Raw genomic sequence first — 891,595 nt, 5'->3', positions numbered from 1 at the left:
GAAAGGATCCCCCGGTCACACCAGGAAAATCATCATGAAACGCACTTATCAAGCATCCAAGACCCGCCGCGCCCGTACCCACGGTTTTCTGGTCCGCATGAAGACCCGCGGTGGTCGCGCCGTCATCAACGCGCGCCGCGCCAAGGGCCGCAAGCGCCTCTCCGTCTAACGGCACCGCCCCGGCGCCGTTGCCAGTCGTACCGCCCGCGCCCGTACGAACCGACGGCGCCCCGCGGTTCGCTACCATGCAGCGGCTCAAGACCCGCGCGCAATTCCAGGCCGTACTCGCAGGTGCCACCGTGGCGCGCACTGCCCACTTTGCACTGCACCGCTGCCCGCTTGACGCTCCGTCCGGCGCGGCCTCGCTTTTCGGGGCGCAGGACGTCTGGGTGGGCGCCATGGTGCCCAAGCGCTGGGCACGCCGCGCGGTCACCCGCAATGCGATCAAACGCCAGATCTACAACGTGACCGCCGCGTCCGAAGCCTCGCTCGCGCATGCGGCGCACGTGGTGCGCCTGCGCGCCGGCTTCGATCGCAAGCAATTCGTGAGCGCGGTCTCCGACAAGCTCAAGGCCGCGGTACGGGCCGAACTCCAGCTGCTGCTGGAGCGGGCCGCTGCGGCGCGCGCATGATGCGGCGCCTCCTCATCGGCCTCGTGAAGGCCTACCGCCTGCTGCTGAGCCCCTGGCTCGGCCAGGCTTGCCGTTTCGAGCCGACCTGTTCCGTCTACGCCATCGGCGCGCTCGAGCAGCACGGCGCGCTGGTCGGCAGCTACCTCACACTGCGCCGGATCTGCCGTTGCCAACCCTGGTGCCAGGGCGGCCACGATCCGGTTCCCCCCAAGGCACAGCGCCCCGCATCGCGACCGGGGCTGTTCGCCTTCCTTACTTCCGACGACAAGAAGTCTTCTTCATGAACGATATCCGCCGCACCATTCTGTGGGTGATCTTTGGCTTCTCGCTGGTGCTGCTGTGGGACCAATGGCAGGTCTACAACGGTCACCGGCCGACCTTCCTTCCTTCGGCCAAGACCGCGGCGACCGATCGCGCCAACACGCCTGCCACGCCGGCCGCGCCGTCCAGCGGGGTGCCGGCCGCGAGCGCTCCCGCGGCGACCGCTTCGCTGCCGCAGCAAGGCGCCGCGCCCGCCATCGGCGAGCGCGTCACGGTGACGACGGACGTCTTCAAGGCCACCATCGACGGCGAAGGCGGCACGCTTTCCGAGCTGCAGCTGCTCAACTTCGTCGACCAGACGAACAACCACGGCCTGGTGGAATGGTTCCGCCGCCTCGTGGGCATGCCGGTCGCCGAGAACGAATCGCACCCGGTCACGCTCATGGAGAACGGTTCGCCCGCCACGCGCTACGTCGCACAGACGGGCCTGCTCAACCAGGTGCAGACCGGCGAGCGCTTCCCCAACCACCTGACGCTGATGACGCCGCGCAGCGGCGCGCGCGAGCTCGCTGAAGGCCAGAAGACGCTCGAAGTCGCGTTCGAATCCCAGCCCGTCGGCGGCCTGAAGTACGTCAAGACCTACGTGTTCCAGCGCGGCGACTATTCGATCCACGTCAAGCACGAGATCGTCAACGTGAGCAACCAGCCGGTCGACGCGCAGCTCTACCTGCAGTTCGTTCGCCACGGCACGGTCGCGTCGAGCACGATGTTCGGCACCAACACCTTCACCGGTCCGGCCATCTTCACGGAGCAGAAGAAGTTCCAGAAGATCAACTTCACGGACATCACCAAGAACAAGGTCGAGCTCCCCGCGCCCGCCACCAACGGATGGGTCGCGATGGTGCAGCACTACTTCGTCTCGGCCTGGCTGCTCAACGTGCCGGGCAGCGACGCGCTCAAGCGCGAGTTCCGCGTCGCGGATCTGGGCAACAACCTGTTCTCGGTCGCGATGGTGCTCGACGTGCCCAAGCTCGCGCCGGGCGCGACCCAGTTGATCGAATCCAACCTGTTCGCCGGTCCCGAGGAAGAAAAGAAGCTCGAAGCGCTCGCCCCGGGCCTCGAACTGGTCAAGGACTACGGGATCTTCGCGATCATCTCCAAGCCGCTCTACTGGCTGCTCAACCAGCTGTACGGCATCCTCGGCAACTGGGGCTGGTCGATCGTCGCGCTGGTGTTTCTGCTGAAGGCCGCGTTCTTCTGGCTCAACGCGAAGGCCTACGGCAGCATGGCCAAGATGAAGGCCATCAACCCGCGGATCATGGAAATGCGCGAGCGGCTGAAGGACAAGCCGCAGGAGATGCAGCAGGAGATGATGCGCATCTACCGCGAGGAAAAGGTCAACCCGATGGGCGGCTGCTTCCCGATCCTGATCCAGATCCCGGTGTTCATCGCCCTGTACTGGGTGCTGCTGTCGTCGGTCGAAATGCGCCATGCGCCGTGGATCCTGTGGATCAGGGATCTCTCCGCGCCGGACCCGTGGTTCATCCTGCCGGCGGTGATGACCGCGACCTCGCTGTTCCAGACCTGGCTCAATCCGACGCCGCCGGACCCGATGCAGGCCAAGCTGATGTGGATCATGCCGCTGGCGTTCAGCGTGATGTTCATCTTCTTCCCGGCCGGCCTGGTGCTGTACTGGATCACGAACAACGTGCTGTCGATCGCGCAGCAGTGGTTCATCAACAAGCGCCTCGGCGTGCTCGGCAACAAGCCGTCGAAGTAGCCGCAGCCGCACTCCGTCCGGAAAAAGGGCCGCGCAAGCGGCCCTTCTTGCTGGACTTGCTGGAAGAATCACCGACATGCTTGCGCGCACCGCCGATCCGATCGTTGCCATCGCCACCGCCCCGGGCCGTGGCGCGGTCGGTATCCTGCGGATTTCCGGCGCGCGGATGGCGCCGCTCATCACGGCCCTTTGCGGGCGGCCATTGAAGGCGCGCGAGGCGACCTACCTGCCCTTCCGCGACGCGCAGGGCCTGCCAATCGATCACGGGCTGGCGATCCACTTTCCCGCGCCCCATTCGTTCACCGGCGAGGACGTGCTCGAGCTGCAGGCGCACGGTGGCCCGGTGGTGCTGCAACTGCTGCTGGCGCGCTGCCTCGAAGCGGCGGCCGAGTTCGATGTCGCCAGCGGCCGGGCGCGCCTCCCCGGCTTGCGGGTGGCCGAGCCCGGCGAGTTCAGCCAGCGCGCCTTCCTGAACGGCAAGATCGACCTCGCCCAGGCGGAGGCGATCGCCGACCTGATCGACGCCAGCACGGAAGCCGCCGCGCGCAGCGCCGGCCGGTCGCTTTCCGGCGCGTTCTCGCAAGAAATCCACGAACTGCTCGACGCGCTGATCCGCTTGCGGATGCTGGTCGAGGCCACGCTCGACTTTCCCGACGAGGAAATCGACTTTCTCCAGGAGGCCGATGCCATCGGCCAGCTCGCATCGCTGAAGTCGCAACTGGCCGTCGTGCAAAGCCGCGCCCGCCAGGGCGCGTTGCTGCGCGAAGGGATCCGGGTGGTGATCGCCGGCCAGCCCAACGCCGGCAAGAGTTCCTTGCTCAACGCGCTGGCGGGCGCTGAACTGGCGATCGTGAGTTCGGTGCCCGGGACCACGCGCGACGTGGTTTCGGAAACCATCCAGATCCACGGCGTGCCGCTGCACGTGGTCGATACGGCCGGGCTGCGCAAGAGCATCGACGAGGTCGAGCAGATCGGCATCGCACGCGCCTGGGGCCAGATCGAGGGCGCCGACGCGGTGCTTTTCCTCCACGACCTGACACGGACCGCGTTGCCCGAGTATGCGAGGGCCGACGCAGAGATCGCGAGCGACCTGGCGGATCGTCTGCCCGTCGGCGTGCCGGTGATCGACGTCTGGAGCAAGCAGGACGCCGTGCCCTCCGCGGCCGCTGCGACCGGCGTGAGCCTCTCGGCGAAGACCGGGTTCGGCATCGAGGCGCTGCGCACCCGTTTGCTCGAGGTGGCGGGATGGCAGGCAGTGCCCGAGGGTGTCTATCTGGCGCGGGCGCGCCACGTCCAGGCCCTCAAGCGTGTCGAGCAGCACATCGACATCGCCGCCCTGCATCTGGCGGCGCGTGCACAGTCGCTGGACCTGCTGGCGGAAGAGTTGCGGCTGGCGCAGAACGCCCTGAACGAAATCACGGGCGAATTTGGTGCAGACGACCTGCTCGGCGTGATCTTTTCCCGTTTTTGCATCGGGAAGTAACCGAGAGTGTGAATCTTTGTGACATTTGTCACCTTACATTCCCGCTTTCGCGGATACTGCGCTCGACCAGCAGGGCCTTATCACGATGTCTTCCAGCATTCAGGATTTATGCCGGGCCGTCGCCCAGAACACCAGCTACGACGCCTTCGCGCCCGCGTTCAACGCGCAACAGTGGGAGACGCTCGGCAGCTACCTGCAGCCTTTCGACCTTGCCGCCGGCCACGTCCTGATCGACCAGGGCGCCCATGACCGCACCCTCTTCTTCATCGAGAGCGGCGCGCTCAGCGTCCACGTGATCGGCGACAAGGGCCAGATGCGACTCGCTATCCTCAACCCGGGTTCCGTGGTGGGCGAAGGGGCGTTCTTCTCGCGGCTGCCGCGCTCGGCCAACGTGGTCGCGACCGGCGCGGCCCGCGTCTGGCGCCTGACCGCGCTGCGCTTTAGCGAGATGTCCAACCGGCAACCCTCGCTGGCGCTGGAACTGACGATGAGCCTGGGCGCCGTCATCGCCAAGCGGATGGTCAACAAGCCCAAGCGGGTGGCCGTGACCTGAGTTCCGCATGCCGGTTCGACATGCGCAGCGCGCCGCGCGTCGAACCGGGACGGCATCAACCCTTCTGCAGCTTGTCGATGGCCATGGCCAGCGCGCCGGGCTTGCCGGACAGCACCAGCGTGTCGCCGTCCGCGAGCACCGCGTCGTCCGTCGCGTCGGCGGTCTTGCCGTCGCGGCGGCGCAGGCTGGCGACGCGCACACCCAGGGCTTCGAGCGCCAGTCGCGCCAGCGGCTGGCCGATCGCGCGGGCGCCGGCCGAGAGCGTGAAGGTGTTGAGCCGCTCGTGATCCAGTTCGTCGGCGTTGTCGTCGTCGGCGCCGTGGAAGTAGCCGCGAAGCAGGTTGTAGCGCGCGTCGCGCTGGTCCTGCACCACACGGATCACGCGCCGCATCGGCACGCCGACCAGCGCCAGCGCGTGGCTCGCGAGCATGAGCGAGCCTTCGATCGCTTCCGGCACCACTTCGGTGGCGCCTGCCGTCTGCAGCTTTTCGAGATCGCGGTCGTCCTGGGTCCGGACGATCACCGGCACCTGCGGCGCATGCGCGCGTGCATTCGCGAGCACCTTCAGCGCGCCCGCCACGTCGTGGTAGGTGACGACCAGGGCGCTCGCCCGCGCCAGGCCCGCGGCCATCAGCGCCTGCAGCCGCGACGCGTCGCCGAAGACGACCGAATCGCCGGCGGCAGCGGCCTGCCGGACGCGATCGGGATCGAGATCGAGCGCCAGGTACGGGATCCCCTCGCGCTCCAGGACGCGCGCCAGGTTCTGCCCGCAGCGCCCGTAGCCGCAGATGATCACGTGCTGGGCGGTGTTGATCGTCTTGCGGGCGATCGTGGTCATCTGCAGCGACTGCTGCAGCCAGTCGCTCGCCACCAGCCTGCGGACGATGCGATTGCTGTACATGATGATGAACGGCGTCGACAGCATCGACAGCACCATCGACGCGAGCACCGGGTTCACCAGCCATTCGGGCAAGAGGCTCTTTCCCTGTGCCAGTGTGAGCAGCACGAAGCCGAATTCACCGGCCTGCGCGAGGTACAGCCCGGTGCGCAGCGACACACCTGCCGTCGCGCCCAGGAGGCGTGCCAGCGCGGTGACGAGGGTCAGCTTGAACGCCAGCGGCAGCACCAGCAGCACCAGCACCAGCGCCCAGTGCTGCACGACGACGTGCCAGTCGAGCGACATGCCGATCGTGATGAAGAACAGCCCCAGCAGCACGTCGTGGAACGGGCGGATGTCCGTTTCCACCTGGTGCTTGAACTCGGTCTCGGACACCAGCATGCCGGCGACGAAGGCGCCGAGCGCGAGGCTCAGGCCGGCCAGTTCCGTCAGCCAGGCCAGGCCCAGGGTCACCAGGAGCAGGTTGAGCATGAACAGCTCGTCGCTGCGCCGCCGCGCGACGAGCGTCAGCCACCAGCGCATGATGCGCGGGCCGCCGTAGAGCAGCACGGCGATCAGAAAGCCCGCCTTGACGACGGCGAGCGCGAGCGCCTTCAGAAGCGCTTCGGGCGGCGCGCCCAGGGCCGGGATGATCACCAGCAGCGGCACCACCGCGAGATCCTGGAACAGCAGCACCCCCACGACGCGCTTGCCGTGCTCGCTGTCGAGCTCGAGGCGCTCGGCCATCAGCTTCACGACGATCGCGGTGCTGCTCATCGCGAGCGCGCCGGACAGCACCAGTGCTGTCTGCCAGTTCAACTGCCGGGCGGCGGGCAGCACGGAAGACACCAGCAGCGCGCCGGCGGTAGCGATCGCGACCGTCAGCACGACCTGCAGCAAGCCGAGGCCGAACACGTGCTTGCGCATCGCCCGCAGCTTGGGCAGGCTGAATTCGAGGCCGATCACGAACATCAGGAAGACCACGCCGAACTCGCCCAGGTGCTGGATGCCTTCGGAGTTCTGCGCCAGCGCGAAGGCGTGCGGCCCGATCAGCACGCCGGCCGCCAGATAGCCCAGCATCGGCGGCAGCTTGAGGGACCGGCAGGCGACCACGCCGATCACCGCCGCAAGCAGGTACATCAGCGTGAGGTCGAACGAGGTCATGAGCCGATGCTACTGAATGTGGCCCGCTTCCCGCGCCCGCCGTTTCACCCTGTTCCCCTTATTTCTGCCGCTCTTGCCCTGCCCGATAAAATTCCGCGATGAGCTCTCGCCCCGATCTGCCCCCCACGGCCGCACCCGAAGCCATGCTTGCGCGCGCGCGCACCACCTTCGACATCGAAGCAGCGGCCGTGCTCGGCCTGAAGGACCGCGTCGGACCGAGCTTCGTCGATGCCGTGCGCAAGATCCTGGACGTGCGCGGACGCGTCGTCGTCATGGGCATGGGCAAGAGCGGCCACGTGGGTCGCAAGATCGCGGCCACCCTCGCCTCGACCGGCACGCCGGCGATGTTCGTGCATCCGGCGGAAGCCAGCCACGGCGACCTCGGGATGATCAAGGCCGTCGACCTCGTGCTCGCCATTTCCAACAGCGGCGAGGTCGAGGAACTCACCGTCATCCTGCCCGTCGTCAAACGCCAGGGCGTGCCGCTGATCGCCATCACCGGCCGTGTCGATTCCACGCTCGCGCGCCACGCCGACATCGTTCTGGACAGCGGTGTCGAAAAGGAGGCCTGCCCGCTCAATCTCGCGCCGACCGCCAGCACCACCGCGCAAATGGCACTGGGCGATGCCTTGGCGGTCGCCTTGCTCGATGCGCGCGGGTTCGGCACCGAGGATTTCGCCCGCTCGCATCCCGGCGGCGCGCTGGGCCGCAAGCTGCTCACCCACGTGAGCGACGTCATGCGCTCCGGCGACGACGTGCCGCGCGTCGCGCCGGAGGCCGGCTTCACCGACCTGATGCGCGAGATGAGCGCCAAGGGGCTCGGTGCGACGGCGGTCGTCGACCCGGACGGCCGCGCGATCGGCATCTTCACCGACGGCGACCTGCGCCGGCAGGTCGAGACCGGCGCGGACCTGCGCGCGCTGACGGCGCGTGACGTCATGCATGTCGGGCCGCGCACCTTGCGCGCCGAGGCGCTGGCCGCCGAAGCGGCCGAACTGATGGAGCAGCACCGCATCACCAGCGTGCTCGTCGTGGATGCATCCGGGGTGCTCATCGGCGTGCTCAGCATCAACGACCTGATGCGCGCGAAAGTCATCTGATGCCGGTCGAATTCAAGGCGGAGACCCTGCTCGCCGCGCAGGACGTTCGCGTCGTGTTCTTCGACGTCGACGGCGTGCTGACCGACGGCGGCGTGTATTTCAGCGAGCACGGCGAGACGCTCAAGCGCTTCAGCATCCTCGACGGCTACGGCCTCAAGCTGCTGCGCGCGGCCGGCATCAAGCCGGCGGTGATCACCGGCCGCGACTCGAAGCCGCTGCGGGTGCGGCTCGAGGCGCTCGGCATCGAGCATGTGCGTTACGGCACCGAAGACAAGCTGCCCGCCGCCGAGGCCATGCTGGCATCGTTCGGCCTGGACTGGAAGCAGGCGGCCGCGATCGGCGACGACTGGCCCGACCTGCCCGTGCTCACGCGCGTCGCTTTCGCCGCGGCGCCCGCGAACGCGCACGCCGAAGTCCGTGCCATCGCCCACCATGTGACGAGCGCGCGCGGCGGCGAAGGCGCGGCGCGCGAGTTCTGTGATCTGCTCTTGACCGCGGGCGGGCACTACCGCCGATTCCTGGATGCCGCGCGAGGCCGGCCCGAATGAAGTCGGCCTGGAGCCTGCTGCGTGACGGATTCGATCGCGTCACGATCTACCTGCCCCTGATCCTGACTGCGACGCTCGCGCTGGGCACCTACTGGCTGGTCCGCAATGCGCCCAAGCTGCTGGAGCCGGCCCCGAAGGAGGCGCCGGTCCACGAGCCGGACTTCTTCATGCGCGGCTTCGTGGTGAAGAGCTTCCTGCCGAGCGGCGAACTGCGCAGCGAATTGTTCGGCAAGGAGGGCCGGCACTACCCGGACAGCGACACGCTGGAGGTCGACGAGGTGCGCTTCCGCTCCATCTCGGATGAAGGGCTGGTCCTGCACGGCTCGGCCAAGCGCGGCCTCTCGAACGGCGACGGCACCGAGATCCAGTTGTTCGGCAACGCGGTCGTGACGCGCGATGCTGCCGTCGGCCCCAACGGGAGCGTCATCCCGCGCCTGGAGTTTCGCGGCGAATTCCTGCACGTCTTCACCGATACGGAACGTGTGAAATCCAACAAGCCTGTCGAGCTGACGCGCGGCACCGACAAGTTCACCTCGGACTCGATGGACTACGACAACGCGACCGGCATCGCCAATCTGCAGGGCCGCGTGCGCGGGCTTCTGATCCCGGCGCAGGTTCCGCCGGCCGGCAAACGCTGACGTCGACATGAAGCGTCTCGCATTCATCACCGGCGCCTCCAGCGGCATCGGGCAGGCATTGGCCGCGCGCTTCTACGAGGCGGGCTACGACCTGGCGCTCGTGGCGCGGCGCACGGCGGAAATCGAAGCCTGGGCCGCGCAGAAGAAGATCGATGCCTCGCGCTGCGGGATCTACGGCGCCGACGTGGCGCAGATCGACAGCATCGTCGCGGCCGGCACCGCGTGCCTGGAGCGGCAAGGCGTGCCCGACGTGGTGATCGCCAACGCCGGCATCAGCGTCGGGATCGACACCGCCGAGCGCAGCGACCTCGAGGTGTTCGCACGCCTCCTGGCCATCAACAACGTCGGCGTTGCCGCGACCTTCCATCCCTTCGTTCGCGCGATGCAGTCGCGCGGCAGCGGTCGCCTGGTGGGCATCGGCAGTGTCGCGGCGATCCGCGGCCTGCCCGGGCACGGTGCGTATTGCGCCAGCAAGGCCGGTGTGGTGGCTTACTGCGAGAGTCTGCGCACGGAACTTCGCGGCGGCGGGGTCAAGGTCGTGACCGTTTCGCCGGGCTACGTCGATACCCCGCTGACGCGGGCGAACCGCTACGGCATGCCGTTCCTGATGCAGCCGGCCGATTTCGCGGATAAGGCATTCCATGCCATCGAGGCGGGCACGAGCTACCGGGTGATCCCGTGGCAGATGGGCGCCGTGGCGAAGCTGCTGCGGGTGCTTCCCAATGCCCTGTACGACCGGGTCGTCCAAGGTCGCGGGCGCAAGCGACGCGCCGGCGAATAGGCGGGGTCGTCAAGAGCGCCGGCCATGAAAAAAGGCTCCCGAGGGAGCCTTTCTTCTTGATTCCGATGCGGAACGGGTGGGGCGATCAGTAGCCGCTGTTGCCGCCGTTGCCGCCGCCGTAACCGCCGCGGCCGCCGCCACGAGGACCTGCGCCGTAGGGGCTGCGGAAACCACCGTCGCCGCCGCGACCGCCGCCACCGCCGCCGCCACCACCGTAGCCGCCGCCACCGCCGCCGCCGTAACCACCACCGCCGCCGCTGCGACCACCACCGCCGTAGCCGCCGCCACCGCCGCCGTAACCACCACCACCGCCGCCGTAGCCGCCGCTACGCGGAGGACGCGCTTCCATCGGACGCGCCTCGTTCACCACCACGCTGCGGCCGCCCAGGGGCTGACCGTTCATGCCGTTGATGGCCGCCTGTGCTTCCGCCTCGCTACCCATCTCGACAAAACCGAAGCCCTTGGAACGACCGGTATCGCGCTCCATCATGACTTTGGCGCTGGTCACGGCACCGAATTGGCCGAAAGCTTGCTCGAGATCGCCGTCGCGTACCGAGTAAGGCAGATTACCGACGTACAGTTTGTTGCCCATCAAGGGACTCCTAATAAACACACAAGAAAAAGCGATGGAGTCCCGAAAGCACCACCAGCCGAAAAGACTCGACGAGTTGCGCGAAACTGACCGATCACCGATTGCATCCACCCGAAAAGTGGAGGGATGCTCGCCCATTATGTGGGAAATACGTGTTGTGCAACTAGGAATTTGCCCCGAGTACTACGGGCGAGATAAATAATTTACAAGTTGGTGCCTACTTACAACGCAGGCCTGCAAGACGCTGGAGTCCGCCCGCTCATTGGGGAGCAGCCGCCTTCCATTGCGAGAAGGGGCTCGGGTCAACAGGCTTGTCCTACAACTTGAGGGATATGACCCCGGCGGCGCCCGGGTGTCCGGCAGCAGGATGCCCTGTCGTGCCCGGCGAGCGCATCGTGCGGCGCGTGCCGATCCGGCTGGCGCACAGCATCAGCCCCGTCATCTTCCTGGTGCTCCGCGTTGCGGCGCTGATCGACCGGGGTCGAGCCGCCAACCGGCGCGCAGGGCATATACTTCCGCACGCGCCGATTTGCTCCAGCTTGCGGGCGCTTGATAAATGCAGCTAAAGACGGACGCCGTGACCCGGCTCGTTTTTGGCGAGGCCGGGTTTTTCATTCATGTCGTTCGTCGTCACACCGCAATCGATGCAGTTTGCCGGGCCGCTGTCCCTCAGCAGCGGCGCATCGATTTCCAATTATTCGCTCGCCTATGAAACCTACGGCGAGCTCAATGCGGACCGCAGCAACGCGGTGCTCGTCTGTCATGCGCTGAATGCGTCGCACCACGTCGCCGGCGTGTATGCGGGACAGGACAGGTCCGAAGGCTGGTGGGACAACATGATCGGGCCCGGCAAGCCGGTCGACACCGATCGCTTCTTCGTCATCGGCATCAACAATCTGGGCTCGTGCTTCGGCTCGACCGGCCCGATGCACACGAATCCCGAAACCGGGCGTGCCTACGGCGCCGACTTCCCGGTGGTCACGGTGGAGGACTGGGTCAATGCGCAGGCGGGGCTGCTCGATGCGCTTCGCGTCCGCACCCTGGCGGCCGTGATGGGCGGCAGCCTCGGCGGCATGCAGGCGCTCTCGTGGACGCTTCAATATCCCGAGCGCGTGCGTCACGCCGTGGTCATCGCGAGCGCGCCGAGCCTCACGGCGCAGAACATCGCATTCAACGAAGTCGCGCGGCGCGCGATCGTGACCGATCCGGACTTCCACGGCGGCCACTTCTACGAGCACAGCGTGATCCCCCAACGCGGCCTGCGCATCGCGCGGATGATCGGCCACATCACCTATCAGAGCGACGACGTGATGAACGAGAAGTTCGGCCGTGCATTGCGCACCGCGGTCGAAGGCGCCGCGGGCCGACAGGACTACCTCTATTCGACGCAGGAGGTGGAGTTCCAGATCGAGAGCTACCTGCGCTATAACGGCGACAAGTTCAGCGAGTACTTCGACGCGAACACCTACCTGCTCATCACGCGTGCGCTCGACTATTTCGATCCCGCGCATGCGCATGGCGGCGATCTTCGCGCCGCATTGGCCAAGGCCATGGCCAAGTTCCTGATCGTGAGCTTCACCACCGACTGGCGCTTCTCGCCCGGGCGCAGCCGCGAGATCGTGAAAGCGCTGCTCGACAACCGGCGCCATGTGAGCTACGCCGAAATCGATGCCCCGCACGGGCATGACGCCTTCCTCCTCGACGACGTGCGCTACATGAGCGTGGTGCGCTCCTATTTCGACCGCATCGCGGCATCGGCCATCCAATGAGCGACCTGGGCACACAACAACTCATCGCGCGGCTCGTGCCGCAAGGCTCCCGCGTGCTCGATCTGGGTTGCGGCGACGGTGCGCTGCTCGATCTGCTGCAGCGCGAGCGCGGCTGCACCGGCTACGGCGTCGAGATCGCCGACGGCAACGTGCTGCACTGCGTGCGTCGCGGCGTCGATGTGATCCAGCTCAATCTGGACGAAGGCCTCGCGATGTTCGACGACGCATCGTTCGACGTCGTGCTGCAGATCGACACGCTGCAGCATCTGCGCAATGCCGAGGTGATGCTGCGCGAGACGGCGCGCGTCGGCCGCATCGGCATCGTGGCCTTCCCGAACTTCGCGCACTGGCCCAACCGCATCAGCATCGCGCGCGGCCGCATGCCGGTGACGAAGCGGCTGCCCTACCAGTGGTACGACACGCCGAACATCCGCGTCGGCACCTTCAAGGACTTCGAAGTGCTTGCGGGCAAGAACCGGCTGCGCGTGCTCGACGCATTCGGTCTCGAGAACGGACGCGAGGTCCGCTGGCTGCCCAACGCGCGCGCGAGCACGGCGGTGTTCAAGTTCGAGCGCGGCTGAGCGCGCAGGCAAGCGAGGCCCACGGGGCGACTCATGTCATTCACGCTGGCGGCGCCCGTCCATAGCGAACTGCTGATCCGCAAGAGCCGGTTCATCGGTTGCGTGCAGCCGGTGGCGGATCGCACTGCCGCGCAAGCCGTGGTGGCGAGCTTGCGCAGCCAGCATCCCGGCGCCGCGCACGTCTGCTGGGCGCTGATGGCCGCAGGCCAGTCGGCCGCGAACGACGACGGCGAGCCGGGCGGCACGGCGGGCCGTCCGATGCTCGAAGTGCTTCGGCATCACGAACTCGAAAGCGTGCTGGCGACGGTGGTGCGCTACTTCGGCGGCGTCAAGCTCGGCGCGGGTGGCCTCGTGCGCGCCTACACCGACAGCGTTGCGCAGGCGCTGGCCGGCGCGCTGCTGGTTCCGCTGGTGCGACAGCGCCATCTGCACTGCGCAGTGCCCTATGCGTTCGAGGGCCTCGTGCGAAGGGAGATCGCAGCCGTCGGCGCGACGCTCGACGATGTGCGGCACGAGAGCATGGTGCGCTTCTCGTTCTCGCTGCCGGAGCCCTCTGCGAATGAATTCATTGCCCGGCTGGATGATGCGACGCAGGGTCGCGTTGCATGGGCGAAGGGGTGACCAGCGATCGAGCGAACACGAAAGGATTATTCGCGGCTCGTGTATGACTTATTCGGTTACGCCTCTTGCGCAATGAAGTGCCGCCAACCGTAATGGCGTTCTTAGGATAGGCGTTTTCGAGGAGCTCCCCATTGGCTACACAGTCCCCCTTCTTCGGCAAGCGTGATCGCGACGCCGACAATCTCACGTCCCGCCCCGCGCCGCTGATGGGTTCCGGCACCAATCTCTCGGGCACGCCCGTCAATCCGTCGACCCTCACCACCCAGGCCGCCAACGCCGCGGCCAGCGTCGCCAAGGAAGGCGGCAGCAAGCTCACCGTCGGCCCGAACATCAAGCTCAAGGGCGTCGAGATCACGGACTGCGACACGCTCGTGGTCGAAGGCCTCGTCGAAGCAACGATGGATTCGCGCGTGATGCAGATCGCCGAGCAGGGCGCCTTCAAGGGCTCGGCCGAGATCGACATCGCCGAGATCCGCGGCCTGTTCGACGGCAACCTGACGGTTCGCGAGAAGCTCGTGATCCATTCGACCGGCAAGGTCACCGGCAAGATCCGCTACGGCAAGATCGTGATCGAGGAAGGCGGCCAGCTTTCCGGCGAGATCACCTTCGGCGCCGCGACGTCGGGCAGCAAGCCCGCCACGTCCGCGCTGCAGGCCGCAGCCTGAGCCGCGTTCAGCGCAAGCGCTCGATCAAGGCACCGGCAGCTGCCGGTGCCTTTTCTTTTGCGCCGTTGATGAAGAAGACGAACACATCGCGCGCATCCGATCTCTTCTGCCTGCCTTCTTCGCCGACCAAGGCCAGCGAAGAAGGCATGCCGCCCTTGGCCCAGGTCTTCGCCGCATCGGCCCATTCGTCGAGCGCCTTCGGCGCATAGCCCGCGGCCTGCTGCGCGTCGCAGTTCATGAGGCGCGCATAGACGAAGTCGCCCGTGGGGTCCGCGATCGACGGAAACTTCGGCGAATCCGTGTACACCGTCGCCACCTTGTATTTGCGCGCCAGCGCAAGGTACTCGGCGCTGCGAAAGCTCTCGTGCCGCACGTCGAGCACATGCCGCAGCGCGCGACTGCCCTCCTTCTTCGGCAGCAGTTCGAGAAAGCCCGCGAGGTCCTCCGGATCGAAGACCTTGGTCGGCATGAACTGCCACACGATCGGCCCCAGCTTGCTGCCGAGTTCGCCGATGCCGCTGTCGACGAAGCGCCGGATCGAATCGCCGGCGGTCGCGAGCGCCTTGCGGTTGGTCGAGAAGCGGGAGGCCTTGAGCGAGAACACGAAGTCGTCGGGTGTCTCGTCATGCCACTTCTTGAAACTCGCCGGCTTGAAGGTGCTGTAGTAGGTGCCGTTGACTTCGATCGCGGTGAGGTGGCGGCTCGCGTAGTGGAGTTCCTGCGCATGCGCAAGACCGGCCGGGTAGAAGTTGTCGCGCCACGGCTCGTAGGTCCAGCCGCCGACGCCGACGCGGATGCGTTGCGATGCAAGGACCTCGGTGTGCGCGGGCATGGCAATCCTCTGGAGCGATGGCGAAGCCCGCCTTTTAGCGCATCCGGTGGCGGGTTGTCACCCGCACGCGCGGCGCCGATACGCACTAACATCGTTCCTCTCACCCCCTCCCCGCGGAGTACCCTCTCAATGAACGCCCCTCTCCACCGCGAAATGCCCGCCGGCCTGCTCGACGCCGAGCGTGCGCTCTCCGATGTCTCGTCCAAGTGGGACAACGACATCGTCCGGCAACTGACCGACTACATCGCGATCCCGGCCAAGTCGCCGGGCTTCGACAAGGACTGGGTGCAGAACGGCTATCTCGAGACCGTGCTGCGCAACGCGGCTGCGTGGGTCGAGGCACAGAAGATCGAGGGCCTCAAGCTCGAGATCGTCCGGCTCGAAGGCCGCACGCCGGTGCTCTTCTTCGAAGTGCCGGCCACCGGCACCGGCATGAAGGAAACCGTGCTGATGTATGGCCACCTCGACAAGCAGCCCGAGTTCACCGGCTGGCGCAGCGACCTCGGCCCGTGGACGCCCAAGTACGAGAACGGCCTGCTCTACGGCCGCGGCGGCGCCGATGACGGCTATGCGGTGTATGCGAGCGTGGCGGCGATCCAGGCCCTCAAGGCGCAGGGCGCCGCGCATCCGCGCATCGTCGGCCTGATCGAGACCTGCGAGGAATCCGGCTCGTACGACCTGCTGCCCTATGTGGATGCTCTGCGTCCGCGGCTGGGGGATGTCTCGCTCGTCATCTGCCTCGATTCCGGCGCGGGCAACTACGACCAGCTCTGGCTCACCACGTCGCTGCGCGGCATGGCCAGCGGCACGCTGAAGGTCGAGATCCTGACCGAAGGCGTCCACTCGGGCGATGCCTCCGGTCTCGTGCCTTCGAGCTTCCGCATCATGCGGCAGGTGCTGGACCGTCTCGAAGACAGCAAGACCGGTCGTCTCCTGCCTCAAGGCTTCCATTGCGAAGTCCCGGCCGAGCGCCTGGCCCAGGCCAAGGCCACGGCCGCGATCCTCGGCGAAGAGGTCTACAAGCGCTTCCCATGGGCGCACTACGACTGCGGCGGCGCGGCCGCCTTCGCCTTGCCGACCACCACCGATCCGGTGGAGGCGCTGCTCAACCGCACCTGGAAGCCGACGCTTTCCGTCACCGGCGCGGAAGGCTTCCCGGCGTTGAAGGATGCGGGCAATGTGCTGCGCCCCTACACCGCGTTCAAGCTGTCGCTGCGCTTTCCCCCGCTGGTCGATGCGGACCAGGCGGTGCAGCAGCTCAAGACGCTGCTCGAAGACAACGCACCCTATCAGGCCAGGGTCACGTTCGAGAGCAATGGCGGCGCGACCGGATGGAATGCGCCGGAGACCGCGACGTGGTTCGAGCGCGCGCTGAACGCCGCATCGCGCGCGCACTTCGGCGCCGACTGCGGCTACATCGGCCAGGGCGGCACCATCCCGCTGATGAACATGCTGAGCGTCGGATTCCCGAAGGCGCAGATGATGGTCTGCGGCGTGCTGGGCCCGAAGAGCAATGCGCACGGGCCCAATGAATTCCTGCACGTGCCGTACGCGAAGAAGCTGACGGCCGCCGTGGCGGAAGTCATCGCCGCATTGCCGGCGGCTGCCGGCGGCGTCGTCGCTTGAGGTCGCTGCCGGCGCGCCACGCGCTGCGCACGCCCGACGGCGAGACGCTGGCGCTGCAGGACTGGTCCGTGGAGTCGGGCGCCGCGAGGGCGGTGGTGGTCGTGGTCCACGGGCTCGGCGAGCATGCGGGGCGCTATGCCCACGTGGCCGATCGACTCAACGACTGGGGCTTCGAGGTTCGCGCTGTCGATCACTACGGACACGGCGCGTCCAGCGGCGCGCGCGGCGGATTGCCGACGGTGGATCGGCTCCTCGACGATCTCGCGCTGGTGATCGACGACACGCGGCAGACGCACCCGGCGCTGCCGCTGGTGCTGCTGGGGCACAGCCTCGGCGGGCTGGTGGCGGCCAGCTTCGTCGCGCGCGGCGTGCGCCCGGTCGATGCGCTGGTGCTGTCGTCGCCGGCGCTCGATCCGGGCTTGAGCGCATTCCAGAAATTCCTCGTCGCCACGCTCTCGCGCATCGCGCCGACGCTGCGCGTGGGCAATGGACTCGACCTGCAATATCTCTCGCACGATCCGGCCGTCGCGAAGGCCTACCGCGCGGATAGCCTGTGCCATGACCGCATCGGTGCGCGCCTCGCGAGATTCCTGGCCGACGAAGGCGCCAGCGTGCAGGCCGCGGCGGCGCGGTGGGCGGTGCCCACGCTCCTGATCTACGCAGGCGACGATCGTCTCGTCGACCCGGCCGGCAGCCGCGCCTTTGCGCAGGCCGCGCCGCCGTCGATGGTCAGCACGACCTGCTACGCCGGCCACTACCACGAGATCTTCAACGAGCGCGAGGCCGATCCCGTGTTCGAGCGGCTTCGTCGCTGGCTCGACGAACGCTTCGCCCTGCCCTAGCCTAGACCGCCGCGGTGACCATGCGGCGGCGCGCAAGCCACAGCAGCGCGATCGCGGTCAGCACCAGCGGCACCAGCGATCCGAAATTCAAGAGACGCCAGCCCTGCGTCGTGACCAGCACACCGGAAGCGAACGAGGTCAGCGCGAGCGTGGCGAACATGCAGAAGTTGAGCGCACCTTGTGCGCGGTCCTTCTCTTCGGCCGTGAAGGTGGCGAGCGAAAGCGTGGTGGCGCCGGTGAAGAGGAAATTCCATCCGATGCCGAGCAGGAACAGCGCGATCACGAACTGCTGCAATTCAACGCCGGACAACGCCACCGCAACGCATGACAGGTTGAGCAGCAGCCCGGTGCCCATCACCGGCAGCACGCCGATGCGCCGGATCAGGTGGCCCGTGAAGAAGCCCGGCGCGAACATGCCGATCACGTGCCATTCGAGAACGAATGCGATGTCCTCGAAAGGAAGGCTGCAGACCTGCATCGCGATCGGCGTGGCCGCCATCAGCAGGTTCATCACGCCGAAGCCCAGCGAGCCGGCGACCGCGGCAACGATGAATGCCGGCTGGCGCGCGATCTCCGCGAGCGGGCGGCCTCCGGCCGTGGCGCTTTTCGCCGGCGGCGCCGGAAAGTCGATGAACTGCATCATCGCCATCGAGGCCAGGGCGACGATGGCGAGCGCCATGTACGCACCGGCAAAAGGCACCTCGAACCAGTTGCGCGTGACCGAGGCGAGGTTGGGGCCAATCACCGCGCCGATCAGGCCGCCGGCCATCACCATCGACACCGCCTTCTCGCGCCAGCCGGGCGCGGCGAGTTCGGCCGCGGCAAAGCGGTAGAGGTTGGCGTTCGCGTTGTAGTAGCCGGCCACGACCGTTGCGAGACACAGGAGCCAGAACTCCTTCCACACCGCCGCCTGTGCGCACAGCAGCGCGGAAACCAGCGCGACCGCGAGCCCGATCTGGAACGAACGTCGCCGGCCGAAGCGCCGCTGCGTTCGCGCGACAAGGCCGGTCGATAGCGCGCCGCCCACCACATACGCCATGACCGGCAGCGTCGCCATCCAGCCGCGCGGCGCGAGCGACAGGCCGACGAGGCCGTTGATGGCGATGAAGGCGACGTTGTTCGTGAGGAACAGGCCTTGGCAGAAGGTGAGCAGCCAGAGATTGCGGTTCATGAAGTTCTTATGTGGTGGACTCACGAAAATGGCGCCTTGCGGCGCCATCTTCCTGTCGAAATGACGGGGCTTTCTTCGTCAACCCTTCTGCAGCAGTCCGCTGAGCGAGGAGAGCAGATCGTCCTGGTTGCCCAACCCTTCGGCCGGCACCTGGCCCTTGGGCGTGAGGTGGTCGATCAGCGTCGGCAGCAAGGTGGCGAGCAATGGCAGCAGGGTCGCGCTGTTCATGCCGAGCTTCTGCGCGATGCCGGAGACGACGTCGTCGCCGAGCACGTTGTGGAGCTGCCCGCCGGAAATCGGCGCGTTCTCGCCGTGGCCGATCCACGAGCCGATGACATCGCCCATGCCCGCCTGCTCGAACTTCGACACCAGCCCACCCAGTCCGCCTTGCTCGCCGTTGTTGGCAAGCAGGCCGCCGAGCGCGCCGGCGATGTTGCCCAGATCGCTCAGCCCGCCCGGGCCGCCGAGACTGCCGATGCCGCCTGTCTGTGGTTGCGCCTGAGCGCCACCGAGCACTTGTCCGAGAACCGAGTCGAGCAATCCCATGATGGGCTCCTCTAGAGATTCAGATGTCAAATGGAAGGAGTGTGCCCTACCTGGAACGCGGCGGGCGCTTCGGCAGCAGCGGTTCACTGACGCCCTGTACGCCGACCAGTCCGAGCACGGTCACCAGGGCATTCTGCGCGCCCTTCCAGCCCTCTGTCACGTCGATCCATTCGGACAGTGCGTGAAAGCCGCCGGTCTTGCCGCCGCTGCCGATGATGATCGCGGGAATGCCGAGCGACATCGGCACGTTGGCGTCGGTGCTGGCGCCCGACAGCAGCGTCTTGTGGCCGAAAGCCGAATTGGCGCGCACGGCCGCCTCGACGATCACGGAGTCCGATCCGGTACGGCCGCCGGGCCGCTCGCCGATCAGCTTGCTGGTGGCGCCGAGGGTCGTGACGTTCCAGCGCCTGTTCTCCTCCGCCACCGCTTCGTCGACCGCGGCGAGGATCTTCTTCTCGGTCTCGAGCAGCGCGGCCGTGTCGTCGGACCGGATGTCCACCGCCATGCGCGCGTCCGGCGCGATCGTGTTGACCGACGTGCCGCCGCTCACGAGGCCGACGGTGAACGTCGTCTTGGGAAAGCTCGGCGTCTTGATGTCGGCGATCTTCGCGATCGCGCGGCCCATGGCGTGGATCGCGCTGGGCACCTGTCCGAAGGCCGCGTAGCTATGCCCGCCCGGACCCTTGAAGCTCACTTCGTAGCGGTGGCTGGCGGTGCCGAGCACCAACACGTTGCCGTCCGGCGCGGGCTCGAGGCCGACCATCCCGTCGATGTCGAGGTGGTCGCGGAAGATCGCCTTCATGCCGCGCAGGTTGCCGAGTTCTTCCTCGCCGATGTTGCCGGCAAAGATCAGGTCGCCCACGGTCTGGATCTTGTTGTCGTTCAGCACCTTGAGCCACGACAGGAGCACCGAGAGCCCGCGCGTGTCGTCGGAGATGCCGGGCGCGTAGAGCCTGCCGTCGCGCTCCTTGACCTTCACGTCGGTGCCGGCGGGGAAGACCGTGTCGAGGTGCGCCGAGATCAGCAGCCTGGGGCCGTTGCCGGTGCCCTTGCGAACGCCGATCACGTTGCCTTCGCTGTCGATCTTCGCGTCGCCGAGGCCGAGGGCCTTCAGGCGCGCAAGAAAGGCCTCGGCGCGCTTGTGCTCCTTGAAGGGCGGCGCCTCGATCTCGGTGAGCATCTTCAGGTCTTCGACGGAGCGCTCATGGTCGGCCTGGAGCGCGTCGAGCAAGTCCTTGATGGCGGGTGCGGCGAGAAGCTGCGTGTAGGCCTGATCGACCGCCGGGCGCACCTGCGAAGGCGTCGGGGCTACCGCATTGCTCTGGGCCTGTGCGCCGGCTGCGGCGCAAAGCGCCGCGAGCATGACGGGCGCGAATCGGAAGGAAGACAGTCGCAATGACATGGGAGCAAAGGGGATCGGGGCGTTTGCGGACAGTCAGGACAGCGATGCGAGCGCGGCGAGCGCCGCCGTCTCGGCGCGCAGGACACGTGGGCCGAGCGAGACCGGCACGAAGCCGCGCTCGATCGCATCCGACTCCTCGGCGTTGCTGAGGCCGCCTTCGGGCCCGCTCAGCACCCATGCGTCGGCGCCTTCGTTCGGCGCGACATCGCGCAGGGGTCGCGATCCTTGCGCGAAACTCAGGACGAATCGCCCTGGATCGGCGCTCGATGCAGCGAGCCAGTTCGCGAAGGTCTGCACCGGGTGGATCTTCGGCACGCGATTGCGCCCGCACTGCTCGCACGCCGCGATGGCGATGGCCTCCCAGTGCGCGCGTTTCTTGTCGGCGCGCTCGCCGGAGAGCCGGAGCACGGCATGCGCCGTCATCAGCGGCTGGATGCTGGCGACGCCGAGTTCGGTGGCCTTCTCGACCAGCCAGTCCATGCGCTCGTTGGCCGGCATGCCGACCGCGAGGTGCACGGCGCGTGCGGCTTCGCGTTCGATCGCGCTGTGCTCGCCCACGCGCACCTCGACGTCGCTTCGGCCCATGCGCTCGACGGTCGCCGCGTATTCACCGCCGGAGCCGTCGAACAGCGTCAGGCTGTCGCCGGGCTGCATCCGCAGCACCTGCACGTGGCGCGCAGCACCGGGCGGCAGCGAGAGTGAACTGTTGGAAGCCAGCGCGACGGCGCAGTGAATCCGGGCCACGTCAGCTTCCCATGGCGCGCGCGCGAAGCCTGGGGGAGAACGTCATACCCTTCCGTAGGCGAAGCCGGTTTGCGGCTGCGTGCCCTCGATCTCGTCGATCACGCGCAACAGCGGCGCGAGTTCGCGATAACGGCCCGCGGTGGCCCGGATGTAGCTGATGAAGCGCGGCGCATCGGCCAGGTACTTCGGCTTGCCGTCGCGCAGCGTGAGGCGCGCGAAGATGCCGGCCACCTTCAGGTGGCGCTGCAGGCCCATCCATTCGACCGCGCGATAGAAGGCGCCGAAGTCCTCGTCGACGGGCAACCCGGCCTTGCGGGCCTTCTGCCAGTAGCGCACGGTCATGTCGATCACGAAGTCCTCTTCCCAGCTCAGGAAGGCATCGCGCATCAGGCTCGCGATGTCGTAGGTGATCGGGCCGTGAACGGCGTCCTGGAAGTCCAGCACGCCGAGCGGCGCGCCGTCATTGACCATCAGGTTGCGTGGCATGAAATCGCGGTGCACGTAGACCTGCGGCGCCGCGAGGTTGTTCTCCACGATCAGGCCGAACGTGCGGTCCAGGCGCTCCTTGAGCTTGCCTTCGACCGCGATGCCGCGGTGCCGGCCGATGTACCACTGCGGAAACAGCGAGAGCTCGCGCTCCAGCAGTGCCTTGTCGTACGGGGGAAGCACGTCGGGCTTCGAAGCGAGCTGCCAGCGGATCAGGCTGTCGATCGCCTGCTCGTAGAGCGGACGCGCGGCAGCGGGATCGGCCGGGTCGATCACGTCGAGCATGGTCTGGAAGCCCAGGTCGTCGAGCAGCAGGAAGCCGTTTTCCCGGTCCCATTCGAGGATTTGCGGGGCCTTGACGCCGGCGCCGGCCATCAGCTCGGCGACGTGGACGAACGGCGCGCTGTTTTCCTGTGCGGGCGGTGCATCCATCACGATGCGCGTCAGCGCCTCGCCGCTCGTGTTGACGCGGAAGTAGCGCCTGAAGCTGGCATCGGCCGAGGCAAGGCGGACCGTATCGGGAAGCAACTGGTGTTGCGGCGCGATCCGTTCCATCCAGCGCTGAAAAGTCTGGGCCCGCGCCGCGTCTGTCCACACGGGGGATTGAGAAACTGTCGCGGCGCCGCGGGCCGGGATCGAAGAGGCTGTCATGGATAATCAATTCTACAAATCCGCCTGGCGCGGAGCCTCTCAACCCGACGGCCCCCGGGGCGCCGCGTTCCCCTCCAGACGCTATTTGTCCTTCCCTACCGATGCCTGACCTGAACCGAGCCGCCTGGCGCCGGTGCCGCCCGCCTTTGCCGCTGGCCGTGCTGTCGCTCGCCCTGCTGCATGCGCATGGCGCGTGGGCGCAGGAGGCGGACCTGGATGCACCGCTGGTGCTCAAGCGCACACCCCAGCTCACCGAGGTGGTTCCGGAGAACCTGCGCGGGCGGATGCCGAGCTTCATCGACGGGGACCGCATCTTCGGGCAGCCCGACCTCGGCACGGTGGTGGAAGGCAATGCCACGCTGCGTCGCGGCGACACCCTGATCCGCGCCGACCGCCTCGAGTACTACCAGCCCGAGGATCGCGCCCGGGCGACCGGCAACGTGCATGTCAACCAGGCCGGCAACATCTACGAAGGCCCGGAGCTCGAGCTCAAGATCGAGACCTTCGAGGGCTTCTTCAACAAGGTGCGCTACGAGTTTCTCGCCAACGGCGGACATGGCGACGCGGAGCGCATCGACTTCATCGACAGCAACGTGTCGGTGGCCCGCATGGCCACCTACACCACCTGCCGGCCGGAGGACTATCCGGGCTGGATGCCGGCCTGGCTGCTCCGGGCCCGCACCATCACCACCGATACCGAGGAGAACGTCGGCGTCGCCACCAGCGCCCAGATCACCTTCATGGGCGTCAGCACGCCACCGTTCCCGTCGATCAGCTTCCCGCTGAGCAATGCTCGCAAGACGGGCCTGCTGCCGCCGGTCGTCGGGATCGACAGCGTGAACGGCTTCGAGGTCACGACGCCGTACTACTGGAACATCGCGCCCAATCGCGACGCAACGCTCTATCCGACCTTCATGAGCAAGCGCGGCATCAACCTCGGCACCGAGTTCCGCTACCTCGAGCCGACGTACAGCGGCGAGATCCGTGCCGACTACATGCCGGACGACAAGCTGCGCGATCGCGATCGCTGGGGCGTCTGGACGCACCACGAGCAGCGCTTCGATGCCAAGCCGCTGGGGCTCGACTCACTGACCGGCACGCTGAACATCAACCGCGTGAGCGATGACGACTACTGGCGCGACTTCACGCGCACGCCGTCGCTCACGCAGCGGCTGCTGGCCAACGACGGCATCCTGCGCTGGACCTCCGGCGACTGGAGCGGCATGGCGCGCGCGTTGAGCTACCAGACGCTCCAGTACGCGCCTTCGCCGATCCTGCCGCCGTACGACCGCCTGCCGCAGATCACCGCGGACTACAACAAGTACGACTGGAACGGCTTCGACTTCACGCTCAACACCGACTACTCGCGCTTCCGCGGCCCCAGCCAAGCGCTGCAGCAGCAACTCGCCGGCTACGTGCAGCCCGACGGCGAGCGCGTGTTCGGCCTGGCCTCGCTGAGCCGCCCCTTCCTGACGCCGGGCACCTTCGTCATCCCGAAGGTGATGCTGAACGCGACCGCCTACCAGTTCGACGCGCCGCTCCTCACCAATGGCGCGACCTCGGCCACCCGCGTGGTGCCGACCTTCAGCCTCGACAGCGGCATGATCTTCGAGCGCGACGCCAGCTACTTCGGGCGCGCGTTCCGCCAGACGCTCGAGCCGCGTGCCTTCTACGTCTACACGCCGTTCCGCAACCAGAACGACCTGCCGAACTACGATTCGGCAGCCAACGACTTCAGCTTCGCGACCGTCTACACCGAGAACGCCTTCTCGGGCAACGACCGGATCTCCGACAGCAACCTGCTCACCCTCGGGGTCACGTCGCGCCTGATCGATCCCGACACCGGCGCCGAAGCGGCGCGATTCGGCATCGCGCAGCGACTGCGCTTCGCGAACCAACTGGTCACCTTGCCAAATGGCACGCCGGTTACCGATCGTTTCAGCGACATCCTGCTGGGCGCGCAGATCAACTGGACGCCGAAGTGGAGCGTGGACGGCACGGTCCAATACAACCCGGACCAGCACGACTCGACCCGAACCGCGATCAGCGCGCGCTACAACCCCGGCCCGTACCGCACCATCAGTGCTGCCTACCGTTACCAGGCCGACACCACGTCGACCTCCAACGACGGCAGCAGGTCGATCGACGTCGGCTGGCAGTGGCCGATCAACGATCTCTGGGGCGACTACGGCAAGGATCTGGGTCCCGGGCGGGGGCAAGGGGGCGGACGCTGGTACGCTGTAGGCCGTCTGAATTACAGTCTGCAGGACAGCAAGCTGACGGACGGCGTGCTCGGCCTGGAATACGACGGCTGCTGCTGGATCGGCCGCGTGGTGGTGGAACGGATCACCACCGGGCAGGTCACAGCCAGCACCCGCATCATGTTCCAGCTCGAACTCGTCGGCTTCGCAAGCGTGGGAACGAATCCGGCGCGCACTCTGACGCAGAACATCCAACGCTACACGCCGCTGCGTCAGCCGACGCTGGCGCCGAGCCGCTACACCAATTACGACTGAGATAGATAGAGCCTCGCCATGAAACACATTCGCTCCATCGTTACGCTGGCCTGTCTCGCGACTCTGGCGGCCTCCGCCGGCGCGCAGGGCCTGGGCATCACCGACATCATGCGTGCCGGCCCGCGCATCGTGCCGCCGCCGGCCGCAAGCTCGCCGGCGCCCAATGTGCAGCGGTCGGCCGAATACATCGTGGCGCTGGTCAACTCCGAGCCGGTCACCAACACCGAGGTCCAGCTTCGGGTGGCGCGCGTGCTGCGCGAGAATCCCGAAGCCGAACGGATGCCGCGCGCCGAAGTCACGCGCCTCGTGCTCGAGCGGATGATCACCGAGCGCGCGATGCTGCAGCTCGCCAAGGAGTCCGGCATCAAGATCGACGATCTGGCGGTCGACCAGGCCGAACAGACCGTGGCCCGGCAGAACCAGATCACGGTGACCGAGCTGCGGCGCCGGGTCGCCGCCGAAGGCATGTCGCAGGACCAGTTCCGGCGCGAGCTGCGAGATCAGCTCACGCTCACGCGCCTGCGCAACAGCGAGGTCGAATCCAAGGTCAAGATCAGCGACGTCGAGGTCGACCAGTACATTCGCGAGCAGCGCAGCGGCGGAAATGCGTCGATTGCTCCGAACCTCAACATCGCGCAGCTGCTGGTCATCGTCCCCGAGAACGCGAGCGATGCGGATGTGGCCAAGCTGCAGCAGCGCGCGCAGGGCCTCGCCCAACGCGCCCGCGCCGGCGAAGACTTCAGCAAGCTCGTCCAGGAAAACTCCGATGCGCCGGACCGTGCCGGCGGCGGCGCCATGGGCATGCGCAGCGCCGAACGCTATCCCCCGCTCTTCGTGGAGGCGACACATTCGACGCCGGTGGGCGGCATCGTGGGACCGATCCGCTCGGGCGCCGGCTTCCATGTGCTGAAGCTGCTGGCCAAGTCGCAGCCGGGTGTCGGCGATGCCGTCATCACGCAGACGCAGGTCCGCCACATCCTGTTGCGCAACGATCCCAAGCGCACCACGGCCCAATCGGTCGCTCAGCTGAACGATTTCAAGGATCGCATCCAGCGCGGCGTCGCTGATTTTGCGGGCCTCGCTCGCGACAACTCGGAGGACGGAAGCGCCAAGAGTGGCGGCGACCTCGGGTGGTCGCGACCCGGCCAGTTCGTGCCCGAGTTCGAGGAGGCGATGAACCGCCTCAGTCCCGGCCAGATCAGCGACCCCGTGGTGTCGCGCTTTGGCGTGCACCTGATCCAGGTGCTCGATCGGCGCGACACCAAGCCCACGCAGGTCGAGCAGCGCGAGGCCGCCCGCGCAGTGCTGCGCGAGAAGAAGATCGAGCAGAACAGCGAAACCTGGGCCCAGGAGGTTCGTGCGCGTGCCTATGTGGAATACCGCGAACCCCCACAGTCATGATGGCCGCGGGATGAAGACCACCCGTTTCAGGGCCTCCGCGCGTGGAGCGCGGGGGTGAGGCAGCACATCCCCCGCAAGCGGTTCGGCCAGCACTTCCTGGCAGACATGGCCATCATCGATGCGATCGTGCGCGAGATCGCCCCGAAACCCGGCGATGCGATGGTCGAGATCGGCCCCGGTCTCGCGGCCCTGACGCAGCCGCTCGTGGAGCGACTGGGTCGCCTGACGGTGATCGAGCTCGACCGCGATCTGGCCGAGCGCCTGCGCAGACATGGCCAGCTCGACGTCGTGGAATCCGACGTGTTGAAGGTTGATTTCGCGGCGCTCGCGGCCCGGCTGGCGGCGCCGCCCCGCCACGCGGCTTCGCGTCGTCGGAAATCTGCCCTACAACATCTCGACGCCCATCCTTTTCCATCTGCTGGACTTCGCGGACCTGATCGCCGACCAGCATTTCATGCTGCAAAAGGAAGTGATCGACCGCATGGTCGCAGTGCCCGCGACCTCCGACTACGGCCGCCTGAGCGTGATGCTGCAGTGGCGCTATGCCATGGACAACATCCTCTTCGTGCCGCCCGAGAGCTTCGATCCGCCGCCGCGCGTCGACAGCGCCGTGGTGCGGATGGTGCCTTTCGCCGAGCCGCCAGAGGTCGATGCCGATCTGCTCGGCGAAGTCGTGCAGGTGGCCTTCAGCCAGCGCCGCAAGCTCCTGCGCCACAGCCTCGGCAAGTGGCTGGAGCAGAAGAACTTCGCCGGCGCCTTCGACACCCAGCGCCGCGCGGAGGAAGTCCCGGTCGCCGAGTACCTCGCCCTCGCCCAGCAGCTCCGAAAGTGAAAAAGCCCGTCATCGACGGGCTTTCGTTGGTGAAACACCGCGGAACCGGCTCTGCCGGGCCGCTGGTGTTGCCCCCGGTAGGGGGTTGGCGGCTACACGAAGTGAGCAAGCCTGGGGGCGAGCAACAATCAGGCGGCTGCGAGCCAGTACCCGGCGTTGAAGGGGCTGCTCATGCGCAGCGCCAACGGGGACACGTCGACCAATTTGTCCGTCGGCATCTTTTCCGCCGTCGGGTCGGCCTCTTGCGCCTTTTCGACCTCGGCACCTGCGGCGCCGTTTTGCTGAGCCTCGTTCGCCCGTTCTGCTTGGCTGGTTTGTGCAGAACGGGCTACAGAAAAGAATAGAAGCACCGGAAAGGAATTTTCCGATCCCCCCAGTAGTCCGCCGCGTCGCGGAAGATGTCGAGAAGCTGCTCGCGCGCTTCCTTGTCGAACTTGGCGTTGGCGGGAATCTGTTCGAGGACGATGACGAAGCCCGGCTGCGGGCCCGACTTGTGCAGCGGATCCGTCATGCAGTCGTAGAGCGCGTCGAAGTTCTTCCCGAAGTGCTGGGGGAACATGAATTGCTGCGCGATCAGATCCAGGACGTCCTGCTTGGTCTGGGCGTTGCCGAGGTTGGCATACAGAAAGTGCTGACCGGCCGCATGTGCTGCCTCCTGCAGGTCGCTCACGCGAAACGCGCGAATCGACTGCACGATGTTGGGTCGCACGCCACGAAGGGATTGGGTCATCTCCGCTGGTCTTTCCATGGTTGTCGTCATCATTTCTCAGGACGCAGTTCTGCGCCTCTCCAAATTCATTTCATCGCTCAGGGAACGATCCGCCTGAAGCTCGCGTAGTGATCCGCCGTATACCAGCAGGACGTTGGTGTCGTGCGCTCGCCTCCGCAGACGATCCGCTTCGCACCACGATCACGCGAACCGGGCGTTTCGACCGTGTACTCTCGGTAGTGGCCTCGACGTTCCTGAGGCAGCAGGCGTTCGCGGTTGCCGAACACGATGCCGTCCTTCTCATAGCGGAAAGGGCCACCCCTGAAGATGGCCTCGTAGGTACGCTGGCCTTGCACCGGCAATTCGGCCAGCGCGATCGTTTCCTGTGCCGGCTGGCCGGTACGGGTGCCGGTCCATTCGCGTGCCTGGACACCATTCGCGAGAGCCACCAGCAGCAAGCTAGTGAGCGCAAACTTGGACACAGGGGACGAAATCGAGGCGAAAACCGCCATGGGGCACCAGAAAAAAGAGCGAGGGCCGAATCGGGGTCCACCCATTGGGGTAAACCCTCAAATTCAAGCCCGTAAGTGTGCACCAGGGGCGCGCAAATAGCAAGCGCCTGCTCAATCTTTGAGCAGGCGAATGGGATTGGCGGCCGTCAGGAAGTCAGCGCTTGCTTGCGGAGGTGCGCTTACCTTTCGGCGTTCGCGTCGGCCACGGTCAGCGCCGTCATGTTCACGATGCGCCGAACAGTCGCACTCGGCGTGAGAATGTGCACAGGCTTGGCCGCTCCGAGCAGGACCGGGCCGATCGCGATGTTGCCGCCGGCCGCCGTCTTGAGCAGGTTGTAGGCAATATTGGCCGAATCGATGTTCGGGAACACGAGCAGATTGGCGTCGCCGGACAGCGCGCTGTGCGGCATGACCGATGCGCGCTGCTTGCCGTCCAAAGCAACGTCGCCGTGCATTTCGCCGTCCACTTCGAGCCACGGCGCCTGGGTGCGCAGCAGTTCCAGCGTCTGCCGCATCTTGATCGCGCTGGGCTGGTTGCTGCTGCCGAAATTCGAGTGCGACAGCAGCGCCGCCTTGGGCTTGATGCCGAAGCGCATCATCTCTTCCGCCGCCATCGTCGTGATCTCCGCGAGTTCTTCGGGCGTCGGGTCGTAGTTGACGTGCGTGTCGACCAGGAACAGCTGCCGGTTCGGCAGCAGCAGGCCGTTCATGCAGGCGTAGATCGGCACGTTCTGCGACGTGCTGGCGCAGCCGCCGGGACGCTTGCCGATGACCTGGTCGATGTAGTGCAGATGGATCGCGGTCGTGCCCCAGGTGCCGCAGATCATCCCGTCCACGTCGCCCTTGTGCAGCAGCATCGAGCCGATCAGCGTCAGGCGACGGCGCATCTCGATCTTCGCGGTCTGCACCGTCGTGCCCTTGCGCTCGGTCATCCGGTGGTAGGTCTGCCAGAAATCGCGGTAGCGCTGGTCCCACTCGACGTTGACGATGTCGTAGTGCACGTCCTGCTTCAGGCGCAGGCCGAACTTCTCGATGCGCTGCGCGATGATGGCCGGCCGGCCGATCAGCGTCGGCCGTGCGATGCCTTCGTCGACCACGATCTGGGCGGCGCGCAGCACGCGCTCTTCTTCGCCTTCGCAGAAGGCGACCCGCTTCTTCGGCGCGCGCTTGGCGGCGTCGAAGATCGGCTTCATCGTGGTGCCGGAGGCATAGACGAAGGTCTGCAGCTTGTCGCGGTAGGCGTCGAGGTCGGCGATCGGCCGCAGCGCCACGCCGCTGTCGGCCGCCGCCTTGGCGACCGCGGGCGCGATCTTCATCATCAGCCGCGGATCGAAGGGCTTCGGAATCAGGTATTCGGGGCCGAAGCTGAGCTTCTCGCCCGCATACGCGGCGGCCACGCGCTCGCTCTGCTCGGCCTGCGCGAGTTCGGCGATGGCATGCACCGCCGCCACTTCCATCTCATCGGTGATGGTGGTCGCGCCGCAGTCGAGCGCGCCGCGGAAGATGTACGGGAAGCACAGGACGTTGTTGACCTGGTTCGGGTAGTCGGTGCGGCCGGTGGCCATGACCACGTCGTCGCGCACCGCATGCGCGTCTTCGGGCGCGATCTCGGGGTTCGGATTCGCCAGCGCGAAGATCACGGGCTTGGCCGCCATCTTCGCGACCATCGCGGGCTTGAGCACGCCGCCGGCCGAGAGGCCCAGGAACACGTCCGCGCCCTCGATCACCTCGGACAGGGTGCGCGCGTCGGTCTTCTGCATGTACTGGCGCTTGTCGTCGTCCATCAGCTCGGTACGGCCTTCGTAGACCACGCCGGCGAGGTCGGTCACGTAGACGTTCTCGCGCTTCAGCCCCACCTTGAGCAGCAGGTTCAGGCAGGCCAGCGCCGCGGCGCCCGCGCCGGAAGTGACGAGCTTGACCTGCGAGATGTCCTTGCCGACGACCTTCAGGCCGTTGAGCATCGCCGCGGCGACGGTGATCGCGGTGCCGTGCTGGTCGTCGTGGAAGACCGGGATCTTCATGCGCTTGCGCAGTTCGCGCTCGACATAGAAGCAGTCCGGGGCCTTGATGTCCTCGAGGTTGATGGCGCCGAAAGTGGGCTCCAGCGCGGCGATGACCTCGACCAGCTTGGCCGGGTCCTTCTCGTCGATCTCGATGTCGAACACATCGACGCCGGCGAACTTCTTGAAGAGCACGCCCTTGCCTTCCATCACCGGCTTGGAAGCCAGCGGGCCGATGTCGCCGAGGCCCAGCACCGCAGTGCCGTTGGAGATCACCGCCACGAGGTTGCCGCGCGCGGTGTACTTGAAGGCGTTGACCGGGTCCTTGACGATTTCCTCGCAGGGGGCCGCCACGCCGGGCGAATAGGCCAGCGCGAGGTCGCGCTGGTTGATCATCTGCTTGGTCGCGGCGATCGCGATCTTTCCCGGGACCGGATGCTCGTGGTATTCGAGGGCGGCGCGACGCAGCTCGGCACGTTTGTCCTCGGGCGAGGGAATCGATGAAGTCGGATCGGACATTGGGCCGTGCCTCCTGTGACGCTTCTAGAAAGGGCGCCGATTGTAGACCTCGCCTCCTTTCGCTCATGAAACGTGGGCTTCGCCGGGAAGCACGGAAATGCACGGCGGGCAGGGCTTCCGCGGTGTGGCAATATCACCGACCGAGCATTTGTAGGAGCAGCTCCATGGCGCTGATGGATTTCATCAAGAAGCAGTTCATCGACATCATCCAGTGGACCGAGACCGGCGACGGCACCCTGGCATGGCGCTTCCCGATGGCCGACATGGAGATCCAGAACGGCGCATCGCTCACGGTGCGCGAATCGCAGATGGCCGTGTTCGTCAACGAAGGCCAGGTCGCCGACGTCTTCGGCCCCGGCATCTACAAGCTCACCACGCAGACCCTGCCGGTCCTCACCTACCTCAAGAACTGGGACAAGCTCTTCGAGTCGCCCTTCAAGAGCGACGTCTATTTCTTCAGCACGCGCCAGCAGGTCGACCAGAAGTGGGGCACGCCGCAGCCGATCACCGTGCGCGACAAGGACTTCGGCGCGGTGCGGGTGCGCGCCTTCGGCAACTACAGCTTCCGCATCGGCGATCCGAAGCTGTTCCACACCGAGATCTCGGGCACGCGGGGCGTGTATTCGGTGGCCGACCTCGATGGACAGCTTCGGGGGCTCGTGCTGCAGAACATCAGCAACGCGATCGCGTCGAGCGGCGTGCCCTTCCTCGACCTCGCCGCCAACCAGGTCGAGTTCGCGCGGGCGCTGGCGGCGCAGCTGGTGCCCGAGTTCGCGAAGATCGGGATCAAGCTCGAGAACATCACGGTCCAGAACGTCTCGCTGCCCGAAGATCTGCAGAAGGTCCTGGACCAGAAGATCGGCATGGGCATGGTCGGCAACGACATGGGCAGGTTCATGCAGTACCAGACGGCGCAGGCGATCCCGAAGATCGCCGAAGGCGCCGGCGGTGGCAGCGGCATCGCCGGCGATGCGATGGGCCTGGGCGCCGGCGTCGCGCTGGGGCAGGTGCTGGCGCAGAACCTGTCGCAGGGGCTGAGCCAGAACGCCGCCGCCGCGGCCGCGCCCGCCCAGCAGCCGGTGGTCGCGGTGGTCAATCCGGCCGACGTCATGACGACGCTGGAGAAGCTCGCCGAACTCAAGACCAAGGGCATCCTCACGCAGGAAGAATTCGACGCCAAGAAGGCGGAGCTGCTGAAGAAACTCGTGTGACGCCCGCAGCTTTCGCGGGACATCCAGACCACCCACCCGCAGGTTGGCCCTCTTCGGAGCGCCATGGCTGAGAACGGCGCCAGCCAGCGCTACTACCGCGCGCCCTGCCCCGGCTGCGGCGCGCCGGTCGAATTCCGCTCCGCGCAATCGACGCATGCGGTGTGCCCCTACTGCCGCAGCACGGTGGTGCGGCAGGGCGAGACGCTCGCGCGCACCGGCAAGATGGCGGAGCTGTTCGACGACTTCAGCCCGCTGCAGCTCTTTGCCGCCGGCCGCGTTCACGATCGGCCGTTCACGCTCATCGGCCGCTTGCAGTACGGCTACGACGGCGGACGCTGGACCGAATGGATCGCTGCGCTCGACGACGACCGCACCGGGGTCCTGAGCGAGGACAACGGCGCCTTCGTCTTCGCGCTGCCTTTCGACCTGCAGCGCGCCGCGCCGTCCGCCGCCGAGCTGCGCGTCGGCGCGACCATGGCCTTCCATGGCCAGCCGTACACCGTCACGTCGAACGAGCAGGCCGCGCTGGTCTCCGCCCAGGGCGAACTGCCCCGGCTGCCCGAACTGGGCCGCCGCTTCGCAGTGGTCGAGCTGCGCGGCGAAAACGGGCAGGTGCTGAGCCTGGAATACGACACCGATCCGCCGAGCGCCTGGCTCGGCCGCGCGGTGCAGCTCGAGGACCTGCAGCTCACCGGCCTGCGAGACGAATCGGCGAAGGAGGAAAAAGGCCGCAGCTTCAACTGCCCGAACTGCGGCGCGACGGTCACCGTCAATCTCGCCGACAGCAAGAGTATCACCTGCGCCTCGTGCAGCAGCATCATCGACCTGACCCAGGGCATCGGCGGCAAGCTGCGGCACGCGCTGCAGGACGAACCGGTGCAGCCGCTGATCCCGCTCGGCACGGTCGGGCAGCTGCAGGGCCTCGACTGGCAGGTCGTCGGCTTCCAGCACCGCATGGGCGTGGCGCCGGGCGACGACGAGCATTTCGGCTGGAGCGAATACCTGCTGTTCAACCGCAAGCGCGGCTTCAGCTTCCTCGTGGACTCGGAAGACGGCTGGAGCGTGGTCCGCCCGACCACCGGCGCGCCGACGATGAGCAAGGACGGATCGAAGGCCACCTACCTCGGCACGGTCTACAAACAGCTCTACGCCTACAACGCCGAGACGTCCTACGTGGCCGGCGAGTTCTACTGGCAGGTCCAGCGTGGGCAGAAGACCTTCAACCGCGACTTCGCCAGCGGCTCGTCGCTGCTGTCGATGGAGCGCTATGCCAACGAGCTCACCTGGTCGTCGGGCAGCAGGATCGACAGCGCTGCGGTGGCCGCCGCATTCAAGCTCGGCGGCCGCAAGGACATGTTCAAGCGCAACGACGCGCTGCCGCTGAGTGCGGGGGCTGGCGTCGGCTGCGGCACGATCATCCTCGTCGTGGTGGTGATCGTCATCCTGCTGATCATCCTGAGCACATGCAGCGGCCCCGGCGGCGGTGGCGGCGGCATGCGCAGCTCGGGCGGTTCGTACGGTGGCTATTCCAGTGGCGGCGGCCACAAATGATGTTTTTATCCGGAGGTCCTCATCATGAGATTTGAATGGTTGAAGCCGGACGTCGTCCTCGGCTCGCTCGTCTATGCGTTTTTGGGCGTGGCCATCTTCTGGCTGTGCTTCCTCGTCATCGACAAGCTCACGCCCTACGACCTGTGGCAGGAGATCGTCGAGAAGCAGAACGTGGCGCTGGGTGTGATCGTCGCGGCGATGAGCCTGGGCATCTGCGTGATCGTGGCTGCGGCCATCCATTGACCGGTACGGCCTTGTCTGCGCGTCCGGCCGCCGCGAGCGGCCCGCAGCCCGTCGCGATCGCGCTGCTCGCCAGCGTGTTCGTGGTCGCGGCCTGCGGGCTGGTCTACGAGCTCAGCGCGGCGGCGCTGAGTTCGTACCTGCTCGGCGATTCGGTGCTGCAGTTCAGCACCGTCATCGGCACCTATCTCTTCGCCATGGGCGTGGGCTCGTGGCTCTCGCGCTATTTCGATCGGCAACTGCCGGCGCACTTCCTGCGCATCGAGTTGCTGGTGGCGCTCATCGGCGGCGGAATGCCGGCGCTGCTTTTCATCGCCAACGCCTATGTGCCGGGCGCGTTCCGGCTGCTGCTCTACGGCATGGTGCTGGTGGTCGGCGCCCTGGTCGGGCTCGAAATCCCGCTGGTGATGCGGATCCTGCGCCGCAATGTCGCGCTCAAGGAGCTCGTGTCGCAGGTGCTGACCTTCGACTACCTCGGTGCGCTCGCGGTGTCGATCGCCTTTCCGCTGCTCTTGGTGCCGCAGCTCGGGATGATCCGCACCGGCCTGCTGTTCGGCCTCATGAACGCGGCGGTCGCGGTCTGGGCGCTCTGGCTCTTCCGCCACGAGCTGCGGCGGGTCGGCGCGCATGCGACGGCCTGTGCGCTGGTGCTGCTCGCGCTCGCGGCGGCATTCGTCCTGGCCGACCGCATCACGACGCTCGCGGAGGACAAGTTCTACCAGGACCGCATCGTCTTCAGCGCGACCTCGCCCTACCAGCGCATCGTGGTCACGCACGGCAACGCCGGCTACCGGTTGTTCCTCAACGGCAACCTGCAGTTCGCCGAGCGCGACGAATACCGCTATCACGAAGCGCTGGTGCATCCGGCGATGGCGGCGCACGGCGCGCCGAAGAAGGTCGCGGTGCTCGGCGGCGGCGACGGCATGGCGGTGCGCGAGATCCTCAAGTACCCGTCGGTGGAAAGCGTGACGCTGGTCGAGCTCGACCCGAACATGACGCGGCTCTTCACCGAGCACGAGACGCTCGCCGCGCTCAACGGCGGTTCGCTCAAGTCGCCCAAGGTGCGGATCGTGAACGCCGATGCGTTCCAGTGGCTCCAGCAGCCGGGTGACATGTTCGACGTGATCGTGGTCGACTTCCCGGACCCGACCAATTTCGCCATCGGCAAGCTCTACACCAGCTCCTTCTACGCGCTGCTCGACAAGCGGCTCTCGGCGAGCGGCTATGCGGTGATCCAGACCACCTCGCCGCTGATCGCGCGCAAGAGCTTCTGGACCGTCGCTGAGACCCTCGAATCGGTCGGCCTGCAGGTCGCGCCCTATCACGCGCACGTGCCGAGCTTCGGCGAGTGGGGCTACATCATCGCGAGCCACAGGCCTTACCGCCTGCCGGGCGCCAGCGCCCTGCCGCAGGGGTTGCGCTTTCTTTCGGCCGAGAGCCTGCCGCTCCTGTTCGACTTCCCGCTGGACATGTCGCGGGTGCCGGCCGAGGTGAACCGGCTGTCGAACCAGGTGCTGGTCACGACCTACGAGCAGGAGTGGGGCAAGCGGTGAAGCGCCGCATGTTCCTGGGCGGGGCTGCGGGCGCGGCGGTGCTGGCCGGCTGCAAGCCCGCGCCCGGGATCGCAGGCGGCTTCACGGGCATCGACGTGGCACGCGGCCATGCACTGCGTGACGGCAGCTTGCAGGCCGGCGGCGCGCCGGATGTCCTGCACCGTACGCAGGTGGTGATCGCCGGCGGGGGCATCGCAGGGCTGGCCGCTGCGCGTGCCTTGCGGCTCGCCGGGATCGAGGACTTCGTGCTGCTCGAACTCGAGGACAGCGCGGGCGGAAACAGCCGCGGCGGTGCGGTGAACGGCATCGCCTGCCCGCTCGGGGCGCACTACCTGCCGGTGCCCGGCGATCACGCGCGCGAGGTGCAGGACCTGCTCGAGGAATTCGGCCTTCGCCGGCGCGTCGCAGGGCGCTGGGAATACGACGAGCGCCACCTCTGCCACAGCCCGCAGGAGCGCCTCTACTTCCGCGGCGAATGGCAGGACGGCCTGCTGCCGCTGCAGGGCGTGGGCGAAGCCACGCTCGCGCAATACCGCCGGTTCTCGCAGCGCGTGGAGGCGCTGCGCCGCGAGGCGCGATTCGTGATCCCAACGCTCAGGGCCGAAACGGCGCCGCTGCTGCTTTCGCTGGACGCGCTCTCGTTTGAGGCGTGGCTCGACCGCGAAGCCTTCACCGACGCGCAGCTGCGCTGGTACCTGGACTATTGCTGCCGCGACGACTACGGCGCCGGCATGACCCATGTGTCGGCCTGGGCGGGGCTCCACTACTTCGCGAGCCGCCACGGATTCCACGCACCCGGCGACGACAACCCGGAACGCGACGCGGTGCTGACCTGGCCCGAAGGCAATGCCTGGCTCATGCGCCGGCTGGCCGATCCCCTGGGCGAGCGCCTGAAGACCGGCCATGCGGTCACGCGCATTGCCGAAACACGCGGCGGCGTGGAGGTCGATGCCTTCGACGTCAGGGCGCGATCGGGCATCCGGTGGCAGGCCGAGCGATGCATCGTGGCGCTGCCGGTTTTCATCGCCGCGCGCGTGGTCGAGAACCCGCCCGAGGTGCTGAGGCGCGCCGGGTCGCTGATCCGGCATTCGCCGTGGCTCGTCGCCAACATCCACGTGCGCGAGCCGCTGGCCGACCGGCCCGGGGCGCCGCCGAGTTGGGATAACGTGCTCTACGGCACGCGCGGGCTCGGCTATGTCGACGCGCGGCATCAGAGCCTGGATCCGACGCCGCGCGCCACCGTGCTGAGCTGGTACCGCCCGCTCGGGCCCAGCGCCTTCGATGGCGGCGACGGGCGCAGGCAGCTGCTCGACCGGCCGTGGAGCGGCTGGCGCGACGACCTGATCGCGGAGCTGTCGGTGCCGCACCCCGACCTGCCGGCGCTCGCGACGCGCATCGACATCACGCGCTACGGCCACGCGATGGCGATTCCGGCGCCCGGGCTGCTGCGGCAGATCGGCGCCCCGGAGCGGGTCCGTGCCGGCCGCCTCAGCTTCGCGCACGGCGACTGGTCGGGCTACTCGATCTTCGAGGAGGCGTTCATCCGCGGCCACCTGGCCGCGGCTTGACGCTCAACCGCGCATCAACGCTTCGATTTCGTCGCCCTTGACCGGCACGCCGCGCGAGATCAGCTCGCAGCCGGTGTCGGTCACGATCGCATCGTCCTCGATGCGGATGCCGATGTTGTGGAACTGCTCGGGCACGCCCTCGGCCGGCCGCACGTAGATGCCCGGTTCGATCGTCAGCACCATGCCCGGCTTCAGGATGCGGCTCGGCCGGTTCTTGATGATCTCGTTGGACAGCGGGTCGCGGCGCTCGCTGATCTCGCCCAGCTGTGTCGGCTCGACGTAGCTGCCGCAGTCGTGGACGTCCATCCCCAGCCAGTGGCCGGTGCGGTGCATATAGAAGGGGAAGTAGGCGCGCTTCTCGACCACGTCGTCCACGCTGCCGACCTTGTTGGCGTCGAGCAGGCCCAGGTCCAGCATGCCTTGCGAAAGCACCTTGACCGTCGCTTCGTGGGGGTCGTTGAAGCGCTGGCCGGCGCGGGTTGCCGCGACGGCGGCGTCCTGGCTCGCGAGGACGAGGTCGTACAGCGCGCGCTGCGGGCCGGTGAACTTGCCGTTGGCCGGAAAAGTGCGGGTGATGTCGCTGGCGTAGCCGTCGAGCTCGCAGCCGGCATCGATGAGCACCAGTTCGCCGTCGCGCACCGGCGCGACGTCGGCGCGGTAGTGCAGCACGCAGGCATTGGCACCGGCCGCCACGATCGAGCCGTAGGCCGGGCACTGCGAGCCGCCGAGCCGGAATTCGTGCAGCAGCTCGGCGTCGAGGTGGTATTCGCGCACGTCCTTGCCTTCGCGCAGCATGCGTGCCGACAGCTGCATCGCGCGGACGTGTGCCCGGGCGCTGATCTGCGCGGCGCGGCGCATCGTGTCCTGTTCGTGCGCGTCCTTGACCAGGCGCATCTCGTCGAGCGGACCGCACAGGTCGCGCTGCTCTTCAGGGCACAGCGCGCCGAAGCGCACCCGGGCGCGCACCGACGACAGCCAACCGTCGATCCGCGTTTCCAGCCCCTTGTGCGTCGCGAACGGATACCAGACCACCGACCTGTTCTCGAGCAGCCGCGGCAGCCGCACATCGAGTTCCTCGACCGAATACGCCTCGTCCACCCCCAGCACCCCCGGTGCGGCCTCGGGACCCAGCCGATAGCCGTCCCAGATCTCGCGCTCCAGGTCCTTCGGCGCGCAGAACAGCGTCGACTTGCCGTCGCCGGTCAGCACCAGCCAGGCGTTCGGCTCGGTGAAGCCGGTCAGGTAATAGAAGTAGCTGTCGTGCCGGTACAGGAAGTCGCTGTCCCGGTTGCGCTGGCGCTCGGGAGCGGTCGGAATGATCGCGATGCCGTCGGCGCCTAAATAAGTAGAAAGATGTAAACGACGGGGGGCTTGATGATTTGCGGTCATAACGTCACTATTCGCTAACTTTGTAAGTGCTCCCCAAGGGGGTCGAAAAACACGAAGAAAGTATTTGCAAGATGGTTTGCCCGTGAGGTTCATCCCACGTAAAAAACGGCCACTTGTTATTTTGGAGGTGTTTTTTGTTGAAAGTTATCCATAAGAGCGCCATTTTGCTGTCATTTGGCGCCATCGCGCTTGCGGGCTGCGGCGGCGGTGGTGGTGGCGGCGGTGGCTCCGCCGTGAGTGCAGCGGCCGCGGCCAACGCAGCTGCGGCGGCTTCGGCGTTGCAGAGCGGCTCCTCTTCCGGCAGCAGCGGCGTCTCCTCCGGCGGCACGACCCTCGGGAGCACACCGCAAACCACGACCTTCTGCGGATCCCAGAGCACGGACATCGTCGACAGCGCGCTGAACATCGTGGCGGCACAGTACACCGCCATGGCCGCCCAGTTGAGCAAGGATGCCGGCATCGCCTACCGCTATGGCCCCGATGCGGTGGCATGCGGCACCGCGAATGCGGGCGTGGCGCTGTACAAGCGCACCGATACGAAGCTCACCTCGCCGGCGCCGGACTACCCGTTCTGGTGGTCGGTCGGCGGGCCGCCCAGCTCGAGCGCGGGCTCGTTCTCGTCGAACCTCGCCAACGCGGCGTTCGTGGCGGACGACACGTCGCAGCGCGTGGGCGTGTCCGACATCCAGGTCTCGAACTACATGTACAACGTGTTCGCGCAGCTCCCTCAGCTGAACTGGACGCGGGCGGCCGTCACCGGCGGCGGCATCGACAGCATCAACGTGATGGGCTATCGCGACCAGCACCTCGTGAGCAGCGACCCGATCGCCGTCGGCCGCTGCGCCGGCCGTCCGGCCTTCTGCTCGGAAGGCCTCGTCGCGTTCCAGAACGGCGTCATCGGGACGGTCGGCAGCAACACGGCCCGCAACCAGGCCACTGTGCAATTGCCTGCCAACAAGGTGCCGACCGCCATTGCCATGACCAACAACAGCGAATTCGCGCTGGTCACGGTGTGGGACACGCAGGCGCTCAAGGGCCAGGTCGCGGTGATCGCGCTGGCCGGCCTGTGCGACGGCTGCGACCCCTACAACTCCGCCCAGCACACCGGCTACGCGGCCTGGTACAACTACTGGCAGGAATGGATGGGCGTCTACCCGGGCCTCGCCAACATGGGCGACATCGCCTTCATGAAGATCCTTGGCTACGTCGACCTGCCGGGCATGGCGGCGCCGACCGAGATCGCCGTCACCACCGGCATGGACCAGTTCAAGTCGCTCAACCAGACCGGCTCGAACGTCGGCCAGTTCGTCGGCTACGCCAACTCGCCCCTCTCGAGCAACTGGCAGAAGTTCGCGAGCGGCGGCGCCAACCAGTACAACTACGCCAAGGGCGGCGTGGCAGTGGTGATCTCCAAGTCGGAGCAGAAGGCCACGTTCATCGATTTGAAGCCGCTGTTCAGCTACTTCAACGGCATGTACTTCAGCTCGAACGTGAACCAGACGACCAACATCGGCCAGTCGGCCAACCAGTGGCCGTTCACCTTCGACGTGCAGGCCTCGCAGACGCCGACGGTGCTCAAGACGGTGTCGCTGGGCGCACGCCCGACGGCGGTGAAGACCACGGTCTTCGGCTCCACCCCGCGCGCCTGGGTCGCGACGCAGGACGGCACGCTGCACATCTACAGCCTCGACGGCTTCACGCCGGGTGACGGCTACAGCATGGTGGCCAACCCGCCGGCGAGCAACATCGCCGAAGTGGGCACCGTGACCGGCATCGGCCGCAACCCGACATCGCTCGGCACCTCCAAGGGTGAGCCGGGCGGCTTCAGCGGCGAGCCTAACAACCAGCAGGTCATCGTTGCCTCCCGCGGCGACAACAAGATCAACTGGGTGCGCTTCGCCTCCAACGGCAACAGCGGCAGCGTCGTTCGCACGATCCAGCACAGCGAGATGAAGGACCTGATCGCCGTGGAGGACGCGGACAACTTCGCGAACCAGGGCTATGTGCTGAGCGCGCTCGACTACGCCGGCAAGGCGATGCGCAACTACCGCTACGGTCCGGTGATCTTCAGCGACGGCGGCGCATGCGCAGGACCGACCGGCTGCCCGATCAACGCGATCAACGGCGCCGCGGCCGAGTACGGCGGCGCGATGGCGCTGCCCGGCAAGCCGTTCCAGATGTCGACATCGAACGTCCCCTGACGCGGGCTACGCGACGGACAACTGCCACCGAAAACGGCCCGCGCCACGCGGGCCGTTTTTTTCATCTGTTCAGTTCGGCCAGCCGCTCCGGCGTGCCGACATCGGCCCAGCGTCCGGTGTAGAGCTCCGCGCCAACCAGGCCCGATCGCATCGCATCGCGCAGCAACGGCGCCAAAGCCGCCTTGATCCCCTGCGGGTTCCCGGCTTCGATGTCGCACAGCGGCGGCGCGAAGAGCGCGGCCCGGTACAGCGCGATCGTCGAGAAGGTGTACTTCTGCGGCGCCTCGCTGAGCGCGCCGCCGTCGGCCGCGATGCCGAAGTCGCCTTGCGGGTGGTGCGCCGGGTTCGGTACCAGCCACAGGTGCGCGAGGCGCCAGCTCGCCCTGAAGCGCTCCACCGCTTCGCGCGAGAACCGGAAATCCGGCGCGTACACGTCACCCGCGGCGACCCAGAAGATGTCGCCCAGCATCGGCAGCGCGCGCACGATGCCGCCGGCCGTTTCGAGCGCGCCGCCGAAGTCCCTGCCTTCATGCGAATAGGCGATGGTGGATGCGCCGAACCGTTCCCCGAAGCGCGCCGGGATCTGCTCGCCGAGCCACGCGGTGTTCACCACCAGGTCGGTGAAGCCGCCCGCGGCCAGCCCCTCGATGGGCCATTGAATGAGGGGCTTGCCCGCGACTTCGAGCAGCGGCTTGGGCGTCGTGTCGGTCAAGGGCCGCATGCGCTCGCCGCGCCCGGCCGCAAGGATCATTGCCTTCATGCGGCCTCCGCACGGATCGCGCCGCGCTGCAAGGCATGCAGCTTCGCGTGCTGCGGCATGAAGAGCGCCTCCAGCGAAGCCATCACCGCCCTCGCCTTCGCCGAGTGGTCGCCGCCGAAGTTGCAGACGTAGACGTCGAGCGTGACGCCGCCCTGCTCGGGCCAGGTGTGGACGCACAGGTGCGATTCCGCGAGCAGCACCGTGGCGGTCACGCCGCCGGGCCCGTGCGGCGTGGCCGGGAAGGCATGAAAGAGCTGGCCGACCACCTGCAGGCCGGCCGATTCCGCCGCATCGACGCATGCCGCGCCGAGCGCTTGCGCATCGACCAGCCAGCGCGCGGCGCAGCGGCAATCGTGGAGATCGGCGGTGAGGTGCAGTCCATGCATGGCCGGCACTCTAGCAGCCCATCCGCGGGCCGCCGGGAGGGTCCGCAACCTCGCCCGCTAAAATGCCGGGTTCCCCCTAACTTGCCCCCCAGAAAGCCCCCAGATGGCCAACCAAGCCTTGATGGCCAACGCGATCCGCGCGTTGGCAATGGATGCCGTACAACTCGCAAACTCGGGGCATCCGGGCGCACCCATGGGAATGGCCGACATGGCCGTCGCACTCTGGGGCGAACACCTCAAGCACAACCCGGCCAACCCGCGCTGGTTCGACCGCGACCGCTTCGTGCTCTCGAACGGCCATGCCTCGATGCTCATCTACGCGGTGCTGCATCTCAGCGGCTACGAGCTGTCGGTCGACGAGCTCAAGCGCTTCCGCCAGCTCCACAGCAAGACCGCCGGCCACCCCGAAACCGGCGTCACGCCCGGCGTCGAGACCACCACCGGCCCGCTCGGCCAGGGCATCACCAATGCCGTCGGCTTCGCCCTCGCCGAGAAGCTGCTGGCTTCGGAGTTCAACCGCAAGGGCCACGACATCGTCGACCATCACACCTACGCCTTCCTGGGCGACGGCTGCCTGATGGAAGGCATCAGCCATGAAGCGGCGGCGCTCGCGGGCGCCTGGAAGCTCGGCAAGCTGATCGCGCTGTACGACGACAACGGCATTTCCATCGATGGCCCGGTCAAGCCCTGGTTCATCGACAACACCGAAGAACGCTTCAAGGCCTACGGCTGGCACGTGATCGGCCCGATCGACGGCCATGACGTCAAGGAGGTCGCGAAGGCCATCGAGAAGGCCAAGAAGCACGGCGACAAGCCCACCCTGATCATCTGCAAGACCCAGATCGGCAAGGGCAGCCCGAACCGCGCCAACACCGCCAAGGCGCACGGCGAACCGCTCGGCGCCGACGAGATCGGCCTCACCCGCAGCGCCCTGCAGTGGACGCACGCGCCCTTCGAACTGCCGGCGGCCGTGTACGAAGAGTGGGATGCCAAGGCCGCCGGCACCCGTGCCGAAGCCGCCTGGAACGAGAAGTTCGCCGCCTACGCAGAGGCTTTCCCCGATCTCGCGGGCGAATTCAGCCGCCGCATGAAGGGCGAGCTGCCGAAGAACTTCCACCAGACCGCCCTGGACACGATCGTCGCCGCGCACACCAAGGCCGAGACGGTCGCATCGCGCAAGGCATCGCAACTTGCGCTCGAGGCCTTCACCGCCGCATTGCCCGAACTGCTCGGCGGCAGCGCCGACCTGACCGGTTCGAACCTCACCAACACCAAGAGCACACCGAGCCTGCGCTTCGACGACAACGGTGCCGTGGTGCGCAGCGAAGGCAACGAGCAGTACCCCGACGGCCTGCCGGGACGCCATATCAACTACGGCGTGCGCGAATTCGGCATGGCTGCCATCATGAACGGCGTGGCGCTGCACGGCGGCTTCATTCCCTACGGTGGCACCTTCCTGACCTTCAGCGACTACAGCCGCAACGCGATCCGCATGGCGGCGCTGATGAAGCAGCGCGTGATCCACGTCTTCACGCACGACTCCATCGGCCTCGGCGAAGACGGCCCCACGCACCAGTCGATCGAGCATGCGGCGTCGCTGCGCCTGATCCCGAACCTCGATGTCTGGCGTCCCGCCGACACCGCCGAGACCGCCGTGGCCTGGGCCGTCGCGCTGCAGAACGCGAGCCGCCCGACGGCGCTGCTGCTGTCGCGCCAGAACCTGCCTTACTCGCCCAAGGGCGACCTGAGCGACATCAACAAGGGCGCCTATGTGCTGGCCGAGCCGCTCGCCGGCAAGAAGGCGCGCGCCGTCATCATCGCGACCGGCTCCGAAGTGCAGCTGGCGCTCAAGGCGCAGGAGCTGCTGGCCGCCAAGAAGATCCCGGTGCGCGTGGTCTCCATGCCTTCGACCACCACCTTCGACCGCCAGAGCGTCGACTACAAGAAGGGCGTGCTGCCGCAAGGCCTGCCCCGCATCGCCGTGGAAATGGGCGCCACGGACGGCTGGTGGAAGTACGGCGTCGCCGCCGTCGTCGGCGTCGACACCTACGGTGAATCGGCACCCGCCGGCGTGCTGTTCAAGCACTTCGGGTTCACGGCAGAGAACGTCGCTGCCACGGTCGAAGCGGCGCTCAAGCGCTAGGATGACCCCCACGCTTCTCACTTCGTGTATCGCTGCCCCCCGAGGGGGCAGCAGCAGGCCGCCCGTCTGCGCGAAGCGCGGACTTCGCCGCGCTGGCGGCCCGGCGCCGGCCTAAGGTCGAACCACCTCTTTCGGTTTTCAATCATCCAGGAGCAAATGACATGGCTATCAAACTCGGTATCAACGGCTTCGGTCGCATCGGTCGCAACGTGCTTCGCGCCGCGGTGCAGAACTTCAAGAACGACATCGAGATCGTCGCGATCAACGACCTGCTCGAACCCGAATACCTGGCCTACATGCTCCAGTACGACTCGGTGCACGGCCGCTTCCAGGGCGAGATCAACGTCGAGGGCAACACGCTGATCGTCAACGGCAAGAAGATCCGCCTGACGCAGGAGCGCGACCCCGCGCAACTCAAGTGGAACGAAGTCGGCGCGGACATCGTGCTCGAATCCACCGGCCTCTTCCTCACCAAGGAGAGCGCGCAGAAGCACATCGACGCCGGCGCCAAGAAGGTGCTGCTGTCGGCCCCCAGCAAGGATGACACCCCCATGTTCGTCTACGGCGTCAACGACAAGAAGTACGCCGGCGAAGCCATCATCAGCAACGCGAGCTGCACCACCAACTGCCTCGCTCCGGTGGCCAAGGTGCTCAACGACAAGTGGGGCATCAAGCGGGGCCTGATGACCACGGTGCACGCTGCCACCGCGACGCAGAAGACCGTCGACGGCCCGAGCAACAAGGACTGGCGCGGCGGCCGCGGCATCCTCGAGAACATCATCCCGTCGAGCACCGGTGCCGCCAAGGCCGTGGGCGTGGTGATCCCCGAGCTCAACAAGAAGCTCACCGGCATGAGCTTCCGCGTGCCGACCTCCGACGTGTCGGTGGTCGACCTGACGGTGGAACTCGAGAACGCAGCGACCTACAAGGAAATCTGCGCCGAGATGAAGGCGCAGAGCGAAGGCGCGCTCAAGGGCGTGCTGGGCTACACCGAGGACAAGGTGGTCGCCACCGACTTCCGTGGCGACCCGCGCACCTCGATCTTCGACGCCGAAGCCGGCATTGCGCTCGACGGCACCTTCGTCAAGCTCGTCAGCTGGTACGACAACGAGTGGGGCTACTCGAACAAGTGCCTCGAGATGGTCCGCGTGATGGCGAAGTAAGCCGCGCCAGGCCACTAAAGAAAAACGCGCCCTCGGGCGCGTTTTTTTGTTTTGGGGGCTGAGGATCAGACGGGTTCGAGCACGTGGATGACTCGGCTTTCGGTCCACTCCTTGGTCTTGGCGCCGTAGGCGGCCATGTGCGGCGCGGCGGCGTGGGCCTGCAACGCAGCGAGCGTTGCCCATTTCTCGACCACCACGAAGGTGTCGGGGCCGAAGCTGCCGCGCGTGGCGGGCATGCCGGCGGCGTCGACCGTGGCGGTGTACTCGATGCAGCCTTCCTCGGCCAGCACGGCCGGCCGGTTGGCGCGGTAGGCCTCGAGGATCTTGTCGCGTTGGCCAGGCTTGGCGGTGATGACGGCGACGACGTGAATCATGGGCGGTGGCTCCTTGGGTTCTTGGGGATGGAACCGCCGAATGTACGGGCAGGCCGCCGCCGGCGCCTGTCGCCTCGGAGGCGCCCGACGATCAGGCCGCTTCGTGCATCACCACCACCATCCACGACACCCCGAAGCGGTCCGCCACCATGCCGAAGGCCGGCGAGAAGAAGGTCTTGCCGAGCGGCATCTGCACCTGGCCGCCGTTGCCGAGGCCATCGAACAGGCGCTTGGCCTCGGCCTCGTCCTTGGCGATGAGCGAGAGCGAAATGCCCTGGAACACCGGCTTGCCGGTCGTGGTCATTCCGTCGGACGCCATCACCGTCGATTCGCCGATCGTGAAGGCCGAGTGCATGACCTTGTTGGCGTCGATCGGACCGCAGTCGGCCCGCGGCGGCTCCGGGCTGTCCTTGAAGCGCATCAGCGCCGTGACCTGGGCGCCGACCGCATTCTTGTAGAACTCGAGCGCCTCTTCGCAGCGGCCGTCGAACATCAGATAGGGCTGGACTTGCATGGGATCTCCTGTGCGCCGGTCAAAACCGGCAAAGTGTTGTGAATGAAAGTTTCATACGTTGAAGGCTTAGCCAGCTACGGCGGCCCCGAGTCATGCGTGCACATCCGCGAGGGTGTGGGCGAAGCGTTGATAGGGGGACGAGCGGGCCGGGTATCGAGCCGCGTAATACATGCCCCGTGGCGACAGCTGCGGGTGGTCCGGGGTGCCGAGGCAGTAGGAGAATGCCGAAGGTCACACCGTCGCTGCCGCATTGGCGAGGCAGAGGCGGACCCCGCGCGGTCAAAGACCCCGAGCACGCACGCAAGCACTTTGTTCGGGAACCGGGAGATCCCGCGTCCTTCTGCGCAGCGCTGGGAAGCGCTGGCTGCAGAGCGCATCGTGAAGCCCAAGGGCGTACGACGATGAGCCACAGGCGCGGGAAGTCGGACTGCTGCGTAGTACCGAAGAAGCTGCCGAACAAGGCTGCGGGGGAAGCTCCTGCGGCGGCGGAGGTGGTGGAGGGAAGGCGGCAGGCCAAGGGAAATGCCATCGCGGCGCGCATGTCCCGCAGATCGGTGCGGGTCTATGACATGGGAACCGCGCTCGATGGCATACGACAGACGGCAAAGGGCCGTCGTGATGCGAAGTTCACGGGACTGCTGCATCACATCTACGCGGTCGAACGCCTGCGGGCGGCTTACCTCGCGCTCAAGCGCGACGCGGCCGCCGGGGTGGACGGCCAGACCTGGCAGACGTACGGACAGGACCTGGAGGGCAATCTCCTGGAGTTGTCCGAGCGGCTGGCCCGAGGGGGCTACCGGCCCCAGCCTGTGAAGAGGGTGTACATCGACAAGGCCGACGGCAGCAAGCGCCCGCTGGGCGTGCCGGCGCTGGAGGACAAGCTCGTCCAGCGTGCCACGGTCGAAGTGTTGAACGCCATCTACGAGCAGGACTTCCTCGGGTTCAGCTACGGCTTCAGGCCCGGGCGCAGCGCGCACAACGCGCTGGATGCCGTGGCGGTGGGTGTGGGCGCAAGGAAGGTGAACTGGATACTCGATGCGGACATCGCCAAGTTCTTCGACACGATCGAAAGGGACTGGCTGGTGAAGTTCATCGAACATCGCGTGGCTGACACGCGCGTGGTGCGGCTGATCAAGAAATGGCTGCACGCGGGCGTGCTGGAGGACGGCAGGCTCACGCAAGGTGAGTTGGGGACGGTTCAGGGCGGGAGCATCAGTCCGCTGCTGGCCAACATCTACCTGCACTATGCGTTGGACCTGTGGGTGAAGCAGTGGAGGGGGCGCCATGCCCGGGGTGACGTGATCGTCGTGCGCTACGCCGACGATTGGGTTGCGGGGTTCCAGTTCCGTGATGACGCCGAGCGCTTCCAGCGCGCGGTGGCCGAGCGGCTGGGCCAGTTCGGGTTGAAGCTGCATCCCGAGAAGACGCGGCTGATCGAGTTCGGGCGCTTCGCCCACGAGAACCGACGCCGCAAGGGACAAGGCAAGCCGCAGACCTTCGACTTCCTGGGGTTCACGCATTGCTGCGGGACGACCCGAAAGGGCAAGTTCATGGTCCTGCGACTCACCAGTGCCAAACGCCTGCGAGCCAAGCTGCAGGTGATCAAGCTCGAACTCAGAAGGCGCATGCACCAACCCATCCCGGAGCAGGGCCAGTACCTGCGGGCGGTGGTGACTGGGCATGCGCGCTACTTCGGCGTGCCGTGCAACGGCGCGCGGCTGAGGACATTCCGCCATCAGGTCGTCGGGCTGTGGCATCGCACGCTGTGCCGCCGCAGCCAGAGCCACGACCTGCCTTGGCGACGCATGTATCGCTTGATGGCGCGCTGGCTGCCTGTCCCGAACATCTGCCACCCCTACCCGAACCAGCGTCTGATCGTCATGACCCAAGGCAGGAGCCGTATGCGGTAGCTCCGCACGTACGGATCTGTGGAGGGGGTGTTGGGTGACTGACATTCCTACTCTGACTTCGAGGATGAGGGGGCGTTGGGGAAACCGTTGCGTTTGTGTACAACGTCCACAAAACGATAGCAAAGATAATGGACGCTGTCCACATGAAAGACCGCATGTCCGTCCCGGCAACCTCCGCACCGCCCGCGCGCAGCACTTATCGCCACGGCGACCTCCGGCGTGCGCTGCTCGCGGCGGGTGTCGAACTGGCGCGCGCCGGCGGGCCTGAAGCGGTCGTGCTGCGCGAGGCCACGCGCCGCGCGGGCGTCGTACCCAATGCGGCCTACCGCCATTTCGAGAGCCGCCAGGCGCTTCTCCAGGCCGTGCGCGCTGCGGCGCTGTCGGCCGTCGCGCGCGCGATGGAGGCCGAGCTCGCCACCCTGCAACCGATGCGCGATCCGGCCGCATTCGCACGTGCGACCGTGCGGGCGGTGGGCGCCGGCTACCTGCGTTTCGCCCAATCGGAAACCGGCCTCTTCCGCACGGCATTCGCGACGCAGGTGGATGTCCAGGGCCAGCCCGAGAAAGCGATGAGCGGCGACAGCGGCCTCGACCCCTTCCAGCTCCTCGGTGCCGCGCTCGACCGTCTCGTCGAAGCCGGCGCCATGCCGGCCGCGCGCCGCCCCGGCGCCGAGTTCCTCGCCTGGTCGGCGGTGCACGGCCTGGCGATGCTCGTCATCGACGGGCCCCTGCGCGACATGCCGCGCGCTCAGGTCGACGCGCTCGGGCAGCGGCTCCTGGACATGGTGGAAAAAGGCCTCTAGCTGCCTCGCTCGGGCACTGGCAACTCCAACGCATCGTCGCGCCACCATGCTGCGGGCTCACCCCCTGCGCAAGCTGCGTCAACAGTGCTTCAATCGGACCACCGGCCAGCCAGGCCCGGACCACGGAGACACGCATGCAAAGTCGCAGCCCCCTGTACTTGCTCGAGCGCTCGGATGTCGGCGTGGTCCAGCTCGACCGCGAGTTGCGCGTCGTCGCCATGAACAGCTTTGCACGCCGCGTGCTGCCGGTGGAAGACAAGGCGCCGTTCGAGAAGGTGGTGCTGTCCTTCCACCCCGAGCGCTCGCAGCCGAAGGTCAGGTTCCTGCTCGACCAGGCCGAGTGCCCGGTGAGCAACCCGCCGCCGATGACGATGATCATCAACATCCCCGAGCGCGTGCTGCTCATCAAGGTCGCCAAGCTGTCGGACCTGCGCGGCGACACCGCGAGCTACACGCTGATCTTCTACGACATCACCGAGCTCGTCGCCGGCGAGGAGCCCGGGGCGCAGAAGCCGCAGGCCAAGCGCCAGCTGCAGAAGATCCCGACCGTGTCACAGAACCGCATCGTGCTGGTCGACACCGAGGCGGTGACTTACATACGCGCCGAGGGCCACTACACCTGGGTCAGCACGGCGCAGGGGTCGAGCTTCTGCAACCTCAACATCAGCGACCTGGCCGAGCGGCTCGACGGCGCGTCGTTCCTGCGCATCCATCGCAGCTACCTCGCCAACCTCGACCACGCCGAGCAGATCCTGCGCGACGACGGCAAGGTCAGCCTCAAGCTGCGCGGCGAAGCGACGCCGCTGCCGGTCGCGCGCACCAGCGTGCCGCGCCTTCTCGACCAGCTCGGCATCACCGAGATCGAGGCGATGCGCGGCTGATCCGGCGCGATCCGGGAGAACCCCCGCCGCATCACGGCCGGTTGCATTTCATGCAGTGGACGCGCATTTCGTGCATGCACCGCCCACCTTCGTGCGGCCAATCGCAGTCTCCCGCGCGCCGGAACTAAGTTAGCCGCCGGCCCGCGAGCCCGGGCCCGGCGCGCGCTGCGCGTCAGAACAACAGGAGACAGGCACGATGATTCCCTCCGGATTCGACTATCACGCGCCCCGCTCGGTGGGCGATGCCATCCAGCTGCTCGGCACCCTCGGCAGCGATGCCAAGCTGCTGGCCGGCGGCCACAGTCTGCTGCCGATGATGAAGCTGCGCTTCGCGCAACCGGCGCATCTCATCGACCTGAACCGCATCGATGCGCTGCGCGGCATCCGCGAGGACGGCGCGGCGGTGGTGATCGGCGCCATGACGGTCGAGAACGAGCTCATCCGTTCCCCGCTGCTGCGGCAGAAGGTCCCGCTCTTGCCCGAAGCGGCGTCGCAGATCGCCGATCCGCAGGTGCGCAACCGCGGCACCATCGGCGGCGACATCGCGCATGGCGATCCGGCCAACGACCATCCGGCGCTCGCGATCGCGCTCGACGCCGTCTTCGTGCTCGAAGGGCCCAAGGGCCGGCGCGAAGTGAAGGCCGAGGGCTTCTTCCATGGCACCTACGTGACCGACATGGCCGAGGACGAGATCCTGGTCGAGATCCGCGTGCCCGCGTTTGCGCCGAAGACCGGCTACGCCTACGCGAAGCTCAAGCGCAAGACCGGCGACTGGGCCACGGCGGCGGCGGCCGTGGTGCTGCGCATGGACGGCGGCAACGTGAGCCATGCGCGCATCGCGCTCACCAACCTGGCGCCGACGGCGCTGCGCGCCGCGGACGCCGAAGCCGCGCTGATCGGCAAGCCGATCGGCGACGCCTCGATCTCCGATGCCGCCGCCAAGGCGATGGCGATCTGCGATCCGGTCGAGGACCTGCGCGGGGACCGCGACTACAAGATCGCGATGGCCGGCCAGATGGTCCGGCGCGCGATCGCCAAGGCCGCCGCGCGCTGCCAATAGGACCAACGAGCACGACGGAGACCCAAGCCATGGCCAAGCAACTCGTCCACATGAGCGTCAACGGCAGGCGCATCGAGAAAGCCGTCGAGCCGCGCATGCTGCTGGTGCACTTCCTGCGCGAGGAATGCCAGCTCACCGGCGCGCACATCGGCTGCGAGACCTCGCACTGCGGCGCCTGCACCGTCGATGTCGACGGGCAGTCGGTCAAGAGCTGCACGCATCTCGCGGTGCAGTGCGAAGACTCGGAGGTGCTCACCGTCGAAGGGCTCGCCCAGGGCGCGGTGCTGCATGCGGTGCAGGAGGGCTTCTACACGCAGCATGGGCTGCAATGCGGCTTCTGCACGCCCGGCATGCTGATGCGGGCCTACCGTTTCCTGCAGGAGAACCCGAATCCCAGCGAGGAGGAAGTCCGCGCCGGGATGAGCGGCAACCTGTGTCGCTGCACGGGTTATCAGAACATCGTGAAGGCGGTTCTCCACGCAGCTGCCAAGCTGCAGCAAACCGAAAAGGTGGCGGCATGAGCCCGCACGGCCGCCCGAAGGGCGAATTCCTCCTCGGGAGGAAGGCGCGAAGCGCCAAGGAGGTCCTATGAACGCACCGATTGATTCCGCATTGCTCGAACGCAGCGCCGCGCTGCAAGGTCTCGGCGACAGCCGGCTGCGCAAGGAAGACGCCCGCTTCATCCAGGGCAAGGGCAACTATGTCGACGACATCAAGCTGCCCGGCATGCTGCACATGGACATCGTGCGCTCGCCGCTCGCGCATGCGCGCGTGAAGAAGATCGACAAGACCGAGGCGCTGAAGGTGCCCGGCGTGATCGCGGTGCTGACCGCCGACGACCTCAAGCCGCTCAAGCTGCACTGGATGCCGACCTTGGCCGGCGACGTGCAGGCGGTGCTGGCGGACGAGAAGGTGCACTTCCAGATGCAGGAGGTCGCGGTCGTCATCGCCGAGGACCGCTACGCCGCCGCCGACGGCGTGGAGGCGGTGCAAGTCGAGTACGAGGAACTTCCGGTGGTGATCGACCCCTTCGCCGCGCTCGAAGCCAATGCGCCGGTGCTGCGCGAGGACCTCGCGGGCAAGACCGAAGGCGCGCACGGCAAGCGCGAGCACCCCAACCACATCTTCACCTGGGAGGCCGGCGACAAGGCCGCGGCCGACGCGGCGTTCGCCGGCGCCGAGGTCACGGTGGCCGAGCGCATCTTCTATCCGCGCGTGCATCCCTGCCCGCTCGAAACCTGCGGCTGCGTCGCCAGCTTCGACCCGATCCGCGGCGAGCTCACCACCTACATGACCTCGCAGGCGCCGCACGTGGTGCGCACGGTGGTGTCGCTGCTCTCGGGCCTGCCGGAATCGAAGATCCGCATCGTCTCGCCGGACATCGGCGGCGGCTTCGGCAACAAGGTGGGCGTGTATCCGGGCTATGTCTGCGCGATCGTCGCGAGCATCGTGCTCGGCAAGCCGGTGAAGTGGATCGAGGACCGCATCGAGAACATCTCCAGCACCGCCTTCGCGCGGGACTACCACATGGACGGCGAACTCGCCGCCACGCGCGATGGCCGCATCACCGGCCTGCGCGTCAACGTGATCGCCGACCACGGCGCCTTCGATGCCTGCGCCGATCCGACCAAGTACCCGGCGGGCATGTTCCACATCTGCTCGGGCTCCTACGACATCCCGGCCGCGTGGTGCAGCGTGAAGGGCGTCTACACCAACAAGGCGCCGGGCGGCGTGGCCTACCGCTGCTCGTTCCGCGTCACCGAGGCGGTGTACCTGATCGAGCGCATGGTGGACATCCTGGCGCAGAAGCTCGGCATCGACAAAGCCGAGATCCGCGCCAAGAACTTCATCCGCAAGGAGCAGTTCCCGTACACCTCGCCCTTCGGCTTCGAGTACGACTCGGGCGACTACCACGCGGCGCTGCAGAAGGTGCTCGACGCCTGCGACTACAAGGGCCTGCGCGCCGAGCAGGCCGCCAAGCGCGCGGACCCGAACTGCCCGACGCTGATGGGCATCGGCCTGGTCTCCTTCACCGAAGTGGTCGGCGCCGGGCCGAGCAAGATGTGCGACATCCTCGGCGTCGGCATGTTCGACAGCTGCGAGATCCGCGTGCATCCCACCGGCAGCGCGATCGCGCGCATGGGCACGATCACGCAGGGCCAGGGCCACCAGACCACCTACGCGCAGATCATCGCGACCGAACTGGGCCTGCCGTCCGAGGTGATCCAGGTCGAGGAAGGCGACACCTCGACCGCGCCCTACGGCCTCGGCACCTACGGCTCGCGCTCGACGCCGGTGGCCGGCGCGGCCATCGCGCTCGCGGCGCGGAAGATCCACGCCAAGGCACGCAAGATCGCCGCCCACCTGCTCGAAGTCGGCGAGGCCGACCTCGACTGGGAGATCGACCGCTTCAAGGTCAAGGGCGACGACGCGAAGTTCAAGACCATGAAGGACATCTGCTGGGCCGCCTACCACCAGGCGCCGCCGGGGCTGGAGCCGGGGCTCGAAGCGGTGCACTACTACGACCCGCCCAACTTCACCTTCCCCTTCGGCATCTACCTCTGCGTGGTCGACATCGACCGCGGCACCGGCGAGACCCGTGTGCGGCGCTTCTACGCGCTCGACGACTGCGGCACGCGCATCAACCCGATGATCATCGAAGGGCAGATCCACGGCGGGCTCACCGAGGGCTACGCGGTCGCGATGGGCCAGCAGATGCCTTTCGACGCCCAAGGCAACCTGCTCGGCAACACGCTGATGGACTACTTCCTGCCCACCGCGGTCGAAACGCCGAAGTGGGAGACGGACCACACCGTGACGCCTTCGCCGCACCACCCGATCGGCGCCAAGGGCGTGGCGGAGTCGCCGCACGTCGGCTCGATCCCGACCTTTACATCTGCGGTGGTCGATGCCTTCGCGCATCTGGGCGTCAACCACATGGTGATGCCGCACACGTCGTACCGCGTCTGGCAGCAGCTCAAGAAGAGCGGCGTCGCACTCTGAGAAGACCACGATGGAAGTCAAGCTCGACAAACGCTACCCGCTCGACGTCGACGTGGCCCGCGCCTGGCAGGTGCTGCGCGACGTGAAGACCGTGGCCGGCTGCATGCCCGGCGCGGCCATCACCGAGCAGGTCGACGACACGCACTACAAGGGCAACGTCAAGGTCAAGGTCGGCCCGGCGAACGCGGCTTTCGCGGGCGACATCCAGGTGCTCGAACTCGACGATGCAGCGAAGAAGCTGCGCATGCTCGGCAAGGGCGCCGACCGCAGCGGCTCGTCGGCGTCGATGGAACTCGCAGCGACCATCGAGCCCGGCGAAACGCCCGCCACTTCCGTGCTCGCCGGGCAGGCGGTGGTCGCGGTCAGCGGCAAGTTCGCGCAGTTCGGCAACCGGCTGCTGGTGCCGGTCTCGGACATGCTGCTCGCGCAGTTCGTCGACAACTTCCGCGCGGCTGCAGCGGCCCTGCCGGGGGCTGCGGGTGCCGACGCAGCGCCCGGTGCTCCCGCCGCGCCCGAGCAACGCGAACTCAACGCACTCGCGATGCTCTGGGCCCTCGTCAAAGGCTGGTTCGCGGGGCTGATCGGCAAGCGAAGCTGATCCCATGACCGAAGCCGAGCTGCGCGAATCGCTGCACCGCGCCGGCTACATCGCCGACGAGGCGCTCGCCACCACGCTGTGGCTGGCCGGCGAATTGCAGCGGCCGCTGCTGGTCGAAGGCGATGCCGGCGTCGGCAAGACGTCGCTCGCCGCTGCACTCGCGCACGCGCAGGGCCGCGCGCTGGTGCGCCTGCAGTGCCACGAGGGGCTGGACCTGTCGCAGGCCGCCTACGAGTGGAACTACGGCCGTCAGCTGCTCGCGATCCGCCTGCACGAGACCCAGCCGCAGGGCATGAAGGAAGCCGATCTCTTCGCGCGCGACTACCTGCTCGAACGCCCGCTGCTGCAGGCGATTTCGAGCGATGCGCCCTGCGTGCTGCTGATCGACGAGATCGACCGCGCCGACGAGGCCTTCGAGGCCTTCCTGCTCGAAGTGCTGGCCGACTACCAGATCACCGTGCCCGAGCTCGGCACCCTGCGCGCCAAGCACGTGCCGCAGGCGGTGCTGACCAGCAACGGCACGCGCGAGCTCTCCGACGCGCTGCGGCGGCGCTGCCTCTACCACTACCTGGAGTACCCGACACTCGCGCGCGAGATCGCGATCGTGCGCGCCACCTTGCCGCAGGCCGAGAGCGCGCTGGTCGAGCAGGCGGTGGCCTTCGTTCAGCGCCTCCGGCGCGAGGACCTCGAAAAGATGCCCGGCATCGCCGAGACGCTGGACTGGGTGCGCGCGCTGCACCGCCTCGAATTCAAGGCGCTGCCCGACGATCCGCATGCGCTCGCGCGCACGCTGGCCTGCCTGCTCAAGACGCGCGAGGACCGCTTCCAGCTCGGCGAAGAGCGGGTGCGGCAGCTCATCGAGGGCCGGCGCACGGTCGGTGTCGCCGAGAAGGCGCCGCAACCGACGTGATCGCATGAACACCCTCGCGCGCCCGCTCGACAGCATTGCCGGCTTCGCGGCCCTGCTGCGCGACAACGGCCTGAAGGTCGGCATCGCCGAACAGCAGGCCATGGTGGCCGCTGCGCTGCGCGTGCCGGTCGAGCGCGCGGCGCGGCTCGATGCCGCATGGCGCTCCATCGCCTGCCACGACGCGCGCGACTGGCGGCGCTGGCCGGAGCTGTTCGATGCCTACTGGCATCCCGACCGCGTGAAGGGAAAGACCCGGATGAGCGGTGCGACGCGCCCGAGCCGCCATCTGCCGCAGCTGGTGAAGAGCCTGCACGAGCAGCTCGATGCCGGTCCGCCGCCAGCGCAGCCCTCGGCCACCGACAGCGCCCTGCATGCGCCCGGCGCCGAGCCGCAGGAGGAAGCCCGCGAACGCGCGCAAGGCGGTGCGAGCCGTGTCGACGCGCTGCACGACCGCTCGCTCTCGCAATGGTTGCCACAGGACCTCACCGAGCTGGAGCGCCTCGCGGAGCGCATCGCGCAGCGCCTGCACAAGCGGCTCACCCGTCGCCTGCGGACCCGCCCGCAGGGCCGCCGCCTCGACGTTCGCCGCACCCTGCGCGCGAGCCTGCGCACCGGCGGCCTGCCGCTGCACCCGGTGTGGCGCGCGCCGCGCCGCGAATGGCCGCGGCTCTTCATCCTCGTCGACGTCAGCCGCTCGATGGAGACCCACGCGCAGCTCTTCCTGCGCATCGCGCGCGCCTTCGTCTCGGCGATGAACGCGCGCGTGTTCGTCTTCCACACCCGTCTGGCCGAAGTGACGCCCTTGCTGCGCAGCGACTCGGCCGCGGTGCAGGAGAAGATCAATGCGGTCACCGCCGGCTTCGCAGGCGGCACCCGCATCGCGACCAGCGTGGCCGACTTTCACCGCCGGCACGCGCGGGCGCAGCTCACCCGCAATGCGCGCGTCTGGGTGCTGTCCGACGGCTTCGATGCCGACGAGCCGCAGCGCCTCGCCGAAGAACTCGCGCAGGTGCGCCGGCGCGGCGCGCTCATCCGCTGGTTCCATCCATCGGACCAGCCGCCCGCCTCGCAGGCGATCGCGCAGGTGAGGGCGCACGGCAAGCTCGTCGAAGGCTTCGAACGGCTGAACAGCGTGGGCGACCTGGCCGAACTCGCACGCCACCTGCGATGAACATGAACGACCGGCCGCCGGACATGATCCAACCGATTCCCCGCCGCGAGGAGGAGCTTCCATGAGCCGCGCGGCCGTTCCGGAGGCGAATACCGCAGCGCTGCTGCGCGGAGGTTACCCAATGAGCAACGTCGACACCGTCCTCGATGCCGCGCACCGGCTGCAGCAGGCCGGCACGCCCTACGCGCTGGTCAGCGTGATCAAGGCGCTCGCGCCCGCCTCGGCGCATCCCGGCGACAAGGCCGTGGTCACCGCCGACGGCGCGTTCCACGGCTGGATCGGCGGCGGCTGCGCGCAACCGGTCGTGCTGCGCACGGTGCGGCAGGTGCTGGCCGACGGGCATGCGCGGCTGATCCGCATCGCGCCCACCGCCGAAGGGGAAGAAAAGGATCTGGGCGACGTGCTCGAGTTCGGCATGGCCTGCCACTCCGGCGGCACGCTCGAGCTGTTCGTCGATCCGGTCCTGCCGCTGGCGCGGCTGGTCGTGATCGGCGCGTCGCCGGTTGCCGCCAGCCTCGCCCAGCTCGCGCCGCGCGTGGGCTTCGCGGTGACGCTGGTCGCGCAGGACGCCGACGCCGGCGCGTACCCGGATGCGCGGCAGGTCTTCGCGACCGACGATCCGGCCGTCGTCACGCCGCAGGTCGCGCCCGGTGCCTGGGTGGTGGTCGCGACCCAGGGGCGGCGCGACCTGCAGGCGCTGCGCCTCGCGCTCGGCCTCGGAGCGCGGCAGGTCTCCTTCGTCGCGAGCGCGCGCAAGGCGCAGGTGCTGAAGGCCTCGCTCGTGGCTACCGGCGAGAACGCAGACGCGGTGCAGGCGATCGTGGCGCCGGCCGGCTACCCGATGCCCGCGACCACGCCCGAGGAGATCGCGCTGTCGGTGCTCGCGGCGGTGGTGTCGCACCGTCACGGCGTCGAGGCGAAGCCTGCTGCCGCAAGCTGCTGCGAAGCACCGGCCGAGCTGCCGGCGATGCCTGCCGAGAAGTCATCCTGCTGCGGTCACTAGCATGAAAAGCCCCCACGCTCATCACTTCGTGTGTTCGGAGGCCTGACATGGGCTGCATCCTCAAGGGCGGCGGCGGTCTCTATGCGCGCATGGTGATCGGCGCGCTGCTGCTCGCGGCCGGCGCGGGCAGCCGGCTCGGCGGGCGTCCGAAGTCGCTGCTCGAACTCGGCGGCGTGCCGCTCATCCGGCGGCAGCTCATCGCGCTGTCGGGCGCGGGCGTCGACGAGGTGGTGGTGGTGCTCGGGCACCATGCCGAAGCGATCGAGGCCGCGGTGCGCGACTTTCCGGTCACGCTGGTGCGCAACCCCTCGCCCGACGATGGGCAGGCTTCATCGGTGCTGATCGGCCTGCAGGCGCTGTCGCCCAAGCTCGATGCGGTGATCGTCGCGCTGGCCGACCAGCCGATGATCAACGCGGACGACATCACTGCGCTCATCGGCGCCTTCAAGAAGCGCGGCGACGCCTCGATGGTGGTGCCGCGCGTCGCGGGCGAGCCCGGCAACCCGGTGATCTTCGAGGCCGCTCTGCGCGATGAATGGCTGGCCGGCGAAGCGAACGCGGCCTGCCGTCGCTGGCGTGACGCGCATCCGGAGCGCGTCCGGTGGTTCGACACCGACAACAGTCGCTATCGCGTCGACATCGACACGCCGGAGGACATGGCGGGATTCACCGCGCGCACTGGCCACGAGCTTCGCTGGCCGGCGGCGCCCGCAACCGTCACCTGAAGGCGCACGGCTTGTAACACTGCGCCGTTGTTGCGCGCCGACTCTGCCGCTAGTGTGGGGAAGCGAAGAGGAACGCATCCCGATGGCATTGCTGATACTGATGACCCCCAAGGGCCAGACCACGCAGGTCCCGGTCACCGAACCGGAAATGACCATCGGCCGCGCCGATCACAACCATGTGGTGCTCGCTTCGCAGCGCGTGAGCCGCTTTCACGCTGCGTTGGCGACCGATGGGCCGGTGGTCACGATCCGCGACCTGGGCAGCCGCAACGGCACCTTCGTGAACGGCAGGCGTATCGAGATGCAAATTCTGGTGAACGGCGACAACATCGACATCGCCGGCTACTGGATGCGCTTCCTCGCCTTCGAGCAGGAGCGCATCGACGACGAGGCGATGCAACTCATCAGCGAACGCGGCCCGTTGGTCTGATTTCGCGCTATCGCTTGTGGTGGCTCGGTGCCAGCTCGTACACCGGCGTCGGAATGCCCTCCATGCGCGCCTTGAGCTGCAGCGCCAGGAACTGCGAGTAGTGCCGCGACTGGTGCAGGTTGCCGCCGTGGAACCACAGTTGCGGCACCTGCGTCGGCTTCCACATGTTGCGCAGCTCGCCTTCCCACGGACCCGGGTCCTTCGGCGTGTCGGAGCCCAGGCCCCAGACCTTGCCCACCTTGTCGGCCACTTCGGGCGAGATGAGGTCCGCCAGCCAGCCGTTCATCGAGCCGTAGCCGGTGGCGTAGACGATCAGGTCCGCCGGCAGCTCGGTGCCGTCGCTCAGGCTGACCGATCGCGGGTTGATGCGTTCGATGGTCACGCCGCTCCTGAGCTTGATGCTGCCGTTGGCCACCAGCTCCGATGCGCCGACGTCGATGTAGTAGCCCGAGCCACGCCGCAGGTACTTCATGAAAAGGCCGGAGCCATCGACGCCGAAGTCCAGCAGGAAGCCGGCCTTCTCGAGCCGTGAATAGAGGTCGGCGTCGCGCTTCTTCATCTCCTCGTACACCGGCACCTGCAGCGGCGCCATGATCTTGTAGGGGATCGAGGCGAAGATCAGGTCGGCCTTGTCGGTGGTCACGCCGGCCTTCACCGCCGCTTCCGAATAGAGGCCGCCGAGCGCGAGCTCCATCAATGAATCCGAAGGCGCGATGTGCGTCGAGCTGCGCTGGATCATCGTGACGTCCGCGCCGTTCTCCCACAGCGCCGCGCAGATGTCGAACGCCGAATTGTTCGAGCCCAGCACCACGCACTTCTTGCCGCGCCAGGCCTCGGGCCCCGGATGCGCGCTGGAGTGGTGCTGTACGCCTTCGAAGGTCTCCGCGCCGGGGATCTTCGGCACGTTCGGGTAGCCCGAGACGCCGAGCGCGAACACGAGCTGCCTGGGCCGCAGCACGATCTCCTTGCCGCCCTGCTCGACCGTGAGCTCCCACTCCTTCTTCGCCTCGTCCCAGCGCGCCTTCTTCGCGGTGGTCGAGCCCCAGTAGTTGAGCTCCATCACCTTGGTGTACATCTCCAGCCAGTCGCCGATCTTGTCCTTGGGCGAGAACACCGGCCAGTCGTCCGGGAACGGCAGGTACGGCAGATGGTCGTACCACACCGGGTCATGCAGGCACAGGCTCTTGTAGCGCCGGCGCCAGGAGTCGCCGGGCCGCGCGTTCTTCTCGACGATGATGGTCGGCACGCCGAGCCGCCGCAGCCGCGCGCCGAGCGCGATGCCGCCCTGCCCGCCGCCGACGATCACGACATAGGGCTGCTCGGTGAAGCCGAGCGTCTTCGCCTCGTCGTCGCGCTTCTCGAGCCAGGTCTTGCGCTGCATGTTGACGCCGTGCTCCGCGCCCTTGACGCGGCGATCGCCCTTCAACTCCTCGAAGCCTTTCAGCTCGGTCATGGTGGTGAGCAGTGTCCATGCCTTGCCGCTGCGAAGCCGCAGGTGACCGCGTCCGCGCGCGACGGCGGTCTCGAAGGTGAACCACGCATCGACGATGCCGTCGGCCTCGGTCGCCTCGCCTTCGAGGGCGAAGCTGGTGGGCTTCGTGTCGGCGAGGCGCGCGTTCAGCATCGCGCGTATCGCTTCCGGGCCTTCCTGCGTGCGGATGTTCCAGGTGAAGGCGACGAGATCGCGCCAGTAGCTGTCGGCATCGAACAGCGCCACGGCAGCGTCGATGTCCTGCCGTTCGAGGGCGGCGTTGAAATCGGCCAGCCAGGCGCTGGCGATCTGCGTCGGATGCACGGACAGATCGGTCATTTCTTGTCTCCTGTTCGCGGCCGCCGTGCGCGCGTGGGCGAGGCGGGGCGGCAACCGTACGCCGTTCGCGTGCCGGCGTCAAACCGTAGCGAGATGTATCGGCGGCGCGCCCTGCCTTGACATCGCGGTGGCGGGCCTGATCTCATCGTTTCGTGCGCCACGACTTCCACCCCGCCGTCGCCAACTGGTTCAGCGCGACCTTCGCGGGCCCGACCGAGGCCCAGGCCGCCGCCTGGCCGGCGATCGCCGCCGGGCGGCACACGCTGGTCGCCGCGCCGACCGGTTCCGGCAAGACGCTGACCGCGTTTCTCGCCGCGCTGGATGGCCTCGTGCGGCAAGGGCTTGCATCCGGGGGCCTGGCCGACGAGACGACGGTGCTCTACGTGTCGCCGCTGAAGGCGCTCTCGAACGACATCGGCCTCAACCTCAAGGCGCCGCTCGCGGGCATCCGGCGCGAACTCGCGAAGCTGCATCTGCCCGAGGTCGAGATCCGCACCGCGGTGCGCACCGGCGACACGCCGAGCAAGGAGCGCCAACAGGCCCTGCGCCAGCCGCCGCACATCCTGGTGAGCACGCCGGAGTCGCTCTACGTGCTGCTCGGCTCGGCATCGGGCCGCAAGATGCTGTCGACGGTGCGCACCGTGATCGTCGACGAGATCCACGCCGTGGTGGCGAGCAAGCGCGGCAGCCATCTCGCGCTCTCGCTCGAACGCCTGCAGGCCAATTGCACGGGGCCGTTGACGCGCATCGGCGTTTCGGCCACCCAGAAGCCGATCGACGAGATCGCGCGCTTCCTCGTCGGCGCGGCTGCGGTGAAGGACGGCGTCGCCGATTGCGAGATCGTCGACATCGGCTATGCCAAGGAGCGCGACCTGGCGCTCGAACTGCCGCCGACGCCGCTCGCGGCCGTGATGTCGACCGAACAGTGGGAGCAGGTCTACGCGCGCGTCGCCGAGCTGGTGCGCGAGCACCGCACCACGCTGGTCTTCGTCAACACGCGCCGCATGGCCGAGCGCGCGGCGCGGCACCTGGGCGAGATCCTCGGCAAGGAGGTGGTGGCCGCGCACCACGGCAGCCTGGCGAAGGAGGCGCGGCTCGATGCCGAGCAGCGGCTCAAGCGCGGCGATCTCAAGGTGCTGGTCGCCACCGCATCGCTGGAGCTGGGCCTGGACATCGGCGATGTCGATCTGGTGTGCCAGCTCGGCTCGCCGCGCTCGATCGCGACCTTCCTGCAGCGCGCCGGACGATCGGGCCACGCGGTCGGCGGCGTGCCGAAGGCCCGGCTCTTCCCGCAGTCGTGCGATGAGCTGGTCGAGTGCGCGGCGCTGCTCGACTGCGTGCGGCGCGGCGAGCTCGATGCGCTGCACATGCTGCCGGCGCCGCTCGACGTGCTCGCGCAGCAGATCGTCGCCGAGACCGCGGGCCGCGAATGGAACGAGGACGAGCTCTTCGCCCTCGTGCGGCGCGCATGGCCCTACGCGCAGCTCACGCGCGAGCGCTACGCGGCCGTGGTGCGCATGCTGGCCGACGGCTTCACTACCCGGCAGGGACAACGCGCGAGCTACGTGCATCGCGATGCGGTCCACCACCGCCTGCGCGAGCGCCGCGGCGCGCGCCTCACCGCGCTGACCTCCGGCGGCACCATCCCCGAGACCGGCGACTACACCGTGGTGCTGGAGCCGCAGGCGCAGAAGATCGGCACCATCAACGAGGACTTCGCGATCGAGAGCCTCGCGGGCGACATCTTCCAGCTCGGCAACGCGAGCTATCGCATCCTGCGCATCGAGCCCGGCCGCGTGCGGGTGGAGGACGCGCTCGGGGCGCCGCCGAACATCCCCTTCTGGCTCGGCGAGGCGCCGGGCCGCAGCGACGAGCTGTCATTCGGCGTGTCGCGCCTGCGCGGCGAAGTGGCGGACATGCTGCGCGCGAAGGGCATCGATGCCACGCTCGATTGGCTGGTACGCACGCTCGGCATGGATGCCGCCGCCGCGCGGCAGATCGCCGACCATCTTGCGCGTGCCGCGCATGTGCTCGGCGCACTGCCGACGCAGCAGCGCATCGTGATGGAGCGCTTCTTCGACGAATCCGGCGGCATGCAGCTCGTGATCCACTCGCCCCACGGCAGCCGGCTCAACCGTGCATGGGGGCTGGCGCTGCGCAAGCGCTTCTGCCGCAAGTTCAACTTCGAGCTGCAGGCCGCGGCGACCGAGGACGCGATCGTGCTCTCGCTGTCGACGAGCCACAGCTTTCCGCTCGAGGAGGTCGGGCGCTACCTGCATTCCGCCACCGCGCTCGACGTGCTGATCCAGGCGCTGCTCGATGCGCCGCTCTTCAATGTGCGCTGGCGCTGGAACGCGACCACCTCGCTCGCGCTGCCGCGCTTCGTCGGCGGCCGCAAGGTGGCGCCGCAGTTGCAGCGCATGCGCTCGGAGGACCTGCTCGCCTCGGTGTTCCCCGACCAGGTGGCGTGCGCGGAGAACCTCAGCGGCGCACGCGAGATCCCCGACCACCCGCTGGTCGCGCAGACGCTGCAGGACTGCCTCTACGACGCGATGGATGCCGAAGGCTGGTTGCGGCTGCTGCGTCGCCTGGAATCGGGCGAGGTACAGATCGTCGCGCGTGACCTGCCCGCGCCCTCGCCGCTCGCGGCCGAAGCGCTCAATGCGCGGCCCTACGCCTTCCTCGACGATGCGCCGCTCGAGGAGCGCCGCACGCAGGCGGTGCAGAGCCGCCGCTATGTCGATCCGGAAAGCGCCGACGACCTCGGGCGCCTCGATCAGGAGGCGATCGACAGCGTGCGCGAAGAGGCATGGCCCCGGGTGCGCGGCGTCGACGAGATGCACGAGGCGCTGAACGGGCTCGGCGTCGTCACCGACGCGGAAGCATTGGCGAATGCGGACTGGCTGGCGTGGCTCGGCGCGCTTGCGCGATCGGGGCGTGCAACGCGCCTCTCGATGCTCGCCGGCGGCGGCCTGTGGGTGGTGGCCGAGCGCCTCGCGCAGATCGCGATGCTGTACCCCGAGGCTTCGATGCAGCCTCCTGTCGAAACGCCGGCCGAGTACGCGCAGGTGGCGGGCGGCTCGGACGATGCGCTGCGCGAACTGCTGCGCTCGCGGCTGACCGGCCTGGGGCCGATGACCGCACCCGGACTCGCGGCGCGGCTCCAGCTTCCGCAGGCGCGCATCGATGCGGCGCTTTCGGCACTGCAGGGCGAAGGCTACGTGCTGCAAGGCCGCTTCTCGCCCGGCGCCGAAACGATCGAGTGGTGCGAGCGCCATCTGCTGGCCCGCATCCACCGCTACACGCTCAAGCGCCTGCGGCGCGAGATCGAGCCCGTGGAGCCGCGCGACTTCGCGCGCTTCCTGTTCGAATGGCAGCACATCGCGTCGGAGAGCCGGGTCAGCGGCCCCGATGCGCTCGCCGGCATCCTGGCGCAGCTCGAAGGCTACGAAGCCCCGGCCGCAAGCTGGGAGCCCGAGCTGCTGCCCGCACGGGTGAAGGACTACGCGCCGGCCTGGCTCGACGACCTGTGCACGGCGGGCCGCACGCTGTGGACGCGCCTGCGTCCGCCTGCGCTCGATGGCAGGCCCGGCGGTGGCGGCGCGTCGCTGCGTTCCACGCCGGTCCTGCTGCTGCCGCGCCGCAGCGCATCGCTGTGGACCGGCCTCGCGCCCGCGCCGGTGGACGATGCGGCGCTCGGCTCGCGCGCGCAGCGCGTCGCGGCCTTCCTGAAAGAGCACGGCGCCTCCTTCTTCGACGAGATGCTCCACGGCACGCGGCTGCTCGGCACCGAGCTCGAAGATGCGCTCAGCGAACTGGTCGTGCGCGGCCGCGCGCACTGCGACAGCTTCGCCGGCCTGCGCGCCCTGCTGATCCCGCCGTCCAAGCGCGCCTCGACGCACGGGCGCCGACGCCGCCGCACTTCGCTCTTCGGCATCGAGGACGCCGGCCGCTGGTCGCTGGTGCGCCAGCGGGCGTCCGCGGCGGATGGCATCGGCAACGACGCGGTCGAGCAGGTCGCGCGCATCCTGCTCAGGCGCTACGGCGTCGTGTGCTGGCGCGTGCTGGAGCGCGAGGCGACCTGGCTTCCGCCTTGGCGCGATCTCGTTCGTGCCTATCGGCGCCTCGAGGCGCGCGGCGAAATCCGCGGCGGCCGTTTCATCGCCGGCGTGGCCGGCGAGCAGTTCGCGCTGCCCGAGGCCATCGGCCTGATGCGCGAGGTGCGGCGCCGGCCGATGGACGGCCATCTGATCTGCCTCGCGGCCACCGATCCCGCGAACCTGCTCGGCACCGTCGTGCCCGGGCCGAAGGTCGCGCGCGTGCCGGGTTCGCGCGTGGTGTTCCGCGATGGCGTGCCGCTCGCGACCAGCGCGGCTGGCACCGTCGAGATGCTGGTGCCGCTGACGCCTGCCGAGACACAGGCGGTCGCGCGTGCGCTGACGTCGGAGCCGTCCATGCGCTTCGCCGAGCTGGCCGCGCAGGCCACGGACTGACCCGCTGCGGGCGATGGGCGCGTGTCCGGCACGAATACGCGCCGCTGTCTATGATCGCCGTCTGCCCAGCGAACGGAGCCTCTTTTCATGAGCATTCCCACCACCCGCCTCGGCCGCACCGGCCTCACCGTGTCGCGACTTGCACTCGGCACCATGACCTTCGGCCTGCAGACCGACGAGGCCGTGTCGCACCGGATCCTCGACCACGCGACCGGCGCCGGCATCAACTTCCTCGACACGGCGGATGTGTATCCGCTCGGCGGCACCTGGGAGACCGCCGGCCGCACCGAGGAGATCATCGGCCGCTGGCTGCGCGCCAAGGGCGCGAGCCGGCGCAGCGAATTCATCATCGCGACCAAGGCCGCGAACAAGGTCGGGCCCAGCAGCTGGGACCAGGGCAATTCGCGCAAGCACCTGCTCGATGCGATCGACGCGTCGCTCAAGCGGCTGCAGACGGACCACGTCGATCTCTACCAGCTGCACCACGACGACCGCGAGACGCCGCTCGACGAGAGCCTCGAGGCGCTCGACGTGATCGTGCGTTCGGGCCGCGCGCGCTACATCGGCGTGTCGAACTTCCTCGCCTACCGGCTCGCGCGTGCCATCGGCCGCGCCGAGCTGCACAAGCTCACGCGGCTGGTGTCGGTGCAGCCGCGCTACAGCCTGCTGTTCCGCGAGATCGAGCGCGAGCTGCTGCCGCTCGCAGCCGAGGAAGGGCTGGGCGTGATCCCCTACAACCCGCTGGCCGGCGGGCTGCTCACGGGCAAGTACAAGGCGGGCGCGAAGCCGGAGGACAACACGCGCTTCACGCTCGGCACTGCCGGCTCGATGTACCAGGACCGCTACTGGAACGAGCGCTCCTTCGCCACGGTCGCGCAGCTGCACCAGCTCGCGGACGAAGCGGGCGTGCCGCTCGCGACGCTGGCGGTGGCCTGGGTGATGGCGAACCCGCTCGTCAGCGCGCCGCTGCTCGGCGCGAGCCGGCCGGAGCAGCTCGATGCGACGATCGCGGCCGCCGACTACAAGCTCGATCCGGCGCTCAAGCAGAAGCTGGATGACTTGACCGCCGAATACCGCAAGGGCGACGCCCCCCGCTGATCGATCAGGCCGGCGTCCTGGCGGGCCCCGCCTCGACCGGCTCGGCAGGCCGGCGCGCATAGCGCTGCGCCAGCACCGCGCAGACCATGAGCTGCATCTGGTGGAACAGCATCAGCGGCAGCACGATCGCGCCGACCGCGTGCGAGGCGAACAGCACCTTCGCCATCGGGATGCCGCTCGCGAGGCTCTTCTTCGAGCCGCAGAAGACGATGGTGATCTGGTCGGCCTTGTCGAAGCCGAGCGCGCGGCCGGCCCAGGCGGTGATGGCCAGCGCCAGCCCGAGCAGCACCCCGCACACCACGATGAGGCCGATGAGCGCCGACAGCGGCACCTGCTTCCACAGCCCCTCGATCACCGCCGCGCTGAAGGCGGTGTAGACCACCAGCAGGATCGAGCCGCGATCGACCAGCGTGACCCTCGAGCCGCGCTTCCTGATCCAGCCGCCGATCCACGGCCTGAGCAGGTGGCCGGCGACGAAGGGCACCATCAGTTGCAGCAGGATGCGGCCCACCGCGTCGAGCGATGCGCCGGCGGCGCCGTGCTGCACGACGATCAGGTTCACGAGGATGGGCGTGACGAAGACCCCGAGCATCGTCGATGCCGAAGCGCTGCACACCGCGGCGGGAATGTTGCCGCGCGCCATCGAGGTGAAGGCGATCGCCGACTGCACCGTGGCCGGCAGCACGCAGAGGAAGAGCACGCCGGTGTAGAGCTCGGGCGTGACCAGCGGCGTCAGCACCGGCTTGAGCGCGAGCCCGAGCAGCGGGAACATCACGAAGGTGGCCGCGAACACCAGCACATGCAGCCGCCAGTGCGTGATGCCGCCGAGGATCGCCTCGCGCGAGAGCTTCGCGCCGTGGAGGAAGAACAGCAGGCCGATCGCGAACGTGGTGAGGCGCTCGAAGAAATGCGCGGCGCCGCCGCTCGCAGGCCAGAGGCTGGCGAGCGCGACGACGACCACCAGCGCGATCGTGAAGTTGTCCGGGAGGTAGCGTGAACGGGCCATGGGTCGCGATTGAACTCTTTTCGGATTCAAAAGAGAAATGGATTTATCTGATAGATCTATGATTCGGCTGCATGAGCCCCCGCCCGGCCGTTCCGAAGGGGGCTCGCACCGCAGTGCGAAGCACGGAGGTTTCCCAATGAACGTCACGCTCCGGCAGCTTCGCGTGTTCCAGGCCGTGGCCGAGGAGCGCAACTTCAGCCGCGCCGGTGACCGCGTCGGCCTCACGCAGCCGGCGGTCAGCCGTGCGATCGTCGAGCTCGAATCGCAGCTCGGCCTGAAGCTGCTCGACCGCACGACGCGTGAAGTGGTGCTGACCGAGGCAGGCCAGTCGCTCGCGCTGCGCCTGGACCGGGTGCTCGACGAGCTCGACCAGACGCTGGCCGAAGTGCACGGCATGGCCGGCGCGCGGCGCGGCAAGGTGCGGGTCGCGAGCAGCCCGACCTTGTCGGCCAACCTCATGCCCGGCTGCATCGCCGAGTGCGCGCGGCGCGACCCGGAGATCGAGCTGGTGCTGCTCGACCGCATCCAGCAGGACGTGCTCGACAGCGTGCGCGCCGGCGAGGTCGATTTCGGCGTGGTGGTCGAGCCGCCGGCCGCGGACGACCTGCATTGCGAGGCCATCCTGGGCGACCCCTTCTGCCTGGTCATGGCGCCCGGCCACCGGCTGGCGCAAAAGGCCTCGGTGCGCTGGCCGATGCTCGACGGCGAGCCGCTGGTGCTGCTCGACCACGCCTCGGGCAGCCGGCGGCTGATCGACGATGCGCTGGCGAGGCATGGCGCGCGCTGCGAGGTGCGCCAGCAGGTCGGCCACCCCACCACCGCCTTCCGGATGGTCGAGCAGGGCATCGGCATCAGCGTGATGCCGGCGATGGCGATGCCGCCGAGCGGCCTGCCGGCGCTGGTCGTGCGGCCGCTGCTGCCGAAGATCCAGCGCGCGATCATGCTGGTGCACCGCCGCAACCGCGCGCCCTCGCCGCTCGCGCAGCGCGTGTGGGCGCTGATCCGCGAACTGGCGGGGCGGCGCTGAATCGCCTCAGGCGGTGGTCGTCGCCGCGCGGTCCTGCGGCTTTTCTTGCCTGCCGTCCGGATGCCTGGCGAAGCGGGCCGGGTCGCGGCCGTGCACCGGCGCCTCGTCCTGCCACGGCCAGCCGCCGAACTGGGTGCGGCGGTAGTCGGCCATCGCCTGCGCGATCTCGGCCGGCGTGTTCATCACGAAGGGGCCGTACTGCGCCACCGGCTCGCCGATCGGGCGGCCCTGCAAAAGCAGGAATTCGCTCGCCTCGTCGCCGTTCTGCAGCTCGACCGCGACATTGGCGTTGAGCTCGATCGCAGCGCGCGCGTCCACTCCCTGGCCGCCGAGGGTCACCGACCGGCCCTTGAAGAAGTAGAGCGTCCGGCGCGTGCCTTCGCCGCTCGCGGCGGGAAGGGTCCAGCGTGCGCCGGGCGCCATGCAGAGCGTCCAGATCGCGACGTCGGCATCGGCCTGCGCGGCCCATGAATCCGGCGGCGGCGCGAGCGGACCGCCGGCACCGGGTGCGCCCTCGACGGGGCCGATCTTGCCCGCGATGCAGGCGACCTCGGTCTGGCGGCCCTCGGTGTCGGTGGCGGTGAAGCGCGGGACGTCCTCGGCCCAGAACATCGTGAAATGCGGCTTTGCCATCTTGCTGCGCGCGGGCAGGTTGAGCCAGATCTGGAACAGCTCCAGCGGGTTCGGCGCCCCCGCATCGAGCAGCGGGAACATCTCCGAATGCACGATCCCCTTGCCGGCGGTGAGCCACTGCACGTCGCCGCCGCCGAAGCGCGCGGCGGCGCCGAGCGAGTCCGAATGGTCGATCAGGCCGCGGCGCACGATCGTCACCGTCTCGAAGCCCCGGTGCGGATGGCCCGGAAAGCCCGGCACGGTGGTGCCGTGGTACATGCTCCAGCCGTCCTTGCGGCTGAAGTCCTGGCCGATGTCGCGGCCGGCGAGCGGCGCGTCCGGGCCCATCTGGGCGTTGCCGCGCGGGTAGGCGTCGTCGTGATAGGCGCAGAAAAGGAAGGGGTCGATCGTTTCCCACGGGAATCCGAGGGCCTTGATCTGGACGATGGGGCTGGCGGTGGTCATTGCGCTGACTTCCTGACTGATAAGGGGTGCCCCGTCCGGTCCGACGGGGGCGATGCGAAGGATATGGGGGCGTCGCGCCGCTGCGAAAGTGCCACCAGCGGGACGCTCTGGTCTCGCGGGCGCAACGCCGTGTCGGAGCGCGCCTACGCGGACGCGCGGATGTCGGCCTACGAGACCTCCTTCTGTCCCTTCCCAGAATCGCCGCCAGGCAACGACAACCGCCCAGGGAAGAACATGGACGTTTCATTGGATGAAGAGCTGACCGCGCTCGAGGCCTGCAGCACCACCGCGACGCGGGCGCGCGAGCTGGCCCAGAACCGGATCGTGTCGGCTTTCCGCTCGCAGCTGGAAGGCGCCGGCCCCGGCCCCTCCGACGCGCAGGTACAGAGCTTCGCGCGGCTCGCGTTGGTCGAAAGAGCGCTTCAGAAGGAACTGCGCTCTGTGGCCGAACTCATCGGGGTGGACCGGCTTTCCGCCGCGCCCGAGACCATTCAATGAACGGAGCGGTCAGTGATGGTGCCCGTGCTCGCCGTGCACGTGGCGGTGGGCGATTTCCTCTTGTGTCGCGGTGCGCACGCCGGTCACGGTCATGCTGAACCTGAGCGCCTTGCCGGCGAGCGGATGATTGGCGTCGAGGATCACCTGCGGGCCCTTGATCTTCACCACATTGAAGATCTGGGGCTCGCCCTGGTCGTTGCGGCCCTCGAGCTGGCCGCCGACCTTCACGCCGGGCGGGAAGTCGCTCTTCGCGATCGTGCGCACCAGTGATTCGTCGCGCGCGCCGAAGGCATCTTCGGGCTGCAGGCTGAGCGTGGCTTGGAAGCCGACTTCCTGGCCGTCCAGCGCCGCCTCGATCTTCGGGAACGTGTTCTCGTAGCCGCCATGCAGATAGACCATGGGGTTGCGGCCCTCGTCGATCAGCTTCTGGGTGGTGGCGTCGGATACCTTGTAACGCAGGGTGACGACGGAATCTTTCTGGATCTTCATGGTGGGCTTGGATGGCTGCTGCTTGTAGACGGCAGGCAGCATAAAGGATGCTGCTACACCGCGCCCACGCTTCCCGTCACCGGCAGCACGATGCCGGTGATGTAGCCCGCGCAGCAGGGTGCGGCGAGGAACACGTAGGCCGGCGACAGCTCCTCGGGCTGCGCCGGCCTTTTCATGTCGGTGTGCCTGCCGAAGTCCTTCACCTGGTGGCCCGGGCGGTCGGCCGGATTCAGCGGCGTCCACACCGGTCCCGGCGCCACCGCGTTGACGCGGATGCCCTTGCCCAGCAGGTTGCTCGCCAGCGATTTCGTGAAGGCGTGGATCGCGCCCTTGGTCATCGCGTAGTCGAGCAGCTCCTCGCTTCCCTCCAGCCCCGTCACGGAGCCGGTGTTGATGATCGAACCGCCCTCGGGCAGATGCGGCACCGCCGCGCGCGCCATCTGGAAGTAGCCGAACACGTTGGTGCGCAGCGTGAGGTCGAGCCGCTCGTCGGTGATGTCCTCGATCGACGCCGCGTGGAGCTGGAACGCCGCGTTGTTCACCAGGATGTGCAACTTGCCGTAGGCCTCGATCGTTTCCTTCACCGCGCGGTCGCAGAAGGCCGGGTCGCGCACGTCGCCGGGAATCAGCACGCAATGCCGCCCTTCGGCCTCGACGCAGCGCTTGGTTTCTTCGGCATCGACCTGCTCCTCCTTCAGGTACACGATGGCGACGTCCGCGCCTTCGCGCGCATACAGCGTCGCCACCGCGCGGCCGATGCCCGAATCGCCGCCGGTGATCAGCGCCACCATGCCATTGAGCTTGCCGCTGCCGACGTAGCCCGAGGCCTGGAAGCGCGGCCGCAAGTCCATCTCGGCCTCGATCCCGGGTTTCCTGAGATGCTGCGCGGGCATCGGGTTCTCGGGCTCCGGGCGGTGGCCGGCCTGCACGGGCTTGCCCGGATCGCCCTTCGAGGGCGAGGCGCGATCCTTGGCGTCCTGCTCACGCTGCACCTTGCGGTGCTGCGCACCCACGTCCTCGGCGGCCGGCGTGGTCCGGGACTGGGACTTGTCTTCGGTCATCTGCATGTCGCGGCTCCTGCGGTGTAATCCGCAATGAACCCCACCGTAGGCGGCAGCGCGCACCGCGCCTGTCATCCAATGCCGCATGCCGCAAGCAGACTCGACGAAGTCCCACAGGATGCTAGGACTGCGCCGATGCGCCCGCAGGGTTCGCCAAGCCAGAGTGAAATCCGCCCCCCTCATTGCCGGAGCCCCCATGAGCACCCCCTCGACCCCAGCGACCGCCGACTTCCGCGCCGACGACGAGCGCTGGTGGTCCAAGCTCGGGCCGGGGCTGATCACCGGCGCCGCCGATGACGATCCGAGCGGCATCGCGACCTACTCGCAGGCCGGTGCGCAGTTCGGCTACGCGCTCGGCTGGACCGTGGTGCTGACCTTTCCGCTGATGGTGGGCATCCAGCTCGCGAGCGCGCGCATCGGGCGGGTCACCGGGCGCAACCTCACCGAAACCTTCACGCGCTTCTGCCCCAACTGGATCGTCGCGGGCCTCGTCGTGCTGCTGCTGGTCGCGAACATCATCAACCTCGCGGCCGACCTCAATGCGATGGGCCATGCGGCCGCACTGGTGCTGCCGGCCCTTCCGGCCTGGTATGCGGCCGGCTTCGGCGTCGTCTCGCTGCTGCTGCAGGTGTTCGTGCCGTACGACCAGTACGTGCGCGTTCTCAAGTGGCTCACGCTGTCGCTGCTGGCCTACGTCGGCGTGGTGCTCGCCGTCGATGTCGACTGGGCGGCCGCGGCACGGGGCATCTACGCGCCTCAGATCCAGTGGAGCCAGGAGTTCGTCACCACCGTGGTCGCCGTCCTCGGCACCACCATCAGCCCCTATCTCTTCTTCTGGCAGGCCTCGCAGGAGGTGGAGGAGATCCGCCGCGTTCCCGAAGACAAGCCCCTGCGCCGCGCGCCCGAGCAGGTTCGGCGGCAGTTGCGTCGCCTGCGCGTGGACACCGTGGCCGGGATGGGTTTTTCGAACCTCATCGCCTTCTTCATCATCACGGCCACCGCCGCGACCCTGCATGCGCACGGGCAGACCCGGATCGAGACCACCGCGCAGGCCGCCGCCGCGCTGCGGCCGATCGCGGGCGACGCAGCCTTCGTGCTCTTCGCGCTGGGCGTCGTCGGCACCGGCATGCTCGCGCTGCCGGTGCTCGCCGGGTCCGCCGCCGATGCGGTCGCGAGCTACTTCCGCGTGCGCCGGGGGCTGAATCTCACGCTCTCGCAGGGCCTCAGCTTCTACGGCATCCTCGCGGCCGCGATGGCGCTCGGGATCGCGGGGAGCCTCTCGGGGCTCGATCCGATCGCCGCGCTCGTGGGCGCGGCGGTGATCAACGCGGTGATCTCGGTGCCGGTGATGGTCGCGGTGATGATCGCCGCCTCCAGCCCGAGGGTGATGGTCGGCATCGTGCTCTCGCGCAAATGGAAGGTGCTCGGCTGGCTCGCCACCGCAGCCATGGCGGCCGCCTCGCTCGCCTTGCTGGTGACTTCGATCATCTAGGGTCGGCAGGCCAACGGGGAGTGGGCTCGCGCTGTATATTCATCCAGCGCGATGCTCCCCTCCTGCCCCGATCCCTCCACTGCCGGACTCACCGTCTCGGTGAAGACGCTCTGCGCCTTCGCCGCGAAAGCGGGCGACCTCGACCTGCGCTTCGTGCCGGTGCCGAGCGCGCAGGAAGGCCAGGGCGGGCATCGCCTGGTGCAGAACCGCCGGGGTCCCGCTTATGAAAGCGAGGTCATCCTTTCAGGGCAGTTCGAGCGCTTGACCGTGCGCGGCCGTGCCGACGGCTACGACCCGCAGCGCCGGCGCGTCGAGGAGATCAAGACCTTCCGGGGCGAGTTCGCCGCCATCAAGTCCAACCACCGCGCGCTGCATTGGGCGCAGGCCAGGACCTACGCCTGGATGCTGTGCGAACGCGATGACCTCCAGCGCCTGGGCGTCGCGCTGGTCTATCTCGATCTGGACACCGAGGAAGAAACGGTGCTCGAAGAGACCTGCACGCGCGATGAGCTGCGCGCGCACTTCGAGGCCCTGTGCGGCCGCTTCCTCGCCTGGGCCGCGCAGGAGGCAGCGCACCGCGCGGGCATCGACGAGGCGCTGGCGGCGCTCGCCTTCCCGCACGGCGAATTCCGGCCCGGGCAGCGCGACCTCGCCGAAGCGGTGTACCGCGCCGCCGCCTCGGACCGCTGCCTGCTGGCGCAGGCGCCGACCGGCATCGGCAAGACGGTGGCGACGCTCTTTCCACTGCTCAAGGCCAGGCCCACGCAGAAGCTCGACAAGCTCTTCTTCCTCACTGCCAAGACCTCGGGCCGTGCGGTGGCGCTCGACGCGCTGCGCACGCTCGACCGCGAACGTGCACCGTTGCGCGTGCTCGAACTCGCCGCCCGCGAGAAGGCCTGCGAGCATCCCGGCCGCGCCTGCAACGGCGAAGCCTGCCCGCTGGCGCGCGGCTTCTACGACCGCCTGCCGGCCGCGCGCGGCGAGGCGGTGCAATCCGGCTGGCTCGACCGCGCCGAACTGCGGCGCATCGCGCTGCAGCACGCGGTCTGCCCCTACTACCTGGCGCAGGAACTGGTCCGCTGGAGCGACGTGGTCGTCGGCGACTACAACTACTACTTCGACGGCAGCGCCTTCCTCTACGCGCTGACGAGGGAGGAAGACTGGCGCGTCGCCCTGCTCGTGGACGAGGCGCACAACCTGCTCGACCGTGCGCGCGGGATGTATTCGGCCGAACTCGCCTCGGCTGCGATCGATGGCGTGACGCAGAAGGCGCCGGCGCCGATCCGCAAGGCGCTCTCCAACCTCGACCGCGAGTGGCGACTGCTGCAGCGCGAGCAGGTCGCGGCCTACGAGGCGCGCGACGAGATTCCCGAGCCCTTCGCACGTGCCCTGCTGGATGCGGTCGCGGTGATGGCCGAGCATTTCACCGCCCATCCCGACGAGCCGCTCGGCCCGCTCCAGCAGTGCTTCTTCGACGTGCTGCGCTTCGCGCGCCTCACCGACTCCTTCGCGCGGCATTCGGTCTTCGAATGCACGCTCGGCGCGGACGGCGAGCGGCTGCTCGTCATCCGCAACCTGGTTCCGGCGCCCTTCCTCACGGGCCGCTTCGGCGCCTGCGCGTCGGCCACCTGCTTCTCGGGCACGCTCGCGCCCTTCTCGTTCTACCGCGACACGCTCGGCCTGCCCGACGACACGGCGACGCTCGACGTCGATTCGCCCTTTCGCAGCGAGCAGCTCACGGTGCGCGTCGCCATGGACGTGTCGACGCGCTTTCGCGACCGGCCGCGCTCGCTCTCGACGCTGGTGGACATCATCGCGGACCAGTTCGCGCAGCGACCGGGCAACTACCTCGCCTTCTTCAGCAGCTTCGACTACCTCGCGGACGCAGCGGCCGCCTTCGCCGACCGCCATCCCGACGTGCCGACCTGGGCCCAGTCGCGCGGCATGCGCGAGGCCGACCGGGATGCCTTTCTCGCGCGCTTCGTGCCGGGCGGCCAGGGCATCGGCTTCGCGGTGCTCGGCGGCGCCTTCGGCGAAGGCATCGACCTGCCGGGCGACCGCCTGGTGGGCGCTTTTGTCGCCAGCCTCGGCCTGCCGCAGCACAACGAACCCAACGAGGTCATGCGCGAGCGCATGGAGCTGCTCTTCGGCGACGGCTACGAATACACCTACGTCTACCCCGGGCTGCAGAAGGTGGTGCAGGCGGCCGGCCGCGTCATCCGCACCGAGACCGATGCCGGCGTGCTCTACCTGCTCGACGACCGCTTCGCCCGGCAGGAGATCCGCGAGCTGCTGCCGGCGTGGTGGCGCGTGCAGCCGATGTTCGCCTCAGAAATCGGCGCCACGCCGCGCGGCGGTGCGCCCGATCTTGCGCAGCTTGGCCGATAGCTGCACCTGCGTTTCGAGCTCGCGCTGCCACAGCTCGTAGCCCGCGTCGCTGGGGTGCAGGCCGTCCTTCGCGTTCATGAGGCGGGGATGGCGGGCGAAGGGGTCGTCCTCGCGCTCCTGGTAGAGCGAGACGCAGAGTGCGCCATTGGCCTGCGCGACTTCCGAGACGATCGCATGCAGCCGGCGCGAGCGGTAGGCGATCCACCAGTTCCACGGCGGCAGGAACGGCCGCGCATTGCCGAGGTTGCCCGGCGGCATGAACACCACCAGCCCGGCGCGCACGCGGGCGCGTTGCGCGATCCGCTCCACGGTGTGGCGCAGGTCGGCGAGGCCCGTCATGCGGATCACGTCGTTGGCGCCGCCGAGGATCAGCACCGCGTCGAAAGGCTCGTCGCCATCGAGCTGCGACAGGAAGTCCCCGAAGCGCGCGTCGGGCCGCGCGCGGTTGACCACGGTGAGCGAAGGATTCGCTCGTGCGAGCAGGCCCGGCAGGCTCGATTCCGGATCGCTCGCCCCGGCGCCGCTGGCGGCGCTGTCGCCGATCACCAGCAGGCGCGAGCCCTCGGCCTGCGCGAGTCGGTCGTAGGAATGGCCCCGGCCGGCCAGCTTCGCCGAGCCCGCGAGCCGGAGGGCCGCATAGCCCGCCGTTCCCGCGGCCAGCCCGGCCAGCACCGACAACCCTGTCAAAGCGGCAATGTGTGCGCGTTTCACGCTCGCTCCTTTGTTTTTCGTCTCCAAGCGTAACGGTAGCCGGATCGCGCCGACCTAGGAACCGGCCGAACGGCCAGCCTTGTCGTGGTCATGCAAGCGCTTGCTGACGTACGCCGGCCCGAACTTCCTACCCACCTCGCGCGCACCGGGCCGACCATGGGGCACCTCATCCACGGAAGGAGACGCACCATGCCAAGAGGTGACAAATCTTCGTACAGCGACAAGCAGAAGCGCCAGGCCGAGCACATCGAAAAGGGCTACGAGCACCGCGGCGTCGCCAAGGGCGAGGCCGAGCGCCGTGCCTGGGCGACGGTGAACGCGGAAACCGGCGGCGGCAAGAAGAGCGGCTCCGGCCGCGGCAAGGCCGAGAACCATGCGCCGGCCCACAAGGGCGGCCGTCTGGGCGGCGCCGCCTCCGCATCGCGCAGCGCCGCCGAGCGCTCGGCCTCCGCGAAGAAGGCCGCCGCCACGCGCAAGCGCAACGCCGAGCACCGAGGCTGAGCGGCGGCGCTCCCGCTCCTGCTCAGGCGGAGTCGGCGCTCGCGTCCCAGCGCTTGACGACTTCGCCGAGCTGGAGCTCGATGCGGAACAGCCGTTCATTGAGGATGGCCGTCTGAAGCCGCAGCGCCTCGATGATCGCGGCGGTCTGCGGATCGGCGGCGTTGGTCGACAGCTGCTGCAGTTCGTGGAGCTTGTTGCGCAGTTCGTTGCTCATGGGGGACTCCGTGGGGCAATGGCGTTGATCCTATGGCCGAAGAGGGACGGTGCCAACCCGTACGTGCCGCTCGGATCGTGGTGGCGAAAGTCCCTGGACCTCACCCCTTCACACACACCACCTGCTTCAGCGTGTGAACGACCTCCACGAGGTCCTTCTGCGCTGCCATCACCGCATCGATGTCCTTGTAGGCCATCGGAATCTCGTCGATCACGTTCTCGTCCTTGCGGCACTCCACGCCCTCGGTCGCCTTGATCTGATCCGCCACCGAGAAGCGCTTCCTTGCCTGCGTCCGGCTCATCACGCGGCCAGCGCCGTGGCTGCAACTCTCGAAGCTTTCCGGGTTTCCCAGTCCGCGAACGATATAGCTGTGCGCGCCCATGCTGCCGGGGATGATGCCGAGTTCGCCGCGCCTGGCGCTCACCGCGCCCTTGCGCGTCACGAACACGTCCTCGCCGAAGTGGCGCTCGCGCTGCACATAGTTGTGGTGGCAGTTCACCGCCTCGACGTGCGATTCGAAAGGCTTGCCGATCACCTTGCGGACGGTCGCGATCAGATTGGTCATCATCACCTCGCGGTTGCGCGCGGCGAACTTCTGCGCCCAGCTCACGCCGCGCACGTAGTCGCCGAAGTACTGCGCGCCTTCCTCGAAGTAGGCGAGGTCGCGGTCCGGCAGGTTGCGCTGGTTGCGTTCGGCATCCTTCTTCGCGAGCTCGATGAAGTGCGTGCCGATCGCATTGCCGACGCCACGCGAACCGGAGTGCAGCATGAACCAGACGGCGCCGCCCTCGTCGAGGCAGACCTCGATGAAGTGGTTGCCGGTGCCCAGCGTGCCCAGGTGCTTGCGGTTGTTGGTGTTCTTCAGACGCGGGTGAAGTTCGCACAGCGCGTCGAATTCATCCGCGAGCGTGGCCCAGACCTGGTCCACGGAGCCGGGCGGGTTCTCCCAGCTTCCCTGGTCGCGGCCCTTGCGGGGCGGCGTCGATCCGTGCGGCACCGCGCGTTCGATCGCCGAGCGCAGCGGGTGGAGGTTGTCGGGCAGATCGTTCGCGTGCAGCGTGGTCTTGCAGGCCATCATGCCGCAGCCGATGTCCACGCCCACCGCGGCCGGGATGATGGCTTTCAGCGTCGGGATCACCGACCCCACGGTGGCGCCGATGCCCAGGTGCACGTCGGGCATCGCCGCAATGTGCTTGAACACGACCGGCAGGCGTGCCGCGTTGGCGAGTTGCTGCCTGGCCGCGGGTTCCACCGGAACGCCGCGCGTCCACATCTTGATGGGGACGCCGCCTTCCGATTGCTCGATGTCGTAGTTTTGTTGCTTCATGATGATCACTTGCCCGGCAACGGACGCGATCGTCGTCTGAGCCCCTGAGTCAGCCGTGCGGCATCGGCTGCAAGGTCTTCAGGTAGAGGAACAGCGCCCGCACGTCGGTGTCGCTCATCTCGCGCAGCGAGCCGAAGGGCATCACCTTCACCGCCGTGCCGTCCGGCCGGTTGCCGCTCTTGAAGAGGCGCGCGAGGGCATCCGCGTCCGGGTAGCGCGTCATCGCGGAGCCTTCGGCGGGCGTGAGGTTCGCCGCGGGCGGCCAGTCGGGCGGGCCGCCGGCGATCTTTCCGCCATTGAGCTTCGCGCCATGGCAGCCGAAGCACATGTTGGCGACATAGGCGCCGTGCGTGCTGGTCACGCCAACTGGCACCGGTTGCTGGGGCGGGCGCGTGTGGTCGATCTTCGCGGCCGCGTCGCGGATCATGCCGAAGCCGTACAGCACCCGCACCGGCAGCGGCAGGTCGAGCACCGGCCCGCCGCCGGACGCCGGCTCGATGTGGCGCAGGTAGGCGACGAGCGAGGCGAGGTCGTCGTCGGTCAAGCGGTTGTAGTCCTCGCTCGGCATGACCATCAGGGGACGCCCCTTCGGATCGACGCCGTGGCGGATCGCGCGCTCCCAGTCGGCCGGCGTGAAGCCGGCGACGACGCTGCCCGGGCCGGGGCTGATGTTCGGTCCCGCGATGCGCAGGCCCTTGCCGTCGTCGACGAACGTCGCGCCGCCCGCCTTGGCGCCGTGGCAGTCGGCGCAGCCGCGCGATGCGAACAGGTAGCGTCCGCGCTCGAGGGCCGATGCGTCGTCGCGGAAGGGCACGCCTTTGACCGCCACGTCGACCTTGCGCTGCATCCGGATGCGTCCGATCTGATCGCCGGCGAAGATCGCGACCGCTGCCAATGCGATCAGCAGGGCGAGTGCGACGCCGATGCGCCGGAGCCAGCGCCTGCCGTGTGTCGAGCTCATGGGGCAGCCTCCTTCGCCTGTCGGGCGCCGCGGCGCACTTCGAAGACCGGATGGCCGGGGCGGAGATCGGGAAACGGATGATCTCGTGAATTTCGGCGCCCGGTCAATACGTTCAGTCGAGCGGCGGGCTGCGCCAGTTCAGCAGCTCGGCGAGGCGCCGCGTGATCCACTGCGCCTCGGCGGGCGAAAGGCCGGAGCCGGATGCGGCGAGGCCCGCATGGATCTTGGCGAGGATCTCTTCCTCGGACGGGACTTCGACGTGATGCAGCGTCAGCGCCTGCTGCACCAGATGGTTCGCCAGGTCCTCGCAGACCTCGTAGCGCTCGCGCACCAGCGCGATCGGTTCCGCGAGGCGCTGCCGCCGGTCGGTGTAGAGCGCGAAGAACGAAGGCGGGATGTCGATCTGGTAGTCGTCGGACATGTGCTGCGGGAGCTCCAATGAAAAACGCGCCCGAAAGGCGCGTTCTGCGATGTTCAGCGAGCGGCGGCGCACACGCGCGCCGGGCCCGGTGAAGCGATCAGCCGCCCTTCTTGGCGCGCTTGCCGGGGTTCTTCTTGCTGCGGGTCGCGGTGCCGCGCTCGAGGCTCACCTTCTGGCCGCCACCCATCTTGGGCAGGCTGTAGCCGGGCATCGGAACGGGCTTGGGGGACGCCTTGCGGTCGGCTTCGGTGCGGATTTTGTTGGACATGGAAAGCTCTGGTTGGTGAAAAAGCGAAAAGCGTAATTAGGCCACATCGTCGAGCAGCCGCACCTTGACGGTCTTGCCCTTGACGCGGCCGGCGGAGAGCCTGCGCACGGCCTCGCGCGCGATGCGCCGGTCGACCGCCACGTAGGTGGAGAAATCGTTGACGTTGATCTTGCCGACCTGCTCGCGGGTGAAGCCGGCCTCGCCGGTGAGCGCGCCCAGCACGTCGCCGGCGCGGATCTTCTCCTTGCGCCCGCCAGCGATCTGCAGCGTGGCCATCGGCGGCTGCAGCGCCGCGGCGTCGGCGCCACCGCTGAGCTCGGCCAGCGGGTGCCACTCGGATTCGCGGCCCTGCAACTGCTCGATCTTTCCGACGCTGCCCATCTCGTCCATGCTCGCGAGGCTGAGCGCCAGCCCTTCCGCCTCGCCACGGCCGGTGCGGCCGATGCGGTGGATGTGGACCTCGGGGTCGGGCGTGACGTCGACGTTGATCACCGCTTCGAGCTGCGCGATGTCCAGGCCCCGCGCCGCGACGTCGGTGGCGACCAGCACCGAGCAGCTCCGGTTGGCGAACTGCACGAGCACCTGGTCGCGCTCGCGCTGGTCGAGTTCGCCGAACAGCGCCAATGCGCTGAAGCCCTGCGCCTGGAGCACCTGCACCAGATCGCGGCACTGCTGCTTGGTGTTGCAGAAGGCCAGTGTGCTGAGCGGGCGGAAATGGCCCAGCAGCAGGCTCACCGCGTGCAGGCGCTGGTCGTCCTGCACCTCGTACCAGCGCTGGCGGATCTTGCCGGCCGCGTGCTGCGACTGCACCGCGATCTGCTGCGGGTTCTTCATGAACTGCGCGGCGAGCCGTTCGATGCCTTCGGGGTAGGTGGCCGAGAACAGCAGCGTCTGGCGCTCTGCCGGGCATTGCCGCGCGACCTTGGCGATGTCGTCGAAGAAGCCCATGTCCAGCATGCGATCGGCTTCGTCGAGCACCAGGGTGTTGAGCGCTTCGAGATCGAGGCTGCCGCGCTCGAGGTGGTCCATGATGCGGCCCGGCGTGCCGACCACGATGTGCGCGCCGTGCTCCAGGCTGGCCAGCTGCCCGCGCATCGCGACACCGCCGCAGAGCGTGACCACCTTGATGTTTTCCGCGGCGCGCGCAAGCCGGCGGATTTCGGTCGTGACCTGGTCGGCGAGTTCGCGCGTCGGGCACAGCACCAGGGCCTGCACCGCGAAGCGGCGCGGATTGAGATTGGCCAGGAGCGCCAGCCCGAAGGCGGCCGTCTTGCCGCTGCCGGTCTTGGCCTGCGCGATGAGGTCCTTGCCGAGCAGCGCCGCCGGCAGACTGGCCGCCTGGATCGGCGTCATCTGCGCATAGCCGAGCTGCGCCAGGTTCGCCAGCGTTTGCGGCGAAAGCGGGAGCTGCCCGAAATCGGCGGCCGGACCGGTCACTGCGCGATCAGCGGCGGGTGTTGTTGTTGCCGCCCGTGACTGGCGGAGGGCCACGGCGTTCCAGGTGACGGAACGTGATGCGGCCCTTCGTCAGGTCGTAGGGCGAGAGCTCGAGCGAGACCTTGTCGCCGGCCAGGATGCGGATGTGGTGCTTGCGCATCTTGCCGCCGCTGTAGGCGATCAGTTGATGGCCGTTGTCGAGGGTCACGCGGTAGCGGGAATCGGGCAGCACTTCGGTGACTGCACCGTTCATTTCGATCAGTTCTTCCTTTGGCATGAATTACCTTTGAATGGTTGTCGTGATTTGGATAGAAAAAACGGTCGGCCGGTTCAAGCGCGGCCCGGCCGGGGCCGTGCGCCCACCGAAGCCCCCACCGAAGCGGTCAGAGCGCCGTTCGCTTCAGCAAGCTACGAAGGCAGTGAGCGGGTTTCGAGCCGGATCTGGACCCTGCCGGCGATCTGACGAAATGCTTCGTCCGGGTATCGAAACGAACCCGCCATTCTACTCGACTGGCACAACTGTTGCTTTTCGGCGCGCCGGCCCAAGCCTCGACAGGCGGGGCGAGCGGGCTTGCGGGCCATGCGCCAGCGGCGCACCATGGGGGACCATCGTTCCCGGGAGCGCGGTCATGCACACGCAAGGATCAGGCATTCGATCTTCGCTGGCATCGAGCCTTGCCCGGCATCGCGTTCGGTGGCTCGGCGCCCTTCTTGCCTGTGCCGCCGCGTTGATCGGCCTTGCCGCAGTCGCCGGGACGCCGGCCGAGACCGCGGCGATGAACGCGCAGGTGCGCGCGCTCAAGCGGGCCGGCGATGCGGTCGTCGCGCTCGACGTCACCGCGACCGAAGGGGCGACCTCCGCCGAGAGCCTCGGCCAGCGGCGTTCGGGCTCGGGCGTGGTGATCGGACCGGACGGGCTGATCCTCACCATCGGCTACCTGCTGCTCGAAGCCGAGACCATCGAGGTCATCACCCAGGACGATCGCGTCCTCCCGGCGCGCCAGGTCGCCTACGACCTCGCGACCGGCTTCGGCCTCGTGCGCCCGCTGGTGCCGCTGCGGGGCATCGAGCCGGTGCCGATGGCCGGGATCGCGAGCATGAAGGACGGCGAGCCGCTCCTGGTCGCCACCGGCAGCAGCCGGGGCACCGAGGTCGGCTTCACCCGCCTCATCGCGACGCGACCGTTCTCCGGCTACTGGGAATACCACATCGAAAGCGCGATCTTCACCAGCCCGCCGGTGGCCAACCACAGCGGTGCGTCGCTCTTCAACAGCCGCGGCGAGCTGCTCGGCATCGGCAGCCTGTTCGTGCTGGAGGCCGCGGGTCCGGAGCGCACGCTGCCGGGCAACATGTTCGTGCCGGTCGATCTGCTGCGGCCGGTGCTGGCGGAACTGCAGGCCAACGGGCGCACGCGCGCCAGCATCCGGCCGTGGCTCGGCGTCTCGTCGTCCGAGCGCGGCGGGCATGTGCAGATCGTGCGCGTCGACCGCGCCGGGCCGGCGCTCGAAGCCGGCCTGCGCCCCGGTGACGTGGTGCTCGAGATCGACGGCATCGAGGTCAGCACCCTCGAGGCCTTCTACAAGCAGCTCTGGAAGCGTCCGGTCGCCGAAGGCGACGTCGAGCTCACGGTGCAGCAGGGCTCGGAGGTGCGCAAGATCAAGGTGCACTCGATCGATCGGATGCAAACCCTGCGCAAGCCCGAAGGCATTTGAAGCCCCGGTCAGGCGATGCCGAGCATCTTCCTGTTGGCCGCCGTGTTGATGCCGCCGCCGGCGAAGTCGTCGAAGGCGCGGTCGGCGACGCGGATGATGTGGTTCGCGATGAACTGCGCACCCTCGCGCGCGCCGTCCTCCGGGTGCTTGAGGCAGCACTCCCATTCGAGCACCGCCCAGCCCGGGAAGTCGTAGGCGGCCATCTTCGAGAAGATGGCGCCGAAGTCCACCTGGCCGTCGCCGAGCGAACGGAAGCGCCCCGCGCGGTTCAGCCACGACTGGAAGCCGCCGTAGACGCCCTGCTTGCCGGTCGGATTGAACTCCGCGTCCTTCACGTGGAAGATCTTGATGCGCTCGTGGTAGTGGTCGATGTAGTCGAGGTAGTTGAGCTGCTGCAGCACGAAGTGGCTCGGGTCGTACAGCAGGCAGGCGCGCGGATGATGGTTCACGCGCTCGAGAAACATCTCGTAGGTCACGCCGTCGTGCAGGTCCTCGCCGGGATGGATCTCGTAGCAGACGTCGACCCCGGCTTCGTCGAAGCGATCGAGGATCGGCTTCCAGCGGCGCGCGAGCTCGTCGAAGGCCTCCTCGATGAGGCCCGGCGGCCGCGGCGGCCATGAATAGAGGTACGGCCAGGCGAGCGCACCCGAGAAGGTCGCATGCGCAGTCAGCCCCAGGTTGGCCGAAGCCTGCGCGGCGTGGTGCAGTTGTTCGACCGCCCATTGCTGCCGTTTGACCGGGTCGCTCCGCACTTCGGGCGCCGCGAAGCCGTCGAAGCCCGCGTCGTAGGCCGGGTGCACCGCGATGAGCTGCCCTTGCAGATGCGTCGAAAGCTCGGTGATCTCCAGGCCGTGCCGCGCCAGCGTGCCCTTCACCTCATCGCAGTAGGTCTTGCTCCCGGCGGCTTTCCCGAGATCGAAAAGGCGGCTGTCCCAGCTCGGGATCTGCACCCCCTTGTAGCCGAGCCCCGCGGCCCAGCCGGCAATCGCGTCGAGGGAGTTGAAGGGCGATTCGTCGCCCGCAAACTGAGCCAGGAAGATGGCCGGCCCCTTGATGGTCTTCATCGTTTGTCTCCTGCGGTGGCCTCGCGATGATGCCATTGCCCGCGACGCGAGCGTCGTCCGACTTCGCCGCGCGGTGACCGCTGCCGTGCAGCGGCGACCGAATCGTTTCAGAATGAACGCCAAGTCAACAGCGTGGCTCAGCCACACGTTTCCCGGCATACGATGGTACAAACCGTATCCGGCCGTTTGAAGATCGGCCTCTCAGCCTGTTTCTCACACGCGGACCCGGCGCGTTCTCTGTTCACCAACAAGACGCTGCAGTACGTGGAGCAGTCGATCGCGCACTGGCTGATGTCCGCCGGCGCGATGGTGGTGATGGTCCCCTGCCCCACCGGCGAGACCGCGCGCGGCGACACCAGGCTGTCGCACTACGCCGAATGGCTCGACGGCGTGGTGATGCACGGCGGCACCGATGTCTGGCCCGGCAGCTACGGCGAGGTGCCGCTCAAGGACGCCTGGATCGGCGACCGCATCCGCGACCTCTACGACCTCGCGCTGGTGGAGGCCTTCGAGCAGGTCGGCAAACCGATCTTCGGCGTCTGCCGCGGCCTGCAGCTGATCAACGTGGCCTTCGGCGGCACGCTCTACCAGGACATCGAGGCCCAGCACCCCAATGCGCAGCGGCACCGCGACCCGGTCGCGTACGACCAGAACTTCCACGACATCCGGGTCACGCCGGGCTCGCGGCTGTCGAAGCTCTATCCGGGGATGGAGACGGCGCGCGTCAACAGCATCCACCACCAGGGCGTGAAGGACCTCGCACCCGGCTTCGAGGTCGACGCCTGGAGCATTCCGGACCACGTCGCCGAAGCCATCCGGCGCAAGCCCGACCGGGGGCGCAGCTACATCGCGGCCACGCAGTGGCACCCCGAGTTCCACAAGTACGGCAGCACCGAGACGCTCGACGACACGCCCATCCTGGAGGACTTCCTCTGGGCCTGCGCGACCACCAAGGTCAGCGCGCACGGGCCGCTGCGCACCGCGCCGGGACGCATCCGCAACCGCGCCGCGCGCCTGCTGCGGCAGGCACTGCTGATGCGCTGAAGGTTCAGCTCAGATGCTTGCCGACAATCCCGGCGAGCTCGAACATCGTGACCTGGTCCTTGCCGAACACCGGCTTCAGCTTGGCGTCGGCGTTGATCGCGCGCTTGTTGGTCGCATCCTGCAGGCCGTTGGCCTTGATGTAGTCCCACAGCTTCTTGATGACCTCGGTACGTGGCACCGGCTCGGTGCCGATCACCGCGGCGAGCGCATCGCTGGGCTTCAGGCCCGCGGCGGGCTTGCGCGGCGCCTTGGGGGCTGCGGCTTTCTTCGCTGCAACCTTCTTGGCCGGGGCCGCCTTCTTCGCTGCCGCGGGCGCGGCCTTGGCGAAGGTCTTGCGCGGCGGGAACTTGCTGGTCCGGGGCTCGAACTCGAAAGTCACCTTGCCCTCGTCCTTGTTCCAGGTCAGGAAGGCCTTGAAGGCGCGGCGGGTGCGGGTGGAGACGAATTTGTCGAGCAGGTCGGTCTTGCCCGTGCTGAGCAGCTTCTCGGCCTGCGCGCGGTCCACCGGCTGCTGCAGGATGATCTTGCCGGTCTTGAAGTCGCAGGTCGGCTTCGGATGCTCGTGCGTCGGCACGGATCTCTCGCAGACGTAGTTGCTGCCGTATTCGAAGACGCGTGCGCCGCACTTCGGGCACGGCCCGAGCGACTCCTGGCCCGTGAAGTCGACGATCTCGCCGGTCTCGGCGTTCTTGTCGTCGCCGAAATCGAATTCGAGCTTCCAGTTCTTCGCCTCGTCGTCGTAGCGCAGCACGATCTCCGAGGTGAAGGGCCAGCCCGCCTTGGAGCGGAAGCCGTCCAGCGGCCCGATGTGCTTGTTGCGCAGCAACTGGTCGGCTTCCTCGAACTCGAAGGTGCGGCCGGCCGGCGACTTGCCGAACGAGAAGCCGCAGGGCTCCTGCCCAAGCTTGCCGGTGCACGAATAGCGGCGGTAGTTCTCCTTCACCACGCCGCCGCAGTTCGGGCACGGCGTCTTGAGCGTCACGTAGTCGCCGGGGACCGTGTCGCGGTCGTATTCCTTCGCCTTCTTGACGATGTGCTGCGTCATCTCGGCGATCTCGCGCATGAAGGCTTCGCGGCTGAGCTTGCCGTGCTCCATCTGCGCGAGCTTGTATTCCCACTCGCCGGTGAGTTCGGCCTTGGAGAGTTCCTCCACGCCGAGGCCGCGCAGCAGCGTCATGAGCTGGAAGGCCTTCGCGGTGGGGATCAGCTCGCGCCCCTCGCGATGGATGTACTTCTCGGTCAAGAGGCCTTCGATGATGGCCGCGCGCGTGGCCGGCGTGCCGAGGCCCTTCTCGTGCATGGCGGCGCGCAGCTCGTCGTCGTCGATGGTCTTGCCGGCGCCTTCCATCGCGCCGAGCAGCGTGGCTTCGGAATAGCGCGCCGGCGGGCGGGTCTTGAGTCCCTTGATGTCGGCGGACTGCACCTTGACCTTCTCGCCCGGCTTCACCGGCACCAGGCGCTTGCCGTCCTTGTCGTCTTCCTTCTCTTCGTCCTGGGCTTCCTTGCCGTAGATCGCCAGCCAGCCCGGCTTGACCAGCACCTTGCCGTCGGAGCGGAACGGGTACTTCCTGCCCGCGTGCTCGACGGTGCTGATGCGCGTGGTCACCTGGTATTCGGCGCTCGGGAAGAACACCGACAGGAAACGCCGCACCACGAAGTCGTAGAGCCTCTGCTCGGCTTCCGAGAGCCCGCTCGGCGCCTGCAAGGTCGGGATGATCGCAAAGTGGTCGCTGACCTTGGCGTTGTCGAAGATGCGCTTGGACGGCTTGACGTAGTTGCCGTCGATCGCCTGCTGCGCGAAGGGCGCGAGGTGCCGCATGCCGCTGCCCGCGAGCATGCCCATCGTCTGCCTGACCACCGGCAGGTAGTCCTCGGGCAGCGCGCGCGAATCGGTCCGCGGATAGGTCAGCGCCTTGTGGCGCTCGTAGAGGCTTTGCGCCAGCGCCAGCGTGGTCTTGGCGCTGTAGCCGAAGCGGCTGTTGGCCTCGCGCTGCAGCGAGGTGAGGTCGAACAGCAGCGGCGAGGCCTGCGTCGTGGGCTTGCTCTCTTCGGTGACGCTCGCCACCTTGCCGCGCGCCGCCTCGGCGATGGCCAGCGCTTCGCGCTCGCTCCAGACGCGGTCGGCGCGCTGCTCGGGGTCGGGCGCGCCATCGGGCCCGGGCGGCGGTTTCTTCCACTCGGGGTCGAACCACTTGCCGGGGTATTCGCCGGCTTCGGCGAGGAAAGTGCCGTGCACTTCCCAGTAGTCGCGGCTCACGAACTTGCGGATCTTCTCCTCGCGCTCGACCACCACCGACAGCGTGGGCGTCTGCACGCGGCCGACGGTGGTCAGGAAGAAGCCGCCGTCGCGCGAATTGAAGGCGGTCATCGCGCGCGTGCCGTTGATGCCGACCAGCCAGTCGGCCTCCGAGCGCGAACGCGCCGCATCGGCCAGGCCCTTCATCTGCTGGTCGCTGCGCAGCTGGTCGAAGCCGTCGCGAATGGCCTGCGGCGTCATCGACTGCAGCCACAGGCGCCGCACCGGCTTGCCCAGCGACGACTTGCCGCCCGCGTACTGCTCGATGAGCCTGAAGATCAATTCCCCTTCGCGGCCCGCGTCGCAGGCGTTCACGAGTTCGGTCACGTCCTTGCGCTTGGCCTGCCTGACCACCGCGGCCAGGCGGGTCTTGGTCTTGTCGACCGGCTTCAGGTCGAAGCGCGGCGGGATCACCGGCAGGTTGGCAAAGCTCCATTTGCCCCGCTTGACGTCGAATTCTTCCGGCGCCTGGATCTCGACCAAATGGCCCACGGCGCTCGTGACGACGTACTTCTCGTTCTCGAAATGCTCTTCGTGCTTGTCGAACTTGCCTGCCACGGGCGTGAGCGCCCGGACGATGTCCTGGGCCACCGATGGCTTCTCTGCAATCACCAAAGTCTTCATTGACTCGTCATCCTTACAATCTGGCGCTTCTCGCGTGCGCGCACGCACGCGCATGCGTACATATTCAAACTATCAGACTTCGCCGATGCCTTCCAAGTCCCTCGTTTCCGCTGGTGGCCGCCGCATCCAGACCCGGCGCTCCGACGTCCACGGCAATGGCGTTTTCGCCGTGCAGGATATCGCGGAGGGCGAAACGCTCATCGAATACAAGGGTGAGGTGATCAGCTGGAAGGAGGCGCTGCGCCGCCATCCGCACGATCCGTCGCAGCCCAACCACACCTTCTACTTCCACATCGATGACGAGCGTGTGATCGATGGCGGCGTCAAGGGCAATGCCGCGCGCTGGATCAATCATTCCTGCGACCCGAGCTGCGAAGCCGACGAGCAGGACGGCCGCGTCTTCATCAAGGCCCTGCGCAACATCGCGGCCGGCGAAGAGCTCAGCTACGACTACGGCCTGATCATCGACGAGCCGTATACGAAGAAGCTCAAGTCCGAGTTCCCCTGCTGGTGCGGCTCAAAGAACTGTCGCGGTACTTTGCTCGCGCCCAAGCCCGACGAAAAGAAGGGCAAGGGCAAGAAGAAGGAAGCCAAGAGCGCCAGCAAGGGCAGGAAGGACGCCCTCGAGGCTCGCAAGGAAGCGAAGAAGAAGAAAGACAAGGCCAAGGGCGCCAAGGCCTCGAAGTCCGGCAAGCGTTGAGCATGGCCGCGCCCTGGTTCGAGGACGAGATCGCGAACGCCCTGGCGCGCAAGCTGCCGGGGCTTTGCGTCGAAGTCGTCGCCGAGATCGATTCGACCAGCAGCGAACTCATGCGGCGGGCGCGCGACGGCAGCCGCGCCCCGGTGCTGCTGGTGGCCGAACGGCAGACCGCCGGTCGCGGCCGCCTGGGCCGGAGCTGGCAAAGCGCGCAGGACGCGCAGCAGCCGGCCTCGCTGACCTTCTCGCTCGGCCTGCCGCTCGCGCCGCGCGACTGGTCGGGGCTGTCGCTCGCGGTCGGCGTGAGCGTGGCGGAAAGCCTCGACCCTTCCAATGCCGTGGGCCTCGCGCTCAAATGGCCGAACGACCTCTGGCTCGGCGAGTGCAAGCTCGGCGGCATCCTGATCGAAACCGCCCTGCTCCAGCCCGATGCGCCCGAGCGCTATCTGGTGATCGGCATCGGCATCAACATCGGCCCGCGCGAAGCCGCCGGGCTCAGCACCGCGCCGGCCTGGCTGCAGCAGTGGCGCCCGCAGGCGACGCCGGCCGAGGTGCTGCGCGAGATCGCGCTGCCGCTGGTTGCGAACGTGCAGCTCTTCGATGAGCGCGGCTTCGTTCCCTTCGCGCCGCGCTTCGCCGCACGCGACGCGCTGCGCGGGCGCGAGGTGCAGCTCAGCGACGGCACCGAAGGCCGCTGCGAAGGCGTGGGCTGGGGCGGCGAACTGCTGGTGCAGACGGCCTCCGGCATGAAGACCATCACCAGCGCCGAAGTCAGCGTGCGCCCTGCCCCTTCGACGCGATGATGTTGCGGCTCCTGGTCGTTCTCGTGGTCGTCGCGAACCTCGGCTACTACGCGTGGTCGCAAGGCGCACTCGCCCTCTTCGGCACGCAGCCCGCGAGTTTCAGCGAGCGCGAGCCGCAACGCCTTTTGCAGCAGGTGCGGCCGCAGATGCTGGAGATTCGCAAGGCCGATCCCGGCAAGGTCTAGGGCGGCCCGCCGGCGCGGCGCTCTCCCTCGTTGCCGTCGAAGCGCAGGCTGACCAGCGTGCCCGGCGGATGCCGGCCCGGCTGGGCGTCCTCCAGCCGCACGGTCGCGAAATGCTGGCGCGCGATCTCGCGCACGATCGGCAGGCCCAGGCCCGATCCGTCGGCGTCGTTGCCCAGCACCCGGTAGAACGGCTCGAACACCAGCTCGCGTTCGGCTTCGGGGATGCCGGGGCCGTTGTCCTCGACCTGCAGCATCACGATGCGGCCGAACGGGTCGGCCAGCACGCGCGCGGTGATGACGCCGGGGCGCTCCGGGGTCGAGGGCGTGTAGTTGATCGCGTTGTCGAGGAGGTTGCGCACCAGTTCCTTGAGCAAGGTCGGATTGCCTTCGATCGCCACGCCGGCCGCGCCGGGCTGGGCGCCTTCGTAGCCGAGGTCGATGCGCTTGTCGATCGCACGCGGCACCGCTTCGCGCACCACCTCGATCGTGAGCCGCGCGATGTCGCAGGACTGCCGCCCGATGTTGGCGCCGTTGCCCTCGGCGCGCGCGAGCGACAGGAGCTGGTTGACCGTGTGGGTCGCGCGCACGCTGGCGCGGCCGATCTGCTTGAGGGACTGCTTGAGCTCCTCCGCGTTCGCGCCTTCGCGCTGCGCGAGGTCGGCCTGCATGCGCAGGCCCGCCAGCGGTGTCTTCAGTTGATGGGCGGCGTCCGCGAGAAAGCGCTTCTGGGTGCCGATCGAGTCGTTGAGCTTGCGCAGCAGGTCGTTGACCGAGAGCACCAGCGGCACCACTTCGAGCGGTACCGAGGATTCGTCCAGCGGGCTCAGGTCGCCGGGGCGACGCTCGCGGATGCGCGCCTCCACCACCGACAGCGGCTTGATCCCGCGCACCAGCGCGAGCCAGATCAGGAGCACCGCCAGCGGCAGGATGGCGAACTGCGGCAGCAGCACGCCCTTGATGATTTCCGTCGCCAGCACCGATTGCTTCTCGCGCGTCTCGGCCACCTGCAGCAGGGCCATCGGCGCCTCGGGGTTGGCGCCGGCGATCCACAGCGAAGCGATGCGCACCTGCTGCCCCATGATCAGGCCGTTGCGCAGGTAGACCACGCCGGGCGTGGGCGGCTCGTCGGAACTGGGCGGCGGGACTTCCGGTTCGCCGCTGAGCAGGCCGCCGTGCTCGTCGAGCAGCTGGTAGTACACGCGATCCGCCACGTCGCCGCCGAGGATCTCGCGCGCCGGCTGCGGCAGCGCGAACTGGATGCGGCCATGGTCCACGTCGACCAGCCGCGCGAGGGTCTGGATGTTGGATTCGAGCGCGCGATCGAAAGGCGCGTTGGCGATGCCCTGCGCCACGAGCCAGGTCACGCCGATGCTCACCGGCACCAGCAGCAACAGCGGCGTGAGCATCCAGTCGAGGATCTCGCCGAACAGGGAGCGCTGGGCGCGCTGAAAAAGTTTCACCGGGCGGTCATCGAGCCGGCGAGCGGCCGATCAGGAAGGGATCTTTTCAAGGCAGTAGCCGAGGCCGCGCACGGTCGCGATGCGCACCGGGCCTTTTTCGATCTTCTTGCGCAGGCGGTGGATGTAGACCTCGATCGCGTTCAGGCTGACCTCTTCGCCCCATTCGCACAGGCGCTCGACGAGCTGGTCCTTGCTCACGAGGCGGCCGGCGCGCTGCAGCAGCACTTCGAGCAGGCCGAGTTCGCGCGCGGAGAGTTCGATCATTTTGCCGTCGATGGTCGCCACGCGGCCGGCCTGGTCGTAGACCAGCGGGCCGTGCTTGATGGCGTTGCTCGTGCCGCCCATGCCGCGCCGCGTGAGGGCACGCACGCGCGCTTCGAGTTCCTGCAGCGAGAAGGGCTTGGCCATGTAGTCGTCGGCGCCGTAGTCCAGGCCCTTGACGCGTTCTTCCACGCTGTCCGCGGCGGTGAGCACGAGCACCGGCAGTTGCGAGCCGCGCGCGCGCAGCCGCTTGAGGATGTCGAGGCCATGCATGTTGGGCAGGCCGAGGTCGAGGATCAGCAGGTCGAATTCGCTGTTGGTCATCAGGGCCGCATCGGCCTGCGAGCCCGTCGCCACATGATCGACCGCCGCACCGGAGGTGCGCAGGCTGCGCAGCAGGGCGTCGGCCAGTACCTGATCGTCTTCCGCAATGAGTATTCGCATCCTGAGTTCGCCCCCAGCCTCGCCCACTTCGTGTGGCTCTGACACCCCCTTCCGGGGGCAATCCCAGCGGCCCGGCAAAGCCGGTTCCGCGGGATTCCTGGTCTTGGCCGCGCCGAGTGTTCCTGAATTGACTGCGTCAAATTCTAGGCTGCCGCGTAGGCTTCCAGGCCGATCGTTACTACGGTGGCGATCTCGTCGCCGACGCTGGCGCGGAATTCGGATTCGGCCTGCGCGACCGCGGTGCGGAAGGCTTCCAGCCATGCGAGGCCGTCGGCGGTGAACATCACGCGGCGGGCGCGCGCATCGAGCGGATCGGGCTCGCGCGTGACGAGGCCCCAGGCTTCGCACTGGTCGACCAGCGTGCCCATCGCCTGCTTGGTCATGCCGGCGCGCTCGGCCAGTTCGGTCAGGCGCGAACCGTCGCGCGACAGGTGCCGCGTGATGTGGATGTGGGCGGCGCTGACCTGCGCGCGCGCCGCGAGGTTCGAGAGCGCCAGCGGGACCTCCGCGTCGTGGGCCATCAGGCTGAGCACGCGCTCGTCGAAGCGGCGCATCGCATGGCCGAGCAGACGGCCCAGGTGGGTTTGACGCCATGCGTCGTGGTCGATGGAAGAGGGTAGATCGGCCATGGCGGATCGATAGTAAATCAAACTGACCAAAAAATGAGCCAATGCCGATCCATTGACCCCTACACTACTGTGCAAGCATCCAGCCTGTGATTAAGCGCAGCGGGATGAATCCAGCACAACCCATTGATATTCAAGGAGTTTCCACATGGACGCAGTCGTCAAGGGCTCGAACCTCTCCGGCCCCAACAGCGAAAAGGCCAAGGCGCTCCAGGCCGCGCTGGCCCAGATCGAAAAGCAGTTCGGCAAGGGCACGATCATGCGTCTGGGCGAGGGTGAGGCGCTGGAAGACATCCAGGTGGTCTCCACCGGCTCGCTGGGCCTGGACATCGCGCTCGGCGTCGGCGGCCTGCCGCGCGGCCGCGTGATCGAGATCTACGGTCCGGAATCCTCGGGCAAGACCACGCTCACCTTGCAGGTCATCGCCGAGATGCAGCGCCAGGGCGGCACCTGCGCCTTCGTCGATGCCGAACACGCGCTCGACGTGCAGTACGCGCAGAAGCTCGGCGTGGAACTTCCCGACCTGCTCATCAGCCAGCCCGACACCGGCGAGCAGGCGCTCGAGATCGTCGATTCGCTGGTGCGCTCCGGCGCGGTCGACCTGATCGTGGTCGACTCGGTCGCCGCGCTCACGCCCAAGGCCGAAATCGAAGGCGAAATGGGCGACTCGCTGCCCGGCCTGCAGGCCCGCCTGATGAGCCAGGCCCTGCGCAAGCTCACGGCCACGATCAAGAAGACCAACTGCATGGTCATCTTCATCAACCAGATCCGCATGAAGATCGGCGTGATGTTCGGCTCGCCCGAAACCACCACCGGCGGCAACGCGCTGAAGTTCTACGCCTCGGTGCGCCTGGACATCCGCCGCATCGGCACCATCAAGAAGGGCGACGAGGCGATCGGCAACGAGACCAAGGTCAAGGTGGTCAAGAACAAGGTGTCGCCGCCCTTCAAGACGGCCGAGTTCGACATCCTGTTCGGCGAAGGCATCAGCCGCGAGGGCGAGATCATCGACATGGGCGTGAACGCCAAGCTGATCGACAAGTCGGGCGCCTGGTATGCCTACAACGGCGAGAAGATCGGGCAGGGCCGCGACAACGCACGCGAATTCCTGCGCGAGAACCGCGAACTGGCGCGCGAGATCGAGAACAAGGTGCGCGAATCGCTGGGCATCCCGCTTCTGGCCGAATCGGCGGCCGAGGCAGCGTCCGAGAAGCCTGCGAAGGGTGACAAGTAAACAGGAAGAGGGAAGGGCGGGCCCGTCACTCAAGGGCCGCGCCCTGCGCCTGCTCAGCCAGCGCGAACACTCGCGCGCCGAACTCGAGCGCAAGCTTCGCAAGTACGAGGAAGAGCCCGGCGCGCTGGCCCGGGCGCTCGACGAGCTCACGGCCAAGGACTTCATCAGCGAGGCGAGGGTGGTGCAGTCGGTGCTGCATCAGCGCTCGGCCCGGCTCGGCGCCGCACGGGTGCGCCAGGAACTGCTGCACAAGGGCATCGCGCCCGAAGCCGTGGCGGATGCGGTCGCCAGCCTGAAGGAAACGGAACTGGACCGCGCACGCGAAGTGTGGCGCCGCCGCTTCGGCGCGCTGCCGCAGGACGCGGCCGAGCGCGCGCGGCAGGCGCGCTTCCTGATGGCCCGCGGCTTTTCGAGCGCCGTGATCGGCAAGGTGCTGCGCGCCGATTTCGACGACTGACTTCTCCTTTCCTTCCACCGCATCGCGCCCCGGATCGGGGTTAACCCGGCTTTGAGGCCTGGAAGGGCCTTCCTTCGCTCAAATTTGACCAAAAATTTTCACAGCGGAGTTATATTTGTAATTCGATTCTCATTTGCTCTCCAAAGCGACCTTCCTCGTGGAACTCCCCGAAGCCAGCGACAACACCACCGTCGCGCGCCGCATCGCGCAGGCGCTGCCGCGCCTGACGCGGGCGCACCGCAAGATGGCCGACCACGTGCTCGCCCATCCGCTGCAGGTCGCCACGCAGCCGATCGACGAACTCGCGGAAACCGTGGGCGTCTCGGTGGCCACGGCGAACCGCTTTGCGCGCGCCCTGGGCTTCGACGGCTACGCGACCTTCCGGGCCGAACTGGTGCGCGGCTTCGAGGCGCTGGTCGCGCCGGTGGAGCAACTGCGCGGCAACCTCGCGCAGCCCAGCACGGTGGCCGAGGTCTTCGCCACTTCGCTGGAGGAAACCCAGCACAACGTCGAAGCGACGCGCAAATCGCTCGACTACGCGGCCTGCGAAGAGGCCGTGCGGCGCATCCTGGCGGCGCGTACCGTGTCGGTCGTCGGCTTCGGCGCCAGCGGCTGGCTCGCAGGCCTGCTGGCGCATGGCCTCGATTCCTACTGCGCCGATGTGCGCACGCTCGCCGGCGTGGGCGGCGTCAGCAGTGCCGCGCGGGCGCTGATCCGCAGCGGCCCTGAAGACCTGCTCGTCGCGCTGGCCTTTCCGCGCTACCTCGTCGATACCGTCACATTGGCCAAGACCGCCCGCGCGCGCGGCACGCAGGTGCTGGCCATCACCGACCGGCCCAGCTCGCCGCTGGCGCCGCTGGCCGACGTGGCGCTCTATGCCCAGACCCGTTCGCGCTACCGTCCGAATTGCGAAACCGGCGCGCTCGCGCTCATCGAGGCACTGACCAGCGCCGTGGCACTGCGTGCGCCCGGCGCCTTCCAGGTTGCAGGCCGGGTCGTCGAAACCCTTGCGCCCTGGCTGCATGGCGCGCCGGGGCCGCAGGTGATGCCACCCGGCGCGGGCACCGAACCTGCTCAAGCTTCCGAACGGAAAAAGCGATCCTCATGACCACCATTTCGCCCGTCATCGCCATCCACGGGGGCGCCGGCACCATCAGTGCAGCCGCGCTCAGCCAGGACGCCGCCCGCGGCTACCACGAGGCGCTGCATGCCATCGTGCAGGCCACCCAGAAGCTGCTGCTTCGCGGCGGCACGGCCGTCGATGCCGTGTGCCTGGCGGTCGAGATGCTGGAGGACTGCCCGTTGTTCAACGCCGGCCACGGTGCGGTGTTCACCCACGACGAGACCCATGAACTCGATGCCGCGGTGATGGACGGCATCGACCTGCGCGCCGGCGCCATCGCAGGCGTGAGCCGCATCCGCCGCCCAGTGCGCGCCGCGCGCGCCGTGATGGAGGACGGCGCGCATGTGCTGCTCGCCGGTGCCGGCGCTGAAGCCTTCGCGCGCGAACGCGGCCTCCAACTCGTCGATCCTTCGTATTTCTCCACCGAGGCGCGCCGCGCCCAGCTGCATCGCGTGCGCGATGCGGGCCGCGTCACGCTCGACCACGACGGCGCCGCGCTGGCAGCGGCTGCCGCCGAAGCGCCGCTCGACGAAGACCGCAAGATGGGCACCGTGGGCGCCGTCGCGCTCGATGTGCGCGGCCATCTCGCCGCGGCCACGTCCACCGGCGGCATGACCAACAAGCGCGTGGGCCGCATCGGCGATTCGCCGCTGATCGGCGCGGGCACCTACGCCGACGACCGCACGGCCGCGGTCTCGTGCACCGGCAGCGGCGAGATCTTCATCCGCGCCGCCGCCGCCTACGACGTGTGCGCGCGCATGCGCTATGCCGGCCAGTCGCTGGCGCAGGCCTCTGAAGCGGTCGTCATGCAGACCCTGCCGGCGATCGCCGGGGAGGGCGGCAGCGGCGGCCTGATCGCCGTCGACCGCGAGGGCCACCTGAGCCTGTGCTTCAACACCGAGGGCATGTACCGCGGTCATGCCCGCGGCGCCGAGGCGCCCTTCACCGCCATTCACCGCTGAGTCGCGACCAAGGCAAGAACCATGTCCGCTGTCCTGCGCGCCCCGTCCCCATCTCCCGCGCTCGCGCTGCCCGAACAGCGCGTGCTGGCGGTCGACGATCTCACCGTGCGCTTCGCCACCTCGGAGCGCACGGTCGACGCGGTGCGCTCCCTGTCCTTCCATGTCGATCGCGGTGAAACCCTGGCCATCGTCGGCGAATCGGGCTCCGGCAAGTCGGTCACTTCGCTGTCGCTGATGCGGCTGGTCGAGTGGGGCGGCGGGCGCATCCTCGCCGGGTGCATGGCCTTCCGCCGCCGCAGCGGCGAAGTGCTGGACCTCGCGCGCGCCTCCAACGGCACGATGCGCGGCATCCGCGGCGCGGACATCGCGATGATCTTCCAGGAGCCGATGACCTCGCTCAATCCGGTGTTCACCGCCGGGGACCAGATCGCCGAGGCCATCGCCATCCACCAGGGCAAGGACCGCGCGGCCGCGAGCGCCGAGGCGCTGCGGATGCTGGAGCTGGTGCGCATTCCCGAGGCGCGCAGCGTGCTGCAGCGCTTTCCGCACCAGCTTTCGGGCGGCATGCGCCAGCGCGTGATGATCGCGATGGCGCTGTCGTGCCGGCCCTCGCTGCTGATCGCCGACGAGCCGACCACCGCGCTGGACGTCACCATCCAGGCGCAGATCCTGCAGCTCATCCGCGAGCTGCAGCGCGAGATGAACATGGGCGTGGTCTTCATCACGCACGACATGGGCGTGGTTGCCGAAGTGGCCGACCGCGTGCTCGTGATGTACCGCGGGGACAAGGTCGAGGCCGGCCCTTCCGCGGAGATCTTCAAGGCGCCGCAGCATGCCTACACGCGCGCGCTGCTGTCGGCCGTGCCGCAGCTCGGCGCGATGCGCGGCACCGAGCTGCCGGCCAAGTTCGAGCTGCTGCAGGTGGACGCGCCCGCCAGCGCGGTCGAGGCGCCGCCGCCGCACGACACGGTGCGCCGCGACGAGCCGCCGGTGCTGCGCGTCAAGGACCTGGTGACACGCTTCGAGCTGCGCAGCGGCTTCTTCGGGCGCGTCACGCGTGAGGTGCATGCGGTCGAGAAGGTCAGCTTCGACCTCTACCCCGGGGAAACGCTGGCGCTGGTGGGCGAGTCGGGCTGCGGCAAGTCGACCACCGGGCGCTCGCTGCTGCGCCTCGTCGAGAGCCAGCGCGGCAGCATCGAATTCGGCGGCCGCGACATCCTCGCGCTGCCGGAGCGCCAGGTGCAGGCCCTGCGGCGCGACATCCAGTTCATCTTCCAGGACCCCTTCGCCTCGCTCGACCCGCGCGTGACGGTGGGCTTCTCGATCATGGAGCCGCTCCTGGTGCACGGCGTGGCCGACGGTGCCAAGGCGCGCGAGCGCGTGCGCTGGCTGCTCGAGAAGGTGGGCCTCGCGCCCGACTACGCGCAGCGCTACCCGCACGAGTTTTCAGGCGGCCAGCGCCAGCGCATCGCGATCGCCCGCGCGCTCGCGCTCAACCCCCGGGTGGTGGTGGCCGACGAATCGGTGTCGGCGCTGGACGTATCGATCCAGGCCCAGATCGTCAACCTCATGCTCGACCTGCAGCGAGAGCTCGGCGTGGCCTTCATCTTCATCTCGCACGACATGGCGGTGGTGGAGCGGGTCAGCCACCGCGTGGCGGTGATGTACCTGGGGCAGATCGTCGAGATCGGTCCGCGCCGCGCGATCTTCGAGAACCCCCAGCATGCCTATACCAAGCGCCTGATGGCCGCGGTGCCGGTGGCCGATCCGGCGCGCCGCCACCTGCAACGCGCGCTGCTCTCGGGCGAGATCCCGAGCGCCATCTTTCCGGTCGGCCATGAGCCCGATCCGAAGCCGCTCGCGGAGGTCGGCCCGGGCCACTTCGTCGCGCGGCACCCGATCGCCGGCGGCTTCTGAGGCCTTGAGGTCTCGTGCCGCGCTCTCTTTCACTTTCACTCACTCAATCGACTTCAAAGGAGTCCGACAAATGAAGAACCCTCGCCACCTGCCCCGCTTCCTGGCGGTTGCCATCGCGCTTGCCGGACTCGCTGCCAGCGGCAGCGCGCTGGCCAGCAAGGACGTCGTGCTGGCCATCGGCTACCAGCCCGAGACGCTGGACCCCTACAACACCAACACCACCATCACGACCGCGGTCACCAAGTCCTTCTACGAAGGCCTGTTCCAGTTCGACAAGGACCTCAAGGTCGTGCCGGTGCTGGCCGAGGGCTACGAGCTGTCCAAGGACGGCCTGGTCTACACCCTCAAGCTGCGCCAGGGCGTGAAGTTCCACGACGGCACCGACTTCAATGCCGAGGCGGTGAAGTTCGTGCTCGAGCGCGTGATGAACCCCGAGAACAAGCTGCTGCGCGCCAACCAGTTCAACCGCGTGACCAAGGTCGAGGCGGTGAATCCCTCTACCGTGCGCATCACGCTGAAGGAGCCCTTCGCGCCCTTCATCAACTCGCTGGCGCACGGCTCGGCCGCGATGATCTCGCCTGCTGCGCTCAAGAAGTGGGGCAACAAGGACATCGCCTTCCACCCCGTGGGCACCGGCCCGTTCGAATTCGTCGAGTGGAAGCAGACCGAGGCCGTCAAGGGCAAGAAGTTCGACGGCTACTGGAAGAAGGGCTACCCCAAGGTCGACAGCGTGAGCTGGAAGCCCGTGCTCGAGAACAACACGCGCGCCGCGATGCTGCAGACCGGCGAAGCCGATTTCGCCTTTCCGCTGCCCTACGAGCAGGTCGAGCTGCTGAAGAAGAGCGACAAGGTGAACGTCGCGGTGACGCCGTCGATCATCACCCGCTTCCTCTCCTTCAACATGCTGCAGAAGCCCTATGACAACCCCAAGGTGCGCGAAGCGATCGCCTACGCCATCAACAAGGATGCGCTGGCGAAGGTGGCCTTCAGCGGCTTTGCCATGCCGGCCGAGGGCGTCGTGCCGCAGGGTGTGAAGTACGCCGAGAAGATCCCGCCCGTTCCCTATGACCCGAAGAAGGCGCGCGAACTTCTGAAGGAGGCCGGCTATCCCAACGGCTTCGAATCCGTGCTGTGGGGCGGCTACGCCAACACGACGACCAACAAGGTGCTCCAGTTCATGCAGCAGCAGCTCGCGCAAGTGGGCGTCAAGCTGCAGGTGCAGGCGCTCGAGGTCGGCCAGCGCACCGAATGGGTCGATGCCTGGCCCGATCCGGCCACGGCCAAGGTGCGCCTGTACTACATCGGCTGGTCGTCCTCCACCGGCGAGGCCGACTGGGCGCTGCGTCCGCTGTTCGCCTCGGAGTCCTGGGCGCCCAAGCTCAACAACGTGTCCTTCTACAAGAACGAGCTGGTGGACAAGAGCATCGCCCGCGCGCTGGTCACCACCGACGAAGGCGAACGCGCCGCGCTCTACAAGAAGACGCAAGAGCAGATCTTCAAGGATCTGCCGCGCGTGCCGCTGGTCACCGAGATGAACCTCGCGGCCACGTCCAAGCGCCTGTCGGGTGTGCACGTCATGCCGGACGGGAACATCAACATGGATGCCATCGCGGTCAACGACTGATCGAGGGCACGTCCCCGCAGCACGCACCAGCCTCCCATGCTCAGCTATTTCCTGAAACGACTCGCCGGCCTGATCCCGACGCTGCTCATCGTCGCGGTGCTGGTGTTCCTGTTCGTCCACATGCTGCCGGGCGATCCGGCGCGTCTGGCCGCGGGCCAGGATGCGGACGAGCAGACGGTGGCCCTGGTGCGCAAGGACCTGGGCCTGGACCGCCCGCTGCACCAGCAGTTCGCGAGCTTCTTCGGCCACATGCTGCAGGGCGACTTCGGCACCTCGATCCGCACGCGCCGGCCGGTCTCGGCCGAGATCCTCGAGCGGCTCTTTCCGACCGTGATGCTCACCATCACCAGCATGGCCTGGGCGGTGCTGTTCGGGATGGGCATCGGCATCGTCTCGGCGGTCTACCGCAACCGGTGGCCCGACCGGCTGGGCATGACGCTCGCGGTCTCCGGCATTTCCTTCCCGGCCTTCGCGCTCGGCATGGTGCTGATGCAGATCTTCTCGGTCGGCCTCGGGTGGCTGCCCACGGTCGGCGCCGACAGCTGGCGCCACTACATCCTGCCCTCGCTCACGCTGGGTGCGGCGGTCGCCGCGGTGATGGCGCGCTTCACGCGGGCCTCCTTCGTCGAGGTGATCCAGGAGGACTTCGTGCGCACCGCGCGCGCCAAGGGCGTGGCGGAAAAGCGCGTGATCCTCAAGCACTGCATGCGCAACGCGCTGATCCCGGTGGTCACGATGATGGGCCTGCAGTTCGGCTTTCTGCTGGGCGGCTCCATCGTGGTCGAGGCGGTGTTCAACTGGCCCGGCGTCGGCCGGCTGCTGGTCGATTCGGTGACCATGCGCGACTACCCGGTGATCCAGACGCTGGTGCTGCTGTTCTCGCTGGAATTCATCCTGATCAACCTGGTGGTGGACGTGCTGTACGGCTTCATCAACCCCACCATCCGCTTCAACAAGTGAGCCGGCCATGAGCACTGTTCCCGCCAACGGCAATTCCGGCCCGGGCGCCGCGCCCGTCGACACGGCCGCTGCCACGGTGCGCACGCCGTGGAGCGAGTTCTGGCGCAAGTTCCGCAAGCAGCACGTGGCGCTCGGTGCGCTGGTGCTGGTCATCCTGCTGGTGCTGGTGGCCGTGCTGGCGCCGTGGATCGTGCCGTACGACGCCGAGAACTTCTTCGACTACGACCGCATCAACGCCGGGCCCTCGCTCGAGCACTGGTTCGGCGTCGACCCGCTAGGGCGCGACATCTTCAGCCGCATCCTCATGGGGGCGCGCATCTCGCTGGCCGCGGGTTTCCTGTCCGTGGTGCTGGGCGCGTTGGTCGGCACCGCGGCGGGCCTTCTGGCCGGCTACTACGGCGGCTGGTGGGACCGCATCGTGATGCGCATCTCCGACGTGCTGTTCGCGTTCCCCGGCATCCTGCTGGCGCTCGGCGTGGTCGCCATCCTGGGCAGCAGCATGACCAACGTGGTGGTGGCGGTGTCGGTGTTCAGCGTGCCGGCCTTCGCGCGCCTGGTGCGCGGCAATACGCTGGTGCTGAAGAACCTGACCTACATCGAGGCTACGCGCAGCATCGGCGCCCCGGACCGCACCATCGTGCTGCGGCACATCCTGCCGGGCACGGTCTCCTCGATCGTCGTCTATTTCACGATGCGCGTGGGCACGTCGATCATCACGGCGGCGAGCCTCTCCTTCCTGGGCATGGGCGCGCAGCCGCCGACGCCGGAGTGGGGCGCGATGCTCAACGAGGCGCGTGCCGACATGGTGAATGCGCCGCACGTCGCGCTGTTCCCCGCGATCGCGATCTTCCTGACCGTGCTGGCCTTCAACGTGCTGGGCGACGGCCTGCGCGACGCGCTCGATCCCAAGATCGACAAGGCATGACGACACAAGCGGTCCCGCGCATCGGCGCATTGCCTTCGGGGCCGCGCGACGCCATCACCGACGTGGCCGAGGTGACGGTCGGCCATGCCACGCTCGACGACGGCGACGTGCACACCGGCGTGACCGTGGTGCGCCCCCATGCGGGCGATCCCTATGCAGAGCGCGTGCCGGCCGGCGTTGCGGTGCTCAACGGCTTCGGCAAGAGCGTGGGGCTGGTGCAGGTCGAGGAGCTCGGCGTGCTGGAGACGCCGATCGCGCTCACCAACACCTTCTCGGTGCCCGCGGTCGCGGCGGCGCAGATCCGCCGGTGCATCGCGAGCCATCCGGAGTGCGGGCGCGGCCTGCCCACGGTGAACCCGCTGGTCTTCGAGTGCAACGACGGCTACCTGAACGACATCCAGCGCATGGCGGTGGGCGAAGCCGACTACCTCGCCGCCTGGGCCGCCGCCGGCAAGGCGGTGGCGCAGGGCTCGGTGGGCGCCGGGCGCGGCATGTCGAGCTTCGCGCTCAAGGGCGGCATCGGCACGGCCTCGCGGCGCGTCGAGATGCCGGGCGCCGGGCCGTACACCGTGGGCGCGCTCGTGTTGTCCAACTTCGGCCTGCTGGCGAACCTGGTGATCGCCGGGCAGGCGGTGGGGCCGAAGCTGGCCGGGCAATTGACGCCTGGCGTCGCCGGGCCCGAGAAGGGCTCGATCATCCTGCTGCTCGCGACCGATGCTCCGCTCGATGCGCGCCAGTTGCGCCGTCTCGCGCTGCGTGCCGGCGCAGGCCTGGCGCGCACCGGCTCGGTGTTCGGCCATGGCAGCGGCGACATCGCGCTCGCCTTTTCCACCGCCTACACCGTGCCGCTCTACCCCGACTCTCCGATGCCGGCCGTCGCGCTGCTGCACGATGCGCGGCTCGACTCATTCTTCCAGGCCGTGGCCGACAGCGTCGAGCAGGCGATCCTGCATGCGCTGTGGCATGCGCGTTCCTTCGTCGGACGCGACGGCCATGTGCGGCCCGCGCTCACCGATCTGCTCGCGGGCTGGCCGGCCGATGCCTTCTCGGCCCCGGCCCATCCACCTTCTGCATGAGTCCCCCATGAAGATCCTGATCTCCGTCGACATCGAGGGCGTGGCCGGCGTCTACCACGCGCAGCAGGTGCGCTCCGGCAACCCCGAGTACGAGCGCGCACGCCGCCTCATGACCGAGGAGGCCAACGCGGCCATCGCCGGCGCCTTCGAGGCCGGGGCCGCCGAGGTCTACGTCAACGATTCGCATGGCGACTTCCGCAACCTGCTGCCCGACATGCTGGACGCTCGCGCCCAGGTCATCCAGGGCAAGCCGCGCTACCTGAGCATGGCGGCCGGCGTGGAACTGGGCGTCGCCGGCCTGTGCATGGTCGGCTACCACTCGCGCGCCCAGGGCCGCGGCATCCTGGCGCACACCATCAACAGCTTTGCCTTCGCGCGCGTCGCGTTCAACGGCGAGCCGATGAGCGAGGCGGGCATCTACGGCGCGCTGGCCGGCGAGTACGGCGTACCCGTGCTGATGGCCAGCGGCGACGACGCCTTCATCGAGGAAAACCGCGCGCTCTTCCCGCACGCGGCCTACGTGCAGACCAAGCGTGCGACCGGGCAGAACAGCGGCGTGTCGCTGTCGCCCGCGCACGCCTGCGATGCCGTTCGCGCCGGTGTCGCCGCCGGGATCGCCTCGAGCGCCGACGCGCGGCCGCTGAAGCTGGCGACGCCGCTGCGCGTGGATCTTCAGACCCAGACGCCCGCGCTGGCCGACCTGTTCTGCCAATGGCCGACGTTCGAGCGCGTGGCGCCGACGGAACTGCGCTTCGATGCGCCCACCGTCGAAGCGGCGGTGCGCATGATCAACTGCTGCTCGGCGATGTCAGCGATGCTCCGCTGAGGCAGCCGCGTTCAGAGCGAGAGCATCAGCTTGAGGTTCTGCACCGCCGCGCCGCTGGCGCCCTTGCCCAGGTTGTCGAGACGCGCGATGACGACCGCATGCCGGTGGTCTTCGTTCGGGAAGACGCGGATCTCCAACTGGTTGGTGTCGTTGAGCGCGGTCGCCTCGAGCTTGCCGTCCGCCGTGGGCGGCAGCACCTTCACGAACTGCTCCGGCGTGTTGCTCTTCGCGTAGTGCGCCGCCAGCGCGTCGTGCAGGTCGCTGGCCTTCGGGCGGTCCGGCAGGTCGTCCAGGTGGAGCGGGAGCTGGACCAGCATGCCCTGCTTGAAGTTGCCGACCGCGGGAATGAACACCGGGCGCTTGGTCAGGCCGGTGTACTGCATGATTTCCGGGATGTGCTTGTGCTTGAGGCCGAGCGCGTAGGTTTCGTAGGGCGGCGCCTCGCCCTTTTCGTAGGCCTCGATCATGGTGCGCCCGCCACCGGAATAGCCGCTCACCGAAGGCAGCGCGATCGACAGGCCGGGCGGCAGCAGCCCGGCGTCGACCAGCGGGCGGACGATGGCGATGGCGCCCGTCGCATAGCAGCCCGGGTTGGCCACGCGCTCGGCCCGGGCCACGGCGTCCTTCTGGCCTGCCGCGAGTTCGGGGAAGCCGTAGACCCATCCCGGCGCCACGCGGTGTGCCGTCGAGGCGTCGATGATCTTGGGGCGGCGGCCTTCGAGCTGATCGATCAGCGCCACCGATTCGCGCGCCGCGTCGTCGTGCAGGCACAGCACCACGAGGTCGACGCCGGCCATCAGTTCGCGCTTGGCGGCCACGTCCTTTCGCAACTCGGGCGCGATGCTCACGAGTTCGACCTGCGGCATGTTCTGGAGCCGCTCGCGGATCTGGAGGCCGGTGGTGCCGGCCTCGCCGTCGATGAAGACCTTGGGCATGGTGGAGCCTCTGGAGAAAGTGCCGCTGGCGTAACTACGTATTGACCGCAAACAGGCGTCAGCTCGTGATGCGGCGCACCATGATACAGTCGCCTGCTGTCCGCCGCTCCCGCCGCCAGGCGCTGTAGCCCGTGGACAACAGCGAAATTTCTCCCGTTCTCCAACCTCCGTTCCGAGAGACACCCTCATGAAGATTCACGAGTACCAAGGCAAGGAAATTCTTGCCAAGTTCGGCGTGCCTGTGCCGCGAGGCATTCCGGCGTACACAGTGCAGGAGGCGGTCGAAGCCGCCCAGAAGCTCGGCGGCCCCGTGTGGGTTGTCAAGGCGCAGATCCACGCGGGGGGTCGCGGCAAGGGCGGGGGCGTGAAGGTCGCCAAGTCGATCGAGGACGTGAAGAGGCTGGCCGGCGAGATCCTGGGCATGCAGCTCAAGACCCACCAGACCGGCCCCGAAGGCCAGAAGGTCCGCCGCCTCTACATCGAGGACGGCGCCGACATCCAGAAGGAATACTACGTCTCCGTCGTGACCGACCGCGCCACCCAGAAGGTCGCGGTCATCGCCTCCAGTGAAGGCGGCATGGACATCGAGGAAGTGGCGCACTCCACCCCCGAGAAGATCGTCACCGAGTTCGTCGACCCGCTCACCGGCCTCGGCGACGCGCAGGCCAGGAAGATCGCCGACGCCATCGGCATCCCGGCCAACTCCACCGCACAGGCCGTGGACGTCTTCAAGAAGCTCTACACCTGCTACATGGAAACGGATGCCTCGCTGGTCGAGATCAATCCGCTCAACCGCGACAGCAAGGGCAACATCGTCGCCCTGGACGCCAAGTTCAACTTCGACAGCAACGCGCTGTTCCGCCACCCCGAGATCGTGGCGCTGCGCGACCTCGACGAGGAAGACCCGGCCGAAATCGAAGCCAGCAAGTTCGACCTCGCCTACATCAGCCTCGACGGCAACATCGGCTGCCTGGTGAATGGCGCCGGCCTCGCGATGGCCACCATGGACACCATCAAGCTGTTCGGCGGCGAGCCGGCGAACTTCCTCGACGTGGGCGGCGGCGCCACCCCCGAGAAGGTGACCGAGGCCTTCAAGATCATGCTGAAGAACAAGAACGTGAAGGCCATCCTGGTCAACATCTTCGGCGGCATCATGAAGTGCGACACCATCGCCACCGGCGTGATCGCGGCCTGCAAGGCGGTGAACCTGCAGGTTCCGCTGGTCGTGCGCATGAAGGGCACCAACGAAGCCGAAGGCAAGAAGCTGCTGGCTGACTCGGGCCTCCCCATCATCAGCGCCGACACCATGGCGGAAGCGGCCCAGAAGGTCGTGGCAGCGGTCAAGTAAGGAACAGTCATGTCGATCTACATCAACAAAGACACCAAAGTCATCACGCAGGGCATCACCGGCAAGACCGGCCAGTTCCACACCGAGAAGTGCCAGGAATACGCGAACGGCAAGAACTGCTTCGTCGCCGGCGTGAATCCGAAGAAGGCCGGCGAGTCGATCTTCAACATCCCGATCTACGGCTCGGTCAAGGAAGCCGCCCAGCAGACCGGCGCGACCGTGTCGGTGATCTACGTGCCGCCACCCGGGGCCGCTGCCGCGATCTGGGAAGCCGTCGAGGCCGACCTCGACATGGCGATCTGCATCACCGAAGGCATTCCGGTGCGCGACATGCTCGAAGTGCGCAACAAGATGAAGGCCAAGGAAGCCGCCGGCGGCAAGAAGACGCTGCTGCTCGGCCCGAACTGCCCCGGCCTGATCACGCCCGACGAGATCAAGATCGGCATCATGCCCGGCCACATCCACCGCAAGGGCCGCATCGGCGTGGTCAGCCGCTCCGGCACGCTGACCTATGAAGCCGTGGCGCAACTCACCGAAATCGGCCTCGGCCAGTCGAGCGCTGTCGGCATCGGCGGCGACCCGATCAACGGCCTCAAGCACATCGACGTCATGAAGGCCTTCAACGACGATCCCGATACCGACGCCGTGATCATGATCGGCGAGATCGGCGGTCCGGACGAGGCCGACGCCGCCCGCTGGTGCAAGGAAAACATGAAGAAGCCGGTGGTCGGCTTCATCGCCGGCGTGACGGCGCCTCCCGGCAAGCGCATGGGCCATGCCGGCGCGCTGATCTCCGGCGGCGCCGACACCGCGGACGCCAAGCTGGCGATCATGGAAGAATGCGGCTTCACCGTCACCCGCAACTTCTCGGAACTGGCAAAACGCCTGAAGGCGCTGCTCTGAGCTTGTTGCTCGCGTTCTGAACCCCAAGAACGAAAGCGCCCGCAATTCAGGTTGCGGGCGCTTTTTTAATCAAAAATAACAGTGGGATACGAGACATGGAATTTCTACAAACGACGGACTTCTGGATCGGTCTGCTCAAGATCGTCTGGATCAACATCATCCTGTCCGGCGACAACGCCGTGGTCATCGCGATGGCTGCACGTGCGCTGCCGCCGCACCAGCAGCGCACGGCCGTGCTGTTCGGCTCCGGTGCCGCGGTGGTGCTGCGCGTGCTGCTCACCGTGGTCGCGGCCAAGTTGCTGGCGCTGCCCTACCTGCAGATCGTCGGCGGCGCCCTGCTGCTCTGGATCGGCACGCAGTTGCTCAGCGAAGAAGACGAAGGCGAGGGCGAAGACAAGCAATACGGCACGATGTTGGCCGCCGTGCGCACTATTCTTCTGGCCGACCTGGTCATGAGTCTGGACAATGTGATCGCCGTCGCCGCGGCAGCGCAGGGCAACATGGTGCTTCTCATCCTTGGCCTGGCCATCAGCATTCCGCTGGTGATTTTTGGCAGTACGCTCATGATCAAGCTTATGGAACGTTTCCCGATCATCGTCATGCTTGGCGCCGCCCTCATCGGCTGGGTCGGCGGCGAGACGATCGTGAGCGATACGATCCTGCGCGATGTCCTGGCTGCGAATCCGTGGCTTCACTATGCCGGCGCGGTGGCCGGCGCCATGGTCGTGGTCCTCGCCGGTCGCTGGCTGCAAAAGCGCGGCCACACCGGCAAGCTGGCCATCTGATCCCGAGGAGCCGCACACCCATGTCGAACACGATCGCACCCGCATCCGTCGAGGCTGGTGCGCTGACGTGGGAATTCGCCGCGCTCACGGACCCGGGCCGCGTGCGCGCCAACAACGAAGACACGATTGCCTTCGATGCGTCCCTGGGCCTGGTCCTGCTGGCCGACGGCATGGGCGGCTACAACGGCGGCGAGGTGGCGAGCGGCATGGCGATCGCGCTGCTGCAGGCGAGCTTCGGACGGTGGCTCGCCCACGCCGGGCCGCATGCGAATCCCAAGGCGATCCGTCGTGCGCTGCAGGCGGGGACCGACGAGGCCAACGCCGCAATCCTCGAGGCGGGCATTGCCAATGTCCAGCTCCAGGGGATGGGGACCACCCTCGTGCTCGCCACCTTCGGCGCGCAGCGGGTCATCGTGGGTCACATCGGGGATTCGCGCTGCTACCGGCAGCGCGGCGAAAAGCTCGAGTTGCTCACGCGTGACCACTCACTGCTGCAGGAGCAGCTCGACGCGGGTGCCATCACGCCGCAGCAGGCGGCCCAGTCGCCGCATCGCAATCTGGTGACCCGTGCGCTCGGCATCGAGCGGCATGTCGAGCTCGAAATGCACGATCACACCGTGCAACCGGGCGACCTCTATCTGCTATGTTCGGACGGCCTGAGCGAGATGGTCTCGGACGCGCAGCTTTTCACACTTTTATTGGAAGATCACGCGCTCCCGGAAAAAGCAACACTTTTGGTTGCAGCAGCGAACGAAAATGGTGGCCGGGATAACATTTCCGTTGTTTTGGCCCGGGCCGGTGGAGCAGGAGTGCCCGAGACCACCGCTTAATAACAAGGACTTCCAAAAAAGGGCCGCTGTGAACAAGAAAAGGATATCCAGGAGTCGGCCATGCCGAAATTGATCGTTTCGATCGACGGCGTCGTCATCAAGGAGGTGACGCTCGCCAAGGACCGCACCACGCTGGGACGGCGGCCGTACAACGACATCGTTGTCGACAATCTCGCCATCAGCGGCGAACATGCCGTGCTGCACATGATCGGCGGCGATGTCTACCTGGAAGATCTCAACAGCACCAACGGCACCTACGTCAACGGGCGGCCGATCAAGAAGCAGGCCCTCGAGCAGAACGACGTCATCGAGGTCGGCAAGTACAAGATCCGCTACGTGGCCGCCTCGGGCGCTGCCGACGCTCCCGCCGCGACACGCGCGGTCGTTCCTCCGGCGCCTTCGGGGCCGATTCCCCTTTCATCCGCGCCGACCGTGCAGGCCCCGCTGGGCGGCGCCACGCCGGGCGTCGCGGTCATCCGCGTTCTTTCCGGCACCGGAGCCGGCCGCGAGCTCTCGCTGCAGAAGGTCGTCACGACCATCGGCAAGCCGGGCGTGGCGGTCGCCGCGGTCACCCGCCGCCTGCATGGCTACGTGGTGGCGCCGATCGACGGCGGCACGGCGCTCAACGGCGAGCCGCTCGGCAGCGAGGCCGTCGCTCTGCAGGACGGCGACGTGCTCGAGCTCGGCGGCACGCGGATGCAGTTCGTCGTCAGCTGATCTTTCGGCCGCGCTCCCAAGGCGCGGGTGCTGGCCGCAATGACCGCACTGCGGCAGCACTGGGCGCGGATCGCGATCACGCTCCTGCCTGTCGTCCTCGCCCTCATGCACGCGGGCGGCTGGTGGCGATCGCCTTTCCTCGACGCGCTCGACCATTTCATCTACGACGCGCGCCTGCGCGCCACGATGCCGCGGACGCTCGATCCGCGCATCGTGATCGTCGACATCGACGACGCGAGCCTGCAGCAACTGGGGCAATGGCCCTGGCGCCGCGACCAGCTGGCGCGGCTTGCCACCGAAGTGATCGATCGCCAGCAGGCGGATGTGCTGGGCTTCGACGTGCTGTTCGTCGAGCCGGATTCGTTCCCCGCGCACGATGATCCGGACACCCTCTTCGCGAGCGCCCTGGCCGGCCGGCCGGCGGTGCTGGGCTTTTACTTCACGCGCAGCAAGGAGCCGCAATCGAGGGGGCGGCTGCCGGCGCCGGTGCTGCTGCCGGACAGCTTTCCGCAAAGCCGCGAATACGCAACGCGATGGAACGGATTCGTCGGAAGCATCCCGCCCTTGGCCCAGGGCGCCCCGGCGGCGGGCTTCCTCAATGTGCTGCTCGACGCCGACCCGGACGGGGTCGTCCGTTCGGTGCCGCTGATCGCGCGCTATACGGGGCAGGTCGCGCAGCCCGGCTACTACGAGTCGCTGGCGCTGGCCGTCTTCCGCATGGCCACGGATTCGCGCGCGCTGGTGCCGGTCTTCGCGCCGGGCGGCGCGCCGGGCGGTGCACCGCCGCTGCAGTCGCTCGCGCTCGCGAACGACGCGGGGCAGGTGCGGGTTCCGCTGGACGGCACGGGCAGCATCCTGGTTCCGTATCGGGGCCCGGGCGGCGCCGCAGGCGGCTCCTTCCGGCACATCCCGGCGGCCGACGTGATCCACGGCGAGCTCGCGCCGGGCGAGCTGCAAGGCAAGATCGTGCTGGTCGGCGCCAGCGCACCGGGGTTGGAGGACCTGCGCTCCACGCCGGCAGGCGCGGCCTTTCCCGGCGTCGAAGTGCATGCCAACATCATTTCCGGCCTGCTCGATGGCCGGCTGTACGGCGTTCCCGACTATGCGGCGGGCTACGAGTCGATCGTGCTGGTCCTGGCCGGCCTCGTCCTGGCCTTCGGACTGTCGCTCGGCACGGCGCAGCGGGCGGTGGTGATCGCCCTGCTGACCGTCGCCGTGGTGGTCGGCATCAATGCCTTGCTCTTCGCGCGTGCGAACCTCGTGCTGCCCCTGGGCGCCACGCTGGCCATGATCGCGGCGGCCTTCGGCCTCAACATGAGCTGGGGCTACCTGGTCGAGGCCCGCGCCAGCCGGCGGCTGGCCAACCTGTTCGGCAGCTACGTGCCGCGCGAGCTGGTCGCCGAAATGCAGGCCGACCCCGGGCGCTACAGCATGCGCGCCGAGAGCCGGGAGCTCACCGTGATGTTCTGCGACATGCGCGGATTCACGCAGATGGCGGAGCACATGGCGCCGGTGGACCTGCAGGATTTCCTGAACGTGATCTTCAGCCGCCTGACCGAGGTCATCAGTGCGCACCGCGGAACGGTCGACAAATACATCGGCGACTGCGTCATGGCGTTCTGGGGCGCGCCGGTGGACACCCCGAACCACGCCGAGCTCGCCGTCCGGGCAGCCATCGACATGGTGGCGGCGGTGCGCGAGCTGAACGAGGCCCATCGCGGCACGGGCCGGCCGCAGATCAACGTCGGCATCGGGCTCAATTCGGGCGTCATGAGCGTCGGCGACATGGGCTCCGCCATCCGCCGCAGCTACACGGTGGTCGGCGACGCGGTCAACCTCGCGTCGCGCATCGAGGGCCTCGGGGTGCACTACGGCGTGGAGATCGTCGCCACCGAGGCCTCGCGGGCGCTCGCGCCGTCGCTCGTCTGGCAGGAGCTCGATTGCGTCCGGGTCCAGGGCAAGCTCAACCTGGTGCGGATCTTCACGCCCGTCGGGGTCGGGGACGAGCCGGGAACCGCCGGGCAGGACGAGCTCGAGCGCTGGAACGAGGTGCTTTCGGCCTACCGCGCGCAGGATTGGCAGCGCGGCCAAGCTATGCTTGCGCCCCTTATGGCCATGAATGCCAAAAAAGTCCTTTACCGGCTCTATGAACAGCGATTAGCCTCAATGGCATTGCAGCCAAAAGACCCGGACTGGGACGGTGCGACCCGGTTCGAATCCAAATAGCAGCCGACGGGCTCAAAGATCAATCAAGGTCTAGTGAAATGCAGGTGCGTGTACTGGGGTGCTCCGGCGCCATCGCCAAGGACTGCCGCACGACTTCCTTCCTGGTCGACAGCGACCTGCTGGTCGACGCCGGCACCGGCGTGGGCGACCTGACCCTGGACGAGATGGCCGGCATCGACGATGTGCTGCTCACGCATTCGCATCTCGACCACGTGGCGGCGCTGCCGCTGATGCTCGACGCCATCGTCAGCCGCCGCACGCGGCCGCTGCGCGTGCATGCGCTGCGCGCCACCATCGAGGCGCTGCGGGCCCACATCTTCAACAACGTCATCTGGCCCGATTTCGCGAGCATCCCGAGCCGCGAGGCGCCGTTCGTGAGCTTCCATGACCTGGTGATCGGGCAGCAGCTGCAGCTCGGCACCAGCACGCTCAAGCACATCGAAGTGCTGCCGGCGGTCCACACCGTGCCGGCCTGCGGGTACGCGGTATGCCCCGCGAAGGGCGGCCCCTACTGGATCTTCAGTGGCGATACGGAGCGCAACGCGCCCTTCTGGGACCGCGTGAACCAGCTCGAGGTCGGCATGCTGGTGATCGAGACCGCCTTCAGCAACCGGGAAAAGGCGCTGGCGCGGCGCAGCCTGCACCTGTCGCCATCCACCCTGGCCGACGAACTGGCGCAGATCGCGCCGGGCAAGGACTTCCCGATCTACATCACCCACACCAAGCCCGCGGAAACCGAAGAGATCATGAGCCAGATCGACGACCTGACCAATGGATCGAGCCCGGACGGCAAGAAGGGGTGGGACATCCGGTGGCTGCAGGCCTCCGGCGTGTTCGAACTTTGACGAGCTTTGGCAGGAGGTGACAAAAATGTCACCCCTTGTTCGGTCCGTGCAACAAGGTTTGTCACACGTTGTAACCGAAATGTGAGCAAATCCCTGCCCAGGCGGGTTTTGAACGGCGGTGGTTGGCATGGCATGGATGCTGCGGTTACCTGACCGCACCGGGGGCTCGCCTCGGGCCCCTTGAAACCAACCTGGAGTAGTGAAATGAACCGTCGTTCCTTTGCTCGCCGCGCACAAGCCGGCTTCACCCTCATTGAATTGATGATCGTTGTGGCGATCATTGGTATTTTGGCTGCTGTCGCTCTGCCTGCTTATCAGGACTACACGGTCCGCGCCAAGATGTCGGAAGTCGTTATTGCGGCCGACACTTGCAAGAACGCCGTCACCGAAGCCGCGCAAACCGGCCTGACGACCGCACCAGTCGGAAACGACTTCGGTTGTGAAAATGACGGAACCAAGACGGACGTTTCCCGCTACGTTAAGTCCATTACGACGGACGCGAAGGGCGTCATTTCTGTTACGGTTCAAAACATCAAGGCTGCCGACCCGGATGGCCTGGTTGTAACGCTGACGCCGTATACGGACACCGCGTTCGCAACTCCAGCCGCGAACGCCGATTTCACTCAGCCGACCAATCAAGTCATCAAGGCCTGGAAGTGCACCGGTACGGTGAGCCAAAAATATCTGCCAGCGACCTGCCGTACCTAAGGCATCCACTTCTGTGCAGACCAAGGCCGCCTTCGGGCGGCTTTTTGTTTGGTGCGCCCAACATGGCGCAGACTTCTGGGTGAAAGTCCCCGGCCAAGCTGACCACAGCAAGGACGAAGCGCAACTGCGTGAGGTGGCCGAGCATCATGGGGAGGAAGCGTGGGGCGTAAACCGCGAGTCGAGGAACAAGAAGCGCATATGCGGCGGCACCGAACGTAGCCAGCAAGCCAATCATTGCGAAGCTCATGGGCTGTGGGAGGGGGCCGGGCTTCAGTGACCGGCCCCTATCCCGATATGCGCACAGCATGGGCGCCCTCTTTAAATCTAAGGTGCAAGTCCTCCCGCAAGTCGATCACAGCGAACGCAGCGAAGCGTAATAGCGGGCGGACGACGGCTTGCCCGAAGGCGCGGGCCGTGTGCATCCTCATCGCCCCTTGGCCTTGAGCGCCTTTTCCAACGACCGGATCGCCTCCTCGACCGGCTCGGTGCGCCGCTGCAATTCCAAATTGATCACGGTCACCAGCGCGCGCAGGTCGCCGGGCTCGAAGCTGAACTCCTCGTAGTGCATCGCTCGATGGACCGGCGAAAGCAGGCCTTCGAGGCAGGCGTAGGCGCGATGCACTTCCTTGAGGTGGCAGAACTCGTCGGTGATCTGCAGGGCGGATGACGCCACCTTGCGCAGCGATTGCGCGGGCGTGCGAGGGGATTTAGCCATCAAAGGCCTCCAAAGGGTGCGGTTTGCAAAAACCGCCGCTGCCGAGACCAATCGGAGGCGGCGACTCGAACAGGTTGGTCTACCGGGCACCCCTTGCGAGAACCGGCGAGCCTTGCGGCTCCCCGTTCGAGCCGCCAAAAAAATGGTGGCACGAGCGAAAAAGCCGCAGATGCTCTGCGGGAGAGACTGCGGCTTTCGTCGCAGGGATGCATGCGGGAGACCAATCCCGATCACATCTTCAAGATGTGACAGGGCAGTATAGCCAGCATCCGATGCGCGATGTCCTCATCGCCCCACTAACGGCGTGTCGTCAAACACCACCTCCACCCGCACCCGCGCCTTCACCGTTTGGCCGTCCAACTGGCCCGGCGAGAACCGCGTGGCCATGAATGCGTCTCGCGCCGCCTGCTCGAATGCTGGAGGCAGGTAGGGCGGTTCGGCGACGACGCGCCGCACCTGGCCCTGGTCGTCGATAAAGAGCGAAACAACCCCAGCGAGGCGTCCTGTTGGTGCTTCGCCGGCAGGTTCGCCGATGATGACCGGAGCGAGCGCGACCGGAGGAACCGACAGGAGGGGGCGCGGGACGTAGTCATCGTCGCCCGACGTCGGGGTTTGCGGAACGGCGGGCGGATTCGCGGCTGCGTCGGTCGAACCCGTACCGAGCTCGCCAGGCCCGGCAGGGGCCTTTGGCGTCGAACGCGAAGCCGATCCGGACAAAGCCTGTTTCCCGGTCGAGCGTGTCGCGTCAGGCGCCGATTCGCGGTCTTGTGGCGCGGGCGCACCGGCCGCCGTGGCGGTCGGCCTGGGCACGTGATCGGGTTGCAGGAGCCGAACCTGCACGCTGCCCGACCCCTGGGCGACAGGGGTCCCGCGATGGGGCCTTGTGTCCGGCGTTGCCCGCAGGGTGAGCACCATCGCGTGAAGCGCCACCGACAATGCGGCGCAAATGAAAAGCGGGTTTCGCAGGAGCCCGGGGCGCGCCCGCACAGAGTCGCCGCAAAGCGTACCCGCGCGCCCGACCCTGGCCACCATCGCTGCGGCCAGCTAGCTAGTTCGCGAGTTCGCGCCAGGATGTCCTGTGCGCGCTTCCCGAGCCGGCCGACGGCACGGTCGGCGGGATTTCCGGCGTGAGCCCGCCATTGCTGTTCTGGTAGAGGATCCGCACGTTGCCGTTGCTGTCCTTGACCCAGCTCATGCCGACGACCAGGGAGTTGCTGCTCCAGAGCATGCCGGCAGGATTGTTGGTCACCGGGCCGCCGTTGGCCACGTTGAGGTAGTAGCGCCAGCTCGAGCCGCCGGATGCGCAGGCGTCGCCATTGGGAATCGCGGTGACGATCGCCAGGGTGTTGAACTGCAGGCCCAGGTTCGTGGCCACCCGTTCGCCCGAATTCGGGAAGTCGACCCACCAACCCGCCTTGCTCGTCCAGTCCACCGTGTTGGTGGTCACCGAGACTGTGGTTCCGCTCACGGTGAAGGTCTGCTGGACGAAGCTGGTGTTGGCCCGCACATCGCCCCATCCGGTCGAGGTCAGCGGGTCCTTGACGGCATAGATGCTTTCCTGCGTCTTGTCGGTGATGTCGGACACCCCGAGGTAGCGACCCGTTGCCACCACGATCACCGGCACGCCCTTGACCTCTACCGTCTCGGGTTTGGTCGTGGTGGGTTGTGGCGTGGTCGAATTGATCTGGAACTTCGCGAGCTGCATCGCGGCCTGGTGGGGCTGCACGAGGTTGTCGGTGTCGAAGCGCCACAGGTTGCCCTGCAGGTCGCCGCCATAGAAGCGCTTGGCAGTGTTGTTGGACGGATCGTCGACCCAGACATTGATCTTTGCCAGACCGCTCGGGCTGGCGCTGCTGCCGGTGCCGGTGGAAATGTCGAGCAGCTTGGCGCCGGTGTTGGCGTTCAGCAGATACAGGTGTCCCATGCCGTCGCCGCTCGTGTTGTTGTAGCCGGAGGCGAAGGCCACGACCCAGGTGCCGTCGGCACGCTTGGTGACGACCGGATTGCCGTAGCTGAGGCCCAGATTGGTGTCCGTGAACTCCCACAACACCTTGGGGTTCGCGGGATCCGTGATGTCGAGCGCGTAGTAGCCCTGGCCGCCTTCGTTGAGGCCGCCGACCAGGATCGTCTTCCAGGTGTTCCCGACCTGGATGTCGGCCATGACCGGCGCGCCGTCGACGAAGTACTGGTGCTTCGACGCATAGCTCGTATCCGCCAGCTTGTAGAGATTCGGCATCACGGCACTCGGGATGAAGGCCCAGAGTTCCTTGCCGCCATCGCTCGTGTCGGCGGAGAAGGCGTGCAGCATGCCGTCGTTCGCGGCGACGTAGACGACGGGTTTGCGTGAAGACTGGTTCGACAGGAAGGTCGCGTAGCCGGCATCGGCGTAGCTGAACGGCGGCTTGCCCACGTAGACCGGCGCGCCGTTGATGATGTCGCCCAGCACGTGGTCGCGCTGGCGGTAGAGCGCGGCGACCGAGCCGCTGGCCGATTCGTAGGTCCGAACGCCGCCGAGGTAGCCGACCAGGTTGGAGCCGGTGTTGGCCAGCGTCTTGTCGCTGGCCGACAGCCCGGCGCACTGGGAAGCCACGACGGATTGGGAGCAGAGGTTGTCGAAGTACGCCTTTTGCGCCGTGCTCAGGTTGCTGTATGAGAACGCCTGCAGCGTTCCCGAGCTGTTGAAGTAGATCTTGCGCGAGCCGACCGATGTGGTGTCGAGCAGGGCCTGCGCCGACCATGTCGGCGTGGAGGCCACCGAGGCGTCCGCACCGTTGAGCGCGAAGGCCAGCAGGTCTCCGGTCCACGACCCCGTGGTGTAGCTGGCCTGGTAGACCTGGTTGTTGGTTCCCGCCACCAGTTGCAGGGAACTGGTCGATGCCGCCGCCGCCGAGCCATTGGTTTTCTGGACGGTCGTGACGACGCCGTTGATGGCCTCGCTGAGCAGGGCGGCGTTGAGCGCCGAGTAGTACTGGCCGCGTCCGTTGACCGCGGCATGCCACAGGTCGTCGATGTTCGTGGCGTCGCCACTGGGGTTGGGCGTGGGCCAGTTGATGGCGCCGCTTTTCAGGTCCGCATAGGAGCCCGATGTTTGCGTCAGGTAGTTCTTGTCATAGGGCAGCGTGCCGCTGGCGCCAAGGCCGATGGTGAAGGTGTTCATGTGCTGCCACGTCGCGCTGTCCGTGTCGATGGGACGCACGATGTCGGCGCAGACGTCCTGGCTGCTGCCCGAACTGCTCGACGTGCAGTTGCCGAGCGAGCTGCTGCGAAGATCCGTCTTGTAGTAGTACTCGGCGACATCGGCCAGCGTGTTCGGCGAGCCGCCCGAAGTCGATGCCGTCGAGACAGTGGTGCCGTTGTCGTAGCTGCCCACGACAGGTGACGAGGTGCCGGTGGTTCCCGCGACCCAGGCTCCCCAGCCGTTTGCCACGGCGCTCGAATAGGTCGTGACATTGTTGCCGGGCGTGGTCTGTGTCGTGACCACGGCGCTGCCGCTGTTCACCCAACTGCTGCTGCTGCCTGACGGAGGTGCGCCGCTGTCGGCGCCCTGCACGACGGTGGATGTCGCGGCGCCCGAGTTGACCCAGGAGGAATAGCTGACGGCGCTCGTGACGGGGCTGCCGTCCACGCCGTTGGTCGACACCACGGTGACCGTGTAAGACGCCGTACCTGATTGCGGTGTCACGTCGGCTCGGGTTCGCGTACTCTCCGTATAGACCTGGGTCTGCGTCGTGATGTTGTACTTGGGATTCTTCTTGTTGCCGCTATTCGTCGATGAAATCGTGGTCGCGGTTCGCGTAAAGGTCTCTGCACTCGAATAGTTGGCGGTGACGTTCTGCGTTGCCGGAGCCGTGTAGGTGGTGACCTTCGTCACGATGCTGGCGGCGTCGTCCTTCATCGGACGAACTTCCGTGCCATCCTGCTGGCCGATCGCGGTCTTGCCGTCGAGCTGCACGCTGTTGTTCGAGTTCCAGTAGCCATCGGTCGACATCAGCGTGTAGTTGCGCTGGCAGGCGTACTGCATCGGGTCGCTGGACTGGCCCGTGATCTTGTGGGCGAAGTAGCGGCCGGCCTGCGCGAGTGCCGTCGGCAAGGGGGTGCCATTGGTCGGCGGGACAGCGTACAGGCTGGTGTAGAACTTGGCCTTCTGGGTCGCGTCGAAATCCGCGACGTCCACGAAGTTGGTCACGCCGTCCTGGGCAGTCGTGTCGTAGATGGTGCTGAAGCCGACGCGATAGTTCGAGTCGAGCGTATTGATCGCGCGACCCATGGCGGTACGCATCAGCAGATAGCGCTTGCGGTAATACGAATACCAGTTGGCGTAGTTCTGCGCGTCGGCCGAGCTGCTGGTCATCGTGACCTTGGTGAACACGCTGCTGCCGGGTGTACTGCCGATGGCGCTGCTGCACTCCTTGTAGAAGGTGTTGCTGACGACCCCGCTGCTGGTATAGGTCCACCCCATCTTCGGCTGACTGCCGCTGTAGCTGTAGTAGTAACTGTTGTCCAGGGGGGTCGTGCTGGTGCCGCCGGTGTAGCCATCGGTCCAGGCTGCAGTGAAGCTCGCATTGGGATAGGACGTGCCGTCCGCCTTGAGCGGCGGGTTGTAGACCGAGGTCGGGTCGTAGGCCACGCCGTTGCACTGCGGCGACCAATAGCCGTACCAGTTGGTGTAGGGCTCGTCCGTCACTGACCGGGATGCGCCCAGATTGTCTGGCATATAGCTCCAGTTCATCGAGCCGGAGGTATCCATCACGAACAACAGGTTGGGCTTGGCCTTCACGGTGGGCAGCGTGGCCAGGGGCTGGTTCGACAGGTCGGTCACGCCGGCGCCAGCCATGGGCGCGAACGAGGCGACCAGCAGCGCGCACAGCACGGCGGTGAGGCGGAACGCGGGCTCGCCTTGCCCGTGGGTGTCGGCGGCAGTCGGTTTGTTCTTCATGGTCAAGGTTCCTCTGCTGGCGCCGGCGGCGCTCCCTCGTCAGACATCAGAAATGCACGATGGTCTCGGTGTAGCTCGCGGTGTTGCGCGCGCCGAGCACCCTCACCACCACGCGGTAGAACGGGCCGGTGCTGCCGGTGAAGCGCGCCGAGTCGGCGTAGTTCAGCTCACCCTTCTTGGCAGCGGTGTTCCCGCTGGTCGCCATGGGCTGGACGCAGTTGATGGTCGAATCGAGCGTGTAGTCGCCCGCCTTGTTGCAAAGGCGGAACACGACGAAGCGGGCGTTGTTGCCGTTGATCTGGCCGGCACTCGCGGACAGCACGCTGCACCCGTTGTAGCTGCCGCTGGCTGCGGACTTGCAGCCATCGCCGTCCCAGTCCACCAGTTGGCGATTGGCCGTGCCGGCCAGTTGCTGGCCCGTGACGTCCACCGGGGGCCTGACCGTGACGCCATCGGACGCGAGCTCCTGGTTGCTGGCGTAGTAGCCGCTCGCCGGAATGTCGGAATTGAGGGTCGAGTTGTTGACCGTCAGCCAGTTGATGGCGACCTGGGCGGCCTGGTCCGCGCTGACGGTGGCGTCCCGCTTGAAGCCGATGTTGCCCATGAGCAGCGTGCTGGTATCGACGGAGCGCACCAGGGCCAGCGTGCCGATCAACAGGACGATCAGCGTGATCAACGCGAACATCAGCACGGCACCCTGCTGTTTGCGCGGCCCCTGCGGGCGGCGAAGCCGCGACGCGTGGAGGAGGGGGGATGATGGCAGGCGCATGGCGGTCACTCAGTTGTTCCAGAGCACGTTGCGCAGCGGCACGATGGTGTCGTAGACCTTGTAGCGGTAGTGCTTCCAGTCGGCGACCTGGCTCACGTCGAGCGAGATGCACTTGCTCGCGCCGCAGGTCGTGGCGGCGTTGATGGTGGCTGTCGTCCCCACGTCCCATTGGGGCACGGCGCTCGTCACGACGTCCTTCTCGTACTGGTTGCTTCGCGCCACGACGGCCACCCGGATCGCGAGCACCTGGAGCCAGCCTGCATTCGTGGTCGGCGTGGTGTTGTCATAGGTGTCGACCACGCCGTCACCGTCGGTGTCCTTGCCGTAGAGCGCCTGCAGGTTGACGATCTGCGGATAGAGCTCCTGCCCCGTCGACATGAGGCCGGACGTGGACGAGAGCTCGGACACCTGGAGATTGCTGGAGCTGTCGATGGAATACTTCCGGTAGACCATCGAGCCCATGTTCACCAGATAGCTGCCGTTGATGTAGCCGGATGCCGGGAAGAGGCTGCTCTGGTTCCACTTGCCGCTGGTGCCGTACACGTGCGGAATGTTCGTGCTGCTCAGCGTGGTCGTGGATGACGACGTGTCGGTGGTGACGTTGAACAGCGTGCACCAGTTGTTCGCGTCCTGCGTCTTCGGCACCGCGATCATCATGTTGCCGGCCGTCGCGCCCAGCGAGGAGCTGACCGTGAAGTGATCGTCCGTCTTGAGATGGACGCCGGTCAGAAGAAGCGGCACCGAAAAGCTCGTGGTGCGGCCCTGCAGGATCGTGATCGTGTCCGGCGCGCCGCTGGCGCCGTCGTCGATGACGACGGGCGCCAGCGTGAGCGTGGCGGCACTTCCGGTGGTGTCGTACTGGTACTTCACCGTGCAGCCCAGCGCATCCGGGCTCGACGTGGCGCCGTAGCCCGCCATCTCGATGTCGCGCTGGATCGTGAAGAGCGAGAGGGCGCCGTTCACCTGCGCATCGCTGCCCGAGGCGACCGTGCGCTTCTTGCCCTCGGCCAGCGCCATCACCTGCGTGATCAGCAGCACGGTCAGCAGCCCGAGCACCAGGCCGACCATCAACTCGACGAGGGTGAAGCCCCGCAGAGCCGACGGCGAGGAAGCGCGAGTTCTCGAATGGCGCATCTCAGCTCCCCGACTTCGTCACGGTGGTCTGCGTGACGTACTGGTGCGTGTCGCCGCTCGGCATCGTCCAGCTGACGGTCACCGCCACGTTGCCCGTGGTCGCATCGACGGTCACCGCGCCGGTGCCGCCCGGCAGGCTGTTCGCCACCTTGGTCTGCCATTCCTTGCAGCGGGTCTGCGTGGCGCAGCCACTGCCGTTGTAGGTGGCGTAGTTGGTCAGGTCGGACCACATGCGCCCGATCAGTTCGCTCGCGAGATAGGCCGCGTCGGAGCGGACCTTGGACTCGGTCTGTGCCCGCGTCATCGAACTCTGGAGTCCCACCATGCCGAGCACGCCGAGCATGAAGAGGAGCAGCGCCACGAGGACCTCGATCATTGCGACGCCACGGACCTGCCGGGACCCTGCGAGCGCAAGTCGCCTGCGAGGGCGCTCAACGTTGGTTGCCTGCATGGTTTCCTCGCTTCAGCACTTGCGCGGATCGTTGGCCGCAACGCTCGTGTCGGGGTCGCACATCCGGACCTCGCCCGCCGCCGTGATGGCAACGCGCAGCTTCCGGTAGTTGGTGGTCGTGCCTGTCCCGGTCACGTCGATCTGCGCGATCGGTGTGTTGGTGGTTGCGTCGAGACGGCCGAACCCGTTGAAGGTGACCGCGGTGCCGGCGGTCGTGCCGTCGGTCTGGACGGCCGTGACGGAGACCCGGCCACCCGCGTCACCGACCGCGCGACCCGTCACGATCATCGGCGAGGAGACGGTCGACGGCGGGTCGGCGCAATGCCCGATGGGCGAATTGACACTCACCACCCAGGAGCCGCTGGTGTTCGACAGGGCGCAGTCATTGCTCAGGGTCGACGGATCGTTGAGGCTCACCAGCCAGAACGACACGCTCTGGTTGCGCCGCACGGCCTCGCCGCGGGCCAGCTGGAGTCCGTTCTGCAGGGATGCCGCAACGTTCCGGATCCGGGTGTTGTCGAGCCAGGTGCCGATGCTCGGCAAGACGGCGAACATGACGAGCCCCAGCACCGCGATCGCTACAACGAGTTCGACGAGGGTGAAGCCGCGTTGACGCATGGTTGTGCTTGCCCGCTTCGACGACTCAGCACGAGGTGCCCGAGGTCAGCCAGCACGCCGCGGTCACCGCCGCGCCCTTGAACTGGGTGGTCGTCCGGTTGCCGTTCTGGTCGATCGTGTACACATGGCCGGTGGCCTGGCCGCCACTGCCGGTCGCAGTGATCGTGTAGCTCTGTTGCGTGGCGTCGCCTGCGGTGGTGTTGGTCGCGCAGGTGTACGTGAAGTACTTGAGCGACGTCGGGAACGTGTTCCAGTTATTGGCCGTGGCGTTGTTGGCGCAGGCCGTGGACGATCCGTAGTTCCGGTTGTCCTGGTAGTACTGCTCCATCTTGGTCCGGTAGTCGGACAGTGCATTGAAGGCTTCCGGGATCTGGCCCCGGCGGATGTAGTCCCTGTACGAAGGAATCGCCACTGCCGCCAGGATCGCGACGATCGCGACCGTGATCATCACTTCGATCAACGTGAAGCCGCGGGCGCCAAGGCCTCCGGCGAAGGAGCGTGAACAGAGCTGTTTTTTCACGGTGCGGGGCTTTCGGCTCGCAGGGCGACCTGCAAAATCAGATGTTTCTGATTGTGTTGCCCCTCTATTTGTGAGCTATGGCCGCCGATCAGCGCCGAACCACCGTCCGTCTTTTCTGGGCGGTCCTAGGTCACTTTCCGCACACTTGCGCGAATTGTCTGAATTCGAGGCGAGTTGTGGCTAGCAAGCCCAACGAATTGGCTTGCCGATTCCTGGTGCGGAAATGAAATGGAAATGGCGGCGCGCTTCAGCCCGCCACGTAGCTCCCCGACTTCCCGCCGTGCTTCTCCAGCACGCGAACGTCGGTGATCGTCATTCCCCGGTCCACCGCCTTGCACATGTCGTAGACGGTCAACAGCGCCACCTGGACCGCGGTCAGCGCCTCCATCTCGACCCCGGTGGGGCCGACCGTTTCGACGGTCGCGGTGCACGTGACCTGGGGCACGGGGCTGTCCGCGAGCGCGAAGTCGACCGCCACCCGGGTCAGCGCCAGCGGGTGGCACAGCGGAATCAGGTCGCTGGTCTTCTTGGCCGCCTGGATGCCCGCGATGCGCGCGACGCCCAGCACGTCGCCCTTCTTCGCGCTGCCGGACTGGATCAGGGCCAGTGTCGCCGGTTGCATTTCGATGCGGCCGCTCGCCACCGCCACGCGGTGGGTCGCCGGCTTGGCGGCCACGTCGACCATGTGGGCCCGGCCCTGGGCATCGAAATGGGTGAGAGAGCTCATCGAAGCTCCCGAGAAGCCCCGCCCTTGAGGGCGGGGAGATAGAGGGCAAGCCCGAAGGGCTTGTTTACGACGCCAAACTTTCTCGCTGCTGTTCGACGTAGCGCTTGATTGCTTCCAGCGGCGCACCGCCGGCACTTGCCGCGAGATAGGACGGCGACCAAAGGCCGCCTTGCCAGTACCGCGCCGCAAGGTCCGGTCGCTCGGCGCGCAGCAGCCGGCTTGACGTGCCCTTGAGCGCGTTGACCAGCACCGACACCGAATGTTTGGGTGGGTACTCGATCAGCAGGTGAACATGGTCCGCCTCTCCGTCGCATGCCAGCAATTTCGCGCCCATCGTCGCGCACACTTTGGCGAAGTGCAGTTGCAGCCACGCCAGCGCCCCTGCGTCGAACACCTTGCGCCTTTGCGCGGTGACGCAGACCAAGTGAACAACGAGACGGGAAACTGAATGCCTTTCCCTCCGAAAATCGGAGTCTGGCGCCATATGCAGACCAATTCCTATAATGGTCGCTATGCTGTTGGTTTACCGCTACCGCGTCAAGTCTTTGAATGGGTTGCTGAACAAGCAGGCGCGTGCGGCAAACTTCGTTTGGAACTTCTGTAACGACACGCACAAGCACGCGCTCAAGTGGGGCAAACGCTGGCCCAGCGGGTTCGACCTCAACAAGCTCACGGCCGGCAGTAGCAAGGAACTCGGCCTGCACGCCGGCACCATCAACGCGATCTGCGAGCAGTACGCCAAGAGTCGATCCGCCAAGAAGCGTCCCTTCCTGCGCTACCGTGGCCGGCGCTCGCTCGGCTGGGTGCCGCTCAAGGGCCGCGACATCCGTAAGACGCCCAACGGCTTTCACTTCCACGGCCGCGAGTTCAGGGTCTTCAAGAGCCGCGATTTGCCGGCGGGCACCAAGATTAGGGATGGAACCAACTTCTCTCGCGATGCGCGCGGCAACTGGTTTCTCAACATCACCGTCGAAGTCGCCGAAGCCGATGCGCGTCAGATCAACGCTGGTGTCGGCATCGACCTGGGCCTCAAGGACTTCGCCACGCTGTCCACTGGCGAGAAGATCGTCAATCCGAAGCACCTGCGCCGCCTCGAAAGCAAACTTGCCATGGCCCAGCGCGCGAAGAAGAAGCGTCAGACCACCCACATCCACGCCCGCATCGCCAATGCGCGACGGGACTTTCTGCACAAGACGGCGCTCGGCATCGTGCGGCGTTTCGACTACATCGCCGTGGGCAATGTGAACGCGGCCGGACTCGCCAAGACCAGCATGGCTAAGTCCGTACTCGATGCCGGCTGGTCGTCCTTCCGAAACATGCTCGGTTACAAAGCGATTGCGCACGGGGCTGTGTTCGAGGAAGTCAACGAAGCGTTTAGCTCCCAAGTCTGTTCGAGTTGCGGCGCCTTGCCCGACTCGCGGCCGAAAGGTATCGCAGACCTTGGAATAAGAGCGTGGGTTTGCAGTAGTTGTGGTTGCGAACATGATCGTGACGTGAACGCCGCTGTGAATCTGTTGCTCCGCTCGGGACATCGAGCGCCTGTAGAGGGAATCCCCGGTCTTTAGGCCGGGGAGGATGTCAATGTGAACGTTCCGCTGATTGCCGCATCATACGAGGCCGAGACGATGACGACGAACGCCGCGCTTTGATGACTTCATCCTCTGATTCCCGCTCCACGCAGTCCACGCAGTCCACGCAGCCCTCGGCTGCCCGCCGCCCGCTGCGTGCCCTGTGCGCTGCCCTGGTGATCGCCGCGCAGCTGGCCTTCCCGGTCCCGGCGGCGGCCCAGTTGCCCAGCATGGGCGACGGCGAAATGACCGCCGCGGCCGAGCGGCATCTCGGCGACACGATCGCGCGGGAGCTTTACCGCGATGCGGACTACATCGACGACCCCGTGCTGCTCGAGCACGTGAACGACATCTGGCAGAAGCTGCTGACCGCGGCGCGCACGCGCGGCGAGCTCACGCCCGAGCTGGACGAGCGCTTCGCCTGGACCATCCTCTTGGGCCGCGATCGCGACATCAACGCCTTCGCGCTGCCCGGCGGTTACATGGGCGTCAACCTGGGTCTGATCGCGGTGGTCAGCAGCCGCGACGAGCTCGCCACGGTGCTCGGTCACGAAATGTCGCACATCACCCAGCGGCACATCGCGCGCATGATGTCCAAGCAAAAACAGCAGCTGCCGCTGATGCTCGCGGGCATGATCCTCGGCGTCATCGCGGCGAGCAAGAGCCGCCAGCCCGACGCCGGCCAGGCGGTAATGATGGGAAGCCAGGCGGCTTTCGCGCAGAACCAGTTGAGCTTCTCGCGCGACATGGAGCGCGAGGCCGACCGCATCGGCTTCGGCGTCATGACGCAGGCGGGCTATGCGCCGCAGGGTGCGGCCTCGATGTTCGAGAAGCTCCAGTACGCATCGCGCCTCAACGACAACGGCTCGTACCCCTACCTGCGCAGCCACCCCTTGACCAGCGAGCGGATCGCGGACATGCAGGCGCGCTTCCAGATGCAGCCCGGAACGAAGACGCCGCTGCCGCTGCTCATGGACCACTCGATGATCATGGCCCGTGCGCGCGTCCTGACCCGTCCCGGCGTCGACATGCTGCGCCAGTGGGTCGAGGCGCCCTCCGCCGGCGAGTTCGCCCGCAGTTCTCCCGCGCAACAGGCCGGCACCCTCTATGCCGCGGCGCTGTCGGCGAGCGAGATGCATGATTTCAAGACGGCCCGCGCGCGGGCGCAGCAACTGCAGACGCGCACCGCCGGCGATCCCTCGGCCGCACGGCTGGCGCGCCTGCTCTCGGCGGAGATCGAGCTGGCAGCGGGTGCCGCACCCGCGGCGGCGGCGCTGCTCGATCCCAAGGCCAAGGATCGGCCCGAGATGCTGCTCGCCGCCCAGGCCGCTGCCGCGACGCACAACCCGGCACCGATGGTCCAGCCGCTGCGCGACTGGGTCGCGACGCATCCGCGCGATGCGACCGCATGGCGGACGCTCGCCAGCCTGTACGGCGCACAGAACGACACCGTCCGCGCGATCCGCGCCGACGCCGAAGCCAACGTCGCGACCCTGGACTACCCGGCGGCGCGCGACCGCCTGAAGGCGGCGCAGGACCTGATCCGCGACAGCGCAAGAACGCCGGGCGCCACCGTGGACAACTACGAAGCCTCGATCATCGACACCCGCGCGCGCGCGGTGGATGCGCTCGTCAAGGAGCAGGCCGCGGAGATGCGCGAGAACAGGTAGCGGCGCTCAGCGCCGGGCGAAGAGGCCGCCCAGCGCCGATTCGATGACGAGGCCCAGGATCGAATAGAGCAGCGACCCGATCAGCGCGGCGATGAAGCCGTCGACGTGCAGGCCCGACAGCAAGCCGGAAGCCGCCCAGAAGAGCAATGCGTTGATCACGAACAGGAACAGCCCCAGCGTGACGATGGTGACCGGGAGGGTCAAGAGCACCAGCACCGGGCGCACGAACATGTTCAGAAGACCGATCACCGCGGCGGCGAGGAGCGCCGAGGTGTAGGTCGTGACCTGGACGCCCTTGTAGACATAGGCGACGGCCAGCAGCGCCAGCGCGCTCAGAAGCCATTTGAGGAGAAGGCGCATTCGGTCGGCGCGCCGTTAGTCCGAACTTTGAGCTGCGAATGAGCGCAACCCCTTGATCCTGCTGAGTTTGTTCAGCGAGGCTGGGTGGGCTTACTGGGTACAGGCGGGATTGACGGCGAGCAGCTTGAAGGCCTTGTCCTGCAGCGGCGTGGGCCGCGTGGTGATGACGATCTTGGCGTTCGGATTCAGGCTCGTGTGGGTGATGTTGTAGGCGAGCGTGGCCAGGTCCTGCAGCAGCGTGCGCAGGCTGTGCAGCGGCAATCCGTCGCTGGCGTGCTTCGATGTGTCCTTGTCGCGGGCGTGCTCGGAGCGCACCGCCTTGGCGACCGGAGAAGCCCGCTGGCCTTGGGCCTGCTCGAGGAACTCATCGTCGAACAGCATGGGCTTCAAACGCTCGCGCAGGTGCCATTCGACGTAGTAGGCGAGCATGCACAGGAAGACATGCGCGCGAACACGCTCGGTGTTGTAGTGGAAGACCGGCCGCACATGCAGATCCACCGTCTTCATCGAGCGGAACGCGCGCTCCACCTGGGCCAGGCTCTTGTAGGCGGCCACCGCCGAGGTGGCATCAAGCTGCTGGGCGCTCAAGCTGGTGCGGATCACGTACAGCCCGTCCAGCGCGGTCTCGCTGGCAATCGAATCGACCTTGCGCCGAAACGCGAACGTCGTCTCGGTGATCGTGAGCTCGAAGTGCTTGGCCACGTTGAAGCGGTCGATGAGGCGCCCCACGCGCAACGCGATGGCCTGCTCGCCGCGCAGCGGCTGGCGCGCACGCTGCGTGGCCGCGGCGATCTTGCCCAGATCGGCCTCGGTGGCCGCCAGCAACTCGCCGCGCTTGCGTGAGCGCTCGGCCGCCAGAAGTGGGTTGCGGCACACCACGAGCCGCTCGCCGGGAAAGTGCTCGCTGCTGACTTCGATGAGATTGCGCTCATCGAACAGCGACGGCTGGAAGGGCCCGAGCTCGGCGGCCAGCTGCGCGATCTGCGGCGCGCGCAGACTGCTGATCCAGTCCATGCCCTGCGGCTTGAGCACCTGCTCGATGCGTGCCGAGGTCAGCATCCCGCGATCGCCCACCCAGGTGATGCGTTCGATGCCAAAGCGCTGCTTGAGCTTGGCGACCTGCTCGGCCACCGTGGCCGGGTCGCCCGTGTTGCCGGCGAACACTTCGACGGCGATCGGGCAACCATCGGCGGCGCAGACCAGCCCGAACACGATCTGTGGATCGTCGCGCTTGCCGTCGCGCGAGTGGCCGCGCGCGGCCAGCTCGCAGCAACGCCCCGTCAGCCAGGTCGAGGTGAGGTCGTACAGCACCAACGTGCTGCCGGCCAGATGCTTGCGCGCCAGTCGTCGCTCGATCGCCGGCTGCGCGCCGTGCAGCCAGTCCAGCGCACGGTACAGATCATCGGCGCTGCACTGGCCCACGCCCAGCACGCGGCCCAGCGAGTGGGTGGCGGTGTCGTCGTGCAACATGCGATGCGTCGCGAGCTTGGAGCCGGGCGTGAGCACGCGCGCCACGAGCATGGCCAGCAACAGTGCGCGCAGGTCCTCGGGCGCGCTGGCAAACCAGGCCGGCGCGTCGCATTGGCGCGCGGCCGCCAGCACGGCGGCCACATGGCCGTGGGGCAGGCTGCGCTCGATGCTGAAGACCTCCTGCGCGTCGGGCACGGCCACGCCCCCGCGCAGCAACACCTTCAAGCCCTCTATGACCTCCGCACTCAGGCTCGACAGATTGGCCAGCGTGCGCTTGCGCACCTTGCCGTCTTCGCGATAGGACTCGCGCAACAGGATCGCGGGGGGTGAGTCGCGGTTGGGGACGGCCTCGATGTACATGGCTTCATGTATGGATCACGAATCGAGGAAATTCAAGTACAAAAATATCAATTTACATGGCTACATATTTGCACACAAAAATAGCCGAAACCCGCGCCACGCTTGGGCTCCGGCTACTTCATGTGCTCAAAGTTCGGGTTAGTCGGACATCTCGTTGGCCAGCATCAGCAGCGCGCCCATGCCGATCACCGCGCCCGGCAGCGCCCAGCCCGATTGCCCGGGCGGGGCCAGGTCCGGCGCCACCGGCTCGAGGTCGACGCCCAGCTTCGGACGGCGCGCATCGACCACGTGGGCCGCACCGTGCTCGAGCTTCAGCCGCCTGGTCAGCTCCGCGAGCGGCCCTTTGGCCAGGATCGGCGTGACCTGGCTGCCCTGCTGCCGCTGCAGCACGGGCAGGAGTTGCTCCTGGACCTTCGCGAACCACTTGCTGCGCCAGTTCTCGCGCGCGCTGTGGCTGACCCACTTGCTGATGCGGTGCGTCATGCGCGGTGCGCAGGCCACGAGCACCCAGTGGCGCACTCCGGCATCGGCCTGCGCGGCGGCCATGCGCTCGAGAAACTCGCGCGCATGGCCGGCGTCGTCGACGTAAAGAATGATCTTTTCCATGAGTGCTCCTTCTTTCGTTGGTTGGTACGGTGCGGGCGCTGGGGATGGAATGCCATCAGGCGGTGACCGTCTCGCGCGGCTTGGCGCGGCGGGCGGCCAGCCACTTGCCGATCGCGAGCACCGCCAGCGCGCCGATGACGCCGGCGGCATAGCGAACCACGTCGCCTTGCGGCAGTTTCGGCACCCAGGTCCAGTCGGTGGGGCTGGCGATGGCCGGGTCCGACACGGCCATCGTGCCGGCGATCCAGCCCAGCAGCATGCCGCCGAGCGTGATGATGATCGGGAAGCGGTCCATCAGCTTGATGACCAGCTGGCTGCCCCAGACGATGATCGGGATGCTCACCACGAGGCCGAAGATCACGAGCGTCATCTGGTGGCCTTCGCCGGCGCCTTCCGCGGCTCCGGCGATCGCGATCACGTTGTCCACGCTCATCACGAGGTCGGCCACGATCACGGTCTTGACCGCTGCCCAGAGCTTGTCGCTCGCGGCGATGTTGCCGTGGGCATCTTCATCTTCGGGCACGAGGAGCTTGACGCCGATCCACACCAGCAGCAGCGCGCCGGCCAGCTTCAGGAACGGAATCGCCAGCAGCGTGAGCGCGAAGAAGATCAGGACGACGCGCAGGACGATCGCACCGGCGGTGCCCCAGATGATGCCCTTGGTGCGTTGCGCGGGCGGCAGCCTGCGGCAGGCCAGCGCGATCACGACGGCGTTGTCGCCACCGAGCAGGATGTCGATCATGATGATCTGGCCGACCGCGACCCAGAACTCGGGGGTCAGAAACTGTTCCATAAAGTCCTCTGTTCGTTTCGATTCCTTCCATGCAGGTCGGATGAAGCGGTCGGATGAGGACCCTGGCCCTCGGGGAACATGCAATCGCTTCGATCGAACCTGCACGGGTTCAAATCGAAGGTCTTGCTCGACAGCGTGGGGCTGCCCGACAGGCCGGAAGTGATGTGCTTCGTATTGACGACCTGGCGATACCCGCTCCTTGGAGAAAGCGGGCGGGAGCTACTCCCCTTCGTGGGCGGAATTAGAGCATCGGGACCGCATCGTGGCAACAAGGCGCGTTCGGCGATTCAAAAGAAAGACGCCGGAAACCGGCGTCTTCACGAGGCTTGGTGCTATGGATTCGATAGCGCCCAAATCCTTTGCGGACTGCGGGAAATAGCCGGACTATGATCGCCGCCTGCATTTTTCGACCTATGGCCGCCATTCACATCACCGACATCGAGGCCGCCATCAACTACTGGCGCGACCGGAAGCCTTCGCCGGACGGCATCACGCTGGCGCCCGAGCTGCGGGCGCTCGCGGAGGTCTATGCGCTGATGGTCTTCCACCATGAAGACGAGGTCGACGAAGTGGGCTTCCCGGCCAAGGCCTGGGACGCCTGGCTGACCTGGTACCAGACCACACCGGACACGCCCTGCATCGCGATCTGCTCCACCAGCCAGGGCGACGACGAATGCAAGGGCTGCGGACGGAGCTTCGACGAAGTCCAGCATTGGCCCGCCATGACGCCGGCCGAGAAGCGCTCGACATGGCGCCGCATCACGATGCAGGACTCGGCCTGGCGCTTCAACCGCTATGCCGAGCGCGCCCGCGAGGCCGAACACGTCCGGCCGGAAGGCGAAGCCGCCGAGCCGGTCTCCGAAAGCTCTGCCAGCGGAGGCTGACCCCGTGCGCCGCATCGCGCAAGCGCCCAATCTCGCCATCGCGACGCTGTGGGTGCATGCGCTGCGCGAAGGCGGCGTCGAGGCATCGGTGCAGCGCGAATATCTGGGCGCGGCGGCGGGCCAGTTGCCGCCCGACCAATGCCTGCCGGAAGTCTGGATCGAGGACGACGCGCAGCGCGAACTCGCCGAGCGCCTGCTGGATGAGCTGCGGCACCGGCCGCAACGGCGCTGGCAGTGCGTCTGCGGCGAACTCGTCGAAGGCGGCTTCGAGCAGTGCTGGCGGTGCGGCGCAATGATGCCGCCGCACCGCGAGTCGACCTGACTACTTCAGCCTGACCGGCTCGATGTCGACGTGGTGCGCGCTGTCGCCGAGCATCAGCACGCCTTCCTGGATCGTGGCCTGCAACTGCATCGAGCGCTGCGCGAGCGTCGCCAGCGATTGAGAGGCGGCAGTCGGGATGCGGAACACCGACAGATTCTGCGGCCGCGTCAGCTTGCCCTCGATGCCGCGCCACCAGACCTCGGCGGCATGGTTGAAGGCGTAGACGATGACTTCTTCGGACTTGCCGCAGGCCTTCACGATCGGCTTGTCTTCCGGCTGCCCGACTTCGATCCAGAGCCGGGTCTCGCCGGTGAAATCGCGCAGCCAGACATCGGGCTCGTCCGGATTCGACAGCCCGGCGCCGAAGGCCAGCGTGCCGTCGCCGCCGCACACGTCCTGCAGCTTGTGCGCGTTGAGCGCCAGCGCCGCCAGGCGGATCATCATCCGCTCGTCGGTCTCGCTCGGATGACGCGCCAGCGTCAGCGCGTGATCCGCGTAGTAGCCGTGATCGATGTCCGCGACGGCGAGGTTCGCCTTGAAGATGGTGGATTTAAGAGCCATCAGATCCGCCGCCGGGCCGCCCCAAGGCGGATCAGCCCCCTCGGGGGGCAGCGAGGACACGAAGTGCCGAGCGTGGGGGCCCTCATGCCCGCCGGGCCAGTTCGGCAGCCTTGCCGGTGTAGCTGGCGGGGGTCATCGCCAGCAGGCGTTCCTTTTCGCCTTCCGGGATATCGAGCGAACGGATGAGCTGATGAAGTGCCTCCGCCGTCACCGTCTTCCCGCGCGTGACTTCCTTGAGCTGCTCGTACGCGCCCTGCACGCCGAAGCGGCGCATCACGGTCTGGATGGGCTCGGCCAGCACTTCCCACGACGCGTCGAGGTCTTCCGCCAGGGCTTCCTCGTTGAGCTCGAGCTTGCCGAGGCCGGTCGTGAGGCTCGCGTAGGCCAGCGTTGCATAGCCGAGCGCCACGCCGACGTTGCGCAGCACGGTGCTGTCGGTCAGGTCGCGCTGCCAGCGGCTGATCGGGAGCTTCTCGCTCAGGTGGCGCAGCAAAGCGTTCGCCAGACCCAGGTTGCCTTCCGCGTTCTCGAAGTCGATCGGGTTGACCTTGTGCGGCATCGTCGAAGAGCCGATCTCGCCCTTCTTCAGGCGCTGCTTGAAATAGCCGAGGCTGACGTAGCCCCAGATGTCGCGCGAGAAGTCGACCAGGATCGTGTTCAGGCGCGCCACCGCATCGAAGAACTCGGCCATGTAGTCGTGCGGCTCGATCTGGATGCTGTAGGGCTGGAAAGTCAGGCCCAGGCCCAGGGGGGCGGGCGTCTCGACCACCTTGCGGCTGAAGCCTTCCCAGTCGAAATCGGGCCAGGCCGCCATGTGCGCGTTGTAGTTGCCGACCGCGCCGTTCATCTTGCCCAGGAGCTTCACCGCCGCGATCTGGTCGCGCGCCTTGGCGAGGCGCACGGTGACGTTGGCGAGTTCCTTGCCGACCGTGGTCGGACTGGCGGTCTGTCCGTGCGTGCGCGAAAGCATCGACACGTCGGCGAACTTGATCGCCATCTCGCGCAGCGTCGTGATGATGCCGTCGATCGCGGGCAGCACGACCTTCTCGCGCGCCGCCTGGATCTGCAGCGCGTGGCTGGTGTTGTTGATGTCCTCGCTGGTGCAGGCGAAGTGCACGAACTCGGAGGCGGCGAGCAGCTCGGGGCGGGCCTCGAACTTGGACTTGATCCAGTATTCGACCGCTTTCACATCGTGGTTGGTGGTCTTTTCGATCTGCTTGATCGCGATCGCGTCGGCCTCCGAGAAATTGGAGACCAGCCCGAGCAGGTACTTGCGCGCGCCGCCGGTGAGGGGCTTGAACTCGGCGAAGCCGCAGTCCGAAAGGGCGATGAACCAGGCCACTTCCACCTGCACGCGCCGGTGCATGTAGCCCTGCTCGCTCATCAGTGGACGCAGGGCCGCCAGCTTGGCCGCATAGCGGCCGTCGAGCGGGGAAAGGGCGGAGACAGTGGAGAAACTCATAGGCGAATTTTAGGTCGCGCCCTGTTTCCGGCAATTTCAGTCGGCCGTGGCGTCCCGGAAGAAGGCGATTCGCTCTGCCGTGGCCGGGTGCGTCGAGAACGCCAGGCCGATGAAGTCGACGTCGTCTTTTTCGCCGCGCTGCCGGGTTTGCCGCCATTCTTCGATGGCCTGGAAGAAGTCCGCCATCGCCCTCGGCGGGATCCCGCTGCTGCGCATCAGGCGCAGCGATTCGGCATCCGCTTCGCGCTCCGCATCGCGCGAATAGCCGAGCGTGGCCAGAAGCACGGGCGCGGAGGTGATGAAGGTGCCGTAGTCGCCGAAGGCCGCCGAGGCCGCCAGCCCGACCGCCGACGCCTGCACCAGTTGCCGCATCGCGTGCCGAAGGCGCACGTGGCCGAACTCGTGCCCCAGCACGCCCAGCACCGCGTCATCGTCGTCCGGCATCAGGCGGACCAGTTCGTCGGTCAGCACGATCGTGCCGCCCGGCAGCGCCAGCGCGTTGGGTCCCAGCCGCTCGTCGCGGCCGCGCCGGAACTCGAGCTGCCATGGGGGCGCGTCTTCCGGATGGGCGGCCTGCACCATGCGGGCGAAGGCATGGCGAATGCGTTCCCGGTCCTGCGCCGGCAGTTCGCTGGGCAGCAGCAGCGAATCGTCCAGTGATTCCAGGACCTGCGCGCCGATCAGCGCATCGACCCGCTGCGGCACCACCCCGGTGATTCCGCGCGCCGCCCACGGCAAGGCCCACTGGTACATCGCTGCGCCCGCCACGATCACCAGGAAAAAAGCCACCAGCACGCCACGCCAACTCTGCTGCGCCCGCACCACCCAGCTTTCGCGGTGGCCGAGCTGCGCGGTCCATGCGTCCCAGGCCGGTACGTCGATGGCCTGGACGGTGGCGCCGTGCGGGAGCTGCGCGATCCGCCCGCCGTGGCGCGTCCGCTCCGGCCAGCGGATCTGCCGGCTGGGCATGCTGACCGGCGCGAAGTCTTCGCCAGCCAGGGGCTCGACCGTGAGCACGCCATCCTGCACGCGCAGCCGCGCCGCGTGCGGCCGGCTGCTGTGGCCATCGAAGAAGCGGACGTCGAGCGTCGTCACATCCCGATGTCCATGCCGAACAGGTCGGCGGCCATGTCGCCCACCGCGCCCGGGCTCTCGTGCCCGGCGGCCTGGGTGATCTGGTCGAGACCGATGCGCGTGCGCAGCTCGACCGCTTCGAGCTGCGCCCGGCGCGTATTCACCACCGCGAACGGCCAGTAGAGGCCGAGCGTGAGGAAGATCAGCAGGTAGTTCCTGCACTGCAGGCCGAGATACACGCCCAGCGGCAGCTCGCTCTTGAACCGCAGCAGGTCGTTGCCGGTTCGCGACCAGATCAGGTTCTGGAGTCGCACCTGGAGGTAGGACTTGGGCAGGATGTTCAGCATCAGGATGCTGCCGATGCCAACCAGGGCCATCGCGACGAAATACCCGGCGCCCATTCCGGCGCGCCGGCCGAACAGGATGAACATGAAGGCCAGCCCGGCCAGCACCACCATCACCACGAGGCCGATGCCGATCAGCTTGATGAAGATGCCGTAGAGCACGCCGAGGTCTGCCTCGAGCCGCGTCTGCAGCTTGCCGAAGGCATAGTTGCCGTGTTGATAGCGCCGGATGCGCCACAGGAAATAGGGCAGGGCCGCGAAGAAGGCCAGCATGCCCAAACCGACAAGGGCGGATGCCGCTGGTGGGGGTGCGTCGGGCTGGCCCCGACCGGCGGGCGCCATCGCGCCCATGAGCGCAACCGGAAGCAGCAACAGCGCGAGTGGCGGAAGCATGCAGGCGTAGGCGCCGGCCGCGTCGCCGGTGAAGCGGAACCGCAGGCCGCGCCAGCTCGTGTTGGCCAGGCGAAAGCGCAGCGCGGCGCGGAAAAGTACCGGCCACAACCCGACGAACGCGATCGCCGCCAGCAATGCGGCCCAGCCCGAGAACCTGCTCCCGACCGAGTAGACGATGAGGAACGCGGCCGCGATCATCGTTCCGCGCAGCATCTTGCGCGGATCGCCGTGGAAGTCGAGCGCATCGCCGTCGACCCAGGTGTTTCGATAGAAATACTGAAGCTTGCGCACCTTGGCCCACGGCAGGTAGAGCCCGAGCGTGACCAGCGTCAGGAGCAGATTCACGATCCAGATGCGGAAATACTCGCTTCCCGTCGCCGTGAACTCGATCGGATGGCGCTGTATGGCGCCCGCGGCAGGTGTGCCTGATTCCATCTTTCCCCGTCCTCGGTCGTTGTGACGAGGCGGATTCTGCACTGGCCCCGTTCCCATAGAATCAAAGCGCTACAACGATGACCCTGATGGGGGGAATGCCCGCATGAAACTGATCGGATCCGCTGCCAGCCCTTACGTGCGCAAAGTGCGCGTGGTCATGGCCGAGAAGCGGCTCGACTACCAGTTCGTGATCGAAGACGTCTGGTCTGACGACACCACGATTTCCAGCGCCAATCCGCTCGGCAAGGTCCCTTGCCTGATCATGGACGGCAGCGAAGCGATGTTCGATTCGCGCGTGATCGTCGAGTACCTCGACACGCTGTCGCCGGTCGGCAAGCTGATTCCGCAGCAGAGCCGCGAGCGCGCCGAGGTCAAGACCTGGGAAGCGCTGGCCGATGGCGTGATGGATGCCGGCGTGCTGTGGCGCCTCGAGCTCACCTGGGCGCATCGCAGCGAGGGCGAGCGCAGCCAGGCCTGGATCGATCGTCAGCGCGCCAAGGTCCTTGCCGGCATTGCCGCGATGTCCAAGGGCTTGGGCGACAAGCCCTTTTGCAGCGGCATCCACCTGAGCCTGTCCGACATCGCGGTCGGTTGCGCGCTCGGATGGATCGGCTATCGCTTCCCCGAAATCGACTGGCGCGGTGACCACACGAACCTTGCCAAGCTCTACGACAAGCTGATGCTGCGCCCGAGCTTCGCCGACACCCTGCCCTGAGCCATTCGCAAGGGCGCCCAAGAGAAAGCCCGCATATGCGGGCTTTTGTTCGTGAAACACCGCGGAACCGGCTTTGCCGGGCCGCTGGTGTTGCCCCCGGTAGGGGGTTGGCGGCTAACACGAAGTGAGCAAGCCTGGGGGCGAGTGTAAAGATGTTGCGAGGCGCCCCGAAACGAAGGAGGGAGGGAGGGAGGAGGAGAAGAATCGCCTCGGGATTTCAACCAAACGGCAGGCGTGTGGAAGACCTCGCAACATGAAAACCGCCGGGTGTGTCACACCCGAACCCGTATGAGCGCGCCCCCGCGACCCGGTTCCCCGGATAGAGGTAAACATTTGTGACGCCTCGGTCAGGATGCCGTCAATTCGGTGTAGTCGCGAGCTGCTTCTCCACATCGCGGATGAAGCCCCGGTCGTCGGGCGACGTGAGGCTCGAATAGGACTCGACGACCTTGCCGTCGCGCGCGATCAGGTACTTGTAGAAATTCCACTTCGGCGTGGTTCCCGAAGCCTGGGCCAACTGCTTGAACAGCGGGTTCGCGCCGGGTCCCCGCACCGAGCTCTTGGTGAACATCGGAAACTTGACGCCGAAGGTGTTTTCGCAGAAATCGGCGATCTGCTTGTTCGAGCCCGACTCCTGCGCGAAGTCGTTCGAAGGAAAGCCCAGCACCACCAGCCCGCGCGAGCGGTACTTGCTGTCGAGCGCTTCCAGCCCCTTGTACTGGGGCGTGAAGCTGCAGAAGCTCGCGGTGTTCACCACCAGCACGACCTTCCCGGCGTATTGGCACAGGGCCTGGGGCTTTTCGTCCTGCAGCCGCGGGAAGGTGTGCTGCAGGATCGCGGGGCAGGCGGGCGGCGTCGCGTCCTGGGCAGCGACGGTCATGGCCGCAGAGGCGGAAATGAGGGCCAGACAGATCCGGATCGAGCTTCGCATCGCGAATTCCCTTTGAAAACGGGGCGAAAGGTCGCGCCGCCCCGCTGCGCATTCGCATCATCGCTCGCCTGTCATGGCCCCGCCAAACCCCGCCGATTAAAATCCTGCGGCTCAAGAAAGATGCCTATGCTGTACCCGGAACTCTTCAGACAACTCGAATCCGTCCGTTGGGACATGGACAAGGACATTCCGTGGCAGTCGTTCGACGGGACGCTTCTTTCCGAAGAACAGGCCCAGACCATCAAGATGAACGCGATCACGGAGTGGGCGGCGCTGCCCGCCACCGAGATGTTCCTGCGGGACAACCGGCACGACAGTGATTTTTCCGCGTTCATGTCGATCTGGTTCTTCGAGGAGCAAAAGCACTCGCTGGTGCTGATGGAATACCTGAAGCGCTTCAGCCCGCAGCACGCGCCGACCGAGCAGGAGCTGCACGACGTGCGCTTCGACTTCGATCCGGCCCCGCCGCTCGAAACGCTGATGCTGCACTTCTGCGGCGAGATCCGCCTCAACCACTGGTATCGCCGCGCGGCCGAGTGGCACACCGAGCCGGTCATCAAGCACATCTACACCACGCTCAGCCAGGACGAAGCCCGCCATGGCGGCGCCTACCTGCGCTACATGCGGCGCGCGCTCGAGAAGTTCGGCGACGACGCACGAGCCGCCTTCACCAAGGTCGGCGTGCTCATGGCCAGCGCGCGCCGCACCGCGCAGGCGCTGCATCCGACCAACCTGCACGTCAACAAGGCGCTGTTCCCCAAGGACACCATCCAGAGCCGCGTGCCCGATCCGAACTGGCTCGAGCACTGGCTCGACAAGCAGATCAAGTTCGACGCCGTCTGGGAAACCAAGGTCGGCGACCGCATCCTGCACAACCTCAGCCTGCTCATGAACCGCAGCTTCAAGACGGTGCAGGAGCTCAACCGCTACCGCAAGGAACTCGCCGCCTCGCTCGGCCCCAAGCCCGAGTACCAGGGCGCCTGACGAGCTCGCCCCCAGCCTCGCCCACGCTGCCTCCTCCGCCAGGGGCGCTGCTCGGCCGGCGCAGGGCGGCTATTTCTTTTCGACGACGACGGGCGCGAGGTGGAGGCCGTTGCGGACCTGCTCGGCGGCGTCGCGCGCGAGGTCGCGCGAGGCATAGGGGCCGGCCTGCAGGCGATGCGTGCCGCGCTCGCTGAATACATTGAGGGACGGCGCCAGGGCGGGCAGTTGGCGCGCGACCTGCTGCTGAAAGCGCACCGCGCCATCGCGCTGGCTGAAGGCGCCGAGCTGCACCCAGAACCCTGCTGATGGGCTTGCAGGCGCTGATCCGGCGGGCAGCGGCGAGGCATCCCGTGGCGCCGCCGCCGGCGCGTCGAGCGGCGCCATCGGCGGCAGCGCCGAGACTTCCATCGTTTCCACGCCTGGCGTGGCCGCCACCGGCGCGGTCAGGGCCACGGGCACGGCGACACTCTCCGCCGACGCCGCGACCTGCACGGGCCCCGCCGCGGGTGCCGTCCGCTGCGCGAACTGCGTCGCGTCCGGGTCGGCGTTGCCGCGCCGCCACGCACCGGTGCGGATGTCCTCGTTCGTGATGCGCTCGATCTCCACGGGCGCGACCCCGCGCAGCAGGTCGAGCTTGAGCGCCGCGGTGTAGCTCAGGTCGATGATCCGATCGTCGCGAAACGGCCCGCGGTCGTTCACACGCACGATCGCCTCGCGCCCGTTGGCCGGATTGCGCACCCGCACGTAGCTCGGCAGCGGCAAGGTCTTGTGCGCCGCCGTCATCGCGTACATGTCGTAGGGCTCGCCGCTCGCGGTCGACTGGCGATGGAACTTGGTCCCGTACCACGATGCGAGCCCGGTCTCGCGGAAGGGCCGGTCGTCCACGATGGGCGCGTACGACCTGCCCATCACCACATACGGCTTGCTGGTGCCGCCGTTGCTTCGGATGGCCTCGATGCGCGGCTCCGCATCGGGAACCTGGGCGAGATTGCCGGGCGGGTTGGCCTCGGCGCCGTCGCGGCCGGCGCGTGGGCCGCTTGCGCAGCCGGCGAGAAAGAGAAGCGTCGCCCCGGCAATCAACGCCAGGGTGCGCTGGGATGAGCGTCGCTGCGCCTCAGCCAAAGACTGCCTTCCACAATGCCAGCATGGCTTCGCGCTCGGGCACGAGCGCATCGAGCGGCACCTGCGTCGGCTCCTCGTTGAGCCGCGCCCGATGCTGCACCCGGCGCAACTCGCGATACGCTGCGGCCGCCTGCCGGCCGATGCCTTCGGGCAGCAGGCCGGCCTCTTCCGCGCGCAGCAGCAGCGCGATGTTGCCGACGTTGGGGATCAGTTCCGGATGGTCCTTGGCCGCCGCCAGCAGCAGGAACTGCACCGCGAACTCGGCATCCACCATGCCGCCGGCGCTGTGCTTGACGTCGAAGCGATCGGGCTTCACCGGGCGCGACGCGCGCACCTTCTCGCGCATCGCGACGATCTCGGCCTTGAGCGCGTCGCGGTCGCGCGGTGCGGTGATGACGGCCTCGCGAACGCGATCGAAGCGCTCGCCCAGCGACGCATCGCCCAGCACGAAGCGCGCGCGCGTCATGGCCTGGTGCTCCCAGGTCCATGCGGTGTTGCTGCCGCGGCCGAGCTGGTATTTCTCGTAGGCCTCGAAGCTGGTCGTGAGCAGGCCCGAGTTGCCGTTGGGCCTGAGGGCGGTGTCGATCTCGAACAGGTCGCCTTCGCGCGTCTGCACCGTGAGCCAGTTGATCAGCTTGCGCACATAGGCTGCATAGACCTCGCCCGCGCGCTCGTCGTCATCGTCGTAGACGAAGACGATGTCGAGGTCGCTGCCGTAGCCCAGTTCCTTGCCGCCCAGTTTCCCGTAGCCGATGATCGCGAACTGCGGCTCTTCGCGGTGCGGGTTGCGCAGATGGGGCCAGCACCAGCGCGCGGTCACGCGCAGCACCGAATCGGCGAGTGCGCTCAGGTCGTCGGCCACCTGCTCGACCGTGATGCGGCCATCGACGTCGCGCGCGAGCGTGCGGAACACCTCGGCGTGATGGGCGTGGCGCAGCAGATTCAAAAGGCGCTCCTCGTCGGCCTCGCCGGTGCGCGTGAGCGACGCGCGGCGCGCCTCCAGTTCGCGCTCGAACTCCGAGACCACGAAACGGCCCGACAGCATCTCGTCGCTCGCGAGCTCGTCGATGACGCCCGGGTGCTGCATGAGATAGCGCGCAGGCCATTTCGCCGAGCCCAGCAGGCGCAGCAGGCGTTCCTGCACCGCGGGCCGCTCGACCAGGAGCGCGATGTAGTTCTCGCGCCGCAGCAAGGGCTCGATCCAATTGGCCCAGCGCAGCGCGCCCTCGGCGTGGTGGCCGACCTTGCCGGGCGCTTCGCTGTCGGGCTCGCGCAGCCACTGGCCGGTGCGCTGCACCAGTTGGCGCAGCCGCGCGCGCGTCTCGTCGCGCAGCGCCAGGATTCGCGGGTTGTCGCACCAGGCCTTGATGCGTTCGGCGAAAGCCTCGGGCAGTTCCTCGATCAGGTCGGAGAGCTCGGTGGAGGGCGCGCTGCGCCCGTTGCCGTTGCAGCCCTTGCAGGGCGCCTTGCCGCCGAGCAGCTTGTCGAATTCCTGCGCGACCAGTTCGCGATGCGTGTCGAGCTGGGCGAGAAAGGCGCAGCAGTCCGGATAGCCGAGCGTCTCTGCGATCCACCGCACGTCGTCGTCGTTGACCGGCAGCACGTGCGTCTGCTGGTCGTCCAGGTACTGGATGCGGTGCTCCACCCGGCGCAGGAATTCATAGGCTGACGCCAGGGCGTCGGCCGTCTCCTGCGGCATCAGGTTGGCGCGCGCGAGGCGTTGCAGCGCATCGAGGGTCGGGCGGGTGCGAAGCTCGGGAAACTGGCCGCCGCGCACCACCTGCAGCAGTTGCACGGTGAACTCGATCTCGCGGATGCCGCCGCGCGACAGCTTGACGTCGTTCGCGCGTTCGGGACGGCCCGCGCTGCGGCGCGAGGCCTGCTCGCGGATCTGGCGGTGCAGCGTGCGCAGCGAATCGAACACGCTGTAATCGAGATAGCGGCGGAACACGAAAGGCAGGACCACGCCGCGCAGCCCCTGCGCGGAGCCGCCGGTCACCACCGAGCGCGGCGCGACCACGCGGCTCTTGAGCCACGCGAAGCGCTCCCATTCGCGGCCCTGGACCTGGAAATACTCTTCCAGCGCGTCGAGCGAGACCACGCTGGGCCCGGAATTGCCGTTGGGCCGCAGCGCGAGGTCGATGCGGAACACGAAGCCGTGCGCCGTGGTGTCGCCGACGAGCGCATAGATGCGCTTGACCGCCCGCGCGAAGTACTCGTGGTTGGACAGCCTGCCGCGCCCGTCGACGTCGCCGGCGGTCTCGCCGTCCTGGTCGTACAGGTAGATGAGGTCGATGTCGCTCGACACGTTGAGCTCGCGTGCGCCGAGCTTGCCCATGCCCACGACCCAGAGCTGGGCGCGCTCGCCGTTCTCGCCGAGCGGCGCGCCGTGCATCGCATCGAGTTCGGCGCAGGCCTCGTGGCAGGCGATGTCGAGCGCGAACTCGGCGAGCTCGGTCACTGCGGTGGTCACGACCGCCAGCGGCGCCTCTTCATCGCAATCGAGCGTGATGAGCCGCTCCATGACGAGCTGGCGCACGATGCGCAGCGCGTCGGCCGCATTGTCCCCGCGGCCGCGAAGGGATTCGTAGGCCGCGGCCATGTGCGCCAGCACCGGCGCGCCCGGCGGCAGCAACGAGAGCTCCGCGGCATAGCGACGGCGCAGCCGCTGCACGAAACGCGAATGGCCCGAGACGGGCGAGGGGAAGCTGGAGGGTGACGATGGCCGATGCGACACGGGGTGGGGGTGGGTGGAACCCGGTTGGGGGCTGGCAGTCATAATTCCCGGCACAGCGCGATCCTCAATGAACGACACGACGATGTCTTCCCCTTCACGTCTGCTCAAGTTCACCGCTGTGGCGGCGCGCTGGCTGCTGGGTCTTCTCGTCGGTGCATGGCTGCTGCTGGCGCTGTCAGTCGTTGTCCTACACGTCTGGATTGTGCCGCGAATCGGCGATTACCGTGGCGCGCTCGAGGCGCAGGCCACGCGCGCCATCGGCGTACCGGTGCGCATCGGCTCGATCGAGGCGCGTTCGGGCAGCTTCTTTCCCACCGTCGAGCTGCGCGACGTGGTGCTCGAAGACGCCCGCCGGCAGGAAGCCCTGCGCCTCGCGCGCGTGGTGGCCAGCGTGTCGCCGCGATCCGTCTGGAACCTGAGCTTCGAGCAGCTCTACATCGAGCAGCCTCAGGTCGACGTCCGGCGCGATGCCGAAGGCAAGCTGCACATCGCGGGGCTGGAGATGTCCACCCAGACCAGCGGCGGCGGCGACGGCGCCGACTGGTTCTTCGCGCAGCGCGAGGTCGTGGTGCAGGGCGGCACCGTGCGCTGGATCGACGAAGGCCGCAAGACCGAGCCGCTGCGCTTGACCGACGTCCAGTTCGTGGCCCGCAACGGCAGCCGAAAGCACCAGATGCGCATCGACGCCACGCCGCCCGCCGGCTGGGGGCAGCGCTTCACGCTCATCGGCGATTTCCGCCAGCCGCTTCTTTCCGTGCGCAGCGGCAACTGGAAGACCTGGGACGGCCAGCTCTTCGCCAACCTGCCCTACATCGACGCGACCCGGCTCGGCCGCTACGTGAACCTCGACGCCCGGATCCGCGAAGGCAGCGGCGGCCTGCGGCTGTGGGCCGACGTCGTGGACGGCCAGCTCTCGGGCGCGGTGGCCGATCTCGCGCTGATGAAGGTCGATGCCTCGCTCGGCAAGGACCTTCAGCCGCTGGTGCTGCAGGGCGTCACCGGCCGCCTCGCCGGCCACCGGGACGAGGGCATCTTCGAGTTCTCGACCACCAACCTGCAGTTCGAGACCAGCGACGGCATGCGCTGGCCGGGCGGCAACATCTGGCTGCAGCACGCGCCCGCGAAAGGCCGCGCGGCCGAACGCGGCGCCTTCCGTGCCGACCGGCTCGATCTCGGGGCGCTGGCGCTGATCGCGGACCGTCTCCCGATCGGCGATGCGTCGCGCAGGCTCATCGATTCCTATGGCCTGCGCGGGCTCGTGGAGCGCATCGACGGCAACTGGCAGGGCTCGCCGGGGGCGCCGGACAAGTACCAGGTGCGCGGCCGTATCAGCAACTTCAGCATCGCATCGCAGCCGGGTGATAAGGCCGAGCCCGCGGCCGAGCCGGCCCGCCCGGCGGCCGTCCGCAACGGGCAGCCGGCCGTCGAGCCGCCTCGGCCACCCGTCGGCACTCCCGGCGTGCGCGGCGCGACGGTCGAATTCGATGCGAACCAGGCGGGGGGCAATGCCTCCGCGGCGATCGCCAAGGGGGCTGTGGACTTCCCGGGCGTGTTCGAGGAGCCGGTGGTCCCCATCGACTCGCTCCAGGCCCAGCTGCAGTGGAAGATCGACGGGCCGGCGGTCCAGCTGCAGGTTTCGGGGCTGCGCTTCTCCAACGCCGACGCGGAAGGCGAGGCGACGGCGAGCTGGCGCACCACCGATCCGGCGGTGTCGCGCGGCGGCGGGCGCTTTCCGGGCGTGCTCGACCTGCAGGGCCGGCTCAGCCGCGCGGACGGCACCCGCGTCCATCGCTACCTGCCGCTGGAAATCCCCAAGGCCACGCGCGACTACGTCCGCGACGCGGTGACCAAGGGCAGCGCGAGCTCCGTGGACTTCAGGGTCCGGGGCGACCTGTACGACATGCCCTTCATGGACCCGAAGCATGGCGACTTCCGCATCGCCGCGCGCGTGGCCGACGTGACCTATGCCTACGTGCCGCCCACGCACGGCCCCGTCGCCTGGCCTGCGCTCACGGCCCTGTCCGGCGAGCTCGTCTTCGAGCGCGCGGGCATGCTGGTGCACAACGCGCGTGGCCGCATCGCCGGCGTCCCCGGCGTCGAGGTCACGAAGGCCGAGGCGCAGATCGCCGACATGTCGCACCATGCGGCGCTGCTCAAGGTCGACGCGCAGGCCAAGGGGTCGCTCGGCGACATGCTGAAGGCCGGCGCGCCGCTCACCGGTCCGGCCGAATCGACGCTCGCCGCCATGCGCGCCAGCGGCAATGCCGACTACAAGCTGCGGCTCGAACTGCCGCTGGCGACGATGGACAAGTCGAAGGTGCAGGCCAGCATCGCGCTGCAGGACAACGAGCTCCAGCTCGCGCCCACCGCGCCGTCCCTGACGCAGGCGCGCGGCACGCTCAACTTCACCGAGGCGGGTTTCTCGCTGGCGGGTGTTCAGGCCCGCGCGGCAGGGGGCGCGGTGCGCATCGAGGGAAGCGGCCGCTTCGGCGCCTCGACCGAGATGAGCTTCCGCGCCCAGGGCACCGCGACCGCCGAAGGCCTGCGCGCCACGCGCGAGGTCGACTGGCTCGCGCGCCTGGCGAAGAACGCTTCGGGCGGCACCGCCTACAGCGCGAACCTCTCGGTGCGCGACGGCACGCCCGAGTTCCTGGTCACCAGCAACCTGCAGGGGCTCGGCCTGCAATTGCCGCATCCGCTGACCAAGGCGCCCGACGAGTCGATGCCCCTCAGGGTCGAGAAGAAGGTGGTGTCGCGCGAGAACCGGTCGGGCGCTGCGAAGCCGGTGGTCATCGACCAGATCTCCGCCGAACTCGGCCGCGCCGCCTCGGCGAGCTACGTGCGCGACGTCTCGGGCGACGATGCGCGCGTGCTGCGCGGCGGCATCGGCGTCGGGTTGGCGGCGGGCGAATCGGCCGCGCCGCCCGAGCGCGGCGTGTTCGCGAACCTGCGTTTCGAACGCCTCGACATCGCGGCCTGGCAGGCGCTCTTCGGCGAGGCCACCGGAAGTCCGGGCGGCGGCCGGGCGGCGTCGGATGCCGGCGGCGATGCCGTGGACGACTTCCTGCCGACGCTGATCGCGCTGCGTGCACAGGAACTCGCCTTCGGCGGACGCACGCTGCACAACGTCGTGCTCGGCGGCACGCGCGACGGCCCGCTGTGGCGCGCCAACATCGATGCGACCGAACTCAGCGGCTACGCGGAATACCGGCACACGCAGGCCGGGCGCCTGTACGCGCGGCTGGCGCGGCTCAAGATCGCGCGTTCCGAGGCCACCGCGGTCGAATCGCTGCTCGACGAGCAGCCGAGCACGCTGCCGGCGCTCGACATCGTGGTCGACGACTTCGAGCTCTTCGGGCACCGGCTCGGACGCGCCGAGATCGATGCGGTCAATCGCGGCGGCGCGGGCCGCGAATGGCGCCTCAACCGGCTCGCGATGATCAATCCGGACGCCAGCTTCAGCGCGCAGGGCAGCTGGGCGGCCGCGCCCGGCGCGACGAGCACCGGGCGCGACGCGCGCCGCACCAGCATGGATTTCAAGCTCGACATCGCCGATGCCGGCGCGCTGCTCGGCCGCTTCGGCATGAAGGACGTCGTGCGCCGCGGACGCGGCCGCCTCGAAGGCGACGTGAACTGGAACGGCGCGCCCTTCTCGCTCGACTCGCCGAGCCTTGCCGGGCAGTTGCAGATCAACGTCGAATCGGGGCAGTTCCTCAAGGCCGATCCGGGCATCGCGAAGCTGCTCGGGGTGCTCAGCCTGCAGGCCCTGCCGCGGCGCCTCACGCTCGACTTCCGCGACGTGTTCAGCGAGGGCTTCGCCTTCGATTTCCTGCGTGGCGACGTGAAGATCGACCAGGGTGTAGCCTCTACCAACAACCTGCAGATGAAGGGTGTCAACGCGGCCGTGCTGATGGATGGCTCCGCCGACTTCGCGCGCGAGACGCAGAGCCTGCGCGTCGTGGTCGTGCCCGAGATCAATGCCGGCACCGCGGCGCTGGTGGCCACCGCGATCAATCCCGCGATCGGCCTCGGCACCTTTCTCGCGCAGATGGTGCTGAGCCGGCCGCTGGTCGCGGCCGCGACGCAGGAATTCAAGATCGATGGCACCTGGACCGATCCGAAGATCACCCGGGTGCCGCGCCGGCTGGCGTCGGAAGCGGCGGGCGCGCCCGCAACGCCGGCCCCGCGTTGAGGACAAGGAGTCACCACACATGAAAGTTGCTGCAATCCAGATGGTGTCGGCCATCGAGCGCGAGGCCAATCTCGCACGCGCCCATGCGCTCTTGGCCGAAGCCGCCGCCGAAGGCGCCGAGCTCGCCGTCCTGCCCGAGTACTTCTGCATGATGGGCGCGCGCGACACCGACAAGCTCGGGTTGCGCGAGACCGCCGGCACGGGCACGGTGCAGAACTTCCTGGCGGATGCGGCGCGCGAATTCGGCCTCTGGATCGTCGGCGGCACGCTGCCGCTGGAAACCGAGGACGACAACCACGTGTTCAACAGCTCGCTCGTGTATTCGCCCGACGGCGTATGCGTGGCGCGCTACGACAAGATCCATCTCTTCTATTTCGACAACGGCCGCGAGCGCTACGACGAACGCCGCGTGATCGCGCCGGGCAGCCGGCCCGTGCTGTTCGACCTGCCGTCGCGCGATGGCCACCGCTGGCGCGTGGGCCTGAGCGTCTGCTATGACCTGCGCTTTCCCGAGCTCTATCGCGCGCTCGCGCGCGAGGGTGCGGAGCTGATGCTGGTGCCCAGCGCGTTCACGCGCACCACCGGCGCCGCCCATTGGGAAGTGCTGCTGCGTGCGCGCGCGATCGAAAACCTCGCCTGGGTGGTCGCGCCCGCCCAGGGCGGCACGCACGAGAACGGCCGGCACACCTGGGGCCAGTCGATGGTGGTGGACCCCTGGGGCACGGTCGTCGCGCAGCAGCCCGTGGACGAGGCCGTGGTGCTGTTCGACATCGATGCGCAGCAGGTCGACCGCGCGCGCGCCCAGTTGCCCGCGCTGTCCCATTGCGTGCTCTGAAGCAAGCCGGTGTCCACGCCCTCCACCCTGCCCGTCGCCCGCGCGCTTCGGCCCGCCTTCGCGCGGCTGCGCTTTCTGCGCTCCGTGTGGCGGCGCTGGTTCCTGTGGGTGCTGCTGGCCATCCTCGTGCTGGCGCTGCTGGTGACCGTGGTCTGGCTCGCGGGCCGGCATGAGATCGAGCAGACCCAGTCGGTGCTGGAGCGGGACACCGCCGATGCGGTGGCGGACCTTCGCGGCGACCTCCAGCGCAATTCGCAGACACTGCGCGCCTCGCTCGCCGGCGAGGTCAATGCCGAGCAGTGGGAAGCGCGCGCCACGGCGCTCTTGCGCGAGCACCGCGAATGGCTGCGGCTGGAATGGCTCGATCCGATGATGCACACGCTGGCGGCGTCCGATACGCCGTACCGCCGCCGCGTCTTCGATGACCAGCGCCGCTCGGAAAGCTTCGCCGACGTCTCCCTGGCCTGCGTCACGGCGCGCAAGCTCGGCGCGCCCGCGTTTTCGCCGAGCCACTACGTCCCGATCGCGCAGGGCAGCGGCCTGGAGGTCATGGAGCTGTGCCTGCCGGTCGAGGGCGGCGGCTACCTCGTGGCGGCCTACTCGCTGCGCGACATCCTGATCGAACTGGTCGCGCCGACGCTGAGCCGGGGCCAGGAGGTCGCCTTCACCGAGCTCGACGGCACGCGCCTCGTCGCGATCGGCGCGCAGCGGCGCATGGGCACGCGCGTGTTCACCGCGCAGCAACTGATCGACCTGCCGGGCGCCCCGGTGATGCTGCGCGTCGACGGCTGGCGCGCGGTGCCGGACCTGTTCCCGAACGTGCTCACCGCGCTGGTCACCGGCATCTCGATCGCGCTGGTGTCGGTGCTGGTGCTGCTGGCGCGCGACACGCGGCGCCGCCAGCGCGCCGAGGACGACCTCGCCGACGCGCTCGCCTTCCGCAAGGCGATGGAGGACTCGGTCATCACCGGCCTGCGGGCGCGCGACCTGCAGGGCCGCATCACCTACGTGAATCCGGCGTTCTGCGAGATGGTCGGCTTCACCGCGGAAGACCTCATGAACGGCGAGCGCGAGGCGCCCTACTGGCCGACCGAACTCGCGCACGAATACCAGCAGCGCCAGGCGGTGCGCATGGCCGGCGCGATGCCGCCGCGCGAGGGTTTCGAATCGGTCTTCATGCGCAAGGACGGCAGCCGCTTTCCGGTGCTGATCTTCGAGGCGCCGCTGATCAACGCGCACGGTTCGCAGACGGGCTGGATGAGCGCCTTCATCGACATCAGCGAGCAGCGCCGCATCGAGGAGCTCTCGCGCGCCAGCCAGGAGCGCCTGCAGGCCAGCGCGCGGCTCGCCACCGTCGGCGAAATGGCGTCGCTGCTCAGTCACGAACTGACCCAGCCGCTGGCGGCGATCGCGAGCTATGCAACCGGCTCGCTGAACCTGCTCGAGTCCAAGGGCCCGCCTCGCGACAGCGACCATGACGACGTCGCGATGGCGGTGCGCCGCATCGCCGAGCAGGCCGACCGCGCGGGACAGGTGATCCGCAGCGTGCACGACTTCGTGCGCCGGCGCGACCGCACGCGCGAGGCGGTCGCGCCGCAGGTGCTCGTCGACGCGGTGCTGCCGCTGGTGCGGCTGCAGGCACACAAGCTCGGCGTGGACGTCGAGGTCGTGCTCGACGAAGGTCTGCCGATGGTGTATTGCGATCGCACGCTGGTCGAGCAGGTGCTGCTCAACCTCGCGCGCAACGGCATGCAGGCGATGGACGTGCCCGAGCTGACCGATCGCGTGCTGCGCATCAAGGTGGTTCGTGCGGGCGCGATCGGCCGCGGCGCCGAGGCGGGCTCGCCGGCCGATGGGCGCCGCTGGCTGGAGTTCTCGGTGACGGACTTCGGCGCCGGCATCGGCGACGCCGTCGCGGCGCGCCTGTTCACGCCTTTCTTCACCACGCGCTCGGACGGCATGGGCCTGGGCCTCAGCCTCTGCCGCACCGTGGTCGAGCAGCACGGCGGCGTGCTGATCTTCGAGCCGCGCCAGCCGCGCGGCACGGTCTTCCGCTTCACGCTGCCGACGAAATGACGTTCACCCCCATGCGCCTTCGGCGCTCCCCCTCTCCGGGGGCGCACCCAGCGGCCCGGCAAAGCCGGTTCCGCGGGTGCCCTGGCCTGCGCTGCGCTCGTTGGAAACTCACATTCCTATGCAACCCCTCATCGATGCCCTGATCTTCATCGTCGACGACGATGCAAGCGTGCGCGAGGCCCTGGCCTGGCTGCTGCGCTCGCGCCGCCTCGCGAGCGAGTGTTTTCCGAGCGCGGAAGCCTTCGAGGAACGCCTGGCCGAGGAGCCGCTGCGCGCCCAGCCCCATTGCCTGCTGCTCGACGTGCGCATGCCTGGCACCAGCGGGCTGGTGCTGTTCGACCGGCTCGCGGAACGCGGTCTCCTGGAGGCGCTGCCGGTGATCTTCCTGACCGGCCATGCGGACGTTCCCACGGCGGTCGATGCGGTGAAGCGCGGCGCCTTCGACTTCTGCGAAAAGCCTTTTTCGGACAACGCGCTGGTGGACCGCATCGAGCATGCGCTCGGCGCCTCGGTGCGCGCGATCGAGGCGCAGCGCAGGCGCAAGTTGCTGAAGCGGCGCGTCGACGAACTCACCGATCGCGAACGCGACGTGATGACCTGCGTGATCGAGGGATTGCCCAACAAGCTGATCGCCGATCAGCTCTCGATCAGCGTGCGCACGGTGGAGGTCCACCGTGCGCGCGTGTTCGAGAAGATGGAAGTGAAGTCGGCCGTGGAGCTGGCCAACCTCCTCAGGGGGATGGGAGGGGCTTAGCCCTGGCCCTGCGCGCGCTCGCCGACGAAGATTTCCACGCGCCGGTTTTGTGCGCGGCCTGCGGGCGTGCTGTTGTCGGCCACCGGTTCACGCGCGCCGCGGCCATCGATCTTGAAGGCGCTGGCCGACACGCCGCGCGCCACGAGGTAGTCGCGCGTCGCGGCCGCGCGCTGGATCGACAGCGGATCGTTGATCGCATCGGTGCCGGTGCTGTCGGTGTGGCCGATGATGCGGACCTCGGCATTCGGGTTGTTGCGCAGGCCCTGCGCGAACTGGTCCAGGATCGGCGAGAAGTTCGGCTTGATCACCGAGCGGCCGACATCGAAGGAGATGTCGCTCGGGATCGCGAGCTTCAGCTCGTTGTTCTGCGTCTGCGTGACCGCGACACCGGTGCCGCGCGTGGCGGCTTCCATCTGGCGCTTCTGGTTTTCCATGCGCTGCGACCACAGGTAGCCGCCTCCCGCGCCCGCCAGCGCGCCGATCGCCGCACCGGTGCCGGCGCTGTGGCCCGTGGCGGAGCCAATCGCTGCGCCCGCCAGCGCGCCGATGCCGGCACCGATGCCGGTGGTCGCCGCGGTGCTCTTCTGGGATTCGCTCATGTCCGCGCAACCCGCGAGCAGGTAAACCGCGGCGCAGGTGGCAAGTACGATTCTTTTCATTGAAGTCCTTCCTTTGGGTGATGGAAAAAAAGCCCGGTCGATTATCGGGAGCCCGCAGGGGCTTCGAGTCGTTGCCGCGGTTTCGGCATGTAACGTCAGTCGCGCGCCGGCGGCTTTTCGCGCTGGGGCGCATCGCTGGCCGCGGGCTCGTCGTCCTGCATCTCGCCGCGCTTGCGGCCCGAGAACATGGTCCACCAGATGATGAGGATGAACACGACGCCGGCGGCGAGGGCTTCAAGCAAAATCAGACCCATGAAAAAAGGACTCCAGTGGCTGGTTGTGCTCGCGATCGTAGCAACGCTGGCCGCCTGTTCCACCGGAACCCGGCAGCCCGAATGGAGCTCGCAGGTGCCGCCGGCCACGACATCGCCGCCGCGCGACCTCGGCCCGCTCACCGGTTCGCTCGCGCACCCCAAGAGTCGCTGGGTGCCGGTCGCGTGGTCGGAGCTTCCGGGCTTCAACGACGATGCCCTGCACGAAGGCTGGATCGCGATGATCACCAACTGCGCGCGGCCCAACGCGGCTTTCGCGCCGCTGTGCCGCGAGGTGCGGCAGCTGTCGCTGGCGGAGACCGACGAGCAGCGCGAATGGATGATGCAGCGCCTGCAGCCCTATCGCGTCGAGGCGTACACCGGCCCCGCCGACGGCAAGCTCACCAGCTACTACGAGCCGGTGTTCGACGCCACGCGCCGCCCGACCGCGACGAACACCATCCCGATCTACCAGGCCCCGGCCGGTCTCGTTCCGAAGCGGCCCTGGTACACGCGGCAGGAGATCGACACGCTGCCGCAGGCCCAGGTCGCGCTGCGCGGCCGCGAGATCGCGTGGCTCGCCGATCCGATCGACGTGCTCATGCTGCATATCCAGGGCTCCGGGCGCCTGCGCATGACCGAGCCGGACGGCTCGCAGCACATGGTCCGCGTGGCCTTCTCGGCCACCAACGAGCAGCCCTATCGCAGCGTGCAGCAGTGGCTCATCAGCCAGGGCGTGACGAAGATCAGCGCCTGGCCCGACGACACCAAGCAGTGGGTCGCGCAGAATCCGCAGCGCCTGCAGCCTCTGCTGTGGAGCAATCCGCGCTATGTGTTCTTCCGCGAGGAAGCCTTGAGCGAGGTCGATGCGGCGTCCGGACCGGTCGGCGCTCAGGGTGTGCCGCTGACGCCGGGGCGCTCGATCGCGGTCGATCGCGACAGCATTCCGTACGGCACGCCGGTGTGGCTCGCTTCGCCGGGGCCCACGTTCACCCTTGCCAAGCTGGTGGTGGCGCAGGACACGGGCAGCGCGATCGTCGGCGCGGTGCGGGCCGACTACTTCGCCGGGACGGGCGTGGAAGCGGGCCGCATCGCAGCCCGCATGAATCAGCCCCTGCGCCTTTGGGCTCTCTGGCCGAAATGAGGCTCGTGACCCGGTCGGCGAGGTCCTGGCCCGTTCAGGGCAATGGCAGCGCTGTCTTGTAACGAACCTGCTTCAGCGCAAAGCTCGACCGGATCTTCTCGATGCCGCTGATCGGCGTGAGCTGTTCGAGGATGAATTTCTCCAGCGCGGCGATGTCGGCGACCGCGACGCGGATCAGGTAGTCGCTGTCGCCGGTCATGAGGTAGCACTCCATCACCTCGTCATGCTCCGCGATGCGCTGCTCGAAATCTGCGAGCGACTGCTTGCTCTGCGTCTTGAGGCTGATCGAGATGAACACGTTGAGCCCGAGGCCGAGTGCGCTGGCACTCGCGAGCGCGACATAGCGCTGGATGACGCCCTTGTTCTCGAGCGCCTTCACGCGCGCAAGACATGGCGACGGCGAGAGATGGACGCGGCGCGCCAACTCGACATTGGAGAGCGAGCCGTCGCGCTGGAGTTCATCAAGAATGCGCAGATCGATCGCGTCCAGTTCCATGAATGCTGCAAGATCGGTAAATCGCAGCATTTTATGCGGCACATATCCCTGACGCGATGTAGAAAACGGTATCTCATTCCGTCGGCTGCAGCCTAAAGTTCGACCATGAACGCCCCGATTCCGCCCGACCAGCTCCGCTCGTTGCTCGACACCGCCCGGCAAGACCCCGACCCCGTCGAGACCGCCGAATGGCGCGAAGCCTTCGTCGCGCTGGCGGAGACGCAAGGGCCGGCGCGCGCACGCTGGATGCTCGACGAGCTCGCGCGCATGGCCCGTGCGCAGCGCATCGGCTGGCAGCCGGAACTCTCGACCCCTTACGTCAACACCATCGCGGTCGAGGCGCAGCCGCCGTTCCCGGGCGATCTCGCGATCGAGGAGCGGCTCGCCTCGCTGATGCGCTGGAACGCGCTCGCGATGGTGGTGCGCGCCAACCAGGCCTACGGCGACCTCGGCGGCCACATCGCGAGCTACGCGAGCGCGGCGGATCTGTTCGAGACCGGCTTCAACCACTTCTTCCACGCGCGCACCGAGGCCGAGCCGCGCCGGGCCGCCCCAAGCGGCGAGCGCCCCCCGAGGGGGGGCAGCGACCCACACGAAGTGGGGGAGCGTGGGGGGCAACATCTTGGCGACCTGGTCTTCTTCCAGCCGCACAGCGCGCCCGGCGTGTATGCGCGCGCCTTCCTCGAAGGGCGGCTCGGCGAGGAAGACCTGATGCACTACCGCCAGGAGCTGACGGCCCCCACGAAAGACGCGCGCGGCCTGAGCAGCTACCCGCATCCGTACCTGATGCCGGACTTCTGGCAGTTCCCGACCGGCTCGATGGGCATCGGGCCGATCAGCTCGATCTACCACGCACGCTTCATGCGTTACCTGACGCACCGCGGCTTGCTCGACTGCGAAGGGCGCAAGGTGTGGGGCGTGTTCGGCGACGGCGAGATGGACGAGCCGGAATCGATGAGCGCGCTCACGCTCGCCGCGCGCGAGAGGCTCGACAACCTCGTGTGGGTCGTCAACTGCAACCTGCAGCGGCTCGACGGGCCGGTGCGCGGCAATGGGCGGATCATCGACGAGCTCGAGAAGCTCTTCGCCGGCGCGGGCTGGAACGTCATCAAGCTGGTGTGGGGCAGCGACTGGGACGGCCTCTTCGCACGCGACGTGCACGGCGCCCTCGCACGCGCCTTCGCCAACACCGTCGACGGCCAGATGCAGACCTTCGCCGCCAAGGACGGCCGCTACAACCGCGAGACCTTCTTCGGCCAGGACCCGGAGCTGGCGCGCCTGGTCGAAGGATTGACCGACGAGCAGATCGACCGCCTGAAGCGCGGCGGCCACGACCTCGTGAAGATCCACGCCGCCTACGCCGCCGCGGCGGCGCATCGCGGCCAGCCGACCGTGATCCTGGCCCACACCAAGAAGGGCTACGGCATGGGCAGCGCGGGGCAGGGCAAGATGACCACGCACTCGCAGAAGAAGCTGGACGAGGCGCACCTGATCGAATTCCGCAACCGCTTCAACCTGCCGCTGACCGACGAGCAGGCGACCACGGCCGCGTTCTACCGGCCCGCCGCCGACAGCCCCGAGATGCACTACCTGCTGGGCCATCGCGCCGCGCTCGGCGGCAGCATGCCGCGCCGCGAGACCGCATGCGAGGTGGTGGCCAAGCCCGATATCGCGGCCTACGCGCAGTTCGCGGTCGCGGCCGGCGGCAAGGAGATGAGCACCACCATGGCCTTCGTGCGCATGCTGGGCAATCTCATGAAGGACGCGGCGCTCGGTCCGCGCGTGGTGCCCATCGTCGCCGACGAGGCGCGCACCTTCGGCATGGCCAACCTCTTCAAGCAGGTCGGCATCTATTCGAGCGTGGGCCAGCGCTATGCGCCGGAGGACATCGGCTCGGTGCTCTCGTACCGCGAGGCGACCGACGGGCAGATCCTCGAGGAAGGCATCAGCGAAGCCGGCGCGATCGCGAGCTGGACCGCCGCGGCGACCAGCTACAGCGTGCATGGCCTGGCGATGCTGCCGTTCTACATCTACTACTCGATGTTCGGCTTCCAGCGCGTGGGCGACCAGATCTGGGCCGCCGCCGACCAGCGGCCGCGCGGCTTCCTGCTCGGCGCGACCTCGGGCCGCACCACGCTCGGCGGCGAAGGCCTGCAGCACCAGGACGGAACGAGCCACCTGATCGCCGCGACCATCCCGAACTGCAAGGCCTACGACCCGGCCTTCGCGGGCGAGATGGCGGTGATCATCGATGCCGGCATCCGCGAGATGATGGTCGAGCAGAAGGACGTGTTCTATTACGTCACGCTCATGAACGAGAACTACGCGCAGCCGGATTTGCCCGCGGGCGCTGAGGCGCAGGTGCTGCGCGGCTGCTACCGCTTCAGCGGCCGCAAGGAGGCGAAGCTCACGCTGCTGGGCTCCGGCGCGATCCTCACCGAGGTGATCAAGGCGGCCGAACTGCTGGCCGCCGAAGGAATCGAGGCCGAGGTGCTGAGCGTCACGAGCTGGAGCGAGCTGGCGCGCGACGGCCAGGCTTGCGAGGCGCGCGCGCTGGCCGGCGAGGCCGATCCGGGCACGCCCTTCATCGCGCAGCAGCTCGCCGGCGGCAGCGGCCCGGTGATCGCGGCGACCGACTACGTGCGCGCGGTGCCCGAAAGCATCCGCGCCTTCGTGCCGCCGGGGCGGCGCTACCTCACGCTCGGCACCGACGGCTTCGGCCGCAGCGACACGCGCGCTGCGCTGCGCAAGTTCTTCGGCGTCGATGCCAGGAGCATCGCGCGCGCGGCGCGCCACGCGCTGGCCGCGCGCTGAGCGGCCAAGCGGGGTTAGCCCGGCTGTACGGCGCCAGGGCGGATTCCCTAAGATCGTCGGCTCGTGCCGGGCGGTGCTTTTCGCGCCGCGCGGGCCTTCGTTCGATTTCACGGGAATCTCCATGAAGAAGGCAGGACTCATCGGCCTCGGCGCCATGGGCGCCGGCATCGCAGCCACGCTGCGAAGCCGCGGCTTCGAAGTGCATGTGTGCGATGTGCGGCCCGGCGCGGCGCATGAGTTCGCCGAGCATGGCGGCGTCGCCTGGGGCACGCCGGCGCAGGTCGCGGGCGCCTGCGATGTCGTCGTCTCGGTCGTGGTCAACGCGCAGCAGACCGAGGCGGTTCTGTTCGGCGAACACGGTGCGGCGGCGGCGATGAAGCCGGGCAGCGTGTTCATCATGTGCTCGACCGTGGACCCCAACTGGTCCGCCCTGCTCGAAGAGCGGCTCGGCGCACTCGGCATCCACTACATCGATGCGCCGATCTCCGGCGGCGCGGCCAAGGCGGCGACCGGACAGATGACGGTCATGAGCGCCGCGAAGCCCGAGGCCTACGACAAGGCCGGCGACGTGCTCGAAGCCATGGCCGGCAAGGTCTACCGGCTCGGCGATCGCGCGGGTGCGGGCAGCAAGGTGAAGATCATCAACCAGCTCCTTGCCGGCGTGCACATCGCCGCGGCGGCAGAGGCGATGGCGCTCGGGCTGCGCGAAGGGGTGTCGCCCGAGGCGCTCTACGAGGTCATCACCCACAGCGCGGGCAACAGCTGGATGTTCGAGAACCGCATGGCGCACGTGCTCGCGGGCGACTACACGCCGCTGTCGGCGGTCGACATCTTCGTGAAGGACCTCGGCCTGGTGCTCGACACCGCCCGCGCGAGCAAGTTTCCGCTGCCGCTCGCATCGACCGCGCACCAGATGTTCATGCAGGCATCGACCGCCGGCCACGCGAAGGAGGACGACAGCGCGGTCATCAAGATCTTCCCCGGCATCGATCTGCCGCCACCCAAGGGCAGGAAATGAGCATCCTGCTCGGCTGCATCGCCGATGACTTCACCGGCGCGACCGATCTCGCGAACAACCTCGTGCGCGCGGGCATGCGTGCGGTGCAGACCATCGGCGCGCCGGCTGCCCCGCTGGATGCCGATGTGGATGCGGTGGTGGTCGCGCTCAAGTCGCGCACCATCGCGCCGGAGGAGGCCATCGCGCAGTCGCTGGAGGCGCTGCGCTGGTTGCAGGCGCAGGGCGCGCGGCAGATCTACTTCAAGTACTGCTCCACCTTCGACAGCACGCCCCGGGGCAACATCGGCCCGGTCACCGAGGCGCTGATGGATGCGCTGGGCTGCGACTTCACCATCGCGACGCCGGCCTTTCCGGACAACAAGCGCACCGTGTTCAAGGGCTATCTGTTCGCGGGCGAGGTGCTGCTGAGCGAGAGCGGCATGCAGAACCACCCGCTCACCCCGATGACCGATGCGAACCTCGTGCGCGTGATGCAGGCGCAGACGCGGCGCAAGGTGGGGCTCATCGACTACGCGACTGTCGCGCGCGGTGCGGCGGCGATCCGCGAGCGCATCGCGCAACTGCGCGCCGAAGGCGTGGGCGTCGCGATCGTCGATGCGGTCTCCAACGACGACCTGATGCGGCTCGGTCCGGCGCTGGCGGACATGCCGCTGGTCACCGCCGGATCGGGTGTGGCGATCGGCCTTCCGGCCAACTTCGGCATCGCGCCTTCGTCCGCCGCGAGCGCGCTGCCGAAGGCCGGCGGATGGCGCGCCGTGGTGTCCGGAAGCTGCTCGCTCGCGACCAACCGGCAGGTGGCGGACTTCATCGCTTCGGGCGGGCCGGCGCTCGCGATCGATCCGCTACGGATCGCCGCCGGCGTCGACGTGGCATCGCAGGCGCTCGAATGGGCCGCGCCGCTGCTCGGACGCGGGCCGGTGCTCGTTTATTCGACCGCCGAGGCATCTGCCGTGAAGTCCGTGCAGGGCCGCCTCGGCGCCCCGGAAGCCGGTGCCATGGTCGAACGCACCATCGCCGCGATCGCCCGTGGGCTGGTCGAACGCGGGGTGCGCCAGCTCGTGGTCGCGGGCGGCGAAACCTCGGGCGCCTGCGTGCAGGCGCTCGGCATCGCGCAGTTGCAGATCGGCGCACAGATCGACCCCGGCGTGCCCTGGTGCCATGCGCGTAGCGTTGTGGCGGGGGGCGCTGGCCTGCATATTGCGTTGAAGTCCGGTAACTTCGGCACCGACGACTTCTTCTCCAAAGCTTTCACGTTCTTCGAATGAGTGACGCCCATCTGCGCGAGGAAATCTGCCGCATCGGCCGCAGCCTGTTCGAGCGCGGCTATGTGCATGCGACGGCTGGCAACATCAGCGTGCGGCTCGACGACGGCTTCCTGATCACGCCCACCGATGCCTGCCTCGGCCATCTCGATCCGGGGCGGCTCGCGCGGCTCGACACCAACCTGCGGCAGATCCACGGCGACCTCGCCAGCAAGACCATCGCGCTGCATGCGCGCATCTATGGCGCGGCGAGGAACTTCGAGCCGGGCACGCGCTGCGTGATCCACACTCACAGCACGCACTGCGTGGCGCTCACGCTCGATGCACCCGAGGAGGAACTTCTTCCCGCGCTCACGCCGTATTTCGTGATGAAGGTGGGCCATGTGCCGGTGGTTCCCTACCACCGGCCCGGTGCGCCGGAGGCCGCTGCGCTGGTCGCGCAGATCATCGAGCGCTATGGCACGGAGGGCACGCCGATCCGCGCGGTGGTGCTCGAACGGCTCGGCCCGAATGTGTGGCACGACACGCCGGCGGCTGCCATGGCTGTGCTGGAGGAACTGGAGGAAACCGCGAAACTGTGGTTCATGAGCCGTTTCCTGCCGGAAGGCGCACCGGAGCCGTTGGACGCCACCCAGATCAACGACCTGCGCCGCAACTTCGGCGCCCGCTGGTAGATATGCTCACCCACCAGACAGTGTGGAGCCATTGATGCCTCGTTTCGCCGCCAATCTTTCGATGCTCTATCCGGAGCTCGACTTTCTCGACCGTTTCGAAGCCGCCGCCAGGGACGGTTTCAAAGCGGTCGAATATCTCTTCCCCTACGCCTACGACCAGCGCGAACTTGCCGCGCGGCTGTCGGCGAACGGGCTGCAGCAGGTGCTCTTCAACGGCCCGCCGGGCGACTGGGATCGCGGCGACCGCGGGATCGCCTGTGTCCCGGGGCGCGAAGCCGAGTTCCGCGATGGTGTTCTGAAGGCCATCGACTACGCGGTCGCTCTCTCGTGTCCCCGCATCCATGTCATGGCCGGTCTGGTACCCGAAGGCCTGGAGCGCGAAGCCGTGCAGCCGACCTACCTCGACAACCTGCACTGGGCCGCAGTCGAAGCCGCCAAGGCCGGGCGCGACCTGCTGCTGGAGCCGATCAACACGCGCGACATCCCGCGCTTCTTCCTCAACCGGCAGGACCACGCGCACGAGATCGCCCTGGCCATCGGCGCGCTCAACGTGCAGGTGCAGATGGACCTCTACCACTGCCAGATCGTCGAGGGCGACGTGGCGATGAAGATCCGCAAGTACCTGCCCACCGGCCGCGTCGGCCACTTCCAGATCGCGGGCGTGCCCGAGCGGCACGAGCCCGATGTCGGCGAGATGAACTACCCCTATCTCTTCGATGTCATCGACGAGGTGTCGGCGCAGTGCGGCTGGCAGGGGTGGGTCGGCTGCGAGTACCGGCCCCGGCGCGGCGCGGTGGCCAATGGCACCAGCGACGGGCTCGGCTGGCTGCGTGCGCTGCCGCGCGCGGCGGGTGCATGAGCCGCCGGGCCGCCCCAAGGCGAATACCGCAGCGCTGCTGCGCGGAGGTTGCCCAATGAGCCGCCGGGCCGCCCCAAGGCGAATACCGCAGCGCTGCTGCGCGGAGGTTGCCCAATGAAGCTCGAAGCGGTCCGCATCCCGCCGCGGTTGCGGGCCTTCGCGGCCCAGGGCGCGGAGGCGTTCGACGTGTCGATCGGCGGTGGCGTGGTCAAGACGATCACGCCCTCGACGCAGCCGGGGCGGGGAACCCTGCTCAGCGGCCTGGTCGATGCGCACGCGCACATCGACAAGAACTACACCGTGCGTGAAGTCGGCGCGGCGGAAGGCGATCTCTTCAAGGCCATCGCCCGCATGGCCGCGCATCGCACGGGCTGGACCGTCGATGGGCTGCGCGTGCGGATGACGCGCGCGCTCGATGATGCGTGGCGCTGCGGCACGCGTGCGCTGCGAACGCATCTCGACTGGAGCGAGGCGAGCGCGCCGGCATCGCTCGCGGTGTTCGAGGAACTGCGCGAAACATGGCGCGGCCGCATCGAGCTTCAGTTCGTGGCGCTTACGCCGCTCGATCTTTTCGCGGATGCCGCAGCCGGCGAGCGCGTCGCGCGCACCGTCAAGCGCGCGGCCGGTGTGCTCGGCGCATTCGTCTATCGCAACGAAGGCATCGTCCACAAGCTGGGGCGGGTGTTCGACCTCGCGCAGGAACATGGGCTCGGGCTCGACTTCCACGTCGACGAAGGGCTCGACCGGCAGGCGAGCGGGCTGCGCACCATCGCCCAGCTCGCCATTGCGCGCGGCCTGACCGGCCGCGTGACCTGCGGGCACGCCTGCTCGCTGTCGGTCCAGGACGATGCGGCCGCGCACGACACGCTCGCGCTGTGCGCGCAGGCGGGCATTCATGTGGTCGCGCTGCCGACCACCAACCTCTATCTCCAGGGCGCGTGGGACCGTACGCCGCTGCAGCGCGGCATCACGCGCATCCGCGAAGCCGCGGCGCTCGGCGTGCGCGCCAGCCTGGCGACCGACAACGTGCAGGACGCCTTCTATCCCTACGGCAGCTACGACCTGGTCGAGACCTTCGGCCTCGGCGTGCAGATGGCGCATCTCGCGCCCGCGTCCGACTGGCTCGATGCGATCACCGTCAGCCCGGCGAGGGCGCTGCGGCTCGCCTGGGACGGCCGGATCGCGCCCGACTGTCCGGCGGACCTCTTGCTGCTGGCTGCCGCCGACGAATACGAACTTCTGGACCCGCGCGGGCGGCGACGCACCGTCATCCGCGCCGGCCGCATCGTGGAGAACACCGAATGAGCATGGGCAAACCGATGGCCAACTACGCGGCCGCCAGGCGCGTGGGGGATTTCGTCTTCATGAGCGGCGTGGTCGCGGTCGATCCGGCCACGCGCCGCGCGGTCGCCGGCTACGACGACATCCCCGAGGCGGCGCGTGAAGCGCTGCGAACGCTGGGCTACGCCACCGGGCAGATGTCGGTCGACATCTTCGAGGCCCCGATCGTCGCCCAGAGCTGGTTCGTGCTCGAGCGCATCCGCCAGATCGCCGCCGAGCACGGCGGCACGATGGACGACGTGGTGAAGCTGGTGCAGTACTTCCGCCACCTGCCGAACTACGCGCCTTACAACCGCGTGCGCGGCCTGTTCTATCCGGGCGAGCCGCCGGTGAGCACGGTGGTCGAGGTGTCGCGCTTCCTGCCGGGCGACGAGGTGCTCGTCGAGGTGGAAGCGACCATGTACCTGCCGCAGCACTGAGAGGCGCGTCCTTCACGCGACCGATGGGTCAGACCGGCGCTTCGAGCCGCTGCTTGAGCCGGTGCACGGCGGTCTGCGATTCCTCTTCGATCTGCCGGCGGATGCGCCAGCGGTCGAGCAGCGCGAACAGCAGGTTGGGCGCGCCGTACTCGAATTCGCGCACGAAATGCGTTCCGCCGGCCGCCGGCGTCAGCGTGTAGCTGACGGTGCCCGCCTCGCGGCCGCCGATGCTGCCGGCGATGCGCCAGTAGCGGCCCGGTTCGCGCGCCGTGACGCGCCAGGTCACGCGCCCGGTGCGGCCGGCGACGTTGAAGTCCTCCTCGACCGTTTCGCCGACCGCCAGCGAGTGGTCCACCGCGCCGCGCACCGCGAGCGAGGACGGATGCCAGTCCGGCCAGTGGCCCGGCGTCGTGACATAGGCGAAGACCTCGGCCGGCGGCCGCGCGATGTCGGCCTCGGAGACGATCCGCGTGGCGCCGAAGTCCACCGGCGCGAACAGCGCCGCGGCGAGGACGAGCAGCGCCAGTGCAATCCCGATGATCGATTTTTTCGATGCGCGGCTCATGGTGGTGCCCTCCATGCGATGCGTGCCGCCTCACGCCGGATGCCGGACGTAATATCTGCGGCCTCTCCCTGGAACCTGCGATGCCAAATCCGTCGATGTCTCCATTGTCCGCGTGCGACGTGCTCGTGATCGGCGCCGGCCCGGCCGGCAGCGCCACTGCGCAGATGCTGGCGCGTGCCGGGCTCGATGTCGTGCTGGCGGACCAGCACGACTTTCCACGCGACAAGGTCTGCGGCGACGGCCTGATCCCGGATGCGCATCGCGCGCTCGCGCGGCTCGGCGTGCTGGACGAGGTGCTCGCACGCGCCCGCGCCTCGGCGCAGGTCGGCTGCGTGGGCCCGAGCGGCGGACGGGTCGAGGTGCCGGCGCGGCTGGCGGTGCTGCCGCGGCGCGAGCTCGACGAGATCCTCCGGCAGGCGGCGCTGGCGGCGGGTGCGCGCTGGCTCGCGCCGGCGAAGTTCGAGGCGCCGCTGGTCGACGCGAAGCAGCGCGTGACCGGCGCGCGGCTGGCGCTGCCGGGCGGCGTCTCGCAGGCGGTGACGGCGAAATGGACCGTGCTCGCCACCGGCGCGGCATCGGGTCCGCTGGCGGCCGCGGGCCTCATCACGCGCAAGGCGCCGAGCGGCATCGCGCTGCGCGGCTACGTGAGGCACGAGGCGATGGCGGCGCGCTGCACGGGTCTCGAAGTGGTGTGGCACCGGGCGCTGCGGCGCGGCTACGGCTGGATCTTCCCGTGCGCCGCCGGCGTGTTCAACATCGGCGTCGGCGTGACGCACGACGGCGACGTGAACCTGCGCGACCTGTTCGATGCCTTCAGGCGCATCCACCCGCCGGCGCGCGAACTGATGGAGGGCGGCGAGCCGCTCGGCCCCTTCAAGGGCGCCCCGCTGCGCTGTTCGCTCGAAGGCGCGCGCTGGTCACGGCCGGGGATGCTGGTGGCGGGCGACGCCGCGGGCAGCACCTACCAGTTCACCGGGGAGGGCATCGGCAAGGCGCTGGAAACCGGCATGCTGGCGGCAGAGGCGATCGCCGGGGCGCGCGACGCCGGATCGGACGCAGAGGTCTGCGCCCGCTACGAGGCCGCGCTCGACGCCCTGAAGCCGCGCTTCGCGGCCTACGATCTGGCCAATCGCATCAACGACCATCCGTGGCTCGCCGATCTCCTCGTCTGGCGCGCGCGGCGCAGCCCGAGCCTGGTGAAGCGCTTGAGCGGCGTGCTCGAGGAGACCCACGACCCGGGCCGCCTCGTCACGGCCGGCGGGGTGCTGCGGCTGCTGCTCCCCCTGGGCTGACCTCACTTGATCAACGCGCCCCATGGGCATATAAGTCGTCATGGTTCCTTATTCGTCGCAAGACGGAAAGGAGGGTGCGATGCGCAGGCGCATTTACTGGCTGATGCCGGACCTGGCGAGCGCCAGGCGAGCGATGCACGATCTCGTGCAGGCGCGTGTCGAGCTTGCGCACATTCATTTCGCCGCCTCGGAAGGCACGGACATGGCCGGCCTTCACGCCGCGAACGTCTGGCAGACCTCGGACCTGGTTCACGCCGCGAAGACCGGGTGGGTGGTCGGCAGCGCGTGCGGGATGGTCGTCGGCCTCGTCGCGGGCCTCGCTTTCCCGGTCATGGGCGACGAGCCCGAATCGGAACTGGCCGTGGTGCTGGGCGTCCTGGGCGGCGCGATCGGCGCCTGGTCGGCCAGCATGATCGGCATTTCGATTCCGAGCCCCGGCCTGCAGCGCTTCGAGGGCGCGATGGCGAAGGGCTGGATCCTGCTGATGGTGGACCCGCCGCGCCCGCGCGCGCGGGAAATCGAGACGCTGCTGCGGACGGCCCACCCTGAGGCCCTGTTCGAGGGCGAAGCGCCGCAGGTCCCGGCGTTTCGTTGAGACGCCGCGGACCGCACGATGGCAATGACGAGAGGAGGAACCACCCATGGTCATGGCCATCGTCCTCGTCATCATCGTGGTCGGCTCGGTGCTGTTCCACGTCTTCAGCCCGTGGTGGACCACGCCGCTCGCGTCCAACTGGAAGACGATGGACGACACGCTGACGATCACGCTGGTCATCACCGGCATCTTCTTCGTCGCGATCAACCTGTTCGTGGTCTATGCGCTGATCCGCTTTCGCCACCGCGAAGGGCGCCGTGCGCAGCATGAGCCGGAGAACCGCAAGCTCGAGCGCTGGCTGATCATCGGCACCTCGGTGGGCATCGTCGCGCTGCTCGCGCCGGGGCTGGTCGTGTATGCGAACTACGTCAGGTCGCCGCCCGATGCGCTGGTGCTCGAAGTCGTCGGTCTGCAGTGGCAGTGGCACTACCGCTTTCCGGGCGTGGACGGCAAGCTCGGCGCGACCGATGCGCGCTTCGTCCAGGGCGGCAACCCCTTCGGCCTGGATCCGGCCGATCCGGCGGGGCAGGACGACCTGCTGGTCATGTCCAATGAAGTGCACCTGCCGCTGGGCAAGCCGGTGCTGGTACTGATCCGTTCGCACGACGTGCTGCACGACTTCTATGTGCCGCCCTTCCGCGCGCGGATGAACAGCGTGCCGGGCCAGGTCAGCCGCTTCTGGTTCACGCCGACGGTCGCGGGGCGCTACGAGGCGCTGTGCGCGCAGCTGTGCGGCGTCGGGCATCCGAACATGCGCGGCTTCGTGGTGGTGGAGGACGCCGCGGCCTTCCAGGCCTGGCAGGCGGCGCTGCCGACCTTCGCCAAGACCCAGGTCAAGGCGGCGCCGGCACCGTCGGGCGAAGGCGCGGCAGGCGCCGGTGCGCGCATCGAAGAGGGGCGCGCACTCGCCGAATCCAAGGGTTGCGTGGCCTGCCACACCATCGACGGCAGCCCGAGAGTCGGGCCGACCTGGAAGGGCCTCTACGGCAAGACCGAGACCATGGAGGACGGCTCCCGCGCGCAGGTGGACGAGGCCTACCTGCGCAGTTTCATCACCGACCCGGCGGCGCGGCGCGTGAAGGGCTTCCCGCCGGTCATGCCCAAGATGGACCTGAGCAAGGAGGAACTGGATGCGCTGGTGGCCTACATCCAGAGCCTCGGCAGCGCACCCGCGCAGGCCGCCACGGAACAGAAGGCACAGCGATGAATCCGCACGACGAAGACGACAGCGAGCATCAACACGAGCCCAGGAGCTTCCTGACGCGCTACGTCTGGAGCCAGGACCACAAGGTGATCGCGGTGCAGTACGCCTGCACGGCGATCGCGGTCGGCGTGGTCGGTCTCGTGCTGTCGAACCTGATGCGGCTGCAGCTTGGCTTCCCGGGCCATTTCGAGTTCATCAACCCCGAGCGCTACTACCAGTTCGTGACCATGCACGGAATGATCATGGTGATCTACCTGCTCACGGCGCTCTTCCTCGGCGGCTTCGGCAACTACCTGATCCCGCTGATGGTGGGCGCGCGGGACATGGTGTTCCCGTACATGAACATGCTGAGCTTCTGGGTCTACCTGCTCTCGGTGCTGGTGCTGATGGCGAGCTTCTTCGTCGGCAGCGGCCCGACCGGCGCGGGCTGGACGCTCTATCCGCCGCAGTCGATCCTGCCCGGCACGCCGGGCTACGAGGGCGGCATCCAGCTCATGCTGGTGTCGCTCGTGATCTTCATCGTGGCGACCACGATGGGCGGCCTCAACTACGTGACCACGGTGCTGCAGGCGCGCTGCCAGGGCATGACGCTGATGCGCATGCCGCTCACGGTGTGGGGCATCTTCGTCGCGACCATCCTCGCGCTCTTGGGCTTCCCGGCGCTGTTCGTCAGCGGCGTGATGCTGCTGCTCGACCGCACGGCGGGCACCAGCTTCTTCATGCCGGCGCTGGTGTCGATGGGGCAGGTCACGAACTACAAGGGCGGCAGCCCGCTGCTGTTCCAGCACCTGTTCTGGTTCTTCGGCCATCCGGAGGTCTACATCGTGGCGCTGCCGGCCTTCGGCATCGTCTCCGACCTGATCAGCGTGCACGCGCGCAAGTGCATCTTCGGCTACCGGATGATGGTGTGGGCCATCGTCGCGATCGGCGGCCTCAGCCTCGTCGTCTGGGCGCACCACATGTTCGTCGCCGGCATGAATCCGTACTTCGCGTTCTTCTTCGCGACCAGCACGCTGATCATCGCCGTGCCGACGGCGATCAAGGTCTACAACTGGCTGCTGACCTTGTGGCGCGGCGATATCCACCTGTCGGTGCCGATGCTGTTCGCGCTGGCCTTCGTCTGCACCTTCGCGATCGGCGGGCTCACCGGACTGTTCCTCGGCAACGTGAGCGTGGACATTCCGTTGTCGGGCACCTATTTCGTGGTCGCCCACTTCCACATGGTGATGGGCGTGGCGCCGCTGCTGGTGGTGTTCGGCGGCATCTACCACTGGTACCCGAAAGTCTCGGGCCGCATGCTGGACGACCGGCTCGGGCAGCTGCATTTCTGGATCACCTTCCTCGGCACCTACCTGATCTACTTTCCGATGCACTACCTGGGCGTGCTCGGCATGCCCAGGCGCTACTACAACTTCGACGGCTACAAGTTCATTCCGCAGTCGGCGTTCGCCCTGAACGAGTTCATCACGGTGGTCGCGCTCGTCGTCGGCGCGGCGCAGTTCATCTTCATCTTCAACCTCGCGTGGAGCGTGTGGCGTGGCCGGCCGGCCACTGCCAATCCGTGGAAGGCCGCGTCGCTCGAATGGCAGACGGCCGCGACGCCGCCGCCGCACGGCAACTGGGGCCCGCGCCTGCCGGTGGTCTATCGCTGGGCCTACGCCTACGGAACGCCCGACGCGAAGGACGACTACATCCCGCAGACCGCACCGCCCGAAGCCGGCGGCATCGAACCCGAGACCCACGGCAAGGGCGAGACCCGGGGAGTGCCGGCATGACCGGGATGCCGCTCGTCCCGGGCATCGACCTCGGCGGCGCCGGGCCTCGCGGGGCGCGCGCCAATGCGGCGAGCATCGGTCTCTGGGTCTTCATGGGCGTGGTCACGGCGCTGTTCTCGCTCTTCGCGATGGCCTACGTGATGCGCATGAACAGCAGCGATGCGGTGACGCTCGCGCTGCCGTGGCAGCTCTGGGTCAGCACGGCGCTGCTGGTCGCCGGCAGCCTGAGCCTGCAGCGCGCGAGCGCGGCGTCGCGCCGTGCGGATGCGCTGCGCGCCCGCGGGCTGCTGCTCGCCGGTGGCCTTTGCGCGATCGCCTTCATTGGCGCGCAGCTCTGGGCCTGGAACGCGCTCCTGGCTGCGCAGGTGATGCCCGCGGGCAATCCGGCCGGCAGCTTCTTCTATCTGCTCACGGCAATGCACGGACTGCACGTGGCCGGCGGGTTGTCGGCATGGGCCTGGGTCATGCGCACCTTCCGGCGCGGACCCGAGCGCGGCGGATGGCGCATCGCGCTGTGCGCGCGCTACTGGCATTTCATGCTGGCGGTCTGGCTGGCGCTGTTCGCCATGCTGGCGTGGGTCACGCCGGACGTGGCGCGCTTCATCTGTGGCACTGCCTGAAGGGGGCTTCCATGAGCTCAGTGACCGTCGCACCGCACTCCACCGCGGGCACCGCCGCCATCGAAGGGCTGCGCGGCCTGATCGCCGACTGGTCGTCCGACCGCCGCGCCTTCCACGTCTCGTGGGGCAAGGCGATGATGTGGATCTTCCTCTTGAGCGACACCTTCATCTTCAGCTGCTTCCTCATCGGCTACATGACGGTGCGGGTGTCGACCACCGCGAAATGGCCCAATCCGAGCGAGGTGTTCGCGCTGCACGTCGGCGGCGCGGACGTGCCCCTGCTGCTGATCGCGATCATGACCTTCATCCTCATCAGCAGCAGCGGCACGATGGCCATGGCGGTCAACTGCGCCTATCGCCGCGACAAGATCAACGCGGCCACGCTGATGATCGTGACCGCCACCTGCGGCGAGATCTTCGTCGGCATGCAAGCCTTCGAATGGTCCAAGCTGATCCTCGAGGAGGGCGTGCGCCCCTGGGGCAATCCGATGGGCGCGGCGCAGTTCGGCTCGTCCTTCTTCATGATCACCGGCTTTCACGGGCTGCACGTGACGGCGGGCGTGATCTACCTTCTCGTCATCGCCACCCGGCTGCTGCGCGGCCATTACGACAAGAGCGGCAACTACCAGATCGTCGAGATCGCGGGCCTGTACTGGCACTTCGTCGATCTGGTGTGGGTGTTCATCTTCGCGCTGTTCTATCTCTGGTGAGGTCGACCATGAATCCTTCCGGAACATCAGGCACATCCGGCACAACCAGCGGCACCGGCCAGCAACATCCGATCAGCCTCTACCTCAAGATCTGGGGGCTGCTCTTCGTGCTGAGCACGATGTCGTACCTGGTCGACTACTTCCACTTCCACGGCCTGCTGCGCTGGTCGCTCATCGTCCTCTTCATGCTGCTGAAGGCGGGACTGATCGTCTCGGTCTTCATGCACATGGCGTGGGAGCGGCTGTCGCTGGTCTACGCCATCCTGGTGCCGCCGCTGGCCCTCCTGGTGCTCGTCGGGCTGATGTTCGCGGAGGCCGGCCACACCTTCGTGACGCGGCTGCTGTTCTTCAAGTAGCCGGCTAGGGTTTGGCGACTGTCGCGTCGACGAAGCGCGCCGCCTCGTCGTCACCGATCGGCGTCAGCGGCAGCCCGAAGGCCTCGCGCAGCCGCACCAGGATAGCTTGCGCCCACAGCACGTTCCAGGCGAGGCCGGCATGGTCGTCGGCGAGCATCGTGTTGGAAGGCGGGTCGCCCCTCGTGTGGGTTACGGTCAGGCTGCCGAGGCGGACGGACTTGAAATCCGGCTCGCCGTTGGGGCCGCGGATGCCCCAGCGTTCCACGGCCCAGGCATTGGCGTCGAAGAAGGCGACCCGCTTCGGATCGGCCTCGGCGATCCTGCGAAAGGCGGCGTTGGCGCCGGCGAGCGCCTGGCGGGTATTGCGCGGCGAGGCCGCGTCGAGGTATTTGTGGTGCTGGCCCGGGTCATCGCCCTCGTTGGTCATGCCTGCGATCAGGATGCGCACCTTGGGCTGCGAGGCATGGATCGCCTCGATCGCGCGGCCGATCTGCTGCGTGCAATGGTCGATCACGCGGCGCAATTCGGGCGCCTCGGGGTCGCGCGCCGTCAGGTCCAGGTAGTGGTTCCAGTCGTTCGCGCCGATGTAGATGACGACCACCCCGTTCTGCCAGCGCTCAGGCTCTTCCTTCATCAGGGCGAGCAGGCGCGGCACCTGCGGATAGCGGAAGCCGAGGCCGTCGCCCATCAGGTTCTTGCAGGCCGCTCCGGAGGTCGCGAAGTTGTAGAGATAGTCTTCCTTGGCCGGCGCGCGCGACGGCAGCAGGCCCACCCGTTCGCGGATCCACGCGGACCACCACGGCCGCCCCCAACGCACCCAGGGGCCGAAGTCGAGCTCGTTGCCGCGCAGGCGAGCGAGCACTTCGGTCCATTGGAAGGTGTGGTCGCGCAGTGCGCCCCCGCGCTCGTGGCTTCCAGGCGGGAAGGTCAGGCGGTCGTGGTACGAATGGCTGTTGGAGTCGCCCAGCACTGCGATCGGGATCGTGCCCGGCGGCGCGGGCGGGGGAAACGTGCCGGGTGGCGCCCCATCGCCGCGCGTCAGCGCCACCGCGAAGGCCGCGGCCACCAGGACCACGATGGCGCACGCGATGAGGAGGCCGAGGGGGCGGGGGCTCATTGGGTACCTTCCGTGCTTCGCACTTCAGTGCGAGCCCCCTTCGGAACGGCCGGGCGGGGGCTCATGGCCGCGCATTGTGACTCATCGATGGGCGATGTAGCGCGTGATCACGGGCAGCGACTCGCCCTTGTGGAAGGCCAGCCGCCGCTCGCGCAGCGCCATGTCCGCCGCCGTGGCGCGATGGAAGCGCCGCAGGTGCTCGGTCCACGACTCGTCGGTGATCTGCTCGACGTAGCGGTTGGGCTCGGCGGTGTCGTGCAGCAGTTCCCACGCGATCGCGCCCTGGCTCAGCCGTGCGCGGCGCGTCTCGTGCATCACGAGGCGGAAGGCTGCGGCGCGTGCGGGGTCGATCAGGTACTCGACCGTGATGACGACGCGCCCTTCTTCGTCGGGCGGGCTGTCGGGCGGGCCCGTGGCCCAGCCCTGGGTGGCGGGGCGGGTGTCGTCCTCCTCGCCGGAGCCGTCGGTCACATAGCGCACCGCGGCCCCCATGCAGAGCACGCCGCTCACGGCCGCGACGCCCAGGCTGGTGTAGAGCGAAGTGAGTTCGGCCACCTGGCCCCAGAGCGCGGCGCCGAAGGCGCTCGCACCCATGATCCCCATCTGGTACATCGACATGCCGCGTGCGCGGACCCAGTCGGGCAGCGCGAGCTGGGCCGACACCGACAGCGAATTGGCGACCGTGATCCATGCCATGCCGGAGAGGAGCATCGCCGGCACCGCAACCCACGCATTCGGCGCCACCGCCATCACCGCCGCCGCGCCGGACTGCAGCATCGTGCCGCGCAGCACGAGCTGGTCGCGCGTCATCGCCTGCCGCAGCCGGGGCAGGAACAGCACCGCCACGATCGCGCCCGCACCCATCGCGGCCAAGAGCAGCGTGAACGTGCCGGCGCCGCCGCCGTGGAGGTTGCGCGCCAAGAGCGGCAGCAGCGCCAGCAGCGCCGTCGAGTGCAGGAAGGAGATCGCCACCCGCGTCAGCACCGCGCGCATGCGCCGCGACTGGCGCACGAACTGCACGCCCACCCGGATCGCGCTGACCAGCTTCTCGCGGCCGAGCGGGCTCGGCGTGTGCTCGCGGCGCCAGTGCAGCACCACGAAGCCCGAGGCCACGCACATCACCGCGTTGAGCCCGAACACCCACACCGTGCCGGCGCTGGCGATCAGCGTGCCCGCGAGCAGCGGACCGACGATGCGCGAGGCGTTCATCGCGATGCCGTTCAGGCCGAGGGCGGCCGGCAGGTGGGTGCGCGGCACCAGTTCGGGCACGATGGCCGAGAACACCGGCCAGCGCATCGCGAGGCCGATGCCGTTGGCGAAGGTCAGCCCGAGCAGCAGCGGCGCGGTCATGAGGCCGAACACCACCGCCAGGCACAGCACGATCGCCGCACCGGCGAGCCAGAACTGGGTCGCGACCAGCCAGCGCCGCCGGTCGAGGATGTCGGCCAGCGCGCCGCTCGGCAGCCCGAGCAGGAACACCGGCAGCGTGGACGCCGACTGCACCAGCGCCACCCACATCGGCGAGGTCGTGAGCGAGGTCATCATCCACGCCGCCGCCACGTCGTTCATCCACATGCAGATGTTGGCGATGAGCCAGGTGCTCCACAGCATGCGGAACACGGGGAGCCGCAGCGGCTCGAGGGGGCCGACGCGAAGCGTGTGGCTCGGGCGCGGCGTGACGGGCGTCTCTTCGGGCGTGATCGGTGGCATGTCTTTCGTCGTGGTCAACCCGCACCAGCCCCAGGTGGCCTCAGCCGCGGTCGCTGCGCGCGAGCCGGTGTTCGAGCCGGCGCAGCATGGTCGTGAGCGCCAGCGTCATCAGCCAGTAGATCACCGAAATGGCGAGGTACGGCTCCCAGTAGCGGCTGTAGGCGCCGGCCACGGTGCGGGCCGCATACGCCAGCTCGGCCAGGCCGATCGCCGACACCAGCGAGGTGTCCTTGAGCAGTGCGATGGCATTGTTGCCGAGAGGCGGCAGCATGCGGCGGAATGCCTGCGGCAGCACCACGTAGCGCATCACCTGTGCACTGGTGAAGCCCAGCGACCGGCCGGCATCGAACTGCCCGCGCGAGATCGACTGGATGCCGGCGCGGAACACCTCGGAAATGTAGGCGGCCGAGTTCAGCGTCAGCGCCACGATGCCCGAGATCAGCGCGCCGTGCTCCTGCTTCAGCTCGCGCGCGAGGTCGCCGGTCACGATGAGGCCCGTGGTCGGATGAATGAAAAGGGGCATCACCGCGAAGTGGATCAGCAGGATCTGCACGAAGAGTGGCGTGCCGCGGAAGAAGCTCACGTACACCGTCGACGGCCAGCGCAGGAAGAAGCGCGCCATCCAGCTCCAGGGCGCATGGCGCGGCCGAGCCAGGCGCGCGAGCGCGAGGCACAGGCCCCAGGTCGCGCCGAGCAGCACGCAGACCACCGTCATGCGCAGCGTCATCCAGGCGCCTTCGATGAACAGGCTCTTGTATTCGAGCAGGATGTCGGCCCGAAACCAGCCAAACCAGACGATCGGTTCCATCGAACCTTCCCTTTACAGCAGTCAACGAGAAACGGCCGCGCTGAGCGGCCGTGTGCGTGTGTTTCGTCAGCGCGGGAGGCCGGCTACTTGGCGCCCGGGTCCTTGTCGAACCACTTCTTGTAGATCGCCCTGTAGCTGCCGTCGGCGCGGATCGCTGCCAGGCCGGCCGCGAGCTTGTCCTGGAGCGCCTTGTCGCCCTTCTTCACGACGATGCCGAAGGCTTCCTCCGGGAACGACTTGTCGTCCACCGTCTTGAGTTCGGGGTTCTGCGCCACGCGGTAGGCGATCACGCCGTTGTCGCCCACCGCGGCATCGACGCCGCCGCCGGCCAGTTCGGAAATGATCAGCGGCGTGCTCTCGAAGCGGCGCAGGTTCGGGCTGGTCTTGCCGAACTCGCGCGAGACCACGTCGTCGGCGGTCGATGCGTTGACCACCGCGATCTTCTTGCCCGCGAGGTCCTTCAGCGACGTGACGCTGCTGCTCTTTGGCACCGCGATCAGCTGCTTGGCGGCGAAATAGGGCGGCGAGAAGTCATAGCTCTGCTTGCGCTTCTCGTTGATCGTGACACCCGAGATGATGAGGTCGACGTCGCCGTTGTTGAGGGCCGCGAAGATGCCGCTCCAGGGCGTGTTCACTACCTTGATCTTGAGGCCCTGCTGCTTCGCGATGGCATTGATGATGTCGATGTCGAAGCCGACGATCTGCTTGTCCTTGTTCTCGAAGGCGAAGGGCGCATAGGTGGCGCTCGAGGCGACGGTGAGTTCGCGGTCCTGCGCCTGGGCATGGAGCGCCAGCGCGGCGCCAAGCAGGCCGAACGAGAGCAGGAGGGCGCGGCGGAGACGGTTCATCGTGAGCCTTTTGTCGGGGTGGTGGTCGGCAATTCTAGGGGGCGCCGCGCAGCGTCCTCGGGGCCAGGTGCGCGAGCGGCAGCGCATGGCTCGCCTTCACCTCGCCGAGCGAGAAGCTGGTGTGGATGTCCTTCACGTTCGGCAGGTTCAGGAGGTGCTGCAGCGCGAAGCGCGAGAAGCTGTCCAGGTCCTGCGCCACCACCTGCAGCTCGAAGGTGCCGGTGCCGCTGATGTAGTGGCAGGCGATCACCTCGGGCAGCTTGCGGATCGCGTCCTCCAGCCGGCGCGTGAGGTCGCCCGTGGTGCGTTCGGTGTCGACGCGCACGAAGGCGAGCACGCCGAGCCCGATCTTGTGGCGGTCGATCTCGGCGTGGTAGCCCTTGATGTAGCCGGCTTCCTCGAGCGCGCGCACCCGGCGCCAGCAGGGTGCGGCCGACAGGCCGACGCGCTGCGCAAGTTCGGCGTTGGTCAGCCGGCCGTCGGCTTGCAGTTCTTGCAGGATTGCAAGGTCGAACTTATCGATGCTTTCCATTTGTCGGTATTTTAAGAAAGAATCTTTCGAAAAGGGCTGCGCAATGGGCAAAGAACGCAAACACCTGTCGGGACGGCAGGCATACACTTTGCGACACGATGGCCGAGGGGTTTCCGACCCGGAAATCTCGCAAGCCACGCCCACAAGGCAAAGCCATGGAGACAGCACGATGAACGCCCCCCTGCCCGAGCACATCCGCAAGGCCCTCGAAACGGTCACGCTGGACGACAAATACTCACTGGACTACGGCCGCGCCTTCATGAGCGGCGTCCAGGCCCTGGTCAAGCTGCCGATGCTGCAGCGGCTGCGCGACCAGCAGCAAGGCAGGAACACGGCCGGCTTCATCAGCGGCTACCGCGGCTCGCCGCTCGGCGGCTACGACCAGGCGCTGTGGAAGGCAAGCAAATACCTCAAGCAGCAGAACATCGTCTTCCAGCCGGGCGTGAACGAGGAACTCGCGGCCACCGCGCTCTGGGGCACGCAGCAGCTCGGCTTCGCACCGCCGGGCACCAACAGGTTCGACGGCGTCTTCGGCATCTGGTATGGCAAGGGCCCGGGCGTTGACCGCTGCTCGGACGTCTTCAAGCACGCCAACATGGCCGGCACCACGCCCTGGGGCGGCGTCATCGCGGTGGCCGGCGACGACCACATCTCCAAGAGCTCGACCGCGGCGCACCAGAGCGACCACATCTTCAAGGCTTGCGGCACGCCGGTCTTCTTCCCGGCCAACGTGCAGGAAATCCTGGACCTCGGCATCCATGCGTTCGCGATGAGCCGCTTCGCCGGCATCTGGTCGGGCATGAAGACGATCCAGGAAATCGTCGAATCGAGCGCCACCGCGATGATCGACCCCGAGCGCGTCGAGATCGTGATGCCCACCGATTTCCAGATGCCGCCGGGCGGCCTGCACATCCGCTGGCCCGACCATGCGCTGGAACAGGAAGCGCGCCTGATGCACTACAAGTGGTACGCCGCGCTCGCCTATATCCGCGCCAACCGGCTCAACCACAACGTCATCGAAGGCCCGAACGACCGCTTCGGCATCATGGCCAGCGGCAAGGCCTTCAACGACACGCGCCAGGCGCTGATCGACCTCGGCCTCGACGATGCGGCCTGCCGCCAGCTCGGCATCCGGCTGCACAAGGTCGCGGTCGTCTGGCCGCTGGAGGCGCAGCTCACCCGCGCCTTCGCCACCGGCCTGCAGGAAATCCTGGTGGTCGAGGAGAAGCGCCAGGTCATCGAATACCAGCTCAAGGAAGAGCTCTACAACTGGCGCGGCGACGTCCGCCCCAATGTGGTCGGCAAGTTCGACGAAGGCGAGGTGTACGAGGCCGAGGGCTACTCGGGCGGCGAATGGTCGATGCCCAATCCGACCTCGCACACGCTGCTGCGCGCCAACGCCGACCTGAACCCGGCGCTGATCGCCAAGGCGATCGCGCAGCGCCTGAAGAAGACCGGCATCCTCGCGGCCGCCGGCGCCGACATGGCCGCGCGCATCGACGCGCAGCTCGCGATCCTCGAAGCCAAGGAGCGCGCCATGGCCGGGCCGCAGATCGTCAGCGCGGCCGATGCGGTGCGCCAGCCGTGGTTCTGCTCCGGCTGCCCGCACAACACCAGCACCGTGGTGCCCGAAGGCTCGCGCGCGATGGCCGGCATCGGCTGCCACTTCATGGCGACCTGGATGGACCGCTCGACCATCGGCTTCACGCAGATGGGCGGCGAGGGCGTGCCATGGGTCGGCCAGCAGCCGTTCACGAACGAGCAGCACATCTTCGCCAACCTCGGCGACGGCACCTACTTCCACAGTGGCCTGCTCGCGATCCGCCAGAGCATCGCGGCCGGCGTGAACATCACCTACAAGATCCTCTACAACGACGCGGTCGCGATGACCGGCGGCCAGCAGGTCGGCGAGCGGCCCGAGGGCCATTCGGTGCTGCAGATCGCCGAAAGCCTGCACGCCGAAGGGACGGCCAAGGTGGTGGTGGTCACCGACGAGCCCGAGAAATACGAGGGCCTGCACGTGCCGGGCGACAACGTCAAGGTGCGGCACCGCGACGAACTCGACCAGATCCAGCGCGAGTTCCGCGAGATCAAGGGCACGACCGCCATCATCTACGACCAGACCTGCGCGACCGAGAAGCGCCGCCGCCGCAAGCGCGGCACGGCGGTCGATCCGGCCCGGCGCGTGGTCATCAACGAGCTGGTCTGCGAAGGCTGCGGCGATTGCAGCGTGCAGAGCAACTGCCTGTCGGTCGAGCCGCTGGAGACCGAATTCGGCCGCAAGCGCACCATCAACCAGAGCACCTGCAACAAGGACATGAGCTGCCTGAAGGGCTTTTGCCCGAGCTTCGTGACCGTGGAAGGCGGAGCGCTCAAGAAGAAGGCCAAGGGCAAGGGCGGCGCCACGCCGACCGAACTCGGCGCGCTGACCGAGCCTGCGCTGCCATCGCTTGCCGGCGGCAACGTCTGGGGCGTGGTGGTCGCCGGCGTCGGCGGCACCGGCGTGATCACCATCGGACAGCTGCTCGGCATGGCGGCGCACATCGAAGGCAAGGGCATCGTGACGCAGGACGCGGCCGGCCTCGCCCAGAAGGGCGGCGCGACCTGGAGCCACGTGCTGATCGGCGACACGCAGGACGACATCCGCACCACGCGCGTCGGCACCGCGGCGGCCGACCTGGTCCTGGCCTGCGATCCGCTGGTCAGCGTGAATGCCGAGACGATGGCGCGCATGCGCGAGGGACGCACGCACGTGGCGCTCAACAGCCACAGCAGCCCGACGGCGGCGTTCGTGCGCAACGCCAACTGGCAGAACCCGCAGGATGCCTGCGCCGCGGAGATCGCGCGCGCGGTCGGCGCCGATGCGGTCGGCGCCTTCGATGCCGACGCGGCCGCGACCTCGCTGATGGGCGACAGCATCTACGTCAACCCGATGATCCTGGGCTATGCCTGGCAGAAGGGATGGATCCCGCTCGAGCATGCCTCGCTGATGCGCGCGATCGAACTCAACGCCGTGGCGGTCGATAACAACAAGCTGGCCTTCGAGTGGGGCCGGCAGGCCGCAGAGCGTCCGCAAGAGGTGCAAAAGCACGTGCAGCCTGGCCAGATCGTCGAGTTCAAGAAGCGCGATTCGGTCGACACGCTGGTTGCGCGCCGCGTCGAGTTCCTGACCGGCTACCAGAACGCCGCCTATGCGGCGGAGTACAAGGCCTTCGTCGCCAAGGTGCAGAAGGCCGAGTCGGCGCTGGGCAAGACCAGCCTCGGCGAGGCGGCGGCGCGCTACTTGTTCAAGCTGATGGCCTACAAAGACGAGTACGAGGTCGCGCGCCTGCAGAGCGATCCGGCCTTCCTGGCGCGGATCGAGGGCATGTTCGAGGGGCAGATGGGCAAGGACTTCAAGCTCAACTACCACCTCGCGCCGCCGCTGGTCGCGAAGAAGGACGCCAAAGGCCAGCTCCAGAAGCAGAAATACGGCCCGGCCATGCTGACCGGTTTCCGCCTGCTGGCGAAGCTCAAGGGGCTGCGCGGCACGGCGCTCGACGTCTTCGGCCGCACCGAGGAACGCAAGACCGAGCGCGCGCTGATCGGCGAATACCGGGCGAGCATCGACGAGGTGCTGGCCGGGTTGACCGCCGCCAACCATGCACTGGCGGTCGAAATCGCGAGCCTGCCCGAGCAGATCCGCGGCTATGGCCATGTGAAGGAACGCAACCTGGCCGCCGCCCGCACCCGCTGGGCCGACCTGATGGCCAAGTGGCGCAATCCGCAGCCTGCCGCCCGAGCGGCGGCCTGACGGTTTCCCCGGGTTCCGGCAGTCGACCTCAAAGCCCTGACCGCCCCGGCGGGTTGACCCCGCCAGGGTGGTTTCCGCCGAATACAATTCCGGATGCCGTGCGCGGCCAGGCCCCGCGCTGCGCGGCGTGTTCGCATCGCCGCGGACCGGCGGACCTCCTGTGTTGGACGGGAGGCCGGCGCGCTTGTTTTCTTCCCTCTGCTGGAGATTCCCTTGTTCATTTCCTCTGCTTTCGCCCAGACCGCACCTGCTGCCGGAGGCGGCGACATGTTGTCGTCGCTCGGGAGCATGCTGCCGCTGCTCCTCATGTTCGTGGTGCTGTACTTCGTCATGATCCGGCCGCAGATGAAGCGCCAGAAAGAGGCCCGCGCCATGATCGAGGCCCTCGCCAAGGGCGACGAAGTCGCCACCGCCGGCGGCATCCTCGGCAAGATCACCCAGCTCGGCGAGCAATACCTGACCATTGAAATCGCCAAGGGCATCGAAGTCCAGATCCAGCGCAGCGCTGTCGTCCAGGTCCTGCCCAAGGGCGCGATCAAGTAATGCTCTCCCCCAGCCTCGCCCACTTCGTGTGGCTCGGGCACCCCCCTCCGGGGGGCAACACCAGCGGCCCGGCCAAGCCGGTTCCGCGGTGTTTCACCAACGGGCCGGGCTTCGCCGGCCGAGATCATGAATAGATATCCGGTTTGGAAGTACGCGATCATCGTGATCGTGCTGCTCGTGGGGCTGGTCTACGCCCTGCCCAATTTCTTCGGCGAAGCGCCTGCGGTGCAGGTGTCGGCGGCCAAGTCGACGGCCAAGGTCGACGCCGCTACCCGCAACCGGGTCGGGGAGGCGCTCAAGGCCGCCGGACTGGCGCCCGACCTGCTGACGCTCGACGCCACCTCGGTGCGCGCCCGCTTCACCAACACCGACGACCAGCTCAAGGCGCGCGACGTGCTGCAGCATGCGCTGGTGCCGGACCCGAGCGATCCGCCCTACGTGGTGGCGCTCAACCTGCTGTCGCGCTCGCCGTCCTGGCTGACCGCGCTGCGCGCCTTCCCGATGTACCTCGGCCTCGACCTGCGCGGCGGCGTCGACTTCCTGCTGCAGGTCGACATGCAGGGCGCCATGGACAAGCGCGCCGAATCCTTCGCGGGCGACATCCGCACCGGCCTGCGCGACAAGGGCGTGCGCGGCACCTCGGTCACGCGCGTCGGCCAGACCATCGAGGTCCGCTTCCGCGACACGGCCGGCCTGGAGACGGGCAAGGCGCTGCTCCAGGACCAGTTCCCCGACCTCGTTGCGGTCCAGAGCCAGGAAGGCGCCGACTACAAGCTGACGGCCTCGATCAAGCCCGAGGCCGCGCGCCGCCTGCAGGACGCGGCGCTCAAGCAGAACATCACCACGCTGCACAACCGGATCAACGAACTCGGCGTGTCCGAGCCGGTGATCCAGCAGCAGGGCCTGGACCGCATCGTGGTCCAGCTGCCGGGCGTGCAGGACACCGCCAAGGCCAAGGACATCCTCGGCCGCACGGCCACGCTCGAAATGCGCCTCGTCGACGAGAGCGCCGAAGGGCGGGCCGCCGAGCAGGGCACGGGCCCGGTGCCGTTCGGCTCCGAGAAATTCCTCGACCGCACGGGGCGTCCCGTGATCGTCAAGAAGCAGGTGCTGGTGACCGGCGAAAACCTCACCGACGCCCAAACCGGCTTCGACTCGCAGACGCAGCAGCCCAAGGTCGACCTCACGATGGACGCCAAGGGCGGCCGCATCATGCGCGATGTCAGCCGCGAGAACATGCACAAGCGCATGGCGATCCTGATCTTCGAAAAGGGCCGCGGCGAAGTGCTCACGGCGCCGTCGATCAACGGCGAGCTGGGCAACCGCTTCCAGATCTCCGGTGCCATGAACGTCGTCGAAGCGAACGATCTCGCGTTGCTGCTGCGCGCCGGCTCGCTGGCGGCCCCGATGGAAATCATCCAGGAACGGACCGTCGGCCCGAGCCTGGGTGCCGACAACATCCAGAAGGGCTTCAACAGCGTGATGTACGGCTTCCTGGCCATCATGGTGTTCATGTGCATCTACTACGCGCTGTTCGGCCTGTTCTCGTCGATCGCGCTGGCGGTCAACCTGCTGCTGCTGGTGGCGATCCTGTCGATGCTGCAGGCCACCCTGACCTTGCCGGGCATCGCGGCCATGGCGCTCGCCATCGGCGTCGCCATCGACTCGAACGTGCTGATCAACGAGCGTATCCGCGAGGAACTGCGCGGCGGCGCGTCGCCCCAGGCCGCGATCCATGCGGGGTACGACCGGGCGTGGAACACGATTCTCGATTCGAACGTGACCACCCTGATCGCCGGCATCGCGCTGCTGGCCTTCGGATCCGGCCCGATCCGGGGCTTCGCGATCGTGCATTGCATCGGCATCGTCACCTCGATGTTCTCGGCCGTGTTCTTCTCGCGCGGCCTCGTCAATCTCTGGTACGGCAGCAAGAAGAAGCTCAAGGCCCTGTCGATCGGCACCGTGTGGAAGCCGGCCAACCAGGCCGCGGCCGACGCGAAATAAGGGGCAGACCCAAAATGGAATTCTTCCGTATCCACAGGACGATCCCGTTCATGCGCCATGCGCTGGTGCTGAACGCGGTGTCGGCCGTCACCTTCCTGCTCGCGGTGTTCTTCCTGTTCCACCGCGGGCTCCACCTCTCGGTCGAATTCACCGGCGGCACGGTCATGGAAGTGGCCTACCAGCAGCCGGTCGACATCGGCAAGGTGCGCGAGACCATCGGCAAGCTCGGCTACCAGGACGTGCTGGTGCAGAACTTCGGCACTTCGCGCGACGTGCAGATCCGCCTGCCGGTGCAGAAGGGCCAGACCTCGGCCCAGCAGAGCGAGCAGGTGATGGGGGCGCTCAAGGCGGTCGATCCTTCCGCCACCTTGCGCGGCACAGAGTTCGTCGGGCCGCAGGTGGGCGAGGAGCTCACCACCAACGGCCTCAAGGCGCTCGGCATGGTGGTGGTCGGGATCATGATCTACCTCGCCTTCCGCTTCGAGTGGAAATTCGCGCTCGCCACCGTGCTCGCGAACCTGCACGACGTCGTGATCATCCTGGGCTTCTTCGCCTTCTTCCAGTGGGAGTTCTCGCTGGCGGTGCTCGCCGCGGTGCTGGCGGTGCTGGGCTATTCGGTGAACGAGTCGGTGGTGATCTTCGACCGGGTGCGCGAGAACTTCCGGCGCTACCGCAAGATGAGCACGCGCGAGGTCATCGACAACGCGATCACCTCGACCATCAGCCGCACCATCATCACGCACGGTTCGACCCAGCTGGTGGTGCTCTCGATGTTCTTCTTCGGCGGCCCGACGCTGCACTACTTCGCGCTGGCGCTGACCATCGGCATCCTTTTCGGCATCTATTCGTCGGCGTTCGTGGCCGCGGCCATCGCGATGTGGCTCGGGGTCAAGCGCGAGGACCTGGTCAAGGGGCCGGTCAAGCGCGAGGGGGATCCGGACGATCCGAACGCGGGCGCAACCGTCTGAACATGAAAGGCCGGCGCTGCGTGACCGTGGTGTTGGGGTTGCCGAGCATTGCCCGGCACTTGTGCGCTTGCGCTTCCCGATGCAAGCTCGCGTGATTGTCGAATAATCAAACAGACGTCCTGACTCACCCTCCATGGCCACGCGGTCCCACGCCTCTTCCCTCCAGATCTCCCGCGAGACGCGCGAGCGTTTCGTCGCCGCCACCGAGGGGCTGATCGAGCCGGTGGCCCATGCGATCGGCGAAAGGCTGGTGGCGCTGGCCTCGCAGACCGGCAATGCGCGGGACATGCAGGAGAACCGGGACGGCTTCCTCGCATTTCAGTCGCACGGGGCCGACTGGGCCGCGCATACGCGCCAGGCGTGGCGCAAGGCGCTGGCGAGCAGTTCGTCGGCCGGGTCGTCCTCCAATTCGCTGTCGCGGCTCGAATTGATCGGCGACGAGGTCGTCGAGACCAACATCCTGTCGTCTCGGCTTGCGCAGACCATCCAGGACAAGGCCAGCTTCGAGCTCAACGACCTGCGGCTGCGCATCCAGCATCTCGACGGGACGAGCGAGCTCGACGCCAAGGACGTGCTGAAGCCCGAGGCGTTCGCCAAGGTGCTGGTCGACCAGTGGCTCGCCAACGGGATGAGCCGGGACCTCTGGATCAAGGTCCAGGACCAGGTGCAGACGCACATGGTCGACGCGATGGTGAAGGCCTACAAGGACGCCAACGCATTCCTGATCAGCCGGGACGTGATGCCCGAGATCGACCTCAAGAGCTTCGTGCGCCGCACCGGCTCGGTGAATTCGGGCGCGGCGGGGCTCGGCGGCAGCTTCGCGGCTTCCCATGCCTCGGGAAGCGCGTCGATGGGCATCTCGGCGCAGCAAGCGCAGAGTCCGCGCGGCGGCTATGCCCTGCCCGCGGGCAGCTTCGCCCCGGCGGCGATCGGTGTCGGCATGGGGCGCGGCGGAGCAGCCGTCACGGCCGGCGACGCCATGGGCGGCAACGGTGGTTCGCCGCTGGTCGTTGCGCGCCAGCGGGCCCAGGGCGTTCTGCTCAATCTCAAGCGCTTCGTGACGGCGCGCATCGGCGGCGACATCAGCCAGCATCGGCCGGCGGCCGTCGGCGGCGACGTGGTGGGCGGGCCGGCGGGCGTGGCGGGTGCACCGGCATTCGCCGCCGCGATCGCGGATGCCGAGGTCGCCTACCAGGCGGCCGCCTCGCAGTACGTCGTGGGGGATGAGGCGACGGCCGTCCTGCAGGCAACGGTGGACCTTCGCCGCCGCAGCGCCGAACTGAAGAAGAAGGCGCCGACCACGGCCGACAAGGCCACGGTGGAGATCGTGGCGCTGATGTTCCAGGCGATCCTCGCGGAGGAGCGCATCCCGTTCTCGGCGCGCGTGTGGTTCGCGCGCCTGCAGATGCCGGTGCTGCGCGTGGCGATCGCCGAGCCCGAGTTCTTCGGCACCCTGCAGCACCCGGCGCGCATGCTGATCGACCGCATGGGTTCCTGCGTGATGGGCTTCGATGCCGCCGCCATCTCGGGCAGCGCGCTCGAAGGCGAGATCCGCCGCGTGGTGCAGGTGATCGAGCAATACCCCGAAACAGGTCAGCGGGTGTTCAAGCTGGTGTTCGACGAATTCGTCGCCTTCCTCAACAAGTACCTCACGCAGAGCGACACCGCCCAGAAGGTGATGAGCGTCGCCCAGCAGGTCGAGCAGAAGGAGACGATGGCGATCCAGTACACCATCGAGTTGCGCAAGATGCTCAACGACATGCCGGTGCGCGAGGAGATCCGCGAGTTCCTGTTCAAGGTCTGGGCCGAGGTGCTGGCCATCGCCGCGTTGCGCTATGGCCCGCAGGACGAGCAGACCGTGATGCTGAAGCGTTCCGCTTCCGACCTCGTCTGGGCCGCGAGCGCCAAGCCGAACCGCAACGACCGCACCCGCGTGATCCAGGACCTTCCCAAGCTGTTGCAGCGTCTGCGGCAGGGGATGACGCTGCTGGGCATCGTCGGCGACACGCAGGAGCAGCATATCAAGACCATCGGCGCGACCCTGTCCGATGCGTTCATGTCGAAGACCGAAGCGATCCCGCAGGCCAAGATCGAGGCGATGGCGAAGCGCCTCGCCAACCTCGAAGACTTCGTGTCCGACGAAGGCACGATGGACGTGCCGCTCGATGCCGCCAGCATCGAACTCCTGCTCGGTGTCGATGCCGCCTCGATCGAGGTCGTGCCCGACACCGGCACCAAGGTCGGCGAAGACATGCTCGCCTGGGCGCACGAGCTCCAGGTGGGCAACTGGTTCATGCTCGACCACAACGATCGGGTCAGCCAGGTCCAGTTCGTGTGGCGCAGCGAGCGCAAGCAGCTTCACCTGTTCGCGTCCAGCGACGGACGCAGCTTCCTGATCCAGGTGGGCCGTCTGGCGTCCTATCTGCAGGCCGGCCTGCTGGTGCCCGCCGAAGAAGAGACCCTCACGGTCCGCGCCACGCGCGAAGCCCTCGCCAAGCTGGACGCCAACCCCGAGCGTCTGCTCAATTAGCTCGCCCCCAGGCTTGCTCACTTCGTGTAGCCGCCAACCCCCTACCGGGGGCGCAGTCAGCGGCCCGGCAAAGCCGGTTCCGCGACTGCCCACGAACGGGCGTGCGCTGCGCGCCGCCGAAGACAGGCCAGCGGCAGGGGTGCCCGAGCACACGCAGTGAGGGGCTGGCGGCGAGCCCTTAATGGGCGATACGGTCGTCCGAGTCGTCGCAGAGCTCGTCCAGCACCAGCGCATCGGGCTCGAGGCCGGTGGACCAGTGCACCATCAGCACGATGATCTTGAGCTCGTCGATCGTCAGCGGCTCGCCGGGCGTGGCCATCGCGCGTTCGATCACGATCTCGCGCATCCCTGTCGGCAGCACGCCCGAGGATTCGAGGAAGCTGATGAAGCCCAGGGACTCGGGGCCGATATGTTCCTGCTCGGAACGCGAGTAGACGCGGATCGAATCCGGCGATTGGGGAATGACGTCGTCGCTTCGGCTGCGCAGGCCCACCGTGGCGCTTGCGTCGTCGGCGTGGCGGTCGAGCTGAATGCCCTGGGTGGCGAGACTCAGGCCGTCGAGCCAGTGCAGCGCCTCGCGGATCTCGTCCGCATCGAAGCCCTGAGCGCTGAGCTTGCGGCCCAACTGTTCGGGTGCGGGACATGCATTGCCGCGCCAGTAGTTTTCGTAGACAAAAACGAGCACTTCGAACATGGGTTCAATATAGCCCAGTCAAGGTGCCATGCCGCGTCAGTTGCGTGAACAAGACGATGTTTGTGTGAAGAGGGACTCAGCCGCGCGCGACGCGCTGGAACAATCCGCCAGGCAGCCGGGCCACGTGGCCTTCCAGTTCGAGCTCCAGCAGCCGGGCCTGCAATTGCGCAGCGCTCCAGCCGGTGCGGGCGCACAGCGAATCGAGGCTGACCGGGTCGAAACCGAGATCGGCCAGCAGGCCGGAATCGTCGGCCGAGGCTGGCTCGGCCTGTTCGGGTTGTGCGGCGGCAACCGGCGCGTCGAATCGCAATTCTTCGAGCACGTCGCCGACCGACTCGACCAGCTTTGCGCCCTGGCGTATCAGCGCATGGGCGCCGCGCGATTGCGGCGAATGGATCGAACCGGGGATCGCGAACACCTCCCTGCCCTGTTCCGCAGCCAGCCGCGCGGTGATCAGCGAGCCCGAGCGAAGCGCGGCCTCGACCACGAGCGTGCCGCGCGCGAGGCCCGCGATGATGCGGTTGCGCTTCGGAAAGTTCTGGTTGAGCGGCGGCGTGCCCAGCGGGTATTCGCTCACGATCAAGCCGTGGGCCGCGATGCGATGCGCCAGGTCGCGATGCCGGACCGGGTAGACGCGATCGAGCCCGGTGCCGACGACCGCCACGGTCGCGAGACGGTCGGCAGGACCGCCGGCCTCGAGTGCGCCGGTGTGCGCGGCGCCGTCGATGCCCAATGCAAGGCCGGAAATCACCGTGATACCGGCCTCGCCGAACGCACGCGCGAATGCGCGCGCGGTCTCTTCACCCTGCGCGGTGGGATTGCGGCTGCCGACCATCGCGATGCTGCGGCCCAATTGCGTCAGATCGAAGGCCGGCGCGCCGAGCAGGTAGAGCATCAACGGCGGGTCCGCCGTTTCGAGCAGCGAGGCCGGGTAGCCCGCATCGCCCAGCGTCACGATGCGCCGGACAGCGCCGTCAGCGTCGGTGCCCTGCAGCCAGTCGAGCGTCTGCCGGAGTTGTGTCTCGAACCCGTCGGGTACCTGCTGCAGCGCATGCGCCTGCGCGTCGGCCACGACCTGGAGGAGCGCCTCTCGCGATTGCGTGAAAACCTGCGAAGGCAGTCCGAACGCCGCCAGCAGCTTGCGCCCGGCCGTGTTGCCGACGCCCGGTGTCAGCGCGAGGCGGAGCCAGCCGGCGAGTTCCTCGCGTTCCACGCGAACCCGATGGACGCCTCAGGGATTGACCAGCAGGTCGCCCACCCGCGGCGTGTCGTTGATCTCCAGCACGAGGGCATAGGAAACCCTCTCGAACGGACGGAACACCATCAAGAGGCCGATGCGCTCGTTCGGCAGCTTCAGCGTTTCCTTGGCGGCACCGGTCTTGTCGACGATGGTTTCGCCGTTCTTGAGGATCGCCAGCACGTGTCCGGACTCGATGCCGTCGCGCAGGCCCTTGTTGATCGCCACCACCTGGTTCTGGGCGGCGAACTGCACCGCATTGCCGTAGACAGAGACGATGCGGCCTTCGATCGGCTGCTGCGGGGCGCGCGGCACGTAGCTCAGGAGTTCGCGCGGAGGCTCCGGCAGCAGGCGGTCGCCGGCGCGCATCTCCTCGCGCGCGGAAACGATGTCGATGGTGGCCGGCACGACGCTCACGACCTCCTTGCCTTCGACCATTTCGCTCAAGGTCGACTCGCCGCGCTGCAGCTGGGCCTTGCCGAGGTACTGGGCTTCGTAGCCGAGGATTTCGCCGGTGCCCGGGTCCTTCAGCGGCGTGGCGTCGCGGAAGATCCGGAAGGTCTTGATCGGGCCGGCCGTTTCGACGAGCGGCGAGTTGATGTCGCCGCGCGCATAGGCGCGATCGCCGCGGGACAGCAGCACGCGGCTGTCGTTGCCCGCGACGATGCGCGGCGCGGTGGCGAGCGTGTTCTCGTCCACCACCACCGGCTCGGCGAGGAAGGGTTCGATCAGGCTCGGGTTGAGGGTCGGCAGCGCCATGCCGGACAGCGATTCATAGCGCGTGTGCGGCGACAGCTTGATGGTGCCTTCGGGCCCGCCGGAGCCGCGCCGGGTGCTCAGGCGGGCACGGCCGCCGGTCTTGTCGAGATAGAGCACCTGGCCCGGATAGATCCGGTGCGGGTTGTGGATCTCGCTCATGTTCATGCCCCACAGCTCGGGCCAGCGCCACGGGCTGCGCAGATAGAGGCGCGAAATGGCCCACAGCGTGTCGCCGCGCTTGACGGTGTATTCGTCGGGCGCGTTGGGCGCCAGTTCGCTGACGGGAATGCCGGCCTGCGCGGTTTGCTGGGCGGTGGCGCGCTGCTGCGGCGTGACGGGGTAGTTCTGTGCGGATGCGGTGGTGCCTGCGAAGCTCGCAATGGCAAGGGCTGCCAACGTGGCGAAGAAGCTGGGACGCAGGTGTTCGTTGGCTCGGAATTTATTCATGGTTGAATGGTGTGCACACACTGCGCCACGCAGAACGTACGAATCCTCACAATTTGCTACGAATTTTGCGCTGAAGCCCCAGATAGGGCAATGTAAATCCCGCGCACCGCTCCGAGGCGTCGCGGAAATGGCGAAAATAGCGACAACTTTTCCTCGCTTTCATGGCAAAACGAACCATTTTGAGTTACCCCGACGCTCGCCTGCACACGGTGGCCAAACCGGTGCAGGGCGTCGATGCGCGCATCAAGACGCTGGTCGCCGACATGCTCGAGACCATGTACGACGCCAACGGCATCGGGCTCGCCGCCACGCAGATCGACGTGCATGAGCGGCTGGTCGTGATCGACGTGTCCGAGGAACGCAACCAGCCCCTGGTGCTCATCAATCCCGAGATCGTCTGGGCGAGCGACGAAAGGGTCGTCAACGAAGAAGGCTGCCTGTCGGTGCCGGGCATCTACGACGGCGTGGAGCGCGCCACCGCCGTGCGCGTGACGGCGCTCGACGCGGACGGCGAACCGCAGGACCTCGAGGCCGAGGGCCTGCTCGCGGTCTGCATCCAGCATGAACTCGATCACCTGCTGGGCAAGGTCTTCGTCGAATACCTGTCGCCGCTGAAGCGCAACCGCATCAAGAGCAAGCTGCTCAAGCAGCAGCGCGCAGAACAGAAGACCGATCAACGCGAAGGACGTAGCTGATCATGAAGCGTGCGTGGCTCGCGGCCGTTGTCGTGGCGTCCGTCCTGGTGGGTTGTGCCAGCGAGCCGACGCGACTGCCGCTCGGCACCACGCGCGACCAGGCGCTTTCGCAGCTCGGCAGGCCGACGGCGACCTATCCGCTGCAGGGCGGTGGCGAGCGGCTCCAGTACTCACGCGCGCCGATGGGCTTCGAGGTCACGAATATCGACGTCGATGCGAGCGGCCACGTGGCGTCCATCCGGCAGGAACTCTTCGAGGGCCTTTTCGACAGCACCATCAAGCCCGGCGTCTGGCGCGTCGAAGACGTGCTGCGCACCTACGGCCGCCCGTATGAGATCACCCGCGTGACCTCCTTCAGCGGCGATGTCTGGACCTGGCGCTACAAGGCCATCAATGCGCGCCGGCTGCTCTATATCTATGTGGGGCCGGACGGGGTGGTGGACCACTATCACACGGGCGACGATCTGACCGTCTTTCTGATCAACCGGTGAGCGCGATGAAAGTTGCGTTCGCGGGCACGCCCGAATTCGCCCGCGTCGCGCTGGAAGCGATCGCCGCGGCCGGCCACGAGATCGTCCTCACGCTGACCCAGCCCGACCGCCCGGCGGGCCGCGGGATGAAGCTGCAGGCTTCGCCGGTCAAGCAGTTCGCGGTGTCGCGCGGCTGGCCGGTGATCCAGCCTCGGAGCCTGCGGCTCGATGGCAAGTACCCCGGCGACGCCGAAACCGCGCGTGGTGCGATCGCGGATTCGAAGGCCGACGTCATGGTCGTGGCCGCCTACGGCCTGATCCTTCCGCAGTGGGTGCTCGATGCCCCGCGGCTTGGCTGCCTCAACATCCACGCGAGCCTGCTGCCGCGATGGCGCGGCGCCGCGCCGATCCACCGCGCGATCGAAGCCGGCGACGCCGAGACCGGCATCACCATCATGCAGATGGACGCCGGCCTCGACACCGGCGACATGCTGCTGCGCGAAGCGATGCCGGTCGGCGACGACAGCACCGCGCGCCTGCACGACCGGCTCGCGGCGCTCGGCGGCCGCATGATCGCCCTGGCGCTCGAGCAGGCGCAGGCCGGCGCGCTCCACGCCGTTGCGCAGCCCGCCGAGGGCGTGACCTACGCGCACAAGGTCGAGAAGGCCGAGGCGAACGTGGACTGGTCGCAGGACGCCGCCGCGATCGTGCGCCGCATCCGCGCCTTCGATCCGTTCCCCGGTGCGAGCAGCACGCTCGACGGCGAGACCATCAAGCTCTGGGCCGCGCAGAACGGCGGCGAGGCGCCCTCCGAAGCGCCCGGCACCGTGCTCGCCGTCGGTCCGGCCGGCATTGCCGTCGCGGCCAAGGGATCGGTCGTCGTCGTCTCCGAACTCCAGCGCGCAGGCGGCAAGCGCCTGCCGGTGGCCGATTTCCTGCGAGGCTTCGACGTGAAGCCGGGACAGGTCTTCGGCTGATGTTCCTCTCGCCATCGATCCGCCGCCAACCGGAATTTCGCGAAGGCATTCGCGACATGTCGCCGATCGCGCTCGGCATCGGCGCATGGGGGCTCATGACCGGCGTCGCGATGCTCAAGTCGGGCATGAGCGTGGTCGAGGCCGTCGCGATGACCCTGCTGGTCTACGCCGGCAGCTCGCAGCTCGCGTCCATCCCGCTCTTGATCGCCGGCGCGCCGGCCTGGGTGATCCTGGCGACCGGCTTCTGCGTCAACCTGCGCTTCGTGGTCTTCAGCCTGCATCTGCGGCCGTATCTCATGCACATGCCGCGCTGGCGCCGCATGACGCACGGCTATCTCACGGCCGACATGAGCTACGCGATGTTCACGCGCAGGTACGCCCGTGCGCCCGAGACCGAGGCCGAGAGGCGCGCGCAGGAGGCCTACCTCACCGGCAACTACTGCGTGACCTGGTGCGCATGGATCGGCCTGAGCCTGCTCGGCATCTTGCTGGCGAACATGATCCCGCCGAGCTGGGGCCTCGGCTTCGCGGGCGTGCTGAGCCTGGTGGCGATCGTCTGTTCGATGGCGAGCACGCGCCTGCGCGTGCTCGCGGTGGCGATCGCCGGCGCGACCGCGGTCGCGGCCTATGCGCTGCCGCTCAAGCTCAACATCGTCGCGGGCATCGGCGTCGCGGTGCTGCTGTGCTTCTGGCTCGAGCGGCAGTTCGAGCTCGATCCCGACGCGGAGGACGATAAATGAGCCTCGCCAGTGGGCAAACCGATGTCTGGACGCTGGCGGTCATCGTCGGCCTCGCGGGCGTCACGGTGCTGACGCGCTGCTTCTTCTTCATCCTCGACCGGCCGTGGGGCCTGCCGGACTGGGCGCATCGCGCCCTGCACTACGCGCCGGCCGCCGCGCTGGCGGCCGTGGTGATTCCCGAAGTCGTCATGACGCAGGGCCATCTCACGGCGACCCTGCAGGATGCGCGCCTCTACGGCGCGGTGGCCGGGGTCGCCTACTACTTCTGGCGCGGCGGCGTGCTCGGGACGATGCTCGCGGGCATGGCGGTCTACCTGCCGCTGCACCTGGGCCTGGGCTGGTAGGGCGCGCCCGGGCCTGGGCGGGTGTTCAGACGATCAGCGCGGCGGCTGGGACCGACTCGCGCCCGAAGCCGCCTGTCAACCCGCTTGATTGCCGGCGCCGCAAGGGGTCGTACGCCTTGCCGTATCCAGCCACGGGTCTGTGGCGTCGCGCCGTCACAGCAGGCTGACGCGATCGCCCAAGCCGCAGAAAACGTATCGATCGCCGAACACCTCGTTCAGCGCGGCAAATGCGGGCTCGCCGGTGCAGTGGCCCGGCGCGATGCGTTGTAGGTGCCAGTCGTCACGCAGGGCGTATGAGACGCGGCGGATTTCTGGCTCGGCCGTGAGCAGGAGATGCAAGCCGCCGAACAAGCCGGCCAAGCGCCTGTCGATCACGCTTGCGACGCGCAGGATGTTCTCGATGCCGGGATGGGAGCAACCGACAACGATGATCAGCCCCTGGGATGTGCTCAGGGCGAGCGACAGTTCACGCAATTCGCGCGTGCCAGGCATGTCGGAAACGACGGGAATCAGGTGCACACCTGGCGCGATCTCGGTCAACTCCTTTGTCCAGACGAATTTCGCGTCAGGCCAGGGACTGCCGTGCCGGATCGTTTCCGGTGGCTCGCCGTTGTAGTAGCGCATGTAGTTCGGCAGGGTGTGACAACGCGGATAGAAGAGGCCGGGCAGACAGGAGCCGAACACTCCGTAGGTCTCCTCCGGCGTGTATATCGTTAGCGTGGGGTGAGCTTGCAGCAGATGGTTGAGCCCGCTGGTGTGATCACCATGGCGATGCGAAATCACAGCGAAATCGAGCGCTCGAAGGTCGATGCCGAGTGCATCGACGTTGTGTGCGAAGACTCGCGCGTTGTTGCCGGTGTCGAACAGGATCCGCAGCCCGCCGAATTCAATCAACGCAGCGAATCCCCAATCCTGGCGGAGCGAAGAAGGCTTGCCGAAGGAATCGTGCAGGATGGTGATGTGACCGGGCTTCGACGCATCCAGTGCCATGCCGCTCTCCTGATGTCTGCCCGCCACCGGGCGTCCTGCGATGACCGACATCATCAATCCGGGGGACGCGCTGCGCAAGGTGAGGCTTCAGGAACCTGCATGGGAGCGGACGGCCGTGGAAGTCTGCAAGTGGCCGATCTGCGAAGTTCTACGTTCCGTTTTCTCCTTCGCCTCGCCTTCCGAGGGCCCGATCGGCAAGGGGATCTTGGCTAACCTTTGCCTTCATACTGCGACGGCGTCACGCCAGCGCGCGCGAGGAACTCGCGTACATGCATGAGACCGCTCGCGTCAAGCACATTGCTGTGGTGCGGCCGGTGCAGTATGCCCTCCATGCGATTGAGCTTCACGCGGACTCTTGCGCCCGAGATCGGCTCCAGCGATGCACCGACGTGCTTCAGCAAGGATTCGATGTCGCGCCAATGTATGTTGCCACTTGGCGGGTCGTGAAAGATCGTGCGAAGGAGGTTTGCGGCGCGGCGATTCATCGAGTTCTCACAGGACGCAGTGGGACACAAACTCCTCCGAGGCTCGTAGCGAGGCCAATCCGTTTCGGCGATCAACCTGCAATCGCCGCGAGAGCTTTCGCGCCGTCGTGAAAGACGGGCCAGCCATCGCCCACGAGGACAGTTTCGATCTGCGGATACTCGTTGACGATTCGCTTCACCGAGGCAACGGCACGAGTGCGGTCTGCGAGCTTGGCGTCAGGCAACAGATTGAGTGTGCCTCCCACATGACCGCGTATGAGGTCACCGGTGACGAGCGTCGTCTTCTCCAGCACGAGCGCGAGTTCGCCGGGAGTCTTGCTCCCTTGCATTTCGAGCACGCGCAGGCCAGGTGCCGGTTCGTCACCTTCACCGAGCCAGTGGGTGCATGGCAACGGGAAACTGTCACGTTCGGCCCTCGGTCCATACAACGTGGCGCGGAATTGCTGCGCAAGGCTCTGCGCGCCTCGGACATGGTCGGAATTCGTGACGACGATCAGCGTCGCGCCGCCCAAGCTTTCGAGATGCGCGCGATCGTGTTCACTCATCGGCAATGGATCGATGAGGACATTGCCGCCGGATCTGACCCACGCCACGCTGCAGAAGTCGATGTTTCGGCTTTCATCGAAGCACGACCAGGCGAAGAGATCAGGACGGTGTAAGCGTTTCATGGCCTGTAGGGCGAGGTGACACGCCCTCAAGAACCGATGTTACGCGCAGCGAGCGCGGCCAACCACCAGATGCCGCACGTTGAACATGGTGACCGTCCGCTCAGCGACACAAGGTTGAGTGTCGCGTTGTGGCCGGGTGCGGAAGTCCAGGTCACATGAGGCCGTGTGGTTGGCGGGCTTCCAAACAAGATCGCGCCCTTTTTCGACGCGACGCGCACAGTGTGGCAGTGCTAATCGAGCTGCACCCCGGCCGTCTTGATGATCTGGCCCCAGCGCTCGTTCTCGGACCGCGCGAGCTTGTAGAAGTCCGGCGGCGTGCCGGGCAGCGCCTCGAAGCCGAACTCGGCGAAGAGCTTGACCACCTTCGGCGCTTGCATGGCCTTGTTGAGTTCGCTGTTCAGGCGCGCGACCGCATCCTTGGGCATGCCCGCCGGGCCGATCAGGCCGTGGAAGGCGTAGGCGTTGACGTCCTTGAAGCCCAGTTCGGCGAAGGTCGGCACCTCAGGCAGTGCCGCGGCCCGCTGCGGCAGCGCGATCGCCAGCACGCGGACCTTGCCGGCCTTGATCGCCTGCAGGCCCGAGGCGAGGTCCAGCATCATCGTGGGCACCTGTCCGCCCATCACGTCGGTCATTGCCGGCGCGGCGCCCTTGTACGGCACGTGCTGGATGTCGATGCCGGCCTTCTGCTTGAAGAGCTCCATCGCCATGTGGTGCGGCGAGCCGTTGCCCGGCGACGCGTAGCTCACCTTCTGCGGATGCGCCTTCACGTAGCCCACGAACTCCGCGACCGTCTTCGCCGGGAAGTCCGGATGCACCACCAACGCGACCGGGAAGCGGCCGATGGCGCCGATGTAGGTGAAGTCCGAGGCGGGCTTGTACGGCAGCTTGGCGAACATGTGCTCGTTGAAGAGCAGCGCCGCGTTCTCGGCCTGCATGATGGTGTAGCCGTCGGGCTTGGCCTGCATCATCACCTGCACGCCGATGTTGGTCGATGCGCCGGGCCGGTTGTCGATCACGATCGGCTGGCCGAGCGAAGGCTGCATGGCGTCGGCGAGTGCCCGCGCGAGGTTGTCGGTGCCGCCGCCGGCCGCGTAGGGAACGATCCAGCGCACCGGCTGGGCAGGATAGCTGGACTGGGCCGGCGCATGGCTGGCCAGCGTGATCGCGAGGCCGGCGGCCAGCAGTTGCAGAAGTCGTCGCATCAAGGTTGTCTCCATTTGAAGGTTGTCGATATCAGCCGCGCAGGATCTGCCAGAGCTCGCGGTCGCGCTCGGCAGTCCAGATCACGGGGTGTTCGATGCCGCGCAGTTCGTCATAGGCGCGCGACACGTCGAAGGGCAGCACATGCTGGAAGACCGGCCATTCGCCGAAGCGCGGCTTCATCGCCTGCTCGGCGCGCTCGAAGCAGCCGCGCAGGCTGTCGCCCGTCGCGATGCCGGCGCGTACGCTGTCGAGCAAGGTCGAGAGGAAGGCCTGGGTGAGCTGGATCGCCTCGGCGCAGTTGGCTTCGCCCTGGAGCACGGCGCCGCGGCCGGGCACCAGCACGCGCGGGCGGAGCGCCGCGACCGCATCGAGCGTGCCCGCCCAATCCTGGATGTAGGCATCGCCGGCATAGACGCCGCAGCGGTTCTCGACCACGTCGCCCGAGAAGAGCACGCCGCAGTCCGGCAGCCATGCGACGGTGTCGCCGCCCGAATGGCCGCGGCCGAGGCACATCAGGCGCACTTCGCGCTGGCCGAGCCAGAGGCTCATCTCGCGCTCGAAGCTCATCGTCGGTTCGGTGAGGCCGGGGATCTCCTCGACGCCGGCGAAGAGACGCGGAAAGCGTCCGACCTCCGAATCGAAATCGGCCTGTCCGCGCTCGCGCACCCAGTCCAGCGTGCCCTTGCTCGCGATGATCGCCTCCACCTCGCCGAAGGCGCTCGCGCCCATCACGCGCACGGCGTGGTAGTGGGTGAGCACGATGAACTTGATCGGCTTGTCCGTGACCTTGCGGATGTCGGCGAGGAAGTCGCGCGCCATGCGCGGCGTGGGCCGGGTGTCGATCAGCACCACGTACTCGTCGCCGACGATGAAGCCGCAGTTGGGATCGAAGTCGCTGATATAGCCGTAGACGTCGGGCGCGAGTTCGCACAGCTGCGGCTTCTGCTCGCGGGTGTCGGCGGCAGAAGCGAAGGAGACGGATTTGCTCATGTGGGATGGCGTGGGTTGTCTGTCGTGGGGGTGTTGCCGCTTTCGCGGGCGGCGGCGATGCAGTCCAGCAGCACTTGCTGGTCGCCGCACTGGTTGGCCAGCAGCAGCACGAGGCGGGCGTTGTAGTCGGCGCTCTGGGCTTCGGTGAGGCCTTCGTGCGCGGCGATCCAGGCCGCGTAGAAGCCGTCGGGGTCGGGGATGTGGGGCTCGGTGATCATGGTCTTCGGAGTCAGCGATGTGCGAGCGCGGTGTGGAGCGCGGCGGCGATCGATGCGGGCGTCGGGTCGTTCAGCAGCGCGCCACGATAGGCGTCTGGCCGCACGATGCAGAGGCTGCCGGGCGTTGCAGCGCCGAGATGCCGGGCCAGCACGTCATCAGGCTGCAGCGTGGGCAGGCCGCTGTCGCCGCCGACCGCGACGAGCCGCAGCGGCAACGAGGCCTCGAGGGCCGATGCGTCATTCGCCTGCGCGCGCGTCGGCGCGAACCAGAGGCCGAGGCATTGCGTGCCGTCGGCCAGCAGGGCCGCGATCGTGGTCGGCGTTCCGCCCTGCCATCGCAGCGGAATGTTCTGCACCGTCTTCGCGCCGGCCGGCAGATGCGTGGCCGCGGGATAGTCGTTGGCGACCGACATGCGGCCCGTGTTGACCAGCGCCCGCGCGAAGGGATGGCGCTGCGCGAGTGCGACGACCGCGCGGCGGATCGTGTGCTCGGCCGGCGACCGCGGCGCGAGAAAGCGCGCCGAGCGGCTGGTGACGCGCAGGTTCTCCACCGCGGCGGGGCGGCGCTCCGCGTCGTAGGTGTCGAGCAGCGCATCGCCCGCAAGCCCTTGCGTGACGAGCGCGAGCTTCCATCCGAGATTCGCCGCATCCTGGATGCCGCTGTTGCCGCCGCGCGCGCCGAAGGGACTCACGACGTGCGCCGAATCGCCGATGAAGAGGATCCGGCCGTGGCGGAAGTTGTCGAGCAGGTGGTCGCGGTAGCCGTACGGGCCGATCCACACGAACTCGAATTCCACGCCGGGCCCGAGCTGCTCGCGCAGTCGTGCGCCGGCCACTTCGGGCTTGCTGATGTGCGCGGTGTCGCAGTCCTCCGGCATCTGGTAGTCGATGCGCCAGACGCCGTCGCCCATCAGGTGCTGCCACACGGCGCGGCCTTCGTTGAAGGGCGCATCGACCCAGGTCCAGCGCTCGGTCGGCAGCGGCTTCTTGAAGCGCACATCGGTGATGCACCAGCGGTCGGTGCTGCGCGAAGGATGCGCCTCGATGCCGAGCTGCGTGCGGATCGGGCTGTTCGCGCCGGTCGCGTCGACGAGGTGGTCGGCCTCGATGGTGTAGCTGCCGGCCGGCGTCTCCACCGCGATGCGAACCCCATCGGCGAGCGGCGTCACCTGCGTCACGCGATTCTTCCAGCGCAGCTCGGTCAGGCCGAGTTCGTGGATGCGGTCGACCAGGAACCACTCGATGTAGAACTGCTGCAGGTTGATGAAGGGCGGCTGCGCCGAGACGCTGTCGGTCTTCAGGTTGAAGTTGTAGACCTCCTTGTCATCCGAGAAGGTGCGGCCGAAGGACCAGGTGATGCCCTTTTCGACGATGCGCTCGTAGATGCCGAGGCGCGCGAAGATCTCCAGGCTCTTCTGCGCATAGCAGATGCCGCGCGACGAGGCGCCGCGCACGCCGACCGTGTCGTCCTCGTCGAGCAGCACCGCGCGCACGCCGCGGCTCGCGAGGTCACAGGCCAATGTGAGGCCGGCAGGGCCGGCGCCGACGATCACGATCGGGTGGCGCACGACCGCGGCGCTTGCGAGTTCAGGCGGCGGCACGAACGGCCAGCTAGGCAGTTCGTACGCAGGAGCGAAGGTGTAGGTTTCCATCGGGGTCTGCGATGTGTTCACAGGGCGTGCGCCCATTCGGCGATGGCATCCGCGGCGCGCGGCACGAGCTCCGGTTGTCCCGCGAGGTAGTGGTTGCCGCCGACGATGTCGACGTTGCGGATGCGATCGCCGCCGGCCGCCATCCATGCGTCGCGCGTGCTCGGGAAGGTGGACTGGTCGGCGGTGTAGGTCAGGAGCAGCTTCGGGCAGGTGGTGCGCGCGAGGTTCGTCGGCCCGTCGGCCTGCGAGCGCGAGGACCACTGCGACAGGAAGGCCGTCAGCGAGCTCGTGCGGCCCATCGCGTTGCACGAGTAGTTCACCTGCCGCGCATCGCCCCAGACGCTGCCCGGCGCGCGATCGTTGGCGTCGAGCGAGAGGTCCACGCAGCGCGGATCGGCATGCGTGCGGTAGACGATGAAAGCCTGGTCGCGCGGCGCCCCGGGCGTGCTGCGAAGCTGGCAGAGGCGCTCCAGCGCCCAGTGCTCGATGCGGTCGAGCCGCGCCTTCTGCGCCGCGCTGAAGCGGGCGAGGAAGTCGGCGTCGTAGGGCACGCGATGGCGAGAGTCGTACATGTCGAGCTCGGGGTCGACCGAGAGCGGATCGTGCTCGTCGGTCAGCGAAGGATCGATCCAGTCGCGCATCAGCCGCGTGCGCCCGAGGTGCGCGGCGCACAGCGCGATGCCGTCCACCGGCGGCAGGTCGTCGGGATGCAGATGCGTCGGATCGCCGTCCGCGAAGTGGTGCGCCGTGAGCTGCTCGGCCTGTGCCTGGTAGAAGCTCGCGAGCGCCGCGCCGCCCGAGTTGCCGATCAGCACGACCTTCTCGTAGCCCATCGCGCGCAGGTGCTTCACGCCGGCGCCGAGGTCCTGGATCGCGCGCTCCATCAGCAGCACCGTGTCGTTGCCCATGTAGCGCGAGTTCAGGCCCATGCAGCAGATGCCGCGCTCGGCCAGCGGGCCGATCAGGTAGTGGCCCATGAAGTTGCTCGTGGGGTGCATCACGATCGCGGCGAGCTTCTTCGGGCCGGCCGGTGCGCGGTACGCGCCATAGATGCGCGGGCGCAGCATCTGCAGGCCCGACTGGCTTTCGAGCGCGGCGCCGGGCTTGATGTCGATGACCGCGAGTTGCAGTTCAGCCATGCGCCGCCTTTCGCAGCGCGGCCTTGCGCTCGGTCCAGGCGTCGAGCGCGGCGCGGGCCTTGAGTGCGTGGGCGTCCATCTCGGACTTCGGCACCGTGGGCGTGGTGAGTTCGAGCCGGATGCCGTTCGGGTCGAAGAAGTAGATCGACTCGATGATGTGATGGTCTGTCGGCCCGAGCACTTCGACGCCCGCCGTTTCGAGCCGCGACTTGGCCGCCATCAGATCTTCGACCGAATCGACGCGCAGCGCGATGTGGTTGACCCATGCGGGCGTGTTGGGCGAAGGCAGCGCCGCCGCGTCGTCGCCGAGATCGAAGAAGGCGATGTACGAGCCGTCGCGCATCTGGAAGAAGATGTGCACGTAGGGGCAGTACTCGCCGGTGCTCGGCACATGATCGCTCTTGATCACGTGCGCGAGCGGCAGGCCCAGCAGGTCTTCGTAGAAGCGGCGGGTTTCCTCGCTGTCGCGGCAGCGCCAGGCGAAGTGGTGAAGGCCCTGCACAGGCACGGGCGGCGCGGCGATTGCAGTCTCGTCGGGCATGGTTGTCTCCATCGGGGGCTCGATGGGGTGGATTGGGCCGCGCTTCTTCTTATGATTCAATCGAAATAAATTCATCGATTGATGAAGCAATGCCATGAATCTCACCTTGCGCCAGTTGCGCGCCTTCGCCGCCGTCGCGGAAGCCGGCAGCTTCACCGCCGCGGCCGCGAGCCTGCATCTCACGCAATCGGCGCTCAGCGTGCTGGTGCGCGAGCTGGAGCGCGAGATGGGCGTGCAACTCTTCGACCGCCATACGCGCCGCGTGCAGCTCTCCGAAGCGGGACGCGAGTTCCAGCCCCCGGTGCAGCGGCTGCTGGCCGACCTCGCGGGTGCGGTGGCCGGCGTGACCGACCTGCGCGACAAGAAGAAGGGCGTGCTGCGGCTCGCCGCGCCGCAGCTCATGGCCTGCACCCTGATGCCGCGCGTGATCGCGGCGTATCGCGAGCGCTATCCCGACATCGACGTTCGGCTCGCGGACACGCTGCCGGAGCATCTCTTGAGCGGCGTGCTCTCGGGCGAGGTGGAGTTGGCGGTGGGGCAGGACGTGGCGGTCGACGCGGCGATCGAGCGGCGCACGCTCTTTCGCGACCGGCACTGGCTGATCTGCCCGCCGGGCCATCCCTTCGCGCGCCGCCGCACGGTGCGCTGGCGCGAGCTGGAGCCCTACACCTTCATCGCGCCGACCCGCGACTTCCGTCAGCGCGTGCTGCCCGAACTCGAACCCGCCGCGCGCGATTTTCTGCTGCGGCCGTCAACGCAGGAGGTCTCGTACATGACCACCGCGCTGGGCATGGTCGCCTCGGGGCTGGGGCTCACGGTCTGCCCGACCTATTCGGCTTCGCTGGTGCGGGCGCATGGCCTGCAGATGGTGCGGCTCGACCAGCCGGACTTCCATCGCGAAGTCTGCGTGTACGGCGCATCGAAGCGCTCGCTTTCGCCGGCGGCGGCCAGCTTCGTCGAACTGCTGGAGGGGTTCGTGCGCAAGCCGGGTCTGGCGGGCTGAAACCTACAATGTGCGCTGCCGCCCGCCGGGGCGCCCTCACCCGCATTCATTCCGCCGACATCCCATGAAGATTCTTCGATTCACCGACCTCTGTGCGCAAGGCAAAGCCACCGGCCAGCGCGTGTTCATCCGGGCCGACCTCAACGTGCCGCAGGACGATGCGGGCAACATCACCGAGGACACGCGCATCCGCGCCTCGGTGCCGTGCATCCGCCTTGCTCTTGAATCGGGTGCTGCGGTCATGGTGACCTCGCACCTCGGCCGTCCGACCGAAGGCCAGTTCAAGCCCGAGGATTCGCTGGCCCCGGTCGCCAAGCGGCTCGGCGAGCTGCTCGGCCGCGAAGTGCCGCTGGTCTCCAACTGGGTCGATGGCGTGCAGGTGCAGCCGGGGCAGGTCGTGCTGCTCGAGAACTGCCGCCTCAACAAGGGCGAGAAAAAGAACGACGAGGCGCTTTCGCGCAAGCTCGCGGCGCTGACCGACATCTACGTCAACGACGCCTTCGGCACCGCGCACCGCGCCGAAGCCACCACCTACGGCATCGCCCAGTTCGCGAAGATCGCCTCTGCCGGTCCGCTGCTGGCGGCCGAGATCGATGCGATCACCAAGGCACTGGCCCAGCCCAGGCGTCCGCTGGTCGCGATCGTCGCGGGTTCGAAGGTCAGCACCAAGCTCACCATCCTGAAGAGCCTGGCCGACAAGGTCGACCAGCTCATCGTCGGTGGCGGCATCGCCAACACCTTCATGCTGGCTTCGGGCCTCAGGATCGGCAAGTCGCTGGCCGAGCCCGACCTGATCGACGAAGCCAAGGCCGTGATCGAAGCCATGGGGGCGCGCGGCGCGGGCGTGCCGATTCCGGTCGACGTCGTGACGGCGAAGACCTTTGCGGCCGATGCCGCCGCGACGACCAAGGCGGCCCAGGACGTGGCCGACGACGACCTGATCCTCGACATCGGCCCGAAGACCGCCGAGCTGCTGGCCGCCCAGCTGCGTGAAGCGGGCACCATCGTCTGGAACGGCCCGGTCGGCGTGTTCGAGTTCGATGCGTTCGCCAACGGCACGAAGGTGATCGCCCAGGCGATCGCCGAGAGCAAGGCCTTCTCGATCGCCGGCGGCGGCGACACGCTGGCCGCGATCGCCAAGTACGGCATCGAGGACAAGGTGGGCTACATCTCGACTGGCGGCGGCGCGTTCCTGGAGGTGCTGGAAGGCAAGAAGCTGCCCGCCTTCGAGATCCTCGAAAAGCGGGCCGCTTAAGGCCCTGGCGGCCGGCGGAAAAAGTGTATACAGTTCGGAATACACCAACGGAGACCTGAATGAGCACGCCCCGCCTTCCCCGCCACGCCACCAAGATCGTCGCGACGCTTGGGCCGGCTTCGAGCAGGCTCGACCTGCTGGAGCAGATGATCGCGCACAAGGTCAGCGTCGTGCGGCTGAATTTCAGCCACGGCACCGCGCAGGACCACATCGACCGCGCGGCGATGGTGCGTGAGGCCGCACGCCGCAGCGGGCGCGAGGTCGCGATCATGGCCGACCTGCAGGGGCCGAAGATCCGGGTCGGCAAGTTCGCCGAGGGCAAGGTCTGGCTGGAGCCGGGCGCGAAGTTCGTTCTCGACGCCTCGCGCACCGAACCTGGCGACGTCAATGAAGTCGGGCTCGACTACAAGGACCTGCCGCGCGACGTGAAGGCCGGCGATGCGCTGCTCTTGAACGACGGGCTCATCGTGCTGGACGTGACCGCGGTCAAGGGCGATGCGGTGCACACCATCGTGCGGCTCGGCGGCGAGCTCTCCAACAACAAGGGCATCAACAAGCAGGGCGGCGGCCTGACGGCGCCGGCGCTCACGGCCAAGGACATGGAGGACATCAGGACCGCCATGAGCTTCCAGGCCGACTACGTGGCGGTGAGCTTCCCGAAGAACGCGACCGACATGGAAATGGCGCGGCAGCTGTGCAATGTCGCGGCGGCCGAGTTCGGCCACAAGCCGGGGATGATCGCCAAGATCGAGCGCGCCGAAGCGATCCCGAAGCTGGAGGAGATCCTGCGCGCGAGCGACGGCATCATGGTCGCGCGCGGCGACCTCGCGGTCGAAGTCGGCAATGCGGCCGTTCCGGCGCTGCAGAAGAAGATGATCCGCATGGCGCGCGAGATGGACAAGGTCGTGATCACCGCCACGCAGATGATGGAGTCGATGATCACCAACCCGGTGCCGACCCGCGCCGAGGTGAGCGACGTGGCCAACGCTGTGCTGGACGGCACCGATGCCGTGATGCTGTCCGCCGAGACCGCTTCCGGCCGCTATCCGCTCGAGACCGTGCAGGAGATGAGCAAGATCTGCGAAGCCGCCGAGGCGGCGGAAGACCCGCAGCTCGACGCCGATTTCAGCGGCCAGAACTACAGCCGCATCGACCAGTCGATCGCGATGGGGGCGCTCTTCACTGCGCATCATCTCGGCGCGAAGGCGATCGTGGCGCTGACCGAATCCGGCTCGACCCCGCTCTGGATGAGCCGCCACCGCGCCCACATCCCCATGTACGCGCTGACTTCGCGCCTGTCGACGCAGCGCAAGATGGCGCTCTACCGCAACGTGCGGCCGCTCCTGATGGATTCCGAAAGCGACCGCGACACCGCGTTGATGCAGGCCGAGGCGCACCTCAAGAAGCGTGGCATCGTGCAGACCGGCGACGTGTACGCCATCACTTGCGGCGAGCCGATGGGCGCACCCGGCGGCACCAACATGCTCAAAATCTGCAGAGTCACTTGACTCGTCCCGAGGTGCACGGGGGCGTGGGGCCTTCAGGTCGTCAGGAGAGGGGGTCGTAGAATCGACCCAGTTTTCCCGTTTCCACCCTAGATTCCCGCGAGGTATTCCCATGGCACTCGTCTCGATGCGCGAACTGCTCGACCACGCCGCCGCGAACGGCTACGGCATTCCGGCTTTCAACGTCAACAACCTCGAACAGGTGCAGGCCGTGATGGAAGCGGCCAAGGAAACCGGCGCCCCGGTCATTCTCCAAGCCAGCGCCGGCGCCCGCAAATATGCCGGCGAATCCTTCATCAAGTACCTGATCCAGGCCGCGATCGAGGCCTATCCGCAGATCCCGCTGGTGATGCACCAGGACCACGGCCAGAGCCCCGACGTGTGCCGCGGCGCGATCGACCTCGGCTTCAGCTCGGTGATGATGGACGGCTCGCTCGAATCCGACGGCAAGACCATCGCCAGCTACGACTACAACGTCGACGTCAGCAAGAAGGTCGTCGAGATGGCGCACAAGGTCGGGGTCACCGTCGAAGGCGAACTCGGCTGCCTCGGCTCGCTCGAGACCATGCGCGGAGACAAGGAAGACGGCCACGGCACCGACGCGACCATGACGCGCGACCAGCTCCTGACCGACCCCGAGCAGGCCGCCGACTTCGTCAAGAAGACGCAGATCGACGCGCTGGCCATCGCCATCGGCACCAGCCACGGCGCTTACAAGTTCACCCGCAAGCCCACCGGCGACATCCTCGCGATCGACCGCATCAAGGAAATCCACCGCCGCATCCCCAACACCCACCTCGTGATGCACGGCTCGTCGAGCGTGCCGCAGGAGCTGCTGGCGATCATCCGCCAGTACGGCGGCAACATGAAGGAAACCTACGGCGTGCCGGTCGAGGAGATCCAGGAAGCCATCAAGCACGGCGTGCGCAAGATCAACATCGACACCGACATCCGCCTCGCGATGACCGGTGCGGTGCGCAAGTTCCTGGCCGAGAACCCCGAGAAGTTCGATGCCCGCGAGTGGCTCAAGCCGGCGCGCGAAGCCGCCAAGCAGATCTGCAAGCAGCGCTACATCGAGTTCGGCTGCGAAGGCCAGGCCGGCAAGATCAAGGGCGACACGCTGCAGGTCGTGGCGGCCAAGTACGCCAAGGGCGAACTCGCGCAGGAAGTCGTCTGAGCCTTTTGCCCTGACGCACAAGCCACCTTCATGGTGGCTTTTTTCTGCCTGTTCCACCTCCGCGGTGGCTTTTTTCTGCCGGTTGCCGCGCGCACAATCTCCCGACCTCCCTGTCCGTCCCGCACAGCTTTTTCCGCCATGACCACCGTCCACACCTCTTCCATCCAGAGCCTTCCGCTGCTCGCGCGCGGCAAGGTGCGCGACAACTATGCGGTCGGCAACGACCGCATCCTGATGGTCGCGAGCGACCGCCTTTCCGCCTTCGACGTGATCATGGGCGAGCCGATCCCGGGCAAGGGCGAGATCCTCACGAAGATGGCGCTCTGGTGGTTCGACCGCCTGGGCCACCTGTGCCCCAACCACCTGACCGGCGAGGCGCCGGAAAGCGTCGTGAAGCCCGAGGAGGTGCCCCAGGTCAAGGACCGCTCGATGCTGGTCAAGCGGCTCAAGCCGATTCCGGTCGAGGCGGTGGTGCGCGGCTACCTCGCGGGCAGCGGCTGGAAGGAATACCAGGACAGCCGCTCCGTCTGCGGCGTGCCGCTGCCGGAAGGCCTCACCAATGCCAGCAAGCTGCCGCGGCCGATCTTCACGCCGGCGGCCAAGGCGGCGGCGGGCGAGCATGACGAGAACATCAGCTACGACAAGGTGGTCGAGATCGTCGGCCCGGCGCTGGCCCAGCAGATCCGCGACACCAGCCTCGCGATCTACGAGGCGGCGGCCGGGATCGCCCTGTCGAAGGGCATGATCATCGCCGACACCAAGTTCGAGTTCGGCCTGGACGAGGCCGGCACGCTGGTGCTGATGGACGAGGTGCTCACGCCCGACAGCTCGCGCTACTGGCCGGTCGAGGGCTACGAAGAGGCGCTCGCCGCCGGCGCCAATCCGCCGAGCTACGACAAGCAGTTCGTGCGCGACTGGCTCGAAGCGGTGCGCATCAACGGCAAGCCCTGGGACAAGACCCCGCCCGCGCCGCGCCTGCCGGCCGAGGTGGTCGCGAAGACCGCGGCCAAGTACCGCGAGGCACTGGACCGCCTCACCCATTGAGGGGTTGCGTCCCTGTGCGGGATGTGAATAAGTCACAAAGCGAGCGGCAATAGTCACATCCCGGGAAGGCCTTGCTCTTCCAAACTTTCCTCATCCCGATAGATGAGGAGCGTGACATGGAAACGGCAACCCAGTTCCAGATTCATTACGTACAGGACGCGGGCCGCACCCCCCCGTCGCCGCCGGATCCGCTCCAGCCCGGCATGCTGTCCCGCGTGCTCGACGAGATCGACCACGGCCTGCTGCTGCTGGACCTGACGGGCCGCATCCTGCACGCCAACTTCCCTGCCCGCCGGGAGCTGTCGAGCGGCCACGCGCTGCGCAGCAGCGACGGCATGCTGTGCGCCGGCCAGCCCGGCCTGCAGCCGAAGCTGCGCCAGGCGCTCAAGGATGCCGAGCGCGACTGCCGCAGCATCATCGAGCTCGATGACCCGGACGATCCGCTCTCGCTGGCCTTCATTCCGCTGGCGGCGCTGCACGGCGCCTCCACCGTCGACACGGTGCTGGTGATGTGCAGCCGCCGGCCCGGCTGCGAATCGCTCACGATGCAGATGTTCGCGCGCTCCAAGCGCCTGACGCGGGCCGAGCAGAACGTGCTGGCGCGCCTGTGCGCCGGCCACGGCGCCGAGGAGATCGCGTGCCTGGAAGGCATCTGCATGTCCACCGTGCGCACGCACATCAAGAACGTGCGGCAGAAGACCGGCAGCAACAGCATCCGCGAGGTGGTCTACCGCGTCTCGCGCATGCCGCAGATCGTGTCGGCGTTGCGGATCGCGAGCGAAGGCTGAGGAATCGCCCGCCATCCAGACATACGTATTTGCAGGCGCGGGCCGTATAGTCCGCGCATGCCGCAACCGAGTACCGCATCGCGCGCCGATCCCGCAGCCGCCGCATTGCCGCCGCATCTACAGAAGCTCGCGGCGCTGGGCGTGCACCGGCGCTATCGGACGCATAGCCTGCTGATCGAGGAAGGCGACGAGGGCAGTGCCGTCTACATCGTGCTGTCGGGGCGCCTCAGGGCTTTCGTGTCGGATTCGCGCGGACGCGAAGTGACGATGGCGCTGCACGGCCCCGGGGACTACGTGGGCGAAATGTCCCTCGACGGCGGACGCCGCTCCGCCAGCGTGCAGGCCGTGGAGCCCACCGTGTGCGCCATCGTGACGCGGGAGACGATGCTGCACCACATCGAGAAGGACCCGGAGTTCGCGATGGCGCTGATCGTGCGGCTGATCCGCCGTGCCCGGCTCGCCACCGAAAGCGCCCGCAGCATGGCGCTGCTCGACGTCTACAGCCGGCTGAAGCGCCTGATCGAGACGCGGGCGACCCTGCAGCCCGATGGCACGCGCGTCGTCGCGGAGCGGCTGACGCACCAGGCGATCGCGAGCGAGATCGGCTGTTCGCGCGAGATGGTGAGCCGGCTGATGAAGGATCTGGAGTCCGGCGGCTACCTGTCGCTGGTCCAGCGGCAGGTGGTGCTCGCGCGCGAGCTGCCGGCCCGCTGGTAGCGCGGCCCGCCGCGCCGCGCGCCGATCAGCGCGCGCTCAGGACGGCCAGCGGCCGGCCGCCCGAATCCAGCAGCGTCATGCGCGAGGGGCCCTGCAGGCGATAGCTCGTCGTGGATTGCAGCGCGGCGAAGAACTGCGCTTCGTTGGCACTGCGGGCCGGATCGGCGCAAGCCGCGCGGGTCGCGGCGAGCTGGTTCAGCTTGAGGGCGCTGCCGTTGCGCTCGAAAGTGCCCGTCACCCGGTTGCAGCCGCCCGAGCCAGTCACCCGGCCGTTGCGCCGGTCGAACTGGACCTGCGCGTCCCGCTGCGGATCGCCGCTGGGCGCGACCGGCTCTCCGCCCAGTTGCTCGAGACGCCAGACCGGCCCCTCGATCGGCTCGTCCAGGCTGATGCCGCTGCCGCATCCGGCCAGCAGCCCGGCGGCGAGCAAGGTGATGGCGGCCAAGGGCGCGGCGGTCGGGCGGGCGGCGGGACGAAAACGCATGGCCTGTCTTTCCTTCTGTAACAAAATGGATCGGCGCGCCATGGTAGTCGACGCCGCCGTCAGCTCAGGACGACGCTGCTCAGGCGTCGCCGGTAGCTTGCCACCGTCGGATCGTCGGGAGGAATCTGTCCATCGGCCACCTTGACCTTGGGGGGCTCGATGATGTCGAGGATCGCGATGTAGGTCTTGCGCGCGAGGTCCTCGTTCCAGCTCTTGTCGCGCATGAGGATGTCGAGCAGCTCGTCCATCGCATCGGTCCAGCGCTGGTCGGCCATGAGCAGGCGGGCGCGGTCGAAGCGGGCCTCGAAGTCGCGCTTGTTGGCCGCGATGCGCGCGTCGAGGTCGGCCATGGCCGGCGCGCCGCCACTGGCCGGCTTGGCGAAATCGAGGGCATCCATCCAGCGCTGGAGCGAGTCGAAGCGCCGCACCAGGGAGGTCTTGGCGATGACCGGCGCGAAGGCGACCTTGGCATCGTCCGGCCGGCCTTCCTGCAGCAGCAGCTTGACGTAGTCGAAGCGGGTGTCGTCGTTGGACGGGTCGGTCGCGACCGCGTGCTGCAGCTTCTCCAGCGCGCCTTCGGTGTCGCTTTCCGCCAGTGCGGCCTGCGCGGATTCCTCCTGCTCCTGCGCCTCGAGCTCGTCCGCGCCCGGCACGTGCTTGTCGAGGAAGGCGCGGACCTGCTCGGGCGGCAGGGCGCCGACGAAGCCGTCCACCGGCTGCCCGTCCTTGAACAGCACGCAGAACGGAATGCTGCGCACGCCGAACATCTGACTGAGCTGCTGGGAGATCTGCGGCACCTTGTCGGCGTCGAGCTTGGCGAGCGTGAAGCGGCCGGCGTATTCGACTTCGAGCTTTTCGAGCACCGGGCCGAGCTGCTTGCAGGGGCCGCACCACTCGGCCCAGATGTCCAGCAGCACCGGTTGGTTCATCGAGCCTTCGATCAGCTCGGCCTGGAAGTTTTCGAGAGTGATGTCGATCATCGCAATAGGGTGAAACGTAAAATTCGAACCATGAAGCAAGCAATTCAGGTCGGTGTGGTGATGGGCTCGAACTCCGACTGGGAGACGATGCGCAACGCCGTCGAGATTCTCCAGCAATTCGGCGTCGCCCACGAAGCGCGCGTGGTCTCGGCGCACCGCATGCCCGACGAGCTGTTCGCCTACGCCGAGAGCGCCGCCGCGCGCGGGCTCACGGCGATCATCGCGGGTGCCGGCGGCGCGGCGCACCTGCCCGGCATGCTGGCGGCCAAGACCACGGTCCCGGTGCTCGGGGTGCCGGTGGCGACCCGCTATCTGCACGGCGTGGATTCGCTCTACAGCATCGTGCAGATGCCCAAGGGCGTGCCGGTGGCCACCTTCGCCATCGGCAACGCGGGGGCGGCGAACGCGGCGCTGTTCGCGGTCGCGATGCTCGCGGTGGGCGATCCGGCATTGCGCGTCCAGCTCGACGCCTTCCGCGAGAAGCAGACCCAGGCCGCCCAGGCCATGACCCTGCCGCCGCCCGAGGCGGATCCGCTTTCGCCGTTCACGCCGCAGGGCGGGGGCGCGCTGTGACCGTCATCCTCCCGGGCGCCACGCTGGGGGTGATGGGCGGCGGCCAGCTCGGGCGCATGTTCGTGCATGCCGCCCAGCAGATGGGCTACTTCACCGCGGTGCTCGACCCGGACGCCGACAGCCCCGCCGGCCGCGTGAGCCACCACCACATCCATACCGACTACACCGACGTCGACGGACTCGCCCGCCTGGCCGGCTTGTCGGACGCGATCACCACCGAATTCGAGAACGTCCCCGCGCCCTCGCTCGAAAACCTCGCCTTCACCCGGCCGGTTTCACCCGCGGCCGATGCCGTCGCGATCGCCCAGGACCGGATCCGCGAGAAGGGCCACTTCGCGCGCTGCGGCGTCGAATGCGCGCCCTATGCGGTCATCGAGACGGCCGAGCATCTGGCGGCGGTGCCGCAGAACCTGCTGCCCGGCATCCTCAAGACCGCGCGCCTCGGCTACGACGGCAAGGGCCAGCAGCGCGTCGCCACCCGGGCCGAACTCGAAGCTGCCTGGCGCGGCATTGGCGGGGTGCCTTGCGTGCTCGAAAAGCTGCTGCCGCTCGACTTCGAATGCTCGGTGATCGTCGCCCGCGGCGAAGACGGGCAGATGGTGCACTACCCGGCCCAGCGCAACCTGCACCGCGACGGCATCCTCGCAGTCACGGAGGTCCACGCGGACGACATGCCGCAGGAGACCGCGCGGCGTGCCGTCTCGGCGGCGCGCTCGATCGCCGAGGGCCTTTCCTACGTCGGCGTGCTGTGCGTCGAATTCTTCGTGCTCGCCGACGGCAGGCTGGTCGTCAACGAAATGGCCCCGCGCCCGCACAACAGCGGCCACTGGACCATCGACGCCTGCGACGTTTCGCAGTTCGAACTGCAGGTGCGAACGCTGGCCGGGCTGCCGCTCAATCCGCCGCGCCAGCACAGTGCCGCGATCATGCTGAACCTGCTCGGCGACCTGTGGTTCGTCGACGGCGGCGAGGCGGTCGAACCGCGCTGGGCCGACGTGCTCGCGCTGCCCGGCACGCACCTGCATCTGTACGGCAAGACCGAGGCCCGCCGCGGGCGCAAGATGGGCCACCTGAACATCACGGCCGACAGCATCGATGCGGTCCGCAGCACCGCCGACTTCGCGGCCGCGGTGCTCGGCCTGCCCATTCCGCTTTCCGAGTGAGCGCGATGATTCGCGACGGCCAGTCTGCCGATGCCATCGAGGAAGCCGCGCGCGTCCTGGAAGCCGGCGGGCTGGTCGCGTTCCCGACCGAGACCGTCTACGGCCTCGGCGCCGATGCCGGCAGCGATGCCGCGGTCGCCGGCATCTTCTCGGCAAAGGGGCGGCCGAGCGACCATCCGCTGATCGTCCACGTCCCGGCGGGCGTGCAGGGCAGCGATGCGCTGTCCCGTTTCGCCCAGCCGCTGCCGCTCTTTGCCCGGAAGCTGGTGGCCGCCTTCTGGCCCGGTCCGCTGACCTTGATCGTCGCGCGCCAACCCGGCGTCGCGGCCGCCGCGGCCGGCGGGCAGGACACCATCGGCCTGCGCTGCCCGTCGCATCCGGTCGCGCAGGCGCTGCTGTCGGCGTGTGCAGAACATGGCGTGTACGGCATCGCCGCTCCGAGCGCCAACCGCTTCGGCCGCGTGAGTCCGACGACCGCGCAGCACGTGCACGACGAATTCGGCGACGGGCTCCTCGTGATCGACGGCGGACCGTGCGAGGTCGGCATCGAATCCACCATCGTCGACTGCAGCCGCGGCGTGCCGGTGCTGCTGCGCCCCGGCGCGATCACCCGTGCGCAGGTCGAGGCGGCCTGCGGCGAGGCGCTGCGCGACAAGGAAGCGCTCGCGCAGCCCGATCCGCGCGCGTCCGGCACGCTCGAAGCGCACTACGCGCCGAGCGCAAAGGTGCGGCTGATGGATGCCAAGGCGCTGCAGGCCGGCCTCGACGTGCTCGGCGCCAACGCGGCGCACATCGCGGTGTGGTCGCGTGCCGCGCTCAAGAGCCGCTCGCAGCGCGTCGTCATGCGGCGCATGCCCGACGATGCGGCGGCCACCGCGCAGCAGCTCTTTGCGGTGCTGCGCGCCTTCGATGCCGAAGGCGTCAAGCTGATCTGGGTCGAAACCCCGCCCGAGAGCCACGAGTGGGAAGGCGTGCGGGATCGCCTGCAGCGGGCGGCGGCGGCATAGACGCGGCCCTGGCGTCAGAGGCTGGAGGCCAACACCGTCTGGAAGAACCCGCGCGCCGATGCCAGGCAGAACGGCGGCACCAGCGTGCCGTGGTAGGCCAGGAACACCGCCGAGGCCTTGTCCGCCGGCGTGCCGGGCGTCGAGTTCGAGAGATTCGCCTTCGCGGTGGCGAAGCCGGCGCGGGCGGACGAGAACGCATCCGTGCGGCTCGAATCCTCGAGATCGACCACCGTCAGCGCGAAGGAGGACATGCCGCGCGCGGTGAAGTACCCGGCCGTGGCGCGCGTGCTCAGGAAGTTCACCGTCGGGTCGTTGGCGCCGCCGCACATCATCATGGGCCGGGTCGGCAGCCAGTTGCGCAGATCGTTCGCGACCGCGGCCTTGCGGAAGCCGAGCAGCGGTTTGCAGTTGAGCGGCGCGCTCGTGTTGAGCGAACTCGCGGTCGCCGGCAGCGCGTTGCCCGGGCAGGGGTTGGCCAGCAGGTCGTTGGCGGCCTGCGTCAGGTAGCTCTGCCGGACCAGGTTGTTGTCCCCGTAGAAGATCGCGAGCGAGGGATCGACCGGTCCCGGAACCGCATTCGCCGGAAAGAGCGCCAGCGGCGGCAGCTTGCCCTGGGCGAACAGGGTGTTGATCGGCGTGTTGCTGGGCAGCAGCGTGTCGATGCCGTTCGCGTACTGCGCCTCGTAGATGTCGCCGGTGGCGCTGTAGACGTTGCCGAACTGCTTCTGCCAGCTCGTCGACAGCAGCGGCGTGAGCTGCGTCGAACCGAGCGCCGGCCAGCCGCTGAAGCTGTAGTCCGTCAGCAGGCTGATCGCCGAGGGCGCCGAAAGCGGCGCCGAGGCGGTCACCGCCTGGCCGGTCGCCTGCATCTCGCGGTGCGCGGCCATCGCGACGTAGCCGCCCTGCGAGTAGCCGGTGATCAGCAGCTTGCCGGAGTCGGAAGCGGAAAGGCTCGCGAAGGTCTTGCGCGCGGCGGTCAGCGCATCGACCATGTCCTTGCCCTGCTGGTCGCCGTTGAGGTAGGGGTGGTAGGGCAGCGTGGACTTGTCGTAGCCCGCGTAGTTGGGCGCGACCACGATGTAGCCCTGCGCCGCGAAGGTGGCCGCGACCAGCAGGCCCTCGCCGGCGGCGGGCTGGGCCTGGTCGGTCCACTGTGCAAGGTTGTAGTTGCGCGCGCTTGACGTGCCGTGGGCATAAAGCACGACCGGTCGCGGGCCGGTGCAGTCCGGATCGCTGCCGCCCGGCAGCATCACGGCCGCGGTGGCATTGGTGGCTTCGCCCTGGCCGCCGACGGTGCGGTATTCGAGATAACGCACCTCGAAGGCGCACTTGGGTGTGCCGGCGACCTGCATCAGCGACTGGCCCTGCACCGTCGAGTTCAGGACGGTGGTGAACTGGGCGGCCGACAGCGTGGCGGTCTGCGCGGGCGGCGATGTCACGACCGATCCGCGGCCCGTGTCGGGTGTGCTGGTCAGGGCGAACCCGCCGCCGCCTCCGCCGCCGCCGCATCCGGAAAGCATCAGCACAGTGCCTGCGAACGCGATGGCCGTGAGTCTGTTCATTCGCTTGCCTCCTTGGTCGTGGGGAATCGAGGGTGAGGCGATTCTGGGCAGGTGCCGGAACCAGCGCAAGCAGGGCTTGCCTGCCCCTGTGGGGTCAGTGAGTCGCGGGGTCAGTCCTGCGCGGCCCAGTCGACCAGTGCGTCGAAGGCGGGACGCGCGGCCCCCGCATTGGCATGGTTCGCGATCGCGATCACCACGTAGCGCCGGCCGCTGGCCGCGTGCACATAGCCGGCCACGCCCGCGGCATCGCGCAGCGTGCCGGTCTTGAGATGCGCCGCGCCGCCCCCGCGCAGTGCGCGCTTGCGCAGCGTGCCGTCCACGCCCGTGGCCGGCAGCGAGGAGACCAGCTCGGGCATCAGGGGCGAACGCCATGCGATCTGCAGCATCTTCGCGAGCTCGGCCGCGCTGATGCGCTCGTCGCGCGACAGGCCCGAGCCGTTGTCGAGCACCGGCTGCCCCTCGGCGGTGCCGATGCGTTCGTTCCACCACTGGCGCACCGTCGCGCGCGCGGCCTCCAGGCTGCCTTGCCGCTTCTGCTGCAGGCCGAGCGTGAGAAAGAGCTGCTGCGCCATCACGTTGTTGCTGTACTTGTTGATGTCGCGAATGACTTCCGCGAGCGGCGGCGAGGCCACTTCGAACGCCGGCCGCAGTTCCGCCGGCACGCGGCCTTCGCGCACCACGCCCTTGATCCGGCCGCCCATCTCGCTCCACAGGCCGCCGACGGCGCGTGCCGCATAGCTCGCCGGATTCGAATACGCCACCGGCCACACCTTTTCACCGCACGCCGCCGGGAAGCTGCCGCTGAAGCCGATGCGCGCCGGGTCGTTGAATTCGGCGCCCAGGCTCGCGCGCCAGTCGTTGCACTCGCCGGCCGCGAGCGGCACCGCCGGCTGCATCGCGACGCCCGCGAGGGCCGGCTCGTAGCTCACCCGCGCGGTCTGCGTCGCGCGGTCCGGCACGAAGGTCATCACCACCGACTTGAAGTTGATGAGCAGCGCATCCGGCGCGGCGTTGTAGGGGCGCGAGCCTTCACCGTCGAAGGCGGAAGGATCACTGTCCGTCACTTCGAACGCGCTGCGGTCCAGCACGATGTCGCCGTCGATGCTCTGGATGCCGAGGGCCTGCACACGCCGCAGCAGCAGCCACAGCCTTTCGATCACCAGCTTGGGGTCGCCCTGCCCGCGGATGTAGAGGTTGCCCTCGAGCACGCCATTGCGCACCGGGCCGTCGACGTAGACCGGCGTGGTCCAGGTGAAAGCCGGCCCGAGCAGGTCGAGCGCCGCGTAGGTGGTGACCAGCTTCATGATCGACGCCGGATTGACCTGCACCTGCGAGCGCCAGGCGAGCCTCGGCGGCCGGACGCCGTCCGCGTCGGCGACGACCATGGTCACCGCGTCGCGCGGCACCTTGGCGCGGGCCAATGCGGCGTCGACTTCGGGGGGGAGGCTTTGCGCGCCGGCCTGCAGTGGCGCGAGAAAGGTGAATGCAAGAGCGAGCCCGAACACGCGGACGAAAAGGCGGGAAAAGGGCTTGACGATCGAGGCGGCGAACATCGCCGGATTATCCCGGCGCGGCTCGGCGCGCCGTTCGCCATAGGCCCCATTTCGGCGCCGTCCATGCCTCCCCTGGATAATCGCGTGATGTCCGCTGCCGCCCGTTTTTCCCCTCGCACTCTCGGCCTGGGCGCGGCCGTCATCACGGTGCTCGTCTGGACCGCCTTCATCGTCATCGCTCGGGCCTCCGCCAGCCGCTCGCTCACCCCCTTCGACATTGCCTTCGCCCGCATCTGCGGCGCCAGCCTGGTGCTGATCCCATGGGGCGCGCGGATCGTCGCGCGCGACGGCGATCCGGCGCACCGCTCGATGTTCGGCCTGTCGCCCTTGCCGCTGCGGCTCACCGCCACCGCCGGCATCTTCGGCGGGCTCGCCTATGCGCTCCTGGCCTACACCGGCTTCTTCTTCGCGCCGGCGACGCACGCCTCGGTGCTCATGCCCGGCAGCCTGCCGCTGTGGACCACGCTGCTCGCGGCCGTCGTGCTGCGCGACCGCATCACGCCGGGCCGTGCGCTCGGCCTGCTGCTGATCGTGCTGGGCGATCTGTTCGTCGGCGGCGCAAGCCTGCTCCATGCGCTCGAAGGCGGCGTGATCTGGAAGGGCGACCTGCTCTTCATGAGCGCCGCGTTCTGCTGGGCGTCGTACAGCGTGGTGGCGCGCAAGCACGGCCTCGACGCGGTGCGCGCGACCATCGCGATCACCGTCTTCGCCTTCATGACCTACGTGCCGGTCTACACGCTGCTGGCGGCAACCGGCGTGGTCACGAGCCGGCTCGGCAGCGCGCCGCTGGGCGAGATCGCGTTCCAGATGCTGTTCCAGGGCGTCGGCTCCGTGGTGATCTCGGGCATCACCTTCACGCGGATGGTCCAGTACTTCGGGCCGGTGCGCACCACCATGATCACGGCGCTGGTGCCGGGCCTGTCCGCGCTCGGCGCGGTCGTGCTGCTGGGCGAGCCGCTGCAATGGAGTCTCATCGCGGGGCTGATGCTGGTCACGGCCGGCATCCTGTTCGGCGTGCAGCGCGTCAGGGTGGGGGCGGTGCCGCAAGCGCCGGTGCCTGCCCGCGCAGCCGGAGGCGGTGCCGATGCCTGACAAGCTGCTCGCCTTCGACACCAGCACCGAGACGCTCTCGATCGCGGTGCGCCATGGTGACCTGCTGCTCGAGCACACCGGCGACGGCGGCGCGCAGTCGTCCGGGACGCTGATCCCGCTGGTCCAGAGGCTGCTCGCCGAGGCTGGCCTGGCCTTGCGCGAACTCGATGCGATCGCCTTCGGCCGCGGGCCGGGCTCCTTCACCGGCCTGCGCACCGCCTGTTCGGTGGCGCAGGGACTGGGCTTCGGCGCCGGCCTCAGGCTGCTGCCGATCGACACGCTGCATGCGGTCGCCGAGGAGGCCCGCCACCGCTTCGGCGCCCAGCGCGTGGTCGCGGTGCTCGATGCGCGCATGGACCAGGTCTACACCGCGTGCTACGACCTCGGCGTCGAAGTCGTGGCGAGCGAGCCTGACCTGCTCGAGCCCGAGAACGTCGTCGTGCCGTCCGGCTGGGTGCTCGCCGGCAATGCCTTCGCCGCCTATGGCGACCGCCTGCCGCGCGCGCCCGAGCGGCACGCCGTGCTCCCGACGGCCGCCGCGATGCTGCGCCTGGCGCCGGCCCTGCTCGCGGCGGACCGCAGCGTCGCGCCTGCCGATGCGTGGCCTCTCTACGTTCGCGATAAAGTGGCGCAGACTACCGAGGAGCGTGCCGCCATCAAGGCAGCCGCCGCCAAACAGCCATGAGCGCAGTTCTACTTCAGTCGCGTGAAGCCCGGCTCGAGCCGATCACGATCGAGCGCGTCCCCGCCGTCTGCGCGATCGAGCAGACGGCCTACACGCACCCGTGGACGACCGCCAACTTCATCGACTCGCTGGCAGCGGGCTATCACTGCCAGTGCCTCGTCGGCCCGGCGGCCGAGGAGGGCGATGCATCGGGCCCGCCGCGCGGTGCGCGTTCCTTGTGGAGCCGGGCGCTCTCGCGTCCGGCGCCCGAAACCATCATCGGCTACTTCGTCGCCATGAAAGGCGTGGACGAAGTGCACCTGCTCAACATCACCGTGGCGCCGGCCTTCCAGCGGCAGGGATGGGCGCCGCTCATGCTCGAGGCCCTGGCGGGCTGGTCGCGCGCGCAGAACGCGCAGTGGCTGTGGCTCGAAGTGCGCGCCAGCAACCAGCGCGCGCTCGCCATCTATGAGCGCAGCGGCTTCCGCCGCGTCGGCATCCGCAAGGGCTACTACCCGGCGTACGCCAGCGCGCGCGAGGATGCGGTGGTCATGAGCCTCAGACTCAACGAATCCAATAGCGCCTGGGGAGGGCTGGCATGACGCCGCGGCAGCGCGCGATGCTCGAGGAAATGGGCATCAGGCTTTTCTGGTGGCCCAAGGAAGAGGCGGGCGATGTGCCAGCCGTGGTGGCCGAAGCGCCCGCCGCCGCGCCGGTGGAGGAAGCCGTCGAAACGCCGGCCGAAGGCGCCCCCGCTCCGGCTGCGCGTCCGGTCGCTGCGGCGCCAGTGGCCGCGCCCGTTCCGCCCGCACGCGCACCGATCGCCCCGATGCACGGCGCCACCGTGCTCGCCGACGCGCCCCGCCATCTCTACGGCGGCGAGGCGATGGCCCAGGGCGGCTGGCTGGTCGTCGCCGACATGCCGCCCGAACTCCACGGCCGCCATGGCGAGCCCTTCGCCGGTGACGCCGGCCGCCTCCTCGACAACATGCTGCGCGCGCTCCAGCTCCACGATGGCGCGCTGCCGGTGCACCTGGTGCGCACGCACCGTGGCGTCGCTTCGGGCCAGCCCGACAGCCCGCGGCCGCTCGCCGAGGTGTTCGCCGAAAGTGCCGCCGCGCTCGCGCCGCGGCTCGTGCTCGCGATGGGACCGCTGGCTGCGCAAAGCCTGCTGCAAAGCGGCGACCCGCTCGGCAAGCTGCGCGGGCGCGCACTGCCGGTCGCGATGCTGCCGGGGTTCGATGTACCCGTCGTGGCGTCCTATCACCCGGCCTACCTGCTGCGCAATCCGGCCGACAAGGCGCGCGCCTGGGCCGATCTCTGCCTGGCTGCGGAAGAACTCGCGCACCGGAGCTGATCCGGTGGCGGCCTAAAATTCCGCCCATGACCTTCCTGGACAAGCTGCGCGCCGCCGAGCGCCAGAACGGCTCGCTGCTGTGCGTCGGGCTCGACCCCGAGCCGACGAAATTCCCCGCCCACCTGCGGGGCGACGCCAGCAAGATCTTCGACTTCTGCGCCCGCATCGTCGATGCGACTGCCGACCTCGCGATCGCCTTCAAGCCGCAGATCGCCTATTTCGCCGCCCATCGCGCCGAGGACCAGCTCGAGCAGCTCATGGAGCACATGCGCCGCAATGCGCCGCAGGTGCCCACCATCCTCGACGCCAAGCGCGGCGACATCGGCTCCACCGCCGAACAGTACGCGCGCGAGGCCTTCGAGCGCTACGGTGCCGATGCGGTGACGCTGTCGCCCTTCATGGGTTTCGATTCGGTCGAGCCCTATCTGCGCTTCGAAGGCAAGGGCGCCTTCCTGCTGTGCCGCACCAGCAATCCGGGCGGCTCCGACCTGCAGGGCCAGCGTCTGGCCGGTGTGCCGGGCGAGCCATTCCTGTACGAGCACGTCGCGAAGCTGGCGCAGGGCCCGTGGAACCTCAACGGCCAGCTCGGGCTGGTGGTCGGCGCGACCTATCCCAACGAGATCGAGCGCGTCCGCGCGCTCGCGCCGACCGTGCCGCTCCTGATCCCGGGCGTCGGCGCGCAGGGCGGCGACGCGGTCGCGACCGTCCGTGCCGGGTGGCGTTCCGATGCGCCGATCGTGGTCAATTCGTCGCGCGCGATCTGCTATGCCTCGGCCGGCGACGACTTCGCCGAAGCCGCGCGCCGCGAAGCCACGCGCACCCGCGACGCGCTCGAAGCCGCCAAGGCGGCCTGAAGACGGGGGATCGCGATGAGCGCAGCAGCCGACGCCTTTCCTGCCGAAGGCGGCTGCACCTGCCGCGCGGTGCGCTTTCGCATGACGACGCGGCCGCTGTTCGTCAACTGCTGCCACTGCCGCTGGTGCCAGCGCGAGACCGGCACCGCGTTCGCGCTCAACGCGATGATCGAAAGCGAGCGCGTCGAACTGCTGCAGGGCGAGGTCGAGATGGTCGACACGCCCTCGCTGAGCGGCAAGGGCCAGAAGATCGCGCGCTGCCCGCAGTGCCGCATCGCACTCTGGAGCCACTATGCGGGCGCCGGCGAGGCAGTGAAGTTCGTGCGCGTCGGCACGCTCGACGACCCCGACCTGCTGCCGCCCGACATCCACATCTTCACGGCCTCGAAGCAGCCGTGGGTGGTGCTGCCGCCGGGCATGCCGGCGGTTCTGGCGTACTACAGCCGCTCGCAGTACTGGCCGCCCGAGAGCATCGAGCGGCTCAAGGCCTTGAAGAAATAGCGCCCAGCCGCTCGGACACCTGGTCGGCGCAGGCCTTGAGCGCCAGCGCGATCTCGCCGTCCCAGCGCGTATCGAAGATCGCCGCCGGCCCGATCGCGGTCAGCGCGAGCACGATCGCGCCGGTGTGATCGAAGGCCGGCGCGGACATCGCGCTCACGCCGGGCAGGATCTCGCCTTCGGAGCGGCTCAGGCCGCGTGCGCGCACTTCGTGCAGCTGCGCCTCGAAGTCCTTCCAGCTCGGCAGCGGTCGTAGCGGCGGCATGCCGCGCTGCGGCGGCTCGGCGATGCCCTTGCGTTCGCGCTGGCGTTCTTCTTCGAGCAGGCGCTGGACCACCGCCGAATCGAGGTAGGCGCCGAAGAGCCGACCCGACGCGGTGTTGGTCAGCGAGAACACCGTGCCGTGCCGCATGTTCACGTGCAGCGGCGCGGGCGATTCGGCGATGCGCACGATGGTTGCGCCCCGGTCGCCCCATACCGCGATCGCCACCGTCTGCCCGATCTGCTGCGCGAGCTCGGTGATCAGCGGCGTTGCCACGTGCACCGGGTTCGCCTGCTGCAGGCTGATCAACCCCAGTTGCAACGCGAGTGGTCCGAGCAGATAGTGGCCGCTGGTGCGGTCCTGTTCGATCAGCCCGAGGCGGCCGAAGCTGACCATGTACGGATGCGCCTTGGCCGCGGACATCTCGGCCTCGCGCGCGAGGTCCTTCAGCGCCATCGGCCGGCCGTGGTGGACCAGGGCGCGCAGCAGCTGGCCCCCCACCTCGATGCTCTGGATGCCGCGCTGGGCGCGATCGTTGTCGCTGCTCATGACCGTGTCCCTCATTTGTTCATGGAGAAAGCATTAGACATTAACTGATCGTCCCATTACACTCCGCGCATTCGTTCCCTGCAAACTAATTTGCTTTAGTCAAATTTCAAGGAGACATCCCGCGATGAGCCAGACCAAGAAGTTCGCCAGCCAGGCCGACCTGGAAGAGAAGAAGGTCACCTTCAGCCAGATTTCCGAGCACGCCTGGGCCTACACGGCCGAGGGCGACCCCAACACCGGCATCGTGATCGGCGACGACTGCGTGCTGGTGGCCGACACCCAGGCCACGCCCGCGATGGCGCAGGACGTGATCCGCCGCATCCGCGAAGTCACCGACAAGCCGATCAAGTACGTGGTGCTCACGCATTACCACGCAGTGCGCGTGCTCGGCGCCAGCGCCTACGGGGCCGACCAGATCCTCGCCAGCCAGGACACCTACGACCTGATCGTCGAGCGCGGCGAAGAGGACAAGGCCAGCGAGATCGGCCGCTTCCCGCGCCTCTTTGCCGGCGTCGAGACCGTGCCGCCCGGCATGACCTGGCCGACCATGACCTTTACCGGCAAGATGACCCTCTGGCTCGGCAAGCTCGAAGTGCAGCTGCTGCAGCTGGGCCGCGGCCACACCAAGGGCGATACGGTGGTCTGGCTGCCGGGCGAGAAGACGCTGCTGTCGGGCGACCTCGTCGAGTTCGACGCCACGCCGTACGCGGGCGACGCCTACTTCCAGGACTGGCCGAAGACGTTGGACAACATCGCCGCGCTCAAGCCCAAGGCGCTGGTGCCCGGCCGCGGCGCGGCGCTCACGACGCCGGACGAAGTCGCCAGGGGCCTCGCCGGCACGCGCGACTTCATCGCCGATGTCTGGGCCAGCGTGAGCGCCAGCGCCAAATCGGGCAAGGACCTGAACACGGTCTACAAGGAAACCTACGCCAAGCTCAAGCCCAAGTACGGCCACTGGGTGATCTTCGACCACTGCATGCCCTTCGACGTCACGCGCTGCTACGACGAGGCGACGAAGTACGCCGACCCGCGCATCTGGACCGCCGAGCGCGACGTCGAGATGTGGAAGGCGCTGGAAGGCTGAAGCCATGGCAGCCTCCACATCGACGGCCGGGGCCACGGTCGACTACCAGTCGCTGCGCTTCGACTACAAGCGCCACCCCGACCAGGATGCCGCGCAGCCCGTGCGCCATCCGGTCGTGGTGGTCGGCGCCGGCCCGGTGGGCCTCGCGCTCGCGATCGATCTCGCCCAGCAGCAGGTGCCGGTGGTGCTGCTCGACAACGACAACACCCTCTCCACGGGCTCGCGCGCGATCTGTTTTGCCAAGCGCACGCTCGAAATCTTCGATCGCCTCGGCTGCGCCGACCCGGTGGTCGACAAGGGCGTGTCGTGGAAGCTCGGCAAGGTCTACTTCAAGGACGAGCAGGTCTATCACTTCGACCTGCTGCCCGAGGCGGGCCACGAGCGCCCGGCCTTCATCAACCTGCAGCAGTACTACGTCGAGGGCTATCTGGCCGAGCGCGTGGCCGAGCTGCCGCTGGTCGACCTGCGCTGGAACAACAAGGTGATCGGCATCGAGCAGAACGCCGACCGCGCGCTCGTCACCATCGAGACGCCGGAAGGCACCTACCAGCTCGAAGCCGACTACGTGGCGGCCTGCGACGGCTCCAAGTCCAACATGCGCCAGATGCTCGGGCAGGAAGCCAAGGGCCGCATCTTCCGCGACCGCTTCCTGATCGCCGACGTGAACATGGACACCGACCTGCCGACCGAGCGCAAGTTCTGGTTCGACCCGCCGTTCCATCCCGGCCAGAGCGTGCTGCTGCACAAGCAGGCCGACGACATGTGGCGCATCGACTTCCAGCTCGGCTGGGATGCCGATCCGGTCGAAGAGCGCAAGCCCGAGAACATCATCCCGCGCGTGCGCGCAATGCTGGACAGCATCGGGCACGAGGAGGTGCAGTTCACCATCGAATGGGCCAGCGTCTACACCTTCGCCTGCCAGCGCATGGAGCACTTCCGCCACGGCCGGGTGCTGTTCGCGGGCGATTCGGCGCACGGCGTCTCGCCCTTCGGCGCGCGCGGGGCGAATTCCGGCGTGCAGGATACGGACAACCTTGCCTGGAAGCTCGCCGCGGTGCTGCGGCACGAAGCGCCCGATGCCCTGCTCGACACCTACGCGAGCGAACGCGAGTACGCGGCCGACGAGAACATCCTCAACTCCACCCGCGCGACCGACTTCATCACGCCCAAGAGCGAGGTGAGCCGCCTGTTCCGCGACGCGGTGCTGGAGCTGTCCAAGCGCCACGCCTTCGCGCGCACGCTGGTGAACAGCGGCCGGTTGTCGGTGCCTTCGACGCTCCGCGATTCGCCGCTCAACACCGCCGACGTGGATGCGTTCGCGGGACGCATGGTGCCGGGCGCCCCGGCGGCCGATGCGCCGATCGTGCGCGCCGACGGCAGCACCGGCTGGCTGCTGCGCGAGTTGTGTCCTGCCTCGCAGGCGAATGCCGCCACTCGCTTCACCGCGCTGGTCTTCGGCCACGGCGAAGCGGCCGAACGCAGCCGCGAGGCGCTCGCGAAGTCCGACCTGCCGCTCACCATCGTGACCATCGCGGACACCAGCGAAGGCGCGCTCGCCGCAGAGCGCTACGACGCGAAGCCGGGCACCGTCTACCTGCTGCGACCCGACCAGCATGTGTGCGCGCGCTGGCGAAATCCCACTCCCGCGGACGTGCGCGGCGCGCGCGACCGCGCACTGGCAAAGGCCTGAAGCCATGACCACTGCGAACCTCATCACCACACCGAATTTCGAGGCGCCCGACGATTTCTACGAGGCGCTCATCGAAGCCCACCAGGGATTGAGCACCGAGGAAAGCCACGCCTACAACGCGCGCCTCGTGCTCGTGCTCGCCAACCACATCGGCTCCACCACCGTCCTGCGCCAGGCCTTTGAGGCCGCCGCGGTACCTGCCCGCTGAATTCCCGAATTCGAGAAAGAGGATTCCATGACGAAAGCATCCGCACCCGAGCGCCGTTACCAGAGCGGCTTCGGCAACGAATACGCCACCGAGGCCGTCCCCGGTGCGCTGCCGCAGGGCCGCAACAGCCCGCAGCGCGCGCCCTTCGACCTTTATCCCGAGTTGATCTCCGGCACCGCCTTCACCGCGCCGCGCCACCAGAACCGCCGCACCTGGGTCTACCGCCGCCAGCCCTCGGTGGTCGCCGGCCGCTACCAGGCCTACACGCAGCGGCTCTGGACGACCGGTGCCGATCGCGAGATCGCGCTGCCGCCCGAGCCGATGCGCTGGGGCCCGATCCCGCTGGACAACGCCGAGGTCGATTTCATCGACGGCATGCGCACGCTGGCCGCCAACGGCGATGCCGACGCGCAGGCCGGCATCGCCGCGCACGTCTACATCGCCAGCAAGTCGATGGACCGGCGCGCCTTCGTCAACGCCGACGGCGAAATGCTCTTCGTGCCGCAGCAGGGCCGCCTCGAGATCACGACCGAAATGGGCGTGCTCGACGTCAAGCCCGGCGAGATCGCATTGGTGCCGCGGGGCGTGGTGTTCAAGGTCAATCTCCCCGAGGGACTATCGCGCGGCTACGTCTGCGAGAACTACGGCGCGCAGTTCCGCCTGCCCGAACTCGGCCCGATCGGCTCGAACGGCCTTGCCAATGCGCGCGACTTCCAGGCGCCGGTGGCCGCCTACGAAGATGCGACCGTCGCCTACGAACTCGTGAAGAAGTTCGGCGGCCGCTTCTGGTCGGCGCCGACCAGGCATTCGCCCTTCAACGTGGTCGCCTGGCACGGCAACCTCGCGCCGGTGAAGTACGACACCCAGCACTTCATGACCATCGGCTCGATCAGCTACGACCATCCGGACCCGTCGATCTTCACGGTGCTCACCTCGCCGTCGGACACGCCCGGGACGGCCAACTGCGACTTCGTGATCTTCCCGCCGCGCTGGCTGGTCATGGAAGACACCTTCCGTCCGCCCTGGTACCACCGCAACCTCATGAGCGAATTCATGGGGCTGGTCTACGGCGAGTACGACGCCAAGCCCGGCGGCTTCAAGCCGGGCGGTGCGAGCCTGCATAACTGCATGGTGCCGCACGGCCCCGACGAGGAAGCCTTCGAGAAGGCGAGCCACAGCGACCTCCAGCCGCAGAAGCTCGACAACACGCTGGCCTTCATGTTCGAAAGCCGTTATCGCTTCGTTCCTTCCGGGTATGCGATGCAAAGCCCCGCGCTCGACCAGAACTACGCCGACTGCTGGGCCGGCCTCACGGACAAATTCAAGCCATGACGAACGCACTCAACGCCACCCACGACCCGAAGCTCAAGAGCTGGGTGAGCTCGGCCAACGAAGCCGGCTGCGACTTCCCGATCCAGAACCTGCCGTTCGGGCGCTTCCGTCCGAGCGGCAGCAAGGAGGGCTTCCGCATCGGCGTCGCGATCGGCGACCAGGTGCTCGACCTGAAGGCCGCGGGCCTGGTCGACACCGACGACATGAACCTGCTGCTGGCCCAGAGCGCCGCCGAGCGTCAGGCGCTGCGCAGTGCGCTCTCCGAAGGGCTGCGTGAAGGCAGCGCCAAGCAGGCGGCGTGGAGCAAGGCGCTGCATGCGCAATCGGCGGTCGAGCTCACCGTGCCTTGCCGCATCGGCGACTACACCGACTTCTACACCGGCATCCACCACGCCACCGCCGTCGGCCGGCAGTTCCGTCCGGACCAGCCGCTCATGCCCAACTACAAGTGGGTGCCGATCGGCTACCACGGCCGGGCATCGTCCATCGCCGTCAGCGGCCAGCGCTTCAAGCGCCCGCAGGGCCAGACCAGGGCGCCCGATGCGGCCGAGCCGGTTTTCGGCCCCTCCAAGCGCCTGGACTACGAGCTGGAGCTGGGCTTCATCGTCGGCCGCGGCAACGCGCTCGGCGAGCCGGTCGCGATGGTCGAGGCCGAGCAGCACCTGTTCGGCGTGACCTTGTTCAACGACTGGTCCGCGCGCGACCTGCAGGCGTGGGAATACCAGCCGCTCGGCCCGTTTCTCTCGAAGAACTTCGCGAGCACGATGTCGCCCTGGATCGTGACGATGGAAGCGCTCGCGCCGTTCCGCGCCAAGTTCGAGCGCCCGGCCGGCGATCCGCAGCCGCTGCCCTACCTCGACTCGCCCGCCAACCGCGAGAGCGGGGCGCTCGACATCACGCTCGAAGTCTGGCTGCAGACCGCGAAGATGCGCGAGGCCGGCGAACCGGCGGTGCGCCTCACGCGCGGCAACACCGCCGAAGCCGCCTACTGGACGCCTGCGCAACTGGTTGCCCATCACACGGTCAACGGCTGCAACCTGCAGCCGGGCGACCTGTTCGGCTCCGGCACGCTCTCGGGCCCGACGCAGGACCAGTCGGGCTCGCTGCTCGAATTGACCGTCGGCGGCAAGCAGCCGATCACGCTGCCCAACGGCGAGCGCCGCAGCTTCCTCGAAGACGGCGACACGCTGACCCTGCGCGGCTATTGCGAGCGCGCAGGCGCGGTGCGCATCGGGCTCGGGGAAGTCAGCGGGACGGTGCTGGCTGCGGGCTGATAGCGCGCCAGCGGGCGCCCCGCCGTCAGCTGCCGGCGGCCGCCGCCCGCGCGGCGTCGAGGTGCGTCCGGGCGCGCTCCGCCAGCGCCATTTCGCCGGGGGTGCCGGGCGTGTAGGCATCCACCTCGAGCGGCCGGCCGTGGGAGTCGACCGAGACGAAGACGATCAGGCACTCGGTGGTCTTGTGCATGCCGCCGCCCTTCATGTCGCCGCTGCGCACCTCGACCGAGATGTTCATGCTGGTGGCGCCGGTGTAGGCCAGGCGGGCCTCGACCTCCACGAGGTCGCCGATCATGATCGGCCGGTGGAAGCGGATGCTGCCGATGAAGACCGTCACGCAGTAGCGCTTGGACCAGCTCGTGGCGCAGGCGTAGCCGGCCTCGTCGATCCATTTCATGACGGTGCCGCCGTGGACCTTGCCGCCGAAATTGACGGTGCTGGGTTCGGCCAGGAAACGAAGGGTGATGGCTGACATGGCTGCGGGGTGGAGTTGATTGCCGAGAATTATGCGAGTCCCGTGCCAGTTTGGGGACCTGCCCAACAATCACGCCCATCGGCCCCGACGCCAGGAGACGAGACCCATGAACACCGCCGCCCAGCCCGCGCACCGCGACGCCGCCGAACGCCGCGCCTACTACGAGCGCATCCGCCCGCTGAACCTCACGCCGCTGTGGGAATCGCTGCACGCCCTGGTGCCGCGCGAACCGCAGACGCCCTGCGTGCCGGCGCTCTGGCGCTACGACGAGATCCGCCCGCTGCTCATGGAATCGGCCGAGCTCATCACCGCCGAAGAAGCGGTGCGCCGCGTGCTGGTGCTGGAGAACCCGGCGATCCCGGGCCGCTCGTCGATCACCCAGTCGCTCTACGCCGGGCTGCAGCTCATCATGCCGGGCGAGGTCGCGCCGTCGCACCGCCATGTGCAGTCGGCGCTGCGCTTCATCGTCGACGGCAAGGGCGCCTACACCACGGTGGCCGGCGAGCGCACCACGATGTATCCCGGCGACTTCATCATCACGCCGTCGTGGGCCTGGCACGACCATGGCAACGAAGGCATCGAGGGCGTGAGCGAGCCGGTGGTCTGGCTCGACGGCCTCGACATCCCGATGCTGCGCTTCTTCGACGCCGGCTTTGCCGAGAACGACGACGCCAGGATGCAGCAGGTCTCGCGGCCCGAAGGCAACAGCCTCGCGCGCTTCGGCCACAACATGGTGCCGGTGCGGCACGACCACGCGAGCCCGACCTCGCCGATCTTCAACTATCCCTACGTCCGCAGCCGCGAGGCGCTCGCGCAACTGCAGAAGCAGGAAGCGCCGGATGCCTGGCTCGGCCACAAGCTGCGCTACATCAATCCGCTGACCGGCGGCTCGCCGATGCCCACCATCGGCACCCACCTGCAGCTTCTGCCGGCCGGCTTCGCGGGCAAGACCCATCGCGCGACCGACGGCGCGGTCTACAGCGTGGTCGAAGGCCGCGGCACGGCGGAGATCGCCGGCCAGCGCTTCAGCTTCGGTCCGCGCGACACCTTCGTCGCGCCGTCGTGGGCGCCGCTGCGCCTCTCGGCGAGCGAAGAGGTGGTGCTGTTCAGCTTCTCGGACCGCCCGGTGCAGCAGGCGATGGGTGTGTTGCGCGAGGCCTTCCTCGCGGATTCCTGATCGCCCCGGTCACTGCCGCGGCCGGCAGCGGTCGCGGCTCCTTTCTCGCCGAAGGTCAATGGGGAACCGGTTCGCCAGGGCAATACGAGCCTCGCGTAACGACTGGTCACAGGTGGGGCTATCCTCGTGGCCCTTTCCTCTTTCTTTCCCCCCGTTTCGCTTTATGCACGCATCCAAGAGAGCTCTTCTCGCAGTCGCCTGCGGCCTCGTCGCAGGCGCCTTGCCGTTCGGCGCCATGGCAGAGGCGCCCGCATGGCCCACCCGGCCGGTCCGCCTGCTGGTGGGCTTCCCCGGCGGATCGACGCCCGACATCGCGGCACGTACCATCGCCGAGCCGCTGTCCAAGGCCCTCGGGCAGCCGGTCGTGGTCGACAACAAGCCGGGCGCGTCGGGCAACATCGCGGCCGACCAGGTCGCCAAGGCCACGGACGACCACACCCTCGGCATCGTGATCAACGGCAACCTGACCTCGTCGAAGATGCTGTATCCGAAGCTTCCTTACGACCCGGCCAAGGACTTCACCTACCTCTCGCTGATCGCCACCGCGCCGCTGATGCTGGTCGCGCCGGCCAACCTGCCGGGCGGCGCCGCCTTCTTCGACGCCGCGCGCAAGGCCGGCGACAGCTGGAGCTACGGCTCGGTGGGCGTTGGTTCGGTCGGCCATCTCGGCATGGAGCAGCTCAACAGCCGCGTGCCGGGCATGAAGCCGGTGCACGTGCCCTATCAGGGCAACCCGCAAGTGGTCACCGGCCTGATCGGCGGGCAGGTGCAGATGGCGCTGATCCCGCCGGGCGTGGCGCTGCCGCAGGTCAAGGCCGGCAAGCTGCGCGCCATCGGCCTCACGAGCGGCCGCAGCACGCTGGCGCCCGACGTGCCCTCGCTCTCCGAAGCGGGCGTGAAGGATTTCAACCTCGAGGTGTGGACCGCGCTGCTCGGCCCGGCGAAGCTCTCGAAGGCCGCGCAGGAGCGGATCGGCAAGGAACTCGCGATCATCATGAAGTCGCCCGAGGTGCGCCAGAAGCTGTTCGACCAGGGCTGGCAGGCGGTCGGCACCTCGCCTGACGGCATGCGCACGCGCGTGAAGGAAGAGGCGGCGATCATGTCGAAGATCATCTCCACCAACAACATCAAGCTCCAGTGACCACAGCGACTGTCATCGAGCCGCAGCGCGAGCTGCCGGTCTTCGGCGAATACGACGTCGTCGTGGTCGGCGGCGGGCCGGCCGGCATCGCGGCCAGCGTGAGTGCCGCGCGGCATGGCGCGCGCACGCTGCTGGTCGAGCGCTACGGCTTCCTCGGCGGCATGGGCACCGCGGGCGGCGTGACCAACTTCGCGGGCCTGTACGGCAAGCGCGACGGCGAGATGACGCAGCTCGTGCACGGCGTGGCCGACGACCTGCTCGATCGCATCGATGCGCTGGGCGGCCTCAACAAGCCGCAGGACGGCATGCAGGGCCGCATCCGCGTGCGCTCCTACGACACCTCGGTCTACAAGTGCGCGGCCGACCAGCTGCTGCTCGGTGCGGGCGTGCACCTGCTGTTCCACGCGCTCGCGGCTGCGGTCGTGATGGACGGCCAACGCATCGCCCTGCTCGTCGTCGAGACCAAGTCGGGCCGGCAGGCCATCCGTGCCAACGCCTTCATCGACGGCAGCGGCGATGCCGATGTCGCGGCCTTCGCGGGCGTGCCGTTCGCGGTCGGCGACGGGCATGGCAGCGGGTTGTTCCCGTCCACCATGTTCCGCGTCGGCCATGTCGATGCAGAGCGCGCGCTGGCGGCGGTGGGCGAGTTCAAGGCGATCAACGACCTGATGGCGAAGGTGCGCGAGCGCGATCCGGACGCGTATCGCTTCCCGCGCGAGGGCGCGATCCTGCGCCCGCAGATCGACCCGCGCGAATGGCGCGCCAACGTCACGCAGATCCGCAACGCGCGAGGCGATGCGATGAACGGCGTGGATGCACGCGAGCTCAGCGACGGCGAGGTCGAAGGTCGGCGGCAGATCGCCGAGTACTTCCGCTTCCTCAAGGCGGAAGTGCCGGGCTTCGAGCAGTCGGCGATCGTCGAGATCGCGCGCAGGTGGGCATCCGCGAGACGCGGCGCATCGAAGGGCTCCATGCGCTGACCGGCGAGGACATCCTGTCGTCCGCGCGCTTCGACGACAGCATCGGCATCAACGCCTGGCCGATGGAGATGCACGCGGCGGGCCGCATCGAATGGGCCTTCCCGCGCGACGAGCGGCGCACCTACAACCAGCTGCCGTGGCGCATGATCGTGCCGCGCGGCGTGGACAACCTGCTCGTCGCCGGCCGCTGCGCATCGATGACGCACGAAGGCCAGTCGGCGGCGCGCGCGAGCGGCGGCTGCTTCGTGATGGGGCAGGCGGCCGGCACGGCGGCGGCCTCGCTGGGCGCCGGCCGCTTCGCGGCCGTGGATGTGCCGGCGCTGCAGGGCAAGCTGGTCGCGGACGGCGTGGACATCGACCGCTGAGGCACTGAAGCCCTGACAGGAGCGGGACAGCGCAGCGCCCGTCTCTTTGCTATCGTTGCGGGCTCGTTTCTGCGCTTTTCCCCATGACCGACCCCGCAACCGCCGCCCGCCTCGTCGACGATCTCGTCGAGCTGATGCACCTCGAACCCCTGGGCGAAGACCGATTCCTCGCGCAAAGCGAGGACATCGGCACCCCGGCCGTCTACGGCGGCCAGGTGCTCGGACAGTCGCTGATGGCGGCGTGCCGCACCGTCGGCGCCGATCGGCCGGTGCATTCGATGCACGCCTATTTCCTGTTGCCCGGCGAACATGCGCCGATCGAATACGCGGTGGACCGCGTGCGCGACGGCCGCAACTTCACTGCGCGGCACGTGGTCGCGCGGCAAGGCGAGCGGATCATCTTCGAGATGTCGGCCTCGTTCCAGACCGTGGACAAGGGCATCGAGCACCAGCTCCAGATGCCCGAGCTGGACGGCCCCGAGGGCCTGCCGAGCGAGCTCGACCAGCGCATCGCGCTCGGCGAGCGCCTGCCGGCGTACTTCCGCGCCAAGGGCCTCTCGCCGCACGGCATCGAATACCGCCGCGTCGAGCCCGACGATCCGCTCGACCCGGCGCCGCGCCCTTCCGAAAGCGCAGTCTGGATGCGTGCCATTGCGCCGCTGCCGGACGACCCGCTGGTCCATCGCGCCTTGCTCGCCTATGCCTCGGACCATGGCCTGCTGCGTGCCGCAATGCTGCCGCACGGCCTGAGCTTCATGAGCGGGCAGGTGCGCCCCGCGAGCCTCGACCACGCGATGTGGTTCCACCGCGATTTCCGTATGGACGAGTGGCTGCTCTACGTGCTGGATTCGCCGAGCGCGGGCGGCGCACGCGGCTTCTGCCGCGGCAGCGTGTTCACGCGCGACGGCCGGCTGGTCGCATCCACCGCGCAGGAAGGGATGCTGCGCATCCTGCCCAAGGGAAGCTTGCTGTCGAGCGCGGGCCGCGCCGCGCCGATCTAGGTTTGCAGGCTGCCGGTCAGCCGCGGAATGGGTTGGCCGTGGCAAACCACAGGCCGATGCCCGTGGCGATGATGAAGGCCGCGTCGGTCACGCCCGCGATCAGAAAGAACTGCGTCTGCAGCGTGTCCTTGAGTTCCGGCTGGCGTGCCGTGCCTTCGAGCAGCTTCGACCCGACGATGCCGATGCCGAGGCATGAGCCCACGGCGGCGATGCCGATGAGAAGACCTGCAGCGAGGGGGAGGATGTCGAAGCCGTTCATGATGCGCTTTCGTCGGCCTTGGAAGTCCGGCCTGGTTGCTGCCGGCGCCACCGCGGCTCCGGCTCGGCTCCAATGTCACCCGGCAGGCGCATGGCGTCGATGACCTCGGAGGTCATGCCGCCGGCACCGTCACCGGGTTTCCTCAGCCGGGCAGCAGGCGCTTGAGATAGCGCCCGGTGTGGCTCGCGTCGTTCGCGGCAATCGTCTCCGGCGTGCCGACGCCCACCACCGTGCCGCCGCCGGCGCCGCCTTCGGGGCCCATGTCGACCAGCCAGTCGGCGGTCTTGATCACATCGAGGTTGTGCTCGATCACCACGATCGTGTTGCCTGCGTCACGCAGCTGGTGCAGCACCTTGAGCAGCAGCTCGATGTCCGCGAAGTGCAGGCCGGTGGTCGGCTCGTCGAGGATGTAGAGCGTGCGGCCGGTGTCGCGCTTGCTGAGTTCGAGCGCGAGCTTCACGCGCTGCGCTTCGCCGCCCGACAGCGTCGTGGCCGCCTGGCCCAGCTTGATGTAGCTCAGGCCCACATCGAGCAGCGTGCGCAGCTTGCGTTCGATCGTGGGCACGGCCTTCAGGAATTCGTATGCGGCCTCCACCGTCATGTCGAGGATCTGCGCGATGTTGCGGCCCTTGTACTGCACCTCCAGCGTCTCGCGGTTGTAGCGCTGGCCGTGGCACACCTCGCAGGGCACGTAGACGTCGGGCAGGAAGTGCATCTCGACCTTCACCACCCCGTCGCCCTGGCAGGCTTCGCAGCGGCCGCCGGCGACGTTGAAGCTGAAGCGGCCCGGGCCGTAGCCGCGTTCGCGCGCGGTGTGGGTCTCGGCCATGAGTTCGCGGATCGGCGTGAAGAGGCCGGTGTAGGTGGCCGGGTTGCTGCGCGGCGTGCGGCCGATCGGCGACTGGTCGACGCTGATGACCTTGTCGAAGTACTCGATGCCCTCGATCGCCTCGTGCGGGGCCGGCTCCTCGTGCGCGCGATAGAGCGTGCGCGCCACGGCGGTGTAGAGCGTGTCGTTGACCAGCGTCGACTTGCCCGAACCCGAGACGCCGGTGACGCAGGTCAGCAGGCCGACCGGAAAGGCCACGCCGACGTTCTTGAGGTTGTTGCCGGTCGCGCCGACGACGCGGATTTCCTGCACGTCGCTCTGCGTCGCGAGATGCGCGGCTTCGCGCGCGGCGCGGCGCTCGGCGGCGGCGCTCGGCGGAAAACGCGACGCCTTCTTCGCCGTCTCCGGCGCGGCCTTGGTGACGACCGGCAGCCAGGGCGTGCGACGCGCCGGCACGGCGATCTTCTTCTGGCCCGAGAGGTATTGCCCGGTGAGTGAATCCGGATTGCCCGCGACCTGCGCGTAGCTGCCCTGCGCCATCACGCGCCCGCCATGCACGCCGGCGCCGGGGCCCATGTCGATGATGTGGTCGGCGGCGTGGATCATGTCCTCGTCGTGCTCGACCACGATGACGCTGTTGCCGATGTCGCGCAGGTGCTTCAGCGTGCCGATGAGGCGGTCGTTGTCGCGCTGGTGCAGGCCGATGCTGGGCTCGTCGAGCACGTACATCACGCCGGTGAGACCGGAGCCGATCTGCGACGCAAGACGGATGCGCTGCGCCTCGCCGCCGGACAGCGTCTCGGCGCTGCGGTCGAGGCTCAGGTAGTTGAGGCCGACGTCGTTGAGGAACTTGAGGCGCAGCCCGATCTCGCGCACCACCTTGTCGGCGATCTCGGCCTTGGCGCCGCGCAGATGCAGTGCGCGGAAGTAATCGAAGCTCTCGCGCAGCGTGGCGCGGCTGATCTCGTAGATCGCCATGCGGCGCGGCTCGGGGCCCGCGTCGTCCACCAGGAACACGTTGCGCGCCTCGCGCCGAAGCCGGGTGCCTTCGCAGTCGGGGCAGGGCTGGAGGTTGCGGAAGCGCGAGAGGTCTTCGCGCACCATCGCCGAATCGGTCTCGCGGTAGCGGCGCTCCATGTTCGGGATGATCCCTTCGAAGGGGTGCTTGCGCACCAGCTTCTTGCCGGCCTGCTGGCCGCTCTCCATCACGTAGCTGAACTTGATCTCTTCCTCTGCCGAGCCGTTCAGCACGGTCTGCTGCACCGACGCGGGCAGCTCCTCGAAGGGCCTGTCGAGGTCGAACTTGTAGTGCTTGGCGACGCTCTCCAGCATGCTGAAGTAGTAGCCGTTGCGGCGGTCCCAGCCCTTCACCGCGCCGCTCGCGAGGCTCAGCGACGGAAAGGCGACCACGCGCGCCGGGTCGAAGAACTCCCGGTTGCCCAGGCCGTCGCAGGTCGGGCAGGCGCCGACGGGCGAGTTGAAGGAAAACAGGCGCGGTTCGAGCTCGGCCAGCGAGTAGTGGCAGATCGGGCAGGCGAACTTCGCGTTGAAGAGATGCTCGCGCGCGGGCGGCAGTCCGGAGGCCGGCGGCTCGGTCGCGGGCGCATCCATTTCCAGCGCGATCGCGCGGCCGTCGGCCAGGCGCAGCGCGGCCTCGAAGCTCTCGGCGAGGCGCTGCTGCATGTCGGGGCGCGCGCGCAGGCGGTCGATCACCACGTCGATGTCGTGCTTCTCGGTCTTCTTGAGCTTGGGCAGGTCGTTGTATTCGTAGGTCTGCCCGTCGACCCGGAAGCGGATGTAGCCCTGCGCCTGCATCTCGGCGAAGAGTTCGAGGAATTCGCCCTTCTTGTCGCGCGCCACCGGCGCCAGGATCATCAGGCGCGGGCCGGACCGTTCGCCCCCACGCTCGGCACTTTCGTGTCCTCGCTGCCCCCCGAGGGGGCTCTCGCCGCTTGGGGCGGCCCGGCGCGGCTCGGGGATCGCGAGCACCGCATCCACCATCTGGCTCACCGTCTGCGCCTGCAGCGGCAGGCCGTGGTCGGGGCAGTAGGGCGTGCCGGCGCGCGCGTACAGCAGGCGCAGGTAGTCGTGGATCTCGGTCACCGTGCCCACGGTGGAGCGCGGGTTGTGGCTGGTGGCCTTCTGCTCGATGCTGATCGCCGGCGACAGGCCTTCGATGACGTCGACGTCCGGCTTGTCCATCAGCTGCAGGAACTGCCGCGCATAGGCCGAGAGGCTCTCCACGTAGCGGCGCTGCCCTTCGGCGTACAGCGTGTCGAACGCGAGGCTCGACTTGCCCGACCCCGACAGGCCGGTGATCACCACCAGCTTGTTGCGCGGAATGTCGAGGTCGACGTTCTTGAGGTTGTGCGTGCGTGCGCCGCGAATGCTGATGCGCTGCTGCGCGAGCACGGCACCGAGATAGGCGTCATCGGGGGTGGGTTTCACGGGGCGGTCGATTCTGGGCAACCGGACATGATAAGTGCCCGTGTGTTTCAGGGCTCGTGACGGGATTTCGGCCTGGCCACCCCGGTTGCCCGGCAGGAATCCCTGCCTCGCATCCAAGAAAATTCTGAAAATTGCCGCGCGAATGAGGAAAGATCGCGCATCGCAGAGCTGCGCCGCTATGCTCCCCTGGCTGTCAACACAAGGGGGAAATATGCAATCTGTCGTCGTCGTCGATGGGCATCCGGCAATCCGGCTCGCGGTTCGGACCGCCCTGACCGCCACGGGCCAGTTCGAAGTCATCGCAGAGGCCGGCGACGGCCCCTCGGCCCTCGAGATCATCCGCGAGTTGGAGCCGGAGTTGGTGGTCCTCGATCTCGATCTGCCGCGATTGAACGGGCTCGACGTGATCGAGCGGGTGCGCAAGGCGCTGCCCGAGACCAAGCTGGTCGTGCTGTCGGGTCAGGAAGAGTCGATCTTCGGGGTCCGTGCGGTCAAGGCCGGCGCGAATGCCTTCATCAGCAAGTCCGAGGACCTGCAGCGGCTCGTCCATGCGGCGCACGCCGCCGTCGCGGGCTACAGCATCGTCGCGACGTCGATCCTGACTTCGCAGTCGCAACTGCTGGACGGCACGCGCCCGAATGTCCTGATCCGTCGGCTTTCGGACCGGGAGATCACGGTGCTCCAGCATCTCGCACGCGGGCTGAGCAACAAGGAAATCGCCGAGATCCTGCTCATCAGCAACAAGACGATCAGCGGCTACAAGGCGCGGATCTTCGAGAAGCTGCATATCTCCAGCCTGGTCGAGCTGGTGGATTTTTCTCGCACGCACCACCTCGTGACCTGAGGCGCCGCTGCCTCAGGCGTGCATGCCGGCGAACGCCTTCGCGCGCTGCATGACGTTCGCGAGCTCCGAGCGAGCGGCCGGATAGAGCGCGAGCGCCGTCGGGTCGGAGTCGCCGTTCTCCACGGCCTGGAAGGCGCGCACCGCCTGGTCCTCGTCGAGCTGGTGGCAGGCCGAGCTCAGGCGGTGCGCGAGCTGGCGCAGCACCGCGTGGTCGGCCGCGGCGGCGGCCCGGTCCATCGCCTGCAGGTCCTTTTCGGTGGCCGTCACGAAGACGCCCACCAGCCGGGCGACCTTGGCCGCATCGCCATCGCACAGCTGCATGAGCCGGGTGTAGCGCGCCGCCGGGGCGGCGGCAGCACTGCCCGCGGCCCCCGCACCGGCCTGGCCGGCGCCTTCCTGCTGCGCCGCCGCCCCCTGGCGCAGCAGCACCTTCGACAGCGCCTCGCGCAGGTCCCCGATCTGCAGCGGCTTGGACAGATACGCATCCATGCCCAGCGCCAGGCAGCGCTCGGCCTCGCCCTGCAGCGCATTGGCCGTCAGCGCCACGATCGGCAGCCGCGGCAGGCCCCGGGCAGCCTCGCTGTGGCGCAGCCGCCGGGTCAGCTCGTAGCCGTCCAGCCGCGGCATGTGGCAGTCCGTCAGCAGCATGGCGTAGCCCGCGCCGCCCGCCTGCGCCGCCTCCAGCATCTCCCAGGCCTGCTGGCCGTCCTCGGCGCAGTCGCAGGCGTAGCCCAGCTTGAGCAGCTGGCGGGTGATGACCTCGCGGTTGATCGGGTGGTCCTCGGCCAGCAGCACGCGCTGGCCCCGGCCGGCCGGCAGGGCGTCGGGCGAGCTCCGGGCGGGCGCCGCCGGCTGCTGCTGCTGCCGGGCCGCCGCATCGATGGCCAGCCGGTGCGGCGCACTGCGCCCGGGCGCGGCGCCCACGCTGGGCACCCACGGGCGCAGCGGCAAGGTCACGATGAAGCGGCTGCCCACGCCCAGCGCGCTCTCGCAGCGCACGCTGCCGTGCATCAGCTCCACCAGCTGGCGCACGATGGTCAGCCCCAGGCCGGTGCCGCCATAGCGCCGCGTGGTGGCGATGTCGGCCTGGCGGAAGGGCTCGAACAGCGTCTTGACCGCCCGCGGATCGATGCCGATGCCGGTGTCCTGCACGGCCAGCTCCAGCTCGCCCTGGGCGGTGCGCAGCACCTCTAGCCGCACCTCGCCGCGGTGGGTGAACTTGATCGCATTGCCGATCAGGTTGGTGAGCACCTGGCGCAGCCGCACCGCATCACCCACCACGAACTGCGGGATCGCCGCATCGACCTGAAAGCCCAGCCCGATGGCCTTGCGCGCGGTCTCGGCGCCGAAGCTGGCGCAGACGTCTTCCACCAGGCTGGCCAGCGACAGCGGCCGGCTCTCGATGTCCAGCATGCGCGCCTCGATCTTGGAGAAGTCCAGGATGTCGTTGATGATGGTCAAAAGCGACATCGACGACTCGCGGCAGCGCATCAGCATGGTGCGCTGCTCGTCCTCCAGGGGCGTGTCCAGCACCAGGTCGATCATGCCCAGCACGCCGTTCAGGGGCGTGCGCACCTCGTGGCTCATCATGGCCAGGAAGTGGGCCTTGGCGTCCACCGCCGAGCGCGCCTCCTCGGCCTTGGTCACCAGGCTCGCCTTGAGGGCTTCCTCCTCCGAGATGTCCTTGGCGATGCCGATGAAGGACACGATCGTGCCCTTGTCGCCTTCGCCTTCGCCCGGCTCGTCGTGCACCGACATGTTGCCGCGCAGCTCCAGCGTGCGCTGCACGCCGTCGGGGCGGCGGATGCGGAACTGCTGGCTGTATTCGCCCCGGCGCTCGAGATAGGTGTCCTCCAGCGCCCCGGACACTCGCTGGCGATCCTCGGGATGCGTGCGCATGAGCAGATCCCAGTAGGTGAGCGGCTCGTCCTCCGTGTAGCCGCAGATGTCCCGCAGCTTCCGGTCGGCCGTGACGATGGTGTCCCGGAAGGCCGGGTCCGTGAGGCGCGCCCCCGCGCCCATCCGCGACACGGAGCGCCAGACGCCGAGCCCGCCGACGCCGAGCGCGAGTTCGAGATCGGTGCGCGATTGCTCGAGTTCGGCAAGCGCACGCTCGGCTTCGAGCTTCGCTTCGCTGAGCCGGCGCTCGCCCGCCTTCTGCTCCGTGACATCGATGGCAACGCCGACGATGCCGCGCGGCTTGCCGCGGCGGTCGTACACCGGCTGCTTGCGGGACTGCACCTGGCGCAGGCCAGAACCGGTGACCTCGATCTCTTCGTCGAAGGTGCGCGCCGAGCGCGAGGCGAGGAGTTCGCGGTCCTGGGCCACGAAGCGCTCTTCGAGCCCGGGCCCGAACAGGTCCCGGTCCCGCTGGCCGACCGCCGCCTGCGGGTCGAGACGGAAGGTGCGCGCGAATTCCGCATTGATCGTCCGGTAGCGGAACTGCGTGTCCTTGAAGAACAGGACGTGCGGCACCGCATCCAGGATCGCGTGGAGTTCGTCCTCGTGGCGCTGGATGCGCTGCGCGCGCACGAACTGCAGCGCCGAAAGGCTCACCATGCAGACGGTCCCCAGCGCCATCCAGAACCAGTGCAGTTCGATGGCCATGGGCTGGCCGAAGAAGTAGCTCGCCACCGCAAGCACGCAGGCCAGCACCGTCGTGGTCGCGCCGCTGCGTTCGATCGCCCGCGTCAATGCGTTGAACTTGAGCTCCATGCAGTCTCCATCCGTAGGAAGGGGCCGCCGAGCCGGACCGTGGATTCAGGCTCGACGGGATCATTCTTATCCATGGCCCCGCCCACTGGAGATTTCGTAGAGGAAAGTTCTTGCGTTGTGCCCGGACCGTCTTGTTCGTGAAGTTGTTCGTCCGGCGGTTACTGCCAAAGAAGTAGATTGCAATCGCTCGCCGCATGGCGCGGGGGCGTGGATCGAAATCATCAATCAACAAAGGGTGGCCGCCTCGCGCAGTGCACCTCAGGGAAGCAACATGACTGCCTCGACTGCCGAGGGTCGCGCCTTGCGCGCTGCGCCGACCCGCCTCTCGTCCCGCCGGGATCACATCGCCTCTCGCCATTCGGCTCCTCCTCGCCGCCGGCGAGTCGGTGTGCTCGCCTACACGCTGCGCACGCGCGAGTACGCGCGTCGCGCCTTCCGATCGCTCGGCTATGCGCCGCTCGTCTTCGCGAGCCTCGATGAGCTGATCGAGCTCGGCCCCGTTGCGTCGGGCTTCGACATGCTTCTGATCGGCGATGCGCCGTCCCTCGACGATCGGGGGAGTCCGGTCCTTGTCGCGGTGCGCGAAGCGGTGGGTCCGAAGGTGCCGCTGCTGCACGTCTGCATCCCCGGCGGCGCCGGCGCGATGCCGCCGCCGACCGACGTGTCGACCGCTTCGACCGGTTTCTTCGGCGATTTCTGCTCGGCGATCCTTTTTTCCCTGCTCGATGCGAGCGGCATGGAAGAGCCGCCGCCGCGGCTGGTCTGGGGCGCCTATGCCTTCGAGCCGCTCGGCCGGATCGTCGGCTTCGGCGGCCGGCAGGTCAGGCTCGACCCGGTCTCGTTCGACATTGCGCTCGAACTCTTCTTCCGCGCCGGGCAGCTGGTCAACAAGAAGACGCTGACCCTGATGCTGCCGCCGAACCCGCAGGGCGCGGAGCGCCGCCGGATCGACAACATCGGAAGCGTCATCAAGGAACTGCGTTCCTCGCTCCGGCTGCGTGACCTGCACGGATGGAATCTGGAGACGCTTCCTCACCTCGGCTATCGGCTGGTGTCGAGGTAGACTCGATCGATTCGGAAAGCCGCGCCCGTCACCGGGCGGCTTTGGCTTACGAGGCGCGGGACGGGGCTTCCTGCGCCTGGAACTCTTTTCTGTCAATCAGGGGCAGCGCATATGGCATCGGTCAACAAAGTCATTCTCGTCGGCAATCTCGGACGCGATCCGGAAACACGTACCTTCCCGAGCGGCGATCAGGTGTGCAACGTCACCCTCGCCACCACGGACAAGTGGAAGGACAAGCAAAGCGGCGAAATGCGCGAGGCCACCGAGTGGCACCGGCTGGTGTTCAACGGCCGTCTCGCCGAGATCGCGGCGCAGTACCTGCGCAAGGGTTCGCAGATCTACGTCGAAGGCCAGATCCGCACCCGCAAGTACACCGACAAGGACGGCGTCGAGAAGTACGCCACGGACATCCGCGTCGACCAGATGCAGATGCTCGGCAGCCGCCAGGGCCAGGGTGCGCCTTCGAGCGACGACGATGGCTACGGCGGTGGTGGCGGCTACGGTGGTGGTGGCGGTGGCGGTGGCGGTGGCGGTGGCTATTCGCGTGCCCCCGCAGCGGCTCCCCGGGCACCCGCACCGGCGCCGCGCCAAGCGCCTTCGAAGTCGTCGACGGGCTTCGATGACATGGACGACGACATTCCGTTCTGAAACCTGCTTTGTCGGGTTTTTTCGATGGTCGGCCCGCGTTCCGAGAGGAGGCGGGCTTTTTCTTTGCCCATATTTGCTCTTGAGCCGGATGGACACCCGTCAAATGCGTTGTGTCGTGGCGATTGCAGAGACCGGTAGCCTGACCGGCGCCGCGCAGCGCCTGGGTTTCGCGCAGCCGGCCTTGACGCAGACACTCAATCGCCTCGAAGCCGAGCTCGGCACGAAGCTGTTCGTGCGCAACCGCCGTGGCGCCGCGCTGACCGAGGCGGGTCTCGCGATCATTGACGACCTGCGCGCCAGCCTGGCCCATGCGGACGCGGCGAACGAACGCGCGCGAGCGCTCGGGGCCGGCCGGGCCGGACGACTGACCGTCGGCTTCGTCACGCATGCCGTGTACGAGGTCATGCCGCGGGCGCTGCGGCGACTGCGCGCGGAGCATCCGCAAGTCGACGTCGTGCTGAAAGAGATGAGCAATGCCGAGCAGGTCGACGCGCTCGAGGGCGGACGCATCGACATTGCGTTGCTGCATCCACCGGTGTCGGTCACGGCCCGGGTGCATGAGCGGCGGCTCGGCGAGGAGCGAATGGTGGTGGCGCTGCCGGTGCACTACGACCTTCCGACGGATGGCCGCGTGTCGATGGCACAGGTGGCGGCGCATGGATTGGTCTGGTTTCCGGCGGCGCAGATGCCGGCGCTGCGAACCGCGCTCCTGGGAACCTTTCGCAGCGCGGGGTACGACTTGCGCGTGGTGCAGGACGCGAACCGCACGCTGACGGTACTGGCCTGCGTGGCAGCCGGTCTGGGCTGGTCCCTGTTGCCGAGCTCGGTGCGTGCACTGCGGCACGAGGGCGTGCGCTATGCAGAGCTCAGCGACGGCGACGACCTCCCCGCTTTCGAGTTGTCCGCGCTGTGGCTCGCGCGATCACGCCCGACATTCGCGGACATCTTCGCGACGATGCTGGGAGCCTAGACATCACGGTCGCCGCTAGCTGGGCGGCCATGATGCCTAGTCCATCTGGATCCTGTTGTCCTGCGCGAGCTTGCGCCACTTGGCCATCTCGGCGCGGCGGAACGCGTCGAGCTCGGCCGAATTCGAGCCGATGACCTCGGCGCCGGTGGCCTCCAGCCGCTTGCGGACGTCCGGTTCGTTCAGTACCGCGACCAGTTCTTTCGACAGGCGAGCGGTTACCGCCGCGGGTGTCCCGGTCGGCACGAAGACGGCGTTCCACTCGTAAACCTCGTAGCCCGGCAGCCCGGACTCCGCGATGGTCGGCAATTGCGGCAGCACCGCCGAACGTGCCTTGCCCGTCACCGCGAGCGGCCGCAGCTTGCCAACCTGGATGTAGGGCAGGCTCGAGGCCAGGCTGCCGAAGAAGACCGGCACCTGTCCGGCCATCACGTCGGCGAGTGCCGGGCCACCGCCCTTGTAAGGGACATGGGTCATGCGCACGCCCGCCATCGCGTCGAACTGCTCGGCCGCCAGATGCTGGGCCGAACCGTTGCCGGATGAGGCGAAGTTGATCTCGCCCGGCTTGGCCTTGGCTTGGGCGATGAGGTCCTGCACGGATCGGATCGGCGCCGACGGGTGCACCACGAGCACGTTGGGCACCTTGATCAGCAGCGAGACCGGTGCGAGATCGCGCAGCGTGTCGAAAGGCATCTTGCTGCGCAAGGCGGGGTTCTGGGCGTGATTTGAAGCATCGAGCAGCACGGTGTAGCCGTCCGGCGGGCTCTTGGCCACCAGGTCGCCGCCGATGGCGCCGCCCGCCCCGCCACGGTTGTCCACCACGACGGGTTGCCCGAGCCGCGCCGACAGCGGCGGCGCGATGATCCGGGCCACGGCGTCGACCGTGCCGCCCGGCGGGTAGCTGACGACGAGGCGTATCGGCCGCGAAGGCCAGCCCTGCGCCTGTGCGGCGATGGCGGATACGAGCAGGGTTGCGCCGACGATCAGGGCGCGGAATCCGTTGCGCCACGGCGCAGGGGAAAGTCTCATGAGGGGTCTCCAACGGAAAACCTGAAAAGCTGCGCCGGGTTGTCGGCCAGGATGCGATGGCGGGTGTCTGCGTCGGGCACCCAGTCGGCCAGCGCGGCCAGCGCGGCGCGATAGTCCACTTGATCACGATGCTGGGTGTGCGGCCAGTCGCTGCCCCAGAGCAGGCGCCCGGCGCCCAGCATGCCCAGCAGGCGGGTGGCCATCGCGCGTGCCTGCGGTCCGCTTGGGTCGCACCAATTGCGGTAGGCGCCCGAGAGCTTGACCCAGGTGCGCCCGTCGGCGGCGGCCGCCGCCAGCCAGGCGGCGGGAACTTCATCGGCCTTCGCGGGACGGCCGAAATGGTCGACGACGAGCTTGCAGCCGGCCTCGAGGACCGGCTCCGCCGCCCGCTGGAGGTGCTGCGATTCGAGATGCAGCTCCACGTGCCAGTCGAGTGCGCGAACACGCGCCAGCAGATCGCGCCACGGTGGGCTTTCGAGTTCCGGGATCGGAAGTCCGACAAGGTTCAGCCGGATTCCGCAGATGCCCGCTTGGTCCAGGGCGCGCAACGCATCGTCGCCGATCGAGGGCTCGACCACGGCCACACCGCGCAGGCGCGAGGGATGCGCGCGCAGCGCCTCGATGAGGAAGCTGTTGTCGGTGCCCAGGAAGCTTGGCTGCACCAGCACGGCGTGCGACAGGCCGTGTCCGTCGAGCAATGCGAGGTAGTCGTCCAAGGTGGCGTCATAGTCGGGCGCGTGACGCGGCTTCGGTGCGAGCGGCAGGCCGCGAACGAAGACATGGGCGTGGCTGTCGACGGCAGTGATCGCCGCCTCCTTCGGCTCAGGCATAGCGTCGCTCGAGTGCATCGAACGCGTCCTTGCGCACGAGTGCCTGGCGCTCGGCAAACGTGGCGACGAGTCCGGCCGACTCGTCGAGCCGGCCGCCATCACGCAGACCCGTCAATGCCCGCGTCATGCCGCGGACCGCGCCTTGCAGCGCGGCGTTGGCATACAGCACCAGGCCGAAGCCCATGGCGCCGAACTCGGCCGCATCGAGCGTCGGCGTCTTGCCGCCGATCACCACGTTGACCACCTGCGGGCAGGCCAGCTCGCGCGCGATGCGCTGCAGCGCGTGCAAATTTTCGGGCGCTTCGACGAATGTGATGTCGGCACCCGCCTCGGCGAAGGCCGCGGCGCGCGCCAGCGCTGCATCGAGGCCCTCGACCGCCGCCGCGTCGGTACGCGCGATCACGAGGAAGTCGGGGTGCAGGCGGGCATCCACCGCGGCCTTGACCTTCCCCACCATTTCCTGCGAGCTGACGAGCGACTTGCCTTCGAAGTGGCCGCATTTCTTCGGGCTCGCCTGGTCTTCGAGCTGGATCGCGTTGGCGCCGGCGCGCTCCAGCGTGCGCACGCTGTGCCGCACATTCAGCGCATTGCCGAAGCCGGTGTCGGCGTCGACGATGATCGGCAAGGCCACGGCATCGCGGATGGCCGCCGTGTGCTGCGCCAGATCGGCGAGGCCGACGAAGCCAAGATCCGGCAGGCCATAGAACGTGTTGCTGAGGCCGGCTCCGCTCAGGTAGACCGCATCGAAGCCGAGTTCCTCGATCACGCGCGCCGCCAGCGCGTTCGCCGCGCCCGGCACGAGCATGCCGCGCCGCGCCGAGACCTCGCGGCGCAGCGCGGTTCCCGGATGCTGCTCGCTCATCTCATTCGTCCTTCATTCCCGTGGCCTTGACCACGTCCCCGAGGCGCGCGCGCTCTTCGTCGACGAACTTGTTGAACGAGGCGCGCGTGCCGCCGATCGGCTCGATGCCCACTGCCTTCAGCCGGTTTGCGATGTCCGGCGTCTTCATCGCGGCATCGACGGCCGCGGCCATCTTGTCGAGGATCGCCGGCGGCGTGCCCTTGGGCGCGTGCACGCCCGCCCAGTGGGCGATGCGCAGATCACCGAAGCCCTGCTCGGCGGCCGTCGAAAGTTCAGGATAGGCCGAGATGCGTGAAGTCCAGGTATCGGCCAGCGCCTTGAGCTTTCCGCTCTTGACGAAAGGCAATGCGACGATGCTGGCCTCGGAAGTGGCATCGACCTGCTTTGCGAGCACCGCGTTGATCGATTCCGAGCCGCTCTTGTACGGAATGATGTCGAGCTTGGCGCCGTACTTCGTCTGAAGCACGCCCGAAACGAAATGCGGCGTGCTGCCGGTGCCGGCCGTGGCCCAATGGAAGCCTTCGCCCTTCTTCGATGCCGCGATGAATTCCTTCAGGTCCTTGTAGGGTGCATCGGCCGGCACCAGCACCACCGAGGGTGCCAGGCCGATCATGGCCACCGGCGTGAGGTCGGCATCCTTGTACGGCATGGTCTTCTTGATCATGCTGTTGGAAATCACGCCGGCCGCGCTGATCAGGAAGGTGTAGCCGTCCGGCGCCGACTTGGCCACCAGGTCGGCCCCGAGCGTGGTGCCGCCACCCGGCTTGTTCTCGACGATGATCGGCCGCCCGAGCGCCTTGGAGGCGCCCTCTGCGGCCGCACGCGCCATCAGGTCGTTGGCGCCGCCGGCCGAGAACGGGACGATCATGCGGATCGGCTTCGTCGGCCAGGCCGGCTCGGCCTGCGCAGAGGCGGTGGTGAACAGGGCAGCGGCCAGTGCGGCTGCTGCGCCGACGCGATGGATCGATCTCATGGTGTCTCCGGAAAAAGTGTCCGGCGAGTATGGCGAAAGCGCCCGGGAGACGGAACCGCACCGCGAGTCCATCTTTCATAACGCGCACTTATGGAAGTGCGCCCGCGGCCGCCGGGATCGGCACGTCGTCGAAGCGCTTGAATTCCTGCAGCGAGAAGCTCGTCTGCACGTGTCGCACGCCGGGCAGCCGGTGCAGCTTGCTCTGGAGCAGCTCCGAATAGGCGTCGAGGTCCTTCGCGATCACCATCAGCAGGAAGTCCGCCGACCCGGTGATGCCGTGGAACATCACGACCTGCGGGATGGCGCGCACGGCTTCGACGAACTCGGTGGAGCGCGCCTCGTTCTGGAAATCGATGCTGATGCTCACGAACGCGACCACTCCGTAGCCGAGCGCCCGCCGGTCGAGCCGGGCGTGATAGCCGTCGATCAGGCCCGACTCCTCCAGCCGGCGAATCCGCCGCCAGCAGGGGGATTGCGACAGGCCCGTCATCTGCGCCAGTTCGCCGGTGGTCAGCCGGGCGTTCTGCTGCAGCGCCGACAGGAGCTGGCGGTCGGTGTTGTCCAGATCGACGGGCATAAAAATTCCTCCAAATGAGCTCCGAATGAACAAATTATGCGATCCGAAAAATTCCATTGGCAAGGATGACCCGATCAAGAAAAATCCACACCCTCCCTTCCCCATGACGAGTGCCTCCATGACCACAGCGACCGCTTCCCTGTTCGATCACGTTCCCGTCTATGGCGGCGACCCCATCCTGTCCCTGATGGAATCGTTCCAGAAGGACCCGCGACCCCAGAAGGTCAGCCTCAGCATCGGCGTCTACTTCGACAACGAAGGCCGGCTGCCGGTGATGTCGTCCGTGCGCAAGGCCGAGACTGCGATGCTGCAGGAGCTGGGCCCGCGCCCGTACTTGCCGATGGAAGGCCTGGCGGACTTCCGCAGCGGCGTGCAGCGCCTGCTGTTCGGCGCCGAGCATGAAGCCGTGAAGAGCGGCCGCATCGCGACCCTGCAGACCCTGGGCGGCTCGGGCGGCCTCAAGGTCGGCGCGGACTTCCTGCGCCGCTACTTCCCCGCAAGCGGCATCTGGGTCAGCGACCCGACCTGGGAGAACCACCACGCCATCTTCGATGGCGCGGGCATCGAGGTGAAGACCTATCCCTACTACGACGCGAAGACCGGCGGCCTGCGGTTCGACGACATGCTGACCGCGCTGCAGGGGCTGCCCAAGCGCAGCATCGTGCTGCTGCACGCGAGCTGCCACAACCCGACCGGCGTCGACCTCAGCACCGCGCAATGGCAGACCCTGATCCCGCTGCTGCGCGAGCGCGAGCTGATCCCCTTCATCGACATCGCCTACCAGGGCTTCGGCGACGGCCTCGACGAGGATGCCTTCGCGGTGCGCGCGATGGTGGATGCGGGCCTGCAGTTCTTCGTCGCCAATTCGTTCTCGAAGAACTTCTCGCTGTACGGCGAGCGCTGCGGCGGCCTGAGCGTGGTGTGCGCGAACCGTGACGCCGCCGATGTGGTGCTCGGCCAGCTCAAGGCCACGGTGCGCCGCAACTACTCCACGCCGCCGACGCACGGCGGGCGCATCGTCGCGCGCGTGCTGCAGAACCCCGCGCTGTTCGCCGAATGGGCGGGCGAGACGGCGGAAATGCGCAAGCGCATCCGCGCCATGCGCGAGCGCCTGCATGCGGTGCTCAGCGACAAGTTCCAGGGACAGCGCAACTTCGACTACTTCCTCACGCAGCGCGGCATGTTCAGCTACACCGGCCTGAACGAAGCGCAGGTCGATCGCCTGCGCGAAGAGCACGGCGTGTACCTCGTGCGCTCCGGCCGCCTCTGCGTGTCGGGCCTGACGACCGGCAACGTGGACCACGTGGCCGAGGCCATCGCTGCCGTGCTGGGTTGATCGACATGAGCGCGACGCAAGCCGGCGGCTCCACGCCCGAGAACATCGTCCGCGAGGAGAAGGCGCAGCTCGACTTCAGCCGTTCGATGAGCTACGGCGACTACCTGCATCTGGACCAGATCCTCAACGCGCAGAAGCCGCTGTCGCCGGCGCACGATGAAATGCTCTTCATCGTGCAGCACCAGACCAGCGAGCTGTGGATGAAGCTCATGCTGCACGAGCTGGGCGCCGCGCTGCGCTGCATCGCGGGCGACGAGCTCGATGCCGCATTCAAGATGCTCGCGCGCGTCTCGCGCATCATGGAGCAGCTCGTGCACGCCTGGGACGTGCTCGCCACCATGACGCCGCCCGAGTACACCGCGATGCGCCCGTACCTCGGCGCATCGAGCGGCTTCCAGAGCTACCAGTACCGCTGCATCGAGTTCTCGCTGGGCAACAAGAACCCGGCGATGCTCAAGCCCCACGAGCACCGCAACGACCTGCTCGAGCGCGTACGCATCGCCTACGAGTCGCCGTCGCTGTACGACGAATCGCTGCGGCTCCTGGCGCGGCGCGGACTCGCGATCCCGGCCACGCACTGCGAGCGCGACTGGACCGCGCCCTACGTGGCGAGCGACGAGGTGACGAACGCATGGCTCGAGGTCTACCGCGATCCGCGCACGCACTGGGACCTCTACCAGCTCGCCGAGGAACTGGTCGACCTCGAGGACGCTTTCAGGCTCTGGCGCTTCCGCCACGTCACGACGGTGGAGCGCGTCATCGGCTTCAAGCGCGGCACCGGCGGCACCGGCGGCGTGAGCTATCTGCGCAAGATGCTCGACGTGGTGCTGTTCCCCGAACTCTGGCGCGTGCGCACCGAGCTTTGATCAACATGACGGCGCTTTCCCTCGAGGACCGCGAGCGCGAGTACTCGCCGAGCTCGTGCATCGGCGGCGACTACGCGCCGTTCCTGCGCGCCTATGCCGAGCTGAGCGCGGCGGCGCTCGCGGGCCGCGCGGTGCAGCGCGATCTGCCCTACGGCGACTGCCCGACCCAGCGGCTCGATCTCTTCGTGCCGCCGGCCAGCGGGGCCGATGCGCCGCTGCCACCGCTGCTCGTCTTCATCCACGGCGGCTATTGGCAGGAGCTGTCGAAGGCGAGCTCGCTGTTCGGTGCACCCGGCGCCCAGGGCGCGGGCTTCGCCTACGCGGCCATCGACTACACGCTCGCGCCGCACGCGAGCATCGGCGCGATCGCGATCGAATGCCGGAACGCGCTGCGCTGGCTGCACGCGCACGGCGCGGCGCTGGGCTTCGATCCGTCGCGCATCCTCGTGGCCGGCAGTTCCGCGGGCGCTCACCTCGCCGCCATGTGCTGCGTGCGCGGCTGGACCGAGGACCACGACCTGCCCGCCGGCCTGCCCGCCGCCGGCGTGCTGGTGTCGGGCGTGTACGAACTCGAACCGCTGATCGGCACGTCGATCGACAAGGCGCTCTCGCTCACGCCGCGCGATGCCGCGAGGTGGAGCCCGATGCGCCTGCCGCTGGACTCATTCCCGCCGACCGTGGTCTGCTGGGGCGAGATCGAGACCGACGAATTCGAGCGCCAGAGCCGCGCCTTCGCCGATGCGCTCGCCGTCGCGGGCGCGCCCCGGCCCGAGCTGTTCGAAGTCCCGGCGCGCAACCATTTCGACGTCATCCTCGATCTGTCGGAGCGCGGCACGCTGCTCGGCGATGCCACGCTCCGGATCCTCGAGTCATTGCGAGACCGCAGCCCATGAAGGAAATCATCGACACCGGCCTGCCAGCGCTCAAGCAGCCGTTCTCATGGGCCGTGAAGGCGTCCGGCCTGCTGTTCACTGCGCACGGCCCGGTGCGCACGGACGGCAGCATCGACACCGGCCCGATCGCGCAGCAGGCTCGCCTGACCTTCGCCAACCTCCAGCGCGCGGTCGAGGCGGCGGGCGGCACCCTCGCCGATGTCACCCAGGTGCTGATCTACATGACCGACGTGAAGGACATGCCGGCCATCGACGAGGTCTACCGCGAGTTCTTCGAGGCGCCCTATCCGAACCGCTCCAGCATGGGCGTCGCGGGCCTCGTGGTGCCCGGCATGAAGATCGAGATCGTTGCCTACGCGGCGATCGGCTGAAGCGGCAGCAGCGACAACCGCCACCGGCCCAAGGTGCAACGCCGCTTGCACCTTCGGGCATCGGGCCTCGGGCTCCGGCGTGGCGTGGCCGCAATCATCCTTCGCTGGCTTGACAAAGTTTCCAGCCCCACCAATGCTAGGTCGCTGACATCGAGCACGGCTCGCAGGGACAGCGCCCCAGCCTCCACGGCCTCGCCACGGGCGCCATCACCCTCTGAAAGGAGATACGGACCCGGCATGCCCGCACCGAAAAGCCAGCAGCTTTCGCTCGGCGCCCTCATCGCGCTCGTAGTCGGTTCGATGATCGGGTCCGGCATCTTCGCGGTGCCGTCCGCGTTCGCGCGCTCGTCGGGCGCGGCGGGTGCGTTCGTCGCCTGGACGATCGCGGGCTTCGGCATGCTGATGCTGGCCTTCGTGTTCCAGACGCTCTCGCGCCGCCGGCCCGATCTCGACACCGGCATCTATGCCTATGCGCGCGAGGGCTTCGGCAGCTATCTCGGCTTCGCATCGGCGGTGGGCTACTGGATCGGCTGCTGCCTCGCGGACGTGGCCTGCCTGGTGCTGATCAAGGCCACGCTGGGCCAGTTCTTCCCGGTCTTCGGCGACGGCACGACGGCGGTCGCGATCGTCTCGGCGTCGATCCTGCTGTGGGGCGTGCACCTGCTCGTGCTGCGCGGCGTCAAGCAAGCGGCGGCGCTGAACACCATCGCGACCATCGCGAAGATCGTGCCGATCGTCGTCTTCATCGTGGTCGCCATCGTGGGCTTCAGGGCGGACGTCTTCGCGCTCAACTTCTGGGGCGGCGAGGCCGCGAGCCTGTCCGGCGTCGCGAGCCAGGTCCGCAGCACGATGCTGGTCACGGTGTTCGTGTTCGTCGGCGTCGAAGGCGCGAGCGTCTACTCGCGCTACGCCAGGCGGCGCGAGGATGTCGGAGTCGCCACGGTGCTCGGCTTCCTCGGCGTGCTGAGCCTGCTCGTGCTCGTGACCATCCTGTCGTACGGCGTCCTGCCGCGGCCGGAGCTCGCCGCGCTGCCGACGCCGGCGCTGGCCGGGGTGATGGCCGCGCTCGTGGGACCTTGGGGGCTGGTCTTCATCAGCGTCGGCCTGTTGATCTCCATCCTCGGCAACTATCTTTCATGGTCGCTCCTGGCGGCCGAGGTGCTGCATTCGGCGGCCAGGAACCAGACCATGCCGGCATTCCTCGCGCGCGAGAACGCCAACGAGGCGCCGGCCGCCGCGCTCTGGCTGACCAACATCGTCATCCAGGTTCTCCTGCTGGTGACCTGGTTCGCGGAGTACGCGTTCACGCTCGCGCTGAAGATGACGAGCGCGATGACGCTCATTCCCTACCTGCTGGTCGCGGCCTACGGCCTCAAGCTCGCATGGACCGGCGAGACCTACGACGCCGATCCGCGCAGCGCGCAGAGCGTCGACCGGGTGCGCGGCGCGATCGCGACGGCGTACGCCATGGGCATGCTCTACGCGGGCGGCCTGAAGTTCCTGCTGCTCTCGGCGGTGCTGTACGCGCCCGGCACCGTGCTTTACTTTCTCGTGCGTCGGGAGCAGAAGGCCCGGATCTTCACGCCGCCCGAGATGTTCGTCTTCGCCGCACTGGTGCTTGCCGCGATCGCAGCCCTGTTCGCACTCGCCTCGGGTGCCATCACGGTGTAGGGCGGCGATGCAGCGGCAGGCCTTCCCGATTTCTCATGGAGCACTCGCATGACGCGCTATCTCTACATCGCCCTGATCGTGATCTTTGCAGGCGTCGTCCTGTTGTTCAAAATCCAGAACCTGGAGTCGGTGACGGTTTCGCTGCTCTCGATGAGCGTGACCTTGCCCACCTCCGTGCTGGTCCTGCTGGTGTACGTGCTGGGCATGTTCACCGGCGGCTTCGTGCTCGGGCTGCTGCGTACCTGGACCCACAAGGCCACATCGCGCTGACCGCTTTCCACTTTCATCACTGCAAAAAGGAAATCCAATGAGCAACTTCTGGGACCTGATCCAACTGCTGCTGTCGACCTTCGTCCTCATCGTCTACCTGCTCATCCTGTTCCAGATCATCGGCGACCTCTTTCGCGATTCGGAACTGGGCGGCGGCTACAAGGTGCTGTGGATCATCGGCCTCATCATCCTGCCGGGCCTGACGGCGATCGTCTACATCATCGCGCGCGGCCGCGGCATGGCGGAGCGCCAGCGCGCCAGCCTGGCGCGCGCCAAGTCCGACACCGACGCCTACATCCGCAATGTGGCCGGCAAGTCGCCGGCCGAGCAGATCGCCGATGCCAAGGCGCTGCTCGATGCGGGCACCATCAACCAGCAGGAGTTCGAGCGGCTGAAGGCCAAGGCGCTGTCCTGATCAGAGGTAGTCCTCGGGCACCAGCGGCTGCAGCAGCAGCCGCTGGAGCGTGTTGAGCGGCGAGACGCCGGGCTCGGCGTCCAGCGTCTCGTCGTCGTCGGCCGCATCGGGCGGCGCCCACGCCAGCTCGCCGCCGCCTGCGGGCGCCTGGCGGACGCGGTAGGCCTCGGACTTCATGGCCTCGACGATGCGCAGCGCCTGCTCGGCGAGCGCAGGGCTTTCGACGGCCACACCCACCTCGGTGTTCTTGCGCGCCGAGCGCGGGTCGAGGTTGAGCGAGCCCAGAAGCACCACCTCCCTGTCGATCACCGCGAGCTTCGCGTGCAGCCGGCCCTTGGACGATCCGCCGAAGATCGTCTTGCTCTCGCGCGGCGCGATCGCGCTCAGCTCGTAGAGATCGACGCCGGACTTCAGGATCGCGGGACGGTAGCGCGCATAGCCGAAGTAGACGATCGCCGAATCGCTGGCGGGCAGCGAATTGGTCACCAGCGTCACTTCCACGCCCTTGCGCTGCAGGCTGCGCAGGACCGCGATGCCGCGCTTGCCGGGCACCAGGTAGGGCGATGCGACCACCAGTTCGGAGCGGGCGCCGAGCATCTGGAAGACGGCGCCCGTCATGAGGCTGCTGTTCTCGAGCTCTTCCTGGTCCTCCAGGCGCTTGGAGGGCTGGTCCGCCACGGCATACGCGAGGCCGGGCACCAGGGTGAGCCGGCGCTCGTGCAGTTCCTTGCCGACGGGCTCCTGCCCGAGGATGTCCCGGTCGGGAAGCTCGATCGGGATCCGCGTCGCATCGGCCGGCAGGAGCCGCTCGAGCGTCGCAGCGCGTGATGCAGGCTCGACGGCCTGCGAGGAGAACAAGCCGGCCGGGAACGACTCCTCGCTGTTCCAGTAGCGGTCGAAGATGACGCCCAGTTGCGGCACCACCCGCCCCGCGACGACCGCATCGAGGTCGACGAAGTTGGCGATCGGGCTGCGCGTGAAGTAGTCGTCCGCAATGTTGCGTCCGCCGACGATCGCCAGCGCGCCGTCGGCGATCAGGAGCTTGTTGTGCATGCGATGGTCGAGCCGCGGCAGGTCGCCGAGCGAGGTCAGGACCCGGCCCGCGAGGCTCGTGCGTGCGCAGCAGAAGGGGTTGAAGAGGCGGATCTCCAGATTGGGAACGCGGGAGAGCGCCTCGATCAGCGGCTCGGCGCCGGTGCTGTTGAAGTCGTCGATCAAAAGGCGCACGCGCACGCCGCGTCCGGCCGCTTCCTCCAGCGCCCGGAAGACTGCGCGCCCCGAGGCATCGTTCTCCATGATGTAGTACTGGACGTCGAGCGTGCGCGTGGCGCCGCCGATGAGTGCCAGCCGCGCATCCAGTGCGTACGAGCCCAGCGGCAGCAGCCGGAAGCCGGATTGGGCGTCGGGCGGAAGCCCGTCGGCCGCGATCCGCGCGAGCGGGCTTTCGTCGGGCGACGCCCGAACACTGTGGGACACCGGCCGCTGCACGCCGGTCGGAAGCGAGCCGCATGCACTCAATGCCAGCACGAGAAGAAGCGCCCACCAACTTGAATACCGCAGTGCCATATCTCCGAAGCTCATGGTTCCTGGCCAAATAGCCCTTCGTCACAGAAGCCGGCCGATCCGGGTGAAGATCGCGGCATGGTTCCGTTCTCGATTCTCGATCTTTCCCCCATTGTCGAAGGCGGCGATGCCGCGCAGTCGTTCCGCAACTCGCTCGCTCTCGCGCAGCATGGCGAGAAGCTGGGCTTTCGCCGCTACTGGCTGGCCGAGCACCACGGCATGCCCGGCATCGCGAGTGCGGCGACCGCGGTGCTGCTGGCTTATGTCGGCGCCGGCACCTCGACCATCCGCATCGGCGCCGGCGGCGTGATGCTGCCCAACCACTCGCCGCTGGTGATCGCCGAGCAGTTCGGCACGCTCGAATCGCTCTACCCGGGCCGCATCGATCTCGGCCTCGGCCGCGCGCCGGGCTCCGACCAGCGCACCGCGCAGGCCTTGCGGCGCGACCTTCAATCCGATGCCGATCGTTTTCCGCAGGACGTGATCGAGCTGATGGACTTCATGTCCAAGGAGCCGCGCCAGCCGGTGCGCGCCGTGCCCGGCATGGGGCTGGAAGTGCCGGTGTGGATCCTCGGTTCGAGCACCTTCGGCGCTCAGCTCGCGGCGCACCTGGGGCTGCCGTACGCGTTCGCCTCGCACTTCGCGCCGCAGCAGCTCATGCAGGCGATCCGCATCTACCGCGAGACCTTCAGGCCCTCGGCGCAACTGGCCAAGCCCTACGTGATGCTGGGCTTCAACGTGTTCGCGGCCGACACCGACGAGGAAGCCCAGTTCCGCGCGACCTCGTGGCAGCAGGCTTTCGTCAACCTGCGCAGCGGCCGCCCGGGCCGCCTGCCGCCGCCGGTGGCCGGCTACCGCGAGCGCGTCGGCCCGGCCGAGAACGCGCTGCTCGAATCGGTGCTGTCGTGCTCCGCGGTCGGCTCGCGCGACACGGTGCGCGCCCGCCTGCAGGCCTTCATCGACCAGACCGGCGCCGACGAGCTGATGATCACCTCGCAGATCTTCGATCATGCGGCGCGGCTCGCGTCCTACGAGATCGTCGCCGGCGTGCGCGGCGAGCTCAGCGCCAGGGCCTGAGCGCCTTCGGCGGCGTCCCGTCCCCCGATTTCCCCGACGCGGGCACCGGCTTGGCCGGGCTGAGACAATCCCTGCCCTATGGAAAAAAGAGCCCCCAGCTTGCTCACTGCGTGTAGCCGCGCCCCCCGAGGGGGCGCGTTTCATCTTGGGGCGGCCCGGCGATGAAAAAGCAGCGCATCGTGGTGGGCCTGAGCGGCGGGGTGGACTCCGCGGTCACGGCGCACCTGCTGAAAGAGCAGGGCCACGAGGTGGTCGGCATCTTCATGAAGAACTGGGAAGACGATGACGACAGCGAGTATTGCTCGTCGAACATCGACTTCGTCGACGCCGCCAGCGTGGCCGACGTGCTGGGCATCGAGATCGAGCACGTCAACTTCGCGGCCGACTACAAGGACCGCGTCTTCGCCGAATTCCTGCGCGAATACCAGGCCGGCCGCACGCCGAACCCGGACGTGCTGTGCAACGCCGAGATCAAGTTCAAGGCCTTCCTCGACCACGCCATGCGCCTGGGCGCCGAGAAGATCGCGACCGGTCACTATGCACGCGTGCGCTTCAACGAGAAGACCGGCCGGCACGAGCTGCTCAAGGGCCTCGATCCCGCCAAGGACCAGAGCTACTTCCTCCATCGGCTGAACCAGCAGCAGCTGTCGAGGACGATGTTCCCGGTCGGCGAGCTGCGCAAGACCGAGGTGCGCCGCATCGCCGACGAGATCGGCCTGCCGAACGCGAAGAAGAAGGATTCGACCGGCATCTGCTTCATCGGCGAGCGGCCGTTCCGCGAGTTCCTCAACCGCTACATCTCGAAGGAGACGGGCCCGATCCGCGACGAGCGCGGCCGCAAGATCGGCGAGCACCAGGGGCTGAGCTTCTACACGCTGGGGCAGCGCCAGGGCCTGGGCATCGGCGGCATCAAGGAAAAGGGCGCGCAGCGCGGCGGCGGCGAGCATGCGCCGTGGTTCGTGGCGCGCAAGGACATCGAGAACAACACGCTGTGGGTGGTGCAGGGGCATGACCATCCGTGGCTGCTGTCGCATGCGCTGGAGGCGGATGACGCGAGCTGGGTCGCGGGCCAAGCGCCCGCGCAGGGCGCCTATGCGGCCAAGTCGCGCTACCGGCAGGCCGATTCGGGCTGCGATCTCGGCGAAGGCGCCAATGGCGTATTCCGGCTGGACTTCGCAGAGCCGCAATGGGCCGTCACGCCGGGGCAGTCGGCAGTGCTCTACGACGGCGAAGTCTGCCTCGGCGGCGGCGTGATCGCTCGCGCCGTCTGAACGCTCAGGGCTCTTCGGGCGCTGCGACCGATTCGTCGAGGTGGATCAGGTCGAGCGGGTAGCGTTGGCCCGCGAGGAAGTCCTCGATGCATTTCAGCAGCAAGGGGCTGCGATGCCGCGCACGGCTTGTCCGGATCTCGTCCGCCGTCATCCACAGCGTGCGCACGATGCCTTCGTCGAGCGGGCGCTCGGCCTCGAACTCGCCGAGCGTGCCGGTGAAGGCGAAGCGCATGTAGGTGATGTCTTCCGCACGCCGCGTGCGGGCCATGTAGACGCCCAGCAGCGCGGTCGGCGTGAAGTGGTGCGCCGTCTCTTCGAGCGTCTCGCGGACGCAGCCTTCGGCGGGCGATTCGCCGGGATCGAGATGGCCGGCCGGCGTGTTGAGCATCAGGCCGTTGGACGTCTCTTCTTCGACGAGCAGGAAGCGGCCGTCCTTCTCGATCACCGCCGCTACCGTGACATTGGGCTTCCATCGCATTGCCATGTGCTTGCTACTCCTGGGTGGGCGCCAGCGCGTCGAGCTCGGCGGCGCTGGGCTTCGGCAGCACCAGCGTGACGGTGCAGCCTTCTCCCTCGGCGCTGTCGATCTCGACCGTTCCGCCGTGTCGCTGCACCACGGTGCGCACCAGCAGCAGTCCGAGGCCGACGCCGTGGACTTCGGGATGCGCCTCGTGATGCAGGCGGTGGAAGGGCTGGAAAAGCTGCGACTGTAGCTCGACCGGGATGCCGGGCCCGTGATCGCGGAATCCGATGCGCCAGTGCCGCCCTTCCTCGCGCACGCTGCATTCGAGATCGGCCCCCTGCGGCGAGTACTTGAGCGCGTTGCCCAGCACGTTGGCGAGCGCGCGCATCAGCAGCGTGCGATCGGCGATGCCGAGCGCCTCGTCGGGCGCGGCCACGAGACGCACGCGCACCCGGCGCTGCTGCGCATTCGCCCAGCCGTCGTCGATCGCCTGCTGCACCAGCAGGGCGAGGTCGAGCACTTCGGGGCGGAAGCGCTCGGCCTCTGCGCGCGCGAGGTTCACGAAGCCGTCGGCCAGCTCGAGCCCGGTTCGCGCCTTGCGTTCGATGCTCGCCAGCAGGCGATCGAGGGGGAGCGACCCGGGCCGCCGGCGGGCGAGTTCGAGGATGGTGAGGATCGAGGCGCTGGGCTCCCGCGCGTCGTGCGAGATGAAGCGCAGCGCCTCGTCGCGCTGGCTCTGCACGCGACGCATCTCGGTGATGTCGACCAGCGCGATCATCCAGCCCGCGTGCGCGTTGTCGGCGTTGAAGAAGGGCACGCAGCGCAGCAGCAGCGAGCGCCCTTGCGCATCCACGCCTTCGCCGCTGATCGGCCGCAGCTCCGCGACGAGCGCGCCGGGCGGCATCATCGGCGCCCCGGTGGTGCGGCGGCGGATGTCGGCCATGAGTGCGTGCGCGTCGCTGCCGATCATCCCGGAGGCCTCGCGCCCCCAGTAGGCCAGCGCGGCAGCGTTGGCAAGCACGACGCGGCCGCGGGTGTCCAGCGTGATGGCCGCGTCCGGCAGGTGATCGATGCCGTCGCGCACGAAGCGGTGCATGTCGCGCATGCTGTCGACGGCCGCGCGCGTGGCGTCCATCTGGCGGTCGAGGAAGTCGCCGGCGATGCGCCTTTGCGGTGCCGGCGGCCGGCGGCCCACGTCGCGCAGGATCTCGGCGGTGCCGCGGCGCAGGTAGCGCACCGCGGCCGAAAGGCGCATCAGGCTCCAGAGCGGATAGAGCAGCAACAGCCCCGCGACGCCGGCCGCGGGCGCGAAGAGCACGCCGATCGACGGCCGTCCGAGATGGATGCCGAGCTGGAGCGCGAGCATGGCGCCGATCAGCGCCACCACGCCCAGCGGCCGCAGCCAGAGCAGGCCGAGCAGCGCGACCGCCAGCGGCCCGAGATTGAAGAGCAGGTCCTGCCAGGGCGTCGCGATCACGACCGGCCGCCCGTCGGTCAGCGACTGCAGCACATTGGCGAAGATCTCGACGCCGGACATCAGGCCCGGCACGTCGGGCGAGGTGTTGGCATGCACGTCCCCGAGGCTGGGCGCCGTGGCGCCCACCAGCACGTACCGGCCCTGGAACACGTCGGGCGGCACCTTGCCTTGCAGCACGTCGATGGACGAGAGCGTCCTGAAGCGCTCCGGCCCGCGCGTGAACAGCAGTGCCTGCTGGTCGCTCTGCAGCCACGGACCCGGCGTCGCACCGGGCGTCGGCGGCGGCGCTGCAGCGGCGTGGCCGAGCGCCGCATCGCGCAGCGCGAGCGCGAAATGGGGGCGCATCCGGCCCGCGAAGCCTTCGTGCAGGTAGACGCTCCGAACGACGCCGTCCTGGTCGATCACGAGATGCGCATGTCCGATGCCGGCGGCCGCTTCGACGAGCGCGGGTTCGGGGAGCGACTCCGCCTGGGTCTGCGGCGCCGGCGCACCGACGCTCATCGGCAGCACCACGCAGCCGCTTTTCTGCATCGCCTGCGCGAGCGCCGCGTCGTCGCCAGGGTGGTGCGTGTCCGGGCCGATCAGCATCAGGTTCAAGCCGATGCATTTGGGCGATTGCGCGGCGATGCGGCGCAGCAGTTCGGCGTGGATCGCGCGCCGCCAGGGCCAGCGGCCGATCGCCGCCAGGCTTTTCTCGTCGATCGCGACGATCACGATGTCGTCGGAAGGCGGCGGCGCCAGCGCCGCGCGGGCGCTGTCCTGGAGAAACCGGTCGAGCCGCGGCAGCGGCTGGGTCAGGCTCAGGAAGGTGACGAGCGAGAGCAGGCCGATCGCCAGCAGCATCCACTGCCCGCGGCGCTGGAGCCAGCGGTGCAGCCGGGTGGTCCCCGCCGCCGCGCGGCCGGGACCTTGCCGGGGATCGGAGCCGCCCTGGCGGTGGGCGGCGCTGCTCATGTCGGCGTACCGGGCGGAGAGGGCGCGGGCGCCGAGCCGAACGGATCGAGCAGATCGCCGTTCGTGCACTCCAGGCGATAGCCCAGGCCGTACACCGCCGACAGCAGGAAGCCGTTGGCTGGCACCAGCGCGAGCTTGAGCCGTAGGCGCGAGATGTGGGTGTCGAGCGTTCGGGAGGGCGGTTCGTTGGCCTCGCCCCAGACGGCTTCGCGCAGGTGCTCGCGCGAGAGCAGCCGGCCGATGTTCTGGAACAGCAGGAAGGCGAGGTCGTATTCGCGGTGGCTGAGCTCGACGGCCTGACCCTTGATGCGGAGCGTGTGGGTCGCAGCGCTGAACTGGTAGTCGCCGAAATTCAGGTCGGTGCCATGCACGGCCGGGTAGGAGCGGCGCAGCAGCGCACGGACACGCGCCTGCAGTTCCCGGACGCGGATCGGCTTGACCATGAAGTCGTCGGCGCCGGCGGCGAGGCCCTCCACCATGTCCTGCTCTTCGCGCTGGTTGGTCACGAACAGGATCGGGATGCGGCTGTTGAGGTCCCGACGGATCCATCGCACCACGTGCGGGCCCTGCACGTCGGGCAGGCTCCAGTCGAGGATCAGCAGGTCGTAGCTTTGTTGCCGGAGATCGCGCAACAGGACCTTGCCCTCGGTGAAGCCATGGCACTCATGGCCAATGTCTTCCATCGTGTGCCGGATGAGTTCGAGCTGGCACGGCTCGTCGTCGAGCGCTGCAATTCGCATTCCATTCCATTCCCTGTATCTTGTTTTGGTGCGGCCCGGCGTCTCGTCCGTGGCGCGCGAGCGTCAGTGTACCCATTGCGCGCCGATTGCGGTTCACCATCCGGCTGCCTGCTGCACATGCTGAAATTGCTATCGATTTTGTAGCTGCGATGTCAATGAGGACAAGCCCTGCAAGGCATGTCGGTGCTGTGACAAAGGCTGCGATGCCGAGGCGGCGTCTTCATGTAAGCTCGGCGCCAATTCCAACGCTTCCCGAGGAGATCCCCCATGCTCATAGGCGTGCCGGCCGAAACTGCGCCAGGCGAAACCAGAGTGGCCGTCACGGCGGAAACTGCGAAGAAACTGGTGCAGCAGGGCCATACCGTGCGAGTGCAATCGGGCGCGGGCACCATCGCCAGCGTCACCGATGCGGCCTATGAGGCCGCAGGCGCGGAGATCACCGATGCCGCGGGCGCCTTCGGCTGCGAGATCGTGCTGAAGGTGCGCTCGCCCTCCGAATCGGAACTGGCGTTGATGAAGCCCGCCACCGTGCTGGTCGGCATGCTCAACCCCTTCGACGCCCAGGGCCTGCAGCGCCTGGCCGGCGCGGGCCTGACCTCCTTCGCACTCGAAGCCGCCCCGCGCACCACGCGCGCCCAGAGCATGGACGTGCTCTCCTCGCAGGCCAACATCGCCGGCTACAAGGCCATCATGATGGCGGCCGACAAGTACCAGCGCTTCTTCCCGATGCTGATGACCGCGGCCGGCACCGTGAAGGCCGCCCGCGTCGTGATCCTGGGCGTGGGGGTGGCGGGCCTGCAGGCCATCGCCACCGCCAAGCGCCTGGGCGCCGTGATCGAGGCTTCGGACGTGCGCCCCTCGGTCAAGGAACAGGTCGAATCCCTGGGCGCCAAGTTCATCGACGTGCCCTACGAGACCGCCGAGGAGAAGGAAGCGGCCGAAGGCGTCGGCGGCTATGCGCGCCCGATGCCCCAGAGCTGGCTCGATCGCCAGAAGGTCGAGGTCGCCAAGCGCGTGGCGCTGGCCGACGTGGTCGTCACCACCGCGCTGATCCCGGGCCGCGCCGCCCCGACGCTGGTCACCGAAGACATGGTCAAGGCCATGAAGCCGGGCGCGGTCATCGTCGACATCGCCGCCGGCAAGGGGCCCGATGCGAACGGTGGAATGACGGGCGGCAACTGCCCGCTCACCGAAGCGGACAAGACCGTGATCAAGCACGGCGTCACGCTCGTGGGCGAAACCAACCTGCCCGCGCTCGTCGCGGCCGATGCCTCATCGCTGTACGCACGTAACGTGCTCGACTTCCTCAAGCTCGTGCTGCCGAAGGACGGCGGCCTGAAGATCGACCTCGAGGACGACATCGTCGCCGCCTGCCGCATGACGCAGGACGGCCAGGTCACGAAGAAGTAAGCAGAACTCCGAGGAGAAGAAGCCATGGACCCCGTATCCCATACCGTCATCAACCTCATCATCTTCGTGCTGGCCATCTACGTGGGCTACCACGTGGTGTGGACCGTCACGCCGGCGCTGCACACGCCGCTGATGGCCGTGACCAACGCCATTTCCGCCATCGTCATCGTCGGCGCGATGCTGGCGGCGGCGCTGACCGAATCGGCGCTCGGCAAGACCATGGGCGTGCTCGCAGTCGCTCTTGCGGCGGTGAACGTCTTCGGCGGCTTCCTGGTGACCCGCCGCATGCTCGAGATGTTCAAGAAGAAGGACAAGAAGCCGGCCGCCGCCAGCGCTGCCGGCGCCACCAGCACCGCCAAGGCGGAGGGCCACTGACATGTCGATGAACGTCGTCACGCTCTTGTACCTGATCGCCTCGGTCTGCTTCATCCAGTCCCTCAAGGGCCTGTCGCACCCCACCACCTCGATCCGCGGCAACATCTTCGGCATGGTCGGCATGGCCATCGCCATCCTGACCACCGCCGCCCTGATCGTGCAGCTCTCGGGCGGCAAGGCCCTCGGCATGGGCTGGGTGCTGCTGGGGCTGGTGGCCGGCGGCGGCTACGGCGCCTACCGCGCCAAGACGGTCGAGATGACCCAGATGCCCGAACTGGTGGCCTTCTTCCACAGCATGATTGGCCTGGCGGCCGTGTTCATCGCGGTGGCGGCGGTCGTGGAGCCCTGGGCCTTCGGCGTCACGCCGCTGCCGGTGGCGGCGGCCGGCACGGTCAGCACGCCCGAAGGCGCGATGATCGTCGACGGCTTCCTGCGCTATGCGATCCCCACGGGCAACCGGCTGGAGCTGTTCCTCGGTGCGGCGATCGGCGCCATCACCTTCAGCGGCTCGGTCATCGCCTTCGGCAAGCTCTCGGGCAAGTACAAGTTCCGCCTGTTCCAGGGCGCGCCGGTGCAGTTCAAGGGCCAGCACCTGCTGAACCTGGTGCTGGGCCTGGCGACCATTGGCCTGGGCCTGGTCTACATGGCCACCGAGAGCTGGCTCGCCTTCCTCCTGATGGTGATCCTGGCCTTCGTGATGGGGGTGCTCATCATCATCCCGATCGGCGGGGCGGACATGCCGGTGGTGGTGTCGATGCTCAACAGCTACTCGGGCTGGGCGGCCGCGGGCATCGGCTTCAGCCTGAACAACGCGATGCTGATCGTGGCCGGGAGCCTCGTGGGCTCCTCGGGCGCGATCCTCTCCTACATCATGTGCAAGGCGATGAACCGCTCGTTCTTCAACGTGATCCTGGGCGGCTTCGGCGGCGAGGCGGCCACGGCCAGCACCGGCGCCAAGGAGCAGCGCCCGGTCAAGAGCGGCAGCGCGGACGACGCGGCCTACATGCTGGGCAATGCGGACACCGTGATCATCGTGCCGGGCTACGGCCTGGCGGTGGCGCGGGCGCAGCACGCGGTCAATGAGCTGGCCGAGAAGCTCACCCACAAGGGCGTGACCGTGAAGTACGCGATCCATCCGGTGGCCGGCCGCATGCCGGGCCACATGAACGTGCTGCTGGCCGAGGCCGAGGTGCCCTACGACCAGGTCTTCGAGATGGAGGACATCAACGGCGAGTTCGCGCAGGCCGACGTGGCGATCATCCTGGGGGCCAACGACGTGGTGAACCCTGCCGCGCTGCAGAAGGGCACGCCGATCTACGGCATGCCGATCCTGGAGGCCTACAAGGCCAAGACGGTGATCGTGAACAAGCGAAGCATGGCCGCCGGCTACGCGGGGCTGGACAACGAGCTCTTTTACATGGACAAGACCATGATGGTCTTCGGCGATGCGAAGAAGGTGGTGGAGGACATGGCGAAGGCAATCGAATAACGCGGCCCGCCACCATGACCACAACGGGCCGCACAGATTTGCGGCCCGTGCCGCTTGGATACCTCAAGTTACGATAGCGGCAATTTTCGTATCGAGATTCTGGAGACTTCAAACGTGACCGATCGCCCCTGGCTTTCAAGCTATCCGCAAGGCGTGCCCGCCGACATCGACGCTTCGCACTATTCGTCGCTGGTCGGCCTGATGGAGGAAAGCTTCACCAGGTACGCCGACCGGACGGCCTACAGCTTCATGGGCAAGGACGTGAGCTACGCCGAGGTCGACCGCCAGAGCCGCGCGTTCGCGGCCTATCTGCAGGGCATCGGTCTTGCCAAGGGCGACCGCGTCGCGGTCATGATGCCCAACTGCCCGCAGTACCCGATCTCGGTCGCGGGCCTGCTGCGTGCGGGGCTGATCCTGGTCAACGTCAATCCGCTCTACACCCCGCGCGAGCTCGAGCACCAGCTCAAGGACTCGGGCGCCAAGGCCATCGTGCTGATGGAGAACTTCGGCACCACGCTGCAGCAGTGCCTCGCGCACACGCCGGTCAAGCACATCGTGCTGGCCTCGATGGGCGATCGGCTCGGCTGGCTGAAGGGCGCGATCGTCAACTACGTCGTGCGCAACGTGAAGAAGATGGTACCCGCCTACAGCCTGCCGGGCGCGGTGCGCTTCAACGACGCACTCGAGAAGGGCGCGACGCGCAAGCTGCAGGCGCCGGCGATCGGCCCCGACGACGTCGCGGTGCTGCAGTACACCGGCGGCACCACGGGTGTGTCGAAGGGCGCGGTGCTGCTGCATCGCAACGTCATCGCGAACGTGCTGCAGTCCGAGGCATGGAACGATCCGGTGATGCAGAAGGTGCCGCAAGGCGAGCAGCCGACCAGCGTCTGCGCGCTGCCGCTCTATCACATCTTCGCGTTCACGGTCGGCATGATGCTTTCCATGCGCACGGGCGGAAAGCTCATCCTCATCCCCAATCCGCGCGACATTGCGGCGGTGCTCAAGGAACTGTCGAAGCACACCTTCCACAGCTTCCCGGCGGTCAACACGCTCTTCAACGGGCTCGCGAACCATCCCGACTTCAACACCGTCAACTGGAAGAACCTGAAGGTCTCGGTCGGCGGCGGCATGGCGGTGCAGGGCGCGGTCGCCAAGCTGTGGCTCGAGAAGACCGGCTGCCCGATCTGCGAAGGCTACGGTCTTTCCGAGACCTCGCCGTCGGTCACCTGCAACCCGACCACCAGCACCGCCTACACCGGCACCATCGGGGTGCCGCTGCCGAGCACCTATGTGAAGCTGGTCGACGACGAGGGCAACGAAGTCGCGCCCGGCCAGTCCGGCGAACTGGCGGTGAAGGGGCCGCAGGTCATGGCCGGCTACTGGCAACGTCCCGACGAGACGGCCAAGGTCATGACCGCCGACGGCTACTTCAAGACCGGCGACGTCGCGGTGGTCGATGAGCGCGGCTATTTCAAGATCGTCGATCGCAAGAAGGACATGATCCTGGTGTCGGGCTTCAATGTGTATCCGAACGAGGTCGAGGACGTGGTCGCGCTGATTCCCGGTGTGCTCGAATGCGCGGCGGTCGGCATCCCCGACGAGAAGACCGGCGAGGCGGTGAAGCTCGTGATCGTGAAGAAGAACCCCGATCTCACCGAAGCCGAGGTGCGCGCGTTCTGCCACGACAACCTCACCGGCTACAAGCGGCCGCGCGTGATCGAGTTCCGCACCGACCTGCCCAAGACGCCGGTCGGCAAGATCCTGCGCCGCGAGCTGCGCGACAAGAAATAAGGGTTCCGCCGGGGACCGAACCCGGCATCGCTCTTGCATATTGATGACGAATGTTTCGATTCGTCCTCACGCGTGCGAGCCTGCTCGTGCCGACCTTCATCGGCATGACCTTGCTCGCCTTTTTCCTGATCCGGCTGGTCCCCGGCGACCCGATTGAGACGCTCGCCGGCGAGCGCGGCATCGACGCTGCGCGCCACGCCGTGCTGCTGAAGGAATACGGGCTCGACAAGCCGCTTCTCACCCAATACGGCATCTACATCGGGCGCGTGCTGCACGGCGATCTCGGCAAGTCGGTGATCACGCAGGAGCCGGTGATGAGCGAATTCCTCGCGCTGTTCCCGGCCACCGTCGAGCTCGCGATCTGCGCGGTGCTGTTCGCGCTGCTGCTGGGCATTCCGGCGGGCATCGTCGCGGCGGTCAAGCGCAACTCGGTGTTCGATCACGGCGTGATGGCGACCTCGCTCACCGGCTATTCGATGCCGATCTTCTGGTGGGGGCTGCTGCTGATCCTGTTCTTCTCGGTGCAGCTCGGCTGGACGCCGGTGTCGGGCCGCATCGCGGTGCAGTACTACATCGAGCCGGTCACCGGCTTCCTGCTGATCGATTCGCTGCTGTCGGACGACAAGGGCGCCTTTCTCTCGGCGCTGCAGCACCTGATCCTGCCGGCCATCGTGCTGGGCACCAACACGCTCGCGGTGATCGCGCGCATGACGCGCTCGGCCATGCTCGAAGTGCTGGGCGAGGACTACATCCGCACCGCGCGCGCCAAGGGCCTCGCGCCGTTGCGCGTGGTCGGCGTGCATGCGCTGCGCAACGCGCTGATCCCGGTGGTGACGGTGATCGGCTTGCAGGTCGGCGTGCTCTTCACCGGCGCGATCCTGACCGAGACGATCTTCTCGTGGCCGGGCGTGGGCAAGTGGCTCATCGAGGCCATCGCGCGCCGCGACTATCCGGTGCTGCAGGGCGGCATGCTGCTACTCGGCGTGATCGTGATGCTGGTCAACGTGCTCGTCGACCTGGCGTACGGCCTCATCAATCCACGTATCAGGCAGGCACGATGAGCGCAGTTGTTGCTTCCCGCAAGAGCGCGCCGCCCGGGCCGTGGCGCGAGTTCTGGATTTCGTTCTCGGCCAATCGTGGCGCGGTGATCGGGCTCGGGGTGATCGCGTTCCTGCTGCTGGTGGCGCTGTTCGCACCGTGGATCGCACCGCATGCGCCCAACCAGACCGACAGCAGCGCCTTCCTCCTGCCGCCGGCCTGGCAGGCGGGTGGCTCCGCGGCGCATCTGCTCGGCACCGACGCCATCGGCCGCGACCTGCTCTCGCGGCTGATGTACGGCGCGCGGCTGTCGCTGTCGATCGGTGTCGCGGTGGTGGCGATCTCGGTCGCCGTCGGCATCACGCTCGGCATGGTCGCCGGCTTTTTCCGCGGCGTGCTCGAGATCGCGATCATGCGGTTGATGGACGTGATCCTCACGCTGCCGAGCCTGCTGCTCGCGATCGTGATCGTCGCGATCCTCGGCCCGGGGCTCATCAACGCGATGCTCGCGGTCGCGATCGTGGTGCTGCCGCACTACGTGCGCCTCACGCGCGCGGCGGTCATCTCCGAGGTCTCGCGCGACTACGTCACCGCCGCGCGCCTGAGCGGCGCCGGCACCTTGCGCCTGATGTTCAGCGAAGTGCTGCCCAATTGCGCCGCGCCGCTGATCGTGCAGGCATCGCTGGGCGTGTCGACCGCGATCCTCGATGCGGCGGCACTGGGCTTCCTCGGCCTGGGCGCGCAGCCGCCTTCGCCCGAATGGGGAACCATGCTCGCCGACGCGCGCGAGTTCGTGCTGCGCGCGTGGTGGGTCGTCACCTTCCCGGGCCTTGCAATCCTCGCGGCCGTGCTCGCCTTCAACCTGCTGGGCGACGGCCTGCGCGACGCGCTCGATCCCAAACTGAAGCGATAGCCATGGCACTGCTCGACATCCGCGATCTCCATGTGGAGTTCCCCTCGCAAGGCGGCACCTTGCACGCGGTCGATGGCGTGAGCCTGCGGCTCGAAGAAGGCGAAGTGCTCGGCATCGTCGGCGAATCGGGCTCGGGCAAGAGCGTCACGATGATGGCGCTGATGGGCCTGATCGGCTGGCCCGGCCAGGTGCGTGCGCAGCATCTGCGCTTCGCGGGGCACGACCTGCTCGGCATTTCGGACAAGGCGCGGCGCGGCCTCGTCGGCAAGGACATCGCGATGATCTTCCAGGAGCCGACGACCAGCCTCAACCCCTGCTTCACGATCGGCTGGCAGCTCATGGAAACGCTGCGGCTGCACCTGCGCCTTCGCAAGCGCGAAGCGAAGAAGCGCGCGATCGAGCTGCTCGAGCAGGTCGGCATCCCGGCCGCGTCGTCGCGGCTCGGCAGCTATCCGCACCAACTGTCGGGCGGCATGAACCAGCGCGTGATGATCGCGATGGCGATCGCCTGCAACCCGCGCCTCCTGATCGCCGACGAGCCGACCACCGCGCTCGACGTGACGATCCAGGCGCAGATACTCGACCTGCTGCGCACGCTGCAGAAGGAGCGCGGCATGGGCCTCGTGCTGATCACGCACAACATGGGCGTGGTCAGCGAGATGGCACAGCGCGTGGCCGTGATGTATGCCGGCCAGTTGATGGAAGAGCGCGGCGTGGACGAGCTCTTCGCGATGCCGCAGCACCCGTATACCGCCGCACTGCTCGCCGCATTGCCCGAGCGCGCGGTCGGCGAAGAGCGCCTCGCCACCATCGCCGGCGTGGTGCCGGGCGTGCATGACCGGCCCGCCGGCTGCCTGTTCGCACCGCGCTGCGCCTATGCCACGCCGCATTCGCATGCCGTGCGGCCCGAGCTGCGCGAATGGCTCGGCGGGCAGGTGCGCTGCCACTATCCGCTCGGCGATCCAGAACGGGACGCGCACCGCCTGCGCGATGGCGGCCAGGTCGTGGAGTTCGTCCGATGAGCGAGGTGGTGGTCGAGGCGAGGGACCTGCAGCGCGTCTACACCGTGCGGCGCGGGCTGTTCCACGCACCGGCGCATCTGCAGGCCGTCGGCAGCATCTCCTTCAAGCTGGAGAAGGGCCGCACGCTCGCGGTGGTCGGCGAATCGGGCTGCGGCAAGTCGACGCTCGCGCGCATGGTGGCGCTGATCGAGCAGCCCACCGCCGGCGCGCTCACGCTGGTGGGCACCGATGCGGTCCATCCGCCCGCCGAGCGCAAGCGCGAGCTGCGGCGCGCGGTGCAGCTGGTGTTCCAGAACCCCTACGGCTCGCTCAATCCGCGCAAGAAGATCGCGGCCGTGCTCGAGGACCCGCTCGCGATCAACACCACGCTCGGCAAGGCGGAGCGCGCCGCGAAGGCGCGCGAGATGCTCGCCCGCGTCGGCCTCAGGCCCGAATACGCGAACCGCTATCCGCACATGTTCTCCGGCGGACAGCGCCAGCGCATCGCGATCGCGCGCGCGCTCATGCTCGGACCGCAACTGGTGGTGGCCGACGAGCCGGTGTCGGCGCTCGATGTCTCGATCCAGGCGCAGGTGCTGAACCTGCTCGCGGACCTGCAGGCGGAGCTGGGCCTGTCGTATCTCTTCATCTCGCACGACCTCGGCGTGGTGCGGCACATCGCGCACGACGTGCTGGTGATGTACCTCGGCCATGCGGTCGAGCAGGGCCCCAAGGCGCGCATCTTCGCGCGGCCGCTTCATCCCTACACGCAGGCGCTGCTGGCGTCGACGCCGGGCCTGGGCGGGGGCCGCATCGTGCTCAAGGGCGAGCTGCCTTCGCCGCTCGCGCCGCCGCCGGGCTGCGTGTTCAACACGCGCTGCGCGCACGCCACCGAGCGTTGCCGCATCGAGCGTCCGCTGCCGCGCCTGCTCGACGATCGTCTGGTGGCCTGCCACCATGCCGAGAAGTTCCTGGATGGTGCGGCCGAGCATCACGCCGATCGCGCCGATCATCCCCCGTCCGCCGTTGTGCGGGCTCAACCCTGAAGGAGCCGAGCCTCATGTCCCACACCTCCAAACTCTCGCGCCGTCTGCGCGCCGCCTCGCTGCTGGCGCCGACCGCGCTCGCGCTGGCCTGCGGCGCCGCGTCGGCGAAGACGCTGGTCTATTGCTCCGAGGGCAGTCCCGAGAACTTCTATGCGGCGGTGAACACGACGGGCACCTCGTTCGACGCCACCACGCAGGTCTACAACAACCTCGTCGAGTTCGAGCGCGGCGGCACCAAGGTCGTCCCCGGCCTTGCCGAGAGCTGGACCATCTCGCCCGACGGCCTCGAATACACCTTCAAGCTGCGCAAGGGGGTCAAGTGGCACAACACCGCCAAGAGCTTCAAGCCCACGCGCGACTTCAACGCCGACGACGTGATCTTCATGGTGGAGCGCCAGTGGAAGGAAGACGACCCCTACTACAGGGTCACGAGCCCGAACCACTCCTACTTCAACGACATGGGCATGCCCAAGCTGCTGAAGGCCGTCGAGCGTGTCGACGACTACACCGTGAAGTTCGTGCTCAACAAGCCCGAAGCGCCCTTCCTCTCCAACCTCGCGATGCCCTACGCCGGCATCCAGTCGAAGGAGTACGCCATCGCGATGCTCAAGGCCGGCACGCCCGAGAAGATCGACCAGGACCCGATCGGCACCGGGCCGTTCTATCTCGTGCAGTACCAGAAGGACGCGATCATCCGCTTCAAGGCCTTCCCGCAGTACTGGGGCGGCAAGGCGAAGATCGATGACCTCGTGTTCGCCATCACGCCCGATGCCTCGGTGCGCTGGGCCAAGCTGCAGAAGGGCGAATGCCACGTCATGCCCTACCCGAACCCGGCCGATCTCGACGCGATCCGCAAGGACCCGAACGTGACGGTGCTGGAGCAGCCGGGCCTCAACGTCGGTTATCTCGCCTACAACACGCAGAAGAAGCCCTTCGACGACGTGCGCGTGCGCAAGGCGCTCAACATGGCGATCAACAAGAAGGCGATCATCGACGGCGTCTACCTGAGCACGGGCGTCGCGGCGAAGAATCCGATCCCGCCGACGATCTGGTCGTACAACGATGCGATCAAGGACGACGCCTACGACCCCGAAGCCGCGAAGAAGCTGCTCGCGCAGGCCGGCTATCCCGACGGCTTCACCACCGACCTGTGGGCCATGCCGGTGCAGCGTCCCTACAACCCGAACGCCAAGCGCATCGCCGAGCTGATGCAGGCCGACCTCGCGAAGATCGGCGTCAAGGCCGAGATCAAGTCCTTCGAATGGGGCGAATACCGCAAGCGCATGCAGAACGGCGAGCACCAGATGGGCATGCTCGGATGGACCGGCGACAACGGCGACCCGGACAACTTCCTCTACACGCTGCTGGGCTGCGCGTCGGCGCAGACGAACGGCGGCAACGTGGCGAAGTTCTGCTACCAGCCGTACGAGGACCTGGTGCTGAAGGCCAAGACCGTGACCAAGCAGGCCGACCGCGACGCGCTCTACAAGAAGGCCCAGGTCATCTTCAAGGAACAGGCGCCCTGGTACACCATCGCGCATGCGGTGCAGATCGGCCCGGTGCGCAGGGAAGTCATCGACTACAAGCTCAGCCCCTTCGCCCGCCACACTTTCTATGGCGTCGATATCAAGCAGTCGCAGTGATCCTCTGATGGCGGACTCGCCGCCGCGACCGATCGCGATCGTCTCGGCGATGCACGAGGAGCTGGGTGCATTGCTCGCGCAGATGCCGGACGAACAGCGCATCCAGGTCGGCGGACGCGACTTCTGGGTCGGGCACCTGCAGGGCCAGCTCATCGTCGCGGTGCTGTCGCGCATCGGCAAGGTGGCGGCGGCGACGACCGCGGCGGTGCTGCTGGAGCGCTTCGGCGCACGAGCGATCGTGTTCACCGGGGTCGCCGGAGGATTGGCGCCGGGCGTGGAAGTGGGCGACGTGGTGGTCGCGACCAAGCTGCTTCAGCACGACCTCGACGCCTCGCCGATCTTTCCGAAATACGAGGTGCCGCTGACTGGCCATGCGCGCTTCGCGGCCGACACGGAGATCAGCGACGCGCTGGCCACCGTGGCCGCCGACGTGCTGTCCGATCCGGTGACGCTGCTCGGCGAGAAGGTGGCCGACGACTTTGCGCTCGCGGCACCGAAGGTCCATCGAGGCCTCCTGATCAGCGGCGATCGCTTCGTCTCGACCCTCGCCGAAAGCGAAGCGCTGCGCCTCGCCTTGCCCGATGCCTTGGCGGTGGAAATGGAGGGCGCGGCGGTCGCGCAGGTGTGCCACGACTTCGGCGTGCCCTTCGCGGCGGTGCGGACCATCTCCGATCGCGCCGACGACGCAGCGCACGGCGACTTCACGCGCTTCGTCGCGTCGGTCGCGAGCCGCTACAGCCTCGCCCTCGTCAGCGCCTGGCTCGCGACTCTCTCGCAGGAATAAAAATCAGGCCCATCCGAGCCACGCTGTTCCAGTGCACCCGCGGAACCGGCTTTGCCGGGCCGCCGGGTAGGCCTTGCAGGCCGCGCCGGGCCAGTGGCCCGGCCCTTCGCCAGCCGCAAAAGGTCCACCGGACCTTTTGTGTGCGGGCTCAGCCCCCTCGAGGGGGGAGGCGGCTACACGAAGTGAGCAAGCAACGGGGGTGGGCTATTTCAGCCAGCCCCTTCGGCGGAAGTACCACATCGGCACCAGCGCGCTCGCGACCATCAGGGCGATCGCGAACTCGTAGCCGAAGCTCCACTCGAGTTCCGGCATGAACTTGAAGTTCATGCCGTAGACGCTGGCGATCAGCGTCGGCGGCAAAAGCGCCACGCTCGCGACCGAGAAGATCTTGATGGTCTTGTTCTGGTTGATGTTGATGAAACCGACGGTCGCATCCATCAGGAAGTTGATCTTGTCGAAGAGGAAGGCCGTGTGGTTGTCCAGCGATTCGATGTCGCGCAGGATCTGCCGCGCCTCTTCGAACTGCTCGGCATTGAGCATGCGGCTGCGCATCATGAAGCTCACTGCGCGGCGGGTGTCCATCACGTTGCGGCGGATGCGGCCGTTCAGGTCTTCCTGCCGGGCGATCAGGCCGAGCACCTCGCCGGCCAATTCGTCGCTGACGTTGCCCGACAGCACCTTCTTGCCGGCGTTCTCGAGTTCGTCATAGATGTTCTCGAGCGTGTCGGCCGAGTACTCGGCGTCGGCGTCGAAGAGCTTGAGCAGCACTTCCTTCGCGTCCTCGATCAAGCCCGGCGCACGGCGCGCGCGCATGCGCACGAGGCGGAACACCGGCACGTCCTCGTCGTGGATCGAGAACAGCACGCCGCGGCTGCGCAGCTCGATGTTGTGCTGGTTGAGGATGAAGGCGACGCGGACGGAACGCGGGTTCTCGGCGTCGTCGATCAGGAAGTCGCTGCGGATGTGGAGCTCGCCGTTGTCTTCCTCATAGAAGCGCGCGGACTCCTCGATGTCCTCGTCCATCGCGTCCTCGGGGATGGACAGGCCGTAATACTGCTTGATCCAGCGCTTTTCCTCCAGGGTCGGCGATTCGAGATCGACCCAGATCGGCTGGAACTTGGACAGCTCCTCCAGCGCCTCGATCTCTTCCTGGACGAGGCGGCCATTGGCGAGCGTGAAGATGTTGAGCATGGCTCACTCCCTTGGAAAGTCTGGCGGTATGGCGAGTGGGTGGGGCGCTTTCAATCCCCCTCGCCGCAGGGGCGTCAGAAGGGGAGTGAAAGCTGCCGAGACGGGACGATTTCCATCGAAAAGCTCCGGTTTTGCAGCGAGGCGCGATTATGTCATCGGGTCGTGACCACGGTCGTGCTGAATCTGGATAAACATCCAGTACAGTTGCGCTCGATGCCGAGCGTTGCGACCCCTCTCCTGAACAGCCCCGAAGAGCGGCTCGGCGAAGCGCTCGCCCAGCTCAACGACGCGCAGCGTGCGGCCGTGCAGCATGGGCGGGACGCGGCCGTCGGCGACGCCGCGCAGGACGAGCGGCCCCTGCTCGTGATCGCCGGCGCCGGTTCGGGCAAGACCAGCACGCTGGCGCACCGGGTGGCGCACCTGATCGCCCGTGGCGCCGATCCGCAGCGCTTGCTCCTCCTGACCTTCTCGCGCCGCGCCGCGCAGGAAATGGAACGCCGCGCCGGCCAGGTGCTGGTGCGCGTGCTCGGGCTGCCGTCCCAATCCCCGCCGGCGCTGCCGTGGGCCGGCACCTTCCATGGCGTGGGCGCGCGCCTCTTGCGCGAGTACGCGGCGCAGATCGGCCTTGACGAGAACTTCACCATCCACGACCGCGGCGACGCCGAGGACCTGATGGGCCTGGTGCGCAACGACCTGGGGCTTTCGACTTCCACCCGGCGCTTTCCGCTGAAGGGCACCTGCGTCTCGATCTATTCGCGCACCGTCAACACGCGGGCTCCGCTCGCGGACGTGCTCAAGCAGGCGTTCCCGTGGTGCGCCGAATGGGAGGCCGAACTCAAGCGGCTCTTCGGCGCCTACGTCGAGGCCAAGCAGCAACAGCATGTGCTCGATTACGACGACCTGCTGCTGTACTGGGCCGAAATGATGGCCGAGCCCACCTTGGCGCGGCAGCTCGGCGAGCGCTTCGACCACGTGCTGGTGGACGAGTACCAGGACACCAACCTGCTCCAGGCCGCCATCCTGCGTGCGCTCAAGCCCGACGGACGCGGCGTCACGGTGGTGGGCGACGATGCGCAATCGATCTACTCGTTTCGCGGCGCAACGGTGCGGAACATCCTCGATTTTCCTGAGCACTTCAGCCAGCCGGCGCGCATCGTCACGCTCGAGCGCAACTACCGTTCGACGCAGCCGATCCTCGATGTGTCGAACGCCGTGATCGCCGCCGCCGCGGAACGGCACGCCAAGACGCTCTGGACCGACAAGCCGTCCGCCGGCCGGTCGCAACTGGTGCTGGTGGCGGACGAGGCGGCGCAGGCGACGTGGGTGGCCGACCGCGTGCTCGCGCACCGCGAGGGCGGGCTTGCGCTCAAGTCGCAGGCCGTGCTGTTCCGGACGTCCACGCACAGTGCGGCGCTGGAGCTGGAGCTGGCCCGGCGCAACATCCCGTTCGTCAAGTACGGCGGGCTCAAGTTCCTCGAGGCGGCCCACGTCAAGGACCTGCTCGCGGTGCTGCGCTTTGCACAGAACCCGCGCGGGCGCATGGCCGGGTTCCGGGTCACCCAGCTGATCCCGGGCATCGGTCCGGTCACGTCCACACGGCTGCTCGATGCCATGGACACCGCGGCCGATCCGGGCGAGGTGGTGCGCTCTTTCGTGCCGCCTTCGCAGGCGCAGGCCGAATGGGCGCGCTTCGCTGACGCCTATGGCGCGCTGCGCCAGCCTGCGCTCTCGTGGCCCGCCGACATGGAGATCGCGCTCGCGTGGTACCTGCCGCATCTGGAGCGGCTCTACGACGACTCGGGCGTGCGGCGCGGCGACGTCGAGCAGCTCGCGCGGCTGGCGGCCGGCTACGCATCGCGCGAGCGTTTTCTCACCGAGCTGACGCTCGACCCGCCCGAAGCCACCAGCGACCGGCCCGGCCCGCCGCTGCTCGACGAGGACTACCTGATCCTTTCCACCATCCATTCCGCCAAGGGGCAGGAGTGGACCTCGGTGCACGTCCTGAACGTCGTCGACGGCTGCATACCCGCCGATGTGGCGCAGGGCGCGCAGGAGCTCGAGGAAGAGCGGCGGCTGCTGTACGTGGCCATGACGCGGGCGCGCGACCACCTGCATCTGCTGGTGCCGCAGCGCTTCTACGTGACGCAGCAGGCGGCGCGCGGCGACCGGCATCTGTACGCGGGCCGTACGCGCTTCATCACGGCGGCCGACGCACAGCGCTTCGATCAGCAGACCTGGCCGCCCCCGCCGCCGCGCGCGCCGCACGTGCCACCGCCCGCCGCCACGATCGATCTCCTGAGCCGCATGCGCGCCGCCTGGCGGTGACGCAGGGGCGCGCGGCCCTTCGCTCGGCGTGGTCGTGTTTCCCCCGTCTTGACACCTCGGACGTCGTTCCGGATGAGCTGCAATCGCCTGCGCCGTCGAGCTCTTCCGCTATCGATTTCATAGCGATTTCATGCCATGAACTAGACCTGGATCAAGCATATGTGGCGAAGGGATTGCAATTCGATGACAGCGTGGGCATAGTGAACCGACCTTCCCGCATTTGCTTCCCTTCCCCCTCTTCTCTCTCTCTCTTCTCTCCCCCAACCCTTGAATTTCCCCCCCGGTCGCGTCTCCCAACCAGAGACGAGGCCTTTTTTCCAAACCGTCAATTCCAGGAGGTCATTCATGAATTTGACGATCAGCGGTCACCACCTCGACGTCACCCCCGCGCTGGACAACTACGTTAGGAGCAAGCTGAGCCGGATCAACCGCCACTTCGATCAAGTCGTCGATGTGAAGGTGATCCTCACGGTGGAAAAGCAAAAGGAAAAGGAACGCCGGCAACGTGCCGAATGCAATATTCACGTCAAGGGCAATGACATGTTCGCGGAAGCGAGCCACGCTGATCTCTACGCTGCCGTCGACGAACTGGTCGACAAGCTCGACAGGCAGGTCGTGCGCCACAAGGATCGCCTGCAGGACCACCACCACGCGGCGCCCAAGCGCGTGATGTAAGTCCCCTCGGGCAAATACTCTTGCGGGCCGCTTTCGAGCGGCCCTTTGCTTTTTGCGGGGTGGGTGCATAATCGCCCCCGCCCCGCATCAACATGAACCGACTCGCGTCCATCCTGCCACCCGCTCAAGTGCTTGTGAGCGTCGACGCCACCAGCAAGAAGCGTGCTTTTGAAGAAGCCGGCCTGCTGTTCGAAAACCTGCATGGCCTCGGCCGCGCCCTCATCACCGACAGCCTTTTCGCGCGCGAGCGCCTGGGCTCCACCGGTCTGGGCCACGGCGTTGCCATCCCGCACGGCCGCATCAAGGGTCTCAAGTCGCCGATGGCGGCCGTGTTCCAGCTCGCGAACCCGATCGGCTTCGACGCGCCGGACGAGCAACCCGTGGTCCTGCTCATCTTTCTGCTCGTGCCCGAAGCGGCCACGCAGAAACATCTTGAAATACTTTCGGAGATTGCCGAACTGCTGAGCGATGCGAACCTGCGCGAGCAGATCAAGTCGAGCACGGATGCGGCGGCGCTGCACGCGCTGATCGCCGGCTGGCAATCCGCCCAGGTCGCCTGAAGCAGTGCTGCCCCGCCGGCTCGCCGCTTCGCCGACCGTGCCTCTCCTGAAACCGGCACCTTCGCGGGCAAGGCCCGGCCGGGCGTGCGCCGCCGGCCGTTGGGGCCTGTTCACGCTATTTCCGGGCGACCTCGGAAATAGCGTGAACAGGTCCTAGTGGCCCATACTTCTCCGCCATCATGAAGCCCACCGTCATCAGCGCCGACGCCATGTTCGAGGAGTTCCGCGGGTCGCTCCGCTGGGAATGGCTGGCCGGTTTGGGCGCGTCCGAGCGCCAGTTCGACCCCGACGTCATCAGCCGCGCCCAGTCGGCGGCGGACCTCGTCGGCTACCTCAACTACATCCACCCGTACCGGGTCCAGATCCTCGGCGCCCGCGAGGTCGCCTATCTCACGCGCGGCACGCACGAGGACTGCGTCCGGCGCATCGCCCGCATCGTCACGCTGGAGCCGCCGATGCTGGTGCTGGCCGACGGCCAGCCGGCGCCAGACGAACTGCTTTCGATCTGCGAGCGGGCCCAGCTGCCGCTTTTTGCCACACGCGAGTCCTCGGCCTTCGTGATCGACGTGTTGCGTGCGTACCTGTCGAAACACTTCGCCGAGCGCACCTCGATGCACGGGGTGTTCATGGACATTCTCGGGCTCGGCGTGATGATCACCGGCGAATCGGGCCTCGGGAAGAGCGAGCTCGGCCTCGAACTGATCTCGCGCGGCAACGGCCTGGTCGCCGACGACGCGGTCGACCTCTACCGCATCAACCAGACCACGCTGGAAGGACGCTGCCCCGAACTGCTGCAGAACCTGCTCGAGGTCCGCGGCATCGGCCTCCTGGACATCCGCGCGATCTTCGGCGAGACCGCCGTGCGCCGGAAGATGCGGCTGAAGCTCATCGTGCACCTGGTGCGGCGCGACAGCTTCGAGCGCGACTACGAGCGCATGCCCTCGGCGCCGCTCACCCAGGACGTGCTCGGCATCCCGGTGCGCAAGGTGATCATCCAGGTGGTCGCCGGACGCAACATCGCGGTGCTGGTGGAGGCGGCGGTGCGCAACTCGATCCTGCAGTTGCGCGGCATCGACACCTATGCCGATTTCGTCGCCCGCCACCACAAGGCGATGGAGAGCGCGCGCGACGACGACTGACGGCGCGGCCGAAGTCCGGCCGGCGCCGCTTTTTTCCCCGATTGGGTCAAGGCAGAGTCAATCGCGGCTTGACGGCACCTCCCCGGCGGCTAGCCTTGCGCTTTTCGCAGGGAGAGAATTCATGCGCACTGCGCTCGCACCGCCGGCGACCACGCCGGCGGCCGCCCACCATGACATGGGCGGCGTCATCCACAGGTACCGTCGTCCGGTCTTCTTCTACGTTCTGGCGACGGGCATTCCCTGGGCCTTCTGGTTCGCCGCCGCATACCTGAGTCACCTGACACCGACCCGCCCGTCATTGGGCGTGGCAGTGGGGGTTCTCGGCGTGGCCGGGCTGTTCGCGCCGGCCTGGATCGCCTTCCGGCTGATCTGGCCCGATCCGGCGTTGCGCGCGGACCTGGGGCGGCGGCTCGTCGGCATCCGGGGCGTTCGGCTGGTCTACCTGTTCCTGGCCTGTTTCCTGATGCCAGTGAGCATTCTCCTGGCGCAAGCCATCTCGCTGCTGTTCGGCTACAGCGCGGACCAGTTCGCCTTCGCCGGCAAGACCTCGTTCTCGGCCGGCATCTTTCCCGGCTGGTTCCTGCTTCTCGTGGCGCCGCTGGCCGAGGAACTGGCCTGGCACTCCTATGGCACCGACAGCCTGCGGCAGCGCATGAACCTCCTGGCCGCCTCGCTGCTGTTCGCGGTCTTCTGGGCCTTCTGGCACATGCCGCTGTCATTCATCAAGGACTACTACCACAGCAACGTGGCGGAGATGGGCTTGCTCCACAGCCTGAACTTCGCCTTCAGCATCGTCCCCTTCGTGATCCTGATGAACTGGCTGTACTACAAGTGCCATCGCAGCATCGGGGTCGCCGTCGTTTTTCACATCACGGCGGGTGTCTTCAACGAGATGTTTGCCACGCACCCGGACAGCAAGCTCATCCAGACGGCCTTGCTGACGGTGCTGTCCGTGGGGCTGGTCGTCACGGACCGGGGCTTTTTCCTGCGGCGCGACGCTTCCTAGCGTTTGCTGACGCAGTCGCCGCACAGGCCGTACAGCGACATGGCATGGTCCTGGAGGATCCAGCCCTTGTCCTTCGCGATCATCTGCTGGCGACGCTCGATCTCGGAGTCGTAGAACTCCTCGACCTTGCCGCAAGACGTGCAGATGAGGTGGTCGTGGTGCTTGCCCTCGTTGAGCTCGTAGACGGCCTTGCCGCTCTCGAAATGGCTGCGTTCGAGAATCCCGGCTTGTTCGAATTGGGTGAGGACGCGGTAGACCGTGGCCAGCCCGATGTCGGAGTGGTCGTTGAGCAGCACGCGGAACACGTCTTCGGCCGTCATGTGGCGCTGACCGCCGTTTTGGAAGATCTCCAGGATCTTGAGGCGCGGCAGCGTGGCCTTCAGGCCCGTGTTCTTCAGTTCTTCGATATTGCTCATGGGTCGTCCCTGCGGCCGGTCGGGGAAAAGGGCTCCAGAGGGCCAACCGCTACAATGATTTGATCATATCGTCCAACCCCTTTCCCATGCCTGCCATTCCCCAACGCCGTCACTGGCTGCTTGCCGCCGCCATCGCGGCGAGCCTGGGCCTCGGCGCTTGCAGCAGTGTCGGCAACACCACCCGCAGCGCGCTCTACGCGGTCACGCCCTACAAGATCGAAGTGGTCCAGGGCAACTTCGTGTCCAAGGAACAAGTCGAGGCGCTCAAGCCCGGCATGACGCGCCAGCAGGTGCGCGAGGTCCTCGGCACCTCGCTCTTGACCGATGTCTTCCATTCGAACCGCTGGGATTACGTCTTCACGATCCGGCGCCAGGGTGTGGAGCCGCAGCAGCGCCGGCTGACGCTGTACTTCAACGGCGACCTGCTCGACCGCTTCGAGGGCGACCCGATGCCGAGCGAGGAAGAATTCGTCGCCACGCTCGACACCCGCCGTCGCAGCGGCAAGGTGCCGACGCTCGAAGCATCGGAAGACCAGCTCAAGAAGTTCGATCCCAAGGACAGCGACAAGGCCAAGGACAAGGACAAACCGTCCGACAGCGATCCCGCTGCGGCGACCGCGCCGCTGCCGGCTGCGTATCCTCCGCTCGAATCGCGCTGATGAGCGCACGCCGGACCGGCGGCCGGCGTGGCCCCTTCCCGAATCTGCATTTCCGAGGTCGAGACTCGTGACTGCCAAACCCACTTCCTCCTCTTCCCTCCGCCGCGTCGCCGTTGCCGGTGCTTCCGGGCGCATGGGCCACATGCTGATCGAGGCCGTGCGGCAATCCGGGGATTGCCAACTGGCCGGCGCGCTCGACGTCGCCGGCAGCAGCGCGATCGGCACCGATGCCTCCGCGTTCCTGGGCGCTCCGAGCGGCGTTCCGATCGTTTCCGATCTGCGCGAGGGCCTCAGGAACGCGCAGGTCCTGATCGACTTCACGCGTCCCGAAGGCACGATGGCGCACCTCGCCGCCTGCCGTGAAATGGGCGTGCAGCTCGTGATCGGCACGACCGGCCTCAGCGACGCGCAAAAGGCGGAGATCGCCGCGGCCGCGAAGGACATCGCGATCATGTTGGCGCCCAACATGAGCGTCGGCGTCAACGTGACCCTGAAGCTGCTCGAAATGGCCGCCAAGGCGATGTCGACCGGCTATGACATCGAGATCATCGAAGCGCACCATCGCCACAAGGTCGATGCGCCCTCGGGCACCGCGCTGAAGATGGGCGAGGTGATCGCCGATGCGCTCGGCCGCGACCTCAAGCAATGCGCGGTGTACGGCCGCGAAGGCGTGACCGGCGAACGCGATCCCTCGACCATCGGCTTCGCGACCATCCGCGGCGGCGACATCGTGGGCGACCACACCGTGCTGTTCGCCGGCACCGGCGAGCGCATCGAGATCTCGCACAAGTCTTCCAACCGCGCCGGCTATGCACAGGGCAGCCTGCGCGCCGTGCGCTTCCTGGCCGACCAGCGCGCGGGCCTGTTCGACATGTTCGACGTCCTGAAACTGCGCTGATCGCCGGCATGAGCGCCACATGAGCGTGATTGAGCTGCTTGCGCACGGCGACGGCGTCAGCCGCTCGGTGGCGGTCCTCCTGCTTCTCATGTCCGTGGCGAGCTGGGTCGTGATCCTCTGGAAGGCCTGGCTGCTGCGCGGCGGCACGCGCGACGTGGTGCGCAGCATCGCGGCCTTCTGGCAGTCGCCGTCGCTCGGCGAGGCCGAATCCAGTCTCAAGTCCTTCGATCGCGCCGAGTTGGTGCTGCCGGCGGTGAGCGCGGTCCGCCATCTCGCCGTGGAAGTGGACGGCGGCACGCTCGGCGGCGCGGTGAATCGCGCGCAGCGCGTGACGCGGGTGCTGCGCGATGCGCTGCACGCGGCCCTGCGGCGCCTGCAATCCGGCCAGATCCTTCTGGCGACGGTGGGTGCGACGGCGCCCTTCGTCGGCCTGCTGGGCACCGTCTGGGGCATCTACCGCGCGCTAGTGGGCATCGCGGGCGAAACCGGCGGCTTCACGATCGACAAGGTCGCCGGCCCGGTCGGCGAGGCGCTGATCATGACCGCCTTCGGCCTCGCGGTCGCGATTCCGGCCGTGCTGGCCTACAACGTGTTCGGGCGCGTCGTCGGCCGCATCGAGGCCGAGCTCGAGGGCTTCGCTCACGACCTGCTCGGCATGCTGGGCGAGCCGGCGCCGCGCGAAACGCCGCCGCCTCCGGCTCGGCCGATGCCGGTCTGAACCATGGCCTTCGGTCGCACCTCGCTCGGCAGCACGCCCACCGGCGGACGCTCGATCGGCGCGGGCGGCCAGCGGCCGCTGTCGGACATCAACGTCACGCCGCTGGTGGACGTGATGCTGGTGCTGCTGGTGATCTTCATCATCACCGCGCCGCTGATGGCGAGCTCGATCAAGCTCGACCTGCCGCGCACCGACGCGGGCAAGCCCAACGAGACGCCGAAGTTCGTGAGCCTCGTCGTCGATGCCTCGGGCAAGGTGTTCCTCAACGAGCAGCCGGTCTCGAACGATGCGCTCGCCGCCGGACTCGCCAGGGCCGCCGCCGACAGCCGCGACACCGAGGTTCAGCTGCGCGCCGACCAGACCGTGCCTTACGGCAAGGTGGTCGAGCTGATGGGCATCGCGAACAAGGCGGGGCTGAGCCGCATCGGTTTCGTCACCGAAGGCCGGCGCACGGAAAGCCCGACCAAGTAGCGATTCAGCTCAGCTGCACTGGCTTGGTGTGCCATATCTGGTGTGCGTACTCGGCGATCGTCCGGTCCGATGAAAACGCGCCCATCCCCGCCACATTGAGGATCGCCATCCGTGTCCACGCATCCGGATCGCGGTAGAGCGCATCGACACGGCCCTGCGCCTCGATGTAGCTCGCATAGTCGGCCAGCAGCAGGTAGTGGTCGCCCCAGCTCACCAGCGCATCGAAGATCTCGTGATAGCGCGCCGGCTCGGTGGGCGAGAACATGCCGTCGCGGATGCTGTCGAGCACGCGCTGCAGTTCCGGATTGGCTTCATAGAAGTCGCGCGGCTGGTAGCCGCTCGCGCGGATGGCGGCCACCTGCGGCGTCGTGTTGCCGAAGATGAAGAAGTTGTCCGCACCGACGTTCTCGCGCATCTCGACATTGGCGCCGTCGAGCGTGCCGATGGTCAGCGCACCGTTGAGCGCGAACTTCATGTTGCCGGTGCCCGAAGCCTCGGTGCCGGCCGTTGAAATCTGCTCCGACAGGTCGGCCGCCGGCATGATCATCTCGGCCAGGGTCACGCTGTAGTTGGGGATGAACACCACCTTCAGCAGGCGGCCGACCCGCTCGTCGTTGTTGATCGTATGCGCCACGTCGTTGATGAGCCGGACCACCAGCTTGGCCATGTGATACGCCGACGCCGCCTTGCCCGCGAACACCACCACCCGCGGCACGTGCTTGGCCTCGGGCGCGTCGATGATGCGGTGGTAGCGCGCGATGACATGCAGCACGTTGAGCAGCTGCCGCTTGTACTCGTGGATGCGCTTGACCTGGACGTCGAACATCGCGTCGGTGTCGAGGTCGATGCGCAGATGCTCGTCGATCCAGTTCGCGAGCCGCAGCTTGTTCTCGCGCTTGGCATGACGGAAGGCGCGCACGAAGGCCGGCTGCTGCGCCATCGGCCGCAGCGCTTCGAGTTGCTTGAGGTCGCGGCGCCAGCCGCGGCCGATGCGCGTATCGAGCAGCGTCGCCAGGGGAGGATTCGCCTGCGCCAGCCAGCGCCGCGGCGTGACGCCGTTGGTCTTGTTGTTGAAGCGCTCGGGGAACAGCTTGGCGAAGTCGGCGAAGATCGACTGCTTCATCAGCTCGGAGTGCAGCCCCGAGACGCCGTTGACCGAATGGCTCGCGAGCACCGCCACGTAGGCCATGCGCACGCGCCGCTCGCCGGACTCGTCGATGAGCGACAGCCGGCGCATCAGCTCGACGTCGTGGCCGTGCGCCTGCGTCACGCGCGCGAGAAAGCGCGCGTTGATGTCGAACAGGATCTGCAGGTGGCGCGGCAGCACGCGGCCGAACATCTCCACCGGCCAGGTTTCCAGCGCCTCGTGCATCAGCGTGTGATTGGTGTAGCTGAACACCTTCTGCGTGTGGCCCCAGGCCACGTCCCACGGCAGGTCGTGCTCGTCGATCAAGAGGCGCATCAGCTCCGGCACCGCGAGCACCGGGTGCGTGTCGTTGAGGTGGATGCTGACCTGGTCCGGCAGGTCGTCGAAGTTGGTGTGGTTGCGCAGGTAGCGGCGCAGCAGGTCCTGCACGCTGGCGCTGACGAAGAAGTACTCCTGGTGCAGCCGCAGCTCGCGGCCCGAGGGCGTGGAGTCGTCGGGGTAGAGCACGCGCGAGACGTTCTCCGAGTGGTTCTTGCTTTCCACCGCCTCCATGTAGTTGCCGCGGTTGAAGGCCGAGAGATCGATTTCCTCCGTCGCGCGCGCCGACCACAGGCGCAGCGTGTTGGTGGCCTGCGTGCCGTAGCCGGGGATGATGGTGTCGTAGGCCACGGCCAGCACGTCGTGCGTGTCGACCCATCTGGCCGCGCCGCCTTCGCCGCGCTGCACATGGCCGCCGAAGCGCACGCGATAGGTCACCTCGGGCCGCTGGAACTCCCACGGGTTGCCGCGCGTGAGCCAGTAGTCGGGCGTCTCGATCTGCTGGCCGTCGACGATGCGCTGGCGGAACATGCCGTATTCGTAGCGGATGCCGTAGCCGATGCCGGGCACGCCGAGCGTCGCCATCGAATCGAGAAAACACGCGGCGAGCCGCCCGAGGCCGCCGTTTCCGAGGGCCGCATCGGGCTCGCGCTCGGCGATCGCCTGGATATCCACGCCGAAATCGGCCAGCGCCTGCTTCACCGTGCCTTGCAGCTCCAGCGCCAGCAGCGCATTGGTGAAGGTGCGGCCGATCAGGAACTCCATCGACAGGTAGTAGACGCGCTTCAGGCGCTGCGCGTAGATCTGGCGCGTGGTGGTCATCCAGCGCTCGACGATCTGGTCGCGCACCGCGAGCGCGGTCGCATGCAGCCAGTCGTCCTGGCTCGCGGCGACCGGATCCTTGCCGACCGCGTAGATGAGCTTGTTGGCGACCGCGCGCTTGAAGGCGGCGACGTCGCGATCGGGATGGTCGTACGTGAAGTCTTCGATGGTCATGGTGGGGCCGTGTGGTTTCGCCGGCGTGGGTTCAGCCCATCGCCTCGGCGTAGACATCGAGATAGCGTGCGGCGGCGGTGCCCCAGTCGGCGGGGCGGCTCATCGCATGGGCGCGTACCGCCCGCCAGTCGGCGCGGCGCCGGTAGAGCGCGAAGGCGCGGCGCACCGCGCGGGCGTAGCCGGCGGTGTCGAAGGCATCGAAGGCGAAGCCGGTGGCATCGCCGCTTGCCATGTCTTCGAGGGTGGCATCGACCACCGTGTCCGCGAGTCCGCCGACGCGATGCACCAGCGGCAGGCTGCCGTACTTGAGGCCATACATCTGCGTCAGCCCGCAGGGCTCGAACAGCGACGGCACCAGTGTCACGTCGCCACCGGCGAACAGGCGGTGCGCGAGCGCTTCGCTGTAGCCCAGCGTGACGCTGACCGAGCGGGGCGCGTCGGTGGCGCGCTGGCGGAACGCGTCTTCGAGCTCGGCATCGCCGCTGCCGAGCAGCGCGAGCTGGCCGCCCTGCGCGAGCAACGCATCCAGCCCTTCAAGCACGAGGTGCAGGCCCTTCTGCTCGGTGAGCCGGCTCACCACGACGAAGAGCGGTGCATCGGGCAGCGGCGCCAGGCCCAGCGCTTCCTGCAGTGCGGCCTTGCAGCGCGCCTTGCCGGTCATGCGCCGGCTGTCAAAGCGATGTGGGATCAGCGTGTCGATCGCCGGATTCCAGACCTGGTCGTCGACCGCGTTGAGGATGCCGCTGAGCACGTGCGAGCGGCTGCGCAGCAGGCCATCCAATCCGAAGCCCTGCTCCGGCGTCTGGACCTCGTGCGCGTAGGTCGGACTCACCGTCGTGAGGCGGTCGGCGAAGCACAGGCCGCCTTTCATGAACGACAACTGGCCGTGGAACTCGAGCCCGTTGACGCTGAAGGCAGCCGGCGGCAATCCCAGTTCGGAGAAGTGCCATGGCGCAAAGAGTCCCTGGTACGCCAGGTTGTGCACCGTGAACACGCTGCCCACGCGCGGTCGGCCGTCGGGTTGCGCAAAAGCCAGATAGGTCGGTGCGAGCCCGGCATGCCAGTCGTGGGCATGGACGATCTCGGGCCGCCAGTGCGGATCGAGGTCGCGCGCCAGTTGGGCCGCGGCCCAGCCCAGCAAGGCGAAGCGCCGGTGGTTGTCGCCGTAGGGCTGGCGGCTCGGGTCCTCGTAGGGGTTGCCGGGCCGGTCGTAGAGCCAGGGCGCGTCGATCACATAGGCCGGAAGGGCCGGTGCGCCGTCGATCGGGATGCGGCCGAGCCGCAGGCGCACCTGCTCGCCCCAGGGCGCGGCGAATTCCGCCACCGGCCGTGAATCGACGACACCGGCGACGATCGCCGGAAATCCCGGAAGGAGCACGCGCGCGTCCTGCCCGGCGGCCAGCAGCGCGAGCGGCAGCGCGCCCGCGACGTCGGCCAGCCCTCCGGTCTTCAGCAGGGGAAAGAGTTCGGCGCTGACCTGGAGAATCCGCATGCGCCCTTACTGGGGATAGCCGAGGCGCTTGAGCATCTCGCGCGTGATGAGCACCACGCCGCCCTCGGTGCGCTCGAAGCGAGCGGCGTCGGCCGCGGGGTCTTCGCCAACCACGGTGTCCTCGGGGAGGATGCAGGCGCGGTCGATGACGACCTTGTTGAGCCGGCAGCGCTGGCCGATCTGCACGTCGGGCAACAGCACCGCCTCGTTGATCGTGCAGAAGGAGTGCACCCGCACGCCCGAGAACAGCACCGAGCTGCTCACCTTCGAGCCCGAGACGATGCAGCCGCCGGAGACGATGGTGTTGACGGTCATGCCGTGCTTGCCCTCGCGGTCGAGCACGAACTTGGCGGGCGGAAGCTGCCGCTGGTAGGTCCAGATGGGCCAGTCGGTGTCATAGATGTCCAGCTCGGGTGTGATCGACGCCAGGTCCAGGTTGGCTGCCCAGAATGCATCAATCGTGCCCACGTCGCGCCAGTAGGCCTTGGCGTCGCCGCCGCGCTGCGCGCGGGTCACGCACGACATGCCGAAAGGATGCGCCACCGCGCGGCCTTCGGCCACGGCGCGGGGGATGATGTCCTTGCCGAAATCATGGTCCGAGTCGGGGTCGGTGCTGTCCTCCTCGAGCATGCGGTAGAGGTACTCGGCATCGAAGATGTAGATGCCCATGCTCGCGAGCGCCACCTCGGGCTTGCCGGGCATTGCGGGCGGGTCGGCAGGCTTTTCGAGGAACGCGGTGATGTTGCGGTCCTTGTCCACCGCCATCACGCCGAAGGCCGTCGCCTCCATGCGCGGAACCTCGATGCAGCCGACCGTGCAGCCGCGGCCGTGCGCGACGTGGTCGGTGAGCGTGATCGAGTAGTCCATCTTGTAGACGTGGTCCCCGGCCAGCACCACCACGTAATCATGCGGCGTCGATCGTGTCCGGAAGATGTCGAGGTTCTGATAGACCGCGTCGGCGGTGCCGCGGTACCAGTGCTCGTCGCCCACGCGCTGCTGCGCGGGCAGCACGTCGACCATCTCGTTGAGCTCGGCGCGCAGGAAGCTCCAGCCGCGCTGCAGGTGGCGCATCAGGGAATGCGACTTGTACTGCGTGACCACCGCCATGCGCCGGATGCCCGAGTTGAGGCAGTTCGACAGCGCGAAATCGATGATGCGGAACTTGCCGCCGAAGTACACCGCCGGCTTGGCACGCCGGTCCGTGAGCTGCTTGAGCCGGGACCCCCGGCCGCCGGCCAGCACCAGCGCGATGGTGCGGCGAACGAGTTGATGGGCCTGCAGGTTCGGTTGCTCGATGTCGTTCATCTGTTGCCTCCGTTTGTTTTTTCCCGGTGATTCCAGCCTAGCATCCCTGCGAACGCTTGGCTTCTATGTTTTTGCGACCCAGAGACTGCCCGGTGCGAGCGTCACGCTCCGGCCGAGCGGCAATGCCCCGGCGGCGTCCTCATCGCTTGCAAGCTGGCGCACCCACGGGCCTCCATCCAGATGGAAGCTGACCTCGTCGGCCTCTGCATTGACGAGCACGAGCCAGCTCGATGCGGGTGCCGGGGCGTCGAACAGGATCGCCAGCGCGTGGCGGTCGCGACGTTCCCAGTCCGCGGGGGCCATCGCCCGGCCTTCCGGGGTGCGCCAATGCAGCGTCGTGGTTTCGGGCATGGCATGGGCGGGCCACCACTCTGCGCTGCGAAGCGGCGCGGCCTCGCGGCGCAGCGTCAGCAGGCGCGATACGTAGTCGGCAAGGCCGGCGTCGGCGCGGTCCCAGTGCAGCCACGTCGTCTCGTTGTCCTGGCAGTAGGCGTTGTTGTTGCCGCGTTGCGTGTGGCCGAGTTCGTCGCCTGCCAGCAGCATCGGCGTGCCCTGCGAGAGCAGCAGTACCGCCAGCAGCACGCGGCTGAGCCGCTTGCGCTCGGCAAGCACCAGCGGGTCGTCCGTCTCGCCCTCCACGCCGCAGTTGCGGCTCAGGTTGTGCGCGTGGCCGTCGCGGTTGTTCTCGCCATTGGCGAGGTTGTGGCGCGCGTTGTAGCTCAGCAGGTCGTGCAGGGTGAAGCCGTCGTGGGCGGTGATGAAGTTGACGCTCGCGGTGGGCGATCGGCCGTCGTGCCTGAAGGCATCGCTCGAGGCGGTGAAGCGCTGCGCGAATTCGCCGAGCAAGGCGCTGCGGTGCAGCCAGAAGCCGCGCTGGGTGTCGCGGAAGCGGTCGTTCCATTCGAGCCAGCCCGGCGGGAACTGGCCGAGGCAATAGCCGCCGGGCCCGATGTCCCAGGGCTCCGCGACGAGGAGCGTGCGGGCGAGGATCGGGTCCTGCGCGGCCGCGGCGAGGAACGGGGCGCGCGGGTCGAAGTCGCCATCCTCGCGGCGCTCCAGGATCGGCGCCAGATCGAATCGGAATCCGTCGACGCCGAGTTGCGTGACCCAATGGCGCAGCGCGTCCATCACCAGCTGCACCACCCGCGGCTCCGAGAGGTGGAGGCAATTGCCGCAGCCGGTCCAGTTCTGGTAGAGCGCCCGATCATGGGGGCGAAGGTGGTAGTAGAGCGGGTTGTCGATGCCGCGCAGGCTCAGCGTGGGGCCGAGTTCGTCGGTTTCGGCGCTGTGGTTGAAGACCACGTCGACCACCACTTCCATGCCGCGCGCGTGGATCGCATCGGCCATCGCGCGGAACTCGCTCGCCGGCGATGTTCCGGGGCGCCCGCTCCAGTAGCGGGCTTCGGGCGCGAACCAGCCGATCGGGCTGTAGCCCCAGTAGTTGCTGAGGCCGAGCTTGAACAGCCGCTCCTCGTCCGCGCGGAACTGCACCGGCATGAGGTTCAGCGTGGTGACGCCGAGCCGCTCCAGATGGTCGAGCACCGCCGGCTCTGCGAGCCCCGCATAGGTGCCGCGCAGTTCGGGCGGAACCCGGGGGTGCAACTGCGTCTGGCCGCGGACGTGGAGTTCGTAGATGACGCGGTCGCCGTCGGCGACGCGGGGCCCGGGGGTGGCGGGCGGCAAGGGGTCGACGACGCGGGCCTTCAGGGCCATCGCCCCGTTGTCGCGTGCGTCGCGCCGTGTGGGATCGGCCGGATCATGCCCGAGGAAGATGTCTTCACCCGCGTAGCGGCCCACCACCTCGCGCGCATAGGGATCGAGCAGTACCTTGGCCGGGTTGAAGCGCAGGCCCTCGTGCGGCGACCACGGCCCGTGGACGCGCCAGCCGTAGACCAGCCCCGGGCGCGCCTGCGGCAGCAGCGCGTGCCAGACGCCGTTGGTCCGGGCGGTCACTTTCAGGCGCTGCTGTTCGTGCCGTCCGCTCGCATCGAAGAGGCACAGCTCCACCAGCGTCGCGCGCGGCGCCGCCAGCGCGAAGTTGACGCCGTGCGGGCCCGGCGTCGCGCCGAGCGGATAGGGGATGCCCGGATGCAAGTCCGTCACGCCAGCACCCACATCAAGGTGCAGAGCGCGGGCAGCGTCATCGTCATCGACTGCGGCCTCCCATGCCAGGGCATCGCCTGGGTTTCGATGACGCCATTGCAAAGGCCGCTGCCACCGTAGACCTGGTTGTCGGTGTTGATGATCTCGCGGTACTTGCCGGCAAGCGGCATGCCCAGCCGCAAGCCGTGCCGGACCATCGGCGTGAAGTTGCACACCGCGACCACGAAGCTGCCGTCGCCGGCACGCCGCATGAAGGCGAACACCGACTGGTCCGCGTCGTCATGGCAGATCCACTCGAAGCCCTGCGCTTCGCAGTCCAGTTCGTGCAGCGCGGGGAAATGGCGATAGACGTTGTTCAGGTCGCGCACCAGCCGCCGGATGCCCTGGTGCGAGGGCTGCTCCAGCAGATGCCAGTCGAGGCTGCGGTCCGCGCTCCATTCGGCCCACTGCGCGAACTCGCCGCCCATGAACAGCAGCTTCTTGCCCGGATAGGCCCAGAGATAGCCGTAGAGGTTGCGCAGCCCGGCGAACTTCTGCCAGTGGTCGCCGGGCATGCGGCCGATCATCGAGCCCTTGCCGTGCACCACCTCGTCGTGCGAGAGCGGCAGCACGAAGTTCTCGCTGTGCGCGTACATCAGGCCGAAGGTGATCTGCCGGTGATGGTGCTTGCGGTAGACCGGGTCGATGGCGGCATAGCGCAGCGTGTCGTTCATCCAGCCCATGTTCCACTTGAAGTGAAAGCCCAGGCCCCCCTGCTCCGGCGGGCGCGTCACGCCGGGGAAGCTGGTCGATTCCTCGGCGATCGTGATCGCGCCGGGGCGCTCGACGCCGACGACGTGGTTCATGCGGCGCAGGAAGTCGATCGCCTCGAGGTTCTCGCGCCCGCCGTGCGCGTTGGCAATCCACTCGCCGGGCTGGCGGCTGTAGTCGCGATAGAGCATCGAGGCCACCGCATCGACCCGCAGCCCGTCGACGCCGTAGCGCTCCAGCCAGTACAGCGCATTGCCGACGAGGTAGTTGCGCACCTCGGTGCGGGCGTAGTTGAAGATCAGCGTCTGCCAGTCGTTGTGGAAGCCCTCGCGCGGATCGGCGTATTCGTAGAGCGCGCTGCCGTCGAACCGGGCCAGCCCGTGCGCATCGGCCGGGAAATGCGCGGGCACCCAGTCGAGGATCACGCCGAGCCCGGCGGCGTGCGCCGCCTCGACGAAGGCGCGGAAATCGCCGGGCGTGCCGAAGCGCGAGGTCGGCGCGTAGAGGCCGATCGGCTGGTAGCCCCACGATCCGTCGAAGGGGTGCTCGCTGATCGGCAGCAGCTCGATGTGGGTGAAGCCCATGTCGCGCGCATAGGGCACCAGCGTGTCGGCGAGCTCGCGGTAGTCGAGCCACTCGTGGCCGTTCTTGCGCCGCCACGAGCCCAGGTGCACCTCGTAGATGCTGATTGGGGCATGGCGCGTGTTGGCCTGCGCGCGGCCGGGCGCCACCTTGACCGGGGCCGGCAGGGGCTGCACCACGCAGGCGGTGTCGGGCCGCAGCCGCGCCGAGAAGCCGAAGGGGTCGGCCTTGCGGATCACGTGGCCCTCTGCCGAGAGGATCTCGAATTCGTAGCTGTCGCCCGGCGCGACGTGCGGCGCGAAGATTTCCCACACGCCGCACTCGCGGCGCAGCCGCATCATGTGGCGGCGGCCGTCCCATTGGTTGAAGTCGCCGACCACCGACACGCGCCGCGCGTTCGGCGCCCAGACCGCGAAGGCCACGCCGCGCACGCCGTCGATCTCGCGCAGGTGCGCGCCCAGTTGCTCGAAGGGCCGCAGGTGCGTGCCCTCGGCGAGCAGCCAGACGTCGGTGGCGCCCAGCACCAGCGGGAAGCGATAGGGGTCGTCGAGCCGCGAGGTGTGCGAACCCCAGTCGACGTGAAAGTGATAGCCGAGCCGCGCCTGGGAGGCAGGGACGAGCCCGGCGAACAGGTCGCTGTCGCCCTGGCGGTCGAGCTGCGCGAGCGGCCAGCCCGAGTCCGACTGCATGACCGTCACCGACCTCGCGCCCGGCAGCAGCGCGCGCACGCGCAGGCCTTCGTCCGTCTCGTGCGGGCCGAGCACGGCGAAGGGATCGCCATGTTCTGCGCGCATCAGGGAACGGACTTGGGCCTCAGGCAGCATCGAGCGGTACTCCGAAGAAGACGCCATAGGGCGGCAGCGTGAGCGTGCCGCCCTCGATGCGAGTGTCGGCGAAAGGGGCGCCTTCTGCCGGCGCGAGCGCTCGGGGCAGGGCGAGCGGCACCGGTTCGCCCCACAGGTTGAACACGCCGTGCAGCGAGGCGTCGCCCGAGTGGCGCTCTAGCCACAGCACCGTGTCCGGCACGCCGGGCGCGTCGATGAAGCGCATCCCGCCGGTTCGCAGCAGCGGCTGGCCGCGGCGCCAGCGCAGCAGCGCCCGGCTGAAGTTGAGCATCGAGGCCGGGTCGCCGGCCTGCCGGTCGATGGCCAGCGGCAGATGCATCTCCGAGACCGGCAGCCAGGGCGTTCCACTGGTGAAGCCGCCATGGTGGGCATCCGTCGCCCACGGGATCGGCGTGCGGGCGCCGTCGCGTCCCTTGAACTCGGGCCAGAAGGCGCGGCCGTAGGGGTCCTGCAGCAGCTCGAACGGCACCTCGGCTTCGGGCAGGCCGAGTTCCTCGCCCTGGTAGACGCTCGCGCTTCCGCGCAGCGAGAGCAGGAGCGAAAGCCAGAGCCGGTCGCGCCGGGTGTCCTCGATGCCGTTGCCGTTCCAGCGCGAGGCGACCCGCGGCACGTCGTGGTTCGAGACCGCCCAGCAGCCCCAGCCGTCGGTCTTCGCCAGGGCGCGATCGAGTGCTTCGACCTGTGTGCGCAGGTGCGAGGCGCTGTGCTCGCCGGTCAGCAGGCTGAAGCTGTAAGCCAGGTGCAGGCGCTTGCCGCGCTCGGTGTAGCGGGCCATCACCGGCGGCGCGTCCTCGTCGCCGACCTCGCCGAGGCCCACCGCGCCGTAGCTGTCGAGCAGCGCGCGCAGGCGCTCGAGGAAGCGCAGGTTCTCCGGCTGGCTCTTGTCGTGGAGGTGCTTTTGCATCGCGTAGGGGTTGTCGGCCCGCACGGTGCTCACCAGGCCGCCGTCGGCCGGCGGGTTGTCGCGCAATTGGGCGTCGTGGAACTGGTGGTTGCAGGCGTCGAAGCGGAAGCCGTCCACCCCGCGTTCGCACCAGAAGCGCACTTCCTCGAGCAAGGCCTCCTGCACCAGCGGGCAATGGAAGTTCAGGTCGGGCTGCTCGACCAGGAAGCTGTGCAGGTAGTACTGCCGACGCCGCGAATCCCACTGCCAGGCGGGCCCGCCGAACACCGAGAGCCAGTTGTTCGGCGGCGTGCCGTCGGGGCGCGGATCGGCCCAGACATACCAGTCGGCCAGCGGGTTGTCGCGGCTGGCGCGGCTGGCGGCGAACCAGGCGTGCTGGTCGGAGGTGTGGGAGAGCACCTGGTCGATGATGACCTTGATCCCGAGCGCATGGGCGCGGGCCAGCAGCGCGTCGAAGTCCGCGAGCGTGCCGAAGATCGGGTCGACCGCCCGGTAGTCGGCCACGTCGTAGCCGAAATCCTTCATCGGCGAGCGGAAGAAGGGCGACACCCAGATCGCATCCACGCCGAGCCCGGCGACGTGGTCGAGCCGGGCCGTGATGCCCGGCAGGTCGCCGATACCGTCGCCGTTGCTGTCCATGAAGCTGCGCGGGTAGATCTGGTAGATCACCGCCCCTCGCCACCAGTCCTTGTTGTCCATGCGGTTCCTCCCGGGCCGAAACTCATTGTTAAGCAAAAAGCCCGCCCCCCGCGCTTGCGCACCACTTGGGTGCCTCGAACGCGCGACCCCTCGGGAGAGGAGCCGAGCGGTACGACGGGGAAGGGTCGGGGGGTGATAATCACGATCCCCCGGCCGCCTGGCGCCGGGGCGTTGCGAAGCCCGAATGAACCCCAGCTACAAACCCGCCGACGTCGAGTCCGCCGCCCAGGCTTATTGGACGGCCGCCGACGCCTACCGCGTGACCGAGGACGCGCGCAAGAAGAAGTACTACGCCTGCTCGATGCTGCCGTACCCCAGCGGCAAGCTGCACATGGGCCACGTGCGCAACTACACGATCAACGACATGCTCACGCGCTACCTGCGCATGAGCGGCTACAACGTCCTGATGCCGATGGGCTGGGACGCCTTCGGGCTGCCGGCCGAGAACGCGGCGCTCAAGAACGGCGTGCCGCCGGCCGCCTGGACCTACGAGAACATCCGCTACATGAAGGGCCAGCTCCAGGCGATGGGCCTGGCCATCGACTGGAGCCGCGAGATCGCGACCTGCGACCCGAGCTACTACAAGTGGAACCAGTGGCTGTTCCTCAAGATGCTCGAGAAGGGCATCGCCTACCGCAAGACGCAGGTGGTCAACTGGGACCCGGTCGACCAGACCGTGCTGGCCAACGAGCAGGTGATCGACGGCAAGGGCTGGCGCACCGGTGCGCCGGTCGAGCGCCGCGAGATCCCCGGCTACTACCTGAAGATCAGCGACTATGCCGAGGAACTCCTCGACCACACCCAGCACAAGCTGCCGGGCTGGCCCGAGCGCGTGAAGCTGATGCAGGAGAACTGGATCGGCAAGAGCGAAGGCGTGCGCTTCGCCTTCACGCACGACATCAAGAACGACAAGGGCGAGCTGATCCAGGGCGGCCGCATGTACGTCTTCACGACGCGCGCCGACACGATCATGGGCGTGACCTTCTGCGCGGTCGCGCCGGAACATCCGCTCGCGCTGCATGCCGCGAAGTCCGACCCCAAGGTCGCCGCCTTCATCGAGGAATGCAAGACCGGCGGCACCACCGAAGCCGAACTCGCCACCCAGGAAAAGAAGGGCGTGCGCACCCGCCTCACGGTGACGCACCCGATCACCGAGGAGCAGGTGCCGGTCTGGGTCGGCAACTACGTGCTCATGAGCTACGGCGACGGCGCGGTGATGGGCGTGCCGGCGCACGACGAGCGCGACTTCGCCTTCGCGAACAAGTACGGCATCGAGATCATCCAGGTGGTGCTGGTCGACGACGAGCCGCATTTCAACTACCACCGCTGGCAGGACTGGTACGGCGACAAGGAGCGCGGCGTCACCATCAACTCCGACAACTTCAGCGGCATGTCGTACGCCGAGGCGGTCAAGGCCGTGGCCCATGCGCTCGAACAGAAGGGCCTGGGCGAGATGCGCACCACCTGGCGCCTGCGCGACTGGGGCATCAGCCGCCAGCGCTACTGGGGCACGCCGATCCCGATCATCCACTGCGAAGCGCACGGCGCCGTGCCGGTGCCCGAGAAGGACCTGCCGGTGGTGCTGCCGGCCGACTGCGTGCCCGACGGCCACGGCAACCCGCTGATCAAGCACGAAGGCTTCCATGCGGGCGTCGTCTGCCCGGTGTGCGGCAAGCCCGCGCGCCGCGAGACCGACACGATGGACACCTTCGTCGACAGCTCGTGGTACTTCATGCGCTATTGCGACCCGAAGAACGACGAGGCGATGGTCGCGGGCGGCGCCGACTACTGGATGCCGATGGACCAGTACATCGGCGGCATCGAGCACGCGATCCTGCACCTGCTCTATGCGCGCTTCTGGACCAAGGTGATGCGCGATCTCGGCCTCCTGAAGTGCGACGAGCCCTTCAGCAAGCTGCTCACGCAGGGCATGGTGCTGAACCAGATCTTCTACACGCGCAACGAGAAGGGCGGCAAGGACTACCACCCGCCGTCGGAAGTCACGCAGCTGCTCGATGCGCAGGGCCGCATCACCGGCGGCACGCTGGCCGACGGAACCCCGGTCGAATACGGCGGCGTCGGCAAGATGGGCAAGAGCGAGCGCAACGGCGTCGACCCGCAGGACCTGATCGAGAAGTACGGCGCCGACACCGCCCGGCTCTACACCATGTTCACCGCGCCGCCCGAGGCCACGCTCGAATGGAACGACGCCGCGGTCGAGGGCAGCTTCCGCTTCCTGCGCCGGGTCTGGAATTTCGGCGTCGCGCTCCATGAAGCCGGAGCCAGCGCGGCGATCGGCGGCAAGCCCGCCTTCGGCAAGGAGGCCAAGGCCCTGCGCCGCGAAGTGCACACCGTGCTGCGCCAGGTCGACTACGACTACCAGCGCATGCAATACAACACCGTGGTGTCGGGCGCGATGAAGCTGCTCAATGCGCTGGAAGGCTTCAAGCCCCAGGCGCCGGACGCCGGCGACCGCGCCGCGGTGCGCGAGGCGATGGGCATCCTGCTGCGCTGCCTCTATCCGGCGACGCCGCACATCACGCACCAGCTCTGGCACCAGCTCGGCTTCGACAAGGAGATCGGCGAGTTGCTCGACGCCCCGTGGCCGGTGGTCGACGTCGGCGCGCTGGAGCAGGACGAGATCGAGCTGATGCTGCAGATCAACGGCAAGCTGCGCGGCTCGCTGCACGTGCCCGCGACGGCTTCGAAGCAGGAGATCGAGAAGATCGCGCTCGCCAGCGAGGCCTTCGTCAAGCACGCCGAGGGCGCGACCGTCAAGCGCGTGATCGTGGTGCCGGGGCGGCTGGTCAACGTGGTGGTCTGAGCGGCATGGTCACGAAACAGCGTCGGTCGCGGCGCGGCTTTCTGATGGGCCTGTCCGGCACGCTCGTGCTGGCAGGCTGCGGCTTCCAGTTGCGCAAGGCGCCGGAGTTCCCGTTCAAGAGCATCGCGGTGCCGGCCACCTCGTCGTTCGCGAACCAGGTGAAGCGCAACCTGCGCGCCGCCGGCACGGTCGAGGTGCTGCCCAAGGACCAGGTCGAAGGCGCGGAAGCGATCCTCGACATCCTCGGCGAGGACCGGCAGCCCGTGGTGATCTCGACCAATGCGGCCGGACAGGTGCGCGAGCTCCAGTTGCGCCTGACGATCCGCTTCCGCGTGCGCGGCAAGGGGGGCAAGGAATTGCTGGCGCCGACCGAGATCAGCCAGACTCGCGACATCACCTACAACGAAACCGCCGCGCTCGCGAAGGAAGGCGAAACGGCGCTGCTGTACCGCGACATGGAAACCGACATCGCGCAGCAGATCCTTCGCCGTCTGGCGGCGGCAAGACCCGCCTGAGCCTGCGATGCAACTGGCGCCCGCCCAGCTGGCCGCGCACCTCGCCAAGCGGGTGGCGCCGCTCTACGTGATCCATGGCGACGAGGCGCTGCTGGCGCAGGAGGCCGCCGACGCGATCCGGGTCGCGGCGCGGGCGCAGGGCTATACCGAGCGCAGCGCCTACACCGTGGCCGGCGCCCACTTCGACTGGAGCGCGGTGCTGGCGGCGGGCGGTTCGCTGAGCCTCTTCGCCGACCGGCAGATCGTGGAGATCCGCATCCCGTCCGGCAAGCCGGGCAAGGACGGCAGCGTGGCGCTGCAGCAGATCGCCGAAGCCGCGCAGGGCAACGACAGCACGCTCACGATGGTGATGCTGCCGCGCCTGGACAAGGCCACCCGCTCCGGCGCCTGGTTCGGGGCGCTCGAAGGCAACGGCGTGAGCATCCAGGTCGACACGGTCGAGCGCGCCGCCTTGCCGCAATGGATCGCGCAGCGGCTCGCCCAGCAGGGCCAGCGCGTGAAGCCCGGCGAGGAGGGCCAGCGCACCTTGCAGTTCTTCGCCGACCGGGTCGAGGGCAACCTGCTCGCGGCGCACCAGGAAATCCAGAAGCTCGCGCTGCTGCATCCGGAGGGCGAACTGAGCTGGGAGCAGGTCGAGGCCGCGGTCAACAACGTGGCCCGCTACGACGTCTTCAAGCTCTCCGAGGCGGTGCTGGCGGGCAACCCGCAGCGCGTCTCGCGCATGCTCGACGGCCTGCAGGCGGAGGGCGAGGCCGAGGTGCTCGTGCACTACACGATCGCCGAGGACATCCGCGCCCTCAAGCGCGTCAAGGACGCCATGGCCGCCGGCCGGCCGCTGCCGATGGCGCTGCGCGAAAACCGCATCTGGGGACCGCGCGAGCGGGCATTCGAGCGCGTGCTTCCGCGGCTGGACGAGCGCGCGCTGGCCCGCATGCTGCGCGCGGCGCACGTGGTCGACGGCATCGTCAAGGGGCTGAAGCAGCCCGACTGGCCGGCGGACAGCTGGCAGGCGCTGCAGCGGCTGGCCCTGATGCTGTGCCGCGCCTGTGGATAAGGCTCACCCCCAGCCTCGCCCACTTCGTGTGGCTCTGACACCCCCTCTCCGGGGGCAATCCCAGTGGCCCGGCAAAGCCGGTTCCACGGGATTCCTGGGCTTGGCTGCGCCGGTTTTGGCCGGCGCGTCACAATTCAGGCTATGAACATGTTCAACGTCTCCGAATACATGCAGACCCTCGGTCTGCAGGCCAAGACGGCGTCGGCCCAGATGGCCCGGGCGGATGCGGCCACCAAGAACAAGGCGCTGAAGGCGCTCGCGCGCCGCCTGCGCGAAGCCGGCGCGGCACTGGCCGACGCCAACGCGCAGGACCTGGCCCGCGCCACGGCAGCGGGGCTGTCGGCGCCGATGGTCGATCGGCTCAAGCTCACTCCCAAGGTCATCGAGACCGTGGCGCAGGGCTGCGAGCAGCTGGCGGCGATGCCGGACGTGATCGGCGAAGTCATCGGCATGAAGCAGCAGCCCAGCGGCATCCGGGTCGGCCAGATGCGGGTGCCGATCGGCGTCTTCGGCATGATCTACGAGAGCCGGCCCAACGTGACGATCGAGGCGGCCAGCCTCGCGATCAAGAGCGGCAATGCGGCCATCCTGCGCGGCGGCTCGGAAGCCATCGAATCGAACAAGGCGCTGGCCCGGCTGGTGGCCGATTCGCTCTCCGAGGCCGGGCTGCCGGGCGCCGCGGTCCAGCTCGTGCAGACGACCGACCGCGAGGCCGTGGGCCAGCTCATCGCGATGCCGGCCTTCGTGGACGTCATCATCCCGCGCGGCGGCAAGGGGCTGATCGAGCGCATCAGCCGCGAGGCCAAGGTGCCGGTCATCAAGCACCTGGACGGCAACTGCCACGTCTACGTCGACGACACCGCCGAACTCGACATGGCGCTGCGCATCGTCGACAACGCCAAGACCCAGAAATACAGCCCCTGCAATGCCGCCGAAGGCCTGCTGGTGGCGGCTTCGATCGCCGACAGCTTCCTGCCCGAGATCGGCGCGATCTTTGCCGCCAAGGGCGTGGAGATGCGCTGCGATCCGGCGGCGGGCCGCATCCTGCGCGAGGCGCTGCAGGGCACCGGCAAGGTGGTCGATGCGCTCGAGTCGGACTGGTCGGAGGAATACCTCGCCGCGGTCATCAGCATCAAGGTGGTCGAGGGCGTGGACGAGGCCATTGCGCACATCAACCACTACTCGAGCCATCACACCGACGCGATCGTCACGCGCGACCACATGAACGCCCAGCGCTTCCTGCGCGAGGTGGATTCGGCGAGCGTGATGGTCAACGCGAGCACGCGCTTTGCGGACGGATTCGAGTTCGGGCTCGGCGCCGAAATCGGCATCAGCACCGACAAGTTCCACGCGCGTGGTCCGGTGGGCATCGAGGGCCTGACATCCCTGAAATACGTCGTCCTCGGTCAGGGCGAAGTCAGGAGCTGAGCGCGCAGGGGCTGCATGCCCCTGGCGCGTCTTCTCCGGCGCATGCCGGAGCGCAGTGTTTCCATTTGAAGAACAAAACTGCGTCTACAGTTGCTTGTCATCGGGGGCGGACACCCCAAAATTACAATTCCGCTCTAGCCCAAGCCACAAATCGAACAAGGCCCGCATGGTCCCGCATCTCGTCACCGCCCTCACCGGCCCGATCAACGAGCTCGAGCAGCGCGTGCTCGACTCGACGCCGGCCATCGAGCGCTGGTTCCGGCTCGAATGGATGGAGCACACGCCGCCGTTCTACAGCTCGGCCGACATCCGCAATGCGGGCTTCAAGCTGGCGCCGGTCGACACCAATCTTTATCCGCGCGGCTGGAACCACCTGACGCACGAGATGCTGCCGCTGGCGGTGCAGGCCGCCCAGGCCGCGATCGAGAAGATCTGCCCCGAGGCGCGCAACCTGCTGGTGATCCCGGAGAACCATTCGCGCAACACCTTCTACCTCGCCAACGTCGCGCAACTGGTGCGCATCTTCCACATGGCCGGGTTGAACGTGCGGGTCGGCTCGATCGACCCGGCGATCAAGTCGCCCAAGAAGGTCGAGTTGCCCAACGGCGATACGGTCTGCCTGGAGCCGGTGGTGCGCAGCAAGCGCCGGCTGGGCCTGAAGCATTTCGACCCGTGCACCATCCTGCTCAACACCGACCTCTCGGCCGGCGTGCCGGGCATACTCGAAGAGCTGTACGAGCAATACCTGCTGCCGCCGCTGCACGCGGGCTGGCCGATGCGCCGCAAGAGCAATCACCTGCACAGCTACGAAGAAGTCTCCAAGCGCTTCGGCAAGCTGCTGGGCATCGACCCCTGGCTCATCAACCCGATGTACGCGAAGGTCGGCGAGGTCGACTTCGCCAGCGGCGACGGGGTCGACGTGCTCACCAGCCATGCCGACGCGCTGCTGACCAAGATCCGCCGCAAGTACAAGGAATACGGGATCAACGAGAAGCCCTTCGTGGTCGTCAAGTCCGACAACGGCCGCAGCGAAATGGGCGTGGTGACCGTGCGCGACGCCAAGGAAATCGAGGCGCTGGCCCGCAAGCAGAAGCCGCGCGCCGGCGCCGCCAGGGGTGCTGCCGAGCGCCGGGAGCTCATCGTGCAGGAAGGCGTGCTCACCAAGGAGCGGGTGCACGACGGCGTGGCCGAGCCGGTGGTCTACATGATGGACCGCTACGTGGTCGGCGGCTTCTACCGGGTGCATGCCGACCGCAACCCGGACGAGGACCTCAAGATTCCCGGCGCCAGCTTCGTGCCGCTGGCTTTTTCCGAGAGTGCGCACTTGCCCCAGCCGGGCGCCAAGCCCGGCGCCAGCGCCCCGAACCGCTTCTACATGTACGGGGTGATCGGCCGGCTCGCGATGGTGGCGGCCAGCTACGAGCTCGAGGCGACCAACCCGGACGCCGAAATCTACGAATGATGGGGTCCGCCATCTTGCGGGGGCCGGCGGCGGCGGCAAAATAGCGACCCCATATCAACGCAAACCAACCAGGGCGGAGGCGATGCGGCAGCTCTCGAGGCTGACGACGCGCCGGGACGTGCCGCACGTTCCAGGGCCCTTTGCATCGTCTCCGTGTCCGCCCCTAAATCCTTCTCCCCTGCGTTGATCCTTGCGGCGATCGGCGTCGTCTATGGCGACATCGGCACCAGCGTCCTGTATGCGGTCAAGGAAGTGTTCGGGCACGGCCACGTGCCATTCACCATCGAGAACGTCTACGGCATCCTGTCGATGTTCTTCTGGACGCTCACAATCATCGTCTCGATCAAGTACGTCGTGCTCGTGCTCAGGGCGGACAACGCGGGCGAAGGCGGGCTGGTCGCCATGCTCGCGCTGGCCTCGCAGGCGGTGGTCGACCGGCCGCGCCTGCGCCATCTGCTGCTGGTGGTCGGCATCTTCGGCACCTCGCTCTTCTATGGCGACGGGGTCATCACACCGGCGATCTCGGTGCTGTCGGCCGTCGAGGGCCTGGAGGTGGTGTCGCCGCAGTTCAGGCATTACGTGATTCCGATCACCCTGGTCGTTCTGTTCTGCCTGTTCGCGCTCCAGAAGCACGGCACCGCGGGCATCGGCCGCTTCTTCGGCCCCATCACCCTGACGTGGTTCCTGGCGATCGCCCTGCTCGGCGTCTCGCAGATCCTGCACCATCCCGAGATCCTGAAATCCATCAGCCCGTACTACGCGCTGCGCTTCATCTGGCTGAATCCGGGCACCAGCTTCATCATCCTCGGCGCCACCGTGCTGTGCGTGACCGGCGCCGAGGCGCTCTACGCCGACCTCGGCCATTTCGGCAAGCGGCCGATCCGCATCGCGTGGTTCTCGATCGTGATGCCGGCGCTGACGCTCAACTACTTCGGGCAGGGCGCGCTGCTGCTGGAGAACCCCGAGGCGGTGAAGAACCCGTTCTTCATGATGGCGCCGGACTGGGCGCGGCTGCCGATGGTGTTCCTCGCCACCGCCGCGACGGTGATTGCCTCGCAGGCCCTCATCACGGGCGCCTTCAGCGTGACCCGGCAGGTGATCCAGCTCGGCTACCTGCCGCGCCTGAACATCGAGCACACCAGCGTGCGCACCGCGGGCCAGATCTACATCCCCTTCGTCAATTGGGGCCTGTTCGTCGCCATCGCGCTCGCGGTGGTGATGTTCCGCTCGTCGAGCAACCTGGCCGCGGCCTACGGCATCGCGGTGACCACCGACATGCTGATCACCACGGTGCTGACCTTCTTCGTGGTCCGCTATGCCTGGAAGTATCCGCTGATCCTGTGCATCGCCGCGACCGGCGTGTTCTTCGTCGTCGATTTCATGTTCTTCGCGTCGAACCTGCTCAAGCTCTTCGAAGGCGGCTGGTTCCCGTTGCTGATCGGCGGTTCCGTCTTCCTGCTCATGCTGACCTGGAAAGAGGGCCGGCGCCTCATGGGCGAGGCGCAGCTGGCCGAGGCCATCGATCTGCGCGGCTTCCTGGACTCCGTCTTCGTCAACCCGCCGGCGCGCGTCGATGGCACCGCGGTGTTCATGACGGCGGAGCCCGGCGTCGTGCCGAACGCGCTGCTGCACAACCTCAAGCACAACAAGGTGATGCACGACCAGAACCTGTTCGTCACCGTGCGCAGCCACGAGGTGCCCTGGATCCCGATGGACAAGCGCATCGAGATGGAGCCGCTGGGCCACCATTGCTGGCAGGTCGTGGTGCACTACGGCTTCAAGAACGACGTCGACATCCCCCGTGCGCTCGAGAACGCGCGCCTGCGCGGCTGCCAGATCGAGGCGATGACGACCAGCTACTTCCTCTCGCGCGATGTCGTCATCCCGACGCTCGGCAGCGGCATGGCCCCCTGGCGCGAGAAGCTCTTCGCGCAGATGCATCACAGCGCGAGCGGTGCGGCGGACTTCCTGGGCCTGCCGAACAATGCCGTCGTGGAGCTCGGCTCGAAGATCGAGATCTGAGGCCGCCACGCCGGCTTCCGAGTTCGCTCGGTTCCGGATGTATCTTCGTGTAACAACGCGAAGCCGCCCAGGGGGAACGCCGGGCCGGGTCTTTGGGGCGGCCGCCGCCCGAGCGGACGCGCCCCCGGCACAATCGCCGCCATGCGTTTTTTCAAGGATCTGAGTGTCTCGGCCTTTTCCGCCGGCTTCGTGGCGGTGCTCGTGGGATTCACGAGCTCGGTGGCGATCGTGTTCCAGGCCGCGCAGGCCTTCGGCGCCACGCCCGGATTGATTTCCTCATGGATGTGGGCGCTGGGCCTCGGCATGGGCCTCGCGTCGGCGCTGCCTTCGCTGTGGTGGCGCAAGCCGGTGATGATCGCCTGGAGCACGCCCGGCGCTGCGGTGCTCGCGGTCGCCGGCGCGGGCTACTCGATGAACGAGGCGGTGGGCGCGTTCATCGTCTGCGCGCTGCTCATGACCCTCGCGGGCGCCACCGGCTGGTTCGAGCGCGTGATGAACCGGATCCCGATGGCGCTGGCCTCGGCGCTGCTGGCCGGCGTGCTCGCGCGTTTCGGCCTGCAGGCTTTCGCGGCGGCCCAGACCGCGTTGCCGCTGGTGCTGCTGATGCTCGGCACCTACCTCGTCGGCAAGCGTGCGCTGCCGCGCTATGCGGTACCGCTGACCTTGCTGGTGGCGATCCTCTTCGTCGCGGCACGGGGCGAGCTTGCCTGGGGCGCGGTGCACTTCAGCGCCGCGATGCCGGTGTTCACGATGCCGGTGTTCAGCTGGCAGGCGGTGGTCAGTCTGGCCCTGCCGCTCTTCGTGGTGACGATGGCTTCGCAGAATCTCCCCGGTGTCGCGGTCATTCGCGCGACCGGCTACGAGCTGCCGGTGTCGAAGCTCATCACCATCAGCGGCCTGACCACGCTGGTGCTCGCACCCTTCGGTGCGTTCGCGCTCAATCTCAGTGCCATCACCGCCGCGATCTGCATGGGACGCGAGGCGCACGAAGACCCTGCGCGCCGCTACACCGCGGCCGTGAGCTGCGGTGCGATCTACGTGGTGATCGGCCTGTTCGGCGCAGCGGTCACGGGCCTGCTCACCGCCTTTCCCAAGGAGCTGGTAGCGGCGATCGCGGGCCTCGCCCTGCTCGGCACCATCGGCGGCGGGCTGGCCGCAGCGGTGCGCGACGAATCGCACCGCGAAGCCGCGCTCATCACCTTCCTCGTGACGCTCTCGGGCGTGACGCTCTCGGGCATCGGCTCCGCCTTCTGGGGCGTGGTGGCCGGCGCCGTCGCGCTGGGCATCCAGCGGATCGGAGGCAGACCTTTCGCGGGCAAGGGCATCGCGGCTGCCGTCAAGATCGAGCGATGAAGCTCACCCCCCGCCTCGCCGCCACGGACCATTGACATGCACTTCCTCTTCGTTGCCGACCCGATCGAGCACTTCAAGATCTACAAGGACACCACTTTCTCGATGATGCGGGAGGCGCAGCGGCGCGGCCACGCGATCTCGGTGTGCGAGCCGCGCCACATGCGCTGGCAGCGCGGCCAGCCGGTCACGGCCGGGGTGCGCAAGATCCGGCTGACCGGCTCGCCGGATGCATGGTTCCGGGAAGAGGCCACCCACGAGCGCCCGCTGCATGCATTCGACGCGGTGCTGATGCGCAAGGACCCGCCGTTCGACGCCGAATACATCTACGCGACCCACCTGCTCGAGCAGGCCGAGCGCGAAGGCGCGCGCGTCATCAACAAGCCGCGGGCGCTGCGCGACCATCCCGAGAAGCTCGCGATCATGGAGTTCTCGGAATTCACCACGCCCACGCTGGTCACGCGCGATGCGGCGGCGGTGCGCGCCTTCCATGCCGAGCACCAGGACATCATCCTCAAGCCGCTGGACGGCATGGGCGGCATGGGCATCTTCCGCGTCAAGGCCGACGGGCTGAACCTCGGTTCGATCACGGAGACGCTCAACAAGGACGGCGCAGAGACGATCATGGTGCAGCGCTTCGTGCCCGAGATCGTGCAGGGCGACAAGCGCGTGCTCGTGATCGGCGGGCAGGCCGTGCCCTACAGCCTGGCGCGCATTCCGCAGGGCAGCGAGGTGCGCGGCAACCTGGCTGCCGGCGGCAAGGGCGTGGCGCAGCCGCTCACCGAGCAGGACCGCCGCATCGCCGAGGCGATCGGACCGGTGCTGGCCGGGCGTGGCCTGCTGCTGATCGGGCTCGACGTGATCGGCGGCTCGCTGACCGAGATCAACGTCACCAGCCCGACCTGCTTCCAGGAAATCACCGAACAGACCGGCTTCGACGTGCCGGCCATGTTCATCGATGCGCTCGAAGCGGCGCTGAAAAAGCCCTGACGGCGACGTCCACCGAGCGCGACCCCATGCCGGGGCACCCGCGGAACCGGCTCAGCCGGGCCGCAAGGGTGCGCCCCCTTGAGGGGGTGCAGAGCCACACGCAGTTGGCGAGGCTGGGGGTGGGCCAAAAGCCCGGCGCCCGTCCACGAACACCATGAGCTCCTGCGGCGCGAAGGCCGTCCAGGTCTCGTTCGTGGTCAGCGGCGAGGTCACGACGATCGCGACCCGGTCGGTCGGCGTCGTGTGGTGGGCGAAATCGATGCTCAGGTCCTCGTCGGCCAGCTGCGCCGTGAGGAAGGGATGCTTGCGCTCGATGTACCAGAGGTTCGTCGAGGCGTGCGCCCACAGTGCCTGCCCATTGGAGAGCATGAAGTTGAAGGTGCCGCGCGACGCCAGCCGCGGCGCCAGCTCGCGCAGCGTCAGCGTGAGCTCCTCGACGCTCGGCACGTCGGCGTGCGACTTGGCCAGCTCCTGCATGATCCAGCAGAAGGCGTGCTCGCTGTCGGTGCTGCCGACCGGATGGAAGCTGCCATGGAGCCGCGGCCGGAAATCCTTCAGGTCGCCGTTGTGGGCGAAGACCCAGTAGCGGCCCCACAGCTCGCGCACGAAGGGATGGCAGTTCTGCAGATTGACCGCGCCCTGCGTCGCCTTGCGGATGTGGGCGATGACGTTGCGGCTCTGGATCGGATAGCGGCGGATCAGCTCGGCCACCGGCGATTCGCAGGCCGGCTGGTGATCGACGAAATGCCGCAGGCCCCGATCCTCGAAGAACGCGATGCCCCAGCCGTCCGCGTGATGGTCGGTGCGCCCGCCTCGCTGCGCGAAACCCGTGAAGCTGAAGGTCACGTCGGTCGGCGTGTTGCAGTTCATTCCGAGTAGCTGACACATCTCGATAGCTTAGTTCACGGGCTGTTCGTCGAGCTTGCTGGAAGGCTTTTCGCGCAACTGCCAGGCGGCGCAGATCGCCAGGGCGCAAAGGCCGGCGAGCATCATGAAGACTTCGTCGAACGCCGCGAGGCGGGCTGCGCTGCTCGCGGCATTGGCGAGCGAATCGCCGTGCGCGGCGAGCCGCCATTCGAGGACGATCGCGCACAGGCTGACACCGGCGGCGCCGCCGAGCATGCGCAGGAAGTTGATCGAGCTGGCGCCCTGGGGAATCATGGGCTTCGGAAGCGGGCGCATCGAGCCGAGATTGAGCGACGGAAGGATGAACCCGAGGCCGATGCGCCCGATGACGGCGAAGGCGACCAAGAGCCAGAGACCACTGTCCAGGTGGAGAGTGATCATGAGCGCGAACGAGGCGGCCAGCAGCAGCAGGCCGACGCTCACCAGCAGATAGGTCGGATGCCGGTCCGCAAGGCGGCCGACACCGGCGATGGTGAACGCGAGCACGATGCCCGCCGGCAGCAGGATGGTGCCCACGTGCGACGCCGAAAGCTGCAGGCCGACCTGCATGTACACGGGCAGCAGATAGGTCGAGCCGAACAGCGCGGTGCCGTAGATGAAGGCGACGATGCTGCCCATCGCGAACTGCCGGTGCCTGAAGAGCTGGAGGTTCATCAGCGGCTCGCCGCCGGCTGCGGCGCAGCGCCGCTGCCAGGCGAGGAAGGCGCCGAAGGCCACGCCGGCGGCGGCGAGCAGCCCGGTGGCCTGCAGCGACGAATCGCTGCGCAGCTCGACCAGCCCGTTCAGCAGGCACAGCGTGCCGATGGTGCCGAGCGCGAGGCCCCGCCAGTCGAGCCCGCTGCTGCGCGTGGCCGCCACGCCGCCCGGCGCGGTGGTGGGAACGAACTTGTAGGCCAGCCAGATCGAGGTGACGCAGAACGGCACCACCATGAAGAAGATCGAGCGCCAGCCGAACAGGTCGACCAGCACGCCGCCGATGCTCGGCCCCACCGCCGGCGCCAGCACCACGCCCATGCCGAAGATGCCGCTCGCGCGGCCCTGCTCGTGGGGCTGGAAGGCGCGCAGGATGATGATCGCCGGGATCGGCTGCACCACGCCCGCGGCCAGCCCTTCGGCCACGCGCGCGAGCAGCACCAGCGAGAAATTCGCCGCCAGCCCGCCGGTCATGCCGCCGGCCAGCAGCAGCACCATCGTGCCCACGTAGGTGCGGCGGTAGCCGTAGCGCGCGAGCAGCCAGGGCGTCGTGAGCATCGACACCGTCATCGCCACCATGAAGCCCGAACTCACCCATTGCGCGCGCTCCTGCCCGAGCGAGAAATGGTGGCTCATGCCGGGGATCGCCACGTTCACGATGGTGGAGGACATGATCGAGGCCATCACCCCCACCATGACGGAAAAGAGCAGGAGCCAGCGGTAGCGCTCGCCGTAACGGCTGCTCAGGGATTGCGCGGAAAGATGGTTCATGGGGGAAGCCGGTCGGGCCGTCCTACAAGCATATCGGCGTTTGGGCCGGCGGCGGACGCAAGGGCGGGCCCACAATGACGCGCCATGGGCGAGCAGAACGACGACAGGGCCGAAAGCAAGGAAGGCGCCGCCGCGCCGGACAACGGCGCGCCATCGCTCGCGGCCGAATTCCAGGCCCCGACGGTCACGCGCGCGTACCAGTGCCAGTGCGGGCGTCCGGTCTTTCTGCGCAACAGCCGCTGCCTCGCCTGCCAGACACCGCTCGGCTACGTGATCGAGCGGCTCGGCGTGGTGCCGCTCGCACCGGCCACGCACGAAGGCGCCGAGCCCGGCACCTTCACCGTCTTCGGCGACACCGGCGGCCGGGCCTACCGCCATTGCGCCAACCTGCTGACGCCCGCCGCGTGCAACTGGATGGTACCGGCGCCGCGCGAAGGCGACGACCCGGCCTTCAACACCGCCGGGCTGGCCCCGGGCATGTGCCTGGCGTGCAGCGTCACGCGCACCATTCCGGATCTGTCGGTCGAGGGCAACGGCGCTCGGTGGCTGAGCCTCGAACTGGCCAAGCGGCGGCTGATCTCGCAGCTGCTCGCACTGGGGCTGCCGGTGCTCACGCGGATGAGCGACCCGGTGCACGGCCTGGCCTTCGACTTCCTGCGCAACATACCCGGGGCCCCGCACGTGCTCACCGGGCACGACACGGGCGTCATCACCCTCGACGCCGCAGAAGCCCAGGACGAGGTGCGCGAGCGCATCCGGGCGGAGATGCGCGAGCCCTATCGCACGCTGCTCGGCCACTTCCGGCACGAGATCGGCCACTACTACTGGGACCTGCTGGTCCAGCCCACGCCATGGATCGAGGGCTTTCGCACGCTCTTCGGCGACGAGCGCGAGGACTACGCCGCGGCGCTGCGCAAGCACTACGACAACGGTGCGCCGCCGGACTGGGCCAGCCGCTACGTCACCAGCTATGCCAGCGCGCATCCGTGGGAGGACTGGGCCGAGACCTGGGCGCACTACCTGCACATGGCCGACACCGCCGATACCGCGATGAGCTTCGGCGTCGATGCGCGAAACGTCGAACTGGCGAGCGATCTCTTCGAGGCGGCCGACCTCTGGCAGCCGGATCACCCGGAGGCCGGGCGCTTCCTCGACTTTCTGAACGGCTGGGTACGCCTCACCAACGTGCTCAACGAGCTTTCACGAAGCATGGGGCAGCCCGACCACTACCCTTTCGTCCTGCCGCGCGCTGCGGTGGGCAAGCTGCAGTTCATCCATCAGGTGATTGCCGCGCAACGCGCGCAGACGCAGGCGAGCCCGCGCTTCTCCTGAGGCAGCTGGGCCAGCAGCGCGGGGCTGAAGCTGGACTCCGCCGTCATGCACCAGCAGGGCGGCTGCTTCTGGCCGGTTTCCCGTTCGACCTCCAGCGCGCAGCGATTGGCCTCGCCGCACAGCGGGCAGCGCGATGCGTCGACGCTCACGGAGGAATCGCCCATCATGCTTTCTCGAAAGCCGGCAGCTTCTTCGGCACTGCGTGATTCGCCAGCGTCACGTACACCGGCAGGCCATTGCTGTAGGCCGGATAGTCCTCGCCCTGGATCAGCGGCAGCAGGTAGCGGCGGCACTTGTCGGTGATGCCCCAGCCGTCTTCGGAGATGAAATCGCGCGGCATGAATTTCTCGGTGTTCGCGACCGCGTCGAGCGGCGCGGTGCCGATGCGGTACTGATAGGGCTCGTCGGCAATGCGCTCGATGGTCGGCATCACCGAATTCTTGCCTTCCAGCGCCAGTTCCACCGCGCGCTGCCCGAGTTCGTAAGCCTGCTTCACGTCGGTCGCCGATGCGATGTGCCGCGCGGCGCGTTGCAGGTAATCGGCCACCGCCCAGTGGAACTTGTGGCCCAGCGCTTCCTTGACCATCTGCGCCACCACCGGTGCGGCACCGCCGAGCTGCGCATGGCCGAAGGCGTCCTTCGTGCCCTGCTCGGCGATGAAGGTGCCGTCGGGATGGTGGCAGCCCTCGGACACCACCACGGTGCAATAGCCGTGGTACTTCACGAGCGCATCCACGCGCGCGAGGAAGGCCGGCTGGTCGAACGGAATCTCCGGAAACAGGATCACCACCGGCACGCCCTGTTCCGCGACCAGCCCGCCGGCCGCCGCGATCCACCCGGCATGGCGCCCCATCACCTCGATCACGAACACCTTGGTCGAGGTGGCCGCCATCGAGCGCACGTCCATCGAGGCTTCGAGCGTCGACACCGCCACGTACTTGGCGACCGAGCCGAAGCCCGGGCAGCAGTCGGTGATCGGCAGGTCGTTGTCGATGGTCTTGGGCACGTGGATCGCCTGCAGCGGATAGCCCATCGACTGCGACAGCTGGCTCATCTTGAAGCAGGTGTCGGCCGAATCGCCGCCGCCGTTGTAGAAGAAGTAGCCGATGTCGTGCGCCTTGAAGACCTCGATCAGGCGCTCGTACTCGCGCCGGTTCTTCTCGAGCGACTTCAGCTTGTAGCGGCACGAGCCGAAGGCGCCGGAAGGCGTCGTGCGCAGCGCGGCGATCGCTTCCGCCGATTCGCGGCCGGTGTCGATGAGATCCTCCGCGAGCGCGCCGAGGATGCCGTTGCGGCCGGCGTACACGGTGCCGATGCGGTCAGGGTGCCGGCGAGCCGTTTCAATCACGCCGCAGGCCGACGCATTGATCACGGAAGTGACGCCGCCGGACTGGGCGTAGAAGGCGTTGAGGATGGGCATGCGGCATTCTCCCGCGTCCCTCCCTGCGACGCCAGTGGCGCTCAGCGGCCCGGCAGGCCCATGGCGCGCGTGATCACCTCCTTCATGATCTCGTTCGTGCCGCCGTAGATGCGCTGCACCCGCGCATCGGCATACGCGCGCGTCACGGGGTATTCCCACATGAAGCCGTAGCCGCCATGCAGCTGCACGCACTCATCCATGACCTTGCATTGCAGGTCGCTGGTCCAGTACTTGGCCATGCTCGCGGTCGCGGTGTCGAGTTCTTCCTGCATCAGCAGCTCGATGCACTTGTCGACGAAGACCCGCGCGACCTGCACTTCGGTCTGCAGCTCGGCGAGCCTGTAGCGCGTGTTCTGGTAGGCCCCGACCGGCTGGCCGAACACCTGGCGCTCCTTCACGTAGGCCACGGTCTGGTCGATCGCGGCCTGCGAGGCGGCCACCGCGCCGATCGCGATCTGCAGGCGCTCCCACGGCAGCTGTTCCATCAGGCAGACGAAGCCGCGGTTCTCCTGCGCCGCGCCGCCGAGCAGCGCATCCGCCGGCAGCCGCACGTCGTTGAAGAACAGCTCCGAGGTGTCCTGCGCCTTCAGGCCCAGCTTCTTCAGGCGCTTGCCCTTCTCGAAGCCCGGCATGCCGCGCTCCACGAGGAAGAGGCTGGTGCCTTTCGCGCCGCCTGCCGGATCGGTCTTCGCGACCACGATCACGAGGTCCGCATGCCAGCCATTGGTGATGAAGGTCTTGCTGCCGTTGAGCAGGTAGCTGCCGTCCGCCTGCCTGATGGCGGTGGAGCGCACCGCCTGCAGGTCGCTGCCGGCCGAAGGCTCGCTCATCGCGATCGCGCCGATCATCTCGCCGCTCGCGAGTTTGGGCAGTACGTTCTTCTTCTGCGCCTCGGTGCCGTAGTGCAGGATGTAAGGCGCGACGATCTCGCTGTGCAGCCCGAAGCCGATGCCGGTGAAGCCGCGCGCCCACAGTTCCTCGAACTGGATCACCGAATACAGCAGGTCGGCGCCCGAGCCGCCGTATTCCTCCGGCAGCGCCATGCAGAGAAAGCCGTTCTCGCCGGCCTTGTTCCAGACCGCGCGATCGACGTAGCCCTGGTCTTCCCAGGCGTCGTGGAAAGGCGCGATCTCCTTGTCCATGAAGCGGCGGAAGCTGTCGCGGAAGGCCTCGTGGTCTTGTGTGAAGAGTGTGCGTTCGATCATCGGGCTCACCGCGGCGGAAAGACGGGCGCGCGCTTGTGCAGGAAGGCCGTCACGCCTTCGGCGAAGGCCGGCTTGTCGACGAGTTCGCGCTGGCGTTCGCTTTCGTAGTGCAGCTGCTCGGAGAGCGAGTGCCGCTCCGACACCTCGAGCGCCTTGCGCGCCTCGAGCACCGCATGCGCCGGCAGGCGCGCGAGGCGCTGCGCGATCTTTTGCGCTTCGAGCAGCAGCAGGTCGTCGTCGATGCAGGCCCAGACCAGGCCCCACTCTGCAGCGGCTTGTGCACCGAGCTTCTCGTCGAGCAGCGCCATGCCCATCGCGCGCGCCGGGCCGACGCGGCGCGGAATGAACCAGGTGCAGCCGAGGTCGGGCACGATCCCGAGCTTGGGCAAAAAGGGCAGGTAGAAATAGGCGCTGCGCGCCGCCACCACGATGTCGCAGGCCAGCGCCACGCCCACGCCCGCGCCGGCCGCGGGGCCGTTCACCGCGCAGACCACCGGCACCGGGAGCGCGCGGATCTCCTCGATCAGCGGATGGCTCATCGACTGCATCCAGTCGGCGGTGCGGTTGCCGAGCGTCTGGCTGTCGCCCAACGGATTCATCGCGCTCAGGTCCGCGCCGACGCAGAAGGCCTTGCCCGCGCCGGTCAGCACCACGGCGCGGATTTCGGGATGCATGCGCACGCGCGCGAGACTGTCGCGCAGCGCCTGCTGCAGTTCGAGCGCGATCGGGTTCAGCTTGGCCGGCAGGTTCAGCGTGATGGTCGCGATGCCGTCCTCGACTTCGTAGAGAACGCTGTCGTTCATGCTCACAGCCGCTCCACGATGGTGACGTTGGCCATGCCGCCGCCTTCGCACATGGTCTGCAGGCCGTAGCGCTTGCCGCGCTGGCCGAGCGCGTTGACCAGCGTGGTCATGAGCTTGGTGCCCGATGCGCCCAGCGGATGGCCGAGCGCGATCGCACCGCCATTGACGTTGAGCCGCGCCGGATCGGCGCCCAGCTTCTGCAGCCATGCGAGCGGCACCGGGGCAAAGGCTTCGTTGACCTCGAAGAGGTCGATGTCGTCGATCTTCATGCCGGCGCGCCGGAGCGCGCGCTCGGTCGCCGGGATCGGCGCCTCCAGCATGATCACCGGGTCGTGCCCCATCACGCTCATGTGGTGGATGCGCGCGAGCGGCTTGACGCCCAGCGCCTTCAGGCCGCGCTCGTTGACCACCAGCACGCCGCTCGCACCATCGCAGATCTGGCTCGCGGTCGCGGCGGTGCAGCGTCCGCCTTCGGCGATCAGCTTCACGCCGGCGATGCTCTCCAGCGTGGCATCGAAGCGGATGCCTTCGTCGATGGTGTGCATCTCGCCGCTCGCCGAGCCGTCGGCGAGGCGGATCTCCACCGGCACGATCTCGTCCTTGAACGCGCCTTCGCGCGTGGCCGCGATCGCGCGCTTGTGGCTTTCGAGGGCATAGCGGTCGAGATCGTCCTTCGACAGCCCGTAGTTCTTCGCGATCATCTCCGCGCCGGTGAACTGGCTGAACTCCACGCCGGGGTAGCGCTTCTGCATCGCGGGGCTCATGTAGATGCCGAGCCCGGCCTTGGCCGGCAACGCGTTGGGCGTGAACATCGGCACGCGCGTCATGCTTTCGACGCCGGCGGCGATCACCGCATCCATCGTGCCCGACATCACCGCCTGCGCCGCGAAATGCAGCGCCTGCTGCGACGAGCCGCATTGCCGGTCGACCGAAGTGCCCGGCACCGATTCGGGCAGCTTCGATGCCAGCACCGCGTTGCGCGCGACATTGGTCGCCTGTTCGCCGACCTGGCTGACGCAGCCGAGGATCACGTCCTCGACGGCCGCCGGATCGATGCCGCTGCGCGTCACCAGCGCGTCGATGACCTCAGCCGCGAGATCGACCGGGTGCCAGCCCGCGAGCTTGCCGCCGCGACGGCCGCCGGCGCTGCGGCCGGTGGCCACGATGAATGCTTCTGCCATGGGGAGTCCTTCGTCCGAGTGATGAGACCCGGCGAGGACGGTTCCAGGGCCGGGGAAACGCCGATGGTTCGACGCCCGGCGGTTCAGGTCAAGCCGGGGACATCCCGCGGAGCCACAGTCGCCAAGGCGACGCGGTGCGCTGCGGGGCGTCCTCCTGCGCGACCGCGACCGACAGCCGCCGCGCGGAGAAGCGCACGCACGAGGGCTCCAGGGCCGCGACCAGCGCGCTTTCATGCGAGGCGCTGCGGAAGTGCTCGCCGGGCTCCAGCACGATGTCCCGCCGGTCATGGTCGATCGTGATCCACAGCGCGCCGCTCTGGCACTCGATGTCGACCTCGTGCGCATCGGGCAGCGTGAAGATCGCCTTCTTCGGCAGGCTCAGGGAAAGACGTTGCGGGCGGACCTGCATGGCGGCTCCTTGCATTCACTCTGCGAATGAATATAGTCATCGAACTTCCCTCTGTCATACGGTCATTCGGAACTCATTGCATGCGTATAGAGAATGCGAAACCGCTTCCGTCGCCAATGGCCGAACTGCCGCCGCTGGAGCTCCTGCGCAGCTTCGAGGCCGCGGCGCGCACCCTGAGCTTCACCGAGGCGGCGGGCGAACTGTTCATCACCCAGTCGGCGGTCAGCCGGCAGATCCAGCAACTCGAAGCCAGCCTGGGCGTGAGGCTCTTCGAGCGCCGCCACCGCGCGCTGGCATTGACGGAGCCGGGCCGCATCTACCAGCGCGCCGTCGTCGAAAGCCTGGAGCGGCTGCGCGACGCCTCCGCCCGCGTGCGCGCGGTGCCTGCGCCGCGCCAGATCGCGCTCACCACCACGCCGGGCTTCGCGTCGCTGTGGCTCATCCCGCGCCTCGCGCGCTTCACCGCGGACCACCCGCTGGTCGACGTGCGCGTCTCGGCCACGCTCGAGGTGCTGGACCTCGAACGCAGCCGCATCGACGTCGCGGTGCGCTTCGTGCCGATCGAGCGCGGCACCGGTCCGACGCTGTTCGAGGAATCGGTGATGCCGCTGTGCGCGCCGCATGTGGCCGCCGCGCTGCATGTGCCGGGCGACCTGGTCGCTCAGACCCTGCTCACGGTCGACCTGCCGAACCATGCCGAAGCACCCACGGCCGATTGGGAGCCCTGGCTCGAAGTCATGCACCTCACCGACCTGCGCATGAAGAACACCATGCGCTTCACCCAGTACGCGGACGCGGTCGCCGCCGCGGTGGCGGGGCAGGGCGTGGTCATCGGGCGGCTGCCGCTGTTGCGCGAGCTGGTGCGTTCGGGCCAGCTCGTGGCGCCTTTCGGCGAGGGTGCGGCATCGCGCCGGGGCTATTTCATCGAGACATCGCGCCGCGCCGCGAACAACGCGGATGCGCAGGATTTCGTGCGCTGGCTGCGCGCCGAAGCCGAAGCGGCGCAGCGCGGCTGACGAGGCGCATTAAAGTGGAGGGCTTGGCCGTTTTGGCGGTCCTGCATCCACCGACCCGATATTCCGATGACCTCGACGAACGACAACGACGCTGCGGCACCCGCGGCCCCCGAAGCGCCTGCTGCCCCCGCCGCCCCTCGAAGGCGCGGCCGCCGCGGTGGTTCGCAGAATGCGAGGCCTGCCGAGGCGAAGGCCAATCAGCAACCTGCGCAGCAAGCCACCCAGAAGGCCCAGAAAGGCCAGAAAGGCCAACAGAAGCCTGCGCGCAAGGTGCATCCGGTGCTCCAGCGCCTGTTCGAGCTCTACCCGAAGATGTTCGGCGCGCGCTTCCTGCCGCTGAAGCTCGGTGCCTACCAGGACTTGCTTGCGGCGCATCCGGACGAGTTCAAGAAGGAAGACCTCAAGATCGCGCTCGGCCTGCATGCGCGCTCCACGCGCTACCTGGAGGCCGTTGCCGCCGGAGAGCATCGCCATGACCTGAACGGCGTGCCGGTCGAACCGGTCGCGCCCGAGCATGTGCATCACGCGATCCTCGAAGTCTTCAAGCGCCGCCAGGCACGCACCGGCGAGGACCTGCGGCCCAAGCTGCGCGAACGCCTCGTCGCAGCCATCGAAGCCTCGGGCCTCACGCGCGACGAATACGTGCTGGCGATGCGCGGCGGCGACGAAACATCGAATGCGGTGCTGGGCGAGGCCTTTGCCGAAGTCGGTGCGCGCACCGCGAAGCGCGAGGCGCTCCGGCGCGCCTTCGAAGCCAGCGGCAAGTCCGTCGCCGAATTCGCCGAGATGTACGGCATGCAGCCCGAGGAAGTCGAGCGGACGCTGCAAAGCGCTCGGCCCCGCGCGGGCGTCTGAACGGCTCGCGTCGTCGCGGGCCCCTGCGACAAGACTCAGGGCCGCGCAGCCGGCCCGTTCGCAGGCACCCGCGGAACCGGCTGCGCCGGGCCGCTGGGTGCGCCCCCCTGAGGGGGGAGGCGGCTACACGAAGTGAGCAAGCAACGGGGGTGGGTTCATTTCGCTGCTGCCTTCACCTTCAGCCGCCACGCATGCAGCAGCGGCTCGGTGTAGCCGCTCGGCTGCTCGACGCCCTTGAACACCAGGTCCTGCGCGGCCTTGTAGGCGGCCGAGGTGCCGAAGTTGCCGGCCATGTTCCTGTAGAGCGGGTCGCCGGCGTTCTGCTGGTCGACGACAGCAGCCATGCGCTGGAAGGTGGCGTCGACCTCCGCCTTCGTCACCACGCCGTGCAGCAGCCAGTTGGCGATGTGCTGGCTCGAGATGCGCAAGGTCGCGCGGTCTTCCATCAGGCCGATGTTGTGGATGTCCGGCACCTTGGAGCAGCCCACGCCCTGGTCGATCCAGCGCACCACGTAGCCCAGGATGCCCTGCACGTTGTTGTCGAGCTCCTGCTGGCGCTCGGCGGCGGTCCAGTTCGCCGAGGGCGCGACCGGCACCTTCAGCAGGTCGTTCAGGATGTTGTCGCGTTCGGCGTTGGCGTCGATCTGCTCCAGCTGCTTCTGCACATGGTCCACGCTGACCTGGTGGTAGTGCAGCGCATGCAGCGTGGCGGCGGTGGGCGAGGGCACCCAGGCGGTGTTCGCGCCGGCCTTCGGGTGGCCGATCTTCTGTTCGAGCATGGCATGCATCAGGTCGGGCATGGCCCACATGCCCTTGCCGATCTGCGCCTTGCCGCGCAGGCCGCACGACAGGCCGACCAGCACGTTGTTCTTCTCGTAGGCCTGGATCCACGGCGTGGTCTTCATGTCGCCCTTGCGCAGCATCGGGCCGGCGTACATCGCGGTGTGCATCTCGTCGCCGGTGCGGTCGAGGAAGCCGGTGTTGATGAAGGCCACGCGCGCGGCGGCTTCGGCGATGCAGGCCTTGAGGTTCACGCTGGTGCGGCGCTCCTCGTCCATGATGCCGAGCTTCACGGTGTTGGCCGCGAGGCCGAGCAGCTTCTCGACGCTGCCGAACAGTGCGCTCGCGAAGGCCACTTCGGCCGGGCCGTGCATCTTCGGCTTGACGATGTAGACGCTGCCGGTGCGCGAGTTGCCCTTGCGCTTCAGGTCGACGGTGGCGATGGTCGTGGTGATGACCGCGTCCATGATGCCTTCCGGAATCTCCTTGCCGCCCTCGTAGAGGATCGCCGGGTTGGTCATCAGGTGGCCCACGTTGCGCACGAACATCAGCGAGCGGCCGTGCAGCTTCACCGGCTTGCCGTCGGCGCCGGTGTATTCGCGGTCGGGATTCAGGCCGCGCGTGAAGGTCTTGCCGCCCTTGGTGACTTCCTCGGTCAGCGTGCCTTGCAGGATGCCGAGCCAGTTCGAATAGGCGAGCACCTTGTCCTCGGCGTCGACCACGGCCACCGAGTCCTCGAGGTCGAGGATGGTCGAGAGCGCGGCTTCGAGCACCACGTCGCTGACGCCGGCCGCGTCGCTCTTGCCGATCGGCGTGTTGCGGTCGATCTGGATGTCGAGGTGGATGCCGTTGTGCCTGAGCAGCACCGACTTCGGCGCAGCGGCATCGCCCTGGAAGCCGACGAACTGCTCGGGGTTCCTGAGGCCCGTGCTGCTGCTCTGCAGCGCGACGACCAGCTTGCCATCCTCGACCTTGTAGCCGGTCGCGTTCTTGTGCGAGCCGTTTTCGAGCGGCGCGGCCTGGTCGAGCACGTTGCGCGCGAACTCGATCACCTTGGCGCCGCGCGCCGGGTTGTAGCCCTTGCCCTTTTCGGCGCCGCCGGTTTCGGGAATCGCGTCGGTGCCGTAGAGCGCGTCATAGAGCGAGCCCCAGCGCGCATTCGCGGCGTTCAGCGCATAGCGGGCGTTCAGGATCGGCACCACGAGCTGCGGGCCGGCCTGCAGCGCGAGTTCGGCATCGACGTTGGCGGTGGTCGCCTTCACGTCCTTGGGCTGCGGCAGCAGGTAGCCGATCGATTCCAGGAAGGCGCGGTAGGCCGGCATGTCGGCGATCGGGCCGGGGTGCGCCTTGTGCCATTTGTCCATCTCGGCCTGGAGGCGGTCGCGCTCGGCCAGGAGCGCGATGTTCCTGGGCGCGAACTCGCTGACGATCGCGTCGAAGCCCTTCCAGAAGGTGGCGCTGTCCACGCCGGTGGCGGGCAGCACGGAGTCTTCGATGAAGCGGTGAAGCTCGTTGGCGACCTGGAGGCCGTGGACTTGGGTGCGGGCGGTCATGGTTCTTTCTCCTGGGGGAATACGGATTCAGCCCGGAACTTTATTCGATACCTGGCTGGCGAGTAATAGCCGAAATCGGGTTTGATCGATGACAAAATTGAAGGTAATCGAGGCGACGCTGCGTGACCCATCAGGGTACGCCGGGCGGCCGCCGGCTTCCAGCGCCCGGGGCTACCGTCGAGCGAGAATTCCGGAATTCACGCCAGGAACCGTTCATGTCCGAGTCGTCCACCACACCCTTGCTGCCCTACGCCGGCGTCCGCGTCGTCGAATTCACCCACATGGTGATGGGGCCGACCTGCGGCATGCTGCTGGGCGACCTCGGCGCCGAGGTCATCAAGGTCGAGCCCATCGCCGGCGACGACACCCGCCGCCTGCTCGGTTCCGGCGCGGGCTTCTTCCCGACCTTCAACCGCAACAAGAAGAGCATCGCGCTCGACCTCAAGCAGCCCGAGGGCGTGGAGGCCGCGCTGCGCCTCATCGCCACCGCCGACATCGTGAGCGAGAACTTCAAGCCCGGCACGATGAAGAAGCTCGGGCTCGACTACGAGAGCCTGCGCAAGCTCAATCCGCGGCTCATCTACGTGAGCCACAAGGGCTTCCTGCCCGGCCCCTACGACCACCGCACCGCGCTCGACGAAGTGGTGCAGATGATGGGCGGCCTCGCCTACATGACCGGCCGCGTGGGCGATCCGCTGCGCGCCGGCACCAGCGTCAACGACATCATGGGCGGCATGTTCGGCGCCATCGGCGCGATGGCCGCACTGCGCCAGCGCGAGCAGACCGGCAAGGGCTGCGAGGTGCAGTCGGCGCTGTTCGAGAACAACATCTTCCTCGTCGCGCAGCACATGATGCAGTTCGCCGCCACCGGCCGCGCGGCGGATCCGATGCCCAGCCGCATTTCGGCCTGGGGCATCTACGACGTCTTCACCGTGAAGGACGGCGAGCAGATCTTCCTCGCGGTGGTCAGCGACAGGCAGTGGGCGATCTTCTGCAAGGCCTTCGGGCTCGACGACATGTGGGCCGATCCGCTTCTGGCGACCAACAACGACCGCGTGCTCGCGCGCGAATGGATGATGCCGCTCCTGCGCGCGCGGCTCGCGGACCGCAGCGCGGCGGAACTCGGCGCGGTGTTCGAAGAGAACGAACTGCCCTTCGCGCCCATCACCAAGCCGCAGGAGCTGTTCGACGATCCGCACCTCAACGCCACCGGCGGCCTCGCGCCGGTGCGCATGAACGACGGCAGCGAGTCGAAGGTGCCGCTGATGCCCTTCACCCTCGGCGGCGAGCGGCTCGGCATCCGCCAGCAGCCGCCGCTCATCGGCGAGCACACGGACGAACTGCTGCGCGAGGTCGGCTACAGCGACGCGCAGATCGGCGAGCTGAAGTCGCGCGCCGTCGCGCGGGGCTAGCGCACGCCCCCATGGACAGGCTCAAGCAACTCGAATCCTTCGTCGCGATCGCCACGCGCGGCAGCCTCACCGCGGCGGCCAAGGCCGAAGGCGTGGCGCCGGCCATCATCGGGCGGCGCATCGATGGGCTCGAAGAGCGGCTCGGCGTCAAGCTCCTGGTGCGGACCACGCGGCGCATCACGCTCACGCACGAGGGCAGCGCGTTCCTGGAGGATTGCCAGCGGCTCCTGACCGAACTGGCCAACGCCGAGGCGAGCGTGAGCGCCGGCGGCGTCAAGGCCAGCGGCCATCTGCGCGTGACCGCGCCGGCAGGTTTCGGGCGCCGGCACGTCGCGCCGCTGGTGCCGCGCTTTCACGAGCTGCATCCGGAAGTCACCCTCTCGCTCAACCTGAGCGACCGCGTGGTCGACGTGGCCGGGGAGAGCTTCGATTGCGCGGTGCGCGTGGGCGACCTGCCGGATTCCTCGCTCGTGAGCGTTCGCCTCGCCGACAACCGGCGCCGCTGTGTCGCGACGCCGGAATTCGTGCGCCGCCATGGTGCGCCGAAGCACCCGTCGGAGCTCGCCCGCTTCGATTGCCTCTCCCTGTCGAGCGATGCCTCGCAGACGCGCGGCTGGGCCTTTCGCGTGCCGACCGGCAGCGGCGAGCACGAGGTCATCCATCTCAAGCCCTCGGGGCCGCTCGATTGCTCGGACGGCCAGGTGCTGCACGACTGGTGCCTCGCCGGCCACGGCATCGCATGGCGCAGCACCTGGGAGGTCGAGGCCGAGATCGACGCCGGCCTGCTGGTGCCGCTGCTCGACGACTTCGCCGCGCCGCCGAACGGCATCTACGCGGTCTTTCCGCAGCGCAAGCACCTGCCGCTGCGGGTGCGGCTGTGGCTCGATTTTCTGAAGGCCCACTATGCGCGGCCGGAGTTCTGGGGCGGCACAATCGCTCGGCCGTCCACAACCGGGGAACCTCACCGATGACACTCGAAGCCATCCTTGCCTACCTGCACATCCTGGCCATCCTCACGATGGTCGTCTTCATCTCGAGCGAGGCGGCGCTGTGCCGGGTCGAGTGGATGAACGCGGCGCTGGTCGAGCGGCTCTCGCGGGTCGACATGATCTACGGCATCGCCGCCGTCGCCGTGCTCGCGACCGGCGTGGCGCGCACCTGGTGGGGCATGAAGGGCACGGCCTGGTACTGGACCAACCCGCTGCTGCACCTGAAGCTCACCCTCTTCATCATCGTCGGCCTGCTGTCGATCAGGCCGACCTTGACCTACTCGCGCTGGCGCAAGGCGCTGCGCTCGAGCGGTGCGCTGCCCACCGAGGCCGAGGTGCAGAAGACGCGCAAGCAGGTGATGGTCCAGGCGCACATCATTGCGCTGATCCCGCTGGCCGCGGTGTTCCTCGCGCGCGGCTTCGGAGCCAGGAGCTAGCGCCATGTCGCCGGCGACCACCCGGGCGCTGTTCGCCGGCACCATCTTTACCAGCGCCTTCCTGCTCTTTCTCGTCCAGCCGCTGATCGCCAAGCAGATCCTGCCGTGGTTCGGCGGCTCGGCGGCGGTGTGGTCGATCTGCATGGTGTTCTTCCAGGTCGTGCTGCTGGCGGGCTATGCCTACTCGGACTGGGCCACGCGGCGGCTCGGGGCGCGCGCGCAAGCGGCGGTGCACGCCGGCCTGCTGATGGCGAGCCTCGCCTTCATGCCGATCGTGACCGATGCGCGCTGGAAGCCGACCGGCGCCGAGGACCCGACGCTGTGGATCCTGGGCCTGCTGCTGGGCACCATCGGGCTGCCGTATTTCCTGCTGTCGACCACCGGGCCGCTGGTGCAGTCCTGGGTGGCGCGCACGCCGTGGGGTGCGCAGGTCTACCGCTACTTCTCGTTGTCGAACTTCGCTTCGCTGGCCTCGTTGCTGGCTTATCCGGTGCTGATCGAGCCGCGCAGTTCGCTGGTGCAGCAGGCCTGGGGCTGGTCGGCGGGCTATGTCGCGTTCGTCCTGCTGTGCGGCGGGACGGCGCTGCATGTCTCGCGGCGCTGGCCGGCGGCGGCGCCGGTCGCGGCGTCCGGTGTGCCCATTGCGCAAGCGGCGAAACCGGCAGCCGGCGACTACCTGATGTGGCTGGCGCTGCCGGCGCTCGGCTCCTGGCTGCTGCTCGCGATCACCAACCACCTGACGCAGAACGTGGCGGCGATTCCGTTCCTCTGGGTGCTGCCGCTGTCGGTGTACCTGCTGACTTTCGTCCTGACCTTCGAGAGCGACCGCTGGTATCGCCGCGCGGTCTTCGTGCCGCTGGCCGCCGCGATGCTCGCGCTGTGCGCGTTCGGGTTGCAGGACAACCTCGGCACCCGCCTGCGGACCGCGCTGCCGATCTATGTCGTCGGCCTGTTCGCGCTGTGCATGTTCCTTCACGGCGAGACGGCGCGGCTGCGGCCGGGCGGGGCGTACCTCACGCGCTTCTACCTGATGCTGTCGCTCGGCGGTGCGCTCGGCGGTGTGAGCGTCGGGCTGATTGCGCCGCACGTGCTGCCGGCCTACTACGAGCTCGGCGTGGGGCTGACGCTGTGCGCGCTGATCGCCGCCGTGCTGTGGCGGCAGCGCCGCGTCGGCATGGTCGCATCGCTCGGCCTCGCGGCCGCCTGCGCGTGGTTCCTGGTCCTGCAGGTGCAGGGCGACGCGGCCGGCGCGCGGCGGATGCAGCGCAACTTCTACGGAACGCTGCTCACGCTCGACACGCTGCGCGGCGATGCGAAGGAGGCGGTGCGCCAGATGTACCACGGCTCCGTGAAGCACGGCGAGCAGTACCTGGCGGCTGCGCGCCGCCGCGAGCCCACCACGTACTACGGCCGCACGTCCGGCATCGGCCTGGCGATCGAGTCGGCGCCCGCCAGGCCGCGCCGGGTCGGGCTGATCGGCCTCGGGGCCGGCACGCTGGCCGCCTATGGCCGCACGGGCGATGTCTACCGTGTCTACGAGATCAATCCCGAGGTGTTCACGCTTGCCGACAGCGAGTTCAGCTTCCTCGCCGACAGCCGCGCGCGCATCGAGCGCGTGCTCGGCGATGCGCGGCTGGCGCTGGAGCGCGAAAGCCCGAAGTCCTTCGACGTGCTCGCGGTGGACGCCTTCTCGGGCGATTCGGTGCCGATCCACCTGATCACCTGCGAGGCGATGGACATCTACTGGAAGCACATGCGGCCGGACGGCATCGTCGCCTTCCACGTCACCAACCGCTTCCTTGCGCTGGCCCCGGTGGTCGAGAAGATTGCGCTGGCCAAGGGCCTGCACGTCGCCTTCGTGCACGACGAGCCGACCGATCCGGGCCTGCGCAACACCGACTGGGTGCTCGTCGCGCGCGACCCGGCGGTGCTGGCGCGCGACCCGATCCGCCGCGCGAGCTCGGACATCGCGCCGATCCCAGGCCTTCAGGCCTGGACCGACGACTACAACGATCTATTCAGCGTGCTGAAGTAATTCAGCCTTTGGCCTCGGCTTCGCACTTCTTCATGAAGCTGTTCTTGGCGGCGCCTGCCAGCGGCTTGCCGTTCTTGTCCATTGCCTTGGTGGCGCAGGTGGCCGCTGCTGCGGCCTTGGCGTCCTTCTCGCACTTCTTGACGAAGCTGGTCTTGGCGGCGCCATTGAGCTTCTTGTCGGCGGCCTGGGCATCGCAGGTCTGCGCGTGCGCGACACCGAAGGAGAGGGAGGCGCCCAGAGCCAGCAGGGAAAGGAGCTTTTTCATGATGGAGGAATCCTTGGGGATGGGTTGCGACAGGTTTGTCCCCCGCCGCCGGGGCTGCCCACCCTAACGGCCCACGTTGACTATTGGATGACGATCGTCACAGATCGTAATCACGCGCCCCGTAAAATCCCGCGATGCTATTGGTCAAACAGGAGCTGCTCGCGGCACTCGCGGACACGCTCGAATCCCTCTCGCCCGGCGCCGGCAGCAAGGCCGCGTTCGAGTCCCCCAAGGTCGCGGCGCATGGCGACTTCGCCTGCACGGCGGCCATGCAGCTGGCCAAGCCGCTGCAGCGCAAGCCGCGCGAACTCGCGGAACAGATCAGCGCGGCGCTGATGGCGACGCCGGTCTTCGCCCAGTGGGTGGAAGCGATCGAGATCGCCGGCCCGGGCTTCCTCAACATCCGCCTCAAGACGGCCGCCAAGCAGCAGGTCGTGCGCGAGGTGCTCGCGGCGGGCGACCGCTTCGGCGAGCAGCCCAGGGATGGCGAGCGCGTGCTGGTGGAGTTCGTCTCCGCCAATCCGACCGGCCCGCTGCACGTCGGCCACGGCCGCCAGGCGGCGCTCGGCGACGCGATCTGCAACCTGCTCACCACGCAGGGCCACGACGTCTATCGCGAGTTCTATTACAACGACGCCGGCGTCCAGATCCAGACGCTGGCCAACAGCACGCAGCTGCGCGCCAAGGGCCTCAAGCCGGGCGACGCCGAGTGGCCCGAGCAGGCCTACAACGGCGAATACATCGCCGACATCGCCGAGGACTTCAAGGCGAAGAAAACGGTGCGCTCCGACGACCGCGAGTTCACCGCGAGCGGCGACGTCCTGGACATCGACTCGATCCGCCAGTTCGCCGTGGCCTACCTGCGCCACGAGCAGGACCTCGACCTCAAGGCCTTCCAGGTCCGCTTCGACAACTACTACCTCGAGTCGAGCCTCTACACCAGCGGCCGCGTCGAGGCGACGGTCAGGAAGCTCGTCGACGCCGGCAAGACCTACGAGCAGGATGGCGCGCTGTGGCTCAAGTCCACCGAGTACGGCGACGACAAGGACCGTGTCATGCGCAAGGGCGACGGCACCTACACCTACTTCGTGCCCGACGTGGCCTATCACATCGCCAAGTGGGAGCGAGGCTTCCACAAGGTCGTGAACATCCAGGGCACCGACCACCACGGCACCATCGCGCGCGTGCGCGCCGGCCTGCAGGCGGCGGGTGTCGGCATCCCGGCCGGCTACCCGGACTACGTGCTGCACACCATGGTGCGCGTGATGCGCGGCGGCGAGGAGGTCAAGATCAGCAAGCGCGCCGGCAGCTACGTCACGCTGCGCGACCTGATCGAATGGACCAGTACCGACGCGGTGCGCTTCTTCCTGCTTTCCCGCAAGCCCGACACCGAATACACCTTCGACATCGACCTCGCGCTGGCGCAGAACAACGACAACCCGGTCTACTACGTGCAGTACGCGCACGCGCGCATCTGCTCGGTGCTGGCGGCATGGGGCGGCGACGTGGCGTCGCTCGAGGACGTGGATCTCTCGCCGCTGCAGAGCCCGGCCGCGCAGGCGCTGCTGCTGCAGATCGCGAAGTACCCCGCCATGCTCACCGGCGCGGCCAAGGATTTCGCGCCGCACGATGTCACTTTCTATCTGCGCGAACTGGCCGCCACCTATCACAGCTATTACGACGCCGAGCGCATCCTGGTCGACGAGGAACCGGTCAAGCTGGCCCGCCTCGCGCTGGTCGCCGCCACCGCGCAGGTGCTGCACAATGGCTTGGCTGTGCTCGGCGTGAGTGCGCCGCAGAAGATGTGATTTCGACTCCCACCATGAAGCAAAGACAAAGCGGCAACATCGTCATCGGCCTGATCATCGGGCTGGTGCTCGGCCTGGCCGTGGCGCTCGGCATCGCGGTCTACGTGACCAAAGTGCCGATCCCGTTCATGACGAAGACCCAGCGCAGCGGCCCCGAGCAGGACGAGGCCGAGGCGCGCAAGAACCGCGACTGGGACCCGAACGCGCCGCTCGCGGGCAAGGCCGCCCAGCAGCAGCCGGCGCGTCCGCCGGCGACGACAGCGAACGCGAACCCGACGACCGCCGCGCCCCAGCCGGCAACCGTCGGCCCGCTCAACCCGCCGAACGCGCCGAACGCGCCGAACGCGCCGGTGCCCGTCGTGGTGGCCCCGAGCGCGAAGACCGACACCCCGCCGGCACGCCCGCGCACGGCGCCGGTTCCCGCCGAGGCGAACGCGACGCCGTCGAGCGATCCGCTCGGCGACCTCGCCCGCGCGCGCGCCGGCATCGGTGGCGGGAGCACGACGACCGCCAATGCCAGCACGGGTTCGAGCCCGGGGGCCGATCCGTTCATCTACTTCGTCCAGGCGGGTGCATTCCGCACCTCCGAGGACGCCGAGGCGCAGCGCGCCAAGCTGTCGCTGATGGGCGTCGAGGCCAAGGTGACCGAGCGCGAGCAGGCCGGCCGCACCGTCTACCGGGTGCGCGCGGGTCCCTTCAACAAGAAGGAAGACGCCGACCTGCTCAAGGAGCGTTTGGACGGCGGCGGACTCGAATCGGCGCTGGTCCGGGTCCAGCGCTGACGGATGAAGCCAACCCCCAGCCTCACCCACTTCGTGTGGCTCTGCACCCCCTCAAGGGGGCGCACCCTGGCGACCCGGCCAAGCCGGTTTCGCGGGTGCCCCCGAAGGGGTCTTTAACGCCGCGTGCCGGGGAACTTGCCTCGCTGCGCAGGCTCTTTCAGCCGCAAAGGAGAATTCATCAATGAAACGTCGTGACTTTTCGCTGGCCGCAGCTTCGCTGGGTCTTCTTCCCCTGGTTTCCCACGCGCAGCAGCGCCCGCCCAAGGCCGGCAGCGACTACATCGTGCTCGGCAAGCCCATGCCGGTCGATGCGCCGGCCGGCAAGGTGGAGGTGGTGGAGTTCTTCTCGTACAACTGCCCGCACTGCGCCGCCTTCGAGCCGCAACTGGAAGCCTGGCTCAAGAAGCTGCCGCCCAATGTCGTTTTCCGGCGCATCCCGGTGCCCTTCGTGGGCAACGACACCGAAGCCAAGCAGCGCCTCTACTACACGCTCGAGGCGATGGGCAAGGTGGACGAATTCCAGCCCCAGATCTTCGACATCATCCACAAGCAGCGCCAGCCGCTGTTCGGCGACGCCGCCATCCTCGCGTGGTCCGAGAAGCAGCCGGGCCTGGACGCCAAGAAGTTCGCCGAGCTGTTCAAGTCCTTCTCGGTGGTCGGCAAGGCCAAGCGCGCAGCGCAGCTCACCAACGACTACCGGGTTGCCGGCGTTCCGGCGCTGGGCGTGGCCGGGCGCTGGTATGTCGACGGCGACACCGCCGGTTCGCTCGACCGGGCGCTGCAGGTGGTCGACTTCCTGATCGGCGAAGCCAAGAAGGGCTGAGCGCATCGCCGCAAGGGCCGTGGTCCTTCTTCCTCGCAAAGCCCGCCTCGGCGGGCTTTTTCATCCTGGCCGCGAAACCCCGCCCAACGGCCGCATACAATCGTGCAGCAAGTTTCGTGCCTTTATGAATTCGCCATTTTCCACTCCCCCTCTTCGTCGTCTCTGCCGCGCGCTCGTGCTGGCCCTGGCATTGGCGGGTGTCGGATCCGTTGCCCTGGCTGAAAAGGCCGACCGCGCCAAGCCGATGAACATCGAGGCGGACTCGATGCGCTACGACGACCTCAAGCAGACCAGCGTCTTCACCGGCAACGTGGTCGTCACGAAGGGCACGATCACCATCCGCGGCGAGCGCATCGACGTGCGGCAGGACCCGGAGGGCTACCAGTACGGCGTGGTCACCGCCGCCCCCGGCAAGCTCGCCTACTACAAGCAGAGGCGCGACTCCGGCAACGACGAGTGGATCGAGGGCGAGGGCGAAACCATCGAATACGACAGCCGCGCCGACAACGTGAAGTTCATCCGCCGCGCGGTCATGCGTCGCCTGATCGGCGCGACGCCCAACGACGAGAGCAGCGGCCCGCTGATCGTCTACGACCAGAGCAACGACACCTTCACCGTCAACGGTTCCGGCTTGCCGCCGAATGCCGGCGTGGCGAGTCAGCCGAGCGGGCGCGTGCGCGCGATCCTGACGCCGAAGCCCCCCGCGCAAGCTGCGGCCGGCGACAACAAGGCGCCCGCGCCGGCAGCCGAGTCGCCTGCTCCCGGAAAGGGCCTGCGCTCCACAACCACCCTGGGCGGGGAAGCAAAGAAGTGATCGAATCCGCTGGCTTCAACGAGAACGCAGATTTCGCCGGCAGCCGTCTCGAGGCGCGCGGCCTGCAGAAGTCCTATGGCAGCCGCAAGGTGGTCAAGGACGTGTCGCTGGGCGTGCAGAAGGGCGAAGTGGTCGGCCTGCTCGGCCCGAACGGCGCGGGCAAGACCACCTCGTTCTACATGATCGTCGGGCTGGTCCGGGCCGATGCCGGCGAGATCACCATCGACGGCGAGCCGATCGCGCACATGCCGATCCACCGCCGCTCGCGCATGGGCCTGAGCTACCTGCCGCAGGAAGCCTCGATCTTTCGCAAGCTCACGGTGGAGGAAAACGTCCGCGCCGTGCTCGAGCTCCAGCGCGAGCACGGCGCCGACGGCCGGCCGGTGGCGCTGTCGAACCAGCGCATCGAGGAACGCCTGGCCGAACTGCTGGCCGACCTGCGCGTCGACCACCTGCGTGACTCGCCGGCGCTGGCGCTGTCGGGCGGCGAGCGCCGCCGCGTCGAGATCGCCCGCGCGCTCGCCACGCAGCCGCGCTTCATCCTGCTCGACGAGCCGTTCGCAGGGATCGACCCGATCGCGGTCATCGAGATCCAGCGCATCATCAGCTTCCTGAAGGAGCGCGGCATCGGCGTGCTGATCACCGATCACAACGTGCGCGAGACGCTCGGCATCTGCGACCACGCCTTCATCATCAGCGACGGGCACGTGCTGGCGCAAGGCACGCCGTCGGAGATCGTCGACAACGCCGAGGTGCGGCGCGTCTACCTCGGCGAGCATTTCAGGATGTAGGGCGGGCGTTCCGGGGTCGTCATGAAACAGGGTCTCTCGCTGCGGGTTTCGCAGCATCTCGCGCTGACTCCCCAGCTGCAGCAGTCGATCCGGCTGCTGCAGCTCTCCACGCTGGAGCTGTCGCAGGAAGTCGAGCAGATGCTCGACGAAAACCCCTTTCTGGAACGCACCGCCGAAGAGGCGCCGCGCGAGGAGTTCGGCCTCGAAACCGCCGATGCACCGGTGCGCGACGACGACCGCCTCGCGGAGGTCGAAGGCGACTTCGGCAACGGCGCTTCATCCTCGACGGCCGACACCGCGACGGCGACCGGCGATGCCGAACCCGCGGTCGCGGAGGGCTTCGACGGCGAACCCGACTGGGGGGGCGACGGCACCGTCGACCTCGCGCCCGACGACAGCGAATGGGGCGGCGATGCGCCCGCGCGCACCAACAACCTCGATGATGACGAGCGCGCCGACGCCACCGAGCTGGCGCGCAGCCAGGAGTCGCTGCAGTCGTACCTGCACCGGCAGGCGCTGGCGCTGCGGCTCGACGAAACCGACCGCGCCGCGCTGCGCTTCCTGATCGAATCGCTCAACGACGACGGCTATCTCGAAGATTCGCTGCCCGCGCTGGCGTCGGGGCTGGCCGGCGACGACAACGATCAGTTCGACGACCTGGTGCATCACTTCCAGGTGGCGCTCGGCCTGCTGCAGAGCCTGGAGCCCGCCGGCGTCGGCGCGCGCAATCTCGGCGAGTGCCTCACGATCCAGCTTCGCGCCCTCGCGCACGAGGACGAGACCGAGGAAGAGGAACAGATCCGCAAGACCGCGATCGCGATTTGCAAGCAGCCGATGGAGCTGCTCGCCAAGCGCGACTTCAAGCGGCTCGCCACGCTCACCCGCAGCAACGAGGAGGAAGTCCGCGCGGCGCTCCAACTCATCGCCAGGCTCGAACCCAAGCCGGGCCGCCGCTTCGTGGACGTGGAGCGCAACGTGGTCGTGCCCGACGTGATCGTCACGCGCGCGGGCAACGGCAGCAACGCGAAGTTCCGCGTGATGCTCAACCCCGAAGTGATGCCGAGGCTGCGCGTCCACGACATCTACGCGGGCGCGCTCAAGCAGCACAAGGGCGAGGGCAGCCAGGCGCTGTCGCAGCGCCTGCAGGAGGCGCGCTGGTTCATCAAGAACATCCAGCAGCGCTTCGACACCATCCTGCGCGTGTCGAACGCGATCGTCGAGCGGCAGAAGAACTTCTTCGTGCACGGCGAGCTCGCGATGCGCCCGCTGGTGCTGCGCGAGATCGCGGACGAGCTCGGCCTGCACGAGTCGACCATCAGCCGCGTGACCACCGCCAAGTACATGGCGACGCCCTACGGCACGGTCGAGCTCAAGTACTTCTTCGGCTCCGCGCTCGGCACCGAGACCGGCGGCAATGCGTCGAGCACCGCGGTGCGGGCGCTCATCAAGCAGTTCGTGACCGCCGAGGACCAGAAGAAGCCGCTCTCGGACAGCCAGATCTCCGAGATGCTCAAGGAGCAGGGCATCGAGTGCGCGCGCCGCACCGTGGCCAAGTACCGCGAAGCCTTGCGCATCGCGCCGGCGAATCTGCGCAAGGCACTCTGAGCGCCTTACCGGCTGTTGATCGCCTCGACCTGCACCAACAGCCGCACCTTGTCCTCGAAGCCGAAGGAATTGCCCCAGCTGATGCCCCACTGGCTGCGCTGCACCGTGGCCTCGAAGTCGCCGCCGCAGGTCTGCCGGTTGATCAGCGGCGCGATGTAGCAGTTGAAGCGCGTGGCCTTCAATGTCACGGGGCGCGCCTGACCCATCAGCGTGAGCGTGCCGTCGACCGCAGTCACCTTGTTGCCGCTGAAGGCGATCTTGTTCGACACGAAGTGCCCGGTCGGAAAGCGGGCCGCGTCGAAGAACTCGCTGCTCTTCAAGTGCCTGTCGAGCAGCTCGACGCCCGTGCTGACCGAGCCGATGTCGATCGTGACGTCGATCGAGGAGCCGCCCGTGCCGCCCGGGCCGATCCTGACCGTGCCCTCCTTGGCGCTGAAGCGGCCGCGGTTGGTGGTCGTGCCGTAGTGATCGATCTCGTAGATCACGAAGGTGTGGTCCGGGTCGACCGCATAGGTCGCACCCTTGACGGGGCCGCCGCCGGGCTTGGGAGGCGGCAGGACTTCGGACGTCTGCTGCTGCGCCGCGCTGAATACCGCCGCGGTCGTCAGCGCGGCGAAGAAAATGAACGGCTTCGCGCTTGCCATCGCGCAAGCATAAGCCTGGCTCAGCGCTGCGCCTGTAGGAGCAGCGCGCGCAGGGCCGCCGCCCGGACCGGCTTGCGCAGCGCCCGCCAGCCCCGGAGGCTTGCGAGTTCCCGCGTGGCGTCGTCGATGTCGGCGGAAACGAGCGCGATGGCGAGCTCGGGCGCGCGCCGCTGCAGTTCCTTCGCGAGCGTGATGCCGTCGATCGAACCCGGCAGGCGGATGTCGCACAGGGCGATGTCGAAGCCCGCCAGGGTCGTCAGCGCGAGCGCCTCGACGGCGCTGCCGCACACGTGGGCGCGGGCGCCCCAGAGCCGCAGCAGCGCCGCGATGCTGTCGGCGACCACCGCGTTGTCCTCGACGATGAGCACCGAGAGATCGGGAGGCAACGGCGTCGCGTCCTGCGCGGTGGCGGCAGCGGCCTCGGCGGCAAGCCCGATCCCGGTCGTGATGGGCGCATCGGGCGGCGCGGCCGGAAGCGTGAAGCCGAACACCGACCCGCGTCCGGGCGCCGATCGCAGCGTGATCTGCACGCCCAGCCGGAGCGCCAGCCGCCGCACGATCGCCAGCCCCAGCCCGTGGCCGCGCTGCAGGTTGCGCTCCACATTGCCGATCTGCTCGAAGTCGCCGAAGACGCGGTCCTGCGACTCGGGCGCGATGCCGATGCCCGAATCGCGCACCTCGACGCGCCATCCGTCGACGCGCCGCCGGCAGGCCAGCAGCACGCGGCCCCGCGGCGTGAACTTGAGCGCGTTGTCCACGAGGTTGCCGAGGATGCGGCGCAGGGCGACCACGTCGGTCCATGCCACGGCATCGTCCGGGCAGCGCACCCGCACGCGGCCGGTGCCCGTCTGGCGGGCCAGCTCGCAGAGGAGCGGCGCGAGCGCGACCGCGACCGGCGAGATCGGATCGGCTGCCGCCTCGATGCGCCCGATCTCGAGCAGCTGGTTCGTGAGCCCTTCGAGCGCCTGCTGCGCGCGCGACAGCGCTGCCAGCGTGTTCTGCACCGTGACCCGGTCCTCGCCGGCATCGAGCTGGTGGCGCAGCACCTCGGCCTGCAGGCCCATCGCCATCACCGGTTGGCGCAGGTCGTGGTTGGCGGCCGAGAAGAAGCGCAGCCGCTCGGCCTGCGCCTGCTGCGATTCGCGCAGGCCGGCCATCGCCTGCGCGCGCAAGGTGCTTTCGTTGTGGCGCAGGCCGATGTTTTCCTCGAGCTGGCGCGAGCGTTCGCCGACCAGCCGCCACACCATGGCCAGCAGCCCGATGCCGAGCGCCGCGAGCATCATCATCATGGGGGCGCCGAAGGCCACGCCCATCACGATCATCGGCGCGAGCAGCAGCGTGATCGCCAGCTGCATCGCGGGCGCGAAGTACGAGACCGAGAACGCCGAGGACAGCGTCATCGCCATCACCACCACGCCGAGCATGAGCTGCGTGGTCGGGTTGGCCGGATCGAACAGCAGGATGCCCGCCGCGCCGTGCGCGCCCTCGTGGATCGCGATGCGCAGCGTGTGCAGGCGCAGCGCGCCAGGCAGGTTGTCGCGTGTCAGGGGATCGGGCAGGCGCTGCGCAAAGACGCCGCGGTAGGCGGTGGAGACCGCGATCAGGATGATCCAGATCAGCGCGTTGCGCACCGAGTACTGCCATCCGAACAGCGCCGCGACGCCGCAATCGAGCAGGAACTGGACGAGCAGCACGCCGGCGCCGGGCTGCGCGCTGAGCCGCAACACCTCGCAACGAACGGCGAAACGATCGGCTTTGAAAGCCTCGGACGCTGTGGGATGGGTCGAGATGCTCATCGGCTGCTGCTGAGTCCGGAAGTAGAACAGCATCGCGACGCGGCGACAATCGGCTGGTGAACGAACTCTCGCTTTTTCTCCCCTGTGCGGCCGGTGTGGAGGACTTCCTGGCGCAGGAAGTCCACGCGCTCACCGGGCGCGTCGGCCAGGATCTGCTTTCGGCGCGCGGCGGTGTTCGCGTCAGGGCGGGCTGGCGCGATGCGCTCGAGCTCAACCTCCACAGCCGGCTGGCGCAGCGCGTGCTGATCGAGGTCGCGCACGCGCCCTACCGCAGCGAGAACGACCTCTACGCCATCGCGAGCGGCGTGGCCTGGGAAGTCTGGTTCACGCCGAAGCAGACCTTCAAGATCGAAACCACCGCCCAGCACAGCCCACTCCAGAGCCTCAACTTCGCCACCCTGCGCATCAAGGATGCGATCGCCGACCGCTTTCGCGCCAAGGCCGGCGGCGTGCGCCCCAGCATCGAGACGCAGTGGCCGGACGTGCGGGTCTTCGCCCACCTGACGACCGAGTTCTGCACGCTCTACATCGACACCTCGGGCGAGCCGCTGTTCAAGCGCGGCTGGCGGCAGGACAAGGGCGATGCGCCGCTGAAGGAAACCCTCGCCGCCGCGATGCTGGCCGCCAGCGGCTGGTGGAATCCCGAAACCGGCGCGGTCTCGCCGCAGCCGCTCTACGACCCCTGCTGCGGCAGCGGCACCATCGCGATCGAGGCGGCGCAGATCGCCTGCGGCATCGCGGCGGGCGCGCAGCGGCGATTCGGTTTCGAGAAGCTGCTGCCCTTCCAGTCGCACGTGTGGACGGCCTTGAAGGCCGAGGCCGTCCCCGAGCCCGGTCTGCAACCGACGCCGGTCTTCGGCTCCGACGTGTCGCACCGCATGGTCGATTTCGCCGAACGCAATGCCGAGCGCGCGGGCGTCGCCCAGGCGGTGCAGTTCCGCGGCGGCGATGCCCTGCAGCGCATGCCGCCGGCCGAGTCGGGCGTGATCGTGCTCAACCCGCCGTACGGCGAGCGCATCGAGGTCGGCGGCGTCACGCGCGGCCGGCGTGCCGATGCACCGGCGCGCGGACGCGAAGAGCCGCAGGCCGGGGAAGGCGGCGAGTTCTTCGTGCAGCTCGCGAGCCACTGGAAGAAGAACTACGCCGGCTGGACTGCCTGGGTGCTTACGCCCGACATGCAGCTCCCCAAGCGCATGCGGCTCAAGGAATCGCGCCGCGTGCCGATGTGGAACGGGCCGATCGAGTGCCGGCTGTTCCGCTTCGACATGGTGGCCGGCTCGGCGCGCGAGCGGGCGCCGGGCAAGGCGCCGGGAACGCCATGACATCCGGCTCAAACCGGTCGACCTGCACGCCGGGCAAGCCTGAGCCAGAATGCACCCCTCCCCGGCCCCGACCGCACCCCATCACCTGCATCACGCCATGACCGACCTTTCCGCGTTTCCCATCACGAAGAAGTGGCCCGCCAGGCATCCCGACCGGCTTCAGCTCTATTCGCTGCCCACTCCGAACGGCGTCAAGGTATCGATCGCGCTGGAGGAAACCGGCCTCGCCTATGAGCCGCATCTGGTGAGCTTCGAATCGCACGACCAGATGTCGCCGGAATTCCTCTCGCTCAATCCCAACAACAAGATCCCGGCCATCATCGACCCGAACGGCCCCGGCGGAAAGCCGCTGGCGCTGTTCGAATCCGGCGCCATCCTCCTCTATCTCGCCGACAAGACCGGCAAGCTCGTGCCGAAGGACCCGGCGGCGCGCTACCAGACCATCCAGTGGCTGATGTTCCAGATGGGCGGCATCGGGCCGATGTTCGGGCAGGTCGGCTTCTTCCACAAATTCGCCGGCAGGAACTTCGACGACAAGCGCCCGCGCGACCGCTATGTCGATGAATCGAAGCGCCTGCTGCGCGTGCTCAACCAGCACCTCGAAGGCCGCCGGTGGGTGATGGGCGGCGACTACACCATCGCCGACATCGCGATCTTTCCGTGGGTGCGCAACCTGGTCGGCTTCTACGGCGCGGCGGACCTGGTCGGCATCGCCGATTTCCCGCAGGTCACGCGCGTGCTGGAGGCGTTCGTCGCGCGTCCGGCGGTGATCGCCGGGCTCAACATCCCGAGCCGCGGCTGAGCCTCCGCCCGGACGCCGGCATGGTCATCGTCCTCGACACCAACGTCGTCCTCGACCTGCTGGTTTTCGACGACCCGGAGCGGGCGCCGCTCGCGGCCGCGCTCGCCGCCGGCGATTTGCGCTGGCTCGCCACCGCCGCGATGCGCGACGAATTCGAGCGCGTGCTCGGCTATCCGCTGATCGCCCTGCGGCTGGCCGCCATGGGCCGGCAGGCCGCCGAAGTGCTGGCCGCCTTCGATGCGCGCGCGCAGATGGTCGACAGCGTGCCTGCCCGTGCGTCCTGCATGTGCAGCGACCCGGACGACCAGATCTTCATCGACCTCGCGGTCGCGCACGGTGCACGCCTCGTCAGCAAGGACCGTGCGGTGCTCTCGATGCACAAGCGCCTCGCGGCGCACGGCGTCGCTGTCTCGACCGTCTAGGCCGGCGCCGGGCCGCCCCAAGGCGGCCTGCGGCCCCCCTATCGCCCGTACCAGCGCGCCAGCAGGCTCGCCACCGCGCGCACCCGCTGCGTATCGCGGCCCCAGCGCCGCCCCGAGGGCAGGTGCCGCAGCCAGCGCATGCGGCGTGCGGCGACGCTGAGGCGGTGGCGCACCTCGTCGCTCGCGTCGGCCAGCACCGCATGCCAATGCTGCGCGGCCGCATGCGGCGATGCCGCATCGACCAGCATCGCGGTGGAGTGCAGGTAGCTGAGCCAGTCGCGCGCCTGGCATTCGGGCAGGGGCAGCGTCTCGCCGGGGTCGTCCTCGAAATCGATGTAGCCGATGGTGCCGTCCGGGCACTGCACGAGGTTGCGGTCGAAGGCCTGGCTCAGGTAGGCGTCGCGGGAATGCACGAGCGCGATGGCATCGAGCCCCTCGCGCCAGACCGCGAGCAGCGCGGCCGGGCCGACGGCGGCCGCGTGGTCGAGCCGCTCCTGCAGCACCACGGCGGGCCGGCCGCTTTCGCCGAGGTCGGAAATCAGCATGCCGTCCGTCTGCTGCGCCAGCACCGCCGGCACGCGCAGGCCGGCATCGCCGAGCTGGCGCAGCCGCCGCGCTTCGATCTCGATCGCCGCCTCGCCGCCCGGATTGGGTACGGGCGACAGCACATCGAGCCGCAGGATGGCGGAAATCGCCGCCAGCAGCCGGTAGCGCGCCTTGCCATGGCGGGGGCCGGCCTTCTTCAGCCAGACGCGCTGGCCGCCGAAGCGGTGGCTCGACACCGCCTTGGTCTGCTGCGGCAGCACGAGGCGCAGGAATTCGCTGTAGTCCTCGGGCTGGGGCGGCGCGTCCGCCTCGAGGGGCGCGGGCGCGGAAGCCGCGCCTTTTCGCATTTGTATGCGGGAGGAAACCCCGCCCCGTCTGACAACGCTCATACGGACAGGATCAGGTGCTGGCGGGCGCGCGAGATTTCGCCAGGCGAAATCGCGGCGCAACCCGCGGGGAACGGCGGAATCGACGGGGTAGGAATAGCGGTCTTTCGGGAACCTTGCTGCATCATAGAGGGCTGCCTCGGCACTGACATGACAACCCTTCCCGACACCTCCCCCAAGACCCCGTCCCCGGACGCTCCGCTCGGCCCTGACGATTTCGACGCGCAGGACAGCGCACTCGACGCGATGCGCGAGCACGACGAGGAGATTCCGCAGTGGGAATTCTGCGAAGGCTTCATGGCCGCGCTGGTCTGCACGCGCCGGCCGATCGAGCCTTCCGAGTACTGGCCCGTGCTGCTCGGCGACGGATTCATTCCCGCGCAGCACATGGAATTCGTCTGGCGCTGGAAGCGCCGCTGGCGCGAGATCGAGACCGCGCTCGACGTCGACGTCGAATCGCTCGAGGACGAGCGCACCTTCCAGCCCGAGGTGCTCGACACGCGCGGCGCCATCGCCGCGCTGCCCGAGGACGAGCGCGGCGAGATGGACGGCGAGGCCATCCCGTCCTTCGCGCAGGTGTGGGCGCTCGGCTTCATGTACGCGGTCGAGAACTGGCCCGACGAATGGAGCGCGCCGCGCGACAAGGACGCGGCGCTGATGCTCGACGACGCGCTCGACGCCATCGTCACGCTCACCGAGGACGACAAGGGCCAGCCCACGGTCTCGATGTACGCCGAGGACGGCCCGCCGAGCGTGAGCCAGCAGCGCGTGGATGATTTCGGCGCCGCGATCTGGGCGGTGTACGACCTGCGGCAGCTCTGGCGCAGCATGGGCCCGCGCGTGGAGACCATCCGCAAGGAAGCGACGCCAGGGCGCAACGACCCGTGCCCATGCGGCAGCGGGAAAAAGTACAAGAAGTGCCACGGTGCCTGAGGCAGGCACCGGCCTGAGGTCCACCGCCAGCGCGCTGCCGGCACGCACCGCATGGGCCATGGTGTTCGCGCTGTGCACGGCCTTCGCGCTGAGCCAGGCCTTCCGCACGGTGGGCGCGATCATGGCGGGGCCGCTGCAGAAGGAATTCGGGCTGACGGCACAGGCGCTCGGGATCTTCTCGGCCGCCTTCCATTTCGCCTTCGGTGCGATGCAGCTTTTCATGGGCATCGGCATCGACCTGCATGGCGTGCGGCGCACGATGCTGACCGCGTTTCCGCTCGCCATCGCCGGCGCCGTCCTTTCCGCGTTCGCGCCGGGCTACGGGCTGCTCGTGGCGGGGCAGGTGCTGATCGGCGTCGGCTGCGCGCCGGCCTTCCTGGTGTGCACCGTGTTCATCGCGCGGCACTTTCCGGTGACGCGATTCGCGTCGGTCTCGGGGCTGGTGCTCAGCATCGGCGGCGTGGGCATGCTGATGACCGGTACGCCGCTCGCCTGGCTGGTGCAGGCGCATTCATGGCGCATGGGCTTCGCGGTGCTCGCGGTCGCTTCGGTGCTCGCGTGGCTGTCGATCCTCTGGTGGGTGCGCGAGCCAACGCCGACGGCCGGCGGCCCGCGCGAATCGGTGCTGGCGGCGCTGCGGCAGTTCGGCGCGCTGTTCGCGCTGCCCCACACGCTCGGCATCATGGTGCTCGGCGCCGTGACCTACGCGGCCTTCATCTCGCTGCGCGGCCTGTGGCTCGGCCCGCTGCTGGTGGAGCGCCACGGCTTCACGCTGGTGCAGAGCGGCAACGTGGCGCTGATCGTGTCGGTCATCTCGCTGGCCGGTGCGCCGCTCTTCGGCCGCATGGATCAGGGCGGCCCGGCGCGCCGGCGGCGCATCGTGGCCTGCGCGTTCGCGTATACGGGCTTCTTCGCCGCGATCGCGCTGTTCGCCAGTGTGTGGGTCGACATCGTCTGCGCGGTGCTGATCGGCTTCGCCTCGGGCTTCATCGTCTGGCAGTACGCCGACGTGCGCGCGGCGTATCCGGCCGCCATCACCGGGCGCGCGATGGCGGTGTTCACGATGGCGATGTTCCTTGGCGTGGCGCTGATGCAGTGGGTCACCGGCGTCGCCGCGTCGGTGGCACAGGTGCATGGCGCCGATCCCTTCCGGGCCGTGCTCGCGACGATCGCGCTGCTGCTGGTGGGCGCGACGATCGCGTTCGCGTGGCTGCCGGCGCCGAGGAACGGCGCTTGAACGCGCCTCAGGCGGCCGCCTCCGGAGCCGGTGTGGTGAAGGTCACATCGCCGATCCAGTTGCGCTTTCTGCGCGCCAGGCGTGCGTCGAGGTCCTCGCCCTCGAACGACGCCGGCACCGGCCGCAGCAGCGACCGGTCCACGTTGCCGAAGCTGTTCACGTTCACGACCGCGTAGGTGCGCCCGTCCAGTTCGCAGGTCACGAGCGGCACCACGCCGCAGCGGCTGCAGACGTGGAAGCGGCCGGTGCCCGTTCCGAAGAAGTAGCCCGGATCGAGCGACGGGTCGCGCACCGTCACGCGCAGCGCGCCGGCGGGATTGGACGTCCACACGCCGCCGTGCTTGACGCAGAACGAGCAGCCGCAGGCGCGCGCCGCTATCTCGGCGGGGTCGGGCTCCCAGCTGAGGTCGAAGGAAATGTTGCCGCAGTGGCAGCCGCCCTGGATCAGCATGGCAGACCTCCTCGGTTCGGTCTCGGGACCGAGCGTTCAGATGTTGAAAGCGCGCCGCGACGCGGGTTGCACGACATCCACGTACTCGGGGTGCTTGCGCAGCCATCCGGCGATGAACTGGCACACCGGAATCACCGGCCGGCCTTGCGCCCGCGCCTCGTCGAGCACGTGCCGCGCGATCGCGGAGCCGACGCCCTTGCCTTCGTGCGCCGGCAGCACCTCGGTGTGCGTGAACATGATCGCGTTGCTCAGCAGGTTGTATTCGCAGTAGCCCGCGAGCTCGCCGCCGATGCTTGCTTCGTAGCGGTGCAGTTCGGGCTTGTCGGTGATCGTGATGTCCGTCATGCGTGTGTCCTGAGGTTCAGGGTTGGCGTGCGAGAAAGGTCGCGAGATTGGCCGCCGCCGTGGCGCGCACCTTGTTGCGCAGCATCGGCGACCAGCCCAGGAGCAGGCCCGGCGTGCCGAGCGCCTGCCGGGACCAGCGCCAGAAGTCGAAGCTGTCGCGCTGCGTCGCGATCAGGCCCTCGGGCGTGAAGGTGAAGCGCGAGTCGATCGCGTTGTCGACGATGCGGCCGGTCGCGCTGAAGAGGTAGTGCGCATCCCAGTGCGCCTGCCCGCTGGCCGCGTCGGCCTGCACGTCGCGGTAGCGGAGCTTCCAGACCGATGCGCCCTTGGTACGCGTGCCGCTGCACAGCATCTTCCACATGCCGCCGATCTGGCGCGCGCCGCGCAGCGAGAAGGCCTCGTCGTCGAAGCTCGCATCCGCGGCGTAGCACGCGGCCATGGTGTCCGCATCGAGCCGCGCGAAGGCGTCGTAGAAGCGGCGGATGGTTTGTTCGTTGCGCGCGGTGACCGTCATGGCTCAGGAGTGCAAGATTTCTGCCAGTGCTTGCAGGGCGTGGTGAACGGTGGCGGCACGCACGGCCGCGCGATCGCCGTCGAAGCGGCGGTGCTCGGTGCGTACCTGCCCGTCCACCGACCAGCCGAACCACACCGTGCCCACCGGCTTTTCCGGCGAGCCGCCGGTGGGGCCGGCGACGCCGGTGACCGCCACCGCCACCTGCGCCCGCGAGTGCCGGACTGCGCCCTCGGCCATCGCGCGCGCGACTGGCTCGCTCACCGCGCCGTGTGCCTGGATCAGCGCGGGATCGACGCCGAGCAGCTCGGTCTTGGCCTCGTTCGAATAGCTGACGAAGCCGCGCTCGAACCAGTTGCTGGAGCCCGACAGATCGGTGCACGCGCCGGCGATGAGGCCGCCGGTGCAGCTCTCGGCGGTGGCCATCATCCAGCGCTTGCGCTGCAGCAGGTCGGCGAGCGTCTGCACCAGCGCCGGTGTGTCGAGATCGGAAAGGGCGGAGGTCTGCGTCATCGTGGTCACCAGGCGCGAAGGACGGCGATCACCAGGAGCGTGCAGAAGGCCGCCACCAGATCGTCGAAGAGGATGCCGAATCCGGCTGCGCGCCAGCGCATCGTCTCGGGTGTCGTGTCCTTCTGCTTGAAGAGCTGATCGGCCCAGCCCACGGGACCGCGCTTGACCGCGTCGAACAAGCGGAAGAGCGCGAAGGCGAAGAGCTGCATGAGCAGCCCGGCCGGCATGACGAGCCAGAGCACGATCCAGAACGCCACCACTTCGTCCCACACGATATTGCCGGGGTCGGCCACGTTCATGTGCCGGGCGGTGACGGTGCAGGCCCACCAGCCGATCGGCAGCGACGCGAGGATCACCCAGCCGATCGCCGCGTGGGACAGCCAGAGCTGCATCGCCAGGTAGGCCGCCCACGCCCAGAGCGTGCCGAAGGTGCCGGGTGCGCGGCGCGGCAGGCCCGAGCCGAAGCCCAGGGCGATCAGATGCGCCGGATGTTCGAACATGAAGCGCACCGTGGCGCGGCGCGGTGAGAGGTCGGGCATGGCACCGGGTGGGGAAGCAGCGGACATGAGGGCGACAGTGTCGCCCATCTGCGGTCCGTTTGGCGTGCCGCCCGCCGGTGTCTTGCGCTCAGGCCGGCTGGAAGTGCTGCTCGATGCGCTGGGCGACCGCCTTCGGCGTGCGGCGCAGGGACTCGAGGGCGCAGGCGCCGAGGAACAGGCCTTCGAAATTCAGCTCCACGCTCGCGAAGTAGTGGCCGAGCGAAGCGGCCGCGTCGATCAGGCAGTGCTCGACCGACGCGAAGAAGCCGCCGGCTTCCTGATCGCCGATGCGATAGGAGTAGGCGTCTGATTCGACACGGCGGATCTCGAGCACGGGCTTCATGGCAAGGCAATCATCGGCACCCCGCCGCTGGCGGTAAATAGTCCATTTGGACCGGCCGGACTTCGCGCAGAATTCGCGGGTCATGCTGCCTGCCAGGATCCTTCTCATCGACGACCACGCCATGTTCCGCTGCGGATTGCGGATGGTGCTTTCGTCCGGAATCGCCGACGTGGAAGTGGCCGAGGCCGGCTCGCTGGAAGAGGCGATGAAGACCGGCATGGCCGATCCCGGTCTGGTGTTGCTCGACATCCAGCTCCACGGCCTGAACGGCCTCGAAGGCATCGCGCTCGTCAGGCGCAAGTGGCCCGATGCGCCGGTGGTCATCCTGTCTTCCGACGCCACGCCGCAGAGCGTGCGCCTCGCGCTGGATCGCGGGGCGGCGGCCTTCGTCTCCAAGGCAGAGACGGCCGACAACATCCTCGCGGTCATCGAGCAGCTGCGCCGCGGGCAGGAAGTCGAGACCCCGGTGCACGCCGATGCGCCGCCGGCCAGCGGCGGGCAGGCGCGTCAGCTGCTGACGCCGCGGCAGTTCGAGGTGCTCGACCTGCTGTGCCAGGGCCTGTCGAACAAGGTGATCGGCCGGCGTCTCGATCTGTCGGAGAACACGGTGCGCGGCCACGTGCAGGCGGTGCTCGCGGCGCTCGAGGTGTCGAGCCGCTCCGAAGCCGGCTTCGAGGCGCGCCGCCGGGGGCTCGTCTCCTGATGCGCAATCCGCTGCGCCTCGCCGAAGGGCGCACGCTGGTGGAGCAACTGCGCCTGCTGCTGGGCAACGTCGGCAGCTCGGTGGGTCCGACCATCCTCGTGGCGCTGCTGCTGGTGTGGGTGCTGTCGAACCCAAGCAACGCGACCGGGCTGCGCGTGTGGGCCGGCACGGTGATCCTGAGCAAGCTCTGGTGCGCGCGCGAGGCGCGGCGCATGCTGGCCATGGAGATCCCGCCCGAGCGGGCGCCGGGTCTCGTGTGGCAGCAGACGGTGCTCAACGCGGTCGACGGCGCGATCTGGGGCGCGCTCGCATGGGCCGCGCTCGGCACCACGACGCTGGCCGGCAGCGTGCTGGTGGTCGCGGTGCTCGCGGGCGTGGCCGGCAGTTCGATGTCCTCGCTGGCGCCGGTGCTGCCGGTGTTCATCGTGTTCGGCGCCGCCGAGCTCGCGGTGCTCGCCGCCAAGCTCTGGACGCTGGACGATCCGGCCTACAACGCGCTCGGCGTGGCCGGTCTGCTCTACGTCGCGACCCTGCTCGGGCAGGCGCGCAACAGCGCCAAGGCGGCGCTGGCGGCCATCAAGCTGCGCTTCGAGAACGTGGAGCTGATCGAGCGCCTGCGCGTCGAGACCGAGCACGCGCAGGCCGCGCACCAGCAGGCGGACGAGGCCAATCTCGCGAAGTCCAAGTTCCTGGCCGCGGCGAGCCACGACCTGCGCCAGCCGATCCACGCACAGGGGCTTTTCCTCGAGGTGCTCGCGCGCAGCAAGCTCTCGGCCTCGCAGCAGGACGCGCTCGCGAACGCGCGCGCCACCTGGCAGGCATCGGCCGAAATGCTCGACACGCTGCTCGATTTCTCGCGCATCGAGGCCGGCGTGGTCGAACCGCAGATGCAGGTGTTCCCGCTGCAGCCGCTCTTCAACAAGATCGAGAACGAGCTCGCGCCGCAGGCCGATGCGAAGGGCATCGTCTACCGCTCGCACGAAACCCATGTGGCGGTGCGCTCCGATCCGGCGCTGGTGGCGCTGATCCTGCGCAACCTGGTGTCGAACGCGATCCGCTACACCGAGCGCGGCGGCGTGCTGGTGGCCTGCCGCGAGCGCGAGGGCCGTGCGGTGATCGAGGTGTGGGACACCGGCATCGGCATCGAGGCCTCGCAGCACGAGGACATCTTTCGCGAGTTCCACCAGCTCGGCAATGCCGAGCGTGACCGGCGCAAGGGCCTGGGGCTGGGCCTCGCGATCGCGCAGGGGCTGGCGCGTGCGCTGGGCACCGCGCTCACGCTCGCTTCGCGGCCGGGGCGCGGCAGCGTCTTTCGCCTCGCATTGCCGACGGCCCGGATGGGCGTGGTGAGCCGCGGGGTCGAAGTCATTCCCGGCCATTCGCGTGTCTTCGATGTGCGCGTGCTCGTCATCGACGACGACGACGCGATCCGCGCCGGCATGCGCCAGCTCCTCACCGCCTGGGGCTGCGAGTGCGACGTGGCCGATTCCATCGAGGAGGCGCTGGCGCTCGCGCGGCTGCGCCCGCCGGGGCTCGTCATCAGCGACTACCGCCTGCGCGAACTGCGCACCGGCGCGGAAGCGATCGCGGCATTGCGCGCGGAATTCGGCCCCGCGCTGCCGGCGCTGCTCATCACCGGCGACACTGCGCCGCAGCGTCTGCGCGAGGCGCGCGCCAGCGGCGTGCCGCTCCTGCACAAGCCGGTGTCGCCGAACCAGCTCTACCACGGGCTGGTGTGCGTGCTGAACGAAGTCGAGCTGGACTCGTCCTTCGCCTTGCTCGACGCAACGCCCGGCTCGAGCCTGAAGCGGGCCTGAGCGCGCAGTCCGGGTGGCTGCGGCTACCTGAAGTGGTCGAAGGAGGCGTAGCAGTGCTGCGCGACCGGCTGGCCCAGCCCGTCGACGAGGCGCAGCCCCGCTTCCGCTTCGATGCGGCCGATGCGCGTGACGTGCACCGATGCGGCGCGGCCGGCCTGCTCGACCGCTTCGCGCGCCGACGGCGGTGCGGTGAAGGCGAGCTCGTAGTCGTCGCCGCCCGCGAGTGCGCAGGCGCGCAGGGTGTCGATGCCGAGATCGTTGGCGAACTCCTCGATCCCGACCAGCCCGGCAGCCGCGTCGGCATCGAGCGTCGCGCCCACGCCGCTGGCCTTGAGGATGTGGCCGAGATCGCCCACCAGCCCGTCGCTGATGTCGACCGCGGCGGACGCGATGCCGCGCAGCGCCTGCCCGAGCGCGACGCGCGGCGTCGGCTGCTCCATGCGCGCGCGTGCCCGCTCGAAGAGATCGCCCGGCAGGGACAGCGTGCCGCGAAACACCTCGAGCGCCAGTCGCGCATCGCCGAGCGTGCCGCTGACCCAGACGTCGTCGCCCGCCTTCGCGCCGGAGCGCAGCAGGGCGCCGCCGGCGGGCACTTCGCCGAACACCGTGATGCAGATGTTGAGCGGCCCGCGCGTGGTGTCGCCGCCGACCAGCTCGCAGTTGTGCAGGTGCGCCAGCGCGAAGAGGCCGCGCGAAAAGCCGGAGAGCCACTGTTCATCGACCGCCGGCAGCGCGAGCGCGAGCGTGAACGCGAGTGGTTTCGCGCCGCAGGCCGCGAGGTCGCTGAGATTGACCGCCAGCGCCTTGTGGCCGAGCCGCTCGGCGTCGACCGTGGAGAGAAAGTGCCGGCCTTCGACCAGCATGTCGGAAGAGACCGCGAGCTGCATGCCCGCGGCCGGCGCCAGCAGCGCGCAGTCGTCGCCCACGCCCAGCGGCGAGCGCTTTGCGGGGCGCCTGAAGTAGCGCTCGATGAGGTCGAATTCGCCCATGCTCATGTCGACCTCACGGCGCCGCGTTCCGGAAGCGCAGCGCCGACTGCCGCACCGTCTCGGCCAGCAGCTTCTCCTTGCCTTGCCGCTCGCGCAGCCAACGCGCGTCGTTGCGATTGGCCTCCACGCTGGTGCGCAGCGCCGCCAGGGCCTGCGTGGCGTTGAGCGCCTCGCTGTGCCATTCGAGTTGGGTCATGGTCATCAGGATATGGTCGCGCAGCGGCATGTGCTCGCCGCTCGCGGGATCGACGTAGACCGCATCGAGCCCGAAGCGGCAGGCCTGGAAGCGGTTGTAGGTGTAGACGAGGTAGTCGTCCTCCACCGGCGTGAAGGGCTGCTCCTGCAGGAACCACGCGGCGAGCGACTGCACGTAGCCCGCCAGCGCGGCGGCGCGCTCGACGGTCAGCGGCGTGTCGAAGACGCGGATCTCGATGGTGCCGAATTCGGGCTTCGGGCGGATGTCCCAGTAGAAGTCCTTCATGCTGCGCACCACGCCGGTCCGCGTCATGCGCATGAAGTAGTTCTCGAACTCCTTCCACGACAGCGTGAACGGCGCGCGGCCCGACAGCGGAAACGCGAACACCGAGTTGAGCCGCGCGGAATCGAACTGCGTGTCCTGCCCCTGCACGAAGGGCGAGGACGCCGACAGCGCGATGAAGTGCGGGATGTAGCGCGACATGCGATGCAGCATCAGGAGCGCCGCATCGGCATCGGGGCAGCCGATGTGCACGTGCTGGCCGAAGATGGTGAACTGCTTCGACAGATAGCCGTAGAGCTCGGACAGCTCGCGAAAGCGCGGCTTGTCGTAGATGCGCCGCTCGTGCCACTGCTGGAAGGCATGCGTGCCGCCGCCGACCACCGCGATGTTGAGCTTGTCGGCGTTGCGCACCAGCGCGTCGCGGATCGGCGTGAGCTGCGCGAGCACGTCCTCTGCCGAATGGCACACGCCGGTGGAGATCTCGATCATGCTGGAGGTCATCTCCGGCACCACGCTGCCCGGAAGCTGCGTCTGCGCCATGAGCCGCAGCATGTCCTCGGCATAGGGCGCGAGGTCGTAGTCGTGCGTGTTGACCAGTTGCAGCTCGAGCTCGACGCCGAGCGAGAGCGCGACCGACTTGTTGAAGCGCTCCATGTGCACCACGCGCCGGTTCGGCGTCGAGGGCATGTCGTCCGCGTTCGACGGCGGAGGCGGCGGCGTGCGCAGGCTCATATCGGCCCCCACGCTCGGCACTGCGTGTCCTCGCTGCCCCCCGAGGGGGCTTGAGCTTGCTGGGGGCGGCCCGGCGCTGCGCTCATCGTTGCGTGTCCTCCACGGCGCGGAAGGCCTCGGGAAACCAGGGTTTGGAACTCTCGCCAGCGCCGTGGATGGCGATCGTCGCGATCACCGCGCCGAGCACTTCCATCAGCAGGATCGCCGGCAGCGTGATCTGCGTGATCATCGCACCCAGGAGCGGCGAAGCGGTCACGAAAGCCGACGCGATCAGGAGGGCGATCGAGGACAGCGGCGACATCGCGCAGCCCACCCACAGGGCCTGCTTCCAGCTGGCGCCACTGCCCGGATTGGCGATCGCCACGCCGGCGATCTTGGCGAAGGCGCGCACGCCGATCATCGCCAGCACCATGCCCGCGACCGGCAGGCTCCAGTCGGCCTGCGCAGCCACGGTGGAGACGAGCACGAACATCATCATCGTGATCAGCGTGGCGGCGGTGCCGAGCTGGCGCGGCCACGTCCACGGCTTGGGGTTGAGCGCCTTCAGCAGCACCCCGCCGATGAGCGCCGCGAGCGGCGCGGAGCCGCCGAAGTGCGCCGCCAGCGCCGCGCCCGCGGCGATGATCGCGAGCAGCAGGATCGAGGTGTTCTCGCTGGTCGGGCTCATCACGCGCAGCGCCGAGCGCAGCGACAGCGCCATCAGCGCGCCGACCACGAAGGACATGCCGAGCACCACGAGCACCGGCTGCAGCTTCTGGATGAGTCCGAGCGGCGCATGCTCGATCAGCCCGGCCTGCGCATAGCCGAGCGCCAGCGCGTAGAAGGTGTTGAGCGTCGCGAGCGTCATCGCGCGTTCGGTCACCGGGCCCGAGGCGCGCGTGTCGATCACCACGCGCGTCAGCACCGCGGGCGAGGCGACGATCGCGATCAGCGCGACCGGGTTGGCCACCGGGTCGGGCACGTCGAGCCAGTGCAGCGTCCAGAAGACCCCGAAATAGGTCAGCGCCGATTCGAGGATGCTCTGCACCAGGATCATCGGGTTGTGGCGGAACCAGCGCAGCGGCAGGCGGCCGCCCGCCTCGAACAGCACGATCGCCACGCCGAGCTCGACCAGGAACAGGCTGATGCCCTGCAAGGGCCAGATCGCGCCTTCGAAGCCGGCGAAGCCCACCACGGTGCCGACGATCGAATAGCCGAGCACCTTCGGCATGCCGATGTAGCGCTGAACGAGGTGGCCGGCCGCTGCCGCGGCGGCCAGCAACAGGGCCCACAGGACCGTGGGCAGGCCGGCGGAAGGTCGGACCCACTCGGCCCAGAAACCCAGCAGATCACTGGTGAAGATAGACGTCATCAACCTGACTCGGCGGCGCAGGCCGCGAAACATCCAGAGCGCACGAGGGCGTTCATGGAGAAAGAAGAAACGTGCTTCAGTGCAGCACGCGCGGGGTGGGCATGCCGCCCCCCGCATCGGCTTCCAGCACGAACATGGGAATGGGCACGTCGAAGCGCTCCGCCCGTTCCGTCACGATGAAGAAACTGCCGTGCATGGTACCGGTCGATGCCTGCAGCCGGCAGCCGCTGGTGTAGCGGAAGGTCTCGCCGGGCGCGAGCAGCGGCTGCTGCCCGATCACGCCGAGGCCGGCGACCTCCTGCGTGTGGCCTGCGGCGTCCTGGATGAACCAGTGTCGGGCAATGACCTGCGCCGCCTGCCGGCCGTTGTTGGTGATCGTCACCGCATAGGCGAAGGTGTACACGCCGTCTTCGGGCGAAGACTGGTCGGGCAGGAATCGGGGCTCGACCTGCACGGTCATCGGGAAGCTGGACATCCCAAGCATCCTACATCGCCCCCGAGCTCCGGCATTGCGTCTCCTCGCGGCCAAGCTGCGACAATTCGCCCCCATGAGCAGCCCGTTCCGCATCGCCCCCTCCATTCTCTCGGCCGATTTCGCGCGCCTCGGCGCCGAAGTGAGCGACGTCATCGCCGCCGGCGCCGACTGGATCCATTTCGACGTGATGGACAACCATTACGTGCCGAACCTGACCTTCGGGCCCATGGTCTGCCAGGCGCTCAAGCCGCACGCAAAGGCGCCCGACGGCACGCCGGTGCCTATCGACGTCCACCTGATGATCGAGCCCGTCGATGCGCTCGCCGCGGCCTTCGCGCAGGCCGGTGCCGACTACATCAGCTTCCATCCCGACGCCTCGCCGCACATGCACCGCAGCATCCAGGCGATCAAATCGGCCGGCTGCAAGGCCGGGCTGGTGTTCAATCCCGGCGCGGGGCTCGAGGCGCTCGACTGGGTGATCGAAGAGATCGACCTGATCCTCATCATGAGCGTGAACCCCGGTTTCGGCGGCCAGAGCTTCATCGATTCCGCGCTGCGCAAGATCGAACTCGCGCGCAAGCGCATCGATGAAACCGGCCGCGACATCCGCCTCGAAGTCGATGGCGGCATCAAGACCGACAACATCGCGCGCGTGGCGAGCGCCGGCGCGGACACTTTCGTGGCCGGCAGCGCCATCTTCAACGCCAAGGACTACAAGGGCGTGATCACGGCGATGCGAGAGCAGCTCGACGCCTCGCTCAAGGCCTGAGCCTGCCCCGCGCCTCGTTCGCGCCATCGCGGGAAACACGGTAGGACCGTCCTCTGCCCCGTTGTAGGATGGCCGGCTGATGACCGACTCCACCGCCGCACTCACCGCCAACGATACGCTCCGCATCCACGCCTTCGGCGCGATCGAATCCGGCCCGAAGCTCATCGTGCTCGGCGGCGTCCATGGCGACGAGACTTGCGGCACCGCGGGCATCGAGCGCGCAGTGGCCGAACTCGATTCGGGCGCGTTGCGCCTGCTGCGCGGGCAAGTCACGATGGTGCCGGTCGCCAATCCGCTCGCGCGCCGGCGCCTGCGGCGCGAAGGCGAGCGCAATCTCAACCGGCTCTTCGAGCCCACCGCGCCGGGCCGGGCGCCGGCCGACTACGAGGCCCGCATCACCGACCTGCTGTGCCCGCTGCTCGACCGGCACGAGGTGCTGCTCGACCTCCATTCCTTCCAGAGCGCCGGTGAGGCCTTCGCGATGATCGGCCCGCGCGACAACCAGGGCACGCTGGAGCCCTTCGCGCGTGCCTTCGAGGAAGGCCAGCTCGCGCTGCACCTGCGCACGCCGCGCGTGGTCGAGGGCTGGCTCGACATCTACGCCGCCGGCGTCGCGCAACGCGCGGGCGGCAAGCCGGTCGATCCCGTGGAGGTGGCTTTCGGCAAGGGCACCAACGAATACATGCGAAGCCGCGGCGGCTACGGCGTCACGCTCGAATGCGGCCAGCACGAGGATCCGGCCGCGCCCGGCGTGGCCTACCAGGCGATTCTCTCGGCGCTGCGCCTGCTCGGCATGATCGCGCCCGATCCGGGCGCGGCCGCGCCGCCGAAGCCTTCGCTGCTGCGCCTCGTCAGCGTGGTCGATCGCTTCCACGAAGAAGACCAGTTCGTGCGCGAATGGGCCACCTTCGACCCCGTCTCGCGCGGCGATCCGATTGCGGTGCGCGAGGACGGCAGCATGGTCTACGCGGAGCGCGACGGCTTCATCGTGTTCCCGAACGCGGAGGCGTTGGCGGGGACCGAGTGGTTCTACTTCGCGGTGGACAGCGACAGGGATCTGACGCGGCCGAGCCGCTAGGCCTGCCGGACGCCTACTGCAGCGAGATCGCCGTGCTCGTGGGCGAGGCATCGAAGACGAGCGTCGAGGGCCAGGGCTGCCAGGAGACGCCCAGCACCGCCGGCGCATTGGGATCGCCCCGTCTGGCGAAGGCGCCCAGGCTCTTCATCATCGCGTTGGACAGGTCGAGACGGCCCGGCTTGTTGGCCGTCGAGTTCGCGATGTTCGAGAACAGCGACGGCCCGAAATTGCCGAAGATGAAGGGCAGGTCGAAGGCATGCGCGGCGCCATAGATGTCGTTCCACGGCGCCGGCTCCTCGTCCCAGTCGAAGCGGTAGTACCAGACCTCGTTCTGCTGCGCCTTGAGTGCGTTGAGCACGTTGTCGCGGCTCGCGATGAAGAAGATCTGGTTGAGCAGGTCCGTCCTCGCGTTGAAGCCCGTGACCGGTGTCGTCACCGGAAGGTAGACCGCCGGGATCCACTGCTGGATGGTGATCGTCGGCGGGGCGTCGGGGTTGTAGCCGAACTGCGTCGAGAACAGCGTGGCATCGCTCACCAGCCGGCCGCTCACGCCGCCGAGCGCAGGCGACAGCGCGAGGAAGGTGGGGAACAGCTTGGCCTCGTCGCGGGTGTTCCCCGCCAGGACCGGTACCCGCAGGTAGTTGCCGGCCTGGATCGCGGCGATCGGATTGACCGGCACCACGATGCCGTCGGGAATCGGGCCCGAGCCCGCCAGTCCGAGCGGCGCGAGCCGGGTCAGCAGCGTGGAGAGCAGCGTGGCCGGGCTCTTCGAGCGCAGATAGGCCGCGATCTGCGCCGGCGTCTGGCTGGCCACGTAGGCTGCGGCGGACGCGGCATCGGTGGCGAGGCCGTCGGCGATGAGCTGATTGGCGAGCAAGGCGCTGCCCTGGGCGGCATAGACCGATTGCGGATTGAGCGTCGGAATGCGCCCCGGCGCCAGATTGGCCGCCAGCGAGATGCCGCCGCTGAGCGGCACCAGGCGGTGGAAGAGCGGCTGACGGGCGCTCGTCACCAGCGGGGAGGTCTGCAGCGCATAGACGTTGATGGCGCCCGCTGACTGGCCCATCAAGGTGATGTTGCGCGGATTGCCCCCGAACGCCTCGATATTGCCGCCAACGAATTCGAGCGCCTTGACGATGTCGAGCAGCGCGAAGTTGCCCGAGTCGCCCACGCCGTTGGTGCCGGACTTGAACTGCGGCAGATCGAGGAAGCCGAAGATGCCGAGCCGGTAGTTCACGGTCACCACGACGGCATTCGCGGCCTTGGCGAGCGCGGCCCCGTCGTAGACCGGGTCCGCGGTGTAGCCCGACACGTCGCTGCCGCCATGAACGAAGACGATCACCGGCAGGCCGTCGCCGTTGCCCTCGTCCTGCCCCTGGTCGTTGTCCCTGTTGCCGCCCTGGCGCTTGTCCCTGGCCGGACGCCAGATGTTGAGGTACAGGCAGTCCTCGCTGCCCACCGCCTGGTTCAGCGTGGTGCCGATCGTCGCGTCGTAGCGGTTGTTGGCGCCGGGGCCGTAGATGCGGCCGTACTGCGCGCACGCGTTGGCGAACTGCTGGGTGGCCTTGGGCTGGCGCCACCGGTCCGGGTCGACCGGCGCCTTCCAGCGCAGGTCGCCGACCGGTGGCTTCGCGAAGGGCACGCCCTTCCAGGCCAGGGTCCCCGAGCGATCCGAATCGTCGATGCCGACGACCGTCCCGAAGCGCGTTTCGCGCTCGACGTCCGCGTTGCCGTGCGCCCAGCACGGCGTCTGAGAAAGAAGCGCGACACACCCCGCCACCAAGCCGGCCTTGAGCATCATGGTCTTGTCCCCTCCAGAAGGGCGCAACGGTAAGGGCTCGCGGGTGGAGGGGGCTACGGGGGGAAACCCGACTCGCTTCGATCAGCAGTCCAAATCCCTTTAAACAGACCTCAGCGATTGCGCGCATTACAATTCGGCTTTCAGTAAGGAGGCCTCGATGACAGAGTCCACCATCACCGTCAAGGGCCAAACCACGGTTCCCGCCGAGGTGAGAGCTTTGGTGCATGCCAAGCCTGGAACCCGGCTGGTCTGGTCCGTGATGCCGGATGGCACCATCATCGTTCGGGCCAAGACCAAGTCCATCCTCGACATGGGCGGCATGCTGAAAGCCCGGAAGGGCAAGCGCGTTGGCGTCGAGGAAATGAACCCCTGGCGCTGATGCCGGCGCTCGATACCAACGTCCTGATCCGCTACGTCGTGCAGGACGATGAAGCGCAGTTGGCCGCGGCTCGCCGACTCATTCGCAAGTGCGTAGCCAATGGAGAAACGCTTTTCGTGCCGGTGACGGTCACGCTCGAGATCGAGTGGGTTCTGCGCGCCAGTTTCGGATACCCCAAGGACGAAGTGATGGGGGCCTTGTCAAGCCTGTTTTCGGCGGCCGAACTGAGCTTCGAGTCGGAGCGTGCCCTTGAAGTGGCACTGCAGCTGTACCGCAACGGCACGGCCGACTTTGCCGACTGCCTGCACATCGCTCTGGCGGCACAGGCCGGCGAGTCGCCGTTGTGGACCTTCGACAGACGCGCGGCCAAGCTCGGCGGCGCGCAGATGATGGGGCGTTGACTTTGGTGAGGACCCTCAGCCGCGCTTGGTCGCAATCAACGGCTTCACGTTCGGTGCCTGCACGCGCGGCCGGCTGTCCTCGACCGCGGTGAGCGCCTCCACCTGCTGCATGCTCGCGAGGCTGCGCCGCGTGAGGTCCTGGTAGGTCTTCGTGCCTTCGAGCTTCCAGGCGATTTCCTGATCGCTCAGTTCGCGGATCACCTTCGCGGGCATGCCCGCGGCGAGCGAGCGCGGCGGGATCTTCTTGCCGGCGGGCACGAAGGCGCAGGCCGCGAGGATCGCGGCTTCGCCCACTTCGGCTTCGTCCATCACGACCGCGTTCATGCCCACCAGCGCATTGCGCCGCACGATGCAGCTGTGCAGCACCGCGCCGTGGCCGATGTGGCCGTTCTCCTCCACCACCGTGTCCTGCTGCGGAAAGCCGTGGACCACGCAGGTGTCCTGCAGGTTGGAGCCGCGTTTGAGCTCGATGCGGCCGAAGTCGCCGCGCAGCACGGCGCACGGGCCGACGTAGCACTCGGGCCCCACGATGACGTCGCCGATCAGCACGGCGGTGGGGTGCACGTAGGCGCTCGGGTCGATGACCGGCACCACGCCTTCGATGGAATAGCAGGGCAAGGTTGTCTCCTGTTGGCGGGGCTGTTACGGGCTGTTTCCAGCCAAGGGTTAACCCTGCGCAAGTTTGACTTGCATCAGGATTGGTGATGATCTTATGATTCACCGACCGGTCGGTCAACAATACTTTTGACACAGATCAAGACCCGCCCGGCGCCCGAATCCCGTTCCCACGACTGGAGACACAGCTTGTCCGACGCACTCGTCCTCGCCTCGCAGGACGGCCCGGTTCTGACGCTCACGCTCAACCGGCCCGCCGCGCTCAACAGTTTCAATGGCGCCATGCATGAAGAGCTTCGCGCCGCGCTCGATGCCGCGGCGGCGGATGCCGCCGTGCGCTGCCTGGTCCTCACCGGCGCCGGCCGCGGCTTCTGCGCCGGGCAGGATCTGGCCGATCCGATGGTCGCGCCGTCGCCCGCCGGCGAGCCGCCCAAGGACCTGAGCCGCGCCATCGCGCTGCACTACACGCCGCTCGTGAAGCGCATCAAGTCGATGCCGGTGCCGGTGATCGCGGCGGTCAACGGCGTGGCGGCCGGTGCGGGCGCGAACCTCGCGCTCAACTGCGATCTGGTGCTGGCCGCGCAATCGGCCAGCTTCATCCAGGCCTTCGCGAAGATCGGCCTCGTGCCCGACACCGGCGGCACCTGGCTGCTGCCGCGCATCGTCGGCCGCGCCCGCGCGCTGGGCCTCGCGATGCTGGGCGACAAGCTTTCCGCCGCCGAAGCCGAACGCATAGGCCTCGTCTGGAAGTGCGTCGACGACGCCGCGCTCGCCGAGGACGCCCGCAAGCTCGCGGAGCGCCTCGCCGCCATGCCCGTGAAGGCGCTGGCCGCCACGCGCGCCGCCATCGATGCCGCGCAGCACTTCACGCTCGACCAGGCGCTCGATCACGAAGCCGCGCTGCAGGCCGAGCTGGGCCGCGCGCACGACTACCTCGAAGGCGTGGCGGCGTTCGGCGCGAAGCGCGCTCCCCGATTCACCGACCGCTGATCCCCACGATGACCACTGAACACACTCCGCAGCAGACCGCCGACCTGGTCCGCGAACGCATGTTCGCCAACGACCGCGCCGCCCGCAGCCTCGGCATGGAAGTCACCGAAACCACGCCCGGCAAGGCGACCGTCACCATGACCGTGCGCCAGAACATGCTCAACGGCCACGACATCTGCCACGGCGGCCTGATCACCACGCTCGCCGACACCGCCTTCGCCTACGCCTGCAATTCGTACAACGAACTCACCGTGGCCTCCGGCTTCTCGATGGACCTGATGGCGCCGGGCCGCGAAGGCGACGTGCTCACCGCATGCGCGTTCGAAGTCTCGAAGGCCGGCCGCACCGGCGTCTACGACTGCGACATCACCAACCAGCGCAACGAGCGCATCGCGGTCTTCCGCGGCCGTTCCTACACCCTCAAAGGCAAGCCGGCCGTCGCCGCGTGAGCCGCCACCAGGAGACATCCATGCTCATGCCCGTGAAGCAACCCCGCCCCGGCGAGCTCGAAGCGATCGAGACCGCGAGCCGCGACCAGATCCAGTCGCTGCAAATCCAGCGCCTGCGCTGGACCCTCCAGCACGCCTACGACAACGTGCCGCACTACCGCAAGGCCTTCGACGACAAGGGCGTGCATCCGAGCGACCTGAAGCAGCTCGGCGACCTCTCGAAGTACCCGTTCACGACCAAGAAGGACCTGCGCGACAACTATCCCTTCGGCCTCTTCGCGGTGCCGCGCGAGAAGGTGTCGCGCATCCATGCGTCGTCGGGCACCACGGGCAAGCCCACGGTGGTGGGCTACACCCGCAGCGACATCGACACCTGGGCCACGCTGGTCGCGCGCTCGATCCGCGCCGCCGGCGGCCGCGCCGGCGACATGGTGCATGTGGCCTACGGCTACGGCCTCTTCACCGGCGGCCTCGGCGCGCACTACGGCGCCGAGAAGCTCGGTTGCACGGTGGTGCCGATGTCCGGCGGCCAGACCGAGAAGCAGGTGCAGCTGATCCGCGACTTCAAGCCCGACATCATCATGGTCACGCCGAGCTACATGCAGGTGATCGTGGAAGAGTTCGTGCGCCAGGGCCTTGACCCGCGCGAAAGCTCGCTCAAGGTCGGCATCTTCGGCGCCGAGCCGTGGACCGAGGCCATGCGCCACGAGATCGAAGGCAAGGCCGGCATCGACGCGGTCGACATCTATGGCCTCTCCGAAGTGATGGGCCCGGGCGTGGCGAGCGAATGCATCGAGACCAAGGACGGCCCGGTGATCTGGGAGGACCACTTCTATCCCGAGATCATCGACCCCGAGACCGGCGAAGTGCTGCCCGAGGGCTCGGAAGGCGAACTGGTCTTCACCTCGCTCACCAAGGAAGCGCTGCCGATCATCCGCTACCGCACGCGCGATCTCACGCGCCTGCTCACGCCCACCGCGCGCTCGTTCCGCCGCATGGGCAAGATCGTCGGCCGATCGGACGACATGCTGATCATCCGCGGCGTCAACGTCTTCCCGACGCAGATCGAGGAAATCGTGCTGCAGCACGCCAAGCTTTCCGGCCAGTACCAGATCAACGTCAGCCGCTCCGGCCTGCTCGACGAAGTGGAAGTGCGCTGCGAGCTGCAGCCGGCCGCTGCGTCGGCCGTCGATGCCGCCGAGCTGCGCGAGATCGCGGGCTGGCTGCAGCACCGCATCAAGACGCTGGTCGGCATCAGCACGCGCGTGCAGGTGCTCGCGCCGGACTCGATCGAACGCACGCTCACGGGCAAGGCCAAGCGCGTGAATGACCAGCGTCCGAAGTGACGCTGATCGACTGAACAAACCGAAAGGATCGCCATGTACACGCAAGCCATGGACACGATGGGCAAGGACCCCGCGGACGGCAAGAAGGCCGTGCGCTCGGCCGAGGAAATGCAGCTCGAGGAGCGCTTCGACGCGCGCATCGACGCCGGCGATTTCATCGAGGCCAAGGACTGGATGCCCGAGCATTACCGCAAGACGCTGCTGCGCCAGATCAGCCAGCACGCGCATTCCGAGATCGTCGGCATGCTGCCCGAAGGCAACTGGGTCACGCGCGCGCCGACGCTCAAGCGCAAGGCGATCCTGCTGGCCAAGATCCAGGACGAAGCGGGCCACGGGCTCTATCTCTACTCGGCGGCCGAAACGCTCGGCACTTCGCGCGACCAGATGCTGGAGGCACTGCACACCGGCCGCGCCAAGTACAGCTCGATCTTCAACTACCCGACGCTGAACTGGGCCGACATGGGCACCATCGGCTGGCTGGTCGACGGCGCCGCGATCATGAACCAGGTGCCGATCTGCCGCTGCTCCTACGCGCCGTATGCGCGCGCCATGATCCGCATCTGCCGCGAGGAAAGCTTCCACCAGCGCCAGGGCTTCGAGGCGCTGCTCACGATGATGCAGCAAGGCACCGAGGCGCAGAAGGCGATGGTGCAGGACGCGGTCGACCGCTGGTGGTGGCCGTCGATCATGATGTTCGGCCCGCCGGACGACCAGTCGCCCAACTCGGCGCAATCGATGCGCTGGGGCATCAAGCGCATCTCCAACGACGAGCTGCGCGCCAAGTTCATCGACGCCACGGTCGAACAGGCCAAGGTGCTCGGCGTCACGCTGCCCGACCCGGACCTCAAGTGGAACGAGGAACGCCAGCACTACGACCACGGCCCGATCGACTGGAGCGAGTTCTGGCGCGTCATCGGCGGCGACGGCCCGTGCAACCGCGAACGCCTCGGCGCGCGCGTCAAGGCATGGGACGACGGCGCCTGGGTGCGCGAAGCGGCGCTCGCCCATGCCGCCAAGCGCGCCGTGCCCGAACCCCTCGCCGCCTGACCCACGATCCAAGGAATACGACCATGAGCAACCCGAACCCGTCGAACACCGCCACCGAATGGCCGCTGTGGGAAGTCTTCGTCCGCAGCCGCTCCGGCCTCGACCACAAGCATTGCGGCAGCCTGCACGCCGCCGACCCGAAGATGGCGATCCAGATGGCCCGCGACGTCTACACGCGCCGCCAGGAAGGCACCAGCGTGTGGGTGGTGCGCTCCGACCAGATCGTCGCCAGCGACCCGGCCGACAAGGACATGTACTTCGATCCGATGGAAGACAAGGTCTATCGCCACCCGACCTTCTACAAGCTGCCGGGTTCGGTGGACCACATGTAAGGTGGCCGAGATGCAAGGTTCCATCGACATTCAACTCACACCTGCCGTGCAGTATTTGCTGCGCATCGGCGACACCTGCCTGATCCATGCGCAGCGCCTCTCCGAATGGTCCGGCCACGCGCCGATCCTGGAGGAAGACATCGCCATGTCGAACATGGCGCTCGACCTCATCGGCCAGTCCCGCGCAGTGCTCACGCTCGCGGGCCAGCTCGAAGGCCGCGGGCATGACGAGGACCAGCTCGCCTTCCTGCGCCAGGAGAAGGACTTCCGCAACCTCACGATGGTCGAGCTGCCGCGCGGCGACTTCGCCTTCACGGTGATGCGCAACGCGATGATGGCCACGCTCATGAAGCTGCTGTGGGAGCGCCTGCACGACTCCAGCAACGCCGACCTCGCCGCGATCGCCGGCAAGGCGGTCAAGGAAGCGCGCTACCACCAGCAGCATGCGGCCGACTGGGTCGTGCGCCTCGGCGACAGCACCGACGAAGCGCGCCAGCGCATCGAGCGCGCCCTGCGCGAGCTGTGGCTCTACGTACCCGAGCTCTTCGAGTCCGATGCGATCGACGAAGCCGCGAGCGCCGACGGCATCGGCCCGCGCTGGTCCGACCTGCAGGCCAAGTGGCTCGAAGAGATGAACGCCATCCTCGACGAAGCCACGCTGAAGCGCCCGGACGATGCAGCCTTCCGCAGCACCGGCAAGCGCGGCGTGCACAGCGAGCACATGGGCTATATCCTCGCCGAGATGCAGTACCTGCAACGCGCCTACCCCGGGGGCGTGTGGTGAACACCGAGGCCGCCATGGCAAAGCGCAGCGAACAGGCCTGGGACGTGCTCGGGGCGGTGCTCGACCCCGAGGTGCCGGCGCTATCGGTGCGCGACCTCGGGATCGTGCGCGACGTGGTCGAGCACGACGACGGGCTCGAAGTGGTGCTCACGCCGACCTATTCCGGCTGCCCGGCGACCGAAGTCATCGAGCATGACGTGCTCGCCGCGATCGAGAAGGCCGGCCTCGGGCCGGCCTACGTGACCCTGCAGCGCGCACCGGCCTGGACCACCGACTGGATCAGCGCCGAAGGCCGCCGCAAGCTCTTCGAATACGGCATCGCGCCGCCCGGTCCCGCGCCCGACGGCGCAGTGCCGATCCGCATCTTCGGCCGCAAGGCCGATGCAGTGACCTGCCCGCGTTGTGGCAGCAAGAACACGGAGCGTCTCTCCGCGTTCGGCTCCACGGCCTGCAAGTCCATGTATCGCTGCATCTCTTGCCGCGAGCCTTTCGAACATTTCAAGCCGATCTGAAGCGGCGGAGAGTCCCATGAGCGTCATGTTCCATCCCCTGCGCGTGCGCCAGATCGCACCCGACACCGACGAAGCAGTGATCGTCTCCTTCGACGTGCCCCCCGACCTGCGTGAAGTCTTCGGCTTCACGCAGGGCCAGTACCTCACCCTGCGCAAGGACATCGACGGGCAGGACCTGCGCCGCTCGTACTCGATCTGCGCCGGTATCGACGACGGCGAGCTGCGCGTCGGCGTGCGCAAGGTCAAGGGCGGCACCTTCTCGAAATGGATCAACGAGAAGCTGCAGCCCGGCGACACCATCAACGTGATGGCGCCGCAAGGCCGCTTCTTCGTGCCGATCGAGCCGGATGGGAAGCGCCACCACGTCGGCATCGTCGGCGGCAGCGGCATCACGCCGATCCTGTCGATCATGAAGACGGTGCTCGCACGCGAGCCGAACTCGCGCTTCACGCTGATCTACGGCAACCGCAAGCTGCAGTCCACGATGTTCAAGGAAGAACTCGAGGACCTGAAGAACCGCTACATGACGCGCCTGGTGCTGCACCATGTGTTCTCGGGTGAGCCGACCGATGCGCCGCTCAATATGGGCCGCATGAGCCGCGAGAAGCTCGGCGAGTTCCTCGCCAGCGTGGTGCCGGCCGGCAGCATCGACCACGCCTACATCTGCGGCCCGTTCCAGATGAACGACGAGGCCGAGGCCGCATTGCTCGCGGCCGGCGTGCCGGAAGAGCGCATCCACATCGAACGCTTCGGCGTCGCGACGCCCGAAGGCGCACCGGTGGGCGCGGTGATCCACGAGGCCAAGCCCGGCGATGCCGAGGTCGCGAAGATCGTCATCATCCGCGACGGCCTGCAGCGCGAGATCGAGTTCCGCAAGGACCAGCCGAGCATCCTCGACTGCGCATCGGCCTCGGGCCTCGAAGTGCCGTTCTCGTGCACCTCGGGCGTGTGCGGCACCTGCCGCGCGAAGCTCGTCGAAGGCGAGGTGCGAATGGAGCGAAACTTCGCACTCGACAAGAACGAGGTCGCGGCCGGCTTCGTCCTGACCTGCCAGGCCCATCCATTGACAGAGAAGGTGGTCCTCTCATTCGACGAACGATAGAACAAGGAACCCCATGGCCCGTGGACGCTCACCCGGTTACGACGATCAGCGCGAGATGATCCTGGAGCATGCCGCGCAGCTCTTCGCCAACCGCGGCTATTCCGCCACCTCGATGAACCAGGTGGCGGAAGCGTGCGGCTTTTCCAAGGCCTTGCTCTATCACTACTACCGCGACAAGTACAGCCTGCTCATCAGCATCGCCGAGAACCATGTCTCGCGGCTCGAAGGACTCGTGACCGATGTCGAGGCGCAGAAGCTCGCGCCGGAAGCGCGCCTGCGCGAGCTCATCCGCCGCTTCGTGCAGGAATATGCCGGTGCGCGGCATGCGCATCGGGTGCTGACCGAGGACGTGAAGTTCATGGAGCCGGACGACCGCGAGCGCGTGCTCGATACGCAGCGCAAGGTGGTGTCGGGCTTCGCGCGCGCGGTGACCGAACTGCGGCCCGACCTGCAGGGCGCCGCGCTCGCCAAGCCGCTGACCATGCTGCTGTTCGGCATGATCAACTGGATGTTCATCTGGATGCGGCCCGATGGCGAGCTCGACTACGACGCCATGGCCCCGGTGGTGGCCGATCTCTTTCTCGGGGGTCTTCCCGGCGTGAAGATTCCCCAGCGCATCGTGCACGTGGACGCATAGAAGCCAGCTCACTTTTTCATCAACCACCAAAACGGAGACATGCTCATGAAACACCTCAAGCCCCTCGCGCTGATCGCGGCCCTGCTGGCCTCGGCGCTCGCGCACGCCGACATCAACGTCGGCGTCACCGTCTCGGCCACCGGCCCGGCTGCCTCGCTCGGCATTCCCGAGAAGAACACCATCGCGCTGATGCCCAAGACCATCGCGGGGCAGAAGATCAACTACATCCTGCTCGATGACGCCAGCGACACCACCGCGGCCGTCAACAACACGCGCAAGCTGATCTCCGAGAACAAGGTGGACGTGATCCTCGGCTCCACCACGACGCCGAACTCGCTCGCGATGATCGACGTCGCCGCCGAGAGCCAGACGCCGATGATCTCGATGGCCGCGTCGGCCCGCATCGTCGAGCCGGTGGATGCCAAGAAGCGCTGGGTCTTCAAGACGCCGCAGAACGACATCATGATGTCGCTCGCGATTGCCGAGCACATGGCCTCCAACGGCGTGAAGACGGTCGGCTTCATCGGCTTCTCCGACGCCTACGGCGAAGGCTGGTACCAGGAATTCGCCAAGGCGGCGGACCTCAAGAAGCTGAAGATCGTCAGCAACGAGCGCTATGCGCGCACCGACACCTCGGTCACCGGCCAGACGCTCAAGCTGATGTCCGCCAAGCCCGACGCGATCCTCGTCGCCGGGTCCGGCACGCCGGCCGCGCTGCCGCAGAAGAGCCTCAAGGAGCGCGGCTACACCGGCAAGCTCTACCAGACGCACGGCGTTGCCAACGCCGACTTCCTGCGCGTGGGCGGCAAGGACGTCGAAGGCACCTTCCTGCCGGCCGGCCCGGTGCTGGTCGCCGACCAGCTGCCCGCCAGCAACCCGGTGAAGAAGTCCGCGCTGGCCTATGTGGCGGCCTATGAAGCGGCGAACGGCAAGGGCTCGGTCTCGACCTTCGGCGCGCATGCCTGGGACACCGGCCTCCTGATGGCCGCGGCCGTTCCGGTCGCGCTCAAGAAGGGGCAGCCTGGCACGCCCGAGTTCCGCTCCGCGCTGCGCGATGCGCTCGAGCAGGTCAAGGAACTGCCCGGTGCGCACGGCGTGTTCAACATGACGCCCAACGATCACCTGGGCCTCGACCAGCGCGCCCGCGTGATGGTCAAGATCGAGAACGGCGCCTGGAAATACCTCCCGCCGAGCCCCTGAGTCGCATCTGATCGATTGACCAGGCCGGCAGCGGTCGCTGGGAGAGCACATGGATTTCGACATCGCCCTGTTGCTGGGGCAGGACGGCATCGTCAACGGCGCGGTCTACGGACTGATGGCGCTGGCGCTGGTGCTGGTGTTTTCCGTCACGCGGGTGATCTTCATCCCGCAGGGCGAACTGGTGGCCTTCGGCGCCTTGTCGATGGCCGCACTCAACGCCGGCCGCACGCCGGCCACGCTGTGGCTGTTGCTGGCCTTGGCGGTGGCCACGCTGGCGGTCGAAGGCTGGCGCTGGAAGCGCGGCGCGACGGTGGACTGGAAGGCCACGGCCGTCTGGACCCTCGCGTTCCCGCTCGTGGCCTGCGTGCTGGTGCTCGGCGTGCGCTCCACGTCGCTCGCGATGCAGGCGGCGACCGCGCTGGTGCTCATCACGCCGCTCGGGCCCTTGCTGTATCGGCTGGCCTACCGGCCGCTGGCGGATGCGACGGTGCTGATCCTGCTGATCGTCTCGGTGGCGCTGCACGGCGTGCTGGTCGGCCTCGGCCTGCTGTTCTTCGGCGCCGAAGGCTCGCGCACGCCGCCGTTCTCCGAAGCACGTATCGACATCGGCGGGCTCGCGATCACCGGCCAGTCGCTGGTGGTGGTCGGCGTGGCGGCGGTGCTGGTGGTCCTCATGTTCCTCTTCTTCGAACGCTCCATCGTCGGCAAGGCGCTGCGCGCGACCGCGATGAACCGTGTCGGCGCACGCCTCATGGGCATCCCGACCGACCTGTCGGGCGACCTGAGCTTCGCGCTCGCGGCGCTGATCGGTGCCGTCTCCGGCCTGCTCATCGCGCCGCTCACCACGGTGTATTACGACACTGGCTTTCTCATCGGGCTCAAGGGCTTCGTCGCGGCGATCGTCGGCGGGCTCGCGAGCTATCCCATCGCGGTGCTCGGCGCGCTGCTGGTGGGGCAGCTCGAAGCCTTCTCTTCGTTCTGGGCCAGCGCGTTCAAGGAAGTGCTCGTGTTCACCTTGATCATCCCGGTTCTTTGGTGGCGCTCCTTGCGCAGCCGCCATGTGGAGGACGAGGAATGACCCGCCGCCACCTGACCCTCCTTGGCATCGCCGCGCTGGCGCTGTGCTGGGCCTGGCTGCCCGAATTCACCGTCACGCTGTTCAGCTACATCGGCCTCTATTCGATGGTCGCGGCCGGGCTCGTGATGCTCACCGGCATCGGCGGCATGACCTCGTTCGGGCAGGCCGCGTTCGTCGCCATCGGCGCGTACGCCACGGCCTGGATCTGCACCTCGCCCGCGGCCACCGCGGCGCTGGGCGGTGTGGTGCCGGCCGGCGCGCTGCCGTGGGTCGGCCTCGCGCTGGGGCTGGTGCTGACCTTCCTCGTCGCCTGGGCGCTGGGCGCGATCACGCTCAAGCTCTCGGGCCACTACCTGCCGCTGTGCACCATCGCCTGGGGGCTGAGCCTCTATTTCCTGTTCGGCAACCTCGAATTCCTCGGCGGCCAGACCGGCATCACCGGCCTGCCGGCGCTGACGATTGCGGGCCTGTCGCTCGCCTCGCCGCGCGCGCTCGGGCCGCTGATCTGGGCGCTCTTGCTGCTGTCGCTCTGGGCGCTTCACAACCTGCTCGATTCGCGCGAAGGCCGGGCGATCCGCGCGCTGAAGTCGGGCCGCGTGATGGCCGAATCGATGGGCGTCGACACCGCGCGCTACCGCGTCAAGGTGTTCGTGCTCGCGGCGCTGCTGGCGGCGCTCTCGGGCTGGCTCTATGCGCACATGCAGCGCTTCGTCAACCCGACGCCGTTCAACCTCAACATCGGCATCGAGTACCTCTTCATGGCGGTGGTCGGCGGCGCGGGCCATCTGTGGGGCGCGGTGCTCGGCGCGACGCTCATCACGCTGGTCAAGGAACAGTTGCAGGACATCCTGCCCAAGCTGCTCGGCGCCAGCGGCAACTTCGAGGTGATCGTCTTCGGCCTCCTGATGCTTTTCGTGCTCCAGCGCTTCGCCGACGGGATCTGGCCGACGCTGGCGCGCTTCTCGGCGCGCTTCCTCAAGCCCAATCCGATCCATGCGCCGAAGGTGGCCGCATCGCTCGCGAGCCGCACGCTGCCGCCGGCCGGCACCCTGCTGCTCGAATCGGACAAGGTCACCAAGCGCTTCGGCGGCCTCGTTGCCAACAACGCGGTCGCGATGACGCTCAAGGCCGGCGAGGTGCATGCGCTGATCGGTCCGAACGGCGCGGGCAAGAGCACCTTCTTCAACATGATCTCGGGCGTGGACGACCCGACCGAAGGCGAGGTGCGGCTCATCGGCGAGACGATGAACGGCAAGCCTTCGCGCGACTACGCGGCGCGCGGCCTCGGCCGCACCTTCCAGCATGTGCGGCTGCTCGGCACCCGCAGCGTGCTGGAGAACGTCGCGCTCGGCGCGCACCGCCGCGGCCGCCAGGGGTGGATCGCATCGATGCTGCGGCTCGACCGCGCGGAGGAAGCGGCGCTGCTCGCCGAAGCACGCCGGCAGATCGAGCGCTGCGGCCTCGGCGAATACGCCGACGTGCCCGCCGCGTCGCTCGCGCTCGGCCAGCAGCGCGTGGTCGAGATCGCCCGCGCGCTCGCCGGCCAGCCGGCCGCGCTGCTGCTCGACGAGCCCGCCGCCGGCCTGCGTCACCTGGAGAAGCAGGCGCTCGCCACCTTGCTCTCGCAACTGCGTGCCGAAGGCCTGGGCATCCTGATCGTCGAACACGACATGGAATTCGTGATGAACCTCGCCGACCGCATCACGGTGCTGGAGTTCGGCACCGTCATCGCCGAAGGCACGCCCGCCGAGGTGCAGGTCAACCCCCGTGTGCTCGACGCCTACCTCGGCGGCGGCGACGAACCGATCCAGATGGCCGCATGAACCCGCTCTTCGAACTCCAGGGCTTCAGCGTCGCCTACGGCGCGGTCGAGGCGGTGCACAGCGTCGACCTGCGCGTGGACGAGGGCGAGATCGTCACCGTCATCGGGCCCAACGGCGCGGGCAAGACCACCTTGCTGTGCGCGGCGATGGGCCTCCTGCCTTCCACCGGCAGCGTCACGCTCGCCGGCGAGCGCATCGCGCGGCCCAGCGTCGAGGCGATGGTCGCGCGCGGCGTGGCGCTGGTGCCCGAGCGGCGCGAGCTGTTCGGCGAAATGCCGGTCGAGGACAACCTGCTGCTCGGCGGCTTCTACCGCTGGCGCACTGGCCGGCGCGACCAGCGCGAGCGCATGGAAGAAGTCTTCGCGATCTTCCCGCGCCTCAAGGAGCGCCGCGCGCAGCTCGCGAGCACGCTCTCGGGCGGCGAGCGCCAGATGCTCGCGATCGGCCGTGCGCTGATGGCGCGGCCGAAGCTGCTGATGCTCGACGAGCCCTCGCTCGGCCTCGCGCCGCTGATCGTGCGCGAGGTGCTGCACGTCGTCTCGTCGCTGCGCTCGCACGGCGTGTCGGTGCTGCTCGTGGAGCAGAACGCGCGCGCCGCATTGCAGGTCGCCGACCGCGGCTACGTGCTGGAAACCGGCGCGGTCGCGCTCACCGGCCCGGCGCAGGCGCTGCTGCACGACCGCCGGATCATCGACACCTACCTCGGGCTCGGCAACAAGAACGCCGCCCTCGCCTGATTCCTTCGGAGAAATTCATGACCCAGATCCTTCAGAGCTTCATCGCCGGCCGCTGGCTCGGCCAGCAGGGCGCGCAGGTGCTCCAGAGCGCCGTCAACGGCCGTCCGGTGGCGAGCACGCATGCCGAGTCCATCGACTTCGGCGAGGCGCTGCATCACGCGCGCACCGTCGGCCTCACCAATTTGCTCGCGATGGACTTCCAGCAGCGCGCACAGCGCCTGCGTGCGCTCGCCAAGTACCTCGCCGAGCACAAGGAGGAGCTCTACGCGGTCTCGGCCCACACCGGCGCGACGCGCGCCGACAGCTGGATCGACATCGAAGGCGGCGCGGGCACGCTCGCGGCCTATGCGGGCATCGGCGGCAACGAATTGCCCTCGGGCAACCTCGTGCATGAGGGCCCGCCGATCCCGCTCGGCAAGAAGGGCAGCTTCGCGGGCACGCACATCCTGGTGCCGCGCCGTGGCGTCGCGGTGCACATCAACGCCTTCAACTTCCCGATCTGGGGCCTGCTCGAAAAATGGGCGCCCAGCTTCCTCGCGGGCATGCCCTGCATCGGCAAGCCGGCGACCTCGACCAGCTACCTCACCGAAGCGCTGGTGCGGCTCATGCACCGCTCGGGCCTCCTGCCCGAGGGCAGCCTGCAGCTGGTGATCGGCAGCACCGGCGACCTGCTGGACCGGCTGGACGGCGCCGACGTGGTCACCTTCACGGGCTCCGCCGACACCGCCGCGAAGCTGCGCGTGCATCCGAACATCGTGCGGCAGTCGATCCCGTTCAACGCCGAAGCCGATTCGCTCAACTGCGCGATCCTCGCGCCCGACGTCTCGCCCGATGACGAGGAGTTCGACCTCTTCGTCAAGGAAGTGGCGCGCGAGATGACGGTCAAGTCCGGCCAGAAGTGCACCGCGATCCGCCGCGCGATCGTGCCGCGCCAGCATCTCGATGCGGTGGCCGAGCGGCTTCGCGCACGCCTTGCGAAGACCGTGGTCGGCGATCCGGCGCTCGAGAGCGTGCGCATGGGCGCGCTGGCATCGCACGCGCAGAAGGCCGACGTGGCCGAGCGCGTGCGCACGCTGATGCAGGGCGCGGAACTGGTCTACGGCGAGCGCGACGGCTTCGAACCGCAGGGCGAGGGCGTCGCCGAAGGCGCGTTCTTCTCGCCGACGCTGCTGCTCGCGCGCGACCCACTGCGCCACGACGCGGTGCACGACGTCGAGGCCTTCGGCCCGGTCAGCACGCTGATGCCCTACGACGGCATCGACGAAGCACTCGCGCTCGCGGCGCGCGGTCGCGGCAGCCTCGTCGGCACGCTGGTCACCAAGGACCCGGCGACCGCCGCCAAGGCCATTCCGGTCGCGGCGGCACATCACGGCCGCATGCTGGTGCTCGATCGCGAAGCGGCGGTCGAATCCACCGGCCATGGCTCGCCGCTGCCTTTCCTCAAGCACGGCGGCCCCGGCCGCGCGGGCGGCGGCGAAGAGCTGGGCGGCCTGCGCGCGGTCAAGCATTACCTGCAGCGCACGGCGGTGCAGGGCTCGCCGACCATGATCGCCGCGGTCACCGGCGAATACATGCGCGGCGCCAGGCTCAACGAATCCGAGGTGCATCCGTTCCGCAAGCACTTCGAGGATCTCGCGATCGGCGATTCGCTGCTCACGCACCGCCGCACGGTGAGCGAGGCCGACATCGTCGCCTTCGGCGGCATCTCGGGCGACTACTTCTACATGCACTTCGACGAGATCGCGGCCAAGGAAAGCCCCTTCGGCAAGCGCATCGCGCACGGCTATTTCGTGCTGTCGGCGGCAGCGGGGCTCTTCGTCTCGCCGGCGCCGGGGCCGGTGCTGGCCAACTACGGGCTCGACACGCTGCGCTTCGTCAAGCCGGTGGGCATCGGCGACACGATCCGCGCGCGCCTGACCTGCAAGCGCAAGATCGACCGCAACAAGAAGGACGCCAACGGCGTCGGCCAGGGCGTGGTCGCCTGGGATGTGGAAGTGAGCAACCAGGACGGCGATCTGGTCGCCAGCTACGACATTCTCACGCTGGTAGCAAAGCGCAGCTAAGCCGCGCCTTTTCAGTGCATGTTCGCCCGGCTTGCCAAGCGGGCGATCGTGAGCACAATTCCGCCGCATGGATGGACTTGTGCGCCCACGGAGGGGGATCCTTCCGATCCTCCTCGGCATCGCGGCCTGCGTGGCGTGCCTGTCGGGCCCGTCGCCCTGGGCCGCCACCCCTGAGGAAACGGCCGCGGCACCGGCCACGGCGGCCGAGGCCATTCCCGCCGCAGACATCACCGCGCGCGCCGACGGCGACGAGCACCGCATCCAGACCGCGGTGCAGCGCGCGAAGCAGGACGACGAACTCCAGCGCCTCGAAACCAGCCTCGCGCGGCTGTCGCTGTCCGTCAACCAGCTCGCGCAGCAGTCCGCCGAGCACCAGCTCGAAGACCTGCCGATCCGCCGGCTCGAAAGCCTGCAGCGGCACTGGCAGCTCTATGCGCGCGAGCTGAACGACCTGCGAACGCGCGCATCGCGCGTCGCGCGCGAGCTTTCCGAGGACGCGGCGGCGCTGACCGGAATGCGCGCGCAATGGAGCGCCACCGGCAACGATGCGCAGGCCATCGCACCGGCATTGCGCGAGCGCATCGACGAGCTGATCGCCAAGATCGAGGAGGCCGAGAAGACGGTGGCCGACCCGCTCGCCAGGTCGCTGCACCTCGGGCGCGTGGCCGGCGAACTGGCGCGGCAGGTGCGCGAAGAGGAGTCGGATGTGCAGCAGCGCATCGACGAACTGGACCGCCGCCTGCTGTCGGTGGATGCGCCGCCGCTCTGGCAAAGCACGGGGCGCGACCGCATCGCGCTGGAGCCTTTCGGTGCCGGACTGCGTCAGAGCCTGGCGATCGAATCCGCACTCGCGCGCGACCACGATGCCGCCAACGTGAACCTGCTGCGGATGCTCCTCGCGGCCGCGCTGGTCCTGTTGCCGCTCCTGCTGTGGCTGCGCGGCCGGGCGCGCCGGCTCGTGGCCGACGGGCTCGTGACGCCCGAGTCGGTCAAGCCGCTGAGCCGCCCCTGGGCTGCCTGGCTGGTGCTGGTGGCGCTGTTCGCCGTGGTGTTCGACTTCAAGGGCCCGGCGGTGCGCCAGCAGCTGTTCATGCTGCTGGCCTGGCTGCCCATGCTGCGGCTGCTGCCGTCGCGGCTGCTGGCGGCGGTCGGCCCGTGGGCCTACCTGAGCGCCGGCTTCTACCTGCTCAACATGCTGGCCTCGTTGCCGGTGAGCAATGAATTCCTCTACCGAAGCCTGCTGTTGCTGCTCGATCTCGTGATGCTCGCGACCGTGGTGGTGCTCTTCGTGCGCGCGCGCCGCGAAGTGCCTGTCGGCACCCCGGCGCACCGGCAGCCGGTGATGGTCCTGCTGCTCGGCGCGGCCGGGGTGGCGCTCAGCCTGGCCGCGGTGTCGAACCTGCTGGGCAACGTGTCGCTCGCGATCACGCTGGCCTCGGCCGTGCTCGACAGCAGCTACCTCGGGCTCGTGATGTATGCCGCGGTCACCATCGTGGTGGCGCTCGCGCAGGTGCTGTTCATCCGCCACGACGTCTCGCAGGTGGCGCAGGGCGGCCGCTCGTGGGCGCAGACCGGCGCGCAGGTCGGGCGTGCGTTGCTGACGGTCGCGTTCGTCGTGATCCTGCTGCAGTCGTTCCGGATCTACCGGCCGCTTGCGGACATGCTGTCGAGTGCGCTCAATCATGTGTTCACGCTCGGCGCGCTGTCGCTGAGCCTTGGCAACGTGGTCGCCTTCGTCGCCGCGGTCCTGGTCGCCTTCTGGGTCGCGCGGGTGATCCGGCAGGTGCTGCAGAAGGATGTGCTGCCCTCGATGTCGCTGCCGCGCGGCGTGGGCAACAGCATCTCGTCGCTGACCTACTACTTCCTCGTCACCTTCGGTCTGCTGACGGCGCTGGGCCTCCTGGGCTTTCCGGTCGGGCAGCTGGCGATCGTGTTCGGCGCGCTCGGCGTCGGTATCGGCTTCGGCCTGCAGGACGTGGTCAAGAACTTCGTGGCGGGCCTGATCCTGATGTTCGAGCGGCCGATCCGCCCGGGCGACGTGGTCGACATCGCGGGTCTCCTGGGCACGGTCAGCCACATCGGCATCCGCGCCACCATCGTCACCACCTTCGAAGGCGCGGACGTGGTGATCCCGAACGGCGTCCTGCTGGCCGACAAGCTGGTCAACTGGACGCTCAGCGGCACCCGCCGCCGCATCGAGCTCGAGGTGAACACGCGCCCCGACGTGCCGGCGGAGCGAACCATGGAGCTGCTGCAGCGTGTCGCGCGCGAACTCGAAGGCGTGTCGGTGTCGCCCGCGCCGGAAGCCTTCGTGATCGGCCTGGGCGGCGGCCTGCTGCAGATCAGCCTGCGCGCATGGACGGTGGAAGGCGTGAACTGGCTGCTGGTGCGCAGCAACCTGGCGAAGAACATCCGCACCGCGCTCGCCGAGGCGGGCATCGAATTGCCGCGGCCGCAGAGCGAGGTGCACCTGGGCGCCGGGGCGGCCGATGTGCTGGAGCGATTCGCGGACCGCCCGATCTAGCGATCCAGCCTCGGGCCTGCATCCCCCGCCCGTGCGCTCCTACATGGGCACGAGCGGGCGCAAACTACGGTCGAGCCCGGAGCACTGCACCATGCCCAAATCCAAGCCCCCCGCGCCGCGCGTCCTGTGGAAGGGCGCGATCAGCTTCGGCCTCGTCCACATTCCGGTGGCGCTCTATGCGGCCACGGTCAACCACGGCATCGACTTCGACTGGCTCGACAAGCGCACCATGGACCCGGTGGGCTACAAGCGCGTGAACAAGAAGACCGGCCGGGAGGTCGCGCGCGAGCAGATCGTGAAGGGCGTCGAGTACGAACGCGGCCAGTACGTGGTGCTGAGCAAGGATGAGATCGAGGCCGCCTACCCGAAGACGACGCAGACCGTGTCGATCGAGCGCTTCGTGCCGGCCGACAGCATTCCCTTCATCTATCTCGACCGCCCCTACTACCTCGCGCCGATCAACCGCGGCGGCAAGGTGTATGCGCTCCTGCGCGACACCCTCAAGCGCGTCGGCCGCATCGGCATCGCGCGGGTGGTGATCCAGACCAAGGAACATCTCGCGGTGCTGGTGCCGACCGGTCCGGGGCTGGTGCTGAACCTGCTGCGCTGGGGCGCCGACATCCGGCCGTGGAAGGACCTGCCGCTGCCGGCCGAAAGCCCGAAGCAGGCCGGCGTCACGGAGCGCGAGCTGAAGATGGCCGAGCAGCTCGTGAAGGACATGAGCGGCGACTGGGACCCGGCCGACTTCGAGGATTCGTTCACCGGGAAGATCCATCGGCTCATCGAGCAGAAGGTGGAAGCGGGCCAGACCGAGGAAGTCACGCAGCCCGAAGCCGCTGAGCAAGTGGAAGGCAGGCGCGGCGGCAATGTGGTGGATCTGACCGAGCTGCTGCAGCGCAGCCTGCGCAAGAATCGCGGCAAGTCCGGTGCGGATGAGGCGGGGAGCGCCGACGATGCGGATGCGGGCAGCGCTCCGGCGAAGAAGGCGCGCAAGGCGCCGGCCCGGAAGGCCGCGCGCAGGCACGTATCGGCGAAGACCGCCCCCAAGGCGGCATGACCAGCGGAAGGCAGCACCGTGGGCAAGCAAGTGGAAACCGAAGCGCTGGCGCCATACCGTCGCAAGCGCGATTTCAGGAAGACGCCGGAGCCGCACTCCGGCGGCAGCGCGCGCCGCGGCGTGCTCTCGTTCGTGGTGCAGAAGCACCATGCGAGCCGGCTGCACTACGACTTCCGGCTCGAGCTCGACGGCACGCTCAAGAGCTGGGCGGTGCCGAAGGGGCCCTGCCTCGACCCCACGGTCAAGCGCATGGCGGTGCACGTCGAAGACCACCCGATCTCGTACGCCGACTTCGAAGGCACCATCCCGCCCAGGCAGTACGGCGCGGGCACCGTGATCGTCTGGGACCGCGGGGACTGGGTGCCCGAGGGCGATGCACGCAAGGCGCTGGCCGAGGGCAAGCTCAAGTTCGAGCTGCGCGGCAAGAAGCTGCGCGGCCACTGGACGCTGGTGCGCATGCACGGCAAGGCCGGCGAGAAGCAGGAACCCTGGCTGCTCATCAAGGAACGCGATCGGCAAGCGCGCCCCATCGACGAATACGACGTGGTCGAGGCCGAGCCCGACAGCGTGCTGACCGGTCGCGACGTCGACAGCCCGCCGCCGGTGACCTACCAGCGCCAGCCCGACCCGCCAGCGGACGAAGCAGCGCCGGCGCGCAAGGCTGCCGCGAAGCCGGCCGAACCGCCGGGGCGCAAGGCGGATCTGCCCGCCACGCTCTCGCCCGAGCTCGCGACGCTGGCGACCGCGCCTCCGGCCCGCGAGGGCGACTGGCTCTACGAGCTCAAGTTCGACGGCTACCGCCTGCTCACGCGCATCGACGAGAAGGGCAAGGTCCAGTGCATCACCCGCAACGGCCATGACTGGACCTCGAAACTGCCCGCGCTGGCGAAGGCGCTGGCGAAGCTGCCGCTGCGCTCGACATGGCTGGACGGCGAGATCGTGGTCGACGACGAGCACGGCGCGCCCGACTTCCAGGCCCTGCAGAACGCCTTCGATCGCGGCTCGACCTCCTCGATCGTCTACTGGCTCTTCGACCTTCCCTTTCTCGACGGGCGCGACCTGCGAAGCGTGCCGGTGGAAGAGCGGCGCGACCTGCTCGCCACCGTGCTCGCCAGCGAACCGCAGCCGCTGCTGCGCTTCAGCGAAGCCTTCGAGGCCTCGCCGCGCGACCTGCTGGCGTCGTCGGCGCGCATCGGCTTCGAGGGCATCATCGGCAAGCGGCGCGGCTCGGGCTACGTGTCGCGCCGCTCGCCGGACTGGATCAAGCTCAAGAACCAGCGGCGGCAGGAATTCGTGATCGGCGGCTACACCGCCCCCCAGGGGTCGCGGGCGGGCTTCGGCTCGCTGCTGCTGGGCGTGTACGACGACGCGGGCGCGCTCCAGTACTGCGGCAACGTGGGCACCGGCTTCGACGCCGGCCGGCTCTCGGACATCAAGGCGCGGCTGGACAAGGTGCAAAGCGAGGAATGTCCCTTCGCCAAGCGGCCCGCCGGCGTCAAGGCTCAGTGGGTCACGCCGGTGCTGGTGTGCGAGGTCTCCTTCGGCGAATGGACGGACGACGACCGCATCCGCCACCCGGTGTTCCAGGGCCTGCGCAGCGACAAGCCCGCCCGGCAGATCCGCCGCGAGACCGCATTCGCGCCCGAGACGGAGCCGGCCGCGCCGGCCAGGGAGGGCACGCCCGCCGTGCCGAAGCAGCGCGTGACGCACGCCGACCGCGTGATCGACAAGGACAGCGGCGTCACCAAGGGCGAGCTGGTCGCCTACTACGAGCAGGTCGCCGAGCTCATCCTGCCGCACCTCAAGGGCCGCCCGGTGGCACTGGTGCGCGCGCCCGAGGGCATCGGCGGCGAGCTCTTCTTCCAGAAGCACGCGCGCAAGACCGAGCTGCCGGGCGTGAAGCTGCTCGATCCCTCGCTCGATCGCGACCACGAGCCGCTGCTGCAGATCGACAGCGTGCGCGGGCTGCTTTCCGCCGCGCAGATGAACGTGATCGAGCTGCACACCTGGAACGCGACATCGAACGCGATCGACAAGCCCGACCGCATGACCTTCGACCTCGACCCCGGCGAAGGCGTGCAGTGGGCGCAGATGCAGGAAGCCGCGCTGCTGGTGCACACGATCCTGACCGAGCTGGGGCTGGTGACCTTCCTGAAGACCAGCGGCGGCAAGGGCCTGCACGTGATGGTGCCGATCCGCCGGCAGTACGACTGGGACACGGTCAAGGGCTTCTCGCAGGCGGTGGTGCAGCACCTCGCGCGCATCATCCCGGACCGTTTCGTCGCCAAGAGCGGGCCGCGCAACCGCGTCGGCAAAATATTCGTCGACTACCTGCGCAACGGCCTCGGCGCGACCACCGTTGCCGCCTGGTCGGCACGTTCGCGTCCGGGCCTCGGCGTGTCGGTGCCGGTGGCCTGGGACGAACTGCCCGGTCTCAGCAGCGCATCGCAATGGAACGTGCGCAACATCGGCCGCCGCCTGCCCGCGGGCAACACGCCATGGGACGACATGGCCAAGAGCGCGAAGGCGCTCGGGCCGGCGATGAAGCGGCTGGGCTACGCGCCCTGAGGCTGGGCGTCGGCGGGCACCGCGACCACTTCGTCGGTCGTCACCTCGAAGCGCTCCAGCGTGCTGGCACCGAACACCATCGTGATCGGCACGTCGGCCGCATCGCGCCCGTGCGCGATCACGATGCGGCCGATGCGCGGAACGTTGTGCCGCGCGTCGAAGGTGTACCAGCGGTCGCCGAGGTAGGCTTCGAACCAGGCGCTGAAGTCCATCGGATACGGTGCGACCGGCACGCCGATATCGCCGAGGTAGCCGGTCGCATAGCGCGCCGGGATATTCAGGCAGCGGCACAGCGTGATCGCCAGGTGCGTGAAGTCGCGGCACACGCCGACCCGCTCGCGGAACACCTCCAGCGCGGTGCGCGTGGCGCGGGCGCATGCATAGTCGAAGCGCACCCGCTGGTGCACGAAATCGCAGATCGCCTGCACGCGCTGCCAGCCGGGCGCGACGTTGCCGAACAGGTTCCACGCGAGCGCCAGCAGCTCGCTGTCGACTTCGCAGTAGCGGCTCGGCAGCAGGAACTGCAGCGTGGTCGCGGGAAGCCGCGCCGGATGGTGATTGGTCGCGTGCGGATTCACCACGTCGGGCCAGCCGGTGTCGAACACCACCGCCTCGTTGCGCAGCCGGATCCTGTCCACGCCCTGCGGCACCTCGACGCGCGCGCAATGGTTGCCGAACACGTCGACATAGTGGTCGGCCTGGAGATGCGGACGGATCGTGACGCGCTCGCCGCCTTCGCCCTGGATGTCGGCGGCGCGCGAAGGGTGCACGTTCAGCATGTAGATCAGCGCCGTGGGCGAGGTGACTGCCAGTTCGATGTGAAAGCCGATGTGGATGAGCATGGTGCGAAGGCTCGATGGGGCGTGGAAGGGTCCGGCCATGCTAGGGACCGAAGCCCGCCGCCGATGAGTGGACGAACGCGCGAAGCGGCGTAGTCCAAATCCAGCGCGTGGGTTCGTCGGCCAAGTCCTACCGGCGACGCCGCGAAGCTCCCACACACCGCGGTGCGCGGCCACTACGGTCCCGGCCGCGGGGCGTGCCTATGCTTTGGAATCCATCGCGCCATCGCGGCCCGTCCGCACGCGATCCCGATCTCCGAAGAGGAACCCCGATGACGCACCCGAACAAGGCCGCGGGCCGCCGCCAGAAGACGGCCAATGGCACCGGCGCGAAGCAGGAGCAGCTCGACGCCTTCACCGCGGAGAATGCGCCGCTCGTCACCACCAACCAGGGCGTGCAGGTTCCCGACAACCACAACTCGCTGCGCGCCGGCGGGCGCGGCCCGACCTTGCTCGAAGACTTCATCCTGCGCGAGAAGATCACGCACTTCGACCACGAGCGCATCCCCGAGCGCGTGGTGCATGCGCGCGGCGCCGCGGCACATGGCTACTTCGAGGTCTACAAGTCGATGTCGCAGTTCACCTCGGCCGACTTCCTGCAGGACCCGGCGGTGAAGACACCGGTGTTCGTGCGCTTCTCGACCGTGGCCGGCTCGCGCGGCTCGGCCGACACGGTGCGCGACGTGCGCGGCTTCGCGGTCAAGTTCTACACGAACCAGGGCAACTACGACCTCGTGGGCAACAACATCCCGGTGTTCTTCATCCAGGACGCGATCAAGTTCCCCGACCTCATCCATGCGGTCAAGGCCGAGCCGCACAACGAGATCCCGCAGGCCGCGAGCGCGCACGACACCTTCTGGGACTTCGCCTCGCTGATGCCCGAGAGCACGCACATGCTGATGTGGGTCATGTCCGACCGCGCGATCCCGCGCAGCTTCCGGATGATGGAGGGCTTCGGCATCCACACCTTCCGCTTCGTCAACGCGCACGGCGAGAGCCACTTCGTCAAGTTCCACTGGAAGCCCAGGCTCGGCATCCATGGCCTGGCCTGGGACGAGGCGCAGAAGATCGCGGGCAAGGACGCCGATTTCCACCGCCGCGACCTCTGGGAAGCCATCGAGAACGGCGACTTTCCCGAATGGGAGCTGGGCGTGCAGCTCATCCCCGACGACAAGGAGCACGCCTTCGGCTTCGACCTGCTCGATCCGACCAAGCTCATCCCGGAAGAAATGGTGCCGGTGCAGCGCATCGGCCGCATGGTGCTCAACCGCAACCCGGACAACTTCTTCGCCGAGACCGAGCAGGTGGCCTTCCACCCGGGCCACCTGGTGCCGGGCATCGACTTCACGAACGACCCGCTGCTGCAGGGCCGACTCTTCTCGTACACCGACACGCAGATCTCGCGGCTCGGCGGCGCGAACTTCCACGAAATCCCCATCAACCGCGGCGTGTGCCCCTTCCACAATTTCCAGCGCGACGGCATGCACCGCATGACCATCGCGCGCGGCCAGGTGGCCTACGAACCCCACTCGCTGGTGGATGGCAAGGACTTCCGCGTCGACGGAGGCAGCGCGGGCTTCCAGTCCTTCCCCAACGAAACCCTGGAGCCGCCGAAGGTGCGCCGGCGCAGCCCGTCGTTCGACGATCACTTCACGCAGGCGCGGCTCTTCTTCAACAGCCAGAGCGCCGCCGAGAAGGAGCACATCATCGCGGCCTTCCGCTTCGAGCTCTCCAAGTGCGAGGCGCCGGCAGTGCGCCAGCGCATGGTGGACAACCTCGCGCACGTCGACGAGAAGCTCGCGCGCCGGGTGGCCGAGCCGCTCGGCATCAACCCGCCGGACGCGAAGGCGGCGGCGGGGCGCGCGGGCTTCCGCGACTACCGCATGACGATGCCCATCGAGGAATCGCCGGCGCTTCGCATGGCGGACAGCGGCGACGGTTCGATCAAGACGCGCAAGGTCGCGATCCTCGTGGCCGACGGGGTCGAGTCGGCATCGCTGCGCCCCATTCGCGAGGCGCTCGAGAAAGCCGGCGCACGGTGCAGGGTGGTCGGCCCGCAGCTGGGCACGATCGCGAGCGCATCGAAGCGGCAGCTCGACGTGGATGCCACCTACGTCAACATGCCCTCGGTGATGTTCGATGCGGTGCTCGTGCCCGCGGGCGCGCAGGGCGCCGACGCGATGTCACGCAACGGCGACGCGGTGCATTTCGTGCTGGAGGCCTACAGGCACTGCAAGGCGATCTGCGCGGTGGGCGAGGGCGCGCAACTGCTCTCCACGCTCGGCGTCGGTCCGGACACGAAGCCCATGCCTGCGGGCGTGGTGGTGGCTCCGACGCCGGTCACCAACCTCGGCGACGCCGCGGCCGCGATGCAGATCGCGCACGACTTCATCGCGGCGATCGCGAAGCATCGGCACTGGGACCGGGCGAACGTCGATTCGGTCCCCGCCTGAGCCGCCGGGCCGCCCCAAGGCGAATACCGCAGCGCTGCTGCGCGGAGGTGGCCCAATAAGCCCGGAGCGGGCGTTATCGCGCGCCGTGGCGCACGGACCAGCGCGAGCGCGCCAGCGCGGCGAGTTCGAGGGCGCCCGAGAGCAGGGCGATGGCGTGGCGGGAAATGCGGATCATGGTCACGCCACGCTAACGCGCATGTATGACTGTTTGATGTCCGCGCGCCTCGTTATCCTGCGCGCGTGAAGTCGCCCGATCTGCCCGAACTGATGGAGCTCCAGGCGCTCGCCCGACGGGCGGGCTCCTGCATGACGCGCCGCGTGCTGGGCGAGGTCGAGGCCGGCGCGCAACGCTTCGCACTGGAAGCCTTCATCCTCGGCAGCAGCGCGCCCGAAGCCCCGGCGATCGGCTTCTTCGGCGGCGTGCACGGCCTGGAGCGCATCGGCGCGGAAGTCACGATCGCCTACCTGCGCAGCCTCGTGATGCGGCTGCAGTGGGACGCCACCGTGCAGCGGCTGCTCGAAGGCGTGCGGCTGGTGTTCATGCCGGTGGTCAATCCGGGCGGGCTGTGGCTGGGCACGCGCGCGAATCCGAACGGGGTGGACCTGATGCGCAATGCGCCGATCGAATCGGTCGAGCGCGTTCCCTTCCTGATCGGCGGCCAGCGCGTGAGCGCAGCCTTGCCCTGGTTTCGCGGCGCGCCGGGCGCGGCGATGGAGCGCGAAAGCGCGGCGTTGTGCGAACTCGTCGAGACCGAGTTGCTGAATCGCCCCTTCAGCATCGCGATCGATTGCCATTCGGGCTTCGGGCTCGCGGACCGCATCTGGTTTCCGTTCGCGCATGCCTCGCGGCCGATCGCGCATCTGGCCGAGGTCCATGCCTTGTGCGAGATCGTGGACGAAACGCTGCTGCACCACCGCTACGTGCTGGAGCCGCAGAGCCGCCAGTACCTCGCGCACGGCGACCTGTGGGATTTCCTCTACCTGCGCGCCTGCGAGCGCGGCTGCGTGTTCCTGCCGCTCACGCTGGAGATGGGCTCGTGGATCTGGGTGAAGAAGAATCCGAAGCAGCTCTTCTCGCGGCACGGCATCTTCAATCCGATGATCGAGCACCGCCAGCAGCGCGTGCTGCGCCGCCACCTGGGCTGGCTGGACTTCCTCACGCGCGCCGCCTGCAGCCACGAGCGTTGGCTGCCCACCGGCGCAGACCGGGAGGAACACACGCGCCGTGCGCTCGAGCGCTGGTACGCCGCGAGCCGGAAAGGCCGCCGGTGAGCACCTGGGTGCTGCTGCGCGGCCTCACGCGCGAAGCCGGCCATTGGGGCGCGTTCCCGGCGCTGCTGCGCCAGCGCCTGCCCGAAGGCGATCGCGTCATCGCGATCGACCTGCCCGGCAACGGCCGCCTGAACCATGCGCGCAGTCCGGCCCGGATCGAGGCCTATGTCGACGACTGCCGCCGGCAGCTTCGCGTGCTTGGCGTGGAGACGCCGGTGCATGTGGTCGCGATGTCGCTCGGCGCGATGGTCACGGCCCACTGGGCGTCGCGCCATGCCGCAGAGCTGGCAGGCTGCGTGCTCGTCAACACCAGCCTGCGGCCCTTCAGCCCCTGGTATCGGCGCCTCAGGCCTGCAAACTATGGGGCGCTGCTGGGCGTGATGTGCGAACGCAGCCCGCGCGCGCGCGAAGCGACCATCCTGCGCTTGACGACGCGGCATCCCCCGGACGCGGCCGCCACCGTCGATGCATGGGCCGCGCTGCGCGAGGCCCATCCGGTGAGCGGCGCGAATGCGCTGCGGCAGCTGTGGGCGGCGATGCGCTATCGCGCCTCGGTGGAGGCGCCCGCCGTGCCGCTGTTGGTGCTGTCGAGCCGGTGCGACGGACTGGTGGATGTGCGCTGCTCGCAGCGCCTCGCGCGCGCATGGCGGGCGCCGATCGTCGAGCACCCCACGGCGGGCCACGACTTGCCGCTCGACGACGGCCCATGGACGGCCGATCAGGTCAGCCGGTGGGCGGCCGCGCTCACTTTTGACCGTTCGCCGGTCGCAGCACGTTGTTCTTCAGCGTGACCGCCTTGCCGACCGGCGGTGCGCTGTGGGTCTCCACGGTGCGCAGCGTGCCGTCGTCCATGCGCACGCTGACCTGGTAGACCGTTTCGGTGTGCGTGCGCTTCTCGATCTCGTTGCCCGCGAAGCCGCCGCCCACGGCGCCAGCCACGGTCGCCAGCGTTCGGCCGTTGCCGCTGCCGATCTGGTTGCCGAGCACGCCGCCGACCACACCGCCCGCGACCGCGCCGACGCCGGTGGTGGGCTTCTGGTGCTTGATCGTCCTGACCGATTCGACGTGCCCGCACACCGAGCACACCTTGTGCGCCGGCGGCGCCGCGCCTTCGCCGGCCGGCGCGACCTGTGCGGGACTGCCCGCCGCGGTATTCGGCGGGATGACTTGCGGTGCCCTCACCGGCGGCGGTGGCAGCGTGGTGGCCAGGGCGGCCTGAGTCGGCGGCGGGTCGGACGGCGCCTGCACCGCCGCCGGCTTGAAGTCGTCCGGCGCGCGCACCGGCGTTGCGATGGTGAGCGAAGTCGCCTGGGGTTGCGAGGTGTTGCCGACCTCCTTGTGAACCAGTGCGCCGCCCAGCGCGGCCACGGCGATCGACAGCACGCCGATGACAACCCAGAGCGCCTTCGACGACCGGGCCATGGGCCCGGCAGGCGGGTTGATTGTGGAATTCAAGTCCATCGGGATTCCCTTTCGTGGGCCGGTGCAGGATACGCAGCGGGCCCCTCTTGAGCATCGCCGTTGCCGCGCGCCTGTCAATTCACCGGGGTCCTACACGCGCGGGACGCGATGGGCCGGGAGCGCACGCCATCGCGCGGCGTTATCCGACACCTCCATGGCTCGGAGGCCGGCAAGCTTGTAGGGTTTTGCTGACCTGTGCAAGCCCCCTTCATGACGACCCAGGCAACGATCGACACCGAGGACTTCCAGCGCCTTCTGAATCGCAATCTCAAGCAGCCGATCGCCGCCGGCGTCGTCGGCGCCCTGTTGTTCGTGCTGCTCATCGCATACCTGCTCTCGACGATCGCGCTGGTGGAGCAGACCGACCGCGTGACCCGCTTCGCGGCCGAGGCGCAGCGCCGCAGCATCGACATGGAAGCAGGGGTGCGCGGCTACCTCCTCACGGGCGAAGCGAGCTTTCTCGAGCCCTACGACAGCGCGCTCGCGCGCATGAAGGACGATCTCGGCGCGCTGCGGATGCTGGTGTCCGACAACCGTGCCCAGGCGGAACGGGTGGACCGCATCGCCTCGCTGCAGAACGCATGGAATGCCTTCGCCAGCGAATTGATCGAGCGGCGCCGCAACGGCGGCGAAGTCGCCGAGGCTGTGCGCCTGGGCAGCGGCAAGCGCATCACCGACGACATGCGCGCCGAATACGCTGCCTTCATGGAGGCCGAGCAGAACCTGCGCTATCAGCGCAACAACGATGCCAACCGCACCGCGATCGTGGTGGTCGTCTCCTTCGTGCTCTTCACGCTGGTTGCCACCGGGCTCATGGCCTTCTTCGGTCGCCGGCGCCTGCTGCGCTTGTCGGGCAGCTACGACGCGATGCTCCAGGACCAGGCTGCCAGTGCCGTGAGTCTCGAAGCGCAGGCCCGCCTGCGCGGCGCGCAGACCGAGCTCGGCGGCGAGCTGGTCGGCGAGCTGAGCGCGCACGAGCTGGGGCGCAAGGTGCTCACCTTCTTCGCGCGCCGCGTCAGCAGCCCGGTCGGCGCGTTCTACCTGCGCGAGCGGCAGGGCACGCTGCGGCGCGTCGCGAGCTACGGCTTCTCGGCACAGGCCGATGCCTCGCCGCGGGTCTTCGCGCCCACCGAAGGCCTCGTCGGGCAGACGGCGACCGAGCGGCGGCGCATGCTGATCGAGCCGGTCGACGCCGCCTACCTGAAGGTCAATTCGGGTCTCGGCGAGATGTCGCCGGCGGCGGCGGTGCTGCTGCCGGTGTCGAGCGACGGTATCGTCAACGGCGTGTTGGAGCTCGGCTTCCTGCGCACGCCCGGCACCGAGGTTCACCAGCTGCTCGAGATGGTCGCGAACAACATCGGCAGCGCGGTCGCGGCGGTGCGTTTTCGCGAGCAGCTGCAGGACGCGCTGGCCGAGACGCGCCAGCTCAACGAGGAGCTGCAGCTGCAGCAGGAAGAGCTGCGCACCGCCAACCAGGAACTGGAAGAACAGTCGCGCGCGCTGCGCGTCTCGCAGTCCGCGATGGAGAACCAGCAGGCCGAGCTCGAGCAGACCAACAGCCAGCTTTCCGAGCGCACCGAGGCGCTGGACCTGCGCAACGCCGCCCTGCGCCGCGCGCAGCGCGAGCTGGAGGACCGCGCCCTGGAGCTCCAGGAGGCGAGCCGCTACAAGACCGAGTTCCTCGCCAACATGTCGCACGAGCTGCGCACGCCCCTCAACAGCGCGCTGATCCTGGCCAAGCTGCTGCGCGACAACGCGCAGGGCAACCTGAGCGAGGAGCAGGTGAAGTTCGCGGATGCTATCTACAGCTCGGGCAACGATCTGCTGGCGCTGATCAACGACATCCTCGACATCGCGAAGGTCGAGGCCGGCAGGCTCGACGTGGTCGCGGAGGACGTCGGCATCGCGAGTATCGCCGCGGGTCTCGACACGATGTTCAGGCCGCCGGCGGACGACAAGCGCCTGGCTCTGCGCGTGGAGGTGCGCCCGGACGCGCCGCCCACGCTGGTCACCGACCGGCAGCGCGTCGAGCAGATCCTCAAGAACCTGCTGTCGAACGCCCTGAAGTTCACCGACCGCGGCGAGCTCGCGCTGACCGTACGCGGTGCGCCCGAAGGCGGCGCGCTGTTCGAGGTGGCGGACACCGGCATCGGTATCGCCCGGGACCAGCAGGGCGTGGTCTTCGAGGCCTTCCGCCAGGCGGACGGGACCGCGAGCCGGCGCCATGGCGGCACCGGGCTGGGCCTCTCGATCTCGCGCGACCTGGCGCAACTGCTGGGCGGCACGCTCTCGGTGGCCAGCACGCCGGGCGCGGGCAGCACCTTCACGCTGGCGCTGCCCGCGCGGGCACCGCAGGCCGATGCGCCCGCGCCGCTCGCGGCCCACCCGCGGGCGAGCGCAGCGCCGCCGCCGACCGCGCCGCCGGTGCCGGCCGTGCCGCAGTTCCCCGACGATCGCGCGCTGCCGCCCGGCCCGGCGCGGCGCCTGCTGGTCATCGAGGACGAACCGCAGTTCGCCCACATCCTCTACGACCTCGCGCACGAACTCGGCTACCGCTGCCTCGTCGCGCACGGCGCGGCCGACGGCTACGGCCTCGCGACGCAGTTCCTGCCGGATGCGATCCTGCTCGACATGCGCCTGCCGGACAGCCCCGGCCTCGCCGTGCTGCAGCGGCTCAAAGACGACCCGCAGACACGCCACATCCCGGTGCACGTGGTCTCGGCGATGGACACCCCCGAGCTTGCGATGCACATGGGCGCGATCGGCTATGCCCGCAAGCCGGCGTCGCGCGAGCAGCTCATGGACGTGTTCCGGCGCATCGAGGACAAGCTCGCGCAGAAGGTCAAGGCGGTGCTGCTGGTCGAGGGCGACGCGGCGCAGCGCGAAAGCGCGGCCCTGCTGATCGGCGACGAGGACGTGGTGATCACCGCGGTCGAATCGGGCGAGGAAGCGCTGGCGCTGCTGCGCACCCGCGTCTTCGACTGCATGGTCACCGACCTCCGGCTGCCCGACATGAAGGGCAGCGAGTTGCTCAGGCGCATCGCGACCGAGGAGATCGTGTCCTTCCCGCCGGTCATCGTCCACACCGGCCGCAACCTCACGCACGACGAGGAGGCGCAGCTGCTGCGCTACTCGCGCTCGATCATCGTCAAGGGGGCGCGCTCGCCGGAGCGCCTGCTCGACGAGGTCACGCTGTTCCTGCACAAGGTGGAGGCCGAGCTCTCGACCGAGCGGCGCAACATGCTGAAGACGGTGCGCGCCCGCGACCGCGTCTTCGAAGGCCGCCGCATCCTGCTGGTGGACGACGACGTGCGCAACATCTTCGCGCTGACCAGCGCGCTGGAGCAGCGCGGCGCGGCGGTCGAGGTGGCGCGCAACGGTCGCGAGGCGCTGCAGAAGCTCGACCAGGTGGGCGACATCGACCTCGTGCTGATGGACGTGATGATGCCGGAGATGGATGGCCTCGAAGCCACGCGCCGCCTGCGCCAGGACCCGCGCTTCGACAATCTGCCGGTGATCGTGGTCACCGCCAAGGCCATGAAGGACGACCAGGAGCAGTGCATCGCCGCCGGCGCGAGCGACTACCTGGCGAAGCCCGTGGACCTCGACCGGCTCTTCTCGCTGCTGCGCGTGTGGATGCCGAAGATGGAGCGCCTGTGATGCAGCTGGATTCCACCCATGGCCATTGAAGTCGAAAGCAAGCTGCTGATCGTCGACGACCTGCCGGAGAACCTGCTGGCGCTCGACGCCCTGATCCGCGGTCCGTCGCGCCAGGTGTTCCGGGCGATGTCGGGCGAGGAGGCGCTCGTGCTGCTGCTGGAGCACGAGTTCGCGCTCGCGATCATCGACGTGCAGATGCCGGGCCTCAACGGCTTCGAGCTCGCCGAGTTGATGCGCGGCACCGAGCGCACGCGGCACATCCCGATCATCTTCGTGAGCGCCGCGGGCCGCGAGATGAACTATGCCTTCAAGGGCTACGAGAGCGGCGCCGTCGACTTCCTGCAGAAGCCGCTCGACGCGCATGCGGTCAACAGCAAGGTCAGCGTCTTCGTGGACCTGTACCGCCATCGCAAGGCGCTCGCGCACGAGATGGAGGCCCTGGCCGACTTGAACCGGCAGCAGGAAGCCCTCGTGCAGCAGCTCAAGAGCACCCAGCGCGAGCTGGAGCGTGCGGTGCGCATGCGCGACGATTTCATGTCGATGGTGTCGCACGAGCTGCGCACGCCGCTCAATACGCTCTACCTGGAGACGCAGGTGCGCAAGCTCCACCTCGGCAAGGGCAACACCGCGCCCTTCGCGCCGGACCAGCTGCCGGCGATGGTCGAGCGGGACCAGCGCCAGATCCAGAACATGGTTCGCCTGATCGACGACATGCTCGACGTGACGCGCATGCGCAGCGGTTCGCTGTCGATCCGCCCCAAGCCCACCGATCTCGCGGCGCTCGCGCGCGGCGTGGTCGAAGGGCTGGCGCAGCAGGCCGAGGCGGCGGGTTCGCGCATCGAGCTGCAGGCGCAGGAACCCGTCGAAGGCGTGTGGGACGAGTTCCGCATCGAGCAGGTGCTGACCAACCTGCTGACGAATGCGCTGCGCTATGGCGGGGGAAAGGCGGTCCGGGTCTCGGTGGACCAGACGGGCGGCGCGGCGCGCATCACGGTGCGCGACCAGGGGATCGGCGTCGCGCCGGAGGACCAGGGGCGCATCTTCGAGCAGTTCGAGCGCACCGACGACAGCCGCAAGCGCGCGGCCGGGCTCGGCCTGGGCCTGTACATCACGCGGGAGATCGTCCGCCTGCACGGCGGCGACATCGCGCTCGAAAGCCGGCTGGGCGAAGGGTCGGAATTCCGCGTCACGCTGCCGCTGCGGGCGCCGGCGCAGGAGGCCTGAAGAGGGCGAAGGCGTGGGAAGGTGTCCTACACGCCGCGCCTCGGTGCCGGTTCCATACTGCGAGGCTGGCTCCCCGGAGATTTGCGAAGTGAACGTTCTGATCGTCGACGACAACGAGGCCGCGGCGGACCTGCTGCAGGAGCTGCTCGTGCTGCAGGATCACACCGCGCGTTGCACCTACTCCGGTCGGCAGGCGCTCGAGGTGGCCGCGGGCGAGGCCTTCGATGCCGCGCTCGTCGACCTGACGCTGCCCGACTTCCCTGGAACCGAAGTGGCGCGCCGGTTGCGCGCCGCTGCGCGCGGCACGCCGCCGCTGCTCGTGGCGATCTCGGGCTTCGCGGCCGACGAGACAACGAACGGGACCGGTCTGTTCGACCACCATCTGCAAAAGCCCATCGATTTCGACGCGCTCGACCAGATCCTGTCGCAGGCCGCAGGCCGATGAAGGCCTCCCCCGGTGCGCGAAGCTGGATGGCGGCGGGCGTGCGCCACGAGTTGCTCACGCGCGCCCTTCCGGCGCTGCGGCACGACATGGCCGCGCCGGTGTCGGTGATCCGCATGGGCTTGCTGGTGCTCAAGCGCCAAGCCGCTTCCGCGCCCGATGCGGAGAACTGGAGCGAGCGGCTGTCGCTCATCGAGGACCAGGTGGCGCTGCTCGCGGGCGGCGTGCACTCGCTGCGCGCGTGGGAGCTGTCGGCGGAGGGCGAGGAGATCACGCGCGGCGATCTGGTGGTGCAGTGCAGCGCACTCATGCGCGTGCCCTTCGAGCTGCACGGCATCGGCCTGCTGGTGGCCGAGGAGCTGTCGCCGGAGAAGGACGAGAGGCGCTTCCCCTCGGGCGCCGCCTTGCGCTACATGCTGCTCGGCGCGCTCGGCTACCTGCACGACAGCGTTGCGGAACTCGGCGAGATCTGCATCGAGGCGGACGGCGACGATGCGCTGCGCCTGTCGGCGCGGCGCGGCGAGTCCGAGCCGGGCGATCCGCTGGCGGGCGCGCACCGCGCGCCGCGTGCGCTGGCCATCGACGCGATCGCGCTGCAATCGCTGGCCGAGGGCCTGGGCTACGCGGTGTCGGTCGAGCCCGATTCGGTGCGCTTCGGCCTCCTGCCGGCGCCGGCCGAAGTCTGAGGGAGCGGCTCAGCAGGCTGCGAAGACGGGGATGCGCTTCGTCGAGAGCAGGGCACGCAGCTTGGCCGGCGCGACCGGCTTCGTCAGCAGCATCACGCCGCGCTTGCGCAGCCGCTGCAGCGCCTCGGGCCCGGTGGCGCCCGAAACCAGCACCGCGAGCGCATCGGGCTGCAGGCGGCGGGTGTTCTCGATGACCTCCATGCCGTCTTCCTCGCCGTCGAGCTGCAGGTCGCAGAGCACGACGTCGAAATGCGCGTCGGACTTGTCGAGCCGCGTCAGCGCCTCATTGCGCGTGGAGGCGCAGTCCACCTGGCAACCCCAGAGCTCGAGCAGCGTCCGGCTGCCGTCGAGGATCGCCGGGTCGTCGTCCACCACGAGGCAATGCAGGCCGGCCAGCGGTGCCGCGGCCGCGGGCTCCTTCGCGGACGGCGCGACCTCGCGCGGATGCGCGATCGGCAGGTCGAGCCAGAAGGTGCTGCCCGCCTGCAGCGCCGAGCGCAGCTTGATGCGCGTGCCGAGCAGGAGCGCGATGCGCGCGCAGATCGCGAGACCGAGCCCGAAGCCCTGCCGGCGGTCGCGCTCGGTGTTCGCCACCTGGTAGAACTCCTCGAAGACGCGCGTCTGGTGGATCGGCGCGATGCCGACGCCGTTGTCGCGCACTTCGATGCGCACCGCGCCGTTGCGACGGCGCGCGACCACCAGCACCGCGCCGTCGGCCGGCGTGTGGCGGATCGCATTGCTGACCAGATTGCCGACGATGCGCAAGAGCAGCGCCGGGTCGGTGTTGACGGCCAGCCCCCGGTCCTTCCAGACCAGCCGCACGTGCGCCGCGGCTGCCGCGGCGGCATGCTGCGCCTCCAGCTGGTCGAACAGGCTGGCGAGCGACACCCCGGCGATCGCGGGTGTCAGCACCTGCGCATCGAGCCGCGAGATCTCCAGCAGGTCGTCGAGCAGCACGCCCATGAAGTCGGTGGCTTCCTGCAGCCGCAGCACCGCGGGGCGCTGCGTCGGGTTGGCGGTCGGCAGCAGGCCGTCGATGAACAGGCCCATGGCGTGCAGCGGCTGGCGCAGGTCGTGGCTCGCGGCGGCCAGGAAGCGCGCGCGGGACAGCGCCGCCTGCTCGGCCTCGGCCATGCGCTGCAGGGCCACGGCGGTGGCCTCGCGGACCTGCTCGTCGCTGATCTGCTGGTTGCGCTGCAGCCGTTCGGCGAGCCGGTTGATGTCGTGCGCGAGGTTGGCGAACTCGTGCCGCGCGCGCCGGCGGCCGCCGCCGGCATCGTCGTCGTCCTCGTCGGCGCCGGAGGTGACCACGTTGCAGCGCGCATCGAACTGGCCGGCTTCCAGCGCGGCGACGGTGCGCGAGATGCGGCGCAGCGGCTGCGCGACCGCACGCGCGGTGTGGCGCACCCAGGCCCAGGCGGCCAGCAGCGCGAGCAGCGCGATGCCGATGCCGGCCATCAGCAGGCGCGTGCGTTCGTGCGCGTAGGCGGTGGTGTCGCGGAAGGTCTGGACCAGCCCGATCGGCGCCTCGCCCGCGGTGGTCGAGCCGGCCGGCGCGAAGGCGGTGGCGCGCGAGGCTTCGCGCAGCGTGACCGGCGCGGTGAACATGCGAAGTTCGCCCATCGGCGCGGTCTTCGGTCCGGCGGAGACGAAGACGCCCGCGCTGTTGCTGATCTCGACGCGCGTCACCTGTCCGCCGCGCAGCGCGGCGTTGGCGACGTTCTGCAGCGCCGGCACGTCACCGGCGTAGAGGCTCAGGTCGGACATCGCCGCAACCTGGCGCGCGACGGCCTGGCCCTCGGCATCGAAGGCCGCTTCCAGCGCATCGAGGCGGCTGTGGGTGAACCAGCCTGTGAGCGCCAGCGCCACGATGACGCAGGGCACCACGCCGAGGCGGAACAGGTCGCGCTGCAGGTTGCCGGCCACGACGAGGTCGCGGCTCGGCGTGGCGGCCGGCTCGGCGGGCCGTGCGTCGGACGATGGCGCGATCATGGGTTGGCTGGCAGTCATCTGGTCGCGGTGACCCGCTCCGTGAGTTCATGTTCTTCAGGCAGCCGCAGGCCGAGCCCGCGCGCCACGGTGGCGTTGACGCGTACCGTCGCCGGGGTCGCGGCCTCGACGACCACGCCGCGCGGCCCCGTGCTGGCGGCCAGCTTCTGGCCGAGCGCGCGCGCCTGCTGGGCCAGTTGCGCCGGCGTGGAGACCGCGGCCGCGAGTCCGCCGGAGCGCACCATCCCGTCGCTGGCGCCGAAGACCGGCAGCCCGGCGCCCGCGCCGGCGCGCAGCACCGCGAGCGTCGCGGCCTGGTTGTCGCCGATCATGTCCGGCAGCACGAGCAGCGCATCGCTGCGCGGCACCAGCACGCGCAACGCCGCCGCGAGCGACTTCGCGTCGGGCGCGAACTCCACCTGCAGATCCCAGTCCTGCGCGGCGCTCTGCAGTTCGCGCACGAGGGGCGCCGATTCGCTGGTGGCCACCACGCCGAGGCGCCGCTTGCGCGGCATCACCGCGTCGATCAGCGCCAGCTGGTCGGCCATGGCCGGGTCGCGCAGCAGCACGCCGATCTGGCGCTCCGGGTGCCGCATCGCGGGGCTGATCCTCAGGCTTTCGTAGTCGAGCCGGCTCAGCATGGCGAGCACCAGCGGGTCCTGCCCGGGGCGCTCGATCGCCGATCGCGCCGCGGCCACGCCGACGGCCATGGTGACGGCGTCGCCCGGGGAGGGTGCCGGTGCGGGCTGTCCGGCCGCCAGATGGATCAGGTCGAGGCGGCTGCCCGCTTCCTGCAGCTCGCGCAACTGCTGGACGAACTCGGCATAGGGCGCGCTCTCGTCGGCCATCAGCACCGTCAGTCCGGCTGCGCTCGCACCGCTCCACACCGTTACCGCGCAAGCGAATGCCGCAACCGCGATGGACCGCTTCCTTCGAACCAGTGGGGGGAAAAGCGTGGCGAACATCGAACCGCATCCGCATGGGTGATGGGGCCCAATGTACGGACGAGGCTCTTTGCGCGCGATAAGGCAGAGGGCTTATTCCCCCCGGCACGGGGTCGGATCGTGAGGGAGTGCGCGAGCCGGTTCGCGGCCTGACGGCCTATGTCAGACGGCGTATGGACGCATGACCTCACGCGAGTTCCCGCACGGTCGCCAACTGAGCCGCGATCGCCTGCCGCAGCACCTTCGGCGAGACCGGCTTGTAGAGCACCGTGACCCCCGCGCTCGCGACTTCGCGCAGGCGGTCGGGCTTGGTCTCGCCGGTCACCAGCAGGCGGGCGGTGGCCGGACCGATGCCGTTGGGGTGGCGCTCCAGCGCGGCCAGCACATCGAGGCCGTTGTCGCCGCCCTGCAGGAGCAGGTCGCTCAACACGACGTCGGGCGGCCGCTCCCAGGCGCTCGCGAGGGCCAGTGCCTCGCTGCGGCTCTGCGCAGCGAGCACCTCGGCGCCCCAGTTGGAAAGCACCACCTGCAGGCCCTCGAGGATGGTGCGCTCGTCGTCGATCACCAGCACGCGGATGTTGCGCAGCCCGCCGTCGTCGTCCGCCGCGAGGCCCATGGGCAGCAGGGGCGGCGCGGGCAGCGGGACCAGCGGTTCGGTGGCGCGCACCACCACGCGCACGCAGGTGCCCTTGTTCGGCCGCGAACTGAGTTCGACGCGCGTGTTCAGCAGGGCCGCGAGGCGCTGCACCGTCGCCAGGCCGAGCCCCATCCCGCGCGAGTCGCGGCCGCCCTGCCGGCCGCCCTGCGGCTCGACCTGGTAGAACTCCTCGAAGACCCGCGCCTGGTGGTGCGCCGCGATGCCCACGCCGGTGTCCCAGACGTCGATGCGGATGCCCTTGCGGCGCCGCCGCGCGCCGATCAGCACGCCGCCTTCGACGGTGTGCCGCAGCGAATTCGACACCAGGTTGTTGAGGATGCGCGAGAGCATCACGTAGTCGCAGCGCACCCACGCATCGGTCTTGCGCACCACCAGGCGCAGGTTCTGCTGCTCGGCCACCGCGCGGAAGTTGCGGCTGATCTCGTCGAACAGGGTGTCGAGCGCGAAGTCCGTCCATTGCGGCTGCAACACGCCGGCGTCGAGCTGCGAGAGGTTGAGCAGCTCGGTGAACAGCCGGTCGAGCGATTCCACGCACTCGCGGATGTGGCCGATGCGCTGCAGCCGTGCCGGGTCGGTCTCGCCGTTGGCAAGGCCGTCGGAGAACAGCGTGAGCGCATGCAGCGGCTGGCGCAGGTCGTGGCTGGCGGCGGCGAGCAGGCGGGTCTTCGCCTGGCTCGCGACTTCGAGCTGCTGGTTCTTGCGCGCGAGCTCCGCCGTGGCGTCGGTGATCCGGCTTTCGAGCTGGTTGCGGCTTTCGGTCAGCGCGCGCGCCGCCTGGTTGAAGCCATCCTGCAGGCGGCGCACTTCGGCCGTGCCCTCGATGGTCACCTGCGCATCCTCGCCCGCGCCGAGGCGCTCCACCGCCTCGCCGAGCTCGCGGATCGGGGAGCTGATCCGCCGCGCCGCCCACCAGCCCGCGAGGCCGACGCCCACCAGGCTCGCGGCAAGCACCAGCACCACGTTGAACCACACCGCCTGCTTGGCGCTGCCCACCGCGTCGAGGCTCATCTCGACCATCACCTTGCCCGCGGTCTTGCCGTCGTCGCCGATGATCGGCGCGACCACCTGAAGGCCTTCGCCGCGCGTGCGGTCGGTGGTTTCCGAGTTGGCGACGATCTCGCCGTCCTCCGACCAGATCTGCACCTGCTGCACATGCGGCTGGTAGCTGCCGGATTGCGCGGTGCGTTGCAGCGCGCGGCGGTCCATGCGCTGGATCTGCGACTGCGCCACCGTCGCGACCTGCAGCGCCACCGTCTGCGCGTTGGCGCGGACCAGCTCGGTCACGTTCGACAGGTGCTGGCGCGTCAGCACCGCGATCACGCCCAGGGTGGCGACGGTGGCCGGCAGGAGGGCGAGCAGGACGAGCTGCTGGGCCAGCGTCAGACGCAGCAGATGGAAGGCACGGAAGGACCAGTTCATGGACGGATGTCGAGCGGCGCGCGGGTCCCGTTATACGTTACCGATCGAAAAACATGGATGGAGAAAAACGACACGGGAATTCTTGAAGTTAGTTTCTAATTGTGAATTCAACCGTCCGCGTTCTTCTTTCAGCCCCGATGCAGGCTCCGGTCCACAGCAATTCCAGCGCATCGCATGCCCGGCCGGAGCGTTTCCGCGCGGCAGTGCGTCGCGTGTGCGCGCGAACGCTGTACGGCGCGGCGATGCTCCTGATGGGGCTGATGGGCATCGAGGCGGCGCAGGCGCAGACCTCGCCCGGCGCCGCGCCGCTGCGCTTCGGCATCCTCCCGCTGGGCGGCGCCTTCGAGTCGCGCAACGACTGGGAGCCGCTGCTCGCGGACCTGAGCCGCGCGATCGGCCGTCCGGTGAGCATGCTCTCGGTGACCTCGTACGAGGCGCTCGAACAGGCGATCCAGCGCGACCAGGTCGACATGGCCTTCCTGTCGGGCAAGATGGCGCTCGATGCGGTGACGCTGCGCCGCATGAACGTGATCGCCCAGGTCACGCGCCATGACGGCCTGCCGGGCTACCGGGCGCTGCTGCTCACCCGCAAGACCGGCGACTACACCAGCCTCAAGGGCCTCTTGGCCGAGCCCGAGAAATGGCGCATCGCGCGCGGCGAGAGCCGCTCGGTCTCCGGTTTCATCGTGCCGCAGCTGCAGCTCTTCCTGCCCAATCACATCGTGATGGAGACGCGCTTTCGCAGCGAGGTCGTCGGCACCCACCAGGTGACGGCGCTCGCGGTGGCCAACGGCGAAGCCGACGTGGCGACGAACAACACGGCGGACTTCGAGCGCTTCAAGCTCCAGTTCCCGGCCGAGGCCGATCGGCTGCAGGTGATCTGGGAGTCCGAGCTGATCCCGCACGCGCAGATCGTCATGCGCCGCGAGTACGACGACGCCTTCCGCCGGAAGGTGCAGGGCTTCCTCGTCGACTATGCAAGAGGCAAGGGCCCGCGCGGCGATGCGGAACGCGCCGTGCTGAAGTCGCTGCACGACCTGGCCGGCTTCGTCGCCGCCGACAACAGCTCGTTGATGCCCGCCGCCAAGCTGGCCTACCAGCTCGCGCGGCAAAGCGCGATGAACTCGCAGTGGGTCAACGAGTCCGCGCGCCAGGCGCGGCTGCAGCGCATCGAGGCCACCTACGCCGAGCAGATGGCCGCGCTTCGTGGAGACGCGCCGCGTTGATCGGATCGTGAGCAAAGCCTGGATCGTTCGGGTGGGCCGCTGCCTGCTGCTGGCGGCGCTGGGCTGGCATGCCCTCGCCGCCCCGCGCGAGGCGGCCGAGCCGCTGCGCTTCGGCGTGCTGCCGATCGGCGGCGCGGTCGAGTCGAAGGACGGCTGGTCGCCGCTGCTGGCCGATCTGGCGCGCGCCATCGGGCGGCCGGTGACGGTGCTTTCGGTGACGAGCTACGAATCGCTCGACCAGGCGATCCAACGCAACGAAGTCGACCTCGGGCTGTTGTCCGCGAAGATGGCGCTCGATGCGGTGACGCAGCGGCGCATGAACGTGCTCGCGCTGGTGAAGCGGCATCCCGGCGATCCGGACCATCGCGCGATCCTGCTGGTGCGCAAGGACGGGCCGCCGGGCAGCCTCGACGAGCTGCTGGCCCACCCTGAGCGATGGCGGCTCGCGCGCGGCGACAGCCGCTCGGTGTCGGGATTCATCCTGCCGCAGGTGCAGCTCTTCCTGCCGCACCGCATCGAGATGGAGACGCGCTTCAAGAGCGAGATCGTCGATACGCACCAGGCCACGGCGCTCGCGGTGGCCAACGGCGACGCCGACGTCGCGACCAACAACACCACCGACTTCGAGCGCTTCCGGCGCCAATTCCCGGCCGAGGCCGGGCGGCTGCAGATCGTCTGGCGCTCGGACCCGACGCCGCAGGCGCCGATCGTGGTGCGGCGCGACCTTCCGCCCGAGCTGCAGAAGAAGCTGCGCGCGTTCTTCACCGGCTACGGGCAGGGGCCGGGCGTGCGCGGCAACGCGCAGCGCGAGACGCTGAAGGACCTGCACGCGAGCCTCGGCTACGTGGCGGCCGACAACAAGGCGCTGCTTCCGGCGGCCCGGCTCGAATACCAGCTTGCGCGGCAGAGCGCCCTCAACGCCCGCTGGGTCAGCGAGGAAGCGCGCCAGGCGAAGCTCGACCGCATCGAGAAGGCCTACGCCCTGCAGCAGTCGGTGCTGCGCGCGGACAGTCGCTGAGCCGCAGCGCTGCGCGCCGGCTCAGCCCAGGCCTGCGTAGACCGCGTCGATCACCGCCGGATCGACGTTGTGGTCGAACTTGCGCGCGAAGAGGGCCGGCGACTGCCGCATCTTTTCGAGATCCGATCCGCGCATCACCCGGGGGAATTCCGGGCCCGAATGCCAGTCGATGTATCGCAGGTGATCGTTGCGGACTTCGACGTCCGGCACGAAGTTGAAGATCAGCGTTTGAAAGAAGATTTCGTCCGCGCAGCGGGTCCCGTGGAATTTCCGCGGGTACCACGGATTGCGGTCGAGCCAGGCGAGCATCTGATCGACGCAGTGGGCGGACAGGTTGAGCCACAAGCCGCCGCCCCAGTATTCGACCGGCATCCGCGGGCGGCGCGCGACCTTTCGCATCGCAGGGATCAGGAGTCTTCGGTTGAGCCGGTCCAGCAAGATGGTGAACTTGACGGTCAGCGGATGCGACGGCCCTCTGGACAGCACCTTCGGATAGAAGAAGTCGACCCGGTCGAAGCCGCCGTTGCCCGGCCAGTGGTCGCGCGGCATCAGGTGGTGCTCGAAGAATTCCAGGTCGTTGGTGGCGAAGAAGCGGGTGATCTCGGACAGCGGCTTGATCGGCACGTCGTCCCCGGAGATCAGCAGATAGCGGTCGAAGCCGAGCTTGGCCGCCTGCCTGAAAAGGAAGACGGCGGCGTCGTTCACGCTGTGGTGGCCCCAATAGTTCTTGTACTCGCTGTAGACGTGGACGCGGGGCAGGTCGGTCTCGATCGTCAGCTTCGACCGCTTGTCGGCATGGATGAACACCTCGTACTCGCGGGCGAGGAATTCGACGAGACGCTTCTGCTGGTCCGTCCATTTGTGCAGAAGGATGAGCACCGCAATTCGCATGCTTTCGGTTCTTTCCCCGCCGGCGCTCGCCGACAGATTGGTTTCATTGCAGAACAAATGGAAAGCGATCCTTCCATTTGTAATCGAAAATACGCATGTTTCCCATGCCGGAGGGCTTGTGCACGGGCAGACGAGTTCCCTCTTTTCAGACGCGGCGCCGGGCTGGCTCGGCAGGCTGCCGGGCATGGCCGACTTCTCGCACCGTCGCCTGCCGCAGAGCTTTCGCGAGCCCTGGGGCCTCTGGCTGCGCGCCGGCATCGCGCGCATGCAGCTTCGTCATCCGCACTGGCCCGATCACTACCTGGACGCGCCGCGCTGGTGCTTCGTGCTCGGCAACGACGTGGTCGATGCGCAAAGCTGGGTCGGCGTGCTCGTCCCTTCGGTCGACGAGATGGGCCGCCATTTCCCCTTCACGCTCGCGGCCGAGCTCGGCTCCGCCGAAAGCGAGCTCCGGGGCGATGCGTTGGCACGCCTGCGCCACTGGTGGGGCCTCGCGAACCGCGCCGCGCGCGAGGGCACGCGGGAGCACCTCGACGCGCTGCATTTCGAAGTGCTCCTGCACCAGCTTTTCGCGTTCGCCGGAAGGCCGGACGGGGACCCCGACGCGACGCTGGCCCTGCCGGTGGTCGGTCAGTCCCTCTGGCTGACCGATCCCACTGCCGAGCGCGGGCTCGGAATGGCCGGCCAGGAACTGCCGCAGGACGACCAGTTCGAGGCGCTCTTCGGCTGCGCCGCCGGCGCGGAAGCGCCCGGCCCGAACGAGCCCTGAGCGCGAAGGCCGGTCCCGGCTCACCGATCGCCGAATTGCCCATGGCGCCCAGCGCCGCGGGCGAAGCGCTGCGCGCCGGCTTCGCCTTCCGCGAACACCATCGGCACGCCGTTCGCGCCTTCCTGCCGCAGGGCTTCGGCGAGCGGCAGATCCCACTGCGCGTAGGCCGAGCGCCGGTCGGTCCGCATGCACTGCTGCGGGAACGCGGCGATCTGCTGTGCCAGTTCCCGGGCCGCCGCCAATGCGCCGCCGGGCGGGGTCATGCGGTTGACCAGCCCCATCGCGAGCGCCTCCGCCGCCGGCACCGGGCGGCCCGTGAGGATCATGTCGAGCGCGCGCCCCATCCCCACGATGCGCGGCAGGCGCACCGTTCCGCCGTCGATCAGCGGCACGCCCCAGCGCCGGCAGAAGACGCCGAACACCGCGTCCTCGTCGGCCACGCGCAGGTCGGCCAGGAGCGCGAGCTCGAGCCCGCCTGCCACCGCATAGCCGCTGACGGCGGCGATCAGCGGCTTCGACAGCGCCATCCGCGTGGGCCCCATCGGGCCGGGGCCGCTGCCGTCCGGCGTCAGCGGGTTGCGGAGCAGGGGATCGCCCAGCGCCGCGAGATCGGCGCCGGCGCAGAAGTGGCCTCCGGCGCCGGTGAGGATCGCGACGCGCAGGGTCTCGTCGGCCTCGAAGCGCCCGAAGGCGGCCAGCAGCGCGGCGGCGGTGGGGCCGTCGACTGCGTTGCGCTTGGCGGGGCGGGAAAGCGTGATGGTGCAGATCGCGCCGTGGGTTTCGAAGAGAACGGATGGGGAAGCGCTGTCCATGGCCGGCCTGACTCTGTGGAGGTGGCGCTCATCCTAGGCAACATCCGGTGCCGATGCCAGGCCGCGGGCGTCATGCGGATGCGTCCTCCGCGGTAGGCCTTTCGCGTTATTTCCCACGCAGCGCCAGCGCCGGACACTGACGCTCCCTGAGTCATCTCCGGAGGCAGCGTGAATCCCCGTGCGTCGGCTCCGGCTCCTCCGGCGGGGAAGGAGGAGCCGGTGGCATTTCCGCCTTCGCTCGCGCCCACCGTGGCGCCCGCCGTGCGGTCGGCGCCGCGCCGCGTCGGCGCGGGCCTGCTCGCGGTCGGCGCGCGGCTGGCCGAGTTCGAGATCACGCGCATCGTCGGCCAGGGCGGCTTCGGCGTGGTCTACGAGGCGTGGGACCCGGTGCTGGAGCGCGTGGTCGCGATCAAGGAGTACCTGCCGTCGTCGCTGTCGGCGCGGCGGTCGGACGGCGCGGTGGTGCCGCTGTCGGAGCGGCACCGCGAAACCTTCGAGCTCGGCATGCGCGGCTTCATCAACGAGGCGCGGCTCTTGGCGCAGTTCGGCCATCCGTCGCTGCTCAAGGTCTACCGGTTCTGGCAGGAGCACGGCACGGCGTACATGGTCATGCCCTTCTATCGCGGCGACACGCTGAAGCAGGCGCTGGCCGCCTCGCCGGGCATCGCGCAGGAAGCCTGGCTGCTGAAGGTGATGGACGGCGTCACGCAGGCGCTGATGGTCATGCATGCCGCGCACTGCTATCACCGCGACATCGCGCCGGACAACATCATCCTTCTCGAAGGCTCCGGGCGGCCGGTGGTGCTGGACTTCGGCGCCGCGCGGCGCGTGATCAGCGACAAGACGCAGACCATCACCGTGATCCTCAAGCCCGGCTACGCGCCGGTCGAGCAGTACGCCAGCGCGCCCGACATGGTTCAGGGCGCATGGACCGACGTGTACGCGCTTGCCGCCGTGCTGCACGTCGCGGTCTGCGGACGGCCGCCGCCGCCGTCGGTGGCGCGGCTCTTGTCCGACAGCTACCTGCCGCTGGCGCGCAACGAGGCGCTGCGCCAGCGCTACAGCGAGCGACTGCTGAGCGCGATCGACGCAGGGCTCGGCGTGCGGCCCGAATCGCGGCCGCAGTCGATGGCGGCCTTCCGGGAGGCGCTGGGCCTCGAGCCTGCGCCGGCGCCGATGCGTCTGGCGCCCGGCCGCCGGCAGGCGGCGGCAGCCGCGCAGCCGCCGCAAAGCCCCGCGCCCGCGACCAAGCGCCAGCGCCAGTTGCTCGCCGTGGCGGCCTCGGTCGCCGCGAGCCTGCCGCTCGCCATGGCCGTCATGGTGTGGTGGGCGTTCAGCGTCCGCTGAACCGAAGCGAGGCCGGCCGGTGGACATCGAAATCGTCTCCGTCTCGAAGCAGGGCGGGCGCCCTTACAACGAGGACGTGTTCGGGCAGTGGAGCGACGGACGCTTCGCCGCCTGCCTCGTGGCCGACGGTGCCGGCGGGCATGGGGGTGGGGACGTGGCCGCCGACGTCGCCCGATCGAGCGTGCTCGGTGCCCTGGCCGCTTCGCCGGGGCTGGAGCAGGGCCGGCTGCGCCACCTGCTCGAACAGGCCAACCGCGACGTGGTCGCACGGCAGGCCGAGGGCGGCCGGCTGGCGGACATGCGATCGACCGCGGTTGTCGCGGTCGTCGACCTGGAGGCCTGCGAACTCGCCTGGGTCCACGCCGGCGACAGCCGTGCCTACCTGTTCCGCGACGGTGAGCAGGTGGCGCGCACCGTCGATCACAGCCTCGTCCAGCAACTGGTCAACGGCGGGATGATCGACGAGGAGCGTGCGCGGCTGCATCCGCAGCGCAACCTGCTGCTGTCGGCCCTCGGCGCGCCGGACGGCGACGTCGAGATCGACGTTTCCGAGCGCATGCCGGTGCGGGTCGGCGATGTGGTGCTGCTGTGCAGCGACGGCGTCTGGGAGGTGCTGGGCGACCGGCGGCTGGGCGAGATCCTGCGGGCGTCGCTCGATCCGCACCAGTGGATCGACACGATCGACGCCGAGATCGGGCTCCTCGCCGCGCCCGGCTACGACAACTACACCGCGGTCGCGATGTGGCTGCGCGCCGACGAGGACACGACCGAGCCGCTGCCGCTTCAGCCCTGAGCGGCCGGGCGGCGGTTAGCGCTGCCGGAGCCCGCGCACCACCGGCTGTGCCAGCCGCCATTCCGGCGGGGCGTAGACGTCGGCCACGCTGGCGCCGTCGCGGCTGTAGTGGATCTCCGTGCCGGCCGGCGTGCCGAGCGCCGCGAGCACCTGCTGCAGCGCGGCCCGCGCGGCCTCGATGTCCGCCACGTCGAGATCGACGCGGGTGTAGGCGACGCGCCGCGATCCGCCGGCCCGCGTCTCGCCGAGCGAGTCGCCCCAGCCGATCACCGTGCCGAGGCCCCTGGCCCTGAGCGCCTGGTCGATGCGGTCCTCGCGCTGGTGATACAGATCGTCCATGTCGGCGACGACCGGGATCTTGACGACCATGAATTGCGTGCGGGCGTAGCCGGTCGCGCGGGGTGTGAGGGGTGGCTGTGCCATGCGTTCTGCCGTGAGTGCCGCCATTGTCCGGCAATGCAAGCCCGGCTTGCGTCCGGCCGGTCAATCCCGTACGCTGGGTCGCCCGGGTGTTGAGGAGACCACTCATGCCAAGCCGATCGAACGGCCTCGCGGCCGAAATGGAAGCGGTGCGGACGCTGGCACTCGTCGGAGCGTCCGCTTCCGGCAAGACCACGCTCGCGGAGGCCATGCTGCAGCGCGCCGGCGCCATCGGCGCGGCGGGCAGCGTCGAGCGCGGAAGCACGGTGAGCGATCACGATCCGCTCGAGCGGCGAATGCAGCACTCGCTCAACGCCTCGATCATGCATCTGACGCACGCCGACACGCGCATCCACTTCATCGACACGCCCGGCGGCCCCGATTTCCTCGGCCAGAGCCTGCCCGCCCTGGAAGCGGTCGAGACCGCGGCCATCGTCATCAACGCCTCGACCGGCATCGAGCAGATGGCGCTGCGGATGATGGAGTACGCGGCCTCGCGCCACCTCACGCGCATGATCATCGTCAACAAGATCGATGCCCAGGGCGTGGATCTGGCAGGGCTGCTGCAGCAGATCCAGGCGAGCTTGGGGCGCGAATGCCTGCCGCTCAACCTGCCCGGCGACGGTGGCGCACGGGTGGTGGACTGCTTCTTCAACCGCGAGGGGACGTGCGACGTCGGCTCGGTCGATGCGGCGCACCGCGCGCTGGTGGAGCAGGTGGTCGAGGTCGACGCCGCCTTCGTGGACCGCTATCTGAGCGATGGCGACGTGGACCCCGCCGAGCTGCATGCGCCGCTGGAACAGGCATTGCGCGAAGGGCATCTGATACCGGTGTGCTTCGTCTCCGCGCGCACCGGCGCGGGCATCGAGGAATTGCTCGACGTCATCGTCAAGCTGCTGCCCGACCCGACCGAATCCAATCCGCCGGACTTCCTGCTGGGCGAGGGCGCCGCCGCGGAGCCGATGGAGGCCGTCCCGGACCCTTCGCTGCATGTGCTCGCGCACGTGTTCAAGGTCACGGTGGACCCCTACGTCGGCAAGATGGGCATCTTCCGCGTGCACCAGGGCACGGTCACGCGCGACAGCCAGCTCTACGTGGGCGACGGCCGCAAGCCCTTCAAGGTGGGGCACCTGTTCATGCTGCAGGGCAAGGACCACGTCGAGGTTGCGCGTGCGCTGCCGGGCGACATCGTGGCGGTCGCGAAGGTGGACGAGATCAAGTTCGACTCGGTGCTGCACGATGCGGCCGAGGATGACCACGTGCATCTGGCGCCGCTCGACTTTCCCGTGCCGGTGCACGGCCTGGCGATCGAGCCCAAGCGGCACGGCGACGAGCAGCGGATGTGGGAAATCCTCGGCAAGCTGGTCGGCGAAGACCCCTGCCTGCGCGTCGAGCACGTGGCCGCCACCAACGAGTCGGTGGTGTACGGACTCGGCGACCTGCATCTGCGCGTGCTGCTCGACCGCTTGCGCGAGGTCTACAAGTTCGAGGTCAACACGCGGCCGCCGCGCATCGCCTACCGCGAGACCGTGACCTCGCCGGCCGAAGGGCACCACCGCCACAAGAAGCAGACCGGCGGCGCGGGCCAGTTCGGCGAGGTGTTCCTGCGCATCGAACCGCTCGGCCGCGGGGAGGGCTTCGAGTTCGTCGACCAGGTCAAGGGCGGAACGATCCCGGGGCAGTTCATTCCCGCCGTCGAGAAGGGCGTGCGCGAGGTGCTGTCGACCGGCGCGATCGCCGGCTATCCGGTGGTCGATGTGCGGGTGGTGGTCTACGACGGCAAGCACCACAGCGTGGACAGCAAGGACATCGCTTTCGCCACCGCGGGGCGCAAGGCCTTCATGGCGGCGATCCGCGACGCGCGTCCCATCGTGCTCGAACCGATCGTGCAGATCGAGATCGCCGCGCCCGATGGGGCCATGGGCGACGTGACCGGCGACCTGTCGTCGCGGCGCGGGCTGGTCACCGGCACCGCGAACCTCGCGGCCGGTACCGTCGTCATCAAGGGGCAGGTGCCGATGTCGGAACTCGCGAGCTACCAGTCGCGACTCAACGCGATGACCAGCGGCCAGGGGCGCTACACCATCGTGCTGTCGCACTACGAGGCGGTGCCGCCCGCGATCCAGCAGACCTTGACGAGCCAGCACCGCGTGCGCGACGACGAATGAGGGCTTCGCCGCCGATCACATTCGCGTCGAGGCGAAGTCGCTGTCGTTCGCCGCACCCGGCCGCCGCGAATGCGCCAGCGGCTGATCGGAGGGCAGAAAGCGCGTGAACAGATCGAGCGCGAAGGCACCCGCGCTGCCGTCGGATGGCGTGGCGGCCAGGTAGAGCCCGCGCCAGCGCGGCGACCTCGGCCCGGCGCCATAGCCGAACAGCACATCGACCGTCGAGCGCAACCCCGGCTGCAGCGACCGCAGCTGCTCGACGAATGCATGGGTCGCGTGCCGCTCTGCGGGGCTGCGCTCGGCCCGGAACAGCGCCATCCGCAGCGCGTGCATGCGCTGCATGATTTCGCTGAACAGCCCGTCGAGCTGCGTCGCGGCCGGAACGCGCGGCGCGGCGCCGTTGTGCAGCCGGTGGCCGAGCGCCTGTTCGAGCACGCCGGCCGGCAGCGCCGCGCGCAGCGCATCGAAACCGCCCAGGCGTTCCAGCCCGGTCACGACGAGGTACACCGGCAGCTGGATGCGCAGGTGCTCCGCCGCGTCGTACACCAGGGCACGCAGTCGGCGCGCGAGCTCGTCCCTCGCGCGGCCGGCTTCGAGGAGCGTCGCCGCGCCCACGCACACCACGATGCCGTTGAGCGGCAGCCGCTTGCGGCGCTCGGCCAGTTCCAGCAGTGCGCGATACCAGAGGCCGCGCTCGTCCGGCGCGTTGCCGAGCACCGCCGGATCCACTTCGATCGCGATCATCGAAGGCAGCCGGTGCCAGCGCCAGAAGGGGCGGCTCGCGGGCGGAGCGTGCTTTGCCGACCGCCTGCCGGTCGCGAGCGCGAGCAGCTCCGTCACGTTCGCCGATGCGTCGCCGACGAAGAGGAACCAGGGCGTCGTGTAGAGCGTGCTGCGCCGGGGCGTCCCGGCCGATGCCGGCCGCGACGGCGGAACCTGCTGCGCGAGCGACTGCTGGATCGCGGCATCTTCTGCCGGCGCGAGGCCTGCCGCGCCGCCGGGCGTGACCGCGGCGATGCGCGCGCGCAGCGAGCGGCGGCGCGCCGCCCGGCTCGCGCCGAGGAGCACCCACCAGAGGCTCAGGAGCGCCAGGAGGCACAGCGCCAGCAGCGTCCAGAACTGCAGGGGAATCGGCGGCAACTGGCTCATCGCTGCCTCAGCGTGGAACGGTTTCGAGAAACAGGGCGTCGGCGATCACCCGGGCACCGGACTGGCCCGCCGCCAGCGTCTCGCGCAGCCGCTGCAGGTACGCGGACGCCAGCTCGAAGGGCGGCCGTTCCGCGGCGGCCTCGCTGAAGGGCACCGGCGAGGACAGCGCGGCCAGCAGCACCGTGCCGAAGGGCGGCGCGACCAGCCAGCTCGCCGGAATGTCGCGACCCAGCTCGACCGTCTCGCCCGCGCGCACCTGGGCCTGCTGCCCGCGGCCGGCCTTGAGGTGCATCACCGCGCCGTCGGCCGTGTAGTAGTCGACCCAGAGGTAGCCGTCGTAGTTGGGGCCGGTGACGTGGAACAGCACCGGATCGCCTTCGCGCAGCTGCCCCTTGTGCGCGCTCGCCGCCTCGACCTTGAGCCCGTGGCCCAGCTCGCGATTGCGCGCCTGGTAGGGCTTCAGGATCTCGACCACCTCGCAGTGCGGCCAGACGCGCAGGCGCAGGTCGAAGCTCGTCTCGGTCACGCCGGGCAATCCTCGCACCTCGCGCTGGACGCGGACCACGTCCTCCATGGTCGGGACCCAGCCGCTGACGCGGATGATGCCCTCCGGCGTCTGTCGCGCGGAAAGATCCGCGCAGGCGTAGGTCTGCACCTGCTGCTCAACGCGCTGGACCAGCGTGAGCGGCGTTTCGCGCGAGTGGGTCAGCAGATGCGTGGCCAGGTAGGCGAGCGGCACCACAACCGCCAGCGCCGCGACGGTGCGCAGCAGGGCGCGCTTGCGGCCCTGCGGGTCGCGCGGGCCCGGCGGATCGGGCACGCCGTAGGGCTGGGGCGTGATGCGGTCCTCGGCGAGCGTGTCGAGCGACGCCGGGCGGATGGCGAGCTGCTGCCCGTGCAGGTCCTTGAGTTTGCCGAGCTCGCCGTCGTCGCCGCTCTCGAAGTAGTACTGGCCCTTGAAGCCCAGCGCCAATGCATGCCAGTAGACCTCGCGAACTTCCTCTTCGTCGGCCGGCAGCGCCGACAGATGGTGGAAGAACTCGGTCTTTGCGTTGCTCGAATTGAAGAGCCGCATCTGCAGCGGTGCGGCCGCGGCTTCGCAGCCGGGATGGCGCGAGAGGACTTCGTCGATCCACGCGACCATCGCGAACAGGGCCGACTCGATCTGCCCGGCGGACTTGCCCAGGCGCTCGGCCGCCGCGCGGGCTTCGTCGAGCAGCTCGATGGCCCGGCGCTGCGCTTCTTCGCAGGTGGTGGCGCCGGTCCGTCCGGCAGCGATGGAGGCATCCAGGGCCAGCCCGAACGAAAGCAAGGCCGAAAAGCAATCGAGCAGGCGCGCCATGCGGGGCTCGCGGCTAGATGTCGCCGGGGACGGGGAAAGCGCTCTGACCGCGCGTGCATCGATGGCACATGCCCGTATCCCCTGTCGTTTCTGGATGCGAATCGATTCTTCCATGGGCGCCCGCCCGCGCCATACCGCTTGGGTGCTATGTCGTTCGGAAAGCGAATCCGCCTTGCTGCGCGCCGGTTTCGCCGTTATCTTCGACGTGCTGAGTTCATCACTGACGCTGGGGTAAGCCATGAAAATCCTGATCGCCGACGACCACCGGCTCGTCATCGAAGCGGTCAAGGCCAAACTGTCGGAGATCCAAGCCGACATCGAATTCGTGTTGGCGATGAGCGTCGACGAATTGCTCGCCGGTGCATCCGACGACATCGACCTGGCCATGATCGACCTGAACATGCCGGGCGCCGAGGGACAGGCCCACATCGATGAGATCCGCCGCCGGCATCCGGCGGTGCCGGTCATCGTGCTGTCGGGCTACGAAGACCCGGCGGTCATGCGCAGCGCGCTGGAGCGCGGCGTGCTCGGCTTCATCCCCAAGGCGTATTCGCCCGAAGTCATGCTGTCCGCCGTGCGGCTGGTGCTCGCGGGCGGCGTCTACGTGCCGCCGATGATGCTGTCGTCGGTGCCGCCCGGCCTCATCGCCGGAATGCCCGGCGCGGATGGCGCGCAGCGCGCCGGCGCAGCCGCCGGGGCCCAGACCCTCGAACACCTGCGCAACGTGTTGACCGAGCGCCAGGTCGAGGTGCTGCAACTGCTCTCGCAAGGCAAGCCGAACAAGCTGATCGGGCGCGCGCTCGGCATCAGCGAAGGCACGGTCAAGATCCACCTCGCGGCGATCTTCCGGGCGCTCAACGTTCGCAACCGGACCGAGGCTGTGGTGGCGGCGCAGTCGTTGACTGAGGCCTAGCTCTTCCCCAGTCTCGCCCCCCTCCGGGGGCAATCCCAGCGGCCCGGCCGAGCCGGTTCCGCGGGATTCCTGGTCTTATGCTCGGGGGATGCCTCTGGAACTCTCAAACTTCGATGCGGCGATCGTCGATCTCGACGGCACGCTGGTCGACACCATAGGCGACTTCGTCGTCGCGCTCAATCGCATGTTCGACGAACTCGCGCTGCCGCACATCGACGGGCCGACGGTGGAGCGGATGGTCGGCAAGGGGTCGGAGCACCTGATCCACTCCGTGCTCCGGCATGTGCGCGGCACGTCGGAGGATGGCGATGCGTGGTTCGAGCGCGCTTGGCCGCGCTACCAGCACCACTACCTCGCCATCAACGGGCAGCACGCGGACGTCTATGACGGCGTGGTCGAAGGCCTGACTGCCTTGCGGGCGCGTGGCCTGCGCCTCGCGTGCCTGACCAACAAGCCGACCGCCTTCGCGCGCCCGCTGCTGGCGGCCAAGGGGCTCGACGGATTCTTCGAGGTGATGTTCGGCGGCGATGCCTTCGAGCGCAAGAAGCCCGATCCGCTGCCGCTGCTCAAGGCCTGCGAGGCGCTGGCGACGCTGCCCGCGCGCACGCTGATGGTCGGCGACTCCAGCAACGACGCGAAGGCCGCGCGTGCGGCAGGCTGTCCCGTCGTGCTCGTGAGCTACGGCTACAACCACGGCGAGCCCGTCCGTGGCGTGGACGCGGACGGCTTCGTCGACTCGCTGGCCGAACTGGCCGGGTTGCGCTGAGCCCGGCGGTCAACCCTTCCCGAGCAGGGCGTCCTTGAGCTTCCAGTCCGCGGGGCTGGGGCCGAGCCAGATGCGCACGAGCGCGTTGAAGAAGGCCTGCTCCTTGATCGGCTCGCCCTGCGCAGCGCCCTTCACCGAGATGATGGTGCCGCTGCCGGGCACCCAGTCGATGGTGAAGGTGTCGCCGGTCTTGAGCTGCTTCTGATCGGAAAAGATGCCGCTCATGCGCAGCAGTCCCGGGATCAGTTGCGACATCTCGTTCTTGGGCGAGTTGTCTTCCACGCCGCGCGTGAAGAGCTTCCCGAGCTCGTTGGCGTCGATGTCGCGCAGCATGGTGATCGTGACGCGCTTGGCGCCCGGCGCCGCCAGCACCTCTTCGGGCGTGCCCGCCTTCTTGCCGAGGTAGAGGCCGGCCGTGTAGACCTTGAACACCGCCTTGTACCGAACCCCGGCGCCGTTGAGCTGCAGCCTGGCGCCGTGGACGTCGACGGCGTCGTCGAGCTTGACGCCGGCCACATCGATCGGCACGGCCGAGGCGGCGAGCGACGCCAGGGCGAAAGTGGCCAGCAGGGCGGCGCGGCGAAGGGCGGACTTGGACATTGAAGAGCTCCCGTGAACGACAAGATGCAAGTTAATAAACGCAATGTATCTTTTTGTATACCCGTTGTCCCTCGGCTAAACTCTCGATTCCATGTTCATTCATCACGTCATCCAGACAGGTCAAGGCAGCCGGGGAGCCTGGCCTTGGCGTACGCCATCGACGTTGCTTGCTTGATTGCACGGCGCACGTCGTGCGCCCGCGGCCCTCAGTCACACTGATCGGCCAAACTGGATGAACCGCCAGCGACCGAGGAGCGTCCGCTGGCAGACGGAGACCCCACCCGTGATCACTGAACTCGAATTCAAAAGCCTCAGCGCGCAGGGCTACAACCGCATTCCGCTGATGGTCGAGGCCTTTGCCGACCTCGAGACTCCCCTTTCCCTCTATCTCAAGCTCGCCTACACCAAGGACAACGGCCGCTACAGCTTCCTGCTGGAGTCGGTCGTGGGCGGCGAACGCTTCGGCCGCTACAGCTTCATCGGCCTGCCGGCGCGCACCTTCCTGAGGGCTTCCGGCTTCGGATCGGAGGCCGTGACCGAAGTCGTCACGGACGGCAAAGTCGTGGAAAAAGTCCGAGGCAATCCGCTCGACTTCGTTGCGGCTTACCAACAGCGCTTCAAGGTCGCCCTGCGTCCGGGGCTGCCGCGGTTCTGCGGCGGGCTGGCCGGCTACTTCGGCTACGACGCGGTCCGCCACATCGAGAAGAAACTCGAGAAGACCTGCCCGCCCGACGCCCTGGGCTGTCCGGACATCCTGCTCTTGCAGTGCGAGGAACTGGCGGTCATCGACAACCTGTCGGGCAAGCTCTACCTGATCGTCTACGCCGACCCGGCGCAGCCCGAGGCCTACGCCAAGGCCAAGCGCCGGCTGCGCGAGCTGCGCGAGCAGCTCAAGTACTCGGTGAGCGCGCCGCAGGTGCGGCCGTCCCAGGCGCATCCGCCACAGCGCAGCTTCGCCAAGGCCGACTACCTGGCCGCCGTCGAGCGTGCGAAGGAGCTGATCGCCGCGGGCGACTTCATGCAGGTGCAGGTCGGCCAGCGCATCAGCAAGCGCTACACCGAGTCGCCGCTGTCGCTGTATCGCGCGCTGCGGTCGCTGAACCCCTCGCCCTACATGTACTACTACGACCTGGGCGATTTCCAGGTCGTCGGCGCCTCGCCGGAGATCCTCGTGCGACAGGAGCATGCCGGCGAGGGCGAACAGAAGATCACCATCCGCCCGCTCGCGGGCACCCGGCCGCGTGGCGCATCGCCCGAGCTCGACAAGGCCGCGGAGATCGAGCTCATCAACGATCCCAAGGAACGCGCCGAGCACGTGATGCTGATCGACCTCGCCCGCAACGACATCGGCCGCATCGCGAAGATCGGCACGGTGAAGGTGACCGAGGCCTTCGCGATCGAGCGCTACAGCCACGTGATGCACATCGTGAGCAACGTCGAAGGCACGCTCAAGGACGGCATGACCGCCATCGACGTGCTCAAGGCCACCTTCCCGGCCGGCACGCTGACCGGTGCGCCCAAGGTGCATGCGATGGAGCTGATCGACCAGCTCGAGCCGACCAAGCGCGGCATCTACGGCGGCGCCTGCGGCTACATCAGCTATGCCGGAGACATGGACGTGGCGATCGCGATCCGCACCGGCATCGTGAAGGACCAGATGCTGCACGTGCAGGCGGCGGCCGGCGTGGTCGCCGATTCGGTGCCCGAGCTCGAATGGAAGGAGACCGAGGCCAAGGCGCGCGCCCTGCTGCGCGCCGCGGAACTGGTCGAGGAGGGACTGGAATGAACGGCGCAACGGATCGGAGTCAGGCCATGAAGCTCTTGATGATCGACAACTACGACAGCTTCACCTACAACCTGGTGCAGTACTTCGGCGAACTGGGCGCCGATGTCGAGGTGTTTCGCAACGATGAAATCACGCTGGACCAACTGCGCGAGCGGATCGCCGGCGGGGTTGGGCGGCTGGTGATCTCGCCGGGGCCGTGTTCGCCTGCGGAAGCGGGCGTGTCCGTCGCGGCGATCCGCGAATTTGCGGGGCGACTGCCGATCCTCGGCGTGTGCCTGGGCCACCAGTCGATCGGCGCGGCCTTCGGCGGCAAGGTCATTCGTGCGCAGCAGCTGATGCACGGCAAGACCAGCCAGATCACGACCACCCGCGAGGGTGTCTTCGCCGGCCTGCCCGAGAAATTCAGCGTCAACCGCTACCACTCATTGGCCATCGAGCGCGCAAGCTGCCCGTCCGACCTGGCGATCACCGCCTGGACGGACGACGGCGAGATCATGGGCGTGCGGCACACCGGCTTCGCGCACGAGGTGCGCATCGAGGGCGTGCAGTTCCATCCGGAGTCCATCCTGACCGAGCACGGCCACGCCATGCTGAAGAACTTCCTCGCGTGAGGCACGACATGAGCACTTCATCGGACCTGATCGATCTGCGCAGCGATACCGTCACCCGGCCGACCGCCGCCATGCGCGACGCGATGATGGCCGCGCCGCTCGGCGACGACGTGTTCGGCGACGACCCCAGCGTGAATGCGCTGCAGGCGCAGATCGCCGGCATGCTGGGCTTCGAGGCGGCGCTGTTCGTGCCCACCGGCACGCAGAGCAACCTCTGCGCGGTCCTGGCGCATTGCCAGCGCGGCGACGAGTACATCGTCGGCCAGCAGGCGCACTGCTATCGCTGGGAAGGCGGTGGCGCGGCGGTGTTCGGCAGCGTGCAGCCGCAGCCCCTCGATCACCAGCCGGACGGCACGATCGCGCTCGCGGACATCGAGGCGGCGATCAAGCCCGATGACGCGCACTTCGCGCGCACGCGGCTCCTCGCGCTCGAAAACACGCTCGGCGGCAAGCTGCTGCCGTTCGCCTACGTGCAGCAGGCCACCGAACTGGCGCGTCGCAAGGGCCTCGGCCGCCATCTCGACGGGGCCCGGCTCTTCAACGCGGCCACGGCGCAGGCCGAGCAGACCGGCGCCGAGGTGCGCGCGGAAGCCCGGCGCATCGCCAGCTGCTTCGACAGCGTGTCGGTCTGCTTCAGCAAGGGCCTCGGCGCGCCGGTCGGATCTGCACTGTGCGGCTCGCGCGAGTTCATCGCACGCGCCCATCGCATCCGCAAGATGGCCGGCGGCGGCATGCGGCAGGCCGGCGTGCTGGCCGCGGCGGCATCGCATGCGCTCACCCATCACATCGACCGGCTGGCGCAGGACCATGAACTGGCGCGGCGGCTGGCGGACGGCCTGGCCGGCATTCCCGAACTGCGCGTCGAGCCGCCGCAGACCAACCTGCTGTTCGTCGACCTGGAGGGCGAAGCGCGCCACCGTTCGGCCGAACTGCTGGCGCACCTGAAGCAGCACGGCGTGCTGGCCACCGGGCTCTACCGGCTGCGCTTCGCGACCCATCTCGACGTCGACGCAAGCGGCATCGACCGCGCCATCGGCGCCATCCGGCGCTTCTTCCATGCCTGAGCGGACCATCTCCCGCAACGACCCGATCCACCGAACCGAGCGAGACAGCCCCATGTCCATCACCCCCCAGGAAGCGCTGCAGCGCACCATCGAGCACCGCGAGGTCTTCCACGACGAGATGCTGCACATCATGCGGCTCATCATGAGCGGCGAATGCTCGCCGGTGATGATGGCGGCGCTGATCACCGGCCTGCGCGTCAAGAAGGAAACCATCGGCGAGATCACCGCGGCCGCGCAGGTGATGCGCGAGGTCTCGACCAAGGTGCCGGTGGCCGACACCTCGCGGCTGGTGGACATCGTCGGCACCGGCGGCGACGGTTCGCACACCTTCAACATCTCGACCTGTTCGATGTTCGTCGCCGCGGCGGCGGGCGCCAAGGTCAGCAAGCACGGCGGGCGCAGCGTGAGCAGCAAGTCGGGCAGCGCCGACGTGCTCGAGTCGCTGGGCGTCAACATCAACCTGAAGCCCGAGCAGATCGCCAGGTGCATCGCCGACGTGGGCATCGGCTTCATGTTCGCGCCGAACCATCATCCTGCGATGAAGAACGTCGCGCCGGTGCGCAAGGAGCTCGGCATCAAGACCATCTTCAACATCCTGGGTCCGCTCACCAATCCGGCGGGGGCGCCCAACATCCTGATGGGCGTGTTCCACCCGGACCTCGTCGGCATCCAGGTCCGCGCGTTGCAGCGACTGGGCGCGGAGCACGCGCTCGTCGTCTACGGCCGCGACGGCATGGACGAGATCTCCCTGGGCGCCGCCACCATGGTCGGCGAACTCAGGAACGGCGAGGTGCGCGAATACGAGCTGCATCCCGAGGACTTCGGCTTTTCCATGTCGAGCAACCGCACGCTGCGCGTCGAGACGCCCGATCAGTCGCGCGAGATGCTGCTCGGCGTGCTCGACAACAAGCCGGGTCCTGCGCGCGACATCGTCCTTTTGAACGCCGGCGCGGCGCTGTATGCGGCCGGCGTGTCGGACACGATCGCGGCCGGCATCGAGAAATCGCGCGCGGCGCTCGAATCCGGCGCGGCGAAGGCCAAGCTCGCGGAACTCGTCGCGGCCACGACCGCGGCGGCTTGAGGAGGGCGGCGCACCATGTCGGACATCCTCGAGAAGATCGTTGCCGTCAAGCGCCAGGAAGTCGCGGCGGCGAAAAAGCGGACCTCGCTCGAAGCCATCCGCTTCGACGCGGAAAGCCGCGTGCTCACGCGCGATTTCGTCGGCGCCTTGCGCGCGAAGATCGCCGCCGGCGCCGCCGCCGTGATCGCGGAGGTCAAGAAGGCGAGCCCGAGCAAGGGCGTGCTGCGGCCGGACTTCGTTCCTGCCGACATCGCGCAGAGTTATGCGGCGGGTGACGGCAAGGTGAGCGCAGCCTGCCTGTCGGTGCTGACCGATCGCCAGTTCTTCCAGGGTGGCATCGACTACCTGAAGCAGGCCCGCGCCTCGTGCGATCTGCCGGTGCTGCGCAAGGATTTCATCGTCGACGCCTACCAGGTCTACGAAGCGCGGTCGATCGGCGCCGATGCGGTGCTGCTGATCGCTGCCTGCCTCGACGACGCGCAGATGCGCGACTACGAGGCGATCGCGGCCGGGCTGGGCATGGCGGTGCTGGTCGAAGTGCACGACCGCGCCGAGCTCGAACGGGCGCTGAAGCTGCGCACGCCCCTCGTCGGCGTCAACAACCGCAACCTGCGCACCTTCGAGGTGTCGATCCAGACGACCATCGATCTGCTGGCAGAGGTGCCGGAAGGACGGCTGCTCGTGACCGAATCGGGCATTTCGTCGCGCGCCGATGTCGCGACGCTGCGTGCGGCGGGCGTCCATGCGTTCCTGGTCGGCGAGGCGTTCATGCGCGCCGACGAGCCGGGAGAAGCGCTCGCGGAGATGTTCCGTTGAGCGCCGCGCCGGGCCGCCCCAAGCAAGCTCGGCCTTGCAGGCCGCGCCGCTGCGAGACGCAGCGTCTCTTCATGCCGTCCAAGTCTGCCCGTGCAGACTTGGAGCCGCGGCATTCAGCCCCCTCGGGGGGCAGCGAGGACACGAAGTGCCGAGCGTGGGGGCCCGAATGAGCGCCGCGCCGGGCCGCCCCAAGCAAGCTCGCGCCCCCTCGGGGGGCAGCGAGGACACGAAGTGCCGAGCGTGGGGGCTCGAATGAGCGCCGCGCCGGGCCGCCCCAAGCAAGCTCGCGCCCCCTCGGGGGGCAGCGAGGACACGAAGTGCCGAGCGTGGGGGCTCGAATGAGCGCGGGTCAACTGGTCAGCAGCAATCCTGCCGACTGGCCCGTGGCGGCCGGCTGGCAGCCGCTGGTCGACGAGTTCTTCGGCGGCCCCGTCGGGCAGAGGCTGCTGGGCTTCCTGCAGGAGCGGCTGGATGCGGGCGCGGTGATCTTCCCGCCGCGTCCGCTGCGGGCGCTGGAGCTGACCCCGCCCGAGGACGTTCGCGTCGTGATCCTGGGCCAGGACCCTTATCACGGGCGCGGTCAGGCCGAGGGGCTTGCCTTCTCGGTGGCGCCCGGCGTGCCACTGCCGCCGTCGCTGCGCAATATCTTCAAGGAGCTCCAGCGGGACCTTGGCGCGCCGCCGCCGGCTTTCCCGGATCCCGGCGGCAGCCTCGTCAAGTGGGCGACGCACGGCGTGCTGCTGCTCAACACCTGCCTCACCGTCGAGGAGGGACAGCCCGCCAGCCACTCCGGGCGGGGTTGGGAAGTGCTCACGGACGCAGTGATCCGCCACGTCGCGAATCTCGGGCAGCCGAGCGTCTTCATGCTTTGGGGGTCGCATGCGCAGAGCAAGCGCTCGCTGATCGACACAAATCGTCACAAGGTCCTGGTGGCCAACCATCCCTCGCCGCTGTCGGCGCTGCGGCCGCCACTGCCTTTCATCGGCTGCGGCCACTTCGGCGAAGCGAGGGCCTGGCGCGATGCCCAGCGCGCCTGACCCGGTAAGTGTTTGATTCCATGCGAGAATCCAGGGCTCGAAGCGAAACGGCGGGTCGTCGATGTTCCGGTGCGACGCAGTGGTGCGACCTGGTGCGACCTGGTGCGACCTGGTGCGACGGTGGTGCGAATCACCAAACTGTCATCGACGCAGGCTGGTAATCGTGCTATATTTCGAGGTTCGCCGGAGAGGTGGCCGAGTGGTTAATGGCAGCAGACTGTAAATCTGCCCTCTTACGAGTACGCTGGTTCGAATCCAGCCCTCTCCACCAGCGAAAATGGATTTTTGAGAGAGCGCTTGAATGTGATGTGCGGAGCTGAGCGAAGGCAGCGGCTCTGACCGTGATGCGGTGTGATCGGATCTAGAGAGATCATGCCGCAATGCGGGAGTAGTTCAATGGTAGAACCCTAGCCTTCCAAGCTAATGACGCGGGTTCGATTCCCGTCTCCCGCTCCAAAAAAGGTCCGTCGGCGCTGTGTAGGTTTTTTGAATTTCGCCCATTTGGCTCAGTGGTAGAGCACTCCCTTGGTAAGGGAGAGGTCGCGGGTCCGATTCCCGCAATGGGCACCAGTTTTGGGGTTGCAGTCTCGGGGCTGCAACCCCATGTCAGTGTGTTGATCTAGTTATTTTTCGGAGTCGAGAAAATGGCAAAAGGAAAATTCACCCGCACGAAGCCGCACGTGAACGTGGGCACGATTGGTCACGTTGACCATGGCAAGACGACTCTGACGGCGGCGATCGCGACCGTGCTGTCGAGCAAGTTCGGCGGCGAAGCCAAGGCCTACGACCAGATCGACGCGGCGCCCGAAGAAAAGGCGCGTGGCATCACGATCAACACCGCGCACGTCGAGTACGAGACGGCCAACCGCCACTACGCGCACGTGGACTGCCCCGGCCACGCCGACTACGTGAAGAACATGATCACCGGCGCTGCCCAGATGGACGGCGCCATCCTGGTGTGCTCGGCCGCTGACGGCCCGATGCCCCAGACCCGCGAGCACATCCTGCTGGCCCGCCAGGTGGGTGTGGGCTACATCATCGTCTACCTGAACAAGTGCGACATGGTGGACGACAAGGAGCTGCTCGAGCTGGTCGAGATGGAAGTTCGCGAACTGCTCGACAAGTACGAGTTCCCGGGCGACGCCACCCCGATCATCCACGGCTCGGCCAAGCTGGCGCTGGAAGGCGACAAGGGCGAGCTGGGCGAAGGCTCGATCATGAAGCTGGCCGAGGCGCTGGACACCTACATCCCCACGCCCGAGCGCGCGGTGGACGGCACGTTCCTGATGCCGGTGGAAGACGTGTTCTCGATCTCCGGTCGCGGCACGGTGGTGACCGGCGCTGTGGAGCGCGGCATCATCAAGGTCGGCGATGAAATCGAGATCGTCGGTATCCGCCCGACCCAGAAGACCACCTGCACGGGCGTGGAAATGTTCCGCAAGCTGCTGGACCAGGGTCAGGCTGGCGACAACGTGGGCGTGCTGCTGCGCGGCACCAAGCGCGAAGAAGTCGAGCGCGGCCAGGTGCTGTGCAAGCCCGGTTCGATCAAGCCGCACACGCACTTCACCGCCGAGGTGTACGTGCTGAGCAAGGACGAGGGCGGCCGCCACACGCCGTTCTTCAACAACTATCGTCCGCAGTTCTACTTCCGCACGACGGACGTGACCGGCTCGATCGAGTTGCCCAAGGACAAGGAAATGGTCATGCCCGGCGACAACGTGTCCATCACGGTGAAGCTGATCAACCCGATCGCCATGGAAGAAGGCCTGCGCTTCGCGATCCGCGAAGGCGGCCGCACCGTCGGCTCGGGCGTCGTGGCCAAGATCCTCGACATCTGATTTAGGAATCGCGAAGGGGTATAGCTCAATTGGCAGAGCGTCGGTCTCCAAAACCGAAGGTTGTAGGTTCGATTCCTACTGCCCCTGCCACCTGAGGGTGGTCTCCGAAACAGGCCCGTCATGCCCTGACGGGAAGGCAGAAAAAGCCCGTCATAGCCTGACGGGCTTCGGCGTCTCGGAAGACGCATTGAAATGGAAGCCGAAAGGCTTCAGGAATAGTGCCAAAGATGGCTTCTTCTCAAATCGAAACCGTAAGCACGAGTGCTGACAAGGCCAAGCTGGCGACGGCTGCCGTCCTGGTCGTGGCGGCCATTGCTGCGTTCTATCTGCTGGCCCGGCAGGGCGCGGTGGTGCAGTGGGGCGCCCTGCTGGTCGGCCTGGCCGCCGCCGTCGGGGTGTTTGCGAGTTCGGAGGGTGGCCGTCAGTTGTGGGCCTTCGGTCGCGACTCGTGGCGTGAAGTCAAGAAGGTGGTCTGGCCGACCCGCAAGGAGGCGATCCAGATGACGGCGTACGTGTTTGCCTTCGTGGCGATCATGTCGATCTTCCTTTGGCTCACCGACAAGACGCTCGAATGGGTGTTTTTTGATCTCATTCTGGGCTGGAGAAAGTAAATGACTGACGAAGCCATCGACGTTGCGCCGGAAGGCGGACATGTGCTGGCCCCGGCCGCCAATCCCGACTTCCGCTGGTATGTGGTGCATGCGTACTCCGGCATGGAGAAGGCCGTGGAGCGGAACATCACGGAGCGCATCACGCGCGCCGGCATGCAGGACAAGTTCGGCCGGATCCTGGTTCCGACCGAGGAAGTGGTCGAGGTCAAGAACGGCCAGAAGCGCACCACCGAGCGCCGCTTCTTCCCGGGCTACGTCCTGGTCGAGATGATCATGGACGACGAGAGCTGGCACCTCGTGAAGCACACCAACAAGGTGACGGGCTTCGTTGGCGGCGCCAAGAATCGGCCGGCCCCGATTTCGCAGAAGGAAGTCGAGGACATCGTCAGCCAGATGCAGCAGGGCACCGAGAAGCCGCGCCACAAGGTCGAGTTCATCGTCGGCGAGTTCGTGCGCGTCAAGGAAGGTCCTTTCACCGACTTCAACGGCACGGTCGAGGAAGTCAACTACGAAAAGAACAAGGTTCGCGTGTCGGTCATGATCTTCGGTCGTGCCACGCCGGTCGAACTCGAGTTTGCGCAGGTCGAAAAGACTTAAGCACGCCAAAACAAGGCCAGGTGCCCTGGCCTTGAACTTTTGCGGTTCACGTTCCTCCGACTCGGCGTGAATCTTGGCTGGAAAGAGTCGTCAACCCCGGGGAGCTGAGGCTTAAGAGAGCCAAGGCGTTATCACCCGCAAGGAGAAAAGCATGGCGAAGAAAATCGTCGGCTTCATCAAGCTGCAAGTGCCAGCTGGTAAAGCCAATCCGTCGCCGCCGATCGGCCCCGCACTGGGCCAGCGCGGTCTGAACATCATGGAGTTCTGCAAGGCGTTCAACGCGCAGACCCAGGGCGTCGAGCCGGGTCTGCCGCTGCCGGTGGTCATCACCGCGTTCGCTGACAAGAGCTTCACCTTCATCATCAAGACGCCGCCGGCGATCACCTTGATCAAGAAGGCCATCAAGCTCGAAAAGGGCTCCGCACGTCCGCACACCGACAAGGTCGGCAAGATCACGCGCGCACAGCTCGAAGAAATCGCCAAGACCAAGATGAAGGACCTGACCGCGGCCGACCTGGACGCCGCAGTTCGCACCATCGCTGGTTCGGCACGCTCGATGGGCGTGAATGTGGAGGGCGTGTAAATGGCCAAGATCACCAAGAAGCAAAAGGCGCTCGCAGGCAAGGTCGACAGCAGCAAGCTCTACGCGCTGACTGACGCGCTCGGCATCGTGAAGGAAGCCGCGACGGCGAAGTTCGACGAGTCGATCGACGTCGCGGTGCAGCTCGGCATCGACGCCAAGAAGTCCGACCAGGTGGTGCGTGGCGCCGTCGTGATGCCGAACGGCACCGGCAAGACCAAGCGCGTCGCCGTGTTCGCCCAGGGCGCCAAGGCCGAGGAAGCCAAGGCCGCCGGCGCCGACATCGTCGGCATGGACGATCTCGCCGCCCAGGTGAAGGCCGGCGACATGCCCTTCGACGTCGTGATTGCCGCGCCTGACGCGATGCGCGTCGTCGGTACGCTGGGTCAGATCCTGGGTCCGCGCGGCCTCATGCCGAACCCCAAGGTCGGCACCGTGACGCCCGACGTCGCGACGGCCGTCAAGAACGCCAAGGCCGGCCAGGTCCAGTTCCGCGTCGACAAGGCCGGGATCATCCATGGCACGATCGGCCGCCGTTCGTTCGACAACGACAAGCTGCAGGGCAACCTGGCTGCGCTGATCGAAGCCCTGGTCAAGGCCAAGCCGGCCTCGAGCAAGGGCGTCTACCTGCGCAAGGTGGCAGTGTCTTCGACGATGGGTGTGGGTGTCCGCGTGGACACGCAGACCATCGCCCAGGGCTGATGTGAATTTGTCCGGCGGCCCGTCAAAAGGTCGCCGGGCGATGTGGTGGGTCGGAGCTGCGTCAAGCGGCTTCGGGCCATCCAAGACCGCTGGCGTACAGGAATTGCCTGTACTTAATCGCTTCACCCCCGTGATGCGGCCAGCGCAGATGGCGATCCCGCTGCAAAGGAACTCGTTTCCGGAACAGTTGGTCGCTGCATGAAGCGCGTTCCGAGACTTTGGTCGAGGGGCGCATTGAAAAGGAGTAGACCTTGAGTCTGAATCGCAGTGAGAAAGAAGCGGTCATCAATGAAGTGACCAGCCTCGCCGCAAAAGCTCAAACGCTCGTGATGGCGGAATACCGTGGCATCACGGTTGCCGATATGACCAAACTGCGCACCGAAGCGCGCAGCAAGGGTGTGAGCCTCAGCGTGTTGAAGAACACGCTGGCCCGCCGTGCTGTCGCCGGCAGCGCGTTTGAGATCGTCGGCGACCAGATGACCGGTCCGCTGATCTATGGCTTCTCCGAAGACGCCGTGGCTGCCGCGAAGGTGGTGGCCGATTTCGCGAAGACCAACGACAAGTTGGTGATTCGCGGTGGCGCATTCGGTGGCAAGGCCCTGGACGTCGACGGCGTGAAGCAACTGGCCAACATTCCTTCGAAGGAAGTGTTGCTGGCGCAGCTGCTGGGCTTGATGCAATCCCCGATCTCGCGCACGGCCCGTGTCCTGGCCGCGCTCGCCGAGAAGCGTGGTGGTGGCGAAACGCAGGCGGAAGCTCCCGCAGAAGGAGTCGCCGCCTAAGCGGCGACTTTCGATCCAACATATTTTTAGGAAACAAAAATGGCATTCGATAAAGACGCATTTCTGACCGCGCTCGACAGCATGACGGTCCTGGAACTCAACGACCTGGTGAAGGCCATCGAAGAGAAGTTCGGCGTGAGCGCCGCTGCAATGGCTGCTCCGGCTGCCGCCGGTGGCGCCGCCGCCCCTGCCGCTGAAGAAAAGACCGAGTTCAACGTCGTTCTGCTCGAAGCCGGCTCGAACAAGGTTGGCGCGATCAAGGCCGTGCGCGAAATCACCGGCCTGGGCCTCAAGGAAGCCAAGGACCTGGTGGAAGCCGCTCCGAAGGCCGTCAAGGAAGGCCTGCCGAAGGCCGACGCCGAAGCCGCCAAGAAGAAGCTGGAAGAAGCTGGCGCCAAGGTGGAACTGAAGTAATTCAGTCATCCTGGAGGGCTGGAGTGCGCCGAAAGGCCCTCCAGCCTTTGCCGCTTTCAGAGCGCACTCAAAAGCCGCCATTTCCCAGCGTCTTTTGAGTGTCTTCTGACCCCGACTACAGAAGACCCCTTGGTTCGGGTGATGTGCAACGCATCACTGTCCGCCAACGGCTGGTAGTGGCCAGCCGCCAAGCAGGGGCGCGAAAACGCCGCTGACAAGTCGCTGAAGATCTCAAGCACCGGAGCTCTCATGGCCCAAACGTCCACGTACAGTTACACCGAACGCAAGCGCATCCGAAAGAATTTCGGCAGCCGCGACAGCGTCGTCGAAATCCCCTACCTGCTGCAGATGCAAAAAGACGCGTACACCGCGTTCCTGCAAGCGGGTGTCCCGCCGCAGAAGCGGACGGTGGAAGGCCTGCAGGCCGCCTTCCACGCGGCGTTCCCGATCGTCTCGCACAACGGTTTCGTCGAGATGAAATTCCTCGAGTACAACCTGGCGAAGCCGGCTTTCGACGTGCGCGAGTGCCAGACCCGTGGTCTGACCTTCGCCTCGGCCGTGCGCGCCAAGGTGCAGCTGATCATCTACGACCGCGAGTCCTCGACGCCGCAGTCGAAGGTGGTCAAGGAAGTCAAGGAGCAGGAGGTCTACATGGGCGAAGTGCCGCTCATGACGGACAAGGGCTCGTTCATCATCAACGGTACCGAGCGCGTCATCGTGTCGCAGCTCCACCGTTCGCCGGGCGTGTTCTTCGAGCACGACAAGGGCAAGACGCACAGCTCGGGCAAGCTGCTGTTCTCGGCCCGCGTGATTCCCTACCGCGGCTCGTGGCTCGACTTCGAGTTCGACCCCAAGGACATGCTGTACTTCCGCGTCGACCGTCGCCGCAAGATGCCGGTCACGATCCTGCTGAAGGCGATCGGCCTGAATCCGGAATCGATCCTCGCGAACTTCTTCGTCAACGACAACTTCCGCCTCATGGACAGCGGCGCGCAGATGGAGTTCGTCTCCGAGCGCCTGCGCGGCGAAGTGGCGCGCTTCGACATCACCGACAAGTCGGGCAAGGTCGTCGTCGCCAAGGACAAGCGCGTCACCGCTCGCCACACGCGCGAGCTCGAGCAGTCGGGCACCACGCACATCAGCGTGCCGGAAGATTTCCTGATCGGCCGCGTGGTCGCTCGCAACATCGTCGATCCCGACTCGGGCGAAATCCTGGCCAAGGCCAACGACGAGCTGACCGAGTCGCTGCTGAAGAAGCTGCGTTCCGCCGGTGTGCAGGAGATCCAGTGCATCTACACCAACGAGCTCGACCAGGGCGCGTACATCTCGCAGACCCTGCGCATCGACGAAACCGCCGATGAGTTCGCCGCCCGCGTGGCCATCTACCGCATGATGCGCCCCGGCGAGCCGCCGACGGAAGACGCGGTGCAGGCCCTGTTCCAGCGCCTGTTCTACAACCCCGACACCTACGACCTGTCGCGCGTCGGCCGGATGAAGTTCAACGCCAAGGTCGGCCGCGACGAGTCGACCGGCCCGATGGTCCTGACCAACGAAGACATCCTGGCCGTGGTCAAGATCCTGGTCGACCTGCGCAACGGCCGTGGCGAAGTCGACGACATCGACCACCTCGGCAACCGCCGCGTGCGCTGCGTTGGCGAACTGGCCGAGAACCAGTACCGCACCGGTCTCGCGCGTATCGAGAAGGCCGTGAAGGAACGTCTGGGCCAGGCGGAGCAAGAGCCGCTGATGCCGCACGACCTGATCAACAGCAAGCCGATCTCGGCGGCGCTGAAGGAATTCTTCGGCGCCTCGCAGCTGTCGCAGTTCATGGACCAGACCAACCCGCTGTCCGAGATCACGCACAAGCGCCGCGTCTCGGCCCTCGGCCCGGGCGGTCTGACCCGCGAGCGCGCCGGCTTCGAAGTGCGCGACGTGCACGTCACGCACTACGGCCGCGTGTGCCCGATCGAAACGCCTGAAGGCCCGAACATCGGTCTGATCAACTCGCTGGCGCTGTATGCCCGCCTCAACGAGTACGGCTTCATCGAGACGCCGTACCGCCGCGTGGTGGACAGCAAGGTCACGAACGAGATCGACTACCTGTCGGCCATCGAGGAAGGCAAGTACGTGATCGCGCAGGCCAACGCCGCGCTCGACAAGGAAGGCCGGCTGACTGGCGACCTGGTCTCGGCCCGTGAAACCGGCGAATCGATCCTGGTGAGCGCCGAGCGCGTCCAGTACATGGACGTGTCGCCCGCGCAGATCGTGTCGGTGGCAGCCTCGCTCGTTCCGTTCCTCGAGCACGACGATGCGAACCGCGCATTGATGGGCGCCAACATGCAGCGCCAGGCCGTGCCTGTGCTGCGTCCGGAAAAGCCGTTCGTCGGCACCGGCATCGAGCGCGTCTCCGCGGTCGACTCCGGCACCGTGGTGACCGCGACCCGCGGCGGTGTCGTCGACTATGTCGACGCGACCCGCATCGTGGTGCGCGTGAACGACGCCGAAGCGGCGGCCGGTGAAGTCGGCGTGGACATCTACAACCTGATCAAGTATCAGCGTTCGAACCAGAACACGAACATCCATCAGCGTCCGATCGTCAAGCGCGGCGACAAGATCGCCAAGGGCGACGTCATCGCCGATGGCGCTTCGACCGACCTGGGCGAACTCGCGCTCGGCCAGAACATGCTGATCGGCTTCATGCCGTGGAACGGCTACAACTTCGAGGACTCGATCCTGATCAGCGAGCGCGTCGTTGCCGAAGACCGCTATACCTCGATCCACATCGAGGAACTGGTGGTGATGGCCCGCGACACCAAGCTGGGCGCCGAGGAAATCACGCGCGACATCCCGAACCTGGCAGAGCAGCAGCTCAACCGCCTGGACGAATCCGGGATCATCTACGTCGGCGCCGAAGTGCAGCCGGGCGACACGCTGGTGGGCAAGGTCACGCCGAAGGGCGAGACCACGCTGACGCCGGAAGAGAAGCTGCTGCGAGCGATCTTCGGCGAGAAGGCTTCCGACGTGAAGGACACCTCGCTGCGCGTGGATCAGGGCTCGCAAGGCACCGTGATCGACGTGCAGGTGTTCACGCGCGAAGGCATCACGCGCGACAAGCGCGCCCAGCAGATCATCGACGATGAACTGAAGCGCTTCCGCCTCGACCTGAACGACCAGCTTCGCATCGTCGAGGCCGACGCGTTCGACCGGATCGAGAAGCTGCTCACGGGCCGGGTCGCCAACGGCGGTCCGAACAAGCTCGCCAAGGGCACCAAGCTCGACAAGGCCTACCTCTCGTCGATCGAGAAGTTCCACTGGTTCGACATCCGCCCGGCGGAAGACGATGTGGCCGCGCAGCTCGAGTCGATCAAGAACTCGCTGGAGCAGACGCGCCACAGCTTCGACCTCGCGTTCGAAGAAAAGCGCAAGAAGCTCACGCAGGGCGACGAACTGCCCGCGGGCGTGCTCAAGATGGTCAAGGTGTACCTGGCCGTCAAGCGCCGCCTGCAGCCCGGCGACAAGATGGCCGGCCGTCACGGCAACAAGGGCGTGGTGTCGAAGATCGTTCCGGTCGAGGACATGCCGCACATGGCCGACGGCACGCCGTGCGACATCTGCCTGAACCCGCTGGGCGTGCCTTCGCGGATGAACGTGGGCCAGGTGCTCGAAGTGCATCTGGGCTGGGCCGCCAAGGGCGTGGGCCAGCGCATCGGCGACCTGCTGCAGGCGGAGGCCAAGGTGGCCGAGCTGCGCAAGTTCTTCGAAGACCTGTACAACGGGTCGGGCCGCAAGGAAGAGCTGAACGCGCTCTCCGACGCCGACGTCATCGAAATGGCGCAGAACCTGTCGCAGGGCGTGCCTTTCGCGACGCCGGTGTTCGACGGTGCCTCGGAAGAGGAGATCCGCGGCATGTTGAAGCTTGCCTACCCGGACGACATCGCCAAGCTCAAGGGCCTGAGCGAGAGCCGCACCCAGGCGTACCTGTACGACGGCCGCACCGGCGAGCGCTTCGAGCGTCCGGTCACCGTCGGCTACATGCACTTCCTGAAGCTGCACCACCTGGTGGACGACAAGATGCACGCCCGCTCGACCGGCCCGTACTCGCTGGTCACGCAGCAGCCGCTCGGCGGCAAGGCGCAGTTCGGCGGCCAGCGTTTCGGGGAAATGGAAGTGTGGGCGCTCGAAGCCTACGGCGCTTCCTACGTCCTGCAGGAAATGCTGACCGTGAAGTCCGACGACGTGCAGGGCCGCACCAAGGTCTATGAAAGCATCGTCAAGGGCGAGCACTCGATCGAAGCCGGCATGCCGGAATCGTTCAACGTGCTGGTCAAGGAAATCCGTTCGCTGGGTCTCGACATCGAGCTCGAGCGTTCGTAATCGAAAAGGGGAAAGAGTCTTATGAAATCGCTACTCGACCTGTTCAAGCAGTTCACCCCGGATGAGCATTTCGATGCCATCAAGATCGGCATGGCTTCGCCCGAGAAGATCCGTTCGTGGTCTTTCGGCGAAGTGAAGAAGCCCGAGACGATCAACTACCGCACCTTCAAGCCCGAGCGGGACGGTCTCTTCTGCGCCAAGATCTTCGGCCCGATCAAGGACTACGAGTGCCTGTGCGGCAAGTACAAGCGCCTCAAGCACCGCGGCGTGATCTGCGAGAAGTGCGGCGTCGAAGTCACGCAGACCAAGGTGCGCCGCGAGCGCATGGGTCACATCGACCTCGCCGCGCCCTGCGCGCACATCTGGTTCCTGAAGTCGCTGCCGTCGCGTCTGGGCCTGGTGCTCGACATGACGCTGCGCGACATCGAACGCGTGCTCTATTTCGAAGCCTACGTGGTGACCGACCCCGGCATGACCCCGCTGAAGAAGTTCAGCATCATGTCCGAGGACGACTACGACGCGAAGCGCAAGGAATACGGCGACGAGTTCATCGCCAAGATGGGCGCCGAAGGCATCAAGGACCTGCTGATGGGCATCGAGCTCGACACCGAGATCGAGAAGCTGCGCGGCGACCTGACCGGCTCCGAAGTCAAGGTCAAGAAGAACTCCAAGCGCCTCAAGGTGCTGGAAGCCTTCCGCAAATCGGGCATCAAGCCCGAGTGGATGGTGCTCGACGTGCTGCCCGTGCTGCCGCCGGACCTGCGTCCGCTGGTGCCGCTGGACGGCGGCCGCTTCGCGACCTCCGACCTGAACGACCTCTACAGACGTGTGATCAACCGCAACAGTCGTCTGCGTCGTCTGCTCGAGCTGAAGGCGCCCGAGATCATTGCGCGCAACGAAAAGCGGATGCTGCAAGAAGCTGTCGACAGCCTCTTGGACAACGGCCGCCGCGGCAAGGCCATGACGGGCGCCAACAAGCGCGCGCTCAAGTCGCTGGCCGACATGATCAAGGGCAAGAGCGGCCGCTTCCGCCAGAACCTGCTGGGCAAGCGCGTCGACTACTCGGGCCGTTCGGTCATCGTGGTGGGCCCGACGCTCAAGCTGCATCAGTGCGGCCTGCCGAAGCTGATGGCGCTCGAGCTGTTCAAGCCCTTCATCTTCTCGCGCCTCGAAGCCATGGGCATCGCGACCACCATCAAGGCGGCGAAGAAGGAAGTCGAATCCGGCACGCCGGTGGTGTGGGACATCCTTGAAGAAGTCATCAAGGAACACCCGGTGATGCTGAACCGCGCACCGACGCTGCACCGCCTGGGCATCCAGGCCTTCGAGCCGATCCTGATCGAAGGCAAGGCGATCCAGCTGCACCCGCTGGTCTGCGCGGCGTTCAACGCCGACTTCGACGGTGACCAGATGGCCGTCCACGTGCCGCTGTCGGTCGAAGCGCAGATGGAAGCCCGCACGCTGATGCTGGCCTCCAACAACGTGCTGTTCCCGGCCAACGGCGAACCGTCGATCGTGCCGTCGCAGGACGTGGTGCTGGGTCTTTACTACACGACCCGCGAGCGCATCAACGGCAAGGGCGAAGGCCTGATGTTCTCGGACATCGGCGAAGTCCAGCGCGCGCTCGACGCCGGCGTGGTCGAACTCACCGCCAAGGTGAGCGTGCGCATCACGGAGTACACGAAGAACAAGGAAACGGGCGAGTTCGCGCCGTCGACCTCGCTCGTCGACACGACCGTGGGCCGCGCGCTGCTGTCCGAGATCCTGCCCAAGGGCCTGGACTTCTCGAATATCAACAAGGCGCTGAAGAAGAAGGAAATCTCCAAGCTCATCAACGCCTCGTTCCGCAAGTGCGGCCTGAAGGAAACGGTGGTCTTCGCCGACAAGCTGCTGCAGAACGGTTTCCGCCTCGCGACCAAGGCCGGTATCTCGATCGCGATCGACGACATGCTGGTGCCTTCGGAGAAGCACGGCATCATCGACCGCTCGGCCAAGGAAGTGAAGGAGATCGAGCAGCAGTACGTCTCCGGTCTCGTGACCGCCGGCGAGCGCTACAACAAGGTGGTCGACATCTGGGGCAAGGCCGGCGACGAAGTGTCGAAGGTCATGATGGCCAAGCTGTCGAAGGAAAAGGTCATCGACCGCAACGGCAAGGAAGTCGAGCAGGAGTCCTTCAACTCGATCTACATGATGGCCGACTCGGGCGCCCGCGGTTCCGCCGCGCAGATCCGCCAGGTCGCCGGCATGCGGGGCCTGATGGCCAAGCCGGACGGCTCGATCATCGAGACGCCGATCACGGCGAACTTCCGCGAAGGCCTGAACGTGCTGGAGTACTTCATCTCCACCCACGGTGCCCGCAAGGGTCTGGCCGACACCGCGCTGAAGACCGCGAACTCGGGTTACCTGACGCGTCGCCTGGTCGACGTGACGCAGGACCTGGTCGTGATCGAACAGGATTGCGGCACGCAGGACGGCGCCGTGATGCGCGCGATCGTCGAAGGCGGTGAAGTGATCGAATCGCTGCGCGAACGTATCCTGGGCCGTACGGCTGCGGAAGACGTGCTGCACCCCGAAACGCGCGCGGTGCTGGCGAAGGCCGGCGACATGCTGGACGAAGACACGATCGAAGCCCTCGAAGCCGAAGGTGTCGACGAGGTCAAGGTCCGCACCGCGCTGACCTGCGCAACCCGCTTCGGCCTCTGCGCCAAGTGCTACGGCCGTGACCTCGGCCGCGGCGGTCTCGTCAACAACGGCGAAGCCGTCGGCGTGATCGCGGCGCAGTCGATCGGCGAGCCCGGCACGCAGCTGACGATGCGTACCTTCCACATCGGTGGTGCGGCATCGCGTGCGGCGGTCGCCTCGAGCGTCGAAGCCAAGTCCAACGGCGTGATCGGCTTCAACGCCACGATGCGCTACGTGACCAACAGCAAGAACGAGCTGGTGGTGATCGCACGTTCGGGCGAGATCGTCATCCACGACGAACACGGCCGCGAGCGCGAGCGCCACAAGGTGCCTTACGGCGCCACGCTGACGGTGAAGGCCGACCAGCAGATCAAGGCGGGCCACGTGCTGGCCAACTGGGATCCGCTGACGCGCCCGATCATCACGGAATTCGCCGGCAAGACGAAGTTCGAGAACGTCGAGGAAGGCCTCACGGTCGCCAAGCAGGTGGACGAAGTCACCGGCCTGTCGACCCTGGTCGTGATCGATCCGAAGCGCCGCGGCGCTGCCAAGGTCGTTCGTCCGCAGGTGAAGCTGATCGACGCTTCCGGCGCCGAAGTGAAGATCCCCGGCACCGACCACTCGGTGACGATCGGCTTCCCGATCGGCGCGCTGGTGCAGGTGCGCGACGGCCAGGACGTGGGCCCCGGCGAAGTGCTGGCCCGCATCCCGGTCGAAGGCCAGAAGACCCGCGACATCACCGGCGGTCTGCCGCGCGTGGCCGAGCTGTTCGAAGCCCGTTCGCCGAAGGACAAGGGCATGCTGGCCGAGATGACCGGCACGGTGTCGTTCGGCAAGGAAACCAAGGGCAAGGTCCGCCTGCAGATCACCGACCCGGAAGGCAAGGTCTGGGAAGAACTCGTGCCGAAGGAAAAGAACATCCTGGTGCACGAAGGCCAGGTGGTGAACAAGGGCGAGTCGATCGTCGATGGTCCGGCCGATCCGCAGGACATCCTGCGCCTGCTGGGCTCCGAAGAACTGGCGCGCTACATCGTGGACGAAGTGCAGGACGTGTACCGCCTGCAGGGCGTGAAGATCAACGACAAGCACATCGAGGTGATCGTTCGCCAGATGCTGCGCCGTGTCGTGGTCGAGAACCCGGGCGACACCAGCTACATCGCCGGCGAACAGATCGAACGCAGCGAGATGCTCAACACCAACGACGCCCTGCGCGCCGCTGACAAGATCCCCGCGACGTACACCAACCTGCTGCTGGGTATCACGAAGGCATCGCTCTCGACCGACAGCTTCATCAGCGCCGCATCGTTCCAGGAAACGACGCGCGTGCTGACCGAAGCCGCGATCATGGGCAAGCGCGACGAGCTGCGCGGCCTGAAGGAAAACGTTATCGTCGGCCGCCTGATCCCTGCGGGCACCGGCATGGCCTACCACCAGGCACGCAAGGCGAAGGACGCCATGGACGAGGCCGAGCGCCGCGCCATTGCCGAAGCCGAAGCGGCCGAGCTGTCCGGTTCCTCCGCGGCCGACGAAGCGACCGCAACGGTCGACGCCGGCGAAGGTGCTGCAACCGAATAAGCGGTAGTAGCATCGCCGGTCATGACCGGTTCCCAACTGCCCCCCTTCCGCCCGCGGATCGGGGGCTTTTTATTGGGTGTGCGCTGAATGCCGGAGATGCCTGGATCCTTGCCCTACTGGATTGCCGGCGCAATTGCGCTGTTCTGGTTCGTCGGCGCCTACAACCGGCTCATGCGTTTGCGTTCGGCCGCGCTGCAGGCCTATGCGGTGCTCGATGCGGCGCTGGTCCGGCAGCTCGATTTCGTGCTCGCCCGCGCGGCCGAGGAGGAGCCGTCCGCCACGCCGCTGGAGTCGCCCAGCGCTTCGGTGCGGGCTGCCGCGAACCAGCTCTCGACCCTGCTCGCGGCCACGCGCCTTCGGCCATTGAACCCCGCGGGGGTGGCGGCGATGAGCACCGCGATGCACGTCATGCTCGCGGCTTGGCAGAGCCTCCATCCCGATGCGGTCGTCAGCTTCGATGCCGACGGCACCCTGTCGCGGCCGGCACCGCTCGAAGGTCTCCCGGAACCCTCCACGCCCATCGCCTGGCCGGAACCTTCCGCCGCCGCCGAGATGGCCCGGGGCCAGTTCAATCTCGCCGTGGCCCGGTACAACGCCGCGATCGCCGAGTTCCCGGCAGTGCTGGTGGCGTGGATCATGCAGCTCAAGCCGGCAGCCGCGTTGCGCTGATTCCCGTGTTGCGTGGCTGACGCATCACCCTATTACCATCGACCCGATTTGCCAGACCTTTCCGATCCCAATTCCGTCTCGCCGCCCCTCTGGCGCCAGCTGCACCTGACCGCCGCCGCGCTGGCTTCGATCCGCGCGGGGACTTCGGGCTCCGTCGCCTTCGAAGCGGTGGAGCCTTCCATGCGGCCGGGCGTTCAGGCGCTCGGTTTCCAGGCCCTGCGCTGGCTCGGCCGCGCCGAGGCGTTGCGCCGCCAGCTGGCCAAGCGCACGCCGCCGCCCGCGGCGGACGCGCTGCTCTGCACGGCGCTCGCGCTGGCATGGGATGCCGGGCGCTCGCAGTACGAGCCCTTCACCCTGGTCGACCAGACTGTCGAAGCCGCCAAGCGCAGCCCGGAAACCCGCGCTCAGGCGAGCTTCATCAATGCCTGCCTGCGGCGCTTCCTGCGGGATCGCGAGGAGCTGCTCGCGGCCACGGACCGCGAGCCGGTCGCCCAATGGAACCACCCCCGCTGGTGGATCGAGCGCCTCAAGCGCGACCATCCTCGCGAATGGCAGCGTGTGCTCACTGTCGACAATTCGCAGGCGCCGATGACCCTTCGCGTCAATCTTCGCAAGGGCAGCGTCGACACCTACCTCCACAAGCTGAATGCCGCCGGCTTGCACGGTTTCCCGGTCGGGGACAGCGGCATCCAGCTGACGCGTGCCCGGCCGGTGCAGCAACTGCCCGGCTTTGGCGAAGGCGAATGCTCCGTGCAGGACGCCGCCGCCCAGATCGCCGCGCCGCTCTTGATGACCGGTCTGCGCTCCGGCGCCGCACCGCTTCGGGTGCTGGATGCGTGCGCGGCACCCGGCGGCAAGACGGCGCACCTGCTGGAGACGGCCGCTCCCGGCGAAATCGAAGTCACCGCGCTCGAGGTCGATGCGGCGCGCAGCCGGCGCATCGACGAAACGCTGTCGAGGCTCGGCATGCGCGCCAAGGTCCTGGTGGCAGACGCCGCCCGGCCCGCGCAATGGTGGGACGGCGTGCCTTTCGACGCCGTCCTGCTCGACGCCCCGTGCACGGCGTCCGGGATCGTCCGGCGGCATCCGGACGTGCGATGGCTGCGCCGCGAGAGCGACGTCGAGCAGCTCGCGTTGCAGCAGGCCATGCTGCTGGAGGCGCTTTGGCCGCTGGTCCGGCCGGGCGGCCGCCTTCTCTATTGCACCTGCTCGGTGTTCAGGGAAGAGGGTTCGCACCAAATCGAGGCGTTCTTTGCACGCAACACCGACGCCCGATTACTGCCCTCGCCGGGCCATTTGCTCCCGCAAACTGGGGAAAACGCGCGTGGCGTCCCGGACAATCCGTTGGGTGATCACGACGGTTTCTTCTACGCCCTGCTGGAGAAGCAGCAGCGCTGACCGATGCTCCCCGGCCCGGCTGGCCGTACTGCTGGTGCTCGCCTGGTGTCTCGCATGGTTCCCTGGCGCCGTCTTCGCCGAACCGCACGGCGCATCCGTCACCCAGATGCGGCTCGAGCAGGCGGACGACGGCATCTACCTCACCGCCCAGGTCCAGTTCGAACTGCCCGCCCTGGTCGAGGAGGTGCTGGAAAAGGGCATCGCGATCTATTTCGTGGCCGAGGCCGAGGTCTACCGCGAACGCTGGTATTGGACAGACCTTAAAGTGGCGCAAGCCGTGCGGCACATGCGGCTCGCCTACCAGCCGCTCAGCCGCCGGTGGCGCCTCAACGTATCGCCCGTGCCCATCACCAATGCCGGGTTCGGCGTTTCGCTGAACCAGAATTTCGAGACCCTCGCCGATGCCCTCGAAGGGGTGCGGCGGGTCGGCCGGATGCGCCTTGGCGATCTGTCCGACATCGGCGACGCGCCGGATCATCCGGTGACCTTCCGCTTCCGCCTCGACACCTCGCAACTGCCGAGGCCGTTCCAGCTCCAGATCGGCGGCCTGGGTGGCCAGCCCGACTGGAACATCTCCATCGAGAAAAGCGCCCGCCTGCCGCTGGAGAAGGCGAAGTGAGCATCGCATCGCGCGGCGGCTCCAGGTCGCCGGCGGCGCGGCGTTCGCGCGCGGTCCGCTGGGCCATCGGCGTCGGCGCGGCGATGGTCACGGCCATCGGCCTCGTGCTGATGTTCCTGCTCGCGCAGGCGACCAACAACCGCGCCTTCTACGAGCGCAACTACGCGCGGCTGTTCGGCATCAACGTCGTCGTCGCGGTGGTGCTGATCCTGGTGATCGGATGGGTCGCGTACCGGCTGCTCAGCCGGCTGCGGCAGGGCAAGTTCGGCAGCCGGCTGCTCATCAAGCTGGCCGCCATCTTCGCGCTCGTGGGCGTGGTGCCGGGCATGCTGGTCTACGTCGTGTCCTACCAGTTCGTGGCGCGGTCGATCGAGAGCTGGTTCGACGTCAAGGTCGAAGGTGCGCTCGATGCGGGCCTGAACCTCGGCCGGGCCACGCTCGATTCGCTGTCCGACGACCTCATGAACAAGACGAAGGCGGCGGGCGCGCAGTTGGCCAATGTCTCCGATGCGGGCGCCGGCCTGGTGCTGGAGCGGATCCGCGACCAGTTGGGCGCCACCGACGTCGTCTTGTGGTCCAGCAGCGGCCAGCTCATCGCCGGGGCGGGCGCCTCGCGCTTCCAGCTCAGCCCCGAGCGCCCGACTTCGCAGCAATTGCGGCAGGTGCGCGCCGACCGGGCCATTGCGCACATCGAAGGCCTCGACGAAATCCCTGCCCCGGGCACTGCCACCCCGCCGCCCGCGAGCGTCCGCGCGATCGCGCTGGTGCAGCGGCAAGGATTCGAGTTCAACACCGAGCCGCGTTTCCTGCAGGTGACGCACCCCCTGCCGCCGGCCGTGGTCGCCAACGCGCTGGCCGTGCAGGAAGCCAATCGCGAATACCAGGAAAGGGCACTCGCGCGCGAAGGCCTGCGCCGAATGTACATCGGCACGCTCACGCTGACCCTTTTCCTGGCGGTCTTCGGGGCGGTGCTGCTGGCCGTGCTGTTCGGCAACCAGCTCGCCCGGCCGCTGCTGGTGCTGGCCGACGGCGTGCGCCAGGTGGCCGGCGGCGACCTGCGGCCGACCGCCGTGCTGCAAGGCAAGGACGAACTCGGTGGCCTCACCCGCTCGTTCGCCGTGATGACCCAGCAGCTGGCCGAGGCGCGCGGCGCGGTCGAGAAGACCATGGGCGAGCTCGACGCCGCCCGGTCCAATCTGCAGACGATCCTCGACAACCTGACCTCGGGCGTGATCGTGCTCCAGGCGGACGGGGTGATCGTCTCGACCAACCCGGGCGCCACGCGGGTCCTGCGGGCGCCGCTGGCGGCGTTCGAAGGCCAGCGGCTGTGCGACGTGCCGGGCCTTGCCGAGTTCGCGCAGAGCGTGCAGCAGCAGTTCGACGACTTCGAGGTCGAGCGCCTGCAGCATGGCCTCGACCACTGGCAGCACGCGTTCGAATTGCACGCCGCCGGCGACGCCATGGTGGAGGACACGATCAACATCGTTGCCCGGGGGGCCGAACTGCCCGGCGCGACCCGGCTGCTGGTGTTCGACGACATCTCCGAAATCGTCTCGGCCCAGCGCGCCCAGGCCTGGGGCGAAGTCGCGCGACGGCTGGCGCACGAGATCAAGAATCCGCTGACGCCGATCCAGCTCTCGGCCGAGCGGCTCGAAATGAAGCTCTCCGGCAAGGTCGCGGCGCCCGAGCAAGCGGTGCTCACCAAGTCCGTCAAGACCATCGTCGACCAGGTCGACGCCATGAAGCGGCTCGTCAACGAGTTCCGCGAGTACGCACGGCTGCCGGCGGCCGACCTGAAGGCCGTGGACCTCAACGCGCTGGTGACCGACATCCTCCATCTCTACCCGGCGGAGAATGCCCTGGTGGCCCTGCGGCCGGAATTCGACGATCGTTGCCCCCCGATCCGCGCCGATGCGCAGCAGATCCGGCAGGTGATCCACAACCTCTTGCAGAACGCCCAGGATGCGGCGGAGGCCAATGCGGGTCGGACCGGGCATGCCGGCGAGGTCGTCATCCGGACGCGGCTCGCGGAATCCGGCCAGCGGGTGCGCCTCACGGTGCAGGACAGCGGCGCCGGCTTCGCCGAGCACATCCTCAAGCGCGCCTTCGAGCCCTACGTCACGACCAAGGCGAAGGGCACCGGCCTGGGCCTCGCCGTCGTCAAGAAGATCGCCGACGAGCACGGCGCGCGCATCGAACTTTCGAATCGCGTGGTCGATGGGGCTGTGGCTGGTGCGCAAGTCTCGCTATCATTCGCGCTTGCAGGGGGGCCGCAGGGAGCGGTTGCTCACACAGAAGATTCGAAGTCATCCGCGACCTGAGCAAACTGCAGGCGATCCATCGCATGGACCTTCGGGCACCTCACCAACTAGACATACATCGGCGCACATCTCAAGCAAATGGCAAACATCCTCGTGGTCGATGACGAGCTGGGCATCCGAGACCTGCTCTTTGAAATTCTCAACGACGAAGGCCACAACGTCGAACTCGCCGAGAACGCGGCCGAGGCCAGAGCGGCGCGACAGCGAGCCCGTCCGGACCTCGTCCTGCTCGACATCTGGATGCCCGACACCGATGGCGTCACGCTGCTCAAGGAATGGTCGGCGGCCGGCCTCCTGAGCATGCCCGTGGTGATGATGAGCGGACACGCCACCATCGACACCGCCGTCGATGCCACGCGCATCGGCGCGTTCGCGTTTCTCGAAAAGCCGATCACCCTGCAGAAACTGCTGAAGGCCGTCGAGCAGGGCCTCGCACGCGAAAGCGCGCGCCGCGCTGCAGCCAGCGTCGTGCCGCCGTCGAGCCATCTCTCCGCCGTGGTCACGACCGTCGGCGAAAGTACCCTGGTGCCGCCGGCGCCGCAGACTGCCGTGGCCGAGACAGGCCCGCAATCGACGCAGAGCTTCGACCTCGACCGCCCGTTGCGCGATGCCCGTGACGGCTTCGAGAAGGCCTATTTCGAGTTCCACCTGGCGATGGAGAACGGCTCGATGACCCGCGTCGCCGAAAAGACCGGGCTCGAGCGCACGCACCTCTATAGAAAACTGAAGCAACTTGGCGTCGATCTTTCGAGAGGGCGCCGAAGCACTGTATAATCTAAGGCTGCATACAACGGCCCGGTAGCTCAGTTGGTAGAGCAGCGGATTGAAAATCCGCGTGTCGGTGGTTCGATTCCGCCCCAGGCCACCACTATTCAGCGCCCAACCGTTCTCGGTTGGGCGTTTTCATTTGCGGGTTCCGCGCACCACGCGGGCTTGCGGGCCGTTCTGCGTGTGCCAGCCGTTCCGGGCACGGGCGGCATGACCCGCCCGGTTCGCCCCTGTTCCGCCCTATCTTCTCTCGAAACCTGCGCCAACTTCTTCGCCGTGGCACTCGCAGACGGCGTTGTTCATCAACCACTTGTGCGCGTGCCGACGCGAATGGTTGCCTCGCGGGTTTGCACGAGCAATGCAGAACGGCAAACCCGCGAGGCCAGCCTCCACGTCAGCCCTTGGGCGGGAACGGGTCGTCACCGTAGCTGTTGCGCTCACGGATCTGGCCATCACGCCCTTGGATGAACATCTCGCTCTGCTGGTTGATGGCGATGTCCCGCGCACGGTCAATCGCCTGCTGCTGCGTGTCGTGGATGGAGGTGAGGCGGTCGTTGCCTTCACCTCGCACACCCCACTGATCGCCGCCGTTGATGGGAACGACCCATTGGTTCTTTCCGCTCACTTCAAGCACTCCAAAAATTGAAAAGGTCAGGCTCTTGAAGTCGGCGCGAGCCTCGGCGCGTCGGGTGGCGAGATCACGTCATGGCGACCTCCTTTCCCGCTGCCGCGCACGGCATCGCATACAAGCCTGCGCGCTTCTGCGTGACCACGACCGCACCGTAGGCCGCGTGCTGCGCCGCAGGCTCCGGCTTGCCCTTGTCCTTCGCCTTGATCTTGAAGACGTCAATCGGCTTGTCGCTTCCCAAGCCCGCGCGTTGCATGATTCGCTCCGCCGTCGTGGCTTCGCCCTTGAACGACCACAGCGACTCGAACACCTTGGCCTGACCGTCGGTGAACTGGATCGGCGCGCTGCTGATGTCAGGCAGCGTCGCCCACTTGAAGTCCGCCGAGAATGGCCCGTTCACTGGCGTGGCTAGATCGACGACTGCTGGTGTCACGGGCGGCGACGGCGTGCCGAGGAGCGTGATCCCACCGCCGTAGAACGTGAAGCGTTCTTCCAGCGCCAACCACTCGATGCCCGCTCCGAAGGGCGAGCCGCGCGTCGTGCTCGGCCTCGGCGTGATCAACCGGATGTCGCCGCCCGCCACGCGCACGCGATCCAGCAGCGCGGGTTCGTGCAGCACCCGCGTCAGATTGCGGGCCAGCAGGACGGGCGAACGGCGGGCATCGCCGAGCCGCCACACGCCGTCGCCCAGATCATCGATGCCATCGCGGCTTTCGATCTCCAATGCGAGGCGCATCTTCTGCCTCAGCCAGTCCTCGTCCAAGGCCAAGGCCGCACCGTCGTTCGCTTCGACCGCCACCGGCCCGCACTCCGGGCAACGGCACATGCGCCCGCCGCGACCATCGCCCCACACCTGCACCCGATGCTGCTGGCAGTGCGGGCAGAGCACGAAGGACTGATCCACGACCGTCGGCTTGACCGCCTTGCCAAGGACGGTCAGCGCCGTCGCCTCACGCAGCGACAGCGTGGCGCGCAGCATGGGCGTGCCGCCCGCGAACAGGCGGCAGACCAAGGCCCAGGCGTCGTGCGCCGCCATCGATCAGTCCTCGATCACCGGCGACGAACTGATCGCATCCGCTTCCGGCGGCACTTCGTGCGCGCTCAGGGTCTGGCCCTTCTGCAAGATGCCCACCGCGACGAGATAGCCCTCCAGTTGCGCCTGCATCTTGGCGTCGAACTTGTGCAGGTTCAGCCGCCCCTTGCTGGTCACCTCGATGGTGACCACCTTGGCGCGCGTGCGGCCCGGCTCGGGCGGGTAGTAGAGATTGACCTGCGCCGCCGTCACTGCCCATTTGCCTTCCAGCGGGCCGGGCAGCTTCTCTTTCAGCAGCTCATGCACGGAGCGTTGCTGGCTGGACTGCATCGCGGTGCATTCGATCTTCAGCGCGGTATCCGGGCTGAGGAGCGTGAGCGCCTTCAGTTGCACCATCGAGAAACCGTCCTCGAACGCCTCCGGCGCGTCGAAGCCGGTGCGCAGCATCGACAAATCCAGCGTCGGCGACTTGATTCGGTGCGCGCTCGCCTTGACGCCCAGCACATGCTCGGCGAAGGCCTCGACCAGCATCTGCTGGTACTTCTGGCCGCCGCGCACCAGCGTGCGCACCACGCCGGTGGTCTTGGCGTACTCCAGCACCATGTGGATGTTGGGGTTGCCGACGCGGCGCTTGAGGGTCGAACCCTCGAACTCCAGCCGCAGCATGGCCATGTCCTTGACGTGGACGGTCAACAGGAACACGCCGGGACTGCGCTGGACCAGATGCGCCACGCTGCTGTCGCCGCACTGCATCTCGCGCTTGTAGAAGGCCGAGATCGCGTTGCGCAGTGCGGCCAGATTGTGGTCAGCGCCGTTCGGCTGGCGCTTCAGACCCAGATCGTATTGCTGGGTCTGCGGCCCGTGATGCTCCCAGAAGCTGAAGTCGTAGGCGCGCTCGAACAGCGCTGGGTGGTTGACGTACAGCCAGAACGAACGGTGGATGTCGCTGCCGCACAGCGTCAGTCCTGCCAGCGCGGCACCGTCCGCCACCACGGCCTCGAACATCGCCTGCTTGCCCGCCGCGTCGCCCAGCTGAACGCTGGCCATGAGGTTGGCGATCATCTGGTCGCGGGCTGCGGTGTCGGGCCAGACCTTGACCGCCTCCACCAAGAATTGGCTGGTTTCCGGCGTGTCGTCCCACGCGAACCCGTGCGGCACGGGCAGGCCATGCGAGGTCAGGAAGTCGCGCAGCGTGGCATCCACCGGCAGCTCGAGCATCACGTCGACAAAGGTTTTCTTCATCTTGTTCGTCCTTTCTGGATCGGCGTCGGAGGTCTGCGACCGGGGATCGGGCTGCACGGGCCAGCGACAGGGGTACTGAACACGCATCCCGCACAAGTAAAGCTGCGAGATACTGACGTGATTCTGACCCGCAGATTTCCGCTTGTCAATCAACAGGGCACACCTAGACCTATTTGGTATCTCGTAGCTATACTGTCGGTCTAGCTTCCATTCACTGACCCCACTACAGGAGCATCGCCATGGCTTCGGCGTTCGGAACACGCCTGCGGCGTTTGCGCGAGGCGAAGAAGTTGACCCTGCAACAGGTCGCCGACGCGGTCGGCTGCACCAAGGCGTACATCTGGGAACTGGAGATGAAGGACGGGCAGCGTCCGTCCGCAGAGCGGATTCAGAAGATCGCTCAGGTGCTCGGCGTAACGATGGAGGATGTGATGGGCACGCCCATGCAGCAGGCACCGGAGGCCAGCCCCGAGGACGTTGCGTTCTTCCGCGAGTACGCCGGGATGACCGACGAGGAGAAGGATCGCTACCGGCAGGCGCTCAAAATCATGTTCCCCGACAAGGGCGAAGGCGGGGACTGAGGATTGAGCGCGCCGCAAGCTCTCACTGGCTCCATTGCCGCCAGCACCGTCCTGAAGTGGTTGCGGGCGTATCACCGTGAGAGCGGCATGCCCGATGCCGTCGATCTGGACATCCTGCGCCAGATGCTGCCAACCACGCCCTACGGCAAGGACGTGCGGGAGATCAAGGCACCGATGGTGCTCGACGTCGACAGCTGCGAAGGCATGCTGGTGCGCAACCCGAAGGACGTCGCCGAGTGGGGCATCTTCTACAACGGCAAGGCCAGTCCGGAGCGCCGACGCTTCACCATCGCCCATGAGCTGGGCCACTTCATCCTGCATCGCCGGCAGCAGCAAAGCTTCAACTGCGACAAGGAAAGCGTCTACTCCGGCGTCGACACCATCCGCGCCATCGAACGCGAAGCCGACGACTTCGCCAGCAACCTGCTGATGCCCGGCGACCTGCTGCGCGACTGGATTTCGAACCAGCGCATCGACCTGCACGTCCTCAGCGCCATCGCCAAGCGGTTTCAGGTTTCGTTCGAGGCGCTGTGTATCCGCTTCATCAAGTTCACCACGCAGCGCGCGATCCTCGTCTATTGGGACAACGGCTACGTGAAGTACGAATGGCGCAGCAGCAGCGCCGTCAAGACACGGGCGCGCATCCGGCGCAACGCCGATCCGCAGGAACCGCTGCCGGGTACGCTGGCAGCCGACGCCAGCGTTGATCAGGAATGGGATGGCACGGAGATGTCCGCCGCGATCTGGTGTCCGGAGGAGGCGCAGCACATGAAGCTGCGCGAATTCAAGCACAGCTTCGGCGCGCGTGATCGCGTCCTTACACTGCTCCTGCTCGAAAGCGCCGAACCGCGCTCATGGGATCGGTCGTGGCAGGACGAGGACAGCTTCGACAGCTTTGACCAGTTCGTCTCGAACGGCCAATTGCCGGCTCGATGAATCGCGGCCGATCAATGACATGACGACACTACCCGCAGCTAGCGCATTGCAGACGCTGCAGCATGAAGTTCAGCGATTGCTGGGCCGCTGCCTGCTGCGTCTGCAGCAGTATGAACACCTGATCAAGGCCATCGTGGCGCATCACGAGATCGCAGGACCGGCTCATGCTCTGGAGTCGATCCGCGCGGCACGTGTCGCCGACACCGCCAGCAAGACGCTTGGCACCCTGGTCGGAAATCTCCTCGGATCGTATGTCGTCACCAATGAAGCCGAGACTACCGCCGAGGTCACGGCCGATGCACCCGAGGACGTCATATCGTTCGGCATGCGGATGCACCTGAGCATGTCCGCCGAGGATTTCGCCCGGACAGAGAACGAACTGAAAGAGTTGGTGTTACTGCGGAACAACCTCGTTCACCACTTCATCGACCAGCACGACCTATGGAGCTTGGACGGTTGTCGTGGTGCGCACGATGCCTTGGTCGCTGCCTACGGCCGAATCGACCAACACTTCGAGCAACTACGGGGATGGGCCGAACACATGGATCAGGCCCGGCGGCTGACGGCGGAGTTCGTCCAGTCGGATGCGTTCCACGACCTCGTGGTCAATGGCATCGCCCCGGATGGCGTCGTGGATTGGCCTGCCGCAGGCATCGTGCGCGCGCTGCGGGAAGCCGCTGTTGAACTGGCTGTCGAGGGCTGGGCACCTGTCGCATCGGCTGGACGATGGATCACCGAGCGGCACCCAGAACAACTGCCTGCCAAGTATGGCTGCAGCAGTTGGCGGCAGGTGGTGCATGAGTCGCGTCTTTTCGAGCTTCGGTACCGCGAAGTGGATGGGCAGCGCGCCGCGTGGTATCGGGCGAAGCAGGACTCCGCGCACTCACGCTAAATCACGTTACGCGAAGTGCCCCCGGTTTCTAGCATGAGCAGCGTTTTCCATCGAAACGCCTGCCATGACAGAACTCGAACCCATCTCCATTTCCCCGCCGTCTGACCGTCCCCGGCACGCGCAGCAGGAAATCGCCGACCTGCTGGCCGCCGCACTGCTGCGCCTGCGCCGGCGTCCATCGCGCGACACTCTCGAAAACAGCGAGTGCGTTCGCCTTGGCTTCCCCGGCCAACAGCGCGTGAATGCGAACCCCGATCACCACCACGGAGTTCGCCGATGACGGCACACGCACCATCCACCACCACCTCGGTCGCCGCCCAGGTCGCCGGGCTTCCCCATCTCTCGATGGAGGATCTCTGGAAACTGTGGGACGCGCATTTCGACGAACGGCCCGGCCACCACCATCGCGGCTGGCTGGAGAGCCGATTGGCCTACAAGATTCAGGAGCGCGCCTTCGGCGGCCTGAAGTCCTCGCTGCGCAAGAAGCTCGAAGAGGTCGGCGAGACCGGCATCCTGCCCAAACAACTGCGCGGCGACAGCCAGCGCCTGCTGCCCGGAACCATCCTCACGCGCATCTACGACGACGTCGAGCATCGCGTGCTGGTGCGCGGCACGGGCGACTTCGAGTACCAGGGACAACGCTTCAAGAGCCTGTCCGCGATTGCAGGTCACATCACGGGCAGCCACTGGTCGGGGCCGGTGTTCTTCGGCCTGAAGACGCCCGCCGCGAAGAAGGTGACGGCATGAGGTCGCCGCGCGCCAACCCGCTGCCGACGGTCACGCCGAAGAAGCGTTGCGCCGTCTACACCCGCAAGTCCACCGACGAGGGGCTGGATCAGGAATACAACAGCCTCGAAGCCCAGCGCGACGCGGGCCTCGCCTTCATCGCCAGCCAGCGGCACGAAGGCTGGATCGCCGTCGGCGACGGCTACGACGATGGCGGCTACTCCGGCGGCAACATGGATCGCCCTGCGCTGCGCCGCCTGATGGTCGACATCGAGGCCGGGAAGATCGACACCGTGGTCGTCTACAAGATCGACCGGCTCACCCGAAGCCTGCCGGACTTCGCCAAGCTGGTCGAGGTGTTCGACCGCAATGGCGTGTCCTTCGTCTCGGTCACGCAGCAGTTCAACACCACGACGTCGATGGGGCGGCTGACGCTCAACATCCTGCTGTCCTTCGCGCAGTTCGAGCGGGAGGTCACGGGAGAGCGCATTCGCGACAAGATTGCCGCCAGCAAGGCCAAGGGCATGTGGATGGGCGGCGTGCCGCCCTTGGGCTACGACGTAGTCGAGCGCAAGCTCATCGTCAACGAACGCGAGGCGGCGCTGGTGCGCGACATCTTCCGGCGCTACGGCGAGCATGGCTCGGCGGCGCGACTGGTGCGTGAACTGGACATCGAAGGCCACACCACCAAGGCCTGGGTGACGCAGACCGGGCGGCAGCGTCCGGGGCGCACCATCGACCAGCAGTACCTCTTCACGATGCTGCGCAACCGCATCTACCTCGGCGAAATCTCGCACAACGGTCAGTGGTTCTCGGGGCAGCACGACGCCATCGTCGCGCCGGGCCCGTGGGACGCCGCGCACGCGTTCATCGAACGACGCAAGCAAGCGCCGCGCGAGCACGCCGCCAAGCATCCGGCGCTGCTGGCGGGACTGCTGTTCGCACCCGACGGGCAGCGCATGCTGCACTCCTTCGTCAAGAAGAAAAGCGGGCGGCAGTACCGCTACTACGTCCCCTACCTGCACAAGCGGCGCAACGCGGGCGCGAGCCTGTCACCCAGCACGCCGGACGTCGGGCATCTGCCCGCCGCCGAAATCGAGAACGCGGTGTTGGCGCAAATCCACGCTGCGCTCTCCGCGCCGCAGATGCTGATCGCGGTGTGGCGGGCCTGCCAGCAGCATCCTGCCGGTGCCGCGCTCGACGAAGCGCAGGTGGTGGTGGCGATGCAGCGCATTGGCGATGTTTGGGCGCAGTTGTTCCCCGCCGAGCAGCAACGCATCACGCGGTTGCTAATCGACCGCGTGCAACTGCACGAGCACGGGCTGGACATCGTCTGGCGCGAGGACGGCTGGATCGGGTTCGGGGCCGACATCGGCACGCATCCGCTGGTCGAGGAAGCTCGTGAACAGGCCGTGGAGGCACTGGCATGAACACCACGGCGAACCCGCGCAAGCGCACCGTCCACATCGAGGTCGGTACCGATGCCCGCAGCTACGTCAGTGGTGGCCAGCGCGTCACGCTGGTGCCGTTGAAGATCAAGCGCCGCCAGAACCGCAAACTGCTGATCCCACCCGCGCCCGACGCCACCGCCCCGACGGGCGGCTTCGACGTGCCGATGATCAAGACGCTCGGCAAGGCCTTCTACTGGAAGCGGCTGATCGACGAAGGCATCCATCCGACGACCGCAGATCTGGCGCGCGCGCTGAAGGTGGAGCCAGGCTGGGCGGCCGAGGTGCTGCGCATGACCATGCTGGCCCCGGACATCGTCGAGGCGATCTTCGAGGGCCGCCAGCCCCGGCATCTGAACCTGCACACGCTGCGCGGCCGCCAAGACCTGCTGCCGCGCGACTGGGGCAAGCAGCGTCGGTCGCTGGGTTTCCCTGACGCCTGAACCCCATCCCCGATTTCCTCTGACGACGGCGAGCCATGTGCTCGCCGTTTTCGCTTGCGCGCGGGGGGATTGGCGAACCCGAAGTTTCCGCGTGGTTCGCCATTGCGTCCCTTCAAGGTTCGCCACCCGAAATTTGGAATGACACCTGTTCCTCAACAACGCAACAGGAGCGTTCCATGCAGACAGCAGCAAGCAGTATCCCCCGGTCGCCCTCACCGACGAATTCTCAGGCGATCAACAGCCTCTCGCCCGGCGACCGCCGGGTGCTCAACGAAAACGAACTGGCCCAGCGGTGGGGCGTCAGCCCCAAGACCCTGCAACGCTGGCGCAGCGAAGGTCGCGGCCCGCGCTACCTGAAGCTGTCCAAGCGCGTCGGCTATCCCGTGGACGCGGTCATCGAGTTCGAGCGCGAGGCGCTGCACGACTCGACGTCCGAACGCGCGGCGGTCTGAGGAGCGATGCCATGAACGACATCACTCTCTTCCCCGCCGACATCGCCGCGATGTCCGTCAGCCAGTTGGCCGCGCTGCCCGTCGCGCAAAAGGCCGAGATCGACAAGAACCTCGACGAAGCCCTCGACTGGCTCAAGAAGGCACGCGCCAAGTTCGACGCGGCGCTCGATGCTGCCTACGGCGAGCAGGCCCGCACGGCGCTGCGCGATTCCGGGCGCGACTTCGGCACCGCGCGTATCGACGACGGCGCGCTGCACATCAAGTTCGAGCTGCCCAAGAAGGTCAGTTGGGATCAGAAGAAGCTCGGCGACATCGCGGCCCACATCGTCGCCGCCGGCGACAAGGTCGAGCACTTCATCGACGTGAAGCTGGCGGTTTCCGAATCGCGCTTCACCAACTGGCCGCCGACGCTCCAGCAGGAGTTCGCTGCCGCTCGCACGGTCGAGCCGGGCAAGCCGTCTTTCACCCTTTCCCTCGATTCGGAGCACTGATCATGAGCACCAGCCTCATCGCTTTGCTGCGCAAGCAGCTGCCGTCCATCTACGGCGAACACCTCCCCGACGACATCCGCTATCGCGGCACCGATGGCCATGACGTGGTCGTGGCGCTCGACGCGGCCACGGTGGACGAACTGGCCTTCGCCATCCAGACCGCCAACGCAGAAGCCCTGGCGCTCGCCCGACGCCGCACCGCGCTGGAAGAACTCCACACTGAGGTGCGCAAGCGTGCCGCGCGCGGTGCCGACTGCATCGCCGACATCGCGTGGGAGGGCTGATCATGAGCGCGATCATCCCTTTCCAGTTCGAGGCGCACGCCGTGCGCGTGCAGGTCGACGACGCGGGCCTGCCGTGGTTCAACGCCACCGACGTATGCGATGCGCTGGAGATGGGCAACCCGTCTCAGGCGATCAAGTCCCACGTCGATGCCGATGACCTCCAGAAGTTGGAGGTCATCGACAACCTCGGTCGCACGCAGCGCGCCAACCACGTCAACGAATCGGGCCTCTACGCCCTGATCCTCGGCAGCACGAAGGAGGCCGCGAAACGCTTCAAGCGTTGGGTGACCGGCGAGGTGCTGCCCGCGATCCGCAAGACCGGCGCTTACTCCGGCCCCGGCACGCTGGCGGCCTTGCCCGCGCTGACCCACGACCGCGTCAGCGCGATCCTGCTGATCGGCGAGGCCGTGGCGAAGGTGCCGGGCGTGAAGACCGGCATTGCAATGGCGGCGACGCTGACCTGCATCCACGAGAACACGGGCCTCGCCGTCGAAACCCTGCGCCGCGCGCTGCCCGCCGCCAACGAGCCGATCTGTTCGCTCAATGCCACCCAGCTCGGCAAGCTGCTGAACCGCTCGGCCAAGGCCACGAACCAGTTGCTGGCGGCGGGTGGCTTCCAGTTCCGCAACGACCGCGACGAATGGGAACTGACCGAGGCCGGTGAAGCGTGGGCCGAGGCCATGCCGTACTCGCGCAACGGCCACAGCGGCTACCAGATTCTCTGGAATCCTGCCGTCGCCGAAGAATTGAAGGAGGTGGCGTGATGGCCCTCCCGATTATCTCCGCGCAGCAGCGGATGGCTGAGCGCAAGGGCGTCAAGCTGCTGATGCTCGGCAAATCCGGCATCGGCAAGACCACTCGGCTCAAAGACCTCGACCCGGCCACCACGCTGTTCCTCGACATCGAGGCGGGCGACCTGGCCGTGGCCGACTGGCCGGGCGACACCATCCGCCCGGCATCGTGGCCGGAGTCGCGCGACTTCTTCGTGTTCCTCGCCGGGCCGGATCGCTCACTGCCGCCGGACGCCGCGTTCTCGCAGGCGCACTACGACCACGTCATCGAGAAGTTCGGCGATCCGACGCAGCTCGACCGCTACCAGACTTTCTTCCTCGACTCGATCACGCAGCTCTCGCGCCAGTGCTTCGCGTGGTGCAAGACGCAACCGGGCGCGGTCAGCGACCGGACCGGCAAGCCCGACATGCGCGGCGCTTACGGCCAGCTCGGGCAGGAGATGGTCAGCGCCTTGACCCACCTGCAGCACGCGCGCGGCAAGAACGTGGTGTTCGTCGCCATCCTCGACGAACGGCTCGACGACTACAACCGCAAGGTGTTCGTGCCGCAGATCGAGGGCAGCAAGACCAGCCTCGAACTGCCCGGCATCGTCGACGAGGTTGTGACGCTGGCCGAGATCAAGGCCGAGGACGGCAGCGCCTACCGCGCCTTCGTCACCCACACCGTCAATCCCTACGGCTACCCGGCCAAAGACCGAAGCGGTCGTCTCGACCTGCTCGAACCGCCGAACTTGGGCGCGCTGATCGCCAAGTGCGCGGGCACTGCCGCGCCCGCCAGCGCCGCCGCCCATCCCGCCATCCCCGCATCCCACGAATCTCAGGAGTAATTGCCATGACCAGCAACTGGAACGACTTCAACGACGCCGAATCGCAGCAGTCCGGCTTCGACCTCATCCCCAAGGGCACGCTGGTGCCGGTGCGCATGACCATCAAGCCCGGTGGCCACGACGATCCCGAACAGGGCTGGGGCGGCGGCTACGCCACCGAATCCTTCGAGACCGGCTCGATCTACCTCGCCGCCGAGTTCGTCGTCACCGGCGGCGACCACGCCAAGCGCAAGATGTGGTCGAACGTCGGCCTGCACTCGAAGAAGGGACCGACCTGGGGCCAAATGGGGCGCAGCTTCATCCGCGCCGTGCTCAACAGCGCGCGCAACGTCCATCCGCAGGACAACAGCCCGCAAGCCGCCGCCGCGCGCCGCATCCAGGGCTTCCACGAACTGGACGGCATCGAGTTCCTCGCCCGCGTGGACGTCGAGAAGGACGCCAAGGGTATGGATCGCAACGTCGTCAAGCTCGCGGTCGAACCCGATCACCCCGACTACGCCAAATTCATGGGCGTGCCGCCCAAGACCAAGACCGGCGGCGGCACCTCGGGCGCTCCGGCGCAGGCCGCGCCATCGTCTTACACCGCCACTGCCACGCCCGCGCCGCAGCGCGCGCCGGTGACCGGCAAGCCCGCCTGGGCGCAGTGAGGGGGCGGATGAAATGCTGGGTCTGCAAACGACAGGCGCGCGGCTACGGTCACACCGATGGCCGGTTCAAGACCGCCGATCCGCGCCGCTACGTGATCGACTGGGTGTTCTGCTCGCGCCGCTGTCAGGACGCCTTCCACATGCTCTACGGCAACTGGATGCGCGCGAAGGAAGGACGCATCGACAAGACGGAGGTCGCCATGATCGATCCGTCTGATGTCGAGCTGGGCGCGATGCATCGGTGCCTCAAGGCCTTCGGCGAAGCGGCGAGCGAGATCGGCTTCAGCAAGCCCCTGGGCGACTACTCGGAAGCCGAAGCGCTCTCCGTCATCGACGCCATCGTCACCTGCTACACGGAAGCGATGGTCGCGCACCACGAGGCGACCAAGTTCCCACCCGTGCGCGGCATGGCCCCGACACCCGATCCTCTGGCGAACCCGTTCGCCGATCTGGAGGACGACCTTCCCTGGGAAGAGCCGAAAGGGAGGAAGCCATGATGGACTTGAACTCCTCGTCCAGCATCTCAGGCCAGATCACCGGGCTGATCGATGTCGGCATGCAGCGCGTCCGCGCGCAGCAGCCCGCGCGCGACTACCTCGGCGCGTCGCGTCTGGGCGCGGCGTGCGAGCGCGCCCTGCAGTTCGAGTACGCCAAGACTCCTGTCGATCACGGGCGCGATACCGAAGGCCGGATGCTGCGCATCTTCGAGCGCGGCCACGTCATGGAGGACTGCATGGTGGCGTGGCTGCGCGACGCGGGCTTCGACCTGCGCACGCGAAAGCCCGACGGCGGGCAGTTCGGCTTCTCCGACGCGCACGGTCGGCTGCGCGGTCACGTCGATGGCGTGATCGTCGGTGGCCCGGACGGCTTCCGCTATCCCACGCTGTGGGAGAACAAGTGCCTCGGCGCGAAGTCGTGGCGCGAGCTGGAAGCCAAAGGCCTCGCGGTCGCCAAGCCGGTGTACGCGGCGCAGGTCGCGCTCTATCAGGCGCACCTGCAACTGCACGAGCACCCGGCGTTGTTCACTGCGATCAACGCCGATTCGATGGAGATCTACGTCGAGCGGGTGCCCTTCGATGGCGCGCTCGCACAGCGCATGACGGACCGCGCGGTCAAGGTCATCTCCGCAACCGAAGCCCGTGAGCTGCTGCCGCGCGGCTTCAACAACCCCACCCATTTCGAGTGCCGCATGTGCGCGTGGCAAGACCGCTGCTGGAGGCCGACATGAGCCACATCCCTTTGAATCAGGTACTCGGTGAACAACTGATCGACGTGCGCCAAGCGGCGCTGATGTTCAACCTGCCGACCTACTGGCTTTCGCAAGCCAAGGAGCGCCAGCAGCGTCGCATTCCGCACTACCGCGTCGGCAAGCTCGTTCGCTTCAAGCCCCACGAACTGGAAGCGTGGATCGTCGCGCAGCAGCCCTCCGGCGAGGAGGCTGCGGATGCTTGATTTCAACGACACGCAACCCCCTGTTCCTCGTGACCTGGACGCCGAGCGCGAAGCGATCCGCGCCGAACTGCTGGCGCGGCTTGAGTCGGTGCTGGCCGCGCTGTTCCCCGCAGGCAGGAAGCGCGGCGGGAAGTTCCTCACCGGCGACGTGCTCGGCAGCCCGGGCGACAGCCTGGAGATCGTGCTCGATGGCGAGAAGGCGGGCCTGTGGACGGATCGCGCCACGGGCGACGGCGGCGACATCTTCGCGCTGATCGCCGCGCACCTCCGCATCGATGCCCACACCGATTTCCCGCGCGTGCTCGACGCGGCGACCGAACTGCTCGGACGCGCTCCGACGGCACCGGCGCGCAAATCGAAGAAGGAAGCGCCCGTCGACGACCTCGGCCCGGCCACCGCGAAGTGGGACTACCTCGACGCCTCCGGCAAGCTGATCGCCGTCGTCTACCGCTACGACCCGCCCGGTCGCAAGAAGGAGTTCCGTCCGTGGGATGCGCGCCGTCGCAAGATGGCTCCGCCCGATCCGCGTCCGCTCTACAACCAGCCGGGCATGGTCAGCGCATCGCTGGTGGTGCTGGTCGAAGGTGAGAAATGCGCGCAGGCGTTGATCGACGCGGGCGTCGTTGCCACGACCGCGATGCACGGCGCGAACGCCCCTGTCGAGAAAACCGACTGGTCACCGCTGGCGGGCAAGGCCGTGCTGATCTGGCCCGACCGGGACAAACCGGGCTGGGAGTACGCGACGCAAGCGGCGCAGGCCCTCCTGTCGGCGGGCGCGAAGACCTGCCACATCTTGTACCCGCCCGAGGAAGCGGCAGACGGCTGGGACGCGGCGGACGCCGTGATGGAGGGCTTCGACATCGCCGCCTTCCTCACGCACGGCCCGCGTCTCCAGATGCACGACGTCGCCGACGATGCCGAACCGGTCGTCAGCAGCGACGAATCGGTGTGGGGCACGGAGGACGCGCTGGCGCTCGCCTTCACACGGCGCTACCACCGCGACTGGCGCTACGTTGCGGCGTGGGGCCGCTGGCTGGTGTGGGACGGCCATCGCTGGCGCACCGAGGACACGCTGGCGGCCACCGACCTGATCCGCAGCGTGTGCCGCCACGCCGCCGTCCACGCCGACAACCCGAAGATCGCCGCCAAGCTCGCCACCTCCGGCACGGTCGGCGGCGTCGAACGACTGGCGCGTGCGGATCGCAGGCACGCAGCCACCACCGCCGAATGGGATGCCGATCCGTGGATGCTCAACGCGCCCGGCGGCGTGGTCGATCTCAAGACCGGCAGGCAGCGTCCGCACGACCGCGCCGACCGGATGACCAAGATCACCACGGCCACGGCGGGTGGCGACTGCCCGATCTGGCGGCAGTTCCTCGTCGAAGTCACGGGCGGCGACGCCGAGCTGCAAGCCTACCTGCAACGCATGACCGGCTACGCGCTCACCGGCTCGACGCAGGAGCACGCGCTGTTCTTCCTGTACGGCACGGGCGCGAACGGCAAGTCGGTGTTCGTCAACACGCTGGCCACGATCCTCGGCGACTACGCGGCCAACGCGCCGATGGACACGTTCATGGAAACGCGCACCGACCGGCACCCGACCGACATGGCGGGCCTGCGCGGCGCTCGCTTCGTCGCCGCCATCGAAACCGAGCAGGGGCGGCGCTGGGCGGAGTCGAAGATCAAGAACCTCACGGGTGGCGACAAGATCTCCGCGCGCTTCATGCGGCAGGACTTCTTCGAGTTCTTCCCGCAGTTCAAGCTGTTCGTCGCGGGCAATCACAAGCCCGCCATCCGCAACATCGACGAAGCGATGAAGCGGCGGCTGCACCTGATCCCGTTCACGATCACCGTGCCGCCCGAACGCCGGGACAAGCACCTCCAACAGAAGCTGCTGGCCGAGCGCGACGGCATCTTGGCGTGGGCGGTTCAGGGCTGTCTGGACTGGCAGCGTCTGGGTCGGCTCGATCCGCCGCAGCAGGTGCTCGAAGCGACCGAGGAGTATTTCGAGGCCGAGGACGCGCTGGGCCGCTGGCTCGACGAACGCTGCGTGCGCGAGGCCAACGCGAAGTCGCTGACCGCCGAGCTGTTCAACGACTGGAAGCAGTGGGCCGATTCCGCTGGCGAGTTCATCGGCTCGCAGCGCCGCTTCTCCGATCTGCTCATCACCCGCGGCGTCGAGAAGTGGCGCAACACGGCGGGCGTTCGCGGCTTCCGTGGCGTGGGCCTCAAGCACCCGCCCACGCCCGCTTACACCCCATACGCCGACGACTGAGCGCCATGCCGACGCATCCGACTGACGCATTTGACGCACCACGTCGTAACTTCCCCCGCGCGCGTGCGCGTGCACACGCCTCATGGGAGTTTCGATACCGCGCGTCGGATGCGTCAGTCCTCACCGAACAAGGACTGCAACCATGACCACGACCATCCTCGCTCTCGACTTGGGCACCACCACCGGCTGGGCGCTGCGCGGCAGCGACGGCCACATCACCAGCGGCTCCGAGAGCTTCCGTCCGCAACGCTTCGAAGGCGGCGGCATGCGCTTCCTGCGTTTCAAACGATGGCTCACGGAACTGAAGGCCGTGGCCGACGGCATCGACGCGCTGCACTTCGAGGAGGTGCGCCGCCACGTCTCGACCGACGCGGCGCACGCCTACGGCGGCTTCCTCGCCACGCTCACCGCGTGGTGCGAGCACCACCAGATTCCGTATCAGGGCGTACCGGTCGGCACGATCAAGAAGCACGCCACCGGCAAAGGCAACGCGGGCAAGGAGGAGGTGATCGCGGCGATCCGTACGCGCGGCCACACGCCCGGCGACGACGACGAAGCCGACGCGCTGGCGCTGCTGCACTGGGCCATCGCGCAGCACGATCTGGAACAGGAGGCGTGAGATGAAGATTCCCACGCCCACCTATCGCTGCCCGTTGGGCCGCGTGCAACCCGAGACCACTGACCTCGAGGCGATGAAGCAACGCGGCTGGCGCGACCAGCACATCCTCGTCGTCAACGCCGCCGACGAACGCCTGGACTTCATCGAGCGCGAGTTCATCCGGCGCATCGGCGAGCGACTCTACGGAGGAGCACGTCATGGCTGACCGTCGAACAGTGTGGACGATTGACGACGTGGCCGCGCGCTTCGAGGAAGCCGCCAGCACCGGACGACGCCTGCCGCCCGTGCGTGTGCAGGGCTACTTCAACACGTGGCCAATCATCGTGCGCAAGGAGTGGGAGGCCTTCGCTGCCGACGAGCATGTCTACCGACCGTTCCCTCCGACGCCGGATGCCATCGACCGGATGCTGGAGACGATGAAGTGGGTGCAGTGGCTGGAGGTCGAGCAACGGCATCTGGTGTGGATGCGTGCCAAGCGATACGGCTGGCGCGACATCACCATCCGCTTCGCCTGCGACCGAACGACGGCATGGCGGCGCTGGCAGCGTGCCTTGCAGACGGTCACCGACCAGCTCAACGGCGTCGTCACCGCGTAGGGTTTTGGCGTGATTTGGCGCGCGTGGTTGGCAATGCGGGCGCATCGGCGGCAGTGAGCGGTTTTTGAGCGTGCAACAAATCACCCCGGCCACGCGTAGTATTCGAGCTATCTTCTGGACAGCGGTGACGGCGCGGCGAGCGGCCCGAGGCGAAACGGGTCCTTCCTCCCGAAAATCCAATGCGGGGGGCGCGAGCGCGACGCTTTTCTAGCGTCAGGGTGCGAACCGAGGTTCGCACGGTTCGCAGGTTCGCACCCCGTCCAGTTCGCACCTCTCACTCCAACCCGCCCACGGCATCGTTCGTCGGCGGGTTTCGTTTTTCCGGAACCCGAAACCTTGAACTCTTTGAACGTCGAGTACCGCAAGGTCGAGACGCTGATCCCCTACGCCCGCAACCCGCGCACGCACACCGAAGCGCAGATCGCCAAGATCGCGGCCAGCATCGTCGAGTACGGCTGGACGAACCCGATCCTGGTCGATGGCGGCAACGGCATCATCGCCGGACACGGGCGGTTGGCTGCGGCGCACAAGCTGGGCATGACCGAGGTGCCCGTGATCGAACTGGCGCATCTGTCCTCAGCGCAGAAGCGCGCCTACGTCATTGCCGACAATCGGCTGGCGCTAGACGCGGGATGGGACGAGGAGATGCTGGCCTTGGAACTGGCCGAGCTGTCCGAGGCTGGATACGAGCTGGCGCTCACCGGCTTCGAGGATGGCGAGCTGCAAGACCTGCTGAACAGCGCCGAAGAACCGGAGGCCGGCGCGCAGGAAGACGAAGCGGCGGATGACGCCGACGACGTGCCGGAGGTTCCGGCCACGCCGGTGTCCCGCGCGGGCGACGTCTGGGCCATCGGTGCGCATCGCCTGATCTGCGGTGACGCCGCCGACGCCGACGTGGTCGCCACGCTGATGGCGGCCGAGCGCGCGGCGCTGTGCTTCACCTCGCCGCCCTACGGCAACCAGCGCGACTACACCACTGGCGGCATCGCCGATTGGGATGTGCTGATGCGCGGCGTGTTCGCGCAACTACCGATGACCGACGACGGCCAGGTGCTGGTCAACCTCGGCCTGATCCACCGCGACAACGAGTTCGTTCCGTATTGGGAGATGTGGCTCGGTTGGATGCGGACGAAGGGCTGGCGGTGCTTCGGTTGGTACGTCTGGGATCAGGGGCCAGGAATGCCCGGCGACTGGCAGGGCCGCTTCGCGCCCAGCTTCGAGTTCGTGTTCCATTTCAACCGCGCCAGCCGCAAGCCCAACAAGATCGTGCCCTGCAAATTCGCCGGGCAGGAAACCCACCTGCGCGCCGATGGTTCGTCCACCGCGATGCGCGGCAAGGATGGCGAGGTCAACGGCTGGACGCACGCAGGTCAGCCGACGCAGGACATGCGCATCCCCGACTCGGTGATCCGCGTGATGCGGCACAAGGGCAAGATCGGCGAAGGCATCGACCATCCAGCTGTGTTCCCGGTCGCGCTGCCGCAGTTCGTCATCGAAGCGTTCAGCGCCACGGGTGATCTGGTGTTCGAGCCGTTCGGCGGCAGCGGCAGCACGATGCTGGCCGCGCAGCGCACCGGGCGCGTCTGCCGCTCGGTCGAGATTGCGCCGGAGTACGTCGATGTCGCCATCCGGCGCTTCCGGCAGAACCACCCGGAGGTGGCGGTCACGCTGCTGGCCACGGGTCAGACCTTCGACGAGGTCGAGGGCGAGCGCATCGAGGAGGTCGTGGCATGACCAGCTCGTGGCTCGTCGACAAAATCGAGCAGTGGCCGACGGCCAAACTCGTACCTTACGCACGCAACGCCCGGACGCACAGCGATCCGCAGGTGGCGCAGATCGCCGCCAGCATCGTGGAGTTCGGATTCACCAACCCCATCCTCGCGGGCAGCGACGGCGTGATCGTCGCCGGTCACGGACGGCTCGCCGCCGCGCAGAAACTCGGCCTCGCCGTGGTGCCGGTGGTCGTGCTCGACCATCTGACGCCGACGCAGCGCCGCGCTCTCGTCATCGCGGACAACCGCATCGCCGAGAACGCGGGGTGGGACGACGAACTTCTGCGCATCGAGCTGGAGGCCTTGCACAATGAAGGCTTCGATCTCGACCTGACCGGTTTCGACACCGACGCGCTGGCCGAACTGATGGCGGGCGACGAGCCGGTCAACGAAGGCCAGACCGACGAGGACGCCGTTCCCGACGTGGGCGATGCGCCCGTGTCCCGGCCCGGCGACGTCTGGCAGCTCGGCCCACATCGGTTGCTGTGTGGCGATGCAACCGTTGCCGCGAGCTACGAGGCCTTGCTCGACGGCGAGCAGGTGGACATGGTCTTCACCGATCCGCCGTACAACGTGAACTACGCCAACAGCGCCAAGGACAAGATGCGTGGCAAGGATCGCGCGATCCTCAACGACAACCTGGGCGATGGCTTCTACGACTTCCTCCTGGCGGCGCTGACGCCGACGGTCGCCCACTGCCGTGGCGCGATCTACGTGGCGATGTCTTCCAGCGAATTGGATACGCTGCAATCGGCTTTCCGCGCGGCGGGCGGCCACTGGTCGACCTTCATCATCTGGGCCAAGAACACCTTCACGCTGGGCCGCGCCGATTACCAGCGCCAGTACGAGCCAATCCTCTACGGATGGCCCGAAGGCGGCGAGCGCCACTGGTGCGGCGACCGCGATCAGGGCGATGTGTGGCAAATCAAGAAGCCGCAGAAGAACGATCTGCATCCGACGATGAAGCCGGTCGAGCTGGTCGAGCGCGCACTGCGCAACTCCAGCCGTCTGGGCAACGTGGTGCTCGATCCCTTCGGCGGTTCCGGCACGACGCTGATCGCCGCCGAGAAATCCGGGCGCGTCGCACGCCTCATCGAACTCGACCCCAAATACGTCGATGTGATCGTGCGCCGGTGGCAGGACTGGACGGGCAAGCTGGCCACCCGCGAGGCGGATGGCGTGCCGTTCGATCAGGCGGCGAGCGACTCGTCGATGATCTCGCAGTGAATCACGAAGCCCGTCAGGTAGGGCAAGCCGCGCGGGATGCCGTACTGCTTGCTGGTCTGGCGGCCAATCGTCCAGCCCATCCACTGCTGGGTGGCGGTGCTGATCGCGTCCGCCAGGGTCTGGCCACGGTACAGCCCGTTCTGCACATCGTCCGCAAAGTGGCGGCCGTGGCGGCTGTCGAGGAAGATCCGCACCGATTCGAGGGGCTGGTTCGTGGCGTCCGAAATGGCATTCATCGCCAAGGGCCACGCGGCGCTGGCGTGTTCGTTCATCGTGCCCCAAAAGCCCCAGGCTTCGTTCTGGGTGGCGGGGATCTGGTTGGTGCTGGTCATCTTGGCCTTCTGCGGGTTGATCGTTGAGATGTCCGTAGTAACGCGCTGTTCGATTGAGAAGCCAAGCTGTTCTTGGTCTCCTTTTCGATCAATTCCGATCACCCGAGACGGGCCACGTAGCGGGCGTAATCTCCGCCCTCGGGGTTGATGTAAAGGAAGGGTCTTCCGGGTGCAGTGACCTCGACGCAGAGATAACCCTCGCCGGTGCCACCGCCCTTGCCGCGCAGCCAGTCGCGTGAAACAAGCAGGCTGCGCGCGAAGGCGTCGAATTCGGCGGTGGTGAGTTCCTTGGTCTCGGTGATGTAGACCTTGTGCTGATCGCGTCCGCCCAGTTCGCCGAGGTCGGCAGGCTTGCGTGAAAACGGCAGGCGGATGCTCAGTTCCTCGACCTGGAGGCTCTGGCCCCCAAACTCCAGGGTGAGTGGGATGCGTTCGACGGTGATGGTCATGGTGCTCATTGCGGTTCTCCTTGTGGGGCGTCGTCAATCACGACACCAGCATGAACGCGCTGTTCAAGCTGGAAGCCAAGCGTGTTGTGCTTGGCTTTCCGACCGTCTCTATCAAGCCACTCGGTAGATGCGCTCGCCGCCCTGTGCCTTGTCGGAAGTGATGGTCAGGCCCAGCTTCTTCTTGAAGGCTCCGGCGAAGGTGCCGCGCACCGTGTGCTGCTGCCAGCCGGTGGCGTCGCAGATCTGGCGGATGGTCGCGCCTTCGGGGCGCTGGAGCATCCGGATGACCTCGGCCTGCTTGCTGTTCTCGCGGATGCGGGGCGCGTCCTTGGGCTGTTGCTTCCAAGTGGCTTCGGCGGCGGCGACGTCCTGCTCCAGTTCGGCGTCGAACTCCTGCGTTGGCTGCGTCTTTTCGGGGCGTTTCATGCCCAGTGCGTCGTAGCCCGCGTCGGCGACGCGCCAGCCCTCGCCGTCGGGCGTGATGAAGGCGCGGTTGGCCATGCCTTCCAGCACTTTCTTGCGCGCGCCACCTTTGACGTTGTCGGGGAACCAATCGATCTTGCCGCCACTGGCGTTGATGGCCTTGGCGAGGATGGCGTGCTGGGCTGGGGTGAGTTGGGTGGTGCTCATGGTCTGCTCCTTTGCAGTGGTTGATTGGGATCGTGATGAACGCGCTGCTTGGCGGTGAAGCCAAGCTCTTTCTGCTTCAGTGGCTGCGCAGCGACGCGATGCCTGCTTCGGCCAATTCGAGTGCGGCGGCGTGGAACGCGGCTTCCGCGATCCAAGGGGCGTTGCGCGCGTCATCGAGCAACTGGTCGACGACGGTCTTGGCCCGTGCGCGCATCGATGCGCACGCGGCTTCGAGTTCAGCATTGCTGGCAGTGGCGACTTCCTTGCGGCAGGCGCGCACCAAGACCGTCATCGCGGCTTCGGCGAGCTTGACGGCGAGGGTGTCGGGGGCGGGTTTGTTCATCGGGTGTCCTTTCGACGTGATTGATGGCGTGACGTGATGAACGCGCTGTTCCCGATGGAAGCCAAGCTCTTTCTCGACGAAGGACGAACGAATGATTGAAGGTGCCGATGGGAATCTCGATTCGCGCCTACGCGCGCCACCGGGGCGTATCCGACGCGGCGGTGCGCAAGGCCATCGCGGTTGGGCGCGTCACGCCAGAGGCCGACGGAACCCTTGACCCGGAACGCGCCGATGCGGAGTGGGCGCGTAACACCGAGGCCCCCCGTACCGGCACACGCGCCCGCGCCGTCAAGGCCGCCGTGCCGCCGGAAACGGCCAATGCCGCGCCCGTCGCCCCTGCGGGCGACGGTCAGGCCACCTTGCCCACCGGCGGCGCGTCACTGCTTCAGGCGCGCACGGTCAACGAGGTGGTCAAGGCGCAGACGAACAAGGTTCGGCTGGCGCGGCTCAAGGGTGAACTGGTCGACCGAAATCAGGCCATCGCCCACGTCTTCAAGCTGGCGCGCGCCGAGCGCGATGCCTGGCTCAACTGGCCCGCGCGCGTCTCGGCGCAGATGGCCGCCAAGCTCGGCGTCGATCCGCACACGATGCACGTCGCGCTGGAGGCCGCCGTGCGCGAGCACTTGCAGGAACTGGGCGATCTGCGCCCCCGCGTGGACTGATGGACATCGACTACGAAGGTGCTGCCGAAATCGAACGCGCGTGGCGCGAAGGCTTGACGCCCGATCCGCTGCTCACCGTGTCGGAATGGTCGGATCGGCATCGGACGCTCTCCAGCAAGGCGTCCGCCGAACCGGGACGCTGGCGCACCAGCCGCACGCCGTACTTGAAGGCCATCATGGATTGCCTGTCGCCGACCTCGCCGGTCGAGCGCGTGGTGTTCATGAAGGCCGCCCAGCTCGGCGCGACCGAGATGGGATCGAATTGGATCGGCTACGTCATCCACCACGCGCCCGGCCCGATGATGGCCGTGTGGCCGACGGTAGAGATGGCCAAGCGAAACTCGAAGCAGCGCATCGATCCGCTGATCGAGGAATCGCCCGCGCTGGCCGAGCTGATCGCTCCGGCGCGCTCGCGTGATTCGGGCAACACGATTCTGGCGAAGGAGTTTCGCGGCGGCGTATTGGTGATGACGGGCGCGAACAGCGCGGTCGGCCTGCGCTCGATGCCGGTGCGGTATCTGTTCCTCGACGAGGTGGACGGCTATCCGCTGGACGTCGATGGCGAAGGCGATGCGATCTCGCTGGCGGAGGCGCGCACGCGCACCTTTGCGCGACGCAAGATCTTCATCGTCTCCACGCCGACGATCTCCGGCGCGTCCGCCATCGAGCGCGAGTACGAGGCCAGCGACCAGCGCCGCTACTTCGTGCCGTGCCCGCATTGCTCACACCGGCAGTGGCTGCGCTTCGAGCAGCTGCGCTGGGACAAGAACGCGCCGGGGACGGCGGCCTACATCTGCGAATCCTGCGACACCGCGATTGCCGAGCACCACAAGACGTGGATGCTCGAACACGGCGAGTGGCGTGCGACGGTGGACGGCACGGGCAAGACCACGGGCTTTCACCTGTCGAGCCTGTATTCGCCGGTGGGCTGGCGCGCGTGGCGTGACATCGCCGCAGCCTGGGAGGCTGCCGTCAGCAAGGAATCCGGTTCGGCGGCGGCCATCAAGACTTTCAAGAACACCGAACTCGGCGAGACATGGGTCGAGGAAGGCGAAACGCCTGACTGGCAGCGTCTGGTCGAGCGCCGCGAGGATTACCGCATCGGCGGAGTGCCGCTGGGCGGCCTGCTGCTGGTCGGCGGCGCGGACGTGCAGAAGGATCGCATCGAAGCATCCGTCTGGGCCTTCGGTCGCGGCAAGGAAGCGTGGCTGGTCGAACACCGCGTGCTGATGGGCGACACCGCCCGCGAGCAGGTGTGGAACCGGCTGGCCGAAATGCTCGATGAGACGTGGACGCACGCCGCGGGCGCGGCGATGCCGCTGGCGCGCTTCGCGCTCGACACCGGCTTTGCGACGCAGGAGGCCTACGCCTTCGTTCGCGCCAGCCGCGATGCGCGCGTGATGGCGGTCAAGGGCGCGGCACGAGGCGCGGCGCTGATCGGCACGCCGACGGCGGTCGATGTGTCGCGTGATGGCAAGCGTCTGCGCCGGGGCATCAAAGTGTTCACGGTCGCGGTCGGCATCGCCAAGCTGGAGCTTTACAACAACTTGCGCAAGGCGGCCAACGTCAGCGAGGACGGCGTCACCGCGACGTATCCGGCTGGCTTCGTCCACCTGCCCAAGATCGACGCAGAGTTCATCCAGCAACTCTGCGCCGAGCAACTGATCACCCGCCGCGACCGCAACGGCTTCGCCGTGCGCGAATGGCAAAAGATGCGCGAGCGCAACGAGGCGCTCGACTGCTACGTCTACGCCCGCGCCGCCGCAGCGGCGGCAGGGCTGGATCGCTTCGAGGAGCGCCACTGGCGCGAACTGGAGCGGCAACTCGGCATGGAACGCCCACCGGACGATCCACCGCCGCTCGAACCGATGCAACCCGACGAGGCCACCCACAGCGGTGGCCTTTCTGTTTCTGGCACCCGCAATGGCGGCCGGCGCGTGATCAAGAGCCGCTGGTTGACCCGATGAGAGAAGACCCTTGGCCTACACCACCACCCAACTCGATGCGCTAAAGCGCGCGCTGGCCACTGGCGAGCGGCGCGTGAGCTTCGGCGACAAGACGGTCGAGTACCGCAGCGTCGCCGAACTGCAAGCGGCGATTCGCACGGTCGAGGCCGAGATCGCGCGCAGCAACGGCACGCCCAAACGCCAGATCCGTGTCACCACGGGCAAGGGCTTCTGACATGGCGTGGTTTGCCCAAACCATGCGCCGCCTGTTCGGCAATTCCATCGGACAGCCGGTGCATGAAACCGCAGGCCGGGGCCGACGCTCGCTGGCATGGATGCCCGGCAATCCTGGTGCGATCGCCGCGATGCTCGCCACCCACACCGACCTGCGCATCAAGAGCCGCGACCTCGTGCGCCGCAATGCGTGGGCCCAGGCCGCGCTCGATGCCTTCGTCGCCAACGCCGTCGGCACCGGCATCAAGCCGCAGAGCCTGTCGGATGACGAGCAGTTCAAGGCCGACGTGCAGGCGCTGTGGCGCGACTGGACGGAGGAAGCCGACGCGGCGGGCCAGACCGATTTTTACGGCCTGCAAGCCTTGGCATGCCGCTCGATGCTCGAAGGCGGCGAATGCCTGATCCGGCTGCGCCCGCGCCGCCCGGAAGATGGCTTGGCGGTGCCCTTGCAGCTTCAGTTGCTGGAATCGGAGCACCTGCCGATCCACCTCAACACCGATCTACCGTCGGGCAATGTTGTGCGCTCGGGCATCGAGTTCGATGCGCTGGGCCGCCGCGTCGCGTACCACCTGTACCGCTCGCATCCGGAAGACGGGATGCTTGCACCGATGTCCGGCCAAGGCGGCATGGAGACGGTGCGCATCGACGCGCGCGAAGTCATCCATCTATACCGCGTGCTGCGTCCCGGCCAGATTCGCGGTGAGCCGTGGCTGTCGCGCGCGCTGGTCAAGCTCAACGAACTGGATCAGTACGACGACGCCGAACTGGTGCGCAAGAAGACCGCCGCGATGTTCGCGGGCTTCGTCACGCGCCAGAACCCCGAAGACAACCTGATGGGCGAAGGCGCGGCCAACGGCGATGGCATCGCGCTGGCAGGCCTCGAACCGGGCACCTTGCAGATTCTGGAGCCGGGCGAGGACATCAAGTTCTCCGATCCGGCCGACGTGGGCGGTTCGTACTCCGAGTTCCTGCGCACGCAGTTCCGCGCGGTCGCCGCCGCCATCGGCATCACCTACGAGCAACTGACCGGCGACCTGACGGGTGTGAACTACTCGTCCATCCGCGGAGGGCTGCTGGAATTCCGCCGCCGCTGCGAGATGGTGCAGCACTCGGTGCTGGTGCATCAGATGTGCCGTCCGGTGTGGGCGACATGGATGAAGCAGGCCTTGCTCGCGGGTGCGCTCGATGCGCCGGGTTTCGCGCGCGGCGGACCTGCGCGCCGCCGCCAGTACCTCGCGGTGAAGTGGATTCCACAGGGCTGGCAGTGGGTCGATCCGGAGAAGGAATACAAGGCCATGCTGCTGGCGATCCGCGCTGGTCTGATGAGCCGTTCCGAAGCCATCTCGGCCAACGGCTACGACGCCGAAGACGTCGACCGTGAGATCGCCGCCGACAACAAGCGCGCCGACGACCTGGGCCTGATCTTCGATTCCGACCCTCGCTACACGTCGAAGGACGGCGGCAGCGCGGAACCCAACCGCAACGCCATCGCGCCCGACACCACCGGCGGCAGTCCGCTTCCCTGACTGGCCACTTGACCGCTTTCCCCGAAGGATTCCCATGACCGTGCTGCCACATCTGGCGGCGCGCCTCTTTGGCGTGCCGCTGGCGATCCATCGCCCGAAACTCGACGTCATCCTCTCCGTGCTCGGCGCGCGCATCGGCGTCGCCGATCTCGCCGCGCCCGTGGGCTACACGCCTGCAGCGCGTGCGCCGACGCCCCCCAACGGCAAAGTCGCCGTCATTCCGATCTACGGCACGCTGGTGCGCCGCACCTCCGGCCTCGAAGCCGAGTCGGGCCTCGCCAGCTACACCGGCATCGCCGCGCAACTGGACGCCGCGCTCGCGAGCCCCGAGGTCGCCGCGATCCTGCTGGACGTCGATTCGCCCGGCGGCGAATCCGGCGGCGTGTTCGATCTGGCCGACCGCATCCGCGCGGCGGCGCAGGTGAAGCCGGTATGGGCCGTGGCCAACGACATGGCCTTCTCAGCGGCCTACGCGCTGGCGTCCGCCGCGAGCCGCGTGTTCGTCGCGCGCACCGGCGGCGTCGGATCGATTGGTGTCATCGCCATGCACATCGACCAGTCGGTGAAGGACGCAAAGGACGGCGTTCGCTACACCGCCGTGTTCGCGGGCGAGCGCAAGAACGACCTCAACCCGCACGAGCCGATCTCCGACGAAGCGCATGCCGTCCTGAAAACCGAGGTGCATCGCGTCTACGACCTGTTCGTCGAGACGGTCGCGCGCCATCGCGGCCTCGACGCCGATGCCGTGCGCGCCACCGAAGCGGGTCTGTTCTTCGGCCCGGATGCCATCGCCGCAGGCCTTGCCGATGCAGTCGGCGGCTTCGACGACGCGCTTTCGCAGCTCACGCAATCGCTTTCCCCACTCCCGACTCAGGTGGCTTCGGCCAGCCAAGCGGGCCTTCTTCGCAACCACCCGATGGAGTCTTCCATGAATGAACGATCCGACCCCGCTGCTCTTGATCGGCCTCTTGCTGATCCTGTTGTCAGTCCTCCTCAACCGTCCGCCGCCGCCACGTTGAACGCGGCCGACGCCATTGAGATCGCGCAGACCTGCACGCTCGCCGGCCGCGCCGACCTGATCGCGGGTTTCCTCGAAACCAACACCGCACCCGCCACGGTGCGCAGCCGGCTGCTGGCCGCACAGGCCGAAGCCAGTCCCGAAATCGTCAGCCGCATCGCGCCCGACGCTGTGCGTCCTGCGGCCAGCAACCCGCTGATCGACGCGGCCAAGCAGCTCGCGGCGCGGTCCACCAAGAAGGAGATCTGAAATGCCTGCCATCACCGAACCGCTGAATCTGGGCGACCTGCTCAAGTACGAAGCGCCCAACCTCTACTCGCGTGATCGCGTCACGGTCGCTTCCGGTCAGAACCTGTCGCTGGGCGCGGTCGTCGGCATCGTTACCGCCACCGGCAAGTTCACGCAGATCGATCCGTCCGCCACCGATGGCACGCAGGTCGCCGCGGGCGTCCTGCTGCAAGCCTGCGACGCGACGCTGGCCGACCGCGATGACGGCCTGATCGTCGCGCGCCACGCCATCGTCGCCGACCACGCGCTCGCGTGGCCCGGAGCCATCACCAACGCCGAAAAACTCGCCGCCATCGCGCAACTGAAGGCGCTGGGCGTGCTCGTCCGTCAAGGAGCCTGATCATGAACAACCCCTTCAGCAATCCCGCGTTCTCGATGGCCGCGCTGACCGCCGCCATCAACATCCTGCCGAACCGCTACGGGCGTCTGGAAGAACTGAACCTGATGCCCGCGAAGCCGGTGCGTCAACGCCAGATCGTTGTCGAGGAAATGAACGGCGTGCTCAACCTGTTGCCGACGCTGCCGCCGGGTTCGCCCGGCACGGTCGGCAAGCGTGGCAAGCGCAATCTGCGCTCGTTCGTCGTGCCGCACATCCCGCACGACGACGTGGTACTGCCCGAAGAGGTGCAAGGCATCCGTGCCTTCGGTTCGGAGACCGAAACCGAGACGGTCGCTGGCGTCATCGCGCGCCATCTGGAGACGATGCGCAACAAGCACGCCATCACGCTGGAACACCTGCGCATGGGCGCGCTCAAGGGCGTGATCCTCGACGCCGACGGCTCGGAGCTGGTGGATCTGTTCGATGCCTTCGAGATCACGCCGCAGACGGTGTCGTTCGAGCTTGGCACTTCGACGACCAACGTCAAAGCCAAGTGCGGCACGGTGCTGTCCACCATCGAGGACAACCTCAAGGGCGAGTTCATGAACGGCGTCCATTGCCTGTGCTCGCCGGAGTTCTTCGCCGCGCTCACCGGCCACGCCAAGGTCGAGAAGGCTTTCGAGAACTGGCAGAACGGCGCGATCCTCATCAACGACATCCGTCGCGGCTTCACCTACGGCGGCATCACCTTCGAGGAGTACCGGGGCCAGGCCACCGATGCCAGCGGCACCGTGCGCCGCTTCATCGCTGCCGGCGAGGCGCACGCCTTCCCGCTGGGCACCATCGACACCTTCGGCACCTACTTCGCCCCGGCGGACTTCAACGAAACCGTCAACACGGTCGGCCAGCCGCTGTATGCGAAGCAGGAGCCCCGCAAGTTCGACCGTGGCACCGATTTGCACACGCAGTCCAACCCGCTGCCGATGTGCCATCGCCCCGGTGTGCTGGTGAAGCTGACGGTGGCGTGATGGGCATCGTCGAGCAGATCTACGAGGCCGCGTCGAACGTGGGCCTGCTGAAGGATTGCATCTGGCAACCCTCCGGCGGTGTCGCGCCGCAGGAGGCACGGGTCGGGTTCGGAGCACCCGACGACACCGTGCTCGACGGCTTGGCCCTGAACACCGATCACGCGATCACGTATCCGGCGTCGGTGTTCGTGGGCCTTGCCGCGCGTGACTCGGTGGAGATCAATGGCGTGGCCTATCAGGTGCGCGATGTCCGGGCCGTGGGTGACGGCTCGGAGATGCGCGCCAAGCTGACGAGGCGCTGACGCTATGGCCGCCAACTCGATCCGCGAGCGGATTCTGCTCGCGGTGCTCGATGCTGTCCGCACGCCGGTGGAATCGCTCGGAGCCACGCTGCACCGTTCGCCCACGGTGGCCATCAGCCGGGAGCAATCCCCGGCGCTGGTGGTGTTCCCCGAATCCGACGCCATCACCGAGCGCGCCAACGACCGCGTCACGCGCGTGTTGACCGTGCGCCTCGTGGCGCTGGCGCGCGCGGTGCCGCCCGCGATCCCTGAAACCGAGGCCGACCGGCTGCTCACCGCAGCGCACGCCGCGCTGCTGGCCGACGGGAATCTGGGCGGCTTGTGCCTCGGCATCCGCGAGCAGGACTGCGAGTGGGACGTCGAGGACGCAGACGCGGTGGCTGCCTCGATCCCGGCGCGCTACGCGATCACCTACCGGACGCTCGACACCGATCTTTCAACCAACGGATGAGACCCATGACCTCCATCGTCTTGACCCGCCCGCACACCCACGCGGGCAAACCCTTCAAGGCGGGCGAGCGGCTCGACGTGAACAGCGGCACCGCCGACTGGCTCATCGCCAACGGCATCGCGCGCCACGACCGCCAGCCCCAGCCCGCCCTCGCGCCGCAATCGGAAGGTGACGGCACGCCTGTCGAACCCAAAACCACCCAACGCAAGGAATCCAAATCATGAGCACCTACGCCAGTTTTCAGGGCCGTGTCTTCCTCGGCAAGCGCGACGAAGCCGGTCTTCCCATCGAAGTGCGCTCTCCCGGCAACGTCGCCGAGCTGAAGCTCTCGCTCAAGACCGAAGTGCTGGAGCACTTCGAGAGCCAGACCGGCCAGCGGTCGCTCGACCACCGGATGGTCAAGCAGAAATCGGCCACCGTGAACCTCACCATCGAGGAGTTCACGAAGGAAAACCTCGCACTCGCCCTGTACGGCAACCACATCACCGGCACCACCGGCTCGGTGACCGCCGAAACCATCGGCGGGGCGACGCCGGTCGTGGGCGACCGCTACTTCCTCGCGCACCCGAAGGTGTCGGCGGTGGTGGTCACCGATTCGGCGGGCACGCCCGCGACGCTGACCGCAGGCACGCACTACACGGTGGACACCGACTTCGGTGCTCTCCAATTTCTGGATGTCACCGGCTTCACAGGGCCGTTCAAGGCCGCCTACACCTACGGCGCGGCCACCGAGATCGGCATCTTCACGCAGTCGGTGCCGGAGCGGTATTTGCGGCTGGAAGGCATCAACACCGCGCAGGGCAACGCGAAGGTGCTGGTCGAGCTGTACCGCGTGGCCTTCGATCCGCTGAAGGAAATCTCCTTCATCTCGGACGAATACAACAAGTTCGAGCTGGAAGGCTCGCTGCTGGCCGACACCACCAAACCCTACGACGCGGTGCTGGGCCAGTTCGGCCGCATCGTCCAGCTGTGAATGACGTGAGGCAACCATGAGTGATCTGGACAAGCTCGTTCCGCAAGCCTTCGAGATCACGCTCGCGGGTGAAACCGTCGCCATCAAACCGCTGAAGGTCGGGCAGATGCCCGCTTTCCTGCGCGCCATCACGCCGGTGATGCAGCAGATCGGCCGCGACCGCATCGACTGGCTCGCGCTGTTCGGCGAGCGCGGCGACGACCTGCTGTCGGCGGTGTCGATTGCCATCGGCAAGCCGCGCGCGTGGGTCGATGCGCTCGACGCCGACGAGGCCATCCTGCTCGCGGCCAAGGTGATCGAGGTGAACGCGGATTTTTTTACCCGGACGGTGATGCCACGCCTCGACGGCCTGATCGCGCGGACGAGCGCGACCGTGGTGGCTGGTTCGACGCCGTCCAGCACCTGATCGCCCACGGCCACCGGCTGCCGGACATCCTGGACTACACGCTGGCGCAGTTGCGCGGTTTCGCGGCCGCCACGATGCGGGAGGACGCCGCATGCGATGCGCGGCTGCTCTCGCTGATCGCCATCGGCACGCGCGGCGATTCGCGCCGCCTCGACCAGACCCTCGACAGGCTCCAAGACCGTGCGCATCTCGGTTCGCATCGATAGCCAGGCCGCGCAGGCGCAGTTGCGCCGTTGGGGCGGCGAGTTCCGCGAGAAGGTCAAGAAGGCGGTCGTGCGCGGCATCGCCAGTGAGGCTGCCGACCTGAAGCAGAACGTGCGCAGCCACGTCGCGGGTCAGATGGCGGTGGTCAAGAAGTCCTTCGTCAAGGGCTTCACCGCGAAGGTGCTCGACAAGGACAAGAACCGGCTGCCCGCGCTCTACGTCGGCTCGCGCATCCCGTGGTCGGGCATCCACGAACACGGCGGCCAGATCGCGGGCCGGATGCTGATTCCGCTGCACGGTCGCGTGGGCCGCAAACGCTTCAAGGCGCAGATCGCCGAGCTGATGCGCGGCGGCAATGCCTATTTCATCAAGAACGCAAAGGGGAACATCGTGCTGATGGCCGAGAACATCGCAGAACACGACCGCGTGCTCTCCGGCTTCAAGCGCCGCTACCGCAAGGCCGAGGGCGTCAAGCGCATCAAACGCGGCGCGGACGTGCCCATCGCCGTGCTGGTGCCGCGCGTGGTCTTGAAGAAGCGGCTCGACGTCGAACGACTGGTCGCGGGCCGCATCCCGCGCCTGACGGCGTCCATCGAAAAGCAGCTTCGCGTGGTGGACTGATCATGGCGAACCGGATTTCCGTGCTCGTCGCGCTGGAAGGCGCGGACGAGGGGCTCAAGCGCGCCATCACTTCCGCCGAGCGCAGCCTGGGCGAGCTGTCGTCCAGCGCCAAGACCGCAGGCGACAAGGCCGCCGCCGGGATGGCTGAGGTCAAGGCCGGGGTGTCGGCCTTCGGCGATCAGATCTCCAAGGCCAAGACGCAAGTGCTGGCCTTCCTGACCATCAACTGGGCGGCAGGCAAGGTGCAGGAGATCGTCCAGATCGCCGATGCGTGGAACATGATGTCCGCGCGCCTGAAGCTCGCCACCGCAGGCCAGCGCGAGTACATGGTCGCGCAGAAGGAACTGTTCGCCATCGCCCAGCGCATCGGCGTGCCGATCCAGGAAACCGCCACCCTCTACGGCAAGCTCCAGCAGGCGGTGCGGATGTTGGGCGGCGAGCAGAAGGACGCGCTCACCATCACCGAAAGCATCTCGCAGGCGTTGCGCCTGTCGGGTGCGTCGGCGACCGAAGCGCAGTCGTCCCTGCTGCAATTCGGGCAGGCACTGGCCTCCGGCGTGCTGCGCGGCGAGGAATTCAACTCGGTCGTCGAGAACAGCCCGCGCTTGGCGCAGGCGCTGGCCGACGGCCTGAACGCCCCCATCGGTCGGCTGCGCAAGCTAGCCGAGGAAGGACGGCTGACCGCCGACGTGGTGGTCAACGCGCTGATGAGCCAGAAGGACAAGCTCGCCAGCGAATACGCACAACTGCCGCAGACCGTCGGCCAAGCCTTCACGCGTCTGTCCAATGCTTTCGGCCAATGGATCAGCCGTCTCGACGAATCCACCGGCTTCACCGAGAAGCTGGCGAAGGCGCTGACGTGGCTCGCGGAAAACCTCGACACGGTGATGAAGTGGCTCACGCGCATCGCCGAGGTCGGCCTCGCGGTGCTGGTCTACCGGTTGATCCCGGCGCTCATCATCGCGTGGCAGACAGCGGGCGCAGCGGCGGTGACGGCTGCCAGCACCACGGCGGCGGCGTGGGCAACGGCGAATCTGTCGCTCTCCAACGCCATTGCCACGGTCGGCAAGCTGCGCGTGGCCTTCGGCGTCCTCGGCGCGGCCATCATCGGCTGGGAGATCGGCACGTGGCTGTCGGAGAAATTCGAGATCGTCCGCAAGGCGGGCATTTTCATGGTCGAGGTGCTGATGAAGGGCATTGAGCACCTGCGCTTCCAGTGGGAGGTGTTCGCCGCCGTCTTCACCTCCGACACCATCGCCGAAGCCACCAAGCGCCACGAGGAACGCCTCGCGGAGATGAACCGCATCTTCGGCGAGATGTACGCCGACGCCACCGAAGGCGCGAACGCGGCGCGGGGCGCGATGAACTCCGCCGCGACCGCCGCCGAGGAAATCGCCAAGCGGCTCGAAGCCGTGCGGCAAGGCACGCAGGAAGCGGTCGGGCGCGGCATCGAGGCGGTTCACGCCGCGCTGGAAAAGCTGAAGGGTCGTCTGGGCGAGGTCGAGCAGTCGGTCGGCAAGGCACAGGCCACGGTCAGCGACGCCACCGCGAAGATGGCCGAAGCCTACAAGGGGCTGACCGCGCAGGTCGAGGCCAGCCTGTCGCAGCAAGTGCTGGCGGTGAAGAACCGCTACGAGCAGGAAAAGGCGGAACTGGAACTCACGCGCCAGTCCGAAACCGCCAAGATCACGCAGTCCACGCAGCTGCTCACCGAAGCCCTGACGCAGCAGGCGACGCTGCGCCGCAACGCCACCACCGAAACCCTGACCCTGATCGATCAGGAATCGCAGGCCCGGCGCGACGCGGCGGCGCGGCAGGGGCAGACGGAGGCCGAACGCGCGGCCAACGTGCAGCGCGTCGAGAACGACATCCTCGCCACCAAGCGCCAGACGCTGGCGACGGCGCTGGCTGAATACCGCCAGCACATCGACGCGCTCAACGCCGAGGCCAACCGGCATCTCGCGGAAATCCAGCGCATCGAGGAGGCCAAGCGCCAGTTGTCGATGACGACGGAGGAGCGCATCCGCGACATCCGCCGTCAGGGGATGACGGAGTTTGAGGCCACCGAGGATCGCAAGCGCCAGATCGCGGAGATGCAGGAACAGGCGCGGCAGGCGCTGGCCAACGGCGAACTGGAACACGCGCGCCAGCTCGCGCAGAAGGCAATGGACATGGCCGCGCAGGTCGCCAGCAGCCAGACCAGCGAGGCCAAGCGTGCCGAGGAAGCGCGCAAGCAGTCCGAACAGGCGGTCACGCAGGCAGCGCAACTTGAATCGCAGGCGCGTGAGGCGCGGCGGCGCGAGGAGTATGCACAGGCCGACGCGCTGGAACGGCAGGCGGCGCAACTGCGCGCCGACGCCGCCCAGAAAGCCCGCGAAGCCGATACGCAGGCCGCGCAGGGCAAGCAAGGCGTGGCTGACGCCATCGACCGCATCCGCCAGTCCGAGGACATCCTCAACCAGTCGCTCGACGCCGAAGCCAACGCGCACCGCACGGCGGCGCAGGCGGCCACCAGCGCGCGCGACCAGATCGCGCAGACGCTGGCGCAGACCCAAGCCAAGATCGCCGAGATCAGCGCCAAGCTCAGTGACGGCCTGAAGGTGACCTTGAGCGCGGACACCACGCGCTTCGATCAGGCGATTGCCGATCTGGACAAGGCGCTGGCCGAGAAGCAGTACTTGCTCCAGATCCAAGCCGACTTGCAGGAGGCGGAGAAGAAGCTCAAGGAATACGAGCAACTGCTCAAGGAAGGCAAGACGCTGCCGGTCGATGCCGATGTCGGCAAGGCGCGCGAGGCACTGGACAAGCTCAAGACTTATGCCGACCAGAACGCGCAGTTTGAGTTGAAGGTGGCGACCGAGAAAGCGCAGGCGGCGATCACCAACGTCGACGGCATGATCCGCGCGCTCGACCGCATCCAGACCGAATCGCGCCACGCGGTCAACAGCAACGCCGATGCGGCGCGCGCCGAGATTCAGAGCCTGAACGGGATGAACACCTCGAGCACGCACACGATCTACGTGACGAAGGTGGAGACCAACGCCACGGGCGGGCTGGTCGGCGGCGTGCGGCGCTTCGCCGACGGCGGCGCGGTCTTGCCCTCGTTCCCGCGTCTGTCCGGCGGCACCGTGCCCGGTTCCGGCCACCACGACACCGTGCCGCGCGCGCTCGATGCCGGAGCCTTCGTCATCCGCAAGGCGGCGGTGCGCAAGTACGGCAGCGGCGCGCTGGCGCGTCTTGCCAAAGGTGTCACCCACTTCGCGGTCGGCGGACGCGTCGCCTCGTTGGGCAGCATCGGCTCCATCGGCACCGATCCGGACGGCAAGACCAGCACGCCCAAACGCAACCGCGACGCGGTCGAGGCCTTGAAGATGATCGACCTCGGCCTGCAGGGCATGGACGAATACTCGCGCTGGCTGGAATGGAACTACGGTGCGTCGGTCAGCCTCGACATGCGCTGGAAAACGATGGAGAGCTACGGCAAGCAGGCGCAGGAGGATCGGCGCGCGCTGGAGGGCTTCATCGGCCGCAAAACGCTCACCGGCAACGAGCGCCAGAACCTGGAACGCATCAAGCAGACATGGCGTTCGGCGATGGCGCAACCGCTGGTTTATGGCAAAGACCTCGAACGCGAGCTGATCGACTACATGGAAAGTCTGGACGGCCAGTTCCTCGCGCGCGGCGGGCTGGCGAAGTCGGACACCGTGCCCGCGATGCTCACGCCCGGCGAGTTCGTGGTGAACCGCAGCGCGGTCGCGCGCTTCGGCGCGGGATTCTTCGAGGCCATCAACAGCTTGGCCGCGCCCGCGCAGGCCTTGGCGGGCCGCACGCTGGCCGGTGTGCAGGGCTTCGCAAGCGGTGGCTTGGTGCAGCCCCTCGGGGCGAACGTGACGCGCCCGGCCTTGAACGACGCCAGCGCGCCCGCGCGCACCGTGCGCGTGGAATTGGCGGCGGGTGGCAGCAAGGTCGATGCATCCATCGATGCGCGCGACGAAGCGCGCCTCTTGCAACTGCTGGACGCGGCGCGCGCCAGAACGGCCTGACGGGCCCGGCGACCCTTTTTCGAGTTTCCACCGATGCAACTGAAGAACCTCGCCACCGGGGTGGCTCTGCCATTGCCCGACGACTTGCTGTGGAGCGACGAGCACGCTTGGTCGCCCGCCGTCACTGCCGTGTCCTACCTGCTCACCGGCGCGCTGCTGGTGCAGTCGGCGACGCGGCAGGCGGGCCGCCCGATCACGCTGGTCGGCCCCTCGGACATGGCGTGGGTGACGCGCGCGACCGTGGCCGCGCTGCACGGCTGGGCCGCCGCGCCGCTGACGGCGACCGGTGGCCGCTTCGAACTGACGCTGCGCGATGCGCGGGTGTTCACGGTGGCGTTCCGCCACGCCGACACCGCCGTCGACGCCGAACCCGTGCTGGGCTTTCCCGCACAGGCCGACACCGATTTCTACCGCATCACCTTGCGGCTGATGCAGATCTGATCCACCGGAGATTTCCATGCCCATTCTTGTCGGCGACGTGAAGCTGGTCGCAAGTCAGGTGATGGACGACGTCGCCGAAGGCGGCGGCGCGCCCACCGCCAACGTCATTGTGGACGGCGCGAGCAACTCGCTGTTCAACGACATCTCGGAGCTGGATCGCGCGGGCGGACGCGTGAACCTGCGCAAGGTGTTCGCCAGCATCCAGACCGACACAACCGACACCTATCTGGGCGGCAACGTGGTGGTGTCCGACCCGCCCGGCGATCCGCGCGTGGCCGTCACCATCTTCTCCACCGAGTCGGTGTTCGACCGCCGCACCAACGCGCGCGACCGCATCGAGGCCTATCTCAACAAGGGTTCGATGTGGAACGGATTCCTGCTGGAGAACCACATTGCGGGCCAGCGCAGCATCCAGTTGTTCCAGCGCGTGGGCGCGGAGCTGCCGACCATCGGCAAGACCCTGTTCCTCGTGATGAACGAGGGCCTGGCCAACGAGTATTCGCAGTACATCCGGATCACCCGCATCGAGTCGGAGACGCGTACGTTCAGCTACAGCTCCGGCGGCAGCGTCGTGGACTACCAAGCGGTGGTCGTCACCTGCGATCTGTCCGACGCGCTGCGCTACGACTTCCCCGGCTCCCCGCCGGAGCGCCTGTTCACGATGGCGTCGGGCAAGACCAAGACCCGCGACACCGTGGTGGCCGACGCCGCCAAGTATTGCGGCGTGGTCAAGACCACCCAGGCGGTGTCCATCGGCGATGTCGCCGCCAGCGTCTCCAGCGTGTTCACGCAGCTCGTGCCCTCGGCGCAGACCGAAACGCCGCTGCTCGACCTGACGGCGGGTGGCACCTCCGAAACCCTGATCGAATCCGACAACGGCACGGTGTCCTACACCTCGACCGTCGCCTTCAACGCCTCGACTGCGCTGTCGGTCGGCAATGCCATCCAACCCGGCTCGCTGTCCATCAGCGTCAGCGGTGCGACCCTCGTCGATAACGGCGGCGACCTGATGTCCGGCGCGACCGTGGTCGGCACGATCAGCTACGGGCGCGGCCTGATCACGCTGGCGTCGAGCGCGCCGACCTATTCGGGCACCAAGACCATTACCTTCCGGCCCGCCGCCGCGCCGATCCGCGTGGCCGACACGGCGGGCATCCGGGTGGACATCGAGAACCGCTCCTACAACTACATCCTGACCATCGTGCCCAGCCCGTCGCCGGGAACGATCCAAGTGAGCTACCGCGCGCAGGGCAAGTGGTATGACCTGCGCGACAACTGCGCGGGCGTGTTGAAGGGTGCCAGTCCGGAGTACGGCGTCGGCACGGTCAGCTACACCACGGGCACGGTGGCCGTGACGCTGGGCGCGTTGCCGGACGTGGGCAGCGAGATCGTCTATGCGTGGGGCGGCAAGGCCAACTACTTCAACCGCGCCGGCAGCACCATCGCGCCGCCGTCGGTGGCCTTCCAGTTGACGAACACGGGCGTCACGCCGGGGTCGGTGACCATCACTTGGAACGATGGCGCGGCGCGCAGCGCGACCGACGATGGCAAGGGCGGGATCAGCGGGAACGCCACCGGCACGATCAACTACCAGACGGGCCTGATTCAGATCACGCCCTCGACCCTGCCTGCGGGCGGCCAGACCTACGGCGTCGCCTACACGTGGGGGCCGCCCAACGAGGAGGAATTCCATGCGCCGCTGCGCAACGGCGACGGCAGCATCGACGTGGAGGTCGCGTTCGACGGCCTGATCCCCGGTTCGGTCGATCTAGAGTGGAACCTGCTGATCGACCTCTACGAATACATCTCGACCACGCCCGCCGAGCTGCAACTCATCCGCTCGGTCGATCCGATCAAGATCGTCAAGGACGACGGCCTCGGCGTGCTGCGCGACCCGCAGGGCACGTCCTTCGGCACGGTGAACTACAGCACCGGCGTTGTCCATTTCGTGCCGGACACGACCGTGCGCATCCCGGTCGCGCGTTACAGCGTCGCCCGCATCGGCTGGACGCGCAACGCGGACGGCGCGGTGGTGCCGGTGTACCGCAACCTGTTCTCGCATTGGGAATACATCACGGCGGGTGCCTCGATGCCGGTCGATGAATCCGGCTTGGCGAAGGTGCGCTTCCGCGCGGCGGGCACGTCGAACTCGTCGAACGACAGCTTCACGGCGGGTGCGCTGGCCATCGACCTCACGCCCAGCTTCGCCGAGAACATCGTGCCGGGCAGCATCAACTTCACGCTGGGCGGCAAGACTTACTTCGACCGGCTGGGCAGCCTCTACTACGACTTGAACCCGGTGACGGGCGCGGCAACGCTGGCGGGCGGCATCAACTATGCCAACGGCGCGGCCAGCATCACGGCGTGGGTGCCCGCCGCCTCGAACGCGGTGGCGCTACGCTCGCTGCTCACCACGCTGGACGGCACGCCGGTCGATGAAGTGACCTTCCGCATCCCGGCTTCGCCGGTGCGGCCTTCGAGCCTGCAAATCCTCGCCACGCGGCTGACCGGCGGCACGATCAACGTCAGCGCCAACAACAATGGCGACATCACCGGCACGGAGGTGCTCGGCACCATCGACTACGAAACCGGCGTGGTGCGCGTACGTTTCGGTTCGTGGGTCGTCGCCGCCGGGAACGAGGGCGAAATCTGGTACGACCCTCAAGCCGTCGTCACCATCGACGGCGTCCCGAAGATCTTCAAACCGGTGCCGGTGTTCGCCGACACCATCAAATACAACGCGGTCGCGTATTCCTATCTGCCGCTGGACGCCGACATCATCGGCCTCGACCCGGTGCGGCTGCCGCAAGATGGACGTGTGCCGATCTTCCGCGCGGGCGACTTCGCCGTGGTCGGCCACACGGCCACGGTCGGGCCGATCACCGCCACCAGCGGACAGATCGTGGACTGCGGTCGCGTGCGCCTGTCGCGCGTGCGCGTGCTCGACGGCAATGGGCAAGTCGTCACGGCGGGCTACACCGCTGACCTCGAAGCCGGAACCGTCACCTTCGGCGTGGTCACCGGCCTCGTGCAGCCGATCACCGTCGAGCACCGCATCGAGGACATGGCACAGGTGTCGGACGTGCAGATCTCCGGTCGGCTGACCTTCACGCGCCAGATCACCCACGACTATCCGGTCGGCTCGCACGTTTCCTCGGCGCTGGTGTCGGGCGACCTGCGTGCCTACGTCTCCAACCTCTTCGACCAAGGCTCGTGGAACGGGACGTTCGCCGATGCCATCAGCGGCAGCGCGGCGACCGCCACCTACAACGACGTGCTGGCACCCATCGTGGTCACCAACGCGGGCGCGATCACCGAACGCTGGGCGATCCAGTTCACCAACGCCACTTCGTTCAACGTCATCGGCGAGCACGTCGGCGTGATCGCCACCGGCACCACGGCCAGCGACATCGCGCCGACCAACCCGGCCACCGGCAAGCCGTACTTCACGCTGGCTGCCATCGGCTGGGGTTCCGGCTGGGCGACAGGCAACGTGCTGCGCTTCAACACCACGGGCGCGCTGTTCCCGGTGTGGGTCGTCCGCACCATCCAGCAAGGCCCGGAAACCGTCACCAACGACTCGTTCACCTTGCTGGTGCGCGGCGACGTGGATCGTCCTTGAGAGGAACGCCATGAGCAACAAGGTCAAATGGATGCACAACGCTTTTGCAGGAGCGCCGGTGCTGACCAACAACTGGGGCAGCCTGACCGCGCTGCTCGACGCCTGCCTCGTCAACGGCTTCAACCTCAAGACGGTGACGGCGCTCACGCGCACGGGCGATATCGCCACCGCGACCATCGGCACGGGTCACGGCTTCGTGGTCGATCAGGTGGTGCGGGTCGAGGGCTGCGACCAGCAGTCCTACAACGGCGAGTTCACGGTCACGGGCATCACCTCGACCACCGTGAGCTTCCGCGTCGAAGGCGAACCGGCCTCGCCCGCGACCGCGCAGACCAGCATCACGATGAAGATCGCGCCGCTGGGCTTCGAGATCGTGTTCACGGGCACCAACAAGCGCGTCTACCGCAGCCAGAATCCGCTGTCGAACCGGCACTACTTCCGCGTGGACGACAGTCTGCCCGCAGGCTACACGACGAGCTGGGCGAAGTTCGGGCGCGTCACCATCGCCGAGGGAATGTCCGACATCGACACCTTCGTCGGTGCCCGAGCCCCATACACGCCCAGTGAGCCGACGCGCAACGAAGTGCCCACGGGCAGCGGCACGGCGATGTACGCGGGCTGGTTCAAGTGGTACTACGCGCGCCAGCAATACAACGAAAGCGGCGGTGACAACGGCAGCTGGGGTCGCAGCTGGGTTCTGGTCGGCGACGACCGAGGCTTCTTCCTCACCAATTCATCGGGCTACGGCGGCGACAAGCGCATCCTGCACGCCTTCACGGACTTCGACAGCTACAAGCCCGGCGACAACTTCGCGTCCTATCTGATCTCGTCCGAGCGCTACCAACAGGTGAGCTGGACTGGCTACAGCTACCCGTCGGACGACGCCAAGAGCGCTTATTCGCACGACACCACCGGCAAGGTGTGCATGCGCGACTACACCCAGATCGGCGGCAACGTGCGCCTCGGGATGTTCTCGCTCAACGATCAGAACGGCCAGAACGTCTCCGGGCGCTCCGGTGCCATCCCGTTCCCGAACGGCCCGGACTACGGCCTGATCCTGCACCCGATCTACCTGCGCGAAGGCAGCGGCCACCTGCGCGGCACGCTGCCGGGGATGTTCTGGGTTCACCAGAACCAGCCATACGGCCATCTGGTAATGATCGACAACGTCATTGGCTACGAGGATCGCAAGTTCCTCTACGTCACGATGGACTACGCCAGCGAAGCCAACACCAGCGGCTTCGTATTCGACATCACCGGGCCGTGGAGGCCGTGAGTCGTGACCTATCCGTTCGAGCAGGATTTCGTCACCGGCATCCCGTCCGGCTTCGCCACCAACGGCGGGGGTGGCGGCATCACGGCGACGTGGAGCGAGGCACAGCAGGCCGCCGATCTGGTGTTCAACAACGCCCAGAACTTCTGGCGGCTCAACGATGCGCCGCTGACCACGGACTTCTGGTTCGAGATGGACGTGGAGATCGTCGCCTCGGCCGCGCCGCCGCCGCACTTCGGCTTCTGGCTCTGGACGGGCGTGGCCACCTACGAGGGCTATCGCTTGGCCGTGTGGCAAGGCAACTGGTATCACTCGTACTGGACAAGCGGCGGCTCCGAATACGAGCAGATCGCCGAAGCCTGGGCGGGCTGGGCCGTCGTCGGTGCGCGCCGCACGATCCGGCTGGACGTGAAGCGCCAAGCCAATCTGGGCGTGTGGCTGTTGCAGCTTTCGGTCGATGGTGCCGTCGTCTGGCGGGACTACAAGCGGTGGTATGCGTCGTTCCGGCCTTGCATCTTCGGTTACGGCATCACGCTGCGCGTGCATCGCGTTGCCGGCGACACGCCTACCGCGCTGGAGGGCGCGCCGGTTCCCGCGCATCGCCGTCTGCCGGTCGCACTCGCGCACCGCATCCTCGTTCCGGAAAACGCGGCGGCCCAACGTTACGTTCATCGTGGCCTGCGCCCGCTGATCGGAAACCGCAACCACTACTACCACGGCGGCTACCGCATCGCGGGCACGGTGAAGCACCGCGTGAAGGGCGTCATCGCCAATGCGCCGCTGCGGCGGCGCGTGTTGCTGATCGACCAAGCCACCTACGTCGTGGTGCGCGAGACGTGGAGCGACGCGGCCACCGGCGCGTATTCGTTCGACCACATCGACGCCGAGCCGCGCTACCTCGTCATCGCCTTCGGCCACGAACGACAGCACCGCGCGGTCGTCGCCGACAACCTGCGCGCGCAACCCATGACGGAGACGTCCCCGTGATCCAGATTTCCACCGCGCTCAACGACTACCGCCTCGGTGCCGTCATCAACTTCCTCGCCATTGGAACGACCAACGCCAGCGTCCGCATCTACGACGGCGCGCGCCCGGCCCTGGGCGGGACGCCGACTGGCAACCTGCTCTCGACCATCCTGCTGGTCGAACCCATCGGCGAAGTCGCCGACGGCCTGTTGACGGTCACGCCCACCGGAGAAGCCCTGATCGAAACCAGCGGCCAAGCGACCTGGGCGCGCATCGTCAACGGCGACGGCGCGCTGGCATGGGATTGCGACGTGTCCGACCAGAACGGCACGGGCGAGCTGCGCTTGCCATCCACCACGCTGTACGCCGGGGGCTACACCCGCATCGTGTCCGGTCTGCTGGGGTAGCCCATGAGCGAACCCGGCGATGTCACCCTCGCCGCGACGCTGCCGGAACTGAGCTTCACTGCCACCGCTATCCTGAATGCGAACGCGGCGCTGATGGCGACGCTGCCCGCGCTCACCTTCAGCGCGAGCACGGCGGCGCTCACCGACATCGCCGTGGCGGCCACGCTGCCTGCGCTGGTGTTCGCGGCGCAGGCGGTCACGGACACGGATGTGGCGCTGGCCGGAGCCTTCCCGCCGCTGGCGATGGCGGCCGAGACGCGCTACCTGTCCTACGCGGTGCGCCCGGTCACCGGCCAGAGCGCGACTCGCTGGCGGCACGCCGCCAGTCACGACGCAGGGGCCGAGGATCGGCGCGAGGCCACCGTGCGCGAACACGGGCCCACACGCGCGCCGTGGCAGGCGGCTGGCCCACGGGTGGCGGGCGTGGAGAACCGTCGCAATAGCACGCGCGTGCGCGCGCCCGTGGCCAACCGGGCGTGGCACCAAGAGGCCGTGCCGGTGCAACCCGGCGTGCGTACGGGACACGGCGACGCGATCCGGCTGCGCACGGCGCGCAGCTCGGCCTTCGAGGAGGCCGTCCACGCCGAATGGCTGCGCTGGGCAATCCGGCATCAGGACGGCTGGCGCGACCGCCGATTCGCGGCCATCTCGCGCTACGAGGAGGCGCGGCGGCATGGCGGGCACTTCCACGCCGAGGAAATCCAGAGCGCGGCCTATCTGCGCCGCTGGTGGTCGGCGTTCTGGCAGGCGGCGATGCGCCCGCTGCCGGGCCGCCATCCGCCGGTGCCGTTCGTGCCGCCGGTGGCTCCGGCCTGCTACGTGCCGAACGCGCACCTGCTGTTCACCGAGGACGCTGCCATCGACGGCGACCTGTTGTTCGTCTGCGAGCACCACGACAACCCGGATGCCGGGTCGGTGCCCGTTCCCATCCGGAGGGTGTATTTCGTGATCAATGAGGTGACGCTGACGCGCTGGCCCGATGGCACGCCGGTGCCGGTGCTGGGCTTGTCGCTGTCGCTGGACGCCGATTCGTGGGCGTGGGGCTTCGAGGCCACGCTGCCGCTGATTGCCGAATCACTGGTCGTGCCCGCCGAGGGTGCGACGCCCATGGAGCTGATCGCCACGGTCAACGGCACGGCCTTCCATGTGCTGGCCGAGAACCTGAGCCGCGAGCGCGTGTTCGGCGACGCCAGCATCCGCATCTCCGGGCGCGGCCGCAGCGCGGCGCTGGCAGCACCCTACGCTCCGGTGATCGCCTTCGCCAACACCGAGCCGCGCAGCGCGCAGCAGTTGATGGACGACGTGCTCACCTTCAACGGCATCCCGCTGGGCTGGACGGTGGATTGGGCGCTGACCGACTGGCTGGTGCCCACCGGCGTGTTCGCCAAGCAAGGGACGTGGATCGAGGCGCTGACCACCATCGTCGGTGCGGCGGGTGGCTACCTGCTGCCGCATCCGTCCGAGAAGATTCTGCGCGTGCGCCACCGCTATCCGGTCGTGCCGTGGGACTGGTGGAACGACGTGACGCCGGACTTCGTGCTGCCGGTGGACACGGTCGCGCGCGAATCGCTGCGCTGGATCGACAAGCCCGCCTACAACCGCGTGTTCGTGGCGGGGCAGGAAACCGGCGTGCTCGGTCAGGTCACACGCACCGGCACGGCTGGCGACGTACTCGCGCCGATGGTGGTGGATGCGCTCATCACCCAAGCGGCGGCGGCGCGTCAACGCGGCATCGCGGTGCTGTCGGACACGGGCCGCCAGATCGAGGTGACGCTGCGCCTGCCGGTGCTGCCCGAAACCGGAATCATCGAACCGGGCGCGTTCGTCGCCTATCAGGACGGCGGCGTGGCGCGGCTGGGCATCGTGCGTTCGACGCGCATTGAAGCTGGCTTGCCGGAAGTCTGGCAGACCCTTGGAGTGCAGAGCCATGCATAACCTTTACCAGCAGTTCCGGCAGTTGCTGCCCGACGCGCCGCTGCAAGCGGGCACCGTGCTCGAAGTCGGCGCGGGCGTCGCCTTGGTGGTGCTGCCCGGTGGCGGCCTGATCCGCGCGCGTGGCAACGCCACCGTCGGGCAAACCGTGTTCGTGCGCGACGACGTGGTCGAGGGCGTTGCGCCGTCGCTGCCGATGGAAGTCATCGACATCTAAACCGTTCCCTCGACCCTCGTTCAACCCTGAAACCCGCTCCGGTGCTTCGGCATCGGGCGGGTTTCGCATTTCCGGAGAAAGCCAATGACCGAAGAAGCCAAGCCCGCCCTCGTGGAGAACATGCTGCTCTTGCGCCGCGAGGACTTCGAAGAACTGCTCGACCACGCCGCCGAACGCGGAGCCGAGCGTTGCCTCGCCCATCTGGGCCTGGAGAACGGCAGCGCCGCGCGCGACATCCGCGAGCTGCGCGACCTGTTGGATGCGTGGCGTGCGGCACGTCATACCGCGTGGCAGACCTTCGTGAAGGTGCTCACCACCGGCGTGCTGGCGGCACTGCTCGTGGGCGCGGCCATCAAGCTCAAGCTGATGGGAGGTGCGCAATGATCGAGACTCTGCTCGGCGGCCTCCTCGGAGGCGCCTTTCGCCTCGCACCCGAAATCCTCAAGTGGCTCGACCGCAAGGGCGAGCGGGGCCACGAACTGGCGATGCAGGACAAGGCGCTGGAGTTCGAGAAGCTGCGCGGTGCGCAGCGGATGGCGGAAATCGGCGCAAGCGCGGACGCCGCGTGGAACACCGGAGCCATCGAAGCGCTGAAGGAAGCGGTCGGCGCGCAGGGCAAGTTGTCCGGCGTGCGCTGGGCGGATGCGCTGTCTTCCAGCGTGCGTCCAGTCATCACCTACTGGTTCATGGCGCTCTACTGCGCGGCCAAGACCGCCGCCTTCGTCGGCGCGATGGATGCAGAGGTCGAGTGGATCGCCGCGATTCAGGCCGCATGGACGGAAGCCGATCAGGCGCTGTGGGCCGGTGTGCTGAACTTCTGGTTCCTCGGCCGCGTGTTCGAACGGGTGAAGGCGTGAGCGCCATCGCTGTGCTGCAGGCAGCCGTCGCGCTCGCCAAGCGGTTCGAGGGCTTCCACCGCGTGCCGAAGAACGATCCGGGCCGGGCGCACCCCTACATCTGCCCGGCGGGGTTCTGGACGATCGGCTACGGCCACCTGTGTGATGCCCAGCACCCGCCGATCACCGAGGCCGAGGCGGAAGCCTATCTCGCCCGCGACCTCTCCACGGCGCTGGCCGCCACGCTGCGCTGCTGCCCGGTGCTGGTCACAGAGCCGGAAGGACGGCTGGCGGCCATCGTGGACTTCACCTTCAATCTTGGCGGCGGTCGCTTGCAGACCTCGACCCTGCGGCGGCGCGTGAACCAGCGGGACTGGGCCGCCGCCGCGACGGAGCTGCGGCGTTGGGTGTATGGCGGCGGGAAGGTGTTGCCGGGCCTCGTGGCGCGGCGCGAGGCGGAAGTGCCCCTGATCCTGCAATCCACGGCTGGCTGAACGGACCCGAATAGGCGCATGAAGCATATTGATGATAAACTATGCGTCAAGTGCATTTTCTAGGTGGCAAGATCGTGGCTTTCGATAGCGTTGAAGAACTCATCCGGGCGGCGCGCAATGGGCGCAGCCAGAAGGAATTCGCCGATCTACTGGAGGTCGATCAGTCGATGGTGAGCAAGTACGAGCGGGGCAAGGCCAGTCCGCCGATCAGCGTCATCAACCGCTGTATGCGTCTGGTGCATACCGCTGAAGGCGAATCGGCCCCGTCGGCGGAACAGCTCGCCGAACGGGTGCGCGTGACCTTGGCCGACCCGGAACTGGGGCCGGTGCGCTCGGCGCTCTCCCGCTTGGTGGACGCCGTCGCGTCCGAAAATGCGCAGGCCCGCTCGTCGGGCGCTGCGCCGCAATGACATAGGAGGTCGTATGGCAACGCAATCGACCATCGAATGGACGGAGCAGACCTGGAATCCGGCCACCGGCTGCACCAAGGTCTCGCCGGGTTGCAAGCACTGCTACGCCGAAGTGATGGCGCGTCGTCTGCATGCGATGGGCGCGGCTGGCTATGAAAACGAGTTCAAGCTCACCGTGCATGAGAACCGGCTGGAACAGCCGTTGCTGCGCAAGAAGCCGACGACGTACTTCGTGAACAGCATGAGCGACCTGTTCCACGAGGCCGTGCCGGACAAGTTCCTCGACCGCGTGTTCTCGATCATCGAGGCCACACCGCAGCACACCTACCAAATCCTCACCAAGCGCGCGGAGCGCCTGCCCGAGTATTTCTCGAAGCGCGCTTGCCCGCAGAACGTGTGGCTGGGCGTATCGGTGGAGGACAAAAAGTACGGCGTGCCGCGCATCGACCACCTGCGCAAGGTGGACGCCCACATCCGCTTCCTCTCGGTCGAGCCGTTGCTGGAAGACTTGGGCAGCCTCAACCTGCGCGACATCCACTGGGTGATCGTCGGCGGCGAATCAGGCCACAAGGCCCGCCCCATGCGCGAGGAGTGGGTGGCGAATGTGCAGGTGCAGGCTGAGGCCGCCGGCGCGGCGTTCTTCTTCAAGCAGTGGGGCGGCTGGGGCGCGGACGGCGTCAAGCGCCACAAGAAGGCGAACGGCCGCGTCTTCCGTGGCCGCACATGGGATGACTATCCGGAAGCGGTTGCGCAACCCTAGAAATCAAACGCGCCTTGGCCCTCGACGTTGGAGGCCGTGGCCCAGAATTTGTGGGCGAGTTCGTGCTTGGCTGCAAGCAGCAACCAGTACAGCGGCTGGTTATTGCTGCCCGTGAGCAAGCGCATGTCGGTGGAAGGCCACACGCCAAGGCCCGCGACCTTGTCGCGCCAGAACTGGAAGATCTGTTGCCGAAGTTCCTGTTGCCCCTGTGCGATGGACACCTTCTCGCGCCATCCGGGCGCGAAGGTATCGAACGGTGAGTTGTCCGTGGTCGCGTAGCTCACGACATTGCGCTGCAAGTCCATCTGACTGATGTGGACCAGCATGTCGATGCGCTTGAGCGCGGACAAGGCGACGACGATGTCGAAGTTCAGCGCCGCCAGATCGAAGGGATCGAGAAACGCGAAGTTCAGGCCATAAGCGTTGAGCTTGGTGATGACGGTTTTCACCGCATCGACTGCGCCACCATCGACTTCAACGACCGGCGCGCCTAAGTTGCGCAGGCGGGTTGCAGCGGCTTGACGCCGCTGGGTGTCGAGGTCGCCGATGAAGACCTGCGAGAACGGCGCGTTGCCTTCCTGGCTTTTCTTCCACGCGGCGACGACACCGCCGTCAATCCATTCGCCAGTGTCCCTGACCTTACATCGTCCAGGGCCACAGAACAGGTCGATGTAGGTCGCGCCTGCCTTTCCGGGGCCGAGATACTTCGCGCGGGTGCTGCGCGAGATATCGATGTAGCGGCACAGGTAGTCGTGCTTCTCCTTGGCCCAGACGCCCACTTCCTCGGCAGGCAGTCCATCGTCTCCGTCGATCAGTTTTCCCATCGCCTACTCCCTGCATTTTCGTACGAAGAAACCGTTCGAATGCGCTTGCTCTTCCCCTCAGAGCCGGAACAGCTTCTTGATTTCATTCTCCGCCGTTACCGGCATGTCATCCTTTTCGTACTGCCGAACATTGGCCACGATAGTCCTTGCTCGCGTAATTTCGTTGTTCACCCACTGCGAGTACGATGAGCTCGTAGTCAGGTTTTCGATGACCGTAAGAAAGTAGTCTTTCTGGTTTGACAGGAACCAGAAACTCAGACCACACACCCATTTTTCCATTTCAAAGGATTGGAATGGAAACCCGGCGGTTGCATTCCAGTATTTGAACAACCGAATGGAGGGCTTGATCAGCGATTTATGCTCTTTGTTCTTGGCTTCGAGCGTGGCGTTGAAGTCATTCGGGTTGGTTGTCATCCAACCGCCGGAGCCATTCGGGATTTGCAGTTCGCCGAGCCATGTCGACGTTGCTGGCACGAGGTCGAACTTGATGTGGTTTAGTTCGAGCACGATGGTCGGGCTGGACTGCCGGATTTCCGACGAGCTGTAGTACTTCTCGACGAAAGTCTTCAGCCGGTTCAAGTACGTCTGCGGCGTAGCATTGTTCTCGCTGAATACGATCATGTAATCGATATCCGAGTGCTCGTCCATCGAGCGCGGCAAGATCGTGCCCCGCGTCGAGGAGCCGAAGCGGAAGTGCTGCTTGATTACACCGCTGGTGAAATGCAGCCCGATCCGGGCTTGCAGCGTCGAAATCGAGGTTGTGATTGACGACTGCTCGGTCGAAGAAAGCACTGCGTTGCTGGCCGTATCCGTGAGAAAACTCAATACCGACATTCCGTCACTCCTCCCTGTCCACCTTGTGGGTTGATTCGCCTTCCTCGATACCCCTGCGCGCGGCGACGAAAGCCCTACGAGGAATGCTCGGACTTTTCTGGTTCAACTCGTTACGCGCGGCCGCAAGAACCTTCAACTTCTCGGGCATCTCGTCCAGCCGATCCACCTGCAGCAGTTCGATTTCTCGGAAGAAGCGCGTTTCATTTCTGAGGGCCAGGAATTGCCCTGCGGCAGCCCTATGCATTGCCGCACGCTCATTGGGCTTGAGAAACGTCATCAGCCCCGTCAGCAACGATGCCAGCAGTGCGAATGCGCTTGCTAATTCCGGCTGGCTCTTGATCAGCGTGGCCCCAGCAATCGCCGCGAGAGCCGTCGCGGGAATCCCCAGCCAGTAGTGACGCTTCACCCAAGTATCTTCAGCGTTGAAGTGCCCTTTGCTGGAGTACGTCGCGTCCTCCTCAAGGCGCTCGGCTTCGCGGCGCAATGCGGAAATCCTGTTCTGATCGGCTTCGGACGATTCGCTCATGGTGTGTCGCGCCTCCCTCGCATCGGCCTATTGCGCCTGCTGGATCGCCCGACGCAGCGATGCAGAGACTTCCCAGACGTTGGACTGGCCGCCCATATATCTGGAAACCTTGATGTGATTGTTGCTTTCCAGCAGGTTCAGCACGAAGTCGACGAAGGCGCAGGGCTTGTCGACGCGCGTTGCCAGTTCCTCGTTCTGGCGGACGTTTTCGTTGACCAGCAACGCGGCGATCCGGGCAACCACGTCCTGATAGTCTGCGACATACGCCTGCGCAAATTGCTGAAAACCGTAGTCCGTGAGCACGACATGCGACAGCGGTGCGCCGAGAACTCGCCCGATCTTGACGTAGTAGTGCTGTTCGAGAATATCCAGCGAGTCGAAAAGCTCCTGCTGCGGCACATCTTGGAGCGCCGGTTCAGCGCGCAGCCGATCCCAGTCCACCAGACCTACGTCCTCATCGATTTGTACCCGGGCAATGACGCGCAAGGCCAAGTCATCGACCCGCGTCAAGCCGGAAATCAATGGCGCTGGCCCGGAGAACCGGGCTGGCGGCTCGCCGATGGTCGGCTTGTCGTCCACGTCGAAGATTGCCGACAGGATGCGCTGCAAGCTCTGGCTGTAGTCGGTGAGGTCATCGACCCGCTGCCAGAGGGTGGATCGCAGGCTTTCGGGCACCTCGCAATCGTCGATGACGACAGGGATCAATCGGGTTCCACGGCTGATCCTGTTGACCACCGAGGTGTTCAGCTCCTCCCGAACCCAAGGCTTCTGGACGCTGACCTTGGACAAGACGACGATGACGGCTCGCGCCTCCTTCAGCCCTTCCTCGAAGATCTTGTCCACCAGGCTGTCGCCCGGCTTCATCTCCCACTGGTCGAGCCACGCATCGACGCCGTTCTCACGCAAACGCCGTGCGAACTCGACGACGAAGCGATCCTTGTCTTCGCTGGCGTGGCTGACGAAGACCTTAGGGGCGTTCATTCACCAGCCTCGAATTCCGCGCTCTTGAACTTCAGCACGTTGCAGTTTTCTTTCACCGCGCGCTGAAGGCCATCGTCGAAGCTGGTCGGAGATTCGGCCTGAATCTCGACGGCGATCCGTACCTTCACGCCGGGGCGCAGGGTGAACTGCTGCACGACCTCGTCCACCAGATCGGCGAACTGCCGCTTGGCCTGAATCGGGTCGAGGTCGATGCTGGCGTAGAACTGCTTCTTGGCGCTCGCCGCGCTGCCGCCGGTCGGGTAGCTGCCCTTGCCGGAATCCTCGACGCGAGGGGGAACCTCGCCTCCACCTGTCACCACAGTCGTCGTTGCACCGGCTCCTGCATCGGCAGCCTTGGCGCGCGACGCTTCTTCGGCCGCGCGCAGGCTCTCCATGTAGGCGGCTGCGGTGAGCGGTTCAACCAGCAGCAGCGACGAATCCATGATCAGCGACGTGCGCTTGCCGTAGCTGAACCCTACGTAGCGCAGCTTGCCGCCATCCTGCTCCTTGCCCTGCGCGAAGCCGAAGAACTCGCGGCTTTCCGCACCTGCACCCATCGTGGTCTGGAACACAGTGTCGTCTTTCAAGCGCGGCAGGTAGAGCTGCTGGCAGCTCTGCTGCCACACGTTGAGGGCGCTGGTGTCCTTGGCGTCGTCCTTCCAGAACCAGTCTTTCAGCACCTTGGCCAGATGGATCGGGGCCCATTCGCTGATGAGCAGTTCGTTCTCCTTGAGCACGCGCTCGATCTCCTGCGACCAGTTCTGCGCGCCGGGGTTGAGCGGAAAGTGCTCCCACACCAAGTCGGACAGCCCCTTGCCAGGGCGAGCTTCCTGCACAGGCGCGAGCAGCCATTTGAAGGTTTCGCGGATCATGCGCCGCACCGTTTCCTCGGCCTGCTCCAGACTGGCCTGCGCCTGCTTGGCCATCAGGTTGTCGAGGACGATGCGGTTGTCCTTGTAGTCGCCGACGATGCTGCGCCACGCGAGGTGCGAGCGAACGTGATCCTTCAGGCGGCTCACGCTGTCGTAGTCCGCCGCCACGAAGATCAGGCGGTTCTGCTTGAAACGGGGCTGGTCGCCGCGTTTCTTCAGAATCTCGGTCGCGCGCTCGATGGCGAGGCTCTGGCCGCTCTTGCTGAAGGCCGCGTCCGGCGGCAGCACCACCAACCGCAGCGCCCAGTCGTCGGGCACGTCGCCGCTGCTGGTGAAGGTGTGGATGCCGCCGAACACCCCGCTGGCAAGGCTGCGCTGCACGCGCTCGCGGATCGAGGGGAACACGTCCTCCCTGTCTTGGAAGCGGCGCTTGCGCTCCTCCATCTCGCGCCGCAGGTTCGGGCGCGTGTCCAGCCAGAAGCGGTTGTTGGCAGCGTTCAGGTAGTGCAGCCGGTCGCCTAAGCGCCGCAGCGCGTCCTTGAAAAGGTTGGGCTGCTGTCCGGGCAAGGCCACGCCAAGGATCACGCGTTCCAGTTCCAGACCGCGCACGCCCTGGTTGGCCGTGCTGGGCGCGCTGCCCAGAAAGATGGCGCGCGCTGCGCGGCGGCAGGCTTGCACGCTGCCGAAGCGGGTGTCCTTGTTCTCGATCTCCCACGTCTCCGAACGCTCGCCGTCCACGTCGCGCTCGATCACCGGCGTCCAGCCCTGCGGCAGGTAGTACAGCGCCTCGTTCAGCGTGTCCGCATCCATCAGCGGAAAGCTGCCGGGCATGATCAGCGGATCGTTGTTGCCGTCCTTCCACAGACGGTGGATCACCTTCGCCATCAACTTCAGCACGCCACGCGTGCGCTGGAAGTTGTCCAGCGTTGACCAGTCCTCGTACAGGCGGTCGAACACCTCCGGGTGAACCGGGTAGGCGTGGATTAGCCGCTCCAGATACTTGCTGTCCTGCGTCTCCTGCGGGAAATCGTCGCGGTTCTCAATGTAGTAGTCCGCGAATGCTCGGCAGACCGACTCCATCGCCAGCTTGTCGTTGATGTTAGAAAAGAGCCGCCGACGCACGATCTCGAACGCCTCCTCGGTGGCCACCGGCTTCCACAGTGCCTGAATCCGCCCGAAGTAGTGCGCCAGGGATGCCAGCGCCTTCTCGCCTCGCTGGCTGCCTGCCTCCTTGGCGGATTCCGGTAGCGAAGCCAGCAACACGGCGGTCGGCACTGCCTTCAGGGCTTCCGTCAGCGCCTGCACGAAGCTGAGGTTGGAATCGAAGGTGCCGCCAGACAGCGCCTTTCCTTCTTCGAACTGGCGCACATAAGCCACCAGCTCGTCGATCAGGATGACGCAGGGCGCGTAGCGGGCCAGCAGATCGGCCAGCACCTCCTTGCCCGGCGACGTGCCCGAGGCATCGGCTTCCGCCACGAGCTTGAAACCCTCGGCTCCGCCCAACTGCCATGCCAAATCGCCCCACAGCGTGCGGATGCTCTGCCCATCCTTCACCACCGGCTGATTGGGCGAGGACTTGATGCCGTCGAGCACCGCGATGCGCGCCTTGGGCAGTTCGGTCACGCTCGCCGCATCGAGGATGGCGGGAACACCCTGCAAATCACTGGCCGGTGCCTCGCCCTTGGCGAGGTGATAGACGGCCAGCATGGTGTGCGTCTTGCCCCCGCCGAAGGCGGTCTGAAGCTGAATGACCGGGTCGCCGCCCTGGCCCGCGAGGCGCTTGACCACCGAGTCCAGCAACAGCCGCATGCCTTCGGTGATAAAGGTGCGCTGGAAGAACAGTGCCGGGTTCTGGTACTCCGCGTTGGCCGTGCCCGCATGCACGCGCGACAGGTCGGCGGCGAATTCGGCCTGCTGGAACTTGCCTTCCCGCACATCGGAGTGCGGTTCCGCGATTTCGCGCCAAGGTTTCAATGCCATGTTCTTCCCCTCAGATTTCCAGTTGTCCTTGCGAGCCGAGCACGCCCGCTTCGCCTGCGGCCTGTTCGATGGCGCTCCAGGCAGTGACCAGCTCGTTGTAGGCGCGCGCCTCCTCGGCCCAGCCCTTGCGTTCGCACAGGGTGTAGAGTCGGTAGGCGAGCGCGCGGATGGTTTCGGCTTTAGCGGGCATGCGCGCCAGCAAGCTACCTGCGGCGGATTCGCCGTCTTGATTCAACGCTCGGATGAGCTGGTGCAGTGCCTCCCACACGGGCAGGCGCGCATCACGCTCCGGCTCCCAGTCGCGGGGCATCTCAGCCCACTTGAGCAGGCGCAAATCGCCCTTGCTCGAATCCACCACACCGCTGGCTTGCAGGCCGCCGACGCTGGTGCCCTTGGCGCGGGCCAGCACGTCGGCGTCGCCATACTTGCCGGTGGCCCAGCCCTGCTGCTCGAACCAGTGCAGACAGAACTGCGTGTCGTGGTCGAAGTCGTCCTCAGATAGGAAGCGATTGATCAGTTGCAGCGCGGTGCGCACGTTCATGGGCGTGCCATCGGCTTCCAGCACCGCGGCGTACTGGCTGAAGATCGCCATGCCGGGGCCGATGATGGCCTGCGACAGGTCCACCGGTGCGACGGGTGAGTTCACGCCGCCCCGAGTCATCTCGTCCAATGCCTCAGGCAATGCGGCGTTCAGTTCCCGGATGAACTCCCGGCGGCTGACGGTGGTCGCGTCCTTGGTGCGTTGACGGCAGACCAAGATGATGCTGGAGGCTAGCGCGTTCGTGCCAGAGCTGATCATGCGGTTGCCCAGCTCGGTACGCATGGGCCACGTACCCGTCAGCGCGAAGCCAGCCCTAATCACTGCCTCCAGGAAGGTCTCCCACCCGGTACTAGAGGTGCCAGCCTCACCCTTGGTCTCGCTCTGTTTGAAGGCGTAGTAGATGGTGACAGGGAGCGCCGGATGTGCCTGCTCGGCTAGGGAGTGCATAGCCTCCGTCATGCCGTTCAGGAAGAAGGCTTCTGCCCTCTCTTTGCTGCCGTGACGGAACGGAGTGGCCACAAGCTCCTCCGCTTTCGGCACGGCTAAAGTGGCGTATAGCGAAGGGTAGATCGGCCTCAGGCTCCGGCGTAGCCAGACGTAGAAAAAGTCTGAGAGGTCGGCGTACCCGATGTTGTCGTAATAAGGGGGGTCTGTGGAGATGACCTTCCGACTACTCAGGCTTTGCCCATTGGCATTCTCTTGGGACGCTGTTCCGGAAGCTCGGGCACTCAGCGAAAAATCAATGACCTTCGCAACCCATCCGACTGCATCCTCGTAATTCCCGGATGATGGGCTAAAAGGATTCCCCTCAACAAAGTCCCAGACCATCGGCAATGCATGGCGACCGAACGTGTTTGCGATCTTGGGTGCATATCCAGTCGGATTTGGATCCCAGCGACAGAGCGAAGAATGTCTGTCGGCCATCCGGCTCACGGAGAACGCCAGATACACACCAACCGCTTGCGAGTAAGCAGTTGCGCCAACGCCTGCTGCGTCTAGTGTGATGCCATCATCTTTAAGTCCGGCTCGGATTGCATCTTGCCTACAGCGATCAATCGCTTCGGACACTAGGTCGGCAAGTGTTCCAAGAATGAGCTTTTGCCGATTAGTGAAGAGATCGGCGTAGCTCTTCATGCCATAGAGCTGAATTCGAAATCCGAGTGCCTTTTCAGGAAGGGGGGTTTCCGGTTGCCACTCAGGCCGTGCCTGCAAAGCGATTGACTCGTGTTCGCTTGTAGGCGAGAGATACACGCGGCCTACCTTCGTCTCCGCGACAACCGCCATCAACTTTGTGCCGAGCCGGTTCGCCATCGCCTCAGTTCGAATGTGGTCGAAGCTGATTGGGCTTTCAGACATCAGGCACGTGAACGAGGATCCACTGCCGCTGGCCTTTGTGCCCTTCTTTGCTGCCTCGTCCGGGGGGCCGAGCTTCACGACGAAGCGGTACCCGTCTGGCTCAAGTTGCGGTTGGATGTAGGCCTGCTTGTCACCCTTCGGATACAGAACAAATGTCGAAGCCAGTGGCACGTCGACATGGCTGAAGGCCGGGTTTGGGCTCTTAACTGTGCGCGCCCATAGCCACGCGATGACGGTAAGCGACTGACCCACCAACGGCAACAAGTCTGGCCGCTCGGTCGCCATCTCGGGGGTGACTGTGATCTTTGGATAGAGCTTTCCGATTCGCTGCTCAGCCTGCTCGCGTATCCAGGCGCCATATCGGCGCACGTCCTCTGCCAAGCCGTGTGCGCCGCTCCAGTCCTCATGCAGCTTGGTCTGCTTATCGCGTGTGGGCACTGGTCCCACAGGTGCGGACCCAGCAAAGCGCGGCGGAATTTCGATCATGGCCTTATTGATAGTGACGGCCACGGGATTGAGGTCGGAGGCGTAACTCTCCAGGCCTAGACGCTGCGCCTCCAACGGCAGCGCACCGCCGCCCGCAAAGGGGTCGTGAAAGGCGGGAAGCTTGTCGGGGTTGAATAGCTCGGCAGCCTGCGGGTGGCCTCTGTTCAGTTCGCAAACCTCACGCCACGAGCGGCGGATTTCGGCGCGGGCGCGTTCCAACACCTCTTCGTTGTTGGTGTTCTCCCACTGCACCAGGTCTTCGATAATCTTGAACAGCCGCTCACGCTCGGCCTGCGCCTTCTCCTTGTTGACGCCGTAGCGAAACCCACCACCTTGCTGGTAGCCGGGGTCGTTGACCATCTGCGCGAAGATGACCGCCCGCGCTGCCGCCAGCGGACGCCGTGCCCACCACAGGTGCAGCGTGCTGGGGTGGCCGTGGCGAATGGACTTCTCGCGCGCGGCAGCGGCGTTAATCGCGTCCAAAGGCAGGGCGACTTCGATGAGTTTCTTGGGTGTCTTGATGTTGTTGTTCATTTAGTCGTCTTTCTCCCAGCCGACCTTGCCATCGCACTGGCTGCAGCCGACTGAGTAACTGTGTTCCATGTCGCCGGTGTTGTATTCGTTGCACCACTGGCACTGCTCGATGCCATCCGAGATATCGAAACAGCTCGCGCAGAAGTAGTGATCGCCGCGCCTGACGACGGTGTGGTAGCCGTCGCAGTTCCCGCAGTTGGCAGGCTCCCAACGATCGTCACCATCCTTGATGCCGATGTGTGCTGCATCGTGATCCGTCAGCGCATCCACTAGGTGCTCTGGCTCGATGGCTTCCCCGCAGTGCTCACACGTCGCGTAGCCCTCGTTCGCAATGACGGTGGATTCACCACAGTGCGGGCAGTCGAGCTCGACCTGCGTTTCGGTGTGATCGCACACCAAACAGCGCAACGACGCGATCTGGTCGTCAAGGTCGTCGGGGATGGCCGCCTTGAAGCCGCAGGCGCTGCACGCTTTCGGCGCGCTGCCTGCCTTGCGGGCGGCGTCCAGCTCGGCCTTGAGCGCCTTGAACTTGGCGGCCAAGTATTTCCGGTGCCCCTTCATCGCGCGATCCGCGTGGGCGATCTCGCTGCCGAAGTCGTGGAAGTAGGTGTCCCACCGGCTCAACAGGCGGTGCAGATGGAACCACGAGCGGCAGTGCTCGGCGACGATCTGCGCCTTGGCCTTTTCGTCGCTGTCCAGCCCGTTGTGGAAGAAGTGAACCATCTTGTTGCGATGGTTCGCCAGCGCGCGGAAGCTGTTGTAGGCGTCGTCGCCGATGTCCTCGCCCGCAACATCACGAATCCGCGCCCTGGCATCTTCCAGTGTGACCGAGATGAAGTCCCCGGCCATGAATTTGGCGAGATTGGCCTGATCGGGCTTGGAGACGATCAGCGACCAATGCTCTTTCATCAGCCGCGCCTTGAGCAGCATCTCGACTGCCGCGCAGAAGTGGATGACCGAGTATTTGGGGCTCTTGTCGAACTCTGCGATGCCGCGCTCCAAGAAGTCGAAGGCGTTGCGGGTCAGCGAGTCGAAGATGTCGTGGTGCTGATCGACCATCACAACGAGGCTCCCGGTGCGACGGCCTTGGCCAGCAACTGGCCCAGATCGAGGTTCTTGCTGGTTTCCGCCCAGTCCGGCTCCTGCGTGAAGGGCTGGCGCACGTAGAACGGGCCTTCGTGCTTGTTCCCGTCCACCAGCACGATGGCGAGGATGAACTTGTCCGCTTGGTTCAGGCCGTAGAGGATTTCGTTGCGGGTGACTGTGATCGTGGACTGGCCCTTGGCGCGGCCCTTCACCTCGATGTGGCGCGTGGTCGTCAGACGACCATCCACGGGCTTGGGCTGGCTGGTGACGTCCCAGCCGCATTTCTGCGCCGACACGTCGATGACGTCATGACCGAGCGCGCGTTCGGCCTCCATGACCGCGCGCATGGCCATCTGCTCGACACGGGCGCGGGCGTCGGCGTCTGCCGACCAGCCGCCTTGTTCGGCAGGGACGCCCTTGCGCTGCATCAGCAGCCCCGCCGGGATGACCAGCGCGCCGCCGAGCACGACCGGCGTGGCCGAGACCACATGGCGCATGGCCAGCAGTTCCTTCTCGCGCGACTGGCGGCGGGCCGTCAGGTCGTCGATGGTGCGGCGGACGTTCTCCAGCGTCAGGCGCACGTCCTTGCCTGCGGCCAGATCGTCTTGCAGTTTGATGTAGCGGTCAGACCAGAAATTGATCTCCTTGACCAGGCGCTCGTGGACGGCGGCCAAGGTCTTGTCCACGGACTTCTCGCGCCGCGAGCGCACTTCGTCGAAGTGCTCGGGCACGAGGTGGCTGCCCGCGTGGGCGAGCGCCGCATGCTCCAGATCTTTGGCGATCCACGGCGAGGCCAACACGTCTTGGATCAGCGCCATGTCGCCAGCGGCGAGCGGCTCCAAGTCCAAATGCGGTGCCCAGCCCGCGTTGATGGTCTGGCCCGAGGCGTCGATCTCGACGAATTGCATGCGCCGCGAGGCGACGCGGTTGGGGTCTGCGCCTTCCTTGACCGAGTGGTCGATGATGAACATCACCTTCGGCGCTAGCCCCAAGTCGCTCGGGTCGACCAGCACCGCGCCTTGCTTCAACTTGTTGCGGTGCTGCTCCTGCACGATGTCGGTGACCGACTGCATCAAGGGGTGGCCCGGATGCAGCAGGCTCGCCATGGGCGCGCCCACGCGGTCGGTGAGGCGCACGTACTGCTTCTCGAAGCAAACGCGCTCGTAGCGGCGCAGCACCGGGTCGGCGTTGCGGCGATCCCGGCCCGTGATCTGACGGTCGCGCTCGCGGATGATGGCGGGGACGTTGGTGATTTCGTAGCGGCCTTGTTCGCGGGGCCGCAGTTCGCCGCCCAAGGCCGCGAACGCTTGGTTGAAGAAGGCGCGGATGAAGAAAGGCTGGAGCTTGCGGGCCTCGGCCTTCTCCATTTCTTCCTTCACGGCGAACAGGCGCTTCTCGTCCATCACCTCTTCGCACAGGGCGTTGCGCTTGATGATGTTTTCGAGGTGGTGGGTGTCGAGGGCGCCTTCGACCTTCTTGAGCAGACGGGCGCGCACTTCGGGGTCGGCCCCGTACCGGACGGCCTCGATCAGCAAGTCCTTGAGGCTCTTTTCCTCGAACACCTCGCCGAGGATGTCGAATACACGCCCGCCCAGCGCCGCGCGCTCCACTTCGAGCTTCTCGAACAGGCGTTGGAAGACGTCGCCCTCACGAGTTTCGGAGGCGACCATGTTCCAGAGGTGGCAGACCTCGGTCTGGCCGATGCGGTGGATGCGGCCGAAGCGTTGCTCCAACCGGTTAGGGTTCCACGGCAGGTCGTAGTTGACCATCAGGTTGGCGTTTTGCAGGTTCACGCCTTCGCCTGCCGCATCGGTGGCGATCAGCACACGCGCGGTCGGGTCATTGCGGAACAGCTCCTGCACCTTGCGCCGTTCCTCGCGCTTGACGCCGCCGTGGATCATCACCACGGCTTCCTCGCTGCCGATCAGGCCGCGAATCTTCACGGCGAGGTAGTTCAGCGTGTCGCGGTGCTCGGTGAAGATGATGAGCTTGCGCTGACGCCCGGCGTCGTCGTGCATCTCCGGCGTGTCTTGCAACAGGCGGGAGAGTTCGTCCCACTTGCGGTCTTGGCCGGAATGCACGACCTGCCGGGCCTGTTCTTCCAGCCCTTCGAGGATGATGATTTCGGCTTCGAGTTCTTGGATGGTCTGCGCCGCCGTGGCCTGATCGACCAGGGCTTCCTCGAAGTCCTCGTAGGCCTCGGGCGAGAGGTCGTCGGCGGAATCCCAGATGTCTTCGGGCGAGCCGTTGCCTGCACCATTCACGCCGCCGTTCAAGGGGGCGACGGTCTCGACCAGTGACTGGCCGCGCTGGCGCAGTTTTTCGTCCTCGACGCGGCGCTTGAGCTTGTTGCGGCGGCGCTTGAGGGACTGGTAGATGGCCTCGGGGCTGGAGGCGAGCCGCCGTTGCAGCGCGGTCAGGGCGAAGCCGACCGTGCCCTTGCGGCCACCGTCGGCCAACTGATCGGCTTTGGCGAACTCGGTCTTCACGTACTCCGTGACCGCCGCGTACAGGGCGGCCTCCGGATCGGAAAGCTTGTAGTTGACGGTGTAGGCACGGCGCTCGGGGAAGAGGCGCGTACCGTCGAAACGCAACATGTCTTCCTTGACCATGCGGCGCATCAGGTCGGCCACATCCACCTTGTGCGCGCCGTCGCGGAACTTGCCGTAAAAGCGGTCGGCATCCAGCAGCGACATGAAAAGCTGGAAGTCTTCCTCCTTGCCGTTGTGCGGCGTGGCCGTCATCAACAGGAAGTGGCGGGTGATTGAACCCAGCGTCTCACCGAGCAGGAACCGTTTGGTCTTGTTGATCTTGTTGCCGAAGTAGCTGGCCGAAAGCTTGTGGGCTTCGTCAACGACGACCAAGTCCCACTGCGTGAGCATGAGCTTTTCTTGCAGGTCTTCGGCGCGCGCCAGTTGATCGACGCGGGCGACCAGCAGGTCGAAGTCGTCGAAGGGGTTGCCGCTGCGGGACTGCTCGACCTGCTCGCGCGAGAACAGCGTGAACGACAGGCCGAACTTCTCGAACATTTCGTCCTGCCACTGCTCGACCAGCGAGCCGGGCGCGACGATGAGCACGCGCTTGGCGTCGGCGCGCATCAGCAGCTCGCGGATGAACAGGCCCGCCATGATGGTCTTGCCCGCGCCGGGGTCGTCGGCCAGCACGTAGCGCAGTGGCTGGCGCGGCAGCATGGATTCATAGACCGCCGTGATCTGGTGCGGCAGCGGCTCCACGTTCGAGGTGTGGACGGCCATCATCGGATCGAACAGGTGGGCCAGATTGATCCGATAGGCCTCGGCGGCGAGCTTGAAGGCGTCGCCCGGCGCATCGAAGGCCCACGGGCGACCCGACTCGGCCAGCGACAGGTTGGCTTCGTCGGTGCGGAACAGCATCCGCTCGCGCAGCGTGCCGTCGGCGGTCTTGTAGTAAACGGTGAGGGCGTTGTCGCCGACTGGCTCGGTCGTGACGATGCGCACCACCTGCCCGGGCTCCAAGCCCGAGATGGCTGCGTTCTTCTGGATCTGTTCGAGCTTCAGCACGGTGCGCCCCTTCGTCTTCGCTCAGGGCTTGCGCCGGTTGTAGGGCGACTGGTTCGTGGGCTTGAGGGAGACGTCGTTCTCGCTCGCCTTGTTGCGCACGGCGTCTTCAGTGCGGCCCATCTTGATGCCGATGACGCGCGTGGGCGTGTTCTGCTTGGCGAGCTGTTTGAGCTGCGAAACGTCGGCAGGCGTCCATTGCTTGCCGTGGTTGGAGGGAGGCTTAGCCATGATGGAACTCCTTTCGGTGGCGAAAGTGCTTGGGGGCGGGGTTGAAGCAGAAGGCCATGTTCATCACCAATCCTTGCTGCCCTCGCCGTAACCCGGCGCGAGGACGAGGTTGGTGACGCCGTAGAGCGCCTGCCGGTTGCGCAGCCAGAGGTGGTATTCGCCACCCTTGAGGTTGTGGTCGTCGGTGCAGTCCACGTTCCAGCGGCGCAGCAGGTAACCTGCCATCGCCGCGCGCGTGCGCACCTTGAGCACGCCGCCTTCCATGCCGTACTCGGCCTCGATGGTGTCCGGGTGCTGCACGTTGGCCGGATGCGGCACGAGCTCCAGCTCGGTGATCCGGTTCCACTGGATATCCTGAGCGGGCGTTTCGTGATCGGCGACCTCGCCCGGCAGGACACTGGCGTCGTCGAAGCGGCCCAGCACGAAGTCGCGGAACTCGCCGCTGCGCCGGTCGAAGGCCCGCAGGTGCCAACGCAGACCGCTGTCGGCCAACGCGAAGGGCACGATTTCTCGGGTGGTCAGGCCGCTGGACAGGGCGCGGTAGGAAATCTTGACGGCTGCGCCACGGTGGATGGCACGCGTCAAGGTCGAGAGCAACTCCAGATCGACCCGGCCCGGCAGACTGGTGCCTTCGGTGGCGACGATGCCTTTCCATCGGGCCGGTTCGCCATCGCCATAGCCTTGGGACAGCCATGTGAGGACGCGTTCGACCGGGAAGTCGAACAGGGGTCGGAACCACTCGGCCCGCACGTAGACCTTGCCCTTGGTGTCGTACTCCGTGTTGCCCGGGGCCAGGTCCTTGTACTGAGCAATGTCCCGCGTGGCCGCCGCCGCTTGGATGTCGAAGCGCGTGACCAAATCCTGCCGGCGGATTTCGCCCATGAAGCGCAGGCGCAGCTCGACGAACGCGAGGCGGTCGCGCTGCGCTTGGGTCATTCCGGAGAGTCGGTCGGCGGACATAAAGGCGAGGGAGTTTTCCTATGTTTTGGCGGAGCATACACGTATCAAAACAGCATGTCAATTAGACGCAAAACACGCCTATATCAATCGCAAAATGATGATGATGTATTGGACGTGGCACGGGTGAGGCCGCAGTACGGCTGCCCCATGTTCTGAAAGTCAGTGATCGCTCGCCACGAACGGGCGGGCGCGATAGGCGGGACGAACGGCCCCGCAGCCCGGGCCGGTGCGCCCGGGACGACCGCCGGGGACTACTTCCCGTCCAGCGCCACGGTCTGGACGATGTTCTCGAACTGCGCCAACACATCGGGCTGGCGCTGCGACAAGTAGCGGAACACCGCCTTGTTGTCGATCAGCTTGCCGAGGTAGCCGCGCGCCAGCACGAGGATCAGCACGTCCTGCCCGTAGGACTGCTCGACCAGCTTCAGTTGCCCTTGGATGTTGCCCATTTCGCGCTCCATCTTCGCCATCTGTTCGGCGGTGACGCCCCGCACCTTCCGGGGCTTGGTTTCGCCGACCAGCAGGTGCGGCGGCGTGGCCGCAAGCAAGGCTGTGGCGTAGGCGACCGTCATGTTGTTGGCAGTGAGCATCAACTCCACGCACTCGACCTGCCGGGTGGGTTTGAGTTTGCGCAGCACCGAGCCGAGGTTGGCGGCGAAGTGCTGATCCTTCAGCATCTCGACCGCCTCCGGGCAGATACCGTCGAGCAGGCTCACCTTCTTGTGGATCAGGCTGGTGTCCACGTTGAGCGCCTTGGCCAGCCGCTCGGGCGTGACGCCGCGCTCGACCGCGCGCCGGAGCATGTGGTGCTCCTGAATGGAGGAGATGCGGTTGAGCCGGTTGTTGTAGGTGTAGCTTTCGTCGTCGGTGGCAATCAGGCACGGTGCATCGACGTAGCCGAGCTGCCGCAGCGCCAGCAGGCGCATGTGCCCGTCGAGCAGGATATGGTTGCCGGTGGTCTTGTCGGCTTTGCCCACGCTCAGGGGCTCGATCAGCCCGACCGCTTCCATCGAGGCCATGATCTGCTTGAACTTCCGCGAGGTGTGCAAGCCCTCCGGTGGTTTGCGCGACGGCAAAATCCGATCCAGCGCAAGCGTGATCGGTTCTGGGATGAATCCAAGCGGCGGGCGGCTCATGCCGCGTGACCTCCAGCCCAGACGCGCTCGGCCAGTTGCTTGGGCAAGGTGTCCAGGCCTTCGGCGCGCAGCAGGTTGGAGAAATGCTCGTCGGCCAGCAACTGGCGCAGCGCTTCGATCACGAACAGCAGACGCTGCTGTGCGAATTCGGCCTTTTTGACCATCAGCTTCTGCCGCTCGACCTCGTGCTGGTAGTTGCGCACCAGGCTGGAGGTGGTGACGGACGCTCCCTTGCGCGCGGGCCGGTGGGCCAGCGTTTTGCCCAAGGTGCTGCGCCGCTGGAGCACGCGCCGCGCCTGCATCAGTTGCCCGCCGCGCAGTTGGCCGCTTTCGTAGGCATCCTGCAGCGCGGCCTGCACCGCTTCTTCGTCGCTTGCACCCGCAATGGTGATGGCGACGCTGAGCGGAACCCTTCCGGCCTCGACGGCGGCCAGCAGACGCTCCTCGCCTTTTTCGAAGAGGAGCAGGATGCCCTTGATGTAGTCGAGGCTCAGACCAGTCTTCTGGGCGATGACGCGTTTGTCGTAGCCCTGCTGGCTCAACTGCTCGATGCTCATCAGCAGTTCCAGCGCACTGTATTTCCGGCGGGCAATGTTCTCAGTCAGACTCATGATGAAGGCGTCCTCGTCGTTGACCGTGACGACCAACGCCGGAATCTCCTTCTCGCCGAGCGACTTGAACGCCTTGAGCCTGCCTTCGCCGCAGATCAGCAGGTAGCGTTTGCCGTCCTCCAGATCGTCGCGTGGCGTCACCGTGACCGGCTTCTTCAGGCCGAGGTTCTTGATGCTTCCGACGATCTCCTCGAACACGCGGCCATTGCGGTCGCGCGGGTTGAGCACGGCGATCTGGTCGACCGGGATCATTTGCAGGTCGGTGGCGTGGTGCTGTTTGGTCATGCGGCCCTCCGGATGCGGCTGCGCTCGGCCATGCCGTAGAGGTAGTCCAGGCTGTCGAAGCGGTAGCTCTCGAACTCGAGGCCGTTGTGATCGGCCAGATGGATGCCCGGCTGGCCGAAGTCCAGACGCGGCAACAGGTAGTAGTCCAGCGGCGCCTGATTGCCGTCGTCGAGCCGGACGGCGACCGTGATGTCCGGTGCGAGGCTGGTGTCGAAGCGCACCTTCCAGCGACGGCGGCCGTTGTCCAGCAACTGGCAGCGTGACAGCACCAGCGAGACGGTGAACTCGCGGTTGACCGTGAGCAGATCGGTCGCCGGATCACGCACGACCGCGCCGCCGACCTCGGCGATCATCCGCTCCGTCTGGCCGACGATCTCCGGGTGCAGTCGGCGCAGGAACTGGTTGACTTCCAGATACTGGTAGTCCCGATCCGGCGTGAAGCCGACCGTCTGGTAGGCCCGGATCAGGCTGCCGAAGCGGTGCGCGTAGGCCGCCGCCGAGGGCATCCCCTCGGCCTCGTCGATGATCAGGCCGGAGAGGTAGCCGTGTTGCTGGAACAAGCGGCGCAGCTTCTCGATCAGTTCCTCGTTGCTGAAGCGGTGCATCCGCTCGCGCAGGATGCCTTGCGCCGTGTAGAACAGGTCGGGCGGCACGATCCCCTCGAACGCTCCTTCCTTCTTGATCCACATCTCCGGCTGGTTCACGACTCGCACCTTCTTGAGCTTGAAGGAGCGCCGGTTGTAGACGTTGTTGCCGATATATTTCTCGTTCGAGAGCACCTCGCGCACAGTGGCGCGCGTCCACGCTCGGCCCAGATCGGTGAGCACGCCCCGCACGTTGAGCCGATCGGCGATCTCGGACTCGAACAGGCCGTCCTCGACGAACCAGCGGTAGATCTGGTTGACCACGACGACTTCCTCGTCCGGGCCGGGCTGCAGGATCACGCGGTCGGTTTGCAGGCTCTTGTGCTCGCCGCGAGAAAGCTGCCCCTTCACGGAGCCGGACTGGTCGATCAACACGCGCCGCAGACCGTAGCCCGCTGGCCCGCCTTGGCGGAAGCCGAGTTCGATCAGGCGGCACTGCCCCGCGAACACCTTGGCCGACAACTCGCGGCTGTATTCGCCTGCCATCGCGCGCTTGACGCCCTTGACGATGGTGGAGACCGGCGAGCCGTCGTTTTCGAACTGCTCGGCGCAGTAGGCCACCTGAATCCCGGCGCGGCGGCAGATGTATTCGTAGTAGGCACTCTCATCCGCGTCCTGAAACCGGCCCCAGCGGCTGACGTCGTAGACGAGGATGATCTGAAAGTCGGCCTTGCCCGCCTGGACGTCGCCGATCAGTTGCTGGAGCGCCTGTCGACCATCGATGCGCAGTCCGCTCTTGCCCTCGTCGGCGTAGGTGCGGACGATCTCGATGTTGCGCCGGGCGGCGTACTCGCGGATTTTGTCGGCCTGGTTCTCCGTCGAGTATTGCTGGTGCTCCGTCGACATGCGCACGTACTGTGCGGCGCGGAACACTGACCCCGGCGGACTTGGAGGCGATTCGTTCGTTTGCATAGGCCCGGTCACTCTGTGATTGGCGATCTCGGGTCTGCTGCTCCCTTCAATGGACGCGCCGCCGCCACATGGAAACCAGGATGGCGGCAACGCACACGGTTGGAATCGTTGCCAAGCAGGATGTTCGAGAACCCGTTTTGGCAGTGAAGTTACGGGCGAATCGACGCGGCGTCGATCAAGTCCTCTCTTGACACGTCCATCTTGCGCGGACACGTCACGGCCACTGGCGTGATCTCGACGACCCACGAATCGCCGCTTTGCCTCGAAAAAGCCGGGTGCCGCGTGATGCGGTACAGGCCGGTCGGCAGGCGGCACACGTCCATCTTTGCAAGATCGGCCTCCCGCGCCTGATCCCGCTCACGAGCATCGCGCGACCGCTGCTGCTCGCGATTGCGCTGTTCGTAGTCGGGCCGGACGTCGCGGTAGTTGCGCCAGTAGTCCTCATTGCGCTGCGACCACGCCTGCTGGGCCGCGCGCTGGTTGATCCGGTAGTCGGGATCGGACTGGAGCTTGGCCCGCTGCCACTGGCGCTTGCGGGCGCGTTGACAGTCGGGCAAGGAGCAGTAGGCTTGGTCGGGTACTTGCGGGCGGGGCGCGAAGGGCTTGCCGCAGCAGGCGCAGTGTCGGGTCATCGTCGGGGTCTCCATGCAAAAGCCGCTGGAAACCGCGACGGCACTGCTGCCGCGCCCAAGCGCGGGTGCGCTTGGCCTCGATCCGTCAGTGGGGCGCGCTTGTCACCCGGGTATGCGCCCAGTGGCGCGGTTCCTATTCATCGGTTGTTATTGACATCTACCGATGTTATGGAACAATATGCCCGACATGGACACGACCGTCGACAAGCTGCTCGACCTGGTGCGCGCGCAGGGACTGGTGCGCCCCAACGATCTGGCCCCGCTGGGCATCCCCCGGGTAGCCCTGACGCGGGCCGTGCGGCGCGGGCAACTGGAACGCGTCGGGCGCGGGCTGTACGGCCTGATCGCGCGTCCGGTGTCGGCCCACGGCACGCTGGCCGAAGTCGCGCGACGCGTTCCCAAGGGCGTGGTCTGCCTGCTGTCGGCGCTGCGCTTCCACGACCTGACGACGCAGGCCCCGTTCGAGGTCTGGCTGGCCATCGACAACAAGGCCGCCACGCCGAAGCTGGACTACCCGCCGCTGCGCCTCGTCCGCTTTTCCGGCGCGGCGCTGACCGAGGGCGTCGAGGAACACGTCGTCGATGGCGTCACCGTCCGCGTCACGAGCGTTGCCAAGACAGTGGCCGACTGCTTCAAGTACCGCAACAAGATCGGGCTGGACGTGGCGCTGGAGGCGCTGCGTGAAGCCTGGAATGCAAAGCGCATGACCAGCGACCAGATCTGGCACTACGCCAAGATCGACCGCGTGGCCAACGTGATGCGCCCCTATCTGGAGAGCCTGGCATGAACCAGCGCAACGCTACTCGGAACAATGCGGCGTCGGTTCGTGCCCGACTGCGCAACAAGGCCCGCGCCGAAAAGCTCGATTTCAACCTGCTGCTGACGCGCTACGGGCTGGAGCGGATGCTGTACCGCCTGAGCGTTTCCGATGATCGCGGCCAGTTTCTGCTCAAGGGCGCGCTGCTGTTCGACCTGTGGTTCGACGTGCCGCATCGCCCGACGCATGATGCCGACCTGCTGGGCTTCGGCTCCGCCGAGCTGCCGCATCTGGAAAATCTGTTCCGCCAGATCAGCCAGATCGAAAGCGATGACGGCATCGTGTTTCAGGCCGACACGGTGAAGGCCGCCGAGATCCGCAAGGAGGCCAACTACGCGGGCGTGCGCGTGACGCTGATCGGCCTGCTCGACGGCGCGCGCTTGCCGGTACAGATCGACATCGGCTTCGGCGACGCCGTCGTGCCCGGCCCGGAGGATGCACAGTACCCGGTCATCCTCGAAGGGATGCCATCACCGCAGCTGCGGGTCTATCCACGCTACACGGTCGTCGCCGAAAAGTTCGAAGCAATGGCCTCGCTCGGCATCCTCAACAGCCGGATGAAGGACTACTTCGATCTGTGGATTCTGTCCCGGCATTCCGACTTCGACGGTGCCGTGCTGGCCCAGGCCGTCCGCGCCACCTTCGAGCGCCGGGGCACGGGCATCCCGTCGGGCCTGCCGCTCGGGCTCACCGACGAGTTCGCCCTGCATGAGCAGAAGAACATGCAGTGGTCGGGCTTTCAACGCAAGAACGCCTTGGAGCCGATGCCGCTGGCTGCGGTGATCGATGCCTTGCGCGAGTTCCTGTCGCCAGTGCTGACCGCGCTCACGGCGGGCGACGGCTTCGACCGCCAGTGGCGCGCGGGCGCGGGATGGGATGCGTCCTGACCTTGGGCCGACGGGCCGCATTCGATTCCGTGTTTGAGGATCGAACCGCAGACTGTTCGGTGCCTGACACAGGGAGGAAATGTGCGGGGACGTCCGTTTTTTCCTCGGATGCGCCCATCACGTATAATCACGCCCATGGTGGACCCGCCCATGCGGCAGGCTGGTTTCCTGTAGCAGGGAACTACACCACCAGTTAAAGCCCGCATGGGCAAAGGAAAGCCCGCTATCAAATTGGTAGCGGGCTTTCTTGTTTTCAGGGTTCATGCAGCACCATGCGCTCGACGCCCCTCTGCTGCAGGCGGAAGTGCACGTCAGTGCCTCCGGATGATCCACCGGTCTTCTGCCAGCCTTCTTTCCGCCTCGGCAGCGCGCCGGCGTTCCTCGTTCTTTTCAGCGTTGCGGGCGGCTTCTGCCTGGCGGTCGGCATTGGCCTTCTGTATCGCTGCCAAGGCTTCGGTTTGTCTTGCCACCACGATGCTTTCGGCGCGCAGTTGACGCTCCCGTGCTTCTGCGAGCGCGTCTCTGCGCGCCCTCTGTGCTTCTGCTGCCTCCTTTTGCCTCGCCTCCTCGGCCGCGGCCTCCGCTTCAAATCTTCTTTCGCGCCAACTCTTCGGCCGCCTGCGCCTGGCGCGCTTGTTCCCGGGTGTGCGCGAGGTAGGCGCCGGTCGCGAACATGGCAATCGCCAAGGCTGCCAGTACCTTGACCAGACTTCCCAGACCGAAGGATTCCTTCTCGGGGGCGGCCACCGGGCGAACGACCCGTCTAGCGACGGTCTGGTTCAGCTTCCTGTCATGCGCCTCGCGCGTCTCGACATTCGACAGGACCTTGTACGCCTCTCTGATCTCGTCGAGTTTTTCGATGAGATCCGGATTTTCGACAAGACGCTCACGAGAGTAGTAACTTGACGCTCTTTGAAAGGCCTCCGCGATTTCTTCCGCACTGGCGGTGCCCAAGGTCGCATAAGCAGATTTCATCGATCTTTTTGATTCTTGTTTGCGGGGCGGTCAAGGGCGGGGTTTCGCAACGTTGCCCGGCGCTCCCAGATGCAGGGCGGCGCCCCCGTACCGGCCCTGTCCTCAATCCATCAAGCTGATCTGCAGATAGCCATTGGTGCCATGCGAGGGGTCGTTGGCTCCGACGATGGCGAAGATGTTGGCGCCCTGCATTGTGAAGTAGGTCGCGCCAGTGCTCGTATTGGGCAGCAGGCGCATGCCATTCGGTTGACTGGGCGCCATCGAATAGAAGGTGTTGAAGGTCTGCACTGCGCTGCCGTCGGTCGCGACGCCGCTGCGCGTCGAGGTGTTGTTGGCCGCGACCTGGACGCGTCCCCACGAGCCCGGGGTGGCAGTGCCGTAACCGGTGCCGGCAGGCCAGGCAGTGCTCTCGGGCACGCCGATCCGGAACACGGTGGTGTGTGGGTCGCTCAAGGACTTCCCGGCAATCAGGAAAATCCTCTGGTTGCCGATGCGGGCCAGCGCGATGTTGGCAGTGTTCGAAGGCGAGGCCGTATCAACCATGGTCCACATGCCGCTCACGCTGCCCGGTGAGATCTGCCAGGTCTGCAGACTGGCGGGCGGGCATAGCTCGATCCGGGAGATGTTGCCGTCGTTGCAGCGAACCAGCGTCGTTCCGCCTCCTGAGATCTGGAACTGGGAAATGTCGGAACTCTGCGCACTCGGGCCTACGTCGATGCCGAAGCGGTTGTAGACGCCGTCCAGCGCCGCCTGCTGCGTTTCCAGCGCTCGCGAGGCCACGAAGGGTTGGATCGCGTAGGTCTCGGTCGTCGATTGCGTCACGACGAAGGGGAACGCCCCGACCACGGTGTCCTGGTTGAGGTGAAAGCGCGCGGTGTTGGCCACGGTGGTGATCCGGGCCGACTGGAAAACATAGGTGCCAGCCTCATTTGCATCCGCGGCAAAGCTTCCGGTGAGCACGACGTTATTGCTGTCGGTCCACGTGTAGGTGCTGGTGTCGAAGTTGAGCGCCAGCGTTTGCCGGGTCCCGTTGGTGGCAAAAGCCTTGTAGCTTCCGTTGCGCGAGTCTCCGCCCGCCACCACGAATTGCAGCGACTTGGTGTTTGCCGCCGCCGCGCCCGCCGATGCAGTCACCGTGTAGGTGGCCGGCGCGGAGGTCTCGTTGACCAACTGTGCGCTCCATTGGCTGGGTGTGCTGGCAAGAGCGTTGGCGCTGATGCCAACCGGCGAACTGCTGCTGGTCCACGAAACGCTCTGGCTGGGCGTGATCTCCACCGTATCGCCCGGCTTCACGGCGTACTGGTCTGCGCTCTGGGCCGTCGCGGCCTGGCCGTTGATCTTCACCGTCGTGGTCAACGCGGGCTTGGGCACTGTCGCTGCGATTCCACCGAGGCCGCCGCCCCCTCCGCCGCCGCCGCAGGAGGCCAATGCCACCGCAGCCAGGAGGCCGACGGCAAGGTTCCACTTCTTCATTCGCTCTTCTCCACCAAGATGTATTTGTGTTGCTTTTTTGCTTCGTGGCCGAGACGAGCTTAGGCCAAAAGACAACATACTGTAACCAGCTACATCCTGGCGGCCAGTTCCTCGAGAATGACGTTGCATGGCCGCTGGCAATGTCGTAGCCGTTGCGGACCCTGGCAACGGGTGCCGAAAAACGCAGTTTCCGGCGCACCAAATCAGCGCTCCTTTTTCGGTGCGCAGCGCAATGAAGTGGATCAATCGGCACCACAACTGCGCTATTCAGGCACCATTTTTGCTTGCAATCGACGGTCATTCGCGCAAACACGGCGAATCGCACCACAACAAGACATTTCCTCTCGCAAGCTCTCCATGGACGCACTAACTCAGGGCGCAAACGCGCTCTTCATCCTTCTTGGCGCCATCATGGTCCTGGCCATGCATGCCGGCTTTGCCTTTCTCGAACTCGGCACGGTCCGCAGGAAGAACCAGGTCAATGCATTGATCAAGATCCTCGTCGACTTCTCGGTGTCGACGGTCGTGTACTTCCTCGTCGGCTACGGCGTGGCCTACGGCACGCATTTCTTCGTCGGCGCCGAGGCGCTGTCCGCGAAGAGCGGCTTCGAGCTGGTGAGGTTCTTCTTCCTGCTGACCTTCGCGGCGGCAATCCCCGCGATCATTTCCGGCGGCATCGCGGAACGCGCGAAGTTCTGGCCGCAGCTCGTGGCGACAGCGGTGATCGTGGGCTTCGTCTATCCGTTCTACGAGGGGATTGCCTGGAACAAGGCCTTCGGCATCCAGGATTGGATCGCCTCGTTGACCGGCAGCGAATTCCACGACTTCGCGGGCTCGGTCGTGGTGCATGCGGTGGGCGGCTGGCTGGCCTTTCCGGCGGTGCTGCTGCTCGGCGCACGCCGGAATCGCTACCGCGGCGATGGCTCGCTGAGCGCGCATCCGCCGTCGAACATTCCCTTTCTCGCGCTCGGCGCATGGGTGCTCTGCGTCGGCTGGTTCGGCTTCAACGTGATGAGCGCGCAGACCATCGACAAGATTTCCGGCCTCGTCGCGGTGAATTCGTTGATGGCGATGGTGGGCGGCACGCTCGTCGCGCTCGCGCTCGGCCGGAACGATCCGGGCTTCGTCTACAACGGTCCATTGGCGGGGCTGGTGGCCATTTGCGCCGGCTCCGACGTGATGCATCCGCTCGGTGCGCTGGTGGTCGGTGGCGTGGCCGGCGCGATCTTCGTGGTGATGTTCACGCTGACGCAGAACAAGTGGAAGATCGACGACGTGCTCGGCGTCTGGCCCCTGCACGGCCTGTGCGGCACCTGGGGCGGGCTCGCGGTCGGCATCTTCGGCAGCAAGGCGCTGGGCGGGATCGGCGGTGTCAGCCTGATTGCCCAGTCGATCGGCGTCGTGATCGGCGTCGCCTGGGCCGCAGTGGCGGGCGCGGCGGTCTACGGCACGCTCAAGTCCACCGTGGGCATCCGGCTGACCCAGGAGGAGGAGTACGACGGCGCGGACATCTCCATCCACCGCATCTCGGCGACGCCCGAGCGCGAGGTGAGCTGGTAGGCCCTCAGGTCAGAAGTCCACCAGGCTCAGGCCCAGCATGAAGACCGTGCGCTTCTTGTTGTAGTCGAGCAGCGTGTCGCCGTAGCCGTAGAACAACTGCGTGTGGAAGCGCAGGTTGCTGCGCGCCGGGTCGCCGATCGCCTTCAGCCATTCGAGGCGGATCGAGCCCTTGCCGCTGGGGCGCAGGTTGTTGCGCACGGTGACGCCGAGCTGGTTGTCGCGGTTGACGTTCCAGATGCCCTTCACCTCCGCGCGGCCGATGTAGTCCTCGATGTCCGGGTTGTCGTCCTTGCTCGGATCGATGTGCGTGGAACCGTCTTCGGCGATGCGCTTCCAGATGCGGCCCGTGATGATGTAGCGGTCGTCCAGGTCGGCGCCGCCCATCAGGTAGATGCGGTTCCAGCTTCGCGACAGCGGCAGGTCCTGGCCGTTCGACTGGTGGTTCAGGCCCAGGCCGGTGTAGCGCATGCGCCAGCCGCCGGGCAGCTGGTAGTCGAGGGGGTAGGAGTAGATGATTTCCGGCTCGTGATCGGTGGTCCGGAAGGGCCGTGAAAGGTTTTCATTGAACACCTGCCATGTCGACTGCTGCGAGTAGCCGAACCACAGCGCATCCCGCTTGTTCGGGTCGTCGTGGGTCAGCAGTCCCTGCGCGAGCTTGGTGCGCAGCGAAAGACCGAGGCGCATGTCCTGTGCCTGATAGGCACGGTCCACGCCATTGCGGCCCGGCGCCGGCGAGGTCGGGGTTTCCGGGTCGTGCGCCGCGACACCGAGGGAAACATTGAGCGGGCGGTAGCCGCGGAAGCCGAAGGTGCCGCAATCGGTGGCGGCCTCGAGCTCCCAGAAGCGCGACAGCGAGCCGTACTGGCGGTCGCGGCAGCCGTCGACCGTCGCGACCGAGACCACGCGGGTCGCCGGCATGGAAGTGTCCACGGGCGTGGGGGGCGGCGTGTTGGCCAGGATCGGCGGCGCCGGCGGCACCGCCGCGGCGGGCAGCGACTGCTGTTGCGCCCAGCGGTCGAAGCAGGCCAGGCGCGCTTCGTTGTTGCCGGTCAAGCGCTGGCATTCCTGCCAGGTGAGCTGCGCGTCGGCGAGCGGGCTGGGCGGGGTGCTCACGGACTGCGCCTGCGCGGTGGTCGCGCCGAGTCCCGCAACGAGCGTCGCGAGAAAGAAGATGCGAATGTCCACCTTCATCGTCATTTCCCTGTGTTGTCGTTGGTCTTGGTCAGCACGAACGGGCGCGTGCTCTCGTCCGCGGCGTTGCGCCAGACTCCCTTGAATTCCTTGCCGCAGGAGGCGGCCTGGAGCTGTCCCAGCCAGACGCCGCTGATCGTGCGTCCGTCCGACGATTCGTCGAGGCTCAGGTAGCCGTCCTCGTCGACGTCCCCGGCGAGCTGCGCGACGCCGGCCGGCGTGTCGCCGCCGCGCGTGATCGTGCCGCGCACGCCGGCGTAGTCGGGATGCCTGGCGAGCTGCACCCTGGCCACGCCCGGCAAGCCTTCGAAGCGCGCCTCCCATGTGCCGAAGAGCATTTCGAGCGGCATGTCCGATGCGCTCGCGGGACAGCCGGGCGCGGTTGCGGCAGGCGCTGCATCCTGCGCCAGCAGGTTGCCCGAGAGCAGGCAGGCTGCTGCCGCCAGACCGGCGAGCAGTGCGCGCTTCATGGTGCCGATGCGGCGGCGGCCGCGGCTGCTGCGTTGTCCTGGACCTTGCGCGCGAACTCGGCGCGCAGCGCCTTGAGCTTTTCGCGCGGGTCTTCCCGGACCGTGTTCTTGTCGAGCGCCATCTCGGCGATGAAGCGGCTCGGCTGCGCGGCCACCGTCTCGCGGCCCTGCTTGCGGCGCTTGGTCCAGCTCACCGCGAGGCTGCGCTGCGCGCGCGTGATGCCGACGTACATGAGGCGGCGCTCTTCCTGCAGGCGCTCCAGCGTGCTCTCGCTGACCTTTTCCTGGCGGCCGTTGTCGTCGTCGAGCTTGAAGGGCAAGAGGCCTTCATTCACGCCGATCAGCATCACGTGCGGCCACTCCAGGCCCTTGGAGGCATGCAGCGTCGAGAGCGTGACGACGTTCTGTTCCTGTTCCCGCTCGCTGATGGTGGACAGCAGCGAGATCGTCTGCGCCACTTCGAGCAGGCTCTTGGATTCGTTCTCGATCGTCGCGCCGGAGGCATCGTCGATCTGGCCGCCGCAGCGCTGGGACATCCAGTCGCAGAACTCGAGCACGTTGGTCCAGCGGCTGGCCGCGGCCTGCTCGCTGTCCTCGCCGTCGTAGAGGTGCTTCTCGTAGTCGATTTCCTTGAGCCACTCGGCGAGGAAGGCGCGCGAGGCTTCGGCGCCCGTGGTGCGGCGCGCGCGGTATTCGAGATCGTTGATGTAGCGGCCGAATTCATGCAGGCCGTCCAGCGCGCGCTTGGACATCACGCTGGGCAGCGAGGGGCTGAAGAGCGCCTCGAACAGGCTGAGCTTGTACTGGCTCGCGAAGGTGCCGAGGCTCGCGAGCGTGGTGTGTCCGATGCCGCGCTTGGGCGTGGTCACCGCGCGCAGGAAGGCCGGGTCGTCGTCGTTGTTGACCCAGAGGCGGAACCAGCCGCAAAGGTCCTTGATCTCGGCGCGGTCGAAGAAGCTCTGGCCGCCGGAGACCTTGTACGGGATCTGCGCCTTGCGCAGCGCCTGTTCGAACACCCTGGCCTGGTGGTTGGCGCGGTAGAGGATCGCGAAGTCGCGGAATTCCCTGAACTGCTGGCCCTGCGAGCTGGCATCGCCGGCGCGCAGGCTCTGGATGCGGGCGACCGCGCGCTCGGCCTCGTGCTGCTCGTTGTCCGCGTCGACGACGCGCACCGGCTCGCCCTCGCCGAGTTCGCTGAAGAGCGTCTTCGGAAAGAGCTTCGGGTTCGGCCCGATCACGTTGTTCGCCGCGCGCAGGATCGCGCTCGTGCTGCGGTAGTTCTGCTCCAGCTTGATGACCTTGAGGCTCGGGTAGTCGATCGGCAGCTTGCGCAGGTTGTCGAGCGTCGCGCCGCGCCAGCCGTAGATCGACTGGTCGTCGTCGCCCACCGCGGTGAAGCGGCCGCGCTCGCCGGCCAGCGCCTTGAGCACCTCGTACTGCGTGGCGTTGGTGTCCTGGTATTCGTCGACCAGGATGTGACCGAGGGCCGCCTGCCACTTGGCGCGTACATCGTCGAACTCGCGCAGCAGCTTGAGCGGCATGCCGATGAGGTCGTCGAAATCCACGCTCTGGTAGGCGACGAGCCGCTCTTCGTAGCGCGCCATGATGCGCGCGGTGATGCGCTCGTTGTCATCGGCGGCCTGCGCTTCCGCCTGCTCGGCGTTCAGGCCCATGTTCTTCCACTTGCTGATGGTCCACTGCCAGATGCGCGCGGTCGCCAGGTCGCTGGTGCCGCCGGCGTCCTTCAGGATCTTCGACACGTCGTCGGCGTCGAGGATGCTGAAGGCCGGCTTCAGGCCCAGCACCGCGCCGTCCTCGCGCATCATGCGCACGCCGAGCGCATGGAAGGTGCAGACCACCACATTCTTCGCATCGCGGCCGATCAGCCCCTTGGCGCGCTCGCGCATTTCGGCGGCGGCCTTGTTGGTGAAGGTGATGGCGGCGATGCGCTTGGGCTCCAGGCCCGCCTGGATCAGCCGCGCGATCTTGTGGGTGATCACGCGCGTCTTGCCGGAGCCTGCGCCCGCGAGCACGAGACAGGGCCCGTGCATGTAGTTGACCGCTTCTTGCTGCGCGAAATTGAGACCGGAGGACATGGAAAGACGGGAACGGGAGGCGCAAAGCGGGCAATGATACGGGGCGGCCCGCTGGCGTCAGCGCCGCGATTTGTGCTAGACCCGCGCCGTTTTTTGCGCTAGCCCATCTTTCTCAACTGGGAGGGGTGAAGCCGGCTAAGTGCTTGATTTGATTCAGCACGAACTCGAAGGTCTCCACTACAGCGCGATGGGTTCGGCGGTGATGCGGCCTTGTTTGGCTGTGATCTTCGGGGGCGGTTGATCGGGCAGCTTCAGCCGCAGCAGATCCAGCAGCATGCGGTGATCGGCCTCGGGCTGGGTGTATCGCGACAGCACGAGCTCTCTGCCATCGGTGGTGGGCACGTGCACGTCCACCATCTGCATGGTCTTGAACTTCGCGATCACCTCGCCAGGCGTGATGCCGTGCGCCAGGCGCTTGAGTTGGGCCTTCAAGGTGACCTGCAGGCAGTAGGCGAGGAAGGCCACGAAGATGTGGGCCTCGATGCGCTGCTCGCTGGAGTGGTAGATGGGGCGTATGGCCAGATCGTGCTTGAGTTCCTTGAACGCCTGCTCGACCTCGGTGAGCTGGATGTAGAACGTCCACAGTTGGGCGGGATCGTGGGCACTGAGGTTGGTGCGCAGCAGATAGCGCCCCTCGCGGCGGCGCACCTGGCGCAGTCGGGCGCGATCGAGCTCGAACTCGAAGGATGCCGTCTTGGAACTGCTGCTGGCCTGGGGCAGCCGAACCTGGATCAGATGGGCGGCTCGCCCGGCCTCATGCCTGGCCGCACCGAGCTTCATGAGCAGTTGATCGCGCGTGAGCGTCTGGCCTTGCAAGGCCTGCAGGCGTTGCACGTAGCGACCGAGCCGGCGTTGCCGCATCGCGCGCTCCTTGTCGATGCGTGCCGCACTTTGCGCCAGCACGTAGGTGTCTTCCTCAGCGCCCAGGCGCTTGACATCGACGCCTTCGCGCACGCGCTGCCACGGCTGTGCGAGGAAGCCTTGCTCGAGCTTGGTCAGCCGCCCCTTGGGTGTGCCCACGAGATAGGAGGCGCCCATGCGGCGCATCTTCGCCAGGCTGTCTTCAGTGGGCACGCCGCGGTCCATCACCCAGATCCGGTTAGCTCGTCCGTAGCGCTGCTCGATGCGATCGAGGAAGTCGCCCAGCGTCGTGGCGTCCGCGGTGTTGCCCGAGAGCACCTCGTAGCTCAGTGGGAAGCCCTCGGGGGTGACGATCAAGGCGATCACCACCTGGCGGCAGTCGCCTCGCTTGTCGCGGCTGTAGCCGTACTGGCGCTTGTCGTGTTCGCTGCGCTCCACGTCGCTCTCGAAGTAGGTGCTGGTCAAGTCGTACAGCAGCACGTCGAACTTCGCCCCGAACAGTTCGCCCCAGCGCCGGCACAGGAACTTGAACAGTTCGTCCTTGTGCGCTGCGAGCTTGTCCAGGCAGCGGTACAGCGTGTTCTTCTCGGCCAATGCGAAGTCGGCATTGAGCAGGTCGGCCATCGCGCTGGCGTCGAACCAATGCCGGTGCAGGCGCCATTCACTGCCAGGGTCGATCAGCCGATAGGCCACCAGCGTTTGCAGCACCTGCAGCCAGGGTGTGCCTTCACGCGAGGGCGCCAGGCGAGCGCTCCAGAAGGCATCGAGTTCGAGTTGCTGCCACAGCACGCACGACAGCCAGCACGCCCCCCACTGGCGCGGGCGTTCGAGGCGCAGTTGATCCAGACGGATGCCGATCGCATTCGCGTCGTCCGCAGGCATCGAGCCGGCCGGAAACAGTGCCACCTGGCGTCTCGTTCCCTCGTCGTGCACTTCGATGGTCTTGCGCCAGGCTTCGCGCTGGCTCGCGTTGATCTCGCCCAGGTAGAGCACCTGCCTTTGCACCACACGCCCATCGCTGAGTCGGCGGTTCTCCACCACGCTCCAATACTCGTGCGTCTTGCCGTCCTTCAGGCGTCGGTTGCAGCGCAAGAACATGCGCCGCAGTTTAGGAACCGCTCGCCTGCATGCCAAGGACCAAGGTCTCCACTACAAGCGTTTTGCCGAGTCACCCCTATACGGATCAATCACTTGCGTCGATCAACACCCAAAAAATCGTCGAAATCAGGGTTGAGTTGAGAAAGATGGGCTAGTTGCGCGCTGTGCTGAACTGCATCCCGCGGGTCGCGGGATGGCCGCACGCGGCGCCCCGGACTACGGTGTCAGGACGCCCAGCTTGTACGGGTCGGCGTCGGAGAGCAGTTCGCAGCGCGACATGTCGCGCCCCTGCGTCCCGTCACAGTAGAAGCTGTTGTAGACGCGGCCGAACAGCGTCGGCGTCGAGACGAACAGCACGCCCTGGTTGGGCTGCCAGCGTTCCTTGGGTGCGGCGCCCGGGACGGCCGCCGGGGCATTGGCTTCGGCCGCAGGCGTCGCGGCCGCGGTGGCGTCCGCGCCACTCGGGGTCGCCTGCGCCGGGGGCGCGATGAAATCCGCCAGCGTCCGCACGCCGTCGTCCCCGTTCCAGCGGCTCACGAGATCGGCGGGGCGTGGCCGTCCGTCGACCGGGATCAGCAGGCCGTTCACCTGGAAGCCGCGGCCGAAGCGATGCTCCTTGCCGGCCAGGAAGGCATAGGCGCAGGCTGCGTGGCACTGGCCCTTGGCCTCGGTGTTGACGCCGCTGGCCCGGATCGCGCGGGCGTATTCGCTGGCCATCTCCGGCGTGCCGCCCAGGGAGTTCTCGAACACCACCGTCCGGATGTGGCCGGTCGCGAGATGCTCCTCGAAGGCCTTGATGACCGTGCCGTCCAGCATGCCGCTCACCACGAGCCGGCTGCCTTGCAGATCCAGCTCCGCAGAAAGCGCTGCCGGCCACAGCAACGCGAGCGAAATACCCCACAAGACTGCGAACGGCGATTTCACTTTTCCACCCCTTGTCGGATCCGTCATTGGAACCATCCTTTTCCGGTAGCTTGGGCAACGCTTCAATGCGCCGTCAACTACTGTTTCAGAGTATTTCCTACACGCCAGGCCCCGCAATAAGGCAATAGTGCCAAATATTCCATACTGTTAGTTCTTAGGTTTTCACGAGCGCTGCTAAAGTGGTTTCCTGGATCGGGAGAGTTGACATGACGACATGGTTGCGAGGGGCTTTGTGGTTGGTCTGGCTCACCATGGCCGGCTTGTTCTGGCACATGGGCGCCCTGCGCACGGGCGCCGCGCTGGGCGCGGGGCTCTTGAGCATGGTGCTGCTGGTATGGCCCAGTGCTGCGAGCCGAAGAAAGCGCTCGAGCCTGCAGTACGTCGAAATGGGCAAGGAGCCGGTCGGCCAGTTGTGACCGGCAGCGCGGATCGCTCAGATGCTGTGTGGGTCCACGTCCACCAGCCACCGGATCACGCCCTTGCCCTCGGGCGTGCGCCTCAATTCATGCAGCACGGCCTGCCAGCCGCAAAGCAGCCGTTGCAGGGCCGCCCGCGAGGGGCTCTCCAGCAGCATCTGCGCCCGTTCCACGTTCGCCACGCGCTGGATCGCCAGCGGCACCGCCGGATAGCGCGTGACCTGCAGCGCACCTGGCAGACCATCGGCCGCGGCATTCGCGGCGCCCAGGAATGCCTGCGCCGCTTCCTGCGTGCGCGCATCGGCGCGCAGCAGCGCCTGGAAAGCGAAGGGCGGCATGCCGGCGGCGGCGCGGTCTTCGAGTTCGCCCTGGGCGAACGCCGGATAGTCGTGCCGCTTCAGCGCGGCGAAGAGCGGATGCTGCGGGTGATGGGTCTGGATCCACATCTCCGCGGTCGCCCCCTGCGCCGAGACGTAGGCCGCATCGCGCCCGGCGCGTCCGGCGGATTGCATGAGCAGGCTGAACAGCCGCTCCGGCGCGCGGAAATCGCCTGAAAACAGCGCCCCGTCGGGATTGATCGCGGCCACCAGCGTGATGCGCCGGAAGTCGTGCCCCTTGGCGATCATCTGCGTGCCCACGAGCACGTCGACTTCACCCGAATGAACGGCGGCGAGCTGCGATTCGAGCGCGCCCTGCCTGCGGGTGCTGTCGGCGTCGATGCGGGCGATGCGCACTGCGCTGCCGTCGGGCCGCCGGACTGCCGCGAAGAGCTCGCCCAGATGTTCCTCGAGGCGCTCGGTACCGCGACCCACGGGAGCGATGTCAAGGTTGCCGCATTCGGGGCAGGCGCGCGGCACGCGCTCGGTGAAGCCGCAGTGGTGGCAGCGCAGCGTCCGGTCGATCTTGTGGAACACCCGGTAGGCGCTGCAGTGCGGGCATTCGCTCTTCCAGCCGCAGTCGCCGCAGGCCAGTACCGGCGCGTAGCCCCGGCGGTTCAGGAAGACCATGCTCTGCTCGCCGCGCGCGATGCGCTGGCCGATGGCATCGAGCAGCGCGGTCGAAAGCACCGTCTTCGGCGGCTGCAGGTTCATGTCCACCAGCCGCACCCTGGGCAGCGCGCCGGTGCCGATCCGCGACGGCATCGCCAGCCGCAGGTAGCGGCCGCCCGGATCGTCGCTTGCGGCCGGACGGCTCTGGTGCCAGCTTTCGAGCGAGGGGGTGGCGGAGCCGAGGATCACCTTGGCGTTCTCGCGCCGCCCGCGCCAGACGGCCAGGTCGCGCGCCGAGTAGCGGGCGCCTTCCTGCTGCTTGTAGCTGGGATCGTGCTCCTCGTCGACCACGATGAGCCGCAGCGCCGGCATCGACGCAAAGACCGCCATGCGCGTGCCGAGCACGATCCTCGCTGCGCCGCTGTGCGCGGCGAGCCAGCTCGCGAGCCGCTGCGGGTTCGTCATCCCGCTGTGCAGCGACACCACCGCGTCCGGGCCGAAGCGCTCCTTGAAGCGGGCTTCGAGCTGGGGCGTCAGATTGATCTCCGGCACCATCACCAGGGCCTGGGCCTGCGGCTCGCGCGCCAGCAGCGCGGCGACGGCGCGCAGATAGACCTCGGTCTTGCCGCTCCCGGTGCTGCCGAAAAGCAGGAACGGGCCTGCTTCCGCGTCGAATCGCGCCAGCGCCTCGGTCTGCTCGGCGCTGAGCGTCGCCGGGGACGGCGCAGGGGCACTTGCCGCCGGTGCGCCAGCGGCGCCCTTTCGCTTCAGCCGCCGCGCAAGCTGGACCGCGGAAAGGTCGCGCAGTTGCGGCGGCAGGGCGGCCAGCGCGATCTCGCCCAGCGAGCGCTGGTAATAGCGGGCGGCAAAGGCGACCAGGTCGCGCCAGGCGTCGCCGAGCGGGGCGAGCGCGTCGAGGACGGCGCCGATCGGCTTGAGTTCCATTGCCTCCGGCCCGGCGTCGTCCTGCCGGACCGCCCAGGCGACGCCGAGCACCTCGCGGCGCCCCAGCGGAACCCGTAGCAAGGCCCCGGGCGTCAGCGGCGCGCCACTGGCGTAGCTAAGGACATCCCCTAGTGCGCTGTGCGCCGGCGTCTGAACCGCGACGTCGATTCGCCAATTCAACGCCGGCTCCAGGATGACGGGTTTGTTAAAGCGACTTTGAGCAAAACGACCTAAGTTGTTGATTTGTCAGCGCTTTGCACATCATCCAGATTTTCTGTGGATAACTTTGTTGATATTGGGGCTTGACGCGCCGCCAAGCCCCGGAAATCAAGGCTCCGGCTGGAATGCCCGCAAAAAAAGCAAAGTTCAAAACCCATATAAATCAATGACTTAGCGACGCTATCGCTTTAGGAGCAGCGCTTGGCGCGCGCTAGAACGTTTTGCGCACCGCAACAGCTGTTTTGTGCATAAGTCAGTCCCTCCTCACGCTTTTTAGCCCTTGACAAACATCGGATCGGCGATCTCGCTGTTTACAAGTCATAACAATACGGTCATGCGCGAAGGGCTCGGGACTGTGTGTGCACCGCCGCAACCAGCGCTGCGACGTGCTCGGGCGGCGTGAATTGGCTGATGCCGTGGCCGAGGTTGAAGATGTGCGTCGCGCCGTTCGTCTGTGTGTCGGTGTGTGGCTTGCCGAAGCTTTGCAGCACCTTGGCAACTTCTGCTTCGATCTGCGACGGTGGCGCGAACAGCACGTTCGGGTCGATGTTTCCCTGCAGCGCCTTGCCGCCCTCGCCTTCGCCGACGAGGGCGCGCGCGCGGCCCAGGTTCACGGTCCAGTCGAGGCCCAGCACTTCGCAGTCGAGCGCGCGCATGTCCTGCAGCCAGAGGCCGCCGCCCTTGGTGAACACGATCCGCGGGACCGGCCGGCCGTCGGCGCCGTCGCGGCGCAGTTGCGCCAGCACGCGCGCGGTGTAGGCGAGGCTGAATTCCTGGAACGCGCCGTCGGCGAGCACGCCGCCCCAGCTGTCGAACACCATCACCGCCTGCGCGCCCGCCGCGATCTGCGCATTGAGGTAGGCGGCCACCGCATCGGCATTGACGCCGAGCAGGCGATGCATCAGGTCCGGGCGGCTGTACATCAGCGTCTTGACCAGCCGGTAGTCGCTGGAGCCGGCGCCTTCGACCATGTAGCAGGCGAGCGTCCACGGGCTGCCCGAAAAGCCGATCAGCGGCACGCGGCCGGCGAGCGCCTTGCGGATCGAGGTGACGGCATCGAAGACGTAGCGCAGCCGGTCCATGTCCGGCACGGCGAGCGCGGAAATCGCCGCCTCGTCGCGCACCGGGCGCGCGAAGCGCGGCCCCTCGCCGGCTTCGAACGACAGGCCGAGGCCCATCGCGTCGGGCACCGTCAGGATGTCGGAGAAGAGGATCGCGGCATCGAGCGGATAGCGCGCGAGCGGCTGCAGCGTGACCTCGGTCGCATGGTCCACATTCGTGGCGAGCCCCATGAAACTGCCGGCCTTTGCGCGCGTCGCCACGTATTCGGGCAGGTAGCGCCCCGCCTGCCGCATGAGCCAGACGGGCGTGTGGTCGGTGGCCTGTCGCCAGCAGGCGCGCAGGAAGGTGTCGTTTTTGAGGGGGGCGAAAGGCATCCCCCGATTGTCGCAGCGCCCCGGCTCCAACCGAGGCCGCGCAGCAGGCGCCCCTTCGCAGGCACCCGCGGAACCGGCTCTGCCGGGCCGCAGGGTGCGCCCCCAGCAGGCGGGTGCAGAGCCACACGCAGTGGGCGAGGCTGGGGGGTTACTCGTTACTTCAGGCCTTGTACTTGATCGAGCAGCCGTACGGGCGAGTCGTCGCCGCGCTGATCGGCTTGCCGCCGAAGGCTTCGCGAAGCGCCTGGTTCACATAGTTGGTGGCGGTCTCGATGTCCTCGGTGCGGGCCGAGGCGATGCTGTCGATGCCGCCGGCATAGACCAGCGTCCCCTTGGGGTCGACGATGAAGATGTGCGGCGTGGTGCGCGCGCCGTAGGTTCGGCCGATCACGCCGTCCTCGTCCATCAGCACCGCGGTCGGCACGCCGGAATGTTCCTTCATCCAGGCTTCGAGCGCCTGCGGCTGCAGGTAGTCGCTGGCGGCGCGCTCGGTCGAATTGATGGCGAGCCAGACGACGCCCTTGTCGGTGGCGGCCTTCTGCGTGGCCGGCATGTTGCCGCTGCCGTAGTGCTTGCGCACGAACGGGCAGCCGGGATTCGTCCACTCGAGGACCACGTACTTGCCCGCGAAATCGGACAGGCGATGCGGCTTGCCGGCGGTGTCGACGGCGATGAAATCGGGCGCCGGCTGGCCGACGGCGGGGGCCGCGTTGGCCTGGGCATTCATGAGGAAGGTGGCGCCGAGGGCGACCGCGGCCGTCATCACGGCGCGGCGCGAGGCGCGGCTCAATGCGGCCCGGGCCCGGCGCGCGGCGCGGTAGGAACGGGAATCGGAAGATGACGATGACGACATGGTCAGCTTGAACTCCAATCGATAAAACTCAACAACCACGAGAGCTTAGAACGGATTCTTCATGCGTTTGTGACAACCCGTACCGGTTCATGGTCTCACAGTCCGGCGAGCGCCGCGCGCACCTCCTCCGTGCTGAGGATCTCGGTCAGGACCACCGGCGCCTTTCCCGGCGCCTGCAGCACGTAGACCGGCACGCCGCTGCGGCCCAGCGCCGTGAGCGCGGCGGTGATGGCCGGGTCGCGCCGCGTCCAGTCGGCGCGCAGCAGGGCGACGTTCCTGGCGTCGAAATCGGCGAGCACCTCGGCGCTGGAAAGCGTGGCGCGCTTGTTGTACTGGCAGGTGACGCACCATGCGGCGGTGAAGTCGACGAACACCGGCCGGCCGGCTGCCCGCAGTTCAGCGGCCTTCGCTTCGGACCAGGGCTGCCAGCGGTCGCCCGCCGATGCTGCGGCGCTGGCCGGCTCGGCGACCCGCAGGACGTTGCCGCCGATCGCGGCCGTCAGCGCGGCGGTCGCGGCGATGACGATGCCCGCGACCACGAGCCGGGTGCGGCCGCGCAAGGTGAACGCCCAGACGATGGCCGCGAGGCAGACCAGGAGGCCGAGCAGCGCGCCCGCGCCGTCGATGCCGCTTTGCTGGCCGAGCACCCAGACCAGCCAGGCGACCGTCGCGAACATCGGAAATGCGAGCAGGCGGCGCAGGGTCTGCATCCACGCGCCCGGCTTCGGCAGCAGGAGCGCCACCGCCGGAACGAAGCCCGCCAGCAGGTAGGGCAGCGCCAGCCCGAGCCCGAGCATGGCGAACATCAGCAGCGCCTCGGCCGCCGGCAGCCCGATCGCGAAACCGAGCGACGCGCCCATGAAGGGCGCGGTGCAGGGCGATGCGATCACCACGGCGAGCGCGCCCGAGAGAAAGTCGTTGACCACCGGATGCCGGACCTGCGCCGCCGCGAGCGACCTCGGCGCGACGCTGGCGAACTCGAACAGCCCCGCGAGGTTGAGCCCGATCAGCGTGAACAGCGCCGCGAGCGCGGCCACGACCGCCGGCGATTGCAGTTGAAACCCCCAGCCGAGCTGGGTGCCGGCCGCGCGCAGCGCGAGCATCGCGCCGCCGAGCGCCAGGCAGGACAGGATGACGCCGCCGGCGTAGGCGATCGCGGCCACGCGATGCCGCCGGCGGTCCTCCGCGTGCCGCGTGAAGTTCAGCACCTTGATCGCCAGTATCGGGAACACGCAGGGCATGAGGTTGAGCAGCAGGCCGCCGATCAAGGCGCCCAGCAGGGCGGCGACGAGCGTGCCGGAAGTTCGCGGCGCCGGCGGGGCGCCGGCGTTGGCTTCGAGCGCGGCCTGCAATGCCGGGGAGACCTGGGCCTTGGAAGCCGTCGTGGGCCAGGCGCCGGTCACCGGCGCCTCGGCCCGCCACGCAATCGGCTGGCCCGGCTGCCGGTCGGCATCGGCGAGGGCGACGACGACCGGCATCACGGCGGGGCTGGCGCTGCGCTGTTCCGCGAGCGGGATGGTCGCGGTCCAGGCTTCGCCCTGCCACGATTGGGTCCAGTCCTTCCCGAGCACCGCCGCGGTGTGGACGACCTCGCCGGTCTCCGGGAAGAATTCCAGCGTCTTGCCGCGAACCGATGCGGGCAGCCCGTCGAGCCGGACCTGCAGCTTGTTGCCGTCGATCGTGATGCCGCCGGGTTTGTCGAGCGCGACCGGCTGGGCGGCCCATGCGGCCTCGAAGTCGCTCCTGTGCAGGGCGGTCGAGCCGTGCAGCGGCACCTTGAGCTGGAACTCGCCCTCCTCGGGAATGCACTCCTTGCGGCAGACCAGCCAGGAGGCCTTGAGCCGGACGTCGAGTTCCTGCGCGCCGGTCAGCGACGCGGCCGCCTTGAAGTCCGGTCCCACCGTGAGCGGCACCGGCAGCAGCACCGTGCCTTCGTAGCCGTAGTTGGCGAGATTGCCGATCGGGATCTTGCGCGGCACCGGCCATGCGATGTCGCCAATCGACACGCCGGGCGGGAGCGTCCACGCCAGTTCGGTCGGCAGGCCGGAATCGCCGGCGTTCTTCCAATAGGTGTGCCACTCGGGCTGGTGCGTGATCTGCAATCCGACCCAGGCCGGCGCTGCGGGCGAGATGCCATCGGGCGCATGCGCGATCAGTTCGGCGCGCACGTGGGGCGTCGTCACGACCGGGCCGACCCGGGGGGAGAGCTGTGCCGCGGCCGGCAAGGGGGCGGCCACGGCGGCGAGGGCGGCAAGCCAGAGGCCCGCGGCGTGTCGAGGAATCAGAATTGCCATGCGGTTCAGTCGGAGCGGCTGCCCCGGTCGAAGTTCCGGGGCGTGCTTCACGCCGCCCATCCGAGCACCACGCGGCGGCTGTTGGCGCTCTTCTTTTCGATCTTGGTCACGACGACCGCGCCGATCTCGCGCGTGTTGGCGACGTGGGTGCCGCCGCAGGGCTGGAAGTCGATCAGCTGCGCTTCGCCGATGCGGATCGTGCGGACGGTGCCGGCGCCGCGCGGCGGCTGCACGCTCATGCTCTTCACGAGGGCGGGGTTGGCATCGAGCTCGGCGTCGGTGATCGCGCCGACGGTCAGCGGATGGCCGGCCGCGACCAGCTGCGCAAGAGCGGCGGTGAGCGCTTCCTTGTCGAGCGGCTCGGTCATGTGGAAGTCCAGCCGCGCGTACTCGGGCGTGATCGAGCATCCGTTGACCGGCTGCGGCACCAGGTGACACAAGAGGTGCGTGGCGGTGTGGAAGCGCATCAGCCGATGCCGGCGTTCCCAGTCGATGCGCGCCGTCACGCCGTCGCCGGCTTTCAGCGCATCCAGCAGTGCTTCCTGGCCGGCTGCCGGCACATGGATGATCTCCTGGGTCGCCTTGCCCTCGGCGTCCTTGGCCTTGCGGGTATCGGCGATCGCGATCTCGCGGCCATCGGCCAGCCGCAGCCAGCCGCTGTCGCCGGCCTGCCCGCCGCCCTGCGGATAGAACACGGTGCGGTCGAGCACGATGCCGCTTTCCTCGACGCGCAGGATGCGGGCTTCGCAGTCACGCAGGTAGGCGTCGGAGCGGAACAGTTCGTCGGTCATCGCGTGATGGTAGCGGCCGCGCCATGCCCGGGTGGTTCCCACGCCTGGAAGCGCCCGTCGCCGACACTCGGACGCGAAGCCGATTGCAGGATACAAACGGATGCCATTTCGTGCCGATCCAAGGATGTCGATGATGATGAGAGCGCTCACTCCGCGCGCCGTGCGCGCGGCGATCTCCGGGCCCATGCTGGCTGTCGCCACGCTGCTCGGCGCCTGCGGCGAGGCCGCGAAGCTGCCCGCCGAGGCCGGCATCGGGCCGACGCCTGAACTGCCGCCGCCGGTCAAGACCCTGATCCCGACCATCCACATCGCGCCGCCCGTCGGCTGGGCGGACATGGCCGGCCCGACCGCGCCCGAAGGCTTCGTCGTCACCGCCTTCGCGCGCGGGCTCGACCATCCGCGGATGGTCTACACATTGCCCAACGGCGACGTGCTCGTGGTGGAGAGCAACCGGCCGCCCAGGCCCGAAGGCGGCGAAGGCAAGGGACTGGCCGCGAAGTTCCGCGACATGGCGACGGAGATCGTCGAGGGGCGCGCCGGCGCCGGGGTGCCGAGCGCCAACCGCATCACCCTGCTGCGCGACACCGACGGCGATGGAGTCGCCGACCTGCGCAAGGTGTTCATCGACAAGCTGATGTCGCCCTTCGGCGTCGTGCTGGTCGGCCACGAGCTGTTCATCGCCAACGCCGATGCGCTGGTCAAGGTGCCGTATACCGAGGGCGAGACGAGCATCGGCGCGGTGCCGGTCAAGGTGACCGATCTGCCGGCCGGCATCAATCACCACTGGACCAAGCACGTGGTCGCGAACCGCGACGGCACCAGGCTCTACGTGACGGTCGGTTCCAACAGCAATGCCGGCGAGAACGGCCTCGCGGCCGAGGAAGGGCGCGCCTCGGTCTGGGAGGTGGACGCGAAGACCGGCCAGAAGCGCCTCTTCGCGAGCGGCCTGCGCAATCCGGTGGCGGCGGACTGGGAGCCCGCAACGCAGGCGCTGTGGGCGGTGGTCAACGAGCGCGACGAGCTCGGCAGCGACCTCGTGCCCGACTACCTCACGTCGGTGAAGGAAGGGGCGTTCTATGGCTGGCCCTGGAGCTACTACGGCCATCATGTCGATGCGCGCGTCGAGCCGCAGCGCCCCGACATGGTCGCGAAGGCCGTGGTGCCGGACTACGCGCTCGGCTCGCACCGTGCACCGCTCGGCATCGCCTTTTCGAGTCCGCGCGGCATGCCGCCCGAATTCGCGAACGGTGCGTTCATCGGCGAACATGGCTCGTGGAACCGCAAGCCGATGGCCGGCTACAAGGTGGTGTTCGTGCCCTTCGCCAATGGCCGTCCGAGCGGGCAGCCGGTGGACTTCCTGACCGGCTTCCTCTCGGCCGACGAAAAGGCGCAAGGCCGCCCGGTCGGTGTGGCGCTGGACAAGAGCGGCGCGCTGCTGGTCGCCGACGATGTCGGCAATGTCGTCTGGCGCGTCGCCCGCAAGTGAAGCCAGGGCACTAAGATCGCCCGCATGAATGCCCCCGCCAGCCGCTTCTGGTCCCGACTCACCACGCGCGACTTCGCCGCGCTCGATCCGGGCACGACCGTCGCGGTGCTGCCGCTGGGCGCGACCGAACAGCATGGCCCGCACCTGCCGCTTGGCGTGGATTCGACGCTGGTGGACGGCATCGTCGAGGCGGCGCTGCCCTTGCTGGCGGCGGACCTCCCGGTGCTGTTCCTGCCCACGCAGCAGATCGGGCTGAGCCCCGAACATGCGCGCTTCCCGGGCACGCTCACGTTGTCGTCCGAAACGCTGATCCGGCTCTGGAGCGAGATCGGCGCCAGCGTGGCGCGCGCGGGCATCAGGAAGCTGGTGCTGTTCAATGCCCACGGCGGGCATGTCGGCGCGATGGACATCGTGGCGCGCGAACTGCGCGTGGCGCACGAGCTGATCGTCTACGGCGTGAGCTGGTTCAATCTGCCGCTCGGCGATGCGGGCGCCCAGTTCAGCGCCGACGAGCACCGCTTCGGCGTGCATGCCGGCGAGATGGAAACCTCGATGATGCTGGCACTCGCGCCGGCCGGCGTCGCGATGGAAGCGGCCCGCAATTTCGATTCGACCTCGCGCAGCCGCGCGCGCGACTACCCGATCCTCGGCAACGGCAAGAGCGCCAAGCTGGGCTGGGCGATGGAGGACTACAACCCCGCCGGCGCCGCCGGAAACGCCGCCGCAGCCACCGCCGAAAAAGGCCGCGCACTCGTCGATGCCGCGGCAGCGCAGCTCGCGGCCTTGCTCGCCGAGGTTTCGCGGCTGCCGCTCGCGACCATCGGCAACCCGCCGAATCCCTGACTGCTCAGCTCGCGGGCACGGCGCCGGTCGGCACGGCGTTGCCGATCTTGATCGACCCATCGTGCCTCTCGCAGGTGCCGATGAGCAGGCCGCTGGCGATCGCGTGGGCTTTCAATGCATCGAGCAATTCGTCGCGGCCCGGGCTCGCCGAGAATTCATGCGCTGTGCCGAGCGCGAAGATCTGGAACGCATAGCGGTGCACGCCGTGGCCCGGCGGCGGATCGGGCGGCAGCCAGGCGGTCCGCAGGTAGGAGTTGCGGCCGGTGTGGACGCCCGGTTCATCGTCGTCGTCCGACAGGGCGCCGTCGGCGAGCCCTCCGTCGGCGGCCGGAAGATCGACGGCGATCGCGTGCACCAGCGGGTGCGGGGTGGGCGAGTCCGCGTCCTCCACCAGCAGGACCAGCGAAGCCGCGCCGGCCGGAACACCGGTCCAGTGCAGCGGCGGCGAATGCCCTTCGCCGTCCGCCGTGTAGCGCGCGGGCAGCGGCGCGTGATCGGCGAACGCGAGGCTGGCGATCGTGATCGACGCCATTCCCTGCCGCAGGCCGAGGGTGTTGAAGGCGATCTTCTCCAGTCCTGCGCGCACCTCGTGCAAGGCATGGCCGATCGCATCCGGGAGTTTTTCGAGCATGCCGTTCTTTATATAGCGTCGGGGCGCACCGGGTGTGTAGGAGCGATTCACGCGGCTATCATCAAAACCGCATGGCCTGGCGCCGGCTCGCGCCGCCTTCCTTCCTCAACCGGGGGCACCGTATGCACATCGTTTGGACCATTCTGATCGGCTTCGTTGCGGGCCTCGTGGCGCGCGCCATCAAGCCCGGCGACGACTCGGCCGGCTTCATCGTCACGACGCTGATCGGCATCGCCGGTTCGCTGGTCGCGACCTACGCGGGGCAGGCCATGGGCTGGTACTCGGCGGGGCAGGGGGCCGGATTCATCGCCTCGGTGCTCGGCGCGATCGTGCTCCTGTTCATCTACGGCCTGATCAAGCGCAAGTGAGATCGCGCCGCCTCGCCGCATGCCAACGCGCAAGACGCGCAGCCGCCATCATCATCACGTCTACGTGATCGAACTCGACGATCGCGTGTGGAACGCGGCGCGGTTCCGGCGGGCGAATCCCGGCTACAAGCTCGGCATGCCCTTCGTCTACGTCGGCATGACCGGGCTCGACCCGGACGTGCGCTTCGACAAGCACAAGGCCGGCATCCAGGCCAACGCCTACGTGCGCGACCATGGCCTGCGCTTGCTGCCCGCGCTCTACGCCATGTACAACCCGATGCCCTATGAAGCCGCGCGCGAGATGGAGGTGGAACTCGGCATCGCGCTGCGCGAGGCGGGATACGGCGTCTGGCAAGGCTAGCTCATCCATCCGGGAGATGCACATGGATTCAGGCGCTTGCATCGTGATGACGAGCATCGGCACCGAGGACGAGGCCGAGGCGCTCGCCGAGGCGATCGTCGAGGCGCGGCTCGCTGCATGCGTCCAGGTGCAGCGGGTGCGCAGCCTCTACATCTGGCAGGACGTGTTGCACCGCGAGCCGGAATGGGTGCTGCACATCAAGACGCTCGACGCGCGCTATGGCGCGCTCGAGGCCTTCATTCGCGAGCGGCACAGCTACCAGACGCCCGAGATCGTCCGCGTGCCGATCACGGCCGGCTCGGCCGACTATCTGGACTGGCTCAGGGCCGGCAGCACGACAGCGCGTGCTCAGGAGTAGGTGATCCAGTTCTCGTACGCCGGCCCGTCCAGGTGGGGCAGCGTGTTGTAGGTCACCAGGGTGTGGCGCTTCGGCGTGAACGCGAATTCGGTCACGGCCGAATTGCGCATCCGGAGATTGAGTTCCACCGTGGTCGCCGGGGGGGTGCCGAGCACGTGGCCCACCGCCGTGGCGATCGGTCCGCCGCTCGACACCACGAGCACCTTCGCGCCATGGTGCCGGGCGCGCACATGGTCCAGCGCGCTGGTCACGCCGGCCAGGAAATCGACGTAGCTCGGCATGCCCGCCGGTGCGGTGCGGCCTTCCATCCAGGCATTGAGTCCGTCGCGCAGGAGGCGGAAGTGATGCCTGTACAGATCCGGCGTATCCGCCTTCTCCAGCTTGCCGGGGTGGATGGTCGCGATGATGGCCTCGCTGTCGTATTCGTTCAGCCCCGGCCAGGGGAGGACATCGTCCGCTGACAGGCCCAGGCCCTCTGCGATGCCCTGCCAGGTCTGTCGGTGACGCCGCAAGGTGCCGGTGATCACCGCATCGAAGCGCACGCCGCGCTCGCGCCAGTACTCGCCGAGGCGCACCGATTGCCGGTGGCCCAGGTCGCTCAGCTGGTCGTAGTCCGCCGCGCCGAAACTGGCCTGGCCGTGGCGCACGAGATAGAGGGTTCCCATGCGGCGAATTCTGCCCATCGACGGCGGTTTTCCGCGTCACCGCGGTGACCTTTCTCAACGACCCGCGGGCGGACTTGTTCACGAAGAGCCGCTTCGGCGCGTGGTCGCCCGCGCCTTTTCAGATGGTTCTCATGGGTCTCCCGGGCTCCCCTTTTTACGATCGGTTTCACTCGATTCGTGGGGGTCCCAGTCTGAATCGAAGCTCGCTGGGCGATGCACCGCCCGTCCTCACTCCAGACAAATCCGGGGAACGCTCATGATGGTTCTGCTTGCTGCCGCGTTGGTGTGGTGTTTGATGCCGTGGGCTTTCGTTCGACCGCGGTTCGGCGCGCGACGAGTCGAGTTCGCTCCGACCGAGGAGATGTCGCCCGAGCGGCTGTTCGGATGCCTGCTCAGCGCGAACTTCGCCGTGCTCATGAACGACAACTTCAACCAGTTGGCGAGCGCGCTGCCCGAACGGCATGTCCGGCGTCTCTTGGCCGAGCACTGGGGGATCCAGACCCGTGCGGATTGCCTTCGGGTGATCGGGCAGCGCATGGAGCGACTGGGGGAAATCTCCCCGGCGGAAATGCGGGCGGTTGCCGCATGGCTCGAAGAACAGCGCCTGGGGGCCGACGGTGCCTGCACTCCTCACCGGTCGCCAGCCGAGCGCCTTGCCTCCGCCGACGACATGAGCCATGGTCATCTCAGCGTGCTGGCATGGGACATCCAGCAGCTCGCCTATCTGGTCCGTCTCGCGTGCGCGGTGGGTCATGTGTCGCAGCGCGACGCCGAAGCGGTGCTGGAGCGTTTGGCCATCCGTGCGCGCATGCACTACGGCTCCTGGGAGGTCTACTCGCTGGCGGCGCTGGTCGGTCTCGGCATGCGAGGCGCGATGGAAGTCTTCGAGACGTCGGCGTGGGAGCGTTACTCGCGCACGCATTCCGTTCTCCTGCGCGGCCGGCGCTCGCCGATCGGGTTCGCGTCATCGTGGAGCGTGGCACGTGCGGTGGCGCCGGGTCTTCCTGCGGACGCTCTGCGTCCGGATTCCAGGGCTGTGGTCTAGCGCCATCTCTTCCGTTCGTGTCGCCCTTTCATTCGTCGAATTCCGGTGGGAGCTTTCGTCCCGGTGCGACGCCCGGACCTCTGCGGCGGGTGCTCGACGGCGGAATCTTCGCGACCGTATTGACCTGTCTCCTGGGCGCCGCGAGCTATCTGTTCGGGCGGCCCACGGCGATCGAGCTGGCCTGGCATTGGATGGCCCTGATTTCCGTCGGCATCGCGGCGCTGGCGGTGCTGCGCTTCCTCAGTTCGTTGCAGGCGCAGCGGCGCGGCGATGAGCTCAATGCCATTCTCGATGCGGTCCCGCACGCGCTCTTCGTCAAGGACTCCCGGCTCCGCTTCAGGGCCTTGAACACGGAGTTCGAGCGCGTCTTCCACGTCGATTCGGAGCGTGTCATCGGCAAGAGCGATCAGGACGTCTTCGGGGCCGCCCTTTCACAGCGATTCTCGGCCCAGGACCGCGATCTGATGGCCTCGGGTGTTGCGCGCACCTACGACGATGAGATTGCGGTCGATGGTGTCGTGCACAACTTCCAGTCGCGCAAGCAACCCATCTACGACCAACGCGGGCGGGCGCTGGGTGTTGTCGGGTTGTCGATCGACGTCACCGCGGACATGCAGATCCGGGGCGAACTCGAGCAGTCGCGCGCCGACCTGGAGTTGGCGCTGAGCCTCGGCGGCCTGGGCGTGTGGCGCTCGGTGACGCGGCTGCGCAGGCGTGCCCACCTGAGCGACCCGGCGTTCCTGGACTCGCCCATCACCGCGGACCGCCGCATCCGCGAGATCTGCGGCTTCGGCGAGCACGAGCCGGTCACCTACCGCCAGTTGTTCATGCGCGTGCACCCGCAGGACCGCCAGCGCGTGGCCGCCCGCCTGGAGGAGGTGTACCACCGGCGCCGCGGCGCCTACCGCAAGCAGTTCCGCATCTGCGGCCCCGACGGCGTGGAGCGCACGCTGGAGCTGCGCGGCAACATGTCGGTGCAAGACGAGCCGGGCGAAGGCGAAGGCGAGAAGGGCACGACCGTGTCCTTCATCGGCATCGCCAAGGACATCTCGGAGGAGGAAGCCCTCAAGGCGAGCCTGGTGACCAAGGCCGAGGAGGCGCGCTCGGCGGTGGACGCCAAGGCCCACTTCCTGGCCATGATGAGCCACGAGGTGCGCACGCCCCTGAACGGCGTGCTGGGCATGATCGACCTGGTGCTGGACACGCCCCTGGAGGACGAGCAGCGCACCATGCTCATGCGTTGCCGCGAGTCGTCGATGTCGCTTTTGACCATCATCAACGACATCCTGGACTTCTCCAAGATCGAGGCGCGCATGCTGGACATCGAGAGCCGGCCGCTGTCGCTGGCAAGCCTGGTGGAAGACGTCTGCGCCAGCTTCGGCGCCGAGACCGCGCGCAAGGCCATCGGGCTGGGCTTTCAGGTCGATGCGGCGATCCCGCAGTTCGTGGTGGGCGACGCGGTGCGGCTGCGCCAGGTGCTCACCAACCTGATCGGCAATGCGATCAAGTTCACCCACCGCGGCGAGGTGCGGCTAGAGGTGCTGCGCACCGCCCAGGGCGAGCTGGAGCTGGCCGTGCAGGACACCGGCATCGGCATCGATCCGCGGGCGGTCAAGACGCTGTTCGAGCCCTTCCGCCAAGCCGACATCGCCACCACGCGGCGCTATGGCGGCACCGGCCTGGGGCTGACCATCGTGCGCCAGCTGGTGGAGCTGATGCACGGCAGCGTGCGCTGCGAGAGCGCGCTGGGCGTGGGCAGCCGCTTCATCGTGACCTTGCCGCTGCGCCCGTGGGTGCCCAGCGTGGGCGCCGCGCCCGGGCGCAGTGCGCCGCACCGGCTGGCCATCGATGCGGCGGCCCGGCAGCAGCAGCAGCCGGCGGCGCCCGCCCGGAGCTCGCCCGCCGCCCTGCCGAGCGGCCAGGGCCAGCGCGTGCTGCTGGCCGAGGACCACCCGATCAACCGCGAGGTCATCACGCGCCAGCTGCTCAAGCTGGGCTACGCCTGCGACTGCGCCGAGGACGGCCAGCAGGCCTGGGAGATGCTGCAGGCGGCGCAGGCGGGCGGCGCGGGCTACGCCATGCTGCTGACGGACTGCCACATGCCGCGGCTGGACGGCTACGAGCTGACCCGGCGGCTGCGCCACAGCGAAGCCGCCCGGGGCCTGCCGCGGCTGCCGATCGTGGCGCTGACGGCCAATGCGCTGCAGGGCGAGGCCGAGCGCTGCCTGGCGCTGGGCATGGATGCGTACCTGTCCAAGCCGCTGCAGATCGGGGACCTGCGCGAGGCGCTGTCGAAGGTGCTGCTGCGCCAGGGGGCGGCGGCGCAGCAGGAAGGCGCCGGCCAGGCCGGTGCGGGGGCCGCGGGCAGCGCTGCCGCCGCCCCGTCGGCGCGCTACACCCGGCTCATGCAGCTGTGCGATGGCGATGCGGCCAAGGTCGCCCGGCTGGTGGGCGTCTTCGTGACGGCCACCGAGCGCGACCTGCAGGCGATGGACCGGGCCGCCGCCGCGGCCGACCACGCGGTGCTGCGCCAGCTCGCGCACCGCCTGAGTTCGGCCTGCCACCAGCTCGACGAGGACGAGGCGGTGCGCGCCTTCCAGGCCGTGGAGAACGGCGACTCCGACCCGACGGCGCTCGCGCTCTATCCGCCGGCTCGTCGCGAACTCGCCTCCGTCATGCTGCGCGCGACCGCATTCGTCGCATGGCATGCGCGCGGCGCGGCGTGAACGCAGTCCTTCAGGACCCGCTCAGGAAATCAGGTTGTGCTCGCGAGCGAAAGCGTAGATCTCGAGGTCGCTCTTGAGGCCGAGCTTGCTCATCGCATCCGTCTTCTGACGACTGACCGTCTTGACGCTGCGTGAAAGCCGATCGGCAATCGCCGACACCGTCATGCCGGACGCGAAAAGGCGAAGCACCTCGACTTCCCGCGGCGACAGCCTGGCAGCAACGCCGGCTTCGGAGTCGAACTGGCTCTGCAGAAGGCTCTGCTTGAAAGTGGTGCTGACATAGTCCCGTCCCTGGCCCACCGCCTGAATCGCGAGCGAGATCTCGGCCATCCCGGCCGCCTTGTCGATCAGCCCGCGCACACCCGTCCCGAGGATCGCACCGATCACGCCGACATTGCCCACCATCGTGAGGACGATGATCGGCAGCTCAGGATACAGGCGCCGGATGCGCTGGAGCAGGCCGAGGCCGTCGGCCTCCTGGCCGCCCGGCATCGAAAAATCGGTGATGAGCAGGTCGGCAGGCATTTCGCGCAATGTCGACAGAAGCGCTTCCGGCGAATCGGCTTCCGCGACGATCGAGACGTTCGCCGCGCTTTCCAGCACCATGCGCACACCCGCCCGGATGATGGGGTGGTCGTCGGCGACGATGACGCGCTTGTTCATGCAATCCAACCATTCTTGAGGGCCGCAGGAGGGGCCCCCTGGGGATCAGGGGCACAAATTCTACAGGGCGCCAGTCAGTGGAAGCCCGGCTCCAGGCGGGGCGCAGTATGGTGGATTCGGTGATGAATGTCACCAAGGATGAACTTCGGCGATCGCGAGCGCGTCCGTGCTCGCGGCGCCGGTCAGCTCACTTCCTGTCCGACAAGGTGATGCGGACCGCCAGCGCCGCGAGAACGCTTCCCATCACGTACCTCTGCGCCAGCAGCCAGCCCCGGCTGCGCGAGAGGAAGGCGGTGATGCCTGCTGCGCTGAAAACCAGCAGGGCGTTGATCCCGCCGCTCACGAGAATCTGGATCGCGCCCAGCGCCAGGCTTCGCAGCAGGACCGAGCCGCGGTCCGGATGCAGGAACTGCGGAAAGAACGACAGGTAGAACATCGCGACCTTGGGGTTCAGCACATTGGTCAGGAAACCCATGCTGAAGAGCCTGGCCGGCCGGTCGTGCGGTAACAGGCGGGCTTCGAACGGCGCGCTGCCGTTGGGCTTGACCGCCTGCCAGGCGATCCAGAGCAGGTAGGCCGCGCCGGCGAGCCGGATCGTGTCGAAGGCGAAGGGAACCGCGACCAGCAGCGCCGTGAGCCCCAGGGCCGCCGCCATCAGATGCACCACGAAGCCGAGCAGGACCCCGCCCAGCGAGATCAGGCCCGCCGCCCGGCCCTGGCAAAGCGCACGGGAGACGCAATAGATCATGTTGGGCCCGGGCGTCAGGACCAGCACCAGGGCTGCCAGGGCGAACCATGCGAGGTCGGTGGGTGTCAGCACCTCAGATGCCTTGTGAATGCAGCGAGACGGTGCCGCCCGGTGTTTCGAGCACGGCATGGAGATCGGGTGCGCCGCTGGCGAGCGACACGCCGGAAAGTCCGATGGTGCGCAGCGCGACTTCGAGATCCGCGGCGCGCGGATGCGCAAGATCCAGCGAGCGCAGCCTCACGCCCGATTCGGCCATGCTGTCGCTCGGGTGGACCGGCCCCCACTGGATCAGCGTGGGGAGCGTGCCATAGAAGAGGCGCTGCCCGTCGTCGCGCACCGTGATCTGCCACGACAGGCGGCCGGCCGCCGTATCGCGCGAGGCCTCGATCACGTGGCCGCGATCGAGTCGCGCATGGCCGAGCGCCTGCACCGCCGCATGCGCGTCCGGCACCTCGGCGACGAAATGCACGAGGCGCGGGCCGCTGCGCGCGAGCGCCGCCTGCAGATGGGCGTCGTCGAGGTCGAACCATCGATGCTTCGCGCTGCCGCGCGTCGGCCTCGCGCCTGGCGCGATTGCGATGATTTCGAGATAGGCGCGCGGGAAGGCGGCACTCGCGATCTTCATCAGCCGGTTGTGCGTGCCCATCAGCGGATGCGCGCCGCCCGGGCCCGGCGCGACGCCGAGCGTGGCCTCGCACCAGCCGACGCCTTCGTCGAGGCTGCGGGCCGCGATCACCAGATGGTCGACGCGCGCACTCATTGGATAACCTCCGTACTCCGCACTGCGGTGCGAGCCCCCTTCGGAACAGCCGGGCGGGGGCTCATTGGACTACCCTCGCGCAGCGGCGCTTCGGGATTCGCCTTCGGAACGGCCGGGCGGCTCATGGCCGGCCAGGCTAGAGCGTGACCTGTCCGTCGATGCAGGTGACCGAGTCCCCGCCGACCCAGACCTGCCGGTCGGCGTCGCGCAGGATGTGCACGCGCCCGTCGCGGCCCAGCACCTGGCCCTGCGAGGCGATGTAATGGTCCGCCATGTGGCCCTCGGCGATCAGCCATTCGGCAAGGCTGGCGTTGAAGCTGCCGGTGACCGGGTCTTCCTCGACGCCGATGGGAGCGGCAAAGGCGCGCACTTCGATGGCTGGCGCAGGCGCTTCTTCCGCCCGCGAGAAGGCGCGGGCCTCGCGGTTCGAGCGCGTGATCAACGGTGACGAGGCGCTTGCCGGATGGAGGCCGGCGACGCCGACCTTCTGACCGAGCTCCGCCAGCGCACGGTGATCGGGCGCGAGCGCGAGCACGCTGTCGGCGTCGTTCAGCAGCAGCCCGAGCCACACCGGACCGTTGTCCAGCAATTGCGCCGCGACGATCTGCTGGGCCTTGATGCCGAGTGCGCCCGCCACCTTCGCCAGCAGGGTCGGGCTGGGCGCGCTGCGACGCAGCGCGGGCGCGGCGAACGCCAGTCGCTCGCCTTCGCGCCGGATCGGCACCAGGCCCTTCGCGCACTGCTGCACGATGAGATGGCCTGCCTTCGGCTTGCCGCCGGCCTCCAGCCAGGCGTGGCAGCTGCCCAGCGTCGGATGGCCGGCGAAGGGCAGCTCGCCGCCCGGCGTGAAGATGCGCACGCGGTAGTCGGCCGAAGGGTCGGTCGGCGGCAGCAGGAAGGTGGTCTCGGACAGGTGCGTCCATGCCGCCAAGCGCTGCATCGTCGCGTCGTCGAGTCCGGTGCCGTCGAGCACCACGGCGAGCGGGTTGCCGAAATACGGTGTCGAGGTGAAAACGTCGACTTGCTTGAAGGGGCGGGTCTTCATGGGAGTCATTCCAGGGGGAGGTCGAGAACGCCGCGCGCGCCGGCCCGGGTGCGCAGGTCGGCGAACCAGCGCTCGACGTTCGGCCACGAGGGCCGCGTGTATTCGGTCTGCGGCAGCCCGAACCAGCGATGCGCTTCGCAGCCGACCGGGATGTCGGCCATCGTGAAGCGGTCGCCGAGCATGAAGGTGCGGGTGGCGAGGTGGGCGTCGAGCAGGGCGAAGAGCGGTTCCGTGGCGTTCACCGAATGGACGATCACCTCGGGCTCGCGCTGCGCGGCCGGGGTCCGGACCCATTGCTTGAAGGCGCCGCCGCTCACCGGGTTCAGCGTGGTCTGCTGCCAGTCCATCCAGCGCTCCGCGTCGAAGCGCTCGGCCAGCGGCTCGGGGTAGAGCCGGCCCATCGAGTGCTTCGCGCACAGGTAGCGCACGATGACATTCGATTCCCAGAGCACCACCCGATCTGCGCCCTCGCCGTCGTCGATGACCGGCACCATCGCATTCGGATTCATCCCGAGGTATTCGGGTGTCTGGACCACGCCGAACCTGCCGCCCGCTTCCGTGCGCTGGAAGTCGAGCCCGAGTTCCTGCGCGCACCAGACGACCTTGCGCACGTTGATGGAGCTGATGCGTCCCCAGATGTTGAGCATGTCGGGTCTTTCGGGGTGGCCTCAGCCCGGGTTGGCAGCCATCTGCCGCTGCACTTCGGCCGCGGCGCTGTGCGCGAGCTGTTCGCGGATCGCATCGGCCAGCGCGGCGATGGCGGTGTCGATCTCCTCGCCGCTGGCGGTCACGAAGGACAGGCGCAGCGTGCGCGGATCGCCCTCGCCGGCGTAGAACGGAAGGCCCGGAACGAAGGCCACGCCGCGCTCCACGGCCTTGGGCAGCAGCGCGACCGCGTCCACGCCCGCCGGCAGGCGCAGCCACAGGAACATGCCGCCATTCGGCTTGTTGAACTCGACCTGCAGCCCCTTCATTTCGCGCGTGAGCGCGGCCAGCATCACATCGCGCTGGCGCTTGTAGAGCGCACGGATCGTCGGCACGTGCCGGTTCAGGAAGCCTTCCTTCATGACCTCGGACACCATGCGCTGGTTGAAGCTCGGCGTATGCAGGTCCGCCGCCTGCTTGGCCTGCAGCAGCTTGGGGAAGATCGCCTTCGGCGCCACGAGGAAGCCGAGCCGCAGGCCGGGCGCCAGCACCTTCGAGAACGAGCCGAGGTAGATGCAGCCTTCCGGATTGCGCGCGGTGAGCGGCAGCGGCGGCGCCTCGTCGAACCAGAGTTCGCCGTAGGGGTTGTCTTCGATGATCGGGAGGCCGGCCTTGGCCGCCGCGTCGGACACCGCGGCGCGGCGCTCCTCGGTCATCGTGCGGCCGGTCGGGTTCTGGAAGTTCGGCAACAGGTAGACGAAGCGCGCGTCCTTCGACTTGGCGACCAGGTCGTCCACCAGCACGCCCTCGTCGTCGCTCGCGACGCTCACCGGCTCGGGCTCCATCGGCGAGAAGGCCTGCAGCGCGCCGAGGTAGGTCGGCGTTTCGACCAGCACGCGGCTGCCGGGGTCGAGCAGCACCTTGGCGATCAGGTCCAGGCCCTGCTGCGAGCCGGTCGTGATCAGCACCTGCGCCGGGTCCACCTTCCAGGGCAGCATCCGGCTCACGGCTTCGCGCAGCGGGCCGTAGCCTTCGCTGGCCGCGTATTGCAGCGCCGCCTGGCCGTCCTTGTGCAGCACGTTGGCGCAGGCTTCGGCGAAGGCCGAGATCGGGAAGGTCTTCGGCGAAGGCAGGCCGCCGGCCAGGCTGATGATGCCGGGGCGTTCGGTGACCTTGAGGATTTCACGGATGACCGAAGGGTTCATCTTTTCGGCCCGTGCGGCGAGTTTCCATTGCATGTCTTGACTCCTTAATGTGTGTGTGAATCGCTATCGCGAAGCCGGGGCGAGCGCGGCAGGCATGGCAGGTTGCGAAAGCCGCTTGCCGGCAATGACGGTGGCCACGACGGCGGCCGCGAAGCCGAGCGTAACGATATCGAGGGGCTCGCCCAACAAAGGCATCGCGGCGAGGATGGAAAGAAAAGGTTGCAGCAGTTGCGTCTGGCTCACGCGGAGTGCGCCGCCGATCGCGAGGCCGCGATACCAGGCGAAGAAGCCGACCCACATCGAGAACACGCCGACATAGACGAACCCGACCCATGCCGACGCGGCCACCGCCTGCTCCGGCCAGAGCAGGATCGTGCCCGGCAAGGTGACCGGCAGCGCGAGGACGCACACCCAGCAGATCACGCGCTCCGCGCCGAGTGCCGGCGTGACCTGCGCGCCGTAGATGTAGCCCAGCGAGGCCGCGAAGACCGCGCCGACCAGGAGCAGGTCCGCCCACTCGAAACCGAAGCCCGCGCCGTGGCCCGAGGCGCGCAGCAGCGAGAACACGACCACGAGCGCGCTGCCCGCCATGGCGCAAAGCCAGAATCCCAGCCGCGCGCGCTGGTGCAGCACCCATGCGGCGCACGCCGCCGTGACCAGCGGCAGGAGCGCGGTGATGACAGCCGCATGGCTCGCGCTGACGACGCGCAGCGCATAGGCGAGCAACAGCGGATAGCCGATGGCGTTCCCCAGCACCGCCATGCCCAGTGGCCGCCAGTGGTTCGGCCGCGGCCGCGGAGCGCGCGTGACGAGGAGGAAGATCGCCGACAGCACGCCGGCGAGCGCCGCGCGTCCCAGCGTCACGAACCACGGCGAGAGCTGCGGATCGGCCTGTGTGCCGGTCGCGAGCCGCGTCATCGGCAGCGTGACGGCGAAGAAGGCCACGCCGAGCACGCCGAGCCACATGCCGAGCGTCTCGTCCCGGACCTTCTTCATACGCTCAGCATCCACCAGGCAGTGAGCACCAGCACGGCGCCCATGAAGCGGTTGAACCACAACAGCCGGCGCCCCTGCGCCAGCCATTCGCGAAGCAAGGCGCCGGCGACCGCGTAGCTCAGGTTGCTCGCGAACGCGTAGACCAGCATCACCGGCGCCACGATCGCAAGACGGCCCATCGCATCCGGCTGCCCGGCGATCCAGCCGGCCACCAGCGTCAGCGCCAGCAGCCAAGCCTTGATGTTGAGGAACTGCAGCAGCACGCCCTGCGTGAATCCGACACTGAGGCGAGCGCCGTCCGCCTGGCCGAGCGACGTGCTGCGAGCGAGCTTCCATGCGAGCCAGAGCAGGTAGAGGATGCCGAACGCCTTGATGCCCCAGCGCAGCGACGGAACGGCCACCACCAGGGCGCCGATACCGGCCGCGCACAGCACGAGCAGCAGCGTCCAGCCCACGGGAACCGCGACCACGAAGCGCATCGCGCGCGGCAGCCCGCCGTTCGCGGCCAGTGCGGTGGAGAGCGTCGTGTTCGGACCTGGCGAGAAACTCATCGCCGTGGCCAGCACCAGCAGCGCGGTGAATTCTTGCCAGTTCATGGGGCACACTTTAAACCGGAGTTCCCGCCCTCTGTAGTCACGCCAACGGCGGCAAGTACCTGTCGCTGCTGATAAATCCTCCTCTGTGGAGGATTTTTTTGGATGTAACATGTAGTCACTAAAATAGGTTGACTATTGGAGATGCATCGCCTAAAGTGATCAGCATGGCAGCCCGCACCGGTACCGCTCACGTCGTCACTACGACTCGCATCTACAAGGACCAGGTCTATCGCACCCACCTGCTGCGTCGCAGCTACCGCGAGGACGGCAAGGTCAAGAACGAGACGTTAGGCAATCTCTCGCACCTGCCCGATGAACTCATCGAGATCATCCGGCGCTCGCTGCAGGGCGAGACCTTCGTGCCGGTGGCCTCGGCGTTCGAGATCACGCGCTCGCGCCCCCACGGCCATGTGCAGGCCGTTGGCGCCGCGATGGCGGCCCTGGAGATGGCCTCGCTGCTCTCTTCCAAGCCCTGCCGCGAGCGCGACCTGGTGCTCGCGATGATCGCCGCGCGCATCGCAGCCCCCCACACCAAGCTCGCGACCACGCGCTGGTGGCACACCACCACGCTGGCCGAGGACTTCGGTGTCGCCGACGCCGACGAGGACGACCTGTACGCGGCGATGGACTGGCTGCTCGCGCGCCAGGATCGCATCCAGAAGAAGCTCGCCGCGCTCCACCTGGGCGCTGGCGCCCTGGTGCTGTACGACCTGTCGTCGAGTTACTTCGAAGGCAACTGCTGCCCTCTGGCCAGGCTCGGCTACAGCCGAGACGGCAGGAAGGGCATGCTGCAGGTCAACTACGGGCTGCTCACCGATGCGCGGGGCTGCCCGGTGGCGGTGTCGGTGCACGAGGGCAACGTCGCCGATAGCCAGACCTTGCTGCCCGAGGTCAAGCGGCTGCGCGAGGCCTTCGGCGTCCAGCAGTTGGTGATGGTGGGGGACCGCGGCATGATCTCCAGCAAGGCCATCCAGGAGATGCGCGAGTGCGAGGGCGTGGGCTGGATCAGTGCGCTGAAGAGCGCCTCGATCCGCGCGCTGGTCGAGCAGGGACACCTGCAGCTGGGCTTGTTCGACGAGCGCAACCTGCTCGAACTGAGCTCGCCGGACTTCCCCGGCGAGCGCCTGGTGGCGTGCCGCAATCCGGAGCTTGCCAAGCTGCGCACGCACAAGCGCGAGGAACTGCTCGCAGCCACTGAGGCCAGCCTCGCGAAGATCAAGGCCCGGGTGGATGCGGGCAAGCTCGCCGGCAAGGACGAGATCGGCCTGCGTGTGGGCAAGCTCGTCAACCAGTACAAGGTCGCCAAGCACTTCGAATTGGTGATCGGCGAGAACGCCTTCACCTTCGCGCGCAGGACAGACGCCGTCGCCGCCGAGGCGGCGCTGGACGGCATCTACATTATCCGCACGTCGGTGAGCGCGGCGCAGATGGACTCGGCTGAGTGCGTGCGCAACTACAAGTCCCTGGCCAACGTCGAGCGTGCGTTCCGCTCGCTCAAGACCATCGATCTGAAGGTGCGCCCCATCCATCACCACACGGCCGATCGGGTGCGCGCGCACATCTTCTTGTGCATGCTCGCCTACTACGTCGAGTGGCACATGCGCGAGGCCTGGCGCGCGTTGATGTTCGCCGACACCGACCAGCAGGCCAAGGCCGCGCGTGACCCCGTGGCACCGGCCACGCGCTCCAAGGCCGCTCAGGCGAAGGCGTCGCACCACGCACTGGAGGACGGCACGCCCGCGCACAGCTTCTCCACCCTGATGGCCGAGCTCGCCACCCTCGTGCGCAATACCTGCCGCGCGCCCAACGCAGCCCCCGAGGCGCCCACCTTCGAGCTGCTCACCAACGCGCAGCCACTTCACCTGCGCGCCCTCGCGCTCGTGCAAAACATCAAGCCGTAGACAGAAAACTTCCTGGCCAACTCAAGCAAGTGCTTGAGTCACAAAGGAATCTCGCTCGCCGCTTCGGGGAACTTCAGTTTAAACTTGGGACCATTACAGTAGCGATACAGTTATTCGAACAAGAAGCTGGTCTGTATTGGTCCATCGATCGACACAGAAGCAGGCGCCTATGCTGACACGAACCTCCTCCCAGTCGCTCACCGGCCAGCTCGCGGACCGGTTTGCCGAGCGGATCCGCAATCGCCTGCTGGCCCCGGGCGCGCGCCTGCCCTCGGTGCGCGAGTGCGCGCGGCAGCAGGGCGTGAGCCCGCACACGGTGGTCGCGGCCTATGACCAGCTGCTCGCGCAGGGCCTGGTCGAGGCGCGGCGGCAGAAGGGCTTCTTCGTGCGCGATGCCGCGACGGTGAATGGCGGCGCCGCGGCCATGAGCATGAGCTTCGTCACCCAACCGGCGCCTGCGCCGGTCGTTGCCGCCGACGCCAGCACGCTGATTCGCGGCATGTTCCACCGTCCGAGCGACAAGCCGCAGCCGGGCATGGGCGTGTTTCCGCCCGACTGGCTCGAATCGACGTTCATGCCCGCTGCGCTCCGGCGCGTGACCGGCACCAAGGCGTTGCAGGAGTTCTCGCTGCAGTACGGCGAACCGGCGGGCGACAGCGGCCTCAGGCGCAGCCTCTCGGCCAAGCTGGCGCGCATCAACGTGCCGGCGGCCCCCGACCAGATCGTGACGACCGTCGGCGCCACGCACGCGCTCGACATCGTCAGCCGCACCCTGCTGCGGCCCGGCGATCCGGTGATGGTCGAGGAGCCGGGATGGGCGCTCGAATTCGCGCGGCTCGAAGCGCTCGGCATGCGCATCCTTCCCGTGCCGCGGAATGCCGACGGCCCCGATCTGGAAGTGATGGAGCGCTACTGCAATGCCGGCGAAGGCCACCGGCCGAAGCTCTTCGTGAGCGTCAGCGTGCTGCACAACCCGACCGGCTACAGCCTTTCGCCGGGCAGCGCGCACCGCGTGCTGCAGCTCGCGAACAAGTACGACTTCCACATCGTCGAGGACGACACCTACAGCCATCTCGCGCCCGAACATGCAACGCGGCTGAGCTCGCTCGACGGCCTGCGGCGCACGGTCTATGTGAGCGGCTTCGCCAAGATCCTGGCGCCGAACTGGCGCATCGGTTTTCTCGCGGCTTCGCCGGCGCTGGTCGGGCGCTTCCTGGAAACCAAGCTGATCGCGACCCTGACGACGCCCTCGCTGTTCGAGCGCGCCCTGGCCTGGTGCATCGACCAGGGGCAGCTGCGCCGCCATGCCGAACGCATTCGACTGCGGCTCGACGGCGCTCGTGGCCGCACGGTCAAGCTGGCCTTGCATGCCGGCTGCAAGCTGGCGGCAGAGCCCGCCGGCCTGTTCGGCTGGGTCGACACCGGCGTCGATACGGACGCCCTGACGCAACGCATGCTCGACGAGGGCTATCTCATCGCGCCGGGCTCCCTGTTCCATGCGCGGCGGCCGCCGACAACGCTGATGCGGATCAATTTCGCGACCGCGCAGGACGCGACGTTCTGGCGGGTGTTCGCGCGCGTGCGCGACCAACTCTGAGTCACAGAAGCCGGTCCGGCGCGAGCGGTCCGAAGAGCTTGATCATCAGCCGCAGACCGGGGCTCGCATCGGGCTCGGTGGTCGCATCCTGCAGCCCGCTGCCCTGCGGCGCGCGCCACACCAGCTGGCCGTCTTCTTCCTCGACGTGCCACGCGCCCTCGCGCAGCGCGACCTCGATCTTGTCGGTGGCGATGCGCGAGAGTTCGCTGCTGCGGACCAGGATCGCGATCTCGGTGTTCTGAAGCTGCGAGCGCTGGTCGAGGTTCATCGAGCCGACCACCACCCACTGTCCGTCCATGACCAGCACCTTCGAATGCAGCATGGAACGGGACTCGCCCCCGGCGCTGTCGCCCGACGAACCGAAGGCGCTGCCGAGGCCGGCCTGCTCGCTGCGAAGCTCGTGGAGCTCGACGCCCATCTGCAGCAACTCGTCGCGATGGCGCGCATAGCCCACGTGGGCGACCGGCGCGTCGTTCGAAGCGAGGGAGTTGGTGAGGACGCGGATCCGGACGCCGCGCGCGAGCGCGGCGGCAAAGGCCTGCTTCATGTCCGGCCCGGGGACGAAGTAGGGCGAGATGATCAGCAGGTCCTGGCGCGCGAGGCCGATCAGCTGCAGCAATCCTTCGACCACGGTATCTCCGTCCGCGGCGGCGTTGACCGCGACCTGCAAAGCGCCGCTCCTGCCTTTGCCGGACGGACCTGCCTTCCCGCCGGTGACCTCGACGCCCGGCGCCTTGCGACTGACGCCCGTCGCGTTCGACCGGTCCGGCGGGATCTTGGCCGGCTTGTCGACCATCACCGCGGCCGGGGCCCACACGAACGAGGCGGTGCGCAGGTCCATCGGCTGCCGGTCCCATCGCGGAGGTCGCGGGTCGGCCTGCGCCGCGCCGCCTTCGCCGGCCTGCGGCTCCTGGGGCGCCGACCGTTCGCGCTCGGCTGCAGCCTTGGCGTCGGCGCGGATCTTGTCGAGCTCCTTGCGCGTGACCAGCGACTCCACCGGATAGGCGCGTTCGTTGTTCCAGTAGGCGTCGAAGCTGCGTGACAGGTCCTGCACGATGCGCCCTGCCACCAGCACGTCGAGATCGACGAAATTGGCGTTGGGGGCATTGCCGAAGTACGCATCGCCCAGGTTGCGGCCGCCGGTCACGGCGAGCACGTTGTCGGCGACGAAGAGCTTGTTGTGCATCCGCTGCTGAATGCGAGCGGCGTCGTCGATCGAGTTGACGAGCCGGGACAGCGTCGACGTCCTCGCGCCGGCGAGCGGGTTGAACATCCGCATCTCGATGTTCGGTTCGAACGCGAGGTACATCACGACCGCATCGCGCCCGGTGCTGTGGAAGTCGTCGAGCAGGATGCGGACCCGTACGCCGCGCCGGGCCGCGTCGCGCACGGCCCGAAGAAGGTGCGCCGTGCTCGCATCGGCACGGATCGCGTAGTACTGCAGGTCGAGGGTCTTCTGCGCGTCCTGGGCCAGCGCGAGCCGGCTGCCATAGGCCGCCTGGGGGCCGTCGACGAGAAGAAAGCCGGAGTCGTAGCGGGTTGCGGCCGCCTCGCGGCGCTGCTTCACCAGCAACGCCAGAGGCGTGTCCGCCGGCGATTCCAGCGCCGTGGAAACCGGGCGCTCGACATTCTTGGGCAACTCGGCGCACGCCGACAGGCACAGGACCATGCCAAGCGCGACGCCCAGGCGCTGCATCGCAACAGAGAGTCGCCTGAAAGAATGAAGTGACCTCATGCGGCGTTCGAAAAGCCTCGACGCCACACGTATAGCGCGGCCCCGGCGTGCCGCGCGTCAGACAACGACGCCGCTATCCCTGGCCGACGGAGCCGAGTTCTTCCCAGCGCTCGAGCGCGGCGAGCAGTTCCTCTTCGATCTGGGCGTGGCGCTCGCCGAGTTCCGCGGCGCGGGAGGCATCGGTTCCGTAGATCGCGCCGCCATCCTTCTCGAGGATCTCGGCGATCCGCTTCTGCTCGTCTTCCAGCTCGGCAATCCGGGACGGAAGCATCTCGAGCTCGCGCTGTTCCTTGTAGCCGAGCTTTTTCTTGGGATTGCTGCGCTGTGGCGCGGGCGGTGGTGGGGCGACGGGCGCGGGTGCCGAAGCGGCCGCACGCTGCTCCGCAATCTCGCGTGCCCGCCTGGATTGGGTGAGCCAGTCCTGGACGCCGCCTTCGTATTCGCGCCAGCGGCCATCGCCCTCGTACGCGATCGTGCTCGTCACCACGTTGTCGAGGAAGGTGCGGTCGTGGCTGACCAGGAAGACCGTCCCGTCGTAGTTCTGCAGCAGGTCCTCGAGCAGTTCGAGCGTGTCGATGTCGAGGTCGTTGGTGGGCTCGTCGAGCACCAGCACGTTGGCGGGTCGCGCGAACAGTCGCGCGAGGAGCAGGCGGTTGCGCTCGCCGCCGCTCAGGGAGCGCACCGGCGAGTGCGCCCGCGCCGGCGAGAACAGGAAGTCGGCCAGGTAGCTCTTGACGTGCTTGCGCTGGGTGCCGATCTCGATCCACTCGCTGCCCGGGCTGATGAAGTCCTCCAGCGTCGCATCCAGGTTGAGCGCGTTGCGCATCTGATCGAAGTACGCCACCTGCAGATTGGTCCCGCGGCGGATCGTGCCGCTGTCCGGCTCGAGTTCACCGAGGATCAGCTTCAGCAAGGTCGTCTTGCCGGCACCGTTGGGGCCGACGAGTCCCACCTTGTCGCCGCGCAGGATCGTGCTCGTGAAGTTCCGGACGATGGTCCTGTCGCCGAAGGACTTGGAGGCGCCGGTCAGTTCCGCGACGATCTTGCCGCTGGCCTGGCCGGAAGAGACATCCATGTTCACGCTGCCCAGCGCCTCGCGCCGCGCCGCCCGGTTGGCGCGCAGTTCCATGAGGCGGTTGATGCGGCTCTGGCTGCGCGTGCGGCGGGCCTCCACGCCCTTGCGTATCCAGACCTCCTCCTGCGCGAGCAGCTTGTCGGCCTTGGCATTCACGATCGCTTCCTGCGCGAGCTGCTCCTGCTTCTGCACGAGGTATTGCTCGAAGTTGCCGGGATACGAGCTGAGCTTGCCCCGGTCCAGCTCCACGATCCGGGTCGCGACGCGGTTGAGGAAGCTCCGGTCGTGCGTGATCGTCACCACGCTGCCCTTGAAGTCGATGAGCAACTGCTCGAGCCATTCGATCGAATCGAGGTCGAGGTGATTGGTCGGTTCGTCGAGAAGCAGGACGTCGGGCGCCGCGACGAGCGCCTGGGCCAGCGCCACTCGCTTGCGGGTGCCGCCGGACAGAGCGCCGACACGCGCCGACCCGTCCAGATGCAGGCGATGAAGCGTTTCCTCGACGCGCTGTTCCCAGTTCCATGCATCGAATGCCTCGATCTGCGACTGCAGCGCGTCGAGATCCACGCCGGGGGCGGCCGACAGATACTGATCCCGAAGCGCGATGACGTGCGCGAGACCCGCGCTGGCTGACGTGAACACGTCCGAGTCCGCGTCGAGCGAAGGTTCCTGGGCGACGTAGGTGATCCGCAGCCCTTGCTGCACCTGAAGGGTCCCATCGTCGGGCTTCTCCATCCCTGCGAGGATCTTCAGGAGCGACGACTTGCCGGCGCCGTTCCTTCCGATCAATCCAATCCGCTCGGACTCGATGAGGGAGAAATCCGCATGATCCAGCAGCGGGACGTGACCGAACGCCAGTTGCGCGTCGAGGAGGGTGATGAGTGCCATGTAGCCGGGATTATCCGATCGGGTCCAGCGCGCTGGTGACGATGCCGATTGGCAGTGGGTAAGAATGGCATATACTCACTGGCTCGACTGAAGACGCGCAAGCGATTCAGGGCTCCTTTCGAAGAGATCTCAAAGAGATCTCAAAGAGATCGCAGAGAGGGGGCAAGAAAGAGCCGAGGTGTTGACGATGTTCCGAAAAACAGGTCATAATCGCAGGCTCCGCTAAATCAACGGATCGCCAAGAGAAGTTGAAAAAAAGCGAAGAAGAGGTAAAGACCCTAGCGGTTGACAGGATTTAAAAAAACCTGTCATAATCGCAGGCTCCGCCAAACACGGCAGCGAATCAGGTTCTTCGGAATGTGATGAGTTGGGCGGGGGGAAGAAAAGAAAAGATTTTTAAAATATTTTCTGATCTTCGAAAAAATCGTGTTATAGTAGAGGGCTTCGCTGATCGCAGCAAAGCAAATAACGCAAGACAGCAGATGTCGAGCGTTGGGATCCTTAAAAACATACAGCCGATAAGCGTGGGCGTTTGAGGCGAATGGCCAAGTTCTTCGGAACGAAGTCTTCGGACTTTTAAACGCTCATGAGAATAGAAGTGAAGTTCACTTCAATTCCGTTTTTATGAGTTGCCTCGAGAGAGGCGAATATTCAAGATCGAACTATAGAGTTTGATCCTGGCTCAGATTGAACGCTGGCGGCATGCCTTACACATGCAAGTCGAACGGCAGCGCGGGAGCAATCCTGGCGGCGAGTGGCGAACGGGTGAGTAATACATCGGAACGTGCCCAATCGTGGGGGATAACGCAGCGAAAGCTGTGCTAATACCGCATACGATCTACGGATGAAAGCAGGGGATCGCAAGACCTTGCGCGAATGGAGCGGCCGATGGCAGATTAGGTAGTTGGTGGGGTAAAGGCTCACCAAGCCGACGATCTGTAGCTGGTCTGAGAGGACGACCAGCCACACTGGGACTGAGACACGGCCCAGACTCCTACGGGAGGCAGCAGTGGGGAATTTTGGACAATGGGCGCAAGCCTGATCCAGCCATGCCGCGTGCAGGATGAAGGCCTTCGGGTTGTAAACTGCTTTTGTACGGAACGAAAAGGCTCTTTCTAATAAAGAGGGCTCATGACGGTACCGTAAGAATAAGCACCGGCTAACTACGTGCCAGCAGCCGCGGTAATACGTAGGGTGCGAGCGTTAATCGGAATTACTGGGCGTAAAGCGTGCGCAGGCGGTGATGTAAGACAGTTGTGAAATCCCCGGGCTCAACCTGGGAACTGCATCTGTGACTGCATTGCTGGAGTGCGGCAGAGGGGGATGGAATTCCGCGTGTAGCAGTGAAATGCGTAGATATGCGGAGGAACACCGATGGCGAAGGCAATCCCCTGGGCCTGCACTGACGCTCATGCACGAAAGCGTGGGGAGCAAACAGGATTAGATACCCTGGTAGTCCACGCCCTAAACGATGTCAACTGGTTGTTGGGTCTTCACTGACTCAGTAACGAAGCTAACGCGTGAAGTTGACCGCCTGGGGAGTACGGCCGCAAGGTTGAAACTCAAAGGAATTGACGGGGACCCGCACAAGCGGTGGATGATGTGGTTTAATTCGATGCAACGCGAAAAACCTTACCCACCTTTGACATGTACGGAATTTGCCAGAGATGGCTTAGTGCTCGAAAGAGAACCGTAACACAGGTGCTGCATGGCTGTCGTCAGCTCGTGTCGTGAGATGTTGGGTTAAGTCCCGCAACGAGCGCAACCCTTGTCATTAGTTGCTACATTTAGTTGGGCACTCTAATGAGACTGCCGGTGACAAACCGGAGGAAGGTGGGGATGACGTCAAGTCCTCATGGCCCTTATAGGTGGGGCTACACACGTCATACAATGGCTGGTACAAAGGGTTGCCAACCCGCGAGGGGGAGCTAATCCCATAAAACCAGTCGTAGTCCGGATCGCAGTCTGCAACTCGACTGCGTGAAGTCGGAATCGCTAGTAATCGTGGATCAGAATGTCACGGTGAATACGTTCCCGGGTCTTGTACACACCGCCCGTCACACCATGGGAGCGGGTTCTGCCAGAAGTAGTTAGCCTAACCGCAAGGAGGGCGATTACCACGGCAGGGTTCGTGACTGGGGTGAAGTCGTAACAAGGTAGCCGTATCGGAAGGTGCGGCTGGATCACCTCCTTTCTGGAAAACGTGCCGTTCCAATTGAACGCCCACACTTATCGGTTGTTGGATGAAGTCGATTCCATCGACATGGGTCTGTAGCTCAGCTGGTTAGAGCACCGTCTTGATAAGGCGGGGGTCGTTGGTTCGAGCCCAACTAGACCCACCAAATTCCTCCAATGGTTCGTTCCAATGGTTGCGGGTGCCGCGGTGGCGGCTCTTGCGAGGCCTGGGGGATTAGCTCAGCTGGGAGAGCACCTGCTTTGCAAGCAGGGGGTCGTCGGTTCGATTCCGTCATCCTCCACCATTCCGACAAGAATTCATCAACACCAAAGATGCTTTGCAAGAGGCATTTTTGTTGTTGATCGGGATCTCTCGATCGATCGGCTGTTCTTTAAAAATTCATAGAGTCGAATCAGCGTTGCTGGCGGAAAGAGCGTCATGGCTCACCGTGCCGCCGGCAACTTGAATTTTTGATTGCGTCAAATGAACTTCAATTTCGAGGGAACTCGAAGTCTGAAGACGGCATAACGCGCCAGGTGAAAGACCTGGCAATTCCTTGATGGACTTTGGTTTCTGTGAAGAAACGTCAAAGTTATAGGGTCAAGTGAATAAGAGCATGTGGTGGATGCCTTGGCGATGATAGGCGACGAAGGACGTGATAGCCTGCGATAAGCTTCGGGGAGCTGGCAAATTAGCTTTGATCCGGAGATTTCCGAATGGGGAAACCCACCGAAAGGTATCGCACTCTGAATACATAGGGGTGCGAGGCGAACCGGGTGAACTGAAACATCTCAGTAGCTCGAGGAAAAGACATCAACCGAGATTCCGAAAGTAGTGGCGAGCGAAATCGGAAGAGCCTGTCAGTGATAGCACGAGACTTAACAGAACAGCTTGGAAAGGCTGGCCATAGTGGGTGATAGCCCCGTATGTGAAAAGACTTGTGTGGTACTGAGCTGACGAAAAGTAGGGCGGGACACGAGAAATCCTGTCTGAAGATGGGGGGACCATCCTCCAAGGCTAAATACTCATCATCGACCGATAGTGAACTAGTACCGTGAGGGAAAGGCGAAAAGAACCCCGGGAGGGGAGTGAAATAGATCCTGAAACCGCATGCTTACAAAAAGTCGGAGCCCGCAAGGGTGACGGCGTACCTTTTGTATAATGGGTCAGCGACTTACATTCAGTGGCAAGGTTAACCGAATAGGGAAGCCGTAGAGAAATCGAGTCCGAATAGGGCGTCCAGTCGCTGGGTGTAGACCCGAAACCAAGTGATCTATCCATGGCCAGGATGAAGGTGCCGTAACAGGTACTGGAGGTCCGAACCGACTAGTGTTGCAAAACTAGCGGATGAGCTGTGGATAGGGGTGAAAGGCTAAACAAACTTGGAAATAGCTGGTTCTCTCCGAAAACTATTTAGGTAGTGCCTCAAGTATTACCTTCGGGGGTAGAGCACTGTTTTGGCTAGGGGGTCATGGCGACTTACCAAACCAAGGCAAACTCCGAATACCGAAGAGTACAGCTTGGGAGACAGAGCACCGGGTGCTAACGTCCGGACTCAAGAGGGAAACAACCCAGACCGCCAGCTAAGGTCCCTAAAATTGGCTAAGTGGGAAACGAAGTGGGAAGGCTAAAACAGTCAGGATGTTGGCTTAGAAGCAGCCATCATTTAAAGAAAGCGTAATAGCTCACTGATCGAGTCGTCCTGCGCGGAAGATGTAACGGGGCTAAGCCAGTTACCGAAGCTGCGGATTTGCACGCAAGTGCAAGTGGTAGGAGAGCGTTCTGTAAGCCTGTGAAGGTGTCTTGTAAAGGATGCTGGAGGTATCAGAAGTGCGAATGCTGACATGAGTAGCGTTAAAGGGGGTGAAAAGCCCCCTCGCCGTAAGCGCAAGGTTTTCTACGCAACGTTCATCGGCGTAGAGTGAGTCGGCCCCTAAGGCGAGGCAGAGATGCGTAGCTGATGGGAAACAGGTCAATATTCCTGTACCGATCAATAGTGCGATGTGGGGACGGATCTTAATAGGTCATCCGGGTGTTGGATATCCCGGTTTAGCTGGATGTAGGCGATGGGTAGGCAAATCCGCCCGTCATATACCGAGGCCAGCGATCGAGCAAGCTTGCTTGTGAAGTGACTGAACGAGGTTCCAGGAAAAGCCACTAAGCTTCAGCTATTGACGACCGTACCGCAAACCGACACTGGTGCGCGAGATGAGTATTCTAAGGCGCTTGAGAGAACTCAGGAGAAGGAACTCGGCAAATTGACACCGTAACTTCGGGAGAAGGTGTGCCCTATTAGTGTGAAGTGAACAACGGAGCATGAACGGGTTGCAAGAAATCGGTGGCTGCGACTGTTTATTAAAAACACAGCACTCTGCAAACACGAAAGTGGACGTATAGGGTGTGACGCCTGCCCGGTGCTGGAAGATTAAATGATGGGGTGCAAGCTCTTGATTGAAGTCCCAGTAAACGGCGGCCGTAACTATAACGGTCCTAAGGTAGCGAAATTCCTTGTCGGGTAAGTTCCGACCTGCACGAATGGCGTAACGATGGCCACACTGTCTCCTCCTGAGACTCAGCGAAGTTGAAATGTTTGTGATGATGCAATCTCCCCGCGGAAAGACGGAAAGACCCCATGAACCTTTACTGTAGCTTTGTATTGGACTTTGAACAGATCTGTGTAGGATAGGTGGGAGGCTTTGAAGCAGGGTCGCTAGATCCTGTGGAGCCAACGTTGAAATACCACCCTGGTGTGTTTGAGGTTCTAACCTAGGTCCATCATCTGGATCGGGGACAGTGCATGGTAGGCAGTTTGACTGGGGCGGTCTCCTCCCAAAGCGTAACGGAGGAGTTCGAAGGTACGCTAGTTACGGTCGGACATCGTGACGATAGTGCAATGGCATAAGCGTGCTTAACTGCGAGACTGACAAGTCGAGCAGATGCGAAAGCAGGACATAGTGATCCGGTGGTTCTGTATGGAAGGGCCATCGCTCAGCGGATAAAAGGTACTCTGGGGATAACAGGCTGATACCGCCCAAGAGTTCATATCGACGGCGGTGTTTGGCACCTCGATGTCGGCTCATCTCATCCTGGGGCTGTAGCCGGTCCCAAGGGTATGGCTGTTCGCCATTTAAAGAGGTACGTGAGCTGGGTTTAAAACGTCGTGAGACAGTTTGGTCCCTATCTTCCGTGGGCGCTGCAGATTTGAGGAAGCCTGCTCCTAGTACGAGAGGACCGGAGTGGACACACCTCTGGTGTATCGGTTGTCACGCCAGTGGCATTGCCGAGTAGCTAAGTGTGGAAGAGATAACCGCTGAAAGCATCTAAGCGGGAAACTCGTTTCAAGATGAGATCTGCCGGGGCCTCGAGCCCCCTGAAGAGTCGTTCAAGACCAGGACGTTGATAGGTCGGGTGTGGAAGCGCAGTAATGCGTTAAGCTAACCGATACTAATTGCTCGTGCGGCTTGACCCTATAACTTTGATCTGTCAGATCAAGGTGTTATGCCAAGTTGACGCAGTCAAAACACCAAGCTGATTCCAAACTCTATGAATTCGTTGTGCTGAACCAAAATTCAGCACGACAACCCTTTATGCCTGATGACCATAGCGAGGTGGTCCCACTCCTTCCCATCCCGAACAGGACAGTGAAACGCCTCAGCGCCGATGATAGTGCGGGTTCCCGTGTGAAAGTAGGTCATCGTCAGGCTCTTACAGCCTCAAAAAGCCCAGCCCTTCAAAAGGCTGGGCTTTTTGTTTTTTCTCTTGCAGCCGGAGAATCCCATGCCCCTTTTCTGGTCCGTCCGCACCCGCACCCTGGCGCTGTTCGCCCTCGTCGCACTCGCCGCGGGTTGTGCTTCCACGACCCAGCCTCCGACGCCCGAGCCGGTGAAGGTCAAGGTCTTCGTTGCCGCGATGTTCGAGATCGGCCAGAACACCGGAGATCGCGCCGGCGAGTTCCAGCATTGGTACGAGCGCTACTGGATGGGCGCGACGCCGATCACCGTTCCGGGGGCGCTGCAACCGGTGTATTGCAACCCTGACGGCGTCTGCGGTGCGGTGCTCGGCATGGGCAAGGTGAATTCATCGTCCTCGATGCAGGCGATCCTGCTCAATCCGAAATTCGATTTCTCCCACGCCTACTATGTGATTTCGGGTGTGGCCGGCACGCCGCCTTCGCGCGGCACCATCGGCGAGGTGAACTGGGCCACGTGGCTGGTCGACTATGACCTCGGACATCGCTGGGCGCCTGAAGAGAACAAGCCCGGCGAGCCGACCTTCATGCCGCGCAAGGGCTATGAGGAGTACCGCCGCTTCAAGCTGAACCCCGAACTGGTGGCCTGGGCGATGAAGCTCTCGGCCGACACGCCGCTGAAGGATTCGGACTCGGCCCGTGCCTACCGCCTTCGCTATCCGCAGGCGGCGGCGCGTCGTGCGCCCTTTGTCGGCACCGGCACGCACATGACCGGCGACACCTTCTTCCACGGCCCCGGGATGTCGAACCAGGCGCAGTACATCGCCAAGCTGTACGGCGCCGATGACTACGTGATCACCGAGATGGAGGCCGCGGCAGTGACGCTCGTGATCAAGCGCACCCACGGAACCGATCGCGTGATGAGCCTGCGCGGCGCCGTTAACTTCGATCAGGGCAATCCGCGCGAAACCACGCTCCAGCATCTCGACCCGGCGCCCGGCGAGACTGCCGGCGGCTTCGCGGAGACGGTGGAGAACATTGAACGGGTGGGCAGCCGCGTGGTGGATCACATCGTCGCGAACTGGCCGCAATGGCAGGACGGCGTGCCTGCGCGCTGAAGCCGATCGACGCCCGGGCCGCTAGAACAGCGAGGCGGTCCGGGCGCTCGGGTCCGGGGTCTCCGCCTGGCGCCTTCCGCCCCGGTCCGGACGCTCCGGTTTCGACGCTTCGGCCTCGCCGGCCTTCAGCAGCGCACCCACGCGCACGCCCAGCAGTCTCAGCGGCCGTTCGAGCGGCACCCGCTTGAGGCATTGACCGCCGATCTGCCGGATCGCCTTCGCGTCGGCGGTGAAGTGGTCAATGGTCTGATCGCGCGTCGCGATCTTGAAATCGTCATAGCGCAGCTTGATGCCGATGGTCTTGCCCACGTAGCCCTTGCGCTGGAGATCTTCCGCGACCTTCTCGCACAAATGCGTGAAGATGGCTCCGAGTTCGGCGCGATCCCGCACCGCATGCAGATCGCGGTCGAAGGTGGTCTCGCGGCTCATCGATACCGGCTCGCTTTCGGTGACCACCGGCCGGTCGTCGCGCCCCCATGCCACTTCGTGCATCCACGCGCCGGTGGCTTTGCCGAAGTTCGCGATCAGCCAGTCGCGATCGCGCGCCGCGAGCTCTCCGATCGTGCGGATGTCGTGACGCTGCAGCTTCTCGTCCGCCTTCGGCCCGATGCCGTTGACCTTGCGGCACGGCAGCGGCCAGATGCGACCCTGGAGGTCGCCCTCCAATACCACCGAGATCCCGTTGGGCTTGTTGAATTCGCTCGCCATCTTCGCGATGAGCTTGTTGGGTGCGACGCCGATCGAGCAGGTCAGCCCCGTCGCCTCGAAGATCGACTTCTGGATGAGCCGCGCCAGCACGCGCCCGCCCTCGCGCTGGCCGCCGGCCACATGGGTGAAGTCGATGTAGACCTCGTCGACGCCACGGTCTTCCATGACCGGCGCGATCTCGGTGATGACCTCTTTGAACCGGCGCGAGTATTTGCGGTACTCGTCGAAGTCCACGGGCAGGATGATCGCCTGCGGGCACTGCTTCGCGGCCTTCATCAGCCCCATCGCCGAGCCGACGCCGAACTGCCGCGCCGGGTAGGTCGCGGTGGTGATCACGCCGCGCCCGACGTAGTCCTTGAGCAAGGGAAAGGCGCCGACAGGAATATCGGCGAGCGTGCCGCCGTCGGGTACGTCGCGCAGGGCCTCGTCGACCTTGCGGCGCGCGCCACCGATCACCACCGGCAGCCCCTTGAGCTGCGGGTAGCGAAGCAGCTCGACGGAGGCGTAGAAGGCATCCATGTCGAGATGGGCGATACGGCGGATCGGCGTGGCGGTCACGGAGCTCATTTTCGTCGCGGGACGGCGGGTTGGCTGCCCAGGGTTGCACACAGCGGGCACCCGGTGCCATCATCCGCCGTATGCAGCCCGTTGCCTTCATGCTCTGGCGCCGCCTCGATGCTCCGGGGCATGACGTCTGTCGCCTGGACCGCAACGGCGAGAACTGGCAGATCGACGGCGCGGCGGCCTTTCGCCATGAGGACGGCCGCCTCGCGCAGCTGCACTACCGCGTGCGCTGCGACCGCGCATGGCACACGCAGTGGAGCACGGTGCGCGGCTGGCTCGGCAACGAGCAGATCGATTTTTCGATCGTGCACGACGCGCATGGTGCATGGAAGTTCAACGATGCACCGGTGCCCGAGCTGGGGCACTGCGTCGATCTCGACCTCGGCTTCACGCCGGCGACCAATCTGCTGCCTTTGCGTCGCCTGCATCTTGCGCAAGGCGAGGCGGCCGATGCGCCCGCCGCGTGGCTCGATCTGGACAGTGGAAGCCTGATCGAGCTCAAGCAGCGCTACGAGCGGCGCGGCGAATCAGGCTACTGGTACACCTCGCCGCGCTTCGACTATGCCGAGATGCTCGAGGTGACCCGCGACGGCTTCGTGAGCCGCTATCCGAAGCTCTGGGAAGCCGAGTCCTGAGCGCAGCTCAGTGATCGTGGCGCTGTCGGCCGGTGCCCTAACCTCTTCAGAAAGTGCCGGGCAGCAGGATGCTCGAGTCGACCTCGTCGATGTGGGTGCGCCCGCAGAAGGCCATGGTGATGTCGAGCTCCTTGTGGATGATCTGCAGCGCGCGGGTCACGCCCGCTTCGCCGAAAGCGCCGAGCCCGTAGAGGAAGCTGCGGCCGATCAGCGTGCCGCGCGCGCCGAGTGCTCGCGCCTTGAGCACGTCCTGCCCGCTGCGCACGCCCCCATCCATCCACACCTCGATCTCGGTGCCCACGGCCTCGGCGATGCGCGGCAACGCCGCGATCGAGGAGGGCGCGCCATCGAGCTGGCGGCCGCCGTGGTTGGAGACGATCAGCGCGTCCGCGCCGCTCGAAGCCGCAAGCCGCGCGTCCTCGACGTCCATGATGCCCTTGAGGATCAGTTTGCCGCCCCAGATCTTCTTGATCCACTCGACGTCGGCCCAGCTGAGGGTCGGGTCGAACTGCTCGGCCGTCCATGACGACAGCGACGACAGGTCCTTCACGCCCTTCGCGTGGCCCGCGATGTTGCCGAAGGTGCGGCGCTTGGTGCCCAGCATGCCCATGCACCAGCGCGGCTTGGTCGCGAGGTTCATGAGGTTCTTCAGCGTGGGCTTGGGCGGCGCGGTCAGGCCGTTCTTGATGTCCTTGTGCCGCTGGCCGAGGATCTGCAGGTCGAGCGTGAGCTGCAGCGCCGAGACGTTCGCGGCCCTGGCACGCTCGATCAGTTGTTCGATGAACTCGCGATCGCGCATCACGTAGAGCTGGAACCAGAAGGGATGGCGGTCCGTGGCCTCGGCGATGTCCTCGAGCGAGCAGATGCTCATCGTCGAGAGCGTGAACGGAATGCCGAAGGCCTTCGCGGCGCGCGCGCCGAGGATCTCGCCGTCCGCGTGCTGCATGCCGGTCATGCCCGTCGGCGCGATGGCCACGGGCATCGCGACTTCCTCGCCGATCATCGTCGTGCGGGTCGAGCGGCCATCCATGTTGACTGCCACGCGCTGGCGCAGCTTGATCTTCTGGAAGTCTTCCTCGTTGGCCCGGTAGGTGCCCTCGGTCCAGGCCCCCGAGTCGGCGTAGTCGTAGAACATGCGCGGCACGCGACGCTTCGCGATGGCTCGCAGGTCTTCGATGTTCGTGATCTTGGAGAGGTCTGGCACGGCGGGTGGCTCCTAGGTTGTCTGATCGTTGCTCGGTCCCTATTATCCGCAGGGCCTCCCCCGACCCACTCCCAACAACAAAGGTGGTCATCCATGACGTGGCAACAGGTCTACAACCCGTTCGGAAACATGGTGGTCTCCACGGCACTGGCCGCCATACCGGTCGTGGTCATGCTGGTGTGCCTCGGCTTCCTCCACATGAAGGCGCACATCGCCGCCGGACTCGGTCTCTTCAGCGCGCTGGTGATCGCCATCTTCGCCTTCGGCATGCCCGCCGGCCTCGCGGGCCGCGCGGCCTTCCTCGGCGGCCTCACGGGCCTGCTGCCCATCGGCTGGATCGTGCTGAACATCATCTTCCTGCAACAGCTCGCCGAGCAGAACGGCAGCTTCAAGGTGCTGCAGGACTCGCTCTCCGACATCACAGAAGACCGCCGCCTGCAACTGCTGCTGATCGCGTTCGCCTTCGGCGCGTTCTTCGAGGGTGCGGCCGGCTTCGGCACGCCGGTGGCGGTGACGGCCGCGATCCTGATCGGCCTCGGCTTCTCGCCGCTCGCGGCCTCGGGCCTTTCGCTGATCGCCAACACCGCGCCCGTCGCCTTCGGCGCATTGGGCACACCGGTGATCACGCTCGCCAAGGTGCATGGCTACGACCTGATGCAGGTCACCGCGATGATCGGCCGCCAGCTGCCGTTCTTCTCGCTGCTGGTGCCCTTCTGGCTGATCTGGGCCTTCGCCGGCCGCAAGGGCATGCTGGAGATCTGGCCCGCGATCCTCGTGACCGGTGCCTCGTTCGCGATCCCGCAGTTCCTGGTCTCGAACTTCATCGGGCCGGAGCTCGTGGACATCATCGCGGCCATCGTCTCGATGGTGTCGCTGATCCTCTTCCTGCGCTTATGGCAACCGCGCACCATCTGGCGCTCGGTATCGCTCAAGGGCCATGAGGAAGACAGCGGCACGCCGGCCACAGCCGCCACCGCCACCGCGAAGCGCTCGCCCCATTCGACGGCCGAGCTCGTGCGCGCGTGGACGCCGTGGGCGATCATGACGGTGTTCGTGTTCCTCTGGGGCCTGCCGGCGGTCAAGAACTGGCTCAACGGCCTGTTCGCGCCGAACTTCCCGATCGGCGGGCTGCACAACATGGTCGAGAAGATGCCGCCGGTCGCCCCGGGGCCCACCAAGGAAGGCGCGGTCTATGCCTTCACGCTGCTTTCGGCCACGGGAACCGGCATCCTGCTGTCGGCCATCGTGGGCGGCCTGGTCGCCAGGTACAGCGTCGGGCAGCTCATCGCCTCCTACGGCCGCACGCTCAATCTGGTGAAGTACTCGCTGCTCACCATCGCGCTGATGCTCGCGCTCGGGACGCTCACGCGCTACTCCGGGCTCGACAGCACGCTGGGTCTCGCGTTTGCCAACACCGGCGTCCTCTATCCCTTCTTCGGCACGCTCATGGGCTGGCTCGGCGTGGCGCTGACGGGATCGGACACCGCATCCAACGTGCTCTTCGGCGGCATGCAGAAGGTCGCTGCCGACCAACTGGGCCTGTCACCGAACCTCATGGGCGCGGCCAACAGCTCGGGCGGCGTGATGGGCAAGATGATCGACGCGCAGTCCATCGTGGTCGCATCCACCGCCACGCGCTGGTTCAACCACGAGGGCGACATCCTGCGCTACGTGTTCTTCCACTCGATCGCGCTGGCATCCCTCGTCGGCGTCTTCGTGACACTGCAGGCCTATGTATGGCCGTTCACGATGATGGTGGTGAAATAGGAGACGGAAGGCAACGAGCGCGTGAATGCGATTTCGCGTGGGTGCGGTCGACCTCTCAGCGGGCATCTACTTGAGCGGGCAGAAGGGCCAGCCTTCGACGCTTGCCCAGATGCAGGCGCGGATCCATTCGATGACGACTTGCGGGTCTTGCCATTTGGGCACGGTTCTCATCGGTATCAACATCTCGCACCTCCTTGGTGTTGTGGCGACTGTTGAGAAAGTTATAGCGCTCGGGGGGCATGCGCGCGAGCGGCATCCTGCCTCGGTCGCCGTGGGCAAGGGTGCGCAGCCGGTGTCCGCCATCCGGCGGTGCAGCCGCGTCGGTTCGCGCTGACAGGCGTCGGACGAAGCCGCCGACCCGGCACCGCTCAGCGGTTGGCGTTCTTCGCGGCCTTGGCGCCCGTCACCACGCCGGCGCCGCGCACTTCGAGGCGGCTGCTGTCCACCACCTGGCCGCGCGCATCGATGAGCTCGACCAGGTGCCGCCCCGGCCACGGCAGCCACCGTGCGCTGTTGCCGCGCGCAAGCGGCTTGCCGTCGATGCGCCATTGCACCCCGCGGCCGTCGGCCTCGAAGCGCACGCGCTGGCTGCCGGGCGGGATGTCCGGATCGATCGCGATGATGGTCCCGTCCGCCGGCGACTCGATGCGCGGCGCCGACTCGGCGGCAGCGCCGGGCGCGATCGCGAACACCGCCTGCTCGGTGCCGGCAATGAACCATTCGCTGCGCGCCGCCTCGAGTTCGTCGCCGAAGCGCACCTGCCTCTGCACCACGCCGGCCGGCGGCGTCGGCGCGCGGCTGGGCAGGCCGCGATGCAGGAAGCCCATCACCTCGGCCCACACCGGCGCGGCGCCGCTGGTGCCGCTCACGTCCCACATCGGCGCGCCGCTCGCGTTGCCGACCCACACGCCGACGGTGTAGCGCTGCGACCAGCCGATCGCCCAGTTGTCGCGCATGTCCTTGCTGGTGCCGGTCTTCACCGCGCTCCAGAAGCGCGTGCCGAGCACGCTGTCGAGCCCGAAGGTGCGCGCGCGTGCATTGGCGTCGCCGAGGATGTCGCCGACGATGAAAGCCGCGCGCTGATCGATGGCGGGTGCGCTGCCGTCCTGCGCGGCCGCCGGCGCCGGCAGATAGCGCGTCTCGCCGAAGCGGCCGCCGTTCGCCAGCGTGCGATAGGCATTCGTCAGCGCCAGCAGCGACACTTCCGCGCTGCCGAGCGCGAGGCTGTAGCCGTAGTAGTCGCCGTTCTGCGCCAGCGGCAGCCCGGCCGCGCGCAACTGCCGCGCGAAGGCTTCGGGCGACACCATGACCAGCGTGCGCACCGCCGGCACGTTGAGCGACGACGCGAGCGCGGTACGCACCGATACGTAGCCCTTGAACTGCCGGTCGTAGTTCTGCGGAATGTAGAGACCGCTCGCGGTGCTGATCTGCGCCGACGAATCGTCGAGCAGCGAAGCCGCCGTGAGCCGACGCTCTGCGATCGCCTCGGCATAGAGGAAAGGCTTGAGCGTGGAGCCGGGCTGCCGCTGCGCGAGCACTCCGTCCACCTCGGCCGCGCGGCTCAGCTTGCCCGAGGAGCCGATCCATGCGAGCACTTCGCCGCTCGCGTTGTCGAGCACCACCAGCGCGCCGTCCTCCACGTTGCGGCCGCGCAGCTCGCGCAGATGCCGCTGCAGCGTGCCGAGCGCGAAGCGTTGCAGCGGCGCGCGCAGCGTGGTGCGGACATCGCCCTGCGTGCCGTCGCCGCGCGCTGCCACCGCACGCCGCGCAAGGTGCGGCGCGATGCCTTCGCTCGCATCGAAGCCGCGCCGTTGCAGCGCGGCGCTGGTGAACATGTCGACCGCGTCGCAGTCGGGCCGGCTGCCCGGTTCCATCGCCCGCATCAGCTCGCAGGCACGCTGGCCGACGACGGCCGGCTTCGCGTTCGGCGCGCGCACCAGCGCGGCGGCCACTGCGGCCTCGCGCGCATCGAGCCCGTGCGGCGCCTTGCCGAAGAGCGTTCGCGAGAGGGCGTCGATGCCGACGATCTCGCCGCGGAACGGCACGACGTTGAGGTACGCCTCCAGGATCTGGTCCTTGCGCCAGGTGTGCTCCAGCCGCTGCGCCGCGACCGTCTGCCCGAGCTTCTGGCCCAGGCTGCGGCCGCTGCCGCCGCGCCGCAGGTCGTCGTCCAGCAGGCCTGCGAGCTGCATCGTGATCGTGGACGCGCCGCGCGTGCGCGTGTTCCACAGATTGCCCCACGCGGCGGCGGAGACCGCACGCCAGTCGATGCCGCTGTGCTCGTAGAAGCGCTTGTCCTCGCTCAGCACCATTGCCGTGCGCAGCGCGGGCGAGACGTCGGCGAGGGCGGTCCACTGGCCCCGGCGCAGCGTCGGATCGGTCCGCACGCGCTCCAGCAACTGGCCATCGCGATCGAGCACCTGGGTGTCGGAAGGGCGGAAATCGCGCCGCACCTCGTCGAAGGTGGCGAGCGCCCACGCAGGCCGCGCCAGCGTCACGGCGAGCGCGGGCAGCAGCAGGAGCGAGACGAAGAAACGGGATGACGACATGAAGGCGGCCAAGGCCGCACGCGAGCGGCCTCGCGCGCTAGCTTGCCACAGCCGTGGCGGCCGTGACCGTCGCCATGTGCGCGCAGATCGCGCCGGGCGTGGTGAGCCAGATCTCGCCCCGGTCTCGCAGGCGTGCAAGGTGCGTCAGCGCGCGGCGCAGGTGCCGCAGGCGATAGGGTTGCCCGACGATGTACGGATGCAGCGCCACGCCCATCACCAGTGGCTGGCAGCGCGACTGGTCCTGCATCTCGTCGGCGTTGTCGATGATCATCTGCGCGAAGTCCTTCGCGTCCATCTGCCGCGCGATGATCATCGGGATGTCGTTCAGTTCCTGGGGGTAGGGCACCGACCACAGCGTGCGGCCGCTTCGGGTGCGCATCGGCACCGGCTGGTCGTCGTGGCACCAGTTCAGGGTGTAGCGGTAGCCGGCCTCGGCGAGCAGGTCGGGCGTGAGATGGCTTTCGGAAATCCAGGGCGACAGCCAGCCCGCAGGGGCCTTGCCGCTTTCGGCCAGCATGCGCGCGCGGCAGCGCGCGAGCAGCGCCGCCTCGGCGGTTTCACCCATGTCGCCCTGGCGCTCCGCATTGCTGTGGCCGTGGCCGATGAGCTCGTCGCCGCGCGCGACCGAAGCGGCGACCAGTTCGGGGCAGTGGTCGTACAGCGCGGTGTTGAGCAGCGTTGCGCAGACCATGCCGAGACTGTCGAAGAGCTCGAGGCAACGCCACGCGCCGACGCGGTTGCCGTATTCGCGCCACGAGAAGTTCAGCACGTCCGGATGCGGCGACGCGGGGCCGATGCACGCGCCCATGCCTTCGCCGAACGCGAAGTGCTCGAGGTTGAGGCCGAGATACACCGCCAGTCGTGCTCCATTGGGCCACGCATGGTCCGTGCGGCGGGTGATCGGCGCGTAGTCGAACCGGCCGTGCGTGGGCAGCGGGCCGGTGTATTTGGCACTCATGCAGAGCGGCGTGCGAGCAGTGCCCGGACGACGGTGAGCCAGAGTTCGATGGGCATGCGGAACCTTCAGGGTTGGGGATCGACGCCGGATGCTAGCGACTTCAATGCCAGCTCAACCCGCCGCACCCGGCCGGCCCCGAAGAGGGGGTCAAAGGAGCTTCCACTTGACCACGACGAAGGCCGCGCCCGCGAGCGGCAGCAGGTAGATGAGCAGGAAGATCGGCAGCTCCTCGCCGAACGAATAGCCGGCCTTGACGATGCCGATCCACATGTTGGCCGCCGCGATCACGAACCAGAGGGCGGCGAACGCGATGATGCTCATGCGCATGCCCTCGCCGAAGCCGCCCAACACCGACTTGCCGACGCCCAGGCATGCTGCCAGCAGCACGAAGCCGCCCAGGATGAAGAGGAGTGTGCGCATGTCAGCCGGCCTCCAGGATGAGTTGCGTCTGCGTCACCACGGCGCAGAGCCTGCCTTCCTCGGATCGGATGGTGGTCTGCCACACCATCGTGGTGCGGCCGCGATGCAGCGCCACCGATTCGGCGACCACCGTGGTGTTCACCTTCGCGCTGCCGATGAACTTGGTGCTCGAATCGGTGGTCGTGGTGCGCTTGCCCTTCGGCAGGTTGATGAGGGTGCCCACCGCGCCCAGCGTGTCGGCGAACGCCATGTACGCGCCGCCGTGCAGGATGCCGCCGGCCGTGCAGAGCTCGGGCCGCACCACGAGGTTCGCGACCACGCGCTCCGGCTCCAGCGTGACGAGGCGCACCCCCATCAGGCCGGGAAAGATCGCATCGAGGACCTGCTGGATCTGTTCGACGGTCGGCGTGGACATGGGACTCCTTCTGAGCGGTGGACGAGATTCAGTGGCCGTGGCCGAAGCGGATGGCCGTGCGTTCGCGAGCCTTCGCGGCCTCGACCTCGCGGTCGCGCGGCTCGGCGGTCGTCATCAGTGATCCGATGAGCGTGCGCGCGACGGCCGCGACGTCTTCGACCGCGCGATCGAAGGCCGCTTCATTGGCCTTCGACGGATGGTTGAACCCGCTGAGCTTGCGCACGAACTGCAACGCCGCGGCGCGCACTTCCTCTTCGGTTGCAGGCGGTTCGAAGTTGAACAGGGTCTTGATGCTTCTGCACATGGGCGGTGGCCTTCATGGGACGGTGCTGCGTTCCATCATGCCTCGGACTCGGCGCCAGCGGAACCACCAGCGATCGAGGCCCGTGCATCGGCGTTCACTTGGGCGCCTCCACCTTGATGCGCGGGTTGGGCGCCTCGCCGAACATCTCCGGCGCGTACAGCGCCTCGACGCGGCTCGGCGGCATCGCGAATTCGCCGACGTTGTTGAGGCGCACCGTGTATTCCACGCGCGTCAGGCCCTTGGGCAGGTAGCCGTAGTAGCTGCGGAAGGCCTCGAAGCTGCGTTCCTCGAAGGCCGGCCAGGCGTTGCCTGCGCGCTTCTCGCCCTGCGTGGCGATCTGCGAATCGCGGCCCAGGCCGGTGCCGAGGATGGTCGCGCCGGCCGGGATCGGGTCGGTGATCGCGACCCAGGTCATGTCCGTGCTCGCATCCACTTCGAGGCTCACGCGCAGCACGTCGCCGCGCGTGTAGATGCCCGCCACCGCCTGTTCGACCGGCGTGATCGTCCGCTTGATCGCATAGCCGGCCGCGAACGGCGCCTTCAGCGGCACCGCGGCCAGCGACTGCAGCGTGAGCCACGGCTTGCCGCTGCCGGTCTGCGTGACGAGCAGCGTGTCGTGCGCGGCAGGCGGGGCAGGCCAGGGGATGAACATCGTGTTGTTGCGAAGGTTGCCGGGCGAAGCCGGTGCGCCGAAGGCGGTCGTCTGGTTCGGGGCGCCGCTCGTGTCGGTGGTCTTCACGCGCTCGACCTTGCTCCACTCCACCTGCGCCTTCGCGCCGCCGAGGCTGGCGGACGTGATGCCCGCGACCGGCGTGCTCTCGAACTTCTTCGAGAACTGCTCGAGCGCGAGGCCGCCCCAGAGATTCGCGTTGGTGGTGAGCCACGCACCCTTTTGCTGGCGGCCGATGAAGCCGTTGGCGAGCCGGGGGATGTCGTCCTTCCAGGCCGGGTCGTCCATCACCGTGAGCAGCAGCCGCGCGGTGTTGACGTCGCCGTTGGCCATCAGCCACCACCAGTGGTCGTCCTGTTCGGTGCTGAAGCCGACCCGCGTGCCTTGGTAGTTGAGGCGCGCCTTGAGCACGTTCATCGCTTCGTCCTGCCGCTGCTGGCGCTGCGGCACATCCTGCACGCGCCGCAGGATGTTGATCCAGTCGATCACCGCGCTGGTCGGCCACTGGTTGGGCGCGATGGTGATGCTGCCGGTCATGCGGCCCTGCACCTTGCCGTAGCGCGACAGCGCTTCGAGCGCGGCGAGCTTGCGCACGTCGAGGTCCTTGCGCGGGCTCCAGAAGTCGCGCTGGATGCGGCCTTCGACGAAGGCGATCAGCCCTTGCTCCATCGGCGCACGTGCCGCGTCGGGCAGCGCGAATGCCGCATCGAGCGCCGCCGCCTCGTTGGTCGCGACGAGCAGGTAGGCGGTCAGGATGTCGCTGCCCCGATTGGCCTCGCCATCGCGTGGCGGGAAGTAGTTCGCCAGACCGTCGCCGTCGAGGTAGCTCGGCAGCTGTGCGACCACGGTCTGCCACGCCTTGCCGTCGCGCAGGCCGATGGCCTTGCTCGCCTTCTGTTCGAGGCAGCTGTAGGGATAGGCGGCGAACCAGTCACGCACGCCGGTCAGCCCTTCGGCCAGCTTCGGCTGCAGCGAAAGGCGCACGCCGCCGCGGCCCGGCAGAGCATCGGCGGGCGCTGCCACGTCGAGGGTGAAGGGCCCGTCGACCTGGGCCAGCGTGGCCTGCTGCACCGTGAGCGGCACCGCCGGCACGATGCGCTGGCGCACCTTGAGCGCATCGCGCGCGCCGCTGAGCGTGTCGCGGGCCTCGATCTCCCACAGGATGGCTTCGGCGCGCAACTGCGCGAGCTGCGCAGGCGCGGTCACCGTCCACGCGATCTCGCGCGCCTCGCCGGCCGGGATGTCGACCGTCTGCGGCTCGAGCGCGAGCAGCGTGGCGCGCGGCCTGGCCTCGACCTTCATGTCCTTCTGCGTGGTGTTGCGCAGTGTGATCTGCGCGCGGAACTGGTCGTCCTCGCGCACCAGCGGCGGCAGTCCGCTGATGATCTGCAGGTCTTGCGTCGCCTGGATCGAGGTCTGGCCGGTGCCGAAGAGGCCCACACCCGAATCGGCAACCGCGACGATCCTGAAGGTGGTGAGCGCGTCGTTGAGCGGCACCACCGCCGTGGCCTGCCCGTTGGCGTCGAGCACGATCTTCGGGTTCCAGACGAGCAGAGTGTCGAGCAGCTCGCGTGTCGGGCTCTTGCCGCCGCCTCCGCCGGCGGGCACCGCCTTGCGGCCGTAGTGCCGGCGGCCGACGATCTCCATCTGCGCGGTCGAGGTGCTCACACCCCAGCTTCGGCGCTGCAGCATGGCCTCGAGCAGGTTCCAGCTCTCGTTCGGCATCAGCTCCAGGAGCGCCTGATCGACCGCCGCCAACGCGACTTCCGCGCCGGCGGCGGGCTTGCCGTCGGGCAGCTTGCCGCTGATGGTGATCTGGGCCTTGCCGCGCACCGGGTAGCTGGGCTTGTCGCTCGCGACCTTGACGTCGATCCGGTGCGCCTCGGTGCCGACGCGGATCTCGGCCAGCCCGAGCCGGAACGCCGGCTTGCTGAGGTCCACCAGCGCCGTGGGCGCGACGTATTCCTTGCCCTCGTACCAGAAGGCGGTCCACCACTCGCGCGGCGCGCGGAAGCCCCAGGTGAAGAAGCTGTACCACGGCACCTCGCGCAGCCGGCCTCGCAGCGCGAGCACGCTCACGTAGACGTTCGGACCCCAATCGGGCTTGATCTCCAGGCTGACCGTCGGGTCCTGTCCGTTGAGCTTGACCACGTGCGTTTCGATCAGGCCCTCGCGTTCCACCGACACCAGCGCGGTCGCGAAGCGGAAGGGGCTTCGCACCTGGAACTTCGCGACTTCGCCGGGCTCGTAGCTCTTCTTCTCGGGCAGCACGTCGATGCGGTCATGGTCCTCGCCGCCGAACCAGAGTTCGCCCTGCCGCGTCACCCAGACCGTGCTGGACGCGCGGCTCTCGCGGCCGTCCTTGTCGCTGGCGATCGCGATCAGCTCGATCTCGCCGGGCTCCTTGAGCTCGGCTTCGCACAGCAGAAGTCCGCGCGCATCGCTCTTGCCGCTGCACACGGTGCCGATCTCGCGCGTCTCGGTCTTGTTGTCGTAGGTGTAGAAGCCGCCCACCATGCGCTTGCGGCTGGTGGTGGTGATGCGGGCGATGGCGCGCACATTGAGCGTCACGCCCTCGCGCGGCTTGCCGGCGAGGTCAAGCGCCACGGCCTGGAAGCGGACCTTCTGGCGGGTCGAGACCCAGCCCTCGGTCTTGATGCCGGCGATCACGCCCGCGGGCCACAGCGTCTGTGTGCTGCGCAGCGTCTGGATCTCGCCGTTCGGATCGGCATAGCTGGCTTCGAGCAGCAGCTCGCGCGGCGTGAAGCGCGCGGCGGGGATCTTGTCGATCGTGAGCTTGCCCGCGCCGTTGCGGTCGAGCGTGAGCGGCAGCTTGTCGGCGACCACGTGGGCGTCGTCGGCGGGCGATTCGGTGTCCTCGGCGTTGCTGGTCGCCGCGCCTTCCTTGCGCGGCGCTGCGAAGCTGAAGGCCTCGAAGTCGGGGAACGACAGCGACTTGCCGCGCACCAGGGCCGACACGCGCACCGGCAGGCTGCCTGCGCCGCCGCCCGACACGTAGTTGATCTGGACGTCGACCGGCACCGACGCCGCCGCGACCAGCGGGTTCTTGTCGCTCGGCGCGATGCGGCCTTCGAACACCGGCAGGCGGAATTCCTCGACGCGGAACTGGCCGCTGCTGTCGCTGCGTTCTGCGTCGCCCGAGCCGCCGCGCAGCTCGACCTGATAGAGGCCGAGCTTGGCGGCCGGCGGAATCTCGAAGCTGCTGTCGGCGCTCTCGCCGCCCGTGGCGGTCCTGCGCCATTGGATCGGCTGCGTGAACTGCTGGCCGCTGCCGACGTGCGTGATGACCATCGTGCCGGGCCGGTTCGAAGGCAGTCCCAGGCCGCTGCGCGTCTGAGTGCGGATCAGGTGCTTCATCGACACCGTCTCGCCGGCGCGCAGCAGCGTGCGGTCGAAGATGGTGTGGGCGACGCGGTCGGGCTCGGCCTCCTGGCTCGTGGGCACGTTGAAACGCCATGGTTCGATGCCGCGTTGCCAGTCGGTCCAGGTGAAGGCGAGGTCTTCGACGCCGTCGGCGTCCTTGGCGCGCGCGCTGACGAAGTAGGCGTCGGCGCTGTATTCCTCGTCGGTCGAGCAGCTCGGCGGATTGGGCGGGATGCCTTCGAGGCGCGCGATGCCGTCCGCGTCGGTGCTGCTGGTCGCGATCTCCTTGCCGTCGCAGCCCGACACGCGCACGCTGGCGTTGGGGACCACCTTGCCCTTGTCGAGCGTGGTGACCCAGGCCAGCGAGTTCTCGCGCCCGAGCTTGAAGTGCACCGCGAGGTTGGTCGCGAGCGCGGTGGTGCGTACGTACATCGTGCGGCCGCTGCCGTAGCGCTCGTCGAGCAGGGCGTCGCCGAGCTTCTGCGATGCGATCTCCAGCACGTGGAAGCCGGGCGTGAGCGGGATGCCGATCACCTCGAACGGCCGCGGATCGCCGCTTTCGCTCTTGGGCATGTCGAGCGTGCGCACGCCGCTCTGGCCGCCCAGGAGCGACAGCATGCGGGTCTGCACGTTGTCGCGGTCGTCCTTGTCGATCATCTTGGGCAGTGCACCCTTGACATCGCGCGCGGCCGTCTTGCGGGACACCGTGGCGTTGTTGTCGTAGCGGCGCACCTTGCGGAACCACGAAATGATCTCGGCGTCGCTGCGCGGATTGAGATCGCTCACCTTGCCCGGCGTCAGCGCCTGCACCTGCAGCGCGGGCTCGACGCGGCGCACCGTCACCGGCATCAAGGCCACGCCGCCGGGCTCCGCCAGCCGCTCGAGCACGCCGAAGGGCGACGCCGCGAACTTGGCGAGCGGCGGCATCGCGCCGGTCGCGACCTTCATCGGAAAGCTGCCGGGCGAGGCCAGGGCGCGGCCCGAGGAATCCTCGAACTTCGCCGGCAGTTCGATGGTGAACTGCGTCTGCTCGGGGAAGGGCGGCGCGAAGCTCACCCCGTCGACGACCGCATCGGCATTGCTCGCCGCGTTGTCATCGAGCTTCGGCTTGAACGCCTTGCCAGCGCCCTTGAGCGTGATCTGCGCGGCCAGCGCGCGCGAGACCGAGGCGTTGAAGCGCAGCTCCATCGGCCGCAACGGCAGGCAGGCCGACTGCGCGTTCTCGCGTTCGCAGGTGAAGGAGACGGCAAAGGGCTCGCGCACCTCGAACGCGAGGCGGCGCTCGATGCTGTTGGCCACGCCCGAGGGCGTCGCCACGCCCTTGCCGTAGACGAGTTGCACGCGGCCGCCCGGCGGCAGGGTGCGGTTGCATTGAAGCGTGACGAAGCGGCCCGGCTCCTTGGCGGCGTCGCGATCGCGGCCGAAGGCCTTCAGCAGCGCGTTGCGCTGTTCGCCATCGACCAGCCGGATCGGAATGCGCTCGCCGATGCCGTCGGCGGCGCACCAGACGTTGTCCTGCAGGCTCTGCGGCGTGGCGGTGCCATTGAGTTCGAGCAGGAAGAGCTGCTGCTCGTCGATCTTTCCGTAGCTCGGCCGCCAGCTGCGGATGAACGGCCCGCCGCTGTTGAACTGGTAGCGCTCCGGCCCGGTCAGCTCGGAGCCGGCCGGGGACCTGAAGCCGGCCACCCGCGTGACGGTGCAGCGCACGCCGGGCGGCAGGTCGCTCTCGAAGTCGAAGACCCACTGCTTCTCGCCGGTCCAGCGCCCGGTGCCCCTGCCGGCCTGCGCGTCGGCGCAGCTCACCGTGAGCGGCGCCGGTGCCCTCGGATCGCCGAAGTTCACGGCGGCCTGGTCGAAGCGGGCGACCACCTGCCGGATGCGGGCGACCTCGCCTTGCGGCGTGAGACTGGTGATCTGCAGGGCGTGCGCGCCCAGCGCGGTCCAGGCCACCGCAAGGGCGGCGAAACAGCGCGATGTCGTTCTTGCGTTCAACGGGCTTCTCCTTCGGCCGGAAGGGTAGCGCATGAGTGTGGTGCGTCACTGGCACGTGAAGTGCCTCCACTATGATCGATCGATATGAAACTGCTGTTCAGCCACCCTGCCGGCAACCAGAACGTCCGTGCCATGCTCGATGGTTTGCAGCGGGCGGACATGCTGGCGCGTTTCGCCACCACCTTCGCGGCCCGCCCAGGCAGTCTGCTGCTGAAGCTGACGCCTGAAAAGCTCGGCAAGGATCTCCTGCGGCGGCGCTTCGACGTTCCGGACGAGAAAATCCTGCAGCACCCCTGGCGCGAGCTCGCGCGCATGCTCTGCGGCAAGCTCGGCTGGACCCACTGGATGCGCCACGAGGAGGGCTTCGCCTCGATCGACGGCGTGCTGCAGGACTTCGACCGCTTCGTGGCGCGCGAACTGCCGGGCGTCCGGCGCGAGCAAGGCGTGAAGGCCGTCTACAGCTACGAGGATTCCGCGCTCGACACGTTCAGGGAGGCGAAGTCGCTCGGCATGCGTTGCGTCTACGACCTGCCCATCTCCTACTGGGAAGTGGGCCGCCGCCTGATGGAGGAAGAGAAACAGCGCCTCCCCGAGTGGACCGGCGCGCTCGGCGGCGGCATGGGCGACACCGGCGCCAAGCTGGAGCGCAAGGTGCAAGAGCTCGAGCTCGCGGACCTCGTCGTCGTGCCGAGCAAGTTCGTCGCCGATTCGCTGCCGGCCTGGGCCTCGGGCAAGGCCCGCGTGCTGTCGCCCTTCGGCTCGCCGAGCTCCTCGGGCACCTGGTCGCGCACGGCGGAAGACCCCTCGCGGCCGCTGCGCGTGCTGTTCGCGGGCTCGATGGGGCAGCGCAAGGGCCTGGCCGATCTGCTGCGGGCGATGCACCTCGTCGAAGGCGAGAACATCGAGCTGGTGGTGATGGGCGGGCCGCTCGACTCGCTCGACTTCTATCGCCGCCAGTACGCCGGCTTCACCTACGAGCCGGGCCGGCCCCATGCCGAGGTGCTCAAGCTCATGAACAGTTGCGACGTCTTCTGCCTGCCGTCGCTGTACGAGGGCCGTGCGCTCGTGATGCAGGAGGCCATGAGCCAGGGGCTGCCGCTGGTCATCACGCCCAACACCGGCGGCGAGGACCTCGTGATCGAGGGCAAGACCGGGTTCCTGGTGCCGATCCGCTCGCCCGAGAAGATCGCCGAGAAGCTCGCCTGGTTCAACCAGAACCGGCAGGAGCTCATGGCGATGAAGGAGCAGGCGATCCGGCATGCCGCCAGCTACACATGGAGCAACTACAGCGCCACCGTGATCGACGCGATCCGCGAGCTGGCCTAGGGCGCGCAAGGACCTGACCATGCGGCCCCCGCGGCCGGCATGCCGACGATGAAACGCTACTGGGAAATCGATGCGCTGCGCGGGCTGATGCTCCTGCTGATGACTCTCACGCACCTGCCGACGCGCCTCACCGACCCGCTCGGGCAGCCCTTCGGCTTCGTTTCGGCGGCGGAAGGCTTCGTGCTGCTGTCGGCCTTCGTGTCGGGGCTGGTCTACAGCCGCATCAGCTACAACCAGGGCGTGGATTCGATGCGGCGGGCCTTCTGGCGGCGGGCGCTCAAGGTCTATCTGAGCCAGGCCGCGACGCTGCTGTTCCTGTTCACGATCATCTCGGCGGTGAGCCTGCGCATCGACCAGCCGGCGGTGAAGAACCTGCTGTCGTTCTATCTCGCCAATCCGCGCGAGGGCTTCCTCTATTCGCTGCTATTGATCTACGAGCCGGCGCTGCTCGACATCCTGCCGATGTACATCTTCTTCATGCTGCTCAGCCCCTGGGTGCTGGCCTTCGCGCTGCGCCACGGCTGGACCGGTGTGATGGTTGCCAGCGTGACGCTGTGGGGGCTCGCACAGTTCGGCTTGAGCGAGTGGCTGTACGCCCTGGTGGTGCGCTTTACCGGGCTCGACGTGCCGTTCCACGAGATGGGCGCGTTCAACGCCTTCGCCTGGCAGTTCCTGTGGTTCGCAGGGCTGTGGATGGGGGCCAGTCGCAACTCGCCCGATGCGCGGCCCTTCGCGTTCCCGAAATGGCTGCTTGCGATCGCGGCGGGACTCGCGCTCTACGGCCTCGACTGGCGGCATCGCGGCATCCACGGCCAGGCGCCTTTCGGCGGCGACGTGGCGCTCAACCTGTTGTTCGACAAGTGGCAGCTCGGTCCGCTGCGCATCGTGAATCTCGTGGTGCTCGGCATCGTCGCGATCCAGTGGGGGCCGGCGTTCATGCGGCGCATCCCGCGCCTGCACTGGCTCGAAGCCATGGGCCGTGCCTCGCTGCCGGTGTTCTGCGCGCACCTCGTCGCGGTGCTGCTGGTCCTCGCGGTCTATGGCGACAGCCAGACGGCAAGGCCCTGGTGGGGCGATGCGCTGCTGCTGGCGGTGGTGTTCTCGGGGCTCTATGCGGTCGCGCGCATCAGCCAGTGGCTGGACGCACGCAAGAAGAAGCCGCCGACGCCGACGCCGACGCCGACGCCGACGCCGTCAGTGCTGCCCCTGCGCGACTGAGGCATCCGCGCGCGTCGCCGGTTCCGCCAGGTGCGGCGCGATCAGCGAATGCCAGAGGCGGTAGCCCTCGTCGGTCATGTGCAGGTGATCGGCGCGGAACAGCTCCGCGCGCGGGCGGCCGTCGGCGCCCAGCATCGGCGTGTAGACGTCGATGAACTCGGTGTTGGGCATGCGGCGCAGGTAGGCTGCGATCGCGTTGTTGGTCTCGCGCATCTGCGCCATCAGCTTCTCGCGCGAGGGGCTGGGCTTGACCGAGATGTAGGCGATGCGCGTGTCCGGCAGCTCGGTGCGCACGGTGTTGGCGAAGCGCGCGAAGCTTTCGAGCACCTGCATCGGCGTGCGGTTCTCCGCGAGATCGTTGTCGCCCGCATACACCAGCACGAGCCGCGGCTTGTAGCGCACCACGAGGTCCTCGGCGAAAAGGCTGGCGTCTTCCATCGTCGAGCCGCCGAAGCCGCGGTTGATGACCACCGGCTGTTGCGGGAAGTCCTGCGCGATATGGGGCCACAGCCGGATGGTGGAGCTGCCGACGAACAGCACGCCGCCGGCGGCCGGCAGCCGCTCCCTGTCGGCCGCGTCGAAGGCGTTCAGCTCCTTCTGCCACTTGGCTTTGGCGAGGGCGTAGGCGGGCGTCGGCTGCCGGGTCGCGGCATCGGCCGGCGCGGTCTGGGCGTGCGACGCCAGCGCCGTCAGCAGCGCGAGCGAGGAAAGGACGTGGCGGAAGGCGTTCATCAGCGGCTGTTGCGCCCGATGCCCTGGTAGACGATGCCGGCTTCGTGCATCGTGCCGGGTTCGTAGAGATTGCGGCCGTCGAAGATGACCGGCGACTTCATCAATGCCTTGAGCCTCGTGAGGTTCGGGCTGCGATAGGCCTTCCACTCGGTGACGATGACGAGCGCGTCCGCGCCGTCGAGTGCACTCATCGGGTCCTTGGGCGCGCAGTAGCTGATGCGCTCGAGCAGTTCGGGCGCGTCGGCGAAATCGAGGGCCAGCACGCGCCGCGTCTCCTCGACCGCAATCGGGTCGTGCGCCACCACGCGCGCGCCGGCGCGCACCAGGGTGTCGATCACCACGCGGCTCGGCGCCTCGCGCATGTCGTCGGTGTTCGGCTTGAAGGCCAGGCCCCAGAGCGCGAACGTCCGCCCTTTGAGATCGGTGCCGAAGTGGGCCAGCACCTTGTTGCTCAGCGCGTGCTTCTGGTCGTTGTTGACGTCCTCGACCGCTTCGAGCACGCGCAGCGACTGGCCGTACTCCTGCGCAATGCGGTTCAGCGCCTTGATGTCCTTGGGGAAGCAGCTTCCGCCATAGCCCGTGCCCGCGTAGAGGAAGCTGTAGCCGATGCGCGGGTCGGAGCCGATGCCCTGGCGCACCGCCTCGATGTCGGCGCCCACGCGGTCGGCGAGGTTCGCCAGTTCGTTCATGAAGCTGATGCGCGTGGCGAGCATCGCGTTGGCCGCGTACTTGGTGAACTCGGCCGAACGCACGTCCATCACGCGCGTGCGCTCGTGGTTGCGGTTGAAGGGCGCGTAGAGCTTGCGCATCTGCGCCAGCGCCTCGCGGCCGTCCTCGTCGTCGGCGCAGCCGATGACGATGCGGTCCGGCCGCATGAAGTCCTCGACCGCGGCGCCTTCCTTCAGGAACTCGGGATTGCTCACGACCGAGAAGCGCAGGTCCGCGCGGCCGCGCTTGTCGAGTTCTTCCTGGATCACCGCCCGGACGCGGTCCGCCGTGCCCACGGGCACCGTGGACTTGTCGACCACCACCTTGAAGCCGTTCATGTAGCGGCCGATGTTGCGGGCGGCAGCCAGCACGTACTGCATGTCGGCGCTGCCGTCCTCGTCGGGCGGGGTGCCGACGGCGATGAACTGGACGTCGCCGTGCGCGACCGAGGCCTCGACGTCGGTCGAGAAATCGAGCCGCCCGGCATCGACGTTCGAGGCGACGAGGTCGTCGAGGCCCGGTTCGTAGATGGGGATGCCGCCCGAGTTGAGGGTGGCGATCTTCTGCGCATCCACGTCCAGACAGAAGACGTGGTTGCCGAGGTCCGCGAGACAGGTGCCGGTGACGAGTCCGACGTAGCCGGTGCCGATGATCGTGATATTCATGAATTCAGGTTGCGCTGGGTTCCGACAGGAGTTTGTCGAAGTATGCAATGGTCTTCTTCAGCCCTTCGTCGAGCTGGGTGTGTGGCGCCCAGCCGCCGAGTTCCTTCTGCGCCACCGTGATGTCGGGGCGGCGCTGTTTCGGGTCGTCGGCCGGAAGGGGCATGCGCACGAGTTTGCTCCTGGAACCGGTCAGTTCGATGACCTTGTTGGCCAGGTCCAGCATCGAGAACTCGCCCGGGTTGCCGATGTTGACCGGCCCCGGCACCTCGTCGCCGGTGGCCATCATGCGCAGCATGGCTTCGACGAGGTCGTCCACGTAGCAGAAGCTGCGCGTCTGCTGGCCGTCGCCGTAGATGGTGATGTCCTGGCCCTTGAGCGCCTGGACGATGAAGTTCGACACCACGCGGCCGTCGTTCATGTGCATGCGCGGACCGTAGGTGTTGAAGATGCGCACCACCTTGATGCGCAGCTTGTGCTGGCGGTGGTAGTCGAAGAACAGCGTCTCGGCGCAGCGCTTGCCCTCGTCGTAGCAACTGCGCAGGCCGATCGGGTTCACGCGGCCCCAGTATTCCTCGACCTGGGGATGGATCTCGGGGTCGCCGTAGACCTCGCTGGTCGAAGCCTGCAGGATCTTGGCGCGCACGCGCTTGGCCAGGCCCAGCATGTTGATCGCGCCGTGCACGCTGGTCTTGGTGGTCTGCACCGGATCGTGCTGGTAGTGGATCGGCGAGGCGGGGCAGGCGAGGTTGAAGATCTCGTCGACCTCCACGTAGAGCGGGAAGGTCACGTCGTGCCGCATCAGCTCGAAGCGCGGATGGGCGTGCAGGTGCTCGACGTTGCGCTTGGTGCCGGTGAAGAAGTTGTCCACGCACAGCACGTCGTGCCCCTGCTCCAGCAGGCGGTCGCACAGGTGGCTGCCGAGGAAACCGGCACCGCCGGTGACGAGGATTCGCTTGGAGGCGTTGTATTGCCGCATGGCCTGGGTCACTCCGTAGTTCAGTTCTGGGGTTGCTGGAGGCGCTTCTCGTACATCTTCGCGTCCACCAGCATGCGGAACCACAGGGCCTGGAAGAAAGCGAAGTAGAAGCCGGTCTTCCCATCGAGGAAGCCGAGCCGGAACACGTACCGGTAGACGAAATAGCCGAGCGAGCGCAGACCGGTCGGCAGCTTGTAGTAGATCTCCTTGATGAAGCGCGTGCGCTCGCGCGCGTCGCCCATCAGCCTGGGCTGAAGCACGCCGTCGGATGCGGACCGGGGGCCGAGCTTCTCCTTGGCCTCGGCGTCGCTCCAGCGGTTGTGGCTGGCGATCCAGTCGCTCAGCTTGGCCGAGTTCTTGTCGTGCATGAAGCCGCGCAGCCGGCCGGCCTTGGCGGTGCTGATGAAATGCTGGTCATAGAGCCGCGCTTCGCAGCGCCCGACGCCCGCGCGGAACAGCCGCAGGTGCCACGGGTTCACGCCGCTGAATCTGAGGCGCTTGCCCATGAAATAGTCGCAGCGCCGGATCAGGTAGGCATCGAAGGCGGGCTGGCCCGACAGCAGTGCGCCGATCTCGGCCACCGCCCGGTCGTCGAGCACCTCGTCGGCATCGAGATGCAGCTGCCAGTCGTAGTCCCGTTCGATCTGCGAGATCGCCCAGTTGCGCTGGTCGCTGTAGTTCGAAAACGGGCGCTGCACGACGGTGCAGCCCAGCGCTTCGAGGATGGCGGGGGTTCCGTCCGAGGAATGCGAGTCCACCACGTACACGTGAGGGCTCACCTTCTTCGCCTGGGCAACCGTTTCGCGAATGATCGAAGCGGAGTTGAAGGTCAGGATGACAACGACGCAGCGGGGCTTTTCCATAGGCTTGGCTTGCTTGCAGCTTCGAAGGAAGCGCAAATCGTGCCAAACTTTAGCACTACATTTTTACATTTGGGAACACCTCCGACGGATGGTGTTCCCCCGCCCTATGGCGTATTGCTCAGGCGAGGCGGGCGCGATGCCGGGCGATCTGCTGGCGCACCTGCGCCGGCGCGGTTCCGCCCAGGATGTTGCGCGCCGTGAGCGAGCCGCGCAGGGACAGGACGTCGTAGACATCCTTGTCGATCGTCGGGTTGAAGCCCTTGAGCACGGTCAGCGGCAGTTCCGACAGATCGACCTTGTGCGAGATCGCGGCCTTGACCGCGTGTGCCACGGTTTCGTGCGCGTCGCGGAAGGGCAGGCCCTTCTTGACCAGGTAGTCGGCCAGGTCGGTCGCGGTGGCGTAGCCGCGCAGGGCGGCGGCTTCCATGGCCTCGGGCTTGACGGTGATGCCGCCGACCATCTCCGAGAAGATGCGCAGGGTGTCCTTGAGCGTGTCGACGGTGTCGAACAGCGGTTCCTTGTCTTCCTGGTTGTCCTTGTTGTAGGCGAGCGGCTGGCCCTTCATGAGGGTGATCAGCGCCATCAGGTGGCCGACCACGCGGCCGGTCTTGCCGCGCGCGAGTTCGGGGACGTCGGGGTTCTTCTTCTGCGGCATGATGGAACTGCCGGTGCAGAAGCGGTCCGCGATGTCGATGAAGCCGAAGGACTGGCTCATCCAGAGCACCAGCTCTTCGCTCAGGCGGCTCACGTGCACCATCGCCAGCGAGGCGGCCGAGGTGAATTCGATCGCGAAGTCGCGGTCGCTGACCGCGTCGAGGCTGTTCTGGCAGACGCCTTCCATGCCGAGCGCCTTGGCCACCGCCTCGCGGTCCAGCGGGTAACTGGTGCCGGCCAGCGCGGCGGCGCCCAGCGGCAGGCGGTTGACGCGCCTGCGCACGTCGGCCATGCGCTCGGCGTCGCGCGAGAACATCTCCACGTAGGCCAGCATGTGGTGGCCGAAGCTCACCGGCTGCGCCACCTGCAGGTGAGTGAAGCCGGGGAGGATCACCTCGACGTTCTTCTCGGCGAGGTCGAGCAGCGACTTCTGCAGGTCGACGAGCAGGCCGCCGATCAGGTCGATCTCGCCGCGCAGCCAGAGGCGCACGTCGGTCGCGACCTGGTCGTTTCGGCTGCGGCCGGTATGCAGGCGCTTGCCGGCATCGCCCACGAGCTGCGTGAGGCGGGCCTCGATGTTGAGGTGCACGTCCTCCAGGTCCAGCTTCCAGTCGAAGCGTCCGGATTCGATTTCCTCGCGAATCTGTTTCATCCCGCTGTCGATCGAGGCATGGTCCTGCGCGCTGATGATCCCCTGCGCTGCCAACATGGCCGCATGCGCCAGCGAGCCCTCGATGTCTGCCTGCCACAAGCGCTTGTCGAAGAACACGCTGGCGGTGTAGCGCTTGACCAGGTCGCTCATGGGTTCGGAGAACAGGGCGGACCAGGCTTCGGATTTCTTGTCGAGTTGGTTTTGGGTCATTGGAGACGGCCGGGAGGCAATAATGGGTTGGTCACCCAGTGTTTCATTGATGCGCAACCCGTCGATTTTATCGGCCACCCCTTCGCCGTCGTCCAGGACGAAGCCGGCTCCGGTCTCGGCCGCCGCGGCACCCGCGCCCGCGCCTCGGGGCTCGGTGGTGTTCGACGCCTGCCAGATCGGCGTCGTGCTGCGCGCCGTGCTCTTCGTCGAAGTGGTGGTGGCGGTCGCCACGCTGTTTCTCGCGGCCTCGCCGTCCGAATGGCTGCTGCTGGCCGCGACCGTGACCGGCGGCGCGCTGCCGGCGACCCTGCTCTGGCTCCTGGTCGGATGCGCGCTGAAGAAGCCGCTCGGCCGACTGCCGCTCAGGACCCAGTACGCGGCCGGCGCGCTGCTCGGCGCAGTGGCGGGGCTCTATGGGTGCGGCCTCTTGCGGCTGACCGGCGTGATCGCGGCCTCGGCGTGGCTTGCGAGTGCGCTCGCGGGCGCGCTGTTCGCGAGCCTGATCGTCGCGGCCCTGGTGCTGCGCGCGCGCGGGCGAACGCCGGCAGCCACCACGGCGCGGCTGGAGGATCTGCAGTCGCGCATCCGGCCGCACTTCCTGTTCAACACGCTCAACAGCGCGATTGCGCTGGTGCGCCACGAGCCGGCCAAGGCCGAAGCGCTGCTGGAGGACCTGAGCGAGCTGTTCCGCCAGGCGCTGGCGGACCCCGGCGAATCGGTCACGCTGGCCGACGAGATCGCGCTTGCCGAGCGCTACCTCGCCATCGAGCAGGTGCGCTTCGGCGACCGGATGCGCGTGCGCTGGGACATCGACCCCGACGCCAACAACGCTCGCCTGCCGCCGCTGTTGCTGCAGCCGCTGGTGGAAAACGCGGTCAAGCATGGCGTGGAGCCGAGCCCCGAGGGCGCCAGGCTGCGCATCCGCACCGAACGCCGCGGCAGCATGGTGCTGATCGAGGTCATCAACAGCCTGCCGCCGCTGCGCTGGGCCGACGAGCCGCTGCCGCGCGGCCACGGCATCGCGCTCGGCAATGTGCGCGACCGCCTGCATCTGCTGCACGACATGCGGGCGCAGTTCAGCGCCGGCATGGACCAGAAGCACTACCGTGTACGCATTGCCATTCCCGGTGAACCATGACTGCTCTTCGCACCTTGATCGTCGATGACGAACCCCTGGCGCGCTCCCGGATGCGCACCCTGTTGGCGGATTGCCAGTCGCCGGCCGTCGACATCGTGGCGGAGGCGGCGAACGGCGAAGCCGCGCTGGGGCAGATGGCGACGCAGCGGCTCGATCTGGTGCTGCTGGACGTCCACATGCCCGGCATCGACGGGCTCGAACTCGCGCGCACGCTGCGCAGCCGGCCGGACGCGCCGGCGGTGATCTTCGTCACCGCCTATGCCGCGCACGCGGTGACGGCCTTCGAGCTCGAGGCGGTCGACTACCTCACGAAGCCGGTGCGCGTCGAGCGGCTCCAGCAAGCCCTGCAGAAGGTCGTGCGGCATCTGCACGAGCGCCGCCCGCTGGCCGCGCAGGAGCCGCAGGAGGTGCTGCTGATCCTCGATCGCGGCCGCACCGAACGCGTGCCGCTGTCGGAGGTGCTCTATCTCAAGTCCGAGTTCAAGTACCTCACCGTGCGCACGGCGCAGCGCAGCCACATCTTCGATGGCTCGCTGGCCGATCTGGAAGAGCGTTATCCGAAGCGCTTCGTGCGCGTGCATCGCAACGCGCTCGTCGCGCGGTCCGCGATCCGCGCCCTCGAGAAATACGACGACGGCGAGGAAGCGGAGGGCTGGGCCCTGCGGCTCGACGGCATTCCCGAGCCGGTCGTGGTGTCGCGCCGGCAGCTTCCAACCGTTCGCGAGGTACTGAAGGAGCCGCGATGAGGGACGGCGCCGACACGAAGAGCGAGGCGCCCGAGGAATCCGCCCCACCGGAGCGCCTGCTGCTGCACATGCCGGTGGACGTGCGCAGCGCTTCGCTGCTGGTGCTCGCGGTGCTCGGGAGCGTGTTCGCGCTGCACTGGGCGGCGGCGGTGTTCATTCCGCTGATGGTGAGCCTGATGCTGACCTACGCGCTGTCGCCGCTGGTCGATCTGCTCGAACGCTGGAAGGTCTCGCGCTGGGTCGGCTCGGCGGTGATCCTGCTCGCCCTCGGCGGCGCGATGGGCTGGGCCGGCTATTCGCTGTCCGGCAGCGCGCAGGACCTCGTCGATGCGCTGCCCCTCGCGGCGCAGAAGCTGCGGCTCGCGGTCCGCGGCGACGGCCGGGCCAAGGACCCGAGCACGCTCGACACCGTGCAGAAGGCGGCGGCGCAGATCGAGCAGGCCGCCGAAGAGAACTCGGCCAAGGTCGCGGCGCGCAAGGGCGTCGCGCGCGTGGTCATCGAGCGGCCGGCCTTCAATGTCAGGGACTACCTCTGGAGCGGCACCGTCGGCCTGATCGCGGCGGCGGGGCAACTCACGCTGATCGCCTTCCTGACCTTCTTCGCGCTCGGGTCGGGCGACACCTTCCGCCGCAAGCTGGTCAAGATCACGGGCACCAGCCTGCAGAAGAAGAAGATCACGGTGCATGTGCTGGACGACATCACGAAGCACATCGAGCGCTTCCTGCTGGTGCAGATTCTGACCAGTGCACTCGTCGGCGTCGCGACCGGGTTGACGTTCTGGGCCATCGGCCTGGAAAACGCCGCGGTCTGGGGCATCGTGGCCGGCGTGACCAACCTCATTCCCTACATCGGCTCGGTCATCGTGATGGCGCTGGCGGGCCTGGTGGCCTTCCTGCAGTTCAACAGCGTCCAGATGGCGCTGCTGGTGGGCGGCGGTTCGCTCCTGATCCACACGCTGGTCGGCAACCTCCTGCTGCCCTTCCTCACCAGCCGGACCAGCCGCATGAACCCGGTCGCGGTCTTCGTCGGCGTGATCTTCTGGGGCTGGCTCTGGGGCATCTGGGGGCTGCTCCTGGGCATCCCGATCATGATGGTCGCCAAGGCCATCTGCGATCACGTGGAAGACCTGCAGCCCATTGGAGAGCTGCTCGGCGAGTGACGCTCAGCCGGTATTCCGCAATCCTGCAGCCACGCCATTGATGGACATGTGGATACCGCTCTGGAGTCGCTCGTCGATCTGCCCCGCGCGGTAGCGGCGCATCAGCTCCACCTGCAGGTGGTGCAGCGGATCGATGTACGGGAAGCGATGGCGGATCGAGCGCTGCATCTCGGCGTTGCCCTCGAGGCGTTGCTTCTCGCCCGTGATGATCGTCAGCGCCTCCGAGGTGCGATGCCATTCGGCGTCAATCATCGAGAACACCTTCTGCCGCAGCTTGCGATCGGCGACCAGCTCGGAATAGCGCGAGGCCAGCGCGAGGTCGCTCTTGGCGAGCACCATGTCCATGTTCGACAGCAGGGTGCGAAAGAAGGGCCACTGCGCATACATGCGCTGCAGCAGCGCCTGCCGCTCCTTGCGCGCGGCGGGGCTGCCGGCGCTGTCCAGGAACTTCTCGATCGCCGAACCGAAGCCGTACCAGCCCGGCAGCGTGAGCCGGCACTGGCCCCAGCTGAAGCTCCACGGCACCGCGCGCAAGTCTTCGATGCTGCGGGTCGGGTTGCGCGATGCGGGCCGGGAGCCGATGTTGAGCTCCGCGATCTCGCGGATCGGCGTGGCGCTGAAGAAGTAGTCGCCGAAGTTGGGGGTGTCGTACACCAGCGCCCGGTAGGCCGCCATGCTGGCCGCCGACAGCTCCGCCGCGGCGGCCATGAAGGTGCCCGGCGCGGCCTTCGCGCTCGGCAGCAGCGTCGCCTCCAGCGTGGCCGCCACCAGCGTTTCGAGATTGCGCCGGCCGATCTCGGGATTGGCGTACTTCGAGCCGATGACCTCGCCCTGTTCGGTCAGGCGCAGCTGCCCGCGCACCGTGCCCGGCGGCTGCGCCAGGATCGCCTGGTAGCTCGGTCCGCCGCCCCGGCCCACCGTGCCGCCGCGGCCATGGAACATGCGCAGGCGGATCGGGGCCCCCACGCTCGGGGCTGACGCGTCCTCGCTGCCCCCCGAGGGGACGCTCGCCCGCTTGGGGCGGCCCGGCGCCGGACTCGGCACGCCGCTCTGCGCGTTGAGCTCGTCGAACAGCGCCACCAGCGCGAGCCCTGCGCGATAGAGCTCCCAGTTGCTGGTGAAGATGCCGCCATCCTTGTTGCTGTCGCTGTAGCCGAGCATCACGTCCTGCTCGGCGCCGGAGCGCTGGACGAGCGCATGGATGCCCGGCAGGGCGTAGAAGGCGCGCACGATCGGCGCGGCATTGCGCAGATCCTCGATGGTCTCGAACAGCGGCACCACGATCAGGTCGCAGGTCGCGTTCTCGGCCAGGGTGCCGCGCAGCAGGCCGACCTCCTTCTGCAGCAACAGGGCTTCGAGCAGGTCGCTCACCGTTTCGGTGTGGCTGATGATGTAGTGGCGGATCGCCGCCGCACCGAAGCGCGCACGCGCGGTGCGTGCGGCAGCAAAGATGGCGAGCTCGCTCCTGGCCAGCGGCGAGTAGTCGGCGTCGGGCACGCGCAGCGGCCGCGCGTCGTCGAGCAGGCGCAGCAGCAGCGTCTGCTTGGCCTCTTCGGCGAGCGAGGCGTAGTTGGGCTCGATGCGCGCGGTCGCGAGCAGTTCGGCCACCACTGCCTCGTGCTTGTCCGAACTTTGGCGCAGGTCCACGGTCGCGAGATGGAAGCCGAACACTTCGACCGCGCGGATCAGCGGATGCAGCCGCTGCGCCGCGAGCACCGCCCCGTGCTGGTCGACGAGCGATTCCTCGATGGTGTGCAGGTCGGCGAGGAATTCCTCGGCGCGCAGATAGGGGTTCTGCGGCGGCACCGCATGGCGCGCGGCCTGGCCGCCGGTGAGATCGCGCAGGGTCGCCGCGAGCCGCGAATAGATGCCCGTGAGCGCGAGGCGATAGGGCTCGTCCACGCGATGCTCGTTCTTGTCGGGCGAGCGTTCGGCCAGCGCCTGCATCTCCACCGACACATCGACCAGCGTGGCCGAGAGCGAGAGCTCGCCGCCGAGGTAGTGCACTTCGGTCAGGTAGTGGCGCAGCGCCAGTTCGGCCTGGCGGCGCAGTGCGTATTCGAGCGTCTCGGCGGTGACGTTGGGATTGCCGTCGCGATCGCCGCCGATCCACTGGCCCATGCGCAGGAATGGCGCCACCGCGGGGACGCTGCCGCCCTCGGCAAGGGACTTTTCCAGTGCCGCATAGACGCGCGGGATCTCGCGCAGGAAGGTGGCTTCGTAGTAGCTCAGCGCGTTCTCGATCTCGTCGGCGACGGTGAGCTTGGAGAAGCGCAGCAGCCGCGTCTGCCAGAGCTGCGTGACGCGGGTGCGCAGCTGCTTTTCGTTCTCCGCGTATTCGACCGGCGTCAGCGCGTCCTTCCTGCCCGCGAAGGCGAGCTGGCGCAGCGCGATCTCGTCGCGCGCCGCGAGCAGCTGGGCGATCGCGCGTTCCGCATCGAGGATGCTCTTGCGCTGCACTTCGGTCGGGTGCGCGGTGAGCACCGGCGAGAGGTAGCTGTGCGCGAGCGATTGCACGACCGCCTCCGGCTTGATGCCCGCCTTGCGGATGCGCGTGAGCGCGGTCTCCAGGCTGCCTTCGGCGCTTTCGGCGGCGCGCTCGGCCTCGGTGTGGCGGCGGATCTGGTGCCGGTCCTCGGCCAGGTTGGCCAGATGGCTGAAGTAGGTGAAGGCGCGGATCACGCTCACCGTCTCGGCCGCGCTCAGGCCCTTGAGCAGGTTCTTGAGCGCGCGGTCGGCCGCATGGTCGGCGTCGCGGCGGAATGACACCGAGAGCGTGCGGATCTTTTCCACCAGCGCGTAAGCCGCCTCGCCCTCCTGTTCTCGGATCACGTCGCCGAGGATGCGCCCGAGCAGGCGGATGTCGGCGATCAGTGGCAGGTCTTCATCATTGGCTTTGCGCTTGGGGGCGGCCGGGGCGGGGCTCGTCTTCATCTCGAAACTTCTCCTCGTCGAATAGGCCTGCGGCGAACGTTGCTGCGGCGCAACATGCTAGCATCCCCAGCGGTACTTCTCTCTCATTGGAACGGTCTTGAGCAACATCGTGATCGCCACACGCGAAAGCCGTCTGGCGATGTGGCAAGCGGAGCACGTGCAGGCGCTTCTGCAAGAACGGGGCCACGCGGTCCGTCTGCTGGGCATGACGACGCGCGGCGACCAGATCCTGGACCGCTCCCTCAGCAAGGTCGGCGGCAAGGGGCTTTTCGTCAAGGAACTCGAGCTCGCGCTCGAGGAAGGCCGCGCCGACATCGCGGTGCATTCGCTCAAGGATGTGCCGATGGATCTGCCCGAGGGCTTTGCGCTGGCCTGCGTGCTGGAGCGCGAAGACCCGCGCGATGCGCTCGTCTCGGCGCGCTTCGACGCGCTCGACGCCCTGCCGCAGGGCGCGGTGGTCGGCACCTCCAGCCTGCGGCGCGTGGTGCTGCTGCGCTCGCTGCGGCCCGACCTTCGCATCGAACCGTTGCGCGGCAATCTCGACACCCGTCTGCGCAAGCTCGACGAAGGCCAGTACGACGCGATCGTGCTGGCCGCCGCGGGCCTCAAGCGGCTCGGCCTCGAAGGCCGCATCCGCCAGGTCTTCGAACCCGACGTGATGCTGCCCGCGGCCGGGCAGGGCGCGCTGGGCATCGAGGTGCGCGCGGACCGAGCGGACCTGATCGAGCTTCTCGCGCCATTGACGAGCCGCTCCGACTGGCTTGCCACGGCCGCCGAGCGCGCGGTGAGCCGCGCCATGGGCGGCAGTTGCTCGATGCCGCTGGCCGCGCACGCACGCTGGCAGCAAGGCGGCGCTCTGCGCATCGATGCCGCATGGGGCGACCCGGAAGGCGCCTCGCCGCTGGTGCGGGTGCATGTGCAGGCGGGCGTTTCGGACTTCGTGCAGGCCGGGGCGTTGGGCGATCGCGCCGCCGGCCTGTTGCGCGCAGGCGGTGCGCACTGAGATGGCGCCCCGGCGCGTGATCGTCACCCGTCCGGCGCGCGAGGCCTCACGGTGGGTGGACGATCTGCGTCATGCGGGACTCGATGCGATCGCATTGCCGTTGATCGAGATCGCGCCGCTCGAGGACCGCAAACCCATCGAAGCGGCATGGCAGCGGATCGCGGACCACGACGCGCTGATGTTCGTGAGCGCGGCGGCGGCTGCCCATTTCTTCTTTCCCGGCGCCAAGCTCGATGCGGCCGCGCATTGCCGCTTCTGGGCCACCGGCCCCGGCACCGTGCGCGGGCTGCGCGAGGCGGGCGTTGCCGCTTCGTCGATCGACGCGCCCGCGGCCGACGCAGCGCAGTTCGATTCCGAGGCGCTCTGGGCGCTGGTCCGCTCGCAGGTGCGCCCCGGCGTTCGAGTCCTGATCGTTCGGGGCGGCGATGCATCCGGCCAGGCCACCGGGCGCGAGTGGCTGGCGCGCGAGATCGCCGATGCCGGGGGGACTTGCGAAGCGGTGGCGGTCTACCGGCGCCTCGTGCCCGCCATCGGCGATGAGGACCGGCGCATGATTTCCGGGGCTACCGACGGCTCTGCCATCTGGCTCTTCAGCAGCTCGGAAGCCATCGCGAACCTGCGCGCGCTGGCGCCGGCGATCGATTGGCGTGCCGCAGCCGCGGTCGCGACGCACGAGCGCATCGCGCGAGCCGCTCGCGCGGCCGGTTTCGGCCGCGTGCATGTGTCACCACCGTCCCTGTCGTCGTTGGTGGCGTCGATAGAATCCTTCGCATGAGCGACGCTTCCGTCTTGATCGAGCCTGTGCCAGATCCCGCGGTGCGCGCTGCAGCGCCCAGCGCCGCGATGGCCGGCCCTGCCGCCGCGGCCGCCTTGTTGTCCAGGCTGCTGATCGGCGTCCTGGCGGTCGTCGCGCTCGTCGCGCTCGTGATCTCGATCGCGCTCTGGCAGAAGGTCAGCGGCATGCAGGAGCAGCTCGCGCGGCAGAGCGCGGATGCCCTCGCGCAATCGCTCGAAGCCCGCACCCTCGCGCGCCAGGCGCAGGAAGTCGTGCGCAACACGGATGCCCGGCTTGCCCTCGCCGAAACGCGCGTCAACGAAGTCGCGCTCCAGCGCTCGCAGCTCGAAGAACTCATGCAAAGCCTCTCGCGCTCGCGCGACGAGAACCTCGTGGTCGACATCGAGGCCTCCGTGCGGACCGCGTTGCAGCAGGCGCAGGTGACGGGCAATGTCCAGCCGCTGCTGGCGACGCTGAAGGCCGGCGAGCAGCGCATCGCACGCGCCTCGCAGCCGAGGCTCGCGCCCTTGCAGCGCGCGATGCTGCACGATGCCGACCGACTGCGCGCGTCCGCCAGCGCGGACGTGGGCGAGGCGCTGCAGAAGATCGACGAACTGATCCGCAGCCTCGACGACCTGCCCGTGGTCAACGCGGTCGCGATGCGCGGGAGCGGCAATGCCTTGCAGGCCGAGCCCGTGCCGCCCGGCGCGCCGTGGTGGGAGCGCTTCCTGATGAGGGTGCGCGGCGAGGCGCGCTCGCTGCTGCGCGTGGGCCGCATCGATCGGCCCGAGGCGGTGCTGCTCACGCCGGACCAGACCTTCTTCCTGCGCGAGAACCTGAAGCTCAAGCTGCTCAACGCGCGCCTGTCGATCCTCTCGCGCCAGGTCGAAACGGCGCGCGGCGAACTCGCGTCGGTGTCGGCATCGCTCAATCGCTACTTCGATCCGGCCTCGCGCCGCGTGCAGGCTGCGGCCACGCTGCTCCAGCAGATCCAGGCCCAGGTGAAGTCCACCGAGCCGCCGCGCATCGATGAAACCCTCGCGGCCCTGGCGACGGCCGCTGCCGGACGCTAGCGGCCATGCGCGCGGCCCTCTGGTTACTCGCACTGTTCGGCATCGCGGCCGCCGTCGCGCTGTTCGCGGGCAACAACCAGGGCACGATCACCGTCTTCTGGCCGCCGTGGCGCGTCGACCTGTCGCTGAACCTGGCGTTGCTCCTGCTGCTGGCGGCCTTCGTGTTCCTGCACCTTGCGCTGCGCGGCCTGTCGGCCCTGTTCTCGCTGCCGAAGCAGGCGCGGCAATGGCGGCTCCAGCAGAAGGAGCGCGCCCTGCATGCGTCGCTCCTCGATGCTGCGGTGCAACTGCTGGCGGGGCGCTTCTCGCGTGCGCGCAAGGCGGCGCTCGCTGCGCTGGTGCAGGAGAGGGCGCTGGCCGCGCTCGATGCCCGTCTCCCGGCGGCGCCGCAGGTCCGCGTGATGGCGCATCTGCTGGCGGCGCAGAGCGCGCAATCCCTGCAGGACAAGCCCGCACGCGACGCCCATCTGCAGCAGGCGCTCAACGAGAGCGCGGAGCGCGGCAGCATGGCGACGCCCGAAACCCGCGAGGGCGTGCAGTTGCGCGCCGCGCGCTGGGCGCTCGACGACCAGGATGCGCCGGGCGCGCTGGCCCGTCTCGAGGAATTGCCGCAGGGCGCGCAGCGGCGCACGGCGGCCCTGCGCATCCGCCTGAAGGCCGCCCGGCAGGACCGCCGGACGCTGGAGGCGCTGGAAACCGCGCGCCTTCTCGCCAAGCACCGCGCATTCTCGGAATCGGGCGCGCAGAGCATCGTGCGCGGCCTGGCGACCGAGTTGCTGTCGGGGGCGCACGACCCGGCCCAGCTTCTGCGGGCGTGGAACGAGTTCGAGGCCTCGGAACGCGAGATTCCGGAAGTCGCGATTCATGCGGCCCAGCGCATGGTCGCCCTGCGCGGCGATCTGTCGGTCGCGCGTGCCTGGCTGCTGCCGGTCTGGGAGCGGATGATCCAGCAGCCGCGAAGTCTCGGCGAGTCGCTGCGTGTCAAGCTGGTGCGCGCACTCGAAGCGGGGCTCGATTCGGTGGATGCGGACTGGCTTTCGCGCATCGAATCCGCCCAGCGCAACAACCCGCGCGATGCCAACCTGCAGTACCTCGCGGGCATGGCGTGCATGAAGCGCCAGCTGTGGGGCAAGGCGCAACAGTTGCTCACACAGGCCGGGCTGGGCTTGCAGGACGCCAACCTGCACCGGCGAGCCTGGCAGGCGCTCGCCCAACTCGCCGAGGCGCGCGATGACGCCGACCAGGCGTCCGCCGCCTGGAAGCGCGCCGCGCAGACCGAGAGCCCCTGAACAGGCCTTGCCGGCTGCGGTTCAGGTGCTCCTGAATTTGTAGCATCGAGTCGAAGGACCCGGTCTGCGATCCGACTGTATGTCGGCAAATTTCTCCTTTTGATGAAGTCTTTTGGCGTAGTGTCTTGTAGCTCTTCATCCACCTTACGCACTAAGCCAAGAAAAGGTTTGAGTCGTTATCTTTCCTGAGGTAGAGTCGTAACTGTTTGCAAAAGTATTCATTTCAGGGTCACGATGCGGGGTCGGTTTTGAAACGTTATCTCCTCCATGCCACTTGCCTGGCGGCGGCTGCTTTGCTGGTCCAAGGCTGCGCGCCACTGGGGCCGGGCTTCACCTCCGCGAGTGGTGACGCCGCCAAGGCCGTTTCGCCCTCGGGTTTCTCCACCAACGAAATCGATCCGCCGCCGGCGGGCGCGATCACCGAGATCACGCCCGAGCTGATTCGCGCGCAGCGCGCCGCGACTGCGCAATCGACCGTCGGGCCCGAAGTGAGAAAGCTGATCGGCGAGATCGGCCCTTACAGGATCGGCCCGGGTGACGTGCTGGGGATCCTGGTGCTCGATCACCCTGAAATCGTCTACAGCACGCCGCCCTCCACCGGAGGCGGCGATATCGGCAGCGTGTCCGCGGCGCCCGGCTACATCGTGTCCGCGCACGGGCAGTTGAGCTTCCCCTATGCCGGCATGCTGAACGTGACGGGCATGACGATCGAAGAAGTGGAGCAGGCGCTGGTCAAGCGTCTGTCGCGTGTCTTCCGGGACCCGCAGCTCAGCGTGCGCGTCAATTCGTTCCGCAGCAAGCGCGCCTACATGGAAGGCGAGGTGCGTGCGCCCGGTGTCATCGTGTTCAGCGACATCCCGATGACGCTGGCGGAGGCGATCAACCGGGCCGGGGGCCTGACCGCCAACGGCGATCGTTCGGCCGTCGACCTCACGCGCGACGGCAAGATGATGCAGTTGAACCTGATCGCGATGGCGGACGCGGGGATCGACCCCAGCCGGATTCCGCTGAAGCCCGGCGACCTGCTGTACGTGCGGGGGCGCGATGAAAACAAGGTCGCCGTCTTCGGCGAAGTGGTGCAGCAGCTCGGCGTGCCGATGCGCAACGGCCGGCTCAGCCTGAGCGACGCGCTGGTGGAGGCGGGCGGTGTGAACCTCAACACCGCCAATCCGCTGCAGATCTTCGTGATCCGCAACGAGCCCACCGGCGGCCAGTCGATCTTCCATCTCGATGCGAAGACGCCGACGGCGATCGCGATGGCCGATGGATTCGCGTTGCGCGCCAAGGACGTGGTCTATGTCGACCCGGTGCAGCTGGTGCGTTGGAACCGTGTGCTCAACCTGATCCTGCCGACCGCCACGACCTGGACCTCCTACCGTGGCGTCGTCAGGCCCTCCACCACTCCATGACGGGCCGATCGTGACCATTCGCAACGTTCTTGTCGTCTGTCTGGGAAACATCTGCCGAAGTCCCATGGCGCAAGGGCTCTTCGGGGCTGCACTGCCGCATGCGCAAGTCGCTTCTGCGGGGCTGAAGGCGCTCGTCGGCGAGCCGGCGGACCCCATTGCCCGCGAACTGATGGAGGAGCGCGGCATCGACATCGCCGATCACCAGGCGCGGCAACTGGACGCCGAAATGTGCCAGCGCGCCGATCTGATCCTGGTCATGGACCGCGAGCAGCGCCGTGCGGTCGAAGAACGCTTTCAGTTCGCGAGAGGGAAGGTGTTCCGCCTCGGCGAGTTCGGCGATCACGACGTGTTTGATCCGTACCGGGCCGGCCGGGACTCGTTCCAGCGCTCGCTCGCCCTCATCGAGGAAGGCGCCCAGCAGTGGGCCAAACGCATTTCCAGAGTATCCAGTTAATGAACTCCACTCTCACCCCCAAGGCCGGTTCCAGCGCATTCGAAACGCCGGAGGAAGAGGAATTCGACATCGGTCGATACCTCGAGGTGCTGCAGGCCAACAAGTGGTTGATCGCCGGGATCACGCTGGTGGTCTTCGTGGCCGGGTTCATCTATGCGTTTCTCGAAAGGCCCGTGTACGAGGCCGGCATGGTCATCCAGGTCGAAAGCTCGGAAGGCGGCGGCAAGGGCGCCCTGGCCGAGGCGGGCGGGCTGGTCGACGTGAAGGCGCCCGCCAGCGCGGAAATCGAAATCCTGCGCTCGCGGATGATCGCGCAGCAGGCAGCCGAGGCGGCGAATCTCTTCGTCGTCGCGACGCCGCGCTACGTCCCCTACATCGGTGGCTGGCTCGCGCGGCGCTCGACCGGGCTTTCGGACCCGGGTTTCCTCGGGCAGGGCGGCTACGTGTCGGGCCAGGAACGCATCGAGGTCACGAAGTTCAACGTGCCGGAAGCGCTCGAAGGCGCGGGATTCGTCGTCACCGCGAAGGACGGCGGGCGCTATGCACTCTCCGGACCCGGCCTGGCCGAGCCGCTCGGCGGAACCGTCGGCACGGCGCTGAAGGCCACCAGCAGCAAGGGACCCATCGAGCTGGTGGTCACCGAGCTCGCGGGCAAGCCCGGTGCCGAATTCAATCTCCAGTCGCAGCCCAAGCTGCCCACCATCATCGGGCTCCAGAACAGCCTGAACGTGTACGAGCGCGGCAGGTCATCGGGGATCATCAACGTGTCGCGGCAGGACACCGATCCGCACAAGCTCACGCGCGTGCTGAATGCGGTGGGCGCGGAGTACGTGCGGCAGAACATCGAACGCAAGGCGGCGGAAGCGCAGAAGACGCTCGCGTTCCTCGATGTGCAGTTGCCGCAGTTCAAGAAGCAGCTCGAGGCCTCCGAAGACGTCTACAACCGTTACCGCAACCAGAAGGGCACGGTGGACTTCAGCCAGGCCGCCACGATGGCGCTCACGCAATCGGTGGACCGCCAGACCAAGCTGCTGGAAGCCCAGCAGCGCCGGCGCGAACTCGAGGCGCGCTTCACCTCTGCCCACCCGCTGGTCCAGACGCTGGATGCACAGATTGCCGCGCTCAAGAGCGACCTGGGCGAGATCCAGCAGAACATCAAGCAACTGCCTGAAGCACAGCAGGAAGCGGTGCGCATGGAGCGCGACGTCAAGGTGAACACCGAGCTGTACCAGTCGCTGCTCAACAATGCGCTGCAACTGCGGCTGGTGAAGGAAGGCAAGGTCGGCAACGTCCGCGTGGTCGACGAGGCCGTCCTGCCGCTCTACCCGATCAAGCCGAACCGGAAGGTCATCATCGGCGCCGCGCTGGCGCTGGGGCTGTTCCTCGGCGTGGTCGCGGCTTTCCTGCGCAATGCTTTCGTCGAACGCCGCATCCGCGATCCGCATGAGGTCGAGGTCAACAGCGGCCTGCCGGTGTTCTCGTCCATTCCGGTGAGCGCGCACCAGGACGCGATCGCCAAGCGGCGCCTGAGCGGTGCCACGGGTGTGAGGCTGCTCGCGATCGAGCACCCCGACGACCCCGCGGTGGAAAGCCTGCGGAGCCTGCGCACGGCGATGCAGTTCGCGATGCTCGAGTCGCCGAACAACCGCGTGCTGATCACCGGCCCGACGCCGGGTGTCGGCAAGAGCTTCGTGTCGGCGAACTTCGCCGCGCTGATGGCGGCGGCCGGGCGCCGTACGCTGCTGATCGACGCCGACCTGCGCCGTGGCCATACGCACCAGTACCTGGGGCTGCAGCGGCACGGCGGCCTTTCCGAACTGATCGCGGGCAGCCTGACGATCCAGCAGACCGTGCACAAGCAGGTGGTGCAGAACCTGGACTTCCTCGCGACCGGCCAGCTGCCGCCGAACCCGGCCGAACTGCTGGTGTCGGATTCGTTCAAGACCACGCTCGAGCGCCTGTCGGAGCAGTACGACCTCGTCGTGATCGACACGCCGCCGGTGCTGGTCGCCGCCGACACGAGCACCGTGGCCGCGCACACGGGCACGGTGCTGCTGGTGGCGCGGGCCGACCTGTCGACCATGGGCGAGATCAAGGAAAGCACGCGCCGCCTCGCGATGAGCGGCAAGTCCGCCACCGGGGTGCTGCTGAATGCGATGAACCTCGGACGCCGGACGCTGGCGGCGACGAAGTACGGCCGCTATCGCTACACCCATTACAACTACGAAAGCATCCTGCCCGAAGAGCAGTGAGCCCGGTGATCGGCGGCGGCGCCGCCGCCATCGCCGGCGCGCCGAGCCGCTTCCTCAGCGGCGTGTCTCTGCCACGCAGGCCTGCAGGTCGCGCTCGAACTGCCTGAGCACCGCGTCGCGGTCGAAGTTCTCCTCTGCATAGGCGCGCGCGCGGACGCCGAGTTCGCGCCGGAGTTCCGGTTGCGAGGCGAGCGAGCGCACCGCATCGGCAAAGGCCCTGGGGTCGTCCGGCGGCACCGCGATGCCGCATTGGGCCGTGACCTGGCCGAGCTCGGTCTCGGGCCTGGCGCCTGCCACCACGGGCCTGCCGCTGCTCAGCATGCCGGTGAGCTTGGACGGCATCACCAGGTCGGCCGCGTCGGCGCGCTGCGGCAGCAGATGGATGTCCGCGAGGCCGAGGAGATCGCCCAGGCGCTCCATCGGCTGCAGGTCGAGGAAGCGCACGTTGGGCAGGTCTGCGCAGCGCTGCATGAGCTCGGCGCGACCGGCGCCGTTGCCGCAGAAGACGAAATGGAGGTCGCGCTGGCCGGCGAGCAGCGATGCCGTTTCGGCCAGGAGCTCGAGCCCCTGCTTGGCGCCCATGTTGCCCGAATAGAGCGCGACGACCGCATCGCGGGGGATGCCGAGTTCGGCGCGATAGGGGCTCTGGCCGGAGAGCGGCCGGATGCCCGATACATCGGCCCAGTTGGGCAGCGAGACCCGCCGTGCGTCCTCGGTCCCCTTGCTGCGCGCGCGCTCCATCATCCGCATCGAAATGGTCGAGATGCGGTCGAAGCCGCGCATGAGCCGGCGTTCCATCGCGGCGACGATCGATCGCACGCGCTCGCCCTTGAGCAGGCCGAGATCGAAGGCGGCATCCACTTCATAGTCCTGGATGTGCAGCCACGCCTTGGCCGAACGCAGCCGCGCGAAGGCCAGCGCCGCCGGCGAGCAGAACAGCGGCGGCTCCGTGACCCACACCACGTCGGGCTTCCAGTGCCATTGCGCGAGCAGCGCGGGGATGCTGGAGAGCGCGAAGCTCGCGAGATGCACGAGGCGGCGGGTGCCCGTGACCTTGCGCGGTACCCAGAGCGGTGTGCGGACGACCGTCGCGCCGTTCCAGCTCTCCGTGACGTAGCGGGCCGCGTTGTAGCCGGGCCGGACCGCCCAGTCGGGGTAGTAGGGCGGCGCGGTCACGACGCGCACCTCATGCCCCTGGGCGGCAAGCCAGGCGACCATCTCGCCGGTGTACTTGCCGATGCCGGTCAGTTCGGGTGCGAAGTTGATGCCGTAGACGAGGAGCTTCATGGACCCTCAGGCAGCGTTTCGAGGTTGATTCGAGGCGCGTTCGAGAGGGCCGAGATGCGACGCGCCGGGCGAGTGGTCGCTGATGATCCGCACGAGCGTCTCCGCGACTTGCCCGATCTGGAAGCGCGCCTGGAAGCAGCGCAGCGCCGCGATGCGCATGGCCGCGACGTCCGCGCGCGGCAGCGAGAGCCACCGGCGCAAGGTCTGGACGGTGCCGGCCAGCGTGTCGGGGCCGACGAGCCCGGCGCCGTCCTGCTCGATCTCGCGCCAGATGTTCACCTTGTCGCTGATGAGCACCGGCTTGCCGCAGGCGAGCGCTTCGACCACCGCGATGCCGAAGTTCTCCTGGTGCGAGGGCAGGCAGAACACGTCGCAGGCGTAGAACGCGCCCCATTTGAGATCGCCCGACAGCATGCCGGTCCAGGTGATGCGCGGCGCGATGCCGAGCTCTTCGGCGCGGCGCTTCAGTGGGTTCACGATGTCGTCGTCGCCGGGGCCGGCCATCACGAGGTGCAGGTCCGGCGCATCGCCGAGCACCTGCCCGAAGGCCTCGATGAGCAGGTCGCCGCCCTTCTTCTCGTGGATGCGGCCGAGGTAGAGCAGCGGCCGCTTGCCCTGCACTTCCGGGAAGGCGGCGGTGAAAGCGGCGGCCAGCGCGCGCGCGTTCGTCGGCGGCGGCGAGGTGCCGTAGGAGCCGACCACCTCGCGGGCGCGATAGAGCCAGAAGGACTGGCGCGCAAGAAGGCGCTCCTCTTCGCAGGTGAAGATCACCGCGGCCGCATCGCGCAGCACGCGGTACTCCGCCCAGGGCCAGTACAGCCATTTCTTCAGGTGCTTGAGCGGGTAGCGCCGCTTGAACCACGGGTCCAGCATGCCGTGCGTGTAGACGAAGTAGGGCGTTGCCGAACGGCCGAGCGCGCGCCAGGTCGCGAGGCCGGTGTATTGCCAGAGGCCGTTGACGATCACGGCGTCGTACTCCGCTGCGTGCGCCTCCAGCCACGCAACCACCCGGTCGTTGTAGAAGTAGCTGCGCGAGGACGGCCCGAGCGCGGTCACCTGTCCGGGAAAGCCGGTCACGAAGTCGGCGTCGGGGCTGTCCAGGCACAGGATGTCGCCCGGGTGCCCGATGGCCGCCAGGGCGTCCCGAAGTCGCCTGACGCCTTCGATGGGCCCGCCGCCGTGTGGATCAACCGATGGAACGAAGTGGAGCAGTCTCACGTTTTCGATTTCGAGGCACGTCCAGGGAAGAGCTCAAGCCTCGGAAACCGGAACAGCAAGAGGGCGAACGCGAAAATGATCCCGAGCAGCCCGTGGGCGGTCAATTGGCCGCTGGAGGGCCAGGTCATGATCGCCAGCGCGGCGATGAGCCAGACGAGCACGGGGAAGGGCGAATGGGTCTTCATCGACAGCCTGAAGCTCTTGAAGAGGCCGATGGCGATCACGATCAGCTTGAGCCCCACGTAGAAGAAGCCGAGCAGTCCGCCTTCCAGCAGGATGCGGCCGCCTTCGGATTCGGCGAGTGCGAAATAGCCTGACGAACCGGTGCGCACGAAGTTGGCGAGGTTCGAGCCGAAGCCGACACCCCCGCCCAGCCAGTTGACCGTGTCGAACACATGCGGTTCGCCGACCAGGATGATCTGCACGCGGCTCCAGAAATCTTCCGCTTCCGACGCCTGCTCGAAGCGTGTCTGCGTGACGTCGATCGCGTCCCGGAAGAAGATGGCGAAGATGCCGACCAGCAACAGCGCCATGATGACCCCGACCGCAGCCGCCGGCTTCTGCTGCATCCTGGAGAACAGCAGCCTGCCGAGCAGGTACGCCATGAACATCGTCCCCGACGAGATCACCGCCGTGCGGGAGCCGCTCACCAGCGCGCCGGTCAGGAAGGCAATGAAGACCACGGTCGCGAACAGGTAGTGCCTGGTGCGGGGCTTTCTCGCCGACAGCAGGCCGAAGACGACGGGCGCCACCAGCGCCATGAACGTGGCGTAGCCGGAGGTGAAGCTGAAGGTGCCGGTGGTGCGGACCACGCCGACCACCGCGACGAAGATGCCTTCCTCGTCGTCGCTGTCGAGCTGCGCGTTGATCCGAGCCCCGGGCGGCGAGTAGTGCTGCAACACCGCGAGCGGCGCCATGAGGATCATCATCCACGCCGCGGTGAGAAGGGCGGCGCGGTAATCGGCTTCGTTCATCGACGCCGCCGCCGCGATGGCGAACCAGGTGTAGAGCAGCCAGAAGCGCAGCCCGATGATGAAGATGATGGGTGAGCTCTCGCCCCCGGCGAGTTGCAGCAGCCCCCATCCGAACACCAGCAGCGACCACGCGAACATGGCGGCCGTGATCTTCATGTGCTGTCGCAGGTAGCCGCGCTTCCATGCGTAGAGGATCAGCGCGGCGGCGCAGAGATCGCGCAAGCCGACCAGCGGCAGCGATGCCGCGGAAGACACCCATTTGCGCACCGCCCCTTCGTAGACGACGATGATGAACACCGCCAGGAAGAGCTGCCCGGCGCGGCTCAGCGCCTGGGGCCGGCTCGCGGCGCGCGGCTGGGCGGATGACAGGACGGCGCTCATGGCGTTGTTGACTTCTCGTGGCCCATCGGCGCCGCGTCGCGCGATGGCATGGCGTCAGCCGACGTGACGAGGGCGCCCTTGCTGCGGCCCACCCAGGCTTCGAACGGCGCGAGGAAGATGACCGGGTCGTAGTCGAGATCGCGCGGCCGGACGTCGAGGCGCACGGTCGCCGGATTGCCGGTCGCCACCGCCAGCGGCGGAACATCCTTGGCGACGACCGCACCGGCGCCGACCACCGCCCCGTAGCCGATCGTGACCCCCGGCAGGATCGTGGCGCCGACCGCGATCCACGCATAGTCCTCGATGCGCACGGGCTTCCTGAACTGGCGCCATGTCGGATCGCCGACGTGGTGGCTGCCCGTGAGGACGGTCACGCGGTCGTTGATGACCACGCGCGAGCCGATGGTGATCTTCTCGAGCGCGACGAGCTCGGCGTTGTGCGCGATGAAGGTCCGCTCGCCGATGCTGAAGTTGGAGCCGGGGCCTTTCAGGTCGTCCGAATCGATCACCGACAGCGTGCCGATTTCCATGCCGCGCGCGCGCAGCTTGCGCCGGTGCAGCGTGAGGTTCATGAGCGACCGGAACTGAAGCGCCCGCTTGGCCCACACCACGAGCCAGCGCTTCGACCCGAACGGCGGACGTTCGCGCGAATTCCAGAGGAACCGCAGGTCGTCGTTCATTTCTGCACCTCCGCGGCCATGGCCCGCAGCGCGGCGACATGCGCGTCGACGCGATGCGGCTCGTACCACTTGCGTGCTTCGCGCCCGATGACCCGGGCGCTGGATACCGATCCGTCCAGCGCCTCGAAGCCCGGGACGTAGTGCACATGCGGCGCGAGGCCATCGTGCGAACCGTATTCCCTGGCCAGCAGCACGGGGCAGATGCCGTGCGCGCAATAGGCCGCGAACACGCCGCTCTTGGAGACGTAGTCGGTCGGGTAGGCGAGGGCGCCGCATGCGGCGGCGGACAGCTGTGCGCTCACCTCCTCGGCGGAGAGCTTCCCGTGCGCCACCACGCCTTCCTGCTCGAGGCGCTGAATGAGCGACGGGTCCTGCTGGGGCGGGCCGATGTCATGGATCTCGAGCCCCGCCTTGCGCGCCCGCCGGAAGATCTCGCCGTCGGCCCACTGGTAGACGTTGGCCCGCACCCCCGAGCTGCCGAACACGACCATGCGCGGCAAGCGCTCGGTCTCGATGCTGTCGGGCTCGCCCACGTTCGAGAACACGGGCAGCACGCGATGCGGCGTATCGCGGCGCTGGTGGAGCAGCCAGCGGGCGGACTCGTCCCGGTTGGTCAGCCAGAAATCGGAGAGGGCGAGGAGTTCGCGTGCGATCTGCTTCTGGATCCCGTTGAGCCAGAACGCCGAGCCCCACGGCGGTCCGAAAGCGAAAAGCTCGTGAAAGACCACGCCGAAGGACCTGAACTGCTTGCGAAGGCTGCCGACCCTGTTGACCAGCCACAGCGGCACCCCGCGCTTCTGGAAGCCGTAGCCGCTGAAGTGCAGCAGCAGCATGTCGCCGGACCACGACGAGGAATCGGTGCTGGGGCTGAGCTCCATCGGCGGCGCATGAAGCGGCCCTCCGACGACGACCGCGTAATCCTTGACGCCACCGCTGCCCGGAGGGATGAGCGAGATCGAGGAGCCTTGCATCACACGAATCGTATCGGGAGATCCCCGCTCAGGCGACCAGTTCTTCGCTGCGGAAATCTTCGTACGCCTTGGCAATACCTTCACGCAGAGGCACTCTGGGCATCCAGCCGAGCTGGCGGATGCGGGAGATGTCGAGCAGCTTGCGCGGCGTGCCGTCGGGCTTGCTCGTGTCGTACTGGATCGTGCCGCGGTAACCCACGACCTCGCTCACCAGCTGGGCGAGCTCGGCGATCGACTGGTCCTCGCCCGAGCCGATGTTGATGTGGCTGCTCATGACCTCGGTGTGCGCGGCGTAGACCTCGCGCGGCAGGTCCATGATGTGCACGCATGCGCTGGCCAGGTCGTCGACGTAGAGGAATTCCCGCTTGGGCGTGCCGGTCCCCCAGATCACGACCGAGGGCGCATCCGACATCTTGGCCTCGTGGAAGCGGCGGATCATCGCGGGCAGCACATGGCTGTTCTGCGGGTGATAGTTGTCGCCGGGGCCGTAGAGGTTGGTCGGCATCACGCTGCGGTAGTCGCAGCCGTACTGGCGGTTGTAACTCTCGCACAGCTTGATGCCCGCGATCTTCGCGATCGCATACGGCTCGTTGGTCGGCTCCAGCTTGCCGGTCAGCAGCACGTCTTCCGACATGGGCTGCGCGGCAAGGCGCGGATAGATGCAGCTCGATCCGAGGAAGAGCAGCTTGGCCACGCCGTTGCGCCACGATTCGTGGACCACGTTCGCCTCGACCATCAGGTTCGAATAGATGAACTCGGCCGGGTAGGTGTTGTTGGCGTGGATGCCGCCGACCAGGGCCGCCGCCACGTACACCTCCTGCGGCTTTTCCCTGGCGAAGAAGGCCCTGACCTGCGCCTGGTCGGTCAGGTCAAGCTCGGCGCGGCTTCGGGTGATGATGTTGGTGTAGCCCCTGCCGGCGAGACCGCGCACGATCGCGCTTCCCACCATGCCGCGATGACCCGCCACGAAAATCGGTTTCTGGAACTCGTTCATTCGGTATCACCTTGGTGTTCAAGGTTGAAAGTCAGGCGAGCTTTCGTCGACCGTCGTCGGTGCCCCGGGCCTCGTCATCGTCGTAGCGAACGATGTCGTCATCGCCCAGGTAGCTGCCGGTTTGCACTTCGATCACTTCCAGCGTGGTCTTGCCTGCGTTCTCCAGGCGGTAGACCGCGCCCACCGGGATGTAGATCGACTCGTTTTCCTTCACGAGGCGGGCGTTGCCGTCGCAGATCACCCGCGCCGCGCCCTTGACGACCACCCAGTGCTCGGCGCGGTGATGGTGCATCCTGAGCGCGAGCCGGGCACCCGGCTTCACGGTGAGGCGCTTGACCGCGAATCGTTCGCCGTCGTCGATGCTGTCGTAGGCCCCCCAGGGCCGCGGGACGCGGCGATGGCGGACCGCCTGGCTCTGTCCCTTGGCCGTCAGCAGCGCGACGACGTCCTTGACCTGTTCCACGCAGTCGTTGTGCACCACCAGCAGCGCATCGGGCGTGTCGACGACCAGCAGGTCCCTGGTGCCGAGCGCCACGACGGGACGGATCGGCGCGTGGATGAAGGTGTTGGCCGAGCTCATCGCGAAGCCGTTGCCGCTGATGCGGTTGCCGTTCGAGTCCAGCTCGTGCAGTTCGGCCACCGCATTCCAGCTGCCGACGTCGGTCCAGCGCCCACGGAAGGGGATGACCGCGACGCGATCCGATTTTTCGAGGACCGCGTAGTCGATGCTCTGGCTGCGGCAGTGCTCGAACGCGGAACGCTCCATGCGCAGGAAGTCGCCGTCGGCTTCGACCGCTGCAGTGGCGGACTTGCACGACTCGAGAATGTCCGGCGCGTGCTCTTCCAGCGCCTTGATCAGCACCTTCGCCTGCACCAGCAGAATCCCGGCGTTCCAGAAGTTTCCGCCTTCGAGCAGCAGTTGCTCGGCGCGTGCGGCCGCGGGCTTCTCGATGAAGGATGCGACCGTGTGGCCTGCTTCTTCGGCGAGCGGTCCATCGAGCTTCGTGCCCTGGCGGATGTAGCCGTAGGCGGTGCTCGGGAAGGTGGGCTCGACGCCGAAAGTCACCAGGTGGCCGTGCAGCGCGGCGGGGATGCCTTTGCGGATCGTCTCGGTGAAGCCGTCGACATCGGGAATGTGGTGGTCCGCGGGCGCGAAGAGCAGCAACTGGTCCGGCTTGCTCAGCAGGGCCACGGCAGCCATCGCGGCGGCGGTGTTCCGGGCGACCGGTTCGAGCAGCTGGCGTCCCGTCACCTGGGCCGCATCCACGCATTCCTGGACGAGAAACCGATGCTCTTCCGAAGCCACGCAGGTCACTTCGGTGTTGAGTTTCCGAAGGCGCTCGAGCGTGAGCACCAGCAGGCTCTTGTCGCCGACGAGCGGGACGAACTGCTTCGGCAGCGTCTTGCGCGAGAGCGGCCACAGCCGCGTGCCGCTACCCCCGCAGAGCACGACGGGGTGAACGGCTGTCACCGCGAACCCTCCCCGCTGACCACGGCGCGGACGGTCTTCAGCAGGATCTTGACGTCCAGCCAGAGCGACCAGTTGCTCACGTATTCGACGTCGAGTTCCACCCGGCGTGCATAGGAAAGCCTGTTTCGGCCGCTCACCTGCCACAGGCCGGTGATGCCCGGGCGCACCGCGCAGTAGTGCTCCCATCCCTTGCCGTAGAGGCTGCGTTGGCGCTCCATGCAGGGGCGGGGGCCGACGAGGCTCATGTCACCCTTCAGGACGTTCCAGAACTGGGGCAGTTCGTCCAGGCTGAGCTTGCGGATGATCGTGCCGACCGGCGTAATCCGCGGATCCTTCTCCAGCTTCTGGAAGGTGTCCCATTCGGTGCGCGCCATGTCGTTGCGGCTCAGGAATTCATCCAGCACGTCCTCCGAGTTCCGCACCATCGAACGGAACTTGTAGAAGCGGAAGCGTTGTCCGTTCTCACCGAGCCGGTTCTGCCAGAAGTGGACCGGACGGCCCATGCTGATGGCGACGCAGAGGGCCACGATCACATAGAGCGGACCGAACAGCGCGAAGAACGTGAGCGCGCCCACGATGTCGATGGTCCGTTTGGCGGCGCGTTCGAAGTGGGTCAGTCGACGCGGCTGGGAATAGGTCGCCGGTGCCGAAGGACCGCCTCCGTCGGGAGAAAAACGTCGGACCACGTTGCCGTTTGCGGTCGAGTCAGAACGAAACATTTGAAATTCTCCCGTAACGGGTGCTGCTTCAATCAGAGAGCGTTCCAGTGTAACGCTTTACTACTATTCGCAAGAATTTGAACATATGCTGCGGCCGCTGTCGTGTCAACAAAAGCGCTACATCTTCCGCCAAACGGTCTAGGCTTTTCCTCTGTACGGCCCGTCTGCATGGCGTTTTGATGCATTGCAGCATGTTTCGGCTGAGTGTAGTCCTTTTGTTTAACAACATGTTAAGGCCGAGGCGTCCTGATCTGTTGTTTGCGTACGCCGTTTGGCGAAACGTGACTTTGTGCAGACTTCGTCTCTTGTTGCGGCGCAGCATCACAAGTCGCATCGACCGCGAGATCTCGATACAGAAGCTGAGGAATTGCGATCGGCCGGGCGGGAGCGGGCGCTCACGCATGAAAAAAAGCCCGGTGCACATGCACCGGGCTTTTCTTGTGGATCTGAAAAAGGGGCTGGAGCGCCCCTCGGTCTCAGGGCCGGGGGCTCGCGTCCTGCGCAGCCTGTTCGAAGGGCAGCACGATGCCCGCGAGATCCCGGCGGGTCTCGACCAGCACCAGCGGACCGTCGTCGAGCACGATCGCGGGCGGCCGTTCGCGGGGAACGTGGACCGGCTTGGGCTCCGCCGCGATGGCGGCGCGGACCTGCGCCACCCGGTCGGCATCGGAGTTCACCCACTGCAGCCCCGAGCCTTCGGCGATCTGGGCAAGTTCGTCCAGCGGCAGGACGAAGGGCTGGACCTTGGGCATCGTGGGCTTGGGCGCGGCGCTCGGCGGAACCACGATCTGTTCGGCCCGAGGCGCGGCGATCGCTTCCGCCACGGTCGGCTGTGCCGGGCGCTGTTCGCCGAGCGGGCGTTCTGCGGGCGCCGATGCGGCCATGGCGGCCTCGCCTTCTTCACGCGGAGCCCGCTCGCGGCGATCACGGCCATAGCGGTCGCGCGAACGGCCCCGGCGCTCCTCGCCCTCACGGCGCGGGGCGGCCTCGGCGCCTTGTTCCTCGACCGGTGCTGCGCCGGCTTCTGCGGCGAAGGGTTCCACCGCAGCGGCTTCGGGCCGCGCAGCGCCGTCGCTGCGGCGCTCGCGGCGGCCTTCGCCTCGTTCACCGCGCGGCGCGCGTTCCTCTCGGCCGCTGCGGCCGGCGCGCTCGCCGGATGCGCCACCCTGGGCGGCCTCCACGCCAGCCTCGCGGGCAGCGTCGCCGCCGCGCTCGCGGGGCGTCTCGGCGCCGCGTTCGCCACGATCCCGGCGTTCGCCGCGGCCGCGCGGCGCACGCTCGGCCTGCACGGTGGAATCGTTGGCCGCGCCGGTGGCGGCAAGCGTCTGGGCTTCGAGCGGGGTATCCACCGCTTCCAGGGGTTGCTGGCGGACCTCGCCTTCGCGGCGTTCGCCACGACCGCGCCGCTCGCCTTCGCGGCCCTGGCGGGCTTCGCGCGGCTCGCGCGCCTGGTTCTCGGCGCGGGCTTCGCTGCGGCCCTCACGACGTTCGCCTTCGCGGCGTTCGCCGTTGCGACCGCCGCGACGTTCGCCATCGCGGCCAGGGCGGCCTTCGGCGCGTCCGCGGCGCTGATCCCCGTCACGCGGGGTGCGTTGCGCTTCGCCGCCCTGGCCGCCCGCGCGACCTTCGCGGCGCGGCTTCGGTGCTTCGACCGGAATCGGAGCGGGTTCGGGCGCAGCGGCGGATGCGCCGCCGAAGACCCGCTTGATCCAGCCGAAGAAGCCGGTCTCGGCCGCCTTGGCCTGTGCCGCGGAGGCGGCCGCGGTGGCGGCAGCCGGCGCGGCGACGGGCGCGTGTGCCGCCTCGGGCTTCGGCGCCACCACCGGCGCGGGTGCGTCCGGCAGCACGCCCTTGATCACCGGCGTCTGCCGGTTGGTCGGCTCCTGCGAGCGGCGCGTCACGGCCGTCGGGTCCTCGAACTCGTCGGCCATCTTGTAGCTGGCGTCGATGTGGTCGAGGCGCGGATCGTCGTGCTTGAGGCGCTCGAGCTTGTAGTTGGGGGTCTCGAGCGTCTTGTTGGGCACCATCAGCACGCTCACGCGCTGCTTGAGTTCGATCTTGGCGATCTCGGTGCGCTTCTCGTTGAGCAGGAAGGACGCCACCTCGACCGGCACCTGCACGTGCACGGCGGCCGTGTTGTCCTTCATGGACTCTTCCTGAATGATGCGCAGGATCTGCAGCGCGCTCGATTCGGTGTCGCGGATGTGGCCCGATCCGCCGCAGCGCGGGCAGGGGATCGAGGAGCCCTCGGAGAGCGCCGGCTTCAGGCGCTGGCGGCTCATTTCCATGAGGCCGAACTTGCTGATCGAGCCGAACTGCACGCGCGCGCGGTCCTGGCGCAGCGCTTCGCGCAGGCGGCTTTCGACCTCGCGGCGGTTCTTCGACTCGTCCATGTCGATGAAGTCGATCACGATCAGGCCGCCCAGGTCGCGCAGGCGCATCTGGCGCGCCACTTCGTCGGCCGCTTCGAGGTTGGTGCGGGTGGCGGTTTCCTCGATGTCGCCGCCCTTGATCGCGCGGGCCGAGTTGACGTCGACCGAGACCAGTGCTTCGGTGTGGTCGATCACGATGGCGCCACCGCTCGGCAGCTGCACGGTGCGGGCGTAGGCCGATTCGATCTGGTGCTCGATCTGGAAGCGGCTGAACAGCGCGGCATCGTCGCGATAGCGCTTGACCTTGCCCGCATGCTCCGGCATCACGTGCGCCATGAACTGCTGCGCCTGGTCGTAGATGTCGTCGGTGTCGATCAGGATGTCGCCGATGTCGTGATTGAAATAGTCACGGATCGCGCGGATGACGAGCGAGGACTCCTGGTAGATCAGGAAGGCGCCCTTGCCGCCCTTGGCGGCGCCGTCGATCGCGGCCCAGAGCTTGAGCAGGTAGTTCAGGTCCCACTGCAGTTCGGGGGCCGAGCGGCCGATGCCGGCGGTGCGCGCGATGATGCTCATGCCCTTCGGGTATTCGAGCTGGTCCATCGCTTCCTTGAGCTCGGCCCGGTCGTCGCCTTCGATGCGCCGGCTCACGCCGCCGCCGCGCGGATTGTTGGGCATCAGCACGACGTAGCGGCCGGCCAGCGAAATGAAGGTGGTGAGCGCCGCGCCCTTGTTGCCGCGCTCTTCCTTCTCGACCTGGACGACCAGTTCCTGGCCTTCCTTGATCACGTCCTGGATGCGGGCCTGGCTGGCCGACACGCCTTCGGCGAAGTACTGCTTGGAGATTTCCTTGAACGGCAGGAAGCCGTGGCGGTCTTCGCCGTAGTCCACGAAGCAGGCTTCCAGCGACGGCTCGACGCGCGTCACCACGGCCTTGTAGATGTTGCCCTTTCGCTGTTCGCGGCCTTCGATCTCGATCTCGTAGTCGAGGAGCTTTTGCCCGTCGACGATTGCCAGGCGGCGTTCTTCGGCCTGCGTGGCATTGATCAGCATCCGTTTCATGATGCGTTGTCCTTCTCTATGTTTCGTCTCGTCTTACCGGTCCATGACGGACCTCACGATGCACGGACGGCGCGCCGCGAAACGAAGGAATTGCCGCTAGGCCTTGGCCTGGACTGCCGCGCGGATGGCGGCAGCCGCATGGAGCATCAGCTCAATGCGGGCCAGGGCGGGGGCGCGTGGATGGGTGCGAGCCCGATCGGGTGCTGACTTGCCGTCTTTTCGACGGCGACTGGCGCAATGGTGATGCGCACGGCTGGCGGCTCAATGCCCGTGCTCACCGGCATCAGCCAGCGCAGGACAAGTTGAACCAGTAGCATCAACACGAGGGTCTCGCTTCGATCCGCAGACAGCCTGAAGCTGCCGGCTGGGGTATTCCGTATGGTGTTTCGTGGGCGTCGGCTTGACTCGGATGAAGCGCCTGCCGCCTTGCGCATTTGCGCGTGGCCTGCGGGCTCGACATCAAAGCGGCATCGACCTCACAGCGCCTCCTGCAGTGCTCTAAACTTCTGATTAATCAAGCACTTACATGACCGCGCTGGTGAAAAATATTATAGGTGCGAAGCCAGGCCCCGGGGCGGCGGAAGTTCGCTTTCTCACGGTCGACGGAGAATCCGCCGGCCAACGGCTCGACAATTTCCTTTTCCGCCAACTGAAAGGCGTGCCGAAGACGCACGTCTACCGGATCATCCGTTCGGGTGAGGTCCGCATCAATAAAGGCAGGGCGCAGGCCGAGACCCGTCTCTGCGAGGGCGACGTGCTGCGCGTCCCCCCGGTGAGGGTCGCCGCGCGGGCGGAAGAGGGCGCGGCCCCGCCCACGCCCCCCCGGGAATTCCCCGTGTTGCACGAAGACGACGCGCTGGTCGCCATCAACAAGCCGGCCGGCGTCGCCGTGCACGGCGGCAGCGGCGTCAGCTTCGGCGTCATCGAGCAGTTGCGGCGGGCGCGGCCCGCGGCCCGTTTCCTCGAACTGGTGCACCGGCTCGACCGGGAAACCTCCGGCATCCTGCTGGTCGCGAAGAAGCGTTCGGCGCTGACCGCATTGCAGGACCAGTTCCGCGAGCGCGAGACCGGAAAGACCTATCTCGCGCTGGTCGAGGGCAGCTGGCCCGCGAACAAGAAGGTGCTCGACGCACCGCTGGCGAAATACCTGCTGCCGGGTGCGGCCGGCGGGGCCGAGGCCGGCGAGCGGCGCGTGCGCGTGGTGGCCAAGGACCATCCGGACGCGATGCGCGCCGTGACGCTGGTCAAGGTGCTCGCCCGGTTCAACCTGCCGGGGGACGGGGCGCCGGTGTCGCTGCTCGCCGTCACCATCAAGACCGGCAGGACGCATCAGATCCGCGTTCACCTCGCTTCGGCCGGCCACGCCATCACCGGCGATGACAAATACGGCAACTTCGAGCGCAACCGGGCGCTGCAGAAGGCCGGCCTCAAACGCATGTTCCTGCACGCCTGGCGCCTGCAGTTCACCCATCCCGCGAGCCACGAGCGCATGGCGCTCCAGGCCGATCTGCCGCCGGAGCTGAATGCCCTGATGCCGCCGGAGGCGCTCGACCTGCTCGCTGCCCATCCATCGACCGCCCCTCATGACTGACACACGCTCCCGCCGCTTCGACCTGATCGCCTTCGATTGGGACGGAACGCTCTACGACTCGACCCGTTTGATCGTCCGCTGCATCCAGGCCGCGGTGGTCGACGTCGGTGGCGCCAGGCCCAGCGAAAGCGACGCCGCCTGGGTGATCGGCCTGGGCCTGGCCGAAGCGCTTGCCAAGGCGGCTCCGGATGTTCCGCGGGAGAAGTACCCGGAGCTCGGCGCGCGCTACCGCTACCACTACCTCCAGCACCAGGACGACGTCGTGCTCTTCGAGGGCGTGCTGCCGATGCTGGATGCGCTGCGCGCGCGCGGCCATCTGCTGGCCGTCGCCACCGGCAAGTCGCGCCGGGGGCTGAACGAGGCGCTCGCCACGGTCGCGCTGCGCGACCGCTTCGATGCCTCCCGCACGGCCGACGAGACCTTCGGCAAGCCGCATCCGCGCATGCTGCTGGAGCTCATGGAAGAGCTCGACGTGCCGCCCGAACGCACGCTGATGATCGGGGACACCACGCACGATCTCCAGCTCGCGATCAACGCCGGTTGCGCGAGTGTCGGCGTGAGCTACGGGGCGCACGGGCCGGACGGCTTCGAGCCGCTGTCGCCGCTGCACGTGGCGCATTCGGTTTCCGGCCTCGCTGAATGGCTACTCGGGAACGCATGACAATCCGGGCATGAGCGAATGCATTCCTCTGTGCAACGCCGCTGATCTGATCGAAGGCGGCCGCGCCGTGCCGTTCGACGTGGTGCATGCGGGTCAGGCCTGCCGCGCGTTCGCGGTCAGGTTCGAAGGCGTGGCGCACGCCTACCTGAATCGCTGCAGCCACGTGGCGATGGAACTGGACTTCCAGCCCGACCGCTTCTTCGACGACAGCGGCCAGTGGCTCCTGTGCGCGACGCACGGCGCGGTCTACAAGCCCGACACCGGCGAATGCGCCGGCGGCCCGTGCCGCGGAGGCTTGGTGAAGATCGATCTGAGCGAGCGTGACGGCGTCGTGCACTGGCATACTGCCTGGAACCTCCAACCTCTCGCTTTCTGACATGACAGATCCAAACCGCACGGAGCCCGAAGGTTTCGAACCCTTCGATCGCACCGCGCCTTCACCAACCGCCCAGGGGGGCTCGAGAAACATGTCGAGAAACGACCCGACCCAGCAGCCCGGCTGGGAGCGCGCGACGCTGGAGAAGCTTGCCTTTGCCGCGTTGAGGGAACAAAGGGCCGCGCGCCGGTGGAAGACCTTCACCCGCCTGGCATGGCTGGCCTTCTTCGTCGCGCTGGCGTGGTTCGTGATCGCACGCAGTTCGCAGACGGCGGCCAAGACGACGGCGCACACCGCGGTGATCGAGATCAAGGGCGAAATCGGCGACGGCGCCGATGCGAGCGCGGAGTTCGTGGTCGCGGCGATGAAGACCGCGTTCGAGGACGAGGGCGCCAAGGGCGTGATCCTGCTCATCAATTCGCCCGGCGGCAGCCCGGTGCAGGCCGGGATCATCAACGACGAGATCAAGCGGATGCGGGCCAAATACGACAAACCGATCTACGCGGTGGTCGAGGAGACCTGCGCCTCGGCTGCCTATTACATCGCGGCCGCGACCGACAAGATCTTCGTCGACAAGGCCAGCATCGTCGGCAGCATCGGCGTGCTGATGGACGGCTTCGGCTTCACGGGGATCATGGAGAAGGTCGGCGTGGAACGCAGGCTGCTGACGGCCGGGGAGAACAAGGGATTTCTCGATCCGTTCAGCCCGATGAGCGACGCCCAGCGCGCGCACGCGCAGCAGATGCTCGACCAGATCCACACCCAGTTCATCGATGTGGTGAAGAGCGGCCGCGGCGATCGGCTCAAGGTCAATGTGCCGGGCCTCTTCAGCGGCCTCTTCTGGAGCGGCCAGCAGGCCATCGAACTCGGCCTGGCGGATCAGCTCGGCAACGTGGACTACGTCGCGCGCGAAGTCATCAAGGCCGAAGAACTCATCGACTACACCCGCCGCGACAATGTGGCCGAGCGGCTCGCCAAGAGGTTCGGCGCGGCGCTTGGCGAGGCATCGGTGCGCGCGCTGCGTGCCGCGCCGGCGCTGCGGTGAATCAGGCCGAGCCCGTGTAGCGCGCCGAAGCGGCAAGCGCCGCTGCAAAGGCAACCACCAGGTACAGCGCAGCAGTCAGCGAACTGATCTGCGCCAGGAAGCCGATCACCGGCGGCCCGGCCATGAAGCCGAGGTAGGCGGCTGCCGAGACCGCCGCAATGCCTTGTGCGGGCTCGACGCCCGGCACCCGCGCCGATGCCGCGAAGAGAACCGGCACCACATTGGCGAAGCCGACCCCGACACCGGCGAATCCGGCCAGCGCGATCCACGGATCGCTCGTGACCAGCACGAGCGTCATCGAGGCGGCAGCCAGCAGGGCACGGCCGCGCAGCAGCACGGCGGGCGCGAAGCGAGCCCGCATCGCGTCGCCGCCGAATCGCGCCAGTGCCATGGCCGCGGAGAAGCTCCCATAGGCCAGCGCCGCCTCCTGCTGGACGGTGCCGAGTTCCTGCTCCAGGTAGAGCACGCTCCAGTCGTAGATCGCGCCTTCGGCGATCAGGCCCAGCGCGGCCAGCAGCCCGAGCACGGCAAGCGTGCCGCGCGGCAGGCGAAAGCCCTCGCCCGCGTGCGGAAAGGCCGTGGCCTCCTTCGGCAGCATCCACCGCGATGAAAGAGCGATCGTGAGCGCCATCGCGGCGGCGACGAGCGTCAGGTGATGCTGGGCCGCCATGCCCGCGGCGATCGCCGCGGCGCCGCCCGTCGCGCCGACCATGCCGCCGAGACTGAACATGCCGTGCATGCCGCTCATCAGCGGCTTGCCGTTGCGCAGTTCGAGCTGCGCCGCTTCGGTGTTGATCGCCACGTCGAACACGCTCGTCGCGACGCCGAACGCGGCGAGCAGCGCGAGCACGGCGACAAAGCCGGGCGCGAGCAGCAGGCAGGAAAGAAGGAGCGCGTAGCTGCAGCCGCACACCGCCGCCGTGCGGCGGGCGCCGTGCCGGCCGATCCAGCGGCTTGCCTGGGTCAGGCCCAGCAATGCACCGACGCCGGCGGCGAGCATCGCTAGACCGAACTTTGAGCACATGAAGTAGCCGGAGCCCAAGCGTGGCGCGGGTTTCGGCTATTTTTGTGTGCAAATATGTAGCCATGTAAATTGATATTTTTGTACTTGAATTTCCTCGATTCGTGATCCATACATGAAGCCATGTACATCGAGGCCGTCCCCAACCGCGACTCACCCCCCGCGATCCTGTTGCGCGAGTCCTATCGCGAAGACGGCAAGGTGCGCAAGCGCACGCTGGCCAATCTGTCGAGCCTGAGTGCGGAGGTCATAGAGGGCTTGAAGGTGTTGCTGCGCGGGGGCGTGGCCGTGCCCGACGCGCAGGAGGTCTTCAGCATCGAGCGCAGCCTGCCCCACGGCCATGTGGCCGCCGTGCTGGCGGCCGCGCGCCAATGCGACGCGCCGGCCTGGTTTGCCAGCGCGCCCGAGGACCTGCGCGCACTGTTGCTGGCCATGCTCGTGGCGCGCGTGCTCACGCCCGGCTCCAAGCTCGCGACGCATCGCATGTTGCACGACGACACCGCCACCCACTCGCTGGGCCGCGTGCTGGGCGTGGGCCAGTGCAGCGCCGATGATCTGTACCGTGCGCTGGACTGGCTGCACGGCGCGCAGCCGGCGATCGAGCGACGACTGGCGCGCAAGCATCTGGCCGGCAGCACGTTGGTGCTGTACGACCTCACCTCGACCTGGCTGACGGGGCGTTGCTGCGAGCTGGCCGCGCGCGGCCACTCGCGCGACGGCAAGCGCGACGATCCACAGATCGTGTTCGGGCTGGTCTGCGCCGCCGATGGTTGCCCGATCGCCGTCGAAGTGTTCGCCGGCAACACGGGCGACCCGGCCACGGTGGCCGAGCAGGTCGCCAAGCTCAAGCAGCGCTTTGGCATCGAACGCATCACCTGGGTGGGCGATCGCGGGATGCTGACCTCGGCACGCATCGAGCAGGTGCTCAAGCCGCAGGGCATGGACTGGATCAGCAGTCTGCGCGCGCCGCAGATCGCGCAGCTGGCCGCCGAGCTCGGGCCCTTCCAGCCGTCGCTGTTCGATGAGCGCAATCTCATCGAAGTCAGCAGCGAGCACTTTCCCGGCGAGCGGCTCGTGGTGTGCCGCAACCCACTTCTGGCGGCCGAGCGCTCACGCAAGCGCGGCGAGTTGCTGGCGGCCACCGAGGCCGATCTGGGCAAGATCGCCGCGGCCACGCAGCGTGCGCGCCAGCCGCTGCGCGGCGAGCAGGCCATCGCGTTGCGCGTGGGGCGCCTCATCGACCGCTTCAACGTGGCCAAGCACTTCGAGCTCACGATCACCGAGACGACGTTCGCGTTTCGGCGCAAGGTCGATTCGATTGCCAGCGAGACCGCGCTGGACGGGCTGTACGTGATCCGCACCAGCTTGAGCGCCCAGCAGCTTGATGCCACCTCGGCGGTGGCCGCCTACAAGAGCCTGGCCCAGGTGGAGCGCGCGTTCCGCTCGATGAAGACGGTGGATCTGCATGTGCGGCCGGTCTTCCACTACAACACCGAGCGTGTTCGCGCGCATGTCTTCCTGTGCATGCTCGCCTACTACGTCGAATGGCACCTGCGCGAGCGTTTGAAGCCCATGCTGTTCGACGATGAGTTCCTCGAGCAGGCCCAAGGCCAGCGGGCTTCTCCGGTCGCCAAGGCGGTGCGCTCCGAGCACGCCCGCGACAAGGACACATCGAAGCACGCCAGCGACGGATTGCCGCTGCACAGCCTGCGCACGCTGCTGCAGGACCTGGCCACGCTCGCCTACAACATCACCCACACGAGCCTGAATCCGAACGCCAAGATCGTCATCACCACGCGGCCCACGCCGCTGCAGGACAAGGCCTTCAAGCTGCTCGCCGTCAATCCCGCCTGTACCCAGTAAGCCCACCCAGCCTCGCTGAACAAACTCAGCAGGATCAAGGGGTTGCGCTCATTCGCAGCTCAAAGTTCGGACTAGACCGAGCTCTGCTTCGTTGACCTGGTAGTACGCCTTCACCGTGGGAATGTGCACGCCCCATGTGGCGAACACGAAGCCGGAAGAGAAGAACTGTGCGCGCGAGGCCCAGCGCATGCGGGCGGAGGGGACCGTCATCGTCGGCAGCGGGCCTAGCGGCCGATCGCGAACACGGCCGGCATGCGTTCGTCCTGCAGGCCCGGCATCGCGCGCCATGTCTTCACGGTGTGACTTCGAATCCGGGATGACGAGAGCGTCAGTCCGCTGGCGACCGCCAGCCGGGTGTTGTGCTGCAGCGTCTGCGTCAGCGCCTGCAGCAGTGCGGCGTTCCGGTATGGCGTCTCGATGAAGAGCTGGGTCTGGCCCGTCTTGAGCGCCAGCGCCTCGAGTTCCCGGATGCGGCGGATTCGCGCCTCCGCGTCCTGCGGGAGGTAGCCCACGAAGGCGAAGTTCTGCCCGTTGAGCCCGCTGGCGGCCAGTGTCAGCAAGAGCGACACGGGGCCGACGAGCGGCACGACCGCGATGCCAAGGTCATGCGCGGCCTTGGCCACCGACGAGCCAGGGTCGGCGATGGCCGGCATGCCGGCTTCGCTGAGCAAGCCGACGTCATGGCCCTCGAGTGCCGCGGCAAGGAGCGGCCGGGCGTCGAACTGCCCGCCGTGATCGCCTTTCTTGTGGACCTCGCGCGGAAGTTCCTGGATCCGCTGCTCCTGCAGGGGCGCGGCAAGCGGCGCGACCGCGTCGACGCGCTTGAGATAGGCGCGCGCCGACTTGGCGTTCTCGCAGATCCAGTGGGTGATCCGTGCAGCCGCCTTGAGCGTGCCGAGCGGCAGGGCTTCCTGGATGTCCGGCTGCTCGTCGCACCCGAAGTCCAGCGGAGCGGGCACGAGATAGAGCTTGCCGCGGGTCTGGCTGCTCACAGCAGGTCGACTCCGGCGGCTCGCAGCATCCGGGCCGTGCGAATCAGCGGCAGGCCGACGAGCGCCGTCGGATCGTCGCTGTCGATGGCGTCGAGCAGCGCAATGCCCAATCCCTCGCTCTTGGCGCTTCCCGCGCAGTCATAGGGCTGCTCGGCGAGCAGATAGTGCTCGATCGCCGCGTCACTGAGGTCGCGGAAGACCACGCGCACCGGCGCGAGGTCGGCCTGCGCGAATTCGGTGGCCTGGCAGACGACGGCGACCGCCGTCTGGAAGATCAGCGTCTGGCCGCGCATGCGGCGCAACTGGGCCGTGGCGCGCGCATGGTCCCCCGGCTTGCCAAGGGCCTCGCCGGCCAGATCGGCGACCTGGTCCGAGCCGATCACGACGGCGTCCGGAAAGCGCCGTGCGACCGCGCGGGCCTTTTCGAGGGCAAGCCGCTCTGCGAGCGCGCGCGGCGCTTCGCCCTCCTGCGGCGTTTCGTCTACATCCGGCGCATGCACCTCGAAGGGCAGGCGCAGTCGGAGCATGAGTTCCCGGCGGTATCGCGAGGTCGAGGCAAGGATCACTTGGCGTTGCATGGCCGCGATTGTGCGCGAGCGGTTTAGACTGAACGGATGACGAGAGAATTTGTCCCCAGCCGACTCGACGTGAATGGCTTTGCCGAAGCAGGTGCCGCCATTTCAGGCGACGAGCCGGTGCGGAACTTTCAGCGCCTGCACGCCGAACTGGTCGAGCCGTCCGACGATCTCACGGTGCAGTGGAAGGCCGAGGGCGAGCGCAGACGCGGTGCGGACGGCGCGCCGGTGCCGTGGCTGAACCTCAGCGCGCACACGCGCGTGCCCATGGTCTGTCAACGCTGCCTTGCGCCGGTCGACGTGGTCCTGGACGTCGATCGCTGGTTTCGCTTCGTCGCGGACGAGACGATCGCTGCCGCGGAAGACGAGGAAGCCGAGGAAGACGTGCTGGTCGCGAGCAGGGAGTTCGATCTGCATGCGCTCATCGAGGACGAACTGTTGATGGAAATCCCGGTCACGCCGCGCCATGAGGTGTGTCCCGAAGCTGCACGGCTTTCAGCGGTCGACCCCGATTTCGAGGCTTCGGAAGATGCCAGGCCGAATCCGTTCGCGGTGCTCAAGCAATTGAAGCCGGATGGGGACAAATAGGTGTGCGAGGGCCGAGGTGGCGCTCTTGGGCCTCTTTGGGCTATAATCTTTGGCTTCGCGCGCGCCGCCGCTAGTGCTTAATGGGCTTATCTTATTTAAGCGTTATCGCCGCCTCGCATGCCCGCCAACCCACCCGAATACATCCAGGAGCCATCATGGCCGTCCAGCAAAACAAGAAGTCGCCGTCGAAGCGCGGCATGCACCGCTCGCACAACGCGCTGGGCGTGCCCGGCATCGCCGTCGAGCCCACGACCGGTGAAACCCACCTGCGTCACCACATCAGCCCGAACGGTTTCTACCGCGGTCGCAAGGTTCTCAAGACCAAGTCCGAAGCCTGAATCGGTTTCAAGGTCGAGGCCCGAAGCTACTTTTCCCGTAGCGTCGGGCCTTTGTTTTGATGGCTACGCCGTCTGCATCTGCACCTGCGCCGTCCGTGATCACGCTTGCCGTTGATTGCATGGGCGGAGACCATGGCCCGCGCGTCACGCTCGCGGCCTGTCGAGCCTTTCTCGAGCGTCACCCCGAGGGGTCGCTTCTTCTCGTCGGCATCCCCGGCGCGCTTTCTGGTTTTTCCCACCCTCGGGCGACGCTCGTCGCGGCGACCGAGGTCGTCGGTATGGACGATCCCATCGAGATCGCACTTCGCAAGAAGAAGGACTCGTCCATGCGGATTGCCATCCAGCAAGTGAAGGATGGGGCTGCCCAAGCTGCGGTCTCCGCCGGCAATACCGGCGCGCTGATGGCGATTGCGCGGTATCTCCTCAAGACCCTCGACGGCATCGATCGGCCGGCGATCGCGCCTCAACTGCCCAACAGCAAGGGTGGTGCGACGACTGTCCTGGACCTCGGTGCGAACGTCGATTGCGACGCCGAAGACCTCCTGCAGTTCGCGGTGCTCGGTTCGGCGCTGGTCTCGGCGCTGACGGGCAACGAGTCGCCCAGCGTCGGCTTGCTGAACGTCGGGGAGGAAGCGATCAAAGGCAGCGAAACGATCAAGAAGGCGAGTCAACTGCTTCGAAAAGCGGCTGATTCGCAAGATCTCAACTTCTACGGCAACGTCGAAGGCAACGACATCTTCAAGGGAACCACGGACATCGTCGTCTGCGACGGCTTCGTCGGCAACGTCACGCTGAAGGCCACCGAGGGTGTCGCCTCGATGATCGTCGACTTCCTGCGAATTGAGTATTCGAGCGGGATTTTCAGTCGACTTGCGGCTATCGTCTCCTATCCGGTTCTAAAAGCGCTTAAAAAGCGACTTGATCACCGGAGATACAACGGCGCTGCCTTGCTTGGCCTGCGCGGGCTGGTGTTCAAGAGCCATGGCTCTGCGGACGAAGTGGCTTTCGGGCACGCTCTGGATCGCGCTTATGATGCCGCTCGCAACAACCTGCTCGATCGCGTGCGGGCCCGCATCGCCCACGCCGCGCCTCTGCTCGCGCGACAAGAACCGGCGGCGGCCGACACGGCGGCGCTTCACGTCTGATGACATCTTTCTCTCGCATTACCGGCACCGGCAGCTACCTGCCGCCTCGCCGCGTGACCAACGACGATCTGGCCCGGGACCTCGCTGCACGCGGCATCGAAACCTCTGATCAATGGATCATCGAGCGCACCGGCATCCGGGCCAGGCATTTCGCCGACCCCGATGTGACAAGCAGCGATCTGGCGCTCGAGGCCGCCAGGCACGCACTTGAAGCCGCCGGCCGAAGCGCCGGCGACATCGACCTGATCATCGTCGCGACCTCGACGCCGGACATGGTGTTTCCGTCCGCAGCGGCCATTCTCCAGAACAAGCTCGGCATTGCCGGTTGCCCTGCTTTCGATGTGCAGGCCGTCTGCAGCGGCTTCGTCTATGCGTTGACCGTCGCGGACGCCATGATCCGCACGGGCAGCGCCAAATGTGCCCTCGTGGTCGGCGCCGAAGTGTTCTCGCGGATCCTGGATTTCAACGATCGCACCACCTGCGTGCTTTTCGGCGACGGCGCCGGCGCGGTCGTTCTCGAGGCCAGCAAGGAACCCGGAATCCTGGCGAGCGACCTCCACGCCGATGGCAAGCACGTCGGCATCCTTTGCGTGCCGGGCAACGTGTCGGGCGGCTCCGTACTCGGGACCCCCTTCCTGCATATGGACGGGCAGGCGGTCTTCAAGCTCGCGGTTCGCGTGCTCGAAGACGCTGCACGCGCCACGCTGGAAAAGGCCGGCAAGACCGATCAGGACATCGACTGGCTGATTCCGCATCAGGCCAACATCCGGATCATGGAAGGCACGGCCAAGAAGCTGAAGCTCCCGCGCGAAAAGCTGATCGTGACCGTCGACGAGCACGGCAACACCTCGGCTGCCTCGATCCCTCTGGCGCTCGACCATGCGGTGCGATCCGGCAAGGTCAAGAAGGGCGACACCCTGATGCTCGAAGGCGTCGGCGGGGGATTCACCTGGGGCGCGGTGCTGTTGAACTATTGAAGAGCGCAGCGCCCAGGCGGCGAGCGCGTATGGAGCCAACAACAATGAAGTCTTTCGCATTTGTCTTTCCGGGACAAGGCTCGCAGGCGGTCGGCATGCTCGATGCCTGGGGCGATCATCCCGCCGTCGCCGAGACGCTTCGCGAGGCGTCGGATGCGCTGGGCGAGGACGTTGCCCGCCTGATCCACGAGGGACCGAAGGAAGTCCTCTCGCTGACCACCAATACCCAGCCCGTGATGCTCGTCGCCGGTGTCGCTGCGTGGCGCGCGTGGTTGGCTGAAGGCGGGGATCGCCCGTCCGTCGTGGCCGGGCATTCGCTGGGCGAGTATTCCGCGCTGGTCGCTTCCGGCGTGCTGACCTTGGCCCAGGCCGCCCCGTTGGTGCGCTTCCGCGCAGAGGCCATGCAGCAGGCAGTTCCCGTGGGCGCGGGCGCCATGGCGGCCATCCTGGGCATGGATGCGGAAAAGGTGAAAGCCGGCTGCGCCGAGGCAGCGGCCAGCTTCGGCCCGGGCAGCGCCGAAGTCGTCGAGGCTGTCAATTTCAACGACCCGATGCAGACGGTGATCGCCGGCAGCAAGGCGGCCGTCGAGAAGGCCTGCGAGGTCCTGAAGGCGAATGGCGCCAAGCGCGCGCTGCCGCTGCCGGTTTCCGCGCCTTTCCATTCCAGCCTGATGAAGCCTGCGGCGCAAGCGCTGCGCGAGCGCCTTGCTTCGGTGGCCTTCCTGGCGCCGCAGATTCCGGTGGTCAACAACATCGACGTGGCGGTCGTGACGGATCCGGCGTCGATCCGCGACGCGCTCGTGCGCCAGGCGGCGGGCCCTGTGCGCTGGGTCGAAACCGTGCAGGCCTTGAGGTCGCGCGGCGTCGAGGCCGTGATCGAATGCGGACCCGGCAAGGTCCTGGCCGGCATGGCGAAGCGGATCGCCCCCGAACTGGCTGCGGCCTCGGTCTACGACCCGGCGACGCTGGCCGAGACCCGACAACAGCTCGCTGCTTGAGCGTCGACCACCAGAGTTAATTCATGAGCACTCTCAAATTTGAAGGACAGGTCGCCTTGGTGACCGGCGCGTCTCGCGGCATCGGTGCCGCCATCGCGCTCGAACTGGCCCAGAGCGGCCTCAAGGTCATCGGAACCGGCACGACCGACGAAGGCGCTGCCAAGATCACCGCGGCCCTGGGCGCGTACGGTGGTCGCGGCTGCGCGCTGGATGTCAATGACGGCACCGCGGTCGAAGCGCTGGTCGATGAGATCGTGAAGGTCTATGGCGCCATCCATGTGCTGGTCAACAACGCGGGCATCACGCGCGACACCCTGGCGATGCGCCTCAAGGATTCCGACTGGGATGCCGTTCTCGACACCAACCTGAAGGCGGTCTTCCGACTGTCGCGCGCGGTGATCCGACCCATGATGAAGCAGCGCTACGGGCGCATCATCAACATCACCAGCGTGGTCGGCGCCTCGGGCAATGCGGGCCAGGCCAACTACGCGGCCGCAAAGGCCGGCGTGGCCGGCATGACACGCGCGTTGGCGCGCGAGCTCGGCAGCCGCAGCATCACCGTCAATTGCGTGGCGCCCGGATTCATCGAGACCGACATGACGGCCAGCCTGCCGGAAGCGCAGCAGCAGGCGCTCTTGGCCCAGATCCCGCTGGGCCATCTGGGCAAGCCTGCCGACATCGCCCATGCCGTTGCGTTCCTTGCTTCGCCCCAGGCGGCCTACGTCACGGGGCAGGAACTGCACGTCAATGGCGGCATGCATATGTAGCGCGCCGACGCAATACCTTCACCTACGGCCGAGCGGCAAATGCCACAATCCGGCCGGCTAAAATCCACCGGTTACTTACACAACCCTCAGAGGGAACCAAATGAGCGATATCGAAGCACGTGTCAAGAAAATCATTGCCGAACAGCTCGGCGTTGAAGAGTCCCAGGTCACCAACGAAAAGGCTTTCGTTGCCGACCTCGGTGCTGACTCGCTCGACACGGTCGAACTCGTGATGGCGCTCGAAGACGAGTTCGGCATCGAGATTCCGGACGAAGACGCCGAGAAGATCACCACGGTGCAAAACGCCGTCGACTACGCCACCAAGAATCAAAAGGCCTGATCGGCCACGCTGAGATACCGTTCCCCCGGCCCGCAGTCCTGATGCTTGCGAGCGCCGTGCAGCGGTCTCAGTGCTTCCAGAAAGGTTTGCCGGCATGACCAAACGCCGCGTCGTTGTGACCGGGCTCGGTTGCCTCGCTCCTGTCGGAAATACGGTTGCCGACTCCTGGGCCAATTTGCTGGCCGGGGAGTCGGGTATCGCGAACATCACCGCGTTCGATGCAAGCGCCTTCGCCTGCAAGTTCGCGGGTGAGGTCAAGGGTTTCGACATCACCCAGTACATCTCGGATAAGGAAGCGCGTCACATGGACCGCTTCATTCATCTGGGGCTCGCCGCCGCCGTCCAGGCGGTGCAGGACAGCGGACTGCCGACCGGCGAAGCGCTGTCTTACGAGCAAGCCGTGCGCATTGGCTGCAACATCGGGTCCGGCATCGGCGGACTTCCGATGATCGAGCAGACCCATGGCGAACTGGTGAACCGTGGCCCGCGCCGCGTGTCGCCGTTCTTCGTGCCGGCTTCGATCATCAACATGATCTCGGGCCACGTCTCGATCAAGTACGGCTTCAAGGGGCCGAACATCGCGGTCGTGACGGCCTGCACCACGGGCCTGCATGCGATCGGCACGTCGGCGCGCATGATCGAATACGGTGACGCCGACGTGATGATCGCCGGCGGTGCCGAGTCGACCATCTCGCCGCTCGGCATCGGCGGCTTTACTGCGCCGCGCGCGCTGAGTACTCGCAACGACGATCCCGCGACTGCCTCGCGTCCGTGGGACAAGGACCGCGACGGCTTCGTGCTGGGCGAGGGCGCCGGCGTGCTGGTGCTCGAAGAATACGAACACGCCAAGGCTCGTGGCGCCAGGATCTACGCGGAAATCGCGGGCTTCGGCTTGACCGGCGATGCCTACCACATGACGGCGCCCGACGTTGACGGTCCCCGCCGCTCGATGACGATGGCGCTGGCCAACGCAGGCGTCAATGCCGATCAGGTGCAGTATCTCAACGCGCACGGCACGTCGACGCAGATCGGTGACATCAACGAGACCAACGCGATCAAGCTGACCTTCGGCGATCACGCCAAGAGGCTGGTCGTCAACTCGACCAAATCCATGACCGGCCACCTGCTGGGCGGCGCGGGTGGCATCGAGTCGGTGTTCACGGTGCTGGCGCTGCATCATCAGAAGAGCCCGCCGACGATCAACATCTTCAATCAGGATCCGGAGTGCGATCTCGACTATTGCGCCAATGAGGCGCGCGATCTGAAGATCGACGTCGCGGTCAAGAACAACTTCGGGTTTGGCGGCACCAACGGAACGCTGGTGTTCAAGCGCGTTTGATCCTCGCCCATCCCCATGCATAGCGCCCCATCGGTGAGTTATCCGGTGGGGCGCTCGCGCTATGCGGAGCGCCTTTTGCTCGCGCTGTGGGCGCTTGGCGTCTGCGCCGTCACGATGGCCTGCGTTCAATCGGCCGGCCTCGACTGGCGGGACGGCGTACTGCTTCTCTGTGCGATCGTGGCGAGCGTGGCCGCATGGACAGGAGTGCTTCGCTCATCATGCCCCGCGAATCTGGTCTTCGATGGTCAATGCTGGTCCATGTCGGGCGGCGTCAGCGTGCCGACGGCCCAGGCGGCCGTGATGCTGGACTTGCAGTGGTTGCTGCTCGTTCGAATCAAGGAGCCGCTCGGCGCTGCACGGTGGATCTGGGTCGACCGAACCGCCATGCCCCAACGGTGGCGAGACTTGCGCCGTGCGCTATATTCGCGCGCCATTCCGACGCAAGCGGCGGTCAAAACGCCGGAGTCGGTCTCGGCCAACGCGCATCACACGTCATGACAGTCTCGCCACCTCCCGTTCCACCGGATGCCGGACCGGCAGGTGCGCCCGCCGAGGCGACCAAGCCGGGCGAGGTCGATTTCCAGCTGGTCCAGCGGACCGTGGCGGGCGACCAGAAGGCGTTCGAGCTGCTCGTCATCAAGTACCAGCGCCGGATCGAGAGGTTGATCGGCCGCATGGTGCGGGACGTGAACCTGATCGAGGATATCGCCCAGGAGACTTTCATCCGAGCCTACCGGGCACTGCATCAGTTCCGGGGCGAGGCCCAGTTCTACACTTGGCTCTACCGGATCGCCGTCAATACCGCCAAGAAGGCCTTGGTCGACATGAAGCGGGATCCGACCGTCACCGAGAGTGCCCTGCGTTCGTCTTCCGAAGAGGACGATGAAACTTACCGGCCCGGAAACGAACCAATCAGCGACGAGACCCCCGAGTCCGTGATGGCGGCCAACGAGATAGCTGCGGCTGTCGAGGCGGCCATGGAAGCGTTGCCGGCCGAATTGCGGCAGGCGGTGACGCTGCGGGAAATCGAGGGGATGAGTTACGAAGAGATCGCCGAGGTCATGAACTGTCCGATCGGCACGGTGCGGTCGCGGATTTTCCGGGCCCGCGAGGCGATTTCTGCCAGGGTCAAGCCCTTGCTGGACAACCAGTCCGGCAAGCGATGGTAAGCAGGTGAATGAAATGAAGCACACAAACACAGTTCGTGAGCAGGTGTCCGCGCTTGCTGATGGCCATTTGCGAGGCGAAGAATTTGCCCGCATGGTCGGCCGCATTGGCTTCGACGAAGAGCTGCGGGACACCTGGCAGACCTATCACCTGGTCGGCGATGTCCTGCGTTCGGGCGTCCACGCGCCGTGCAGCGACACCACGACCTTCCTTTCGCGATTCCAGGATCGCCTGGCGGCGGAGCCGCCGCTGCAGGCCCTGGAGGCGTTGCCCGAAGCGGAGCCGGTCCATCGTTCGCGCGCGGAGGCGGCCAACGAGCCCGTCTTCCGCTGGAAGCTCGTGGCCGGGGCGGCATCGCTGGCAGCGGCCGCAGCCATCGGCTGGAACTGGGTCGGCATCGAGGGCTCCCGTCCTGCCGGCGCGCAGCTGGCCCAGCAACAGGCGGCGCCGGCTGCGGTGGTCGCGGCGGCCAATGTCGCTCCTGCCCCGCGCCAGACGCTCATCCCCGCGCGAGTCCTGGTCGGAAACGGAAATCCGCAGGTCATGCTGCGTGATCCGCGACTCGATCAGCTGCTCGAAGCCCACCAGCAGGTCAGTGGCGCCTCGCAGCTTCCATCCGGATTCCTGCGCAACGCCACCTTCGAAAGGCCTTCGCGCTGAGCGCTTGCCTGCGATGACTGTTTCGATCCCAATCCCCGAGCGTCGATACGTGATCCTCGCGGCCGCGCTTTGCGTCGCGCAGGTGGCCACGGCTCAGACCCGGATCAGCTCGCCACTGGCAAAAGCGGGTCCTGGCAATGGCGAAACCCCGACCCTGGGCGTCGTCGAATGGCTCCAGCGCATGCATGCTGCGTCGAAGCAGCGCAGCTACGCCGGCACCTTTGTCGTTTCGGCGGAAACCGGCGATCTCTCCAGCGCACGCATCTGGCATGTCTGCGAAGGCGATCTCCAGATGGAGCGCATCGAGGCGCTCTCGGGGCCACCACGTTCGACATTTCGGCGCAATGATCGCGTCGTCACCTTCCTGCCCGAGTCGAAGGTGGTCAAGAGCGAGAAGCGGGAGAACCTCGAGCTGTTTCCGAACCTGCTCGGTGCTCCGGACTCGTCCATCGCCGATTTCTACGGTGTGCGGGTCGTGGGCAAGGGGCGCGTTGCCGGCTTCGATGCCGATGTGATTCTGCTGGAGCCTCGGGACGAATTCCGCTTCGGCTATCGGGTGTGGAGCGAGCGGCGCTCCGGCCTGGTCGTGAAGCTGCAGACGCTCGACCGCGACAACAAGGTCATCGAACAATCCGCCTTCTCCGAACTGCAGCTCGATGTGCCGATCAAGGTCCACGCCTTGAACCAGATGATGACCAGCACCTCGGGCTATCGCGTCGAGAAGTCGGAGCTCGAACGCACGACCGCCGAGCGCGAGGGCTGGACGCTCAGGAAGCCGGTCGCCGGGTTCAAGCCGGTGAATTGCTATCGGCGTCCGGCCGGCGGCGAGTCGGCTGGACACACGATGCAGTGGACCTTCTCGGATGGCCTCGCTTCCGTGTCGCTTTTCCTGGAGCCTTACGATGCCCAGCGCCAGGCCAAGGAAGTCCTTCTTGCACTCGGTGCCACCTATACGCTGACGCGCCGGCTGACCGACAAGGACGGGGATTGGTGGCTGACAGCCGTGGGCGAAGTGCCGCCGCAGACTTTGGACGCATTTGCCCAGAGCCTCGCCCGCGCGCGCTGAGTCGCGGCGCGCGGGTATCGTTTTGTCCAAGCTCTTAGACGAAAGAAATTGATGATGCTCAAGTTCGAGAGGAACAAGCTCCGCTCATGCGTGCTGGCTTGCGCGATGGCCGTCGTGTCGACCACCGCGCTGTTGCCGCCATCGCCGGCATTCGCGCAGGCGCGTGTCCTTCCCGATTTCACCGACCTGGTCGACCAGGTCGGGCCGTCCGTGGTGAACATCCGCACCGTCGAGAAAGTCGCCCAGGGCGGCGGCAATCCCGAGATGGATGAAGATATGCAGGAGTTCTTCCGGCGCTTCTTCGGCCAGCCGATGCCGGGCATTCCGCGCCAGGGTCGTCCCAACCGCCCGGCTCCTCAGGAGGAGGAGCGTCCGCGCGGTGTCGGGTCCGGGTTCATCCTTTCCCCGGATGGCTTCGTGATGACCAATGCGCATGTGGTCGACGGCGCTTCCGAGGTTCTGGTGACGCTGCCGGACAAGCGTGAGTTCAAGGCCAGGATCGTCGGCGCCGACAAGCGCACCGACGTCGCCGTGGTGAAGATCGACGCAACCGGTCTTCCTGCCGTCAAGGTCGGTGATGTCTCGAAGCTGCGCGTCGGCGAATGGGTGATGGCGATCGGCTCGCCCTTCGGCCTCGAGAACACCGTCACCGCCGGCATCGTGAGCGCGAAGCAGCGCGACACCGGCGACTACCTGCCGTTCATCCAGACCGACGTTGCCATCAACCCCGGCAACTCCGGCGGCCCGCTGATCAACATGCGCGGCGAGGTGGTGGGCATCAACAGCCAGATCTATTCGCGCTCCGGCGGCTTCATGGGGATCTCGTTCTCGATCCCGATCGATGAGGCGATCCGCGTGAGCGACCAGTTGCGCGCGTTCGGCCGCGTGTCGCGCGGACGGATCGGCGTACAGATCGATCAGGTCACGAAGGACGTGGCCGAGTCGATTGGCCTGGGCAAGGCGCAGGGAGCACTGGTTCGAGGCGTCGAAGCCGGTTCGCCGGGCGAGAAGGCCGGGATCGAGCCTGGCGACATCATCACCAAGTTCGATGGCAAGTCGATCGAGAGGCCCAGCGATCTGCCGCGTATCGTGGGGAACACCAAGCCGGGCACCAAGAGTTCGGTGACCGTATTCCGTCGTGGCAGCCTGCGCGACCTGAACGTGACCATCGCGGAGATCGAGCCCGACAAGCCGGCCAAGCGTGCTTCGGATCGTGACGAGTCATCGGGCAAGGCGCCGGCATCGGCAGCCGCAAAATCGATGGGCCTCGCGCTGAGCGATCTCCCTGATGCGCAGAGGCGAGAGCTGAAACTCAAGGGCGGCGTGAAGGTCGATGCCGCCACCGACGCGGCCGCGCGCGCGGGCCTGCGCGAAGGCGACGTGATCCTGGCCATCAGCAACACGGAAGTCTCGAGCGTCAAGGACTTCGAGGCGGCGCTGGCGAAGGCGGATCGGAGCAAGCCCATCAGCCTGCTTTTCCGTCGAGGCGACTGGGCGCAGTACGCGCTGGTTCGCCCCGCACGCTGATCAGACCCAAGGCGTCAAGTGGCCCCACCCCGCAGTCGGGTTTGGGGCCATTTTTTCGACGTTGTCGCGCCACGGCCGCACCGGCCAGAAAAAAAATTTGGGGGCGGTTGGAGCCTCTCATTTGTTAGCGTTTACTGACTTATGGGGCCGCTAATAATGGTTTTCGGTAGAATAGGGGGCCCGCAGCCCATGGTCATCGCATAAGCGGAGGCGGGTTCTTCACGATGCGAGATGCCTGCGGTCCGTCCACCGACGGTCCACAGTTCGCCCACAAGTTGTTAAGGAATTGCTCCACCGACGCTGTTGATAAGTTGTTTATAAGTGTGCTGTTGCTGACCTGCAACGACCGTCCGGGGGCCTTGGCCCCAATGTACGCGCCCCCCTTTTTGCCTACAATGAAGTTCCAACTACTGCAGTTGCCATTGCTTGTTGGTTCAGGGCGCGTCTCTTGTGGACGCGCCCTTTTTTCTTGTCCGTTGCCCGCTGTGCCCGAGCCAATTCAAGTACTTAAGCGTTCCCGTTGATGAATCACATCAGAAATTTTTCGATCATTGCGCACATCGATCACGGCAAGTCGACGCTTGCGGATCGCTTGATCCAACGTTGCGGTGGTCTCGCCGAGCGCGAGATGGAAGCGCAAGTGCTCGACTCGATGGACATCGAGAAAGAGCGTGGGATAACCATCAAGGCACAGACCGCGGCGCTGCACTACAAGGCGCGCGATGGACAGGTCTACAACCTCAATCTGATCGACACGCCGGGCCATGTCGACTTCTCTTATGAAGTGAGTCGCTCGCTTTCTGCATGCGAAGGCGCGCTGCTCGTCGTCGATGCGAGCCAGGGTGTGGAAGCGCAGACCGTGGCGAACTGCTACACCGCGCTCGACCTCGGGGTCGAAGTGGTGCCCGTGCTCAACAAGATGGATCTGCCGCAGGCGGATCCCGAGAACGCAAAGGCCGAGATCGAAGACGTGATCGGCATCGATGCGTCCGAAGCCATTCCGTGCTCGGCGAAGACCGGCATGGGGATCGACGAGATCCTCGAAGCGATCGTCGCCAAGGTGCCGTCGCCGCGCGGCAATCCCGACGGGCCTCTGCGCGCCATGATCATCGACAGCTGGTTCGATGCCTACGTGGGCGTCGTGATGCTCGTGCGTGTGGTGGATGGCCGTCTCGCGAAGGGCGACCGCATCAAGATGATGGCTTCGGGCGCCAGCTACAACGCCGACAACCTCGGTGTGTTCACGCCGGCGAACGAGGCGCGCGAGTCGCTCGAGGCCGGCGAAGTGGGCTACATCATCGCGGGCATCAAGGAACTGCAGGCCGCGAAGGTCGGCGATACGGTCACTCAGATCAAGACCGGAACCGGCGGCGCGGCAGCCACTGCGACCGAGCCGCTGCCCGGCTTCAAGGAAATCCAGCCGCAGGTGTTCGCCGGCCTCTACCCGACCGAGGCGAGCGAGTACGACTCGCTGCGCGATGCGCTCGAGAAGCTCAAGCTCAACGATTCCTCGCTGCACTACGAGCCCGAGGTGTCGCAGGCGCTCGGCTTCGGATTCCGCTGCGGCTTCCTCGGGCTGCTGCACATGGAGATCGTTCAGGAGCGCCTGGAGCGCGAGTTCGACCAGGACCTCATCACGACCGCGCCCAGCGTGGTCTACCAGGTCGTGAAGAGCGACGGCGAGGTCATCATGGTCGAGAACCCGTCCAAGATGCCCGACGTCGGCCGCATGGCGGAGATCCGCGAGCCGATCGTCACCGTGCACATCTACATGCCGCAGGAGTACGTGGGCGCCGTGATGACGCTCGCCAACCAGAAGCGCGGCGTCCAGATGAACATGGCCTACCACGGCCGGCAGGTCATGCTGACCTACGAGATGCCGCTCGGCGAGATCGTGCTCGATTTCTTCGACAAGCTGAAATCGGTCAGCCGCGGCTATGCGTCGATGGACTACGAGTTCAAGGAATACCGCGCGTCGGATGTCGTCAAGGTCGACATCCTGCTCAACGGCGACAAGGTCGACGCGCTGTCGATCATCGTCCACCGCAGCCAGAGCCAGTACCGTGCGCGCGCGGTCGTGGGCAAGATGCGCGAGATCATTTCGCGGCAAATGTTCGACGTCGCGATCCAGGCGGCCATCGGGGCCAACATCATTGCGCGTGAGACAATCAAGGCGCTGCGCAAGAACGTGCTCGCCAAATGCTATGGCGGCGATATCACCCGCAAGCGCAAGCTGCTCGAAAAGCAGAAGGCGGGCAAGAAAAGAATGAAGCAGATCGGCTCGGTCGAGGTCCCTCAAGAGGCCTTTCTCGCCATCCTGCAAGTCGAAGACTAAAAGATGGCATTTATCACCTCGTTGATTCTCGCGGCCTTCGTCGGCTATATCGGTGCCTGGTATTTCGGTGCGGTCGAAGGCAACTTTGCCCTCCTGCTGTTCCTCGCCACCGTCGTCACCGGCATCTACTGGCTGGCCGAACGCTTCTATTTCCTTCCGAGGCGGCAGCGTGCCGCGGCTTCGCTCGAGGCTTCGCTCACGAACCGGCGCGAGGAACTCGCCCGCCAGGGCATCACCCAGGTCGACACCGTCGACGCCAAGGCGAGCGAACGGCTGCTCATGCAGCCCTGGTGGCTGGACTGGACCGCGGGGCTGTTCCCGGTGATCCTGGTGGTGTTCCTGTTGCGCTCGTTCTTGGCCGAGCCCTTCAAGATCCCTTCCGGCTCGATGATGCCGACGCTGCTCGTCGGCGACCTGATCCTGGTCAACAAGTTCGTCTACGGCCTGCGCCTGCCGGTCGTCAACACCAAGATCACCGACGGCCGGCCGCCGGCGCGTGGCGACGTCATGGTGTTCCGCTATCCGCCCAAGCCGAGCATGGACTACATCAAGCGGGTGGTCGGCGTGCCGGGCGACGAGGTGGCCTACCTCAACAAGAAGCTGACGATCAACGGCCAGCCGGTCAGCAAGGACGCCATTCCGGACTATTTCGACGAGGAGACGATGCGCTACCTCAAGCAATACGGCGAGAACCTCAATGGCACGCAGCACGACATCCTCAATGACGACGCCCGCCGTGCCGGACTCTCCGAAGCGGAAATCATGGCGTTCCCTTTTCAGGAAAATTGCCGCTACAGTGTTGAAGGCGTGATGTGCAAGGTGCCTCCGGGGTATTACTTCATGATGGGCGACAACCGCGACAATTCGCTGGATTCGCGCTATTGGGGATTCGTCCCGGACCGGAACATCGTCGGCAAGGCATTCCTGATCTGGATGAATTTCAGCGACTGGCGGCGCATCGGCACGTTCCAATAATTATTCGGTGTTCACATAGGGAAGAGGGCATGAAGTCTTTAGTGGCAAGTCAGAAGCAGCGCGGGATTTCGTTCATCGGGCTGCTGTTCGTGGCGATCGTGCTGGCCTGTGTCGGCGTGGTGGTGGCGCAGGTGATCCCCACCCTGATCGAGTACCAGGCCATCACGAAGGCTGCCAACAAGGCGAAGGAGGGCACGACCGTGCCCGAAGTCCGCGCCATCTTCGATCGCGCGCAGGCGATCGACGACTTCACCTCCGTCACCGGCAAGGACCTCGAGGTGCGAAAGGACGGCGACAAGGTCGTCGTCTCCTTCGCCTATGACCGCGAGATCCACCTCTTCGGGCCCGCCTACCTCCTGCTGAAGTACCGCGGCCGTTCGAGCTGATGGCTCCCACTTCCAGGCTGGCCGCACAGTGAACGAAGGTGGCCTCGCCGCGCTCCAGACGCGGCTCCGGTATTCGTTTGCCGACCCTCGGCTCCTGCAGCGCGCGCTGACGCATCGCAGTTTCTCGGCCGACCACAACGAGCGGCTCGAATTCCTGGGCGATTCGGTGCTCAGCCTCGCCGTCTCGCACCTCTTGTACACGCGGCTGAACTCGATGGCGGAGGGCGACCTTTCCCGGGTCCGCGCCAATCTGGTCAAGCAGGACACGCTGCACCAGCTCGCGCTCAAGCTCGCGCTGTCGCCGCTTCTGCGACTGGGCGAAGGCGAGGCGCGCTCGGGTGGCCAGAACCGGCCGTCGATCCTCGCCGACGCGCTCGAGGCGGTGATCGGCGCGGTCTATCTCGACGCCGGCTTCGGCGCCGCGCAGGCGCTGGTTCAGCGCCTTTACGAATCCGTGGAAATCAATCCGCGCATGGAAGCGGCCGCCAAGGACCCGAAGACCGAATTGCAGGAATGGCTTCAGGGCCACAAAATGAAGTTGCCGGTCTATCGCGTGGTCGGAACGCTCGGCGCTGCGCACAAGCAGACCTTCGAAGTCCAATGCGAAGCGCCCGATCTGGGGCTGCACGAACACGGCATCGGCGGCTCGCGCCGTGCCGCCGAACAGGCCGCTGCGGCGGCGATGTTGATCCGGCTCAAGGCGCGCGGCGCGAAGGCATCCCCATGAACGAACCCATCGACCCCGCCACCGCTTCTTCTCCCGAATCGCAGCGCTGCGGACTGGTGGCCATCGTCGGCAAGCCCAATGTGGGCAAGTCGACGCTGCTCAATGCACTGGTCGGCCAGAAGATCAGCATCACCTCGCGCAAGGCGCAGACCACCCGGCACCGCATCACCGGCATGCGCACGCTGGGTGCGACGCAGTTCGTGTTCGTCGACACGCCGGGTTTCCAGACGCTGCACGCCAATGCGCTGAACCGGTCGCTCAACAAGACGGTGGTCGGTGCGGTTTCCGACGTCGATCTGATCCTGTTCGTGGTCGAGGCCGGCAGCTTCACCGCGGCGGACGAACGGGTGCTCAAGCTGCTCGGCGCCGGCATCCCCACGGTGCTGATCGCCAACAAGCTGGACCACGTGCATCGCCGCGCCGACATCGCACCGTGGCTGCAGGGCATGCAGCAAAAGCACGCCTTTGCCGAGTTCGTGCCGATGTCGGCCAAGAATCCGAAGGACGTCGAGCGCCTCTTCGGCATCTGCGAGAAGTACCTGCCGCAGCAGCCGTGGTGGTATGGCGAGGACGAGCTCACCGACCGCAGCGAGCAGTTCCTGGCCAGCGAGATGGTGCGCGAGAAACTGTTCCGCCTGACCGGCGACGAGCTGCCCTACACCTCGACCGTGGTGATCGACAAGTTCACCGAGGAGCCGCCGGCGCGCAAGGGTCAGAAGCGCCTGGTCAGGATCGCCGCGACCATCGTCGTGGAGCGCGACAGCCACAAGGCGATGGTCATCGGCGACAAGGGCGAGCGCATCAAGCGCATCGGCACCGAGACGCGTCAGGAGCTCGAGAAGCTCATGGACGCCAAGGTCTTCATCGAGCTCTGGGTCAAGGTGCGTTCCGGCTGGGCCGACGACGAGGCCCGCGTGCGTTCCTTCGGGTATGAGTGAGTGGCCGTCAAGCGTGTCTCGAATGAGCCGGCCTATGTGCTCCACCACTACGACTGGAGCGAGTCCAGCCTGATCCTCGAGGTCTTCGCCCGCCACCACGGCCGCATCGCGCTCGTGGCCAAGGGGGCGAAGCGGCCGAGTTCCAATTTCCGGCCGGTGCTGCTGCCGCTGCAGCCGCTGCAACTCGGCTTTTCCGGCGATGCGGAGATCCGCACGCTCAAGAGCGCCGAATGGATGGGCGGCCACGTGATGCCGACCGGCGAGGCGCTGCTCTCGGGCTACTACGTCAACGAACTGCTGCTGCGCCTGCTGGCGCGCGACGACCCGCACGAGGCGCTTTTCGATGCCTACGCGGGCGTGGTGCAGGTGCTTGCCGGCGACCACGCGGCGGCCCAGGCCGCGACGCAGTCCGCCGCGCTGCGCGCCTTCGAGCTGCTGCTGCTGCGCGAAGTCGGCTTGCTGCCGGCGCTGGACGCGCAGACGCTCACGCTCGCGCCGCTCGATGCCGCGACCCGCTACGCCCTCGTGCCGGAAGCAGGCCTGCGCGAAGCCTTCGAAGGCGAGCCCTCGTTGCAGGGCGCCGACTGGCAGGCGTTGCAGGCCGCGCTCGACGATCAGGCGCCGTTCGTCGCCACGCTCCGCGCGTGCGCCGGGGTCAATGGCGCCCTGCGCACCCAATTGCGAACCTTGCTCAACTACCATTGCGGCGTTGCAACGCTGCGTACGCGGCAGATGATGCGGGACCTGCAAGCCCTATGAGCTCCTCCAATTCCACCGCCCTGTCGGTCAATCTCAACAAGGTCGCGCTGGTGCGCAACACGCGCAAGCTCGGCATTCCGAGCGTGTTGTTCGCGGCGTCGACGTGCCTCGATGCCGGCGCGCATGGCATCACCGTGCATCCGCGGCCCGACCAGCGGCACATCCGTCCGCAGGACGTGCGCGACCTGTCGGAGTTGCTGCGCAAGGCGTGGCCTGCCGTCGAGTTCAACATCGAAGGCAATCCCTTCCACAACCTGATGGAGTTCGTGCGCGAGCTGCGTCCGCACCAGGCGACCTTCGTGCCGGACAGCGAGACCCAGTCGACCAGCGACCACGGATGGAGCTTTCCGGAGGATGCCGAGCGCCTGCGCCCGGTCATCGCGGAGGCCAAGGCCCTGGGCGTGCGCGTGAGCCTGTTCATGGACCCGAATCCCGACATGATGGCGGCGGCCAAGGCGGTCGGTGCCGACCGCGTCGAGCTCTACACCGAGGGCTATGCGGCGTCGCGCGACACGCCGAACGCGGATGCGGTGCTGCGGCTCTATGCCGAGGCGGCGCGCGCGGCGCAGGCAGCCGGTCTGGAAGTCAATGCCGGCCACGACCTGAGCCGCGACAACCTGAGCGCGTTCCTGCGCGCGGTGCCCGGCGTGCGCGAGGTGTCGATCGGCCACGCCTTCGTCTCCGATGCACTGGAGCTGGGCTACGCCGCCGCCACGCGCGAATACCTGCGGCGCATCGAAGAAGCCGGCGAGCAGGCTCCGCGGTGATCTACGGCATCGGGACCGACATCTGCGATGTCCGGCGCATCTCGGCGACCCTGGAGCGCCAGGGCGAGCGCTTCGCGCGCAAGGTCCTGGGCGACGCCGAGTTCGCGGTCTGGCAGGCGCGCAGCGCGCGCTGGCCGAAGCGCGGCCTGCGCTATCTCGCCACGCGCTTTTCCGCCAAGGAAGCCTTCAGCAAGGCCATCGGGCTCGGCATGCGGATGCCGATGAGCTGGCGCCTGTGCGAGATCGTCAACCAGAAGAGCGGCAAGCCGGTGATCGTGTTGCACGGCGAGCTCAAGAACTGGTTCGAAGCGCAGGGCCTCTCGGCCCACGTCACGGTGACAGATGAAACCGACTATGCGGCGAGCTTCGTCGTGGTGGAACGAATCACAGACCCCCACGCTCGGCACGCCGTGTCCTCGCTGCCCCCCGAGGGGGCGCATTTTGTCTTGGGGCGCCCGGCGACAAAACATGACTGAAACTGCCATGCATGCCCCGCTGATCATCGACGTCGCGGGGACCGAACTGAACGCGGCCGACCGCCGACGGCTCGCCGACCCGCTGGTGGGCGGCGTGATCCATTTCGCCCGCAACTGGCAGGGCCGCGCGCAGATGTGCGCCCTCAATGCCGAGATCAAGGCGATCCGTCCGGACATCCTGATCTGCGTCGACCACGAGGGCGGCCGCGTGCAGCGATTCCGCACCGACGGGTTCACGCGGCTGCCGTCGATGCGCACGCTGGGCGAGTTGTGGATGAAGGACGCGCTGCGGGCGACGCAGCTTGCGGTCGCCTGCGGTCATGTGCTGGCGGCCGAGCTGCGCGCCTGCGGGGTCGACTTCAGCTTTGCGCCCGTGCTCGATCTCGACTACGGCGAAAGCAGCGTGATCGGCGATCGCAGCTTTCATCGCGATCCGCGCGTCGTCGCGCTGCTCGCCCGCAGCCTGATGCATGGACTGCTGCAGGCCGGCATGGCCAATTGCGGCAAGCACTTTCCGGGACACGGCTTCGTCAAGGCCGATTCGCACGTGGCGATCCCGGTCGACCGGCGCAGCCTCAAGGCGATCCTGGCGGACGATGCGCGGCCCTACGACTGGCTCGTCGGCTCTCTGGCGGCGGTGATGCCGGCGCACGTGATCTATCCCAGGGTCGATGCGCGGCCCGCGGGCTTCTCCGCGAAATGGCTGCAGGAGATCCTGCGCGGCAAGCTCGGCTTCGATGGCGCGGTGTTCAGCGACGACCTCAGCATGGAGGCGGCGCGGCAGATCGATGGCGAGTCGCTCAGCTATGTCGATGCGGCCCTGGCCGCCTTGGACGCCGGCTGCGATCTGGCGCTGCTGTGCAACCAGAGCGTCGGCGACGGCGCGGTGCTGGATGCGCTGCTGGGCGGCTTCGCCGCCGCGGCCCGCGAGGGCCGGTGGAAGCCGAACCCGACGAGCGAAGCGCGTCGCACAAGCCTGTTGCCCGCCACGCCGGCCCTGGGCTGGGATGCGCTGATGCAATCCGCCGCGTACCGGCGCGCCGCCCAGATGCTGCCCAAGCCCTGACTACGGGCTCCCGGGCGCGGCGGCCGCGGACCAGAGCCGCTCGCCGCCGCCGTCGAGGTGCGTGAGGTACAGCCGCAGATCGAACTCGTACTGGTGATAGGCCGGCTCCATGTGCGTGCAGAGCTGGTAGAAGGCCTTGTCGTGCCCCCGCACCTTGATGTGGGCCAGTTCGTGCACGACGATCATGCGCAGCCATTCGGGCGGGACTTCCTTGAACAGGCTCGCGACACGGATCTCGTGCTTGGATTTCAACCGGCTGCCCTGCACACGCGAGACGGTCGTGTGCGTGCCGAGCGCGTTGCGGATCACGTGGAGCTTGCTGTCGAAGGCCACCTTCGATAGCGGCTCGGCATTGCGCAGGAATTCGCCCTTGAGTTCGCTCACGTAGTCATAGAGCGCGCGATCCGTGCGGATGTCGTGCGCGTCGCCGTAGCGTCCGCGCAGCAGATTGGCGAGCCGGCCTTGCGCGATGACCTGCTCGACCTGGGCCCGCAGCGCCGCAGGGTATGCGGCGAGGTACTTCATGCCGCCTGGGCCGCCCGCGTGCCGGCCGCCGTGTAGGCGAGGCCGGCCGCCACGCCGCCGAAGAAATCGCCCTCGATGATCTTCGCGCCGGGGAATGCGCAGGCGAGCGCCTGCTGGAACGGGCGCAGCGCCGACGAGCCGCCGGTCAGGTAGATCGCATCCAGCCCATCGTTGCCGAGCGCGGCCAGGCGCACGCAATCCTGGGCGCAGGCGATCACGCGCGCGAGCAGGGGCCCGAGGTGCCGTGCCATGCCTTCGGCAGTGAGGGCGACGGCAAGATCGCGCTCGCCGCACGAGAGGTCGATGGAGACGTCGGCGTTCGTCGTCGAGGCACGGATCTTCGCGGCTTCGACTTCGCTGGCAACCCGGTGCCCTTCGCGGTTCAGGAGCACATTCATCAGCCGATCGTGCAGCCGGGTGTCGGCGTAGCTGGTGCGCAGCTCCTGCACCTGGCGGACCGCCTTGGGCGCGTACAGCCAGTTGATCAGATGCCATGACGAGAGGTCGAAGAAGGTCCGGCTCGGCACCTCGCGCCCCTCTGGGCCGATATGGCGGAATCCGAACTCGGGCATCGCGCATTCGAGGCTGAGCCGCTGGTCGTAGTCCGTGCCGCCGATGTGCACGCCGGTCGTGGCCAGGACCTCCGCGGCGCGATCGCCGTTCGACATGCGTTCCGGGTCGAGGCGCACCACCGTGAAGTCCGAGGTGCCGCCGCCGATGTCGACGATGAGTACCAGCGACTCCTTCTCCACGCGCCGCTCGTAGTCGAACGCGGCGGCAAGAGGTTCGTACTGGAAGCTGACCTCGCCAAAGCCCGCGCTCCTGGCAGCGCGGCGCAGCGTGTCTTCGGCCTGCCGGTCGCGCGCCTCGTCATCGTCGACGAAGTGGACCGGACGGCCGATCACGACACGGCCCGGCCGGGCACCGAGCTGTGCGCGCGCACGGCTGCCGAGCTCGGTGAGGAAGAGGGTGATGATGTCCTCGAAGCCGATCCGCCCGCCGAAGACCTCGGTCTGCTCCTGCATCAACGAGCTTCCGAGCAGGCTCTTGAGCGAGCGCATCAGCCGGCCCTCGACGCCGGCCAGGTAGAGCGAGATCGCCTCGCGACCGAAGTGGGTGCTGCGGTCTTCGGCATTGAAGAAGATCGCCGTCGGAATGGTGGTCGCTGCGCCTTCGAGCGGCAGGGCCCGTGCCAACCCGTCGTCGGCCACGAAGGCGACGGCGGAATTCGAGGTCCCGAAGTCGATGCCGATCGCCGGCGCGCGTGCGCTCAAGATTCGCGCCTGAGGGCTGGGAAGAGGATCACGTCGCGGATGCTCGGCGAATCGGTCAGGAGCATCATGAGCCGGTCGATGCCGATGCCGCAGCCACCGGTGGGCGGCATGCCGTATTCGAGCGCACGCACGAAGTCCTGGTCGAAGTACATGGCTTCGTCGTCGCCGCTGTCCTTGGCGGCCACCTGCGCATTGAAGCGCGCGGCCTGGTCTTCGGCGTCGTTGAGCTCGCTGAAGCCGTTGCCGAATTCGCGGCCGGTGATGTAGAGCTCGAAGCGTTCGGTGACCTCGGGGCGCTCGTCGTTGGCGCGCGCCAGCGGCGAGATCTCGGTCGGGTGTTCCATGATGAAGGTCGGCTGCCAGAGCTTCTCTTCGACGGTCTCTTCGAAATACATCACCTGCAGCGAGGCGAGGCTGCGCTGCGAGAGCTTGTCCTTCTCTTCGGAGAGGCCCAGCTTGCGCAGCGCGTTGATCAGCCAGGCCGAATCGTCGACGTTCGGACCCGCGTCGGTGTGCTTGAGGATCGCTTCGCGGATCGTGAGGCGCTCGAAGGGCTGGCGGAGATCGACCGCCTTGCCCTGGTAGCTGAGCTGCTGGGTGCCCACGGCCTTGTCGGCGATCGTGCGGATCAGCGTCTCGGTGAAGTCCATCAGGTCGCGGTAGTTCCAGTACGCCGCGTAGAACTCCATCATCGTGAACTCGGGGTTGTGCCGCACCGAGATGCCTTCGTTGCGGTAGCTCCGGTTGATCTCGAACACGCGCTCGAAGCCGCCGACGATGAGACGCTTGAGGTACAGCTCGGGCGCGATGCGCAGGAACATCTCCTGGTCCAGCGCGTTGTGGTGCGTCTTGAAGGGCTTCGCGTTGGCGCCGCCCGGGATCGGGTGCAGCATCGGCGTTTCGACTTCGAGGAAGCCGTTGCCCACCATGAAGTCGCGCAGGGCGCTCACGGCACGGCTGCGGGCCGCGAAGCGTTCGCGTGCGGCCTGGTCGGTGATGAGGTCCACGTAGCGCTGGCGGTACTTCTGTTCCTGGTCGGCCATGCCGTGGAACTTGTCCGGCAGCGGACGCAGGCTCTTGGTCAGCAGGCGCAGCGAAGTGACCTTCACGGAGAGCTCGCCGGTCTTGGTCTTCATCAGCGTGCCTTCGGCGCCGACGATGTCGCCGAGGTCCCAGCGCTTGAATTCGGCGTACGCCTCTTCGCCGATCGCGTCGCGCGTGACGTAGAGCTGGATGCGGCCGGTGGCATCCTGCACGGTCGCGAAGCTGGCCTTGCCCATGACCCGCTTGAGCATCATGCGGCCGGCGACGCTGGCCGCGATCGGGGTCGCGTCGAGCACCTCGGCCGCCGTTTCGCCGCGCGCGGCGATCAGCGCCGCCGCGCGGTCGGCGGGCTTGAAGTCGTTGGGGAATGCGACCCCTTTGCCCTCGGCCTGCGCCTGGCGCAGCGCCTTCAGTTTTTCGCGCCGTTCGGCGATGAGCTGGTTGTCGTCGATGGCGGCGGCCGACGCGGCAGGCGCCGTTGCAGGAGCGGGGACGGAGGGGATCAGGTGGTCGGACATGGCTGGGTAGTGGCGCTGTCGGTGTCGAGCGCAACCCGCCATTTTAACCGCCCGGGCCTCTTGAGAGACCCGTCCGTCCAGCCCGCCAGCGCTTGATCTGCCGCTATCGAATCCGTAGCGCGTTAGAGCCTGTTCACGCTATTTCCGCGATCCCCGGAAATAGCGTGAACAGGCCCTTCTATGAGGACTGAATTGTCAAGGGGTTTCACATCCAGATATCGACAGTGGCGTTGATTGCGGTAGGTGCGGGCAAGAGTGCGATGGCCGTTCGGAAGGAGTGCCTCGTGATGCGAGGTTGGGGCGTGACAAGCGTTCGAGCCAAGGCTCGGACAACCTTCTATCCGTGCCGGGTATGCGCATCCGGCACCACATGCAACATGCACGCATCGCGCTTGGGCTTACCCCTGTTACCGGCGCGCCCCATCTAGTAGGACGGTCCCTGTGCGGTGACCCTGGCCTGTTTCGGGCGCGTCGACCTGTGATCATGAAGATGCCTTCGTCTGGGCCAGGGTGGCTTCTACGCGACGCCCTTGAGCGTGGCGCCCGCTGGGATCTCGCCATGCTCGAGGTAGCGCCACAACGCTACCGCCAGGCGGCGCGCCAGCGCCACGATGCCGATGCGTCGCATACGCTTGGCGCCTGCACCGAAGCGACGCATGAACCACTGGCTCAAGGCACTGTCGGGCTGATAGCGCAACCAGCTCCACGCCAGCTCCACCAGCAAGGTGCGCGCTCGTTTGTTGCCGGCCTTGTTGATGCCTTGCTCGATCTGGCTGTTGCCGCTGGCATAGGGCGTGGGTGCAAGCCCCAGACAGCCTGCCAATTCGCGCCGATTCGCAAAGCGTCGCCAGCCGAACAACTCCTTGACCAGCAACCAGGCGCTAGCGACTCCGATCGAGCGCAGCTTGGCCAGTTGCGACACCTGTGGCTGCACGCGGTCTTCCACTTCCTTGCGCTGCGTCGCCTCGAGCGTGCGCATCTGCTGTTTGACCAGCATCAGCCGCACACACTCGCGCTCGATCTCGCCGCGCAGCGCCGGCGGTACCTGCGCGCAGTGGCTGTCCCACCACGCCTGCCAGTTTCGCCCACCGATGCAATGCACTCGCAGGTTGTGCAAAACCAGCAACGAGCCGATGCGGTTGGTGTGGGCGGTGTGTTCGTGCGACAGTCGCTGCAGCTCGCGGTGCAACCGGCGCGCGTCTTCCTGCCGTGGCGTGGGTTCGCGCAGCACCGACCATACGCGCACCTCGCCCGCGCGATAGCGCTGCAGCATCGCCAACAGCTTGTCGCCGTCGAGTCGATCGGTCTTGGCACGTCTGGCGTGCCGGTTGACCTCGATGCTGGCCGAGTCGACCACGATGTTGTGGATGCCTTGCTCGACCAGCCAGCGGTGCAGCCACCAGCCATCCCGACCTGCTTCGTAGCACGCGTGAACCGCCGCCTCGGCTGGTATCCCAAAGCGCACTCGGGCCTTGCCAATACGTTCGAGCACGGCCGTGCAATCGCCAGCGGCCACAGTGCACCGGCTGGGGCCACGGATGCCGTCGCCGAAGGTCAGGTTCCAACGCTTGTCACTCAGCTCCAAACTCATGTACAGATCGTGCGCATTCGTCCTATCCTTGCCTTGAAGGACTGTCTCGGGTGCAGACATGGCCGTGCTCCTTTGGTTTGCTGCCTGGGAGTTCCCGTTCTAGCTCAATGGGACTCGCCTGGGGCAGCCCTTCATAGCATCTAATTGGCGATCCCGGTGCGCGCCAGCAGATCGCCGACGAGCTCGAGACGCATGAGCGGGCTGTCGAGCTCCATCAGGCGCTGCTTGAGTTCGGGCTGCGCCGGCAGCAGTTCGCACCAGCGGTTGGCCACCCAGCCGCAATCCTCGAACTCATAGGGTTCGAGCATGGGCAGGCGCAGGCCCGGCGTACCCTGCTGGCGGCGACGCTCCTCCAGCGTGTCGACCACGCGACGCAATGCCTCGGATACATGCCGCAAGTCCGTGGGGATTTCGAGGCGCACATCGTCGGCGATGGCCTGGACTTCGGCCGTCCACAGGCCGTGCTTCTGCAACTCGCTCGAATGAATCCGGAAGCGCTGCGTGCCGGTGCATTCGATCTGCATCAGTCCGGCCTGGGGCGATTCGAGCTCGCGAATGACCGCCAGCGTGCCGATGGTCGCGAAGGCTTCGGCGTCAGCGCCCGCCTTGCGCACCTCCGAACCCTGTGTGAGGCAGACGACGCCGAAGGGCTCGCCGGTCCTGTGGCACTTGCCGATCATGTCGAGATAGCGCACCTCGAATATCCGCAGCGGCAGGAAGCCGCCGGGAAACAGCACCGTGCCGAGCGGAAACAAGGGGATCTGTCGGAGAGGGGTTTGCATCGTCATCGTGAACCTTGGCGTGGCTATCATCGCATTCCGCTCACGACCTCGCGCCCATGTTCTATCAGATCCCATCGTTCCTGCTCGACGTGATCGTCGGCCTTCTGGGCGGCGCCTGCCTGTTGCGCCTCTACATGCAGTACCACCGGGTGCCGTTCGGCAATCCGCTCGGGCGCTTCGTGTTCGCGGTCAGCGACTGGATCGTGCTGCCCTTGCGCCGGATCGTGCCTTCGGTCAAACGCTGGGACCTGGCGAGCGGCGTGGCGGCATGGCTGCTCGTGCTGGCCAAGTTCGTCCTCCTGGCGCTGCTCCTGGGCGGGCTCGGCCGCTGGACGATCCTTCCGCTCATCTCGCTGATCGGGCTGCTCCAGCTCGCGGTGTCGGGGCTCACGGCGCTCTTGATCGTCTATGCGATTCTTTCCTGGGTGCCGAGCGCATCATCGATGCTGCACGACCTGATCGCGCGCCTGGCGGAGCCACTGGTGCGTCCGCTGCGCCGCGTCATTCCGCCGGTGGGCGGCGTCGACCTGTCGGCGCTCGTCGCGATCGTGCTGCTTCAGGTCGGCGCCATCATCCTCGGCAACGTGATGGGCTCGGTCTTCACCCTGGGGCGCTGAAGGCGCCCAAGTGGTGAATCAGAGCACCGCGTCGGCAGGTTGACGCAGCAACATCGCGAGCGTGTTCGCGATGGTCTTGCGCAGCTCGCGTCGATCGCAGATGAAATCGACCGCGCCCTTGGTCTGCAGGAACTCGGCGCGCTGGAAGCCCTCGGGCAAGGTCACGCGCACCGTCGATTCGATCACGCGCGGACCCGCGAAACCGATGAGCGCCTTGGGCTCGGCGATCACCACGTCGCCCACGAACGCGAAGCCCGCGCTCACACCGCCCATGGTCGGATCGGTCAGCACGCTGATGTAGGGCAGGCCCTTCTTCGCGAGATGCGTGAGCGCCGCGTTGGTCTTCGCCATCTGCATCAGCGACAGCAGGCCCTCCTGCATGCGGGCACCGCCGGTCGCGGTGAAGCAGATGAACGGCACCTTCTGCTCGATCGCGGTTTCGACGCCGCGCACGAAGCGCTCGCCGACCACGCTGCCCATGCTGCCGCCCATGAAGTCGAACTCGAAGCAGGCGACCACCACGTTGATGCTGTGGACCGAACCGCCCATCACCACGAGCGCGTCGGTCTCGCCGGTGTTCTCGAGCGCTTCCTTCAGGCGCTCGGGATACTTGCGGCTGTCCTTGAACTTGAGGGCATCGACGGGGAGGACTTCCTGCCCGATCTCGTAGCGGCCTTCCGGGTCGAGGAAAGCGTCCAGGCGCGCACGTGCGCTGATGCGGTGATGGTGGCCGCAGCTCGGGCAGACGTTCTGGTTGTGCTCGAGATCGGTCTTGTAGAGCACCGTGTCGCAGCTCGGGCACTTGATCCAGAGGCCTTCGGGCATCTGGCGGCGCTCGCTCGGGTCGGTCGGTGCGATCTTGGGGGGGAGAAGTTTTTCAAGCCAGCTCATGGGGGCTCCTTGTCGTGGCGGCGATTATCGGCCAGCCGGGCTTGCGGCGGTCGCAGCGGGCAGAGAGTCGAGCGCCTGCCGGATTCCGGCAAGGAACTCGCTCACTGCGGGCACGACCTTGTCGCGGGGTTGATCTTCGATCAACTGGATGATGCGGGTGCCGATCACGACCGCGTCCGCGGAGGCGCCGATCGCCTGGGCGGTTTGCGCGTCGCGGATGCCGAAGCCGACGCCGACCGGCAACTGCATGTGCTCGCGGATGCGCGGAATCATCCGGCCGACCGCCTCGGTGTCGAGATGCCCGGCACCGGTCACGCCCTTCAGCGAGACGTAGTAGACGTAGCCGGTGGCGATGCGCCCGACCTGCGCCATGCGCTCGCTGGTGCTGGTCGGCGCCAGCAGGAAGATGAGGTCGATGCCCTTGGACTTGAGTTCGGCCGCGAAGGCCTCGCATTCTTCCGGCGGGTAGTCGACGACGAGCAGGCCGTCGACGCCCGCTGCGGCCGCATCGCGGACGAAGCTGCCTGCGCCGTGCACGAGGTCGTAGCGTTCGACGGGATTCGCATAGCCCATCAGGACCACCGGCGTGCGCTGGTCCTGCTGGCGGAATGCGGCGACGATGGCCAGCACCTGCTTCATGCCGATGCCCAGCGCCAGCGCCGCCTCGCCGGCGCGCTGGATCACGGGGCCGTCGGCCATCGGATCGGAGAAGGGCACGCCGAGCTCGATCACGTCGGCGCCGGCTTCGACCATGCCGTGCATCAGCTCGGGCGTGATGTCGGCGTAGGGGAAGCCGGCCGTGACGTAGGGAATCAGCGCCTTGCGGCCGGCTTTCTGCAGCGCTTGGAAGGTGGCGGCGATGCGGCTCATGCCTTTCCCCCCTTCACGCGGAGGCCGCGCATCGACGGCCGGTCGTAGAAGTCGACGCCTGCGAGGTCGGCCACCGTGCCGATGTCCTTGTCGCCGCGGCCCGAGAGGTTCACGAGGATGGATTGGTCCGGTCGCATGGTCTTGGCGAGCTTCATGGCATAGGCCACCGCGTGGCTGGATTCGAGCGCGGGAATGATGCCTTCGGTGCGGCACAGGTAGTGGAAGGCTTCGAGCGCTTCCGAATCGGTGATGCCGACGTACTCGGCGCGGCCGATGTCGGCAAGGTAGGCATGCTCGGGCCCGACGCCGGGGTAGTCCAGGCCCGCGCTGATGCTGTGCGTTTCGGTCACCTGGCCGTCTTCGTTCTGGAGCAGGTAGGTGCGGTTGCCGTGCAGCACGCCAGGGCTGCCGCGAAGGATCGAGGCCGAATGCTTGCCGCTGTCGAGCCCCTCGCCCGCTGCTTCCACGCCGACGAGGCGCGTGCCGGCGAACGGGATGTACGGATAGAAGATGCCCATCGCATTGCTTCCGCCGCCCACGCAGGCGACGACGACGTCGGGTTGCCTGCCTCCGGCTTCACCGGTGATGCCCTGTGCGGCGAGCATGGCGGGCATCTGCTCGATGCACTCGTTGCCGATCACGCTCTGGAAGTCGCGCACCATGGTCGGGTAGGGATGCGGCCCCGCCACCGTGCCGATGATGTAGAAGGTGTTCTCGACGTTCGTGACCCAGTCGCGCATGGCCTCGTTGAGCGCGTCCTTGAGCGTCTTGCTGCCCGATTCGACCGGAACCACCGTCGCCCCGAGCAGATTCATGCGGTACACGTTGGGGCTCTGGCGCTTGACGTCCTCGCTGCCCATGTAGACCACGCATTCGAGGCCGTAGCGCGCGCAGATGGTGGCGGTCGCCACGCCGTGCTGGCCGGCGCCGGTTTCGGCGATCACGCGGGGCTTGCCCATGCGCCTGGCAAGCATCGCCTGCCCGATGGTGTTGTTCACCTTGTGGGCGCCGGTGTGGTTGAGGTCCTCGCGCTTGAGGTAGATCTGCGCGCCGCCCATTTCGCGGCTGGTGCGCGCGGCGTGGTAGACCGGCGAAGGACGGCCCACGAAGTGCGCGAGCTCGTAACGGAATTCGGCGAGGAACTCCGGGTCGTTCTTGTACTTCGCGTAGGCATCGCGCAGTTCGGCGATCGCGTGCGTCAGCGTCTCGCTGGCGAAGGTGCCGCCATAGATGCCGAAATGGCCGCTGGCGTCGGGTTGCTGGTAGGTGTTCATGGTCTCGATCGGTGGGCCGGCGCCCGGTCGATCGAGGCGGGCTGCCGGCTGCAAACTAGGAGGAGGCATCGGCCGCTCGTACAGCGGCCACGAAGTCGCGAATCCTGGCGGCGTCCTTGATGCCCTTGGAGGCCTCGACGCCCGAACTCACGTCAACGGACAGCGACTTGCATCGCGTCCGGAGCTGGCGAATGCCATCGCCCACGTTTGCAGGTGTGAGCCCACCACTCAAGACGAGGTGAGCGTCGACGGCGGGTGGTAGGAGTGACCAATCGAATGCCTTGCCGCCACCGCCATAGGCTTCGACATGGGCGTCGAGCAGGATGGCCTGGGCGCGAGAGTAATCGGAAGCGTATTTTACGAGGTCGAAGCCCGCGCCGGCTGCGCCGAGCGGAATCCGCGCTGCGCGCATGAAGCGGAACGTGCCGTTGCCGGCGCCTGCCCAGCATTGCTGCGGCGATTCGTCGCCGTGGAACTGGGCCATCGACCCCGCGACGGAAGAGAGCGCCGCCATGCTGCGGGCAGCCTCCTCGTTGACGAACAGCAGCACCGGCGTGACGAAGGGCGGAAGACGCGAGGCGAGCTCGGCCGCGCGGTCCACCGTGACGGCGCGCGGGCTGGCCGGGTACAGAACGAAGCCGATCGCATCGGCGCCGGCTTCGACCGCGCAATCTACGTCCTGTTCACGCGTGAGCCCGCAGATCTTGATCCGGGTGCGGGCTGCGGCGAGCGGTGCGGTGGCATTCATGGCGGGCCATCATACGCAGCGCCCCCGCCTTCGATGGTGGCCTCGGGCGGTAGACCCCACCCGGCAGCATACAACGGCCCCAGGAAGTACAGGCCGTTCGGCGAAAAGGTCGGCGCGGCCGCCAGCCGGCTGCGCGCTTCGAGGACTTCGCGCATCCATTCCGGCCGTTCCTTGCCTTGCCCGATGCGGACGAGGCAACCCATGATGTTGCGGATCATGTGGTGCAGGAAGGCATCCGCTTCGAATTCGACGTGCCAGCGGCAACGGTCGGCATCGCCGTGGCGGCTGATCGCGATGCGCCGCATCTCCTTGACCGGCGAAAGTGCCTGGCAGGCCGAGGCACGGAAGGAGCTGAAGTCATGCCGGCCGAGCAGCATGGCCGCGGCAGCGCGCATGGCGTCGCCGTCGAGCACGTGCATCGACCAGCCGACCCGGCCTGCTTCGAGGCTTGGCCGGACCGGTGACTGCGAAAGAACGTAGACGTAGCGGCGGGTGAGCGCGCTGGCGCGGCAATGGAACTGAGCGGGCACCGGATGCGCCCATTGCACCGCGATGTCGTCGGGAAGGAGGCTGTTGGTGCCGCGCACCCACGAGAAGGGGGCCCGGACCGCGGTGGTGTCGAAATGCACCACCTGCATCAGCGCATGGACGCCGGCATCGGTGCGGCCGGCGCAGAGCGTGGAAACCGGCTGGTTCGCGAACTGCGACAGGGCCGCTTCGAGCTTGTCCTGGACGGTCCGGCCGGAGGGCTGGCTTTGCCAGCCGTCGTAAGCCTGACCGTTGTAGCGGATGCCGAGGGCCAGCCTCACGACAGCATGGCAGCCCGACGACTGCTCAGCGCAGTTGGCCGAGCATCTGCTTTGCTTCGGCCTTCACGTCGCCGGAGCTCTCGGCGGCAACTTCTTCGACCAGCGAGCGGGCGCCTTCGACGTCGCCCAGCGCCTTGAGTTCGCGGGCCAGGGACAGCTTGATGACGTGCGGGTCGTCGCCGCCTTCATCCACGGTCTCGAGGCGTCCGCGCTCGGTGTCGGCGGGGGTGCGGTTCGACAGACCGGCCAGCGAGCTCATGTCGAACTCGATGAAACCCGAATCCGTCGGCAGGCCCGGGCGCAGCGGCGCGGGTTGCGTGCGTTCCTCGTCGCGAACCGGCGAGTTGTTCGCCGGTTCGAGCGCGCCGGGGGCGGTGTCGAAGTCGTTTCCGATGTCGATCTTGGACGCACGGGCCGATGCAGCGCCGCCGTTCAGGCCGCCGGGAACCGTGATCGGACGCGGAATGTCGCGAACGGGCATCTGAATCGGGGCGGCCGCGGTCGGCGGGGTAACGCTGACGGGTGCGGGTGCCGTTGCGGGCGTGGCAGGTGGGCTGGCGAGATCGAGATCGAAGTCCAGCGGTGCGACGGACGGCACGAAGGCAGGAGGCGGTGCTTCTGCCTGGGCCTGCGCAACCGGGCTCGGCGCCGGGGCCGGGGCCGGGGCCGACCCCGCTGCCGTAGCGGCCGCCAGCGTGCCTGCGAATGCCGCGGCCTCCGCCGGCGAGACACCCTTGCCGTCGGCTTCGTACAGCGGATTGCCCGGATCGATGTCCTTGCCGAGTTCGACGACCCGGTTCCATTCGGTGCCCGTGCCGCCGGTCAGCTTGTGGACCTCGGAAGCCAGTGACTCGTAGGCGCGCAGATCGCGGCGCTTGGCGTGGATTTCGAGCAGCTTGAGGTGGATCGCGGTGCGCTCCGGATTGACGCGGAGTGCTTCGCGCAGGATTTCCTCGGCTTGCAGGTCGCGGCCGTAAGCCAGGTAGACGTCGGCTTCGGCCACCGGATCGACGTCGCCGGCATCGAGCTGGCTCGGCGAATAGGAGAGCGACGACACCACGGAATTGCCGCGATTCTTGGTGTCCACCGATTCACCGCCGCTGGCGCCGAAGAAGGAGTCCTTGGGGATGCGGCTTTCGATGAAGACGCTGTCGCCGGCTTCGCGGCGCCTGCGGCCGAGCACGCGGTACAGCAGGAAGCTGATCAGCACGGCGACCAGCGCGGCGGCTGCGACCATCAGCGGGTTTTCCATTAGCTCCGAGAAGAAGCTCGGCTCCTGCGGAGCAGGCGCGGGTGCCGCGGCCTTGGCCGCGGGCTTTGCGGCAGGCGCGGGTGCGGGCGCAGCGACGGGCGCGGGTGCGGGCGAGGGGCTGGGGGCCGCAGCGGTCGTATCGGACGCTGCCGCAGGCGCGGGCGAAGCGGCCGCAGTCACGACGGCGGGCGCGCTCGGCGCTGCCGGCGCCGCCGCCGGAGCTTGCGCCGATCCGGGAGCTGCAGTTGCCGCCGGCGCGGCCGTTGCCGGTGCAGGCGCGGCGGGTGCCGGAGCCGCCGGAGCCGGGTTCGCAGCCGCGGCAGCCGGACCTGCGGCGGCCTTGAGCTGGTTGAGCTCCTGGAGGTTCTTGGTCAGCTCCTTCTCGCGATCCTGGCGTGCCTTGGTCTCGGCGGCCTGCGCGAGTTGCTCGTCGCTCGGACGGCCGGCCGCGATGCCCTGGGAGATCTTGAGTTTGTCGGTCGGCTGGTTCGCAGCGTTGCGATCCTCGACATTGGTCTGCACCTTGCCGGAGGCCTGGCGGCCCGCGTCGGCCACCGGGGTTGCGGGGGCGTTCTCGGCCAGGCGGCGGCGATACTGGCTGAAATCCTGGCTCTGGGCGGTGACCGTGCGCTTCGCTTCGGCTGCCGGAACGGCCTCGGCTTGCGACGAGCCCGGAACGTCGAGCACGGCGCCGGCCTTCATCCGGTTGACGTTGCCGCCGACAAAGGCATTCGGATTGGCGCGCAGCAGCGCCACCAGCATCTGGTCGAGCGACACGTCGGCCGGCTTGTACGCCGATGCGATCTTGCCCGCCGTATCGCCGGGCTTCACAGTGACCTGCTGGTCGCCGCTTGCCGCACCCGTGCCGGTACGGACGTTGTTCGATTCACCCGACGCGGCCGGGGCGGCCGGCGCGGCTGCGGCACGCTGGCGGCGTGCCTGGGGTGCCTCGGCCACCACCGGCGCGGAGGCGCGTGGCGCAGCGGCAGTGATCTGAGGTGCGGTCGGCGCGACCGGAGCGGCCGCCTGCCGGGTGGTCGGCGGGTCGAGCAGCACCGTGTAGTCGCGAACGACGCGGCCCGAACTCCAGTTGGCTTCGAGGAGCAGGTCGATGAAGGGCTCGCTCACCAGGCGATTGCTCGAGAGCCGCACCACGTAGCGTCCGTCGGCCCGCCGCTGAACACCCACGCGGACGTCGGCCAGCGCCGGGTTGTAGGGCACGCCCGCCGCCTTGAAAGCGTCGACCGAGGCGATGGTGACCTTCAGTCCATCCGCTTCGGCGGGAGTGATCTCGGTCACTTCGATTTCGGCGCGCAAAGGCTCGCCGAGTGCCGACTGGACATTGAGCCGTCCGAGCGCCAGCGCGCTGGCGTCGGCGCTGAAGGCGCCGAGAGCCACGGCGACAGCCGCACTGAGGACGGATAGCTGACCCCGACCCATGGATGCGGGAGCAGGGCTGGTGGCCGAGAGACGGGCCGCGGGCGATGATGGTCGTGTCATGCTGGAGGGGGCAGCGCGGCCCAGATATGTAAGAGGACGTTAACACCATCACCCTGGACTGACAAGGCGACAGGCCTTATCTACCCAGTGCGTGCAAACTTCGTCATGCATGTGCCGTTGCGGTACAACAACGGCGCGCGTCCCGAAGGACGCGCGTGCAAGGCTTCAGACCTCGAGCAGGATGCGCAGCATGCGGCGCAGCGGCTCGGCCGCACCCCACAGCAGCTGATCGCCGATCGTGAAGGCGCCGACGTACTCGGGGCCCATGGCCAGCTTGCGGATGCGGCCGACCGGGATCGACATCGTGCCGGTCACCGCGACGGGCGTGAGGTCCTTGACCGTGGCTTCGCGGGTGTTCGGCACGACCTTGGCCCACTCGTTGTCCGCCGCGATCAATGCCTCGATATCGGCAAGCGGAACCTCCTTCTTGAGCTTGAAGGTCAGCGCCTGGCTGTGGCAGCGCATCGCGCCGACGCGCACGCAGAAGCCGTCGACCGGCGTGGCGGCGGTTCCGAACCCCGCGCCCTGGCCGAGGATCTTGTTGGTCTCGGCGCCGCCCTTCCACTCTTCCCGGCTCATGCCGTCGCCCAGGTCCTTGTCGATCCAGGGGATCAGGCTGCCGCCCAGCGGAACGCCGAAATTCGCGGTCTCGAGGGCCGTCAGCGATTGCTGCTTGGCCAGGACCTTGCGGTCGATCTCGAGGATGGCGGACTTCGGGTCGTCGAGCAGGGCCCGCACCTCGGCGTTCAGCGTGCCGAACTGGGTCAGCAGTTCGCGCATGTGCTGGGCGCCACCGCCCGATGCCGCCTGGTAGGTCATGCTGGTCATCCACTCGACCAGGCCGGCCTTGTACAGCGCGCCGACGCCCATCAGCATGCAGCTCACGGTGCAGTTGCCGCCGATCCAGTTCTTGCCGCCCTTGGCGAGGGCGTTCTGGATCACGGGGAGGTTGACCGGGTCGAGCACGATGATCGCATCGTCCTGCATGCGCAGCGTGGATGCCGCGTCGATCCAGTGGCCCTTCCAGCCGGCCGCGCGAAGCTTGGGGAACACCTCCGTGGTGTAGTCGCCGCCCTGGGCCGTGACGACGATGTCGCACTTCTTCAGTGCGTCGATGTCGTGCGCGTCCTTGAGCGTGGTCTCGTTCTTGGCCATCGCGGGGGCCTTGCCGCCCGCATTGGAGGTCGAGAAGAAGACCGGCTCGATCAGTCCGAAGTCGCCTTCGGCCTGCATGCGGTCCATGAGGACCGAGCCGACCATGCCGCGCCAGCCTACGAGGCCGACCAGAGGTTGATTTGCGTTCGCCATTTCAGTTTGCCCTTGTGAAAAAAGAAATCAGTCTTTTCTGGACTTACGCAATCAAGGATGCGCAAGGTGTGTGCCGTTGGGGCGTACGTCTTGCTCTGACCATTTTGCGTAAGTCGCTCTCTCTTTTGCGCCCGGCTCGTCAGAGCCGGGGAGGGCGCGTGACGAATCGGGCTGCGGTTAGCCGGTAATCGTCTTTTTGGTGATGGCAGCCACCACGGCATCGCCCATCTCGCGGGTTCCGACCTTGGTGGTACCAGCGGACCAGATATCTGCCGTGCGCAGACCCTGAGCGAGCACGTGCTTGACCGCCGACTCGATCCGGTCGGCGGCTTCGGGCTGGTTCAGGGAGAAACGAAGCATCATGGCAGCAGACAGGATTGTAGCCAAAGGGTTGGCAATCCCCTTGCCCGCGATGTCCGGCGCGCTGCCGTGGCTGGGCTCGTAGAGGCCCTGGTTGCTCGAATTGAGCGAGGCCGAGGGCAGCATGCCGATCGATCCGGTGAGCATGGCCGCCTCGTCGGAGAGGATGTCGCCGAACATGTTGCCGGTGACCACCACGTCGAACTTCTTCGGCGCCTTGACCAGTTGCATCGCTGCGTTGTCGACGTACATATGGTCGAGTTCCACGTCGGGGTATTCCTTGCCGACCTCGGTCACGATGTCCTTCCAGAACTGGAAGGTCTCGAGCACGTTGGCCTTGTCGACGCTGGTCACGCGCTTGCTGCGCTTGCGTGCGGCCTGGAAGGCGACGTGAGCGATGCGCTCGACCTCCGGGCGCGAGTAGCGCATGGTGTCGAAGGCCTCCTCGGCACCGGGGAAGTGGCCGTCGACCGCGGTGCGGCGACCGCGCGGCTGGCCGAAGTAGATGTCGCCGGTCAGCTCGCGGATGATGAGGATGTCCAGGCCCGCGATCAGCTCGGGCTTCAGGCTCGATGCGTCGACGAGCTGCTCGTAGCAGATCGCCGGGCGGAAGTTGGCGAACAGGCCCAGGTTCTTGCGCAGGCCGAGGATGGCCTGCTCGGGGCGCAGCGAGCGTTCGAGCTTGTCGTATTTCCAGTCGCCGACGGCGCCGAAGAGCACGGCATCCGCTTCCTTGGCGAGCCTGAGCGTCGATTCGGGCAGCGGATGGCCGTGGGCCTCGTAGGCCGCGCCGCCGACCAGCGCGGTCTCGGTTTCGAAAGAGAGGTCGAGCGCTTCGAGGACGCGCAAGGCCTCGGCGACGATTTCCGTGCCGATGCCGTCACCGGGCAGTACTGCGATCTTCATGAGTGTCTTTTTTCAGGTTGAAGGAAGGAACGATCAGCCGACGAGCTGGTGTGCGAGCCAGGGCTTCTTCGCCAGCCGCTCGGCTTCGAAGGCCTGGATCTTGTCCTTGTGGCGCAAGGTCAGGCCGATGTCGTCCAGGCCATTGAGCAGGCAGAACTTGCGGAACGGCTGGATGTCGAAGGCGATTTCGCTTCCGTCCGGTTTGACGATGACCTGCCGATCGAGATCGATCGTCAGGCTGTAGCCCGGGAAGGCGAAGGTCTCGTCGAACAGCTGCGCGACCTTCGATTCGGCAAGCACGATCGGCAGCAGGCCGTTCTTGAAGCAGTTGTTGAAGAAGATGTCCGCGAAGCTCGGCGCGATGATCGCGCGGAAGCCGTATTGGTCGAGCGCCCACGGCGCATGCTCGCGCGACGAGCCGCAGCCGAAATTCTTGCGGGCAATGAGAACGGATGCGTCCGCATAGCGCGGCTGGTTCAGCACGAAGTCCGGGTTGGGCTTGCGCGACTTCGGGTCTTGCCCGGGCTCGCCTCGGTCGAGGTAGCGCCACTCGTCGAACAGATTCGGACCGAAACCGGTCTTGCGAATCGACTTCAGGAACTGCTTGGGGATGATCGCGTCGGTATCGACGTTCTCGCGGTCCATCGGCGCCACGAGGCCCTTGTGCACGGTGAATTTCTGCATGGTGTGTGGCTCCTGGTTCAGGCGAATTGGCGGACGTCGACGAAGTGGCCATTGATCGCCGCAGCGGCGGCCATCGCGGGGCTCACGAGGTGGGTGCGGCCACCGGCGCCCTGGCGTCCCTCGAAGTTGCGGTTGCTGGTGGACGCGCAGCGCTCGCCGGGCTCCAGCCGGTCCGCGTTCATAGCGAGGCACATCGAGCAGCCGGGCTCGCGCCATTCGAAGCCCGCGGCCTTGAAGATCGCATCGAGGCCTTCGCGCTCGGCCTGTTCCTTCACGACGCCGGAGCCGGGCACGACCATCGCGAGCTTGACGTTCTTCGCGACCTTCTGGCCGAGCTTCTTGACCATCGCGGCAGCTTCGCGCATGTCCTCGATGCGGCTGTTGGTGCACGAGCCGATGAACACCTTGTCGATGAAGATGTCGTTCATCGGCTTGTTCGGCTCGAGGCCCATGTAGGTGAGCGCGCGTTCGATCGCGTCACGCTTGTTGGCGTCCTTTTCCTTGTCCGGATCGGGCACGCGGCCATCGATCGGAACGACCATCTCGGGCGACGTGCCCCAGGTGACCTGCGGGCGGATCTGCGATGCGTCGAGCTCGACCACGGCATCGAAGTGCGCGCCCGGATCGGAATGCAGCGTCTTCCAGTATTCGACCGCCTGGTCCCATTCGACGCCGGTCGGCGACAGCGGGCGGCCCTTGACGTAGGCGAGCGTCTTCTCGTCGACCGCGACGAGCCCGGCGCGCGCGCCGGCTTCGATCGCCATGTTGCAGACGGTCATGCGGCCTTCCATGCTGAGGTCGCGGATCGCGGAGCCCGCGAATTCGATCGTGTAGCCGGTGCCGCCGGCGGTGCCGATCCTGCCGATGATCGCAAGCACGATGTCCTTGGCGGTGCAGCCGAGCGGCAGCTTGCCCTCGACCTTCACGAGCAGGTTCTTGGCCTTCTTGGCGAGCAGCGTCTGGGTGGCCATCACATGCTCGACCTCGCTGGTGCCGATGCCGTGCGCGAGCGCGCCGAAGGCGCCGTGCGTGGAAGTGTGCGAGTCGCCGCACACCACCGTCATGCCGGGCAGCGTGGCGCCGGACTCGGGGCCGATGACGTGCACGATGCCCTGGCGCTTGCTCAGGAACGGGAAGAACGCCGCGGCGCCGAATTCCTTGATGTTGGCGTCCAGCGTGGTGATCTGCTCCTTGCTGATCGGATCTTCGATGCCGTCGTAGCCGCGCTCCCAGTGGGTGGTCGGCGTATTGTGGTCGGCCGTGGCCACCACCGAGCTGATGCGCCACAGTTTGCGGCCCGCTTCGCGCAGCCCCTCGAAGGCCTGCGGACTGGTCACTTCGTGGACGAGGTGCCGGTCGATGTAGAGGATCGCGGTGCCGTCCTCCTCGGTGTGGACGACGTGTTCGTCCCAGAGCTTGTCGTAGAGCGTGCGTGCCATGGTGGTTTCTTTCGTGGGGAAATCTTGTCGGGCTTACGCGGCGAGCGGTTCGGCGGTCGCGGAAGGGGTGTGGAGGTGCTTCACCAGCAGCCGGGCGGCGACCGGAAGCGAGGAGAAATCGCGCGCCACGAGGCGGATCTCGCGCCTGGCCCAGGCATCGTTGAGCGCGATGCACCGGAGCCCGCGGCCGATGCCGCCCTGCATGAGTTCGAAGGCGCGCAGCGGCATCACGCCGATGCCCAGGCCGTTGTCGATCATGCGGCACATTGCATCGAGACCGGTCACGTGGATGCGCAGCTTGATCGAGCGGTTCTCGGCCAGCGCAGCCTGGTGCATGGCCACGTAGATCGAACTGTTGGTGTGCAGGCCCACGTGGTCGAATTCGAGCGACTCGGCGAAGTCGATGGCCTGGCGCTTCGCGAGCGCATGGCGCGCCGGCACGATCAGGACCAGCGCGTCGTGGCGATAGGGCAGGCTCTGGAGTTCTGTGGTGCCTTCCGGCACGTGGCAGACTCCGAGGTCGGCCGCGCCTTCGTGCACGGCGCGCACGATCTCGCTGCTCAGATGCTCTTCGAGGTCGATCTTGATCGCGTCGTGCTCGCGGGTGAAGGCGCCGAGGTCTTCAGGCAGGAATTGCACGATCGCCGAAATGTTGGCGTGGACGCGGACATGGCCGCGGACACCGTCGGCGTACTCGCTGAGCTCGCCCTGCATCTTTTCAAGGCTGTAAAGCACCGAGCGCGCGTGGTGCAACAGGCTTTCGCCCGCCGGGGTCAGGTCGACCCCTCTCGCGTGTCGGTAGAGCAGTGGCGTGCCGAGTGTCGCTTCCAGGTCCGACAGACGCTTGCTGATCGCCGACGCCGCGATGAATTCACGCTCGGCGGCCCGCCCGATGCTGCCGAGTTCGCAGACAGCCACGAACAACTGCAGCGACGTCAGGTCGATGCGGCGGGCAAAACTGCGTTCGGAGGTGGTCATGGGGCTTGGCATCTCGTTCAGAGATGGAATGCCCTATTTTCCCCTGTTTTACCCCTTCAGCCATCGTGATCCACGATGGCGTTGCTGCCTTGGCGCGATGGCGCCCGGGCCGCTATCACTGCTTCTTCGTCGCAGCGTCTTCCATCTTCTGTCCGCCCTTCTGGATGTCCTGGCCTGCACCCTTCATGGTGTTGCAGCCGGCCAGCGGAACGGTGAAAGCGAAGATCACAGCGAGCAGTGCGGCGAGTTTCTTCATGACGGACTCCTGGGTTCGGTGGTCGAATAAACGAGAGGAGTAACCCTCTGCATCACAAGTTACCGGTCCCGTGGGGAGTCGCCTGTAAGCCAAAACGCAAGAAAGCTGCCCGAAGGCAGCTTTCCCGGATGAGCGCAAAGCGGAAATCAGCGCTGCGCGATGGGCTTGACGTCGCGCTTGGACGAGCCTTCGAACAGCTGGCGCGGACGGCCGATCTTGTAGTCGGGGTCGCCGATCATTTCGTTCAGCTGGGCGATCCAGCCGACCGTGCGGGCCAGCGCGAAGATGGCCGTGAAGAGCGGCACCGGGATGCCGATGGCGCGCTGGACGATGCCCGAGTAGAAGTCGACGTTCGGGTAGAGCTTGCGCGAGACGAAGTACTCGTCTTCCAGCGCGATCTTCTCGAGCGCCATGGCGAGCTTGAACAGCGGGTCGTTCTCGAGGCCCAGTTCGCCGAGCACCTCGCGGCAGGTTTCCTGCATGAGCTTGGCGCGCGGGTCGTAGTTCTTGTAGACGCGGTGGCCGAAACCCATCAGCTTGACGCTCGAGTTCTTGTCCTTGACCTGCTTGATGAACTCGCCGATCTTCTCGACGCCACCGGCCTTCTGGATGTCGTAGAGCATGTTGAGCGCCGCTTCGTTGGCGCCGCCGTGGGCCGGGCCCCAGAGGCAGGCGACACCGGCCGCGATCGCCGCGAACGGATTGGTGCCCGACGAGCCGCACAGGCGCACGGTCGAGGTCGAAGCGTTCTGCTCGTGGTCGGCGTGCAGGATGAAGATGCGGTCGAGCGCGCGCTCGAGCACCGGGCTCACCTTGTACTCCTCGCAAGGCGTCGCGAACATCATGTGCAGGAAGTTGCCTGCGTAGCTGAGATCGTTCTTCGGGTACATGTAGGGCTGGCCCACCGTGTACTTGTAGGCCATGGCGACCAGCGTCGGCATCTTCGCGATCAGGCGGATCGCGGCGATTTCGCGGTGCTTCGGATTCGTGATGTCGGTGCTGTCGTGATAGAAGGCCGACATCGCGCCGACCAGGCCGGTCATGATGGCCATCGGGTGGGCGTCACGACGGAAGCCGCGCAGGAAGAACTGCATCTGCTCGTTGACCATCGTGTGGTTGGTCACGAGCTTCGTGAAGGTCGTCTTCTGCTCGGCGTTCGGCAGATCTCCGTAGAGCAGCAGGTGGCAGGTTTCGAGGAAGTCGCAGTTCGTCGCGAGCTGTTCGATCGGATAGCCGCGGTACAGCAGCTCACCCTTGTCGCCATCGATGTAGGTGATGGCCGATTCGCACGACGCGGTGGACATGAAGCCCGGGTCGTAGGTGAACATGCCGGTCTGGGCGTAGAGCTTGCGGATGTCGATCACGTCCGGGCCCATGGTGCCCTTGTAGATCGGTAGTTCGACGTTTTGTCCGCCGTTGCTGAAGGACAGAGTGGCCTTGGTCTCGGATGCTTTCATTTCGGGGTCTTTCAATGGATTTCAGGAAGATAGGGATCGCGCACCATCGGTGCGCATCAGCTGCAGCAGTTCGATCACCCCGGCCCCGGCCCATGCGGGCTCGGGCTCCTTTCGCGCAAGCAGAAGGTCGAGCAGATCGTTGTCCGACAGGTCCATCAATGTCTCCAGTGCCTGTGCCTGCCTCACGGTCAGGTTTTCTTCGTGCCGTTCGAAAAAACGTGCAATGAACAGGTCGTTTTCGAGCAGGCCCCGACGACAGCGCCATTTCAGCTTGCTCAGCGCGCGGGCGCCGATCGGCTGGTCGAGGTCGTCGGTGGCTTGCATGGGGGCTCCAAGACCGCTTAGATGGCGCGCCGCACCATCAATTCCTTGATCTTGCCGATCGCCTTGGTCGGGTTCAGGCCCTTCGGGCACACGTCCACGCAGTTCATGATCGTGTGGCAGCGGAACAGGCGGTACGGGTCTTCGAGGTTGTCCAGGCGCTCGCCGGTGGCGTCGTCGCGGCTGTCGGCGATGAAGCGGTAGGCCTGCAGCAGGCCGGCCGGGCCGACGAACTTGTCGGGATTCCACCAGAAACTCGGGCAACTCGTCGAGCAGCTCGCGCACAGGATGCACTCGTACAGGCCGTTGAGCTCTTCACGCTCTTCCGGCGACTGCAGGCGCTCCTTCTCCGGCGGGATCGTGTCGTTCTGGAGATACGGCTTGATCGAGTGGTACTGCTTGAAGAACTGCGTCATGTCCACGATCAGGTCGCGCACCACCGGCAGGCCCGGCAGCGGCTTGAGCACGATCGTGCCCTTGAGCGTGCGCATGTTCGTCAGGCACGCCAAGCCGTTCTTGCCGTTGATGTTCATCGCGTCCGAGCCGCAGACGCCTTCGCGGCAGGAGCGGCGGAACGAGATCGAGGGATCCTGCGCCTTGAGCTTGATCAGGGCGTCGAGCAGCATGCGCTCGTGGCCGTCGAGCTCGACCTCGACGGTCTGCATGTACGGCTTGGCGTCCTTGTCGGGGTCGTAGCGGTAGATCTGGAAAGTGCGCTTCATCGTGAAAAACCTTGTTGTGTGCTCTCAAGCGAATGTGGCTTTGCCACTTTACTTGCCCCCCTCGGGGGGCGGGCCGGGCAAGCCCGGCCCTGGGGGCCTAGAACGTGCGGACCTTGGGCGGCACGGTGTCGACCGTCAGCGGCTTCAGGCGGACGGGCTTGTACGAGAGGCGGTTGCCTTCGCTGTACCAGAGGGTGTGCTTCATCCAGTTGGCGTCGTCGCGGCCGAGCGGCGCGACCGGGTCGTCCGCCGGACGCTCGTAGTCCTCGACCGTGTGGGCGCCGCGGCATTCCTTGCGCGCCGCGGCCGAGACCATCGTGGCCTGCGCGACTTCGATCAGGTTGTCGACTTCCAGCGCTTCGATGCGCGCGGTGTTGAACACGCGCGACTTGTCCTTGAGCGTGACGTTGGCGACGCGCTCGCGCACGGCGGCGATCTTGCGCACGCCTTCGTCCATCGTGGCCTGCTTGCGGAACACGGCGGCGTGCGCCTGCATCACCGAGCGGATCTCGTTGGCCACGTCCTGCGCGTATTCGCCACCGGTCGACTTCTCGAGCGCATTGAGGCGCTCCAGCGTGCGGTCGGCGGCATCGGCCGGCAGCGGCTTGTGCTCCTTCTGCTTGTCGTTGAAGGCGACGATGTGGTTGCCGGCCGCGCGGCCGAACACCAGCAGGTCGAGCAGCGAGTTGGTGCCCAGGCGGTTGGCGCCGTGCACGCTCACGCAGGAGCATTCGCCGACCGCGTAGAGGCCGTTCACGACCGCGTTGTGCTCGTCGCCCTGCTGCACGACGACCTGGCCGTTGATGTTGGTGGGGATGCCGCCCATCTGGTAGTGGATGGTCGGCACGACCGGGATCGGTTCCTTCGTGATGTCGACGTTCGCGAAGTTGACGCCGATCTCGTACACCGAGGGCAGGCGCTTGTGGATGGTGTCGGCGCCCAGGTGGTCGAGCTTGAGCAGCACGTAGTCCTTGTTCGGACCACAGCCGCGGCCTTCCTTGATCTCCTGGTCCATCGAGCGCGAGACGAAGTCGCGCGGTGCGAGGTCCTTCAAGGTCGGTGCGTAGCGCTCCATGAAGCGTTCGCCGTTGCTGTTCAGGAGGATCGCGCCTTCGCCGCGGCAGCCTTCGGTCAAGAGCACGCCGGCACCGGCCACGCCGGTCGGGTGGAACTGCCAGAACTCCATGTCCTGCAGCGGGATGCCGGCGCGGGCGGCCATGCCGAGGCCGTCACCGGTGTTGATGAAGGCGTTGGTCGACGCCGCGAAGATGCGGCCCGCGCCGCCGGTGGCCAGCAGCACGGTCTTGGCCTGCAGGATGTGCAGGTCGCCGGTTTCCATTTCGAGGGCGGTCACGCCGACCACGTCGCCGTCGGCGTCGCGGATCAGGTCGAGCGCCATCCACTCGACGAAGAACTGGGTGCGCGCCTCGACGTTCTTCTGGTAGAGCGTGTGCAGCATCGCGTGGCCGGTGCGGTCGGCCGCGGCGCAGGCGCGTTGCACGGGCTTCTCGCCGTAGTTGGCGGTGTGGCCGCCGAAGGGGCGCTGGTAGATGGTGCCGTCCGGATTGCGGTCGAAGGGCATGCCGAAGTGCTCGAGTTCGTAGACGACCTTCGGCGCTTCGCGGCACATGAATTCGATCGCGTCCTGGTCGCCGAGCCAGTCGGAGCCCTTGACGGTGTCGTAGAAGTGGTAGTGCCAGTTGTCCTCGCTCATGTTGCCGAGCGATGCACCGACGCCGCCTTGCGCAGCGACCGTGTGCGAACGGGTCGGGAACACCTTCGACAGCACGGCCACGTTGAGGCCGGCGCGCGAGAGTTGCAGCGATGCGCGCATGCCGGAGCCGCCGGCGCCGATGATGACGACGTCGAACTTGCGCTTGGTGATTTGTTCTTTGGTGTAGGTCATTGGGTCAGGACTCCTGCCGGGCCGCCCCAAGGGAGGCCTCGCCCCCCCGGGGGGCAGCGATTACGTGAAACGAAAAGCGTGGGGGCATCACAGCCTCCAGAGCACTTGAATGGCCCAACCCGCGCATGCCACAAGCCAGACGATCGTGAAAACCTGCAGTACGAGGCGGATGGCGACGGGCTGGACGTAGTCCATCCACACGTCGCGCATGCCGACCCAGACGTGGTAGAGCAGCGAGGCGATGACGACGAAGGTCAGCACCTTCATCCATTGCGCGGCGAAGATGCCGGCCCAGAGGTCATAGCCGATCGGGCCGCGCGTGAAGATGACCTGCACCAGCAGGATCACGGTGAAGAGCGCCATGAGCGCGCCCGTGATGCGCTGGCTGAGCCAGTCGCGAAGACCATAGTGCGCGCCGACGACGGTACGCTTGGAGCCGTAGTTCACAGACATCGATTGCTCCTAATCAGTACAGGCCGAACAGCTTGGCGCCGAGGATCACGGTCAGCAGGATGCTGATGGCGAGGGTTGCGATCGCCGAGCTCTTGCCGAACTCCTTGCTCACCGCGGCGTGGCTCACGTCCATCCACAGATGGCGCAGGCCGGCCGTGATGTGATGCAGGTAGGCCCAGATCAATGCGAGGGCCACGAGCTTGATGAACCATCCCGGAACGAAACCAAGGCCGCTGTTGAAGGCGGCCTTGAAACGGGCAAACGAGATTTCGGAGGAGACCGAGGTGTCGAACATCCAGATGATGAACGGCAGCAGCAGGAACATCAGCACACCGCTCACGCGGTGGAGGATCGACACGATGCCCGCCGGAGGAAGCCGGTAGGTGGTCAGATCGGTGATTGCGTTGATGTTGCGGAACTCGCGTCGCGGCGGTCGGGAGGGTGTGGCCAGCTCTGTCATGTGGGCTTTCGATATTTTTTAGATGGGCGGCTTGATCTGTAGCAGAAATGCAAACAACTCAAAATTCTATTGCAACGCAGCAACCTGTTGCTCGCCCCCAGGCTTGGGGGGCGAGCTTGATTCACCCGAGTTCATTGCGGTAGTGGTGGGTGTCTGTGCGATAGAGGCCGCGGCGCAGCTCCATCGGGGTGTCGTGGTAGGTGTGGGCCACGCGCTCGACGCTCAGGAGCGGGGTTGCGGTGGTGACGCCGAGCAGGGCGGCCTGCGCTTCGTCGGGCAGGACGGCGCGGATCTTTTCCTCGGCGCGCACCATGCGCACGCCGAATTCGGTTTCGAACATCTCGTACATCGGGCCGTGCCACTCGGCGAGGCGCTCGGCGGTCAGGCCCTTGAACGGCGCGCCCGGCAGCCAGAGATCCTCGAGGATGGTCGGCGTGCCGCGATAGGAGAGCACGCGCCGCACCTGCAGCACGGCGTCGCCGGTGCGCAGCGCCAATGCGCGCGAGACGTCTGCCGTTGCGCGCAGGCGGCGGCAGTCCACGATCTGGCGCTCGGCGGGGCCTTCGCTGTCGATGTCGCCGGTGTCCGGCACCAGTTTGAGGAAGCGGTACTGGACGTGCTGTTCCGCGTGCGTCGCGACGAAGGTGCCCTTGCCCTGGCGCCGCACCACGAGGTTCTCGGCGGCGAGTTCGTCGATCGCCTTGCGTACCGTTCCCTGGCTCACGCGAAAGCGCGCCGCGAGGTCGATCTCGCTCGGGATCGGCTCGCCCGGCTTCCATTCGCCGGCATGCAGGCTCTGCAGGATCAGCGACTTGATCTGCTGATAGAGCGGGCTGAACGATGGCGTCGGCAGCTCTGCGGCGGGCGTGGGGGTGGTGCTCATGGGTTCGTTCGGCGCTCCATTCGGGCGCCTGCGGGTCGACATCTTATATAAGACATAAGACATGCGCCATCAAAAAACCAAATCGGCATAGAATCGCAGACGGCCTGAAGTCGCAGCGACGCGCTCCCGCCGACCCTCGCGGCCGCACCTGGCGGCCTTGCACCGTTTTCATCTTTTCCTGGAGTTTTCCCATGAGCAAAAAGCCCGTTCGCGTTGCCGTCACCGGTGCCGCTGGCCAAATCGGTTACGCCCTGCTGTTCCGAATCGCCTCCGGCGAAATGCTCGGCAAAGACCAGCCGGTCATCCTGCAACTGCTCGAGATCCCCGACGAGAAGGCGCAAAAGGCGCTCAAGGGCGTGATCATGGAGCTCGAAGACTGCGCGTTCCCGCTGCTGGCCGGCGTGATCCCGACCGGTGACCCGCTGGTGGCTTTCAAGGACGCCGACTACGCGCTGCTCGTCGGTGCCCGCCCGCGCGGCCCCGGCATGGAGCGTGCCGACCTGCTGGCCGCCAACGCCCAGATCTTCACCGCCCAGGGCAAGGCGCTCGACAAGGTCGCGAGCCGCAACGTCAAGGTGCTGGTGGTCGGCAACCCTGCCAACACCAACGCCTACATCGCGATGAAGAGCGCGCCGAGCCTGCCACGCAAGAACTTCACCGCCATGCTGCGCCTCGACCACAACCGCGCCGCCAGCCAGATCGCCGCCAAGACCGGCACCGCCGTGGGCGACATCGAGAAGCTCACCGTCTGGGGCAACCACTCGCCCACGATGTACGCCGACTACCGCTTCGCCACTGTCGGCGGCAAGAGCGTCAAGGACCTGATCAACGACCAGGTCTGGAACGCCGACGTGTTCCTGCCGACCGTCGGCAAGCGCGGCGCCGCGATCATCGATGCACGCGGCCTGTCGTCGGCCGCTTCGGCCGCCAACGCCGCCATCGACCACATGCGCGACTGGGCCCTCGGCTCGAACGGCAAGTGGGTCACGATGGGCATCCCGTCGGACGGCCAGTACGGCATTCCGAAGGACGTGATCTTCGGTTTCCCGGTCACCACCGAGAACGGCGAGTACAAGCTCGTCGAAGGCCTCGAGATCGACGCCTTCAGCCAGGAGCGCATCAACAAGACGCTCAAGGAACTTCAGGACGAGCAAGCCGGCGTCGCCCACCTGCTCTGAGCCCGCACCGCCAGACATGCTCGACTGGAATCCCGCGCTCTACCGTCGCTACGAGGACGAGCGCACCCGTCCCGCGCAGGAATTGCTGGCGCGCGTGCCTCTCAAGGAGGCTGCCCGCGTCTTCGATCTCGGTTGCGGGCCGGGCAATTCCACCGAGCTGCTGGCTCATCGGTTCCCCGGCGCGCAGGTCGTCGGGACCGACAACTCCGAAGCGATGCTGGTCAGTGCGCGCGAGCGCCTGCCCCAGGCCCGCTTCGAGTTCAGCGACATTTCCGTCTGGCGGCCCGAGACGCCGCCGGACCTCATCTACGCCAATGCCGCTCTCCAGTGGGTGCCCGACCACAAGGCACTGATCCCGCGGCTCTTCGCGGCCCTGGCGCCTGGTGGCGTGCTGGCGATCCAGATGCCGGACAACCGGCAGGAGCCCACCCACCGCATCATGCGCGAGCTCGCGTCCGAGGCGCCGTGGGCCAACGCCATCGGCGATGCCGACCGGATGCGCACCGAGCTGCTGGGCATCGAGGGCTACTACGACCTGCTCGCGGCCGATGCCGCCCAGGTCGATGTCTGGCGCACCGCCTACCAGCACCCCATGGCATCCGCCGCAGCGATCGTCGAATGGGTTCGCGGCACGGGCCTGAAGCCCTTCGTCGACCGCCTGACGCCGGAACTGCAGTCCAGCTATCTCGCCGAGTACGAGCGCCGCATCGACGCCGCCTATCCGCCTCGCGCCGACGGCCGCCGCTTGCTGGCTTTTCCGCGCATGTTCATCGTGGCACGGCGTAAGGCATGAGGAGCACACGATGAGCGCGGGATCTTCTTCCACAGTCCATCCGCGCACGGTGCTGCTGGGCGCCCAGGCGGGCGCCGTGGTGCTGCCTGTCTGCGACCACTACAGCGGCGTCGAAGCGCGCATGCGCAAGAGCCTCGCGCTGCAGGCCGAGATGGCCGACGAGTTCGGCGCCTGCGTGTTCGACGTCACGCTCGATTGCGAAGACGGTGCGCCCGTCGGCGGCGAGGCCGAGCATGCGGCGCTGGTCACCGAGCTCGCACTGGCTGCCGCGCCCGACATGCGGGTCGGCGTGCGGGTGCATCCGGTCGACCATCCGTCGTTCGCCGGCGACGTGATCACGATCGCGGGCCGTGCCGGCCATCGCCTGAGCCATCTGATGGTTCCCAAGGTGGAATCCGCCCTGGACGTGGGTGTGGCCGTCGAGGCCCTCGAGGCGGCCGGTGCCGAAGCACTGCCGCTGCACGTGCTGATCGAATCGCCGCTCGCGGTTCACCAAGCGTTCGAGATCGCGGCGCATCCGCGCGTGCAGTCCCTGAGCTTCGGCCTGATGGACTTCGTCTCGGCGCACGGCGGCGCGATCCCGGCCGACGGCATGGGCGCGAAGGGGCAGTTCACGCACCCGCTGGTGGTGCGCGCGAAGCTGGAGATCGCCTCCGCGGCCCATGCGCACGGCAAGGTGCCGTCGCATTGCGTGGTCACCGAATTCAGCGACGTCGACGCCATGCGCGCCGCCGCGAGGAAGGCCGCGAACGAATTCGGCTACACGCGGATGTGGAGCATTCATCCGAGCCAGATCCGACCGATTCTCGAAGCCTTCGCGCCCGAAGAGGGCCAGATTCAAATCGCAACAAAAATAATTGCTGCCGCGGCTGCTGCCGCGTGGGCGCCGGTCAGTATCGATGGCACATTGCATGACCGCGCCAGTTACCGCCATTTCTGGCAGGTCCTGGAACGGGCGCATGCCACCGGCCGCGCCTTGCCCCCCGAGGCGTCGGCCTGGTTTGCGACTCCCTCATCCTGAAACACATCACTCTCGAAAGAATCACACCATGAAGACTATTGCGCTGATCGCCGCTGCCGTCGTCGCGCTGCCGCTGGCTGCAACGGCCCAGACGGATGCGCCCAAGCCGCGCACCAAGGTCCTCCACAAGGTGGTGCCCAAGGGCGTCGTCAAGAAGCTGGAAGAAAAGAAGCCCATCAGCGAGGAAGTCGACCCCACGCTGTCCGATGCCGACATCAAGGTCGCCGAGCGCGTCTACACCGGCGTGATCAAGTGCGAACTCGGCGCCAGCGTGGAGATCAAGGCCGACGAGAAGAAGCCGGGCTTCTTCACCTTGGTGCACGCGGGCAAGCACTATCGCCTGCATCCGGTGGAAAGCCGCACTGGCGCGATCCGCCTCGAAGACCCGAGCGCCGGCGCGATGTGGCTGCAGCTCGGCAACAAGTCGATGCTGATGAGCCAGAAGCAGGGCCTGCGCCTGGCCGACGAATGCCAGGCGGCCAAGCAGGTCGAAGTCGCCGAGGATATGAAGAAGAACCCGCCCAAGAGCCTGTTCGAAGGCGCCGATACGCCCAAGCAGTAAGTCCCCCCGAGGCGCGGCTCTTGCTTCATTGCGGGAGCCGCCGCCAATTTGTGTTCCCGGAGAAAAGAAGATGTTGCAAGCCTACGCTGACCACGTTGCCGAGCGCGCCGCGCTCGGTATCCCGCCCCTGCCGCTGACCGCGAAGCAGACCGCCGAATTGATCGAGCTCATGAAGGCCCCGGCCCCGGCCAACGCCGAGCAGCTGCTCGATCTGCTGACGCATCGCGTTCCCGCCGGCGTGGACGACGCGGCCAAGGTGAAGGCGAGCTACCTGGCCGCCGTGGCGCATGGCACCGAGAAGAGCGCACTGCTGTCGCGCGCACGTGCCACCCAACTGCTCGGCACCATGCTCGGCGGCTACAACATCGGACCGCTGGTCGACCTGCTCGATGACGCCGAAGTCGGTGCTGCCGCCGCGGACGGCCTGAAGAAGACGCTCCTGATGTTCGACCAGTTCCACGACGTCAAGGAAAAGGCCGACAAGGGCAACGCCAACGCCAAGGCCGTGCTGCAAAGCTGGGCCGACGCCGAGTGGTTCACCAGCCGTCCCGAAGTGCCCAAGAGCCTCACCATCACGGTGTTCAAGGTGCCCGGCGAAACCAACACCGACGACCTGTCGCCCGCACCCGATGCGACGACCCGTCCCGACATCCCGATGCACGCGCTCGCGATGCTCAAGAACAAGCGCGACGGCGCACCGTTCCAGCCCGAGGAAGACGGCAAGCGCGGCCCGGTCAAGTTCATCGAATCGCTGAAGGCCAAGGGCCACCAGGTGGCCTACGTCGGCGACGTGGTCGGCACCGGCTCCAGCCGCAAGTCGGCCACCAATTCGGTGCTGTGGTTCACCGGCGAGGACATCCCCTTCATCCCCAACAAGCGCTTCGGCGGCGTGTGCCTCGGCAACAAGATCGCGCCGATCTTCTACAACACGATGGAAGACGCGGGCGCGCTGCCGATCGAGCTCGACGTGAGCCAGATGGAAATGGGCGACGTGGTCGAGCTGCGTCCCTACGAAGGCAAGGCGCTCAAGGACGGCAAGGTCATCGCCGAATTCAAGGTCAAGAGCGACGTGCTGTTCGACGAAGTGCGCGCCGGCGGCCGCATTCCTCTGATCATCGGCCGCGGCCTGACGGCCAAGGCACGTGAAGCGCTGGGCCTGCCGGTCTCGACGCTGTTCCGCCTGCCGGTGAGCCCGGTCGACACCAGGAAGGGCTTCTCGCTGGCGCAGAAGATGGTCGGCCGCGCCTGCGGTCTGCCCGAAGGCCAAGGCGTGCGCCCCGGCACCTACTGCGAGCCCAAGATGACCTCGGTCGGCAGCCAGGACACCACTGGCCCGATGACCCGCGACGAACTCAAGGACCTCGCCTGCCTCGGCTTCAGCGCCGACCTGGTGATGCAGTCGTTCTGCCACACCGCGGCCTACCCGAAGAAGGTCGACGTGAAGATGCACCACGAGCTGCCGGACTTCATCTCGACCCGCGGCGGCGTGTCGCTGCGTCCGGGCGACGGCGTGATCCACAGCTGGCTCAACCGCCTGCTGACGCCCGACACCGTGGGCACCGGCGGCGACAGCCACACGCGTTTCCCGATCGGCATCAGCTTCCCGGCCGGCTCGGGCCTGGTGGCTTTCGCGGCCGCGACCGGCGTGATGCCGCTGGACATGCCCGAATCGGTGCTGGTGCGCTTCAAGGGCAAGATGCAGCCGGGCGTGACCCTGCGCGACCTCGTCAACGCGATCCCGCTGTACGCGATCAAGCAAGGCCTGCTGACGGTCGAGAAGAAGGGCAAGAAGAACATCTTCTCGGGCCGCATCCTCGAGATCGAGGGCCTGCCGGACCTGAAGGTCGAACAGGCCTTCGAGCTCAGCGACGCTTCGGCCGAGCGCTCCGCCGCCGGCTGCACGGTTCACCTGAACAAGGAACCGATCATCGAATACATCAACAGCAACATCACGCTGATGAAGTGGATGATCGCCGAGGGCTATGCCGACGCGCGCACGCTGGGCCGCCGCATCGCCGCGCAGGAAGCCTGGCTCAAGAACCCGCAGCTCCTGAAGGGCGACGCCGACGCCGAATACGCGGCCGTGATCGAGATCGACCTGGCCGACATCCACGAGCCGATCGTGGCCTGCCCGAACGATCCGGACGACGTGAAGACGCTGTCCGACGTCGCCGGCGCGCAGATCGACGAAGTGTTCATCGGTTCGTGCATGACCAACATCGGCCACTTCCGCGCGGCTTCCAAGCTGCTCGAAGGCAAGCGCGACATCCCGGTCAAGCTCTGGATCGCGCCGCCGACCAAGATGGACGCCCACCAGCTCACCGAGGAAGGCCACTACGGCGTGTTCGGCAACGCCGGTGCGCGCACCGAGATGCCCGGCTGCTCGCTGTGCATGGGCAACCAGGCGCAGGTGCGCGAGGGCGCGACGGTGATGTCGACCAGCACGCGGAACTTCCCGAACCGCCTGGGCAAGAACACCAACGTGTACCTCGGCAGCGCCGAGCTGGCCGCGATCTGCTCGCGCCTCGGCCGCATCCCGACGAAGGAAGAGTACATGGCGAGCGCCGGTGTGCTGGATGCCGCGAGCGGCCAGATCTACCAGTACCTGAACTTCGACCGCCTCGACGAATACAAGGAAGTGGCGGCCGGCGTCGCAGCCTGATCGATCCGTTGCGTGCCTTTCGAGGAACCCCGCTTCGGCGGGGTTTTTTGTGCCGCAGCGCTTCAGGCGGCGGCTTGCGCGGCCAGTGCCGCCAGCGCCTTCGCCGTCTGTGCGTCCGCCGGGAAGAACGACTCCACCGCAAGCTCCTGCAAGGTCACATCCACCGGCGTGCCGAAGATCGTGGTCGTGCTGATGAAGCTCAGGATGCCGCTCGGTGTCACGAGCTGGAAAGGCACGACCACGTTCGCGAGTTCTGCGCCGGCCGCGGGCGCGTCGTGTCCGACCTTGGGCATCGGATAGGCAGCCAGCTCATCGTGCAGCGCTGAAAGGGCCGCATCGCCCGTCGCGGCGATCTGCTGCTGGAGCCGCTCCAGCAGATGCGCCCGCCATTGCTGCAGATTCGCGATCCTCGGCGCCAATCCGCCCGGATGCAGGCTGAGCCGGAGCACGTTGATCGGCGGCTTGACCAGTTCCGGCGCTGCGCCGGCCATCAGCAGCGGCACGAGCGCGTTGTGTGCGACGAGGTTCCAGTGGCGGTCGACCGCGAGCGCCGGGAAGGGTTCGTGGCCCTTGAGCACCAGCTCGACCGCACGCCGCGCCGAGGCGAGCGCCGGGTCGTCGAGCGAGCGCTGCCGGTACATGGGCGCGTAGCCGGCCGCGACCAGCAGGGCATTGCGCTCGCGCAGCGGCACCTCCAGCCGCTCGGCCAGCCGCAGCACCATCTCGCGGCTGGGTTCGGCGCGGCCGGTCTCGACGTAGCTCAGATGGCGCGTCGAGACCTGCGCCTCGTGCGCCAGATCGAGCTGGCTCAGCCGGCGATGCTGGCGCCAGTGCCGGAGGTGAGTGCCGAACGGATCGGCCGCGGTCGGCGGGGTGCTGCGAAGGCTCATGCGCGCCATCGTAGTGGTCGCGCGCGCGAAAGCCATGACCTCGGAGGTCATGGGGTGCCCGCGGCGCCGGACTGCTGCCGACGTCCCCGAAGCCTGCTATCTTTGCGGAGCTTCCACGAATCACAGGAGTTTTCCAATGGCCAAAGAACCGGCACACGCCTTTGCCCCCATGCTGAAAACCTTCAAGACCGCATCGGGCAAGTCCGGGAAATACTGGTCGCTCAAGGAACTCGCGAAGAAATTCCCGAACGTCGACAAGCTGCCGGTCTCGATCCGCATCGTGCTCGAATCGGTGCTGCGCAACTGCGATGGGCAGAAGGTCACGGCCGAGCATGTCGAGCAGCTCGCAAACTGGGCGCCCAATGCCGAACGCACCGAGGAGATCCCCTTCGTCGTGACGCGCGTGGTGCTGCAGGACTTCACCGGCGTGCCGCTCCTGGCGGACCTGGCCGCGATGCGCAGCGTCACGGCGGCGCTCGGCAAATCGCCCAAGACCATCGAGCCGCTGGTGCCGGTGGACCTGGTGGTCGACCACTCGGTGATGGTGGATCACTACGGCACGCCGAAGGCGCTCGACCTCAACATGAAGCTCGAGTTCCAGCGCAACAACGAGCGCTACCAGTTCATGAAGTGGGGCATGCAGGCTTTCGACACCTTCGGCGTCGTGCCGCCGGGCTTCGGCATCGTGCACCAGGTCAACCTCGAGTACTTCGCGCGCGGCGTCTACAAGAGCGCGAACGATAAGGGTGACGCGCCGGTCTACTACCCCGATTCGCTGGTCGGCACCGACAGCCACACCACCATGATCAACGGCATCGGCGTGGTCGGCTGGGGCGTCGGCGGCATCGAGGCCGAGGCCGCGATGCTGGGGCAGCCGGTGTATTTCCTCACGCCCGACGTGGTGGGCTTCGAGCTCACCGGCAAGCTGCGCGAAGGCGTGACCGCCACCGATCTGGTGCTGTACGTCACTTCGATCCTGCGCAGCGAGAAGGTGGTCGGCAAGTTCGTCGAGTTCTTCGGACCCGGCGCGGCATCGATCGCGGTGCCCGATCGCGCCACGATCGGCAACATGGCGCCCGAGTACGGCGCGACCATGGGCTTCTTCCCGGTCGACGAGATGACGCTCGCCTATTTCAAGGGCACCGGCCGCACCGATGCGGAAGTCGAGCGTTTCGAGGCCTACTACAAGGCGCAGGGCCTCTTCGGCATGCCGGCGCCCGGCGAACTCAACTACACCAAGGTCGTCCGGCTCGATCTCGGCAGCGTGACACCGAGCCTGGCGGGCCCGAAGCGCCCGCAGGACCGCATCGACCTCGGGGACCTTTCGACCAGGTTTGCGGAGCTCTACAGCAAGCCGATCGAAGCGAATGGCTTCAACCTGCCGGCCGGCACGCTGAAGACGCGTCATCCGCTGCCCGATGATGGAGGCGCGGCGGCGGAGCAGGATGCCGCCGCCCCGGCGCCCGGCGCGCCGCGGACCGCGGTCGAGATGGTCGCCAACCGCTCGACCCGCGAAGCCGCCCATGTGGGCGAGACCGCGCCCAAGTCGCCGTCGGGCAAGGTCACGATCGGCAACGGCGACGTGCTGATCGCCGCGATCACCTCCTGCACCAACACCTCGAACCCGAGCGTGCTGCTCGCGGCCGGCCTCTTGGCCAAGAAGGCGGTGGAAGCGGGGCTGACGGTCAAGCCGCACGTGAAGACCTCGCTCGCGCCCGGCTCGCGCATCGTGACCGAGTACCTCGAGAAGGCGGGCCTGCTGCCATATCTGGAGAAGCTCGGCTTCTACCTCGCGGGCTACGGTTGCACCACCTGCATCGGCAACGCGGGCGATCTCGCGCCCGAGATCAACGAGGCGATCACGAAGAACAACCTCGTCGGCGCGGCGGTGCTGTCCGGCAACCGCAATTTCGAGGCCCGGATCCATCCGAATCTGAAGGCCAACTTCCTGGCCTCGCCGCCGCTGGTCGTGGCCTACGCGATCGCCGGCAACGTGATGGTCGACCTCATGACGCAGCCGGTGGGCAAGGGCAGGAAGGGGCAGGACGTCTACCTCGGCGACATCTGGCCGAGCGCCAGGGAGATCGACGAGAACCTGCGCTACGCGATGAACGCGAAGGCCTTCCGCAAGAACTACGACCAGATCAAGGACAACCCCGGCAAGCTCTGGAGCAGCATCAAGGGCACGACGGGGCAGGTGTACGACTGGCCCGAGTCCACCTACATCGCCGAGCCGCCGTTCTTCGAGGGCTTCAAGATGGAGCCGCAGGCGGCCGACGCGGGCTTCACCGGCGCGCGGATCATGGCGCTGTTCGGCGACTCGATCACCACCGACCACATCTCGCCGGCCGGCTCCATCAAGGAGAGCTCGCCCGCGGGCATCTGGCTCAAGGCGAACGGCGTCTCGAAGGCCGACTTCAACAGCTACGGTTCGCGCCGCGGCAACCATGAAGTGATGATGCGCGGCACCTTTGCCAACGTGCGCATCAAGAACCTCATGATCCCGGCCGCACCGGACGGTTCGCGCGAGGAGGGCGGCGTGACGCTGTTCCAGCCGGGCGGCGAGAAGATGCCGATCTACGACGCCGCGATGAAGTACATCGGACAGGACGTGCCGACCATCGTCTTCGGCGGCGAGGAATACGGCACCGGCTCATCGCGCGACTGGGCCGCCAAGGGCACCCAGCTGCTCGGCATCAAGGCCGTGGTGGCGCGCAGCTTCGAGCGCATCCACCGCGCGAACCTCGTCGGCATGGGCGTGCTGCCACTGCAGTTCCGCGGCGCGGATTCGTGGGAAAGCCTGGGCCTTGCCGGCGACGAGAAGATCGACGTCGTGATCGGCGGCGAACTCAAGCCGCAGATGGACGTCAAGCTGGTCGTGCACCGCGCCGACGGCGGCCAGCAGGAAGTGGCGGTGCGGTTGCGCATCGACACGCCGATCGAGGTCGACTACTACAAGCACGGGGGCATCCTGCCGTTCGTGCTGCGGCAGTTGCTGGCTGAAGCCTGACTCGCGCCTGACTCGCTGGCAAACGGCGGCCCCTGTGCCGCCGTTTCACTGTTCTGCCGCAAGGATTCTTCAGCGCCGCGCTCCAAGCGCGCCGTTTTCGAGAATAATTCTCATTTTTGAAGACTCCTGGATTCCGCAGGTGACGAATTCGACCGGCACGGCCCTGGCCGCCATCAGCCTCCATCAACTCCCCAACCGTCAGTGGGCGACGGTGCTCGACGTCGCGCGGCCGGATTCGCCCGAGGACCGCGACCTGGCCCTCAGGCTGACCGAGATCGGATTCGTCCCCGGCGAGGCGGTCTGCATCGTCGCCAACGGCGTGCCGGGGCGCGAGCCGCTGGCGGTGCGGCTGGGCCATACGACCTTCGCACTGCGCCGTCATGAGGCAGCGCTGATCCGCGTCACCCCGGGAGCGGCCGGCCATGGTTGAGGCAACGCTCAGCTTCAAGCCCGGCGCCGCGTCGTCGTCGAGTCCGCCGGAGCGCATCGCGCTGCTCGGCAATCCCAACTGCGGCAAGACCGCGCTGTTCAACCTCTTGACCGGCAGCCGCCAGAAGGTCGCGAACTACGCGGGCGTGACCGTCGAGCGCAAGGAAGGCACCTTGCGCACCGCATCGGGCCGGCGCGTCTTCGTGCTCGACCTGCCCGGCGCCTACAGCCTCAATGCGCTGTCGGCCGACGAGGCGGTCACGCGCGACGTGGTCACCGGCAAGAGCAGCGAGGCGCCGCCCGATCTGCTGGTGTGCGTCACCGATGCCACCAACCTGCGCCTCAATCTGCGGCTCGTGCTCGACGCCAAGCGCCTCGGACTGCCGATGGTGGTGGCGCTGAACATGACCGACATGGCGCGCAAGCAGGGCATCCAGGTCGACACCGCGGCGCTGTCGCGCGAGCTCGGCGTGCCGGTGATCGAGACCGTCGGCGTCCAGAGCGACGGCGCGCGCGCCTTGGTCGAAACCCTGGATCTCCCCGTTGCCGCCGCCGCGCCGCGCGCCTGGCATTCGCCGGGCTTCGACGAGGTGCTCGACACCCAGCGCGAGGTGCGCCGCATCCTGGCCGCGACCGTGAAGGAACCCGTCGGCAGCCTGGCGACCAGCGACCGCATCGACCGCGTCGTGATGCATCCGCTGTGGGGCATGCTGGTGCTGGCGATCACGATGTTCCTGATGTTCCAGGCCGTCTTCAGCTGGGCCGAAGTGCCGATGGACGCCATCAAGGACGCGACCGCCGCCTTCGGCGAACTCGTGAAGCACGTGGTGCCCGAAGGCATGCTGCAAAGCCTGCTGGTCGACGGCATCGTCGCAGGGGCCGGCGGCGTGATCGTGTTCCTGCCGCAGATCCTGATCCTGTTCCTGTTCATCCTGGCGCTGGAGGATTCGGGCTACCTGCCGCGCGCGGCCTTCCTGCTCGACCGCGTCATGGGCACGGTGGGGTTGTCGGGCCGTTCCTTCATTCCGCTGCTGTCGAGCTTCGCCTGCGCCATCCCCGGTGTGATGGCGACGCGCACCATCACCAACTGGCGCGACCGGATCACCACGATCATGATCGCGCCGCTCATGACCTGCTCGGCGCGCCTGCCGGTCTATGCGCTGCTGATCGCTGCCTTCATTCCGTCGCGCACCGTGGGCGGCGTGTTCAATCTCCAGGGGGTGGTGCTGTTCGCGCTGTACGTCTTCGGCATCGTCTCGGCGATGGCGGTGGCATGGGTCATGAAGCGCTTCCGCGACAGCAAGGCGCATTCGCCCTTGATGATGGAGCTGCCGGCCTACCGCTGGCCCAATCCGCGCAATCTCGCGCTGGGGCTCTACGAGCGCGCCTGGATCTTCCTGCAGCGCGTGGGCACGATCATTCTCACGCTCACGATCCTGTTGTGGTTCCTCTCGACCTTCCCTTCGCCGCCGGAAGGCGCGACCGGACCGGCGATCCAGTACAGCCTGGCCGGCATCATCGGCCGCGGGCTCGAACACATCTTCGCGCCCATCGGGTTCAACTGGCAGATCTCGATCGCGCTCGTGCCCGGCATGGCCGCGCGCGAGGTGGCGGTGGGCGCGCTCGGCACCGTCTATGCGCTTTCGGCCACCGGTGACGACGTCGCGGGCCAGCTGGCGCCCCTGCTCGCGGGGAGCTGGTCGCTGCCGACGGCACTCTCGCTGCTGGTGTGGTACGTCTTCGCGCCGCAGTGCATCTCGACGCTCGCCACGGTCAAGCGCGAGACCGGCTCGTGGCGCTACGTGCTGATCATGGCCGGCTACCTGTTCGGACTCGCCTACATGGCGTGCTGGATCACCTACCGGGTGGCCCTGGCTCTCACAGGAGGATGAGATGGCACAACAAATCGTCGTCGCGCTGATCGTCGCGCTGGCCGCGGTCTATGCGGTCTGGCGCTGGATGCCCGGCAACTGGCGCCGGGCCATGGCCGCCAGGGTGGCCGCCGGCTCGCAACGCGCCGGGCTGGTCGATGAGGAACGGGCCGGCCGGCTCGCCGAATCGCTGGGCAAGACCTCGGGCTGCGGCTCGTGCGACAGCTGCGGCAGTTGTTCGACCCCCGCCGCCCGGGCGGCCGAAGCCGGCAAGACATCCGTGCCGCACTCCCACTGAGTGCGCGGGTCGATGGCGGCACATGTCCTGATCGCGGGAGGAGGCATCGCGGGCCTCGCGAGCGCGCTGGCGCTCGCGCGCCGGCGCCACCGCATCGACCTGCTGGAGCAGGCGGTGGCTTTCGGCGAAGTCGGCGCCGGCATCCAGCTGGGGCCGAACGTCACCCGGCGATTGCAGGCGCTCGGTGTTTCCGAAGGCCTCATGCGCGTCGCCGCGCGTCCGGAAGCCCTGGTGGTCCGCAGCGCGACCGCAGGCAACGAGATCGCGCGCCTGCCGCTCGGCAACGCGATGCTGCACAGCTATGCCGCGCCCTACCTTTGCGTTCACCGCGCCGATCTTCACGCATTGCTGCTTGCGGCGGTTCGCGGCAGCGGCGCGGTCACGCTGACCACCGGCGCGCGGGTGACGCAGGTCACCGCGCGTGGCGAATCCGTCTGCGTGGCGAGCGCCGACTCGCGCGTCTGGGAAGCCGACGCCCTGATCGGCGCCGACGGCCTCTGGAGCACGGTGCGTCCCAGCGTCATCGAGGATGCGTCGCCGCCCCGTGCCACCGGGCACACCGCATGGCGCGCGACAGTCGATCAGTCGGCCCTGCCGGCGGCGCTGCGCAGCACGCGCGTCGACGTCTGGCTCGGTCCGCGGCTGCATGCGGTGTCCTATCCGGTGCGCCGCGGCGACGCGCTCAACGTGGTGGTGCTGGCCGAGGCCGCGCCCGAAGGCGATGCGCGCGACTGGGACCGCCGGACCAGCCTTGCCGCGTTGCAGCAGGCCACCGGCCGCACCTGCGGCGAACTGCAGGCCTTGCTCGAAGCCGTGCCATCGTGGCGGGCGTGGACGCTCAACGACCGGCCGCCGCTCACGGGCCCGCACCAGATGGCGGGCGAGCGCATCGCGCTCGCCGGCGACGCGGCGCACCCCATGCTGCCGTACCTCGCGCAGGGTGCGGGCATGGCGATCGAGGATGCAGTCGCGCTGGCCGATGCGCTCGATGGCGGTTCCGCCGCACAGGTGCCCGCGGCCTTCGCGCGCTATGCGGACGAGCGCTGGGAACGCAACGCCAACGTGCAGGCGCGCGCACGGCGCAATGGCGAGATCTTCCATGCGACCGGCCTCGTGCGCCTGGGCCGCGATGCGGCGCTGCGCGTGCTTGGCGCCAAGCTGCTCGACGTGCCCTGGCTCTACGACGCCTGAATCAGAGGCTGAAGCTGCGCAGGTGATCCGCGCGCCGGGTCAGGCCGGCCAGTCCCAGGTAGTGCGTCAGGCGGCCCTCGCGAACTTCGACCAGCGAGGATTCGAGGTCGGCGAGCATCTCGTCCCGCGCAGTGGCGTAGGCGGCGGCGAGGTCGTCGTGCGCCTCGGCATAGGCGCTGGCGATGACCCGCGCCGCGGCGGGTGCGCCGCAGGCCACGCATTCGGCGATGGCGGTGGGGCTCGCCTGCGCGCCGTGCGTGAGCAGCAGGTCGGCGAGCTCGGGGGAGATCGCGCTGTCGATGGCGTCCAGCGCATCGGGGGCCACCGGCGCACCGGCACGCACCAGCGCGGCCGCGGCGGCGTGTGCGCCATGGCCGATCGCGAGATCGGTCGCGATCGCGCTGCCGCTCAAGGGGCCGTCGAGCGAAACGCCCGCGGCGTGCAGCTTCGCGACGAGTTCCGCATCGTCGGTGGCGACCGCGTGGCGCAGCGCGATGCGCGACAGCGGCCCGCTCTCGCCCAGCGTGCCGTCGGCGAGCGGCGTGTGCCAGTCCACCATCGCCTGCCGGTAGAAGGCGATCACCTTGTCCATCAGCTCGATCGGCAGTCCGTCTTCCTGGTGACGGTCGTCGAGGTATTCGAGCAGCGACTGGCCGGTGAAGTATTCGCCCGCGGGCTTGAGCGGGTCTTCGTCGAGGCGCAGTGCGTCGAAGGCGGCATAGAGGTCGTGTGCGACGGTCGTCATGCCGTCCTCGTGCATCTCGTGCGCCCAGGCCTGGGGCAGGCCCTGCTTCCACGCGAGCACGTGGCCGTAGTCGGCGCCGGCCTCGACCACCGCGTAGATGCGATCGCAATACTCGAAGCCGCCGAAGGGCAGCAGCGTGAGCTTGCCGTCCCAGGCCTCTTCGCTCTCGGCGGCCGCGTCCCTCGCGCCCTGGAGCTCATGCTCGATCCACCCATGCAGGTCGTGGTAGGTGTCGCTGCCGTTCCAGAACAGCTCGTTCCAGCTGAACGACTCCTCGTTGCCGTTCATGTGGAGGTGCAGGTCGTAGTCCAGCCGCCCGCCCGCCGTGACGCGCCAGAGCGAAAGAAGATCCGGTGGAATCGGTCCCGCGCACACCGCCTGCACCGCAGCGATCTGCTCGGCGGACATCGGCGGCTGCGCGCCGAAGATCACGCGCTTGGCGAAGAGCACGACACCGTGCGTGCGCAGTTGGGCGAGTTCGTCGTCACTGAACATCAGTCACCTCCGTTTCATACCCTCGATCTCGGGCGTTCTCGCGAACAGCTTACGCCCCCGTTCCCGGTCGCGCCAGTTCGCGCAGCACCGCCCGCACCGGCGACGCATCCGCATCCACGAGCTTGAGCGGCAGCGCGATGAGCTCGTAGTCGCCTTCGGGCACGTCATCGAGCACGAGGTTCTCGAGCACGCGCAGTCCGAGGCGGCGAATGGCCTGATGGCTGTCGAGCGTCTTGCTGTCGGCCGGATCGATGCTCGCGGTGTCGATGCCGATCAGGGTCACGCCGAGGCGCGCGAGGCGTTCGATGGTGTCGGGGGCAAAGGCGGCGAGCTGGGCGTCCCATCGATCCACAGGTGCGCATTCGTAAGTGCGCACCAGAACACGCGGCGCAAGCGCCTCGATGGCATGTGCGACGTGCGCCCATTCGATCGGCGGGCCGCAGCCGATCGCGTGAATCACGCGGCACGGACCCAGGTAAGGCGTGAGATCGACCCGGCCGATGGTTGCGCCCCCAGGGTCGTAGTGCGCCGGCGCATCGGCGTGCGCGCCGATGTGCGGCGACAAGGTGATCTCGCTGACGTTCACGGGGCAATCGGGCCCGATGGTCGCGACCCAGCGCTGCCGGTAGGGCGTGTCGCCGGGAAAGACCGGCGCGCCCTCGTGCACCGGCGGGGAGATGTCCCAAAGTCTCGCGCTCATGGCGCGACGTTAACGCCATGAGCGGGAGTTTCCAAATATCGCCGTTCGAGGAGGGATCAGCCCCCGAGGGCCAGCCGGCCGAGCAGGAGGTACTCCATGAGCGCCTTCTGCACGTGCATCCGGTTCTCGGCCTCGTCCCAGACCACCGATTGCGGGCCATCGATGACCTCGGCCTCGACCTCCTCGCCGCGGTGCGCCGGCAGGCAGTGCATGAAGAGGGCGTCCGGCTGCGCGACGCGCATCATGTCGGTGTCGACGCACCACTCGGCGAAGGCGGCGCGGCGGGCCTCGTTCTCGGCCTCGTAGCCCATGCTGGTCCAGACGTCGGTGGTGACCAGGTCGGCGCCGCGGCAGGCTTCCATCGGGTCCTTGAACACCTTGTAGCTGTCGCTGGAGCGGATGCCGGCGATCGACTGGTCGACCTCGTAGCCGCTCGGCGTGCTCACGTGCACCGTGAAGCCGAGGATCTCGCTCGCCTGCAGCCAGGTGTTGGCCATGTTGTTGCCGTCGCCGACCCAGGCCACCGTCTTGCCGGCCAGGAATGCCAGGTCCGGCATTCCTTCCGAATTCGTGCCGCGGTGCTCCAGGTAGGTGAAGATGTCGGCGAGGATCTGGCAGGGGTGGAACTCGTTGGTCAGCCCGTTGATCACCGGCACGCGCGAGTGCGCGGCAAAGGCCTCGATCTTGGTCTGCTCGAAGGTCCGGATCATCACGAGGTCCACCATGCGGCTGATGACCTTGGCGCTGTCCTCGATCGGCTCGGCACGCCCGAGCTGGCTGTCGCCGGTGGTGAGGTGCACCACGCTGCCCCCGAGCTGGTACATGCCCGCCTCGAAGCTCACCCGCGTGCGGGTCGAGGCCTTCTCGAAGATCATCGCCAGCGTCCGGTCGACCAGCGGCTGATGCTTTTCGTAGGCCTTGAATTTCTTCTTGATCAGCGCGGCGCGCGCGAGCAGGTACGCGTAGTCGTCCGCGGTGAGATCCGAAAACTGCAGGTAATGCTTGAGGGCGGGCGTCTGGCTCATGGTTGAGGTTCCGCGAGGAAGGCTTTCACGATCGGGGCGAGGATCGCCACGATCTCATCCGCTTCGGCGATGCTCAGGATCAATGGTGGCACGAGTCGGATCACGCTGTCGGCGGTCACGCTCAAGAGCAGGCCGGCTTCGCAGGCGCGATTGAGGATCTCGCCGCAGGTGCGTTCGAGCTCGATGCCGAGCATCAGGCCCTGGCCCCGGACTTCCTTCACGCCGGCCACGCCGCCGAGCTCGCGCTCCAGCGCGGCCTTCAGGTGGGCGCCGACCTTCGCGGCGTTGTCGAGCAGATTCTGCTCTTCCATGATCCGGATCGTCTCGATGCCGGCGCGCATGGCGAGCGGGTTGCCGCCGAAGGTCGTGCCGTGGTTGCCCGGCCCGAAGATGGTTGCGGCGCGCGGACCCGCGACCACCGCGCCGACCGGCACGCCCGAGCCGAGGCCCTTGGCCAGCGGCATCACGTCCGGCGTGATGCCGGCCCACTGGTGCGCGAACCACTTGCCGGTGCGGCCCATGCCGCACTGCACCTCGTCGATCACCATGAGCCAGTCGCGCTCGTCGCAGAGCTGGCGCACCTGGCGCAGGTATTCCCAGCGCATCGGATGGATGCCACCTTCGCCCTGGATGGTCTCGAACATCACGGCGACCACGTTCGGATTGCCTTCGGTGGCCTTCTTGAGCGCGTCGAAGTCGTTGAGCGGCACCCGGATGAAGCCTTCGACCAGCGGCTCGAAGCCCTTCTGGATCTTCGGGTTGCCGGTGGCCGACAGCGTGGCGATGCTGCGGCCGTGGAAGGCCGCCTCGTAGACCACGATCTCGGGCCGGTCGATGCCCTTTTCATGGCCGAACTTGCGCGCCAGCTTGAGCGCCGCCTCGTTGGCTTCCAGGCCGGTGGAACAGAAGAAGACGTTGGTCATGCCGGCCAGCTCGGTCAGCTTGGCCGCGAGCTTCTCCTGGCCAGTGACGTGGTAGTAGTTGGAGCTGTGGATCAGCTTGGAAATCTGGTCCTGCAGCGCCGGCACCAGTTCCGGGTGGTTGTGGCCCAGCGTGTTGACGGCGATGCCGCCCAGGCCGTCGAGGTACGCACGGCCTTCGGTGTCCCAGACTCGGCAGCCCTGGCCGTGCGACAGCGCGATCGGCAGGCGGCCGTAGGTGTTCATGACGTGGGGCGAAGAGGGGGCGGCGGTGGCGCTCATGCGTATCTCCGAAAAGGGAACGCGGATTCTAGGCGTCCGTTTTGAAGCCTTCATTGAGGATTGCGCATCACACCAATGCCCCTGCGTATGTCGCGCGCGGGACCCCCGGATAGAATCGGTTGTGCGGCGCAGCACGAGCCCGTGCATTCATCCCGCCAACCGACCGATGGTCTCTCCCAACGCCAAAGAAATCTTCATTCAGGGCATCACCCACGATGGCCGGACCTTTCGCCCGAGCGACTGGGCCGAACGGCTGGCCGGCGTGATGTGTTCGTTTCGCCCGGGCGGACCGCAGCCGGGCAGCCATCTGAGTTATTCGCCGTGGTGCATCCCGACGGTCATCAACGGCGTCAAGTGCGTGGTCGTCAACCGGCAGCTGCGCGACCTGGAGCCGATGGCCTGGGATTTCTGCGTCAACTTCGCCAAGGACAACAACCTGCAGGTGGCGGAAGCCTGCCTGGTTCCGGATGCGCCGGAAGCCCCGGCCAGGGCGCCTGCCAAGCCTGCGGTCGTGACGGAAAAGTAACCGGAGGGCGACCCTCCCCGGAGCCCCTGCAAACGGAGCGCCCATGAAAAAACCGCCCGAAGGCGGTTTTTCTTCTTTGCTGCAGCGCACCCGGATCAAACGGCGGACCAGCGAACCGGTCCGGGCTGTTTGCCTGAAAGTGTCAGGCGGCGAGGGCCAGGGACTTGACCTTGGCTGCCAGGCGGCTCTTGTCGCGAGCCGCCTTGTTCTTGTGGAAGATGCCCTTGTCGGCGACGGTGTCGAGGACGCTTTGGGCCTTCGCGAAGTTTTCAGCCGCCTTGGTCTTGTCGCCGGCCAGGACGGCCTTCTCGACGTTCTTCACGGCGGTGCGGTATTTGGAGCGCAGCGAGGTGTTCGCAGCGTTGAGCTTGACGTCCTGGCGGGCGCGCTTGCGGCCCGACGCGAGGCGCGGGTTCTTCTTCTTGGGCTTGGTAGATGCCACGGTGATATTCCTTGAGTGTCTGTGGATGTTGCAGCAAAGCCTTCTATTATAGGGCACTACCAATAAAACTAACGCCATCCCAGGCCAGGGCACCCGCGGAACCGGCTTTGCCGGGCCGCTGGGTGCGCCCCCTTGAGGGGGAGCGCCGAAGGCGCATGGGGGTGTTCTAAATTTCTGCGGGCCGTGTCCCTCTTCAAATCCGCCTCCACCGTCTCGATCCTGACGCTCGCTTCCCGGGTGACGGGCCTCGTCCGCGACGTCCTCATGACCTCGGTCTTCGGCGTCAGCGCGATGACCGACGCCTTCTACGTCGCATTTCGCATCCCGAATCTGTTCCGCCGGGTCTTCGGGGAGGGGGCCTTCAGCCAGGCCTTCGTGCCGGTGCTGGCGGCGACCAAGACGGAAGAGGGGGACCAGGGAGCCAAAAAGCTGGTCGACCACGTCTCGACGCTCCTGACCTGGACCCTGGTGTTCATTTGCGCGCTCGGCGTGATCGGCGCGCCGGTCATGGTCTGGGCGATGGCGAGCGGGCTGAAGCCGGCCGGCTTCGATGCCGCCGTCGTCATGACGCGCTGGATGTTCCCTTACATCGGTTTCATGTCCCTGGTGGCGCTGGCCGGCGGCGTGCTCAACACCTGGCGCAAGTTCGCCGTGCCGGCCGCTTCGCCGGTTCTGCTCAACGTGGCGCTGATCCTCTCGATCGTGCTCGGCGCGCCGTGGTTTCGCCGAATGGGGATCGAACCGATCTATGCGCAGTGCGTGGGCGTGATGGTGGGCGGAATGCTCCAGCTCGCTATCCAGATCCCGGCCCTGCGCGGCCTCGGCATGCTGCCGAGGATCGGCGTGAGCGCCGCCGCGATCCGCGCGGCATGGGCCGACCCGACGACGCGCAAGATCGTCGGCCTGATGCTTCCCGCGTTGATCGGCGTCAGCGTGGCGCAGATCTCGCTGCTCATCAACACGCAGATCGCATCGCACCTCGCCACCGGCAGCGTGACCTGGATCACCAACGCCGACCGCCTGATGGAATTCCCGACCGCGCTGCTCGGCGTGGCGCTGGGCGTGGTGCTGATGCCGCAACTGGCCAGCGCGCGCGCGGCGAAGGACGACGCGCGCTATTCGTCGATGCTGGACTGGGGCCTGCGCCTCGTGGTGCTGCTGTCCGTGCCCTGCGCGTTGGCGCTGCTGGTCTTTTCGCAGCCGCTGGTGGCGGTGCTGTTCCACAACGGTGCGTTCGGCGAGGCGGACGTGCGGCGCACCACCGCGGCGCTCATGGGCTACGGCGTGGGGCTGGTCGGCCTCGTGGCGATCAAGGTGCTCGCGCCCGGCTACTACGCCAAGCACGACATGCGCACGCCCATGCTGATCGCGGTCGGTGTCCTGGTGCTCACGCAGGCGCTCAACTTCCTCCTGGTGCCGTGGCTGCAGCACGCCGCGCTCACGCTCACGATCGGCATCGGCGCGATGGTCAACGCCGCCTGGCTGCTGGTCGGGCTGATCCGGCGCGGCAGTTACAAGCCCGAACCGGGGTGGGGCAAGTTCCTGCTGCAGGTGGCGATCGGCACGCTGGTGCTGGCGGTGCTCTTGCTGTGGGGCGCGCGGCATTTCGACTGGATCGCCCTGCGCGAGGCGCGCCTCGTTCGCATCGGCCTGCTCGCGGCACTGATTGCGGGGGCCGCGCTGCTCTATTTCGCGGTGCTGGCCGTGGTCGGCGTGAAGCTGCGCCGTTTCGTGCGTCACTGATCGCCCGCTTCGGTGCCGTCAGCCTTGACGCTCCCCCTTCGCTCCTCTACAAAGCCACATGACGTTCAGCTTTCAGGCGCCCACCGCTCTCGAGTATTTCGATTCGCTCGTCAAGAGCGACGAGGAGTTTCCATTGCTCGAGGCGGCGGCGAGCATCGCGCAGGACGAATACCCTGAACTCGATGTCCAGCAGGTGCTCGGCGACGTCGACCAGTTGCTCGCGCGCCTCAAGCGCCGCCTGCCCGCCGATGCGGCGCCGCTGCAACGCCTGCGGGCGCTCAACCAGTTCTTCTTCCACGACCTGAGCTTCGGCGGCAACGTCAACGACTACTACGACCCGGACAACAGCTACCTGAACGCCGTGTTGCGCACGCGTCGCGGCATTCCGATCTCGCTCGCCGTGCTGTGGATGGAACTGGCGCACGGCCTCGGCCTGCAGGCGCGTGGCGTGGGTTTCCCGGGGCATTTCATGCTCAAGGTCACGCTGCCCAAGGGGCAGGTGGTCATCGACCCCTTCACCGGCAAGTCGCTGTCGCGCGAGGAGCTCAGCGAGCGGCTCGAACCCTACAAGCGCAGCAACGGCCTCGTGGGCGACTTCGACGTGCCGCTCGGCCTGTATCTGCAGCCGGCCACGCCGCGCGAGATCATCGGGCGCATGCTGCGCAACCTGAAGGAGATCCATCACGCGCAGGAGGACTGGCAACGCGCGATCGCGGTGCAGGACCGCCTGGTCGCCCTCTTTCCCGAAGCGTGGGGCGAGTACCGGGATCGCGGCCTGGCGCATGCCGAGCAGGGCAATTCGACGCTCGCGGTCCGCGATCTGGAGACCTACCTCGCGCACGCCGAGGAAGCGCTGGACATCGACACCATCGCGGAGCGCGTTGCCGCTCTGCGCCGCGCGGAGAGCTGATGGCCTCGCCGCCGGCACCCGACCCGGATCGGGACGCCACCGCGGCCCCGGCGGTCGACCTCGGCACGCTGCACGAGTTCCATGGCATCCAGCCGGTGCTTCCGGTGACGGATGCCGCACGCGCGGCGCGCTATTTCCGCGATGTGCTCGGCTTCGAGATCGACTTCATCGCCGGCGAGCCGCCGAGCTATGCGCGGGTGAAGAAGGGCGATCGCAGCTACGGCGATCCGGTCTACATCCGCCTGTGGCAATGCGGGCGGCGGGACGCCCAACCGTGGCGCGGCGAGATCGTGATCCATGTCGGGCGCGATGTGGATGGACTGCACGCCGCCTACGTGAAGCGCGGCGTCAACGTGATCGAGCCACCGACTTCCCAACCCTGGGGCCTGCGCGAATTCGCGATTCGCGAGCCCGACGGGCACGTGCTGCGCTTCTGCGGATATCTCTAGCCTCTAGCGGATGGCGCTGGCGGTCGATGGCGACCCGCCCAAGCCGAACTGCCGCCAGGCGCGGCGCAATTGCGTGTCGGACCCGAAGCCCGAGATTTCCGCCGCGCGCGTGACGTTCGCGCCCGATTGCAGCGCGGCCTGCGCCGTTGCAAGCCGAAGGCGGCGCAGGTAGGCGAGCGGCGCGACGCCGGCATGCTCGACGAAGAGGCGCGTCAGGTGGCGCGGCGAGGTGTGCGCGACGTCGGCCATCCGGGGCACGGTCCAGTCGGCCTGCGGCTTTTCGCTGACGGCGTCCTGCACCTTGTGCAGCGCGGGATGCAGGTGGTTGCGGTAGGCGAGGAAGGGCGACAGTTCGGGGTCCTGCGGCCCGCGCCGCATCGCCACCACCATCGTCTGCGCCACGCGCGCGGCAAGCGATTCGCCGCAGGTCTTTGCGATCCGGTGCAGCAGCAGGTCGATGCCGGTCGTCACGCCGGCGCTGCTGAAGAGCGGCGGATCGAGGACGAACACGCGGTTCGAGACCACGTCGCACCGCGCTTCGATCTCCCGCAACTCGTCGAGATGATGGTGGTGCGTGGTGGCGCGGTGTCCCGCGAGGAGACCGGCGTGGGCCGCGAGCAGGGTGCCGGCGCAGATGGTCACGAGTTCGAGCCGGCCCTGTTCGAGGCGCGGCCCGCGCAGCCAATGCAGCAGCGCCTGTGCGGGCGGGTTGTCGACGGAAATGGTCCGGCCCGGCATGCCGACCAGCACGACCCAGGACGGCGACGTCCAGTCGCAGGGCAGTGGCTGCAGGCCCGAGAGCGTGACGCCGACCGAGCTGACCGAGCTCGGTTCGGGGCTCGCGAACACGAGCTCGAATCGCGGCGGCCGGCCGCTCGCGACCAGCAACTGGTTGGCGATGCGAAGCGCCTCCGCCGGCCCCGCCCAGTCGAGCACGAGGCTGTGCGGCAGCAGCGCGAAGACGACGCGGGTCGGCGTGTCGTCCAGGCGCTGGGGCGCGTTCATGCCGCGATCTTCTCGCCCTCACGGGCGAGCGCCTCGTCGACGGAACAGAGCGTCGCGAAGCGGCCCTGCAGCACCGTCGCGGTGCGCACCTTGACGTCGGCCGCCGAAAGGCGCTGGCCGTCCGGCTGGACCATGTCGAAGGTCAGCGTGGCGTCGGTCACGTAGTCCACCTCCCAGCCCAGGTCCGACGCATGGCGCGCGGTGGTCTCGCAGCACTGCTCGGTGCGGATGCCGCTGATGACGATGCGGTCGATGTGATTGCGCGTGAGCCAGACATCGAGCCCGGTGCCGACGAGCGCGCTGTGGCGGCTCTTCGTGAAGGTGGCCGCGGCCCCGAAGTCCGCGAGGCCCTCGAGCGGGCGGACATGGCCCGATTCGATCGCGAACGGGTTTTCCGCCGTCTTGGGGCCGTCGCTGTGAAAGACCCGGACGATCGGCGCGCCGGCCTTCGCGAAACCGGCGATCAGGGCATTCTGGGCCGACAGGTACGGCGCGAGATCGCGCTCGGTGAAGAACGGGCGATGACGGAACGACTCCTGGACATCGATCACAATGAGACAGGTTTTCATGGGGCGGAAACTCCGGCAATCAGGTGGATGATGCACCTGATTTTCGATTGGCTGGAGGCCATTCGTCCGCACCCGCGAGGACCTGAATCGATCAATTCAGGACATCGAGCGCCTCAGACCAGCTCGGCCGCCTTGAGCTCTTTCTTGAGGTAGGCGTAGAAGAGCGGCGCCGCCACCAGCCCGGCCGGGCCCCACACCGCCTCGGCCACGAACATGACCGTGAGCAGTTCCCACACGGCCATCTGGGTGCGGCTGCCGACCACCTTGGCGTTGATCAGGTATTCGGCCTTGTGGATCAGGACCAGGAACGCCAGGCACGCCAAGGCGACGAACGGCGAGACCGACAGGCCCACCAGCGTGATGACGGTGTTGCAGACCAGGTTGCCGACGATCGGCACGAGCCCGGCCACGAAGGTCAGCGTGATCAGCGCCGGCGTGTAGGGCAGTTCCATCTGCCACATCGGAAGCAGGAACAACAGGAAGATGGCGGTCAGCAGGGTGTTGAAGGCCGCGATCCAGAACTGGGCGGCGACGATCTGTCCGAAGGCCTCGCCGAAAAGCAGGATGCGTTCACGCAGCTGCCGGGCCAGCGGCCGGCGCGAAGGCGCCTCGTTGGCCACCGCGGCAAGCGCGCCGACGATCAGGCCGACATAGGCGAAGAGCAGGCCGCCGAGCCACGCCCGGCCGGTCAGCGCCAGCGATCCCGCCTGGGTGCGCAGATAGCTGGCGACGGTGCGCTGCACTTCGGCGGCGCCTTCCGGCAGGTAGGCTGCGATGTCGGGCGGCAGCTTGAGGCGCAGCTCCAGCACGGTGCGGGCCACGAAGTCGAGCAGTTCCTTGTACTGGTCAGGCGCATCGAGCACGAAGTCTCGCGCCTCGGCAAAGCCCAGCGTCAGGAGGCCGATCGGCGCCAGCATGACCACCGCGGCCGCCACCACGCGGGCGAAGGGCCGGGTCCTGGCCCAGGCCGGGTCATTGGCGCTGAGCTTGCCGGAACCGCGAAGCGACCCGTCCAGCACGCGGGCGATCCAGCGCGTGCCGAGAAAACCGATGCAGACGCAGAGCAGGCCGGGCAGCAGCCCCTGCCACATGACGAGCAGCAAGGTGCCGGCGATGAGCAGGTAGCTGGCCGCGACCACGGACCGTGGCGCGGCGGCGACGGGCGCGCTCACGCGGGCCGGCTGCTCAGGCGACGACGACGGCGGCGCCGGCGCCGCGCTCGGCGATGGCGCCGATTTCATACACAGTCTCTCCGGCGGCACGCAGCGTATCGGCGCAGGCGGCCGCTTGGGCGGCGTCGATCACGACCACCATCCCGATGCCGTTGTTGAAGGTGCGGTTCATCTCGATGTCGTCGATGCCGGCGACTTTCTGGAGCCAGCCGAACAGCTCGCTCTGCGGCCAGCTGCCCTTGCGCAGATGGGCGGCCGTGCCATCGGGCAGCACGCGCGGGATGTTCTCCAGCAGGCCGCCGCCGGTGATGTGGGCCAGCGCCTTGATCGGGTGCGTCTCGAGCGCCGCCAGCACCGGCTTCACGTACAGGCGCGTCGGGGCCATCACGGCCTCGCGGAAGGGCTTGCCGTCGAGCATGGCCGGAAGCGCGGCGCCCGCACGGTCGATCACCTTGCGCACCAGGCTGAAGCCGTTCGAATGCACGCCGGCGGAGGCGAGGCCGAGGACCACGTCGCCCGGCTTCACGTCCTGGCCGGTCAGGATCTTCGATTTCTCGACGGCACCGACCGCGAAGCCCGCAAGGTCGTATTCGCCGGCCGGGTACATGCCGGGCATCTCGGCGGTTTCACCGCCGATCAGGGCGCAGCCGCTCAACTCGCAGCCGCGTGCAATGCCGCCGACGACTGCTGCGGCCGTATCGACGTCGAGCTTGCCGCAGGCGAAGTAGTCGAGGAAGAACAGGGGCTCGGCGCCCTGGACGAGGACGTCGTTCACGCTCATCGCGACGAGGTCGATGCCGACGGTGTCGTGCATGTTCCATTCGAAGGCGAGCTTGAGCTTGGTGCCGACGCCGTCGGTGCCGCTCACCAGCACCGGCTCCTTGTAGCGCTTGGGCACCTCGAAGAGCGCGCCGAATCCGCCGATGCCGGCCAGCACGCCTTCGCGCATCGTCTTCCTGGCGAGCGGCTTGATGCGATCGACCAGCGCATCGCCGGCATCGATGTCGACGCCTGCGTCCTTGTAGCTGAGCGGGGTGGTGGAATTGGAGTTCATGGGCTGACCGGGGCTGGAGAAGAGGGGGGCGGAGGGGAAGAGGACAATGATGCCGGCAACCAGGACGGTCGGGCCGATAGAATTCCACACGATTTTAAGGGCGCTCACCGACCCATCGACTGCCTCCAGGCGGGTCACGCCGTGAACTTGCGCCACCCCCTCCTCGAAAGGGGCTCGCGCCTTCCGGCAGCCGCGCGGCGTTCTGCACTGTCCTATGAACCTTTATTTCGCGTCATCCGCGTCACCTCAGCCGCCCCGGGCGGGCCGGGCATGAAGCAGCTCGCGCTCGACATCGGCCTCGCGAGCGGTCCGACCTTGGCGGGCTTCTTCGCCGGGCCGAACGAGCCGGCGCTGCGGCACCTGACGCTGTGGGTCGGCGACGGGCGGGCGCCCACGGTCCATTCGCCGGTGCCGACCTACCTCTGGGGCGAGGGCGGCAGCGGCAAGACGCATCTGCTCGAAGGGGTGCGGGCGGCGCTGAAGGACCAGGGGGCGAGCGCCGGCTGGCTGCATCCGGGGATCGCCGATCCGCCCGAGTTCGACGAGCGCTGGGGCGCGATCCTGCTCGATGACGTCCACCTCTACACGGCGGTCCAGCAGCACGCGGCGTTCAACTGGTTCGTCAATGCGCAGAGCCTGCAGCGCGGTGTCGTCGCGGCCGGCGCGATGCCCCCGGCCGACCTGCCGCTGCGCGAGGACCTGCGCACCCGCCTCGGCTGGGGCCATGTCTTTCACCTGCAGGTGCTGAGCGAGGCCGAGCGCCGCGCGGTGCTGCGCCAGGCGGCCGACAGCCGTGGCGTGATGCTGTCGGACGAGGTGCTCGACTACATGCTGCATCGATTCAGCCGTGACCTCGCAAGCCTCATGGAATTGCTCACGCAGCTCGATGGCTATGCCCTGCAGACCCAGCGCGCGATCACGATCCCCCTGATCCGGTCGATGCTCGAAAATGAATGAGGCGCCCGGCGCCGAATCCCTCCATCCCATGATCAAGCAATTCATCGACAAGCTCCTTGGCAAGTCCGGCGCTGCCGCGACGCGCGGCAAGACCCGTTTCGGCAAGCGCCAGGAAGTGCCGGCAACGGTGCACGGCATCAATCCAGCCCTGGTGGACGAGCGCGCCCGCAATGTCGTGACCACCCTCCAGGACGCCGGTTTCGAGGCCTACGTGGTGGGCGGCGCGGTGCGCGACCTGCTGCTCGGCCTTCGCCCCAAGGATTTCGACGTCGCGACCAACGCGACGCCGGAGCAGGTCAAGGGCCTGTTCCGGCGTGCCTTCATCATCGGCCGGCGCTTCCGCATCGTGCACGTGGTGTACGGCCGGGGACGCGAGCATGAAGTGATCGAGGTCTCGACCTTCCGCGCCTACATGGACAGCAACGGTGCTGAACAGGTCCTGGGCAACGAACGCACCAGCAAGGGCGAACTCGCCGGCATGAAGCACGCGGTGGACGCGAGCGGCCGCGTGCTGCGCGACAACGTCTGGGGCCCCCAGGAAGAAGATGCCGCGCGGCGCGACTTCACGGTGAACGCGATGTACTACGACCCGGCCAGCCAGATCGTGGTCGACTATCACAACGGCATCCGGGACGCCAAGAAGCTCACCCTGCGCATGATCGGCGACCCGGCGACGCGCTATCGCGAGGACCCGGTCCGCATCATTCGCGCCATCCGCTTCTCGGCCAAGCTGGCCGCGCTCGGCTTCAAGCTGGAGCCCAAGACGGCCGCGCCGCTGCTGGCGTCGAGCAAGCTGCTCGCCGATGTGCCGCAAAGCCGGCTGTTCGACGAGATGCTCAAGCTGCTTCAGACCGGCCATGCGGTCGCGACCGTCGAGCAGCTGCGTGCGCTCGGCATGTCGACCGGGATCTATCCCCTGCTCGACGTCGTGGTCGAGCGCGCCGATCAGCCTTTCGTCCGGGCCGCGCTGCAGGACACCGATCGCCGGGTGGGCGAGGGCAAGGCCGTGGCGCCGAGCTTCCTGCTGGCGTGCGTGCTGTGGGCCGACGTCCGCGACGGCTGGGCGCAGCGCATGCAGCAGCGCGGCAACGAACGACCGATGGCGCCGTTCCCGGCGCTGCAGGATGCGATCGACGATGTGTTCAATGCCCGCATCGGCGACGTGTCCGGCCGCGGCAAGCTCGGGGCCGACATGCGCGAGATCTGGATGATGCAGCCGCGCTTCGACAAGCGCAGTGGCGCCACGCCGTACAGCCTGGTCGAGCAGGCCCGCTTCCGCGCCGCCTTCGATTTCATGCGCCTGCGCGCCGATGTGGGCGAAATCGGCGAGGCGATCGCCGAGTGGTGGCAGGAATTCAGCACCGCCGACGACGTGCGCCGGCAGGACCTGTTGGACCAGGTCCGCGACGAGCAGCACAAGAAGGTCCGCCAGCGGGTGCCGCGATCCGGCGGCACGGCCGCGCCCCGTCCGGTGGCCTCGCCCGCTGCGGAGGCGAGCGCCGCCTTGCCGCCCGACGGCGAAGTCGCTTTGGCGCCGGCTCGCAAGCGCCGCCGCCGGCGCAAGCCGCGCGGTGCCGGCGGCGATGCCGCGGGCAGCGCGGCGGCGGAATGACCGTCCGCGCCTACGTCGCGATCGGCGCGAACCTCGGTGATGCGCGCGCCGCCGTGCTGCGCGCGATGACGGATCTCGACACCCTGCCCGCAACGCGGGTCGTCGCGCGCTCGTCGCTCTACCGCAGCGCGCCTGTCGACGCCACCGGGCCGGACTTCATCAACGCCGTGGTCGAACTCGAAACGGGGCTGGAACCGGAGCCGCTGCTGCGCGAGCTGCAGCGCCTGGAGCTCGGTGCGGGCCGCGAGAGGCCCTACCGGAATGCGCCGCGCACCCTCGACCTCGACCTGCTGTGTCACGGTGACGTCGCGATGGCAACGGAAGCTTTGACACTCCCGCATCCCCGCATTGCAGAGCGCGCCTTCGTCCTGCTTCCATTGGCCGAGATCGCCCCGGACCGCGTCACGCCGGCGCAGTTGCGGCAAGTGACCGACCAGCGGATCGAACGGCTCTGAGAGCGGCCTCCGGGCCTGCCCATTACACTTGCGCGGTTTTTTCACGAAGGCGTCACAAAAGAATGAGATGTGAACGCCGCGAACTCAGGAGAGCGCCATGTTCGGCAAGCTGTTGCCCCGGGAGGGAAATTTTTTCGAGATGTTCAACCAGCATGCCGACCGCATCGTCGAAGCCGCGCGCGCGTTCGAACACCTGGTGGCGAACTACAACGACCTGCACCTGCGCGAGCAGTACAACCGCGACGTCGACAACGCCGAGCGTGCCGCGGACCGGGTCACGCACGACGTCAACCGCCTGATCCACAAGACCTTCATCACGCCGATCGACCGCGAGCAGATCCACAAGCTGATCAACACCATGGACGACGTGGCCGACCTGATCCAGGACTCGGCCGAAACCATGGCGCTCTACGACGTGCGTCACATGACCGAGGAAATCACGCGCCTGACCACGCTCAGCGTGAAGTGCTGCGAGCGCGTGAAGGACGCGGTCGAGTTCCTCGGCAAGATCACGGACCCCGTGAAGGCGGAGGCGACCCTCAAGACCTGCGAGGAGATCGACCGGCTCGAGTCGGACGCCGACCGCGTGATGCGCAGCGCGATGAGCAAGCTCTTCCGCGAGGAGCCCGATGTTCGCGAGGTCATCAAGCTCAAGGCGATCTACGAGCTGCTCGAGACGATCACCGACAAGTGCGAGGACGTCGCCAACGTGATCGAGGGCATCGTCCTCGAGAATTCCTGACCGCGGGTTTCGAATGGCATCGGTTCAAGTCGCCCTCTGGGTGGTCGTGGTGCTGGTCGTGCTGGCCATCCTGTTCGACTTCATGAACGGCTTCCACGACGCGGCGAACTCGATCGCCACGGTGGTGTCGACCGGCGTTCTCAGGCCCGGTCAGGCGGTGATCTTCGCGGCCTTCTTCAACCTGGTCGCGATCTTCGTGTTCCATCTGAGCGTGGCGGCGACGATCGGCAAGGGGATCGCGCAGCCGGAAGTCGTCGACGTCCACGTGGTGTTCGGCGCGCTGGTGGGTGCCATCACCTGGAACCTCGTCACCTGGTATTACGGCATCCCGAGCAGCTCCTCGCACGCGCTCATCGGCGGCATCGTGGGCGCGGTGATCGCCAAGGCGGGCGCCGGCGCGCTGATCGCCGGGGGCATCTGGAAGACGGTCGCGTTCATCTTCGTCTCGCCCTTGCTGGGATTCATGCTGGGTTCGCTCATGATGGTCGTGGTCGCATGGTTGTTCAGGCATTCCACGCCATCGCGCATCGACAGCTGGTTCCGGCGGCTGCAGCTGGTCTCCGCAGGTGCGTACAGCCTGGGCCATGGCGGCAACGATGCGCAGAAGACCATCGGCATCATCTGGATGCTGCTGATCGCCACCGGCTACGCGGCGGCCGACGCGCCCGTCCCGCCGACGTGGACGATCGTGGTCTGCTACACGGCCATTTCGCTCGGCACGATGTTCGGCGGATGGCGCATCGTGAAGACGATGGGCCAGAGGATCACCAAGCTCAAGCCCGTGGGCGGCTTCTGCGCCGAGACCGGCGGCGCGCTGACGCTGTTCCTGGCGACGGCGCTCGGCATTCCGGTTTCGACCACGCACACGATCACCGGCGCCATCGTCGGCGTGGGTTCGACGCAGCGCGCCAGCGCGGTGCGCTGGGGCGTCGCCGGCAACATCGTCTGGGCCTGGATCCTGACGATCCCCGCCTCGGCCTTCGTGGCCGCGATCGCGTACTGGGTCGGTATGCAGGTCCTCTGAGAGGCTGCCGGCGCTCCAGTTGCTTCTTTCGTATGACTGGCGCGCCGGTCAGCTGCAAGTCAGGAGTAAAATCTCACACTTAATGCAAAAGTATTGCATTTCCATGCTGGAAGGCCTGCCTGGATCCCTCTTTCGGCAGACCCCGCCCATGGAGGAGGTGTGCGATGTATGCGAGCGGAGACAACGCGGTCAGGCCTACAGCTACCACCTACCGGGTGTGGGCTGACGATCCCGAGCGCTTTTCAACCTACAGGGTCGCGGCGCTGCATCACAACCTTCACGAGCACCCGCTTTTCCAGGTGCCGGAGCTGGTGAAGCTCGCCATAGAGCTGGCTCCCCGGGAGCAATGCCGATTCATGAGGCAAGGCATGACGGTGGCTTCCGCCATCGCGCACGACAGCCGGCACCCGGACGGCCGCAGCCTCGAGGAGTTCTTCCAGCGCATGGAGGAGCCGGGCTCGTCAGTCGCCCTCTACAACATCGAAGTCATCCCGCGCTACAACGACCTGCTCCATTTGATCGTGGGCTCCATGCGCGCCTTGGTCGAGCGCGAGCAGCCGGACATTTTCCTGGTCAACGGTTTCGTGTTCTTCTCCGCGCCGCCCTCGGTGACGCCTTTCCACATCGATCGCGAGAACAACTTCTGGCTGCAACTGCACGGGCGAAAGACCCTGGACGTCTGGGACCATCGGGACCGCTCCATCGTGCCGGCCGATGGGGTGGAAGACTTCATCGTCACGCAGTCCCTCCGGAAGGTGCGCTTCAAGGAAGAATTCATGCCCCGCGCGCTCGAATTCAACGCGGGGCCCGGTGATGCGGTCTATTTTCCGAGCACCTCGCCGCACATGACGCGCTCCGTGACCGACTGGGTCGGTCCTGGCAATCGCTTGTCGATCTCGATCGGCGTGACCTTCTACACCTCGGTCACGCGCAGGCTGGCCCGCATCCACCAGACGAGCCGGCTGCTGCGCAAATGCGGGCTGTCGCCCTCCTACCCGGGGGAGTCGGCGCTTGCGGATGCCTCCAAGGCCGCTGTCGGCGGGCTCATCGGCGCCGCACGCGCACGGATCGTCGGCATGTCGTCCAAGGCGCGTCGCTTCAAGCGCAGCCTGACACCGCCGCCTGGCTCTTACTAGCGCTACGCCCGCCGCGCCTTACTGCGAGATCTTGCGGCCCTCTTCGACCTCGTGTTCGAAATAGCGCTGGAAGCTGAACGCGAGGCTCGCCATCAGCACGATGGTTCCGAAGGAGAGCGCAAGCACGAGGGCGCCGATGGTGAGCCAGTTGGTGCGTCCGGCCGTGGACTCGGCGGCCGAGGCGATGCCCGCGTTGTAGCGGGCGTTCCATTTCTCGGGCGTCATGAGGCCATAGACGATGGCCGTCAGCGCGCAACCCGAGATGGTGAATCCCAGGAACGGGATCAAGACCCAGCTCCAGGGGTCGTCCAGTCCGTACATCCGGGCGCGCCCGATGCCGTAGAGCCCGAGCGCCGTCAGGATCGGGAGCAGCCATCCGAGAGGGCTCGAAAGGCCGCGAAGGTAGAAGCAATGCAGCCCGAAGGGGCCGCCGAGGAAGGCCAGCCACGCGGCCACGGTCTTGTTCTTCATTCCGGTTTGGTCGAGCTGCCTTGGCCCAGGACCTTCTCCATCAGGACGACGTCGCGCCACTCGCCGAACTTCCAGCCGCAGTCCTTGAGCACGCCGACGTGGGTGAAGCCCTGTGCGCGGTGCACGCCGATCGAGCCGGCGTTGGCGGAATCGCCGATGACGGCGATGAGCTTGCGCACGCCGACCGCTTCCGCGGCCTGGGACAGGGCGTCGAGCAGCTTCGAGCCGAGCCCCTGGCCACGCGCGCTGTTGGCGAGGTAGATCGAGTCCTCGGCGGAGAAGCGATAGGCCGGGCGCGGCTTGAACCAGTTGCAGTAGGCGAAGCCGAGGAGCTCGCCGTCGCACTCCGCGACGAGGTACGGCAGCTTCTTGGAGAGCACGTCGGCGCGCCGTGCCGCCATGTCCGTGGCGCTGGGCGGCTCGGTCTCGAAGGTGCCGGTCCCGTGCAGCACGTGATGGGCGTAGATGGCGGTGATGGCCTCGACGTCTTGGTCGCGGCTGGGTCGGATGTGGGTCATTTGGCGCGTCCTGGCGCTGCCAGGTGTAGAAAAAAGCGGGTACGGGCTATAATCGCAGGCTTTTCAGCGTGTCGCTGGCCGGGTGGCCATGTCGCGTGTCTCGACGCTGAAAGAACTCCGTGGGCGAGCCCTTAGACCTTTTTGACCTTTTTGACCTTTTGAGATGGGGTTTTGGGGGTTTGGGTTTGCCGCACCACCCGAAGGATAAATCATGGTCGTGATTCGACTCTCCCGCGGCGGCTCCAAGGGCCGTCCGTTCTTCAACATCGTCGTCTCGGACAAGCGCGAGCGTCGCGATGGCCGTTTCATCGAGCGTCTGGGCTTCTACAACCCCACCGCCAAGGACAACGAGGAAAGCATCCGCATCGCGCAGGATCGCCTGGCCTACTGGAAGGGCGTCGGCGCGCAACCCTCGCTCACCGTCCTGCGCCTGATCAAGCAAGCGGCTGCAGCCGCCCCCAAGGCGGCTGCCTGAGCCGCTGCCAGGTGATGCTGCCCACGCTCGAAACCGCCGAATTGCCGGCGGATGCGATCGAAGTGGCACGCATCGCCGACGCCTGGGGCATCAAGGGCTGGTTCAAGGTCCTGCCCCACAGCGCCGAACCCGAGGCGCTTTTTTCTTCCAAGCGCTGGTTCCTGCAGCCTCCGGGCTCTCCCGCGGGCCGCGCGTTCCGGCTTCCGATCCGCGAAGCCAAGGAACATTCCGACTGCATCGTCGCCTCGTCCGAAGAGGTGCCTGACCGCAATGCGGCCGAGGCCCTGCGGGGCGCGCGGGTCTTCATCCCCCGATCGAGCTTCCCCACCGCCGGCGACGACGAGTACTACTGGGTCGACCTGATCGGCCTGGCCGTCGTGAACCGCGAAGGCGTTGCGCTGGGCACGGTCCGCGAACTGCTCGCGTCCGGTCCCCAGACCACGCTGGTCCTGGATGCAGAGGAAGACGGCAAGCCGGTCGAGCGCATGGTGCCGTTCGTTTCGGCCTTCATCGACAAGGTCGACCTGGCCGGCCGCGTGATCACGGTCGACTGGCAGCCCGACTACTGACCGCAGCTACGGGCCCGGCGCCGTCATGCGCTTCGACGTCATCACCCTGTTTCCCGAACTGTTCGCTCCGCTTCTCACGAGCGGCGTGACGCGTCGCGCTTTCGAGTCGAAGCAGGTCGACGTGGTGTTTTGGAATCCGCGCGACCATGCGGAAGGGAACTACCGGCGGATCGACGATCGGCCGTTCGGCGGCGGTCCCGGGATGGTCATGATGGCGCAGCCGCTCGCGGCGTGCCTCGACGCCGCGCTGGCGGCGCGGGGCTCCGCGGCGCCGGTGGTGCTTTTTTCGCCCATCGGAGAAACGCTGCGCCACGAAGCGGTCGAACAGTGGTCCGCCGGCGACGGCGCGGTCCTCGTGTGCGGCCGCTACGAGGGCATCGACCAGCGCTTCATCGACGCCAGGGTCACGCACCAGATCAGCCTGGGCGACTTCGTGCTGTCCGGCGGCGAGATCGCCGCCATGGCTTTCCTCGACGCGATTGCGCGGCTGCAGCCCGGGGTGCTCGGCGACGAAGCGAGCCATGTGCAGGACAGCTTCAATCCCGCGCTCGACGGGCTGCTCGACTGCCCTCACTACACCCGGCCGGAGCAATGGAACGGGGAGGGCGTGCCGGCCGTGCTGATGTCGGGCCATCATGTCCAGATCGAGCGCTGGCGCCGGGACCAGCGCCTCGCCATCACGCTTCGAAGGCGGCCCGATCTCATCGAAGCCGCGCGGCGGGCGGGGCGCCTCAGCGCGGCCGATGAGAAAGCCCTCAAGAAAAGGCTATAATTGCCGGTTCTTCGATCCTCTACCCGGCCGCGTCGGCATCCCCGGATGCTTCAAAGGACGCCTTTTGTGTAGCGTGGGCACGATCGACATCAGGAAATCATGAATCTCATCCAGACCCTCGAGCAGGAAGAAATCGCCCGCCTCGGCAAGAACATCCCCGCGTTCGCGCCTGGCGACACGGTCATCGTCAGCGTGAACGTCGTCGAAGGCAACCGCAAGCGCGTGCAGGCCTACGAAGGCGTCGTGATCGCCAAGCGCAACCGCGGCCTCAACAGCGGCTTCACCGTGCGCAAGATCTCCAGCGGCGAAGGCGTGGAACGTACGTTCCAGACCTACAGCCCGCTGATCGCCGGCATCGAAGTCAAGCGCCGCGGCGACGTCCGCCGTGCCAAGCTGTACTACCTGCGCGATCGCAGCGGCCGTTCGGCTCGCATCAAGGAAAAGCTGCCGGGCAAGTCCCAAGCGGCCGCTCAATAAGAGGCCTCTCCTTGCCATGCAAAAAGCCGCCATCCGAGGCGGCTTTTTGCTTTGGGGCCCCCATTCGGGGGCCATCGTGATCTTTGTCGTGGTGCCGTGTCCCTCGCCGGCGCCGTTTTTTCGTTGTACCTGAAACGTCCATCCACTTGACCCATCAACCACCGGCCATGAGCGAATCCTCCATCGAAGCGATCAATGTCGTGCCGCCTGCACCGCTGCGGTCATTCGATCCGCGCGAGGTGCCGGTGACATCCGTCGATACCGCCCTGCCGGCCGTGCAGCCCGATCAACTGGCCGTGCGCGCATTGCGCGCCCGCTTCGCCACGCCGCCGGTGTGGACGCCGGAGCTGCGTCGCGAACCGAGGATGACCGACCGTCCGCCGGCACAGGCTGCCGTCCTGGTGCCGATCGTCACGCGCGAGCAGCCCACCGTTCTCCTGACCGAGCGCACCGCGCACCTGACGCATCACTCGGGGCAGGTGGCATTCCCCGGCGGTCGCGTCGATCCGGAAGACGCCAACATCTCCGCGGCCGCGCTGCGCGAAGCCTGGGAGGAAGTCGGTCTCTCGGCGGAATACATCGAGGTGCTCGGCACGCTGCCGACCTACACGACCATTACCTCGTTCATCGTGACGCCGGTGGTGGCGCTGGTCCGCCCCGACTTCGAGCTGGCGATCAATCCGCACGAGGTCGCCGAAGCCTTCGAGGTGCCGCTCGCCTTCCTGATGGACCCGGCCAACCACCGCCGCCACACCATGACGGACGACGACCAGCGCTCGCGCGAATGGCTGTCGATGCCCTACCAGGACGGCGCCAGCGAGCGCTTCGTCTGGGGCGCCACCGCCGGCATGCTGCGCAACCTCTACCGGTTCCTTTCGGCCTGACGGGGCGGTCGGGAAGGGGGCTCTCGTTATCATCGACCAATGAGCTTCTTTGCGATCCTGTGCGCATTGCTGATCGAGCAGGTGCGCCCGCTGGCCTTGCGCAACCCCGTCTATGCCGGGGTGCTCGCCTGGACGCGCTGGACCAGCCGCAACTTCGACGCCGGCAAGCCGCACCACGGCTGGGTGGCCTGGTCGCTCGCGGTGTTCGTGCCGACGGTGCTGGCACTGGCGGTCCATTGGCTTCTCATCCTGACGCTGGGCATGCCCTTTGCGGTGCTCTGGAACATCGCGATCCTGTACGTCACGCTCGGCTTTCGCCAGTTCAGCCATCACTTCACGGGCATCCGCGATGCCCTGGACGAAGGCGATGAGCCGCTCGCCCGTTCGCTGCTCGCGCACTGGCAGCATGTCGATGCCGTCAATCTCCCGCGCAGCGAGATCGTGCGGCATGTGATCGAGCACTCGGTGATCGCCGCGCATCGCCATGTCTTCGGCGTGCTGGCGTGGTTTTCCATCCTCGCGGCCGTCGGCCTCGGCCCGGCCGGCGCGGTGTTCTACCGGATGAGCGAATTCGTCAACCGCTACTGGGTGCACAAGAGCGGCGCATCGACGCAGCCGTCGAGCGTCTGGGTGCAGCAGGCCGCCGAACGCGCCTGGGCGTTGATCGACTGGCTGCCGGCCCGCATCACGGCGCTGGGTTTCGCGGTGGTCGGCAGCTTCGAAGAGGCGATCGACTGCTGGCGCAACGATGCGCGGCGCTTCCCGAACCCGAACGATGGCGTGATCCTCGCAGCGACTTCCGGTGCGGTGAATGTCCGGCTGGGCGGCGGCACCTTGCGCGCGGTTCCGGCGGCCGATCCGCTGTCGCGCGCGCAAGCCGGCGAATCATTCGGGGACGGACAGGAACCCGACAGCGGCAGCACGCCGGGGCGCGAACCCGAACCGGCGCATCTGCGCAGCGTGGTGGGCCTGGTGTGGCGGTCCGTCGTCATGTGGATGGTGCTGCTGGCGCTCCTGACGCTCGCGCGGCTCCTGGGCTGATTCGCGCGGAGCGCACCTTGCCGAAGAACATTCCGACCTTCTGGAGCCCGCGCATCGCGGCGCTCGAACCCTACGTGCCGGGCGAGCAGCCGCGTATTGCGAACCTGATCAAGCTCAACACCAACGAGAGCCCGTATCCGCCGTCGCCGGAGGCCATCGAGGCCATCCAGCGCGCGGCCGAAAGCAGGCTCGAGCTCTACCCCGACCCCGAATCCCTGGTGCTGCGCGAAGCCATAGCCGCGCGCCATGGCCTCGAAGCCGCGCAGGTCTTCGTTGGCAATGGTTCGGACGAAGTGCTCGCACACGCCTTCTTCGCCTTCTTCCAGCAGGCCGAGCCGCTCTTGATTCCGGACGTCACCTACAGCTTCTACCGCGTCTATGCGCAGCTCTACGGCATCGCGTGCGAGCTGCAGCCGGTCGACGAGGGCCTTCGCATCGACGACCACGCGCTCGCGAGGCGGGCGTCCGAAGGATGCGCCGGCATCGTCATCGCCAACCCGAATGCGCCGACCGGCATCGGGTTGCCGCTGGCGCGCATCGAGGCGTTGCTGAAGGCTTGCCCGGACCGCGTGGTCCTCGTGGATGAAGCCTACGTCGACTTCGGCGGCGAGAGCGCGATCCCGCTGATCGCCTGCCATCCGAACCTGCTGGTCGTGCAGACCCTCTCGAAGTCGCGCTCGCTGGCCGCCCTGCGGGTGGGCTTCGCCTGCGGGCAGGCGCATCTCATCGATGCGCTGCAGCGTGTGAAGAACAGCTTCAATTCCTACCCGCTGGATCGGCTCGCGGTCGCCGGCGCGGTGGCGGCGATCCAGGACGAGCGCTGGTTCGCCCGTACGCGCAACGACGTCATCGACACCCGCGAGGGCCTCGTGCTGCAACTCGAAGACCTCGGCTTCGAGGTGCTGCCGTCGCAGGCGAACTTCCTGTTCGTCCGCCATCCGGATCGCGATGCCGGCGAACTGGCTGCGGCGCTGCGCGAGCGCGCCATTCTCGTGAGGCATTTCCGGCAGCCGCGCATTGCGCAGTACCTGCGCATCACGGTCGGCACGCGCGATCAATGTGCGGCGCTTGTGGCCGCGCTGTCGGACATCCTCGGTGCTTGAGCGAACGCGCTAGTAGCGTGGCTGGCTGAGCTCGTCGAACAGCTCGCCGTAGATGCGGTAGCGCGAAGGGCTGATCGCGCCAGTCTCCACCTGCGCGATCACGCCGCAGCCGGGCTCGTGGAGGTGAGTGCAGTTGTAGAACCTGCATTCGGTCGCGTGCGCGGCGATATCCGGCATCAGGCGCGCGAGCTGCATCGCCTCGATGTGATGCAAGCCGAATTCCTGGAAGCCCGGCGAGTCGATCAGCGCGGTGCCGCTCGCCTTGTCCATCCAGTACCAGCTGGTGGTCGTAGTCGTGTGCTTGCCGGAGTTGAGCGCCTGCGAGATCTCGCCGGTCTGCGCCGAGGCGCCCGGCACCAGCAGGTTGATGAGCGTGCTCTTGCCGGCGCCGGAAGGGCCGAGCACCAGCGTGGTCTTGCCGGTGAGCAACCCGGTCAGCGCGTCCCGGTCCGAGCCATCTGCTGCCTTGAGCGCGAGCGGCAGCACTTGGTAGTTCATCCGCCGATAGGGCGAAAGCCGCTCCCACGCCCGCGCGAAAGCGGTCGCCAGGTCGCGCTTGTTGAGCGCGATCACGGGCGTGATGTGCGCCGCCTCCGCCGCGATCAGCGCGCGCGCGAGCTGGCTCTCGGAGAACTCGGGCTCGGCCGCGATGAGTATCAGCACCTGATCGAGATTCGCCGCGAATGACTTGGTGCGGATCTCGTCCTGTCGGTAGAAGAGGTTGCTGCGCTGCAGGACCTTTTCGATCGTGCCTTCGTCCTGGCTCGCCTGCCATTGCACGCGGTCGCCGACGACCGCCTGGCTCTTCTTGCCGCGCGGGTGGCAGATCAGTCGTTCGCCCTCCGGCGTCTCGACGATGCAGTGGCGGCCGTGACTCGCGACGACGAGTCCGTTACGCAGCGCGGCCTCATGAGCGTCGCCGCCACGCTGCTTAGCCAAGGGCGCGATCCATCGGTTCAAGCCGCCAGCAGGGCATCGACCTGCGCCGCGCACTCGAAGTCGGTCGCCGAGATGCCGGACACGTCGTGCGTATTGAAGCGCACCACGCAGCGGTTGTAGTGCACCGAGAGGTCCGGATGGTGGTCCTGCCGGTGCGCGATCAACGCCAGCGCGTTCACGAAGGCGATGGTCTCGAAGTAGTTCGCGAACTTGAAGGTCTTCTCGATCGCGACATCGGAGCCGTCGCCCGCGAGCTGCCAGCCTTCGAGCCGCGCGAGGCTGGCGACGATCTCCGTCGCGCTCATGGCGCGGCGCGGGTGGGACTTCCAGTCTTTGATCTTCAGCATGCTGCTCATGGCTTCGGCTCCCGGTCAGGCCGCGGCCATGCGCGCGAGGCGCTCGGACGCAGGCGGATGCGAGTAGTAGAACTTGACGAACACCGGATCGGGCGTGAGCGTCGATGCGTTGTCCTTGTAGAGCTTGAGCAGCGCCGCGGACAGGTCCTTGCCGCTGGTCTGCGCGACGGCGTAGGCGTCTGCCTCGAACTCGTGCTTGCGCGAAATCAGCACCGGCAGGGGCGCGACGAAGAAGCCGAACACCGGCACCGCCAGCATGAACAGCAGGATCGCCAGCGCATCGTTGGGCGCCGAAAGATTCGGCTGCACGCCCAGCCCCGTGTAGAACCAGGTATGGCCGGACAGCCAGCCCAGCAGCGCGAAGCCGGCCAGGCTCAGCGCGAACATGGCGGCCATGCGCTTGGCCACGTGCCGGTGCCTGAAGTGGCCCAGTTCGTGGGCCAGTACCGCCTCGACCTCGCGCGCCTCGAGCTGGCGCAGCAGCGTGTCGTAGAACACCACGCGCTTGCTGGCGCCGAAGCCGGTGAAGTAGGCGTTGGCGTGCGCGCTGCGCGTGCTGCCGTCCATCACGAAGAGGCCCTTTGCCGAGAAGCCGCAGCGCTGCATGAGCGCATCGACGCGGGTCTTGAGGGCGGCGTCGTCCAGCGGCTTGAACTTGTTGAAGATCGGCGCGATGAAGGTCGGATAGACCAGCATCATGAGGAGGTTGAAGGCCATCCAGACCCCCCAGGTCCAGAGCCACCAGAGGCTGCCGGCGGCATGCATGAGCCAGAGGATCAGCGCCGCGAGCGGGATGCCGATCACGGCGCCCAGCAGGACGCCCTTGACGGTGTCCTTGACCCACAGGCGCCAGGTCATCTTGTTGAAGCCGAAGCGCTCCTCGAGCACGAAGGTCTGCCACAACGTGAACGGCAGTTCGAGGAGGCCGCCGATCAGCGCGAACACAGCGAACAGGGCGAGCTGTTGCCACATCCCACCGCCCAAGGCCCCCAGCAACAGCCTGTTGAGGAGGTCCAGTCCGCCCAGCAGCGTCCAGCCGAGCAGGACCGCGGCGGCCCAGGCCATCTCGATCACGCCGAGCCGCGTCTTGGCAATCGTGTAGTCCGCCGCCTTCTGATGGGCGTCGAGCGTGATCGCCTGCTCGAAGGCCGCAGGTACCGCATGGCGGTGCCGGGCCACGTGCCGCACCTGTCGTGTCGCGAGCCAGAACTTCACCACCAGCCCGGCGACCAGCGCGAGGGCGAATGCGAGGGTGAGGGCGAGGGATGCAGGCAAGAAAGTCGGCATGGCGGCTGAGTTTAGCCCGCGGCCTTCGCCCGGTGGGCAGCCCGCCCGGCGACAGGGCCATCGACGACAATCGCCGGATGCCCGAATCCATCGAAACGACCGCAGTGGCGGTCACGCTCGGCAGGAGCGACCAGAACCTTGTCTGGCTGGACTGCGAAATGAGCGGCCTCGACCCTGAAAAAGAACGCCTGCTCGAAATCGCCGTGGTCGTCACCGGACCCGACCTCACCCCCCGCGTCGAAGGGCCCGTGCTCGTCATCCACCAGAGCGATGCGGTCCTCGACGCCATGGACGCATGGAACAAGGGCACGCACGGCCGCAGCGGCCTGATCGACAAGGTCAAGGCCTCGACCATCGACGAGGCCGAGGCCGAGCGGCAACTGCTCGAATTCATCGCGCGCTACATCCCGAAGAGCGGCTCGCCCATGTGCGGCAACACCATCGGCCAGGACCGGCGCTTCCTCGTGAAGTACATGCCCAAGCTCGAGGCGTACTTCCACTACCGCAATCTCGACGTCAGCACGCTCAAGGAGCTGGCCAAGCGCTGGAAGCCCGCGGCCTTCAACGCCTTCAAGAAGCAGCAGGCGCACACTGCGCTGGCCGACGTCCACGAGTCGATCGACGAACTCGAGCACTACCGCGAGACCTTCCTTCGCATCAAGGATTAGGGAAAAACCCGAGGCCGTGCGATAATTGCAGGCTTCGCTAATTCGGCAGCAAACCGATTTAGCGAATCCTTCCCGCATCTCCCTATCTTGCACATCGCGCCCGCTGAATCTCAGCATGAGTTTCAGCACAAAAGGCCGCAACCTCGATGAACGTCGAGGTTGAAGTCGTTGGATGGTTGATGTTTTTTTGACCACCCGACGCAGCGCTGCCCACGGCAGCGCTGGCGTAAGAGACTTTTCGATGACCGACGCTTTTGAAGCGCAGCGCGACTTCGCGCCTGCGCAATCCGACGCCTTTGCCGTTTCCGGCGAATCCGCATCCACTTTCGCCGCTTCCGAGTTCGAAGCGCTCGACGCCCTCCCGGCGGACGAGCCGAAGGAGCCCAACGGCTTCATCAAGCTGGGCCTCGCGCCCCAGCTCATCGCCGCGGTCGAGGACCTGGGCTTCACCCGCCCGACCGCCGTGCAGGAACAGGCCATCCCGCGCGCCATGGGCTTGAGCGGCAGCGGCGAAGGCACGACCCGCTTCGTCGACCTGATGGTGTCGAGCCAGACCGGCAGCGGCAAGACCGCGGCCTTCCTGCTGCCCGTGCTGCACACGCTGCTGCAGCGCCAGGCCGAAGCCGAAGCGGCCGCCAAGGCCGAATTCCAGCGCCTCGCCGCCGAAGCGGCTGCACGCGGCGAAGCGCCGCCGAAGAAGCCCAAGCGCAAGGACCCCACCAACAGCCGCAACTTCAAGCCCGCCACGCCCGGCGCGCTGGTGCTGTGCCCGACGCGCGAACTCGCGCAGCAGGTGGCGCACGATGCGATCGACCTGGTCCGCCACTGCCGCGGCCTGCGCATCGCCAACGTCGTCGGCGGCATGCCTTACCAGTTGCAGATCCAGCGCCTGCAGAACGCCGACCTCGTGGTCGCGACGCCCGGCCGCCTGCTCGATCTCCAGCGCTCGATGCAGATCAAGCTCGAGCAGGTCAAGTTCCTCGTCGTCGACGAGGCGGACCGCATGCTCGACCTCGGCTTCGCCGACGACCTGGCCGAACTCAACCAGCTCACCATCGAGCGCCAGCAGACGATGATGTTCAGCGCGACCTTCGCGCCGCGCATCCAGCAACTCGCCGCGCGCGTGATGCGCGAGCCGCAGCGCGTCACCATCGACAGTCCGCAGGAAAAGCACGCCAACATCAAGCAGGTGCTGTTCTGGGCCGACAATACCCAGCACAAGCGCAAGCTGCTGGACCACTGGCTGCGCGACACCAGCATCAACCAGGCGATCGTTTTTGCCAGCACCCAGATCGAGTGCGACGGCCTGGCCAACGACCTGCAGCAGGACGGCTTCAGCGCCGTCGCGCTGCACGGCGCCCTGAGCCAGGGCCTGCGCAACCGGCGCCTGATGGCGCTGCGCAACGGCCAGGTGCAGATCCTCGTTGCCACCGACGTGGCGGCGCGCGGCATCGACGTGCCGACCATCACGCACGTCTTCAACTTCGGCCTGCCGATGAAGGCCGAGGACTACACCCACCGCATCGGCCGCACCGGCCGGGCAGGGCGCGACGGCCTGGCCGTGACCTTCGCCGAATTCCGCGATCGCCGCCGGATCTTCGACATCGAGCAGTACAGCCGCCAGCAGTTCAAGTCGGAAGTGATTCCGGGGCTCGAGCCGCAGCAGCGTCCGCCGCGCCCGCAGGGCGACTTCGGTGGTCGCGGCCGCGGCGACGGCCACTCGCGTGACCGCAAGTTCGGCGGCGGCGGCCATCGCGGCGGCAATGGCTATGCCAATGCGAGCGGCTTCAACGACCGCAATGCGCGCGGCCCGAACGCCGGCTTCGGCGGCGCACGCGCCAACGACGGCTACGGCCGCAAGGCGGGTTGGGGCGAAAGCGCGCCGCGCAGCCATGGCAATGGCAGCGCCGCGGGCGCGCCCCGCCGCGACGGCTTCGCGCCGCGTGGCCATGCCGGCGCCGGCAAGGGCTTCGTGCCGCGCGATGCGCAGAAGCGGGGCTTCAAGCCGAGCCGCTGACGCGACCCGCACCCGACCCACAAGCCCGCGCTTCTCCGCAAGCGCGGGCTTTTTTGTTGCCGCCGACCTATCGGAAACGCGAACAGAGAGTCAAAATTGATTGACTCCTGAACAGTTGAAAAGTAATGTATTGAGGTATCGAGTCATCCGGAAGCGCCTTGGCGGCCGGTTCGTCCACCTCATCTTTCTTCTGTTGCCCTATGAAAATCGCGATTCTTGGTGGCGGTCACGGCGCCTATGCGGCCGCCGCCGACCTGTCCGAAGCCGGACACGAAGTGCGCCTCTGGCGTCGTGATGCAGCCGCTCTGGAGCCCGTCATCCGCACCGGCTCCATCGCGCTGAAGGACGCCGCGGGCGCGCGCGACGTCAAGATCGCGCTCGCCACGCCCGACATCGGGGCGGCCATGAACGATGCCGAGCTCATCGTGCTGCCCACGCCCGCCATTGCGCAGGCGGACATCGCACGCGCGATGGCGCCGCACCTGGTTGACGGGCAGGTGGTGTTCCTGCCGCCCGGCACCTTCGGCAGCTACGTGATGGCGCGCATCGTGGCCGAATCGGGCAACCATGCCGACGTGGCCTGGGCCGAGACCGGCACGCTCCCTTATCTCGCGCGCAAGCACGGCGAGCGCGAAGTGAACGTGACCATCCGCGCGATCCGCCTGCCCACCGGCGTGTATCCCGCGCGCAAGCAGGAGATGGCGATCGCGGTCATCCGCAAGGCCTATCCGTCGGTGCATGGCTGCGGCGATGCACTCTCGGGTGCGCTGATGAATGCCGGCCCGATCATCCACCCGCCACTGATGGTGATGAACGCCGCGCCGCTCCAGCACTTCGAGCGCTGGGACATCCACAACGAAGGCACGCAGCGCGCCGTGCGCGACGTGACCGACAGGCTCGACCAGGAGCGCATGGCGGTGCGCGAGGCATTCGGCCACGGCGCGCCGCACTATCCGCTCGCGGACCACTACGACAACGACCAGTGGATGTACGGCGATGCGCACAAGCAACTCGTGAAGTCGGGAGACTGGCGCGAGAACATCGACCTGCACACGCACCGCTACATCACCGAAGATACCGAGCTCGGCCTGGCCTTCCTCGCATCGGCCGCGCGCTATGCCGGCGTCGATGCGCCGATCGCGCATGGCCTGCTGGCGATCGTCGCCGGCTTCCTCGGCCGCGATCTGCGCAAGGGGCCGCGCACGTTCGAGACGCTGGGCCTCGACACGCTGACGCCGGCGGAACTGCGCAAGAGGCTGCACGATGGGGAATGAAGGCTTGCCGAGGTTTGCCGCTGTCGGCGCAGGCCGCATGGGGCGCGGCATCGCGATCGCCTTTGCCTATGCAGGCCATCGCATCTCGCTGATCGACCTGCGTCCGCGCAGCGACGAAGCGTGGCTGAAGCTGCGCGCCGAGGCGCAGGCCGAAATCATCGCCAGCCTCTCGGGCCTGTCGCAACTCGGCGTCATCGATGCGGCGCAGGTGCCCGCGATCGCGGCCCGCGTCGAGCTCGTGAAGGCCGATGAAGCGCCCGCCGCCTTGGCCGCAGCCGAACTGCTCTTCGAAGGCGTGCCGGAAACGCTCGACGCCAAGCACGAGGCCTTCCTGCACATCAACCGCCATTGCAGCGACGACGCGATCCTCACCTCCACCACCAGCAGCATCCTCGTGACCGAGCTGGCGGCGATGGTGCGGCGGCCGGAGCGCTTCCTCAACATGCACTGGCTCAACCCGGCCTATGTGATTCCGGTGGTCGAACTGAGCTGCCACGCGGGCACCGATGCCGCCGTGCTCGCGCGCACCAAGGCGCTGATGGAATCGATCGGCAAGCTGCCCGTGGTGTGCGGCCCGACGCCGGGCTACATCGTGCCGAGGCTGCAGGCGCTCGTCATGAACGAGGCCGCGCGCATGATCGAGGAAGGCGCCGCCACGGGCGAAGAAATCGACAAGGCCACGCGCTACGGCCTGGGACTGCGCTTCGCGGCGCTCGGCGTGGTGGAGTTCATCGACTTCGGCGGCTGCGACATCCTGCATCACGCGAGCCGCGAGATGTCGGGCTCGATCGACCGCGCACGCTACACCGCGCCGGCGATCGTGGATCGCATGGTCGAGGAAGGGCGGCTCGGCCTCAAGAGCGGCAGCGGCTTCTACGACTACGAAGGGCGCGACGTGGGGGCGTACCGTCGCGATGTGCTGTCGCGCACGCTCGGCATGCTCAAGCATGCGGGCTTGTGGAAGCCGCCAGCGAGCGAAACGCAGTCATGAACAAGATCCGGCGCGCCTTCGCAGACCTCTCGCCGGGGCAGATCCACTACGCCGAATGCGGCGATCGCGAAGCGCCCGCCGTGCTGCTGCTGCACCAGTCGCCGCGAAGCTGGATGGAGTACCGCGAGGTGCTGCCGCTGATCGGTGCGCAGCGCCGCGCGATCGCGATGGACACGGTGGGCTTCGGCGATTCGGCCGCGGGCGATGCGCCGGCCAGCATCGAGCAGTGGGCGCGGGTTGCCTGCGAATTGCTCGATACGCTGCAGATCGCGCAGGTCGACGTCGTGGGCCATCACACCGGCGGTGTGATCGCGGTCGAACTCGCGGCAGCTTTTCCGCAGCGCGTGCGCGGGCTCGTGCTTTCGTCGACGCCCTATACGAATGCCGCGTTCCGCAAGGCTCGCACCGGAAGTCCGCCGATCGACGAAGTCGCGGCCAGCAAAGACGGCAGCCATCTCGCCGCGTTGTGGCAGCGCCGTCAAGGCTTCTATCCTCCGGGCCGGCCCGAAATGCTCGAAGCCTTTGTGCGCGACGCACTGAAGGCCAGTGGCAGCCCTGAAGATGGCCATCGCGCGGTCGCGGCCTACCGGATGGAAGACCGCATCCGTCTCGTCAGGCAGCCCACGCTGCTGATCCGCGCAACCGACGATCCCTTCGCATCGCCGCATGCCGCCGAACTGCACGAGCATCTCGCGAACGCGCGCATCGTCGACATCGAGGGCGGCATGGTGCCCTTGCCGGACCAAATGCCCGAGGCCTTCGCACGCGCGGTGCTCGACTTCCTGGAGACGCTGCGATGAAGGCCGTGCGCGTACATGCGTTCGACTCGCCGCCGGTGCTCGAAGACCTTCCGGAGCCGGCCTTGCGTCCCGCACGCACGCTGGTGCGCATGGAAGCGGCCACGGTCGGCCACATCGACCGGACGGTGTGGCGTGGCAGCTTTCTGAAGCATCCGCCGTTCCCCTACACGCCGGGTGTCGAGGCCGCGGGCGTGGTGGTCGCGAGCCATGTGCATCCCGAAGGCCGGCGCGTGTGGCTGCGCGGCAGCGGATTGGGCACGCTGTTCGACGGCACCTGGTGCGAGGTCATCGACGCGCCCGATGAAGCACTGGGTGTGTTGCCGGATGGCGTGCCGTCCATGATCGGCTCAGCGTTCTTCTCGCCGAGCACGTCGGCGTGGGTCGCGCTGCATGACGTCGCGCGGCTCTCGGCCGGCGAAAGCGTTCTCCTGACCGGCGCGACGGGCGCAGTCGGATCGCTCGCGGTGCAACTGGCGCTCGATGCAGGTGCCGAGGTGACGGCGCTCGTGGCCGACGCAGCGCAGGCGGCCAGGATGCCATCCGGCGCCAAGGTGCTGGTGCCGGGCAGCGATCTCGCATCTTCGCTGGATTCAGTCTCGGTCGACCTGCTGGTCGACACGGTCGGCGGCCCGGTACTCGCTGCTGCGCTGCCGCGCGTGCGCTCCGGCGGCCGCGCGGTGCTAGTCGGCTACACCGCCGGCAACACGCTGACGCTCGACATCGCGCACTTCCTGCAACGGGATGTTTCGCTGCTGCCGCTGAACATGTTCCGCCGCGAAGCGGCCGGCCATGCTGCGGCCCCCGAATTGCTGGCGCGACTGGCCGATGGGCGCCTGAAGCTGGATGTCCAGCCCTTCGCACTCGAAGACGCCGCGAAGGCCATGAACTGGATCGGCCAGCGCGGCCATCGCGGCCGCGCGGTGCTGGTGGCGGGGCGCTGAGCCGCGCCGATCAGACGTCCCGTTCGCTCGCCTTGTCCGGGGGCGCGTCCGAAGGATCGAACATCCGCCTCACACCTGTGACTGCCGCGCCGACGGCGGCGACAGTGTTCGCGATGTGCTCAAAGACTCGGGGCGGATCCAGCTCGCCCGCATAGTTGGACCGCGCAATGTGCCGAAAGCCAAGCACCTCTTTCAAGCTCCTCGTTCCAGCTGCATCGAGAAGAGGACCCCGATCGCTGGTAGCGGTGCTGGCGAGACGAATGAGGTCCTGGTGCCACGTCTCGCTCTTGGGCAGCTTGCCGTCGGTCTGCTCGATCGCTTGCTTGATGAGGCTTTCGATCTGGGTGTAAATGCCTTGGATGTGCTGTGCGATGCCCGCGGCGTGGAACGACTCGTCGTAACTGTCGGGATGGTTTGCCTTGACCTTACGCTGCTTGGCGTCGGCCTCGAGCATGACTTCCAGGGCTCGTTCGACGTCCTGTGCCTTCGACAGCAGGAGTGTTTGAAGGATGTGATCAGCCACGGGCATGCTCCTTCATGAGCGCCACTTTGCGAGGCGGCAAATGCTCCGCGAACACCAGATCGACATCGACGTCGGTCAGGTTGGACCACGCGAGGTTCCAGATTTCGCCCTCGGTCAGCGCACCCTTTCGCTCCACGAGGATGTCCAGGTCCGTTTCCGCATCGATCGTTTCATTGACGCGCGCGAAGGAGCCGATCACTTCGCAGGTCACACCGTTTCGTCTCAATTCGACGAGCGTGCGCTCGATTTGCGGGCGCAGGAATGCCCGCCGAGCATCGCTGCGATCTCGGAGGATGTCACCGATCGGTCGACGGAGAAGAGCGGGCATGAGTCGATCTTAGATGATCCTGCGCTGGTCCGAGAGAGCGAACGTCCTGTCACTCCTCGTCGCCGCCCTCGGGCGCATCGCCCGGCGCGCGCGCATGCAGCTCGATGAGCTGCCGCAGCGTGCGCTTGAGCTCCTCCGCGCGCTGCAGGCCGAAGGGTTCGAGCACGCGCATCTCGTGCTCGCGCGCCAGTTCCATCAGATGTTCCACGGCCTTGGAGCCCTTGCGCGTGATCCGCACCAAAGTGATCCGACGATCACTGTCATGGGGCAGGCGCTCGACCTGACCGCGCGCTTCCATGCGATCCAGGAGCCGCGTGACAGTGGGCTGCTTGGTCACCGTGACCTGTGCCAGCTGCCCGATGCTGATCGCCTCCCCGCCCGCCAGCGACGCCATCACGCGCCATTCCGACACCGAAAAGCCGTGTTTGCGCGCAACTTCGTGGAACTCGGAGGAAATCAGCTGGCTGGCCTGCGCGAGCAGTGCGGGCAGGTAGTCGTCGACGAAACGGAGCTCGCGTTCCGGCACCTCCCCGGTGAATGGCCCCTGGTCCGCGGTGGGCACGCCGCTTGCATGTTTAGGGTTATTCATGATTGTGGATACATTCAGTTCTAAACATTATAGAGACCGAGGTTTCTGTTGGAACCCCACGATTCCGGACAAGAAAGGGCGCCATGGCTGAGCGATCGTTCGTCGAAGAAGTAAAGAAGCTGCGGCTCTCGGGCGGCGAGGTGTTTCGTGGTGAAGGCATTCTGGCAGTCACCAAGGCCTTGCTGGAGTCAGGTGTTTCCTATGTCGCCGGCTACCAGGGCGCGCCGATCTCGCATCTCATGGACGTGCTGGCCGATGCGCAGGACATCCTGACCGAGCACGGCATCCGCTTCGAGAACAGCGCGAGCGAGGCCACCGCCGCCGCCACGCTCGCGGCCTCGGTCAACTACCCGCTGCGCGGCGCCGTAACCTTCAAGGCGACCGTGGGCACCAACGTGGCGTCCGACGCGCTCGCCAACCTCGCGTCGGGCGGCGTGACCGGTGGCGCGCTGGTCATCGTCGGCGAGGACTACGGCGAAGGCTCGTCGATCATGCAGGAACGCAGCCACGCCTTCGCGATGAAGTCGCAGATCTGGCTGCTCGATCCGCGCCCGAACCTGCCCTCGATCGTGGATGCGGTCAAGCAGGGCTTCGATCTCTCGGAAGCGAGCCATACGCCGGTGATGCTGCAGCTGCGCATCCGCGCCTGCCACGTGCACGGCCAGTTCGTCGCCGGTGACAACCGCCGCGCGAAGTTCACGCTCAAGGAAGCGCTGGAGAACCCGCAGCGCGACGTCAGCCGCATCGTGCTGCCGCCCGCGAGCTTCCTGCACGAGCAGGAAAAGGTGAAGGACCGCTGGCCCGCCGCGGTGAAGTTCATCGAGGAGCGCCAGCTCAACGAGTTCTTTTCCGAAGACGCGGACGATATCGGCATCATCGTGCAGGGCGGCAGCTACAACACGTTGATGCGTGCGCTCGAGCGGCTCGATCTGGCCGACGTCTACGGCAACACCAAGGTGCCGCTCTACGTGATGAACGTGGCCTATCCGGTCATCGAAAGCGAAGTGCTGCGCTTCTGCGAAGGCAAGCGCGCGGTGCTGGTGGTCGAGGAAGGCCAGCCGAACTTCATCGAACAGAACCTCGCGACCATCCTGCGGCAGGCGGGATCGGGCACCGCACTGCATGGCAAGGACATGCTGCCCGTGGCCGGCGAATACACCGCCGCCGAACTGCTGAAGGGCGCGCGCAGCTTCGGCGAGCGCTACGGCCGCCTGCAAGCGCTGCCGGTGCCTGCACCGGTGCGCAAGGTGATTCCGCTCAAGGCCGTGGCCGAGCCCGCGAAGCCGCTCGCCGAAAGCGTGCATGCGCGCCCGCCGGGCTTCTGCACCGGTTGCCCGGAGCGCCCGATCTTCAGCGCGATGAAGCTGGTCGAACGCGAGCTCGGCGCGCACCACGTCAGCGCCGACATCGGCTGCCACCTGTTCTCGATCCTGCCGCCCTTCAACATCGGCAACACCACGATGGGCTACGGGCTCGGTGCTGCCGGCGCGGCCGCGCTCAACACCCAGGCCGGCAAGCGCGCGATCTCGGTCATGGGCGACGGCGGCTTCTGGCACAACGGCCTGACCAGCGGCATCGCCAACGCGGTCTTCAACGAGAGCGACAACCTCACGATCGTCGTCGACAACAACTACACCTCCGCGACCGGCGGGCAGGACATCCTGTCGTCGAAGGCGGTCAACGCCACGCGCAGCACCGGCCACGAGATCGAGCGCGCGGTGCGCGGCGTCGGCGTGAAGTGGGTCAGGACCCTGCGCCGCACCTACGACGTCGCGGGCATGCGCGACGCGCTCAAGGACGCGCTGACCACCAGGCAGAAGGGCCCGAAGGTGCTGGTCGCGCAATCCGAATGCATGCTGAACCGCCAGCGCCGCGAGAAGCCGCTGGTGCGCAAGGCGATCGCCGAGGGCAAGCGCCAGGTGCGCGAGAAGTTCGGCGTCGATTCCGACACCTGCACCGGCGACCACTCGTGCATCCGGCTTTCGGGCTGCCCGTCGCTGTCGATCAAGCCGAATCCCGATCCGCTGCGCACCGACCCGGTGGCGCATGTGCTCGACAGCTGCGTGGGCTGCGGCGTCTGCGGCGAGGTCTCGCACGCTGCGGTGCTGTGTCCCTCGTTCTACAAGGCGCAGATCGTGAGCAACCCCAGCCGCTGGGACCGCCTGCGCGACGCCCTGCGCCAGCGCGTCATCGGCTGGCTGCAGAAGGGCGATGCCAAGCGGCGCGCCGAATATGCCTTCTGATTCGATAGAGCGAGCAATGACCCAACCAATCAAGATTGCGATTCTTGCCATGGGGGGCGAAGGCGGCGGCGTGCTCGCCGACTGGATCGTCGACATGGGCGAGACCAACGGCTACGTCGCCCAGACCACTTCGGTGCCGGGTGTCGCTCAGCGCACCGGCGCGACCATCTACTACGTCGAGCTGTTTCCGCAGGCGCAGGCCGATGCGGATGGCGGCAAGCCGGTGCTGGCGCTGATGCCGCTGCCGGGCGACGTCGACGTGGTGCTGGCCTCCGAGCTGATGGAGGCCGGCCGCGCGGTGCAGCGCGGGCTCGTCACCAACGACCGCACCACGCTGATCGCCTCCACGCACCGCGTCTATTCCATCGCCGAGAAGAGTGCGATGGGCGACGGCCGCGTCGACAGCAACGAACTGCTGGGCCACGCGGAACGCGCGGCCAAGCGCTTCATCCGCTTCGACATGGCGCAGGCCGCCGAAGCCTCGGGCAGCGTGATCAGCGCGGTGCTGTTCGGCGCGCTGTGTGGCGCGGGCGTGCTGCCGTTCAGCCGCGCGCAGTTCGAGGCCACGATCGAACGCGGCGGTGTCGGCGTCAAGCCAAGCCTGAAGGCCTTCGGCGCCGCATTCGCACGCGCGCAGGGCGAGGCGGAAACGCCGGCCGCTGCGCTGCAGCAGTCGCCAGCGCCGCAACCACGCCACCCTGCCGTGCGCGCGCTGGTGGAGCGCGCGCAAGGCGAATTCCCTGCCGATGCGCAGCCCGTGCTGCTCGAAGGCGTGCGGCGCCTCATCGACTACCAGGATGTCGCCTATGCGGGCCTCTACCTCGACCGCATGGCCGCCGTCGCCGCATTGCCCGCCAACGACGGCGGCAGGCTGTTGCGCGAGACCGCGCGCCATCTTGCGCTGTGGATGTCCTACGAAGACACCGCGCGGGTCGCCGCGCTCAAGACCCGCGCGACACGCTTCGACCGCGTGCGTGGCGAGGCGCGCGTGCAGCAGGGCCAGGTGCTCGCGATCAACGAATACATGCATCCGCGGCTGCAGGAAATCTGCGAGACGCTGCCCGCCGGCTTCGGCCGCTGGCTCATGAACTCGACCGCACCGCGCAAGCTCGTCGAGCGCATGACGCAGAAGGGCCGCGTGATCCAGACCAGCTCGCTGCGCGGCTACCTGATGCTGCGCACCGTCGCCGGCATGAAGCGCTGGCGCCGCTCGACCATCCGCTTTGCGGACGAGAACCGCCGCATCGAGGAATGGCTGGGCCGCATCGCCGAGGCCGCCGCGCGCAACCCCGAGCTCGCCGTCGAGGTCGCCCAGTGCCAGCGCCTGGTCAAGGGCTACAGCGACACGCACGAGCGCGGCCTTCGCAACTACGACACCGTGATGGCCGCGCTGCAGCGCGCAGGCGCCGCCATCGCGCCCGCCACCCTGCGCGAACTGCGCGACGCGGCGCTGGCCGACGAGCACGGCGACAAGCTGCGCGCCGCGCTCCTTCAACACGCGCTCGCCTGAACCGGATCGAATCCATGTCCGCCCAACCCGCCACCCTGCAACTGCGCGTCGCCGAGGCGCGTTCGCTCAATCCGCTGATCAAGCTGTTCAGGCTGCGCGCCGTCGACGGCGCAGTGCTGCCGGCCTATGCCGCCGGTGCGCACATCCGCATCGAAGTCACGCTCCCTGACGGCAAGAAGGACTGGCGCCACTACTCGCTGATCAACTTCGCGGCCGAGGCCGATGCGACCGAGGCGCCGATCGAGTACGTGATCGCGGTGCGCAAGGAGGACGAAGGCCGCGGCGGCTCGCGCTTCATGCACGAGCGCCTGAGCGAAGGCGACACGGTCACCATCGAAGCGCCGAAGAACGACTTCCCGCTCCACACCGGCCCCGGCGGCACCGTACTGCTGGCCGGCGGCATCGGCATCACGCCGCTCGCGAGCATGGCCACGCGCCGCCGCGCGGAGAACCTGCCGGTGCGCCTGCACTACGCCGGCCGCAGCCGCGACCTGATGGCCTTCCTGCCCGAGCTGCAAAGCCTGCTGGGCGACGACCTGCGCGTGCATGCCGATGTCGAGCAGGGCGGTCCCTTCGACATCGGCGCGCTGCTCGACGGCTTCCCGGCCGGCGACCGCCTCTATGTGTGCGGCCCGAAGGTCATGCTCGACGCGGTTCTCGCGCAGACGCAGGCGCGCGGCTGGACGCACGACCGCGTGCACTTCGAGCTCTTCACCACGCCGGCGGTGGAAGAGGGCGACCACGCCTTCGAAGTCGAGCTCGCGCAGTCGGGCCAGCGCTACACAGTGCCGGCCGATCAGAGCATCCTCGACTGCCTGATCGAGCACGGCTGCGACCCGATGTTCGACTGCAAGCGCGGCGAATGCGGCGTCTGTGCGACGCCGGTGATCGACGGCGAGATCGACCATCGCGACTACGTGCTCACCGCGCGCGAGAAGGCCGAAGGCAATGTGATGCAGATCTGCATCTCCCGCGCCAAGGGCCAGCGCTTGGTGCTCGACATCTAGAAATGAAGACCACCCCCAGCCTCGCCCACTGCGTGTGGCTCTGCACCCCCTCAAGGGGGCGCACCCTTGCGGCCCGGCGGAGCCGGTTCCGCGGGTGCCCGCGCATGGCCTGCTCCGCGGCCCTCTGTCATGGGGTGCGTGGTCGTGCGAAGTGCAATGACAACATGAAGGAGAGATAGAGTGACTTCATATCGAGGCAACCCCGATGCCGTGCGCGCGCTGGTGCAGGACGACCGCGTGCATCGCGACCTCTACATCAGCCAGGAACTGTTCGAGCTGGAGCAGGAGCACTTCTTCGCCAACACCTGGAACTACGCCGGCCACGAAAGCCAGATCCCGAAGCCCGGCGACTACATCACCAACGAGATCGCGGGCCGGCCGCTGATCATCACGCGCCACACCGACGGCTCGGTGCGCGCGATGATGAACCGCTGCGCGCACAAGGGCTCGCGCCTCGTGAGCTCGCCCTGCGGCAACACCGGCAAGTTCTTCCGCTGCCCCTACCACGCCTGGACCTTCAAGACCGACGGCTCGCTGCTGTCGATCCCGCTGAAGAACGGCTACGAAGGCACGCAGCTCCACGAGTGCGAATCGGCCAAGGGCCTCGTCACGGTGAAGAACGTGCGCAGCCATCGCGGCTTCATCTTCGTGAAGATCAACGACGCCGGCCCGGGCTTCGAGGCGTACTTCGGCGATTCGCTGAGCTCCATCGACAACATGGCCGACCGCTCGCCCGAAGGCGAACTGGAGATCGCCGGCGGGTGCCTGCGCTTCATCCACCAGTGCAACTGGAAGATGTTCGTCGAGAACCTCAACGACACCATGCATCCGATGGTGGCGCACGAATCTTCGGCCGGCACCGCCAAGACCATGTGGGCCGACAAGCCGGCCGACGAGCCGAAGCCGATGGCGATCGAGCAGTTCGTGCCCTTCATGTCCGACTACAAGTTCTTCGAGGACATGGGCGTTCGCACCTACGACAACGGCCACAGCTTCACCGGCGTGCACTTCAGCATCCACAGCAAGTACAAGGCGATCCCCGAGTACGACAACGCGATGAAGGCCAGGTACGGCGAGGAACGCACCGCGCAGATCCTCGGCATGGCGCGGCACAACACGGTTTACTACCCGAACCTCACGATCAAGGGCGCGATCCAGTCGATCCGCGTGGTCAAAGCCGATCGCCGCCGACAAGTGCCTGGTCGAGAGCTGGACCTTCCGCTTGAAGGGCGCGCCGCCGGAACTGCTGCAGCGCACCGCCATGTACAACCGGCTCATCAACTCGCCGTTCTCGGTCGTGGGCCATGACGACCTGCAGGCCTACCGCGGCATGCAGGCCGGGCTGCATGCGAGCGGCAACGAGTGGGTCAGCCTGCATCGCAACTACGACCCGGCGGAGAAGAAGGGCGGCGAGATCACCACCGTCGGCACCAACGAACTGCCGATGCGCAATCAATACAGAAGCTGGGCCAAGTACATGACGGAGACCATGTGATGCACAACGAAGTCACCCGCCAGCAGCTCATCGATTTCGTCGTTCATGAATCGCGCCTGCTCGATGCCAAGCGCTTCGACGAATGGAACGCGCTCTTCACCGACGATGCTTTCTACTGGGTGCCGCTGATCCCCAACCAGGAAGACGGCATCAACCACACCTCGCATCTCTACGAAGACAAGCTTTTGCGCGACCTGCGCATCGAGCGCCTGAAGAGTCCGCGGGCCTTCTCGCAGCAGCCGCCGAGCCGCTGCCACCATCTGCTCCAGACGCCAACGGTCGAGGAATTCGACGCGGCCGCGAACCGCTTCGTGGTGCGCACCGAGTTCCACTACACCGAGTCGCAGGGCGACGAGCTTCAGTTCTACGTCGGCACCTTCTTCCACCACCTCGCGGTGCAGAACGGCGCACTGCGCATGACCTTGAAGCGCGTGAACCTGCTCAACTGCGACGCGGCGCTGCCGGCGGTGCAGCTTTTCATCTAGGGCCGCCATGCATCACACCGTTCACGACGCCTTCAGCGCGAGCGCGCGGCGCACGCCCGGGGCCGAGTTCCTGTTCACCGAATCGGTCACCGCGCAGGCCTACGACATCGCGCCGGGCGCGATCCTGTGGGGCGATGCCGCCGCGCAGGTGGAGCGCCTGCGTGCCGCCTATGCAAAGGCCGGCTACGGCCACGGCCACCGCGTCGGGCTGCTGCTGGAGAACCGGCCGGCATTCCTCTTTCACTGGTTCGCGCTCAATGCACTGGGCGTGAGCGTGGTGCCGATCAATGCCGAGATGCGCTCGGCCGAACTGAGCTATCTCATCGGCCACAGCGAGATCGGCCTCGCCGTGACGCTGCCGCAGCGTGCGGACGACCTGCGCGCGGCGGCGAAGATCGCCGGCATTCCCTTCGAGACGATGGGGCCGGACGATGCGGTGCCGCCCGCGACCAAGCCCGCGCCGCATGCACCGGAGCCTGTTGGCCTTTCCACCGAATGCGCGCTTCTGTACACGTCCGGCACCACCGGCCGGCCCAAGGGCTGCATGTTGAGCAACGAGTACTTCCTGCGCGCCGGCCAGTGGTACGCGGAACTCGGCGACCTCTGCCCGGTGCGGCCCGACGCCGAGCGCATCATCACGCCGCTGCCGCTCAACCATGTGAACGCGATGGCGTTCTCGACCATGGTGGTGCTCGTCGAGGGCGGCTGCCTCGTGCAGCTCGACCGCTTTCACCCGAAGAGCTGGCTGCAGAGTGCGCGCGAAAGCCGCGCCACCATCGTGCATTACCTCGGCGTGATGCCCGCAATGCTGCTGTCAGCGCCCGCCGCCGCGGCGGACCGCGAGCACGACATCCGCTGGGGCTTCGGCGCCGGCGTGGATCGCAAGAACCACGCGCCTTTCGAAGAACGCTTCGGCTTCCCGCTGGTCGAGGCCTGGGCCATGACCGAGACCGGCGCCGCCGCCTGCGTGATGGCGAACCACGCGCCGCGCCATGTCGGCACCAACTGCTTCGGCCGCCGCGAGGACTTCGTCGAGATCCGCCTCGAGGGCGACGACGGTCGCGATGCGCCCGATGGCACGCCGGGCGAACTGCTGGTGCGCTCCTCGGGCGATGACCCGAAGCGCTACTTCTTCTCCGGCTACCTGAAGGATGAGGAAGCGACGCGCGAGGCATGGGTCGGAGGATGGTTCCACACCGGCGACATGGTGCGCCGCGATGCCGAAGGCAACTACTATTTCGTCGATCGCAAGAAGAACGTGATCCGCCGCAGCGGCGAGAACATCTCGGCGGTCGAGGTCGAAAGCGTGCTCAACCAGCATCCGGCGGTGAAGACCTCGGCGGTGGCGGCGACGCCTGACGCCGTGCGCGGCGATGAGGTGCTCGCGTGCATCGTGCTGCGTGAGGATGCGGATTCGGATGAACCCGCGAAGCTCGCGTCCAGCATCGTTGACCATGCGTTGTCGCAACTCGCGTACTACAAGGCACCGGGCTATGTCGCCTTCGTCGATGCGCTGCCGCTCACTGCGTCGCAGAAGATCCAGCGCGGCCAGCTTCGCGAGCTCGCGCAATCCTTGCCGGGCCGCGCGAACTGCGTCGATACGCGTTCGATGAAGAAGAGGCAGTCATGACGCGCCGGCTCTCCTACGAAGGCGTGGCCGTCGCGGTGCCGGTGACGGTGCCCTACGTGCGCTACTCCACGCGCAGCGCCCACTGGTTCCTCGGCCAGGCGATCGACTCGCTGGTGAAGGCGAGTGGCGTGAAGAAAGAGCAGATCGACGGTCTTTGCGTCAGCAGCTTCTCGCTCGTGCCCGACACGGCGGTCGGCGTGACGCAGCACCTGGGCCTGTCGCCGCGCTGGCTCGACCATGTGCCCACCGGCGGCGCATCGGGCGTGATGTGCCTGCGCCGCGCTGCGCGGGCAGTGCAGTCCGGCGATGCAGACGTGGTTGCCTGTGTCGCCGCCGACACCAACCATGTCGATTCGTTCCGCCTCACGCTCGGCAGCTTCAGCAACTTCGCGCGCGATGCGACCTATCCGTACGGATCGGGCGGCCCGAACTCGATCTTCGCGATGATCACCTCGCACTACATGCGCACCTTCGGTGCCAGGCGCGAGGACTTCGGCCGCATCTGCGTGGACCAGCGCAGCAACGCGCTGAAGAACCCGCACGCGATGTTCAAGAAGCCGCTCACGCTCGACGAATACATGGCCGCGCGGCCGATCTCCGATCCGATCCATCTGTTCGACTGCGTGATGCCGTGCGCCGGCGCCGAAGCCTTCCTCGTGATGAGCGAGGAGCGCGCGCGCGATCTCGGCCTGCCGCATGCGGTGATCCGCGGCGCGATCGAGCGGCACAACGCTTATTCGGAAGACCCGGTGATGGTGCGCGGCGGCTGGCGCATGGATCGCGATGACCTCTATGCGCAGGCCGGCGTGAAGCCCGCCGACATCGACTTCGTGCAGACCTACGACGACTATCCCGTCATCGTGATGATGCAGTTCGAGGACCTCGGCTTCTGCGAGAAGGGCGAGGGCTCGGCCTTCGTGCAGTCGCATGTGATGACGAACGATGGCAGCTTTCCCAACAACACCAGCGGCGGGCAGCTTTCCGCGGGGCAGGCCGGCGCGGCGGGCGGCTTCCTGGGCATGACCGAGGCCATCCGCCAACTAACCGATACCGCCGGAGCGCGCACGGTGCCCGATGCGCAACTCGGCCTCGTCGCCGGCTTCGGCATGGTGACTTACGACCGGTGCCTGTGCACCGGCGCCATCATTCTCGGGAGACCGGCATGACCATGCCCTTGATGCGCCCCAAGCGCAAGAACCCCGTCCTGCGTACGCGGCAGATGAACCTGCCGCCGTGGGCACGCGGCCGCGTCGCGCTCGGCATCACGGCCGGTGCCGCCGAGGGCCGCTTCGTATTGCAGACCTGCGAAGCCTGCGGCACCGTGCAATACCCGCCGCGCGAGGCCTGCCACAAGTGCCTTTCGCCCCTTCTTCACTGGCGCGAACAGAGCGGCGAAGGCGAGCTGCTGAGCGCCACCACCTTGCACCACAGCAACGACCTGTTCTTCCGTGAACGGCTGCCATGGCGGCTGGGCCTCGTGCATCTGGATGCCGGCCCGACCTTGATGGTCCACCTCCACGGCGAGGTCGGCGATGCACCGCGGCGCGTGCGTGTCGGCGCCCGGCTCGACCGCGCCGGACAAGCCGTCCTCATTGGATTTCCGAACGAAGGGAGCCCCCATATGGCTGACGACAAGATGCTCCGTGAAATGACGAGCGACCCGAAATTCCGCAAGGTGCTGGTCACCGACGGCAAGACCGAAGTGGGCCAGGCGATCGTGCGCGCGCTGGTCAAGGCCGGCGCCGACATCGTCTGGGTCGGCCACGCCGAGCCGTGGAAGAAGATGGGCGGTGGCCTCGACGACATCACCGCGCTGCCGCAGGTCACGCTGGTGCCGCTGGACCTGACCAACGGCCGCTCGGTGAGCGAACTGGCCGGCGAGATCGGCGGCAAGGTCGATATCGTCATCAACAACGCGGAAGTGCATCGCACCTTCGGCATTGGCGCACGTCGCGGCACCGACGTGGCGAAGGCCGAGATGGACATCAACTACTTCGGCCTGCTGCGATTGGCGCAGGAATTCGGCCCGGCGCTCAAGGGCCGCTCGGCCGATGGTGTGACCGGCGCGACCGCGTGGGTCAACCTGCTGTCGATCTATGCGCTGACCAACTTCCCGCCGCATGGCACGTTCAGCGCATCGAAGGCGGCCGCGCACTCGCTTGCGCAATGCCTGCGCGCCGAGATGCGGCCGGCGGGCATTCGGGTCATCAACGTGTTCCCCGGCCCGATCGACGACGAATGGAACCAGCACACGCCGCCGCCCAAGCTGGCGCCGGGCGCGCTCGCGAATGCGATCGTCAAGGCGCTGCGCGATGGCGTCGAGGACGTGTATCCCGGCGACGTGGCCCAGGAGTGGCTGGAGCGCTGGCGCGACAACCCCAAGATCCTCGAACGCGAGTTGGCCGCGGGCGGTAGCTGATCCGGAGAAACCGAATGACGACCACCACTGAACTGATGTCCACCGCCGAGATCCTCGGCGGCCTCGTGACCGCGATGGCGAGCGGCCGCATTCGCGTCGTCGACCTCACGCAGACGCTGACGCCCGAATTCCCGCAGATCGCGCTGCCGCCCGAGATGGGCCAGTGCTGGCCCTTCCGCATCGAGGAAGTGTCGAAGTACGACGAGCGCGGCCCGGGCTGGTACTGGAACAACTTCTCCTGCGGCGAGCACACCGGCACGCACTTCGATGCGCCGATCCACTGGATCTCCGGCCGCGACCTGCCGAACAACTCGGTCGACACCATTCCCGTGCAGCACTTCGTCGCGCCGGCCTGCGTCATCGATTGCTCGCCGCAGGTGAAGGACGATCCGGACTACCTGCTCACCATCGAGGACATCGAGGACTACGAGGACAAGCACGGCCGCATCCCGAAGGGCGCCTGGGTGCTGATGCGCACCGACTGGTCGAAGCGCCAGGACCCGGAGGCCTACCAGAACTTCGACGAGACCGGCCAGCACACGCCCGGACCGAGCGCCGAAGCGGTGCGCTTCCTGGTCGAACAGCGCGATGTGCTCGGCTTCGGCTCCGAAGCCATCGGCACCGACGCGGGGCAGGGCTATCACCTGCGCCCGCCCTATCCGTGCCACTACTTCATGCACGGCGCGGGGCGCTACGGACTGCAATGCCTCTGCAACCTCGACCTGCTGCCGCCGAGCGGCGCGGTGCTGATCTGCCCGCCGCTCAAGATCGAGAAGGGCAGCGGCAGCCCGCTGCGGGTGCTCGCACTCGTGGGAGCCTCTGCATGAGCGCGCCGGCGAAGGTCGCGGCCGTCACGGGCGGCAGCGCAGGCATCGGCAAGGCGATCTGCGAAGACCTGCTGGCGCAGGGCTACGAAGTGGTGTCGCTCGCGCGGCGGCGCAGTGACATCGATCATCCGAAGCTGCACAGCATCGAAGTCGATCTCACCGAACGCGCGGCGACCGGCCAGGCGGTCGCAGAAGTCGTGCGCCGTTTCGATGTGACCACGGTGGTCCACAACGCCGGAGTGATCCGCCCTGCATTGCTCGCCGAGGTGAAGCTCGACGATCTCGACGCACTGGTGGACCTCCATCTCGGCTGCGCGATCCAACTCGTCCAGGCGGCATTGCCGACCATGCGCGCACAGCGCTTCGGCCGCGTGATCCTGCTGTCGTCGCGCGCCGCACTCGGCCTGCAGACGCGAACCAACTATTCCGCCACCAAGGCCGGCATGCTCGGCATGGCGCGCACCTGGGCGCTCGAACTCGCGCCCGATGGCATCACGGTCAACGTCGTCGCGCCGGGGCCGATCCGCACCGACATGTTCTACGACGTGGTCGAAGCCGGTAGCGAGAAAGAGCGCGCGCTCGCTGCATCGATTCCCGTCAAGCGGCTGGGTGAATCGGCAGACGTCGCACGCGCGGTGCGCTTCTTCGCCGATCCGGTGAACAGCTTCGTCACCGGCCAGGTCCTGTACGTCTGCGGCGGCACCAGCGTGGGCAGCCTGGCCCTGTAGCAGTGCATTGCGCACCCGATCGTTCATTTCCTCTTCGCGTTTTCACTGCCTTGTCATCGCGGCAGGTGCCCGCTAGCATGGTTTACATCTAAACATTTCACAAATCATTGGTTGGCGTGAGTCCTGCTTAACCGGATCGGATCCCAAGGAGCCCTGCATGAAAGTTCTGACTCGTCTCTTTACGATGGCCGGCGTTGCCGCTGCCGTCGGCGTTCTCACCGCCGCGAATGCGTGGGCGGCCGATCTCAAGGTCGGCTTCATCACCTCGCTCTCGGGGCCGGTGTCCTCGCTCGGCATTCCCTACGACAAGGGCATGAAGGCGGCCATCGCCTACAAGTCGGAACTGGGCGGCAAGAAGATCCAGGTGGTCTCGCTCGACGATGGGTCCGACCCGAGCACTGCCGCGCGCAACGCACGCAAGCTGATCGACGAGGACAAGGTCGACGTCATCATCGGCACCGCCGGCTCGCCGGGTGCACTCGCGATCGCCGCGGTTGCACGCGAAACCAAGACGCCGCTGATCTCCATCGCCAACGCCAACCTGCCGGGCGAAGAGGGCGCATGGATGGTCACGCTGCCGCAGCCCGCGCCGCTGATGGTCAGCGCCGTGGTCGAGCGCATGAAGCAGTCGGGCGTGAAGACGGTCGGCTACATCGGCTTTTCCGATGCCTGGGGCGACCTCGTCTACGACGCGCTGCAGAAGAGCGCCGAGCCTGCCGGCATCAAGGTGGTGTCGAACGAGCGCTATGCGCGCGCCGATGCGTCGGTCACCGGCCAGGTGCTGAAGATCGTGGCGCTGCGTCCCGATGCGGTGATCACCGGCACCTCGGGCACGCCCGGTGCGCTGCCTTACCTCGCATTGCAGGAGCGCGGCTACAAAGGCCAGATCTACGGCACGCACGCGCTGATCAACCCTGACTTCGTGCGCGTCGGGGGTCCGGCCGTCGAAGGGCTTCTCGCGCCCACCGGCCCGGTGATCGTTGCCGAGCAGCTGCCCGAGAGCAATCCGATCCGCAAGGTCTCGATGGACTTCCGCAATGCCTACCAGAAGGCCAACGGCGCCGCGCCGACCGATGCCTTCTCGGCCTACTCGTTCGATGCATGGCTGCTGTACCTCGATGCCGCATCGCGCACCAAGGGCGAACCCGGCACGCCGGCCTATCGCGTTGCATTGCGCGACTCGATCGTGAGCACCAAGGAGCTGGTCGGCACGCACGGCGTCTACAACTTCAAGCCCGACAACCGCTATGGCTCGGATGAACGCTCCCGCGTGATCGTGAAGCTCGAAAAAGGGCAATGGAAGCTGGTCCCCTGAACATGAAATTCACTCGACTCCTCGGCCTCACGGCCATTGCCTTCGCAGCCACGCAGGCCTTCGCGGCCGACCTCAAGGTCGGCTTCATCAGCTCGCTTTCGGGGCCCGTGTCGGCGCTCGGCATTCCCTATGAAAAGGGCATCCGCGCCGCGATCGCCGAGCATCCGGTGCTGGCCGGCCACAAGGTCGAACTGATCGTGCTCGACGACGCCTCCGATCCGACGACGGCCGGCCGCAATGCGCGCAAGCTCGTCACGGAAGACAAGGTGGACGTGCTGATCGGCACCTCCGGCGTGCCCGGTGCAATGGCCATCGCCGCCGTCGCGCGAGAGCTCAACACGCCTTTGATCTCGCCCACGCCGGTGACCATCCCCGGGCCCGAAGGCGCATGGACCGTGACCGTGTCGCAGCCCTTCCCGCTCATGGTCTCCGCCGTGGTCGACAAGATGAAGCAGTCCGGCGTCAAGACGGTAGCCTTCATCGGGTTCTCGGATGCATTGGGCGACCTCGCGTACGACTCGCTGGTCAAGAGCGCCGATGCCGCCGGCATCAAGGTCGTTGCCAACGAGCGCTATGCGCGCAGCGATTCGTCCGTGGCCGGCCAGGTGCTGAAGATCATCTCGGCGCGTCCCGATGCGGTGTTTGCCGGCAACTCCGGCACGCCGGGCGCACTGCCGTACCTTGCGCTGGCCGATCGCGGCTACAAGGGCAAGATCTACGGCACGCACGGCTTGATCAACGCAGACTTCGTCCGCGTGGGCGGTGCCTCGATCGAAGGTCTGGAGGTGCCGAGCGGCCCGGTGCTGGTGGCGGACCAGTTGCCCGACAGCAATCCGATCAAGAAGGTGTCGATGAATTTCCGCGACGCCTACAGGAAGGCCAACGGTTCGGCGCCGAACGATGCCTTCTCGTCCTACACCTACGATGCCTACCTGCTGCTGTCCGATGCCGCATCGCGCGTGAAGGGCGAGCCCGGCACGCCGCAATACCGTAGCGCGCTGCGCGATGCGATCGTGAGCACCAAGGAGCTGGTCGGCACGCACGGCATCTACAACTTCAAGCCCGACGACCGCTATGGCTCCGACAAGCGCGCGGTGGTGATCGTGAAGAGCGAGAAGGGCCAGTGGAAGCTGGTGCCCTGAAGCTGAAGCAACCAAGCAGGACCGGCGATGAGCAGCTACCGCAACCAGCCTGAAGCCATCCGCGCACTGGTGCAGGACGACCGCGTGCACCGTGACGTCTATCTGAGCAACGAGCTCTTCGCGCTGGAACAGGAGCGCTTCTTCGCCAACACCTGGCTCTACGTCGGCCATACAAGCCAGGTGCCGAATGCCGGCGACTTCTATTCGCTCGATCTCGCGGGCCGGCCGGTGATGATGGTGCGGCAGGCCGACGGCAAGGTGCGCGTGCTCTACAACCGCTGCGCGCACAAGGGCGCGCGGCTGGTGTCGGACGAATGCGGCAACACTGGCAAGTTCTTCCGCTGCCCGTACCACGCGTGGACCTACAAGCTCGACGGCGCGCCGCTCGCGATTCCGCTCAAGAGCGGCTACGAGGGCACGCGCCTCAAGGAATGCGAATCGGGCCGGGGCGTGAGCGAACTCAGGCATGTCGCGGTCTATCGCGACTTCGTCTTCGCGCGCATCGCGGACGAAGGCCCGGAATTCGGCGACTACTTCGGCGAGGTGCTCGGCGCGATCGACAACATGGTCGACCGCTCGCCCGAGGGCAAGCTCACAGCCGCCGGCGGCGTGATGCGCAACATCATCCACTGCAACTGGAAGATGTACCTGGAGAACATCAACGACACGGTGCATCCGATGTCGACCCACGAATCGGCCACACAGGCCGCGGATGCGCTTTGGCAGGCCCGCGCGGCCGATGCGCCCAAGCCGATGGCGATGGAGCAGATCCTGCCCTTCGGCTCCGGCTACGACTTCTTCGACAAGATGGGCGGGCGGGTGTTCGCCAACGGGCACAGCGTGCTCGGGGTGAATTTCAGCATCCATTCGAACTACGCGCAGTTGCCCGACTACGAAGCGGCGATGCGCGAAGCGCATGGCGACGAGCGAGCGATGGAGATCCTCCAGCGCTCGCCGCAGAACTCGGTCCTCTTTCCGAGCCTGTCGGTGAAGGGCTCGCCGCAAGCCATCCGCGTGATCCGCCCGCTGTCGGCCAACCGCACGCTGATCGAAGCCTGGGCCTTCCGCGCGGCGGGCGCGCCGGACCTGCTCTTCGAGCGCGCGATGAGCTACAACAGGCTCGTCTTCTCGCCGATGTCGATCGTGGCGCACGACGACGTGCACCTGTTCGAGAGCATCCAGGTCGGCCTGCATGCCGAAGGCAACGAGTGGGTGAGCCTGCATCGCAACTTCGACGCCGGCGAGCTGTCGCAATCCTCGATCACCACCAACGGCACCAACGAGCTCCTGATGCGCAACCAGTTCCGCGCCTGGGCGAAGTTCATGACGGCGGGAATGGAGTCGCAACAATGACCGATCCGCGCGACTTCATCGCCGAAGAGGCGGCGCTGCTCGATGCCGGGCGCTTCGACGAATGGCTCGCGCTCTTCGCCGAGGACGGCCGCTACTGGGTGCCGCTGCTCGGCGCGGCGCAGGCCGATCCGCACTCGCACAACTCCATCGCCTACGAAGACCGGCTGCTGCTGCAGCTGCGCATCGACCGGCTCAAGAACCCGCGGGCGCATTCGCAGCATCCGGCGAGCCATTGCCAGCATGTGCTGCAGCGCCCGGTCGTCGAGCGCGAGGACGCGGCGACCGGCGACGTCGAGCTGCGCACCCCCTTCATCTATGTCGAGGCGCGCGGCGAAGAGCAGGTGATGCTCGCCGGCACCTACCGGCACCGCCTCGTTCGCGACGCGGCCGGCTGGTCCATCCGCCAGAAGCGCGTCGATCTCCTCAATGCCGCACGCGCGCTGCCGGCCATCCAGTTGTTCATCTGAGCACGTCCCTATCCATTCCCACCCACCAGGAGTCACGACATGAAGAGCTTGATGCAGACCTTGACGCGCACCGCGCTTGCCGCCGCGCTGGGCACCGGCCTCGCGATGACGGCATTCGCAGCCGATCTCAAGGTCGGCCTGAGCGTTTCCCTTTCCGGCCCCAACTCGTCGCTCGGCGTGCCCTATGCCAAGGGCATGCAGGCGGCGCTGGCGTACAAGCCGGAAGTCAATGGCCGCAAGATCCAGCTCATCGTGCTCGACGACGGCTCCGACCCGACGACCGCCGGCCGCAATGCGCGCAAGCTCGTCGAAGAAGACAAGGTCGATGTGCTGATGGGCACCTCGGGCGTGCCCGCCGCGATCGCGATGGCGCAGGTCGGCCGCGACGCGAAGGTCCCGATGATCGGCCTCACGCCGATCCAGCTCGACCCGGCCGAGAACGGATGGGTCTTCACCGTGGCGCAGCCCACGCAGCTCATGATCGACGCGGTGGTCCAGCGCATGAAGAAGGACGGCGTGAAGACGGTCGGCTACATCGGCTTCTCCGATGCCTGGGGCGACCTGGTCTACAACGCGCTGATGAAGTCCGCGCCTGAGGCCGGCATCAAAGTGCTCGGCAACGAACGCTATGCACGTTCCGACCAGTCGGTCACCGGCCAGATCCTCAAGCTGCTCGCGATGAAGCCCGATGCGGTGATGACCGGCGGCGCCGGCACGCCGGGCGCGCTGCCCTTCCTGGCGCTCAGCGAGCGCGGCTTCAAGGGCCCGGTGTATGGCCAGCACGGCCTGATCAATCCCGACTTCGTGCGTGTCGTCGGCGCGGCGGGGCAGGGCGCGCTGATGCCCACCGGCCCGGTGATCGTCGCCGAGCAGCTGCCGGCCGAATACCCGACCAAGAAGATCGCGATGGACTTCCGCAGCGTCTTCCAGAAGGTCAACAACGCGCCGACCAGCGATGCCTACTCGGCCTATTCGTTCGACGGCTGGCTGGTGTTCACCGATGCGGCCGCGCGCGCCAAGGGCGAGCCGGGCACGCCGGAATTCCGCCAGTCGCTGCGCGATGCGATCGCGAGCACCAGGGAAGTCATCGGCACGCATGGGGTCTACAACTTCAAGCCGGGCAATCTGTATGGCGTCGACGAGCGCGCGCGCGTGATCGTCAAGCTCGAGAACGGCCAGTGGAAGCTGGCCCCCTGAGCCTGCGATCGCAGCGCTTGCTACGAAGACCACCACTGAGAGGACTTTTTCAATGACATGGGACGTGGCGCTCATCCTGGGCATCGACGGCCTCGCCAATGGCGCGGTCTATCTGCTCGCCGGGCTGGGGCTGGTACTGATCTTTTCCGTCACGCGGGTGGTGTTCGTGCCGTTCGGCGATATCGCTGCCTTCGCGGCGCTGACGCTGGCGGCCTTCGAGACCAACCGCCTTCCGCCCACCATCGGCCTGGTCGCTGTGCTGGCCGGGATTGCAACGCTGACCGAAATCGGCAGCCTCGTCCGCAAGGGTGAAGCCGCTGCCATTCCAAAGGCGGTCCTCGCCTGGGGTGTGCTTCCGCTGGTGCCCTGCGCGCTGGCCTGGGCCGCATCGCGCGCCGGTGCGCCTGCTGCGGTGCAGATCGCGGTGACGGTGCTGCTCGTGGTGCCGATCGGACCGCTCCTGGCCCGCATCGTGTTCCAGCCGATCGCGGACGCCTCGGTGCTGGTGCTGCTGATCGTCTCGCTCGCGCTGCACTTCCTGCTGTCGGGCCTCGGCCTGCTGTTCTTCGGGCCGGAAGGCTCACGTACCAACCCGCTCGCGAGCGGCACCATTCCGCTCGGCGAAGGCTTCACCGTCAGCGGGCAGGTGGTGCTGATGGTGGCTTCGGCCGTCGTGCTGAGCGGCCTGTTCTTCCTCGTGTTCGAACGCACCGTGGCCGGCAAGGCGCTGCGCGCGACGGCGGTCAACCGCGTCGGCGCGCGCTTGGTCGGCATCCGGCCGGCGCGCACCGCGCTGCTGGCCTATGGCAGCGCATCGCTGCTGGCGGGGCTCATCGGCGTGCTGATCGCGCCGGTGACCACGATGTATTACGACTCGGGCTTCATCATCGGGCTGAAGGCCTTCGTGGCCGCGATCATCGGCGGCCTCGTCAGCTACCCGATGACGGCGGTCGGCGCGCTCGCGGTGGGGGTCGTCGAAAGCTTCGCGTCGTTCTGGAGCGGCGCGCTGAAGGACGTCATCGTGTTCAGCCTGCTGATACCGGTGCTGATGCTGAGGTCCTTCCTCAGCGTGCACTCCGAAGAGGAAGAAGACGAGGTGGAGCAATGAGCCAATCGATCGGAAGACCGGACGAGGCCGGGATTGCGCTTCGCATGAAATCGGCCGCCGCTCCTGCCGCGCCGCGCTTCGGCCGGATGAACCCGCGCAGGCTGTGGATCGGCGTGCTGATCGTGGCTCTCGCGCTGGCACCGATGGTCGCGGGCAACTTCACCGTCTCGCTGCTCAACGACATCGGCATCGGCGCGCTGGTCGCGCTCGGCCTCGTGCTGCTCACCGGCATCGGCGGTGCGACCTCCTTCGGCCAGGCGGCCTTCGTCGGCATCGCGGCCTATGCGACCGCATGGCTGACCACGACGCAGGGCATGTCGCCGTGGATCGGCCTCGTGTTCGCGCTGGCGCTCACGGGCCTGTCGGCGCTCGCGATCGGCCTGCTCACGCTGCGGCTCGGCGGCCACTTCCTGCCGCTTTCCACCATCGCGTGGGGGCTGTCGATCGCGATGCTGTTCGGCAATGTCGACGCGCTGGGTCGCCACACGGGCCTGTCGAACATCCCGCCGCTCACGATCGCCGGCTTCTCGCTGGCCGATCCGCGCGCGATCTACTACCTGATCTGGGCGATCGTCGGCCTGGCCTTCCTGTTCAGCAACAACCTGCTGCAGTCGCGCCCCGGCCGCGCCATCCGCAGCCTGCGCGGCGGCTCGATCCTGCTCGCGAGCGTCGGCGAGGACGCGTACCGCGTGCGGCTTTCGCTGTTCGTCACGGCGGCGCTCTATGCCGGTCTCGCGGGTTGGCTCTATGCGCACATGAACCGCTTCGTGAGCCCGTCGCCCTTCGACGTGCGTGCGAGCATCGAGTACCTGCTGATGGCGGTCGCCGGCGGCCTCGGCCAGCTCGCGGGCGCATTGGTCGGCGCCGGCCTCGTGCTGGTGATGAAGAACGCGCTGCAGGATGTGCTGCCGCTGCTCACGCAGCGCGCCGGCCAGCTCGAAGCGGTGGCCTTCGCGACGCTCTTCATCCTGCTGCTGCACTTTGCGCGCGGCGGCCTGATGGGCTTCGTGCGGCGCTTCACGCGCGGCCGCTTCGCCGCGCCGACGCGCGAGGCCTCGGGGCCGGTCGAGCCGCTGCCGCATCGCACCCTGCCTGCCCGCGGCACGCCGATCCTGTCGGTGAATGGCGCGGTCAAGCGCTTCGGCGGGCTCGTCGCGGTCAACGAGGTGAGCTTCGAGGTCAATGCCGGCGAGATCCTCGGCCTGATCGGGCCGAACGGCGCCGGCAAGTCGACCATGTTCAACCTGCTGACCTGCACGCTGCCGATGACGGCCGGGCGGGTGCGTTTCCTCGGCCACGACATCGCGGGCATGCCGCAGCGCAAGGTGGCGCGGCTGGGCCTTGCGCGCACCTTCCAGCACGTCAAGCTGCGTCCGCACATGACGCTGCTCGACAACGTCGCGCTCGGCGCGCATTCGCGCACCACTTCGGGCTTGCTCAAGGCGGGCCTGCGGCTGGATCGCGTGGAGGAACAGCAGATCCTCCAGGAGGCGCAACGCCAGCTCGATCGCATCGGCCTCGGCGATCGCGCACACGAACTCGCGGGCAGCCTGCCGCTGGGCACGCAGCGCATTCTCGAAATCGCCCGCGCGCTCGCAGCCGACCCGGTGCTGCTGGTGCTCGACGAACCCGCGGCGGGCCTGCGCCGCAAGGAAAAGATGGCGCTCGGCGACCTGCTGCGCAAGCTGCGCGAGGAAGGCGTGACCATCCTCATCGTCGAGCACGACATGGACTTCGTGATGAAACTGGTGGATCGGTTGGTGGTGATGAACTTCGGCTCCAAGCTGGTGGAAGGCGTGCCCGGCGCGGTGCGTGCGGATGAGCGCGTGCAGGCCGCGTACCTCGGGAGCGTCGTATGAATACGGCCCCCCAGCTTTTCACGCGCTCTGCGCGTGTAACTCCACCCCCCGAGGGGGAGGCGCGGCCGCCTAGGGGCGGCCCGGCGGCGGCCGCAGGCGCCATGCTGGAAATCGGCGACCTGCATGTGTCGTACGGCCAGGTCGATGCGGTGCGCGGCGTGTCGCTCAAGCTCGACAAGGGCCAGATCATCTCGGTCATCGGCCCCAATGGCGCGGGCAAGACCACGCTGCTGGCCGCCGTGATGGGCCTGTTGCCCTGCAAGGGCGTGCTGCGCTTCGAAGGCGAGGACCTGCATGGCCTCGACGTCGAAGCACGCGTGGAACGGGGCCTGTGCCTCGTGCCCGAGAAGCGCGAACTCTTCGGCGAGCTCAGTGTGCTCGACAACCTGCAACTCGGCGCCTTCTCGAAGCGGCTGCGCAGCGACGCGCTGAAGCGTCGCCTGCAGTTCGTCTACGACCGCTTCCCGCGCCTGGCCGAGCGCCGCACGCAGCGCGCCGACACGCTCTCGGGCGGCGAACGCCAGATGCTCGCGGTTGGCCGTGCGCTGATGTCCGAGCCGCGCCTCCTGATGCTCGACGAGCCCAGCCTGGGCCTCGCGCCGCTGATCGTGCGCGACATCCTCACCATCGTGCGCAAGCTGCGCGACGACGGCGTCTCGATCCTGCTGGTGGAGCAGAACGCGCGTGCCGCGCTCGAAAGCTCCGACCACGGCTATGTGCTCGAGACCGGCGAGATCGCGCTGTCCGGCCCCTCGGGGCAACTGGAAAGCGACCCGCGCGTGCAGGCCACCTACCTGGGTGGAGGCACCCACGATGACGACTGAACCCCGCGCGATTGCGCCCGCGCAGCGCACGCTGCCGGCGATGCTGCTGCGGCAGACGGCGCTGTTCGCGGGTCGCCGGCTGCTGAAGATCGCGGGGCGCGAGTGGTCGCACGAGGACGCGGCGACCGTTGCTGCCACGCGCGCCGCTGCGCTCATTCAGGCCGGCGTCGGGCGCGGCGACCGCATCGCGCTGATGTGCCGCAATCGCATCGAGTTCCTCGAAGTCTTTCTCGGCGCGGGCTGGATGGGTGCGGCGACCGTGCCGGTCAACAGCGCTTCGATGGGTCCGCAGATCGAGTACTTCCTCGCCAACAGCGAATCGAAACTGCTGGTCATCGAAGCCGAATTCCTCGAACGCCTGGACACCGCCGACCTCGCCCGCACGAAGCTGCGCGAGGTCTGGGTGATCGGCGATGCACAGATTGAATGGCAGGCGCCGTCCTCGGTGCGGGTGTCGCGCTACCCCGAGGCTTCCGAAGCGGTTCCACCGGCCGAGGTGCAGCCCGGCGAGCCGATCGCGATCCTCTACACCTCCGGCACCACCGGCCCCGCGAAGGGCGTGGTGTGCCCGCATGCGCAGTACTTCTGGTGGGGCGTGAACAGCGCCGAAGTGCTCGGCGTCGGCCAGGGCGACGTGCTGTGCACCACGCTGCCGCTGTTCCATGTCAATGCGCTCAACACCTTCGCGCAGGCGGCGGTCACCGGCTGCGAAGTGGTGTTCGAATCGCGCTTTTCCGCCTCGGGCTTCTGGCCTTCGATGCGCGCGAGCGGCGCCACCGTGGTCTATCTGCTCGGCGCGATGGTGCCGATTCTGCTCGCGCAGCCCGAGGGCGGCGGCGAGCGCGACCATCGCGTGCGCATCGGCCTCGGGCCCGGCGTGCCGGCGGTTGCCGGCAAGGCCTTCTTCGAGCGCACCGGCGTGAAGCTGCTCGAAGGCTACGGCTCCACCGAATCCAACTTCGTGATCGCCACCGCGCCCGATTCGCCGCGCGGCGGCGTGATGGGCTGGGTTCGGCAAGGCTTCCAGGCCCGCGTGGCCGATGAGGACGATGTCGAAGTCGCACCCGGCGAGGCGGGCGAACTGCTGCTTCGCGCCGACGAGTCCTATGCCTTCGCGAGCGGCTACTTCAACATGCCGGAAAAGACCGTCGAAGCCTGGCGCAACCTGTGGTTCCACACCGGAGACCGCGTGATCCGCGAGGCCGACGGTGCCTTCCGCTTCGTCGACCGCATCAAGGACGCGATCCGGCGGCGCGGCGAGAACATCTCGTCGTTCGAAGTCGAGCAGGTGCTGCTGAGCCATCCCTCGGTCGCGTCGTGCGCGGTCTACCCGGTGCGCTCCGAACTCGCGGAAGACGAGGTGATGGCCGCGCTCGTGGCCCGCGTCGACTGCCGCATCGACTTCGCCGAACTCGCGAGCTTCTGCGAGTCGCGGCTGCCGTACTTCGCGGTGCCGCGCTACATCGACCTGATGGACGACCTGCCGCGCACCGAGAACGGCAAGGTTCAGAAATACAAGCTGCGCGAGCGCGGCGTCTGCGAATCCACCTGGGACCGGGGGGCCGCCCGGCGCAGCCTGTAGAATTGATTTAGTTGTCAATGTTTTAGGTTCGCCATGAAAAATGCCATCGAGGGTCGCCACGCCGTTGTCACCGGAGCCGCGCGCGGCATCGGCGCAGAGATCGCGAGAACGCTCGCTGCCGAAGGCGCCCGGGTCAGCCTCATCGGACGCGACCGCGCCGCGCTGGAGAAAGTGCAGAAGGAGCTGGCGGGCAGCGGCCACGCGGTGGCTGCTGCCGACGTGAGTGACGAGGCTTCGGTGCGCGCCGCCTTCGAGGCGCTGCGAGCGGCTTCGGGGCCGGTCGCGATCCTCGTCAACAACGCCGGGCAGGCCGAGAGCTCGCCTTTCCTCAAGACATCCCTCGATCTCTGGCAGCGCATGCTGGCGGTCAACCTCACCGGCAGCTTTCTCTGTGCGCAGGCCGCACTGCCCGACATGCTCGAAGCGGGCTGGGGCCGCATCGTCAACATCGCGAGCACCGCGGGGCAGAAGGGCTACGCCTACGTCTCGGCCTACACCGCGGCCAAGCACGGCGTGATCGGCCTCACGCGCTCGCTCGCGCTCGAGGTGGCGCGCAAGGGCATCACGGTCAACGCGGTGTGCCCGGGCTATACGGAAACCGACATCCTGCGCAACAGCGTCGCCAACGTGGTCGGCAAGACCGGCCGCAGCGAAGCCGACGCGCTGGCGGAATTCGCCGCCGTCAATCCTCAGCGCCGCATCGTGCAGCCGGCCGAAGTCGCCGATGCGGTGCGCTGGCTGTGCGGGGAGGGCGCTGCCTCGATGAATGGACAATCGATCTCCGTTTCCGGGGGAGAAGTCACACCATGATCGACAGTACCAACGACCCATCGCACGCGGCGCTGAGCGACGCGGAAGAACTCGGCCACGAGGCCCGCGCGCGTCACGACGACCACGCGGTGCTCAAGCTCTGGCTGCGCATGCTCGCGAGCACCACGCAGATCGAGGCCGAGATCCGCAAGCGCCTGCGCGAGCGCTTCGACATCACGCTGGCGCGCTTCGACTACATGGCGCAGCTCTACCGCTACCGCGAGGGCCTGAAGATGCGCGTGCTCTCGCGCTACCTGATGGTGACCGGCGGCAATGTCACCGGCCTCACCGACGAGCTGGAGCGCGAAGGCTTCGTCTCGCGCACGCCGAGTCCCGACGACCGCCGCGCATGGATCGTGAGCCTCACCGCCAAGGGCCGCCGCAGCTTCGAGGCGATGGCGAAGGAGCACGAGCAGTGGATCCTCGAGATGTTCTCCGGCCTCGACACGAAGACGGTGCGCCAGCTCTACGCGCAGCTCGGGCAGCTGCGGGTGCAAGTGATGCGCAACGAGCCGTCGGCGGAGGAGAACGCGTGAGCACCACCGAAAGCGCAGCCGTCGGCACCGAGTTCCGCCGCGAACGGCTGATCCGCTTCTCCGACTGCGACCCGGCGGGCATCGTCTTCTACCCGCAGTACTTCGTGATGTTCAACGGCCTCGTCGAGGACTGGGTGAGCGACGGGCTCGGCATCGGCTACCGCAAGCTGATCGTCGAGCAGCGCGTCGGCCTGCCGACGGTGCGGCTGGAGGCGGACTTCCGTTCGGTGAGCCGCATGGGTGACAAGGTGATGCTCGGTCTCGCGGTGGAGCAGCTCGGCACGCGTTCGATCACGCTCGGGCTGCATTGCTTCGATGCCGAAGGCGAAACGCGCATGCGGATGAAGCAGGTGCTGGTCACGACCTCGCTCGAGACCCATCGGGCGATCGAGATCCCCGCGCACCTGCGCGCGGCCGTCGAGCGCGGCGCGGGCTAGGCGCTCGCAGCAGCCTCCGCGTTGGGCGCGACCGCCTCGAAGGCGGCCGGCTCCAGCTCCACACTCCGCTGCACCACCACCGGCTCGCGCCGGGTCTTGTTGAACAGCAGCCGCGTCACATCCGGCCGCGAATAGTGCCCCGCCGGATCGCCCGCCGCCTTGGCGAGCGAGATCATCCCGAGATCGATGTCGGCCACCACCAGCCCTTCCTGGTCCTCCGGCAGGTTGGTGCCGAGCGGCGATCCGTCCGGCCCGTAGATGCGCGCGAAGCCGCCGCCGACCAGCAGCAGCTGCTGCTTGCCCGGATCGGTGCACAGCATCTCGTGCATCGCCTTCGAGACGATGGCGCAGGGGGCGACCACGAAGCACTGGCCCTCGGCCGCATACACCTGGCTTGCGGCGTTGTTGACTTCGGCGCCGAGCGCGTACGCGCCGCCGCGATAGAGCGAGAAGCTCGGCCATGCTGCGCAATGGATCTGCTCGTTCTGCGAGTACATCGCGTACTTGCTGAGCGGCTGCAGATGCTCCCAGCACGAGAGCGAGCCGATGTTGCCGATGGATGTCTCGATCACGGCGAGATCCGATCCGTCGCCCTCGCCGAACACGGTGCGCTCCACATGCGTCGGCTTGAGCTTGCGCCGCGTCTGCAATACGTTGCCCTGGTCGTCGATCAGCGCCTGCGCGATGTAGAGGCTGCCGGCCGCCTTCTCGCTGAAACCGAGCGAGACCCACACGCGGTGCTTGCGCGCGGCCTCGCGGATGCGGTCGAACTCCGGCGAGCCGATCACGAGCGAGTTGTCGTGGTAGCGCTGCACGTACTGCATGCCCCAGGCCGGCGAGTCGAGCCAGATCCACCATGGATAGCCGGGGGCCCAGGTTTCCGGGAAGGCGATCAGTTGCACCTTGTCACGCGCGGCCTGCGCGATCAGGTCGATGGTCTTGTCGATCGTGCCGTCGAGGTCGAGGAATACGGGCGCGGCCTGCACGGCGGCGACGCGAAGGCGGGGATGGGACTTGGTGGGCATAGCGAACTCCGGGTGGGTTGAAAGAGCGACTCTCCGGGTTAGCGCTGTGGCATGCCGGTTGCTTGAAGCGTAAGTTCGCGGCCTCGCCCGGCCTCGCCCGGCCTTGTCCGGAACGCGCAGCGTTCTTGATCCTGCGTTGCAACCCCTGAAGGAGCTCCGATGAACCGGCTGCTCAGCACCGAAGTCGTTCCCCGTGACCAGCGGCTCGCCTACTGGACGGACATGATCTGCAATGTCTACGTCCAGCTCGGCTGCGACCCGGTGGCCGGCGGGCGTGGCGATTTCGAGGGCAGCATCCGCCAGCACACGCTGCCCAGCCTCGACGTCTCGGTGGTCACCTCGGGGCCGCAGAAGGTCATGCGCACGCCGGGCCACATCGCGCGTTCGTCCGACGACTATTTCCTCGTCAGCATCCAGGCGCGCGGCCAGGGCGTGGTGCGGCAGGACGGGCGCGATGCGGTGCTTTCGGTGGGCGACTTCGCGCTCTACGACAGCACGCGGCCCTATCAACTGCTGTTCGACGACTCCTTCGAGCAGATCGTGCTCAAGCTGCCCGGCGAGCGCCTGCGCAGCGAGCTGCGCGACACCGAGGCGCTGACGGCCACCACCGTCTCCGGGCGGGAGGGCGCGGGCCATCTGATGCTCAGCATGATCCGCACGCTGCGCGAGGACATCGACACGCTGCAGCCGGCCTCGGCGCTCGCGGTGGCCAACGGCGTGCTCAACATCCTCGTGGCGGGGCTGCAGACGCTGCCGGCTGCGCGTGCGCCGTCGCTCAGCAACCTCACTGCGTTCCACCTGGCGCGCATCAAGCGCTGCATCGATGCGCGGCTGGACGATCCCGCGCTGTCGGTCGGCATGCTGGCGGCGGAGCTCGGCCTGTCCGCGAGCCAGATCCACCGCGTGTTCCGGAGCGAGCCGCTGACGCTGTCGCAGTACATCTGGGACCGCCGGCTCGAAGCCTGCAGCCGTGACCTGCTCGACCCGCGCGAGGCCGGGCGCACCGTGGGCGAGATCGCCTACGGCCGGGGCTTCAGCGACGCGGCGCACTTCAGCCGGGCCTTCAGGGAACGCTTCGGGTGTTCGCCGCGCGATTGGCGGCTCGGGCGGCAGCACTGACGACCCCGGGTGTTTCAATACGTCAATACGCGAGGGACGGATACCAGTCCTTCGCGCGCCCCGCCGGCGTGTGATCCAGGATGTTCCAGATCGGCATCAGGTCCGGTGCGCCACGCGGATCCTGCTCCGGGTCGGCGGTCGCCATGTTCATCTCGTCGCCCCAGAAATGGCGGATCACGTCGCCGTCGCGGTGGAAGACGTTGAAGGCAGGCAGGTCCTCCTTCGCGTCCGGGTCCTCGAAGGCGTAGAGCCGGTTGAAGTCGTTGCCCTGCGACGAATACAGGGGCAGATACCGCCAGCCGCGTTCCCTTGCGAACGCGGTCATCTTGGTCACCGGCGACCGCGCGATCACCGCGAAGGACACGCGCTGCAGGATGTCCGGCATCTCGCCGTCGAACGCACTGAGCAGCGAGGTGCACATCGGGCAGGGCCGCTCGCGCTCTCGCCCGAACATCCAGTTGTAGGTCACGAGGGTGTCGTGCCTGCCGAACAGCGACGACAGGCTGGCCGGTCCATGCGCACCCTGGAACACGTAGTCCTCGGGAACCACGCCGCCCGGCGGCAGCTTGCGGCGCTGTGCCGCAACGAGCTCGATGTGGCGGCGCAGTTCGATTTCTTCGGCCAGCAGCGCGGTGCGCGCTTCGCGGTAGGCGCTGCTTTCGCCGGGGAAGTGGCGATGGCTGCGGCGCGCGAGTTCCGTCGCGCTCGGGAGTTCGGTCGAGCCGGGCATCTGCATCTCCGATGACGCCCCGGCGCGCGAACACCGCGGCGGGGCGGATACCAGATGATCGCCCGCTCCCGCAGCGCCTGCAATTGCCGTTCGTCAATGCCCAACTCGTCTTTGAGGGCGCTCGCGGCGTGTTCGCCGAGCATCGCCGCGCAGCGCGCGCCGTCGTTTTTTTATACCGTTTTTGCGCGGCCAGGCTCACAGTGAGCCCGTGTGCCCCTGGGGCAGGCTTCAAGGTCCTCGCGATGCTGAAAGTTCTGGTGCCGGTCGACAGCTCGGAAAGGGCGCTGAATGCCGTGCGACATGCTGCCCACATGTTCAAGGGTCATCGCGTCTCGCAAGTCGTGCTTCTGAATGTTCAAGCGCCCTTGGAGGCGGGGCACGCATGCGCGTATCACTCCTGGGATGAATTGCGCAAACTGGAGGAGAAGCGCGGAGAAGCCGTCCTGCTGCCGGCACGCCAGATCCTGGACTCCGCCGGCGCGAGCTACGTGACGCAGGTCAGGTTGGGCGAGGTGATGCCGACGATCTCCGAGGTGGTCGCGGCGAACGACTGCAATGCCATCGTGATGGGAACCGCGGGCCGCACGGCGATCGGGGAACTGATATCCACGAGGCTGGCGAACAAACTCGTGCGCCATTGCCACGTGCCGGTCATCGTCGTCTCCAGCGATCCGAGCCGAGGCGTCGTCGTTCATGGCGAGACGCCACGGATCGATCAGAACCAGAACCTGGCTGGGCGTCGCGGTTCGGCGGGTGCCGACGGCCGCTTGAAAGGGGACGTCGCGCGAATCGCTGCATGGTTGCAGCCACGGGACATCCTGTTCGATGTCGACGTTCGAGACCGCGCGCATGCACTGGAGCTAGCGGCAGCGGCCATCTGCAGCGGCGCTCAGGGACTCGACCCGTTGCCGGTGTCGCGCGCGCTCTGGCGGCGTGAGCAGACCGGATCGACCGCACTCGGCGAAGGCCTCGCGATTCCGCACGCACGAATAGGCGGCATCACGCGACCGACCACGCTGCTCATGCGCACCAGGCGCCCGGTCCCCTTCGATGCGCCCGACGGCAAGCCGGTTTCCCAGCTGCTGGTCATCGTGGTGCCCGAGGGCGGTGCGCAGGAGGATCACCTCCAGATGCTCGCGCTGGTCGCCCAACTGTTCTCCGACCGCGACTTCCGGGCGCAGCTGGATGGCGCACCCGATGCGACTGCAGCGGCCGACGTGTTCCGGGCGGCAATCGCGGGCTTGATCCCTCAGCGGGATTTCCGCTGAGAGAGCATCGCGAAGAGCACGCCATCCTTGAGGATCGCGTGATGGAAGATCGCGGCAGCGGCGTGCAGGCCGGCCAGCCACATGATGGAATCGCCAAGAAGCCCGTGCACGTCGCCCCAGTCGGCCCAGTGCGCGATGGCGGATTCGGCAGTGACTGGCAAGCGGTCGAACCGCACGCCGCCCAGCAGTGTCAGTGGATGATTCTCGGTCCCCAGGGCCAGGAATGCGGTGAAGGGCAGCGCGAGGAGCAGTATCCATAGCACGATGTTCACGAGTCGGGATGCCAGGTGCATCCACCCGGGCATCGCGAATTGGGGTGCGGTCGGGCGAAGGGCCACCCAGACCAGGCGCAGCAGGGTCAGCACCAGGACGAGAATCCCGAGGGACTCGTGCCAGACGATGTCGCTTCGGGTCGCGGGGTCGACCCCCTGGCGCATCATGCGGCCGAAGCCGCCCGGCCCGAGGATGAACGCAATGGTCACGACAACGGCGGTGACCCAATGGAAGGCCTGGCTGAGGCGGTCGTAGTGGAGCGGGGAGCTTTGCTTCATCGTCATGGCTTGTGTATCGGAACGCGCTTCGGATCGTACCGCGCGAACGACGGCCGGAAGCCTTCGCAAGGCGGCATTCGCTTTTCCTGAAGGGAGGGTTTTGCATTCACAGACCCGCAAGGCCCGCAGAGGGATAGATTCGACAAGTCATGAGCACATCCAACCACCCGAGCCGGACGCTCGCCACCTTCGCCGCCGGACTGGCGTTCGAGCGCATTCCCGATGCAGTCGTGCGCCGCGCCGAAGACCTGATGCTCGACTGGCTCGGCTCGGTGCTCGCCGCGCGTTTGGCGCGGCCTGTGCGGAGCATCCAGCGCTTCGCCGAGACGATGGGGCCGGCGGAAGGGCCGAGCGAGGTGCTGGTCTCGCGCCGCAGCACCTCGCCGCTGTTCGCCGCGCTCGTCAACGCGGCGGCTTCGCACTATGTCGAGCAGGACGATGTGCACAACGGCTCGGTGTTCCATCCGGCGGCGGTGGTCTTCGCGCCGGCGCTGGCGGTCGCGCAGGCGGTCGGTGCGAGTGGCAAGCAGTTGCTGACGGCGGTGGCTGCGGGCTACGAGGTGGGCATTCGCGTCGGCGAGTTCCTCGGGCGCTCGCACTACCGGACCTTTCACACCACGGCTACCGCCGGCACGCTCGCGGCTGCTGCGGCCGTGGGCCGGTTGCTCGATCTGACGCCAGCGCAGATGCTGCATGCCTTCGGTTCGGCCGGCACGCAGTCCGCGGGCCTGTGGGAGTTCCTGCGCGATGCGGCCGATTCCAAGCAGCTGCATTGCGCGCACGCATCGGCGGCGGGGTTGATGTCGGCCTATCTCGCGCAGGACGGCTTCACCGGTGCCGCGCGCGTGCTCGAAGGCGCGCAGGGCCTGGGCGTGGGCATGTCGACCGACGCCGATCCCGCCAGGCTCACCGATGGATTGGGCACGCGCTGGACGCTGGCCGAGACCTCGTTCAAGTTCCACGCATCGTGCCGTCACACGCACCCGGCCGCCGATGCGCTGCTCGAGGTCATGCAGCAGAACGAGCTGAAGGCCGGTGACATCGCGCGCGTGGTCACGCATGTGCATCAGGGCGCGATCGATGTGCTCGGCCGCGTGGCGATGCCGTCGACGGTGCATCAGGCCAAGTTCTCGATGGGGACGGTGCTGGGGCTGATCGCGGTGCATGGCCGCGCCGGGCTCACCGAATTCGACCGCGACTTCCTCGCGCCCGAAGTGGCTGCGTTCCGCGACAAGGTCATGATGGAACTCGACCGCGAGGTCGACACCGCCTACCCCGCGCGCTGGATCGGCAAGGTCAGCGTGACCACCCACGACGGGCGCACCTTCACCGGCCGCGTCGACGAACCCAGGGGCGATCCGGGCAACACGCTGAGCCGGGCGGAGATCGAGGACAAGATGCAGCGCCTCGCGCAGTACGGCGGGGGCGCCACGGCGGATGAAGCCAAGGCGGCGTGCGCCAGGATCTGGAATCTCGCGGACGAGGCGCGTGTCGGGCGCCTGCTGGGGTGAGACGGGGCGCTGCGCCGCTACTGCTGATCCGGCAGGGGACGCGACAGATAGTCGAACAGCTCGCGCGCCGATGCCGGCAACTGCTCGCGGCTGCGCGCGACGATTTTGAGTTCGCGCTCGGCCCAGGCATCGGCCAGCGGCACGATGTCGATCCGCATCGAGCGCGCATGGCGGCGGGCCGACGACGCCGGCAGCACACCGACGCCCACGCCGGCCTCGATCATCAGGCAGATGGCCTCGAAGCTGCCGACCTGGATGCGGGGGCTGTAGCCGCGGCCGGCGAGCTCGGCCTTGAGCAGCAGGAAGCGGTGGATCGCGCTGCCGTGGTGCAGGCCCACGTGCTGTTCGTCGAGCGTATCGACGAACGGCACCGGATCCGACCCCGCGAGGCGATGGCTGCCCGGCACCACCAGCACGAGCTGGTTGCGCCCGAACGGCCGGGCGTCGAAATCGCCGGTGTGCACGTCGCCCGCGAGGATGCCGAGATCCGCGCTGCCGTCGGCGACCGAGCGCACGATCTCCTCGCTGAGGTATTCGCGCAGGTCCACCTGCACCGCCGGATGCTGCGTGAGGAAGCCCGCGAGCTTTTCGGGCAGGTACTCGGTGATCGAGGTGGTGTTGGCGAACACCCGCACATGCCCCTTGATGCCCTTGCCGAAGTCCTGCATGTCGATGCGCAGGTGCTCCATCTGCTGCATGACGCGCCTGGCGTGGTAGAGCAGCGCCTCGCCGGCGGCCGTCAGGCTCACGCCCTGCGCGTTGCGGTGCAGCAACTTGCCGCCCACCGCCTCTTCCATCTGCTTGATGCGGGTCGACGCCGCCGCGAGCGAAATGCAGGCCCTGTCCGCCCCGCGGGTGAGGCTGCGGGCGTCCGCCACAGAGGCGAAGAGCTTCAGATCGAAGAGGTCGAAATGCAGGTTCTGGCTCACACGGGATCCCAACTGAACACGTCGGCGGAGCGGTCCAGCGGGTAGAAGTTGGCCCGCATCGCCGGCATCGCATGCTCGGCGATGGTCTGCGGCGTCCAGCCTTCGGAGCGGTGGATGGTCCGCACCGGCCGCGGCTGGCTGATCAGCGAGATCTCGTTGTTGCGCACCGCGAAGATCTGGCCGTTGACCTCCTTGGCCGCATCGCTCGCGAGGTAGACCGCCAGCGGGGCGATCTTGGCCGGCGTCATCTGCTGGATCCTGGCGACGCGCGCCTTCTGCTCGTCGGTGTCGGTCGGGATGGCGCCGATCATCCGGCTCCAGGCGAAGGGCGCGATGCAGTTGGAGCGCACGTTGTACTTCTGCATGTCCAGCGCAATGGACTTCGACAGCGCCACGATGCCCAGCTTGGCGGCCGAGTAGTTGGCCTGGCCGAAGTTGCCGATCAGCCCGGAGGTCGAGGTCATGTGGACCATCGCGCCCGAGTTATGCTCCTTGAAGAAGTTGGCGGCCGCACGGCTCACGAAATAGGCACCGTACAGGTGCACCTTGATGACCGCGTCCCATTCGCCCTCCGACATCTTGTGGAAGAAGCGGTCGCGCAGGATGCCGGCGTTGTTGACCACCGCGTCGATGCGGCCGAAGTGGTCGACGGCGCACTGCACGATCTTTGCGGCGCTCGCGGCCTCGGCCACGCTGTCGGTGCTGGGCACCGCCTCGCCGCCCAGGGCGTGGATCTCGTCGACCACCTGCTGGGCCGGCCCGGCGCTGCGGCCTTCGCCGTCGACGGCGGCGCCGATGTCGTTGACCACCACCCGCGCACCGTGGCTCGCCATGGCGAGCGCGATGTCACGGCCAATGCCGCCGCCCGCACCGGTGACGACCACGACTTTTCCTTCAACCATGGGAAATGCTCCGGAAATTGCTGCCTTGCGATCCCGCAAGAATGCCACGGAGGGGTTTGCAGCGGTTCGCCATTCGGAACGAGGGGGTTCGGCGACAATCGGGAGTTGGGCGAACCGGCTACCCCCACGGTTCGGACATTCCAGTATCACGAAAGTAGCGCATGAGCACGACTCAATCCTCCATCATCTACACGCTCACCGACGAAGCTCCTTACCTGGCGACCGCCGCGTTCCTGCCGATCATCCGAACGTTCGCGGCGCCGGCCGGCATCGATGTCAGCACCAGCGACATTTCCGTGGCGGCGCGGATCCTGGGGGCTTTCCCGGAGTGCCTGACCGATGCGCAGAAGGTGCCGGACAACCTCGCCGAAATGGGCCGTCTGACCCTCAAGCCCGAGGCCAACATCATCAAGCTGCCCAACATCAGCGCCTCGGTGGCCCAGCTCAAGGCCGGCATCAAGGAACTGCAGGACAAGGGCTACAAGATTCCCGACTTCCCCGAGAACCCGCAGACGGCGGAAGAAAAGGACATCCGCGCGCGCTACAACAAATGCATCGGCAGTGCGGTGAACCCGGTGCTGCGCGAGGGCAATTCCGACCGCCGTGCGCCCAGGGCGGTGAAGGAATACGCGCGCAAGAACCCGCACAGCATGGCCGAGTGGAGCCAGGCCTCGCGCAGCCACGTCTCGCACATGCACCACGGCGACTTCTATCACGGCGAGAAGTCGATGACGCTGGACCGCGCGCGTGACGTCAAGATGGAGCTGATCACCAAGAGCGGCAAGACCATCGTGCTCAAGCCGAAGGTCGCGCTGCTGGACCGCGAGGTCATCGACAGCATGTTCATGAGCAAGAAGGCGCTGCTGGACTTCTACGAAGAGCAGATCGAGGACGCTCGCAAGACCGGCGTGATGTTCTCGCTGCACGTCAAGGCCACCATGATGAAGGTCTCGCACCCGATCGTGTTCGGCCATTGCGTCAAGATCTTCTACCGCGACGCCTTCGCCAAGCACGGCAAGCTGTTCGACGAGCTGGGCGTCAACGTCAACAACGGCATGGTCGACCTCTACAACAAGATCGCCACGCTGCCCGAGAGCAAGCAGGAGGAAATCAAGCGCGACCTGCACGCCTGCCACGAGCACCGCCCCGAGCTGGCGATGGTCGATTCGGCCAAGGGCATCACAAACTTCCACTCGCCCAACGACGTGATCGTCGATGCCTCGATGCCCGCGGCGATCCGCAACGGCGGCAAGATGTGGGGCGCCGACGGCCGCCTGAAGGACGTCAAGGCCGTGATGCCGGAGAGCACCTTCGCCCGCATCTACCAGGAGATGATCAACTTCTGCAAGTGGCACGGCGCCTTCGACCCGAAGACCATGGGCACCGTGCCCAACGTCGGCCTGATGGCGCAGCAGGCCGAGGAATACGGCTCGCACGACAAGACCTTCGAGATCCCCGAGGACGGCGTGGCCAACATCACCGACCTCGCGACCGGCGAGGTGCTGATGAGCCAGAACGTCGAGCAGGGCGACATCTGGCGCATGTGCCAGGTCAAGGACGCCGCCATCCGCGACTGGGTCAAGCTGGCCGTCACGCGCGCGCGCAACTCCGGCATGCCGGTGGTGTTCTGGCTCGACGCCTACCGTCCGCACGAGGCGCAGCTCATCACCAAGGTCAAGATGTACCTGCACGAGCACGACACCACAGGCCTGGACATCCAGATCATGAGCCAGGTGCGTGCGATGCGTTACACGCTGGAACGCGTGGTGCGCGGCATGGACACCATCTCGGCGACCGGCAACATCCTGCGCGACTACCTGACCGACCTGTTCCCGATCATGGAACTCGGCACCAGCGCGAAGATGCTCTCGATCGTTCCGCTGATGGCCGGCGGCGGCATGTACGAAACCGGTGCCGGCGGGTCGGCGCCCAAGCATGTCCAGCAACTGGTCGAGGAGAACCACCTGCGCTGGGATTCGCTCGGCGAGTTCCTCGCGCTCGCGGTGTCGCTGGAAGACCTCGGCATCAAGACCGGCAACGCCAAGGCCAAGCTGCTGGCCAAGACGCTCGATGCCGCCACCGGCAAGCTGCTGGACAACAACAAGTCGCCCTCGCCGCGCACCGGCGAGCTCGACAACCGCGGCAGCCAGTTCTACCTGGCCAAGTTCTGGGCGGAAGAACTCGCCGCGCAGACCGAGGACAAGGAGCTGCAGGCCCATTTCGCGCCACTGGCCGCTGCGCTGGCCAAGGACGAGCAGAAGATCGTCGGCGAACTCGCGGCCGTGCAGGGCAAGCCGGCGGACATCGGCGGCTACTACCTGCCTGACGCGAAGAAGCTCGAGGCCGTGATGCGTCCGAGCGCGACGCTGAACGCGGACCTGGCCGCGGTGAACGCCTGATCGGTCTTGCCGCGATCCGCCCGGCGGCTACGGCAGCCGGGCGCCGCGCCGGGTGTGCGCCAGCGCCAGTGCCAGCCGCGCGCCGACCGCCGCGTTGTGCTTCACTAGCGCGATGTTCGTGGCCAGGCTGCGGTCGCCTGACAGCTCCTTGATGCGCGCCAGCACGAAGGGCGTCACCGCCTTCCCCGTGATGCCCTGCGCGCTGGCCTCGGCGAGCGCCTGCCGGGTCAGCGCATCGATCTCCCCGAGCGACATTTCCGCCGACTCCGGCACCGGTGCGCTGAGCACCACGCCGCCGGTGAGGCCCAGGTCCCACTTGGTGCGGATGAAACGGGCCTGCTCGGGCGGGTCGTCCAGCCGATAGTCCGCACGAAAGCCGCTGTCGCGCGTGTAGAAGGCGGCGAAGTTGTCCTGCTCGCAACTGAGCACCGGCACGCCGTGCGTTTCCAGGTATTCGAGCGTCAGGCCGATGTCGAGGATGGACTTGGCGCCCGCGCACACCACCGCGACCGAGGTTTTCGCCAGCTCCTGCAGGTCGGCCGAGATGTCGAAGCTTTCCGGTGCGCCGCGATGTACGCCGCCGATGCCGCCGGTCACGAAGACTTCGATGCCCGCGAGCGCCGCGCAGATCATCGTGCCCGCCACCGTGGTGGCGCCGAGGCCGCCGCTGGCGAGCACGGCCGGCAGGTCGCGCCGGCTCACCTTCTGCGCCTGGCCCGAACGGCCGAGGAACTCCAGTTCTTCATCTGACAGCCCGATGCGGATGCGCCCGCGCATCACGGCGATCGTCGCAGGCTCGGCGCCGAGGCTGCGGATCGCGGCCTCCACCTCGCGCGCGGTGCGCACGTTGTCGGGGTAGGGCATGCCGTGCGCGATGATGGTCGATTCGAGCGCCACCAGCGGCCGGCCCGCGGCCTGAGCCGCCATCACGGGCGCGCTGAAGGTGAGCCAGGAGCGAGGGGAATCCGCCAGGGCCATGACGGCACTATGCCAGAGCCATGGGCCGCGATCGCGGAAAAGATGCGTGGGCGGGCTCAGGTGCGCTCGCGCAGCACCAGCGTCTGGATCGCGACGCCGACGGGGCCCTCGCCGTCGTACAGGCGCGACAGCGCCGTGCCGGTGCCGGCGCCGTCGGCCTGAGTTTCGGCGGCGACGCCGATCCATTCGCCGACCGGCTGGCGCATCAGGTGCACGCTGAGGTCGGCGTTGGAGAACAGCCAGCGCTGCGCCGGCAGCACCCAGCTCAGGCCGTTGCCGAAGTCGGCCGCGGCGCATGCGCGCATGGCCGGCGAGGTGGGCGTGTCCTGCACCATCGGCACGATGAGCCGGAACCATGCGGCCGCCGGGCCGGGCTGCGAGGGATCGCCGTGCGCCACGCGCGACTCGATCGCGCCGCGGTGGAAGTACACGCCCTCGGGCAGGCCCGGTATGCGCACCTCCCGCTCGCATTCGTGCGGCGGCGGCAGCAGTCGCGCGGGTGACCAACCCGGCAGACCGGCGGGCAGGGCGAGCGCCTGCGTGCGCAGCAGCAGCGCATGCGCGCGTGCGACCAGCGTGTCGCCGGCCAGCAGGTCGATGCCGATGCGTGTGGTCGAACGGGACGCTTGCGTGGTACAGCGCGACGTCAGCGCACCCAGCGGCACCGGCTTGACGAGCTCGACACTCAGGCGCGCGAGCTGCCAGCCCGGTTCGGTCACGCTGGTTTCGGCGATGTGCGCGAGAAGTGCCGAGGGCGCGCCGCCATGCTGCGCGCGCGGGTCCCAAGGGCCGCGCGCCAGGTCGGTGGCATGCCACGTTTCGCCTTCGCGGACGAACACGGTGGACGGTCGGCTGTCGGTCATGGTGTCTCCTGTACGCCTCTTTCATGCGGCTCCGACCGGGCTGCACAATCCGCTCCGATGGGCGCCAGGAATTCTAGAAAGAACATGAGGACCGGATGCTGAGGATCGTGAAGCGGATCGCGCTGGTGGCGGTGACGGCCGTCGTGGTGCTCGCCGGCGTGCGCATCTACGACATCCAGCGCGGGCCGCCGCTCGCGCCGTGGCACACCCACGCGCCGCACGAGCTCTCGCGCGAGGCGCTGCGCAGCGCCGACTGGGCCGCCTACCTCGCGGCCGAGAACACGGCCTTCGCGCAAGTGCGCAGCGAGGTGACCGACAAGCTGCCGTCCGAGGCGCGCATTCCGATCAACCGCTACTTCGAGGGCAGCCCGATGTATCCCGGGCACTTCAAGCAGGACTGGAACCGCTCGTACGTGCTCGAACCCGAAGGAAGGCCCAGGGGCGTCGCCGTGCTGCTGCACGGCCTGACCGATTCGCCGTACAGCCTGCGCCATGTCGCGGCGCTCTACCGCGACCATGGCTTCGTCGCCATCGGCATCCGCATGCCGGGCCATGGCACGGTGCCCGCCGGGCTCACGCAGGTGGAATGGCAGGACTGGCTCGAAGCCACGCGGCTCGCCGTGCGCGAAGCGCGCAGCCGCGTGGCCGCGCCGCTGCCGCTGCACATCGTCGGCTATTCCAACGGCGGGGCGCTGGCGATGAAGTACGCGCTCGACGCACTGGACGACAGGAGCCTCGCACGGCCCGACCGGCTCGTGCTCCTCACGCCGATGATCGGCGTCACCGAGCTGTCGCGCTTCGCGGGCCTGCTCGGCTGGCCGGCCATCTTCCCGCCCTTCGCGAAGGCGGCGTGGCTCGGGATCGTGCCGGAATTCAATCCCTTCAAGTACAACTCGTTCCCGGTGAACGGGGCGCGGCAATCGTCGCTGCTCACACGCGACCTGCAGGAGCACATCGTGCGCGAGGAGCGCGCGGGGCGGCTCGTGCAGTTGCCGCCGATCCTCGCCTTCCAGTCGCTCGCAGACGCCACCGTGAGCACCAGCGCGATCGTGACCGGGCTCTATGCGCGGCTGCCGGCCAACGGCAGCGAACTCGTGCTGTTCGACCTCAACCGCAACGCCAAGTTTGGCCCGCTGCTGCGCGATGCGAGCGATCCGCAAAGCAGCCGCCTGCTGCCGCCCGCGCCGAGGACCTTCAGGACCACGTGGATCGCCAACGGCGACTCGGAGACGCCGCGCATGGTCGAGCGCGTGACCGAGGCCGGCGCATCGGCCGAGCACACGCGGCCGCTCGCGCTCGAATATCCGCCCGATGTGTTTTCGCTCTCGCACGTCTCGCTGCCGTTTCCGGTGACGGACGCGCTGTACGGCCTGCAACCCAACGGCCAGGAGGACTTCGGCATCAGCATCGGCGCGCTCGCGGTGCGCGGCGAGAACCGCACGCTGGTGGTGGGTTTCGACATGCTGTCGAGGCTGCAGTCGAACCCCTTCTATCCGTACATCGCCGAGCGCATCGGCGAAGGCATCCCGGCGCGCTGAGTTCTCCTGGGCCTAAAGAAAAATGCCCCGCATGATCGAACATGCGGGGCATCGTGTGTTGGTGGGCCCTGAGTGACTCGAACACTCGACCTACGGATTAAGAGTCCGCTGCTCTACCAACTGAGCTAAGAGCCCCTGATTGACGACATTTGATCTGTCGTTTCAGGCAATCCAACGATTATAGCCATAAATTTGGCGGGTTTTCGCTTCAGACCCGTTCAAAGATGCACGCGATGCCCTGGCCGCCGCCGATGCACATGGTCACGAGCGCGTAGCGGCCCTGGATGCGCTCCAACTCGTACAGCGCCTTGACGGTGATGAGCGCACCGGTCGCGCCGATCGGATGGCCGAGCGAGATGCCCGAGCCGTTGGGATTCACCTTCGCGGCATCGAGGCCGAGGTCCTTCGAGACGGCGCAGGCCTGCGCGGCGAAGGCTTCATTGGCTTCGATCACGTCCATGTCCGATGCCTTGAGGCCGGCCTTCTCGAGCGCCTTGCGCGAGGCGGGCACGGGGCCGATCCCCATGTAGGCCGGGTCCACACCCGCAAAGCCGTAGGCCACGACGCGGGCCAGCGGCTTGAGGCCGCGGCGGGCGGCTTCTTCCTTCTCCATCAGCACGACTGCGGCCGCAGCGTCGTTGAGGCCCGAGGCGTTGCCCGGCGTGACCGTGCCGTTCTCCTTCAGGAAGGCGGGCTTGAGCTTGGCCATGTCCTCGATCTTGGCGTCGAAGCGCGGATGCTCGTCCGTGTCGAACTGCGACGGGCCCTTGCGGCTTTCGAGCGGCACCGGAACGATCTGCGACTTGAAGTAGCCGTTCTCGATCGCCTTCTGCGCGCGCTGGTGGCTCGCGAGCGCGGTCTGGTCCTGCTGCTCGCGGCTGATGTCCCATTTCTTGGCGACGTTCTCGGCCGTGATGCCCATGTGGATGTTCTGGAACGGGTCGTGCAGCGCGCCGATCATCATGTCGACCATCTTGGCGTCGCCCATGCGTGCGCCCCAGCGTGCGGTGAGCGAGGCAAAGGGTGCGCGGCTCATGCTCTCGGCGCCGCCGCCCACGGCCACCTTGACATCGCCGAGCTGGATGCTCTGCGCGGCCGACACGATCGCCTGCAGGCCCGATCCGCACAGGCGGTTGACGGTCAGCGCGGGCGTTTCCTGCGCGCAGCCGCCTTCGATCGCCGCCACGCGGGCCATATACATGTCGCGCGGCTCGGTGTTGATGACATGGCCGAAGACGACGTTCTCCACGTCCTTGCCATCGACCTTGGCGCGGGCGAGCGCCTCCTTGGTGACCAGTGCGGCCAGGCGCGTGGGGGGAACATCCTTCAGGCTTCCGCCGAAGGAACCGATGGCGGTGCGAACCCCGCTGACGACGACAACTTCTTTCATGACGAGTCTCCAGTGCTGACGAAACAAAATCAAAACGCACATGATGCCAGCGAGCGGTTTGTTACAGCTGACGCCGGCGTTACCATGCCCGCCCGAACCAGGAGTTGCCGATGAACGAAGCCAACACCCCCCGCCACGTGGTGATCACCGGCGCGGCCGGCGCCCTGGGCCGCGCCGTGGTGCAGCACTTTCTCGTCCAGGGCGCGCGCGTGGCGCTGATCGACCATCGCATGGACCACCTGACCGCGAGCTTCCCCGGTCTCGACAATTCGCAGCATCTCCTGGTGGAGGCCGACGTGACCTCGGTCCCGTCGATGGCCCAGGCGGCGCGGGGCATCCTCTCGGCGTTCAAGCAGGTCGATGCGCTCATCCACATCGCGGGCGGCTTCGAGATGGGCGACGCGGTGCATGCGCTCGACCGCGCCGCGTGGGACCGCATGATGAATCTCAACGCCTGGTCCTTCGTCGCAGTCACGCAGGCGCTGGTGCCCTCGATGATCGAGCGCAAGGGCGGCAGCGTGGTCGCGGTCAGCGCCAAGACGGCGTCGCGCGGGCTGGCGGCAATGTCGGCCTACATCGCGTCGAAGAGCGCGCTGCAGCGGCTCGTGGAGGCGTCCGCGGCGGAGCTGCTCGCCCATGGCATCCGCGTCAACAGCATCGCGCCGAGCGTGCTCGACACGCCGGCCAACCGCAGCGCGATGCCGAATGCCAATCCCGCCGGATGGGTCTCCACCGGCGTGGCGGCAGAGACCATCGGCTTCCTCGTCTCGCCGGCCGCGGCGGCGCTGCACGGCCAGCACCTGACGCTCGACGCCTGAGCCGCCGGGCCGCCCCAAGGCGAATACCGCGGCGCTGCTGCGCGGTGGTTGCCCAATGAGCCTTCGCGGCCTCTGACGGGGCCGCCGCCTGCGCTTGCACCAAGGTGCAAGCGGCTTCTCACCTTGGGACAAGTGCGTTCCGCGCGCGGCTTGGCGCATGCTACAAGGCCCTGCGACGACCGCGGCCGCCGATGAGCCGTGCCCGCATCCATCGATCGCCCTGAATGCCCGAGGTATCCGGCCCGAACGAGGAGGAGATGGCGATGGCTCACGTGATCACCGGACCCGACACGCAGGTCAGGCTCAGCGACGACTACGTGCGGCTGGTCGCCCGCGATGCCTTCTTCTGGGCCTGGCCGATCGTCAACGTGTGCAGCCGGCGCAGCGCCTTTGCGCGGCTGCCGCACCAGAGGCTGCTCGGCGGCGTGCTGCCGGTCGGACCGGCGAACACGCTCACCATGCTCACCGACTACGTCTCGCCCAGCCAGCGGGCGGTGGCGTGCCCGGACCCCGACGTGGTGACCGGGCAGGCGATCGTCGCGCTCGACCTGTCGCCGGTGGTGGTGCAGGTGCCGGACTTCGGCAACCGCTTCTGGATCATCCAGGTGCTGGATTCGCGCACCGACAGCTTCGCCGAGCTCGGCCGCATGTACGGCACGCCGCCCGGCTTCTACCTGCTCGCGGGGCCGAACTGGGTGGGCGCGGTGCCCAAGGGCATCCAGAAGGTCTTCGTCTCGCAGACCAGCACCGGCGTGGTGATCCCGCGCGTCTTCCGCGAGGACACGCCCGAAGACCTGCAGGCGGTGCAGGCCGTCATCAACCAGATCGGCCTCTATCCCGTGGACGCCTTCGACGGCCGGATGAAGTTCATGGACTGGCGGCAGGTGCCGGTGGGTCCCGCCACGCCGGAAGCCGACGCCGGCGGCGGCGAAACGCGCTGGGTGCGCCTTGAGAAGTTCCTCGACACGCTCCCCGTCGCGCTCGCCGATGCGCGGCCCTTGCCCGGCGAGTCGGCGCGCTATGCGCAGGTGCTCGCGGTCGTGGATGCGGCGCGCAGGGAGCCGCGGCTCAGGGCGGTCTTCAACGAAGCGGTTGCCGCGGCGGAGCGCGAGCTGATCGAGCCGCTCTTCCAGTTCCACAACTTCGGCCGGCCGCTGGCGCACCACTGGTCGACCATCGCGAACGGCGCGTGCTTCGGCACCGACTACTTCACGCGCACCGCGGTGGCGAAGTCGAACATCTTCGTCAACAAGCAGAACGAGACGAAGTCCTTCTACCAGGACCTCGACGCGAGCGGCAACCGGCTCAACAGCGCGCACCGCTACACGCTGACCCTCGCGCCGGGGCAGGTGCCGCCGGTGCGGGGCTTCTGGTCGCTGTCGCTCTACGACCGGCACCATTTCTTCGCGCCGAACGCGCTGTCGCGCTTCTCGATCGGCCCCAAGAGCCGGACGCTGCAATACCACGCGGACGGCTCGCTCACGATCCTCGTGCAGGCCGCAACGCCGGGCGATGCGCACGCGGGCAACTGGCTGCCCGCACCGGCCGATGGCGCCGGCGATTTCTCGCTCTACATCCGCCTCTACTGGCCCGGGCAGTCGGCGCTCGAGGGCCGCTGGACGCCGCCCGCGGTGATCAGACTGTAGAGGCGCCTTTACCGGCCGCCGGGGCCGCCACCGCCACCGGGGCCGCCACCGCCACCGGGACCGCCACCGCCACCGGGGCCACCGCCACCGGGGCCGCCACCGCCACCGGGGCCGCCACCGCCACCGGGGCCGCCACCGCCACCGGGGCCGCCGCCGCCACCGGGGCCGCCACCGCCACCGGGGCCGCCACCGCCACCGGGACCGCCGCCACCGCCGGGACCGCCGCCACCGCCGGGACCGCCACCGCCACCGGGACCGCCACCGCCACCGGGACCGCCACCGCCACCGGGACCGCCACCACCGGGACCGCCGCCACCACCGGGACCGCCGCCACCACCGGGACCGCCGCCACCACCGGGACCGCCGCCACCACCGGCACCGCCGCCGGCGCCCGCACCAGCACCAGCACCAGCACCAGCACCAGCACCAGCACCAGCACCACCGCCAGCGCCCGCACCAGCACCGCCGCCAGCACCAGCACCGCCGCCAGCACCAGCACCAGCACCACCGCCGGCTCCTGCACCGGCACCACCGGCGCCGCCATCACCCACAGCGCCCATCGCAGGATCTGCCGCGGCGCGTGCCGTGATGGTGGTTCGCGTGGTCGGATTCGCGCGCGAAGGCGTTCCGGACGCGGTCTTCGACGGCGAATCGGTCGAGGACGAAATGGCGGGGGATTCGATGCGGACGACCGTCTGGGGTCGCGACGTCGTGGCGGGCGGGGTCACCGGGGCCACCGGAACCGTCAGGGGAAGCGCCGTCGCGGTTCGCATCGGCTGATCCGAAGGTTGTCGCATCGTGGGCGAGGGCACCGCCTTGTGCTCGGCAACAGGCGCCGCTCGCGCGACCTTGGCCGGCTTCGCGATGTTCGTGGGCCTCGAAGGGCCCGGCGCGGTCGCCGCGGCTGTTTCGACCGGCGCTTCAAGCTTGGCCGGCGGCTGAAGTCGCAGCGCCTCGAGGGCGTCGGGTGCCTGTGCGTCCGAATGCGCCAGGTCCGCCGGGCTCGTCGCGAGCGACGGGGGCGCCTTCGCGTCGTTCGTGGCGGAGGGGGCCATCGGCGCTTCGGCCGCAGGCGCCTCGGGCGTCCGGATCGCTTGCGTCTCGGCAGCCGGCTGCGGCGTGGGTGTCTCCACGGTCGGCGTGGCGGGTTGGCCGGTGGCCTGCGCCACGGGACTCGGGGGCGGCGGCGTCCGGGGCGCGTTGCTGCGCATCATCAACTCGACCGTGCGGTCCACCGGATTGAGCGTCAGCAGGCTGGTGGTCGCGATCGCCGTCACCACGACCAGCGCCGCCCACCGTACCGCACGGATGGTTCGGAGCTTTCGCCGGACTTTGGTCGTCGTGAGCGCGGGGAGGGTGCGCGTCGAGGTCGCGACGGTCAACGGCCATGCCGCCATGGCGGCGGGTGCGATGACCGGCTGCTGGGTCACGATCCTGGGCCGCTCCCGCAATGTGGGCAGCGGCGCGTCTTGCGAATCGTCGAACGCATAGGAGGCGGGCGTCAGAATGCCGGAGAACTTGCCTGCGCAGCCGCGGCAGTACTTCGCGCGATCGAGGTTCGCCGTATGACACGAGCTGCAATACTTGGTCATGGCATGACCCGCGCGAAGTTGCGATCTGAGATGGAGGATTAACTTTGTTACGCTGCATCGGCGCGCGAACGCGTTCTGTCAGACGGGAACTGAAGCCGGTGTACGAGTTGGAGGAAGCTGGCGGCGCGACCGCGGGCCGCAAAAGAAAACGCCCCAGGCCGTGAGGCATGAGGCGTCGATTCGGAAAACTGGAAAGTTGGTGGAGAGGAGGAGGATCGAACTCCCGACCTCCGCATTGCGAACGCGGCGCTCTCCCAGCTGAGCTACCCCCCCAACGCAACTGGAATTCTAACCGGATCCCGAAGCCCCTTGCGGCCAGAGGCATGCCAAGATGCGCGCCTTTTCACGACGAACGACAGGAGACCGAGAACCATGCCCTCGTACGATCCCGCCTGGCTGGACCGCATGTACAACAACCGGTTGCTCGTGCCCGAGCATGCGGCGTATTTCGAGCGATGGGCGGCCGAGTCGGCCCTGCTTCGCGATTCGCTGCCCGCGCACATCGATCTGCGCTACGGCGAGGGGCCGAACGAGACGCTCGACGTATTCCCCGCTGCCGAGCCGGGAGCGCCCGTGCTGGTCTTCATCCACGGCGGCTATTGGCGGGCGATGGACAAGAGCGAGCATTCCTTCGTCGCCCGGCCGTTCCATGAGCGGGGCGTGTGCGTGGTGATGCCCAATTACGCGCTGTGCCCCGGCACGCTCGAGCGGCCGATAGGGATCGCTGACATCGCGCTGCAGATGGCCCATGCGCTCGAATGGACCTGGCGCAACATCGCGGCGTACGGCGGCGACCCGTCGCGCATCACGGTGGCCGGACACTCGGCCGGAGGCCATCTCGCGGCGATGCTCCTGGGCTGCGACTGGCAGGCCGTCGCGCCCGACCTGCCGGCCGACCTCGTGCGCAACGCGCTGTCGATTTCGGGGCTTCACGATCTGCGGCCGATCCAGCACACGCCATTCCTCGCGCCTGCACTGAACCTGACGGATGCGGATTCGCTGCGGCTCAGTCCCGCGCTGTGGCCGGCGCCCGAGCGCGGCAAGCTCTATTCGGTTGCAGGGGGTGTCGAGAGTGCCGAATTCCTGCGCCAGAACGAGCTCATTCGCGATGCCTGGGGCGCTGGTGTGGTCCCGGTCTGCGAGGCGCTGCCGGGGCTCCATCATTTCAGCGTGCTGGAGACGCTGGCCGATCCGGCGCAGCGCCTGCACGCGCTGGCCATGGATCTGCTCGAGGCTTGAGAGCCAGCCTCGCGGGCGTCACATCAGCAGGTGTTCGCCCGCGTTGTCGCCGCCCAAGGTGACGTAGTTGACCTTGCGGATGTCCAGCAGCTTGCGGCCGCCCGCGTAGCTGATGGAGCTCTGGATGTCCTGCTCCATCTCGATCAGCGTATCGGCCAGCCTGCCCTTGACCGGCTCCAGGATGCGCTTGCCTTCGACGTGGCGGTATTCGCCCTTGTTGAAGTCGCTGGCCGAGCCGTAGTACTCCTTGAAGAGTTCGCCGTCGACTTCCACGGTCTTGCCGGGCGATTCCTCGTGGCCCGCGAAGAGCGAGCCGATCATCACCATCGAGGCGCCGAAGCGGATGCTCTTGGCGATGTCGCCATGGTCGCGGATACCGCCGTCGGCAATGATCGGCTTGGTCGCCACGCGCGCGCACCACTTGAGCGCCGAGAGCTGCCAGCCGCCGGTGCCGAAACCGGTCTTGAGCCGGGTGATGCACACCTTGCCCGGGCCGATGCCGACCTTGGTCGCGTCGGCGCCCCAGTTCTCGAGATCGATCACTGCTTCGGGCGTGCCGACATTGCCCGCGATCACGAAGGCCTTCGGCAGCTTCTTCTTGAGGTAGCCGATCATCTTCTTCACCGTGTCGGCATGGCCGTGCGCGATGTCGATGGTCACGTATTCGGGCGTCATGCCGGCGGCGGCGAGCTTGTCGACCGTCTCGTAGTCGGGCTTCTTCACGCCGAGCGAAATCGATGCGAACACGCCCTTCGCATGCATGTCCTTGACGAACTGGAAGTTGTCCAGGTCGAAGCGGTGCATCACGTAGAAGTAGCCGTTCTGCGCCAGCCAGGTGCAGATCGACTCGTCCACCACGGTCTTCATGTTGGCGGGCACCGTCGGAATGCGGAAGCTGCGGCCGCCCAGGGTGACGCTGGCGTCGCACTCCGCGCGGCTTTCCACCACGCACTTGCGCGGCAGCAGAAGGATGTTCTCGTAGTCGAAGATTTGCATGAGTTCCAAGCTCCTTGAAAAGGCTCGCTGCCGAAGGATTTCGGTGGCGATCGGGCGCTTGGCTTGGTGACCGGATCTGCGGGTGCGGCGTGGTGGCGGCACCGGGCCCTGCTTGCGCAGGCACAAAAAACCGGACCTCAAGAAACTTGGGCCCGGTGACTGATTCTACCCGCAGAACTGAGATCGCCCCCATGCGCCTTCGGCGCTCCGCCTCTCCGGGGGCGCACCCAGCGGCCCGGCAAAGCGGCTCCCCGGGTGCCCTGGGCTGGGTCTTCCTACAATTGATGGATGTTCACCGACCTCGCGGCTCCTGCAGATTCGCCGCTGCTTGAAAATCTCAATCCGGAGCAGCGCGCGGCTGTCACGCTGCCGGCCGGAAACGCGCTGATCCTCGCGGGTGCCGGATCGGGCAAGACCCGCGTGCTCACCACCCGCATCGCCTGGCTGCTGCAGACCGGCCAGGTCTCGCCGGGCGGCATCCTCGCCGTCACCTTCACCAACAAGGCGGCCAAGGAAATGATGACGCGCCTTGGCGCAATGCTGCCGGTCAACGTGCGCGGCATGTGGATCGGCACCTTCCACGGCCTGTGCAACCGCTTCCTGCGCGCGCACTGGAAGCTGGCCGGCCTGCCTTCGACCTTCCAGATCCTCGACACCCAGGACCAGCTCTCGGCCATCAAGCGGCTGATGAAGCAGTTCAACGTCGATGACGAGCGCTTCCCGGCCAAGCAGACCCAATGGTTCATCGCCGGCGCCAAGGAAGACGGCCTGCGCCCGCGCGACATCGAGGTGCGCAGCGACGACGACCGCAAGAAGGTCGAGCTCTACCAGCTCTACGAAGAGCAGTGCCAGCGCGAAGGCGTGGTCGATTTCGGCGAGCTGATGCTGCGCAGCTACGAGTTGCTGCGCGACAACGACCCGGTGCGCGAGCATTACCAGCGGCGCTTCCGCCACATCCTGATCGACGAGTTCCAGGACACCAACCGCCTGCAATACGCCTGGATCAAGATGCTGGCCGGCAACACCGCCGACGGCCGCTTCGTGCCGGGCGACAACAGCGTGGTCGCGGTCGGCGACGATGACCAGAGCATCTACGCCTTTCGCGGCGCGCGGGTCGGCAACATGGCCGACTTCGTGCGCGAGTTCGAGGTCTCGCACCAGATCAAGCTGGAGCAGAACTACCGCAGCTACAGCAACATCCTCGATTCGGCCAACGAGCTGATCAGCCACAACAAGAAGCGCCTCGGCAAGAACCTGCGCACCGACCAGGGCCCCGGCGAGCCGGTGCGCGTCTACGAGTCGACCAGCGATTTCGCCGAAGCGCAATGGGTGGTCGAGGAAATGCGCCAGCTCGTGCGCGACGGCATCGAGCGCAAGGAAATGGCCGTGCTCTACCGCAGCAATGCGCAGAGCCGGGTGCTCGAAACCGCGCTCTTCAATGCCGCGGTGCCGTACCGCGTCTACGGCGGATTGCGCTTCTTCGAGCGCGCCGAAATCAAGCACGCGCTGGCCTACCTGCGGCTGCTGGAGAACAAGGACGACGACACCAGCTTCCTGCGCATCGTGAACTTCCCGCCGCGCGGCATCGGCGCGCGCAGCATCGAAGTGCTGCAGGACGCCGCCCGCGCGGCCGGCCGCTCGCTCCACGACGCGGTCAGCGCGGTCGGTGGCAAGGCGGGCGGCAACCTCTCGGCCTTCGTCGCCAGGATCGATGTGCTGCGCGAGCAGACGCAGGGCATGTCGCTGCGCGAGATCATCGAGCTGGTGCTCGACCACAGCGGCCTCATCGAGCACTACAAGGCCGACCGCGAAGGCGCGGACCGCATCGAGAACCTGGAGGAACTGGTCAACGCGGCCGAGAGCTTCGTCACGCAGGAAGGCTTTGGCCGCGATGCGGTTGCGCTGCCGGTGGACGAGCTGCGCCAGTCGCCTGCGAGCCAGGGGCTCGACCCGAACCAGCCGGTGCTCGACGAGCCGCTCGCGCCCGACGCCGAAACCGGCGAAACGCTCAGCCCGCTCGCGGCCTTCCTGACCCACGCCGCGCTCGAATCGGGCGACAACCAAGCGCAGGCCGGCCAGGACGCGGTCCAGCTCATGACCGTGCATGCCGCCAAGGGCCTGGAGTTCGACTGCGTGTTCATCACCGGCCTGGAGGAGGGCCTGTTCCCGCACGAGAACTCGATGAGCGACTACGAGAGCCTCGAGGAAGAGCGCCGCCTGATGTACGTCGCCATCACGCGCGCGCGCAAGCGCCTGTACCTGAGCCATTCGCAGACGCGCCTGCTGCACGGCCAGACGCGCTACAACGTCAAGAGCCGCTTCTTCGACGAACTGCCCGAAGGCGCGCTCAAGTGGCTCACGCCCAGGAACCAGGGCTTCGCGCCTTCGGCCTTCGGCTATGGCGGCGGCTATGCGACCACGCGCGGTGGATCGGGCGGCTACGGCAAGGAGGTCTTCGCGAGCCCGCCGGTGCCGCCGCAGAAGGCCGCGCCTTCACACGGCCTGCGCTCGGGCATGCAGGTGTTCCACAACAAGTTCGGCGAAGGCACCGTGACGGCACTCGAAGGCTCGGGCGACGACGCGCGTGCGCAGGTGAACTTCCCGCGCCATGGGGTCAAGTGGCTCGCGCTCAGCGTGGCCAAGCTGACGCCGGTGACCTGAGCCGGCGCCATGGAGGGCCGCGGCGCCGGCGCGCTGGCCCTCAGGTCTCGACCAGCGGCGCCTTCTGCCGACGCGCGCCGAACCTGAACACATAGACCCCGCTCAGGAACGCCACCCAGACGCTCGCCGAGATCACCCCGACGTTCCAGAACTCGGCGTCGAAGGCCATCGTGACGAGCACCGCGACGAGCAGGAAGATCCCGAGGTACTGGAGCCAGGGAAACCACGGCGCATGCACCGCGGACGGTGCCTTGCCGCTCTTCTCCCAGTTCCTGCGGAACGACAGGTGGCTCAGCAGGATCATGAGCCAGACCAGGATGCCGCCGCCGAGCGCGACGCCGAACAGGTAGCCGTAGGCCACCGGGCTGAACATGCTGGTCAGCACCGCGATGCCGACACCGATGCTCGAGACCCCGATCGCCGCGACCGGCGCGCCGCTCGCGCTCAGCGTGCCGATGGGCGCCGGTGCAAGCCCGGCGCGTGCGAGCGAAAACAGCATGCGCGAGCACAGGTAGAGGTTGGCGTTCATGCTCGAGAGCGCCGCGCTGATCAGCACCACGTTCATGGCCGCGGCGGCGTACTTGAAGTCGAAGAAGGTGAAGACCTTCACGAAGGGGCTGTGGGCGACCTCCTTGGCGCCGGTCTCGGGCCAGGGCACGATCGCCAGCATGATGCCGAGCGAGAGCACGTAGAAGAGCACGAGGCGCGCGATCATGGTGCGCATGGCGCGCGGCACGGCCTTGGCCGGGTCGGCGGCCTCGCCGGCCGTGACGGCGATGATCTCGATGCCGTAGAACGAGAAGATGGCGATCAAGACGCCCATCCAGACGCCCCGGAAGCCGTGCGGAAGAAAGCCGTCGTGCGCCGTGTAGTGGCCGAAGCCCACGGCCGGGCGGCCGATGCCGAAGACCACGGCCAGCCCGAAGACGATGAAGGCGCAGATCGCGAAGATCTTGATCGTCGACAGCCAGTACTCGAGGCTGCCGAAGGTCGAGGCCGAGCGCGCGTTGGCATAGATGATCGCGGCGCCGAAGCCCGTGGTCCACATCCATACCGGGATGTCCGGGAACCAGAAGCGCATGTAGAGGCCGATCGCCACCGCCTCGCCGCCGATCGCGATCGACTGCGCGGCCCAGTAGGTGAAGCGCACGACGAAGCCGGCCCAGCGGTTCAGGTAGAGCTCGGCATAGGTGCCGAAGGAGCCGGCCGTCGGGTGGGCCACGGCCATCTCCGAGAGGCTGTACATCATGACCACGGCGATCAGCGCGGCGATCAGGTAGCTCAGCAGCACGCCGGGTCCTGCATAGCCGATCGCGATGCCGCTGCCCATGAAGAGCCCGGTGCCGATGGCGCCGCCGAGCCCGATCATCGTGAGCTGGCGCTGGGTCAGTGTGCGGGCCAGGCCTTGCTCTCGGTCCGTGATCTTCTTGTCGTCATCCATTGTTGTCTCCCTTGTCGATCGTGGTCAGCCCGGTGCACCGTGGTGCCGGGCCGGTTTCAGGCCGGCAGCCGCGCCGGCAGCGTGACCTCCAGCAGTTCGAGCCCGGGCGCGGGACTCACGCGGTAGTCGGCGCCCGCGGGCAGCACGCAGCTGTCGCCGGCGTGCAGCGCGTGCTGGCCGAGCACGGTGCTGCCCAACTCACATTGCCCTGCGAGCACGAACAGGAACAGGAATTCGCCCTGGTGCGCGCTGGGCGCGCCGAGCGCCTCGGCGTCCGCGGCCGCGGCCGCGTTCACGGGTCCCGTCGCAGGCCGCAGCACGCACACCCCGCCGAGCCCTTCGGTGGCCGCGGCGATGCCGGTGTCGCGGGCCTCGAAGCCCGGCAGCCGCGAGGGCCCCCAGGCGGCGGTGGCCGCGACGTGGCGCACGAACTTCTGCGACTGGTAGCTGCGCTCGGGCAGCCAGGCGCCGGTCGGCAGGCGCATCGTGGGGTCGCCGTGGGTCTCGTGGATCGCGGGGCAGCCGATCTCCACGACCTCGGCGCCGGCCGACGATTCGAGCACCCGGTGGCGGATCTCGGGCGGCTGCAGCACGCAGTCACCCGCCTCGAGCACGAAGGGATCGCCCTGGTCCTCGTAGACCAGCCGGACCCAGCCGGCCTTGCAGAAGATCACCTGGAACCGGACCCGGTGGTAGTGCACGTAGTCCGGCACCATGCCGCCCTGTGGAAGCAGGATGTGCGAGGCCACGAAGCGGCCGTTGAGGCGCGAAGGGATCAGGTCCCGGTACAGCATGCCCGCGCGGCCGACGCCCCAGCTCTCGGGTCCCGCGAGGCGGGTCAGCACGAATTCCTGGACCGCCGGCGGAACATGGACCGGCGCGTGGGCGTCGACCAGGTCGACCACCATGCCGTCCGGACCGGAGAGGCGCGAGGGCGTGCCGGCCGGCAGCAGCGCGGGCGTGCAGAGCAGCCGCAGATGCGCCGCGCCCGGCGCCGGCTCGGCCGCCATTTCGAGGCGCACGGTGCAGCCGTGGCCGCTCAGCACGGCGATGGTGGGCGCGTCCGAGGGCATGATCAGCCGGACCTTGAAGCCGAGCCGGCTGGTCAGGAAGTCGATGGAGTCATCGAGTTTCTTGCAGCAGAGGACGACCTGGGCCGCTTCGATGGCGCCGGCGAGGGAATGGGTGGAAGGCATTGACGTGATGTCTCGTGAAGGTTGAAGGTTGCGAGGCCCCTGATCCAGGGCAAAGCGGGGCCTCTGATCTAATGCTAGGGAGGGCCCGTCGCTGGCCGTGTTAGCTGCTTGACGCCGGATGCGCTTCGGTCCTAGTGAAAACCCGCACCCTGTTCCTGAGCCTGGATCCTTCCCGCCATGTCGTTGTCGGTCGTTCCTGAAGAGCCTCCGGTCTCGGCCTGGCTGACCGCACTCGATTTCGACTGGGACGAGATCACGCGCGGCTACCGGCGGCAGGCGATCGCGAACGACGCGCTGGTGTTCAGCCAGGGCTGGGAGCTGGATTCGGTCTACGTGGTGCAGTCGGGCCGCCTGAGGCTGACCGCCGACTCGGTCGACGGCCGCAAGCACCATCTGATGTTCATCGGCCCGAGTGGCCTGGCCGGCGATTGCGGCCTGTTCCTCGAGGGCCGGCGCTACCTGGTGTCGGCCGAAGCGGCGACCGACGCAGTGGTCTGCGCGGTCCCGGCCGCTTCCTTCATGAACGCGCTGCAGCAGTCGCCGGCCCTGATGCGCCAGTTCGCGGCTTTGTCGGCGCTGCGCTTTCGCATCATGCTGCAGCACCATTCGCTCCTGGGCGCCAACTCGGCGAGGCGCCGGGTCTGCCATCACCTGCTCGGCCTGATGGGCAGCTATGGCGTCGCGCATCCCGCCGGAACCCTGATCGAGATGGCGTTCACGAAGCAGGAGATGGGCGACCTGTGCGCCCTCTCGCGCGTCAGCGTGTCGCAGATCCTGACCCAGCTCGCGCAGGACGGCGTGGTCGCCGAGGAAGGCCGGCTGCTCGTGGTGCGCGCGGCGGACCGGCTGGTGGAACTGGCGCGGACCTAGGACCCGGGGGCGCTAATCGCCCTGGAAGCTATCGCGGAAGGTGAACCAGGTGCTGGTGAAGAACATCGCCGCCATCACGAGCGCACCGCCGATCATCACGGCGCCGCCCGCCGCCGAAGCGCCGGCGCCGACCCCCATCGCGCCAACGGCGACCAGCAGCGTCGCCAGCAGGCTCAGCACGATGCCGGCGCCGATGAAGACGCCGGCCCAGACGAGGCCGAACACGGTCAGCGCGCCGAAATTCCTGAAGCAGGCGACGAAGCTGAAGAACAGGCTCTTGGCCGGCGGCACGCGGTGCCAGTGCACCAGCGCGGGCGCGTGCCAGAAGGCCAGCGACAGCGGCAGGTACAGCGCCATCGCGATCCACAGTGCGACCTGGAACTCGGTGGTCTCGGCCATTTCGCGCGTCAGTTGCCCGCCCAGCAGGTAGACACGCGCGAACTGGCCGCCATCGGCGAGCGCGGAAATCGCCATGACCGCGAGGAACAGCGCCGCGTACATGGCGCCCAGCACCGCCATGGGTCGCACGTCGGCGCGCACCGCATGGATCGCCGCCAGGAACACTGCGCCGGCGGCCGGCTTCTCGGGGCCGGCGGCCTGTGCGGTCGCGGCCATGAGGCCGAGCGTCATGGTCGGCAGCAGCATCAGCGCAAGCGCGGCGCCGATCAGCGGCAACTGCGACGCCAGCGACACCATCGTCATGAAGAAGAAGAACAGCGAGATGAAGGCCAGCGGCTGTCGCGCGAAGGCCTGAAGCCCGGTGCGGACCCATAGCACGCCGGTGCGTGCCGGAACGAGGTTGAGTTTCATCGGCTCGGCTCAGGCTGCCAGCGGCTCGGCGCCGCCGTTGAACTCGAAGCTCGCGTGGGCGCGTTCGCGCAACACCCGCTCGAAATGGCCGGGGTCATGGGGCTTGAGCATGCTGGCTTCGCGCGGCAGGTAGAAGTCCCACAGGCGCGAGATCCAGAAGCGCAGCGCCGCCGCGCGCAGCATGGCCGGCAGCATCGCGCGCTCGGCGCCGGTCAGCGGGCGCACCGAGTCGTAGGCGGCCAGCAGCGCATCGGCGCGGGGGGCGTCGTGGTGGCCGGTCTTGAGATCGATGGCCCAGTCGTTCAGGCACACGGCCAGGTCGAACAGCCAGGTGTCGGTACCGGCGAAATAGAAGTCGAAGACGCCCGTGAGCCTTGGCGCCTCGGCGCTGGCATGGGTGTCGAACATCGCGTTGTCGCGGAACAGGTCGGCGTGCACCGGGCCGCGCGGCAGGGCCGCGTAGGTCGACGATTCGGCGATGTGGTTCTGGTAGGCGAGTTCGCTGCGCAGCAGGGCGGCCTGCGGGGCTTCCAGGTAGGGCAGCACGACCGGCGTGGTGTCGTTCCACCAGTGCAGGCCGCGCAGGTTGGGCTGGATGCGCGGGAAATCACGCGCCGCGATGTGCATGCGCGCGAGCAGGCGGCCGAGTTCGGCGCAGTGGCGCGCGGTGGGCGCCAGCTCGCTCTTGCCCTGCAGGCGCTGGACGATCGCGGCCGGCTTGCCGGCCACCGTCAGCAGCAGCTCGCAGGGGGCGTTCGCGGGGATCGACAGCGCGTGGCCGTCCGGTGGCGCCACCTCGGGGTCGGCCACCGGCGCGGGCACCGGCAGGCCGCGGGCCGCGAGGTGCTTCATGAGGCAAAGGTAGTAAGGGAGCTGCTCGGCGCCGAGGCGCTCGAACAGCGTCAGCACGAACTCGCCCGATGCCGTGGTCGCGAAGTAGTTGGTGTTCTCGATCCCGCCCTCGATGCCGCGAAGTTCGCGAAGGGGGCCGAGTCCCAGGCGCTGGACCAGCGCGTCGGCTTCGTCGAATCCGACTTCCGTGAAAACCGCCACCGTGCGCTCAGAACTTGAAGACGTTCCACCAGACGCGCGAACCGCTGTCGCTGGCGCTCGAATCCGCCTGGCCTTCGTTGCGCGAGCGCTCGCCGTTGGGCATGACCTGGTAGGCCGGCGCGTTGGATTTGGGCTGCACGGTGATGTTCTGCGTCTGGCCGCCGACGCGAAGTTCGTCGATCTTGTTGCGGCTGTCCTCGATGTGGATGCGCTCGATCTTCTGGTTGCGGCGACCGGCTTCCTTGTCCTGTTCGGGCTGCTGCTGGGCCGGGCGGGCCGACGACTCCGCAGGCGGAGGATTCTGGGCCTGGACGGCCGCGAACGGCGCGGTGCAGCCCAGCAGCACGGCAGCCAGCCGAGCGCGGGGGACGAGAAGACGGGTGAACGACATGGCACGATTGTAGGTCCGCGATTGCATCAGGGATACCCGCAAGTGCGCTTGCGGACACACCTTGCGGATGCCTTGCGCCGGCACGGCAAAATGCCCCGATGACCGACAAGAAAACGCTGCTGCTCGTCGACGGATCGAGCTACCTCTACCGCGCCTTCCATGCGATGCCCGACCTGCGCGCCGTCCCCGGCGACAGCAGCAGTCCGGCCACCGGCGCGATCCGGGGAATGATCAACATGATGACCGCCCTGCGCCGCGAGGTGCGGGCCGACTACGCCGCCTGCGTGTTCGACGCGCCCGGCAGGACCTTCCGCGACGATTGGTATCCCCAGTACAAGGCCAACCGCTCGCCGATGCCGGACGACCTGCGCAGCCAGATCGGGCCGATCCATGAAGTCGTGAAACTGCTGGGCTGGCCGGTGCTGTGCGTGCCCGACGTCGAGGCCGACGACGTCATCGGCACGCTCGCGCGCACCGCGGCGAACCAGCGCATCGAGGTCATTGTCTCCAGCGGCGACAAGGACCTGAGCCAGCTCGTCGACGAGCACGTCACGATCATCGACACCATGAACGGCAAGAAGCGCGACGTCGCCGGCGTCACCGCCGAGTTCGGCGTGCCGCCCAGCCTGATGATCGACTACCAGACGCTGGTGGGCGATGCGGTCGACAACGTGCCGGGCGTCGAGAAGGTCGGCCCCAAGACGGCGGCCAAGTGGCTGAGCGAATACGGCTCGCTCGACGGCCTCATCGCGCGTGCCGGAGAGGTCAAGGGCCAGGCCGGCGAGAACCTGCGCAAGGTGCTCGACTGGCTGCCGCAAGGCCGGCGGCTCGTGACCATCCGCACCGACTGCGACCTCGACGGCCACGTGGCCGGCCTGCCCGCGCTGGACGGGATCGCGATCCGTCCCCAGCAGATCGACGAGCTCAAGGTCTTCTACGAGCGCTTCGGATTCAAGACCCTGGTGAAGACGCTCGAAGCGCACGAGGCGCCGCCCGAGCTCATCGAGGAAGGCGGGAAGCGCAATGCGCCGCAAGGCGGCACCGGACTGTTCGACCAGCCCGGCTTCGAAGCGGTCGAGCAGGCATCCAACCTCGCCTACGACACGATCCTCGACTGGGAGATGTTCGACAGGTGGCTCGCGAAGCTGCAGTCGGCGGACCTCGTCGCGCTGGACACCGAGACCAATTCGCTCGACGAGATGGTGGCCGAGATCGTCGGCATCAGCTTCAGCGTGACGCCCGGCGAGGCGGCCTACGTTCCGGTCGGCCACAACTACCCCGACGCGCCCGCGCAGCTGCCGCGGGGCGAAGTGCTGGCGCGCCTCACGCCGTGGCTGGAAGACGGCACGAGGAAGAAGCTCGGCCAGCACATCAAGTACGACCGCCATGTGTTCGCCAACCACGGCATCGAAGTGCAGGGCTACGCACACGACACGATGCTGCAGAGCTACGTGCTCGAAGTGCACAAGCCGCACGGGCTCGCGAGCCTGGCCGAGCGGCACCTCGGCCGCACGGGCATCGACTACGAGGATCTGTGCGGCAAGGGGTCGCACCAGATTCCGTTCAGCCAGGTCTCGATCGAGAAGGCGGCCGAATATGCCTGCGAGGACTCGGACCAGACGCTGGACGTGCATCGCACACTCTGGCCCAGGCTGGAGGCCGACGAGAAGCTGCGCTTCATCTACGAGCTCGAGATCGAGACCAGCGAGACACTCTTTCGCGTCGAACGCAACGGCGTGCTCATCGATGCGCCCACGCTGGCTTCGCAGAGCAACGAACTCGGCAGGCGCATCATGGCGCTGGAGCAGGAGGCCTATGGCCTCGCGGGCCAGCCCTTCAACCTCGGTTCGCCCAAGCAGATCGGCGAGGTGTTCTTCACCAAGCTGGGCCTGCCGGTGGTCAAGAAAACGCCGAGCGGCGCGCCGAGCACCGACGAGGAAGTGCTCGAGAAGCTGGCCGAGGATTTCCCGCTGCCCGCCAAGATCCTGGAGCACCGCGGGCTCTCGAAGCTCAAGGGCACCTACACCGACAAGCTCGGCCTCCTGGCGCATCCCAGAAGCGGGCGGGTGCACACCCACTATGCGCAGGCGGTCGCGGTGACCGGGCGGTTGTCGAGCAACGACCCGAACCTGCAGAACATCCCGATCCGCACGGCAGAAGGCCGCCGCGTGCGCGAAGCCTTCGTGGCGCCGGCGGGCAGCGTGATCGCGAGTTCCGACTATTCGCAGATCGAGCTGCGGATCATGGCGCACATCAGCGGCGACGAATCGCTGCTGCGTGCCTTCACCGAGGGCATCGACGTGCACCGCGCGACCGCCGGCGAGGTGTTCGGCGTGGCAGTGGACCAGGTGTCGAGCGAGCAGCGCCGTTACGCGAAGGTGATCAACTTCGGACTCATCTATGGCATGAGCAGCTTCGGCCTCGCGCGCAACCTGGGCATCGACAACAAGGCCGCGGCCTCCTACATCGAACGCTACTTCGCGCGCTATCCCGGCGTGAAGGCGTACATGGACGAGACCAAGGCGCGCGCCAGGGAGATCGGCTACGTGGAGACGGTGTTCGGCCGGCGCCTGTACCTGCCCGAGATCAAGTCGCCCAACGGCCCGCGTCGCGGCGCGGCCGAGCGCGCGGCCATCAACGCGCCGATGCAGGGCACCGCGGCCGACCTCATCAAGCTCAGCATGGTGAAGGTGCAGGAAGTGCTCGACGCCGAGAAGCGCGGCACGAAGATGATCATGCAGGTGCACGACGAACTGGTGTTCGAGGTGCCGGAGAGCGAAGTCGAATGGGTCCGCACCGAGATCCCGCGGCTCATGGCGAGCGTGGCGGATCTGAAGGTGCCGCTGCTGGCCGAGATCGGCTTTGGTCCCAACTGGGACAAGGCGCATTGATAACGATTTTTCTTGGAGACGATGAACTGAATGACTGCTGTTGCCTTTGCCCGTAAAGCCTTTTTGTTGACCGCGCTGGGCGCCGCATGCGCATGCGCATTGGCCGCCCCCGACGAGCGCCTGGCCGCGCTGGCCGCCAAGGAAAAACCGGCGCTGCTCGAAACCCTGAAGGAATTCGTCTCGATCGAATCCGGCAGCCGCGATCTCGAAGGGCTCGACAAGATGGCCAACCTCGTCGCCTCGAAGTTCAAGGCGCTCGGCGGTCAGGTGGAACTGATCGATGTGTCCGAAGGCGCATACCGCATGGAAGACACGCCGGAGAAGATCGGCAAGGTGGTGCGCGCGACGTTCAAGGGCACGGGCACGAAGAAGATCATGCTGATCGCCCACATGGACACGGTCTACCAGATCGGCATGTCGAAGCAGCAGCCGTTCCGCATCGATGGCGACAAGGCCTACGGCCTCGGCATTGCGGACGACAAGCAGGGTGTCGCGGTGATCGCGCACACGGTCGCGATGCTGAAGGCGATGGACTTCAAGGACTACGGCCTGCTCACCGTGCTGATCAACGGCGACGAGGAGATCAGCTCGCCCGGCGCCCGCACGCTGATCACCAAACTCGGGGGCGAGCACGACGTCGTGATGTCCTTCGAGGGCTCGTCGGCGCGCGACGACAAGCTGTCGCTCGCGACGGCGGGCATCGCGTCGGTCACGCTCAATGTCACGGGCAAGGCCTCGCACGCGGGTTCGATGCCGGAGGCGGGCGTGAATGCGCTCTACGAGCTGTCGCACCAGATCCTGCAGATGCGCGACCTGTCGGACCCGTCGACCGGGCTCAAGCTCAACTGGACGGTATCGCGCGCCGGCACCAATCGCAACGTGATTCCGGCGACCGCGGTTGCCGCTGCGGACGTGCGCGTGCTGAAGGTGAGCGACTACGACCGCATCGAGCAGCAGGTGATGGAGCGGGTGAAGAACCAGCTCATCCCGCAGGCGAAGGTCGAGGTGAAGTTCGAGCGCCGCCGTCCGCCGCTGGAGGCGACCGATGCATCGCGCGCGCTGGCCGCGCATGCGCAGCAGATCTACAAGGAGCTCGGCAAGACGCTCGGCGCCGACGACAAGGTTGCGGGTGGCGGCACCGATGCGGCTTTCGCGGCGCTGAAGACCAAGGCGGCGGTGGTCGAGCGCTTCGGCCTGCAGGGCTTCGGCGCGCATTCGATGGATGCGGAGTACGTGCTGATCGATTCGATCCCGCCGCGGCTGTACCTGGCGACGCAGCTCATCATGGACGTGTCGCGCAACAAGGTCGGCCAGACCGCACCCTGAGCGCGATGCGTCTGCGGCACATCGAGGTCTTCAACGCGATCATGCTCACGGGGAGCGTGAGCGCGGCGGCGCGCCTGATCAACATCACGCAGCCGGCGGTGAGCCGGACCTTGCAGCATTCGGAGATCCAGCTCGGCTTTTCGTTGTTCCAGCGCGCCAAGGGGCGGCTCGCGCCGACCACGGAGGCGCTGGCGCTGTATCCGCATATCGAGCGGCTGTTCGCGCAGCTCGACGAGGTGCAGCGGCTGGCGGCGAGTCTGCGCGCGGGGACCGATGCGGGCGAGCTGCGCATCCTCGCGGTGCTGGCGTTGAGCTACGAGGTGCTGCCGCGCGCGCTCAAGCGCTTTCGCGAGAAGCATCCGGGGGTGGCGGTGACGGTCGAATCGCTGCACTCGCCGCAAATCATGTCGGCGCTGCTGCTGCAGGAGGCGGACGTGGGTTTCGCGTTCAGTCCGGCGGTGCATCCCTCGTTGACGCAGGAGACCTTGGCGGACAGCCGCATGACCTGCATCGCGCCGAAGGGGATGCTGCCGCGGGCGCTGCTGCGCAATGGCTCCGTGGCTTTGCACGACCTGGTCAAGCTGCCGGTGATCGGGCTCGACAGCCGCGATCCCGTGGGGACGAGCCTGAGCCAGGCCTGCCGGCAGGCGGGGATCGGGTTCCAGGCGGTCGTGACGGTGCAGACCTATCACGCGGCGCTGGCGATGGCGCACCACGGGCTCGGTATCGCGCTCGTCGATGGCTGCACGGCGAAGTCGGCGGATCGGGAGAAGGTGGACGTGCTGGTGCTGGAGCCGCTCATTCCGGTGCCGATTCGGGCGCTTCGGTTTGCGGGGCGGCCGGATTCCGTGGCTGTGCGCAGCATTACCCGGTTCATGCGGGAAGCGATTGAGGAGATGGGTTCTTCCGCTTAGGGTGCGGTGCGGCTTTGCGGCTTTGCGGGTGGCGGTGGCGGGCGGTGTGCCCTTGGGCGGCCGACGTCACCGGCCGCTTCGCGGCTGCCCTGCGCTGCTCGCGGTACGCGGGGTCTCGCTCAAACTCGCTTCGCTCAAACAGTCGCGAGCCCTGATCCGCGTACCGCTGCGCTGCTCGGCGGTGCCTCAACGGCCGCCCAAGGGCACACCGCCCGCCACCGCGGAAACGGTAGGGGAGAACTGTCCACTCCCATCCCCTCCGTCGTTCAACGGATCGCGACGTCGCAGACGAGCCTGGGTTGTGGTGCGGGGCTGGGGGCGCCTCTACGCCGCCGAGGAGCGCAGCCTTTCGCGGATCAGGGCTCGCGCTGTCTGAGCGAAGCGAGTTTGCGCGAGACCCCGCGAAAGGCGAGCACCGCAGGGCAGCCGCGCAGCGGCCGGCGTAGTGAAGCCCCCGGCCCCGTACCGCAACCCAGGCGGACCACCGTTCAACAAACAAAAAAAGTCAGTGGTTATCCCGAGGAATCCCAAACCGAGCGTGAATCCTCTGGTACTTCACAGCAGGCTTCAAAACCATCCCCTCCGAAAGCTCATCGACGACGGCCCGCTGGATCTCCTGCCAAGGCGTCTGGCTCTTGGGATACGGATACCCCCCTTGCTTCTCCAACTCAGCCCGCCGCTTGGCAAGTTCCTCATCGGACACCAGCATGTCCGCAGTGCGCTTCTTGAGATCGATGCGCACCCGATCCCCGGTCCGCACCAACGCCAACCCACCGCCGGTCGCAGCCTCGGGCGAGGCGTTGAGGATCGAAGGCGACCCCGAAGTCCCCGACTGCCGACCATCGCCGATGCAGGGCAGTGCAGTGATGCCCTTCTTGAGGAGGTACGAAGGCGCACGCATGTTGACGACCTCGGCGGCCCCCGGATAACCCACCGGCCCCACGCCGCGCATGAACAACACACTGCGCTCGTCGATCTTCATCTTCGGATCGTCGATTCGCGCGTGGTAGTCCTCCGGCCCGTCGAACACGATCGCCGTGCCCTCGAACGCCATCGGGTCCTTCGGATCTTCCAGATAGCGCGAGTGGAATTCCGGCGTGATCACGCTCGTCTTCATGATCGCGGAATCGAAGAGGTTGCCCTTCAGATTCAGGAAGCCCGCGTTTTTCTTCATCGGCTTGTTGTACGGGAAGATCACCTTCCGGTCGCTCGTGAACCGGCCTTCGCAGTTCTCGATCAGCGTCTTGCCATTGGCCGTCATCGCCGGCTTGATCTTCTTCTGCGCGACCAGTTCGGCCACCACCGCGGGCACGCCGCCCGCGCGGTAGTAGTCCTCGCCGAGATACTCGCCCGCCGGCTGAAGATTGACGATCAGCGGAATCTTGTAGCCGTGCTTTTCCCAATCTTCCGTCGTCAGCTCCACGCCGATGTGGCGCGCGATCGCATTCAGGTGCACCGGCGCATTGGTCGAGCCGCCGAGCGCGGAGTTGACCACGATCGCGTTCTCGAACGCCTCGCGCGTGAGGATGTCCGAGGGTTTCAGGTCTTCGCGCACCATCTCCACGATGCGCTTGCCCGTCATGTACGCCATCTCCTGGCGGTCGCGGTAGGGCGCCGGAATCGCCGCGCTGCCCGGCAGCGTCATGCCCAGCGCCTCGGTGAGCGAGTTCATCGTCGATGCCGTGCCCATCGTGTTGCAGTGCCCCGTCGAGGGCGCCGACGATGCGACCAGCTTCAGGAACTCCTGGTAGCCGATCTTGCCCGCCGCCATCATCTCGCGCGCACGCCACACGATGGTGCCCGAACCGGTGCGTTCGCCCTCGTGCCAGCCATTGAGCATCGGCCCCGAGTTCAGCGCGATCGCCGGGATGTCCACCGTCGCCGCCGCCATCAGCTGCGCGGGCGTCGTCTTGTCGCAGCCGGTGGTCAGCACCACGCCGTCGATCGGATAGCCGTACAGCACCTCGACCAGCGACAGGTACTGCAGATTGCGGTCCAGCGCCGCCGTCGGCCGCTTGCAGGTTTCCTGGATCGGATGGATCGGAAACTCGAAGGCGATGCCGCCCGCGTCGCGAATGCCTTCGCGCACCCGCTCGGCCAGCACCAGGTGGTGGCGGTTGCACGGCGCGATGTCCGAGCCGGTCTGCGCGATGCCGATGATCGGCCGCCCCGATTGCAACTCGTCGAAGCCGAGGCCGAAATTCATCGTGCGCTCCAGGTAGAGCGCGGTCATGTCGGCATTGGCCGGGTTGTCGAACCAGGCCTGCGAGCGCAGCTTGAATTTCGGGGCCTTCCCCGCTGCGGCCTTGGTGTTCTTCTTTTTCGATTTCATGAGGACATGCCCTTCAAAGTCTGGTCTGCGTTCGGTGCAGCTTTGCAATCGTCGATGTACTGGCGAACGATATCGGCGAAGTTTTCATGCGGATGCAGCCCGAGCCGCGCCGCGCGCGCGGCCGAGGCGCCGGTGGGCCAGTTGGCCACGATGCCCGCGATGCGCTCGTCGCGCTCGAAGCGCACCCTCGCACGCACCGCCGGGCCGGCCACTTGTTCCAGCGCATCGAGCATCTCGCGCACCGTGACGTTGAGGGCCGGGAGGTTGAGCGCGGTGCGTCCGCAGAAGGCTTCGCGGCTGGCTTCGTAGACCGCGATCAGCCCCTCCACCGTGCGCGCCGGCGATGTCATCGGGTGCGACACCTCGGGCGACACCGGGCAGATCGCCTCCACCCCCGCCAGCGGCTCGCGGATGATGCTGCTGAAGAACGACGACGCCGCGCCGTTCGGCCGGCCGGGGCGCACCGTCACGGTCATGAGTCGGGCCGCGCGGCCGTCGATGTAGCCCTTGCGCGTGTAGTCGGCGATGAGGTGTTCGCAGATCAGCTTCTGGATGCCGTAGGACGTCTGCGGAACGGGCAGCGTGTCGTCGGCGACGATCTTGGGCATCGGATGGGCCGGGTCGGGCCCGAACACCGCGACCGAGCTGGAAAACACCACGCGCGGCACTTTGCCGCCGGCGTTGACGCGCGCCCGGATCGCATCGAGCAGCGCCCGCGTGCTGTCGAGGTTGGAACGCAGGCCGAGGTCGAAATCGAGCTCGCATTCGCCCGAGACGGCGGAAGCGAGGTGGAACACGCCGTCGAACTCCTCGCCCCGCAGCGCGTCGGTCTGCGCGAGCAGCGGGCCGGTGCGCGCTTCGACGCGCGGGTCCGCGAGCAGGCTCGCGGGTGGCGGCGCGATGTCGGTCAGCACGAGGCGGCCGATGCGCTCGCCGGCGAGCGTGCCGCGCGCAAGCAAGGCCTGCGCGAGGCGCGATCCGACGAAACCGCCGCCTCCCGTGATCATCAGTCTCATGGGGACTCCTTCATGGATTTCTTGCCCTTTCCGGCAGTGGTGGCCGCGGCGGCGCGAACGGCCTTGACCGCCGCCTGGCGACGGCGGCCGTCGATGACGCCGCCTTCGATCAGGCGCTGTTCGCCGCGGGTGATGTGTTCGGTGGCCCGGCGCCGCGCCGCTTCGGGATCGCGCGCCGCGATCGCCTCGAAGATGGCACGGTGCTCGCGCTGCACCGCGGTCATGAAATCGAGCCGCCGCGCCTCGTTGCCGCGCGTGATGCGCATGCCTTCGCGCAGGTACTGCTCCAGGAAGCCGAGCAGCTGCCGGAATTGCGGGTTGCCGGTGGCCTCGCCGATGACGCGGTGGAAGGCCAGGTCCTCGGCGACGCCGTCGCGGCCGTCGGCCACGGCGGCATCGATGGCCTTGAGGGCGCGGCGCAGCTCGGCGATCTGCGCGCGCGAGGCGCGCTCGGCCGCCAGCGCGGCGATCTCGCCCTCGAGCACCCGCCGGACCTCGACCACGTGCACCACGGCCTGCACCGAGGTCAGCACCGTCGGGTCGAAGGCCAGCGGCTGGTTGACGGGTCGCGGCGCCACGTACACGCCCGAGCCCTGCCGCGAATTCACCAGGCCCCTGGACTTGAGCTGGTGCACCGCCTCGCGCACCACGGTGCGCGAAACGCCGTGGGCCTCGGCGAGCTTCTGCTCGGTCGGCAGGCGGTCGCCTTCGCGCAGGGCGCCGGACTCGATCTGCGCGCCCAGCAGCGCCGCCAACCGGTCCGACAGCCGATCGACGATCAGCGGAAGGGGTTGGGAAGGTGCCGGAACGCGCACGGCATGGATGGAATTCAGCTCGGTTATCTGGTCATCATACAAATTGTCCGGGGGTTAATGCGTACCGGTTTGCCCTGATGCGCGGGCCTCTCGCGATGCCAATACTGCGCGGTTGCGAAGCGGCTCCGGGCCGCCTTCAAGGTTCCGCGTACTTTCGAGGCTCCAGTGCATGGCAAGTGTCACGATCCAGGCAGTCAAGAAGAACTTCGGTGATGTTCCCATCCTTCACGGCGTGGACATCGACATCCGGGACGGTTCCTTCACCGTTCTCGTGGGGCCATCGGGCTGCGGCAAGTCGACCTTGCTGCGCATGATCGCCGGGCTGGAGGAAATCAACAGCGGCGAAATCCGCATCGGCGACCGGCGCGTGAACGACCTCCCGCCCAAGGAGCGCGACATCGCGATGGTGTTCCAGAACTACGCGCTCTATCCGCACATGACGGTGCGCGACAACATGGCGTTCGCGCTCGCGCTGGCGAAGATGGACAAGGCCACCATCGAGCAGAAGGTCGGCCGCGCGGCCGAGATCCTCGCGCTCTCGCCGCTCCTGGACCGCTACCCGCGCCAGCTCTCGGGCGGGCAGCGCCAGCGCGTCGCGATGGGGCGGGCGATCGTGCGCGACCCGCAGGTGTTTCTCTTCGACGAGCCCTTGTCCAATCTCGACGCCAAGCTGCGCGTGGCCATGCGCGGCGAGATCAAGGAACTGCACCAGCGGCTGAAGACCACCTCGATCTACGTCACGCACGACCAGATCGAGGCCATGACCATGGGCGACAAGATCGTCGTGATGCGCGACGGCCGCATCGAACAGACCGGCAGCCCGCTGGAGCTCTACGACAGCCCGGCGAACCAGTTCGTCGCCGGCTTCATCGGTTCGCCCGCGATGAATTTCCTGCCCGGCACCTTGAGGCGAAACGGCAGCGCGGCGACGGTCGAGCTCGCGGACGGCACGAAGCTCGACGCGCCCGCGCATGCGGGCGGCATCGATGGCCAGCCGGTCGTCTACGGCACGCGGCCCGAGCACCTGAGCCTCGCGAACGGCGGCGGCATCCCGTCGCGCGTCGTGGTGATGGAGCCCACCGGCATGGACACCTTCGTGGCCTGCCGCCACGAAGGCACCGAGATTTCAGCGGTGTTCCGCGAGCGCTACGACTTCGCGCCGGGGACCACCATCCACCTGCAACCCGATCTTCAGCGCGCACACCTTTTCGACGCAGGCACCGGCCGGAGGCTGGTGGCTTGAGGTTCTTCTTTTTTTGGTCCTTTCAACATCAGGAGACAAGAATGAGTGACTTCAATCGCCGCACGATCCTCAAGAGCTCGGCGGGCTTCGCCGCCGCCGCGTCGCTCGGGGTCGGCAGCGCCATCTTCACGCCGCTCGCCAATGCCCAGTCGATGAGCTTCAAGCCCGAGAAGGGCGCCAAGCTGCGCGTGCTGCGCTGGAGCCGCTTCGTGCAGGGCGACATCGACGCCTACATGGCCAACGTCAAGAAGTTCAGCGAAACCACCGGGATCGAGGTGCGCGTCGACAACGAGAACTGGGAAGACGTGCGGCCCAAGGCGGCCGTGGCGGCCAACACCGGCGCGGGCCCGGACATCATTCTTTCGACCAACGACGATGCGAACCTGTACCCCGACAAGCTGCTCGACGTGACCGACCTCGCCGAATACCTCGGCAAGAAGTACGGCGGCTGGTATCCGGCCGCCGAGACCTTCATGCGGCCCGACGGCAAGCGCTGGATCGGCCTGCCGCTCGGCGCGGCCGGTTCGCTGATGGTGTATCGCGAGAGCATGCTGAAGGCGGCGGGCTTCAATGCCTTTCCGAAGAACACCGACGACTTCCTCAGGATGTACAAGGCGCTCAAGGAAAAGGGCACGCCGGGCGGCATGGCGCTGGGCAATGCGACCGGCGACAGCACCTGGACCAACTGGCTGGTCTGGACCTTTGGCGGCAAGCTGGTCGACAAGAACAACAAGGTGGTGATCGACAGCCCCGAGACGATCAAGGCGCTCGAATACGCCAAGGAGCTGTACGCCAACTTCATCCCCGGCACGCTCTCGTGGCTGGACCCGAACAACAACAAGGCCTTCCTCGACGGGCAGATCAGCGTCACCAACAACGGCATCTCGATCTACTACGCGGCCAAGAACTCGCCCGACCCGAAGCTCCAGGAGATGGCCTCCGACATCAACCACGCGGTGTTCCCGGTCGGGCCGGTGGGTGTGCCGACCGAGTCGCACCTGTTCTTCAACCAGATGGCGATGAAGTACACCAAGTACCCGCAGGCCGCGAAGGAATTCCTGCGCTTCATGATGGAGCGGCCGCAGTTCGACGACTGGCTCAAGGGTGCTGGCGGCTACGTCGCGCAGCCGCTGCGCGCCTTCGAGGCCAACGAGATCTGGACCGTGGACCCGAAGAACACGCCCTACCGCGATTCGGTCAAGAACCTGCGGCCGGCGGGCTACGAAGGCAAGCTCGGCTATGCCTCGGCCGGCGTGGCGGCGGACTTCATCATCCCGAACATGGTGGCCGAGGCCGCGAGCGGGTCGAAGTCGCCGAAGGAAGCCGCCGAACGCGCTCAGAAGCGTGCAGAACGCTATTACAAGGTCTGACGAAGCGCGCCCGCCACGATGACGGTGCTTGCCCGTTTCCAGAACAGCCGCAACGCCCTCGGCTTCGCATTCATGCTGCCGGCGGCGGTGCTGCTGCTGCTGTTCCTGACCTATCCGCTCGGGCTCGGCACCTGGCTCGGCTTCACCGACACCAAGGTGGGCCGGGGCGGCGAGTGGGTCGGGCTGGAGAACTACGCCTTTCTCTGGAACGACTCGGTCACGCGGCTGGCGCTGTTCAACACCATCTTCTACACGGTGGTGGCGAGCGTGTTCAAGTTCTTCCTCGGGCTGTGGCTCGCGGTGCTCCTGAACAAGAACATCCGGCTCAAGACCTTCTTTCGCGCCGTCATCCTGCTGCCGTACATCGTGCCGACGGCGCTGTCGGCGATCGCGTTCTGGTGGATCTACGACTCGCAGTTCTCGATCATCAGCTGGGCGCTGGTGAAGCTCGGGCTCATCGATCACTACATCGACTTCCTCGGCGATCCGTGGAACGCGCGCCTGGCGGTGATCGCGGCCAATGTGTGGCGCGGCGTGCCCTTCGTCGCGATCACGCTGCTGGCGGGGCTGCAGACGATCTCGCCCACGTACTACGAGGCCTCGGCCATGGACGGCGCGACGCCGTGGCAGCAGTTCCGGCACGTGACGCTGCCGCTGCTGACGCCGATCATCGCGGTGGTGATGACCTTTTCGGTGCTGTTCACCTTCACCGACTTCCAGCTCATCTACGTGATCACGCGCGGCGGGCCGCTCAATGCGACGCACCTGATGGCGACGCTGTCGTTCCAGCGCGCGATTCCGGGCGGCGCGCTCGGCGAGGGCGCGGCCATCGCCATCGCGATGGTGCCCTTCCTGCTCGCCTGCATCATGTTCAGCTACTTCGGCCTGCAGCGCCGCGCCTGGCAACAGGGGGGGACTGACAAGTGAGCGCCAATCAATCCAAGATGGATGTGGTGGGCATGAGCTACCTGGAGTCCGTGCCGCGCAAGATGGTCACGGTCTACCTGCCGCTCCTCGTCTTCCTGATCGTGCTGCTGTTCCCGTTCTACTGGATGGCGATCACCTCGGTGAAGCCCGACGCGGAGCTGCTCTCGCGCGAGGGCAATCCGTTCTGGGTGGTCGCGCCGACGATCAACCATTTCTACAAGCTGCTGTTCGAGACCTCATACCCGCAGTGGCTGTGGAACACGCTGCTGGTGTCGGTGGTGTCCACCTTCGCCTCGCTGGCCTGCTCGGTGTTCGCCGCCTATGCGATCGAGCGGCTGCGCTTCAAGGGCTCGCGGCAGACCGGGCTCGCGATCTTCCTGGCCTACCTGGTGCCGCCCTCGATCCTGTTCATTCCGCTCGCCAACGTGGTGTTCAACCTCGGCATGTTCGACACGCGCCTGGCGCTGATCCTGACCTACCCGACCTTCCTGATCCCGTTCTGCACCTGGCTCCTGATGGGCTACTTCCGTTCGATCCCGGCCGAGCTGGAGGAGTGCGCGCTGATCGACGGCGCAAGCCGCTGGCAGATCCTCATCAAGATCGTGCTGCCGCTTGCCGTGCCGGGGCTCATCTCGGCGGGCATCTTCGCGTTCACGCTGTCCTGGAACGAATTCATCTACGCGCTGACCTTCGTCTCGTCGTCGGAAATCAAGACACTGCCGGTCGGCGTGGTGACCGAACTGGTGCAGGGCGACGTCTACCAGTGGGGCCCGCTGATGGCCGGCGCGCTGCTCGGCTCGCTGCCGGTGGCGTTCGTCTACTCGTTCTTCGTCGAGTACTACGTGTCGGGGATGACCGGGTCGGTCAAGGAGTGAGGGCTGCAGGCGCCGGTTGCCCCAATCCATCGTTCCGAGTGATCTTTTTCGGCTCCAGGGCGCCGGCGGACTGCGGCTGCCGCACACTCGATCCTCATGATTCGACCCCTGGCGCTGTCGATGATGCTTGCCGCCGGCGCGTCCATGGCGAGCGCGGCGGACCTGACGGTGGTCTTCGTTAATCCCGAGAACTACCGCGATGCCGCGTATTCGCGCGCCTTTCCCAGCGACGAGGATCGTGCCGAAGTGCTGCGCGACGTGCAGCAGCACCTGCAGCGGCTGGCCGACCGCTACCTGGGGCCCGGCGATGCGCTCTCCATCGAGGTGCTCGACATCGACCTGGCCGGCGCCTTCGATCCCTTGCGCCGCGGCGGCTCCGAAGTGCGCATCCTCACCGACATCACCTGGCCGCGCATGGAACTGCGCTACACGCTGACCCACGACGGGCAGGTGATCGCGAGCGGCCGCGAGCGCATCAGCGACATGGACTACCTCGTGATGGCCAGGCGCAGCTACGGCAGCGACCGCTTCATCTACGAGCGCCCGATGCTGGATAACTGGTTCACGCGCCGAATCGTTGCGGCAAAGGAACACGGCTGAATCCGCTGGATCAAACGCGTTGCCGGTGGGGCTTTCCGCGCCGGCAGGAGGTGTGCGATGAAGCAACTCAAGCACTGGCAGGACGTGGTGAATGCACTGCTGGGCGTGTGGCTGGCGATTTCGCCATGGCTCGTGGGCTACCAGGAGATCCCGTCGCCCACCGCGAACGCGGTGCTCGTCGGCGTGGCGCTGGTGGCCGCGGCGCTGGGCGCCATGATCGTGCCGCGCGCCTGGGAAGAGTGGACCGAATGCGCGCTCGGCGCGTGGCTGGTCATCTCCCCCTGGGTGGTGGGCTTCGGCATGCATCGCCAGGCGATGCTGACCGCGGTGATCACCGGCGCCGTGATCGTGGCGCTGGCGCTCTGGACGCTGGTGACCGACAAGGACTACAGCGGCTGGCTGCATCGCACCGCGCACTGACCGCGCGGGCGTGCCGCGGCGGGCTCAGCCTGCGAACGGCGTCTTCGGCCGGTCCGCGCGCGCGGTGCGCGCCGGCCGCAGCTGCTGGATGAGCGCGACCAGCCGGTCCGCCATCCGCCGGTAGGCCTCGCCGCCGCCCGTGAGAAAGCGGGCGTCGAACAGGATCGACAGCATGTCGAGGTGGTCCATCGTCTCGTCGATCCGGCGCACCTGCGGGCCGAGGCTGGCCAGCGCATCGCGGTAGGCCGCGAGCACCGACGCGAGCGCCGCTTCGCCGGCGTCGACCGCTGCGCCGAAGCTGCCATCGCGCAGCTTTTCCACCAGCAAGGCTTCGGGGCTGGCCACCACGTCCCATGGATCGCCGTCCAGCGCGGTGGCTTTCGAGATGAGCAGGCCGCATTGCCGCGCGAGCGCCACGCCGGTCGAGACCGCGTCCGGCGCATCCCAGCCGCCCTGCACCGTCTGCAGCGCGAGCGCGCGCAGTGCCTCGCAGGGACGGAAGCCGTCGTCGCCCGGAATGCCTTCGGCGCGCGCATAGGCCTGCAGAGCGGCCTGCACCGCATCGGTCATCGCGCCGCGCCATCGGTTGCGCTCGGCGGCGGAGCCCTTGACACGCAGCAGGTGCAGCGCGAACAAGACCGCCTTGCGCTCGCAGGCTTCGCCCAGCAGCGCGTAGCGGTCCGCGTTGGCGCGCGTCGGCGTGGCCGCGAGGCCAGGCGTGCCGCCGGCCACGAGGCGATCGAGTGCGCGCAGCCGCCCGATCCCGTGGTCGATCAGTGGCAGGCCCCTGGGCACCGGACGGGGTGGGTACTTCCGGCTCGCCTGCTCGCCATGGATGCGTTCGATGTCGCGCCTGGCGCGCGCAAAGCCGAGTTCGACCTCGACCGCTGCCAGCTGCTCGATGTCGCGGATCGGCACGCGGCCCTGCAGGTCCACGGCCCGGATCGCCGCGGTCAAGGCCTTGCAGGCCTCTTCGGGGCAGCCGAGATCGCGCCAGGTGGCGCCGAGCGCGGATTGCAGCAGCGGCAGCCGCAGCCACGACGGCGGACAGCGGCGGTCGCGCGCGTCCTCGATGGCCCGGATGCGGGCCAGTCGCTCGTTTTCCAGAGCGCGGTCGGGGCGGCGCGCAATCTCGAGCCGGGCGCGCGCGAGTTCGTCGAGCATCTCGTCGATCGAGACGAAGGGCGCTTCGCCCTTGGCGGCACCGGCCGCCGCGTCGGCGGGCTCGGCGAGCCAGAGCGGGTCGCCGTAGGCCTGGAAGGCGCCCCAGGTCAGGTTGTCGGGCCGCGCGGCCCAGAGGGCCTGCCGCGCCTCGAAGACGGCTTCGCCGAAGGGACGGCGGTTCTGCAGCAGCGACCGGTAGAACACCTCGCCGAACTGCTGCGCCAGCTTGTCGTCGACCGCCCAGCCCGCCACCACCACGCAGCGCACGCCGATCGCCATCAGCTCGCGCGCCACGCTGCCGGCCAGCTTGTTGCCGTCGCGCACGGTCGGCCCGGGCGCGCCGCCCGGGTCGACCCGGCCGAGGTGGCAGCAGTTGAGGAAGACCAGTTCGGGCACCGACTCCATCGCCTCGATCTCGGCCGCGGTGATGAGCAGCCCGCCCGAGAGCACGACGCCGCTGCGGCGCAGCCCGTCCACGTGCTGCTGCTCGAACACACCGTGCGCCGAGACATGCAGGATGCGGTAGGGCTTGCGATAGAGCTTCGCCAGCACGTCGGAGGCGAGGTTGTCGGCGCCGATGGCTTGGCCCACTTCGTAGCCCAGGTTCGTCAGCAGGCGCGCGACCGCGGTCGCTTCCACTTCGGCGCCGGCAAGCGGGTCGGGGTCGCCGGCCTGCGGATGGGCGGGATCGGGAAACGCCGCCGCGAAGCCCTGCACCGACGGGTTGCCGACCACGTAGGCGCTGCGCGCCACGCTCTGCCGCACATCGCGCCGGTACGCCGAGGAAGAAAGCTGCCGCACCACCGGCGTGCACAGCGCCAGCGGCACGAGCGGGCCGTCGGTCTGCGCCTCGGGCGTGAACAGCGGATCGGTCAGCATCAGCTCCCACGGCAGGTTGGCGGTCGCGCCATCGACCACCAGCACGATGCGCTGCAACTGCCGCGCCGCATCCTTGAAGTCCGGCGGCACGATGAGCTGGAACAGCATGCGGCCGAAGTCGGCGTTCCACTGCGTCTGGCTGATCTGCTGGCGCACCAGCGTCTCGATCAGGCTCGGCTGGCGCTGCTGGACGACGGTCTCGGCCCGCGCGCGCTGGCCGACGTAGAGGAAGCGCAGCCGGTCGGCGAGCCGCGTCGCGCCGTCGGGTCGCGGCGCGGCAGGCGGGTCGTCGGCATCGGTGACGATCAGCCGCGGCCAGTAGCTCGCGCCGCGCGCATCGAACAGGCGCTGGCGCAGCCCCGGGCCCTGCACCAGCTCGGGGTTGCAGGCCAGCAGCGTGTCTTTCGCCGCGGCAGCCGTTTGCAGGCGCGGGGCGAGCTGGCGCAGCTCGTAGACCGCGGTGATGGCGGTGTCGAGATAGAGCTCGACGATGTCGAGCTTCGACACGCGCACCGACAGCCCGGTGGTGCGCCTGAATTTCTCGTTGGCATCGACCACGCCGCGCACCACCGCCTCGACCGAGCCCGCGATGCTCAGGTTGGCCGAGGAGTTGTAGCCGAGAAGCAGGGTCGCGAGCGGCACTTCGCGGTCTTCGCGGCCCATCACGTCGACCACCTGCAGCAGGTAGCGCAGCACGCCGGCGCGCACCGCGATCATCAGCGCGTCCTGGCTCAGGCTGCCTTCGTAGCTGCCGAGGCCGGTGACCACCGCGCCGGTGAGCACGCCGCGCCGGCGCTCGATCGCACTGGGCGTGCGCAGCACCACCGCCGCGGTGCCGAGCGGGCCAGCGTAGAGGTCGAGCGCGCGGCGCTGCGCGAGCTGGCCGTCCATGAGTTCGGTGTCGATGAGCGCCTCGGTGCCGGCCATCGTGTCGTTCTCGTAGTGGCCGACCATGATCGGGCACGAGAGGAAGCGCAGGTCCATCGCCTTGAGGTTGACGTCGAGCCGCTGCCTGGCGCGCGTGGTGACGTGGCCGTCGGGCGTGCCGCCGACCACGGCCGCGGCGAGGTCCGCGTCGTCGACGGCGTTCGGCGGACCGGGGTCGTAACTCACCGGGCGGTCGGGCGCGGCCGCGCGCGTGGCGGGCGGCGTGCGTTCGAGTGCCACGGTCGTACCGCTCACGAGCAGTTCGCCGAGCGCGGCGAAGGCCGACGGGGTCGAGAGCAGATCGCCATGCACCGCCGGCAGGTAGTAGAAGCTGCCGATGCCGCCGATGCGGCCCGAGTCCCATGTCACCGTGCCGTCGCCGCGCGCGGTGGCGACCATGCGCAGGCGCGGGCTCCCGCCGCGCGCTTCCACGCGGACGCCGCACGGCGTGTTCGGAGCCACGCCGAAGACGTAGATCGACTTCGCGCGGTATTCGTCGGGCAGCGCCGGCACGGCATCGGCGCCGGCCTTGGCGTCCTCGGTCCACAGCCAGCCGGCGGAAGCCAAGGTCTCGGCATCGGGCTGACCGCAGCGCTGGTCGCCGAACCACAGGTCGGTGTTGAGCGCCTTCAGCGTCTTCCAGCCCTCGGGGCGCCAGTACTGCTGCGGCTCGCCGCCGTCGGGCTGGCCTTCGAAGGTGTCGATGAAGCCGGGGCGCGGCAGCAATTGCAGCGCCCCGCGGAAGCCCGAGACGATGTCGAGCACTTGCTGCATGTCGTGGCGCACGTCGAGCCGCGCGAGCGTGCGCAGCGCATCGCCCTTGCCGAGCATGTTCCCGACCATCGAATGCGAGCCCTGGTGGGGCGTGCCGGCCATGACCAGGCGCGCGCCGTCGCGCGCCATCAGCCGGTCCATCACCTCGCGCTGCCGGTAGATGCAGGCGCGCACCACCAGCCCGCCCATGCTGTGCGCGAGCAGGCGGATCGGCTGCGTGCTCTGCTTCAGCAGCAGGTCCAGGAAGGTGCCGAGCCGCTCGCCCAGCACGTCGAGCGGCTGGCGCCAGTCGTAAGGGAAGGGCACCACGCGATGGCTGCCGGCGAGGTGGTCGCAGATCGCGCCGTAGGTCCTGCCGAAGAGGCCGCTGGTGGTCACCTTGTCGGCATCGAAGGCGATGTCGCTGAGCCCCCCCGCAACGAGGCTGACCGGGTTGAGCCACACGCGCTTGCCGTCGGCATCGAGGCAGGTGCCCATCACGCCGGGCAGCACCACGACGATGGGCCGCTCCACGCCGGCTGCGTCGCGCGAGGCGCCGATGCCGGCCGCGTCGAGGGTGGTGAACTGCGGCGGCACGACGCGGAAGGCGGCGAGGTCGTCGGGCCGGTCCTGCACCAGCCAGTCGCGCATCGCGCTGCGGGTTTCCAGGTTGGCGAAGTAGCTGAAATGCGAGACGTCCGCTGCGCGGTCGAACATCACGCGCGCCTGGGCCTTGACCGCGATGCCGGCCAGCATGGAGGCGGTGTCGACCACGAGGTCGTTGTCGGTGTTGTCGAACAGCAGGAAGTCGGTGAGCAGCGTGCCCATGCGCATGAGCAGGTTGCCGTCCTGGATGTCGCCCGCGATCAGCGCCATGCGGATGCCGGGCTGCACCGCCGCATCGCGCAGCAGCGCCGCCATCGGCGAGTCGGGCAGCATCGCCTCGATGCCCGGCACCAGGTGCGGGTTGGTGCGGTTGCGCGCGATCTCGATCACCACGCGCTTGAACGCCGAATACATCGGATTGCCGAAGAAGAACGGCACGCGGCCGATCAGCGTCAAGAGGCCCGAGAGGAAGACGTCGAAGTTGCCGCTCGCGAGCTTGGTGCCCTGCGAAGGGCTCGCGACGCGCACGTAGCGCTCGATCACCGGCGCCTTGTCGCGCAGCATCGCGAACAGATGGCGCAGTTGCTCGCGCTGCTCGGCATGCGCGCTGTCGAGCTCCTCGTGCACTTCGGCTTCGCGGCCCTGCGCATCGCCCACGCCGGGGAAGGCGAAGCTGTAGCCGTCGACGTGGCGGTCGATGTCCAGGAGGCACATCAGGTCGCCGACGAGGCCGCCGCGCGAATGCGTCACGAGGCTGATGCATGCGCCCTTGGGCAGGGCTGTCGCGAGCTGCAGCGCGTTCTCGATCGGGCTTTCGGACAGCGTGCGGTGCTCGAAGCCGTAGATGCCGCCCGGAAACCGGCTTTCGAGCCGCGCCCAGAACCCGCGGTCGCTGCGCTGCAGGTCGGCGAAGCTGCCGAGCGTGCTCGATGCGGTGCCGTGGATGAAGACCAGCGCAGCACGCGCCTTGCCGTCCGCGCCGGTCATCGCGGCGACGTCGTCGGCCGCGCCGCCTTCGAGCTTGCCGCTCGCATCGCTCCAGCGGTAGAGATGGCCGGCCGGGCGGCCGAGGCGCTCCTCGATGACGGTCATGAGCGCCTGGGTGGCGAGCCAGCTCACGCCGGCGTCCAGTGCCGCTGCCTGCTTGCCGCCCTTGCCGGCGACGAGCGCCTCTGCCGCATCGGTCAGCGCATCGCGGCCCACGGCCAACGACACCACGCGGCTCACGAGGCTGCCGACGGCATCCGGGAACACGCCGCGCTGCAGCAGCGTGCCTTCGGCGTTCAGGCGGTCGAAGAGAACGCGGCCCTCGTCGTCGACCAGATCGGGCCGGTTGCGCAGCAAGGCATCGCGCAGCCGGGCGGGGCTGGTGATCAGCGTGCTGCCGTCGGCGAGGTCGATCACCAGCACTTCGTCTTCCGCCGCCGTGAGCTCACAGGCCGCGGTCTCGGCAGCTCCGCGCGCGCCGGCGCCGAGCTCGATGCCGGCCTTCGGCGTCAAAAGGCCGTCGGGCAGGAAATCGTCCTCTGAAGAGGGGCCACCAATGCCTCGCGCGGAAGACCGCAGAAGCGCGGGCACCTCGGGCTTCGTGTTCTCACGACCGGTCAGCTTGAGGACGATCGGCGGCGCCATGCCGAGGATTGGACACGCCGAGCCGATGCAAATCGTCTTCCAAACGAGGTATGGCGCATGGCAGGGATCAGCGGGGGGTGTCATCCCGGCGCGCACGCCACCGCGAGCATGTACAGCAGCAGCGCCGCGATGATGACTGCGGTGAAACCCACGTGGATCGCGAGCAGCGTGGCCAGCACAGCGCCGGTGACCGACGCACAGCCGTTGACGCCCCAGGCCCAGGGAATGAGCCTTGCGTCGATGGCTTCCACCCGCGACAGACCCAGTGGGAAGGGCATGCCCATGCAGAAGGCCAATGGCGCGATGAGGACGGCCGAGAGCAGCATCCTCGCTGCGTCCGGCAAACCCATCGCATGCCGGAAGAGCCAGGGAAGCAGCAGCAGGCAGAGCACCGCCGACGCGGCCAGCCCTCCCACCACCATCGCCAGGGCAGGCTGGAGCCGCGTCCGGTGTTGCAGGCGCCCGGCCACCCGGCTGCCGACACCGGCAAAGAGCAGGAAGGCGAACAGCACCACCGCGACGGCACGCAGTGGGTGGCTCAGGAAGAGGACGAATTTCTGGATGAACGCGATCTCGATGAACATGAAGCCGAATCCGATCGCCAGGAAATAGACCAGCACGCGGCCGCGCGAACGGGGCGGTGTGACGGGCCCGTTCCGCCGGGCGCCGGCACGGGTGACCCACGCCACGGGCAGTCCGATCAGCAGAAGGCTGGCCACCGTGGCCTGGACCAGCGTCGCCACCAGCACCGGATAGCCCCATTCCAGGAGCGGCAGCCCGCCCTGTTCCTTGAGCGCCAGGAGTTCGGGCAGCGAGCGCCACTTGAAAAAGTGGAAGAAATGCGGCCTGTCGTCGGTGGCTGGCGCGATGTGGAACTTGTAGTCGCGCATGAAGGCGTCCCGGTCCGGACCCAGCAGTGCCGTGGCGCCGTCGAAGAGGTCGGGGCGCTCGACCACGTTGTAGCGGTTCGCTTCCTCGGGCTGCATGCCGGGATAGAACGCAAGGTCGAAGGAGCGTGCGCGGCAGAAGGCCTGGGTCGCGGCGATGTCATCGGCGCTGAAGCTGCCATTGCGGACCAGCAGCGTGACGGTCTTCCAGCTGCGGATCATCACCAGCCGCGAGCCGGGATCGGCGATGCCCGAACGCTCCAGCGCGGCGATGGCGGCGGCAAAGAGCTTCAGCGCGTCGCGCGGCGGCAGCGAAACCCAGCGCGTGATCGCGAGCAGGCCGCCGGGCGTCAGGTGGCGCAGGCTGTCCTGCAAGGCTTCGACGGTGTAGAGGTAGTTTTCCGACAGCGCGTAGAGGCCGGCTGAAGATGCGCTGAACGAATCGAGCAGCGCCACCTGGATGAGGTCGTAGCGCGCTTCGCTGGCGGCGACGAAGCCGCGCGCCTCTGCCACGTGCACGTGCGCGATCCCGGAATAGAGGCCGCCCGCGGCGTCGGCGAAGCGATGCCTGACCAGGTCGACCACCTGCGGGTTCAGCTCCACCGCGTCGATCTCGCGCGCCTGGTGGTAGTAGGCCTGCAGCACGTCGGCCCCGGCACCCGCACCCAGAACCAGCACGTGCGGGCGGCGCAGCAGGTGGTAGGGAAGCGCCGAGCTGATCTGGTCGAGGTACGCGAGGCTGCCGCGCTGCCCGTCGAAGCGGGTCAACGCGCTGAGGCTTTCGCCGTCGATGAAGATGCCCCACTGCGGCGGCGGTTCGACCGAAGCATTGAGGCTCAGGCCCGGCACGTGGCGCAGCGGAATCCGCGGGCTTTCGACCACGCTGACGAGGCCCAGCGGACTCGATCGCTCGAGCACGACCCTCGCCTCGGGAATGCGCAGCGTCTGGGACAACTCCTTGTACGGCGACATGACCGGCGCCAGCCACGCGGCCGGCAACAGCAGCGGCACGCCGGCCAGAGCGGCCAGCAGAGCCGCCGGCCATCGCCGAGGGCGCCCGCTTTCGAGCCAGGCCAGGGCCGCCGCGATGCCGCCCAGCGCACCAAGCAACTTCAGGGCTGCGGCCGGCGACAACACGAACAACAGTGCCACGATGCCCAGGCTCCCCGCGCCGGCGCCCAGGATGTCGAAGCTGTAGATGCGCGGCTGCATGCCGCGAAAGGTGGAAAGCGCCATGCACGTGCAGGCGCCCGCGCACAGGAAGGGCAGCAGGAGCAGCAGGTACACCGCCAGCAGGTAGGCCGGCTGGCGCGGATCCCACAGCAGTTCCAGCGGATTGAAGGGCACGCGCTGCGCCAGCAGGAAGCAGCCGATGGCACTGGCGCCGAAGGCCGTCGCCGCCGCGCTGAACAACGGCGCGAAATGTCGCTGCATCACCCGCGGCGCCAGGGTCAGCACCGCGCCGCTGGCGCCGTAGCCCAGGAGCGCCAGGCTGATGATCATGTAGGCGAAGTGGTGCCACAGCACGATCGAGAACAGCCGCATCAGCAGAATCTCGTAGGCCAGTGCCGCAGCCGAGATCAGTGCCACGGCCATCACCGGCGGTGCCGCGGCTGCTTCGAAAGCAGACGCGCGCGTCTGCGCCATCGAACGCTCCCTCAGCGCTTGCCGGTGAGCGGGACGAAGGCCACCGGCAGGATCTGTCGGGTCTTGATCGTTCCGTCGGGATTCTTCTCGACCAGCATCAGCTGCTGGACCATGAAGGCCGCGCCCACCGGAATCACCATCCTGCCGCCCACCTTGAGCTGCCGGACCAGCGGCGGCGGAATGTGGCTGGCTGCCGCGGTGACGAGGATGGCGTCGTACGGCGCGTGTTCCTCCCACCCGTCGTAGCCGTCACCCAGCCGGACCTCGACGTTGTCGTACCCCATGGCCTTGAGGCGCTGTTGCGCCTGCAATCCCAGCGGCTCGATGATCTCGATGCTATAGACCGCGCGGGCCAGCACCGACATCAGCGCCGCCTGATAGCCCGAACCGGTGCCCACCTCGAGCACCGTGTCGCCCGGCGCCACTTTGGCGAGGTCGGTCATCAGCGCCACGATGTAGGGCTGCGAAATGGTCTGGCCGTAGCCGATCGGCAGCGGGCGGTTGCGATAGGCCGAAGGCACCTGGTCGGCCGGAACGAAGGCATGCCGTGGAATCCGGCCCATGGCGGCGACCACCTGGTCGTCGAAGCTTCGCCGGCCGGTCATGGACCCGGTCTCGTGCGCAATGGCCATGACTTCCTGCATCATCTGCCGGCGTTCGGACGCGAATTCGTCTGCCGCCGCGATCCGTGCCCCCACGAGGGTCGAAACGAGCGCGGTGATCACGACGCCATGGAGGATGGAGACGGCCATTGCTTCGGTTCGACGACGGGTACTCGTTCGTCACGTGCAGCGGAGATGAAGGGATCATGGACAAGTGCAGGGCGCCGGTCCGGCGCGCGCGCCAAAGCCCACACCGGGGGAGCGGTGGGGCGGCTGCGCTTCAGGCGCCGAGTGCCTTCATCTCCGCGTACAGATCCGCCTTGCCTTCGAAGCCGATCCCCGGCAGCGCCGGCAGGTTGACGTAGCCGTTGTCCACCCGAACGCCATCGGGGAAGCCGCCATACGGTTGGAAGAGATCGGGGTAGCTCTCGTTGCCGCCGAGCCCGAGTCCGGCCGCAATGGCCAGCGACATCTGGTGGCCGCCGTGCGGAATGCAGCGGCTCGGCGACCAGCCGTATTCCTTCAGCATGTCCAGCGTGCGCAGGTATTCGACGAGGCCGTAGCTCAGCGCACAGTCGAACTGCAGCCAGTCGCGGTCGGGGCGCATGCCGCCATGGCGGATCAGGTTGCGCGCGTCCTGCATCGAGAACAGGTTCTCGCCGGTCGCCATCGGGCCCGCATAGACCTCCGAGAGCTTCGCCTGCAGTTCGTAGTCGAGCGGGTCGCCCGCTTCCTCGTACCAGAAGAGCGGGTACTGCGACAGCGCCTTGGCATAGTCGACGGCGGTCTTCAGGTCGAAGCGGCCGTTCGCGTCCACGGCCAGTTGCTGGCCGGGGCCGAGGATCCTGAGTACCGACTCGATGCGCTCGCAGTCCTCGGCCAAGGTGGCGCCGCCGATCTTCATCTTGACCACCGAATAGCCGCGCGCGAGGTAGCTTTCCATTTCCTGCCGCAGCCCGTCGAGGCCCTTGCCGGGGTAGTAGTAGCCGCCCGCCGCGTAGACGAAGACGCGGGGGTTGGCCTTGCCGTTGCCGTAGCGTTCGGCCAGCAGCTGGAAGAGCGGCTTGCCCGCGATCTTGGCGACCGCGTCCCACACGGCCATGTCGATGGTGCCGACGGCCACCGAGCGCTCGCCATGGCCGCCGGGCTTCTCGTTGATCATCATGCGCGCCCAGATCCTGTGCGGATCGAGGTTCTCGCCGGTCTCGTCGACCAGCGTGGCCGGATCGGCTTCGATGAGGCGCGGGCGGAAGCGGTCGCGGATCAGTCCGCCTTGCCCGTAGCGCCCGTTCGAGTTGAAGCCGTAGCCGATCACCGGCTTGCCGTCGCGGACCACGTCGGTGACCACGGCGACGAGGCTCAGGGTCATCTTCGAGAAGTCGATATAGGCGTTGCGGATGTCCGATTTGATCGGGCGGGTGGATTCGATGATGTCGACGATCTTCATGATGTGTGATTCGATGGAGGAAGTGAAGAGGCAGGGTTCAGCGCGATAGCGATGAGCCGCCGCAGATGGCGATGTCCTGGCCGGTGATGGCGGCGGCGGAGGGCGACAGCAGGTAGGCGACGAGGGCGGCGATCTCGGCCGGCTCGATCAACCTGCCGATCGGCGGCAGGCGCGGCGCGCTGGCGGCCCGCGCGGGATCGGCCAGCATGCCGGTGGCCGTGGCGGCGGGCGAGACGACGTTCACGGTCACGCCCTGGTCGGCGACTTCGGCCGCCCAGCTTCGCGCCATGGCGATGAGTGCCGCCTTGGTGGCCGCGTACTGGCCGCGGCCCGGCATGCCCTGCGCGACACGACTGCCGATGAAGACCACGCGGCCGTTTCGCCGCCGCGCCATCGCGGGCACGATCGCATCGGCGATGCGCGCGGCGGCATCCACATGCAGGCGCCACATCAGTTTGCCGCCCGCGTGGTCGAGCTGGCCGAGCGGCCCGACGCGCAGCACGCCGGCTGCATGAACGAGTGCGTCGGCGTCCTGCAGGTCGGTAGCCGCGGCGGCGATGGCTTCGCCGCTCGAAAGGTCCACCTCGATGGGCCTGAAGGCCGCATGCGAGATCTGCGACTTGGCGACATCCAGCCCGCTGACGCGCCAGCCCGCGGCCAGCAGCGCCTCGGCGATCGCGCGGCCGATGCCGCTGCTGCTGCCGGTGACCGCGACGTGCCGCAGTTCATTCGACATGGATGTTCCCCTCGCTCACGATCTTTTGCGAGCGCTCCATGTCGCTGCCCTGGAATTTCGCGAAATCCTCCGCGCTGCCGGGCGATAGCAGCAGGCCCTGTTCCTTGAGCTTGTCCTTCATGTCGCCGGCCAGCGCCTTGTTCACTTCGGCATTGAGCCGCTTGACGATCTCGGGCGGCGTCTTGGCCGGCGCCCAGAGGCCGTACCAGCTGTAGAACTCGAAGCCCGGGATGGTTTCCGCCACCGTCGGCACATCGGGCAGGCTGGATGCGCGTTGCGCCGAGGTCACCGCGACCACGCGCAGCATGCCGCTCTTGTGGTACTGCAGCGATCCGAGGATGGGATCGATGAAGCCGTCGATCTGCCCGCCGATCAGGTCCTGGAAGGCCGGCGCCGTGCCCTTGTAGGGCACGATCAGGTAGTCGATGTTGCCCGCGCGCTTGAGCAGTTCGGTGGACAGATGCCCGGCCGAGCCGACCGATCCGACCGCGAAGGTCATCTTGCCCGGATGCTCCTTCGCATATGCGATGAGCGACTTGATGTCGGTGATCGGCAGCTTCTTGTTGATCGCCACCGACAGCGGCGCCTTGGCCACCAGCGCCACGGGCGCGAAGTCGCGGTTCACGTTGTAGGGCACCGACTTCATGGTCATCGGCGCCGTCGTGAAGGTCGAGGCATTGAACAGCAGCGTGTAGCCGTCGGCCGGCGCCTTGGCCACCACGTCGCCGCCGATCACGCCATTGCCGCCGGCGCGGTTCTCGACCACGAAGGGCTGGCCCATCTGGTCCGCGAGCTTCTGCGCCAGCAGGCGGCCCACGAAATCGAGCGTGCCGCCCGGCGGAAACGGGATCACGACCTTCACGGGCTTGCTCGGATACGCCTGGGCAAAGCCGCTGGCGGTCGCCGCGAGGGCGAGGGCGCCCAGCGCGGCGCGGATGAAGTGCTTGCGTCGCATGTCTTGTCTCCTGGATCTTTGGTTCGGCAGAGCCGGCCGGACCCGCACCGGCTCCGGTGGGCGGAATCAGCGCTTGAGCAGGCCCGCGCGCTTCACGGCGGCGCGCAGGGCTTCCACTTCCTCGGCGTTGGGCGCCTCGGTGGGCGGGCGCACCGTCGCGTCGTCGAGCACGCCGGCCAGGTACATGCCGCCCTTCATGCGCGCGTGGGCCTCGCCCGTGGGCTCGCCGCCGCCGTAGACCGCATCCTTGAGCGGCGTGATGACCGCCTGCACTTCCATCGCGCGCTTGAGGTCGCCGGCCTTCACCGCGTTCCAGAGGTCGATGATGAGTTGCGGGATGAAGGTGGCGAAGCCGACCAGCGCGCCGTCCACGCCCTGCACCATCGAGGCCAGCAGGTACTCGTCATGGCAGGTCAGGATCGCCTTGGACGCATTGGCCTCGCGGATCGCCTGGATGTCGCGGGCGTACTTGTTCATGTCGCGCTGGCCCACCTTGAAGGCCTGCACGTAGGGCAGCCGGGCCAGATCGGCCAGCAGCTTCGAGGAGTACGAGGCGCGGGTCCACGCCGGGTAGACGTGGCACACGAGATCGAGCTCGGGCGCCGCCTTGTGGATCGCCTCGAAATACTGCAGTGCGTGGCCCGGCGTGAAGCCGAAGCGCAGCCAGTGATGGGGCGGCATGACGTCGAGCGCCACCGCGCCGGCAGCCTTGGCGGCGCGGGCGTGTTCGGCGGCATCGGCCAGACCTTCGCAGACGATGGAAGAGATCACCGGCAGGCGGCCCTTGAGCTCGTCGGCGACGATGCGGGTGACTTCGGCACGCTCCGCGGGCGTCAGCGCGAACACCTCGCCGGTGTGGCCGTTGGTCATGACCGCGACCACGCCATCATGACCGGCGAGCCACGAAGCCAGCTTGCGCAGCGCGGGCTCGTCGACCCTGTGGTCACGGGTGAAGGGGCACGAAATGGCGGGGATGATCCCCTTGTAGTTCGCGATCGAAGGCATGCAGTCGTCTCCTGGTGAGTGATGGGGTGTCGATGGGGCGAATCTTCCCGCCCGTGGGCGCATGCGGTCCAATACCCGATTCGCATACAACTATCTCCGCGGAGAAACAGGAAGAAAGGACGCATCGCATGGGCCCGGGGAACCGACCGCTGGATCTGGAATGGCTGGAGGACTTCCTGGCGCTGGCCGAAAGCGGCAACTTCTCCCGCGCGGCGCAGGCGCGGAACATCGCGCAGCCGGCGTTCAGCCGCCACATCCGCGCGCTGGAGGAGTGGGTCGGCGTCGACCTGTTCGACCGCAGCGCGCATCCGGCCGCGCTGACGGCGGCGGGGCGGCGCTTCCTGCCCTTGCTGGAGGACACGCTGGCCCGACTGGAATCGGCGCGCATCAAGGCGCGGGCCGCGCACGACCAGGCGGCGGCCAGCCTGCTCTTCGCAGCCACGCATGTGCTGTCGCTCACCTTCTTTCCGCAATGGCTGGGCGGGCTGGAGTCGCAGTTGCGGCTCGGGCCGATCCAGACCATCTCGGACAGCTTCCACGCCTGCGAGGACCTCGCGCTGCAGCGCCGCGTGCAGTTCGTGCTGTGCCATGGGCACCCGGAGGTGCCGGGGCGGCTCGACGAGGCGGAGTTTCCGATGCTGCGCCTGTCGGACGATGTGCTGCTGCCGGTGTCCGCGCCGCGCGCCGCGGGCGGTGCTGCGATGCATTCGCTGGAGGTCGCGAACGCCGCGAAGGCGGACGCACCCGTCCCGGTACTCGCCTACAGCGAACCCTCGGGGCTCGGCCGCATCATGCGTGCACGGATGCGCCAGGTGTTCGGCGACGACAGCGTCTCGACGCTATCGCAGGGCGTGGAGATCGTGTTCACCGCGCACCATGCGGTCCTGCTGAAGACGATGGCGCTCGAAGGGCGCGGCGTGGCCTGGCTCCCGAAGAGCCTGATCGCGGCCGAGTTGAAGCATGGCGCGCTGGTTGCGGCCGCGTCGGCCGACTGGAACGTGCCTGTCGAGATCAGGCTCTATCGCCAGCGTGCGGAACTGGCGCCGGCGGCCGAGGCACTGTGGACGCTCGTGCAGGAGCGCCCGCCAGGCTCAGGCGGGCGCTGAGCAGAGCTTGCGGATTTCCGCCGGGATCGGCACCGCGCGGATGCCGCCACCTTCGCGCCTGGCCGCGAAGATGCGAACCTCTTCGCATTCGAGGATCAGGTCGTCGCCGCGCATCACGCGGTAGCGCTGCACGAAGCTCTTCTCGCGCCACTCGGGAATCGTGACCGCGACATTCAGTGTCTCGCCATAGCTCGCGCTCTTGACGAAGCGCGTGTGCGTGTCGACCAGCGGCGTGCCGATGACGCCCATCGTCTGCGCCGTCTCTTCCCAGCGCGGCACGCCGCGTTCGGCGAAGAAGTGGCGCGACGCGGCGTCGATCCAGCGGAAGAAGTTGGGAAACCAGACGATGCCGGCCGGGTCGCAGTCGCCGAATTCGACGCGTACTGTGTAGGTGACTTCGATGCTCATGTCGGTGTGAAGTTGAAATTCGCAGAGGGGCGGTCGGGGGCGTGGCGAGGCCACCGGGTGGTCCCCTCCGCGAATGTCCCCCGCCCTTCGGGCTCCTCCTTTATTTCGCTGCGGGGACCACCCGATGCCCTCGCCATGGGAAGCGCCGCGTTATGCCAGCCGATCGACCACCGCCGTGCCGGATCGCGACGATGGTGTGCTCTGCGCAGCGAAGTAAAGGAGGAGGCCGCAGGCCGGGGGACATGAGCGGAGCAGAGCACACCGTCGGCGTGATCCCGCCCCGACCCGTCGAACATCACCCCATTCTGGTGGGCAGCCACAAGGCAATGATCGGAAACGCGATAAGAATGATCAGCCGCAGGATGTCCGTCAGGATGAACGGCAGCACGCCCTTGAAGATCGTCGTGAAGCTCACGTCCTTCACCACGCTCTTGATCACGAAAACGTTCATGCCCACGGGCGGATGGATCAGGCCGAGTTCCACCGTCATCACGATGATCACGCCGAACCAGATCGGGTCGAAGCCCAGGTGCACGATGACCGGGTAGATGATCGGCACGGTGAGGATGATCATCGCCATCGCGTCCATCAGGCAGCCGAGCACGAGGTACATCAGCATGATGAGCGCGAGCACGCCGTAGCGGCCGATGCCCAGGCCGGTGAGGAACTCGGTGAGCTTCTGCGGGCTCTGCGTGATCGTCAGGAAGTAGCCGAAGAGCAGGGCGCCGATCAGCACCGTGAACACCGCCGCCGCGGTGCGCGTGGCCGACAGCAGCGCCTCGCGGATCTTCGGGCCGTCGAGCTTGCGCCGCAGCACGCCGAGGATGAAGGCGCCGCTCGCGCCGACGCCGCCGGCTTCGGTCGGCGTGAAGAAGCCGCCGTAGAGCCCGCCGATCACGAAGATGAAGAGCACCAGCGGCGCCCACACGTTCTTCAGGTCGGCGATGCGCTCCGACCACGGCTTGACCTCCCCGCCCGGCAGCCAGCCGGGACGCGTCTTGACGATCACCATGATGGTCAGCACGTACATGGTCATCGCGAGGATGCCGGGCACGATGCCCGCCATGAACAGCTTGCCGATGTCCTGCTGCGTGAGGATCGCGTAGACCGCGAGCACCGTCGACGGCGGCAGGATCGCGCCCAGCGTGCCGCCCGCGGCGATCACGCCGGTGGAGAACGACTGCGGGTAGTCGAAGCGCCGCATCTCCGGATAGGCCACCGCCGAGAACGTGGCCGCGGTGGCGACCGACGATCCGCAGATCGCCGCGAAGCCGCCGCAGGCCAGCACCGTGGCCACGCCGAGGCCGCCGCGCAGGTGGCCGATCAGCGAGTTCGCGGCCTTGAACAGCTCGCGGCTCACGCCCGACACCGAGACCAGCGCGCCCATCAGCATGAACATCGGGATCACGCCGAAGGTGTAGTCGGTCACGGTGCGCATCGATGTCTGTCCGACCAGCTTGAGCGCCGGGCCGATGCCGACGATCGATGCGTAGCCGGTGACGCCGACCAGCCCCATCGCCATGCCGACCGGCACGCGCAGGAGCATCAATGCAAAGAGAACGAAGAAGCCCAGGATGGCGATTGCATCAGTGCTCATGCTTGCCTACTCATCAGCCTTCATTTCAGGCGTCTCGTCATGAAGAAGTTCAGGGTGGAAGATCAGGCGCCAGGTGCGGATCGCGATCAGCAGCACGGCGGAAACGTCGCCGAGCCAGGCCACCGCGTAGAAGGGCCAGGTCGGGATGTTCATGTCGTAGGTCAGCACATGGTCGACGTAGGTGCCGCGCACCTTGTCGAACAGCGTGGCGGTCTGCACCGTCACCACGAACAGCAGCACCACGGTGGCGAAGACGTCGATCCAGCGCTTCATGCGCGGGCTCGCGGCGGTCCACACGAGGTCGACCGTGATGTGGCCGCCCCGGTAGCTGGTGGCCGCGATGCCCCAGAAGATCAGGATGCCCAGCAGCATCCGGCCGAAGTCGTATGAATCCGGGATCGAGGCGTCGAAGAACTTGCGCAGCACCACCGCAAGGAAGATGTTGAGCGCGACGATCCCCACGAACAAGGCGGCGAGCCATTCGATCGCATTGATGAAACGGTCGCCGGCCGCCCCGATTCTTCTCGGGGCCTTGTCGCTTCCAGCCGCCATCACAGCGCCGAGTTGTACTTGGCGAGGCTGGCCTTGAGCGAATCCAGTACGGCCTTGGGATCCTGGCCGACCTTCTTCACGCTCTCGCCCCACTGGGCTTCGACCGGTGCCGTGGCCTTGCGCCATGCTTCGAGCTGCTCGGGCGTGAGCTTGTAGACCTCATGGCCGGCTTGCGCGGCGATCTTCGCGCGGCCGCCGTACTCGAAATCAGCCCACGGCGTGGCGACCTTCTCGGCCCACTCGCTGGTGCAGTGGTCGTCGATGACCTTCTTCTGCGCGGCCGACATGCTGTCGTACTTGCCCTTGTTCATCGCCCAGACGAAGGGCGTGACGTACAGTGGCGCATCCATGTGGTAGCTCACCACCTTGTCGATGCCGAAGAGGCCGATCGAACCCCACGGGAAGGTGATCGCGTCGGCCACGCCGCGCTCCAGCATGTCGCGCGATTCGGGCGCCGAGGCCTGCACGTTGGTGCCGCCGAGTGCAGTGACCATCTGGCCGATGGTGCTGGTCGCCGGGCGGATCTTCATGCCCTTGAGGTCGGTCGGGAGCGTGATCTTCTTGCGCCCGTGGAAGGTGCCGGGGTCGTGCACGAAGGCGAAGCAGACCTTCACGTCCTTCATCTCGGTGGCGGCGTATTGCCGGTACCAGGCGTCGATCGCGGCCGTGCCGCTCTTGCCGTTGGAGAACAGGAAGGGCAGCGAGGCGCCCGCCATGATCGGGAAACGGCCCGGCTGGTAGCCCGGGTTGATGTAGGCGAAATCGGCGATGCCGTCGCGCGCCATGTCGTAGTGGTCGAAAGCCTTGCCGAGCTGCTCCGAGGGGAACAGCACCGCGGTGATGGTGCCGTTCGACGCCTTCTTGATGTCATCGGCCCAGGCCTGCAGCGAGGGGTTCAGCGGATGCTGCGCCGGCACCCAACTCGACATCTTGAGCTGGACGGGTTTGTCCTGCGCCTGCGCGGGTGCGCCGGCCAGGGCCAGCGCCGCCGAAAGCGCGAGGACGGCGCGCGTGGCGACCGAGGGCGTGAAGCGGGGTGTCGACATGGGTGTCTCCTGTGCGCCGGTCAAAACCGGCAAAGTGTTGTGAATGAAAGTTTCATACGTTGAAGGCTTAGCCAGCTACGGCGGCCCCGAGTCATGCGTGCACATCCGCGAGGGTGTGGGCGAAGCGTTGATAGGGGGACGAGCGGGCCGGGTATCGAGCCGCGTAATACATGCCCCGTGGCGACAGCTGCGGGTGGTCCGGGGTGCCGAGGCAGTAGGAGAATGCCGAAGGTCACACCGTCGCTGCCGCATTGGCGAGGCAGAGGCGGACCCCGCGCGGTCAAAGACCCCGAGCACGCACGCAAGCACTTTGTTCGGGAACCGGGAGATCCCGCGTCCTTCTGCGCAGCGCTGGGAAGCGCTGGCTGCAGAGCGCATCGTGAAGCCCAAGGGCGTACGACGATGAGCCACAGGCGCGGGAAGTCGGACTGCTGCGTAGTACCGAAGAAGCTGCCGAACAAGGCTGCGGGGGAAGCTCCTGCGGCGGCGGAGGTGGTGGAGGGAAGGCGGCAGGCCAAGGGAAATGCCATCGCGGCGCGCATGTCCCGCAGATCGGTGCGGGTCTATGACATGGGAACCGCGCTCGATGGCATACGACAGACGGCAAAGGGCCGTCGTGATGCGAAGTTCACGGGACTGCTGCATCACATCTACGCGGTCGAACGCCTGCGGGCGGCTTACCTCGCGCTCAAGCGCGACGCGGCCGCCGGGGTGGACGGCCAGACCTGGCAGACGTACGGACAGGACCTGGAGGGCAATCTCCTGGAGTTGTCCGAGCGGCTGGCCCGAGGGGGCTACCGGCCCCAGCCTGTGAAGAGGGTGTACATCGACAAGGCCGACGGCAGCAAGCGCCCGCTGGGCGTGCCGGCGCTGGAGGACAAGCTCGTCCAGCGTGCCACGGTCGAAGTGTTGAACGCCATCTACGAGCAGGACTTCCTCGGGTTCAGCTACGGCTTCAGGCCCGGGCGCAGCGCGCACAACGCGCTGGATGCCGTGGCGGTGGGTGTGGGCGCAAGGAAGGTGAACTGGATACTCGATGCGGACATCGCCAAGTTCTTCGACACGATCGAAAGGGACTGGCTGGTGAAGTTCATCGAACATCGCGTGGCTGACACGCGCGTGGTGCGGCTGATCAAGAAATGGCTGCACGCGGGCGTGCTGGAGGACGGCAGGCTCACGCAAGGTGAGTTGGGGACGGTTCAGGGCGGGAGCATCAGTCCGCTGCTGGCCAACATCTACCTGCACTATGCGTTGGACCTGTGGGTGAAGCAGTGGAGGGGGCGCCATGCCCGGGGTGACGTGATCGTCGTGCGCTACGCCGACGATTGGGTTGCGGGGTTCCAGTTCCGTGATGACGCCGAGCGCTTCCAGCGCGCGGTGGCCGAGCGGCTGGGCCAGTTCGGGTTGAAGCTGCATCCCGAGAAGACGCGGCTGATCGAGTTCGGGCGCTTCGCCCACGAGAACCGACGCCGCAAGGGACAAGGCAAGCCGCAGACCTTCGACTTCCTGGGGTTCACGCATTGCTGCGGGACGACCCGAAAGGGCAAGTTCATGGTCCTGCGACTCACCAGTGCCAAACGCCTGCGAGCCAAGCTGCAGGTGATCAAGCTCGAACTCAGAAGGCGCATGCACCAACCCATCCCGGAGCAGGGCCAGTACCTGCGGGCGGTGGTGACTGGGCATGCGCGCTACTTCGGCGTGCCGTGCAACGGCGCGCGGCTGAGGACATTCCGCCATCAGGTCGTCGGGCTGTGGCATCGCACGCTGTGCCGCCGCAGCCAGAGCCACGACCTGCCTTGGCGACGCATGTATCGCTTGATGGCGCGCTGGCTGCCTGTCCCGAACATCTGCCACCCCTACCCGAACCAGCGTCTGATCGTCATGACCCAAGGCAGGAGCCGTATGCGGTAGCTCCGCACGTACGGATCTGTGGAGGGGGTGTTGGGTGACTGACATTCCTACTCTGACTCGGGGGTGTTGTTGAATCGTCGATGGGGGGTGGCGCGCACGTGTTGTCGTGTTTGTGCAGTGCGCAATTCAGTTATTTTTTATAAGAATCAGCGGGGTCGTAAATCGGCGTTTACCTTGAGAGTCAACGCGCATGCGTCGCCGAGTTCGGCGCGCGCTTCATCCAGCGGATCGGCTGCTCCTTGACGGGGCGCGGCGGTGCGCCGTGGCGCACCAGGGTGGCATCCAGCGCGGTGCCGGCTTCGTCCGCGAGTGCGGCTTCGCGCGCGGCGGCAATCGCATCGGCGCGCGCGACCGGCGTGTGGCCCTGCGGGGAGGCGATCGCGAGATGGTCGATGACGTGCAGCAGGTTGTGCTTGCCGCGTTCGTTGGTGCTGCCGTAGCCCTTGATGAGCCGGCCGCACAGCGCGATCTCGTGGCCCAGGCGCCAGTGCGTCTCCGTGCCCTTGACGACGGCATCGAGCCAGCGGTCGATCAATGCCTGTTCCTGCGCGAAGCGCTGCCCGCGCCGGCGCAGCCATCGCAGCGACGCGAGCAGCCGCAGCGACGCCATGCCGACCACCGAATGGCTGCCGACCTTGAGCGGCAGCGCCCATGGCGTGGAGCGTCGGCGGTCCCACGCCGTCACGCGATCGGCAAGGGACGGCGGCAGCAGCGCGGCGAATTCGGGAGCGCCGGGCTTGAAGTGGTCGTAGACCTTCACGATGTCGTCCTCGCCGGCCTTGACCTCGTCGCGCACGCGCCGCGCGCGGCTCGCGCGGCTCTTGAGTTCGGCGACGCGCACGATGTCGTCGAAGGCCATCCACAGCGCGAGCCAGCGCACCGTCTCGCGCGTGACGGCGAAGCCCCGGGCGCCGGACGGGTCGGCGCCGCGCTCGGCGGCGAGCACCTTCTGGAGCCGGTCCACGTAGAGCTGCGCATAGTCCGCATCCTGGTAGTCGAGCACGCGCGCGTGGCCGAGTGCGAGCATCGGGTGCACTGCAGGCGGAAACTGGCTGGCGACCGTCTGCGGCAGCGCGGACGCCGCGGGCGTTTCATCCTTCGATGTCGCGAGCAGGCCGGTCACCATCGCGGCCTGCTGGCGCGGCGCGTTCACGGCATCGAAGGCCTTCGCGAAGCCACGCAGGCTGGCCTCGGCCATCTTGCTGAGCTTGTCGCCGCTGCCGCGCACCACCTGTTCGTACGCTTCGCGCGGGAAGGGGAAGAGCCCGCTGCCGGCGATCGCGCCGAGCATCACCGCGCTCACGACCGTGCCGGCATCGCGCGCAGCGGCGCCCATGTCGAACACGTGATGCTCGCGGCTGAAGGCCTTGACCACGTCGAGCAGCCGCTCTGCATCCGCGCGCCCGTCGCCGAGCGGCATGCGTTCGGCCGTGGTCAGCGTGCGGCTCGAAGAGCTGATGACCAGCGTGCGCTCTGGCGTGCTCATGCCGTTGCCGATCTGGCGCGCGGTTTCGAGCAGCTCCGAGGACACGATCGCATCGAGCGCGCCCGGCACCGGGCTCAGGCTGAACACCGGCCGCCGCCCGCCGAGCTCGGCCAGCGGCACCGGGAAGACTTCGACGTAGTAGGTGGTCGCGCCGGTGCGCTGCGCGACGCCGGGGATCGAGGTGCTCTGCGCCGCGTAGCCGGCATGCCGGGCGACATCGACCAGCCATTCGGTCAGGACGCCGCCGCCTTCGCCGCCGAGCGCGCAGATGAGGAGGGTGATGGGTTGGGCTCGATTCATGGTCGTCATGCAGGCTGAAGAACGCGAACGACGGCGCCGCGCAGGCTGTGCAGCAGCCTTTCATGCCATTTGGGGTTCTGCACCACTTCGGCGCGGTAGAAGCTCGGGCACAGCGTGGCCGCGTGCGCGTTGGCGCCGCAGAGGCCGCAGCCCACGCAGCCGTCGATCACCACCGCCACCGGGTCCACCTTCAGCGGATCGGGGTTGTCCTTGATCGTCAAGGTCGGGCAGCCCGACAGCCGGATGCAGGCATGGTCGCCGTTGCACACGTCCTCGTCGACGCCGTACTTCACGCGCACCACGCGCTTGCCCTGGCGCAGCAGGCTCGCGATCCATGGCTTGATGCGGCGCTGGCGCTCGAGCTGGCATTCGCCCTCCGCGATGATCACCTTCAGGCCGTCGAAGCTGCTCGTGAAGGCCTCGTTGAGGGTCTTGCGCATCTTCTCCACGTCGTAGGTATGGACGGTGCGCAGCCACTGCACGCCCAGGCCCTTGAGCGTGGATTCGATGGTCTGGTTCTTGTCGACAAGGCTTTGCTGCTTGTCGACGGCCCGCGCCTTCACCTCGTCGTCGGGCGTGGAGATGATGTCCTGCGTGCCGGTGGCCGAGGTGTAGCCGTTCTTGAAGATCATCAGCACCGCGTCGTCGCCGTTGAAGAGCGCGCTCTGCACGCCGGTCAGCAGCCCGTTGTGCCAGAAGCCGCCGTCGCCCATGATCGACAGCACGCGCCGTTGCATCACCGGAGAGACGCCCGCGCGGCTCGCGAGGCTCATGCCGTAGCCGAGGATCGAGTGCCCCATCGAGAACGGCTCGAAGGTGCCGAAGGCGTGGCAGCCGATGTCGGCGGCGATGTGCACCGGGCCGCTGTCCTGCTGCGCGAGCTTGAGGGCCGCGAAGACCGGCCGCTCGGGGCAGCCGATGCAGAAGCTCGGCGGCCGGTTGGGCAGCGGCGTTTCGAGCTTGGCGGCCACGGCTGCGCGGCGATCGCGGTTGCCGGCGAGCCAGCCCTGCGCCGAGTCCTGTGCATGGCCCGGCAGATGGCGCTGCACGAATGTCGCGAGTCCGCCCGCAAGCGCTTCGACGCCAAGCTCGCCCGCGGGCGGCAGCATGTCGCAGCCGTGCAGCGCGGTCTGGATGTCGCGGCGGCGCAGCAGGGTGGCGATCTCCTGTTCGATGTATTCGGGCTGGCCTTCCTCGACCACCAGCACCGCGCGCTTGCCGGCGCAGAAGTCCGCGACCTCCTCCGGCACCAGTGGATAGGTGACGTTGAGCACCAGCAGCGGAATGTCCGTCGCCCCGAAGGCGTCGGCGAGCCCGAGTTGCTGCAGGCTGCGAACGAGCGCGTTGTAGAGCCCGCCCTGCACCACGATGCCGAGATCGGCGTGCTTGCCCGGCATCAGTTCGTTGAGCTCGTTCTCGGCGATGTAGCGCCGCGCCGCGGGCAGTCTTTCTTCGCCCTTGAGCTTTTCATGGCGGAAGGTGACCGGCGGATGCGCGAGCCGCATGTAGTCGAAGCCCGCGGGCTCCTCGATCAAGGCGCGCGTCGAGACCGGCGGCGGCAGGTTGTCCCCGCATTCGAAGCTGCCGCGCACGTGGCAGGTGCGGATGCGCAGCTCCATCATGCAGGGCATGTTCGAGTGCTCCGAGAGCCGGAAGCCGTGCTCGACCATGTTCACCATCACGCCCAGGTCGGGCCGCGGATCGAGCAGGCACATGCTCGACTTGAGCGCATAGGCATGGGTGCGCTCCTGGATCACCGAGGCGCCTTCGCCGTAGTCCTCGCCGACCACGATCAGCACGCCGCCGCGCACGCCGGGCGACGAGAGATTGGACAGCGCATCGGCCGCCACGTTGGTGCCGACGATCGACTTCCAGGTCACCGCGCCGCGCAGCGGGTAGTGGATCGAGGCGCCGAGCATCGCCGCCGCCGAGGCCTCGTTGGAACAGGCTTCGACGTGCACGCCGAGCTCGTCCATGTAGGGCTTGGCCTGCACCATGACGTCGAGCAGGTGCGAGACCGGCGCGCCCTGGTAGCCGCCGACGTAGGCCACGCCCGACTGCAGCAGCCCCTTGGTGATCGCGAGGATGCCCTCGCCGTGAAAGGTGTCGCCGGCGCCGAGGCGCAAGGCTTCGATTTCCTTGCTGAACGAAACTTCCAACTGTCTTACTCCATAACGATGTGCATCGCGCTGGCGCTCTTCCAGGGCACCCGCGGAACCGGCTTTGCCGGGCCGCCAGGTGCGCCCCCGAAGTGGACGAGGCCGGGGATGGGCTTACTTCAGGCGAGAGATGTCGTAGGCGAGGGTGTCGAGGTCCTCGGGCGGGATTCCATTGACCGCATCGACCATCGCCATCGTGTCGCCGGGGCGCTTGCCGGAGCGGAATTCGCGCAGGGTCATCTGCAGGTAGTCCTTTTCTTGTGGGTTGGCTCGAGGCCATCCGCGAGTGTGCGGGGACCGGCACGGACCTTCAATAAAATGATCGAGCTAAGCAATATGAATGGCATGCATATCGACGCGATCGACCTGAACCTGCTGCGGCTCTTCGACGCCATCTATCGCGCGCGCAGCGTGAGCAAGGCGGCGGAGTCGCTCGGCCTCACCCAGCCGGCGGCCAGCCATGGGCTCGGGCGGCTGCGCCTGCTGCTGAAGGACGCGCTTTTCATCCGCGCCCCCGGCGGCGTCGCGCCGACCCCGCGCGCCGAGCGCCTTGCGCAGGCGGTGCAGTCGGCGCTGGGCACGCTGGAGGACGCGCTCAACGAGCCCGACCGCTTCGAGCCGGGCGAATCGCGCAAGACCTTCCGCATCCACATGAGCGACATCGGCGAAGGCCGCTTCCTGCCCGCGCTCATGACGCGGCTCGGCGAACTCGCCCCGGGCGTGCGGCTGGAGACGATGCCGCTCGCGCCCGAAGAAATCGCACCCGCGCTGGACAGCGGCCGCATCGACTTCGCCTTCGGCTTCCTGCCCAAGGTGCGCGACACCCAGCGCGTCATGCTGCTGAAGGATCGCTACATCGTGCTGCTGCGCAAGGGCCATCCTTTCGCGCGGGCGCGGCGCACCGGGCAGGCCATGCTCGAGACGCTGCGCCGGCTCGAATACGTGGCGGTGCGCACGCATGCCGAGACCATCCGCATTCTTCAACTGCTGAACCTCGAAGACCGCGTGCGGCTCACGACCGAGCACTTCATGGTGCTGCCGGCCATCGTCCGCGCGACCGATCTCGCGGTGGTGATGCCCCGCAACATCGCGCGCGGCTTCGCCGCGGAAGGCGGCTACGCGATCGTCGAGCCGGCCTTTCCGCTGCGCGACTTCACGGTGTCGCTGCACTGGAGCAAGCGCTTCGAGTCCGACCCGGCGAACAGCTGGCTGCGCGAGGTGATCAAGGCGCTCTTCGTCGAGCGCTGAGGTCTGCGCCGCGCGAAGCACCCAGGGCCTACCTCAGCGAGAGCCGAACTCCTTGGCCGCGAAGTCGAGGAAGCTGCGCAGTTTTGGCGTCATTCGACGGTCGGGGGCGTAGAGCGCATGCAGGGGGCGGGGACTGGGCTCGTACTTCGCGAGGAGTCTGGTCAGGCGGCCCGCCTGAATGTCTTCGGCCAGCAGCTCCGAAGGTTGAAGGATGACGCCCAGGCCCGCTATGGCTGCCGCGCGGAGAGCTTCACCGCTGTCCGTCGAGAACCTGCCATTGATCGGTATGGTGACCGACCCCTTGGGTCCGTTGAACGACCATTGGGTGCGCATCGAGGTGTGCGCGAACACGAGACACTCGTGCCGCTGGAGGTCTTCCGGAGTGCGGGGCACACCCGACTTTTTCAGGTAGTCCGGAGCTGCGCACAGGACCAATCGATGCGGGGCCAATCGTCTCGCGATCAAACCGCTGTCTGGAAGGTCGCCGGTCCGAAACACGACGTCGAAGCCCTCGTCGACCAGGTCGACGGTTCGATTGGTGAGACTCAACTCCACCGTCACTTCGGGGTACTCCTTCATGAACCGGGCCAGCCGCGGAGCAAGGGCCCGACTGCCGAACGTGATGGGAGCGCTGATGCGCAGGCGCCCCCTGGGCAGTGACCGTGACTCATCGATCTGCGCCTGTGCCGCCTCCATCTCGGCGAGGATGTTCGTGGCTCTTTCGTAGAAGAGTCGCCCTTCGTCAGTCAGGCTCTGGCGTCGGGTGGTTCGGTTCAGGAGTTTCACGCCGAGGGACTCTTCAAGCGCTCGGATCTGTTTGCCGGCCAGTTGCGACGACAACGCAAGTTCGCCCGCAGCAGCAGAGATCGAGCCCAGGTCGACCGTCCTCACGAAGACCCGCATCGAGGAAAGCCTGTCCATTTGATCCTTGATGTTTCTATTCTTGATAGCAGAGCACCATTTAACCAGATATGTTTCAGGTCTACAGTGCTTTCTCGACTCGACACCAATCAATCGCTGGCTTCGGTCAGCTCAACTCGAAGGAAGACTGAATGCAATCCATCGCAAAGAACGCAATTGCCGCTGCTGCCCTTGGCGCTGCGGCCCTGACCACCGCCGCGGCTCCAGCCGATAAGGCGGTCTCTGACGCCGTTTCGCAGAAGCCGACCGTCGTGCTCGTGCATGGTGCGTTCGCGGATGGGTCGACCTGGAACCAGGTCATCCCGCTCCTCCAGGCCAAGGGCTTGAAAGTGGTGACCGCCCAGAATCCGCTGACTTCGCTGGCTGACGATGTGGCCGCCACGCGCCGTGTCCTCAACAGGGAAACGGGTCCGGTGGTCTTGGTTGGCCACTCCTATGGCGGAGTCGTCATCACCGAGGCGGGTCAACAGGAGAAGGTCAAGGCGCTGGTCTACGTCGCGGCCTATGCCCCATCCGAGAACCAGTCGATTGCCGACCTGAACAAGGACTACCCGACGCCTCCCGGCCTCACCCACCTCACCGCGGACAAGGATGGCTTCCTTACCCTCACGCAGGAGGGCGTGTCCAAGCACCTGGCTCAGGACGTCCCGGCGGCGCAGACCAAGGTGATCGCCGCCACGCAGCATCTCACCCAGGGGAAGAATTTCGAAGACAAGGTGTCCTTCGCTGCCTGGAAGACGAAGCCCTCCTGGTACATCATCAGCGAGCAAGACCACATGCTCCAGCCTGATCTTCAGCGCGCCCTGGCCAAGAAGATTCAAGCAAGCGTCGTGAGTCTGCCGACCAGCCATGCTCCGCACCTGTCGCGACCTGCTGACGTGGCGGCGGTGATCCTTGCTGCGACGGAAGCCGTTTCCCGTTAGCCGGTCCAGCAGTAGCCGGGGCGTGGCATCGCCGCGGTGGTCGTCGTCACCGCCAGGGGCTGATTCAAGGGTTTTCCCCAGCGTCGCATACCAGCCCCGACATAGCCGATATGGGCATGTCCGTATGCATCGGCGCCGCTAAAGGAATAACTTCCAGTTGGCCCGATTCTTGATCGCCCCCACGAGCATGAGCATGACAACGACCACGCAACCCATCCAGTTCTTCCACCGCGGCCGGATCGTCGACGTCAGCGGCGTGCACCCGACCCGGTCGGTGCTCGACTGGCTGCGCGAGGACGCTCGTTGCACCGGCACCAAGGAAGGCTGCAACGAGGGCGATTGCGGGGCCTGCACCGTGGTGATCGGCGAGCTGGCCGATCCGGGCGAGAAGGGCGCGGTCGGCGGGCTGCGGCTGCAGGTGGTGAACGCCTGCATCCAGTTCCTGCCGACGCTGCACGGCAAGGCGCTCTTCACGGTCGAGGATCTCAAGGCCCAGTGCAGCCACGGCCATGACGCGCAGCAGCATGACAAGCATCCGGTGCAGCGCCTGCACCCGGTGCAGCAGGCAATGGTCGACTGCCATGGCTCGCAGTGCGGCTTCTGCACGCCGGGCTTCGTGATGTCGCTCTGGTCGACCTACGAACACCACCAGGAAGGCCAGACGCGCCCGACCCGGCAGCAACTGGCCGACGACCTGTCGGGCAACCTGTGCCGCTGCACCGGCTACCGGCCGATCCTCGACGCCGGCCAGCGCATGTTCGACCTGCCGGCCGTGCGCCTGGACACCCAGCCGGTGGTGGAAGCGCTGACCGCGCTGCGGCACGACCGCACCTTCGAGTACGCCGCGCCGCTGGGCCAGCGGCTCGACCATTTCCATGCGCCCACCACGCTCGCCGAACTGGCCGCGCTGCGCGAGGCCAAGCCGGCGGCGCAACTGCTCGCCGGCTCGACCGACGTCGGGCTGTGGGTCAACAAGCAGTTCCGCGACCTCGGCGACATCATCTACGTCGGCGACGTGGCCGAGATGAAGGCGATCGAGGAGCGCGCGGACGAGCTCTACCTGGGCGCCGGCGCGTCGCTCGAATCGGCCTTCGCGGCGCTCGCGCGGCGCATACCGAGCCTGACCGACGTCTGGCTGCGCTTCGCCTCGCCGCCGATCCGCAATGCCGGAACCATCGGCGGCAATGTCGCCAACGGCTCGCCGATCGGCGATTCGCCGCCGGTGTTGATGGCGCTCGATGCCGAGATCGAGCTGCGCCGCGGCAGCCAACTGCGCCGCATGCCGCTGCCGGACTTCTACGTCGACTACATGAAGAACCGCCTGGAGCCGGGCGAGTTCGTGCAAGGGCTCGCGGTTCCCAAGGCCGCGCTGACGCGGCAGGTGCGGGCCTACAAGATCAGCAAGCGCTTCGATTGCGACATCTCGGCGCTGTGCGGCGGCTTCGCGATCGAGCTCGACGGCGACGTGGTGAAGGAAGTGCGGCTCGCCTTCGGCGGCATGGCCGCCATCGTCAAGCGCGCCGCGAACGCCGAGGCCGCGCTGGCCGGCAAGCCCTGGACCCAGGCCACGGTCAACGCCGCCAAGCTCGCGCTCGCCAAGGACTTCACGCCGCTGACCGACATGCGGGCCAGCGCCGACTATCGCCTGCAGGTGGCGCAGAACCTGCTGCAGCGCCTGTGGCTGGAAACGCGCACCAGCGACCCGTTGCCGGTGGAAGCCACCAGCGTGTGGAGCGTGATGCCGCACGCCGTCGTGGCGGAAGGAGTCTGAGATGAACAAGCCGATCGATCCGAAGCTCTTCAAATCGGCCGAGGCCTTTGCCGACTACGCCTCGAACACCGCCGCGCGCATCGACGTCCATGCGGAAGCCAAGGCGCACGGCGACGGCGCCCGCGTGGGCATCAGCCGTCCGCACGAGTCCGCCGCGCTGCACGTGGCCGGCGAGGCGACCTACATCGACGACATCCCGGAACTCGCGGGCACGCTGCATTGCGCACTGGGCCTGTCGCCGCTGGCCAATGGCCGGCTCAAGGGCATGGAGCTCGATGCGATCCGCGCCATGCCGGGCGTGGTCGCGGTGCTGACCGCGGCCGACATTCCCGGCAGCAACGACTGCGGCTCGATCGTCCATGACGACCCGATCCTCTGCAGCGGCGACATCCGCTACATGGGCCAGCCGGTCTTCGCGGTCATCGCCGAGACCCGCGACGCCGCGCGCCGCGCCGCGGCGCGCGCCAGGGAGGCGCTCGACATCGAGGCCGCGCCGCCCGTGCTGACGCCGCAGGAAGCGCATGCGAAGGCCCAGTACGTGGTGCCGCCGATGCACTTGGTGCGCCACACGGACGAAGGCGGCGCCAAGGCGGCGATCGCGAAGGCGCCGCACCGGCTCAAGGCGCAGCTCGACGTCGGCGGGCAGGAGCAGTTCTACCTCGAAGGCCAGATCAGCTACGCCATCCCGAAGGAAGGCGGCGCGATGCATGTGTACTGCTCGACCCAGCATCCGAGCGAGATGCAGCACCTGGTCGCGCATGCGCTGCACCTGCACGCCAACGAGGTCCACGTCGAATGCCGGCGCATGGGCGGCGGCTTCGGCGGCAAGGAGTCGCAGTCGGCGCTGTTCGCCTGCGTGGCGTCGGTGGCGGCCAACAAGCTCAAGCGGCCGGTCAAGCTGCGGCTGGACCGCGACGACGACTTCATGATCACCGGCCGCCGGCACTGCTTCTGGTACGAGTACGAAGTCGGCTACGACGACCAGGGCCGCATCCTCGGTGCCGAGATCACGATGGTCTCCCGCGCCGGCCACTCGGCCGACCTCTCGGGCCCGGTGATGACCCGCGCGCTGTGCCACTTCGACAATGCCTACTGGCTGCCGAACGTGGAGATGCACGGCTTCTCGGGCAAGACCAACACGCAGAGCAACACCGCGTTCCGCGGCTTCGGCGGTCCGCAGGGCGCGATCGCGATGGAGAACATCCTCGACAGCGTGGCACGCGAGCTCGGCCGCGATCCGCTGGATGTGCGGCGCATCAACTTCTACGGCAAGACCGAGAACAACGTGACGCCGTACGGCCAGACGGTGGTCGACAACATCATCGACGAACTGGTGGCCGATCTGGAATCGAGCAGCGACTACCGCGCGCGCCGGGAGGAGATCGCGGAGTTCAACGCCAAGAGCCCGGTGCTCAGGCGCGGCATCGCGCTCGCGCCGCTGAAGTTCGGCATCTCGTTCAACGTCAAGCATTTCAACCAGGCCGGCGCGCTGGTCCATGTCTACAACGACGGGTCGATCCTGGTGAACCACGGCGGCACCGAGATGGGGCAGGGCTTGAACACCAAGGTGGCGCAGGTGGTGGCGCACGAGCTCGGCGTGAGCTTCGAATGCGTGCGGGTCACCGCGACCGACACGCAGAAGGTGGCCAACACCTCGGCCACCGCCGCATCGACCGGCGCCGACCTGAACGGCAAGGCCGCGCAGGACGCCGCGCGCCAGATCCGCGAGCGGCTGGCCGCCTGTGCTGCGGCGCGGCATGGCGGCGAGGCGTCGGCGGTGCGCTTCGCCAACGACAAGGTCGAGGTCAACGGCCGCACGCTGTCCTTCAGCAGCGTGGTCGGCGAGGCGTATCTCGATCGCGTGCAGCTGTGGTCCGACGGCTTCTACGCCACCCCCGGCCTGAGCTGGGACAAGGACAGGATGCAGGGCCGCCCGTTCTTCTACTTCGCCTACGGCGCGGCCGTGAGCGAGGTGATCGTCGACACGCTCACCGGCGAATGGAAGCTGCTGCGCGCCGACATCCTGCACGACGCCGGCAAGTCGTTGAACCCGGCGGTCGACATCGGCCAGGTCGAAGGCGCCTTCATCCAGGGCATGGGCTGGCTCACGACCGAGGAGCTGGTGTGGCACCCGAAGACCGGCCTCCTGACCACCCACGCGCCGAGCACCTACAAGATCCCGACCGCCAACGACTGCCCGCCGGTGCTCAACGTGCGGCTGTACGAGGGCCAGAACTTCGAGGATTCGATCCACCGCAGCAAGGCCGTGGGCGAGCCGCCGCTTTTGCTGCCGTTCTCGGTGTTCTTCGCGATCCGCGATGCGGTGTCGTCGGTGGGCGACCACAAGGTCGATCCGCCGCTCTCCGCGCCGGCGACCAGCGAGTCGATCCTGCGGGCGATTACTGCGGTGCAGAACGCCGCCGCCTGAGGGCGCTTTCATGTGACAGCGCGCTGTATAACTGCCCGCACCCACCAGAACGATTGCGGGCCGTTATGAGAGACCAGGCGCTACTAGACAAGATCGATCTTCACCTGATCAGGGTCCTACACACCGTGCTCACCGATCGCAGCGTTTCGCGTGCCGCCATCCGCTTGGGGATGTACCAGCCCGCCGTGTCGGCCGCCCTCAAGCGGCTGCGCGAGCTCTCGGGCGACCCGCTGCTGGTGCGCTCCGGTTCGGGCATGGTGCCGACCGACGCGGGCCTGCGCATGATCGAGCCCGCGGCGGCGATCCTGCGCTCGGCCGAGATGCTGTTCAGCGACGCGCGCGGCTTCGATCCGCAGACCGCGCAGACCACCTTCCGCATCGCGGCCAGCGACTACATGGACCCGCTCTTCCTGCCGCAGCTCGTCGCCCGCATCAAGAGCCAGGCGCCGATGTGCCACATCGAGATCCACCCGCTGTCGTCCGATTCGGACTACCACGCGCATCTGTCGCTCGGGCAGGTCGACGTGGTGATCGGCAACTGGCTCAAGCCGCCGGAAGACCTGCACATGGCGCGGCTCTTCGGCGACGAGATCGTCTCGCTGGTCAACAAGGACCATCCGGCGGTGCGGCGCGGCTGGGATTTCGAGAGCTGGCTCGCGGCCGAGCACATCGCGCCGACGCCCACGCACCCCGGCGCGCGCGGGATCATCGACCAGATGCTCGACGAGATGGGCCGGCAGCGGAACATCACCGCGCGCTGCGCGCACTTCGGGCTGATCCCGGACATGGTGGCGTCGAGCCTGCTGGTGCTCACCACCGGCCGCCAGTACTGCGAGCGCTTCGTCGACCGGCTGCCGCTCGCGATCCTCGAATGCCCGGTGCCGCTGCCGCGCCTCATGTACTACCAGCTCTGGCACGAGCGCACCCATTCATCGAGCTCGGCGCGCTGGCTGCGCGAGCGGACCAAGGAAGTGGCCGCCTCGCTGCGGCCGGCAGCGGCGGCCCGCCGCTGCGAGCGGCACCGGATAGACCTGGATTGATTCGCGCCCGGCGTCGCGAAGCAGCAAGAACCCACGCCATCGACCCATAAAGACTCGGAGACAAGACGATGAACCGGACTGAACAAGTGCTCGACCTCGGCGGGCAGGACATCCCACGGCAGCGCCCCTCGAAAAGCTGGGCCGAGCGCCTCTTCAAGCTCGAGGAACACGGCACCACCGTGCGCACCGAGATCGTGGCGGGGCTCACCACCTTCCTCACGATGGCCTACATCATCTTCGTGAACCCGACGATCCTCGGCGACGCGGGCATGCCGAAGGACGCGGTGTTCGTCGCCACCTGCCTGATCGCGGCGCTCGGCACGGCGATCATGGCGCTCTATGCCAACTACCCGATCGCGCTCGCGCCGGGCATGGGGCTCAACGCCTATTTCGCCTACGTGGTGGTGCTGCAGATGGGCTTCACCTGGCAGGCGGCGCTGGGGGCGGTGTTCATCTCGGGCTGCCTGTTCCTGCTGGTGACGCTGTTCAGGGTGCGGGAGCTGATCATCAAGGGCATCCCGCACTCGATACGGGTGGCGATCACGGTCGGCATCGGGCTCTTCCTCGCGATCATCGCGCTCAAGAGCGCCGGCATCGTCGCGCCCTCGAAGGCCACCTACATCACGCTCGGTGACCTGCACACCCCGCAGGTGGTCTTGGCGACCATCGGCTTCTTCCTGATCGTGGTGCTGGACCGGCTCAAGGTGCCGGGCGCGATCCTGATCGGGATCGTCGCCGTGACGGTGCTGTCGTTCTTCTTCGCCGGCAACACCTTCAACGGCGTCTTCGCCGCGCCGCCGTCGATCGCGCCGACCTTCCTGCAGCTGGACATCAAGGCGGCGCTCTCGGGCGGCATCCTCAACGTGGTGCTGGTGTTCTTCCTGGTCGAGCTGTTCGACGCCACCGGCACCCTGATGGGCGTTGCGCGCCGCGCGGGCCTCCTGGTGCCGGGGCGGATGGACCGCCTCAACAAGTCGCTCCTGGCCGACAGCGGCGCGATCTTCGCCGGCTCGCTGCTCGGCACCTCGAGCACCACCGCCTACGTCGAAAGCGCCGCGGGCGTGCAGGCGGGCGGCCGCACGGGGCTGACGGCGCTCACGGTGGCGGTGCTGTTCCTGGCCGCGCTGGTGATCTCGCCCCTGGCCGGCGCGGTGCCGGCCTATGCGACCGCGCCCGCGCTGTTCTTCGTGGCATGTTTGATGCTGAAGGAATTGACGGAACTGGAATGGGAGGAAACGACAGAGGTCGTGCCCGCCGTCGTGACGGCGCTGACCATGCCCTTCACCTATTCCATCGCCAACGGGCTGGCGTTCGGCTTCATCTCCTATGCGGTGCTGAAGCTGTTCACCGGCCAGGCCAGGCAGGTGCACTGGATGGTGTGGCTGATCGGCGGCGTGTTCCTTTTCAAGTTCATCTATATAGGCGGACACTGACGACAATAGGGCGATCGCCGAGAGGCGTTCAGGGCTTGAACCACAACCCACAGGCCAGGCATAGGCATGACAATCCACAGACTCCAGCTCGCGCACATTACCAAGCGCTACCCCTCGGTGGTCGCCAACAGCGACGTGTCGCTGGCGGTCGCCCCGGGCGAGACCCACGCCGTGCTCGGCGAGAACGGCGCGGGCAAGTCCACGCTGATGAAGATCATCTACGGCTCGGTCAAGCCCGATGAAGGCAGCGTGATGTTCGACGGCCAGCCGGCGAACGTGCGCAATCCGCAGGAAGCGCGGGCGCTGGGCATCAGCATGGTGTTCCAGCATTTCAGCCTGTTCGACACCCTGACCGTGGCCGAGAACGTCTGGCTCGGCCTCGAAAAGAGCCTGACGCTCGCCGAAGTGGCCCGCCGCGTCGAGGCCAAGGCCGGCGAATACGGGCTGGACATCGACCCCTCGCGCCCGGTGCACACGCTCTCGGTCGGCGAAATGCAGCGGGTGGAGATCATCCGCGCGCTGCTCACCAACCCCAAGCTGCTGATCCTCGACGAGCCGACTTCGGTGCTCACGCCGCAGGCGGTGCAGAGGCTGTTCGTGGTGCTCAAGAAGCTGGCCTCCGAAGGCTGCAGCATCCTCTACATCAGCCACAAGCTGCACGAGATCCGCGAACTGTGCACCGCCTGCACCGTGCTGCGCGGCGGCAAGGTCACCGGCGTGTGCAACCCGCAGAACGAATCGAACGAATCGCTCTCGCGCCTGATGATCGGCGCGGAGCCGCCGCCGCTCATGCACCGGCCGGTACATGCGGGCGGGGTGGCGCTGCAGGTGAAGGGGCTGACCTTGGCGCGCGAGGACCAGTTCGGCGTCGATCTGGACGGCATCTCGCTCGACGTGCGTGCGGGCGAGGTGGTGGGCATCGCCGGTGTCTCCGGCAATGGGCAGAAGGAACTGCTCTACGCGCTCTCGGGCGAGGACTCGCGCGCCCAGGCCGGGATGATCGAGGTCTTCGGCAAGGCGGCGGCGCACTTCCGGCCGCGCCGGCGCCGCGCGCTGGGCCTGCATTTCGTGCCCGAGGAACGATTGGGCCGCGGCGCGGTGCCGACGCTGGGCCTCGCGCACAACCTGCTGCTGACGCGCAGCAACGCGGTCGGCAAGGGCGGGTGGATCCGCACCCGCGCGCTGAACCAGCACGCCGCCGCCATCATCAAACGCTTCAACGTGAAGGCCGGCGGGCCGGGCGCGGCGGCGCGCTCGCTCTCGGGCGGCAATCTGCAGAAATTCATCGTCGGCCGCGAGATCGACGCCAACCCGAAGATCTTCATCGTCTCGCAGCCGACCTGGGGCGTGGACGTGGGCGCGGCGGCGCTGATCCGCGGCGAGATCCTCGCGCTGCGCGACGCGGGCTGCGCCGTGCTGGTGGTCAGCGAGGAGCTCGACGAGCTGTTCGAGATCAGCGACCGGCTGTACGTGATCGCCAAGGGGCGCCTGTCGCCCTCGATCGACCGCGCCGCCGCCACGGTGCCGCAGATCGGCGAGTGGATGAGCGGCCTGTGGGACAAGTCGCGCCATGCCGCCACGGCGCCTTCGGAGGTGGCCCATGCTTAAGCTCGAACCCCGCCCGCAGTTGTCACGCTTCTGGAGCTACGGCTCGCCGATCCTGGCGCTCCTGATCACGGTGCTGATCGGCATGGCGCTGTTCGCGGCGCTCGGCAAGGACCCGGTCAAGGGCCTGCTCGTATTCTTCTGGGAGCCGCTCAAGAGCAGCTACGCGCTCGGCGAGCTGATGGTCAAGGCGACGCCGCTCCTGATCATCGCGCTCGGCCTCGCGGTGTGCTTCCGCGCCAATGTCTGGAACATCGGCGCCGAAGGGCAGTTCGTCTTCGGCGCCATCGCGGCCGGCGGCGTCGCGCTCCTGGCCGACAAGACCACGAGCCAGTGGATCGTCGCCGCCATCCTGATCGCGGGCATCGCGGGCGGCATGGTGTGGGCGGCCATCGTGGCCTTCCTGCGCGACAAGTTCAACGCCAACGAGATCCTCGTGAGCCTGATGCTGGTGTACGTCGCGACGCTGCTGCTCGGCTACATGGTCTACGGGCCGTGGAAGGACCCGCACGGCTACAACTTCCCGCAGACCAAGACCTTCGAGGCGGTGACGCAGATTCCGCGGCTCATGAAGGGCTCGCGGGTGAGCATCGGGCTCATCATCGCGCTGCTTGGCTCGGGGGCGCTGTGGGTGTTCCTGTTCCGCACGCGCGCGGGCTTCGCGCAGCAGGTGGGCGGGCTGGCGCCGGCGGCGGCGCGCTATGCGGGCTTCTCGGCACGGCGCGCGGTGTGGATCGCGCTGCTCGCCTCGGGCGGCGCGGCGGGCCTGGCCGGTGCGCTCGAAGTCGCGGGGCCGCTCGGGCAGCTCACGCCCTACGTGCCGGCGGGCTACGGCTTCGCCGCGATCATCGTCGCCTTCGTCGGGCGGCTGCATCCGGTGGGGATGATCTTCTCGGCGGTGCTGATGAGCATGTTCTATATCGGGGGCGAGCTGGCGCAGTCGCGGCTGGGCTTGCCGAAATCGCTGACCGGTGTGTTCCAGGGGCTGCTGCTCTTCACGTTGCTGGCCTGCGACACGCTGATCGCGTATCGCATCCGGCGCAAGGCCGTGCCGAAGGCGCTGCCCGTGGCGCCTGGTACGTCGTCGCTGCAGGTCAGCACCCCCTTGACCGCCCCGGTCGCCCGCCCTGCCACCACGGAAGGAGCTGCATGATGGAAAGCTACGCACTCCTCCTCGGTTCCACCCTGAGCGCCGGCACGGTGCTGGCCATCGCGGCGCTGGGCCTCCTGATCAACGAGAAGGCCGGCATCGTGAACCTCGGCGCCGAGGGCATGATGCTCTGCGCCGCCATCGCGGGCTTCGCGACCGTGGTGACCACGCACAACACCTGGCTCGGCTTCCTGGCCGGCATGGCGGCGGGCGCATTGCTCGCGGCTTTTTTCGGCGTGCTGGTGATCTGGCTCAACACCAACCAGTACGCGACCGGGCTCGCGCTGAGCCTGTTCGGCGTCGGCTTCTCGGCCTTCGCGGGCATCAACTTCGTGCAGGCCAAGCTGCCGGCGAGCACCTCCTATGCGCTGCCGGTGCTGGGCGACCTGCCGCTGGTCGGGCCGGCCCTGTTCCGCCATCACCCGATGGTGTACTTCGCGGTGCTGCTCACCTTCGGCCTGATCTGGTTCCTCTACCGCACGCGGTCCGGGCTGGTGCTGCGCTCGGTGGGCGAGTCGCCGGAGTCCTCGCATGCGCTGGGCTACCCGGTGCGGCGCATCCGGTTCCTGGCGGTGATCGCGGGCGGTGCGCTGTGCGGGCTCGCGGGCGCATACCTGTCGACGGTCTACACGCCGCTGTGGGTCGAGGGCATGGTTGCCGGCCGGGGCTGGATCGCGCTGGCGCTGACCACCTTCGCGACCTGGCGGCCGATCCGCGTGCTGCTCGGGGCGTACCTGTTCGGCGGCGTCTCGATGCTCGGCTTCCACCTCCAGAGCACCGGGGTCCAGGTGCCCAGCCAGTTCCTGAGCATGCTGCAGTACATCGCGCCGATCGTGGTGCTGGCGCTGATCTCGCGCAACCCCGCGTTCATCCGCGCCAACATGCCGGCTTCGATAGGAAAACCGTTCTACCCCGGCTCATAATCAGGTTTCGTTTTGTTTCGTCGCCAACCCGTCCCTTTGAGGATTTCAAACAATGAATGATCTGAACAAGCGCACCCTGCTGAAGCTGGCCGCTCTGACGGCGGTCGCCTCCGCCGCCCTCGTCGGCTGCGGCAAGAAGGAAGAGGCCCCGGCGCCGGCCCCCGCGCCCGCCGCTCCGGCGCCTTCGGCGGCGGCTCCCGCACCCGCTGGGCCGCTGAACATCGCCTTCGCCTATGTCGGGCCGGTGGGCGACGGCGGCTGGACCTTCGCGCACGACACCGCCCGCAAGGCGATCGAGAAGGAATTCGGCGACAAGATCAAGACCACCTACGTCGAGAGCGTGCCCGAGGGCGCCGACGCCGAGCGCGTGCTGCGCGACATGGTCAGCCAGGGCAACAAGCTGATCTTCGGCACCACCTTCGGCTACATGGAGCCGATGCTCAAGGTCGCGGCCGACAACAAGGACGTCAAGTTCGAGCATGCCACCGGCTACAAGACTGCCGAGAACATGCGCACCTACGACAGCCGCACCTACGAAGGCGCGTACATGGCCGGCGTCATCGCGGGCGCGATGACCAAGACCAACACGCTCGGCGTGGTCGGCTCGGTGCCGATCCCCGAGGTGCTGCGCAACATCAACAGCTTCACGCTGGGTGCGCAGTCGGTCAACCCGAAAATCACGACCAAGGTGGTGTGGGTCAACGAATGGTTCAGCCCGCCGAAGGAAACCGAAGCGGCCACCGCCCTCATCAATGGCGGCGCGGACGTGCTGTTCCAGAACACCGACTCGCCGGCCGTGCTCAAGACCGCGCAGGAAAAGGGCAAGCGCGCCTTCGGCTGGGATTCGGACATGACCGCCTACGGCCCGAAGGCCCACCTGGCCTCGGCGATCATCAACTGGACCCCGTACTACACCAAGGCCACACAGGACGTGCTCGACGGCAAGTGGACCACCGGCCAGAGCTGGTGGGGCGTGAAGGAAGGCGCGATCGATCTCGTCGCCATCGCCGAGGACGTGCCGGCCGAAACCAAGGCCAAGGTCGAGGAGGTCAAGAAGGGCCTGAAGGACGGCAGCTTCGCGATCTGGAAGGGCCCGATCGTCGGCCAGGACGGCAAGGAACTGGTGGCGGCCGGCGCGGTCGCCGACGACAAGTTCCTGACCGGCATCAACTTCTACGTCAAGGGCGTCGAAGGCTCGGTGCCCGGCGGCGAGAAGAAGTAAGCAGGAAAGACCGGACGTTTCCGGCACGAAGGGGTTGCTCATGGGCAACCCCTTTTCGTTTCAGGTCCCGACGATGATCGAGAGCCCCAAGCGCCCGCCGCTCGACCTGCGCGCCGAGCTCCATACCGTGGCCGACAAGGCTTCGTCCCTCTACCGCCGCCAGTTGAAAACGCGCGGCATCACCTTCGGAGTCTGCTGATGAACACCTTCTCCCGCACTGTCCCGCCCGTGGCCGCGGACCGCCTGCCCGACCTGCTGCGTGCCATGCCCAAGGCCGAGCTGCACATGCACATCGAAGGCTCGCTGGAGCCCGAGCTGATCTTCGCGCTCGCCAGGCGCAACGGCGTCGCGATCCCCTATGCGAACGTGGAGGAACTGCGCCGCGCCTACGCCTTCACCAACCTGCAGAGCTTCCTCGACATCTACTATGCGGGCGCGAGCGTGCTGCAGAAGGAGCAGGATTTCTACGACATGGCCTGGGCCTACCTCGAGCGCGCGGCCGCCGACAATGTGGTGCGCGCCGAGATGTTCTTCGACCCGCAGACGCACACCGAGCGCGGCGTGTCGATGCAGACGGTGGTCGACGGCCTGCACCGTGCCTGCGTCGATGCGAAATCGAAGCTGGGCGTCGATGCCGAGCTGATCATGTGCTTCCTGCGCCACCTGAGCGAGGAAGACGCCTTCGCCACCCTGGAGCAGGCGCTGCCGCTGCGCGACCGCTTCATCGGCGTCGGGCTCGATTCGAGCGAGCTGGGCCATCCGCCCGAGAAGTTCGCGCGCGTGTTCGCGCGCTGCCGCGAGCTGGGCTTGCACCTCGTCGCGCATGCGGGCGAGGAAGGCCCGCCGGCTTACGTCTGGAGCGCGCTCGACGTGCTCAAGGTCGAGCGCATCGACCACGGCGTGCAGAGCACCAGGGACCCGGCGCTGATGAAGCGGCTCGCGCAGGACCGCATTCCGCTCACGGTGTGCCCGCTGTCGAACCTCAAGCTCTGCGTGTTCCCCGACCTGGGCCGGCACAACCTGCGCGAGCTGCTCGACGGGGGGCTGGTCGCCACCGTCAACTCCGACGACCCGGCGTACTTCGGCGGCTACATGAACCGGAACTTCACCGAGACCTTCGCCGCCACCGGGCTCGGTGCGCAGCATGCATGGCAGCTCGCGGCGAACAGCTTCGAGGGCAGCTTCACCGACGCGGCGACCAAGCGCGGCTACGTCGACCGGCTGGGCGCGGTGTTCGACCGCTTCGCCTGAGTCCGCGGCGGGTCACTGCAGTTCGTCCCATCCCTTCTGCGTGATGCCGACGACCTGCGCCGGGCGTTGCAGGAGCATCGCGATCGAAGGATGGTGCGCCGCCGGCACGAAGGCCTCCACCAGTCCCGCGGCGCGCAGGATCCTGACTTGGTCGATATCCGCGGTCTGCGTGAACGACATCGGCAGGGGCGAGCCGGCGATCCGGCGCAGAAGGTCGATGGCCATGGTCGTCTCCTTGCCGATGTTTGTTGCGATGGTTGGCATGAGCGCCTCAAGGCTAGGGCGGCGCGATGACACTGCCATGAACCGGCAATGACCTCTAGGCCGAACTTTGAGCACATGAAGTAGCCGGAGCCCAAGCGTGGCGCGGGTTTCGGCTATTTTTGTGTGCAAATATGTAGCCATGTAAATTGATATTTTTGTACTTGAATTTCCTCGATTCGTGATCCATACATGAAGCCATGTACATCGAGGCCGTCCCCAACCGCGACTCACCCCCCGCGATCCTGTTGCGCGAGTCCTATCGCGAAGACGGCAAGGTGCGCAAGCGCACGCTGGCCAATCTGTCGAGCCTGAGTGCGGAGGTCATAGAGGGCTTGAAGGTGTTGCTGCGCGGGGGCGTGGCCGTGCCCGACGCGCAGGAGGTCTTCAGCATCGAGCGCAGCCTGCCCCACGGCCATGTGGCCGCCGTGCTGGCGGCCGCGCGCCAATGCGACGCGCCGGCCTGGTTTGCCAGCGCGCCCGAGGACCTGCGCGCACTGTTGCTGGCCATGCTCGTGGCGCGCGTGCTCACGCCCGGCTCCAAGCTCGCGACGCATCGCATGTTGCACGACGACACCGCCACCCACTCGCTGGGCCGCGTGCTGGGCGTGGGCCAGTGCAGCGCCGATGATCTGTACCGTGCGCTGGACTGGCTGCACGGCGCGCAGCCGGCGATCGAGCGACGACTGGCGCGCAAGCATCTGGCCGGCAGCACGTTGGTGCTGTACGACCTCACCTCGACCTGGCTGACGGGGCGTTGCTGCGAGCTGGCCGCGCGCGGCCACTCGCGCGACGGCAAGCGCGACGATCCACAGATCGTGTTCGGGCTGGTCTGCGCCGCCGATGGTTGCCCGATCGCCGTCGAAGTGTTCGCCGGCAACACGGGCGACCCGGCCACGGTGGCCGAGCAGGTGGCCAAGCTCAAGCAGCGCTTTGGCATCGAACGCATCACGTGGGTGGGCGATCGCGGGATGCTGACCTCGGCACGCATCGAGCAGGTGCTCAAGCCGCAGGGCATGGACTGGATCAGCAGTCTGCGCGCGCCGCAAATCGCGCAGCTGGCCGCCGAGCTCGGGCCCTTCCAGCCGTCGCTGTTCGATGAGCGCAATCTCATCGAAGTCAGCAGCGAGCACTTTCCCGGCGAGCGGCTCGTGGTGTGCCGCAACCCGCTTCTGGCGGCCGAGCGCTCACGCAAGCGCGCCGAGTTGCTGGCGGCCACCGAGGCCGATCTGGGCAAGATCACCGCGGCCACGCAGCGTGCGCGCCAGCCGCTGCGCGGCGAGCAGGCCATCGCGTTGCGCGTGGGGCGCCTCATCGACCGCTTCAACGTGGCCAAGCACTTCGAGCTCACGATCACCGAGACGACCTTCGCATTCCGGCGCAAGGCCGACTCGATCGCAGCCGAGACCGCGCTGGACGGGCTGTACGTGATCCGCACCAGCTTGAGCGCCAAGCAGCTTGATGCCACCTCGGCGGTGGCCGCCTACAAGAGCCTGGCCCAGGTGGAGCGCGCGTTCCGCTCGATGAAGACGGTGGACCTGCATGTGCGGCCGGTCTTCCACTACAACACCGAGCGTGTTCGCGCGCATGTCTTCCTGTGCATGCTTGCCTACTACGTCGAATGGCACCTGCGCGAGCGCCTGAAGCCCATGCTGTTCGACGACGAGTTCCTCGAGCAGGCCCAAGGCCAGCGGGCTTCTCCGGTCGCCAAGGCGGTGCGCTCCGAGCACGCCCGCGACAAGGACACATCGAAGCACGCCAGCGACGGATTGCCGCTGCACAGCCTGCGCACGCTGCTGCAGGACCTGGCCACGCTCGCCTACAACATCACCCACACGAGCCTGAATCCGAACGCCAAGATCGTCATCACCACGCGGCCCACGCCGCTGCAGGACAAGGCCTTCAAGCTGCTCGCCGTCAATCCCGCCTGTACCCAGTAAGCCCACCCAGCCTCGCTGAACAAACTCAGCAGGATCAAGGGGTTGCGCTCATTCGCAGCTCAAAGTTCGGTCTAGGCGACGCGGGCGTGACATGCCCGGCCGCCGCGCCTAGGCGACCCGGGTAAAATTCGGGGGTCGGCGCTGGTGCCCCCCAGTGCCGAAGTTCATTCCGGGGCCATGTAGAGGAACACCATGTACAAAAACCTCGCAGCCGCGCTCGCGGCCGCCTGTTTTTTCCTTCCCGCTATTTCCCAACCCGCACCGAAGGCCGATCCGCTGAAGATCGGCTTCGTCTACGTCACGCCGGTCACCGATGCCGGCTGGACGCGCCAGCATGACGAGGGCCGCAAGGCCGTCGAGGCCGCGCTGCCCGGCAAGGTGAAGACCACCTATGTCGAGAACGTGGCCGAAGGCGCCGATGCCGAGCGCGTGATCCGCGACCTCGCGCAGCAGGGCAACAAGCTCATCTTCACTCCGAGCTTCGGCTACATGGAGCCCACGCTGAAGGTGGCGCGCGACTTCCCCGACGTGAAGTTCGAGTCGATCACCGGCTACAAGACCGCGCCCAATGTCGCTGTCGCGAATGCGCGCTACTACGAGGGCCGCTACCTCGCGGGCGTGGCGGCCGGCCGCATGACCAAGACTCATGTTGCCGGCTACGTCGCGGGCTTCCCGATCCCCGAGGTGCTGCAGGGCATCAACGCCTTCACGCTGGGCATGCGCTCGGTCGATCCGAAGGCGCGAGTCCTGGTGGTGTGGCTCGACGAGTGGTTCGATCCGCCGAAGGAGCGTGAGGCAGCGATGACGCTGTTCAACCAGGATGTGGACGTCATTGCCTTCCACACCGGCTCCACCGCGGTGATGGCCGCGGCGCAGGAACGCGGCAAGCTCGCGATCGCCTACCACTCCGACATGCGCAAGGTCGCGCCCGATGCGCAGCTCGTCGCGGTCACGCACCAGTGGGGCGACTACTACACCCAGCGCGCGAAGGCCGTGCAGGGCGGCACCTGGAAGAGCGGCAGCCTCTGGGGCGGCGTCAAGGAGGGGATGATCCGCGTCGGCGACTTCGGTCCGAAGGTGCCCAGGCCGGTGCAGGACGAAGTGATGGCGCGCCAGAAGGACATCGCGAGCGGCAAGCTCAAGCCCTTCCAGGCGGTGGCGGCCGACGTGCGCGACAACGAGGGTCGCGTCGTCATCGCCAAGGGCCAGTCGCTCGCGGACGAGCAGATCCTCGACATGAACTGGCTGGTCGAGGGCGTGCAGGGCCGGGTGACACGCAAGACGCCGTGAGCTTGCCCCGGTCCCGCACGCGATGCAGCGTGGCCCAGGCCGGGAACCCCGCGGAACCGGCTTCGCCGGGCCGCTGGGGTTGCCCCCGGAGAGGGGGTGCAGAGCCACACGAAGTGGGCGAGGCTGGGGGTGAGCCTCAGTGCACGAAGCCGCTCTCGCGGTGGAAGTAGGCCCCCTCCGGATCCAGGTTCTTGACCTTCTTCGCGGGCTGGCCGGCGTACACCACGTATTCCTCGGTGTGCGCCTTGTTGAGCAGCGATCCGGCGCCGAGCACGGTGCGGTCGGGCAGCACTGCACCGCCGAGCACCGTCACGCGGGTGCCGAGCAGGCAGTACGAGCCGATGCGGATCGGCTTGCAGTCCTGCCGGTTCTGGTGAGTGTCGATGCCGTGCGTGATGAGCTGCGAGCGGTAGCCCGCCACGGTGGTGAAGGCACCGATCTCGATCCGGTCGGTGCAGTCGATGATGTGCTGCTTCGTGATGGAAGAATGCGCACCCAGGAAGAGCGTGGGATCGCGACTCGCGCGATGCCTGAAGTGCTCGCCGCGCCGCGGATGGCCGGTGATCCAGTTCGATCGCCCGATGTACGAGTGCGCGCCGCACTCCATCCGATCGAGGTGGATGGCAACGGTGAAGTGGTCGATGTGCGCGCCTTCGTGCATCACCAGTTCGCCCGGAAAGACGTAGGCCAGCCCGATGCGTGCGCCGTCCGCGATCTGGTAGCCCCAGAAGCGCCGCAGCAGCCAGCGCTTGATCTTCCAGGGCAGCACGACGACGCCGAGGGCCAGCAGCCGCCTCATGATGCGTGCGTCTCGCGCTCGCCGATGGCGCGCTCGTAGGCGGCCCTGTAGTTCCTGGCCATCTGCGCCGCGCTGTAGTGCGTGGCGTTCTCCAGGCCGAGGCGGCGCATCTCGGCCAGGCGCGGTTCGGCCGCTTCCAGCGCCTCGGCCATGGCGGCGGGATCGCGCGGATCCACGTACACCGCGCCCGCGCCGCCGATCTCGTTCATCGGTGCGAGATCGGAGGTGAAGACCGGGCAGCCGCAGGCCTGGGCCTCGATGATCGGCCAGCCGAAACCCTCCTGGAGCGAAGGGAAGAGCAGCGCCGTCGCGCTCGCATAGAGCGCGCGCAGCTCCTCGTGGGACACCTTCTGCACCGCCTTGACGCGGTCGGCCACGCCGTGCTTTTGCGCCAGTTCGGCCATTTCGGGCACCATTTCCGGGCCGACGAAAAGCAGGCGCTCCGCCATCGGCGGCTTGCCGGCCGCCGCGGCGCGCTCCTGCAGCGCGATGAAGGCTTCGAGGACGCGGCGGCGGTTCTTGCGGTCCATGTCCCAGCCCACATGGATCAGGTACTTGTCCTGCACCGAGAGCCCGAAGCGCGCGATCAGACGCTGCGCCTCGTCCGCTGCCACCGGCGCGAAGTTGTCGTTCAGGCCGTTCTGGACGACGGTGACATGGCGCTCGTCCGCAAGGCCCAGCGCGAGCAGTTCGCGCTGGGTCATGGCCGACACGCAGGCCACGACGTCGGCTTTTCCGAGTCCCTTGGAAATCAGGCGCTGGAACTGGCGGCCGGTCCAGCCGACATCCCAGCCTTCCACCATCCCGAGCGCAGCCTGCACCGCGATCACGTCATGGCAGGTGATGACGTTCGGCTTGTCCTTCACCCACGGGATGTACATGCTGTTGGAATGGTCCGCCACGTGCACCACGTCGGCCCAGCGCAGCTGCCGCTTGACCAGCGGGAGGAACAGCACGAACTTGTCGAGATAGCCCAGCCACTTCCACCAGCGCGAGCCGACCGGCACGCGCAGCATCCGCTTGGGCGGCGAGATGACCCTGAGATCGCAGCCGACGCGGGGCATCTCGCGTTCCAGCATGCGCCCGAAAGCGAGCATGCTGGTCTGGCCGTCGGGGACGTAGTTGGCGATCAGAAGTACTTTCATCTTGAATTGGCGCTCTTGATGGCGTCGCGTGAATTCATCGATCTACCTGGGGAAGAGGGTGGAGCCGTCGGGCAGGCACCGGAACCGCTGAAGCGTACCATCGGATTACAGTGGCGGCGTGTCGGCATATGCCCTGCATATAGCGGCCATATGCGCAAGCACATCGTGTACCCGCATTGCTGCCTTACCCTCCGAGCCCATGCAAGCGTACCGTGCCTCCCTGTTGCGATTCGATTCCGCCGGCCAGCCGGTCCATGACGAAGACGGCCTCGTCGTCGTCGGCCCCGATGCCAACGGGCGGCAGCGCGTGCAGGATGCGGGTACTTACGCCGCCGTTGCTGCACGCCATCCGCAGGTGCCCGTCACGCATTGGCCGGGCCGCATCATCGCGCCGGGCTTCGTGGACATGCATATCCACTATCCGCAGACCGACATCATCGGAGCGCCTGCCGACGGCCTTCTCCCCTGGCTCGAGAACTACACCTTCCCGGCGGAAACCCGCTTTGCCGACCCGGTCCATGCGGCCGAGGTGGCGGAGGTGTTTCTTGATGAGCTGATGCGCAACGGCGTCACGACCTCGCTGACCTTCGCGACCTCGCATCCGCAGTCGGTCGATGCCTTCTTCGAGGCCGCGCAGCGCCGCCGCCTGCGCATGATGACCGGCAAGGTGCTTCAGGATCGCCATTCGCCCGACGGTGTACGTGACAAAGCTGAACAGAGTCTGATCGACTCGGAGCAGCTCATCCGCAAGTGGCACAACGTCGACCGCCTCGGCTATGCGATCACGCCGCGCTTCGCGCCCACCAGCACCGATGCCCAGCTGCGCGGCGCCGGCGAGCTGGCGGCGAAGTACCCCGACACCTGGATCCACTCGCATGTGGCCGAGAACAGGGACGAGGTCCGCTGGGCCCGCGAGCTGTTCCCGCAGGCGCGTTCCTACCTCGACATCTACGCGGGTTTCGGCCTGATGCGCGAGCGCGCCGTCTACGCGCACTGCATCCACTTCGACGACGACGACCGCCGCCTGATGCGCGAGACCGGCAGCGCGGCGGCGGTGAGTCCGACCAGCAACCTTTTCCTCGGCAGCGGCTTCTTCGATTTCGAGGGCGCCGACCGCATCGGCTACCGCTACGGCCTCGCGAGCGACGTCGGCGGTGGTACCAGCTTCAGCCCCTTCACCACGATGATGGCGGCCTACTACGCCGGCCGCGAGGGCCAGACCAAGCCCGGCGTCAGCATCCCGCCCTCGCAGCTCTGGTGGCGCCATACGGCGGGCGCCGCGCGGGCGCTGGGGCTGGAGGGCGTCATCGGCAACCTGCAGCCCGGCTGCGAGGCCGACTTCGTGGTCATCGATCCGAAGGCCACGCCGCTGATCGCGCGCAAGACCGCACTGGCCGCGAACCTCGAGGAGCTGCTGTTCGCGCTGATCGTGCTGGGCGACGACCGGCTGATCGAGCGCACGGTGATTTCCCAAGCGCTCGCGGGCTGAGTCCGCTGGATGGACGTACAGGTTTCGGGGGAGCCCGGGCCCCTAGAATAGCGGCCCCGAAACAGGACCTGCCATGAGCATCAAGAGCGACAAGTGGATCCGGCGCATGGCCGAGAAGAACGGAATGATCGAGCCCTTCGAGCCCGGCCAGATCCGCGAGCAGGACGGCCACCGGATCATCAGCTACGGCACCTCCAGCTACGGCTACGACATCCGGTGCGCACCCGAATTCAAGGTGTTCACCAACATCCACAGCACGGTGGTCGACCCGAAGGACTTCGACGAGAAGAGCTTCGTCGACTTCCACGGCGACAGTTGCATCATCCCGCCCAACAGCTTCGCGCTCGCGCGCACGGTCGAGTACTTCCGCATCCCGCGCAACGTGCTGACCATCTGCCTGGGCAAGAGCACCTATGCGCGCTGCGGCATCATCGTCAACGTCACGCCCTTCGAGCCCGAGTGGGAAGGCTACGTGACCCTCGAATTCAGCAACACCACGCCGCTGCCCGCCAAGATCTATGCGGGCGAGGGCTGTGCGCAGGTGCTTTTCTTCGAGAGCGACGAGGTCTGCGAAACCAGCTACAAGGACCGCGGCGGCAAGTACCAGGGCCAGCGCGGCGTAACCCTTCCCAAGGCCTGAGCACTCGGGTGGCGGCGTTCGGCAGCGCGTACCATGCTGCCAGCGCCGCGGGAACGACGGCAAGGAGCGAGTCATGAGATGGGAAGGCAACGAGCAGTCCGATAACGTCGAGGACCGGCGTGACGATGGCGGTGGTGGGGGTGGCGGCGGATTCGGCTTTCCCGTTGGCGGGCGCGGCATCGGCATCGGCACGGTGGCGGTCGCCCTGATCGCCGGCTGGATCTTCGGCATCAACCCGTTGACGGTGCTCGGCCTGCTCAGCGGTGGCGGCGGGCCCGCGCCGCAGGTGCAGCAGGCGCCGGCGCACAAGCCGCCGTCGGACGACCGCGAAGCGGCCTTCGTCTCCACGGTGCTGAAGAACACCGAGGTGGTCTGGAGCGACATCTTCCGCCAGCAGGGCGGCACCTACACGCCGCCCAAGCTGGTGCTGTTCCGCGGCGCGACGCCGACCGCCTGCGGCACCGGCGAGTCCGCGATGGGCCCGTTCTACTGCCCGGGCGACAAGAAGGTCTACATCGACCTCGGCTTCTACGAGACCCTGCGCAACCAGCTCGGCGCACCGGGCGTGTTCGCCCAGGCCTACGTGATCGCGCACGAGATCGGCCACCACGTGCAGGACGAGCTCGGCGTCACCGCCAAGGTCGACCAGATGCGCGGCCGCCTGAGCCAGACGCAGAACAACGCGGTCAGCGTCCGCGTCGAGCTGCAGGCCGATTGCCTCGCCGGCGTCTGGGCGCACCATTCGCAGCAGTCCAAGCAGTGGCTGGACCCGGGCGACATCGAATCCGCGATGAATGCCGCGCAGAAGATCGGTGACGACGCGCTGCAGCGCTCCGCCGGCCGCGCCGTGGTGCCGGACAGCTTCACGCACGGCACCAGCGCCCAGCGCCAGCGCTGGTTCTCCGCCGGCTTCAAGAGCGGCGAGCTGCGCGACTGCGATACCTTCGCATCGAGGAGTCTCTGAGCGAGCCGGGGGTTGGCGAAGCGACACAAAGTGCGCGGAAACTGGGGGTAACCCGTAAATGCGACAATAGCGGGCTTCATGACCAGTTCCTTCTCCAATCTCTCCCTGGCCGAACCCCTGGCGCGCGCTGTAGCCGAAATGGGCTACGAGACGATGACGCCCATCCAGGCGCAGGCCATTCCGGTGGTGTTGTCGGGCCAGGACGTCATGGGTGCCGCCCAGACCGGCACCGGCAAGACAGCCGCTTTCTCGCTGCCGCTGCTGCAGCGGATGCTCAAGCACGAGAACAGCTCGACCTCCCCGGCGCGCCATCCGGTGCGTGCCCTGGTCCTCTTGCCCACGCGCGAACTCGCCGACCAGGTCGCGCAGCAGATCAAGCTCTATTCCAAGTACACGAGCCTGCGCAGCACGGTCGTGTTCGGCGGCATCGACATGAAGCCGCAGACCCTCGAGCTCAAGAAGGGCGTCGAGGTGCTGGTGGCCACGCCGGGCCGGCTGCTCGACCACATCGAGGCCAAGAACGCGGTGCTCAACCAGGTCGAGTACGTGGTGCTCGACGAGGCCGACCGCATGCTCGACATCGGCTTCTTGCCCGACCTGCAGCGCATCCTTTCGTACCTGCCCAAGCAGCGCACCACGCTGCTGTTCTCGGCCACCTTCTCGCCCGAGATCAAGCGGCTGGCCGGCAGCTACCTGCAGAACCCGGTCACGATCGAAGTGGCGCGGCCCAACGAGACCGCCTCCACCGTCGAGCAGCACTTCTACAGTGTGGCCGATGACGACAAGCGCCGCGCGCTCAAGCAGATCGTGCGCCAGCGCGGCATCACGCAGGCCTTCGTGTTCGTCAACAGCAAGCTCGGCTGCGCGCGCCTTGCGCGTTCGCTCGAGCGCGAGGGCCTGAAGACCACCGCGCTGCACGGCGACAAGAGCCAGGACGAGCGCCTGAAGTCGCTCGCCGCGTTCAAGGCCGGCGAGGTGGATCTGCTGGTCGCGACCGACGTGGCCGCGCGCGGCCTCGACATCAAGGACGTGCCGGCGGTCTTCAATTTCGACATCCCGTTCAACGCCGAAGACTACGTGCACCGCATCGGCCGCACCGGCCGCGCCGGCGCATCCGGCCTCGCGGTGAGTTTCGCGAGCGGCGGCAACGACGTCCGGCTGGTGGCCGACATCGAAAAGCTCATCAAGAAGAAGATCGAGCTGGAGCCCGTCGAATTCGACGACGAGCGCCCGCGCGGCCGCATCAACGACGGCCGCCGCCACTGGCGCGATGAGGGCGAGGCCGGCGACGCGCGCGACGTGCTCGACACGCTGGACCGCCCGCGCGATCGTTCCGATTCGCGTCCGACCCGCAACGGCCGTCCGCATCGCGCACCGGCCGCCCCGCGCGATCCCTTCTTCGAGAAGCCCTACGAGGCGCCGGAGCGCGAAGCCGCCCCGGCGTGGGAAGCCACCGCCAAGGCGACGCCTGCTCGCGGCATCTCCAGCAACATCAAGACCAAGCGCAAGGTCGCTGCGCTCTTCAAGTCATCCCAGTAGCCTTCAGCCCGGCTCTAGGGCTTGCGGGCACTTCACCTGGATCAGCTCGCGCTCCTGCGGCGTGGCGCCGATCCGCACGGCGCTCAGGCAGCCGCCCCAGACGCAGCCGGTGTCGGTCGAGATCAGGTCCGGTCTGGACACCCATCCGAGCGTTGACCAGTGGCCGAAAGCTACCGTCGCGGTCCTCGTCTTGCGGCCCGGCACGTCGAACCACGGCATGAAGCCCTCGGGCGCTCCGGCCTCCGCATCCTTCGACTCGAACTCCATCACACCCTCGGCGGTGCAGTAGCGCATGCGCGTCAGCGCGTTGACGATCACGCGCAGGCGCTCGGTGCCGGTCAGCGAATCGCTCCATCCGGCAGGTTCGTTGCCGTACATGGTGCGAAAGAACTCCGCGACGTCCGGCCCGCGCAGGGCCGATTCGAGCTCGGCCGCAAGGCGCATCGTGTCGTCGACCGTCCATTGCGGCAGCACGCCCGCGTGCACTGTCAGCAGCGTGCCGCCGCCGATGTCATGGCGCAGCGCCACGTGCTGGTGACGCAGCCAGTCGAGCATCGCTTCGCGGTCCGGCGCCTCCAGCACGGCGGCGAGCGTGTCCTTGCGCCCGGCCTTGCGGGCGCCGTGCGCGACGCCCAGAAGATGCAGGTCGTGATTGCCGAGCAGGCTTTGCGCCGCATTGCCGTAGCCTTGCATGCGCCGCAGGACCCTGGCCGATGCGGGTCCGCGATTGACCAGGTCGCCGAGCACGACCAGCCTGTCGCGGCTGGGCGAGAAGGCGATCGTGTCCAGCAGGCGCTGCAGGGGTTCGTCGCAGCCCTGCAGATCACCGATCAAGTAAAGTGCCATGATCCCCATTCTCTCCTGCGTTCATGGACGTTTTCCTCCTGGCCGCGCTAACCACGCTCAACGCGTTGTTCGCAATGTCCGAAATGGCCCTCGCCACCAGCCGCCGCGCGCGCCTTGCCGCGCTGGCCGAGACGGGGGACGCGGGCGCTGCCGCGGCGCTCAAGCTCATGGGAGACCCGACGCAGTTCCTTTCCACGGTGCAGATCGGCATCACCTCGATCGGCATGCTGAGCGGCATTGTCGGCGAGGCTGCCTTCGCCGAGCCTCTCGGCGCCTGGATGGAGGAGTTGGGCCTGGGCCGGGGCACCGCCAGCATCGCCTCGACTGCGGTCGTGGTGAGCTGCATCACCTTCTTCACGATCCTCTTCGGCGAGCTGGTGCCCAAGCGCATCGGCCAGCTCTACCCCGAGCCGGTGGCCCGCTACGTGGCGCGGCCGATGCGTTGGCTCGCTTCCATCGCCAAGCCCTTCGTGCTGCTGCTGTCGAGCGCGACCGCGGCCATGCTCAAGGTGCTGCGCATCGATTCGAACGCTGCCCGCGTGGTGACCGAAGAGGAAATCTCCGCCAGCCTGGAGGAGGGCGTCGATGCCGGCGTGATCGAGATGCACGAGCACCAGATGGTGCGCAACGTGTTCCACCTCGACGACCGCCGGCTGACTTCGCTGATGGTGCCGCGCGCCGACATCGAATGGCTCGACGCCTCGTTGACCATTGCCCAGAGCCTCGGGAAGGTATCGGAAGCGGGCGCACGCAACCAGGTCCACTCGTGGTACCCGGTGTGCCGCAATTCGCTCGACGACGTGGTGGGCGTGACCAGCGTGGCGCATCTTCTCAAGCTCGGCCCGGAGCATCAGGGCACGGTGGGAGAAGCGGTGCAGGCGGCGATGTTCGTGCCCGAGACACTGACCGGCATGGAAATGCTCGAGCAGTTCCGCTCGCGTGCCGGCCGGCTGGTCTTCGTGGTCGACGAATACGGCGTGGTACAGGGGCTGATGACGCCGCGCGACCTGCTCGAAGCCATCACCGGCGAGTTGCAGGCGCCGACCCACGCCGAGGCCTGGGCGCGGCAGCGCGCCGACGGCATCTGGGAGCTCGATGGCCTGATGCCGGTTTCGGAGCTGCGCGCGCGGCTCGGCATCCGGGAACTGCCGGACGAGGACCGCGGCCGCTACAACACCGTCGCGGGCCTGCTGATGTTCGTCTCGGGCCAGCTGCCCGAGGTCGGCGAGCGCATCGATTGCGTCGGCTGGTGCTTCGAGGTGGCTGCGCTCGACGGCAGGCGGATCGACCGCGTGCTGGCGTATGCCGATGCGCGCTCGCCCGAAGCGGCGCCCTGAGCGAAGAACCGACCCGGCTCCTATACTGGCCGGCCCCCTTCCGGAGACCTGCCATGACCGTGCCGAGCAAGACCCTGCAAATCCGTTCCCTGGTCCGCAGCAGCGGCGAGCTGGAACTCTCGCTTCAGGAGGACGCCGTCCCGCAGCCCGGCGCGAACGAAGTCGTCGTGCGGGTCGAGGCCTCGCCGATGAACCCGTCCGACCTGGGCCTGCTGTTCGGCGCGGCGGACCTGGGCACCGCGAAGGCCTCGGGCACGCCCGAGCGGCCCATCGTGACCGCAAGCATTCCCGAAGCGGCCATGAAGAGCATGGGCGGCCGCGCGGACCAATCCATGCCGGTCGGCAACGAAGGCGCGGGCATCGTCGTGGCAGCCGGTGCCTCGCCGCAGGCGCAGGCCCTGCTGGGCAAGGCCGTGGCGATGATCGGCGGCGCGATGTACACGCAATACCGCTGCATCGACGTCGCCCAATGCATGGCGCTGCCGGACGGCGCGACGTCGGCCGAAGGCGCCTCATCCTTCGTCAATCCGCTCACCGCGCTCGGCATGGTCGAGACGATGCGGCGCGAAGGCCACAAGGCGCTGGTGCACACCGCGGCGGCCTCGAACCTCGGGCAGATGCTCAACCGGATCTGCATCAAGGACGGCATCCCGCTCGTCAACATCGTGCGCAAGAAGGAGCAGGAAGACATCCTGCGCGCCATCGGCGCCAAGTACGTGTGCAACGCCGCCTCGCCGACCTTCATGCAGGACCTGACCGACGCGCTGGTCGCGACCGGCGCGACGCTGGCCTTCGATGCGACCGGCGGCGGCAAGCTGGCCGGGCAGATCCTCAACTGCATGGAAGCCGCGCTCTTGCGCACCGCGACCGAATACAGCCGCTACGGCACCACCACGCACAAGCAGGTCTACATCTACGGCGGGCTCGATCGCGGTCCGACTGAGTTCACGCGCGGCTTCGGCATGAGCTGGGGGATGGGGGGCTGGCTGCTGTTTCCGTTCCTGATGAAGATCGGCCCGGAAGGTGCCGAGAAGCTCAAGGCGCGCGTGGCCGCCGAGCTGAAGACGACCTTCGCGAGCCGCTACACGAAGGAAGTGTCCTTGACCCAGGCGCTTTCGCTGGGCGAGATCGCGGTCTATTCGAAGCAGGCGACCGGCGAGAAGTACCTGCTCAATCCCAGCAAGTAGTTCGGCAGGCTCATCAGCCCATCGCGAGGCGCGTGCGGCCGCCGGAGGTGGTCTTGCGGTTGCCGTCCGGTCCGTAGAAGAGCTGCACGCTCGATTGCAGGAACTGCAGTGCCTTGTGCGTGAAGTCCAGGTGCGTATGGACGATGGACCCGTTGCGCAGGTTGTGGGCGCGGGCCTTCTCGGCCAGCCCCTGCAGGGCCTGCCAGGCCTGGCGGGTCGCTTCGCCGCCGGCCGCGGCCGCGGCGTCGGCGCCGGCGGCGCCGGGTTCGAAGCCGAGCGCCGATTGCGCGGTTTCGCGCTGGCGGTCGATCTCGGCGATGCGGTCGAGCAGCTGTACCTTCTGTTCGGTGATCTGTTCCAGATCAGCGAAGCGGCGCTCGGTCATGGCGCTCTCTTCCTGCGCGAGTAGCACCAGGAATTCCTCGATGCAGGTTTTCTCCGCATGAAGGTACAGCAGCATCGTGTTCATGAGTTCTTTCCGGAATCGAGCAGGTCGCGCACGCTGTCCATCAGGCCGTCGGCGATGCGTTCGGGGTTGACCTGGTAGCGCCCGGCGCGGATGTCCTCCCGGATCGCCGCGACGCGGGCGGCGTCGAAATCACCGCCGGTGGCGCTCGGCAGCGTGTGGACCTGCGCCGACACCTGCGTGGCGTCCTTCGACGCCCCGGCGGCTGCGGCGGCGGTCGCGGAGGCGGAACCCGGCTTCGCGGGGCGGATGAGAGGCGTCGCCGGAGACGCTGGTTGATCGATTTTCAAGATGGTTCCTCAAAGGGGGCTCGCCCCTATATCGGCGAAACGCAGCGGAACTTTAGGGCCAGAAGGCCGGATTGGCGATCCATGGAGACCACTACGCGTCCTTACGTATGCCGCTACTGCGCGAGCCGGATCTGGCCCTCTTCGTCGGCAATGCCGCTCACCAGGCGGCCGTCGCGCGTCTTGGCCTGCACGGCGGCGCCGACTTCGGCGCGCGTCATGGCCCTGCCCTCGGTGCTGACGGTGAAGCCCGCGCCCTGCGCGACCACCTGCACCGTCTGCCCCTGCTGGATCACGATCATGCTGCGCATGTGTTCCTTGCGCAGCGGCGCGCCGGCCGCGATGCGCTGGGCACTGGTCACGCCGCGCAAGGCGGTCGCCTCGGTGACCACGTTGCGCGGCAGCGCAGTGAGATCGCCGGTGCGCTCGACGACGTCGCCGGCGCCGAGCGTCATGCCGGGCTCGATCGCGCGCGCCGCGACGTAGTAGCGGCCTTCCACCGCCACGTTGGCCGAAACGAAGCGGGTCCACGGCTTCTCGCCACGGCAGCGCAGGCCGATGGACACTCGCCCCCACGGCGCCGTGCCGGTCGGCATGAAGGCCTCGAAGTCGCTGCACGGCGGAAGCGCACCGGTGGTGGGCATGAACGTCACCCTGGCCTTGCCCGGCAGGCCTGCGGTCTGCACCTGCAGCAAGCGTTGGACGGCCTCGCGCGCCTCCTCTGGCAACTCGGAAGCCGCGAACGAAGCCATGCCGACGCCCGCCATGCATGCCGGCAGAACGATGCGAAGGAGACGACTGAAGGTCTTGCGTTGTTCCATGGGAGTCGATGTGTTGCCGGGAAATTCTAGGAAGACGCCCCCGAAAGTGAAGTGGCGAAGTGCTGGCTAAAACCCCCTTTGTTCGAGCCATTGCAAAAGCGTCCCGTGCATAGACTCGCTTTCCATCTGTCGCCATGCCCAGTGCGGACGCGATGCCACAAAGGATGGAAAGAAGATGATCGACAAGCTGGATGCAGCGCTTCGCTTCAACCGCGAAGCCCTCAATCTGCGGGCCGAGCGCCAGGAAGTGCTGGCGGCCAACATCGCCCACGCCGACACGCCCAACTACAAGGCGCGCGACTTCGATTTCAGCAGCAGGCTCTCGCAGGCCGTCGAGCAGGGCCGCCAGGCGCAGTCGTTCGCGATGACCACCACCTCGTCGCGCCACCTCGCGGGCGAAACCCAGTCGATGCCCGACCAGGACCTGCTCTACCGCGTGCCCACGCAGTCGAGCATCGACGGCAACACCGTCGACATGGATGTCGAGCGCATCAACTTCGCCGACAACGCGCTGCGCTACGAGTCGAACCTCACCGTCCTGAGCGCGAAGATCAAGACCATGCTGGCCGCAGTCCAGAGTTAAGGCGCGAGGAGCCGTCCGATGCCAGTCCCGAGTGCCTCCATGAACATCTTCAGCGTGGCGGGCTCCGCCATGACCGCGCAGTCGCAGCGCATGAACGTGACCGCCAGCAACCTCGCCAACGCCGAGAGCGTCGCGGGCCCGGACGGCCAGCCGTACCGCGCCAAGCAGGTCGTCTTCGAGGTCGCGCCTTCGGGCCGAGAGGACATCGGCGGCGTGCAGGTCTCGAGCGTGGTCGAGGACCCCTCGCCCGCCAAGATGGTCTACGACCCCAGGAACCCGCACGCCAACGCCGACGGCTATGTCGCGATGCCGAACGTCAACGTGGTCGAGGAGATGACCAACATGATCTCCGCCTCGCGCAGCTACCAGGCCAACGTCGAGGTGCTCAACACCGCCAAGACGCTGATGGTCAAGACGCTGACCATCGGCCAGTAATCCAACCGCGAAGAAAGAAGAAAGCCATGGCCATCGCCGACACCTCATCCATCAGCGGCGTCAACGCCGCCAGCGCCGCGGCCAGCACCGCGAGCGTTTCGAGCGACGACAACGAGCAGCGCTTCCTCAAGCTGCTGGTCGCGCAGCTCAACAACCAGGATCCGCTCAATCCGATGCAGAACTCGGAAATGACCTCGCAGCTCGCGCAGATGAGCACCGTGAGCGGCATCGAGAAGCTCAACAGCACGCTCTCGGGCCTGGTGAGCCAGACCGGCTCGAACCAGGTGCTGCAGGCCGCTTCGCTGATCGGCACCCGCGTGCTCTCGCCGGGCAACACCATCACCACCACCGCGTCCGCAGACGGCGCGGACCCGACCCCGCAGGCCTTCGGGGTGGAGCTTCCGGGCACGGCCTCCGACGTGCAGATCAAGATCGTCGACGCCAGCGGCAAGACCGTCCGCACCATCGACGCGGGCTCGATGAGCTCGGGCGTCAATGCGGTCACCTGGGACGGCAAGGACGACCAAGGCAACGCGGTGCCGGCAGGCAGCTACACCTTCAGCGTCGCCGCGACCAACGGCAGCAGCGCGGTGAGCTCGACCGCGCTCACGTTCGCGCAGGTCGCCGCCGTCAAGCAGGGCACCAGCGGCGTCACGCTCGAACTCGCGAGCGGCCAGAGCATCGGCCTGTCCGATGTGCGCATGTATCTCTGAGATCCAACCCAACGCATTGAACGAAGGAATCCATCATGAGCTTTTCCCAGGGCATCAGCGGGCTTGGCGCCGCGGCCGCGAATCTCGACGTCATCGGCAACAACATCGCCAACTCGGCCACCGTGGGCTTCAAGTCCTCCACCGCCACCTTCCAGGACATCTATGCCGGTTCGCGCGTCGGTCTCGGCGTCTCGATGTCGGGCGTGGTGCAGAACTTCACGCAGGGCGTGACGCAGACCAGCAGCCGCCCGCTCGACGTGGCGATCCTGAACGGTGACGGCTTCTTCCGCCTCGCCAGCACGAGCGGCGAAGTCGTGTACTCGCGCAACGGCCAGTTCACCAAGGACAAGGACGGCTACATCGTCAACGCCTCCGGCCTGCGCCTGACCGGCTACGGCGTCAACGCCAGCGGCGGCATCAGCGGCGGCACGCCCACGGCGATCCAGATCCCGACCGCGCCGATGGCGCCGAACGCGACCACCAGCGTGCAGGCGGAGTTCAACGTCGATTCGCGCAGCACCGTGCCGACGAAGACGCCGTTCGATCCGACCGACTCCGCCACCTACAACTATTCCAACGCGATCGGCCCGGTGTACGACTCGCTCGGCAACCCGCACGACCTGTCGGTGTACTTCGTGAAGACCGGCGCCAACAGCTGGGACACCTACGGCACGATCGACGGCACGACGCTCAACGGCGGCGCGGCGCTCGGCAGCCTGAGCTTCGACACCAACGGCAACCTCACCGCACCGGCGGGCGGAACGATCACGCTGCCGACCATCAACTACGGCAACGGCTCGGCCGCGTCGAACATCACGGTCGACCTGAGCGGCACCACGCAGGTCGGCGCAGCCAACGGCATGAGCAAGCTCGCGCAGGACGGCTACACCTCCGGCCAGCTCACCTCGTTCGCGATCAATTCCGACGGCACCATCACCGGCAAGTTCTCCAACGAGCAGACCAAGCTGTTGGGCCAGGTCGTGCTCTCGTCGTTCGCCAACCCCAACGGCCTCGAGCCGAAGGGCGACAACGTGTACGCGGAGACCGCGGCCTCCGGCGCCGCGCTCACCGGCACGCCGGCCGAAGGCAGCAAGCTCGGCTCGCTCCAATCGGGCGCGCTCGAATCGTCCAACGTCGACCTGACTTCGGAACTCGTCAACCTCATCGTCGCGCAGCGCAACTATCAGGCCAACGCGCAGACCGTGAAGACGCAGGACCAGGTCACGCAGACGCTGATGAACATGCGCTGAAGCGACGAGCCAGGAGCCATCAGTGGATCGAATGCTGTATGTCGCCTTGAGCGGCGCCAAGCAGGCCATGGAGCAGCAGACCTCGGTCGCCAACAACATGGCGAACGTGTCGACGCCGGGCTTCCGTGCGCAGATCAACGCCTTCCGGGCGGTGCCCGTGGTCGGCGAGGAATCGCCCACGCGTGCCTTCGTGGCCGCGACCACGCCGGGCGCCGACTTCCGGCAAGGCCCGGTGACCGACACCGGCCGCGAGCTCGATGTCGCGGTGCGCGGCGACGGCTGGCTGGTGGTCCAGACGCCGACCGGCGAGGCCTACAGCCGCGTGGGCAACCTCCAGGTGGCATCCGACGGCCAGGTCACGACCATGGGCGGACGCCCCGTGGTCGGCGACGGCGGCGGGCTGGTGATCCCGCCGGGTTCCTCCGTGACCATCGCGGCCGACGGCAGCATCACCGCGCGCGCGCCCGGCGATCCGTTGACGGGCCTGAACGTGGTCGGCCGCATGAAGCTCGTGAACCCACCGACCACCGACTTGGTGCGCGGCGAGGACGGCCTGTTCCGCATGCGCCAGGGCCTGCCGCCCGCCGAGGCCGATCCCGCGGTGACCGTCACGGCTGGCGCGATCGAGGGCAGCAACGTCAATCCCGTCGAAGCCATGGTGGCCATGATCGCCAACGGACGCAGCTTCGAGATGCAGATGAAGTCCATCCAGTCCGCCGACACCAACGCGCAGTCGGCCAACAAGCTGCTCGCCTACGGCTGATTGGCCATCCGCAGCAACCCCGCAGCAAACCCGCAGGAGCCCTCTCCATGATCCGTTCACTCTACGTGGCCAAGACCGGCCTCGAAGCCCAGCAGACGCAGCTCGACGTCGTCTCCAACAACCTCGCCAACGTGTCCACCACCGGCTTCAAGAAGAGCCGCGCGGTATTCGAGGATCTGCTCTACCAGAACATCCGCCAGGTCGGCGGCCAGACGTCGGACCAGACCCGCCTGCCCTCGGGCCTGCAGGTCGGCACCGGCGTGCGCGTGGTCGCCACCGAGCGCATGCACTCGCAGGGCAACATGACCAAGACCGACAACCCGAAGGACGTCGCCATCAACGGCTCGGGCTTCTTCCAGGTCACGATGCCCGACGGCACGATGGCCTACACGCGCGACGGCTCGTTTCAGACCAACTCCGACGGCCAGCTCGTGACCGCGAGCGGCTACACGATCGAGCCCGCGATCACGATCCCGCAGAACGCCACCAGCCTCACCATCGGCCGCGACGGCATCGTGTCGGTCACGCAGGCCGGCAGCCAGGCGACGGTGCAGGTCGGCCAGCTCCAGATCGCGACCTTCCTGAACCCGACCGGCCTGCAGAGCATGGGCGAGAACCTCTACACCGAGACCGATTCGTCGGGGGCGCCCAATGTGGTGAACCCCGGCGTGGATGGCGCGGGCATCCTGACGCAGGGCTACACCGAGGCGTCCAACGTCAACGTGGTGGAAGAGCTGGTCAACATGATCGCGACGCAGCGCGCGTACGAGATCAACAGCAAGGCGATCCAGACCTCCGACCAGATGCTGGCCCGTCTCGCCCAGCTGTGACCATGAGCTCCCTCACGCTGCGCGCAATCGGTGTCGCTTCGCCATGGCGCATGGCGGCGGCGGGCATGGCACTCATTCTCTTCGCAGGCTGCGCGCAGATCCCGCGCGATCCGCTGGTGCATCAGCCGATGACCGCGCGCGCCGACGAGATGGCCGGGCTGCCGAACCGCTCGCGTTCGGGCGCGATCTTCCAGGACAACGGGCGCGGCATCGCGCTGTTCGAAGATCGGCGGCCGCGCAGCGTCGGGGACATCCTGACCATCGTCATCAGCGAAAAGCTCAACGCGAGCAAGAACTCGGGCGCCAACACGAGCCGCAACGGAAGCATGACCGCGGCCTTCAATCCGATCCCGAAGGTGCTCGGCGGCCTCTTGGACAACCAGGACGCGAAGCTGTCTGGCACCAATGCGCTCACGGCAAAGGGCGGTGCCAATGCCACGAACACCTTCAACAGCGTGATCACGGTCACCGTGACCGACGTGCTGCCCAACGGCAACCTGCTCGTGAGCGGCGAGAAGCAGATGGGCATCAACCAGGGCACGGAATTCATCCGCTTCTCCGGCGTGGTGAACCCCCGCACCGTCACCGGCGTCAACACCGTGCTCTCGACCCAGGTGGCCGATGCACGCATCGAATACACGGCCAAGGGCTACATCGACGAAGCGCAGAACATGGGCTGGCTGCAGCGATTCTTCTTGAACGTAGCGCCTTTCTAGCTATGACACACCCCCAGTCTTCACGCACTTCGTGCCGCTTCGCCGCGATCGCCTTGGGCATTGCGTGCCTGTTTGCTTCCCCCGTCCACGCGGAGCGGCTCAAGGAGCTGGCGACGATCCAGGGGGTCCGGGACAACCCCTTGATCGGCTACGGCCTGATGGTGGGCCTGGACGGCACCGGCGATCAGACGATGCAGACGCCGTTCACCACGCAGAGCCTGAACAACATGCTGCAGCAGCTCGGGATCACGATTCCGCAGGGCGTGAACATGCAGCTCAAGAACGTGGCGGCGGTGATGGTCACGGCCACGCTGCCTTCGTTCGCACGGCCGGGGCAGGCGATCGACGTGACGGTGTCGTCGATGGGCAATGCCAAGAGCCTGCGCGGCGGCACGCTGCTGATGACGCCGCTCAAGGGCGCGGATGGCGCGGTGTACGCGATCGCGCAGGGAAACATGGTCGTGGGCGGCGCAGGCGCTTCCGCCAATGGCAGCAAGGTGCAGATCAACCAGCTCAGCTCGGGCCGGATTCCGGCCGGCGCGATCGTCGAGCGCACCGTGGAGTCCACGGTGGGCGGCGAAGGCGCGCTCACGGTCGAACTCACGCGCTCGGATTTCGGGACGGCGCAACGGGCCGTCGAGGCGATCAATCGCCAGTTCGGCTTCGGAACCGCCGATGCGGTGGACGCGCGCGTGATCCAGGTCCGTGCGCCGCAATCGCCGCAGGAGCGCGTCGGCTTCCTCGCGCGCCTCGAAAGCCTCGAAGTCACGCCGACGCAGGCCGTTGCGCGCGTGGTCATCAATGCGCGCACCGGGTCGGTGGTGATGAACCAGGCGGTGCGAGTGAGCGAATGCGCGGTGGCGCACGGCAGCCTGTCGGTGGTCATCAACACCGAGCCGGTGGTGAGCCAGCCCGAGCCGTTCTCGCGCGGCCGCACGGTCGAGTCGGCGGTGTCGCAGATCTCGGTGAACCAGGCCGGCGGCGCGCTGCAGATGGTGCGCGGCAGCGCTTCGCTGGCCGACGTGATCAAGGGCCTCAACGCGCTGGGCGCGAATCCGCAGGACCTGGTGTCCATCCTGCAGGCCATGAAGACGGCGGGTGCGCTGCGCGCCGAGCTCGAAATTATCTGAGCACCGACATGGCGATCACCGCAATGCCTGCTTCGAGCGTCGCCGATACGAGCCGCAGCGGCGCGCTGGACCAGCGCTTCGCGCTCGACGTGCAGGGCGTCGATGCGCTCAAGCGCACCACCCGCACCTCGCCGGAAGAAGGGCTGCGCCAGGCCTCGCGCCAGTTCGAGGCGATGTTCATGAACATGGTGCTCAAGAGCATGCGCGAGGCGACGCCGCAAAGCGGCCTCTTCGATAGCCAGAGCGAGAAGATCTACACCTCGATGCTCGACCAGCAGCTCTCGCAGAGCCTCTCGGGCCGCGGCCTCGGCCTCGCCGAGGCGATGCTGGTGCAGCTGCAGCGCCAGGCCGCCTCGGGCGGGGCGAACATGGATGCCCTGGCCGCGCCGATGTCGCTCCTGCCGCGCGGTGGAATTCCGCTGAAGCCGGACTCGGGCATTCCGCTCGGCTCCTCGCCCGTGCCGTCCACCCGCGTCGATCTGAGCCTCTACCAGGTGAACAACGACCGCGGCGGCAGCTCGGCCGCGACCGCCTCGCTGCAGGGCCATGTCGATGCCTTCGTCGAGCGCATGGGCGCATCGGCGCAGGCCGCGAGCGAGGCCAGCGGCGTGCCGGCGCCGCTCATCCTCGCGCAGGCCGCGCTCGAATCGGGCTGGGGCAAGCGCGAGATCCGCGCCGACGACGGCACGCCGAGCTTCAACCTCTTCGGCATCAAGGCCGACAAGAGCTGGCAGGGCCGCGTGGTCGAGACCACCACCACCGAATACGTCGACGGCGAGCCGCAGCGCGTGCGCGCCAGGTTCAGGGCCTACGACTCCTACGAGGAAGCCTTTACCGACTACGCGCGCTTCATGACCCGCAACCCGCGCTATGCGGGCGTCGTCACCGCCGGCGACCCGGCCGAAGCCGCGCACGGCCTGCAGCGCGCGGGCTACGCGACCGATCCGCAGTACGGACAGAAGCTCGTTCGGATCATGCAGAAATTCGGCTGATCTGCCGATAGCCAAGCAACCCCGTCTCACCGCCAACGCAAAGGAGCCCCATGGCAGAGTTCACGACCCTTCAGCCCCGCACGGGCGGTGCCGCTTCCCGGGCCCTCGCCGATGCGGGACGGCTGGAGGTGGTCACCTTCACCCTCGGCGACGAGGAATACGGCATCGACATCCAGAAGGTGCAGGAACTGCGCGGCTACGACGCGGTGACGCGCATCGCGAACGCACCCGAATTCATCAAGGGGGTGGTGAACCTGCGCGGGATCATCGTGCCGATCATCGACATGCGCATCCGCTTTGGCATCGGAGCGCCGAGCTACGACCAGTTCACGGTGGTGATCGTGCTGAACATCGGCGGGCGTGTGGTGGGCATGGTGGTGGACAGCGTGTCGGACGTGATCACGCTGACCCACGAGCAGATCAAGCCGGCGCCGGCGATGGGCTCGGTGCTGGACACCGACTACCTGATCGGGCTGGGCACGCTGGACGAGCGGATGCTGATCCTGGTGGACATCGACCGGCTGATGTCCAGCGAGGAGATGGGGCTGATCGAGAAGCTTGCCGCCTGAGGCGCGGTCATCGCGCAAGAAGCAGACAGGCTGACAAGCCGCACAAGCAGACCATCTGGAGGAGACAGGGATGAAGGACTGGAAGATCGGTGCACGCCTGGGCGGCGGATTCGCACTGGTGCTGGCGCTGGTGGCCGTGATCGCGGGCATCGGCGTGGTGCGGCTGCAGAAGGTCGGCGACGCCACGCGGGAGATGGCGCGGCAATCGCTCGAGAAGGAGCGCCTGGCGACGGACTGGCTGCTGGCCACGAGCACCAACAGCGTGCGGACTTTCGCCCTGCTCAAGAGCGAGGATGCTGAAGTGCAGGAGTTCCTGCAGAAGAACATCGGCAAGACCAGCGCCCTCATCAACGAGACGCAGAAGAAGCTCGAGGAACAACTGAGCACCCCCGAGGAGCTCGCGCTGAGCAAGGACATCAAGGCGAAGCGCTCCGGCTACGTGGAGCTGCGCAACACCATCCTCAAGCTCAAGGCGGACGGCAAGGCGGATGAAGCCCAGAAGCTGAGCCAGGAAAAGCTGCTGCCCACGCTCGACGCCTACGACGCGAGCATCCGCGCGATGGTCAAGCACCAGAAGGCGCAGATCGACCAGTCCGCGACCTCCATCGACGAGCTCTACCGCTCGGGCCGCAACCAACTCGTCCTGCTCGCCGCACTGGCGCTTGCCGTGGGCTCGGTGCTCGCGTGGCTCTTGACGCGCAGCATCGCCCTACCGATCGACGAGGCGCTGCGGATTGCCGAGACCGTGGCCTCCGGCGACCTCAGCCAGGACTTCGAAACCGAGCGCGGCGGCGACTTCGGCCGCCTGCTGCGCGGCATGGGCGAGATGGAGGACAAGCTGACCGACGTGGTGGGCCGCATCCGCAGCGCCACCGATTCGATCCTGGTCGCCTCGGGGCAGATCGCATCGGGCAACCAGGACCTGTCGTCGCGCACCGAGGAGCAGGCCAGTTCGCTGGAACAGACGGCGGCCTCGATGGAGGAGCTCACGAGCACGGTGAAACAGAACGCCGACAACGCGCGCCAGGCCAACCAGCTCGCCGTCTCGGCGTCCGAAGTGGCGGTGAAGGGCGGCAGGGTGGTGAACGAGGTGGTCGACACCATGGCTGCCATCAATGCCTCGTCGCGCAAGATCGTGGACATCATCGGCGTGATCGACGGCATCGCCTTCCAGACCAACATTCTCGCGCTCAACGCCGCGGTGGAAGCGGCACGCGCAGGCGAGCAGGGCAAGGGATTCGCGGTGGTCGCGGCCGAGGTGCGAAGCCTCGCGCAGCGCTCCGCGGCCGCGGCCAAGGAGATCAAGAGCCTTATCGATGACTCGGTGGGCAAGGTCGACATGGGCAGCGCGCTGGTGGGCGAGGCGGGCAAGACGATGGACGAGATCGTCGGCAGCGTGCGCCGCGTGACCGACATCATGGGCGAGATCACCGCGGCGAGCCAGGAGCAGACCTCGGGCATCGAGCAGATCAACCAGGCGATCACCCAGATGGACCAGGTCACGCAGCAGAACGCGGCGCTGGTCGAAGAGGCCGCCGCCGCGGCTGCATCGCTGCAGGAGCAGGCCGGCGGGCTCTCGCAGGTCGTCAGCGTCTTCAGGCTGACGCACGAAGCGTAATCGCCCCTTCAACTTTGCTCGCGTCCTGCCGATAAGAAGACGATTGCGCTGGTGGCCGACCGCCAGTCCCGACAGTTCGAACCATTGAAGGAATTGCGATGAGATTGAAGGATCTGAAGATCGGTAGGCGCCTGGCCATCGGCTTCGGCGCCATGCTGGTCCTGATGGCGCTGATTGCCGCCACCGGCATGCATCGGTTGTCCAACGTGGGCAGCGCGACCGAGCAAATGGTCGCCGGCCCGCTGGCCAAGGAGCGCATGGTGGCCGAGTGGGCCAAGAACCTCGCCGCGAGCATCGTGCGCACCTTCGCGATCGTGAAGGCGACCGACCCGGCCACCGAGGCCTACTTCAAGAAGGACCTCGCCGCGGCTCAGGCCATCATCAATCCGCTGCAGAAGAAGATCGAAGCGACCATGGTCACGCCGGAGGAGAAGAAGCTCTACGGCGAGGTGGCCGAGGCGCGCCGCAGCGTGCTCGAGATGCTGGGCGTGATGAACAAGCTCAAGGCCGACAACGACATCGAGGGCGCGAACAAGCTGGTCGAGGGGCCGTTCTCCGCAGGCCTTGCGAAGTACGAGAAGTCGGTGGGCGCGCTTGCCGACTACGAGCGTGCGCAGATCGACGGTATCGCTGCCGGCATCGAGGCGGACCATGTGGGTGGCCGCAATGTGCTGATCGCGCTGTCGCTCGCGGCGCTCGCGCTGGGTGCGTTCGCGGCGTGGCGTCTGACGGCGGGCATCGTCCGTCCGCTGGGGCAGGCGGTGTCGGTGGCGCAGACCGTGGCGGCCGGCAACCTGGGCAGCCGCATCGAGGTGCAGAGCCGCGACGAGACGGGCCAGTTGCTGCAGGCGCTCAAGGAGATGAACGAGAGCCTGGCGCGCGTGGTCGGCGAAGTGCGTACCGGCACGGACACGATCGCGACCGCGTCGAGCCAGATCGCGAGCGGCAACCAGGACCTGTCGTCGCGCACCGAGGAGCAGGCCAGTTCGCTCGAAGAGACCGCTGCCTCGATGGAAGAGCTCACCAGCACCGTGAAGCAGAACGCGGACAACGCGCGCCAGGCCAACCAGCTCGCGGTGTCGGCCTCGGAAGTGGCGGTGCGCGGCGGCGGCGTGGTGAACCAGGTCGTGGACACCATGGGCTCGATCAATGCCTCGTCGCGCAAGATCGTGGACATCATCGGCGTCATCGACGGCATCGCGTTCCAGACCAACATCCTGGCGCTGAACGCGGCGGTCGAAGCAGCGCGCGCGGGCGAACAAGGGCGCGGTTTCGCGGTGGTCGCTTCCGAAGTGCGCAACCTCGCGCAGCGCTCGGCAGCCGCGGCGAAGGAAATCAAGACGCTCATCGGCGACTCGGTGGGCAAGGTCGAGGAGGGCAGCAGGCAGGTCACCGAAGCCGGCCGCACCATGCAGGAGATCGTGGAAAGCGTGAAGCGCGTGACCGACATCATGGGCGAGATCACCGCGGCGAGCCAGGAACAGACCTCGGGCATCGAGCAGATCAACCAGGCGATCACGCAGATGGACCAGGTCACGCAGCAGAACGCCGCGCTGGTCGAGGAGGCCGCTGCCGCCGCCGCCTCGCTTCAGGAGCAGGCCGGCAGCCTCTCGGGCGCGGTGAGCGTGTTCCGCTTCGAAAGCCGCTGAGCCGACATGCGCGTCAATCTTCCCGTCACCCAGAGCGAATATCCGCTGCCGCAGGACGCGGTGCTGGTCTCGCGCACCGATCTCAAGGGACGGATCAGCTACGTCAATCCGACCTTCGTCGAGGTCAGCGGCTACGCGGTCGAAGAACTCATGGGCAAGGCGCACAACATCGTGCGCCACCCGGACATGCCGCCCGAGGCCTTTGCCGACATGTGGGACACGCTGGGCCGGGGCCTGCCATGGACCGGGCTCGTGAAGAACCGCCGCAAGAACGGCGACTTCTACTGGGTGCAGGCGAACGTCACGCCGATCCGCCGCAACAACGCGACGGTGGGCTACATGTCGGTGCGCAGCCGGGCTGAGCGCGCGGACGTGATCGCGGCCGAACAGGTCTATCGCAGGATCCGTGAAGGAAAGGCCGGGGACCTCCGGATCTGGCAGGGCGAAGCCGTCGCAGAGGGCTGGTCCGATCCGGTCGGCCGCCTGCGCCGCATCCCCGTGCGCCGCCGCGTCTTCGCGGTGACGGGCATCGCGGCCTTGCTCTCGCTCGGCTTGGGCGCCGCGGCTTGGGTCGAGGCTTCGGCGCTCGTCGCCAAGGCGGGCGCGCAGAGCTGGCTGCCCCACCTGATCGTGGTGGCCAGCGTCGGCGCGACGCTCGCGTGGGCCGGGCTCGGGCGGTTCCTGGGTCGCACGGTGTTCCGCTCGCTGGATCAGGCGCTGGACGTGGCGCGGGCCATCGCGGGCGGTGCGCTGCTCAAGTTCGAGATCCGTCCGGAGGACGAGACCCGGGACCTGCTGCGCGCGCTCAACCAGATGAGCGCCAACCTCTGCGCGATCGTCGCCGACGTCGGCGCCAACGTGTCGGGGGTGATGAGCACCTCCGGCCAGATCGCCTCCGGCAACCAGGATCTGTCCGCGCGCACCGAGCAGCAGGCGAGTTCGCTCGAAGAGACCGCCGCGTCGATGGAGCAGCTCACCAGCACCGTGAAGCAGAACGCCGACAACGCGTGCCAGGCCAACCAGCTCGCAGCGATGGCGTCGGACGTGGCCGTGAGGGGCGGCAGCGTGGTGTCGCAAGTGGTGGAGACCATGGCCGCCATCGATACCTCGTCGCGAAAGATCGCCGACATCATCGGCGTGATCGACGGCATCGCCTTCCAGACCAACATCCTCGCGCTCAACGCCGCAGTGGAGGCGGCGCGTGCCGGCGAGCAGGGCAAGGGCTTCGCGGTCGTCGCCGCCGAGGTGCGCGGGCTCGCGCAGCGATCGGCCACCGCGGCCAAGGAGATCAAGGGCCTGATCGACGACTCGGTCGGCAAGGTCGGCGCGGGCACCGCGCTGGTCGGCGAGGCCGGCAAGACCATGCAGAAAATCGTCGGCAGCGTGAAGCGCGTGACCGACATCATGGGCGAGATCACGACCGCGAGCCAGGAGCAGACCGCGGGCATCGAGCAGATCAACCAGGCCATCACCGAGATGGACCATGTCACCCAGCAGAACGTCGCGCTCGTGGAGCAGGCCTCGGCCGCTGCGCAGGCGCTGCAGGAGCAGGCCGGCGGCCTCGTCGACGCCGTCAGCGTGTTCAAGCTGGAGCGCAACTAGTTCAAGTGGAAGTCAAGGAAATGCAGATGAAGACTACAGAACCATCGAAGGCAGAAAAGCCGCTGGAATTCCTTTCGTTCACCCTCGGCGACGAGGAATACGGCATCGACATCCAGAAGGTGCAGGAGCTGCGCGGCTACGACGCGGTGACGCGCATCGCGAACGCACCCGAATTCATCAAGGGGGTGGTGAACCTGCGCGGGATCATCGTGCCGATCATCGACATGCGCATCCGCTTCGGGATCGGAGCGCCGAGCTACGACCAGTTCACGGTGGTGATCGTGCTGAACATCGGCGGGCGTGTGGTGGGCATGGTGGTGGACAGCGTGTCGGACGTGATCACGCTGACCCACGAGCAGATCAAGCCGGCGCCGGCGATGGGCTCGGTGCTGGACACCGACTACCTGATCGGGCTGGGCACGCTGGACGAGCGGATGCTGATCCTGGTGGACATCGACCGGCTGATGTCCAGCGAGGAGATGGGCCTGGTCGAAGCCGCGGCGGCCTGAGCCGGACGGCACCAACTTTCATCGCCTGATCATGAAATTCCTGTCCAACGTACGCATCGGCACCCGCCTGGCCATCGGCTTCGGCATCGTGCTGGCCCTGACGATCGTCTCGAGCGTGTTCGCGCTGGTCTCGGCCAGAAGCACCGCCGAGGCCACCCGGCAGATGATGGAAAGCCCCCTGGCCAAGGAGCGGCTCATTTCCGATTGGTACGTGCTGACCTACTCGGCCATCGCGCGGACCTCGATGATCGCGAAGACCACCGACGAGACCTTGCCGGTCACCTTCGCCGACGTGATCTCCGACAGCGTGAAAAGGGGCACCGAGATCAACTCGAAGGTCGAGGCGCTGCTGGTGACCGACGACGAGAAGTCGATGTTCAAGTCGATCATGGAGCGGCGCGCCAAGTACCAGGCGGCCAAGGAGGTGGTGAGCAAGGCCAAGGCGTCCGGCGACTCGGCGGAAACCGAGCGCGCGTTCAAGGAGCAGTTCCAGCCCGCCGCCAAGGCCTATGAGACCGGCGTGCTGGACCTGCTCTCGATGGAGCGCAAGGCCATCAACGACATGAGCCAGGCGATCGACGCCGCGAACGCTCGCGCGTTCACGCTGCGCGTGGCGTTCTTCGTGCTGACGATGGTGTTCGGCGGCGGCTTCGCGGTGCTGATCTCGCGCAGCATCGTCAAGCCGTTGGGCGAGGCGGTGAAGCTGGCCGAGACCGTGGCGGCCGGCGACCTGAGCTCGCGCATCGAGGTGCAATCGAAGGACGAGACCGGGCAGTTGATGCGCGCGCTCAAGGAGATGAACGAGAGCCTTGCGCGCGTGGTCGGCGAAGTGCGCACCGGCACGGACACGATCGCGACGGCGTCGACCCAGATCGCCTCGGGCAATCAGGACCTGTCGTCGCGCACCGAGGAACAGGCGAGTTCTCTGGAAGAGACCGCCGCCTCGATGGAAGAACTCACCAGCACCGTCAAGCAGAACGCGGACAACGCGCGGCAGGCGAACCAGCTCGCGGTGTCGGCGTCGGAAGTGGCGGTGCGCGGCGGCAGCGTCGTTTCGCAGGTGGTTGACACGATGGGCTCGATCAACGCCTCGTCGCGCAAGATCGTGGACATCATCGGCGTCATCGACGGCATCGCCTTCCAGACCAACATCCTGGCACTGAATGCTGCGGTGGAGGCGGCGCGCGCGGGCGAGCAGGGCAAGGGCTTCGCGGTGGTCGCGGCCGAAGTGCGCAACCTCGCGCAGCGTTCGGCAGCCGCAGCGAAGGAGATCAAGGGCCTGATCGACGACTCGGTGGGCAAGGTGGAGGAGGGCAGCAGGCAGGTCGCCGAAGCGGGCCGCACGATGGACGAGATCGTGGGCAGCGTGAAGCGCGTGACCGACATCATGGGTGAGATCACCGCGGCGAGCCAGGAGCAGACCTCGGGCATCGAACAGGTCAACCAGGCCATCGCCCAGATGGACCAGGTCACGCAGCAGAACGCGGCGCTGGTCGAGGAGGCCGCCGCCGCAGCGGGCTCGCTGCAGGACCAGGCGACCAGCCTCGTTCAGGCCGTCAGCGTGTTCCGTCTGGACGCGCATGCGCAAGTCAAGGCAGCGCCCGCGGCGAAGCGCGCGCCGCCCGCCGCACCGAAGGGCCGCGCCAGGCCGGCGCCCGCCGTGCGCGGCAAGGCAGTGAAGACCGAACCCCGGCTCGCCACGTCCGGCGCCGCCTCGGGCGACTGGACCGAGTTCTGAACCAGAAAGAAGAATCATGAAAGCATTCGCCAATCTCCGGATCGCACCTAAGCTGCTCGTGTCCTTCATCGCGGTCCTTGCGTTGACCGTCGTCGTCGGCGTGTTCTCGATCGTGCAGCTCTCGAAGGTCAACGCCATGTCGACCGAGATCACGACCAACTGGATGCCGGCCACCCGCACCCTGCTCGAAGTCAAGGGCCTCATGGCGCGATATCGCTCGACCGAGCTGCAGCACATCCTCTCGGACACGCTGACCGAGATGTCCGAGTACGAGAAGGCGATGGGCAACAGCTGGAACGAGCTGCAGAAGAACCTTGGCGAGTACGAGAAGCTGATCTCGGAGCCCGAGGAGCGCGAAATCTACCCGGCCTACAAGAAGGCCCTGGCCCAGTACGCCACGGAGCATGGAAAGGTCGTTGCGCTCTCGCGCGCACAGAAGAAGGACGACGCGACGGCCATGATCCGCGGTGAATCGCTGAAGATCAACCGCGAGCTCGACGAGATGATCGACAAGCTGGCCGCGGTGAAAATCGCCGGCGCCGCCAAGGCCAACGACACCGCCGCGGCGGTCTACGCCAGCGCGCGGGTGTGGGTCCTCGGCCTCTTGGTGGGCAGCATCGTGGTCGGACTCGTGCTCGCGTTCACCATCGCCCGCGCCGTCGCCGGGCCCCTCTCGGAGGCGGTGAAGGTGGCCCAGTCGGTCGCCGCCGGTGATCTCACCAGCCGCATCGATGCACAGACCACGGACGAGACCGGCATGCTGCTCGCCGCGCTGAAGCAGATGAACGACAGCCTCGTGAGGATCGTCGGCGAAGTGCGCACCGGCACGGACACGATCGCGACCGCATCGAGCCAGATCGCGAGCGGCAACCAGGACCTGTCGTCGCGCACCGAGGAGCAGGCCAGTTCGCTCGAAGAGACCGCTGCCTCGATGGAAGAACTCACCAGCACCGTGAAGCAGAATGCGGACAACGCGCGCCAGGCGAACCAGCTCGCGGTGTCGGCCTCGGAAGTGGCGGTGCGCGGCGGCGGCGTGGTGAATCAGGTCGTGGACACGATGGGCTCGATCAATGCGTCCTCGCGCAAGATCGTGGACATCATCGGCGTCATCGACGGCATCGCCTTCCAGACCAACATCCTCGCGCTGAACGCGGCTGTTGAAGCCGCTCGCGCCGGTGAACAAGGCCGTGGTTTCGCGGTCGTGGCTTCCGAAGTGCGCAACCTCGCGCAGCGCTCGGCAGCCGCAGCGAAGGAAATCAAGACCCTGATCGGCGACTCGGTCGAGAAGGTCGAGGAGGGCAGCAGGCAGGTCGCCGAAGCCGGCCGCACGATGGACGAGATCGTGGGCAGCGTGAAGCGCGTGACCGACATCATGAGCGAGATCACCGCGGCGAGCCAGGAGCAGACCTCGGGCATCGAGCAGGTCAACCAGGCGATCACGCAGATGGACCAGGTCACGCAGCAGAACGCCGCGCTGGTCGAGGAAGCCGCCGCCGCCGCAGGCTCGCTGCAGGAGCAGGCCGCGAGCCTCGTCAAGTCCGTGAGCATCTTCCGCCTCGGCAGCGACAGCGAGGCCGTGCACGCGATCGCGCAGGCCCAAGCGAAGAGCGCGCCCGCCGCATCCCCGCGCGCGGCCAAGTCCGCGCCCACCGCGAAGCCGGCGTCCGCCGCAGCGCGGCCGCAGGCTGTTGCACGCACCGAACCCTCGGGCGACTGGACCGAATTCTGACCCGCGCGCCGGCGCCGCAGGTCTTCAACATCCGCGCCGGGCTGCCGATATAGACGGGGAAGGCATCGCAGCGATGCCACCCCCGCCGAATACTCACCACACAGGTCAAGAGAACATGTCAGGAAGCTTGTTTTACACGGGTCTGAGCGGTCTCAGCGTGGCGCGCACCGCGTTGATGACCACGGCCCACAACACCGCCAACGTCTACACCGCGGGCTACAGCCGCCAGGTCGCCGAAGTCGCGACCAACGGCGCGGTGGCCACGGGCTCGGGCTACATCGGCAGCGGCGCGGGCGTCACCACGGTCACGCGCAGCTACGACCGCTACCTCACCGCGCAACTCGCATCGGCGCAATCCACCTCGGCCGCGCTCAGCGCCTACGGCACGCAGATCGACCGCATCGACTCGCTGCTCGCCGACAAGACCGCCGGCCTCAGCCCGCTGATGCAGAGCTTCTTCACCGCAGTGCAGGGCGTGGCCAACACGCCGGCCGATTCGGCCGCGCGCCAGCAGCTCATCAGCTCGGCGCAGTCGCTGGCGAACAAGTTCCGCTCGACGGACCAGTACCTGTCCGACATGAACTCCTCGGTCAACGACCAGATCGTCGGCAGCGTCGACCAGATCAATACCTATTCCAGCAAGATCGCGAGCCTCAACCAGCAGATCAGCATGATGACCGCCGTCGCCGGCGGCCAGCCGCCGAACGACCTGCTCGACCAGCGCGACCAGCTCGTCAGCGACCTGAGCCAGATCGTCGACGTGAAGGTGCTGCAGCAGGACAACGGCAAGTACAACGTCTTCATCGGCTCCGGCCAGTCGCTGATCGTCGGCGACCAGGCCGCGACGATGAAGGCGGTGAATTCGTCCGCCGACCCCACGCGCAAGGCGCTCGCGCTCGTCGGCATCGCCGGCAACGTGCAGGAGCTGAACGACTCTTCCATCACCGGCGGCTCGCTCGGCGGCGTGCTGGGCTTCCGCAACGAGTCGCTCATCCCCACGCAGAACGCGATCGGCCGCCTGTCGATGGCGCTCGCGGGTGCGGTCAACGACCAGCAGAACCTCGGCGTCGACCTCAACGGCGCGCTCGGCCAGGACTTCTTCACCAGCGCCGCGCCCGGCGTCTTCTCGAACGCGAAGAACAGCGGCAACCTCGTGCTGACCGGCACCGTCACCAACGCCGGCCAGCTCACCACCAGCGACTATTCGGTGCAGGTCAAGGATGTGTCGGGCACGCTGAACTACGTCGTCACCCGCAGCGCCGACAACCAGAGCGTCGGCACCTACACCAGCTTCCCCATCACCTTCGACGGCGTGAGCCTCTCGGCCGCCAGCGGCACCGCGCAGGACGGCGACACCTTCCTCGTGCAGCCGACGCGCTACGGTGCGCGCGACATGGACGTGCTCGTCAAGGACCCGGCCAATGTCGCCGCCGCATCGCCGGTCATCACCGGCACCACCGCGGGCAACCAGGGCACGGGCGCCATCACCACCGCGACCATCGATGCCAACTACCTCGCATCGCCGCTGGCCGCCAACGTTACGCTGAGCTTTAACGCCGCCACGAACGAACTCTCGGGCTTCCCGGCGACTTCGGCGGTGACCGTGAAGCTCGCGAACGGCACGTCCACCACCTATGCCGCCGGCACCCCGGTGCCGTACACCGCGAGCGCGAGCATCAGCTTCGACGGCATCACCGTCACCATGAGCGGCGCACCGGCGCAGGGCGACACCTTCACCATCGACAAGAACAGCGCGGGCGTGTCGGACGGCAGCAATGCCCTGCTGATGGGCGCGTTGCAGCGCCAGTCGCTCGTCGGCAACGGCACCGCCACCTTCAACGGCGCCTATTCGCAGCTCGTGAGCGAGGTGGGCAACAAGTCGATGGAGATCAGCACCGCCAGCACCACGCAGGACAGCGTCACCAGCCAGATCAAGGCGGCGCAGCAATCCATCTCCGGCGTCAACCAGGACGAGGAGACCGCCAACCTGCTGATGTACCAGCAGATGTACCAGGCCAACGCGAAGGTGATCCAGACCGCGTCGACCATCTTCGACGCGATCCTCGCGATCAACGGCTGATCGCCGTCCCACCCCGGATGACCCACAGATTCAAGGAGCCGTGATGCGCATCAGCACCAGTTCTTTCTACGAGCAGAACGTCAAAGCCATGGGCCTGCAGCAGCAGAACCTGTTGAGTGTCCAGCAGAAGCTGTCGGCGGGCACCAAGTTCCTGACCGCCGGCGACGATCCGGTGGGCGCCGCGCGCGCCCTCGGCGTCAGCGAGTCGCTGGCCGAATCGTCGCAGTACGCGGCCAGCCGCGACCGCGCGACGCTGTCGCTCTCGCGCGAGGAGACCGCGCTCGACAGCGCGACCAGCATCCTGCAGAACCTCAAGACGCTGACCGTGCAGGCCGGCAACGGCACGCTCTCGGACGCCGACCGTGCCGCGCTCGCCACCGCGGTGCAAAGCAACCTCGACCAGCTCGTCGGCATCGCCAACTCGGACGACGGCAACGGCCAGTTCCTCTTCGCGGGCTACAAGAGCGCGAGCGCGCCCTTCGTGCAGCAGGCGGGCGGCGGCGTGCAGTACATCGGCGACCAGGGCCAGCGGCTCATGCAGGTGGACGTGGCGCGCCAGATGTCCACCGGGGACGACGGCCGCACCGTGTTCCAGTCGGTGCAGGGCGGGGCGGGCTATGTCGCGTCGAGCGGCAGCAACACCGGGACGGGCGTCTTCGGCAGCGTCGGCATCACCGACGCGACCGATCCCAACTACGGCAAGGACTTCCAGATCAGCTTCGCCGGCGGCAACTACACCGTCGCCACCAACGATACGCCGCCGGTCGTCGCCGCCACCGGCACCTACAGCGCCGGCACGCCCATCGGCTTCGGCGGCCTGCAGATCAGCATCACCGGCACGCCGGCCAATGGCGACACCTTCAACGTCAAGACGGCCAAGAACGGCGGCACGGACATCTTCGCTTCGATCGGCGCGCTGGTCACCGCGCTCAAGACGCCGCTCACCGGCGGCGGCGTCACCGCGCAGGCGAACCTGCAGAACGCGTTGAGCACCGCCAACGTCAAGATCACGAACGCGCACGACAACGTGCTGACGGTGCTTTCGTCGGTGGGCTCGCGCATGTCCGAGCTCGATTCGCTCAAGACCAGCGGCGACTCGCGCGACCTGCTCGACAAGAGCTACCTGTCGGACATCCAGGACCTCGACCCGACGGCGGCCATCTCCGAGTTCTACCAGCGGCAGACCTCGCTGCAGGCCACGCAGATGACGTTCGCGAAGCTGAACTCGATCGCGTTGTTCAACTACCTGTCCTGATCCTCGCCCCGGTCATCGTCCCGCAGGCGCTGGTTGACGAACGGCGAGCCGCCGAGGTCGGCCTCGGTGAACGCGAAGACGAACCACTTGTTCGGATTGGCGAGCCCGCCGGGCGTGGTGGCCACGAAGTCGTTGTCATTGCCGACGTACAGGGTGTGCTGGACCACGCCGTCGACCACCACGTCTTCGCCGAAGGCCATGCCTTCGAGCTTGGCGGGGATCTGCGCCGCGCTCAGGCCGTGCGCCTTCAAGGTCGCGGCGATATCCAGGAAGAGCGACTTCGACACCGCCTTCTGCAGCAGCGCGGCCTGGCCGCTCAGCGCCGAGACGTCGGCGGCGCCCTGGATGTCGATCTTGTAGATGCGCTTGACATCGGCGTTGCTGTCGTCGCCCAGGCCCTTGCCGTCGCGTTCGAGCACGAGCAGCTCGTGCTCGTTGAGCGCCAGCAATTCGCTGCTGTTGTAGGCCTTGGACTTGTCGGCGAGGTAGTTGTCGTAGGCGTACTGCGAGGTCGCGCCGGTCTGGATATCCACCGCGATGATGCGGTTGGCGCGGCCGCCGTCGCCGCCATCCTGGATCAGCGGGCTCTGCATGAAGCCGAACAGCGTCTTGCCGTCCGGCGAAATGGCCAGGCCTTCCATCCCCTTGTTCGCAACGCGACCCGTGGTATTGCCGGAGATCTCCTTGGCACCCATCGACGACTTGTGGCTCACGGCCAGGATCGCCGGCAGTGTGAACACGCGCAGGCGCTCGCCGGTGCGGCGGTCGAACTGGTAGAGGTAGGGCCCGTACTCGTCGGAGATGAACACGCTCTTGCCGTCGCGTGAAAGTCGGATGCCCTCCGTGTCCAGCCGGGCGTCCAGCGGATCCGACGAACTCGTATTGGCGTCGAAGTTGTCCGAGCGTCCGGAGAAGTAGAAGCGCTCGCGCGTGTTGCTGGCCGGTGTGGCCCCGAAGCCGGCCACCACGCCGCCGTAGTGCAGGGGCTCGCGGCTGAAGAGCAGCGTGGTCTGCGCAAGCACCGGCTGCAGCGTGAAGGGCAGGCCGGTGGCCGCATCCGGCTGCCGCTTCAGGTGCAGCTGCAGCGTGTGGAAGCGCGGAATGAAGCTGGTCGTGTTGTCGACGGTGGCGTTCCACGCGACCGCATTGGGGCCGCGGTCCGGCAGTGCCAGGAACGTGCTGCCCCCGGCCCAGGCCAGGCCCGACCCGATGCCGCCAAGCAGATCGCCGCGCACGCCGTTCTCGAGCAGCGCGCTCTGGCCTGAATGGTCGATGCTGTCTCCAGGCAGGGTACCGATGGCGATCAGATCGATGGCTTGAGCCGCGGTAGATGCCAGTGCGCAGGCAACGCAAGCGGCGGCGAGTACGCCCTTCCTCCAGTCCATGGGAGCTCCTTTTGTAAACAAAAGTCGCATCGTCATGAGGCTGGATGACAGCGGTATGACGGCGGCACGTGGGCGCCATCAACCGTTCATCGGTCTAAACGCGCCACTTGTCGGGATGGTTTCGAGAGGAAATTAAATGTGATAAGTTCACACTTACAAATATTCACGTTTTGACACAGATGTCGATTGATGAACGTGGGTGCCGAGTGGCGCAAGAAACAATTGGAGGGACCTCATGCGCGGGCGAAACGGGTTTACGTTGATCGAGGTGATGGTGACGGTCGCGATCGTTGCCATCCTGGCGGCGATCGCCTATCCGTCGTACACGGCGTACATCGTCCGCTCCAATCGGGCGGCGGCGCAGGGGTACATGCTCGAAGTCACCAACTTGCAGCAGCGCTATCTGCTGGATGCGCGGCAGTATGCCTCGGACTCGGTGCGGCAGGCGAACTGGCCCACGCCCGCGAACGTGTCGCCCAACTACACCATCGCGATCGCCCTGCAGGCCGGGCCGCCGCCGGGCTACACGATCACCGCGACGCCCATCAATGCGCAGCAGTCCCGCGATACGGCCTGCGGCACGCTGACCGTTGACCAGACAGGCCAGAAGACGGTTTCGGGGACGGGCACGTCATGCTGGTGATGTCGACCCTCCGGCCACGGCCCGCGGCGGGCGATTCCGCAGCGCGGGCGATGCGCGGATTCACCCTGATCGAGCTCGTCTTCACGATCACCCTGGTGGCGATTCTTGCCGCGCTGGCGGCACCGTCGTTCCGGCAGTTCATTCTGTCGCAGCGGGTCAAGAATGCGTCCTTCGATCTGGTCGCCGCGCTGACCCTTGCGCGTAGCGAAGCGATCAGTCGCAACACGAGCGTCGACGTCGCCAAGTCTGGCTCCGGCTGGTCCTCGGGCTGGACAGTGTCGACGGTCGTCGCCGGTACGCCGACGACGTTGCTTGCCCAGAATTCGTTCGCGGGCGTCGCGATCACGGATTCCGCGAGCCTCGGCACACTGACCTATGGCAAGGACGGCCGCACGACCACGGCAGGCACCAAGTTCGCCATTTGCCCCCCTGCCCCCGTAATTGCAGGGGTGGCGATGCGTTGCGTATCGGTCGGCCTGAGTGGCGTTCCCAGCAGCACGCCGCTCAACAACCCCACCCCCACCCTCACCACTGCGGGATCATGCTTGCCATGCTCATGAAGCGCCCCGCGTTCCTCGCGTTCGGGGCCGTGCGCATGCCCACCGCGCGGATGCGCCGACGGCGCGCTGCCGGCGGCTTCGCGATGATCGAAGTCCTGGTGACGCTGGTCATCCTGGTGTTCGGACTGCTCGGCCTGGCGGGCATCAGCGCGCGCATCAACGCGGCCGAGATGGAGTCCTACCAGCGGGTTCAGGCGCTCCTCTTGCTGCAGGACATGGCCGATCGGCTCAACGCCAATCGCAAGGTGGCCGACTGCTACTCCAACGCCACCACCGGCGTGCAGGTTGGGGTCGGCTATACGGGTACGCCGGCATGTACAAACCCCACGGGCAACGCCCAGGGCAACGCGCAGCAGAACGCCCAGGCGGTGTCCGACCTCAGCCTTTGGGATGCGGCGCTCAAGGGCAGTGCTGAAGTCAACGGAACGAAGATCGGCGCGATGATCGGCGCCGTCGGTTGCGTCATCCGCCTCGATCCCACGGCGAGCGGCCTGGCCGCTGCCGATGTCGTGTACTTGGTCACTGTGTCGTGGCAGGGCCTGACCCCCACGGCGGCTCCCGTGACCGCGGCCGGCCGGCCCGGCCCTTGCGGCAAGGGGCTGTACGGCAACGAGGCCCTGCACCGCATCGTCACGACCACGATCCAGATCGGAACCTTGACACCATGATGAATCGATCGTTGGCCGCAGTTCGCGCCAGGCACTGCCGTGGCGCCGCGGCGCTCGGGTTTTCGCTGGTCGAGCTGCTGGTGGCAATAACGCTGGGCCTGTTCCTGGTCATCGGCCTGATCACGCTGCTGGTATCGAATACCACGAACCGGACCGAGCTCGACAAGTCCTCGCGGCAGATCGAGAACGGCCGCTACGCGGTGCAACTGCTCAGCGACGATATCGAGCACTCCGGCTTCATCGGTTCGCAGGCGCAATCGAGCTTCGCTGCTCCTCCGGTCGTGCCGACGGCGTGCCCGATCGTCACCCCGCCAGACTACACGCCGTTAGGCTACACGTCGGCCACCTTGCCTGCGCTCTCTTCGATTCCGTTGTCGGTCTACGGTGTTGCCGCGACCCCGGCGTGCCTGAGCCACGTCAAGCTCGGTACCGCCAGGCTGATGGTCACGCGGCTCAGCACCACCGCGCTCACGGCAGCCGGCGCAGCCGGGACGGGCGAAACCTACGTGCAGTTTTCCAACTGCCCCGACACCGCGACAGACTCCACACAACTCGTGATTGCCGGTGACGCTGGGCCGTTCCCCTTGCACGAAAAGGATTGCGTCACGAAGACGCCGTTGCGCAAGGTCATTCAGCGCATCTATTTCGTCGCCGACTGCAATGTGTGCACTGGCGCCGGCGCCGATACGACGCCGACGCTCAAAGTCGCCGAATACAGCGGGGGCGCGAACGTCGTGACGCCGCTGGTCGAGGGCATCGAAAACCTGCAGTTCGACTACGGCATCGACATGAACAACGGCGGCGCGCCGGGGTGCTACGTCAGCGACCCCGCGAGTCCGCAGGCCGCGGAAATTCTCCCCAGCAGGTGTCCGCAGACCACGCCGACGGCCTACGTCTGGACGAACGCGGCCGCCAACTGGCAGAACGTGGTGGCTGTGCGCATCCATGTGCTGGCCCGCAATGCCGAGCAGTCCGGCGGCTGGAAAGACGGGCGCACCTATGACATGGGCCTCCCGGTCCCCGGCATCGTCGACAGCAACGGCCAGGCCACAACAGGCACCGTCGGGGCCTCCAACGACGGCTACAAGCGCCACGTCTACAGCGCCGTCGCGCGGCTCTACAACGTCTCGGGACAACGGGAGCTGCAATGATGCGCAGGAAGAATAATCGATCGCAGTCGTCGAAGCACCAGTCGGGCGCTGTGCTGCTCGTCTCGATGGTGTTGTTGGTGTTGCTCACGCTGATCGTGGTCTCGGCGATCAAAAGCACCAACGTGAACTCGAAGATCGTCGGAAACATGCAGCGGCAGCACGAAGCCGAGGCCGCATCGCAGCAGGCCGTGGAGGCCTTGATCAGTCAGAATTTCATGGCCGATCCGGTCGCAGCCAAGGCCCGCATCAGCGCGACGGTGGACATCAACAACGACGGCGCCCCCGATTTCGACATGGCCGTTGCGGTCCCCACCTGCAAGGGCGTGAAGCCGCTCGAGGGCCTCGACCTCGACGTCACAAACGCGGACGACCAGAAGTGTTTTGCTTCGTCGTCGGGCCCCGGCGGGGATGGCTCGATCCACCTGACGTCGGGCACCACCCAGGCGAGCATCTGCTCGCAGACGAATTGGGACATCAGCGTCACGGCGACCGATCACAACGGCTCCGGCGCCACGGCCAGCACACACCAGGGCATCGCAGTGCGCGTCGGCCCCGGCGCCACTTGCTGAGCTGAGCGCGGCGGCGATTCACCCGACGAACTGAACGCCGCATTCGGCGGCAAGGGAAAACAACGATGAAGATTTCGAACCTCGTGAAGTCCGTGCTGGGCACGGGCCTGGTGCTGTGCGGCGTCGGCGGGCGCGCCGAAGACATCGATCTCTACACCGGCGCCAGCAGCACCGGCACGTCGAACGTGATGGTCATCATCGACGACACGGCCAACAACGACGCCGACATGGGGTCTTGTACCTATTGGGACGGAACGGCTCCCGCTAGCCCCGAGAACAGCAAGTCCTTGGGCAACTATCAATGCGCGCTGGCGAACTTCATCCATAAGGTGGCGACGCAGCCCGACGGCAGCGCCGCGCTCAACGTCGGGCTGGTTGACATGAGCGGGCTACTGATCGCCCTGACGCCGATCGACGACAAGGCGTACAAGGGCAGCATGAGCGTCCCGGCCGGCACCACGAACCGGCAGGCCTACATCCTCGCCGTCAAGGCGCTGACGAAGGTGACAGGCAAGGCCCGCCAGGGTGCCGCGTTTCAGGAAACCTGGGCCTACTTCACCGGCGGCAACGACGGAACCGGAAACACTGGCAAGGGCATCCTTTCGGGCACGACTTACACGGGTACGAGCGCCACGACCGGCTGCCAGCACAACTACGCGATCTTTCTCAGCGGCGTGAAGGCGAATGCCTCACACGCGCTTGAATGGAACAACCCCAGCGAACTGGTACCGCTGACCGCATCGGTCACCAACGCGGTGGCCGCCAAGACCATCACGCAAGCACAAGGCACGAATTTTCTCACGCCGGTTCCAAACAAGCCGGAGGCGGGCTATGGCATCGAATGGGCACGCTTCATGTTCGGCTTCGATGCCAACTCGAGTGCGTCCGGGCTGCAGAGCATCGTGACCTATTCGATCGGCACGGGCGATACGGCCGCTTCCGGCACGACCATCACCAGTACGATGGAGCTGTACATCAAGGCGACGTCGACCTATGGCGGCGGCAAGTACTACCCCGCGGGCACCGATCCGAACGCGCTGGCCACGGATCTGGGCAAGGTCTTCGACGAGATTCAGGATGTCAACAGCGTGTTCTCGTCGCCGGCCCTGCCGGTGAGCGCGAATCTGCAGGGCGTCTATCTGAACCAGGTGTATGTGGCCACCTTCCGCCCGGATGCCTCCGGCCTGCCGCGCTGGTGGGGAAACCTGAAGCAGTATCAGTTCGGGGTCGACACGAGCAACCCCCAGGTCGGACCGTCGCTGTATATGGGCGGTGCGGCCTGGACCTGGACCCCGATGGTGGCGGGGCAATCCGCGCAGCAGGCGCTCAGTTCATCGACCGGCTTCTTCGGCTCTGATACCGTCAGCTTCTGGACCGCGAAAGACGCAACCCAGTTGCCCGATTCCATTGGCGGTTTCTGGGTCAGCAACCCGAAGGCGCAGGGTGCGGGCGGTGGCTACGACTCGCCCGACGGCAATCTCGTCGAGAAGGGCGGCGTCGCTCAGCAGCTTCGGATCGCCAATCTCCAGAACGACTATACGAAGACGCCTGGCAATGCGAAGAATCCGCGCAATCTGTACACCTGCAATGGGACGTGCGCGGCGGGCGCCTTGTCGACAACGCTGTTTGCGACGACGAACACGACCCTGAATTCGAGCCTCGGCACGACCTTGATCAACTGGGTGCGCGGCGAAGACAACGCCGGCGACGAACAAGGGCCCGGCCTCTCCATCACCCCCGCACTTAGCACCCCCATCAATATCCGGCCGTCGATTCACGGCGACGTGCTGCACTCGCGGCCGGCGGTGGTCAACTACGGCGCCGCGATCGGCGTGGTGGTGTTCTACGGCGCCAACGACGGCGTGTTTCACGCGATCAACGGGAACCAGCCCCCGGCGACCAACACATCGCCGCAGCCGATGGGCGGTTGCACGGTGAGCACGACCTGCTCGATCGGCGGCATCCCTCCGGGCGGAGAGTTGTGGGGCTTTATCGCGCCGGAGTTCCAGGGCAAGCTGAAGCGCCTGCGCGACAACAGCCCGACCGTGAAGCTCTCGACCACGGTGGATACGACCGCGACACCCAAGGACTACTTCTTCGACGGTTCGACCACCGTCTACCAGGACAGCACGAAGACCTACCTGTTCCTGTCGGCACGGCGCGGCGGGCGGATGATCTATGCGCTCGACGTCACCGACCCGACAAGGCCCGCATTCCTATGGAAGAAGGGTTGCCCGAACCTCACCGACAACGTCGGTTGCGACGCCGGCTTCACCGAACTCGGCCAGACCTGGTCGCTGCCCAAGGTGACCCGGATCAAGGCGCAGGCGAACCCGGTGCTGATCTTCGGCGCCGGCTACGACAAGAGCGAAGACTACGACGCCAACTTCCCGTTGCTCCAGTCCCCGACGGCTGCGACGATGGGCCGGGGCATTTTCGTGCTGGATGCTTTCACCGGGGCGCCCTTGTGGCAGGCCGGGCCCGTCAACACCTGCGTCGGCGCGACGGTCTGTTCCGTCAACGCGGGAATGACCTTTCCGTTCGCGGCCGACATCGCCCTCGTTGATCGCATTGGCGCCGATGGCAAGACCGACCGGCTGTATGCAGCCGATACGGGGGGCAACATCTGGCGCGTCAACCTGGAGCCGACCGGCACGGGTGCGTTCAATACCTGGACCATCACGAAGCTGGCATCCCTCGGCGGAACGGGAACCACGCATCGCAAGTTCCTGTTCCCGCCCGACGTGGTGCTGACGAAGACTTTCGACGCCGTGATGGCCGCCACCGGCGACCGCGAGCATCCGCTGCTGGGAGCGGCCGCCACTTCGGTCGTGAATCGCTTTTACATGATCAAGGACACGATCATCGGCCCCGACAGCACGGGCTGGACGACCGTGGTCGACGCAACTTCGGCCACTGCCGATGTGGCGCCGAGCGCCTTGTTCAATGCAACGACCGTGGCCTATGACGGCACCCTGGCGGGCTACTACAAATCCCTCACGAGTCCGGGCGAGAAGAGCGTGAATGCGCCCACGACGGTCGGCGGCATCACCTACGTCGGCACGAACCAGCCGGTGGCCCCGACCAATTCCTGCACCAACAATCTCGGCATCGCGCGGGGGCACCAGTTCAATTTCCTGACCGGAGACGACACGCCTCAGGTGTTCAACGGCGGCGGCTTGCCGCCGAGCCCGGTTTTCGTTCTGGTGACGGTCAAGGTGCCCGACCCCACTGATCCGACCAAGACCAAGAACAGGACCCTTCCAGCCCTTATCGGTGCCGGCGGGGGCTCCGGGCCGGACAGTGGTTCGCCTCTGGGCGCCCAAACCTTGCCGCCGCCCACGACGAAGAAGAAGCGCACCTACTGGAATCACGATATTGACCGGTAGCTGGTGCAGGGCGTCGGCTTGGACCATCGTCCGGTACCCTTGCACGAAGAAGGCGGTCGCCCGTTGAGCGGCGCACCACCGCCGCCGCTGCCCGAGCGCGAGCAAATCGCGCTGCTCGAGCCCTTCGACGGGCTGGACCTGAATGACATCGCGGTTGTCACCACGCTGCAGGAGACCGAGCGCGCAGCCATCGCGCGGCATGCCGCGCGTGTGCGGCTTGGTGCATGGCGGCGTGCTGCACTCACGGGCGGCGGTCATCAATTGCGATTTTTTCGCCAGCGCTGTGTCCACGGCTGTGTTGCACGTCGTGGATTCAATATGACGCGTTTGTTACATTGGCGCCTGCGCGACAGCACCCGCCGAGCAGATATGCCACCCCGCCATGGATAACCGACTTGCCTGGGCCCAGGCCGCCTGCGCACGCATCATGCGTCCGGTGATCAGGCTGGCATTGGCCATGGGGCTCAAGCATCCTCACCTGGAAGAGTTGCTGCGCGACCTGCTTCTGGACGAAGCCCATCGCCTGTGGCGTGCCCAGGGCGTGAAGGCGCCAAACATCAGCCAGTTGTCGGTCACGACCGGGCTGAATCGCAAGGCAGTGACCGCCAAAGTGCGGGAGACGGCCGACCCGCTACCGAACACGGATGTCTCGCCGGCAGCGAAGACAGTCACCCTCTGGCTCCAGTTCTTATCGGACGACCCTGCATACCGGCGGCTGCCCATCATGGGCGACGCGGGAACACCGTCATTCGAAAAGCTCGCCAGGGAAGGCAGCCGCGGCAATGTGCATCACCGTGCCATCCTCGATGAACTGGTGCGGCTCGAGATGGTGGACGAGGTCGACGGCCACGTCGAGCTCAAAGCCGACGCCTTCGTTCCCGCGCAAGATCTTCGGTCGATGCTCGCATTCCTCGGAGACAATTCCCGCGACCACCTGCTCGCGGCGGTATCGAACATCCTCGGCGAACGGCCCCCCATGCTGGAACGCTCGGTCTACGCGAACGGCGTGGCCATCGAGGACTGCGAAAGCATTCACGAACTCGTCCGCCAGCGCTGGAGCACGCTCCATCACGAACTTGTCGACAAGATGACCCATGCTGTCGATACAGCAGGCGATTCGCCCTTGGGCAGAATCCGCGTCGGTATCTACACGTATTTCGAAAGCGCCGTGAAGCCGTCAGGCACTGGCGACGGCGAATCATGAACATCAGAAACTTGCTCCGCGGCTTGTCGCCTTTGCTGTTGGCCTTGCTGCTTTCATGCGGCGGCGGTGGCGACAGCGGCAGTGGTGCGGCGAGTTCCGCCGCATCGGCCGGGACGGGCAGCACGACATCCACGATCGCCTCCGCCGGCAGCACAACCCTCGAAGCAACGGGTGGCGCCGACACCGGCAGCAGCACGAGTTCGGACAGCGGATCGACGACCACCGCCTCGAGCGGCGACGGCTCGGGCGTCGGCTCCGGCGGGACCGGCATCAGCACGGCCGACGCAGCGACCAGCGTCGGCGCGGTCGATGGCATGGGGAGCATCATCGTCAATGGCCTGCGCTACAACGTCGACAACGCGACCCTGAGTCTCAGCGACGCGACCGAGTTGCAGATCGGGATGTCGATCGCCGTCACCGGCCCGGTCGATGCTTCGTTCAGCAATGGCGTCGCCACGCGCCTGACATCGGCGGCTGAGCTTCGCGGGCCCGTCACTTCTGTCGATCCGGCCGCAGGCAGCTTCGTGGTCATGGGTACCCAGGTGATCCTCGATGACGCCACCGTGTGGGCCGATCTTCCGGGCGTGGCGAGCCTCACGGTCGGTTCGAACGTTCAGGTCTGGGGCCTGCCGGCAAGTCCCGGCGTGCTGAGCGCGACGCGCGTCCAGCAGCAGGTCTCGAACCCGGCACCCATCGTCACGGGTACCGTCCAGCAGCTTGATTCGGCGAGCGGCACTTTCATGCTGGGCAACCTGACCGTTGCCTACGGTTCAGCCAACCTGTCCGGCGGCCTGGCGAACGGAATGATCGTGCGCGTCCGCGCCGATGCCCAGACGACGCCGGGGCTGCTCACCGCGACGCAGGTCGAAGCGTGGTATCCGATCCCCACGGTGAACGGGCTGCCGGTTCACCTGGAAGGCGTGATCACGAATTACACGTCCTTGGGTGCCTTCCAGGTCCTGGGGCAATCCGTCGATGCCTCGGGGGCCCAGGTCACCGGCGGCACCTCCAGCAAGATCAACAATGACGTCAAGGTGCAGGTTGGCGGAACGCTCGTCAATGGCGTGCTCGTCGCGTCCGAACTCAAGATCAGGCATATCCCGGGCGCCGGCGCATTGCCCTCGTACACGCTCATCGGAAGCGTCGGCAACTATGTCTCGCCCGCGAGTTTCCGCGTGCGCGGACAGCTGGTGGATGCCAGCGGCCCCGGCGTCCTGTTCGTGAACGGGACGCGGGCCGCGTTGGCAAACAGCGTCAACGTGACGGTGGTGGGCACCCGGATCGTGAACGGCGCCCTGATGGCCGACCAGGTGAGTTTCAACTAGAAGGCGAACACCCCGAGGCTTGACCTGCGCTTGACCTGCGCCTCGAGCCTTGCACAATCCTCTCCCTGCGCTGTACGTTGGAGGATTCAGGCTTGAAGCTCATCCCGATGCTGGGTTCGCTGCTGGGTGGTCTCGCGCTCTTTCTCTTCGGCCTCGAGCTGATGACGGACGGGCTCAAGACGATCGCCGGACCGAAGCTGCAGGTGATGCTGGGCAGGATGACCGCCAACCGGTTCCGGGGCGTGCTGGCCGGCGCCATGGTCACCGCGATCCTGAACTCGTCCACGATCACCACCGTGCTGATGGTTGGGTTCGTCTCGGCCGGACTCATGACGCTCGCCCAGTCGGTGCCCATGATCATGGGGGCCAACATCGGCTCGACCGTGACCGCGCAGATCATCGCCTTCAACGTGTCGGCACTCGCGCCGTTCATGCTGGCGGTCGGCTTTCTCTGTCATGCGTTCGCGAGCCGCGCCTTGATCCGGCAGCTCGGCGGCGTCGTGCTCGGGTTCGGCATGCTCTTTCTGGGCATCCAGTTCATGAGCGATGCAACCCACCCCCTGCGCACCTACCAGCCCTTCATCGACGCCATGCAGGACATGAAGGGGCCGCTCCTTGGCATCGTGGCGGGCGCGGTGTTCACGGCGATCGTGCAGAGCTCCGCGGCGACGCTGGCGGTCATCATCGCGCTGGCGGGGCAGGGGCTCATGCCCCTCGAAGCCGGGATCGCCCTGATCCTCGGCGCCAACGTCGGTACCTGCGGAACGGCGCTGCTGGCTGCCATCGGAAGGCCGCCCGAGGCGCTGCAGGTCGGCATCGTGCATCTGCTGTTCAACGTCCTGGGCGTGCTGTTCTTCGTCTTCGTCATTCCGCAGTTCGCCGATCTCGTGAGGGCCATCTCGCCGTCCTCGCCCGAGCTCGAAGGCGTCGCCCGTCTCGCGGCCGAGACGCCGCGCCAGGTGGCCAACACGCACACGATCTTCAGCGTCGGGAGCACACTGATCCTGATCTGGTTCGTCGCGCCGATGGCGAGCTTCGCCCGGTGGCTCGTTCCGGCGCGTCACGAGCCGACGAGCGAAGGCGAACCGATCTACCTCGACGACGCCTCGCTGGCGGCGGCATCCCTCGGGCTCGAGAAGGTCTACCTGGAGGTGGACCGGCTCGGCGGGATGATCCTGCGGGGGGTCAAGGCCGGGCTGGCAGCCGGCGCGGAAGCGAAGCCGCAGGACCTTCAGACCCTGCTCGAGGAAGACAAGGAAATCGACCGGCTGACGTCATCGATCCTGCACTACATCGGCCGCCTGTCGCAGGTGGAGCATTCCGAGGACGAGGGCCGGAAGATGGTCGGCCTGACGCAGGTCACCGCCAGTCTGGACGGTATCCGCGACGTGGTCACGAGCAACCTGATCATCGGTCGCCAGCAAAGGATGGAAGAGGGCGCCGACCTGACCCGCCTGCGCGACGAGCACGCCACCCGGTTCGTGGACGCCGTCGTCGGCAATTTCGAGCAGGTGATCGGCATGATCCACCGGGACACGGAGGGCGCGCCGGCCGCCAGCACGCCGAAAGCAGAGATCGATACCCTGGCCGCCGCGGCACGCAAGAGCGTGCTCGACAAGCTCAGGCTGGACGAAAAGTCCGACGTGCTCGATTTCCGTCGGGCCACGGACCTGATCGAGGCGATCAGGCAGATCGCGCGTTTCTCCCGGCGGATTGCCAAGACGGTGAGGGAGCAGGGCCTGTAGCCCGTTCGCCGGCCGGACGCCCGGCGGGAGACTAGTACAGCATCCCTGAAATAGGTTTAAGTATTTGGATCAAGGTAAGGTGCCAGCAGAGTGACGACCAGCTCTGCGGTTTCGGCGAGCGTTCCGGTGCCCGGCAGTGGCTCCCAGCGACCGGTGTGGCTGCGAAACGCGGATGAGTAGGCGTTGCGGGCAAGTTCGGTGATGCGCGCAACGGTGTCCACCACGTCGTCCTCGCGGCGCATCTGGATGAGCAGATGCTTTCCATAGGGGCGCACGCTGGCCTGGTTGTGGCCGGTCAGGGTGGCGAGTTGGCGCTGAAGCTCAGCGGCCCTTCTTTGGGCGTCGTGGGTTGGCATCGTTGTTGAACCTCAAGGGTTCGCCAATTTGAAGCTCAAAGCCGGCGAATGTCCAACTGAACGGCTTGGGCGCCCGGTTGCGTTGCGCAAGGAAGGCTTCGGTGCGCTGGCGCAGGTGCCCAATGGAGGTATGGCTGGCGTGGCGCAGGACGCGACGCGAGTAGATCCCAAACAGCAGTTCGATCTGATTGACCCAGCTCGCATGCAGGGGCGTGAAGTGAAAGACGAAGCGCTGATCGTGGCGGGCATTGAAATCATCCCACACGGCCTGCGCACGGTGGGTGTTGAGGTTGTCCCACACGATGTGGATGCGACCCTTGGGGTAGGCCATGGCGACTTGCTCCATGAAGGCCAGGAGATCGGCCTGCGTGCGTCGATCCGAGCAACTGCCGATGACGCGCCCCGTGTGCACGTCCAGCGCGGCAATGAGGGCCTGCGTGCCATGACGGATGTACTCGAACTCGCGCCGACGCGCTCGACCGGGCCGGGGCTCGCGGTCCGCGTGCTTGCGCTCGATGGCCTGGATTCCGGTCTTCTCGTCGATGGAAAGCACGACCGACCCCTTGGGGGCCCGGCGGTACAGAGCGCAGATCTCGTTGACCTTCTCCCGGAATTGCGGGTCGGGGCTGTGCAGCCACTGCCGCACGCGGTGCGGGCGCAGGTCGCCCGCTTGCAGAATGCGTTGCAGATGGCTGCGGCTGATCTGCTGGACCACGCCTCGCTGGACGGCACGATCCACCAACTCGTCCAGCGTGGGTGTCGCCCGTCCGTGCGGTTCGGCCGGCTCGCAGGCCAGGGCCAGCAGTTCCAGTCGTTGCGTCTCACCGATACGCCGGGGGCGACCAGGACGGGGCACCTCCTGCAGTCCTTGAACGCCCTTGCGGGCCAGCCGCGAGCGCCAATGCGACACGGTCTGTGCGGATACGCCAAGCGCCTGAGCAATCGAGGCGGTCGTCTCGCCTCGGTGGGCCCTCAGCGCGATCTGCGCTCGCATCACATGGCGTTGCTCGGCCGTTGCGCGCCGGGTCAGAGCCTCCAGCGACTTACGCTCTTCTCGCGATAGCTTGATAGGCTGTGCTCGACGTCCTCGACCCATGCCTTGAAGCTTATCTCAGACTCTATCTTTAAGAAAGCTATTTAAGGGATGTTGTACTAGCGCGGGCTGCTTGCCGACGAGACCGCAATGTCGCCGCAGAAGAGGTCCAGGTTGCCGTCGGCGGGCGCGCTCCGGATCACGAGCGCATGCGGTGTCGCCCGAAGGGTTGCCAGGCGGACCCTGGCGGTGTTCTCGACCGTGTAGGGCGGCCCGATGCGGCCTGCAGGGCCCGTTGAGCGGGCCAAGACGATCGCGTTGAGCGAATGGGCGGGGCGCTCTGACAAAGCGCCGCACGCGCCCTCATAGATGTAGGTGTAGAGATGGACCGGCCGGCTCACCTGCGGTGGAACGCCGGCGGCCGTGACCGACACGGCAGTCTGCTCCCCGAGTCCGATGAGATGGGCCCAGGCGATCTTGCCTGCATTGATGCGGCTGCCGGCAAGACGGATGTCGACCACCAGATCCTCACGGGCGCCTGCGGTCGTCTGCGCGTTTTGAGCATCAGCGCATGAGGCAAGCCCGCTGGTGACGATGGTGAATGCGGCGGTGAAGACCGGAAGCGGTCGCATGCGAACCCCCTACAGACTCGACACGACAGGAATCTAGGCCATTCTGCGAGCCATTCAATCGGTGCTTGCCCCGGCAAGCTACCGGAGGCCCTGCACCAGCCGCACCATCGCCTCGATCCCCGCATCGAAGCGCGGCGCGAGCATCGACCCCAGGTGCGGCATCAGCAGTTGCAGCATCCCGATGCCCGCGAGCAGCGTCAGCGGGAATCCGACCGCGAAGATGCTGAACTGCGGCGAGGCGCGGTTCAGGATGCCCATCGCGAGGTTGAGCGTGAGCAATGCGGTGACGAGCGGCAGCGACAGCATCAGCCCGCTCGCGAAGATCTGTGCACCGCCGGCGGCGAGGACCATCCAGCCGTTGGCGTTGAGCGCCGCATCCGAGATCGGCAGCGCCTGGAAGCTCTCGGCCAGCGCGGCGATCATCATCAGGTGGCCGTCGACCGCGATGAAGATCAACATCGCGAGCATGTTGAGCAAGCGCGCGACCACCATGGTGGCGCCGCCGCTCATCGGGTCGAAGAAGGACGCGAACGACAGGCCCATCTGCAGGCCGATGTACTCGCCCGCCGCGAGCACCGCGGCGAAGACCAGCTTCATGGTGAAGCCCATCGCGGCGCCGATCAGCACCTGCTGGATGATGATCCACCCGCCGCCGGCCGAGACGACCGGCACGTCGGGCATCGGCCCGAGCACGGGGGAGAGAAGAATCGCGAACAAGGCAGCGAAGCCGACCTTGACCTGCTTGGGCACGGTCGCTTCGCCGAAGACCGGCGCGGTGCTGACCAGCGCCAGCATGCGCACGAAAGGCCAGAGGAAGGCCACCAGCCACGCGGTGAGCTGCGCGGAGGTGACCGAGAAGACCTGCGGCATCAGTGAAGAGGCCTTAGTGTGAACACGCCCTAACCCACGAGCTGCGGAATGCTCATGAAGAGCGCGCGGATGTAGTCGAGCATCTTCTCGAGCATCCACGGCCCGGCAAGGATCAGCGTGAGGAAGATCGCGACCAGCTTCGGGATGAAGGAGAGCGTCGCCTCGTTGATCTGCGTGGCCGCCTGGAAGATGCTGATGACGAGGCCGATCACGAGCGCCACCAGCAGCAGCGGCGCACCGAGCAGCAGCGACACCTGGATGGCCTGGCTGCCGATGGTCATGACGGATTCGGGGGTCATTGTGGTCTCGTCAGGTGAAGAAGCTCTGGGCGAGCGCGCCAATCAGCAGCTGCCAGCCGTCGGCCAGCACGAAGAGCATCAGCTTGAAGGGCAGCGCGATGCTCGCGGGCGGCACCATCATCATCCCCATCGACATCAGCACGCTCGCGACCACCATGTCGATGATGAGGAACGGGATGAAGATGGTGAAGCCGATCTGGAAGGCGGTCTTCAGCTCGCTGATGACGAAGGCCGGCAGCAGGATGCGCAGCGGCACTTCCTCGGGCCCCTGCATCTCCGCCGCTTTGGCGAGCCTGGCGAACAGCGCGAGGTCGTTCTCGCGCGTCTGCCGCAGCATGAAGGTCTTGAAGGGCTCGATGCCGCGCTCCAGCGCCTTCTCGGCGCTGATCTTGTTGTCCGAGAAAGGCTTGTAGGCGTCGCTGTAGGCCTTGTCGAACACCGGCGACATCACGAAGAAGGTGAGGAAGAGCGACAGCCCGACCAGGATCTGGTTGGGCGGCGAGGCCTGCGTGCCGATCGCGGTGCGCAACAGGCCCAGCACGATCAGGATGCGCGTGAAGCTGGTCATCGACAGCAGCAGCGCGGGCAGGAAGGTGATCGAGGTCAGCATCACCAGCGTCTGCACGCTGAGCGACCAGGTCTGGCTGCCGCCGGGGCCGGGCGTGCTGGTCAGGCCCGGCAGGCCCTGCGTCCAGGCCGCCAGCGGCAGCATGGCCGCGAGCAGCACCACGCCGCCCCGAAGGCTTCGGCGGAAAAGCTTGGGCATCATGGAGCCGGGCGGGTCTTGCCGGTGATGGATTCGCGCAGCTTCTGCGCGAAGAGGTCGATGGGTTTGGGCGCCGCCGTGCTGGCGGCGGCAGGTGCCTGGGGCACCGCCTGCGCGGGCAGCGTGTGCAGCGTGTTGATCTGGCTCGGCGTGACGCCGAGCACCAGCCAGGTGCCGCTCACTTCGACCACCACGACACGCTCGCGCTGGCCGACATTCGAGCTCGACACCACCTTCACCACGTTGCCGCCGCCGAAACGCTGCAGCCCGAAGCGCCGCGCAAGCCAAGCACACAGAAAGATCAGGCCCAGCACCACCACCATGCCGAACCCGGCCTGCAGCAGCCCGCCCGCACCGACCACCGGCGCGGCCTCGGCAGCGCTGTGCGACGGCACCGTGGGCAGCACGGCGTGCACCGGCAGCGCGGCAAGCGCGATCGCCGACGCCAGCAGGTGGACGGCGCGCGGCCGTCGTGGAAGGAGGTTCATGCGCGGGAGAGCTTCTGCATGCGTTCGGAGGGGGTGACGATGTCGGTCAGCCGGATGCCGTACTTCTCGTTCACCACCACCACTTCGCCCTGCGCGATCAGGTAGCCGTTGATCAGGACGTCCAGCGGCTGGCCCGCCAGCCCGTCGAGCTCGACGACCGAGCCCTGCGAAAGCTGGAGCAGGTTCTTGATGGTGATGCGCGTGCGGCCGATCTCGGCAGTGAGTTGCACCGGCACTTCCATCACGCGGGCGATGTCGAGCGCGGTGACGCCGGCCGCGACCGAAGCCGTTTCCTGGATCTGCTGAAAGACCTGCGACGCCGCGGGTGCGGGCGCCGGCTCGGGCGATGCCGCGGGCGCGCTGGCTGCGGTCTGCTCGGCCAGTGCGGCGGCCCAGTCGTCGGCTTCGCTGGCGGGAGAAGTGTTGTCAGTCATGGTCGTTCTTCGAATCGCTGTCTTGGTGGGTGATCATGTTTTGCACGCGCAGGGCGTAGCGCTCGTTCGAGATGCCGTAGCCGCACTCCATCACCGGAACGCCGTCGACCTTGGCGACGACGCTGCCCGGCAGGTCGATGGGCAGGACGTCGCCGACCTGGAGCTTGAGGATGTCGCCGATGGTGGAGGACATCGTCACGAAGTCGGCGGTCAGCTCGACGTCGGCGGCCTGCATCTGCTTGGACATCTGCTTGACCCAGCGCTTGTCGATCTCCACCTCGTCCTGGATGGGGTTCGAGAGCAGGTCGCGGATCGGCTCGATCATCGAGTAGGGGATGCACACGTGCAGGAAGCCGCCGAGGGGGCCGAACTCGATCTGCAGCGTGGTGTTCACCACCACCTCGTTGGGCGCGACGATGTTCGCGAGCTTGCCGTGCATCTCGGCGCGGATGTAGTCGAAGGCCAGCGGGTGCACCGGCTGCCACGCCTCGGCGTAGCACTGCAGCGAGAGATCGAGCAGGCGCTTGATGATGCGCTGCTCGGTGCGCGTGAAGTCGCGGCCTTCCACGCGCACGTGGTAGCGGCCGTCGCTGCCGAAGAGGTTGTCCACCACGAGGAACACCAGCTTCGGATCGAACACGAAGAGGGCAGTGCCGCGCAGCGGCTTCATGTGCAGCATGTTGATGTTCGCCGGCACCGGGAGGTGGCGCACGAACTCGCCGTACTGCTGGATCTGCACCGGGCCCACCGAGATGTCGGGGCTGCGGCGCATGAAGTTCAGGAGCGCGCTGCGCAGGCCGCGCGCGAAGCGGTCGTTGATGACCTCCAGCGTGTGCATGCGGCCGCGCACCACGCGGTCGGGCGCGCCGAGGTCGTAGGCCGGCAGGCCGTCGGCCGGTAGCGCGGGCTTCGATGTCTGGTCGACGCTGCCGCCGGTGACGCCATTGAGCAGCGCATCGACCTCGTCCTGCGAGAGGACCTGTTCATAGGCCATGGGTCGCTTGCCTCGCGGTGTTTACTGCACCACGAAGGTGTTGAACGAGACGCCGGTGATGCCCTGCGGCGGCAGGGTGTCGTTGAGCGGGCGGTTGAGTTCGCTGCGGACTTCCTCGGCAATCCGGGTCTTGTCCTCGGTGGACATGAGCGTGTCGGGCGCGCGGTTCGACAGCAGCAGCAGCGCGCGGCTGCGCAGCTCGGGCATGAACTCGACGATCTGTGCCTTCGAGGCCTCGTCCTTCATCTTGAGCGAGATGCCGACGTGCAGGTACTTGCGGCCCTCGGCCTGGAGGTTGACCGTCATCGGTTCGAGCGTGACGAAGATCGGCTTCTCGGGCACGGGCTTCGCGGCTTCGGCCGGGGCGCCCGCCGACTTGTGCTGGAAGTACGTGTAGCCGGCCGCGCCGGCGACGAGCACGGCGACGCCGAGCATCAGGCCGATCATGAACTTCGACGAGCGGGGCGCTGCGGCTGGCGCGGCGGCGGCGGTGGCGGTGGCGACGGGAGATGAAGTAGCCATGTTGAAGCGAGGTAAAAGTTCGGTCTATTCTTTGCGAACTCCCCTGCAGGCGAACGGCTGATCAAGCGTGGAAAAGCGCTTCAGATCCGTTCATTGCTGGAAGCTGTTCACGCGAAGGTGTCGAGGCCGGCCGTGGCGCGGCGCAAGGTGGATGCCGAAGGCGCTGCAGCCACCGGCTGTGCGGCAGTGTTGTCGGCGCGGCCCGATCCCGGATAGTTCGGCAGGCCCTGCGGGCGCTGCGGGTTCTGCTCGGCGAAGGCGCTGCCGCCGTTCGGCTGGCGGGCTTCCGCGCCGACCGAGGTCTGGCCGAGGTTGATGCCCTGCTCGGCCAGCGTGGTGCGGAGTTGTGGCAGCGCGGCTTCGACGGCCTTGCGCACCGACTCGTGCGCCGAGACGAACATCGCCTGCGCCTGGTTGTCGCCCATCGTCAGCGTGACCTTGAGCGGGCCGAGATTGGCCGGATTCAGGTTGAGCTCGGCCACCTGATGGCCGCTGGCGCTCATGCGGATCATCTGGTGGCCGATGGCCGGACCCCACTCGGTGCTGCCGACCTGCGGCGCGACCGTCAGCGCCGGCGTGGACTGCGCGGGCGCGGCGGCGCGGTCGGCGGCGGGCGCGGCATTGGCCTGCAGGGCCGCCAGGGCCTGGGCATCGGGTGCGGCGGCCGGCCCGATCGATGCGGTGTCGGGCTTCGCGGCCGGTGTGTCGGCCTTCGCGGTTTCGATGGCTGCAGCGGCTTGCGGTGCGACGGCGGACTCGTCCGCGCTCGTCGCCGTGGCGGTGGTATCGGAGGCGGCTTGCGCTTTCACGGCGGCGAATGTTTTGGCATCCAGGGTCCCAGCAGCGGCTGGCGTGGGCGCCGGCACGGCGGCTTTGGCGCTTGCGTCCTTCGAAGCTGTCGCCGCGGCGGCAGCGGCGGTCGCGAGCGGCAGGGCGGCGTCGTCCCGCTGCTCTGCCACCGGCGCCTCGGCATGGGCGTCGTGGTCGGCGCAGTCAGCGCTGTCGGCGGCGCGCGCGGTCTTCGCAGCGGCTCGATCGGCTGCCGTCTGCGGTGCGCCGTCGGCGAGGGCCGATGCCTGTTCCTGCAAGACGCCCGATGCCGCGCCGGCGGCGAGTCCATCGACGGTCGCCCCGGCACCGCCCTTCGACGCCGGCTCGGGCGTCGGCTTGCCCTGCGCGGCCCCAGGCACGACGGGCGCCGGAAGCGGCGCGAGGAGCGCCATGACGTCGTCCGCGCTGAGCTCGCTCTTCTTGTCTGCGGCGCGTGTGGTCTTGCGGCCCGCAAGCGGCTCAGTGCCGGACGCCTCGGCGGTTTGCTGCGCGTCTTGCGCGCTGGCCGCACGCGAGCGCTCGAGCGCGGCGCCGAAGCTGCGGCCTTCGGGCTCTTCGGCATTGCGGCCGCGCGAACCGGAGGCTGCGCCCTGCAGACCCGACAGGTTGAGGGAAGGCGAGATGACGGTGGACATGGGGGCTCCGATGCTTCAGAAAGTCGGGTTGGCGGCACGGTCGAAGAATTTGCGCGTCGCGCGCTCGTCGCTGTCGCGCTGCTCGCGCTTGGCCTGCGCCATCAGTTCCTGACGACGCATGCGCTCGGCGAGCGTGTCGAAGGAATTGAGGCGGCGCTTGTTGTTGCGCCAGTCGTCGCGGCCGTGGTCCAGCCGCGTCAGCGCCTGCGCGACGATGGCGCGCTGCTGCTCGATGGCGCCGTCGAGCGTGGCCAGGAAGGCCTGGTAGTTGCGCAGCTTGGCGGTGGCAAGGCCCTCGCTCATCAGCGCCTGCAGCTGCTGGACGTAGTCCTGCCGGTACTTCATCAGCATCTCGAGTTTCTGGCTGGCGCTGAGCTGCGCGTTCTGCAGCATGCCGAGCCGCTTGGCGGACTCGTCGGTCTGCGTGCGGGCGAGGTCGGACAGCATTTCGAGGGGGAGTCGCTGGGGCATGGTCGTTCCTTCCTGGGTCAGCCGGCTTCGAAGAGCTTGGTCATGCGCGCGATCGACGCCGCGTAGTCGGTGCGCTCCTCCATGGCCTGCTGGAGGAAGGCCTCGATGCGCGGATACATCGCGATCGCCTGGTCGAGCTGCGTGTCGTGCCCGGGGGCGTACGCGCCGACGCTGATGAGGTCCCGGTTGCGCTGGTAGCGCGAGAGCATCTGCTTGAAGCGGCGCACCACGTCGAACTGCGAGGGCGGGATCAGCGCGGTCATCGCGCGGCTGATCGACGCCTCGATGTCGATCGCCGGATAGTGGCCGGCCTCGGCGAGCGAGCGCGACAGCACCACGTGGCCGTCGAGGATCGCGCGCGCCGAATCGGCGATCGGGTCCTGCTGGTCGTCGCCTTCGGAGAGCACGGTGTAGAACGCGGTGATCGATCCGCCGTGTCCGTTGGCATCGCGTGCACCGTTGCCGGCGCGTTCCACCAGCGCCGGCAGCTTCGCGAACACCGAGGGCGGATAGCCCTTGGTGGCGGGCGGCTCACCCACCGCGAGCGCGATTTCGCGCTGCGCCATGGCATAGCGCGTGAGCGAATCCATGATGAGCAGCACGGCCTTGCCCTGGTCGCGGAAATACTCGGCCAGGCAGGTGGCATAGGCCGCGCCCTGCAGGCGCAGCAGCGGCGAGTTGTCGGCGGGCGCGGCGACGACGACCGCGCGCGCCAGGCCTTCCTCGCCGAGCGTGTTCTCGATGAAGTCCTTCACTTCGCGGCCGCGTTCGCCGATCAGGCCGACCACGATCACTTCGGCGCTGGTGTAGCGCGCCATCATGCCGAGCAGCACGCTCTTGCCCACGCCGGAGCCTGCGAACAGGCCCATGCGCTGGCCGCGGCCGACGGTGAGCATGGCGTTGATCGCGCGCACGCCGACGTCGAGGACCGAATCGATCGGCGCGCGCGTGAGCGGGTTCATCGGCGGCGACGACAGCGGCACCTTGCGGCTGATGTCGAGCGGGCCGAGCCCGTCGAGCGGCCGTCCGGCCGCATCGACCACGCGGCCGAGCATGCCTTCGCCGACCGGCAGCCGCTTGGCGTGGCCTTCGCCGGCCAGGGCCGAACCGGCGCTGCCGTGGCGCGGGACCACGCGCGCGCCCGGCAAGAGGCCGGACACTTCGCTCTGCGGCATCAGGAAGAGCTTGTCGCCCGCGAAGCCGACCACTTCGGCTTCGGCATAGCGCTGCGCATGGCCGGGCGGCAGCTCGACGAGGCAGTCACTGCCCACCGGCAGTTGGAGGCCGACGGCTTCGAGCACGAGGCCCACCGCGCGCGTGAGGCGGCCCGACTGCACGCTCATGGGCGCACGGCGCACGTCATGGCGGGCGCGCGCGAGCGTGTCGAGCCAGGATTGCAGATGGCGGTCGGCCGAAGCGGGGGGCGTGGCGATGATCATCGGGTCAGGTCCCCTGCGCGGCGGCATCGCGATGAAGGGCGGCCGTCACGTTCTTCCAGCGCGTTTCCAGGCTGGCATCGAGCTCGCCGCTCGCGGATTGCACGCGGCAGCCGCCGCGCGCCATGGTGTCGTCGGCGCGCACCTGCCAGCCGGCGGATTCCAGCTCGCTGCCGAGGCTGTTCTTCACCAGCGCGACGTCGTCCGGATGCATGACGAGGCGCGGCTCGCCCTGCAAGGCAGGTTCGGCATGGAGCAGGTCCTGCACCAGCGGCAGCACCCATTCGGGTTCGGCGCGCAGGGTACGGTGCACCACCTGGCGCGCGATGTCGAGTGCGAGCCTGAGCAGCGCGTCGGCCACTTCGGCTTCGGCGCGGCGCAGCGCGACGGGCAGGCTGCTCGCCAAGGCGCGCAGCTGTTCGGCGTGCGCGCTGGCGGCCGCGAGTCCGGCCGCGACGCCTTCGGCATGGCCTTCCGTCAGGCCTTGCGCGCGGCCTTTGGCGAGGCCTTCCCTGTGGCCCTCGGCCTCGCCGGCGGCGCGCGCTTCGCGGCGCAGTTGCGCCAATTCGGCGGCATGCAGCAGGGCGGCCGAGGGCGCGACCTCGGCGGGGGCAGCGGCGGCGCGCTGCGAGGCCGATGCGGGCTGCGCTTCGGTGAGCGTGTCCATCTCCCAGCGCTGCCATGCGGACAGCACCGGCTTGCCGAGACGGGAGGGCTGCGCTGCGGGCGCAGGCGCAGGCGCCCTGGGTGCCGAATAGGCCGATGCGAGCAGCGCGCGCGCACCGGGGGCGAAGGCGCGCTTAGACAAAGTCATCGGTGCCAGGCGCTGCGATCACGATCTCGCCGGATTCGGCAAGGCGGCGCGCGACCTGCAGGATCGACTTCTGTTCGGCCTCGACCTGCGACACGCGCACCGGGCCGCGCAGTTCCATGTCTTCGCGCAGCGTCTCGGCGGCGCGCTGAGACATGTTGCTGAGGAACTTGTCGCGCAGTTCCTGCGGTGCGCCCTTGAGCGCGATGATGAGCGAGTCGGCTTCGATGTCCTTGAGCAGGCGCTGGATGCTGCGGTCCTCGAGGCCCACCAGGTTCTCGAAGACGAACATCTCGTCCACGATGCGCTGCGCGAGCGTCTCGTCGACTTCGCGCACGTGGGCGATGGCTTCTTCTTCCTGCGCGCTCGTCATGAGGTTGACGATCTCCGCCGCGGTGCGCACGCCGCCGAGGCGGCTGCGCTTGAGGCCCTGGCCCGACAGCATCTCGGTGAGCACGTCGGTGAGTTCGCTGAGCGCCGACGGCTGCACGCCGCCGAAGGTGGCGATGCGCATGATCACGTCGTGGCGCAGGCGCGTCGGCAGCTTCTCGAGCACTTCCGAGGCCTTCATGCGGTCCAGGTGGATGAGCACCGTCGCGAGGATCTGCGGATGCTCGTCGCGGATGAGCTCGGCCACTTCGCTGGCTTCGAGCTGGTTCAGGCGCTCGATGCCGCTGTACGGCTCTTCGGCCTGCAGGATGTCCTCGAGCAGGTTGCTCGCGCGGTCGTCGCCGAGCGCCTTCTTGAGCACCGCGCGGATGTAGCTGCTCGACCCGAGATGCAGCGCCGAGAGCTGCTCGGTTTCCTGCCGGAACTCTGCGAGCACCGCCGAGAGCTCGTCCTTCGAGACCGCGTTGAGCTTCGCCATCGCGAGGCCCAGCGTCTGCACCTCGGCGGTGGGCAGGTGGTGGAGCGCGGCGGCCGCGCGGTCTTCACCGAGCGCCAGCAGCAGGATGGCGCTCTTGCGGGTTCCGGTTTCACTGATCATTGCTGTTCATCCAGTGTTGGATCAGGGTGGCGACGAGCTTGGGGTCCTGCTCGGCGAGTTGATGGGCGTAGTCCATGTCGGCCTTCTGGCGCGCGGCTTCGCGCACGCGCAGGGCCTCTTCCGGCGGGACCTGCGGCGTGTCGTCCAGCTTCGGCTCGTCGCTGGTGGGCGCTTCGGCCGCGACCGCGGGTTGCGGTGCCGGCGGCGGTGCGAGGTGCCTGCGCAGCAGCGGACGCAGCACCGCGAACCACGCGAGGAGGGCCAGCATCGCGACGAGCAGGTAGCCGCCGAGGGTCTTGGCGAGCTCGATGTTCTGCGGGTCGCGCCACAGCGGCACTTCCGGCGCAGGCGGATCGCGGTCGTCGGCGAAGGCGCTGTTGACCACGTTGAGCGAATCGCCGCGCTCCTGGCTGAAGCCCATCGCTTCCTTGGCAAGGTTGCGGATCTGGTCGATCTCGACCGGCGTCAGCGCGCGCTGCGTGCTCTTGCCGCCTTCGACGGCGTCCTTGTAGTTCACCACCACCGCGACCGACAGGCGCCTGACCGCGCCGGCGCCTTGCTGCACGTGGCGGATCGAGCGGTCGAGCTCGTAGTTGGTCGTCACGTCCTTGCGCGAGCTGCCCGGTGCGGCGGCCGCGGCGGTCGAGACGGCGGTGTTGGCGCCGTTCGCGGCAGCCGCGCCCTGGGCACCGCGGGCGCCCTGTGCGTTCTGCGCGCCGGGCTGGCCGGGTTGGCCAGGCTGCGGCGGATTGGTGATCGGAGCGGTCGGATTCAGCGGCGGCTGGTTCGACAGCGCGCCCGGCACGCCGCCCGGGGGCACCGCGCCACGCTGGTTCGATTCGCTCGACTGCTGGCTGCGGATCGCGGCGCGGGTCGGGTCCGCGTTCGGGCTGTACTTCTCGTCGGTGTGCTCGATGACCGAGAAGTCGATGTCGGCCGCCACCTGCGCGCGCACGTTGTTCGCGCCGACGATCGGCTGCAGGATCGCCTCGATGCGGCGGATGTAGCCCTGCTCGATCTCCTGCGTGTACTTGAGCTGGCTCACGTCCAGCCCGCGCGCATCGCCGTTGGCTGCCGAGAGCAGGTTGCCGCGCTGGTCGACCACGGTCACGCTCTTTGGGTCGAGCTCGGGCACGCTGCTCGCGATCATGTGCGCGATCGCGCTGACGGTGCCTTCGTCGATGCTGCGGCCGCGCTGCAGCGTGAGCACCACCGAGGCGGAAGGCTTCTTCTGCTCGCGCACGAAGAGCGAGGGCTTCGGGATCGCGAGATGCACGCGCGCCGAATCGACGCTGCCGATGGATTCGATCGAGCGCGCGAGCTCGCCTTCGAGCGCGCGCTGGTAGTTGACCTGCTCGGCGAACTGGCTGGTGCCGAACTTCTGGTTGTCCATGAGCTCGAAGCCCACGCCGCCGGCCTTGGGCAGGCCCTGCGCCGCGAGCTTCAGGCGCGCCTCGGGCACCTTGTCGCCGGGGATGAGGATCGCGCCGCCGCCTTCGGCGAACTTGTAGGGCACGTTCATCTGCTGCAGCGACGCGATGATCGCGCCGCCGTCGCGGTCCGACACGTTGGTGTAGAGCACCTTGTACTCGGGCCCGTGGTTCCACAACGTGAAGGCGGCGGCCGCCGCGACCAGCGCGGCGCCGGCGACGATCATGGGCAGCCTGGGCTGGGCACGCAGTCGCTCTAGGAACGGCGGAAGCGAGGAGGCCGCCATGGGCGCCGCGTTCGCCGGCGTTGCCGCAGCGGTCATCGGGAAATCTCCATGCTTCGCACTGCGGTGCGAGCGCCTTCGGTTGGCCGGGCGGCGCTCATGCGCGGATCCTCGTCATGGCAGTCGCGCAGTCGCGGTCCGTCGTCATGTGGATGCTTGAAGTTTGTCGTTCAGATTTCATGCCGGAGGCCGATGACAAGGTCAGCGGACTTTTCGTTTCGCGATCGATTGTCTGGAGACGGTCGGAAATCGATGGGCCGAACAACGGGGGTTTTTGCCGTTTGTTGGCGGCTTGAATGCGGGTCTTCCCTTGTTACGCTGAAGGGACGACGCAACGCCTGCGCGCTTCCTTGGCAACCGCCAAGCACGAACCAAGAAAGAACCCGAATGTCGATCTCCGCCATCGAATCCGTCCTGCAGCAGATGCGGGCCACCGCCGTGCAGGCGGGCTTCGCACCCACGTCCGCCGCGCCCCGCACCGCCGTTGAATCGGGCGGCTTCGCAGCCGAGCTCAGGCGCTCGCTGGACAACATCAGCGGCGCGCAGAACCGCGCCTACGGCCAGGCCGAGGCCTTCGAACTCGGCAAGCCGGGTGTCGCGCTCAACGACGTGATGGTCGATCTGCAGAAGGCGAACGTCGCGTTCCAGACCGGCCTGCAGGTGCGCAACCGGCTGGTCGCCGCCTATCAGGAAGTGATGGCCATGCAAGCCTGACGCGCGCCCCGAGTCACGGGGCGTACTTTTTTTGAAGGCCGCCCTAAAGGATTGAAAGCCCCTGTCGATAACTCACTCAACGATGGAATTCGAAACCCCGCAAAGGGCAAGAGCCAGCGTTAAGGACCAGAGCTTTCAACCCTTTCTTCTTACTAGGAGTCGAACATGGCGTCAGTCATCAACACCAACAGCCTCTCCCTGCTCACGCAGAACAACCTGAGCAAGTCGCAATCGTCCCTGAACACGGCGATCCAGCGCCTGTCGTCCGGTCTGCGCATCAACAGCGCCAAGGACGACGCCGCCGGCCAGGCCATTGCCAACCGCTTCACGGCGAACATCAACGGCCTGACGCAAGCCCAGCGCAATGCCAACGACGGCATCTCGCTCGCGCAGACGACGGAAGGCGCGCTGACCGAGGTCAACAACAATCTGCAGCGCGTGCGCGAACTGACGGTGCAGGCTGCCAACGGCTCCAACTCGGCTTCCGACCTGAAGTCGATCCAGGACGAAATCACGCAGCGTCTGGCCGAAATCGACCGTACCTCGGCCCAGACCGACTTCAACGGCGTGAAGGTTCTCTCGGCTTCCGCCAAGCCGCTGACCGTGCAGGTCGGCGCCAATGACGGCGAGACCATCAGCATCAACCTGCAGGAAATCGACTCGAAGACGCTCGGCATGCAGGGCTTCAACGTGTCCGGCCCGGTCGCTACCGCGTCGCTCGCGTTCAACGGCACGACCGCCTCCGCTGCCGGCGATGCGCCGACTGCGGCCCAACTGCAGGCCGCCTACGGCAGCACCACGGCCGTCACGACCACGACCGTTGCCGAAAAGACGACCGACACCCTGTCGACGGCCCTCGGCCTGGCCGCCGGTGGCGCTACCCTCACGGGCAATGCCGTGACCGACAAGAACGGCAACATGTTCGCCGAGGTCAAGATCACGCCCGCATCGGCTGGCGAAGCGGCTTCCCTGGTGAATCAGGGCTTCACCGGTGCCACCAGCGGCACCTCGATGTACCGCTACGTCGCGCTCGATCCGGCATCGGCCGACACGACGACCACGGCGGGCACCGCGGCCTTCACGGTCGATACGTCCAAGATCACGGCCAGCAGCCTGCAAACCGGCACCACCGCCAGCCCGCTGGCCGCCATCGACGCTGCGCTGAAGAAGGTCGACGATCTGCGCAGCTCGCTGGGTGCGGTGCAGAACCGTTTCGATTCGGTGATCTCGAACCTCGGTACCTCGATCACCAACCTGTCTTCGTCGCGCTCGCGGATCCAGGACGCTGACTACGCGACCGAAGTGTCGAACATGACCCGCGCCCAGATCCTGCAGCAAGCGGGTACCTCGGTGCTGGCGCAGGCCAACCAGACGACGCAGGGCGTGCTCAAGCTGCTGCAGTAATCCGGGCGGCTCGCAGGCGTCCTTTCCGTTCGGGGAGGGCGTCGGCCAGGTGCAGGCATTCGCATGCGAATCCGTGCGGCCTGCGCTGTCCCCTGCGGCCAGGCGTCGCCAGGCCGCAGAGGACAGCGAGATCGTGTTCGTGGGCCGCGAGGCTCGAGAGTAGACAACAGACCAACAACACCATGACCATCAGCAGCCTCGGCGTCGGATCGAATCTCGATCTCTCCACCCTGCTCACGCAGCTCCAGACGGCAGAGAGCCAGCCGCTGGTCGACCTGCAATCCAAGCAGACCGGCTACACCACCAAGCTGACGGCCTACGGAAAGTTGTCGAGCGTGCTGAGCGGGTTCGAGTCGGCTGCCGCGGCGCTGGGATCGCCTTCGCTGTTCCAGAGCGTGAAGGCCGCATCGAGCAACACGGGCGTTCTGACCGCCACGGGGGACAGCACCGCCGTGGCCGGCAGCTATTCGATCAACGTCACCCAGCTGGCACAGTCCCAGTCCCTGGTCTCGGCGGGGCAGGCGAGTGCGACGACGGCCATCGGCAATGGCACGATCACCATCGATTTCGGGACCGTTTCGGGCGGCACGCTCGACGCGACGACCGGAAAGTACGCCGGTGCCACCTTCACGAAGGACGCCACGCGCACTGCGGTCCCGATCACCATCGACGCAAGCAACAACACGCTCCAGGGGATCCGCGACGCCATCAATGCCGCCAACGCGGGCGTGACGGCCACTGTCGTGAGCGATGGCAGCGCGGCGCCGGAACGCCTGGTCCTGTCCTCCACGCAAACCGGCGCGGCATCGAGCATGAAGATCTCCGTGGCGGGCGATGCGGCGCTCCAGAACCTGCTCGCCAACGATCCCGAAGCCACCCAGAACCTGACGCAGACGGTGAGTGGCCAGGATGCGAAACTGACCGTGAACGGCATCGCCGTGTCGAGCGCCAGGAACACGGTGAAGGAGGCGATCCAGGGCACGACGCTGAACCTGGTGTCGCTCGGCACCAGCAGCGTCAACCTTTCCAATGACACCACGTCGGTGTCGTCGGCGATCTCCGCCTTCGTCCAGGCCTACAACAACCTGCAGTCGACCGCCACGTCGCTTACCGCCTACAACGCGACCACGAAGACGGGCGCCGCGTTGATGGGCGATGCGACGCTGCGCAATATCCAGACGAAGATTCGCCAGGCACTCGTGGCGCCGCAGGACGGCGGTTCGAACGACATGAAGGTGCTGTCGGAGGTCGGCATTTCCTTCCAGAAGGACGGCACGCTGGCGCTCGATTCCGACAAGCTGAACAAGGCGCTCTCGACGAATCTGGCCGGCGTGTCGAAGCTCTTCGCCAGCGCGGATGGCAGCACGGCCGGATATGGCAAGCAATTGAGCTCGCTCGTGAGCGGCATGACCGCGGACGGCGGCGCGCTGCAGGTCGCCACGGACGGCGTCAACGCGACGCTCAAGCAGCTCGACACCGAATACACCGCGATGTCGGCGCGCGTGGACGACACGGTGGCGCGCTACCGCACGCAGTTCCAGCAGCTCGACGTGCTGATGAGCACCATGAACAGCACCATGAGCTATCTCACGCAGCAGTTCAATGCGATGAACGGAACCACCACCAGCAGCAGCAAGAGCAGCTAAACCGGCCGATCGGAGCACTGCATGTACACGCCTCACACTTTCAGGACCGGCGCCGGCGCGTATGCCCGCATCGGCATCGAGACGAGCGCGATGAGCGCCTCGCCTCATCAGCTGATCTCCATGTTGTTCGAAGGGGCCAAGGCGGCCATCGGCATGGCAAGGCATCACATGGCTTGCGGCGAGATCGTCGCCAAGGGCAACGCGATCTCGAAAGCCATCGACATCGTGGCCAGCGGCCTGAAGGCCGCGCTCGACGCCGATGCGGCCGGATCGGCCGGCGAGGAACTGGTGAACAACCTGTCGGCCTTGTACGACTACATCGTCCAGAAGCTCTTCCAGGCGAACCTGCGCAACGACGCCGGGGCGCTGGACGAAGCCGAGGAACTTCTCGAATCCATCGGGTCGGCCTGGCGCGAGATCGACGCCGCGCCTGCCCGCGCCTGAACCGGCAATGCACAAGACGAGGGACAACATGGCAGTCACGAGTGAAGTCGTCCATTGCTACAGCGAGCTCGCGATGCGCGTGTCGCTGATGGCTGAACTGGCGCGCGGGAAGGAATGGAGTCGGCTACCGGAGCTCGAGGCGCAGTGCTCGGCGCTTGTCGACAGGCTCAAGGTGCTGCAGCCGCTGGAAGCGCTCGATCCGGCGCAGTACGACGAGGTGCGGCGGCTGATCGCGCGCATCCGCATGGACCAGGACGAGGTGTGCGGCCTGGTGAAGCCGCAGATCGAGCAGTTGATCGCGCGCATGAGCTCGCTGCATCAGCAGCAGACGCTGGGCAAGGCCTACCGCTTCTCGCACTGAACAGGCACTGACTGCGCGCCATGACAGGTTTGACCGGGTTGATCGACACGCTGCTCGCCGCGAAGACTTCGCCGCGCGTGGACGTGCTCGCGATCAGGAACGAGGCCGAGATCGGTCCGCCCGGGCCGGTGCTGCAGGTGGGGCGCGTCGCGAACGACGTGCGGCTGCCCTCCAACGCGGCACTCGAGAGACTGGTGCCCGGCGCCCTCGGCGACGCGGCGTACCGCGACGGCTCGCCGACGCGCGCCGCCAAGGCCGAGCTGTCGGCGGCGGCGCGACTCATCAGCGCGGTGCTGGCGGATGCCCATGGCGATGCGGGCCCGGTGCGCGGCGCCGCGCCCGCCTGGGCTTCGGCGAAGGCGCCGGATGCGGGTGTGCTTGCCGGCATGCTGTCGCAGAACGTCAGGGCGAGCGGACTCTTCTACGAATCGCACCTCGTGGAACTCGCGGCGGGAAGCCGCACGCTGGCGCAGATGGCCGAGGAGCCGCAGGCGCGCTGGTCGGGTCCGGGGCTCGCGGCGGCATTGGCTGCACAGGCGCAGCCCGCCCTGCCGACCGTGGCTGGGCCTTCGTCGCAGGCCGCCGAAGCCGCGCAGCAGGCGGTTGCCCAAGGCCTCGCACCGGTGGTCGACGAACTCGCATCGAACACCGGGAAACCCGTGGAAGCAGCGGGGCAGGGCGGTACTGCCGAGGTCCAAGAGGCAAAGCCCTCGGCAGCACAGGCGCCTTCCGGTGATGCGCCGCTTGCCGCCGATCGCGAAGCCCATCCGGAGGCCGCGCGTGTCGAGGCGGCCTACCGTTGGGCCGAAGCGCCCGCGGCGATGCCCGAGGCCGTGACCGAGCGTGCCGTTGTTGCAGAAGGCAGCGCGGTTCGCCATCCAGGTCATGCCGCGACGACCGGGCTCATGCCGGTTGCAACCGGGATGATCCATCCGCAGTCCGTCACGCTGGTGCACCAGCAGCTCGATCTGCTCGCCACGTCGGTCTTCCGGTGGAACGGCGAGGCGTGGCCCGGCGTGCCGATGCAATGGTCGATCGAGCAGGAGAGCGACGAACGCGAATCTCATGCCGGCGGCGAAGAAGCCGCTCGACCCTGGTCCACCACGGTGTCGATGCATCTGCCGCGCCTCGGCGTGGTCGATGTGCGGCTCAGCCTCGCCGGTTCGGGCGTGCATGCGCGCCTCAGTGCCGCCGAAGCGTCCACGGTGGCACGCCTGCGGGCGGACGGCGGGGCGCTGGCCCGGCGCTTCGACGCGATCGGCCTGTCGCTGCAGGACTTCCAGGTTTCGGGGATGAATCCGTCATGACCGCCGGTGCGAACGAACGTCAGGGCGCGGTGGCGCTGTCGCATGCCGACACCGCGAAGGCGCCCGTGGTCGTGGCGAAGGGCTATGGCGTGGTGGCCGAATCGATCATGCGCGAGGCGAAGGCGAACGGCCTCTACGTGCACGAGTCCGCGGACCTGGTCCGGCTGCTCATGCAGGTGAACCTCGATGCGCAGATCCCGCCGCAGCTTTATCGCGCGGTGGCCGAGCTGATGGCGTGGATCCACGGTCTCGAAAGTGACACGGATGCGATTCCGGGGCGAATGGCATGAATTATTTCACACGAGAAATTCGAATTGATACTTTTTGTTTCGTATTAATTGGATTTCATGAAAGAAGCGAACAATTGATCCTGAATCTCCCGTTTCATTGACGAGTTTAATACTTTTTCATCAATTCGAAGCGGCAGGGCGCCAATTTTTTTGTATGCATTCTACTTACATTGTCCACGTGAGGGTTTCCCTGAATTGGGAGGGCGTTTGGGTCGTGTCAGATAAGTCTCACTTTCAGGATGAATGACAGCCAGTTGTTAAAGATTGTTAGATTCTGTCGATAGACTAGAGCCAAAATCAAACGGAGTGCAGAGTGGAATTGGAAAATGACGGCGCCGTGACACATGGCGACATCTCGAAAGAGATCGGCGACATCAATCTCGCCTACATGCTGCTCGCTCAAAAGCTGGCCAAGCAGGATCGCGCAGCAGCCATGTATCGTTTGGGGGTCGGCCGCGAACTCGCGGATTTGCTGGCCAACATGTCTCTAACCCAGATCGTCAAATTGGCGGCGTCGAATTTTCTGCTTTGCAGTTTCCGCCTCGACGACCATCCGATGTTCGCCGTATTTGGCGAGGAAAAGGATACGACGCTCCAGCAGGCGCATATGTCGATCCTGATGTCGGCGCGGAAAATTCAATCGCGCGAAGTGGGCGCAATGGCATGAGCAAGAAAAGCGTCCTGGGCGAAGTGCGCCAGGTTCAATTAGCCATCGAGCTGATCGAGCTCGGCGCGCGGCTGCAATTTCTGGAATCGGAAGTCGGCCTGAGCCGTGAACGCCTGATTCGCCTTTACAAGGAATTGAAAGGGGTTTCGCCGCCCAAGGGTCTTTTGCCTTTTTCGACGGATTGGTACATGACCTGGTTGGCCAATATCCATTCCTCGATGTTCTACAACATGTACCGCTTCATGCTGGAAGAGGCCTACGAGACGCCGCTGCGCGCGCTGATCAAGAGCTACCGCCTCTACATGGAGCAGATCGAGGCACACGGCGGCGACGTCGTACTGGACTTCACGCGCGCCTACACGATGGTGCGCTTCTTCGAGAGCGACATGCTCCAGCTGAGCACCTGCAGCCGCTGCGGCGGCCGCTTCGTGGCGCACGCGCACGACAACAAGCACGGCTATGTGTGCGTGCTCTGCCGACCGCCGTCGCGCGCGGGCAAGGCGCGCGGCCCGAAGCGGGCGGAGGCGCCCGCCGAATCCGAGTCCGGTTCCGACACCGTTCTGGCGCGCGCCGAGGCGCGGGCCGCCATCGGAGGCCACTGAGGCGATTCATTCACTTCGGAATTCGAACCAACTGATTTGAAGCCTGAGGGCAAAAGGGGAAGCGTGTGCTGGTGCTCGTCGGATACCTGGTGGTGGTGGGAACCGTGTTCGGGGGCTATGCCCTCATGGGCGGTCATTTCGGCGTCCTGTTCCAGCCGGTCGAAGTCCTGATGATCGGCGGCGCCGCATTGGGCGCCTTCGTCGCCGGCAACAACGGCAAGACGATCAAGGCGACGATGAAGGAGTTGCCGCTGCTCCTGCGCTCGACCAAGCACAACCAGCAGCTCTACATGGACCTGCTCGCCTTGTTGTACGAGCTCCTCGCCAAGGCCCGCAAGGACGGCATGATGAAGCTCGAATCCGACGTCGAGAGCCCGAAGGAAAGCGAGATCTTCAACCGCTATCCGTCCATCATGGCCGAGCACGAGGTGATGGAGTTCCTCTGCGACTACCTGCGCCTGATGGTGAGCGGCAACACCGACGCCTTCGAGATCGAGGCGCTGATGGACCACGAGATCGAGACCATCCGCCACGAGGCCGAAGTGCCCTCGCACAGCCTGGCGCGCGTCGGCGATGCGCTGCCTGCCCTCGGCATCGTGGCCGCGGTGCTGGGCGTGGTGCATGCGCTCGGCTCGGCCAACCTGCCGCCTTCCGAGATGGGTGCGCTGATCGCCCACGCGATGGTCGGCACCTTCCTCGGCGTGCTGCTGGCCTATGGCTTCGTGATGCCGCTGGCCACCGTGATCAACCAGAAGGTGGAAGAGGGCATGAAGGTCTTCCAGTGCGCGAAGGTCACCCTGCTCGCGAGCCTGAACGGCTATGCGCCGCAACTGGCGGTGGAGTTCGGTCGCAAGGTGCTGTTCTCGACCGAACGTCCGACCTTCAACGAGCTCGACGAGCACGTCCGCGAAGTCAAGGCCCGCTGATCGCCGGGTAGACCATGAACGCAGACAAGAATCGCGTCATCGTCAAGAAGGTCGCCGGCGGCCATGCTGGCCATCACGGCGGCGGCTGGAAGATCGCCTACGCCGACTTCATGACGGCCATGATGGCTTTCTTCCTCGTGATGTGGCTGCTGTCGATCTCGACGCCCAAGCAGCGCGAGGGCATCGCAGAGCACTTCCGCATGCCGCTGAAGGTCGCTCTGAGCGGCGGCGACAAGAGCAGCCTCAGTTCGAGCGTGATCCCCGGCGGCGGGCCGGACCCGATCGCACAGGAAGGCGAGGAGAAGCTCTCCGACGCCGAACGCGCCGAGATGGAAGACGCCGCGCGCCTCGCCGACATGAAGAAGCGGCTGGACGAACTGATCGAGAACAGCCCGGTCTTCAAGCAGCTGCGCTCGCAGATCCTGATCGACATCACGAGCGAAGGCCTGCGCCTGCAGATCGTGGACAGCGCCAAGCGCCCGATGTTCGACCTCGCGAGCGCGCGCGTCGTGCCGCACATGCGTGCGATCCTGCGCGAGCTGGGGCCGACGCTCAACGACCTGCCGAACAAGATCACCCTTTCGGGCCATACCGACGCCGTCGTCTACACCAACGGCGACAAGGCCTACGGCAACTGGGAACTGTCGGCCGACCGCGCCAACGCATCGCGGCGCGAGCTCGTGACAGGCGGCATGAACGAGAACAAGGTGCTGCGCGTCGTCGGCCTCGCCGACAGCATGCACCTGGACAACGCCGACCCCCGCAACCCGATCAACCGGCGCATCAGCATCATGGTCCTGAACCGTCAGACGCAGGACCGCATCGAGCGCGAGAACAGCGGCGAACTCGACAAGCCGAGAGTCGGCACGTCATTGCCCGCAGGCACCGACGCGAAGCTGACGTCGCTCGAGCCAGCCGCGTCCACCCAGTAGCAGCGAAACACCCACATGGACCTCAGTCAGTTTTCCCAGGCATTCTTTGTCGAAGCGATCGAGCTTCTGGCCGAGATGGAGCAACTGCTCCTCGAGCTGGACATGGACTCGCCCGACAACGAGCAGCTCAACGCCATCTTTCGCGCAGCCCATTCGATCAAGGGCGGCGCGGCCACCTTCGGCTTCACCGCGTTGACCGAGACGACGCATCTGCTGGAGACCCTCCTGGACCGGGCACGCCATGGCCAGCTTCGCCTCTGCGCTCCCATGATCGACGCCTTTTTGGAAACGAAGGACGCCTTGCAAGAACAAGTCACTGCCTACCAGGCGGGCAAAGAGCCCGACCCTGACATGGTGGCGCATATCTGCGCCGTGCTTCAGAAACTCGCGCTCGAGACTGCCGACGGCAAGGCCCTCGCGCCGGCATCTGCACCTGCGCCCGCACCGGCGCCCGCGGTGGCCGCCGCGCCCGCGCCCGAGGCATCCGAGATGTCCGCTTCAGGCGCGGCGCTGCGCATCCGCCTGAGCCGCCTGTCGGACAGCGAGTGCGACCTGCTCGCGGACGAGCTGGCCAACCTCGGCAAGATCGTCTCGCGCACGCGCAGCAACGACCAGTTGACCGTGATGCTCGACACCACCTGCGAGCCCGACGAGATCATCGCGGTGTGCTGCTTCGTCATCGACGAATCGCAGATCGACATCGCGCGCGAGTCCGGGGCGCCTGCCACCGCGGCCGAGCCCGTCGCCGCCGCGCCCGCCACGGCCGCGGCCGCGTCGTCGCCCGCCGAACCCGTGCGGGTCCAGGCCTCGGCTCCGGCACCCGCCGCCGCAGCAGCGGCCGCGAAGGAATCGAGCTCGATCCGCGTGGACGTCGAGAAGGTCGACCAGCTCATCAATCTCGTGGGCGAACTGGTCATCACGCAATCGATGCTCACGCAGGCCGCGACAATGCTCGACCCGGTGGCCTACGAGCGTTTCCTGAGCGGCCTGGGCCATCTGGAGCGCAATGCGCGCGACCTGCAGGAATCGGTCATGTCCATTCGCATGATGCCGATGGACTACGTCTTCAGCCGCTTCCCGCGCGTGATCCGCGACGTGAGCGCCAAGCTCGGCAAGCAGGTGCGTCTCGACACTTTCGGTAAGGAGACCGAACTCGACAAGGGCCTGATCGAGCGCATCGTCGATCCGCTCACGCACCTCGTGCGCAACAGCCTCGACCACGGCATCGAGACGCCCGAGGTCCGCCTCGCCAAGGGCAAGGAATCGACCGGTCAGCTGCTGCTGTCCGCGCAGCATCACGGCGGCAACATCGTGATCGAGGTCAGCGACGACGGCGGGGGCCTGAACCGCGAGAAGATCCTCGCCAAGGCCATGCAGCAGGGGCTCGCGGTGAGCGAGTCGATGCCCGACGAGGAAGTCTGGCAACTGATCTTCGCACCGGGCTTCTCGACTGCCGAGCAGGTGACCGACATCTCGGGCCGCGGCGTCGGCATGGACGTGGTCAAGCGCAACATCCAGGAAATGGGCGGCCATGTCGAGATCCAGTCGCGCGGCGGCTACGGAACGACCACCCGCATCGTGCTGCCGCTGACGCTCGCGATCCTCAACGGCATGTCGGTCAAGGTCGGCAGCGAGGCCTACATCCTGCCGCTGTCCTACGTGATCGAGTCGCTGCAGCCGCTGCCGGAGCACTTGCATTCGATCACCAGCGACGGCCATGTCATCAAGGTGCGCGGCGAATACCTGCCGCTGATCGAGCTGCATCGCGTGTTCGACGTGGCGGGCGCGCAGGTGAACCCGACTCAGGCCATCCTCGTGATCGTGCAGGCCGACGACGCGCGCTTCGCGCTGCTCGTGGACGAATTGCTCGGCCAGCACCAGGTAGTGGTGAAGAACCTCGAGACCAACTACCGCAAGGTGCCCGGCATCTCGGCGGCCACCATCCTCGGCGACGGCAGCGTGGCTTTCATCATCGACGTCGGCGCGATGCCGCGCATCCAGCGCGCGCAGGCCGCCAGCGCCGCGGCGCTGGCCGGCGCGTCGAGGATGACGGCCATCGAAGCCTGAGCGTCCCTCATGCAATTGCCCCGTGCACCCGGTCGCGACCGGGTGCGTGACCTGTGAATTTGACGGAGACACTTGCAATGCGTTTTGACTTCTTTCGCCGCCCCGGATCGAAGGGGGAGGTCGCGGTCGACGAGCTGGTGAGAGCCGTGGCGCCAGGTGCATCGGAAGCCTCGCCGGAAGCTGCGCTGCTGGAAGAGGCGCAGGCCAAGGGCTACGTGAGCTACGCGCTGCAGCTCGATGCGCAGATGCGCGTGCAGGGCCTGCGCTTCGCCTGGCGCGATGCAAGCGGCGGCGCCGATGCGTCCGCGCGCTGCAGGGCGCTGGTCGAGTGCATCGCGAAGCACCTCAACCCGCCCAAGGGCTGGCGGCTCGGGCGGCTGGCCGTCTACCTCGACGTCACGGTCGATGCACTGTTCCTCAACGAACTCCAGGGGCTCCCACCGGAAAACGTGGTGCTGTGCATGGGCATGGACGATCTCGCCGATCCCGACACGCGCTCGATGCTGCTGTTCCTGCGCGAGCAGGGCTTCGGCTTCATGCTGCGCGATCCGAAGACGCTGCCGCAGGACCCGGAGCTGCTGGAAATCGTCACCCACCTCGACGTCGGTGCAGGCGACCCGGCCCTGATCACCGAGGCGCGCAAGGGCGAGCCGACCGGCCGCGCGCCGATCCAGCTCGTCGCGACACGCATGAACGGCTGGGACGACTTCGAGGCCTGTGCGGAGCAGTGCGTCGATGTGCTCGTCGAGGGCCGGCAAGCGCCCCCGGTGAAGGAGGTCGGCGAGCTGCAGCCCGAGTCGATCCTGATCGTGCGGCTGATGCAGATGCTCAAGCGCAACGAGAACGTGCGTTCCATCGAGGCCGCGCTCAAGCGCGATGTCGCGCTCACCTACCGCTTGCTGCGTCACATCAATTCGCCGGCGATCGGCGTGGGAGTGGAGGTCACTTCGCTGCGGCACGCCGTGGCGATGCTCGGCTACCAGCCGCTCTTCCGCTGGCTTTCGCTGCTGCTGGCGACCAGCAATCGCGCGAGCTCCCATTTCATGATGAAGCGCGCGATCATGCGCGGCCGTTTCGTCGAGCTGATGGGGCAGGGCATGCTGCCCGCGAGCGAATCGGACAACCTCTTCGTGGTCGGCATGTTCTCGCTCATCGACCGGCTGCTCGGCGTGCCGATGAAAGAGGTGCTGGAGAAGGTTCAGCTGACCGAGTCGGTGCAGCAGGCGATCCTGTCGCGCGAGGGCGTGTACGCACCCTTCCTGTCGCTGGTCGAAGCCTGCGAGACCGACAACGGCGACGCCCCGCGCCTGGCGGAGGCGCTGTTCGTCAGCGCGGGCCAGGTCAACGCGGCGCACCTGTCGGCAATGGTCTGGTCGCAGGAGGCCAGCGCGATCGAGACGGCCTAAATCTCGGGGGGGTTGCTGCCGATATACGTGCAAGATGGCAGTGAACACCGAATTCCTCTTCACCGACAGCGACTTCGCGAAAGTCCGCACGCTGATCCATCGGCGCGCAGGCATCGCCCTTGGCGAGCAGAAGCGACAGATGGTCTACAGCCGGCTCTCGCGGCGGCTGCGCGAACTTCGACTGCCGGAATTCGCGGCCTACCTGGAGCTGCTCGAATCGCGGCAGGACGGCGACGAGTGGCAGTCGTTCATCAATTCGCTTACCACGAACCTGACCTCCTTCTTCCGCGAGGCGCACCACTTCCCGGTGCTGGCCGAGCATGTGCGCAAGGCGCAGCAGCCGGTCACCGTCTGGTGCGCGGCGGCCTCGACCGGCGAGGAGCCCTACTCGATCGCGATCACGCTGATAGAGGCGCTCGGCGCGCGCGCCGGCTCCGCCAAGGTGATCGCGACCGACATCGACACCGCGGTGCTGGCCAAGGGCGAGGCGGGCGTGTTCACCGCCGAACAGGTCGGCCGCCTGTCGCCCGAGCGGCTGCGGCGCTTCTTCAACAAGGGCACCGGCGCCAACGCGGGCAAGGTCCGCGTGCGGCCCGAGGTGGCGGCGATGGTGAAGTTCTCGCGGCTCAACCTGCTCGACCCGTCATGGTCGGTGAAGGAGCCGGTGGATGCGATCTTCTGCCGCAACGTGATGATCTATTTCGACAAGCCGACGCAGAACAAGGTGCTCGACCGCTTCGCGCCGCTGCTCAAGCTGGGCGGTCTGCTGTTCGCCGGGCATTCGGAGAATGCGTCGCTCGTCAACCAGACCTTCAAGCCGCTGGGCCACACGGTCTATGAGCTGGCGCGCGGCGTTGCGAAGGCGGTGCCTGCATGAGCTTCGTTGCGCCGGGCTCCGTCGCCAGTCACCACTACTTCGACCGTGACGTCGGCAGCATGGCGGTGAAGCTGCTGCCTTCGGAGTACTACGTCACGACGACCGACACGGTGCTGACCACGGTGCTGGGCTCGTGCGTGTCGGCCTGCCTCCTCGACATCGACAACGGCGTGGCCGGCATGAACCACTTCATGCTGCCGGACGACGGCGATGCGAACGCGCGCGACCAGGCCGAGTCGATGCGCTACGGCGCCTACGCGATGGACGTGCTGATCCGCGAGCTGCTGCGCGCCGGCGCGCGGCGCGAGCGTCTGCAGGCGAAAGTCTTCGGCGGCGGCGCGGTGCTCGCCAACATGACGACGCTCAACATCGGCGACCGCAACGCGGACTTCGTGCTGCGCTATCTGCGCGCCGAGCGCATCGCCGTCGCCGCGCAGGACCTGCGCGGCCCGTACGCGCGGCGCGTGTGCTTCATCCCGTCGAGCGGCAAGGCCGTGGTGCGCAGGCTGCGCGGGCAGGCCGACGTGCAATCCATTCAGTGGGAGGAGGGCGAGCTGCTTCGCCAGCTGGCCGGCCCCCGCGCGAGCCCCGGCCCGGTGAGGCGCAACAACAATGCCGCCGGCGATGCGAGCCTGCTGGCGAAGAACAAAGGAAGCTGGTGAGCACGAACAACGCAAACAAGATCAAGGTGCTGTGCGTCGACGATTCGGCGCTGATCCGCAGCGTGATGACCGAGATCATCAACAGCCAGCCCGACATGACGGTCGTAGGCACGGCGGCCGATCCGCTGGTCGCGCGCGACCTGATCAAGGTGACCAACCCCGACGTGCTGACGCTGGACGTCGAGATGCCGCGCATGGATGGCCTGGAGTTTCTCGAGAAGCTCATGCGCCTGCGGCCGATGCCGGTGGTGATGGTCTCGTCGCTGACCGAGCGCGGCTCGGAGATCGCGCTGCGCGCGCTGGAGCTCGGCGCGATCGACTTCGTGACCAAGCCGCGCCTCGGCGTGCGCGACGGACTCTTGAACTACACCGAGCTGATTGCTGGCAAGATCCGCACCGCCTTTTGCGCGCGGCTGCTGCCGGCACGCGGCGGCGCGGGGGCGAGGCCGCAGGGCGAGGTGGCGCTGGAGGCGCCGCTGCGCAGTCCACTCCTGAGTACCGAGAAGCTCATCATCATCGGCGCATCGACCGGCGGCACCGAGGCGATCCGCGAAGTGCTGCAGCCGCTGCCGCCGGACTGCCCGGCCGTGCTCATCGCGCAGCACATGCCGGCGGGTTTCACCAGGTCCTTCGCGCAGCGGCTGGACGGCCTGTGCCGCATCACCGTCAAGGAGGCCGAGCACGGCGAGCGCGTGCTGCCGGGCTATGCCTACATCGCGCCGGGCGCCTACCACCTCTCGCTGGCCCGCAGCGGCGCCAACTATGTCGCGCATCTCGACCAGGAGCCGCCGGTGAACCGGCACCGGCCGTCGATCGACGTGCTCTTCGATTCGGCCGCCAGGCATGCGGGCAAGAACGCGATCGGGATGATCCTCACCGGCATGGGCAAGGACGGCGCCGAGGGCCTCTTGCGCATGAAGAAGGCCGGCGCGCACACCCTGGCGCAGGACGAGGCGAGCTGCGTGGTCTTCGGCATGCCGAAGGAAGCGATTGCATTGGGCGCAGCCGATGAGGTCGCGCCGTTGGGAGAGATGAGCCGCCGTGTGCTGGCCCACCTGCGCACCTTCGGTGCGCGGACGAACCGCGTTTGAGACGAACCTTTGGAGCAAATGAAGTGATTGACAAGAGCATCAAGATCCTGGTCGTGGATGATTTCCCGACCATGCGGCGCATCGTGCGCAACCTTCTGAAGGAACTCGAGTTCCTCAACGTCGACGAGGCCGAGGATGGCGCGGCGGGCCTGGAGAAGCTGCGCGGCGGCAGCTTCGGGTTCGTGGTGTCGGACTGGAACATGCCCAACATGGACGGCCTGACCATGCTGCAGAACATCCGCGCCGATCCGGAGCTGTCGAAGCTGCCGGTGCTGATGGTGACCGCCGAGGCGAAGAAGGAAAACATCGTCGCCGCCGCGCAGGCCGGTGCGAACGGCTATGTGGTCAAGCCCTTCACCGCGGCCACCCTCGAAGAGAAGATCACCAAGATCTTCGAAAAACTCGCGGCCAGGTGATCTTTTGCGGTGCGCGTCGCGCGCATCGCGGAGCAAATCAGATGAATGAACACTCCATCGACAACGATCACGGGAACACCGCCGAGCAGTTGCTGGGCCGCATCGGGCAATTGACGCGCCAGTTGCGCGAAGGCATGCGGGAGCTGGGCCTGGACAAGCAGGTCGAGAAGGCTGCGCAGGCGATTCCCGGTGCGCGGGACCGCCTCAACTACGTGGCGGAAACCACGGAACGGGCGGCGCATCGCGCGTTGAACGCGATCGACATCGCACAGCCCTTGCAGGAAGGACTTGCAACGGATGCCAAGGGCCTTAGCCAGCGCTGGGACGAATGGTTCAAGGACCCGATCGAGCTCGATCACGCGCGCCAGCTCGTGATGGACACGCGCGAGTATCTCGGCGACGTGCCGCAGAAGGCCAGCGCGATCAACGCGCAGCTCATGGAGATCCTGATGGCGCAGGACTTCCAGGACCTGACCGGCCAGGTCATCAAGAAGATGATGGAAGTGGTCAACGAAGTCGAGACGCAACTGCTGCAGGTGCTGATCGACAACTCGCCGGCCGAGAAGCGGCAGGAAATCGCCTCCAACAGCCTGCTGAACGGGCCGCAGATCAAGCCCGGCAGCGCCGACGCGGTGACCGACCAGTCGCAGGTCGACGACCTTCTCGCGAGCCTGGGGTTCTGAATCGCCGATTGGGAGAGAAGGGGGGCGTTCGCCCCCTTGATCGGGCGATTGTTCCAGCCCGGTGGATCGAATAATCAGCCACGAGCCGGTGGTCCTCACCGATGCTCGATGGAGCATGAATGGCTGAGGAAAGCGATCTCGAAAAAACGGAACCTGCCTCTGCGCGGCGCCTGGAGAAGGCGCGCGAAGAAGGCAACGTTGCCCGGTCCCGCGAGCTGACCACGCTGGTCATGCTGGGCACCGCCATCGGCGGCCTGTGGTTCAGCGGCGGGTCGCTGGGCGGCACTCTGGAGAGCGCGCTGCGCAAGGGCCTGCGCTTCGAGCGCAACTCGGCGTTCGATCCGTCGCAGATGATGGTGCAGGCCGGATCGATGGTGCTGCATGCCCTCACGGCCATCGCACCGCTGTTCGTGATGATGGTGGTCGCCGCGGTGGTCGCGCCGATGCTGCTCGGCGGCTGGCTCTTCTCGGGCAAGGCGGTGGCGCCCGACTTCACCAAGCTCGACCCGCTCGCAGGCATAGGGCGGATGTTTTCCGCGCAGTCGCTCGTCGAGCTCGTCAAGGCGCTCGCGAAGTCGGCGCTGATCGGCGGCGTCGCCTGGCTCGTGGTCATGGGCGACCTCGACGGTGTGATGCAGCTCATGGCGCTGCCGGTGAGCGCCGCGATTCCCCAGACGATCATGATCATCGCGCGCGACTGTGCGCTGATCGCCGCGGCGCTGCTGCTGGTGGCGATGATCGACGTGCCATGGCAGCTCTTCAGCTACTACCGCAAGCTGCGCATGTCGCGCGAGGACCTGCGCCAGGAGCACAAGGAAAGCGAAGGCGATCCGCAGATCAAGGCGCAGATCCGCCGCCAGCAGCAGGCGATCGCGCGGCGCCGGATGATGTCCGAGGTGCCGAAGGCCGACATCGTGGTGACGAACCCGACGCACTTCGCGGTGGCCCTGAAGTACATCGACGGCGACATGCGCGCCCCGCGCGTGGTCGCCAAGGGCACCGACCTGATCGCGCAGCGCATCCGCGAGATCGCGGCCCAGCACAAGGTCGCAGTGCTCGAAGCCCCGCCGCTCACGCGCGCGCTCTACAAGCACACGCGCCTCGGTGACGAGATCCCCGCCGGCCTCTACACCGCGGTCGCCGAAGTGCTCGCCTGGGTCTACCAGCTCAAGCGCTGGAAGGATGAGGGCGTCGGCGAAGCGCCACGCACCCCGACCGACCTGCCGATCCCCGAGGCGCTCGCCTACACACCGAAGACCGCATGAATTCCATGGCCAGCCTGATGCGTCTGCCGACGCAAATGTTCTCCGGCAACCAGTTCAAGAGCCTGGCGGGGCCGATCCTCATCATCCTCATCCTGAGCATGATGGTGCTGCCGCTGCCGCCCTTCCTGCTCGACCTGCTGTTCACCTTCAACATCGCGATGTCGGTGATGGTGCTGCTGGTCAGCATGTACACCATGAAGGCGCTGGATTTCGCGGCGTTCCCGGCGGTGCTGCTGTTCTCGACGCTGCTGCGCCTGTCGCTCAACGTCGCGTCCACGCGCGTGGTGCTGATGCGCGGCCACACCGGCCCCGACGCGGCGGGCAAGGTGATCGAGGCCTTCGGCCACTTCCTGGTCGGCGGCAACTTCGCGGTCGGCGTGATGGTGTTCGTCATCCTCGTGATCATCAACTTCATGGTGATCACCAAGGGCGCGGGCCGCATCGCCGAGGTCGGTGCGCGCTTCATGCTCGACGCGATGCCCGGCAAGCAGATGGCGATCGATGCCGACCTCAACGCCGGCCTGATCGGCGAGGACGTGGCCCGCAAGCGCCGCACCGAGGTCGCGCAGGAAGCCGACTTCTACGGCTCGATGGACGGTGCCAGCAAGTTCGTTCGTGGCGACGCGGTCGCGGGCCTCATGATCATGGTGATCAACATCATCGGCGGCCTGGTGGTCGGCGTGGTGCAGCACGGGCTGGACTTCTCCACCGCCGGCACGACCTACACGCTGCTCGCGATCGGCGACGGGCTGGTCGCGCAGATCCCGGCGCTGGTGATCTCGACCGCGGCCGGCGTGATCGTCTCGCGCGTGACCACCGACGAAGACGTTGGCCGCCAGCTCACCGGCCAGCTGTTCTCGAACCCGCAGGTGCTGTTCCTCACGGCCGGCATCATCGGCCTGATGGGGACGATCCCCGGCATGCCGAACCTGGCCTTCCTGCTGATCGCGGGTGCGCTGGCCTTCGGCGGCCGGGCGCTGCTGAGCCGCAAGCCGCGCCAGACGGCGGAGCAGGCGGCGGCCGCGCAGGTCGCGCTCGCGCCGGCGGTCGAAGCGACCGAAGCGAGCTGGGACGACGTCGCGATGGTCGATCCGCTCGGCATGGAAGTGGGCTATCGCCTGATCCCGCTGGTCGACCAGGCGCAGCAGGGCGAGCTGCTGGGCCGCATCAAGAGCATCCGCAAGAAGATCGCGCAGGAGATCGGCTTCCTGGTGCCGGTGGTGCACATCCGCGACAACCTGGAGATCAAGCCCAATAGCTACGTCATCAGCCTCAAGGGCGTGGAGATCGGCCGCGGCGAGGCCTTTCCGAACCAGTGGATGGCGATCAACCCGGGGCAGGTCACCGGCAGCCTGCCCGGCACGCCGACGACGGACCCGGCCTTCGGCCTGCCGGCGGTGTGGATCGACGGCAGCCTGCGCCAGCAGGCGCAGATCTACGGCTACACCGTGGTCGACGCGTGCACCGTGATGGCGACGCACCTGAACCACCTGATCCAGACGCACGCGGCCGAGCTGCTCGGCCGGCAGGAAGTGCAGCAGCTGCTCGACCAGATCACCAAGACCGAACCGAAGCTCACCGAAGACCTCGTGCCCAAGGTCGTGTCGCTCAGCACGCTGCACAAGGTGCTGCAGAACCTGCTGGACGAGGAAGTCTCGATCCGCGACATGCGCACCATCCTCGACGTCATCGCCGAGCATGCCTCGACCATCAAGGATGCGACCGAGCTCACGTCGATGGTGCGGCTCGCACTGGGCCGCGCGATCACGCAGCAGCTGTTCCCGGGCGATGCCGAGCTGCACGTGATCGGCCTCGATGCCTCTCTCGACGCGGTCCTGCAGCAGGCCATGACCAGCAGCAGCGGCATCGAGCCCGGCCTGGCCGACAGCCTGCTGCGCCAGACGCAGGCGGCGATCACGCGCCAGGAGCAGATCGGCCTGGCGCCGGTGCTCGTGGTGCAGCACTCGCTGCGCGTGCTGCTCGCGCGCTTCCTGCGGCGCAGCCTGTCTCAATTGAAGGTGCTCTCCCACGCGGAGATCCCTGACACCCGCAACATCAAGATCACCGCCACCATTGGAGGAAGAGCGTGAGTATCCCGACAGACGTGCGGACCACGGCCCGCAGATTCGTTGCCGCAACCAGCCGCGAGGCGCTGCGCCTGGTGCGCGAGGCGCTCGGCGCGGAAGCCATCGTTCTCAGCAACCGCGCAACGGCCGAAGGGGTCGAGATCGTGGCGATGGTGGAGAGCGATGTGAGCGAGGCGCTGGAAAGCGCGGCGCCGGCCGCGCCGATGGCTCCAGTCGTTGCGGCCGCACCCGCGAAGCCGGTCGTTGCCGCCGTGCCGGCTTCGGCATCCGTGGCTCCGCCGAGGCCCGAGCCCCAACCGGCGACGCCGCAGACCGATGCGGTGCTCAACGAACTTCATTCCATGCGCGGCATGATCGAGGAACAGCTCGCCAGCGTCGTGTGGAACGACAAGCAGCGCCAGGACCCGGTGCGCGGCCGTCTGCTGCGCACGCTGCTTGGCGCCGGCTTCAGCGCGCGCCTGTCGAAGGCCATGCTCGAGAAGCTGCCCACCGGCCAGACCTACGCGCAGGGCATGGCCTTCGCGCGCTCGGAGCTGATCCGCGCCTTGCCGGTGCATGAAGACGAGGACGCGCTGCTCTCGCAGGGCGGCGTCTACGCGCTGATGGGCCCGACCGGCGTCGGCAAGACCACGACCACGGCCAAGCTGGCCGCGCGCTGCGTGATGCGCTTCGGCGCCTACAAGCTCGCGCTGGTGACCACCGACAGCTACCGGATCGGCGCCTACGAGCAGCTGCGCATCTACGGCCAGATCCTCGACGTGCCGGTGTACGGCGTGAAGGACGCGGCCGACCTGCACCTCGTGCTGCAGGACCTGCGCGACAAGCACATGGTGCTCATCGACACCGTCGGCATGAGCCAGCGCGACCGCGCCGTGTCGGACCAGATCGCGATGCTGTGCAGCAGCCACCGGCCGGTGAAGCGGCTGCTGCTGCTCAACGCGACGAGCCACGGCGACACGCTCAACGAAGTGGTGCACGCCTACCGCCACGGCGGCGGCAACGAACTCGCGGGCTGCATCTTCACCAAGATGGACGAAGCCACGCACCCGGGCGCGCTGATCGACACCGTGATCCGCCACCGCCTGCCGGTGCACTACATCTCCAGCGGCCAGAAGGTGCCCGAGAACCTGATGCCCGCCGACCGCGCGCAGCTGGTGGACAGCGTCTTCCAGGCGCGGCGCCACAACGCGCTGTTCGTGCCCTCCGAGGCCGAGATGCACGACGATCCGGGCGGCGCCGCGCCCTCGGCGCAGGTGGTGCAGGCGCAGGCCGAGGCCGACCGGCTGCGCGCGCGGTACCAGAACCTCATTCGCGCCATGGCGCACGACGCGCAGGAACTCGCGACGGCGGCGGGCGCGCTGGCCGGCGCGCAGATCGGCTTCGAGGCGGCGCGCCGGCTGTGGCGCCATGCGGGCGACGACAGCATCGGCCAGAAGGCGGTGCAGGATGACCTGATGGTCCACGCCCGCAGCGAGATCGCCGTCGGCTGCGACAGCCATGTGCTCGCCTTGTCGGGGCAGGTCGGGCTTCGCTCGAACGGCGGCGACGATGTCTACGAATGCCAGAGCAGCCTGCTGCTGTCGGACCGCAGCGGCCAGCCGCTCGCGGCGCCGAATCAGTGGCTCTCCACCGCGGCGACGCGCGGCGGCAGCGATGCGCGCCGCAAGCCGGGCGTGCGCCAGGTGCAGTGGCTGCGCCAGCAAGCGCTGGGCAAGCCGGTGGTGCACCTGCTGCCGAGGATGCCCGCGGTCGAACTGATGGCCGAATGGCAGTCGCAGAGCCAGCAATGGCTCGCGCGCGTGCCGGGTTCCACCAGCGTGATCGAGCTGCGCACCGGCGAGTCGAGCGCGCTCGCGCGCATCGATGCCGAATTCAGCGAGCCGGTGCCGGCCGTCTTCAAGGGCAAGCCGGCGATGCAATGCGAGGCCCATGCGCTGGTCCAGCTGCGCGTCGCTGCGGACAAGCCCGCGCTGCCGCCGCTGCGCGGCGTGGTGCGGCGCGTGCTCGACGAGCGCGGCCAGAAGATCCTCGCGCAGACCTGCCTGCTGTCGAACGTGGACATGCGCGTCAGCGCGCGCCAGCTCGCGCAGTGGCAGGCCTGGGCATCCGACGCCGAGCCGTGCTTCCGCCTCGTCCGCCAGGGCCTGCAACTCGCCGGCGGCATGGGCGAACTGGGCGATCCGGACATGCTCAAGCGCCTGTTGATCGCGGGCCAGGTGACCACCACCGCGTGGCGCCTGCTGCACGCCAAGGGCGAGTGGGCGGACCGCGCGCGCATGCTGCTCAACGAGCTGACCGGACGTCCTGCGCGCTCGACCCGGCCGCTGACGGGCAATGCGCTCTACGTGGGCGTGAGCAAGCTCTTCGTGCTGCTGGAGGCGCTCGGCACCGAGTCCACCGCGCCGCTGCAGCCGCAACTGCGCGCCATGGAGAAAGAGGCTTGAGGAGAACCGGATGAGCAAGCTGGTTGCGGATCAGGCGGACGGACTGCGCCGCCTTCTGGCGCACACGCCGACGCGTGTCATCGCGATCGCGGGCATGAGCCTGGGCGATGGCGCGACCACCACCGCGATGAATCTCGCGGCGGCACTGGCGCACCAGGGCAAGGAGGTGCTGCTGATCGACGAGCAGGCTTCGGGCCACGGCTCGGCCGGCGCGGCTTGGGGTATCGATGTGCCGGGCGTGGCGGCTGAATGCGGCGTCGAAGTGCTGCCGGCGCCCCATCCATCGGTCGATCTGCGGACGCTTCGCCACGGCGGCGTGGTGCTGATCGATGCCGCACTCGACGACGAAGGCAGGCTCTCGCCGCTCGCGCAGCGCGCGGACGAACGGGTGCTGGTGTTGCAGCCGAATGCCGCGTCGATCACGATGGCCTATGCCGGCATCAAGCGCCTGCACTATGCGCACGGCCTGATGCAGCTTCGCTTCCTGGTCAACCGGGCGTCGGGCGCGGGCGAGGCGCAGAAGATCACGAGCAATCTCGCGAGCACCGGCAGCCGCTATCTCGCGGTGTCGCTGGAACCGGCGGGATGGGTTCACGCCGATGCGCACCATGGCGACGCCCGGCGCCTCGGCCGCACGGTGGTCGAGGCATTTCCGGCGAGCCCGGCCGCGGTCGACTTCCGCCGCATCGCAGCCGATGTGCCGCGCTGGCCGTGGCGCGCACCCGCACGGACCCCACGGACGAACGACCACGCCATGAATGACAACGGCATCGCGATGGCCGCGCCACGCGCACTCCACTTGCCGAGCGCCGTCGTCGCCTGAAGCAGATCCACCCAACAACGCAAAAGGACCGCACGTGTACACCGCCCAGGGAACCATCGAGAAGTCCCATCTGCTGGAACAGCATCAGCCGCTGGTGCGGCGCATCGCGCTGCAGATGATCGCCAAGCTCCCCGCCAGCGTCGAACTCGACGACCTGATCCAGGCCGGCATGATCGGCCTCCTGGATGCATCGAGCCGCTACCAGGAGAACAAGGGTGCGCAGTTCGAGACCTTCGTGAGCCAGCGCATCCGCGGTGCGATGCTCGACGAACTGCGCGCGAGCGATTGGGGTTCGCGCGGGCTGCGCCAGTCGGCGCGGAACGTGGAGCGCGCCATCCAGGCACTCGAGCATCGCCATGGCCGCCCGCCCACCGAGGGCGAGATCGCCAAGGAACTGAAGATCGACCTGGAGGCCTACCAGTCGCTGCTGCAGGAGATCCAGGGCTGCCAGCTTCTCTACGTGGAGGACTTCGCCAAGGGCGAGGCGGAGAACCCCTTCATCGACCTGCATGCGCAGGACGCGCGGCGCAGCCAGCGCGGCGGCGACGATCCGCTGGAGCAATTGCTCGAAAGCGGCTTCCGTCATCAACTGGTCGAAGCGATCCAGCAACTGCCGGAGCGCGACCAGCTCTTGCTGAACCTCTACTACGAGGAGGAGCTGAACCTGCGCGAGATCGGCGCGATCCTCGAAGTGAGCCAGAGCCGCGTCTGCCAGCTCCACAGCCAGGCGATCAGCCGGCTGCGCGCACGCCTGAAAGAGCTGCTCTAGGGTAGTGCGCGCGAGGCATCGTCTCGCTATCATGCCGCCGGAGTGCCACCAACGTCCGGAGGGATGCCGAGATGAGGAGAGCCACCCTTGCCACCTTTGCATGGGGCGCGCTGTGCGCGGCCGGCATGGCGTCGGCGCAGACCAGCGCGGTCCAGAGTTCCGGTGGCGGCAGCAGCGTCACGGTCTTCGGCATCGCCGACGTGACCCTCGGCCACGGCTCCGGCAGCATCGCGAGCCAGTCCCAGCTCTATAGCGGCGGCAACACCTCATCGCGGCTCGGATTTCGTGGCGTGGAGGATCTCGGCGGCGGCATGGCGGCCGGGTTCTGGCTCGAAGCCGGTCTCGACATCGACGACGGGTCCACCGGCTCCACCAACATCAACAACCAGTCGAACGGCTCGGTCGGCGGATTCAACTTCAACCGGCGCGCGACGGTGAGCCTGATGGACTTCTGGGGCGAGATGCGCCTGGGCCGCGACTTCACGGCGCACTATCGCAATCGCACCGATGTCGATCCGTTCGGCAACAACGGCGCCGGCACCAGCCAGCCGCAGGCCGGCTCGATCGGCGGGCCCACGTCCACGCGCGCCTCGAACATCGTTGCGTACTTCCTGCCGCCCAATCTCGGCGGGTTCTTCGGCGAGGTGCAGTACTACTTCGGCGAGAACGGCTCGCCTTCGCCGATCGAGGACGACGGCACCGGCTACAGCGGGCGCGTCGGCTATGCCAACGGGCCGTTCGCCATCGCGCTGGCGGCGGGCCGAACGAAGTTCGCGCACACCGCCACCAACGGCGACATCGACTCGGCCAACATCGGCGCGTCGTGGGACTTCAAGGTGGTCAAGGTGATGGGCGGCTACTACCGCGACAAGGTGGACAAGCTCGGGGAGCTCACCGGCACGGGCTATCTGGTCGGCGCGATCGTGCCCTTCGGCTTCGACCAGATCAAGGTCTCGTGGTCCACCTACGGCACCGATGCCGCGGGCGATCCGACTGCGCGCAAGTGGGCCTTCGGCTACGTCTACAACTTCTCGAAGCGCACCGCCGTCTATGCCACTTATGCGCGCGTGAGCAACAGCGGCGGCTCGACGACGGCACTGAACGGCAGCCTGACCGATGCCAATCGCAGTTCGAACGGTTACGACCTGGGCATGAAGCTCGTCTTCTGATCACGCGCCAAGAAAGCGTTCGGCCAGCAGTACCCAATACGCGGAGCCGACCGCGACATTGGCGTCGTTGAAGTCGTAGCCCGGGTTGTGGACCATGCAGGCGCCGTGGCTGTCGCCGTCGCCGTTGCCGATCAGCACGTAGCAGCCCGGCACCTTCTCGAGCATGAAGGCGAAGTCCTCGCTGCCCGACAGCGGCGGGCCTTGCAGCGTGACGCGCTCGGCACCGACCAGCTCGGTCGCGACCTCGCGCGCGAAGGCGGTCTCTTCCGGCGTGTTGACCAGCACCGCGTAGCCGGGCCGCCAGTCGACCTTCGCCTGCACATCGAAGCTTTCCGCCTGCGACGCGATCACCGACTTGATGCGCTTCTCCAGCGTGCTGCGCACTTCGCGGTCGAGCGCGCGCACACTGAGTTCGAGCGTTGCCGTCTGCGGGATCACGTTGTTCGCCTTGCCGGCATGGATCGCGCCGACCGTGACCACGGCCATCTGCAGCGGATCGATGTTGCGCGACACGATGGTCTGCAGCGCCATCACGATGCTCGCGGCGGCCACGATCGGGTCTGCGGTGCGATGCGGCAGCGCGCCGTGTCCGCCGATGCCGGTGAGCGTGACCGTGGCGTAGTCCGACGAGGCCATCGCTGCACCTTCGCGCAGCACCAACCGGCCCTGCGGCATGCCCGGCATGTTGTGCATCGCGAAGACCGCGTCGCACGGGTACTTGTCGAAAAGGCCGTCCTCCATCATGCGCAGCGCGCCGCCACCGCCTTCCTCGGCCGGCTGGAAGATCAGGTTCAGCGTGCCGTCGAAGCGCCCGCGATGGGCCAGGTGGTGCGCGGCGGCCAGCAGCATCGCGGTATGGCCGTCGTGCCCGCAGGCGTGCATCACGCCGGCATGGCTGCTCGCATAGGCGAGGCCGGTCGCTTCGTCGATCGGCAGCGCGTCCATGTCGGCGCGGATGCCGAGGCGACGCTGGCCGTTGCCCCGGACCATGCGCCCGACCAGGCCGGTGCCACCGAGGCCGCGCTCGACCTCGTAACCCCACGCTTTCAGCTTCTCGGCCACCAGCGAGGATGTGCGGTGCTCGTCGAAGGCGAGTTCGGGGTGCCGGTGGATGTCGCGGCGCAGGCCGATGAATTCGTCGGCCTGTTGGTGCAGTTGGTCGAGCAGGGAGGGGGTCATGGGGCTTCCTTACTGCGGCTGCAGGTTGATGGTCTTGGCGATCGCGCGGTAGCGGGCGGTTTCGGCTTCGTAGAACTTCGCGGCTTCCGCGAGCGACATCGCGGGCGACGCGAGCTGCGTCTGCACCGCCAGTTGCGAACGCACCGACGGGTCCTTGAGCGTCGCGCCGATGGCCTTGTGCAGGCGCTGCACCACCTCTTCCGGCGTGTTCTTCGGCACCATGAAGCCGCTCCAGATCTTGTAGGAGAAGTCCTTGAGCTCCTTGCCTTCGCTCACCGTCGGCACGTCCTTGAGCAGTTCGGAGCGCTGCGCGCCGAGCTGGCCGAGCACCTTGAGGCGGCCCTGGTCGGCCATCGCGCCCATCGCCGCGCTGTAGACCAGTACCGCGAAATCCACCTGGCCGCCGCCGATGTCGGTCAGGAGCGGCGCGTTGCCCTTGTACGGCGCGTGGGTCACCTGCGTGCCGGTGCGGTGCTGCACGTCTTCCATGATCAGGTGATAGAGCGAGCCGACGCCGACGCTGCCGTAGGTGAGCGGCTTGTCCTTGGACTTGCGCGCGAGCGCGATCAGCTCGTCGACGCTGTTGGCCGGCAGGTCCTTGCGCGCGACGAACACCATCACCGCGTCGGTCACCGGATGCACGAGCCGGAAGTCCTCGGCCTTGAGCTTCACGGCCGCATTGGCGAGCGGCGCGAGGATCACCTCATTGGGCGAGCCCTGGAAGAGGTAGTAGCCGTCGGCCGGCGCCGAGAGCACCTTCTGCGCCGCCAGCGCGCCCGAGACCCCGCCAAGGTTCTCGACGATCACCGGCTGGCCGAGCTCCTTGCCGAGCGGCGTGGTGAAGATGCGCGCAGCGGCGTCCGACGGCCCGCCCGCGGGGTAGGGCACCATGAGGTTGACCGTCTTGGTGGGATAGGCCTGGGCGAACACGGCGCCTGCCGCTGCCAGAAGCAGGCCGGCGATCGAACGCTGGATGAACGGTTTCATGGGACTCCTGAGTGCGCTGGCGTGACCGGAAATCGGACCGCGCTCGCATCGTAGGAGCGAGTCATGAGAACATCCAATGCATTGTTGTGCGAAATAGCATGAGTCCAATGCATACAACGATGCGAGGTTTCCCATGACGCTGGTCCAGCTCAGGCACCTGATCTCGCTGGCCGAAAGCGGCTCGTTCAGCAAGTCGGCAGAGGCGCTCTACATCACGCAGCCGGCGCTCAGCCGGAGCATCCGCGCGCTGGAGGACGAACTCGGCATGCTGCTGTTCGACCGCGTCGGGCGGCGCATCGAGCTCACCGCCTTCGGCCGCGAGGTGGTGGAGCGTGCGAAGCAGCTCGTGTTCGAGGCCGGCGAGCTGCGCGACAGCGGCCGCCGCATGCGGGAAGGGCGGGGCGGCGTGCTGCGCATCGGCATGGGCTCCGGGCCCGGCGCGATGCTGATGACGCCGCTCTTGATGCGCATGGCGACCCGGCATCCGAAGGTGCGCGTGGTCGTCGCGCGCGGCGGCACCGACCTGCTGGCGCAGTCATTGCGCGACCGCCTGCTGGATGCGCTGGTGGTCGATGCCCGGTCGCTCAAGCCGGCGGACGATCTGCTGGTGAGCGAGCTTTGCGAAATGCGCGGCGTCTTCATGTGCCGCCGCGGCCATCCGCTCACGCGCCTGCGCAAGGGCGTGAGCTTCGAGGCGGTGCAGCGCTATCCGATCGCCTCGACGCCGCTCAGCGACGAGGTCGCGCGCGGGCTGATCGAGACCTACGGCCCCGAGGCGCACCCGGAGCGCTGCGTGACCGTGCAATGCGAGGAGGTGGCGAGCCTGGTCGACGTGGCCCGCCAGAGCGATGCGGTGCTACTCGCCATCCGCGCCGCCGCGCCGGACCTGGTCGAACTGAAGATGACGCCGCCGATCGATCGTGTCGCCCGTTTCGGACTGGTGACGCTGCGCCGCCGCACCGAGGCGCCGGGCTTGTCGATCGTGAGGGAATTGATGCGGGAGCTGATGCACGATTGAACCGTGTGGAGCGTGCGAGATCACCTTTGGGGTGATCTCGCCGTTCTCTCGTTGGTGTGTGACAGCTTGATTTGGAGTGATCTTCACCGGATCGGCGAAGAACCTGAACTCTATCGGTCGCGCTTGACGCGGGCCATCAGATTGTTCCTAAAGTGCGGCCCTACGTTCAGTGCAGCACCTTCCGCGCCGCGTGAATCGCCTCTCCTACTGTCTGAATGCGCCGTCCCATCTCTGCATTGATCACCTCCATCAAGGCCGTCAATTCACTGGGCTCGATCAAGAACTCCTCGACGCTGCGCGCATTGAGCGGTGCCAGAAAATTCTGTACGCAATCGTAAGCGCGATGCGCCCAGCGCAAGTTGTTGAACTCGTCCTCGACAAGCAACGCAGCCGCGCTGGCTGCCTTCTTCTTTGCTGACTTCCTGCTCTTCGCGCTCGTTGTCGCCTCGCCTTTGACGACGACAAAGGCAACTGCGGCTTCCGCCGTATGAATTTGATTCGGGCTTCCAAACCCGATCGCGCCCTTTTTCGACGCGACTCGCGCAGTATGCCAGTGCCATTGCATCTGGCGCACGCTATCCGACACCCGATCCGGGAGCGGGCCTCACGCCTTGCGCACGAACTCCGACTTCAGCTTCATCGCGCCGATGCCGTCGATCTTGCAGTCGATGTCGTGATCGCCATCGATCAGGCGGATGTTCTTCACCTTGGTGCCGACCTTCACCACCAGCGACGAGCCCTTGACCTTGAGGTCCTTGATGACGGTGATGGTGTCGCCGTCGTGCAGCACATTGCCGACCGAATCCTTGATCACCTTTTCGTCATCGGCCGCGCCCTCGGCGGCAGCGGCCGTCGCCGGCCATTCGTGGCCGCATTCCGGGCAGACGAGGTTCAAACCGTCCTCGTAGGTGTATTCCGAGTTGCATTGGGGGCAGGGCGCTAGGGTGCTCACGTCAGAAGGTCTTGTTCGTTCGGGTCAGGGGCGTGGATCATAGAGCCATCCCTCCCCCAGGGCCGCAGGTTGAACCAAATCGGCCTGCGGTGCAACTTAACTGGCGCACCGTGTCAAGCCTCATGTCGAAGGGAAGTCTTCGGACCAGGCACGTCCCGATGCATCCCGTCACTCCGGAGGTGACGAACCTTCCACCCAACCGTGAACCGCACCATGTCCGAACATCGCACCGACCCGCGCGCCCTCATGGCGCTTCGACTGCCGCGCGCCATGCAGCCGCTCCTCACTTGGCTGACCGGCCGCCCCGCGCCCAGCGAGCGCGCCCGCGTACGCGCCCCGTGGACCTTCCTGCTCGAGGCGCTCGCATGGACTGTGCTCGGGCTGCTGGTCGGCATCGTCGGCTTCGCGACGCATGGCCTGCCATCGGCCGCACTGATCGCGCTTTCGCTGGTATTGACGACTGCTGGCGTCAGCCTGTTCCAGATCGCCGTGTTCCACCGATGCGCGCACGCTCAACTCTTCGCCGACCGCCTGCGCAACCGGGATGTCGGCCGGCTGGTCTCCGCGCTTCTGCTTTTCAAGCACTTCGATCGCTACCAGCAAGAGCACATGAGTCACCACAGCGTCCGCACGCTCCTCACCGAGGGGGACGAGTTCACCGACTTCGTGCTCGGCTTGTGCCGGCTCGAGCCGGGGATGCCCAAGCGGCAGCTTTGGCGCTGCGTGCTGACGAGCCTGGCGTCGCCACGCTTCCACACCCGCTTTCTCGTACATCGGGCGCGGATGTCTTGGATGTCGGGTGACCGCCTGCATGACACGGTCGGCATCACCAGTTGGGCGCTTGGTGCGGCCGGCTGCGCGGCGGCCGGGTGGCTGATACCGTTCTTCGTGCTCTGGGTGCTGCCGCTCACGTTGCTGCTGCAGTTGGTCACGGTCGGCCGCATCCTCATCGAGCACCGTTTTCCCGATCCGTCGCACAGCGGCGATAGGGACAAGGTGTTTCAGTGTCGCGTCACGCTTGGCGTGTTTCCTGGCTCCGCACCGCCGGCGCACGACGCCGCCACGCTACGTGGTCTCGTGGCGTGGGCCAGCTGGTGGGCCGACATGCTTACCGTCCAGCTACTGGTGCGCGTCGTTGTGCTGGTCGCGGACACGCCGTGCCACGACTTCCATCACCGCCGCCCCTCTTCGCCGCGCTGGACCGAATACGCGCACGCGAGGCAGGACGACCTCGACGCCGGTTGCCCAGGCTATCCAATCAACTACGGCGAGACGTGGGGACTGATCCGCGCGATCGACGAAAACTTGGCGGCGTTGTCGAGCCTGCCACGCGACGCGAGCGCTGGACGATGAGCGGCGCCGGACCAAGCCGC

At 67.4% G+C, this 891,595-nt stretch carries 815 protein-coding genes, 9 tRNA genes, 3 rRNA genes and 4 pseudogenes; 514 read left to right on the top strand and 317 right to left on the bottom strand.

Annotated elements, in window-relative coordinates; genetic code table 11:
• The first annotated feature begins 34 nt into the window (after window positions 1-34).
• The 6 genes from rpmH to VAR608DRAFT_RS36560 all read left to right on the top strand — a co-directional run bounded on the left by rpmH (window position 35) and on the right by VAR608DRAFT_RS36560 (window position 4,709).
• Window positions 35-169, top strand: coding sequence for a 50S ribosomal protein L34 (gene rpmH / locus VAR608DRAFT_RS36585; protein ID WP_088958522.1), 135 nt, complete (start codon window positions 35-37; stop codon window positions 167-169).
• A 76-nt stretch (window positions 170-245) separates the two neighbouring features.
• Entirely contained in the window at window positions 246-632 is a 387-nt protein-coding gene (locus VAR608DRAFT_RS36580; RefSeq protein WP_088958521.1) for a ribonuclease P protein component, read from the top strand.
• A complete protein-coding gene (gene yidD / locus VAR608DRAFT_RS36575; RefSeq protein WP_172843951.1) occupies window positions 629-916 on the top strand; it encodes a membrane protein insertion efficiency factor YidD in 288 nt (95 codons plus the stop codon). Before VAR608DRAFT_RS36580 ends, yidD begins: the two co-directional genes overlap by 4 nt.
• Window positions 913-2,673 carry a membrane protein insertase YidC gene (gene yidC, locus VAR608DRAFT_RS36570; protein WP_088958520.1) on the top strand — a complete coding sequence of 587 codons (1,761 nt, stop codon included), beginning with the start codon at window positions 913-915 and terminating at the stop codon, window positions 2,671-2,673. The genes yidD and yidC overlap by 4 nt, the downstream gene beginning before the upstream one ends.
• A gap of 76 nt (window positions 2,674-2,749) precedes the next feature.
• Window positions 2,750-4,156 (top strand): tRNA uridine-5-carboxymethylaminomethyl(34) synthesis GTPase MnmE, encoded by a 1,407-nt coding sequence (mnmE, locus tag VAR608DRAFT_RS36565; RefSeq protein WP_088958519.1) that lies wholly within the window; start codon window positions 2,750-2,752, stop codon window positions 4,154-4,156.
• 85 nt (window positions 4,157-4,241) lie between these two features.
• Window positions 4,242-4,709, top strand: a complete 468-nt coding sequence (locus VAR608DRAFT_RS36560; protein WP_088958518.1) for a Crp/Fnr family transcriptional regulator — start codon at window positions 4,242-4,244, stop codon at window positions 4,707-4,709.
• 55 nt (window positions 4,710-4,764) lie between these two features.
• On the opposite strand, the gene VAR608DRAFT_RS36555 is transcribed toward VAR608DRAFT_RS36560, so the two are convergent.
• Window positions 4,765-6,750: a monovalent cation:proton antiporter family protein gene (locus tag VAR608DRAFT_RS36555; protein ID WP_088958517.1), complete on the bottom strand. Its 1,986-nt coding sequence runs from the start codon at window positions 6,748-6,750 to the stop codon at window positions 4,765-4,767.
• A gap of 98 nt (window positions 6,751-6,848) precedes the next feature.
• Here VAR608DRAFT_RS36555 and VAR608DRAFT_RS36550 point away from each other — a divergent pair, with 98 nt between their 5' ends.
• Genes VAR608DRAFT_RS36550 through VAR608DRAFT_RS36535 form a run of 4 tightly spaced genes read left to right on the top strand, consistent with a single transcriptional unit; the run spans window position 6,849 to window position 9,817 of the window.
• A complete protein-coding gene (locus VAR608DRAFT_RS36550; RefSeq protein ID WP_088958516.1) occupies window positions 6,849-7,850 on the top strand; it encodes a KpsF/GutQ family sugar-phosphate isomerase in 1,002 nt (333 codons plus the stop codon).
• The gene (locus VAR608DRAFT_RS36545; RefSeq protein ID WP_088958515.1) at window positions 7,850-8,398 is read left to right on the top strand and encodes a KdsC family phosphatase; all 549 of its coding nucleotides are present in this window, start codon (window positions 7,850-7,852) and stop codon (window positions 8,396-8,398) included. Before VAR608DRAFT_RS36550 ends, VAR608DRAFT_RS36545 begins: the two co-directional genes overlap by 1 nt.
• Window positions 8,395-9,036: an LPS export ABC transporter periplasmic protein LptC gene (gene lptC, locus VAR608DRAFT_RS36540; RefSeq protein ID WP_088958514.1), complete on the top strand. Its 642-nt coding sequence runs from the start codon at window positions 8,395-8,397 to the stop codon at window positions 9,034-9,036. The genes VAR608DRAFT_RS36545 and lptC overlap by 4 nt, the downstream gene beginning before the upstream one ends.
• Window positions 9,037-9,043: 7 nt before the next feature.
• Complete coding sequence (locus tag VAR608DRAFT_RS36535; protein ID WP_088958513.1) at window positions 9,044-9,817, top strand: SDR family oxidoreductase; 774 nt, start codon at window positions 9,044-9,046, stop codon at window positions 9,815-9,817.
• Window positions 9,818-9,902: 85 nt separating this feature from the next.
• On the opposite strand, the gene VAR608DRAFT_RS36530 is transcribed toward VAR608DRAFT_RS36535, so the two are convergent.
• Window positions 9,903-10,409 (bottom strand): RNA recognition motif domain-containing protein, encoded by a 507-nt coding sequence (locus tag VAR608DRAFT_RS36530; RefSeq protein WP_088958512.1) that lies wholly within the window; start codon window positions 10,407-10,409, stop codon window positions 9,903-9,905.
• Window positions 10,410-10,786: 377 nt separating this feature from the next.
• Here VAR608DRAFT_RS36530 and VAR608DRAFT_RS37365 point away from each other — a divergent pair, with 377 nt between their 5' ends.
• The 5 genes from VAR608DRAFT_RS37365 (at window position 10,787) to VAR608DRAFT_RS36510 (ending at window position 14,045) form a co-directional block, all read left to right on the top strand.
• Window positions 10,787-10,975: a hypothetical protein gene (locus VAR608DRAFT_RS37365; protein ID WP_157731203.1), complete on the top strand. Its 189-nt coding sequence runs from the start codon at window positions 10,787-10,789 to the stop codon at window positions 10,973-10,975.
• Between the two features lie 51 nt (window positions 10,976-11,026).
• Window positions 11,027-12,178, top strand: a complete 1,152-nt coding sequence (gene metX, locus VAR608DRAFT_RS36525) for a homoserine O-succinyltransferase MetX (protein ID WP_088958511.1) — start codon at window positions 11,027-11,029, stop codon at window positions 12,176-12,178.
• Window positions 12,175-12,759, top strand: coding sequence for a methionine biosynthesis protein MetW (gene metW / locus VAR608DRAFT_RS36520; protein WP_088958510.1), 585 nt, complete (start codon window positions 12,175-12,177; stop codon window positions 12,757-12,759). The genes metX and metW overlap by 4 nt, the downstream gene beginning before the upstream one ends.
• A 33-nt stretch (window positions 12,760-12,792) precedes the next feature.
• Complete coding sequence (locus tag VAR608DRAFT_RS36515; RefSeq protein WP_088958509.1) at window positions 12,793-13,380, top strand: IMPACT family protein; 588 nt, start codon at window positions 12,793-12,795, stop codon at window positions 13,378-13,380.
• 131 nt (window positions 13,381-13,511) lie between these two features.
• The gene (locus VAR608DRAFT_RS36510) at window positions 13,512-14,045 is read left to right on the top strand and encodes a bactofilin family protein (protein WP_088958508.1); all 534 of its coding nucleotides are present in this window, start codon (window positions 13,512-13,514) and stop codon (window positions 14,043-14,045) included.
• A gap of 7 nt (window positions 14,046-14,052) precedes the next feature.
• On the opposite strand, the gene VAR608DRAFT_RS36505 is transcribed toward VAR608DRAFT_RS36510, so the two are convergent.
• The gene (locus VAR608DRAFT_RS36505; RefSeq protein ID WP_088958507.1) at window positions 14,053-14,877 is read right to left on the bottom strand and encodes a DUF72 domain-containing protein; all 825 of its coding nucleotides are present in this window, start codon (window positions 14,875-14,877) and stop codon (window positions 14,053-14,055) included.
• Between the two features lie 129 nt (window positions 14,878-15,006).
• Here VAR608DRAFT_RS36505 and VAR608DRAFT_RS36500 point away from each other — a divergent pair, with 129 nt between their 5' ends.
• Together VAR608DRAFT_RS36500 and VAR608DRAFT_RS36495 are read left to right on the top strand one after the other, a co-directional pair.
• Entirely contained in the window at window positions 15,007-16,503 is a 1,497-nt protein-coding gene (locus tag VAR608DRAFT_RS36500; RefSeq protein WP_088958506.1) for a M20 family metallopeptidase, read from the top strand.
• The gene (locus tag VAR608DRAFT_RS36495; protein ID WP_088958505.1) at window positions 16,500-17,345 is read left to right on the top strand and encodes an alpha/beta hydrolase; all 846 of its coding nucleotides are present in this window, start codon (window positions 16,500-16,502) and stop codon (window positions 17,343-17,345) included. Before VAR608DRAFT_RS36500 ends, VAR608DRAFT_RS36495 begins: the two co-directional genes overlap by 4 nt.
• Before the next feature lies 1 nt (window position 17,346).
• Here the strand turns inward: VAR608DRAFT_RS36495 and VAR608DRAFT_RS36490 are convergent, their stop codons facing one another.
• The 5 genes from VAR608DRAFT_RS36490 to VAR608DRAFT_RS36470 all read right to left on the bottom strand — a co-directional run bounded on the left by VAR608DRAFT_RS36490 (window position 17,347) and on the right by VAR608DRAFT_RS36470 (window position 22,345).
• On the bottom strand, window positions 17,347-18,516 hold the full coding sequence (locus VAR608DRAFT_RS36490; RefSeq protein WP_088958504.1) for an MFS transporter: 1,170 nt from the start codon (window positions 18,514-18,516) through the stop codon (window positions 17,347-17,349).
• A gap of 78 nt (window positions 18,517-18,594) precedes the next feature.
• Window positions 18,595-19,062 carry a YidB family protein gene (locus VAR608DRAFT_RS36485; protein WP_088958503.1) on the bottom strand — a complete coding sequence of 156 codons (468 nt, stop codon included), beginning with the start codon at window positions 19,060-19,062 and terminating at the stop codon, window positions 18,595-18,597.
• A gap of 46 nt (window positions 19,063-19,108) precedes the next feature.
• Window positions 19,109-20,464: a M20/M25/M40 family metallo-hydrolase gene (locus VAR608DRAFT_RS36480; protein ID WP_172843950.1), complete on the bottom strand. Its 1,356-nt coding sequence runs from the start codon at window positions 20,462-20,464 to the stop codon at window positions 19,109-19,111.
• A gap of 33 nt (window positions 20,465-20,497) precedes the next feature.
• Window positions 20,498-21,208 (bottom strand): 16S rRNA (uracil(1498)-N(3))-methyltransferase, encoded by a 711-nt coding sequence (locus VAR608DRAFT_RS36475; protein WP_088958501.1) that lies wholly within the window; start codon window positions 21,206-21,208, stop codon window positions 20,498-20,500.
• Between the two features lie 42 nt (window positions 21,209-21,250).
• Complete coding sequence (locus VAR608DRAFT_RS36470; protein WP_088958500.1) at window positions 21,251-22,345, bottom strand: aminoglycoside phosphotransferase family protein; 1,095 nt, start codon at window positions 22,343-22,345, stop codon at window positions 21,251-21,253.
• A gap of 101 nt (window positions 22,346-22,446) precedes the next feature.
• Here VAR608DRAFT_RS36470 and VAR608DRAFT_RS36465 point away from each other — a divergent pair, with 101 nt between their 5' ends.
• The 3 genes and pseudogenes from VAR608DRAFT_RS36465 (at window position 22,447) to rsmA (ending at window position 27,094) form a co-directional block, all read left to right on the top strand.
• Window positions 22,447-24,861: an LPS-assembly protein LptD gene (locus tag VAR608DRAFT_RS36465; RefSeq protein WP_088958499.1), complete on the top strand. Its 2,415-nt coding sequence runs from the start codon at window positions 22,447-22,449 to the stop codon at window positions 24,859-24,861.
• 18 nt (window positions 24,862-24,879) lie between these two features.
• Window positions 24,880-26,262, top strand: a complete 1,383-nt coding sequence (locus tag VAR608DRAFT_RS36460; protein WP_088958498.1) for a peptidylprolyl isomerase — start codon at window positions 24,880-24,882, stop codon at window positions 26,260-26,262.
• A gap of 105 nt (window positions 26,263-26,367) precedes the next feature.
• Window positions 26,368-27,094, top strand: a pseudogene (rsmA, locus tag VAR608DRAFT_RS36455) (16S rRNA (adenine(1518)-N(6)/adenine(1519)-N(6))-dimethyltransferase RsmA).
• Window positions 27,095-27,222: 128 nt separating this feature from the next.
• Here the strand turns inward: rsmA and VAR608DRAFT_RS37360 are convergent.
• From VAR608DRAFT_RS37360 to VAR608DRAFT_RS36440, 4 genes are all read right to left on the bottom strand, one after another.
• Window positions 27,223-27,444 carry a hypothetical protein gene (locus VAR608DRAFT_RS37360; RefSeq protein ID WP_157731202.1) on the bottom strand — a complete coding sequence of 74 codons (222 nt, stop codon included), beginning with the start codon at window positions 27,442-27,444 and terminating at the stop codon, window positions 27,223-27,225.
• Window positions 27,423-27,842 (bottom strand): barstar family protein, encoded by a 420-nt coding sequence (locus VAR608DRAFT_RS36450; protein WP_231973081.1) that lies wholly within the window; start codon window positions 27,840-27,842, stop codon window positions 27,423-27,425. Before VAR608DRAFT_RS36450 ends, VAR608DRAFT_RS37360 begins: the two co-directional genes overlap by 22 nt.
• A gap of 59 nt (window positions 27,843-27,901) precedes the next feature.
• The gene (locus VAR608DRAFT_RS36445) at window positions 27,902-28,315 is read right to left on the bottom strand and encodes a ribonuclease domain-containing protein (protein WP_088958497.1); all 414 of its coding nucleotides are present in this window, start codon (window positions 28,313-28,315) and stop codon (window positions 27,902-27,904) included.
• A gap of 179 nt (window positions 28,316-28,494) precedes the next feature.
• On the bottom strand, window positions 28,495-30,834 hold the full coding sequence (locus VAR608DRAFT_RS36440) for an NADP-dependent malic enzyme (protein ID WP_088958496.1): 2,340 nt from the start codon (window positions 30,832-30,834) through the stop codon (window positions 28,495-28,497).
• A 164-nt stretch (window positions 30,835-30,998) separates the two neighbouring features.
• On the opposite strand from VAR608DRAFT_RS36440, the gene VAR608DRAFT_RS36435 reads away from it, so the two are divergent.
• The 5 genes from VAR608DRAFT_RS36435 to VAR608DRAFT_RS36415 all read left to right on the top strand — a co-directional run bounded on the left by VAR608DRAFT_RS36435 (window position 30,999) and on the right by VAR608DRAFT_RS36415 (window position 36,957).
• Complete coding sequence (locus tag VAR608DRAFT_RS36435; protein ID WP_088958495.1) at window positions 30,999-32,045, top strand: SPFH domain-containing protein; 1,047 nt, start codon at window positions 30,999-31,001, stop codon at window positions 32,043-32,045.
• Window positions 32,046-32,108: 63 nt separating this feature from the next.
• The gene (locus VAR608DRAFT_RS36430; RefSeq protein ID WP_088958494.1) at window positions 32,109-33,596 is read left to right on the top strand and encodes a DUF4178 domain-containing protein; all 1,488 of its coding nucleotides are present in this window, start codon (window positions 32,109-32,111) and stop codon (window positions 33,594-33,596) included.
• 24 nt (window positions 33,597-33,620) lie between these two features.
• A complete protein-coding gene (locus VAR608DRAFT_RS36425; RefSeq protein WP_088958493.1) occupies window positions 33,621-33,839 on the top strand; it encodes a DUF350 domain-containing protein in 219 nt (72 codons plus the stop codon).
• Window positions 33,840-33,850: 11 nt separating this feature from the next.
• The gene (locus VAR608DRAFT_RS36420; RefSeq protein ID WP_088958492.1) at window positions 33,851-35,389 is read left to right on the top strand and encodes a polyamine aminopropyltransferase; all 1,539 of its coding nucleotides are present in this window, start codon (window positions 33,851-33,853) and stop codon (window positions 35,387-35,389) included.
• Window positions 35,386-36,957, top strand: coding sequence for an FAD-dependent oxidoreductase (locus tag VAR608DRAFT_RS36415; protein WP_088958491.1), 1,572 nt, complete (start codon window positions 35,386-35,388; stop codon window positions 36,955-36,957). Before VAR608DRAFT_RS36420 ends, VAR608DRAFT_RS36415 begins: the two co-directional genes overlap by 4 nt.
• A gap of 3 nt (window positions 36,958-36,960) precedes the next feature.
• Here VAR608DRAFT_RS36415 and VAR608DRAFT_RS36410 read toward each other — a convergent pair whose 3' ends face one another.
• Entirely contained in the window at window positions 36,961-38,346 is a 1,386-nt protein-coding gene (locus VAR608DRAFT_RS36410; RefSeq protein ID WP_088958490.1) for an aminopeptidase P N-terminal domain-containing protein, read from the bottom strand.
• Between the two features lie 164 nt (window positions 38,347-38,510).
• On the opposite strand from VAR608DRAFT_RS36410, the gene VAR608DRAFT_RS36405 reads away from it, so the two are divergent.
• Entirely contained in the window at window positions 38,511-40,547 is a 2,037-nt protein-coding gene (locus VAR608DRAFT_RS36405) for a hypothetical protein (RefSeq protein ID WP_088958489.1), read from the top strand.
• 61 nt (window positions 40,548-40,608) lie between these two features.
• Here the strand turns inward: VAR608DRAFT_RS36405 and VAR608DRAFT_RS36400 are convergent, their stop codons facing one another.
• Window positions 40,609-41,298: a nucleotidyltransferase family protein gene (locus VAR608DRAFT_RS36400; protein ID WP_088958488.1), complete on the bottom strand. Its 690-nt coding sequence runs from the start codon at window positions 41,296-41,298 to the stop codon at window positions 40,609-40,611.
• Window positions 41,299-41,303: 5 nt separating this feature from the next.
• Complete coding sequence (gene speD, locus VAR608DRAFT_RS36395; RefSeq protein WP_088958487.1) at window positions 41,304-41,693, bottom strand: adenosylmethionine decarboxylase; 390 nt, start codon at window positions 41,691-41,693, stop codon at window positions 41,304-41,306.
• Window positions 41,694-41,796: 103 nt separating this feature from the next.
• Here speD and tkt point away from each other — a divergent pair, with 103 nt between their 5' ends.
• Window positions 41,797-43,836 carry a transketolase gene (tkt, locus tag VAR608DRAFT_RS36390; RefSeq protein ID WP_088958486.1) on the top strand — a complete coding sequence of 680 codons (2,040 nt, stop codon included), beginning with the start codon at window positions 41,797-41,799 and terminating at the stop codon, window positions 43,834-43,836.
• Between the two features lie 161 nt (window positions 43,837-43,997).
• Entirely contained in the window at window positions 43,998-44,999 is a 1,002-nt protein-coding gene (gap, locus tag VAR608DRAFT_RS36385) for a type I glyceraldehyde-3-phosphate dehydrogenase (RefSeq protein ID WP_088958485.1), read from the top strand.
• Window positions 45,000-45,064: 65 nt separating this feature from the next.
• Here the strand turns inward: gap and VAR608DRAFT_RS36380 are convergent, their stop codons facing one another.
• On the bottom strand, window positions 45,065-45,373 hold the full coding sequence (locus VAR608DRAFT_RS36380) for a putative quinol monooxygenase (protein ID WP_088958484.1): 309 nt from the start codon (window positions 45,371-45,373) through the stop codon (window positions 45,065-45,067).
• 91 nt (window positions 45,374-45,464) lie between these two features.
• Complete coding sequence (locus tag VAR608DRAFT_RS36375) at window positions 45,465-45,887, bottom strand: VOC family protein (RefSeq protein ID WP_088958483.1); 423 nt, start codon at window positions 45,885-45,887, stop codon at window positions 45,465-45,467.
• A gap of 401 nt (window positions 45,888-46,288) precedes the next feature.
• Here VAR608DRAFT_RS36375 and ltrA (VAR608DRAFT_RS36370) point away from each other — a divergent pair, with 401 nt between their 5' ends.
• The 12 genes from ltrA (VAR608DRAFT_RS36370) (at window position 46,289) to VAR608DRAFT_RS36315 (ending at window position 58,381) form a co-directional block, all read left to right on the top strand.
• Window positions 46,289-47,797 carry a group II intron reverse transcriptase/maturase gene (ltrA, locus tag VAR608DRAFT_RS36370; RefSeq protein WP_231972977.1) on the top strand — a complete coding sequence of 503 codons (1,509 nt, stop codon included), beginning with the start codon at window positions 46,289-46,291 and terminating at the stop codon, window positions 47,795-47,797.
• A 155-nt stretch (window positions 47,798-47,952) separates the two neighbouring features.
• A complete protein-coding gene (locus VAR608DRAFT_RS36365; RefSeq protein ID WP_088958482.1) occupies window positions 47,953-48,600 on the top strand; it encodes a TetR/AcrR family transcriptional regulator in 648 nt (215 codons plus the stop codon).
• Between the two features lie 134 nt (window positions 48,601-48,734).
• A complete protein-coding gene (locus VAR608DRAFT_RS36360; protein ID WP_088958481.1) occupies window positions 48,735-49,481 on the top strand; it encodes a PAS domain-containing transcriptional regulator in 747 nt (248 codons plus the stop codon).
• 196 nt (window positions 49,482-49,677) lie between these two features.
• Entirely contained in the window at window positions 49,678-50,541 is an 864-nt protein-coding gene (locus tag VAR608DRAFT_RS36355; protein ID WP_088958480.1) for an FAD binding domain-containing protein, read from the top strand.
• Between the two features lie 29 nt (window positions 50,542-50,570).
• Window positions 50,571-51,062: a (2Fe-2S)-binding protein gene (locus tag VAR608DRAFT_RS36350; RefSeq protein ID WP_088958479.1), complete on the top strand. Its 492-nt coding sequence runs from the start codon at window positions 50,571-50,573 to the stop codon at window positions 51,060-51,062.
• A 67-nt stretch (window positions 51,063-51,129) separates the two neighbouring features.
• On the top strand, window positions 51,130-53,544 hold the full coding sequence (locus VAR608DRAFT_RS36345; RefSeq protein ID WP_088958478.1) for an aerobic carbon-monoxide dehydrogenase large subunit: 2,415 nt from the start codon (window positions 51,130-51,132) through the stop codon (window positions 53,542-53,544).
• Between the two features lie 10 nt (window positions 53,545-53,554).
• On the top strand, window positions 53,555-54,142 hold the full coding sequence (locus tag VAR608DRAFT_RS36340; RefSeq protein ID WP_088958477.1) for a CoxG family protein: 588 nt from the start codon (window positions 53,555-53,557) through the stop codon (window positions 54,140-54,142).
• 4 nt (window positions 54,143-54,146) lie between these two features.
• A complete protein-coding gene (locus VAR608DRAFT_RS36335) occupies window positions 54,147-55,052 on the top strand; it encodes an AAA family ATPase (RefSeq protein ID WP_088958476.1) in 906 nt (301 codons plus the stop codon).
• Between the two features lie 4 nt (window positions 55,053-55,056).
• Window positions 55,057-56,223, top strand: coding sequence for a vWA domain-containing protein (locus VAR608DRAFT_RS36330; RefSeq protein ID WP_088958475.1), 1,167 nt, complete (start codon window positions 55,057-55,059; stop codon window positions 56,221-56,223).
• Between the two features lie 121 nt (window positions 56,224-56,344).
• Window positions 56,345-57,226 (top strand): XdhC family protein, encoded by an 882-nt coding sequence (locus tag VAR608DRAFT_RS36325; RefSeq protein WP_172843949.1) that lies wholly within the window; start codon window positions 56,345-56,347, stop codon window positions 57,224-57,226.
• A 47-nt stretch (window positions 57,227-57,273) separates the two neighbouring features.
• Window positions 57,274-57,951, top strand: coding sequence for a nucleotidyltransferase family protein (locus tag VAR608DRAFT_RS36320; RefSeq protein ID WP_088958473.1), 678 nt, complete (start codon window positions 57,274-57,276; stop codon window positions 57,949-57,951).
• Between the two features lie 82 nt (window positions 57,952-58,033).
• Window positions 58,034-58,381, top strand: a complete 348-nt coding sequence (locus VAR608DRAFT_RS36315; RefSeq protein ID WP_088958472.1) for an FHA domain-containing protein — start codon at window positions 58,034-58,036, stop codon at window positions 58,379-58,381.
• Window positions 58,382-58,388: 7 nt separating this feature from the next.
• On the opposite strand, the gene VAR608DRAFT_RS36310 is transcribed toward VAR608DRAFT_RS36315, so the two are convergent.
• Window positions 58,389-60,191 (bottom strand): NAD(P)/FAD-dependent oxidoreductase, encoded by a 1,803-nt coding sequence (locus tag VAR608DRAFT_RS36310; protein ID WP_088958471.1) that lies wholly within the window; start codon window positions 60,189-60,191, stop codon window positions 58,389-58,391.
• Window positions 60,192-60,343: 152 nt separating this feature from the next.
• Here VAR608DRAFT_RS36310 and VAR608DRAFT_RS36305 point away from each other — a divergent pair, with 152 nt between their 5' ends.
• Together VAR608DRAFT_RS36305 and VAR608DRAFT_RS36300 are read left to right on the top strand one after the other, a co-directional pair.
• Window positions 60,344-64,684, top strand: coding sequence for a DEAD/DEAH box helicase (locus VAR608DRAFT_RS36305; RefSeq protein ID WP_088958470.1), 4,341 nt, complete (start codon window positions 60,344-60,346; stop codon window positions 64,682-64,684).
• Between the two features lie 87 nt (window positions 64,685-64,771).
• Window positions 64,772-65,782, top strand: coding sequence for an aldo/keto reductase (locus tag VAR608DRAFT_RS36300; protein ID WP_088958469.1), 1,011 nt, complete (start codon window positions 64,772-64,774; stop codon window positions 65,780-65,782).
• Between the two features lie 4 nt (window positions 65,783-65,786).
• On the opposite strand, the gene VAR608DRAFT_RS36295 is transcribed toward VAR608DRAFT_RS36300, so the two are convergent.
• Window positions 65,787-66,788 (bottom strand): bile acid:sodium symporter family protein, encoded by a 1,002-nt coding sequence (locus VAR608DRAFT_RS36295; protein WP_088958468.1) that lies wholly within the window; start codon window positions 66,786-66,788, stop codon window positions 65,787-65,789.
• Window positions 66,789-66,924: 136 nt separating this feature from the next.
• On the opposite strand from VAR608DRAFT_RS36295, the gene VAR608DRAFT_RS36290 reads away from it, so the two are divergent.
• Entirely contained in the window at window positions 66,925-67,815 is an 891-nt protein-coding gene (locus VAR608DRAFT_RS36290; RefSeq protein WP_088958467.1) for a LysR family transcriptional regulator, read from the top strand.
• A 6-nt stretch (window positions 67,816-67,821) separates the two neighbouring features.
• On the opposite strand, the gene VAR608DRAFT_RS36285 is transcribed toward VAR608DRAFT_RS36290, so the two are convergent.
• Window positions 67,822-68,892 (bottom strand): pirin family protein, encoded by a 1,071-nt coding sequence (locus tag VAR608DRAFT_RS36285; RefSeq protein WP_088958466.1) that lies wholly within the window; start codon window positions 68,890-68,892, stop codon window positions 67,822-67,824.
• A 159-nt stretch (window positions 68,893-69,051) separates the two neighbouring features.
• Here VAR608DRAFT_RS36285 and VAR608DRAFT_RS36280 point away from each other — a divergent pair, with 159 nt between their 5' ends.
• Window positions 69,052-69,390, top strand: coding sequence for a hypothetical protein (locus tag VAR608DRAFT_RS36280; RefSeq protein WP_157731201.1), 339 nt, complete (start codon window positions 69,052-69,054; stop codon window positions 69,388-69,390).
• A gap of 9 nt (window positions 69,391-69,399) precedes the next feature.
• Here VAR608DRAFT_RS36280 and VAR608DRAFT_RS36275 read toward each other — a convergent pair whose 3' ends face one another.
• Window positions 69,400-69,879, bottom strand: a complete 480-nt coding sequence (locus VAR608DRAFT_RS36275; RefSeq protein WP_088959172.1) for an FKBP-type peptidyl-prolyl cis-trans isomerase — start codon at window positions 69,877-69,879, stop codon at window positions 69,400-69,402.
• Window positions 69,880-69,932: 53 nt separating this feature from the next.
• Window positions 69,933-70,940, bottom strand: coding sequence for an SDR family oxidoreductase (locus VAR608DRAFT_RS36270; protein ID WP_172844016.1), 1,008 nt, complete (start codon window positions 70,938-70,940; stop codon window positions 69,933-69,935).
• Window positions 70,941-71,136: 196 nt separating this feature from the next.
• On the opposite strand from VAR608DRAFT_RS36270, the gene VAR608DRAFT_RS36265 reads away from it, so the two are divergent.
• Complete coding sequence (locus VAR608DRAFT_RS36265; RefSeq protein WP_088958463.1) at window positions 71,137-72,432, top strand: Nramp family divalent metal transporter; 1,296 nt, start codon at window positions 71,137-71,139, stop codon at window positions 72,430-72,432.
• Window positions 72,433-72,483: 51 nt separating this feature from the next.
• Window positions 72,484-74,820: an ATP-dependent DNA helicase gene (locus tag VAR608DRAFT_RS36260; protein ID WP_088958462.1), complete on the top strand. Its 2,337-nt coding sequence runs from the start codon at window positions 72,484-72,486 to the stop codon at window positions 74,818-74,820.
• Here VAR608DRAFT_RS36260 and VAR608DRAFT_RS36255 read toward each other — a convergent pair.
• Window positions 74,761-75,531, bottom strand: coding sequence for a GDSL-type esterase/lipase family protein (locus VAR608DRAFT_RS36255; RefSeq protein ID WP_231973079.1), 771 nt, complete (start codon window positions 75,529-75,531; stop codon window positions 74,761-74,763). The two genes, VAR608DRAFT_RS36260 and VAR608DRAFT_RS36255, sit on opposite strands and share 60 nt — an antisense overlap.
• A gap of 189 nt (window positions 75,532-75,720) precedes the next feature.
• Here VAR608DRAFT_RS36255 and VAR608DRAFT_RS36250 point away from each other — a divergent pair, with 189 nt between their 5' ends.
• Window positions 75,721-76,032: a plasmid stabilization protein gene (locus VAR608DRAFT_RS36250; RefSeq protein WP_088958461.1), complete on the top strand. Its 312-nt coding sequence runs from the start codon at window positions 75,721-75,723 to the stop codon at window positions 76,030-76,032.
• Window positions 76,033-76,054: 22 nt separating this feature from the next.
• Here VAR608DRAFT_RS36250 and VAR608DRAFT_RS36245 read toward each other — a convergent pair whose 3' ends face one another.
• From VAR608DRAFT_RS36245 to infA, 7 genes are all read right to left on the bottom strand, one after another.
• The gene (locus VAR608DRAFT_RS36245; RefSeq protein ID WP_088958460.1) at window positions 76,055-76,246 is read right to left on the bottom strand and encodes a hypothetical protein; all 192 of its coding nucleotides are present in this window, start codon (window positions 76,244-76,246) and stop codon (window positions 76,055-76,057) included.
• Window positions 76,247-76,346: 100 nt separating this feature from the next.
• Window positions 76,347-77,573: an RtcB family protein gene (locus VAR608DRAFT_RS36240; protein ID WP_088959170.1), complete on the bottom strand. Its 1,227-nt coding sequence runs from the start codon at window positions 77,571-77,573 to the stop codon at window positions 76,347-76,349.
• Between the two features lie 49 nt (window positions 77,574-77,622).
• Window positions 77,623-78,534: a c-type cytochrome gene (locus tag VAR608DRAFT_RS36235; protein WP_088958459.1), complete on the bottom strand. Its 912-nt coding sequence runs from the start codon at window positions 78,532-78,534 to the stop codon at window positions 77,623-77,625.
• Window positions 78,535-78,646: 112 nt separating this feature from the next.
• The gene (locus VAR608DRAFT_RS36230) at window positions 78,647-78,955 is read right to left on the bottom strand and encodes a hypothetical protein (protein ID WP_088958458.1); all 309 of its coding nucleotides are present in this window, start codon (window positions 78,953-78,955) and stop codon (window positions 78,647-78,649) included.
• Window positions 78,956-79,052: 97 nt separating this feature from the next.
• Window positions 79,053-79,223 (bottom strand): hypothetical protein, encoded by a 171-nt coding sequence (locus tag VAR608DRAFT_RS37530; protein ID WP_172843947.1) that lies wholly within the window; start codon window positions 79,221-79,223, stop codon window positions 79,053-79,055.
• Window positions 79,224-79,259: 36 nt separating this feature from the next.
• The gene (gene dbpA, locus VAR608DRAFT_RS36225; RefSeq protein WP_088958457.1) at window positions 79,260-80,660 is read right to left on the bottom strand and encodes an ATP-dependent RNA helicase DbpA; all 1,401 of its coding nucleotides are present in this window, start codon (window positions 80,658-80,660) and stop codon (window positions 79,260-79,262) included.
• Between the two features lie 7 nt (window positions 80,661-80,667).
• Window positions 80,668-80,937, bottom strand: coding sequence for a translation initiation factor IF-1 (gene infA, locus VAR608DRAFT_RS36220; RefSeq protein WP_088958456.1), 270 nt, complete (start codon window positions 80,935-80,937; stop codon window positions 80,668-80,670).
• A 352-nt stretch (window positions 80,938-81,289) separates the two neighbouring features.
• Here infA and VAR608DRAFT_RS36215 point away from each other — a divergent pair, with 352 nt between their 5' ends.
• The gene (locus VAR608DRAFT_RS36215) at window positions 81,290-82,372 is read left to right on the top strand and encodes a S1C family serine protease (protein WP_231973078.1); all 1,083 of its coding nucleotides are present in this window, start codon (window positions 81,290-81,292) and stop codon (window positions 82,370-82,372) included.
• Window positions 82,373-82,380: 8 nt separating this feature from the next.
• Here VAR608DRAFT_RS36215 and VAR608DRAFT_RS36210 read toward each other — a convergent pair whose 3' ends face one another.
• Window positions 82,381-83,436: a sugar phosphate isomerase/epimerase family protein gene (locus VAR608DRAFT_RS36210; protein WP_088958455.1), complete on the bottom strand. Its 1,056-nt coding sequence runs from the start codon at window positions 83,434-83,436 to the stop codon at window positions 82,381-82,383.
• 162 nt (window positions 83,437-83,598) lie between these two features.
• Here VAR608DRAFT_RS36210 and VAR608DRAFT_RS36205 point away from each other — a divergent pair, with 162 nt between their 5' ends.
• Window positions 83,599-84,480, top strand: a complete 882-nt coding sequence (locus VAR608DRAFT_RS36205; protein WP_088958454.1) for a gamma-glutamyl-gamma-aminobutyrate hydrolase family protein — start codon at window positions 83,599-83,601, stop codon at window positions 84,478-84,480.
• Window positions 84,481-84,484: 4 nt separating this feature from the next.
• Here VAR608DRAFT_RS36205 and VAR608DRAFT_RS36200 read toward each other — a convergent pair whose 3' ends face one another.
• Complete coding sequence (locus tag VAR608DRAFT_RS36200) at window positions 84,485-87,400, bottom strand: DNA topoisomerase III (protein ID WP_088958453.1); 2,916 nt, start codon at window positions 87,398-87,400, stop codon at window positions 84,485-84,487.
• A gap of 85 nt (window positions 87,401-87,485) precedes the next feature.
• Between VAR608DRAFT_RS36200 and VAR608DRAFT_RS36195 the strand changes: the two genes are divergently transcribed.
• From VAR608DRAFT_RS36195 to VAR608DRAFT_RS36185, 3 genes are read left to right on the top strand one after another with little or no spacing between them, the layout of a single operon-like run.
• Window positions 87,486-88,100 (top strand): SET domain-containing protein, encoded by a 615-nt coding sequence (locus VAR608DRAFT_RS36195; RefSeq protein WP_088958452.1) that lies wholly within the window; start codon window positions 87,486-87,488, stop codon window positions 88,098-88,100.
• A gap of 2 nt (window positions 88,101-88,102) precedes the next feature.
• Complete coding sequence (locus VAR608DRAFT_RS36190; protein ID WP_088958451.1) at window positions 88,103-88,900, top strand: biotin--[acetyl-CoA-carboxylase] ligase; 798 nt, start codon at window positions 88,103-88,105, stop codon at window positions 88,898-88,900.
• The gene (locus VAR608DRAFT_RS36185) at window positions 88,900-89,085 is read left to right on the top strand and encodes a sporulation protein (RefSeq protein ID WP_231973077.1); all 186 of its coding nucleotides are present in this window, start codon (window positions 88,900-88,902) and stop codon (window positions 89,083-89,085) included. The genes VAR608DRAFT_RS36190 and VAR608DRAFT_RS36185 overlap by 1 nt, the downstream gene beginning before the upstream one ends.
• Here VAR608DRAFT_RS36185 and VAR608DRAFT_RS36180 read toward each other — a convergent pair.
• The 3 genes from VAR608DRAFT_RS36180 to VAR608DRAFT_RS36170 all read right to left on the bottom strand — a co-directional run bounded on the left by VAR608DRAFT_RS36180 (window position 89,082) and on the right by VAR608DRAFT_RS36170 (window position 91,879).
• Window positions 89,082-90,545 (bottom strand): sensor histidine kinase, encoded by a 1,464-nt coding sequence (locus VAR608DRAFT_RS36180; RefSeq protein WP_088958449.1) that lies wholly within the window; start codon window positions 90,543-90,545, stop codon window positions 89,082-89,084. The genes VAR608DRAFT_RS36185 and VAR608DRAFT_RS36180 overlap by 4 nt on opposite strands.
• 30 nt (window positions 90,546-90,575) lie before the next feature.
• Window positions 90,576-91,250 carry a response regulator gene (locus VAR608DRAFT_RS36175; protein ID WP_088958448.1) on the bottom strand — a complete coding sequence of 225 codons (675 nt, stop codon included), beginning with the start codon at window positions 91,248-91,250 and terminating at the stop codon, window positions 90,576-90,578.
• 143 nt (window positions 91,251-91,393) lie between these two features.
• On the bottom strand, window positions 91,394-91,879 hold the full coding sequence (locus tag VAR608DRAFT_RS36170; protein WP_088958447.1) for a MarR family winged helix-turn-helix transcriptional regulator: 486 nt from the start codon (window positions 91,877-91,879) through the stop codon (window positions 91,394-91,396).
• Between the two features lie 145 nt (window positions 91,880-92,024).
• On the opposite strand from VAR608DRAFT_RS36170, the gene recA reads away from it, so the two are divergent.
• From recA to VAR608DRAFT_RS36120, 10 genes are all read left to right on the top strand, one after another.
• Entirely contained in the window at window positions 92,025-93,110 is a 1,086-nt protein-coding gene (gene recA, locus VAR608DRAFT_RS36165; RefSeq protein WP_088958446.1) for a recombinase RecA, read from the top strand.
• Window positions 93,100-93,567 carry a recombination regulator RecX gene (gene recX / locus VAR608DRAFT_RS36160; protein ID WP_088958445.1) on the top strand — a complete coding sequence of 156 codons (468 nt, stop codon included), beginning with the start codon at window positions 93,100-93,102 and terminating at the stop codon, window positions 93,565-93,567. The genes recA and recX overlap by 11 nt, the downstream gene beginning before the upstream one ends.
• Before the next feature lie 157 nt (window positions 93,568-93,724).
• The gene (locus VAR608DRAFT_RS36155) at window positions 93,725-94,675 is read left to right on the top strand and encodes a MurR/RpiR family transcriptional regulator (protein WP_231973076.1); all 951 of its coding nucleotides are present in this window, start codon (window positions 93,725-93,727) and stop codon (window positions 94,673-94,675) included.
• Window positions 94,672-95,652: an isoaspartyl peptidase/L-asparaginase family protein gene (locus VAR608DRAFT_RS36150; protein WP_088958444.1), complete on the top strand. Its 981-nt coding sequence runs from the start codon at window positions 94,672-94,674 to the stop codon at window positions 95,650-95,652. Before VAR608DRAFT_RS36155 ends, VAR608DRAFT_RS36150 begins: the two co-directional genes overlap by 4 nt.
• Window positions 95,653-95,673: 21 nt before the next feature.
• Window positions 95,674-97,569: a dipeptide ABC transporter ATP-binding protein gene (locus VAR608DRAFT_RS36145; RefSeq protein ID WP_088958443.1), complete on the top strand. Its 1,896-nt coding sequence runs from the start codon at window positions 95,674-95,676 to the stop codon at window positions 97,567-97,569.
• Between the two features lie 70 nt (window positions 97,570-97,639).
• On the top strand, window positions 97,640-99,193 hold the full coding sequence (gene gsiB / locus VAR608DRAFT_RS36140) for a glutathione ABC transporter substrate-binding protein GsiB (RefSeq protein ID WP_088958442.1): 1,554 nt from the start codon (window positions 97,640-97,642) through the stop codon (window positions 99,191-99,193).
• 36 nt (window positions 99,194-99,229) lie between these two features.
• Window positions 99,230-100,153 carry a glutathione ABC transporter permease GsiC gene (gsiC, locus tag VAR608DRAFT_RS36135; protein ID WP_088958441.1) on the top strand — a complete coding sequence of 308 codons (924 nt, stop codon included), beginning with the start codon at window positions 99,230-99,232 and terminating at the stop codon, window positions 100,151-100,153.
• A 7-nt stretch (window positions 100,154-100,160) separates the two neighbouring features.
• Entirely contained in the window at window positions 100,161-101,078 is a 918-nt protein-coding gene (gene gsiD / locus VAR608DRAFT_RS36130) for a glutathione ABC transporter permease GsiD (protein ID WP_088958440.1), read from the top strand.
• On the top strand, window positions 101,075-102,154 hold the full coding sequence (locus tag VAR608DRAFT_RS36125) for a DmpA family aminopeptidase (RefSeq protein ID WP_088958439.1): 1,080 nt from the start codon (window positions 101,075-101,077) through the stop codon (window positions 102,152-102,154). The genes gsiD and VAR608DRAFT_RS36125 overlap by 4 nt, the downstream gene beginning before the upstream one ends.
• A 7-nt stretch (window positions 102,155-102,161) precedes the next feature.
• Entirely contained in the window at window positions 102,162-102,980 is an 819-nt protein-coding gene (locus tag VAR608DRAFT_RS36120) for a M55 family metallopeptidase (RefSeq protein WP_088958438.1), read from the top strand.
• A gap of 11 nt (window positions 102,981-102,991) precedes the next feature.
• Here the strand turns inward: VAR608DRAFT_RS36120 and argC are convergent, their stop codons facing one another.
• Complete coding sequence (argC, locus tag VAR608DRAFT_RS36115) at window positions 102,992-103,915, bottom strand: N-acetyl-gamma-glutamyl-phosphate reductase (protein ID WP_088958437.1); 924 nt, start codon at window positions 103,913-103,915, stop codon at window positions 102,992-102,994.
• Between the two features lie 187 nt (window positions 103,916-104,102).
• Between argC and sucC the strand changes: the two genes are divergently transcribed.
• The 9 genes from sucC (at window position 104,103) to VAR608DRAFT_RS36070 (ending at window position 112,554) form a co-directional block, all read left to right on the top strand.
• On the top strand, window positions 104,103-105,263 hold the full coding sequence (sucC, locus tag VAR608DRAFT_RS36110) for an ADP-forming succinate--CoA ligase subunit beta (RefSeq protein WP_088958436.1): 1,161 nt from the start codon (window positions 104,103-104,105) through the stop codon (window positions 105,261-105,263).
• Between the two features lie 9 nt (window positions 105,264-105,272).
• A complete protein-coding gene (gene sucD, locus VAR608DRAFT_RS36105; protein ID WP_088958435.1) occupies window positions 105,273-106,166 on the top strand; it encodes a succinate--CoA ligase subunit alpha in 894 nt (297 codons plus the stop codon).
• A 95-nt stretch (window positions 106,167-106,261) separates the two neighbouring features.
• Window positions 106,262-106,951: a TerC family protein gene (locus VAR608DRAFT_RS36100; RefSeq protein WP_088958434.1), complete on the top strand. Its 690-nt coding sequence runs from the start codon at window positions 106,262-106,264 to the stop codon at window positions 106,949-106,951.
• A gap of 20 nt (window positions 106,952-106,971) precedes the next feature.
• Window positions 106,972-107,781 (top strand): Stp1/IreP family PP2C-type Ser/Thr phosphatase, encoded by an 810-nt coding sequence (locus tag VAR608DRAFT_RS36095; RefSeq protein ID WP_088958433.1) that lies wholly within the window; start codon window positions 106,972-106,974, stop codon window positions 107,779-107,781.
• A gap of 60 nt (window positions 107,782-107,841) precedes the next feature.
• Window positions 107,842-108,498: an FHA domain-containing protein gene (locus VAR608DRAFT_RS36090; RefSeq protein WP_088958432.1), complete on the top strand. Its 657-nt coding sequence runs from the start codon at window positions 107,842-107,844 to the stop codon at window positions 108,496-108,498.
• Window positions 108,499-108,537: 39 nt separating this feature from the next.
• Complete coding sequence (locus VAR608DRAFT_RS36085) at window positions 108,538-110,724, top strand: CHASE2 domain-containing protein (protein WP_088958431.1); 2,187 nt, start codon at window positions 108,538-108,540, stop codon at window positions 110,722-110,724.
• A gap of 38 nt (window positions 110,725-110,762) precedes the next feature.
• Window positions 110,763-111,569, top strand: coding sequence for an MBL fold metallo-hydrolase (locus VAR608DRAFT_RS36080; RefSeq protein ID WP_088958430.1), 807 nt, complete (start codon window positions 110,763-110,765; stop codon window positions 111,567-111,569).
• 204 nt (window positions 111,570-111,773) lie between these two features.
• Window positions 111,774-112,277, top strand: a complete 504-nt coding sequence (locus VAR608DRAFT_RS36075; protein WP_088958429.1) for a pilin — start codon at window positions 111,774-111,776, stop codon at window positions 112,275-112,277.
• A gap of 13 nt (window positions 112,278-112,290) precedes the next feature.
• Window positions 112,291-112,554 (top strand): hypothetical protein, encoded by a 264-nt coding sequence (locus VAR608DRAFT_RS36070; protein ID WP_088958428.1) that lies wholly within the window; start codon window positions 112,291-112,293, stop codon window positions 112,552-112,554.
• Between the two features lie 147 nt (window positions 112,555-112,701).
• Here the strand turns inward: VAR608DRAFT_RS36070 and VAR608DRAFT_RS36065 are convergent, their stop codons facing one another.
• From VAR608DRAFT_RS36065 to tnpA, 10 genes are all read right to left on the bottom strand, one after another.
• A complete protein-coding gene (locus tag VAR608DRAFT_RS36065) occupies window positions 112,702-112,992 on the bottom strand; it encodes a hypothetical protein (RefSeq protein ID WP_088958427.1) in 291 nt (96 codons plus the stop codon).
• A 285-nt stretch (window positions 112,993-113,277) separates the two neighbouring features.
• Entirely contained in the window at window positions 113,278-113,832 is a 555-nt protein-coding gene (locus VAR608DRAFT_RS36060) for a hypothetical protein (protein WP_157731200.1), read from the bottom strand.
• Between the two features lie 208 nt (window positions 113,833-114,040).
• Complete coding sequence (locus tag VAR608DRAFT_RS36055) at window positions 114,041-117,928, bottom strand: pilus assembly protein (RefSeq protein ID WP_088958425.1); 3,888 nt, start codon at window positions 117,926-117,928, stop codon at window positions 114,041-114,043.
• 46 nt (window positions 117,929-117,974) lie between these two features.
• A complete protein-coding gene (locus VAR608DRAFT_RS36050; RefSeq protein WP_157731199.1) occupies window positions 117,975-118,619 on the bottom strand; it encodes a pilus assembly protein PilX in 645 nt (214 codons plus the stop codon).
• Window positions 118,620-118,706: 87 nt separating this feature from the next.
• A complete protein-coding gene (locus VAR608DRAFT_RS36045; RefSeq protein ID WP_088958423.1) occupies window positions 118,707-119,831 on the bottom strand; it encodes a PilW family protein in 1,125 nt (374 codons plus the stop codon).
• Between the two features lies 1 nt (window position 119,832).
• Window positions 119,833-120,207, bottom strand: a complete 375-nt coding sequence (locus VAR608DRAFT_RS36040; protein WP_231973075.1) for a type IV pilus modification PilV family protein — start codon at window positions 120,205-120,207, stop codon at window positions 119,833-119,835.
• 87 nt (window positions 120,208-120,294) lie between these two features.
• Complete coding sequence (locus VAR608DRAFT_RS36035) at window positions 120,295-120,900, bottom strand: GspH/FimT family pseudopilin (protein ID WP_088958421.1); 606 nt, start codon at window positions 120,898-120,900, stop codon at window positions 120,295-120,297.
• Between the two features lie 25 nt (window positions 120,901-120,925).
• The gene (locus VAR608DRAFT_RS36030) at window positions 120,926-121,420 is read right to left on the bottom strand and encodes a type IV pilin protein (RefSeq protein WP_197700443.1); all 495 of its coding nucleotides are present in this window, start codon (window positions 121,418-121,420) and stop codon (window positions 120,926-120,928) included.
• 247 nt (window positions 121,421-121,667) lie between these two features.
• Entirely contained in the window at window positions 121,668-122,147 is a 480-nt protein-coding gene (gene moaC / locus VAR608DRAFT_RS36025) for a cyclic pyranopterin monophosphate synthase MoaC (RefSeq protein ID WP_088958420.1), read from the bottom strand.
• Window positions 122,148-122,211: 64 nt separating this feature from the next.
• On the bottom strand, window positions 122,212-122,631 hold the full coding sequence (gene tnpA / locus VAR608DRAFT_RS36020) for an IS200/IS605 family transposase (protein WP_088958419.1): 420 nt from the start codon (window positions 122,629-122,631) through the stop codon (window positions 122,212-122,214).
• 19 nt (window positions 122,632-122,650) lie between these two features.
• Here tnpA and VAR608DRAFT_RS36015 point away from each other — a divergent pair, with 19 nt between their 5' ends.
• Complete coding sequence (locus tag VAR608DRAFT_RS36015; protein ID WP_088958418.1) at window positions 122,651-123,712, top strand: RNA-guided endonuclease InsQ/TnpB family protein; 1,062 nt, start codon at window positions 122,651-122,653, stop codon at window positions 123,710-123,712.
• Between the two features lie 83 nt (window positions 123,713-123,795).
• The gene (locus VAR608DRAFT_RS36010) at window positions 123,796-125,385 is read left to right on the top strand and encodes a M48 family metalloprotease (RefSeq protein WP_088958417.1); all 1,590 of its coding nucleotides are present in this window, start codon (window positions 123,796-123,798) and stop codon (window positions 125,383-125,385) included.
• A 6-nt stretch (window positions 125,386-125,391) separates the two neighbouring features.
• Here the strand turns inward: VAR608DRAFT_RS36010 and VAR608DRAFT_RS36005 are convergent, their stop codons facing one another.
• From VAR608DRAFT_RS36005 to VAR608DRAFT_RS35990, 4 genes are all read right to left on the bottom strand, one after another.
• Window positions 125,392-125,745 carry a phage holin family protein gene (locus VAR608DRAFT_RS36005; RefSeq protein WP_088958416.1) on the bottom strand — a complete coding sequence of 118 codons (354 nt, stop codon included), beginning with the start codon at window positions 125,743-125,745 and terminating at the stop codon, window positions 125,392-125,394.
• A 90-nt stretch (window positions 125,746-125,835) separates the two neighbouring features.
• Window positions 125,836-127,575, bottom strand: a complete 1,740-nt coding sequence (locus tag VAR608DRAFT_RS36000) for an IS1634 family transposase (protein WP_088952283.1) — start codon at window positions 127,573-127,575, stop codon at window positions 125,836-125,838.
• A gap of 138 nt (window positions 127,576-127,713) precedes the next feature.
• On the bottom strand, window positions 127,714-128,181 hold the full coding sequence (locus tag VAR608DRAFT_RS35995) for a hypothetical protein (protein WP_088958415.1): 468 nt from the start codon (window positions 128,179-128,181) through the stop codon (window positions 127,714-127,716).
• A 55-nt stretch (window positions 128,182-128,236) separates the two neighbouring features.
• The gene (locus VAR608DRAFT_RS35990) at window positions 128,237-128,974 is read right to left on the bottom strand and encodes a TerC family protein (RefSeq protein WP_088958414.1); all 738 of its coding nucleotides are present in this window, start codon (window positions 128,972-128,974) and stop codon (window positions 128,237-128,239) included.
• 413 nt (window positions 128,975-129,387) lie between these two features.
• On the opposite strand from VAR608DRAFT_RS35990, the gene VAR608DRAFT_RS35985 reads away from it, so the two are divergent.
• Both VAR608DRAFT_RS35985 and VAR608DRAFT_RS35980 read left to right on the top strand, forming a co-directional pair.
• A complete protein-coding gene (locus tag VAR608DRAFT_RS35985; protein WP_088958413.1) occupies window positions 129,388-129,858 on the top strand; it encodes a DUF3717 domain-containing protein in 471 nt (156 codons plus the stop codon).
• A gap of 4 nt (window positions 129,859-129,862) precedes the next feature.
• A complete protein-coding gene (locus VAR608DRAFT_RS35980) occupies window positions 129,863-130,180 on the top strand; it encodes a hypothetical protein (RefSeq protein WP_088958412.1) in 318 nt (105 codons plus the stop codon).
• Here the strand turns inward: VAR608DRAFT_RS35980 and VAR608DRAFT_RS35975 are convergent, their stop codons facing one another.
• The 4 genes from VAR608DRAFT_RS35975 to VAR608DRAFT_RS35960 form a co-directional block, all read right to left on the bottom strand.
• Window positions 130,181-130,741 (bottom strand): YaeQ family protein, encoded by a 561-nt coding sequence (locus VAR608DRAFT_RS35975; RefSeq protein WP_088958411.1) that lies wholly within the window; start codon window positions 130,739-130,741, stop codon window positions 130,181-130,183.
• A gap of 82 nt (window positions 130,742-130,823) precedes the next feature.
• A complete protein-coding gene (gene purB / locus VAR608DRAFT_RS35970; protein ID WP_088958410.1) occupies window positions 130,824-132,203 on the bottom strand; it encodes an adenylosuccinate lyase in 1,380 nt (459 codons plus the stop codon).
• 36 nt (window positions 132,204-132,239) lie between these two features.
• The gene (locus tag VAR608DRAFT_RS35965; RefSeq protein ID WP_088958409.1) at window positions 132,240-133,298 is read right to left on the bottom strand and encodes a M48 family metallopeptidase; all 1,059 of its coding nucleotides are present in this window, start codon (window positions 133,296-133,298) and stop codon (window positions 132,240-132,242) included.
• A complete protein-coding gene (locus VAR608DRAFT_RS35960) occupies window positions 133,295-134,449 on the bottom strand; it encodes a YjgN family protein (RefSeq protein ID WP_157731198.1) in 1,155 nt (384 codons plus the stop codon). The genes VAR608DRAFT_RS35965 and VAR608DRAFT_RS35960 overlap by 4 nt, the downstream gene beginning before the upstream one ends.
• A 103-nt stretch (window positions 134,450-134,552) precedes the next feature.
• Between VAR608DRAFT_RS35960 and VAR608DRAFT_RS35955 the strand changes: the two genes are divergently transcribed.
• Window positions 134,553-135,164, top strand: coding sequence for a glutathione S-transferase N-terminal domain-containing protein (locus VAR608DRAFT_RS35955; RefSeq protein WP_088958407.1), 612 nt, complete (start codon window positions 134,553-134,555; stop codon window positions 135,162-135,164).
• 358 nt (window positions 135,165-135,522) lie between these two features.
• Here VAR608DRAFT_RS35955 and VAR608DRAFT_RS35950 read toward each other — a convergent pair whose 3' ends face one another.
• The gene (locus VAR608DRAFT_RS35950; RefSeq protein ID WP_231973633.1) at window positions 135,523-136,044 is read right to left on the bottom strand and encodes a glutathione peroxidase; all 522 of its coding nucleotides are present in this window, start codon (window positions 136,042-136,044) and stop codon (window positions 135,523-135,525) included.
• Between the two features lie 177 nt (window positions 136,045-136,221).
• Here VAR608DRAFT_RS35950 and VAR608DRAFT_RS35945 point away from each other — a divergent pair, with 177 nt between their 5' ends.
• The gene (locus VAR608DRAFT_RS35945) at window positions 136,222-137,079 is read left to right on the top strand and encodes a ferritin (protein WP_088958405.1); all 858 of its coding nucleotides are present in this window, start codon (window positions 136,222-136,224) and stop codon (window positions 137,077-137,079) included.
• A gap of 69 nt (window positions 137,080-137,148) precedes the next feature.
• Here VAR608DRAFT_RS35945 and VAR608DRAFT_RS35940 read toward each other — a convergent pair whose 3' ends face one another.
• Together VAR608DRAFT_RS35940 and glnE are read right to left on the bottom strand one after the other, a co-directional pair.
• The gene (locus tag VAR608DRAFT_RS35940) at window positions 137,149-138,201 is read right to left on the bottom strand and encodes a septal ring lytic transglycosylase RlpA family protein (RefSeq protein WP_443082909.1); all 1,053 of its coding nucleotides are present in this window, start codon (window positions 138,199-138,201) and stop codon (window positions 137,149-137,151) included.
• Window positions 138,194-140,980, bottom strand: coding sequence for a bifunctional [glutamate--ammonia ligase]-adenylyl-L-tyrosine phosphorylase/[glutamate--ammonia-ligase] adenylyltransferase (gene glnE, locus VAR608DRAFT_RS35935; RefSeq protein WP_088958403.1), 2,787 nt, complete (start codon window positions 140,978-140,980; stop codon window positions 138,194-138,196). The genes VAR608DRAFT_RS35940 and glnE overlap by 8 nt, the downstream gene beginning before the upstream one ends.
• A 25-nt stretch (window positions 140,981-141,005) precedes the next feature.
• Here glnE and VAR608DRAFT_RS35930 point away from each other — a divergent pair, with 25 nt between their 5' ends.
• The 4 genes from VAR608DRAFT_RS35930 to VAR608DRAFT_RS35915 all read left to right on the top strand — a co-directional run bounded on the left by VAR608DRAFT_RS35930 (window position 141,006) and on the right by VAR608DRAFT_RS35915 (window position 148,795).
• Window positions 141,006-145,130, top strand: a complete 4,125-nt coding sequence (locus tag VAR608DRAFT_RS35930) for a YhdP family protein (RefSeq protein ID WP_088958402.1) — start codon at window positions 141,006-141,008, stop codon at window positions 145,128-145,130.
• A 19-nt stretch (window positions 145,131-145,149) separates the two neighbouring features.
• A complete protein-coding gene (locus VAR608DRAFT_RS35925) occupies window positions 145,150-145,965 on the top strand; it encodes a carbon-nitrogen hydrolase family protein (protein WP_088958401.1) in 816 nt (271 codons plus the stop codon).
• 27 nt (window positions 145,966-145,992) lie between these two features.
• Window positions 145,993-148,041: a two-component system sensor histidine kinase NtrB gene (locus tag VAR608DRAFT_RS35920; RefSeq protein ID WP_231973631.1), complete on the top strand. Its 2,049-nt coding sequence runs from the start codon at window positions 145,993-145,995 to the stop codon at window positions 148,039-148,041.
• A gap of 118 nt (window positions 148,042-148,159) precedes the next feature.
• The gene (locus tag VAR608DRAFT_RS35915; protein WP_088958399.1) at window positions 148,160-148,795 is read left to right on the top strand and encodes a response regulator transcription factor; all 636 of its coding nucleotides are present in this window, start codon (window positions 148,160-148,162) and stop codon (window positions 148,793-148,795) included.
• On the opposite strand, the gene VAR608DRAFT_RS35910 is transcribed toward VAR608DRAFT_RS35915, so the two are convergent.
• Together VAR608DRAFT_RS35910 and VAR608DRAFT_RS37525 are read right to left on the bottom strand one after the other, a co-directional pair.
• Entirely contained in the window at window positions 148,792-149,454 is a 663-nt protein-coding gene (locus tag VAR608DRAFT_RS35910) for an OmpA family protein (protein ID WP_088958398.1), read from the bottom strand. The genes VAR608DRAFT_RS35915 and VAR608DRAFT_RS35910 overlap by 4 nt on opposite strands.
• A 95-nt stretch (window positions 149,455-149,549) precedes the next feature.
• A complete protein-coding gene (locus VAR608DRAFT_RS37525; RefSeq protein WP_172843946.1) occupies window positions 149,550-149,708 on the bottom strand; it encodes a hypothetical protein in 159 nt (52 codons plus the stop codon).
• On the opposite strand from VAR608DRAFT_RS37525, the gene mltA reads away from it, so the two are divergent.
• Window positions 149,707-150,849 (top strand): murein transglycosylase A, encoded by a 1,143-nt coding sequence (gene mltA / locus VAR608DRAFT_RS35905; RefSeq protein ID WP_088958397.1) that lies wholly within the window; start codon window positions 149,707-149,709, stop codon window positions 150,847-150,849. The two genes, VAR608DRAFT_RS37525 and mltA, sit on opposite strands and share 2 nt — an antisense overlap.
• Before the next feature lie 34 nt (window positions 150,850-150,883).
• On the opposite strand, the gene VAR608DRAFT_RS35900 is transcribed toward mltA, so the two are convergent.
• Window positions 150,884-151,345, bottom strand: a complete 462-nt coding sequence (locus VAR608DRAFT_RS35900) for an Lrp/AsnC family transcriptional regulator (RefSeq protein ID WP_088958396.1) — start codon at window positions 151,343-151,345, stop codon at window positions 150,884-150,886.
• A gap of 105 nt (window positions 151,346-151,450) precedes the next feature.
• Here VAR608DRAFT_RS35900 and aceE point away from each other — a divergent pair, with 105 nt between their 5' ends.
• The 7 genes from aceE to VAR608DRAFT_RS35865 all read left to right on the top strand — a co-directional run bounded on the left by aceE (window position 151,451) and on the right by VAR608DRAFT_RS35865 (window position 159,732).
• Window positions 151,451-154,159: a pyruvate dehydrogenase (acetyl-transferring), homodimeric type gene (gene aceE, locus VAR608DRAFT_RS35895; protein ID WP_088958395.1), complete on the top strand. Its 2,709-nt coding sequence runs from the start codon at window positions 151,451-151,453 to the stop codon at window positions 154,157-154,159.
• Complete coding sequence (ltnD, locus tag VAR608DRAFT_RS35890) at window positions 154,110-155,177, top strand: L-threonate dehydrogenase (protein WP_443082908.1); 1,068 nt, start codon at window positions 154,110-154,112, stop codon at window positions 155,175-155,177. Before aceE ends, ltnD begins: the two co-directional genes overlap by 50 nt.
• Complete coding sequence (gene otnK, locus VAR608DRAFT_RS35885; protein WP_088958393.1) at window positions 155,174-156,442, top strand: 3-oxo-tetronate kinase; 1,269 nt, start codon at window positions 155,174-155,176, stop codon at window positions 156,440-156,442. The genes ltnD and otnK overlap by 4 nt, the downstream gene beginning before the upstream one ends.
• The gene (locus tag VAR608DRAFT_RS35880) at window positions 156,439-157,113 is read left to right on the top strand and encodes a class II aldolase/adducin family protein (protein WP_088958392.1); all 675 of its coding nucleotides are present in this window, start codon (window positions 156,439-156,441) and stop codon (window positions 157,111-157,113) included. Before otnK ends, VAR608DRAFT_RS35880 begins: the two co-directional genes overlap by 4 nt.
• A gap of 34 nt (window positions 157,114-157,147) precedes the next feature.
• Window positions 157,148-157,972 (top strand): 2-oxo-tetronate isomerase, encoded by an 825-nt coding sequence (gene otnI, locus VAR608DRAFT_RS35875; protein ID WP_088958391.1) that lies wholly within the window; start codon window positions 157,148-157,150, stop codon window positions 157,970-157,972.
• A gap of 114 nt (window positions 157,973-158,086) precedes the next feature.
• The gene (locus VAR608DRAFT_RS35870) at window positions 158,087-159,277 is read left to right on the top strand and encodes an amidohydrolase family protein (RefSeq protein WP_088958390.1); all 1,191 of its coding nucleotides are present in this window, start codon (window positions 158,087-158,089) and stop codon (window positions 159,275-159,277) included.
• Window positions 159,274-159,732 carry a RidA family protein gene (locus VAR608DRAFT_RS35865; RefSeq protein ID WP_088958389.1) on the top strand — a complete coding sequence of 153 codons (459 nt, stop codon included), beginning with the start codon at window positions 159,274-159,276 and terminating at the stop codon, window positions 159,730-159,732. Before VAR608DRAFT_RS35870 ends, VAR608DRAFT_RS35865 begins: the two co-directional genes overlap by 4 nt.
• 28 nt (window positions 159,733-159,760) lie before the next feature.
• On the opposite strand, the gene VAR608DRAFT_RS35860 is transcribed toward VAR608DRAFT_RS35865, so the two are convergent.
• Entirely contained in the window at window positions 159,761-160,297 is a 537-nt protein-coding gene (locus tag VAR608DRAFT_RS35860; RefSeq protein ID WP_088959167.1) for an SRPBCC family protein, read from the bottom strand.
• 95 nt (window positions 160,298-160,392) lie between these two features.
• On the opposite strand from VAR608DRAFT_RS35860, the gene VAR608DRAFT_RS35855 reads away from it, so the two are divergent.
• From VAR608DRAFT_RS35855 to VAR608DRAFT_RS35825, 7 genes are all read left to right on the top strand, one after another.
• A complete protein-coding gene (locus VAR608DRAFT_RS35855) occupies window positions 160,393-161,589 on the top strand; it encodes an NAD(P)/FAD-dependent oxidoreductase (RefSeq protein WP_088958388.1) in 1,197 nt (398 codons plus the stop codon).
• A gap of 79 nt (window positions 161,590-161,668) precedes the next feature.
• Window positions 161,669-162,184 carry a DUF1269 domain-containing protein gene (locus VAR608DRAFT_RS35850; protein WP_088958387.1) on the top strand — a complete coding sequence of 172 codons (516 nt, stop codon included), beginning with the start codon at window positions 161,669-161,671 and terminating at the stop codon, window positions 162,182-162,184.
• A gap of 46 nt (window positions 162,185-162,230) precedes the next feature.
• Window positions 162,231-163,391, top strand: coding sequence for a cytochrome c oxidase subunit II (locus VAR608DRAFT_RS35845; protein WP_088958386.1), 1,161 nt, complete (start codon window positions 162,231-162,233; stop codon window positions 163,389-163,391).
• Window positions 163,388-165,163: a cytochrome c oxidase subunit I gene (locus VAR608DRAFT_RS35840; RefSeq protein WP_088958385.1), complete on the top strand. Its 1,776-nt coding sequence runs from the start codon at window positions 163,388-163,390 to the stop codon at window positions 165,161-165,163. The genes VAR608DRAFT_RS35845 and VAR608DRAFT_RS35840 overlap by 4 nt, the downstream gene beginning before the upstream one ends.
• A gap of 5 nt (window positions 165,164-165,168) precedes the next feature.
• Window positions 165,169-165,783, top strand: coding sequence for a bb3-type cytochrome oxidase subunit III (locus tag VAR608DRAFT_RS35835; RefSeq protein ID WP_088959166.1), 615 nt, complete (start codon window positions 165,169-165,171; stop codon window positions 165,781-165,783).
• Window positions 165,784-165,794: 11 nt separating this feature from the next.
• On the top strand, window positions 165,795-166,493 hold the full coding sequence (locus VAR608DRAFT_RS35830) for a heme-copper oxidase subunit III family protein (RefSeq protein ID WP_088958384.1): 699 nt from the start codon (window positions 165,795-165,797) through the stop codon (window positions 166,491-166,493).
• Between the two features lie 8 nt (window positions 166,494-166,501).
• Complete coding sequence (locus VAR608DRAFT_RS35825) at window positions 166,502-166,849, top strand: cytochrome C oxidase subunit IV family protein (RefSeq protein ID WP_088958383.1); 348 nt, start codon at window positions 166,502-166,504, stop codon at window positions 166,847-166,849.
• 4 nt (window positions 166,850-166,853) lie between these two features.
• Here the strand turns inward: VAR608DRAFT_RS35825 and VAR608DRAFT_RS35820 are convergent, their stop codons facing one another.
• From VAR608DRAFT_RS35820 to VAR608DRAFT_RS35800, 5 genes are all read right to left on the bottom strand, one after another.
• Window positions 166,854-167,966 (bottom strand): SGNH/GDSL hydrolase family protein, encoded by a 1,113-nt coding sequence (locus tag VAR608DRAFT_RS35820; protein ID WP_088958382.1) that lies wholly within the window; start codon window positions 167,964-167,966, stop codon window positions 166,854-166,856.
• Between the two features lie 81 nt (window positions 167,967-168,047).
• Complete coding sequence (locus tag VAR608DRAFT_RS35815) at window positions 168,048-169,676, bottom strand: MFS transporter (RefSeq protein ID WP_088958381.1); 1,629 nt, start codon at window positions 169,674-169,676, stop codon at window positions 168,048-168,050.
• A 40-nt stretch (window positions 169,677-169,716) separates the two neighbouring features.
• Window positions 169,717-170,484, bottom strand: coding sequence for an amino acid ABC transporter permease (locus VAR608DRAFT_RS35810; RefSeq protein WP_088958380.1), 768 nt, complete (start codon window positions 170,482-170,484; stop codon window positions 169,717-169,719).
• 83 nt (window positions 170,485-170,567) lie between these two features.
• Window positions 170,568-171,332: a basic amino acid ABC transporter substrate-binding protein gene (locus tag VAR608DRAFT_RS35805; RefSeq protein WP_088958379.1), complete on the bottom strand. Its 765-nt coding sequence runs from the start codon at window positions 171,330-171,332 to the stop codon at window positions 170,568-170,570.
• Between the two features lie 34 nt (window positions 171,333-171,366).
• A complete protein-coding gene (locus VAR608DRAFT_RS35800; RefSeq protein WP_088958378.1) occupies window positions 171,367-171,864 on the bottom strand; it encodes an Lrp/AsnC family transcriptional regulator in 498 nt (165 codons plus the stop codon).
• A gap of 169 nt (window positions 171,865-172,033) precedes the next feature.
• Between VAR608DRAFT_RS35800 and VAR608DRAFT_RS35795 the strand changes: the two genes are divergently transcribed.
• The 5 genes from VAR608DRAFT_RS35795 to VAR608DRAFT_RS35775 all read left to right on the top strand — a co-directional run bounded on the left by VAR608DRAFT_RS35795 (window position 172,034) and on the right by VAR608DRAFT_RS35775 (window position 181,702).
• On the top strand, window positions 172,034-175,657 hold the full coding sequence (locus VAR608DRAFT_RS35795; RefSeq protein WP_088958377.1) for an indolepyruvate ferredoxin oxidoreductase family protein: 3,624 nt from the start codon (window positions 172,034-172,036) through the stop codon (window positions 175,655-175,657).
• Window positions 175,658-175,870: 213 nt separating this feature from the next.
• A complete protein-coding gene (gene yajC / locus VAR608DRAFT_RS35790; RefSeq protein ID WP_088958376.1) occupies window positions 175,871-176,200 on the top strand; it encodes a preprotein translocase subunit YajC in 330 nt (109 codons plus the stop codon).
• Between the two features lie 126 nt (window positions 176,201-176,326).
• Window positions 176,327-178,204, top strand: coding sequence for a protein translocase subunit SecD (secD, locus tag VAR608DRAFT_RS35785; protein WP_088958375.1), 1,878 nt, complete (start codon window positions 176,327-176,329; stop codon window positions 178,202-178,204).
• Window positions 178,205-178,218: 14 nt separating this feature from the next.
• On the top strand, window positions 178,219-179,172 hold the full coding sequence (gene secF, locus VAR608DRAFT_RS35780; RefSeq protein ID WP_088958374.1) for a protein translocase subunit SecF: 954 nt from the start codon (window positions 178,219-178,221) through the stop codon (window positions 179,170-179,172).
• Between the two features lie 133 nt (window positions 179,173-179,305).
• Entirely contained in the window at window positions 179,306-181,702 is a 2,397-nt protein-coding gene (locus VAR608DRAFT_RS35775) for a DUF1631 family protein (RefSeq protein ID WP_088958373.1), read from the top strand.
• 178 nt (window positions 181,703-181,880) lie between these two features.
• On the opposite strand, the gene VAR608DRAFT_RS35770 is transcribed toward VAR608DRAFT_RS35775, so the two are convergent.
• From VAR608DRAFT_RS35770 to VAR608DRAFT_RS35760, 3 genes are all read right to left on the bottom strand, one after another.
• Window positions 181,881-182,396 (bottom strand): DUF494 family protein, encoded by a 516-nt coding sequence (locus VAR608DRAFT_RS35770; protein ID WP_088958372.1) that lies wholly within the window; start codon window positions 182,394-182,396, stop codon window positions 181,881-181,883.
• 76 nt (window positions 182,397-182,472) lie between these two features.
• The gene (gene dprA, locus VAR608DRAFT_RS35765) at window positions 182,473-183,609 is read right to left on the bottom strand and encodes a DNA-processing protein DprA (protein ID WP_088958371.1); all 1,137 of its coding nucleotides are present in this window, start codon (window positions 183,607-183,609) and stop codon (window positions 182,473-182,475) included.
• 18 nt (window positions 183,610-183,627) lie between these two features.
• On the bottom strand, window positions 183,628-184,839 hold the full coding sequence (locus tag VAR608DRAFT_RS35760; protein ID WP_088958370.1) for a LysM peptidoglycan-binding domain-containing protein: 1,212 nt from the start codon (window positions 184,837-184,839) through the stop codon (window positions 183,628-183,630).
• Between the two features lie 161 nt (window positions 184,840-185,000).
• Here VAR608DRAFT_RS35760 and def point away from each other — a divergent pair, with 161 nt between their 5' ends.
• Genes def through VAR608DRAFT_RS35735 form a run of 5 tightly spaced genes read left to right on the top strand, consistent with a single transcriptional unit; the run spans window position 185,001 to window position 188,065 of the window.
• The gene (gene def, locus VAR608DRAFT_RS35755; RefSeq protein WP_088958369.1) at window positions 185,001-185,534 is read left to right on the top strand and encodes a peptide deformylase; all 534 of its coding nucleotides are present in this window, start codon (window positions 185,001-185,003) and stop codon (window positions 185,532-185,534) included.
• 2 nt (window positions 185,535-185,536) lie between these two features.
• Entirely contained in the window at window positions 185,537-186,025 is a 489-nt protein-coding gene (locus tag VAR608DRAFT_RS35750; RefSeq protein ID WP_088958368.1) for a hypothetical protein, read from the top strand.
• Between the two features lie 5 nt (window positions 186,026-186,030).
• A complete protein-coding gene (gene fmt, locus VAR608DRAFT_RS35745) occupies window positions 186,031-186,981 on the top strand; it encodes a methionyl-tRNA formyltransferase (protein WP_172843945.1) in 951 nt (316 codons plus the stop codon).
• Window positions 186,981-187,721, top strand: coding sequence for an AzlC family ABC transporter permease (locus VAR608DRAFT_RS35740; protein ID WP_088958366.1), 741 nt, complete (start codon window positions 186,981-186,983; stop codon window positions 187,719-187,721). The genes fmt and VAR608DRAFT_RS35740 overlap by 1 nt, the downstream gene beginning before the upstream one ends.
• Window positions 187,718-188,065, top strand: a complete 348-nt coding sequence (locus VAR608DRAFT_RS35735; protein ID WP_088958365.1) for an AzlD domain-containing protein — start codon at window positions 187,718-187,720, stop codon at window positions 188,063-188,065. The genes VAR608DRAFT_RS35740 and VAR608DRAFT_RS35735 overlap by 4 nt, the downstream gene beginning before the upstream one ends.
• Before the next feature lie 153 nt (window positions 188,066-188,218).
• Here the strand turns inward: VAR608DRAFT_RS35735 and VAR608DRAFT_RS35730 are convergent, their stop codons facing one another.
• The 9 genes from VAR608DRAFT_RS35730 to VAR608DRAFT_RS35690 all read right to left on the bottom strand — a co-directional run bounded on the left by VAR608DRAFT_RS35730 (window position 188,219) and on the right by VAR608DRAFT_RS35690 (window position 195,951).
• Window positions 188,219-189,055, bottom strand: a complete 837-nt coding sequence (locus VAR608DRAFT_RS35730) for an MBL fold metallo-hydrolase (RefSeq protein ID WP_157731197.1) — start codon at window positions 189,053-189,055, stop codon at window positions 188,219-188,221.
• A gap of 209 nt (window positions 189,056-189,264) precedes the next feature.
• The gene (locus VAR608DRAFT_RS35725; protein WP_088958363.1) at window positions 189,265-189,540 is read right to left on the bottom strand and encodes a type II toxin-antitoxin system HicA family toxin; all 276 of its coding nucleotides are present in this window, start codon (window positions 189,538-189,540) and stop codon (window positions 189,265-189,267) included.
• A gap of 71 nt (window positions 189,541-189,611) precedes the next feature.
• On the bottom strand, window positions 189,612-190,208 hold the full coding sequence (locus VAR608DRAFT_RS35720) for an MBL fold metallo-hydrolase (protein ID WP_088958362.1): 597 nt from the start codon (window positions 190,206-190,208) through the stop codon (window positions 189,612-189,614).
• A 230-nt stretch (window positions 190,209-190,438) separates the two neighbouring features.
• Window positions 190,439-191,410 carry a Bug family tripartite tricarboxylate transporter substrate binding protein gene (locus tag VAR608DRAFT_RS35715; protein WP_088958361.1) on the bottom strand — a complete coding sequence of 324 codons (972 nt, stop codon included), beginning with the start codon at window positions 191,408-191,410 and terminating at the stop codon, window positions 190,439-190,441.
• Between the two features lie 31 nt (window positions 191,411-191,441).
• The gene (locus VAR608DRAFT_RS35710) at window positions 191,442-192,401 is read right to left on the bottom strand and encodes an MBL fold metallo-hydrolase (protein WP_088958360.1); all 960 of its coding nucleotides are present in this window, start codon (window positions 192,399-192,401) and stop codon (window positions 191,442-191,444) included.
• Window positions 192,398-192,619, bottom strand: coding sequence for a DUF2783 domain-containing protein (locus tag VAR608DRAFT_RS35705; protein ID WP_088958359.1), 222 nt, complete (start codon window positions 192,617-192,619; stop codon window positions 192,398-192,400). Before VAR608DRAFT_RS35705 ends, VAR608DRAFT_RS35710 begins: the two co-directional genes overlap by 4 nt.
• 11 nt (window positions 192,620-192,630) lie before the next feature.
• Window positions 192,631-194,271: an FAD-dependent monooxygenase gene (locus VAR608DRAFT_RS35700; RefSeq protein WP_088959165.1), complete on the bottom strand. Its 1,641-nt coding sequence runs from the start codon at window positions 194,269-194,271 to the stop codon at window positions 192,631-192,633.
• A 17-nt stretch (window positions 194,272-194,288) separates the two neighbouring features.
• Window positions 194,289-195,410, bottom strand: coding sequence for an alpha/beta hydrolase family protein (locus VAR608DRAFT_RS35695; protein ID WP_088958358.1), 1,122 nt, complete (start codon window positions 195,408-195,410; stop codon window positions 194,289-194,291).
• A complete protein-coding gene (locus VAR608DRAFT_RS35690; RefSeq protein WP_088959164.1) occupies window positions 195,403-195,951 on the bottom strand; it encodes a VOC family protein in 549 nt (182 codons plus the stop codon). The genes VAR608DRAFT_RS35695 and VAR608DRAFT_RS35690 overlap by 8 nt, the downstream gene beginning before the upstream one ends.
• Before the next feature lie 94 nt (window positions 195,952-196,045).
• On the opposite strand from VAR608DRAFT_RS35690, the gene VAR608DRAFT_RS35685 reads away from it, so the two are divergent.
• The 7 genes from VAR608DRAFT_RS35685 to VAR608DRAFT_RS35655 all read left to right on the top strand — a co-directional run bounded on the left by VAR608DRAFT_RS35685 (window position 196,046) and on the right by VAR608DRAFT_RS35655 (window position 203,440).
• A complete protein-coding gene (locus VAR608DRAFT_RS35685) occupies window positions 196,046-196,954 on the top strand; it encodes a LysR family transcriptional regulator (RefSeq protein ID WP_088958357.1) in 909 nt (302 codons plus the stop codon).
• Between the two features lie 64 nt (window positions 196,955-197,018).
• Window positions 197,019-198,209, top strand: coding sequence for a phosphoglycerate kinase (locus VAR608DRAFT_RS35680; RefSeq protein WP_088958356.1), 1,191 nt, complete (start codon window positions 197,019-197,021; stop codon window positions 198,207-198,209).
• A 59-nt stretch (window positions 198,210-198,268) separates the two neighbouring features.
• Window positions 198,269-199,717, top strand: coding sequence for a pyruvate kinase (gene pyk / locus VAR608DRAFT_RS35675; RefSeq protein ID WP_088958355.1), 1,449 nt, complete (start codon window positions 198,269-198,271; stop codon window positions 199,715-199,717).
• Between the two features lie 109 nt (window positions 199,718-199,826).
• Entirely contained in the window at window positions 199,827-200,891 is a 1,065-nt protein-coding gene (gene fba / locus VAR608DRAFT_RS35670; protein ID WP_088958354.1) for a class II fructose-bisphosphate aldolase, read from the top strand.
• A gap of 138 nt (window positions 200,892-201,029) precedes the next feature.
• Window positions 201,030-201,935: a phosphoribosylaminoimidazolesuccinocarboxamide synthase gene (locus tag VAR608DRAFT_RS35665; RefSeq protein WP_088958353.1), complete on the top strand. Its 906-nt coding sequence runs from the start codon at window positions 201,030-201,032 to the stop codon at window positions 201,933-201,935.
• A 116-nt stretch (window positions 201,936-202,051) separates the two neighbouring features.
• Complete coding sequence (locus VAR608DRAFT_RS35660) at window positions 202,052-202,723, top strand: helix-turn-helix transcriptional regulator (protein WP_088958352.1); 672 nt, start codon at window positions 202,052-202,054, stop codon at window positions 202,721-202,723.
• A 57-nt stretch (window positions 202,724-202,780) separates the two neighbouring features.
• The gene (locus VAR608DRAFT_RS35655; RefSeq protein ID WP_088958351.1) at window positions 202,781-203,440 is read left to right on the top strand and encodes a Crp/Fnr family transcriptional regulator; all 660 of its coding nucleotides are present in this window, start codon (window positions 202,781-202,783) and stop codon (window positions 203,438-203,440) included.
• 25 nt (window positions 203,441-203,465) lie between these two features.
• On the opposite strand, the gene VAR608DRAFT_RS35650 is transcribed toward VAR608DRAFT_RS35655, so the two are convergent.
• Together VAR608DRAFT_RS35650 and VAR608DRAFT_RS35645 are read right to left on the bottom strand one after the other, a co-directional pair.
• Entirely contained in the window at window positions 203,466-203,924 is a 459-nt protein-coding gene (locus tag VAR608DRAFT_RS35650) for an META domain-containing protein (RefSeq protein ID WP_088958350.1), read from the bottom strand.
• Between the two features lie 59 nt (window positions 203,925-203,983).
• Window positions 203,984-204,904, bottom strand: a complete 921-nt coding sequence (locus VAR608DRAFT_RS35645; RefSeq protein ID WP_088958349.1) for a tetratricopeptide repeat protein — start codon at window positions 204,902-204,904, stop codon at window positions 203,984-203,986.
• 30 nt (window positions 204,905-204,934) lie between these two features.
• Between VAR608DRAFT_RS35645 and purE the strand changes: the two genes are divergently transcribed.
• Genes purE through VAR608DRAFT_RS35630 form a run of 3 tightly spaced genes read left to right on the top strand, consistent with a single transcriptional unit; the run spans window position 204,935 to window position 207,647 of the window.
• On the top strand, window positions 204,935-205,477 hold the full coding sequence (gene purE, locus VAR608DRAFT_RS35640; RefSeq protein ID WP_088958348.1) for a 5-(carboxyamino)imidazole ribonucleotide mutase: 543 nt from the start codon (window positions 204,935-204,937) through the stop codon (window positions 205,475-205,477).
• A complete protein-coding gene (locus VAR608DRAFT_RS35635) occupies window positions 205,474-206,640 on the top strand; it encodes a 5-(carboxyamino)imidazole ribonucleotide synthase (RefSeq protein WP_269458516.1) in 1,167 nt (388 codons plus the stop codon). The genes purE and VAR608DRAFT_RS35635 overlap by 4 nt, the downstream gene beginning before the upstream one ends.
• 5 nt (window positions 206,641-206,645) lie before the next feature.
• Window positions 206,646-207,647 carry an L-threonylcarbamoyladenylate synthase gene (locus VAR608DRAFT_RS35630; protein WP_088958346.1) on the top strand — a complete coding sequence of 334 codons (1,002 nt, stop codon included), beginning with the start codon at window positions 206,646-206,648 and terminating at the stop codon, window positions 207,645-207,647.
• A 14-nt stretch (window positions 207,648-207,661) separates the two neighbouring features.
• On the opposite strand, the gene VAR608DRAFT_RS35625 is transcribed toward VAR608DRAFT_RS35630, so the two are convergent.
• A complete protein-coding gene (locus tag VAR608DRAFT_RS35625) occupies window positions 207,662-209,209 on the bottom strand; it encodes an alpha/beta hydrolase family protein (protein ID WP_088958345.1) in 1,548 nt (515 codons plus the stop codon).
• Between the two features lie 110 nt (window positions 209,210-209,319).
• Window positions 209,320-210,762 (bottom strand): D-alanyl-D-alanine carboxypeptidase/D-alanyl-D-alanine endopeptidase, encoded by a 1,443-nt coding sequence (dacB, locus tag VAR608DRAFT_RS35620; RefSeq protein ID WP_088958344.1) that lies wholly within the window; start codon window positions 210,760-210,762, stop codon window positions 209,320-209,322.
• A gap of 87 nt (window positions 210,763-210,849) precedes the next feature.
• On the opposite strand from dacB, the gene VAR608DRAFT_RS35615 reads away from it, so the two are divergent.
• The 6 genes from VAR608DRAFT_RS35615 to VAR608DRAFT_RS35590 are packed head-to-tail and all read left to right on the top strand — an operon-like array spanning window position 210,850 to window position 215,230.
• Window positions 210,850-211,854, top strand: coding sequence for a DMT family transporter (locus VAR608DRAFT_RS35615; RefSeq protein ID WP_088958343.1), 1,005 nt, complete (start codon window positions 210,850-210,852; stop codon window positions 211,852-211,854).
• Window positions 211,847-212,539, top strand: a complete 693-nt coding sequence (tsaB, locus tag VAR608DRAFT_RS35610) for a tRNA (adenosine(37)-N6)-threonylcarbamoyltransferase complex dimerization subunit type 1 TsaB (RefSeq protein WP_088958342.1) — start codon at window positions 211,847-211,849, stop codon at window positions 212,537-212,539. The genes VAR608DRAFT_RS35615 and tsaB overlap by 8 nt, the downstream gene beginning before the upstream one ends.
• Entirely contained in the window at window positions 212,536-213,120 is a 585-nt protein-coding gene (locus VAR608DRAFT_RS35605; RefSeq protein ID WP_088958341.1) for a GNAT family N-acetyltransferase, read from the top strand. The genes tsaB and VAR608DRAFT_RS35605 overlap by 4 nt, the downstream gene beginning before the upstream one ends.
• Window positions 213,117-213,875, top strand: a complete 759-nt coding sequence (locus VAR608DRAFT_RS35600) for a uracil-DNA glycosylase family protein (RefSeq protein WP_088958340.1) — start codon at window positions 213,117-213,119, stop codon at window positions 213,873-213,875. Before VAR608DRAFT_RS35605 ends, VAR608DRAFT_RS35600 begins: the two co-directional genes overlap by 4 nt.
• 26 nt (window positions 213,876-213,901) lie before the next feature.
• A complete protein-coding gene (pyrF, locus tag VAR608DRAFT_RS35595) occupies window positions 213,902-214,729 on the top strand; it encodes an orotidine-5'-phosphate decarboxylase (protein WP_088958339.1) in 828 nt (275 codons plus the stop codon).
• Window positions 214,730-214,744: 15 nt separating this feature from the next.
• A complete protein-coding gene (locus VAR608DRAFT_RS35590; RefSeq protein WP_088958338.1) occupies window positions 214,745-215,230 on the top strand; it encodes a GFA family protein in 486 nt (161 codons plus the stop codon).
• Here the strand turns inward: VAR608DRAFT_RS35590 and VAR608DRAFT_RS35585 are convergent.
• Window positions 215,211-216,038 carry an IclR family transcriptional regulator gene (locus VAR608DRAFT_RS35585; RefSeq protein ID WP_231973074.1) on the bottom strand — a complete coding sequence of 276 codons (828 nt, stop codon included), beginning with the start codon at window positions 216,036-216,038 and terminating at the stop codon, window positions 215,211-215,213. The genes VAR608DRAFT_RS35590 and VAR608DRAFT_RS35585 overlap by 20 nt on opposite strands.
• Before the next feature lie 124 nt (window positions 216,039-216,162).
• On the opposite strand from VAR608DRAFT_RS35585, the gene VAR608DRAFT_RS35580 reads away from it, so the two are divergent.
• Genes VAR608DRAFT_RS35580 through fahA form a run of 5 tightly spaced genes read left to right on the top strand, consistent with a single transcriptional unit; the run spans window position 216,163 to window position 221,626 of the window.
• Window positions 216,163-217,122, top strand: coding sequence for an MBL fold metallo-hydrolase (locus VAR608DRAFT_RS35580; RefSeq protein ID WP_088958336.1), 960 nt, complete (start codon window positions 216,163-216,165; stop codon window positions 217,120-217,122).
• Window positions 217,123-217,126: 4 nt separating this feature from the next.
• A complete protein-coding gene (locus VAR608DRAFT_RS35575) occupies window positions 217,127-218,812 on the top strand; it encodes an FAD-dependent oxidoreductase (protein ID WP_088958335.1) in 1,686 nt (561 codons plus the stop codon).
• A gap of 4 nt (window positions 218,813-218,816) precedes the next feature.
• On the top strand, window positions 218,817-219,020 hold the full coding sequence (locus VAR608DRAFT_RS35570) for a DUF2783 domain-containing protein (RefSeq protein ID WP_088958334.1): 204 nt from the start codon (window positions 218,817-218,819) through the stop codon (window positions 219,018-219,020).
• Window positions 219,021-219,047: 27 nt separating this feature from the next.
• The gene (hmgA, locus tag VAR608DRAFT_RS35565; RefSeq protein WP_088958333.1) at window positions 219,048-220,352 is read left to right on the top strand and encodes a homogentisate 1,2-dioxygenase; all 1,305 of its coding nucleotides are present in this window, start codon (window positions 219,048-219,050) and stop codon (window positions 220,350-220,352) included.
• Complete coding sequence (gene fahA / locus VAR608DRAFT_RS35560; protein WP_088958332.1) at window positions 220,349-221,626, top strand: fumarylacetoacetase; 1,278 nt, start codon at window positions 220,349-220,351, stop codon at window positions 221,624-221,626. Before hmgA ends, fahA begins: the two co-directional genes overlap by 4 nt.
• 25 nt (window positions 221,627-221,651) lie before the next feature.
• On the opposite strand, the gene VAR608DRAFT_RS35555 is transcribed toward fahA, so the two are convergent.
• Complete coding sequence (locus VAR608DRAFT_RS35555) at window positions 221,652-222,101, bottom strand: acyl-CoA thioesterase (protein ID WP_088958331.1); 450 nt, start codon at window positions 222,099-222,101, stop codon at window positions 221,652-221,654.
• Between the two features lie 106 nt (window positions 222,102-222,207).
• On the opposite strand from VAR608DRAFT_RS35555, the gene gtdA reads away from it, so the two are divergent.
• From gtdA to VAR608DRAFT_RS35535, 4 genes and pseudogenes are all read left to right on the top strand, one after another.
• On the top strand, window positions 222,208-223,278 hold the full coding sequence (gene gtdA / locus VAR608DRAFT_RS35550) for a gentisate 1,2-dioxygenase (protein ID WP_088958330.1): 1,071 nt from the start codon (window positions 222,208-222,210) through the stop codon (window positions 223,276-223,278).
• A gap of 163 nt (window positions 223,279-223,441) precedes the next feature.
• Window positions 223,442-224,419: a Bug family tripartite tricarboxylate transporter substrate binding protein gene (locus VAR608DRAFT_RS35545; protein ID WP_088958329.1), complete on the top strand. Its 978-nt coding sequence runs from the start codon at window positions 223,442-223,444 to the stop codon at window positions 224,417-224,419.
• Window positions 224,416-225,764 (top strand): annotated as a pseudogene (locus VAR608DRAFT_RS35540) (FAD-dependent oxidoreductase). The gene VAR608DRAFT_RS35545 and the pseudogene VAR608DRAFT_RS35540 overlap by 4 nt, the downstream one beginning before the upstream one ends.
• A gap of 83 nt (window positions 225,765-225,847) precedes the next feature.
• Window positions 225,848-226,765 carry an acyl-CoA thioesterase gene (locus VAR608DRAFT_RS35535; RefSeq protein WP_088958328.1) on the top strand — a complete coding sequence of 306 codons (918 nt, stop codon included), beginning with the start codon at window positions 225,848-225,850 and terminating at the stop codon, window positions 226,763-226,765.
• 16 nt (window positions 226,766-226,781) lie between these two features.
• On the opposite strand, the gene atpE is transcribed toward VAR608DRAFT_RS35535, so the two are convergent.
• Together atpE and VAR608DRAFT_RS35525 are read right to left on the bottom strand one after the other, a co-directional pair.
• Entirely contained in the window at window positions 226,782-227,024 is a 243-nt protein-coding gene (gene atpE, locus VAR608DRAFT_RS35530) for a F0F1 ATP synthase subunit C (RefSeq protein WP_088958327.1), read from the bottom strand.
• Between the two features lie 142 nt (window positions 227,025-227,166).
• Window positions 227,167-230,301 carry an excinuclease ABC subunit UvrA gene (locus tag VAR608DRAFT_RS35525; RefSeq protein ID WP_088958326.1) on the bottom strand — a complete coding sequence of 1,045 codons (3,135 nt, stop codon included), beginning with the start codon at window positions 230,299-230,301 and terminating at the stop codon, window positions 227,167-227,169.
• A gap of 211 nt (window positions 230,302-230,512) precedes the next feature.
• Here VAR608DRAFT_RS35525 and VAR608DRAFT_RS35520 point away from each other — a divergent pair, with 211 nt between their 5' ends.
• Window positions 230,513-231,145 carry a response regulator transcription factor gene (locus VAR608DRAFT_RS35520; protein ID WP_172843944.1) on the top strand — a complete coding sequence of 211 codons (633 nt, stop codon included), beginning with the start codon at window positions 230,513-230,515 and terminating at the stop codon, window positions 231,143-231,145.
• A 12-nt stretch (window positions 231,146-231,157) separates the two neighbouring features.
• Here the strand turns inward: VAR608DRAFT_RS35520 and VAR608DRAFT_RS35515 are convergent, their stop codons facing one another.
• Window positions 231,158-233,860 carry an ATP-binding protein gene (locus VAR608DRAFT_RS35515; protein ID WP_088958324.1) on the bottom strand — a complete coding sequence of 901 codons (2,703 nt, stop codon included), beginning with the start codon at window positions 233,858-233,860 and terminating at the stop codon, window positions 231,158-231,160.
• 271 nt (window positions 233,861-234,131) lie between these two features.
• Here VAR608DRAFT_RS35515 and VAR608DRAFT_RS35510 point away from each other — a divergent pair, with 271 nt between their 5' ends.
• From VAR608DRAFT_RS35510 to VAR608DRAFT_RS35500, 3 genes are all read left to right on the top strand, one after another.
• Window positions 234,132-234,923: a hypothetical protein gene (locus VAR608DRAFT_RS35510; protein ID WP_157731196.1), complete on the top strand. Its 792-nt coding sequence runs from the start codon at window positions 234,132-234,134 to the stop codon at window positions 234,921-234,923.
• 111 nt (window positions 234,924-235,034) lie between these two features.
• Window positions 235,035-235,571: a single-stranded DNA-binding protein gene (gene ssb, locus VAR608DRAFT_RS35505; protein WP_088958322.1), complete on the top strand. Its 537-nt coding sequence runs from the start codon at window positions 235,035-235,037 to the stop codon at window positions 235,569-235,571.
• Between the two features lie 88 nt (window positions 235,572-235,659).
• Window positions 235,660-236,541, top strand: coding sequence for a LysR family transcriptional regulator (locus VAR608DRAFT_RS35500; protein ID WP_088958321.1), 882 nt, complete (start codon window positions 235,660-235,662; stop codon window positions 236,539-236,541).
• 36 nt (window positions 236,542-236,577) lie between these two features.
• On the opposite strand, the gene VAR608DRAFT_RS35495 is transcribed toward VAR608DRAFT_RS35500, so the two are convergent.
• The 5 genes from VAR608DRAFT_RS35495 to VAR608DRAFT_RS35475 all read right to left on the bottom strand — a co-directional run bounded on the left by VAR608DRAFT_RS35495 (window position 236,578) and on the right by VAR608DRAFT_RS35475 (window position 240,809).
• Window positions 236,578-237,567, bottom strand: a complete 990-nt coding sequence (locus VAR608DRAFT_RS35495) for a tripartite tricarboxylate transporter substrate binding protein (protein ID WP_088958320.1) — start codon at window positions 237,565-237,567, stop codon at window positions 236,578-236,580.
• Window positions 237,564-238,397, bottom strand: coding sequence for an amidohydrolase family protein (locus tag VAR608DRAFT_RS35490; protein WP_231973073.1), 834 nt, complete (start codon window positions 238,395-238,397; stop codon window positions 237,564-237,566). The genes VAR608DRAFT_RS35495 and VAR608DRAFT_RS35490 overlap by 4 nt, the downstream gene beginning before the upstream one ends.
• The gene (locus tag VAR608DRAFT_RS35485) at window positions 238,390-239,259 is read right to left on the bottom strand and encodes an isocitrate lyase/PEP mutase family protein (protein ID WP_088958318.1); all 870 of its coding nucleotides are present in this window, start codon (window positions 239,257-239,259) and stop codon (window positions 238,390-238,392) included. Before VAR608DRAFT_RS35485 ends, VAR608DRAFT_RS35490 begins: the two co-directional genes overlap by 8 nt.
• A gap of 1 nt (window position 239,260) precedes the next feature.
• Window positions 239,261-240,232 (bottom strand): Bug family tripartite tricarboxylate transporter substrate binding protein, encoded by a 972-nt coding sequence (locus VAR608DRAFT_RS35480; protein ID WP_088958317.1) that lies wholly within the window; start codon window positions 240,230-240,232, stop codon window positions 239,261-239,263.
• Window positions 240,233-240,320: 88 nt separating this feature from the next.
• Window positions 240,321-240,809: an Lrp/AsnC family transcriptional regulator gene (locus tag VAR608DRAFT_RS35475; protein WP_088958316.1), complete on the bottom strand. Its 489-nt coding sequence runs from the start codon at window positions 240,807-240,809 to the stop codon at window positions 240,321-240,323.
• A 139-nt stretch (window positions 240,810-240,948) separates the two neighbouring features.
• Between VAR608DRAFT_RS35475 and VAR608DRAFT_RS35470 the strand changes: the two genes are divergently transcribed.
• The 7 genes from VAR608DRAFT_RS35470 (at window position 240,949) to VAR608DRAFT_RS35440 (ending at window position 246,631) form a co-directional block, all read left to right on the top strand.
• Window positions 240,949-242,145 carry an amino acid aminotransferase gene (locus VAR608DRAFT_RS35470; protein WP_269458574.1) on the top strand — a complete coding sequence of 399 codons (1,197 nt, stop codon included), beginning with the start codon at window positions 240,949-240,951 and terminating at the stop codon, window positions 242,143-242,145.
• Between the two features lie 5 nt (window positions 242,146-242,150).
• Complete coding sequence (gene kynA / locus VAR608DRAFT_RS35465; protein ID WP_088959163.1) at window positions 242,151-243,011, top strand: tryptophan 2,3-dioxygenase; 861 nt, start codon at window positions 242,151-242,153, stop codon at window positions 243,009-243,011.
• 5 nt (window positions 243,012-243,016) lie between these two features.
• Window positions 243,017-243,904 (top strand): alpha/beta hydrolase, encoded by an 888-nt coding sequence (locus VAR608DRAFT_RS35460; RefSeq protein WP_088959162.1) that lies wholly within the window; start codon window positions 243,017-243,019, stop codon window positions 243,902-243,904.
• Window positions 243,901-244,275, top strand: a complete 375-nt coding sequence (locus VAR608DRAFT_RS35455) for a RidA family protein (protein ID WP_088958314.1) — start codon at window positions 243,901-243,903, stop codon at window positions 244,273-244,275. The genes VAR608DRAFT_RS35460 and VAR608DRAFT_RS35455 overlap by 4 nt, the downstream gene beginning before the upstream one ends.
• Before the next feature lie 237 nt (window positions 244,276-244,512).
• A complete protein-coding gene (locus VAR608DRAFT_RS35450; protein WP_088958313.1) occupies window positions 244,513-245,946 on the top strand; it encodes a basic amino acid/polyamine antiporter in 1,434 nt (477 codons plus the stop codon).
• A gap of 48 nt (window positions 245,947-245,994) precedes the next feature.
• On the top strand, window positions 245,995-246,216 hold the full coding sequence (locus tag VAR608DRAFT_RS35445; RefSeq protein ID WP_088958312.1) for a DUF1049 domain-containing protein: 222 nt from the start codon (window positions 245,995-245,997) through the stop codon (window positions 246,214-246,216).
• A 37-nt stretch (window positions 246,217-246,253) separates the two neighbouring features.
• On the top strand, window positions 246,254-246,631 hold the full coding sequence (locus VAR608DRAFT_RS35440; RefSeq protein ID WP_088958311.1) for an SHOCT domain-containing protein: 378 nt from the start codon (window positions 246,254-246,256) through the stop codon (window positions 246,629-246,631).
• On the opposite strand, the gene VAR608DRAFT_RS35435 is transcribed toward VAR608DRAFT_RS35440, so the two are convergent.
• On the bottom strand, window positions 246,632-248,107 hold the full coding sequence (locus VAR608DRAFT_RS35435; protein ID WP_172843943.1) for a phospholipase D-like domain-containing protein: 1,476 nt from the start codon (window positions 248,105-248,107) through the stop codon (window positions 246,632-246,634). It lies immediately after the preceding gene.
• Between the two features lie 165 nt (window positions 248,108-248,272).
• Between VAR608DRAFT_RS35435 and VAR608DRAFT_RS35430 the strand changes: the two genes are divergently transcribed.
• Entirely contained in the window at window positions 248,273-249,271 is a 999-nt protein-coding gene (locus VAR608DRAFT_RS35430; protein WP_088958309.1) for an LLM class flavin-dependent oxidoreductase, read from the top strand.
• Window positions 249,272-249,432: 161 nt separating this feature from the next.
• Window positions 249,433-250,542: a tRNA 2-thiouridine(34) synthase MnmA gene (mnmA, locus tag VAR608DRAFT_RS35425; RefSeq protein ID WP_088958308.1), complete on the top strand. Its 1,110-nt coding sequence runs from the start codon at window positions 249,433-249,435 to the stop codon at window positions 250,540-250,542.
• Window positions 250,543-250,546: 4 nt separating this feature from the next.
• On the opposite strand, the gene VAR608DRAFT_RS35420 is transcribed toward mnmA, so the two are convergent.
• The 3 genes from VAR608DRAFT_RS35420 to VAR608DRAFT_RS35410 are packed head-to-tail and all read right to left on the bottom strand — an operon-like array spanning window position 250,547 to window position 254,176.
• Window positions 250,547-251,026, bottom strand: a complete 480-nt coding sequence (locus VAR608DRAFT_RS35420; RefSeq protein WP_088958307.1) for an NUDIX hydrolase — start codon at window positions 251,024-251,026, stop codon at window positions 250,547-250,549.
• Between the two features lie 7 nt (window positions 251,027-251,033).
• A complete protein-coding gene (locus VAR608DRAFT_RS35415; protein ID WP_088958306.1) occupies window positions 251,034-253,436 on the bottom strand; it encodes a CHASE2 domain-containing protein in 2,403 nt (800 codons plus the stop codon).
• Entirely contained in the window at window positions 253,433-254,176 is a 744-nt protein-coding gene (locus VAR608DRAFT_RS35410) for a response regulator transcription factor (RefSeq protein ID WP_088958305.1), read from the bottom strand. The genes VAR608DRAFT_RS35415 and VAR608DRAFT_RS35410 overlap by 4 nt, the downstream gene beginning before the upstream one ends.
• 267 nt (window positions 254,177-254,443) lie before the next feature.
• Between VAR608DRAFT_RS35410 and VAR608DRAFT_RS35405 the strand changes: the two genes are divergently transcribed.
• The 10 genes from VAR608DRAFT_RS35405 (at window position 254,444) to VAR608DRAFT_RS35360 (ending at window position 265,666) form a co-directional block, all read left to right on the top strand.
• Window positions 254,444-255,586, top strand: a complete 1,143-nt coding sequence (locus VAR608DRAFT_RS35405) for a Re/Si-specific NAD(P)(+) transhydrogenase subunit alpha (protein ID WP_088958304.1) — start codon at window positions 254,444-254,446, stop codon at window positions 255,584-255,586.
• 24 nt (window positions 255,587-255,610) lie between these two features.
• Complete coding sequence (locus VAR608DRAFT_RS35400; protein WP_088954359.1) at window positions 255,611-255,961, top strand: NAD(P) transhydrogenase subunit alpha; 351 nt, start codon at window positions 255,611-255,613, stop codon at window positions 255,959-255,961.
• Window position 255,962: 1 nt separating this feature from the next.
• Window positions 255,963-257,450 carry an NAD(P)(+) transhydrogenase (Re/Si-specific) subunit beta gene (locus VAR608DRAFT_RS35395; protein ID WP_088958303.1) on the top strand — a complete coding sequence of 496 codons (1,488 nt, stop codon included), beginning with the start codon at window positions 255,963-255,965 and terminating at the stop codon, window positions 257,448-257,450.
• Window positions 257,451-257,564: 114 nt separating this feature from the next.
• The gene (locus VAR608DRAFT_RS35390; RefSeq protein ID WP_088958302.1) at window positions 257,565-259,241 is read left to right on the top strand and encodes a long-chain-fatty-acid--CoA ligase; all 1,677 of its coding nucleotides are present in this window, start codon (window positions 257,565-257,567) and stop codon (window positions 259,239-259,241) included.
• A gap of 50 nt (window positions 259,242-259,291) precedes the next feature.
• Window positions 259,292-260,302, top strand: a complete 1,011-nt coding sequence (locus VAR608DRAFT_RS35385) for an ABC transporter permease subunit (protein WP_088958301.1) — start codon at window positions 259,292-259,294, stop codon at window positions 260,300-260,302.
• Window positions 260,299-261,192, top strand: a complete 894-nt coding sequence (locus VAR608DRAFT_RS35380) for an ABC transporter permease subunit (protein WP_088958300.1) — start codon at window positions 260,299-260,301, stop codon at window positions 261,190-261,192. Before VAR608DRAFT_RS35385 ends, VAR608DRAFT_RS35380 begins: the two co-directional genes overlap by 4 nt.
• Before the next feature lie 2 nt (window positions 261,193-261,194).
• Window positions 261,195-262,214, top strand: a complete 1,020-nt coding sequence (locus VAR608DRAFT_RS35375) for an ABC transporter ATP-binding protein (RefSeq protein WP_088958299.1) — start codon at window positions 261,195-261,197, stop codon at window positions 262,212-262,214.
• The gene (locus VAR608DRAFT_RS35370) at window positions 262,211-263,239 is read left to right on the top strand and encodes a dipeptide ABC transporter ATP-binding protein (protein WP_088958298.1); all 1,029 of its coding nucleotides are present in this window, start codon (window positions 262,211-262,213) and stop codon (window positions 263,237-263,239) included. Before VAR608DRAFT_RS35375 ends, VAR608DRAFT_RS35370 begins: the two co-directional genes overlap by 4 nt.
• 14 nt (window positions 263,240-263,253) lie before the next feature.
• Entirely contained in the window at window positions 263,254-264,882 is a 1,629-nt protein-coding gene (locus tag VAR608DRAFT_RS35365) for an ABC transporter substrate-binding protein (RefSeq protein WP_088958297.1), read from the top strand.
• Between the two features lie 7 nt (window positions 264,883-264,889).
• Window positions 264,890-265,666, top strand: coding sequence for a 5'-methylthioadenosine/adenosylhomocysteine nucleosidase (locus tag VAR608DRAFT_RS35360; protein WP_088958296.1), 777 nt, complete (start codon window positions 264,890-264,892; stop codon window positions 265,664-265,666).
• 204 nt (window positions 265,667-265,870) lie between these two features.
• On the opposite strand, the gene corA is transcribed toward VAR608DRAFT_RS35360, so the two are convergent.
• On the bottom strand, window positions 265,871-266,857 hold the full coding sequence (gene corA / locus VAR608DRAFT_RS35355; RefSeq protein ID WP_088958295.1) for a magnesium/cobalt transporter CorA: 987 nt from the start codon (window positions 266,855-266,857) through the stop codon (window positions 265,871-265,873).
• Window positions 266,858-267,070: 213 nt separating this feature from the next.
• On the opposite strand from corA, the gene VAR608DRAFT_RS35350 reads away from it, so the two are divergent.
• The 5 genes from VAR608DRAFT_RS35350 (at window position 267,071) to VAR608DRAFT_RS35330 (ending at window position 272,562) form a co-directional block, all read left to right on the top strand.
• Window positions 267,071-269,182, top strand: a complete 2,112-nt coding sequence (locus VAR608DRAFT_RS35350) for an ATP-dependent helicase (protein WP_088958294.1) — start codon at window positions 267,071-267,073, stop codon at window positions 269,180-269,182.
• A 345-nt stretch (window positions 269,183-269,527) separates the two neighbouring features.
• Window positions 269,528-269,857: a ribosome hibernation-promoting factor, HPF/YfiA family gene (gene hpf / locus VAR608DRAFT_RS35345; protein ID WP_088958293.1), complete on the top strand. Its 330-nt coding sequence runs from the start codon at window positions 269,528-269,530 to the stop codon at window positions 269,855-269,857.
• 92 nt (window positions 269,858-269,949) lie between these two features.
• Window positions 269,950-270,417, top strand: coding sequence for a PTS sugar transporter subunit IIA (locus VAR608DRAFT_RS35340; protein WP_088958292.1), 468 nt, complete (start codon window positions 269,950-269,952; stop codon window positions 270,415-270,417).
• 179 nt (window positions 270,418-270,596) lie between these two features.
• Complete coding sequence (gene hprK, locus VAR608DRAFT_RS35335; RefSeq protein WP_088958291.1) at window positions 270,597-271,556, top strand: HPr(Ser) kinase/phosphatase; 960 nt, start codon at window positions 270,597-270,599, stop codon at window positions 271,554-271,556.
• A 121-nt stretch (window positions 271,557-271,677) separates the two neighbouring features.
• Complete coding sequence (locus tag VAR608DRAFT_RS35330) at window positions 271,678-272,562, top strand: CPBP family intramembrane glutamic endopeptidase (protein ID WP_197700442.1); 885 nt, start codon at window positions 271,678-271,680, stop codon at window positions 272,560-272,562.
• On the opposite strand, the gene fur is transcribed toward VAR608DRAFT_RS35330, so the two are convergent.
• Complete coding sequence (fur, locus tag VAR608DRAFT_RS35325; protein WP_088958290.1) at window positions 272,559-272,978, bottom strand: ferric iron uptake transcriptional regulator; 420 nt, start codon at window positions 272,976-272,978, stop codon at window positions 272,559-272,561. The two genes, VAR608DRAFT_RS35330 and fur, sit on opposite strands and share 4 nt — an antisense overlap.
• A gap of 86 nt (window positions 272,979-273,064) precedes the next feature.
• Between fur and VAR608DRAFT_RS35320 the strand changes: the two genes are divergently transcribed.
• The 4 genes from VAR608DRAFT_RS35320 (at window position 273,065) to VAR608DRAFT_RS35305 (ending at window position 275,724) form a co-directional block, all read left to right on the top strand.
• Window positions 273,065-273,637 (top strand): outer membrane protein assembly factor BamE, encoded by a 573-nt coding sequence (locus VAR608DRAFT_RS35320; protein ID WP_088958289.1) that lies wholly within the window; start codon window positions 273,065-273,067, stop codon window positions 273,635-273,637.
• Between the two features lie 67 nt (window positions 273,638-273,704).
• Entirely contained in the window at window positions 273,705-274,535 is an 831-nt protein-coding gene (gene dapB, locus VAR608DRAFT_RS35315; protein ID WP_088958288.1) for a 4-hydroxy-tetrahydrodipicolinate reductase, read from the top strand.
• A gap of 19 nt (window positions 274,536-274,554) precedes the next feature.
• Complete coding sequence (locus VAR608DRAFT_RS35310) at window positions 274,555-275,253, top strand: MotA/TolQ/ExbB proton channel family protein (protein ID WP_088958287.1); 699 nt, start codon at window positions 274,555-274,557, stop codon at window positions 275,251-275,253.
• Between the two features lie 3 nt (window positions 275,254-275,256).
• Complete coding sequence (locus VAR608DRAFT_RS35305) at window positions 275,257-275,724, top strand: ExbD/TolR family protein (protein WP_088958286.1); 468 nt, start codon at window positions 275,257-275,259, stop codon at window positions 275,722-275,724.
• Between the two features lie 4 nt (window positions 275,725-275,728).
• Here VAR608DRAFT_RS35305 and VAR608DRAFT_RS35300 read toward each other — a convergent pair whose 3' ends face one another.
• The 6 genes from VAR608DRAFT_RS35300 to VAR608DRAFT_RS35275 all read right to left on the bottom strand — a co-directional run bounded on the left by VAR608DRAFT_RS35300 (window position 275,729) and on the right by VAR608DRAFT_RS35275 (window position 286,865).
• The gene (locus VAR608DRAFT_RS35300; RefSeq protein WP_088958285.1) at window positions 275,729-278,185 is read right to left on the bottom strand and encodes a glycogen/starch/alpha-glucan phosphorylase; all 2,457 of its coding nucleotides are present in this window, start codon (window positions 278,183-278,185) and stop codon (window positions 275,729-275,731) included.
• Window positions 278,186-278,216: 31 nt separating this feature from the next.
• A complete protein-coding gene (glgA, locus tag VAR608DRAFT_RS35295; protein WP_088958284.1) occupies window positions 278,217-279,677 on the bottom strand; it encodes a glycogen synthase GlgA in 1,461 nt (486 codons plus the stop codon).
• 6 nt (window positions 279,678-279,683) lie between these two features.
• Entirely contained in the window at window positions 279,684-280,982 is a 1,299-nt protein-coding gene (gene glgC / locus VAR608DRAFT_RS35290) for a glucose-1-phosphate adenylyltransferase (RefSeq protein ID WP_088958283.1), read from the bottom strand.
• A 63-nt stretch (window positions 280,983-281,045) separates the two neighbouring features.
• Window positions 281,046-283,085 (bottom strand): glycogen debranching protein GlgX, encoded by a 2,040-nt coding sequence (gene glgX / locus VAR608DRAFT_RS35285; RefSeq protein WP_172843942.1) that lies wholly within the window; start codon window positions 283,083-283,085, stop codon window positions 281,046-281,048.
• The gene (gene glgB, locus VAR608DRAFT_RS35280; RefSeq protein ID WP_088958282.1) at window positions 283,082-285,241 is read right to left on the bottom strand and encodes a 1,4-alpha-glucan branching protein GlgB; all 2,160 of its coding nucleotides are present in this window, start codon (window positions 285,239-285,241) and stop codon (window positions 283,082-283,084) included. Before glgB ends, glgX begins: the two co-directional genes overlap by 4 nt.
• A complete protein-coding gene (locus VAR608DRAFT_RS35275; RefSeq protein ID WP_088958281.1) occupies window positions 285,231-286,865 on the bottom strand; it encodes an alpha-glucosidase in 1,635 nt (544 codons plus the stop codon). Before VAR608DRAFT_RS35275 ends, glgB begins: the two co-directional genes overlap by 11 nt.
• A 184-nt stretch (window positions 286,866-287,049) precedes the next feature.
• Here VAR608DRAFT_RS35275 and leuS point away from each other — a divergent pair, with 184 nt between their 5' ends.
• From leuS to gshB, 8 genes are all read left to right on the top strand, one after another.
• Window positions 287,050-289,689 (top strand): leucine--tRNA ligase, encoded by a 2,640-nt coding sequence (gene leuS, locus VAR608DRAFT_RS35270; protein ID WP_088958280.1) that lies wholly within the window; start codon window positions 287,050-287,052, stop codon window positions 289,687-289,689.
• Between the two features lie 5 nt (window positions 289,690-289,694).
• The gene (locus VAR608DRAFT_RS35265; RefSeq protein WP_088958279.1) at window positions 289,695-290,204 is read left to right on the top strand and encodes an LPS-assembly lipoprotein LptE; all 510 of its coding nucleotides are present in this window, start codon (window positions 289,695-289,697) and stop codon (window positions 290,202-290,204) included.
• Between the two features lie 7 nt (window positions 290,205-290,211).
• On the top strand, window positions 290,212-291,258 hold the full coding sequence (gene holA, locus VAR608DRAFT_RS35260) for a DNA polymerase III subunit delta (RefSeq protein ID WP_088958278.1): 1,047 nt from the start codon (window positions 290,212-290,214) through the stop codon (window positions 291,256-291,258).
• A 141-nt stretch (window positions 291,259-291,399) separates the two neighbouring features.
• A complete protein-coding gene (locus VAR608DRAFT_RS35255; RefSeq protein WP_088958277.1) occupies window positions 291,400-292,686 on the top strand; it encodes a glutamate-5-semialdehyde dehydrogenase in 1,287 nt (428 codons plus the stop codon).
• A 166-nt stretch (window positions 292,687-292,852) separates the two neighbouring features.
• The gene (gshA, locus tag VAR608DRAFT_RS35250) at window positions 292,853-294,148 is read left to right on the top strand and encodes a glutamate--cysteine ligase (protein WP_088958276.1); all 1,296 of its coding nucleotides are present in this window, start codon (window positions 292,853-292,855) and stop codon (window positions 294,146-294,148) included.
• 153 nt (window positions 294,149-294,301) lie between these two features.
• Window positions 294,302-296,170, top strand: coding sequence for a potassium transporter Kup (locus tag VAR608DRAFT_RS35245; protein ID WP_088958275.1), 1,869 nt, complete (start codon window positions 294,302-294,304; stop codon window positions 296,168-296,170).
• Between the two features lie 141 nt (window positions 296,171-296,311).
• The gene (locus VAR608DRAFT_RS35240; RefSeq protein ID WP_088958274.1) at window positions 296,312-297,523 is read left to right on the top strand and encodes a benzoate/H(+) symporter BenE family transporter; all 1,212 of its coding nucleotides are present in this window, start codon (window positions 296,312-296,314) and stop codon (window positions 297,521-297,523) included.
• Window positions 297,524-297,559: 36 nt separating this feature from the next.
• Complete coding sequence (gene gshB / locus VAR608DRAFT_RS35235) at window positions 297,560-298,510, top strand: glutathione synthase (RefSeq protein WP_088958273.1); 951 nt, start codon at window positions 297,560-297,562, stop codon at window positions 298,508-298,510.
• Between the two features lie 51 nt (window positions 298,511-298,561).
• Here gshB and VAR608DRAFT_RS35230 read toward each other — a convergent pair whose 3' ends face one another.
• Together VAR608DRAFT_RS35230 and VAR608DRAFT_RS35225 are read right to left on the bottom strand one after the other, a co-directional pair.
• Window positions 298,562-299,398, bottom strand: coding sequence for a class II glutamine amidotransferase (locus tag VAR608DRAFT_RS35230; RefSeq protein WP_231973071.1), 837 nt, complete (start codon window positions 299,396-299,398; stop codon window positions 298,562-298,564).
• A gap of 9 nt (window positions 299,399-299,407) precedes the next feature.
• Window positions 299,408-300,880 (bottom strand): MFS transporter, encoded by a 1,473-nt coding sequence (locus VAR608DRAFT_RS35225; RefSeq protein ID WP_088958272.1) that lies wholly within the window; start codon window positions 300,878-300,880, stop codon window positions 299,408-299,410.
• Between the two features lie 84 nt (window positions 300,881-300,964).
• Between VAR608DRAFT_RS35225 and VAR608DRAFT_RS35220 the strand changes: the two genes are divergently transcribed.
• Complete coding sequence (locus VAR608DRAFT_RS35220; protein ID WP_088958271.1) at window positions 300,965-302,212, top strand: zinc-binding metallopeptidase family protein; 1,248 nt, start codon at window positions 300,965-300,967, stop codon at window positions 302,210-302,212.
• On the opposite strand, the gene VAR608DRAFT_RS35215 is transcribed toward VAR608DRAFT_RS35220, so the two are convergent.
• The 6 genes from VAR608DRAFT_RS35215 to VAR608DRAFT_RS35190 form a co-directional block, all read right to left on the bottom strand.
• Window positions 302,158-302,379: a cysteine-rich CWC family protein gene (locus VAR608DRAFT_RS35215; RefSeq protein WP_443082907.1), complete on the bottom strand. Its 222-nt coding sequence runs from the start codon at window positions 302,377-302,379 to the stop codon at window positions 302,158-302,160. The two genes, VAR608DRAFT_RS35220 and VAR608DRAFT_RS35215, sit on opposite strands and share 55 nt — an antisense overlap.
• Window positions 302,376-303,632, bottom strand: a complete 1,257-nt coding sequence (locus VAR608DRAFT_RS35210) for a 6-phosphofructokinase (protein ID WP_088958269.1) — start codon at window positions 303,630-303,632, stop codon at window positions 302,376-302,378. Before VAR608DRAFT_RS35210 ends, VAR608DRAFT_RS35215 begins: the two co-directional genes overlap by 4 nt.
• A 41-nt stretch (window positions 303,633-303,673) precedes the next feature.
• Window positions 303,674-304,837, bottom strand: a complete 1,164-nt coding sequence (locus VAR608DRAFT_RS35205) for an acyl-CoA dehydrogenase family protein (RefSeq protein ID WP_088958268.1) — start codon at window positions 304,835-304,837, stop codon at window positions 303,674-303,676.
• Window positions 304,838-304,842: 5 nt separating this feature from the next.
• A complete protein-coding gene (locus VAR608DRAFT_RS35200; RefSeq protein ID WP_088958267.1) occupies window positions 304,843-305,640 on the bottom strand; it encodes an enoyl-CoA hydratase-related protein in 798 nt (265 codons plus the stop codon).
• 2 nt (window positions 305,641-305,642) lie between these two features.
• Window positions 305,643-306,821, bottom strand: a complete 1,179-nt coding sequence (locus VAR608DRAFT_RS35195) for an acetyl-CoA C-acetyltransferase (RefSeq protein WP_088958266.1) — start codon at window positions 306,819-306,821, stop codon at window positions 305,643-305,645.
• An 88-nt stretch (window positions 306,822-306,909) separates the two neighbouring features.
• A complete protein-coding gene (locus VAR608DRAFT_RS35190) occupies window positions 306,910-307,230 on the bottom strand; it encodes a DUF2917 domain-containing protein (RefSeq protein WP_088958265.1) in 321 nt (106 codons plus the stop codon).
• 116 nt (window positions 307,231-307,346) lie between these two features.
• Between VAR608DRAFT_RS35190 and VAR608DRAFT_RS35185 the strand changes: the two genes are divergently transcribed.
• A complete protein-coding gene (locus tag VAR608DRAFT_RS35185; protein ID WP_231973070.1) occupies window positions 307,347-308,246 on the top strand; it encodes a LysR substrate-binding domain-containing protein in 900 nt (299 codons plus the stop codon).
• Window positions 308,247-308,312: 66 nt separating this feature from the next.
• On the top strand, window positions 308,313-309,101 hold the full coding sequence (locus tag VAR608DRAFT_RS35180) for a ProQ/FINO family protein (RefSeq protein ID WP_088958263.1): 789 nt from the start codon (window positions 308,313-308,315) through the stop codon (window positions 309,099-309,101).
• Window positions 309,102-309,256: 155 nt separating this feature from the next.
• Here VAR608DRAFT_RS35180 and VAR608DRAFT_RS35175 read toward each other — a convergent pair whose 3' ends face one another.
• A complete protein-coding gene (locus VAR608DRAFT_RS35175) occupies window positions 309,257-311,434 on the bottom strand; it encodes a malate synthase G (protein WP_088958262.1) in 2,178 nt (725 codons plus the stop codon).
• A gap of 215 nt (window positions 311,435-311,649) precedes the next feature.
• On the opposite strand from VAR608DRAFT_RS35175, the gene VAR608DRAFT_RS35170 reads away from it, so the two are divergent.
• Genes VAR608DRAFT_RS35170 through VAR608DRAFT_RS35155 form a run of 4 tightly spaced genes read left to right on the top strand, consistent with a single transcriptional unit; the run spans window position 311,650 to window position 316,307 of the window.
• Complete coding sequence (locus VAR608DRAFT_RS35170; protein WP_088958261.1) at window positions 311,650-312,846, top strand: CaiB/BaiF CoA transferase family protein; 1,197 nt, start codon at window positions 311,650-311,652, stop codon at window positions 312,844-312,846.
• 11 nt (window positions 312,847-312,857) lie between these two features.
• Window positions 312,858-313,817 carry a LysR family transcriptional regulator gene (locus VAR608DRAFT_RS35165; protein ID WP_088958260.1) on the top strand — a complete coding sequence of 320 codons (960 nt, stop codon included), beginning with the start codon at window positions 312,858-312,860 and terminating at the stop codon, window positions 313,815-313,817.
• Window positions 313,814-314,272, top strand: a complete 459-nt coding sequence (locus VAR608DRAFT_RS35160) for a DUF2214 family protein (protein WP_088958259.1) — start codon at window positions 313,814-313,816, stop codon at window positions 314,270-314,272. The genes VAR608DRAFT_RS35165 and VAR608DRAFT_RS35160 overlap by 4 nt, the downstream gene beginning before the upstream one ends.
• A gap of 4 nt (window positions 314,273-314,276) precedes the next feature.
• Entirely contained in the window at window positions 314,277-316,307 is a 2,031-nt protein-coding gene (locus VAR608DRAFT_RS35155; RefSeq protein WP_088958258.1) for a spermidine synthase, read from the top strand.
• A gap of 1 nt (window position 316,308) precedes the next feature.
• On the opposite strand, the gene VAR608DRAFT_RS35150 is transcribed toward VAR608DRAFT_RS35155, so the two are convergent.
• Window positions 316,309-316,572: a hypothetical protein gene (locus VAR608DRAFT_RS35150; protein WP_088958257.1), complete on the bottom strand. Its 264-nt coding sequence runs from the start codon at window positions 316,570-316,572 to the stop codon at window positions 316,309-316,311.
• 134 nt (window positions 316,573-316,706) lie between these two features.
• On the opposite strand from VAR608DRAFT_RS35150, the gene argS reads away from it, so the two are divergent.
• The 6 genes from argS (at window position 316,707) to VAR608DRAFT_RS35120 (ending at window position 323,195) form a co-directional block, all read left to right on the top strand.
• Window positions 316,707-318,380 (top strand): arginine--tRNA ligase, encoded by a 1,674-nt coding sequence (argS, locus tag VAR608DRAFT_RS35145; protein WP_088958256.1) that lies wholly within the window; start codon window positions 316,707-316,709, stop codon window positions 318,378-318,380.
• Window positions 318,381-318,394: 14 nt separating this feature from the next.
• Window positions 318,395-319,162 carry an SPOR domain-containing protein gene (locus tag VAR608DRAFT_RS35140; protein WP_088958255.1) on the top strand — a complete coding sequence of 256 codons (768 nt, stop codon included), beginning with the start codon at window positions 318,395-318,397 and terminating at the stop codon, window positions 319,160-319,162.
• A 181-nt stretch (window positions 319,163-319,343) separates the two neighbouring features.
• The gene (locus tag VAR608DRAFT_RS35135; RefSeq protein WP_088958254.1) at window positions 319,344-319,985 is read left to right on the top strand and encodes a thiol:disulfide interchange protein DsbA/DsbL; all 642 of its coding nucleotides are present in this window, start codon (window positions 319,344-319,346) and stop codon (window positions 319,983-319,985) included.
• Window positions 319,986-320,109: 124 nt separating this feature from the next.
• Window positions 320,110-320,799, top strand: coding sequence for a lipopolysaccharide transport periplasmic protein LptA (gene lptA / locus VAR608DRAFT_RS35130; RefSeq protein ID WP_088958253.1), 690 nt, complete (start codon window positions 320,110-320,112; stop codon window positions 320,797-320,799).
• Window positions 320,796-321,590, top strand: coding sequence for an LPS export ABC transporter ATP-binding protein (gene lptB, locus VAR608DRAFT_RS35125; RefSeq protein WP_088958252.1), 795 nt, complete (start codon window positions 320,796-320,798; stop codon window positions 321,588-321,590). Before lptA ends, lptB begins: the two co-directional genes overlap by 4 nt.
• 21 nt (window positions 321,591-321,611) lie before the next feature.
• Entirely contained in the window at window positions 321,612-323,195 is a 1,584-nt protein-coding gene (locus VAR608DRAFT_RS35120; RefSeq protein WP_088958251.1) for an RNA polymerase factor sigma-54, read from the top strand.
• Between the two features lie 5 nt (window positions 323,196-323,200).
• Here the strand turns inward: VAR608DRAFT_RS35120 and VAR608DRAFT_RS35115 are convergent, their stop codons facing one another.
• Window positions 323,201-323,839, bottom strand: a complete 639-nt coding sequence (locus tag VAR608DRAFT_RS35115; protein WP_088958250.1) for a YceI family protein — start codon at window positions 323,837-323,839, stop codon at window positions 323,201-323,203.
• A 20-nt stretch (window positions 323,840-323,859) separates the two neighbouring features.
• The gene (locus VAR608DRAFT_RS35110; protein ID WP_088959159.1) at window positions 323,860-325,635 is read right to left on the bottom strand and encodes a hybrid sensor histidine kinase/response regulator; all 1,776 of its coding nucleotides are present in this window, start codon (window positions 325,633-325,635) and stop codon (window positions 323,860-323,862) included.
• Window positions 325,636-325,691: 56 nt separating this feature from the next.
• Between VAR608DRAFT_RS35110 and VAR608DRAFT_RS35105 the strand changes: the two genes are divergently transcribed.
• The 3 genes from VAR608DRAFT_RS35105 to VAR608DRAFT_RS35095 all read left to right on the top strand — a co-directional run bounded on the left by VAR608DRAFT_RS35105 (window position 325,692) and on the right by VAR608DRAFT_RS35095 (window position 328,181).
• A complete protein-coding gene (locus tag VAR608DRAFT_RS35105) occupies window positions 325,692-326,957 on the top strand; it encodes a THUMP domain-containing class I SAM-dependent RNA methyltransferase (RefSeq protein WP_088958249.1) in 1,266 nt (421 codons plus the stop codon).
• A gap of 97 nt (window positions 326,958-327,054) precedes the next feature.
• On the top strand, window positions 327,055-327,759 hold the full coding sequence (locus tag VAR608DRAFT_RS35100; protein WP_088958248.1) for a glutathione S-transferase N-terminal domain-containing protein: 705 nt from the start codon (window positions 327,055-327,057) through the stop codon (window positions 327,757-327,759).
• A gap of 20 nt (window positions 327,760-327,779) precedes the next feature.
• Window positions 327,780-328,181 carry a putative toxin-antitoxin system toxin component, PIN family gene (locus VAR608DRAFT_RS35095; protein ID WP_088958247.1) on the top strand — a complete coding sequence of 134 codons (402 nt, stop codon included), beginning with the start codon at window positions 327,780-327,782 and terminating at the stop codon, window positions 328,179-328,181.
• A gap of 38 nt (window positions 328,182-328,219) precedes the next feature.
• Here the strand turns inward: VAR608DRAFT_RS35095 and VAR608DRAFT_RS35090 are convergent, their stop codons facing one another.
• Complete coding sequence (locus VAR608DRAFT_RS35090) at window positions 328,220-329,116, bottom strand: hypothetical protein (RefSeq protein WP_088958246.1); 897 nt, start codon at window positions 329,114-329,116, stop codon at window positions 328,220-328,222.
• Between the two features lie 147 nt (window positions 329,117-329,263).
• Here VAR608DRAFT_RS35090 and VAR608DRAFT_RS35085 point away from each other — a divergent pair, with 147 nt between their 5' ends.
• Together VAR608DRAFT_RS35085 and VAR608DRAFT_RS35080 are read left to right on the top strand one after the other, a co-directional pair.
• Window positions 329,264-330,046, top strand: coding sequence for a YecA/YgfB family protein (locus VAR608DRAFT_RS35085; RefSeq protein WP_088958245.1), 783 nt, complete (start codon window positions 329,264-329,266; stop codon window positions 330,044-330,046).
• A gap of 58 nt (window positions 330,047-330,104) precedes the next feature.
• Window positions 330,105-331,283 carry an MFS transporter gene (locus tag VAR608DRAFT_RS35080; protein WP_088959158.1) on the top strand — a complete coding sequence of 393 codons (1,179 nt, stop codon included), beginning with the start codon at window positions 330,105-330,107 and terminating at the stop codon, window positions 331,281-331,283.
• Between the two features lie 7 nt (window positions 331,284-331,290).
• On the opposite strand, the gene VAR608DRAFT_RS35075 is transcribed toward VAR608DRAFT_RS35080, so the two are convergent.
• The 6 genes from VAR608DRAFT_RS35075 to VAR608DRAFT_RS35050 form a co-directional block, all read right to left on the bottom strand.
• Complete coding sequence (locus VAR608DRAFT_RS35075; protein WP_088958244.1) at window positions 331,291-331,734, bottom strand: GFA family protein; 444 nt, start codon at window positions 331,732-331,734, stop codon at window positions 331,291-331,293.
• A gap of 36 nt (window positions 331,735-331,770) precedes the next feature.
• Complete coding sequence (locus VAR608DRAFT_RS35070) at window positions 331,771-332,079, bottom strand: GNAT family N-acetyltransferase (RefSeq protein ID WP_088958243.1); 309 nt, start codon at window positions 332,077-332,079, stop codon at window positions 331,771-331,773.
• A gap of 16 nt (window positions 332,080-332,095) precedes the next feature.
• A complete protein-coding gene (locus VAR608DRAFT_RS35065) occupies window positions 332,096-332,593 on the bottom strand; it encodes a nuclear transport factor 2 family protein (RefSeq protein WP_088958242.1) in 498 nt (165 codons plus the stop codon).
• Between the two features lie 3 nt (window positions 332,594-332,596).
• Window positions 332,597-333,103 (bottom strand): CinA family protein, encoded by a 507-nt coding sequence (locus VAR608DRAFT_RS35060; protein ID WP_088959157.1) that lies wholly within the window; start codon window positions 333,101-333,103, stop codon window positions 332,597-332,599.
• 5 nt (window positions 333,104-333,108) lie between these two features.
• Window positions 333,109-333,642, bottom strand: a complete 534-nt coding sequence (locus VAR608DRAFT_RS35055) for a phosphatidylglycerophosphatase A family protein (protein WP_088958241.1) — start codon at window positions 333,640-333,642, stop codon at window positions 333,109-333,111.
• 88 nt (window positions 333,643-333,730) lie between these two features.
• Entirely contained in the window at window positions 333,731-333,985 is a 255-nt protein-coding gene (locus VAR608DRAFT_RS35050) for a hypothetical protein (protein ID WP_088958240.1), read from the bottom strand.
• A gap of 82 nt (window positions 333,986-334,067) precedes the next feature.
• Here VAR608DRAFT_RS35050 and VAR608DRAFT_RS35045 point away from each other — a divergent pair, with 82 nt between their 5' ends.
• Entirely contained in the window at window positions 334,068-334,688 is a 621-nt protein-coding gene (locus VAR608DRAFT_RS35045; RefSeq protein ID WP_088959156.1) for a response regulator, read from the top strand.
• Complete coding sequence (locus VAR608DRAFT_RS35040) at window positions 334,688-336,505, top strand: ATP-binding response regulator (RefSeq protein ID WP_088958239.1); 1,818 nt, start codon at window positions 334,688-334,690, stop codon at window positions 336,503-336,505. Before VAR608DRAFT_RS35045 ends, VAR608DRAFT_RS35040 begins: the two co-directional genes overlap by 1 nt.
• A gap of 23 nt (window positions 336,506-336,528) precedes the next feature.
• Here VAR608DRAFT_RS35040 and thiL read toward each other — a convergent pair whose 3' ends face one another.
• The 4 genes from thiL to apaG form a co-directional block, all read right to left on the bottom strand.
• Window positions 336,529-337,494, bottom strand: coding sequence for a thiamine-phosphate kinase (gene thiL / locus VAR608DRAFT_RS35035; RefSeq protein ID WP_088959155.1), 966 nt, complete (start codon window positions 337,492-337,494; stop codon window positions 336,529-336,531).
• A 13-nt stretch (window positions 337,495-337,507) separates the two neighbouring features.
• Entirely contained in the window at window positions 337,508-338,632 is a 1,125-nt protein-coding gene (locus VAR608DRAFT_RS35030; RefSeq protein WP_088959154.1) for a YbdK family carboxylate-amine ligase, read from the bottom strand.
• Between the two features lie 154 nt (window positions 338,633-338,786).
• Window positions 338,787-340,055, bottom strand: a complete 1,269-nt coding sequence (locus VAR608DRAFT_RS35025; RefSeq protein ID WP_088959153.1) for a cation:proton antiporter — start codon at window positions 340,053-340,055, stop codon at window positions 338,787-338,789.
• Between the two features lie 76 nt (window positions 340,056-340,131).
• Window positions 340,132-340,530 (bottom strand): Co2+/Mg2+ efflux protein ApaG, encoded by a 399-nt coding sequence (apaG, locus tag VAR608DRAFT_RS35020; RefSeq protein WP_088958238.1) that lies wholly within the window; start codon window positions 340,528-340,530, stop codon window positions 340,132-340,134.
• 73 nt (window positions 340,531-340,603) lie between these two features.
• On the opposite strand from apaG, the gene rpe reads away from it, so the two are divergent.
• Both rpe and VAR608DRAFT_RS35010 read left to right on the top strand, forming a co-directional pair.
• A complete protein-coding gene (rpe, locus tag VAR608DRAFT_RS35015; protein WP_088958237.1) occupies window positions 340,604-341,299 on the top strand; it encodes a ribulose-phosphate 3-epimerase in 696 nt (231 codons plus the stop codon).
• 79 nt (window positions 341,300-341,378) lie between these two features.
• On the top strand, window positions 341,379-342,377 hold the full coding sequence (locus VAR608DRAFT_RS35010) for a succinylglutamate desuccinylase/aspartoacylase domain-containing protein (protein WP_088958236.1): 999 nt from the start codon (window positions 341,379-341,381) through the stop codon (window positions 342,375-342,377).
• 13 nt (window positions 342,378-342,390) lie between these two features.
• Here the strand turns inward: VAR608DRAFT_RS35010 and VAR608DRAFT_RS35005 are convergent, their stop codons facing one another.
• Window positions 342,391-344,178, bottom strand: coding sequence for a carboxylesterase/lipase family protein (locus tag VAR608DRAFT_RS35005; protein WP_088958235.1), 1,788 nt, complete (start codon window positions 344,176-344,178; stop codon window positions 342,391-342,393).
• Window positions 344,179-344,335: 157 nt separating this feature from the next.
• On the opposite strand from VAR608DRAFT_RS35005, the gene VAR608DRAFT_RS35000 reads away from it, so the two are divergent.
• Together VAR608DRAFT_RS35000 and VAR608DRAFT_RS34995 are read left to right on the top strand one after the other, a co-directional pair.
• Window positions 344,336-344,557: an AbrB/MazE/SpoVT family DNA-binding domain-containing protein gene (locus tag VAR608DRAFT_RS35000; protein WP_088958234.1), complete on the top strand. Its 222-nt coding sequence runs from the start codon at window positions 344,336-344,338 to the stop codon at window positions 344,555-344,557.
• Window positions 344,557-344,958 (top strand): PIN domain-containing protein, encoded by a 402-nt coding sequence (locus VAR608DRAFT_RS34995; RefSeq protein ID WP_088958233.1) that lies wholly within the window; start codon window positions 344,557-344,559, stop codon window positions 344,956-344,958. The genes VAR608DRAFT_RS35000 and VAR608DRAFT_RS34995 overlap by 1 nt, the downstream gene beginning before the upstream one ends.
• 15 nt (window positions 344,959-344,973) lie before the next feature.
• On the opposite strand, the gene VAR608DRAFT_RS34990 is transcribed toward VAR608DRAFT_RS34995, so the two are convergent.
• Window positions 344,974-345,576: a phenylacetic acid degradation protein PaaY gene (locus VAR608DRAFT_RS34990; protein WP_088958232.1), complete on the bottom strand. Its 603-nt coding sequence runs from the start codon at window positions 345,574-345,576 to the stop codon at window positions 344,974-344,976.
• A gap of 186 nt (window positions 345,577-345,762) precedes the next feature.
• Between VAR608DRAFT_RS34990 and VAR608DRAFT_RS34985 the strand changes: the two genes are divergently transcribed.
• The 17 genes from VAR608DRAFT_RS34985 to ligD all read left to right on the top strand — a co-directional run bounded on the left by VAR608DRAFT_RS34985 (window position 345,763) and on the right by ligD (window position 365,822).
• The gene (locus VAR608DRAFT_RS34985; protein ID WP_088958231.1) at window positions 345,763-346,563 is read left to right on the top strand and encodes an enoyl-CoA hydratase-related protein; all 801 of its coding nucleotides are present in this window, start codon (window positions 345,763-345,765) and stop codon (window positions 346,561-346,563) included.
• Between the two features lie 8 nt (window positions 346,564-346,571).
• The gene (paaI, locus tag VAR608DRAFT_RS34980) at window positions 346,572-347,012 is read left to right on the top strand and encodes a hydroxyphenylacetyl-CoA thioesterase PaaI (protein ID WP_088958230.1); all 441 of its coding nucleotides are present in this window, start codon (window positions 346,572-346,574) and stop codon (window positions 347,010-347,012) included.
• Between the two features lie 26 nt (window positions 347,013-347,038).
• A complete protein-coding gene (gene paaK / locus VAR608DRAFT_RS34975; protein WP_088959152.1) occupies window positions 347,039-348,358 on the top strand; it encodes a phenylacetate--CoA ligase PaaK in 1,320 nt (439 codons plus the stop codon).
• A 33-nt stretch (window positions 348,359-348,391) separates the two neighbouring features.
• Entirely contained in the window at window positions 348,392-349,405 is a 1,014-nt protein-coding gene (gene paaA / locus VAR608DRAFT_RS34970) for a 1,2-phenylacetyl-CoA epoxidase subunit PaaA (RefSeq protein ID WP_088958229.1), read from the top strand.
• Between the two features lie 23 nt (window positions 349,406-349,428).
• Window positions 349,429-349,737: a 1,2-phenylacetyl-CoA epoxidase subunit PaaB gene (gene paaB, locus VAR608DRAFT_RS34965; protein WP_088958228.1), complete on the top strand. Its 309-nt coding sequence runs from the start codon at window positions 349,429-349,431 to the stop codon at window positions 349,735-349,737.
• Window positions 349,738-349,747: 10 nt separating this feature from the next.
• On the top strand, window positions 349,748-350,521 hold the full coding sequence (paaC, locus tag VAR608DRAFT_RS34960; protein ID WP_088959150.1) for a 1,2-phenylacetyl-CoA epoxidase subunit PaaC: 774 nt from the start codon (window positions 349,748-349,750) through the stop codon (window positions 350,519-350,521).
• A gap of 14 nt (window positions 350,522-350,535) precedes the next feature.
• Window positions 350,536-351,033, top strand: coding sequence for a 1,2-phenylacetyl-CoA epoxidase subunit PaaD (gene paaD, locus VAR608DRAFT_RS34955; protein ID WP_088959151.1), 498 nt, complete (start codon window positions 350,536-350,538; stop codon window positions 351,031-351,033).
• A 16-nt stretch (window positions 351,034-351,049) separates the two neighbouring features.
• The gene (gene paaE / locus VAR608DRAFT_RS34950; protein WP_088958227.1) at window positions 351,050-352,135 is read left to right on the top strand and encodes a 1,2-phenylacetyl-CoA epoxidase subunit PaaE; all 1,086 of its coding nucleotides are present in this window, start codon (window positions 351,050-351,052) and stop codon (window positions 352,133-352,135) included.
• A 13-nt stretch (window positions 352,136-352,148) separates the two neighbouring features.
• Window positions 352,149-352,772 (top strand): TetR/AcrR family transcriptional regulator, encoded by a 624-nt coding sequence (locus VAR608DRAFT_RS34945; protein WP_088958226.1) that lies wholly within the window; start codon window positions 352,149-352,151, stop codon window positions 352,770-352,772.
• 45 nt (window positions 352,773-352,817) lie between these two features.
• Window positions 352,818-353,972 carry an ABC transporter substrate-binding protein gene (locus VAR608DRAFT_RS34940; protein ID WP_088959149.1) on the top strand — a complete coding sequence of 385 codons (1,155 nt, stop codon included), beginning with the start codon at window positions 352,818-352,820 and terminating at the stop codon, window positions 353,970-353,972.
• A gap of 49 nt (window positions 353,973-354,021) precedes the next feature.
• A complete protein-coding gene (locus VAR608DRAFT_RS34935; RefSeq protein ID WP_088958225.1) occupies window positions 354,022-355,050 on the top strand; it encodes a branched-chain amino acid ABC transporter permease in 1,029 nt (342 codons plus the stop codon).
• Entirely contained in the window at window positions 355,047-356,873 is a 1,827-nt protein-coding gene (locus tag VAR608DRAFT_RS34930) for a branched-chain amino acid ABC transporter ATP-binding protein/permease (RefSeq protein ID WP_088958224.1), read from the top strand. The genes VAR608DRAFT_RS34935 and VAR608DRAFT_RS34930 overlap by 4 nt, the downstream gene beginning before the upstream one ends.
• Window positions 356,870-357,610 (top strand): ABC transporter ATP-binding protein, encoded by a 741-nt coding sequence (locus VAR608DRAFT_RS34925; RefSeq protein WP_088958223.1) that lies wholly within the window; start codon window positions 356,870-356,872, stop codon window positions 357,608-357,610. Before VAR608DRAFT_RS34930 ends, VAR608DRAFT_RS34925 begins: the two co-directional genes overlap by 4 nt.
• A gap of 17 nt (window positions 357,611-357,627) precedes the next feature.
• On the top strand, window positions 357,628-359,673 hold the full coding sequence (gene paaZ / locus VAR608DRAFT_RS34920) for a phenylacetic acid degradation bifunctional protein PaaZ (RefSeq protein ID WP_088958222.1): 2,046 nt from the start codon (window positions 357,628-357,630) through the stop codon (window positions 359,671-359,673).
• Between the two features lie 67 nt (window positions 359,674-359,740).
• Entirely contained in the window at window positions 359,741-362,197 is a 2,457-nt protein-coding gene (locus VAR608DRAFT_RS34915) for a mechanosensitive ion channel domain-containing protein (RefSeq protein WP_088958221.1), read from the top strand.
• 91 nt (window positions 362,198-362,288) lie between these two features.
• Complete coding sequence (gene ku / locus VAR608DRAFT_RS34910) at window positions 362,289-363,254, top strand: non-homologous end joining protein Ku (RefSeq protein ID WP_088958220.1); 966 nt, start codon at window positions 362,289-362,291, stop codon at window positions 363,252-363,254.
• Between the two features lie 18 nt (window positions 363,255-363,272).
• Complete coding sequence (ligD, locus tag VAR608DRAFT_RS34905) at window positions 363,273-365,822, top strand: DNA ligase D (protein WP_088958219.1); 2,550 nt, start codon at window positions 363,273-363,275, stop codon at window positions 365,820-365,822.
• Here the strand turns inward: ligD and VAR608DRAFT_RS34900 are convergent.
• A complete protein-coding gene (locus VAR608DRAFT_RS34900) occupies window positions 365,810-366,664 on the bottom strand; it encodes a transglutaminase-like domain-containing protein (protein ID WP_088958218.1) in 855 nt (284 codons plus the stop codon). The genes ligD and VAR608DRAFT_RS34900 overlap by 13 nt on opposite strands.
• 269 nt (window positions 366,665-366,933) lie before the next feature.
• Here VAR608DRAFT_RS34900 and VAR608DRAFT_RS34895 point away from each other — a divergent pair, with 269 nt between their 5' ends.
• The 3 genes from VAR608DRAFT_RS34895 (at window position 366,934) to VAR608DRAFT_RS34885 (ending at window position 371,177) form a co-directional block, all read left to right on the top strand.
• The gene (locus VAR608DRAFT_RS34895) at window positions 366,934-369,114 is read left to right on the top strand and encodes a catalase (protein WP_088958217.1); all 2,181 of its coding nucleotides are present in this window, start codon (window positions 366,934-366,936) and stop codon (window positions 369,112-369,114) included.
• 240 nt (window positions 369,115-369,354) lie between these two features.
• Window positions 369,355-370,386 (top strand): M14 family zinc carboxypeptidase, encoded by a 1,032-nt coding sequence (locus VAR608DRAFT_RS34890; protein ID WP_331713014.1) that lies wholly within the window; start codon window positions 369,355-369,357, stop codon window positions 370,384-370,386.
• Window positions 370,383-371,177 carry an alpha/beta fold hydrolase gene (locus tag VAR608DRAFT_RS34885; protein ID WP_088958216.1) on the top strand — a complete coding sequence of 265 codons (795 nt, stop codon included), beginning with the start codon at window positions 370,383-370,385 and terminating at the stop codon, window positions 371,175-371,177. The genes VAR608DRAFT_RS34890 and VAR608DRAFT_RS34885 overlap by 4 nt, the downstream gene beginning before the upstream one ends.
• Here the strand turns inward: VAR608DRAFT_RS34885 and VAR608DRAFT_RS34880 are convergent.
• The gene (locus VAR608DRAFT_RS34880) at window positions 371,131-371,847 is read right to left on the bottom strand and encodes a glycine zipper 2TM domain-containing protein (protein WP_088958215.1); all 717 of its coding nucleotides are present in this window, start codon (window positions 371,845-371,847) and stop codon (window positions 371,131-371,133) included. The two genes, VAR608DRAFT_RS34885 and VAR608DRAFT_RS34880, sit on opposite strands and share 47 nt — an antisense overlap.
• Before the next feature lie 210 nt (window positions 371,848-372,057).
• On the opposite strand from VAR608DRAFT_RS34880, the gene VAR608DRAFT_RS34875 reads away from it, so the two are divergent.
• The 4 genes from VAR608DRAFT_RS34875 to VAR608DRAFT_RS34860 all read left to right on the top strand — a co-directional run bounded on the left by VAR608DRAFT_RS34875 (window position 372,058) and on the right by VAR608DRAFT_RS34860 (window position 377,859).
• Window positions 372,058-375,507, top strand: coding sequence for a response regulator (locus tag VAR608DRAFT_RS34875; protein ID WP_088958214.1), 3,450 nt, complete (start codon window positions 372,058-372,060; stop codon window positions 375,505-375,507).
• Window positions 375,508-375,525: 18 nt separating this feature from the next.
• On the top strand, window positions 375,526-376,731 hold the full coding sequence (locus VAR608DRAFT_RS34870; RefSeq protein ID WP_088958213.1) for a hybrid sensor histidine kinase/response regulator: 1,206 nt from the start codon (window positions 375,526-375,528) through the stop codon (window positions 376,729-376,731).
• Window positions 376,732-376,819: 88 nt separating this feature from the next.
• Window positions 376,820-377,176 (top strand): response regulator, encoded by a 357-nt coding sequence (locus VAR608DRAFT_RS34865; RefSeq protein WP_088958212.1) that lies wholly within the window; start codon window positions 376,820-376,822, stop codon window positions 377,174-377,176.
• Window positions 377,173-377,859 (top strand): hypothetical protein, encoded by a 687-nt coding sequence (locus tag VAR608DRAFT_RS34860; protein WP_088958211.1) that lies wholly within the window; start codon window positions 377,173-377,175, stop codon window positions 377,857-377,859. The genes VAR608DRAFT_RS34865 and VAR608DRAFT_RS34860 overlap by 4 nt, the downstream gene beginning before the upstream one ends.
• A gap of 9 nt (window positions 377,860-377,868) precedes the next feature.
• Here the strand turns inward: VAR608DRAFT_RS34860 and VAR608DRAFT_RS34855 are convergent, their stop codons facing one another.
• The 3 genes from VAR608DRAFT_RS34855 to VAR608DRAFT_RS34845 form a co-directional block, all read right to left on the bottom strand.
• Window positions 377,869-379,869: a hybrid sensor histidine kinase/response regulator gene (locus VAR608DRAFT_RS34855; protein WP_088958210.1), complete on the bottom strand. Its 2,001-nt coding sequence runs from the start codon at window positions 379,867-379,869 to the stop codon at window positions 377,869-377,871.
• The gene (locus VAR608DRAFT_RS34850; RefSeq protein WP_088958209.1) at window positions 379,866-380,813 is read right to left on the bottom strand and encodes an ABC transporter substrate-binding protein; all 948 of its coding nucleotides are present in this window, start codon (window positions 380,811-380,813) and stop codon (window positions 379,866-379,868) included. The genes VAR608DRAFT_RS34855 and VAR608DRAFT_RS34850 overlap by 4 nt, the downstream gene beginning before the upstream one ends.
• Window positions 380,814-380,979: 166 nt before the next feature.
• The gene (locus VAR608DRAFT_RS34845) at window positions 380,980-382,869 is read right to left on the bottom strand and encodes an ATP-binding response regulator (protein WP_088958208.1); all 1,890 of its coding nucleotides are present in this window, start codon (window positions 382,867-382,869) and stop codon (window positions 380,980-380,982) included.
• Window positions 382,870-383,006: 137 nt separating this feature from the next.
• On the opposite strand from VAR608DRAFT_RS34845, the gene phnD reads away from it, so the two are divergent.
• Together phnD and VAR608DRAFT_RS34835 are read left to right on the top strand one after the other, a co-directional pair.
• Window positions 383,007-384,095: a phosphate/phosphite/phosphonate ABC transporter substrate-binding protein gene (gene phnD, locus VAR608DRAFT_RS34840; protein WP_269458515.1), complete on the top strand. Its 1,089-nt coding sequence runs from the start codon at window positions 383,007-383,009 to the stop codon at window positions 384,093-384,095.
• A 7-nt stretch (window positions 384,096-384,102) separates the two neighbouring features.
• A complete protein-coding gene (locus tag VAR608DRAFT_RS34835; RefSeq protein WP_269458514.1) occupies window positions 384,103-385,113 on the top strand; it encodes a phosphate/phosphite/phosphonate ABC transporter substrate-binding protein in 1,011 nt (336 codons plus the stop codon).
• A gap of 21 nt (window positions 385,114-385,134) precedes the next feature.
• Here the strand turns inward: VAR608DRAFT_RS34835 and VAR608DRAFT_RS34830 are convergent, their stop codons facing one another.
• Entirely contained in the window at window positions 385,135-386,190 is a 1,056-nt protein-coding gene (locus VAR608DRAFT_RS34830) for a beta-1,6-N-acetylglucosaminyltransferase (protein ID WP_088958206.1), read from the bottom strand.
• On the opposite strand from VAR608DRAFT_RS34830, the gene tagF reads away from it, so the two are divergent.
• On the top strand, window positions 386,189-386,773 hold the full coding sequence (tagF, locus tag VAR608DRAFT_RS34825) for a type VI secretion system-associated protein TagF (RefSeq protein ID WP_231973069.1): 585 nt from the start codon (window positions 386,189-386,191) through the stop codon (window positions 386,771-386,773). The genes VAR608DRAFT_RS34830 and tagF overlap by 2 nt on opposite strands.
• Before the next feature lie 20 nt (window positions 386,774-386,793).
• On the opposite strand, the gene VAR608DRAFT_RS34820 is transcribed toward tagF, so the two are convergent.
• Complete coding sequence (locus tag VAR608DRAFT_RS34820; protein ID WP_088958205.1) at window positions 386,794-387,585, bottom strand: crotonase/enoyl-CoA hydratase family protein; 792 nt, start codon at window positions 387,583-387,585, stop codon at window positions 386,794-386,796.
• 219 nt (window positions 387,586-387,804) lie between these two features.
• Here VAR608DRAFT_RS34820 and VAR608DRAFT_RS34815 point away from each other — a divergent pair, with 219 nt between their 5' ends.
• Both VAR608DRAFT_RS34815 and VAR608DRAFT_RS34810 read left to right on the top strand, forming a co-directional pair.
• Window positions 387,805-388,932, top strand: a complete 1,128-nt coding sequence (locus VAR608DRAFT_RS34815; protein WP_231973068.1) for a serine/threonine-protein kinase — start codon at window positions 387,805-387,807, stop codon at window positions 388,930-388,932.
• A 19-nt stretch (window positions 388,933-388,951) separates the two neighbouring features.
• Window positions 388,952-389,725, top strand: a complete 774-nt coding sequence (locus tag VAR608DRAFT_RS34810) for a PP2C family protein-serine/threonine phosphatase (RefSeq protein WP_088958204.1) — start codon at window positions 388,952-388,954, stop codon at window positions 389,723-389,725.
• A gap of 15 nt (window positions 389,726-389,740) precedes the next feature.
• Here the strand turns inward: VAR608DRAFT_RS34810 and VAR608DRAFT_RS34805 are convergent, their stop codons facing one another.
• Window positions 389,741-390,148, bottom strand: a complete 408-nt coding sequence (locus tag VAR608DRAFT_RS34805) for a hypothetical protein (protein WP_157731194.1) — start codon at window positions 390,146-390,148, stop codon at window positions 389,741-389,743.
• Between the two features lie 104 nt (window positions 390,149-390,252).
• Here VAR608DRAFT_RS34805 and fusA point away from each other — a divergent pair, with 104 nt between their 5' ends.
• A complete protein-coding gene (fusA, locus tag VAR608DRAFT_RS34800; protein WP_088958202.1) occupies window positions 390,253-392,313 on the top strand; it encodes an elongation factor G in 2,061 nt (686 codons plus the stop codon).
• Between the two features lie 15 nt (window positions 392,314-392,328).
• Here fusA and VAR608DRAFT_RS34795 read toward each other — a convergent pair whose 3' ends face one another.
• Both VAR608DRAFT_RS34795 and VAR608DRAFT_RS34790 read right to left on the bottom strand, forming a co-directional pair.
• Window positions 392,329-393,462: a type VI secretion system protein gene (locus VAR608DRAFT_RS34795; protein ID WP_088958201.1), complete on the bottom strand. Its 1,134-nt coding sequence runs from the start codon at window positions 393,460-393,462 to the stop codon at window positions 392,329-392,331.
• Window positions 393,463-393,469: 7 nt separating this feature from the next.
• A complete protein-coding gene (locus VAR608DRAFT_RS34790; protein ID WP_088958200.1) occupies window positions 393,470-394,804 on the bottom strand; it encodes a DotU family type IV/VI secretion system protein in 1,335 nt (444 codons plus the stop codon).
• A 238-nt stretch (window positions 394,805-395,042) separates the two neighbouring features.
• Here VAR608DRAFT_RS34790 and VAR608DRAFT_RS34785 point away from each other — a divergent pair, with 238 nt between their 5' ends.
• Together VAR608DRAFT_RS34785 and gph are read left to right on the top strand one after the other, a co-directional pair.
• Window positions 395,043-395,717, top strand: coding sequence for a response regulator transcription factor (locus tag VAR608DRAFT_RS34785; protein ID WP_088958199.1), 675 nt, complete (start codon window positions 395,043-395,045; stop codon window positions 395,715-395,717).
• Window positions 395,718-395,805: 88 nt separating this feature from the next.
• Window positions 395,806-396,483 (top strand): phosphoglycolate phosphatase, encoded by a 678-nt coding sequence (gene gph / locus VAR608DRAFT_RS34780; RefSeq protein WP_088958198.1) that lies wholly within the window; start codon window positions 395,806-395,808, stop codon window positions 396,481-396,483.
• A 9-nt stretch (window positions 396,484-396,492) separates the two neighbouring features.
• Here the strand turns inward: gph and VAR608DRAFT_RS34775 are convergent, their stop codons facing one another.
• On the bottom strand, window positions 396,493-397,083 hold the full coding sequence (locus VAR608DRAFT_RS34775; RefSeq protein ID WP_088958197.1) for a chalcone isomerase family protein: 591 nt from the start codon (window positions 397,081-397,083) through the stop codon (window positions 396,493-396,495).
• A 283-nt stretch (window positions 397,084-397,366) separates the two neighbouring features.
• Between VAR608DRAFT_RS34775 and trpE the strand changes: the two genes are divergently transcribed.
• The 25 genes from trpE (at window position 397,367) to VAR608DRAFT_RS34650 (ending at window position 423,508) form a co-directional block, all read left to right on the top strand.
• The gene (gene trpE, locus VAR608DRAFT_RS34770; protein ID WP_088958196.1) at window positions 397,367-398,869 is read left to right on the top strand and encodes an anthranilate synthase component I; all 1,503 of its coding nucleotides are present in this window, start codon (window positions 397,367-397,369) and stop codon (window positions 398,867-398,869) included.
• A 26-nt stretch (window positions 398,870-398,895) separates the two neighbouring features.
• On the top strand, window positions 398,896-399,480 hold the full coding sequence (locus VAR608DRAFT_RS34765; RefSeq protein ID WP_088958195.1) for an aminodeoxychorismate/anthranilate synthase component II: 585 nt from the start codon (window positions 398,896-398,898) through the stop codon (window positions 399,478-399,480).
• 8 nt (window positions 399,481-399,488) lie between these two features.
• The gene (gene ltaE / locus VAR608DRAFT_RS34760; RefSeq protein ID WP_088958194.1) at window positions 399,489-400,544 is read left to right on the top strand and encodes a low-specificity L-threonine aldolase; all 1,056 of its coding nucleotides are present in this window, start codon (window positions 399,489-399,491) and stop codon (window positions 400,542-400,544) included.
• 52 nt (window positions 400,545-400,596) lie between these two features.
• Window positions 400,597-401,625, top strand: coding sequence for an anthranilate phosphoribosyltransferase (gene trpD, locus VAR608DRAFT_RS34755; protein WP_088958193.1), 1,029 nt, complete (start codon window positions 400,597-400,599; stop codon window positions 401,623-401,625).
• A gap of 15 nt (window positions 401,626-401,640) precedes the next feature.
• The gene (trpC, locus tag VAR608DRAFT_RS34750) at window positions 401,641-402,441 is read left to right on the top strand and encodes an indole-3-glycerol phosphate synthase TrpC (RefSeq protein ID WP_088958192.1); all 801 of its coding nucleotides are present in this window, start codon (window positions 401,641-401,643) and stop codon (window positions 402,439-402,441) included.
• A 338-nt stretch (window positions 402,442-402,779) separates the two neighbouring features.
• Window positions 402,780-403,478 (top strand): uracil-DNA glycosylase, encoded by a 699-nt coding sequence (locus tag VAR608DRAFT_RS34745; protein ID WP_088958191.1) that lies wholly within the window; start codon window positions 402,780-402,782, stop codon window positions 403,476-403,478.
• 185 nt (window positions 403,479-403,663) lie between these two features.
• Window positions 403,664-403,749: transfer RNA gene (locus VAR608DRAFT_RS34740), tRNA-Tyr, on the top strand.
• 111 nt (window positions 403,750-403,860) lie between these two features.
• Window positions 403,861-403,934: transfer RNA gene (locus tag VAR608DRAFT_RS34735), tRNA-Gly, on the top strand.
• A 39-nt stretch (window positions 403,935-403,973) separates the two neighbouring features.
• A tRNA-Thr gene (locus VAR608DRAFT_RS34730) sits at window positions 403,974-404,048 on the top strand.
• A 74-nt stretch (window positions 404,049-404,122) separates the two neighbouring features.
• Window positions 404,123-405,316, top strand: a complete 1,194-nt coding sequence (gene tuf / locus VAR608DRAFT_RS34725; protein ID WP_088954965.1) for an elongation factor Tu — start codon at window positions 404,123-404,125, stop codon at window positions 405,314-405,316.
• A gap of 14 nt (window positions 405,317-405,330) precedes the next feature.
• Window positions 405,331-405,406 (top strand) — tRNA-Trp (locus VAR608DRAFT_RS34720).
• 137 nt (window positions 405,407-405,543) lie between these two features.
• The gene (secE, locus tag VAR608DRAFT_RS34715) at window positions 405,544-405,927 is read left to right on the top strand and encodes a preprotein translocase subunit SecE (protein ID WP_088958190.1); all 384 of its coding nucleotides are present in this window, start codon (window positions 405,544-405,546) and stop codon (window positions 405,925-405,927) included.
• Window positions 405,928-406,524, top strand: coding sequence for a transcription termination/antitermination protein NusG (nusG, locus tag VAR608DRAFT_RS34710; protein ID WP_088958189.1), 597 nt, complete (start codon window positions 405,928-405,930; stop codon window positions 406,522-406,524).
• Between the two features lie 151 nt (window positions 406,525-406,675).
• Window positions 406,676-407,107: a 50S ribosomal protein L11 gene (gene rplK, locus VAR608DRAFT_RS34705; RefSeq protein WP_028252759.1), complete on the top strand. Its 432-nt coding sequence runs from the start codon at window positions 406,676-406,678 to the stop codon at window positions 407,105-407,107.
• Window positions 407,108-407,806 (top strand): 50S ribosomal protein L1, encoded by a 699-nt coding sequence (gene rplA, locus VAR608DRAFT_RS34700; protein WP_088958188.1) that lies wholly within the window; start codon window positions 407,108-407,110, stop codon window positions 407,804-407,806.
• A 251-nt stretch (window positions 407,807-408,057) separates the two neighbouring features.
• The gene (rplJ, locus tag VAR608DRAFT_RS34695) at window positions 408,058-408,588 is read left to right on the top strand and encodes a 50S ribosomal protein L10 (RefSeq protein ID WP_088958187.1); all 531 of its coding nucleotides are present in this window, start codon (window positions 408,058-408,060) and stop codon (window positions 408,586-408,588) included.
• Window positions 408,589-408,627: 39 nt separating this feature from the next.
• Window positions 408,628-409,002 carry a 50S ribosomal protein L7/L12 gene (rplL, locus tag VAR608DRAFT_RS34690; RefSeq protein ID WP_088958186.1) on the top strand — a complete coding sequence of 125 codons (375 nt, stop codon included), beginning with the start codon at window positions 408,628-408,630 and terminating at the stop codon, window positions 409,000-409,002.
• A 249-nt stretch (window positions 409,003-409,251) separates the two neighbouring features.
• On the top strand, window positions 409,252-413,376 hold the full coding sequence (gene rpoB, locus VAR608DRAFT_RS34685) for a DNA-directed RNA polymerase subunit beta (RefSeq protein ID WP_088958185.1): 4,125 nt from the start codon (window positions 409,252-409,254) through the stop codon (window positions 413,374-413,376).
• Between the two features lie 21 nt (window positions 413,377-413,397).
• Complete coding sequence (rpoC, locus tag VAR608DRAFT_RS34680; protein ID WP_088958184.1) at window positions 413,398-417,633, top strand: DNA-directed RNA polymerase subunit beta'; 4,236 nt, start codon at window positions 413,398-413,400, stop codon at window positions 417,631-417,633.
• Between the two features lie 96 nt (window positions 417,634-417,729).
• A complete protein-coding gene (locus tag VAR608DRAFT_RS34675; RefSeq protein ID WP_231973067.1) occupies window positions 417,730-418,302 on the top strand; it encodes a lema family protein in 573 nt (190 codons plus the stop codon).
• 48 nt (window positions 418,303-418,350) lie between these two features.
• Complete coding sequence (gene rsmB / locus VAR608DRAFT_RS34670) at window positions 418,351-419,700, top strand: 16S rRNA (cytosine(967)-C(5))-methyltransferase RsmB (RefSeq protein WP_088958182.1); 1,350 nt, start codon at window positions 418,351-418,353, stop codon at window positions 419,698-419,700.
• A gap of 19 nt (window positions 419,701-419,719) precedes the next feature.
• Complete coding sequence (locus VAR608DRAFT_RS34665; protein WP_443082968.1) at window positions 419,720-420,319, top strand: DUF4390 domain-containing protein; 600 nt, start codon at window positions 419,720-419,722, stop codon at window positions 420,317-420,319.
• Window positions 420,320-420,402: 83 nt separating this feature from the next.
• Window positions 420,403-422,640: an ATP-binding protein gene (locus VAR608DRAFT_RS34660; RefSeq protein WP_088959144.1), complete on the top strand. Its 2,238-nt coding sequence runs from the start codon at window positions 420,403-420,405 to the stop codon at window positions 422,638-422,640.
• A 78-nt stretch (window positions 422,641-422,718) separates the two neighbouring features.
• Window positions 422,719-423,414, top strand: coding sequence for a response regulator (locus tag VAR608DRAFT_RS34655; RefSeq protein ID WP_088958181.1), 696 nt, complete (start codon window positions 422,719-422,721; stop codon window positions 423,412-423,414).
• 18 nt (window positions 423,415-423,432) lie between these two features.
• Window positions 423,433-423,508: transfer RNA gene (locus VAR608DRAFT_RS34650), tRNA-Phe, on the top strand.
• Window positions 423,509-423,802: 294 nt separating this feature from the next.
• On the opposite strand, the gene VAR608DRAFT_RS34645 is transcribed toward VAR608DRAFT_RS34650, so the two are convergent.
• The 3 genes from VAR608DRAFT_RS34645 to VAR608DRAFT_RS34635 form a co-directional block, all read right to left on the bottom strand.
• Complete coding sequence (locus tag VAR608DRAFT_RS34645) at window positions 423,803-424,033, bottom strand: DUF2188 domain-containing protein (protein ID WP_042426947.1); 231 nt, start codon at window positions 424,031-424,033, stop codon at window positions 423,803-423,805.
• Window positions 424,034-424,106: 73 nt separating this feature from the next.
• On the bottom strand, window positions 424,107-425,072 hold the full coding sequence (locus tag VAR608DRAFT_RS34640; protein ID WP_088958180.1) for a hypothetical protein: 966 nt from the start codon (window positions 425,070-425,072) through the stop codon (window positions 424,107-424,109).
• Window positions 425,073-425,075: 3 nt separating this feature from the next.
• Window positions 425,076-426,311 (bottom strand): hypothetical protein, encoded by a 1,236-nt coding sequence (locus tag VAR608DRAFT_RS34635; RefSeq protein ID WP_088958179.1) that lies wholly within the window; start codon window positions 426,309-426,311, stop codon window positions 425,076-425,078.
• A 239-nt stretch (window positions 426,312-426,550) separates the two neighbouring features.
• Here VAR608DRAFT_RS34635 and VAR608DRAFT_RS34630 point away from each other — a divergent pair, with 239 nt between their 5' ends.
• From VAR608DRAFT_RS34630 to VAR608DRAFT_RS34525, 22 genes are all read left to right on the top strand, one after another.
• Entirely contained in the window at window positions 426,551-426,892 is a 342-nt protein-coding gene (locus VAR608DRAFT_RS34630; RefSeq protein ID WP_088958178.1) for a helix-turn-helix domain-containing protein, read from the top strand.
• An 87-nt stretch (window positions 426,893-426,979) separates the two neighbouring features.
• Complete coding sequence (locus tag VAR608DRAFT_RS34625; RefSeq protein ID WP_088958177.1) at window positions 426,980-427,828, top strand: ImmA/IrrE family metallo-endopeptidase; 849 nt, start codon at window positions 426,980-426,982, stop codon at window positions 427,826-427,828.
• 19 nt (window positions 427,829-427,847) lie between these two features.
• Window positions 427,848-428,720: an OST-HTH/LOTUS domain-containing protein gene (locus tag VAR608DRAFT_RS34620; protein WP_088958176.1), complete on the top strand. Its 873-nt coding sequence runs from the start codon at window positions 427,848-427,850 to the stop codon at window positions 428,718-428,720.
• Window positions 428,721-428,784: 64 nt separating this feature from the next.
• Window positions 428,785-429,000, top strand: coding sequence for a hypothetical protein (locus VAR608DRAFT_RS34615; protein ID WP_088958175.1), 216 nt, complete (start codon window positions 428,785-428,787; stop codon window positions 428,998-429,000).
• Window positions 428,997-429,467, top strand: coding sequence for a DUF2924 domain-containing protein (locus tag VAR608DRAFT_RS34610; protein WP_088958174.1), 471 nt, complete (start codon window positions 428,997-428,999; stop codon window positions 429,465-429,467). Before VAR608DRAFT_RS34615 ends, VAR608DRAFT_RS34610 begins: the two co-directional genes overlap by 4 nt.
• Window positions 429,464-430,876, top strand: coding sequence for a recombinase family protein (locus VAR608DRAFT_RS34605; protein ID WP_088958173.1), 1,413 nt, complete (start codon window positions 429,464-429,466; stop codon window positions 430,874-430,876). Before VAR608DRAFT_RS34610 ends, VAR608DRAFT_RS34605 begins: the two co-directional genes overlap by 4 nt.
• Complete coding sequence (locus VAR608DRAFT_RS34600; RefSeq protein WP_088958172.1) at window positions 430,873-431,337, top strand: hypothetical protein; 465 nt, start codon at window positions 430,873-430,875, stop codon at window positions 431,335-431,337. Before VAR608DRAFT_RS34605 ends, VAR608DRAFT_RS34600 begins: the two co-directional genes overlap by 4 nt.
• A gap of 176 nt (window positions 431,338-431,513) precedes the next feature.
• Entirely contained in the window at window positions 431,514-431,789 is a 276-nt protein-coding gene (locus VAR608DRAFT_RS34595; RefSeq protein WP_088958171.1) for a helix-turn-helix transcriptional regulator, read from the top strand.
• An 11-nt stretch (window positions 431,790-431,800) separates the two neighbouring features.
• Entirely contained in the window at window positions 431,801-432,280 is a 480-nt protein-coding gene (locus tag VAR608DRAFT_RS34590) for a hypothetical protein (RefSeq protein WP_088958170.1), read from the top strand.
• Window positions 432,281-432,282: 2 nt separating this feature from the next.
• On the top strand, window positions 432,283-432,564 hold the full coding sequence (locus VAR608DRAFT_RS34585; protein ID WP_088958169.1) for a hypothetical protein: 282 nt from the start codon (window positions 432,283-432,285) through the stop codon (window positions 432,562-432,564).
• 2 nt (window positions 432,565-432,566) lie between these two features.
• The gene (locus VAR608DRAFT_RS34580) at window positions 432,567-433,328 is read left to right on the top strand and encodes a BRO-N domain-containing protein (RefSeq protein ID WP_088958168.1); all 762 of its coding nucleotides are present in this window, start codon (window positions 432,567-432,569) and stop codon (window positions 433,326-433,328) included.
• Window positions 433,328-434,182 (top strand): ATP-binding protein, encoded by an 855-nt coding sequence (locus VAR608DRAFT_RS34575; protein WP_172843941.1) that lies wholly within the window; start codon window positions 433,328-433,330, stop codon window positions 434,180-434,182. Before VAR608DRAFT_RS34580 ends, VAR608DRAFT_RS34575 begins: the two co-directional genes overlap by 1 nt.
• Before the next feature lie 5 nt (window positions 434,183-434,187).
• Window positions 434,188-434,829, top strand: a complete 642-nt coding sequence (locus VAR608DRAFT_RS34570) for a hypothetical protein (protein WP_088958166.1) — start codon at window positions 434,188-434,190, stop codon at window positions 434,827-434,829.
• A gap of 8 nt (window positions 434,830-434,837) precedes the next feature.
• The gene (locus VAR608DRAFT_RS34565) at window positions 434,838-435,326 is read left to right on the top strand and encodes a DUF6511 domain-containing protein (protein WP_088958165.1); all 489 of its coding nucleotides are present in this window, start codon (window positions 434,838-434,840) and stop codon (window positions 435,324-435,326) included.
• Window positions 435,323-436,057, top strand: a complete 735-nt coding sequence (locus VAR608DRAFT_RS34560) for a hypothetical protein (protein WP_088958164.1) — start codon at window positions 435,323-435,325, stop codon at window positions 436,055-436,057. Before VAR608DRAFT_RS34565 ends, VAR608DRAFT_RS34560 begins: the two co-directional genes overlap by 4 nt.
• Window positions 436,054-436,281 carry a helix-turn-helix domain-containing protein gene (locus VAR608DRAFT_RS34555; RefSeq protein ID WP_088958163.1) on the top strand — a complete coding sequence of 76 codons (228 nt, stop codon included), beginning with the start codon at window positions 436,054-436,056 and terminating at the stop codon, window positions 436,279-436,281. The genes VAR608DRAFT_RS34560 and VAR608DRAFT_RS34555 overlap by 4 nt, the downstream gene beginning before the upstream one ends.
• Complete coding sequence (locus VAR608DRAFT_RS34550) at window positions 436,274-438,556, top strand: phage/plasmid primase, P4 family (protein WP_088958162.1); 2,283 nt, start codon at window positions 436,274-436,276, stop codon at window positions 438,554-438,556. Before VAR608DRAFT_RS34555 ends, VAR608DRAFT_RS34550 begins: the two co-directional genes overlap by 8 nt.
• A gap of 142 nt (window positions 438,557-438,698) precedes the next feature.
• Window positions 438,699-439,175 carry a crossover junction endodeoxyribonuclease RuvC gene (locus VAR608DRAFT_RS34545; RefSeq protein ID WP_088958161.1) on the top strand — a complete coding sequence of 159 codons (477 nt, stop codon included), beginning with the start codon at window positions 438,699-438,701 and terminating at the stop codon, window positions 439,173-439,175.
• Window position 439,176: 1 nt separating this feature from the next.
• Complete coding sequence (locus VAR608DRAFT_RS34540) at window positions 439,177-439,380, top strand: hypothetical protein (RefSeq protein ID WP_088958160.1); 204 nt, start codon at window positions 439,177-439,179, stop codon at window positions 439,378-439,380.
• Entirely contained in the window at window positions 439,373-439,771 is a 399-nt protein-coding gene (locus VAR608DRAFT_RS34535) for a DUF6362 family protein (RefSeq protein ID WP_088958159.1), read from the top strand. The genes VAR608DRAFT_RS34540 and VAR608DRAFT_RS34535 overlap by 8 nt, the downstream gene beginning before the upstream one ends.
• A gap of 336 nt (window positions 439,772-440,107) precedes the next feature.
• Complete coding sequence (locus VAR608DRAFT_RS34530; RefSeq protein WP_088958158.1) at window positions 440,108-441,505, top strand: site-specific DNA-methyltransferase; 1,398 nt, start codon at window positions 440,108-440,110, stop codon at window positions 441,503-441,505.
• On the top strand, window positions 441,502-442,770 hold the full coding sequence (locus VAR608DRAFT_RS34525; RefSeq protein ID WP_088958157.1) for a site-specific DNA-methyltransferase: 1,269 nt from the start codon (window positions 441,502-441,504) through the stop codon (window positions 442,768-442,770). Before VAR608DRAFT_RS34530 ends, VAR608DRAFT_RS34525 begins: the two co-directional genes overlap by 4 nt.
• Here the strand turns inward: VAR608DRAFT_RS34525 and VAR608DRAFT_RS34520 are convergent.
• The 4 genes from VAR608DRAFT_RS34520 to VAR608DRAFT_RS34505 all read right to left on the bottom strand — a co-directional run bounded on the left by VAR608DRAFT_RS34520 (window position 442,734) and on the right by VAR608DRAFT_RS34505 (window position 444,524).
• On the bottom strand, window positions 442,734-443,102 hold the full coding sequence (locus VAR608DRAFT_RS34520; RefSeq protein ID WP_088958156.1) for a hypothetical protein: 369 nt from the start codon (window positions 443,100-443,102) through the stop codon (window positions 442,734-442,736). The two genes, VAR608DRAFT_RS34525 and VAR608DRAFT_RS34520, sit on opposite strands and share 37 nt — an antisense overlap.
• A gap of 98 nt (window positions 443,103-443,200) precedes the next feature.
• On the bottom strand, window positions 443,201-443,560 hold the full coding sequence (locus VAR608DRAFT_RS34515; RefSeq protein WP_088958155.1) for a hypothetical protein: 360 nt from the start codon (window positions 443,558-443,560) through the stop codon (window positions 443,201-443,203).
• Between the two features lie 102 nt (window positions 443,561-443,662).
• Window positions 443,663-444,181 (bottom strand): DUF3489 domain-containing protein, encoded by a 519-nt coding sequence (locus tag VAR608DRAFT_RS34510; protein ID WP_088958154.1) that lies wholly within the window; start codon window positions 444,179-444,181, stop codon window positions 443,663-443,665.
• 76 nt (window positions 444,182-444,257) lie between these two features.
• Window positions 444,258-444,524, bottom strand: a complete 267-nt coding sequence (locus VAR608DRAFT_RS34505; RefSeq protein ID WP_088958153.1) for a hypothetical protein — start codon at window positions 444,522-444,524, stop codon at window positions 444,258-444,260.
• A 107-nt stretch (window positions 444,525-444,631) separates the two neighbouring features.
• Here VAR608DRAFT_RS34505 and VAR608DRAFT_RS34500 point away from each other — a divergent pair, with 107 nt between their 5' ends.
• The 26 genes from VAR608DRAFT_RS34500 to VAR608DRAFT_RS34370 all read left to right on the top strand — a co-directional run bounded on the left by VAR608DRAFT_RS34500 (window position 444,632) and on the right by VAR608DRAFT_RS34370 (window position 469,903).
• On the top strand, window positions 444,632-445,186 hold the full coding sequence (locus VAR608DRAFT_RS34500) for an elements of external origin (protein WP_088958152.1): 555 nt from the start codon (window positions 444,632-444,634) through the stop codon (window positions 445,184-445,186).
• Window positions 445,186-447,153: a phage terminase large subunit family protein gene (locus tag VAR608DRAFT_RS34495; protein WP_088958151.1), complete on the top strand. Its 1,968-nt coding sequence runs from the start codon at window positions 445,186-445,188 to the stop codon at window positions 447,151-447,153. The genes VAR608DRAFT_RS34500 and VAR608DRAFT_RS34495 overlap by 1 nt, the downstream gene beginning before the upstream one ends.
• A gap of 10 nt (window positions 447,154-447,163) precedes the next feature.
• A complete protein-coding gene (locus VAR608DRAFT_RS34490; RefSeq protein WP_088958150.1) occupies window positions 447,164-447,367 on the top strand; it encodes a phage head-tail joining protein in 204 nt (67 codons plus the stop codon).
• A gap of 1 nt (window position 447,368) precedes the next feature.
• Window positions 447,369-448,892, top strand: a complete 1,524-nt coding sequence (locus tag VAR608DRAFT_RS34485; RefSeq protein ID WP_088958149.1) for a phage portal protein — start codon at window positions 447,369-447,371, stop codon at window positions 448,890-448,892.
• Window positions 448,893-448,926: 34 nt separating this feature from the next.
• Entirely contained in the window at window positions 448,927-450,159 is a 1,233-nt protein-coding gene (locus VAR608DRAFT_RS34480; protein WP_088958148.1) for a S49 family peptidase, read from the top strand.
• Between the two features lies 1 nt (window position 450,160).
• On the top strand, window positions 450,161-450,538 hold the full coding sequence (locus VAR608DRAFT_RS34475; RefSeq protein WP_088958147.1) for a head decoration protein: 378 nt from the start codon (window positions 450,161-450,163) through the stop codon (window positions 450,536-450,538).
• Window positions 450,539-450,540: 2 nt separating this feature from the next.
• Window positions 450,541-451,545 carry a major capsid protein gene (locus VAR608DRAFT_RS34470; protein ID WP_088958146.1) on the top strand — a complete coding sequence of 335 codons (1,005 nt, stop codon included), beginning with the start codon at window positions 450,541-450,543 and terminating at the stop codon, window positions 451,543-451,545.
• Window positions 451,545-451,847 (top strand): head-tail joining protein, encoded by a 303-nt coding sequence (locus tag VAR608DRAFT_RS34465; RefSeq protein ID WP_088958145.1) that lies wholly within the window; start codon window positions 451,545-451,547, stop codon window positions 451,845-451,847. The genes VAR608DRAFT_RS34470 and VAR608DRAFT_RS34465 overlap by 1 nt, the downstream gene beginning before the upstream one ends.
• Before the next feature lie 4 nt (window positions 451,848-451,851).
• A complete protein-coding gene (locus VAR608DRAFT_RS34460) occupies window positions 451,852-452,298 on the top strand; it encodes a hypothetical protein (RefSeq protein ID WP_088958144.1) in 447 nt (148 codons plus the stop codon).
• Between the two features lie 5 nt (window positions 452,299-452,303).
• Window positions 452,304-452,522: a DUF7210 family protein gene (locus VAR608DRAFT_RS34455; protein ID WP_088958143.1), complete on the top strand. Its 219-nt coding sequence runs from the start codon at window positions 452,304-452,306 to the stop codon at window positions 452,520-452,522.
• Window positions 452,519-453,271, top strand: coding sequence for a hypothetical protein (locus tag VAR608DRAFT_RS34450; RefSeq protein WP_088958142.1), 753 nt, complete (start codon window positions 452,519-452,521; stop codon window positions 453,269-453,271). The genes VAR608DRAFT_RS34455 and VAR608DRAFT_RS34450 overlap by 4 nt, the downstream gene beginning before the upstream one ends.
• Window positions 453,272-453,287: 16 nt before the next feature.
• Entirely contained in the window at window positions 453,288-453,677 is a 390-nt protein-coding gene (locus tag VAR608DRAFT_RS34445; protein ID WP_088958141.1) for a hypothetical protein, read from the top strand.
• A 180-nt stretch (window positions 453,678-453,857) separates the two neighbouring features.
• Window positions 453,858-454,502: a DUF6441 family protein gene (locus VAR608DRAFT_RS34435; RefSeq protein ID WP_088958140.1), complete on the top strand. Its 645-nt coding sequence runs from the start codon at window positions 453,858-453,860 to the stop codon at window positions 454,500-454,502.
• Between the two features lie 2 nt (window positions 454,503-454,504).
• Window positions 454,505-458,545 (top strand): tape measure protein, encoded by a 4,041-nt coding sequence (locus VAR608DRAFT_RS34430; protein WP_088958139.1) that lies wholly within the window; start codon window positions 454,505-454,507, stop codon window positions 458,543-458,545.
• Between the two features lie 33 nt (window positions 458,546-458,578).
• On the top strand, window positions 458,579-458,986 hold the full coding sequence (locus tag VAR608DRAFT_RS34425) for a hypothetical protein (protein ID WP_088958138.1): 408 nt from the start codon (window positions 458,579-458,581) through the stop codon (window positions 458,984-458,986).
• 16 nt (window positions 458,987-459,002) lie between these two features.
• Window positions 459,003-462,608 carry a hypothetical protein gene (locus VAR608DRAFT_RS34420; protein ID WP_088958137.1) on the top strand — a complete coding sequence of 1,202 codons (3,606 nt, stop codon included), beginning with the start codon at window positions 459,003-459,005 and terminating at the stop codon, window positions 462,606-462,608.
• Between the two features lie 10 nt (window positions 462,609-462,618).
• Entirely contained in the window at window positions 462,619-463,884 is a 1,266-nt protein-coding gene (locus tag VAR608DRAFT_RS34415) for a hypothetical protein (protein WP_088958136.1), read from the top strand.
• Between the two features lie 3 nt (window positions 463,885-463,887).
• Complete coding sequence (locus VAR608DRAFT_RS34410) at window positions 463,888-464,868, top strand: hypothetical protein (protein WP_088958135.1); 981 nt, start codon at window positions 463,888-463,890, stop codon at window positions 464,866-464,868.
• Window positions 464,865-465,254: a hypothetical protein gene (locus VAR608DRAFT_RS34405; RefSeq protein WP_088958134.1), complete on the top strand. Its 390-nt coding sequence runs from the start codon at window positions 464,865-464,867 to the stop codon at window positions 465,252-465,254. Before VAR608DRAFT_RS34410 ends, VAR608DRAFT_RS34405 begins: the two co-directional genes overlap by 4 nt.
• Before the next feature lie 3 nt (window positions 465,255-465,257).
• Window positions 465,258-467,189 carry a hypothetical protein gene (locus VAR608DRAFT_RS37715; RefSeq protein ID WP_197700441.1) on the top strand — a complete coding sequence of 644 codons (1,932 nt, stop codon included), beginning with the start codon at window positions 465,258-465,260 and terminating at the stop codon, window positions 467,187-467,189.
• The gene (locus tag VAR608DRAFT_RS34395) at window positions 467,182-467,403 is read left to right on the top strand and encodes a hypothetical protein (RefSeq protein WP_088958133.1); all 222 of its coding nucleotides are present in this window, start codon (window positions 467,182-467,184) and stop codon (window positions 467,401-467,403) included. The genes VAR608DRAFT_RS37715 and VAR608DRAFT_RS34395 overlap by 8 nt, the downstream gene beginning before the upstream one ends.
• 84 nt (window positions 467,404-467,487) lie before the next feature.
• A complete protein-coding gene (locus VAR608DRAFT_RS34390; protein WP_088958132.1) occupies window positions 467,488-467,787 on the top strand; it encodes a DUF6127 family protein in 300 nt (99 codons plus the stop codon).
• Window positions 467,784-468,260, top strand: coding sequence for a hypothetical protein (locus VAR608DRAFT_RS34385; protein ID WP_088958131.1), 477 nt, complete (start codon window positions 467,784-467,786; stop codon window positions 468,258-468,260). Before VAR608DRAFT_RS34390 ends, VAR608DRAFT_RS34385 begins: the two co-directional genes overlap by 4 nt.
• Entirely contained in the window at window positions 468,200-468,733 is a 534-nt protein-coding gene (locus VAR608DRAFT_RS34380; RefSeq protein ID WP_231973066.1) for a lysozyme, read from the top strand. The genes VAR608DRAFT_RS34385 and VAR608DRAFT_RS34380 overlap by 61 nt, the downstream gene beginning before the upstream one ends.
• A gap of 41 nt (window positions 468,734-468,774) precedes the next feature.
• Complete coding sequence (locus VAR608DRAFT_RS34375; RefSeq protein ID WP_231973065.1) at window positions 468,775-469,143, top strand: helix-turn-helix domain-containing protein; 369 nt, start codon at window positions 468,775-468,777, stop codon at window positions 469,141-469,143.
• Between the two features lie 13 nt (window positions 469,144-469,156).
• A complete protein-coding gene (locus VAR608DRAFT_RS34370) occupies window positions 469,157-469,903 on the top strand; it encodes a DUF5131 family protein (protein WP_088958129.1) in 747 nt (248 codons plus the stop codon).
• Here VAR608DRAFT_RS34370 and VAR608DRAFT_RS34365 read toward each other — a convergent pair.
• The 14 genes from VAR608DRAFT_RS34365 to VAR608DRAFT_RS34300 all read right to left on the bottom strand — a co-directional run bounded on the left by VAR608DRAFT_RS34365 (window position 469,900) and on the right by VAR608DRAFT_RS34300 (window position 488,870).
• A complete protein-coding gene (locus VAR608DRAFT_RS34365) occupies window positions 469,900-470,727 on the bottom strand; it encodes a three-Cys-motif partner protein TcmP (RefSeq protein WP_088958128.1) in 828 nt (275 codons plus the stop codon). The two genes, VAR608DRAFT_RS34370 and VAR608DRAFT_RS34365, sit on opposite strands and share 4 nt — an antisense overlap.
• A gap of 57 nt (window positions 470,728-470,784) precedes the next feature.
• The gene (locus tag VAR608DRAFT_RS34360; protein WP_088958127.1) at window positions 470,785-471,561 is read right to left on the bottom strand and encodes an SMODS domain-containing nucleotidyltransferase; all 777 of its coding nucleotides are present in this window, start codon (window positions 471,559-471,561) and stop codon (window positions 470,785-470,787) included.
• 4 nt (window positions 471,562-471,565) lie between these two features.
• Window positions 471,566-472,087, bottom strand: a complete 522-nt coding sequence (locus VAR608DRAFT_RS34355; protein ID WP_088958126.1) for an SLATT domain-containing protein — start codon at window positions 472,085-472,087, stop codon at window positions 471,566-471,568.
• Window positions 472,088-472,114: 27 nt separating this feature from the next.
• Window positions 472,115-473,068 (bottom strand): toll/interleukin-1 receptor domain-containing protein, encoded by a 954-nt coding sequence (locus VAR608DRAFT_RS34350; protein WP_088958125.1) that lies wholly within the window; start codon window positions 473,066-473,068, stop codon window positions 472,115-472,117.
• Entirely contained in the window at window positions 473,065-475,920 is a 2,856-nt protein-coding gene (locus VAR608DRAFT_RS34345) for an ATP-binding protein (protein ID WP_088958124.1), read from the bottom strand. The genes VAR608DRAFT_RS34350 and VAR608DRAFT_RS34345 overlap by 4 nt, the downstream gene beginning before the upstream one ends.
• Before the next feature lie 10 nt (window positions 475,921-475,930).
• On the bottom strand, window positions 475,931-478,837 hold the full coding sequence (locus VAR608DRAFT_RS34340) for a DUF1156 domain-containing protein (RefSeq protein WP_088958123.1): 2,907 nt from the start codon (window positions 478,835-478,837) through the stop codon (window positions 475,931-475,933).
• A complete protein-coding gene (locus tag VAR608DRAFT_RS34335; RefSeq protein ID WP_088958122.1) occupies window positions 478,838-479,896 on the bottom strand; it encodes a hypothetical protein in 1,059 nt (352 codons plus the stop codon).
• Entirely contained in the window at window positions 479,896-483,462 is a 3,567-nt protein-coding gene (locus VAR608DRAFT_RS34330) for a helicase-related protein (protein WP_088958121.1), read from the bottom strand. Before VAR608DRAFT_RS34330 ends, VAR608DRAFT_RS34335 begins: the two co-directional genes overlap by 1 nt.
• A gap of 21 nt (window positions 483,463-483,483) precedes the next feature.
• Window positions 483,484-483,690 (bottom strand): hypothetical protein, encoded by a 207-nt coding sequence (locus tag VAR608DRAFT_RS34325; RefSeq protein ID WP_088958120.1) that lies wholly within the window; start codon window positions 483,688-483,690, stop codon window positions 483,484-483,486.
• Window positions 483,691-483,753: 63 nt separating this feature from the next.
• Complete coding sequence (locus VAR608DRAFT_RS34320; protein ID WP_088958119.1) at window positions 483,754-484,650, bottom strand: WYL domain-containing protein; 897 nt, start codon at window positions 484,648-484,650, stop codon at window positions 483,754-483,756.
• Between the two features lie 251 nt (window positions 484,651-484,901).
• The gene (locus tag VAR608DRAFT_RS34315) at window positions 484,902-485,786 is read right to left on the bottom strand and encodes a plasmid partitioning protein RepB C-terminal domain-containing protein (protein ID WP_088958118.1); all 885 of its coding nucleotides are present in this window, start codon (window positions 485,784-485,786) and stop codon (window positions 484,902-484,904) included.
• Window positions 485,783-486,682: a plasmid partitioning protein RepB C-terminal domain-containing protein gene (locus VAR608DRAFT_RS34310; RefSeq protein WP_088958117.1), complete on the bottom strand. Its 900-nt coding sequence runs from the start codon at window positions 486,680-486,682 to the stop codon at window positions 485,783-485,785. The genes VAR608DRAFT_RS34315 and VAR608DRAFT_RS34310 overlap by 4 nt, the downstream gene beginning before the upstream one ends.
• Window positions 486,679-488,238, bottom strand: coding sequence for a recombinase family protein (locus tag VAR608DRAFT_RS34305; protein WP_172843940.1), 1,560 nt, complete (start codon window positions 488,236-488,238; stop codon window positions 486,679-486,681). The genes VAR608DRAFT_RS34310 and VAR608DRAFT_RS34305 overlap by 4 nt, the downstream gene beginning before the upstream one ends.
• A 149-nt stretch (window positions 488,239-488,387) precedes the next feature.
• Entirely contained in the window at window positions 488,388-488,870 is a 483-nt protein-coding gene (locus VAR608DRAFT_RS34300) for a hypothetical protein (protein WP_088958115.1), read from the bottom strand.
• Between the two features lie 187 nt (window positions 488,871-489,057).
• Here VAR608DRAFT_RS34300 and VAR608DRAFT_RS34295 point away from each other — a divergent pair, with 187 nt between their 5' ends.
• Entirely contained in the window at window positions 489,058-489,657 is a 600-nt protein-coding gene (locus tag VAR608DRAFT_RS34295) for a type IV toxin-antitoxin system AbiEi family antitoxin domain-containing protein (protein WP_088959141.1), read from the top strand.
• Complete coding sequence (locus VAR608DRAFT_RS34290; RefSeq protein WP_088958114.1) at window positions 489,654-490,574, top strand: nucleotidyl transferase AbiEii/AbiGii toxin family protein; 921 nt, start codon at window positions 489,654-489,656, stop codon at window positions 490,572-490,574. Before VAR608DRAFT_RS34295 ends, VAR608DRAFT_RS34290 begins: the two co-directional genes overlap by 4 nt.
• Window positions 490,575-491,159: 585 nt before the next feature.
• Here the strand turns inward: VAR608DRAFT_RS34290 and VAR608DRAFT_RS34285 are convergent.
• The gene (locus tag VAR608DRAFT_RS34285; protein WP_088958113.1) at window positions 491,160-491,549 is read right to left on the bottom strand and encodes a hypothetical protein; all 390 of its coding nucleotides are present in this window, start codon (window positions 491,547-491,549) and stop codon (window positions 491,160-491,162) included.
• 102 nt (window positions 491,550-491,651) lie between these two features.
• Window positions 491,652-493,022 carry a hypothetical protein gene (locus VAR608DRAFT_RS34280; RefSeq protein ID WP_088958112.1) on the bottom strand — a complete coding sequence of 457 codons (1,371 nt, stop codon included), beginning with the start codon at window positions 493,020-493,022 and terminating at the stop codon, window positions 491,652-491,654.
• Window positions 493,023-493,379: 357 nt separating this feature from the next.
• On the opposite strand from VAR608DRAFT_RS34280, the gene VAR608DRAFT_RS34275 reads away from it, so the two are divergent.
• A complete protein-coding gene (locus VAR608DRAFT_RS34275) occupies window positions 493,380-494,582 on the top strand; it encodes an ammonium transporter (RefSeq protein ID WP_088958111.1) in 1,203 nt (400 codons plus the stop codon).
• A gap of 9 nt (window positions 494,583-494,591) precedes the next feature.
• Here VAR608DRAFT_RS34275 and VAR608DRAFT_RS34270 read toward each other — a convergent pair whose 3' ends face one another.
• The 5 genes from VAR608DRAFT_RS34270 to VAR608DRAFT_RS34250 all read right to left on the bottom strand — a co-directional run bounded on the left by VAR608DRAFT_RS34270 (window position 494,592) and on the right by VAR608DRAFT_RS34250 (window position 501,222).
• Window positions 494,592-495,773, bottom strand: coding sequence for a phospholipase A (locus VAR608DRAFT_RS34270; RefSeq protein ID WP_231973064.1), 1,182 nt, complete (start codon window positions 495,771-495,773; stop codon window positions 494,592-494,594).
• A gap of 2 nt (window positions 495,774-495,775) precedes the next feature.
• Entirely contained in the window at window positions 495,776-496,243 is a 468-nt protein-coding gene (locus tag VAR608DRAFT_RS34265; protein WP_088958109.1) for a hypothetical protein, read from the bottom strand.
• A complete protein-coding gene (locus VAR608DRAFT_RS34260; RefSeq protein ID WP_088958108.1) occupies window positions 496,240-498,339 on the bottom strand; it encodes an ATP-dependent helicase in 2,100 nt (699 codons plus the stop codon). Before VAR608DRAFT_RS34260 ends, VAR608DRAFT_RS34265 begins: the two co-directional genes overlap by 4 nt.
• Window positions 498,340-498,516: 177 nt before the next feature.
• Entirely contained in the window at window positions 498,517-500,298 is a 1,782-nt protein-coding gene (locus VAR608DRAFT_RS34255; RefSeq protein ID WP_088958107.1) for an IS1634 family transposase, read from the bottom strand.
• Window positions 500,299-500,514: 216 nt separating this feature from the next.
• A complete protein-coding gene (locus VAR608DRAFT_RS34250; RefSeq protein WP_231973063.1) occupies window positions 500,515-501,222 on the bottom strand; it encodes a hypothetical protein in 708 nt (235 codons plus the stop codon).
• 206 nt (window positions 501,223-501,428) lie between these two features.
• Between VAR608DRAFT_RS34250 and VAR608DRAFT_RS34245 the strand changes: the two genes are divergently transcribed.
• On the top strand, window positions 501,429-501,638 hold the full coding sequence (locus VAR608DRAFT_RS34245) for a hypothetical protein (RefSeq protein ID WP_157731193.1): 210 nt from the start codon (window positions 501,429-501,431) through the stop codon (window positions 501,636-501,638).
• Between the two features lie 17 nt (window positions 501,639-501,655).
• Here the strand turns inward: VAR608DRAFT_RS34245 and VAR608DRAFT_RS34240 are convergent, their stop codons facing one another.
• The 5 genes from VAR608DRAFT_RS34240 to VAR608DRAFT_RS34220 all read right to left on the bottom strand — a co-directional run bounded on the left by VAR608DRAFT_RS34240 (window position 501,656) and on the right by VAR608DRAFT_RS34220 (window position 509,165).
• Window positions 501,656-503,752, bottom strand: a complete 2,097-nt coding sequence (locus VAR608DRAFT_RS34240) for a primosomal protein N' (protein ID WP_088958105.1) — start codon at window positions 503,750-503,752, stop codon at window positions 501,656-501,658.
• A gap of 371 nt (window positions 503,753-504,123) precedes the next feature.
• Window positions 504,124-505,227: a uroporphyrinogen decarboxylase gene (hemE, locus tag VAR608DRAFT_RS34235; protein WP_088958104.1), complete on the bottom strand. Its 1,104-nt coding sequence runs from the start codon at window positions 505,225-505,227 to the stop codon at window positions 504,124-504,126.
• 160 nt (window positions 505,228-505,387) lie between these two features.
• Entirely contained in the window at window positions 505,388-506,080 is a 693-nt protein-coding gene (locus VAR608DRAFT_RS34230; RefSeq protein WP_088959139.1) for a thioredoxin family protein, read from the bottom strand.
• 95 nt (window positions 506,081-506,175) lie between these two features.
• Window positions 506,176-508,374 carry a protein-disulfide reductase DsbD family protein gene (locus VAR608DRAFT_RS34225; RefSeq protein ID WP_172843939.1) on the bottom strand — a complete coding sequence of 733 codons (2,199 nt, stop codon included), beginning with the start codon at window positions 508,372-508,374 and terminating at the stop codon, window positions 506,176-506,178.
• A 47-nt stretch (window positions 508,375-508,421) separates the two neighbouring features.
• Window positions 508,422-509,165 carry an alanyl-tRNA editing protein gene (locus VAR608DRAFT_RS34220; protein WP_088959137.1) on the bottom strand — a complete coding sequence of 248 codons (744 nt, stop codon included), beginning with the start codon at window positions 509,163-509,165 and terminating at the stop codon, window positions 508,422-508,424.
• A 133-nt stretch (window positions 509,166-509,298) separates the two neighbouring features.
• On the opposite strand from VAR608DRAFT_RS34220, the gene VAR608DRAFT_RS34215 reads away from it, so the two are divergent.
• Both VAR608DRAFT_RS34215 and VAR608DRAFT_RS34210 read left to right on the top strand, forming a co-directional pair.
• Window positions 509,299-510,651 (top strand): PQQ-dependent sugar dehydrogenase, encoded by a 1,353-nt coding sequence (locus VAR608DRAFT_RS34215; protein ID WP_231973062.1) that lies wholly within the window; start codon window positions 509,299-509,301, stop codon window positions 510,649-510,651.
• A 24-nt stretch (window positions 510,652-510,675) separates the two neighbouring features.
• On the top strand, window positions 510,676-511,494 hold the full coding sequence (locus VAR608DRAFT_RS34210; protein WP_088958102.1) for a creatininase family protein: 819 nt from the start codon (window positions 510,676-510,678) through the stop codon (window positions 511,492-511,494).
• A gap of 4 nt (window positions 511,495-511,498) precedes the next feature.
• Here VAR608DRAFT_RS34210 and VAR608DRAFT_RS34205 read toward each other — a convergent pair whose 3' ends face one another.
• Window positions 511,499-512,176, bottom strand: coding sequence for a YbhB/YbcL family Raf kinase inhibitor-like protein (locus VAR608DRAFT_RS34205; protein WP_231973061.1), 678 nt, complete (start codon window positions 512,174-512,176; stop codon window positions 511,499-511,501).
• A gap of 71 nt (window positions 512,177-512,247) precedes the next feature.
• Between VAR608DRAFT_RS34205 and VAR608DRAFT_RS34200 the strand changes: the two genes are divergently transcribed.
• Genes VAR608DRAFT_RS34200 through cutA form a run of 3 tightly spaced genes read left to right on the top strand, consistent with a single transcriptional unit; the run spans window position 512,248 to window position 513,212 of the window.
• Window positions 512,248-512,493: a GlsB/YeaQ/YmgE family stress response membrane protein gene (locus tag VAR608DRAFT_RS34200; RefSeq protein ID WP_088959136.1), complete on the top strand. Its 246-nt coding sequence runs from the start codon at window positions 512,248-512,250 to the stop codon at window positions 512,491-512,493.
• 19 nt (window positions 512,494-512,512) lie between these two features.
• On the top strand, window positions 512,513-512,854 hold the full coding sequence (locus VAR608DRAFT_RS34195; protein ID WP_088958100.1) for a hypothetical protein: 342 nt from the start codon (window positions 512,513-512,515) through the stop codon (window positions 512,852-512,854).
• 22 nt (window positions 512,855-512,876) lie between these two features.
• Window positions 512,877-513,212, top strand: a complete 336-nt coding sequence (gene cutA / locus VAR608DRAFT_RS34190) for a divalent-cation tolerance protein CutA (protein ID WP_231973060.1) — start codon at window positions 512,877-512,879, stop codon at window positions 513,210-513,212.
• On the opposite strand, the gene VAR608DRAFT_RS34185 is transcribed toward cutA, so the two are convergent.
• The gene (locus VAR608DRAFT_RS34185) at window positions 513,203-513,877 is read right to left on the bottom strand and encodes a histidine phosphatase family protein (RefSeq protein ID WP_088958098.1); all 675 of its coding nucleotides are present in this window, start codon (window positions 513,875-513,877) and stop codon (window positions 513,203-513,205) included. The genes cutA and VAR608DRAFT_RS34185 overlap by 10 nt on opposite strands.
• Before the next feature lie 256 nt (window positions 513,878-514,133).
• Here VAR608DRAFT_RS34185 and VAR608DRAFT_RS34180 point away from each other — a divergent pair, with 256 nt between their 5' ends.
• Window positions 514,134-514,922 carry a DUF1266 domain-containing protein gene (locus VAR608DRAFT_RS34180; RefSeq protein WP_157731192.1) on the top strand — a complete coding sequence of 263 codons (789 nt, stop codon included), beginning with the start codon at window positions 514,134-514,136 and terminating at the stop codon, window positions 514,920-514,922.
• A 119-nt stretch (window positions 514,923-515,041) separates the two neighbouring features.
• Window positions 515,042-517,648 (top strand): ATP-binding protein, encoded by a 2,607-nt coding sequence (locus VAR608DRAFT_RS34175; RefSeq protein WP_157731191.1) that lies wholly within the window; start codon window positions 515,042-515,044, stop codon window positions 517,646-517,648.
• Window positions 517,649-517,669: 21 nt separating this feature from the next.
• Here VAR608DRAFT_RS34175 and VAR608DRAFT_RS34170 read toward each other — a convergent pair whose 3' ends face one another.
• The 8 genes from VAR608DRAFT_RS34170 to VAR608DRAFT_RS34135 form a co-directional block, all read right to left on the bottom strand.
• On the bottom strand, window positions 517,670-518,311 hold the full coding sequence (locus VAR608DRAFT_RS34170) for a response regulator transcription factor (protein ID WP_088958095.1): 642 nt from the start codon (window positions 518,309-518,311) through the stop codon (window positions 517,670-517,672).
• 187 nt (window positions 518,312-518,498) lie between these two features.
• Window positions 518,499-519,131 (bottom strand): LysE family translocator, encoded by a 633-nt coding sequence (locus VAR608DRAFT_RS34165; protein ID WP_088958094.1) that lies wholly within the window; start codon window positions 519,129-519,131, stop codon window positions 518,499-518,501.
• Between the two features lies 1 nt (window position 519,132).
• The gene (locus VAR608DRAFT_RS34160; RefSeq protein WP_088958093.1) at window positions 519,133-519,819 is read right to left on the bottom strand and encodes a VOC family protein; all 687 of its coding nucleotides are present in this window, start codon (window positions 519,817-519,819) and stop codon (window positions 519,133-519,135) included.
• A 136-nt stretch (window positions 519,820-519,955) separates the two neighbouring features.
• Window positions 519,956-520,864 (bottom strand): PhzF family phenazine biosynthesis protein, encoded by a 909-nt coding sequence (locus tag VAR608DRAFT_RS34155; RefSeq protein WP_172843938.1) that lies wholly within the window; start codon window positions 520,862-520,864, stop codon window positions 519,956-519,958.
• Window positions 520,865-520,869: 5 nt separating this feature from the next.
• Entirely contained in the window at window positions 520,870-521,511 is a 642-nt protein-coding gene (locus tag VAR608DRAFT_RS34150; RefSeq protein WP_088958091.1) for a glutathione S-transferase family protein, read from the bottom strand.
• Window positions 521,512-521,532: 21 nt separating this feature from the next.
• A complete protein-coding gene (locus tag VAR608DRAFT_RS34145; protein WP_088958090.1) occupies window positions 521,533-522,747 on the bottom strand; it encodes an aminotransferase-like domain-containing protein in 1,215 nt (404 codons plus the stop codon).
• A gap of 30 nt (window positions 522,748-522,777) precedes the next feature.
• The gene (locus tag VAR608DRAFT_RS34140) at window positions 522,778-523,710 is read right to left on the bottom strand and encodes a DMT family transporter (protein WP_088958089.1); all 933 of its coding nucleotides are present in this window, start codon (window positions 523,708-523,710) and stop codon (window positions 522,778-522,780) included.
• Window positions 523,707-524,306 (bottom strand): LysE family translocator, encoded by a 600-nt coding sequence (locus tag VAR608DRAFT_RS34135; RefSeq protein ID WP_088958088.1) that lies wholly within the window; start codon window positions 524,304-524,306, stop codon window positions 523,707-523,709. Before VAR608DRAFT_RS34135 ends, VAR608DRAFT_RS34140 begins: the two co-directional genes overlap by 4 nt.
• Window positions 524,307-524,470: 164 nt before the next feature.
• Between VAR608DRAFT_RS34135 and VAR608DRAFT_RS34130 the strand changes: the two genes are divergently transcribed.
• Complete coding sequence (locus VAR608DRAFT_RS34130; RefSeq protein ID WP_088958838.1) at window positions 524,471-526,207, top strand: IS1634 family transposase; 1,737 nt, start codon at window positions 524,471-524,473, stop codon at window positions 526,205-526,207.
• 169 nt (window positions 526,208-526,376) lie between these two features.
• Window positions 526,377-527,804, top strand: coding sequence for an aminotransferase-like domain-containing protein (locus VAR608DRAFT_RS34125; RefSeq protein WP_088958087.1), 1,428 nt, complete (start codon window positions 526,377-526,379; stop codon window positions 527,802-527,804).
• Between the two features lies 1 nt (window position 527,805).
• Here the strand turns inward: VAR608DRAFT_RS34125 and VAR608DRAFT_RS34120 are convergent, their stop codons facing one another.
• Together VAR608DRAFT_RS34120 and VAR608DRAFT_RS34115 are read right to left on the bottom strand one after the other, a co-directional pair.
• Window positions 527,806-529,500, bottom strand: coding sequence for a phospholipase D family protein (locus tag VAR608DRAFT_RS34120; protein ID WP_088958086.1), 1,695 nt, complete (start codon window positions 529,498-529,500; stop codon window positions 527,806-527,808).
• Between the two features lie 112 nt (window positions 529,501-529,612).
• Entirely contained in the window at window positions 529,613-531,502 is a 1,890-nt protein-coding gene (locus tag VAR608DRAFT_RS34115; RefSeq protein WP_088958085.1) for an ATP-binding cassette domain-containing protein, read from the bottom strand.
• 659 nt (window positions 531,503-532,161) lie between these two features.
• On the opposite strand from VAR608DRAFT_RS34115, the gene VAR608DRAFT_RS34110 reads away from it, so the two are divergent.
• The 6 genes from VAR608DRAFT_RS34110 to VAR608DRAFT_RS34085 all read left to right on the top strand — a co-directional run bounded on the left by VAR608DRAFT_RS34110 (window position 532,162) and on the right by VAR608DRAFT_RS34085 (window position 538,484).
• Window positions 532,162-533,696, top strand: a 16S ribosomal RNA gene (locus VAR608DRAFT_RS34110).
• Window positions 533,697-533,767: 71 nt separating this feature from the next.
• A tRNA-Ile gene (locus VAR608DRAFT_RS34105) sits at window positions 533,768-533,844 on the top strand.
• 62 nt (window positions 533,845-533,906) lie between these two features.
• Window positions 533,907-533,982: transfer RNA gene (locus VAR608DRAFT_RS34100), tRNA-Ala, on the top strand.
• 294 nt (window positions 533,983-534,276) lie between these two features.
• Window positions 534,277-537,147, top strand: a 23S ribosomal RNA gene (locus VAR608DRAFT_RS34095).
• Window positions 537,148-537,268: 121 nt separating this feature from the next.
• Window positions 537,269-537,381: ribosomal RNA gene (gene rrf, locus VAR608DRAFT_RS34090) — 5S ribosomal RNA — on the top strand.
• Together the 16S, 23S and 5S rRNA genes with 2 tRNA genes alongside form the textbook arrangement of a ribosomal RNA operon.
• Window positions 537,382-537,455: 74 nt before the next feature.
• The gene (locus VAR608DRAFT_RS34085; RefSeq protein WP_088958084.1) at window positions 537,456-538,484 is read left to right on the top strand and encodes a purine-nucleoside phosphorylase; all 1,029 of its coding nucleotides are present in this window, start codon (window positions 537,456-537,458) and stop codon (window positions 538,482-538,484) included.
• A gap of 21 nt (window positions 538,485-538,505) precedes the next feature.
• On the opposite strand, the gene VAR608DRAFT_RS34080 is transcribed toward VAR608DRAFT_RS34085, so the two are convergent.
• Window positions 538,506-539,759, bottom strand: a complete 1,254-nt coding sequence (locus VAR608DRAFT_RS34080; protein ID WP_088958083.1) for a DNA polymerase Y family protein — start codon at window positions 539,757-539,759, stop codon at window positions 538,506-538,508.
• A gap of 71 nt (window positions 539,760-539,830) precedes the next feature.
• Here VAR608DRAFT_RS34080 and VAR608DRAFT_RS34075 point away from each other — a divergent pair, with 71 nt between their 5' ends.
• Window positions 539,831-540,391 carry a putative glycolipid-binding domain-containing protein gene (locus VAR608DRAFT_RS34075; RefSeq protein WP_088958082.1) on the top strand — a complete coding sequence of 187 codons (561 nt, stop codon included), beginning with the start codon at window positions 539,831-539,833 and terminating at the stop codon, window positions 540,389-540,391.
• A gap of 46 nt (window positions 540,392-540,437) precedes the next feature.
• On the opposite strand, the gene VAR608DRAFT_RS34070 is transcribed toward VAR608DRAFT_RS34075, so the two are convergent.
• On the bottom strand, window positions 540,438-541,595 hold the full coding sequence (locus tag VAR608DRAFT_RS34070) for an alpha-hydroxy acid oxidase (protein ID WP_088958081.1): 1,158 nt from the start codon (window positions 541,593-541,595) through the stop codon (window positions 540,438-540,440).
• Between the two features lie 93 nt (window positions 541,596-541,688).
• Between VAR608DRAFT_RS34070 and VAR608DRAFT_RS34065 the strand changes: the two genes are divergently transcribed.
• On the top strand, window positions 541,689-543,362 hold the full coding sequence (locus tag VAR608DRAFT_RS34065) for an L-lactate permease (RefSeq protein WP_088958080.1): 1,674 nt from the start codon (window positions 541,689-541,691) through the stop codon (window positions 543,360-543,362).
• 25 nt (window positions 543,363-543,387) lie between these two features.
• Window positions 543,388-543,696, top strand: a complete 309-nt coding sequence (locus VAR608DRAFT_RS34060; protein ID WP_088958079.1) for a hypothetical protein — start codon at window positions 543,388-543,390, stop codon at window positions 543,694-543,696.
• Between the two features lie 34 nt (window positions 543,697-543,730).
• Here VAR608DRAFT_RS34060 and pbpC read toward each other — a convergent pair whose 3' ends face one another.
• The 6 genes from pbpC to VAR608DRAFT_RS34030 form a co-directional block, all read right to left on the bottom strand.
• A complete protein-coding gene (gene pbpC / locus VAR608DRAFT_RS34055; protein ID WP_088959135.1) occupies window positions 543,731-545,911 on the bottom strand; it encodes a penicillin-binding protein 1C in 2,181 nt (726 codons plus the stop codon).
• A 37-nt stretch (window positions 545,912-545,948) separates the two neighbouring features.
• Window positions 545,949-546,869: a polysaccharide deacetylase family protein gene (locus VAR608DRAFT_RS34050; RefSeq protein WP_088958078.1), complete on the bottom strand. Its 921-nt coding sequence runs from the start codon at window positions 546,867-546,869 to the stop codon at window positions 545,949-545,951.
• Between the two features lie 147 nt (window positions 546,870-547,016).
• The gene (locus VAR608DRAFT_RS34045) at window positions 547,017-547,289 is read right to left on the bottom strand and encodes a hypothetical protein (RefSeq protein ID WP_088958077.1); all 273 of its coding nucleotides are present in this window, start codon (window positions 547,287-547,289) and stop codon (window positions 547,017-547,019) included.
• Between the two features lies 1 nt (window position 547,290).
• Entirely contained in the window at window positions 547,291-547,704 is a 414-nt protein-coding gene (locus tag VAR608DRAFT_RS34040) for a PaaI family thioesterase (RefSeq protein ID WP_088958076.1), read from the bottom strand.
• Between the two features lie 28 nt (window positions 547,705-547,732).
• Entirely contained in the window at window positions 547,733-548,008 is a 276-nt protein-coding gene (locus VAR608DRAFT_RS34035) for a DUF2277 domain-containing protein (RefSeq protein WP_088958075.1), read from the bottom strand.
• A 94-nt stretch (window positions 548,009-548,102) separates the two neighbouring features.
• Window positions 548,103-554,087 (bottom strand): alpha-2-macroglobulin family protein, encoded by a 5,985-nt coding sequence (locus VAR608DRAFT_RS34030; protein ID WP_088958074.1) that lies wholly within the window; start codon window positions 554,085-554,087, stop codon window positions 548,103-548,105.
• A 51-nt stretch (window positions 554,088-554,138) separates the two neighbouring features.
• On the opposite strand from VAR608DRAFT_RS34030, the gene VAR608DRAFT_RS34025 reads away from it, so the two are divergent.
• Together VAR608DRAFT_RS34025 and opgC are read left to right on the top strand one after the other, a co-directional pair.
• Window positions 554,139-555,380 carry a glycosyltransferase family 4 protein gene (locus tag VAR608DRAFT_RS34025; RefSeq protein WP_088958073.1) on the top strand — a complete coding sequence of 414 codons (1,242 nt, stop codon included), beginning with the start codon at window positions 554,139-554,141 and terminating at the stop codon, window positions 555,378-555,380.
• A 48-nt stretch (window positions 555,381-555,428) separates the two neighbouring features.
• Window positions 555,429-556,598, top strand: a complete 1,170-nt coding sequence (opgC, locus tag VAR608DRAFT_RS34020; RefSeq protein ID WP_088959134.1) for an OpgC domain-containing protein — start codon at window positions 555,429-555,431, stop codon at window positions 556,596-556,598.
• On the opposite strand, the gene VAR608DRAFT_RS34015 is transcribed toward opgC, so the two are convergent.
• From VAR608DRAFT_RS34015 to argH, 5 genes are all read right to left on the bottom strand, one after another.
• The gene (locus VAR608DRAFT_RS34015; protein WP_088958072.1) at window positions 556,575-557,330 is read right to left on the bottom strand and encodes an SGNH/GDSL hydrolase family protein; all 756 of its coding nucleotides are present in this window, start codon (window positions 557,328-557,330) and stop codon (window positions 556,575-556,577) included. The genes opgC and VAR608DRAFT_RS34015 overlap by 24 nt on opposite strands.
• Window positions 557,330-558,703 (bottom strand): UDP-glucose dehydrogenase family protein, encoded by a 1,374-nt coding sequence (locus VAR608DRAFT_RS34010; RefSeq protein WP_088958071.1) that lies wholly within the window; start codon window positions 558,701-558,703, stop codon window positions 557,330-557,332. Before VAR608DRAFT_RS34010 ends, VAR608DRAFT_RS34015 begins: the two co-directional genes overlap by 1 nt.
• Before the next feature lie 4 nt (window positions 558,704-558,707).
• Window positions 558,708-559,679, bottom strand: a complete 972-nt coding sequence (locus VAR608DRAFT_RS34005; RefSeq protein WP_088959133.1) for a UDP-glucuronic acid decarboxylase family protein — start codon at window positions 559,677-559,679, stop codon at window positions 558,708-558,710.
• 20 nt (window positions 559,680-559,699) lie between these two features.
• Window positions 559,700-560,542 (bottom strand): glycosyltransferase family 2 protein, encoded by an 843-nt coding sequence (locus VAR608DRAFT_RS34000; RefSeq protein ID WP_088958070.1) that lies wholly within the window; start codon window positions 560,540-560,542, stop codon window positions 559,700-559,702.
• A 118-nt stretch (window positions 560,543-560,660) separates the two neighbouring features.
• Window positions 560,661-562,058 (bottom strand): argininosuccinate lyase, encoded by a 1,398-nt coding sequence (gene argH, locus VAR608DRAFT_RS33995; protein ID WP_088958069.1) that lies wholly within the window; start codon window positions 562,056-562,058, stop codon window positions 560,661-560,663.
• Between the two features lie 49 nt (window positions 562,059-562,107).
• Here argH and VAR608DRAFT_RS33990 point away from each other — a divergent pair, with 49 nt between their 5' ends.
• Genes VAR608DRAFT_RS33990 through VAR608DRAFT_RS33980 form a run of 3 tightly spaced genes read left to right on the top strand, consistent with a single transcriptional unit; the run spans window position 562,108 to window position 565,102 of the window.
• Complete coding sequence (locus VAR608DRAFT_RS33990; RefSeq protein WP_443082906.1) at window positions 562,108-563,196, top strand: sensor histidine kinase; 1,089 nt, start codon at window positions 562,108-562,110, stop codon at window positions 563,194-563,196.
• Window positions 563,193-563,942 (top strand): LytR/AlgR family response regulator transcription factor, encoded by a 750-nt coding sequence (locus VAR608DRAFT_RS33985; RefSeq protein ID WP_088958067.1) that lies wholly within the window; start codon window positions 563,193-563,195, stop codon window positions 563,940-563,942. The genes VAR608DRAFT_RS33990 and VAR608DRAFT_RS33985 overlap by 4 nt, the downstream gene beginning before the upstream one ends.
• Window positions 563,939-565,102 (top strand): AI-2E family transporter, encoded by a 1,164-nt coding sequence (locus VAR608DRAFT_RS33980; RefSeq protein ID WP_088958066.1) that lies wholly within the window; start codon window positions 563,939-563,941, stop codon window positions 565,100-565,102. The genes VAR608DRAFT_RS33985 and VAR608DRAFT_RS33980 overlap by 4 nt, the downstream gene beginning before the upstream one ends.
• A 3-nt stretch (window positions 565,103-565,105) precedes the next feature.
• Here VAR608DRAFT_RS33980 and VAR608DRAFT_RS33975 read toward each other — a convergent pair whose 3' ends face one another.
• Window positions 565,106-568,036 carry a phosphoenolpyruvate carboxylase gene (locus VAR608DRAFT_RS33975; RefSeq protein ID WP_088958065.1) on the bottom strand — a complete coding sequence of 977 codons (2,931 nt, stop codon included), beginning with the start codon at window positions 568,034-568,036 and terminating at the stop codon, window positions 565,106-565,108.
• 97 nt (window positions 568,037-568,133) lie between these two features.
• Here VAR608DRAFT_RS33975 and hemC point away from each other — a divergent pair, with 97 nt between their 5' ends.
• From hemC to VAR608DRAFT_RS33940, 7 genes are all read left to right on the top strand, one after another.
• Window positions 568,134-569,039, top strand: a complete 906-nt coding sequence (gene hemC, locus VAR608DRAFT_RS33970; RefSeq protein ID WP_088958064.1) for a hydroxymethylbilane synthase — start codon at window positions 568,134-568,136, stop codon at window positions 569,037-569,039.
• A 1-nt stretch (window position 569,040) separates the two neighbouring features.
• Window positions 569,041-569,814 carry a uroporphyrinogen-III synthase gene (locus VAR608DRAFT_RS33965; RefSeq protein ID WP_088958063.1) on the top strand — a complete coding sequence of 258 codons (774 nt, stop codon included), beginning with the start codon at window positions 569,041-569,043 and terminating at the stop codon, window positions 569,812-569,814.
• Entirely contained in the window at window positions 569,811-570,887 is a 1,077-nt protein-coding gene (locus VAR608DRAFT_RS33960) for a uroporphyrinogen-III C-methyltransferase (RefSeq protein ID WP_088958062.1), read from the top strand. Before VAR608DRAFT_RS33965 ends, VAR608DRAFT_RS33960 begins: the two co-directional genes overlap by 4 nt.
• A gap of 5 nt (window positions 570,888-570,892) precedes the next feature.
• Entirely contained in the window at window positions 570,893-572,176 is a 1,284-nt protein-coding gene (locus VAR608DRAFT_RS33955) for a heme biosynthesis protein HemY (RefSeq protein WP_088958061.1), read from the top strand.
• A 293-nt stretch (window positions 572,177-572,469) separates the two neighbouring features.
• Window positions 572,470-573,585 (top strand): polysaccharide biosynthesis/export family protein, encoded by a 1,116-nt coding sequence (locus VAR608DRAFT_RS33950; protein WP_231973059.1) that lies wholly within the window; start codon window positions 572,470-572,472, stop codon window positions 573,583-573,585.
• 64 nt (window positions 573,586-573,649) lie between these two features.
• Complete coding sequence (locus tag VAR608DRAFT_RS33945; RefSeq protein WP_231973623.1) at window positions 573,650-574,039, top strand: low molecular weight protein-tyrosine-phosphatase; 390 nt, start codon at window positions 573,650-573,652, stop codon at window positions 574,037-574,039.
• The gene (locus VAR608DRAFT_RS33940; protein WP_088958059.1) at window positions 574,039-576,291 is read left to right on the top strand and encodes a polysaccharide biosynthesis tyrosine autokinase; all 2,253 of its coding nucleotides are present in this window, start codon (window positions 574,039-574,041) and stop codon (window positions 576,289-576,291) included. Before VAR608DRAFT_RS33945 ends, VAR608DRAFT_RS33940 begins: the two co-directional genes overlap by 1 nt.
• Window positions 576,292-576,345: 54 nt before the next feature.
• Here VAR608DRAFT_RS33940 and VAR608DRAFT_RS33935 read toward each other — a convergent pair whose 3' ends face one another.
• From VAR608DRAFT_RS33935 to VAR608DRAFT_RS33900, 9 genes are all read right to left on the bottom strand, one after another.
• Window positions 576,346-577,578: a glycosyltransferase WbuB gene (locus VAR608DRAFT_RS33935; RefSeq protein WP_088958058.1), complete on the bottom strand. Its 1,233-nt coding sequence runs from the start codon at window positions 577,576-577,578 to the stop codon at window positions 576,346-576,348.
• Between the two features lie 6 nt (window positions 577,579-577,584).
• A complete protein-coding gene (locus tag VAR608DRAFT_RS33930) occupies window positions 577,585-578,796 on the bottom strand; it encodes a glycosyltransferase (protein WP_088958057.1) in 1,212 nt (403 codons plus the stop codon).
• A complete protein-coding gene (locus VAR608DRAFT_RS33925; protein ID WP_088958056.1) occupies window positions 578,793-580,151 on the bottom strand; it encodes a hypothetical protein in 1,359 nt (452 codons plus the stop codon). The genes VAR608DRAFT_RS33930 and VAR608DRAFT_RS33925 overlap by 4 nt, the downstream gene beginning before the upstream one ends.
• Window positions 580,148-580,831 (bottom strand): acyltransferase, encoded by a 684-nt coding sequence (locus tag VAR608DRAFT_RS38345; protein WP_157731190.1) that lies wholly within the window; start codon window positions 580,829-580,831, stop codon window positions 580,148-580,150. The genes VAR608DRAFT_RS33925 and VAR608DRAFT_RS38345 overlap by 4 nt, the downstream gene beginning before the upstream one ends.
• Entirely contained in the window at window positions 580,828-581,802 is a 975-nt protein-coding gene (locus VAR608DRAFT_RS37355) for a hypothetical protein (RefSeq protein WP_157731189.1), read from the bottom strand. The genes VAR608DRAFT_RS38345 and VAR608DRAFT_RS37355 overlap by 4 nt, the downstream gene beginning before the upstream one ends.
• Window positions 581,803-581,830: 28 nt before the next feature.
• Window positions 581,831-582,796, bottom strand: coding sequence for a GDP-L-fucose synthase (gene fcl / locus VAR608DRAFT_RS33915; RefSeq protein WP_088958054.1), 966 nt, complete (start codon window positions 582,794-582,796; stop codon window positions 581,831-581,833).
• 31 nt (window positions 582,797-582,827) lie between these two features.
• A complete protein-coding gene (locus VAR608DRAFT_RS33910; protein ID WP_088958053.1) occupies window positions 582,828-584,267 on the bottom strand; it encodes a mannose-1-phosphate guanylyltransferase/mannose-6-phosphate isomerase in 1,440 nt (479 codons plus the stop codon).
• Window positions 584,264-584,986 carry a sugar transferase gene (locus VAR608DRAFT_RS33905; protein WP_088958052.1) on the bottom strand — a complete coding sequence of 241 codons (723 nt, stop codon included), beginning with the start codon at window positions 584,984-584,986 and terminating at the stop codon, window positions 584,264-584,266. The genes VAR608DRAFT_RS33910 and VAR608DRAFT_RS33905 overlap by 4 nt, the downstream gene beginning before the upstream one ends.
• Before the next feature lie 476 nt (window positions 584,987-585,462).
• The gene (locus VAR608DRAFT_RS33900; RefSeq protein ID WP_088958051.1) at window positions 585,463-588,420 is read right to left on the bottom strand and encodes a ribonuclease E/G; all 2,958 of its coding nucleotides are present in this window, start codon (window positions 588,418-588,420) and stop codon (window positions 585,463-585,465) included.
• A gap of 538 nt (window positions 588,421-588,958) precedes the next feature.
• Here VAR608DRAFT_RS33900 and VAR608DRAFT_RS33895 point away from each other — a divergent pair.
• Genes VAR608DRAFT_RS33895 through VAR608DRAFT_RS33880 form a run of 4 tightly spaced genes read left to right on the top strand, consistent with a single transcriptional unit; the run spans window position 588,959 to window position 592,093 of the window.
• On the top strand, window positions 588,959-590,011 hold the full coding sequence (locus tag VAR608DRAFT_RS33895; RefSeq protein WP_443082967.1) for an RluA family pseudouridine synthase: 1,053 nt from the start codon (window positions 588,959-588,961) through the stop codon (window positions 590,009-590,011).
• Window positions 590,004-590,672, top strand: coding sequence for an HAD-IA family hydrolase (locus tag VAR608DRAFT_RS33890; RefSeq protein WP_088958049.1), 669 nt, complete (start codon window positions 590,004-590,006; stop codon window positions 590,670-590,672). Before VAR608DRAFT_RS33895 ends, VAR608DRAFT_RS33890 begins: the two co-directional genes overlap by 8 nt.
• A gap of 10 nt (window positions 590,673-590,682) precedes the next feature.
• Window positions 590,683-591,048 carry a Rieske (2Fe-2S) protein gene (locus VAR608DRAFT_RS33885; protein ID WP_088958048.1) on the top strand — a complete coding sequence of 122 codons (366 nt, stop codon included), beginning with the start codon at window positions 590,683-590,685 and terminating at the stop codon, window positions 591,046-591,048.
• A 1-nt stretch (window position 591,049) separates the two neighbouring features.
• A complete protein-coding gene (locus VAR608DRAFT_RS33880; RefSeq protein WP_088958047.1) occupies window positions 591,050-592,093 on the top strand; it encodes a S49 family peptidase in 1,044 nt (347 codons plus the stop codon).
• Between the two features lies 1 nt (window position 592,094).
• On the opposite strand, the gene VAR608DRAFT_RS33875 is transcribed toward VAR608DRAFT_RS33880, so the two are convergent.
• Window positions 592,095-593,117, bottom strand: a complete 1,023-nt coding sequence (locus tag VAR608DRAFT_RS33875) for an MFS transporter (protein WP_088959131.1) — start codon at window positions 593,115-593,117, stop codon at window positions 592,095-592,097.
• Between the two features lie 120 nt (window positions 593,118-593,237).
• On the opposite strand from VAR608DRAFT_RS33875, the gene VAR608DRAFT_RS33870 reads away from it, so the two are divergent.
• Window positions 593,238-594,977, top strand: coding sequence for an IS1634 family transposase (locus VAR608DRAFT_RS33870; protein WP_088952283.1), 1,740 nt, complete (start codon window positions 593,238-593,240; stop codon window positions 594,975-594,977).
• Window positions 594,978-595,025: 48 nt separating this feature from the next.
• Here VAR608DRAFT_RS33870 and VAR608DRAFT_RS37350 read toward each other — a convergent pair whose 3' ends face one another.
• The 3 genes from VAR608DRAFT_RS37350 to VAR608DRAFT_RS33860 are packed head-to-tail and all read right to left on the bottom strand — an operon-like array spanning window position 595,026 to window position 596,547.
• Window positions 595,026-595,187 (bottom strand): hypothetical protein, encoded by a 162-nt coding sequence (locus VAR608DRAFT_RS37350; RefSeq protein ID WP_331713012.1) that lies wholly within the window; start codon window positions 595,185-595,187, stop codon window positions 595,026-595,028.
• Window positions 595,188-595,201: 14 nt separating this feature from the next.
• Window positions 595,202-595,969, bottom strand: a complete 768-nt coding sequence (locus VAR608DRAFT_RS33865; protein ID WP_088958046.1) for an SAM-dependent methyltransferase — start codon at window positions 595,967-595,969, stop codon at window positions 595,202-595,204.
• Complete coding sequence (locus tag VAR608DRAFT_RS33860; RefSeq protein ID WP_088958045.1) at window positions 595,966-596,547, bottom strand: Maf family protein; 582 nt, start codon at window positions 596,545-596,547, stop codon at window positions 595,966-595,968. The genes VAR608DRAFT_RS33865 and VAR608DRAFT_RS33860 overlap by 4 nt, the downstream gene beginning before the upstream one ends.
• A gap of 36 nt (window positions 596,548-596,583) precedes the next feature.
• On the opposite strand from VAR608DRAFT_RS33860, the gene VAR608DRAFT_RS33855 reads away from it, so the two are divergent.
• From VAR608DRAFT_RS33855 to nagZ, 22 genes are all read left to right on the top strand, one after another.
• Window positions 596,584-597,132 carry a YceD family protein gene (locus tag VAR608DRAFT_RS33855; protein ID WP_088958044.1) on the top strand — a complete coding sequence of 183 codons (549 nt, stop codon included), beginning with the start codon at window positions 596,584-596,586 and terminating at the stop codon, window positions 597,130-597,132.
• Window positions 597,133-597,287: 155 nt separating this feature from the next.
• Window positions 597,288-597,470 (top strand): 50S ribosomal protein L32, encoded by a 183-nt coding sequence (gene rpmF / locus VAR608DRAFT_RS33850; protein WP_028248601.1) that lies wholly within the window; start codon window positions 597,288-597,290, stop codon window positions 597,468-597,470.
• Between the two features lie 95 nt (window positions 597,471-597,565).
• On the top strand, window positions 597,566-598,615 hold the full coding sequence (gene plsX, locus VAR608DRAFT_RS33845) for a phosphate acyltransferase PlsX (protein WP_088958043.1): 1,050 nt from the start codon (window positions 597,566-597,568) through the stop codon (window positions 598,613-598,615).
• On the top strand, window positions 598,615-599,592 hold the full coding sequence (locus VAR608DRAFT_RS33840) for a beta-ketoacyl-ACP synthase III (protein WP_088958042.1): 978 nt from the start codon (window positions 598,615-598,617) through the stop codon (window positions 599,590-599,592). Before plsX ends, VAR608DRAFT_RS33840 begins: the two co-directional genes overlap by 1 nt.
• Window positions 599,593-599,636: 44 nt before the next feature.
• Entirely contained in the window at window positions 599,637-600,590 is a 954-nt protein-coding gene (fabD, locus tag VAR608DRAFT_RS33835) for an ACP S-malonyltransferase (RefSeq protein ID WP_088958041.1), read from the top strand.
• Window positions 600,591-600,613: 23 nt separating this feature from the next.
• Entirely contained in the window at window positions 600,614-601,357 is a 744-nt protein-coding gene (gene fabG, locus VAR608DRAFT_RS33830; RefSeq protein ID WP_088958040.1) for a 3-oxoacyl-ACP reductase FabG, read from the top strand.
• A 100-nt stretch (window positions 601,358-601,457) separates the two neighbouring features.
• Window positions 601,458-601,697 (top strand): acyl carrier protein, encoded by a 240-nt coding sequence (gene acpP / locus VAR608DRAFT_RS33825; protein WP_007830471.1) that lies wholly within the window; start codon window positions 601,458-601,460, stop codon window positions 601,695-601,697.
• Between the two features lie 94 nt (window positions 601,698-601,791).
• The gene (gene fabF / locus VAR608DRAFT_RS33820) at window positions 601,792-603,036 is read left to right on the top strand and encodes a beta-ketoacyl-ACP synthase II (RefSeq protein WP_088958039.1); all 1,245 of its coding nucleotides are present in this window, start codon (window positions 601,792-601,794) and stop codon (window positions 603,034-603,036) included.
• Between the two features lie 75 nt (window positions 603,037-603,111).
• A complete protein-coding gene (locus tag VAR608DRAFT_RS33815; protein ID WP_231973058.1) occupies window positions 603,112-603,534 on the top strand; it encodes a hypothetical protein in 423 nt (140 codons plus the stop codon).
• Window positions 603,531-604,205 carry an RNA polymerase sigma factor RpoE gene (gene rpoE, locus VAR608DRAFT_RS33810; protein ID WP_088958037.1) on the top strand — a complete coding sequence of 225 codons (675 nt, stop codon included), beginning with the start codon at window positions 603,531-603,533 and terminating at the stop codon, window positions 604,203-604,205. The genes VAR608DRAFT_RS33815 and rpoE overlap by 4 nt, the downstream gene beginning before the upstream one ends.
• A 13-nt stretch (window positions 604,206-604,218) precedes the next feature.
• Complete coding sequence (locus tag VAR608DRAFT_RS33805; protein WP_088958036.1) at window positions 604,219-604,863, top strand: sigma-E factor negative regulatory protein; 645 nt, start codon at window positions 604,219-604,221, stop codon at window positions 604,861-604,863.
• A gap of 13 nt (window positions 604,864-604,876) precedes the next feature.
• On the top strand, window positions 604,877-605,929 hold the full coding sequence (locus tag VAR608DRAFT_RS33800; protein ID WP_088958035.1) for a MucB/RseB C-terminal domain-containing protein: 1,053 nt from the start codon (window positions 604,877-604,879) through the stop codon (window positions 605,927-605,929).
• A 54-nt stretch (window positions 605,930-605,983) separates the two neighbouring features.
• Window positions 605,984-607,456 carry a DegQ family serine endoprotease gene (locus VAR608DRAFT_RS33795; protein ID WP_443082966.1) on the top strand — a complete coding sequence of 491 codons (1,473 nt, stop codon included), beginning with the start codon at window positions 605,984-605,986 and terminating at the stop codon, window positions 607,454-607,456.
• Between the two features lie 523 nt (window positions 607,457-607,979).
• Window positions 607,980-609,791, top strand: a complete 1,812-nt coding sequence (lepA, locus tag VAR608DRAFT_RS33790; RefSeq protein WP_088958033.1) for a translation elongation factor 4 — start codon at window positions 607,980-607,982, stop codon at window positions 609,789-609,791.
• Window positions 609,792-609,794: 3 nt separating this feature from the next.
• Window positions 609,795-610,766, top strand: a complete 972-nt coding sequence (gene lepB, locus VAR608DRAFT_RS33785; RefSeq protein ID WP_088958032.1) for a signal peptidase I — start codon at window positions 609,795-609,797, stop codon at window positions 610,764-610,766.
• Between the two features lie 29 nt (window positions 610,767-610,795).
• The gene (locus VAR608DRAFT_RS33780; protein ID WP_088958031.1) at window positions 610,796-611,152 is read left to right on the top strand and encodes a DUF4845 domain-containing protein; all 357 of its coding nucleotides are present in this window, start codon (window positions 610,796-610,798) and stop codon (window positions 611,150-611,152) included.
• 28 nt (window positions 611,153-611,180) lie between these two features.
• Complete coding sequence (gene rnc, locus VAR608DRAFT_RS33775) at window positions 611,181-611,879, top strand: ribonuclease III (protein WP_088958030.1); 699 nt, start codon at window positions 611,181-611,183, stop codon at window positions 611,877-611,879.
• Window positions 611,876-612,817, top strand: coding sequence for a GTPase Era (era, locus tag VAR608DRAFT_RS33770; protein ID WP_088958029.1), 942 nt, complete (start codon window positions 611,876-611,878; stop codon window positions 612,815-612,817). Before rnc ends, era begins: the two co-directional genes overlap by 4 nt.
• Window positions 612,818-613,576, top strand: a complete 759-nt coding sequence (recO, locus tag VAR608DRAFT_RS33765) for a DNA repair protein RecO (RefSeq protein WP_088958028.1) — start codon at window positions 612,818-612,820, stop codon at window positions 613,574-613,576.
• Entirely contained in the window at window positions 613,573-614,343 is a 771-nt protein-coding gene (locus VAR608DRAFT_RS33760; protein ID WP_088958027.1) for a pyridoxine 5'-phosphate synthase, read from the top strand. The genes recO and VAR608DRAFT_RS33760 overlap by 4 nt, the downstream gene beginning before the upstream one ends.
• Window positions 614,340-614,819, top strand: coding sequence for a holo-ACP synthase (acpS, locus tag VAR608DRAFT_RS33755; RefSeq protein ID WP_088958026.1), 480 nt, complete (start codon window positions 614,340-614,342; stop codon window positions 614,817-614,819). Before VAR608DRAFT_RS33760 ends, acpS begins: the two co-directional genes overlap by 4 nt.
• Complete coding sequence (nagZ, locus tag VAR608DRAFT_RS33750) at window positions 614,812-615,885, top strand: beta-N-acetylhexosaminidase (protein WP_088958025.1); 1,074 nt, start codon at window positions 614,812-614,814, stop codon at window positions 615,883-615,885. The genes acpS and nagZ overlap by 8 nt, the downstream gene beginning before the upstream one ends.
• Here the strand turns inward: nagZ and VAR608DRAFT_RS33745 are convergent, their stop codons facing one another.
• The 5 genes from VAR608DRAFT_RS33745 to VAR608DRAFT_RS33725 all read right to left on the bottom strand — a co-directional run bounded on the left by VAR608DRAFT_RS33745 (window position 615,886) and on the right by VAR608DRAFT_RS33725 (window position 621,625).
• Complete coding sequence (locus VAR608DRAFT_RS33745; RefSeq protein ID WP_088958024.1) at window positions 615,886-616,410, bottom strand: YgjP-like metallopeptidase domain-containing protein; 525 nt, start codon at window positions 616,408-616,410, stop codon at window positions 615,886-615,888.
• Window positions 616,407-617,687 carry an Hsp70 family protein gene (locus tag VAR608DRAFT_RS33740; protein WP_088959130.1) on the bottom strand — a complete coding sequence of 427 codons (1,281 nt, stop codon included), beginning with the start codon at window positions 617,685-617,687 and terminating at the stop codon, window positions 616,407-616,409. Before VAR608DRAFT_RS33740 ends, VAR608DRAFT_RS33745 begins: the two co-directional genes overlap by 4 nt.
• Complete coding sequence (lysS, locus tag VAR608DRAFT_RS33735) at window positions 617,681-619,246, bottom strand: lysine--tRNA ligase (RefSeq protein WP_088958023.1); 1,566 nt, start codon at window positions 619,244-619,246, stop codon at window positions 617,681-617,683. The genes VAR608DRAFT_RS33740 and lysS overlap by 7 nt, the downstream gene beginning before the upstream one ends.
• A gap of 517 nt (window positions 619,247-619,763) precedes the next feature.
• Window positions 619,764-620,897: an IS110 family transposase gene (locus VAR608DRAFT_RS33730; RefSeq protein ID WP_088957303.1), complete on the bottom strand. Its 1,134-nt coding sequence runs from the start codon at window positions 620,895-620,897 to the stop codon at window positions 619,764-619,766.
• An 80-nt stretch (window positions 620,898-620,977) separates the two neighbouring features.
• Window positions 620,978-621,625 (bottom strand): LON peptidase substrate-binding domain-containing protein, encoded by a 648-nt coding sequence (locus VAR608DRAFT_RS33725; protein ID WP_443082905.1) that lies wholly within the window; start codon window positions 621,623-621,625, stop codon window positions 620,978-620,980.
• Window positions 621,626-621,675: 50 nt separating this feature from the next.
• Here VAR608DRAFT_RS33725 and VAR608DRAFT_RS33720 point away from each other — a divergent pair, with 50 nt between their 5' ends.
• Window positions 621,676-622,236, top strand: a complete 561-nt coding sequence (locus tag VAR608DRAFT_RS33720; RefSeq protein ID WP_088958021.1) for a YggT family protein — start codon at window positions 621,676-621,678, stop codon at window positions 622,234-622,236.
• Window positions 622,237-622,254: 18 nt separating this feature from the next.
• On the opposite strand, the gene accD is transcribed toward VAR608DRAFT_RS33720, so the two are convergent.
• From accD to VAR608DRAFT_RS33625, 19 genes are all read right to left on the bottom strand, one after another.
• Complete coding sequence (gene accD, locus VAR608DRAFT_RS33715; RefSeq protein WP_088958020.1) at window positions 622,255-623,127, bottom strand: acetyl-CoA carboxylase, carboxyltransferase subunit beta; 873 nt, start codon at window positions 623,125-623,127, stop codon at window positions 622,255-622,257.
• A 24-nt stretch (window positions 623,128-623,151) separates the two neighbouring features.
• Window positions 623,152-623,997, bottom strand: a complete 846-nt coding sequence (gene trpA, locus VAR608DRAFT_RS33710) for a tryptophan synthase subunit alpha (protein WP_088958019.1) — start codon at window positions 623,995-623,997, stop codon at window positions 623,152-623,154.
• Window positions 623,994-625,271, bottom strand: a complete 1,278-nt coding sequence (trpB, locus tag VAR608DRAFT_RS33705) for a tryptophan synthase subunit beta (protein WP_088959129.1) — start codon at window positions 625,269-625,271, stop codon at window positions 623,994-623,996. The genes trpA and trpB overlap by 4 nt, the downstream gene beginning before the upstream one ends.
• A 55-nt stretch (window positions 625,272-625,326) precedes the next feature.
• Window positions 625,327-626,019 (bottom strand): phosphoribosylanthranilate isomerase, encoded by a 693-nt coding sequence (locus VAR608DRAFT_RS33700; protein WP_088958018.1) that lies wholly within the window; start codon window positions 626,017-626,019, stop codon window positions 625,327-625,329.
• Entirely contained in the window at window positions 626,016-626,828 is an 813-nt protein-coding gene (gene truA, locus VAR608DRAFT_RS33695; RefSeq protein WP_088958017.1) for a tRNA pseudouridine(38-40) synthase TruA, read from the bottom strand. Before truA ends, VAR608DRAFT_RS33700 begins: the two co-directional genes overlap by 4 nt.
• 25 nt (window positions 626,829-626,853) lie before the next feature.
• Window positions 626,854-629,478 carry a FimV/HubP family polar landmark protein gene (locus VAR608DRAFT_RS33690; protein WP_331713010.1) on the bottom strand — a complete coding sequence of 875 codons (2,625 nt, stop codon included), beginning with the start codon at window positions 629,476-629,478 and terminating at the stop codon, window positions 626,854-626,856.
• 267 nt (window positions 629,479-629,745) lie between these two features.
• On the bottom strand, window positions 629,746-630,888 hold the full coding sequence (asd, locus tag VAR608DRAFT_RS33685) for an aspartate-semialdehyde dehydrogenase (RefSeq protein ID WP_088958015.1): 1,143 nt from the start codon (window positions 630,886-630,888) through the stop codon (window positions 629,746-629,748).
• Between the two features lie 177 nt (window positions 630,889-631,065).
• The gene (gene leuB, locus VAR608DRAFT_RS33680; protein WP_088958014.1) at window positions 631,066-632,154 is read right to left on the bottom strand and encodes a 3-isopropylmalate dehydrogenase; all 1,089 of its coding nucleotides are present in this window, start codon (window positions 632,152-632,154) and stop codon (window positions 631,066-631,068) included.
• Window positions 632,155-632,187: 33 nt separating this feature from the next.
• Entirely contained in the window at window positions 632,188-632,838 is a 651-nt protein-coding gene (gene leuD, locus VAR608DRAFT_RS33675; protein ID WP_088958013.1) for a 3-isopropylmalate dehydratase small subunit, read from the bottom strand.
• Window positions 632,839-632,855: 17 nt separating this feature from the next.
• On the bottom strand, window positions 632,856-634,277 hold the full coding sequence (gene leuC, locus VAR608DRAFT_RS33670) for a 3-isopropylmalate dehydratase large subunit (RefSeq protein WP_088958012.1): 1,422 nt from the start codon (window positions 634,275-634,277) through the stop codon (window positions 632,856-632,858).
• Between the two features lie 33 nt (window positions 634,278-634,310).
• A complete protein-coding gene (locus tag VAR608DRAFT_RS33665; protein ID WP_088958011.1) occupies window positions 634,311-635,255 on the bottom strand; it encodes a LysR substrate-binding domain-containing protein in 945 nt (314 codons plus the stop codon).
• A gap of 115 nt (window positions 635,256-635,370) precedes the next feature.
• Window positions 635,371-635,511: an entericidin A/B family lipoprotein gene (locus tag VAR608DRAFT_RS33660; protein WP_088958010.1), complete on the bottom strand. Its 141-nt coding sequence runs from the start codon at window positions 635,509-635,511 to the stop codon at window positions 635,371-635,373.
• 146 nt (window positions 635,512-635,657) lie between these two features.
• Window positions 635,658-636,968 carry a citrate synthase gene (gene gltA, locus VAR608DRAFT_RS33655; RefSeq protein ID WP_088958009.1) on the bottom strand — a complete coding sequence of 437 codons (1,311 nt, stop codon included), beginning with the start codon at window positions 636,966-636,968 and terminating at the stop codon, window positions 635,658-635,660.
• Between the two features lie 21 nt (window positions 636,969-636,989).
• Window positions 636,990-637,292 (bottom strand): FAD assembly factor SdhE, encoded by a 303-nt coding sequence (locus VAR608DRAFT_RS33650; protein WP_088958008.1) that lies wholly within the window; start codon window positions 637,290-637,292, stop codon window positions 636,990-636,992.
• A gap of 17 nt (window positions 637,293-637,309) precedes the next feature.
• A complete protein-coding gene (locus VAR608DRAFT_RS33645; RefSeq protein WP_088958007.1) occupies window positions 637,310-638,011 on the bottom strand; it encodes a succinate dehydrogenase iron-sulfur subunit in 702 nt (233 codons plus the stop codon).
• Window positions 638,012-638,108: 97 nt separating this feature from the next.
• Window positions 638,109-639,917, bottom strand: a complete 1,809-nt coding sequence (gene sdhA / locus VAR608DRAFT_RS33640) for a succinate dehydrogenase flavoprotein subunit (protein WP_088958006.1) — start codon at window positions 639,915-639,917, stop codon at window positions 638,109-638,111.
• 87 nt (window positions 639,918-640,004) lie between these two features.
• Window positions 640,005-640,370, bottom strand: a complete 366-nt coding sequence (gene sdhD, locus VAR608DRAFT_RS33635; RefSeq protein ID WP_088958005.1) for a succinate dehydrogenase, hydrophobic membrane anchor protein — start codon at window positions 640,368-640,370, stop codon at window positions 640,005-640,007.
• 13 nt (window positions 640,371-640,383) lie between these two features.
• The gene (sdhC, locus tag VAR608DRAFT_RS33630) at window positions 640,384-640,830 is read right to left on the bottom strand and encodes a succinate dehydrogenase, cytochrome b556 subunit (protein ID WP_088958004.1); all 447 of its coding nucleotides are present in this window, start codon (window positions 640,828-640,830) and stop codon (window positions 640,384-640,386) included.
• Between the two features lie 121 nt (window positions 640,831-640,951).
• Window positions 640,952-641,713 (bottom strand): GntR family transcriptional regulator, encoded by a 762-nt coding sequence (locus tag VAR608DRAFT_RS33625; protein WP_231973056.1) that lies wholly within the window; start codon window positions 641,711-641,713, stop codon window positions 640,952-640,954.
• Between the two features lie 191 nt (window positions 641,714-641,904).
• On the opposite strand from VAR608DRAFT_RS33625, the gene VAR608DRAFT_RS33620 reads away from it, so the two are divergent.
• From VAR608DRAFT_RS33620 to acnB, 5 genes are all read left to right on the top strand, one after another.
• The gene (locus VAR608DRAFT_RS33620; protein WP_088958002.1) at window positions 641,905-642,891 is read left to right on the top strand and encodes a malate dehydrogenase; all 987 of its coding nucleotides are present in this window, start codon (window positions 641,905-641,907) and stop codon (window positions 642,889-642,891) included.
• 16 nt (window positions 642,892-642,907) lie between these two features.
• Window positions 642,908-643,684: a trans-aconitate 2-methyltransferase gene (gene tam / locus VAR608DRAFT_RS33615; RefSeq protein WP_088958001.1), complete on the top strand. Its 777-nt coding sequence runs from the start codon at window positions 642,908-642,910 to the stop codon at window positions 643,682-643,684.
• Window positions 643,685-643,694: 10 nt separating this feature from the next.
• Complete coding sequence (locus VAR608DRAFT_RS33610; RefSeq protein WP_088958000.1) at window positions 643,695-644,705, top strand: HpcH/HpaI aldolase/citrate lyase family protein; 1,011 nt, start codon at window positions 643,695-643,697, stop codon at window positions 644,703-644,705.
• Between the two features lie 28 nt (window positions 644,706-644,733).
• Entirely contained in the window at window positions 644,734-645,267 is a 534-nt protein-coding gene (locus tag VAR608DRAFT_RS33605) for a hypothetical protein (RefSeq protein WP_088957999.1), read from the top strand.
• A 70-nt stretch (window positions 645,268-645,337) separates the two neighbouring features.
• Window positions 645,338-647,929, top strand: a complete 2,592-nt coding sequence (acnB, locus tag VAR608DRAFT_RS33600) for a bifunctional aconitate hydratase 2/2-methylisocitrate dehydratase (protein ID WP_088957998.1) — start codon at window positions 645,338-645,340, stop codon at window positions 647,927-647,929.
• Window positions 647,930-647,991: 62 nt separating this feature from the next.
• Here the strand turns inward: acnB and VAR608DRAFT_RS33595 are convergent, their stop codons facing one another.
• Window positions 647,992-648,819, bottom strand: a complete 828-nt coding sequence (locus VAR608DRAFT_RS33595; protein ID WP_088959128.1) for a helix-turn-helix domain-containing protein — start codon at window positions 648,817-648,819, stop codon at window positions 647,992-647,994.
• 136 nt (window positions 648,820-648,955) lie between these two features.
• Here VAR608DRAFT_RS33595 and VAR608DRAFT_RS33590 point away from each other — a divergent pair, with 136 nt between their 5' ends.
• The 5 genes from VAR608DRAFT_RS33590 to VAR608DRAFT_RS33570 all read left to right on the top strand — a co-directional run bounded on the left by VAR608DRAFT_RS33590 (window position 648,956) and on the right by VAR608DRAFT_RS33570 (window position 655,618).
• Entirely contained in the window at window positions 648,956-651,829 is a 2,874-nt protein-coding gene (locus VAR608DRAFT_RS33590) for an aconitate hydratase (RefSeq protein WP_088957997.1), read from the top strand.
• Window positions 651,830-651,968: 139 nt separating this feature from the next.
• On the top strand, window positions 651,969-652,259 hold the full coding sequence (locus VAR608DRAFT_RS33585) for a FeoA family protein (protein WP_231973055.1): 291 nt from the start codon (window positions 651,969-651,971) through the stop codon (window positions 652,257-652,259).
• Window positions 652,252-654,150 carry a ferrous iron transporter B gene (gene feoB / locus VAR608DRAFT_RS33580; RefSeq protein ID WP_088957996.1) on the top strand — a complete coding sequence of 633 codons (1,899 nt, stop codon included), beginning with the start codon at window positions 652,252-652,254 and terminating at the stop codon, window positions 654,148-654,150. Before VAR608DRAFT_RS33585 ends, feoB begins: the two co-directional genes overlap by 8 nt.
• A gap of 1 nt (window position 654,151) precedes the next feature.
• Complete coding sequence (locus tag VAR608DRAFT_RS33575) at window positions 654,152-654,427, top strand: DUF6587 family protein (protein ID WP_088957995.1); 276 nt, start codon at window positions 654,152-654,154, stop codon at window positions 654,425-654,427.
• Between the two features lie 12 nt (window positions 654,428-654,439).
• A complete protein-coding gene (locus VAR608DRAFT_RS33570; protein WP_088957994.1) occupies window positions 654,440-655,618 on the top strand; it encodes an FAD-dependent monooxygenase in 1,179 nt (392 codons plus the stop codon).
• 1 nt (window position 655,619) lies between these two features.
• On the opposite strand, the gene VAR608DRAFT_RS33565 is transcribed toward VAR608DRAFT_RS33570, so the two are convergent.
• The 4 genes from VAR608DRAFT_RS33565 to VAR608DRAFT_RS33550 are packed head-to-tail and all read right to left on the bottom strand — an operon-like array spanning window position 655,620 to window position 659,785.
• The gene (locus tag VAR608DRAFT_RS33565; protein ID WP_088957993.1) at window positions 655,620-656,858 is read right to left on the bottom strand and encodes an SMI1/KNR4 family protein; all 1,239 of its coding nucleotides are present in this window, start codon (window positions 656,856-656,858) and stop codon (window positions 655,620-655,622) included.
• Between the two features lie 49 nt (window positions 656,859-656,907).
• The gene (gene kynB, locus VAR608DRAFT_RS33560; protein ID WP_088957992.1) at window positions 656,908-657,558 is read right to left on the bottom strand and encodes an arylformamidase; all 651 of its coding nucleotides are present in this window, start codon (window positions 657,556-657,558) and stop codon (window positions 656,908-656,910) included.
• Window positions 657,559-657,614: 56 nt separating this feature from the next.
• Window positions 657,615-658,583, bottom strand: a complete 969-nt coding sequence (gene argF, locus VAR608DRAFT_RS33555) for an ornithine carbamoyltransferase (protein WP_088957991.1) — start codon at window positions 658,581-658,583, stop codon at window positions 657,615-657,617.
• Window positions 658,580-659,785, bottom strand: a complete 1,206-nt coding sequence (locus VAR608DRAFT_RS33550) for an aspartate aminotransferase family protein (protein ID WP_088957990.1) — start codon at window positions 659,783-659,785, stop codon at window positions 658,580-658,582. The genes argF and VAR608DRAFT_RS33550 overlap by 4 nt, the downstream gene beginning before the upstream one ends.
• Window positions 659,786-659,951: 166 nt before the next feature.
• On the opposite strand from VAR608DRAFT_RS33550, the gene VAR608DRAFT_RS33545 reads away from it, so the two are divergent.
• Complete coding sequence (locus VAR608DRAFT_RS33545) at window positions 659,952-660,311, top strand: DUF3579 domain-containing protein (RefSeq protein ID WP_088957989.1); 360 nt, start codon at window positions 659,952-659,954, stop codon at window positions 660,309-660,311.
• 142 nt (window positions 660,312-660,453) lie between these two features.
• Here the strand turns inward: VAR608DRAFT_RS33545 and rpsT are convergent, their stop codons facing one another.
• Window positions 660,454-660,753 (bottom strand): 30S ribosomal protein S20, encoded by a 300-nt coding sequence (rpsT, locus tag VAR608DRAFT_RS33540; protein WP_088957988.1) that lies wholly within the window; start codon window positions 660,751-660,753, stop codon window positions 660,454-660,456.
• Window positions 660,754-660,936: 183 nt separating this feature from the next.
• Here rpsT and murJ point away from each other — a divergent pair, with 183 nt between their 5' ends.
• Genes murJ through VAR608DRAFT_RS33525 form a run of 3 tightly spaced genes read left to right on the top strand, consistent with a single transcriptional unit; the run spans window position 660,937 to window position 663,855 of the window.
• On the top strand, window positions 660,937-662,496 hold the full coding sequence (gene murJ, locus VAR608DRAFT_RS33535; RefSeq protein WP_088957987.1) for a murein biosynthesis integral membrane protein MurJ: 1,560 nt from the start codon (window positions 660,937-660,939) through the stop codon (window positions 662,494-662,496).
• Window positions 662,497-662,554: 58 nt separating this feature from the next.
• A complete protein-coding gene (locus VAR608DRAFT_RS33530) occupies window positions 662,555-663,406 on the top strand; it encodes a SirB1 family protein (RefSeq protein WP_088957986.1) in 852 nt (283 codons plus the stop codon).
• Complete coding sequence (locus tag VAR608DRAFT_RS33525) at window positions 663,406-663,855, top strand: bleomycin resistance protein (protein ID WP_088957985.1); 450 nt, start codon at window positions 663,406-663,408, stop codon at window positions 663,853-663,855. The genes VAR608DRAFT_RS33530 and VAR608DRAFT_RS33525 overlap by 1 nt, the downstream gene beginning before the upstream one ends.
• A gap of 3 nt (window positions 663,856-663,858) precedes the next feature.
• Here VAR608DRAFT_RS33525 and VAR608DRAFT_RS33520 read toward each other — a convergent pair whose 3' ends face one another.
• The 4 genes from VAR608DRAFT_RS33520 to purM form a co-directional block, all read right to left on the bottom strand.
• A complete protein-coding gene (locus VAR608DRAFT_RS33520; RefSeq protein WP_088957984.1) occupies window positions 663,859-664,860 on the bottom strand; it encodes a GlxA family transcriptional regulator in 1,002 nt (333 codons plus the stop codon).
• A complete protein-coding gene (locus VAR608DRAFT_RS33515) occupies window positions 664,857-665,429 on the bottom strand; it encodes an isochorismatase family protein (RefSeq protein WP_088957983.1) in 573 nt (190 codons plus the stop codon). The genes VAR608DRAFT_RS33520 and VAR608DRAFT_RS33515 overlap by 4 nt, the downstream gene beginning before the upstream one ends.
• A gap of 113 nt (window positions 665,430-665,542) precedes the next feature.
• Window positions 665,543-666,670, bottom strand: coding sequence for an AI-2E family transporter (locus tag VAR608DRAFT_RS33510; protein ID WP_231973054.1), 1,128 nt, complete (start codon window positions 666,668-666,670; stop codon window positions 665,543-665,545).
• Window positions 666,615-667,655 carry a phosphoribosylformylglycinamidine cyclo-ligase gene (gene purM, locus VAR608DRAFT_RS33505; RefSeq protein WP_088957982.1) on the bottom strand — a complete coding sequence of 347 codons (1,041 nt, stop codon included), beginning with the start codon at window positions 667,653-667,655 and terminating at the stop codon, window positions 666,615-666,617. Before purM ends, VAR608DRAFT_RS33510 begins: the two co-directional genes overlap by 56 nt.
• Before the next feature lie 270 nt (window positions 667,656-667,925).
• Here purM and hda point away from each other — a divergent pair, with 270 nt between their 5' ends.
• The 6 genes from hda to VAR608DRAFT_RS33475 all read left to right on the top strand — a co-directional run bounded on the left by hda (window position 667,926) and on the right by VAR608DRAFT_RS33475 (window position 673,581).
• Entirely contained in the window at window positions 667,926-668,612 is a 687-nt protein-coding gene (gene hda / locus VAR608DRAFT_RS33500; protein ID WP_088957981.1) for a DnaA regulatory inactivator Hda, read from the top strand.
• A 28-nt stretch (window positions 668,613-668,640) separates the two neighbouring features.
• Window positions 668,641-670,224: a polynucleotide adenylyltransferase PcnB gene (pcnB, locus tag VAR608DRAFT_RS33495; protein WP_088957980.1), complete on the top strand. Its 1,584-nt coding sequence runs from the start codon at window positions 668,641-668,643 to the stop codon at window positions 670,222-670,224.
• A complete protein-coding gene (folK, locus tag VAR608DRAFT_RS33490) occupies window positions 670,221-670,679 on the top strand; it encodes a 2-amino-4-hydroxy-6-hydroxymethyldihydropteridine diphosphokinase (protein ID WP_088957979.1) in 459 nt (152 codons plus the stop codon). Before pcnB ends, folK begins: the two co-directional genes overlap by 4 nt.
• Before the next feature lie 97 nt (window positions 670,680-670,776).
• Window positions 670,777-671,421 carry a DUF47 domain-containing protein gene (locus VAR608DRAFT_RS33485; RefSeq protein WP_088957978.1) on the top strand — a complete coding sequence of 215 codons (645 nt, stop codon included), beginning with the start codon at window positions 670,777-670,779 and terminating at the stop codon, window positions 671,419-671,421.
• 13 nt (window positions 671,422-671,434) lie between these two features.
• Entirely contained in the window at window positions 671,435-672,445 is a 1,011-nt protein-coding gene (locus VAR608DRAFT_RS33480) for an inorganic phosphate transporter (RefSeq protein ID WP_088957977.1), read from the top strand.
• A 164-nt stretch (window positions 672,446-672,609) separates the two neighbouring features.
• Entirely contained in the window at window positions 672,610-673,581 is a 972-nt protein-coding gene (locus tag VAR608DRAFT_RS33475) for a JmjC domain-containing protein (RefSeq protein ID WP_088957976.1), read from the top strand.
• Window positions 673,582-673,599: 18 nt separating this feature from the next.
• Here VAR608DRAFT_RS33475 and VAR608DRAFT_RS33470 read toward each other — a convergent pair whose 3' ends face one another.
• Window positions 673,600-674,052: a hypothetical protein gene (locus tag VAR608DRAFT_RS33470; RefSeq protein WP_088957975.1), complete on the bottom strand. Its 453-nt coding sequence runs from the start codon at window positions 674,050-674,052 to the stop codon at window positions 673,600-673,602.
• Window positions 674,049-674,570: a GNAT family N-acetyltransferase gene (locus VAR608DRAFT_RS33465; protein WP_088957974.1), complete on the bottom strand. Its 522-nt coding sequence runs from the start codon at window positions 674,568-674,570 to the stop codon at window positions 674,049-674,051. Before VAR608DRAFT_RS33465 ends, VAR608DRAFT_RS33470 begins: the two co-directional genes overlap by 4 nt.
• 211 nt (window positions 674,571-674,781) lie before the next feature.
• Here VAR608DRAFT_RS33465 and rpsP point away from each other — a divergent pair, with 211 nt between their 5' ends.
• The 7 genes from rpsP to hisC all read left to right on the top strand — a co-directional run bounded on the left by rpsP (window position 674,782) and on the right by hisC (window position 679,891).
• On the top strand, window positions 674,782-675,045 hold the full coding sequence (gene rpsP / locus VAR608DRAFT_RS33460; RefSeq protein WP_088957973.1) for a 30S ribosomal protein S16: 264 nt from the start codon (window positions 674,782-674,784) through the stop codon (window positions 675,043-675,045).
• Window positions 675,046-675,059: 14 nt separating this feature from the next.
• Window positions 675,060-675,614 (top strand): ribosome maturation factor RimM, encoded by a 555-nt coding sequence (gene rimM / locus VAR608DRAFT_RS33455; RefSeq protein WP_088957972.1) that lies wholly within the window; start codon window positions 675,060-675,062, stop codon window positions 675,612-675,614.
• A gap of 25 nt (window positions 675,615-675,639) precedes the next feature.
• Window positions 675,640-676,386, top strand: a complete 747-nt coding sequence (gene trmD / locus VAR608DRAFT_RS33450) for a tRNA (guanosine(37)-N1)-methyltransferase TrmD (RefSeq protein ID WP_088957971.1) — start codon at window positions 675,640-675,642, stop codon at window positions 676,384-676,386.
• Between the two features lie 99 nt (window positions 676,387-676,485).
• Complete coding sequence (rplS, locus tag VAR608DRAFT_RS33445) at window positions 676,486-676,863, top strand: 50S ribosomal protein L19 (RefSeq protein ID WP_088957970.1); 378 nt, start codon at window positions 676,486-676,488, stop codon at window positions 676,861-676,863.
• A gap of 167 nt (window positions 676,864-677,030) precedes the next feature.
• The gene (locus tag VAR608DRAFT_RS33440) at window positions 677,031-677,747 is read left to right on the top strand and encodes a CoA pyrophosphatase (RefSeq protein WP_088957969.1); all 717 of its coding nucleotides are present in this window, start codon (window positions 677,031-677,033) and stop codon (window positions 677,745-677,747) included.
• 39 nt (window positions 677,748-677,786) lie between these two features.
• A complete protein-coding gene (locus VAR608DRAFT_RS33435) occupies window positions 677,787-678,788 on the top strand; it encodes a CobD/CbiB family protein (RefSeq protein ID WP_088957968.1) in 1,002 nt (333 codons plus the stop codon).
• Between the two features lie 17 nt (window positions 678,789-678,805).
• Entirely contained in the window at window positions 678,806-679,891 is a 1,086-nt protein-coding gene (gene hisC, locus VAR608DRAFT_RS33430; protein ID WP_088957967.1) for a histidinol-phosphate transaminase, read from the top strand.
• Between the two features lie 9 nt (window positions 679,892-679,900).
• On the opposite strand, the gene rsgA is transcribed toward hisC, so the two are convergent.
• The 3 genes from rsgA to VAR608DRAFT_RS33415 are packed head-to-tail and all read right to left on the bottom strand — an operon-like array spanning window position 679,901 to window position 682,473.
• On the bottom strand, window positions 679,901-680,830 hold the full coding sequence (gene rsgA / locus VAR608DRAFT_RS33425; protein ID WP_088957966.1) for a ribosome small subunit-dependent GTPase A: 930 nt from the start codon (window positions 680,828-680,830) through the stop codon (window positions 679,901-679,903).
• Window positions 680,831-680,847: 17 nt separating this feature from the next.
• On the bottom strand, window positions 680,848-681,186 hold the full coding sequence (locus VAR608DRAFT_RS33420) for a 4a-hydroxytetrahydrobiopterin dehydratase (RefSeq protein ID WP_088957965.1): 339 nt from the start codon (window positions 681,184-681,186) through the stop codon (window positions 680,848-680,850).
• Between the two features lie 15 nt (window positions 681,187-681,201).
• The gene (locus VAR608DRAFT_RS33415; RefSeq protein ID WP_088957964.1) at window positions 681,202-682,473 is read right to left on the bottom strand and encodes a M48 family metallopeptidase; all 1,272 of its coding nucleotides are present in this window, start codon (window positions 682,471-682,473) and stop codon (window positions 681,202-681,204) included.
• A gap of 77 nt (window positions 682,474-682,550) precedes the next feature.
• Here VAR608DRAFT_RS33415 and orn point away from each other — a divergent pair, with 77 nt between their 5' ends.
• The 6 genes from orn to VAR608DRAFT_RS33385 all read left to right on the top strand — a co-directional run bounded on the left by orn (window position 682,551) and on the right by VAR608DRAFT_RS33385 (window position 689,164).
• The gene (gene orn / locus VAR608DRAFT_RS33410; protein WP_088959125.1) at window positions 682,551-683,141 is read left to right on the top strand and encodes an oligoribonuclease; all 591 of its coding nucleotides are present in this window, start codon (window positions 682,551-682,553) and stop codon (window positions 683,139-683,141) included.
• Between the two features lie 241 nt (window positions 683,142-683,382).
• Window positions 683,383-685,158 (top strand): DEAD/DEAH box helicase, encoded by a 1,776-nt coding sequence (locus VAR608DRAFT_RS33405; protein WP_088957963.1) that lies wholly within the window; start codon window positions 683,383-683,385, stop codon window positions 685,156-685,158.
• Window positions 685,159-685,358: 200 nt separating this feature from the next.
• Window positions 685,359-686,432, top strand: a complete 1,074-nt coding sequence (locus VAR608DRAFT_RS33400; RefSeq protein ID WP_088957962.1) for an NAD/NADP-dependent octopine/nopaline dehydrogenase family protein — start codon at window positions 685,359-685,361, stop codon at window positions 686,430-686,432.
• Window positions 686,422-687,423: a 3-hydroxybutyryl-CoA dehydrogenase gene (locus VAR608DRAFT_RS33395; RefSeq protein WP_088957961.1), complete on the top strand. Its 1,002-nt coding sequence runs from the start codon at window positions 686,422-686,424 to the stop codon at window positions 687,421-687,423. The genes VAR608DRAFT_RS33400 and VAR608DRAFT_RS33395 overlap by 11 nt, the downstream gene beginning before the upstream one ends.
• Window positions 687,420-688,223: an alpha/beta fold hydrolase gene (locus VAR608DRAFT_RS33390; protein WP_088957960.1), complete on the top strand. Its 804-nt coding sequence runs from the start codon at window positions 687,420-687,422 to the stop codon at window positions 688,221-688,223. Before VAR608DRAFT_RS33395 ends, VAR608DRAFT_RS33390 begins: the two co-directional genes overlap by 4 nt.
• Window positions 688,220-689,164: a quinone oxidoreductase family protein gene (locus VAR608DRAFT_RS33385; RefSeq protein WP_088957959.1), complete on the top strand. Its 945-nt coding sequence runs from the start codon at window positions 688,220-688,222 to the stop codon at window positions 689,162-689,164. Before VAR608DRAFT_RS33390 ends, VAR608DRAFT_RS33385 begins: the two co-directional genes overlap by 4 nt.
• Window positions 689,165-689,174: 10 nt before the next feature.
• On the opposite strand, the gene VAR608DRAFT_RS33380 is transcribed toward VAR608DRAFT_RS33385, so the two are convergent.
• The 3 genes from VAR608DRAFT_RS33380 to VAR608DRAFT_RS33370 are packed head-to-tail and all read right to left on the bottom strand — an operon-like array spanning window position 689,175 to window position 690,577.
• A complete protein-coding gene (locus VAR608DRAFT_RS33380; protein ID WP_157731188.1) occupies window positions 689,175-689,687 on the bottom strand; it encodes a hypothetical protein in 513 nt (170 codons plus the stop codon).
• Entirely contained in the window at window positions 689,680-690,015 is a 336-nt protein-coding gene (locus VAR608DRAFT_RS33375) for a hypothetical protein (RefSeq protein WP_157731187.1), read from the bottom strand. The genes VAR608DRAFT_RS33380 and VAR608DRAFT_RS33375 overlap by 8 nt, the downstream gene beginning before the upstream one ends.
• Before the next feature lie 49 nt (window positions 690,016-690,064).
• A complete protein-coding gene (locus VAR608DRAFT_RS33370; protein ID WP_231973053.1) occupies window positions 690,065-690,577 on the bottom strand; it encodes a MarR family winged helix-turn-helix transcriptional regulator in 513 nt (170 codons plus the stop codon).
• 110 nt (window positions 690,578-690,687) lie between these two features.
• On the opposite strand from VAR608DRAFT_RS33370, the gene VAR608DRAFT_RS33365 reads away from it, so the two are divergent.
• The 22 genes and pseudogenes from VAR608DRAFT_RS33365 to VAR608DRAFT_RS33260 all read left to right on the top strand — a co-directional run bounded on the left by VAR608DRAFT_RS33365 (window position 690,688) and on the right by VAR608DRAFT_RS33260 (window position 715,578).
• Window positions 690,688-692,847 carry a thiamine pyrophosphate-dependent enzyme gene (locus VAR608DRAFT_RS33365; protein ID WP_088957956.1) on the top strand — a complete coding sequence of 720 codons (2,160 nt, stop codon included), beginning with the start codon at window positions 690,688-690,690 and terminating at the stop codon, window positions 692,845-692,847.
• 16 nt (window positions 692,848-692,863) lie between these two features.
• On the top strand, window positions 692,864-694,357 hold the full coding sequence (locus tag VAR608DRAFT_RS33360) for an indolepyruvate oxidoreductase subunit beta family protein (RefSeq protein ID WP_088957955.1): 1,494 nt from the start codon (window positions 692,864-692,866) through the stop codon (window positions 694,355-694,357).
• Window positions 694,358-694,371: 14 nt separating this feature from the next.
• The gene (locus VAR608DRAFT_RS33355) at window positions 694,372-695,364 is read left to right on the top strand and encodes a PDR/VanB family oxidoreductase (RefSeq protein ID WP_088957954.1); all 993 of its coding nucleotides are present in this window, start codon (window positions 694,372-694,374) and stop codon (window positions 695,362-695,364) included.
• A gap of 180 nt (window positions 695,365-695,544) precedes the next feature.
• Window positions 695,545-696,859, top strand: a pseudogene (locus tag VAR608DRAFT_RS33350) (aromatic ring-hydroxylating dioxygenase subunit alpha).
• A complete protein-coding gene (locus tag VAR608DRAFT_RS33345; protein WP_197700440.1) occupies window positions 696,859-697,344 on the top strand; it encodes an aromatic-ring-hydroxylating dioxygenase subunit beta in 486 nt (161 codons plus the stop codon). The pseudogene VAR608DRAFT_RS33350 and the gene VAR608DRAFT_RS33345 overlap by 1 nt, the downstream one beginning before the upstream one ends.
• 7 nt (window positions 697,345-697,351) lie before the next feature.
• A complete protein-coding gene (locus VAR608DRAFT_RS33340; RefSeq protein WP_088957952.1) occupies window positions 697,352-698,974 on the top strand; it encodes an AMP-binding protein in 1,623 nt (540 codons plus the stop codon).
• Entirely contained in the window at window positions 698,971-700,140 is a 1,170-nt protein-coding gene (locus VAR608DRAFT_RS33335) for a thiolase family protein (RefSeq protein ID WP_088957951.1), read from the top strand. The genes VAR608DRAFT_RS33340 and VAR608DRAFT_RS33335 overlap by 4 nt, the downstream gene beginning before the upstream one ends.
• Window positions 700,137-701,393 (top strand): SDR family NAD(P)-dependent oxidoreductase, encoded by a 1,257-nt coding sequence (locus VAR608DRAFT_RS33330; protein ID WP_088957950.1) that lies wholly within the window; start codon window positions 700,137-700,139, stop codon window positions 701,391-701,393. Before VAR608DRAFT_RS33335 ends, VAR608DRAFT_RS33330 begins: the two co-directional genes overlap by 4 nt.
• A 14-nt stretch (window positions 701,394-701,407) precedes the next feature.
• On the top strand, window positions 701,408-702,220 hold the full coding sequence (locus tag VAR608DRAFT_RS33325) for a cyclase family protein (protein WP_088957949.1): 813 nt from the start codon (window positions 701,408-701,410) through the stop codon (window positions 702,218-702,220).
• Window positions 702,217-702,948 (top strand): SDR family NAD(P)-dependent oxidoreductase, encoded by a 732-nt coding sequence (locus tag VAR608DRAFT_RS33320; RefSeq protein ID WP_088957948.1) that lies wholly within the window; start codon window positions 702,217-702,219, stop codon window positions 702,946-702,948. The genes VAR608DRAFT_RS33325 and VAR608DRAFT_RS33320 overlap by 4 nt, the downstream gene beginning before the upstream one ends.
• 157 nt (window positions 702,949-703,105) lie before the next feature.
• The gene (locus VAR608DRAFT_RS33315) at window positions 703,106-704,263 is read left to right on the top strand and encodes an ABC transporter substrate-binding protein (RefSeq protein WP_088957947.1); all 1,158 of its coding nucleotides are present in this window, start codon (window positions 703,106-703,108) and stop codon (window positions 704,261-704,263) included.
• 2 nt (window positions 704,264-704,265) lie between these two features.
• Window positions 704,266-705,405 carry an ABC transporter substrate-binding protein gene (locus VAR608DRAFT_RS33310; RefSeq protein WP_088957946.1) on the top strand — a complete coding sequence of 380 codons (1,140 nt, stop codon included), beginning with the start codon at window positions 704,266-704,268 and terminating at the stop codon, window positions 705,403-705,405.
• 27 nt (window positions 705,406-705,432) lie between these two features.
• Window positions 705,433-706,758, top strand: coding sequence for an aromatic ring-hydroxylating dioxygenase subunit alpha (locus VAR608DRAFT_RS33305; protein WP_088957945.1), 1,326 nt, complete (start codon window positions 705,433-705,435; stop codon window positions 706,756-706,758).
• The gene (locus tag VAR608DRAFT_RS33300; protein WP_088957944.1) at window positions 706,755-707,225 is read left to right on the top strand and encodes an aromatic-ring-hydroxylating dioxygenase subunit beta; all 471 of its coding nucleotides are present in this window, start codon (window positions 706,755-706,757) and stop codon (window positions 707,223-707,225) included. The genes VAR608DRAFT_RS33305 and VAR608DRAFT_RS33300 overlap by 4 nt, the downstream gene beginning before the upstream one ends.
• Before the next feature lie 39 nt (window positions 707,226-707,264).
• Window positions 707,265-708,422 carry an ABC transporter substrate-binding protein gene (locus VAR608DRAFT_RS33295; RefSeq protein WP_088957943.1) on the top strand — a complete coding sequence of 386 codons (1,158 nt, stop codon included), beginning with the start codon at window positions 707,265-707,267 and terminating at the stop codon, window positions 708,420-708,422.
• A 52-nt stretch (window positions 708,423-708,474) separates the two neighbouring features.
• Window positions 708,475-709,530 carry a branched-chain amino acid ABC transporter permease gene (locus VAR608DRAFT_RS33290; RefSeq protein ID WP_088957942.1) on the top strand — a complete coding sequence of 352 codons (1,056 nt, stop codon included), beginning with the start codon at window positions 708,475-708,477 and terminating at the stop codon, window positions 709,528-709,530.
• An 86-nt stretch (window positions 709,531-709,616) separates the two neighbouring features.
• A complete protein-coding gene (locus VAR608DRAFT_RS33285) occupies window positions 709,617-711,389 on the top strand; it encodes a branched-chain amino acid ABC transporter ATP-binding protein/permease (RefSeq protein ID WP_088959123.1) in 1,773 nt (590 codons plus the stop codon).
• A gap of 101 nt (window positions 711,390-711,490) precedes the next feature.
• Window positions 711,491-712,213, top strand: a complete 723-nt coding sequence (locus VAR608DRAFT_RS33280) for an ABC transporter ATP-binding protein (RefSeq protein WP_088957941.1) — start codon at window positions 711,491-711,493, stop codon at window positions 712,211-712,213.
• Window positions 712,203-713,795: an ATP-dependent acyl-CoA ligase gene (locus VAR608DRAFT_RS33275; RefSeq protein ID WP_088957940.1), complete on the top strand. Its 1,593-nt coding sequence runs from the start codon at window positions 712,203-712,205 to the stop codon at window positions 713,793-713,795. Before VAR608DRAFT_RS33280 ends, VAR608DRAFT_RS33275 begins: the two co-directional genes overlap by 11 nt.
• Before the next feature lie 33 nt (window positions 713,796-713,828).
• Window positions 713,829-714,605: an SDR family NAD(P)-dependent oxidoreductase gene (locus VAR608DRAFT_RS33270; RefSeq protein ID WP_088957939.1), complete on the top strand. Its 777-nt coding sequence runs from the start codon at window positions 713,829-713,831 to the stop codon at window positions 714,603-714,605.
• Window positions 714,602-715,141 (top strand): MarR family winged helix-turn-helix transcriptional regulator, encoded by a 540-nt coding sequence (locus VAR608DRAFT_RS33265; protein ID WP_088957938.1) that lies wholly within the window; start codon window positions 714,602-714,604, stop codon window positions 715,139-715,141. The genes VAR608DRAFT_RS33270 and VAR608DRAFT_RS33265 overlap by 4 nt, the downstream gene beginning before the upstream one ends.
• Window positions 715,138-715,578 (top strand): acyl-CoA thioesterase, encoded by a 441-nt coding sequence (locus VAR608DRAFT_RS33260; protein ID WP_157731186.1) that lies wholly within the window; start codon window positions 715,138-715,140, stop codon window positions 715,576-715,578. The genes VAR608DRAFT_RS33265 and VAR608DRAFT_RS33260 overlap by 4 nt, the downstream gene beginning before the upstream one ends.
• Here the strand turns inward: VAR608DRAFT_RS33260 and VAR608DRAFT_RS33255 are convergent.
• Entirely contained in the window at window positions 715,575-716,603 is a 1,029-nt protein-coding gene (locus VAR608DRAFT_RS33255) for a carbon-nitrogen hydrolase family protein (RefSeq protein WP_088957937.1), read from the bottom strand. The genes VAR608DRAFT_RS33260 and VAR608DRAFT_RS33255 overlap by 4 nt on opposite strands.
• Before the next feature lie 159 nt (window positions 716,604-716,762).
• On the opposite strand from VAR608DRAFT_RS33255, the gene VAR608DRAFT_RS33250 reads away from it, so the two are divergent.
• The gene (locus tag VAR608DRAFT_RS33250) at window positions 716,763-717,722 is read left to right on the top strand and encodes a helix-turn-helix domain-containing protein (protein ID WP_088957936.1); all 960 of its coding nucleotides are present in this window, start codon (window positions 716,763-716,765) and stop codon (window positions 717,720-717,722) included.
• 22 nt (window positions 717,723-717,744) lie between these two features.
• Here VAR608DRAFT_RS33250 and VAR608DRAFT_RS33245 read toward each other — a convergent pair whose 3' ends face one another.
• Window positions 717,745-718,452 carry a DUF899 family protein gene (locus VAR608DRAFT_RS33245; protein WP_231973052.1) on the bottom strand — a complete coding sequence of 236 codons (708 nt, stop codon included), beginning with the start codon at window positions 718,450-718,452 and terminating at the stop codon, window positions 717,745-717,747.
• Window positions 718,453-718,463: 11 nt separating this feature from the next.
• Between VAR608DRAFT_RS33245 and VAR608DRAFT_RS33240 the strand changes: the two genes are divergently transcribed.
• Complete coding sequence (locus VAR608DRAFT_RS33240) at window positions 718,464-719,720, top strand: PTS sugar transporter subunit IIA (protein WP_157731185.1); 1,257 nt, start codon at window positions 718,464-718,466, stop codon at window positions 719,718-719,720.
• Here VAR608DRAFT_RS33240 and VAR608DRAFT_RS33235 read toward each other — a convergent pair.
• Entirely contained in the window at window positions 719,702-720,271 is a 570-nt protein-coding gene (locus VAR608DRAFT_RS33235; protein WP_088959121.1) for a cytochrome b, read from the bottom strand. The genes VAR608DRAFT_RS33240 and VAR608DRAFT_RS33235 overlap by 19 nt on opposite strands.
• Before the next feature lie 149 nt (window positions 720,272-720,420).
• Between VAR608DRAFT_RS33235 and VAR608DRAFT_RS33230 the strand changes: the two genes are divergently transcribed.
• Entirely contained in the window at window positions 720,421-721,782 is a 1,362-nt protein-coding gene (locus VAR608DRAFT_RS33230) for an MmgE/PrpD family protein (protein ID WP_088957933.1), read from the top strand.
• Window positions 721,783-721,799: 17 nt separating this feature from the next.
• Here the strand turns inward: VAR608DRAFT_RS33230 and VAR608DRAFT_RS33225 are convergent, their stop codons facing one another.
• Together VAR608DRAFT_RS33225 and VAR608DRAFT_RS33220 are read right to left on the bottom strand one after the other, a co-directional pair.
• The gene (locus tag VAR608DRAFT_RS33225; protein ID WP_231973051.1) at window positions 721,800-722,711 is read right to left on the bottom strand and encodes a LysR family transcriptional regulator; all 912 of its coding nucleotides are present in this window, start codon (window positions 722,709-722,711) and stop codon (window positions 721,800-721,802) included.
• Window positions 722,708-723,613 carry an SDR family NAD(P)-dependent oxidoreductase gene (locus VAR608DRAFT_RS33220; protein WP_088957932.1) on the bottom strand — a complete coding sequence of 302 codons (906 nt, stop codon included), beginning with the start codon at window positions 723,611-723,613 and terminating at the stop codon, window positions 722,708-722,710. The genes VAR608DRAFT_RS33225 and VAR608DRAFT_RS33220 overlap by 4 nt, the downstream gene beginning before the upstream one ends.
• 161 nt (window positions 723,614-723,774) lie before the next feature.
• On the opposite strand from VAR608DRAFT_RS33220, the gene VAR608DRAFT_RS33215 reads away from it, so the two are divergent.
• On the top strand, window positions 723,775-726,012 hold the full coding sequence (locus VAR608DRAFT_RS33215; RefSeq protein WP_088957931.1) for an NADP-dependent isocitrate dehydrogenase: 2,238 nt from the start codon (window positions 723,775-723,777) through the stop codon (window positions 726,010-726,012).
• Window positions 726,013-726,039: 27 nt separating this feature from the next.
• Here the strand turns inward: VAR608DRAFT_RS33215 and VAR608DRAFT_RS33210 are convergent, their stop codons facing one another.
• The gene (locus VAR608DRAFT_RS33210; protein WP_088957930.1) at window positions 726,040-726,990 is read right to left on the bottom strand and encodes a pseudouridine-5'-phosphate glycosidase; all 951 of its coding nucleotides are present in this window, start codon (window positions 726,988-726,990) and stop codon (window positions 726,040-726,042) included.
• A 56-nt stretch (window positions 726,991-727,046) separates the two neighbouring features.
• Entirely contained in the window at window positions 727,047-727,853 is an 807-nt protein-coding gene (locus VAR608DRAFT_RS33205) for a thioesterase family protein (RefSeq protein ID WP_088957929.1), read from the bottom strand.
• A gap of 95 nt (window positions 727,854-727,948) precedes the next feature.
• Here VAR608DRAFT_RS33205 and VAR608DRAFT_RS33200 point away from each other — a divergent pair, with 95 nt between their 5' ends.
• Window positions 727,949-729,391 (top strand): alpha/beta hydrolase, encoded by a 1,443-nt coding sequence (locus tag VAR608DRAFT_RS33200; RefSeq protein WP_088957928.1) that lies wholly within the window; start codon window positions 727,949-727,951, stop codon window positions 729,389-729,391.
• 59 nt (window positions 729,392-729,450) lie between these two features.
• Here VAR608DRAFT_RS33200 and VAR608DRAFT_RS33195 read toward each other — a convergent pair.
• Together VAR608DRAFT_RS33195 and bktB are read right to left on the bottom strand one after the other, a co-directional pair.
• Window positions 729,451-729,526 (bottom strand) — tRNA-Lys (locus VAR608DRAFT_RS33195).
• Window positions 729,527-729,599: 73 nt separating this feature from the next.
• Window positions 729,600-730,781, bottom strand: a complete 1,182-nt coding sequence (gene bktB / locus VAR608DRAFT_RS33190) for a beta-ketothiolase BktB (RefSeq protein WP_443082904.1) — start codon at window positions 730,779-730,781, stop codon at window positions 729,600-729,602.
• Window positions 730,782-730,891: 110 nt separating this feature from the next.
• On the opposite strand from bktB, the gene VAR608DRAFT_RS33185 reads away from it, so the two are divergent.
• Window positions 730,892-731,599 carry an SDR family NAD(P)-dependent oxidoreductase gene (locus VAR608DRAFT_RS33185; protein ID WP_088957926.1) on the top strand — a complete coding sequence of 236 codons (708 nt, stop codon included), beginning with the start codon at window positions 730,892-730,894 and terminating at the stop codon, window positions 731,597-731,599.
• A 224-nt stretch (window positions 731,600-731,823) separates the two neighbouring features.
• Window positions 731,824-733,245, top strand: coding sequence for a DUF1254 domain-containing protein (locus VAR608DRAFT_RS33180; RefSeq protein ID WP_197700439.1), 1,422 nt, complete (start codon window positions 731,824-731,826; stop codon window positions 733,243-733,245).
• Here VAR608DRAFT_RS33180 and VAR608DRAFT_RS33175 read toward each other — a convergent pair.
• Complete coding sequence (locus tag VAR608DRAFT_RS33175) at window positions 733,235-733,789, bottom strand: hypothetical protein (protein ID WP_157731184.1); 555 nt, start codon at window positions 733,787-733,789, stop codon at window positions 733,235-733,237. The genes VAR608DRAFT_RS33180 and VAR608DRAFT_RS33175 overlap by 11 nt on opposite strands.
• A 41-nt stretch (window positions 733,790-733,830) precedes the next feature.
• Between VAR608DRAFT_RS33175 and VAR608DRAFT_RS37345 the strand changes: the two genes are divergently transcribed.
• On the top strand, window positions 733,831-734,025 hold the full coding sequence (locus VAR608DRAFT_RS37345; RefSeq protein ID WP_157731183.1) for a hypothetical protein: 195 nt from the start codon (window positions 733,831-733,833) through the stop codon (window positions 734,023-734,025).
• 258 nt (window positions 734,026-734,283) lie between these two features.
• Window positions 734,284-734,736, top strand: coding sequence for a hypothetical protein (locus VAR608DRAFT_RS37340; protein ID WP_157731182.1), 453 nt, complete (start codon window positions 734,284-734,286; stop codon window positions 734,734-734,736).
• A 298-nt stretch (window positions 734,737-735,034) separates the two neighbouring features.
• Here VAR608DRAFT_RS37340 and VAR608DRAFT_RS33170 read toward each other — a convergent pair.
• Window positions 735,035-735,110 (bottom strand) — tRNA-Ala (locus VAR608DRAFT_RS33170).
• A gap of 99 nt (window positions 735,111-735,209) precedes the next feature.
• Between VAR608DRAFT_RS33170 and VAR608DRAFT_RS33165 the strand changes: the two genes are divergently transcribed.
• Window positions 735,210-736,076: an alpha/beta hydrolase gene (locus tag VAR608DRAFT_RS33165; protein WP_088957925.1), complete on the top strand. Its 867-nt coding sequence runs from the start codon at window positions 735,210-735,212 to the stop codon at window positions 736,074-736,076.
• A gap of 18 nt (window positions 736,077-736,094) precedes the next feature.
• On the opposite strand, the gene VAR608DRAFT_RS33160 is transcribed toward VAR608DRAFT_RS33165, so the two are convergent.
• Window positions 736,095-737,072 carry a GMP reductase gene (locus VAR608DRAFT_RS33160; RefSeq protein ID WP_088957924.1) on the bottom strand — a complete coding sequence of 326 codons (978 nt, stop codon included), beginning with the start codon at window positions 737,070-737,072 and terminating at the stop codon, window positions 736,095-736,097.
• A gap of 288 nt (window positions 737,073-737,360) precedes the next feature.
• Here VAR608DRAFT_RS33160 and VAR608DRAFT_RS33155 point away from each other — a divergent pair, with 288 nt between their 5' ends.
• A complete protein-coding gene (locus VAR608DRAFT_RS33155) occupies window positions 737,361-739,733 on the top strand; it encodes a UvrD-helicase domain-containing protein (protein ID WP_088957923.1) in 2,373 nt (790 codons plus the stop codon).
• 40 nt (window positions 739,734-739,773) lie between these two features.
• Here VAR608DRAFT_RS33155 and VAR608DRAFT_RS33150 read toward each other — a convergent pair whose 3' ends face one another.
• Window positions 739,774-741,174 carry an amino acid permease gene (locus VAR608DRAFT_RS33150; protein ID WP_088957922.1) on the bottom strand — a complete coding sequence of 467 codons (1,401 nt, stop codon included), beginning with the start codon at window positions 741,172-741,174 and terminating at the stop codon, window positions 739,774-739,776.
• Between the two features lie 56 nt (window positions 741,175-741,230).
• Window positions 741,231-742,370, bottom strand: coding sequence for a cupin (locus VAR608DRAFT_RS33145; RefSeq protein ID WP_088957921.1), 1,140 nt, complete (start codon window positions 742,368-742,370; stop codon window positions 741,231-741,233).
• A gap of 177 nt (window positions 742,371-742,547) precedes the next feature.
• Here VAR608DRAFT_RS33145 and VAR608DRAFT_RS33140 point away from each other — a divergent pair, with 177 nt between their 5' ends.
• Window positions 742,548-743,240 carry a Crp/Fnr family transcriptional regulator gene (locus tag VAR608DRAFT_RS33140; protein ID WP_088957920.1) on the top strand — a complete coding sequence of 231 codons (693 nt, stop codon included), beginning with the start codon at window positions 742,548-742,550 and terminating at the stop codon, window positions 743,238-743,240.
• A gap of 12 nt (window positions 743,241-743,252) precedes the next feature.
• Here VAR608DRAFT_RS33140 and VAR608DRAFT_RS33135 read toward each other — a convergent pair whose 3' ends face one another.
• From VAR608DRAFT_RS33135 to VAR608DRAFT_RS33125, 3 genes are read right to left on the bottom strand one after another with little or no spacing between them, the layout of a single operon-like run.
• Window positions 743,253-744,050 (bottom strand): BPSS1780 family membrane protein, encoded by a 798-nt coding sequence (locus VAR608DRAFT_RS33135; RefSeq protein ID WP_088957919.1) that lies wholly within the window; start codon window positions 744,048-744,050, stop codon window positions 743,253-743,255.
• A gap of 9 nt (window positions 744,051-744,059) precedes the next feature.
• Complete coding sequence (locus VAR608DRAFT_RS33130; RefSeq protein ID WP_088957918.1) at window positions 744,060-745,103, bottom strand: homoserine kinase; 1,044 nt, start codon at window positions 745,101-745,103, stop codon at window positions 744,060-744,062.
• A 7-nt stretch (window positions 745,104-745,110) separates the two neighbouring features.
• Window positions 745,111-745,494 carry a hypothetical protein gene (locus VAR608DRAFT_RS33125; RefSeq protein WP_231973050.1) on the bottom strand — a complete coding sequence of 128 codons (384 nt, stop codon included), beginning with the start codon at window positions 745,492-745,494 and terminating at the stop codon, window positions 745,111-745,113.
• Between the two features lie 98 nt (window positions 745,495-745,592).
• On the opposite strand from VAR608DRAFT_RS33125, the gene polA reads away from it, so the two are divergent.
• Genes polA through VAR608DRAFT_RS33110 form a run of 3 tightly spaced genes read left to right on the top strand, consistent with a single transcriptional unit; the run spans window position 745,593 to window position 750,625 of the window.
• Window positions 745,593-748,385 (top strand): DNA polymerase I, encoded by a 2,793-nt coding sequence (gene polA / locus VAR608DRAFT_RS33120; protein WP_088957917.1) that lies wholly within the window; start codon window positions 745,593-745,595, stop codon window positions 748,383-748,385.
• A 30-nt stretch (window positions 748,386-748,415) separates the two neighbouring features.
• On the top strand, window positions 748,416-749,711 hold the full coding sequence (locus tag VAR608DRAFT_RS33115; protein WP_088957916.1) for a M20/M25/M40 family metallo-hydrolase: 1,296 nt from the start codon (window positions 748,416-748,418) through the stop codon (window positions 749,709-749,711).
• 5 nt (window positions 749,712-749,716) lie between these two features.
• A complete protein-coding gene (locus tag VAR608DRAFT_RS33110) occupies window positions 749,717-750,625 on the top strand; it encodes a LysR family transcriptional regulator (RefSeq protein WP_088957915.1) in 909 nt (302 codons plus the stop codon).
• 505 nt (window positions 750,626-751,130) lie between these two features.
• On the opposite strand, the gene VAR608DRAFT_RS33105 is transcribed toward VAR608DRAFT_RS33110, so the two are convergent.
• From VAR608DRAFT_RS33105 to VAR608DRAFT_RS33095, 3 genes are read right to left on the bottom strand one after another with little or no spacing between them, the layout of a single operon-like run.
• Window positions 751,131-752,957, bottom strand: a complete 1,827-nt coding sequence (locus tag VAR608DRAFT_RS33105) for an IlvD/Edd family dehydratase (RefSeq protein ID WP_088957914.1) — start codon at window positions 752,955-752,957, stop codon at window positions 751,131-751,133.
• Window positions 752,954-753,973 carry a D-erythronate dehydrogenase gene (denD, locus tag VAR608DRAFT_RS33100; protein ID WP_088957913.1) on the bottom strand — a complete coding sequence of 340 codons (1,020 nt, stop codon included), beginning with the start codon at window positions 753,971-753,973 and terminating at the stop codon, window positions 752,954-752,956. Before denD ends, VAR608DRAFT_RS33105 begins: the two co-directional genes overlap by 4 nt.
• Window positions 753,970-754,788 carry a FadR/GntR family transcriptional regulator gene (locus VAR608DRAFT_RS33095; protein WP_088959116.1) on the bottom strand — a complete coding sequence of 273 codons (819 nt, stop codon included), beginning with the start codon at window positions 754,786-754,788 and terminating at the stop codon, window positions 753,970-753,972. Before VAR608DRAFT_RS33095 ends, denD begins: the two co-directional genes overlap by 4 nt.
• Before the next feature lie 169 nt (window positions 754,789-754,957).
• On the opposite strand from VAR608DRAFT_RS33095, the gene VAR608DRAFT_RS33090 reads away from it, so the two are divergent.
• From VAR608DRAFT_RS33090 to VAR608DRAFT_RS33065, 6 genes are all read left to right on the top strand, one after another.
• Window positions 754,958-756,031 carry an ABC transporter ATP-binding protein gene (locus VAR608DRAFT_RS33090; RefSeq protein WP_088957912.1) on the top strand — a complete coding sequence of 358 codons (1,074 nt, stop codon included), beginning with the start codon at window positions 754,958-754,960 and terminating at the stop codon, window positions 756,029-756,031.
• 41 nt (window positions 756,032-756,072) lie between these two features.
• Window positions 756,073-757,401 (top strand): ABC transporter substrate-binding protein, encoded by a 1,329-nt coding sequence (locus tag VAR608DRAFT_RS33085; protein WP_088957911.1) that lies wholly within the window; start codon window positions 756,073-756,075, stop codon window positions 757,399-757,401.
• 24 nt (window positions 757,402-757,425) lie between these two features.
• Window positions 757,426-758,328 (top strand): carbohydrate ABC transporter permease, encoded by a 903-nt coding sequence (locus tag VAR608DRAFT_RS33080; RefSeq protein WP_088959115.1) that lies wholly within the window; start codon window positions 757,426-757,428, stop codon window positions 758,326-758,328.
• Between the two features lie 17 nt (window positions 758,329-758,345).
• On the top strand, window positions 758,346-759,203 hold the full coding sequence (locus tag VAR608DRAFT_RS33075; protein ID WP_088957910.1) for a carbohydrate ABC transporter permease: 858 nt from the start codon (window positions 758,346-758,348) through the stop codon (window positions 759,201-759,203).
• Between the two features lie 96 nt (window positions 759,204-759,299).
• Window positions 759,300-759,803, top strand: a complete 504-nt coding sequence (locus VAR608DRAFT_RS33070) for a DUF3016 domain-containing protein (protein WP_088957909.1) — start codon at window positions 759,300-759,302, stop codon at window positions 759,801-759,803.
• A 57-nt stretch (window positions 759,804-759,860) separates the two neighbouring features.
• A complete protein-coding gene (locus tag VAR608DRAFT_RS33065) occupies window positions 759,861-760,223 on the top strand; it encodes an SPW repeat protein (protein ID WP_088957908.1) in 363 nt (120 codons plus the stop codon).
• Between the two features lie 24 nt (window positions 760,224-760,247).
• Here VAR608DRAFT_RS33065 and VAR608DRAFT_RS33060 read toward each other — a convergent pair whose 3' ends face one another.
• The 7 genes from VAR608DRAFT_RS33060 to VAR608DRAFT_RS33030 form a co-directional block, all read right to left on the bottom strand.
• Window positions 760,248-766,184 carry a CHAT domain-containing protein gene (locus VAR608DRAFT_RS33060; RefSeq protein ID WP_172843936.1) on the bottom strand — a complete coding sequence of 1,979 codons (5,937 nt, stop codon included), beginning with the start codon at window positions 766,182-766,184 and terminating at the stop codon, window positions 760,248-760,250.
• A gap of 80 nt (window positions 766,185-766,264) precedes the next feature.
• Entirely contained in the window at window positions 766,265-768,718 is a 2,454-nt protein-coding gene (locus VAR608DRAFT_RS33055) for a spermidine synthase (RefSeq protein WP_088957906.1), read from the bottom strand.
• A gap of 11 nt (window positions 768,719-768,729) precedes the next feature.
• Window positions 768,730-769,470, bottom strand: a complete 741-nt coding sequence (locus VAR608DRAFT_RS33050) for a protein-L-isoaspartate(D-aspartate) O-methyltransferase (protein WP_231973049.1) — start codon at window positions 769,468-769,470, stop codon at window positions 768,730-768,732.
• 130 nt (window positions 769,471-769,600) lie between these two features.
• Entirely contained in the window at window positions 769,601-770,767 is a 1,167-nt protein-coding gene (locus VAR608DRAFT_RS33045) for a mandelate racemase/muconate lactonizing enzyme family protein (RefSeq protein ID WP_088957905.1), read from the bottom strand.
• Between the two features lie 37 nt (window positions 770,768-770,804).
• Window positions 770,805-771,503, bottom strand: coding sequence for an SDR family NAD(P)-dependent oxidoreductase (locus VAR608DRAFT_RS33040; RefSeq protein ID WP_088957904.1), 699 nt, complete (start codon window positions 771,501-771,503; stop codon window positions 770,805-770,807).
• Window positions 771,493-772,458 carry a Bug family tripartite tricarboxylate transporter substrate binding protein gene (locus VAR608DRAFT_RS33035; protein ID WP_088957903.1) on the bottom strand — a complete coding sequence of 322 codons (966 nt, stop codon included), beginning with the start codon at window positions 772,456-772,458 and terminating at the stop codon, window positions 771,493-771,495. Before VAR608DRAFT_RS33035 ends, VAR608DRAFT_RS33040 begins: the two co-directional genes overlap by 11 nt.
• Window positions 772,459-772,524: 66 nt before the next feature.
• On the bottom strand, window positions 772,525-773,463 hold the full coding sequence (locus VAR608DRAFT_RS33030; RefSeq protein WP_088957902.1) for a dihydrodipicolinate synthase family protein: 939 nt from the start codon (window positions 773,461-773,463) through the stop codon (window positions 772,525-772,527).
• Window positions 773,464-773,591: 128 nt separating this feature from the next.
• Between VAR608DRAFT_RS33030 and VAR608DRAFT_RS33025 the strand changes: the two genes are divergently transcribed.
• The gene (locus VAR608DRAFT_RS33025; protein WP_088957901.1) at window positions 773,592-774,569 is read left to right on the top strand and encodes a LysR family transcriptional regulator; all 978 of its coding nucleotides are present in this window, start codon (window positions 773,592-773,594) and stop codon (window positions 774,567-774,569) included.
• On the opposite strand, the gene VAR608DRAFT_RS33020 is transcribed toward VAR608DRAFT_RS33025, so the two are convergent.
• From VAR608DRAFT_RS33020 to VAR608DRAFT_RS33005, 4 genes are all read right to left on the bottom strand, one after another.
• Window positions 774,555-774,977: an acyl-CoA thioesterase gene (locus tag VAR608DRAFT_RS33020; RefSeq protein ID WP_088957900.1), complete on the bottom strand. Its 423-nt coding sequence runs from the start codon at window positions 774,975-774,977 to the stop codon at window positions 774,555-774,557. The two genes, VAR608DRAFT_RS33025 and VAR608DRAFT_RS33020, sit on opposite strands and share 15 nt — an antisense overlap.
• Before the next feature lie 295 nt (window positions 774,978-775,272).
• Window positions 775,273-776,574, bottom strand: coding sequence for a TRAP transporter large permease (locus VAR608DRAFT_RS33015; protein ID WP_088957899.1), 1,302 nt, complete (start codon window positions 776,572-776,574; stop codon window positions 775,273-775,275).
• Between the two features lie 6 nt (window positions 776,575-776,580).
• Entirely contained in the window at window positions 776,581-777,126 is a 546-nt protein-coding gene (locus VAR608DRAFT_RS33010; protein ID WP_088957898.1) for a TRAP transporter small permease, read from the bottom strand.
• A complete protein-coding gene (locus VAR608DRAFT_RS33005) occupies window positions 777,126-778,172 on the bottom strand; it encodes a TRAP transporter substrate-binding protein (protein WP_088957897.1) in 1,047 nt (348 codons plus the stop codon). The genes VAR608DRAFT_RS33010 and VAR608DRAFT_RS33005 overlap by 1 nt, the downstream gene beginning before the upstream one ends.
• 402 nt (window positions 778,173-778,574) lie before the next feature.
• On the opposite strand from VAR608DRAFT_RS33005, the gene ltrA (VAR608DRAFT_RS33000) reads away from it, so the two are divergent.
• A complete protein-coding gene (ltrA, locus tag VAR608DRAFT_RS33000) occupies window positions 778,575-780,083 on the top strand; it encodes a group II intron reverse transcriptase/maturase (RefSeq protein ID WP_231972977.1) in 1,509 nt (502 codons plus the stop codon).
• Window positions 780,084-780,264: 181 nt separating this feature from the next.
• Here ltrA (VAR608DRAFT_RS33000) and VAR608DRAFT_RS32995 read toward each other — a convergent pair whose 3' ends face one another.
• From VAR608DRAFT_RS32995 to VAR608DRAFT_RS38340, 3 genes are all read right to left on the bottom strand, one after another.
• Window positions 780,265-781,869, bottom strand: a complete 1,605-nt coding sequence (locus VAR608DRAFT_RS32995) for an indolepyruvate oxidoreductase subunit beta family protein (protein WP_088959113.1) — start codon at window positions 781,867-781,869, stop codon at window positions 780,265-780,267.
• A 5-nt stretch (window positions 781,870-781,874) separates the two neighbouring features.
• Window positions 781,875-784,028, bottom strand: coding sequence for a thiamine pyrophosphate-dependent enzyme (locus VAR608DRAFT_RS32990; RefSeq protein WP_088957896.1), 2,154 nt, complete (start codon window positions 784,026-784,028; stop codon window positions 781,875-781,877).
• A gap of 114 nt (window positions 784,029-784,142) precedes the next feature.
• On the bottom strand, window positions 784,143-784,268 hold the full coding sequence (locus VAR608DRAFT_RS38340) for a c-type cytochrome (RefSeq protein WP_269458510.1): 126 nt from the start codon (window positions 784,266-784,268) through the stop codon (window positions 784,143-784,145).
• 96 nt (window positions 784,269-784,364) lie between these two features.
• Between VAR608DRAFT_RS38340 and VAR608DRAFT_RS32985 the strand changes: the two genes are divergently transcribed.
• Window positions 784,365-785,276 carry a LysR family transcriptional regulator gene (locus VAR608DRAFT_RS32985; protein ID WP_088957895.1) on the top strand — a complete coding sequence of 304 codons (912 nt, stop codon included), beginning with the start codon at window positions 784,365-784,367 and terminating at the stop codon, window positions 785,274-785,276.
• 33 nt (window positions 785,277-785,309) lie between these two features.
• Here VAR608DRAFT_RS32985 and VAR608DRAFT_RS32980 read toward each other — a convergent pair whose 3' ends face one another.
• Window positions 785,310-786,197 carry a LysR substrate-binding domain-containing protein gene (locus VAR608DRAFT_RS32980; protein ID WP_088957894.1) on the bottom strand — a complete coding sequence of 296 codons (888 nt, stop codon included), beginning with the start codon at window positions 786,195-786,197 and terminating at the stop codon, window positions 785,310-785,312.
• A gap of 131 nt (window positions 786,198-786,328) precedes the next feature.
• Between VAR608DRAFT_RS32980 and VAR608DRAFT_RS32975 the strand changes: the two genes are divergently transcribed.
• The 11 genes and pseudogenes from VAR608DRAFT_RS32975 to VAR608DRAFT_RS32930 all read left to right on the top strand — a co-directional run bounded on the left by VAR608DRAFT_RS32975 (window position 786,329) and on the right by VAR608DRAFT_RS32930 (window position 799,943).
• The gene (locus VAR608DRAFT_RS32975) at window positions 786,329-787,120 is read left to right on the top strand and encodes an alpha/beta fold hydrolase (RefSeq protein WP_088957893.1); all 792 of its coding nucleotides are present in this window, start codon (window positions 786,329-786,331) and stop codon (window positions 787,118-787,120) included.
• 187 nt (window positions 787,121-787,307) lie between these two features.
• Window positions 787,308-788,891, top strand: coding sequence for a xanthine dehydrogenase small subunit (gene xdhA / locus VAR608DRAFT_RS32970; protein WP_088959112.1), 1,584 nt, complete (start codon window positions 787,308-787,310; stop codon window positions 788,889-788,891).
• Between the two features lies 1 nt (window position 788,892).
• Entirely contained in the window at window positions 788,893-791,319 is a 2,427-nt protein-coding gene (gene xdhB / locus VAR608DRAFT_RS32965) for a xanthine dehydrogenase molybdopterin binding subunit (protein WP_088957892.1), read from the top strand.
• Window positions 791,320-791,384: 65 nt separating this feature from the next.
• Window positions 791,385-792,359, top strand: coding sequence for a LysR family transcriptional regulator (locus VAR608DRAFT_RS32960; protein WP_088957891.1), 975 nt, complete (start codon window positions 791,385-791,387; stop codon window positions 792,357-792,359).
• 68 nt (window positions 792,360-792,427) lie between these two features.
• The gene (locus VAR608DRAFT_RS32955; RefSeq protein ID WP_088957890.1) at window positions 792,428-793,792 is read left to right on the top strand and encodes an NCS2 family permease; all 1,365 of its coding nucleotides are present in this window, start codon (window positions 792,428-792,430) and stop codon (window positions 793,790-793,792) included.
• Between the two features lie 66 nt (window positions 793,793-793,858).
• Window positions 793,859-795,400, top strand: a complete 1,542-nt coding sequence (locus VAR608DRAFT_RS32950) for an ABC transporter ATP-binding protein (RefSeq protein ID WP_088957889.1) — start codon at window positions 793,859-793,861, stop codon at window positions 795,398-795,400.
• Window positions 795,393-796,550 (top strand): ABC transporter permease, encoded by a 1,158-nt coding sequence (locus VAR608DRAFT_RS32945; RefSeq protein ID WP_088957888.1) that lies wholly within the window; start codon window positions 795,393-795,395, stop codon window positions 796,548-796,550. Before VAR608DRAFT_RS32950 ends, VAR608DRAFT_RS32945 begins: the two co-directional genes overlap by 8 nt.
• Window positions 796,550-797,470, top strand: coding sequence for an ABC transporter permease (locus VAR608DRAFT_RS32940; RefSeq protein WP_088957887.1), 921 nt, complete (start codon window positions 796,550-796,552; stop codon window positions 797,468-797,470). Before VAR608DRAFT_RS32945 ends, VAR608DRAFT_RS32940 begins: the two co-directional genes overlap by 1 nt.
• Window positions 797,471-797,522: 52 nt before the next feature.
• Window positions 797,523-798,692 carry a BMP family ABC transporter substrate-binding protein gene (locus VAR608DRAFT_RS32935; RefSeq protein WP_088957886.1) on the top strand — a complete coding sequence of 390 codons (1,170 nt, stop codon included), beginning with the start codon at window positions 797,523-797,525 and terminating at the stop codon, window positions 798,690-798,692.
• Between the two features lie 79 nt (window positions 798,693-798,771).
• Window positions 798,772-798,891: pseudogene (locus VAR608DRAFT_RS37335) on the top strand (aromatic ring-hydroxylating dioxygenase subunit alpha); the annotation flags it as partial.
• On the top strand, window positions 798,891-799,943 hold the full coding sequence (locus VAR608DRAFT_RS32930; protein ID WP_088957885.1) for an adenosine deaminase: 1,053 nt from the start codon (window positions 798,891-798,893) through the stop codon (window positions 799,941-799,943). The pseudogene VAR608DRAFT_RS37335 and the gene VAR608DRAFT_RS32930, both read left to right, overlap by 1 nt.
• Window positions 799,944-799,955: 12 nt before the next feature.
• Here the strand turns inward: VAR608DRAFT_RS32930 and VAR608DRAFT_RS32925 are convergent, their stop codons facing one another.
• Complete coding sequence (locus VAR608DRAFT_RS32925; RefSeq protein ID WP_157731180.1) at window positions 799,956-800,168, bottom strand: hypothetical protein; 213 nt, start codon at window positions 800,166-800,168, stop codon at window positions 799,956-799,958.
• Window positions 800,169-800,404: 236 nt separating this feature from the next.
• On the opposite strand from VAR608DRAFT_RS32925, the gene VAR608DRAFT_RS32920 reads away from it, so the two are divergent.
• Together VAR608DRAFT_RS32920 and VAR608DRAFT_RS32915 are read left to right on the top strand one after the other, a co-directional pair.
• Entirely contained in the window at window positions 800,405-802,144 is a 1,740-nt protein-coding gene (locus VAR608DRAFT_RS32920; RefSeq protein WP_088954955.1) for an IS1634 family transposase, read from the top strand.
• A gap of 192 nt (window positions 802,145-802,336) precedes the next feature.
• Window positions 802,337-803,434, top strand: coding sequence for a BMP family ABC transporter substrate-binding protein (locus tag VAR608DRAFT_RS32915; RefSeq protein WP_088957883.1), 1,098 nt, complete (start codon window positions 802,337-802,339; stop codon window positions 803,432-803,434).
• A gap of 136 nt (window positions 803,435-803,570) precedes the next feature.
• Here the strand turns inward: VAR608DRAFT_RS32915 and VAR608DRAFT_RS32910 are convergent, their stop codons facing one another.
• Both VAR608DRAFT_RS32910 and VAR608DRAFT_RS32905 read right to left on the bottom strand, forming a co-directional pair.
• Window positions 803,571-804,233, bottom strand: coding sequence for an acyltransferase (locus tag VAR608DRAFT_RS32910; protein ID WP_088957882.1), 663 nt, complete (start codon window positions 804,231-804,233; stop codon window positions 803,571-803,573).
• On the bottom strand, window positions 804,230-805,378 hold the full coding sequence (locus VAR608DRAFT_RS32905) for a glycosyltransferase family 4 protein (protein ID WP_088957881.1): 1,149 nt from the start codon (window positions 805,376-805,378) through the stop codon (window positions 804,230-804,232). Before VAR608DRAFT_RS32905 ends, VAR608DRAFT_RS32910 begins: the two co-directional genes overlap by 4 nt.
• 199 nt (window positions 805,379-805,577) lie before the next feature.
• Between VAR608DRAFT_RS32905 and guaD the strand changes: the two genes are divergently transcribed.
• The 4 genes from guaD (at window position 805,578) to VAR608DRAFT_RS32885 (ending at window position 810,010) form a co-directional block, all read left to right on the top strand.
• Complete coding sequence (gene guaD / locus VAR608DRAFT_RS32900) at window positions 805,578-806,867, top strand: guanine deaminase (RefSeq protein WP_088957880.1); 1,290 nt, start codon at window positions 805,578-805,580, stop codon at window positions 806,865-806,867.
• A gap of 73 nt (window positions 806,868-806,940) precedes the next feature.
• Window positions 806,941-807,507 carry a dCTP deaminase gene (gene dcd, locus VAR608DRAFT_RS32895; RefSeq protein ID WP_088957879.1) on the top strand — a complete coding sequence of 189 codons (567 nt, stop codon included), beginning with the start codon at window positions 806,941-806,943 and terminating at the stop codon, window positions 807,505-807,507.
• A 73-nt stretch (window positions 807,508-807,580) separates the two neighbouring features.
• Window positions 807,581-808,471 (top strand): KPN_02809 family neutral zinc metallopeptidase, encoded by an 891-nt coding sequence (ypfJ, locus tag VAR608DRAFT_RS32890; RefSeq protein WP_088957878.1) that lies wholly within the window; start codon window positions 807,581-807,583, stop codon window positions 808,469-808,471.
• 78 nt (window positions 808,472-808,549) lie between these two features.
• On the top strand, window positions 808,550-810,010 hold the full coding sequence (locus VAR608DRAFT_RS32885) for a DEAD/DEAH box helicase (RefSeq protein WP_088957877.1): 1,461 nt from the start codon (window positions 808,550-808,552) through the stop codon (window positions 810,008-810,010).
• 3 nt (window positions 810,011-810,013) lie between these two features.
• Here the strand turns inward: VAR608DRAFT_RS32885 and VAR608DRAFT_RS32880 are convergent, their stop codons facing one another.
• A complete protein-coding gene (locus tag VAR608DRAFT_RS32880; RefSeq protein ID WP_088959111.1) occupies window positions 810,014-810,856 on the bottom strand; it encodes a symmetrical bis(5'-nucleosyl)-tetraphosphatase in 843 nt (280 codons plus the stop codon).
• Between the two features lie 23 nt (window positions 810,857-810,879).
• Between VAR608DRAFT_RS32880 and VAR608DRAFT_RS32875 the strand changes: the two genes are divergently transcribed.
• Together VAR608DRAFT_RS32875 and VAR608DRAFT_RS32870 are read left to right on the top strand one after the other, a co-directional pair.
• Complete coding sequence (locus VAR608DRAFT_RS32875; RefSeq protein WP_088957876.1) at window positions 810,880-812,193, top strand: hemolysin family protein; 1,314 nt, start codon at window positions 810,880-810,882, stop codon at window positions 812,191-812,193.
• A 53-nt stretch (window positions 812,194-812,246) separates the two neighbouring features.
• Window positions 812,247-813,380, top strand: coding sequence for a zinc-binding dehydrogenase (locus VAR608DRAFT_RS32870; protein WP_172843935.1), 1,134 nt, complete (start codon window positions 812,247-812,249; stop codon window positions 813,378-813,380).
• 13 nt (window positions 813,381-813,393) lie between these two features.
• Here the strand turns inward: VAR608DRAFT_RS32870 and VAR608DRAFT_RS32865 are convergent, their stop codons facing one another.
• From VAR608DRAFT_RS32865 to flgA, 3 genes are all read right to left on the bottom strand, one after another.
• Window positions 813,394-813,849, bottom strand: a complete 456-nt coding sequence (locus VAR608DRAFT_RS32865) for a flagella synthesis protein FlgN (RefSeq protein WP_231973048.1) — start codon at window positions 813,847-813,849, stop codon at window positions 813,394-813,396.
• A complete protein-coding gene (gene flgM, locus VAR608DRAFT_RS32860) occupies window positions 813,846-814,136 on the bottom strand; it encodes a flagellar biosynthesis anti-sigma factor FlgM (protein WP_088957875.1) in 291 nt (96 codons plus the stop codon). Before flgM ends, VAR608DRAFT_RS32865 begins: the two co-directional genes overlap by 4 nt.
• Window positions 814,137-814,249: 113 nt before the next feature.
• Complete coding sequence (flgA, locus tag VAR608DRAFT_RS32855) at window positions 814,250-814,954, bottom strand: flagellar basal body P-ring formation chaperone FlgA (RefSeq protein ID WP_088957874.1); 705 nt, start codon at window positions 814,952-814,954, stop codon at window positions 814,250-814,252.
• 175 nt (window positions 814,955-815,129) lie between these two features.
• Here flgA and flgB point away from each other — a divergent pair, with 175 nt between their 5' ends.
• The 18 genes from flgB (at window position 815,130) to flgL (ending at window position 835,115) form a co-directional block, all read left to right on the top strand.
• Complete coding sequence (gene flgB / locus VAR608DRAFT_RS32850; protein WP_088957873.1) at window positions 815,130-815,537, top strand: flagellar basal body rod protein FlgB; 408 nt, start codon at window positions 815,130-815,132, stop codon at window positions 815,535-815,537.
• Between the two features lie 39 nt (window positions 815,538-815,576).
• Window positions 815,577-815,972, top strand: a complete 396-nt coding sequence (gene flgC / locus VAR608DRAFT_RS32845; protein WP_088957872.1) for a flagellar basal body rod protein FlgC — start codon at window positions 815,577-815,579, stop codon at window positions 815,970-815,972.
• A gap of 26 nt (window positions 815,973-815,998) precedes the next feature.
• Window positions 815,999-816,685, top strand: a complete 687-nt coding sequence (locus tag VAR608DRAFT_RS32840; protein WP_088957871.1) for a flagellar hook assembly protein FlgD — start codon at window positions 815,999-816,001, stop codon at window positions 816,683-816,685.
• Between the two features lie 35 nt (window positions 816,686-816,720).
• Window positions 816,721-817,935, top strand: coding sequence for a flagellar hook protein FlgE (gene flgE, locus VAR608DRAFT_RS32835; RefSeq protein ID WP_088957870.1), 1,215 nt, complete (start codon window positions 816,721-816,723; stop codon window positions 817,933-817,935).
• A 22-nt stretch (window positions 817,936-817,957) separates the two neighbouring features.
• Window positions 817,958-818,698: a flagellar basal body rod protein FlgF gene (locus VAR608DRAFT_RS32830; RefSeq protein WP_088957869.1), complete on the top strand. Its 741-nt coding sequence runs from the start codon at window positions 817,958-817,960 to the stop codon at window positions 818,696-818,698.
• Between the two features lie 47 nt (window positions 818,699-818,745).
• Entirely contained in the window at window positions 818,746-819,528 is a 783-nt protein-coding gene (gene flgG / locus VAR608DRAFT_RS32825) for a flagellar basal-body rod protein FlgG (RefSeq protein ID WP_088957868.1), read from the top strand.
• A gap of 2 nt (window positions 819,529-819,530) precedes the next feature.
• Window positions 819,531-820,244, top strand: coding sequence for a flagellar basal body L-ring protein FlgH (locus tag VAR608DRAFT_RS32820; RefSeq protein WP_088957867.1), 714 nt, complete (start codon window positions 819,531-819,533; stop codon window positions 820,242-820,244).
• Between the two features lie 2 nt (window positions 820,245-820,246).
• Entirely contained in the window at window positions 820,247-821,374 is a 1,128-nt protein-coding gene (locus VAR608DRAFT_RS32815) for a flagellar basal body P-ring protein FlgI (protein WP_088957866.1), read from the top strand.
• Between the two features lie 8 nt (window positions 821,375-821,382).
• Window positions 821,383-822,366 carry a flagellar assembly peptidoglycan hydrolase FlgJ gene (gene flgJ / locus VAR608DRAFT_RS32810; RefSeq protein WP_231973047.1) on the top strand — a complete coding sequence of 328 codons (984 nt, stop codon included), beginning with the start codon at window positions 821,383-821,385 and terminating at the stop codon, window positions 822,364-822,366.
• Window positions 822,367-822,416: 50 nt separating this feature from the next.
• Entirely contained in the window at window positions 822,417-822,935 is a 519-nt protein-coding gene (locus VAR608DRAFT_RS32805) for a chemotaxis protein CheW (RefSeq protein ID WP_172843934.1), read from the top strand.
• Window positions 822,936-823,005: 70 nt separating this feature from the next.
• Window positions 823,006-824,553 (top strand): methyl-accepting chemotaxis protein, encoded by a 1,548-nt coding sequence (locus VAR608DRAFT_RS32800; RefSeq protein ID WP_088957865.1) that lies wholly within the window; start codon window positions 823,006-823,008, stop codon window positions 824,551-824,553.
• A gap of 98 nt (window positions 824,554-824,651) precedes the next feature.
• Window positions 824,652-826,202 carry a methyl-accepting chemotaxis protein gene (locus tag VAR608DRAFT_RS32795; RefSeq protein ID WP_088957864.1) on the top strand — a complete coding sequence of 517 codons (1,551 nt, stop codon included), beginning with the start codon at window positions 824,652-824,654 and terminating at the stop codon, window positions 826,200-826,202.
• Between the two features lie 6 nt (window positions 826,203-826,208).
• Window positions 826,209-827,804: a methyl-accepting chemotaxis protein gene (locus VAR608DRAFT_RS38335; protein ID WP_088957863.1), complete on the top strand. Its 1,596-nt coding sequence runs from the start codon at window positions 826,209-826,211 to the stop codon at window positions 827,802-827,804.
• A gap of 20 nt (window positions 827,805-827,824) precedes the next feature.
• Window positions 827,825-828,313 carry a chemotaxis protein CheW gene (locus VAR608DRAFT_RS32785; RefSeq protein ID WP_088959106.1) on the top strand — a complete coding sequence of 163 codons (489 nt, stop codon included), beginning with the start codon at window positions 827,825-827,827 and terminating at the stop codon, window positions 828,311-828,313.
• Window positions 828,314-828,344: 31 nt separating this feature from the next.
• Entirely contained in the window at window positions 828,345-830,051 is a 1,707-nt protein-coding gene (locus tag VAR608DRAFT_RS32780) for a methyl-accepting chemotaxis protein (protein WP_088957862.1), read from the top strand.
• Between the two features lie 16 nt (window positions 830,052-830,067).
• Window positions 830,068-831,780, top strand: coding sequence for a methyl-accepting chemotaxis protein (locus VAR608DRAFT_RS32775; RefSeq protein WP_088957861.1), 1,713 nt, complete (start codon window positions 830,068-830,070; stop codon window positions 831,778-831,780).
• Window positions 831,781-831,895: 115 nt separating this feature from the next.
• Window positions 831,896-833,860 carry a flagellar hook-associated protein FlgK gene (gene flgK / locus VAR608DRAFT_RS32770; protein WP_088957860.1) on the top strand — a complete coding sequence of 655 codons (1,965 nt, stop codon included), beginning with the start codon at window positions 831,896-831,898 and terminating at the stop codon, window positions 833,858-833,860.
• Between the two features lie 43 nt (window positions 833,861-833,903).
• Entirely contained in the window at window positions 833,904-835,115 is a 1,212-nt protein-coding gene (flgL, locus tag VAR608DRAFT_RS32765) for a flagellar hook-associated protein FlgL (RefSeq protein ID WP_088957859.1), read from the top strand.
• Here flgL and VAR608DRAFT_RS32760 read toward each other — a convergent pair.
• Window positions 835,103-836,500, bottom strand: coding sequence for an esterase-like activity of phytase family protein (locus VAR608DRAFT_RS32760; protein ID WP_088957858.1), 1,398 nt, complete (start codon window positions 836,498-836,500; stop codon window positions 835,103-835,105). The genes flgL and VAR608DRAFT_RS32760 overlap by 13 nt on opposite strands.
• 235 nt (window positions 836,501-836,735) lie before the next feature.
• Here VAR608DRAFT_RS32760 and VAR608DRAFT_RS32755 point away from each other — a divergent pair, with 235 nt between their 5' ends.
• From VAR608DRAFT_RS32755 to VAR608DRAFT_RS32710, 10 genes are all read left to right on the top strand, one after another.
• Complete coding sequence (locus VAR608DRAFT_RS32755) at window positions 836,736-837,143, top strand: type IV pilin protein (protein ID WP_088957857.1); 408 nt, start codon at window positions 836,736-836,738, stop codon at window positions 837,141-837,143.
• Window positions 837,134-837,703, top strand: a complete 570-nt coding sequence (locus VAR608DRAFT_RS32750) for a GspH/FimT family pseudopilin (RefSeq protein WP_197700438.1) — start codon at window positions 837,134-837,136, stop codon at window positions 837,701-837,703. The genes VAR608DRAFT_RS32755 and VAR608DRAFT_RS32750 overlap by 10 nt, the downstream gene beginning before the upstream one ends.
• Window positions 837,694-838,371 carry a type IV pilus modification protein PilV gene (pilV, locus tag VAR608DRAFT_RS32745; protein ID WP_231973045.1) on the top strand — a complete coding sequence of 226 codons (678 nt, stop codon included), beginning with the start codon at window positions 837,694-837,696 and terminating at the stop codon, window positions 838,369-838,371. Before VAR608DRAFT_RS32750 ends, pilV begins: the two co-directional genes overlap by 10 nt.
• Window positions 838,372-838,382: 11 nt before the next feature.
• Entirely contained in the window at window positions 838,383-839,522 is a 1,140-nt protein-coding gene (locus tag VAR608DRAFT_RS32740; protein ID WP_157731179.1) for a PilW family protein, read from the top strand.
• Window positions 839,522-840,091: a PilX N-terminal domain-containing pilus assembly protein gene (locus VAR608DRAFT_RS32735; RefSeq protein ID WP_157731178.1), complete on the top strand. Its 570-nt coding sequence runs from the start codon at window positions 839,522-839,524 to the stop codon at window positions 840,089-840,091. Before VAR608DRAFT_RS32740 ends, VAR608DRAFT_RS32735 begins: the two co-directional genes overlap by 1 nt.
• A gap of 188 nt (window positions 840,092-840,279) precedes the next feature.
• Entirely contained in the window at window positions 840,280-843,480 is a 3,201-nt protein-coding gene (locus tag VAR608DRAFT_RS32730) for a pilus assembly protein (RefSeq protein ID WP_231973622.1), read from the top strand.
• Window positions 843,481-843,543: 63 nt separating this feature from the next.
• Window positions 843,544-843,870: a hypothetical protein gene (locus tag VAR608DRAFT_RS38175; protein ID WP_231973044.1), complete on the top strand. Its 327-nt coding sequence runs from the start codon at window positions 843,544-843,546 to the stop codon at window positions 843,868-843,870.
• Entirely contained in the window at window positions 843,863-844,684 is an 822-nt protein-coding gene (locus VAR608DRAFT_RS32720; protein WP_088957853.1) for a DUF6502 family protein, read from the top strand. Before VAR608DRAFT_RS38175 ends, VAR608DRAFT_RS32720 begins: the two co-directional genes overlap by 8 nt.
• The gene (locus VAR608DRAFT_RS32715; RefSeq protein ID WP_088957852.1) at window positions 844,681-846,009 is read left to right on the top strand and encodes a DUF5666 domain-containing protein; all 1,329 of its coding nucleotides are present in this window, start codon (window positions 844,681-844,683) and stop codon (window positions 846,007-846,009) included. Before VAR608DRAFT_RS32720 ends, VAR608DRAFT_RS32715 begins: the two co-directional genes overlap by 4 nt.
• A gap of 92 nt (window positions 846,010-846,101) precedes the next feature.
• A complete protein-coding gene (locus tag VAR608DRAFT_RS32710) occupies window positions 846,102-847,754 on the top strand; it encodes a Na/Pi cotransporter family protein (RefSeq protein ID WP_231973043.1) in 1,653 nt (550 codons plus the stop codon).
• 56 nt (window positions 847,755-847,810) lie between these two features.
• Here the strand turns inward: VAR608DRAFT_RS32710 and VAR608DRAFT_RS32705 are convergent, their stop codons facing one another.
• From VAR608DRAFT_RS32705 to fliF, 16 genes are all read right to left on the bottom strand, one after another.
• On the bottom strand, window positions 847,811-848,110 hold the full coding sequence (locus VAR608DRAFT_RS32705; protein WP_157731132.1) for a hypothetical protein: 300 nt from the start codon (window positions 848,108-848,110) through the stop codon (window positions 847,811-847,813).
• A complete protein-coding gene (locus VAR608DRAFT_RS32700; RefSeq protein WP_088957050.1) occupies window positions 848,076-849,206 on the bottom strand; it encodes an IS630 family transposase in 1,131 nt (376 codons plus the stop codon). The genes VAR608DRAFT_RS32705 and VAR608DRAFT_RS32700 overlap by 35 nt, the downstream gene beginning before the upstream one ends.
• A gap of 56 nt (window positions 849,207-849,262) precedes the next feature.
• Window positions 849,263-849,775: a hypothetical protein gene (locus tag VAR608DRAFT_RS32695; RefSeq protein ID WP_088957851.1), complete on the bottom strand. Its 513-nt coding sequence runs from the start codon at window positions 849,773-849,775 to the stop codon at window positions 849,263-849,265.
• A gap of 78 nt (window positions 849,776-849,853) precedes the next feature.
• Window positions 849,854-850,645 carry a flagellar biosynthetic protein FliR gene (gene fliR / locus VAR608DRAFT_RS32690; protein ID WP_088957850.1) on the bottom strand — a complete coding sequence of 264 codons (792 nt, stop codon included), beginning with the start codon at window positions 850,643-850,645 and terminating at the stop codon, window positions 849,854-849,856.
• A gap of 29 nt (window positions 850,646-850,674) precedes the next feature.
• Window positions 850,675-850,944: a flagellar biosynthesis protein FliQ gene (gene fliQ, locus VAR608DRAFT_RS32685; RefSeq protein WP_088957849.1), complete on the bottom strand. Its 270-nt coding sequence runs from the start codon at window positions 850,942-850,944 to the stop codon at window positions 850,675-850,677.
• Between the two features lie 10 nt (window positions 850,945-850,954).
• Entirely contained in the window at window positions 850,955-851,656 is a 702-nt protein-coding gene (gene fliP, locus VAR608DRAFT_RS32680; RefSeq protein WP_231973621.1) for a flagellar type III secretion system pore protein FliP, read from the bottom strand.
• Between the two features lie 53 nt (window positions 851,657-851,709).
• Window positions 851,710-852,198: a flagellar biosynthetic protein FliO gene (fliO, locus tag VAR608DRAFT_RS32675; RefSeq protein WP_088957847.1), complete on the bottom strand. Its 489-nt coding sequence runs from the start codon at window positions 852,196-852,198 to the stop codon at window positions 851,710-851,712.
• The gene (fliN, locus tag VAR608DRAFT_RS32670; protein ID WP_088957846.1) at window positions 852,195-852,632 is read right to left on the bottom strand and encodes a flagellar motor switch protein FliN; all 438 of its coding nucleotides are present in this window, start codon (window positions 852,630-852,632) and stop codon (window positions 852,195-852,197) included. The genes fliO and fliN overlap by 4 nt, the downstream gene beginning before the upstream one ends.
• Window positions 852,625-853,626 carry a flagellar motor switch protein FliM gene (gene fliM / locus VAR608DRAFT_RS32665; RefSeq protein WP_088957845.1) on the bottom strand — a complete coding sequence of 334 codons (1,002 nt, stop codon included), beginning with the start codon at window positions 853,624-853,626 and terminating at the stop codon, window positions 852,625-852,627. Before fliM ends, fliN begins: the two co-directional genes overlap by 8 nt.
• 21 nt (window positions 853,627-853,647) lie before the next feature.
• Window positions 853,648-854,148: a flagellar basal body-associated protein FliL gene (gene fliL / locus VAR608DRAFT_RS32660; RefSeq protein ID WP_088957844.1), complete on the bottom strand. Its 501-nt coding sequence runs from the start codon at window positions 854,146-854,148 to the stop codon at window positions 853,648-853,650.
• Between the two features lie 107 nt (window positions 854,149-854,255).
• On the bottom strand, window positions 854,256-855,614 hold the full coding sequence (locus tag VAR608DRAFT_RS32655) for a flagellar hook-length control protein FliK (RefSeq protein WP_088957843.1): 1,359 nt from the start codon (window positions 855,612-855,614) through the stop codon (window positions 854,256-854,258).
• A 15-nt stretch (window positions 855,615-855,629) separates the two neighbouring features.
• The gene (gene fliJ / locus VAR608DRAFT_RS32650; RefSeq protein ID WP_088957842.1) at window positions 855,630-856,085 is read right to left on the bottom strand and encodes a flagellar export protein FliJ; all 456 of its coding nucleotides are present in this window, start codon (window positions 856,083-856,085) and stop codon (window positions 855,630-855,632) included.
• A gap of 17 nt (window positions 856,086-856,102) precedes the next feature.
• Window positions 856,103-857,524 (bottom strand): flagellar protein export ATPase FliI, encoded by a 1,422-nt coding sequence (fliI, locus tag VAR608DRAFT_RS32645; protein ID WP_088959101.1) that lies wholly within the window; start codon window positions 857,522-857,524, stop codon window positions 856,103-856,105.
• Window positions 857,525-857,528: 4 nt separating this feature from the next.
• Window positions 857,529-858,335, bottom strand: coding sequence for a flagellar assembly protein FliH (gene fliH, locus VAR608DRAFT_RS32640; RefSeq protein ID WP_231973042.1), 807 nt, complete (start codon window positions 858,333-858,335; stop codon window positions 857,529-857,531).
• The gene (gene fliG / locus VAR608DRAFT_RS32635) at window positions 858,322-859,320 is read right to left on the bottom strand and encodes a flagellar motor switch protein FliG (RefSeq protein WP_172843933.1); all 999 of its coding nucleotides are present in this window, start codon (window positions 859,318-859,320) and stop codon (window positions 858,322-858,324) included. The genes fliH and fliG overlap by 14 nt, the downstream gene beginning before the upstream one ends.
• Window positions 859,310-861,073, bottom strand: a complete 1,764-nt coding sequence (gene fliF, locus VAR608DRAFT_RS32630) for a flagellar basal-body MS-ring/collar protein FliF (RefSeq protein ID WP_088957840.1) — start codon at window positions 861,071-861,073, stop codon at window positions 859,310-859,312. The genes fliG and fliF overlap by 11 nt, the downstream gene beginning before the upstream one ends.
• 348 nt (window positions 861,074-861,421) lie before the next feature.
• Here fliF and fliE point away from each other — a divergent pair, with 348 nt between their 5' ends.
• The 24 genes from fliE (at window position 861,422) to VAR608DRAFT_RS32510 (ending at window position 886,086) form a co-directional block, all read left to right on the top strand.
• Window positions 861,422-861,748 (top strand): flagellar hook-basal body complex protein FliE, encoded by a 327-nt coding sequence (fliE, locus tag VAR608DRAFT_RS32625; RefSeq protein ID WP_088957839.1) that lies wholly within the window; start codon window positions 861,422-861,424, stop codon window positions 861,746-861,748.
• Between the two features lie 165 nt (window positions 861,749-861,913).
• The gene (locus VAR608DRAFT_RS32620) at window positions 861,914-863,152 is read left to right on the top strand and encodes a FliC/FljB family flagellin (RefSeq protein WP_088957838.1); all 1,239 of its coding nucleotides are present in this window, start codon (window positions 861,914-861,916) and stop codon (window positions 863,150-863,152) included.
• A gap of 182 nt (window positions 863,153-863,334) precedes the next feature.
• On the top strand, window positions 863,335-864,798 hold the full coding sequence (fliD, locus tag VAR608DRAFT_RS32615; RefSeq protein ID WP_088957837.1) for a flagellar filament capping protein FliD: 1,464 nt from the start codon (window positions 863,335-863,337) through the stop codon (window positions 864,796-864,798).
• 21 nt (window positions 864,799-864,819) lie between these two features.
• Complete coding sequence (fliS, locus tag VAR608DRAFT_RS32610) at window positions 864,820-865,242, top strand: flagellar export chaperone FliS (RefSeq protein ID WP_088957836.1); 423 nt, start codon at window positions 864,820-864,822, stop codon at window positions 865,240-865,242.
• 28 nt (window positions 865,243-865,270) lie between these two features.
• A complete protein-coding gene (locus VAR608DRAFT_RS32605; protein ID WP_231973041.1) occupies window positions 865,271-865,603 on the top strand; it encodes a flagellar protein FliT in 333 nt (110 codons plus the stop codon).
• A 20-nt stretch (window positions 865,604-865,623) separates the two neighbouring features.
• Window positions 865,624-866,910, top strand: coding sequence for a flagellar hook-length control protein FliK (gene fliK, locus VAR608DRAFT_RS32600; protein ID WP_088957835.1), 1,287 nt, complete (start codon window positions 865,624-865,626; stop codon window positions 866,908-866,910).
• Complete coding sequence (locus VAR608DRAFT_RS32595; RefSeq protein ID WP_088957834.1) at window positions 866,907-867,200, top strand: EscU/YscU/HrcU family type III secretion system export apparatus switch protein; 294 nt, start codon at window positions 866,907-866,909, stop codon at window positions 867,198-867,200. Before fliK ends, VAR608DRAFT_RS32595 begins: the two co-directional genes overlap by 4 nt.
• A gap of 313 nt (window positions 867,201-867,513) precedes the next feature.
• The gene (gene flhD / locus VAR608DRAFT_RS32590; RefSeq protein WP_088957833.1) at window positions 867,514-867,867 is read left to right on the top strand and encodes a flagellar transcriptional regulator FlhD; all 354 of its coding nucleotides are present in this window, start codon (window positions 867,514-867,516) and stop codon (window positions 867,865-867,867) included.
• Window positions 867,864-868,469: a flagellar transcriptional regulator FlhC gene (gene flhC / locus VAR608DRAFT_RS32585; protein ID WP_088957832.1), complete on the top strand. Its 606-nt coding sequence runs from the start codon at window positions 867,864-867,866 to the stop codon at window positions 868,467-868,469. The genes flhD and flhC overlap by 4 nt, the downstream gene beginning before the upstream one ends.
• A gap of 65 nt (window positions 868,470-868,534) precedes the next feature.
• Entirely contained in the window at window positions 868,535-869,395 is an 861-nt protein-coding gene (gene motA, locus VAR608DRAFT_RS32580; RefSeq protein WP_088957831.1) for a flagellar motor stator protein MotA, read from the top strand.
• Between the two features lie 14 nt (window positions 869,396-869,409).
• A complete protein-coding gene (gene motB, locus VAR608DRAFT_RS32575; protein WP_088957830.1) occupies window positions 869,410-870,327 on the top strand; it encodes a flagellar motor protein MotB in 918 nt (305 codons plus the stop codon).
• Window positions 870,328-870,342: 15 nt separating this feature from the next.
• Window positions 870,343-872,394 carry a chemotaxis protein CheA gene (gene cheA, locus VAR608DRAFT_RS32570; protein WP_088957829.1) on the top strand — a complete coding sequence of 684 codons (2,052 nt, stop codon included), beginning with the start codon at window positions 870,343-870,345 and terminating at the stop codon, window positions 872,392-872,394.
• 77 nt (window positions 872,395-872,471) lie between these two features.
• Window positions 872,472-873,800 (top strand): EAL and HDOD domain-containing protein, encoded by a 1,329-nt coding sequence (locus VAR608DRAFT_RS32565; RefSeq protein WP_088957828.1) that lies wholly within the window; start codon window positions 872,472-872,474, stop codon window positions 873,798-873,800.
• A gap of 34 nt (window positions 873,801-873,834) precedes the next feature.
• Entirely contained in the window at window positions 873,835-874,677 is an 843-nt protein-coding gene (locus VAR608DRAFT_RS32560) for a CheR family methyltransferase (protein ID WP_172843932.1), read from the top strand.
• Entirely contained in the window at window positions 874,674-875,339 is a 666-nt protein-coding gene (cheD, locus tag VAR608DRAFT_RS32555; protein ID WP_088957826.1) for a chemoreceptor glutamine deamidase CheD, read from the top strand. Before VAR608DRAFT_RS32560 ends, cheD begins: the two co-directional genes overlap by 4 nt.
• A gap of 65 nt (window positions 875,340-875,404) precedes the next feature.
• Window positions 875,405-876,430 (top strand): protein-glutamate methylesterase/protein-glutamine glutaminase, encoded by a 1,026-nt coding sequence (locus VAR608DRAFT_RS32550; protein WP_231973619.1) that lies wholly within the window; start codon window positions 875,405-875,407, stop codon window positions 876,428-876,430.
• A gap of 26 nt (window positions 876,431-876,456) precedes the next feature.
• Complete coding sequence (gene cheY / locus VAR608DRAFT_RS32545) at window positions 876,457-876,846, top strand: chemotaxis response regulator CheY (RefSeq protein WP_172844009.1); 390 nt, start codon at window positions 876,457-876,459, stop codon at window positions 876,844-876,846.
• A 41-nt stretch (window positions 876,847-876,887) separates the two neighbouring features.
• Complete coding sequence (gene cheZ / locus VAR608DRAFT_RS32540; protein WP_088957823.1) at window positions 876,888-877,529, top strand: protein phosphatase CheZ; 642 nt, start codon at window positions 876,888-876,890, stop codon at window positions 877,527-877,529.
• Between the two features lie 119 nt (window positions 877,530-877,648).
• Window positions 877,649-878,794 (top strand): flagellar biosynthesis protein FlhB, encoded by a 1,146-nt coding sequence (gene flhB / locus VAR608DRAFT_RS32535; protein WP_088957822.1) that lies wholly within the window; start codon window positions 877,649-877,651, stop codon window positions 878,792-878,794.
• A complete protein-coding gene (flhA, locus tag VAR608DRAFT_RS32530; RefSeq protein WP_088957821.1) occupies window positions 878,791-880,884 on the top strand; it encodes a flagellar biosynthesis protein FlhA in 2,094 nt (697 codons plus the stop codon). The genes flhB and flhA overlap by 4 nt, the downstream gene beginning before the upstream one ends.
• Complete coding sequence (gene flhF / locus VAR608DRAFT_RS32525) at window positions 880,881-883,325, top strand: flagellar biosynthesis protein FlhF (RefSeq protein WP_088957820.1); 2,445 nt, start codon at window positions 880,881-880,883, stop codon at window positions 883,323-883,325. The genes flhA and flhF overlap by 4 nt, the downstream gene beginning before the upstream one ends.
• Window positions 883,326-883,335: 10 nt before the next feature.
• A complete protein-coding gene (locus VAR608DRAFT_RS32520) occupies window positions 883,336-884,148 on the top strand; it encodes an AAA family ATPase (RefSeq protein ID WP_088957819.1) in 813 nt (270 codons plus the stop codon).
• A 34-nt stretch (window positions 884,149-884,182) separates the two neighbouring features.
• A complete protein-coding gene (locus VAR608DRAFT_RS32515) occupies window positions 884,183-884,917 on the top strand; it encodes an RNA polymerase sigma factor FliA (RefSeq protein ID WP_088957818.1) in 735 nt (244 codons plus the stop codon).
• 71 nt (window positions 884,918-884,988) lie between these two features.
• Window positions 884,989-886,086 carry a porin gene (locus tag VAR608DRAFT_RS32510; protein WP_088957817.1) on the top strand — a complete coding sequence of 366 codons (1,098 nt, stop codon included), beginning with the start codon at window positions 884,989-884,991 and terminating at the stop codon, window positions 886,084-886,086.
• Here VAR608DRAFT_RS32510 and VAR608DRAFT_RS32505 read toward each other — a convergent pair whose 3' ends face one another.
• A complete protein-coding gene (locus tag VAR608DRAFT_RS32505; RefSeq protein ID WP_088957816.1) occupies window positions 886,087-887,265 on the bottom strand; it encodes a M20 aminoacylase family protein in 1,179 nt (392 codons plus the stop codon).
• 9 nt (window positions 887,266-887,274) lie between these two features.
• The gene (locus VAR608DRAFT_RS32500; RefSeq protein WP_088957815.1) at window positions 887,275-888,252 is read right to left on the bottom strand and encodes a tripartite tricarboxylate transporter substrate binding protein; all 978 of its coding nucleotides are present in this window, start codon (window positions 888,250-888,252) and stop codon (window positions 887,275-887,277) included.
• A gap of 133 nt (window positions 888,253-888,385) precedes the next feature.
• Between VAR608DRAFT_RS32500 and VAR608DRAFT_RS32495 the strand changes: the two genes are divergently transcribed.
• Complete coding sequence (locus VAR608DRAFT_RS32495; protein WP_088957814.1) at window positions 888,386-889,270, top strand: LysR family transcriptional regulator; 885 nt, start codon at window positions 888,386-888,388, stop codon at window positions 889,268-889,270.
• A gap of 166 nt (window positions 889,271-889,436) precedes the next feature.
• Here VAR608DRAFT_RS32495 and VAR608DRAFT_RS32490 read toward each other — a convergent pair whose 3' ends face one another.
• Window positions 889,437-889,844, bottom strand: a complete 408-nt coding sequence (locus VAR608DRAFT_RS32490) for a hypothetical protein (RefSeq protein WP_157731176.1) — start codon at window positions 889,842-889,844, stop codon at window positions 889,437-889,439.
• A 30-nt stretch (window positions 889,845-889,874) separates the two neighbouring features.
• Window positions 889,875-890,222 carry a zinc ribbon domain-containing protein YjdM gene (locus VAR608DRAFT_RS32485; protein WP_088957812.1) on the bottom strand — a complete coding sequence of 116 codons (348 nt, stop codon included), beginning with the start codon at window positions 890,220-890,222 and terminating at the stop codon, window positions 889,875-889,877.
• 213 nt (window positions 890,223-890,435) lie between these two features.
• Here VAR608DRAFT_RS32485 and VAR608DRAFT_RS32480 point away from each other — a divergent pair, with 213 nt between their 5' ends.
• Window positions 890,436-891,575 carry a fatty acid desaturase gene (locus tag VAR608DRAFT_RS32480; RefSeq protein WP_088957811.1) on the top strand — a complete coding sequence of 380 codons (1,140 nt, stop codon included), beginning with the start codon at window positions 890,436-890,438 and terminating at the stop codon, window positions 891,573-891,575.
• Window positions 891,576-891,595: the final 20 nt, after the last annotated feature.

It is taken from the genome of Variovorax sp. HW608 (genome assembly GCF_900090195.1).
Lineage (GTDB): Bacteria > Pseudomonadota > Gammaproteobacteria > Burkholderiales > Burkholderiaceae_C > Variovorax.
The sequence above is the reverse complement of the archived record's forward strand: the minus strand, read 5'-3'. Positions and strand labels throughout refer to the sequence as shown.

Excerpts from the sequence above, each read along its gene's own strand:
- fliF (WP_088957840.1), bottom strand. The coding sequence starts at position 861,073 with ATGACCGCTGCGGCAACGCCGGCGAACGCGGCGCCCATGGCGGCCTCC.
- VAR608DRAFT_RS33470 (WP_088957975.1), bottom strand. The coding sequence starts at position 674,052 with ATGAAGAACAAGACCGTGGCCGCGTGGCTGGCCTTCCTCGGCGGCCCC.
- VAR608DRAFT_RS33645 (WP_088958007.1), bottom strand. The coding sequence starts at position 638,011 with ATGAAGCGCACTTTCCAGATCTACCGCTACGACCCCGACAAGGACGCC.
- VAR608DRAFT_RS36045 (WP_088958423.1), bottom strand. The coding sequence starts at position 119,831 with ATGCGCCATTCGAGAACTCGCGCTTCCTCGCCGTCGGCTCTGCGGGGC.
- VAR608DRAFT_RS33975 (WP_088958065.1), bottom strand. The coding sequence starts at position 568,036 with ATGAAGACGAGCCCCGCCCCGGCCGCCCCCAAGCGCAAAGCCAATGAT.
- VAR608DRAFT_RS35195 (WP_088958266.1), bottom strand. The coding sequence starts at position 306,821 with ATGGCAGAAGCATTCATCGTGGCCACCGGCCGCAGCGCCGGCGGCCGT.
- leuC (WP_088958012.1), bottom strand. The coding sequence starts at position 634,277 with ATGGCACGCACGCTCTACGACAAGCTCTGGGACGAACACGTCGTCCAC.
- VAR608DRAFT_RS33980 (WP_088958066.1), top strand. The coding sequence starts at position 563,939 with ATGAGGGACGGCGCCGACACGAAGAGCGAGGCGCCCGAGGAATCCGCC.
- VAR608DRAFT_RS34615 (WP_088958175.1), top strand. The coding sequence starts at position 428,785 with ATGACAGAACTCGAACCCATCTCCATTTCCCCGCCGTCTGACCGTCCC.
- VAR608DRAFT_RS35955 (WP_088958407.1), top strand. The coding sequence starts at position 134,553 with ATGAAACTGATCGGATCCGCTGCCAGCCCTTACGTGCGCAAAGTGCGC.
- fliD (WP_088957837.1), top strand. The coding sequence starts at position 863,335 with ATGACCATCAGCAGCCTCGGCGTCGGATCGAATCTCGATCTCTCCACC.
- VAR608DRAFT_RS32565 (WP_088957828.1), top strand. The coding sequence starts at position 872,472 with ATGCGTTTTGACTTCTTTCGCCGCCCCGGATCGAAGGGGGAGGTCGCG.
- VAR608DRAFT_RS33665 (WP_088958011.1), bottom strand. The coding sequence starts at position 635,255 with ATGACCACCTCCGAACGCAGTTTTGCCCGCCGCATCGACCTGACGTCG.
- gsiD (WP_088958440.1), top strand. The coding sequence starts at position 100,161 with ATGAGCACTGTTCCCGCCAACGGCAATTCCGGCCCGGGCGCCGCGCCC.
- VAR608DRAFT_RS36485 (WP_088958503.1), bottom strand. The coding sequence starts at position 19,062 with ATGGGATTGCTCGACTCGGTTCTCGGACAAGTGCTCGGTGGCGCTCAG.
- VAR608DRAFT_RS34795 (WP_088958201.1), bottom strand. The coding sequence starts at position 393,462 with ATGAGCCAGTTGCCGCCGATTCCCCTGCAGTTCTGGACGCTGCTGGCG.
- apaG (WP_088958238.1), bottom strand. The coding sequence starts at position 340,530 with ATGTCCAGCTTCCCGATGACCGTGCAGGTCGAGCCCCGATTCCTGCCC.
- fabF (WP_088958039.1), top strand. The coding sequence starts at position 601,792 with ATGACCAAACGCCGCGTCGTTGTGACCGGGCTCGGTTGCCTCGCTCCT.
- VAR608DRAFT_RS33550 (WP_088957990.1), bottom strand. The coding sequence starts at position 659,785 with ATGAGCGCCACCGCCGCCCCCTCTTCGCCCCACGTCATGAACACCTAC.
- VAR608DRAFT_RS33065 (WP_088957908.1), top strand. The coding sequence starts at position 759,861 with ATGAAGCAACTCAAGCACTGGCAGGACGTGGTGAATGCACTGCTGGGC.
- VAR608DRAFT_RS32595 (WP_088957834.1), top strand. The coding sequence starts at position 866,907 with ATGACCGCCGGTGCGAACGAACGTCAGGGCGCGGTGGCGCTGTCGCAT.
- VAR608DRAFT_RS35655 (WP_088958351.1), top strand. The coding sequence starts at position 202,781 with ATGCCGCAACCGAGTACCGCATCGCGCGCCGATCCCGCAGCCGCCGCA.
- paaZ (WP_088958222.1), top strand. The coding sequence starts at position 357,628 with ATGACCCAGATCCTTCAGAGCTTCATCGCCGGCCGCTGGCTCGGCCAG.
- VAR608DRAFT_RS34470 (WP_088958146.1), top strand. The coding sequence starts at position 450,541 with ATGAACAACCCCTTCAGCAATCCCGCGTTCTCGATGGCCGCGCTGACC.
- VAR608DRAFT_RS33940 (WP_088958059.1), top strand. The coding sequence starts at position 574,039 with ATGAACTCCACTCTCACCCCCAAGGCCGGTTCCAGCGCATTCGAAACG.
- gph (WP_088958198.1), top strand. The coding sequence starts at position 395,806 with ATGCCTCTGGAACTCTCAAACTTCGATGCGGCGATCGTCGATCTCGAC.
- VAR608DRAFT_RS33925 (WP_088958056.1), bottom strand. The coding sequence starts at position 580,151 with ATGAGCGCCGTCCTGTCATCCGCCCAGCCGCGCGCCGCGAGCCGGCCC.
- flgK (WP_088957860.1), top strand. The coding sequence starts at position 831,896 with ATGTCAGGAAGCTTGTTTTACACGGGTCTGAGCGGTCTCAGCGTGGCG.
- VAR608DRAFT_RS33230 (WP_088957933.1), top strand. The coding sequence starts at position 720,421 with ATGAGCACATCCAACCACCCGAGCCGGACGCTCGCCACCTTCGCCGCC.
- VAR608DRAFT_RS35625 (WP_088958345.1), bottom strand. The coding sequence starts at position 209,209 with ATGAACAGACTCACGGCCATCGCGTTCGCAGGCACTGTGCTGATGCTT.
- VAR608DRAFT_RS33205 (WP_088957929.1), bottom strand. The coding sequence starts at position 727,853 with ATGACCGACAGCCGACCGTCCACCGTGTTCGTCCGCGAAGGCGAAACG.
- VAR608DRAFT_RS35170 (WP_088958261.1), top strand. The coding sequence starts at position 311,650 with ATGTCCGAGTCGTCCACCACACCCTTGCTGCCCTACGCCGGCGTCCGC.
- VAR608DRAFT_RS33305 (WP_088957945.1), top strand. The coding sequence starts at position 705,433 with ATGAGCAGCTACCGCAACCAGCCTGAAGCCATCCGCGCACTGGTGCAG.
- leuB (WP_088958014.1), bottom strand. The coding sequence starts at position 632,154 with ATGAAGATCGCAGTACTGCCCGGTGACGGCATCGGCACGGAAATCGTC.
- flgJ (WP_231973047.1), top strand. The coding sequence starts at position 821,383 with ATGGCGATCACCGCAATGCCTGCTTCGAGCGTCGCCGATACGAGCCGC.
- VAR608DRAFT_RS35950 (WP_231973633.1), bottom strand. The coding sequence starts at position 136,044 with ATGACCGTCGCTGCCCAGGACGCGACGCCGCCCGCCTGCCCCGCGATC.
- VAR608DRAFT_RS33210 (WP_088957930.1), bottom strand. The coding sequence starts at position 726,990 with ATGGCCCTGGCGGATTCCCCTCGCTCCTGGCTCACCTTCAGCGCGCCC.
- VAR608DRAFT_RS34080 (WP_088958083.1), bottom strand. The coding sequence starts at position 539,759 with ATGAGCTCCGTGACCGCCACGCCGATCCGCCGTATCGCCCATCTCGAC.
- VAR608DRAFT_RS32885 (WP_088957877.1), top strand. The coding sequence starts at position 808,550 with ATGACCAGTTCCTTCTCCAATCTCTCCCTGGCCGAACCCCTGGCGCGC.
- VAR608DRAFT_RS35225 (WP_088958272.1), bottom strand. The coding sequence starts at position 300,880 with ATGAACCATCTTTCCGCGCAATCCCTGAGCAGCCGTTACGGCGAGCGC.
- VAR608DRAFT_RS35630 (WP_088958346.1), top strand. The coding sequence starts at position 206,646 with ATGATTCGCGACGGCCAGTCTGCCGATGCCATCGAGGAAGCCGCGCGC.
- VAR608DRAFT_RS35160 (WP_088958259.1), top strand. The coding sequence starts at position 313,814 with ATGACACTCGAAGCCATCCTTGCCTACCTGCACATCCTGGCCATCCTC.
- VAR608DRAFT_RS35985 (WP_088958413.1), top strand. The coding sequence starts at position 129,388 with ATGGCCGCCATTCACATCACCGACATCGAGGCCGCCATCAACTACTGG.
- VAR608DRAFT_RS35140 (WP_088958255.1), top strand. The coding sequence starts at position 318,395 with ATGAAGCAAAGACAAAGCGGCAACATCGTCATCGGCCTGATCATCGGG.
- VAR608DRAFT_RS33220 (WP_088957932.1), bottom strand. The coding sequence starts at position 723,613 with ATGGTTGAAGGAAAAGTCGTGGTCGTCACCGGTGCGGGCGGCGGCATT.
- thiL (WP_088959155.1), bottom strand. The coding sequence starts at position 337,494 with ATGGGCGAATTCGACCTCATCGAGCGCTACTTCAGGCGCCCCGCAAAG.
- VAR608DRAFT_RS34870 (WP_088958213.1), top strand. The coding sequence starts at position 375,526 with ATGGCCATTGAAGTCGAAAGCAAGCTGCTGATCGTCGACGACCTGCCG.
- VAR608DRAFT_RS35415 (WP_088958306.1), bottom strand. The coding sequence starts at position 253,436 with ATGAGCAGCGCCGCCCACCGCCAGGGCGGCTCCGATCCCCGGCAAGGT.
- VAR608DRAFT_RS35840 (WP_088958385.1), top strand. The coding sequence starts at position 163,388 with ATGAATCCGCACGACGAAGACGACAGCGAGCATCAACACGAGCCCAGG.
- VAR608DRAFT_RS36230 (WP_088958458.1), bottom strand. The coding sequence starts at position 78,955 with ATGTCCGACGACTACCAGATCGACATCCCGCCTTCGTTCTTCGCGCTC.
- VAR608DRAFT_RS34930 (WP_088958224.1), top strand. The coding sequence starts at position 355,047 with ATGACCCGCCGCCACCTGACCCTCCTTGGCATCGCCGCGCTGGCGCTG.
- bktB (WP_443082904.1), bottom strand. The coding sequence starts at position 730,781 with ATGAAAGAAGTTGTCGTCGTCAGCGGGGTTCGCACCGCCATCGGTTCC.
- VAR608DRAFT_RS34485 (WP_088958149.1), top strand. The coding sequence starts at position 447,369 with ATGGCGTGGTTTGCCCAAACCATGCGCCGCCTGTTCGGCAATTCCATC.
- VAR608DRAFT_RS32925 (WP_157731180.1), bottom strand. The coding sequence starts at position 800,168 with ATGGCCATCGACCTTCTGCGCCGGATCGCCGGCTCGCCCCTGCCGATG.
- VAR608DRAFT_RS36460 (WP_088958498.1), top strand. The coding sequence starts at position 24,880 with ATGAAACACATTCGCTCCATCGTTACGCTGGCCTGTCTCGCGACTCTG.
- fliI (WP_088959101.1), bottom strand. The coding sequence starts at position 857,524 with ATGATCATCGCCACGCCCCCCGCTTCGGCCGACCGCCATCTGCAATCC.
- VAR608DRAFT_RS33280 (WP_088957941.1), top strand. The coding sequence starts at position 711,491 with ATGCTGGAAATCGGCGACCTGCATGTGTCGTACGGCCAGGTCGATGCG.
- VAR608DRAFT_RS34660 (WP_088959144.1), top strand. The coding sequence starts at position 420,403 with ATGGTCACGGCCATCGGCCTCGTGCTGATGTTCCTGCTCGCGCAGGCG.
- VAR608DRAFT_RS32755 (WP_088957857.1), top strand. The coding sequence starts at position 836,736 with ATGCGCGGGCGAAACGGGTTTACGTTGATCGAGGTGATGGTGACGGTC.
- VAR608DRAFT_RS35900 (WP_088958396.1), bottom strand. The coding sequence starts at position 151,345 with ATGGAACTGGACGCGATCGATCTGCGCATTCTTGATGAACTCCAGCGC.
- VAR608DRAFT_RS35775 (WP_088958373.1), top strand. The coding sequence starts at position 179,306 with ATGGCCACGCGGTCCCACGCCTCTTCCCTCCAGATCTCCCGCGAGACG.
- VAR608DRAFT_RS36245 (WP_088958460.1), bottom strand. The coding sequence starts at position 76,246 with ATGAGCAACGAACTGCGCAACAAGCTCCACGAACTGCAGCAGCTGTCG.
- VAR608DRAFT_RS32730 (WP_231973622.1), top strand. The coding sequence starts at position 840,280 with ATGGTCATCATCGACGACACGGCCAACAACGACGCCGACATGGGGTCT.
- VAR608DRAFT_RS33145 (WP_088957921.1), bottom strand. The coding sequence starts at position 742,370 with ATGCCTTCCACCCATTCCCTCGCCGGCGCCATCGAAGCGGCCCAGGTC.
- tnpA (WP_088958419.1), bottom strand. The coding sequence starts at position 122,631 with ATGGCGCCAGACTCCGATTTTCGGAGGGAAAGGCATTCAGTTTCCCGT.
- ltrA (WP_231972977.1), top strand. The coding sequence starts at position 778,575 with ATGAGCCACAGGCGCGGGAAGTCGGACTGCTGCGTAGTACCGAAGAAG.
- cheD (WP_088957826.1), top strand. The coding sequence starts at position 874,674 with ATGAGCTTCGTTGCGCCGGGCTCCGTCGCCAGTCACCACTACTTCGAC.
- VAR608DRAFT_RS36005 (WP_088958416.1), bottom strand. The coding sequence starts at position 125,745 with ATGCGCCTTCTCCTCAAATGGCTTCTGAGCGCGCTGGCGCTGCTGGCC.
- VAR608DRAFT_RS33295 (WP_088957943.1), top strand. The coding sequence starts at position 707,265 with ATGAAGAGCTTGATGCAGACCTTGACGCGCACCGCGCTTGCCGCCGCG.
- VAR608DRAFT_RS32550 (WP_231973619.1), top strand. The coding sequence starts at position 875,405 with ATGACCGAGATCATCAACAGCCAGCCCGACATGACGGTCGTAGGCACG.
- VAR608DRAFT_RS36190 (WP_088958451.1), top strand. The coding sequence starts at position 88,103 with ATGGCCGCGCCCTGGTTCGAGGACGAGATCGCGAACGCCCTGGCGCGC.
- VAR608DRAFT_RS34315 (WP_088958118.1), bottom strand. The coding sequence starts at position 485,786 with ATGAGCCGCCCGCCGCTTGGATTCATCCCAGAACCGATCACGCTTGCG.
- VAR608DRAFT_RS34565 (WP_088958165.1), top strand. The coding sequence starts at position 434,838 with ATGAAATGCTGGGTCTGCAAACGACAGGCGCGCGGCTACGGTCACACC.
- VAR608DRAFT_RS35045 (WP_088959156.1), top strand. The coding sequence starts at position 334,068 with ATGCTGCCTGCCAGGATCCTTCTCATCGACGACCACGCCATGTTCCGC.
- VAR608DRAFT_RS36410 (WP_088958490.1), bottom strand. The coding sequence starts at position 38,346 with ATGACCGCAAATCATCAAGCCCCCCGTCGTTTACATCTTTCTACTTAT.
- VAR608DRAFT_RS32820 (WP_088957867.1), top strand. The coding sequence starts at position 819,531 with ATGAGCTCCCTCACGCTGCGCGCAATCGGTGTCGCTTCGCCATGGCGC.
- ku (WP_088958220.1), top strand. The coding sequence starts at position 362,289 with ATGCCCAAATCCAAGCCCCCCGCGCCGCGCGTCCTGTGGAAGGGCGCG.
- VAR608DRAFT_RS35715 (WP_088958361.1), bottom strand. The coding sequence starts at position 191,410 with ATGCGACGACTTCTGCAACTGCTGGCCGCCGGCCTCGCGATCACGCTG.
- VAR608DRAFT_RS33250 (WP_088957936.1), top strand. The coding sequence starts at position 716,763 with ATGAACCGGCTGCTCAGCACCGAAGTCGTTCCCCGTGACCAGCGGCTC.
- VAR608DRAFT_RS33990 (WP_443082906.1), top strand. The coding sequence starts at position 562,108 with ATGCGCAACCCGTCGATTTTATCGGCCACCCCTTCGCCGTCGTCCAGG.
- sucD (WP_088958435.1), top strand. The coding sequence starts at position 105,273 with ATGTCGATCTACATCAACAAAGACACCAAAGTCATCACGCAGGGCATC.
- VAR608DRAFT_RS32920 (WP_088954955.1), top strand. The coding sequence starts at position 800,405 with ATGTACATCGAGGCCGTCCCCAACCGCGACTCACCCCCCGCGATCCTG.
- VAR608DRAFT_RS33855 (WP_088958044.1), top strand. The coding sequence starts at position 596,584 with ATGACGAGAGAATTTGTCCCCAGCCGACTCGACGTGAATGGCTTTGCC.
- mnmA (WP_088958308.1), top strand. The coding sequence starts at position 249,433 with ATGAAAAAGCAGCGCATCGTGGTGGGCCTGAGCGGCGGGGTGGACTCC.
- VAR608DRAFT_RS35340 (WP_088958292.1), top strand. The coding sequence starts at position 269,950 with ATGAACCGACTCGCGTCCATCCTGCCACCCGCTCAAGTGCTTGTGAGC.
- lepA (WP_088958033.1), top strand. The coding sequence starts at position 607,980 with ATGAATCACATCAGAAATTTTTCGATCATTGCGCACATCGATCACGGC.
- VAR608DRAFT_RS34245 (WP_157731193.1), top strand. The coding sequence starts at position 501,429 with ATGACGACATGGTTGCGAGGGGCTTTGTGGTTGGTCTGGCTCACCATG.
- VAR608DRAFT_RS32750 (WP_197700438.1), top strand. The coding sequence starts at position 837,134 with ATGCTGGTGATGTCGACCCTCCGGCCACGGCCCGCGGCGGGCGATTCC.
- VAR608DRAFT_RS35805 (WP_088958379.1), bottom strand. The coding sequence starts at position 171,332 with ATGAACCGTCTCCGCCGCGCCCTCCTGCTCTCGTTCGGCCTGCTTGGC.
- rplS (WP_088957970.1), top strand. The coding sequence starts at position 676,486 with ATGAATCTCATCCAGACCCTCGAGCAGGAAGAAATCGCCCGCCTCGGC.
- VAR608DRAFT_RS33570 (WP_088957994.1), top strand. The coding sequence starts at position 654,440 with ATGGCGGCACATGTCCTGATCGCGGGAGGAGGCATCGCGGGCCTCGCG.
- VAR608DRAFT_RS36195 (WP_088958452.1), top strand. The coding sequence starts at position 87,486 with ATGCCTTCCAAGTCCCTCGTTTCCGCTGGTGGCCGCCGCATCCAGACC.
- VAR608DRAFT_RS36085 (WP_088958431.1), top strand. The coding sequence starts at position 108,538 with ATGACCGCACTGCGGCAGCACTGGGCGCGGATCGCGATCACGCTCCTG.
- trpD (WP_088958193.1), top strand. The coding sequence starts at position 400,597 with ATGTCCATCACCCCCCAGGAAGCGCTGCAGCGCACCATCGAGCACCGC.
- VAR608DRAFT_RS35725 (WP_088958363.1), bottom strand. The coding sequence starts at position 189,540 with ATGAATCGCCGCGCCGCAAACCTCCTTCGCACGATCTTTCACGACCCG.
- VAR608DRAFT_RS34035 (WP_088958075.1), bottom strand. The coding sequence starts at position 548,008 with ATGTGCAGAAGCATCAAGACCCTGTTCAACTTCGAACCGCCTGCAACC.
- otnI (WP_088958391.1), top strand. The coding sequence starts at position 157,148 with ATGCCTCGTTTCGCCGCCAATCTTTCGATGCTCTATCCGGAGCTCGAC.
- guaD (WP_088957880.1), top strand. The coding sequence starts at position 805,578 with ATGCAAGCGTACCGTGCCTCCCTGTTGCGATTCGATTCCGCCGGCCAG.
- VAR608DRAFT_RS32495 (WP_088957814.1), top strand. The coding sequence starts at position 888,386 with ATGACGCTGGTCCAGCTCAGGCACCTGATCTCGCTGGCCGAAAGCGGC.
- VAR608DRAFT_RS35115 (WP_088958250.1), bottom strand. The coding sequence starts at position 323,839 with ATGGCAAGCGCGAAGCCGTTCATTTTCTTCGCCGCGCTGACGACCGCG.
- VAR608DRAFT_RS34585 (WP_088958169.1), top strand. The coding sequence starts at position 432,283 with ATGAGCACCAGCCTCATCGCTTTGCTGCGCAAGCAGCTGCCGTCCATC.
- ltaE (WP_088958194.1), top strand. The coding sequence starts at position 399,489 with ATGAGCACTTCATCGGACCTGATCGATCTGCGCAGCGATACCGTCACC.
- VAR608DRAFT_RS35960 (WP_157731198.1), bottom strand. The coding sequence starts at position 134,449 with ATGGAATCAGGCACACCTGCCGCGGGCGCCATACAGCGCCATCCGATC.
- VAR608DRAFT_RS34135 (WP_088958088.1), bottom strand. The coding sequence starts at position 524,306 with ATGAACTGGCAAGAATTCACCGCGCTGCTGGTGCTGGCCACGGCGATG.
- VAR608DRAFT_RS34655 (WP_088958181.1), top strand. The coding sequence starts at position 422,719 with ATGGCAAACATCCTCGTGGTCGATGACGAGCTGGGCATCCGAGACCTG.
- VAR608DRAFT_RS34000 (WP_088958070.1), bottom strand. The coding sequence starts at position 560,542 with ATGGAAAAGCCCCGCTGCGTCGTTGTCATCCTGACCTTCAACTCCGCT.
- VAR608DRAFT_RS34635 (WP_088958179.1), bottom strand. The coding sequence starts at position 426,311 with ATGAAGAAAACCTTTGTCGACGTGATGCTCGAGCTGCCGGTGGATGCC.
- purM (WP_088957982.1), bottom strand. The coding sequence starts at position 667,655 with ATGAACTCCAATTCCACCACCCCGCTCAGCTACAAGGACGCAGGCGTC.
- VAR608DRAFT_RS34940 (WP_088959149.1), top strand. The coding sequence starts at position 352,818 with ATGAAACACCTCAAGCCCCTCGCGCTGATCGCGGCCCTGCTGGCCTCG.
- VAR608DRAFT_RS32520 (WP_088957819.1), top strand. The coding sequence starts at position 883,336 with ATGAGCAAGCTGGTTGCGGATCAGGCGGACGGACTGCGCCGCCTTCTG.
- accD (WP_088958020.1), bottom strand. The coding sequence starts at position 623,127 with ATGAGCTGGCTTGAAAAACTTCTCCCCCCCAAGATCGCACCGACCGAC.
- VAR608DRAFT_RS33160 (WP_088957924.1), bottom strand. The coding sequence starts at position 737,072 with ATGCAAATCTTCGACTACGAGAACATCCTTCTGCTGCCGCGCAAGTGC.
- VAR608DRAFT_RS32800 (WP_088957865.1), top strand. The coding sequence starts at position 823,006 with ATGAAGGACTGGAAGATCGGTGCACGCCTGGGCGGCGGATTCGCACTG.
- VAR608DRAFT_RS34145 (WP_088958090.1), bottom strand. The coding sequence starts at position 522,747 with ATGCAATGGAAACTCGCCGCACGGGCCGAAAAGATGAACCCTTCGGTC.
- VAR608DRAFT_RS35490 (WP_231973073.1), bottom strand. The coding sequence starts at position 238,397 with ATGCCTGAGCCGAAGGAGGCGGCGATCACTGCCGTCGACAGCCACGCC.
- paaD (WP_088959151.1), top strand. The coding sequence starts at position 350,536 with ATGGCAAAGCGCAGCGAACAGGCCTGGGACGTGCTCGGGGCGGTGCTC.
- fba (WP_088958354.1), top strand. The coding sequence starts at position 199,827 with ATGGCACTCGTCTCGATGCGCGAACTGCTCGACCACGCCGCCGCGAAC.
- VAR608DRAFT_RS35845 (WP_088958386.1), top strand. The coding sequence starts at position 162,231 with ATGGTCATGGCCATCGTCCTCGTCATCATCGTGGTCGGCTCGGTGCTG.
- VAR608DRAFT_RS33475 (WP_088957976.1), top strand. The coding sequence starts at position 672,610 with ATGTATGCGAGCGGAGACAACGCGGTCAGGCCTACAGCTACCACCTAC.
- VAR608DRAFT_RS35810 (WP_088958380.1), bottom strand. The coding sequence starts at position 170,484 with ATGGAACCGATCGTCTGGTTTGGCTGGTTTCGGGCCGACATCCTGCTC.
- VAR608DRAFT_RS35265 (WP_088958279.1), top strand. The coding sequence starts at position 289,695 with ATGGTCACGAAACAGCGTCGGTCGCGGCGCGGCTTTCTGATGGGCCTG.
- rpsP (WP_088957973.1), top strand. The coding sequence starts at position 674,782 with ATGGTCGTGATTCGACTCTCCCGCGGCGGCTCCAAGGGCCGTCCGTTC.
- VAR608DRAFT_RS34220 (WP_088959137.1), bottom strand. The coding sequence starts at position 509,165 with ATGACCGACGAACTGTTCCGCTCCGACGCCTACCTGCGTGACTGCGAA.
- VAR608DRAFT_RS35085 (WP_088958245.1), top strand. The coding sequence starts at position 329,264 with ATGACAACCCTTCCCGACACCTCCCCCAAGACCCCGTCCCCGGACGCT.
- VAR608DRAFT_RS33275 (WP_088957940.1), top strand. The coding sequence starts at position 712,203 with ATGACGACTGAACCCCGCGCGATTGCGCCCGCGCAGCGCACGCTGCCG.
- VAR608DRAFT_RS34535 (WP_088958159.1), top strand. The coding sequence starts at position 439,373 with ATGGCTGACCGTCGAACAGTGTGGACGATTGACGACGTGGCCGCGCGC.
- paaB (WP_088958228.1), top strand. The coding sequence starts at position 349,429 with ATGAGCAACCCGAACCCGTCGAACACCGCCACCGAATGGCCGCTGTGG.
- kynB (WP_088957992.1), bottom strand. The coding sequence starts at position 657,558 with ATGAGCGCGAGACTTTGGGACATCTCCCCGCCGGTGCACGAGGGCGCG.
- VAR608DRAFT_RS36545 (WP_088958515.1), top strand. The coding sequence starts at position 7,850 with ATGCCGGTCGAATTCAAGGCGGAGACCCTGCTCGCCGCGCAGGACGTT.
- VAR608DRAFT_RS38335 (WP_088957863.1), top strand. The coding sequence starts at position 826,209 with ATGCGCGTCAATCTTCCCGTCACCCAGAGCGAATATCCGCTGCCGCAG.
- VAR608DRAFT_RS32870 (WP_172843935.1), top strand. The coding sequence starts at position 812,247 with ATGACCGTGCCGAGCAAGACCCTGCAAATCCGTTCCCTGGTCCGCAGC.
- VAR608DRAFT_RS35855 (WP_088958388.1), top strand. The coding sequence starts at position 160,393 with ATGTCTCCATTGTCCGCGTGCGACGTGCTCGTGATCGGCGCCGGCCCG.
- VAR608DRAFT_RS33625 (WP_231973056.1), bottom strand. The coding sequence starts at position 641,713 with ATGAGCACCACCCCCACGCCCGCCGCAGAGCTGCCGACGCCATCGTTC.
- VAR608DRAFT_RS36185 (WP_231973077.1), top strand. The coding sequence starts at position 88,900 with ATGTTGCGGCTCCTGGTCGTTCTCGTGGTCGTCGCGAACCTCGGCTAC.
- VAR608DRAFT_RS32880 (WP_088959111.1), bottom strand. The coding sequence starts at position 810,856 with ATGGCACTTTACTTGATCGGTGATCTGCAGGGCTGCGACGAACCCCTG.
- VAR608DRAFT_RS32950 (WP_088957889.1), top strand. The coding sequence starts at position 793,859 with ATGACAATCCACAGACTCCAGCTCGCGCACATTACCAAGCGCTACCCC.
- mnmE (WP_088958519.1), top strand. The coding sequence starts at position 2,750 with ATGCTTGCGCGCACCGCCGATCCGATCGTTGCCATCGCCACCGCCCCG.
- VAR608DRAFT_RS35300 (WP_088958285.1), bottom strand. The coding sequence starts at position 278,185 with ATGACCATCGAAGACTTCACGTACGACCATCCCGATCGCGACGTCGCC.
- secF (WP_088958374.1), top strand. The coding sequence starts at position 178,219 with ATGGAATTCTTCCGTATCCACAGGACGATCCCGTTCATGCGCCATGCG.
- VAR608DRAFT_RS35135 (WP_088958254.1), top strand. The coding sequence starts at position 319,344 with ATGAAACGTCGTGACTTTTCGCTGGCCGCAGCTTCGCTGGGTCTTCTT.
- VAR608DRAFT_RS35800 (WP_088958378.1), bottom strand. The coding sequence starts at position 171,864 with ATGGAAAGCATCGATAAGTTCGACCTTGCAATCCTGCAAGAACTGCAA.
- VAR608DRAFT_RS32605 (WP_231973041.1), top strand. The coding sequence starts at position 865,271 with ATGGCAGTCACGAGTGAAGTCGTCCATTGCTACAGCGAGCTCGCGATG.
- dcd (WP_088957879.1), top strand. The coding sequence starts at position 806,941 with ATGAGCATCAAGAGCGACAAGTGGATCCGGCGCATGGCCGAGAAGAAC.
- VAR608DRAFT_RS33650 (WP_088958008.1), bottom strand. The coding sequence starts at position 637,292 with ATGCAAGCCACCGACGACCTCGACCAGCCGATCGGCGCCCGCGCGCTG.
- VAR608DRAFT_RS34340 (WP_088958123.1), bottom strand. The coding sequence starts at position 478,837 with ATGAACAACAACATCAAGACACCCAAGAAACTCATCGAAGTCGCCCTG.
- VAR608DRAFT_RS33290 (WP_088957942.1), top strand. The coding sequence starts at position 708,475 with ATGACATGGGACGTGGCGCTCATCCTGGGCATCGACGGCCTCGCCAAT.
- fliM (WP_088957845.1), bottom strand. The coding sequence starts at position 853,626 with ATGGCCTATGAACAGGTCCTCTCGCAGGACGAGGTCGATGCGCTGCTC.
- VAR608DRAFT_RS33610 (WP_088958000.1), top strand. The coding sequence starts at position 643,695 with ATGAGCGCGGGATCTTCTTCCACAGTCCATCCGCGCACGGTGCTGCTG.
- VAR608DRAFT_RS35735 (WP_088958365.1), top strand. The coding sequence starts at position 187,718 with ATGAGCCTCGCCAGTGGGCAAACCGATGTCTGGACGCTGGCGGTCATC.
- VAR608DRAFT_RS36375 (WP_088958483.1), bottom strand. The coding sequence starts at position 45,887 with ATGCAAGTCCAGCCCTATCTGATGTTCGACGGCCGCTGCGAAGAGGCG.
- VAR608DRAFT_RS34855 (WP_088958210.1), bottom strand. The coding sequence starts at position 379,869 with ATGACTGCCAGCCAACCCATGATCGCGCCATCGTCCGACGCACGGCCC.
- VAR608DRAFT_RS36465 (WP_088958499.1), top strand. The coding sequence starts at position 22,447 with ATGCCTGACCTGAACCGAGCCGCCTGGCGCCGGTGCCGCCCGCCTTTG.
- VAR608DRAFT_RS36215 (WP_231973078.1), top strand. The coding sequence starts at position 81,290 with ATGCACACGCAAGGATCAGGCATTCGATCTTCGCTGGCATCGAGCCTT.
- hemE (WP_088958104.1), bottom strand. The coding sequence starts at position 505,227 with ATGCCTTTCGCCCCCCTCAAAAACGACACCTTCCTGCGCGCCTGCTGG.
- VAR608DRAFT_RS32705 (WP_157731132.1), bottom strand. The coding sequence starts at position 848,110 with ATGCCAACCCACGACGCCCAAAGAAGGGCCGCTGAGCTTCAGCGCCAA.
- flgL (WP_088957859.1), top strand. The coding sequence starts at position 833,904 with ATGCGCATCAGCACCAGTTCTTTCTACGAGCAGAACGTCAAAGCCATG.
- VAR608DRAFT_RS35990 (WP_088958414.1), bottom strand. The coding sequence starts at position 128,974 with ATGGAACAGTTTCTGACCCCCGAGTTCTGGGTCGCGGTCGGCCAGATC.
- VAR608DRAFT_RS33115 (WP_088957916.1), top strand. The coding sequence starts at position 748,416 with ATGACTGCTGTTGCCTTTGCCCGTAAAGCCTTTTTGTTGACCGCGCTG.
- VAR608DRAFT_RS34455 (WP_088958143.1), top strand. The coding sequence starts at position 452,304 with ATGACCTCCATCGTCTTGACCCGCCCGCACACCCACGCGGGCAAACCC.
- VAR608DRAFT_RS33885 (WP_088958048.1), top strand. The coding sequence starts at position 590,683 with ATGAGCGAATGCATTCCTCTGTGCAACGCCGCTGATCTGATCGAAGGC.
- VAR608DRAFT_RS33285 (WP_088959123.1), top strand. The coding sequence starts at position 709,617 with ATGAACCCGCGCAGGCTGTGGATCGGCGTGCTGATCGTGGCTCTCGCG.
- VAR608DRAFT_RS35100 (WP_088958248.1), top strand. The coding sequence starts at position 327,055 with ATGACCGACCTTTCCGCGTTTCCCATCACGAAGAAGTGGCCCGCCAGG.
- glnE (WP_088958403.1), bottom strand. The coding sequence starts at position 140,980 with ATGACTGCCAGCCCCCAACCGGGTTCCACCCACCCCCACCCCGTGTCG.
- VAR608DRAFT_RS33310 (WP_088957946.1), top strand. The coding sequence starts at position 704,266 with ATGAAATTCACTCGACTCCTCGGCCTCACGGCCATTGCCTTCGCAGCC.
- VAR608DRAFT_RS35110 (WP_088959159.1), bottom strand. The coding sequence starts at position 325,635 with ATGAGCATCTCGACCCATCCCACAGCGTCCGAGGCTTTCAAAGCCGAT.
- VAR608DRAFT_RS32695 (WP_088957851.1), bottom strand. The coding sequence starts at position 849,775 with ATGCGACCGCTTCCGGTCTTCACCGCCGCATTCACCATCGTCACCAGC.
- VAR608DRAFT_RS32480 (WP_088957811.1), top strand. The coding sequence starts at position 890,436 with ATGTCCGAACATCGCACCGACCCGCGCGCCCTCATGGCGCTTCGACTG.
- fliR (WP_088957850.1), bottom strand. The coding sequence starts at position 850,645 with ATGCCGCAGGTCTTCTCGGTCACCTCCGCGCAGCTCACCGCGTGGCTG.
- VAR608DRAFT_RS34185 (WP_088958098.1), bottom strand. The coding sequence starts at position 513,877 with ATGGGAACCCTCTATCTCGTGCGCCACGGCCAGGCCAGTTTCGGCGCG.
- VAR608DRAFT_RS32935 (WP_088957886.1), top strand. The coding sequence starts at position 797,523 with ATGAATGATCTGAACAAGCGCACCCTGCTGAAGCTGGCCGCTCTGACG.
- VAR608DRAFT_RS36280 (WP_157731201.1), top strand. The coding sequence starts at position 69,052 with ATGTCGGCCTACGAGACCTCCTTCTGTCCCTTCCCAGAATCGCCGCCA.
- VAR608DRAFT_RS33945 (WP_231973623.1), top strand. The coding sequence starts at position 573,650 with ATGGCGCAAGGGCTCTTCGGGGCTGCACTGCCGCATGCGCAAGTCGCT.
- VAR608DRAFT_RS34995 (WP_088958233.1), top strand. The coding sequence starts at position 344,557 with ATGCCGGCGCTCGATACCAACGTCCTGATCCGCTACGTCGTGCAGGAC.
- VAR608DRAFT_RS34370 (WP_088958129.1), top strand. The coding sequence starts at position 469,157 with ATGGCAACGCAATCGACCATCGAATGGACGGAGCAGACCTGGAATCCG.
- argC (WP_088958437.1), bottom strand. The coding sequence starts at position 103,915 with ATGCCCAAGGTCTTCATCGACGGCGAGGCCGGCACCACCGGCCTCCAG.
- VAR608DRAFT_RS35040 (WP_088958239.1), top strand. The coding sequence starts at position 334,688 with ATGCGCAATCCGCTGCGCCTCGCCGAAGGGCGCACGCTGGTGGAGCAA.
- VAR608DRAFT_RS35680 (WP_088958356.1), top strand. The coding sequence starts at position 197,019 with ATGAAGATTCTTCGATTCACCGACCTCTGTGCGCAAGGCAAAGCCACC.
- gshB (WP_088958273.1), top strand. The coding sequence starts at position 297,560 with ATGCACTTCCTCTTCGTTGCCGACCCGATCGAGCACTTCAAGATCTAC.
- VAR608DRAFT_RS35350 (WP_088958294.1), top strand. The coding sequence starts at position 267,071 with ATGCCGAGCGTTGCGACCCCTCTCCTGAACAGCCCCGAAGAGCGGCTC.
- VAR608DRAFT_RS33365 (WP_088957956.1), top strand. The coding sequence starts at position 690,688 with ATGGCTGAGCGATCGTTCGTCGAAGAAGTAAAGAAGCTGCGGCTCTCG.
- VAR608DRAFT_RS35205 (WP_088958268.1), bottom strand. The coding sequence starts at position 304,837 with ATGATCGAACGCACACTCTTCACACAAGACCACGAGGCCTTCCGCGAC.
- fliK (WP_088957835.1), top strand. The coding sequence starts at position 865,624 with ATGACAGGTTTGACCGGGTTGATCGACACGCTGCTCGCCGCGAAGACT.
- lysS (WP_088958023.1), bottom strand. The coding sequence starts at position 619,246 with ATGTCCGACCACCTGATCCCCTCCGTCCCCGCTCCTGCAACGGCGCCT.
- fliG (WP_172843933.1), bottom strand. The coding sequence starts at position 859,320 with ATGATCAGTGAAACCGGAACCCGCAAGAGCGCCATCCTGCTGCTGGCG.
- dacB (WP_088958344.1), bottom strand. The coding sequence starts at position 210,762 with ATGTTCGCCGCCTCGATCGTCAAGCCCTTTTCCCGCCTTTTCGTCCGC.
- VAR608DRAFT_RS34375 (WP_231973065.1), top strand. The coding sequence starts at position 468,775 with ATGCGTCAAGTGCATTTTCTAGGTGGCAAGATCGTGGCTTTCGATAGC.
- VAR608DRAFT_RS32720 (WP_088957853.1), top strand. The coding sequence starts at position 843,863 with ATGGATAACCGACTTGCCTGGGCCCAGGCCGCCTGCGCACGCATCATG.
- VAR608DRAFT_RS34290 (WP_088958114.1), top strand. The coding sequence starts at position 489,654 with ATGAACCAGCGCAACGCTACTCGGAACAATGCGGCGTCGGTTCGTGCC.
- VAR608DRAFT_RS34805 (WP_157731194.1), bottom strand. The coding sequence starts at position 390,148 with ATGGCACAGCCACCCCTCACACCCCGCGCGACCGGCTACGCCCGCACG.
- VAR608DRAFT_RS35510 (WP_157731196.1), top strand. The coding sequence starts at position 234,132 with ATGACTGCCTCGACTGCCGAGGGTCGCGCCTTGCGCGCTGCGCCGACC.
- VAR608DRAFT_RS33780 (WP_088958031.1), top strand. The coding sequence starts at position 610,796 with ATGAAGTCTTTAGTGGCAAGTCAGAAGCAGCGCGGGATTTCGTTCATC.
- VAR608DRAFT_RS32840 (WP_088957871.1), top strand. The coding sequence starts at position 815,999 with ATGGCCATCGCCGACACCTCATCCATCAGCGGCGTCAACGCCGCCAGC.
- VAR608DRAFT_RS36365 (WP_088958482.1), top strand. The coding sequence starts at position 47,953 with ATGTCCGTCCCGGCAACCTCCGCACCGCCCGCGCGCAGCACTTATCGC.
- VAR608DRAFT_RS36380 (WP_088958484.1), bottom strand. The coding sequence starts at position 45,373 with ATGATTCACGTCGTCGCCGTCATCACCGCCAAGCCTGGCCAACGCGAC.
- purE (WP_088958348.1), top strand. The coding sequence starts at position 204,935 with ATGAAGCAAGCAATTCAGGTCGGTGTGGTGATGGGCTCGAACTCCGAC.
- VAR608DRAFT_RS36580 (WP_088958521.1), top strand. The coding sequence starts at position 246 with ATGCAGCGGCTCAAGACCCGCGCGCAATTCCAGGCCGTACTCGCAGGT.
- VAR608DRAFT_RS34045 (WP_088958077.1), bottom strand. The coding sequence starts at position 547,289 with ATGCGCACACTCCTCTTCATCCTGGGCGGCTTCGTGCTGCTGGCAGCA.
- sdhD (WP_088958005.1), bottom strand. The coding sequence starts at position 640,370 with ATGTCTGTGAACTACGGCTCCAAGCGTACCGTCGTCGGCGCGCACTAT.
- VAR608DRAFT_RS32510 (WP_088957817.1), top strand. The coding sequence starts at position 884,989 with ATGAGGAGAGCCACCCTTGCCACCTTTGCATGGGGCGCGCTGTGCGCG.
- yidD (WP_172843951.1), top strand. The coding sequence starts at position 629 with ATGATGCGGCGCCTCCTCATCGGCCTCGTGAAGGCCTACCGCCTGCTG.
- VAR608DRAFT_RS32785 (WP_088959106.1), top strand. The coding sequence starts at position 827,825 with ATGCAGATGAAGACTACAGAACCATCGAAGGCAGAAAAGCCGCTGGAA.
- VAR608DRAFT_RS33530 (WP_088957986.1), top strand. The coding sequence starts at position 662,555 with ATGACGTTCAGCTTTCAGGCGCCCACCGCTCTCGAGTATTTCGATTCG.
- flgB (WP_088957873.1), top strand. The coding sequence starts at position 815,130 with ATGATCGACAAGCTGGATGCAGCGCTTCGCTTCAACCGCGAAGCCCTC.
- VAR608DRAFT_RS36480 (WP_172843950.1), bottom strand. The coding sequence starts at position 20,464 with ATGTCATTGCGACTGTCTTCCTTCCGATTCGCGCCCGTCATGCTCGCG.
- VAR608DRAFT_RS36075 (WP_088958429.1), top strand. The coding sequence starts at position 111,774 with ATGAACCGTCGTTCCTTTGCTCGCCGCGCACAAGCCGGCTTCACCCTC.
- polA (WP_088957917.1), top strand. The coding sequence starts at position 745,593 with ATGACCGACAAGAAAACGCTGCTGCTCGTCGACGGATCGAGCTACCTC.
- VAR608DRAFT_RS33270 (WP_088957939.1), top strand. The coding sequence starts at position 713,829 with ATGAAAAATGCCATCGAGGGTCGCCACGCCGTTGTCACCGGAGCCGCG.
- VAR608DRAFT_RS36125 (WP_088958439.1), top strand. The coding sequence starts at position 101,075 with ATGACGACACAAGCGGTCCCGCGCATCGGCGCATTGCCTTCGGGGCCG.
- VAR608DRAFT_RS34600 (WP_088958172.1), top strand. The coding sequence starts at position 430,873 with ATGAACACCACGGCGAACCCGCGCAAGCGCACCGTCCACATCGAGGTC.
- VAR608DRAFT_RS34170 (WP_088958095.1), bottom strand. The coding sequence starts at position 518,311 with ATGAACAAGCGCGTCATCGTCGCCGACGACCACCCCATCATCCGGGCG.
- VAR608DRAFT_RS35995 (WP_088958415.1), bottom strand. The coding sequence starts at position 128,181 with ATGGAAAAGATCATTCTTTACGTCGACGACGCCGGCCATGCGCGCGAG.
- VAR608DRAFT_RS35685 (WP_088958357.1), top strand. The coding sequence starts at position 196,046 with ATGAATCTCACCTTGCGCCAGTTGCGCGCCTTCGCCGCCGTCGCGGAA.
- VAR608DRAFT_RS33075 (WP_088957910.1), top strand. The coding sequence starts at position 758,346 with ATGGATGTGGTGGGCATGAGCTACCTGGAGTCCGTGCCGCGCAAGATG.
- corA (WP_088958295.1), bottom strand. The coding sequence starts at position 266,857 with ATGCTCAACATCTTCACGCTCGCCAATGGCCGCCTCGTCCAGGAAGAG.
- VAR608DRAFT_RS33890 (WP_088958049.1), top strand. The coding sequence starts at position 590,004 with ATGACTGACACACGCTCCCGCCGCTTCGACCTGATCGCCTTCGATTGG.
- VAR608DRAFT_RS34230 (WP_088959139.1), bottom strand. The coding sequence starts at position 506,080 with ATGTCGTCATCGTCATCTTCCGATTCCCGTTCCTACCGCGCCGCGCGC.
- tkt (WP_088958486.1), top strand. The coding sequence starts at position 41,797 with ATGGCCAACCAAGCCTTGATGGCCAACGCGATCCGCGCGTTGGCAATG.
- VAR608DRAFT_RS35215 (WP_443082907.1), bottom strand. The coding sequence starts at position 302,379 with ATGATGGGCGATTCCTCCGTGAGCGTCGACGCATCGCGCTGCCCGCTG.
- kynA (WP_088959163.1), top strand. The coding sequence starts at position 242,151 with ATGAGCGCGACGCAAGCCGGCGGCTCCACGCCCGAGAACATCGTCCGC.
- VAR608DRAFT_RS35760 (WP_088958370.1), bottom strand. The coding sequence starts at position 184,839 with ATGAATAAATTCCGAGCCAACGAACACCTGCGTCCCAGCTTCTTCGCC.
- VAR608DRAFT_RS34420 (WP_088958137.1), top strand. The coding sequence starts at position 459,003 with ATGCCCATTCTTGTCGGCGACGTGAAGCTGGTCGCAAGTCAGGTGATG.
- tam (WP_088958001.1), top strand. The coding sequence starts at position 642,908 with ATGCTCGACTGGAATCCCGCGCTCTACCGTCGCTACGAGGACGAGCGC.
- VAR608DRAFT_RS34900 (WP_088958218.1), bottom strand. The coding sequence starts at position 366,664 with ATGCTCATCCACATCGGCTTTCACATCGAACTGGCAGTCACCTCGCCC.
- VAR608DRAFT_RS34555 (WP_088958163.1), top strand. The coding sequence starts at position 436,054 with ATGAGCCACATCCCTTTGAATCAGGTACTCGGTGAACAACTGATCGAC.
- VAR608DRAFT_RS35945 (WP_088958405.1), top strand. The coding sequence starts at position 136,222 with ATGCTGTACCCGGAACTCTTCAGACAACTCGAATCCGTCCGTTGGGAC.
- VAR608DRAFT_RS35455 (WP_088958314.1), top strand. The coding sequence starts at position 243,901 with ATGAAGGAAATCATCGACACCGGCCTGCCAGCGCTCAAGCAGCCGTTC.
- VAR608DRAFT_RS33395 (WP_088957961.1), top strand. The coding sequence starts at position 686,422 with ATGGGGAATGAAGGCTTGCCGAGGTTTGCCGCTGTCGGCGCAGGCCGC.
- trmD (WP_088957971.1), top strand. The coding sequence starts at position 675,640 with ATGCGCTTCGACGTCATCACCCTGTTTCCCGAACTGTTCGCTCCGCTT.
- VAR608DRAFT_RS35910 (WP_088958398.1), bottom strand. The coding sequence starts at position 149,454 with ATGAAAAGAATCGTACTTGCCACCTGCGCCGCGGTTTACCTGCTCGCG.
- VAR608DRAFT_RS34215 (WP_231973062.1), top strand. The coding sequence starts at position 509,299 with ATGATGAGAGCGCTCACTCCGCGCGCCGTGCGCGCGGCGATCTCCGGG.
- VAR608DRAFT_RS34325 (WP_088958120.1), bottom strand. The coding sequence starts at position 483,690 with ATGGCTAAGCCTCCCTCCAACCACGGCAAGCAATGGACGCCTGCCGAC.
- VAR608DRAFT_RS33375 (WP_157731187.1), bottom strand. The coding sequence starts at position 690,015 with ATGCCCGCTCTTCTCCGTCGACCGATCGGTGACATCCTCCGAGATCGC.
- VAR608DRAFT_RS34395 (WP_088958133.1), top strand. The coding sequence starts at position 467,182 with ATGCATAACCTTTACCAGCAGTTCCGGCAGTTGCTGCCCGACGCGCCG.
- VAR608DRAFT_RS36035 (WP_088958421.1), bottom strand. The coding sequence starts at position 120,900 with ATGCGTCAACGCGGCTTCACCCTCGTCGAACTCGTTGTAGCGATCGCG.
- VAR608DRAFT_RS33070 (WP_088957909.1), top strand. The coding sequence starts at position 759,300 with ATGATTCGACCCCTGGCGCTGTCGATGATGCTTGCCGCCGGCGCGTCC.
- VAR608DRAFT_RS34075 (WP_088958082.1), top strand. The coding sequence starts at position 539,831 with ATGCAGCCCGTTGCCTTCATGCTCTGGCGCCGCCTCGATGCTCCGGGG.
- VAR608DRAFT_RS33335 (WP_088957951.1), top strand. The coding sequence starts at position 698,971 with ATGACGCGCCGGCTCTCCTACGAAGGCGTGGCCGTCGCGGTGCCGGTG.
- VAR608DRAFT_RS32775 (WP_088957861.1), top strand. The coding sequence starts at position 830,068 with ATGAAAGCATTCGCCAATCTCCGGATCGCACCTAAGCTGCTCGTGTCC.
- VAR608DRAFT_RS34775 (WP_088958197.1), bottom strand. The coding sequence starts at position 397,083 with ATGTCCAAGTCCGCCCTTCGCCGCGCCGCCCTGCTGGCCACTTTCGCC.
- VAR608DRAFT_RS32815 (WP_088957866.1), top strand. The coding sequence starts at position 820,247 with ATGACACACCCCCAGTCTTCACGCACTTCGTGCCGCTTCGCCGCGATC.
- fliE (WP_088957839.1), top strand. The coding sequence starts at position 861,422 with ATGTCGATCTCCGCCATCGAATCCGTCCTGCAGCAGATGCGGGCCACC.
- VAR608DRAFT_RS34085 (WP_088958084.1), top strand. The coding sequence starts at position 537,456 with ATGCCCCTTTTCTGGTCCGTCCGCACCCGCACCCTGGCGCTGTTCGCC.
- VAR608DRAFT_RS33020 (WP_088957900.1), bottom strand. The coding sequence starts at position 774,977 with ATGAGCATCGAAGTCACCTACACAGTACGCGTCGAATTCGGCGACTGC.
- VAR608DRAFT_RS34830 (WP_088958206.1), bottom strand. The coding sequence starts at position 386,190 with ATGCCCGGCAGCCTGCCGAGCCAGCCCGGCGCCGCGTCTGAAAAGAGG.
- VAR608DRAFT_RS36360 (WP_088958481.1), top strand. The coding sequence starts at position 48,735 with ATGCAAAGTCGCAGCCCCCTGTACTTGCTCGAGCGCTCGGATGTCGGC.
- VAR608DRAFT_RS33245 (WP_231973052.1), bottom strand. The coding sequence starts at position 718,452 with ATGCCCGGCTCGACCGAACTCCCGAGCGCGACGGAACTCGCGCGCCGC.
- hprK (WP_088958291.1), top strand. The coding sequence starts at position 270,597 with ATGAAGCCCACCGTCATCAGCGCCGACGCCATGTTCGAGGAGTTCCGC.
- VAR608DRAFT_RS36275 (WP_088959172.1), bottom strand. The coding sequence starts at position 69,879 with ATGAAGATCCAGAAAGATTCCGTCGTCACCCTGCGTTACAAGGTATCC.
- VAR608DRAFT_RS34640 (WP_088958180.1), bottom strand. The coding sequence starts at position 425,072 with ATGGCGGCGCACGACGCCTGGGCCTTGGTCTGCCGCCTGTTCGCGGGC.
- holA (WP_088958278.1), top strand. The coding sequence starts at position 290,212 with ATGCAACTGGCGCCCGCCCAGCTGGCCGCGCACCTCGCCAAGCGGGTG.
- VAR608DRAFT_RS33390 (WP_088957960.1), top strand. The coding sequence starts at position 687,420 with ATGAACAAGATCCGGCGCGCCTTCGCAGACCTCTCGCCGGGGCAGATC.
- VAR608DRAFT_RS33485 (WP_088957978.1), top strand. The coding sequence starts at position 670,777 with ATGTTCGGCAAGCTGTTGCCCCGGGAGGGAAATTTTTTCGAGATGTTC.
- VAR608DRAFT_RS35450 (WP_088958313.1), top strand. The coding sequence starts at position 244,513 with ATGCCCGCACCGAAAAGCCAGCAGCTTTCGCTCGGCGCCCTCATCGCG.
- rplL (WP_088958186.1), top strand. The coding sequence starts at position 408,628 with ATGGCATTCGATAAAGACGCATTTCTGACCGCGCTCGACAGCATGACG.
- asd (WP_088958015.1), bottom strand. The coding sequence starts at position 630,888 with ATGGCGAACGCAAATCAACCTCTGGTCGGCCTCGTAGGCTGGCGCGGC.
- flgG (WP_088957868.1), top strand. The coding sequence starts at position 818,746 with ATGATCCGTTCACTCTACGTGGCCAAGACCGGCCTCGAAGCCCAGCAG.
- pilV (WP_231973045.1), top strand. The coding sequence starts at position 837,694 with ATGCTCATGAAGCGCCCCGCGTTCCTCGCGTTCGGGGCCGTGCGCATG.
- lptC (WP_088958514.1), top strand. The coding sequence starts at position 8,395 with ATGAAGTCGGCCTGGAGCCTGCTGCGTGACGGATTCGATCGCGTCACG.
- VAR608DRAFT_RS34040 (WP_088958076.1), bottom strand. The coding sequence starts at position 547,704 with ATGTCCACGCCGACCGTCGAACAGATCCAGCAGGTCCTCGATGCGATC.
- VAR608DRAFT_RS35010 (WP_088958236.1), top strand. The coding sequence starts at position 341,379 with ATGACCGACTCCACCGCCGCACTCACCGCCAACGATACGCTCCGCATC.
- VAR608DRAFT_RS34360 (WP_088958127.1), bottom strand. The coding sequence starts at position 471,561 with ATGTCGGTATTGAGTTTTCTCACGGATACGGCCAGCAACGCAGTGCTT.
- VAR608DRAFT_RS34480 (WP_088958148.1), top strand. The coding sequence starts at position 448,927 with ATGACCGTGCTGCCACATCTGGCGGCGCGCCTCTTTGGCGTGCCGCTG.
- paaC (WP_088959150.1), top strand. The coding sequence starts at position 349,748 with ATGCAAGGTTCCATCGACATTCAACTCACACCTGCCGTGCAGTATTTG.
- VAR608DRAFT_RS34065 (WP_088958080.1), top strand. The coding sequence starts at position 541,689 with ATGACGTGGCAACAGGTCTACAACCCGTTCGGAAACATGGTGGTCTCC.
- VAR608DRAFT_RS33185 (WP_088957926.1), top strand. The coding sequence starts at position 730,892 with ATGAACGAAGCCAACACCCCCCGCCACGTGGTGATCACCGGCGCGGCC.
- VAR608DRAFT_RS35665 (WP_088958353.1), top strand. The coding sequence starts at position 201,030 with ATGACCACCGTCCACACCTCTTCCATCCAGAGCCTTCCGCTGCTCGCG.
- VAR608DRAFT_RS34620 (WP_088958176.1), top strand. The coding sequence starts at position 427,848 with ATGACGACACTACCCGCAGCTAGCGCATTGCAGACGCTGCAGCATGAA.
- VAR608DRAFT_RS32940 (WP_088957887.1), top strand. The coding sequence starts at position 796,550 with ATGGAAAGCTACGCACTCCTCCTCGGTTCCACCCTGAGCGCCGGCACG.
- VAR608DRAFT_RS36505 (WP_088958507.1), bottom strand. The coding sequence starts at position 14,877 with ATGCCCGCGCACACCGAGGTCCTTGCATCGCAACGCATCCGCGTCGGC.
- VAR608DRAFT_RS32910 (WP_088957882.1), bottom strand. The coding sequence starts at position 804,233 with ATGAGGCGGCTGCTGGCCCTCGGCGTCGTCGTGCTGCCCTGGAAGATC.
- flgA (WP_088957874.1), bottom strand. The coding sequence starts at position 814,954 with ATGGAACAACGCAAGACCTTCAGTCGTCTCCTTCGCATCGTTCTGCCG.
- VAR608DRAFT_RS34545 (WP_088958161.1), top strand. The coding sequence starts at position 438,699 with ATGACCACGACCATCCTCGCTCTCGACTTGGGCACCACCACCGGCTGG.
- rpmF (WP_028248601.1), top strand. The coding sequence starts at position 597,288 with ATGGCCGTCCAGCAAAACAAGAAGTCGCCGTCGAAGCGCGGCATGCAC.
- VAR608DRAFT_RS35770 (WP_088958372.1), bottom strand. The coding sequence starts at position 182,396 with ATGTTCGAAGTGCTCGTTTTTGTCTACGAAAACTACTGGCGCGGCAAT.
- VAR608DRAFT_RS33140 (WP_088957920.1), top strand. The coding sequence starts at position 742,548 with ATGTCGTTGTCGGTCGTTCCTGAAGAGCCTCCGGTCTCGGCCTGGCTG.
- VAR608DRAFT_RS35695 (WP_088958358.1), bottom strand. The coding sequence starts at position 195,410 with ATGGCTGAACTGCAACTCGCGGTCATCGACATCAAGCCCGGCGCCGCG.
- VAR608DRAFT_RS34515 (WP_088958155.1), bottom strand. The coding sequence starts at position 443,560 with ATGAGCACCATGACCATCACCGTCGAACGCATCCCACTCACCCTGGAG.
- VAR608DRAFT_RS32655 (WP_088957843.1), bottom strand. The coding sequence starts at position 855,614 with ATGTCCACCGTCATCTCGCCTTCCCTCAACCTGTCGGGTCTGCAGGGC.
- VAR608DRAFT_RS36205 (WP_088958454.1), top strand. The coding sequence starts at position 83,599 with ATGGTACAAACCGTATCCGGCCGTTTGAAGATCGGCCTCTCAGCCTGT.
- VAR608DRAFT_RS34850 (WP_088958209.1), bottom strand. The coding sequence starts at position 380,813 with ATGTTCGCCACGCTTTTCCCCCCACTGGTTCGAAGGAAGCGGTCCATC.
- VAR608DRAFT_RS36530 (WP_088958512.1), bottom strand. The coding sequence starts at position 10,409 with ATGGGCAACAAACTGTACGTCGGTAATCTGCCTTACTCGGTACGCGAC.
- ypfJ (WP_088957878.1), top strand. The coding sequence starts at position 807,581 with ATGAGATGGGAAGGCAACGAGCAGTCCGATAACGTCGAGGACCGGCGT.
- VAR608DRAFT_RS35220 (WP_088958271.1), top strand. The coding sequence starts at position 300,965 with ATGGGCGAGCAGAACGACGACAGGGCCGAAAGCAAGGAAGGCGCCGCC.
- VAR608DRAFT_RS33025 (WP_088957901.1), top strand. The coding sequence starts at position 773,592 with ATGGGCCCGGGGAACCGACCGCTGGATCTGGAATGGCTGGAGGACTTC.
- VAR608DRAFT_RS35405 (WP_088958304.1), top strand. The coding sequence starts at position 254,444 with ATGCTCATAGGCGTGCCGGCCGAAACTGCGCCAGGCGAAACCAGAGTG.
- secD (WP_088958375.1), top strand. The coding sequence starts at position 176,327 with ATGAATAGATATCCGGTTTGGAAGTACGCGATCATCGTGATCGTGCTG.
- VAR608DRAFT_RS35075 (WP_088958244.1), bottom strand. The coding sequence starts at position 331,734 with ATGCTGATCCAGGGCGGCTGCCACTGCGGCAACATTTCCTTCGACCTC.
- argF (WP_088957991.1), bottom strand. The coding sequence starts at position 658,583 with ATGAGCCAGACGCCCGCCCTCAAGCATTACCTGCAGTTTTCGGATCTC.
- VAR608DRAFT_RS36095 (WP_088958433.1), top strand. The coding sequence starts at position 106,972 with ATGTCGAACACGATCGCACCCGCATCCGTCGAGGCTGGTGCGCTGACG.
- VAR608DRAFT_RS34125 (WP_088958087.1), top strand. The coding sequence starts at position 526,377 with ATGCTGACACGAACCTCCTCCCAGTCGCTCACCGGCCAGCTCGCGGAC.
- VAR608DRAFT_RS33050 (WP_231973049.1), bottom strand. The coding sequence starts at position 769,470 with ATGGCCGTCTCCATCCTCCATGGCGTCGTGATCACCGCGCTCGTTTCG.
- fliN (WP_088957846.1), bottom strand. The coding sequence starts at position 852,632 with ATGACTGACAACACTTCTCCCGCCAGCGAAGCCGACGACTGGGCCGCC.
- VAR608DRAFT_RS33325 (WP_088957949.1), top strand. The coding sequence starts at position 701,408 with ATGACGACCACCACTGAACTGATGTCCACCGCCGAGATCCTCGGCGGC.
- VAR608DRAFT_RS36260 (WP_088958462.1), top strand. The coding sequence starts at position 72,484 with ATGCTCCCCTCCTGCCCCGATCCCTCCACTGCCGGACTCACCGTCTCG.
- VAR608DRAFT_RS34030 (WP_088958074.1), bottom strand. The coding sequence starts at position 554,087 with ATGCGCTACCCTTCCGGCCGAAGGAGAAGCCCGTTGAACGCAAGAACG.
- VAR608DRAFT_RS33870 (WP_088952283.1), top strand. The coding sequence starts at position 593,238 with ATGTACATCGAGGCCGTCCCCAACCGCGACTCACCCCCCGCGATCCTG.
- VAR608DRAFT_RS34415 (WP_088958136.1), top strand. The coding sequence starts at position 462,619 with ATGAGCAACAAGGTCAAATGGATGCACAACGCTTTTGCAGGAGCGCCG.
- VAR608DRAFT_RS34390 (WP_088958132.1), top strand. The coding sequence starts at position 467,488 with ATGACCGAAGAAGCCAAGCCCGCCCTCGTGGAGAACATGCTGCTCTTG.
- rpoE (WP_088958037.1), top strand. The coding sequence starts at position 603,531 with ATGACAGTCTCGCCACCTCCCGTTCCACCGGATGCCGGACCGGCAGGT.
- pyrF (WP_088958339.1), top strand. The coding sequence starts at position 213,902 with ATGACCTTCCTGGACAAGCTGCGCGCCGCCGAGCGCCAGAACGGCTCG.
- VAR608DRAFT_RS33985 (WP_088958067.1), top strand. The coding sequence starts at position 563,193 with ATGACTGCTCTTCGCACCTTGATCGTCGATGACGAACCCCTGGCGCGC.
- VAR608DRAFT_RS34015 (WP_088958072.1), bottom strand. The coding sequence starts at position 557,330 with ATGAACGCCTTCCGCCACGTCCTTTCCTCGCTCGCGCTGCTGACGGCG.
- VAR608DRAFT_RS36080 (WP_088958430.1), top strand. The coding sequence starts at position 110,763 with ATGCAGGTGCGTGTACTGGGGTGCTCCGGCGCCATCGCCAAGGACTGC.
- VAR608DRAFT_RS34785 (WP_088958199.1), top strand. The coding sequence starts at position 395,043 with ATGAAAATCCTGATCGCCGACGACCACCGGCTCGTCATCGAAGCGGTC.
- VAR608DRAFT_RS33320 (WP_088957948.1), top strand. The coding sequence starts at position 702,217 with ATGAGCGCGCCGGCGAAGGTCGCGGCCGTCACGGGCGGCAGCGCAGGC.
- VAR608DRAFT_RS36295 (WP_088958468.1), bottom strand. The coding sequence starts at position 66,788 with ATGGCCCGTTCACGCTACCTCCCGGACAACTTCACGATCGCGCTGGTG.
- VAR608DRAFT_RS34345 (WP_088958124.1), bottom strand. The coding sequence starts at position 475,920 with ATGGCATTGAAACCTTGGCGCGAAATCGCGGAACCGCACTCCGATGTG.
- VAR608DRAFT_RS34305 (WP_172843940.1), bottom strand. The coding sequence starts at position 488,238 with ATGCAAACGAACGAATCGCCTCCAAGTCCGCCGGGGTCAGTGTTCCGC.
- VAR608DRAFT_RS37355 (WP_157731189.1), bottom strand. The coding sequence starts at position 581,802 with ATGCAAGGCTCCTCGATCTCGCTCATCCCTCCGGGCAGCGGTGGCGTC.
- gtdA (WP_088958330.1), top strand. The coding sequence starts at position 222,208 with ATGAACACCGCCGCCCAGCCCGCGCACCGCGACGCCGCCGAACGCCGC.
- VAR608DRAFT_RS36010 (WP_088958417.1), top strand. The coding sequence starts at position 123,796 with ATGACTTCATCCTCTGATTCCCGCTCCACGCAGTCCACGCAGTCCACG.
- VAR608DRAFT_RS36270 (WP_172844016.1), bottom strand. The coding sequence starts at position 70,940 with ATGACCGAAGACAAGTCCCAGTCCCGGACCACGCCGGCCGCCGAGGAC.
- VAR608DRAFT_RS35365 (WP_088958297.1), top strand. The coding sequence starts at position 263,254 with ATGTCCCACACCTCCAAACTCTCGCGCCGTCTGCGCGCCGCCTCGCTG.
- VAR608DRAFT_RS36145 (WP_088958443.1), top strand. The coding sequence starts at position 95,674 with ATGTCCGCTGTCCTGCGCGCCCCGTCCCCATCTCCCGCGCTCGCGCTG.
- VAR608DRAFT_RS35925 (WP_088958401.1), top strand. The coding sequence starts at position 145,150 with ATGAAAGTTGCTGCAATCCAGATGGTGTCGGCCATCGAGCGCGAGGCC.
- VAR608DRAFT_RS34540 (WP_088958160.1), top strand. The coding sequence starts at position 439,177 with ATGAAGATTCCCACGCCCACCTATCGCTGCCCGTTGGGCCGCGTGCAA.
- VAR608DRAFT_RS34580 (WP_088958168.1), top strand. The coding sequence starts at position 432,567 with ATGAGCGCGATCATCCCTTTCCAGTTCGAGGCGCACGCCGTGCGCGTG.
- VAR608DRAFT_RS34945 (WP_088958226.1), top strand. The coding sequence starts at position 352,149 with ATGGCCCGTGGACGCTCACCCGGTTACGACGATCAGCGCGAGATGATC.
- VAR608DRAFT_RS35380 (WP_088958300.1), top strand. The coding sequence starts at position 260,299 with ATGAGCGCAGTTGTTGCTTCCCGCAAGAGCGCGCCGCCCGGGCCGTGG.
- VAR608DRAFT_RS34210 (WP_088958102.1), top strand. The coding sequence starts at position 510,676 with ATGAATGCCCCCGCCAGCCGCTTCTGGTCCCGACTCACCACGCGCGAC.
- VAR608DRAFT_RS35710 (WP_088958360.1), bottom strand. The coding sequence starts at position 192,401 with ATGAGCAAATCCGTCTCCTTCGCTTCTGCCGCCGACACCCGCGAGCAG.
- VAR608DRAFT_RS36445 (WP_088958497.1), bottom strand. The coding sequence starts at position 28,315 with ATGGCGGTTTTCGCCTCGATTTCGTCCCCTGTGTCCAAGTTTGCGCTC.
- VAR608DRAFT_RS33415 (WP_088957964.1), bottom strand. The coding sequence starts at position 682,473 with ATGCCGACTTTCTTGCCTGCATCCCTCGCCCTCACCCTCGCATTCGCC.
- VAR608DRAFT_RS33440 (WP_088957969.1), top strand. The coding sequence starts at position 677,031 with ATGAGCGAATCCTCCATCGAAGCGATCAATGTCGTGCCGCCTGCACCG.
- leuS (WP_088958280.1), top strand. The coding sequence starts at position 287,050 with ATGAACCCCAGCTACAAACCCGCCGACGTCGAGTCCGCCGCCCAGGCT.
- VAR608DRAFT_RS33720 (WP_088958021.1), top strand. The coding sequence starts at position 621,676 with ATGTTCTATCAGATCCCATCGTTCCTGCTCGACGTGATCGTCGGCCTT.
- VAR608DRAFT_RS33200 (WP_088957928.1), top strand. The coding sequence starts at position 727,949 with ATGCTGAGGATCGTGAAGCGGATCGCGCTGGTGGCGGTGACGGCCGTC.
- VAR608DRAFT_RS33215 (WP_088957931.1), top strand. The coding sequence starts at position 723,775 with ATGAGCACGACTCAATCCTCCATCATCTACACGCTCACCGACGAAGCT.
- VAR608DRAFT_RS34150 (WP_088958091.1), bottom strand. The coding sequence starts at position 521,511 with ATGCTCAACATCTGGGGACGCATCAGCTCCATCAACGTGCGCAAGGTC.
- VAR608DRAFT_RS35705 (WP_088958359.1), bottom strand. The coding sequence starts at position 192,619 with ATGATCACCGAGCCCCACATCCCCGACCCCGACGGCTTCTACGCGGCC.
- fur (WP_088958290.1), bottom strand. The coding sequence starts at position 272,978 with ATGAGCAATATCGAAGAACTGAAGAACACGGGCCTGAAGGCCACGCTG.
- opgC (WP_088959134.1), top strand. The coding sequence starts at position 555,429 with ATGAAACGCTACTGGGAAATCGATGCGCTGCGCGGGCTGATGCTCCTG.
- rpoB (WP_088958185.1), top strand. The coding sequence starts at position 409,252 with ATGGCCCAAACGTCCACGTACAGTTACACCGAACGCAAGCGCATCCGA.
- VAR608DRAFT_RS32865 (WP_231973048.1), bottom strand. The coding sequence starts at position 813,849 with ATGAACACGATGCTGCTGTACCTTCATGCGGAGAAAACCTGCATCGAG.
- VAR608DRAFT_RS35185 (WP_231973070.1), top strand. The coding sequence starts at position 307,347 with ATGGCCGAACTGCCGCCGCTGGAGCTCCTGCGCAGCTTCGAGGCCGCG.
- VAR608DRAFT_RS33060 (WP_172843936.1), bottom strand. The coding sequence starts at position 766,184 with ATGGCGCCGCCGATCGTCCTCAAGCTGACCGGTCGTGAGAACACGAAG.
- VAR608DRAFT_RS35605 (WP_088958341.1), top strand. The coding sequence starts at position 212,536 with ATGAGCGCAGTTCTACTTCAGTCGCGTGAAGCCCGGCTCGAGCCGATC.
- VAR608DRAFT_RS36170 (WP_088958447.1), bottom strand. The coding sequence starts at position 91,879 with ATGGCCGATCTACCCTCTTCCATCGACCACGACGCATGGCGTCAAACC.
- VAR608DRAFT_RS34625 (WP_088958177.1), top strand. The coding sequence starts at position 426,980 with ATGCCCGATGCCGTCGATCTGGACATCCTGCGCCAGATGCTGCCAACC.
- VAR608DRAFT_RS32560 (WP_172843932.1), top strand. The coding sequence starts at position 873,835 with ATGGCAGTGAACACCGAATTCCTCTTCACCGACAGCGACTTCGCGAAA.
- VAR608DRAFT_RS34845 (WP_088958208.1), bottom strand. The coding sequence starts at position 382,869 with ATGAACTGGTCCTTCCGTGCCTTCCATCTGCTGCGTCTGACGCTGGCC.
- VAR608DRAFT_RS38340 (WP_269458510.1), bottom strand. The coding sequence starts at position 784,268 with ATGACCCTGCGCGAATTCCGCTCCGGCAAGCGCCCCGGCGACACGATG.
- VAR608DRAFT_RS35870 (WP_088958390.1), top strand. The coding sequence starts at position 158,087 with ATGAAGCTCGAAGCGGTCCGCATCCCGCCGCGGTTGCGGGCCTTCGCG.
- VAR608DRAFT_RS36055 (WP_088958425.1), bottom strand. The coding sequence starts at position 117,928 with ATGAAGAACAAACCGACTGCCGCCGACACCCACGGGCAAGGCGAGCCC.
- VAR608DRAFT_RS32780 (WP_088957862.1), top strand. The coding sequence starts at position 828,345 with ATGAAATTCCTGTCCAACGTACGCATCGGCACCCGCCTGGCCATCGGC.
- VAR608DRAFT_RS36235 (WP_088958459.1), bottom strand. The coding sequence starts at position 78,534 with ATGAGCTCGACACACGGCAGGCGCTGGCTCCGGCGCATCGGCGTCGCA.
- VAR608DRAFT_RS36400 (WP_088958488.1), bottom strand. The coding sequence starts at position 41,298 with ATGATCCTTGCGGCCGGGCGCGGCGAGCGCATGCGGCCCTTGACCGAC.
- def (WP_088958369.1), top strand. The coding sequence starts at position 185,001 with ATGGCAAAACGAACCATTTTGAGTTACCCCGACGCTCGCCTGCACACG.
- VAR608DRAFT_RS34610 (WP_088958174.1), top strand. The coding sequence starts at position 428,997 with ATGACGGCACACGCACCATCCACCACCACCTCGGTCGCCGCCCAGGTC.
- hda (WP_088957981.1), top strand. The coding sequence starts at position 667,926 with ATGAAGCAGCTCGCGCTCGACATCGGCCTCGCGAGCGGTCCGACCTTG.
- ssb (WP_088958322.1), top strand. The coding sequence starts at position 235,035 with ATGGCATCGGTCAACAAAGTCATTCTCGTCGGCAATCTCGGACGCGAT.
- VAR608DRAFT_RS34275 (WP_088958111.1), top strand. The coding sequence starts at position 493,380 with ATGGACGCACTAACTCAGGGCGCAAACGCGCTCTTCATCCTTCTTGGC.
- VAR608DRAFT_RS36330 (WP_088958475.1), top strand. The coding sequence starts at position 55,057 with ATGAACACCCTCGCGCGCCCGCTCGACAGCATTGCCGGCTTCGCGGCC.
- VAR608DRAFT_RS36440 (WP_088958496.1), bottom strand. The coding sequence starts at position 30,834 with ATGTCCGATCCGACTTCATCGATTCCCTCGCCCGAGGACAAACGTGCC.
- VAR608DRAFT_RS37715 (WP_197700441.1), top strand. The coding sequence starts at position 465,258 with ATGAGCGAACCCGGCGATGTCACCCTCGCCGCGACGCTGCCGGAACTG.
- VAR608DRAFT_RS33135 (WP_088957919.1), bottom strand. The coding sequence starts at position 744,050 with ATGAAACTCAACCTCGTTCCGGCACGCACCGGCGTGCTATGGGTCCGC.
- rplK (WP_028252759.1), top strand. The coding sequence starts at position 406,676 with ATGGCGAAGAAAATCGTCGGCTTCATCAAGCTGCAAGTGCCAGCTGGT.
- VAR608DRAFT_RS33360 (WP_088957955.1), top strand. The coding sequence starts at position 692,864 with ATGACCCAACCAATCAAGATTGCGATTCTTGCCATGGGGGGCGAAGGC.
- VAR608DRAFT_RS36555 (WP_088958517.1), bottom strand. The coding sequence starts at position 6,750 with ATGACCTCGTTCGACCTCACGCTGATGTACCTGCTTGCGGCGGTGATC.
- VAR608DRAFT_RS32715 (WP_088957852.1), top strand. The coding sequence starts at position 844,681 with ATGAACATCAGAAACTTGCTCCGCGGCTTGTCGCCTTTGCTGTTGGCC.
- VAR608DRAFT_RS34365 (WP_088958128.1), bottom strand. The coding sequence starts at position 470,727 with ATGGGAAAACTGATCGACGGAGACGATGGACTGCCTGCCGAGGAAGTG.
- VAR608DRAFT_RS34335 (WP_088958122.1), bottom strand. The coding sequence starts at position 479,896 with ATGGTCGATCAGCACCACGACATCTTCGACTCGCTGACCCGCAACGCC.
- nagZ (WP_088958025.1), top strand. The coding sequence starts at position 614,812 with ATGACTGAAACTGCCATGCATGCCCCGCTGATCATCGACGTCGCGGGG.
- VAR608DRAFT_RS32700 (WP_088957050.1), bottom strand. The coding sequence starts at position 849,206 with ATGGGTCGAGGACGTCGAGCACAGCCTATCAAGCTATCGCGAGAAGAG.
- VAR608DRAFT_RS33745 (WP_088958024.1), bottom strand. The coding sequence starts at position 616,410 with ATGAAGTACCTCGCCGCATACCCTGCGGCGCTGCGGGCCCAGGTCGAG.
- VAR608DRAFT_RS32975 (WP_088957893.1), top strand. The coding sequence starts at position 786,329 with ATGCAATCCATCGCAAAGAACGCAATTGCCGCTGCTGCCCTTGGCGCT.
- VAR608DRAFT_RS34520 (WP_088958156.1), bottom strand. The coding sequence starts at position 443,102 with ATGACCAGCACCAACCAGATCCCCGCCACCCAGAACGAAGCCTGGGGC.
- fliQ (WP_088957849.1), bottom strand. The coding sequence starts at position 850,944 with ATGACCCCCGAATCCGTCATGACCATCGGCAGCCAGGCCATCCAGGTG.
- VAR608DRAFT_RS34260 (WP_088958108.1), bottom strand. The coding sequence starts at position 498,339 with ATGTCCTCCGGTCTCAATTTCGCGCAGCAAGAAGCGGTCAACTACATG.
- VAR608DRAFT_RS35200 (WP_088958267.1), bottom strand. The coding sequence starts at position 305,640 with ATGAACGACAGCGTTCTCTACGAAGTCGAGGACGGCATCGCGACCATC.
- VAR608DRAFT_RS35580 (WP_088958336.1), top strand. The coding sequence starts at position 216,163 with ATGAGCCAGACCAAGAAGTTCGCCAGCCAGGCCGACCTGGAAGAGAAG.
- VAR608DRAFT_RS32945 (WP_088957888.1), top strand. The coding sequence starts at position 795,393 with ATGCTTAAGCTCGAACCCCGCCCGCAGTTGTCACGCTTCTGGAGCTAC.
- VAR608DRAFT_RS36175 (WP_088958448.1), bottom strand. The coding sequence starts at position 91,250 with ATGCGAATACTCATTGCGGAAGACGATCAGGTACTGGCCGACGCCCTG.
- VAR608DRAFT_RS35750 (WP_088958368.1), top strand. The coding sequence starts at position 185,537 with ATGAAGCGTGCGTGGCTCGCGGCCGTTGTCGTGGCGTCCGTCCTGGTG.
- VAR608DRAFT_RS36040 (WP_231973075.1), bottom strand. The coding sequence starts at position 120,207 with ATGATCGAGGTCCTCGTGGCGCTGCTCCTCTTCATGCTCGGCGTGCTC.
- VAR608DRAFT_RS36490 (WP_088958504.1), bottom strand. The coding sequence starts at position 18,516 with ATGAACCGCAATCTCTGGCTGCTCACCTTCTGCCAAGGCCTGTTCCTC.
- VAR608DRAFT_RS35275 (WP_088958281.1), bottom strand. The coding sequence starts at position 286,865 with ATGGACAACAAGGACTGGTGGCGAGGGGCGGTGATCTACCAGATCTAC.
- VAR608DRAFT_RS32760 (WP_088957858.1), bottom strand. The coding sequence starts at position 836,500 with ATGGACTGGAGGAAGGGCGTACTCGCCGCCGCTTGCGTTGCCTGCGCA.
- flhB (WP_088957822.1), top strand. The coding sequence starts at position 877,649 with ATGGCTGAGGAAAGCGATCTCGAAAAAACGGAACCTGCCTCTGCGCGG.
- VAR608DRAFT_RS33265 (WP_088957938.1), top strand. The coding sequence starts at position 714,602 with ATGATCGACAGTACCAACGACCCATCGCACGCGGCGCTGAGCGACGCG.
- VAR608DRAFT_RS34320 (WP_088958119.1), bottom strand. The coding sequence starts at position 484,650 with ATGTCCGCCGACCGACTCTCCGGAATGACCCAAGCGCAGCGCGACCGC.
- VAR608DRAFT_RS33235 (WP_088959121.1), bottom strand. The coding sequence starts at position 720,271 with ATGAAGCAAAGCTCCCCGCTCCACTACGACCGCCTCAGCCAGGCCTTC.
- VAR608DRAFT_RS33040 (WP_088957904.1), bottom strand. The coding sequence starts at position 771,503 with ATGTCGAATGAACTGCGGCACGTCGCGGTCACCGGCAGCAGCAGCGGC.
- VAR608DRAFT_RS34005 (WP_088959133.1), bottom strand. The coding sequence starts at position 559,679 with ATGCGGCAATACAACGCCTCCAAGCGAATCCTCGTCACCGGCGGTGCC.
- atpE (WP_088958327.1), bottom strand. The coding sequence starts at position 227,024 with ATGAACGGCTTCGACATCCTCCCCCTCGCTGCAGGTCTTCTCATCGGC.
- VAR608DRAFT_RS33085 (WP_088957911.1), top strand. The coding sequence starts at position 756,073 with ATGAGTGACTTCAATCGCCGCACGATCCTCAAGAGCTCGGCGGGCTTC.
- VAR608DRAFT_RS35740 (WP_088958366.1), top strand. The coding sequence starts at position 186,981 with ATGTTCCTCTCGCCATCGATCCGCCGCCAACCGGAATTTCGCGAAGGC.
- recA (WP_088958446.1), top strand. The coding sequence starts at position 92,025 with ATGGACGCAGTCGTCAAGGGCTCGAACCTCTCCGGCCCCAACAGCGAA.
- VAR608DRAFT_RS35835 (WP_088959166.1), top strand. The coding sequence starts at position 165,169 with ATGCCGCTCGTCCCGGGCATCGACCTCGGCGGCGCCGGGCCTCGCGGG.
- VAR608DRAFT_RS33150 (WP_088957922.1), bottom strand. The coding sequence starts at position 741,174 with ATGGATGACGACAAGAAGATCACGGACCGAGAGCAAGGCCTGGCCCGC.
- era (WP_088958029.1), top strand. The coding sequence starts at position 611,876 with ATGAACGAACCCATCGACCCCGCCACCGCTTCTTCTCCCGAATCGCAG.
- gshA (WP_088958276.1), top strand. The coding sequence starts at position 292,853 with ATGGTCCCGCATCTCGTCACCGCCCTCACCGGCCCGATCAACGAGCTC.
- pbpC (WP_088959135.1), bottom strand. The coding sequence starts at position 545,911 with ATGTCGTCATCCCGTTTCTTCGTCTCGCTCCTGCTGCTGCCCGCGCTC.
- fliJ (WP_088957842.1), bottom strand. The coding sequence starts at position 856,085 with ATGCCCCAGCGACTCCCCCTCGAAATGCTGTCCGACCTCGCCCGCACG.
- VAR608DRAFT_RS36150 (WP_088958444.1), top strand. The coding sequence starts at position 94,672 with ATGACCACCATTTCGCCCGTCATCGCCATCCACGGGGGCGCCGGCACC.
- paaE (WP_088958227.1), top strand. The coding sequence starts at position 351,050 with ATGAGCGTCATGTTCCATCCCCTGCGCGTGCGCCAGATCGCACCCGAC.
- VAR608DRAFT_RS35440 (WP_088958311.1), top strand. The coding sequence starts at position 246,254 with ATGAGCAACTTCTGGGACCTGATCCAACTGCTGCTGTCGACCTTCGTC.
- VAR608DRAFT_RS32985 (WP_088957895.1), top strand. The coding sequence starts at position 784,365 with ATGAATGGCATGCATATCGACGCGATCGACCTGAACCTGCTGCGGCTC.
- VAR608DRAFT_RS35830 (WP_088958384.1), top strand. The coding sequence starts at position 165,795 with ATGAGCTCAGTGACCGTCGCACCGCACTCCACCGCGGGCACCGCCGCC.
- VAR608DRAFT_RS35095 (WP_088958247.1), top strand. The coding sequence starts at position 327,780 with ATGGTCATCGTCCTCGACACCAACGTCGTCCTCGACCTGCTGGTTTTC.
- VAR608DRAFT_RS33965 (WP_088958063.1), top strand. The coding sequence starts at position 569,041 with ATGGCGCCCCGGCGCGTGATCGTCACCCGTCCGGCGCGCGAGGCCTCA.
- fliS (WP_088957836.1), top strand. The coding sequence starts at position 864,820 with ATGTACACGCCTCACACTTTCAGGACCGGCGCCGGCGCGTATGCCCGC.
- VAR608DRAFT_RS36345 (WP_088958478.1), top strand. The coding sequence starts at position 51,130 with ATGAACGCACCGATTGATTCCGCATTGCTCGAACGCAGCGCCGCGCTG.
- VAR608DRAFT_RS35720 (WP_088958362.1), bottom strand. The coding sequence starts at position 190,208 with ATGAAACGCTTACACCGTCCTGATCTCTTCGCCTGGTCGTGCTTCGAT.
- VAR608DRAFT_RS33035 (WP_088957903.1), bottom strand. The coding sequence starts at position 772,458 with ATGCGACGCAAGCACTTCATCCGCGCCGCGCTGGGCGCCCTCGCCCTC.
- VAR608DRAFT_RS35180 (WP_088958263.1), top strand. The coding sequence starts at position 308,313 with ATGACCTCGACGAACGACAACGACGCTGCGGCACCCGCGGCCCCCGAA.
- VAR608DRAFT_RS34255 (WP_088958107.1), bottom strand. The coding sequence starts at position 500,298 with ATGTTCTTGCGCTGCAACCGACGCCTGAAGGACGGCAAGACGCACGAG.
- VAR608DRAFT_RS33345 (WP_197700440.1), top strand. The coding sequence starts at position 696,859 with ATGCACAACGAAGTCACCCGCCAGCAGCTCATCGATTTCGTCGTTCAT.
- VAR608DRAFT_RS34350 (WP_088958125.1), bottom strand. The coding sequence starts at position 473,068 with ATGAACGCCCCTAAGGTCTTCGTCAGCCACGCCAGCGAAGACAAGGAT.
- VAR608DRAFT_RS35515 (WP_088958324.1), bottom strand. The coding sequence starts at position 233,860 with ATGGAGCTCAAGTTCAACGCATTGACGCGGGCGATCGAACGCAGCGGC.
- VAR608DRAFT_RS36560 (WP_088958518.1), top strand. The coding sequence starts at position 4,242 with ATGTCTTCCAGCATTCAGGATTTATGCCGGGCCGTCGCCCAGAACACC.
- VAR608DRAFT_RS32875 (WP_088957876.1), top strand. The coding sequence starts at position 810,880 with ATGGACGTTTTCCTCCTGGCCGCGCTAACCACGCTCAACGCGTTGTTC.
- VAR608DRAFT_RS35445 (WP_088958312.1), top strand. The coding sequence starts at position 245,995 with ATGACGCGCTATCTCTACATCGCCCTGATCGTGATCTTTGCAGGCGTC.
- VAR608DRAFT_RS36535 (WP_088958513.1), top strand. The coding sequence starts at position 9,044 with ATGAAGCGTCTCGCATTCATCACCGGCGCCTCCAGCGGCATCGGGCAG.
- VAR608DRAFT_RS35370 (WP_088958298.1), top strand. The coding sequence starts at position 262,211 with ATGAGCGAGGTGGTGGTCGAGGCGAGGGACCTGCAGCGCGTCTACACC.
- VAR608DRAFT_RS32915 (WP_088957883.1), top strand. The coding sequence starts at position 802,337 with ATGTACAAAAACCTCGCAGCCGCGCTCGCGGCCGCCTGTTTTTTCCTT.
- feoB (WP_088957996.1), top strand. The coding sequence starts at position 652,252 with ATGGTTGAGGCAACGCTCAGCTTCAAGCCCGGCGCCGCGTCGTCGTCG.
- VAR608DRAFT_RS34935 (WP_088958225.1), top strand. The coding sequence starts at position 354,022 with ATGGATTTCGACATCGCCCTGTTGCTGGGGCAGGACGGCATCGTCAAC.
- VAR608DRAFT_RS36430 (WP_088958494.1), top strand. The coding sequence starts at position 32,109 with ATGGCTGAGAACGGCGCCAGCCAGCGCTACTACCGCGCGCCCTGCCCC.
- VAR608DRAFT_RS33300 (WP_088957944.1), top strand. The coding sequence starts at position 706,755 with ATGACCGATCCGCGCGACTTCATCGCCGAAGAGGCGGCGCTGCTCGAT.
- VAR608DRAFT_RS35575 (WP_088958335.1), top strand. The coding sequence starts at position 217,127 with ATGGCAGCCTCCACATCGACGGCCGGGGCCACGGTCGACTACCAGTCG.
- VAR608DRAFT_RS32930 (WP_088957885.1), top strand. The coding sequence starts at position 798,891 with ATGAACACCTTCTCCCGCACTGTCCCGCCCGTGGCCGCGGACCGCCTG.
- VAR608DRAFT_RS32980 (WP_088957894.1), bottom strand. The coding sequence starts at position 786,197 with ATGGACAGGCTTTCCTCGATGCGGGTCTTCGTGAGGACGGTCGACCTG.
- VAR608DRAFT_RS33090 (WP_088957912.1), top strand. The coding sequence starts at position 754,958 with ATGGCAAGTGTCACGATCCAGGCAGTCAAGAAGAACTTCGGTGATGTT.
- fahA (WP_088958332.1), top strand. The coding sequence starts at position 220,349 with ATGACGAACGCACTCAACGCCACCCACGACCCGAAGCTCAAGAGCTGG.
- VAR608DRAFT_RS34200 (WP_088959136.1), top strand. The coding sequence starts at position 512,248 with ATGCACATCGTTTGGACCATTCTGATCGGCTTCGTTGCGGGCCTCGTG.
- VAR608DRAFT_RS33725 (WP_443082905.1), bottom strand. The coding sequence starts at position 621,625 with ATGACGATGCAAACCCCTCTCCGACAGATCCCCTTGTTTCCGCTCGGC.
- VAR608DRAFT_RS35615 (WP_088958343.1), top strand. The coding sequence starts at position 210,850 with ATGTCCGCTGCCGCCCGTTTTTCCCCTCGCACTCTCGGCCTGGGCGCG.
- VAR608DRAFT_RS33315 (WP_088957947.1), top strand. The coding sequence starts at position 703,106 with ATGAAAGTTCTGACTCGTCTCTTTACGATGGCCGGCGTTGCCGCTGCC.
- VAR608DRAFT_RS34895 (WP_088958217.1), top strand. The coding sequence starts at position 366,934 with ATGACGCACCCGAACAAGGCCGCGGGCCGCCGCCAGAAGACGGCCAAT.
- glgB (WP_088958282.1), bottom strand. The coding sequence starts at position 285,241 with ATGCTGCCTGAGGCCCAAGTCCGTTCCCTGATGCGCGCAGAACATGGC.
- cheZ (WP_088957823.1), top strand. The coding sequence starts at position 876,888 with ATGAATGAACACTCCATCGACAACGATCACGGGAACACCGCCGAGCAG.
- VAR608DRAFT_RS36335 (WP_088958476.1), top strand. The coding sequence starts at position 54,147 with ATGACCGAAGCCGAGCTGCGCGAATCGCTGCACCGCGCCGGCTACATC.
- VAR608DRAFT_RS33480 (WP_088957977.1), top strand. The coding sequence starts at position 671,435 with ATGGCATCGGTTCAAGTCGCCCTCTGGGTGGTCGTGGTGCTGGTCGTG.
- VAR608DRAFT_RS36300 (WP_088958469.1), top strand. The coding sequence starts at position 64,772 with ATGAGCATTCCCACCACCCGCCTCGGCCGCACCGGCCTCACCGTGTCG.
- VAR608DRAFT_RS34025 (WP_088958073.1), top strand. The coding sequence starts at position 554,139 with ATGAAACTGCTGTTCAGCCACCCTGCCGGCAACCAGAACGTCCGTGCC.
- rpe (WP_088958237.1), top strand. The coding sequence starts at position 340,604 with ATGAGCAGCCCGTTCCGCATCGCCCCCTCCATTCTCTCGGCCGATTTC.
- VAR608DRAFT_RS36515 (WP_088958509.1), top strand. The coding sequence starts at position 12,793 with ATGTCATTCACGCTGGCGGCGCCCGTCCATAGCGAACTGCTGATCCGC.
- VAR608DRAFT_RS33005 (WP_088957897.1), bottom strand. The coding sequence starts at position 778,172 with ATGTCGACACCCCGCTTCACGCCCTCGGTCGCCACGCGCGCCGTCCTC.
- denD (WP_088957913.1), bottom strand. The coding sequence starts at position 753,973 with ATGAGACTGATGATCACGGGAGGCGGCGGTTTCGTCGGATCGCGCCTC.
- VAR608DRAFT_RS33590 (WP_088957997.1), top strand. The coding sequence starts at position 648,956 with ATGGCCAAAGAACCGGCACACGCCTTTGCCCCCATGCTGAAAACCTTC.
- VAR608DRAFT_RS33565 (WP_088957993.1), bottom strand. The coding sequence starts at position 656,858 with ATGTTCAGTGACGACGAACTCGCCCAACTGCGCACGCACGGTGTCGTG.
- VAR608DRAFT_RS34925 (WP_088958223.1), top strand. The coding sequence starts at position 356,870 with ATGAACCCGCTCTTCGAACTCCAGGGCTTCAGCGTCGCCTACGGCGCG.
- VAR608DRAFT_RS34525 (WP_088958157.1), top strand. The coding sequence starts at position 441,502 with ATGACCAGCTCGTGGCTCGTCGACAAAATCGAGCAGTGGCCGACGGCC.
- VAR608DRAFT_RS35860 (WP_088959167.1), bottom strand. The coding sequence starts at position 160,297 with ATGAGCCGCGCATCGAAAAAATCGATCATCGGGATTGCACTGGCGCTG.
- rplA (WP_088958188.1), top strand. The coding sequence starts at position 407,108 with ATGGCCAAGATCACCAAGAAGCAAAAGGCGCTCGCAGGCAAGGTCGAC.
- VAR608DRAFT_RS33935 (WP_088958058.1), bottom strand. The coding sequence starts at position 577,578 with ATGAAGCTCCTCGTCTACGGCATCAACTTCGCACCCGAACTGACCGGC.
- VAR608DRAFT_RS36240 (WP_088959170.1), bottom strand. The coding sequence starts at position 77,573 with ATGAAGCAACAAAACTACGACATCGAGCAATCGGAAGGCGGCGTCCCC.
- VAR608DRAFT_RS35570 (WP_088958334.1), top strand. The coding sequence starts at position 218,817 with ATGACCACTGCGAACCTCATCACCACACCGAATTTCGAGGCGCCCGAC.
- VAR608DRAFT_RS35495 (WP_088958320.1), bottom strand. The coding sequence starts at position 237,567 with ATGAGACTTTCCCCTGCGCCGTGGCGCAACGGATTCCGCGCCCTGATC.
- VAR608DRAFT_RS36120 (WP_088958438.1), top strand. The coding sequence starts at position 102,162 with ATGAAGATCCTGATCTCCGTCGACATCGAGGGCGTGGCCGGCGTCTAC.
- leuD (WP_088958013.1), bottom strand. The coding sequence starts at position 632,838 with ATGCAGAAATTCACCGTGCACAAGGGCCTCGTGGCGCCGATGGACCGC.
- ltnD (WP_443082908.1), top strand. The coding sequence starts at position 154,110 with ATGCCAGGAGCATCGCGCGCGCGGCGCGCCACGCGCTGGCCGCGCGCT.
- VAR608DRAFT_RS35400 (WP_088954359.1), top strand. The coding sequence starts at position 255,611 with ATGGACCCCGTATCCCATACCGTCATCAACCTCATCATCTTCGTGCTG.
- flhA (WP_088957821.1), top strand. The coding sequence starts at position 878,791 with ATGAATTCCATGGCCAGCCTGATGCGTCTGCCGACGCAAATGTTCTCC.
- VAR608DRAFT_RS32500 (WP_088957815.1), bottom strand. The coding sequence starts at position 888,252 with ATGAAACCGTTCATCCAGCGTTCGATCGCCGGCCTGCTTCTGGCAGCG.
- VAR608DRAFT_RS33660 (WP_088958010.1), bottom strand. The coding sequence starts at position 635,511 with ATGAAGAAACTCGCCGCACTGCTCGCTGTGATCTTCGCTTTCACCGTT.
- VAR608DRAFT_RS33385 (WP_088957959.1), top strand. The coding sequence starts at position 688,220 with ATGAAGGCCGTGCGCGTACATGCGTTCGACTCGCCGCCGGTGCTCGAA.
- VAR608DRAFT_RS32735 (WP_157731178.1), top strand. The coding sequence starts at position 839,522 with ATGCGCAGGAAGAATAATCGATCGCAGTCGTCGAAGCACCAGTCGGGC.
- VAR608DRAFT_RS33030 (WP_088957902.1), bottom strand. The coding sequence starts at position 773,463 with ATGCCTTCGATCGCGAACTACAAGGGGATCATCCCCGCCATTTCGTGC.
- trpB (WP_088959129.1), bottom strand. The coding sequence starts at position 625,271 with ATGAACACCTACCAGCAACCCGACGCCAGCGGCCATTTCGGCATCTAT.
- lptA (WP_088958253.1), top strand. The coding sequence starts at position 320,110 with ATGAATTCGCCATTTTCCACTCCCCCTCTTCGTCGTCTCTGCCGCGCG.
- VAR608DRAFT_RS34160 (WP_088958093.1), bottom strand. The coding sequence starts at position 519,819 with ATGAGTGCGCGCGTCGACCATCTGGTGATCGCGGCCCGCAGCCTCGAC.
- VAR608DRAFT_RS34510 (WP_088958154.1), bottom strand. The coding sequence starts at position 444,181 with ATGAGCACCACCCAACTCACCCCAGCCCAGCACGCCATCCTCGCCAAG.
- rpmH (WP_088958522.1), top strand. The coding sequence starts at position 35 with ATGAAACGCACTTATCAAGCATCCAAGACCCGCCGCGCCCGTACCCAC.
- VAR608DRAFT_RS36470 (WP_088958500.1), bottom strand. The coding sequence starts at position 22,345 with ATGACAGCCTCTTCGATCCCGGCCCGCGGCGCCGCGACAGTTTCTCAA.
- VAR608DRAFT_RS33105 (WP_088957914.1), bottom strand. The coding sequence starts at position 752,957 with ATGAAATCGAAAAAGAAGAACACCAAGGCCGCAGCGGGGAAGGCCCCG.
- acnB (WP_088957998.1), top strand. The coding sequence starts at position 645,338 with ATGTTGCAAGCCTACGCTGACCACGTTGCCGAGCGCGCCGCGCTCGGT.
- VAR608DRAFT_RS34355 (WP_088958126.1), bottom strand. The coding sequence starts at position 472,087 with ATGAGCGAATCGTCCGAAGCCGATCAGAACAGGATTTCCGCATTGCGC.
- paaI (WP_088958230.1), top strand. The coding sequence starts at position 346,572 with ATGACCACTGAACACACTCCGCAGCAGACCGCCGACCTGGTCCGCGAA.
- VAR608DRAFT_RS35210 (WP_088958269.1), bottom strand. The coding sequence starts at position 303,632 with ATGCCCATCCTCAACGCCTTCTACGCCCAGTCCGGCGGCGTCACTTCC.
- VAR608DRAFT_RS34575 (WP_172843941.1), top strand. The coding sequence starts at position 433,328 with ATGGCCCTCCCGATTATCTCCGCGCAGCAGCGGATGGCTGAGCGCAAG.
- sdhA (WP_088958006.1), bottom strand. The coding sequence starts at position 639,917 with ATGACCTACACCAAAGAACAAATCACCAAGCGCAAGTTCGACGTCGTC.
- VAR608DRAFT_RS34915 (WP_088958221.1), top strand. The coding sequence starts at position 359,741 with ATGGATGGACTTGTGCGCCCACGGAGGGGGATCCTTCCGATCCTCCTC.
- hmgA (WP_088958333.1), top strand. The coding sequence starts at position 219,048 with ATGACGAAAGCATCCGCACCCGAGCGCCGTTACCAGAGCGGCTTCGGC.
- VAR608DRAFT_RS33015 (WP_088957899.1), bottom strand. The coding sequence starts at position 776,574 with ATGAGCACTGATGCAATCGCCATCCTGGGCTTCTTCGTTCTCTTTGCA.
- VAR608DRAFT_RS34550 (WP_088958162.1), top strand. The coding sequence starts at position 436,274 with ATGCTTGATTTCAACGACACGCAACCCCCTGTTCCTCGTGACCTGGAC.
- VAR608DRAFT_RS35000 (WP_088958234.1), top strand. The coding sequence starts at position 344,336 with ATGACAGAGTCCACCATCACCGTCAAGGGCCAAACCACGGTTCCCGCC.
- infA (WP_088958456.1), bottom strand. The coding sequence starts at position 80,937 with ATGCCAAAGGAAGAACTGATCGAAATGAACGGTGCAGTCACCGAAGTG.
- VAR608DRAFT_RS36210 (WP_088958455.1), bottom strand. The coding sequence starts at position 83,436 with ATGAAGACCATCAAGGGGCCGGCCATCTTCCTGGCTCAGTTTGCGGGC.
- VAR608DRAFT_RS34445 (WP_088958141.1), top strand. The coding sequence starts at position 453,288 with ATGAGTGATCTGGACAAGCTCGTTCCGCAAGCCTTCGAGATCACGCTC.
- aceE (WP_088958395.1), top strand. The coding sequence starts at position 151,451 with ATGAACGCCCCGATTCCGCCCGACCAGCTCCGCTCGTTGCTCGACACC.
- VAR608DRAFT_RS34560 (WP_088958164.1), top strand. The coding sequence starts at position 435,323 with ATGATGGACTTGAACTCCTCGTCCAGCATCTCAGGCCAGATCACCGGG.
- VAR608DRAFT_RS36100 (WP_088958434.1), top strand. The coding sequence starts at position 106,262 with ATGGAATTTCTACAAACGACGGACTTCTGGATCGGTCTGCTCAAGATC.
- VAR608DRAFT_RS36550 (WP_088958516.1), top strand. The coding sequence starts at position 6,849 with ATGAGCTCTCGCCCCGATCTGCCCCCCACGGCCGCACCCGAAGCCATG.
- paaA (WP_088958229.1), top strand. The coding sequence starts at position 348,392 with ATGTACACGCAAGCCATGGACACGATGGGCAAGGACCCCGCGGACGGC.
- sdhC (WP_088958004.1), bottom strand. The coding sequence starts at position 640,830 with ATGACAGAGCTGGCCACACCCTCCCGACCGCCGCGACGCGAGTTCCGC.
- VAR608DRAFT_RS33175 (WP_157731184.1), bottom strand. The coding sequence starts at position 733,789 with ATGGCGGCGCCGGTGGTGCCGGTGCAGGAGCCGGCGGTGGTGCTGGTG.
- tsaB (WP_088958342.1), top strand. The coding sequence starts at position 211,847 with ATGCCTGACAAGCTGCTCGCCTTCGACACCAGCACCGAGACGCTCTCG.
- VAR608DRAFT_RS34300 (WP_088958115.1), bottom strand. The coding sequence starts at position 488,870 with ATGACCCGACACTGCGCCTGCTGCGGCAAGCCCTTCGCGCCCCGCCCG.
- VAR608DRAFT_RS33795 (WP_443082966.1), top strand. The coding sequence starts at position 605,984 with ATGCTCAAGTTCGAGAGGAACAAGCTCCGCTCATGCGTGCTGGCTTGC.
- VAR608DRAFT_RS33800 (WP_088958035.1), top strand. The coding sequence starts at position 604,877 with ATGACTGTTTCGATCCCAATCCCCGAGCGTCGATACGTGATCCTCGCG.
- VAR608DRAFT_RS35930 (WP_088958402.1), top strand. The coding sequence starts at position 141,006 with ATGAACGACACGACGATGTCTTCCCCTTCACGTCTGCTCAAGTTCACC.
- speD (WP_088958487.1), bottom strand. The coding sequence starts at position 41,693 with ATGCATGGACTGCACCTCACCGCCGATCTCCACGATTGCCGCTGCGCC.
- VAR608DRAFT_RS35395 (WP_088958303.1), top strand. The coding sequence starts at position 255,963 with ATGTCGATGAACGTCGTCACGCTCTTGTACCTGATCGCCTCGGTCTGC.
- VAR608DRAFT_RS33760 (WP_088958027.1), top strand. The coding sequence starts at position 613,573 with ATGAGCTCCTCCAATTCCACCGCCCTGTCGGTCAATCTCAACAAGGTC.
- VAR608DRAFT_RS36285 (WP_088958466.1), bottom strand. The coding sequence starts at position 68,892 with ATGACCACCGCCAGCCCCATCGTCCAGATCAAGGCCCTCGGATTCCCG.
- VAR608DRAFT_RS36265 (WP_088958463.1), top strand. The coding sequence starts at position 71,137 with ATGAGCACCCCCTCGACCCCAGCGACCGCCGACTTCCGCGCCGACGAC.
- VAR608DRAFT_RS35320 (WP_088958289.1), top strand. The coding sequence starts at position 273,065 with ATGCCTGCCATTCCCCAACGCCGTCACTGGCTGCTTGCCGCCGCCATC.
- VAR608DRAFT_RS32955 (WP_088957890.1), top strand. The coding sequence starts at position 792,428 with ATGAACCGGACTGAACAAGTGCTCGACCTCGGCGGGCAGGACATCCCA.
- VAR608DRAFT_RS35070 (WP_088958243.1), bottom strand. The coding sequence starts at position 332,079 with ATGACGGACATCACGATCACCGACAAGCCCGAACTGCACCGCTACGAA.
- gltA (WP_088958009.1), bottom strand. The coding sequence starts at position 636,968 with ATGAAAGCATCCGAGACCAAGGCCACTCTGTCCTTCAGCAACGGCGGA.
- fliL (WP_088957844.1), bottom strand. The coding sequence starts at position 854,148 with ATGGCTACTTCATCTCCCGTCGCCACCGCCACCGCCGCCGCCGCGCCA.
- VAR608DRAFT_RS36325 (WP_172843949.1), top strand. The coding sequence starts at position 56,345 with ATGAGCAACGTCGACACCGTCCTCGATGCCGCGCACCGGCTGCAGCAG.
- VAR608DRAFT_RS35555 (WP_088958331.1), bottom strand. The coding sequence starts at position 222,101 with ATGTCAGCCATCACCCTTCGTTTCCTGGCCGAACCCAGCACCGTCAAT.
- VAR608DRAFT_RS32905 (WP_088957881.1), bottom strand. The coding sequence starts at position 805,378 with ATGAAAGTACTTCTGATCGCCAACTACGTCCCCGACGGCCAGACCAGC.
- VAR608DRAFT_RS33805 (WP_088958036.1), top strand. The coding sequence starts at position 604,219 with ATGAAGCACACAAACACAGTTCGTGAGCAGGTGTCCGCGCTTGCTGAT.
- VAR608DRAFT_RS33960 (WP_088958062.1), top strand. The coding sequence starts at position 569,811 with ATGAGCGACGCTTCCGTCTTGATCGAGCCTGTGCCAGATCCCGCGGTG.
- VAR608DRAFT_RS33180 (WP_197700439.1), top strand. The coding sequence starts at position 731,824 with ATGCCCGAGGTATCCGGCCCGAACGAGGAGGAGATGGCGATGGCTCAC.
- flgE (WP_088957870.1), top strand. The coding sequence starts at position 816,721 with ATGAGCTTTTCCCAGGGCATCAGCGGGCTTGGCGCCGCGGCCGCGAAT.
- VAR608DRAFT_RS37350 (WP_331713012.1), bottom strand. The coding sequence starts at position 595,187 with ATGACGGTCCCCTCCGCCCGCATGCGCTGGGCCTCGCGCGCACAGTTC.
- VAR608DRAFT_RS35535 (WP_088958328.1), top strand. The coding sequence starts at position 225,848 with ATGACCGACCCCGCAACCGCCGCCCGCCTCGTCGACGATCTCGTCGAG.
- VAR608DRAFT_RS34115 (WP_088958085.1), bottom strand. The coding sequence starts at position 531,502 with ATGGCACTCATCACCCTCCTCGACGCGCAACTGGCGTTCGGTCACGTC.
- purB (WP_088958410.1), bottom strand. The coding sequence starts at position 132,203 with ATGAGTTTCTCCACTGTCTCCGCCCTTTCCCCGCTCGACGGCCGCTAT.
- VAR608DRAFT_RS35650 (WP_088958350.1), bottom strand. The coding sequence starts at position 203,924 with ATGCGTTTTCGTCCCGCCGCCCGCCCGACCGCCGCGCCCTTGGCCGCC.
- VAR608DRAFT_RS34675 (WP_231973067.1), top strand. The coding sequence starts at position 417,730 with ATGCCTGGATCCTTGCCCTACTGGATTGCCGGCGCAATTGCGCTGTTC.
- VAR608DRAFT_RS35375 (WP_088958299.1), top strand. The coding sequence starts at position 261,195 with ATGGCACTGCTCGACATCCGCGATCTCCATGTGGAGTTCCCCTCGCAA.
- glgA (WP_088958284.1), bottom strand. The coding sequence starts at position 279,677 with ATGCGGATTCTCCAGGTCAGCGCCGAACTCTTTCCCCTGCTGAAGACC.
- VAR608DRAFT_RS33110 (WP_088957915.1), top strand. The coding sequence starts at position 749,717 with ATGCGTCTGCGGCACATCGAGGTCTTCAACGCGATCATGCTCACGGGG.
- VAR608DRAFT_RS33880 (WP_088958047.1), top strand. The coding sequence starts at position 591,050 with ATGACAGATCCAAACCGCACGGAGCCCGAAGGTTTCGAACCCTTCGAT.
- VAR608DRAFT_RS34155 (WP_172843938.1), bottom strand. The coding sequence starts at position 520,864 with ATGAAGACCCGCCCCTTCAAGCAAGTCGACGTTTTCACCTCGACACCG.
- VAR608DRAFT_RS36435 (WP_088958495.1), top strand. The coding sequence starts at position 30,999 with ATGGCGCTGATGGATTTCATCAAGAAGCAGTTCATCGACATCATCCAG.
- metX (WP_088958511.1), top strand. The coding sequence starts at position 11,027 with ATGTCGTTCGTCGTCACACCGCAATCGATGCAGTTTGCCGGGCCGCTG.
- VAR608DRAFT_RS34120 (WP_088958086.1), bottom strand. The coding sequence starts at position 529,500 with ATGCAGCGCCTGGGCGTCGCGCTTGGCATGGTCCTGTGCCTGTCGGCG.
- VAR608DRAFT_RS34495 (WP_088958151.1), top strand. The coding sequence starts at position 445,186 with ATGGACATCGACTACGAAGGTGCTGCCGAAATCGAACGCGCGTGGCGC.
- rpoC (WP_088958184.1), top strand. The coding sequence starts at position 413,398 with ATGAAATCGCTACTCGACCTGTTCAAGCAGTTCACCCCGGATGAGCAT.
- VAR608DRAFT_RS36065 (WP_088958427.1), bottom strand. The coding sequence starts at position 112,992 with ATGGCTAAATCCCCTCGCACGCCCGCGCAATCGCTGCGCAAGGTGGCG.
- VAR608DRAFT_RS34265 (WP_088958109.1), bottom strand. The coding sequence starts at position 496,243 with ATGAAGCGCGCACTGCTCGCCGGTCTGGCGGCAGCAGCCTGCCTGCTC.
- folK (WP_088957979.1), top strand. The coding sequence starts at position 670,221 with ATGACCGTCCGCGCCTACGTCGCGATCGGCGCGAACCTCGGTGATGCG.
- VAR608DRAFT_RS35880 (WP_088958392.1), top strand. The coding sequence starts at position 156,439 with ATGAGTGACGCCCATCTGCGCGAGGAAATCTGCCGCATCGGCCGCAGC.
- VAR608DRAFT_RS35165 (WP_088958260.1), top strand. The coding sequence starts at position 312,858 with ATGGACAGGCTCAAGCAACTCGAATCCTTCGTCGCGATCGCCACGCGC.
- VAR608DRAFT_RS35120 (WP_088958251.1), top strand. The coding sequence starts at position 321,612 with ATGAAACAGGGTCTCTCGCTGCGGGTTTCGCAGCATCTCGCGCTGACT.
- VAR608DRAFT_RS35005 (WP_088958235.1), bottom strand. The coding sequence starts at position 344,178 with ATGATGCTCAAGGCCGGCTTGGTGGCGGGGTGTGTCGCGCTTCTTTCT.
- ltrA (WP_231972977.1), top strand. The coding sequence starts at position 46,289 with ATGAGCCACAGGCGCGGGAAGTCGGACTGCTGCGTAGTACCGAAGAAG.
- VAR608DRAFT_RS36000 (WP_088952283.1), bottom strand. The coding sequence starts at position 127,575 with ATGTACATCGAGGCCGTCCCCAACCGCGACTCACCCCCCGCGATCCTG.
- VAR608DRAFT_RS35305 (WP_088958286.1), top strand. The coding sequence starts at position 275,257 with ATGGCCTTCGGTCGCACCTCGCTCGGCAGCACGCCCACCGGCGGACGC.
- VAR608DRAFT_RS33355 (WP_088957954.1), top strand. The coding sequence starts at position 694,372 with ATGTCCGCCCAACCCGCCACCCTGCAACTGCGCGTCGCCGAGGCGCGT.
- VAR608DRAFT_RS34570 (WP_088958166.1), top strand. The coding sequence starts at position 434,188 with ATGACCAGCAACTGGAACGACTTCAACGACGCCGAATCGCAGCAGTCC.
- VAR608DRAFT_RS34450 (WP_088958142.1), top strand. The coding sequence starts at position 452,519 with ATGAGCACCTACGCCAGTTTTCAGGGCCGTGTCTTCCTCGGCAAGCGC.
- VAR608DRAFT_RS35850 (WP_088958387.1), top strand. The coding sequence starts at position 161,669 with ATGCGCAGGCGCATTTACTGGCTGATGCCGGACCTGGCGAGCGCCAGG.
- VAR608DRAFT_RS33420 (WP_088957965.1), bottom strand. The coding sequence starts at position 681,186 with ATGAGCAGCATGCTGAAGATCAAAGACTGGAAGTCCCACCCGCGCCGC.
- VAR608DRAFT_RS34310 (WP_088958117.1), bottom strand. The coding sequence starts at position 486,682 with ATGACCAAACAGCACCACGCCACCGACCTGCAAATGATCCCGGTCGAC.
- VAR608DRAFT_RS35645 (WP_088958349.1), bottom strand. The coding sequence starts at position 204,904 with ATGATCGACATCACTCTCGAAAACTTCCAGGCCGAGCTGATCGAAGGC.
- VAR608DRAFT_RS32960 (WP_088957891.1), top strand. The coding sequence starts at position 791,385 with ATGAGAGACCAGGCGCTACTAGACAAGATCGATCTTCACCTGATCAGG.
- gsiB (WP_088958442.1), top strand. The coding sequence starts at position 97,640 with ATGAAGAACCCTCGCCACCTGCCCCGCTTCCTGGCGGTTGCCATCGCG.
- VAR608DRAFT_RS35420 (WP_088958307.1), bottom strand. The coding sequence starts at position 251,026 with ATGGCAATGCGATGGAAGCCCAATGTCACGGTAGCGGCGGTGATCGAG.
- xdhB (WP_088957892.1), top strand. The coding sequence starts at position 788,893 with ATGAACAAGCCGATCGATCCGAAGCTCTTCAAATCGGCCGAGGCCTTT.
- VAR608DRAFT_RS36200 (WP_088958453.1), bottom strand. The coding sequence starts at position 87,400 with ATGAAGACTTTGGTGATTGCAGAGAAGCCATCGGTGGCCCAGGACATC.
- VAR608DRAFT_RS35090 (WP_088958246.1), bottom strand. The coding sequence starts at position 329,116 with ATGAGCGTTGTCAGACGGGGCGGGGTTTCCTCCCGCATACAAATGCGA.
- VAR608DRAFT_RS35660 (WP_088958352.1), top strand. The coding sequence starts at position 202,052 with ATGGAAACGGCAACCCAGTTCCAGATTCATTACGTACAGGACGCGGGC.
- VAR608DRAFT_RS34875 (WP_088958214.1), top strand. The coding sequence starts at position 372,058 with ATGACGACCCAGGCAACGATCGACACCGAGGACTTCCAGCGCCTTCTG.
- VAR608DRAFT_RS34605 (WP_088958173.1), top strand. The coding sequence starts at position 429,464 with ATGAGGTCGCCGCGCGCCAACCCGCTGCCGACGGTCACGCCGAAGAAG.
- moaC (WP_088958420.1), bottom strand. The coding sequence starts at position 122,147 with ATGAGCTCTCTCACCCATTTCGATGCCCAGGGCCGGGCCCACATGGTC.
- VAR608DRAFT_RS33405 (WP_088957963.1), top strand. The coding sequence starts at position 683,383 with ATGACCGACGCTTTTGAAGCGCAGCGCGACTTCGCGCCTGCGCAATCC.
- fabG (WP_088958040.1), top strand. The coding sequence starts at position 600,614 with ATGAGCACTCTCAAATTTGAAGGACAGGTCGCCTTGGTGACCGGCGCG.
- VAR608DRAFT_RS35025 (WP_088959153.1), bottom strand. The coding sequence starts at position 340,055 with ATGACGTCTATCTTCACCAGTGATCTGCTGGGTTTCTGGGCCGAGTGG.
- VAR608DRAFT_RS33165 (WP_088957925.1), top strand. The coding sequence starts at position 735,210 with ATGCCCTCGTACGATCCCGCCTGGCTGGACCGCATGTACAACAACCGG.
- VAR608DRAFT_RS35240 (WP_088958274.1), top strand. The coding sequence starts at position 296,312 with ATGCGTTTTTTCAAGGATCTGAGTGTCTCGGCCTTTTCCGCCGGCTTC.
- hpf (WP_088958293.1), top strand. The coding sequence starts at position 269,528 with ATGAATTTGACGATCAGCGGTCACCACCTCGACGTCACCCCCGCGCTG.
- VAR608DRAFT_RS33525 (WP_088957985.1), top strand. The coding sequence starts at position 663,406 with ATGGCCTCGCCGCCGGCACCCGACCCGGATCGGGACGCCACCGCGGCC.
- acpP (WP_007830471.1), top strand. The coding sequence starts at position 601,458 with ATGAGCGATATCGAAGCACGTGTCAAGAAAATCATTGCCGAACAGCTC.
- VAR608DRAFT_RS34860 (WP_088958211.1), top strand. The coding sequence starts at position 377,173 with ATGAAGGCCTCCCCCGGTGCGCGAAGCTGGATGGCGGCGGGCGTGCGC.
- VAR608DRAFT_RS33905 (WP_088958052.1), bottom strand. The coding sequence starts at position 584,986 with ATGTTTCGTTCTGACTCGACCGCAAACGGCAACGTGGTCCGACGTTTT.
- VAR608DRAFT_RS34745 (WP_088958191.1), top strand. The coding sequence starts at position 402,780 with ATGAGCGCGGGTCAACTGGTCAGCAGCAATCCTGCCGACTGGCCCGTG.
- VAR608DRAFT_RS33045 (WP_088957905.1), bottom strand. The coding sequence starts at position 770,767 with ATGAAGATCGTCGACATCATCGAATCCACCCGCCCGATCAAATCGGAC.
- rimM (WP_088957972.1), top strand. The coding sequence starts at position 675,060 with ATGCTGCCCACGCTCGAAACCGCCGAATTGCCGGCGGATGCGATCGAA.
- VAR608DRAFT_RS33400 (WP_088957962.1), top strand. The coding sequence starts at position 685,359 with ATGAAAATCGCGATTCTTGGTGGCGGTCACGGCGCCTATGCGGCCGCC.
- VAR608DRAFT_RS35155 (WP_088958258.1), top strand. The coding sequence starts at position 314,277 with ATGTCGCCGGCGACCACCCGGGCGCTGTTCGCCGGCACCATCTTTACC.
- fusA (WP_088958202.1), top strand. The coding sequence starts at position 390,253 with ATGCCAAGCCGATCGAACGGCCTCGCGGCCGAAATGGAAGCGGTGCGG.
- VAR608DRAFT_RS35975 (WP_088958411.1), bottom strand. The coding sequence starts at position 130,741 with ATGGCTCTTAAATCCACCATCTTCAAGGCGAACCTCGCCGTCGCGGAC.
- cheA (WP_088957829.1), top strand. The coding sequence starts at position 870,343 with ATGGACCTCAGTCAGTTTTCCCAGGCATTCTTTGTCGAAGCGATCGAG.
- VAR608DRAFT_RS35915 (WP_088958399.1), top strand. The coding sequence starts at position 148,160 with ATGCAACCCCTCATCGATGCCCTGATCTTCATCGTCGACGACGATGCA.
- VAR608DRAFT_RS35520 (WP_172843944.1), top strand. The coding sequence starts at position 230,513 with ATGCAATCTGTCGTCGTCGTCGATGGGCATCCGGCAATCCGGCTCGCG.
- VAR608DRAFT_RS36310 (WP_088958471.1), bottom strand. The coding sequence starts at position 60,191 with ATGACCGATCTGTCCGTGCATCCGACGCAGATCGCCAGCGCCTGGCTG.
- mltA (WP_088958397.1), top strand. The coding sequence starts at position 149,707 with ATGAAAAAAGGACTCCAGTGGCTGGTTGTGCTCGCGATCGTAGCAACG.
- VAR608DRAFT_RS33575 (WP_088957995.1), top strand. The coding sequence starts at position 654,152 with ATGGCACAACAAATCGTCGTCGCGCTGATCGTCGCGCTGGCCGCGGTC.
- VAR608DRAFT_RS33595 (WP_088959128.1), bottom strand. The coding sequence starts at position 648,819 with ATGAGCCTTCGCAGCACCCCGCCGACCGCGGCCGATCCGTTCGGCACT.
- VAR608DRAFT_RS34590 (WP_088958170.1), top strand. The coding sequence starts at position 431,801 with ATGAACGACATCACTCTCTTCCCCGCCGACATCGCCGCGATGTCCGTC.
- VAR608DRAFT_RS34180 (WP_157731192.1), top strand. The coding sequence starts at position 514,134 with ATGATGGTTCTGCTTGCTGCCGCGTTGGTGTGGTGTTTGATGCCGTGG.
- VAR608DRAFT_RS35585 (WP_231973074.1), bottom strand. The coding sequence starts at position 216,038 with ATGAGCAGCGACAACGATCGCGCCCAGCGCGGCATCCAGAGCATCGAG.
- VAR608DRAFT_RS38345 (WP_157731190.1), bottom strand. The coding sequence starts at position 580,831 with ATGAACGACGACCTGCGGTTCCTCTGGAATTCGCGCGAACGTCCGCCG.
- VAR608DRAFT_RS33840 (WP_088958042.1), top strand. The coding sequence starts at position 598,615 with ATGACATCTTTCTCTCGCATTACCGGCACCGGCAGCTACCTGCCGCCT.
- VAR608DRAFT_RS33435 (WP_088957968.1), top strand. The coding sequence starts at position 677,787 with ATGAGCTTCTTTGCGATCCTGTGCGCATTGCTGATCGAGCAGGTGCGC.
- VAR608DRAFT_RS33955 (WP_088958061.1), top strand. The coding sequence starts at position 570,893 with ATGCGCGCGGCCCTCTGGTTACTCGCACTGTTCGGCATCGCGGCCGCC.
- VAR608DRAFT_RS36350 (WP_088958479.1), top strand. The coding sequence starts at position 50,571 with ATGGCCAAGCAACTCGTCCACATGAGCGTCAACGGCAGGCGCATCGAG.
- pcnB (WP_088957980.1), top strand. The coding sequence starts at position 668,641 with ATGATCAAGCAATTCATCGACAAGCTCCTTGGCAAGTCCGGCGCTGCC.
- VAR608DRAFT_RS37530 (WP_172843947.1), bottom strand. The coding sequence starts at position 79,223 with ATGTCCAACAAAATCCGCACCGAAGCCGACCGCAAGGCGTCCCCCAAG.
- VAR608DRAFT_RS36500 (WP_088958506.1), top strand. The coding sequence starts at position 15,007 with ATGAACGCCCCTCTCCACCGCGAAATGCCCGCCGGCCTGCTCGACGCC.
- trpC (WP_088958192.1), top strand. The coding sequence starts at position 401,641 with ATGTCGGACATCCTCGAGAAGATCGTTGCCGTCAAGCGCCAGGAAGTC.
- VAR608DRAFT_RS33510 (WP_231973054.1), bottom strand. The coding sequence starts at position 666,670 with ATGAAATCGGCGCCATCGCCGAGCGCGGCGCCGGCGCCGCCGTCGTCG.
- VAR608DRAFT_RS35545 (WP_088958329.1), top strand. The coding sequence starts at position 223,442 with ATGCACGCATCCAAGAGAGCTCTTCTCGCAGTCGCCTGCGGCCTCGTC.
- VAR608DRAFT_RS34820 (WP_088958205.1), bottom strand. The coding sequence starts at position 387,585 with ATGGACAGCGCTTCCCCATCCGTTCTCTTCGAAACCCACGGCGCGATC.
- VAR608DRAFT_RS34595 (WP_088958171.1), top strand. The coding sequence starts at position 431,514 with ATGCAGACAGCAGCAAGCAGTATCCCCCGGTCGCCCTCACCGACGAAT.
- VAR608DRAFT_RS37525 (WP_172843946.1), bottom strand. The coding sequence starts at position 149,708 with ATGGGTCTGATTTTGCTTGAAGCCCTCGCCGCCGGCGTCGTGTTCATC.
- VAR608DRAFT_RS35385 (WP_088958301.1), top strand. The coding sequence starts at position 259,292 with ATGTTTCGATTCGTCCTCACGCGTGCGAGCCTGCTCGTGCCGACCTTC.
- VAR608DRAFT_RS35820 (WP_088958382.1), bottom strand. The coding sequence starts at position 167,966 with ATGAGCCCCCGCCCCCTCGGCCTCCTCATCGCGTGCGCCATCGTGGTC.
- fliP (WP_231973621.1), bottom strand. The coding sequence starts at position 851,656 with ATGCTGCCGCTGGCGGCCTGGACGCAGGGCCTGCCGGGCCTGACCAGC.
- glgC (WP_088958283.1), bottom strand. The coding sequence starts at position 280,982 with ATGAACGACATCGAGCAACCGAACCTGCAGGCCCATCAACTCGTTCGC.
- gsiC (WP_088958441.1), top strand. The coding sequence starts at position 99,230 with ATGCTCAGCTATTTCCTGAAACGACTCGCCGGCCTGATCCCGACGCTG.
- VAR608DRAFT_RS33875 (WP_088959131.1), bottom strand. The coding sequence starts at position 593,117 with ATGTGCTCAAAGTTCGGTCTAGCGATGCTCGCCGCCGGCGTCGGTGCA.
- VAR608DRAFT_RS34270 (WP_231973064.1), bottom strand. The coding sequence starts at position 495,773 with ATGAAGGTGGACATTCGCATCTTCTTTCTCGCGACGCTCGTTGCGGGA.
- VAR608DRAFT_RS34140 (WP_088958089.1), bottom strand. The coding sequence starts at position 523,710 with ATGAAGAAGGTCCGGGACGAGACGCTCGGCATGTGGCTCGGCGTGCTC.
- VAR608DRAFT_RS35230 (WP_231973071.1), bottom strand. The coding sequence starts at position 299,398 with ATGTGTCAGCTACTCGGAATGAACTGCAACACGCCGACCGACGTGACC.
- VAR608DRAFT_RS35460 (WP_088959162.1), top strand. The coding sequence starts at position 243,017 with ATGACGGCGCTTTCCCTCGAGGACCGCGAGCGCGAGTACTCGCCGAGC.
- VAR608DRAFT_RS32795 (WP_088957864.1), top strand. The coding sequence starts at position 824,652 with ATGAGATTGAAGGATCTGAAGATCGGTAGGCGCCTGGCCATCGGCTTC.
- VAR608DRAFT_RS32505 (WP_088957816.1), bottom strand. The coding sequence starts at position 887,265 with ATGACCCCCTCCCTGCTCGACCAACTGCACCAACAGGCCGACGAATTC.
- metW (WP_088958510.1), top strand. The coding sequence starts at position 12,175 with ATGAGCGACCTGGGCACACAACAACTCATCGCGCGGCTCGTGCCGCAA.
- VAR608DRAFT_RS35690 (WP_088959164.1), bottom strand. The coding sequence starts at position 195,951 with ATGCCCGACGAGACTGCAATCGCCGCGCCGCCCGTGCCTGTGCAGGGC.
- VAR608DRAFT_RS35190 (WP_088958265.1), bottom strand. The coding sequence starts at position 307,230 with ATGCAGGTCCGCCCGCAACGTCTTTCCCTGAGCCTGCCGAAGAAGGCG.
- VAR608DRAFT_RS36090 (WP_088958432.1), top strand. The coding sequence starts at position 107,842 with ATGCCGAAATTGATCGTTTCGATCGACGGCGTCGTCATCAAGGAGGTG.
- VAR608DRAFT_RS35600 (WP_088958340.1), top strand. The coding sequence starts at position 213,117 with ATGACGCCGCGGCAGCGCGCGATGCTCGAGGAAATGGGCATCAGGCTT.
- VAR608DRAFT_RS34050 (WP_088958078.1), bottom strand. The coding sequence starts at position 546,869 with ATGAGTGCCAAATACACCGGCCCGCTGCCCACGCACGGCCGGTTCGAC.
- VAR608DRAFT_RS33900 (WP_088958051.1), bottom strand. The coding sequence starts at position 588,420 with ATGAAACGGATGCTGATCAATGCCACGCAGGCCGAAGAACGCCGCCTG.
- fmt (WP_172843945.1), top strand. The coding sequence starts at position 186,031 with ATGAAAGTTGCGTTCGCGGGCACGCCCGAATTCGCCCGCGTCGCGCTG.
- VAR608DRAFT_RS34465 (WP_088958145.1), top strand. The coding sequence starts at position 451,545 with ATGGGCATCGTCGAGCAGATCTACGAGGCCGCGTCGAACGTGGGCCTG.
- VAR608DRAFT_RS33125 (WP_231973050.1), bottom strand. The coding sequence starts at position 745,494 with ATGTCGTTCACCCGTCTTCTCGTCCCCCGCGCTCGGCTGGCTGCCGTG.
- VAR608DRAFT_RS35815 (WP_088958381.1), bottom strand. The coding sequence starts at position 169,676 with ATGCCACCGATCACGCCCGAAGAGACGCCCGTCACGCCGCGCCCGAGC.
- yidC (WP_088958520.1), top strand. The coding sequence starts at position 913 with ATGAACGATATCCGCCGCACCATTCTGTGGGTGATCTTTGGCTTCTCG.
- motB (WP_088957830.1), top strand. The coding sequence starts at position 869,410 with ATGAACGCAGACAAGAATCGCGTCATCGTCAAGAAGGTCGCCGGCGGC.
- VAR608DRAFT_RS34430 (WP_088958139.1), top strand. The coding sequence starts at position 454,505 with ATGGCGAACCGGATTTCCGTGCTCGTCGCGCTGGAAGGCGCGGACGAG.
- fcl (WP_088958054.1), bottom strand. The coding sequence starts at position 582,796 with ATGAACGAGTTCCAGAAACCGATTTTCGTGGCGGGTCATCGCGGCATG.
- tuf (WP_088954965.1), top strand. The coding sequence starts at position 404,123 with ATGGCAAAAGGAAAATTCACCCGCACGAAGCCGCACGTGAACGTGGGC.
- VAR608DRAFT_RS33545 (WP_088957989.1), top strand. The coding sequence starts at position 659,952 with ATGGTCTCTCCCAACGCCAAAGAAATCTTCATTCAGGGCATCACCCAC.
- VAR608DRAFT_RS36315 (WP_088958472.1), top strand. The coding sequence starts at position 58,034 with ATGGCATTGCTGATACTGATGACCCCCAAGGGCCAGACCACGCAGGTC.
- fliO (WP_088957847.1), bottom strand. The coding sequence starts at position 852,198 with ATGAACCTCCTTCCACGACGGCCGCGCGCCGTCCACCTGCTGGCGTCG.
- VAR608DRAFT_RS33730 (WP_088957303.1), bottom strand. The coding sequence starts at position 620,897 with ATGTCTGCACCCGAGACAGTCCTTCAAGGCAAGGATAGGACGAATGCG.
- argH (WP_088958069.1), bottom strand. The coding sequence starts at position 562,058 with ATGACCCAAAACCAACTCGACAAGAAATCCGAAGCCTGGTCCGCCCTG.
- VAR608DRAFT_RS33605 (WP_088957999.1), top strand. The coding sequence starts at position 644,734 with ATGAAGACTATTGCGCTGATCGCCGCTGCCGTCGTCGCGCTGCCGCTG.
- VAR608DRAFT_RS34285 (WP_088958113.1), bottom strand. The coding sequence starts at position 491,549 with ATGAAATCTGCTTATGCGACCTTGGGCACCGCCAGTGCGGAAGAAATC.
- VAR608DRAFT_RS35410 (WP_088958305.1), bottom strand. The coding sequence starts at position 254,176 with ATGCGAATTGCAGCGCTCGACGACGAGCCGTGCCAGCTCGAACTCATC.
- VAR608DRAFT_RS35865 (WP_088958389.1), top strand. The coding sequence starts at position 159,274 with ATGAGCATGGGCAAACCGATGGCCAACTACGCGGCCGCCAGGCGCGTG.
- VAR608DRAFT_RS35175 (WP_088958262.1), bottom strand. The coding sequence starts at position 311,434 with ATGACCGCCCGCACCCAAGTCCACGGCCTCCAGGTCGCCAACGAGCTT.
- VAR608DRAFT_RS34630 (WP_088958178.1), top strand. The coding sequence starts at position 426,551 with ATGGCTTCGGCGTTCGGAACACGCCTGCGGCGTTTGCGCGAGGCGAAG.
- VAR608DRAFT_RS32805 (WP_172843934.1), top strand. The coding sequence starts at position 822,417 with ATGGCAGAGTTCACGACCCTTCAGCCCCGCACGGGCGGTGCCGCTTCC.
- lepB (WP_088958032.1), top strand. The coding sequence starts at position 609,795 with ATGGCATTTATCACCTCGTTGATTCTCGCGGCCTTCGTCGGCTATATC.
- VAR608DRAFT_RS34425 (WP_088958138.1), top strand. The coding sequence starts at position 458,579 with ATGCAACTGAAGAACCTCGCCACCGGGGTGGCTCTGCCATTGCCCGAC.
- VAR608DRAFT_RS34195 (WP_088958100.1), top strand. The coding sequence starts at position 512,513 with ATGCCAACGCGCAAGACGCGCAGCCGCCATCATCATCACGTCTACGTG.
- VAR608DRAFT_RS33055 (WP_088957906.1), bottom strand. The coding sequence starts at position 768,718 with ATGGCGCAGACGCGCGCGTCTGCTTTCGAAGCAGCCGCGGCACCGCCG.
- flgC (WP_088957872.1), top strand. The coding sequence starts at position 815,577 with ATGAACATCTTCAGCGTGGCGGGCTCCGCCATGACCGCGCAGTCGCAG.
- orn (WP_088959125.1), top strand. The coding sequence starts at position 682,551 with ATGCCCGAATCCATCGAAACGACCGCAGTGGCGGTCACGCTCGGCAGG.
- VAR608DRAFT_RS35310 (WP_088958287.1), top strand. The coding sequence starts at position 274,555 with ATGAGCGTGATTGAGCTGCTTGCGCACGGCGACGGCGTCAGCCGCTCG.
- VAR608DRAFT_RS35080 (WP_088959158.1), top strand. The coding sequence starts at position 330,105 with ATGGTGTTCGCGCTGTGCACGGCCTTCGCGCTGAGCCAGGCCTTCCGC.
- secE (WP_088958190.1), top strand. The coding sequence starts at position 405,544 with ATGGCTTCTTCTCAAATCGAAACCGTAAGCACGAGTGCTGACAAGGCC.
- VAR608DRAFT_RS35330 (WP_197700442.1), top strand. The coding sequence starts at position 271,678 with ATGCGCACTGCGCTCGCACCGCCGGCGACCACGCCGGCGGCCGCCCAC.
- flhC (WP_088957832.1), top strand. The coding sequence starts at position 867,864 with ATGAGCAAGAAAAGCGTCCTGGGCGAAGTGCGCCAGGTTCAATTAGCC.
- VAR608DRAFT_RS33465 (WP_088957974.1), bottom strand. The coding sequence starts at position 674,570 with ATGACCCACATCCGACCCAGCCGCGACCAAGACGTCGAGGCCATCACC.
- VAR608DRAFT_RS33520 (WP_088957984.1), bottom strand. The coding sequence starts at position 664,860 with ATGAACGCGCCCCAGCGCCTGGACGACACGCCGACCCGCGTCGTCTTC.
- VAR608DRAFT_RS34880 (WP_088958215.1), bottom strand. The coding sequence starts at position 371,847 with ATGGACTTGAATTCCACAATCAACCCGCCTGCCGGGCCCATGGCCCGG.
- VAR608DRAFT_RS35485 (WP_088958318.1), bottom strand. The coding sequence starts at position 239,259 with ATGAGCGAGCAGCATCCGGGAACCGCGCTGCGCCGCGAGGTCTCGGCG.
- VAR608DRAFT_RS35055 (WP_088958241.1), bottom strand. The coding sequence starts at position 333,642 with ATGCCCGACCTCTCACCGCGCCGCGCCACGGTGCGCTTCATGTTCGAA.
- tagF (WP_231973069.1), top strand. The coding sequence starts at position 386,189 with ATGGCCGACTTCTCGCACCGTCGCCTGCCGCAGAGCTTTCGCGAGCCC.
- VAR608DRAFT_RS36450 (WP_231973081.1), bottom strand. The coding sequence starts at position 27,842 with ATGGAAAGACCAGCGGAGATGACCCAATCCCTTCGTGGCGTGCGACCC.
- VAR608DRAFT_RS33010 (WP_088957898.1), bottom strand. The coding sequence starts at position 777,126 with ATGGCGGCTGGAAGCGACAAGGCCCCGAGAAGAATCGGGGCGGCCGGC.
- VAR608DRAFT_RS34500 (WP_088958152.1), top strand. The coding sequence starts at position 444,632 with ATGGGAATCTCGATTCGCGCCTACGCGCGCCACCGGGGCGTATCCGAC.
- VAR608DRAFT_RS33515 (WP_088957983.1), bottom strand. The coding sequence starts at position 665,429 with ATGAAAACCTGTCTCATTGTGATCGATGTCCAGGAGTCGTTCCGTCAT.
- VAR608DRAFT_RS36320 (WP_088958473.1), top strand. The coding sequence starts at position 57,274 with ATGGGCTGCATCCTCAAGGGCGGCGGCGGTCTCTATGCGCGCATGGTG.
- VAR608DRAFT_RS34130 (WP_088958838.1), top strand. The coding sequence starts at position 524,471 with ATGGCAGCCCGCACCGGTACCGCTCACGTCGTCACTACGACTCGCATC.
- VAR608DRAFT_RS33240 (WP_157731185.1), top strand. The coding sequence starts at position 718,464 with ATGACGCCCCGGCGCGCGAACACCGCGGCGGGGCGGATACCAGATGAT.
- VAR608DRAFT_RS35730 (WP_157731197.1), bottom strand. The coding sequence starts at position 189,055 with ATGGCACTGGATGCGTCGAAGCCCGGTCACATCACCATCCTGCACGAT.
- VAR608DRAFT_RS35255 (WP_088958277.1), top strand. The coding sequence starts at position 291,400 with ATGAACATGTTCAACGTCTCCGAATACATGCAGACCCTCGGTCTGCAG.
- xdhA (WP_088959112.1), top strand. The coding sequence starts at position 787,308 with ATGAGCATGACAACGACCACGCAACCCATCCAGTTCTTCCACCGCGGC.
- VAR608DRAFT_RS36425 (WP_088958493.1), top strand. The coding sequence starts at position 33,621 with ATGAGATTTGAATGGTTGAAGCCGGACGTCGTCCTCGGCTCGCTCGTC.
- fliH (WP_231973042.1), bottom strand. The coding sequence starts at position 858,335 with ATGACTTTGTCTAAGCGCGCCTTCGCCCCCGGTGCGCGCGCGCTGCTC.
- VAR608DRAFT_RS36250 (WP_088958461.1), top strand. The coding sequence starts at position 75,721 with ATGCCAAGAGGTGACAAATCTTCGTACAGCGACAAGCAGAAGCGCCAG.
- trpA (WP_088958019.1), bottom strand. The coding sequence starts at position 623,997 with ATGAGCCGCATCGCCGCCACCTTCCAAGCGCTGCAGAAAGCCGGCCGC.
- VAR608DRAFT_RS35825 (WP_088958383.1), top strand. The coding sequence starts at position 166,502 with ATGAATCCTTCCGGAACATCAGGCACATCCGGCACAACCAGCGGCACC.
- VAR608DRAFT_RS34295 (WP_088959141.1), top strand. The coding sequence starts at position 489,058 with ATGGACACGACCGTCGACAAGCTGCTCGACCTGGTGCGCGCGCAGGGA.
- VAR608DRAFT_RS36355 (WP_088958480.1), top strand. The coding sequence starts at position 49,678 with ATGATTCCCTCCGGATTCGACTATCACGCGCCCCGCTCGGTGGGCGAT.
- sucC (WP_088958436.1), top strand. The coding sequence starts at position 104,103 with ATGAAGATTCACGAGTACCAAGGCAAGGAAATTCTTGCCAAGTTCGGC.
- VAR608DRAFT_RS35795 (WP_088958377.1), top strand. The coding sequence starts at position 172,034 with ATGAACGCCCCCCTGCCCGAGCACATCCGCAAGGCCCTCGAAACGGTC.
- VAR608DRAFT_RS35360 (WP_088958296.1), top strand. The coding sequence starts at position 264,890 with ATGGCGGACTCGCCGCCGCGACCGATCGCGATCGTCTCGGCGATGCAC.
- VAR608DRAFT_RS34475 (WP_088958147.1), top strand. The coding sequence starts at position 450,161 with ATGCCTGCCATCACCGAACCGCTGAATCTGGGCGACCTGCTCAAGTAC.
- nusG (WP_088958189.1), top strand. The coding sequence starts at position 405,928 with ATGACTGACGAAGCCATCGACGTTGCGCCGGAAGGCGGACATGTGCTG.
- pyk (WP_088958355.1), top strand. The coding sequence starts at position 198,269 with ATGAGCACGCCCCGCCTTCCCCGCCACGCCACCAAGATCGTCGCGACG.
- VAR608DRAFT_RS34460 (WP_088958144.1), top strand. The coding sequence starts at position 451,852 with ATGGCCGCCAACTCGATCCGCGAGCGGATTCTGCTCGCGGTGCTCGAT.
- VAR608DRAFT_RS33860 (WP_088958045.1), bottom strand. The coding sequence starts at position 596,547 with ATGCAACGCCAAGTGATCCTTGCCTCGACCTCGCGATACCGCCGGGAA.
- VAR608DRAFT_RS34790 (WP_088958200.1), bottom strand. The coding sequence starts at position 394,804 with ATGGCGCGCCTGCTCGATTGCTTTTCGGCCTTGCTTTCGTTCGGGCTG.
- VAR608DRAFT_RS33340 (WP_088957952.1), top strand. The coding sequence starts at position 697,352 with ATGCATCACACCGTTCACGACGCCTTCAGCGCGAGCGCGCGGCGCACG.
- VAR608DRAFT_RS32620 (WP_088957838.1), top strand. The coding sequence starts at position 861,914 with ATGGCGTCAGTCATCAACACCAACAGCCTCTCCCTGCTCACGCAGAAC.
- VAR608DRAFT_RS33700 (WP_088958018.1), bottom strand. The coding sequence starts at position 626,019 with ATGAATGCCACCGCACCGCTCGCCGCAGCCCGCACCCGGATCAAGATC.
- VAR608DRAFT_RS34010 (WP_088958071.1), bottom strand. The coding sequence starts at position 558,703 with ATGAATATCACGATCATCGGCACCGGCTACGTCGGACTCGTCACCGGC.
- VAR608DRAFT_RS33155 (WP_088957923.1), top strand. The coding sequence starts at position 737,361 with ATGTTCACCGACCTCGCGGCTCCTGCAGATTCGCCGCTGCTTGAAAAT.
- VAR608DRAFT_RS34385 (WP_088958131.1), top strand. The coding sequence starts at position 467,784 with ATGATCGAGACTCTGCTCGGCGGCCTCCTCGGAGGCGCCTTTCGCCTC.
- VAR608DRAFT_RS33620 (WP_088958002.1), top strand. The coding sequence starts at position 641,905 with ATGAGCAAAAAGCCCGTTCGCGTTGCCGTCACCGGTGCCGCTGGCCAA.
- VAR608DRAFT_RS33255 (WP_088957937.1), bottom strand. The coding sequence starts at position 716,603 with ATGCCCACCAAGTCCCATCCCCGCCTTCGCGTCGCCGCCGTGCAGGCC.
- VAR608DRAFT_RS35500 (WP_088958321.1), top strand. The coding sequence starts at position 235,660 with ATGGACACCCGTCAAATGCGTTGTGTCGTGGCGATTGCAGAGACCGGT.
- VAR608DRAFT_RS35700 (WP_088959165.1), bottom strand. The coding sequence starts at position 194,271 with ATGGAAACCTACACCTTCGCTCCTGCGTACGAACTGCCTAGCTGGCCG.
- VAR608DRAFT_RS34280 (WP_088958112.1), bottom strand. The coding sequence starts at position 493,022 with ATGAAGAAGTGGAACCTTGCCGTCGGCCTCCTGGCTGCGGTGGCATTG.
- argS (WP_088958256.1), top strand. The coding sequence starts at position 316,707 with ATGCTATTGGTCAAACAGGAGCTGCTCGCGGCACTCGCGGACACGCTC.
- paaK (WP_088959152.1), top strand. The coding sequence starts at position 347,039 with ATGCCCGTGAAGCAACCCCGCCCCGGCGAGCTCGAAGCGATCGAGACC.
- cutA (WP_231973060.1), top strand. The coding sequence starts at position 512,877 with ATGGATTCAGGCGCTTGCATCGTGATGACGAGCATCGGCACCGAGGAC.
- VAR608DRAFT_RS36015 (WP_088958418.1), top strand. The coding sequence starts at position 122,651 with ATGGTCGCTATGCTGTTGGTTTACCGCTACCGCGTCAAGTCTTTGAAT.
- VAR608DRAFT_RS33330 (WP_088957950.1), top strand. The coding sequence starts at position 700,137 with ATGACCATGCCCTTGATGCGCCCCAAGCGCAAGAACCCCGTCCTGCGT.
- VAR608DRAFT_RS32995 (WP_088959113.1), bottom strand. The coding sequence starts at position 781,869 with ATGAATCGAGCCCAACCCATCACCCTCCTCATCTGCGCGCTCGGCGGC.
- VAR608DRAFT_RS35475 (WP_088958316.1), bottom strand. The coding sequence starts at position 240,809 with ATGCCCGTCGATCTGGACAACACCGACCGCCAGCTCCTGTCGGCGCTG.
- gap (WP_088958485.1), top strand. The coding sequence starts at position 43,998 with ATGGCTATCAAACTCGGTATCAACGGCTTCGGTCGCATCGGTCGCAAC.
- VAR608DRAFT_RS35430 (WP_088958309.1), top strand. The coding sequence starts at position 248,273 with ATGGTTCCGTTCTCGATTCTCGATCTTTCCCCCATTGTCGAAGGCGGC.
- VAR608DRAFT_RS34505 (WP_088958153.1), bottom strand. The coding sequence starts at position 444,524 with ATGAACAAACCCGCCCCCGACACCCTCGCCGTCAAGCTCGCCGAAGCC.
- VAR608DRAFT_RS36290 (WP_088958467.1), top strand. The coding sequence starts at position 66,925 with ATGAACGTCACGCTCCGGCAGCTTCGCGTGTTCCAGGCCGTGGCCGAG.
- VAR608DRAFT_RS35150 (WP_088958257.1), bottom strand. The coding sequence starts at position 316,572 with ATGAAAAAGCTCCTTTCCCTGCTGGCTCTGGGCGCCTCCCTCTCCTTC.
- VAR608DRAFT_RS34765 (WP_088958195.1), top strand. The coding sequence starts at position 398,896 with ATGAAGCTCTTGATGATCGACAACTACGACAGCTTCACCTACAACCTG.
- VAR608DRAFT_RS35065 (WP_088958242.1), bottom strand. The coding sequence starts at position 332,593 with ATGACGGTCACCGCGCGCAACGAACAAACCATCCGCCGCTTCTACGAC.
- VAR608DRAFT_RS36340 (WP_088958477.1), top strand. The coding sequence starts at position 53,555 with ATGGAAGTCAAGCTCGACAAACGCTACCCGCTCGACGTCGACGTGGCC.
- VAR608DRAFT_RS34060 (WP_088958079.1), top strand. The coding sequence starts at position 543,388 with ATGCGATTTCGCGTGGGTGCGGTCGACCTCTCAGCGGGCATCTACTTG.
- VAR608DRAFT_RS35060 (WP_088959157.1), bottom strand. The coding sequence starts at position 333,103 with ATGACGCAGACCTCCGCCCTTTCCGATCTCGACACACCGGCGCTGGTG.
- fabD (WP_088958041.1), top strand. The coding sequence starts at position 599,637 with ATGAAGTCTTTCGCATTTGTCTTTCCGGGACAAGGCTCGCAGGCGGTC.
- otnK (WP_088958393.1), top strand. The coding sequence starts at position 155,174 with ATGAGCATCCTGCTCGGCTGCATCGCCGATGACTTCACCGGCGCGACC.
- VAR608DRAFT_RS34225 (WP_172843939.1), bottom strand. The coding sequence starts at position 508,374 with ATGGCAATTCTGATTCCTCGACACGCCGCGGGCCTCTGGCTTGCCGCC.
- VAR608DRAFT_RS35590 (WP_088958338.1), top strand. The coding sequence starts at position 214,745 with ATGAGCGCAGCAGCCGACGCCTTTCCTGCCGAAGGCGGCTGCACCTGC.
- VAR608DRAFT_RS35480 (WP_088958317.1), bottom strand. The coding sequence starts at position 240,232 with ATGAGATCGATCCATCGCGTCGGCGCAGCAGCCGCACTGGCCGCTGCC.
- phnD (WP_269458515.1), top strand. The coding sequence starts at position 383,007 with ATGCAGGCTCCGGTCCACAGCAATTCCAGCGCATCGCATGCCCGGCCG.
- VAR608DRAFT_RS35050 (WP_088958240.1), bottom strand. The coding sequence starts at position 333,985 with ATGAAGCCCGTGCTCGAGATCCGCCGTGTCGAATCAGACGCCTACTCC.